Consider the following 922746-nt stretch of genomic DNA (forward strand, 5'->3'; position numbering starts at 1 on the left):
AAGGGATAAAAATGGCTTCGGCAGTACGATAAACGACATCAATAATGGTGTTTCGTCCCTCATGAGTGGCAGTAATATCGAGAAAGATTAATTCATCAGCCCCCGCATCATTGTAAACTTTGGCTAATTCCACAGGATCTCCAGCATCTTGGAGATTAATAAAATTAACACCTTTGACCACGCGACCGGCACTAACATCGAGACAAGGTAAAATTCGTTTAGCTAACATTTCGACGAGGTTTTTAGGGTAAATATGTAGTTTATTCCTAATTTTAGACTTAAAAAGTAATCACTTAAATAAGAGTTGATTTTCAGTTTAATTGTTCAGAGCTTCAATGTTTACTTCTCCTTTTTCGGTTATCCAAGCGAGAGTTTTAACGTGATTTTTTAGCGCATAATTACGAATTTCTTCGGTAGAACGTCCCCCCAATTCTAGGGCTACCCTTAACTTTTCTGAAGACTGTCTAAGTTGTTGAGCATAACTTAAGGCCATTGATTGGGCCTGGGAAGTTTGAGCAATCACGAGAAAATCAATTAGAGGAGGAGTTTGTGGCAAAATAGCAGTAGTTAATAAATAAGTGTATAGGTCTTCAAGATTGAAAGAAAATCCAATACCTGGAGTTGATGTTTGCTGAGGATGGTAAACCCCAAGAAGTTTGTCATAGCGTCCACCCTGGCCTAAAATTTGTAATTGATTGTTACTTTTACCAACAGCTTTAAACACAATTCCTGTATAGTAATCAAAGGTTTGAATTAAACTTAAATCCAAGGTAAATGGAAAAGGCTTTGACCAGCTTGTTTCAATTAGTTCGACCAATGATTTTAAATCATTTACACTTTTTTGTCCAGCTTTATCCAACTCTAATTGGAAAATTTTTTGGAGTACCTGAGCAGGAGTTCCCCGTAAATCAAACAATAGTTTTCCTCGTTGTTGTAAGTCAACAGAAGGGTAGTCAAGATTTTCCAAGGTTACATAGTCAAGTTGAGCCAAACATTGACGCACCTGACTTTTAAGGGAACCTGGAAAAGGTTCAAGAAGCGATCGCGTCAGACTGGCTTCTCCTAGAATAAGATGCCAATAGGGAGTTCCTAACTGTTCAAGACAATTAGCGACTAATAATAAAATTTCCGCATCCGCTAAAACTCCTCCCGAAAAAAGTAATTCTACCCCGGCTTGATAAAACTCTAATTGTTTTCCGTGATGACCCACCGGAGGCTCTCGAAAAACATTAGCACGATAACAGAGGCGTTGGGGATAGGTAGTATCAGCCATGCGAGTAACAGCAGTCCGGGCAATCGAGGCAGTTAGTTCTGGCCGTAATCCTAATTGCCCGGCAGAACTATCCTGTAGTTGAATCACCGTTGAAAGATCAATAGCTCCTCCAGCCATCAATGTTTCTAACCGTTCAATGGTGGAAGTGACAACACGTTGATATCCCCATTGTCCAAATACTTGTTGAAGAAGATCATTAATCCAAGCCTTTTGTACAACTTCGAGGGGAAGTAAGTCTCTTGCTCCTGCGGGTGGTTGATGAATCATGGTTTTCTTTGGCTTATTGCTTTGTATTGTTTTGCCCCAAAAAGGGGAGGGTTAAAGCTTTGTCTTTTAGACTAGCGTAGTGTAATATTGCCTTTTGCTAGTGGAGTAGAAATTACTTCTTTGTCCAAAATAAAAAGTAAAAAAGTTCTCCCTCAATTGATTTGTCAAAAGATTTATTTTTGTCATTGCTCATCAGTTGATCAGTCTATTTTTTAGCTTGAATACCTACTAAGTGTTTAGAGTTTCCTTGCGAAACTTTATTGATATAAACCTTGTTCATGGTGAGTTATTTTTCTGCAAAAGAAGCTAATCATAATGATCCATGACATACTGAATTACTTGGTTCAGTTTTTAGGTCCTCTCGTAATTCTATAATGGCTTAGAACATTATATTCTTGACGATCAAAATGTTAACGTGCTCGTCGAATGACAGAATAAACAACAGAAACAAGAGTTTTTAAAATCTCTAGCGGTTGCTTTGGTTTTTCTAGCTCAGATTCATGTTTAGGCAGTTCAGGAGGAGGTTTAATCCTAGTTTTTACCAATGTTTGACCCAAAGCCTGATATTGTTCATAAGCTAAGGACTTAATTGACTTTTAGATAAAATTAATGGGTGTTTTGAGTCAATGTAACTTGAAATAATTTGTAGGCAGTTTCAGTTCCTAAGGTAATAGCGTTCAATATATCTAGCTAAATCGAGATCATTTAAGCTGGCTTTTCAAGAATGCTTTATAGGCATAATTTACTGATTTTTATGATAATTGATTAGTTTATTCCTGTTTTCTGTTTTACCTTTATATGTATTAGTTAGAATGAAGACAACAACAAAAAGTAACTTTTAGGTAACGTTAGCGAATTTACTTGATACTCACATTTATTGGAAGTCCAAGAATTGTATAATATGGTCGATGAGATTGTATTTAAATAGTCGTTGTTAAATAGGAAAACTCATGCAAAATTCTAAGCTCATCCTTTCAGGGACTGAAACTTCTATTTTTTCTTATATTGTTTCTACTGTGTCTTCAAATACCAAATTTTTAGCTGTATAACTAGAATCACTTAGCGCTCAGCTATAGCGATTTTGCTTTATAAAAATTCTGTAGCCAGGGTAATGCTCCATCTAAAGCTTGACTTAAAACATGATGAATATGCCCGTTAGTAGCTAATAATCTCCCTGACTTAAGAATTAAAGTACTCTCATCATAAGCAGATATTTTTCCTCCTGCTTCTTCTAAAATGATAATCCCTGCGCTAATATCCCAAGGGCTTAATCCTCTTTCCCAATACCCATCAAGGCGTCCACAAGCTACATTGGCCAAGTCAAGAGCGGCTGATCCTGTACGGCGAACCCCTTGAGTGATATGAGTTAAGTAACAAAATTCAGTATAGTTAGTATCTTGAGTCTCTTGGCGATCATAAGGAAATCCTGTGACTAGTAAACTATTACTTAATTCTGTGGTTTTAGAAACTTGAATAGAACGATAATTAAGGGTAGCTCCTAATCCTTTCGCCGCTCTAAACAACTCCTTTTTAAAGGGATCATAAATGGCTCCCACTTGGGGTATTCCCTCTATCAATAACCCGACAGATACGGCGTAAATAGGATAGCCATGGGCATAATTAGTGGTTCCATCAAGAGGATCAATTACCCAAAGATAATCACTCTCAGCTACTCCTAAGAGACCAGATTCTTCAGCTAAAATTTGATGTTGAGGAACTCGACGGCGTAGAATATTTAAGATGGCTGCTTCCGCTGTTTTATCAGCTTCGGTGACTAAATCTCCAGGACGACCTTTTTCCTCAATTTTTTCTAACTTACCCCAAAGATCTTGTAAAATCACTCCAGCAGTCATCACCGCTTCTGTGGCAACCTCTAAGAGTATTTCTAGTTTGTTTTGACTTGGTTTGTACATGACTAATAGTTCACTGTTAACTATTTTTAATTAAATAAAGGAAACCTTAAAGTAGTTTTTAAAATCTCTATTTCTCTCCCTCCAGTAATTGAGGATATAATTGCCTATCATTTATTAATTTAATTATTATCCATATAAAATTTAATTTTTTTTCCCCTTCCCAAAATGAAGATCAAATTTAATCTCATAAACTTGATCTTCATTTTCAGTTTCTACTTCTAAGCTAGATCGAGTAGATCGAGCATAACTAACACACAATAAAGCATTACCTTTGTCTTTTAATTCCAAAGATAATCCTACAGCTTCAGGTTGATAGACTTTTCCTCAAAAAATACTTGTAGTAGAGACACTGCAAGCTCTATTTCTACACAAAAAAGCTAATTATCACTATATTCTTCATAGTGTGGAAGAATATAGTGATTATCGAGGACTTCTAAAATGTATTCTTTTCCTTCTTGACGATGGTTAATACGAACTGTATGATAACAGGCTATAGTTAAACAAGACAGAGTGCTAGTGACAGTAGGAACAAGCCTAGACCTGATTACAACTCCGCTCTTTTTCTATGGTAAACTTTTTTACTTTTTTCGTAAATAGTTAAGTTATTAAAACATTAATATAAATCAAGTATCTGATTATTTATATTAATGTTTACTCTTAAGAATTCAACTCTTCTTGGATTGCCATAGCTAATTGAACATGAAGCTTATGACTTGCTTTGTAGGCCAAAAAATGCCCTTGAGGAATGGATCCTAATAAACTTAAATCCCCAATAAAATCTAATAATTTATGACGGGCAGGTTCATTTTCAAATCTCAAAGGAAGATTTAACCATTTTTCGTGATCACACACCAAGGCATTTTCTAGACTCCCTCCCTGAATTAAACCTGCCTTTTGTAGGTTTTTAATTTGATCAGCAAACCCGAAAGTTCTAGCAGGGGCGATTGCCTCTTCAAAAGATTCTATCCTAGGATTCCAACTGTACCACTGATTGCCAATAGCAGAGTAAGGAAAATCAATTCCATAGGTGAAACGAGTCTCAGACGCAGGTAGCGCAGCCACAAAAGCATCTCCATCCCTAATCCAAATCGGGGTTAATAAGGGAGAACCGGCGGACAGTGAAGAAGGACTAACACCCCCTTGAATCATCGCTTTAAACCATTCTTGAGCAGATCCATCTAACAACGGTACTTCTGGCCCATTAATTTCAATACGAGCATCTTCGACCCCAATAGCGATTAACGTGGATAGAAGATGTTCAACCGTACGAATGACTACCTTTCCTTGACCTAATTCTGTTGATAAAGTCGTTTGACTAACTGAAGCTACCTCAGCACGAATTATAGGATTTCCTGGTAAATCTACTCTAACAAAATAGCGACCTTCTCCTGATTTTGCAGGTAGAATACTTACCTGCGTTTTTACCCCAGAATGTAACCCAACCCCCGATACTGTAATAACTTCTTTAACCGTAGAACTCATAATTATCCTCACTATTATCAAGGTATAAAAAATAGGACATAATCAATTATTGTTTGTTCAAATCTAATCTCTATTACTTAACTTCATATATCATTCTAATACTTCAGCTACTTTTGAGAGTTTTAATTCTTATTCAAGTAAATACAGAGAATAAAAGCTGTATTAGCTGCTAATTGTCTTTCTCATAGTTCTTTTTCATGGATATCTTGAAAGCATGGAGTTTACTTCAATACATCTAAACTAGAGATGACATTCCCTCTACCTCCTGACAAGTAAAACGGGATAATTTCTAAAAAATAATCTTTCCATTAATTGAAAAAACTTGAGTTTATTTAAGGTTTTCGTCAACTATTTGAATAAATGAGCCTAAGTTCCTTATTAATTGCATTTTTTGGCTTATAATTAATCGTACCGTAGCTAACCCAATATAAAATAGATTTATCTACTCTAATTTATTTAAATAAATTAGAGTAATTCTTCCAGATTTTAATCAGTCCCTATATCGTTAAATCTTGGTTGTATCTCCGACGATCAGGATAAATTATATTCTATTGCTAATTATTATCTATAGTGCTTTTACTCATGGTAAAAAAATAAGCGAGGTAGCAACTGTCTATCAAATAAATTGTTAGTTTTAAATCGAACTTTATAGAAATAAATTGGAATAGTTTTATTTGACATTTTTAGACAGAAAAACTCCATCAATCCGAAAAGTAAGTTGTTTAACTTTCACCGAATAAAGGTGATAATATTGTCCTCTAATTAAATTAATTTGAAGTAATTTTAAAAAAATCAAGGGGAAAATAATAAAATCTAGTTTTTCATCAAAACCTTTCCCCAATACCAAAGTGGAGGCGGGAATCTCCCTCATTATTAACTCCATAGTCAACCCGAATCGGTCCAACTGGTGATTGAATGCGAACACCAAGGCCGTAACCATAACCATCACTAGGCAATCCTCGAATTGTGCCTGGAAAGCCTTTTACTGAGCGTTGAGACTTAATTGTTGTCCCATAGTCAATAAAGAGAGCTGCTCCAACTGCTGGAATGATAGGAAAGCGGTATTCTGCTGTTGCTTGAAAATAACTACGTCCATTTCCTAATTCTCCTTCATCGTAACCTCGCACTGAGTTACTTCCCCCAATGACAAAGGCTTCATAAGGAGGTAAATCTTCGAAAACTGTCCCTGCTTGAAAATTAAAGGCTAATGCTTGAGGTTTTGGCTGATCCTCAGCAATAAAGCCTAAATCAATAAAATCTACAGGGATATAGTGACTATAGCTTCCTCGTAATCGGGTAAAGAAAATACTGCCTGAACCTACGGGTATAGTTTGTTCGACTCCCAAACGTAACAGATGACCACTCGTAGGACGTAAGGGATTGTTACGAAAGTCCTGAGAAGCTCCAAAACTGATAGTAAACAGGTCATCTTTTCCATTATCACTAAAGGCTAAGGGTTGAGAGGGAAAACCATTAAGAGGGGCTGACAAAGCCGCAATATCACCCTCCGCATTTTCCACTTGAACCCGTTGATAGTTGAAACCTAGGGAAGTTCGCCAATCGGGTACACTAAAGGCATCATCTGCCAAAGGACGTACAAAAGTTACTCCACCCCCAGTCCGAACTACCCGTGGACTATCAAAGTCGTTGAGGGTTCTAATCGAAGAATGATCTCCATCAAAGACTAGAGAAATAGTCCGTCTACGAAATCCATTAACCGTATAAGCAGTACGAAAAGGATCACCGGCAATCCAAGGATCGGTGAAATTGACATCGAAGAGTAATTCACGTTCTCCAACTTGAACCTCACCCCCAATAGTTTGGTTATTTCCTCCTAGGTTTTGCTCTTGATAACTGAATGTTCCAAACAGTCCGCTAGTGGAACTAATACCAGCTCCCGCAGCCAGAGATCCTGTATTTCCTTCTACTACATCTACATTAACAATAACTTCTCGCGGATCTTCCCCAGGGCTAAAAGAAATTCTGACATCTTCGAACAACCCTAAACTAAAAACTCTTTGCAAATCAGTTTGAGCGATTCTGCGGTTAAAAACATTCCCTGGTTCGAGTTGCATCTCACGAGTCACAATAAAAGAGCGTGTTCGACCATTAATGGGTTCATCCTCTGCGTCGAAAAATCTCACTTGTACGTCTTGAATTACCCCTTCAGATACCACTAAGGTTACAATTCCATCATCCCCAACTTTAGGAGAACCAATAACTTGAGCTAGATCATAGCCTTGTTCAGAATACCATTCATTAAGTTTTTGGATACCGTTTTGTAATTCCCTTAGGTTAAGAATTGTTCTATACTGATCCCCAAAAATATCCTTAACAACTTCAGGAGGTAATGCTCTAGCTTCCTTATCTGTGCCTGTTTCTACGACAACTTCACTCAGAGTTGGGTTAGCTTGCACATCGAAGGTAATGCGTACCCCTAAAGGTGTATCGGTAGGGGTAACTTTAACATTAGAAAAGAATCCAGTGGCATAAATTGCATTGACATCCTCTTGCAGCAGAGAGCGAGTAGCTGTTCGTCCTGGCCTAGTTTGAACAGTGTTATAGACTAGATTTCCTAGGTCCTCGTCAACGCCACTGACTAAAACTTCTACTACTAAAACCCTGGGTTCTTCCCCTGATATTTCTTCAATTAAAGGACTATCTGACGAGGATGGTTCAATAGGAGTCGGTATTTCTTCTGGGGTTGGTAATTCCTCCGTTTCGGGTAATTCCACCTCAGATACTTCAATTCGTTTTTGAGTATCCGTTGAAGAAGTTAAATCTACCGCAGTCATCTTTTTTAACTTGGAAACCAAGGGGGTTCTCTGCTCTAAGACTGGTGAACTCTGAAAGTCTAAATCTTCTGAGGTTACAGGCATTATTAATGCCGGAGTTTCTTGAGAAACAGCTGAATAATTAGCCTTTAAATCTGTCCTAGAAGTTACATCGTCTGTCCTAGAAGTTACATCGTCTGTCCTAGAAGTTACATCGGTTGCCGTCACGTTTTCCAATATAGAAACCGACTTAGGTGCTAGTACAGCCCCCTCCAGCATGATGGACTTAGAGCCCATCATGCTCACTATAGTCTCTGAATTCTCCTCTTTGATAGTTGTTTCAATTAGAGGAACTATAGTTTCTCCCCTAATAGACTGGGCCAGGTTTAACATAGTGGCAGTCACAAAAGGAACTACCACCATAGGAGATAACCGTAATTTTTTAATCTCGTTTGACACTTCCACACACCCAATCAAGCTACAGCGTTGTTTATTGTATTTATATTTTTGTTATTGACTCAATATAGCTGACAGAGTGCCTAAGCAACCGAGCTAAATTATCGAATCTAGTGACCAGAGCTACTCGCAAAGGTTCCAATACCAGGGACTTTATCTGATACCTAATTTTTCTAAAACCCTTTGTCTAACCTGCTGGTAGGCTGCTTCTACTTTTCCTAAGTCGTGCCGAAATCGATCTTTATCCAAAACTCTATCTCGGAGACTTTTTGTTTGTTGATCCCACAAACGACAGGTATCAGGGCTAATTTCATCAGCTAGAAGGAGGTTTTCTTGAGGATCTAAACCAAATTCTAATTTAAAATCTACTAAGGTAATCTGGCAACTAGCAAAAAACTCTGTCAAATATTGATTGATTTTCAAGGCTATAGACTGAAGTTGTTCAACTTGTTTTTGAGAAGCTAATTCCAAGAGAAGTAGACGATCACTGGTTAATAATGGATCTCCAAGTTCATCGTTTTTTAAATAAAATTCCACTAGAGGAAAGGGTAATATTTTACCTTCGATTAAGCCTGTTTGTCGGCACAGACTACCTGCAGCAATATTTCTAACAACTACTTCAATTGGGACAATTTTGACGGCACGGATGCGCATTTGAGAATGAGCAGGTTGATCAATAAAATGAGTAGCAATATCCTTAGATTCTAGCCACTTGAATAAAGCTGAAGAAATTTGACAGTTTATTTCTCCTTTTCCCGGTATTATGCCTCTTTTTAAGGAATTAAAGGCTGTTACATCATCTTTAAATTGAGTAAGAAGAATTTCGGGATGATCGGTAGTATAAATAATTTTGGCTTTTCCTTCATAGAGCTTTTTCATTTGTTGTTTATCCTTATTAGTAGTCGGCGAGTCGTTTTTGGCTATAGTATTTCGCTGTAAAGATTTTTCTTAATTTTGACTCAATACAGTTTATTTAAGTTTTAATTGACGGGAGTTTTTTTTGCTTATCATCTGTTGCCAACTTCAATAATAGTTACCCTATGGATGAAAGACTATGACTCTCTATTTTTAGGAAATGGGCATGGAGAAACACATTAGAGTCTACCTCACAAAAGTGATAAATGCTACACTTTAGTTCAGAAACGTTAAAGATGAATTTGATCATCGAGTCAACTATGGAAAGAAAAGCAACTAGTATTTTTGAATTAATTTAAGTTTATTAATGGCTTTCAACTTGGATAGTCGTAGAAGCTATGTTCTATAAACTCGTTGTAGTGTTTAAAAAATTAAATATTTATCAATCAAAATAAATATCGTTACATATTTTTAGTTTAAAAAATTAACAAACCTCATGTTAACAAGGGATTCAAAATTACGCCTTAATACTAACAGATATTCATTCAAACTTTACTCATTGATTATCTATGTTCTAACTCACACAACATAGATAGTTTCTCGTTATCTCGAAGTTCTTATCGAGAAAAATTTATTCCAGAAAACTTAGTTATTAATACTAATCTGTAATAATCTGCCCAACAGGTTAGCTATAGTCTTAGAATTGAAAAATACTTGTAAAATTTCTCCACATAAAAAGCTTTTTATCGAATAAAAATTTTTAGAAATAACTTGAATATAGTAAAAAAAATAAAATTGTGGACTATTGTTCACAATAGGAGTATTTTAGACACTCATAATGATAAGGTGGGCATTGCCCACCCCAGCTACTACCGACAATTATTGGTGAGTTAAATTTGATCTAGTCTCAGGTTTAAAGATTTGGTGATGAATAGTGAAGGATTGTAAAATCGGGGTACTAGTTACCGAATTATCAACCAAAGTCAACAAAGGATTTGCTAAAATTCCAGCCAAAGAAGTCGCAATCATACTCAAGACTAACCCGACTTGTAGGGGACGCATTCCCGATAGATTCCAGCCAATTTTGGGATAATTTTTTACGGCATCGGACATTTCTTGAGGTTCTTTGACCACCATCATTTTCACCACGCGAATGTAGTAATAGATGGAAATTACACTAGCGACTAAAGCGAGGATAACTAACCCATAAAGTTCCGCTTGCCAACCTGCCCAGAAAATGTAAATTTTTCCAAAAAAGCCAGCTAACGGAGGAATTCCACCTAAGGAAAGTAAACACATACTTAACCCTAAAGTGAGGAAGGGATCTTTTTGATAAAGCCCGGCATATTCACTGATTTTATCAGTTCCAGTTCGTAGGGAAAAGAGAATAACTCCCGTAAATGCTCCCAAGTTCATGAATAGATAGACTAGCAAATAAAACAGCATGCTAGAGTATCCTTTATCCGTACCTGACACTAAGCCAATTATGATAAAACCTGCTTGGCCAATAGAAGAATAGGCTAACATCCGCTTCATGCTGGTTTGGGTTAAAGCTACCATATTTCCTAGTAACATACTGAGGATAGCTAAAGCGGTAAAAATAAGATGCCATTGTTCTTCAACCACAGCAAAAGTAGTCACTAACAGACGAATTGCAAGGGCAAACCCGGCAGCCTTAGAAGCCACAGAAAGAAAGGCGACAACGGGAGTGGGAGAACCTTCGTAAACATCAGGAGTCCATTGATGAAAAGGAACTGCAGAAATTTTAAAGGCAATTCCGGCAATGACGAAGACTAAGGCAATGATTATCCCTAAAGACTGTTCTCCGCCGAGATTGGCAATGTTAGTAGCAATCGCATTGAGGTTAGTTTCTCCCCCTGATAAACCATAGAGAAGAGAAAGCCCATACAGAAAAATAGCTGAACTAGAAGCCCCAATTAAAAGGTATTTTAAAGCTGCTTCATTGGAACGAGGGTCCCTTTTCATATACCCTGTCATTAGATAAGAGGAGATACTTAACATTTCTAGGGAAATAAAAATCATCACCAATTCATTAGCCCCAGATAAGAACATTCCTCCTAGGGTAGACGTTAACATGATGGCGATAAATTCAGCTAAAGATGTCCTTGTTTGTTCTACGTAACGAACTGACATCAGAACAGTCATTAAAGTAGACAGAGCAATAATAGCCCGAAAAACAATACTAAGGTTATCTCCGTTAAATGACCCTAAAAAACTTATGGGAGTAGCAGTGTCCCAAGAGAAACAAAGGGCAATAAGCGAAGTAAATAACCCAAGTATGGCAGCATATGGTAGCCAGGTTCTCGAACTACGACCAAAAATGAGATCCACTACTAAAATAAAGAGAAGAGTAATGATAACAATTCCTTCTGGCAGAATTGTTTCGGCATTAAGTTGACTGGCAATGTTACTAGAAAAATCCATAGAGTTATGGTGAAAAAAAAACACCTAATAGTTAGGTCTAAGAAATTATCCGGCTATTTACTCCGGCTTCATCCCTTTGGATCATAATGGACAGAGGGAATTTCGGGCTAGTCTTTAAGGTTGCGTTCACCTTCAGTGCGCCTTTAGAGATCGTACTTTTGAGGCAATCTTGAACTGATGCGTTATTTCTTCAGTAAATCATCTAAAATAATGGTGTTACCATTATTTTAGATGATTTACTGAAGATTTTAAACTCAGTCGTTTTATAATTTTACTCTCCTAGATTGAGGGTAATATAGTTAATGGTGAAAATACTAGATTAATAGAACTCTTCTTCTAAGATTATCAAAGTTAGTTTAGCTATAAACTTGTCTTCTAATTAACTTAATCTTCTGATTTATCTTTTCTAGTATTCATTAGGAGAGTAAATATTAAAAATAAGCTACAACTTTTAAAATTAATCTACTTAATTGTCTGAATAACTATTAAGTAAACATCTACAATAAGTTTCTGTTTATTTTGAAGAATTATTGAAAATATTGTGGCTCAATATCCTAGTATAGTAATATATATTTTGTTCTATTTTATTTTTTTAAAAATTTAAAATAGATATTTTTTATGATACTTTCAATAGTTTTATTTAGCTATATGACATTTTATTAGTCCATACTATAGCAAAATATAAAAATTGTTACTATAGTACTATTTATAAAACTATTGATGTTATTAAATATTTTTGATAATATCAATAGGCTTATAAAAATTCTATCTAACTTAATAATTTTTAGCTCGGGTTTTATAAATAAATCTAAATCGCATATTTTTTATTAAAAAAGATAAGTAAGTTAATCAAACTATAACTGTTTTATTCTTTGAGGTTTTAAATAAATTCGATACTATCCCTTCAAACGGCGTTTTTCAAATTAGTCGCCAAAACTATCTAAATTACTTTTTATGCTAGTTATTCTATATAGAATATTCTTCTCTTTCCGAAACCCCTGATTATTTACTGAACACTTTATGGTGTTTAGCCAATCTAAACTGACAGCGAGCGATTTGTCTGAAAAAATATTTGGTAATCACTTAATAAAATAACTCTCACTCTATACGGGTAATTTAAATTAACTTCATTGTCGCATATTAAATATTATTTTTTTATCATATTTTTACTATTTTATACATTAATATTATAACAAAAAATCTAGGCTTATATTAATTTTTTTTACTGATCTACTACCCTAATCTAGAAAACCCATAAATTTTTTCCTAAAAAACTAGATTTTTATATATTAAGATAGTTTTCAATTAAGTTTACTTAAGTCGTCAGAGTTATAGAACACAGTTGGAACAGGGACTTAGGAGTTTATTTTTTATACTTAGTCTAGAATAACTATGATCATTATCATTAATATTTTTATCATAAAGACTTCATCTCTAGTTTTTGAAGTATTTGATGTTAAACATTCACTCTTAAGCTAGCTAGATTTACTGGATAACAATCAAAAGTTATAAGCCAAAAGTTATAGGTAATGAGTTATCCTGAATAAAGTAAGGTTACAAAAAAGTTACGAACAACGAAAGTGTGATGGACAGAGTTCTGGTCGGTTTGTCAGGGGGTGTTGATAGTTCTGTTGCGGCTGCTAGTCTTCAGCATCAAGGTTATGAAGTTATTGGGCTAACCCTATGGTTAATCAAAGGAAAAGGACAATGTTGTTCAGAGGGAATGGTAGATGCAGCTTTGATTTGCGAACAGTTGAGTATTCCCCACCATATTGTTGATAGTCGTGACTTATTTCAAGCTAATATTGTCGATTATTTAGTATCAGGTTATGAGTCGGGGATAACGCCTCTTCCCTGTTCCCAATGTAATAAGTTGGTCAAATTTGGACCCATGTTAGAGTATGCTAAACAGAAATTGGAGTGCAATCTCATCGCCACGGGTCATTATGCACGTGTTCGCTACGATGAAATTAATCAACGCTATCAATTATTACGAGCAGTTGATTGTAATAAAGATCAGTCTTATTTCCTCTATGATCTTTCCCAAGAAATGTTAGCGGGAACTCTTTTTCCTTTGGGAAATAAAACCAAGGAAGAAACCAGAAAGATTGCTGATGAATTCAAGTTAAAAACCGCAAATAAACCTGAAAGTCAAGATTTATGTTTAATTGAGGCTTATGGATCCATGAAAAACTTTCTGGATCAACGTATTACTCAAAAAGAGGGAGATATTGTTAGTCTAGACGGCAAAGTATTAGGAAAACATCAAGGAGTTCATCACTATACTGTTGGGCAACGTAAGGGTTTAGGAATTTCGGCAACTGAGCCATTATATGTAATAAAACTCGATCCGGTAATGAACCAGGTTATTGTTGCTAATCGTGGCAATGCAGGATCTTCTGGTTGTACTGTAAATAGAATGAATTGGATTTCAATTACTGAACCCTCTTCTCCTATTCAGGTAGAAGCTCAAATTCGCTATCGTTCTCCTGCAGTTCCAGTTGATGTTATTCCTTTAAATAATCATTGTATCAAATTAGTATTTCATGACCCTCAATTTTGGATTACTCCAGGTCAAGCAGCAGTTTTATATGATAAAGAAATTGTATTAGGAGGCGGTATTATTGAAAAATAAAAGCCTATTTTTCTATCAAAAAAAGGTTAAATGTCATCTGTTGAAGAGGGTTAAAACTAATTTGTAGTATTCTCTAAACATGAGGATGTGTAGTGTTATTCGTTACGAACGAATCAGTATTAATATTTAAGTCGTACCTTAAATCAAGCTAAACATTTTTTTTATATCTTTTTTGAAAACAAATGTTTAGCCTGTGATAATTTATCACTATACAGAGTGATTCTACTGAATATCCCTAGAAAAGAAAGATGGCAAGATCTAGATTAATAGGTGCGAAAAGGTACTATGAATCAACCTTCTTAAGAGCTTTACATAGTAATTAACTTCGATTATTCTAGCTTTTCTAGACTGGCTGTCACAATATCATAATAAACAAAAGTTTAAAGTGTTGCTTTGTAAGGTTTCCAAGATGACGAAACCCTAATCTTGATAAGAATCTAGTTTATGGAGTTTATAGAATTTAGTTAAAGTAAAAGTTCTGAAAATTATTAGCTACTAATGTATACTCTTTTATACTAAAATAGTCATTATTTTCGTGTTAAATTTATTTAAAAAATACCTCACTGATGATTATTTGAGTAAGAATAAACTCTCTATGGTTAGTAATTTTGACAAAAAAAGTTACGGACAATTGCATAATACTAACAAAAAATACTATCTTTTCCATCAGATTTAATGTTGCTTTCAGCATTATTGGGCTTATTAATTTTTAAATTTTATTAGCTTAAGCTAGTGCGGTCAGTTTAGTCAGTGCTAGTATAGTAGTTTTGACGACTAATAAGTGCAAAAAGTCTTTGTTATTAGTTTAACAGTAATCAGATAAACAGAAAATACACTCAACAATCAGCAAGTTACTTGTGAACAATCAATCGTAGGAAATATCTTTGATATAAGTCCTTGTCGAAATCAATCAGAATATATTGGTAAAGAATTAAGTAGATAAACTTAAATAAGTGTAAAATATAAAAGTAGTTAAAACAGAGTAATTACTAGATGTTAGTTTACTTAAAAAATAAGCATATTTATTAATATAAAAAACAAGTAGATTACTAATCTTCTCATTCTCCTGGCTGTTGTTCATTAACAAAGCCACTTTCTTATATTTTTTGGGAAATCTTTATGTCTTTTTAAGATAATCTCTTTGAGAGACTATAAACTCAATATTTAAAAAATATATTGACTGTTCCTTTTAATATAGTAGTCTTAAGAAAGATTAAGATATTCCCCGAAACTAGGTAATGTTTACCCTGTAAGGCTTTGATAAGCCTATCCATGTTGTTAGCATCATAATACACATAGTGCATTATGATGCTACATTTTATCTGTGCTAGACAAAAAACATTAATGACCTTCTGGTTATATTCTTAACTAGAATGCACCTAACAATAAATTTTAGCCCATCTCTTATTTATTCTGGAGTTGCTGATTCAAGAAGAAAATACTCACCATTTTTTTGGAAAACAAAAATGCGATCACCTTGATCAATTGATGTTCCTGGATGATGAAATCTCAATTTTGTATTATCCTCAAGCTTCACAAATAAAACACTACCATAAGGACCTGAAATAATTCCAACAATGGTTCCTGATTGAGAAGGACTGCTGTCCCCTAAATTTGGGCTAGCAGCTCTTTCTTCTAAATTCGGTTGCCGAACAGTTTGAGCGTTAGCTATGGTAGTCACGCAAACCAGAGCCATTATGCTCATTAATATATTTAAAATTCTCTTCATGGTAATTCCCTCTAAGGAGGAGAAATTCCCCTTTGCTTCTCTTTCTTAAACTTTAGAAGGATTTTTAAAATCATACCATAAAGATAAAATTATAACTACAAAATATGACAACAAACAACAACTGTAAAAGAATAGTTATTAAGATAATTTAAATTAAAAAGATAAGTTTGAATCTCAATCAAACAACCATTAATCATTAACTATTTTAGACATCCATTGACGAGGTCCAAAATACTGACAAGCAATGGAGGCAACTTGAGAAGCTTTTGCTATAGAATCTTTGAAATTGTGTTTTAAAATAAAATGACAGAAAGCTCCATGAAAAATATCTCCAGCTCCTAATGTATCAACTGCTTTTATGTTTGAAACTTCGACATTTCCTGATTCTTCTTTAGTCCAATATTGAACTGGATTTGCTCCTTTAGTTATAGCAATATAAGGAATTTTAATCTCTTTTAAATAATGAAATACATCTAGAGAATTAAGACAATTAGGAGGATAAAAATTTTCAGAGCAAATGGCATAATTTACGTAAGGAAGCACTTTTGGTAATTCAGGTTTCCAGCTTCCTCCATCCAAAACAACGGGTATCTTTAAGCGTTGTGCTTCTTTAGCAATTATGATACTCGTAGATATTTGATGCCCATCTACTAAAATAACATCAATATCCTGTAATTTTTTTAAAAAAAGTCTATTATTGACAATGGCTTTAGATTTAGTAGCATTTACTGAAACAACAGCTCGTTCTCCTGTCGCTTTACTAACAATAATTGAAGAAGTAGATAAAGGTTTTTGTTGATAGGGATTTAAATCAAAAATATCGATTGAATGATCGTTTAATTCGGCATAAATTAATTTACTAATGGGATGATTTCCAATCACACTTAATAAGGTTGCTTGATTACCAAAATATTTAAAAGTGATAGCCGCATTCGTTGCCGGTCCACCCGCAGAAATTGTTTCATCAATGGCTACAATTTTCTCATTATTGCGGGGAAAGTGATCGGTAAGATAGATTAAGTCTAGGGTTGTTAAACCGATAAATAATCCATTCATGAGTCGTAAAAATGAGCAATGAAATCATACAAGCAGGAACCCTTTATGTTGTCGGAACCCCCATTGGCAATTTAGAAGACATGACCCTAAGAGCGATCCGTATTCTAAAGTCAGTGAATTTGATTGCCGCAGAAGATACCCGTCACACAGGAAAACTCCTACATTACTTCCAAGTTAACACTCCCCAGATAAGTTATCACCAACATAATAGATTATCTCGTCAAGATGAGTTAATTAGCTATCTACAACGCGGAAAAACTATTGCTTTAGTCACTGATGCCGGAATGCCAGGTATTTCTGATCCAGGGTATGAGTTAATTAAAGCTTGTATTGATAAAAATATTGCTACCATTCCAATCTCTGGGGCAAATGCTGCCATCATAGCCCTAGCTGTTTCGGGTCTACCTACGGATCGTTTTGTTTTTGAAGGGTTTCTTTCCACGAAAAGCAAAATTAGGGGTGATCGTTTAACGTTTTTAAAAACGGAAACTCGTACCCTGATTTTTTACGAGTCCCCCCATCGTCTATTACAAACCCTAACCGATTTAGGGGCAGTTTTTGGAGAAAATCGTTTAATCACAGTAGCTAGAGAATTAACAAAATTATATGAGGAATTATGGCGAGGAATTCTAGGAGAAGCAATTAATCGTTTTCAAGATTCACGATACCTTAAAGGAGAATTTACTCTGATTATAGCAGGATGTCAGGCAGCCTCTCAATTAAGATTAACTGAAGAACAATTAAAGAAAGAGTTAAAACAATTGTTAGCCGCAGGAATGACGCGATCACAAGCGAGTCGTCATCTGGTACAATTAACTTCTTTTAACCGCCGTCAAATTTATGAGTTATCTTTAGAAATTGATAATCATAGTTAATATTAAAAATTGCTAAATAATAGATATTACTCATTTAGTAAAATTACTACTTTTAGTTTTTAACTTTGGAGTATTTATAATTAAACTTTTCATGTATTAAGCTGACTTCTTCCGATAATTCACAGCCTGAATAACCTGGTCAATGTTTTAAAAAAATGGAGAAGCCTATGCTGAAGGTTTAAAAATTAGCTGACAGTTTTGATTGGCAATTGTCTCTACCCTGATATATTTTTTCTATATAAATAGATTAAAATTATATCTTACATTTTTTAAAAATAGTAATTCTGGCGGATATAAAAACACTTTTTATAGAGGAAACCTAGACAACTTTTTCAGAGTTTATTAAGCAATTTTAAGATACAATTGCTTATCTCATCACTTTTATACTTCAACAGATTGACTAGACAAAAAAAGTAGATTGGTCTATTTATCGGGAAAAAACTTTGACTTTTGATGAGCAATCCTTGTCTCTTTAGTTTGTAATGCTTAATATTGACGTTCACATTACAATCGCTTATTGTATTTTCGTAATTGTGGTGTATAAATTGGTAAACGTGATTATTGCAGTGTGAACATTATTCATTTAGTTCAAGCTAAATCTTTAGCTTTTCAGGTTAAAATTCAATATTTATTAAATAAAATTTAATGACAATTAAAACACAGTTATTTTTTAAAAAAATATTTCAGTAATCAGTCAAGCAATTCTAAACTTTGAAAGAATTATCCTGATTAGGATAAGATTTATTAGCTTATTTTATATATTTATTGATAGTGAACGCGATTGATAAATAGCTATCTTTTAATTTATAAACTAATCTCATAGACTGAGTCCCCAATAACAATAGTTCTTAAGTTAAATATATTTAAATTATCTTTATCGTAATTAACAGCTGGACTTTTATTTTTTAAAATTTGTTAAAATATAAATATTTATCGCTAGTCTACACATTAATCTCCCGAATAAGCCGATATTTTTTTATTGCTTTTTATGCTACAATGTTATTCTTTTAACTATCGTAACCTATCAAAAAACATAATAAAAACTCTTTATCTTTATCAGAAAGATAATTAATGCATTATTGAGGGATTAATTGTAAAAAATTGATTATATTGTTTTTACAATTAGTAGTAGTTCGATAAAACGTGTAAAAAATAATATGATTTAGTACTATTAACTTAGTTAATTTTTAAAATTATTGGTATTAAATTAAAGAGTTTAGTTGTTTTTATAAAATTAATCTTTATGGTTTACTAACTCTTAACTACCTCAATGTTAATTTCTAATTCCCAAAAATCACTAGAAATCGTGTATAATGACTATTTTGGAGTAACTGTGCATTTTAGGAGAACATCTGTTCTATGTCTCGTTATAGAGGGCCTCGCTTAAGAGTTGTACGGCGACTAGGAGAACTTCCTGGCTTAAGTCGCAAAAACCCCCGTCGTGCTTATCCTCCAGGACAACACGGACAAGGACGTAAAAAGCGTTCAGAATACGCTATTCGTCTTGAAGAAAAGCAAAAACTGCGCTTTAACTATGGCGTAACAGAGGGTCAGCTAGTACGCTATGTAAAAAAAGCTCGTAAAGCCACAGGTTCTACCGGTCAAAAACTTCTGGAATTACTAGAAATGCGTCTTGATAATACAGTGTTTCGCTTAGGGATGGCGGGAACAATTCCAGGAGCTCGTCAATTAGTCTCTCACGGTCATGTTACCGTTAATGGCCAAGTTGTTGATATTCCTAGTTATCAGTGCCGTTCTGGGGAAGTAATCTCCATTCGTAATCAAGATCGTTCTCGTCGCTTAGTGGCAGCGAATATGGAATACCCTGGTTTGGCTAACCTTCCAAGTCATTTAGATTTTGATAAAAATACTTTGACAGGAAAAGTTAATGGAACTATTGAACGGGAATGGATAGCTTTACAAATTAATGAATTGTTAGTAGTTGAGTATTATTCTCGAAAAGCTTAGAAGATTATTGGATAACTTCAATAGTTGTCCAATGTCCTTATGAACTTAGATTATTTAACTTGACTTTAAAATTTTAAGAATGAATATAAAATCTTTGAGTTTTATCAAAGTTTCTTTCCGATAATTGAGTCTTCTTTACACTTAATTCATAGGGTTTCAGTAATTTGGTGTATTTTATGATACAGCAACGGTATAACTGGCAGTGTAACTAAATTTCTCAAGATTAACTTTATGACTCTAGAATCCTTTAGAGTCATTGCTAGAAACTAAAACAAAACTCAATTACTAGACAATTCATTCTTATTTTACACTTACTTAACAAAATCATAAACTTGTGTAGCTCAAGGAAATTAATCCTTTATTTCATTAACAATATTCCTTTTAGGATCTACTTAAGAATTAAAAGAGTGTAATCACAAATCAATTCTTGTTACTTGGTCAATTCAAAAGGTTTCAACTGACTGTACTTACGGTGACCGAGACACAGAGGTAGCTATGATGGTACTTCTTTCTGTTAGCCAAGAGCCAACTGTCGACACCAGACCGCTAAATCACTTTACTATCCCACAAAACTTTTGGGTTAGTCTTTTTGGAGTTCTTTAACTAAGGTTTGGACAACATTATAGAAGAAGACAGGTTTCATCCAGCAAAACCATTTTAAATTTTAGACCATATCCGCATAGGTGAGAGAAAGAGGTAAAGAAAACACGTAAAGTTTGAGTAAAGCCCGAAAAAGTGAATTTAGTTTTCGGACGAGTTTCCATGGTAAGGCGGCAATTTTTCCTATTAAATTCAAAAATTTTGTTGGGTTATACATCAGGCTGTAAACTGAATAATGTCATGGGTTTCTATTAAACTGATGGTGATGGCCAATTCATTTTTAACTTGAGATAATCAAGTTATCAAAAAAGAACTTTAAGGTCAATCGGTCCATATTCTCATCAGACTGGACTAATAGTTTTGATTCACGGCAGTCAGTCAAGTAAGGTCCAAGAGAAAGATAACACTTTTTACTCCTATCCTTTCAATATTAGCGGCTACTGGACCCAATTTTTAGCATTGCGAACTACCCATAATATACGTCTGAAACCATGGCAAGCCAATTTAAGAACGCTCACTGGTCTAATACTATGAGAAGCCTATATTAGTATTACTGTTTTTTATAGAATTTTGATATTCAACACCTCAACTTAATTCAAAATATTAGAAGTTGAGAGCATAAAGACTTTATACTCGTTTCATGGTAAATCAGTACATATGATATTCTTACTGTACGTTTTAAGAATTGAAAAGAACTTAGACCGAAAAAAGAATTTAAAATTAATGATTTAATAACTATTACTTATGATTATCAACCTTAAATTTCATTGAATCTATATCTTTTTCTAACTCGATTAGATACTAAAGATGTATACATACTCGCACATTAAATAGGATTAAGGCAAACTGTCAAATATTATTTTGATTTCGATCAACAGTGCTTAATAGAATTAATAATAGGAGAATATAGAAATAAAAGTATAGGTTTTTTCTATAGATTCTGTCATAAGTTTAATTTTTAAATTTATTATTAATACTTTCTACTGTCTCCGAAGTCGTTTCTAAATTAGAATAAGCAATGAATCAATATAGGCAATGATTTTATGATCCGAGGTCTAAGTGTTTAACATCTGGCTTTAATAAATAAAATTTTTTATATCAATTAACTAACTCTAATAGTCTTTATACTCAGTCTAAGTTTTTAAAAAAGCTATTTTCATTTAAGAATACTGGTCAAGTTTTGTACACTTAATTTAATTTGCCGGTTTGTTTTTTGCTTATATTTTATATCTCTCTGATAATAGAAAATTTTCTTTTATTTAAATCTTATAGCTTTGTAAATTAATAATTTTATTATATTAAACATATAACTCTTTCAGCTTGTGGCATAAATTTATTTACAATATAATTACATAATTTTTAAAGCTCTATACTAACCTCTTTTTTTTTTACAAATATCTCTTTTTGTCTAGTTTATAGTAATTCTACTATTTTAAATATTTTACTATTTTTATCACTCATATACTCATTCTTTTATCTAAATAAATTAACATTAAATAATAACTTTTTTATCCTTTGATTAGAGTAATTTTCTTTCTTGCCAGATATCTCAATAGATAAGGTATTATATGATTAATTATTTAAATCTTTGAGCATTGTTTTTATTTATCATTCACTTACTTCATTTATTGTCGTTCAATTTTTCATATCGATATTTAAATTTTTAAAATTATTATTATATTATACTTTTTATTATTATGTACTTTTTTCTTAAGAAAAATAATATAGGTTTTAATTTGTTTCCATAAATATAAATTAAGTATAAATATTGTGTTTAGTATAATCTCAGTTTAGATACTAAATATAGTATTATTATACCTATAACTAGGTTTTGATACTTTTATATTTTAGCCTTATTCAAGCTAACTTATCTAAGTTGTATAACAAATATTATTGAAATTATAGCTAATGATAGAAGAAAAGATAGTTGATGAAAACAAGAACTAAATCAAGATATTATAAATCATAATAGTATTTTTTTATTCAATAAAATTAGTTAGTTATTCTTTTTAAGAAGTATTTTTTACACAAATGATAAGCAACATTAAATTCTGATTAAAATAGTACTTGCACTCATAATTTTACTCACGCACTAATCTATTAACCTTTTTCAGACAGAAAACCTTGATAGTATTGTGATTATTTATATATAAACAATATAATATGTCAAAAAACAATGAACATAAATATTTTATGCTATTATATGTTTTACCCTAAAAATAATGGGTTTTATTTTTTATGACTTTATCATAGCTAGTTTGTAAAAGCTATATAAGTACGTTACTAAGTATATGAATTAAAATAAAGTTAAAAGAAAAAGTCTTTAAAAAAGAGTTACAACTAGATTTTAATCTATCTAAAAATTCATCTAACAGAATTGGACAAACAAGAACTGTCAGAGTTGGCTTGCGACCAAATTTTAAAAAAAACCAGAACAAGGGCAGAAATATTCTATTTAAATACAAGAGTATAAAAAGTCAAATAAATTACAGACTAGTAAATTTATCAAAAAATACAAGTTTTAAAAAATTATATATAAATTATTCAAGAAACAGAAATATTATGAGATTATCGAAAATAGCTAAAAATAAAAAGACAAAAGTGAGTATAAAAAAATAAATACAATAATTATTTTTTAAGATTAATTGCTGCATGTAAGTAGTTTATTCAAACTACTTACAAAGTGATAAAAATATATGTATTGTTTATAACATAAAATCCTTTTATTAAAAAATAAAAATGTAATTTATGTTGAATAAAAAAAATAAATTGGTTTAATTATACTTAATTATAAGTATAATTAAACTTATAGCAAATATCTTAGTCAAGATATTTGCTACGAATAATAACAATCCAAGATACAATGAATTTATTCGTCTCGAATCGAATATAAAGTAGAAAATTATTTTTTTATATTTATTTGAAACTAATTGTTTATTCAAGGAATAGATACCCGAACCTGGCCTGTTAAACCAATCATATTAACTATCAACTTAAGAAGAAGATTCGTTTGAGAAAACAGATCTTATGAAGAGAAAAAATATAATTCAAAAATATTTGAAATAAAAAAAGGAAAAATTAGATGTATGAATAGCTACAAAAGTGACCATAATTTTTTGTAAGATTTTAAATGATGAAATTTAACTATTTAACTAAACCTTAATACTTAATATCTAAAGAAAACCTAAATTTATTCAATGTTGATAGAAGTCTTGACTAGTATAGAAGATATCTATGGCTTTTTAAAAATTAAAGAATGTTATTGAAATCTCACTTATCATTCATTAATTCATCAAAAATAAATCAACTATGAAATTTGTTGACGAATACCGCGATGCTAACTTAGCTCAACAATATGCCAGAAAAATTTCCCAGATAATCACCAAAGATTGGAGGATAATGGAAATCTGTGGTGGACAGACCCATTCTATTTTGAAATATGGAATTGATGAACTTTTACCCTCAAAAATTACCTTGATCCATGGACCAGGTTGTCCAGTATGTGTAACCCCCATTCAATTAATTGATTCTGCATTAAAAATTGCCGCTCTTCAGGATGTAATTTTCTGTTCCTTTGGGGATATGTTGCGAGTCCCTGGAACTGATGAAGATTTGCTTACCGTCAAAGCAAAGGGGGGGGATATTCGCATCGTATATTCTCCTTTAGATTGTCTTGAACTTTCCCAGAAAAATCCCAACAAACAGGTGGTCTTTTTTGCTGTCGGGTTTGAAACCACTACCCCTGCAACCGCCATGGTTGTTTATCAAGCTGCACAATACGCAATAACTAATCTTTCTTTATTAGTGTCTCATGTCTTGGTCCCTCCTGCCATGGAAACTATTTTAGGGTCACCTAAATCCCAAATACAAGGGTTTTTAGCTGCTGGTCATGTTTGCACAGTAATGGGATATGAAGAATATAACCCTATTGCTCAAAAATACGGCGTTCCCATTGTGATAACAGGATTTGAACCCGTTGATGTTCTCCAAGGAATTTATCTATGTCTGCAACAGTTAGAATCAGGACAGGCATACTGTGAAAATCAATATGTCCGTTCCGTGGAACAACAGGGCAATTCTATTGCAAAAAAAATTATTCAAGAAGTATTTGAGGTAGTTACTCGACAATGGCGCGGTATTGGGGAGATTAGTCAAAGTGGCTTAGGGTTGCGGGAAAAATATGCAAGTTTTGACGCCTTGAAACGGTTCGCTGAGGAGTTATCTTTAATCAAACCATCTTATGTCTCTTCGATTTGTATTAGTGGGGAAATTATGCAAGGACTTAAAAAACCCCACCATTGTCCTGCTTTTGGGAAAGAATGCGCTCCAGAACATCCCTTAGGCGCACCTATGGTATCTCCGGAAGGGACTTGTGCTGCTTACTATCGCTATCGTAATTATCAAAATCAAACATTGATGGTTTAAGAAGTCAAAACCTTATGGTACTATCTTGTCTTTTACCTCGCTCGCAGTCCCGATAACCACAATAAAAATTTACTATACTATAAATACTGTTATTTTAAAGATAATTTGATGTCAGCACGACCAATTTTCTTGTTATGAATGTGAAAATTAGCGAATAATAAACTTATAAAGAAATAGTTACTAATAGCAGGATAGATTTAGATGAGAATTATCAAGAGATTTCATATTCTATTGGATTAAAAAGTAATCTAGTTTTTGTTGCTGTTACTACCATTATTTTTATTGGCAAAATTGTGATCATTCAATAGAGAAGGTGAGTATTTAAGACTACTCCAGAGGGTTAAACTTCAATTATTTTAGAAATCTCTTACATGATTTAAAAACTTAACGATAATAAACGAGAAGTCACTAACTAAAATTTACTAGTTAACTTTAAAGCATAAATTAATCTCTTGAAGTCTTTGGTTAATTTATTTCCTATTAGTTATTTCAAAGAAGATAAAAAAATAATTTATTGTTATTGCTGATTGTTTATCCGAGATGTTTAACTATTTGTAGTATAACATCGTGAACTGTTCTTGTCTAAGAGACAATCATGAATCTGTTGATTTATTCAATGAATTTAAACATAAATTAACCATTATGAATGGAGCCTTAAGTATTGATGATAAACTTATCAAAGTACTTTATAGTAAAATAAATTAGAGAAAATTTATTAGCTATTTTAAGTCAGGTAATAGATATAAAAAAACTAAAGTAATTAGATTAATTATTTTGTTCTATCCCGACTATTTAAAGGTATCAGTTTTTTTGTTGAGTTTATGTCATACAAAATAGTTGTTTTTATCAAAAATAATGTTTCATGTCAAGAAAATCTCCAAAGTTATAAAAATTAATAAACAAATGAGAATATTAGCAAGTCTAAAGTTTAGAGCTAGAAAAAATATAAAAATAGTTCATGAAACATCTTTGAGAAAAATTAAAATTTTCAAAAGGGTTTTATAAACAAATCATTCTATTTTAGATTTTACTTTCTAAGATAATTAAGACTTGAATAAAGTGAATATAATTATATTTTTCAAATTAAACTACATTTTTTAAAGTAATTATCTGAGTTTAATAAATTTATAGTAATGACATTTAATATAAGTTTAACTTACTTTTTTAGTGCTTTATAATCTTTTATAAAGTAAGAGTTAATGAGGATTAAATAGTTGTCTTTGAATTAATATTTAATCTTAAAAAATATATATTTGAGTTAACTTAAGTTAACTCAAATAGTATTGAAACTAAAAAATAATTCTCTTATTCATTGATGATTGATGATTGATATTTAAAATAATTTGTCAATCAGCAAGCATCAGCAGTGATTATATTAATAATATTATAATATTTAAATATTTTTTAATAATCATGAATAGGCTTGTAAAATACAAAGATAAACTAATAATACTAGGAATTAATTTTTATTTAAAATAAAAATTAATAATCAAAATAAGTTATTATATATAATAGTTTATTGTCTTATTAAAATTGATACTTTTAAAGTATCAACTCAAGCAATTAATTTCATCATAGATTTTATATTTTGTAGAAAACTTAACTAAGATTTCAAAATATTTATTCTTCAATAATACTTAAAATAAGTATAGTAAAAATACATGGCAATATCTAAGAATTAGTGAAGATATACCTACGGCAACTAAAACACATATTTTTAAAATTTTATATCCAAAAATAGTATATTTATATATTTTATTATACAATAAATAGCGCATTAATCGTTGCCATTTTAGACAAAAAAGTAAGATTGTAAATTTAATTAACAAGACTTGCTTATAGGTGTTTTTTGTGTTAGGGTCCAAGCTTATTTTTATTGATATAAAGGAGAATACAAATAAATATAAAAGTTTTTAAACAAGTTCATAAGCTAGTACAATAAACTAATAATATAGTCTATATTATTAGAAACTAGTTGCCAATAGATATTTACATAAAAGTCGAATCAATAAACTTGAATTAAATCTAAAAAAAATATTATTATGAATTGCCGTGATACTTATCATCATTATAAATGATATTTTTTATCAAAAAAATATCATTTATAATGATGATAAGTATTTTTTTAAAAATTATTTTTTAGTCGGATAAACTCAATTTAGTTGTTTAGATTTTTTTACTAAAATTAAACTGTAAATATTTATTTTAGGCCTAAAACTATTCAACTAAGTCTTAAATTAGAGAACCAAAAAACTAAAATTAATTTACGTAATACTTCTCTGTGCGGTTAAAAATCTACAATAGTTTTAAATCAATCAACTCTCCTTTTAATTAACTTCAATGTATTATTAATATTTTTTATTATTCCTTGGGTTAGTCTTTGGAAAAAATAGGTAATAATTTTCACAATCTTACTCCTCATTGTTACGCGGATTTATGGCTATATAGTATCGCCTAAACAATAATTATTGTTGTTGATCCGCCTGTTGTTAAATATTAAGTTTTGTTTTTTTATTTTTAACTTTTATATTACAGATTTAGTAATATTGCATTCCATTCTAATTTGAGGCATACTTTTGGACTATGAAAGATTTTTGCAGAAAAAATTGACATGATCTTAATCTAGGTATTTATTCTAATTTATATATTTTCCTTGTATTAAGTGTGCGTAATGGTTAGACTAGACTAGGAAAATTAATTATCTCTAAAACAAAAATTTGATCTCTTCAGACTCTTCTAGAAACTCTTCATTGGCTTGGCAAGATTTGCTCAGACAACATCGGGCTATTGCAGTCATCCGCACTAATGATTTAAATCTTGGCTTAGAAATGGCCAAAGCCGTGTCTGCTGGTGGAATTCGTCTAATTGAAATTACCTGGAATAGTGAAAGACCCGTCCACTTAATTCGCCAAATTTGCGAGCAATTACCTAACTGTACTATCGGAACAGGGACAGTTTTAAACCTTGAACAGCTACAAGAGGCGATTGCAGCTAAAGTTCAATTTTGCTTTACCCCCCATGTCAACCCTACATTAATTCAAACCGCCATTAACGCTGATATTCCTATGATTCCTGGCGCTTTATCTCCTACGGAAATTACCACCGCTTGGCAATTAGGAGCTAGTTGCGTTAAAGTCTTTCCTGTACAAGCGATAGGAGGAGTCTCTTATATTAAAGGGCTACAAGGTCCTTTGAGGTTTATTCCGCTCATTCCTACTGGTGGCGTAACCCTCGACAATGCTGCGGCCTTTATTAAAGCAGGGGCGATTGCAGTAGGATTATCGAGTCAGTTATTTCCTAAGAACGCTATTGATAATAAAAATTGGGAGGTCATAACTCAAAAAGCTCAAATATTGTTGCAACAACTAAAGCCTTTTTCTGCCGTCTAAAGAATTGCTGTTTCACCAGTTTTCTTTCAAAGATAATTACTAAAATTTTGGTAAATTTTTAGTAAAAGTTAGATAGAATAGAGAGTGTATAAAAGACTAGTATACCATAATATTTTTTATTTTATCCAAGATGAGTTTAATCTAAATTTATAGAGGAAAGGGAAAGCAGCAGATATTTTCTAGAAAAAGTCTTTGTTGAGGTCTGGTGTTATAAGTCCAGATTTTTTCTCGACCTTACCAAAGTATTTTGTTATTTATATGACTTCTATCAATAATTTAAACAGCATGCTAATTATTTCCCTGAATTTACATATTTAAAGAGTAATTTTTTATGGCTTATTATTTTAAATATGAACTATATTTAGTTATCAATAACTGAGGCTAATTATTTGATTTTAAGTAAATTTTAGACAATATAAAAACCAAAAATTTTGTTTCTGTGTTAGCAAAAGATAAAATTATAAATTTATTTAAAAACTGAATATGTATTAATCAATAACGCTTTTAAAACACCTATAGATAAGAACTTTAATTAATTATTTACTATCGACAAAAAATGAAGTAAAATTAGGTAAAAACAATTGGCAAAATTACACGCTGTAAACATTTTTTTATTTAAACGATTTACGATTAATATAAAAATATCTTTCAGATTAAACATTCAAGATATTGAAGTGTTTAAAACTTTTTTAGTTATCCTGAACCTGTTATTTAAAAATTAAAAATATAAAGATAAGGTTTTATGATTAATAATGAGCTTGTTGAAAGTTATATTTCTTACATAAATAACATTTATGCAGATTTTATGTTCACATTTAATTATGCCATATTTAAAGTTTTAATTTAATTAATATCTACGAACTTAAATATAAACTTAGTTTAATAAACGAGGGTTAAAATTAAACAGAAATTACCATCGCCTTTATTTTAAGCTAAATAGAAAAAGTCAGTATTTATGGATACTCTATTCAAGTTTTATTAAAGAAATATTTTCTAAAACTTGAATAGTGGTAGATAGATTTCGTATAGTGAAACAGAGCAATAAAGAGTTAGACTTCCAAAGAAAGTCTAAAAAGAGAAGGATAGAAAAACTAAAGAAAAAGAAAACACATGACTAAGATAACTCATAGCAAATATTCTTTACTAAAAAAAAATAATTATGAGCGATAAAAATAAATATAAGACAGAGAAGTTTTTAAAATATCCTCATTCTTAAGAAGAATACATCAAATAAAAGAGAAAATAAGAGATATTTTTTAATGTTAAATAACGAATAACGAGTGATGAGGCTTCCAAGAAATTTATAGAATAGACTGAAACTGCTCATCAATATTTTTCAAAGAGTTATCAGATAGTAGATGAATTAATGAAATTCAAATTTATTTTGACGATCTAACCTCCCAAGCAGTAGTAGAAGAGATTAATTTAAAAATTGAATTGATTACAAATATAAACACATGGCTTAAACTAACTTTGATAATTTTAGAAGGATAATTTTATAAAACCGATATTTTTTCCACCAACTTATTCAGACTTAATCTAGGAGAGCTAAAATTGCAAACTCATTGATTGAGTTCATTGTATTTGTATAAATACCTGGGTTCATGGAAAAAATTAGTTAACTTGTCTAAGTATAAATAGCAGTCAAGTATAACAAACGAATCAAAAGGTTCAAATTAGAATTGCTCTGATAAAAGAATTTAGCCGTAGTTTAGTTTAGCTCAACTACTTCTATCTTAATTAATTTGGTCAGACTAAGTCTTGAATTCCACTGACATTAGCCAACTCAAGATTAGGATAAGTGCGCTTAATTAAGCCCGTTAGCACCTTTCCTGGACCAACTTCAATACCGTGACTAATCTCTTCTTTACGCAATTGTAACATTGTCTCTCGCCAACGAACAGAACTGGTCATTTGTTGAGTTAAATGAGCCTTTAAGACTTTTCCTGACTGGGTAGGAGTAGGATCAACATTAGAAAGGACCGGAATTTGAGCATCAGTAAATTCATAAGCAGTCAATAATGTCTCAAATTCTTGAGCCACTGTTTTCATTAACGGAGAATGAAATGCCCCAGACACTTTAAGCGGAACGGTTCGTTTAACCTTAATCTGAGAGAGAACTTCCTTGACTGCTTCAGGAGTTCCCGAAATAACCACTTGTTGCTCACTATTATCGTTAGCTAATACGACACTAGGATTAGCTGCGATTACCTGCTCTAATTGACTTCGATCAAACTTTATCAAGGCGGCCATTTTTCCCCCGGAGACTGTATCCATTAATTGGGCACGACGTTGAACCAATTGTAATCCGGTAGTAAAATCGAACACTCTCGCTGCATACAAAGCCGAATACTCCCCTAAGCTATGCCCTGCCACCAAATTTGGTGTTTGACCTTTCTCTCGAAGTAAATCGCCTAAAATGCTTTCAATCACATACAAACAAGGCTGAGTATAGAGAGTACGAGATAATTCTTCCTCATCTCCCTGACATTTTTCCAACACAGACCAACCCAGAATCCGCTGTGCCTGTTCAAATCTAGTTTTGCCGACGAAAGTCTCTTGTAAATCTACTCCCATCCCAATGGTTTGTGATCCTTGTCCTGGAAATACCCACGCTATTTTCATTTGTTATTATCAATAAATCTTCGAAAATTAATTAAAGGTGATTAAATACCCCAGCGAAAAATCACTGCACCCCAGGTTAAACCGGCCCCAAAGCCAGAACTAGCGATTACATCCCCCGTTTTAATTTTCCCGTCTCTGACAGCTTCATCGAGAGCAATGGGGATGGATGCGGCTGACGTGTTACCGTATTCTTCTAGGTTAGCAATGACCTTTTCTGAGGGAATCTTGAGCCGTTGAGCCACCGCACACATGATACGCTGATTGGCTTGGTGTAGTATCAGCCAGTCAATATCGTCTCTGGAAATGTTAGCATGAAATAAGGCCCTTTCGATAACTTCTGGCACTTTAGCTACAGCAAAACGGTAAACTTCTCGTCCGTTCATAGTGATAGGATGGTAAGTTCCTTGACTAATAGTTATCTCATCTTTAAGGGTTTTCTCTTGTCCTCCGTAAGAAAGATTAAGAGAATGATGTTGCCGTCCATCACTATACATATCAAACCCTAACAAGCGATCTTCATGAAGATTTGCTTGACAAACTACTGCGCCTGCCCCATCGCCAAAGAGAACACAGGTGTTACGATCTGACCAGTCTATCCAACGGGAAAGGATATCAGCCCCAATCACTACCACTCGTTGGTAAACCCCAGTCCGAATAAATTGAGCGGCCGTGATTAAGGCAAAAACAAAGCCCGAACACGCCGCTGTCAAATCAAAAGCTACCGCATTATAAGCTCCTAATAATTGTTGTACCTTAGCCGCACTTCCGAATAAGTCATCAGGGGTAGAAGTCGCTAAGATAATTAAATCAATATCTTTGGGAGTCAGACCAGCCATAGCAATTGCTTCTTGAGCTGCTTGAGCCGAGATATCACTAAGGGATGTATCTGGCGAAGCTAAATGCCGATGGCTGATTCCGGTACGTGTCCGAATCCACTCATCGGAGGTATCAACAAGACGCCCAAGGTCATCATTAGTAATCACCTGGGTTGGTGTGAATGAACCACAGCCCGTAATTGCAATTTTAGCTCCTGATGCGTTCAATAATTTTCTCCTTGGGTCTCCCTGAAATATTCTTGATTATCGGGGAGAAGACTCCCCTAAAAGTCTTTTATTGTCAGTATCACGGGTTACTGTTGACTATGTCTGAGCTATCCACTATTTTACCGAGGTAAGTAGACTTATCAGCTTGAATACGCTCAATAACTCGGTTATCAATGGCTTCTTTTGCCAAGCGGATCGCATTAAAAATTGATGGAGCTTGAGAGCTACCATGACTAACAATACAAATCCCGGCAACTCCAAACAATAATGCACCCCCCTGTTCAGCATGATCGATACGCTGTTTCAGCTTCTTCAGGTTTGGCTTAAGGATTTGACCGCCGATTTTTCCACGCCATCCTTGAGGTAATTCCTCGCGCATAATTTGTAGGAGAATTTCTCCAACAGCTTCTGCAAATTTGAGCAGAACGTTCCCAACAAAACCATCACAGACGATCACGTCAAACTGTCCCGAGAGGACATCTCTTCCTTCAGCATTACCGACAAAGGGGATTTCTTTATTTTTTTCTAATAATTCATAAGTCTTTAAAGCTAAATCATTGCCCTTGCTAGATTCCTCGCCGATATTGAGTAAACCAACCTTGGGTTGTTCAACTCCTATTACATATTGGCTATAAATAGTCCCCATAAGGGCAAATTGTTCTAAATATTTGGGACGACAATCCACATTAGCCCCTACATCTAAAATAATCACGGATTTACCCGCTATTAGGGTGGGAAAGACAGCCCCAATTGCGGGACGATCAATGCCTTTGATGCGGCCTAAACGGAGAGAAGCTGCCGCCATGGCAGCCCCTGAATGTCCCGCTGAAACCACCGCATCAGCGCGATTTTGTTTAACCAAATCCATAACTACGTTAATGGATGCCTTAGGTTTACGTCTAAGTCCCTTAAGTCCTTCATCCATAGAGATCGCCCCATCGGCCTCGACAATTTCGATATTAGGGGCATGGACATGGTGTTTTAGGGAGTTTTGGATTTGTTGGTGATCGCCCACCAACAAAACAGTCACACCCAGCTCTTCGGAAGCTCGGATCGCTCCAGCGACGATTTCACCAGGGGCGTGATCCCCTCCCATAGCGTCTACTGCAATTCTTACGGGGGTTGCTGCCATTGAATCAAAGTGATAGAAACCTTCAAAATTTTAACAGAAGCCCTGAAAAATCCGAACAGAAAGAATTCGCAATTTCACAACAGGCTAAACAAATAATGATAAAAAAAGAAAGATCAAGAAAATTAACATTATCCAGATTATCGCATGACGTGAGGTGATTTCAGAATGCAAGAACTATTCGGTTTAGCTATTGCTAATTTGTTGATAAATGTTTTGAGGCCTAACCCAGAATCGTTGCAACCAATCATGGTGGCTGCCTGGCAACAGGCAAAAATTTTTGATGTTCCCACCACTCCTGATCCTATAGTAGAAAAAATTGTGGACGACTATCTCCAAAACATCACAGCCCTAGGTTTCTCTCTAGACAGACAAGGGGTTTGGATTCAATCAGATTGGGCTTATCTAGGACAACATCAGTCTAACCTTCCTTTGTCTGCCGCGTCTCTGACTAAAATTGCCACCTCTATTGCTGCCTTGGAAACTTGGGAAACAGATCATCGTTTTGAAACTCGAATTTATACGGTAGGTTCTCTCAAAAATGGAGTCTTAACAGGAGATTTGGTAATTCAAGGAAACGGTGATCCTTTATTTGTTTGGGAAGAAGCAATTACACTGGGTAATTACTTAAACAAATTAGAAATTCGTAAAGTCATAGGTAATTTAATTATTGTTGACAATTTTTCGATGAATTTTAGCTTTAATCCACAAACCTCAGGGGAACTGCTCAAAGTAGGCTTAGATAAATCTCGTTGGCGTAGAATTGTTGAACAAAAGTATCAAAACTTCCTTCCTAATACTCCTCGTCCCCAAGTAACAATCATGGGGGAGGTTCAAGTTCAATCTAATCTCCCAGAAGGTTCTCAATTACTAATCCTTCATCAGTCTTTAACTTTGGCTGAACTCCTCAAGCAAATGAATCTTTACAGTAATAATGCCATGGCTGAGAGCCTAGCACAATCGGTGGGAGGAGCAAAGATAGTAGCTCAGAAAGCTGCCAGAGCGGCTAATGTTCCTTTCGAAGAAATTCAATTAATTAATGGATCCGGATTAGGACTCGAAAACCGCATTTCTCCTCAAGCATCTGTGGCTATGTTAATTGGTATTCAGAAGAAGTTGGCAGGAAATCTCATGAATGTTACAGATATTTTCCCAATGGCTGGACGAGACACCACTGGAACGGTAAAATGGCGCAATCTTCCAGATGGGGTGGCAATTAAAACGGGAACCTTGGCTCAAGTAAGTGCCTTAGCAGGGGTGATATCTACGAAAGAACGGGGTCAAGTTTGGTTTTCTATCATTAATCATGGCTACAATATTGATCGCTTTCGAGTTGAACAAGATCAATTATTACAGCGGTTAGCTGATCATTGGCAACTGACTAATGTTTCATCAACTCAGCAAACTCAACCCTATTTAGGCGATCCTCAACGTAATAAGTTAAAAGCCAAAAGTTAAATTTTTAGGCTCAATGACTTTTATATCTAGTAAAAATTAAACAAATAATCGGGTTAAGCTACTTAAGAAGATCTACTTGTGTCGAAATAGAAATAATCTACAACCTGTCAATCCATATACTTGTTACCTGACCTTCGATAAATTTCTAGAACAAACAGGTTTTGTCTATTCTAGAAATTTATTAGAAGCCTCATTACTCATTTTGAAGTGGTTAAAATCTATCTTATTTCGTCTTTATACTTAATGTCTTTTTCCTAAGCAATAGGAATATTTTTTGAGCATATTATATCTTTTGTCGTAACTCAATCCCTATTTTTGTTTGATTAAAGGATATTTATCCTACAGCTCTTTTAATAAATTTTTTTTATCTAGTATTTAAAAATAATTAAACTATTTTTAGTTGTTTAGTTTTTTCAAATTGTATTTATGTTTAGGTTCGACAATCTCCTTCTAAATTAGGTTGTAAAACTTTCTTTTAATAAATAGATTTAACTTTAACTTAAGTAACTTTTTGTCTAAAAAAAACAAGGCACACGACTAGGAGAGGGGAATCCTTCTTAGGATCTCGAACTCCAGAAAAAATATAGACGGTCGAGTGCCCTTAACACATTATTATTCGTCGTCTTCTTTGTCTTGGGGATAGATAAAGGTAGAACGTCCTGAAAGGAGTGATTTACCTAAAGACAAAGCTTTTTGGGCTTCTTTGGCTGCTTGTTTTTTCCAATGTGCTTTGCGTTGATCGCGCTTGAGATTAGAGGTTTTCTTTTTTGGAACTGCCATAGTTCGTGATTATTGAGTGAGAAATTTAGACAACCTTCTTATTCTAATCGGTCTGGTCTAAATTTGTCTGGTTAACAAAAATTGAGTAATGTAAGTTTTAATATTGAGTGAAGTTATAGGGGTCTTGAAAAATTCTTGAGCAATGGACATGAGCACTAATTATTGTCAGCATTAACTACCGTTACAAGCTTGTGAAGCCAGTGCTTAAATTCTCTATCGAGTTAATTAATGCGGAGATTCCCAATACTTAATTAGTCTTATTAACGGACATCGCCCCTAAACTAGGATAGGATCTTACTTATGATAAGACAGGCAATATCAGTCAATAATTAGAAAATTAGCCATATTAACTCAAGTTAAATTGTTTTTTTAGAGTTATAGAGTTGGTTATCATGGAAAGGATTATTTAATTTCCATCAACAGCTATCCTGAAACAACTTTGAAGATACGCTCACTATTGGAACAATTAATTGCGACTTAAAACCCAAGGACTACTGATTATTCTTAAGCTTATTTAAACTGACGAAAATTGAGTACTTTAAAAACGGGTAATCGCCTTATTAAAATAGAAAAGAGCTACCTTGCTTTAACTAATTTAGATATTTATTTTTCAAAACGTCTTCTATGGGAAGTCCTCACATTCTCTTCAGACTCTCCAGAGAGACTTCCATTGTTATTAGTCACAATTCAGCAGCTAACTATTTGTCTATATTGCCTGAAGCATTGATCACCCTTATACTATTCACCGTATCCTCGGAGTCAGTTCAAAGATATGTCAAAAGAAAAGTTCGTTCGGCTTTCCTTTGCCCATCTTAACTACGTCCTCCTCTTCCTATGTTTGTTGTCCTACATCCTAATCCATCCCCAAAAACTAAATTGAAGAGATAAACAATAGTTTTGGTTGATATAATTGATGTTCTTTCTACTAAGATTGTTGATTTTTATACAGTTCAATCTCTATGGAATTCTGTCTAAAAAGAATGATTTTTTTTAAGGACAAAGTTCACCCTCAAAACGATTTATAAAAATCGTTATATTCTAAATGCTACTAAAGTTTTGGTTGGCATTAATCGAGTATCACAGTTCAATAAGTACATTGAAGTTGCTCATGAAATTAAGCCTAATACTCCCGTTTATAAAAAAGATATGGAAAAGATTACCCAATGAAGTTTAGGAATTGTGGAATCCGCCTATCCCTGGGAAATTAAAGCAAATTTTCAGTGGGGTGTGATCGTGGCGACCCAATTAGTTCGACCTAATCGTTGTAATCTATATCACACTACCCAGAAATCAATTACATAGTTACAAAGTAAACTACAGTAAGCTATCCATAAGGGAAGAACTGTTAAATTGATTCTAACGTGGAAATGAGGAGCTCTAGATAAATTCAATCTATATATTGTTTTTTGTGTATATTCCAGTATAAATTATATAAATAATTGTTCTTGAATCTAAGATTTTTATGCTCAAATCGCTTATGTTTTCTATAGTTATATTGGGTTGTTATGAACTAATATCATAATCATAATTATAGTCATTGATTGTAACAGTGGAAACTTAACAAATTAGCTATTAGTTGGCTATAGTAATGAGGAATTTAAACACAAGTGATCAATTTTATTAAAGAAAGCAAAGTGTATGCTACCGACTATATCATACACTTTTTTACTAAACACTAGATGTCAGTCTGTCTTAAAATTCAGCTAATAGAATTGAGAGAGCAAAAACTATCAAAGTTTACTTATGACCTAAAAATTTCATCCATAAACAAAATAAAAGTATAAATGTTATTTCTGAGTTCAGGAATATGAAAAGTTTAAAAAATTACGGACTGGGTAGTACTATGACAAAATATAAATTGCTTAAGTAATAAAGATACAAAGTATTGTTGTAATGTTTATTTATGACTACCAACTTAACATACTAGTAGATGATGAAATTTATAATATTTTTTCCTTATTTTCGCTGAAAATTACAGAAAAATGACTATTTATTAATAGTCATTTAAATAGTTAAATATGTCTGGAAAAACCAGATTCTATTTGTAAATTTTAGAGACACAGAGCCAGTAAAAAGAAGTAGAAAGGAAGATAAATGGGATAGACAAGAATTATCTTATTTATCTTCCTTTAATGCCTATCATTGTTTTCCATATTTCAACTAATTTCGTCGAATTTGAATACAACACCATTCTTGTTGTTGGCAAAGAGCAGTCACAACCCAACCATACTGTTCGAGGATATCAACAATAACTTGAGATTTATCAAGTAAAATGCCACTGAGAATGCCCCAAGCCCTAGGTTTAGCTAAAGCCGTGAGTTGAGGAATGAGCTCAATAATAACTTCGGCTAGAATGTTACATAAAATACCGTCTACGCCTTCGGGAACTAAATTTAAAATTTCTTGAACACTACCTTGGTTAATAACTAAAATAGACGGATGAATTTGATTGAGATAGCGGTTATGACGGATAGCATTTATTGCCAAGGGGTCGATATCCACGGCATAAAGCTTAGCTGCTCCCAGCAAGATCGCCCCAATCGAGAGAATACCAGATCCAGATCCAATATCAGCAACAATGGTTTCCCCGGTTAAGTCTGACAAGCACATCTCTAAAGATTCTAGACATAATTGCGTAGTAGCATGGGTTCCTGTACCAAAAACTGCTCCTGGATCAAGGCGTAGAATGAAGCGATCACTTTCTTGGGGAGGGGTTAACCAAGCCGGATAAATCAGAAAGTGATCACCTACCTTTGTGGGTTGCCAATATTTTTTCCAGCTACTAGCCCAGTCTTCTTCATCAATTAACTTCCAACTGGTTAATGGTGGAGGAAATCCTGAAAGCAAAGCATCCTGTTGTAGATATAGGGATAGGGCGGCTAAATCCGGAGAAACTTTTTGTAATTCAGGAATATAAGCATAAATTAAATAGGATTTTCCCTTAATATTTCTAGCGGTGCCCGAACAGCCAAATTGATCTAACCTCCAAAAAATAGACTCTTCTAAATTTGGGTGACAAAGGATGCTAATTTCCCACCAGATCATTGACATTAAAGATTTAAGTTAGTGACTGAGAAATAGTAAATTATCAATATCTTAAGCGTTAGTAGAGGATTTTCGACCAAAACGAAAATCTTCTATGGAGAATGTCAACACTATAACTTAACCGTGTAAGCATCCCGAATGCCAGCTACTTTAGTAATTTCTGTCAGTAACCCATCAGGAAGGGGATCATCAAGACTCAAAGCCATCACCGCATCCCCACGAACAATTTTTCGTCCTACTTGCATACTGGCAATATTAACATTAAAACTACCAAGCAGAGAACCAATTTTACCGATAATCCCTGGCAGATCGCGGTGTACAGTGAATAACATATAGTTACTGGGGGGAACGTTAATTGGGAAACCATCCACATCAGTAATCCGAATTTCTCCGTCACTGAGTAATGCCCCTGTTACGGAATGTTCTCCCATTGATCCTTGGGCTGCTAAATGGAGAGAACCAGAATAATCCCGAATCGTTGCATCACGGGTTTCAATGATTCTGATTCCTCGTTCTTTTGCTTCGATGGCTGCATTAACATAATTAACTCGTTCGCGTAGAGCTCGAGATAGCAGCCCTTTTATAGAAGCAATGATAAGGGGCTGACTTTTATTGGTTGCTAATTCTCCTTGAAGTCTTACTGTTAACCGTTCAATGCGTCCTCCTGCCAATTGTCCGGCCAAATTTCCTAAGGTTTCAGCCAGTTGTAAGTAGGGGCGTAATTTTTCCATGACATCAGGAGTCAGTCCAGGAATATTAACGGCTGAACGGGCAGGTAATCCTAACAACACATCTCGAATTTGCTCAGCTACATCAATGGACACATTCACCTGTGCTTCCGCGGTGGAAGCTCCCAAATGAGGGGTTAAAAGCACATTATCAAACTTTCGTAGTTCAGATTCTCCGAGGGGTTCTTCTTCAAAGACATCTAAGGCGGCTCCAGCAATTTTTTTATTGGCAATCGCCTCAACCAAGGCAGGCTCATCGATAATTCCCCCGCGAGCACAATTAATCAAGCGAGCTGTGGATTTCATTTTATTTAAGGCTTCTGTAGAAATTAAATGAGCAGTTTCTGAAGTTTTAGGGATATGGAGAGTAATATAATCGGATTGAGCAAAAAGTAAATCCAGATCTACCAGAGTGCAACCCAATTGATCGGCGCGTTCTTTAGAAATAAAAGGATCAAATGCCAATAATTTCATGCCCATGGATTTAGCGACATTAGCCACATGGGAACCAATTTTCCCTAACCCCACAACCCCTAAGGTTTTTTTGTAAACTTCAGCCCCAATAAACCTTTTTCGATCCCATTTCTTAGCTTTAACCGACCGATTCGCTTCGGGAATGTGTCGAGATAGAGATAACATCATAGCTAAGGCGTGTTCAGCGGCTGCGATAGTATTCCCTTCTGGGGAGTTAACTACCACAATGCCTTGACGAGTAGCTGCCTTAACATCGATATTATCAACGCCAACCCCGGCGCGTCCGATGATTTTGAGTTGGATTCCTGCTTCAATAATGGCTTGGGTGACTTGGGTTCCTGAACGAAGCATTAAGGCATTATACTCAGGAATGATTCTGACCAATTCTTCTGGAGAAAGTCCGGTTTTGATATCTACTTGCGCCACTTGAGACAAGATATCAATTCCTGCCGTGTCAATGGTATCGGATACAAGAACTTTTGCCATGGTTACTCTTATCTAGATCGCAGTTATTGGTGATGTTTGTTTAGTGTCTTATTGCAGTAGCTTATTGCTACCACGAACCTAAACTATAAAACCTTTTAAGTCCAAGGTTTCATGAATTGATGTTTATTCTGTAAGGATTCAGCAGTTACCTTCAGGTGACTTCCTTGCCTAACCTTATTTTCATTATTTCATCTCATTTACCATACCTCATTACTTGATTTACTCACTCAATTTTTAATACAAAATTCACCGAATAACACACGCAACGCAAAGTTCCCCTTTTTATAAAATTAGAGATGTCGTGCAAGTCAGATAGTTGATTTGCTATCTTTAGCAACTTATGCTGTGTCCTTCAAGGGTTGACGGTTGACTGTGATTTCTTTGAGGCTCCATGTTTTTATTTGTCTCCCAGTTGATTTTACGCTGGTTATCAAGTAATTTATTTCATGGCATCGAAAAATTACATTTAGACGTCTCTTCAGTCACTTTAACTACTAAATTTTTAATCTTCTTTCAGGCGACTTCAAATTATCGCTTTTAATTCTTAATGCTTAATTCTTAATTTTTTTAATCTTTGTTTAGTCTTTAAATTAAGTTTTACGTCTTTCTTAAATTTTCTACTTTTTTATCTCTTATATTTATTTATTGATTTATTTATAAAATGTTTTAGAAGTTTATCACCAAAATTAATGATGTTTTTAAAACTTTTTTAATCTAGTTTTTACAACTCGTATAATTGGGATAATTTCGTTTGCTTTTTATAAGAAAGCTTTGATAGCCTAGTTTCTTGAAGTTATAAATTAATAAATAAGATAAAATATTTATATTATATACCCATCAAGTATTGACTAAAATAAATAGTAAAAAATAAAGTAGATTATCAAATAAAGAAATAGCCATCAAACCAGTATTTACATTTTTTATATCCTTTGTGTTCGTGTACGTTTTTATAAGTCTTCGTCTCTGTGAGTAATTTCTGCTAAACTTTGCTGGTTATATAATTCCTGTAAGGTCTGATGTTTGTCTCGACGGGAAGGAATGCGGTATTTTTTGCTTTCTAACTTAGGTTCGTAATGTTTCTGTCCCGAAGTTTTAATTTTTAACTTCAAATTCGATTCTTGCTCTCCTATTTTGTTTCTAATTTCTTTTCTGTCAATAGCTTCTTTTAGAAAAGTTAAATAATGTTCGTATCGTTCCCAATCATCATTAATTATACAATCAGGTTCTCCCCGATGTAAACAGTCGTTAAATTGACAGTTACCTGTCTTAAGTTGCCGCTTTGTTTCAGGAAAATATAAAACTAATTCCTGTGGACAACAGTCAATATCAGGTTGATTAAAGCCAGGAGTATCTGCCAAAAGTCCTCCTCCTGGAAGTTCGAACAATTCGACATGACGGGTAGTATGACGACCTTTGTGGAGTTTGCCTGAAACCTTGCTTACTCTTTGGTAAACTTCTGGAATTAAAATGTTAATTAAACTAGATTTACCGACCCCTGACGGCCCTGCCAGGATAGTTATCTTGCCTTGTAGACGAGTGTTTAAGTCCTCTAAACCCTGATAATCTATTAGACTAACAAAAGAAGGATTATAGCCCCATTGTTCAATACGTTTTTGCCATTTTTTCCGGTTCTCTTCGACGATTAAATCTAACTTGTTTAAACACAAACATAAGGATAAAGATGTTGATTCGGCTTTCACTAAAAACCGACTTAATTGCCAGGGATCGAGGGGAGGATTTTCTAAAGCAAATACTACGAGTATTTGATCAGCATTGGCTACAGGTGGCCTGGAAAGTTCTGTTTTGCGAGGAAGAACTTGAGCGATCACTCCCTGTCTATCTTGATAGTCGGGTTCTTCGATGACCACACGATCGCCTACCATCACCTTTTGTCCAACTTTCATTAAACGAGTGCGTCTGGTACATAATAAGTCGAAAGATGATTCATAATTAACTACTTCAGATAGCTGATCTAAGCGAACTTGATAGAAATTTGCTTGCACGGCAATCACTGTCCCCAAAGGTCGAGATAAAGTCGAATGAGGATTAACATGACGATAAATAGAATTACTCACAAAATAATAGACTATAAATAATGACTCACCCTAGAGACGATATACTTTCAAGGAAAAAAAGTCCTGACGATCTTCAATGGTTTTAATATGATAGCCTTCTATGGTCAGACTATCAGGGACTTGTTCAATAGGTTCCCCTGGATCAAGCCATACTTCTAGTAATAAACCAGGGGACATCTGTTGTAATTTTAGTTTAGTGCGAACAAAGTTAATGGGACATGGAGTTCCTCGCAAATCGAGTAAAGGAATCTCGGTAGTTGTTTGATTCATTTTTAGAATACCCCCGTTGGACATTCATTCATCACCTTTTGCTTTTCTGATAAGCTGAGTTGGATATTAGACCATTAAATTTTGCAAAAATCATGACTCCTAATTCCCAACTTTCAACACCGAACTCAGATTAATGAGTCTATTTATGAAATAAGCTACCTAAGAAGCTTTCTAAACTACCCTTACCATGACTTTTACCTTTAATGTGTGCTAGTTGCTCGAGAAGTTCTCGTTCTTCCGTATTAATGCGGGTAGGAATTGAGATTTTCACAGTAATCAAATGATCTCCTCTAATGGAAGAGTTGCCTAATTTAGGAACCCCTAGATCTTCAAGCATCAGTTCTGTGTTAGGTTGAACTCCAGCGGGAATTTTTAAGTCCTGGAGACCATCAACAGTATTTATCTTGAGAGTACAACCTAGAATCGCTTGTAGATAACTGATAGTAATTTCTGAGTGAATATTCATTCCCTCACGAGTGAACTCCTTATCGGCTTCTACGAACAGGTAGACATAGAGATCGCCTGAGGTTCCTCCTCGCTTTCCTGCATCCCCTTCTTTAGCCACCCGTAGACGGGTTCCGTTATCAACACCAGCAGGGATCGTAATTTTGAGTTTTTTTGTTTCTTGTTTGCGTCCACTGCCCCCGCAAGCCTCACATTTTTCTTCAATAACTTCTCCGGACCCGTTACAAGTAGGACAGCCCGAGACTTGAGCAAAACTTCCAAAAGGGGTACGGGTTGCCCTTCGGACCTGGCCTTGCCCGTCACAGGTGGGACAGCTTCGAGGTACAGTTCCTGGTTTAGCTCCGCTACCATTACAAACTTGACAGGTTTCTAGATGGGGAATGTGAATTTCTTTTTCGCCTCCAAATATTGCCTCACTAAAACCGAGTTTTAAATCAAGTCGGAGATCATCTCCTCTGCTAGAACCACCACCGCCACGACGGGTTGTTCCGGTTCCTACTCCACCAAAACCACTAAAAATAGTTTCAAAAATATCAGCGAAGCCCCCTATATCACCATGGTCAAACCCGGCGGCTCCGGCACCACTGACTCCGGCTTCCCCGAATTGATCATATCTGGCACGAGTCTCTGGTTCTGATAGGACTTCGTAAGCGCGGTTAATCTCTTTGAAACGTTCTTCTGCCGCCGATTCTTTATTGATGTCGGGATGGTATTGGCGTGCTAGACGGCGATAGGCACGTTTAATTTCTTCTTTCTTGGCATTACGGGAGACACCAAGGATTTCGTAGTAGTCACCTGACATAGGGCATTGATCGTAATTATTGGGCTATTAAGTTTAGAGATAGGCTTGATTTTTACTTTAGCAAACTATCGTCAAGAAAACATCACCAGGTTTGGGTCTTCAGGTTTTAAGGGTCTGCAGGCTGAAGATTCAGAGTTTTGTTTTTTGACTCCTTACACACATCAGTTTAATGTTTTGTTAGGAAAAATTTTTAACAATTGATTTGTCATAACACCAAAAATATATAGAATAAAGCTAAAAACTCTTATCAGGTCACTTTCCCTGAGGTTCTAAAGCTGCTTTAGGATACACAATTCTTTGATGATGGAATTGCTGCCAAACTTTAACAAACACTTCAGCAATGATAGGTAGCTCCTCATATTTAATTCCTGAATCCTTCAATTGATTATCTCGCCATCGAGCTTTAAAAATTTTATGGATCATGGACAAAGCAGTTTCTGGGGTAGTTTCTTTCAAAGATCGTAAAGCCGCTTCACAGCCATCCGCCAACATTACAATCCCTGTTTCTCGTGACTGAGGAATGGGACCCTCATAGCGAAACTCTTCTTCACAAATTATTTTTTCTCCGTCTTTTTCTGCCTGTTGTTTAGCCTGATAATAAAAATAGGAAATTAACAACTTTCCTTGGTGTTCAGGAATAAAGTCACGAATCACTCGTGGCAAACCGTACTTACGAGCCATGACTAACCCTTCGGCAACGTGCTTTTTTATGATTTCCACACTTTGCCAAGGATCATTAATTTCATCGTGTTTATTAGGCGCACCCATTTGATTTTCAATGAATCCCAAAGGGTCGTGCATTTTCCCAATATCGTGATACAGCGTTCCCGTCCTCACCAACTCGACATTACAATGTAGTTCTCTAGCAGCTGCTTCGGCCAAACAAGCTACAAATAGGGTATGTTGAAATGTTCCCGGCGTTTCGGTCGATAATCGTTTGAGCAAAGGGCAATTAGGGTTAGCCAATTCTACTAACCGAATGGGAGTCACCAAATCAAACAAACGTTCTAGATAAGGAGAAATTCCTAAAGCCATGACACTCCAAAGAAACCCAGATAGACCATAAACAATTGCTCCTGGCAACACTGCTGACCAAATTGTCCCCTCCACCGGTGCGATAATTAGGTAAATGAGAAAGTAAAGGCCTCCTTCAACAATGCCAACCCCTCCTCCTAGACGGGCTAATTCATCTCGTGAACGGAGTCTTCCAGCCATCACCCCTGCCAATAAGCCTCCTGCAGTTCCTGCTAAAACGTAACTCCAATTCACTGTTCCTGCAGTAAATGTCGATAAACCACTTAATAATAAAACTTGAGTAACTGCTAAGGTAGGGCCATAGAAACTACTTGTTAGTAATCCGATAGCCTGTAGATTAGTATAACCAAGATTAAAAATTGCCAGAAAGGGGGTACTTAAGCTTAATAAACAGAGTAAAAAATGATCTCGGCGACGCATTGGACGATGAACATTCCGAGTCACCATACAAAAAACTGTTACTCCCCCTGCTACTAGAATCACAGAAATTCCTAATCCTAACCAATTGATGCCCCGGCGACTTAACCCAAAGCTGTCGAGTAAGATAAAATCTGCTTGGCTGATCGTTTCATTGGCTTTGACAATGACATCTCCCTCTTGAACTTCAACAATTACCGGTTCTACGGCTTGAGCCGCTTGTTCAGCTTGTCTCTTAGTTTCTTCCCTATCTACCGTTAAATTATGTCGATTTTGAAATACAGACATGAGCAGTTTTTGCCCCATTATCTTGCTAGACAAAGATATTGACGGATCAAATTGTATTTTGAGAATATCTTGTAAAAGATTATTGGGCATTCCGGCCGGAATGCCTTGAATCAAAATTTTTTCAGTGGTGTTGAGTAGTGCTTTTTGAGTATTTTTCCAAGTAGATTCATCTAAATTGAGAAAGCCAACAGCTATTTCTAGTGATAGGTAAGGACTTCTAACGCCAGCTAAAATTGATTTAGCCTTACTATACCGTTGACGAGCTTGGCTCATCTTTTCTAAAAAGGTTTGGAATTCTGTTCCTGTAGTGGTTTGCCGATAGTCTTTAAGCTCAGTTAAGACTTTTTTAAAATCGGGAGATAATTCGGATATTTTCTCAGAGAAGTTGTCAATATTATTAGGAATTAACTGGGACTTAGCCACATTTAAAACTTTTTGCCAGTCTTGTTCAGAAAAAGATCGTAAATTTTGTTGGGTGGGCAAGGGAAGCTGTTGAATACTAGCTACAGGAAAAGGATTACTTATGTTTCGTAATTGTTGCATACTGACTAGCGCTTCTTTCACAGTCAATTCTAGCTGACTGGTTAATTTAACATCCCGTTGTAATACAGGAATGATCCCGGTTCGAACTTCTTTTCGTTTTTTCTCAGTAGTTTTGATATCTTCAAAAGTTCCGTCCTCAGGAGCAATAATGGTTACTGGAGAAACAGTTCCCACAGCTAGTTTTGGTTGATTGTAGAAACGATAACTAATTACACTAGTCAAGGATATAATCGCTAAACCCCACATCATGGGTGGGTGAATTTTTCTCAAGGATGATGAGCTATGCAATTTTTGAAAAAAATTAGGAGCATGCTTTGACTGGGACTTGTGGGGCATAGGTGAAGCATCAATATTCCTCAAAAGCGAAAAACTAAAATTTCGGTAGTTTTTACGCCATTTATCTAGGCTTTGGGTTAAATGAAGCTTTTTCATCGTATGTGAGGTCGCTGAAAAGATATTAGGAGCGTAATAGAGAGCCCTAAGAAATACGCCACTAAATTAAACTAGGGTAGATCTACCTTGAAATTCGGCAATGATAAAACAATCTCAATTGAATCACCGACGTCTTTAACTACTTTACTGTTTCTCTCTGGAAATGGATTTGCTTTTAGGTATTATGACTCTTCTAGAATAGCTGTAAAAAAATTACACATAAACAAAAGATAAAGGTCTCACTTCGCAAGGCTTCCAAGATTACAAAAACTTTATTTTTATATAGATTGGGTTTTTGGAGTTTATAGAATATAATTGGGTTAAGATTTTTGGAAGTTGTTAGCTACTAGTTTATTATAGTCTTCTTTAGAAGAGCCAATATTCTTTTTGGGAAATGAATTTCACAGAATAGGTGTTTGTGCCTGACCCAAGGCGGGTTAATGACACTAATGTTAAAGTTGAGCTAAACTTTACTTCGAGAGTTGCTCCCGGTCCACATTGCCCATGGGCTAGGAATGATGTGGTTAATTAGAAGAATAGCGAGATAACTATTGGATGCTCCGGCTAATGTTCTTAGTAAGGCGATAACAACCTGAGATTAAGTTTGAGTGGCTTTAAGAACCTCAACTTAAAAATCTTTTGGTGTAACTGTAAAACAATTAATTGTTAAGGGTAAAGCTGATTGTTCTAGAAGAATTGTTTGATGAAAATAGTCAATTAATTGACGTCTTAGGGGAGTTCTCAGTTACAAAAAAAACTCTACTTATTTTAAGGAGTCTCTCAAACGAGAATTAGCTTGATTGTGATAATAGGTTAGTTGTTGAGAAAGTATACTCTTAATCTCGAGGTTTTATGTCGAAATAAGGGCAATTAATTCTACAAAAACCTCATTTTTTGTAGTGTCTCTGGAGATAGTTGCCATTTGACAACTAAGCTATGTAATTGCTTCCCTAATAGACTAGGAGCGTCATAGAAAAAGACCATCAAGGGTAACTTACCCAATACGAGTTACCCTGTGTTAGGTGACTTACAATTAATTATTGGTCAAAAAAGTTTGCTTACCGGTAATTGCTGACCAATCTTCAGATGATATCCTTCCCTTTTGGGTCAACCGCTTTGTTATCGCTTGACTTTGAAAAAGCCGCCAAGGATGTCATGGGGAAGGATGGCTAATATTTATCCCAATCAAACTCTCCATAAAGGTCCCTTCAAAACGATTTAAGAGTGAGTAACGCATTTTCGATAATTGATCAATAAACTCTAAATATTTAATTAATTACACTATTTGAGTATATTGAATAATAAATTTATCCTAGGTTAGACTATTAATATAAATTTTTTTAGAACTTCCTAAAGCGTGATTTGAATAGCTAACGTGGTAACGAAAGGATTAAAGTGTAGGTGTAGATAAAGATGAGGTGTGGGGTATAAGGTATAGTGGCAATATTCCCAACTTCAAAAAATTAAATTGAGAGCAGAGACAGCTATTAATAAGTGGAAGTCTAAATCGTGAGGTTTACAAATCACCGTATTTACGGCAGGTGAGGATATAAAACTAGACGTAAGTAAGACCCAAGAACATCACTTTAGATCGATACATTGGGTCTATTGGTTCTATACTTAGTAAAAGTCAGTCGTTTTTTCGGGATTAACGACTTGTTCTTTAAACACTTTCCCCGCAGAGAAAGCAGGAACGGTGGTGGCAGGAATGGTGATAGATTGTCCAGTTTGAGGATTCATCCCTTTGCGTTCTTTGCGATCTCTTGGTTCAAAAGTTCCAAACCCAACTAAGACAACTTTATCTCCTGAAGCGACCGTTTCCATGATGGTTTCTGTGAGCGCATCCAGAATATGACTCGTATCTTTTTTGGTCATGCGAGTCTTGGCAGCGATCATGTTGACTAGATCTTCTTTATTCATCGTTACTTTATTGACAATTCTGACTGAGGCTGATTATAACTGAATAATTGCTCTGAGATCACAATATAAAGGATAAAAACAACGTTTTTTTCTTTCCCTACTTGCCTCGGTTTATGGTTTATTTATAGCTCTTTATCTGATTAAACTTTCTAGGGAGATGTTTGGACTTGACTGTCATAAATCATGATTTTTATCAAAAGTTTAGACTTTAACTCGGTTGAATACCTACTCCTATAGGAGCAATAGTAGTCAATCCTAATTCTGGCTTATTCTCTTCGACTTGTTGTAAATTCCACTCGTTTTTAAAAAGTAATACGGGACGACTCCAATTATCTTTGACAACAATAATATTAAAAATCCTTCCGGCTTTTTCTAGGGCTTTCCATCCTCCACTTACCCAACGGGCTACACTATACGAAAGAGGTTCTAATTGAGTTTCTACCCCATATTCACTGAGCATCCGAAACTGGACAACTTCAAACTGCAATTGTCCTACGGCAGCTAAGATCGGATCTCGTTTGAAGTCATCGGTGGAATACATAATTTGGATGGCCCCTTCTTCTCGTAATTCTTGAATACCTTTTTGAAATTGCTTAAATTTAGAGGGGTTGGGATTTTTGAGATACGCAAATATTTCGGGAGAAAAACAAGGTATTCCTTCATATTCTATTTTTTTGCCATTATAAATTGTGTCCCCAATAGCAAACACTCCTGGATTATTCAACCCAATAACATCTCCACTATAAGCTTCTTCGATGGAAGATCGATCTTGTGCAAATAATTTCTGAGGACGGGACAGACGCACGGTTTTTCCCGTCCTAGCATGGCTTACGATCATATCTTTCTGAAACTTTCCTGTACAGACTCGTACAAAAGCCACACGATCACGGTGTTTTGGGTCCAAATTAGCTTGTAATTTAAATACGAATCCACTAAATTCAGGATAAGTAGGCTCTACCACTCCTATAGAAGAATTCCGTCCCTCAGGTTTTAGGGCGTATTCTAGGAACGTTTCAAGAAATAATTGCACTCCAAAGTTAGTCATAGCCGATCCAAAAAATACAGGAGTCATTTGGCCGGAGTGGAGTGTTTCCAAGTCGAAATCGGTTCCTAATTCTTCGAGAATTTCTAATTCTTCTTTGAGCTGATAATAAAGCTCCTGGTCAAGATATTCTTGAATTTTAGGGTCACTAAGCTTAATGGCGGTTGCCTGAGCACGTTGGCTACCGTGCGCGCGACGTTGAAACAGGTGTATAGTTTGTTGACGACGGTCAAAGATCCCTCGGAAGCGATCACCTGTTCCAATCGGCCAGTTCACGGCATAGGTTTGCAGTCCTAATTCCTGTTCAATCTCATCGAGCAATTCCAGTGGATCTTTTGTGGGGCGATCAAGTTTATTGATAAAAGTGAAAATAGGAAGTCCACGCAAGCGACAGACTTTAAATAGTTTACGGGTTTGGGGTTCTAACCCTTTTGCTGCGTCAATCAACATGACAGCATTATCAGCTGCCGCTAGGGTACGATAGGTATCTTCACTAAAATCTTGATGACCTGGAGTATCTAGTAGATTAATCTGAAAGTCTCCATACTCAAATTGTAAGACGGTAGAGGTAATTGAAATTCCTCTCTGTTTTTCCATTTCCATCCAATCAGAAGTAGCTTTACGTTGGTCTCGTCTAGCTTTGACTGCTCCTGCTTGGTGAATTGCTCCTCCGTACAGTAGAAGTTTTTCGGTTAAGGTAGTTTTGCCTGCATCAGGGTGGGAAATAATAGCAAAGTTACGTCGTTTTTCTACGGCTTTTTGGATTTCTTTCTGAATTTCTTTCTGAATTTCTTTCTGAATTTCGCTGGACATTCTTTTAAAATATGTTTATATCTGTTAATTCTTTATCTTTAGGGAGTGGAAATTAATTCTTACGAATAATCATTATACAACATGTAAATCTAGTTAAAGTTGGGAAAAAGTTAATTTAAAAAGATTAGTGACGAAATTTGGTCTCAAGGAATTCAAATAGTGCTTGCTACTACTAGTACTTTTTAAAAAAATTTTATTGGTTACGAATAAATCTTGAGATATTTTTCTTTAAAATAATGCCTGTAAAATTTATTATTATGCACAAATAATAAGCATATTATGTCTATAGATGACAAGCTTATTTGCAAATTTTTTTTGAAAAGAATAAGTATATACTTAAATAAAATAAGTTTAAAAATTATTAAAATAATAAATTTTTAAATTTGTTAAACTTACTTTTTACTAAAAAATACTAATAAATAAATACAAATTTAGATTTATTCAGGAAATTATTTGAATTTTTTGTTAATTTTATTAACTTTTTTTCACATCTTTAAAAGAGTTAATAAATATACTTAATATATTTTTTATTTACTCCTTAAATAATTACATAATTACTACATGCCTTATTTAAATAATATAGTAATTATGTATTATGAAATTATTAACAATTAATTTAATTTATTTTTTAAAAAAATTTTTGTTGAGTATAAGTTAATTTTAAAGTGTTTTTATTGATTTATTTTGCTTGTTAATCAGGTAATAAAGTATTTTAAAATTATTTAAGAGGATATGTTTACAATAATCTAGTATTAGATTAACTATATTTTTTTGTTAAAAATTACTCTATTCCAGAGTAATTGGACTTATAAAATAACCAATAAACTGCTACTCTTATATTCATATTTGAATCACCCTGTATACAAAGATAAAAATTATAAACTGTTAGTTTTTTTGAAAACCCTAACAGTTTACCCCAAAAGTATTTTTTTTTTGATGTTACTAAAGCTTAAAATATCGTAAAAAATTGCGTCATTGTCTTTGTAATTATAAAAATTTTTCTGAAATTAAATTTAGATAATTACAACCGGAAGAAAAATTTATATCTAACTGATGAAGGTCAACATAAAATACAATATTTTGCCGCTTTTATAGAATAAAATTATTTTATTGTCTCGAGCAACAATACTTTTTTATAGCTGTGTTCCAAAATTTCAAAGCAGGACTGTTAACTTTATTTATTATGCTACTGTTACAGCTGCTCTACAAGCAATATAAAAAACTTTAATTTGGTTTAATTTAATTTCTCTAAATTAGAAGCTAAGTTTTTGTGAAAAGCATAGGTTTTGACTTAGCAAACTTATTTTTTAAAGAGTGCGGTGAGCAGTGCCTACTTTGTTCTTTTGATTTTTCTGCTTCCTTGATGAGACTTGTCTTGATTTTTTATTAAATTATCACCATCTATATTGAGTCATTAAAGTTTAGGAATAACTACTAGACATTGAGGTCAAAATATGTGAAGTTTTACAGAGGTCTTTGACTTCTAGAAAAAGCTCTCTAGAATATCTCCCGTTAACCGTTACCGATTCCGTTAAACCGTATGAGGAGTTTAACGAAAGACCTCTCACAACATTGAGATAGAATATTGTCAGTGAGACACGGTGTCCGGTGGCACGCTTTCAGCGTGCGCGGTAAACTCTCGAAGAAACAAAGACTCAAGACTTAATTGGAGTAGCTGGAGAAAAACAGAGGCATGGGAAAAGTAGTCGGCATTGACCTGGGGACAACTAACTCTGTGGTAGCCGTCATGGAAGGCGGAAAGCCAGTAGTGATAGCCAGTTCAGAAGGGATGCGGACAACCCCTTCAGTAGTGGGTTTTAATAAAGATGGAGAATTGGTCGTTGGGCAATTGGCTAGAAGACAGGCTGTTCTCAATCCTCAAAACACCTTTTTTGGGGTAAAGCGGTTTATGGGTTGTCGATATGGCGAGCTCAAACCTGAATCGAAACAAGTTCCCTATACCATTCGTCGAGATGACGACGATAATATCAAAATTCGTTGTCCTCGCCTCAGAAAAGAATTTGCCCCCGAAGAAATCTCTGCGATGATTCTACGGAAATTAGCAGAGGAAGCTGAACGTTATTTAGGAGAACTGGTCACAGGAGCAGTAATTACCGTTCCTGCATATTTTAATGACTCTCAACGTCAAGCGACTAAAAATGCTGGGCGCATTGCTGGGCTAGAAGTTCACCGTATCCTTAATGAACCGACAGCGGCTTCTTTAGCCTACGGGTTAGATAAACAGCGCTCGCAAAAAATCTTAGTCTTTGACTTAGGAGGAGGAACCTTTGACGTCTCTATACTCGAAGTGGGGGATGGAGTCCTCGAAGTTAGAGCAACTAGTGGGGATACCCAATTAGGAGGCAATGACTTTGATAAACGTATTGTCGACTGGTTGTCCGAGAAATTTGTTGAACAAGAAGGGGTAGACCTCTGCAAGGATAGACAGGCATTGCAACGCCTAACAGAAGCCGCAGAAAAGGCCAAAATTGAACTGTCAGGGGTTAGTACAACCGACATTAATCTACCTTTTATCACCGCCACTGAAGATGGTCCTAAACATATCGAAACCCGTTTGACTCGCTCTGAGTTTGAAGATCTTTGTGGAGACCTAGTAAGTCGCCTCCGTCGTCCTATTAAACGTGCCCTCAATGATGCACAGTTGACCCCTGTTCAAATCGATGAGGTGGTATTAGTTGGGGGGGCAACTCGAATGCCCATGATCAAGGGGTTGGTACGAAGTTTTATTGATAAAGAACCTAACGAAAATGTTAACCCCGATGAAGTAGTGGCAGTAGGAGCAGCGATTCAATCAGGCATTTTGGAGGGGCAAGTTAAGAACATCTTGCTACTTGATGTGACTCCTCTATCTTTAGGGTTAGAAACCATCGGCGGTGTTGCTAAAAAATTAATTCCTCGTAACACTACAATTCCGGTCAGACGTTCGGATACCTTTTCTACTGGAGAAAATAATCAGACCATGGTGGAAATCCATGTGGTTCAAGGAGAACGGGAAATGGCTAAGGACAATAAATCTTTGGGAAGGTTTAAATTAAGCGGGATTCCGCCAGCCGCTAGAGGAATTCCGCAAATTCAAGTGGCATTTGATATTGATGCTAATGGAATTTTACAGGTGATGGCCCGTGATCGCACTACCGGACGGGAGCAAACCATTACCGTTCAAGGAACTTCCACCCTAAATGATGCAGAAGTTAATAGGATGATTCAAGAAGCAGCCCAATTTGCTGAAGGCGATCGCCAACGACGGGAACGAGTGGAAAAACGCAACCGTGCTAAAGCCTTAACCGATCAAGCATTACGGCGACTCAAGGAAGTTACTCTTGATTTTGGGACTCAATTTACCAATCTCTATCGCCGTCAAATCGAGTCTTTAAATGCTGAAATTATTGATAGTCTTGATAAAGACGATGAACGCCGTCTTGATCGCGCCCAAGCTGATCTGCAAGATGTCCTTTACGAACTTAACCGAGAAGTTCGTCTACAATATGACGAGGAAGATGAGGGCTTTTTTAACTCCATTCGTAAGACATTGACGGGAAAACCTGAAGATGATCTACCCTATACTCCCCGTCGTCGAACCACCTATCGAGACGATTATGGTTCTTCCCGTTATGATGAGCCTCAAGACTATCGAGCACCCCGCTACGATAGTCTTGACGATTATGAAAATGGGGGGGCAAATCGTTCCTATCGTTCTTCATCGAGTCGTAAGCCATCCCCGTCAGATAAACGATATCCTGAAACTGAGTCCGAAAGATACTATGCCCGCCGCGATAAGTCTCGTCTTATTCCTGCTGAGAATGATTGGGATGAAAAGGACGATGATTGGTTCTAAATTGGTCTATAAGTTATTCGCTACTGAGTTTTTTTGAACCTAACTGTTTAATGTCTACCGTATTTATTGATAACTGATTATATGCAGCAAGTCCGTAACCATTATGCTATTCTAGGAGTCCCTCAAAATGCTACTAGTGAGGAGGTGAAGAAGTCCTTTCGGAAATTGGCACGACAGTACCATCCTGATGTTAATCCAGAGGATAAGACTGCTGAGGAGAAGTTTAAAGATATAAATGAAGCCTATAATACCCTCTCGGATCAGACCAAGCGCGCTGAATACGATTTACAACTTTTTGGCAAAGAGAAACGTCGTTCTAGTCTTGGACGGGGTACAATCCCCCGCAACGATAATGTTAGGAATAGTTACTATCGTCAAGACTCCGATTTCTGGAAGTTTAAAAATTTTAGCCCAGGAAACAGCAAACGGATTAAAGTCGTTAAGCCTTCTCATTCAGGACGACGGGATGTAGAAGCTAAGTTGAATTTACCCTTAGAAAAGGCTTATCAGGGTGGACGCGAACGTATTCGCCTTGAAGATGGGCGATCATTAGAAGTAGAAATGCCCTCAGGAATGATTGATGGGCAAAAAATTCGCCTCAAAGGACAGGGACTCGATGGGGGAGATCTTTATTTAAAAATTTCCCTAGCAACTCATCCGTATTTTACGTTGCAAGGCATGGATATTTTTTGTCGTATTCCCGTTACTCCTAGTGAAGCTATTTTGGGGGAAGCCATCGAAATTCCCACCATTGATGGGTTGGTCAAAATGACGGTTCCTAAAGGAGTCCGTTCAGGTCAACGGTTACGTTTAGCTAATAAAGGATATCCTGATGGCAATGGTAGTCGAGGAGACCAATTAGTAGAAATTCAGATTGCTATTCCCTCAGAAATTAATGAAGAAGACTTAGAACTCTATAAAAAAATTCGCGAAAGAGAAACATTCAATCCGCGCCATAATTTTTTTTAAACGAATTATAAAAATTGCTCACTAATTAGCCAGTTTAAATCCAAAATAATTAATAATCATCACTTATATCAGATTTATTAGAGTTATCGAAGTATCTATGATATACAAGACAATAAAGCTATTTTGCAAATGTACTCTTAAACTAAAATTACACTTTCTGTTAGAACATATAGAGCAAGCTTTATGGATACTAAAATCTTTAAACGTTCATTGCAACAATCCGAACACTACCATCGTGAAGGATTTGGCTATGGGTCAAAAATCATGAGCATTCTGAATGCCGAGTATCAGAGTTCTTTGATTCAACAAATCCGTCAAAATAACCATCGATGGCAAGAGGGAAAAGTAACGATTCACCTAGCGAAAGCATTTGGATTTTGTTGGGGGGTTGAACGGGCTGTTGCGATGGCTTATGAAACCCGTCAACATTTTCCTAATAAACGTATTTGGATTACTAATGAAATTATTCATAATCCTTCTGTTAATCAACGACTTCTAGAGATGAACGTAGGTTTTATCGAAGTGATTGGTAATCATAAAGATTTTTCTATAGTTAAAAAAGAAGATGTAGTTATCTTTCCAGCTTTTGGAGCAAGTGTTACCGAAATGCAACTTTTAAATGATAAAGGTTGCACTATTGTAGATACTACTTGTCCTTGGGTTTCTAAAGTTTGGAATTCTGTGGAAAAGTACAAAAAACGTCATTATACTTCCATTATTCATGGCAAATATCTTCATGAAGAGACTGTTGCTACTAGTTCATTTGCAGGGAATTATTTAGTAGTTTTAAATATAGAACAAACTAACTATGTCTGCAACTATATCCTTAATGGAGGAAACAAAGAAGATTTTTTAGATAAGTTTAAGAATGCCCATTCACCAGGATTTAATCCTAATTCTAATTTAGAAAAGTTAGGGATTGCTAATCAGACAACTATGTTGAAAAGTGAAACAGAACAAATTAGTGAGATTTTTAAACAAACAATTATCAAAAAATATGGAATAGATCATTTAGATGACCATTTTATGAGTTTTAATACAATCTGTAACGCCACTCAAGAACGTCAAGATGCTATGTTACAATTGGTTAAACAAAAGTTAGACTTAATGGTAGTTATTGGAGGGTTCAATTCTTCTAATACTACTCATTTGCAAGAAATCGCTATCGAACGACGAATTCCATCGTATCATATTGATAATGCTACTCGTATAAAACCGAACAATACCATTGAACATAAACCTTTAGGTCGAGACTTGGAATTGAAAAAAAATTGGCTACAAGACGGTTCTATTATTGTTGGTATTACTTCTGGAGCATCTACTCCAGATATTGTTGTAGAGGCGGTTATTAATAAGATATGTGCCGCCAAAAATTAGATATTTACTCAAAACTAGTGATTACTTTTATTATCTTTAACTAAGATATTCTCAGTTATCAGTTTTCACTGGTAACTGGCACTTTAAATTATGTAAATTAATACTCCAGTATCTTAAACTAATGGCTGATTAATTAAAATTAGTAATTGGTGACGTTAATTGGACTCTAAAAAGAGGAGGATAACTAAGTTGAATAGGAAAAATAGCTCAGAAAATAAAGCTTTGCAAACTAATTAGTCGCTTATTGATACCATTAGAAAGATTAGCCTCCAATTTCGTTATTTAAAATATAGCTATTCTACCCTAAAAAACTAATATTTACTAGTTTAAATATACCCCAATTAATCAATTTAGTATAAAATTTATATCAATTTTGATGGCAATGAAAATTGAATATAAAAGATCGATAAATAGTAAATAAAATAATTGAGGAAACGTAACTAAAAAACTTGATTGTTTTCTCCCTCACTAAGTTATCATAGAAAGAAGAGCAATAGATATTTTAAGCTTTAATATTGGCACAAAATCCCTGGTCTAATTATTTAGATGAATCCATTAGTTATTTGAGTAGTCACTCTTAATTTCAATTGTCATAATTACTCAAGAGACTTCAACGCGATTGCAACTTAACCATTATTACTGTTTTACATGATATTCATTTAGCCGTTCATTACAGTAATCGCCTAGCTATTCTCAAACAAGGAAAACTTTATATATAATATATTGTTCTATTAACGTCTTAAAACCACATATTTAAAAAGATATTTTCATAATTAAAATTACTATCATAAAAACTCTTATTAGGCTGCAAATTTATTATCTAAATTTTTGATTAATTATTTCACTTAATTTATAAAAAAATAGTTATAATTCATCGCTTTTAAATGGTTATTTTGATAAAAATTTTTATTTTATTTTTTAAAATTTAATTTTAAATATATTTATAATAAAGTTATTCCTTCATGTTATGGACATAAAATCTTATTAATTAGATAAAATAAAATTAGTTGAAATTATGTGAATCAGTCTATCATAAAATTATAAAAAATTTAAGAATTTTTCTATATATTTTTAGTAACAAACATTCCTTAGGTTATAAAAAAATATTGGTCTAAAATATGCTATATCTAAGTTAAAACAATTTCAAATTAATGCTTTAACAACAAAAATTAAAAGCCGGTAAAGTTTAATATAAATCAGTTAATAAATTGTTTAAATTATTAACATTTATTCTCAATATTTAAACAATTTAATCAGGATACAATATAGGTAAAGCAGGAGATTTATTAACTACATTTAATATTAAAAATATTGCTCCTAACTTTCAATAAAACTCTCCCGTTGGTAGATATATTAGGTTTTATATATCAAGATTTTAATGAAAATTTTGATATATAATTAAGTATTTGTAGAATTAAATAAATATTTTTTTAAAAATTTATTGATATTTTTTTTAAGACTGACAAGTTTTTTAGCTTATTATTTAAAATATTTTTCCCGATGATTTAATTAAACATTAACTTGTTTCATCAGATGGTATCAAATGTAACAACTATACCCTCTGAAAAGAACATAGGAAGTTTAACTAAAAATAATGATTTAAATTTTTTTATTTTACTAAGAAAATTACAATAGTTCGATAAAACCTCTTCTATCACATCAAATATTTCATTACACTCATGAATTCAAGGCTCATATACTAACGTTCATCATTTATATGCTGACTTTAATTTTTTAAAGCAAGTTGGCAAGTATTTTCTAGATAATTACTAGAAAAATTTTCTTTCTATAAAACTATCCGCTATTATCTTAATTCCAATAAAATCTTTTATATTTTTAATTCAATTTTTGTAAAATAAATTAAGCTATTTTTTATTTATTTTTATAGTTTAATTACATATTTTTTCTATTAATAAGTTGATAAATATAAAAATATATTACTATTCATAGCCATAATTTACAATATCTATTTACCTTTTATTGTGAGTAAATTTTCTAAAAAAATTTAGTGTTAAATCTATTTATTACTACTCCTGCTTATAGTAATTTATTGACAATAATATTATTGAGTTTTCCAAGATAGATACCAACCTAGTTAAAACTTTCTTATCCTAGATTTATAACTATTTTTTTGTAAATTCTTGTTTCTATAATTTCTACGTTCACTTCTTTATCTAAGTCTACCAACACTATATAATAATTTACTTCGTTCAAACCCAAAATAATTCTATCGATTGCTTATGGTTTCGATGTTTAATTTTTTTTATTTATAATTATTTACCTATATTTTAAATAATTATTTCTATTACTTTTCACTTGTTTTTTTATAACTATATTATTTGTATTATTACTCAACAAGTCTTAAATAATATTCAATTTATATATTTCAGTATCTGTTTTTTGGGTTTCAAGTAAACTTAACTATTTATTTTATTTCTATCAAGAGAGATCGTTGTCAAACGAAATCTCTTGATAGAAATAGGATTATCTGTCCAGGAAAAATTTATCATACTTTATTCATTGTTTTAATGAAGTTTATTGGTAGTTGAAGCACAGTCAATATAATTTTTTATTTGTTCTCTTTCTTAAAAAAATAAAACTCTTATCTATTTTAGATTTTAACAATGGTAATAGTTATTTTAAAAAACCTAATAACCTTATTCATTAAACTAAGTAAAATATTTAATGTCATCAATATAAATAGAAATATTGAGTTTTGTATAATTTTATTTACAATAAAATTTACCGTGACAACATTAATATAATTAAGTATCTTTGATGAGCTATTTATTTATAAAAAAACCTTATTGAAGATTATTCCATAACAGATTATGTCGAACTCTCAATCCTGAATATTTAGTGTTTTTAAGTTAAAAGTTTTTCAGTTAAAATTAGTTAGTTCTATAGTGTCAAGTGTCTGACAATAGTTATTAAAAAATATTAAAATATTTACAGATGCCTTAAATAAAAATGTATCTTTATAAATCTCTAGGACCTTAATTGAATAAGGACCTTAAAAAAAAATTATATTTTACTTTAACAAGATATCAAAATTTCTTAATTGAATTTATGGGAAGATTTCTCAGATCACAGTAGAATAAAGAAGGACGCATAGCAAAAGTCATTAGAGTCAAGGATTATTTAGACCCCTATACCAAGTTCACAGGTGGAATTCTACTTGTTGTTGGAGTTTAGAATAAAGAGTCTATCCTAACCTACACTTCGACTGCTATAAAGTTCAGAGTGCAGATTGATCAGGAGGTGCGGAATGACAGTTTTAAGTGCAAGGCGGCCAGATATTTCAGCGTTAACGAAAGAGGAGGTCGCAGATTTAGCTAAGCGATTAGAACAAGATGATTATAGTAACCCTTTTGACGCCCTCAATGACTGGCATTTACTGAGAGCGATAGCTTTTCAGTGCCAAGAATTGGCTGAACCCTATCTATATCTACTCGACATTGAAGCCTATGATGAAGCCTAATTATCTTAGATCGTTTTAGGTATTAACACCTTAATTTAGTAACCATCAGGCAGCCACCGCACTACAATCGTAGTGTGTTTTTTTTATTTCTTCTCTTTTTTTTATTACTATTTCTAAGTTCTGTTACCTTCATTTTAAGTAAATTGGTAATTTTTAAAATAAACTAAAATAATTTATACCCTTGTATAATCTAGTTTTATAAACTCAATATTAGTTCCAATAAAATCCTCATTGTGATGTCATTGATGGGCTAATTATTTTGATAAACTGAAAGTATTCTCAGGTTCTAATTTTTTATAAATGGACTTTTATGGGAATTATAAAAAATTAGTTTTAGCTCTAGATAAAAATTTTTATTATTCACTATGAATTATTTAATTTCAAATAATTAGATTTAAAATAAAATTAAATAATTCAAATAAGCTCTTTTAAAGAGATTAATATATCACATTTTTAATCTCTATTTTACGGTTATAAGTTTAATATTTAAGAAATTTAAACGAGTATTTTATAGTTATTTTAACTAATTTTTTCTATTACCCCATTACTTTTTTATACTAGTCTAATTGCTTTAGTTACTAGGGGGTTTTTAAAAAGAATTTCTAATATAGTTGTTGTTCCTAGTTCAGTGATTGTTACGCTGTTTTCAGCAACAAAGTAAAAAAAACATCTGAGCTACAAAAAATATTTAAATGATAGTTTAACTAATAACTTTAAAAAGTTATATAACTCAGCTTAAAGTAGATAAAATAACATCATTTTTATAATTATTACTCATATTATTAGCAACATTTATATAAAATTATACTGTTTATTTACTATGTAAATATTTTATGAATTTGTTATAGATACTCCTCAATAATATCATTAAACGAGTTAATTTTTTCTGAATAAATTTAAATTTAATTTCTATAAAATTAATCAATTAACCCCTAGAAGTAAAAAACAAAATTCCCCTGAGTAGTTTAAAGCATGATCTTTAATTGAAAAAAATCGGAAAATATCTCCATCAAGCTCAAATTTATAACCTCCATCATATTATTCAAGACCCAGCTGGAAGTCTGTAACAATTATAAAATAAACTAAGAACAACAAATATCTCTAAAACAGAATATATTTAAAACTTAAACCTGTTAACCGATAAAATTCAAATATAATAGGAACAATTAAATATTCTAATTAAAAATTTAAGCTATTTTAGACTGAGTCTAATTAACTAGTGGCTAATAACTTCTGTAATTATTATTATTACTGTATTCTGTAACTACAAAGATATAATTTATAGAAAAATAGAATTTTTAAAATATTGAAGGTATTACAAAACGAAACACTCAGTATTTTTTTATTATAATTCTGTTACAGATAGTTTATAAGAGTTATTATTAATATAATTAGCTCTCTATTAAAAGAGAATATTTTTTATATTACATGTCAAAGACAATAAGTTATTTGCCAATAATAAATAAATTTTAATGCTAAAGAGCAATAATATTACTTGATTATTTTTTTAATTTTATTAGTACTTGTTTATACTGAATTTATATAAAAAAAATTTAGTAGTTATTAATAGAACAACTCTGATATTAACTGATATCTTGAATTTTTAATTTTTTAAAATATTCCAAAATATAGTTAACAACTATACTGACAATAATAATAATTTCAACTCAATTTGTTTTATGTTTATCTCTGGTAAATCATTCACATAATAATAAAAACGGGAGTAAAATTAAAATAAAAGCGAATATTTTTATAAAAACCCTCAACTTATTGGTAAATTTTGGGTTTTTTAATTACTTGGCTATAAAGAAAATAAGTTGTGTTTTGCAATGGTAACTTTAAGTGTGAAAAAATTGAACAGGCTATGTTAGTTAGAAATAGAGATAAATTTAGAGAGAAAGTTAGCTGGAAAGTTATAACTGTTTAAAAATTGATGTTACTCACTCTAATAATGCTCAACTTAACTAGATTTTATTCTCTTTTAAGAAATTGAAAGAATATAACTACTTCAGGGTTCTAATAATTAGATTTTTATTTAAAAAATCTAATTATTATTTTATTTATATTGCACCACAAAAATTTATTATTAAAACTACTAATTATTCAAATATTGCTATAATTATAGCTTATAAAAACATTGCCTTTTATCCAAAAAGATAGTCTTAATTAAGTCAATCTAACCCTTATAGTAATTGATAATACTAATCCAGCTATAAAAACTGTAGCAATAGCAGAGCTCGTTAAGCAAGATGTAGTGATACTAAAAATATAATTAGCCTCAAAATTTATTGTTTTTATGATTCAGTATTAACACTAAAAATTTTTTTGTCTACTGGTTAAAACCGGGCATTAAAAAATATATTTAACAGACGTTCTTGATTGTCCTTTACTTTAGAATATTCTAGGAATTAAAGTTATTTTTTTTATTAGAGGTTCAGCACTTTTCTACTCTCGATAGTTCAAAGAAATGTAAAAATTATAACAATAGTTTGATTAGGAGTTTAGAAAATTTAGTTAAATCAATAACTTGTTGTGTTCCTGATGCAATTACGAGATAAATCCATTGAAAACATCGAACTCTAGTTTAGTTTTTTCTCTAAAATATTTTTTTTTGCGAAGCCGAAGAAAAGATCTTAGTTAATAATCAAGCCTTTTCGTCTCACCCAATTGAGTTTAAATTGATTATCAGAATCTCCAACTGGATGTTTTTCGATCACAAGCGGGTCTTAACCTGTCTTTAATAAACTTTTAGCTTTCTTTAATTTTTTAGACTATTTCCGGAGATTGATGATAATTAACTATTTTAGTTTCGTGCTTAAGTCTTAAGTGCGCTTTTATCCTGATATTCAAATATTACAGCGGATACCTACGGTTTGATGAATTCTGCTTGCTCGTTGATAGCACAGGGCTACCCGCGCGGAAGTAGGGATTTTCACGCCCACTATTGTCGAGTTTAGTTTTTTGATCAATCAATATATTTGTATCTTATCCAAGATCCGATAACATAACAAAATATTCTAAATTTAGAGTCTTATTTATTAAATTTATTTAAACATTTGACACCAGAAGTATCAATAAAATAAGTATACCTAATATAGCAAAATTTAATTTGTATATAAAATTTAATGTGATATAGTTCATATTATAATTGTTTTAATAAAATTTTTCTTGTATTTAATAGTATTGTTGCTCACTTTTCATTCAAGCTTTTTATATAAATTTTAGGGGATTGATATTAATAATCAATTTCAAAAAGTCCTGATCAATCTAAAGACTTTTAAATAATTTATATTATTTTTGTTTTTACTATAAATATTTATTATTAATGACTTTTAGATATCTCTTATTAGAGGTGGTTACAAACAGATAGTATAATTAGAGTGAGGTCACTAAGTCAGTCTAAAAAAAATAATTGTTATCCAAGTTTTATCTTGCCCATATTTTAACAATAAATAGCTAACAACTATTCTCTCTTTAGAGAGAATAGTTGTTAGAAACCCTTTAATATACTAGGGTAGGGAAATGGAATAGCTATCTTGAGTAGTCATAAAATTACTAAAACTTTATCTACAATACAAGAGTATTTAGTTAAAAAAATTGATAATTAAACCTCTATTAAATAGAAAGTACTTACAATTATTGCCAATAAAAGAAAAAAATAAGAAACCGTCTATCAATTTTTGAAAAAATGTGAGTACTATTGAGATAAATCCATAGTAAAGTTATATGTTTTATATTTCTTTTTCAACCCGTATTGTAAATAAAACCAATACTTCAGAAGTATTTTTTAATATGTCCTGTTTGAGTTAACTAAATAATGATTTTAGTTTAAATTATTTTTTCCCAAGAGTCTACTATGGCTGGAAATAATCCTAAAATAAAGTTAATTATTAAGACAATAGTAAACTAATGAAAATTAAATTATATGCAAAAATAACTGAAAACTATATTTATGGTCCACTATAAATATAGTTTTCAGTTATTTGAAGTAGGCTATTTGTAATCTTTTTTTTTAGTTTTTAATCGAATATCAACCGGTCTAGTAACTATAATTCCAATAGAATTTTTAACGTTTATAACATAATTTTGTAAATCCTTAGCAAGGGTAATTTGTCCCGCAGGAGAAGCATGAATAAAACCGATATTTCCTTCTATAGTTTTATAAATTAAACCTGTATGGGTAACATCTAAGCCATCAATATTAGTGGCAACACTAATAATATCTCCTGGTTTTAGTTTAGAATAAATTTGCTTTACTTTATAATTAGGGATATAGGTTAAAACTATCTTGTTGATTTTCTTTTCCCTTTCTACAATACATTTATAGTTATTTTGATTGGTTACTAACTTAGGATATAAGATTTTATTTTGACTCATAAAATAAATTTTTTTATCGAATTTAATACCCCCCAACTCCGTCGTAATATTTTTAACACTTCCTCGCTTTTGATTATCATTGATCCAATCTGAAAAGTAATGTAGTCTACTACAATAACCATCAATAAAACCATTAATATAACGTTGCTCTTGTAAATGTTTAGTAAAGTTTCGATATTCCCTATCATTTATAGTAATATTACGAGTAATAGCTAATACAGTTTCTACAAATAAAACACAATCAAATTTTTTGAAGGAAACAAATAATTGTTCTTTTTCAAATTTTTCTAACAAACCTGCTTCATAAGTTGACCCCAAAAATTGTTTTGCAACTTTTTGCATAATTTTTCCTATTGATAATTTGGATAAATCATGATTATTTACTGAATTAACAATACTTTTAAACTGGTTTTCTAATTCAACCTTGTCGAACTTTCTTTTATATAATTGAGCCATCATATCATTTGTTTTATTATTATCAGTATTTTCTAAAACTTGTACTACAAAAAAAATTAAAAAATAAATAATAAGGTTGTGTTATTGTCAAAATAACTATAAACTTTTTTCAAAAAATTAACTAATTTTCTTGGGTTATATAAATAAAAGATGATTAATTAACATCTATTTTTATTGTCATTGTTATTCTGCTATTCTAATTAGTAATAATTCATAAACCCTTGTATGATATTTGCTTTTTTATTTATGTATTTAAAATAGCTCATTAAAAATTTATTCAATATATTCATTAATAATACTTGATTTTTAGATAATACTAAACTTTTTTTAGTGAGAAGGGATTTTAGTAAATTAATTGAGTTTATATTATAAGTTAATTATATTAAATTTACAATCAATATTTATTCATAAAAAAAGTTAATTGAGTTTGGTAAGTATGAGTGAAGAACTTCCTTATGTAAGGATAGATTATAATTAATTTTTCTTATTTAATCAATGAATATAGAATTTTTTAAGTGATAAAATAGTTGATCTTTCTTAAAGAAATTTAAATACTTAAACTCTACCTTAATATTAGTTATTAGCAGCAATTTTAAATTAGATAAATCATACTAAAAACAATGAGTAAGTTAATTAACTATATACTTCACCGGTTACTAAATTCATTGCTTGTTTCATTGAAAGCTTATATCAAGTCTTCTAGAATTTAGGGATTCTTGAGTTTGTAAACATTTCTTAATTTTCGATCAACAGTTTTAAACGGGGTTGAAACCAGGGGGATAAGGAGATAAAACTATGAGTTCTACTCCTACAAATTCCATCAGTTATTTAACTTTTGGAACTTTATGAACGGTAATTATTACACGAATACACAGGATCTTGGGCATAATTGTAGTATCAATATTTCTGTTTTATAGGTTTTTAGTGTTGATTTAAAATTAACTGTCTTTAATCATTTACTCAAAGATGGATATGAAATTATTTTTATTCCTCCTGTCAGTGGGGGGATATACTATCCACAATCTAAATTCCCAATTTCGGATTGAAGTAGAGGCAGGAAGACAGTAAATAAATTATTCTAACTTATGTCTATTTTTTACTTTCAAGATTAGTTCCTCCGTTGTGATAGTAACACCCTTCTTCTAAACTCGTAACCCCAGAAACAGCGATAAACGTTTCGATCAACTCCAAATCATAATAGTCAAGATTATGGTCTAAATTTATTTTTTTATCACCTTGAGATTGATAGGTAAAATTTAGTAGAGATTTAAGTTTATATGTTGTCTCTATAATAAAGTAAAATTGAACCTTTTATTCAGGTATAATATTAACTCTCATAGTATATAATCATTTTTCCTTTGTTTTACTCTATAGAATTACTTTCTATTTTTCGACTTATATATAAATATAACTTACTAGATTATCCACATAGAGTAAGGCGTATTTTTTGATTTTTTAGGTTTTAGGTTTTTTATTTACGATATAGATAAATTTTTATCTTTTATTCTTTTAGCCTAATTTTCATAAAACCTGGCACTGAGCGATAACTTATTTTTGCAAGTCTTTGCTTTTTAGACTTATTTAAGCTCACCTACTTATAAAAAAGTAAAACCAGTTTATTTCTCAAAGAATATTACGATAAATCTGTTAAATTACATCAATTTTTAATAAACTTAGAAGAATATTGGATAGGTATTTAAGATGCAGTTTTCAAGTCTTAATCTCAAGCCAGAGAAGTATTGTTTACCCTAAAATCATACTTTAGAGATCAGGAATCTCCATTGAGCCTTCACTCACTAAAACCGACGATCCTCCAACCTGAATTTCTATGACTTTTCCTTGTTTTTTTTTGGCAATTATCTCCAAAATACTCGGCCTTCCCATCTCAAAACCCTGTTCAACTCTCCAGTTTAAAGTTGCATTAGGAATCTCCTCTCGGATAGCTAAATAGCCTCCTAATGCTGTTGCTGCTGATCCAGTGGCAGGATCTTCCAGAATTCCCATGGAAGGAGCAAACATTCGTGCTCGCAGATCAGATCCTTCCCTTTCAGGATCAAAACAAAAAACGTAGACAGAAGGGGCCCAATGATTCGCTAAAATATGCTGCCAGCAATCACGGTTAAATTGAATATGTCCTAATGCTTCTCGGTTATGAAGGGGAACAAATAAAAAAGGAACCCCACAAGAGACTCCTTGAATAAAATATTTATCGTCTCGAAAATCAGCGATTTTTAACCCTAAAATTGAGACCAATTCCATTACCGAGGGAGAGTTATCATTAAATGTTGGAAGTTGGGCAGCTTTTAATTCTGTATAAACTGGTTTCCCCCTTTCAATTTTTATCGAAACAGATACTAATCCTATCCCTTCTTCTAAAAGAATAGTCTGCTTTTCTTCAGAAATAGAAATCTCTCCAATAAAGCTTAAAACATAGGCAGTTCCTATAGTGGGATGTCCAGCAAAATGAAGTTCGGTTACAGGAGTAAAAATCCTGATTTTTCTGGTTCCTTGGGAAGTTTGAGGAGGAAAAACAAAGACTGTTTCCGAAAGGTTAAATTCTGCGGCAATTTTTTGCATTGTTTGAGTGTTTAACCCTCGGGAATTTGGAAAAACAGCTAACTGATTTCCTCCAAAGATTTGATCAGTAAACACATCAGCTGTATAGAACTTATACTTCATTTTTTTCTAATTATTTCTATTCTATTCAATTAATTGGGATGACTTTAATTATTAAAATATTTCCTGATTTATTAAACTCAATTTAATTCATAAAATACATAATATTTATCAATTTATTTATTAGCTCTTTCCAATCTTCCTTCACTATACTTTAAGTTTTAATAAAGCAGTTCTACTTCCATATAAATAACTCAATGTCGTTCAATAAAAAAAATACATTGAGTTATTTATCAGTCTATTTTTGCTAAAAATTTTGTGATAGTTACTCTAATCCAAAATCTAAAGATTTCTGGGAAATTTTAAAAATCAAATTTGGTAATCTAATATTGGTTAAAAATTTTTTGTACCAGAAATCACTAACTCTATAAAATTTTACTTTTCCAAATTTAATTTACTGTTGTGAATATATCTGCTGAATAAAGATGTATTTGCATTTGCTTATTAACACATATTTAAATTTATTTTTTTGTAGTAACTTTAAAATTATATATTTAATTTTAAGGTTATTTTTAAATTTCAATAAATAGCTTTTTTAGTCTAAGAGTGATTAATGATATATATAATTTTTGTTTTGACTATACTCTATGACTTCAAAATATATAATAACTATTTATTATATATTAAAAATATTGCAAAGCAAGTTTTTGACTTTTGTTTATTATTTATGTTTCTCCCGTTAGTCTAAAAGAGGAATTAAAATAACAAATAAGTAAACTATAAAATGACTCATTCATAAGCTTGATCTGCTATACAAGAAAAAATTCCTTAAGACATTATGGTGATCGCTTTTTATGTTATAAACATATATAACTACTTAATAGATTATTCTTCATTATATCATTAATTTATGCTAAAAGCTGGAATTGTTGGACTTCCTAATGTTGGTAAGTCGACCCTATTTAACGCCTTAGTTGCTAATGCTAAAGCAGACGCAGCAAACTTCCCCTTTTGTACTATTGAACCGAATGTAGGAGTTGTTGCAGTTCCCGATAAACGTTTAGAGGTATTAGGCAAATTATCTAAATCTGAAAAAATTGTTCCCACCCAAATTGAATTTGTGGATATTGCCGGTTTAGTCAAAGGGGCTAGTCAGGGGGAAGGTTTGGGAAATCAATTCTTGGCTAATATACGAGAAGTAGATGCAATTGTCCATGTAGTTCGTTGTTTTGATGATAATGATATTATTCATGTATCGGGTTCAGTTGATCCTACTAGAGATATCGAAGTCATCAACTTGGAATTAGCTTTAGCAGACTTATACCAAACGGAAAAACGCTTAGAACGAGTTCGAAAACAAGTTAAAGGGAAGAAAGAGGAACAAAAAGAAATACCTACCTTAGAGAAGATCATCGCGGCACTTAATGAAGCAGTTGGGGCGCGTTACGTAGACTTAACGGAAGAAGAAGAAGAGTTGATTAAATCCTTGGGATTACTAACAAGAAAACCCATTATTTATGTCGCTAATGTTTCTGAGGATGACCTAGCTACGGGGAATGACTGGGTGAAACAAGTTGAACAAAAAGCTAAAGAGCAAAATACCAAAGTCGTCATTGTTTCTGCTCAGGTAGAATCAGAATTAGTAGAGATTCCTAGTGAAGAAAAAGCCGATTATTTAGAAGCATTAGGAGTAACAGAAGGGGGAATGCAGTCTTTAATTAAAGCCACCTACGAGTTATTACGATTACGAACTTATTTAACCACAGGACCTCAAGAAACTCGCGCTTGGACAATTTACGCTGGGATGAAAGCACCTCAAGCAGCAGGAATCATTCATACTGATTTTGAAAAAGGATTTATTAGGGCTGAAACGGTCGCTTATGACGACCTAGTCACCTGTGGAACTATGACAGTAGCTAAAGAAAAAGGGTTAGTTCGCAGTGAAGGGAAAGAGTATGAGGTTAAAGAAGGAGATGTTTTATTATTTAGATTTAATGTTTAATTATGATATTGAAGAAGGTTAATAATCATTTATGTTACTTCAGACTAAATTATTGATCGCATAATCTACTGGAGATTGTGTTTGAACAACGACAAGAATTTAGGCTACTATACATTATCAGTACGGAACGGGGAGAGCTCGCAACATGACCAAAATATAGACTTCTCAATAAGTGGAGAATAAAAAATATAAGTGAATAGGGTGTAATTTTTAAAAATAATGCATAAGCAGGAGATTTTGCAAGGTTTTGTCCAAAGTTACCAGAGTATACTTCTTTGGGCTCTTTTTTTAAAAATCTGACAGATTCTTCCGTAAGTTAATTTTACTCTTCCCTCTTTTTTTAAAATTTTAGATAGTCCCTGCTTATTATTAAGTTTTTTTATTCTGTTTCTCGAAAAATGTGTCTGGGAATAGTTCTACCCAACAGGCAATTTCTTTAACTTTTTATCCTCTTGTATTGAGACATGAAATTTTGGTTTTTATTCTCGTTCTGGAGAAAGTTTCTAGATGGCAGTCAATTTTGATGGTGTCTGTTTTTCTAATTCTGTTGGACAAATTATTAGAGAAACTAGTATTTAGCGATCGCTCTTTTTCAACTGCTCTTCTATTTGTTTACGCTTATTTGCTCAATGATTATCGATAGACTACTTTTTGCAATCAAACTAATTTTATAATTCACCAGAAGTATCACCGAGAGCTTTCAGCTCTTAACTTTCTCAAATTTTCTGTCAACTGTGCGACGAATTTTCTAGAAATACGTCGCAGTCGCACTACTAATAGCTGAGTTAATCGGCTATGGGGTGAAGTAGATTATAAGAACTGAAAAGAAAGTCAGAGAACTGATGGACGAGAAAAATATCATAAATGAATAATGGTCATGAAAAAATTATTAATCAAGCAGTGGAAGCTGAAAAAGTTTCTTCTGAAAAGAAGTATAAAGAAACTGTTAGAGAGTTATTGACTCAATAACGCAAATATGAAGAAGTAGCAGTTGAAAATAAGATATTGCATCGTGTACTTGAAGAAGTTTAATAGAATCGAATCAATTTAACAACCGGCACAAGGTGGGCAATAACCACCTTATGCCGGTTGTTAAATTGATTCGATTCTATTTTCTATGCCAAGATACCCGGGGCAAGATTTGTTCTTCATCAATCCTACCTTTATACTTCTGAGCGAAGTTCAGCAAAGAATCCAGGAGAGAATCAGACAAGTAATGGGGTTGCAATCCGAGATCAAGTAAATTAGTGTTTTTAGCGTTGAAATAGTGTTCTTCTAATTCGACCCTAGGGTTTTTTAAGTTATTAATCTCCACATTTAACTCTAAGGAGTTACCCGCTTTTTTAACCATTAGGGCTAAATCCATAATACTGAATAATTCAGTAAACTGGTTAAATACTCGGAATTTACCGGCATCAGCCGGATTGGCGACCGCAATCTCTATACAACGTATCGTGTCCCGAATATCCAAAAATCCTCTGGTTTGTCCCCCCTTTCCATAAACCGTCAAAGGATGACCAATAGCTGCTTGAATACAGAAACGATTCAACGCTGTCCCAAACACTCCATCGTAATCAAGGCGGTTAATGAACGTCTCATCCATCTTCGTTTCATCGGTAAGAACGCCGTAAACAACCCCTTGGTTCAAATCAGTCGCTCTTAAGCCCCAAATCTTACAGGCAAAGTGAATATTGTGGCTATCGTGGACTTTACTTAAATGATAGAAACTACCAGGCTGCTTAGGATAGGGTAGTGTATCTTTGCGTCCATTATGTTCGACGGTAATATACCCTTCTTCGATATCAATGTTCGGGGTTCCATATTCTCCCATGGTTCCCAGTTTGACAAGGTGACATTCGGGAAAATCTTCTTTAATTGCGTAGAGGATATTTAAGGTTCCTACTACATTATTCACTTGAGTGAAAACTGCATGTTCACGATCAATCATCGAATAAGGGGCTGATCGCTGTTCTCCAAAATGAATGATCGCCTCTGGTTCAAACTGGCGTATAGTTTTACTCAGGAAACCATAATCAGTAATGTCGCCCACAAACAGATCGATGCCATTCCCCGTCAAATCTTTCCAGCGTTGGACACGTTTTTGAATTGGGGCAATAGGAGTCAAGGTATCTACCCCTAATTTGCTATCCCAATATCGCCGACTCAAATTATCGAGAATCCCAACCTCATATCTTCTGTTGGAAAGATATAATGCAGTTGCCCAACCGCAGTAACCGTCACCGCCAATAACCAGAACTTTCATACTGACTCAATAAATTATTTTGCCAATTTTCGGGAAAAATACCAGATCTTGATGCTTTCTAAACCATTTGATCTTGATAATTTGTGCCTGATACAACAGTTTACCATCTTCTCTGAAGAGTGTTCTTATAGATTGTGTTCATCTCCTAGAAAATTTATTATCTATCAACTTTGAGTGACAGCTCCGATTCTGGGTGTGATGCTTCTCCCTTTAATAGAGGAATAACAGGGAAAAAAGGCTGATGAAGACTAATTAACTGAGCTAAGATTTTCTTTAATTGAGTACGGGAAACAATCGCATCAACAAAGCCATGTTTGAGCAAATACTCAGAGGTTTGGAAGCCTTCCGGGAGTTTTTCTCGTAAAGTTTGTTCAATTACCCGTCGTCCAGCAAAGCCAATGGTTGCTTTGGGTTCAGCTAAAATAATATCCCCTAACATAGCAAAACTTGCCGTGACTCCCCCAGTAGTAGGATGGGTTAACACAGGAATGTACAGTAATTGTTTATCCCTATACAATGCTAGGGCTCCAGCAATTTTCGCCATCTGCATTAAGCTTAACATTCCTTCTTGCATCCGTGCCCCTCCTGAAGCACAGACAATGACAACGGGTAATCGTTCTTGGGTAGCATATTCAACCAAACGACAAAGTTTCTCCCCAACCACTGATCCCATACTTCCCCCCATAAATCGAAAATCCATTACACCGAGAGCTAGGGGTAAACCATCGACTAATCCTGTTCCTGTTTGTACTGCATCAATCAGTCCTGTTTTTTCCTGAGTATCTTTGAGCCGATCACTATAGGCTTTACGATCAAAGAACTTTAGGGGATCAGTGGGTTTTAGATGTTCATTAAGGGATTTCCACGTTCCATCATCGATTAACTGAGCAATCCGTTCGTCACTGTCTACCCGCATATGATGACCACACTCAGTACAAACGAGTTGATTCGCTCGAAGATCTTTCGTATAAGTAAGAACATCACAGGCAACACATTTAGTCCATAATCCATCAGCGATTTCTCGTTCTTGTCTTTTTTGAATAATGGGTTCAGATTTTTCTCGGTTAGCAAACCAGTCTAATAGAGACATATAAATTTCAGTAATTAAATTAACTAATAAAGTTGTGATCTGCCGTAGATTTGATCTTTTTCAGGTAAACTTAATAATAACAAAGCCGTTTTCAATCACACGACTTGAGCGATATATTCTCGATATATCATACACAACTAACATTTTTTGCACATAACCTTCACTGCATTAACACAGCTTTCTAACGATCATTAACAGTACTTACCATAATTCAAGATACAGAGCTTATCTTATCAGGAGTCATTAGTCTTGAGAAGTTAATCTTTAACCCTAACGAAATAATGAGTAGTTGGATATAAATAAACGAGGCTATTTTGGCGTGTGTTTGGCGGGGTTTATAAATAATTTTCTTTTTTTCCCACTTCGGAAAGCATCTTAATCATCCCATTGTTCCAAGTTTGTTTCATCGACAAACTGTTGTGCAAACTGTTTAGGAGAACTATTTTGAATAAATGTCAATCTTCTCCCGTCTTCCGCCCCATTGCTTATAATCCAATCACATATCCCCAACATATAGCTAAAATTGTTCCTAATACCGGGGTTCGTTCCAGGAGAAATAAATAGTTCCCGACGAAAGCTTAATAACCTGAAAACTAAAGCTACCCTCCCTAATAACAGTAAATATTTTCAGCTTGATTAATTCCCAATCATTGTTTCTCCGTGTGTGTCTCCATCATTTACCCCAATTATTTTAACACTACATTATATCCAATATTAATTGGATATAATGACCAAATTTTAGTTCTCCTGGACCTGTAATTTTTTAAAAAATATAAAAAAAAATTATTTTGAATAGGTTTTAAAACCATACTTGTTATTAGTATAACACACCGACAGGTGTTGTATTTTAATTGAATTATGTTGGACTTAACGTTTTTACTTAATTTGTCCTTATGACATTAATGGAGTGAGTGAATAAGGAATAGGAATAATTTTAAAAAAATTAAGTTAATTATTCTAGTTACAATTAATATAATTGAAGATAAAAAAGTTATTATATTGGTGTTGATAGATGTTAATAGTGATAGTAAAATAACTGGAAATTGAAAAAAAAACGTTTTGGGCAAGATAGGAAAGATTAGTATAAGTTTTGGAAACCCATATAAGAGTGTAATCAATAGCAAATAGACTTCATATGACAAAACAAGTTAATGCTTAATTTGCTCATCTAATAAAACGTATTAAATGAGAATTTAAATAGCTTAAAAATGTTGATTTTTAAAAACCACAATATTAAATTTAAATAAAATAACAATTAAAACAGGCTGATAAAACGCCGCGAAGCCTTCTGACAATGTATCAGTTAAAAATAAAAGAGTAGCCCAGAAAAATTACAAGTAAAACTAATATTAGATATCAGTACGATAGTGATTAAATGACTAGTATCGTAACAAAAAACCTTAGAACAATTAGGCATTAGATCACTAGCATCCTATTTAAACTCATAAATAACTCAAGCAAAACAAGTATTAATAATACTAAATTAAAACTAATTAAAAGTAGATGTTATATATTTATATAGTTAAAAATTAGAAATTAACACTTTATTGGTTAATACTAAATAATCAGTTCAGCATAATCTAAATTTTTAACACAGCTCTACAAATTTCTGTCTTTTAGTAGGGAATATTTGCAGTTTATTAACCCCAAATAACTTTAAATCTTAACCCCAACACTAACTTTGATTTCGTTAAAATTCTAAACAAGGTCATGGCACCAAATCAATTGAGGAGATAGTGATTAAGTAACTACTATAAATTAAGTAACCTAATATAGTTTGAGTAAACCTGCCAAGAGATCCCAAAAAACACTAGTCTTGTCACTACTCCTACCAACGAATAATGCGTTTAATATAATAAAAATATGAAACCAACTACAAGGTCTCGATAATTATAATCATTCTAACACTGTAACATTTCCAGATTTTCCTAGTTGATGACAACGACCATAACATTTTGGACAATGGTATGGAGAGTCAAAAAAAGTCTTTCTAGCGAACTATAAATGATAACTTTGATACAACTGTTGAATATAAGTCCCAAAAGCTGAAGATATAATCAGAGCTTATAATAAAGAAATGACGCAGCATTTAGGAGTAGCGATCATGGTCAGAATTATTAAACTTGCTCAATTAACCTCCGAAGAACTTGCTCTCTTGCACCGACGAGCAGAAGTTGATGTCGATCAGATGCTGCCTATTGCTAAGCAGGTAATTGATGCGATCATCGAAACTGGGGATGTCGGAGTGATTAAATATGCCCGTAAGTTCGACTATTCAGAGGCATCGGTAGACAACATTAGGGTGACAGAACTAGAATTTGCTCAAGCACGGGAATTAGTTGAAGCAGACGTTAAAACTGCTATCGAACAGTCGTTTCGCAACATTAAAGCTGTTCATCAAAGGCAAATGCCAGAACCAATACATCTAGCTGAAATTGATACCGGGATTTTTGCAGGAGAAAAAATTACCCCCATTCCTAGGGTAGGATTATATGTTCCTAGAGGTCGTGGGGCGTTTCCTTCAATTATGTTGATGTTGACTATTCCGGCCATGGTAGCAGGGGTAAAAAAGATTGTAGTTTGTACTCCTCCCGATAAACAAGGGAACGTGGAACCCATTTCCCTATTGGTAGCCGAAATGGCTGGGGTTAAGGATGTCTACAAACTTGGTGGAATCCAAGCATTGGGGGCGATTGCCTTGGGCACTGAAACTGTCCCTAAAGTCGATAAACTTATCGGTCCATGCAGCATTTACGGAGCGGCCGCTAAACGAATTTTGGTCGGCAAAGTAGATGTGGGACTTCCTGCAGGACCAAGTGAAAGTATCATCTTAGCTGATGAAACTACCGATCCTCAATTAGCCGCCGTGGACTTATTAATTGAAGCCGAACATGGTTCGGACTCGGCAGCATTATTAGTTACCCACAGTGAAACAGTTGCTCACAAAGCCCAGAAATTTGCCTTAGAATACCTCAAAAAACTTCCTCAATGGCGCAGAGAATTTTGTGAAAATGGATTAGCTTCTTATGGAGGAATTGTATTAACTTCAAGTTTAGAAGAATCAATTCAGTTTATTAATGATTATGCGCCTGAACATTTAGAAGTATTGGTGTCAGATCCCCTCAGTTTACTAGGAAAAATTAATAATGCTGGGGAGATTTTATTAGGGAAATATACTCCCTCTTCGGCGGCTACCTATGCCATTGGCGTTAATGCTGTATTACCCACAGGAGGCTTTGCTCGGTCTTATTCGGCAGTGTCCGTATTTGATTTTGTCAAACGCTCGACAGTAGCTTATTTAACGTCTGAAGGCTTTGACAAAATTAAACAAACCGCCCAAACTTTAGCTAGTTACGAAGAGTTTCCCGCCCACAGAATGGCGGTTGAAGAAAGAAAAAACCTCTTATAAGTCTTGCAAGTCTCAGAACGGACAAGAAACTTAAAGTTAACTCGGACCGGACCGTCAATAAAATCATAACGTTACCCGATCTCGTCTTGATAGAGTAACGCTATTGATTGTAGTTATGTTTTGATCTTGTCACCAAATACTCTAACTTCTGTCAGTACAAACCACTACTACATACCCCGATCCATTTCTACTTCAGTGTTAGGTGCCAAGGGAGGTAAGCTAACATCAGGACGATCCCAATCAATGTCGGTCCTTTCAATGAGGGCTACTTCTCTTAAGTCTAGACGAGAAACCCATGCGGGCATGGCATAATCATAGAGCAACTCGAATTTCTCCACATCATCACTGAGGATAACCCATTTGTTATCAACTATTTTCATGATTACGTCAGAGCCTGCCACTAAAGTTGGCCAGCGCTTAGGGAGACGAGTGGTGATACGCCACACCTCATCATCCCCAATTTGAACATAGGGAGGCGATATAGTTTGGACTTGAGCTACATCACCGGTCACACCCCGGATACGTCCAATAGCATAGTCTTCAAACTTGAACTTAACCCAGTCTTGTTGATAAACTTCGATGGGATCTTCTAGTTCATGACCGCGCAATTGGCTAATCAACATTTCGCCCTTAGTGGGTTCTGCTTGTACAGGAGCAATAGATAAAGCTGAAAGGGCAGCTACTGCTAATCCTGCTAGTAAATGGGAATGTTTAAAAAACATGATAACCTCACTCCAACTAAATTTTATGGGCAAATTATCCGTAGACGCCTATCAGCATAATTCAGTTCCTTAGAATAGACCTCAAAATTTAAAGATAAATTTATAAGTCTTTGGTATCAATTCTGAGATTAACGGACAGTTTGTCTAATCTTTAAGAATTTAGTCTAGTTATGAGGATTTCTAAGCATTGAGAGATATAATAGTTGGCTTTTTCAAAGAAAGTTGAAGCGATGTTACGCCACTAAGGTATTTTCCATGAAAAAAGTACACCATTAGGGGACATTTGAGTGATTTTCTTACGAGAGTTCAATAATTTGTTTTTGTCAGTTTTTTTGTGTTGAATTCTATTGTTTCCTCTTCAATGGTTGCTTCTTGACTAAGTGATAGTTTTCTCTCTCCAAGAGATCTCTTGGAGGGAGAAACTTCAGAAAACTCTCCCGGGGTTTCAGAAATAGCAACAGAGTAGTCTGAGTTTTTCGTCGTTTCTTCTAAAGTTAATCAATAAATAAATGCTCTTCGTCCGAAGGTGTGGTTTCTTTGTTAGAAGGATCGACATCCTGTGCAAGAGCTTCTTTAACTAGAGGTGTAGGAGGGATATCAGCCTTATAGTTAGGATCAACAATAGATCGGGCAAGTTCAGCCGATAATTCTCCACGAACTAATTTAGACAGAGTATCTTGACCGTTAGGTTTATAGGTAATGAGTCTAACTGTATTGTTGAAAGCATTATTAACTATATTTCCTTGTTCATCAAGAAATTCTAATTGGACCCAGTTAGTTCCTTCCTTAAACCCTTGAATATAAATAGCTTTCCATCTATCAACTAAAAAACTTTCCCCGTTAATGGTTACTCTAATACGCCAGTCAACCACTTTATCATCGGCATTTTCTTGTGCTACTAAATGTAACGGGGCATTGGTTAGGTAAAAATCTAACATAATTGGCTGTGCGCCATAAATTCCCCTAGGACGATTGTAGGTGAGGAGGGGAAGAGAGATATCTGGAGCGTTTTCTCCCGTTTTGGTTAGAACATAAAACGTAGTCTGGTCATAGGCTCCATCGTTTTTGAAGCTTTCATGCCAAGGACTTGACGCAAACACCCGCAGTGTATGCGTTCCTGGAGTTAAATTCTCCAAAATAATCGGTTCATCGAGACTGTAAATCGCTTGATAAGGTTCATTGTCGAGAATTAGATGAAGATGGGGTCCAAGTCCTAAGTCAGGGTCTTTAAACAGAGGATAGTCTTTTATATCGAGTTTGACAACGATGTTAGGTTCAGGAAAAACGCGATCATTTTCGGGGCTAATAATGTCAACTTGAGGCTGATATTGGTCTAGGGTTTTGTATAATTCTTGGATAGCGGGTGGAGGGGCTACTTCTGCCAGTTTGTTTGTGACTATAGCTTCATAAGGCGGTTCCAATAAAGATTGGGATGTCTCTAGGCGATCTTTACAGCCAATTAATCCCCAACTAAGGAAGAGTATAAGGAACGATAGACAAAGGGACTTGATGAGTTGTGATTGCATTTTCAACCAAAACACAAGGTTTTCCTCCTTAAACTGCAGCAGTTTATCTGTTAGAACTTGAAATTGTGTTTTTCTTGTATAACTTTAAGATACACACAATATTACATTAATAATTGAATGATAACTCGGTTTTCATATTAACCCTAAAGTTTGATCTCAGTACAAGTTGTTGCTGGTCCTGTGGATGTTGTAATTTTTGCTTAGAATAGGTAATTTAGCTATGGCACTCTATAAACGATATAACTAATAAAACTAGTTAATTTCATATTTTTTGCTCATGCAGTGGATGAAGATTTTAGATATTTCCGTTATTTTAAGGTTCGAATATTAATAATTACAGTAGATAATAATACATCTATAAAAATAGACTTAATACTATTTACAATCTCTACTTAAAACATAAATTTTAGTTAAAACTGAACAAAAATAAGTATACTCTAACTACTTTGTATAACTATTTTAGTAATCAAAATAAAAAAATAACTCTCTGTTTAAGAGATACAGACTTTCCTACTTATTTACAGGTCACCTAATTATTTCAAGGCCTTAAGAAGTCAAAAAAGAACAACAGAGTTGAATCACATCTTATTTAGTTGATTTTTATTCATACTTGAGTACCCTTCTCTTTTAAAACAGAAAGAACATATTAATGTATAATTAATAGATGCTCAGTTAAAAACTATAAGTCTTGATAGAAGTTTATTGTTAGATGCTTTCGTTCAATTTTTAAGGTTATCTTCCAACGATTTGATAGTTAAAACAACTTAGGCAAAGCCGCAAAAAAAGTCTATTTTAAAAAAAAAATAAAAGATATCAACTAAAGTGACATAAATTAAACTTTAATTACTTAAATGACGTAATATAAAATTTTACTAAAAGTTGATTTAAAGCTCTCTATCTATATGCTGACTCGTTATCAATAACAACTAATTCATATAAATAAATCTGCTATGAAGGCTTCTTTTTATATAAGATATAGATCGATTATCGTCTTTACTTTTATTCGTTTCGATCCTCATACCTTTTTTAAAAAAAAATTAGATAATTGTTGGCTGTCATGAATCATTTAATTATTTTCCGAAAGCTATTCAAAATACCTTATATCTTCTTCCTCTCAAGGTTTTTTATTTAAACTTTTCAAATAATTCTACCATTCTTTTGTTCTTTACTTAAATCATCCATCTATAAATTTCTTTTTTAACTGTATTTTTTAAAATATTTACCCAATCTGTAATTTATTTAATTTTCTATCCTCCCGCATTTAAACATAATATTGATGCTCCTGGTATGAAGGGCATTCTTGAATCGCTCTTTTCTAACTACTTTTCTATTTTTTACTTATTTAATCTCACCTAATTAAGAGACAACTTATTCGTATTTTAACTTAGATATTGAGGATAATAGCAGCATTCTTAGATTTCAATTCCCCCCAAAATAGTAACCATCATGAGGGGATAGAATAATGACAAACGTAAACAATTAATTAAACCGTACGTTCATCAATAACCTTATCAATTAGACCATATCCCTTAGCTTCTTCTGCTGACATATAATAATCTCGGTCTGTGTCTTTCTCTATTTTCTCAAGAGTTTGTTGAGTTTCACTTGCTAAAATTTGATTGAGTTGACGACGAATTCGCAAGATTTCATTGGCTTCAATTTCAATATCTGTAGCTTGTCGTCTTCCTGTTCCCCCCATGGGTTGGTGTATCATAATGCGAGCATGGGGAAGGGCTAAACGTTTTCCTGAAGTTCCGGAAGCTAATAAAAACGCTCCCATCGAAGCGGCTAATCCAACACAAATGGTAATCACATCAGATTTAATGTATTTCATTGTGTCGTAAATAGCCATACCTGCGGTGACGGACCCACCGGGAGAGTTGATATACAAATAAATTGGTTTACCAGAATCTTCTGAATCGAGGTATAACAAAAAGGCGACGATGCGATTCGCTAAGCTGTCGGTCACTTCCTGACCGAGAAAAACAATTCTTTCCTGACTTAAACGGGTATAAATGTCAATCCACCGTTCGTATTGACTACCAGGAAGACGATACGGAACACTAGGAACACCAAGAGGCATAAGCGATTAATTAAAAGGTAAAGGTGAACAACAATTGACTAAACAGTAGCTAAAGGTTTAGGCAATTCTTTAGAACTTTCTAAGACTCGGTCAATTAAGCCATATTCTTTCGCGGACTGAGGGGTTAAATAGAAAGTACGATCAGTATCTTTGGAGATTTTCTCTACAGGTTGCCCCGTATTTTTAGAAAAAATCTCTAACATGGTTTGTTTATTAGACAACACTTCTTTCGCCCGAATTTGAATATCGGTAGCCTGACCCTTAGCTCCTGAGCGGTTTTGATTGAGAACAATGGTAGAGTGGGGGAGACTTGCTCGACAACCTTTAGTTCCTGCTGAGAGGATCATCGCTGCCGTTCCCATGGCTTGGCCAATACAAATGGTGTGGATGGGAGGTTTAACATAATTCATGGTATCGCAAATGGCAAAGGCTTCTGTCTCAAAACCAATAGCATCTCCTGTATACCAAGAAGTACCCGTAGAGTTGATGTAAAAGTAAATAGGCTTATCTGGATCATCAAACTGTAAATACAACAGTTCAGCAATAATCAATTGAGTGACATCAATTCCGACTTGTTGTTTTACGTCATCAGAAGAAAATAGAGGCATTCCCAGATAAATAATACGTTCTCTTAGTATTAAGGATTCTAAATCTGGGGGAGGTGTTCGGAAGTTAATGTCTCCGTAGTAATCAGATTGAACGGCTTTGATCTCCATTGGTTAATTGTTAGTTTTGTATTTTAATAGTCCTATTGCTTGGGATACATAACACCACGCATGAAGATGAGGGAGTAGCTAAAAGTAATAAACTTATATGGAATATCTAAGCCTTTTGCCCTTTGCCTGACCCGTAGTGGTATTATGGCTTCCGCTTTTGATTCTAACTTACTTCAGGGATAGACCGTCGTTGAACTCACTTTATTTTAAAAATATTAGCTTGAAATATAATAAATTATATAAAATATAGACAATAATTTTTATCACTTCTATGAGTTTTTATAGATTAATTTTGTATGTAATTTAGACTCACAATAGAATATTAATTTTTGTATCAAATCCTAATTTAGAAAACAATTACTGCTCAAAAATTATAAGCTAATTTTTAAAAAATCAGAAAACCCTGTTGATACTGATAAGTAAAGTAAGTTTTAAGTAAGTAAAAGTTTTTTTGAAAAATCTATCAATAGATGTCATACACACCAGCTTAATTAACAATTTTCTCTAGAACGACAACAATAGCAACAATGTTATTCCTCAATATAAAAAGAATATAAAATTACAAAAATTGCAGGTTGAAAGCAATATAAAATTAATTATGATTTCTTAGATGTAGAGTACAAAATTGTTTTTTGACAAGTTTGTTTATAACTATTGAATAAAAAAATACACATTTATCTTAAATGGTAGCTGGTTTCAATGGGTAAGTCTATACTAACGGTAGTAATTTAATCAATCAATTATGGTTTTATCAGAGTTGCTAAATCAATTTTTTTATTGATAGTTGTATTAAATACAATAGTATTTAAATACTATTGTATACGCAGATATTATTTACTTTAAACAGCAGATTTACAGTAACTTATGAATACAAAATTAAAGGAATAAAATACGAATTCTTCTCCTATTATATATTTCATCAGTTCTCTATCTTTTGTTGCTTTATTAGCTGATCAATTATCTATAACCATACAAGCCTCTAGCTAGCCACAGTTATAGGATTAGTATTTTTGTTGCATAAGTAAAAATATCTTCTTTATTTGTGTATCGTTTAAAAGTAAGAGCGAACAAAAACTTGATGTAGAGAGCAATATTATTGACATAATCTTTTGTCCTCAATTATCAAGATATTTTTTTTCTATAAGCTCGGTTTTCTTTGGTTGCTCCGGCATAGTGATAAGTTATGGTTATATAGACTCTGGTTTTGTCAGTAAAAACTTAAATATGAAAGTTATAATTGTCTAAATATTATTCTATATTTATATCTCAAAATTCTATCCCTATATATGTAAGTTTTCAGGATATAAATAATTGTAAAATACATTATATGTGTCGACTATTTTTTTAAAAAAAATCTGCTATATTATGATTACAGAAGTTATGCCTGGGACATAACCATACGAAATAAAAATAGGGACTAAGTGCAATACTGCTGGAAAACACATTAGACACAAATTTGATAAAATAACAGTAGAAGCTTGCTATGCTTATTCTAGCATTTGAAGAAAAGCCAAATAATTTGATAAATTTTATCAAATTATTTGGTTACTCTGGACTTGGTGTTATGGAAATTTAGCTTTGCAGGTTAACCATTATCTTGTCTTATATCACTAACTATGAAACTATGATCGAAGATCTGCGGCAGTCTTTTGAGAAGTAGCTAAGTCAGAAGTTAAAATGTCTTTTTTATTTCCTTGTTTTTTTCTCTTCCAATTACTAATCTTGGGTTTAAAATTAACTGAGTTAGTGTAATTTCTATTAGTCACATGAAAAAACAACCCATTAAACCCTTTTATTTTGATATTACAGAAGATGAAATTGAGTTTTTTGCCGAACAATCTAAAACAATTCTGAAATCCGGTAGACTAGTCTTAGGGAAAAATACCTTAGAATTTGAAAAAGCCTTTGCTAGATATGTGGGGACAAAATACGCGATTGCTGTTAATAGTGGTTCTTCAGGATTAGAAATTCTCCTGCGTATCAAAAAAGCTGAAAACACTACGTTATTAGTTCCGACCAATACTAATTTCGCCACTGTCGCTGCTGTCCTTCGTATAGGGGGACAGGTTCAATACCTCGATATGGACGAAACAACCTTTGCCCCATCTTTACAGATGGTACAAGAGGCTATAAAAAAAGGGGCAACTCCTAAGATTTCTGGGATACTTTGGGTGCATATTGGTGGAGTTATTTCTCCAGAATTTCCTCGTATTGTTGAATATTGTCGTCAAAAAGGACTATTTATCCTTGAGGATACAGCCCACGCTCATGGAAGTCAAATTAATGGGGTGAAGGCAGGAAATTTAGGAGATGGCGCGGCGTTTTCGTTTTTTCCTACAAAAGTAATGACAACTTTTGAAGGGGGAATGATCACTCTCAATGATGAGAAAGAAGATTATATTGCGCGATCGTTACGAAACCAAGGGAAACGGGGAATGGACTTTGGAGGATTACATACAGATTTTGGCAATAGTACCCGTATGACAGAAATTCACGCGGTTTTAGGTCGAATTCACCTGGCTAAATTACCCCAAATGTTAGCTAAACGGCAAAAATGTTATCAGTTAATTACTGCCTTTTTACGAGAAGTAGGACTAAAATTTGTGTCTACAGATCACATGGATAATGCCAGTCAATATAAATTAATTGTTCATGTTCCTAGTGGAAAAACAGCTCAGGAAATTAAGACCGCATTAGCCGAAGAAAATATCTTTTTAGGAGGAACAGTTTACGAAATTCCCTGTCATTTACAACCAATTTTTAAAGGAGTTTGTGACGGTCAAAGTTTCCCTTGTGCTGAATATTGGTGTCCTAAGCATATTTGTCCCCCGTTAACGTCAGGAATGACAGAACAAGAAGCTCAAGTTGTAGGAGAAGCATTAGTTAAACAGTTAATTTAGTAGATCAACTATAATCTTCTAGGTAGAATGGGTTACGATACGAGGAAAAGTATTAGTCTTTACAAAGAACTCATTTCTAACCCACCTCCTAATAGATAGTTATTTTCTTATTATAAGTATTGGGCAACACATCTAAAATAAATTCTCTTAAGCTTTTTTTATCACTACAATTAGTATTGCGAGTTATAAAATAATCTGTAGGTGCTGCTATTTGCACTACCATTATGTCTGCTTCCATTTTTTATATATTAAAGACCTTAATTTATATATGAAAAGAACAAGTAATTAACAAAACTTGCTAAGTCTTTAATTGCTCCAAAATCATCTTAATATTAATCGGATTTTGATAAGTATTGAAAAGATTGGGTTTTCGAATAATTACTGAGGAAGGCACTCTCAACATCTGTAATTATTCTGTCATATCTTTATATCTATACCAACTATTATCTGATTAAGCTATTGTGCCAGACTGATTGCTTATACTTAAATCATCTCAAAAATATTCTTTTTATGGTCAAAATAGGTTAGCCTCGCTTCAGGCTATTCTTTTACAACTATTGTAGTCTTGATTTTTGGCGGTTATTATTTAATATAATCGTCAAATTTTTTATGTTTTCAACTATCGTCGAACTCACGTAAAATAAAAGGCAACAATAGAACTACTTAAAGGAACTGTTAAATTATCAATTCCCCATTTAGAAAATGTTTCTAACCCTGTCGCTATAACGGAAACTAGTAAAGAAGATATAAGTATTAAATTAATAGGCTCCCCTGTGAAAAATAAAATAATACTGGAAATTAAAAAACTCAAGCCCATCATAGTTAGTGAGCCTTCCCAACTTTTTTTAATTCCCAAAATTTGATAATGGTGTCGACCAAATTTTTTACCAATAATTGCTGCCATTCCATCTCCCCAGGCCATTATTAAAATGCCAATAACTGCATATTGATGTTTATTTATTGTCCAAAACCAATAGGTTAAAATACCAATACTTACCGCATAAAAAAATGTTCCTAAGCTTTTACGCTCCACACTATTAATGCTAGGAAGAATCGGAAGAAAATAGGAAATCAGCGTAATGAAACTAGCAACGAATGAGGCAACTAACAATATCCATAGCGGCAGTTTAAACCACCAAGCAATTAAAATGACATTACCAGAACCAATGTGAACAACTTTACGGGTAAACTCGGCATCATTACTGCTTGAACGGTTCATTCCTTCAGCTATACTGATTATAGTTCCTAAATAAATTAAGACTAAACTTAGGGGATACCAGACAGATAAAAGAGGTTCCAATTTAGATAAAGACGTGAGATAAATTTTGACAGACCGACTGATTATAGTTTGCCTATCGGATGAAAACACTACAATAATCATCAAAAAATATTAAGAAATATAAATTAAGTAACCATGCCACACTCCATTATTGTTATCGGTGCTGGAATTGGAGGATTAACTGCAGGGGCATTACTCGCCTGTCGGGGTTATGATGTAACTGTCTATGAACAAGCAGACGTTCCTGGGGGATGCGCATCCAGCTTCAAACGGCAGGGGTTGAACTTTGATGTGGGGGCAACTCAAGTGGCAGGGTTAGAACCTGAAGGCATTCATCAACGAATTTTTGCTGAATTGGGGATAGATATTCCCCCCGCCACTCCATGCGATCCAGCTTGTGCCGTGTTTTTACCAGGGGAAACCGAACCCATTCAAGTCTGGCGAGATTCTAAAAAATGGCAAATTGAAAGACAAAAACAATTCCCAGGGAGTGAACCTTTTTGGCAATTAATGGGTAAATTATCTCGTGCTAGTTGGAACTTCCAACGACGAGATCCAGTACTACCGCCTTGTAACATCTGGGATCTCTGGCAGTTAATTTCTGCACTGCGGTTAGACACTTTTGTCACTGTTCCCTTTGTTTTTATGACAGTGGTGGATGCATTACGCTTGTATGGGTTAGCTAATGATCAACGCCTTAAAACCTTTCTGGACTTGCAATTAAAGCTTTATTCCCAGGTAAATGCTGATGAAACTGCTTTGTTATATGCAGCCACTGCCTTAGCAGTTTCTCAAGCTCCGCAAGGCTTGTATCATTTTCAGGGGAGTATGCAAGTGTTAAGTGATTGCTTAGTAGAAGCATTGGAAAAACATGGGGGAAAACTTAAACTTGGCTATAGTATCGAACAAATTTACCCCCAAAATAATCACGTTGAACAGGTCACTATTCATCATCAGAAAACTGGAGAAACCAGGATAGAAACCGCTGATCATGTCGTTGCTAATGTTACGATTCAAAATTTAATCAAATTATTAGATATCTCCCCGTCTCTCTTCTGGAAACTTTATCAAAACCGCGTAGAAAAACTACCTCGACCATCAGGGGCATTTGTGGTTTATTTAGGGGTTGATCGTCGGGCCATTCCAGATAAATGTTTCCCCCATTTACAATTTCTTTATGATTATACTCAACCCATTAGTGAAAATAATTCTTTGTTTATTTCAGTCAGTAAACCGGGGGATGGACGTGCCGCCGATGGAAAAGCCACCATCATCGCTTCATCCTTTACCGACCCTCAAATTTGGTTTAATAAAACCCCAGAAGCCTATAAGGCTCTAAAACGACAATATACCTCAGAAGTGATTGCCCGTTTAAGTTCCTATTTTTATATTACTCCAGATACTCTTATTCACCAAGAAGCCGCGACGCCTTGCACCTTTGCCAGATTTACTGCTAGAGATAAAGGTATTGTCGGGGGTGTTGGTCAGCGTGTCTCTACTTTTGGACCTTTTGGCATCGCAACCAGAACTCCCTTAAATAATCTTTGGTTAGTGGGAGATTCTACTCATCCAGGGGAAGGAACAGCAGGGGTTAGCTATTCAGCTTTAACCGTTGTCCGACAAATAGAAATGAGTCGGTAATTTCTTGTAGAGAAGTGTAGAGATACAAGGGAAATAAAGAAAAACTTTTGTCTTATGTCTTACTTAATTGAAGATGTATTGGATAAGCGAGGATTAGTTTGATTAGAACTTGTTGAGTTATGACTGCGAAGATTCACTTGTGTGTCAATCGTTGGTGCCGCCGAGGACGTCGATGAGGAGTCGTGAAGTACTTCTGGATTGAATCGATAGCCAACGTTACGAACCGTTTGAATGAGACTCGGTTGTCGAGGGTCAGTTTCAATTTTCTTTCTAAGGGAAAGAACATGGGTATCAATTGTTCGCGGATTATCAATAGCTTCAGGCCAAGCTCGTTGCAGCAGTTCTGAACGACTAAGGGGATTTCCTTCTGCTTGAGCTAGAACATACAACAAACTGAATTCCTGAGGAGTTAGGTCGACAAAATCTCCTCGGTACTGGACTCGACGCTGAACTAAATCAATTTTTAAATCCCCATAGTCGAGATAGAGGGGGACAGAAGTCACCCGCAAACGTCTGATTAGGGCTTCAATCCGTGCCATAAATTCTTGCATACCAAAGGGCTTGGTTAGATAATCATCGGCTCCGGCGTTAAGTCCTTTAACAATATCTTTTTCACTAGTACGAGCAGATAGAATTAGAATGAAAGATTGTCGCTGATTATATAACCATTGACACAATTCCATGCCATCTCCATCAGGTAAATCGGAGTCGAGGATAACTAAGGATGGCAAGCGATGGACAAAAGCATTACGAGCTTGTTGGAGATTTGCGCATTGCTGAGCCATATAACCTGCTTGCTGTAAGTGCCAACCCAAAAGCGATCGCAGATGAGGATTTCCCTCAACGATAGCAATATAAATCAGATTCACCTTAGTTTAATTCCCTATAAAATAAACACCATTAGGCTAACAGAGCTAATGTCAAGAATATGTAACATCTGTTACGACATCTCCATCATGTCCCTAAGAAACTCTTAAGAATTACTCAAGGTTATTTTGTTATTTCAGGATACGTAAGTGAAATTTAAAAAATAAAGCGGTTACAATGAAATCAACGATTAATTGAAGAAAGTCTCCGATAATACCAACAACAATTCATGGAGCTTTCTCCGATGTCTACTAAACCTCTATTTTATAAACCCTCTTTATGTCATTTCTTCATGCTTCAAGATACTCAAGCAATTCGTTATTATCAAAAGCTAACTGACAGTATGGTGGACTTATGGCATCGAGGTCGTCGCTTTGACGAAGTCCAATCTTATATGGATGGATATCTAGCCTGTCTACATCATTCTAGTACCCTCGAAGCTCACTTAGTTTACCGTTTAGAGGAAGAGGCGTGGCGTTTTTTGCGCGATCCTTCTAACTTTGGAATGTCACTACAAACCCAAACCGATTACTAGTAATTCCATAAATCTCAAACTGAGGAGAAAGAGGTTCTTATAAATTTTCCTTTCCCCTTAGTTTTTGATTTATGAAGCTAATGCTAATTCAACCATTTGCTGCAGCTCACCATTTTGATACATTTCAATCATAATGTCACAACCACCAACAAACTCCCCATTTATATAAACTTGAGGAATAGTTGGCCAATTAGAATATTCTTTAATTCCTTGGCGAATGTCATGGTCTGTTAGAACATCGACTGTTTCATAGGAAACCCCTAGAGTATTAAGAATTTGAACAACATTGTTAGAAAATCCGCACTGGGGCATCAACTTAGCTCCCTTCATAAAGACTAAAATTTTGTGGCTGTTGATTAACTGATCAAGACGATTTTTAAGTTCCGGTGTCATAAACACTCCAAAAATAAATGACAGATTTTGACGGCGAAGATTATAGATAGTAAACCAATGGATGATGAAACAATAGAAGTTAATCCTAGTTGCCGTTTATTCTAGCTTAGACTCTAAGTTAGACAACTGATTGTGCCGTTTTCCAAGTTTGAGGGGTATAAGTTTTTAAGGCTAGGGCGTGAATAGCTTCTGAGTCCAGGGCCTCTTGGATCGCACTGTACACCAATTGATGTTGCTTGACTTTGGTTTTTCCTTCAAATTCAGCCGAAACAACCAAGGCTTCTAAATGATTTCCTCCCCCTTTGATATCTCTAATTATTACTTGAGCATCGGGGAGCCGCTCTTTAATCATAGTTTCAACTTGTTCAAGTCCAATCATTGAGGATTCCTTAACAATTATTTATTACAGATAATATCATTATAATGACTTAATTCTTGCTGTTTTATCTGTAGCTGAATATCATGTTTTCTTAATTAATAGATTCAGAACAAAGTGGAGATTGCAGAGGATTATAGGATGTTTTTTGATAAATATTACAGATGAATTTTAAAGCATTTACCCAATTTTCTATGCCTCCTTCAGTTAAATATCGCCATACATAATTGATTACTGTGATTTAAAGAAACTGTGGAATGAATCATTAAATCAGGATCAGGGTGATCATCGCCTGGTAGAATAAAAAGATGAATCGTTAAAGAAATAGCAATTTCTTTAACGACTTCTAACCCATAAGACCAATATGATCGACCCTCTAATAATCGTAAAACAATAACCTTAGCTTGGGACAATACTGTGTCGGCATAGCTATCAATACTCAGTTGTTGTTGCAATTGTAGAAAATTAACAGGCCGTATTGCCGGAAAATCAGTCGGTAAATGGTTAATTGCATGGACTAAATTTTGAATATCTGTATCGGCTGCACTAAGAAAAATAATCGGAGCTGAGTTTTGTTCAACAAAGACTACACCTTCGTTATCAGAAGTTCAGCCTCCTGGGGTAGCAGCAATTCGGTGCATTGAAACTCCTTATCTTTAAAAATTATTAGGTTTCAGGTATGGCGTAGTGAATTAGGTAGATTCTAGATCAAGGGCTTTACCTGCGTTGTCTCTAACTGTCTCCAAGATTAATGACTCGTTTTCAAGACTCTATGTTACGCCGAACCATATCCATTAGAGTGTTTGAGGAATTAAGTTCTCTCTGGCGACAACTTGCAGCAATGGAGGAAATAAATGGAACACTAATTACACAGGAGATGATATTAGCAGAAATTCCTAATCCTGACAGGAGTTTAGCAGAAGAACATTTTTCCTTATTATTATCTTCTGAATTGAGTCTTTTGTTACGGGGAACCTTTGATCCCACTGCCTTATGTTATCAGGTAAGTATTATTTGGGATCGACAGGTGATTGCAGACTTTATCAATGATCTAAAACAAAATCTTGCTCCCTCATTTATCTTATGGGAGCTTCTCACGCAATTTTCTTTGAGTCAACAGATTTCATCAAGTTTCCTAGAAAATATTTTTATCACTCAATTATTAAATATTTTAGCACCAGATTCCATCAATAATTCTCAAAAAATTTATAGAGATTCTGGTTTTTATAAACTAGAGGATACTATGCGGCAAAAAATTGCCCAAGAACGATTACTCAAGCAGATTATTGCTCAAATTCGCCAAGATTTAGATTTATCAAGTATTCTAGAAACGGCAGTCAGAGAACTCAGAAGTTTTCTTCAAGTTGACCGGTCAGTTATTTATGAATTTGGTTATAAAAAATCTGATCATTTGTCAGACATTAAGTCTAATCAAAATTGGGGATGTGTTACCTACGAATCTAAGCTTTTTACTAAAATTCCCTCTCTTTTAAATGTTGCTGCTGAAGATAATCGATTTTTCTATATTATTGGTTATCAGGAAGAATCTCGTCGAGGTTCGATTATAGCTATAGAAGACGTAGATCAAACTTGCTCTTCGTCATTTTCTTTAACACAATTTTTCGAAAAATATTGGATAAAGTCTGAATTAATTGTCCCTATTATTGTTGAAGAGACACTTTGGGGACTACTAATCGCTCATCAATGTTTTGAAAAAAGACAGTGGTTTGATAGTGAAAAAAATTTTTTAGGACAAATTGGAGAACATTTGGCAATCGCCATTTATCAAGCTCAATTATACACCCAAGTTCAAGAACAAAAGAAAACCTTTGAACAGCGAGTTATTGAAAAAACAAAAGAACTTCGAGATGCTTTATTAGCATCCCAAGCAGCGAACTATTCTAAAAGTGAATTTTTAGGAAATATGAGCCATGAATTACGTACTCCTTTGACCTGTATTATTGGATTGTCAGGAACATTGTTATATTGGTCAGGAGAAAATAAATCGTTTCCTTTACACAAACAAAGACAATATCTTCGGACTATTCAAGATAGTGGAAAACATTTGTTAGAAATGATTAATGAAATACTAGAATTTTCTAAGCTAGAAGCTGGTAAATATGTTTTATCTATTCAAGAATCTAACTTAAAAAGTGTAGCTAAAACTGCCTATCAAAAATTTAAAAAAGAAGCTAAACAAAAAAATATTAAATTATTATTAGAATTAAAAGTAAAAGGTCAAGAAGAAAATCAGTTTTTTGCCGATCCTGAAAGACTACAACAAATTCTCTATCATTTATTGAATAATGCCTTAAAATTTACATCGGAGGGAGGAACGGTTACCTTAAGAATTTGGCGGGAAGGAAATCAGGGGAGTTTTCAAGTAGAAGACACGGGAATTGGAATTGCTGAAAATCAAATTCCTCTTTTATTCGAATCATTTCAACAATTGGAAACCTCTCGTCAACGTACTTATGGAGGAACCGGACTAGGGTTAGCTTTAACTAAACAATTAGTTGAACTTCATGGAGGAACAATTGAGGTGGAATCCGTTTTAGAAAAAGGATCAATCTTTACGGTTAGGCTACCTAATCAACCCCAACGCCAACTAAAATTATCAGGAAATTTAGAGCGTGATCAATTATTTTTTAAAGGCAATAGAAGTATTGTCTTAATTGAAAGTAATGAAGAAATTGCCACGTTGGTAGGAGAACTATTAACAGCAGCTAATTATCAATTTATCTGGTTGATAGATAGTGCTACTGCAGTTAAGACTATTGAACTTTTGGAGCCAACTGCTGTTATTCTAGATCAAGATTTTACCGATACTTATCAAATTAGCGACACCCTTAAACAGTTATCCAATACTAAATCAATCAAAGTCTTGTTACTGAGTCATCAAATATCTTCAACAGATTGGACAGATATTTCTCAAAGGGGAATTGATGATTATCTATTAAAACCTATTCAACCTAATCTTTTGTTAAAAAGAATTAATGCTTTAATGTCTACTGAAAATAATGAGGAAGATGATTCAATGTAAATTGTTATTTTTATTCAAAATCCCTGAAAATAATTTAGTTACTATCATCTTTTCTAAGCAATAAATAATGTAGCTTCTTCTTGCTCTTATTCTAATTATTGCCATACTTCTATAAATAGACTCTACATAATATCTAAGTTTTTTACTGTCAACTTGATTTGACAAAAATTAAACCTTTTCTAAAGTTGATTTTCTTAATTAATAATTTTTTCGATAAATTCGATATTAGTAATTGTTGTTAATTTACTGGGTTTTAGGGTTAAGTTAATAATTTTTAAATCTTAAAAATTATTAACTTAACTAGAAAAAAATAATACTTCATAATACTTATGACTGAAAGAAGTATAAGCCAATCACATTAATTATGACCTAGAAAACAAACCATGAAAATACCGCAGTCTAGTCTTCTTGTCTCCTGTCAATCTCCTATAAATTCTCCCTTAAACGACCCAGAAATTATAGCAGCCATAGCTAAAGCTTCTATTAATCAAGGAGCAAAAGGCATTAGAGTTGATACTCCATCCCATGTTAAAGCTGTTCGAAAATTATTGCCTAATATCCCAATTATTGGTTTGTGGAAACGCTACTATCAAGGGTATGATGTTTACATTACTCCTTGTTTTTCCGATGCGGTAGAAATTGCTAACGCAGGGGCTGATATTATTGCTATTGACGCAACTCTCCGAAACCGTCCTCAAGAGGAAACTATGGTGAATTTAATTAAGCAAATTCATCAAGAATTAGGGACATTAGTCATGGCTGATGTAGATACTATTGAAAATGCGCTCGCTTCGAGTCAAGCCGGGGCAGATTATGTAGGAACCACACTTTACGGATACACTAAAGAAACAGAAAGGTTTTCTCCTCCTGGATATTCTTTATTGCAAGAAATGGTTGAACAATTAAATATTCCTATTATTTGTGAAGGAGGAGTTAGTAACCCTCAGGATGCAAAAAAAGCTTTAGAATATGGAGCTCATAGTGTTGTTGTAGGGACAGCTATTACAGGAATCGATTTAAAAGTTAAAGCATTTAATTCTGTTTTTATTAATTAAACATCGAGTTTTCAACTTATTTTAAATTATGTATTCCGATAATGAATCAGCTATTTATCGAAGGTTTTCTAAAGTTCCTATTGATCGTAGGGCTTATGCTTTTGTACTAGATTTTGTGACTATTTGGTTTGTAAGTTTATTTTTTAGAGGAATTTTGCAAGGACTTATTTTTATTATTTGTTGGCTAACATTACGGGTTATTTTAGTAGAAAAAAATCAGGGGCAAAGTTTAGGAAGTTGGTCGTTTAACATGAAAGTGATTAATGTAGAATTGAGTAAAATTCCAGGTTTAATTGAATTAACTAAACGAGAATGCATTTTAGGCATTGTGGCTTTATTAGCAATGATCGGATTGAGGATGGGTTTCCATAATGGTTTATCAATGTTGTTATTAACAATGCCCTTATTAGTAGACTGTGGAATAGTCCTTGGAGATCAGGAGTTAAATCAAGCATTTCATGATCGTATTGCTGGTACTATTGTAGTACAAACTAATCGAGGATTTTCTCTGGATTTACGGTTAAAAAGACTCCAGTTTATCATCCAAGGTAAAATCAGAAATTCTCGAGATAGAGATAAATATAGAGATGATTAAAAATAGAAAATACAGCAGTAGACAAATATATTCAAAAATCAAGTCCGCAAAAGCGGACTGATGAATCTAGAAGATCATTAACGAATAAATAGCTTATCGAAGTTTGACCACTAATCGCCTATCAGGTTCGTGTCCACGACTTTCTGTTTCCATATCTTCCACATCCTTCAACAAAGTGTGAATTTGACGGCGTTCTGCCGATGAGAGGGGGGACATTTCTACCTCCTGTCCCGTCTGTCGCACCTGTTGGACTACCTCTTGCGCCCAGGTGACAAGTTCCTCCTGACGCTTGAGACGATAGCCATTGAGTTCAACCGTATATCTCCGTTGTTCTCCGGATTCTCTACTCAAATTAATGAGAGTATTAGCTAGATATTGAATCGCATCTATTCCTGCTCCCTGTTCCCTTAAGAGGAGATTAGTCTGTTGGGGGGTTAGCTGAGTTTTATCAATCGTCAGCCAGGATTCGGGGGATTCATCAGAATGACTTTTCTTGTCTTGAACCTTAACTTGTGCTCGAAACCCCATTAAAGTTAATAGGGTTTCGAGCCAAGCTTTACCTGAGTCGACTTCTCGCTCCATCTTGACAACTTGTAACCTATTGTTAACTAGCAAATTAAGACATTTTCTTTTTAGATCTTTTTTCGAAGGGAAGAGCTTCTTGGATTTTTTCAGCCTTTTCTTGCTGTGCAACCAATTTTTGTAGGTTTTCTGGTAGAGGTTCTCTCATCAAAATGACCGTTTGTAGGGTCTGAAAAACATTGGCCACAACAATATACATCAACACCCCTGCCGGTAAAGGAAAGAAAAGAAACATTCCACTGAAAATCACGGGAGTAATTTTGTTGACTGCCTGTTGCTGTTGTGCTCCTCCGCCTGAAGAACCAGATAATTCTTGATTTAGATAAATACTAACACCAAAGAATAAAACCATGGCTAGGATGTCCAAGTTGATAGTTCCATCATCCCCCATAACACCAACTCGTCCTAACGCCTTAATAAATAAGAAACCTGTTTTGGCAGCAATGCCTGGAATAGTGGCTTCGATAGTTACTTCTCCAGGAGCTAAGGCTTCTATCGTTCCATCTTTGTCTATTTTAACTCGTTCTGAGCCTTTTATAACTTCAAATATGGGCTCAATGTTACTTCCAGGGGTTTCAGTGACCAATTTCATAAGAGACTGACCTTCAGTCGTTTGAAATTGCACTCTAGTCTTTTCCTCAACTGCTAATTTATTCCCTCCAGGTAGTAAAGCCATAATGGGATAATGAAGACCATCGCTAATGTAAATGTTACTAGGTTTGGTTGTAAAAGGTTGAGGGACAACACGCTCAATTTGTTCGCTAGGGAGAATTTGAAGATCAACTGTATAGTTAATATCAGCAAAGGGCGACCCCCGTAAGGTAGCAAATAGAGCAAAGAGAATGGGCATTTGTAGTAACAGGGGTAAACAACCCGCCAAAGGGTTGCCAAACTCCTGCATCACCTTTCCTATTTCTTCTTGTTGTTTGCCAGGATCGTCTTTGTAGCGTTGCTGAATTTCTTCTTGTCGCTCTTTCATTAGGGGCTGAGTAATCTTCATTTTTCGCATATTGCGAATTTGTCCCGCACTTAAGGGGTATAGTCCAAAGCGAACTACTAGGGTTAAGGCAATAATCGCAAAACCGTAGCTAGGCACAATCCTGTAGAAGAAATCCAGGATGGGCAGCATAATGTTCGTGGAAATAAATCCGACACCAAAGTCCATTCGTCTTAATCCAAGCGGTCTCGCTGTAGAGTTATTTGTAGTTTACTTTACCGAATATTGGTAATAAAGGAAGAGGTCAAGGAGCCTCTGACCTGGTCTAATTTCAAAATCTATCTGCTGATAATTGCTCCAACAGGGTTTACTGTCTTAGTCACAACTTTTTCAGCCATATAATTATAAGCCTTGCAGAAGTCAGAAACTGATCTCAACTCCAAAAGACGTCGTCCCATAGTCCGATTGTTCCCCGTGGGATTTTAACTATTTTGGGGATTTCGTCGTAGATAATGTCGGTATGAGCATATCTCATCCAACCATCTGTGACGTAGATGATTTGTAATGCAGTAACGCGATCAAATTGCTCTGACCACAGCCCCAACCGTCAGAGATAAGCAAATAACTGCAAATCTTAAAAAAAAATTAATGATTAAGTCCCTAACATGATGCCATCCCTTATAAGGGGTATTCTCTCGTATGTTCATAGACAATATTAGATTTAATGAACAACTGCTTTAATTCTCGCAAGAAATACTCATAATTGCACTCCCTTTGACTATGCCGCACTGTAATCACTACTTCTAATCCGGGAGAAATTATGGGAAGCAAGGAGCAAATTGCTGCTTTTATCTGTCGTTTTAGACGGTTACGAACCACCGCTTTTTTGCTAATTTTTTGGCTAATAGAGATACCAAATTGAGTTGGGCTCGGGATCATAGTTTGATGTTTTCTTGATAATACTCGCATCAAAAGATGAGAACTTTTATAATGTTGTCCCCGTTTATAAACAGCTTGGAAGTCTTTGGGTTTCTTTAGCCGATGGGCTTTAGGCAATCCCACTATATTACCTGGTTAGAATTGGGTTAAAAACGACTTATATTATCACCCATGACGTTTAATTTTTATCTAAACCTGTTGACACTCGGAATAAGAGCAACAAGGGTTAAACAGATAACCGGTATCGTCCTTTTTTTCTTCTAGCTTGAATCACATTACGACCATTTTGAGTTCGCATCCGCACACGAAAGCCCGATTTTCTCTTTTGCTTTCGATTGGTTCCTCCTAGGGTCCGCTGAGTCATGAATTTATTCCTCCGACAACGTTACCGTTTACTTTATGCCTTGAAAGACAAGGTCTCTCATTATACCCTTAAAAGCTAGATAAGTAAAGGGTTGAGGAGTGATTTTTAAAACTCTAATCATCTTAATTGTCTCACATAAGTGAGGTTAAATGACAATCTTATACTTCATCATAAAATTTATCTGTTCTCCTACTAAACTTATAGAGTGATTAACCTCTTTTAGAAAGAATTTATTTTTGCAATAAATACTCTTACCTCAACTGATTTATACTAGTTGTGGTAAGAGTATAATTATGATTATACACTGAAAAATATAACGATTTACTCCAATAATTTGGAGGATTAAACACTAAATATGGAAGTATTTAACCTCAATTTAATCTATCCATCTACGACAGAAGGACATAAATAAGCCAATTCACAATCAAGACAATTTGGTTTTCTAGCATGGCAAGTTGCCCGACCATGATAAATTATGCGAATTGAAAAGTTTTCCCAGTCAGGTTGAGGCAATAGCTTCATTAAATCTCTTTCAATTTTTACAGGATTAGTCTCTTTTGTTAATTTAAAACGTCTACTTAAACGCTTAACATGGGTGTCTACTGTAACTCCTAGATTAAGTCCAAAACCGTGTGATAAAACTACGTTTGCAGTTTTTCGAGCAACTCCTGGTAAACTGAGTAACTTTTCCATTTCTTGAGGAACTTTTCCGTCAAATTCTTTAACGATTTTCTGACAGGAAAATTGAATATTTTTGGCTTTATTTCGATAAAATCCTGTCGAACGTATCAATGTTTCTAATTCTTCTCTATCTGCCTGAGCTAAGGATAATGCATCAGGAAACTTCAAAAATAAATTGGGGGTAACTTTATTAACTCTTTTATCAGTACATTGTGCCGATAAAATCGTAGCAACTAAAAGCTGCACAGGGGAGTCATAAGCTAAACTACAAGTAGCATCAGGATACAGCTGTTTTAGAAGATCTAATATCACTAATGCTCGCCAGTTTTTATTTTTTTCCTTGTGCTTAATGCCCATATTTTTATATAAAAACTTACCATTAAATTTATTGAAATAACTCTCAGAAAAAGACTAATTCAACAGTATCACGAACAACAAGAAATAGTCCTAAACTAAGGAGTAACACTAACCCTGTTTGCATTATGCCTTCTTGCAATCTATTGGGTAAGGGTTTTCCTCGTAGTCCTTCTACGATTAAAAAGATTAATTGTCCACCATCAAGAGCAGGCAAAGGTAAAATATTGACAATAGCTAAGTTAATACTAATTAGCGCGCCAAATTGAAATAGATTTCCCGCATTATTTTGGGCAATATTAGCACCGTACTCGACAATTTTGACTGGACCTGCTACCTGTTTAGCGTTTTCTTGAAAATTACTCACAAGTTGCCAAAATCCTTTAGCGGTTAGAGTCACTAAATCTTGAAAAGCATCCGCACTGTAAGTAAACGCATCAAGAAGTCCTTGAGACTTTTTCAAGTGTATATTAGGAATTAGTCCTACCCCAATTTTACCTTGACCTTGGTCATTAGACTTTGGGGTAACGGTAACAGATAAAGTTTCGCTATCTCGTTCAATCGTAAAATGAAGAGGTTGATTAGGAGAGTTTTGGATTGTCTCGATAAAGAAGTCAATCGCTTTTGGAAAGTCATCTAAGGGAGTATTGTCAACTTTCAGGACAATATCTCCCGATTTCATTCCTGCTTCCATTGCTGCAGATGCGGGTTCAATAGTGGGAACAACTAGTCCAGATTGAATATCTTGGATGCCAACAGTAGCAACTTGCGCCACTAGAAGAAAATAAGCCAAAATAAGATTAGCAATCACCCCTGCACTAATAACAATGGCCCGATCAAATACGGGACGGTTACGAAGTAAATTGGGGTCATCTAGGGGAATTTCACCATCGAGATCATCATCAGGAAATCCTACATATCCTCCCAAAGGAAAAGCACGAATAGCGTACTCAGTTTCAGTACCTCTATATTTTATGAGACTTGGACCAAAACCGATCGAAAAGCGGTTAACTCTGATTCCTTGGAATCTTGCGGCGGCAAAATGACCTAATTCATGAACGATAATTAACAACGCTAAGACTGCGATCGCTGCCAATACTGACATAGTTTCTAGACTAAATGGATAATATTAACTTTTTTTATTGTAGTGTACTTGGTGTGGTAGGGAACACTCGAACAAAAGAAGCAATGAGAGTAGGGTGGACAGAACATAATTTAAGATAAGTTAATCAAAATAAAGCCCATCTTACAAGACTAAGCTCAACAAGAATTGAACCTCAATAGTGATTCGATGTAATAAAATAATCTATATTTTTTGCTTTATAACCACAAAAAATCACATTGTTTAAACAAAGGACGTCTTAAAGACTTATTGACTTGATTTTTGACACCTAGTAATAGAACTTTCTATGCAGTTCTTTATTTTGTTGTCATTGTATTATATGTTGTCATTATATTATATAAGTAGATATAAGACATATTTCAATATGTAGATTACTTGTAAAATATTCAATTAATCTCAATTCAGTTAATCATACAATTTTTTTATATATTTATATAAGTCAAAAAAATATCTCTTTTATTTTCTTTTGTATTCTAATAAACTATTAATGCGATTTAAATTATTGTCTTTCTCAGGGAAAGTTCAAATAGAAAAATAATCATAAATATTCATTATAATTGAAGTTCTCGCTATATAGGTATATTAGACAATTGAGATATTTCAATATAAAACAGACAATACTAGATTCAAAATATAAATTTAACTCTTTCAAATAATTCAATGACATTAGTGTAATAAAAGTGATTTATTTGATAAATTGTAACTCTTTAAAGTTAATCTATATTAAAACCCTTTTTAAATTTCCAATAAATTATATACATTCAACCTTTTCTCTTTACTAAAATAAAGTTCTCTCCTGCCTAGACTTGAGAAAGACTCTTAAACGACGAGATGATATTAGTTAATCATATCTTTTATGACTAACTATGTTTGTAGTTATTACTCTTAATAGTGCTACTTATTTATGTCTAAGCTATAGCACGAGGTAAAAATGTAGTGTCTACACATTCTCTAACAGCTTTAACTTTAACTTTAGGGAATATTTTTATATTTAAGTTTTTACAACATACTATTAATTCTTAATTTTGTTTGAATCTGGATATTCATGTAGAAAATATCGTAGTTTACGTCGAGTTCATTATACTATTTCTCTAATAGGGGTTTTACATAAAAATTAGTTTTACATAAAATAATGATATCTACTGGTCTCCATTGAATAGTTAAATTTTTAGATAATTAAATTTAAAATAAATCTCTATTGCAACCCTTTAATAACTAAAATACTAAAATTTGTTTTCTCTCCATGAAATACTAATATAACTAAGTTTTTTTATTTTTATAACGTAGAATATTTTTCATATACAACTATTATCATATATATATTTTTTTGATTAAAATATTATATTTTATATATTTAATCACTTTATTTTTGATGAGTAATTTTCTTTATTTTTTTTAAATAGTTATCGTTGTCGTTTATTATATTGTCTATAAATATTTTTTTGTTTACTATTTTAACCATAAATTTAAAGTATTAGATTTTATTATAAATAAATAATATATCCTGTTTCTTAGTATTTTTTTTATACTGATTAAATAACTTGTTGACGTAGATTTGACTATAAGGTGCCTGCACAAAGTACAGTACTTAGTTTGCTATTTTATTACTTCTTTTATGACTAGAAAACTGTCATGAGCTTTTGGCGTAGTGCTATACTTTAGACTAGGTATACTAAATTAGTATCTAATAAGTCACAAAACTCTTATTTTAAACTTTGTCGATTACAATGTTTTCATAGTTAGGTTAGAAGGGCCTAATTAATTGATTTAAGCACTAATTGATCTAATTTTAACTAAAATCAAGAGTTAATTTTTATAGTTTATTTGCGTAATAAATTTACTTGCAAAATAGTACGTTATATTTGACGTTTTGTCTTAATCTCTGATTGCCGATTTCTAAATCACTTATGACTGATTTTAACCTAACTTGTCCAATAGCCTTAGATCAATATCCTCAAGTCTTACTTGCTCATGGAGGAGGAGGAAAATTGATGCAGCAGTTGCTCGAAAAGATGATTTTTCCTGTCTTTAATACGACTCAAAATACTCCTCCACATGACTCTGCTATTTTTGATTTAAACACTAATAAAATTGCTTTTACTACTGACTCCTACGTTATTCATCCTCTATTTTTTCCAGGGGGAGATATTGGTAGTTTAGCTATTAACGGAACTGTCAATGATTTAGCTATGAGTGGGGCGCGTCCTCTTTATATTAGTGTGGGGTTGATCTTAGAAGAAGGACTGCCGATGGAAATTCTTTGGAATGTTGTTCAGTCCCTACAAAATTCTGCTCAAATTGCTCAAGTTAAAATCATAACTGGAGATACTAAAGTAGTTGATCGAGGGAAAGGAGACGGTGTATTTATCAATACTGCAGGGATCGGTATAATCGAACATGATCAAATAATTGCAGCTCAAAGTGTTCAACCAGGAGATACTATCTTAGTCAATGGAGATTTAGGCCGCCATGGTATTGCGATTATGGCAGTACGAGAGGGGTTGGAATTTGAAACAACCATTGAAAGTGACTGCACTCCTCTAAATTCTGTTATTTTAGCTATGTTAGAGGCCAGGGCAAACATTCATTGCCTACGAGATCTCACCCGTGGCGGTTTAGCTAGTGCCCTAAATGAAATTGCAATGGGTGCAGGGGTTATTCTTAACATTCAAGAAAATGCTATTCCGGTACGCGAAGATGTCCAGGGGGCGTGTGAAATATTAGGGTTCGATCCCCTCTATGTGGCTAATGAAGGTCGATTTGTAGCGTTTATTCCTCAAGACTCTGTAGATATCGTTATGAAAATTATGAGATCACATCAGCAAAATCCCTGCATTATTGGCCAAGTTACAGGAAGGGGGACAGGCATGGGGTTAGTCACCTTAGAGAGTAAAATTGGAGCTAGTCGTATTGTTGATATGTTAAGCGGAGAGCAATTGCCCAGAATTTGTTAAGGTTTCGAGTATGTGAACAGGGGCGTTCTCGAAGAGTGTTAAAGTCTACGATTATCCGCCCCAAACTCCTTGATACACTAACGAACAACCTGAGATAAGATAGGAGATTTTTTGGTGTCTTCGGTTGCTATTTCTGCGGCCATTGCTGCCAATGGAGGGACAGACTTGGCAGAAGAACTGCGTTTTTGGTTGAGGTTTCTACGAGAACTCTTCGGCGATGGGCTGTCCATGGTGAAGGTATAGGCTTTCCAGTTGCTTTCAGGACTCCATTGAGAGTCTTCTGTTACTACTAAAACTGCTCCAGAAATCAGTGAATCACAAGCCGTTGCTTGGATACAAAAATGAGTCCAGGGAGAGCGCAAAAGAAAAACAGGAACTTGCTTCCCATTAGCACTACCATTGGTATAACCAATCAAAAAGCGACCTTCTTCAATGAACGGTCCGAGTTGCGGATATTGTTCGAGGAGACGGAGGATTGCTTGGGAAGCCATAGATTAATATCACTAATTTAACTCAGAAGAGGAATCACAACGATGCTTACACTACTTCTTGACCATAAGGATAGAAACAATTGTGCACCAAAGTTAGTATCAAATGTGACGGAATCACCATTTTGTATTTTAATGTCATGTAAATTTGATAAAGCTATTCTCTATTTTAAGATTCAATAAACATAGTTGATTACTTTTTATTACACAAATCTTAAATTGCTAGTGTTTCTTAACTGGCTGGCACTTTTTTGACTGGACTCACTTTTGCCTTATACAGCAAATTTTTCCCATGACGATAGCCAATGTAACGAATGATGACAGTTTCTCCAGGTTCAACATAACCACTTTCTTCTAAAAATTGATGACACAGAGGATCATAGGGCACCTTTTCTCCTGCTACTGCAATTGTTTCAACGTTCCATTGTTTAAGTAAATCGATAATTGGTTTAACTAGAGGCAATAGTTTCATAGCAGAGAGTTGAGGATTTTTTTGGGCAATCATCGCTGCTGTTGGCCATTGTAAAAGCCAAGATTCTAGGACTTTTAAACTAGATTTTTGAAAGTCTTTTTCTAGAGTTTCTTTTTGTTCGTTAAATTGCTGTTGTAATTGTTGATATTCTTGTCTAACTTTCTCTAATTCTGATAAATTAAGATCTTGAGTTTCAAGTTGAGAAAGAACTAAGGACTCTAACAAAGATTGATCTCTACAAAATTCACTCAGTAGTTGTTCGATGGGAACTTTTAACACTTTGGATAATCTTAATATATTTTCAATAGACATTTTAGGCAGTAAACCCACTAAAAGGCGATTTAACTCCCATTGGGAAACCTCGGAAATTTTGGCCAACTGACTAAAGTTAGATATTTGCGCTTGCTGCATTAATTGCAACAACTTTTGGTGATTGGCTTGATAAGTTACTGATTGTTTCATAAAAGATTAGGATTTTTTAATAAATAACGTTTTTTTTTTCACTACGCTAAGTATTGTTTCACCGCATCAACCAATTCCTTGAATAACGACCATTTTGAGTTTACCCTAACTTTGTCTGTGTGTCTTGTCTCTAGTGCATAAGTCTTGACTCGTTACATTCTAGGAAAAAACAAATTGTATTATTAATCACAAAATTAATGTTATTAAGTTACTATGGCAATATAGTACTGGGTCTTTTTTTGCCGAAATTAGTTGTTTCCCTCGACTATTCTACGAAGATTCTCTATTTGTGTTATGGAAATACTAAAAACCCAGATTTTTAGGTTCTATTCTATTGTGAGGGAGGAAAGCCCAGTCCGTAGGCTTATGCGACTCATTGAGAAAAATATGACGGTTAACTGCTATCATTTAGTTATCATTTTTAAACGTACTATTTTTTCCCCCGCACTATCTAGTTGCACCTCAATAACTTCACCGTTTAAAGATTCCAGGCAAGTTAACATTGCTCGTAAGTTAGGATTACTCGCTCCCGTATCTACATACAGCCGATCAGCCAAACTCCCTACCCGTTTCCAAGTAGTATAAAGCTTCGCTACGGCTTGTTCAAGTTGAGTGGCTTGTTTAACCAAATCAGCAGTCGTATTCAAACAATCCAATCTTAACGCCTCTTCTAACGCCATTTCTAGGTCAATTGAGCGATTTTTAAAAGTTTGTACTTTGGCGGCCGCATCGAGATATTTTGCCAAATTTCGTGCTTCTGAAGTGAGAAGTTTAACAGTATTAACATCGGGACTTTCGGCAACTTCTTTTTGAATTACGTTGAGGTGACTATCGGGCAACTTTTCCATCTCTTTAACTAAAGGGACTAAACTACTGACTGCTAGAGTTCCCTCAGAAGCTTTCTCTTTAACTTTATCTGGAAGTAATTCCGAACTCATAGCTGTCCATTGATCAGAGAGTTGCTTAACTTCTCGTCGGGTAATGTGATCACCATTTTGGGCAGCTTCACTAACTAATTTTTGCACTTCAGGATCGGATTTAGCTGTTTCGACAAATGCCCGTTTACTAAAATTATTGATGGAGTTTGGATTCAGCTGTCCTTCTGCCAATAGGGTATCTGCACTATTAGCCAGTTGAATGAGAACATAAGCTTGACTTTTAGTGATTTCTTTTTGTTTAAGCCAATTGAGGAATCCAGTTCCTCGTCCGTCTCCATTTTTTTTTTCACGATCACGGATAGCCCGTAAAATACGTCCTCGCCAAATATCGGTTTGTAAGTCAAAGTGCTCACAAATCTTCCAGACAGTATCTAGCTGTTGCTCAAACTCCATCTCCTGAATAGCTTCGTCTTCAGGATTAGGAAGCTGGAAGTTAAATTCTACAGGAGTTTCGAGGCCATTAGTAATTTCATTAGGAGAAGAAGGAACAGCGGTCATATCGATTTTAGGTGTCACTGATTCAGTTGTTTGTGAGTGGAATCATGATAACTTGGTTTTAGAGTTTTTAACTATATCATCTAAGTTGAAAGTTATCTGCATTTCGTTAAATTGTTGACTAATTGTAATGTAAGTTCGACGAGAATCAAAAATATAGTTTTTATTTTTAATATCTAAGGTTGACAATTATCTAGAATGGTAACTGCCAATAATCAAGACTAAAATTTTTTTTTAACCCCAAAAAGCCAAAAATATATTATGTTTCACACCTTCTCTTTTTCTAGTTTTTTTTAAAAAAATTATTTTTTAGCTGGCAAGAAGGTAAATAAAATTTTGATAAAAACTTGAATTTATTGAGTATTAAATTTTAGATATATTTCTGCGCTAGTTGTTAACTATTTTGATAAAATAATATTTACGAGGTTAACTATTGTTAATTGGTTTAACCGACTTTTGCTACATACAACTAAGTATTTAAAAACTCAGTATACTTAACTATAAAATAGCTAAAAGACTCACGTAAAAGTAAAATAGATGAAACTAATTCTTATATTTTTTTTTGTAATTTGGTCAAAAGCAGTACACTAACATCATTGTTCAGCTCATACATTCAGCAAGACGACAATAGCTAGCTATATTAAAAAATACTTTTTGACAATTAGAAAAATATATTTTAAATAAAATTATTTTAAGATTCATATTCTTAGCTATAAAAAATAACTTGAATGCTTATAATTTTACAAGTCTTTTTAGAAGAAATTACTGTTAATAGAAGAACATAACATAGAATTTATATATTGAAAAATTAGATTTAATATGCATTAAGTATAACATGAACTATCTAAAATGTACTTAGTAAGTATTTTATAATTTTAAATTAAGACACTACATTTAAATGTTCTGAGATTAAACTTAAATTAACTTTATAGAAGTTGACAAAGCATCAAAATTGAGTCAAAATCTTTTTGTCAATTATGACTGTCAATTCATTGATTCCACTTAATTGCTTTAAGGCTCAGTAACAACGTTCAATAACTAAATAAATTGTTTTTAATTCAAGAAATATACTTTTATTAGTTTTCTTTAAGTTTTAACTATTTTTAGATAAATCACGAAAATATAGAATAAATAATCACAAAAATAACCTTTAATAAAATAATTATGATTTAACTCCTGTTTTTTGAAACATAGCAATTTAAAATTGCAAACCACTTTATATTTATTAATAATAAATTATATTAGAAATCTGTCAAATTGATAATTTTTTTAATGAATGCTAGACAATGAAAGCTAATACTCTTTAGCATTTATTTATAATTGTGCTCCCAATATAAAAGATCTTCAGTACGAAAAAAACTAATGAATTATGATGATTATTGAAAACCAGGGGATATTAAACTATTAGAAATAACAGATAAGGAATTTTATAATTATCATAAACAAGTTTTAGTTACTACTCAAAACCAGACCAGGCAAATTAAACTAATCAATTTAAGCGAAGTTAAATAAATTGCCACATAGGATATTATGAATATATATTTAAAAGAACTAAATATAAATTTAAGTATTTAGTATTTCAAAATAAAACTATGTAATATTTAATAAATAAGTAGTACATAACTCCTGTCTATACTAATTATTTCTCACTATACATAATAATCTCATTTTGTCTTTCTCTTATCTTCGGTATCAGGGTTTTCTTTGCACCGAGCCTCTTAATAAACTACCTTGAGAAGGCATAGATAAACCTTGCTATTAAAATAGTAAATAAGCTTTTTTTAAAAAAATATTTTATAAATAAAATAGTTAAGTAGAGTACGCTGGTTAAATCATTATTGTTATTAGTTAATAATCTAGTAAACAAAAGTAAAAACTTGCACTTTATGAAAATTAAAATTAAGTTTTTGGGGTTGCATAATAAATCGAAAATAAAAGTCTGGGAAGTTATTAGCTACTAATTAATTTATTAGATTAAGTCTAGAATAGCTGTTATTTACACAACAGATCACAATCTAAAAAACTCAGGTGTATTTCAGTAGTAAAATACCAAACTAAATGTTTTAATATTAACTCAGAGAAAGTTTCTTGGTAAATAAAAATTTTTATTTACCAAGAAACTTTCTCTGAGTTTTATGAGCTAATAATTTAGCGATCTCAGTATTATAAATCCGAAGATAATTCCAGTAATTACCAAACACAGATTCTATATAACTTTTTGTTTCTTGGAAGGGTATTTTTTCTACAAAAATATCAGGATCACTAACCTGATATATTCGTCTCCATTTTGAAACATTGCCGGGACCTGCATTGTAACTAGCAACAGCTAATAACGAATTATTACTATAGGTCTCATGGGTATAATTTAAATACCAGGTTCCTAGATTAACATTGTCATTAGGATTGTTCAAAGAATATTTTTTTAGAGCTATTTTATTAGCTACCCATTCACCTGTTGTTGGCATCACTTGCATTAACCCTTTTGCTCCCACTGGCGAGGTAATTTCTGGTTCAAAACGGGATTCTTGACGGATTAAAGAGGCTATTAACAAAGGATTAATTTTACGTTTATGAGACCAATCAATGATAGTTTGATAGAAAGGAAAAGGAAAAAGCGCATACCAATATTCGGGGGTTTCTCTAAGGTTTTGCAATTGTTTTTTTGATTCAGGCCCGTCTTTATTTTGAAGACTCCAAACTTGATTAATTCCTTGTAGGTTTTTTCCTTGTACGAGTTTCAGTAAAGTATCAGTAAAAGATTCATCAACACTTAATTGAGAGCGATCATTCATTTCCGCTTTAAATAAAGTGATAGCATCCTCGTCTTGTCCTAGACGATATAGTTCTTTGAACATGTCCGATCCCGCCGGAGGAACCGAACGGATATCAGGTTTAGTGACGGTGGGTAAGATTTGACGTATGGTATTAAAATTTCCCACATTCCAGCCTAACTGAACTGCTGATCGCCAAGCATAGTAAGATTGAGGATGATGGGAAACAACGTGTTCAAAAGCCGCTCTAGCATCCTGTGATCGCCCTAACTGTTGCGCCCATTTACCTACCCAAAAAGCCGCTTTGGGGGCGAGGGAACTGTTAGGATTATTACTTATAATAGGTTGCGCCCAAGTCCAGGCTTTGAGGACATCTCCTCGCTCAGCAGCTGTTTGCGCCACACTCCAACGATATTTAGCGGTTGCATCAGCCTTAGGATATTGAACTAGTAAGGTTTCTCTACTTTTAGCTGCCTCAGCTTTGCGCCCTATCTCATCTAATAACTTAGCCTTTTCTACTAAAGCATCACCCGCTTCATTAGGAAATTGTTTAATAACTTGGTCAAAGTAGCCAATTGCGGTCTCAGATTGAGATAGTTTAGCGAGTCGTTTCAGGGCTGTTGCTGTTTCCGGAGCTGTAGGAAACTCTAATAATAAGCTTTGATAGCCTGTCTTTACCTCATTTTTACTATCACTGTTGGGTTGAATCTGTTGTCCCCTAGCAATACGATAGAGATTTTGAGGAGTAGCTGGAGCTTTTTTGTAAGCTTGGACTGCTTTATTATATTCGTTAGTTGTCCAATAGCCATCAGCGATCACTTGCCAGTTTTCGGGAGTCAATTGACTACTATAGTCTTGAACTAGACGATCGCGGATCGGGTTAGTCTTAGAGGTATTGGCATCATACTTAGCCAATAGAATCAACAATTGAGGTTGTTCTGGGTTTTCTTGAAAACGCTTACGGATAATCTTTTGCGTACTGGGATGTTGAGGAAATTTTTCAATCGCCTGCTCCCAATATTGGGGATCATATTCTCCTAATTTGTAGAGTGCTTCTGCTGCAACTAAAACATCGGGATAGGTTTTAACCAGTATTTTCCAGGTTTTTTGAGCTTTATCTATCTCATTGGTGAGTTCATAACCCCGTCCCCGTTTGAGGAGTATATAGGGAATTAGTACAGGATATTCTTTGTCTAATCCTTCAAGTTTACGTAAAGCCGGACCACCTTCATACTTTCGGAGTAAGTCAATAGCCAATAAATAACGACCGCGACTTCGTTCTAGAGAGAGAGTATCAGACTCAGCAATTTCTTGCAGTTTTTGCTGTCTTTGTTCTGAGGAAATCTCGGCTAAAGTCAGAACGATCGAAGGTTTATTAGGATCTTCTTTGAGAGCTTCTTCAATCTGTGTTTGTTGCCTCTGCTCGAACCATTCCACTGTTTTAGGAACCAGTAAAATGGTTCCAACAATGGTGATTCCTAGAATTCCTAAACCAGCAAAGAGGAAGTTTTTTTGTTTGAGTGACTTTAGCATTCCATTTCTCGAACAACAGTTAAATATATATTATTAACCCTTCTGGGTTTATTTGGGGGCGTTTGCTTTGCATAGAGATTATCCATCTATTTTCGCTGTGCATTTCTCTATAGAGATCACCGAGTCTTGTTTATTTAAAGTCCCATCATTCCCAGTAACTGATCGCAGTTACTGGGAATGATGGGTAGAGAACTTATGCAAGTTCGTTTTTAACAGGCTCTTCATATGTATTCTTGATAAAAGTTTTGCAATATTTTTTCTGGTTTTTAGAAGTCAATTTGGTGATTATGCCGCGTATTTTTATGAACCTGTTAAGATAAAAAATCCCTACTTTTAGTGCAATTCTATTGAAGACTAACCCTTACAGTTTGCTCATACTTAAATTTAGTCCATACTTTCATTTATGATATTTATAATCAATTCTAGGATAATAAAGTGAGTTAAGTAAGAAGTGTTCGCTTTATATATTTCAATAGCTAATATTTAATATTATTCGTTAATACATAACTCCTATCATGGATAAAATTTAAGTAAAAATCCAGTAAAGATTTATAACTTAGAAAATATTAGTTATACAAAATTAAAAACCATAGTTATTATTCTCATTATATAAGTTAATCAATGAAGAATTCAACCACATAAAATTAACTTTACTCAGTAGATTAAAATAAAAATTTTAGGCAGATAAGTTTAACAAAAAAGTGAATGAAATAGTCCAATATACTTTAATTTCTTAAATATAAAATATAAAATATAGTTTTATGTTGATCATCCATCAACTATTTCACCAATGGGTTTCACTGGTTTTTATTTCATACTCTGTTGATGAAAAGTAGTTAGTTTAAGTCCTTGTTGATAAAGGGGTTTATATATTTATTAAGCAAGATATCAAGCAAATTATTTACTGTAATGATATCTTGTGTTAACTCAAAAATAACTTTACAGTTATCTGTGTTAACTGTAGTTAACTTCACAGTTAATAACCTTGGTCGTTTATGATTAAGTGTAGTCTATTTTAGTTCTTGATGTTACCCTAAATTGGTTTATTCTTGTTAAATTATTTTTTCAAAACTAGGTATACTCTATTGAGATTCTAATGAAAGACTCCTATCGGAACAGAATGAATGAAACTAATCCCTGTAATTCCTCTTTTGTGAATCAGTAAAAAACAACAAAGTAGTATCATTAAAAGGTTCAATACGCTGACCCATAAAAAGCGACTATAATGATCATAACTTTTCCTATTCTCATATAATAACTACATCATTTTTCTTTTAAAAATACTGTCAATTGAGTAACAGAATGATAATGCTGTTTTTATTTTTAATAAAAATGACTTAGACTATAAAACATCTCAGCGAGATCAAGACGATATTTTATATTGATAGCACCAAACCTCAATAAATACTGCTGATAGCATAGCATGGAGTGGCTGCTTCCTTTTTTCTTAAATTATTGTCGAACTCACATTTTTTCAACGAGAATTTCAGTCTTGATTGTTAACGGTTACCATTTTAGACAATCGTCAACCTCGTCACATTTTAACTTTAATATTGAGAATAAAAATAGTGTGTTTCAATTTTATCAAATTCACATCCCTAGTGGGGACACTTTTCTGTTTGGGCGTTTTCTTGTACCAGATTCTATACTTAAAATCCTAAAATATTATATTTTTTACTAAAAAAAGGAGGGGATTACCCCTCGTTTACCAGTGTTGAGCCCAATTATAATTTTAATTACTGCTCACTTACAGTAGTGGCTAATTCCTCTTCTGATTCTGAAGCTGATTCCTCTTCTGATTCTGAAGTTGACAGAATATCTAAATCCTCCTCTTGAGCCTCAGGTTGTATTTTTCCCTCCGCTTCAGCTATGAGTTTTTGGCGATATTTCTCAGCCATTTCTTCTGCTTTTTCAAAAACTAAATCCCGGTCTTTCAGCATATCACCAGGTTCGGGTTCAAGTTGTTTGGTCGATAAAGAAATTCGACCCCTTTCTGCATCTAAGTCAATGATCATGACTTTGAGTGAATCATTGACCCCAAAGACACTGTGGGGGGTATCGATATGATCATGGGAAATTTCAGAAATGTGCAGCAGCCCACTGACTCCCCCAATGTCGATAAATGCCCCATAGGGTTTGATTCCACGAACTGAACCAACTACCACCTGACCCACTTCTAAACCGTTCATCTTACGCTCAACCAGCGCACGACGATGGCTCAATACCAGACGGTTGCGCTCTTCATCGACTTCTAAAAACTTTAATGGCAGGTCTTCACCGACCAAATCTTCCTTAGCTTCGCGGGTGCTGATGTGAGAACCTGGGATAAATCCTCGTAACCCCTCAATGCGTACTAATGCGCCCCCTCGGTTTGTAGCAAAAACATTAGAGCGCACGGTAGCATCTTCGGCTTGTAGTTGGCGAACTCTTTCCCAAGCTCGCATATACTCAATCCTACGGATAGAAAGAGTTAATTGTCCATCTTCGTTTTCATCGGTCAGGATGAAAAATTCCCGTGTTTCATTCGATTGAAGAACATCTTCAGGATCGTCAACTCGGTTGATCGACATTTCTTGAATGGGGATGTAAGCAGCAGTTTTCGCACCAATATCTATGAGCGCGCCTCTCGGTTCCATACTGAAAACTGTCCCAGGAACAATGTCCCCGGGATTAAAATGGTAGTCGTATTTATCGAGAAGTGCCGCAAAATCCTCGTGGGTGAAGCCAATATCTTGAGTAGCTGTTGTTTTCTGAGTTACCATGTACCTTAGGTTATCCTATGCCTGATCTCCAATAAATGTTAGTTTTTGTTTTAGTGTACAGTTTCTAACTTTTAGGGACTTATAGTTGATAAAAACATCTTCGAATATGAGACGCTTTTGTTTTGTCGGTTTTACCCGAACAGGATGAACTATAACACCCCAAACCCGAATATTGAGCTATTGGGAATTATTTTCATCATAATTTCTAAAGGGTCATGAAAGTCTACACTGACGAGATCATCACTATACCTTATAGATTAAGTGGAAAAAAAGTGGCTCTGAGGAGACACCTTTCTGCCAATATAGCCCTCTTAGACTTATGTCTTAAGAACAATTAGACGATGAAGTCGATCTAATCCATTAATATTTACAGAAAAAGACCCTAATTATGAAGTGCTTCAGAGTTAGCACAGCCGAAGGCTCCGCAATGCGGACGCTATGCCTGAAGCTCCTCAGGTTCACCTCGTAATGGGTTGATATAACTAACCATTTACCGAAGTAATGTCATGCTCGGCATACTATTTTTACCTAGTCGCTCCTGCATGAGCACCTCCCATGAGTGTAAGTTTCTGCACTCATTACGGTACATCTTCAATCTTAGCATTGTTTTTATTTAACCGGCTTCTAAGAGGAAGTTATCATGGAAGATGAGGAAGTTCCTTTATCAGAAGTGTTATGATTGTCCTCTTGCCAATGGGTTTCTGAGTGGGTTTTTTGTTCCTGAAATTGTTCTAGAGTGGCCACAAAATCTTTAATGCCTTGAAAGCGACCATAAACAGATGCAAAACGAATATATGCTACTTCATTTTCTTGACGAAGGTAATCTAACACTAATTGGCCAACTTCTTGGCTAGTTACTTCCCGTCGAGGATGCTGCTGCAATTGAGCCTCGATTTCATCAACAATCGATTCTAGTCTCTGATGGGAGATTCCTGTTTTCTCACAAGCCCGGATAATCGCTCGCAACAATTTAGAACGATCAAAGGATTCTTTTTTCCCGTCGTGTTTGACAACAATGATGGGAAAAAACTCTACTCTTTCATAAGTTGTAAAACGATGTTTGCAACCTAAACACTCACGACGACGACGAATACTTTGTCCCCCTTCAGAGGAGCGAGACTCTAAAACACGACTATTGATGTGTTGACAGTATGGACATTGCATGGAACTGTCCGTAATAACGGATATTGAATTAACAATAAGCTAGCCAACAGTACAGTAAAAAATGAACAATCTAAGCAGAACTAGCAACTAGCTATGCTGATATATCTATTCTCTCTAGAAGGGAAAAAACATAGGAGATTGGGGGTATATTAACAGCAGTTGATTCTAGTAGAATAGATAGTCGAAATTTATGTTTCAATACGAGGGATTGACCGAAAGGCGATATCGAAAAACAATACAACTAAAGCCATACCAAGAAACATAATAAGCAGCGCTTTCCATTTGATTGATTTCCTAAAATTGCTTGCGTTCCCAGTGTATCAAAAAAGTTGATAATTTTTTAATGTTTAGCGATTATAGGGATAATTAAACTTGACTTTTTAAGATAAAATATTAAGTACTTTCTTTTGTAGTTCTTATACTGGGGTTACCCGCTTTATAAAATAACCCTTATCCTCCTTATTCTACGAAATCAGTATCGATTCCCGCAAAAACAACGTCTCGGAAAATAATCTACGAGAACCATACCAGATGTGACGAAAGAAGGATGGACCGACAAAGACTGTATGGGTAAAGGCAAATCAACCCGATGGTTAAAAAAAATATCGGAACTGAGAGCTTTGCTGACAAGTTATGTCACTTAAGTGAAGTTGATGAAGCTCTCTAATGCACCACTCTAGAAAGTAGTTATTTAGTCAGTTGTCGAATATTTAGCTTCGATTGATTCTACACAGCGGAAGGGAATGTCAGCACAGACAATTCCTTCCGCTGTGTAAGAACAATTGGAAAGATTCCAAAGAAGTTAGATATCCGACAAACGGTTAATTCACGACCTTCTTTGTCGGTGAATGCGGGGTGTCCGAGCCAAGCTTGAGCAATTTCATCTCCACTATCCATAGCCCCATCATCAAATAAACTTTTTTTAGCCAAATTGTTCCTAATTTAATTATCAAACACTATTTTTTGGATATTTTTGATTTAGCTTTTTTTAGGCTATCTCCAATCGCTAGGTTGAATTCGACACTAAGATAAATTTCCTATTGAGAAACAACGCTTATCTCATTGATGACGGGTAAGTCCAAAAAATTCAATTTTGGATAGTTCCCTTTATGATGAAGATAGCGAAGAAAATAGCGGTAATACTTCTAGAAAGGACTACTTAAGTTCTTCTTGGTTGAAAACAGTTAAAGTTCGCAAGACCTCATTCCAGGACGATACGTTGGGCATGGCCAGTCAATCTATAAGGGTAGAATATCTACATCCCAAGACCTTAGGGTCTAGTTAAGTACAATGCTACGAAACCAAAGTAAAGTAACCCAGACAAGAACAAGTGAACACTAAACATCTTGAGTAAGTTTAAGGCAGTGAATTTGCCAATATATTAGATATTAATAAATAATTCAGGTCCTAGAAAACCCAGTGCCAAATAGCAGCTAGACTCGGTAAAGCAGATAATCAAAATGTGCACTCACTCCTCCGAAATACCAGAAACCAGAATCTACACTAGGTTCTCCCGTGACATTCCAGTCACCCCAGGAGCCAGCAACGTCTTAAGGGTCCATGAAGAGAACAACAATCATCTCCTGTCGTCATAGTTAAGTTAAAAACAACATCACCCAGCTCATAAAGAGATATAGAATATGCTTAACCTGTTACAAGAGCGGTGTTCATAGGGTGAATGGAGACGAGTAGGACTAAACATTCAGAACGACTGTGTGAATTCGATACGAAGATAGTCCCATTGACTACGCTCCTCCTATTAAGGATATATCGGCTTCAATGCTTTTTTGTATTAGTTGTCTTGGGTTATTTAATTATTATCAAATCCGTGATCGTTCTTCAAGTAAATGTCTCCGCTCAAGATTAGGCTAACTTGTATTATTTTGAGAAAGTAAAAATTACCTAAAGAAGGACAATTAAATCATTGTTTAGACTCGATTGTAAATCTAAGAAGGCTACGAGTTATCTGGAAATTAAGTCTAATGTATCTATTTCAAGGTATCACGCTTCAATTACAAGATATCCATTCTCTTTTGAGCTGATGACTCTATTTCTTGACAATTATTCTCTCAGATGGAGTATGATTAGATTTTCTATCGTCCTGTACCGACAACAGTAAGTTGGCAGTAGGATAAAAATTTTCTAACAAAAAACAACACGACAGCATTGCCTTGTCCACCACTACTTTAGTTTGTAATAGTAATATTGTCACTTTATTTTTCAATAAACTTCAATTAAATTTAAAACATCGACATTATAGTCAAAAGTCTCAAGAGTTGATAGAATTTTTGAAAATTTTATTTTAGTCTTTTGGTTGGCAATGCCAACCAAAAGACTAAAAAGCTAATTATCTATTCTGATGAGCATCAGATAACAAAGTTTGAGGAAAAGTAGTAGGATTTCCTTTCATTTCAAGTATTTGGCGCAATTCCTGTAACAAAGGTTCATGATTAGGTAAATTGTCTACAAACTCATAAGGTAAAGTGTTGCGTTCTAAAGCCAAATTGGCTAAGTTTCCAGCAGCTGCTCCTACAGACCATTCAAACCCATGTACCCGATAAGCTGCTGCCGCAATATGGCTCGTAGCAATACTTTTTCCAGCCACAATCAAATTATCTATTTTTTGGGGAATCATTGCTCGTAGGGGAATTTGAGCAGGATGAGATCCTCCGTGAGCAATACGTACGTCTTGACGTTCGCGGTTACTAGGTCTTTCGGGGGGAGAAAACGCCATACAAGGATGAAAATCAATCATATAGTTGACAATTCCTACTGAATCGTCATAAACTGTGGCATGAGTGCGCTGAGTGAGTAAATAAGAAGGAATAGTACTAATATTTGCTATTTTTGATTCTAGCTTGGCAATTGTATCCCGAACATTTTTATACATGGGACGAGGTAAAGTAGTTCGATAAAAATCTTGCCAATAATCTTTTGTAGAAATATCAATTTCGTTAATGCTAAACCCCTCTTTGTGATCAACAGAGGGTCGCCCAATAATACGCCTTCCTTCCCGGATATAAGGGTATTTAGACAACCCATGGACAGTCCCCATAGGTGAATCTAACCCCTTTAAAAATCGATGGTTAGGATGTGGCTTTTTGACTCCATATCCGAGGCGTGAGTCAGTAGTTCCTGCTACCAACCAGTAGTAAAAACCTTTGGCTAATTCTTCCCCTTTTCTAAGGGTTTCTTGACGTAACCCCCCTTTCCATTCCCCGGGTTGTAGTTGCCCACTGTCTTGTAATTGATTATGAGTATAAACTAAGTTATCATAACGAGTCCCAGGGCGATAATCATTACCCCATAACCAATTTTGCATAGATATATCTCCTGGAGTGGGACGGTTAACAGTCATCTGTCCAGCGCGAATGGGGTTTCCTTTTTCGGGACTCCAAATGCGTCGATAAGTGAAGATTAAATCGAAGTAAGCTAGTTTTCGATTAGAATCGTAACCGTAATAGGGAGCATACTGCTCATAAAAGTTTGGTTTATATTGAGGTTGGGGTTCCTTAGTATGTTCCATAGCAAAGGTATAGGTAAACCCTTGTGTGCAATAGGGATCACCTTTCTCGTTAGGGGCTGAAGGGTTAAGATGGGAACGAGGATCTAACCCAACCCTATAGGGAACGTCTGCTAAGGCAACAATTTCTCCTGTTTCTGTGGCTTCGATGACAAACCAATTAGCTTTTTGGGATGCATTCTGAGATTTAGGAATGAAGCGAACAATCTTTTTAGTTAACCGTTGGGAATTTTGATAGCTATAAGCATCATCTATTATAGCGGATAGGGGTTCATGGTTGAGGGGAGGAGTTCCGAGCGCATTTTTGTGTTGAATAGCGATCACTCGTTGAATTTGTTTTCCATCTTTACTCAATTCTAAGTCTTTAACAACTGTTGCCGGGAGCCATCTGAGGTGTCCTCTTCCTAGGCGTTCAGCTTCTTTTAACTGTCGGTAAATTATGTTATGTCCATCCTTGGGGAGAAAACAGCTTTCACTTACCCAACAGTCTCCAGGGTTGAGGGTTCCATAACCACTAGTAATCGCGTTTCGTAGCTGTTGATATCCCTTGGGAAAAAGCTGCAATGATCGCTGTTTTTTGCCTTCATCGAGGGCAGAGTTCCCCTGAGATGATATTTGTCCTCCTACCCAGTCGGAAATATCTGTCAAACAAACTGTCCGTCCTCCTAATAAGGATTCATAGGCGGTAGCTGCCCCGGCGAGTCCTCCTCCAACAATCAGTAAATCACAGCTTATGGTTTCATCGGGGTCACGAGGTGATGCGGCGATCGCTGGTACAGTTGATAAAACTGATTGTCCACAGAGAACACTTAAGGATAAAGACACTATAATACCCTGTAGTCCTTTATTTTTGCTGTCTTTTTTTTGGTGAAAACATCTTGACCTTAGTGATTGCGTTCGGTTACTTTTCCCCATCATTAGATGCTGCTACTTATTTAAGGAGTTTGAAAAGGAGTGAAATAACAGTAATTTCTATGCATTACTGTCCCTTGAGTCTAGAAAAAGTAACAGAAAATCTCGAGATCTTTAATATTTTTTCTAGATTTTGGTTAAATCTAAGATGGATTAATATATGTATTAAAAAATTTGTATACTAACTTCAGTTTCCATATTAATTTTATTGACTTTTATTCTTTTTTAAGTTAATGATTAAACTCCTTGTTAGGATAAAAGCTTATTGCTTTAAGTGCTGTGAGATTATGATTCTCAAGTTTATAGAAAAAAAACGAACTATCTTAAAGGTAATTAGGATTATTTGAATCAAAGTCTAGGGTCAAAATCCATTGTTTTATTATAATTATGTCCCTTTTAGACTTAGTATTATTAAATGGTAGTTAAAAACTATGTAAAGAACTTATCATAAATTTATTCTATAGGCACAAGGACTTAATTTTCACCAAAATTGAGTCCTTAAAATCCTCAGAACCTGGCAAAACAAAACTTTTAGCTTTTATTCATCATTATTTTGTTACAGCTAGGCTAGAAGGGACAGAATTATTAAAATATCTTTGTAAAGGATTAATTTTAAAACAATTTCTTGAAAACCTAAGCTTAAACAACAATATTGTTAAGTATGTAACAAACGAAATCGAGTTCAATCTATCGTTTTGCTTAATTAAACTTATTTATTTGTCTAATGACTACTGGTTTCTTTTATAATAAAAAGATGGGGATAGAGAATTAAATAAAAATATTCTTGAATCTTTGGCTAAATTTAAATAATATACAATTATATTTGTGTCTGAGTTAGTATTATCTTTCAAGGAAAGATAAAGTACACATTACCAATTTTGTTTCTATATAAGTAGATACTGATAGCAGTTTAAGCTAACTTTCGGTAATTTTTTTTGGTAAAAATAGCTATACTATTCTCAGGTTTTTTAAGATCTGATAAATATCTTATTGAATCACTTTATAAAAATTTTTAAAATCAATCTTTTTATATTTGTAAGTCTATCGATTAAATCCATCCTTCATTAATTATTCACTTGTGTCTCTGATGTTACTTGTCTTTCCCTAACTTCATCAATAGAAAGGATAACTTTAGATTTCAATAAGATCTTGAATAGTGGTCGGTCGTCAATTACTGTTATCATTACTTCAGTACCTGAAAGTCCCCAAAATATTATTATTGTGGTCGTATATAGTCACCATCAGTGGTAATAAATTCTCAAGAGAAAACACGGCATTAATATCTGAGCGGTCCGTCCTCCCTTTGCCTACAGAAGATAATAATTCTCTGTCATAATTATGTTCAACAATAACTGTCATATTCGACTGTTAACTTCTAAGTTGATAACTTCTTGATGTACTTGCGCTCCATGACTACGGGAATCACTTTGACTTGATGAAGGAAAATTAACAGGAGCATTGAACATTGATGTTTGTCCGGTAGAGGCAGCATAGGGTAAGGTTTGGTGAGCAAGAAGAGCATCTAAATTAGCTTTCATCACTGATGATGGTTGTTCTCCAATGGTTTGGGCAATCGCTTCTCCTTTACCATTAAGAAAAACAAAATGGGGAATCCCATTGACCCGATAGCGTAAAATTTCAGGTAACCATTTGTTATTGTCTACGTTAAGCATGACAAAATTGACATAATCAGCATATTTGTGTTTGATTTCTGCTAAATATGGAGCCATAGCTTGACAACTGGTACACCAGTTAGCATAGAATTCAGTAAGTGTGGGCTTTCCATTGTCATAAGCTACTGTCAGAGGAATAGACTGCTTAGCTTGCGCTTCTAAAGACACAGAATTAGTTTGAGTTTGAAACCCCAAAAAAATAGCTGTACTAAGAACAATCCCAGCAAAAGCAATTGAAAAATTCTTAACTCGACCGACATTATTTATTTCAAACATAGTTTTCTTAGATAACTTAACTGATGAATGATTCTTTTTTTTCATCATAGTCCGTTATCTTATTCTACTCTCGTAGAATAAGATAACGAGCTATGATGAGATTACATGAATAAATAAAAATTAAAGACAAATTCAGATATCCTAAAAACTTGGACAAAGTTTATCTTTAAGTGGAGAAAATGAGATTATAAATCAAAAAACTCCATAAAAACACCCAAACATATAATGAAAAAACGAGTTACCCTGACATTTCCCCGGCGAACAGTTCAGATGCCAGTGACTTATCGTCTCGCTAAAGATTTTAACATTGCGGCTAACATTATTCGCGCCCAAGTTGCTCCTAATCAAGTAGGCAAATTGGTTTTAGAACTGTTAGGGGATATTGATGCAATCGAAGCAGCGCTCGAATGGGTGAGAGCACAAGAAATCGGAGTTTCTTTAGCTAGTCGGGAAATTGTTATTGATGAAGACAGTTGTGTAGACTGCGGACTGTGTACAGGGGTCTGTCCTACCCAAGCTTTGACCCTCGAGCCTCATACATTTCATTTAACTTTTAAGCGATCACGCTGTGTCGTTTGTGAACAATGTCTTTCTGCCTGTCCAGTTCAAGCCATTTCTATAAATTTTTAGTTACGCTAAATAATTAAGATTTATTTACAAACTGTTGACTTAAATCAAAAAATTAACTGCTGTGATCATTCAAGATAATTACGGGAAGTTTCTTAGTTTATATAAATCCGTAACAACCTCAGCTTATCTTCTTGTTACTCATGGTAGCCGAGCTCCTCGTCCTCAGATTGCTGCTAAACGACTGGCTTGTATAGTTAAACAACAATTAAGTCTAAGACTAATAAGCATTTCTCTGCCTTTTTCGACTAAAAATGGGACAGTTGAAACATCTGTGGGAAGATCAACGGCTCTACTACAATCTGTCTTCTCACCGCTTATCGAAACTGCTCCTTTAGAACTAACTTCCGTGCCCTTGAGTCATAGGATTCAACAATTGGGAGAAAAGGCTAAAATCCAAGGCATTCAAAATCTTAAGATTATCCCATTGTTTTTACTGCCCGGAGTTCATGTTAGGGAAGATATACCTAAAGAAATGGCGATCGCCCAACAGCATTTAGGGAAAACTATGCACTTAGAACTAATGCCCTATCTTGGTAGCCATCGTAGGTTAATCTTCTTCCTATCCCGTCAATTCGAAGAGACTGCCACCGTTGGGAAAATTCTAATAGCTCATGGAAGTCGCTATGAAGGAGGTAATCAACCCACTGAAGCTATCGCTTACCATTTACAAGCAATACCAGCTTATTGGTCTGTCTCACCGAGTTTAACTAGCCAAGTTAAGCTCCTAATTGAGCAAGGAAAGAAAAACATCACTATCGTACCTTATTTTCTGTTTGCAGGGAGAATCACCACAGCTATTGCCCAACAAGTTAAACAACTACAAACTTTACCTCAGATAAAACTTAAGATGGGCAGTCCTTTGGGAGCTACCTCTGAATTAGCCAGATTAATTGTAGAGATCATACAGGAAAATATAGGTTAATTTCCCGAATAGTTTGCTTAAATACACAAAAATTTAGAAGAATGACTAACAGCCCCCGCCAACCTTGTTTAGGAAAAGTGTACTTAGTCGGAGCGGGTCCTGGTGATCCCGGACTAATAACCCTTAAAGGAAAAGCCCTCCTTGAACAAGCTGATGTTGTTGTTTACGATACACTGGTTAGTCCTCCGATCCTGGCTATGATTAGCGAGCACGCTGAGAAAATCCATGCAGGAAAACGGCGGGGTCGTCATTCAAAATTACAACAGGAAACGACCCGTCTATTAATTGAAAAAGCCTATACCCATGCAGTTGTGGTGAGACTAAAAGGGGGTGATCCTTTCATTTTTGGTCGGGGAGGGGAAGAAATGGAAGATTTAATTCAAGGTGGGGTTCCTGTTGAGGTAGTTCCCGGAATCACCGCAGGGGTTGCTGCACCAGCCTATGGGGGAATTCCTGTGACTCACCGGGATTATAGTTCTTCAGTCACCTTTGTTACTGGACATGAAGCGGTGGGAAAATATCGTCCTCAAGTGAATTGGTCCGCTATTGCCCAAGGTTCAGACACAATCGTAATTTATATGGGCATACACAATTTGTCCCAAATCGTGGAGCGATTACAAGCAGGAGGTTTGAGTTCTGACACCCCAATTGCTTTGATTCGTTGGGGAACTCAACCCGAACAAACAGAATTAATTGGGACATTAGGAACCATTGTCGAGCAGATTCAAAAAACACAAATCGGAGCTCCAGCAATCGCTCTCATTGGTCAAATTGTTAATCTTCACTCAATTTTATCCCATTCCCGTCCTAGTTGTTTATAGTAATCGTTGAGGATATCTAAGTCTTTTCCCCGATCTTAGTGGGTGAATATTTACGGAATTCAGAAAATAAATGGTATTATAATGAACTGCAACCACAACATTAATAAAAATTTCTGTGCGATGAGTTTAACAGCTAGTGAAAAACAGGAGCTGATGAGCTCCTACCAGGTCCATGAGACCGATACAGGTTCTCCTGATTTGCAAGTTGCTTTACTAACGAAGCGAATTAGTCAATTGACCGGACATCTACAAAAAAATCCTAAAGATCATGCTTCTCGTCGAGGACTTCTAAAAATGATTGGTCGTCGTAGACGGTTGCTTGCCTATATCAACAGCAAAGATCCAAACCGTTATCAAGCTCTAATTAAAAGCTTAGGAATCCGTCGCTAGATTAAGCTCTCTTTATGACTGACTTATCAAGCATCTTCTAGAAGACTAAAGGACAATAAGCATGTCCTTAAACTGTTTTAAAGACATGCTTCATAAAACTTCTCATTAAACGACTTTCTTAAGTTGCGAAAGACCTATAGCTTCTAAATATTTCCAGAATTCTCTACCCTTTGAATCTCGCCCTCTCTCAACTTTGTCAAAATCCCAAAAATGCCAATTTAAAGGCAATTCTTGATAATTTTCAGTTGACGGGGAATGTGATGAACGACTTTTTGTATGATATTCTTACAGCTTTAAGAATTTCCTCATTTTTAATTTTTTCTTGGCTTGTCAGCTACAATTAGCTTTGTATTTCCACCTCGGTCGTTGGTGCAGTGAGTTTAGGTTTCTTTGGTTTAATGGTCTTGGGATTAAGCTACGGCATCTTTATCGACATTTTGGAATAAACAATAGAGAGTAGGTAGTTAGTGGAGATGGCAAAAGTTGACAACCAATCTTAGCCGTACTATCAATGCTCAGCGTGTGGAATATAGTTGTATTTAAATTGATGCCAAATGAGGTGGGTTTTGTACAAGCTTTCCACGATGGCAAAACCTGGGTGATTAGGCTCTTTTTGCTTTTAGCACGAGAGCGTAAATGTACTTCATGCGATGCGATAAATTGACTAAACTAACATTGATTAAAGCACCAAAAAGGAAATATTTATTGATACTCAAAGGAATAAAACCATGATTATTGTTATGAAATCAGGTTCTCCAGAAGCTGAAATCGAACGGATTATTGAAGAAGTTAAACAGATCAACCTGACCCCCGAAAAAATTACAGGTGCTCAACAAGTTGTCATTGGCTTGGTGGGAGAAACAGCTACTCTTGAACTTTCTCGCATTGAAGAATTAAGTCTTTGGATTCAAGAGGTGTTACGAGTCGGTAAACCTTTCAAACGGGCGAGTCTCGAATTTCGCCATGGACATCATAGTGAAGTGTTAGTTAATACTCCTAATGAAGTAGTAACCTTTGGCAAAAATCATCCCGTAGTGGTGGTTGCCGGTCCTTGTTCTGTGGAAAATGAAGAAATGATTATCGGAACTGCCATGCAAGTTAAGGCCGCAGGAGCGAAGTTTTTGCGAGGAGGAGCTTATAAACCTCGTACTTCTCCTTATGCCTTTCAAGGTCATGGAGAAAGTGCTTTAGGATTATTGGCAGCCGCGCGAGAAGCTAGTGGACTCGGAATCATTACCGAAGTCATGGATACCGCCGATGTGGATAAGGTAGCCGAAGTTGCTGATGTTGTGCAAATTGGAGCTAGAAATATGCAGAACTTTGCTCTCCTGAAAAAAGTGGGCTCTCAGAATAAACCTGTGTTATTGAAGCGGGGAATGGCAGCTACTATCGATGATTGGTTAATGGCAGCTGAGTATGTACTAGCAGCAGGAAATAGTAATCTTATTCTCTGTGAACGAGGAATTCGTACTTTTGATCAAAAATATACCCGTAATACTTTAGATTTTTCAGCTATTCCAGTGTTACGGTCTTTAACCCATTTGCCGATAATGATTGATCCGAGTCATGGAACTGGCAAATCAGATTATGTGCCGTCTATGGCTGCTGCGGCGATCGCCGCAGGGACAGACTCTTTGATGATTGAAGTTCATCCCAACCCGGCTAAAGCTTTATCTGATGGTCCTCAATCTTTAACCCCAGAAAGATTTGACCGCTTGATGCAGGAGTTATCCGTAATGGGCAATACAGTGGGTCGTTGGAGTCAACCTAAAGCTGTTTTTGCCCAATAACTCTAACTCAAATAACTCACAGATTAGTTATCCATTGCTATGAAGGTAAAGTAGTGGCTGATGGTAGTTAGCCGCTACTCAAAAATTCACCTATACAGTAGAGTAGCTTATCTAAAAATAGTTAAGTATTAAATGCTTGAAACAAGTTGTAATATTCTAGGGGGATCTTCTAACTCTCCCATGATGCACCTTACTGGTTTAGAACAAAAACGAATAAAAGTTAGTCTGGCTGTGATATTATGAGCTTCGGCTTCGTCTGGGTGTTTAGAAATATCAATAACTTTAAGAGTGTAGGGATGTTCCAATTCCTTTTCAATCAACCTATGAATAATTTATAAGGTTTGTTTTGTCGTGGCGCTATTTCCCACTATAAAAAGACGTGAAATATATCCTTATATATCCTTAATAAATTTTTATAGAATCTGTTTTATCTGATACAGAAAAACCTAACTGATGCTGGGACTCTTGGGTGCGATAACAGTCCCAAGACACAATAAAATCATGATTGTCCCACAGTTGAGGAAATTCGTCTTGATAGGTTTCTAAGGTAATTGGGTTACAAGCTTCCTCTTGCCAGGTTACTGTCTGCCAAGTTAGTTAAGTCAGTAATCCCAAATACGGAATTCAATAGGGGTAGATAAAGTTCAGCAAGGGTTTTAACCTTGCCGTCTGTCTTAGAAAACCGACAATTGATGGTAGCTGTATAATCAGGAATTAAAAAATGAGGAAGTTCAGGTAAGTGTAATAATTCCTGCAAAGCTACACATAAATGAGAGTGCCATTTAACTCACTTTGTGCGATCACAACAATAAACTAGATCTCCTCCGGGGGTGAAAAGAGCAATGCCTTTAAAAAATTAAATTGGAACCACAGAAGTCATCATAGATTTAGAAGTTTCCGGTTCAAAATTATTAAGTTTTGATAAAAAAATAAGGATGAAGATATTAGTAGATTATTAACCCTATTTTATACAAATAAATAATTTTTTATCCTCACTTTGTTGAGTAAGTATTGCTCAACATTTTAACTCGTAACATTATGACTATTTCATTAGGAATGGAGGTATCCTCTAAGGCTATATCTTCAGTGATTCGCCTTTTTTTATAGAAATTCAACAAAAACTAATTCCTGGTGAGTATGCCACTAGTCATGTTGTTATATCATCCGTTTTTCATTAATTAATTCCGCGAATTTGTCATATTTACCTTGAATAAGGTAGTCTTTAATGGTTTCCGTATTGAGCAAAATATCATGGTGAACAGCTAGTTTCCTCTCGATTGTTCGACATGATTTTTGGGAAAAATAGCTGCTAAAGACTCAGCCATCGCCACCCCTATAGTTTTGTGTTCTTCGGCTGTATATAGAAGAATCAATCCTAGAGTTTTCACTGCAGTGTTGTTATAGATGATTCCCATCATCTCATAATACTAAATCCAGCTGCAAGAACCAACTTAATAATCAATTTAACTCTGTATTTTAGTCTATTTTAAATCTAAATTAGTTGGTGTAAATCTGACACAAGTTTTAACCTAGTTGAATAAGATTTATACTTTCATATTTAGTTTATAGTTAATTAGCTTTCTTGGTTTGATAATTCTTATCAAGAAATATCTCCGCTTCTAAACAATTTCGTTCTAAGCGTAATTTAACGACTTTTATAACTACCATTGCTAATTTATATTCATCCTATTTTATTTTTTGCCATTAGTTCTTAATTATGGGAAATAAAAATATGATTTTTATATTGGAAACTATTATAAGCTAGTCAATATTTAAACTATTTTTCTATTGTCAATAAATCGCATCTATTAAACCTGTTTCTTTTGAATATTCAATTTTTGTTTATTCCCCTTATAAATCAACTAAAAGTGATTGTTTACTGAAGATTAAAGCATAATTCATCTAGACTTTTCAACGGATTTATCCTACAGCTTAGTAGAGTATACAATAATTTCATTATAAATTATTGTGCGCACTGTTGAGGAAGCTTATTTTAATAGATGAATGGCAATTTTCTCCACCCTATTGTTGATAATTCCCATCACACTAGCTCTATCTTTTTTTCTTTGAAAAACTTTTTGCTCTTTACTCAACTAAAATAAGATCCTTTACTGCTACAACTTCAAGAATATTCTTAAACGAATAGATGACATTAGTTCATTATAGTCCTTATTGCTAACTTCTTCAACATAATTTTGATTCTGTTTATGGCGGTTACTTTTAAACCTGTAACAAGCATTCTACTTACTCAAGTATCTTCTTAGTGTCTTAGAAAGAAATTGACTTGTATTAAGAAATATAAACACTATATAATTTGTTAACCTTTTCTCCAGGGAACTTTTGAGTGAGTTAATTTTTGATGTGAAAGATCGCTCACTTGGAGTCCAGGTCAACTTATATACTGATTCTGTCTGAATTAAAAGATCGAGATAAATTGTATATTTTGAAACTCCAAAATTTTTTCTGCAATAAATCTTAATAACTACCAGATAAAATCATCTAAAAATGTAAATTTTCTTTTCAAGATACTCATCTTTTCTCCAATTTATCTATACTAAATTTTAAGCATTATATTTCCAATAGTTTTACTAGTTTTACTAATTTGCTCTGGAGGAAAGTTTTATGGAAATTATACAAAAGTCAAGTTTTGGAAGACATTATTCGTTAACTTTTGTTAAAAGTTTTTTAATATGGAGTTTTACTCTAACAGTTTGTTTGTTGGTGGTAGGATTTCCTCTGATTGTCTTAATGACAACTGTGGGAGCATTAGGGTCGGTAATTTTACAGTCTGTATTACCTGTTAGCGCAGTTTTACTGGTAGCTGGTTCTCTGATTGGAGCTAATCTATTAGCTATTCTTTTAGCCGCAGCTATGTTGACATTGAAGGGGGTTCATCCTCAAGAAGTCAGTTGGCTCAGATGGCTGCATGGCGATGCTAAACCGTCCCATAGTTCAGTTTATGCTTCTTGTCCTTTAACCTGTAATGTCGTTTAGATAGTGATTAGCCTAACTGACGTATTATAAATACGTCAGTTAGGCCCGGCAGATACTAGTTTTTCTGTATCTTCTTCAAGATTTATTAGCCTAACTATTATTACCGCTAGATAGAATGTCCCTATATCCTAAAGAGATACTTTTTGGGGGTAGGTTGATATGTGTTTTAGCTCCTGGAGATTGTAAACGCACCTGTAATTCTCCTTGGGATGTTACACCAACGATTGTTCCCTTAATACCTTCAACTTCTACAGGATGCCCTAAGCTATCAAGTAATTTAAGATAGTTGTTCAACAGGTGACCGCAGCCTTGCTCAAGATAGCATTGATAACCATTAAAGATTCCGGTGAGAGTAATAGCTGCAAGTTTTTCCAAACAGGAAATAGAACAAAACTCCTGAGTTCTACTCCAAGATTGTAAAGTAATCCCCGTGGGGGGAACAGTGTTAGACCAATTGATTCCTACTCCGATCACTGCATGGGTAATATACCTATTGCGGACACGTATTTCGATTTTGATCCCCCCTAATTTCCGACCTTCGAGAATGAAATCATTAGGCCACTTTAATTTAACGGCAATCTGATGTTTCTGTAAAAGGTTAGCAATACCCCAAGCACTCAATAGGGTTATATGGAAAGCATCCTTAACTAAAATTTGGGGAGTAATAGCAACAGACAGATAGAGTCCCCCAGGGGAAGATTGCCAAATGCGTCCCCATTGTCCTCGTCCTGCAGTTTGCTCAGCGGCGATTGCCACAACTGGTAGATTATCTTCCATATCTATAAAATCCCAAAGAATTTCATTGGTAGAAGGAATCTTTTTGAAACAATAGAAATTCTGAGGTAAAAAATGAGAAGTATTTGCTAGTTGGATGAGTTCTTTGCGTAGTTTGTCTTTATTAATAGCCATGAAAATGTCCAGTCCCAATATAATATTTCTAACTTCTGTCATTTGATAAAATTGACCCAAGATTAAAAATTGAGGTAATAGCTGTGATTTCTTCCTTAAATCGTCAAACCCAAACCCCCATTTGGCAATGGCAACAATGGGATGGACTCCCCTATTTGACTTGTACCTTGCTCCAAGCTTGGAAACATGGCTTTTTGACCCAACAGTTTTCTCCCCGTCTTCCTGAAAATTTAACAGAAGTTTTACATCCAAACGCAACAACCTATAGGGTTAAGCAGGTTCATGGCTGTCGGGTGTTGACTGCAACAGAAGTTAAGAAACAAATAACAACAAAGACTCCAAAAGATACCTTTCCTTCTGCTGACGGATTAATCACTGATGATAAGAATCAAGCTATTTGGGTCGCTAGTGCTGATTGTACCCCCGTGTTAGTCGGAGACATTAAGACTCACCGAGTAGCAGCTATTCATGCAGGATGGCGAGGCACTGCACAACGTATTGTTCCTGAAGCTATTGCCTATTTTCAACATTTTGGAAGTACCTTAGATAATCTCCGCATTGCCATGGGTCCAGCCATCTCAGGAGAAGTTTATCAAGTTTCGGAACAGGTGGCAGCCGAAGTGGGGTCAAGTCTATTCAAAACAGAAGAAAAAAGCAGTCCCCAGGAAATTTTAGAAGCTTTACGTACTATGTTTGACTCTCCAATTTTACCTGATCCAAAACCTGGACGGGTACGACTGGATGTACGACGGGTTAACGAATTGCAGTTATACGAATTAGGGATTAAGACAGACCAAATAGCGATAGCCCCCCATTGTACCTATCAAGAACCCGATGATTTCTTTTCCTATCGACGCACTAAACAAAAGAAAGTCCAATGGTCAGGAATTGTTTGTGGGGACTACTTGAAACAATAAAATTGCGAAGACTTGCTGGTATGACTTCGTATGTTATCAAAGGTAAGTCAAAAAGATTATAGTTACTTAAACCCCTGTACGACCTAGCGCTAACCCCGTAGCCAAAATTCCTAAAACCAGAAATGATTGTGCGCTGGATTGATATTTAACATTCTCTTGCAAAGAATCACTTGGAAAATACACATTTTGGAGGGTAATTTGAGGAATCACCAATGATAATAACATGAATGCATAAAGATTTTGATGGATATATATTTTAGATAGCCAGCAACCCCGACTTTAAATAAATTAATCATAATTACACAAATTAAAGCTACTATATTGATTCTAAACATAACCGGAAGGGAATTTAGCCCTAGCTGACGATCACCCTCGACATTCTTAAAATTATTAACAACTGCAATGCCCAAACCTGCAAAACTATAGAACAGGGTTAGGATCACAATTGTCCAATTTAAGTCTCCAAATAAAGCGTGACCGTCCGGCCCACCAAGGTAAAGCAATGTAACTTGCACCAAGGGCATAATTCCCTAAGCAGCTATTTTGTTTCAATTTGAAAGGAGGGGCTGAGTAGATATAAGAAGCCACAAGTGCGCCTCCTAGGGTCAAAGAAAACATGGTTTGGAACTCATAAGCTGCCCAGATATCTAAAGCGTATTCTAGTGCTATTAGGGCTAGGCCTAATAGCACTAGAATTTGAGTGACTACTTGAGTAACAGAAATTGCTCCTGACGGAATAGGACGATAGGGTTCATTAATAACATCGATTTCACGGTGATAAAAATCATTAAAATCCTTAGTAGTTTGAGTGTAGTCAGCCATCAATAGTCCTGAAAGCAACATACAAGCGGCTATTTTGAGGACATTTTCGAGCATCCAGACAATACCCTCCTGATAAGGCTGCGCCACAGACTATGTTCCAAATCAGGAGAATCCAGGTGATGGGTTTCATCAATTGCAGTCGTAATTTCCAAATTAATGTTTCCCCGGGGTCCGCCCCTTTCATACCTAGTAGTTGACGGGTATTCTTCTTCTCATCTTCAGGCTGAGATACAGAAAATTCAGACATAAGCAATTATGAATCAATACAATAGCATTCTAATGATGAATTCCTAAGAAACTGAATCAAGAGCGTATTTGGAATACACCCCTGGAATTAGAAAGAAATAATTAAATAGTGATTTTGGAATTTTGCACCTCTAACAGGTTGTCTCCGTAAAGGCACAGGTAGCTCAATATTTCGCCGTTGATCTCCTGCTTCAATAGTAATTTCTGGACCATATTGAGTTAATTTAATTTGATTTTTATCGAATCCTGGCAAAAACACCCGAACTTCTCTAGAAACTGCATCGACTGTAATAGGTTGTGGGGGCATAGAATCAGCGAGAAAATCTGGTAAAGCATCTTGTAGGGATTGCCAATCTGTTCCCGTCGGTTGGGAAATAACTGTTACTGATAAAGGAGAAAATTCCTGGGACAGAGAATCAATAAGTTTACCTTTATGAACCAAAACCCCTTTAACTATTAACCCCACCTGTTGAGCACAACCCCAGTAATATTTAGTCTGAGCAATCGCCAATTCGTCATCAGTGGTCACTAAATAGGTTGCCACATGTTTAGGATCAGCCAAAGCATTTTTCCATTTCCCTAAAATATCATTGGCGTGATTAGTAGGTTCAGTAGCAGGATCATTAGGCGTCCAAGAGACATTTAAGATGGCACTAATGATGGGTTGAATAAAGGGGGAAAGTGTTTTGCCAACATCTGATTCTTTCAATACCTGACCAAATCGCCGCAGATACCAACTGAGGATTTCTGGAATTCCAAACATCCGTATGGTACTTAAAGGACTGTCACCGTCGTAGACAATAACATCGTACTTGCAGCTTTGGTAATATTCCCATAAAGCGTTGAGGAACAAGGCTCTATCTATCCCTGGCAAAATACCCAATTCTTGACCATAGATATTTTGCAAAGTCGGCGACCGCAAATATTGGGATTCTAATTCTTTAACTTTTTCCCATCCTTTCTCTAACAGAAAAGTTGAGGATAACTTAACTGCCATTAAATTAGGCGACACTTCTGTTGGGAAAGTATTCACAGGGGTTTCAAGTAAAGTGCTCAAAGTCGGTCCAGGGTTTTGTCCCACCAAGAGAACTCGTAACCCTAAATTGGATAGTTTTTGGGCAGTTGCGATCGACACTAAACTTTGATGACTATCGCCTTTACCTAAAAAAGTCAAAATCAAAGTCATGGGAACTCCTAATTAATCTTCATTGGCTATTCAACTGGCTTTAGTTCATCTTCAAAAAACCAAACCGCAGTTTTATCTGCAAACTGAACAATTGCCCCAATGCCGCTCCCATCAGTCATTTTAAAGTTCTTAACGGTTCCTTGTTGACCTAGTTTATTGAAAATATCTTTGGATACTCGATCTTGAAGACGGTAAATTTGAACTTTCTGTCCGATTTTCATGTTCTCTTAATTTCAATCAAAGTAATGAAACACTCCTTAGTGTAGCCGAATACGGACCTATGTTCATCCTAAAAAATCAGTTAGAATCTAGGCGTCTACCAATAAACGACTCGACAAAGGTGCTTGACATTGAATACAATACCCCTTTAAATCATGATTCATCATTTCGATTCCCATTATGAGCTTATCGGCACAAGTTGGCCCGAAATGGTCGCCTTTAAGGCGATATCTAGAGCTTCTCCATATTTTGGTTGAACGCAATTTAAAAGGACGTTATCGAGGTTCGTTTTTAGGAGTCTATTGGTCTTTGCTCAACCCCTTGATCATGACAGGTCTTTATGCCGCAATTTTTGGAACTGCTTTTGCCAGATACTATAACAATAGTACCTTAAACTATATTCTGGCAGCGTTTACAGGGCTGATTGTGATTAACTTTTTCTCGGCAGCTACCAATCAGGCTCTAGGCAGTGTGGTCGGAAATGGTCCTTTACTTAATAAAATCAAAATCCCTGTTTCTATTTTTCCTATTTCAATGATTGTGGCTAATACCTTTCAATTTGTGATGGGTCCATTACCTTTATTAGCAATAGTCACTTTAATAATTAATAGAAACCCTGTTAGTGTCGTGGCGTTAGTATTTCCCCTAATTGCTTTAAGTCTGGTTTGTACAGGGGTCGGACTGTTAGTAAGTGCTCTATTTGTGTTCTTTCGAGATCTGCCTTATTTTTATGAGTTGATTTGTTTTGTACTTTGGATCAGCTCGCCCGTATTCTATCCGGCCGAAATCGTTCCCGCTAAGGTCAAATCCTTTTTACTACTAAATCCCTTAATTCCTATTATTGAAAGTATTCGTCAAATTTCCTTATCAGGGACTTTGCCTGATTTGATGTTAATTGGGCATTCATTTCTCAATGGAATTATCCTTTTAATGCTAGGGTGGACTTGTTTTCGCGCCTGGCAAAACCAATTTATGGACTTGCTCTAGAAGTTACATGACGGAAGTAATTAGACTCGATCAAGTTTCTTTATCCCGCAGAACCCAAGAGGAGTTCTCTTATGACTTGAAGAAAACTATTCTTTCTTTCTTAGAAGGTAAGTATCGCCAACCCTCAAGAAAGTTGATTCTCGACCAAATTAGCTTAACAGTGAAAGTGGGAGAAAAAGTTGGCATTATTGGAGCTAATGGCTCAGGAAAATCCACCCTGCTCAAAGTTCTCTGTGGTATTTTGCAGCCATCTACAGGGCAGGTCAGAGTTAAGGGAGAAATTGCTCCCTTAATTGAGTTAGGAGCAGGCTTTGATGCCGAATTATCTGTAACTGACAATATCATTCTTTATGGAGTCATGTTAGGATTTTCTCGCCAAGATATGAAGAAGCGGGTCGCAGACATTTTAAACTTTGCTGAGTTAGAGGAATATGCATGGGCTCCTGTCAAAGCCCTTTCGTCGGGGATGACAGCTCGCTTGGGGTTTGCCATTGCCACTGATATTGAACCCGATGTGTTAATCCTTGATGAAGTCCTTTCAGTAGGAGATGAAAGTTTTAAGCACAAATGTCAAAGACGGATGGATAAATTATGGGGCCATCACACTACTATTTTAGTGGTTTCTCATGGATTGGAGTTTATTCAACAGTCTTGTGATCGCGCCATTTGGTTAGATCGCGGTAAAATTCGCTTTGCGGGTAACACCGATGAGACAATTGATTGTTATCTAACGTCAGTTCAACAAAATCAAGAGATAGGATTACATCAACAGCTATGAAAATATTAATCACTGGAGGCGCGGGTTATATTGGGTCGGTTCTGACCCCAACTCTATTGGCAAAAGGCTATGAAGTGACAGTTTTAGACAATTTTATGTTCCGGCAAAATAGTCTGGCTGATTGTTGTCAATATGATACATTTAATATAGTTCGTGGCGATTGTCGTGATGAATCTACTATCAAGGAGTTGCTTCATGACACGGATGTTATCATCCCTTTAGCTGCCTTAGTAGGTGCGCCTCTGTGTGGTAGAGATCAGATAGGAACCCAAACCATTAATTATGAGGCAGTTAAACTAATCTGTGATTTAGCAAGTCCGGAACAACGTATTTTGATGCCTGTTACTAATAGCGGTTACGGTATTGGGACATCAGGCAAGTATTGTACTGAAGAATCTCCTTTGCGTCCTATTTCTCTCTATGGCAGCACCAAAGTAAATGCAGAAAGGACAGTTTTAGAGAGGGGAAATAGTATCACTTTTCGTTTAGCTACAGTATTTGGGATGTCTCCTCGAATGCGGGTAGATCTCTTAGTCAATGATTTTGTTTACCGTGCTTTTTATGATCGTGCTGTGGTCATTTTTGAAGGGCATTTTAAGCGAAATTATATCCATATTCGGGATGTTGCTAAGGTGTTTGTCCATGGGATCGAAAATTTTGAGTCGATGAAGGATAAATCCTATAATGTAGGACTTGATGATGCTAACTTATCAAAATTAGAGTTGTGCGCAGAAATTCAAAAGTATCTGCCTAAATTTGTTTATTCAGAAGCCCCTATTGGGGAAGACCCTGACAAAAGAGATTATATCGTTTCTAATGCTCGAATTCTTAATACGGGGTTTGAAACAGATTGGTCTTTAGGACGCGGGATTAAAGAGTTAATTAAAGGTTATACAATTTTGCGGAACACTCTTTATTCTAACGTTTAAAACTTAAGCGGGAGTTGATAATAACTCCCGCTTAAGTTTTAAAAAAATCTTCATAGCAAATTCCTTGAATTTATTTTAAGAGAGTATTGAAATTAGAGCCTAATTTTTTTCTACTATTTTTTATCATAGATTTTGACTCTTCAATAGACTATAATTGGTATTATTTATTTAGAATTTACAGTCTCAAAATTAAGATAACTTTGAGACTGTAAATTCGCACTAAATCTTTAATAAATTATCTAATTAACTTGTTTATAATCTGATTTTATAGTCTTTTGTGAATATATTTATTAACATAAATAATAGATTGTTTGTAGATAGTAAAATTTTTGTTGATTGAACATTTTTATAAAAATAATTAACTTACTATATAAGTATTGCTAAAACTATTTTCAGAAGTAAACTAATGTTATTTGTCTTTTATGAAGAAACTATTTTGTCTAAAAAAATAACTATGTTTTTTCATAGTATTGAGAGTCTTCATTTAAGATTTTATATAAAACTTATTGGTGATCTTTAATTTTTTTTATATATTGAATAATTTTCATATATTTTTAATAAAAAGTGTGAGCGTATCAAGAGATATTTATAAGTTATTAAATAGTAATATTTTAGTATTTAGTTTAAATTTTAAGTTGTTGATATAGTAAACTAGAAATCCTTATTTATTTAAAATTGCTCATCATTTAATGGAAAAGTTAATACGAAAGTCATCGTTATGGTCTATTGACATAAGTCAATAAAAATAAAACGGTTTATATTAATTAATAACCCCAAAAATATTAATAATATTATTAATATTTTTGGGGTTATAATATGTTCATATTTCAAAACTAATAGTAGTCGAGTCGATTTGAGACTTTAATTTTAGCTATAAAATATTAGTATTAATTCTGATTTGATTGGGAATCGGAATTATTTTCGGTCTCTAATAGGGTCGACGTAAGAAATGAATACCCCTATCATCTATAGTTGAGCCCCAACATTTAGACTCATTTAACTACGAAGTGTTACCTTAAATTTTTTCACTAAAGCGTTGCGAATTTTGTCGTGAATCGGTTCAACATCCTCATCAGTTAAAGTGCGATTGCCTGCACGATAAACTAGACTGAAGGCTAGACTCCGTTCTCCTTTAGGAACATTTTCTCCTTGATATTGATCGAATAATTCAACCCCTACAAGTAATTTTCCCCCCGCTTCGTTTATCACTTGAGTTAAGTCTGCAACGGAAACTTTTAAAGACGCAAAAAAGGCTAAATCTCGTTCCACTGCGGGATAGCTAGAATAGAGACCTAAAATAGGGTTCATTAACTCCTCTTGTCCTAACGTTTCTAACAACATGTTGAAATTCAGTGTGAAAGCATATACTGCATCAATTAAATCTTTTTCTTGTCGTAATCGAGGGTGCAATTGTCCAAAAATTCCTAATTGTTTTTTACTAACCCATAAAGATGCAGTCCGGCCAGGATGTAACCTTTCATCACTATTATCGGGTTGGTAAGTTACATCTAACCCTAAACTGACAAAAACACTTTCGAGTATACCTTTTGCTTCATACCACCCCATAAATACTGACTTTCCGCTGCGAATCCACCGTCCTTGAGGAAACATATCACCGCCCATAATTCCTACAACTTCGTCCAATTCTTGATATTTTTCATCAACTATACGGAAAGTTGGCCCAATTTCAAAAGCATTGAATGCACCATTTCCTTGAGACTGGTTATAAGCAAACGCATCAATTAAAGCATCAAGTAGATTAGTTCGTAACGCTGCGTATTCAGCAAATAAGGGGTTAGCAATGATAATATCTGCTTTTTCTGGTTTAACTAATGAATATTGAATAACTTCCGTCAACCCTACCGCGCGGAATACCTCCCGAACCTTACGTTGAACCTGATAGTCAAAAGAGAGTCCCCCAGGTTCAGTTTTATCAGGAAGTTCATCACAAAAATGCTCGTAACCATACAGACGCGCTACCTCTTCAATTAAATCAATTTCCCGTTTTAAATCCTGATAACGGTAGGAAGGAACCGAAACTTTCCAAACATTATTTCCACCTTTAACGGGGCTTAAATCACATCCTAGATTAATTAGAATGCGCTCTACATCTATTGCAGCCACATTAGCTGTTGTACCATTTTTTTTAATTGGACCTAAAATCTGATGTATTCGTTCTAATCTTAGAATAATGGATTCGGTTGACAAATCCGGACGATTATCTTCTATAACTTGAGTGACAGGGGTTCCTTCTGCTAACTCTGCAATCAGAGCGATCGCAAGATTACACGCAATTTCTAACTCAGATTGATTAATCCCCCTTTCATATCTTGCAGAAGACTCGCTACGTAGACTCTGGCAACGAGAGGAACGACGAATTGTTACTTGATCAAACAAAGCCGCTTCAAGGACGATATTTTGAGTAGTGTCGTCCACCTTGGTTTCGTATCCTCCCATAACTCCCGCTAAAGCAACAGGTTTATCATTAGCAGTAACAATTAAATTAGCAGATTTTAAATTTCTTTCTTGCTCATCTAGTGTTTTTAATGTTTCTTTTTCTGTTGCAAATCGTACCCCTAACGTTAACGGTGTTTCTTTTGCAACGGTTTCCAGTTTATCTCGATCAAATGCGTGGAGAGGCTGTCCCCATTCCAACATAATTAAATTTGTTACATCCACCACATTATTAATGGGACGGACTCCTGCTACTTCAAGTCTGTTTTGCAACCATTTAGGCGACTGTACAATTCTCACGTTTTCAATGACGGTTCCTATATATGCAGAACAAATATTTCCGTCTGATACTTTAACTTTGAGAAAATAGGAAGACTTTTGAGGAAAAAAAACTTTCGGAGATTTTGGTAAGTTTAATTCTCCACCTGTTAATGCTGCAACTTCCCGCGCAATCCCCACCATACTCAACGCATCTGCGCGGTTTGCAGTAGGACTAATATCAAAGATAATATCATCCAATCCTAAAAAAGGACGAGCATCAGTTCCTAATTCTAGGATATCATCCTCAAAAATATGGATTCCAGCGAATTTATTCGATAAACCAACTTCAGCAAGGGAGCAGATCATCCCCTCGGATTTTACTCCTCGAAGTTTTGCGGGTTGAATTTTCAGGTTAATTTTGGGCAAATAGGTTCCTATGGTAGCCACAGCAACAATGCTATTAGATGCCACATTAGGTGCACCGCAGACGATATTTAAATAAGTTTCCTTACCAATATCTACTTGACAGATACTTAATTTATCTGCGTTGGGATGGGGTTGGCAATCAATGATTTTTCCAATCACTACTCCATCTGCCCATTGACGATGATCTTCTATTTTATCGACCTCCAATCCTGCTATAGTTAAAATATCTGCTAATGCTTCAGGGGAGAGGGTGACATTTACTAATTCCTTTAGCCAGTTGACCGAAATCTTCATGGTGTTTTGATTTGCTTTGTTGTCTATGATCGTGACCAGTTCTTAGTTTATCGTCTCTATGGTTTATCTTGTAGCTAAAGAGATGATCGTTTATAACTGAGTGCGTTTAATCTGAGAAAACCTATTATTTTTAGTCATGAACACAAATGAAGTTAAAAACATTATCTTTTTAAGTTCTAATTATATTTTTTATCAAAAAGAGAATTTTATTTAACTAAAACTAAGACATTTAATATCCGTACTTTTGATTATCACAAAAACTAAAAAATATCTTTAATAGGGTTTTTGAACTAATAAAAATTAAAAATATCTAACTATAAAATAGTAATTATTAGCTTGTTATATATTTTTTATATTTAAACGTATTATTCAATAGAATTTTGGTTACTTATGATAGTGATTATAAAATATTTTTTTTGTTCTGCCTTAATATTGATAACTTTTGATAAAAATTCAATCTTTTATTTATTTTTTGTGTTTTAGATAAGAACAAGACACTAAACTGTGTTTAACAGGACAAAAGTAAGTATGAGCCAAATATATGTATTATGGCTATCATGAATAGTAAGTTTTAAAAACGACATCATTAAATATGATTGTCATTATTATCTTGATTTTTACGATAGAAAAAATCAAGATAATAATTGATTATATTATGCAATATAAGGTAATAAAACCTAAAATTATATGATTAAATAATCTGAATTATGTATTAATTGAGGTGACAATTTTTTGCAAAATATAAATATATACTGATCTAAATTATCAAGTACTAAATAATTAGATAACGAAATCTATGAGCCAAAATAATAAATAAATCAATTAAGTTACTAGCGATCATACTATGGGATTCTGAAAATCCCTAAATGATAACAATCTCTCCATTATATTGTTCATGGCGTTATAGACTGTTTTCTGTCATTAGTTTGATACTTGATCCAAGGTAAGATTAAGTTGTTGTTAAATATAGAAACCTAGTTTGGGCACAAGCCACTATCATATTTCTTAAAAAATGAAATCTAAAACCATTATCATTCTCACAATTAAGAATTAACAATTAAGTAAACCAGATTATCGAGAAGAAACATTAATGGTTTACAAAAAAACAATTGTCAGTGATTGCTTGGCGTAAACAAATAGCCTTAATAGAACTAAGAATCATGACAATTAAGGCTAAAATTGAGGCAGGAATTTAAGCGTCTGCTCTCCACGCTTTTGCTATCAAAATTTGCACTAAAAATTAAAAATAAATGGTTTGATTCAAAGTACATTCCTATCAACGGAATACGGAATAAATTATCAGTGCTGAAGCTGGGCTGAACTGTTAGAACATAAAAAAGTCAGAAGTTCGATCGGACATCCTCGAGCATGGGTCCTAATTGCAACAATAATGAAATTAAGGGATTAGCAATGGCTCATTGAACTAGCCTTAACTAGTCGAGTATGATGGGGTTTCGGATCTTATCGATCTGTCAGGAAATGTGAGGAGGCCCTATGGTGAACGCAGAAAGATAATTTATGCAAATTTTTCGAAGAAAACAATATGAGAATAGCCATTTTATCTGAAGATGCCTCTCTTTATTCTACCAAGCGTCTTATAGAAGCTGGAAAAGAGAGAGGACACGAAATGTATGTTGTTAATTATCTCAGTTGCTACATGAATATTGTAACTCAAAAACCTTCAGTAGTTTATCAAGGTCAACTGCTGGAAAACTTTGACGCAATTATTCCCCGCATTGGTGCATCAAGGACATTCTATGGAACTGCAGTGGTAAGACAGTTTGAGATAATGGGAGTCTTTAGTGCCAACGAATCCCAGTCTATTGCCCGCTCTAGGGACAAACTCCGTTGCTTACAAATTCTTGCCCGTGAAGGAGTTAGATTACCTGTTACGGGTTTCGCTCATGCTACCACAGATGTTGATGGCTTAATTGAGATTGTCGGCGGTGCACCTCTGGTGATTAAATTGCTAGAAGGAACCCAAGGAATTGGCGTGGTATTGGCTGAAACCCACCAAGCTGCTAAGTCAGTTATTGAAGCGTTCCGGAAATTGAATGCCAATATCTTAGTACAAGAATTTATTGAAGAAGCTGGGGGTGCAGATACTCGCTGTTTCGTTATAGCAAACAAAGTAGTTGCGTCGATGAAAAGACAAAGTGTAGACGGGGAATTTCGCTCAAACCTACACCGAGGCGGGAAGTCCGAGAAAATTAAGTTAACCCCAGAAGAGCGGGATATTGCCGTAAGGTCTGCTAGGGCAATGGGGTTGAGAATTGCTGGGGTAGATATAATTAGTTCTAATCGGGGTCCGGTGGTAATAGAAGTTAATTCTTCCCCAGGGTTAGAAGGAATTGAAAAAGCAACAGAGATAGACGTAGCAGGAAAGATTATAGAATTTTTAGCCCAACATACCACCTTTGACAAAAAACGTGGTCGTATTCAATATTAAGAGGTCAAAATTGACAGAAAATTTGCAGTCAGAACCTATTGAAATTGTAGGAGAGGTGATCACGCCGGGAGAATGTCGTCGTTTAGAACTTCCCATTGCTCGCTTACCTACCCAAACTTTGGTTTCTCTCCCTATTACAGTAATCAATGGCTTAAACTCAGGACCAAAACTTTGGCTCAGTGCGGCTATTCACGGAGATGAACTCAATGGGGTAGAAATTATCCGTCAAGTGGTTGAAAATATTGAGCCAAAACTCTTACGCGGCACTTTAATTGCTGTACCTATTGTCAATGTCTTCGGTTTGATTGGACAGTCCCGGTATTTACCCGACAGAAGAGATCTAAATCGCTCATTTCCCGGCTCTAAAAATGGTTCTCTTGCTTCACGATTAGCGTACCTATTTATGAAAGAGATTGTTAGCCACAGTACATATGGTATCGATTTACATACGGCTTCTATGCACAGGACTAATCTCCCTCAGATTCGCGCTAACCTTCAAGATTCAGAAACCCGTCGCTGCGCTAAGGCATTTGGCGCACCCCTACTTGTACATGCGATGACTCGTGATGGTTCCCTAAGACAAGCAGCAACAAAAAGAGGTATCCCGATCCTACTTTATGAAGGGGGTGAAGCTTTACGATTCGATGCAGAGGCTATTCAAATCGGAGTCGAAGGAATTGAGCGAGTTATGGAGTATTTAAGAATGTATCAGTTTTCTCTTGTACGAATGCCAGTTACGTCAATAGAAGTGAATAAATCTAAGTGGATACGAGCATCCTGTAGTGGGATTTTTCGCTTAAAGGTAGGGTTAGGGGAAAAAGTGCTGAAAAAGCAGAAGTTGGGAATTATTGCCGACGCTTTCGGTGAAAGTAGCATCAAGGTTCGTGCCAGTGTTAATGGGATCGTGATTGGATATACTCAGAATCCTTTAGTTAGTCAGGGTGATGGCATTATTCATTTAGCTGTCCTTAACTGAGTTATTGCGTTATAACAAGGAGTCGGTACTAAGAGATTTAATCAATCATTATGTGGATTCGTCAATCCAGCAATATTATCAGTAAAGTTATCTCTCCTGCAGTTCAATTATGGTTGCGTTCCCAACTCGACCACGTAGATACTCTAGAAATAAAGATTCAAGGAAGTGATTCCCAGATTTTGGGAGGGTATATTCCAGAAATTCTTATTAAGACTAAGGGTGTAATTTATCAAGGATTACATTTAAATCAAGCAGATGTTACAGGTAAAAATATCCGCATCAATATTGGACAAATGATTAAAGGAAAACCTTTACAATTACTAGAACCGGTCCAAATTCTTGGGGAAGTTAAATTAACCGAAAACGATTTACAAGCATCTTTAACTTCTGTTTTATTGGGTGATGCTTTTCAAGAATTATTGATCGCTTTACTAGCATATCAAGGAGTTAGTAATCCTCGGCAGATTTTAGACCATTATGAAATTAACTGGCAGGAGGTAAACTTAAGTCAGTTAAGTTTTGTGTTACAAGGGTTAGTCTCTAAAAATGAAGTATCTACACAGATTCTTATTGAGGGACAATTAGAATTAATGTCCTCGCAAAGTTTACGGTTAATCCTCCTTAATATAGAAGGACTATCGGAATTAATTGATAATTCTTTAGATAAATTAGAATTAGATTTAGGACCAGATGTGGTAATTGAGTCCTTAAGTTTAGGAAATAATAAGTTATTTTGTCGAGCGCAATTTTTAATTCTCCCTTAATAATTAACGATTATTTTTACCCTTGAATGTGATATTGATTGGAATCAGTTATTTTTTCATATATCATATTTTCAGGGAGAACAAGCAGAATAAAATCTTATTAAAATTCTTAAATTTTTTATATTTATTAGTATAAAAGTCCGCTTTTAGCAGCTTTACTAGTAAAAAATATGTTATTTGTATTTATTGTTATTAAACTTATCAGTTAATTATTTGTGGTAAGATAGAAAGGCTTGGAACAAAACCTTTTAAACAAATTATTTTAATAATTTATAAAGTTTATAGCGATTAAAAACAATCTAATTAATATTAGATTATTGCCACAATTAAAATCGTTTGCACAAGAAGTTTTTGTAAACGTAACTGATACCCTAAGTGACTTCATCTAGGTTAGAGATAATTTACAGATTGGCAGATTAAATGAAACCTTCATACAAAGTATGATCTGCTATCTGCTATCTGCTATCTGCTATCTGCTATCTGGAAGATGAAAGGCAATGGTAAACTGATGTAGCCAAATATGAAGATCGTGGATTTGAAAAATTGTTTAGGTAAAACAGTCTCCATTTGCCGAGCATTTTTGTTGCAATCTCTAAATCTGTTTTTGTAAAAAGGACAGAGTGATCGCTATTAATACTAAACTAGCTCAAACCAGATATATTCGTGAAAATCTCAGATTAAGCAAACTCGCAAGATTTATCGATCAACTTTGCTACTTCAGGGCTTGCTAAAAATTTTGATCATCTGTTTAGCGTCTATTGTTTCGTTAATGTAGACAAAAACAACAGTTTCATTAAATCTATAAATGAAATGTGTCGAGAATATAACTTTTTCCTAAACCAATTCTAACGAAATTTCCTAATAGACCCATCGTGGCTTGGACAAAAAGAAAACCCAAGCGGCTCGTGCTTTTCCAATGAAAAAGTTGAAGGCTTTTTTGAAATTATGTTGATAATGATCAAACTTTTCCCACATTTTATATTCTCAAAACTCTTAAGTTGATTGTGACGAGGTGATTGTTTTCCATCCGATTAACTTATTTCCCATACGAAACAAGACTGTGTTAGCTAATCCTAATTGTTTAATCGCTTGAATAATCTCCTTTTCAGAGGAGGACAATTTGTTGAGAAAATCAGGACATTGACCACAATCTAGACATACAACCGTTGATGACTCCCAAGATTCTCTAAAAACCCGGCATTTGGAAGGTAATAATCTAACTAATTGGCGAAATCGATTGATAGCTACTTTTTCTAATTCCACACTTGTACAATTAAAAGATGGATGGAAATTGTTCATGAGTCCTCATAACACAGACGAAGCGAAGCTCGCAATTACCTTTCTCCTTCAGTACTGTCTATGACAACGTCAGGGGAAATGATCTTATAGGATTACTCTATTAACGCTCTATTAAGATTAGAGCTCCTCAACTTAGAGATAACCATTGATGAAACTAATCATTTGCTGAGTCTATCTTTAATGATAGCATTAATCTAAAATTGTAGTTGTTACTCTTGTCACGAAACTTTAAAACAAAAGTGTAATAACTCCTATTACAAGGAGAAAAATCATAATAATTCGGAGTAAACCTCTAATAAACAAATTCAGTTTAGATAAATATAAACATTCTCTACTATGAGAGTTAAAATATAAATTTTTCTGTATGTTACTGAATTTTTAAAAATTTATCGTCATATTATCAATCGATCCTTACTCAGAGTAAAGTATGAGTTAAAAGATTTAGTCAGAGAAGTTCAAGAATATATTAATGTTATAGAAGAAGTATTAAAAAATACTATCAAATAACGAAAGTTGTCGTTACTATATAATTTTTCGATAGTATAAATCCAAATTTATGAATTGGAATTATTTTGATTATCAAGAACTAGATTTCCTTTGTAAGGTAACTAAATTTTATCACAGATCCTTGAAATAATTATATGAATTATTTAAGTCTCAAGTAAAATAGCTGAAGTTTTTTAAATAATATTTTCTGTCAATGTGAAACTTCCGTACAAGCAACAAGACTAAAGTGTTAAACAGTGACAACAATTTATGAACAATAACATTTAATTAATGTATATGAAAAATCGGGATGACTGGATTCGAACCAGCGGCCCCTTCGTCCCGAACGAAGTGCGCTACCAAGCTGCGCCACATCCCGTAGACAATAGATTTCTTAATCTATAATACCATATCTTTTGGGATACACTGGTATATATTATCCTATCACAGGAGCAAACAGGACGTGACGATTAAACCAAAATGGTTAAGGGTAAAAGCCCCTCAATGGCAACGAGTTGGAGATGTCAAAGAAATACTAAGAGACTTGGAACTTAATACTGTTTGTGAAGAAGCATCTTGTCCTAATATTGGGGAGTGTTTCAACACACTGACCGCCACCTTTTTGATTATGGGGACAGCCTGTACCCGTGCTTGCTCTTATTGTAACATTGACTTTAAGAAAAAACCTGAAGCTTTAGATCCCCTTGAACCTCTACACCTAGCTGAGGCGGTGAAACGTCTCAACCTTAATCATGTGGTAATAACCTCAGTTAACCGAGATGATTTGCCCGATGGAGGTGCTTCTCAATTTGTACGCTGTGTCGAAGAAATCCGGAAGATTTCTCCAAAAACAACTATTGAAGTACTTATCCCTGATCTATGTGGTGATTGGAAAAGTTTAGCTATAATTCTAAAAGCGCAACCGGAAGTGCTTAACCACAATACAGAAACTATTCCCCGTTTATATCGACGAGTTCGCCCCCAAGGAGATTACCAACGATCACTCCAACTTTTACAACAGACTAAAAAATTGACCCCAAAAATTTATACGAAATCTGGCCTCATGGTAGGTTTCGGGGAAACCGATGAAGAAGTCCGTCAAGTTATGGTGGATTTACGCCAGGTTGACTGTGATATTTTGACTCTTGGACAGTATCTACAACCTTCTCCCAAACATTTAAACATTTACACCTTTATTAACCCAACTCAATTCGATGACTGGCACAAATTTGGCGAATCTATCGGATTTTTGCAAGTAATATCTTCTCCTTTAACCCGTAGTTCTTACCATGCCGAGCAAGTACGAGAGTTAATGAAACAATATCCCCGCTAAAACTAAAAACGAATTTATATCAAGTTTCCGCCAAAAGATTAAAATCCTCACCCCTGAGTTTGCTATCCGTTTAAACTAACGCAGGTGATTAGCATTAGTAACACGAGAATAAATCTTCATGGCTTGTTATTTTTTTTTGTTGTTGAGAGTTTATATAAATTTGTTTAACTTACTAATCTAGTGATATTTTTAATCATATTAAATATAATAAAATATATGTAAATTTTTCCATAACTATGCATATAAGTTGAGATTGTAAAAGAGTAAAATATGCAGTATTATTAGTATATGTAGAAAGTTGAAAACCGATGGCTTTTTTATATAAAAGAAATAAAGAGATAATAGAAGTATATTTTTTAAGTTTAGGTTTATAGTTGTTGAAGAAAATAGAATAAGTTAGTATAGATTGTGAATGTTGTATAAAAATATTATTAAATAAATATTCCCCAATCATTAAATAGTAGCGGTCAGGTTTCATGTCATAAAATAGCTTAAATAAAGGTCCGCCAAAGAAAATCTAAAAAGAGAGAAAAAAAATTAACAATAAAAGAACAAGAGAAACCCCTAGTTAGTAGAACTTATAAAATACAATTTATTAAGAGACAAGCTGATAGGCAAACTAACTTTGATAATCTTATAAAGAGAGTTTTATTAAACTTAATCTGTAAAAGTTCAATATATTTATAGCATCTTGTTAGGTAGGGTTTATTCCCGTCATCTAGATCTTATTGTCAATCTTAAACTTAAAGGATAAATAGATAATTTTAATGAGATTAAATTTATCGTTAATACCTTCTAACACCCCTTAGTTTAAAACCTAAAACGTACAGCTTTTTAGCTATAACCAATAATATTGTCAAATCTAATTAATTTATTTTTTGCTTTATGAGTGTCAAAATAAGTAACAATATATTTTATATATAATCATGATTTTTTTAAAAAACCTAGATTATTAAACTATTTATCTTCTGTATTTTACATATTAAAAAGGATGTAATAATTAAAAATTAACTTCTTTATCAAAAATATTTGCGGTAAAACAATATTTTTATATTGACTAAATTCAATTAATATAACTATTTTAGAGATAAATAATATTATATATAATTTATAAAAATACTATTTTAGTCTATAACTATTTTAATAGTTATCTTATTTTTTATTTCTGTAATCTCTACTCTTCCTTTTTTATCTTTATCTGCTGACACTGTATAATATTTTTGTTTCTTTTAAGCACAGTAATTTTACTAAATATCAACTAGTTTCAATACTGAAACTTTTCTATCTGTAATTATCAATCTAAATCTTTGATCATTGTTTTTCTCTATTGTTTACTCACCCACTTTTTGATGATGAATTTTAAATTACATTATTTATAATCTCTATCGCAATTTTTTCTTTAAATTTTTCAGTATATTTTCTTTTTAAGAAAGCTAACTCTTATTTCAAAGTTAAAACACATTGATCATATCTTATTTTACGACGATCTATATTGAGATAGACGGCTTTATCTACTTAATGCAAATAAATAATAGTTAATTGATTACTTTGATAAATTTTCTTTGTGGTTAAACTGCAATAAATATAAATTAAATTGCTGTCAGGTCTATTTTGGTGACTAATTAAACTATTACTATCTGATTTAAGATATTACAACTGGTAATGATGAGTATTTTAAAATTTAAATTATTATTGATTCAACCTAGTTCAATTTAATTTGAATAAAAAAAAATAGGACATTTTCTATACAATAATTATTGTTGTTTATAAGGTGATGATTTAAAATTAAAATTTATAGGCTTTACTTTTGTGTTTTTTTTATTCAAATAGACTATTCCTAATTGTTGATATTGGGAAGAATATCAGTTTTTGTATGGTAGCTCGGCGTTGAATTCAACAAATTTTCCAAATCTGCTGTTGTGTAATGTTAATGCTGTTAAGATCAATGTAAAAGTAAATAACTATGAAAACGCAATATAGCATAGACTATATTTACTTTTACATTGATCTTATAAAGAGAAGATATGAAAAAGCTATTTTAACTCTTTCAATAAATTAAAAATAACCCGAGTAGTAGTTATAAATGTACAAGTTTAGGAGCAATCGTTTCATATGATTTAGCTCAACTTTATGAAGGAGATCTCATTTTGAATTTCTGAAATTTAAAAAGGAAGTTGCCTTACTATCTAGTTACCAATTAACCTAGAGAATAAGAAAGAATTTAACAGTAAAAATATCATGACGATAATTGAAGCAAAATTAAGACAAATTAAAACCCTTTTTAGTCAGATGGAACGAGTATTAATTGCCTATTCTGGAGGTGTTGATAGCACTTTAGTCGCTAAGGTGGCTTATGATGTGTTAGGTGAACGCGCTTTAGCGATAACGGCAGTCTCTCTTTCTTTACTCCCTGAAGAGTTAAAAGATGCTAAAATTCAAGCAGCTGCCATTGGCATTGCCCATGAATGGGTAGAAACTCACGAGATGGACAATTCTAATTATACTGCCAACCTCATTGACCGTTGCTATTTCTGTAAAAGTGAACTCCACGATACTTTAAAGCCCTTAGCTTTACAGCGAGGATATTCCTACGTAGTCGATGGGGTAAATGCTGATGATATTTACGATTATCGTCCTGGGATTCAAGCAGCTAGAGAGCGAGGGGTGCGATCACCTCTTTTGGAAGTGGGTATCACTAAAGCTGATGTTCGGCAATTATCCAAAGAATTAGGGCTTTCTTGCTGGGACAAACCTGCTAGACCTTGCTTAAGTTCCCGCTTTCCCTATGGGGAAAAAATTACGGTTAGTAAACTGCAACGAGTTGGACGAGCAGAGATTTACTTATACAAGTTGGGCTACAAAAATTTTCGGGTTCGTTCCCAAGGAGATACGGCTAAAATTGAATTACCCCCAGACCAGATCAGAGAATTTGTTCTTACTATTAATTTATCTCAATTAGTTGCTCAATTTCAAAACTATGGCTTTATGTATGTTACCTTGGACTTGGAAGGTTATCGTAGTGGAAAATTGAACCAAGTTTTAAACACAATAACACTTAAATAAGAATACCCCACTTTTCGTCAGTACGGTCACTTTTTAACCAGTTCCGTATTTTGTTTATAACAAGAATTAGTCTCTTCTAAGCAAGGTATAAAAATAAGTTATTTTTTTTCGAGAAAATATCCCAAAATAACTAATGCAGAAATGATGGTTTACAAGATTGTAGTATAAATTACTGTCTACTGAACAGTGTTAGAGCAGAGTGCACTTTCTGTTCTTGAATATACATTGTCTGATTCAGACATTCCTCTGGGAATAGAATTACTATAAACTATTAATAATTCACTAACTCGGCCCTAACTTATGACAAAACGGGCATTATTGCTAATCAATCGCCATGCTCGCAAAGGTCGAAACAGCTTCGCTCATGCAGTGGATGTCTTAAATGACCTAGGGTTTGAGTTAATCACTGTTCCGGTTAAACGTCCTGAGTATATGCCTCAAGTAGTACGCCGCCACAGAGATAGTATAGATTTGGTGATTGTAGGAGGAGGAGATGGAACCCTAAATGCAATAGTGGATAGTTTAGTGGATATGAAACTGCCTTTAGGAATTTTACCTTTAGGAACTGCTAATGATCTAGCTCGCACTCTGAAAATTCCCCTGGCAGTTGAATCGGCGTGTCGAGTGATTGCTCAAGGTCAACTTAAATATATTGATCTCGGTTGCGTTAATGGGAAACATTTTTTTAACGTAGCAAGTCTAGGGCTGAGCGTAGAAATAACTGGCAAGTTATCGAAAGGAGCGAAACGCCGTTGGGGTGTTTTGTCCTACGCCATGACTGCGTTGCAAGTAATTGGACAAACTCGTCCTTTTAATGCTGAAATTGTAGTCAATGATAAATCGGTCCGTGTTAAAACCATTCAGATTGCGGTGGGTAACGGGCGATTTTATGGAGGAGGAATGGCTATCGCCAAGGATGCAACTATCGATGACCAAAGATTAGATCTCTATAGTCTGGAACTAAACTATTGGTGGCAAATATTCCCTCTGCTATGGAGACTTCCACAAGGACAACATGGGGTATTACCGTGGGTACGAACTATTGAAGGAGAAACAATGGAAATTTACACGCGTAAATCCCATTCCATTAATACCGATGGAGAAATCACTAGCAAAACTCCGGCTGCGTTTCGAGTAGTTTCGCACGCTTTAGGAGTCTTGGTTCCTTTATAAATTTAGAGTTTTCTTTGATAAAAACTATGGACAAATACTTGTCGAATGTTTTTGTTAACCAAAAACAGATGATGGCTTTATTTATACAGCTTTTTATCAGAAGATAGCGTATTGATTAGAAAAACGAGATTTATTTCGGGTAAATTGATTAATATATGTAAGTTCCCCTGCTCGAGCGGGAGATAGAATACTCACATTCCTTATTTACAAACTAGCAAGCAAATTGCTGAAGAATTAGATTACTGCCTAGCTAAAGTTAGTATAAATACACTTGTATTCTAGTAGAAAATTAATCTGCTAGGTATAAAATAAAATATTATATAGATTTGCTTCCTTAAAAAGTTGTATATTTTATCTATAAATATGGGTTTTATGATAGACAAAAAAGAGTACGCTCTTTTTAAAAATAGGCAGAATTACAACCATAATAATCGCTTTTTATAGGTAAAAATATTAAGTGTTTTAAAAACTTAATATTTTTAATATATTACAGGTTCTTCCCCATTATAAAAAAGTATTTCCTGGTTTAATTAGCTATAATTTCTATAATTATCTTGCGAAACTTATACCCTAGTCAGTAGCATTACTGTGCTATTTTCCCTGAACTTACAAAGGATAAATTACAGGTATTAGCTTCACTAATTGAGTTTTTAAAGGACTAGTTAGATAGATTCAAAATTCTGTGGTATAGTATTAAAGATTTAAACCTAATTCAATCATAAATGACTGCGATGAATATTGACTTTTAAGTTAGCTTCATACAACATAAACGACCATCAGTTCGTCAGTTAAAGTAAGATTTGATCGGTAAACTATCTAGGTATCAAGGACACATTCTTAATAAACTATTTTTAAAAAAATATCAATAATAACTTTAAAAGATTACTTATCATCAACAGAATATAAAACAAAAGTTAGCAAACATGGTTATACTCAGCTCAGTTACATAAAAAAACTTCTTTTGATTGAAGCTCAAAAGGTAGGTGAGTTTTGTTTCCTACTGTTTTCAAATAACTACTGCAGTCTTGATTATTAGTAGTTATTTTTTATGTAAATATTTACCTTGTCGTATTTTGACTGAGTCAAAACTTATATTATTTAACATCCATCATCATTATAGATTGATATAAAAAAATGATCATAGTCTTTCTCTATTACCCAAACTTTTTCTTTAACTCTCGTTGAATTCATTGAAAATAACAATGGCTTCAAATACGATAAAAACTTATATAAACCTTAAAAAAAATAAATTGGACTATTTTGGGTAATTAAACTCATTTTTCATCTTCAAAAGATATCAACGCTCAAGAAATTTATCAAAATTATCACGTTTGCAAAATTATACGCGGTTGCGTTCAAATAACTTTAATAATCAGGAAAATGTTTTGTTGAAGATCTATTTCAGAGCGGCTTATGGGGTAAGTTTTTAACCATCTACCAATATCCCTATTCCTTATGTCGCAAACTAAGAGACCTAGATTGATAATCAATTTTCCACTCAACTAGACCAAAATTAGAAGGTGAAGATAGATTAGAAAAGACAAGTCTACTCAGGAGAAATAAATTAGTCTTGATGAGCTATTCTTTCGAAGTTTATTTAGTACTGGTTCAAGGATAAGCAAAACTGAAGTCGATCAATAAAACTACTATAAGTATCGGTTATGATGGCAGTACATATTATCCATACATCAGTATTAGTAAATAATTGGTGTACAATAGAAGGTTGAAGTTAATCTTACCAAGAAACAATTGACTTTTTTAAAAATAAAAATTTTTAATAATAAAGCGGTTATTTATTTCTTCATAACTGCGTTATTATTTTTCGCTCAAGACAGTCGCTGTGTTCCGGTGACGGATGAACGATAATATAAGTGATACCACTTATTACTGATAAGTCTTTGATATCTCCTAAAGCCTTGCCTTGCTCCCAACTTTTATTTTTTAATTGGAGAATATGAGGAAAATAATCACTAAATTAGTTAGTTGTTATCTTCTCGATTAGAATATAAAATATGGCAATTAAAAAGTCTGTACGTATAAGTATTTTTATGGAAAAGGAAGAAACCCTGGCAATCGGGTGGGGTTAATTAGTAGTTAAGGAAGACTTTTTTATTGACCATCGACTAAAGACTAGCTTAAGTGAATAAATTTGGCTCATTTAGCTTTTATTTTTCTAGTGTAGACTGGCTATGAAGAAATATTTATAAATAAAAACTAAAAATTAAGTTTCTATTATTAGAGAATGCAGTTATGATAAAAATTTTATAAGTTATTAGCGACTGAGTTATTAGTCATAATTTAGAAGAGCTATTTATCTTAGTATTTGGAGGTAAAATGAAGGTGGTAATACCAGAAATACAACAGAGAGTTACGAAATTACGACAACAACTACAAAAAGCTAATTATGCTTATTATGTTCTCGACAACCCTATTATAGAGGACTCGATTTATGATCAACTTTATCGAGAACTACAAAATATTGAAAGTCAACATCCGTTATTAATTACCCCAGATAGTCCTACCCAACGAGTGGGAGAAAAACTAACTTCTCAATTTATTTCTATTCCCCATCATATTCCTCTCTATAGTCTAGAAAACGCTTTTAGTCTCGATGAATTAAAGAAGTGGCAAGAACGCTGGCAAAGTCGTTATGGAGTCATAAATAATAAAAATATCGACTATGTTTGTGAATTAAAAATTGATGGAGCAGCGTTAGCTTTAACCTACAAAAATGGACTGTTAATTAAAGGACTTACCAGAGGTGATGGAAAAACAGGAGAGGATATTACCCAAAATGTGCGGACTATTCGGTCTATTCCACTAAAATTAGCTTTAGATGATTCTTCTACTATAGTTGAAATTCGTGGCGAAGCTTTTTTACCCCTCGATGAATTTGAGCGCTTAAATGTAGAGCGAGGAGAAGTAAAAGAAAGCCCCTTCGCTAACCCCCGTAATGCTGTCGCCGGAACCCTCAGACAGTTAGATCCAAAGGTAGTGAATCAACGACGGTTACAATTTTTCGCTTATACTTTACATTTGCCTCAAAACAACCCGTTAAATAGCCAATGGGAGTCTTTAGAATGGTTAAAAAATCAAGGGTTTTTAGTTAACCCTCACCGTCAATTATGCCCCTCTTTAGAAGCCGTTGTTAATTACTTTCGTCATTGGGAAACCGCCAGACACTACTTGCCTTATATAACTGACGGGGTGGTAGTTAAACTGAATAATTTTAGACTACAAAAACAATTGGGATTTACCAAAAAATTTCCCAGGTGGGCAATCGCTCTCAAATATCCCGCAGAAGAATCCATCACGATAGTTAAGGACATTATTGTTAATGTGGGAAGAACGGGGGCTGTTACCCCTGTGGCACTTATGGAGCCCGTCCATTTGGGAGGAACCATTGTTCGACGCGCAACGTTACATAATCACGATCGCCTGACTGAGTTGAATGTCCATGTGGGGGATACAGTGATTATTCGTAAAGCAGGAGAAATTATTCCTGAAGTCCTACGAGTTTTACCAGAATTACACCCTCTCCATAGCGAACCCTATAAAATGCCTAGTCATTGTCCTGAATGTGGTTCAATGTTAGTCCGTCCTCTGGGAGAAGCGGTGACGCGGTGTATTTATATTTCCTGCCCAGCTGTTTTGCGGGGGAGTTTAGTTCACTGGGCTTCCCGTGATGCCTTAGATATTCAAGGGTTGGGGGAAAAAATTATCATTTTATTAGTTAATAATGGGTTAGTTAAATCTATTGCTGACTTGTATTATTTAACACCTGAAAACATGACTACTTTAGACCGCATAGGTCAAAAATATGCTTGTAATTTAGTTGCCGCTATTAACAATAGTAAAAAGCAACCTTGGGCACGAGTTCTTTATGGGTTGGGCATCCGTTATGTGGGTAGTGTTACGGCTAAATTATTAGCTAATAATTTTCATAGTGCGGAACAATTATCCCGGGTATCAGTAGCGTCTTTAAGTTCAGTTTATGGAGTAGGAGAAAAAATTGCTAAATCTATTTATGATTGGTTTAATATTCCTAAAAATACAACATTAATAAAACGGTTAGAAGAGGTAGGAATACAGTTAAAAACTTCTTATAATTCTATAGAAAAAACAGCATCAATACGACAATTTTTTTTAAATAAAATTTTTGTTATTACGGGAAAATTACCAACTTTAACACGGAGTAAAGCAAAGGATTTAATTGAGAAAGAAGGAGGTAAAGTCACAGGTTCAGTGAGTCGTAATACTGATTATTTATTAATCGGAGAAAACGGAGGATTAAAACTAAAGAAAGCTAGAATTTTAAAAGTTAATTTATTGACTGAAAAAGAATTATTAAATTTACTTGAATAAAATAATTTTTAATAAAAATAAAAAAAAATATTCTCAATATTTATATCCAAATAAACTTATAAAAAATATCAGAAGGCAAAGCAAACCGAATTTTCTAGGTTCTAGGCTAAATCTCAAAAAAGTTTTTCAGGTAACTAAGTATGAGTCTTTAGTCGAATATGAAAGTGGATAAAACTCTTTGGTAGCTCAAATTTTTGATATAAAAAATATTATTAAGTTGATTGTTAACGGGTTCATTCAAAAAATGTTTAAAAAGTAAAAACTTACCAATTAATTTTAATAATTTTTACTTTAAATTATCTTGATAATAAGTGATTATTTGACTTTTATATTAATATATAGGTTTAAAAAATTTATTAGTAATATTTCCTTGATCTTTAAATAATTTTCAAATTAAATCTTACCTTAACTTACAAAAAAGTTGATGTTCATCTGTGTTGCCTATAGTTAACTTAAAATTTAATATTTAGCGCTGTTATTTATAATTTAACTTAGTTGAAATTCCTAATACTATTCCACCTATCCCACATAATTTTGGTTCCATTCAATTAGGTTTTTAGAAACTAGGTTATTTATACTGCGAGGATAATAAGATATTTCTATTTAAGTAGAGTAAATGAAACTAATTACTATTATTTTTACTTAAAGCTATTTTCTCCTCATTATTTCAGTTTTACTTTAACTAAACCACTTGTATACACTAAGTAATTGTCAGTAATAATTATTGAATAATATAAGTTTATATATCCTATAATTATAGGGTTTAAATATATTTAATATATACTTTATTTAAACTTATTATCTTTGACTTATTGGATAATCTACTTTTTTTATTTTTTTTAAAATTTATTTAAATTTTATTTTTTTAATTTTATTTTTTAAATCAAACATTTATACTCTTATTATCGTTCCGGAATAAATTTTTGCTCACAAGTAAACTTAGATAGTTCTTATATTTTTAATACTATTAGCTAAATTTTAAACAGCTTGATATCTAGATAATCGTTTTTTCTTAAGTAATTTTATATTTTAAACTTCTTTAATATCAACCACTTACTATTGAATCTATATTAGGTATTACTCATAATAAAAATTATAGTAAACAAATATATTAATTTATATTAATTTATATTTATTGACTATTTTAAATCATAAAAAAAGTAGTGTTTTTTTATTTATGTTAGCATAGTTAATTTTTATTTATTTTTATTTCTAATTTAAAGCACCGCGCTTAATTTTATTTAAACTAAAAACTGAACTAAGGAAATTATTGAACAACTAAGAGAATAGCTTCTTTGTGATATCTTTTTTTGCCCAAGTTCTAACTCCCGAAGCCGCTCATCAAATATATGGAAAAGTTTTACCAATCTTTAATTTTTCAAGAGTATCCAGTCAATGACAGACGTTAGTAAAAAAGCTCAAAAGATATAGAGTCTCTACTCAAATTATTTATAATTTCAGATTCTGTAATCAAAACCACTTTCTCTCTATTTCTACGTTTGATAATAAACTATTTTTATTGTCTGTGAAGAAAAAATTTTATAAAAGAGGATAAATTAATGCTCGGAGACTCTATAATAATCAATTACGAGCATGTTTATTAACATATAGTCCAATATTTTTTATAATTATTAGTATTCTGTAAATTTTTACAAACCTTTTAGAGAATACAAATAGTAGTATAATTCTGTTATAAACAGGTTATTATAATTTTGAATTAATTATCATGGTAAATTTTAAAAATTGCTCTTGAACCTAATTTATATATAAGTGGGGTGGGCTAGGGTGTCGGCATACAAATTATTGTAATCCTATCAATTCTCTAGCCACAATGTGTGATATTATATATTTTTATATTGATTATCTTAATTCTCTCCATTGTTTTTTTATAATAGGTTTAAATCTGAATCTTGACCATAAATTAACTAAAATACTTTTAAAATCACCTGTAAACACCCTTTGATTTCAATTGAAAGAAGTGAATAACAAACTTGTTGGTAGTAGGTATCTTAAGAGTTTTTAGATGCAGTACTATTTTAAGTGTCATTGGAGGTTATGTTACAAATAATCTTGGGAACTGTTTGTAAATTAAATTTTACAAAAACTGTAGAGTATATTCTAGTACACCAGAAAAACCATCTTGGTACGTTGTGTAACAATAAAAATTACCCAAAAAACTGTAGCTTACCTAACGTACCCTACTTACATTTCTTGTTTAATAAAAATTTTTAAGACAAAATAATATCAGGATTTAGGACAGAATAGGCTGAAAAAATGCGATAATTTCTTTCCAAACTTCATCCGTTGCCACCGGATCAAACCGATAACCATCATCTCGCATAAAGGTATGATTGGCTTCATACTCCAAAATTTTATGGCGGATGTTCTGTTTTTCCAAGGTTTGCCTAATAATAACTCTGCCATCTTCTGGAACATGAGGATCTAAAGTTCCAAAAATCAGTAAGGCTTCTCCTTGAAGCTCTCCCATTCTTGCAAGGGTATTTACTTTTTCTCGTCCCAACTTACCATTGTGAATTCCCGTAGGGTAAACATAAACCGATGCCTTAATCAAAGGGTTAAATGCTGCACGACAAGCCAGATGTCCACCAATACAAAAACCCATTGTCCCAATTTGTTGCGGGGAAACTGCTTCGTAATTACTCAAAAAATCAATCACAGCACAGGCATCGGAGTCAAACTCACTCATTGAGGTTTTGCGGGCTGCCTCATTTCCTTGAATCCGTCCAAGATCTGTTGGTTCAATGATAGTTCCCAGAGGTAACTGACGGTAATAAATCTCTGGGGCAGCCACTACAAAACCATAACCAGCTAAATGATCGGCTAGTCGGGTGATAGGACTTCCTAACTGATAAATATCACTATAAAATAGAATTCCCGGGAAAGTTCCTTCCTGATTCGGACAAGCAATATAGACTCTCATTGCACTATCTTCCACAAGAAGGCTAATGTTCTGACGTTTGACTTGCATACTTCCAACAATTAGATTTTACTATTACTATTTTAGCGATTTATTTTATCTTTAATGATTAAAAAAACTAAACAATTAGTTCAGAAACTTACCTTTTTGCTTGAGATTGTTTAAAGTGGCACTGAATCTTTGATTTAGATGCCGTATGTCTTTTATTTATTTCAAAGCGTATAGACTAACTGCTACTATTGTGAGTTATCGCAACAGAAATAAAATTGTGAAAAATGTTCTTATTTTAACTTTTCATTTAATCTTACAGGCTGTTTACTAGGGAAGCTTTTTTAAAACTTTAATTATTTATCTAGTATTTTTATTAGCAAAAAATTAATTTTTAATACTAAACTCTACCTCTAGAATATCAAGTAAGGTTTTTCTATTTATTTAAAAATTTATGCAGTTTTCTGAGTCTAGCTTAAATAAAAATTAAGGGCAAAGCACAATAAAATCATTAATTGTGCGGTTAAAATTGATATATAAATTGCTGCTTTAGGGCGTATCGTCATGAAAAGCAAGCTAAGACTTTTAAGATTAATTATAGAACTTAACAACAAAAAAACCAAATTTGACCCATATAGAAACTTATTAGTCAGAGGATTGATAAAATAGGGGGTCCACAAAGAATTAAAAGATAGAACCAAGCTAAAAAGAGACATTACTAGAATTTGAGTTACGGGAGTTTGTCCCCATGTTATTAACTGTGCTTGAGGTAGAAAAACTTGAGCCATGGTAGTTATCACACATCCCCACAAGAGGATACTACCGAGTTCAAGGAATTCCTTAATCAGATTATCCAAAAACAACAAGCATCGCCCCCATAAATGGTCAGGAATCGCTGAATTAGCTTTATACTCATAAATTAAACTCCCTGTCCTATGGAGGGTTTGGGGAGTATTACGGGAACGTAATAAAGTACCTGAGTGAAGTAAAGTTGAGTACATTGCCAAGGGAGATAGATTCGTGGATTTTCCAGACGTTTTATCGGCATAAGTACTAAAAATTAATCCCAGAATAATACCAATGAGCCAGGCTCCCAAAATTCGTAAGAAAAGAAGTCTTGGATAATTGCCAAGCACTCCCCAACTAACCCAAATTACAAAAGGATTAATAGTTGGGGAAGCTATTAAAAAACTGATAGACAGGGGAACAGAAGCACCTTGTAACAATAATCTCCGCGTTACAGGAATATTACCGTATTGTCCTACGGGAATTATTATTCCCAAACTACTGCCAACAATAGCCCCTAAAATCCTATTTTGCGGTAACTTGGCTACGAATTGATGTTCATCAACAAAAGCCAGTAAACCACTCGAAACAATAATTCCCCACAGAAGAAAAGGTAAAGATTTTAGAACATGACTAATAAATAGGGTAACATCATAACTAAGTTCAGACATAAAAATATATCTCTAATTAATCTTGAGTAATAATGTAGATCGTTCACAGACAATCTACTCCGTACTTAACATTATCAAACTTATTTACGTTCGAATAGATACTTGTGACTAGATGGTTTCATATAAAAATCTATAACGATGTAACTAAAACAATAAATACTAAAGGCTTTTTCTCCCTTAGTATTTATTGTATGTTGCTTTGAACATAAGCAAAAATATTAATAGTAAATCTACTTTGATTCGTCGCGCATTAATCTACTCTTACCGGTAATATTCTTGTTTTAGTGTTTACAGTTTAATGTAGTCTGAGCATATTTTAAAAAATCAGTTTAGAGAAATACTATGGTTTTGTCCTTAAAATTTCAGTTGGTAAATGCGGCTCGCTAATGTAATTTAGACGATGTTAAAGTCTTACTTGCTACTGATTTTATCAAACAAGTATGTTAACGTATGCGGCACAGTGATGCGATTGCCTAATAGGAAATTATTTTTAGAAAAAGGGGCTTTGGTTAATCGACAACGACCTCCATCAGGGATTAGTGCCTTGATGTTGGCGGCGGGCGGCTAATTATTTAGACGTTGTTGAAGACTTAATTGAAGCTGGTGCAGATGTTAATCCAACTAATGAAGATCGCACTCCGGCTTTGATGATTGCAGCATATGAAGGACATTTAGCCATTCCTAAAACCTTAATAGCAGCAGGGTCTGAAGTTAATCTTAAAGACAAAGATGGAGATACTCCCCTGAATCTAGCGATTAAAACCCATTATCAAGAAATTATTTTAGCATTACTCAATGCAGGAGCCAATTTTTCAGACATTGTGGATAAACAAAAAGCCGTTTATTTTGGGAATAGTTGTGTTTTACTGATAAACATTTTAAATACAATGATGCCAACCTTCGGAAAATTTTAATTACAAATCATTTCTTGGCTTTAGTCATTGGGATTTGCCTTTATCCTCAACTCGTCTGTATGATATAAAGACAGTTGCAGTTAATGCTCAGGTTAGTCAATTCCTATGTTAGGATAACTAAAATTAATTCTAAGAGTTACAGAATTTTACCAAAAATCTAACAAGTATCCAAATTCACTACCTTGACTAACATACTTTATTAAATTCTTTGAATAAGCTTTGATCGCGTCAAAAATTTGACTTTGACTATGATGGAGAGTTCTTTAAGCACTCCCTTTTCTTGTTTTTCTATACTAATTATTAAGTAATAATCTGCGACGTAATCGATCTAAAGCCGCATAACTACTTAAAAATCGTATAGTATCACGATCATGGATTGCCCCAAACTGACATTTAAAACTCTCAACTCTTCCTTGATTATCAGCTAATCCAACATAAACCAATCCCACAGGTTTAATTTCTGTCCCTTCCCCAGGGCCGGCAATTCCTGTAATACTTATTCCCCAGGAAGTCCCTAAGCGTTTTTTAACCCCTAGGGACATTTGTTGTGCTACTACCTCGCTAACAGCTCCAGATTGTTCTAAATCTTTGGAATTAACCCCTAATAAATCGATTTTTACTTGATTTTTGTAGGCAATAATTCCCCCGATAAAATAGTCCGAACTTCCTGGAACTGTGGTAAACATCGCACCTAAACCGCCTCCTGTACAAGATTCAGCGACACTTGCCGTTTCTCCTGCTTGCCTCAACAAATTTCCGACTACCAAAGCTAAAGTATCATCATCTGACCCATAATAGTCTAATCCAGCTATTTTTTTAATTTTTTGGGTAATTGGTTCAATTAGAGCGATTGCCTCTGTTTTTGATCGAGTTTTTGCAGATATTCTTAAACGTACTTCTCCTAAAGAAGTATAGGGGGCTACTGTAGGATTAGATAATTCGAAGAAGTGAGCTAATTTGGCGGATAAATCTGACTCTCTAATGCCCCTAAAATATAACATTCGACTGTAAATAATTTCCTTTCCCCAACCTTGACTTTTAAGGTAAGAAACGGCCGTTTCCCTCCACATACGTTTCATTTCCGAAGGGACCCCAGGAAAGGTAATTAAGGTTAAATTCGGACGAGGTTGCCACAAAAGGCCAGGGGCAGTTCCAGAAGGGTTGGGCAAAATACCAGCTCCTTTAGGAAGTAAAGCTTGTTTACGATTATTATCTGCCATAGTTCGCCCCTGTGCAGCTAATTTTTGACTAATATCTCTAATAATTTCGGGATGTTCTACCAAGGGAGTCTCAAACACCTGAGCGATGGTTTCCGTAGTCAGATCATCAGGGGTTGGGCCTAACCCTCCTGTAAACACTAAAATAGAAGCACGTTGACTGGCAATTTTAATAACGTTTTGTAAACGGGTAAAATTATCACCAACAACGGTTTGATAAAAGTGGGGAATTCCTAAACTGGCAAGTTCTTTAGCTAAAAATTGAACATTAGTATTTAGGATATCTCCTAATAACAATTCTGTCCCCACACAAATAATTTCTGCACTCATAATAATTTCACTTAAGTCCCTAAAATTTAATAAATATGATTCTTTTAGACTAGCTATTATAAATAATAATAAATAAATTCCATAAGTGTTGTCCTACAATGTTTTTAATTTTTAAAAAACTTTATTTATATAAAAAAATTAAGTTATAGGACACACTCAGAAAGAGAGTTTTAGAAGTTATTAGTTACCAACTTATCATACTCAATCTAAAATAGCTACCAATACTACACTTGTTGATAACTAATAAAATAGCAATCATGCTTTCTTTTTGTCTGCTTTGTAAGGTAGTTTATTACTCAATTAACTCTACGGCATCCCTCCCGTCAGTCTCTTGCAGATACACTTTAACCTGTTCTTGGGAAGCTGTGGAAAGTTTTTTTCCAATAAAATCAGGATGAATAGGTAACTCTCGATGTCCACGGTCCACTAAAACTAATAACCTAATGACTTCGGGTCGTCCATATTCCGTCACTGCATTTAAGGCCGCCCGAATTGTCCGTCCTTTATAAAGAACATCATCTACTAAGACCACCGTTTTCCCCGTTAAGTCAAAAGGAATTTTAGTTTTAGCAGGAGTACGAGTTTTTATACGATCAAGATCATCACGATAAAATGTCACATCGACAGCTCCTACTGAGACTTTAACATCTTCTAACATCTCAATTTGCTGAGCGAGCAGATAAGCTAAAGTCACCCCTCGGGTGTAAATCCCCAAAAGTACTAACTCAGAGAGATCTCCCGATTTTTCAATAACTTGAGAAGCTAAACGGGTGATGATGCGGCGTATTTTTTCCGTAGTCAGTATTTTTTTGACCATACCCTCTCCCCTATATTCATCCTCCATTTTATAAAATCACTTAAAGTCACTAAGTTTAGTAGAAACTTAATCCTAAATCAACTTACTATGGAAATTAGAATTTAATTCTACACCCCTGTTTATTAAGTTTTAAGTTCCGTAAAGTAGCCTTCGCTTGGCTGTGAGCGCGACTTTACGGAACTTAAAAGTCATATTTCAAACTATTTCCCTATCTCCCAATATTTCCTGCTTTAATTATGTTCATCCCTCAACTGACTGAGGACGGTTCGTATACCTTCTTTTCTGAGGAATTTGAAGAACTATTCCATTCCCATTCTGGAGCAAAACTCGAAGCAGAACAAAAATTTGTCGATCCTTGTCAACTCAAAGAGAAAGCAAAACGTCACAAGTCATTGAAAATTCTCGATGTTTGCTATGGACTCGGGTACAATAGCGCAGCAGCTTTAGAAGGAATTTGGTCAATTAATCGGAAATGTCACATCGAATTAGTTGCTCTAGAATCTGACATTGATGTCCCTTATCAGTCGGGTGTCTACCATTTACTTAAACAATGGCCTTCTTTTATTAGAGACTCCCTCACACAACTCGCCCAAAATCATGAGATACAAATACCAAGACTGAGAGCTAACCTATTGATAGGAGATGCTCGAAATACTATTAAGACTCTTTACCAGTCTGGTTTTAAAGCCGACGCAATTTTTCTTGACCCTTTTTCGCCTCCAAAATGTCCCCAATTATGGACTCTAGAATTTATTAAACTTGTATCAGGGTGTTTACATTCACAAGGAAGGTTGGGAACCTATTCAAGTGCTGCCGCGGTAAGAACTGCTTTACAGTCGGCTGGGTTAACTGTGGCCCCTACTAAGGGGGTGGGGCGGCGGTCGCCTGGAACTGTAGCAAGTTTCAATTGTCAAGACTTATGTCCTTTGTCTTTACAGGAACAAGAACACTTAAAAACTCGTGCAGCTATTCCCTATCGCGACCCCAGTCTTCGAGATTCTGCTATGGTAATTAATCAGCGACGACGTACAGAACAAATCAGTAGTGATTTAGAACCTACAAGTCGTTGGAAAAAACGATGGAAAAAGTTAGTGCGAAACTCACAGTTATTTAATTAATAGCGCTCTCAAATTCGGAGTTCCCGTGGAAAATTTTAGGGAAGTTAATTATCTTTTTAAAGATGCTAGAAAGTTAATTAAGATGATATGATGATGGGAAATATTTTGAACCAAGTTTCAGTTTAATCTTGAATTCGACTAAAAGATATGAATATCTTGAAATTGAGTTATATAGATCCAAAGTTTTGTGAGATGGCATGAGTTATTTAAACTCAATTTGACAGTATACGACTGCAGTAAATATTAGTTTTTAGTCAACTTCAGGCAACACAGATATCGTAAACTTGTTCATGAGTTAACGCCAGATTTAATTTTCAGATTATTTGTAGACTACGAATATATTATTCAATATATCTTTGAAATTTTCTTTTAATAAAATACTTGAATTAATTGTTTTTGGTCAACAGAAGATAAAGAAAAAGCGATCAATCTGATTGATTGATTTTTACCGGACAAATGTTTTTATTGAGATACTTGATGACTTGAACTGAAAAATATCTCTTGAAAATTTATATTTAATGCATTCAAATAATTTTGATTTTTTCATCATCTTTTTGCTATGATTAATCTTTTTACTTTAAATAAAAGCTTTATTTTAATTTATATAAACAAAAATATTTACTATTTTTTGTTGTTGGTTTCTAAGAACTGGTGTCAAGAAAATAAAATTGCTGCTGTTACTTAATTTCACATAAACCTTACGAAGTTGGTTTCAATCTTTACCTAAAAAATCTCTCAACTCTCACTTATTTACAGGAAGCTCAGGAAGAATTAAAGTTCTCTAATAGACTGGGATAAAACTAGTAATTTTATTAGCAGATTCTATCTATAATATAAAAACCATTATCAATGGTTTATAAAATGTATGTATATATTCAATTAATGTTAGTTTCAAGTCAAATCTGAACCAAATCTAATCCCCAATCATTTATCCAAGCTTGTCAATGTTTGAAAACCTATCCTACTTTTACTTTGATGATAGAAGATTATAACGGGTATATTGCTATGGACTAGCAAGGAGACGCTGCTGGAACTATTGGAATCTATCGGAATAATTACCGAGCTAGTCATTTTTAAAAGGCATATATTACTATCCTCAAACTTAATCAAATTCAATTATCCTCATTAGTAAATTCTCATGTATAGTTGTAGACTATAAAACGTCATCTTTATCATTATTGTTGCTAAAAGAGGGTAAGTAAAATTGTCTTGTCGTTATCTGTTTACTTCCGAATCTGTAACCGAAGGTCATCCTGATAAAATCTGCGACCAGATTTCAGATGCTATTCTAGATGCTTTGCTTAACCATGATGATCGCAGTCGCGTCGCGGCAGAAGTGGTCGTTAATACAGGCTTAGTTTTAATTACTGGGGAAATTACCTCCAAAGCTCATGTTAATTTTGTCGAGTTAGCTCGTAAGAAAATAGCTGAAATTGGCTATACTGATGCTAACAATGGCTTTTCTGCTGATAGTTGTTCCGTTTTAGTTGCTGTAGACGAGCAGTCTCCTGATATTGCCCAAGGGGTAAGTGAAGCTCATGAACAAAGACAATCTCTTAGTAGTGACGAATTAGATAGAATTGGAGCTGGAGATCAGGGGTTAATGTTTGGGTTCGCTTGTAATGAAACCCCTGAATTAATGCCTTTACCAATTAGTCTAGCCCATCGCATCTCTCATCGCTTAGCTACGGTACGTAAAATGAGAGAACTATCTTATTTACGTCCTGATGGTAAAACCCAGGTATCAATTGTCTATGAAAAGGGAAAACCTGTGGGGATTGACACCATTCTTGTTTCCACTCAACATACTGAAACTATTGACTCGATTACAGACAACGATAAGGTTCAAAAAAAGATTAAATCCGATCTGTGGGAAGCTGTCATTCTACCCGTCTTAAACGATATTAAGATTAAACCTAGTAAAGACCTGAATTTTTTAGTCAACCCGACAGGTAAGTTTGTTATTGGAGGGCCTCAAGGAGACGCTGGATTAACGGGACGTAAGATTATTGTTGATACCTATGGCGGTTACTCTCGTCACGGTGGCGGTGCTTTCTCTGGTAAAGATCCGACCAAAGTAGATCGCTCTGCAGCCTATGCCTGTCGTTATGTAGCTAAAAATATCGTCGCTGCTGGTTTGGCAGATAAGTGTGAAGTTCAAGTGAGTTATGCTATCGGAGTAGCTCGCCCTGTGAGCATCCTTGTGGATACTTTTGGCACGGCTAAAGTTGATGAAGATAAACTTCTTGATGTAGTTAAAGAAAATTTTGAATTACGTCCTGCAGGCATTCTTCAATATTTCGGACTGCGAGAGTTTCCTTCACAACGAGGCGGTCGTTTCTATCAAGATATAGCAGTTTATGGACATTTTGGACGAACTGATCTTGATTTGCCTTGGGAAGCAACTGATAAAGTTACTTTACTCAAAGATGCTTTTTCTAGTCCTTTATCAGGGATGACAGTTGGGATTTAAATTGAGTTCAATTCGTCAACAATGATTAGAGAAAAGAGTAAAATAACTCTTTTCTCTTTTTAATCTAACCTAGTTGGCTTAGGAGACAAGTTTTTCAAGGTACTGACTTTCTACTAAAAAAACTCCTTTGCTAAAACGCACCCCCCAATAATCTCCCGGACGGCGATCAATAACAATGCCTTGGGACCCAATTTCTAAAATATCAGCGGGACGCAACATGGGCATGGGATCAGCCGTTTTTAGATAGGGAGGACTAACACTCAAGAGAACTTGGCAACCCACCGTAATTTCTGAAGAATTCATATCAATGATTAATCAAGATTCCAGACACACTTAACTAAAAATATTAGCTTCAGAAGATGTGATTCATCAACTAATATTTAGACTCTTTGTAGAGGAAGTCATGACATATAACTGCCGCCAAGGTTTCCATGCTAACAAGCCTTTCGGTTTTTGTTATAAAATTTGCTATATTCCTTTTACCTAATAGGAATATTCTTCTGTTAAATTAACTGACAATGATTATTCTCGGGTCATTTATCAACTTTGAATTGTTCCAACTAGGTTAACTTTTGCAGAATAAATTTTTAGCTTAAATTTAATCAACTAGCTTTTTAGATTCTAACCAGTCTTGATTGTACAAACGAGATTGATATCTTGCTCCCCCATCACACAACACTGTTACAATGGTATGTCCAGGTCCCATCTCTTTGGCTAAAGCGACTGCCGCACCTACATTAATGCCAACCGACCCCCCCATGAATAAACCATCTTGGTACAGCAACTGATGGACAACTCGAAGAGCTTCACGATCATTAATTTGGATGGCATTATCGATGGGAACTCCCTCCATATTGGCCGTTATGCGACTATTACCAATTCCTTCGGTAATGGAATTTCCTTCAGGTTTAATTTCCCCAGTCTTTACATAACTATAGAGTCCGCTGCCCATAGGATCGGCAACAATACATTTGATGTTAGGATTCTGTTCTTTAAAAAATAAGGCAGACCCTGCATAAGTCCCTCCAGTTCCGGTAGCAGAGACCCAAGCATCGATTTTTCCATCGGTTTGCGCCCAAATTTCAGGACCTGTTGTTTCGTAATGAGCTAAGCGATTTGCTATATTGTCGAATTGATTCGCCCAGATAGCATTGCTCAGTTCTTGAGCTAGTCTTCCCGAAACTTTAATATAATTGTCAGGATCACGGTAAGGAACTGCAGGGACAGTTTTAACTTCAGCCCCCAAGGTTCTAAGAAGATCGATCTTTTCCTGGGATTGAGTTTCAGGAATCACAATTAAACATTTATACCCTTTTGCATTACAAATATGGACTAACCCTATCCCTGTATTACCGGCTGTTCCTTCAACTACCGTCCCCCCAGGTTTAAGCAAGCCTTCTTCTTCTGCGCCTTTAATAATATATAAAGCAGCTCTATCTTTAACAGAACCCCCTGGATTGAGAAATTCGGCTTTCCCTAAAATCTCGCATCCAGTTTCTTGGCTAAAACTATTTAACCGAATTAAGGGTGTATTGCCAACTGTCCCAACGAAGCCGTCTTTAATATCCATAATCCTCTATTTTGTCAAATGACAACAGATAGCGATTTCTTTTAGTTGATTTAATCGTTATTCTCTTTTGTCTGATCCTCAACACTATCTCTGATAGTATCAGGAAATTAGTAGATAAATTGTAAGTTTTACAGGAGTCTTTGATTTTTTGTGTTACGGTAACTCAGCTACTGATTTGAGAGAAAAACAGCTACTGAAGGCGACAAATAAAATTTTATATGAGTTCAAAGTTATATCCCAACTCTGAAAAGATCCAATCTCGTAACCTGCTCAAAAACGTTCTTTTAAAAGAACGTTTTTGAGCAGAATAATGGCTAATTTCTTAGAATAATAGGAAACTTTGAATCTATTTGTGAGGTAAAAATGAGATTGCATATTTATAGAAAATAAATATTGCTTAATCCTAAGTGTTTTGATTTGTTTTGAATCCCTATTGTTAGGGATTCAACTTTAATATAATTTATCGCTCTTAATTCTTTGATTCACTACTGTTATGAAATTTTTATTGTATGTATATTGTTTAATAAATCAAAATACTTCTATTTAATCAAAATTTTGATAATCAGTAATGAAGATTGATTGTAAACTTAAAATCTTATTTGTTTAACTACGTCGAACATTTAAGTACATCAGGAAAAATCTAGTTAAAATTTTTAGTTTAGCATGCATGGTTTAATTTGGATATAAAATCTGTTATAATACCATATAATAGCGATTATGTTTTTTTATAAGTTTATTGTTCGAGATTAAACTCTGTCTTTATATTTTTGACTATTAGATTACAGGTTTAGTATAAACAACTTTCTTACAGTTCTATCTCAATAGAAAAACTTAAATGTCCATAATTGATCAACTAGAAATACTGGATAATATTGTTGTTACGGCAGAACAAATGAGGGAAATTGAAGCCCGAATTTTTGAGAACGGAATGCCTGTAGCAGCCTTAATGGAAAAAGTAGCAATTTTATTAGCTCGTCGAATACAAGAACTTTATCCCCTGTTTCAAACCTTACGAATAGGAGTTTTAGTTGGACCTGGACATAATGGTGGAGATGCTTTAGTTATAGCTAGAGAATTGTATTTACAAGGTTATGATATTTGTTTGTATCAGCCCTTTTCTAGGTTAAAAAAATTAACTTTGCAGCATGCAAATTATGCTCAGAGTTTAGGAATTACCTGTTATCGAGATATCGAATATATAGAAAAATGTGAGTTGATTATTGATGGCTTATTTGGGTTTGGTTTGACACGATCACTCTCAGGAAATATTGCTGAGACTGTAAATATTATTAACCAATTACCTATTCCCATCATTAGTATTGATATTCCCTCTGGCTTACATACGGATACAGGAGAAGTTTTAGGAACAGCTATCAAAGCGACCTATAGTTTTTGTTTAGGATTGTGGAAACTCATTTATTTCCAAGATCAAGCCCTAGACTATATTGGTAAAACAGAACGGATTGATTTTGGTATTCCTCCTCAAGATATCTGGGCTATTCTACCTAAACCTGCTCCTATAAAACAGCTGACTTTAAACCTAGCACGACAATTTTTACCCTTGTGTCGTCCCTTATTAACCCATAAATACAAACAGGGACATTTGTTGCTTATTTGTGGTTCTCGTCGCTATGCAGGGGGTAGTATCTTAACAGGGTTAGGTGCGCGCAGTAGTGGTGTGGGGATGCTATCGATTGCCATTCCTGAGTCCCTAAAACCTTTGCTAGTCAGTCAGTTACCCGATGCGCTAATTATTGATTGTCCCGAAACCGAAACCGGGACAATCGCCCAATTACCCCCCCTAGCTACAGCCTTTGACAACTATGATGTCATTGCCTGTGGACCGGGGTTAACCTTGGAGGCAACATCGGTCGTCGAACAAGTATTGACAGCACCGTGTCCTCTAGTTTTGGATGCGGATGGGTTAAATATCCTAGCTAAATTAGGAACTATTGACACTTTATCAAAGAAAAACAGCCTAACGGTTTTAACCCCTCATCTAGGGGAATTTAAACGGCTATTTCCTTCTATTGAGCATCCTGGCGGAGATAGAATAGCGGCTGTTCAAGCTGCGGCTAAAGCAAGTGGTACAATAGTTTTATTTAAAGGAGCTAAAACAGTGATCGCTGACCCTAATGGTCATGTCTGGTTAATTTCTGAGAGCACCCCCGCTTTAGCACGAGGAGGCAGTGGAGACATTTTAACTGGGTTGATTGGGGGGTTATTAGGGCAAACTACTTCTAGTCTCCATGAGAAAGAGATCGGCGGAGGAGGAATAGTGGCGACAGCCGCTTTGTGGCACGCTCAAGCGGCTATCTTAGCAGCAAAAGAGCGTACTGAGTTAGGGGTAGATGCTGTCACCCTGTCCAATTATCTTCACCAGGTTAATTGGAATAATTGAGAAGAAACAAAATTCTATAAAGAAGACTCTATAACTAATGTAGTTGAAGAAATCGTTAACGCGGTTAGCCACTGGTGGTGTGAAAAGAAAAGTCATGATGACAGAACCCTCCTATTCAGATACAACACGGAAATCTCAGTTAAATTATCCTTCCAAACTTCACTTCATGTAAAAACTCCTTCCTAGCATCACCACCGTGTCTTGATGTAGGGGGCAATTGTCTTACTAGGACTAGGTACAAGTTTAATCTCTCGATAGGTTTTCTTACAGTGGAACCTAACTCCTTGGGTAGAAACTAAACTCAGTAATTTTAAAAATCGTCCAGTTCATTTAGGAGCCCTTAAGTATTTTTCATTAGGTCAAGTGCGTTTTGGCAAAAGTCAGATTGCTAAAACTGCTGCTGATTCTGCTCAAGTTACTATGGCTGCTTTGGACGTAGCCTACGATCCTCTCACATTAGAGATTATCGGGTAAGTCGCCGCTTACAGGGTTAAATAACTATGACAGAACAGGATTTTTGCCAATGTCTGGAAGGACTGTTGCCTCTTTACCAACAGATTACTAAGTAAATATAACAGTGATCGCCGTGAGAAATTATGCCAATGGTCATCATTGTCGAGAGTCTAATCTTTCATTGCAACCTAAGTCTATTAGATGGAGATAACGTTATACTCTAACTCTTTTTACTATTCCTTATGGGGCATTAATTACCTAAACTATAAAAAAATTATTAGTATGTAACAACAACATTTAATATTGCCATATGGCTAATAGGAGTATCTGTTTACAACCTGTTGTGATAAACTTGGGACGGGACGCAAGAATGGCAGCCACTTTATATATTGACACTTTATATATTAAGTTAAATTGTCAGCCTAGGAATGTTTTTGTTAGAGAAATTAAAGAAACATTATTAACATATTTTTTTGCTCCTCCTGGAATGATTCCTTTATTTAATTTAGTTCCTCCACATCCCCAATGGTTGTATTAGCAACAGTATTATTTAGATTATCTAGAGGATTACCTCATTACAGGGAATTATCCTTGTTCTAGTTTTGTTATTTAACCATTGTTAAATAGTCAGCTTGATCGAGTATATTTTTACCGCCATAATACTCAAAAAATTTTTTTACTATTACTGGCTCTTTCAAAAGATAAGAAAAACTTATAAATTAATAATATTTTTCTAAAATTAATAAACAGTTAAGTAATTTTTAACCAAAAACATTATCAGTATAATGACGTTTTAATTATTCAGACAGTTGGTTACTATTATAGTAATTTTTTTCTATTTATTTAATTAAAATATTTAATTTTAATTAAATAAATAGAAGATCAAAACTAATGCTATAAAACATAGTTTTTTATTTAAAAAAGTCAAAAATATATTTAACAACCCTAACTTACTAAGTTATATAAAATATCACCTTAATTCTCAAGAGAGAAGATAACTATTAATAGGGCAACTGTTACTATTTAAACAGCTTAATTCTTCTGATTTTGGTAGTTTATACAGACATAAATGGAGTACCCAGAATAATCCTTGCATAATGAACAAGCAAAAAAGAAAAAAAAGAGAGTATATTGGCGATAATTAGTTCGGTATTGATATGTTACCTAAAGAACAAGACCATAAGTTGGTCAATATATTCAGATGAGGATACGGTTTATTCAGACATTATTGAACTTGAAAATATTTTTTTTTAAACTGTCAAGTTGATACAATATAACCTAAAAACTGTATAAATACAATGGTATACTGATATTCTGTAATAATTTTACAACACAGGTTAAAAACGATCCTAAGATTAAACGAACTTAAAATTAAAGGCTAGGAGTTATGTATTGAGAATACAGACTAAATATGGGGTTTCTAGAATAGATAAGACGATTATTATATACTAGGCTCACTAAAAATTTCTCAATAATGTCAATAGTGACTAAATGTATTGCTCAATAAAACTCTATCTAACTTAGGATAATAAAAATTAATAAAATCCTGGCATAGCCTGATCTGACAATAATTTTATAATAAATAAACTATTCCATAATAAGGTCTTTAAAAGGTTAATGCTAATAATTATCTATAAAAAAATTGATATTTTTATCAATAAAAAACAATTTTAATACTCTTAAATATAATTTAATTTAAAATTAATCTAGTCATGTTTTTAATTTAAATTACTTATTAGCCATAATTTAAAATTTTTAATCAGAGCTAATAATAGCTAAAAAAGCAAGTTAATATTACCTCATATTTTATGGCTTAATTTTATTTTAAATACCTAATTTATTTATTATGTAGTAGCATTATTTAATAATATAAATAGTGATTTTATCTTTTAAAAATTTTTTATTTATTCCGTTTATATATTGCATTATCTCACTGAAATATAAAATCGTGCAATATTATTTTTGATTTTTTTAAGGATGTTAACTTATCCCAACTCTTTTAAATAAACAATTTTCCTATTTTTATCGATCTCTAGGATTGCAATCACCTAGCACTCTCTTTTTTTGATTAATATTTGTTATTTTTTAGCTATTACTATCATGAAATATAAGTTATAGTCATTAGATGAATCGTCAAATATCTTGTATCAGAATAAAAATTACATTTAGTCATTGATTTATTTTTTAAAGTTTTAATAGCTATATTTTATTCTAAAAATATTTTCTGCATTTATATTTTTTTATTTTTAGCGATAGCTTTATATTTTTAGATTTGTTATACTTAAGCTCATCTCTCAATGAGTAACTTCTAAAAACTATCAAAGCTTAATTGATTATATATTGTGAATCTATATAACCCAGCAAGTCAATAGGGAAAAATCTTCTCAAAAGTCGCAGACGTAACAAAATTACATCACATAAAGCATCACTGAAGAAAATAATTAGCCAAAATTGCTTTATATAGAGGGGAGAGCTATCTCTAAATAAAATGGATTAATAAAAAAAGATATGAGAGATTATTGATATATTCTCTTTTTTAATCTTTATTTTAGTCTAGTTTATGAACAAATCAGATCCGAATATAACTTTACGATTACTGCCCTTTTTTGCGGGAGTACTTGGCAGTATTCTCTTATTAATTAACCGTTTTACTACATTAACCTTAACGGCATCTCAGTCTCGTTCCGATGTTGTAGGAGTTATTCTCAATGGGGTCTTGATTTTAGTTGGGTTAATCTGGCATAAAGTTCAACCACGATCACCTGATGCTGTTACTCTTGTTGGAGAACAAGGTTTCGAATTTGCCCCCTATTTACCAGAAGAAATCAAAAAAGAACTTGCTTGGGCCTCCTATTTAGTATTAACTAATACCGTTACCAAATCTTTGGTGGTTTACTATCAGGGAGTGGTGGTGTTGAGACGAGGGATTTTAGGCATTAACTCTCAAGTAATTCCGGGCAATATTTTAGAAAAAGTTTTGGCAAGTAAAAAGCCAGTTTATCTAGTGAATTTGCCTCTTTATCCAGGACGCGTCGAGTTTGATTATCTCCCCGAAAATACTCAGGGAGTAATATGTCAACCTTTGGGAAACCAAGGGGTTTTGATTTTGGGGGCAAATGTCCCCCGCAGTTATACTAAACAGGACGAAAATTGGATCAAAGGAATCGCTGATAAATTAGCAGATACCTTACAAACCTATTTGCAATAGGTCTATATTTTTATCAACCATTTTGATTAGGGAACAGTAAAGACAAGTCAACCGCTATTTATATTCTGGGAAAATATCCGATGAACCTATCTCTTGACCCCTTATCCCAAGTCCGAACTCTATCAGATTTAAGAGGTTCTATGACTCATTCCTATCATCAAGGAAGTCATTGGCAACCGCAAGTATTGCCGGAAACATCATTTTATTATTTTGCCTATGGGTCTTGTATGTGTCCTGTAGACTTAAAACGAACTTTTGGCGAAAACACTTATCAATATGTGATGGGAAACGCTATCTTGAAAGGATACCGGTTAGGGTTCTATCGTCGTTCCCTACGGCGTAATTGTGGGGCATTGGATGTAGTTCGTGATCCCAATTTTTGTGTAGAAGGAGTTTTATATCATCTTCCTTGGCGATTTAGTGCTCGCCTTGATGCTCGAGAAGAAGTTCCCCGCAATGGATATCGTCACGAATATGTTAATGTTTATAGTGAAGGAAAACTCTATAAAAATGTGCGAACTTATGTCGTTATTGACAAACTACCTCAAGAATTAGCCCCCAATGATTGGTATTTGAATGTAGTATTGCGAGGGGCGGTTACTTGTGGTTTATCAGAAGAATATTGTTGGTGGTTATTTAACCATATGCACCAACTCCAGTTACAACAAAGTCAAGAAGTTATTCTTGCAAATTGTTCGTGAGTAAAAAACTATCTCCCAAAGTTACCTTAGTGATCGGATAATTTAGTGACATAGGCAAGGCGAGCACCCATTGTTTAGTTGTTTGTGCTCGTAGTTAGGAAAAGTTATGGCAATTAGCCGAAGAATTATAAAGTTTGGGGGACGAATTTTTTTTGTAATTAGTTTATATAAGCAAAAAGTTAATATGTTACAGGTTTCTTATAAAATCCGTTAAACCTAGAGTTTCGTAGATATATTGGTTAATAATAATGAGTTAGGACGCAAAGAATCTTTGATTAATTGAAAGACTCGATCATGTCGAGAAATATATAGATGTGAATTTATTGGTTTTGTGTATTTGCACTAGCTAATTTCCATAGAATTTATCAGTGAGGTAGCCGATTAGACAGTTTTCTTAATTTTTTATAACTAAATTACTATTCATCTCTATGAAGAATTAATAGTAATTTAGCTAATTTCGTTTGATCATACTTATAACAAGTGATTTAAACGTCAAACAGTTTATACATATCGAAGATATGTATAGTCCTTTATTTGTATTATTAGATAGACCTAAAACTTAAACAGTCTTTGCAAAATTAGTTAGAATTAAAGTCTTAAAAGGTTGCTTTTTGTTTATTAGGAGGATTAAGTAGGGTTAATTATCCTAATTGGGGGGAATAATGATATTATGTTCTTAAAACGTTTTCCTAGGAATTTAATAAAATAGTTAAATCCTATTGTTATGGTTTCTAATTCTTTTATCTTCCTTAAACTTTCTCGTCGTGCTGTCTTGAAACTTTTAGGGATTGCATTACCTGCAGCAATATTAGGCTATTCTCGTTTTAGTAAACCCCAACCTTTTATCTATCAACAAGACAGCTTAAGTTTACCTTCTCGACCAACTAAACCTAAATCTGTGGTCATAATTGGTGCAGGTTTAGCGGGATTAGCTTGTGCTTACGAATTAAGTCAACGAGGGTTTCAAGTAACTTTATTAGAGAGAGCACCCAATCTAGGAGGTAAAATTGCCAGTTGGACGGTTCAAGTAGGTAGTGAAACTTTCAAAATGGAACATGGATTTCACGGTTTTTTTCCCCAGTATTATAACCTGAATAGTATTGCTCAAGAATTATCCATTACAAATAATTTTCAATCCTTAAAGTTTTATTCTGTTGTCTTTAAAGACAATATTTATAGACCAGAAAATTTTTATCCAAGTCACTCAACTTTTCCCTGGAATATTATTGATCTTTGGTTTTGGTCTTCTAATCGTCTTCAATGGGGAATTAACTTACTAAAACCCTCTCACTGGAAAGTTTTTAAAGCTATTACAGGAGTTCAAATTCCTAAAATTTTTACCAAATTTGACAATATCTCTGTAACTGAATGGGTAAAACAAGGTTTTCCTAAAGGAATTCATGATTTATATTTTCTTCCCTTTGCTAAGGCTACTTTAAATGCACCTGATATTTTAAGTGCAGGAGAATTATTACAATTTTTCCATTTTTATTTTTTTGGGAATCCTGAAGGTTTAGCTTTTAGTGGAACTAAAGATGATATGGGAACCAGTTTAGTTCAACCTTTTATTAAAGCAATTCAAAAGAATGGGGGACAAGTTATTTCTGAAGGAATTATTAATAAAATTATCTGTAACAACGAAAAAATTATTTCTTTAACTTATCAACAGGGAAACTCTCAAACTGAAGTTCCTTTTTGGGTAGAACGTAATAATTATTTGACTAATAGTCATGTAACATACTATGGTGCAGGTGATCGGGTTTTCATTGCTACTTCAAATCATCAAGAAGCAATTTCTTTAACTTGTACTCACCAAGGTTGTACAGTAAGTAGACAAACGGATGGAACCTTTTTATGTCCCTGTCATGGAACATTATATGATGACAAAGGCAAAGTATTTGGAGGTCCTGCAAAACAAAATTTACCCCGTTATAAAATAAACCAGCAGAGGGAAACATCAATCCTGTTAATTAGTGTTTCTACTTTATCTTCAAAAAAAGATACAATGCTGGAAGCAGATTATTATGTTATGGCTACTGATGTTCCTGGAATTAAGCAGTTATGGGAGTTGATAGAAGGAGATATTAATCCAAAAGTTACTCAACAAGTAGTAACTTTAACAACAGCTGATCCGTTTGCTGTTGGACGATTTTGGTTTGACCAAGATTTTGACTGGAACTATAGTGATTTTACCTCTGTTTCGGGATATAAACTAACCGATAGTATTACTCTTTATCACCATATTCAAAATCAGTTTATTGAGTGGTCAAAACACACAGGAGGAAGTGTAATAGAATTACATGCTTATTGTTATAAGGAAAAGGATTTTCCAAATCAAGAATCTCTCTTGAGAGCGTTTGAACAGGAATTATATGAAATTGTTCCAAAATTAAAACAGGCTAACTGCTTAAATAAGGAATTGGTTAACCAGAATAATTTTTCAGGTTATCCTCCTAACAGTTATAATAATCGTCCAAAAACTACAACAGAAATTAAAAATTTATACTTTGCTGGAGATTGGGTTAAGATGCCTTTTCCTTGTAGTTTAATGGAACGTGCAGTCAGTAGTGGACTTTTGGCGGCTAATGAAATTTTACATCAAGAAGGGTTACAAAGACGTACATTGTTAACAGTTGCACCATCAGGGTTAGTTAAAATCTAGAATTTGTTATTTTTTTTATTTCTATAAAGAGAATCCATAATAATCTTTCTGGCTAATTTAATATTTAGCCTGTTTTTCCTAAAATATTAAAACTTTTCAAGGAAAATAAATCCATCTGAATAAACTCACTAATTTAATTCCAAGATTTTATTTAGCTAAAGAGAATACTCAGCATGAATAATAAAAAATAAAATATATAATCTAGACTAAACTGTCTAACAATCTAAGTTTGAGTTAAAAATAAAATTATTATTTCTATTAGTTATATCTAATAAGTTGAGTTAAACTAATAATAATTCTTCCACACTAAAGCTAATTAAAAATTATAAGACTAAGTGAAGTTTATTAACTAAAAACCAAGTATAAAAGTATAAATATGATTAAACTAAGTTAAGAATTAGTTTGAAATTTTCCTTGATTGATATCTCTATTAATTCATGATTCTATTTGAGTGTCTTGTACTAGTATATTTTGTAGATTTTTTAGCATGAGTTGATAGTTTATCCGTTTTCTTAAAAGTTATTAACATAGTGTTGTTTATTTTACGTCCGACTACTGAATTTATAGAGTTTGTAGAGATCCTTACCCGGGATATCACCAGACACCATCTCCTGAATACATGGGAAGAAGCTATAGTTGATTTAAATAGTTTTTACTTAAATTTATACCGTTCAACCTAACCTTATATCTTCCATTAAAAGGCTTTCTACAGCAAAACGGCGTTTAGGCACGAGGACTCTTATACAGAAGAGTCCTCGTGCCTAAAATAAGATTATAGTTATCTCATTCTATCCAAAATACTATACACAAATTGTTTAACCCTGTCCAATTCGCGTTTCCATAGCCATATCTGGCTATGGAAGTTATGAAGACAGTTGATTTTCTCCTAATTATTCATCTAGTGACTGCTGTTATTTTTGTTTTTCCTTTAATTGGTATTGTGTCTTATTTTTCTGGGAAAACTTATCAAAGACGTTTACAAACTTTAAATAAGAATTCGAATAAGAAAAAAAGTAAATTTTTTCTATTAGTTGGACGAGATCATGTTTTTATGGGACGTTGGTTATCAGGTTTGGTAGTTGAAGTTAGTTTGTTAGGATTAGCATATCCCATTGGGAAAAACATTATTAACAATCGACTTTGGTAAAATAATGTATTTTTCTTTCTTTTTATTTTAACAATGTTTGTAGTAACCATTGCTGCTTTGGTAATTCTTCAAAAAACACGACAGAAACATTAGCGAGGAGTTTTTGCAACTTTAACTGGAATAGGACTAATAATTTTAGGATTTAAAGATAGGGTATTCTGTCGAGATAATCAATGGTACATGTCTCATTTCTATTTTGGTATTTTAGCTGCTTTATTGCTCTAATGGTTGGCGGCGCAGTATTCACATTATTTTAAATTGTCTCACTTTGCTATTATTTATAGCGCAAAGCATAACAGGGATTAGAGATTTATTAGAAATTGGTAAATATAAACTCGGAGAATAATTTTGAACTAAATTAAGAAAAATTATTCAGGACAGAACGATTTTACGAGGTAAAAATTTAACTTAAATTCAGATATAGTTTTGGATATAAGACATTAGGTTAGATCAAAAAAACTTTGAGGTAAAAACAAAGTCATCGCACGCTTTATGAATTGTCTCAATGACTTTCTTATCTTCAATCACGCCATACATATATTATGGTCTTTGTCTCCAGAATTAAAAATTATCTCACCAGAGAAATAGATTACTTCCGGTCAAGATTTAAAAAGTAGAACAGTTTTCACTAGATTCAACATAATTTTAAACTTAACTTAAACAACAAACGTCGAATTGAGAGTCAATATGAAAGTTAAAGAGAAGTTTGGTTTTATCAATAATCTCTAAGTGAATTGTGATCTAATGACCTCATATCGACCCACATTTAAACTGTATTTTACTATTTAGTTAGGTTTTTACTAAGTTGAGCAACCATTTTTTTAGCATGTAATATCGACGGTATAAATAGAGTTTTAAGAACATAAAAAAAGATTATTTCTTATCAAGATCATAGAATTTTTCTTATAAGTACTTTACTGTGACCTTGTTAGTGCCGAATTCTGTCCCACTGACTAAATTACCACTGATTATTTTGTAATAAGACCACAAATCTCTGAAATAGTTGTGAATTTCGATGACAATTGATTAGACTAAATAGTCTGTGATCACCAATTTTTGCCGTTTATTCTTGATACTAATCAATTTAAGTGCATAATATAATTTACCTTAGAACATCACACCTTGCATCATATCTATATAAAAAATCATAAAAAAAATAGAAAATATTCTCTTTTTTGATGAAAAATTTTTTCCTGAAGCAAATAAAAAATACTACAAAAGCCAGTGGATTCTTTTAATCAAGAATCCGCACATCAATGGTACTAGTGTTAAAGTTATAATCTTTTCCTTCTAACTCAATTAACGTACCAATTTTAACTTTTTGATTTCCTAACACTGCTCCTGTCTCCGTAATTTGGGCTTCTCCTCCTAAGGTTAAAATCATATCCTTAAAAAATACTATTTCTGGTCTAGGATCGGGAAGTGCTTTAACAGATCCATCAGGTTGAGGAACTACTGTTGTACGTGGAAGGGGCTGAATCTCTTTAACATAAACTTCCCCCGCTGGTTGGTGACGAATAACAATATTAGTTTTTTTTTCGTTTTTAAATTGTTGTATCAACGACTCAGAATTGCGCACTCCTAAACCTCGAACAATAACATCAACTTCGATAGGTTTTTTTGAGGCTTGCGCGATGGTACTCACCCCTGATTTTCCAGGAACAATAAAAATACCGATAGTCACCAGGAAAATAACCAAGGCCGCACCAAGATCCAAAATGCTAATCTTAGAGAATAAACGTCCTTTAGAATCTAATAGCTTCATAAGAATATAGTCAATTTAAAGTTCAATATAGGTATAAATCAAGAATTTTTATAAAAACTTGATCTAGAATATCTAGGCTAACATGTTCCAAACCGAGGTAGTTCTACCATAGTCTTTGACTGTCTTTTACTAAGCAGACGCAACGACAGGTTGAAAGTATCCCACATTCCTTTAGGATTAATATCCTAAACAATAAGAACAAACTGTTGATTTGAATCTATGCAGAACCAATCTTCCTCTCAATCTCCCGTTTCTATTCCTTTCTCTGCTCGGAGTGCTTTCGTCAGACGCACCACCAAGGAAACCGATGTGATAGTGTCCCTAAATTTGGATGGTCAGGGAATTTGTCATGCATCAACAGGAATTCTTTTTTTAGACCATATGATTAATCAAATTGCTTCTCATGGGTTAATTGATTTAGAGATAAAGGCTACAGGAGATTTAGGAATTGATGATCACCATACTAATGAAGATGTAGGCATTACCCTCGGTCAAGCATTAGCCGAAGCGTTAGGCGATCGCAAGGGAATAAACCGTTTTGGCCATTTTATTGCCCCTTTAGATGAAGCGTTAATTCAAGTAGCTTTAGATTTTTCAGGACGGCCTCATTTAAATTATGGGTTAGAAATTCTCACCCAACGAGTAGGGACTTATGATACTCAACTAGTCCGTGAATTTTTTGTAGCATTGGTTAATCACAGCCAAATAACTCTACATATTCGTCAATTAGATGGTATTAATTCTCACCATATTATCGAGGCAACTTTTAAAGCGTTTGCGCGATCAATGCGGATGGCCTTAGAAATTGATCTTCGTCGTTCCCATGCTGTTCCTAGTTCTAAGGGAATGTTAGTTTAAGATTTTATTGCTTATCAAAAATCACTAGTGATTTTTGATAAGCAATCCCCCTTTTTAAAATGACCTGACTGCTGTTAAGTTCAAAGAAAGGTTCATCAATAATTCTTTAACGGTTGTCTTTCCATTACAACCTCGCAGGGACTAGTATTCTAAATCGGTTAAATTGACGAACTAATAATCATAATTAAGTAAACTTTTAATAGGCTAACCATAGAGATACAGATGAAGTCAAGGAATTGTGGTTAATAGTAACTTATCCTTTGACTAATCTATTTTTATTAACGATGGCCTTCCTAAAAAAATGTGTAATGGATAATATTTTATGGAGCAAGTAATTTTGTTAATCTTTTAGTATTTTCAATTAACTTTTATAATCCCTAATGTTGAAGAATATAAAAATTAATAATTTTTAAGCTAAATGTCTAAGTCAACTAAAATAAAATGTCAATATTATAATTTATTTATTATAGATTAATGTACATATAAACAATATTTTTTTTTATTAGCTTTCTCATAACTATCGTCGCTTTTATCACTTAAAAATTCATTTATTTTATAGTAGTAACTCAAAAAGTTTTTAAATCAAACAACCTTATATTTGTAGTTTTTGGGTTTATATTCTCGCAGGAAGGCGATCATTTCTTGTATTAATTTAATTTTCCAACGTTCTAATTATTCATAAAAAAACATGCAAAATTTTTCCTGGGACAATTTTTTTAGATAGGGCTTAAATTTCAACAAGGGTATTAGGTAGGTGAATATTTAAGTCCCCCCATACAATTAATCAGAATTATTTTGGTAGTTATGCGGTATCTATTGATTTTAACTACTTAAAATTAATAAATGCTTTATTGTTAGCAGCAATTTTTAATAACGTTTCTGGGCAATTTGTCAGGTTTTCTTACTAAAATCAATTCCTACAATGTCAGTATCGGGGGTCAGCATAATTAAATACTCTGTTCTTACCCCTGTTCCATACCCTACATCATAAAATACAAATGTCTTGTCTAGAAGCTTTTGTTCCTGTAACAAAGTCGTAAGCTGCAGTACAATATTACCGTCAATTATACCAAAGTGGCGGTTCATCATAATAAGAGTTTAGTAAAAAAGGGGTAGGTCTGATAAAGAAGTTAAAAAACGCAACCAACTTTCCTGAGATTACCAATAAGTCTCTTAAAGAGTAGGAAAGATGGGGTTAAAGGGAGTTGCTCTTTTACTTTTACATAGCGTTTTACTCCCATTCAATGGTTCCAGGGGGTTTAGAAGTAATGTCATAAACAACACGATTAACCCCTTTAACTTCATTTACAATGCGGTTTGAGATACTTTCAAGTAAGTCGTAGGGGACCCTAGCCCAATCGGCGGTCATCCCGTCTTCACTGGTAATCAGCCGTAAAACAATAGGATGAGCATAGGTGCGTTGATCTCCCATGACTCCTACACTTCGCACCGGTAAAAGTACAGCAAATGCTTGCCACAACTCATGATACATCCCATTTTTAGTAATTTCATCACGCACGATGAAATCTGCATCCCGCATTAAATTAAGACTTTCAGAAGTCACTTCTCCCAGGATGCGAATGGCTAACCCAGGTCCAGGAAAGGGATGACGGCGGATAATTTCTTCAGGTAAGCCTATCACCCGGCCAAGTTTACGAACTTCATCTTTAAACAGTTTCCGCAGAGGTTCTACCAATTTAAAGCGGAGATTTTTGGGAAGTCCTCCTACATTATGATGACTTTTAATTTTAACAGCTACCCGTTCCCCCGTTTTCGGATCAACATTACTGTCAGCAGATTCAATCACATCAGGGTAAAGAGTTCCCTGGGCTAGATAATCAAAAGGTCCCAGGCGATCTGACTCTTCTTCGAAAACTTGAATAAATTCGTGTCCAATGAGACGTCGTTTGGTTTCGGGATCAGTGACATCTCTAAGTTGTGCTAAAAATCGGTCTCTGGCGTTTACATACTCAACACTAATATGAAACTCCTTATTGAAGATGTCTACTAATCTTTCAGGTTCTCCTTTTCGCATAAACCCTTGATCAATGAACATACAAGTCAGTTTGTTTCCGATGGCACGATGGAGAAGAAAGGCTAAGGTAGAAGAATCTACTCCACCAGAGAGGGCTAATAAAACTCGTTTATCTTTGACTTTAGCGCGAATCTCTCGGATAGATTCGTCAATAAAGGCTTCGGTTGTCCAAGTCGGTTTACATTGACAAATATGATAGACAAAGTTGCGAATTAGGGCAATTCCCCCCACGGAATGAACAACTTCTGGGTGAAATTGAACCCCAAAAAGTTTCTTGTTATTATCGGCGATCGCAGCGCAAGGAGTATTATCGGTGTGGGCTAAAATTTCAAAGCCTTCGGGGAGTTGAGTACAGGAGTCACCATGACTCATCCACATGGTCGTACCTTCTTCAACGTTAGTAAGTAAATCTATGGGATTATCTATATGTAGGGACGCTTTGCCATATTCTCCTTTTTTTCCCCTTTCTACTTGCCCTCCCAATTGCTGAACCATAAGTTGCATTCCGTAGCAAATCCCTAGGATAGGGATACCTAGCTGAAAGACTTCGGGGTTACATTGAGGGGTGCGGCTGTCATAGACAGAATTAGGTCCTCCTGACAGAATAATTCCTTGGGGATTTAGCTGACTTATTTGTTCAACTGTAGTTCGATAAGATAGAACTTCTGAGTAAACTTCTATTTCACGAATACGACGAGCAATTAATTCTGAATATTGGGAACCAAAGTCCAGAATAACTATGATTTGGCGATTTAGGTTTTCCTTGACGGGCTTTGTTGCCAAAGTTTTTGTAGGTTGGGTTATATCAGGCGTTTGAGTAGTCACGTTTAAGGCGATTCTGTACAATAAGAACTAACAGTTGCAAGTTGCTAAAATTGACTGAAGGGTGAGCTAACAATTTGTTTGTTTTAGATGACGATAATCAAGAGTTGCATTTTGACTGTTTCAATCATTTATTCTACCATTACAAGTTGTTTCGAACCTTGATCTTAATCGAAATCGAGAGTAGTCTTTGACTTGATGTATTACGATTATCTAGTTGAAAATCATTTATTTTTTTATAGTTCGAGGCGTGCGTAATTATCGATTAAGGCAGGGGTTCCATTCTGTTTGACGGCTCCAAATCTTTGGAAATAATGGCGAATTTCTGTAGGAAATTCAGAAAAATCAAATACGTTATCTCCTTCAGCAATATCAGCCCAGAAATATTTTAAATAAGGAACTAATTTTTCAGCTTCTTTCATAGACATTTCAAAAGGTGAAGCCATCAATAATTTTATCATAAAAGGAAAAGAGCGCTCTCCAATTAGCTGACGAGACATTGTGGTTAAATTGTCCCAACCAGTAACTCTATCGACTCGATGGGATTTAATATTAAGATTAATATTTTTTTGAGATGTTCGTTCAACTTCTATAATTCGATAGGGATGAGGATAACTAACCAAAGAACCCGTCGTAATTTCGTAAATATTATTATGGTAAGCGATATCTTGAATGTGCAAATGACCGGTAAAAATAAGCTTACAACCTGTATTTTTTAATATATTTAATAATAAAGAGGCATTGTCCAACATATAGCGTTTACCTAGGGGGTTATTTGCTTGTCTTGGTAAATGTTCAATAACATTATGATGAATTATTATCAAAATTAATTGGTCTTTAAGTTGAGGAAGTAATTTTTCTAACCAGGTTAATTGTTTTTCATCTAAACAACCTAATTGTTTTCCATCTTCATTAAATTGATTAGAATTAAGGCCAATCAATTGTACCCCTGGCAAAACTTCATGAGTATAGTAACATTGATGACTATCACTGTAACCATGAGAACGATAGTACTTGGTAAACTCTCGAAAACCAATGGTGTTCTGTGTTGAATACAAGGTAGGAATATCATGGTTACCAGGAACGACATATACGGGAAAAGGTAAGAACGCCAAACGTTGTTGCAACCAAGAATGGTTATCAGGTTCCCCATCCTGAGTTAAATCTCCTGGAATTAAGAGAAAATCCAGATCAAGTTGTTCTAAATGACTAAAGACCTTTTCTATAGCTAAAATACCAATCTCTACTATAGAAAAGTGGTTGGAGTCATGCTTTATGGTGTATGGAACTGCTAAATGGGGATCACTGATAATGGCAAAGCGAAATTTCATACACTATAACGATGGTAGAATCTTGTTTTTATAGAAAAGCATAGGAGGGATTTATTTTGGGACGAGTTCGTGTTCGTCAACACGTTAATCCGCTTAGTAATAAGTATCGCCAACCAATTACACTTCCTCATTGGGAAGATATTTACGGCAACCTAGCACAATCGCTTCATTTAGATATTGGATGTGCAAGGGGAAAGTTCTTATTACAACTAGCTTCTTTGTATCCAAGGACAAACTTCTTAGGAATAGAAATTCGAGAACCGTTAGTGAAAGAAGCTAATGAACACCGCGATCGCCTAGTACTGACAAATCTTCATTTCCTATCCTGTAATATTAACCTATTTTTGAATCATTTACTTGCTTCCTTACACCCAAATGTTCTTCAATGGGTGACAATTCAATTTCCAGATCCTTGGTTTAAACATCGTCACCTAAAACGGCGGATTGTGCAACCAGAGTTGGTCGATACTTTAGCACAATATTTAGCCGATGGAGGAACAGTATTTTTACAATCTGATATAAAGATAGTTGCTCAAGAAATGGGTGAACGTTTTTTAGATCATCCTAATTTTGAAAAACAACATTCAGAAAATTGGTTATCAGGAAACCCATTTTCTATTACTACAGAGAGGGAAATCGCTTCTCTTAATAAGGGGAAATCTATTTATCGATTGTTGCTAAAAAATTCAAATAAACTAGTTTCTCTTTATTAGGTGTAGTAAAATCATTAAGCAGAATATTACAATTCTAATTTTTTCGTATATAAAAAAATTAATATTTACTTATATTGGATAAGTAACAAATAGTCTCTTAATATAATAAAAAATTTTATCATTAAAATTAATATTTTTATTTAAATATAATTAAACTTATTACTTATTAGATGATTAATTTTGATGGTGTATAAATAGCTACTTGTTATCTTATCAGTCAAGATAAAATTTATGTCCTCATTCTTAGTGAATATGTATTAAATAAAATTATATATAATAAAAAAATTAAACCTAAAATAAATAGTTATTAGGATTTTCACGAATTTATATAATGGACTTAAACTGCTTTTAAAAATTTGTTATACAGTAGACATATTAACAAAAATACCTAAAATTTTATCTCCCTAATAAATAGGGTAATAGATTAATTGAAAAATTAAATTAATTACGAAGATAAGCTGATAACTTAACTGACTTTGATTATTTTATAGAGGAAGTTTAATTGAACTAGTATTTGTCTGAAAATTTATAATACTTAATCCAGATAACCTAACAAACTTGAGTTTATAAAAATTGAAACTTTAAATCTGAAATAATTATTTTCTTTTGAAAATAAAAGTAAATAATAATAGGTTTTTTAAAATACTATCTAAGCAAAAAATAGCATAAGTAAAATAATAAATTAATCAATATAAATCGAATACTTATTGTTCAAAATAATTAAGTTGTATTATACTATTTGAGGTCAATCAACATAAATTACTTTAAATAAAGTAATACAAAAACATAATTTAAGTGGATAAATTTATCAAAATAAGTGAAAAATATATTATTTTAAGTTATTTAAATAAGGTTTAAATAATAGATAATTAAACACGGTTTATTATATAACATAAATTATTATTATTTAATTTATATAAATAATGTTAAACTTATTTAATTTAAATTAACTTTAAGGATGATTAAAAAATAAGTGGCTTGATTTAAACAATTAATAATTTACAACGTGCTATTGCTAATTTTAAAAATGAATATTATAGCTAATAAGCCCAACATTGACTATACCATAATTGATATAAGTACTCATCTAGTAGTAATTAGCTAAAACTTGTTGATGACCAATAATTTTTTGTTATTTTTCTTATTGAAGAGGCCATTGAAATACTTGATTAAGTTTTATAAAGTATTTAGGTTTAAGGAATTATATTGCTGAAAAATAAAACAAAAGTGTTCTATGATAACTACAAGTAGTTTACAATAATTTCAGCCCAAATCAACGCTTTTAAAACGCCTCATAGCGATACGTTACTATACTGTTTTTAGGTTTATATTTTAGGGTTTATTCCTGGGCTTCTACTGCTTGATTAATCAATTGCTTGTTCTCATAAGGATTAGCTAAATTACTGAAAGCTATCATATTTACTTTGTAAAGTAAAATTGCCTCTTTATAGTTGTAAATTACTAAGTCTATCTGCTCTTAAGTGAAATAAGCATAACCTAGGAGACTTTAAATTCAAGCATAGTTTTTAAGTTTAATTTTTGTTTATCTTTCAATATCTTTTCTTAAAGTTTTACTAACTGGATATATAACTTTTTGTCTAAGAGAAGAGTACCTAATTTATAATACTCTTGAGGAGATTAACTTTGTTTTTGCAACTTCTCTTGAAACTTAAAAAAGTGACTATACCAAATAAATAAACTATTAGAATAATTTCATTCATCAGACTTAACGTGACGGATAATAGACATTGGAACAAACAAGTTTACTATTAACTATTTACTATCAACTATTGAGGGAAGTCCCCAAAATGCTGTCCGTTTTTGTAGCCAACCCGACTTTTGCCAACGAAGGATCGCTTGATTTACGCGATCGCGTAAACTACTATACTGTAAACCTTTGGGCATCACTACCGCTAAAGCTTCTGCTGACAGACGGACAGCAAATTGATGATAAGAAGGATAATCTTTTACCCACCCGGCCAAAACACTATTGTCTCCTGCAAAGGCATCGGCAGCATTAATTTCTAATAATGTTAAAGCTTCTTGATAGGAATTGACTCCAATCAATTGTGCTTGAGGAAATTCCTCACGAATGACAGATATGGCACTAGAGGCTCTAAGAACGGCAATTTTCCCATTAGCTAATCCTTGTAACCCTTTTAGATAGGATTGTTTTGCTACAATTCCTGTTCCATCAAGATAGTAATACGGGCTAAAGTCAACTAAACGGTTGCGAGAGGCTGTTACTGTCACCCTAGCAATCACTAAGTCAACTTTGCCATCAATTATCATTTGTAGACGTTCTTGGTTAGTAACAGGTTGTAAGATCACTGCTTGACGATCACCGAATAATTCTTCAGCTAACTCACGAGCGACATCAATTTCAAATCCTTGAAGTTGTCCTTCTTGAGGATAAAATCCTAAAGGGCGAACATTATCTTTAACGGCAATAATTAGTTTACCTCGACGCAAAATTTCGTCTAATTCTACTGTTCTAGCCGAACTCATTCCAAAGGTAAAAAAGAAGCTAATTAGACAAGTTAAGAAAACTTTTCTCATAAAAATTAATTGAAGATAAAGGCAAGTTTTTACCTTATTTTAATCAAGCTAATTGTTTCTTTCAATTTTTTCATGGCGGTTTAATTGTCCCATAACTAGTTAATTTAATCAGATGGTTATCTGTCTGTAGGTTGACTGAGTCGACAGTTTCATTTTGCAAAGTATAAGTAGCGACATCAACACCAATAGTGAATGTAATCTCATTTTGCCCTATCTTAGAGGTTTAGCTGTAATCACGATTCATCTGTTAACAGGTTTTAAAGCTATTTATGTATTGGTTTTAAGTACAGTAGCCATAATTTATTCTACTCCAAATTTTACTAAACAATCAACTGTTTGTAGAAAGGTTATATCATCATTCAACCATTAGAGTAGACTTGAACATCTTTATACAGCTACGTCTTCTAAGAGCTTAGTCTCTGGTATATTTTTTTATTGTTTAATAGATGCTTAGAGTTGTGTTGGATAGATTAGTATTAAATTGAGATAAATAGATAAATTTAAATAAGGGTTTTCCTGAACAATGGTTTTTAAAGAACAATCGTTAGATACCAGATTATCTAAAAATTAGCTGACATAATTAGAAGAGTAAGAACTATCATTTACTTATAATTTACAACTACTTTTAAATAAACTAGGAATAGTGTTTTTTTTAAAAAAAAAAGATTACCGCAATAACAATAATTATATTCTAATCAACCTCTATATTAATTACTCTAATCTAATATAAAGGTTGATTTATTTGTGTACATTTAAATCTACTTATTTAATTTTAATATAATAAAAACTAACTTATTACTCAAAACCATTAATACAAGCAAACTAATTAATATAATTATCGACATAATAGCTAAGTGATTAATATCAATAATTTCATTTTTTCTAGACTAGCTATGGTTAATTTTTAATAAATAAAGACTAAAACTATTATTAACTACCAATTTATAGTACTTGAGCTATAAGAGGCATAATTTCTAAATATATTTACATATAAAATAGCATAGATGCAAATGATTAACCACCATAAGAGTTTAAAATAAGGTTAACTTATTTAACGTAGAAAGACTTACTAAAAATAGATTATAGTATATATTTGTAGGTATTTATATCAATGACTATTATTGATATTTTAATAAATTTATCCTTTTTTAAAATTATTTAATTTTAAATTTTGTAATTTTTCTTTGCCATAAGCAATAATCTGTTTTTGGTGATCTATTGAGATAGTATCAACTGTTAAAGCGGGTCAATTCTTATTGAGTAATTTGTTGGTTTTAGTTAATACAAGAAAAATATAAATAATTCCAACAAACTTTTCCTGAAAACCATTAAAAATAAGCACTTTAATACCAGTGTTGGGAATATTAGGAACGCTATTAGAGTAAACCTCAGTTATTTTGTGATAGCGCTGATAGGTGCGTGTTTTACTATTTGAGAACTCAGTTAAATTGCTCCTCATAAGAAGCAATCCTTGATGGTTAACCTGATGATAATTTTGGATCATATTTACCTGACTATCGGTGATGTTAACATACGAAAAGTTTAGAATAAATATATATTTAATTAGTTTATTTTTGGTTTATAGCATAGATAAATTGATATCAATTTATTTGCTTATTTTTTGTTGAAAACCTAGAATTAAATGCCCCTAAAACTAATGTTAGATTTAGTATGGTAAAATATTTTAATATTGTTTTAATTTCGCGTTTAAACTATCATTTAAACATAATAAGCCATGTTTGTAAACTAGAAATCGGTAAAATTTAACCGTAAAATATTTCAATTGATGGAAACCAGATAAATATCAAATACAGTCCAATACAGGCTATAAAGTATAACTAAATTAGGATAAAAACACACTAACAAAGCAAAAAAACCGTCTTTTTCGTAAAAAAGAAAAGATAATAGCATAGGGATATTCTCACAATAGACTAAGTACAGATATTACTAATAAGTACTATGATAAGTTTTGAAAAAATACTTTAATTTTTAAGAATAGTTCAATCTGCGACTGTCTCAAGCATAAAATCTATCCACAAAAACGGTAGCTTAAAATAATTATCTAAAAATTTTACTATTAACAAGAAACCAAGACCTGAATGATACCTTCATTTAACCCTAAGTCTAGATAATTTTGTCCTAATCTCTTATAGCTAGCGCATATTTATAGTTTTTTTGTTATTTTTTAGAGGTAAATCATTGCTATCAAGAAAAAGACTGAGATCACCAATTTTTTAAACAGTCAACTTCATCCATTATTACTGGTATAAAAATTGCTAAATTAAAAGGGTAGATGCGGAGTATAACTTATTACTGCATCAATTTGCTGATAAATACCAGCCAGGCGATCTCCGTCTACATGAATTTCAGAAGTGGGGTAATTTTCTAAAATTTCGATCACTTGAATATTACGATCAGAGAGTGCAGAAGTTACTAAAGCTCCTCTTAATGATTCCCGATCAGCCCGTCTTGAGGGAGTATGGATTACTTGGCCAACTTTATCTAATACGAAATTCCCAGCAAAACTTTTCAGGATTTTGGATAAAAATACAGGATCGACATTCACATTTTGATTGAGAATACGGCGTAAATCTTCAGGTTGTTTATTTGCCATTTTGAGATAAGAATTTAAGGAAGAAGATATCTCACCTGTTTTAGCTAAGGTACTTAACTCAGAAATACAGACTGACTCTCGTAAAATACTATATTTTAGTATAATTTTATCAGCTGCTTCAACTGGCAGAGCAGCATAAAGTGCTCCAAAATTTCCTAAGATTAAGTTTAAGCTTAACCGATAGACTAGACTAAGTTTTATGAACTTTTTCATTACTATCAATTAAATTCAATAATTTCTAATATATATTCTACACCAGGTAAAAAAATATTAGTACGTTAATACTTTTTATTTTAGTGAGGTGTTAAGTTTCCTTTTGTCCTTAACTTTTAATATTCTTTATGTATAATCACCAGTCATAGTGATTACCCTCAATGGAATATAATAAAAAGTTTAGCAAAAATTATTAGTTTTTTAGCGAAATAAAACATAGTTTATCCTCCATCATTATGGTATATTAGTACTTTATTTTAACCAATAGTTATATAAGATTAAGACTTCTAGTCTAAACGTAGACTATCAGAGAGGTAACTAAGTTTCCTACTGTTTTACTTCTTTTATGACGATGTCTCCCATTGCCAAACAAAATAGTAAATACTTTGGGTAGATCCAAGTATCTTCAGTGAAAGTGACGATACTTGTAAAATTAGCTAAATTAACGAAATGTTTATTATTAACTTTTTTAAAAAATTTATTGCCAATGCCTAGACTTATTAGTCTAGGTTATAGATTTACACTATGCCAAGAGAAAGCCAATCTATTATTTTGCTTCCCCAAAAAATATAAAAAATAAACCAGCTTGAGTTAGAAACCAGATCGTAACCGGATTAGGTTTTATGTTTAACTCCAGATAGAAATTTCTATCTGGAGTTAAACATAAAAGTCTTGATAAGGCATAGTTATGCTCTCATCAAGAGTTCTCTTTATTATGTCTGATTTAAATAAAAATAAAGTTAAATATTTTTTTTGAAAAATTGTTTTTATAGTAGCAGATTTAGTTATTTGTAGAAAGATTATTACTTTTGATAAATTTAATTAGAATTAACCTTATTGTAAATCATTGTTTAGCATCTATAACAGATTAGAGGGTGACCACGTATCATCAACTCTTGATATCGTTGAAGAATCTGAACCGGAAAAAGAATCAGGAGAAACTCAATGAAAATTTCAAGGATTACTTCTAACTTCGTTAAATAGTGAATAGTAAAAGCAGTTTATACCCGCACTTGCCAGTACAATAAGGGGTTCTCCTCAATAATTTTAGATTATCTCACGCCAATGAACACTATCGACGATAAAGCAATTGTTAAAAAATATTTCAATGCCATTGGGTTTGACCGTTGGCGCAGGATTTATGGAGATGGAGAGGTGAATAAAATTCAAGAGGACATTCGTCGCGTCCATCAACAAACTATTGATACTGTGGTAGACTGGCTAAAGGCTGAAGAAAATATCAGTAGTTTGTCTATTTGTGACGCGGGGTGTGGTGTGGGGAGTTTAAGCATTCCCTTAGCTCAAACAGGGGCTAGAGTCCTTGCCAGTGATATTTCCGCGAAATGATGGAAGAAGCCGCCCAAAGAGCCCCAAAATCCCTGTAAGATGCCAGTAATATTGTCTTTACAGTTCAAGACTTACAAAAATTGTAGGGTCAATATCAGACCGTCATTTGTATTAATGCTCTGATTCATTATCCTACCGAAGATACAGCTAAAATGATTGCCCATCTTGCCTCGTTAGCAACGTCTCGTCTAATTCTTATTTTTGCTTCTAAAAACCTTTGTTTAACTATCCTTAAAAAAATCGGCGAATTCTTTCCAGAACCTGGTATAACTACCCGTGTCTCTCAGCATAAAGAAAAGGATGTCATTGCCATTCTAGAAAACAATGGTCTAAGAGTTCAACGCGAAGCTATGACCAGTACACGTTTTTATTACTCTCGAATTCTAGAGACGACCCGAAGTTAATTACTCGATCTTACTTAACTTTTAGCTCATATTTGTTGATTATGTCCATTACCCTTCAATGCCTTATTGAGGCCAAACGGCAAGGACGTCTCTTAACTGTCCTCACTGCTTGGGATTATGCCATTGCTCAACTCTTGGACATAGCAGGGGTTGATATTATTCTAGTGGGGGACTCCCTGGCAATGGTGGCCTTGGGACATAAAACTACATTACCCTTGACCCTTGAGGAGATATTACACCATGGAGGGGCAGTGAGGCGTGGAGTCAAACGGGCTTTCTTAGTGTGTGATTTGCCCTTTTTGAGTTATCAAGAAAGTATTAGCCAAGCTATCCACACGGCGGGGCGAGTATTGAAAGAAACAGAGGTTCAAGCGGTGAAACTCGAAGGAGGATACCCAGCTGTGGTAGAAACGGTTGCTCAATTGACGGCTATTGGTATTCCAGTGATGGGTCATGTGGGGTTAACTCCCCAGTCGGTACATCGCTTAGGATATCGTCAACAGGGACAAACTGAAACTGACGCGAAACGAATTATCTCAGAAGCAATCGCCCTATCAGAGGCGGGGGCATTTGCAGTTGTTCTTGAGCATATTCCGTCTAATTTAGCAAAGATTATTACTAATAAGCTTCCTATCCCAACCATCGGTATTGGCGCAGGATCTGACTGTGATGGTCAGGTATTGGTTACTGCTGATTTACTGGGATTATCAGGAAAAAAACCCCCTTTTGCTAAATCATATACCAATTTACGGCAGATTATTACTGAAGCGGTAAAAGAGTTTTCTAGAGAAGTACGCGAGGGGAAATTTCCCTAATTTAATAATAATTTCTTAATCGCAATAGCAACTCCATTTTGTTCTACAGTGGGAGCTACCCATTTAGCCATCTTCTGGACTTCTATAGGTGCATTCCCCATAGCCACCCCTAACCCTACATACTCTAACATTTCAGCATCATTGAAATTATCCCCAATAGCCATTATTTGGCTGGCTTCCAATCCCAATAGTTCCTCCGCTACAAAACGAGTGGCATTACCCTTAGTTGCTTGAGGATGGGTAGCTTCAAAATAAATTTCAGTAGACTGGGTTAAATAAAGTTGATTACGAGGGTAAACTTTTTGTAAATCTGTCAAAAGTGTATTTACTAAGTGAGGTTGACCAATAACTAAAATCTTCGTGGTTGGTAAATCAAGAATATCTCGTAAATCTTCTACTACCAAAGCTTCTATCCCTGATCGTTGTTGATAAGCTCGAGTACGAGAAGTAACATTACGCACGTACAAACGGTCATCAATATAGCAGTGAAGCTCAATTTCTTGATTCCATTGAGGTCGCTCAAAATATTCCAACAGTTGTAGAGCGACGGACGTAGATACAGGAAAATGTCTATAACGAGTTCCTGTTATAGGACACTGAACCCATGCCCCATTGTAGGCGATAATAGGTAATTGGGAACCGATAGCCTGATGAAAACGCAACGCAGAATGATACATCCGACCTGTAGCTAAAGCAACTTGAACCCCGTTAGCTTGAACTTTAGAGATCGCTTCCTTAACTGGTTCAGTAACCTCATTTGATTCACCTGCAATTGTTCCATCAATATCTAGCATCAATAAGCGAATGTTCACAGATTATCCCCAGTTAATTCTTGTTTTCTGAAAGAAGATTTTGCTTGGAGAATCGACATGACCATTGAGGGGCAATCTATGCATTGTTCTATAGAATAATAACAATTGAACTCAATCAAGATCAATATTCTATTAACCTTGACTGTAGCTGTCAGTCCATTTTGAAGGCAAACCAAACCGCCCACAAGACAATAGACAGAAATACCAATGTCCCGACAGTAATAGCGAAAGTGTGAAAAGCATCAGAGTCAATAAGGGTCATCTTGAAAAGCTTAGGGGTGTTTTGGTTTAGACAATCCAAAAGGGCATCTCAAGCTATTGTGTAGATACCTTGTATTCCTTTATTATATCCGTTGTTTCAACTATATTTCCCAAGTTACTTATTTTCTCTAGTTTTGATCGATTGTTCGAGTTATTCTTAACCCAACTTGTAGGGTTAGTACAATAAAATGCTTCATGGAGAAGGTTTTAAAAGAGATAGTCTGATTACACCTAAATGGCTGTATTTTATACACTCCATGTAATAAAATACAAATGAGTGAGTTGTTTGGGCTTTCCAAAATATCTGAGTCTTTCCTAATTCGGACATAGTCTGTAATTGAATATTTCCGAATGCCTCAAACTGCCTAGTCTTCAACCTTTTTACGAGCATAACCATCTTGCCAGTCACTGCTAATGATTTTCACCACAAATGTAGTCCAAACTGTCTAAAGTTAAAATAGACTGGTTATTATAGTCAAACCGAAGTGCTTCTTGACTAAGTGCATCTTGATCAACAACGGCAACATCAGTCTGACATGAGTCACAATTAAATTTGCAGAACTCAAATCAGTTTCATAAGTGTAGTAAGACTACTTTAGCATGTTTAACAAACTCTTCAGCTACAACGTCACTACCTGTCTTTATTTCTTTCCAGAAACATATTTTAAAAGTTTAATTAACTTCATTTTTAAAGAAAAATATATTGTGATAGCTAAATTTTTTAGATAGGCTGGTATCTAATTATCTCTTTTTTAAAACTATTTTTATATCTTACATTGACTTTAAGTTTACCTACTTAAATTCTCTTGCTTCAGTTTTGTAGATCACAATAATTTATTGCAAGTTTCTTTATATTATTCCCATTCAACTTATAATATTTTATTGATAGTTCTAATTGAATATCAATTTTTTTGAATATATAAATACTAGCTTACTAGAATTATGGTAATTTACACTAATAGTTTAAATATTTAAACTATTGCAGTTTTTTATCAATTTAATCCTGGTTGTAAAAGAAAAATTACGTAACAATATAGTAAAAAAGTGAATAAAAATGGCATACGAAATAATTCTTTGTTTTGCGAGAAATATTTTAGACTCTCTAAGTAATATATGCTTTTCATATTATTGTTGTAGACCAAACAAATCTTTGTGTAATGTTCTAATTTTTTCAAATTCTAATGTAGGGGTTTTAAAATATCCCGTTATGCTCCTCATGATATCAGTATTTATAAGCGTTGATAATGCACTTGTATCACCATAATAAATTTAAATTCAATAGCACGCAGCAATTTCACTCTATATTTCCCATTTCTGTCTGTTATAGATAGTAAATATTCAGTTAACCTAAAATCTTGAACGTACGTGGTTTCTCGTCCAGTAAATTTCATAACTGTTATTTTTGCTGCCGGTAGAATGACCAAATTCCCCTTATTGTCAATATTGCAGATCTACATATTTTTATTTAGTTGACTTTAAATTTTGAGTAAGTATTAAATGACAATCTCCTCATCCTATTCAGTCTATGTCCACTATCAGTAGAAGTTGTTATAAAATTCCCGAAGCTATTTTACAGACAGCGATATACTAGGCAATGGTGTTATAGAAAATCTTGACAAGATAGCCAGCAGACAAAGATCATCAGATACGTCAAGTATCAATCAACAGACTTAAACCTATAACTTGTATCAATCAAGATGAACACAGGAATCGACCTACAAGGCAGTTTTATTCAATCTCTCAAACAAATGGGAATTTCTGATGGGCTAGCAAAAGCCTTCTGGATTCCCTTGCCCTCATTTTTAATGATTATTGGAGCTACCGTCGGCGTATTAGTGGTGGTATGGTTAGAACGAAAAATTTCTGCCGCTGCTCAACAACGTATTGGACCTGAATATGCAGGTCCTTTAGGGGTTCTTCAACCTGTGGCTGATGGCATTAAATTGGTATTTAAAGAAGACGTCATCCCCGCTAAAGCAGACCCCTTGTTATTTACCCTAGGTCCAGTGTTAGTGGTACTTCCAGTGTTTGTTTCTTACCTAATTGTTCCCTTTGGGCAAAATTTGGTGATTACAGACCTAAATGTGGGTATTTTATTCTGGATTGCCTTATCCAGTATTGCCCCCATTGGCTTACTAATGTCAGGATATGCTTCTAATAACAAATATTCCCTTCTTGGAGGGTTAAGGGCAGCAGCACAGTCCATTAGTTATGAAATTCCCTTGGCTTTATCCGTTTTAGCAATTGTCATGATGTCTAATAGTCTCAGCACTATTGACATTGTGCATCAACAGTCAGGATATGGCATTTTAGGCTGGAATATTTGGCGGCAACCTGTAGGATGTATTGTCTTTTGGATTGCGGCGTTGGCTGAATGTGAACGACTTCCTTTTGACCTTCCTGAAGCAGAAGAAGAAATCGTAGCAGGGTATCAGACTGAATATTCAGGGATGAAGTTTGGTTTATTCTATTTAGGCTCATACGTCAACTTAGTTTTGTCGGCCTTGGTTTTTGCTATTCTTTACTTAGGGGGGTGGGAATTTCCAGTCCCTCTTGAAAAACTGGCAGGTTGGATTGGGGTAAACGAGACAAATTCCTGGTTACAGGTAATTACCGCTTCCTTGGGAATCATGATGACCGTACTTAAAGCCTATCTCTTGATTTTCCTCGCTGTTTTAATCCGGTGGACAGTTCCCAGGGTTCGTATTGACCAATTATTGGATTTAGGTTGGAAATTCTTACTTCCTGTTTCTTTGGTTAACCTTTTATTGACGGCAGCCCTAAAACTTACCTTTCCTGTCGCTTTTGGCGGCTAATCTCTTTTTTTGTTTATAACTCACCAATCAAGTGTCATGTTTAACCTACTCAAACAAGTCAGCGATTACGCTAAAGGGAGTGTTGAGGCAGCTAGATATATTGGTCAAGGGCTATCTGTTACCTTTGACCATATGCGTCGCCGTCCAATTACGGTACAATACCCCTATGAAAAACTTATTCCCTCAGAACGATTCCGGGGAAGAATTCACTTTGAATTTGATAAGTGTATTTCCTGTGAAGTCTGTGTTCGGGTATGTCCAATTAACCTTCCGGTAGTAGATTGGGAATTTAACAAAACTGTTAAGAAGAAAGAACTCAAACACTACAGTATAGATTTTGGAGTTTGCATTTTTTGCGGTAATTGTGTTGAGTATTGTCCCACCAATTGTTTATCCATGACGGAAGAATATGAACTAGCGGCCTACGACCGTCACGAACTCAATTATGATAATGTTGCTCTCGGACGGTTGCCTTATAAAGTAACCCAAGATCCAATAGTAACTCCCTTACGAGAGTTAGGATACTTACCTAAAGGGGTGTTTGAACCTCATGATTTACCCTTAGGAAGTCAACGGGCAGGAAAGCGTCCTGAAGAAATTGTAAAAGAGAGCGAGTAAAATATTTGATAGTTAATAGTGTTCTTTTTGTACTATTAACTATCAAATAAACTAAACTAAGTTAAGGAGAATTAACAGTAGTGAATTTAGCGGAAGGCATCCAAATTGTTTCCTTTGCTATTTTAGCAACAATGGTTATTGGGACATCTATAGGGGTTGTTTTACTGTCAAATATTGTTTACTCTGCTTTTTTGTTGGGGGGAGTTTTTATCAGTATTTCTGGTATTTATATTCTACTAAATGCTGATTTTGTGGCGGTGGCTCAAATCTTAATTTATGTTGGGGCTATTAATGTCCTAATTTTGTTTGCCATCATGTTGGTTAACAAGCGAGAAGACTTTTCTGCTTTACCCAGACATTGGATACGTAAAGGCTTAACTGCTTTAATTTGTGGGGGAATATTTATCTTATTAACAACTATGATTTTTGTTACTCCGTGGTCAATTAATCCCCCTTCTTCTCAGGTTATTGATAATACAATTGTTGAGATTGGCAAACATTTCTTTAGCGATTTTTTGCTTCCCTTTGAATTGGCATCTGTGTTACTTTTGATTGCGATGATAGGGGCAATTATTCTAGCTCGTCGTGATATAATCCCAGAACTCTTGGACTCTCAAGAAGAAATTGAGACAGCCCTAGAATTACCCGAACGTCCTAGTGAGTTAGAAGTCCGAGAATTAGCCTTATCTAAAGAAAGTAAACAGTAAATTAGTCATCAGTAATCTTTCAAGAAAAATTATGCAATTACAATTAGAATTTTGCTTACTATTAGCTGCTTCTCTATTCTGTATTGGAATTTATGGTTTAGTGGCTAGTCGCAATGCAATTCGTGTTTTAATGTCCATTGAATTATTACTCAATGCAGTCAATTTGAACCTTATGGGATTTTCAAATTTCTCCGATTCCGTAGAAATTAAAGGTCAAGTTTTTACGGTGTTTGTGATTACTGTTGCGGCTGCTGAAGCAGCTGTTGGGTTAGCGATTGTTTTGGCTATCTATCGCAATCGTGACACCATTGATATGGAACAGTTTAATATTCTCAAATGGTAAAAAATTGTCTTATTTAACCTTAGATTTTCCCGAACCAGATGAACGTCTCCGTCGGGAATTTTTTTTGTTTTTAGTTCGCTTTGGCGTTTGTCTCTGATACTTCTTTATCGCTGATATGATGTAATCACTGATGGTGTGACTCATTGCCCCTAATTCTAATCCTACTCCCAAGACGATCACTTCTTGGGAATATCTAGTGACCATTAATTGTATGACCTTGTGGGTAAACTGTTGCAAACTCCAGTCAAACCTCCAAATTAACTGGACAATAACTACCCCAGTGATAGCTAGTAATATTAAAACAGTAAAAAGATACAACAAACGTAGAATGGTCCCAATCAGAAATCCATGAGAAAACAGAGAACGATGTTTGATGAAATATCGGTAGGGAAGCCATATCCCTCGAATAATTCCCCACCTTTTGTATTGAATCGAGTGAATATCGAGATCAGGACCGAACATTAATCCACTAAAGAGATAAGAACCCGCGATTAATAACGTCAGTCTTCTATGACCACTTAAAAAATAAGTAAATCCAACCATTAGAGGTAAACTACAAAACGTAATGTGATCGTGAGTACGTCCAGAAGGCATAAAGAAAATCTATTCTTGTTGTTTAATTGTCAAAAGATATGTTAGCATTAAAGCAGTTTGGGGCGATTAGCTCAGCGGTAGAGCTCCTGCCTTACAAGCAGGCTGTCACTGGTTCAAATCCAGTATCGCCCATCCCTTTGATTTGATTAGTGAAGTTCTTTCTGTAAGAAGAACATCTTTCCTGTCAAAAAGCTGATACACTTCTATAAAATAGGGAAGAAATCGTCAATTATCTGATATGAGTGCATTCAACTCGGCTTGTTTTATCTATTTTGATCTACTTAGACAAGAAATCACTGTTAAGCTGATTATACGACGGGGAAGTGCGAATATCTAGATTAAACTTTCATTTCTACTCTTAACTCATATCTTAACACTTCAATGTTAAACTCTCCTTGAAAACTCAGTGAACGCCAGGGAAATTTGAACTAGAAAGACTTCCTGAGAACATTCTTCTCGTGAGAAAAAGTATCAAAGCTAGCTTTTCCATGGTAGCTCCCCATACCACCCACTTTCTCCGACACCGCCCAAGGAAAGCTCCCAAACTTTAAACGACGTACTACCGTATCATTGAAGCAGACTTTTACAGAGAAAATTGAGTGTAAAATATTTTTTTGCTGATCTCGAGAAAACAAGTAGAGGGCTAAAGGCTTAGAATGTTGATTTACTCAAGTAATAGCTTCTTCGAAACTTCCATATTCCAGAACTGGCAAAATAGGACCAAAGATTTCCTTATAATGGGATCATGCCAACTCACCTTGTCTAGAACAGTAGGAGCAATACAGGTCTGTCCGGTGTTGATAAACTGGTCACAGGCAATTCGCTTAGCAGCGTAACCCACATTAATATTGTCATCGACAATACAGGGACTTTTGTCTCTTCATCCTAGGGTAACTGGTGTTAGATGTTTAGCGGACACATTCTTATGAAAGTGTCCAACAGATGCTCCTCCAGTAAAAAAAGTATAGTAAAATTTGTGGGCTAATACTTAATATCTCCTTCTACAACAGAGACATAATATCGAAGGTGGAATGAACCAGGTTAGCCACCACTTGAAAAGTGAAAGGAGCTTGTTCAGAAAGTTTGAGAATAACACAGTTTTCAGCTGCAATCGCTCCCACTAGGGGAGAAATCATTAGTTGTAAAGGGTAATTTCAGGTACCGAAAATCAACACAACTCCTAAAGGTTCTGGTTTAATCTAAACTAAAGCTAGTAATTGATAGTTGGGGTTTAATCCAAGATTTCAGGTTTTGAAGAGTTAGATTAATCTCTTCTAGAGTCGCAATTTAGAAATAGGACTCAAATGCAGGTCGGACCAAATCATCTTTAGTGGCTTCAACAATTGCCTCTTGATGATCAATGATTCCTTTCTTTTAATTTTCCAGTTATGTTAGACAAAAGTTTACGGATTTCATCTAGCTAGTTCCCAACAGTGCCCTTTGTTGTTGGATTCCATCCTCAATTGGAGTTGTTGTTGTCTCAATGATCATTAACTTTTTTCAAAAAAAGCAATTTAACTCTCTTAGCTTATAGTACTACTTAACTGACACGACTGAAAAAGTTTATCCGCGTAATATTTCATGAGAAAGTTAAGCTTTCTTGAATATCTCTGGCTAAGTTCAATAAAAATGAGTAACTTAGAAACAATAGGATATAATTTACGCAGGGTGGTATCTATCTTTATTGTCCAAATTATATTCAATCGGAGAATGGTCCTGAAAGCTCATATTTTAATAATTAAAAATAAAACCTATAATTTGTGACTATGAATATTACCATCATAAGTTGGGTGTTGGGCATATTTTTTGCTTTAATGACCTTTTTATTTATCATAAGAATCATTCTAACTTGGTATCCTCAAATAGAATTGAATTATTTTCCTTGGACATTAATTGTTTATCCCACAGAACCGTTATTAACTCCTGTTCGTAAGATCATTCCTCCTTTGGGTGGCGTGGATATTAGCCCGATTATTTGGGTAGGGATTTTTAGTTTATTAAGAGAAATTTTATTAGGACAGCAAGGATTAATTACGATGATTTTATCAACTTAATTGGACCCATAGTATTTTTCGTGTATTAGGCTACTAAAAGCTCCGGTTTTAAATGGGTTATCTAGTTCAGTTATACCAACAAAACTTTTTACAATAGTTTCTTTTGACGTCACTAGCCTGTTGCTTCTATGCCTGAATTTACTGTATCACCAGTTGTTGAGTCTCCAGATTTGATTACCATTAAAACCCAACCCATTCATATTCCCCAAAGCCATGGTGAAGATTTAGGTCCCATTAGCGATTTTGCTCCTGAAAGTTGGAGTTATAACCCAGAGAGTATTGAGGAGTATTACAGTAAACGTTTTCTAGCAGTTTTACATCGGTTGATTAGTATTGCTTTACAATCTTCTTGGTTTTTTTTAAGTTTATGGTGGGATAAGTTAAGGGGAATCAACCCTAAAGATAATCGCAAACGGGCAATTCAGTTGCGGGAAATACTTACCAGATTAGGACCTGCTTATATTAAAATTGGACAGGCTCTGTCAACACGTCCTGATTTAGTTCCTCCTTATTATCTTGATGAATTAACCTCCTTACAAGATCATATTCCTTCTTTCCCTAATGAGATTGCCTATCGTTTTATTGAAGAAGAATTAGGAGAATCTCCCGAAGCGATTTACGCAGAAATTTCTCCCCAACCCTTGGCTGCAGCTTCCTTAGGACAAGTGTATAAAGGAAAATTAAAAAATGGAGAACAAGTAGCTATAAAGGTACAGCGTCCTGATTTGATTAGACGCATAACATTAGATATTTATCTAATGCGAAATCTAGCTAGTTGGGCACAGCAAGTATTCAAATTTATTCGCTCAGATTTAGTTTCTATTACAGATGAATTAGCCAGTCGTATTTTTGAAGAGATTAACTACATTCAAGAAGGGAAAAATGCCGAAAAATTTGCCAAATTTTATGGATATTTACCTGAAATTTATGTACCTAAAATTTACTGGAAGTATACGGGAAGACGCGTTTTAACAATGGAATGGATAGAAGGAACAAAGTTAACCGATATTCAAAAAGTTCAAGCCAAAGGAATTAATGCAACTCACCTGGTAGAAGTCGGGGTTCAATGTTCTTTGCGTCAATTGTTAGAACATGGTTTCTTCCATGCTGATCCTCATCCAGGGAACTTATTAGCTATGGATAATGGGCAATTAGCTTATTTAGATTTTGGTATGATGAGTCAGATCAAGCCCTATCAACGTTATGGTCTAATTGAGGCAGTTGTCCACCTAGTTAATCGTGATTTTGAATCGTTGGCTTATGATTATGTTAAGCTAGACTTCCTCCAACCCGATACAGATTTATCTCCAATTATTCCAGCTTTAAGTCAAGTTTTTGGTAATGCTTTGGGAGCAAGTGTTGCTGAGTTAAACTTTAAGAGTATTACTGATCAGATGTCTGCAATGATGTACGAGTTTCCTTTTCGTGTCCCTGCTTATTATGCTTTGATTATTCGATCAATGGTAACCTTAGAAGGGATTGCAATTGGCATTGATCCTAACTTTAAAGTCCTCAGCAAAGCTTATCCTTATGTTGCGAAACGACTCCTAACTGATCCATCTCAAGAATTACGAACTTCCCTTAAAAATTTATTATTTAAAGATGGAAGTTTCCGATGGAATCGTTTAGAAAATTTGTTAAGGAATGCTAAAGATTCTCAGGAATATGATATTGATATAGTTCTCGAGCAAGCTACTGAGTTTCTCTTCTCTGAAAGAGGATTATTTATTCGGGAATATTTCATTGATGAGGTAATTCATGCTGCCGATTTATTGGGTCGTCGAACCTGGTTTACTGCTTCTACAATAGTGAGAAAACAAGTAGGTTTAGCCGTTGAAGAAACTCCTTCAGACTTTAAAAATAATGGGCAAACAACAGAACATTTAAAAAATATTTTAAAAATCCTTCAGGAAACCCCAGGATTCGACCACATGCACCTCGTTACCATAGCTACAAAACTATTAGTTAAACCAGAAATTAAACAGATGGGACAAAAAATTGTTGAAGGGTTAATGCAAAAAGTAGTTGCTCGTCTAATTTATAATTTACTTCTAGACTGGGATAAACCTCAAGACAGGAAAAGTACTATATCTTTGACTAAAAAATCTTTATATATAGCTTCTTAGAGACTTTAGGTCAAGTAAATCTCTAAAATAAATATCGGAATGTGTTTAGTTTGTTTAACGCACCTTGGTCGTTTATTAGTACTAAATTTATGTGTAAAATTTAAATTTTTTTTAATTATACAAATAATTTAAAAATTCGGAAAAATAGACTTGTTAGAATCATAACTTATAATAAATTTTTTCAAAAAAACTTATTTCCAATAAGAAGGAAACAATCTAGATTAAAACGATATCTGAAGAAACTTATTTAGCTTTGTAGCTTAAGTTGAATGAAACTAAAAAGTAGTTCCTTGAGAAGCAAAGATTTTGTCGGGTTGAGAAGATATTATTTACCTTGGAAAGTATCTCAGGGGCAGACTCTCAAAAATAGTGTGGTTGCTGTAGCAATAAATATAATCATAGCGGATAAATTTTGAATAAATATGATTAAATAGAAGAAGAAATGCCTAAGTTTTAAAACCCAATAATTTTAAGCAAAGAGGAGAAAAAAATATCTATTAACTGATAAGCTACTTTAAAAAAGTAGCTTATCAATTCAAATTAATACCAGCATATAGGCGAATATGAAAAGGACTAAAAGTAGCTCGTTAGATGAAAAAAATTGTGTTAAAAAAGTTTGGAACCAAAAAGGATGAGATTAATTGAAAAAGTTTAGATATTCTTGTCAGAGTCTAAGAGAACAGCAAAGAAATAAAGAGCCTTTAAACAATAGAAATATTTGTTGAAAATTTACTTTTAAAAATTTAAAACCTAGAAAAAATATCTAAAATAATGAGATAGGTATGTGTGGTTTTTATGCACCTAGAGTAGGATTAAAACCAATCAGAAAAAAAGTATAAAGTCTTGGGAAAGACCAACCGCTATAGGAAGTCAGAGCTATGAATGGTTGTTCATACGTTTATGGATTTCTCAAACTACTAAAGAGAGTAACTTTATAACATTCAATCCCAAGAGCAAACATAAAATGGCTGAATTTAGTTGATAAACATTTAGCTAAAGATATAGGGCTATCTAAAAAAAATATTAATAGAAGATAATAATAAATGATTTTGTAGTAAAAAGGTAAAATTATTTCATAAATTACTAGGAAATCTTTATAAGCTTACTCTTCATAATTAGGACCAGTATAAAGATGATGGATATTATGTAGATGAGTCTTGATTTAATGAGTATTTTAAACTATTTTATTCATCTTTGTAATTAACTAATAGCTTATATATTGTTACTTGAATTTTTTTAAAATTCAGAGGAAGATAATAGTTTGTTATTGATAATTTCTATTTTAAATAATTGTAAAATTAGTCGTATTTTAACTTAAATATAAAAAATAAAACCGTGATTTTGACAAAATTTAAAATCACTTTTATCAAGTCTCTAGATAGATTCTTTTATTGACTATAAAATATTAAGACAATGATAATAAATCTTTGTTCAGCTAAGTCGATAATAGATGTGAAATAAACCTTTTTAAAATAATTTATAAATATTTGAGGTCTAAATAAGGCAAAATGACTATAGCAGTAGCTCCTTAGAATACTTTTCATGATTTTATTAATTATGGTCAACAAGTTCAGAAATCTCTGCTAACTAGAATCTATAATCGTTCTTATTGTGGTTATCTTAAATGTAGAGATTGAAATACTGTCTTAATTATTTTGTACAAAGGTTTAAGTAGGTTGGAGCACAGTTAAACTCAAGCGTTAGGAGAGACTTCCTCGTGGTAATATCAAAAAATATTACTGGTTGATAGAGACTGATTAATTAAAGTAGATGATTTAAAAATTACGCTAAACATTTATTTTCTGCAATAGATAAAGTGATCACTATCTATATATTTGATCAACTCAAAATTGCTCAATAATAACCAGCTATGTTAACAAAATTTTTATAAAAAAAGTAACTATCTCTTAGTTTAAAACCTATAAACTTACAATTAATTTTAAAAGATAATCATCTTTATATTTTAACCAAATTATTAATTTACTCTTTGACCCTCATTAAATATAATTTTATAAATAATTTAAAACCTTAGTTTAAATAACCTAATATTTTTTGACTATAAAATTACTAAATAAACTTTTACTAACTTCGTTTAAACCTTAATAATCTCAGATAAAAAAAGATAATATCCCTCGATGTTATCTTTTTTTATCTGAGATTATTAACTATTTCTAATTATGAAACTAAATTACTGGGCACGAGATAAATCGTAGAACGTCTCGAACAAATAATCACGGAATAAATATTGGTATTTAGGGATAAAATACTGAGTATAGAGATTTTCAATAACACTCAGCTGTAGATTTATTCATAATAGGTTTAATGGCCATTTTTTATTTTAAAAACCAATCCTATTTTATTAGTTTTCTGCGCTTTATTTCTAGCGAGAGCTAAATCTTTTTAAGATCAATCATTTTGAGCTCATTTATGCAATGTGCAACTCCTATAAGCCAAACTAGGAAAAAATACCTCATCAAGATCTTGACCTTGCTGAAATAACTTAGGAAAAAAGCCAGGAATTTACCTAGCTTTTTGATAAATATTCTTGAGTAGACACTTCAGGAGTTGCGAAATTTTTTAACATTCGTCATCCTTGTCTCCTCCACAATCATTGTTAGTAATTACATCTCCAGGCATAATATGAGGGATAGCGAATGCTATGGTTTCTATGCTAACAATGGTGAGCAAGACGATGGCGGTTCCCCAAAATAATTGACATTTGATAGGTTTCATAGTTAATTTTCTCCTGGTCATTCACACCAATTGAATTAGTTTTGAGTATCTTTAATCCTTCACTTTTAGGATAAAACGCCTCACATTGAATGTCAGTCCCACGATTGAATTTTAAGGCTAAGCAACATGGAAGTAAAGCGAAAATAGTAGAATTGGGAATAAGTATGTATTAAAAACTACACTTGATACTAACGGCTATTGTTGCCAATGTAAATACTAGATTTAATATTCTTAAGGCAATCGCCATGAAACCAAAAGGCTGGGATCAATTCCTCAAAGAAGTAGCCATCGATCAAAATCTCAAAGGAAGACTTCGAGAAATCTTTTTAGTTCGGTTTGCTTATGAAAATTGGCGTAAACCAGATACAAAGGTTTGGGAACTAGCTGAAGCAGCCAGTCATGAGACATACAAGAAACAAATGACCGAACTCTACAGTTGTTTTGCCAATGATCAGCCTAATGGTTGTCCTGAATTGGATCCTCGTAGTAAAGGTCCTGGGAAGTTTCAAGTTTTACGAGAATGGCTCAAAGATATTAAATATCCTGATTGGAAACAAGCCTCAGCAATGCCAACGTTTTCAAGTCTTTCGATAATTGATCTCCAAATGTGCATAAAAGTTGACTCTCCTATCTATGTTCAACGTCCTCCGGTTGAAGTAGATAGTTGCCAAGAAATTCTTAAACCTGGTGCGTTAATTAGGATTAAAGCCCCTGAAAAAATGGGAAAAACATCTCTTCTTAATACTATTCTCGTCTATGCTGAAGCTTATGACTGTTACAAGGTGTATCTTAATCTCCGTGGTGCAGAAGGGGCAATGTTTACCACCTTAGATAAATTTCTTCGCTGGTTTTGTGCGAACATTAGTAGAGAGTTAGGCCTTAAACCTGAACTCGATGATTATTGGGATGAGGAATTATTTGGTAGTTTAGTAAGTTGTAAAACTTATTTTCAAAGTTATTTGTTAAAAAAGATTGACCGCCCTATAGCGTTAGGTTTAGACAATCTTGATCGCATCTTTGAATATCCCGATATTGCTAAAGATTTTTTACCTATGCTTCGCTATTGGCATGAAGAAGCTAACAATTTAAAAATTTGGCAAAATCTTCGTTTAGTGATTGCTAATTCTACAGAGGTTTATATCAAACTTGACGCCAATCAATCTCCTTTTAATGTAGGCAGACAGATTAAATTACCTGGGTTTAATCTAGAACAGGTATTAACTTTGGCTAAATATTATGGATTTAGCTGGTCAGAAGATAAAAAACAACAGGAGTTTGCTAAATATTTAATTGAAATGGTAGGAGGACATCCCTATTTAATTCGTCTTGCTTTTGATGCCCTTACCTATAAGAATATTCCTCAAAATAAACTCTTAGAAGAAGCCTCGACCCAAGGAGGAATTTATGGGGCGCATTTACGCCGTCATTGGAGTAATTTACAATCTTCTCCTGGATTAGCTGAAGCTATGAAACAAGTGGTTAAAACTGAAATGGGAGTACAGCTAGAACCATCTGTAGCTTATAAATTAGAGAGTATGGGACTAATTAATTTAGTTGGAGATGAAGCCCAGCCCACTTGCAAGCTATATCATAGCTATTTTCTGGATAATCTTTAAACTCTAATTTTATTGAATAGTATCAATTAATTTTTCTGCTTCTTCTGATACTCGGTACAAATACCAACTATTTCTCAATATATAGCTTTTTAAAAGACTATTTGTGTTTTCATTTATGCTCCTCCTCTTTAAAGGACATATTTATAGTTTTTTGTGCTTACAATCACAAAAACTCCAAGGATTTCAAGAAAAGCTATCTCTAAAACTAATAAAAAAAATATTCTTAAAAATCCCAAATGAGTTAAATTGTATAGATGTATAAGTTCACTTAAAATAAGATATTCAAATTGGCAATTTTGTTAAAGAATTAAATTAGTTTAAGTATTTTATCTGTAAAATTAGTTACTAATTTACAAAATTAACCGTCAGCTTTAATTTACTAGATTATAATTAGTATCCCATCTCCAAAAGAATAAAATCGATAACGCTGTTCAATTGCTTCTTGATATAAATTCATCAATCGTTCTCGTCCTATTAAAGCACTCACTAACATTAATAAACTTGATCGCGGCAAGTGAAAATTTGTAATCATTCCATCAATCACTTGCCAGGAATACCCAGGATAAATAAATAGATTAGTTTTGCCTTGAAATGCTACTAACTCTTGTTTACCTTGAGTTTTAGCTATTTGTACTGCCCCTTCCAAAGATCGAACCACCGTTGTTCCTACTGCAATCACCCGTCCCCCATTCTTTTTTGTCTTAGCAATCATATCCACAGTAATTTGGGGTACTTCCACCCATTCCGAATGCATATTATGTTGGGAAATATCTTCCACCTCCACAGGACGAAATGTTCCTACTCCTACATGGAGAGTGACATAAGCTTGAGCAATTCCTTTATCAGTCAATCTTTGTAACAACTCTGGGGTAAAGTGTAATCCTGCTGTGGGAGCTGCCACCGCTCCAAGTTTTTGAGCATAAACGGTTTGATAAAGATCGAAGTTATCTTCAAAACGGGTGATATAAGGAGGTAGAGGAATTGTTCCCAAGTGTTCAATCACTTGCCAAAATAAGTCCGGTGAAGATCTCTCAAACTGTAATAATCTTCCCCCTGTTGCTGAATCAACTTTAAGTACCTTAGCTTTTAAATAAACGGGGCTTTTTGTATTTCTCTCTGGAGAGTCGGGAAACCAAATTTCCGAACCAACTTTAAAGCATTTTCCTGGTTTAACCAAAGCCAACCAACAGAAAGGGGCTTTTTCCTCTAATAGCAGGATCTCAACAGGTGCACCTGTCGGTTTATGTCCATAAAGTCTAGCCCGAATGACACGAGTATCATTGAGCACTAATAAATCTCCTGGTAATAACCACTGAGGTAACTCTCGGAACACACTATGAACTTGAGTCGTCAAGCAATTAACTACCAATAATCGAGAACTATCTCTAGGGGTAACAGGTTTTTGGGCAATCAACTCAGGTGGCAATTGATAATCGTAACTCGATAATAAATAGTCATCAGTCATAGGGAAAACAAAAATCTGAAGATGGGGACTCTCCCCCCATTGTAAAACGTCTAAAATGGGGGGAGAGTCCCCTATGAAAATTGGTTGGATTATTGTCACCCTAGAAGACGTAGGATAATTAATTAAGCAGATAACTTAGAGAGAAACAATGGACTATATTTACTTTCTTGGTAACGCAAGCTTAACCTTACGGGTCATCGAATACTTACAATCGACAAATGACTGGCCATATTGTTCGATGACAGTTATTCATCAAATTAATGGTTGGATCGTTAGGGTCAAGTTTAAACAGCCTTTAACTCCTTACCAACACGGGAACTTTAAGGCATTTATGAATGAAATCGGTATCCCCTACGAACTTGAAATACGTCTTCAAATGGTCTTCTGGAGTTTAGAAACGGGACAATCTCCCATTGATGTCATGCGTCGTTATCAAGTGGCTATTGTTTCTCACGGATCTCCAGATACTAATGACATTGAGGCATTTCGGCAACAGTTCACTAAAGGCTTAGGTTATTGCCCAGAAACTTTAGCTTAATTCGTCAGGAAATTTGGGTAGGAATCCTTTCCTAGAACGATGGCTTCGTATTAGAGTGTCACGTAGGTTAAGCAACCCATCCAAGACAATATATTTAAGTTAAGACAGCTTTTAGAATAAAGTCCAGTTAACCTAATTAACTGATAGTGCAGACAATAACAAGTAGAGGCGGTTTTGTTGAAGCAGAAATATAGAATTATGAGGCTCAGGAGTTACTCCTGTTTTTCGGCGTGTGAAGATGTTAAAACCATTCCTATTAATTAGAAACAAAATGGTTCATGACACGGTATACTCCACCCAGAAATATTGATTAACTAGAAAAGTAATGATAGCCGTAGCAATTCTCGCAGCAGGACGTGGAACACGAATGAAGTCAGACCTTCCTAAGGTACTTCATCAAGTGGGGGGACGTTCATTGGTAGAACGGGTACTTGAAAGTTGTTGTCTGCTCAATCCATCTAAAAAACTCGTCATTGTAGGTTATGAAGCTCAACTAGTTCAACAGTCATTGCATCAGGTTGGCTTCTTAGAATTTATTGAGCAAAGAGAACAATTAGGCACAGGCCATGCTATTCAACAATTGTTACCCTGTTTAAAAGACTTTACCGGAGATTTATTAGTCTTAAATGGAGATGTGCCCTTATTAAGGCCTGAAACGTTAGAAAATTTACTCAAGATTCATAAACTTCATCGTAATGCTGCTACATTACTCACAGCCCATTTACCTGAACCAAAAGGATATGGACGAGTGTTTTGTGATGGTGACAATTTAATCAGACAAATTGTGGAAGATCGTGACTGTAACGCCGCCCAAAAACAAACCCATCGCGTCAATGGAGGTATTTATTGTTTTAATTGGCCTAAATTAGCCGAAGTGCTGCCAAAACTCTCTTCTAATAATGATCAAGAAGAATATTATTTAACAGATGTGGTTAAGTATCTATCTCCTGTGATGGCAGTAGATGTGAAAGATTATTTTGAGATTAGTGGGATTAATGATCGTAAACAATTGGCTATTGCCAATGATATCCTTCAAAATCGTATTAAAGATTATTGGATGGCTAAAGGAGTGACCATGATTGCTCCTGATAGTATCACTATTGACGATACCGTTAAATTACAACCTGATGTTGTGATCGAAGCCCAAAGTCACTTAAGGGGAGATACTATTATTGGGAAAGGAAGTATCATTGGACCAGGAACTCTAATTGAAAATAGTAAAGTTGGTAAAAACGTAATAGTACTCTACTCGGTCATCATTGATAGTCAAGTAGCCGATGGATGTCGTGTTGGACCCTATACACATTTGCGGGGTCAAGCTCGGGTGGGAGAGTCCTCTCGTATTGGCAATTTTGTAGAAATTAAAAAGTCAATCATCGGACAAAAAACCAATGTGGCTCATCTTTCCTATTTGGGGGATGCAACGTTAGGAGAAGGGGTTAACGTGGGGGCCGGAACAATTACTGCTAACTATGATGGGGTGCAAAAACATCCGACCATTATTGGTGATGGAACAAAAACCGGAGCGAATAGTGTGTTTGTTGCTCCAGTGACGTTAGGGGAAAATGTCACTGTAGCTGCGGGGTCTGTTGTCACCGATAATGTCCCCGATCAAGCTTTAGTCATTGCTCGAAAACGGCAGCGAATTATAAAGGATTGGAAAATGAGTATTAAAAAGAAAAATTAGTAATTTATTGTTCTCAATGAGATAAATAATAACTGACATAAAATTACTTAAACTAGAAGTTCGACTTTTTACTTATAAGTCGTTGAGCCGCAATAAACAATACAATTTCAAGAAACTGGAAGAAAGTAAGTAGATTGTTAATCTGTTCTAAAAAAATACAAAAGGATCCTAGCATAATAAACTAAAACAAAGCTTAAAATGAATATACTATGGGTACTGATAAGTGTAAGTTTGACAGTCACTTCTACCTGGTTGAATAAGAGTTAGTCTTTTTGGTTTGATTTTTAGTTAATCGACTTTGCCGGATTTATTATTAAAAATAATAAATCTCTTCACTTCTAAACTATTCAATGATGAAGATGATTTAATGGCGTCTATCACTGCTATCATCAATTCGTATTTATCTTCTAGCATACTACCGGCTAATTTAGTTTCTTTTATTATTTACCATTCTTACTCAAAAATTGTAAATTTTTGAGTAAGAATGGTAAATAAGTAGGCAAAAAATATGTGAATACTACTTTCTTTGTCTTTTCTACTTGACTTTTATAGCGCAACTAACATGATTAAGTCCATGTTTTTCAAGAATCATTGTTATTTTTTTAAAAAATTTTAATCTTTTTAAAAATTATTATCTTGCTAGTTCATTAACTTAATAATATTAAGTAAGTAGCCTTTAATGATTTAAGCAGTACAAAACAAATTCAAATAAAAAATAAATTATCTAGATCAAATAACTCTTTAAAAACTTTACTTAGCTTTGCATATTAGTTTAAGTTGACTAATATGCAAAGCTAAAAAGTAAAAATTCTATTGCTGTGACATCCTGGTGTCGGAAAATTGCTTAAGGGGAGAAAATCTATAGCTTTTGTGGAGTGTAGGAATTAGTTTTCTTTCAAAGGATTATGAAGGCAGAATTTTATCATTTTGATTAAATAACTCAAATATTTGACGACAGAAACATTTAAGTTTTTCTTCTACATCTGCAGCTGGTTGATAATCTCCCTCGAATTGCCAATCATACACTGTTGACAGTCGCCAGGTCTGGCCTTGATGATTAAACGCAGCTGTATCGACTCCAACTAATTTTTCGGAGTCATCTAGGGAATCTTGATGGAAACGAATTTGTACCAACAGACTACGACTTTGGAAACGGGGACTCCATCCAGGTAAATGAAACCCAATGTCAATGGAATTGGGATCGACTAATTCAATGGTATCAGGATCATTATACCAAGGTTTAAGATCTGCTTTCGCATCGGGAAAATACGACTCAAATAGATGGACAATGACTGCAATCTTAGTAGCCACTTCTAGTCCTTGTGCTTTTTCCGACGCGTTCATAGTGTAATCTCCTCTTACATACAGATATATCAACAGGTTTTAATTCGGTCTTAGATGATAAATTTAATGAATAAATTTTCTCTATTCTATGCCAGGATTTTAATAATTTTTTATATAGATAAAAACAAAAAAATTAAAAGTTTATGACAGAGCATTTCCTGACAATTGGTTTTCCTTAGTAATTTTATCGGGAGGTTTACCCAACCTAATGATACTGAAAAAACCCTCTGTTATTCTTCTCGATGGATGACTTTCCAACTATACTCAGCTAGCAACAAAAAGGTTTCTAAATAAAAGCCCCTGATTAAATTAGGTTTAGAAAATATGCCATGCTAGACGGGGAGAGTTTACCTATACTCCCCAGACTTATAGTTAGGCGTTATAAGTGTTTATTGAAGTCTTAGATCCTAAGCAATTATCTATACATCGTCTAAGATTTTCTAGTCTCAGTGGGAACATAATATGCCTTTGCTCATCTTAGGATAATTGATTGTCTGATCATATTGAATATTCCCATGTCATCTACCGTAAAATTACCATAGATCATGAAACAGTAGGAGATTACTCTTTTAGCGGATTTAATAATTCAAAATATTCTAATTATCAATTAAAATCTTGATAAAAGAAGTAAGTTTATTGTTTATGATAAAAAATTGGCAATACATTGACAACCATAAAAGTTCAGCTTTGGGACGGTCTTTGCTGATCACCACAATAATGGCTATTCGAAAAAAGGTTAATATTTGGGGTCATTGTCACCTTAATTGTTTGAGGGATGGCTGCTACCTGACTATTTTCAAAGGTTTCCGAAAGCTTAGCGGCTGGTTTATCGTGGGATTGCTCAATTCCGATGAGGCTCAACACTATTCCTAAAAACATTGGATGCAAGAAGTGAGCAATCCAATTGTAAACTTTTCATGCCGTTAGACTTGATAAAAAATCTAAATTATTGGGAAAAGTAATAGAATGATGTCAAGTATTAAGTCGATTTTATCGATGGTCTTGATGCTCGTGACCGTTTTTTAGTGAGTTACAGTGGTCTTCAAGTGTCTATTCTCACCACCTGATCCCTTATAAAAAATTGAGCAACTGCAAGTTTTGATTGGACCGATTACAGAAGCGTAGGAAAAATATCAATTTTAAAAGATTTCATCTCTGACCCAGATTGGATAGATACCCGAACTTATATTCATGGACCTTAAAGCACACTTGGGCAACAGATGAATAATTTACACTATTCTTTGTTGCCCAAGTAACAAAAAACTGCTTTTAGTCTAGTTAAGCAGTTTTTTAATCATTTTGAACAGATTAATACGTCGGTAGCTATAAATCTTAATAGATTAGCCGCTCAAAACCAATACTATCAGGCTGTTCAGGACTTTGATACGTTCTTGTTTCTGATTCCTCAATGTAGTTAAGTTAGTTAATAGTTAACAGTTCATAGTAGTCGGTTATCCCTTTTTAATTGTTGACATACTAATCACTTTTTTATACTATTTAAATCTTAACTTCGTCCTTTATTTTTGAGTAAAAATGATTCATATAGCTATTATTGGAGCAGGCGTTATCGGAGCAGCAATTGCTTATGAACTGAGTTTAGTTAAAGGGTTGAGAATTACCTTGATTGATAAACAAGTTTCTGCTTTAGGTTCTACGGGAGCAGCATTAGGGGTTTTAATGGGAATTCTTAGCCGTAAAACAAAGGGAAGAGGCTGGAAACTTCGTCAAACTAGTATAGAACGCTACAAAACTCTAATTTCTGAATTAGAAATCCTCACTAAACAAAATATTCCTGTTAATCATCAAGGAATTTTGATGTTAAGATTTGCAGAAGAACCGATAGGAGAATGGGAAAACCTCATAACAATTCGTCAGTCTCAAGGTTATGACTTGGAAATTTGGGATCAAAAAACTCTAAATAGAAAATGTCCCCACATTGATAATCCTAGGATTATTGGTGCAATTTATTCACCTCAAGATTTACAAATTGACCCCAAAAAATTAACACGAGTTTTAGTTAAAGGAGCTTCTATGAACGGGGTTGAATGTAAGTTTGGGATTGAGGTTAAAAATATTATTTATGATACCTTAAAGGACTCAAATTTACACCAATGTTATGAAATTCAAACCACAGAAGGTAATTTAAAAATCGATAAGTTAGTTATAGCTGCTGGGTTGGGAGCAACTCCCTTGACCATTACGTCTAGTCAGCCTCTAGACATCCGACCCGTTTTAGGTCAAGCATTGCACATTAAGCTCGATAAACTGCCAGGAAATAAAGACTTTCAACCGGTAATCACAGGAAACGATGTTCATATTGTTCCATTAGGAAATGGGGAATATTGGATCGGTGCAACGGTAGAGTTTCCTGACGAAATGGGAGAGATTATTTCACATCCAGAATTGTTAGAAAAAGTAAAACAACAAGCAATTAGTTTTTGTCCTCTTTTACAAGATGCTAAAGTCATAAAAACTTGGTTTGGAAAACGTCCTCGTCCTCAAGGTGAACCTGCTCCAGTTATTAGAGAATTGCCTCATTATAATAATGTTTTATTAGCTACGGGACATTATCGTAATGGAGTATTATTAGCACCAGCAACCGCATTAGCTATTCGAGAATATTGGTTTGGCTGAGCTTATCATGTAAAACTAACGCTTTAAGAGAAGTGAATATAAAGTGAGAAATATTTATTTGTTTGTTTAAAATTTTTATTAATAATAATTGACCTTAAGAGCCTTCATGACTGAAATTAGTATCGATGGTTAAGTAGTAGAAGTAGATTTTAATTTATTAAGTGAAAAAATAACCTAAAATTATACAATTAACCTCTATATTCTTAAATAATAAAATTATATAATATAAACAAAAAAGTATTGTATTAATTAATTTGATTCTCTACTTTACGGATTCTGAAAATTATATTAGATTCAACAACTTCAAAAATATAACTTTATTGTTATGACATTGGGCTAGTAATTTATACTAATCAACCTAGCAGAACCAATTTTATAACCATCAAAAGTATAGGTAAGACAAATTAAATGCTATGAATGATACTCATGATCACACAAACGTTAAATAAACTGACTCCACCCCCAAGCGGCAAAAATGGCGACAAACGCTCCAATAAAAGTATTTAAAATATTAACAACTTCATTAGTCATCCAGTCTAATTTTTCCTGTAAAGTTGCCCCAATTAAACTTTCTAAACTAGTAGCAATAAAAGCAGAGAAAATACACCAAAACACTCCTGCTAGATTAATTAAGCCAATCCCCCAAGCTAATAAAGCAATTACCCCAGAAGCAATCACTCCTGCTAAAGTTCCCTCAAAACTGACGGCACCCTCAGTTCCTCGTGGCACAGGTTTTAAGGTAGTGATTAAAAATGTGCTTTTCCCATAAGCTTTTCCTATTTCAGAAGCAGTTGTATCAGAAAGTTTAGTACTAAAACTAGCAACATATCCTAAGATAAATAATTGTTGCCAAGAAGAATCAGAAGATAAAGTCATCAAAGCACACAGTATAGCTATTAATGCTGACCCCCAAACATTTTCTGGACCTCGTATTCCTGAGCGGTTTTCAGCAATTCCTGCTGCTTCTTTTTCTGTTATTCCAATGCGGGTTACTGCTGAACCCATTAAGAAGTAAAACATAACGACGGTGTAACCTTGCCATCCAAGTGTTCCCCAAACTAAAACCCCTAATACCCAAGCATGGAGGTATCCAGCAGTAGTTAATAATTTTTTAGGTACAATGAAGGCAATGATGATTAAAAATGAATTTAGACCATTAGCAATGAACCAAGGGTTTGCAATTTCCATCTTAATTAAGAGTTAATTAATTTAATCGGATTTAAATTTTTTTGCTAACAAAGCTTTTCTATAAGCGGCTTCAGTTTAAATAGAAAATAAGATTGAAACATTTAAATAACCTTCTCTGATTTTTCTTTAAGTTTCATTGTTTATTTTTAGTACCCTCCGGTAGTATTCACTTAAATTAAAGCAATCTCTCAAATTACTGCAGTTTTTAACAACCTACTTTATTTGAGAGATCACTAAAAGCAATCTCTATGGAAATTCTACCTTATTATCAGGTTTAAATTCCAGGTCATAAGTTAGGTTAGTATAATTAATTGGAAAACATTTTATAGATTTTAAGAGAAGATAATAGTCTAAATTATTGTTTATTTTATAAAAATTAGGTTACTTAATTTTTATGAGTTAAAATTTTTCATCATTAAAAAAGTTTTTTGATACTACACCTTCTGTATTTTAAGCATGACTAATTAACCATGAATTTGCTAAACTATGGCTTTAAATTTATAATTAATAATCCTCAATGCGGATTATACCTAGTGATTTTAGTACGAGAATAGACCCCAAAAATACAACAGCTTATCTTGATTGTTTAACTTCACTAGCTAAAAAATTAGCAATACTATTTGTTCTTCTATAAACTAGACAATTTATAAGCTGATTTAACTGTTACTATTGATACTATTCTCGGTTAGAAACAAAAAATAAATAACTGAATTTAATTATTTGGGCTAATTAGAGCAACATAAACTTTATGCATAATCTTTAATTGTCAAGGGAATATAATAGCTAGGGATTTTTATTTTATATGCAATATAAATCGATATAAATTGCAACTAATTTAGTTTACATTAATAGTTATTAAGCTAGTTTGCTAAAACTAGAGATAAGACTAAGGTTTAAATAATTGCCAAGAGCATTTTTATCCTATAAAACAGGTGTGTCAATAGAGGGTTTTTAAAAAAATAAAGTAGCACTGGTCTTAATATACTATCTATAGCAATAGCACTAATTTACTAACTTATTTTGATCATAATTTTTGATATAAGCCGATATAAGTTAGTATACTATTGTTGGGCTAATTCTATATTAGAAGTCTCTTTAAAAAAGAGATACACTTCTTCAATGATTATTTGTTATAAATTAATAACAATTGCTTTTGTGCCATATATTTAAACACGTATCCCTAAATATAACATTAAAGTTTTTAGGTCAAAAAAGGTGGGCATCGCCCACCCTAGATTATTTTAAGTTTGGAATTTAGCGTTTGGCTAATTTTTGAGTTTTTACCTTCCGTAGACGAATGGATTCAGGCGTTACTTCTACTAATTCATCAGCCCCAATATATTCTAATGCCCGTTCTAAACTCATTTCTTCGGGGGCTTGCAATTGGATTAATTCATCTCCAGTCGCAGAACGATGGTTGGTCAATTGCTTAGTTTTGCAGACGTTTAATTCCACATCTTGAGGACGGTTACTTTCTCCAATAATCATTCCTTTATACACTTTGGTTCCAGGAGTGATAAAAAAGATACCGCGATCTTCGGCGTTTTTCAAAGCATAGAATGTTGCAACTCCTTCTTCAAAAGAAGTAATCACTCCGTTGTAACGAGTTCCTAAATCTCCGGAAATGGGACGATATTCCAAGAAACTATGGTTCATAATCCCCTCACCCCGTGATATACGGATGAAATCTCCACGAAACCCAATTAAACCTCGGGCTGGAACCACAAATTCCAATTGAGTCCGTCCGTTGATTCCAGTTTGCATATCTTTCATTTCCCCTTTACGTTCTCCCAAGCGTTCAATACAAGAACCAACTGCTTGTTCAGGAATATCCAAGACTAAATATTCAAAGGGTTCACAGGGTTGGCCATTTACTTCCCGATAGATAACTTGGGGTTGGGAGACTTGGAATTCATAACCTTCTCGACGCATGGTTTCAATTAAAATACCGAGGTGTAATTCTCCCCGTCCGGATACCCCAAATTTATCGGGTGACTCGTTTTCTTCAACTCGTAAAGCAACATTGGTTTCTAATTCTCGTATTAAGCGATCACGGATTTGTCTTGAGGTAACATAAGTTCCTTCTTGTCCAGCAAAGGGAGAGTCGTTGACAGAAAAGGTCATTTTTAGGGTAGGTTCGTCAACTTTAATTAAAGGTAAAGGCTGAGGTTCATTGGGACAGGTTAAAGTTTCCCCAATATTAGCATCTGCAAATCCAGCCACTGCCACTAGATTACCAGCACTCGATTCTTCAAGTTCTACCCGTTGCAGCCCTTCGAACCCGAGTAATTTACTAATTTTTCCTTTAACCATACTGCCGTCTTCTTTTATCAAAGCAGCTTGTTGACCTGCTTTAATCACCCCATTATGAATGCGACCAATAATGATCCTCCCTAGATACTCAGAATAATCGAGGGTAGTAACTTGCAATTGTAAGGTTTTAGTCGGATCGCCAGCCGGTGGGGGAATATGGTTCAAAATTGCTTGAAATAGCGGTTTCATGTCTACCTCTTCATCTTCTAAGCTATTTTTTGCAAAACCGGATAAACCCGAGGCAAATAGGGTCCTAAAATCGCATTGATCATCATCTGCACCAAGTTCTACGAACAGATCGAAGACTTTATCTACAGCAATATTAGGGTCAGCTTGGGAACGGTCAATTTTATTAACGACCACAATGGGACGTAACCCCTTTTCTAAAGCTTTTTTGAGAACAAAACGAGTTTGGGGCATCGGACCCTCATTAGCGTCTACAATCAAAATACAGCCATCTACCATCCCTAAAACCCGTTCTACTTCTCCTCCAAAGTCTGCGTGACCAGGGGTATCTACAATGTTAATCAGGGTGTCTTCATAGCGAACTGCTGTATTCTTTGACAAAATGGTGATTCCTCTTTCCCTTTCTAGGGTATTGGAGTCCATTACACAGTCTGGGATCTCTTCCCCTTCGCGAAAGATACCGGACTGTTTGAGAAGAGCATCAACCAGGGTGGTTTTACCGTGATCGACGTGGGCGATAATAGCAACGTTGCGGATGGGAAGAGACATAGATAATGAAATGGTAAAAAAGTTTAGAAATGTTACTATAGATTTATTAACTACTCTAGCTTATATGATTATAGTAGCAGTCGGCTAAGTTTTAGGAAATAGACAATAAGCAATCGGCAATAAATTACAGTCTAATTAATTAGGATGAAGAAGAGACATAATAATAGAGCTTTATTATTGAGAATAATGGCTTCTTTAGGGAAAAAATTTTTTGCATCTGCTGCTATATTTCAGATAACTTAAATAGTTGTTAACGAACTTTAGTATAAATATTTTAAAAAATAAAATATTTAATTATTCTAAACTGACAAATCTGTTAAGGATAAATAATCACGTACAACATCTCTTGATAAAAATTTAAAATATAATATAAAGTTTGATTATTGACAATAGATTAATATAAAAAAAATAACCTAAAAATAAAATTTATTTAGCTTTTTATTTAAACTAAATAATGTTGAATTTAATCCCTTTAATTAATTTGCATATATAGCATTAAATACCTAATTCGGTTTAATGAAGAAGATTTTTAATGTAGTGACTTTAATTTCAATCGATTAAAGTAAAGAATACTAAAAATATTAGTTGTACTAACAAGTACAGATATATTTCATAAATAGTTCCATTGAAATCATAGAAAATAGTAATAAGATCAATCAATAAAATTTTACAACTAGCAGAGTGTTTAAAGTTAATTTAAGTCTTGTCAATTGTCTCATTAGATATAATGTATATAACCATTTATTCAGAGCTAAAGAAATTTTTAAAAAATTGAGACTAAAAAACTTAATATTGTGTAACAATTGCATGAATAATATCATGATGTTTTTTTACAAAAACTAAGTCCTCGCTTACTCAGTAAAATAGTGATTAAAGTTTATATTACCACCATAAATAGCTTATTACTATATTTTAATTTAGTTTGAGAATAAACACATCATATATTAAGAAGTTTACATAGATAAAATTTACCATTTAAGACATAAATATTCGACGATACTTATATATTTAGGCAACCTCAAGGAAAAAGAGGTTATGGAAAATATTTCAACAATCGAGGAAAAAATATTATTTTTGATTAAAGTATTTATTGTATAAGTATTTTTAATGTATTTTTTATGTGAATTAAAAACAAAAAAAAATTATTTTAAATAACAAACTTTTAATGCTATCAATATAGCCATAAATTTATGTATATATAAATGATTTACAGGTTTATAAAAAAAATAAAATATAGAAATAAAATAGGGTATATAGGAGTAGAGTTTATATCTGTATACTCTAATTTTTTTATTTTTAATTCCGTTAAAACCTACTATAGAAAAAATAATAAATCTTGCTTAACTAAAGAATCTTGCAATTTCCTGAATCTCAATTAAGCTATCAACAAAACGATTGGTTTAGCAAACGCTAAGAATATAACTGGCTAGTTTACTCAACTGCTGTTATCATGAGTTACCTATTTGAAACCCGCTATAATCGCTGATCTAGCAACAATCAAAATTACTTATTGAACATGATCTTAATCTCCTCCCCGGCTCACAAAGATAAACTATATTTATATAAAAAATGTAGAATAATTAAATTATCATCGTTTGTCAAACATTACTTGTTAATTGATATCAGGAAAAAATTTTAATTCTATGGCTATTGAAATTGAGCGCAAATTTTTAGTTAAGGGAGATGCTTGGCGCTCCTGGGGACAAGGAAAAATCTATCGACAGGGGTATATTCTAACCCAAAATGAAATGACTACCGTTCGGATAAGAATTGTGGAGGATTGTGCTTTCTTAACATTTAAAGCAAAAACCAAAGGATTTTCTAGAGAAGAATTTGAATATTCTATTCCTTTAGAAGATGCAGAAATAATATTAAAAAATCTATGTGATTATCCTTTGATTCAAAAAATTAGATACCGAATACACTTAAAAAATTTAGTTTGGGAAGTGGATGAATTTCAAGGAGAAAATGAAGGATTAATTTTAGCGGAGGTAGAATTAAGTTCTGAGGACCAATATTTTGAGTTGCCAGCTTGGATTGGTGAAGAGGTAACCCAAGATTTAAGATTTTATAATGTGAATTTAGCCAAACATCCTTATTCAATCTGGAAATAAATTTTTATAACAAGTTGTTAGATATAATGCTATTAGCTGTTTACCGTTTTTTTATATCTCAAATGAATCGTGAATCTGACCTTATTTCTCTATCAACTATACCAACTGCACCAGCAGGATTTAAGTCTGGTTTTGTTGGGATTATTGGTCGTACAAACGTGGGAAAATCAACTCTAATGAATCAATTAGTAGAGAAAGAAATTGCCATTACTTCTCCTATATCCCAAACTACTCGTAACCGCTTAAGAGGAATTATAACCACTAAAGAAGCACAAATTATTTTAGTTGATACTCCAGGAATTCATAAACCTCACCATCAACTCGGAAAAATTCTAGTACAAAATGCTAAATTTGCAATTAACTCTGTTGATATTGTTCTCTTTATTGTTGACAGTTCTGTTCCAGCAGGAGGAGGTGATCACTATGTTGCTGAACTCTTAAGAACTTCTCCTAACCCAGTTATTTTAGGACTTAACAAAACCGATAAACAACCCTCAGATTACCATCTTTTAGATAAAAGTTATTTAACTCTAGCTCTACCTTATGATTGGCCAGTTATTAAGTTTTCAGCTTTAACTGGAGAAGGATTAAAGCCGTTACAAAAGGCATTGATAAATCACCTTACTCCTGGTCCTTATTATTACCCACCAAATCTAGTTACTGATCAACCTGAACACTTTATTATGGGGGAATTAATTCGAGAACAAATATTACATAAAACTAGCCAAGAAATTCCTCATTCTGTTGCAGTTGTTATTGAAAAAGTTAAAGAAACTTCTAATATAACTTGTGTTTTCGCTGCAATTAATGTAGAAAGGGACTCACAAAAAGGGATTATTATTGGCAAAAAGGGGAATATGCTTAAAGCCATAGGAAGTGCTGCAAGAGAACAAATACAAAAACTAATCATGGGAGAAGTTTATTTAAAAATTTTTGTAAAAGTCAAACCAAAATGGCGACAATCAAGTCTATGTTTGTCAGAATTTGGTTATCGGTTTGAATCTTAAATCTTGTTTTTTCTGAAAATAAAAAGTGATTAAAAATTACATCTTTATCTCAAATTTTTTATTCTTAGCTACTTTAAATATAGTATAAAAAATTCTATATGTTTCCACTAAAAATTTGTGTATTCGTGTTGCTAATGAAAAAAATTTTATCAATAAAAAGTGCGGAAACTTAGTTGAAATTCTAATAGGAGTTTATAGCTTTATCAAGGGTTACAATATTGAATTAGTTCTCAATTAGGAAAACTCATGAGTGATCGAACTCCTGCTTTTACTACTTTTAACTGTCTTTGTCAAAAAGAATTTAATCCTGATAATAGTTTTGGAAGTTATTAGCTACTTATTTATTAAACTTAGTCCAAAGTAACTGTTGTTTTTATCGTTTGTGCTTCAATAAACTAGTAAATTTAGAAGTGGGTGATACTCTCGAAGTATTAGTTATTGGCTAGATACCCGAAATTAGGAATAGCATTGATTTCTATTTAAATAAACCTAAATCAGTTAAATAGGTTCAACTAGAAGAAATCAATCATGAACAAGATGCCCTATATTATGAAGTACACAATAAAGAGGTAGCTATCTTAAAAAAAGAGGAAAATATATTTGTCTTACGTAATAAAGAATTTTACTCGACTTTCACCGGTGGAGGATAATCGATAAAATATAAAAATTTTTGCTCTAATATCGTAAAAGAAACAATTAGTTTATTTACAGAATATCCAGAGAAAGGGATGCCAGCATGTCCCAATAAGATGATTCGATTTTATTTCCTTTCAATAATTTAGATGGTTTGTGAGTACAGATCATAATAACAGTTTTTGAGTAGTGTTACCCCTAGAAGAAAATATGATTATTCAGCCTTTAATCTATTAAATAATAGTAAGTTTGTTGAATGTATTTTTGATCTCGATGCCAAAACTATATTTGTCGATATTTATCTCTTTGTTTTACTTACTCTATTTAGAAAAATTGTGATAAAAAAGTTTAGTAATGTAACAGTTAATTGTGACTAATGAATCAAAATTATAAATATATTCTAGATTGTTAGTTCAGCCAATCCACTTCTATTGATTATGGTAATCCTCAAAAATTACGGATTGTTAAAGATTTTAAAGTCGACTAAGCTGTGTGATCTCACTTTTTACCTGCCGACGAATTGCTTGCTCCTCAGCAATTAGATAAGTGGAATAAATCTCCATTGAGTTGTCTAGCTTTAATTATTTTACTGGATCAATTTTCTCGTAATATGTTTCATCAACAACCCTAGTCATTTGCAACAGATGCTCAAGCTTTAGAATTAGCTAGATATGCTATCTATTAAAAATTTAATCGTCAATTATTTACTGTACAAAGGTAGTTTATTTATCTCTCTTTTAAACATAGTAAAAATTTGCTTTATCTATACCAAGCAGTTATTTTATTTTCAACCTTAAGATCCGTCTTCTGGAAGAAGCGGTGACACGGTGTATTTATATTTTTTGTCCAGCTATTTTACGGGGGATGATCCTGATAGTATCAGTACCATTGAATATACTTACCAGCATTTAAAAGTTATTGAACGTTTCCCTCACCGCAACCAAATTTTAACACGTGTTAGTACCGCCTATAAATTATACATTCTAAAATGACTTGAGTCTTCTTTTCTAGGTGAAATCCAATTTCCTGAAGTATAGCTATACATTAAAGCCTGCATTTGTATTTCAAGTTAATAACAACAGTTTTATTTTAATTAAAGAGCGATCATACGTTAATAACCCTTGACTGTTACTCTTGATTTATAAATTAATCTGCTTTTTCCCCGGCTAAATCCATATATTTACCGTGTTTAGGAGTCAATACTTGAGTTGATAGTTTATGTCGCGCTAACATTTGTTGGAACTCTTGTATTGTTCTTTCTGTTTTGAGTATGACCGTTAACACCCCTTCGTATTCTGCACTTCCTGCAGCTACTGCAGAGAGAATAACTCTGGATTGATAGCTACTTACAGAATTGTAATGTGTTTTTTGTCATTGAAGAACGTGTAATATATGAAGAATACTAGTTCCCAATAGTAAATTGCCCTATCAATAGGGATTTAATGTTTCAAAATTGAATTATGATAACCGTGAGGTTTGCAATAAAAACGATTTTTATTAACTAAATCCGTGAATTATATAGCAATTTTCTGTTAATTGAGAACTAATGAAAGAACCAGAAACCGCTTTTACTTTAAAAATGTCTTCGGAGGAGTTAATTTTTACACAGCAAAAAAATGTTACCTGAGTGCAACCTAGATTTTTGAGCACTTTAGCTGCATTAGGAAATTTTACTACCCGAATAACCCCTGAGAAAGTAAAATTAAGTCAATAGGTTCCTTGATAGAATAAAATGTGGACTTTATTTTCTTAAACAACCACACCAGACCATCAGATAGGAAAAAACACTAACAAAGAGCCAAAAGGTTTGAGGTTAAGCATTACATCTCCTTTCTTAGGGTAAATATTTATTACTTGACTGATAATAGATTCTCATTACTTTTCCTTGCCATGATTAAAAGGACAATCAGAGGTTAATTTCTGGAGAAAAGTACTATTATCAAAATAATGCTCAACTTCTATAATTTTTAAGTTATCTGTGACCCTGGCAATACTTAATCCCACAATTTCGATAGTTTGTCCTGTGGGTTGATGATCTTTATATGGACCATTAAATGTTCCCCAGTGTCGCCACTTAAAAGTAATATTAGGTGGACCTGATAATACTTCGGTTAATTCCCAGAGAAAGCCATTAGGAAAAGCCTTATGAAATAGTTCATAGGAAGATTTAAAAGTTTCTTCCGTGGCACTATACTTTTCACTATTATTAATAAATAAATTGTAAGTTCCTTCATCAGACACATTTTGGGCTGTATAAAACTGTCCGCCATTGCTACTCATCCGAAATTTATCGGTTACGATTGATAGCCATTGTTCAGGATTAATTTTATGGGAGGCTTCCATTTCGAAAGTTCTCACCAAGTTTTCAACAATTGCTTCTAATGACCCCTCAGGATGATTAAATTCGCTTTCTACTCTGAGAAATTGATCAGTATGGGAATAATCTGGACGTTCGCCGTCGCGCCATTGCACCCCTTCATCATTAGCAATCACTTTGTCGCGACTTTGTACCCAAAGTGGTAATTTGGCTGAGTCATCGTAATCCATTTAACTTCTCCTGTCGTCTAATCGTGGACTAAAAACTCTCCTCTAAGAGGGTATTATAAAGACCATATCGTAATTATTAATTTTAGATTAAGATCTTTGTGTAAAAAAATATGAATTTTTTAACTATTAAATCGTACATTAAAATGCTATGTTCTGTAGTTTCAATAATTAATTGAGTGGATTACCTAACGAATTGCAACTGATTTCTTCTCAAAATTGAATCTGTAACTAACCTAACTTACCAAATATATTTTTTTTATCACTATAAGAAGGGTAAATCTGTAAAATAAACACATATAGCTTTTGGTAAATGCGTCAGGTTTAAATTTATAAAATTCTATGGTTTTCTAGTAATGATTCTTTATGAAAAATCATTACTAACGACTATGAATCGTTACATATAAAATAAAATTTATACATTTGAGTATTTATTTCTATCGGTTATGCTCAGTATTCAATTTCCTTGGCTTAGAGTCATCATCTTGATTTCCCTACTGGCAGCTTTCGCTATTCTCTATCATGCCTGATAAATGGAGAATTTTCGGTTTAATAGTAAAATTTAATATTTTTCGCTCTTTCAATTCTGTTAGCTGAATTTTTAGGCAGTCTGATATCTAGCACTTGTTTTTTTAAAAAATTTTTCTACTTTATACTTACTTTAAGCCCAACTACCTGAATCCTACTTAAATACTCAGGTGAAGTTTCAAACCTTTTGATTATAACAATTAATTAATCTCACAAGCTAAGAACAATACTTAGCTTGTTTTCTGTTTAAGCTAACTAAAACTAACACTGTAATTTAAGATAATGCAATTACCTCCATTCTCTGTATCTGGAAATTGGCACTGAAAAGGAACCAGAGATATATGATTAAGTACACCAGGGTCAGAAGACAAGTTATTTTCTGCCTGTTTCTGGGTTACAAAATAACAGTTACTGTCAAGGCAATACCCGTCCAGAACAATGTTTTACTTCGAGCAGGACACAGTCCAAAAAGTTTCATTGTTTAAGTCTCCTATTGTTTAACCCACTTAGAATATTCCCATTTTTTGGTAATAACAGTTACCCCATACTAATTCTATTTGAGATAAAATCTACTGTATCTGAAATTATGTTGAAGAAATCACGGAATATTTATTATTTAACAAAGCTTATCCTCCAGAAGCTAGTTTTATTTCTATAGATAATCTTGGTGTCATGACAAAGTAACAGAAAGGTGGATACACAATTCAAGTAAAGCTTCTAAATATTTTTCTCCATTTTACCCCAAAAAACTCTAGTCAAGATGCCTATAGATTCAATTTAATGATATTAATTTAGTTAATAAACTATGAACTTGTAGATTTAAAATACAATCTAAAAAACCAGATATTTTTAGTAGCCAATAATAAAAGATAGATTTGTAAAGTCTTTAAAGACTACAAAAAACTCATAAAAAATGGGTAATAAGTAAATTGTTTATAACTTCAACATGACTATTTTATTAGACTTAGATCTTTCGGAAAAACTACAACAACTCCGCAATAGTTTGCGCCCTGGACAAAGACAGTTGGCAGATTGGGAAAGGGGAGAAATGGCCATATCCGCAGTTCCTGGAGCAGGTAAATCTCATAGTTTGGCAGTAGCGGCGACTATCATGATCGGACGCTATAAATTACACTCTAAAAAACAACTGATTATCGTGACTTATACCCGTTCTGCGGCAGCTGGCATTAAAGTTAAGATTAAAAGATGTTTGAAGGAATTACAATTACCTCAAACAGGTTTTGTGGTACAAACTTTACACAGTTTAGCACTTAATATTGCTAGTCGCAATCCTCAGTTGTCTCAGCTCAACTTAGACACCGCTACTATTGTTACTCCTACCCCTAGTCATCGTATTATTCGGACTTCCGTAGAAGAGTGGATTAATGCTAACCCTCACCACTATCAAGTTTTATTACAAGGATTCCAATTTGATGGAGAAGAAACGGAAAAACTACGTCGTCAATCGGTATTACGTACTGAAGTTTTACCTAAACTAGCTCACATCATTATCCGTGAAGCTAAAAGTTCAGGACTTTCTCCCCAAGAGGTAGCACGATTAAGTGAATATTCGGCGTATCATTATAATATTTTAGGAATAGGAGCAGGATTATATCAACAGTATGAAAAAGTGATGCAATCACTCGATTTTATTGATTATGATGACATAACCTTAGCATCTTTACGGGTTTTAGAAAATAAAAATATTCGTAATCGCTGGCAACAAGAAACTTTTGCCGTTTTTGAAGATGAAGCTCAAGATTCTAGCCCACTTCAAGAAAAATTAATTAGCTTATTAGCTCAAGATTCAAACCATTCTGACAATCCACCCAATTTAATTCGAGTCGGTGATCCTAATCAAGCAATTAATTCTACTTTCACTCCTGCTGATCCTGTTTATTTTAATTGGTTTTGTAACCGCTGTAAAGATCAAAACAATTTAGTCATTATGAATCAAGCTGGACGTAGTAGTAAAGTTATTATTGATGCAGCTAACTTCACTCTAAGTTGGGTTAATAGTCAATGGATAAATGAAACAAAAAATAGTCAAAAAATTGAGTTAAATAAAACTTTTTTAGATTTAACTGAAGAACATATTCCTTTTCGTCAACAGGATATTCATCCAGTCAAAAAAAATACTCTTCATGCTAACCCTAAATCTGTAGGAAAAGGGTTAGAAATTTATACACCAAAAGATATATATACAACCGTTAAATTAATAGAAAAAAGAGTTATCAAACTTTTGAAAAACAACCCTAAACATAGTTCAGCTATTTTAGTCAGAGAAAACCGTCAAAGTCAATTTTTAGTAAAAAATTTAACTCATTTAAGAAATGATCACGGAATTAAAATATATGAAGTAGGAGAAGCAGAGAGATTCTCTAAAATTCCTGAAGAAATACTTAGAATATTACAATTCATTGATCGTCCTCATTCCGCAGAATATTTAAAATCAGCCTTAGGAATTTTAGAAAAACGAGATTTAATTGCGTCCCAAGATCTCAATACATTAGTTACCTATCCCGAGAATTTTATCTATCCTAATCCCTTAATTAAGGAACAAAAACAAGAAGTATTACAAGCGCGTCATTACTGTTGTAAACTTTTACGAGCTAAATTAGAATTACCATTCTATCAACTGATCCCATTTTTAGGAATAACTCTTAAATATACAGGATCAGAATTAGCTACAGTTCAAAAACTTTCTGACCGTATCAATCGACAAGTTATAGAAAATAATTCCTTAAAAGCAACTATCAAAACCCTTCAAGAAATTGTTAGTGTTGAAGGATTTGAAGCAGTAGAAGAAGACAATGAGGATCGTTATAACAAAGCTAACCAATTGACAATCATTACTATGCATAAAGCCAAAGGATTAGATTGGGACTATGTCTTTATTCCTTTCCTACATAAAGATGTTTTACCTGGTAATCCTTGGGTTCCTACTGCGGCTAAATTTCTAGGAGATTTTGCTTTTGCAGAAGTCGCCCGCGCTCAAGTAAGGTCAGCAGTTTACAGCCAACATATCACCCAAGGATTAGTCCGGGAAATACCTGAACCTAAGAAAGCTTGGGAAGAAGCGAGAAAATTTAAAAAAGCCGAAGAATATCGTTTACTTTATGTAGCAATGACAAGGGCAAAACGCCTATTATGGATGTCTGCTGCTCATTTGGGACCCTTTCGTTGGAATGTTTTTCAAGGGAATAAAACAATCAATCTACAATCCAAAGTTCCTTGTCCTGTTATACCAATTTTGAAGAAACAATTTCCTGAGTCAATTATGTAAATATTTACCCGGTTTAAATTACTTAAATCTATCAACCATTAGGATAATCAAATTGTCTACAGTACTACGCAAATACGTTAAGATATTTTTTCGGAAGCAAAAATCATAAGGATTTATTTAGGTTCTGAGAGGCTGATCGCTCGTCCTTGAGCCTGCAATTTAGGAATTAAATAAAGATTTTGCAATAAAACTCCTGCACCAGCTACCCAAGGAGGAACAATTAATGCCCCCAAAATTCCTAAAATTTGAACTCCACTTAAAACCGCCAATAATTGGTATAAAGGAGAAACATTTACCGAAGATCCCACTAACAGAGGATCAAGCACATAGGTTTCTACATTTTGAATAAACAAAAATAGTAATAGAACCCAAAGAAACACCCACCCCCCTTGGGCGATTGCTACAATCAAAGCAGGAATTGAACCCAAAACTGGGCCGACAAAGGGGATTAAATTAGTAATTCCAGCAATAGTTCCTAAACCTAGAGCAAACTCGGAAATTCCTAGGAATCTTAGCCCCAAACTAATAGCTGACCCCAAAATAAATGAGATTAAAAGCCTCCCTTGAATATAACCTCCCATCCGTTGACTAATGGGAACTACCTGAGCTTCTAAACGTTCATTCCAAGGGTAAGGAAATAAATTTACAATGCCCCCAATTAATTTTTTTGACCCTGATAACATATAACCAGAGAGCAAAACCGCTAGAATTACGTTGAAAACTCCCCCCAGAATACCTCGTGTCACACCACCGACACCGATGATGAATTTTTGACTGTAGCTTAATGTCCAAGACACCAGAGACTGAATATCTAACAGTTGATTAATGAAATCGAGAACTTCAGGTTGAGTAAAACCCCGTATAGTAGCCCAGTTTTGGAACTCTATTTCTAAAATATCTAAATATACAGGTAATTTTTGTAATAACCGTTGGATTTGGGCAATAATTGTTGGACCTAGGATTAAAATAATTCCAGTCATTAAGGTTAATAAGCCTAAATATACAATAATTACAGCTAGCCAGGGGGTAATCCCTCGTTTTTCTAAATTTTTTACCAAAGGAGCTAGAGTAGAAGCAATAACCACCGCGATCATCAAAATTACCAAAAGATTCCGCAGTTGCCATAGTATAGTCAATAGCAAACCAGATCCTACTAGTAGTAGTAGGCTAGACGGAGAAATAGAAATTAGTCGCTTAGGTATCATAGTTTTATTAAACTCAAATTGGTTTATAAGAAGCTAGTTAGGTATTTCAAGCCACAACTATGGATCATCCCACTATAATTATCCCATTGTTGTTGTTACCAGTGATGTTTTTCCATCGTTGCCTCTTGAGTTTTTTCCATAAACCGACGGCGAATTTTTTAATATTTAGTCTATTATCTAGAGATAAATATTTTATTATTTAGCCATTTTGCATGGACTACATTAGTAATTAAAGGAGTTATGACAGCTCTTTTTATCGTCAATATTATCAGAATCATCGTCCGATTTATGATACAAAGAGTTTAAGGTTAAAGGACTATAAAAAAATAACCGATAGATATGTATGGTTGGTCTTAAAAGAAGCTGCAATAATTTTGTATAAATCATTTAATCTAAAATATTTTTTAACTTTATCATTAGTCACTGTAGCTCTTGACTGTTAGTGAAAATCTTTAGTTTTCAATTCTTCTATAATAGACTCATAAATATTGTTAATGGAACGGCAACGTATCCTTGTTCAACCAACTGGAATATTGAGGTTTTGCTCATTGAGCTAATTTTTTATTCTCATAAATAACCTGAAAAAAGTCTAAATTAATTTCATCCACTGCTATTATTGATTTTGTTTTAAATTTTTTATTTTCTAGACCATTAAACTTTTTAAGTTCTCTTCTGTTCTCATTTTCTATAAGTAGTCTATGGTTGTATCTGACATAACAACTAACCTTGATATAATCGTACTCTTTTTATAGATTGACACAATGATTGTTTACCTTGATAAATTACGGCGGTAATAAATTTATCAAGGTTGTTTGGAACTGATGCCAAGGAATAGAAAGATAACATTCCTCATACTGATTAAAACAAGTTTTAAAGTATCAAGAAATCTTCTAAACAATTTCTTCTTGAAGGGGTTTAAAATATCAGTATTTTTTTGGGGTTAAGATTTTATCCTTGATAGGATCTACAAATTTTATTGATAACTAAAATATTATTTACACCCAGTTTTTATAAACTGAGAGCTGTTGCTAATCTCACTGGGAAAAATCTAAATAATTAAAAAATTATAAACCTTTTTGGGTTAAGTATTAGACTTTAAAGTTATGTTGGTTACTCTCAATTATTTTAGACAGTAAGATAACTTTTTTAACAGATGGATTTTGTCATCAGCTAAAAAAACTAATTTTTAACTTGAATCTTCCTATTTTTCTTCTTATTTAAATTATCAATGTCAATGCTTGTTAGTCATTAATTTTCACAGCTCCTGCACGGCAATCTCGTAACCATAAACGAATACCTTGCCCAATTGGCCCATTACTAGCGTCTTTAGGAGGTAAGGGAAGACCTCCATCATCAAAAGACGCTAATTGGGAAAATAATATTACTGATCGCCACCCTTTCTCCGTTTGAGTTAGAAATAGCCAATAATAATTTTCTAGATGAACCAGACTTTCTTCTCCATATTGGCGTTCTAAGGTGGTAAAAAAGACTTGTTGAGTTGTATCTTCAAAAACAGGTTGATATTGCAGATTAGTCAGGGGTAATGGCTCAAATTCTGGACTCCCTGACACTAAAATATATAGTGATGGAGGAAAAGGACGATTACGTAATCTTTCTCGTTGAATCACCCTGTTAGCGTAACTAGGTAAATCTTTCAACATCAACTCAGTTAACCTTTCAAGATCGGATGGGCAAGAAGTTGACTTAGGATTGTTTTGAGAATAAACCTCTGATAATTGGCTTAAGCAACCTACTGTTATTAACAGTCCTATCAATGTTCGTCTCATCATCCTATTTCTAATTCTTCGCAAATTTTCTCCCATGCTGCTATTGGATCATTTGCCATTGTAATAGGACGGCCAATAACTAAATAATCTGCCCCCGCTTTTATTGCCTCCGAAGGAGTCATTACCCGTCGCTGATCTCCATTATAAAACCAACTTGGTCGTATCCCTGGACAAACCAGCAAGAAATCGTTCCCACATACCTGCCGTAGTTGACTGACTTCCCTAGGAGAACAAACTGCTCCATTTAAACCATACTTTTGGGCAAAAATAGCCATATATAGGACGTATTTGGGTAAATCTAGGGAAACTTTGAGGTCAAAAGCTAACTCTCGCACATTTAAACTAGTCAGCAAAGTTATGGCTAATAATTGAGGACGAGATGCAGTATTATTAATAGCTTTTGTAGCTGCTTTTAGGGCGGTTTGTCCTGCTGTGGCATGAAGGGTAAGAAAATCTACCCCATATTCACTGGCACTACGACAAGCTCCCGCTACAGTGTTAGGAATATCGTGGAATTTGAGGTCTAGAAAAATGCGTTTTTTTCGTTCTTTGAGAATAGTCAGAATACTTGGTCCAGTAGCTGTAAACAATTCTAGTCCTACTTTCCAAAAACTGACTTGAGGCAATTTATCTAAAAGCGTGATCGCCTCAGTTAAATTGGGAACATCTAGGGGAACAATAACCTGATTAGCCGGTGACATTATGTTTAGATGACGTCAATATAATTAACATACTAATCTTAAAAGTTGTAAATTGTCATTGACCATTCTCTTTCTCTCCTTAAAATCTAACCTAGATCAGTAGCTCTAAATAAACATAAAAAAACAATACATTTTGTGTTTTTATATTCTAAGCACTTATAGTTCAAATATTATTACTTTAATAGATATTTTTTATATAAATTATTTTGCGCAATACTTTAAACTGCTTTAGCCAAATTATCTCTAAACATCCTTACGTCAATTTTATTTACTTTTGTTTGCTGCCACTCTTCTTATATTATATTTTATCCTAGATTAGGAGGAGGTTTTTAAAACAATAGATACAACATTTTATCCTCTCATTGTTTCACTTTGACTCTAACTAAAATACTTGTATGCACTGAGTTATTATCAATAATGTTTATTTTATTCCTTTTTCTTTGCAATTTCTCTTTGGGTTACATACTGATATCATATTCTGTATTATTCTTTATTTTCACTTTTTAAAAAATTCTATAATCTTTTTTTTAGCATAATTTATATAAAAATAATTATCATAACTATTTTTATATAAGATGGTATTTCTGCCTAATCTACAATTTATTTGACTTTTTTTCTCTTGTATTTAAACACAAAATTTATAATCTTGTCAGGGAAAAATTTTTAAAATCGCTAGTAAACTTTAACAATACTTGTTCTTCTAATTGTATTATCTTAATTTTTAGGCACACTGGTATCTAAGTAATGATTGCTTGGTAGTTTTTTCTATTTAACATTTATTTAAACTCACTTACTTGGAGGTACCGCGATCGCCTATATTACTATTTGTCCCCGAATAGTTAATCTTATGCGAGTTGCCTTATTCACAGAGACCTTTTTACCCAAAATTGACGGAATCGTGACTCGTCTGCGTCATACCGTTGAACATTTGCAGCGTAACGGCGATCAAGTATTAGTTTTCTGTCCTGATGGAGGTGTCACTGAACACAAAGGAGCCAAAGTTCATGGAGTCAAAGGAATATCTCTTCCTCTGTACCCAGAATTAAAATTAGCCATCCCTACCCCCAGTGTCGGTAAAGCAATGGAACGATTTAAACCTAATTTAGTTCATGTGGTAAATCCTGCTGTTTTAGGATTAGGGGGAATTTATTATGCTAAAACAATGAATATTCCGCTTGTTGCCTCCTATCATACCCATTTACCCCAATATCTACAACATTACGGATTAGGTTCACTAGAAGGGTTACTCTGGGAATTATTAAAATTAGGGCATAATCAGGCACAATTAAACCTCTGTACCTCAACCGCTATGGTAAATGAATTAGTCACCCATGGTATTGAGCGAGTTGACTTATGGCAACGGGGGGTAGATACAGAAATGTTTCAACCTTATTTAAGCTCTCAACAGATGCGATCACGGTTATCAGAGGGACACCCTGAATATCCCTTATTGTTGTATGTCGGGCGAGTTTCCCCAGAAAAGCAAATTGAGAACATCAAACCTGTTCTGGAAGCTATTCCTGACGCTCGTTTAGCTGTTGTTGGGGATGGACCTCATCGAGAGGCGTTGAAAGTTCATTTTGCAGGGACTAAGACAAATTTTGTAGGTTATCTACAGGGGTTAGAGTTAGCTACCGCGTTTGCTTCATCAGATGCCTTTATTTTCCCTTCAAGAACAGAAACCCTAGGTTTAGTCTTATTAGAAGCCATGGCTGCAGGATGTCCAGTCGTAGCTGTTAATTCTGGGGGAATACCCGATATTGTTACTGATGGGGTTAATGGATATTTATTTGAGCCGGCTGATGCTGATGGGGCTATTGTTGCAACTCAACGCTTGTTGGCAGCAAAAGAGGACCGAGAAAAATTACGAGGAAATGCTCGTCTTGAGGCAGAACGTTGGGGTTGGGGAGCGGCTACTCGCCAGTTACGCGACTATTATCAAAAGATTCTTTATAAAGAGTCTTTATCAACTGCAGCTTAGATCAACTCTAAATAAATAAGTTCAAGAAAGAGACGTTTGAGCAAACGTCTCTACAAGGGTTATTCAACACAAAAAAGATTAAGGTTACAAAAACTAATTAGGACATTCTATCAATAATTTTCATAAGAATATTCATGCCACTTATTGCCTGCCAACCAAACAAACTAACAATCAGAATATTAAAGGTGATATGGGCATAACGGGCTAATTCATTACCTTTTTGCATGAGAGGGGAAAGGGAAGCAGAAATAGCGATAATTGTGGTTAGACTCAACCCAACTAATAAATGAGGACCGAAAAATAATTTCTCATTATTAATATATGTAATGGCCATTCCGCCCATGTTACCCATTACGATTAGGGACAATAGTAATGATCCTAGTTGGTAATGTCGAGTATTGAAGTATTTTAGTAGTAATTCTTTTTTAAGATCTTTATCGGCTGTCCGAGTTCGTCGCCATTGTATGCCTAAATATGAGGCATAAATGGTTAATCCGAATAATACCCACATCAGAATGGGATGGCCAAACTGTGACCAGATTTTAATAGGTTCTGGAATATCTACTGTCATGGATGGTTCCTCTCCCTAAAATGAATACTTTACATAAGTCAACTCATTACCTAACCTATCACAATCTGCACGGAAAGCGAGAACAACTAACGGCAATGCTCTCAATCTAAATTAAACACTTAGCTTGAGAGCATTAACTGGGACTTCGTCCCAAGAGTCTACAATTCTGATGTTGGCGATCCAACCTTCTTGTTTTTGTTGCTCACTTAAGTCTTTAAGCCAAGTTTTGTGGCATTCTTCTGCTGTTTCTTTATCACAACAAGCAATACAAGAATAAACAATTCCACAAGGATCGATTTGTTCATTAACCCAAATTATCATATTCAAGAATTATCCTAATGTTTATTGATATCTCTAATTAATTAGTTTATTACCCTTGAATAATCAATGAAGTGATGCTCAAGGGTAATAAACTAATTTAGCGCGGTTATTGGTTTCAGGTTTTCGAAGTAGGCTGCTAACATATTTTTCTAATGTCTTCATTAGATAACCCAGTTGTAAGTAATTGAACTTCTCGTGGAGTAAAGTAGAAATAATTGGCGATAGACTGATTTTTATTCTCTGTTTCTTGAGAGTAATTGTTTTTTTTTCCAAAAGACTTCCGTTTCAAAAACCCTAATTCAGATTAGATCATTTGAGTTTATTCTACAAGATTTCGGACTACTGCCTTGAGTTCTTTCATTTCAAAGGGTTTAAGAAGATAAACCTCACACCCCACCTCATATCCTTGAATTCGTTCTCCCGTACTATCTCGTTCGGTCAGAAAAATCACTGGTAAAAGACGTAATTCTGGTAATCGCCGTAGATGGCGAACTAAAGTATAGCCATCTTTTTGTGGCATTTTAATATCGGATATGAATAAATGAGGACGATATGCCCCTAAAAGAGACAAGGTTTCTTGTCTCTTTTAGACAGTTATGACAGAATAACTCTAAAGTTCTAAATAATCTTTGACAGCTAATCGAACTCCTGGATCATCATCAGCTATTAAGATCAATAACGGCATAAATACAAAGCAGTCCAGTCTTTACTCTTACTAACAATCTAGAATTAGTAAGCTTATAGGGTTATATTACCATTAGCGGTGGAGAATCTACAGAAAAGCTTTGAGGGAACTCGGAGTATGATCTTTGATCTAATCAAAGAAACATTAGATGACTTTAGGCTTCTGATTTATATCTAAACAAAGGCTTCTAGCAAAATTTAAGATCCTTTGTTTCGCATTATGAGTTGGAGAGACTCTAGATTTTATCCAACGAATAGTAATAGTACTAGTACCGGAAAATATTTTATCACTAGACCGACACTAAGTAACCTTGCATCGAATTTAGTTATTTTTTTGTAAAATAGCAATTAATTAATCTTTTCAGTTACAAATGAGGAAACCCTTGTCGACTATTCTCTGGTTGATTGATAATCATTGATATTAATGGGGAATTAAATAAATGGCTATTAAATTTACTAAGTATCATGGATTGGGCAACGATTTCATTTTGATTGATAATCGTTTGAGTAATTCACCGTTAGTGTCTCCAGAGCAGTCCGTTAAAATGTGTGATCGCCATTTTGGAATTGGGGCAGATGGGGTTATTTTTGCTCTTCCAGGAATAGGCAATACCGACTACAGCATGCGGATTTTTAATCCTGATGGTTCTGAACCCCAAATGTGTGGTAATGGAATTCGCTGTCTAGCCCGCTTTATTGCTCAGCTAGAAGGTGGAGAAACTCTAGGAAAAACTTATTCTATTCACACCCCAACTGGAGTAATTTCCCCTCGTTTAGAAGCTGAAGGACAAGTGAGAGTCAAAATGGGACCCCCTTATCTATTGGCCCATGAAATTCCCACCACTTTAGGAAATCCTAACGAAACAGTGATTAATCAACCCCTAGCTGTAGCCGGAAAACTTTGGTTAGTCACCTGTGTAAGTATGGGCAACCCCCACTGTATTACTTTTGTTGACGATGCATCAGCAATTGATTTAGCTGTCTTGGGACTTCAATTTGAATACCATCAAATGTTCCCTGAGCGAATCAATACCGAATTTATCGAGGTAGTTCGTCCTGATTATCTAAAAATGCGGGTTTGGGAAAGAGGTGCAGGGGCTACCTTAGCCTGCGGAACAGGCGCCTGTGCATCCGTGGTGGCTGGGGTGTTGACCAAAAACTGTGTTCGCAATTGTACAGTAGAATTACCAGGAGGCTCTCTGATGATTGAATGGTCTGAAGCCGATAATCAACTTTATATGACGGGACCGGCTCAAATAGTGTTCACAGGAAGTTATTAAAAGTAATTTTTAAAGATATAATAAGTTCAGAAATGTTACGATGAAGGATCGTTTAGAAGAAAGAAATAGATTAATGTCTCCCTTACCTGACTATCGACCTCAAAAACTTTCCCTCGGTCATCTGGAAGCCGAAATTTTAGAGATTATTTGGGACTTAGAGACGGCAACGGTGAAGCAGATTCATGATCGCATTTTATCTGATCCTGAACGAGAGTTGGCTTATGCTTCTGTCACTACCGTTTTACATCGTCTTACTCAAAAAGGATGGCTAGAATACTCTAAAAAAGGGCGAGCTTTTTCTTGGCATCCCCTTGTATCTCGCGAACAAGCGCGGGCCATACAGGCTTATGAGCAATTGCAGCAATTTTTAGCTATTAGTAATCCTGATATCGTGGCAGCCTTTGCGGATAGTTTAGATACAGCTAGTCTAGAACAGTTAGATGCGATTGCGTCTCGTTTACAAACTATTCGTCGTCAACGAGAAGAGACTTAAGTTATGCATTTATTAATCATAGTAGTAGCTTTAATTTTGGCTTGGAGTATTCGTCTTTATACCCCTTTATCTCATATTCCTTGGACAACTCGCTGGCAGCGATCACTATTTTGTTTTGTATTTTCTCCTTTGTTATTATTGATGACGGCGATCGCTGTCGTGGTGATGGGATGTCACGGAACAATGCTAGGATGGCAGTCTGGTTGGTATGGTTACTTATTTGCAATAGGCTTTCTTATTTTTACTGCCACTTCTATCGTGAAATTGTTTTTTCAAGGATGGCAATCTATCCAAACAACCAATAAGTATCCTCAAAAAACTATCGAAGGAAAGACTGTAAGACTTCTTGATACTTCTTTTCCCTACAGCGCACAGGTTGGTTTTTGGAATTCTAAATTGGTCATTAGTCAAGGACTTTTAGATACCCTAGATAAGGACCATTTCAGTGCAGTTGTTGCCCATGAAGAGGCTCATACTCAGTACCGAGATACTTTTTGGTTTTTTATATTAGGTTGGCTAGGTTATATTAGTCCTTGGTTGCCCAATACTGATGAGCTATGGCAAGATTTATTATTGTTACGAGAAATTCGGGCTGATCGACGAGCTTCTCAACAGGTAGACCCTTTATTAATTGCCGAATCATTAGTAATTATCGCTCAAAAAATACATACAATTTCAGGAAATATAACAACAGGAATTATGGAAGTTGCCTTCCATGATAAGACTATTTCTGGTCGTATAAATGAACGAATTGATGCTTTATTAAGTGAGTCAGAAAATTTAATCAATACTTCCTGGAAGTTGAGTTATATTTTATTAACTTTAGCTCCATTAATTTTGATTCCTTTTCATGGCTAGATTAGTAAATTTTAGAGATATTTCGTTTTTTTAGTCAAATTTTCTAAAATTTAAACTATTGTAAAAAACATAGTTCCATAATTTTAGTTTTTTATTCTGAAAAATTAGCGATCAATAAAAATATAGTTTTAGTTAGATGAAGTCAATATATTAACAACTTTTTGGGAAACTTTTTGTTATTAAGACTAATAAAATATACAGCATTATTCAGTAATATACATATTTTTTCGCTATTTTTCTAATCAATTGAGAATTTAATTCTGTATTTTTTTCGTAAAATTTTGGGTTTTTAATAGTAGATATTCTATAAATAAAGAAAAACCTAAGTATTTTAAATAAAAATCAATTATTTACTAAAAAAATAATATTAAAACTTTAATTTTTTAAAAGAAATTTAATATTATTTAGCTAGATACTACTGTTACTAATTATTAGTGTTACTTGTATTAAGTATTTTGAGCTTTTCAAAAAAGAATAAACCTAAAATAAATTTATTTAAATCATAAATTAAAAGACTATAGTATTTAATACTAAAATAAATTATTTTTTGCCATAATATTGATTATTATTAAATCAGAAATAACAAAATAATAAGTAAGCATCAACGATAACGCTAAAATATTTTTTAGTATCTACATCTATTTTATAAGTTTAAAAATAGAAAACTTTCAATTTATCCGCCCAATCTATATATTGAAAAATTTTCTATTTTATTCGATTTAAATATAATATTTGTGCGCTTATTTTTATCATGAAGTAATTTGTTGGCTCACGGATGAACTTTAATAGTTCTTGTTCCCCTAATTCTGTTAGCCTAATTTTTAGGCAGGACAGTATGTAGTTACTGCTTTTTTGAAGACGCAACATATAGTTTAATCAACAGAGATAACGAACTCAGTTCAACCTTATTAATTCACAATCAATTTAGTATATCTCAATCAGACCTAATTGTAGATTGACGACAGACCCTAGCAGTCAATGATGAGGTGAGTCATAATAGGGTCAGCGTCCTAGTCTTTTCCACGACAGGTCAGTAAGTCATTTAACCGTAGTATCGTGTCTAATCAATGGCAAAAGAACCATTAATTGAACTTAAAGGAGTCAGTAAAACTTTTAGTGATCAAGTCATTCTCGATCAAATTGACTTGACCATTTATCGAGGGGAGGCACTTGTAATTATTGGACCTTCAGGAACTGGTAAATCAACAATTTTGAGGCTTATAGCTGGATTAATCTCGATAGATGCCGGAGAAGTTTATATCAAAGGAAAACTACGCAAAGGACTGATCGATGATGGCAATAAACCCATGAGAATTGCTCTCGTTTTTCAGCAAGCAGCCCTTTTTGACTCTCTCAATGTTGATGAAAATGTAGGATTTTTCCTTTACGAACATTCTAAACTCCCTCGTCAAAAAATTCGTCAATTAGTTGAAGAAAAATTAGCGATGGTGGGGTTACAGGGAATAGCTACTCGATACCCTTCTCAACTTTCTGGAGGAATGCGTAAGCGAGTTAGTTTTGCTAGGGCTTTGATTGCCGATCCTGATAATCCAGTTGATAACCCTGAAATTGTTCTCTATGATGAGCCAACAGCAGGATTAGACCCGATTTCCTCCACTATTATTGAAGATTTAGTACGCCGTCTTCAAAAAAGCTCTGGGGGATGTGATACGTATGTTATGGTCAGTCACCAAAATAGTACTATTCGTCGGACTGCTGATCGCGTAATTTTTCTCTATGGGGGTAAAATCCAATGGGAAGGTGCAGTTGACGAGATCGATAGTAATGATAACCCTCTGATGCGACAATTTTTCAGTGCTAGTGTTCAAGGCCCAATTCGAGTCATCGATTAAGCTATATAGGAGGAAATTTATTCAATGAAACATATCTAAGTAATTGTCCTTCATATTCTTAGACAAAGTGAGGAGAAACCATGCTACGAATGCGAACCATTCAAGAAGGCTCTGTGGGCTTATTTGCTCTCTTGGGACTAGTTTTATTTGGAGGACTGGTAATCTGGTTACGCGGGGGAGTCTTAGGTAAAAAAAGCTATCAAATTCAGGCTACTTTCAAAGATGTAAGTAGTCTACAAATTGGGGCTCCTGTGCGTTATCGAGGGGTGGCAGTGGGAAAAATTGCTGGACTTCAACCTAGAAGCAATGGAGTCAAGGTATTGCTTGAACTTTCTTCTACTGACTTACGGATTCCCAAAAACTCTAAAATACAGATTAACCGCTATGGACTGATTGGAGAAGCTTCAGTCGATATTACTCCATCGATAAACTTGTCTGAACAAGCCTTAGCTATTGACCCCACCAGTGCTGAATGTCTCGATAAAAGTTTGATTATTTGTGACAGTGATGAGATGACAGGAGAAACCGGTTCTCAATTATTAGAAGCGTTAACTAAACTTAGTAACGCTTATAGTGATCCCAAATTTGTCAAAAATCTCAGTAATGCTTTTGCTAGTGTTTCCGTTGCTGGGAGCAAAGTTGCTAAATTAACCGATGAAATAAGTCTTTTTTCTAAAACTGCTCGTCAAGAAGTTGGAGGTACTTCTGAGGCTATTGGAAAGATTAATCAGGCAGCTCGGGATGCCTCTCAATTAATGCGTACTGTTAATACAGTAGTTGATGAAAACCGTAATGATCTCAATCGAGTGATTAATAATATGGCAAACTTAGTGGCTAATCTAGATGGATTAGTAGCAGAAAGTAGGGAAAATGTTATTCACACGTTAAATAGTTTGGAAAAAACTAGTGATCAAGTGCGGACTATTGCCATTGATCTAGGAAAAACCGTTAATCAAGTAAACCAAGGACTAGATTCGATAGATACCCAACAAATTGCCAGAGATTTAGAATTTTTAATGGCCAATGCGGCTGAAATGTCAGAAAATTTACGAGATGTCTCAAAATCGATTAGTGATCCTCAAGTTATTTTAACTGTTCAAAAAACCCTGGATTCAGCACGAGTTACTTTTGAAAATGCCCAAAAAATTACCTCAGATGTAGAAGAACTTACCGGAGATTCTACCTTGAGAAATAATGTGCGTAAGTTAGTAAATGGATTGAGTAACTTGGTTTCTTTTACTAATCAATTTGAACAACAACTTTATACTGCTCAACTAATGGAGTCAGTAACAGCACAGTTAGAATATAACATGGATGTGCAAAGGAGTTTAGCTGATTCAAATATTCCTAATCAAGAAAAAAGTTTTTTCCCTAAAAAACCTATTTCTAAAGTTTTTCTTGTGTCTCCTGCTACAACATCACTTAAACAATTAAATAATCCTCTTGAGATAGTTGCTCCTGTGAATAATTCAAAAAAAATTCAAGAAGAATAAACTTTAAATATCAAGTTAAATTTGAGGCTTAATAATTATGTTAGATAGTTCTAATAAACTTAGATAACTGTCTGTTTAATTATTCCTGGAACCCTAACTAATCTCCATATTCATTGTTAGAATAAATAATGGAGCACCCTAAGGACAGTAATAATGGACTTGGATTTCGATTACTGTTGAAATGACAGAAAATTAGGTAGATAAGATTGAAAAGCGCTATCTAACTCCTTAGTTTCTCAAGGAGATTACTATCAATTTACCTTTTTTTTAACCATACTTTGGAAAACCTATCGCAATATTGCCCTTATAATGAGAGTTGGTTAACCTTAGTAGAACTTGTTATTATCTTGAGAGGAGTTACCAAAAAACAGTGTTTGTTCTCAATGGCTACGAATATTTACTTGGATTTTTACTTGCATCTAGTTTGGTCCCCATTCTTGCCCTCACCGCCTCAAAACTTTTACGTCCCAGTAGAGGGGGACCCGAAAGAGTTACCACCTATGAGTCGGGAATGGAACCTATTGGCGGTGCTTGGATTCAATTCAACATTCGCTATTACATGTTCGCGTTGGTGTTTGTCGTATTCGACGTAGAAACTGTTTTTTTGTATCCCTGGGCAGTAGCGTTTAATCAATTAGGACTGTTAGCTTTTGTGGAAGCCCTGATTTTTATCGCGATTCTAGTAATCGCCCTAGTTTATGCCTGGCGTAAAAGTGCACTCGAATGGTCCTAGCATCAGCGATCAATTGGGAATTGTTCATTGTTCATTGATAATTATCAAACCATGAGTCCTAATATTACCCTCGATTTAGCTGCCATTGAGCAGCAACAAAAAGAAAAAATTCTCAATCCTATTGCTCGCAGTCAAGTTACTCAAGACCTCTCAGAAAATATCATCCTTACTACCGTAGATGATTTACATAACTGGGCGCGTTTGTCAAGTATTTGGCCCCTATTGTACGGAACAGCCTGCTGTTTCATTGAATTTGCTGCTTTACTTGGCTCTCGCTTTGATTTTGATCGTTTTGGACTAGTTCCTCGTTGTAGTCCTAGACAAGCAGATTTAATTATTACCGCTGGAACCGTCACAATGAAAATGGCTCCGGCATTGGTGCGTCTCTATGAAGAAATGCCTGATCCTAAATATGTAATTGCTATGGGTGCTTGTACCATTACAGGAGGAATGTTCAGCAGTGATTCTACAACAGCCGTGAGAGGAGTTGATAAGTTAATTCCTGTAGACGTATACATTCCAGGCTGTCCTCCTCGTCCAGAAGCGATTTTTGATGCAATTATCAAACTTCGTAAAAAAATCTCTAACGAAACCATTCAAGAACGAGCAACGCTAATGGAGCAGACTCACCGTTACTATAGTACAACCCACAATATGAAAGTGGTTGACCCAATTTTAACGGGTAAATATCTACAAACTGAGAATCGTCAGGCTCCCCCCAAAGAATTAACTGATGCGATCGGTATGCCTGTTCCCCCCGCTTTAGCGTTCGAGAAACAAAAGAAGGAAATTGAACATGGTTGAAGAAGATAAGCCAGATAATACCCCTGAAGCTGAAAAAACAGCTGTTGTTAAAACTGGTCTAGTTTCCAGTTGGTTAATGGAAAACGGCTTTAAACATGAAGCCCTTGAGCCAGATCATCTAGGTGTAGAACTGATTAAAGTGGAATCAAAATTCTTAATTCCTCTAGCTACTGCGCTCTATGCCTACGGATTTAATTATCTTCAATGTCAAGGAGCGTTTGATTTAGGGGCAGGGAGAGAGTTAGTAAGTTTCTATCATCTCATTAAGGTTGCTGATAATAGTGATCGCCCTGAAGAGATTCGGATTAAAGTTTTTTTACCTAGGGATAATCCCCGTGTTCCTTCAGTTTACTGGATCTGGAAAGCCTCAGATTGGCAGGAACGGGAAAGTTATGATATGTATGGCATTATTTATGAAGGACATCCTGACCTGAAACGGATTTTAATGCCTGAAGATTGGGTGGGTTGGCCATTACGAAAGGATTACGTTTCCCCAGACTTTTACGAGTTACAAGACGCTTATTAAAGTCTCATTAACAGATTATTAATCCCTTCTGTTTTGTTCAGTTTATCTAACAATCAGAGGGGTTATTTGTGAAAATTTTAACTCTTTATATCAAAATTAATGTTCTTTATTAACTAAATAGATACAAGAAAAATCTAAAAATAGAGGATAAACTTATGAGCTTTCTCGTGAATAACACCTAACATCTCACTATAAAAGGTATTTATAATGTTTAATTTTCCCAGAACCTGTCCTATCCTATTCAAAATAACAGCTATTTCAATTTATTTTTAATTTAAACTTATATCTTATTAATGTTTCCATGGTAAATAAAATACATAAAAAAATATTTAATTTAACAATTAATTCTCAAGGAGTTGAGAGCATTATTGCTGAACTTTAATTCGAATAAAGGCTATAAATTTTCTTTTAGTCTTAGTTCCTTATTTTTCAGCATTGCAAATACTGTAGAGTAAAGAAAAATACCAATATCAACCAAGTAAAAGTGCCAAAAATAAGCGCTACGAGACAATTTTCTTATTTAAGCCAATCATAAACTGAAGGCATTTTTGGGGCCCAATTATCCATTTCAAGTAATTTTTTAATGGTACAATCAAGAAAATTTTCACAAACAATAACTTGTTTAAGATTTAAGGATAAACCTATGTACCAAGTCATAATTTTACAAAGCCGAAGAAAAGAAAGTAAATTTATCAATAAGAAAAGGTTGTCTTTCTAGACAACCTATAGATTTAAACATTTAGTTTTGTAAACTAAAGTAAGTCTTAAAGAAGAAGATTTATTTTCAGTATAATTTTCGTTCACTTCTATCGTAATTTTATTAACAGTTGAGTTGAGGTGCAAACAGCAATATGTTGCTTATCGATTTCTTCATCATTCTCCTTATTGATACTTAAACGTTCACAGAGAATAGTATCTGAGAAAATGGCACTTGCCATTATTGCGGTATGAATTTATAATAATGCTTGAGCCACAGATTTAGACATCAGCTGTTGTCCAGGAAAGACAACTCTCTCAAAATACCAATTTGGAACATTTGCAATCCGAACAACTTGAATTTGACTTGTTGCGTTTACATAGCAACAAAGGATAATTCTCTTTTGTACAGTTGGAAGGTAATTGAGGATCTGATCCAGAGTAATAGTAATTGAGGCAATGTGAAATCCAATTTTTCATTTCTTCTCTACCCTAACATTCAGCTATCTCAACCGACTTTGATTAATATTACATTCAATATTTTTATCTTACAAACCAGGACACATTTAAAGAAGTAATGTACTTCCAACTTAGACAAAATTCAAAGGAAATCTTTTTTAATTGTTCGTTAAAATTATTAATTTTTGTTAATTTAAATATTTTGTTTAAGATTAGCTAAGTTAAATTCACACTCTTTATTCTTAGATTTAAATTCACCCTTGCTATCTACTCATAATCTCGTTAAAGTTAAAGATATATTAGAAAGTTATCACCTCTCTTAAAAAGTTTATTAGATACTGCAGTGATTCTAGGATTGTCTATTATTGCCTAGCCTAAACTGTTCTTAATCCCTAATTTGCGAGTAAATAACTCTGCCAAACTAATGTTTAGGACGGATTTTACAATGACACAGCGTATTCTCTATGTTCGTCTTCCCTGTAATCCCATTTTTCCTATTGGCGTTGTCTATTTATCTGATCATGTTCACAAGTTTTTTCCTGAAATTAAGCAAAAAATTCTTGATTTTGGAACAATTCCACCATTAGAATTCAAAAAAACTTTATATAATTGTATCGATGAGTTTAAACCAACTTTGCTAGTGTTTTCTTGGCGAGATATCCAAATTTATGCACCCGTTGGTGGTAGAGCAGGTAATCCCCTACAAAATGCTTTTGAGTTTTATTACGCTAAAAACCCTCTACTTTGTTTACGAGGAGCATTAGGTGGCTTAAAAGTAACTATGGCTTATTACGGTGAAATATGGCGAAATATAGGAATGATTCAGAGTGGACTTAAACGGGCAAAACAATATCATCCAGAAGTACGTTTAGTTGTAGGAGGCGGTGCAATCAGTGTGTTTTATGAGCAGTTAAAATCCAATCTTCCCAAGGGAACTATTGTTTCAGTGGGTGAGGGAGAAACTTTACTTCAAAAACTGTTGCAAGGGAAAGATTTTTCGCAGGAGCGTTGTTATGTTGTGGGAGAGAATGCTCCCCGTAAAAAATTAATCCATGAACCACCAACACCTATTGAAAAAACTGCTTGTAATTACCAATATATTCAGAGTATTTGGCCTGAATTTAACTATTATCTTCAAGAAAATGATTTTTACATTGGAGTACAAACTAAGCGAGGTTGTCCCCATAACTGTTGCTATTGTATCTATACAGTAGTAGAAGGAAAACAAGTTAGAATAAACCCCGTTGATGAAGTAGTCAAGGAAATACGCCAACTTTATGATCGAGGAATTCGTAATTTCTGGTTTACTGATGCCCAGTTTATTCCTGCTCGTAAATTTATTAAAAATACCGAAGAATTATTACAAGAAATTCTTAATTCTGGGATGAAAGACATTCATTGGGCAGCTTATATTCGAGCAGACAATTTAACTCCAAAATTGTGCGATTTGATGGCTAAAACAGGGATGAATTATTTTGAAATTGGTATTACTAGTGGATCACAAAAATTAGTTCGTAAGATGCGAATGGGCTATAAGTTGCGGACAGTTTTACAAAATTGTCGCGATCTTAAAAGGGCAGGATTTAATAGTATAGTATCAGTTAATTATTCTTTCAATGTAATTGATGAAACCTTTGACACCATTCGAGAAACTATCGCTTATCATCGAGAATTAGAAAATATTTTTGGAGTTGATAAGGTAGAACCTGCTATTTTCTTTATTGGGTTACAACCCCATACTCATCTCGAAGAATATGCTTTGGAAAATAATATTCTTAAACCTGGATATAATCCTATGAGTTTGATGCCTTGGACAGCTAAGAAATTACTTTGGAATCCTGAACCTTTGGGATCATTTTTCGGAGAGGTTTGCTTAAAAGCATGGAAAGAAAATTCTAACAATTTTGGAAAGGAAGTTATGAAAATTCTAGAACAAAAGTTAGGAAAAGCTGATTTAGAAGAGTCCTTAACTGCCCCTCTTGAAAAGTAGAAAAAATATTTAACAGTAGCTTAGTTTATAACTTAATATAGAGAAAATACTTCAACCTTTACCAATTGTTGTTAACAGTAGCATAGATTAAATAGCTAAAATCTTATTAAAATCAGTATTATACTTTTTATATAGTGATATATCATTTTTATGAGCTTGTCATCATTTAAATGAATAACTATCTTTTAGAGTGGATAAACAGACATAGTCTAGGGTAAAAATATTAAAAATTCATATTCTTTTACACTTATCTCAAGATAATTTATTTTTTGATGATTCCCTAATTACTAAGATAATTTTCTAGTTATTAGGTTTAATCGGATTATTTTTTGTCATTACTTTGATGATTATATATGATATTTTGAGTATAAATAATTATACTTTTGTTTCTGTAAAGATAACTGTATTTTGTGAGTTTAAATAAAAACTAGTATGATTCCTTGACTTTATTAGATAAATATTTTTAAAAAAGTCTTTTCTTAAGTTTAGATATTATTTAATAGGGGTAATAACAAGTAAATCAATAATATTAATTATAGTAAATCTATATTTTAACAAAAATATATAGACATAACATTTAACTATTAATAATAGGCTTATCAAAATCTATTAAGCTTGAGATGATATTAGATGTTAAACTCAGTCTAATGAATGAGATTCTAAATTTAGAAAACCTTAGCATTACTTATCATCAGATTTAAGATGGGATAGAAATTATTTTATTCGTCAAAAAAATAGATTCAATAGATACAAATTTTGATTATGATTAAATAATCAAAAAACTTCATCAAAATAATAAATTAACTATCGTATATTTACTGAAGAAAAAGCAAGCGATGTATCTCAATTTTATATAAAAACGAGTTTCTAGAAGAATTAAATTTTTCAATAAAACCCGAATATAAAATAAAATATTTAAGATAAAAATTGTTTAAAACTTTTTAGAATAGTGATGTCAATAATGTATTTAAAATGGATAAAGTAAGTGAACAAAAAATAAAAAAATACTCGCAAGTTAGATAAAATATTACAGATTTAAAAACCTCAGATATTAAAAATACTGACATTGAGTGAAATTGCTGTGATAATAAATTCAATATCTATACTTTCCTAAAAAATCACATAAATTTCACTCATTATTATTAATTAAATTCTCAATTCCTTCTTTTATATAGCTAAAAATATTGCAATAATTTAGCATAACTTATTTCATTTTACTAATTGTTTTGAAATACTCATTTACCTAAGGCTCACCTATTAAGGTTCATAATCTGTTTACTGGCTCTAATTTTTAAGAGTCAGGCAGCAAACATTTGCTGATAACTTATGAATAAATTTTTTTATTTTTGCCATGAAATTAGCTGTCATTATCTTCTATCAATAAGACTTTTTTTTAGATATATCTACATCTTTAGCTAAATGTTAATCAATTAAATTTATAAATTTTGTATTTACTCTTAGAATTTAATTCCATAAGATTTGTTTTATTCGTGGCTTGACATATCCATAAATATATGGGAATTTATAGCCCTAGACTACCATAGCAGTTTATCTTTCTCCAATGTGACTCCAAACTTTTCTTCTGATTGTTTTGAATTCTACTCCAGGTTCATCAAAAAATAATATATCTATATTTACTTATGGATATTGTTTTAGGTTGTTAACTTATAAATAGAAATTTTAAATAAATTTCCTTTTTTTAAAAGGGTTTCTATTTTGACGTTTTAGTCTCAGACTCTGAGAAGAATATCTAAGCTTTCCTTAAGTGATTCTATTCTTTTTAGGTTTAAACTTTTTAAACACAATTTGTTTTTATCTAGCGAACTGCTTTCAATTTGATTTATATTTTTTCATATACTGATTTTATAGTGGTTTTTATTTAGTAAATTCAAGTTAATAAATAAAAAAATCTTAGTTTCACTAAAAAGTGAAGTCGTACTACATAGATATTTCTGCTAAAGTTATAAAAACTAACAATAAGACTAACCAATCAACTCCAACACTAGCAGAATATTTTTAAGTCAGTAATAGTTCAGTAAATCTTCTTCTTAGATATTAGGAGGTAATAAACAGTATAAATCTATTACCTTATAGCCGGCTAAAATTTCCTTTCGTTGAAATAAAACAATTTATAGAACAAGATAACGATGTTATTTTGTGAGAACCAAGTATTCACCTGTACAAAAAATAGGTATTGCAATTAGCATTTCTGTCATATGTCGTTGATAGGTGTCAAACGTCGAGATGGGGATATTTAGATAACACTTGGACAACTTAAACTTTCATACCTAGTCTTTATTGACAGAAAAACCTAAGGTTTAGTTAGCTATTATTCGTCAGTGCACCAGAGCAACTAAAGAGAAAAAAGCTTATAGAAAATAATTAAATATATCGAATAAAAAATATTACGTTAATTGGAGCACTTGCTAAACTGGGTTTTTTCACTTTTTTACTTTTGAACGATGGAAAAAAAAGAAATTTTTTTTACTAATGAAATAAAAGTACTGATATTGTAATTGTGTCCGGGTGATTATTTTGTTATCAACAATTTACCGGCTCATAAAGTAAAAAAAAGTTAGAGACATGATTCAATTTATAGAAATACAAGTCTAATTTTTACCCTCTTATTCTTTAATTTTTAATTCTATTAAAAACTGCTGGTCAAAAATAAAAAAATATTTGATAACTATAAAATTATAGAGTTCTCAATAGGGCTGTCAATAATTAGTTTTAATTGGTAAGGTAATTTTTAACGTTGTTTATCAGTTAATAAAAGTATTTTTCCTCATCTTTATCTTTCTTTTTAATTATTTCCTTTAAACTTTTAATCTATTTTTCTAGCAATTCACTTTATTTCTTTGGAATTTTCTTTCTATTAAGAACAGTTTATTCTTACAGCAAATGCGTCATTTATGATAGTTAACTTTTGAGATATTCTTGAGGATAAATATTATCTTCTTAATCCTACATGATTTTGCTTTTTTAGGTGTTTATTATTTAGCTAAAGTTGACTAGAATAAAAAGATGAATAAATTTTTTATAGATCATTTGTATCTAAATTTGGTTTCTCTTAATTATAAGTTGGTTGTTGCTACTAAATTTAGTATTATTCAAAGAGAATAAAGTTTGTATGTAGTGCTAATTCTTTTGCAGAAAGAAGTAATCATAAGGACCATAGAAAAAATGATATTACTAGGTTTCTTAAAAATACACCGATTACAAAAGTAATTTAGAACTATGTCTTGAGGAAGATTAAGACTGGGTATACAGTCCCATTCAAATTAGCTAACTGATGTAACAACGCTTGTTTATTACAACTGATTACTAATTAACTTAGTAAGAGTCTTTTCTCTATTGATAGGTAGGAATCAATTTTTTATATAAATATTTTTTATACATAATTTTCGATAATTATTGAAAGTTAATATATTGGTTAAAACAGATTGCAGACTAAATTAACTTTATTAAAAACCAAATCAAGATAGAAAAATTACTTTACCGTCTAGCTAAGAAACAAGTTTTTTGATAATTTCTACTTTTTAAAAAACTTGTTTCTTAAAAAGATGTTTAACTTTCAGTCACAAGTTCAGGGTATAAACCTAATTCTTTAGATAACTGACGGGCAAGAAAAATCAAGAACTTTGCTCCATCTTGATTTCCTTCATGAGCTTGTGCAGTAGCAACTTCCATTAGTGTTTGAACAAAATCTGCATCAATTAAACTCTTGTTAGCATCTAACACGTCCGGTTCTTGTCCATTGGGACAACCGACTAAATCCTCAATTAGTTGAAAATATTGCTGGCGACGAGATTCTGTCATAGGAATGGTTCTCCTTCGGTAAATATTCTGGGTTAAACTTAACTTACTTAATAGTCGTCTTCGTCAAGGGATTTGCTTAAAACTTCAAACACTGTTGCAGCACAAGATTCTCTATTTTTATCAATTTCTTTCACCCTTTTAGTTATCAGTTTGGCTTCTTCAAGTTGCCCAAGTTTAGCAAGAATAAACCCTTGCGCCGCATAGGCATTTATATACAGTCGGATAGATGAATCATACTGACGATTGACTAATATGGGCTTTAGTTGTTCCCATTGTAGCGGAAGATTTTCTGTCTCTTCGATAATTTTTAAGATTTTCTTTGCAATCTCGAGAGCAATTTCGGATTTTCTTTTATAAAAGAAGAAACGATAAGCTCCTGTTAAAACATCAAGGTTATTTTCAGCCTTCTTTAGAGCTTCATGTATATATTGCTCTGCTAATATTGTATTTTCCCAATTGTTAGAGGCTAAAATCAATAAAGTTTTTACATCTTCCGATACGTTGTACCAGGATAGTTGATCTTGAGTTACTACCATAATGCATCCTGAAATTCTATTATTATCTTAACATTTATACCAAAAATAAGTATCAAAATCTCTACTTTAGAGACCGCTTATAATGTACATCTTAAAAGTATTATAGGGTATGTTATGCTATTTCAATAAAAAGATTTTAGCCATTATATATAAAATAGAAAATAGGAGTCTTAGTTTTATATTTTAGATAGAGAAGTTAGACTAGTTTAAAATGAATTTAGCACAAATACTTATGGTTAAAATAGATAAAAACCAGGAAACGGATTGAGATAATCTTCTTTTTAAGTCAAAAAAGTGTATAAAGTCCAAAAATATAAAATCTTTTTAAAAAGTTTAACTGTTAATATCTTGCTGTCATAGTTGATTAAATTTATTTTTGTTTGATTAAATTATCTATCAGATAAAAGGAAAGAATTAGATGCAGGTCATACAATATTATATATGGTTATAACTGCTAATTTTGTCTTTTTTAGAGTATTAAATTTTAACAAAGTGGGTAAAATAAAAAGATAATACTTTCATTCCATCTTAATTCTAAAAATTTTTTTATTTTTACTAGTTAAATGCAAATTTAAAAAACATTAATTTAAATATCAACAAGGTTTTAAAATGTTAACAACGTATTAAAATAATTAAAATAGATAAGATTATTAACTATGATAAGTATTTATTTGAATGATTACATTAATTATTCAAATAAGTGTAAAAATATATTACATCATCAATCTAGAGCTAAAATTAACTATATCTTAATATAAGAAGACTTAGTAATACTGTAAAAGCTTAGCTATAAAAATATGGTTGTTAATAAATATAGCCTCAGTCATAAAATACCTAAATACGAATCAATACATTATAAGTGCAAGTATAAAAAAAATACATTATTAAGACATAATATATCTTTATTTATAAGTAAATTATTATGCAGTAAAAATTCATAATAAATCTAAAAAATAATAGCTAATAATAATATTGTTATCTCCAAAAATAAATTAAATAAAAAAGTAGAAAAGATAATAATAAGTTTTTTTATAAAAATAAAGTATAAAGTACAAATAATAATATTTTTAATTTTTAAAAATCAAATATAGCCAATAGTATTTATCAAAAAAACTATTGGCTATATACTCTGTTATCATAAATAATTCGATTATTTTAATTATTTTTCACTAGAAAAACCTATTTTTTAAAGAGTTAACAACTTTCTTTAAAAAATAAAAAAACGATAATGTAGATCTATATAAAAATCGCAATATACTGATTTATACCTTGTTAGAATTGGGAGTTAGTATATTTTATTGCCTCGGTTATTGCTTAATTAAAGTAAGATACTTTGTGTCTATTTAAAATATTTTTCCAACTCCATTTTCTCATATAGAGTGGCTTGTATCGGATCTAGATTAGATAAATATTGATCCACCTGACTAAAATTACCTTTTAATAAACAAGGTCATTATTTTTCCTCATTATTCATGAATTTGTACCATAACTTCTAAATTAGAAACTAAATTTATCAGTATCTTGGTTTGCTACTACTTTAGTGTCAAAATTTTTTAATTAAATGAACGATTATTTTCTTAAATAAGAAACTTGTGGGGCTTTCTATTGATAAAATGAACCAATTTTAGAAAGTTGAAGAGCAAATTACCTAATCCATTGAGTAATTATGTCCTAAATGTTTTGAATTCAGATTATCTGATCTAAACTGAGACACTGACAATCTCAGGCAGAAATTAGGGTTGCGCCCTAGGCGCAACCCTAACTTTTTAGGCGGGAGCATGAACATAGCAATTTTTAGGACATATGCGAGCACAAGCTTCACAACCAATGCAATTGTCCTTATTAGCAATTGTCATAACTTGACGTTCGATATCGTCGTCATCTTCATCTTCGTCAACAAAATCTCCGTCTTCATTAACCCCCATTAAGGCTAATACTTTCTGCCCACAGACTTTGAAACAACGTCCACAACCGAGACAAGTATCTTTATTGATAGAGTCAACAAATTTGGGAATCCATTCAAGTCCACCAAAAGTTAAAGCAGTTGTAGTTGTCATGTGTGTTCTCCTTTTTAAGATAATTTTTGCTTTGAGTGATCCTCGCTAGTTAATCGTAAAAGTTCACTAGGCGAGTATTCAAGGGTATGATATCCACTTGAATTCTGTAATAGCAGCAGACGCTGCGGATGAAGCTGAACCCGCCAAGGAAAAGGGCGATCTTTGAGTTGCTGCCATTTATCCTTCAACACCTCCACTTGTAAGTGGTAATCGTAGGGACTGGTAGGAGCGCAATTCAGCTTTAAATAAAGAGTCATCCGATGTGGTGTTTCACTAATGGTGGTTAACCAACAGGGGAAAACATTAATGTCGTGAAGGGAAGAAAATCTTTCAATATCGGGAAAAGTCAGTTGATGAGCGCGAATTCCGACATGGACTAAATTCGGGGCAATGATATCAAATACCTCGAGGGTGCATCCCCAGTCAATGGCTGTAATTTTGCATTGGGAAACTTGTCTAATACGTGAGAAATTCTTACAGCCAGTCATTTGAGCCACTCTAAAGCTTTGGGGATATTCGAAAATCTCTTGTTTGGGTCCTTGAGCAATAATTTTTCCTCCTTCGAGAATCAAAAGATTAGGACAAACTCGATATGCTTCCTCTAGGTTATGAGTAACAAATAAGGTAACACCTGGATAACGAATCAAACTAGTCCTGAGGAGTTTTTCTAGTTGATCTCGTAAGTAGGTGTCGAGAGCAGAAAATGGTTCATCAAGTAGCAATATTTCTGGTTCGCTGGCTAAGGCACGGGCTAGGGCAATTCTTTGTTGTTGTCCTCCTGAAAGTTCTGTTGGATAGCGACTACCTAACGCATCCAATTGAACACTGTTCAAATGCCTTTTAAGCCTAGCGCGAGTGGCACTTATTGAGAGTCCTTTAGGTAAACCAAAAGCAATATTCTGAGCAACTGTGAGGTGGGGAAACAAGGCATAATTTTGGAACAGATAACCCACGCGACGCTCATGAATGGGTATATTAATCCCCTGACGAGAATCAAATAAAATTCGGCCATTTAGAATAATCCGACCGTGATCAGGAGTCTCTAATCCTGTGATACAGCGTAAAATCATGCTTTTTCCTGCCCCAGAAGCCCCTAATAACCCCAAAGGAAGTCCATCGGTATGAAAAGATACATCTAACAAAAATCCAGGTAATTGCTTCTGAATGTCAACAATTAGCTTAATTTGCGCTTTTGGAACCGGATAATCAGTAGTGTCCCAGGTCAAACCTAATGCATGAGGATCAAGGTTTTCTCTTAACAAGTTGGATTGTTTTAAAGAGGTTACTCCTTTACTTTTTCGGTTAGGCTGCTCATCAGACCAATAATTAACAATACTCATGATGCTCAGGGACAACACTAAGATGATCCCAACCCAAGCTAATGCTTGATCCATTGCTCCACTTTCGGCAGCAAAAAAGATGGCAATGGGAATTGTCTGGGTTTTCCCTGGAATACTACCAGCCAACATTAAGGTTGCCCCAAATTCCCCCAACGCTCTGGCAAAAGACAACAAAAATCCAGCTATAAGACCAGGTTTCGCTAGAGGTAGTAATATTTGCCAGAAAACTCGTTCTTCCGATGCTCCTAGAGTTCTAGCACTAGCTAACAAATTGGTGTCAATTTGTCTGAAGGACCCCAACATGGTTTTATACATTAATGGAAAGGCAACAACAACTGAGGCGATAACAGTAGCATACCAGGTGAAAATAACACTGATATTGAATAGAGCTAACAACCGTCCAATTGGTCCCTGCTTGCCTAACAAGAGTAATAAGACAAACCCCATTACCGTGGGGGGCAGTACCAAAGGAGCAGTTAGTAACCCATCAATTAAACTTTTCCCTACTCCCCGATATTTGAACATCCAACGGGCTGTGGTTACACCGCAAAAGGAGGCAATTAGTGTTGCTGTTAAGGCTGTTTTTAAGGAAATCCATACTGGAGAGAGGTCAAGATGCATCATTATTTCTGCCTTTTACTTTTTACCCGTGGTTGATCATTGCCCATCCTATAATTAATAGAGGTACTTAATTGTCTTCTACCGAGTTCGTCTTACGTAAATGGCACGGGCTAAGGTACGATCAATAGCAATTCGCATTTCTCCAACTTTAATAACATATGAAGGAAATCGCTGTTCTAAGGTAATTTTAAGTCCAGGCATAATACCCATTGCGATCAGTTTTCGCAATAGATTCTCATCATTCTTTCTGAATTGAGTAATAATCCCCGTATCCTTTTCTTTGAGAAGATTTAGAGCTAAAGACTCAACAGTGAAACTTTGGGCAAACATTTTAGAACGTGACCTCCAGAATAGATAAGAGTTGATTGAGTAAATACCCCATTAAAAAGGCAAGTACAATAATAAAACTTGTCATAGCTAGAGTTATTTTGAGTCCGTGTTGTTTTAAAATTAATTGGAATTGAGTCAGACAAGGAATAAATAGAGTTAAGGTAACTGCCGCTACGATCAATTGACGACCCATTAAAATACCTGAGCGATGAAGGTCAAACATAGCTGCAGCCCCATAGTCTCGACGAAAAAATCCGTAAAGAAAAATGCTGGAGGTTGAGGGAGGAAGTCCTAACCAAATCATAATTGGTTCTAACTCCTTGAGTAATATTTCAAAGAGTCCAGACAGTTTTCCTAGCCAAATTAATATTGATACTAAAATAGATATGTGAATAATTTCCTTTAAATACCATAGAGTTCTTCCATAAGTTTTGCTTAAAATAGACTGAACCCTAGGCATCCTTAATGGGGGAATTTCTAGATAAAAACAGGCACTATCGCCAGGTAGTATCTTGGCAGTTAATAACCCTACAATAACAAAGATAAAACTCATCGTTCCCACCCAAATAGTTAGAGCAGCAGGACTTTGAGACAGTAATCCCAAAATAACTCCTAATTGAGGCGAACAGGGAACAACTAAGGCTAATAATAGGGTAGCAATCACCCTTTCCCGTTTACTTTCTAGGGTACGGGTAACCAGAGTAGCCATTGTTCCACATCCTAATCCTAAAACTAGGGGAGTAATAGAACGTCCTGATAAACCTAAAGCTTTTAACAAGCGATCAGCTAATAGAGAAAGTCGAGGTAAGTAGCCACTATCTTCCAGTAGAGAAAACATCAAAAAGAAAGTACTGACAATAGGGAAAATAATAGCGATAACATATCTTAATCCTAATGTAATAATACCATGTTCATTAGCAATCAAATTTTGCAAAATTGTCCAGGGTAAAAGAGTAGCAGTTATCTGATTAACCAGAGGGTTAATAGTTTTGGCAAAAAAAACTTCGAGATTACTTACCAATACTCCTACGCCAAAGTTACCAATAAATTGATATATTCCAAAATAAAAAATGATGATTGCTAAGGGAAAGCCCGTAATGGGATTCACAGTCAGCTGATGAAAAAATTCCTCACTTTCCTGGGATTTTTTCTTTATATTAACCACGGATGATTCTGCTATTTTCCTAGATAATTGATGGCGACTTTTTGCAACTACCAACACCAGAGGATCACTAAACTGAGATCTAACATAATCAATAACAGTTTTAATTTCTGAAAAACGGGGCTCTAGTTTTTTGGCTTTTTCCCAAAAAACGGGATCTCCTTGAATAAGTAATAGGGCTAAACTGCGCTTCGCAATTGGATATTTACACGAACTAGAATACTTTTGATGACCTTGTGTCAGCAAGGATTCAATTCTTGTCAGCCCTTCTTCAATAGCTGTAGGATAGCGCAGGAGTGGTGACATAATTACCGACCTTGGCTTTTAACGTTTCAATGCCTCTTTTTTGGTAGGCTGATAGGGTGACAACGGGGATACCGAGAGAGGCTTCTAATTGTTTTTCATTGACCCAAATTCCTAATTTTTCAGCTTCATCAAGCATATTAACTGCTAATAAAACCGGGAGTTGAATTTCCATGAGTTGAAATGTCAAGGCTAACATTCGACTGAGATGTTTAGCATCAATAACATGAATAACTAAATCAATCGATTCTGTTAATAGAAAATCTCGAGAACACTGTTCTTCTTCTGTCATGGGAATCAAAGAATACATCCCGGGAGTATCAATGATAGACACTGTTTGTCCAGCAATAACTGCCTGCCCTTTAAAAATTTCAACGGTTGTCCCAGGATAGTTGGAAACAGTTGTGTAACTATCTGTCAACAGGTTAAATAGAAGACTCTTTCCCACATTAGGAGAACCGACTAAAGCAATAGTAGCTCGAGTAGGGATTAAAGGGTTAGAGTATTTCTTGAACTGATTTATTGTCCAAAAACGATCCCAGATAGCTGTCAATTTACCTGGGGATATTTGGCAAAAATCCCGACAGTGATTGCACGCCATTTTCTATATCTAACTGAAGCCTATTCTCAGGATAGTTAATTTTTGTTTTGTAAACAGTCAATTGAGATACACAATACTCAACCAATCTTTTGAAGAGGAAATCATAGCTAAATAAAATCTGTTTTTATAGATGTTAAAATAATAATTGTACATACAACTTATGCCAATTTAAAAATTAGATCAAGAAAAAGTAGTCAGTACTTACTCAAACTACAGGATCTTACAGCATCACTATATTGGATTGGCAAGACTAATTAATATACTTTAGTTAATTAACTTAACGGATTTATCTCCAACTAGAATTAGTTTTCTACAATATGACCAGGTTTAAAAAACCAAATAATCCAAATACTTAGTATTAATTTAAAAATAGCTGAAGTCATCATGAACAATAAAAATATAGCCAAACTTCCTGCCATAATCGCTGCTAGTTTATGAATTTCGTCTTGAACTTTTATTCTAATCCAACTAGCAGTAATCCCGACAATAAACAATAAACAATAAACAATAACCATAATTTCTATTCACCTCAATCAATACCATAATTCTAATTCAATCTAATCTATTCTGAGGCTCAATATTAGTGGCAATCCAATATAATTCTAACCAGAGTTTAGGGTTCTTCTTTTTAAGATTAGACATGGGGTCCCTTACAATTCTTGTTGCATTTAGACAAACAACTTCAACTAATCCTAAATTTTCGGCAAGTTCTTTTAACTCTTTTTGATATGAAAGAATATTCTTCCCTGTTCTTGCAGAATAATAAATGGCAAGATAATGATAAAATTTCTCTTGTCTTTTCGCCCAACTATCAACAACGGTTAAATAACAACCACTCAATAGGTAGGAAATATGAGGATAATACTTATTAACAAGAGAAATATATTCTTCAAGTAATTTCTCACGAATCACTGCTGCAATCCCTCCACTTTAAACTATGAGATAGGTCAGAAAATAGAGAAGCTTTAATGCAATGGTTTTTGATTTTAGTGCATTTGTTAAAAAACACACCCTTATGACTGATACAATCCTTTAGAGGGTATTCAGAAAATTGGAAAGCTACCTCATTAATAGGACAGTTTTCGCTGATTTTTGGACAAAATTTAGGCTTGAGGCAAGACAGTTTAACAGTTTTGTTATTTTTGCGGGATAATTCTAATTCTCGTCCAAAAAGAAACTCACTATAGTCGGCTACATTATCCAGACCCAACAAATTGAGCAAAATCTCTCCCATCATCCAAAATGTTGTTTTGAAGACAAATGTTTTCCATTTGAGCATAACCGAACCTCAGTAAAAATTCGTGCATCGTGTCCATAATACATGACTCATAAAAAAGGAAGGATAGAAGGGGGAAAAAGTCGCATAATTCTAAGAATAAACTACGACTTCAACAGCAGATGATAAGAATAAAACTAGAAAAGATGATAACTTACCCTAAGTAAGGTTCCTGATGAGTTTTAATCGTACAATCAGAGCGAGGATAAGCTACACAAAGAAGCACCCATCCTTTCTCAATTTGTTCATCATCCAAAAAGCTTTGATCTTCTTGGTCAATTTCTCCCTCTACCATTCTGCCAACACAGCTAGAACAAGCTCCTGAGCGGCAAGAAGAAGGTAACTCTATGTCGTTTTCTTCAGCAAAATCTAAAATATACTGATCTTCTGGGACTTCTAAAGTTACGTCTATTTCCGCAAATTCTTCTTTCTTGCCCGTCTCTTGATTTTTTCTTTTGGCAACTTTCATGAGACGAACTTTGTAAGCAGTGGTCATGTGTGTTCTCCTTTAAGGACAATAATTGGAAACTTAAATTAGCTACAAGGGGTGGTTTTACTACTACAATCTCTTGATGAGAAAGACTTGCCACACCCACAGGTATCTCCAGCATTAGGATTAGTAAAAGTAAATCCGCTTTGGGTTAAACTGTCTACAAAATCGATTACCACCCCTTTGAGAAGAGGGAAACTTTGGGAATCAATATAAATAGGAACATTCTCCTGCTCAAAAAACATATCTTGAGCGTCTGGCTGTTTCACTAAATTGAGGGTGTATTCATAACCACCACAGCCGCCATTTTTAATCCCAACACGAATCCCGGTTACTTTAGCTCCTTTCCCTTCTAAGAAGGTACGAAGTCTAAAAGCTGCTTTTTCAGTTAAACTAACTGTCATAATTGATCTCCACGTTTCAGTTGATAGTTAATAGTTATAGTTGTCGACTGTAAAGCTGTATTCTTTACTTACTATTCACTACCTATGTGTGTTTTGGGCGATTGTCCTAGTTGAGTTTTTCAGTTCAAATCACCACAAACCGGACAGTCAGGATCATGATAAGGACGACGTTTAGCAAAGGTGGTACTCGCCAAATCCATGGTTAATAATTGTCCTGTCAATGGCTGTCCTAACCCCGTAATTAATTTCACAGCTTCTAAGGCGGCTAAACAAGCTAGGGTTCCTGAAACAGCTCCTAACACCCCAAATCCCCAACGGTCCCAGGTAGGTTTCTCAGGGAAAATACAGGACAAACAGGGGGTCTTCCCAGGAATAACCGTAGTCAAGTAGGCTTCCATCTCACTCATAGCCGCTTCCACCATTGGAATTTTCTGCCGCACACAGGCGGCATTTAGGGTTTCACGTTCGTTAAAGTCAAAGGCACAATCGAGGGCAATGTCTGCTTGTTGCATTAGGTTATGGACATTCTCTGTGGTTACAAATTCGGGTATAGCCTCAATTTCTACATCAGGATTGATTGCTAAAAGAGTTTTTTGGGCTTTGAATACCCTCGGTTTTCCCACCCAATCATCGGTCATTAAAATCTGACGATTTAGGTCTTCTCGGCGAAGATTGCCCCCTCGAACTAGAACTAACTTGCCTATTCCCGCAACAGCTAAGTAAAGGGCGACAGTTCCACCGAGCCCTCCTACCCCTGTAACAACAGCAGTAGTGGATTTTAGTTTTTTCTGTCCTTTTTCACCAAAGCCGTCTAATTGCATTTGACGAGAATAGCGTTCTAATTCAATGGGGGTCAGTTTCATAATGTTTCTTAATCCTCAGTTTCTTGATCTAAATCGTCGAGTAAAACGTAGTTTTTAGGGGCATCTTTAAAGACCTTAAATAGCTTAGTTTTCAGAGGACTAGAAGTTTTGAATAACTCATAAGCTTCTTGAAAAGCTTCACCATACTTAGCTAATTTTTTCGATTCACTGATATCAGGAAACGCCTTATCAACGGCGGCAATAAGAATGGAAAACTGCTTCAAAATATGAAGCCGATTAACATTTACAAAACTGGGGTCATATTCAATTTCAAAAAATTTCAAAAAGTCTTCTGCATTCGTTAATTTAGAAAACTGTTCGTAGGTCTTTTCCACACCGGACATTTTAGAGTTCCTCCCAACTTTTGAGTTGTTTTTTTAGTTGATCTAGTTCAAAATAAATATCGTAAGTTTTCTGAGCCATCTCTAGCAAGGTTTTGTAATTTATCGGTAAGCCTTCCGCTAGATCGTGCAAATCCATTTTTTGTTGACCCGATTTGGAATTAAGTCGTTTGATGGATTTCTTGAGAGCTTCTATATCTTCTAGTGTCGGTTTAGTGGTAGTTGTTTCTTCCATTTTCACTCAACTCTTCTTTGACAAACCGTTAGTAATGAACAATTCTCACTTAATTATTGTTCAGAAAAATTAAAACAGCTATTTCTGATAAAGATTTCCAAAAATCTCTTGGTTTAAGAGAATAAATCTTGATAGATTTTAGCCATTAAAACCTTGCAACTTCAGGAAAACGCTGCACAACTTCGATCCCTGACTGAGTAATTTTTTCTCCTTGGGCTGCTAACCTTTCTAAGGAGTCAAATCCAAAACGATGAGCATCTCTTAAAGTCTGACAAACCGTTATTAAACGACCGCTCCAAACCAAAGCCCAACCAAATCCCTCATTATTTAGATCGACTATTACCTGACATAACTGAGCTGTTTCTTTTTCAATTAAACTGGCAACAGCACGATAGAAACAAAGAATCCTTAATTCAGTAGCTGGATCGATATCTCCCTCTAGAGAAATATCCCGTTTTTGTTTCTTATTAATCACATAAGGTCCGAGGACTAATTCATTAGTCCAACTTTTATAAACCCCATATTGATCGTAGGACCGAATTTGTTGAGCAACCTCTTGTAAGAAGGGACTATCTGAAACCAAAAGCGTTGACTGTTCTGAATTAGTTTTAGTGGTCATAGTAGCTCTCCGATGTTAATTAACGATTAACAATTGAATGAACTCAAAACTATTAACTATTAATTACAATTCCCTCTTCGTCTTCATCTTCTAAGTTAAAAGGTTTAGACTCTTGTTGAAGAACTTTGCGTAACCAGGGAGGAGGATTTCCCTTTAAGGTTTTGACTAATTCTGTTAGCAATTCCTCAATAGTTTCTGACTCACTCCTGGCTTTAACTGGGGTAACATTGCTGCGAATCAATCGAGCTGCTGCACTACCACCAATAGCCGCAACATAGATAATAGTACATCCTTTTATGGCTTCAAGTTTCGGGGTTATTTTATCCTCATTTCCATCTTCTTGTAAGTCTCCTGAAAATTCTAAAGTTTTGTCAAAACTGAACCCTTCAGGTGTAACGTCATAAACGTCAATTTCCTTCGCCCAACCAAAATGGGCATTGATATGAACCCTATCACTGGTAGTAAATGCAACTTTCATGGTAGTCCTCCTCTTAGAACTGAAATAAAATAAATTATTTGAAAAGCCATTAATCAAAGAGATTAATTATGACTCAAGACTGATAGATAATGAGGGGTGTTAGCTTCTTCATTTAACAAAATATTGCCAACATCGAACAGAAACCGCATTGTTCCACGGTATCCAACTAAACACCGTTGACCATTACCTAATTGATCAAAGACTGGATATCCCATACGATATAAGGGAGTATTTAAGCGTTCCGCTAAAGCAGTTCCATGGGAATTGGTAATAATTAAATCCGATTCAACTGCCAAATCCTCTAAGTCTTCTAAGTCACCAATGGTAACAGTACCGATAGGTAAATCTTCCAAAATTGAGGACTTAGTGGTAGTAACTGCCGCGTAAACCTTAGCACCCATATCATTAAGTAACCAAGCAGTTTGATAGAGTAAATCTGGTTCAAGAGCTAAAGCTATCTTTTTACCTCCAAAATAAAAATGGGTATCGAGGATAGTATCTTGAAGTTGACAGCGTTGGCGTTGAAATAACGCAGGGATATTAGGAATAATGGGGAAATGGTGGTCGCAGCGAGAAGTAACAATTTGAGACAAACGCCACAAGAAGCTATCAACCGCTTCTAGACCAGCTAAGCGAGGGAAGACTTCATACTTTGTACCGAAACGTTCCTCTAATATTTTAGCTGCTCCGCGCATACTTTCCCCAACTGCTAGGGTAAAACTTGAACGAGGCAATGATCTTAACTGAGCAACTGTTGTTCCCCCTCCAGTGATAGTTTGGTATCCATCTTCAAGATGTCCATCAAGAGATCTCGATAAATCGGGAATAGCTAAAGGGGTCAAGCCAAATGCTTCAACAATTTCCTTGATTTCTTCCATATCTCCTGGAGAGACAAAAGAACCAGGCAAAATATTAACCTGAGGTTGGGGATAGACTACCGAACTGATAGAAGATTTTCCAGGGAAGGAATTGTAATCTAAGGTGACAATCTGCTCTACCGCAGAGGCAAAACCATCTTGTAAAGAGCCGTTATAATCCGGGGTAGAAACATAAACGATAGGCAAATTGTTCAGTTCTGGGTGACGTTCCCGAATAGTTTTGAGAATGCGTTTCATATCATCCCCACGCGTCTCTGTTAGCCCCGTGGTGAGCAACCCAATAATATCAGGGTTATTGTTCTCAACAATGGTTAAAATTGCCTGTTCAACGTTTTCCTCGCCTCCTAAGATAGTCGTTACCTCCGTCATAGCGGTGGTTGATAAGGGAATAGCTTCACGGAAATGACGTACTAGGACAACCTTGGCAAACGCGGCACAGCCTTGAGCCCCGTGAAACAAAGGCATCATTCCCTTTAATCCCAAAAATGCTAAGGAAGCGCCCAATGGTTGACTCATTTTGAGGGGATTGACAGACAGAGATTTGTTGGCATTAACAACAGTGGTCATTTTAGTTAAAAGTTAAGCATGTGATAGTTAAGCGTTGATGGTTAGTAGTTACTAGCTGGTTGGAGAACTTTCCTCTTTACTATTCCCTATTCCGCTTCGAGATTGAGTAGTCCTTCGTGTTCCTGCTGCCAAATTTCCCAAGGAGCCGGTTTACGAACCTGTTGCCAAATAGGACTGTGCACTGCTTCGTCTAATTCCCTAGCCATTTCAATCATTCCTACATAGCCCGCATAAGGATGATGACGTTCTTGGTTAATATCTAAAAAAGGTATCCTCGCTTTGAGTGCAGTATATTGATTTCGACCCCCTGCTACCAATAAATCTGCATTCGTTTGTTCTATAACCTGTAATAGCTCCGTTGCATTACCATCTTGAAGCATAATACCGTCTTTGCCTAAAAGTTGCCTAATTTTTGCTTTATCTTCCTCTGTACTCTTCTTAGTGCTGGTTGCCACTACTTCTATTCCTAAATCTTGTGCTGCAGAGACAATAGACCAACTTTTGACTCCTCCAGTGTAGAGAACCATTCGCTTACCCTTAAGGCGATTACGATAAGGGACTAATGCTTTATCTAACTGCTCAGTTTCAGTTTTAATCAATTCTTCAACCCGTTCTTGCAAAGCAAGATTGCCCAATTTTGCGGCGATATTGCGTAAACAACGATTCATGTCTACAATGCCGTAAAATGACTCCTCAATATAAGGAATGTTGTAACGTTCCTCCATTGCTGTCGCCATGTTAATTAAAGCTTTGGAGCAAATCATTACATTGAGTTTGGCGCGATGGGAATAACACACTTCTTCATAACGTGCATCCCCTGTGATTTTTGCCATCACTCGAATACCGACTTTCTCAAATAGAGGCAAAACACCCCACATTTCCCCGGCAACGTTATATTCCCCAATCAAATTGATATCATAATCAGTAGTATATTCTGGCTCACGGGTTCCGACAACGTATTGCAACAATGCGTCTCCGCCGAGACGATTTCCTAGGTTTTTACTACCCACAAAACCAGGGGAATGAACAGGAATAACAGGGGTTTTATACTTAGCCGTAGCGGCTTTACAAACTGCATCCAAATCATCCCCAATTAAAGCAGTAACACAAGTAGAATAGACAAAAACAGCTGCTGGATTATAGCGTTTTACCAATCGAGCGATCGCCTTATAAAGCTTTTTTTCGCCCCCAAAAATAACATCATTTTCTGATATATCCGTGGTAAATCCCATTTTATAGGTCATCGGTCCACTGCTGAGACTGCCGCGACTATTCCAGCTATTACCCGAACAAGCGATAGAACCGTGAACCAAATGAGCCGCATCTGTGATAGGAACTAAAGCGATAGACGCTCCGTCAAAGGCACAACCTCCCTGAGCCGCCCCAGGTTTAGCTTGTTGTTTACAGGATTTGTTTTTTACTGGACCTTCCTTGTTATGGTTATGTTCGCAACCAGGTTGGGTAAGTAGTTCCGAGATTTTGCCTTTCGTAAGTTTCATGTTAATTGCCGCCTATTCTTGTTACCAATGACTAGTCTTAGTATAAGAGTGGGTGAGTGGATGAGTATGAAATCGAGCTACTGCCTTTTGCTTTCTTACCAAAAAACACCTTTATCTGCATCTTCAGCATAGACATCGGTAAGATAGGTGAGAGCTCCGATGTATAAGTCACAAATTCTATCTCTATTTAGGTTTGAGTTTCTACAACAAAAGAATATAAGTAAGTCAGAATATGTCTAAATACAAAAATATCCCGGTCAAAGGAACAGGTATAGGGAACCAACCCATAGATAGCATGAGTGATTTTAGCCTGTTTGACTTCGTAGAGAAAGAACCGAACTCAAAATTTGCTAAAAGTTTAAGAAATAATAATTTCAAGTTACCGTAATTTTTTTACCATATCTATCTGAAAAAGGAAGGAGAGAGGGAGAGGGATTCCTCCCTTAATCTTCCTAGATCTCTCTTCTTTTCAGACTTTTATGTAATTAACGAACTAAATCGAAAGAAATATCCGTTACAGAAGGAGTGTCAGTCTTACGATCTAACGCTTCAAGAAGCCCATTAGCAATCCAGTTAAGTAGGTTGATAGCACCTTCATACCCAATGGTGGAATAGCGATGTAAATGGTGGCGATCAAAAATAGGATATCCTATACGGATTAAAGGAATCTTGGTATCACGCTCAAGATACTTGGCGTAAGAATTACCAATTAAGAAATCAACAGGTTCAGTGAACAGTAAAGAACGAAGATGCCATAAGTCCTTACCAGCCCAAACAGTAGCTTGTTGTCCGAAGGGATTAGATTTTAGAAGAGCTTTAGCGTCAGCTTCAAATTCCTTAGTACTATTATGAACCAAAACATGAACAGGTTCGATACCCATTTCTAACATGAACTGTAACAAGCCCATCACTAGGTCGGGATCTCCGTAAACTGCAGCACGCTTACCGTGTACCCAAGCTTGGGTATCAGTCATTGCGTCAACTGCACGTCCACGAGCAATTTCAAGTTCTTTGGGGATAGGATTTCCGGTAAGTTCTGATAAGCCCATCAAGAACTTATCAGTACCTTTAACACCCCAAGGAAGATATTTAAAGCACTTTTGCTGCCACTCTTTTTCAATATACTCAGCAGTCTTAGTAGTGGTATAAGTTTGAAGAAGAACAGTTGCTTCAGCATTAATGGATTCAGCAGCAACATCTAAAGGTGTTCCTTCTTGGTACATTTTGAACTCCCCTAAGTTGGGAGAATCAAGGTACATTTCGGTGTCACCTAGAATAGTAGCATTTATCCCCATGGCAGCCGTCAAGCTTTTGAGTTGACGAAGATTTCCCATGTAGGTCTCAAACCCAGGAATGAAGTTTATGGTTCCGTTGGTAGTTCCTTTTTTCTTGCCTTTAGTTAAGGTGGACAGGATAGCTTTCATCATGCTGTCATAACCGGTGATGTGGGAACCCACAAAACTGGGAGTATGAGCGTAAGGCACGGGAAAATCTTGAGGGATAGAACCATCCTGACGAGCAGTTTCGACAAATGCACCCAAGTCATCACCAATTACTTCTGCCATACAAGTAGTACAGACAGCAATCATTTTGGGCTTATAAAGGGTGTAAGCGTTCAGTAAACCCTCAATCATGTTTTTCAATCCACCGAAAACAGCAGCGTTTTCAGTCATGGAAGAAGAAACAGCACTAACAGGCTCCTTAAAGTGACGAGTTAAGTGGGTACGGAAATAAGCCACACACCCCTGAGAACCATGAACGAAAGGAAGAGTTCCTTCAAAACCGACGGCGGCTAATAAAGCACCAATAGGTTGACAAGCCTTAGCGGGGTTTACCGTTAGAGCTTCACGGGCAAAGTTTTTTTCGCGGTATTCCCAAGTTTTTGTCCACTCAGCAATTTCTTGAACTTTTTCCGCAGAAGGCATTCCTTCAAACTGTTTCTTATTTTCAAACAGTTCTTTGTACTCAGGCTGGTGGAATAGATCAACGTGATCTTTAATGTTATCTACATTCTGAGCCATTTTGTTTGGTAACTCCTGATATGGGTAGGGTTGAATATCGATATATGGGTAGGGTTGAATATCGATCAATTGGCACACTTTACAAAGAGAGGGGGCGTTGGAGAGGTATGGAAGAAAATATCCCTACTCTCTCGTCTTTTTTTTAGTCCCCCATGCCTTCTTTCGTGTCTCTTTTTATCTCTTTATTTATTCCAAGGGGTGCCAACTAATCCCCAAGTAGGACTGTTAAGGGCTAAGTCCATGTCACGGGCGAAGATAGCAAAACCATCATAACCGTGGTAAGGTCCTGAGTAATCCCAAGAGTGCATTTGACGGAAGGGAAGAGCCATCTTTTGGAAGACGTACTTCTCTTTGACTCCAGAAGCTACTAAATCAGGCTTAAGTTTTTTGACGAATTCTTCGAATTCATAAGCGGTCGCATCATCATAGATGAGGGTCGCATCATCAACATACTCAGTTGTACGTTTGTAGTCATCACCATGGGCAAACTCATACCCAGTTCCGATCATCTTCATACCTAAGTCTTGAAAAGCGGGAACAACGTGACGAGGGCGTAGTCCACCAACCATCATCATGACAGTTTTACCTTCTAAACGAGGACGGTACTTTGCCAGGACGTCATCACACTGTTTTTGATACTTTTTGATCACTTCTTCAGCTTTCGCTCGAATAGTATCATCAAAACGTTCAGCAATGGTGCGTAAAGATTCAGCAATCTTGGTAGGTCCAAAGAAATTATACTCTAACCAGGGAATACCGTATTTTTCTTCCATATGACGACTGATGTAGTTCATGGAACGGTAGCAGTGGATGAGATTCAACTTAACGTTGGGAGTGGCTTTCATTTCAGTGAAAGTACCATCACCAGACCACTGAGCCACAACGCGAAGTCCGATTTCTTCAAGAAGAATACGGCTAGACCAAGCATCTCCACCAATGTTGTAGTCACCAATGATGGCAACGTCATAAGGAGTACTTTCAAATCCTGATTCTGCGTTCTCTTTGTCCGCCGCGGGGAAAACCCAGTCACGGATCATGTCGTTAGCGATGTGGTGTCCTAAGGATTGAGAAACTCCACGGAATCCTTCACAACGAACAGGAACAACCGATTTTCCGATTTCTTTACTCTTAGCACGAGCAACAGATTCAATGTCATCTCCGATTAATCCAACGGGACATTCTGACTGAACAGAAATACCACCATTGAGGGGAAATAACTCTTCTATTTCATCAACGATTTTACTGAGCTTTTTGTCTCCACCAAAAACGATATCCCGTTCTTGGAAATCGGAGGTAAAGTTCATGGTGCCGAAGGTATCGACTCCAGTAGTTCCAATATAGTAGTTACGACGACCAGACCAGGAATAGTAACCACAACCAACGGGACCATGGGAGATGTGGATCATATCCTTAATAGGACCCCAAACCACCCCTTTTGATCCAGCGTAAGCACACCCACGAGTGGTCATTACACCGGGTAGGGATTGTTTGTTGGACTTGACTCCACAATCATCTTTACCTTCTTCGTAGACGTTGAGGTGCTTCTCACGTTTTTTAGCGGTTTTCTCAGGGTATGTCGATAAGACATCCTTAATAAGCTTCTTATTCTCTTCTACTGTTGCCATGATGTTCCTCTGTAGAGTAGTAAAGTATTAGAAATTATCGAAAAAAGAGGGAAGGCAAAAGGATTAATTGTGAATTAATAGTTAATAGTTGTTCCCCTGATTACTATTTTCTATCTACTTTTGCCTTGGTGTTCCTCTATTCCAACTAAGCGAAACTAAGCTTGGGTTACTTTTTGGTCAGCTTGAATAGCTTTCTGATACTCCTCATCACCACCAAGAATACCGAAGTCAACCAATAAGGTTTCGAGTTCTTCCATGGAGATAGGAGTAGGAATTACCAAGTTTTTGTTATTCTCGATTTTTCTAGCTAGTTGACGGTATTCATCAGCCTGAGGGTGATCAGGTGAGTATTCGATAACAGTCATACGACGTAATTCAGCTTCTTGTACTTGCTTAGAACGAGGTACAAAGTGAATCATTTGAGTGCCAAGACGACGAGCCAATTCTTCAATCAACTCAGCTTCACAGTTAACGTTACGACTGTTACAGATTAAACCGCCTAAACGAACTCCACCGGTGTGAGCATATTTAAGAATCCCACGAGCGATGTTGTTAGCAGCATACATCGCCATCATTTCCCCAGAAGTAACGATGTAGATTTCTTGTGCTTTTCCTTCACGGATAGGCATAGCGAAACCACCACAAACAACGTCTCCTAATACGTCATAGGATACGAAGTCTAGATTTTCATAAGCACCTTCTTCTTCAAGAAAGTTGATAGCAGTGATGATCCCACGACCAGCACATCCAACTCCAGGCTCAGGACCACCAGACTCAACACATTTGATTCCTTTGTATCCTTCAAGCAATACTTCTTCAAGTTCGATATCTTCAACGGTTCCCCGTTCTGCTGCTAAGTGAAGAATAGTGGTTTGTGCTTTGGTGTGTAACATCAAACGGGTAGAATCTGCTTTGGGGTCACAACCAACAATCATAATACGGTTGTTTTCGCCGAGTGCAGCTAGGGTATTTTGAGAAGTAGTAGACTTACCGATACCGCCTTTTCCGTAAAATGCAATTTGACGCATTGTTGACTCTCGCTTGTTAGACAATAAGTGTGTACACTAGGGAAGTTTTGACCGTTTCTGACGTAAAAATGGGTCGCCAACTGATCGTTAGCTGCGGGATGTCCCATCGAACCCTTAATCTTTACGTCAGGGCTGGGATTTCTTCCACTATAGAAGCTAACTCTTGGTTAAGAAAAGCTTCCCCCGAGAAGAGCAAAAGCTATAAAACTTCACTCACGGGGTGACGTTGTAGAGATTTAAACCAAACCTAACCATGGCTGTGTCATGAGCAAGTAGATAAACAACACTCGTTCGTGACCATCCTTGATGGTCGGCTATTTCTAAACGTCCGGCGCGAGAAGCGATGCCTATGGTGGAGATCGCTCTCGACCTTTTTGAATTAATGACATGGGCTTTTTTTGGGGTAGTTGATAATAAATAAATCGTTGATAGTTTATTCTATGTTGTTATACAGAAACGACGACTAATTCTGGAAAGATATGATATTTGGACTCAATTGTATTTTTGGGGTGGCTGCACTGCTCGCACGAGAACCACAGGCTTCTTTGAGAGTGACTTTGACTAACTCTAGATCAAATAAGTCTATAAATTAAGTCTACATCCCCTCCATCTTGTGCTAAGGCTGGCTTAACTTCTTCTTCAAGAGTCTTTTTAATAAAGGTGATTTTTTGCAGATTTGTTAAAAATGTGGTATGGGCAATTTTGGACTTAGATATTGCAACTTCTATTGCTTCTACTGCTATGGTTTGTTCTTGCACAATTTCAGCTTCAGCTAAAATGTCATCTGTAATAGCCTCCCCCGACTTTTTCTTCGTAATCGTTCCCTGATTTCGAGGATTGTGAAAGAATTCCATGACTTTGTCCGTGTAGTCCAACATTGTCTTTTCCTGCGTAAATCGTTGATATTTGTTGATAATAATTTTGTTTAGTGAATATCCACTACTTAGTTAAGGCTGTCTGTTTTCGTTCGACAAGCAAACTGGCATCATCGCTAGTCCACGAAGACAAGGCACGGAGGCGATCAATATTTTCTGGCAGTACTTTAAGTACCTTCTGTATTTGATCATGAGTGGTAAAACGAGACAAACTAAAGCGAATGGAGCCGTGAAGCAACGTATGGGGAACTCCCATTGCTCGCAATACATGAGACGGTTCTAAGGACCCGGAGGTACAAGCAGAACCAGAGGAGGCATAAATTCCATGTTGATTTAGGGATAAGAGAATAGCTTCTCCTTCAACGAATTTAAAGCCAATATTTGAGGTGTTGGGAAGCCTTTGCACTGCATGACCATTAAGCACGGTATCAGGAATGGTTGTCAGTATAGTTTGTTCTAAATAATCTCGTAATTCTTTCTCCCCGCTTCCCATAAGATGAGACTCAGCTAACTCAGCCGCTTTTCCTAGGGCGATAATACCAGGAACATTTTCAGTTCCTCCACGACGGCCTCTTTCCTGCTGCCCACCAATCAGTAAAGGGTGAAATCTTGTGCCACGACGCACATATAGAGCACCAATTCCTTTGGGAGCATGAATTTTATGACCAGAAAGAGTCAACATATCAATGCTGCTTTTACACATATTGAGGGGAATTTTTCCTACTGCCTGCACCGCATCAACATGAAATATTGCTCCGTATTTTTTGGACAGTTGCCCAATGTGTTCTATGGGAAAAATAACGCCAGTTTCATTATTAGCATACATCAGTGTGACTAACGCTGTGTTTTTGGTTAGAGATGCCTCAAACTCTGAAATATCTAACTGCCCTTGATTATCAACCGATAGATAAGTAACAGTATAGTCTTTACGTTCCAAACTTTTGCAAAGATTAAGAACTGCCGGATGTTCAACCCTACTAGTAATAATGTGACGTTTGTTGGGTTGAGCGAGAAGAGCAGCATGAATGGCGGCATTATCTCCTTCAGTCCCACAACTAGTAAAAACGATCTCAGAAGGTTCCGCACCTAACAAAGAAGCAACTTGTTCTCTACCGGTTTTAACTGCAAGCCCTACCTGCCTACCAAAGGTGTGCATACTAGAGGGGTTACCATAATAGAGGGTTAAATAGGGCAGCATAGCTGCAAGAACTTCTTCGTCAACTTGTGTAGTAGCGTTATTGTCAAGATATACACAGTCTTTCATCGCAAGGTACCCATAAATAAATTCTGTGTTCGAGCAACTAGCAGTTAAGTCGAGGACAGGAAGCAGACGTTAAAATCTCAGTTAAATCTTAATTACGCCTTGGAATAAAGAGTTTGAATAGACATTGACCTTATTTGGTCTTGAGCCATTTTAATGAAGTTTGGTAACGACTGAAGCAATCCTTCCAGTAATTCAGCATAAGCATACTAAAAGTTTCTATAGTAGCCTCGATAATAGCCACAAGTGGTAGAGTCAATGAGCAAGATACTTTTGTCGGAGAAGATAGCATTAGTTGGACATCTAACACTATAACGATGACAGATAACACATCCAGATATTTATGTTATAGCATAACTCATGACACTACCCTTGTTTTATTTAGTTTTACCGGGTGTTGCCTAAGTTGGGTAAACAGCTATAATCTCGTGAAAATCCCGCACAGGGGGGAATATTGTAGTCATCGACGCAACTATAGCAGGTATTTGGAGCGTCATTATCGAATTGATGACCTGAAGTTACCGAGAAAACGCTAGAAGCTTCCACAGGAGTGCTCTTCATAGAATTCATCATTTACTACAACACTCCCATTAATTCTTTAGACTTCATAAACTGCTCATAGAAATCTAGGGCTACTTTGTCGATAACATCGTAAGCTTCAAAAGGTTCTAACCCAGCCTTACGCAACTCTTTTTGAGGACAAAGACCAATCTTGGAAGCGAGCACTCCTTTGCAATCAGCAATAGCTTTGATGATATGTTCAAGAGTCGCTTCCTCTCCGTATCCAGCTTGACAATAATGGTCTACTTTGCGATGGGCTACGAATTTAACATCTGCACCATCAACTTCAAATATCTGAAATTCTTTAGCGTGACCAAAGTGTTGGTTTACTAATCGATTCCCTTTTGTTGCTACTGCTACAAGAATCTTAGGACCTTTTTTGAGTGTTTTAGCAGCTTTAGAGGCTTTTACTTCGGCGGTGAATTTTTCGATACCTTCGTGGACTTTCTGGCGGGCAGCTAAATCATATTCAGGCTTCATCTCGAGAAATTTATCTTTGGTGAATTCCTGAGAACGGTCTTCCCCTAAGAGTCCTACTGCATCTGCCCGACATTGACGACAGTGACGCATCATTCTCATGTTGCCAGAACAACTATCTTGAACTGCTTTAAGTTCTTTGGGACTAGGACCGCGTTGTCCGGTCAAACCAAAGTGGGTACCATGTTCAGGCGCACTTATTAAAGGCATAATATTATGAATAAATGCACCTTTAGAACGAATAACTTTGTTAACTTCTGCCAGGTGTTGGTCGTTAACTCCAGGAATCATAACCGAGTTAACTTTGCAAAGGATGTCTGCCTCTCTAAGGGCCTCTAGAGCCTCCATCTGTTTCTCGTGGAGAATTCTGACTCCTTCAATTCCCTTATAACGTTTGCGATTGTAACGCACCCAAGGATAGATTTTTTCTCCAATCTCGGGATCAATCATATTAATAGTTAGGGTAACATGATCGATTTTCAATTCTTTGATTTTATCAATATACTCTGTCAACATCAAGCCGTTGCTTGACAAACATAATTTAATATCGGGGGCTTGCTCAGCTACTAGTTCAAAGGTACGGAAAGTATGTTTAGGATTCGCCAAGGGGTCGCCGGGACCTGCAATACCCAGTACTGTCATTTGAGGAATCTTTCCAGCAATGACTAGAGCCTTGTGGGCGGCTTCTTCGGGGATTAGAACTTCACTAACTACTCCCGGACGGCTTTCGTTGGCGCAATCGTACTTGCGATTACAATAGTTACATTGAATGTTGCAAGCAGGGGCAACTGCCACGTGTAATCTTGCATAGTGATGGTGTGCGTCCTCACTATAGCAAGGGTGTTTAGCAATCCGTTCCTGAATGTTTTTAGGAACAACCTGAGAAGTAGAGGAGTCACAGCCACAAGGCCCAGAAGCTCTTGTGGTAGACAGGGTTGCTGTTTTGGTTGCCGATGAGTCAGAGTTAGTTAAACCAGTTGATTGTAACATCGAATTCCGTGGAGTAAGGGGTGGCTAAAAAATGACTTAAGAACATTTCTAAGAACATTTGGTGATTCAGTCACTTGCTGGAACTTATCACGACGATAGTCAAAAACGATGAATTTTCGTCCTTGGCATCTATGCAAGTTATACCACTTCCTCTAGCAGTTCTTGATGCAGATGTCCGAGTTGGGATTTATTAAATTTATCACAAAGTACTCAAATACTGAAGCTCTCTCTACACACCAGGTTAGTACTTTTTGTGTTTTTTTTGGGGGTTATGGTCCTAGTATTTTTAGTATTGCGTATAGGTATTTTTTTTTGGGGATACGAGCATTTATGCACTCAATGCAAAATCATTACCGGAGAAGGAGCTAGTAGTGTTTTGGGACAATTAAATTCTCCGTAATTTTTTTATGTTTTTGCACTCAAGTACCTTCTATCGAAAACAAAAGATAGTAAACTCTTTAGCAAAAATTAATATATTTTCTCTGCTTTGCTATTTTCTTCGTATGTTTAGGTCTTCTCCTATTTTTTCTTCACTCCTCTATTACAAAAGACTGGATGGAGTAAGCGTTATAAAGCTTTTCCAGTGTTATCACGGAATTCGATTCTGTATCTAAAGTAACACTTTTTTAAGGTAAAGCTGACATCAACTCATGTCTATCCTAACTTTTGTACATCAAAATCCTTAAATCCCTTATGAAATAAGGGATTTAACTGTTAACTAACGATCAATTATTGAGTTCTTTAGATGAGGTCTTGAAATTTTCTTTCTATAGAGTTTAAATCCTTACTCTGATTGATGTTTAGATTGAGTACATAAATGCTTTAACCCATATCTATAAATACATGAACAGTGTACCAAAAATAGTAGTACCCTATACTCAAAAAAAAAATAATAATGATGCAAATACTTATAATATAAAGGTTTTAAAACTTTGAGTACACAAATAATCAATGTTGATTAGATTGATTTACCCAGATTGTATTGGAGGGTTCAGGGTAACTTGGTATAAGCATAACAACTAGGTCTATATAGAATCACGGAATTCAATGTTTGGATCCATACCGCTTAGAGACAGCCGTTCTGAAAGTCGAGATAATTCTCTAAATGTCTCGGTAACGACTTTGTCGACAGCTTCCCACCCGACTCAACTACCTTTGAAGGTTCTTTGGGAAGATTTTCAAATAATTTTTGCCCGTGATCCAGCTGCCCGCAACTGGCTGGAAGTGCTATATTGTTATCCAGGGTTGCACGCCCTAGTCTTACATCGTATTTCCCATTGGCTGTGGCATTATGGAGTGCCCTTTTTACCACGCTTTTTATCCCATTTAGGGAGATTTTTTACAGGTATTGAAATTCATCCAGGGGCGACTCTCGGACAAGGAGTATTCATCGACCACGGCATGGGGGTGGTTATTGGGGAAACTGCTGTTGTTGGTGATTATTGTCTAATTTATCAAGATGTTACCCTCGGCGGGACGGGGAAAGAACTTGGTAAACGTCATCCTACTCTCGGCAATAACGTGGTAGTGGGTGCAGGAGCTAAAGTTTTAGGGAATATTATCATTGGTGATTATGTTCGTATCGGAGCTGGTTCAATTGTTTTAAGAGATGTTCCCAGTGACTGTACTGTAGTTGGTGTGCCGGGTCGTATTATTTCCCGCATTGGTCGTGACTGTCCCTTGGAACATAGCAAATTGCCGGATGTAGAAGCCCAAATTATTCGAAACTTGTTGGACCGAATTGAGCGATTGGAACAAAAGATACAAAACCTATCCTAACCCTATTCTACCATTATGATTAGATCATCTCATCCCGACGCGTTAATCAGCCAAGTTGCGCAAGTTTCTCGATGTGAACGCTGGCTACTCCATCGGCGCCTTGAAGAGCTAATGATCCCTTGTTGGTGTCCCGATGACGGATCTTTGTGGGTAGAAATTCAACACGGCATTGATGCCATTCTTTTGCGCAGCACTGTCTACCAAACGAATGCCTCCCGTAGAGAATTAGTGGAGTGGCTTAGTCGCTGCTGGGAAGCACCTGACACTCCTTCTGCTCAATTCTACAATAGTTGAGGATATTTTTTTCAACCTTGTCGCCTTTCCGTCTTGTTTTTTACGCCCTTAACTCGTTGAGACCTGGCTCCGCTGGCTGGCTGATTGTTGGATAACTAGTTGTTTTAGTGCTGTCATGGAAAACCATTCAATCTCTAACGAATTTACTCAATTTTTACAACAAGAACTATCTCTTTCCTCCGATGACCTGGCGGTTGCTATAAACAATCGCAGACAACCAGGAGATCCTATTCCTATGTTGCTATGGCAATATGGGTTGATTTCTAGAGGACAACTTCAAAGAATTTGGGATTGGCTTGATGCTCAGATTCAATTCCAGTTCCCTTGACTACCTACCATTGTAGCAAGTTCTTACCTATAGTTGTCGAGACATTAAGCCATGGATAAAACTTACATTAATGATACCACCCTCAGAGATGGAGAACAGGCAGCTGGTATTGTTTTCACTCCTGAAGAAAAAATATCTTTAGCTAGCTTGATGGATCTTATGGGTATTCCCGAATTGGAAGTAGGGATTCCGGCTATGGGAGGAAGTGAAGCGGAAGCTATTACGGCGATCACCCAGTTAGGTTTGAAGGCCGACTTATTAGGTTGGAATCGGGCAGTCCGCTCCGATGTGGAAGCTTCCCTTACTTGTGGACTCAAACGAGTTCATATCTCCGTTCCCGTGTCTGAGGTGCAAATTCAAACTAAGTTCAAGGGTGATCGCTTTCTAGTTTTTGCCTGTCTAGAGAACACCCTCAAATTTGCCCTGGATAATGGTCTGTTTGTTTCTGTAGGAGCAGAAGATTCCTCTAGAGCTTCAGAAGAATTTTTGCTAGAGATTGCCAGCGCTGCTCAGGAATGGGGAGCATCTCGTTTTCGATTTTGCGATACGGTAGGTATTCTCAATCCTGTCACCACTACCCAAAAAGTTGGAAACTTAGTCAAAGAGTTATCAATTCCTGTAGAGATACATACCCATAACGACTTTGGCTTGGCTACAGCTAATGCTTTAGCTGGACTCCAAGCGGGAGCTACTTCGGTAAATACTACCGTTAATGGGTTAGGAGAACGTGCAGGAAATGCGGCTTTAGAAGAGATAATTATGTCTCTAAAGTACCTCTATCAGGTAGATTTAGGCGTTAATACTTGTTATTTAAGGGAATTATCTCAGTTAGTCATTGCTGCCTCGGGTCACACTCTTCCTCCTTGGAAAGCTATAGTAGGAGATAATGCCTTTGCCCATGAATCAGGTATCCACGCCCACGGAGTTCTTGAAAATCCCCAAACCTATGAACCTTTTTCCCCAGAGGAGATCGGTTGGCAAAGACAATTGGTTGTAGGTAAACATTCTGGACGACATCTAGTTGCTAATTTGCTGAAACAACATGGCATTACTTTAGATCCTGAAGAAGCCCAATTTGTCTTAGATGCAGTGCGCAGTTTGTCAGTTCAGATGAAACGAAGTTTAACAGTAGATGAATTACTTAATTTAGTACCTAATAGGAGAATATCTCATGGGATTATATAATCCTGGCGAAATTGAATTAAATGATCCTCCAGTTTTTCAAATGGAGGAAAAAGTCCGTTTACGGAAAATGATTCGTAACGATGGAACATTTCCGGGTAAAGAACTTGGACAAACTTTAGCGAAAAAGGGTGATGTTGGTTATATAGTTAGTATTGGAACCTATCTACAGAGTTATTATATTTATGCAGTGCACTTTATTGATAGTGGTTTTGTTGTAGGGTGTCGCTACAAGGAATTAGAATCAGCTGAGGATCCTCAAACCCTCGAACGTCGTAAGGCGGAAATGAGTAGCTATTAACTAATACACCAAAAAAGTTGGAATTATAACCATTGATGAGATGAACTGTTATAATTCTGCCTTCTAGATTTGTATTGAGATTGTCATTCTTTGTTATCAGGAGTAATTTCATGAAAGTTATTTTAAGTCGTAATGATACGGGCAGTTTATCTGTCTACGTTCCTAAAAAGGACTTAGAGGAAGTAGTGGTTAACGAGACCCCCGCAGATGAGGGAAGAATTCTAACCTTAGCTAATGGTTGGGATTTAAAGTTTCCTACCTTAACCGATGATACTAAGTTACCTCAAACTATGGAAGCGACAAAGCTTTAATTACTGTTAGTTTTTGAAGAATAAAACGGAGTTAACTTCTTTAGAGAATGCGAAAAGTAAGGGGCAGGAGAAAGAAGTAAAAATGTCTGTTCTTCCCTCTTACCTCGTTGTTCTTTAATTATTTAGGATTTAGTCATGGATTCAGTGCATTACCAAACTTTACCATTTCGATTAGAGTGTCAATTCATTGGATTTGTCAACAAACCCAATGGCCGATTAAAGTCCCTGCGATCAATGCTCCATAGCAAAGAGTTACATATTAAATTGAATAAAGAATTACGGAGTTCTTTAGCGTATAGTTTAGTTGTTGGTGACTGGATTCAGGTTATAGGAATACAAAAATTTAAGGGCAATTTTACTGATTTTAAACTCAAAGCATTTCAAGTAAATCGATTGAGTTATAGCTTAGAGTGTAAAGATAATTTAAACCCAAATTATTCAGTAATTTTTCAAAATCTATCATCGAGTTGTCCAAAAAAAGGGAAAATACTTTTGTGTGATAAATCTGATTGTGCTAAAAATGGTAGTGAAGAACTTTATCAAGAACTCCAAAAAACTATCTGTCGTTTGGGGTTAGAAGATTCCGTAACTATCCAAAAAACAAGTTGCCAAAAACGCTGCAAAAAAGCGCCTAATATGATTTTAATGCCTGGGAAAGAAAAATACAGCAACCCCCAACCGCAGAGTATTGTAAGCCTTCTCCGTGATCATTATTTATCTCCTATGGACTAAGAAAAATGGCTAATGTTATTTTTTATGAAAAACCCGGTTGTATTAACAATACAAAGCAAAAAAAACTCCTCCAGAAGGCAGGTCATACCCTGGATGTTCATAACCTGTTAACAACCTCTTGGACTTTAGAAAGATTACGCCCGTTTTTTTGTAATCGACCTGTTCAAGAATGGTTTAACCCTACTGCACCTCGAATTAAGTCAGGGGAAATTGTTCCAAGACAATTAGACGAGAAAACAGCACTTGAATTAATGATAGCTGACCCTCTATTGATTCGTCGTCCTCTTATTCAAGTGGAAGAAGTTTTTCAGGTAGGATTTGATGTGGAACAAATCGACTCTTGGATTGGTTTAAATAGTTTAAGTCCAGAAATAGAGGATTTAGAAACTTGTCCTAATATTCACCAATAATTAATTATTGAAAAAGCTATTAGAGATGTAAATTAGCACATCTCTTTTATTCTTAAAAGAAGAAAAATATAAACAGTCCAATAAATTCAAAATAATTGAGAAGAAAATGACAGGTTTAAGGGAATTAATAATATATTTTTTCAAACTTTATGCTAATATATGATTATATGTAATATAATCATATATTACGATATTTTCTGCTATGATCGTTCGTGTATTATATGAATTTGTTGGGAATAAATTTAAGAACTTAAAAGCTACTGAGCTAGCTGTAAAACAATTTTAATAAAAATCGATAAAAATCTAGCTTCATATAGGTTTTCAAAACTCAACGATCTAGTTCTATATGAGCCGAGGTTTTGAGATCGTAGGGTGCAGTTAAAATAAGAGGTTTTCAAATTATTAAGATACTAATTTATTATTATCACTCTAAACAACATAGAAATCTAAATAGATAATTATAGAACAACTCAACGAAATAAAGTTGAACAAGTTTAAGAATAACTATAGGTTTTGTTAAATTTCAGAAAAATAAATTTTAAAATTATGTTGAACTATTTAAATATTAAGTTTATATAAAAAAAGCTTCTTAATAAGAAAATACATAATAGCGGTGCTAAACAATAAAAGTTTGTCAGTACTGTTATTGATATTAAATATTTAAAGTTGTGACGCTAAAATAATGTTTTAAATTAGTAGATAATATTCGCCTTATAAAGTTTATTTTCTTACTCTTTACATTAGTCATTATCTACCAATTTTTTAAAAGAAATAACTAACGATAAAATCTTTTATGATAGATTATTAATTCCGCATTTATATCAGGAGCACCATCGTAATATAAATTTTGTTCAACGATTGTTGTCTCTTTTAAAACTTCTGTTTATTCTACGTTAAGAAACATTAGACTAGTAGCAGCAATGATATAGTTGTTGCGGAGGTTAATAATCTAAGTAGTAGTCACTAACATAGTGAGTTATTCCTCTTTCTTTAATTACTTTCATCTTATAAAAAGTTTCAGGATAATGTAAATCCCAAAATACTGGAAAAGTATTGAGTTTTACAATCTATTTAGGGGAAGTTATGTAGAAAATTTATCTAGTTTTAGATAATGTTAGTTACACTTAAAATAATTTTGTGTAATTCATTACATTATTATGAATTTTAACTATTTTTTTTATACTCCAAAACACATTATATAAACAATGACTACTAAGCTAAATTAGTAAATCCTATTTTAATGTTAGATTGAAGTGAAATAGATTGTTCAATGAAGTGTTATTTTTAAAAGAAGTTGGATTGCTCCTGAGTTCATCACCTGATTTAAACAATAATTTAATTCTTGTAACCGATTCAAGGTTAATAATTTAGTTCGGGAATCGTATAATTTACCAATTATCAAAATCACTATTAAAACTTAGATGTTGATCCCTCTGACTCACCAGGCACTTGATAAAATTATTCCCGCTATTGCAACGGGAGCACAATATGCATCTTGTTGGGGAAGAGCGCGAGACGTCTTAAGACGGTTATTAATTTCTGTGGTTGCTCTCACGATTTTCTGGTTAATTGGAAACCTCCTAGGTTCAGGAAGCGTAGCGATTAAACTTATTTTCGACATTATTGCTGGACTATATTGGCTGTGGAGTCCCATTTACTGGGCAAATTTACGCAACAGCAGTTATCGTCGCTTTCCTTATAGTGGATTTTGGCAAGGACGAGTATTAGATATCTATCTCACAGAAGAAATTGTTGGAGAAGAACAAACTGTCAATAAGCATGGAGAACTAGTCGTCATTGAAAACCGAGAACGGCGAATTAATCTCGAAGTTGGCGATGACGAACAGTTCAGGGCTAGGATAAAGGCTCCCCTTAAACGAGTTTATCAGGTCATTAACCCTGGAGATATAGCAGAAATAGTAGTTTTATCAAAACAGCCAGATCTAAGTCGAATTGATAAAATTACAGATGTTTATCTCCCACAACATAATCTTTGGTTAGGAGAATATCCCTATTTACGAAGGGATGTTTTTACTCAAGTTAGTGATGAACTAGGGGCAGTTAAGGGTAAAAAAACATACCGAAGACACCATCCTCATCGGGTTCAACAACGTAGAAGTTAGCTCCCAAATGATGAACAATATGTTAGGGTCATTAGTCAATAAATAATTATTCGGCTCAACTAGATATTATTTTTTTAAAAAGACACCAAAAACACTCTAGAAAGAACCTAATAAAGTTCCAAGTTCCAATTATAAAAATACATAAAATTTAACTTCAATCAACAGTGAAAGTATACTTATAAATAAGTTGAAAAATTATAAGAATCATGTTAAATCACAGAGTTCAACCCCCAAAACTTTCTTCAACCCATCACAAAATTGCTGTTCTAATTCCCTGTCGGAATGAAGAATTAACAATTGCTCAAGTAGTGAAACAGTTCCGTGAAGAATTACCAGAAGCGGCGATCTATGTCTATGACAATCGGTCTACTGATGATACTATAGCACAAGCCCACGCCGCCGAAGCCATTATTCGCTGTGAACCCCAACCAGGAAAAGGAAATGTTATTAGGCGAATGTTTGCTGATGTTGAAGCAGATATTTATGTGTTAGTCGATGGAGATGATACCTATGAAGTTTCTGCTATTAGGGGACTAATTGAACAACTAATTACAAACCGTCTTGATATGATGGTAGGTGCACGTCGTTCTACAGTCAAAGATAAAGGGGCTTATCGTTTGGGCCATCGCGGGGGAAACCTTTTTTTAACTGGTGTAGTTAAGCTACTGTTTGGAGCTCAACTCAAGGATATGTTATCAGGATATCGTGTTTTTTCTCGGCGTTTTGTTAAATCATTTCCAGCTCTATCGAGTGGATTTGAAATAGAAACTGAATTCACTGTACACGCTTTAGAATTAAAAATTCCTTTTGCTGAAGAATATACATTATATGGGTCCAGGCCGCCTGGTTCAGAAAGTAAGTTAAGGACTTTCACAGATGGTTGGAGAGTTCTAGGGACTGCTATCCTTTTATTCAAAGAAGCACGACCATTTTTATTTTTTGGACTAGTTTTTACTGTCCTGGCTTTAATCTCAATTCTTTTAGGGTTACCTATTTTGGGAGAGTATTTAGCAACAGGGTTAGTTCCTCGATTTCCGACTGCAATTTTAGCGGCTTCTATGATGTTGCTAGCTTTTTTAAGCTTAACCTGTGGTATAGTTTTAGACTCGGTTGCCAGAGGTCGTCGTGAGGTAAAACGAATGGCATATTTATATAATTCATTACTAGAATCGAATTAATTTATACCTAAAGAATCTAGATGAAACCTTTATTACCTCCCGAGACTTTAACTCTTGATAGGAAATTTTCAATTCCTGAAGTTTCAATTGTAATTCCTATTTTTAATGAGGAAGAAAGCATTAAACAACTAATTGTAAGAACTATTGCAATCTTGGCCGATTGTAATTTATCTTATGAAGTGATTTGTATTGATGATGGTTCTCAAGATAAATCCTCTCAGATTTTGAGCGAATTAACTCAAAAATTTAATACCTTAAAAGCAATTATTTTACGTCGTAATTATGGACAAACCCCGGCAATAGCGGCCGGGTTTAAATATGCAAAAGGAAAAATAATTGTAACCTTAGATGGAGATTTACAAAATGATCCTATCGATATTCCAAGATTGATTAATAAGTTAAATCAGGGTTATGATTTAGTTAATGGTTGGCGAAAAAATCGACAAGATAATATAGTAACTCGGTTGCTTCCTTCTAAGATTGCTAATTGGGTTATTGGTAAAGTAACAGGGGTAGATCTTCATGACTATGGATGTTCTTTAAAGGCCTATCGTTCAGAATTAATTGCTGACATGAATCTTTACGGTGAATTGCATCGATTTTTACCGGCTTTAGCCTATATTGAAGGAGCAAAAATTGCGGAGATGTCTGTTGCCCATCACCCTCGCCGTTACGGTAAAAGTAAATATGGGTTAGGGCGAACTTTTCGAGTTATTATGGATTTATTAACAGTTTTCTTTATTAAGAAATATTTAACTCGCCCTATGCATGTTTTTGGATTATTTGGACTTGGTTCAACTATGTTAGGTATAACATTAGGGAGTTATCTAATCTTTCTAAAATTAGTATTGGGGCAAAGTATCGGGCATCGTCCTTTACTAATTTTAGCAGTATTATTAGTGCTGACTGGGGTACAATTGTTGAGTTTTGGATTACTAGCTGAATTAGTAATGCGAACCTATCATGAATCTCAAAAACGTCCAATTTATCGAGTAAGAGAAATAATTGGTAGCCACCAAGAATAACAATTTTTTAGGATTAAATTATGAGCAGAAAGATTATTTGGACACTCGATATTTATTCAAAATCACAATTATCCAATTATTAATAAACCATAAGAGAATCTGCAGATGAATAATATATATATCAAAACTTGTAAAGATCAGAGAATACCTTCTGTATTCAGTCGTCCTATCCATGTTCCGAATCAATGGTTAAATTGACTGGCTTAAAACTTGCTTTTATCTAATTTCTTTTTTTCAAGATTGATAAGATGAGCTCCCTGTAACCTTATTACATGTTTAAGTGGTTAAGTGTGACAAAAAATACTACACAAGTTACATTAATTCCAGTAGTATATACTTTCTGAAAGTTGACAAGTTAGCGCTAAAAGTTATATTTTTTTAACTTTATTTTACTTATTTGAGTTTTAATTAAAGAAGAATTACTTGAATCAAATTATTTTAAATTAGCTCCTGATCATTCTACTTCCGATAATATTTTCTTAGCTCATTACACTACTTTAAGCTTAATATTTTCAAAGGATTGGATAAAAAAAATTAATTTTGCAAAATATTGTTTTTATTTGTTTTAGTAAACGGTATATAAATAGGTTTAATTAATATGAATGATCACCAATTAACTTGAGAAGTAATTTTTATTAACCAAGGATGTACCCACCAAAATAATTCCACAAAAATAAGAATTACTAGATAAGTTGGTTTTAAAAATTCATGTAATTTTAAAGTTTGACGACCCTCAATAATAGCTAAAAAAGGAATAATAGAAGTCCGTTTTTTAACATCCATAAAAACCTCTCCATAGTGTTTTTTGAGGCGATAATCTCCATGCCACACGGCGAATAGATGGTGAGCAACTAATCCTAATGATGTCACCAAAGTAAAGGTAGTCCCTAGCCATATAGTATGAGTGATACACCAAATCACTTGACCAATCATTTGGGGATGGCGACAAATTCGAATAATACCTGTTTCATAAAGATAAACTTGGGGTTTAGAAATTGCGGCAATTTCCAGAAGATTAAAAGTAGCTGGATATAGAAACAAGAAAGATATAGCACTAAAAAGCCAAACGAAAGCTTTAACTCCCTGATATCTTTGAAATTGCCATAAAATAAAACCATCATAGCGATGATTAAAAAAGTAAGTAATTAAAATAATCGCCAGGGGAATATTAACAAAGACAAACATAACACGATAAGGTCTCGGTCCAATTTTGTTTTCTCCCCAAGGACGCAATGCTGCTAGTCCACTATGGACAATAGCAAATCCCAAGAGTAACCCTAAAATAATTCCATGACTTGGTGTTAACCAGGTGGGTAAAGCCATTAGTATTTTTGTTTTTAATTTTAAAAATTAGTTAGGTTTGATATCTTTGTCAAAACTATACTAAAGGATTTTGATCCCCATCGTATGTTACTGTCGTTTTCAGTAGAGATAAGTGTCCCTTATTTAGGATATCCCGTCATCAAAGTTAAGTTAATAGTTTAAGATAGCTTTCCCAGTTAAATCCTTGCTTATTTTTTAATAAACCTATGGTAGATATTCCTTTTACATTAGATCAACTCCGCATCCTCAAGGCTATCGCTTCTGAGGGGAGTTTTAAACGGGCTGCAGACACTTTATACGTTTCTCAACCGGCTGTTAGTCTCCAAGTTCAAAATTTAGAAAAACAACTTAATGTCCCCTTATTTGATCGAGGTGGCCGTAAAGCACGATTAACAGAAGCTGGACATCTTTTGCTGTCTTATGGTGAAAAAATTATTACCCTGTGTCAAGAGACCTGTCGAGTGATCGAAGATCTACAAAATCTTCAAGGGGGAACTTTGACTGTAGGGGCATCCCAAACTACGGGAACTTATCTTCTTCCTAGAATGATTGGCTTGTTCCACCAAAAATATCCCGATGTTTCGGTGCAACTACAGGTTCATTCGACCCGACGGACTTCTTGGGGGGTGGCAAACGGACAGGTAGATTTAGCAATTATTGGGGGAGAAGTTCCGACTGAACTTCAAGAAATCTTAAAAGTTCGTCCTTATGCTGAAGATGAATTAACATTAATTTTACCGATTTCCCATCCTTTGACTAAGGTGGAAAAGATTCAAAAAGAGGATTTATACCGCCTTGATTTTATTGGATTGGACTCCCAGTCTACCATTCGCAAAGTGATAGATAAGGTGTTAAATCGCTGTGACATAGATACCAAACGTCTTAAAATTGAGATGGAACTTAACTCGATTGAAGCAATCAAAAACGCAGTTCAAGCAGGATTAGGTGTCGCGTTTGTTTCTATTACAGCCATTAAGAAAGAATTGGAAATGAAAGAACTTCATGTTGGCCGTATTAAAGGGATAGAAGTTCAACGAACTTTGTCTGTAATTACTAACCCAACTCGTTACCGTTCAAAGGCAGCTGAAGCATTCATTACGGAGATACTACCGGAATTCTCCACTTATAAAGAAACCTTGGATTTCGAACTTGTTTCCTCTACCTAATACTGCTAATTTCTTAAAAGAACCTGCCTCTCAAATATGATTTAGGGATAATCAATCAACATGAGGTATTATGACGATGATAAAGAGCAATGATACTATCAGTCACTTCTTCTATTGTCAACCCGTCAGTATTAATGGCAATAGCATCAGCGGCTTGACGTAAGGGAGCAAGAGAACGATGACTATCGATATAATCCCTTTTTTTAATCTCTTGTTCAAGTTCTTCTAAGGTAATTTCATTGTATCCTTGAACTTGAAAGTCTTGCCAACGCCGCCTGGCACGCTCAGTTACCGAAGCTGTCAAAAAAATTTTAAGGTCGGCATCAGGAAAAAGATTAGTTCCAATATCCCGTCCTTCTGCAACTACTCCTCCTTTTTCCCCAAATTTTTGCTGATAACAGACTAATTTATCCCGTACAGCCCGTTGTGCAGAAATTTGAGAGACTAAGGCAGTTACTTCGGGAGTGCGAATTACTCCTGTGACATCTTCCCCATTTATCTTAAGACGAGGAAGTGTGTCGTCTGTTGTGGAGAGAAATTCTAAGGTGGCTTGGGAAACTAATTCCGCAATAGCCTCAGGAGCATTGGGAGAAACTTCTGAATGTTTAACCAGCCAAGCAATTGCTCGATACATGGCTCCTGTGTCTAAATAAAGTAAATTCAAGGCTTTAGCCACTCGACGGGTAACAGTAGATTTTCCTGCACCAGCTGGTCCATCAATGGCAATAATAGGTCTACGAATCCGAAGAATAACATTATCAATTAAACGGGTTGAGCCGACATAAGCTGCGACTGCCAATAACCCAGTATCTTCAATTTTATCTAGGGCAGTTAAGGTATCAGGATCTACCAGAGAAACATATTGTATCTTAACCCCAGGATTTAATGCTAATTCTTGCTGGAAAATATTGAGCAGTTGTTTTGCAATACGTTCCCCCTCATTAAAAACTTGTTGTACCTTTTTGAGCCCTTTAAACAAAGCTAGGGCTTGTTTTCGTTCTTCTTCACTTAAATATTGATTGCGGGAACTATAAGCGAGTCCCGACGATTCTCTGACAATGGGACAACTTTTAATCGTAACGGGTAAATTCAAGTCTCTGACTAACTGTCTAACAATTGCAAGTTGTTGAGCATCTTTTTCTCCAAAAAAAGCGACATCAGGAGTCACAATAATCAATAATTTCGTGACAATAGTAGCAACTCCTGAAAAATGTACAGGACGAAAAGCTCCACATAACGCAGAGCTCATTGAAAAAGGTGGTATTACCGTTGTAGTAAGCTTCTGAAGATTATTATTCATTCCCATCTCTTGAGGTGTGGGTGCAAATAATACTTTTACTCCTAATTCTTTACACAGTTGATAGTCCTGCTCCCATTGTCGGGGATACTGTTCTAAATCCTCATGAGCCCCAAACTGAAGAGGATTGACAAAAATGCTAACTATCACCAGATCAGTTTCAGTCACAGCGCGACAAATTAGACTGATGTGTCCAGGATGTAAAGCTCCCATTGTCGGAACTAAGCCCAAGGATTGCTCAAAGGGTTGATTTTTTAAATAGGCGCGTAACCCGGCTACGGTCTTTAAAATACGCATTTTTATTATTGGGTCATCAAGAATGGATTAGGATAGATAAAGATAAGAGACAAAAGTTTACTCAGCCAAAGTTTGTGTTGCTTTTATTAATGTTAAACACCTTAATGTGTGCTGCGGTAATTGGAAAAGTTTTTATTCACTCATTAGCAATTATTATTTTAAACGTCCTAAAATTTCAATTTGTACTGGAGCTATACCACTCCCCATCAAGCCGATAACTCTGGCCGCGCCTCTTGACAAATCAATAATCCGTCCATGGGCATAGGGACCACGATCATTGATACGAACAGTTATTGAACGACCATTATTGAGGTTAGTAACCCGAACTCTCGTTCCAAAAGGAAGATTTTTATGAGCTGCTGTTAAACCGTTTTGATTGTACCGTTCTCCATTAGCAGTTAAGCGACCGTGAAATCCTGGGCCATACCAAGATGCCATTCCTTTACGAAGACTAGTTACTTGTTCTTTGACTCCTGCTCTTACCATTTCTGGAGCAGCTGAAGATATATTGGCAATGGCATTCAAGGGGAGTGTATCTCCATCTCCCATCAACCGACCTAAGCGATTTGTAGCTTGTAGCCCGTCGGACGCCAAATTGTTAGTAGTGTCTGATAGGATAGTCTGATAATCAATAGTAACAAGTTTTTTATCACTCAATTTGATTGTGGAGGATTTATCTTTAGTGTTTGCACTAACAGTGATATTCTTTTTATAGTCAAATTTTTCACTGTGACTCACCTCGTTTAGACGTTTAGCGACAGCTTTAGCCTGGTTCATAACATCAGTGTCAGCTTGGACTTGTTCAGAACTATTTTCACTATTTTTAATTTTAATGAGATCGGTTTTTGTGCCAATAAAAGTGAGAATAGGTATTGTTCGTACTCTGAGCATTACAACCAATTTAGATTTCCACTGATGGGGATGAAGAGTAGCTATCTTACTTCTATCGGAACTTTCTGTTGTTGTTATCGTCTCCTTCCCTAGGAGTTCTTTCTCTTCGTTAGTTTGATTTCTAAGATAAGACGCCACTGAGCTATTTAGGGACTCCCACAAAAGGAGTGGTGTCCCTAAACTGGTAGCTAATACTATGGCTGCTAGTCTTTTCCAGGGTTTTTTTATCATGGTTGTTTTGTTAAGTGAGTGGTGTAATACCTCGAAATCTTGATGATTTAGTGAATTTGGCAATGTTGACTCCTCACGTAACTGTTTTACACTTATTTAAACTGTTACACAGTAACACGAATTTTTTATGGAGTGTTTTCTGGTAATTGGTTATGTAGATTTTTATTGAAAATATTTTATATTAATGACTTGGTCAACAATACTGAATTAACTTAGTCAAGTTAATTCAGTATTGTTGATGAGCATTATTACTTAATTGCTGAGCAATCTAAGCAGATGATACAGTTTAGCCACCCATTCAATAAGCACCAATGAGCATCATACATATAGTAAAAAAATATCAACAATAATATACAGAAGCAAGAATACGTAGATTGAATATAATTTTCATTATTATCTCCAAAAAATTGAATCATTCTTGGAGGATTTTATGAGAATTTTAAATAAGTAAGTTAGTTACATATTTTTTAAAAACCCCTATGTAATTAACAATATATAAGTTTCACTAATAACTAATTTTTATAGTCTAAAAATCTGGTGTTTTTTGTAGGAATTTATAAGTTAAATTTTGTCTCTATTGTTTTTATTTTTGTGACCTTATTTTTTTTAATGATCTATTGCCATTTCTTATAGAAGCTATAACTGCGATGGTAACAGTCATAGCTTTTAAAAAAGTTGATATTACCGTATTACCTTACCTTAAGTTAAACAAACTTTTGGTTTTATGTATTCCATTAACTATTCTATGGGTAGACGACTCCATAGTAAAAAAACAGTATAATTTTTAGAATATAATCATTAATATTTAAATTTAACTCTTTTTTTAAACCTATTTTTCGCAGATAAATATAAATTAAAATAAGGTCATTAAAATTTAAATTGCTGAGTGCTTGAATTAAAATTATTAAACCTAAAAATATTGACAAAAGATATTAAGCAATAACGGCTCAAACAAAATCATAAACTAATAGTAACTTTAAATAAAGAGTTATCTGTATTTCTTTAACAAATCAATACTGTGGTTGATTCTTTACCATTAAACCGATTTTTAGTGACTAAAATAGTAATCATCCCCAACAAGCAACCTTAAAATGATTATCTCATCTTCGGACTTTGGACTCAGGATTGCAAGTATTGATGGCTTATGAGCTAGCTACATATTCGATTAGATGATAAATTGTAACAGAGAGAAACACGAATTTATCTATGTTCCTGCTTATAGTTATAAAAATTGGAGATATTCCTTTCCTTAAAAATAGTTTTGACTCAATTACAATAGTCTATTAAGACTATTGTAATTTAAGTTTTAATCGCAATAAAAAAATTAGAAAATATTATGTTTGGATGAGTTAACTAAAATTTTTAGATTATATTTTCTGGAAAAAATATATAAATTGTAAAATAGTTAAGAGAAATTATATGAGTATATTGAATCTAAAAAAAATACAAAAATATTATTGTTTTTAAAAACCATCAGTAGTTAATCAATGTAAAATTACAATAAAGTCTTTGTTATAAAAAAATTGTATTCCCTTGACGATAACACTATATAAATATAATATATCACACTTTTTTGTTAAAATTAATTGTATATTAGGTAATTATTTTTAATAAAAAATATCTATTTATCATCTGTTGCAATTACAGGGTATAGATAAATAAGGACGTATTCTTTTGTTAATTTTTGATTATATCTTGAAACATAAGGATTATATATAAATCAGTCGGCTTTTGTCTTTATGTTAATTTAAAATCTCTTAAGTAAGAATGCTATTAAAAGAAAGAAGGTTCTTAAAATTAGTTATAAATCCTATAACTAATTTGTTAAAATTAATTATAGGATTTATAGTTTTGGTAGTAGTGGTTTCAATAGAAATAACTTTCAAAAATTTTAAATAAAAAAATAAGATAAAAATATTAAATATAGAGTAAATAATAAAATTAAGTCTTATTAATCAATTAATTAATTAATAAGACTTAATTTTATGCAGTTATAACATATATCTAAAAATAGAATAAAGAAGTAATAAGATTGTAGTTATTGTCAATAATTAGCTTGTCAAAAATAATGATTATTTTCTTTGTTTATTAGATTGAACTCAAATTAATATTCTTACTTGATTTTCACTCATAGCGTTAAATACTTAATTAATTTTAACTAATAAAATTTTTATCATAATAATAAATAAATTATTAGATATTTATTTTGGGCAAATAAAGCCGTTTATCTATAAAATAGATATTCGTTAGACGATACATAATTAATATGTAAATAAATTTATAGAATAGCTAAATTTTAAAACTCCAAAAATATATACTAAAAAAATAAAAATTAAATAAATTATGAATTTTTATTAATTTAAATGTATTAAATTAATAAAAATAAGCCATATTCAATTCTATTAATAAATAATAATTTTTTTTATAAGAAAAAATATAATAAAATGGCAATTTAAATATACAATAATTAAGTACTTAGATTTTAAAAAAAAGATGCTTAAGTTAAGACTGATAACATCAATTATTTTATTTTTAAATTTAAATAAACTCTAAAATATTTTTTATATAAAATGGTAATAATTAGATAATTTATATTTTAAATTTTAGGGGTTTTCATGAAATTGAAAATATTATAGATTTTTGTCTTTCTAGAATAACTAGAAGTGAACTATATCATAAAAAATATTCCAATAATTGCAAGATCAATATTATGTTAATTAGAATGATCTGTAAATCAGATTTTTCCAATATTTTTATTGCGAATATTACTAGATAATTGTGTATTTATATATATTCAGTAAAATACTAATAAAGAGTAAAATATTTATAAACTTAGAAAAATAAATTTTTAACAAAATTAAATAAGTTATTTTCAGATTTTATAAATTTTATCGACATAAAATAAATAAACATTTAATTATATCTTTAAAAAGATTTAAAAATAATAATTTTTGAGGATTTATATAAATGTTTAATTTTTTAAAAATATATTGGACTTGACAATTAATAAAATTTAAGCGGAGAACAAAAAATAGAATTAAATCAGGGGTATAAAACGCCGTTATTTTTCTGAATCATGGTCTTTTTTTAAAAAAAATTAGAAGATTTACAAAAAAAATATAATTTATCATAGGCAATGATATTGAATCTTTAAAAGATTTTACGTCTTACAGGACTTTTTGTTTTAAAATAATATTTTTTAATTCAGTTGGGTTTAATTACTTGTATATATTATGTATTTAGATAAAGATATTAATGTTCTATTTTTACTCATATTATAAAAGTATTTTATGTAAATTTAAGTCAAATATAATGAGGTTTTTAATGTCTAGTTAGATAGAATTTAAATTCTATGATCTAATTTTAGAAATAAAAATTGGTTGTAAAAGTTAATAATCGTAGTTAATTATTGATTGTTAAATCAGTCATGGGTAATGTTAATAAACATAAACTAGCTTTTAAACTGAGACAAAATTTAAGTAATTAAGTCATAAAAACTATATCCTATTACTAGACTTTTTTATGGGAAGTTAAATTAACTATTTATTATTGATTTTTATAAAATATTAATTTAGTAAACTCAACTAGTTAAATTGATTTAGTTTATAAGTATTTTAGAATTTAAATAGTTAACAATAAACTTAATAATATCTCTCATGTTGAAGATGTAAGACATCAAAGTGTTTAGAATTACTTTTTTAACTTTTCTATTGAAATAATTGCTTATATCTATTCATATATTTTTAAAAAATTTGGAGTAAAAAGATAAGCTAATCTTGTCTTCTGTTATTCTTTAACACTAATTTAAATCCTAATTATTGACAGTTATTATTTAACATAATCTTTAAATTGTCCTATTTTAGGTTAATCATTAATAATGATAGCTGTGTTTGTAACATCTTATTAAATTTATGATATCTTAATTAGTTTTATATATTTTTTTACAAAAAATATATAAAACTAACTTCTCAGGAATCTAAGTGCACTATTATAAAACATAAGTTGTACACAAACAAGATAGTAATTACCATAACTAATGGTGATTTATTCGCTTTTATTTTTTTATTTTGACTAAAAAATATCTTATTATTTAACTATGATATCTAAATTTTTTTAAAACCCCTATTTCTAATATTTATATTTTTAATTTATTTTTTTACTAAAAATATTTTATTTTTCATTATTTACTTAAAATTAATCCAAACAAATTCTGGATATTGTTTTTAATTTCCTAAGTTATTTTAGACTATTTCATTAATGTTGACGACATGAAGATGAGCAGAGGAACAATTGTTTGTATAAACATATACAAACAATTGTTCTATTTGAATAGAGAAGACATAATTATTATTTTATTTAATTTGGTAGGCTCTAATAAAAGCTGAATACATAGAGTTGAGTTTAATTGAAGTGATTAGGTATCGATTTACTTACTAAGAGGATATATATACACCTCATCACAACCTAAAGGATTAAATTTTATCAATATGGATAACTTTTCCCTTGTAATATTATTAGATTATAGTAACTTAATACAGAAATTGTTATTACTGCAGTGACAGAACCCAAAAGCTACAAAGATACCGTAAACTTACCCCAGACTGACTTTAGTATGCGCGCTAACGCTGTAAAGCGTGAGCTGGAATTACAAAGATTTTGGGCAGAAAATAAAATTTATGAGCAGGTGTCACTAAATAACCCAGAAGACTTATTCATTCTCCATGATGGGCCACCTTACGCTAATGGATCTCTCCATATGGGTCATGCATTAAACAAAATTCTTAAGGACATCATCAATAAATACAAGCTATTGCGGGGACATAAAGTACATTATGTTCCAGGGTGGGATTGTCATGGACTCCCTATTGAATTAAAAGTGTTACAAGGTATGAAATCAAAAGAGCGCGAGAGTTTGACTCCTCTTAAACTTCGCCAAGAAGCCCGTAATTTTGCCCTCACAATTCAACAGAAACAGGCAGAAAGTTTTAAAAGATATGGAATTTGGGGGGATTGGCAAAACCCTTATTTAACCTTAACTCCTGAATACGAAGGCGCGCAAGTTGGGGTGTTTGGTGAGATGGCACTTAAAGGTTATATATATCGGGGACTTAAACCTGTTCACTGGAGTCCTAGTTCTCGGAGTGCATTAGCTGAAGCAGAATTAGAATATCCTGAAGGTCATATTTCCCAAAGTATTTTTGCCGCATTTCCTGTCACTAAATCTTCAAAGGTTGCTCAAGAGATTTTAAGTCCGTTTCTTTCTAACTTGGGAGTTGCTATCTGGACAACTACTCCTTGGACTCTTCCTGGTAATTTAGCTGTTGCTCTTAATCCCGATCTAACTTATGCTATTGTCGAGCTAACTTCTGATCTTTGTAAATATAAATACCTCATTGTTGCAGCCGACTTAGTGGAACGATTATCGAGAACTTTTGGAACTTTTCTAAAAGTCAAAACAACTCTTCAAGGAAAGGCTTTAGAACATACTGTTTATCGCCATCCTTTGTATGATCGAGAAAGTGAAATTGTCATCGGCGGAGACTATGTTACTATAGAATCAGGAACAGGCTTAGTTCATACCGCGCCTGGACATGGACAAGAAGATTATATAGTTGGTCAACGGTACGGCTTGAGTATCTTATCTCCAGTAGACGATCAGGGAAACTTTACAGAAGAAGCTGGACAATTTGCAGGATTAAATGTTTTAAAAGATGCTAATAGAGCTATTATTAATGAATTAAAAAATAGAGGATCTCTACTCAAAGAAGAACTTTATTTACATAAATATCCCTATGATTGGCGGACGAAAAAACCAACTATATTTCGTGCTACAGAACAATGGTTTGCCTCAGTAGAAGGGTTTCGCCAGGCTGCTTTAGAGGCAATAAAATCTGTTAATTGGATTCCACCGCAAGGAGAAAATCGCATTACTCATATGGTAGGTGATCGTTCAGATTGGTGTATTTCCCGTCAGCGTAATTGGGGAGTTCCTATTCCCGTTTTTTATAACAAAGAAACTAACAAACCTTTATTAACAGAAGAAACTATTAATCATGTACAAGCTATTTTTTCAGAAAAAGGTTCTGATGCTTGGTGGAAACTTTCTATTGAAGAGTTACTACCAAAGAAATATAGCCAAGATGCCCATAAATATCGCAAAGGCACTGATACAATGGATGTTTGGTTTGACTCTGGTTCTTCTTGGGCGGCAGTGACAAAACAACGGAAAGAATTAAAGTATCCAGTAGATATTTATTTAGAAGGAACTGATCAACATCGAGGGTGGTTTCAATCAAGTTTGTTGACTAGTGTTGCTGTTAATGGAATTGCTCCTTATAAAACGGTATTAACTCATGGTTTTGTCTTAGATGAAAAAGGGCATAAAATGAGTAAATCTTTAGGAAATATTATTGATCCATACATTATTATAAATGGAGGAAAAGATCAGAAAAAAGCCCCTCCCTATGGCGCTGATGTACTACGTTTATGGGTTTCATCTGTTGACTATTCCTCTGATGTACTTATTGGTCAAAATATCATAAAACAACTGTCAGATACTTACCGAAAAATACGTAACACAACCAGATTTCTGTTGGGTAATTTAAATGATTTTGACCCCAAAATAAATACAGTTAATTACTTAGACTTGCCAGAGTTAGATCAATACATGTTACACCGCATTACTGATGTTTTTACAGAAGTAACTGATGCATTTGAAAAATTTCAATTTTTTCGTTTCTTTCAAACAGTTCAGAATTTCTGTGTAATAGATTTATCTAATTTTTATTTGGATATTGCCAAAGATAGACTCTATATTTCCCATTATAATTCGTTACGTCGTCGTAGTTGTCAAACAGTGTTAAAAGTCATCCTGGAAAATTTAGCTAAAGCGATCGCTCCCGTATTGTGTCACATGGCTGAAGATATCTGGCAATTCTTGCCCTATAAAACTTTATATAAGTCTGTTTTTCAGTCAGGATGGGTAGAGACAAAAAAACAATGGAAACAACCAGAATTAAAAGATTCATGGGAAAAGTTACGGCTGATTCGTAGTGAAGTTAATCAAGTAATGGAACAAGCAAGAAATGAAAAAGCGGTCGGATCTTCTCTAGATGCAAAGGTGTTACTTTATGTCTCGGACCAAGACTTTAAAAAGTATCTAGGACTGCTTAACTCTAAAACTAGCAATCAAGTAGATGAATTGCGTTATTTATTGTTAGCTTCTCAAGTAGAACTAGTTGATAGTCTTGAAGATATTCAAAAGACAGAGTATCAAAATGAGTCTGAATTAGTTTCTATTGGGGTAATTAAAGCAGATGGAAAAAAATGTGATCGCTGCTGGAACTACTCAACAAAAGTGGGAAAATTTAGTGATAATCCTACTATTTGTGAACGATGTAATTCTGCATTAGTGGGTGAATTTTAGAAACTCTTTAAGGTGTGTTAAGCTAGTTAGCACACCTTAAAGAGTTTCTAAAATAAATAAAACAAATAATGACCTAGAGTAAAGATTAAATCTTTAAAATTTATTGATCTATTATGTTGTGACAATGGCTTTGAGTAAGTTTTTACATCATTAAAATTAATATATTTACTTTTACCAGATAAGATTATTTAAAAATGACTTTTAAAAAAATCTTGAAAAGATTTTAAACAGAAATATTACTAATTAAATTAATAGCAATATATCCTAGTTAAATATCTTAAACATATATTTTTTGGGAATTGTTAGTAACAACAAGAATTTAAATACATAAAAAATTTGATTTAAAAGTTTACACAATAGTATATATAAGTTATTTAGTTTGTTAGAAATCATTTAATACTAAAGGTTTTCTAGTTTATCCATGATAGATAATCCCTAATAATAGAAGTTAGACTTAATGAATAATATCTGCCTCTAGTTGGCTTTAAACTAAATAAAACTTATTTAATTTATTAAAAATACGATATTTTTATTATAAATAAAAACAAAAATAGTTACTATCTAGGTTTCTATATGAAAGAGTATGTGAGTTAGCTATTTAAGAAGATTGAATAATTATCAGATTTATTTATGATTCTGTAATTAATTTAAATTTGTCATGAGCTTATAAATTACTGATTCTACTTAGGGTTTAAAATTTTAAAAATTAGTAGTATACTAAAAAACAAAATATTTAACTCTTAATATAGGAAAAATAACATGTTTAATAACACATAAATATTTTGTTTGATAAAATCTTATTTATATCATAGCTATAAATATTATAAATAACTATGATTTCTACTACAAAATAGCTACTAAAAGTAGAGGATACTAAATTAAATTTATACACCAGCTTAAAAAATACAATGAATTGAACTCATTATTATTGGTTAAATTCATTTTATTTTTTTCTTTTATTTCAGAACACTTATCAATTCAAGGCTTATTTGCTAATGTTTATGATTTTTCTGCTGGTTCTAATTATCAAAAATAAGCTAGCAAATATTATTTATTTATTCTTTATAGCCTTATATTTTTAGCTAAATTTTAGTCAACTAAATTCAGCCATTTCAAACTTACATAAGTGAATTTAATTTCATAAATATAATATTTATCTCATTAGTATTTTTATAAATTTATAGATACTCATGTATCTATAACTCTGGTAGTCCAGAGCAGTTAGTCTATTCCTAATAGAAGTTAAAACTTTTATTAGGATTAGTTCTAATCTTCTTTCACATACATCGAAAACCTTATATATATTTGAGATACTAGATTATTTTTTCAATTTTTAAAAATAAATATTTAATAGATATTTTTTATATTTTAATCTTGGATTATGACAATAGTATTTTACTTTTAAAAAATAATTATATTTTCTTTAGTACTACGCTTTCAAACACCATTTTATTTTTTATTTTAAAAACTACTTTTGAGCTTATTTATATTGGGTTATTTATTAGCCTTTATTTTAATTTATAAACTAATTATTGAAGCAGTTTATAAATTTATCTGTTTAAAAAATTAGTAATTATTGCCATATAAAATGTGTATTATTAATAATATTTTATTTAAAAGTAAATATTATCTTTACTACATCAAAATATATTTGTGTTTTAAACACTTATTTTTAAATGTTAAAACCTTATATCTATAGCTAAATCAGATTAGCTATACGTAATTTTACTTTATATTATTTACCTCTTATTATCAATAAATTTTGACTGTTGGATTTAGTTTAATTTACTAAATAATTTTATTTTAATAATTTTAAAAAATAAATCTCAGTCATGTATTTAGATTATATCAAAGTAATTGTTAATTATATCTCAAAATAAATAAAAAAGTCTCCCTTATTTTAAGCATAATTTTTTTAGCAAAAACCCCTATATAATAGGTTTTGCTAAAAAAATTATGCTTAAAATAATTATCAATTCTTAAATAATTAGTACTTATTGCTATAGCTGAAAGTGTTTAGTCAATCTACTACTTATACAAATTTGTTAAGTATTTAATAGCCCAAAAAATATTAATAATAAAAAGGTTATTGATTCAATCAACTAACTTCATTGAGATTAATTATAGATCAACTATTTGAATTTTACTTGTTTAAAAAATAAGGTTAGTAATAGGAAACAGTTAACCCAAAATAGTTTATTTGGATTACTTTTGTAATAAACTAAACAAGTATACAAATCTAGATCTTCTACATTAAGGATATTAAGTAGTTATTCTGTATAGAAAATTAAACCTACAGATAATATTCAACAAATAAAAATTAAAAGCTATTAAAAGCTATTTAAAACTATTAAATAGTATTCAATGATTTTGATTATCGTATAAAAATAAGTGAAGTAAAATTATATTGAAATTTAAAACCAACAACTATCTTGACTTTATTTTATAAAAAAATAACTTATCATAATCGCCCATGATATTCACTTTGCTTCCATCCAGTTGTTACCTGAATAAATATTAACCACTAAAGGAACTGTTAAAATAACAGCATTTTCCATGGTTTGTTTGATTTTTTTTTGTAAGTCATCCCATTCCTCTGGAGGAACTTCAAAAACAAGTTCATCATGAACTTGCAACAATAAATTTGCTTTATAATGACTCAGAATTTTTTGTATTTTAATCATAGTAACTTTAATAATATCAGCACTTGATCCTTGAATTGGTGTATTAGCTGCAGCACGTAACAATTGGGCATCTGTATAATTTAGATGTAACTCATTTAAATTAATATTTTGGGGATTAGTACCTTTAAGTTTTTGCAACCTATCTGTAATAAAATTAAAATATCGTCTTCTTCCTAAAATAGTTGTTACAAATCCTTTAGTAATTGCTTCGATTTTCGTCTTTTCTAAAAACTCAAATACCCTAGAATATCGCTGACGATACTTATTAATAAATATCTTTCCTTCTGCTACTGTTACTCCTGCTTCTCTGGCAAACCTTTGAGCACCCATTCCATAAATTACCCCAAAATTAATTGTTTTACCTAGATTTCTTTCTTCTGGGGTAATAGTTTCTTTATTAAATAAAAGCTTAGCAGTTACAGTATGAACATCCTGACAATTTCGATATGCTTCTAATAATACAGATTCTTGACTTAAATGTGCTAAAATTCTCAATTCAATTTGCGAATAATCTGCTGACACTAATAGCCAATTTTCTTCAGGAATAAATGCTTGGCGAAGCTTACGAGAAAATTGGGAACGAATGGGAATATTTTGTAAGTTAGGATTGGAAGAAGATAATCTTCCGGTTGCTGTCACCGTTTGATTAAAGTCAGTGTGAATTCGTTGGGTATCATCACGAACCAATGCAGGCAAAGCGTCCACGTAAGTCGATTTTAATTTAGATAGAGTACGATATTCTAAAATATAATCAATGATCGGATGATCTCCTTGCAGTTTTTCTAAGGTAGCATGATCGGTAGAATATCCAAGTTTAGTTTTTCGGGATTTCTTGGAATCTAAGTTTAGGTTTTCAAATAAAACTTCTCCAAGTTGTTTAGGAGAACCTAAATTAAATTTTTTTCCTGCTTCTTGGTATACTTGTTCTTCTATAAATTCTAAGTCTTGTTGTAATTGCTTAGATAATTCCTGCAAATAATTGGTATCAACACGAACCCCTGTATCTTCCATAGCTGCCAAGACAGATTCTAAGGGTTGTTCTACTTCTATGAGTAATTTTTTTAAAATTTTAATTGATTCTAATTCAACTTCTAATTTGTCAACTAATAAATAAGTAATATAAGCATCCATTCCACAATAATTTGCAACAATTTTAATGTCTAAACTGGCAATAGTTTCCCCTTTGACGATACCTAATTCCTTGTAACTTTTGGGAATAATTTCAGGTAAATATCGATAACATAAATCACTCAAATTATGACTCATTTCAGGATGTAAAACATAACTGGCTAACATCGTGTCAAACACTATACCGGTCAGGTTAATTCCTTGATGATGTAAAACCAAACGGTCAAATTTCGTATTTTGAAAAACTTTAGCATATTGATCATTCTCCAAAATTAGTCGTAATTTTTCTAAAACTACCTTTTTGTTGAGTTGAACTCCTTTTGTATGTCCTATGGGAATATAAGCTATATCCGTTATTTTATGACCCCAACAACAGCCAATTCCAACTAGTTCCGCATCCCTAGGTTCTAATGACGTTGTTTCAGTATCCCAAGCAATAAAATGTTGATATCCTATATATTGTTTAAGTCGGCTAACCAAGTTATTTAACTGCTCTAAATCTGTAATAATTTCAGGTTTTATTTGCGATAAATTGAAATAGTTATTAGTGATTAATTTATTAGAAATTTTAACTATTTTTTTGCTAGGAAACAAAGAGAGTTGTCTGGGTTCGCATCCATATTTTTGTTTGTCAATTTCTTGACAAACAAAATCGGGAGTTCCTTCAAAAATATATTTTATTTGATCAATTTCTTTTAGAAACTTATTAAGCTCTAGCTTTTGTAATATCCTTTTTAAGGAAGACAAATTAATTTTTTTTAACTTGCATTGGTTTAAATCAATCTCTATCGGGATATCAGTTATAATTTTAGCTAAATTACGAGAGTGCTCTGCATCTTGCATTCCCTCTTTTAGTTTTCTATTATTAGCTCCTTTTATTTGATCTAGATTACTATAAATTTCTTGCAGGTTACTATATTTTTTTAAAAATTTTATAGCTGTTTTATCTCCAATTCCCTTAACTCCTGGAATACTATCCGATCTATCTCCACATAGGGCTTTATAATCAATTACCTGAGTAGGTTTCACTCCTAGTTTAGCTTCTACAGCTTTAGAATCAAATTCTGTATAACCTTCAGACGATAGATTCTTTATTACACTTCTTTCTAAATACAAAACACTAATATTTTTGCTTTCATCAACCAATTGAAAAAGATCACGATCACCACTTATAATTTTAACTTGACATCCTGATTGATTCCCTTTTTCAGCTAAAGTTCCCAACACATCATCCGCTTCATAACCTGAACAAGTTACAATTTCTATGTTTAATGCCTGTAACAATTCTTGAAGATTTTCAAGGTCACAAATAAAATCTTCAGGGGTTTCTTGACGATTTGCCTTATAGTTAGCATCAACTTTATGGCGAAAAGTGGGCTCTTGTAGATCAAAAGCAATAGCTAGATATTGAGGTTTTTGATCTACAAGAATTTGAATTAACGAATTTAAAAATCCAAAACAAACACTGGTAGGAATTCCTGTAGAAGTCTGTAAAGGACCATTTCTAGCTTTAGCAAAAGCATAATAAGCCCGAAACGCTAGAGAATGACCATCAATAAGAATAAAAAGTGGTAAAGATTTCTGATCCTGCATTAAAAAAATCGTAGATTAGTCTCTTTTAATCTTAACGTATTTTTTTTTAGGATAGTTTTTATTAGATTAACTTATAATTCTTATAATTCTTAAAAATGAGTTTAAATAAGTGAATAACTCAACAGTTTAAACTCGTATAACTTAGTTATATCAAGTTAGTAAATACTGGTTTAATTCAGTTAATTTAATATTTTATTGATCAATAATATATCGTCGATACCATGAAATTTATTATATAAATATTAAAAATATGAATATAAAGTTTATTTATCAATTACAAATTAATAAAAAATATTTATTAAACGAATAATATTATTGCAGATTTTATATATTATATTAATAATATGAAGCTTAATATCTCCATTCGATAAAATAATGAATTAACTATTAGATATTTTTCTTATATAAAGAAAGTAATCTATCTCAAAATTAATTGTTACAAATTGATTTGTGTAAAATAATACAAAATTAATGTAAAAATCAATACGATAAAAGTTAAACTTTCTCCAAAGTAAAAAATATAGAATAAAAGATTCAAGGTAATTATTTAAATTTTCTTAAATAGTGAGATTTAAAATCTAGCTAAAATTAATAAAATAGGTTAACAAGAAATCAAAATAATGCTCGAAGATTTAGATTAACAATCATAAATACAAAAATTTTAGAAATTGAAACGGTTAGTAATTAATGAAATTGCTGTGATTAAAGAAAAAAGAAGTAATTGCGTATTGCTGATTTATATAAAGAAATGAGTGTAGTAACTATAGTCAAATAGCCAAAGTCTAACCATAAAGAAGTTTTGAATAATATTGAATAAATTAATCTAGATATTGAAAACTCCTATAAGAGTATTATAAATAAATTAATGTTAATATTGCAAACTAAGATAATAAGAGAGCAATTCTATTTGATGAAATAAGTTAAGACTCAATTAGATAAATTATCAAAAAAGTTTAAACGAGAATTTAAAAAACTTGAAAGTTGATTAAAAAGAGAGCTCATAGAACTAAAATTTTGTCAATTATCAACTCCTAAGTTTCTCGATTCACAATTTTATCAATTTAGTCTACATTTAGATTATTAGTTCGGTATAATGAGGGTTTTTAAAAGCAGTGCGACAATAATATCGTAATACAACTGTAAGATGTACAGCGTACTGAAGAATAAAGTTTTTTAACTCTATCAATATCCTAACTCATAATATAATACCGAGTGTTATGAAGGTTCACAAGATTTAAAATAAATCTTGTGAACTTCTATTCTCTTAACAATCTTCCTCTAATCGTTCATAATTTAGAGAACACATAGATATTAATTCTAAAGGACTGATGAATAAAATTGACCGCATTCGTTTGGGGTTAGCAGTGGCAGTAGCTAAGACAGTCACCGCTGTAGTTCATTTATTAAATTTAGGAGCGGCTAGTGTTTTGCCTGGAGCAATCGCCCGTCGTTTTCATTCTAAACTATTATTTTTACTGTGTGAGCAAGTCAAACAAGGGGTTATTCTAGTAGTAGGAACTAACGGAAAAACTACCACTTCTCTATTGTTGCGAACTATTCTTAAAAACCAAGGGTTCAAAGTTGCTCATAATGATACTGGAGCTAATTTAATTAATGGTTTAGTCACGGCTCTGTTAAAGAATACAAGTTTAATTGGTAAATTAACAGTTGACTATGCAATTCTAGAAGTTGATGAAAATATTGTATCTTTATTACTTAAAGAGTGTCAACCTCGAATAATTTTATGTTTAAATTTGTTTCGAGATCAACTTGATCGTTATGGGGAAATTGATACTATTAGTCAAGGATGGCTAACGGCATTCGCTCTCCTTCCTTCTGATACTACTGTAATTCTCAATGCTGATGATCCAAGTCTCTCTTATTTAGGTCAACAATTATCGCAAAAAGTGCGTTATTTTGGACTAAATGAACCGAATTTATACCTTAAAGAAATTCCCCACGCTGTTGATTCTATTTACTGTCCTCGTTGTGGTTGTATTCTCGATTATCGAGGTATTTACTTTTCTCATTTAGGAGATTTTAATTGTCCTAGTTGTGGATTTATGAAAAGTAAAACTGCCTTTTCTAGCAAAGGCTGGCCACAAATTTTGGTTGGACTTTACAACAAATATAATAGTTTAGCAGCTGGATTAGTTGCTCAGGAATTGGGAATTGAGGTGGCACATATTTTTGACAGCATTAAAAACTTTAGAGCAGCTTTTGGACGGTCAGAAGAATTGACTATTGATGGCACAAATATCCGTATTTTATTATCAAAAAATCCTGTAGGAATGAATGAGACAATACGTGCTGTTAATGACTTAAACGTAACGGGAAAGGCTTCTACAACTCTAATGGTTTTAAATGATCGAATCCCTGATGGAACCGATGTTTCTTGGATTTGGGATGTAGATACGGAAAAATTAATTGATCTAGGAGGAACTTTAATTGTTAGTGGAGATCGTGTCTATGACATGGCACTAAGATTGGAATATAGTCAAGAAACTCTTACTAGTCACAAAAATTCAGTCAAATTGGTTGTAAAAGAGGACTTAAAAGAAGCTATTCAAACTGCTTTAACCTTGACTCCTTCTAATGGAACTCTAAATATTATCCCTACCTATTCTGCTATGTTAGAAGTACGAGGTATTTTAATAGGCCGTCAAATTCTTTAAATAAATTAGTTAAACTTATATCTTTTTATATAAAAATTTAAATAATAAAATTTAATTTACAAAGTTTTACTTAAGTTATGTTTCATTCTATAAACTAATTTATAGAATGAAACATGTTTGCTGCCATCTTAATGTAATTAAATACAAAATAAATCCTATTTAAATATTATTTGTTTCAAGTTAAACTAGAACATAACTTTAATAAAATATGGTTAAAATACTAATTATTTTATCTTTGTGTTTAATTGAATTAGATATAAAAATTAATTTTTAGTTGATCTGCCCCAAAAATTATGCTCGACAGTACTCCTCTTTTGTTGAATAAATATTATTTGATACCGTCATCTTAATAAGAGACATTTAAGCATATTGATTTTGTAAAAAGTATGTTAGTAATTAATATATAAAATTGACAAATAAAACACAAAAATTTTTATTTTATCTCAAATAAAAACATGATAGTTGTCCTCTATAATAAATAAAAATTGCCATAAATTCTCAGAAGTTAAAAAATATTTAAACGGCAATTAAAACTTTAATAATATAAAAATTTTGCCGTTAATAAAATTTTTCTGTCATAACAAATTAACATAGGAGTGAAACGGAGTAAAATTATTGCAAATATTAGTCAAAGATAAAAATATATTAGGATTAAATTAAGTATATAAGAGATAAATCTAAATAAAAACTTAGACTAAATATCGGGACTCTTTGAATTTATTGATTAGTGTTAAAAACTTGTTTCTTGTACATAAAAAGGTATAGAATAATTAGCTTAAACATTTAATCAAGATAATTTATTGCCTATGTTGACAAAAAATAATATAAGATATTGGTTATAAATTAAAGTTAATTAAGAGAAAAGCTCATAGAATCATACATTTTGTCAGGTTTTAACTCTGAAATTTATTGACCTGGCAGTTAATTACGCTAATTCTACATAATTAGTTCGGTGTAACCATAATTGTTAGCTAAATTATTCAAAAAATAGAATGATTGTGGGACTATTAAAAAGTAGAAGAAAAAGAACTTATAAAGTCATTGAAGTTTATTTATTTATACTTATTTTTTATCTTACCAGTTAATATTATTTAGTTTATAGCACAAAAGTTCGAAGATAATTAAATACTAGAACTAACCTGCATCTCAACTTCCAAATAGGTTTTGATATGTATTTTTATACAAAAAATAATTTACTCAAAAAAAAATTGCAATATTTGAGAAAATATATCAACAAAAATAAAAGGTATAAACGAACTAATTCAAATATTTTTAGAGAGTAAAAACTCCAAGTTATCAATGTTGCAATTAAGAATTAAAGCTATATTGTTAAGCAAAAATTTTCAGCAATGATACGGTAAAGAATTTTCCGTTACAAAGTAGTTCTATGAAAAAACAGATCAAGGCACGAACAAAATTATTATGTTTTGCTTAAAATTAACTCTATATGTAGCTAGTCCATGTCAATTTTAAGGAATTTTACAGAATAGATGATGGAGTCAAACAGGTGGTTAATGATCTCCTTAATTACTTAAGTCAAGCTGCACTTTTACAAAAAACGACGAATATTTTGTTGATAGGCTTGATTGTCTAGACCATCCCCTTGATATGATCGTTGATCATCAACGGCTTGATTTAATGCTCTCAATCGATCTGACGTAGCTGGATGAGTACTTAAAAAGTCAGGAACAGAAGATCCATTTTGTTGCATTAATTTCTGCATGAAAGTGACCATTCCAATGGTGGCATATCCAGCATTTCTTAAGTTTATTAAGCCTAATCGATCTGCCTCTAATTCAGACTTTCTATTGTGAGGAAGATTGAGCCCTAATTGCACCCCTAATTGAACAATCGTATTTTCCCTTAAGCCAGCTGCTGACATTAACCCTTGAGAAAGAGCAATATCGCGCATTTGAATGATAGAATGACGAGCAGTAATATGAGCAACTTCATGAGCAACTACACTGGCTAATTCAGCTTCGTTTTCTGCCGTTGCCATTAACCCAGTGTTAATATAAACAAACCCCCCCATTGTCGCAAAAGCATTGATAGATATATCATCGACTACCTGAAAAGTATAAGGAAGGTTAGGACGTTCACTTGTAGGGGCTAGCCGTCGTCCAATATGTTCAATAGCTTGATTTAATTGAGGATTTTGGGAAATGTGAAACTGACCCGAACGGATTAATTCATCATTAATTTGTTGAGCAAGTTTTACTTCTTGAAAATCAGACATAGTAGTTAATTGAATTACCTGTACTCCTTGAAAGAGTAAATTCAACCAAGACTGGCTATAACTTGATTGAATATTGCTTAGAATAACAAAGATTATCACTAATAAAAAAAGACAAGAATAAACCCAGAAGCGATGGAAACAAAAAAAAGATCTAATCATTTTGAATAAGCTAATAAGCCAGATAAAGTGAAGAAATCAGTTATTTATAGTATTATTACTCTTTACTAAGTTAGTGATAGTTCAAGTGTTACACCTACTGTAAGTGTCTACTATAAATTTAATTAAGATCAAATCCTGACTATCACCAATTTAACCTTTTTTATTTCTTACAATCGATTTTAATGAAATTACTACTATTGATATGAATTATGAATACTGATAATTGGTTAATTTATAAAGAGTTTCGCTTTGAGGCTGCCCATCGGTTGCCCCACCACGATGGCAAATGTTCCCGTCTTCATGGTCATAGTTGGATAGGACGGGTTTACATCAAAAGTAATAACCTGATTAAAAAAGGACCTAAACAAGGTATGGTTACTGACTTTAGCGATATTAAGAAGCATTTAAACCCCCTATTAGAGCAGTTTTTGGATCATTACTACCTGAACGAAACCATGGAACTAGAAAATCCCACCTGTGAAATAATCGCCAAATGGATTTTTGAGAAACTTGAATTAGCAGGACTGCAAGGACTGCAAGGAGTAGAAATTCAAGAAACTTGCACTGCTGGAGCGAGATTCACTAAAGAGAATTGACTAAACTAATAGTTAGATTGCTAATGAGTTTAGCCTTGTAAAGAAATAGGTTTAATTACTATCAAAAACTTGTTTCTTGTATCTGTGTTATTTAGTTGCTGATTGTTTTGTATTATTTTTTATTCATTTAATCATATTTCTTCACTAAGAAGAGTCATCTACTGTGATGAAACACTATAAATCAAAGAAAATTTAAATAATTTTGGGGTTCAGTTAGTTAACTCTATATCTTCAAGATCAAGAATTATTCTCAGGAAGTTTCTTATCTTTCTAATCTCTAGTGCGTTTAGCTCAAAAACGATTCCTAAGAAAAAACATAGATAGCTACAAAAGTACAACGAAATGCACTTGCTGAAGTTTGATTAAGTACGTTTATCGATAAGTGATCTTCAACATTGACACAAAATTTGACGATTGAGCTAAGTAATATGGATCATACAAAAATAATTAAATTAGAACAAACCTTCTAACTGAGTACTTCTCGACCGGACTAAAGTGCAGATAATTTTCTCTGTTTTGGTTTTAGATCTTCAATTACTAGCTAATTCGCAAGAAGGCACAAGATCCTTCCTGGCAAAGAAAATTTTTGCGTTACTCTTAAGAGTAGATGTAGTGTAATACATTTAATAGAAAGCTTTTGGAGGAATTCTTAAAGAAGGAAGACAGAAGATAAAGCCTATGAAGAGAGCTAGATAGTAAGAAGTTAAGAAAATCCCAACAACCACACAAGAGATTCAATTGTAGACTAGATACAGGGAGTCTTAGCGTCAGTTACATTATAACACTATAAACCTCTGGAAGGTCTGTGTGAGGAGACGCTTGTTGAATTTCTTCCTTTAGTCTTACTTAAGACTAGATTTTAAATATTAATACCCATCTATCAACCGTGAACTATGTTATCGACAGAGCAAAAGAAAACCCATTCAGGGCAAGACTATTTAGAGAAAGAAATTCTAGAACAGGGTGAGCGATCACCAAACCAGTCATTATTCCCCCTAACTGCTAAGATCAATAATCATAATTGCTTAGAAATTGGCGGTTGCGATCTTAGGACCCTAATTAAACAATTTGGTTCTCCTCTTTATGTTCTCGATGAAGCAACTCTACGAAGTGCCTGTCGTCAATATAGAGAAGCTTTCAAGCGTCACTATCAAGGACCCTCTCAAGTCATTTATGCCTCTAAAGCTTGGAGTTGCTTAGCCATTGCCAGTATTGTTGCTAGTGAAGGATTAGGTTTTGATGTTGTATCGGGGGGAGAACTGTATACTACCCTCAAGACTTTAGAGAAGATGGGACGCACCTCTGAACAAATTGCCCAACAAATTTACTTTCATGGCAATAATAAGTCTCTTGCAGAACTAAAACTAGCTATTGAGGTTAATTGCACTATTGTTGTTGATAATTGGTTCGAATTAGAAACTCTAGCTCAACTAGGCAATCAAACTGCTTCCATGAGTATTCCCATCCTTGTGCGCTTAGCTCCAGGAATTGAATGTCATACTCATGAGTATATTCGCACAGGACATCTAGACAGCAAATTTGGCTTCGATCTCTACCAACTCGATACCGTTTTTAAATATATTAGTCAGCAATCATGCTTTGATTGCCGGGGGTTACATGCCCATATTGGCTCTCAAATTTTTGAGGAACAACCCCATCAAGACTTAGGAGAAGTTATGGTGGAGTTGCTTCAAAAAGCCCAAAGTTATGAATTAGTCTTGCAAGAATTAAATATTGGCGGAGGCTTGGGCATTCGCTATATGAAAGATGACAATCCCCCCAGTATAGAACAATGGGTTAAAGGAGTGAGTCGCTCCGTAATGAAAGCATGTGATAGTTATCAATTTCCCTACCCTAAACTCATCGCTGAACCTGGACGTTCTTTGGTGGGATCAGCCTGTGTCACTGGCTATACTATAGGCAGTCGAAAAGAAATTCCTCAACTGCGAACCTATATCGCTGTAGATGGTGGAATGTCTGATAACCCTCGTCCCATTACCTACAAATCGCTCTATTGTCTGGTGATAGCTAATAGAATGTTAGAACCCTGCACGGAAACTGTCACTATCGCGGGCAAACACTGTGAGTCTGGAGACATTCTGATTAAAAATACTCAGTTGCCTCAAACCCAACCAGGGGATATTCTGGTAGTGATGGGAACAGGAGCCTATAACTATAGTATGGCTTCTAATTATAATCGTCTTCCTAGACCAGCTGCTGTCTTAGTTAAAGATGGAGAAGCTAATCTAGTGATCAAACGAGAAACCTATGATGATTTAATTCGTCAAGATCACCTTCCTGAAAGGCTACTGTCTTAATTTAAATCCCTCATTGCTTGTTATTTTGATTGCTCCTTAATCTCTACCATCCTCCATCATGTCGGGTGATACTCCTGGCCCTCGCTGGATACCCTCCGGGCTAATCCACAATGGCATTGATATTGCATTGGTGCTACTGCTGACTTATTTAATTCTTCTTGCCATTGGGGAACGTCGTACTCTCTGGATAGTGCGAGGGTTAATTATTTTAATGCTGGCACAAGTGATCAGCCAACGGCTTCAACTTAGGCTGCTCGAAGTTGTCCTGGATAAATTAGTGTTGGGGTCCGCCGTTGCTATGGCAGTAATTTTTCAGGGAGAATTCCGACGATTTCTTGAATTATTGGGACGTGGACAAATGCTACAATTATTTCAACGACGACTTCCAACTCCTAAGCCTGATAGTGTAGTCGATGAAATTGTTGATGCGGTTAAAGAACTCTCTCAAAATAGAACAGGAGCCTTAATGGTTCTAGAAACAATTGCTTCTGTGGATACAAGAGTATTTGTGAATCCAGGGGTTCCCCTCAATGGAGAAGTCTCGAAAGAATTACTTCAAACAATTTTTCAGCCGAAAACTCTCTTACACGATGGGGCTATTTTTATTCGCGGGTCGCGTATTGTCTCAGCAGGAGTGATTTTACCCCTATCCGAACGAACTGCTCATCGACAACTAGGAACACGACATCGATCAGCTATGGGCATTACAGAACGAGTTGGTAATTGTTTATGTGTAGTAGTCTCTGAGGAAACAGGCTCGATTTCTTTAGCCCAAGGTGGAACTCTTGATCGTCCTCTGACTAGTAGTAAGTTAAAAGAACTTCTCGAAGAAAAATTATCTCTACTTGTCGAGCGAGAGTCTGTAGCCCCTGGTTTAGGACTTGTCAGTCGTACTCTTGGCTCACAAATACGAAACTTGCTTGCTTCTTTGAGGTCTCAAAATGTTCGAAAGTAATGATAACTGATAAGTTAGTGATATCCAGCAATCAAGTTCTATAGAACCTGTCAGATAAAACCCGAATATTAACGTCTTGAAAGTCTTATACAGGATTTGAATAGTCTGACTGTTATTAACATGCTAAATAAGGCTATATTATAATCTTATGGCTTTCTAGCATCAAAAGTTCAGTTAAGCTAAAAATCATTTCTAATAATTTAGAAAACTTCAATTAACAGGCACAAGTAAACAAACTTATATAATATCAATACCTAACTCTAAAAACTTGATAGTTGTGGTTATACCAGATTGATGATATACAACAATTAACTAGTAAAATACCAAGTCAGGAAATATTGAAGTTAAATATCGATTAACTTTCTGAGTATATAAACTCTTCTTTGAATTAACCTCAATTTAATTTGTTATCAATAAAATATACTATTATACAATTTTTTCATGAATAAAAAAATTGTATAATAGTTGTTACCCTAAGCCATGGCTTTATTGTTTATTTTTTATCCAGTGAATAGATGGTTTAATATCAATCAGCTAATCTCAATAAACAGCCTTAATATCTAAAACAAAGTTTTTAAAAGATTTGTTTTAGATATCGCATTAAAATTGGTATATTTATAACTTTTTTTTATTTCCTTAATCTTTTTTTGTTTGGGCAAAATATATATTTATTCTTATTTAAATTTAACTATTTTTTACAAGGGTTTTTACTTATTTATTAAAACTTTTTACTTTATTATATGCAATTTACACACTAGGATATAAATTTAAGGTATTGGTTTATTAACTCGAATTAATTTTTTAAATTTTAGTTAATTTTTTTTGAACCTCTAACTATTTTAGTTTAAATCTAATTGTAGAAATTTACTTATATTAAAACAATAAAAAAATAATCTAGATAAAAATAAAATTTAGAACGTATTATTTAGTTTTACTGCCTTAATTATAGCAAAAAATATAATTACTTGGAAAAAAATGGTTAAACAATTTAACTGATAAATTAGTTTAAAAATTAGTCTATTAATTAAAATTAAGGCCAGCACATAAACAAATGCCAAAAGTGACTTGTTAACATTTAACAAATTCTAGTATTCAAGAAAATTAGATTGATTTAAAAAGCTCAGAGACTATATATCGAAGTTGAATATCAAAATATCAGAAAGAAAGATTAATTGTAAATTTACTTTAAAAAGTAAATTTACAATTAGATTTAAGCCAATTAAAAATAAAAATTTAGAGTATGATTTTATAATCACTAATTGCTAGTATAACCGAGTACTATGAATGTCATATATATTTAATTTTATTGAATTGATAAAGCAAAAGAAACTTATTTGGTTAAATATTAAAAATAAATATAATATATTTGAATTTAAGCAATAAATATTTAGTGAAAAATATAGCTAAATATTGTAAAGGTATTTTCATTACAAGCTTATATTAAATAGCATGTTTTGACAAGAGAAGAGCGTCTTTAATAATTAAAATAGAAGCTAGCGTACTTTCCATAATTATAGTCAACAGAAACCCTATGAACGTTAATAGATAAACTTTAAATTTATTAGGGGTTTCAAAAACTTAATAAAATAGAAAATTTTTGATTATCTATATTTTCGTAATTTGTTCAATATAATTAAACAAAAAACTTAAAATAAGTTAAATTTTAAGTTTTTTATGATGAAGGTATAGCTCTTAACTTAAGTATGATTACTACTTCAGATCTTCTTGTTTATATAGTTACTACTATCCCTCTTCTTAAGGAATATTTAATATTTTTTTATATTATATATTTCAGTATATTTAGTTTGACAACGATTAATGTTGAGATGGATATATTTTTGATTTAAGTAAATTTTTAAATAGTTAGTTTATTCTCTTTATATAAATTTATAAATGTCTAAAACATAATCATGCAAGTTGTTTGTCAATCTATTTTTTATAAAACCAAAACTATTAATATACCATTTAAAATATAAAAACTAGTTATAATTAATTATTCTAAATTAATAATTTCATTCATCATACTAATTTGAGTATTTAATACCTTAGATTAAGTATGAGTCAGGTAAAGATATTAAGTTTAGCATAACTTAATTAAAAGATAAGGTCTGCCAGAGTACTATCTGTATAATAATTATGGCTTTTGATAAGCTTATTATCGATAATCAAACTTTGTCTTTATGCTTGCAATCTGTACATGATAGGTTTAGTATAACCATACTTGTCAGCCCAAAAAACTTAAGCCGCTATGATAATATACTATGTAAAAGCATCATGGGCTAGTTTAAAATAATCGCCATTACCATTATGATCAATCTATAAAAATAGATCAAAGCAAAATAGTTGACAATATGGCAGAAAGCAAATTGGTAATCAAGAATAACTTATTCCATATAAATTCTGTAGACACACTCCTCAAAATGTTTTTCCAAGTACGAGGAAATAAAATTTCATACAATAAATAAATTGCCAGATAATAATGACTCTTAAATTCATTGTCTCAAAGGATTTACCCATCGATCTTGATCAAGTTCGTCTTCCTAAACACGTAGCAATAATAATGGATGGTAATGGACGCTGGGCTAAGCGTCGTGGACTTCCTCGTATGATGGGACATCAACGAGGTGTTGATACCCTTAAAAATTTACTTCGTTGTTGTCGTGACTGGAAAATTCCGGCGTTGACCGCTTATGCTTTTTCGACGGAAAATTGGGGAAGACCTCTTGACGAAGTAGAATTTTTGATGACTCTATTTGAACGAGTGTTACGTCGTGAACTACGAGAAATGATGAAAGAAAATATTAGGATCTCTTTTGTGGGAAATTTAGAAGTTCTTCCTCCTTCTTTGCAATTAGAAATTACCCGTTCTATGAACGATACTCAAGACAATACAGGGATTCAATTTACAGTGGCTACTAATTATGGTGGTCGTCAAGAGATTATCCAGGCTTGTCAGGCAATTGCTATTAAAATCCAAAAAGGTCTTTTAGCACCAGAAGAAATTAATGAATCTCTATTTGAACGCTATTTATATACTTCGGGAATTACTCATCCCGATCTTTTAATTCGTACCAGTGGGGAAATGCGAATTAGTAATTTTCTCCTTTGGCAATTAGCTTATGCTGAAATATATGTTACTCAAACCTTATGGCCAGATTTTAATCGAGAGGAGTTTTACAAAGCTTTATTAGCTTATCAAAAAAGAGAACGGCGATTTGGGAAAGTTTAGTTCAAGTAAAAGAGTTTTATCTCTAGTGAAAATACTATATCTAGTTTATAGTAACTGCAGGGTGTTAGTTATTTAATTATCTATGTTAACTTTTCGTCAGTATAAACAAAATCCTCTTAAAGTGATCAAACATCTTTCTAAACTCTCAGAATCTGAGCAAATAGAAGCTGAACATAAAAAAAATATACTAATTTTAATAGAAAATTTAATAGAAAGAGAAGAGGCAACTTTTAAGATGATTATTGATTGTCTTTATGATATTGGTTCAGTAAACTTAATCAATAAGAAGTTTTCTATTTGTCCCTTTAATCAAATAATGAAGCTAATCGCTAAGTTTTCTAGACCTGGATTTCGCTTTGTCGCCTTTTATTGGGTTCATAAAAATACCCCTCAATTAATTACTAATTGGCTGTTAAAAAAAGTGAAGAGATTAGGATAATCATTGTTGATTGTAAATTTCTTATTTTTTATTCAACTTGTTGTCGTCGTTCCGCAAACCATTTTTGCAACTGTTGACGACATTCATTTTCATAGATACCTGAAATAACGGCTAAACGATGGTTAGAACAGTAACTATCGGGCAAATTCAGTACTGTACGAATGGTTCCTGACTTAGGATCGTCACATCCATAAACGAGTAATCCTAAGCGAGATTGAATAATTGCTCCTGTACACATAGGACAGGGTTCAAGAGTAACGTAGAGTGTGCAGTCCTTTAAGTTCCAAGTATGCAATGTTTTAGCCGCAATGCGGATAGCCATAATTTCTGCATGAGCAGTAGGATCTTGATCTGTTTCTTTACGATTAGCTGTCTGGGCGATTAAATTTCCCTGACTATCAACAATAATAGCCCCTACGGGAACTTCTCCCATTTCTCCCGCCTTTTGTCCAAGGGTGAGTGCCTTTGCTATCCAATAAAGATGAGTGTGATAAGAGGTTTGGATAATCAATTGAAGTAACGGAACGAGAACAACAAAAAACGGAGACAGACAAAGGTTCAAGCTGTTTTAAGAAGTGTCTAAGCAGTTTAGCTAAACTTAAATGTTGACCAACTTAAATCTTAATAATTGAAGAGTAGTCCAACAGGATTTTTTGTTAGACATACTACTATAATAAAACCATCAGGCTAAGTTTCAACAGCGTGAGCTTCCCACTCTAAATCTTTGTGATGAAATGTATATATCTTTTAAGATAAGATAGTACTGAATTTATAAGTTTAATGTCTGACCTTAATATTTTTATAGGGTTTTAACCTAAACAAACTTATCCTGTATAAATTAGTCTATAGATTAATTTTAAGAAAGCAATATTTAAGTAAAAAATACTAGATTAATTTTAGTTCTATTTGGAGTTATATGTAATAAGCTATAGGCTTTTCGTTGAGTTCAAAGTTATTTGAAAGAAAACAAGGAATAAATTATCTTTAATTCAAAATAACTGGCGGTAGTTTTAAAGACTTTGTTGCTGTGGTTAACGATACAGAATTACGTTTTAATTTAGGAGGCAAGCCTTGATTATATGAAGATAAAGGCTCAGTTAGTGTTTGAGTGTATTTAGCAGTGATTGGTAATTCAATAGCTGTAAATTCTTTCTTAGTCCTTTCTATGACTTTAAATTCAAACTGATGAGAAGATTTATGCTCAGTATTAAATAATTCAATAGTATAATTAACAGGGTAGTGTTCCCTACTATAAATTTTAAAAGGATAGTGAGTAATAATAACTTCTGTCATGGTCTGTAGTACAACTTTTCCTGATAAATACGGAAGACCTTCTAGCTTGTCAGGAATAACTAATGTTTGATTAAATGTATAGGGTAGAGTTTTATCGGAAAGACTACAGTCTATTTTCATGATCATCTCATCAGTATAAGGATGTCTTAATTGATAGCAAAGTTGCGCTGTTAAAGCTAATTTTTCTCCATAACTTTGCGTATTAATTTTTCCTGCAATGGTAATATATTCATCCGGATTTCCTTGAAATGTATCTTGCTCTAGGATAAGCTGGAGAGTTGTTGCTGTTATTTCGTCTGATGAAGATAACTCAAGAAAATTCTCTGAACTATGTTGACAATCTGTCTCATAGTTGTCGGTCAATGGCTCTACTTTCTCCTTTACCAATTTTTCCAATTGATGGAGATAAAACTGGGCTATCTTATTAGAGGAGTTGTTAATGTAGGGAGTTCCGTAAATTTCTAATTTGTTGGAATGATTATACTGAGATAATTTTTTTTTTTCTTCTATAGAAATATCATTAATGGTACCTCTAAAACAGTCGATTTGTGCGTCAAAAGAATTTCGGTTAGTCACAGTATCTAAAATCTGAAGTTTTAGAGTTTTCTGCCAAGTTTCACCAATCAATTCTGACATTATATCGTTGCGACAGCGTATTTCCCAAATTCCAGTAAATAATTCTTTAAATGCAAAAATCATCACTAACCCCTGTAGATTGACGTGACGAGAATAGTTTTGAGTATTATAGGGGAAATCTTCACATGTTAAGGTTTGGTAACTAATGCGAACTTCAAGATCACTATCAAAGTGATTAGAATTAGCAAGAAGACTATAAGTGCCTGGTTCAATTTCGAAGGTTAATGAGGGAATGGAAACCCATTGATGATCGCCTTCTTTTTGAATCAGAAATTCCCAAGATTTCATTGCTACTTGCTCTATATAGTTACCAGTTTGTTTATATGTGTCTGGCCAACTGTTCTTTAAGTTCCCCAACTTGACTAATTAATTCTTCTTGGGTTAAAGTGTTCTGTTCTTTGCTGGCTAACCATTTAAGTTGAACGGTTTGAGTTTCAGCTTCCGTATCTCCAAATACAAGACAAGCAATCGCCCCACTGCGATCAGCTCGCTTAAATTGTTTCCCAAAAGCACCGCCACTGAGGTCTAATTCTACAGTTAAACCTTCATGACGTAATTTTTGGGCTATGACCAAGGCTTTGCTTTCGGCCTTTTTACCTTTAGACACAATGTATAAATCAGGAGATGTATTTGGAGTATCCTGTATTTGCTTCAGGAGAATGATTAGGCGTTCTATTCCAATCGCCCATCCTATAGCTGGAATATCAGGTCCCCCTAGTTCAGCTACTAAATCATCGTAGCGACCTCCCCCACAAACTGTACTTTGTGCGCCAAGATCCTCTGATTGAATTTCAAAGACGGTATGAGTATAGTAATCTAAACCTCTCACTAGACAAGAATTTAATAAATAATTAATATTTAAATCCGTTAAAAATTGTTGAACTTGGTCAAAATGCTTCTGGGACTCATACCCCAAATACTCAATAATATTAGGGGCACTTTGATTAATTTCTTTTATCCGTTGATTTTTACTATCTAGAATGCGCAAAGGGTTTCTTTCTAGACGATCTTGAGAATCAAGTTCCAATTCGTCTTTGTAGGGAAGAAAATAATTAACTAAGGCTTCTCGATAGCTTTGTCTATCATTGCGATTACCGACGGAATTTAAATTTAATTTAAAACTTTGTAGCCCTAATGTTTTGAGAATATCAATTGCTAAGGCAATCACTTCTACATCTGCTCTAGGATCGCTACTACCAAATAGTTCTAGACCGATTTGATTGAATTGCCGTTGACGGCCAGCTTGAGGACGTTCATAGCGAAACATTGGTCCCTTGTACCATAACCTTTGCACTCCTCCTACAGCGTATAGGTTGTTTTGTAAAAAAGCACGAACAACGCCGGCCGTTCCCTCTGGACGTAAGGTTAAAGAACGATCTCCCCTATCTTTGAAAGTATACATTTCTTTGCCCACTACGTCGGTAGCTTCTCCTATACCTCGTTCAAACAACGACGTTTGCTCAAAAATAGGGGCTCGAATTTCCTGATACATTGCTCTACCAAGAATTTCTGTGGTAACAGTTTCTACATATCGCCAGTATTCAATCTCTGCTGGTAGTATATCCCGTGTTCCTGGTACTGTTTGAATTATACCCATTGGGGCTGCACTTAAATTCTAAAATTTGCGCTAATGTAACACCAATTATTATAAAGCAATTAGCCGTTAATATAATAAAACAGGTTACTTAATTATTAGTTAAATTTATTTGTATGACTGAGTATTTTGACATAAAGAGAAACACCATATAGAAAACTTGTAACAAAGTAAGTAAAATATTTAATTAGTCAATTAAACATTTTTTAAAAAATAAACAATAAAATCAATAAAAATACTAAACAGTGTAAATCTTAAACTAATCCTTGACTGAATTTAATTAGATTTAAATTTGTATATTTAATTTTTTATTAATTAATCTCTTTTGTTTTATTATATATAATAACTGTAATTTTTTTCTGCTCATCCATGTCTAAACATGATCAGATAGCTTCTATTACTGCCATATAACCATGTCCATTTTGTTTTATTTTTTGCGATTTTTTCTCAATTATGGGGAATAAGTAAACTATAATTCACGAGTACCCTGAAAATTAGATCTGATTCATCTAGATATTTTCAATGGATTACTTCCACAGTTTCACCAAGCACCTCATGATTTAATCAAGTAAGGTTTGTTCCATCTATCAATTGTTTCGAAACCTATTGGGCAAGCTTATTTTAAATAAATAGCAATTTTCATCACGTTCCACTCTATTACTAAAAATTTAATTGTACTGGCTCTATCTTTTGTTCTTTTAAGAACTTTTTTAGCTTTACTTTATTCAAAATAAAATTACTTTTATTTTCGGGTTTAAAAATCTCCTAAGAATAAGAAAATAATATCAATCAAGTAGAGTTTTTATGTTCAATTCTGTTAGTATATTTCGGTGTCTATTTGTTGTAAGCACTTTTCAATCTGTAACACTCACTGACTAACACAATAATACTTACTTCTGTTCTACTACTCAAGCTAAGTACGATAGGTCAGTAACTAATAAATTCCAAAACCTTTATTATCACTACACTTAACTATTGCACAAATTAAACTTATAGAGTTGTTAAAGCCCTACAAAGTAAGACTTTCAGCTTTTATCAAGTGTGATTGTCTCATAGCTGGGCTAGAAGAGTTATAATTCTCCAAGCTTGGGACTCCCTAAGATTCTAATAATATCATGGCTAATATACTGTATTTTTTCATCAAAAGACCTGTCCATCCTGGAGATATTTCCGTCAACTAAGTTCATATAATAAGCACTTCTTCTCTATTTTTTCAATAAGATATGTGATGGTGTAATGTCAATAATTCATAGCAATCAAATTACAACTTTAAATTTTTAAAAATAATCAATTAGCTATAAAGATAAATCATAAAAAGATATGGAATTTTTTACAGTTTTTTTTTCAAGTTTATTAATGTTGTTTTCTCCTGTTGGTCTAGTAATTGATACAGTTGTAGCTGACACTATTCGTTCTCAAGTCAATGATGTTGAAGAATTAGCAGTTCGAATCGATAATACGCCTAGTTACCAATCAACTCAAGGAAGAATTAATCGGGTTCGTATTGCTAGTCGGGGCATAAAACCAATTAAAGATTTTAGAATAGAAGTTCTTGAACTAGAAACTGATTATATTGATGTTAATATCAACAATCTACAAACCCAAAATATTAAAGAAATTAGACAGTCTTTACGAAAACCATTACAAGGAGGATTTAATTTAATTATTAAAGAAAGGGATATTAATCTAGCTCTAAAATCAGATGAAATTAGAGAAAAATTAGAAAGAACTATTAATAGTATAGTTCCTAAACAAGTTCCTAAATTTAGGATATTAGCCCTTTGTGTTGAATTTAAACCTAAAAATCGCCTAGGAATTAAAGTAAAATTGCAGCAATCAAAAAGGTCTAATGAGGAAGATGCCCCTGAAACTATAGCACTGAATTTAGAAGCAGGATTTAAAGTAAAAAATGGACGATCAATCCAAGTCCTTGATCCAAGAGGTGAATTAAATGAGAAAACTCTATCAAAAAAATTTTTAAGTCGCTTTCAGCAATTTGATTTAGCTGTCCTAGAAGAACAAGGCATTATTACTAGACTACTAAAATTAAAAGTAGATGAAGAAAGTCTCTCTCTTGTCTCATTTATTCGCTTAGAACCCTTAAAATAAGAGAGAGAATCTAAAAAATGATAACCTGATTGCCAAACATCACAAACTTTTATCAGAGATAAAAACAGGAGATAACTATGGATAATCGCCATAATAATCATGAAAAAAATCGTTTATCTATTGGATTTATTGGTGGAATTATAGTCGCTATTTTAGTGACTGGAAGCGCAGTAACATGGTGGTCTATAAGTACTTTAAAAACATCTAACAACTCAACTAAAATTTCTACTGAAAGCTCAATAACTAAAGAGGATATTAAGACAGAGCTGGGAAAAGTTTACTGGTTAAATGATAAAGGCGACCGTTTTGAATTGTCAGCAAGTCCGGTAATTGTAAAGAAATCAAGTGATAATCAAGAGATATTGAAAACTGCCCTAGAAAGTTTATTAGCAGGTTCTAAAAAACCTAAACAAATTACTACAATTCCTCAAGGAACCGAACTGTTAAACCTTACTTTAAATAAAGAAGGAGTAAAAATTGATCTATCCCAAGAATTTATTACAGGAGGTGGCAGCGCGTCTATGATTGGCCGTTTGGCTCAAATCCTTTACACATCAACCAGTCTTGATCCTAACACCAAGGTTTGGTTGACAATAGACGGACGACTTTTAGAAGTTTTAGGAGGAGAAGGGGTAGAAATTGAACAACCGATGACCCGTCAATGGTTTAATGAAAACTTTGAATTGTAGTTTTGATTACTTGAACTATTCGAACAATTAGGAGGATCTATTCTTAAAGTAAATGAGCGGAGTCTTGTTCTAAAAATAAATCTGCATCCGAGTGCTTTCGTAAAATTGAAGCAGGACAATGAGTGTTTATATGCTTTTTAAGCATTGTTTCAATAATTTTTGCTTTATTTTTTCCAAGTGCAAGACAAACAATTTTACGAGACAATAAAATCATAGGGATAGTTAGAGTTATGGCATATTTAGGAACTTCATTTAGCTGGGTAAAATGCCCTTGATTAACTTGTACTTTACGGGTTTCCTCTTCTAAACGAACCAATTTAACCAAATAAGGATCATCAAATTTAGCAACAGCAGGTTCATTAAAAGCTAAATGTCCATTTGTCCCGATTCCTAAACAGCATAAATCAATGGGTTTTTCTTGTAAGAGTTCAGTATAACGATCACATTCTTCAACAGGTTCTAGCGTATTTCCTTGAATATAATGAAATTGCTTCGGATAAACTCTTTTTTCTACTCTCTTTTGAAGATAGTGACAAAAACTAGCCTGATGTTTTTCATTGATACCTAAATATTCATCTAAATGAAATAGGGTTATACGATTCCAATCTATTTTTTTAGTATCAATCAAAGCATCAAGAAACTGTAACTGTGAGTTTCCCGTTGCCAGTATCACTCTCGCTTCCTCCTTTTTTTCTAATACTTTTAATAAGTATTTTTGAGTAATCTCTGCTGATATTTTAGCCAAGTCTTTTTCAGTTTTAGAAATATAAACTGAAAGGCTATCAACCTTAAATTGATGTTTAGATTCCATCAAGAATTATAAAATTTTTTCCAAATTTATTTTAACGTATAACTTGAATTTAAAAATTGACTTATATTTTTGAGGAACGTCTAGAGTGGAATAAAGACCTCTTCAAAGATAACCTTGATATTTTAATATTTTTCAAGAATTAAATTGAAATCAGTCTTAGGAGAACTAAAGCTAAAGATTTTAAATTTTCTAACTTCTTTATACTTTACGTTTCGTGATTTTGGACTGATAATAGATATATCATCGGTTTACTGTTATTTTTAAGAACATTGGATGATCATTGATATTATCCAACAAGCAAGGAAACTAATTCATCTTGATTTATCAATAGCATTCGTTCGATTGGTGAGGTATACTAGAGTCTAGATTTGTTCTTAATGTTTGATATCCCTGATAGTGAAATTGATTGATGCCCTGTATGATTGGGAGCTTTCGAAAGGTGGTTCAGCGAAAGGAGGAATTCTGTGTCTACTGAAGTAATCAAAAGGAGATCGCCATTTAGTACAAGTATTCGAAAACCAGCTCCTCGTTATCGTGTTCTACTCCATAATGATGACTTTAACTCTATGGAGTACGTTGTTCAGACCTTAACGCAAACGGTGGCAGGGATGACTCAATCACAGGCAGTTGATATCATGATGGAAGCTCATAATAATGGAATAGCTTTAGTTATTGCCTGTGCCTTGGAACACGCTGAGTTTTATTGTGAAACCCTTAAAAATTACGGGTTAACTAGCACTATAGAACCAGATAATTAATTGTCTTTATAATTGCAAATTATAACTCTTGAAGTCTGATCTTACTCGTATTAGTCATTGCTCAGCCCCGATTCGGCTGGGGGTTTTTGTTGTCATATTATTGTTGCTGTGGATTCCAGTGGCAATTCCCATCTATTTGGCGCTTAGGTCAGACCCAAACTTAACAACAATTGTTAGTATGGGATTATTATATTTAGAGTTTATTGGGCTGTTATTTATTTGGAATAGAAACATTTATGGCAATTTTTATTGGTGGAAACAATATGGATTAGTTTTAAGTAAAAAAAATGGATTCGAATATTTCCAAGGATTAAGTCTTGGTTTGGGATTTACTTTTGGTTTGTTTGTTGTTGAATCAATTTTAGGGTGGGTTAATTTTTCTATCCCTTCTCTCAGAATTATTCAAGTGATTTTTGAAGGATTATTAAGCTCTTCAGGAATTGCATTTGCTGAGGAGTTATTATTTCGGGGATGGTTACTAGAAGAGTTAAACCGAAATTACATTTCGTCAACTGTATTGTGGATTGATTCTTTATTTTTTGCTGGATTACATTTCGTTAAACCGTTAGCAGAAGTCATTAGAACTTTCCCACAATTTCCTGCATTATTGTTGTTAGGATTAATCTTGGTCTGGGCTAAACGTAGTTATGGAAATCGTTTAGGAATTTGTATTGGTTTACATGGAGGATTGGTGTGGGGGTATTATATCCTAAATGTAGGTCAACTTTTAGACTACACAGAAAAAGTATCTCCTTGGATCACAGGAATTGATAATAATCCTATTGCTGGAGTAATGGGCTTATTATCTCTTGGAATTTTAGGTTTTTGGATAAGAAAAAAAGCCAAGATAAACTAATTATATCGATAGTTTAATTACACAGCAGTTTAGTTATCTTTTGAGTATAATAAAGAACCAAATATTAACTAAACCTAATCAAAATTGACTGCAATTGCCATAAATTTTAAAATTCTTATAAACAGAACTATTCATTATTGTTTTTTACTGTTCACACATAACTGGAAATATTTGGTTTTTTGAAAATTTTTCAGTTATTTCATGGACGATGTTTTTCTTCTCCGTGGTATTGTTATTATGATGCAATAGTCCATTTTGCTTGAATCCCTAAGAGTAGAACGTTTGAATATTACAATCACTGATTTACCTAGTTTTTAGACTTACATTTACAACGGATTAAATTTATATGAAGAATTATTAGCTGAGACAGTCACAGTAAGTAATCACGGTAACCCTAGTCTGGCACTACTAACTAGAGACTATATTATTGGTAAACCTATATATCAGTTGATGAATTGACTAACAATTTACAGTATCTTAAAAGTTTTATGGAAATTTATACTGTGTTAAACAATCATGCTCATTATCAGGATAAATCTCTGCTGAAAGAATAGCATCACATACAAAAATCAACTCTATATTAATCAAGGATTAAAAACCTGTTTTATTCGAAGACCATATTGTTCTCTCAAAGTGACACTCATTACATTAACTGTCTAGTAACTCAAGTTAACTGTAATAAAAATCACTAAATTAGATTAATCAAAGCATCCCTAACCGTAGGGGGAAGATGATGCATAATTTTTCCTTTTTCGCGATCAACCGCCACTAAAGTTATCGCTCCAGTAACATAACATTCCTGTGTATTTAGAGATTCGACGCGACAATCAAAATTCATCTGTACTCCAGTAATTTGATTTATCCGAGTTTTAATAATCGCTTCTTGTCCTAACTGAATAAAATGGTGATAACAGAGAGATAATTCAATCACAGGAAGATGAAAGCCTAATTTTACCAATTCTGCAAAATCAATACCCACAGAGCGCAAATATTCAACTCTAGCTTCTTCTATCCAAGTTAAATAAGTTCCATGCCAAACTGTTCCTGAATAGTCAGTATGGTGAGGTTGAACACGCACAGTATACTTAAACCACTGATCAGTAGTTGCTTGCAGGATATTTTCAGGAGATATCGCTACGTTGGGAGGTAATTTGGGTTGAGATTGGGAAGACAAGTTAAACTAACTCCAATTATGGATTAAAGTTATTAACAATAATATCGTATTTGCTTGTTATTAGTTTAATCAATTTTTTCCATTAACGTCACTCTAGGATTAATAATTTTTTGTCCGAGTTCTAAAAATTGAATGGCTAAGTTAATTGTTTTTTTTGCTCCTAAAATATGAGTCACTTCTCCGATTCCAAAATTTGGATGAATTAGACGATCTCCCACTGACCATTGTTGATTATATGTCTGAAGAGTTTTAGCTTTAAATGTGTCAGATTGATGATAAACTTTTAAACTATTCAAAAAATCACTTTTAATTAAATCTGAAGGTAACTCTTTTAAAAATTGTGATGGAATTTTAGTTTCTTTTGATCCCCAAACAAACCGTTCTCTAGCATAGGTTAAAAATAATTGCTCCTGTGCACGAGTCAATCCAACATAACACAAACGACGTTCTTCTTCTAAGGCTAGAGAATCATTTAAACTACGAATATGAGGTAATAATCCTTGTTCTAAACCAACTAAAAATACTACCGTAAATTCTAATCCCTTAGCTGAATGAAGAGTCATTAAAGACACTTTTTCTTGTTCTTCTTTTAAATCATCAATATCAGACGAGAGGGAAGCATTAGATAAAAATCCTTGTAGATTAATGTCTTCCGTATCTTTTTGGAATTGTAAAATAGCATTATATAACTCAGAAATATTTTCTAAGCGATTATTAGCTTCTTCAGTTTTTTTCTGTTTTAAGTTATCAATATATCCAGAAATTTCCATTACTTGATTAAGAATTTCTGCTCCTGACAAACTAGTTATTTTTTTCTGAAAATATTTAATCATTTTAGCAAAATTATTGATTGATTTTGCTGCTCTTCCTATTAGAGTATTAACGGAAGTAGCATCAGAAATAATTTCCCAAAGAGGGATTTCTAATTCTTGGGCTGCTTTAATTAAAACATCTATAGAAGTTTTACCAATTCCTCTACGGGGTATATTAATAATTCTTAGTAAACTAACGATATCTGCAGGATTAGCAATTAAGCGTAAATAAGCTAAAGCATCTTTGATTTCTTGGCGATCATAAAATTTAAATCCTCCTACAATTTTATAGGAAATATTATTGTTAATTAAGCAATCTTCAAAAGGACGAGATTGAGCATTAATTCGATAAAGAATTGCAAAATTTCCCCAATTTAGTTCAGGGTTTTCTTTTACTAAGGTTTTTATTTTATTGATCACTATTTTTGATTCTATTTGTTCATTATCTGCTTGATAGCAATAAATATATTCTCCTAGTCCCCGTGTAGCTTTTAAAGTTTTATCAATGCGTTGGGTGTTATTTTTGATCAAGTAATTAGCCGCTTGTAATATATTTTCTCTTGAGCGATAATTTTCTTCTAATTTGACCATGGTACGGGTATCTTCATCGGGCAAACCATCTCCAAAATCTGATTGAAAATTCAATAAAATGGTAAAATCTGCCATGCGAAAGCTGTAAATAGATTGGTCAGTATCACCTACGACAAAAATAGAACGATTTTGCCAACTCCATTCACTTTTTCTAGTTTCTCCATTAGTTGTTAATAAACTAATTAATTCATATTGAATTTGATTAGTATCTTGATATTCATCAACTAAAATATGCTTAAATTGGTTATGCCAATAGCCAAGGATAGATTCATTTTGCTGAAATAGTCTAACGGGAACTAGAATCAAGTCATCAAAGTCCAAGGCATTATTGGTCGCTAGTTGTAATTGATACTCATTATAAACTTCGGCGATAACACGATTTTTATAAGAAGAGTCTTGTTTAAGATATTTATCGGGAGATAATCCTAAATTTTTAAGATTACTAATCTGATAGCGTACTGAGCGAGGATCGAATTTTTTATCATCTAAATTAAATTGCTTAGTTACAATATTTTTAATTAGACTTTGTACATCAGATTCATCAAAAATTGAAAAATTTCGCTGCCATTGTCGTCCTCGTTCATCCTTATATTTATTGATATCAAAGCGCAATATTTTCGCACATAAACTATGAAAAGTTCCAAGCCAAAGCTTTTTAGTAGTTGTTTTATAAACTTGTGATACAAATTTTTTTTGTTTATCTTCAGAGAGAAGATCAAACCGTTGTCCATTATTGTTAATAGCCATTTCCTGGGCAAATAGTTTCTCAATTCGCTTTTTTATTTCCCTCGCTGCTTTATTCGTAAAAGTAACAGCTAGGATGGAGTCTGGTTCAACATGATGATAACTAATCAAATAGGCAATTCTATAAGTGAGGGCTCTAGTTTTGCCTGACCCAGCACCAGCTGCCACTAATAAAGGTCCGCAAAAGTGTTCAACAGCTAGACGTTGTGAAGTATTAAGTTCGGCAAGAAAGTCATTATTAACAGTCATGGAGTTACAGTTAAGGAGATGTATCTATAAGAGATCTTAGTTGAGAGACTCTCCTAAAATCAAACAACAGCGATTATCATTTTTGAATTAATATGAAATTACCTGTTCAAGAGTTTCATCTTGACAGATAAATGCAAATATAGACTATGTGAATAAGATAGAGAAGATTTTTTAAAAAATCTATATTTATTAAAGCTTTCAGAAGGGAATCAATAATTATTGTAATTATTTATCTAAACAAATCTCAAAAATTATCTCATAAAAGCGTAAATTATTTCTGGTTAAAATTAATTTGTAAAGCGATTTACTTGCTTAATGACGTTAAATAAGATATTAATTTTATTAGTATAATTTTAAGTACTGATAACACAGTATTTTTTTTACAAATCATATTAATACTAATTAAAGTAATTCATTGAATATTTTAACTCAGATAATAATTATAAAAATTTTAAAATAATTAATCTAGCTATTTTATTTAGAGATTTTATAAATTTTAGTTACTTTAAATTGAAACCTAATTTTATCGAAGAAAAGATAATCTATCTGAAAATAATTATTTTCGACTGACATTGTTAAGTCTTTTAGAGTAAAATCCTCGTTTAACTTATGTTACACGGAATATTCAAGTTGTTTTGTAAAAAAACTTGAATGTTTTAAAAAATAAAATTTAAGTTCTACACTAGAAATAGCTCAAAATTGATATGTTTCAATTAAAAACTAAGAATGCTAGTCGGTTGAAAGTCTAGAGATAGATAAAACCTTGACAATTGTTTATCTAAAAGTGGTTAGAAAAATTAAGGGTTTATTTTTTTAAAAAAAATACAATTTAGCTGTAGTTAGCAAAAGTCTAGTGCTTTACTTGAAGATAACTTATCAGGTTGTTAACTTTTATTCTGCTTGAGTTACTTCTTGTTTGGAGTAAAAATTTAATTACTAATTAGCATAAAATATAAAAAAAATTATCTATTGAAGTCAGCTATAATTTTATTCAGTAAGGATTTTTATTTATATAGAGATTGGAATTAAAATTTAGTCCCCTTATTTCTTAAGGTATTTGTTTGGTCTTGAGTAATTTTGAGTTAGTTCAATGTTACAGCAATTAATTTATCTATTCAAGATAGTGCATATTTAACGTAATTTGTCAATGCATAACTCTTAGCCATACCATTGTAGTATTTGAATTCTTTAAAAAAATCTTAACTGTGCCAGAAAAGCTGTATCAAAATGCAAATTGTCATCTACAATGAAAATAGCGGAGACAAATGTTTCCGTTCACTCCTCACACCACACTCCGCCCGGGCATTGTTCGGGCGGTTTCTTATTTAACTAAGGTGTCAGAGAGATGTTCCTTTTATTTTAAAAAATATTAAGTTTTTAATTAAAAAGAAATAAATTATTTATAAAATTAAAAAGGCTCTTTCTTTTGTGGTAAATCAAGATAGTTTTCGTTATGGTAGAATTCTAGAGTATTCTAGAAAGGCATAAGCAATTAAAGGAATTCTTTATTATGTCAAAGCCAGCCGAAGTGACAGATGAGAAGTTTAAAGACGACGTTTTAGACAGCGATATTCCAGTTTTAGTGGATTTTTGGGCTCCCTGGTGTGGTCCTTGTCGTATGGTTGCTCCAGTAGTAGAAGAAATCGCTGAACAGTATGAAGGCCAAGTTAAAGTCGTCAAACTTAATACCGACGACAATCCTCAAATTGCAAGTCAGTATGGCATTCGTAGCATTCCCACTCTAATGATTTTCAAGGAGGGCCAGCGAGTAGATATGGTGGTTGGAGCAGTTCCCAAAACAACTTTGGCCAACACTATCGAAAAGTATCTCTAAGAGATTCATAGAGGGAAAAGACATTGTAATGTCTTTTCCTCCTGTATTTCATGTTATTGAAAACGAACTCGTTGAGTCACTAAAGTCATACCATCTTTGCGGACTAGTAGAGCAGAAAGCCATCTGTCTTCCGGTTTTCCTGAAGCTTTGATTTGTTTAAACAGTCCACCAGCTTGCAGCAGTTCCAATTCCATTATTCCGGGTTCTAAATAGCGATTACTATCTACCCTTTCACTAATAGCCGTTCCAGCTAAGAGATCTTCATTAAGTGGTTCTTGAACAATGACATCAAAGTAAAACTTTTCTCCTACCTGCACTGTATCGGGTAGTTTAACGTCCACCTTGGGAGGATTCGATCCAGAATTGAGTTCTGTCCGTTCCGTCAAAATTTCCTGATGCAATAGTTTTCCATTTTGAAATGTTTGACGTGCTTTAATAGTGGCTTTAAGTTGAATGACTCGACCCAATGTTTCACTACTTCCTTCAATAATAGTTAAGGTTTTAGCCGTCCATCCTTTCTCTGTTTTATCCCAAGACTGAAGTTTGGTAGTGTATTGTAAATTAGGATAGTTTTCCCATAAAGATATTAGTGCTTTGGAAAAAGACTCGGCTGTTAACCCGTCAGTTGTAGCAAACTGATCGCCATATAAGGCCATCAACTTTTGATTATCACGGCTATTAGCCGCCGTGTTTATTTTTTCAATTAAACTTCTCAAAGCATTAGGGACTGAATCGGCACTTTCTGCACGAGGTACATTAATACTGCCTAAACTTAACCCCACGCCGAGCATTAAAAAGAGGAACCAACGCAATTGAATCATTCGTCTACATTACCTTCAAACATCCTATTGTGAAAAATACAGGCCCAGTCCTATTCTAGCGTATCTATACCTACAGTAATTTCTCTGTCTAACTCTAACTCATCACTAATATGGTTCGCCTATTAATTGCTGCAAGTGGAACCGGAGGTCACCTATTTCCTGCATTAGCCTTAGCTGAATGCTTACCGGATTATCACATTGAGTGGTTAGGTGTTCGTGATCGGCTAGAACAAACTCTGGTCAGCGCTCACTATCCTCTCCATACTATTGACGTAGAAGGGTTTCAAAGTCGTAACCCCATTAAAAGTTTAAAGGTTCTATTCAGACTGGCAAGAGCAATATTTCAGGTAAAAAAACTGATTAAAGAACATCAAATCAATATAGTGTTTACGACAGGGGGATATATTGCTGCTCCTGCTATTTTAGCTGCCCGTTTGTCAGGTATTAAAGCAATTATTCATGAATCCAATTTCATTCCAGGAAAAGTAACTCGTCTATTAAGTAGAGTTTGCGATAGAGTAGCTTTGGGATTTGAAGGAACGGCGGAGTATTTACCACAGTCCGAGACAGTATGGGTCAGCACTCCTGTGAGATCACAATTTTACAGTCCTCAATCCCTGGACTTACCCATTCCTGACAATGTCTTCTTAATTGTAGTAGTCGGGGGATCTCAAGGCGCTGCCTCTATCAACAAACTAGTTCGTCAATGCGCTCATTCTTGGTTGTCTGAAGGAGCATATATCGTCCATTTAACGGGAACACATGATCCTAATGATTTAAATTTACAGCATCCCCACTATTTCCCTGTACATTTTTATGACAATATGGCGGGATTGTTACAAAGAGCGAATTTAGCGGTGAGTCGAGCTGGTGCAGGAACGTTAACAGAATTAGCTATTACTCAAACTCCAGCCATTTTAATTCCCTATCCTTTTGCCGCTGAAGATCACCAAACTTATAATGCTCAGATTGTTGGGAAAGCAGGTGCAGCGTTAGTTTATCGTCAAGAAGAATTAACCTCTGAAATATTAGAAAATTCAGTATTAAAATTATTAAAGGATTGTGATCGACTTCAAAAGATGGCAAATAAAGCAGGAACTTTAGCTGTTTTTGATAGTGCCCAACAATTAGCTAAAATGGTTGAAGAAATGATAACTATTAAGGTATAACTTAAGTTGTTATTTTCTTTATATGTAAAGGTTTTAAATAAATGCGTAACAAAGATAAATAAATTGATATACAAAAAAAAATTAATAAATTAAGTATATCTCTACTGTAAGGAAAGATAACTATACCAATAACTCCATGGGCTTAACATTTTCAATAAATCTGAACTACTCGCGACTGATTGATCCTCTCTATTTCGAGGATCAATAAAACTGTAAATAAGAATACTAACCAAATATATCTTTAATAGGGAGGAGTAGAAGAAACCCTATTAGGAATATCATCATAAAAATGATTAACAGAGAGAAGCTAATATTCAGATATGATTACTTTGAGACTATGACTATATTGATTTTAGCTAACTTACCTCTGTTCCACAGATGATCAGAATTTCATAAATTATTTTTATGGCAATCTTAAAAAGCAATGAAATCAAGATAATGACTGTGTATTAGAAGAAAAGCGAAGATTTTGTTTTTCATAAAAAAACAAGTAAATAAAAATTGTTTAGGTCTATGCGTAGTGCTAATGCTAAATATTATTAAAGATTACAATCAAGAGTGACAAATATTTTAGCTGTTTGACTTCGATCCGAACACTATTGTGGATAAGAATAACGAAAATATACTAGAGAATGCTAAAGATTATTTGACTCTAAAACTATCAAACCAATAAGCTGCAGATATATTGGAATAAACTGCCTGATATAATACTTATATTAACTTCAAATAAGGTAAAAAATTAGGCAGATTTAATACTGAGTACTAAGATTGCACTAACAAGAATATTTGTAAAAAACTTTATTATAAAATAATTATGTAATTGATTTACTTTTAAAAAACTTAGTTTGACTCTTTATAAGAAAACTTTTATAAGAAGACTATTATTGGTTCCAACATTACCAGGTTTAAATTGCTTAAAAATAATTTATGAATACTTCTCTGTACTGGTAAGATACCATTATATATTTGTATGATAAAGATAAAATTGTAACATAATTAATCGCCACTTATCGTAATGAAAGCATAACTAATTATGATAATCCTTTTGGCACTTTATTACGTCCAATTATTGGATAGTAAATATATATTAAAACGGCTAATTCTATTTTTTTAAATACTATATTTAATTAATATAACGTTGTTAACGGGTTCAAAAATAGTCTTTTCACTACTAATTTAGGGTTGTATATGAGTGACAAAGAAGTTGCTAAACAACTCATCTATATCAAAGTAATTGGACAGTTGTTAAATTCATCTCAAGATAGATCGTCGTCAAATTAAATGTAATCAATGTGTAAATGTTTTATACAAAAATAGAAAGAACAATTATAGAAGTAAAAAAAAATTAAAAATAGTAAAATAGCTGTAAATGTTTCAAAAAAAATACAAAAGATTAAATAAAATTAGATATATAAAACATGCTCAGTTCTCTAATAAATATAATCTCTAAAAGAGGAGATTAGGACTATTGAAATTAGTGAGTTGGTTTCAATAAACTATGAAATATTATTTTTGTTTTGATGCAGAAATAATTCAAGGAATATTAGAAGGTATTAATTATAAATTGTATTTATATTGAGAGGAGAGCTTGGGAATTCAAGAGATCCATTAATTATTTTTGAATTACGAAATTTTTTGACTTGGTCTTTTACTGGTTAATTGTATATTATTAGTGCAATATACCATTTAACTAAACTAAAACTTCTCAAGAAATATATAGACTTAAGTCTATATACTAAAGCTTTGTTAAATTATAGGAAATAGAAATTTATTGTCCCATATTTCTCAGGCAAATTTTAAGAACCTTATTTTTGCACGCCGATCATCCTCCAAGTGGATGAAATCAATTTCATCTGTTAAGGGGAAGTTGATTGACGCCTGTGCCTGATTAAATCAAAGTAAGTAGATTTCGTCACAGAAGTAGAGGATGACTATGACCATGACTCACAAGTCCCTAAAGCTGTTGATTGTTGTAGCTACCTTTTTCATCTGGGTACGGTTGTTTGTGGGGACTGTACAAACCCTGAATAGCACGACGGAAAATCACTGGAATAATCGAGCATTTGCTTCTGAAAAGACCAAGTAACTATTTATTTTATTTAACGGTCAAGGATAAGGTTGGGTCTAGCCTTTTGTGGGAAGACTCCGCACTATGTATCCTTGATTCGATGACGAGAGGGCGTCACGTTGTGTACTCTGAGTTAATTCTGATGTAGTCATAGCTTAAATCACAGCCCCACGCAGTCCCTTGTCCAGAACCATTACCAATACGCACTGAAATCGAGACCGTGTCTTCCTGGAGATAGGCTCCCGTAGCCGCTTGTCTCAAGTAATTGCTTGCCTCTTGCCGGTTGAATTTCATAGGCTGACCATTTTCTAGCATCAATAAGTTCCCTAATTTTACTTGTAAATTTTCTTGACGGAAAGTGACATCGGCTCTTCCTGCAGCTGCTACGATACGTCCCCAGTTGGGGTCACGGCCAAAAATTGCCGATTTAACTAATGATGACCCGGCGATGGTTTTGGCGACACGCCGTGCTTCTTTATCATCTAATGCGCCTGAAACTTGCACCTCAATCAAACAAGTTGCTCCTTCTCCATCTCTAGCAATCGCCTTAGCTAAATGTTGACAGACTGCCTTTAACATAGCTTGTAGTTTCTCGGCATCTTTACTCATTTCCGTAATCGTGGGGGTGCGGGATTGACCATTGGCTAAGGCAATAAAACAGTCATTTGTACTAGTATCCCCATCTACCGTAATTTGATTAAAACTTTCGTCAGCGACCTGACTGATCATTTTTTGCCAGAGAGGAGTGGCTACTAACCCATCACAGGTAATAAACGACAGCATAGTTGCCATCTTAGGATGAATCATTCCTGAGCCTTTAGCCATACCCCCAATACGGACTGGACGACCATCAATAGTGGTTTCTAGCGCGATGGATTTGGGTACTGAGTCAGTAGTAATAATTGCTTCAGCGGCAGCAGCTCCTCCAGTGTAGGACAAGGCATCCACTAAAGTTGGAATGCCTCGACGCATTTGATCCATGCGAATATTCTGACCAATCACTCCTGTGGAAGCTAAGAGAACCTCGTTAGGAAAAATATTGAGAGCATCTGCTAAGAGATTGGCACTTTCTATGACATCTTGCCACCCCTGTTCTCCTGTGGCGGCATTGGCTTGTCCAGCATTGCACATAATGGCACGACTACTGGCTTTGGCTTGGAGACATTGACGACAGTAGTCCACACAAGCGGCGCGAACTTGGGAAGTGGTAAATACACCAGCTGCAATTGCCTTAGTGTCTGAGACAATGAGAGCTAAATCGGGAGTACCCGATGGTTTTAATCCTGCCGCAATTCCAGCTGCTTTAAAGCCTTTAGGGGCGGCAATTCCGCCACTAATCACCTGCCAGTCCATCATAATACTTACCTATTTTCCTTGCCTATTGTTGAGGTTAGTTCAAAAGCTGATTATAGCAAGTAGATTTTGAGTCGATCTAAAAATATCAGTTTGAGGACTCGTTTCAACTTTATTGATGAAGAATGAGGAGTATTGCCTTAAAAGTTCGGCAACTTATTTAGACTAGAATGGGTGACATTTAGATAAATTTTCTCTAGATGAATACAAAACACAATACTCAATATAGACAAGGTTGGTCACTTGATGAGCGTGATCCAAGGTTTATCGCTTCATTGATGCCTTATTGGGAATGGTTTTATAAATACTATTTTCGAGTAAAGACTGACGGTTGGCATCATATTCCCGAAAAAGGCCCTTTACTATTGGTAGGATCCCACAATGGGGGACTAGCTTCTCCTGATACATCTATGATGATGTATGACTGGTTTTGTCGTTTTGGCATTGAACGTCCTGTCTATGGGTTAATGCATCAGTCTGTCTGGACCATTAATCCATCAGTAGCCAACCTAGCCGTGCAAGTAGGAGCAGTTCGCGCTCATTCTAGAATGGGAATTGCCGCTTTAAGACGAAAGGCTAGTGTTTTAGTTTATCCAGGGGGGGCGCAAGATGTGTTTCGTCCCTATATAAATCGCCATAAAATTGAGTTGGCTGGACGTAAAGGCTTCCTTAAATTGGCATTGCGTGAAAAATCTCCCATTGTCCCTGTAATTTCTGTGGGATCGCATGAAACCTTGATAGTATTGTGGGATTGTTATCAACAAGCGAAGCAATTGAACGAATGGGGAATATTACCTTGGTTATTTAATATTGATCCTGAAGTGTTTCCCATCTATTTAGGGTTGCCTTGGGGCGTTGGTATTGGAGCCCTTCCTAATTTTCCCCTTCCTGTCATGATTCATACTCGTGTCTGTCCTCCTATTATTTTTGAACGCTATGGCAGAGAGGCAGCTAGTGATCGCTTTTACGTTGATGCCTGTTATGAGTTAGTGCGATCACAGATGCAACAGCATTTGGATCAATTGGTAATTGATAGTCAAAATTGATTAATGATATTTAGAAAAGTTAAGCTACTTTTCCCGATTACAGTGGACTTCATTCATTGCAATTAAATTTACATTCACTCACATAAATAGAAACTTCTTAAGTTGAGTAAGTACTCAACTTTTTTAAAATTTGATTAAGTAAACGATTTTATCGGTACTGAAGCAACTTTCCATATATCAACAATTGAGACCACCATTTTGGTCAAAAAATAGCAATAAATAAGACTGAATTATTTTTTACCCAAAATTAAGATAATACTTATTAAGTAAATAGAAATAATAAATCAGTCGAGCATAAAGGTTGATTGAACAATTTTAAGCACTTCAATTTCTAGAATATCGGAGTAGAATAGATAAAACTAATGTGGTTTATCCTAAAATAATACAGTGATATCATTACCTAGTATATAAGCTCCATATAAAGATTCTATTTGACTAGATTAGAAAATTGTGTTAAAAACATCCTCTTTTTATATAGAAAGAGGATGTTTTTAACACAAATATTACTTATATAACATAATAAACGTGACTTTATAAATAAGTTAACTAGGTACTATCTAGGAATATATAAAATAATTACTATATGTCTAAATGCCTAAAAATTACTCGATAAAAAATAATTATTCTCAGTGAAAATACTTTAAAATAGTATCCTAATTAACTATAATTTAAAATCCATAAAGTACTAAAAAACCTATTCAAAAATACTTCATATATTTAGAATATAAAGTTGTCAATTCTATATAGCTATTTCAGTAGATAGTAGTAATATTTAATGAATAGATAATTTATTTTTACTTGAAATTATAGGTTTTTATTGGCTTGATTTTATTTAAATATTAATTATTTTGTAACAATAAAATTCAATAATATTGATTATTCAATACCATTTATGATTTTAACTTTTTAAAACTAATTTAAATCTACTATTATTTTATTATGTATAGCATTAAAAATAACAGATACTCTTATTTTTAAATTGAGACTTATCGATTTTTGGCTATTCCTAGTATGGAAATAATTTTTTGGTAATTAGATAATGTATAAAATATTTCTAATAAAATATTAAAACCTGAACGCTTAGATTTAGAAATAAAATATTGGGGATAGAAGTATAAATGACGCTTAACTATTGATTTGTTTACAGTAATCAAAATACATACATTTATTCTGAATTTTAGCAATTACTTTGCGTTTTTATATGGCCTATTTTAAAGTTTATTTATTAATATTGAATTTTTGAAATTAACTAAATTTAAAGAAGTTAGTATAAATCTGTATAAACTACAAGTAATTGTACATAAAATATGTACTATTCTATTAGTAGATATGATAACTTTACAAGTTATTGTAGTTATTATTAAAAATAGATCACGAAATGTTTTAATAGAGCTAAGCATAAAGACTATAACTAATTAACTTAGTCTCTTCGTTTGAGAATGCTTATAAAGTCAGAACAGTAAAGAACTTAATTTTAGTTGAGTAAAGCTTAAAAAACTACTTAAATAGATTGTCAGCAATGGAATGGAAGGTTTAGAAAACTGCCATGTATTTTAAGATTGTCTTTTTAAACAGTTCACACAGCAATTTATCTATAGAGCAAGTTTAAATTAATATAATTATGGGATACTCTCCTAAGTTGTGGATAAAATTAGTTTAAAATATCTAGATAAATTAAGCTTTAATTTCTAGTAAAAAAACAAATTTTAAATATTAATTATATTGAAAGATATCTTAAGTCTATAGCTATATTTTTACTCTAAAGATTAAAAGTTATTAGTTTTTAAGACTTACCGAATAAGTATAAATTATCAATAACTATCGTACACAATGTTTAATAATTTTAAAATAAATAAAATTATTATTAAAAATCACAACTTAATAAAGTTAATTAACGAAAACCTAAACATAATAGTCTAAATCCTATTGAACAAGATTTTAAAATAGTGTCAAATTTATGTTGACTAGTATATCTATTGTTTTTTAATTTAGTTTGAGTTTCTTACTAGAAGAAATTTTTATCAGTATGAATCTATAGTTTTCCTGGTTTTGAAATAATCTAAGTATTATTTATTTTATGTCACTTAACTAATATTAATCTGCATATTTTATTCAATTAATTAAGTTTTCAAGAAGAGATACAGTTTTTTATTGAAAATCACTGACTATAAACCTGAAATAAATTTTACTTATCCACTTATTCAATGAGGTTAATGTTGTCCGTAAATTTCTATATCAGAAAAACTAAGAGAAGATTCAAGTTGTTTAATCTTAATTAAACTAATATAGTATTCATTAAGATAATATTGTTTCGCTTTTGAATCGATATCAATGTCAATATTTTTATATTTTTTATAAGAACATTTACTATACTTTTCCAATTTAGTTTTTTCCATAAATATCAAGGCACAGTGAATTTGTAAAAGACTTCGGTGAATATTTTCTTGATGATTCTGACTGAGATAAAAAATATGATTGAATTGAGTTGTCGAATCAGAAATCTGTAAAACTTTATCTTGTAAGAAAGAAATAAGACTATTAGGTTCATCATTTATATATTCTTTATTGTCTAAAATAATTTTCCATAAAAATAGATATTCAGATACACTAAAGGTTATATCTTTTTCTTCAAGTAAATTCAAGATTTTTTGACGATATTGAGGACAGTGACAATAAATTCGTAATAATAGTGCTTCAGCTTGTTGGAGAGAGGTATCTTCGGCATAGGAATATTTTTTAATTCCTGAAGATAAGTGATTTTTGATAGTGAAAGATAAATTAGGTTTCTTGATTTGTTTTTGTAAATTTCTAATGTAAAAAGGTAAAGATAGTGTGTTTTTTAGACTCAAAATTTCAGCGCAGTAACGAATATAATAAGTCTGTTTATTATTATTTTCAATACGGTTCAATAGCTTAACCATTTCTTGCGCAACTTGTTCAAAATGCTCTGCTTTTTTGAGATTTTTATCAACTAATAATTGTTGAATTTGCCAGTCAAGCCAAAGAGGCGCATTATCAATTAATTTACGGAAAGTTTCAACTGAATTCGGATTAGATTTTAAAAGTTCATCGGCATCCTTGGCATTGCCAAAGTTCAGAACTCTTAATTGTACTTGTCCTGAATAAATTAATGACTCAATATCAGCAATTGTCCGTTGTGTTGCTTTTTTTCCGGCTGGATCTGAATCAAAATTTAAGATAACCTGTTTAGAATCAGTATATTTAAATAATTGTTTTAACTGTGTTTTACTCAAAGTAGTTCCTAGGGCCGCTACCGTATTGGTAATTCCTACAGCATGGAGGGTTATTACGTCAAAATATCCTTCTACTACCACCACTTTATTCAAAGAACGAATAGTATTTTTAGCTTGATATAGGGCAAATAAAGTATTACTTTTTTTAAATAAAGTGGTTTCAGGGGAATTAAGGTATTTTGGCTGTTCACCTCCTAAAGTTCGACTTCCAAACCCAATTACTCGTCCTTGAAGATCAGTAATAGGAATAATCAGGCGATTACGGAATCGATCATAATAACCGTTTTCACTTTTACGCACAGCAATTAACCCTGCTTCCTCAACTAAAACAATTGGATAACGTTTTTGTTTGATTAGGTAATCATAGAGAGTTTCCCATCCTTCAGGGGCATATCCTATCTTAAATTGCTGTATCGTTTTTTCATCTAATTGACGTTCGCGTTCAAGATAACTAAGGGCAGTTTTTCCTTGAGGTTGATGAAGGGCATGTTGATAAAAACTAGTTGTTAGGGCAAGAATCTCATAGAGTTGTTCTCTTAAAGATAGCTGACGTTGTAATTCTTTTCGTTGTTGAGGTTCAAGTGTTTTAATTGGAACTTGATAATGTTTTGCTAGATCAAAAACAACATCACTAAAAGATTGTTTTTTTATTTCCATCAGGAACTTAATGGCATTTCCACCTTCACTGCAACCGAAACAATAATAAAGTTGTTTATGGACACTAACGCTAAAACTAGGCGTTTTTTCATCGTGAAAAGGGCATAAACCAACATAGTCTTTACCCCTTTTTTTAAGAACTACATAATCTGAGATGACATCATAAATGTCAACCATTTTTTTTACCTTTTCAAGGGTATCAGGATGAAGAAGAGGAATGTTCATTAATCAGAAAGTAACTTAAATGACTTAAATCTAAGTATAACTTAATTTGGAACCTGTTCATTACTTAGAATATTTTAAATAATTACTGTTTTGATAAACCTAGAATAGGCAAATCCTAAATCTAGTGTAAATAATTATATATCGCAATATATCGCATATTTTTTATACAATTTAGAAAATAAGACTAACTACTTTAGTATATATATTTTTTATTTAGAAATCTAAAAAACTTAATTTCAGTTAATAAAATATTTTATTAACTGAAATTAATATAATTTTTATTTTAACTACTTGCATATTTTACATTAATTGGTGCTTAAATTTTTTTTATAAACACGTAATTTAAAGATAAATATTAATAATAGAATTACCCTATCAGAGGATAATTAAATTTAATTATCACTTATATAGAATAATATTATGGGCTCGATTTAGATGAAAAATAATATTTTTTATTTACAAATATATTTTAAAGACTTAATCTTACTTTTTTTATATCTTATTATAATTTATTGAAAATAATGAGATTAATTATTATATAAAAAAATGGAATAAACTTTGAAAAATAATTTCTTATAATATTTAGTTATTAATACTGCTGTTTTATATTTAATCAAGTAAAAAATACTACTAATTAGTATAATATATACATAGTTTTAAGGAAAATATTTTTTACTTAATATTTAAATTATCCATATTTTTCTATTAAATATAAACAACAATAATAAATTTTTTATGATTTGGTTGATAGTACTAATAGCTATTTAAAGATTAATATTTTAAATTATAATCTTGTCAGGGTTAACTGTTAGGAAAAAATTGTTAAACAATTTTTTCCTAACAGTATTTTTCCTCCTCACCCTACTATATAGGTTTTAGCTTCTAATTTTTAAAAAGCAACAGTTCGATTTATGTCTTTTCTCCGAGGAACTATAAATAATAAGTTTAAGCAGCTAAATCTATATTAATACTGGGTTTTTAAAGCAATACTTGTCAGTATTACTTTAAAAATAAAAAGTTTAAAATCTAAAATAATATATAAAAATATTAGAAGTTTTATTGGTAAAACGTATAGAAATTATCTAAACATTTAAAAAATTATTAACATGTACATGAGTATTTTGGTTACAACAGACTAATAATTCTCTATTTGATTTAAATTTTGATAGTAAGGAAAAAATACTATAATTTACACTTGTTTTTTTACTATTTAATACTTTTTTTATAGTGTTTTTTATGTAAAATAGCATCATGAAAAATAATAATATCTACTTATTTTTATTAACAGTTACCTTGTATATAACTAATTTTAAAATTAATTTTTAATATTATTATTTCTCTATTACTATAACTGTACAAAAAAATAATGACCTACATTATGCTTTATATCAATATTTACTTCTATATTTTAATCTTTTTTTATTCATGAATAATTATTATTCAAACTTATTTTTATATATGATATGCATAAGTTTTTATTTAAGATCTTCTTTAGTTCATAAATTACTGCTGTGTAGTTTATTGTTATTTTTAAGTATAAATACTATCTATTAATTTAAATAAACTATATTTAAACTTTATTTCATACCTTAAAAGCTATACAAGTAAGGCATAAAAGTCATTTTATGCCTTACTTGTATTTTTTATCCACTTAAGATAATTTAAGCGAAACTTGATAGGTTATTAACTGATTGATTCGTTTGTTTAATGTAAACGATTGCCTCTCTATAGTTGCGATCTATATTTATGTAATTCAGTAGCTATGATAACTAATTGCTAAGCTAAAAACGAACTAATGATGACCTAATTTTTAAATTTTGTTAGTATATATAAAAAAAAAGTATTTAACTTTAGTTAAAGGGCTCAATCTCAAATCTTAAATTAAATCCCAATGAAACCTAACTTAATTATTAAATCTTATTTGAGAAAGAATCCATTACAATAAGTCTTAAACCTAATGGACTAGGAATTATGAGTGATACTATCCTCAATGTTTGTAACCTTCGTGTTGAGTTTCCTCAAGAGAAAAAATCTGACCCTGTTGTTGCTGTAAATGAAATTAGTTTTCAACTCAAACGAGGGGAAATTTTAGGCATTGTTGGGGAGTCAGGTTCAGGAAAATCCATCACTTCTCTAGCAATTATGGGGTTAATCCCTATTCCTGGTCAAATCACCAAGGGAGAAATTAACTTTTATTCGGCTGAAACTCCAGAAAAACTTAGTGAACTTAAACGGGATGCGAAAAAATGGCAAGATTATCGGGGCAGAAAAATTGCCATGATTTTTCAAGAACCCATGAGCTCTTTTAATCCGGTGTATACTATTGGCTATCAATTAATAGAAGCTATTCAACTTCATCAAAAATATATTACCAATCAACAGGCAAAAAATCAGGCGATCACCCTTTTTCAAAAAGTTCAAGTTTTTCCTAGTGATGAAAGATTGGAGCAGAAATATTTAACTAATATTTTTCCTGAAAAAAAAAATATATCCGGACCAGTTAGCAAAGAAATAAAGAATTATGTTAATCAGGAAAAAGAGGCTTTTTTAAGACGTTATCCCCATGAATTATCAGGAGGACAACTACAACGGGTGATGATTGCAATGGCAATTTCCTGTAACCCAACTCTTCTCATTGCCGACGAACCGACTACAGCTCTTGATGTTACTGTTCAAGCAGAAATTTTAAGATTATTGAAAGATTTATGTAAAAGTGAAGAACATCAAGATATGTCAATGATCTTTATATCCCATGACTTAGGTGTTATAAATAAAATTGCTGATAAAGTCATAGTAATGTACCAAGGAAAAATTGTTGAACAAGGCTATAAAGATCAAATTTTCTATCATCCTCGACATGAATATACAAAAGGGTTACTAGCTTGTCGTCCCCGTTTAGAACCTCAATTAGATCGACTACCGACTGTCGGGGATTTTCTAAGATCTTATAAGACTGATTCTCAAGAAGATAATCAACTCAAAAAAATAAAGTATAGAATAATTTCTCCTGAAGATAAACAGCAACGTTTAGTAACCTTATTGCAAAAAAATGAACCATTATTAAGAGTTAATAACCTAACAGTTGAGTTCAGTAAATCTGGGTTTTTAAAACGAAAAAAAGATAATTTTAAAGCAGTAAATGATATTAGCTTTGAGGTTTATCCAGGAGAAACACTAGGACTAGTGGGGGAATCTGGTTGTGGAAAATCCACTGTGGCAAGGACAATTTTACGGTTAATTCCTACGACAAAAGGACAAATTTACTTTAAAAAACATCCCATTCATAAATATTCTAGTAATAGCAAATTATTGCGTCATTTACGTAGAGAAATGCAAATTATCTTTCAAAATCCCTATAATTCTCTTAATCCTCGTTTGACCATTGGTCAGGCTATAGGTGAACCTATGGTCATTCATAAAACTGGAGGAAATACTAACCAGAGAAAAGAACGGGTGGCTTATCTTTTAAATAAAGTAGGTTTAGACGCTAATTTGCGTAACCGTTATCCCCATGAATTTTCGGGAGGGCAAAGACAACGGATTTGTATTGCCAGAGCATTGGCACTCAATCCTCAGTTTATAATATGTGATGAGTCCGTGTCGGCTTTAGATGTATCGGTACAAGCACAAGTATTAAATCTATTAAAAGACTTGCAAGACGAATTGCAATTAACTTATATTTTTATTTCTCATGATCTAAGTGTGGTAAGGTTTATGAGTGATCGTATTATGGTAATGAATCAAGGAAAAATAGAAGAACTGGCATCTGCTGACACTATTGTTAATAGTCCTACCAAAGAATATACTCGAAAGTTAATTAATTCAATTCCCCATTTTCCAGAAGAACCTTTTTTGTTAGGAAATTAAATTTCTTAAAGCTTAAGAAATTTAATTTTTTGTAAAAATTATCTCGTAAATATATGATTTATTATTAATATTAATTAACTCTTTATATGGTCCGTTATCTATCTCCTCTTCTTTGATAAAGTCATTGATTAGTAGCCGGCACGAAGTATACTATACAAATTTATGTTGTTGTATCATATTTATTTGCTTCAGTCATCCTTATGACTTGCACAATTCTTCTTGAGAGCCGCCATTGATCAATTATTCTAAAAAGAGTATTTTTACGTGACCTCAAATATTTTCAAATCCACTTTCCTATTTTTATCACAGAATAGAAATTAAAGAATATTCTTCAATATTATGGAGTTAATTTTTTCAGTGATTTATTAAACAAAGAAAATGGATTGATAATAGACAATAACTTCAGCTATATTAGCAACTTTTCAAAGTTAACAGATTACTTGTCACACGTGTAAGATTTTGTCGTGAGCCTAAGCCAAACGGTCTACACCATAGTCAAGCATGAAGGTTACTTTCGTGGAAAAAATCTCATAAGTTGAGACTGTCTTTGATGTTGGTGTTATCGTTTTGAATAAATCTTTAATTTATCTGTCTACAATCGCTTATTAGGCTATAAATGGCGGATATTTTGAAGTACATGATTCCCCTTAAAATATGATTTCTTAGATTTTTTAAGGGGTAATCGTCCATATTCAATAAGTAATTGAAACTATTAAACTTCATGATTAACCATAAATATTTTAAGGATTAGAGGTAGAAGTTATCTTTGGTTTAGTTTTATTTGTGATCATAGTATAAAGACCTTTAAAGTAAAAAAAATTGAAGTACAATCTTTTTGATTATTATTACTAATTCTGGGCTAAAAAAATAAGTTATTTATATTTAACTAATAAACAGAATTTTTATTTTTAATAAAAACTAAGTCTTAGATCATTATTTAATTCAAAACTTGTTTTTAAAAAATAAATTAAAAATTTTATTATTTGGGGTAAAAGTAACCTTAATAAATAGCTATTCTCATATTTCACCCCAAGAAAATTATAAACTTGGTAGTCACTTATTCAATCAAACACCTAATTATTATACAGTTTTTTGGGGATAAAAAATAAACTTATTGACACTAATTAGCTATTTTTTAAAAAGCTAATACTTAGTCTAAGGTTTTCCAAAATAGTTCTAGATACCCTTTTGAATTGGTGTATTTTTGAGAAAATTAGTAAGATTTTCTCAGCCTAGCATAATTTAACTTTTAATTTTTTGTTTAAATTTGTTTATTATTTTATCTCTCTAACTAGTATTTTCAGTGTTATCAATTTATAGGTTAATTTTTTGAAAATAATTTAATTTATTACCAACTTGTCTCATTACAATGATCAATAGGCAACAGGCATCTATCACACCTAACCTTTTGCATTATGTCTACTCATAGACGGTTGTTTTCAGTGCCTAAGTCACGAGATAATGTTCATAGATAACTTCTAACTTCTGACTAGCCCATGATCATTCCCGATTTCAAAGAATTTTGCGCATTAGCCCAACAAGGCAATTTTATACCAATCTATCAGGAGTGGGGGGCAGATCTCGAAACTCCCGTATCAGCTTGGTATAAGGTTTGTAGCGGTCAGCCCTACAGTTTTTTATTGGAGTCAGTAGAAGGAGGAGAAAACCTCGGACGTTATAGTTTTTTAGGATGTGATCCCGTTTGGGTTTTGGAAGTCAAGGCTAATAGAACTACTCAAATTTATCGAGATAATTCAGTCAAAATCTTTGAGGGAAATCCATTTGACATATTGACCCAATGTTTAGTTCCTATCCGTCCGGTTATCTTACCTCAACTACCATCGGGTATCGGAGGATTGTTTGGATTTTGGGGCTATGAATTGATTAATTGGATTGAACCTCGTGTTCCTATTTATCCTTTAATGGAAGACGACTTACCCGATGGGGTATGGATGCAAGTAGATAGCCTGATAATTTTTGATCAGGTAAAGCGGAAAATTTGGGCGATTGTTTATGCTGATTTACGGCAAGAAAATATTAACTTAGAAGAGACTTATCAAAAAGCTTGTGATCGTGTCACTGGCTTAGTCCTAAGGTTAAAACTTCCCCTTCCCATGGAAGCCAAAACTCTAGAATTAAATCCCAAACCAGCCGATTCAGATCTTTCAGCATATGATAGTAACGTGGGACGATCACGTTTTTGTGAAAATGTTCTAAAAGCGAAGGAATACATCCGTGCAGGGGACATCTTTCAGGTTGTGGTTTCCCAACGCCTTAGCGCGACTTATGATAATGATCCTTTCAATCTTTATCGTTCTCTTCGGTTGATTAATCCCTCCCCTTATATGGCTTATTATAATTTTGGGGACTGGCAAATTGTTGGATCAAGTCCAGAGGTCATGGTTAAATCCAAACGCAGTGAGAATAAGATCAAAGCTATCTTACGACCTATTGCTGGAACTCGACGAAGAGGAAAAACCTCCATCGAAGATCAGGCGTTGGCTAAAGAATTATTAAAAGATCCAAAAGAAATAGCGGAACATGTTATGTTAGTCGACTTAGGACGTAACGATTTAGGCCGAGTTTGTGTTAAAGGAAGTGTCATCATTGATGAGTTAATGATGATTGAACGCTATTCTCATGTAATGCATATCGTGAGCAATGCAACAGGAGAGTTGGCTCCCGATAAAACCGTTTGGGACTTGCTTAAAGCTTGTTTTCCAGCAGGAACGGTGAGCGGTGCGCCAAAAATTCGGGCGATGGAAATTATCCACGAGTTAGAACCTGAACGAAGGGGACCATATTCGGGAGTCTATGGCTACTATGATTTTGAAGGACAGTTAAATACTGCGATCGCTATTAGGACAATGGTTGTCCGCCCTTTGGGTGAAAATCAACATCTCGTATCGGTCCAGGCAGGAGCTGGACTAGTGGCTGATTCTGACCCTGAAACGGAGTATGAAGAGACTCTTGACAAAGCCAGAGGGTTATTAGAGGCGATGAATCGCCTAAGCTAACTTACCAGATTGCTATAGAACCAATTATTTTTTGTTTTAACTGAATGGGGGCGGAGAGACTTGAACTCTCACGACCTTGCGGTCAACGGATTTTCATTCTCTTATAGCTTTCGCTATTGCCGAAGTATTGGCTTTAAGAATTGGACTCTCTCTTTACCCTCAGCCTTACGTGTTAGGGTAGCTCCCGTCGAGTCTCTGCACCTTCCTCAAAATTATGAGGCTTGGCTCAGGATTGCCTTATCTGCATTTCAGACTTAGGTTTCCCTGAGTTTGAGAGCGGTCACTTGATAGATTTCTCTAACAAGGCTCAATTTCGTTAAGTCCGTAGCGTCTACCATTCCGCCACGCCCCCACTACGTACTCCAGTAAGAGTAGTATGATTAACTCACTGTCTTTAATCGTAACATAATATTCTCTATCAGGAAACTTTTTTTATCCCTTTTGTAAAAAAAAGAATTATGGGACAATTTTTAGGATAAAAGCCTCTCAAAATATAGGCTAGTCCATACATACACTTAATTAACTTAAATAAGTATAGAGATCAAGATTTTCTTCATAATTCCGCCATAAAGCCTCAGACTCTTTTTGTGTGATTCTACCCTCTTGTACAGCCTGCTCAGTACGTTGACGAATTCGTTGGCTTAGTTTATTCGTGTCGTATTGAACATAGTTCAATACATGGGCAATTGTATCTCCTTGAACAAAATCTTCAATCTCATATCCCTTTGAATTGATAACAATATGAACTTGATTAAGATTACCAAAAAGATTGTGAAAATTCCCCATAATTTCTTGATACGCTCCCACTAAAAATATTCCCAAATAGTAAGGTTCTTTGATAGAACATTCAGGATTAGAAAACTCTAGGGGAAATAAATTAGTATCTTTGTTCACTTTTAATGGACGAAGTGGATGCAATTCTAAAACAGGTTTGCTATTTCGCAAATTGATAAATTGGTCTATCTTCCCATCACTATCACAAGTTAAGTCAGCTAAAGTTCCTCGTTGAGTAGGTTCTTCATTTAAACGGTGAACGGGCATTATAGGAAACAATTGATTAATTGCCCAAGTATCGGGAGCAGAACGAAAAACTGATAAATTCGCATAATAAATTGAGGACATGCTTTTCTCTAAGTTTTCAAGATCATCGGGGACACAATCTTGATGCTGAATCATGTCATAGATTTTTTTACAACAAACCCAGTACAATTGCTCTGCCTTTGCTCTTTCTATTAAATTCAAATAACCAAAATTAAATAAACTAATAGCCTCTTCTTTAAATTGAATGGCGTCATGATACATTTCCTGATAATTTATCGGATTAATTGACTTATAAGTTTCCCAAAGATTACGAATAATTAAATTTTCCTCTTCTTCTCGAGGAGGAGGAACTATATTAGACACATCATTAGTGTGAAGTATATCAAAAACCACAACGGAATGATGAGCAGTAATTGCCCTTCCACTTTCACTAATTAAAACAGGTGCCGCAACACCAGCTTCTTCACAAGCTTCTTTAATTTCAGCAACAATATCATTAGCGTAATTTTGCATACTATAGTTTTTTGAGGCATAAGAGTTGGTTTTTGAACCTTCATAATCGACGCCTAAACCTCCTCCCACATCAAGATATTTCATGTTTGGATTTATTTTTGCCAACTGTACATAAATTTGACTTGCTTCACGCATAGCATCTTTAATAACACTGATAGAAGAAATTTGTGAGCCAATATGAAAATGAAGAAATTGCAAATAGAACAAAATATTCTTTTGTTTTAGATACTTAATTGCAGTTAAAATTTGAGGAATATCTAAGCCAAATTTAGCGCGATCACCTGTGGAATTTCCCCAACGTCCTGTCCCTTTTGTACTTAGTTTTACTCGTATTCCTAAGTTTGCTTCAATCGCTAATTGTTCACTTATTTGTATTGTTAAATAAAGTTCTTCTAATTGTTCAATCACAATAACTAGTTTGTATCCTAGACGAACAGCCAACAAAGCGGTTCTGATATAAATGACATCTTTATAACCGTTACAAACAATGATTGAGGAATTATCGGATACACTTGAATTAGGATCTATGGAGGCTAAAGCGATCATTAACTCTGGTTTAGAACCTGATTCTAATCCAAACTGATATGGTTTTCCATGACGAACAATTGATTCAATAATTTGACGATTTTGATGACACTTGATAGGATAAACTCCTTGATAGTGATTAGAATAGTTGTAGTTGTTAATCGCATTCTTAAAACAATTATTTAATCGAGCTAAACGATCAGCTAATATTTCAGGAAATCTAATCAATAAAGGTAAATTGATATTTTTCTTTTGTAAAGATTTAACTAAATCAAATAGGTCTAGAGAATCGTCCTTATTTCCTCGAGGAAACACGACCACATGACCATCAGCATTAATAGAAAAATAAGGATCTCCCCAATCATCGATTTGATACAGGTTGATACTATTTTCAATCGTCCATCTCGAAGAAATTTCTAATTTTCTCATAAGAATTAATCTAAGGTTAAATTCATGTAGTCATTGAAAAGCATCAACTTCGCCAAATAGCATCAGCTACTAGTGCTATATCTACTATTTGTGCTACGTCATGAACCCTTAATATATCTGCTGATTGGGCGATTGCTCCACAGCAGGCTGCGGCAGTTCCCCAGAGTCGTTGTTTCGGGTTAATATGACCAATAAAACGCTTACGAGAAACTCCCACCACTATAGGCTGGACTAAACGCTTAAATTCTGACAAACGCTGTAATAGTTCTAAATTTTGTGAGTAAGTTTTGGCAAAACCGATACCAGGATCAATGATGAGGTGTGATCGCTTAATGCCAGCTTTCATCGCTAAATTCAGTTGATTATCTAACCATTGAATAACTTCTTCTATTAAATCAGTATAATCCGTCAATTGTTGCATAGTTTGAGGATTACCTCTAATGTGCATTAAGATGATAGGGACTTTTAACTTAGCCACCACTGCAAACATCTGGGAATCAAAAGTTCCTCCAGAAACATCATTTACTAAGTCTGCACCTGCTTCGATTGACACTACTAGAGCATCAGCAACTGATGCTCTAGTAGTGTCAATCGAAATAGGAATAGACGTTTCCTGACGCAGTAGTTTTATTATAGGAATAACACGATTTAATTCTTCTTCGAAAGAAATTTGTTGAGACCCTGGCCGTGTTGATTGTTCCCCAATATCGATAATATCTGCTCCTGAATTAATGAGGATTTTAGCTTGAATTAAAGCGGTTTCTAAAGTATTAAACTGGCCACCATCACTAAAACTGTCAGGAGTTACGTTAAGAATCCCCATAATATAGGTTCTTTTTCCCCAACAAAAGGAATATTGTCTTAGTTTTAAATCAGCCATAATAGTTTTAAATACTTTCAACATACTACTTCATAAGAAATAAGGAGGCGGTCTTTGCGCCCCCTATTTCCAATAAACTCATTTATTGATAATTAACAATGCGTGCAAATCCTACCGAATCTAAACTAGCTCCTCCCACTAACACGCCATCAATTTCAGGTTGAGCCATAATTTCATCAACATTAGAAGGTTTAACTGATCCTCCATATTGGATAGTAACTTCTTCATTTGACAACTGAGAGCGAATGATACCAATAACGCGGTTAGCTTCAGTCGCTTCACAAGTATCTCCAGTCCCAATCGCCCAAATAGGTTCATAAGCAATGACTAAATTACTTTGATTGACATTAATTAAACTTTGTTTGACTTGGTTAATAATAACAGGTTCTGTTTCTCCTCTATCCCGTTGTAATTTACTTTCCCCTACACAGAGAATGGGAATTAGTCCGTGGCGTTGGGCAGCTAGCACTCGTAGATTTACTGTTTCATTAGTTTCACCGAAATATTGACGCCGTTCACTGTGTCCAACCACCACATAATCTACTCCAAGCTCTGTCAGCATTGCACCAGATATCTCTCCTGTATAAGCTCCTTCATCTTCCCAGTGGATGTTTTGTGCTGCCAAATGAATCAACCCAGCATATAGACTTTTTGACATGACACTCAAAGCAGTAAAGGGAGCGCATAAAACTACTTCTCTTGTTCCGTTCATTTCTTCGAGATTCGATTTTGATTCTTGCAAAAACTCCAGAGCTTTCTTCTGAGTTTTGTGCATTTTCCAGTTACCCGCAATAATAATTTTTCTCATAGCTATCTCTAAAAATTAATTTCAATGTTTTTGCAGTCTTCTAGTTTAATGCCTTAAGGATATCAGAGGGAAGAGTACAATAAGATCAAAGTTTGAGAAAGGAGATAATGTCTTAAGGAACATGACTCATAATCACTTCTATCACTTTTTAAGTAAAATACTTAAAAAACTTAGGATAAAAATTAATTTATATTCTAAATTTTTTAGAAAAAATATTGATGTTTATGATTTAACCATTATATTTAATTTCAATGAAAAAGGTTAAATATTGTTATTTTTAACTCTTTTTATTAAAATATTTTAACTTTGCAATTAGTACATTTTATTAAATTTTTTCGGGTTTAAAATACTAAGAATTATCCATACATTAGCATAAATTTTAATAAAAAAGCTTTAATATTTAACAAACTATCCTGATTAGAAACTAGATATTGTTACATATCTTATTTAATCTTTTAAAGATATAGTTATTTTAATAATTTTAAATATCATATTTTAGAATTTTTTTTACAATAAAAATTAGGATTAAGTTATAGAGAATATGTTACACTTATTTAATAAGACTTAAACAAAAGATAGTTAGAGCTGCAGATTATATTTTAATAGCTAAATAAGTGGTTTTATTATAAAATACTTATTCTTTACTTATTCTTTACTTATTCTTTACTTATTCTTTACTTATTCTTTACTTATTCTTTACTTATTCTTTACTTATTCTTTACTTATTCTTTACTTATTCTTTACTTATTCTTTGTTAATAAATACTAATATTTTTGCTAAAATAAAGATATATATTGGCAGCTATCAACGTTAGTTAAATTAAACCATATAGTATGTTTTTGTTAACCAATAATCTAAGCTCTATAAAAAAATAACAGTATTTATTTCAAAATTTATTTGACCAACAAATTGGTTTAACTTAAATAATTAAAACGCAAAATTATTCTTAAAATTTCACCACTCTTAAACAGATACTATCTGAAACAGAATACACCTAACATAGGTTTTAGTGCAATATGTATAGATTAAAGAAGATCTTATATATTTATTTTCAGTAATCCAAGTTTCAAGAATAACGGCTTACTAAGCCAAAAAGTTAGCAATACTTTGTTAAATCATTTTCTTTTTTTAAACTTTATACTCTATCTGATGTTTCCTGATAGAGTGCAGAATCGAATGGTGGAACTTCAATATTGGGACATTCATCTTTAGTTGTACTAAAAATGTAATCAAAGCCTTCAGCGATATATTGAACTAAACTTTGCAAGATTTTATCGACACTCATAACATCTGCCTCTTAACTCTCATGAACTTTATAAAAAACTTCACTTGCTGAGGGTTTTTATTTTTTAGAGTTAAAAAAAGCTTTTTTCATCTCTTCTGTTCTCGATTATCTTAAGAATATTTCAACCTTTGAACAAGTTTGTAATAAATTTTAAAATGACAAGAATCCGCTTTGTATTTTCGTTAACTTTTATAAACTAAAATATTAGCTAGTATTAACTTCTAGAGAATTCAGTATAACCATAATGATAGGTTTTCAAACAAAAAACTATTTTTTCACTAAATCAAATTAATCAATTTAATTTACCAATATATTTAAAAAATATTGGAATTTTAACTTAAGTTTTTTAAAATAAAAAAACTTAAAGATCAAGGAATTTCAATTGCTATTATGATAAAATTAACGTATTCTATCGTTGATAGAGCTATTTTGAGAATTTAGTCACTATTAAGATGGTTTATAGATATAGTGAGTGAGTTAGATTTATGAGAACGTACTATGATGTGCTTTCAATACTATCATTCTTGTCCTAATACTGATAAGATTTTATCTCACAATTATCGATAATTTTTAGAGATTAAAGTTATAACTAAGATGGATATTATCAATTACTATTTTAAAATAGTGATACTTTTAAAGTAAAACTTAATCAACAAAAGTGAAGTATGTATTCAAGCTATTAAAATGCTATGTGTAGCTGTCATGCAACCAGATTTAAAAGTTTAAATCTGGTTTAATTTGATATAATTTACTTTAATTAAATTAAAGTACTTAGGAGTACTGTCCTTAATTCAATACACTCGATTGTCTATGTTTTTCTAAGAGCAAAGATTGACTTTATTCTAAATGATTACAGTTTGCTCATAGGTTTGTAGAATCTAACTATGATTGCTTGTTACACCGGAGAGAAACTTGCTCATCATCAAGCGAGTTTTGAACTGTTCATATGTCATCTCCCAGAATCTTTTGGATATTTAATTGCCATGGGAATTACTCAAAATTTAAATCTTTTAGAAAATCTACACTTTAGTGAAAAATCCTAAAAAATAGGATTAAAACCTGATTTTTAATCCTATTTTTTAGGATTTTTCATTAGTTCTAGCTTCAGGAGGCTTTACGGGGAAAGTTTGGGCAGTACATGAAGGAACAACGGTATTTTCCCATGAACCTCTATTGCCGACAGAAGTCTCTTTCTTGCAAGCCCAACTTATAGAAACCTACTTTTTAAACACCCTCAACTATTAAAATTAGATTGCTACTAAAGTCGGTAGAATAGGCGATGTAGCAAGTAAAAACGCTTTTTTATTAGAAAAACCTGAGGTGTGTTCAGTTCAGTCCTTAAGGTTCGATATGAGCGGCTAGAGTAGCTTTAGCGGGAGGGTTGGGGGTCACCTTTAAATAGGTTAGCAGCTCTAAAATTAGGGTGCCAACCTAGTGTAATCATAGCTTATTCTTTAATCATGGCTATCAAAGCTGTATCAGGGAGTGAAGATGAAGCTTTATATACCTTTAGGCGTTATTTTTCAGGAGCTACTTTGCTACTTAATACCTAAGATGCAGTAGCTGCAGCAGAAAGCTTAGTGGACAAAGTTAATAAAAGAATCCTCAATGTCACAGAAGTTCGCATAGATTCGGGAGATTTAGTTACCTTATCCCAAAAAGTGCGATTTCTATTACCCAACATTAAGATCTTTGCCAGTGGCGATCTTGATGAATTGGGAATTGCTCGTCTCAAAGAAGCAGGTGCCTCTATTGATAGTTGTAGATTCGGAACCAACCTTGTAACCGGCAAACCTCTCAAGGGAGTCTATAAATTAATGGAAATTGATGGAGCTATTACTATGGCAAAATCTAGCAGTAAGGCCACCTATCCAGGGCAAAAACAGATTTTTGGGACCTACATACAATGAGGGTATAGTCAAAGGTGATTGCTTAGGGTTAACCACTGTCTCAATTGAGAGAGCGGAAACCAACTTTTACAGTTGGTCATAACAGAAGGAAAATCCTTGTTTCAACCTGAATCTTTAGAGACTATTCGTCAACGAACTCAAAGGTCGGTTGAGAGTCTCCTCTCTGCAACTCATCATCTTAGGCAACCCACTTAAATTGAGGTTAAAATCTCCAATGAACTCGAATCGTTGCGTCAATCTTTAGGTTAATGGATAGTGAATAGTTGAGTGTTAATTATTAATCATATGACAAAAATTGCTCTGTTTGGAACTAGTGCTGATCCTCCTACCGCCGGACATCAATCAATTCTCCGTTGGTTATCTACTCACTATGATTGGGTTGGGGTTTGGACTTCGGATAATCCTTTTAAAACTCATAAAACTTCTTGGTACCATCGTATGGCAATGTTAACATTATTAATTGATGATATTAATCTCCCAAGAAACAATATTTATCTTAGTGAGAAACTAAGTCATCGATGTAGTTTGATAAGTTTAGCTAAAGCTAAAGAAATTTGGGGAAACAATCCTGATTATAGTTTGGTAATCGGGTCTGATTTAGTTGGTCAAATTCGTCGTTGGTATCATATTGAAGATATACTAGAGCAAGTCAATCTTTTGATTGTTCCTCGCTCTGGATACGACCTGACTCAAAAGGATATAATAGCTTTGAAGAAATTAGGAGGAAACTATCAGATTGCTGATCTTGCTGTCCCTGCTGTTTCTTCGACTGCTTATAGAGAAAACCAGAATCCAAGTGTATTGATTAAACCTATTCAAGAATATATTTATCGAGAGCAATTATACCGATAAATTTAGAAAAAAATAAATTTGTTTTAGCCGGGTTTAAACCTAGTGTAAATAATATAATTTTTTTCCTTAATTTTTACCAGAATCAACTCTTCTCTTTATTTGTTAAATGGAAACTCACTCTGTAATAAGCAATAGAATTTATATAAAATTTTATAAATTTTTTAAAAAAGTATTATGTAAAAAAATTAGAGTCAATAATCTATATTTAGAGCAATTATGTACTTTTAAGAGTCAAAATTTAGATCCAAAGGTATCTCTTAATAGTTTTAATGTCCACTATATTTCTGTTAGCTATTTTGTTTTAGTTCGTTTTGAATAGGCATAACTCTTAAATCTTAATAATTATGGATAGAATTACTTGGTGCATCATTCAAAAGATTACTCAATTAGTTTTTGATTATGATCAAATTTTAGATTATCGTTATCAACGATTGTGCAATAAAATTAAATATAGTCCTATTGCTTTTGAGGTTCTGCTGTACTTATTTACTTTAAATGATATTTATCAAGTTTATTCAGCTATTTTATAAAAAAACTTTACTGATTATTCTAATTTTAAATTTCGATTATTAAAATTAGATTTTCTGATAAATACTAAGAGAAAAGTCTCTATAGTTACAGGAAGACCCGCTAGTTTATATCGTTTTGACTTTGAAGTATTTAATCCCTTTAAAGACAACCATTTTATATTTGTTTAAATCTAATAAGATTACTTATGAAAATTGCTATTGCTCAACTGAATCCAACCATTGGAGATTTAGCAAATAACGCTAAAAAAATTGTAGAAGCAGCTCAATTTGCTGCTCATCAAAATGCTAGGCTTTTACTAACTCCTGAATTATCTTTATGTGGATATCCTCCCCGCGACTTACTACTTGATCCTAGTTTTATTAAATCCCTTTCTATTGAATTGCAAAGTTTAGCTCAGAAATCTCCCTCTCAATTAGCTATTTTAGTAGGAACAGTTACTCCTAATCATGATGCTCATATTAAAGGAGAAAAGCCTCTTTTTAATAGTATTGCGTGGTTAGAAAATAGTCAGATAAAAAAGGTATTTCATAAAAGACTTTTACCAACGTATGATGTCTTTGATGAAGATCGCTATTTTGAACCAGGGCGACAAAATAATTATTTCGAATTATTACCTGATTCCCAATCATCTACTCCTTTAAAAATTGGGATTACAATCTGTGAAGATTTATGGAATGATGAAAAGTTTTGGGGGGGTAAATATTATGAGTATAATCCCCTAGAAGATTTGCTTAAATTTGGGGTTGATTTTATTTTAAATTTATCTGCTTCTCCCTATAATGTCGGCAAGCAGAAGATACGAGAAAAAATGGTAAAATATAGCAGTAAACACTATCAAACTCCTATTATTTATGTCAATCAAATTGGTGGTAATGATGATTTAATTTTTGATGGAAATAGTTTTGCTGTAAACAAAAAAAGTGAAATTGTATTACGATTAAAGGCATTTGAGGAAAATATTGATTTTATCAATTTACAAATAAAAGATAAAGATCTTTCTTTGTCAAAAATAAATGATGAAATAAAAATAGAGGAAGAAGAAATTTGGCTAGCCCTAGTTTTAGGGGTTAAAGACTATGTGAAAAAATGTGGGTTTTCTAAGGTCGTTTTAGGATTAAGTGGAGGAATTGACTCTGCGTTAGTTGCTGCGATTGCTACAGAAGCGTTAGGAAAAGAAAATGTATTAGCATTACTTATGCCATCTCCTTATAGTTCTCACCATTCTATTATTGATGCTGAAGCTTTAGTTAAAAATTTAGGTATTAACAGTTATAAGTTACCTATTGGGGATATTATGGAGTCTTATAAGATTCTATTAGACCCCTTATTTGAAGGAACAAAACTTGGAATTGCTGAGGAAAATATTCAATCTCGCATTCGGGGTAATTTATTGATGGCTATTGCTAATAAATTTGGACATCTTCTGCTATCTACTGGGAATAAATCAGAAATGGCGGTAGGTTATTGCACTTTGTATGGTGATATGAATGGAGGGTTAGCTGTTATTTCAGATGTGCCTAAAACTCGTGTATTTTCCCTTTGCCGTTGGCTAAATTGTGACAGAGAAATAATACCCCATAATATTTTAATTAAATCCCCTAGTGCGGAATTAAAACCAAATCAAACCGATCAAGACTCTTTACCCTCTTATGAAGTACTTGATGAGATTTTAGAGGGATTAATTCATCGTCATCAATCAGTTAGTCAAATTCATGAAGCAGGATTTGATTTAGCCACTATCGATAAAGTAATAAAATTAGTTGCCAGTGCTGAATTTAAACGAAAACAGGCTTCTCCAGGATTAAGAATAACTGATAGAGCATTTGGAACAGGTTGGAAAATGCCTATTGCAAATCGTTGGAAAATTAATTAATACTAGCTAAAAGGACAATACTTTTATAGTATTTAAAATAAATTGAGGTAAAATTGAATCATGATCCATGGTTATTGAGATATCTGAAAAGAATTAGACCATGTAGATCCGCGTTCTTCCTAGTTATGAATTTAAGGAATAGTTGGTAAATTATCCCCGTAGATAGAAGAATGTACGGTCACATTTGCGATTGTTATGCTATCGTCGAATAATTAGGTGACTAATTTCATATAAGGAATTTCCCCGCATCCTGCACAAGCATCCGAAAACTCAAACAAGAGTTCTTACATCTGTTGATGACTAATTTTATTTAGTTGTAAAGTATGTGATTTAAGATTAACAAGAGCGAAAAAATAGTCCAAATTTTTTCGCTTTTACTCCTGTATTGGTAATTGAGAAGTCATATTTATTGCTTCCAACTTTGCTTGAAATTTATTTTTTGTAGTACAAACATTTACATAAAACCCACACCTACTACAGTCTTCCGCAACGACTTGGCTCGTGAATTTCAATTAAGTTTTTTAAAGTCTAAACACTTTGCATAAGTAGTTTTGAAGACTTGGAGTACATTGGTAAATGTTTGTTTCTTATACACTTTATACTGAATGACCGCATAAGGATACACTAAAACACATTTATTACCTTAAACACAGACATTGAGGTCTCGTACAGATATTTAATGGATAACCTTCTGGTTTTTCTATTTTATTTTACCATATTTTTTAAATACATCACGGGTAAATACTAATGTGGCATTGAAAATCAGACATTCAAAGTTAGTTGCGTCGTCATCTATCGTTATCGAAACCGCTACTTGATGAAAATAATCTAATGCCGAGTCAACCACTTTCATATTCATTTGTACGATTTATTTACTTTTTTTACTATAAGTCTTGTAGATGTGTTTTAAAATTGGCTCTCTAGCTTTTTCTCTAGTTAATCCTTTTAGTTATTTATTGATAATTTATTTTTGGATAGACTAAAAAAATAATATTATATTAGATTTAATCTATAGTGATTATTTAGTATAAATATTAAGCTTTCAACTACTCATTCTAAAATATAAATTTATTTATAAGAAAAATCATTAGTTATAAATAATAAAGTTAGCGTTGTTACCTGGTTTAATTAAACTAGAAAAGAAATTTTTGGAGTAAAAATATCAGGGGTTTGTTCGATGATTTTACCCAGGTTTTCGTTTATATTAACAATCATATCTAAGTATCAACTATAGCAGATAGCTATATTATAATCAGTTCTTATAAAAAAGGTTAGACTAGCATGAATAAAACTATCTTTAGTTATAGGATTAAAGTGGTTTTTGCAATCACTTAATACCATATTATTACAAATTTTTTTAACCATTAAAGAGATGATTTTTGTGAAATAAATTATATGCCGTTCTCCAATAACTATTTTAATACTTTAAATTAATATCTAAATCTAAATAGAGTTTTTAACGCTTTAAAGATAACATATAAATATAAAAGTTATCCAAATAATTTATTTTAAAATTGAGTTTATTCTTGCTATTTTTAATAAAAATTTAACGAGCTTTATTGTTAAAAATAGACAATACTATTTAATTCTAACAATCCCAATTTTTCCATTAGTTTAATAAAAAATTCAATGCTTTATAAGTGTTTTTACAAAACTCATCAAAATAATAACTTTTTCTGCTTTAGAATTACCATAATAGTCAAACAAATGATATTGTTAGCCCGTCAGTTAAGCAAACTTATACATTACTTTTTCTAAGATTTTGTGATAAACTTTAGAAAACTCTGGGGGTTCCCTCGTTTGTAAGTAAACATCAGAGTTTTGTAGTAGTTCTTCAACTCATCGGGTAATCAGGAGTTAACACTCATTCACGATGGGCAATCATCCATTGATCTTTAATCAATGATCGCAAGACACTATCCTCTAATAACTCCACTTTTTGCACTTAATAGGCAGTTCGAAACCCATCAAAAAATATATAAAACCCCACAAAAACTGGTGGCTGTAGCTATTACAGCTAAATCTTGCACTTCTTGCACAGATGCAGAACTTAACAATACCAACCTAGTCCTACGGACAGCCATCACATTACTATGATCTGATCACCAAAAATAGATAACGTCTGGGCAACTAGAGAGTCTGCTGCGACACGGAGTACCAATTGACATGATTTTTCTTATTAAATTGTAGCTATCAGAAATTATCAATAATAAATTCTAAAATAATGTCAATGGAGTGTTAATACTCTTGTTTACAATGCTTTATTAATAATCTCTGCTATTCCTCTCTCACTTTATATTTAGACGACGGAAGGTACAGTTATCCGGAGGTTTGATCCGCCCATTCTTCTCTAGGTGAGGAAAAGTAATAGGATAGATAGCAATCACTTCATTGACGTGACGAGTCACTCTAACGACCGCTTTGTTTCCACTCAAAGTGACATAGACTTAAGTGTTCATAGTGTTCTGGTGCTTGTTTTTTGAGTCCGACAATAAGTTGATTAGAGGGAAAAATTCCTGTAACGAATACGTAACACTTTGTGGTTGATAAGTAAAAATAACTACTCTTTTAAAGGTAAGTCAAAGAACTTTAAGGATAGTTAATTATTGAATTAAATTAATGTAAAGTCTACAGTAAGCCTTCTAGGACTAAAGTCTCTTATATTTTCATAGTCGTGACTTCAGTAATTATGCCTCTACTCTTAGAATCCAACATAATCAAAGAGTTTAAACAATTTATTATCTTTTTTTAAGACGTTTAATTTAATAAATATTTTGACGTAAATAAAAAATTATAAATAAAAAGTATCATTTTTCAATGACTTTCAGCAAAGAATACATGTAATTGTGAGCAAAAAAATTGGACTAATTAGTCTACTAACTATCCGTACCAACCTTGAATATTATTTTAACAAATAAATTGAAATTAAAGTTATCTAAATTTTGTCTATCATCAGAGTAATCGCAAAAACGGTTAGTATATTTTTCTGTTTTTTATTGTCTTAAAACAATAGTTCAGAATGTATTAAGTAACCTGGCGGTTGCTATATTATTTAGCATAGGCTAGAAATTTGACAAATTGGATCCTCTTTTATTCTAAAACAACTACTTCTACAGAATTATTTAAGAACCCTGGGAAAAAATTGATTTAGATTTCACTTAAACAATATCTTCTTCTGATTGTTTTTTACAAAATTCTAAGTTATTATTATGACAATCAACAATAACTTGATCACCACAAACAAATCTATTTTCTAATATTCTTGTCGCCATAGGATTCTCTAATTCTCGTTGAATAGCCCGTTTTAAAGGACGCGCTCCATAGACTGGATCATAACTAGAACTAACAATATAGTCTAGGGCTGAGTCTGTTAATTCTATCCTAATTTTTTGTTCTTTAAGTAATTTTTCAATTCGTTTTATTTGCAGACACACAATCTGCCGTAACTCTGTTTTATTAAGAGTATGAAAAATAATCAGATCATCGATACGGTTCAAAAATTCGGGACGGAAATGTTTATGCAATGATTCCAAAACCTTTTTGCGCATTTCCTCATAATCTGTTTCACCTTGTGTAAGGTTAAGGATATGGCTACTTCCTATGTTACTAGTCATTACAATAATAGCGTTACGGAAATCTATCACTCGTCCTTGGGAATCAGTAATACGTCCATCATCAAAGACTTGCAAAAGAATATTAAAGACATCTACATGGGCTTTTTCCACTTCATCCAACAACACTACACAATAGGGACGGCGACGGACTGCTTCAGACAATTGTCCCCCTTTCTCATACCCCACATATCCAGGGGGCGCACCAACTAATCGAGAGACTGCCTGTTTTTCCATATACTCAGACATATCAATGCGAACCATTGCTTCTTCTGAGTCGAAGAGAAAAGCGGCTAATGCCCTAGCTAATTCAGTTTTTCCTACCCCTGTAGGACCCATAAACAAGAATGAACCAATAGGACGAGAAGGATCTTTCATTCCAGCTCTAGCACGACGAATAGCAGCAGCAACAGCAGCTATAGCCTCTTGTTGTCCAATAACCTTTTCGTGTAGATGTACTTCAAGTTTAAGAAGTTTTTGACGTTCGGTCGCTAACAAATTATTGGTAGGAATACCTGTCCATCCAGCTACAATTTCAGCAATATCAGACTCGGAGACTTGTTCTCGGAGTAAGGTTTTGCCCTGCGCTTGAATATCAAGAAGTCGGGTTTCTTTAGCTTCCCGTTGCTGTTGAACCACTTCTAGTTTACCGTATTTTAATTGAGCGGCTTTGTTCAGTTCGTAAGCCCTTTCTGCTTGTTCGACTTGTAGACGTAGCTGTTCTTCTTCTTCTTTAAGAGTATTAATATCATTAAGTATCTGCTTTTCTAACTGCCATTGGGACGCAAGTTGTTCGTGAGTAGATTCTAAATTTTTTATTTCTTTTTGAATGCCTTCTAAACGTTCTTTGGAAGCGCAATCAATGATTAACATTCCTCGTTGTTCTTCTCCCTCTAAGGAAAGTTTTTCCATTTGTAACTGCATTAAACGACGATCAACATCTTCTAGTTCAACAGGTTTAGAGGTGATTTCCATTTTTAACTTAGCTGCTGCTTCATCTACAAGGTCAATGGCTTTGTCGGGTAAAAAGCGATCAGTAATGTAACGATGGGAAAGAGTTGCTGCAGCTACTAATGCTGAGTCAGTAATTTTGACCCCATGATGGACTTCATAGCGTTCTTTGAGTCCTCGTAGAATGGAAATGGTATCTTCCACACTCGGTTGTTTAACATACACTTGCTGAAAACGCCGTTCTAGAGCAGGATCTTGTTCAATATGCTTCCGGTACTCATCAAGAGTTGTTGCACCGATACAGCGCAATTCTCCGCGGGCTAACATGGGTTTTAAGAGGTTACCTGCATCCATGCCTCCTCCTTCGCGAGAACCGGCTCCAACAACGGTATGAAGTTCATCGATAAAGAGTATGATTTCTCCCCCGGATTGGGTGACTTCTCGCATTACGGTTCGTAGACGTTCTTCAAATTCCCCTCGATATTTCGCCCCCGCGATAAGACTTCCCATATCTAGAGAGATTAATTGACGACTTTTGAGAGACTCAGGAACGTCCCCGTTAATAATACGTTGGGCTAACCCTTCGGCAATTGCAGTTTTTCCGACTCCTGGTTCTCCAATTAAGACGGGGTTATTTTTTGATCTACGGGAAAGAACCTGAATCACACGACGAATTTCTTCATCTCGGCCAATTACAGGGTCAAGTTTTCCTTTTGCCGCTTGTTCAGTAAGATCTCGCCCATATTTTACGAGAGCTTCATAATTATCTTCTTGGTTAGGTTCGGTAACTTTTTGTGACCCTCGAAGTGCCCTTATCTCTTTCTCTAAGTCTTGGGGGTCAAATTGAAAACTCTTCAAGCAACGTCGTCCAATGCGTTCATCTTCAGCAAATCCCATCAACAGATGTTCAACGGAAATATATTTATCTTGCCAACTTTCACGAGAAGCTTCCGCACGATCTAACATTAAATCTAAGCCCTGTCCTAAGTAAAGTTGATCGACAGTAATTACTTTAGATTGACGGTTGCCAAAAACTTCTAACTGTTGTTGTAATCGGAAAACATCTAAGTTAGATCTTTCTAAAATACGAATAGCTAAGCCTTTTTCCTGTTCTAACAAGGCTAAAACAACGTGTTCCACTTCTAAGGTTTGATTTCTAAAACGCCGGGCTACGTCTTGTGATCTGACAATCGCGTCCCAGGCTTGTTCTGTAAACTTACTTGAATCAGTTGGCTGCATTATTGGTTTAATTCCCTGCGGGTAAGGCAAAAGTTGATGACAATACGACATTCAACTTAATCCTAATATTCTTATTTTAATCGGTAGTATGACGAGCGGTAGAAAGAAAGACAGTTCTAATTTCTGATCCTGTCAAGTTTCATTAAGGACATAGTCAAATTGGATTTCTATTAAACTTAACTAATAGGATATCAATTTTCATTGAACAAATTTTCAACTACTTGTAGGACAATCGATCCAGAAGATTATAAAGTATTTTCACTTAATAACTTTCCTATCAGAAATTCATTTTCTTGCTTTAATGGCAAGCCATCTCACTTCTGAAGAGACTATTTTAATAGCATCAGGCAAACAATAAGGCAACCATCTCGATTTTTATAAAGTTTGTTATATTTTCAAACTATTTTTATGCAAAAAATACAAAATTTTTATTTTGGGCATTTATTGCACGTATAAAATTTGATTAAACGAGCAATTAAAATCAAAAAATTGCTCTGCAAAAATTGCTTTCTATACATCAACCGCTATAATTTTATTTATCTTATTGATTGTCTTAGTTTATGTCATATCGATATATTTTTTAAACTTTATTATTAGTTTAACATAGCCCAAATATCTAGTTGGCAGCAAGATCTTAGCTCTGTTAATACACCTAAACTGAAGCTTACTACCAACCCAGATTTTTATGCATATGATGCATATTTTGGCTGTGTCAGTTGACTTATTTCTGAATTTCTATTTCTTTTAAGTTGTTGCCCAAAATCTGATAACATACCAGAGGGCTTTTACCCCATCTGTCCAATTAATTTTTTTACCTTCAGCATAAGATCGCCCATAATAAGAAACTCCTGCTTCATATAAACGCCAACGACGGTGAGACTTAGCTACCTTAACAGTGAACTCTACTTCAAAACCGAAGTCATTACAATTCAACTTTATATCATCCAAGACTTCCCTTCGGAACATTTTTGTACAAACTTCAATATCTGTTAAAGTCGTGTTACAGAGTAAATTAATAAAGTTAGAAATAACTTGATTACCTAAGAGGTGGTAAAAATATAAAACCCGATGAGGTTCACCATAAAAGCGAGATCCATAAACTACATCAGCCCACCCTTCCTCAATTAATCGCCACATCCGTTTCCAGTCTTGGGGATCATATTCTAAGTCAGCATCCTGAATCAAAATTACTTCTCCTCTAGCGGCTTTAAACCCTGTTCGTAAGGCAGCTCCTTTACCTTGATTACGTTTATGGAAGATCACTTGAGCACTAACAGACAAGGAGTCAGAAGGTGTTACTTCTGGTCGAAGATGATGAGTTTCGCATTTGATCACTATTAATCGTTGATTACTATCAAGTTCAATTTTCACCCTTTGGCTATTTGCTTGGACAAAAGTTCGTTCTAACCATTCTTTAGTTCCATCAGTCGATCCATCATCAACTAGAACAATTTCTTTAGAAATCCCTGGAAGTGCTTGAACTACTTTGGTTAAAGCACTTTCTATAGTATGAATTTCATTGTAAACAGGAATAACAATCGATAATTTCATAAGAGATCTCCTCGAACACCTTTTCAATGGTTAATTTTATCTATTGACCTAACTTTACTCTTTTTTTCTCCTTGCTTATACCAATTTATCTTTAGTTATTGCAAGGCTTCTAAGAATTTGGGGTGAGTCAATTAAATTTAATAAATCAAGTTCAATTATAGACATTAGTTACCCTGACATATACTGTCATCATAGTGAAAAAAGTTTTTCAAAGTCAGGTTTTGACAGCTAACTATACTGAGATATCTCAAACATTAGTATAGATTAAATAATCTTGTGAAGTTACACAGAATGGCAAACTTACATTACTCAAGAATATATAAATTTAGATTATTTCTACAAAGTAGAATTTTATTAACGAGTTTCACTAATTTTCACTTCATCTCTTGTTGACCAAAATTAATTGATTAAAGTTTATAATTAATAAAAAATCTTTAAAAATTTATTTAGTAATATATCTTCAGTCTCTAAATAATTTATTTATTAAACCTTGCGTTAAATCAAAAATAGATTTATGTCTATTTGTGTTACCTTAAATTTAATTCAAAGCAGCTCACCACATTCGTTTATGATCTAATGTAGTAGATTAAATTTTAAATACTATTTCACATAATTGAATGCTAATTATTGAAGCAATTTAATTAAATTTTTGAAAGCTAAATGTATATAATGACGAGATTAATGACATATTTCTATCAAAGTAAGTTTTATTAAACTTATTACTATTATTTACAAGTTAGTGATGAATAGAATATTAGCATTCTCATATCAGGCATAAACTTTATAAAATAAAAAAAAATAACTATATCAATAAATATTTTTTAAAAAAAAATTAACCATGATATTTAAAATTTCAATATTTTGATTAATTACAAGCAATTGTAGTAATTTTAATTTATATTATTTTTACATAAAAATGGTATTTTTTTATGTAAAAATAATATAAATTTAAAAAAATCACAGTAGTATTTTTATGTTTAATAGGAATTATATAGATTATCAAAGATTTTATTAAGATCAATATCTAGTTTTATGTCTATACCACCAAACCTTAATAAGGGTGATTTATGATATAAAGCTACTGCTTTCTTTTCTCTCTATTTCTGTATAGTTAATATTTAAAAATATATTTTTGAACTAAAATTTAAATAAATTAGCTAAAACAATTAACACTTTATAGATTTTTGTTGAAGCTGTATTTCACTAAAAAATATATCAAAAATAATTTAAATTAAATTTATTAAAAATAGTATAAATACTCCTATAATTAAGTTTATTTTTTTAAAAAAATTACTTCAAATAATGCTCATTTATTTGACTAAAGTGAACCGGATAACGACTATACTCAAAAGAAAATCTAAAACAATGACTGTAGCTAATTTAGGCAAAGTATCTATAATACCCCGTTGGGTATAGGTAATATTCTCATTAATAGCTACTACCATAATTAAGTCTAAATCACACATAATTAAGCTAAATTAACTGGTAATTATTTTATTAATTACTGACAATTATTTTTGGATAAAAACTATTGACATTATTGATCAATAAGGCAATAAGGTAAGCATTATTTTTTCCTAGAAATCGCATTATATTGATACTATTGAACAATATAAATACAAATTATTACTAATGCTAATTAATTTAATTTATTTATGTTTATTTTAATTTAAAATTAATTTTTTAATAAAAAATATTTAAAAAATATACTATTCACTAGTATTTTATCGCTGAATGTTTTTAAAAATTTTAATAACAAGTTATTTAAGATTTATTAAACTTAATAAGTTATGATTAGCCTCTTTATAAGAATTGCTATTTTTAATATTTAGTATATTTATTGAAAATTTAAGTTACCTATACAGTCTATTGTCCGCAATCAGCCTATTTTTTGTAGTACACATATAATTTTAGCACTATTTTAAGTATTTTTATGTTGTATATTATTACTTTTACTTTTACGTAAAATTTAATTTATATCAAAAAATTTGTATATTTATATAACAAAATAAAAAAAATATTGCATTAAAATTGGTAGCTCTTTTTGAAGATTTTTCTCAATAAGAGTAGTTATTAGTTTAACTATTATAATTATTTACTACTTTACTCCTACACGGTTAAAGAGATTTACTTATATATTTTTATAAAACGGTAAGTTTTTATTGACTTATAATTATTGTTGTATTTAGGTAAAATTGTCATAAAAACATAATTTATTACTCTGAGTTAAAACAATTTTTATAATTGCATTATTAATTATAAAACTTTATTATTTAGCATATATAATAGTATATTTAATTATATTTGCAAGTATTAATTGTTATTTAATATTTAGATTTTATTTAGGTTTAGTAGTCTTACTAAGATGATATGGTTAAGTACTTAATATAGAACATAAAATGACTATAAATAAATTTTATTAGATTATTTAGCTACTCTTGTTTTAGTAAATTTTACTCTCTTCTTTTTGTTGTATAGGGTTATATAAAAACAAATTTAATTAGGAGTATAACTCATGGATAAACCGACTACTGTTATTTATTCAATTACAGAAGTTCTTAAGTGTATTGACAATAAGTTAGATGGAAATTAAAAGTAAGTTAATCACAAGTTTAAATTTGATCTAAAAAATGTTATGGATTTAAAGTTGGAAGTAATAACCTAGACTAAGAAATTTAAGAGAATAGATAAGTGACTATAAAAAGTACAAAAAACTTAATAAATTAAGTTTGGGCGTTAATTATTTTTTTGTTCTGTGCCATTCTTACTGCTACTAGATTATTTTTCAAGGACAATTGTTAACCAACAAAGCGTGATCTGATATTTCAGATTATCTTTAATATAAGATTCAAAGGTGACATTATCAATGATAATAAATAAAATATAGAGAAAAAAACTTATTTTAAATAAATTAACTTGTTGACTTGGAGTTTTAAAAAAACAATAGTAACTCTTTCTGATTCTTTCTATGATGATGTCTCAATCTAACTCTCTTGAACAGTCCTTAAAACATTTTTTTGGTTATGATAGGTTTCGTCCTGGACAAGCAAATATTATCGAAGAAGCCCTAGAAAATCATGACTTATTAGTAATTATGCCGACAGGAGGAGGGAAGTCCCTTTGTTTTCAACTGCCTGCATTACTTAAACCTGGTCTAAGTGTGGTAGTCTCCCCCTTAATTGCTCTAATGCAAGATCAAGTAGACACTCTGTTAGATAATGGCATTGGGGCAACTTTTCTCAATAGTAGTCTCAGTTCTCAAGAAATACGGTCTCGTGAACAAGCACTTGTTCAGGGGAAAATAAAACTGCTGTATGTCGCACCAGAAAGATTATTAAATGAGAAATTTGCCCCTTTTTTAGGTTTTATTTCTCAAAAAATTGGGATTTCTGCTTTCGCAATTGATGAAGCTCATTGTGTGTCTGAATGGGGGCATGATTTCCGTCCTGAATACCGACAACTAAAACAACTTCGTAAATGCTATCCTCAAGTTCCTATGTTTGCTTTAACTGCAACAGCTACCAAGCGGGTACAAGAAGATATCATCAAGCAGTTAGGATTAAGACAGCCAAGAATTCATATTACTAGTTTTAATCGTCCGAACCTTTACTACGATGTAAAACCTAAAAAACCTAACAACTATAACACATTATTGTCCTATATTCGTGAACAAAAAGGGACAGGAATTGTATATTGTCTCAGTCGTCGTTCAGTAGATGAAATTGCCTTTTATTTACAAAATGATGGAATTGATGCTTTACCCTATCATGCAGGAATGGATGATCAGACAAGACGCTTAAATCAACACCGTTTTATTCGAGATAATGTACAAGTGATAGTAGCAACTATTGCCTTTGGAATGGGCATTAATAAACCTGATGTTCGCTTCGTTATTCATTATGATTTACCTCGTAATTTAGAGGGTTATTATCAAGAGTCAGGACGGGCAGGAAGGGATGGAGAACCAGCCAAGTGTATCTTGTTTTTTAGTTTATCTGACGTCAAAAGAATTGAATATATAATTAATCAAAAAACTTCTTATCAAGAACGAAAAGTATCCCGTCAGCAGTTACGTCAAGTAGTAGACTATGCTGAAGGTGTTGACTGTCGTCGCACCATTGTTTTACGATATTTTGGGGAAAGATTTTTAGGAAACTGTGGTAACTGTGACAATTGTCTTAACCCAAAACCTATAGAAGACTGGACAATTGAAGCACAAAAATTTCTTTCTTGTGTTATACGTTGTAATGAAAAATTTGGCATGACTCATATTATCGATGTCTTACGGGGATCGAAAAAGCGTAAAATAGAACAATATGGTCATCATCTTTTGTCAACTTATAGTATTGGAAAAGACAAAAGTTTAGCTGAATGGAAAATGCTCGGACGATCTTTAATTCACCAAAATTTATTAGATGAAACTAGCGATGGATTTTCTGTATTAAAACTTAACGAACGGAGTTGGGAAATTTTAAAAAAACAGAGAAAGGTAAATATTCCAGTTAGTCAAAAATCATCCTTAAAAATTTTAATAGATAATAAATATGGGGCTACTGAAACTGAGTTTCTCTTTGATCGATTAAGAGATTTAAGGAAGCAGTTAGCAGACAATAGTAATATAGCTCCATATGTCATTTTTTCTGATTTAAGTTTAAAATTGATGGCACAATTAAAACCCCAAAATTTAAAAGAATTCTCTAGAATTTCCGGAGTAACTGACTTCAAAACAAATCAATATGGAGAAAAATTTTTATCAGAAATTATGTTATTTGTTCGAGAACAAGCTTCTCTAAATCCTTTAGCAAGTTCAAGTAATATGATAACTTTACAGCTATACCAACAAGGATTAGAGCCGGTGGAAATTGCTAAGATACGAGGGTTGAAAGAAAGTACAATTTATTCTCACCTCTCGGAATTAATTGAAGAAAGACAACCAGTAGATATCAATAAATTGGTTTTTCCAGTCAAACAAGATATTATTATTCAAGCCATTAAGAAAATTGGGGATGGCACCCTAACTCCTATTAAAGAATATTTAGGAGATCATTACAGCTACAGTGAGATTAAATTAGTTAGAGCTTGGTATCGAAGTAAACAATAATTTTGACACTCTTAGATAATTCTAAAAACAAACTATTTTTGCTGGACCTATGTTATTCAATTGCTAGGGGGTTTCCTGATAGTATATTTTTTCCAAAAGGATAGCAAAGAAACTTATTGATATTTAGGTTCCGATTTTTTGGGAAAATCTCATTCTTTTGATCGTAAGAATTGATAAGCAATCCTATCTTCAGAATACTGGTCAGATCTTCTCATATCTCTATCTATAGAAGCTTCAAATTATCGTTTTTAGAATGGAGTTAAATCACAAAGCCAAGACACAGGGAAAAAATTTTTCTCCTGTTTGGGTGTCTGACTATTACAATGCTCTAGGTTAGACAACTTCCAATACTTTTAAAACTTACTTCACAAATCACCTCTCAGAGAGATTAAAAGATGTTATCTAACAACAGATTAATCTATAAACTTTTCGTGTCATTTATCAGATAACTAAAAAATTTTAAAGTTTTTATTGTTGAGAAATATTTGGAAACTAATTTATCAAATAAACCTTTTAACTTTTAATAGTAAATTACTTTTTTATTATCAGAATCAGTAACTTACAATATACCCTCACCATCTTGAATCTTAATAGAAAAATTGGCTACTAATATATTTTTAGATTGAAAGTAATTTAGTTTATTATGTGACGTTTTTTCAAATTTTTTTTTCTTAGTTTTTTCTGATGATAGCTTAGAATCTGATTTCTTTTCTTGAGAATGAATATGATCATAAACCTTGATTAAGATCATTTTCTCGTCAACCGGTTCAAATTCAGTGGGTCTAGTGGATGATTTTTTTATTTTTGTTAATTTTTTAGCTGGATTAGCAGTTGGTTGATCAACCCCCTGTAGAGCTTTATATCCAACTTTATAAGCAATATAAGCACTGGCTGTACTAACTCCAGACATAGCCAACAAAAGTGGTATAGTCCATTTAATGGTAGAACCAATTGAGATTTTCATAATCAATAATTAAGTCAATATATCAAAAAACGAAAGAAAAACCTTGAACAACGCTGACCCTGAACCCCTATGCGAGCTATAATAAAGGTATGCTCTAACAATAAGCAAGTCAACCAAGCAATCGACTTCTTATAAATTAGGAGACACCCAGGGTTGGCCGAGCGGTTGAGGCAGCAAACTCATAATTTGCCCAAGGCAGGTTCAACTCCTGCACCCTGGACTTAAACCCTTTTGGGTTTCTGAGAAATAATCGGGGTTTGTTACATATATGATGTTACTTTTAGCATAAAAATAGTTGGTTTATAGATATAGATCAGGAGAAGCTATACTGTACCAAAGTATTAACAATATTGGGTATATTTAAGGCAAGGGTCTACAAATCTGTAATTTTCTACCTTAAAGCATCCCAGTATACAGTTCCAAAAGTTTTGTAATTGTTAATTTTAAATTATATTTTTTTACGCCTGATAAAATTTAGTTGATGGAAGAAGTATTCCGTAATTGTTCAATACTCTAAATTTGTTGTGAGGTTGTTTAATAATCCTAAAATTAAACGTAAGATCGGTCCAGAGAATTTTACCTCATCAAAAGTATGGTTCAATAAAAGATTGACTCATAGATTTAGTTGTCAAGGATTTTGGCTAGGACATGGCTTAATTGTAGCAAAAGTTTAAGCTATAGACTTAAGTGTTTAACTTTTAAGTCGCAACATTCGGATCTAAAGACATCATTGTTAATAATTTTTCCTTAGGCTTTTGTTATGCAATCTAATTCTATCAATACCTTTTGTGTCAAAATAGCTGATTTATCTATATTGCGTCAATATCTTTTAAACTTATTCATTGATCATGCCTACGCTGAAGGTGATTTTTTATTATCGTCCCAACAAAAAAGTACCTACTATATCAATGGAAAACAAGTAACCCTAAGAGCTGAGGGGGCTGTGATGATTGGTCGATTATTATTATCCATGCTACCTGAAGATACCCAGGGAGTGGCAGGGCTAACTTTGGGAGCCGATCCCATTGTTACTAGTGTCAGTACGGTTTCTGCCTATGAAAACCGTCCTATTTCTGCTTTAATCGTCCGTAAAGAAGCTAAAGGACATGGGACACAAGCTTATATTGAGGGTCCAACCCTCGAAGATGGAGCTAAGGTTGTGGTCTTAGAAGATGTAGTAACTACAGGTAAATCTGTTATGCTAGCGGTGGAACGGTTGCGGGCTGTAGGTTATAAAGTTGATAGAGTCATTGCTCTCATTGATCGTGAACAAGGGGGGGCTGTTCGTTGTGAGTCCCAAGGACTGGATTTTAAAGCTGTCTTTTCAATTACAGAACTTCAGAAAATTTATAGAAAAAAATTCTAATAGTGAATGGTCATATAATTGACAGTGCAATATCAAGGTTAAGATGGAAACAAAGAAATACAAACGAAAGGAGTATAAATTGTCCATGCGGATATTGCACACCATGCTGCGGGTTAATAACCTGAACAAGTCACTCAAGTTTTATTGCGATATTTTAGGGATGAAATTGCTGCGCCAGAAAGATTATCCAAACGGCAAGTTTACTCTAGCCTTTGTAGGATATGGAAATGAGTCTGAAAAGACGGTCATTGAATTAACCTATAATTGGGGTGTGGATTCCTACGAGCTCGGAAATGCCTACGGACATATTGCCCTAGGAGTTAATGATATCTATCAAACCTGCGAAAAAATCCGAGAACTTGGAGGAAATATTACCCGCGAACCAGGACCAATGAAACATGGTTCAACAGTCATTGCTTTTGTTGAAGATCCCACTGGTTATAAAATTGAGTTAATTCAATTAAGTTCCCACAGTTCAACTCAAAAAGAAACCTCTTTAGGAGATACTAACCCTTAATAACAATTGATAAATCGTTTTAGGTTTTTGCGTAAGGTGGGCAATACCACCCCTCAGGTCAGGTGAGGGAGTTTCTTGTATTGCTTGTTGTCCGGATACTTTTTTTGATATTTTCGTTATAACTCTTAGTGTTTGTTCTCCGGACTCACTCCCCACCTTATAAGTGGGTTTTTACAACTGGATCTAATATTATTAATATAGTTTCCACGATAAAAAACAAAACTTTTAGTTTTTGTCAACCATTAGACACTTGATTATTCATTACGTTGATACTCTTTAAGAAAGTCTATTAAAGTTGCCTGACATTGGGTCAGTAACAAATCTATTAGAAAAACTTCTAGATTTTCTCCTCCTAAAGGTACCTTGATATTACGAAGAATAGATAAGACTTTGTCTTCGCTTAATTCGTAGTTTTCTATGAGAGGATAGACCCTTTCCGCCACCTTGGTATAGAAATGAGCTTCTGCAAGATAAAGATGTTATTTTGTAATATCGATATAGATATTTTCATCAATTTTGGCAGCGAGAGTTTCAATTACTTGGGTAGTAATGAAATTAGCGATAAGATTCTTTAGAATGCTCAGCGACCACCTTAATATTAAGTGAGATGACCTAACAACTAATAATATTATCGCTTAAACCTCGATCAATTAAATAATCCGCCGAGTCTACCCAACTTGTTTAAAATTGTAAAAAAAACAAACATCGGAGTTAGATAGCCAGGAAAATCCCGACACGAACCGCATAATTTATTCAATCATCAAGATAACAGAACTCAGGAGCAGTTCGATCAGGGTTACGAGACTGATGAGAAAGTATAAAAAAATTCAGTAATTAGTCTATGGCAACTATATCTACATTAAATTTCACCAATAGTCTTCTCTAAAATTTGTCGTAAGGATAGTGTATCAAGTTTTATTCAGAATTTAAGCTTTTGATATTTTTTAGTATAAATTACTTGATTTTTATATCTCTCAGTTAAACCCCGATAAGACCAGTTTGAGAGTTAATTTAAAATCCACAACTTTTTTCTAATTTTGAAACTTCATAAAATTATAATTATTTTTTCGATAGCTCCTTTAGAGAATTTTCTATTAATATTCTAAATCATAAGAGTTTCTTCATTCTCATTGTGTTTTATGAACAGGGATTTTATCCCATTGCTAATAATTATTCACTTGTACTAAGCCATTGAGAAAGTCGCCGTTTTTTGCAAAGTAAAGTATTTAGTGATTACAAAAATTATTACTACCACTATTATTCATTTTTAAATTTAGTTAAGCTCATTAAAGCTATTTTATTCTGTCAACTTTTGAGCAATGATTGTCATCTAGTTATGATACTCTCTATTAGCTTAGTTATTTTCTTGATCTTCCTAAATAATTAGAGCTTGAAGACTGTCAAGTCGATCAACTAAATATTATGGTGATTGCTAATTGATAGCCTAATTAAAGATTATATAATTACCATATTTTAAAAATCACAAATATTATTGTAATTTTGATCAACAGATGTCAATAGAATTAAAATAAGAAGAATAAAGAGATAAAATACTACTTGCACTCCTATCTATTTCATTAGATATATAACTTTTTTAGGATAAGCCAACCAGTTAATTATCTATTACTATATAGACCCTTATCTACAATGATGGCATCATATCTTCTGTTCCATTATTGATTAAGATTTTGTCATACCTAGTCCCCAAAATCATAATTTTTTCCTTGGGGTTACTCTTTCCAAAGCCCTATTTTTTTTAGCTTATCTCGTAATTCTTCAGCTTCTTTATAAGAATTTTGTTCTTCGTATAGACTCACTGCTTTTTTGAATACTTCTGTGCTTTTAAGTATTTTTTTTAACTTAAATAAAACTACCCCTAAATTCTGATAGGCAGCTGCATAATTTGGACTTAGAGACAATAACTTATTGTAAATTAGTTCTGCATTATCTAATTGACCCATGGCACTAAGAGTCATAGCAAAATTATAATATCCTGCAATAAAACTTGGATCTATTTGTATAGTAATTTCATAAACTTTAGATGCACTTTTTAGGTTACCCATAGCTTGTAAAACAACGCCTAAATTGTTGTAAGCTCCTAACTTCAAGGGAGGCATTATTTCTTGATCCAGAGCTTTTTTATAGTGTTTAACAGCCTTATTATTATCTTGTTTTCTTGTATAAGCATTACCTAAATGGTAATGTAGCTCAAATAAAATATGAGTATTAGCCGTATTAGATTTTAATGCTCGCTTTAGTAATTTTATTCCTGCTTTTTCTTGGTTTGTCTGCAAATAAAGTGCTCCGAGTTTATTACAAGCATAAGGATCATTGGGATGGTCTTTAATAAAATTTTCTATTGCTTGTCGTGCCCTTTTATCTTTATCTAAGGAAATAATAGTTTTAGGATGATAACCATAATGAAACACTGCTATTGCTGGAAGTTCCATAATTTTCCATTGAGATTCCTTTTTTAATAACTCAGTAACACTGTCATCAATAATGGCATGATAAGGACGAGAAAATTTAACTGCTGGATGCTTCCGAAATAACCGGGATACCAAAGAGTAAGGAGACTGAGACGCACCAATTTCATGACGAACTAAATTAATTACTAAATTATTTTTATCAGCAATTGCCTCTCTAACTTTTGAGGCAATTTTAGGGTTAAATACTTCGTCAGCATCTAGAACTAATACCCAATCCCCAGTAACATGGCTAAGGGCTGCATTGCGAGCAATAGCAAAATCATTACACCATGTAAAAAAAGAAACTTTTGCCCCAAATTTTTGAGCAATTTCTACTGTTTGATCAGTTGATCCAGTATCCATTACTACCATTTCGTCTACAATATCTTGAACACTTTCTAGACATGTATTTAAGTTTTTCTCTTCATCTTTAACAATCATACAAAGACTGAGTTTTGTCATAACTTCTTATTTTTTGAATGTTTTATATTGAGGAAACTGATTAATTTTATTCCTTCCATAAAAGACAACTTGTTTATTACAAATTTAAGCGTAATTTTTCCTTAATTGAGGACTATTTAGAGCAAATTTATCTGGTTCTAGCAAAGTATTTATGTGTTAAATCAAGGTTTTTCCTCTATTGTAACTTTTTCGTTATTGGGTTGTCACACTTATCTTCTATCTTAGTATAAAGAAGTACTAATAATAGTAAAAAATATTACAAGATTTGCTTTAGCCTTGGGTGTTAATATTCTCTGAATATGTACTTTTCTTTCTCCTTACCATAGTTAATATTTGCCAATATTTTCCATATTTCTAGATTATTTTCAGTTTATCCCCCAATAGAGAATACTAGCTTAGTAGAAATTTTACGTCTAAACCTCACTCAATATAGGGGTTTTAGCTCTCACTTAGTTACAAATCAAATTAAAAGGTTTATAGTCTAGGCTAGAATTATGGCAGTGACTCTCGAAATACAACATTAACGTTCCATGACCAATTTTATTTCAGATAATCGCGTGGTAGCGTTGTCGATGGGGTACAGAAAAGGAGAAAGTGATAAAAATTTTGCTGATTACAATGAATAAGTATGAAACTTAATTAACTACAAAATTTGCGCTAGTTTTCATCTTAGTTGATCTCCATATAGCTAAATTATTAGCTATATTTAATTTGTACAAACGGTAACATTGACCTTATCACTCCATTTCTTCTCATTACTCATTCTTAAAGAACAAAAAATCTGTATTAAAGAATAATTACGAAAAAAGTGGAAAAATTGAATTTATATTTTTAAAGTATTTAACTCTTATACACCCTTTCTTTTTTATAAGTTTTGAGATATAATTAAAGTTTAAGAATTGAATTAAGTTATGATTTAACATTTTACTATTAGTTGTTTTTATTTTTACCAGTTACATTACTATTAAACCGATAAAAAATTACATCAGATAATGTTTCTCTGATCATCAAATTATCTATATTGGCTTTATGTAAAATGATCTTCAAGTATTTTGTAAAAATTTTATTTAAAAAGTATTTTCTTTCCTAAATAGTGACTATTGTGATAAATCACAGTTGCCCCAATAAAGCAAAAGAGTTTACTTCTGAAATTTACGAAAGTCAGACATTATATGACTTGCTCATAAAACGATTAATTAATCGTTTTATTTTAATTTCTGTAGTTTAGTGAAACGATTAAACCCTTATAATTAAATGGACGCAACCTGATGTAAATTTAGTTACTAAAAATTCTATTAATCTATTGATTAATTTAGAGACAAATTAATTTTATTTAAGTGAAAATATTCTATACTAACGAATATCCGTAATTTTCTCACATAATAGTAGATTGGGCATATTTTGATATTGCTAACTTGTCGAATGAACAAGCATTAACGATAAATCCTTACATTAGGTTTAGTAAATTTGGAGGTCAACAACAATGATGACTACCACCATGATGATAATCATCATCACTAATTTAGCAGTTTTCTCATAAAACTGAGCATTGTAAAACAATCCTAGTTATCTAAAACCAGGAAAAATCGATAAACTATATTGTTACGCACAAAGCAGAAAGTATTAAGTAAGGATCAATAGTTATTAACCTCTATTTGTAGTTATCGTTATATCTTAAAACTCGTGCAGATGAGCCATGTGAGATTTTTACTTCATTAGACTCGTCTAGTTTTCAGCTATTCCTGATAAAAAACGCAATACTTTTGTCTATAAGTATCTGTTCCAAATATTTGTTTAAAGTCCACAGATTGAGCCAACAATAATTCTCATGCAGCCTGATTTAACGCCTTCTATTGGAACTTATCAGAAAGTCCTAGGCGACTAAATTCAATTATTCGTTCTGTCGCTTTGTGAAGATGAGTATAAATTGAGGCATTGGTATGATTTAACCAAGATTCATGAAAACTCCTATACCCCTAACTCGACAGAGAAGGACGATAGACTGTTGTGTAGAATTATCCTGTAAATATTTCGCTAAATGGGTCAGATTCAAAGCGTTTTGAGCGGACCAAGTCCTACGGAAAAGATAGTCAATAAACCAAGAGACTTTATACCACCAGTGACCAAATAACTCTGCGTCATAGGATAGGGAGAAACGACAATAAGGGACGTTGCATGATTGCCGCTAAATTCCTGATTTGTTGTTCCTTATTGTATATAAAGTGTTCTGCGTGTTCTGTGACTCTCTCCCCTGCCCAGTAGGTATCATAGAGAGTATTATCTGAAAGTTCTGCCTGATGACTGATAATTTTATGGTATTTAATACCTGTATTTTTCCGTTGGCCGTTAGACATAATATAAAGTTTGATATACTTGTATTCAGCTTTATAACTTAAATACTTATAAAATTCTCGATATTCAAAGTCTCCTGGATAACCTACTTTAAAAGACCAGACTTGCTGAGAGGATTCATGATCTCGAGCAAAGGCTACTACCCCAGTTTCCCTAAAAATAGGGGCATAGTTTCTGTAACAAGAGCGAGGACAAGCAAACAAGATACCATAGCCATCTACCAGAAAATAACGTAAACCAGCATCGGTTAATACTCTTTCTACTCCCTCATAATAGGTACATTCAGATAAACAAATTCCTTGAGGAGAACGGACAAAGTTTTCCTTATAATGCTAATGCTCGCAGGCCACTTTGATTTGTGCCCAGACTGCTTCGGGATACATTTTTATCAAAGAAAAATAGCCATGAGTCGCACCACAAGTGATAATCTCCAGGTTATGGCTATCAAAGAATTGTTTAAAAGTAAGGACTAAATCGCCGTTGTAACATTCCAAAATTTTCCGAATTTGAGCAAATTATCTAGCATAATATCCAGCTAAATAACGAAGATGGCTGTTATGTTCGTTGCGAATAATCTCATTTTCGATTATTTCTTGTAACCGAGCTAGATGTTTATCGTAGCGTTTTTGAAGTAAAGGATCTATGAGTATAGAAACCAAGGGAGGTGTCATGTACATAGTCATTTTAAAGTTAATTCCATCCTATTTTAACCCTTCAAAAACATAAAGGAGGGGAATATACGTTTCTGTAATAGCTTCGTAGAGCTATTCTTCCTCTAAAACATAGTCACTTTCTAGATGACAAACAAAAAGTAAATGAGCATGAAGGACGAGTGTAACATAGCCAAGAGCCATAATAATTCTGACGATTTTATAATTTAAGTTTTTTGGGTTGAACTTTAAGAACAAATCTCATAGATTTTATACTATCTTTAGATTCTAAAATAGAAGTAGCATGGAAAAAATCATTTATACATTTAGTGCGCCTTCTTCGATTATCTTTATCTGATGGGTGTCAGTCGGAGAGATTTGGCTTTTTGACTTAATTGTCTGACTATGCCAATAGACATTAGAATCAATCCAATTCGGTGTCTTCAAGTCCTGTTACCAATCAACTTGTTTTACCTTGTAAGCCTATAGTTTTGACTTCCAGTGCTAGAACCTACCAACCTCGAAACAACATTTGGATCTGACATATCTTCATCGACGTCGATTCAGCTTTTGTTGTTTGTCGATGAGCGTCCAAGCTCCTATGAACACATTCAAAAAATCCAACATTACTTTAAACAGCTGAAGGCGGACTTTTTATATCAACTGCAAGTCATTGAAATTTCTAAACAGCCCCACTTAGTGGAACATTTTCGTCTTGTGGCTACTCCTGCTTTAGTGAAAGTGTCTCCAGAACCCAGACAAATCTTCGTGGGTAGCAATATTGTTAACCAACTTAGGAAATGGTGTCCAAGGTGGCAATTAGCTCTCAAAGAAAATCGTCCTGACGCTAATAACAATGGACAGATCCAGAAAGTTATCTCTCCCAATCCTATTAACTCCCTAAGTCATTCGGTCGAACTGATGCAGTTATCCGATCAAATTTTTTGCCTCAATCAAGAAAAAGAGGAACTCATAAGACAAATAAAATTCAAAAATCAGGTTTTGGCTATGCTTGCCCATGATTTGCGAAGTCCTTTGACAGCTGCGTCTATCACTGTCGAAACTCTAGAAATTGCTCAAAATCATCAAAATCCCCAACGCAGCGCAGAATTGAAAGAGGAACTTTACCAGCAAGCCCGAAAACAATTTCGTATCATGAACTGTTTGATTACAGATATACTACAAGCATCGCAAACAATGGAAACAGAGTTAGCTATTCATTGCCATGATGTCTTATTATTACAGGTGTTATGTGAAGAAATTCTCGAACAGTATACTAACTTATTTAAAGAAAAGTCCTTAGTTTTAGTAAGGGATATTCCTCAAGATATCCCCCGAGTTTATGCTGATGAAAAATTGATTCGCCAAGTGATCGTCAATTTATTAGATAATGCAATTAAATATACTCCATTAGGAGGAAAGGTTACTGTTTCAATTCTCCATCGCACCACTCAAAAAGTTCAGCTCAGTGTCTGTGATACAGGTCCAGGTGTCCCTAAAGAGAAACAAGAGAAAATTTTTGAAGGGTACTTCCGCCTCAAGCGTGATCAAGAAAAAGAGGGTTATGGGTTAGGCTTATCTTTATGTCGTAAAATTATTCGCGCTCACTATGGACAAATTTGGGTCGACAGTGTTCTTAATAAGGGTAGCTGTTTCCAATTTACATTGCCCGTCTGTCGTCAATAAATACCCTAAAAGTTCAGGTATATTGATGAATATTTTGGGCTTTTAACTCCCTAAGCCTGCCAACATATCGCTGTATTTTAAATCTCGAAATGCACAAGGTTATTATTATCATTAATGCTGAGGTAAACACACAAGGAGCTATTTCTCTAGGTTCCCCTGCGACAAGAACTATGGTAACAGCTCTAGAAAGGGCTATTTCAGCTGATTCCGACTCGACCGAGGTTGACGTTATCTCAGCAGCTTCCTTGTGGTCTAATAGCTTGATTTATTCAAAGTCTAACTCTAATCTCATTTACTGTCCTTTAACCATTGAAATTCCCCACAAGTTTTCATTTCCTGTGCAAAAACTCTATCAAACTTGTAGAGATATCCCAGGACTACGACAATGGGTTGAACAAAACTTAGGTTACAAAACCAGTATTCTAGATTCTTGGTTAGGAGATTTGTGGTTACCTATCGTTGTGACAGGTAAACAAATGTTGTGTGGTTCAGTCATTGGTGAAGGAGTAATTCCTAATTATTATAAGCAACCGGTTGAGTTGGACCGTAAAGTAAAGAAATCTCTTCACTCTCTAGCTCAGGAGTTATTAACTTCTCTTGATGCTCCCCCTTCAGTCTATCTAATCCAGTTTCGCTTATTGAGTAATGAGATTATTTTTGACCGACTATGGCCATTTCCGGCAGCTCCAGCTATCGCTTCTTTAAGGTATTCTCAACAACCCAATCTATTTATTTGTCATTGGTATTGTCTTACTCAAAAACCTATGCTACAAGTAACAACTTAAGGAGTTAAATCTGTATAAATTTTAAGAAAAATAACATAGCCGACAAATTCACTATTTGAAAGTTACAAATAATTTCGGAAAATCCTATATGGGTTTCAGGTATAAATCAACTTGTATCCCAAATCCTAGTCCAACTTAATAAATCTCCTCATTCAAAACAAAATTATTGCTGTTTTCGAGAAAAGCCTTTTGACTCTGATGAAGTCCATTGCCATCTGTGGGCTTGATTGTGGCTTAGTTTGCTATACAGTCAAGTATATAAATTACTTAAACAAGTTAACACTGATGAGAGAGTTACTAACTAGATTGGTAATCGATAAGAAGACGCATCAATCTTCATTAAAAAACGAGTTAGTGAATTGGTGAGTTTGTGTATTGACTAGTTTTATTTGTAGTGGTATGGCGTGTTTAAACACTCTAAATCTACAATAGATGTCACAATCACTCAATGTATTAGTTGCAGAAATCATAGATTTTTTGCTAAAATTTTCCAGGGCTAGGATTTTACTAAGTGTTGTTTGGTGATTGGATACTTTTGCTAAAAAATGACGACAGTTACCTATTGGAGCCGTTTGTGAGAATTACCGATCAGATAGTGTGGCGGCGCATTATAACAAATCTTCTATCAGTCACAGGAGTCAATCAAGTGAGTGCTAAATTCGTGATATAAATTATTCCTCCTTTTAAAAAGGAATTCATCTCACGAATTTTAAGAACTATTATTTCATACCTTAATTTTAATTCCAGTGGCTATTATCGCTCTCGATATCCTGTAGATTGCCGCTGTTTCCTGCTCAACAATCGCTCTATTTCATCAAATATTCAATTATATTGCATAAATTAGTTACGATTACAGTGTTTTTAGCAATTACTTATGAGTGTAGATAATTTTTCTCCTAAATGGCGAACAACACTTTAAATCATTATTGAGTTAAACAATGTTTTAATTTGACAATGGTTGGGACTAACTGAGTTGTGGGTCGCCTCTTCTAAGCCTGAAATGACAGCCAGAGAATCTAAAGCAAGCAAAACTTAGTCCACAACTTCAGTTAGCTCCATCAGAATTTCTGGAAATCATTATCTTAGTAGTGGTAATGTTGATAGCTGCTTGAACAGCTGTTGATATCCTGTAAATAGAGATACTTAGAACTGTCTATATTGCTTATTTCACTTAAAGTATTTGTAAGGCTTGTTATTCTGTACCTTGGAGTTATACTTATTCAATTTGGCTTTCAGTTTAATTATTAGTTCGGAAACTCCTCAAATTAATTTTCTTAGGTAATATAGCTTACAGCTCGAATTTCGATTATCATCCTTGTAGTCGCTATTGCACTCTACAACAGATGAGACTGGCTCTTAATACTATATAAAAATCTAGCATTTGTTTGATTTATCAGTAGGATGACATTGTGGTGGTAATTATTATCGCTTCCAAATCAGGAGAATGTGAAGTAGCTGCAGGACAGTTACAAAAATATTTAAATAATTTTAAATAAAATTCAAAATAAAAAATTAGTTTATTGATCATAACCTTTTCTAATTTATAAAGACGTTAATCCTTAGCAATTCTGATACACTAATTCTAGTAGAAGCATTTTTTTCTGTATTATTTAACAAGGAATTCTATCAATGGGATTAGTTATTAGTACCGTTAACATGAAAAGTGGAGTCGGTAAAATAACCCTGACAGTCAATTTAGTCACTTCTTTAGCTAAATATCATGGAAAGCGAGTACTGGTGTTAGATTTGGATTTTTAAATTAGTGCAACCCTCAGTTTAATATCGCCTCATGAGTTTGCAAAAACAAGAAGAAAACGTCGCACCTTGAGCTATTTACTCAATAACATTGTTTAACCAAATCCCTATAGTAAACTAGATGTTCACGATATAATCCAACCCTATATTTGCAATATAGAAGGTTTGGACTTATTGCCAGGAGACTTAGAACTTTATGATGAATATGTTATCTCAGAAATGCTACATGAACAGGCAGCAATCGTTGGTAACCCTGATTTTTTCAAAGTGTGGAACCACTTTGAAAGAGTCTTGATGTAAAAAATTATTGCATCGGTTATTGAACACTATGACTTAATCATAATGGATTGTGCTCCTGCTTACAATCTTTTAACTAGAAGTGGTTTAGCCGCTAGCCATTATTACTTACTTCCTGCACGTCCTGAACCTTTATCAGTGCTAGGAATACAGCTTTTAGAACGACGCATTTCTCAACTAAAAGAAAGTCATGAAAAAACTGATCCTTTAAATTAAAATTTATTGGGCATTGTGTTTATTTCATCAGGAGGAGGTCTACTCAGCCGTTATTATAAGCAGGTCATGAAAAGGGTTAAACAGGATTTTTACTTTTATCAGTTGTTTCATACTTCAATTCCTATGGATGTTAATGTGGCTAAAGCAGTTGATAGTTTTTGTCCCATAGTAACAGCTATGCCAAATTATAGCGGTTCTAAATCTTTTATTAAATTAACTAAAGAGTTTTTGAGTAATCTACCTTAATTCTTGACAAGAGTAGTTTTAGAAGATTAAGCTACATACAGCTAATTTAGGCAGAACTTTTTCTTGTAATGCTAACTTCCATAATGTTGACTTTGCCTCTACTATTTATTTTTAATTAATATCAAAAAATATGAACTTAATTAATGTCTTTTTTGATTAAGCTGGTTTAAGTAGATCTGATAAAAAAAACTAACTTTAAGGGATTCTTATCTTATTGATTAGAATCTACTTGACAAGTAGGTAATTTAAAATCAATCTATAAAAAAAAATCACAATCATTAAATGCAAATTTAATTAAAAATTAATTAAGAAAAATGATCGTTATTTAAGCCGAATTATAACTAAAAAATTTTATGGTTAAATTGAAGAGTATATAAAGTTATAAAAATTGAAGATATGGCACAATTATTACAGGATGTAATTTAAAAAAATATTTATTTAATTTTATCTCATAAGTAGAAACCCCTTATTATAAAAAATAAATAAAGTCTATTTAAGAGCTTTTTAAACAGGATTTAAAACTTATTATAGATAATAATTAGTTAATCATAAAATAAATAAAATTCTGATTAATTTAGAAAAAAAATATAACCATAAAACAATAAAAATTAGAATGCAGTTATATCTATTTTCAGAAAATATAGTCTGAAAAAAAATTAAATAAATCTTATATAGATATGCAGATTAAGTTGATAAATACAGTTATTATTGATAATAGAAATTCAAAAAAATATATCTATATTTATAAATATTTATAATTTATAACTCAACATATTTTATTATAAAAAATAAATGACATTAAACGAAAAATTAAAAATAAATATTTGAGGATAAATATATATGTTATATATAACGTTTCAACCTAATATCTTTCAAAAAAATATTTTAATTGATATAAATTCAAGGAATATAAGTTTAACTTTAATCATATGAATCTAAAAACATAAAATAATTTATGTTTTTGACATTTATTTAAATCTACATGTTAATGCGAATTAAATTCAACCTAAAGGGTTTCAAAAAATCTTTTAAAAAAACCTGCCTTTTAAAAAGTTACTTCTAATAAATGAAATATCTAGATAACTTAATAAGTATTGAAATATTCACCATAGATCAATTTAATTCAATAGTATTTAAGCAGCAATTAGCTAGATTAGTTAAGAGTATTAAAATTAAAACTTTAGAAGTTATCTAAAAAAATATGATTGATATTTTAAACTTTTTTGTAAAAAATACTAATGTAAGGCATAGTTTATCTGTATTTATTGACAAAAATTTATATTGTTTAATACTAGCTATTACTAAATTTTATAACTATTAGTAATAGAAAGCTTTTTTTATAGAGAAACTTCTTGTATTTCTTCAATTATAGATAGCCAATCTGTTTTTACTTTATTTAATTTTGTCTCCCGAGATTGCTCAGAATTCAATAGCTGATAATAAGGGCAACTTGTTTGACAATTGGCGAGATGAGGAAAATTAATATTTTCTTGAATATATTTATTAAACCAATTCTTGAATTGGTTTAATAGCATTGTTAAATCTTCATGATTTTTTTGATGTTTATCTCTATCATAAAAAAATGTTAAAGATTGAGGTTTAGTCGGAAGTTTTACAAACCAATAAGTTAGAGAAATGTGTTCGGGGGAATAGTTAGACGTTTCCACTAACATATATAAATAAAGTCGAGTTTGCCAATGATTAGCTAATTTTTCAGACTTTTCTGGCTTAAGATAGGTTTTCCAATCTAAAATCTCAGCCTTTTTGGGTTCAGCAATTAATAAATCATAAATAACAGTCAATAAATATCCTTGAAACGCAAGATTGCGAGAATGTTCAGCTTCTTTCCAACTATTTTTAGAAGGATTTCTTAGGTTAGGTACAGCATCAATTAATGTGTTTAAAGAATTTTGCATTTGTTTATCTTTAGCCACAAGTAACTCAATTGGTAATCCTAATTCATGCTGTTGCATGAGTTGGTGAAATTGATTTCCCCAGAATAATTTTTCCTGTTTTTCTGGACTTAAAGGAGTAACCAATTGTTCTATATAAACACGTTGGAATTGAGGAGGACAAGTTTCTAATAAATTCAAGTGAGATTGAGATATATGAATTAAACTAATATCTTTCATTAGATATAAAAATTGATAATTGTATCGTTGGTAACTTTTAAAATATAAAGCTCCTAAATTTAGAACTGAATACCTTAAATTTACTAGTATCTGAGTTTATACTTATGACTTAATGGATTCAGTCTGGACTGCTAAAACATCTGACTTACTAATTAATTTTTTTCTTTTGCTCTTATTTAGAAGATCATAACCTTCAACATACAAGTTGAGCAATATTAATAATAATTACTTTTTAGAATTAATAAATAAGCATACTACATAAATACTCATAAATCATTTATTATATATATTAATAACTATAAATTATACAACCAATCCCCGGTAAAATCATCCTGTTTTACTTGAAAGAATATAAGAGTTCGTACTGTGTAACCAGTAATCTTATGACAAGGATATAATTATTTTACAATACTGTATTTTAAATAATTAATAGTAAAATCTTAAGCCCTAACAGATAATAAATCAAAGAAAAATGATATTCTAATTTATAGAACAATTAGTTACATATTCTTAAATCAATTCTATCTATATGCTTGGGGTAAATTGTAATATTTTTACTCTTAAACTGATTTATTTTACTACTACAATTACTAACTTGAAGCATTAGTTTATTAGTTTTAACCCTTAATATTATTTTCTGATACGATAGATATTATAAAATTAGTAGACAAATATTATTCCTAGAGTTACTGAAAACATGACTTATACTTTTTAAAAATTGTAATTTTTATCTGTATTTTATCTCTCTATACTCTGGCTGCTCGGTTAACAGGTTGTTCAAGATCTCGAACTTTCTTTCCTCTCCATAGCAAACGAATAGGAGTCCCTGGAAAACCTAATTGTTGACGGAATTGACCTTCAATGTAACGACGATAATTGTCATTAAATCGTTTTGGATCATTGACAAATAAAGCAATAGTTGGCGGTTGACTTGATACCTGGGTTCCATAATAAATTTTTCCCTGTTTTCCTTGACGATTTGTAGGAGGAGAATGCCAACTAACTGCCTCTTGCAAAACTTCATTAATTACAGCTGTACTCACGCGACGACGATGTTCTTCAGCTGAACTTTTAACTAAACTGAGAACCCTTTTAACTCGTTGACCTGTCATTGCACTAACGAAAATAATAGGAGACCATTCCATAAAGTAAAGTCGAGAAAATACCCTTGTTGTATACTCATAAATGGTGTAGGAGTTTTTATCAATAGTATCCCATTTATTAACTACAATTACAGCTGCGCGGCCTTCATTAATAATTCTATCTGCTAATTTTAGGTCTTGCTCCGTTATTCCATCAATCGCATCAATCACAAATAATACAACATCAGAACGGCAAATGGCTTTAAAAGAACGATTAATACTAAAAAATTCTGCTCCATATTCAACATTTTTTTTACGACGAATTCCTGCCGTATCAATTAACCGATAGCTTTGTCCATCCTGTTCAAATACCGTATCGATAGCATCTCTTGTAGTTCCTGAAATAGGGCTAACAATTGCCCGTTTTTTTCCTAAGAAAGCATTCAAAAGACTAGATTTTCCCACGTTAGGACGACCAATAATTGCTACACCAATTTCATTAGTATCGGTTAACTCTTCGAGATGAGGAAGATAGGGAATTAAATCATCTAAAAGTTCTCCTGTTCCACTACCATGAATTCCTGAGATTGGATAAGGATTTCCTAAACCTAATTCCCAAAATTGTGCCGCTTGAATAATTCCTTGTTCTACAGATTCACACTTATTGACAGCTAATAAAACGGGAACGGATTGTTGACGTAACCAACTTACAATTTCATGATCGCCAGCCGTGGGACCAGTTTGTCCATCCACAACGAAAATAGTCGCACTTGATTGATTTAAAGCAGTCATAGCTTGTTCCCGAATTAACGGCAAAAATTCCGTGTCATCTTCGAATACCAATCCTCCCGTATCTACTACCTGAAAGTTCCGGTCCTGCCAAAAACAAAGCCGATAAGTACGGTCACGAGTAATTCCTGGCTCATCATGGACAATAGCCTGCTGATCTCCTGCTAGTCTATTAACTAGGGTTGATTTGCCTACATTAGGCCGTCCGATAATAGCAACAATAGGTAGTGGCATAATTTTTCTCTCAATTCTGAACAAAAATACTACAAGTTTTTTAAATTAACTAAGGTACACTTTCATTTATTTTACATTCGGTGATTTTCTCAAAATCACCGAATGTAAAATAAATAATATTTGCTACATACGCGGTATCTTCAGTACGGAGGATTAATTAAATAAAACAAAAACCTATAATAAGTAATTGAAGATAAGAATTATATCTATTTAACAACAAGCTCGCACTTTAGTGATGCATCCCGTTTATGCTTGAATTAGCGGAGACTATATCATAGGATAAACCCTCAACAATATTTTTTTTATAACTTCCCATTTCCTTGAACCACATGTTTAAGGGTTGTAAATGTTTCCAGAGAAATCAGACCTCTATGGTGTCCTTTTTGGTTGGAAACTCCTAGAAATAGAGATTCTCCTTGCTTAGGATAACGAGAAAACCGAGGGGAAGCATTAATATAAACCAGGGCACTGTCAACTTCTGTAGCAAACTTACAACTTTCTGGGTAAGAATCTGTTACTAAACAATCGGCATGTCCACTACTATATTGATTGATCCAGCCAATTCCTTCGGATAAATCATTAATTATTTTAAAAGCGATAATTTTATCAAGATAGGGATTTCCCCATTCCGACAATTTAACAGGAGTGAGATAATCAGAAAACTCTGCTGATAACTTCCCATCACCACGTAATTGAAATCCTTTTCCTCGTAGAATGTTGAATAAACTTACTAGAATAGATGGATTGTGTAGGGGGCTAATTAAAACTTTTTCAATGGCATTGACAGGATCAGGTTCACTGGCGTGGCTATCAAGAATTACCCATTGTACTAAATCTAAATCTACTGTAGGAGACCAATAAAGATAACAATTTCCCATCGCTGACCTAAGCACAGGGGCTGTCGCTAAGCGAGTCACCTGATCGACTAAACTAGGACGGCCATAGGGCATCACTAAACTAAGATACTGATCCTGCGTTACTAAATCTTGAATGGAAGCTCCCTCATCTCCTGAAAGAACTTCTAGACACCCTCTTGGTAATTTGACTTGTTCAAGGGCAATCTGAAGAATTTTAGCAATAACTGCATTAGAGTGAGTAGATGAGCTACAACCCCGTAAAATTAGACTATTGCCTGTTTTTAGACAAAATCCTGCCGTTATCGCTCCCAATTCAGGAAAAGTTTCATAAATTAAGGTAATGACTCCTAAAGGCATCAGTTGACAATAGGTCTGGGATGCACTCAAGAGATAGGGTGCGTGAAAGACTCGTCGAATTGGGTCGGGGACTTCAGCTAAACGCTCTAAAATAGAAACTACCTGATGAAGTCGTTCAGGGGTCAATTTAAGCCAATCAATTAAAAGATCTGGAACTGCCATTTCCCTGCTCATTTCGAGGTCAAGTGTATTAGCCTCTAAAATGTCATCAAAAGCTTGGTTTATCCCTTGAGCCATAGCACGGATGCCTTGGCTACGATGAATGCTATCACTTGTTTCCAGGGCAAGAAAAGCATTATAAGCCCGTTGGACAGATGTCAGAAGTACGTTAGGAGAGCTTTCTATTGCCATAGAGTTTGCATCAACGCCGATAGGCTAACAAAAAAATTATTGCCGATAACGTTATTAATAGTCCCATAAGAAAAATCCAAATTACCATAACGCTAAGAGCGCTTACACGGGCAGCTCGGCGACAGCCGTTCAATAATTTGTCTATTTTCTTCGAAAATGAACATTCGCTGACATAGATCACAAACAAAAGACTTGGTAAGAGCAACCAAGAAGAGAGGATATCGCTGCCGACGACATAGACAGAGATAATCATTACTTAAATCAAGTTTCGTAGGCTCTTGAGGTCGCACAAGCGTCAGTTCAGTTGTTCCAAGAATTGGGCTATGTACACATAGTACAGTGCCCAATTCTTGGACACTAACGCTAAATCTCCGCTTAGTCAACTACTTTACTCCCCCTCTCCCTTAAGGCTATAGTTAATGACTATCACTAATCTTAGAAGGACAGCAGTCGTTGAGCTTTGTCTTGAGTATTTTTATCAGACTTCTCAAAGCGGGTAACGCGATTCGAACGCGCGACATTCACCTTGGCAAGGTGACGCTCTACCGCTGAGCTATACCCGCAACTTCTTCCATTGAACCCCATTATTTCATAAACCTTAGCAAATTGTCAACTCTTTTGAACTGTTTTTATTAAAAAACCATAAACTACATTCCACAACTCAAGCGCGTAGAATATAGTTTATAGTTTTCTTGATTAAAGAAAGAAGGATAAGGATGTTGTATTATGATTCTCAATAATAATCTGCGTAAAGTATTTTTTGATCTTTTTTACCTATAACTTTTTATAATTCTGTATTTGAGAATGGCTGGTAAATTCTTTTTGATACATTTTCTACGGTGGACAAGCCCTACTCAGTTGAACTCAACCAAGGACAATAGTATGTATAATTGTAGGGTAATTCGATATACTAAATACTTTAACAATACAATACTTTAGTCTACTATCAGGTGCTTATAGGAATCCTATGCTGTTCACCTGTGATAGTATCAAGATGTCGTAGTGATTAGACGGAGGTATCTCATATGGGAATCTGGATGATAACAGTTTGTGTTCTTTTCGTTCTTGTCCAATTATTTCAGTGGTTTCAGGGGTTTATGCTTCCTTTTCCTCTTTATCTTTTAGCTGGAGCCTTTTTGGCGATTGCTTCCAATTACGAAAAGGGACTGACTGCATTGCTTAAACAGATTCACACCACATCTGACTCTTCCCAGTAATATTCAATCGGGTTATTAACACCGACTTAAAGAGCAGAAGGGAGAAATTAACTCTAAAAGTTATAAAAAGGAATAATAATTGGACTCGAGATAAAACTTAAACTATCAGACTGTACATCGCCTGCCTACTGACTGTTAGTTATTATTATAAGCGGTCCGTTGAGCTGTCTCCGAAATCAAATAAAACTATACCTGAATAAGAACCCGAGTAGCAGCGGTTATTTTTTCGTAAATCTCTCTCATTTTAAGTCCTACTAACACTTGGAACAAACCTGTCCCGTTATTAGAACCAGGATAATCTTTATGGTGAAGTAACAGTTCTGTTATTTCACCATAGTAATTGGTCCCAGTTTTGCTTAGATGGCTTTCGATATAAATCATTTCTTCGAGATTATCAAATTGACCATCTAATTCTAAGATAGAAACTTCATTTCCCATGAAATTATCAGGTCCATAGTACATCTTGATTCCTGGATAGGCACAAGTGAGTTTACGACCACAGGGTCGCCAATCAATAGTAGATCCTTCATCAAACAAATAGGCAGGTTCGAAATAAGGGATTCCTTCTTTTTCGATCAAACGTACCCGTAAAAGCTTGCTTTCATGATCTTCAAGTAGTTGAGTCGGTAAAACTTGAATAACAACATCCGCGTATTGTTTCTGGGGGTCAATATAAGCGTTAAAATCAGGCTTTCTAGCGTTAATCAAGGCTAGTACATCTTCGTAGGTGTGACCCCGTTCGGCTATATCGCGCTGAATTTTCCAATTGATTTTAACTTCATCTTCAATATCAAGATAAACACTAAAGTCAATTAACTCACGAACTCGCTGGTCATAGAGAGGATGTAACCCTTCAATGACAACCAATCTATTTGGTTCTACCCGTTCTGGTGGATCAATTATTCCAGTCTCATGATTGTAAATTGGTTTATCAATACCTTTGCCTGACTTAAGAGTTTTAATTTGTTCATACATTAGGTCAAAGTTATTAGCCTTAGGATTTAAGGCTGTTACTCCGGCTTTTTTTCTTCCTTGGCGATCAAGACTATGGTAGTCATCTAGGCAGATGACTGTCATAAATTCTGCACCAAATAAATCTATTAAGCGACGCAAAAAAGTTGACTTACCACAACCGGAATCCCCGGAGACCCCAATAAGAACCACGCGATCTGGCTGAGTGGACATAGTTCCCCCTAAATGCAAAATACCAATTTTTAACTTGGTTTCTTTTTCATGTCATCTAAATGTTCCAAACAGTTAAGCTTTAACCTTTAAACTTCGAACCAACCCTTGGATATTAGTTATTATTAACCAATATCCAAGGGATTGGTCCAATAGAAAGGATAGATCCCACAAAACCCTAATAAATTCGAGTAAGTTAGGTATGTGGTAGTAAACTACCAAACATTAAATTTTGTAATTTTAACATTAGTCTTCAACCTAAAAGTCCGCTTGCTGTGTGAAAAAACATAACAAGTCTTACAGTCCGACGATAGGCTGCTCTTCATTCTAATAGCGCAAACACGGTGTGATCAAAACTTGATATTTATATTAGTTTGGTTTTAGCTCTCTACTTGTGGTGCTAGGATGCCCGAATTGTATCATAAGCAAAGTCCCCACCTTTCGTGTTGACAGTGGCTTCTTGAAGCCTCAGAGTTTTTGAGAAAAGAACTAAGTACAGACCATAAATACTATCAAAATTATATTCCTCTTGATAATACCGATTCTTCTAAAAAAAATCTTGATTTGTTTAGAAAAACATATCTAACTTTGATTTAGATATGTTTTTTAGTATAAGACGATATAAGATATCCGTAAGATTTTATCAACAAAAGATAAATTAAATAACATTGAGTTGTTACATAACTTGTTGCTTAAGACTAAACATTGTTTTCTTGCTAGAAGATTTACAATTCTACTGAACTATACTAATGATCTTAATAAAAATCAAAAAAAATTGGTAAATATTTAAATTATTGCATAAACTGAGTACGAGAATAATAGGTTAAGAGATCAATAATAAAATCATTTAACTTCGTGACTTATGGAAATTTGTAAATTCATAAATTATCATCGTTGATATAAACTTAGTTGATTGATAAAATTCGTTTGTCGATTCGAAACAATATAGGACCAAATTAGCCCTGCAATAACAGCAACAGAATATCCTAATAAATTTACTAGATTAAAGTCACTGAGAGATTTTATTTAAACGACAGAAACTAACATAAAAATGTTCAGATAGGATAGTTTAATGAAAAATTTTCCAGATATTTTTTAAAAATTTTCTCAAATATATAAAAATTACTTATTTCACCTTAGAAAAACGAGGTTTCAAAACTGATCATTATTCCTCAAGAAATTTTAGACCTTTATGTTATATTCAGAATAAATTATTTCTTTTAAATCAACTGATATCCTAAATAACTTACTTTAAAAGTATACTAGTAAAAATTACAAATGAACAGATTTAATAACTATTTTGAATTTAAAATTAACTACTTTTTAATCAAAAAGTTAGAAACTGCTATTCTAGGCTTTATTTTTTATCCATTGCTGGACTTTCTAAAGATTGAGTAACTTCAATCATAGGAATAGCCGAAAATTATAATACCGTTTATGCTTATCAATTTATTATAAAACTGATAAAACCAAAAGAAAACAGATTGTTTGTAATTTTTAAAACCTTTGATAAAGCTCTACTATAAATATTATGAAGTTTTATTGCAATATTTTTCAGTGAGAAAAAGAATAAAAATATACCAATTTATAGATATTTTTTCTAGCCAGTAGTAACAAAAAAATATATTTTAGGGTTGTTAATAATCAGTATTAAGTTCACTAATAGTAGATATAATCTTAAGCTAGTTGATCTTGATTTTGGGCAAGCTATTTTTATTCATCTGGCTAACAAACTATGTATTTAAATTCTCTTTAAATACATAGTAAAAACAAAATAAACTATAAATACTAATCGAAACCCTATCAAGGTTACGTAAAAAAATATTTTATTTGAAAATTAATAAGATTTAAATAAAAATCCAATAATCAATCAAACTATGTTAATAAAACACTATTATTTCTCTTTGAAATTTTACTGAGGAAAGCATTAAAAAATATTATAAAAATTAATAATAAATATTAGTAATATTTATCTTAGCTGGCATCACAAATCTAATTTGTTACAAAAAACTGTAAAATAATTCAGGAATGACACCTAATAAATTCTCATTTATCTTCTCCAACAAAAAATATTGATAATCAATTTAAGTTGTTTAAAACAATAGTTTACTAATTCAAAATAAAATGTTAATTATTAATCATTAATTACCTTTATCTTGTATATTAAAATTTAATTCTTCATAATCAGTTCGGCGGAACTTATTCTTCTAATTGCTTTTAAATCATTGAATTGTATTTAGGGCTTATATAAATTTGTTTGTACTGACATCATATATCAAAGTTTTCTTTGATATAAATTACACAGTTGCATGATTGATGTATTTTTACTAAAAAGTAAATATTTAGATATTGTATTTGACAATATAAAGTTTGAAAACATGAAGTTTTCTACTTCATAAATTATTATAAATTTAAATTATATTGCTCTAGAAATTACAGTGATTAAGCAAACTGGTAATAGTGTTTTTGCAAAGACTGAAATCTAGCTCAGAATCTATATGTAAGTTCCTTTTGCCTATAGGAAGTTTAATGTGTTTTATTGCACACTTTATCATAAATTTCAGTCCCAAAACTAATTTCGGAGGACTGATAATCTGGGGGTTCTATATGAATCACCACTCGTACTGGACTAAAACGTTCTTTTAATCTCTCCTCTACTATCTCTGTAATATAATGGGAGCCTTCCACGTCTGGAGAATTTACCACTAAATGCATTTCAATAAATACTTGTCTTCCTAAAAGTCCTCGCGAAGCAATATCGTGACAATTAAGTACCCCAGGAACTCCCATCACAACTTTATGTATCGCTTCAGGAGCGATCACCATGACATCTACTAGCCAAGGCACATTGCTTCGCAGCACCTGCCAACCACTGATAAACACCAAAAAGGCAACAGGAAAAGCTAGTATAGCATCTAGCCACTGAAGTTGCGGTAAATTCAATTGTTTTGCTTGCCAAATTCCGATTAATCCTCCTATTACCATAATTGTCACCCAAATATCGCTCATAGTATGATAGGCGTCAGCGACTAAAATCGGACTGTTTAACCGTTTGCCTACACGACGTTCATAAAAAGCGACAAAAATATTAACGCCTAAAACAATTAACAAAATCCATATTTGCGCTCCAGAGACCTTAACTTCTTGACCACCGTAATAGATTCTTTGGATTGTACCTTGAAGAATTTCAAAACAGGCGATACCTAAAAAAGCCACAATTCCCAAGGTAGCTACTCCTTCATATTTCTGACGTCCGTAAGGATGATGGCGATTGGGTTGAGGAGAAGACAAACTATTAGCAATTAAACCCAAAATATTATTGGCACTATCTGTAATACTATGAATGGCATCCGCTTGTAAACTTAACGAACCAGTTATAATGCCTACTGTAGCCTTCAACCCCACCACAAACAGATTTAAAAACAGGGTGATGAGTAAGACCTGACGAACTTGAGAATGGTTATCTTGTACCACGGAGGTTAAATAAAGTCTCCAAGTCTTTGAGTTAGAGGTTTCTTACCTTTGTTCAGTTTTATTATACTGAGATTTTGCAATTCCTTGAAAACTAGCTAAAGAACGGATACACTACTTCAACGAGCTCGGTAACCAAGTAAGAATTAACACATCTCCCTTTCAAATTTCACTGTAATGAGAAATTTGAAAAGGAGATACTTAGAGAACTTACTGTTTTTTACTAAGGGTTTTCCCTTCAAAGTTTCATAACATATCGGATCGATTATATCTGGGCTAACGCCAACGCATTTTAAATTGCTTTTTCTTGACGTTGTTTTGACATTTTAAGAGAAAACAAACAGTCTAATAATCTTTATTGTGCTTTATTTTTATTTTGAGTATATTTTTCTGAGTTCTTAACTAATTTTTTGTACTATAATCATTGATTACCACTAGAAATAAAGCTACAATTGAGTCAATCAAGAAACATAATAACTATTCAAAAATTAAACTCTGTATTTTGCTGATTAGTCCTGAAATACCTATTAATTTTTCTCAACAACCATAAAATTTTGACTAACTTTGATCGTACACTTGGAGCGCTTCTCTGAGGTTTCCTTGATGGTTATCTAATAACTGTTGTCCTTGTTGAACATCTAGTGCTTTCCAGTGCATTAATAATGCTAATTTAACCCTTTTTCCACTACTTTCTAATAAAATTTCTGCTTCTCCGCGACTTAACTCTGTGAGATCTTCTAACATCTTGAGAGCGCGATCATGGAGTTTTCGATTAGTCACTGAAACATCCACCATACGATTCCCATAAACCTTCCCGAGACGTACCATCACTCCTGTAGACAGGATATTTAAGGCCATTTTCGTGACTGTTCCAGCTTTCAGACGAGTAGAACCAGCTAAAATCTCTGGACCTGTGAGCAAGCGAATATCAATATCAACAATTATAGGGACTTGTTCGGCAGGAACACAAGTTAAGGAAATAGTGGTTGCGCCACACTTTTTAGCAGCTTCTAGCGCACCGTGAACAAAAGGGGTGGTTCCTCCAGCACTAATTCCTACAATCACATCTTTATCCACAATCTGGCGTTGGGTAATGGCAGAAGCTCCATCTTCTTTACGATCTTCGAGATTCTCTGAACTTCTCACCAATGCAGCAACTCCTCCGGCAACAATACCCTGTACTAAGTCAGGATGGGTACAGAATGTGGGGGGACATTCAGCCGCGTCCAAGACTCCTAAGCGTCCACTAGTCCCTGCTCCAACGTAGAATAATCGTCCTCCTCGACCTAAAGCTTTTGCACTTACTTCAATGGCTTGAGCTAATTCCAGTCTTGCTTGGGCAATGGCTTTGAGAGTTTTAGCATCCTCTCGATTAAACAGATCGACCAACTCTACAGGACTTAACTGGTCTAAATTACGACTAGAGGGGTTAATCTGTTCGGTTAATAGATGGTCTCGTTTTTCTAAATAATCCATAGATTTGTTATATTAACCCCTCTAGTTGGCGACGAATGCGGTCCAGTTCGTCAGAAGACATATCATAAGTCGTTTCTGGCAGATCGTTTTTTTTTGGAATTTTTTCATTTTTCCAATCACTGTTTACATTTGTTTCCGGAGGAATGGCTAACATTCCTGCTTTAATTAATTCATAATCATAATCTGCTTTTCGACAGAACTCTTCTACTTCTTCTGAGTCCAAAGATTCGATGGATGGGGAGGGGAAATCTTGAGCTTCGAGTAACAAGGCGTAGCGGGTAGCATCGTCTTCAAACTCAAACATCAAAACTTTGGTACGATCATCCCTTTGAACAGTGTGAATTCCTTCGTTTTCGGTACGAGCACTGTACAGTAGAACATACACTTTAGCCATACATACTCCTCCTTCTTTCAATACATTGATGACAGGTTCAAGCCTGATTTTACAACAACTTAGTTCCTGTTGCCGACTTAATGTTAATTTATAGATTTAAACTGGGTTTATCCCATTAAATACTTTAGCTCTCAGTCTTTAGACATTTAAGACTTTATTTATTTTTTTACTAAATTATAAGTTAATCTAGTTTTCAAGACTTTTTATGTAATTATTATTAAGTTAATTATTCTCACTATTAACTTAAAGAAGTTAGCCTGTAAATTGATATTTATATCTAAATAGTGCTTTTAAAAAATTAAATAATAAACTTTTTAAAAAGTCTATAAATCTATTACTTTTGAGAATATTTTATTTAACTTTACTTGCTTGATAGATTTTTATTTATTTTTTTATCTACTATTTTTAGCTTTTAATTGAATAAATTTATTCTTAAAAAGTTAAGTTAAAATTTCATGTTGGTGAATTGTATTATAAATTTTAAAAATAATAAGTACCCTATAAGTAATCTTTATAGGGTACTTATTATTTTTATGCTAAATATCGTCGCGCTTTAACCATCAATACTGGAGATGATCTCATCTTCACCCTTGAAAAAAAACTATCAATATTGTAATTAAGGCTGAAGATTTAACTTCACACTCAAAAAATAGTGATATTTTTAGCTAAAGATCAGAATTTAACTACCGAATTAATCACATAATGTAATCAAAAGTTAAAAATTAATAGTTATATTTTTGATACTTATACTGTCTTTCCATTATTTAATTAAAACCCAGTAAGTAATTTATTAGTCTTTCGTTAAGTAGTTATTAAACTTAAAGAAAAAAATTGCTAGGTTATAAAATTAATTGAGTTTTATTCTCTAAGTATTAAGGTGATTCCCTTTCATGATAAATTAGTTTTATATTCTACTCTCTTACTTTTTACTTAGGTTTATATCAAGGTAACAGTATTTATTTTAAATTAGTTTAACAATTACAGTATACCGTTTTTACAACTAATAGATTTCAAAAAAAATATAAATATTTAGATTTAGATTAAACTTATTTTTAAGCTATAAAACCTTTAAAATATATTTCAATATTTTAATTAAATTTAATTTTCTATAGGATGCTTTCTATCTATAATAATGTTTAACTTGTGATTCACAATCTCTTTTTAACTTTCATTTTTTCAGCAACTTTGCACATCCTGGCTTTTACCGAGAGGACTCTAAATAATACGACATTTAATATATTTTTTCTCCAGGTTTTCACATTTACCATCATCTTTTAAGATTTTCTCTCATCATTACATTAAAAACTAATTATGTTACACAATTAGCCGATAAACAAGCTAATACTTAGGACAAAAAATAACTGTCGTTGTACCCTTTTAGTGCGTAGTCTGCAGTCCCTAAAAATTATCTGAACCATGATTATAAGTCAAAATAATAAATTAATGTTCAACCACTCGATAAGCAATACCTACTACAAATTTATTTTGATTGATATAGTTAACGTAATATTTTAGTTCTACCAAATCTGTTATATAAATATTTAAAACATAGTGATAAAGTTTAATCGTCAGTACTAGTTTTATCAAAAGCTCTAGTTGATTGATAAATACTACTAGGGCAGGTTTTATTTTTTAATTAAATTAAATTAGGTTAACATTATAATTGAGCTTATATCCACAGTATAAAATACTTGACTCAGTCAAATAAATTAAATTAAATTAAATTAAATTATAAATTTACTTTGTTTAAAAAATACAGAACAGCAACTTATATTTATTTTTATTCAACCACCAGGAAACTCCATCAAAATAATAAATTAACTATTAGCAATTTATTTTGAATAGAAAACTATATCTATTACAATATTCTTCATCTTTAAAGAATCTATAATTAATTTTAATTAAGTAGACTGACTAAAAAATATAAACAATAATCAAAAAATTTAGATAATCAATTATAGATAAAAATCTTAGATCTTAAAAGAATTGGTAATTGATAAAGGTGTAATTAAAAGAAAAGGAAGTTATTATGTGGTGTAAGTGGGTTTAGATAAAAGGAATTAGCGTAGAAACTATAGAAACAAGAATATCTGAAAAAATCATCGAATAGTTATAAACTTGACAAAAAAGTTTTGAACAAAATTGAATAGATCAATCTAGATATTATAAAAGGTTAGAAAAATAATATTAATTAATACTTAAAGCTGAAGTAGTACCAGATAGATTTCGATTTAAAATTAATTATATTTAAGTAAAAAACAAAAGTAAATTTAAATAAAATATATAAAATGTCACTAATTGCAATCAAAATTTAGAACAATTTTTTAAAAAATTCAAATTAAGCATTGAGTATTACTAAAATTGTTTGATTTGTACAAAACTACTATTTATTGTACCGAAAAATATGTGGACAATAAGTCCTGACAATTAGAAAAGTGATTGCCTATTTTTACTTTAAAACGGTGAAAAGTGTCAACAGTAAATTAAGTTTTATTAAAAAGAGAACTTATATAATTAAGAATTAACAAGATTCTTGACTCCAAAATTTTAAAAATTGGTATTTCATTAGCTAATTTTAGTTAAGACAATAACTATATGGTTTAATCACTTGAGCTTGATTCTTCTATTTTTGTCGAAAGAACACATTTTGGGGTTTCTTTACCTATTTCTAGAGTAATTCTACTATTTTTTTCAATCTGATTCATAACTTGTTTAGCCCGTTCAATAACCAAGTTAGGTAATCCAGCTAATCTTCCTACTTCTATCCCATAAGATTTATCTGCACCACCTGGACGAACCTGATGTAAAAAAAGAATTTCTTGCGGTAATTCTTGTACTGTAACTTGATAATTAGCAACATTAGAAAGAATAGATGCTAATTCATTCAATTCATGGTAATGAGTCGCAAAAACTGTTCTTCCTTTAACTTCTGTTGCCAAATATTCTGCGACCGCCCAAGCAATAGATAGTCCATCAAAAGTAGCGGTTCCTCGCCCAATTTCATCTAATAAAATTAAAGATTTAGCAGTTCCGTGATTTAAGATATTAGCGGTTTCATTCATCTCAACCATAAAGGTTGATTGTCCTGTAGCCAAATCATCCACTGCCCCTACACGAGTAAAAATACGATCACTAATTCCTAATTTTGCAGTTGTAGCCGGAACAAAGCTTCCAGTTTGTGCCATCAGTTGGATCAGTCCTACTTGCCTTAAATAACAGCTTTTTCCACTGGCATTAGGACCAGTTAAAACAATTAAATCAGGAGCATCATTGTCTTGATTGTTGCCTATCAAGGTTGAATTGGGAACAAATACACCTGCTGGTAAAGATTGTTCAACAACCGGATGTCTTCCATCGATTATTTCTATTACCCTTCCTTTAATAACTTCAGGACAAGAATATCCTTGACAAACTGCTACTTCTGCTAACCCTGATAAGACATCAATAGCTGCTACTGCTTTAGCAGCATTGCGAATTTCTTGAGTTTTTTTAGCTACTTTTAAACGTAATTCTGTAAAAACTTTATATTCTAATTTATTGAGCTCATCTTGTGCTGTCAAAATACGAGTCTCCCGTTCTTTTAATTCAGGAGTGATGTACCTTTCTTCATTAGTTAACGTTTGTTTACGAATGTAATTATCTGGAACCAATTCTGCTTTACTACGAGGAAGACTAATATAATAACCAAAATTCTTACTGTAGCCAACTTTTAGGTTAGATACTCTGATTTTTTTTCTTTCTGTAACTTCCAAATTAGCTAACCATTGACGATCATCTTCAAGACGATGACGGATGGCATCTAAGTCTCTGTTAATGCCATCTTGAATTATGCCTCCATCTTTTAAATGAAGGGGAGGAGATTCAACTAAGTGGTCAATAACATATCTACCCAATTTTTCTAATTCAGGGGGAATTTTTTGTAAATTTTTTAAATAAGGAGAAGTTCTTTTAGCAGCTAATTCCACCAACTTGGTTAACCGGACTAAAGACTCAGCTAATGATAATAAATCCCGTGCATTCGCCGTTTCTGAACCTACTCTACCTGTAATCCTTTCTAAATCATAAATACTGCGTAATAACTGACGTAAGTCTTGGCGTAATGAAGGAGTTTCTACTAACTCTTTAACTGTATCTTGCCTGTCATTAATTTGTTTTATATTTAGCAAAGGCTCGATTAACCAACGACGTAACGCTCGGCCTCCCATAGCAGTACAAGTACGATCCAAAGCCCATAGTAAAGAACCATGAAAAGTTCCATCTCTTACAGTTTGGGTTATTTCAAGATTACGACGAGTTTGATGGTCTAAGATAAGGAAGTCAACCTGATTGTAAGTTCGTAAGGGTTGCAGGGGAATTTGATGGACTTTCTGGGTATCTTCGATGTATTCTAATAGTCCCCCCGCAGCTTGAATTGCTAAGGGTAAATGTTCACATCCCATTCCTTCGAGGGAACGAATACCAAAGGTAATTAAAAGCTTAGGTTTAGCTTGATCTAAAATAAAAGAGGTTTGTGCTCGTAAAGAATAACAAAAACAGTTTGGCAACCCATCAATTAGATATTCCGATTGTTCTCCAGGACGCAATAAACTATTAACATTAGGGGCATTGCTAGGAACTAAAATTTCCGAGGGTTGTAAACGTAATAATTCCAAATTTAAATTAGCTAATTCTTGTCCTTGAGTAGTAAAAAACTCCCCGGTTGAAATATCAGCATAGGAAAGTCCCCAATGTTTCTTTTCTACTACAATGGCAGCCAAAAAATTGTTCTGTTTAGCTTGGAGCATCCCATCATCTGTCAAGGTTCCGGGAGTGAGTAATTTGGTAATTTTTCTTTCTACCATACGCCCTTGAGCAGCTGCTTGAAAAGAGTCTTCTACTTGGTCACAAATAGCCAAAGCATACCCTTTTTCTATTGATAAGCGACTATATCTTTCTAGGGAAAAGTGAGGAATTCCTGTCATGGCTACTCGACCAATTTCTTTTCCTCCATCTTTACTAGTTAATGCTAATTCTAATTCCTGGGAAACTATTACGGCATCCTGAAAAAAAAATTCAAAAAAATCTCCTACCCGATACGCCAACAAAGCATTAGGATATTGACATTTAACCTTCACGTAATGTTGATACATGGGAGTTAACTTTTGAAAGTCAAGATGAAGATAACTAGTATGAGGAGATTTACTTGTCCCAAGTTTTGACTGAGAATTAGGATCAGGAGAAATAATCATAATTTAAATGGTAATTCATCTAGTTCAGAGTTAATGTTTTGGAGTTTATTTCAGAGTAAAATTCTGTGATTCCTTTTATATTCTTATTAAGTGGTATCAGCCATAAATCCCTTACTATGAGGAAATTTTTTCACACTCCTCGTGTTCCTTAAGTTCTAAGTCTTCTATTGTGACTTTGTGAGGTTCTATTGTTTCAGAAGATCGTTGAGAAAATCCCCATAAAAATAACATTGCTATAGTACTGATCATTAACCATTGAGGAGGTACAAAGTCAGTATTAATTACCCGCATTAAAAGTCTAACTCCAACTAACCCCACAGTCACAAAACCTGCGTCTTCAAGATGATTATATTCCTCTAACCAATGGATAAACAATTCGGCTAAAAACCTTAGGGTAATAACCCCGACTGTTCCCCCTAAAAGAATTAACCAAAGATCATCAGCAATAGCGATTGCAGTGGTGACACTATCAAGAGAAAATGCTAAATCTGTGATTGCAATTGAAGGAATCACTTGCCATAACGATTGAGATTGTAAACTGTGATGATGTTCTTCTTCTTTTTGAGAAGTAAAATAATTGAACACTAACCACAGCAAATATAATGCTCCTAATAACTCAAATTGCCAGAAATTTATCACCCAAGTCGCTGTTAAAATTAGAGCCATTCGTAGAATATAAGCAAAAACTAAGCCTAAATTTAAGGCATCTTTTTGTGATTTTCTATTTGGTAATCCTTGGGCAATGGCAGCCAAAGCAATGGCATTGTCGGCAGATAAAACAACCTCTAAAATAACAAGAATTAAAAATATCAGGATGGTCTTGAGACTAAATATAAGGGAAGAATCGACGATCTGGTCTAGCATTAAAAAATAGTTACTAAATTGAGATTATTCAATGAGGGCATGAGCACGAAATCGAGCTGAAATCAAATCGATATTAATTTGATTCTTGTTTAATCATAAATGATCTTCTCTCGGAAAAGTAAAGGGGGAAACTGAAGAGGCAAACTAAAGAGAGAAAGTGTAACAGATACAGTAGGGATCTAAGCCTAAAATAGGTTGAGAAAATATGTCATAATAGTCCGGAAAATTTTGATGGATTAGCAGTTTTGCTCAGTTTGTAGTACCAGCCACTTTAGAAGTGGCTATTATCTAAGCGACGAGATCAGCTGTCAAAAACTAAATCAAAAGTATTTCAGTTTAATTAGCTATACTTAAAATTACTTTTTAATCCTAATCTTTAAATCTAGCATGTACCTCTATATTTAAAAATATGTCAGGTCTGAAAGTAATTTTTTTTGATACAAGGGCTGTGACTTTAGCTCGTCGAGATTGAAGAGAAACCTCCTTTCTGGTAACTGATTTTGGAAGTTGGGTTAAATCATTAAAAACTCAAATTTTTGATCATAGAGCAAAGCTTTTTGATTTTTTCTCCCTGACTGCTGGAAGTGAAGATAGTGGAAAAATTATGTAACTTAGCAGATGATCGCTTTGTGGTGTTATTAATTTCCCAATTATCACAGATATTCTCATTGTAGGTATTGGCTATGTCACCTGTAAAATACAGAAATAGTTTTCAAAAAGACTAGTGCGTGCTATTTCAGCGCATTAAATGGGACTGTTATCGTCTGCTCCTTGGAATATGTAACCCAAACAAAAATCTGACTGTGAATATAAATGATTAAGAACCCCCAAAAACTATGAGGGAAACCTTAGAATTAATCTCTTCTAAAACCGTGCCCGAAAATGAAACCAACAATAACAGCTTTTGACCTGATAAATTAGAAGTATTTACGAGTTTACAGTATTTTCTGCAAACTATAGATCAATGCATTGGGAATTAGAAAGAAGAATTAAGAGGTACTTAAAATTGATGAATTCTAATCAGACCGTTTGGATTGTTAGGCATAGTAATCGTCTAGATTTTGTCAACCAAGAGTGGTTTAATACGGCTGAACATACTTAGGATCTTCCCCTCTCTGATGACGGGATTATGCAAGCTCAACAATTAGTAAAGCGGCTAAAATCAGAGAATATCGTTCATATTCTTGCCTCACCTTTTTCAAGAACTATTCAAACTGCCCATTAGGTAGCGGAAATTCTTGATATTGAGATTAAACTAGAAGCAAGACTTGCTAAATGGCACAATCCGGAATGGATGAGTGAACATCCAACAAGACACCACCCCGACTATTTAAATAAAGAATATTCTCGGGTTAATTGGCATTACTTCTCAAAATTGGTCCCCAATATCTCAAAACTGAAACTAAAGTAATGCAAGGAACAGAAGAAGTTATTAAAAAATTAGTAACTAATTTTTTAATAACTAATTAGTCGTACATTGGGTATCGGTGTTAAAAACAACTTGTGGTTAGTAGAGGAAACCCCTAAAATCAAACCTACTTTATGTTGTTTAGTTGAAGTTCTTCATGAAGACAAGCGCTGGACATTGAAATTAAATGGGGACACTTATTGTCTGAATAAAACAGAGAATGATTTTTAAAAAATAAAAAATAGTGTCACTACACTTTTTTATGCCCGACCAAAATACACAAAATAAATTAAAATATTAGTAACGTATTTACCAAAATCAATAACTATTGTAGAGAAAGTGCTACAGTCAGTTCTGTATTTTAAATAAACTAGAAACACTATGACAATTAAATTTACTATTAATCATGAAGTAGTTATTAGAATGATGCTAAGACACTGTTTTGATGAATATCCTACAAAAAAATAGCTTATAAATTAAGGAAATACATAATTTAGTGCTATTAGCTGTGCGAAGCCTTCGTTTTCCCAAGTATTGTGTTTTTGGTAGTCTTCGATACTTTTCCGTAAAAAAGGAACAAAATCCAAGATAAATTTTTCTTATCTATTAGATTTATTTTTCAAGTTTTAATTAATTTAAATTAACCTATATAATGTATTTTTAATCAATTCTACACCATTTTAGCTGGCAATAATGTTAGCTACTGAAATAATTTTGTCCAGTAGCTAACATTATTTGGCAAGATTAAATTACAATTCCCATAAATCAGCGCAATGATAACTTACTTAATAAAATATTTACGATAATATCTAATATTTTTTAAAAATTTTAACAACTAGTAAAATTAATTTTTGTGCATCATAGTAATGGAATATTCGCTCAAACAAGTGGAGAATATTCTGAGGCGTTAGATAATTGTCATGGAGCTTCCAATTTAGAAACAGCTTTTAATGATTATGGCTACCTTTTCTGCAAAATTAGCATTATTTATGCTATAAATGGAAAGTGAACTAAAGCTCTATAATACTATAAAAAAATCTGTTAATCTGACTTTATCTATATCCTCAGCTTTGAATAATATTGCTATTATCTACTATTATCAATGAAAAAAAATAAAGAAGGATAAAACTTTATTTTATAAAGCGGCTGAATATCGTAAATAAGTGATCTATTTAGCTTCGAATAATCACACTGAAGCTTTAAATTGGTTTAAAATATCATAACGTTCATTTCTGAACTTTGTGATATTTTACTTTTTGAGTATTCCCTATTTATGGAAAAAATAAATGATTGATCGCCAACAAGTGCAAAAAATTGCTCATTTAGCAAGATTAGATATAACTCCCACAGAGGAAGAAGAATTTGCCCCTCAATTGAACCGTATTTTGGAATATTTTGATCAGTTAAGTAAACTTGATACCGAAAATGTTCCTCCCACTACTAGGGCAATCGAATTAAGTAACATTACCCGCAGTGATAGTTCAACTGTTTGCAGTGACCGTGAATCCCTTTTAAAACAAGCTCCGGAACAAGAAGGAGAGTTCTTCCGAGTCCCTCAAATTTTGAAAAGTGACGAAGAATAATTCTTATAGAACTTTAAATTTTTAAATTACATGTTATGCTGATAGTTAGCTCGGACCCATGCGATTGCAACGCCCAAATCTTGTCAGGGCCGGAAGGTAGCAGCAACACGGGATGCTTGCAATAGGCGTGGACTCCGAGCCCCTGCTGCGTATGCGGTAACATATTTATTGTCTTCATCAGTAGCAAATTAGTGTCATGAAAATGACTTAATTATAGTTGTGGAATATTGCTGTTGTTCAAGCATTAGTAAAAAATTAGCTTCATTTAATAAAATAAAATGTCTTAATATTTGCTCCGCCTCTTCGCAATAAAGTTAACAACGAGAGTCGTCAAATATTCTAATGTTAATTAGACTCCCCTTTGGGATCTTTTGGAAGTTCTTGGATATTTGATCTAGTCTATTGCGATGTCTATCTCAGAAAAACTATTACTTAACTTCAGCATAAGTCCTAGTTAAATCGCAATTTTGACTAGATGATTTTATCTAATATCCTTGCTTTTTCTTTTATATTTAATCTTCTTAATGTTAGGAAATGATATTACTACTATTGTGCTTACTTATGGAAAATTTTTAGGTTATAAGTTAACTTTATGTAGTTCTTAGTATATTAGTTATGCTAGCTAAATTTTTAGGCAATTTATTATTCAGTAATTTCCTTTTTTAAATTACTGATTAATTCTAAGTTTACTTAAGATTACTTATTTAAGTTGTATAAGTTTATCTGAATAAAAATTATTTTTATAATCAGCGTATTTTGAGCTATTAAATAATTATTTAGATAGCTCAACTGTATTTAACCAGAAACTAAACAGATTAATGATACTCTTAAATTAACTAGATTAGTGATACCTTTAGAAGGAGAGTATATTTGATGTGAAAATATAACCTAGTTTCCCTTTAGTTGAGTAATCATTCCTTCAACTGACAGTTTTTTCTCAGAAGTGATCATCTCTTTGATAAGATCTACGATCGACATTTGATATAATTTTTTTATTTATTAACTATGATTGAAGTTGAACGTCTGAGTAAAATTTATGGTTCCACAGCCGCCATCAAAGATGTGAACTTCTCTGTGAAAACAGGAGAAATACTTGGTTTTTTGGGTCCAAATGGTGCAGGAAAAACTACTACCATGAGGATTTTATCAGGATATATTCCCGCTACCAGTGGAACCGCTAAAATTAGTGGCTATGATGTCCATGAACAGCCAATGGAAGTGAGACGGCGTATTGGCTATCTTCCTGAAAACCCTCCTTTATACCCTGATCTAACAGTGGAAGGTTTTTTAATGTTTGTGGCAAGAATTAAAGGAATAGCAGTCGGAGACTGCCTTTCGCGAGTTAAATGGTCAACGGAACGCTGTCAACTCGAAGATAAACGTAAAGTACTTATTCGTAAACTTTCTAAAGGCTATAAACAAAGGGTAGGAATCGCTCAAGCGATTATTCACAGCCCTCCAGCTATTATTTTAGACGAGCCTACTGTCGGACTTGATCCAAAACAAATTATTGAAGTTCGCCATCTAATCAAAAGTTTAGCCGGAGAACATACTATTATTCTGTCTACTCATATTCTACCTGAAGTTAGTATGACTTGTGACCGCGTAGCCATTATTAATAAAGGAAAAATAGTTGCCATTGATACCCCAAATAATTTAATGTCTCAATTAACCAAAAGTGGCGGATATGAACTAGAAGTGTCAGGAGATATTTATAGCATAAAATCTCTATTGGAAGAAATTCAAGGTATTTCTAATATTCTTATTAAAGACAAAGAAAACGCAAAAAATTGTCAATTAAATCACTATTTAGTTCATTTAACAGCTGATTTAAATATAGAACCAGGACGAGATATTGCAGCCTTAATTATTAATCGAGGGTTAGCCTTATACGAAATGCGTCGTACTCGTCCTACATTAGAGGATGTGTTCTTAAACTTGCTTACCGAAGAATCAGAAGTAGTAAATAACCAATAGATATATGATTTTAGCTAATTTAACTGCCATTGTTCGTAAGGAATTTCAAAGTTATTTTTATACTCCTTTTGCCTATATTATTGCAGCATTTTTTTGGTTAATTTCAGGATTCTTTTTTAATTCAATTCTCGACCAATTGACCCAAGATATTAGCTTTCTCGAACAAAGCGGACAAATTTCTCGGTCTGTTGATGTTGCTAGTCAATTTTTGGAAGCCTTTTCAGGAGTCATCATTTCTCTGTTCTTAGTACTTCTTCCCGCACTATCTATGGGATTGTATTCCGAAGAGCGTAAGCGAGGTACTTTAGAACTTTTAGCTACTTCTCCAGTGAATAATTGGGTGGTTGCTTTTGGTAAACTTTTAGGAGTTATTAGCCTTCTTATCGTATTGATGGTTCCTATCTGGATCTGGGAAATCATTGTCTTCAGTGCTGCTAATCCCCCAGTTAGTCTACAAATTATTTTACTAAATTACTTGTCTTTATTCCTTATTTCTACAGCTATTTTGTCGCTAGGAATGTTTGTTTCTTCTTTAACAGATAGTTCTATACTGGCCTATATTCTTACATTTATTTTAATTCTTTTTCTTTGGATTATAGATTTGGTAGCTAATAGTATAATTGAACCATTAAGTAGTATTTTATCTCATCTTTCTCTTTTTGATAGTTACAGTAATCTCGTTAAAGGTGTTTTAGAACCCAGTAGTTTAGTTCTATTTGCAAGTTATATTCTCATCGGTATTTTTCTAACAGCTCAATCCATAGAAATTTTAAGATTTCAACGAAGTTAGAATTTGCTGTAATCTATATATTTTCAATCAAATAAAACCGAAAAAAATGTTTAACTACCGTAAAGTCTTGAAATATTTGTTGATTCCAGGACTAGTTATGACTGTAGCAGGTTTAATAGCAGAATCGATGACTAAAAGTGGGTCAATTCTATATGTTAGTTTAATTGTCACTGGAAGTACTTTTATTATCATTTGGCTATCATATCTATTGATTGCTCGACGAAGTTTCTGGCAGAGAAGATCAAGTCAAGCAGGGACTAATGCTTTAATATCTACTCTGTCTTTAATAATTATTTTAGGAATAATTAACTTCTTAGCAGCTCGTTATTTAAACCCAATTGATTTAACAGAAAATCAACTCTTTACTGTTTCTTTACAAACTCAAAAAATTTTACAAAATATTAATGAACCTGTCAAAGTATGGTTATTTGTAAAAGCTCCTGATCCTAGAGATAAAAATTTATTAGAAAATTACCGTCGCTATAATGAAAAGTTTAAATTTGAATTTATTGATCCTGACACTAACCTTGGATTAACTAAACGATTTGATGTTAATTCACTAGGAGATGTATACCTAGAATATAGAAATAAAAGACAGTTAGTACAAACCTTGCTCCAGTTTAATACTCAGGAACCTTTGTCTGAAATAAAATTAACTAATGCTATTGAAAAAATTCAGCGTAATTATATTCCTACAGTTTATTTTCTTCAGGGACATGGAGAATATTCTTTAGAAGAATCTCACGAGGATAGTATTTTTATAGCTGTTAACAGTTTAAAAAATAAAGGACATAATATTAAACCTCTCAATTTAGTAATGTCTCCTAAGATTCCTGATGATGCAGATGCAATAATTATTGCAGGTTCTCAACGCAAATTATTCGAACAAGAGGTTAAAGCATTAGAGACTTATTCAGATCAAGGAGGGAATCTTTTTTTATTACTTAATCCTAATATTGAAACAGGGTTAGAACCTATCTTAGAGAAGTGGGGAGTCAAACTAGATAATCGTATTGTAGTAGATGGTTCAGGGCGAGGAAATTTAGTTGGTTTTGGTCCAGTAACTCCTTTGATTAATACCTATGGAAATCACCCCATTACGAAAGAGTTTAATAACGGAATTTCGTTTTATCCATTAGCACGTCCTATTGATACTATTAAAGTAGAAAACGTAGAAGCTACTTCTTTATTAATCGCTAGTGAACAAATGTGGGCTGAAAGTAATGTAGAATCTGAGAAGCTTACCTTTGATGAAACTCAAGACATCGCCGGTCCGTTTGATTTAGGAGTTGTTTTGATTCGTCAAATTGGTCCAGATAAAAAGCAGAAATCTCAATTATCTCCTTCTTCTAGTCAACTAAATAAAGATTCTCTAATCCCTTCTCATGCAGAAAAATACATGGAGAAAAAACTACCTAAAAAAGGAGGAAAAGAAACTTCTTTTTCTTTTCCTAAAGAGACAGAAATTACATTCATACCTAATTCTTTCTCTATGATAACTCCATCAAAAAGGCGAGAACTCTCAATGTCTTCTATTTCTTCAAATAATGTAAAAATTAGATTAGTTCCTAGTATTATTGATGTCCAAGGTAGTGATTTGTATTCTTTTTTAGAAACAATAGAAACTAAAGAAAATAATTCATTTTATGAAGAAAATCAGAAAAAAACAACACTTAAAAATCCTGATACAATTGAATCTCGTTTAGTCATAATTGGTAATTCAAGGTTCATTACTAATAGTTTATTTAATCAACAACTTAATGGTGATGTATTTTTGAATTCAGTTCAATGGTTAGTGAGTAAAAATGATCAACCCTTATCAATCCGTCCTAAAGAAGCGAAAAATCGTCGGATAAATTTAACTCCAGTACAAGCAAGATTATTGACTTTTCTAACATTAATATTTTTTCCGTTAGGAGGGTTTCTTGCCGGTTTTATGACTTGGTTACGTAGACGGTGAAAGATGGATAAAATATTTAACTCTAAATTAGAATCTAAATAGTTTAGAAAACTTATGAAGTTACAGAAAAAAACTTGGAGTTTATTGATTGTTGCTGTCTTTTTATGCACTGCTGTATATACTTACGAAATTAAAGTTAAACAACAATCACAAATTAAATCAAACGATAACAAATTGTTCAATTTTACCGAAGAAGACATCAAAAATATCACCGTTCAAATTAAACAAGATACTTTAAAGTTCCAACGAACTGAAGATAATAAAGGGTATTGGAAAATGACTGAACCTAAACAAGGAACTGCTAATGATGCAACTATTTCATTTTTAATTAATCTATTGGTCACTGGAGAAAGTGATCGCCGCTTTACAATTTCCACTAATCAACAGAAAGATTATGGTATGAACAAACCATTAGCAACTATAGAAGTAATACTAAATAATGGGAATAAGCATCAGATAGTCTTAGGAAATTCAGATTTTAATGATAGCTTTTTATATGCTAAAGTAGATACTAATAACCAAGATACAGCAGAGCTAATTATTAGTTTAGTTTCTAAAAACTATCGATATGCAATTGATAGAGAAATAGAGGAATGGTTGGAAATAAATGAATCATCAAACAGATCAGAAAATATTGATATAGACTTAAAGAAGTAGTCAATCTAAATTTAGACCTTAAGAAACTTAGAAGTTCACTTTCATGATGGACTAAAATAACTTTTTTTTAAAAAAAGAAAAAAACAGATAACGAGTGATTTTAGCTTAATTTAATTCAAAGTAAAATATAAATTATTTCTTTAGAAAACAGGCGATGTATTTTTAGTTTGAAATTAACTTTTTTATTGAGTAATTAAATATGGATGAAATTTTATATTTGCTTGATTATTTTTCTGAGTTTAACTTTTAAAAAGTTAACTTATTGACTCAAATCCTATTTAACAAAAATTGAATTTTACTATAAATTAATATCAACTACAAAATTAATTAGATAATTTATCTACTATGTTATAAAAAAATATTGAGTCCATACTACGAAAAAAAGATGGTTCAATTAGTCCTCTTAATTCTCTCAAAATATTCATATTGGCAACTTAAACCGATATAAGCAATTATATAAAAAATAAAAATCTTATCCTGAAATTTGTTTGGCACAATTAGACGAACAAAAATTACATTTGTTCACAAAGTAGAATCGAATCCTTTACTGGCAATCTCTCTTTGTAAGATGGTTTGTTGGAGGTGAACTTAACCTTTCCTACAATTTCTTGATCGCCATTTAACCACCTGGCGACACCACAACACCATGCTAGCTTGTACCCCAATGGGGGTACAAGCTAGCATGGTGTTGTATTCGAGGGATTTAGTACCGAAGTGTTAAGAAATCACCTGAAAGATATTCAAGTAAAAATAGTTGTTGCAACTTACGACAGATTTTGCAAAGATTGAGTAGTTTCTATCAAATCTCAATTTGATTTAGCCCTGGAACAGGGGACAAATTAAATTGAGAAAATAATCGTTGTTGAACACACAAAAAAACCGTCAATATGGACAATAAAAGGGATTATTGATGGTATGGTTTTTAAAAAGATATTTCTAGAGACTATCCTGCTGAAGTGATTGATAGTGAAAATAGTCTAATTTATCCTCTACACCAGTGGTAGTCCTAAAAAACCTAAGAGAGTTGTGCATATCACTACAGAAAGAGTATAGTCTTTACACTCACATAACTACAAAATGGATCTTTTATTTAAAGAATATGGATGTCCATTAGTGTACTGCGGATGTTGATTAGATCGTTGGGCATAGTTATGTTGTCTATAGTCGCTATTTAATGGCATGGCGCTACCAATCTAATATATGAATGGTTTCCCCGCACTTCTAACCCAGGTTGTTTCTACTCTATCCTAGAAACAACCTGGGTTAATATATTTTATACTACCTCAACTTCTTCTCCCACTTTAATAAAAACACGAGGAGCGGTTCTCAACTCACATAATCTGTCTTTCTTACACTTATTAGGAACCTTTGACTATACCATTCATTAACCCCGAGGCTTGGATGTGATCTCAGCGAGTCATTGGAAGTGCATAAGGTCCCATTTTTGATACATGGTGACGAACGGAAATAAAAATCGTAATGATTACGGTCTTACCCGGAGCTATATCCATCAAACCTAGATCAGCAACTCTTCGTTATTGCAGCGGATATAGTAGATAGAGCAAGTGATACTGTTTATAATAACCTTGAAGTTTTAAGAAGACTTATTGGGGTCTTATTCCATTTCTTGAGTAGACAGGAAGTGTGTTTATTTTACCGAAGATGATGCGCGTCAAGATAAAGATGGCTATTTTGAGATTATGGAACGAGTTGATGATGTCCTGAATATCTCAGCCCAGGTACACCGCTTAGGGTTAATGCAGTTAGAATCAGCGTTTGAGTCTAATAGTAAGCTGGCTAAAGCTTTGGTGGTGGGAGTTCCCCATGGTTTTAAATAAAGGGGAAAACATCTATACTTTTATCACCTTTGAAGATAACCGTAGTGCAAGTGATCAGTTAGCTAAAAAATTTAAATAACACATCGTCGCAGATATATTAGTCTATATCTTTAGGTAAAGGTAATGCGTAAATCAATTAATACACTTATAAGAAATAGTATTATGTAGGGTATTCAAATAAAGTACATTTAAATAAAATTGTTTTTATAAATAGAAAATACTATCTATTCTTAGTAGAGCTAATTTTAAACTATTGAATAAAGTTATTGGCAGTCATTTTGAATAAAAAGATCAGGTTAATATTCCAGTATTGACTTTTAAATACAAGTAATTATAATATAGTAACACGAGTAAGATATGAATTTTATTTTTAAAAAAATAATAAAACTTTAAAATAATCATCGTTAAACAAAATATACTAATATGTCTACAAAAAATTGAGTCGTATAAAAAATATCAAATAAATATTAAATAATAACATTAAGAGTATAGTAAAAAGTGAATAAACAAGAAGTAAAAATAATGTTAAAGTATCTAAGCCAAAAAATAAGTATATAAAAATCTTAGCAATTGAAACGGTTAACAATTTTATTAATCGTTTTTTTAAAACTTAGAGAGTAGACGTAGAAATTATAGAAACAAAAAATTTTTAATAAAAAATAAAATAGTTAAAAACTCAGAAAAATCTATTCTGACTAAGATTAAAGAAGTTAATATAAGTTTTGATAAACTCTATAATAATGTTGTCGAGCAATTAATGCTATAAACTGAAGTAATAACAAATAAATTTTATTTAATGAAAAAAGTTTAAGAGTGAAGTTTAAAAAATATTTAAATAAAGAACAAAAAGCTAAAAGTGCTGCTTACAATCTTGCCATAATTACAATATTCTATTTTTATAGTAATAAAATTTTTGTCACGATAGAATACAATACGAATAAAAAAATTAGAAGTTATTAGCTATTAATTTTAGGCTATAAAAGTAAATCTTATTCTAATAAGTTATTAAAGAATATTAAAAATTAAGTAAATAATTTTTAATATTCTTAACATTTGATGGGGGTTGATACAAGTAATTAGTCAAGCTCAAAAATACTAAATAAATAAACTATATTAGTTTAATAAATTTAAATAACATAGCTAGTTTTATATTACTTAAATTACTATTGTTTATAGTCACTACTTCGAGCAATACCTTGTCAAACTACCTTAGTTAAATTAAATTATTTATCGTCTATTTTTATCTATTTTATAAAATTTTATTTAAAATAATTTTTATTATATTAGGTTTATTTATAAGTTTTAATTCAATAGAATATATATATCTTTTAGATACCTCTTTATCTTAAATTTTAACCAAATTATTTTTTTAAAATTATTCTCTTAAATAGATCATAACATAATTAAAACTTTTATTTAATAAATATATTTCTATTGTATTTAGTTGTTATTTATTTATTTTTTTTAAAATTATCGTATTATTTCAGAATCATTTTATTTCTTAAAGAATTTATATAAAAACCGTTCATCTAAACGTGTTTCACGGTTTAATTACCTAATTTAATTTTTTAAAACTTTTTATACTTTTGTATTTAAACATAATATTTTTGCTCTTATTCTCGTTCTGGAGAAAATATTTGGAGTACTGGTCAACTATAATTCTCACTCTTCTAATTTTATCAGATGAATTTTCAACAAGACTAGTGTCTAGTGATTACTTTTTTATTCTAAATTAATTTCAGTTTACTTACTTAATATCTAAAATTTATAAACTACTTAAAATATATTTATACCATAATATTCATCCCATAATATAAAATATATTGTCCTAGTTTATCAGGGATAAACTCTACTAAACTTACTTGATTTAGAAGTAAGTTAATAGCTTGCTAAAAACTTATATATAAACCTTGACTACAACTTTTTAAGTATGTTTATTAACATTGTTTTTTGGGGATTTTATTCTACTGAATGAAAACCACCAAACCTCTGTCCCAATTAATACTACTCCCCCCAATGTTACTAATATTTTTAATGGCAAGGGTTGTTCTAGATAATAGAATTGACTATTAGTTTCTCCAGGTTTTATCTTAGCGTAAGAAATAGAAATATTTCCTAGTATCAAGCTAAGACTTATCATGGCAAAAAAAAATATTTTTATTTTGTTCATCAGGAAACTGCTTGTTAACAGTAAATAAGTAGAAACCTACAATTTTAAATAAATTTAAGATGACTATTTTACTAACCACTGTTAAAAACATTAATTTTTAACAGTGCTCATATCACTTTATCTAAATTCTAACCGCTAAGGTAAAAACAAAAAACTATAGTAATCTTAAGTTTATTAGTTATTTGGGATTAAAATTTCGTAATCTTAAAGCATTCGTCACCACAGAAAAAGAACTAAAAGCCATTGCTGTTCCTGCAATCATAGGATTCAATAGCAACCCGCAAAAAGGATATAAAATTCCGGCGGCGATAGGAATACCAAGACTATTATAAATATATGCAAAAAAGAGATTCTCTTTAATGTTTCTTATAGTGGCATGACTCAATTGAATTGCCGTGACAATGCCCCGTAAATCCCCAGAAACTAATGTTAAATCACTGGCAGCCATTGCTACATCTGTCCCCGTCCCGAGCGCTATTCCCACATCAGCTTGTGCTAAAGCAGGTGCATCATTAATCCCATCTCCAACCATTGCTACAATTTTTTTTTCTCGTTTACAGCTATTTCTTTCTTGTTGAATTTGTTCAATGATACTAGCTTTTTGATCAGGAAGTACTTGGGAAAAAACTCTTTGAATACCTACTTCAGAAGCTATAGCTTCCGCAGTTTTTTGATTGTCTCCTGTTAACATTACCACTTCCAACCCCATTCTCTGCAAGGATTTAACGGCCTCTAATGAAGAAGGCTTAGTTGCGTCTGCAATACCAATTAAACCCTCAAGTTGTCCATCTACAGCTATTAGAGCAGTTGTTTTGGCTTCACTTTCCCATTGTTGACGGGTGGCATCTAAAAATTGAGTATTAATATTCAACATATCCATCCATCTCTGTGTACCAATTTGTACTAGTTTCCCTAAAACTTCCCCCTGAACTCCCATTCCGACAACAGATTCAAAATTTATAACTTCAGGTAACGGTATCTTGACTCGTTGAGATTTAGCGTAATTAACCACTGCTTCGGCTAAAGGATGTTCAGATTTTTTTTCCAGAGCAGCCCCAAGTTTTAAGAGTTCTAGTTCATTACTATTAGCCACACCATTAACAGCAATATAGTTAGTAACAATAGGTTTTCCTTGAGTGATAGTTCCTGTTTTATCAAGAACAACAGTGTTTAATCTATGAGCTAGTTCTAAGCTATTTCCCCCCTTAATTAAAATACCATTTTCTGCTCCTTTTCCTGTTCCAACCATAATGGATGTAGGTGTTGCTAAACCCAGGGCACAGGGACAGGCAATAATTAAAACTCCCACTGTTGTAATCATAGCTAGGGTGACATTTCCCATTGTATTAAACCAAATTACAAATGTCGCAATGGCAACGGCAATCACTGCTGGGACAAACCATCTAGTTACTTGATCAGCTAATTGTTGAATTTGAGCTTTACTTCCTTGAGCATCTTGGACCAACTTAACAATCTGTGCCAACATTGCATCTTTTCCTACTTTTGTCGCTTTAAGTTTAAAACTTCCTGTCTTATTAATGGTTGCTCCAATTACCTCATCTCCTGCTTTTTTCTTAACAGGGATAGGTTCTCCTGTTATCATTGATTCATCAATGGCAGATCCTCCCTCAACCACTTCGCCATCGACAGGGATTTTCTCTCCAGGACGTACTAAAATAACATCGTTCACAACTACTTCTTGAATAGGAATATCTATTTCTTGTTCATGGCGAATTACTCTGGCTGTTTTGGCTTGTAATCCCATTAATTTCCCTATCGCCTCTGAGGTTTTCGCCTTAGCTCTATGTTCTAACATTTTTCCTAATAAAACTAAGGTAATAACTACAGAAACGGTTTCGTAATAAACTTCTGTAACAATACCATGAGATTCAAAAATCTGTGGGAATATAGTTGTAAATAAAGAGTATAGATAAGCGACTCCAGTACCTAAAGAAACTAGAGTATCCATATTAGCCGAGTGAAATTTAAAGGACTTCCAAGCTCCGGCAAAAAAGTCTTTACCTACCCAAAAAATAACCGGAGTTGTCAAGAAAAATTGCACCCAAAAATTAGGTAAAAAGGAAGGAATCCAATCTATTTCTAATCCTATCATCATCGGAAGACTCCCGATAACTAATAAGATACTAATAATAGAACCGACAAACAATTTATATCTCAATTTTTGTTGTTGGGCTACTTTTCTTGTTTTTTCTAAGTCTTCTTCGTCCGTTCTTTCTAAAACAGGATAAGCATTATAACCCGCGTCTTTTACTGCTTGTTGAATAACTGATAAATTGGTCTTTGTCGGATCATAGGTTACAGTTGCTTGAGAGATAGCAAAATTAACGTTGCCTTGAGTGACTCCCTCCACTTCTTGAATGACTTTTTCAATCGCAGAAGCACAACCAGCACAACTCATTCCTTGTAGTTTTAAATGATAAGTTTTCATTCGAATTATAGCTTTGAGATTTTTCAAAAAAGTATACTGTCTAATATTTGACGATTTACTTAAAATTAAAGAAAAAATTTGAGTAAATTAGTCTAAGGATAGAGATGAGCTATCCAATTAGTTTGATATTGCTCTAATTCAGGTTTTAAAAAGATCATTTGCTTAATGTTCATTTATAGGTTTTTTATTTTACTATCTAGCAAACTTTGTGCTAAATGACAAAGTGTTTTTTCGAACTTTATCCACTGAAAATTGGCTTGATCTTTTTGAGTGTAAAGCTAAGAAATTAGGCTTTTCTACAAATTTCATCTATTGACTCATCTCTAAAATCTAATAAAAATAGTTATTTTCATCTCTTTTTACGGGTTCAAGAAAGCTTAAGTCGCTGTAATAGCGTAAATTTTCTGTAGATAAACCTGTTTGTTGGGTCAATTCACTAATTTTGAGATATGATACTGTATTCATAACGGTAGGTATAACGAATATTTTTCTACTAATTGGTGTAGATTTTTTAGTTAATTTAAAATTAATAAGCTAATAGTTATTTTTTGTTCTTCATTATTTGTAGCTTGTATAAAGCATTATATAATCCTCCTTTTTTTAATAATTCTTGATGATTTCCAGATTCCAGTAACTCACCTTGTTTAAATACAAAAATGCGATCTACATTCCGAATAGTTGAAAGTCGATGAGCGATGATAACGGCGGTTTTCTGATTTAATAAATTGTCTAATGCATCTTGAATTAATACCTCTGTTTGTAAGTCCAAACTAGAAGTAGCTTCATCCAAAACCAAAATGCGAGGATTACGAATAGCTACTCTAGCAAATGCTAATAATTGTTTTTGTCCTTCAGACAAATTTGTTCCTCTTTCCCGAACTTTAGTTTTATAACCTTGAGGGAGTTCCTCAATAAATTGCTCAATATTAGTTATTCTAGCCGCTTTTTGTACCTGTTCAAAACAATAATTTTCTCCTAAAGTAATGTTACGTATAACGTCTCCTGCAAAAAGAAAATTTTCTTGTAAGATGACACCAATATATCGCCGTAGTTCGGTTTTAGAAATTTCTCGAATATCCACGCCATCAATAAGAATTCTTCCTTGAATAGGATCATAAAGACGACATAATAAACGAATAATAGAACTTTTTCCAGCTCCAGTAGGACCTACAAATGCAACCTTTTCTCCTGCATGAATGGTAAAATCTAAATTCTTGAGAACATACTTATCTTTGTTATAACCAAACCAAACATTTTCAAAACAAATTTTACCACTTATATTCTGCTGATAGAAACTTGATAAAGAGTATACTTTATCTTCAGGTTCAAGAATTTTAATCTTTTCATTCATTAACTCACTAATACGTTCTATCGCTGTAAATCCAGCTTGAAACATGGTTAATTTATCAGCTAGTTGACGCAAAGGATTAAACAAGCGTTGTGCGTAAAGAATAAATGCAGATAAAGTACCAAAAGTAATTGCTTCATCGACAATAAAAACTCCTCCTAACCATAAAACTCCTGCGATTGCTACTAAACTAATCCATTCTAAGGTTGCAGAAACAGCCGAGTCATGGAAAATTGTTTCGTCAACTTTTTTGCGATATCGTTCATTGGTAGAACGAAATAATTCTGAATTAAAAAGTTCTCGGCGAAACAATTGAACAACGTTAATTCCAGCTATATTTTCCTGTAATATAGAATTGAGTGTGGAAAGTTCTTCTCTTGCTTTGTAATTTGCTTTTCGATATTGACTTTGAAAATAGATAATTAATACAGTAACAGGAATCATCATTAAAACCAGCATTAATGCTAATTCTACTTGTACTGTAATCATGATGATGATCATTGCGAAAATATAAATACCATCACTTAAAACGCTAATTGCACCGCTAGAAAATACATCTCCTAATATCTCAACATCACTGGTTAATCGTGTCACTAAACTTCCTACTGGAGTACGATTAAAGAAGCTCATTCCTAATAAAGAAATATGAGTAAATAAATTTTTACGTATGTCTGCGATAATTATTTGACCTATTTTTTGAATAAAATATCCTTGAAAAGAAGTGCAACAAACACGGATAATAACTGTGATTAATAATAATATACTCAGCCATGTTATGCCTTGTTCTATAGAAAGATTTCTTAAAAACTTCCATGTAGACTCCTGACGTAAAAGAGAGATAGCCTGTCCAAGAATTAAAGGTTGTATCGCCCCAGCAGTAGCTGATGGTATAAGTAACCCCATCACCAGTGACAATAAATGGATATGGCGATGTAAATAAGGAACTAGTCTAAGGATAAGTTTTCTATTACTCTCATTGAGATAGTTCAAGTTTTTGTGTTGACGTATAGGTGAAAAAATAGCCATAGAGTTAATAGTTAAGAGGTTATGATTAAGGTAAGTTAAATAAAATACCACATAGTTCCAGTTAGTATTTTTTTTCTCAAATAGGGGGTATTCATAGAAAAATAGATATGTCAATTAGTAAAATAACATTTCATGAGTAATAAATCTACTAACTAATTAGTAATTACTGATTATTGATTTTAATAAAAGTACATTTTTTTATATATTAACTTTTTTTTGTTTTAAATAATTGACTCTTTTCTACTAAATAAATTAAGTTTAATTCAGTTAATATAATTTATATCATAACAATTTTGACAATATATTAAGTTGTATTATAAATCTCATAAAAAATAAGATGATCATCCAGAATAAACATAGAAAACCTACAAGATAACTCAAGATACATTAGATGTTCTAGTTTGGAGAAACTCCATACACTAATATAGTTAACTTCCTAAGAATATAATTTATTTATAAATAAATATCCACTGCCATGGAGTAAGTAATAAATTTTTAATAAAAACCATTGTTCCGTAAAGCTTAAGAGCAATTAATGATGTGCTAACAATAGCAAATATTTCTAAATATATTGAACGTAACCCTATTTTATTTTTAAAATTTATAATAGACAATATAATTGCTCTTGAAATTTTCAAGAGCAATTATATTGTCTATTATTTTTTATCTTTTGATAGTAAAAATGTGATTAATATGCCAAAGCAGAGGATTATAGAGTCTCTAGAATAACTAAAAACCTGTGTATTTTTTTTAAAAAAAATATAAATAAATAAACTACAAACAAGCTTAACTATTACAATTAGCACAATATTATTAATTGGAATTAAATGTAAGATAGTGAAAATAAAGGTATTACAATGTACAGGAAAAATTTATAGATAAGCTAGAATTAGTTGATTATCTTTTTTTAAAAAAAAGATAATCAACTAAAATTTATTTTTATAAATTTAAATTATCCAACTAAAATGTAACTATTGACTACCACTAAAACATTGATAAAAAATGTATTTTTTATCAATGTTAACCATTTTATCTTGCTTTACTGTAACCAAAGAATGTGTTTCACATCTGCCATAGATTTAATTTTTTAGTCAACTCTATATTATTAGTTATTCTATCAAAAAATAGAATCCTAGAGTAAAGTACAAAGTTAAAGCTTTTTACTTTGTACAAGATCACTAACTCTGGCAAACACTATATTTGATCATGAAACTTTAGGGGAAGAACTTGATGAATTAAAGGACTATACACTTTAATTTTTATGGTACTTATTATTTCCTAGAGGGTATCAGTCATAATTTTTACTTTTCTTCACAATTTTTCTCAAAAAACACTCAACTTTTCTGAAGAATCAAGTACATGCCAATTAATTTTTTTAATTGGGACAAACAAAAATCAGGGTTAACCCTATAAGAGCAAGGATGACATCCTAACCACATCAAAAAATTAGTTTTGGGATCAGATAATCGCAACTATTATAAAAGTATCGTTTGATAACTTTGTCAAACGATACTTTTATGGCAATTAATAAAGATAAGTTAATTGCGGTTAAATTAACATATCTTTATTGATTGCCAACTCAAAGAGTTGTATTCAAAATTATAAAAAATCGTGAAATCTGTCTAAAAATATTAAAATTTTTAGAAATTTTAAGTATTAAAAACCCTTTTAAAAATGAAATTGTTCTATTTTATGTTTTATTTAAAACTGTAGTTTACGTACATCCTAGAACAATTCAAGAGTGTGTTGCGTTATGCTAATACACCCTTGAATATCGATATTGTTATGTTAACTTCTTCGAACAGACAATTAACTTTATTTACTGACAGGTTTCACATAATCCCTGAACTGTAATTTCGTAACTGTCTATAGTTAAACCAGCACGAAGAGAATTCAGATTAATTGATTGAAAAGCATCCCAGTTAATATCTTCTATTTTCTCACATTTCCGACAACGGAAATGATGATGAGGAGAAACATTCGCATCATATCGAGAGACTCCCTCTTGTAACAAAACTTCTCGAATCAAATTGACTTCTCTTAGGGTCTGCAAGGCACTATAAACTGTCGCTTGAGAAGAAATAAAAATCTCTCTATTGAGATCCGTCAAAATCTGTTCGGCTGTAGGATGATCTCCACGCAATCGCAAATTAGCATAGACGGCAAAGCGTTGAGGTGTTATCCTCAACCCTTTTGACTTCAAGATTGTCACAATTTCACTTTTGTGAGCACTCATTTTTGTTTTTAGACTTTAATTTTCCCAGATTTTAACGATTCCCATTGTAGCGTCAACTCTATGTAGTAACTTTTCCTAGAATTTAGATTATTAAAACCCTTGACAAGTTCTTAAATGAGAACTATTCTTATGCAAAGTTACAGCAAAAACTGTATACAATCACACTACATAACAAAGTGAGGTAACAAAACATATGGCTGTCATTGAAAAAGTTCCCCATGCTGTCTTTAAGACTCGCATCCGTGATGAGTCTGTTAGTGGACCTAACCCTTACCGTTGGCAAGATCTGACCACCCAAGAAATTTTTGCTGGTAAAAAAGTCGTTGTTTTCTCTTTACCTGGGGCATTTACTCCCACTTGTTCATCTAACCACTTACCTCGTTATGAAGAGTTATACAAAGAGTTCAAGGCACAAGGAGTAGATCAGATCATTTGTCTGTCTGTTAATGATGCTTTTGTTATGTTTCAATGGGGCAAGCAACAAGCTGCCACTAATGTATTTTTACTTCCCGACGGTAACGGAGAATTCACCCGTAAAATGGGAATGTTAGTTGATAAGTCTAACCTCGGGTTCGGAATGCGTTCCTGGCGTTATTCCATGTTGGTTAACGACTGCAAGATTGAAAAAATCTTCATGGAACCTGAATTTTCCGATAACTGTCCTACTGATCCCTTTGAAGTATCTGACGCTGACACTATGTTAGCTTATCTCAAAGGAACAAAATCCAAGGGTGTTTCTGAACCCCGTAAAGCATTTGTCGGTTAATTAATAATCAAACTTAAAATTTGTACAAAATCTAGAAGTAGGGGCGAACAGTCATTCCCCCCTACTTTTTTTAAAAATAAAAAACTGGAGTAGGCTTCTCAGTCGTCTCCAGCGCTGTCACGGAATTCAATTCTGTTCTATAGGTAGTTTAACTGCTTATTAATGGTACATCTTTGAAGTAGATGCTAATTTGTTTTTTATAATCCTTAAAACCTTGATCTTTATTGGCTTTGAGTGCTTTAATCTACCTTTGTAGAGTGAGTGCTCACATCAGAAATACAAAGAAGTAGCTTTTATGGCTTGAATACCTTGACATGAGCCTTATTAACCCTGAGTGCATTAATAGTAGTCCGTACTTCTATAAATACTATACCCCTACAGTAAAAATATTGGTTCCCTAGCCCAAAATAAATTTTTTTCTTGAATCTAATCCTTGTCGGAACTAAATTCTGATGTTTGAGTACAAAACTGATCAATCTAATAAATGTTGTCGAGGTAAATGTTGTCGAGGTAAATGTTGTCGAGGTAAATGTTGATTAAAAAGTTAATTAAACAGAAACCCAGTGACCGTAATCACTGGTAGCTCAAAATAGTCTTGTTATTGATCCTTTCAAAAATTTTGTTTGAATAATGGTTGCGTCTTTCCAAGACACCAACTTGACGAAACGGGAAAAGACTGTGACATCGAGCATCATTATTTCATTATTCGTAGTATTTATAGAAAAAATTAATTTTTTGTCTCCCCCTGATTTTTCAGATAAGTTTGTGTCTTATGCGGTTGTCCCCACAGCAATTTTTCCCGCTTATAGATCACCATTCCTGGTTTAAATCCTTTAGGCTTATAAACATATTTAGGTTCGGTATAAACGATAGGGACATGCTTGCTAAATCTAGCACGACTATAATAAGCAGCCCAATCTGCGGCACATTGTAAGTCCACTTCATTAGGTTTTTGCCCTGGTTCTAAGCGCAATAAAACGTGACTTCCGACACTCTCTTGGGTGTGAAACCATAAATCGTAATCTCCTGCAGTACAAAAAGTTAAGCGATCATTTTGTCGGTTATTACGACCCACCCAGACTTCTAGCCCTGATGGGGTGATGTATTGACACGGTTGAGATTCGTCTAAATAACTAGAACTACTTTGAGTAGGAGATTTCAGGTAATTTTGTTGAATGAGTTCCTCTCGGATTTCCTGGATAGTTTGCAAATCTTGGGGAGAGTCATAGATATCTAATTGATTCAAACTTTCTTCAACCTGTTCTAAGTAGTCAATTTCTCCTTTTACCTTGGCTAATAAGGGTTCAACAATACTACAGGCTCGTTTTAATTTTTGGTGCTTTTTATAGAGATATTGGGCGTTTTGGACAGCATTTTTTTCAGGATTTAGATTGATTTCAACCTTTTCTTCCGTTTCAAAGGTTTTCAAACAAATAGACTTCATTCCTGGTTGCCATAAATGCAAATATGCCATCAATAAATCTCCTTGTTGGCGATATTGACCAGCTTCGATAGATTGTTGTAGTTTTTGAGTAAAGTTAGATGCTTTAACTCGCAGTTTTTTAAGAAGAGAACTGAGTTTTTGCAACAGTTGATGACGTAGTTGTTGAAAAGTTTGATAATTAATTTGATCTCGATAGTATTGATTAATTAAAGTTTGTATCTCAGAGGCAGGTTTCACCATTCCCCATCCTAAAACGGTATAACCCTCCTCTGTCCATCCAGGTTTAAAATCTGCTGTAACTAAAATAGTTAGCCAAGTTTGCCACAAATCAAATAATCGATTCCAGTCGGATAATCTTAGGGTATCCGTTGATTGTTTGGGGTCTAAATTAGCTGTTTGGATCATCAAATGAGCAACTGCTGGACTTAACCCGCAATAACTATTCAACATTTGCTTTTTTAATGCCTTAGGAAGGAGACTAATTCTTTCTTGCCAACGTTCATAAGGTTCCTCTAACTTAGGTAAAGTTCCTGTTAAAATAGGAGGAAATTCGTAGGGTTGTCCAGTTTTAACCGTACGCACACTGGATTGATTAGCAGTTACTTGATGCCCAACAGTGATAATCTGTTGTTTAGCGTCGGTGAGAATAATGTTGCTGTATTTACCCATAATTTCTAAAAACAAATGCCAGACAGGGGGCTCGCCAGGTCGTTTGGCAAATTGTAAATCAACAACTCTTTCCCAAGGGGCAATCATTTCTAAAGAAGTTAGGGTATATCCATTCAGTTGATGGCGTAATTGATCACTAAAAGTAAAGGTATCAGGAGTATTGGGGGGAAAATCACCAATACATAGTCTAGCCGCCTGAGAATGCCAGGAAATAGTTAACCAACTACGTTTTTTAAGAGTTCGTAGGGCAAGGGAAATAGTGTGACGGTCATGTTGATAAACTTGTTCAAGACGAGAGGGTATCCAAGAAATTTGGAGTTCTCGACAAATGGCGGTTAAAGTGGTGACATCAAAAGATTGCATAGTGTCTCAACAATAAAAATCAATAATTTCTCAAGTTCTCATTGTCTCGAATTTTTAAATTTACCCCAACTACAACAGGACTAAAAATTACGTATTGACAAGATCAACTTAAATATACAACCTATATTATAAAAATATAAAGTATTTATTAAGAATAATAGGCAGAAAACTGGTAGTAAGTGTTGTTAAACTCTTTATGTTTGCAACGTGAGTTTGACGAAGATTAATAGAGAGAAACGGAAGCAAAGATTTAAATCATATTGATTTACACACAATCTCGATGAATTATTAGCTTTTTTAAACTAGACTAATTGCCTGTACTTAATTTACCTAAAAAATCTTCTCTCAATTTGCGCGTCAAAAGTAAACTGGTCTTGCATCCGGATATTTCGGGAAAACTATTTTAATTTTGATTGCTGATAGTTATTGTTTCAGATAATAATCAGCTCTGTTATATCTTAACAGTGGATTTTTCCTTTATCCCCAGAGGCCTTCTTGTACAAGCTTGAAATATGGTGAAAGTACCTTGGTTTTGACAATAAATTAGCCAACAATTAATAGATAAATAAACTTAAATCACTATATAAAGCTATTATTTCCGATTAAATCGGAGCGGCGGGATTTGAACCCACGACCCCCACTACCCCAAAGTGGTGCGCTACCAAGCTGCGCTACGCCCCGCTATCTGCAGGCTATAATTGTAGACCATATTCCAATTACAATGCAACCTTTTACTAAAAAAAATTTTTTGTTCGCTGTGATCTTCCTTAAAGTTTTAGATCAAGATGCCTGCGATCACTTCCGATTTATCTTGTGACATAAGACGTAGAAGCAACCTCAGGCATCTATCAAAAAATAGTCAGACTTTCTAAAATAATCCTAGGGTTAAAGATTTATCAATGGGGAAAGTTGCCCCTGCACCCAACCACAGAGTAACAAAAATTGCAAAGAGAAACATAGTAGTTGCTACAGGACGACGGAAAGGATTCTGAAATTTGTTGACATTTTCAATAAAAGGAATCAACATTAAACCTAAAGGAATAGCCACTTGACAAGCAATTCCTAATAATTTGTTAGGAAGAATCCGTAAAATTTGGAAAGCAGGATAAAGATACCACTCCGGGAGAATTTCTAAAGGAGTGGCAAAAGGATCAGCCGGTTCACCGACCATAGTGGGGTCAAGAACCGCTAATGCCACTAATAATCCTATAGTCCCAAGAATCACCACAGGAAAAATATAAAGTAAGTCATTAGGCCAAGCTGGTTCACCGTAATAGTTGTGACCCATGCCCTGGACTAGTTTTGCCCTAAAGTTAGGATCGTTAAAATCTGGCTTTTTTTCAGTTGCCATTGGTATAGATTTCTCCTTATCAAAACTGAGAATCAGCAGGATGTGTTTCTAACATTAGTGACCAGTCTTTAATCACTAAAGATTTATAGTTAATTAATTAAATTAACTGTTTACTGGCCACCCTTAAGTACTTTACAAAGGACCAGAAATCCCTTGTTTGCGGATCATTAAAAAATGCAGCAGCATGAAGACTGCGATTAGCCAGGGAAAAACAAAAGTATGTAAGCTGTAAAAACGCGTTAAGGTGGTCTGTCCTACACTTTGACCACCCCGAAGGAGTTCAACTAATTGATCTCCCACCACCGGAATAGCTGCAGGAACACCTGAAACTATTTTAACCGCCCAATAACCAACCTGATCCCAAGGAAGAGAGTAACCTGTTACACCGAAAGAAACGGTGATAACAGCTAAAACAACTCCAGTAATCCAAGTTAACTCACGAGGCTTTTTAAAACCACCAGTCAAGTAAACACGGAAAACATGAAGGATCATCATCAATACCATCATACTGGCAGACCAGCGATGGATTGAACGTATCAGCCAACCGAAGTTAACCTGATACATAATATATTTAACTGAAGAAAAGGCTTCAACAACCGTTGGTTTGTAATAAAACGTCATGGCAAATCCAGTAGCAAACTGGATTAAGAAACAAACTAAAGTAATTCCACCCAAACAGTAAAAAATGTTTACATGGGGAGGAACGTATTTAGTTGTGATGTCGTCAGAAATTGCCTGAATCTCAAGACGATCATCAAACCACTTATAGATGGGAGAATCTGTAACTTGTTTGGAGAACATTGAAGCTATAATTCGCTATCGTAATGAATGATCAAGGGTTGATTGGCTTGACTTCTTCAGTGAGATACCCCATAGAAGAAGTCAATGTTAGCGACATGGAGAAAACAAAACACCTTATAAGAAAATCTAACACACTACTTTCCATTATGTTCACCGCGATCATTATCTAAAAAGATAGATTTACATAGCACGTAAATCTATCTTTAACTAGTGTTTTAATGATTTTTTAAAAGCATTTACTATCCATTTCGGCTTATGCAATAACAAAGTGGAGGTAGATTTTAAATTTTTCATCATATTATTTTGAACCAAATGAGATAATTTCCACTGGAAGAATATATACTCCGTCTAAATCTCTCAATTTCCGTATTAGTAATGATGAGTCAATTTTTCCGAGTTAGATAAGGCTCAATCTAGCTATTTATTTTTGATTATATGGGAGTCGATAATCGTATAAATCAACATCACCATAGTAATTAATCCCACTAGAGCAATCAACCCTAAAATATGTGTGATTTGAACCTACCCTCAAACTTGCTAAAATAAAAATCACTAAATTATGCTATTTTACGGAGTAAATAGGGTAAAATGCAACAATTGAATAAGGTAACTATCAGTAAACACTCTCCTTCTTTCAACAAAACTATCAAGATTTCTTTCTCTAACGATGACTGCTCATCAGTGCTAAAAGCCGTTAGAATAATCATGATAAGAACAACTCAAATATCCTGAACGTTCAATATCCCTAAGGCAGGTTTTCCATGTATGGAACTAATTTACCGTTTATTTATAAAATAATTAAACAATAAATGATAGGCTTTGAAAAAGTTAAGGTAATAGCTATATAAAATTTGTCCCATCTTTGCTATTGGTTCCACCTCACAAATTTCGTAAAAGCTAAATTTCAAACCAATAACAAACAATAATGAAGTAATTCTTAATTTAGCCAAGAATTCGATTTTTGCCTAAATAATAAACGCCATAATTCAAGGTTGACGTAAACAAAAAGCTAAAGCTGACCATAAATAAAATGTTTTGATTTTTTATTGTATATTCCTAAATATTAATCTACTCTCTATTTTAAAATAGTCGCTGAAATAATAGAGAAAACCGGTAAGAAAAAATAATCCAATTGGGTGAGGTTTTTTGTTATCATACTTTTTATTTTGGTAGGAAGGATAAAACTTTAAATAAAAGGTATGAATTTGTTTATGAGACGGAATATTTTTTTTACGCTGTCCATCGCTGTTGCCCTCATCTTCAAGAGTCCGGTATTAGCTGGAAATCCAGCTAATATCCAACGGTTGTTAACAACTAATGAATGTATGGGGTGTGACCTTTCCAATGAAGACTTAAAATTTGCTCATTTAATCGGAGCAGATTTAAGGGATGCTAATCTGTCAGGGTCAACCCTAATCGAAGCTAACCTAGAAGGAGCGGATATGACGGGGGCTAACCTCGAAGGATCTAACTTAACTGGGGCAATAGTTACTAATGCCAGTTTTAATGATTCGAATTTAGATAATGTGAACTTCACCCGAGCAATGATTTATGATGCTGATGTGACAGATGCGTCCATGAATAACCTAAATTTAACTAACGCTAAAATCTTTGACACAGGTATTGGAATTGGTGGACAAGACCCCGCCTTTGATTAGAAACGATAAGCTAGAGAAATTCAGCTGTAATAGTTGTTTATATCAAAGAAAAAACCAGTTTAAAATGTATACATTAGTATTCTGTGTTAGTGTTTTGTTTGTCTCGTATTATCTTTTTAATCTAAACTACGTTTAGATTAAAAAGATGTTGTAAGTCCCAGGGTCGATATTGTGTGTGGACCCAAGTTGAGTCGAGCTAGCCTAATTGCCCCATAAAAAAATCAATTGCCCTATGCTAAATTTAAAGAACGTTGTCAAAAAACATTAAAACTAACAAATACAGTTTAATGCTGAAGAGATCGTTTACATTTACATTAAGGTCGCATTTAAGAATAGATAGACGTAGCAACTTCCATACTTAAAAGTCAATTATTAAGATTGTAACTAATACTGTCTCTATTGACTCATAACTCTGAATTCAGAGCCTATTGTTTATCCATTAAACCGTTGTCCATTCCATATAGGCTGGACTAGATAAGTCATGAATATTGGTAAATGCGTTCCAAAATTGTCAGCTTTTCTTGTTTTTATGGTTCATGATCAACTATAAATTCCTTATTGTTGAATTCTGTTTATCGGAGTTTTCGTGTTATTAATATCTGAATCGTTTTTATTCTTGCTCCGCCAACAACAAAATTAGGTTTGCGTTGGTCCCGCCGCAAAATTTTCATTATAGCTAGCCCAAACATAATACCGACTAGTGCAACTATAATTACTCCAAAAAAAAGAAATAATTACTCGAATATTAGTTCTTATTTCTTCTAGAATGAATTGTTAGTTGAGTTTATAGATTAGTTACCTAACTTCATCTCAAAATTTCTTTGGATTTGATTCAATTAAACAAAGACAAAAGGGTAAATCAAGTTAATTAATAGGGTTTCTCTTTTTCATCAATTTATTAATTCTGAGGAGTTGCTTACTCCTTTGGTGGTTGAGGTTGGAGAGAGAAGGTTAGTTAACTACCATTAGCAGAATTAATAATTAGAGGGTGGATAATTCTGTGCTTTCCTAAAAGATATACTTTTTAAAGTTTTTAACCAAAATATAAAAGATTAGAACTAACACTAAACCCAACACTGTTGATAAGGTTGCTCTACCAAAAGCTACATAGTATACAGGTTTAGCAATATTTTTTCCTAAATAACGGGCTTTTATGAAGCATATACCAATCCAAGTAATCAAAGCTATCTGGGTAAACATAATTTTTATTTAGTACTGGACAGATATCATTTCATAGTTTGAAAGAAGCCTTTTAAGCACACGCTACTCGCGACCAAATCATTCCCAACGCGCCTAAAAGAGGCAAAAGTAAGGTGAATAGGGTAATAGTGGAGTCAAAATAACTTTCATACTTAGTGACTAACATCAAGAATAGCGTCGTAACAGTAAAGTAAAAAACAATGGTAGCCACTCCTCCAGAGGTTTTATCCTTGACGTCAGTAATTTGTCCAGTCATAGCCAAAACAAAACTGTAGGGTTTTGGCTATGACTGCTTCCATCGATCGATTGAATAACCTGAGCAGAATTATACCCAAGAACAAAATTTAAAATTAATTTTATGACAGGATAAGTCTTGTATTGGTTAATAATTGGGGATAGGTAGTTAAAGTTGGGATGACCGTTCTATTTATTGAGTTGTTTTCTCATCACATGATTACAAAATGTCCAATGTCTTAAGGGTTTGTACGTGCATCGACTTAAGCTTTAGCCTCAACCCAATAGAGATAATCTTTATATACAAAATGATTGACAAAATTTGGCTAAATAAATATTTGAATAGTTCGTAAAATTTATTCAATAGCTATATTCTGCTTCTTGATTTTTTTTCGATTAATCTATATGGTGATTAAGTGACTATCAATGGTAAAAATAGTGCAAATAACTCAAGTTTTTGGTTGTTTTTTATAGAAAAAAAGCGTTAAACTTCGAAGAAGCAACTTGGTTCATTACAGAAGGTAAGTTTGACCTCCCTAAAAGACTTTTTTCTGCAACAATACTTGAGCGGTATTTAGGTCTATCTTTTTCGTATTACTCGGTGTAAGAATCAATTAATCTCACTTGTTCAGTTCTGTTGATTTTCTGTCTAGGCACGATTATAAAATTATTCTCTATGGTTTTGGCATTTGTACTAATCTAATTTAGAGAGAATTTATATCTACTTTTTCTTCGGAATTTCATTGTTTTTTATATACAAAATTTGTTTTTAACTCTTTTCCTTTTTAATCTCAAAAAGAGCTATGATAAATAATCTGATCTATTTTAATTTCACAATTTTAAAAATATCGGGTTATGAATATATTTGTCCTGCTGTTGTTATTGCTAAATTAGTGGGTTTTTATAAAGCTGCTTAATAGTTCATCAGAAATATTGGGCTCAGATCATGTCTGAGAATACCATTGCAAGCACTTACATTATTTGGATTGGGATAAAGTCTTGACCAATTAATAAATTACGTATTACTATCATTGGCTTAACTTTTTTACAAGACAAACAATTATAACGGGTGTGACAGGACTCGAACCTGTAACCTACGACTTAGAAGGTCGGTGCTCTATCCATTGAGCTACACACCCATGAAGTCCATTATGACCGCTTCATAATTGTATACCCTCTCTTACTGATAACGTCAACTCTAAAAGTCATTAATTTTAAAACTCTGAGTTTTATGATACAGTCTCCCACAAAATCCTTTAGTTTAGGATTAAAAGTCAAATTCATTCAGCCTTTTCTGTAACATTTGAGGAAATTTGGCATAATATTTCTGATTGAGAGGAGATGGATGGGGTAAAGGAAGTAAAGTTACTTGTCGTCGGTGTTGCATACCCAAAGTATCAGTCGCGCGGAGAGTTACAGGTAATTTATTTTCATAGCGATCGCTCCGCTGGAAAAATTCATTAACTTCCCCTTTATCTCCATAGGGAATAAACCACTTAAACGCCTCGGTTCCTAGGGTAATAATCTGATTTCCTTGCCAGTGAATAACTAATAATGTTTCTATAAAGGGACGGAAACGATTTTTAACTTCAGTCATATAAGCTTTATTGCCAGGGGGTTTATAGGGGACAGTATTAGTAAGGAGAACTCGAGCACAGACGCTTTGCAACTCCTGTTGAGTTTTCGCTTGTTGATGATGCATCGCCGAGTAAAACCCTCTACGAACTAAGGTGCCTGCGGCACCAATTAAAGGTTCTCCCATGTGGACTTCATCTCGTCCAAGATCTCGTCCCAAAAAGCAGATCTTACTTTTGAGGTTTCCTGCATATAAAATAGGTTGAGTAGGATCTTTATTAGCCGCCTTATAAACTGTTGTATCAATGGGAAACAGTTTTCGTTTAGCTTCTAGATGAATTTGAACGATCAAGGTTTCAATATCTGGCATTAATTCACTTAATTTGTGGTGACAGCAATCAGTACCATAGCATTATTTGTGACCAGTAAACTCTGCTACTAAGAGTAGATAAATCTAAATAAATGTTAAAGAAGCAACTTATTTTGAGTTTTTACATTTAAGTGACTACAGTATTTGAATATAACTATAATTAACATATCTTGGAACTATTGATATTTATCAAATAAATATCTGGTTTTACTGTCTTAACTAAGTTGTATTTATATTTAAATATTTTTTCAAAAATTTAATACTATTTTCTCTATATTCCTTAAGTCTAAATAAAGAAATATAAAAAAATAGAGATATAACTCTTTTTATTTCCATTAATTTAGTTGATCTATAACTAAACTATTTAGAACCACTGAATTATTATCACTAATATGTTAGTTTTTATAAAAAGTTTTTTGGTGTTTTAACCATAAAAAATATAAGTTACTGTCGTATCTATGATTTCTGTAAATTATATTATACCTATCTTATTTAAGATTTAATAACGGGACATGGTGAATGCTTTTGAATTTAAAATATCATTCAGTATTCTCAGTTGAGTATTTTATACTGTCAGTATAAAATACTCAACTGAGAATACTGAGTATAGCACAATTAAGTTTAAATAGAAAACTTGCTAAATCTATTCTATTTATAGAATAGATTTAGCTTTTGATAAGCTTCTAATCTATGATTAGATTCTGTTATGTGTTTAACTTTTATATAATTAGGTTCAGAATATCTAAATTACGCCCAATATTTTTACAGATAATTTAACTAGGAAATGGACTGAATTTGTCCTCCTTTTAATGTCAGAATATACTTGGCGAACTGCTTAACAAATTTCTTTTGATGGCTCACCATAATTATAGTAATTTGTTCTGTTTCATTTGAATTAATTAAAGTTTCTATTAATTGCTGAGCACGATCACTATCTAAAGCTGAAGTGGGCTCATCTAACAATAAAAGTTTAGGTTTCATCATTAACCCCCGCATAATACTCACTAATTGTCGCTGTCCTAAAGATAATTGCAATTCATTTCGAGTTAACCAATCATCAGGGATAAAAAGTTGTGATTGCCATGTATAAATTGCCTGTTCAATCTCTAGTTTAGATAACTGTTGCAATAATAAAGGATAAGCAAGGGTTTCTTCTACAGTCATCCCTAATAATTTTGGCTCTTGGGGAACTAGAACAATTTGTTGACGTAGTTTAACAACAGAAAGATTGCAGAGAGGTTGAGAATCCCATTCAATTAACCCTGATGTTGGGTCTTGTAAACGGTTAATTAGCCGTAATAGAGTAGTTTTTCCAGCACCAGAAGGACCGACAATTGCTAAGCGATCACTCTGGTTCACCTGAAAAGAAATATTAGTTAATAACTTATTTTCTTCTCTAAAATCAGTAAAACTAACCTCGGATAATTTTAATAATGGAGTTAATTCAGAGTTCATAACTTATTAAGTGTAGAAGTTATTTAATAGAGATAGTTATTTATTTTTTTTTTCTATCTTGAAACATTTCAGAAGCACTTTCCATACAAGCTAATATTGCTGGGAAACTTGCCATAATATCTCGTTGTTCTCCTCCTAAATATAATCGAACAAAACTCCCAATAGCCGAAACCTGAAGAATATTAATTGAAGCGGTTTCTTCTGCTTCTTCTGCCTCATTAGCTACTAACGTCGCATAATCAGTTGGTTGAACTTCCAAAACATAAAGAGTTTGTCTGGCTAATAACATTTGTACCCGTCGGTTACGATTGACTAATTGTGCTTGATATAAATCAATGTTACGAATAATTCAACTAGAAACCACCTTGAATTTTCAACAATTGTGTCTATTAACGCCTAAAGTATCTAAAATTGCTCCTTATACAGCTTTTACTTCTTCTTGATTAGTGGAATAAATTTCGATAAGTCCATAAAGATGTTCGATAAATTACACTTTAGGACTAACTACAATAGATTTTAAAGCGAGATCCTTAACGCGGTTACTTTCAATTCCTGGAGAAATTTAAATCCACAGTGAAGTATCCCCAGGTAAAGCTAAAAAACCTAACTTTACCATACCAATCAATGTAGACGGCATATTGAAGTTGTAATCGGTCTAAATAAACATAGCTCTGTAATTCAACTCTCAAAGTGAGATTATCCTATGTTTTTCATTGATCTTTATAAAGACACCTTAAACAAATTCCCCTAAGACTAGTGAAATAAGGAGATTACAGATTTTACATAATAAATTAGTTTGTTTTTCTAGGTTAAAGTAGTTGTAATTCTCTAAGTTAAATCATTATTTAATATTAATTATAGGCAAAATACAAAATTTTCTTTATTTTTTATGTTAATCAACCAAGTATAACTCAAAAAAAAATACAAAATGTAGCGATCATATCAAAATAATGTTGCTATTTCAATTATTGAAATAGGTTATTAATTTTATTAATATATCAGCATCAATATAAATATTTAAAAATATTAGTCACGTCTTTATTGAGATATATAGTGGTCTGTATAATGTCTAAGTTTATCAGATAACTTTATTAAATAATATATATTTTTTATAAAAATAAAGATGGTAGTTAATTATTAATAATTAATTTTTTTTATAAAAAAGACATCATACTTCAGTGTCAGGTTGCTTAGAATACAACTAATAATTGATAAAATAATTCGTCTGAGTCTACCAACTAGAGTATTTTTTCAATTCTAATTTTTTTTTAATAAACTATAAAAATAGTATTTTATTAATTTTTTATGATGATTAAATTTAAATTTAATCATCATAAAAAATAGCAATATTACCAATATTTTTCTCATAACTACTATGTCAATTTTATCCCAATAACAAATAAAAATAGCATTTAAAGTGTAAACAGAAACCCCGTAATAAACTTAATTTTTTTGTTTTAATTAAAGAATTATAGTTAACATAATAGCCATTAATATTATTTTACTTGTCTAAAACTTGGTCCTTATACCCCATCTATTTTATTAGAAAGTATTCAATTTAAATAAAAAATTAATAATTGTAGTAATACTCATTTATCAAAAATAAATACCAATAGAAAAAACTGCTCACTATTATTATTTTAAGGGAATAAATTTCAGAATAGTCTTCAACTTAAAATAAAACTAAATTAAAGGAACTAAAACGGAAAATATTGCTCAAACTGCATTGAAACAAAAATCACTATGCAGTTTGAGCTAAACTACTAATGACTAAACAGTAGACCATCTTACACAGACTGGAATGTTTTCTATATGATGGATAAAACTTGATAGATAGCACAATCAATTCAACCTAGATAAATCAATCCCCCTATGAAAAACATATAACTCGAAGTATAAATCAAGACCTCTCAAAAAAAAGTGTGATAGATCTCCTTCATAGTCATATCATTAACCGAGGCAATATTTACTATACAATAAGCACCAAAAACGACGATAACAGCAGTAATACTAACTCATTAACTGACTAAATCTTGATTAATTTTCCTGATTTATAAGTATTTAGATCTTAGGATGGCTTCTTGCGTAATAATTCGATGCTACCACCTCAAGCACTTGCCCCGATTTAAATAAAGGAAAAATACAGTTAACTCGATTTTCCCAGACTCTATGGGCAATTTCGTCATCAGGGCAACTAATGCGATACGTGTAATCAGAGATCACGGAAAAAAAACAGCCATAAGGGAGAACAAAAGACAGAAGCAACTCAAGAGTATTTTGATGTAACTGAGAATGGATCATATAACTTTATAGTTTATTTTCCTGTTTCTTCTAGACTGAGTATGAGCAATCAGTAGCCAGTCACTCCCAAAGCCATTATGCCAACTGCATTCTATGAGCCTAAAAATTTGATTTTTCCAACGACCAAGTTTTTAGAATTTTAGAAGTTTTGCCGAGTGAAAATTTTAGCTTTTGTTTGTTATAGCGTTGCCGCAGCTAGTCTGGAAGAGTTATTTTTTAGAACTCCTACTCAATTTTATCAGGTATGTCGTTCACTATTGTCTATCTTTTTATTGAGATATATTAACTTTTATGTAAGTTAGTTGTTGACAGATTGCGTAGGATATACATATCTAGAATAGATAAAGTGTGTGCTATAACCTCAAAAAGACTCAAAGTTCATTCCATCTAACTACTTTAGTGCCTGGTGGTAACATTCAATACCCCAATGAATCAAACGATATAGATACATTTATAAGTTTTAAATCAACTAATATTATTTTTGTCAATTAAAACCTACTTGTATTTAAGTTTTTTATAAGATGAAAGATGAAATATGATTTATATTTCATCTTTCATCTTATAAAAAATTCGGCATCCATCTCCTATTTTGACAAATATTTTATTTTTAGCAACTACTTAATATTTTAGACATTTCATCTTCAAGTCTAGCTACTATGTAAGGTTTTCATTTTGATTTAACCAAATGATTGCTTCTTTAATCCAGTCCTCACCATTATGATTTTTTAAAATTTGATTATCTTTACTAAGAGTAGAAACAGCTTGATTAATTTCTTTATTGGTATAACCTAATGCTAACAAAGTTATTTCTAAATCTTCTAGCACCTCTAAAGATGGAATTGCGGCACTAGAAGATAAGGGTTTCCCTAATAGGTTTTTAAATTGAGAGAGTTTATTTTTGAATTCCAAGATAATACGTTCAGCAGTTTTTTGTCCTACTCCTGGTGTTTTGGATAGACTCCGAGTGTTACCATTAATAATTGCTTGCACTAATTTTTCTAATCCTAAGGTATCAATTAGAGCGATTGCTAATTGCGCACCAATTCCATTAACATTGATTAATTGACGAAATAAGTCTCGTTCATCCACAGTGGCAAAACCATATAAAATGGGGTAATCATCCCTAATTTGTAGACAGGTAAAAACTTGAATATTTTCTAGTTGGTTTTCAACTATTTTTTGGGAAAATCGTGATAAAATTTGGATTTCATAGCCCATGTTATTAACTTCCAATATCAGAATAGTCTTATTTTGGATATCATTGATCACTTCAACCGGATTGCCTTTAAGAAAACTTAACACAGTTTATTATTAATGATTTAAGTCTTAATAAATTATTTTTTAATTTACTTTATCTATTTATTTTAAATGTAAAACACTTAAAATAGTTTAAGTTTTATAAAAACTTGTTACATAACGAGCTTAAGTAAAATTATCATAAATAATTTAATTATTTTAATACCGTTCATACAATTATATTTGTGCATTGCAAGAATAATCACACACTTTTTCTTTGAAAAGGTAATATTTGTCCTTAAATTGCTAACATAAGAGTTTATTTAGACTCAATTCATAATCTATTACACAGATATCGAATTGCCAATCTCTTATCTCTATGAACTGGTAAAATAAAAAAGTATAAATAGAATTATAGATAATTTTAGTATAAATAATACTATTGTATTAATCTTAATTCAAGATAACATATTACTCCTGTTATAGCTGTTATAGTAAAAGAATAACTAATTTAGAAATGACTTTGTTCAGATTCTAGTTGTAATAGTAAATTTTTAAAATAACTGGTAATCGCACAAACTTTGTTTTGGTTTCAATTTTGTTTTTGAAAATTTGCCTAGTAAATATCAACGTCCTCCTTAGAGAAAGCAAAATAGATTTGAGTTTCTATAGAAGCAATTAAAGTATCAAGCAATTATAGCGATTTTTTTGGAAATTATACTATAAATAAAGTGATTGCTATGTTGTATATAAAAATTTAGTCAGGTAGGCAATCTGATATTGATTGACATGTTTATTAAAAATGGTTAAAAAATTATTATTGTCTAGTAGAAAACAATCCAGCTAAGTCACAAACAAAGAAGCTAGACATATCAAATATTTATACATTTTATTATTTTTTTATGTATTTTATGATTATTAAGTTTTTAAAATTACTTTACTTATAAAACCACAAAATTGCTTCTGAACAATTTGGTGACTATTAGTTTATGTATTCGAAATACATACCAATATGTGCCCTATTAGTATAGATATATTTATAATAATAAGTAATATAAAAAATGTAGATATTGTTTCACCTATTGAATTGACTAAAATAAGAGAAACTTCTAAAAACTAGAAGAATTTGACCTATAACGGTATAATTTTTAGATTGTAATCTTGATCAAACAAGTATAATTACTAAATCATTCATTGCTAATACCTAGTATTAATTAGATAAATTGTTGACTATATAAAACTACCTAATTTAACTTTATTTAAGTAATATATGACTATCTAATTGCTACTATTTACAATAGTATCTCAGTCACTAAAGCTTTATCTAGAAGTTATATCTTGACAAATTATTTTAAATATATATCGCCCAGGATAAATAAAGTGATCACTATTTATTGGACTAACTTAAAATTGACTTCAGATAAACGATATCGTTCAATCATAATATATTGACTTTTCTAAATAATTTCACTTCTAAATAAACAATATGTACATTTTTTTATTTCAATAGACTTTTAACTTTTTAAAAGCATAATTTACTAGTCAAAACTTATAAATCTAATTTCAAGTTGTTTTTTTATTAAACTTTAATTCTTGGTCACGAAATAAGTTATTAAATATTAATAATTACAAATTATATATTTCAATTTGACGACAAAATAGGTTAAAAGGCTAAATTATATTTAGCCTTTTAACCTATTTATTAATAAACATTATGATAGCTATCTTCCATCTTTGACAATCTCTTGTATATACATTAATTTTTACTTTTTATTCTTATCGATTCAATAAGTTTGAATTTTTAGATAGTCCATATTTGATATGTTTATCTAGGCAATCCGTGACTTATAGAATCTATATACTACACTAATTTTTTATTTGTCAATTAAACGATTAGCGGTTCGTAAAATTTGTCCAGCTAAAATAGCAGCCCCAAAGCCATTATCAATATTGACTACCCCAATCCCTGCCGCACAAGAATTAAGCATTGTCAATAATGAGGAAACCCCCCCAAAACTTACCCCATAACCCACACTAGTTGGAACTCCAATTACTGGACAGTCAACCATTCCTGCTACCACACTAGGTAAGGCCCCTTCCATCCCTGCCACCACAATCAACACATCTGCTTGATTGATCAACTCACGGTGACTTAATAGACGATGAATACCTGCTATTCCCACATCCCACAACCGTTGTACCTCAAACCCGCAAAGTTGTGCAGTAATGGCAGTTTCTTCAGCTACGGGTAAATCCGCTGTGCCTGCTGTAAGAATCCCAACTACTCCTAATCCAACCGAAGGGATTTCGGAGGTTTTTAAGGCACAAATACGAGCCACTGGATAGTAAATTAAATTAGGCACTTGGTCTTCAAGTTGTTTGGCCACCGTTGCCTCAATACGAGTTGCCATAACCACAGGAGAATGACATGCCATCGTGAGCATAATTTGAGCAATTTGTTCAGGGGTTTTTCCTGTACCCCAAATAACTTCAGGAAATCCTGTTCTTAAATAACGATGATGATCAATTTTTGCAAACTCATCAACAGATTCAAAACTGAAATATTTGAGCTTTTCTAATCCTTGATCAGGACTAACTTCTCCTATGGCAATCGCTTGCAAAAGAGACCGAAGTGCATCTGGATTCATGGTCTTAAATTTACCTTTAATTATTAACTATTTCAACGATTGAATACGACTTATCGGCTAACCAATTTTATAGACTTTTTCTACAATCACCTCCCTAGGTAAAAATTCCGTAAATAAGAGTCTATACTGTTATTTTGCTCAAATTTTAACACTAGAGAATCATTAGCATCAGTTAATTGAGGGCTAAATTAATATTTAAGCAGTTCAGCAATGTAAAGTTCATTCAAAGGATGATTTTTCAGGCAACCTTTTTGATTAGCCACATTAAGAGCCTCTCCAGACTTCCCGACCTTAGTGTAACAGTAAGCCAATTCAGAATCACCAACTTTAATAGTTTCTGATTGAGAAAAAACAACAATATTCCTATATTCAGAAACATAGTTAGGGGGATTACTCACGAACAATACCTAAGCTGTAAAGTAGATTTCATCAATTCACCAAAAATAATAAATTTCTTAAATTGTTGATTAGTGCATTGGCGAACCTAAAATTTGTCTCTTTAGTAGAGAGATCAACCCCAAAAATATTGACTGAGTAAATATAATATAGTCGAGGAAGCAATGCATTTAGCCCTTGACTGTGTTCCCATATACCATAAAAATATTCCATAAGTCCATCGATATTAAAATAAATTGATTTTACAGAAACATAATTGCCCGTAGAAGATTTTCTTTGTAAAGCTATCCCATGTCTGAGAAAAATATCTATAGTATTCACAGCTAAACAACTAAGAAGCTTTATCAAGAGATAAAGCTTCAAATACTTCTAGCAGTTATTTTACTTATGAAATACATCAAGTTTTAGTAGTAGTCAGAAGGTAAAAGTAATAAGTCAGAGTGCATCTCCTAAAACCAAGAAAAACTATGTATTCAGTTTCGACTCAGAAAAGATGATTGTTTTTAATTTTTAAATATCTAACTTAGAAATCTTTGAGATAATAGCTTATGCATAACTTACGATAATACGATAAAAGTTAAGGTTAATTTGATAAATGTGGTAAGGCTTGCTGAATAAAGTTTTGGACCAGAGTAGTGCGTTTATTTTTTTCGAACACCTGTCTTATTTTTTGAGGAAATTGAGTTAAATCTATTTCCTCTATTGCTGATAAATTAAGGTCTTGGTCTTGGAAATATTCCACTAAACTTAATCCAGCTAAACGAGTTAAATAGGCGGCACTTATTGCCTGAACTGTTCCACCAGCAATATAGGTAATAGCATTATTTTTGAGAAAACTGCCAATAGTTTGAGTTGATAGTTCAACTAATCCTAATTTGACTATTAATTTACCAATAGTTACTGAAAGAGCTTTTCCTTGAGAGAAAGACAATTTCTGTTTATAAATTACCCCTAAATCTATAACTAGTTGAGAACTAATAGCGACCATAGCTAACAAATCTAAAGCAGCTACAGGATTAGCAAAAGCACCGGCTGCCGCAATCCATTGATATTTTTCAATAATAGGTAAAGCACAATCGTGTCTTATGCTATCAAGATTAGCTTTAGCCTGTTGTTTAAGAGATACTGCTTCACGCCATAGACTTCCCAAAACTAACATTTTCCTTTCGAGTTCTAAAACAAGGTTTAAGCGATCACTTAAGAGGTTAATATCAGGAGGTTGGGATTCAGTCCACTCCCGAATTGTCCCATTTTCTTCATGTTGGCGAACTTTCAGAGCTTGAGGAGCCGCACTAGTGGCAATAACATCGGAAGGGGCAATCATCGATTTTAGTTGTTGCCGTACTTGTTCTAGAATCAAGGCTCTTTCTTCTGGAATATACTGATCCTTTTTATTGAAAACCAAAATAAATCGTTGATGGTCTTGGTTACACTTTTGCAAAAATCTCCAATGAGAATTGGTTAAATCTCCGGTAATTAATAATAAAATCAAGTCCGCCTTTATTTCAGGTATTTTTGTTTCTTTAAACACAGATTCTATCTCTATAAAAGAGAGCTCATTAGAGAGATATTGAGCTAATAATATTTTTTTTAAAGTTGTTTTTCCAACCTTTTTATCTCCTGCTAAGGCAATAGTTAGTTCTTGACGATCAAAGCCTAAAGATAATTGAGTTAATTGTTGCTTAAAGACAGAAATATCACGATCTGGTTTTTCAGTGCCTAAGGTATTAAGGATTAGTTCTCCTTGAAGAATTACATCTCTGACCGATTGTTCAGTTAAACGTGTTATTGACAATGGCTTATTTGTCGTTTCTTTTTGTTCTTGCCGCCACAAAAAAATTCCTAACCCCAAGGAGACTGCGCTGAGAAGTCCCCATTCTCCTACTTCTAGAATTTGCTGACTAAAACTAGTATAAAACCACAATATAAATGAAATACCGACACCTGCCACTAGAATTGGCTTATTAACTTTTTTTTTCATTTTTCGATGTTTTTTACTTTTTTAAGATTGCCATGTCTTTTTTAACTTATCCCAAAGACCCGAAAGGGATTCTTTCATTTGTTTCTTAAGACTCCAACGTTGAAAAGCTTGTTCATAAGCTTCCCCCTCTGTTTGAAAGACTTTATAGGTATCTAGAGACAGAGACAATCCTAAGAGTAAGAAAGTATACAACGACCAAGATAAAGTCCCCGAACTAAAGAAATTTATCATAAAAAAAAATCCGTTGATAATAGCATAGCGAACAGCCTTTTGTTTCAATTGTTCCTGCCTATAATAATCAAATTCATGCCGTTTACGTTCCATTTTTTTACTAGTAAGCCAATCGTGCTCAGCAGACCTAAGAGAGTCAGGATCAATGTCTAATTCAGTGGCAATTTCCCACAGTTGTGTTCTTGACAATTTTGAACCATCGGCTGTACGAGTTATCGCTAGATAAAGAATTTCTTGGACATCATTTTGACTGTAGAATTCAGGGGGTTGCAGGTTAGAAGTTGACATAATTTACTTACTTTAAACTCAACTTAGTGAACCAGCTTGTCTGACTATGATTGTCGCCGGAAAATCAGCCAGGACAGACCTCTTTAGATTCTATCTTGAATCTGAAAACAGGGAGCTACTAACTGTTGATAGTCTATTATCAAACAAAGGTTTTGATAAGCAATGAACAAATTTTATAGAAAAAATAGGGTTAATTTATGATTTTAATCCTAAACTGACTCTGTGTTGTACTATGCACCTACTTTTTGCATCTTAATCAAGAGTTAGAATTCTTGAATATTCGTTGCTCAGTAATTTTAATTACTGAGCAACTATAATGCTTGTTATGCTTAAAAAAATTATTTATTTTTCTAGCCTAACTGTGAAAAGTCGCAATAAAAAACCCTAAAAAGAAACTTTTTACAGGATTTTCATAATGCCAAACACTTAAATTGTATAAAAATCAAGTCTTTAGAATTACGAAATACTCCCGGAATAATAAGTTTGGAAGTCATTAGTTACTGGTATATTATTCTCAGTTCAGAAGGACCAAATTATTTTCTTGCATGTTCCATCTTCATTGTAGAATAGTGAGCTAGGGAACGCTTAACCCGTCCCTTTTGGGGGGCTATATTGCTTAGTGGCAGGTGTGTTCAAGCTTTGAGAATACTTTCTTAGGGCTTTTAAGATGAATTGTAATTTTGTATAGCATTTGGAGAGAGTTAGTGGACTTATCCCTCATTCCAGCCCAACCTAAGCCTGGTTCAATCAACATTTTGATTGAAATTCCTGCAGGCAGTAAAAATAAATATGAGTTTGACAAGAATATGAATGCCTTTGCGCTAGATCGCGTCCTTTATGCATCGGTCCAGTATCCTTGTGATTATGGATTTATCCCTAACACTTTAGCTGATGATGGTGATCCTTTAGACGCAATGGTGTTAATGGATCAACCGACTTTCCCCGGGTGTGTCATTGCTGCTCGTCCTATTGGTCTATTAGAAATGATCGATGGAGGTGATCGTGATGAAAAAATTCTTTGCGTTCCCGATAAAGATCCCCGCTATATCCAGGTTAAATCTCTCAAAGATGTTGCTCCTCATCGCTTGGATGAAATTGCTGAATTTTTCCGTACCTACAAGAATTTGGAGAAGAAAGTCACAGAAATTCTTGGATGGAAGGATATTGAAGCTGTACTTCCTCTTGTTGAAGAATGTGTAAAAGCTGGAAGTAAATCACTTCTAAACACTCCAACTCAAACTCGGTGATTTATCGATACTCCCCGCCCAAGGTGCGGGGTTTGTTTGACTGTAAACCCTTATAAACCATAATATTTAATTGATTTATTTATTTTGTTATATTGCTTCAATAAATTTCTAATTTTTAAAGGTAAATAAGGCAAAGTTTTTAGATTATAACATAATTAAATCTTCCCAAGAAAAAACAATTTTATAGAAAGCTTAAGATTTATTAATACTTTGTCCTTTTACTTTTTTTATTGTAAGAATAGTCTCGAGATTTTCTATCTTTAAGTCGTTAAATTTACTAAGATAAGTAACAACAAATTATTCCAATAACTAAGACTGTAATTAAAGTCGTATTAAATTATTTGACTAAAGTGTTTCAATAGCTGCAACAGTGTGTTTTAAGTCCAATTTAATCATGATATTTAAGTTATGTAAAAATTATTGTATATCTTGATTGTCTTGTTTCACAATTTTTAATTGTTACATATTAAATAAGGAAGTTAATTAACTATAAACTAAGCAAAAAAATGAAAATAATATTCAATCGTCCAAAAAATAGTATCCAATCTCAATCAACTAATAAAGATATTAGTTTTGAGCCTTGTTTGAGCTCTTTAGGCTAAGTAATCTTCCTATTTTTTGAATATAAGTTGACAGTTTTTTTGTTTCCTTAATGGGTTTTAATATAAAAAAGTCTTACTTTCAGCCTTTGTTTATTAAAACATTGTCATAGCTAGTCCAGGAGAACTATTAATTTAAGCTGGCATAAGATAGTATACTTGAGTTTTTACGATTAAATCGAAACTCTAAGTCAATGCCACAATCAATATCATCAAAGCGGTCCAACCATTAGTAATCTCTATGAGAAGTCAAACTAGGCGATAAATCATAGTTTAGCTTATTTAGCTTCTTGCCTACTCTAATCTTCTCTTATCCTTAAGGGTGAAAATGAACTAAGATTGATCTAAAGTATTGTTAACATTCTACTAGCATTCAAGGCTATGCTCTTAAAGTCTACTACTCGTCATATTCGTCTTTATACAGCTGAAGTTAAAAACAGCGAACTAGTTCCTAGTGATAATGTCTTAACCCTTGATATCGATCCCGATAATGAATTCAATTGGAGTGAAGATTCACTGCAGAAGGTTTATCGAAAATTTGATGTCTTGATAGAATCCTACAGTGGAGAAGATTTAACTGACTATAATCTCCGTCACATTGGCTCAAACTTGGAATATTTTATTCGTTCTCTGCTGCAAAAAGGGGATATTAGTTATAATCTTGGAAGTCGTGTTCTTAACTACAGTATGGGACTTCCTAAAATAGAAAGTCCAGAGACTGAAGGTAATTATAGTTAATTCTTTTTTCAGCTTAAGCTGATAGGGATTCTAGACAAATACTACGCTATGGCTCGAACTACAGTTTTTTTTCTTACCCAATAAGCTGAAAGGTGGGGAAGAAAGAACGGTCTAACTGGGAACAGCTAAACTATGCTACGCTTTCTTGAATTAAGCATGATGCAAGTAAAGTATCCCCTTGAACCGTAAAGAAGACTAGGCCATAGCATGAAAGTAACTTGGTAACTGCTTGGCGACGGTCTTGTCTGAATTGATACAGCTGATGGCAGTATCCCGAAATCAGAATCAGTATCTGAGAGTAGGTAGCGTCTCTTTAAGTATTTCTCGTCAAAACTAAAGATTTAGTCACAACGTTAGAAACTAACGCTATCAGAAGTAGACAGCCGAACCTCTCTGCGCAGTACATAAAGTTAGTATAAAAGTGTATCAGTTGAAAATTTACTTGTTAGGGCAATTTCCATCCTAATCTTGTGGGTTGCTGATAGATTTTCTTCAGTGTATTAACATCCCTTACAGAAATAGGAGAAAGACTGCGGACTTGAGAAAAATATAAAGCATCGGTTTTTTGATCGCTGTGTCCCCAAATTCCCAACCCGTGTCCAAGTTCATGGCGGGAAGCTGATAAGATTGATGATTGACTTAAACTAGGACTAATCTTAATAGTCATACGATGGCGCAGAATAGGAGGACTATCCTGAGTCAGATAAAAATTATAACTAGTTTGGGCTGATCGCGCCCTAGGGATTTTTAGTTGTCTAGTTTCGGAATCAAAGCTGGCATCTAGGGGAGGCTCAGTTCTTTCTATAACAATATCTGCTAGTTGTGGATCTTTTACTTCTAGTAAAGGCAAAAAGTCTTGCCACTCTGAGATCGCCTCCATAACAGCGTCTACCCACTGTCGAAAACGACGGGTACTTGCGACGGCAAGATCATTCAGATTAGTAGGACGATCCAAATAAAATTTAATAGGAAATTTCGACCAAATTAAATAGCCTGCAGGACTCAATGATATTTGGTCAAAATAATCCCCTGAGTCTTTTGAATCTCGCCATTCAACTAGGGTTAAGGGTAGGGGATGTGGGTGTAAAGGGGGCAAGAATCTTTCTAAGTCATCCCTTTGAGCATTCAAGGGTTGAACCCAAAATATGATCAACATAGTCATCCAGACTATGCCCAACAAAAAAGGAGATTTCCACAAGAAACCTTTTCTTTGATTGAAAATATTAGTCATCCGCTGCATAAGCTTACAATTTAGACAAGAAAAGAGTTTCCACCTCGGATTTCCACTCCCTTATATAACCGAATGTAAACATCGAAACACTCTGGTTATCTACTAAGACGGGTTTAACCATCCTGCACTCAAAACAATAGTTAGGGCAATAAAAACTGTACTTAACGTCCATGTAATTTGATTAAGAGTTTTTTCAGCACTTTTAGCACTAGTAAACAACTGTGCTTGTCCTCCAATACCCCCAATACCGTCCCCTTTGGGACTATGTACAAGAACAGAGACAATCAACAAAGCAGCAGAAACCACCCAAATAACTTGTAGTAGTTGTCGAAGAGTCATAAATATTCAATTCCTTGATCAAGAAACAATTAACGAGCAAGCCAAATAGCAGTACGATTAGTTTTGAACTCAACCGCAATAGGTTTAATCAATGATTGCCCTGTCATTTCTTTTGGCTGTGGTAATTGTAATATTTCAAGTATAGTCGGGGCAACATCTGCGAGTCGTCCATTATCTCTGAGTTCAACAACTCCCCCATGGCCAAAAATTTTCCGCTTTTCTCCTTCAACTACAATTAAGGGAACAGGATTTGTGGTGTGGGCAGTCCAGGGATTTCTTTGTTCATCACGCATTAATTCAGCGTTACCATGATCGGCAGTAATTAAGGCGGTTCCTCCCATTTTACTAATACTGCTTAATAACTGTCCTAAACAATTATCAACAGTTTCCACCCCTTCAATTGCTGCTTCTATGTTGCCTGTATGACCGAGCATATCAGGGTTGGCATAATTAATTACCACTAAAGTGTAAATCCCCTTTTCAATAGCAATACGGGCACGGTTCGTAACAGCCTCTGCCGACATGGCCGGAGATTTATCGTAGGTGGCTACCATAGGACTTGGTATTAACTCTCGATCCTCTCCTTCAAAGGGATTTTCCGAGCCTCCATTGAAGAAATAGGTAACGTGGGGATATTTTTCAGTTTCCGCAATGCGAAATTGGTTTAATCCTTGACGGGCAACTATTTCCCCTAAAATATTATTGAGGTTTTGGGGGTCAAAAGCTACTTCAACAGGGAGATTAGGATCATATTGAGTAAAGGTAACAAAACTCAGGGGACAAATTCGTTGCCGTTCAAATCCATCGAACTCAGCCAAGGTCAAAGCATAACACATTTGCCGTGATCGGTCGGGACGGAAGTTAAAAAAGATTATTCCATCTCCCGGTTCCACCGCGCCTGGGGCAATGCGGGTAGGAAGAATGAACTCGTCGGTGATATTTTTGCTATAGAAATCTTTAATCACATCGACAGTTGATCGGCTATCTCCTATGCCATCTAGAGTTATGATATCGTAGGCTTTTTTTACACGATCCCAACGGCGATCACGATCCATCGCATAGTAACGACCACTAAGAGTAACAATACGCCCCAATCCAATTTTCTTGATATAAGACTCAAGTTTTTGAATGACATTTATCCCTTCAGTAGGGTAAGTATCCCGTCCATCAGTAATGGCGTGAATACACACTTGTTGAAGAGTTTGCTCCTTCGCTAAATCTAATAATCCCAACAGATGATCGAGATGAGAATGGACCCCTCCCTCGGAACATAAACCGATTAAATGTAGTTTTCCTTGACGAGAATGAACTTCTTGACAAATTTTTACTAACTGAGAATTTTTTAATAATGAGCCGTCTTTTACTGAATCGGAAATGCGAACTAATTCTTGAGGAACTATGCGACCAGCCCCAAGATTGAGATGTCCTACTTCTGAGTTACCCATCTGACCTTGGGGCAAACCGACATCTTTCCCAGAAGCTTGGATTAGAGTGCGAGGATAAGTAGTCCAAAGGCAGTCCATGACTGGAGTTTTTGCTAAAGCAATGGCGTTGTTTTCCATGAATGGGCGATAACCCCAGCCGTCTAAGACCACCAGTACCACTGGAGATACAGGTGCTTTTGCCATAATTGTTCACCTACTTAATTTTTAATTTTATGCACATAGATGATACCACCGACTTTTAGAATCTGTTTATTCTTTAACATTTTTCTAGACAATTTTAGGAAATAAATTTGCTGATTTCAACTATTTTTACCAAAATATCGATTTCATCGTTTATCGCACCTGCGATATATCTTAAATTAATCAACATACCTTTATAGATTTTGTTATTAAGTATATTTTGTTTAAAATATCATCTGTAATACAAAACCTATTTTTATACATTACGGTAGAAAAAAAGAAGATAAATTATTCCAAAACCCGTATTTTACTTAAAAAGTACCAAAACTGATGTTTCATCTAATAACAGTTTCTTAAAGTTTATTCCAAACTCACTTTTATTAAATTTGCTAATCTTAAGGACTAAGGAGACTCTATCAATTTAATTAATTCCTACTTTCCAATTCTAAATACAATTATGAACTTAATTGTCCAAAAATACGGTGGAACTTCTATAGGTTCTGTAAGACGAGTTAAGATAGTAGCACAACGCATCCACGAAATAGCCCAAAAGGGCAACCAAGTAGTAGTTGTGGTTTCAGCTATGGGCAAAACCACTGACATATTAGTCCAATTGGCTTCGGAAATTACCCCCGCCCCCTGTCGTCGAGAAATGGATATGTTGTTGTCAACAGGAGAACAGGTCTCTATTGCTTTGATGAGTATGGCTTTGCAACAATTGGGTCAGTCAGCAATCTCTCTAACTGGGGCGCAAGTTGGAATCATTACCGAAGCTGAATATAGTCGCGCCCGTATTGTATCCATTAAACCCCATCGTATTCAACGCCATTTAGATCGAGGTGAAGTAGTCGTAGTAGCAGGATTTCAAGGGATTAGTAATGAAACTGATTTAGAAATTACTACCTTGGGACGAGGAGGATCAGATACTTCTGCGGTAGCTATTGCAGCTTCATTAAAGGCGAGTTGCTGTGAAATTTATACTGATGTCCCTGGCATTTTAACCACAGATCCACGTTTGGTTTCTGATGCTCAATTAATGAGCGAAATTACCTGTGATGAGATGTTAGAGTTAGCCAGTTTAGGAGCTAAGGTTCTCCACCCAAGAGCGGTGGAAATTGCACGAAATTATGGAATTCCGTTAGTAGTCCGATCAAGTTGGAGTCTTGCCCCAGGAACTCGTGTTATTTCTCCTATTCCTAAACCCAGATCCATTAATGAGTTAGAACTAACTAAAGCAGTAGACGGGATAGAATTTGACCCTGATCAAGCTAAAATAGCTATATTACGGGTTCCCGACTGTCCTGGAGTAGCAGCGCGGTTGTTTGGCGAAATTGCTAACCAACAAGTAGATGTGGACTTGATTATTCAGTCCATTCATGAAAGCAATAGTAATGATATTGCCTTTACCGTGGTCAAAAAAATATTAAATAAAGCCGAAGCGGTAGCTGAGGCGATCGCTCCTTCCTTAAGAACTTCTTCAACTAACAGTGACGAAGCCGAAGTTCTGATAGAAAAGGAGACAGCTAAAATTGCCATTGTAGGGGCGGGAATGATTGGACGGCCAGGAATTGCCGCTAAGATGTTTAAAACTCTGGCTGATGCTCAGATTAATATTGAAATGATTGCTACGTCCGAGGTGAAGGTAAGTTGTGTCATTGCCTCTGACAATGGCAATCGTGCCATTGATGCCTTGTGTAAGGCATTCGATGTCAAGTTATCCAAAATTCCGGTAGCCCCTGAAACTGTTAAAGTCTCTCCTCCTGTTCGGGGAGCCGCCCTTGACACAAAACAAGTTCAAATTGCTTTACTTCATGTTCAGGATCGCCCTGGGATGGCATCTAGGATTTTTGGGGCTTTAGCCGACAAAAATATCAGTGTCGATACGATTATTCAATCTCAACGTTGTCGCATTGTTAATGGAATGCCCACTCGCGACATTGCCTTTACGGTTGCCCAGGAGGATTTACAAATTGCTCAGACTTCTCTAGCAATCCTTTCAGATAGCTTCACTGAGATGATTATTGATACAGATATTGCTAAAGTGAGTGTTGTTGGAGCAGGTATGGCTGGACAACCTGGAACAGCTGCTAAATGTTTTAAAGCTTTAGCCAAGCAAAAAATTAATATTAAAATGATTGCTACCTCAGAAATTAAAATCAGTTGTGTGGTGGCTAAAGCAGAAGGTATACAAGCATTGAAAGCAGTGCATAAAGCTTTTGGATTAGCAGTACAAGGAATTCTAGAAGTCTCTGGCTAATAATTTAGATAATTAAAGTAATAACGGCATCAATCTAAATCCTTGAATTGACTATTAGGCTTTTAGGTAAAGCAGTTCTTGACGAGAGATTAGTACTATATAATCAATTAAAGTAAATGAGCTTAACTAAGTATTTTCTAGAAAAATAGTTAATTAGAGAGAATAATAACGATGGCAAGATGCCATACTTAGTAACAATTACACTAATAAATTAGGAGAGCAAACACGATTAAAGTTTAATTTACCCTCAAAAATATACTACAAAATGAAAATAAAGAACAGGAATGTTATCTTTAAATATAAAGACATAAAGCTTTCAAAAAGTCTAGATTGGATAAATCTATCAGAAAATACAATTAAAAAATAATTTTGAGATAAATTTTTTAAGAAAAAATATTTTAAAAGTCTCCTAAATATTTACTAGTAAACAGTTATTGAGCTTATGTCATTTCCTTTTGTTACTCTCAAAACAATTTCTAATCATCAAGATTTAATTATTGATCTCCAGTCTTCAGAATTAGCTCTACAAGGAACTCTTAAAATTCCTGGGGATAAGTCGATCTCCCATCGCGCTCTAATACTGGGAGCGATTACTCAAGGGGAAACTATCATTGAAGGATTATTATTAGGGGAAGATCCCCGCAGCACTGCTGCTTGTTTTCGAGGAATGGGGGCTGAAATTTCTCCTCTCAACAGTGACCGCATTACTATCAAAGGGGTAGGACTAGCAAATTTACAAGAACCTATAGATGTCCTTGATGCTGGCAATTCAGGCACAACCATGCGGTTAATGCTAGGGTTACTAGCTTCTCATCGAGGTCGTTTTTTTTGCATCACGGGAGATAATTCTTTGCGATCACGTCCCATGTCTCGTGTAGTTGAACCCTTACAGAAAATGGGAGCGAAAATTTGGGGAAGAAATAATAATTCCCTAGCTCCCCTTGCCATTCAAGGACACAATCTAACCCCCATCCATTACCATTCTCCCATTGCATCAGCTCAAGTCAAATCTTGTCTTCTTCTAGCAGGATTGATGACTGAGGGAAAAACCACAGTCACTGAACCTGCTTTATCTAGGGATCATAGCGAACGAATGTTACAGTCCTTTGGGGCAACTTTAGAAATTGATCCATCGACCCACAGTGTAACCATTACGGGAGGAACTCCCTTAACTGGACAAAAAGTGGTAGTTCCCGGAGATATTAGTTCCGCGGCCTTTTGGTTGGTTGCTGGGTCCATTGTTCCACAGTCAGAATTAGTTATTGAAAATGTGGGGATTAACCCAACTCGAACCGGTATATTAGAAGCATTAGCCATGATGGAAGCTGATATTACCATCGAAAACCAACGAGTGGTTACAGGGGAACCTGTAGCAGATTTACGGGTGAAACAAAGTTCTCTGAAAGCTTGTGTCATTGAAGGAGAGATTATTCCCCGTTTAATTGATGAAATCCCTATTTTGACAGTGGCAGCGGTTTTTGCCCAAGGGACAACTATCATTAAAGACGCGGCAGAATTGCGGTTTAAAGAAAGCAATCGTTTAACAGCCATAGCCTCCCAATTAAACCGTATGGGGGCTAAAATTACGGAGTTACCCGATGGTTTGGAAATTGTTGGGGGAACTCTCTTAATAGGGCATGAATTAGATAGTTATACAGATCATCGCATTGCTATGAGTTTAGCGATCGCTGCTCTCATGGCTAAGGGATTAACCACAATTCATCGTGCACAAGTAGTAGCAGTTTCTTACCCCAAATTTGTAACTACTCTGCAACATTTGATTAAATGAGAACTGTAGGATAGGCAATCGCTGCCCTATAATCAACTCTGAGCATATCCACTGCCACAAATACAAACCTAACCAAGATTTTGGTTGGGTCTGTATTTACTGAGACTATTGTTTTAGCCTGTAGAGGCTTATTCGTCCGTTACAGGGTAAATACTTACTTTTTTTTGACTCCTGGTTTTATACTCAAAAGTGACAATTCCATCAATTAAAGCAAAGAGGGTGTCATCACTACCACGACCAACATTGTTCCCTGGATGAACTTTAGTTCCCCGTTGACGAATCAGAATATTTCCGGCTCTAACAATTTGACCACCATACCGTTTAACTCCAAGTCTTTGCGCTCTTGAATCACGACCATTTCGTGTACTACCTGTTCCCTTTTTGTGAGCCATTTTTTCCTGTCCTTATTATATGAAGTTATTTCTGTTTTAGAAGTTTATCCTTCCTCAGTGGCGCTTGTTACCACAGGAGTAATCATTTCTGTTGTAACCATTGATACATCTTCTGAGTCTTCTACAATGACTTTGTCATCAATCTTAATAGCGGTAATCATCAAGCGAGACAGTTCTTGGCGATGTCCTCTTTTTTTCCGAGTCTTCTTCTTAGGACGCATTTTATAGACAATAATTTTACGTCCCCGCCTATGTTCCAGAATTTTTCCTTCAACGATTGCACCTTCAATAAAAGGCTGTCCTATCCTGATTTCTTCCTTATCGTTGACCAATAAAACTTTATCAATAGTGTAGGAGCTGTCAGGGTCGGCTCCGAGATAATTTATATCGTAAAAACGACCCGGTTTAACACGAATCTGTTGTCCGCCGATCTCAATAATAGCGTAACTCATACTTAAATAAATTGTCCTTTTTTTAGTTGCCGTACAGGTAGCAGAGTTAGGTCTTACCTATTTATTTTCATCTATTCTGCTTTTACACCGATGTCTTAACCTGATCCGAGCAGGGATGATTTAGACACACTAGTCTAGTATTATCTAGGATTTAACTATTTATGTCAATCTCATACAATGAAAAGAATAACTAATAATGATTAATTAAAATCCTTATAATTCATTAAGATTAATATAAGTTCTTTCTACTTTTTTGTCAGTTAACTATTTTTTCTACTCTTGATAGATTTTGACTCTTCATATAAACTCAGGAAATTATGTATGTAGCTAACTGTTTTTTAAGTAAATATTCGTAGCTAATACCTAGAATAACTTGGTTAGATTAAAACTACTAAAAATACTTATAAAACCTCCCAAGGAATTCATTTAAATTGATATAATTCAGTCTGGATTGACAGGAAATTATTACGCATTGAAGAATAAAAAAATCAACATTATTAGTCTTTACTGAATATAGAAAGACTAATAATGTTGATTTTTTTGTCTACTAAGAAATTTGGTAATTTAGATTCATTAATAAAAATAGACCTTTCACATTGTTTAAATTTTTGCTGTTAAAACTTTTAAATATTATCGAATATAACTTATAGGATCAAATAATAAGCTATTCGATATACTTTTTTAAAAAAAGAAATGCCGCTCCAATTCTTATTAAGTTTAAATTGAAAAAATTAGAATATATAATTATTTTTGTACATTCTATTAGTAATAATAGCATTAGTCTGCGCAGTTAATAACTTTTAAAAACATTTATGAAACTATCATTTTGTTATTGTATAGTGATTGTAAAAGTTACTTTAGAATTTATGAGATTTTTCTTTACCCTAATTCTGAACATGGTTTTTTGAAATATCAACAGTAATGCCATTATTAAGACCTAATGAAATAAGATTCATTCTCAAAGATACAATTTCGCTTACACGAAAGGATTTGCTTCTCCTTTCGTGTAAGCGATTTTATTATAAATCAATTAAAAACAGGGGTAAACATATTCTTCAACTACTCATGTAACCAAGGTGTCATAGTCGGTTCCCAACTTCCCAATTCCTTCTTACTAAACCAGAGACTAATTTCTTTCTGAGCAGTTTCAATAGCATCAGAACCATGAATCATATTACGTTCAATACTCATTCCATAATTACCCCTAATGGTTCCTGGCGCAGCCGTTAGGGGGTTTGTTGCTCCAATAACAGTTCTAGCAGAAGCTACTACCCCTTTTCCTTGCCACACCATGGCTACTACTGGCGAAGAACAGATAAATTCTACTAAACTGCTAAAAAAAGGTCGTTCTTTGTGAACATCATAATGTTCTTCAGCTAATTCCTTAGAGACTTGCACAAGTTTGAGTCCTACAAGGGTAAAGCCTTTAGCTTCAAAACGACTGATGACTTCGCCAATTAAGCCACGTTGTACTCCATCGGGTTTGACCATAACAAATGTCTGTTCCAAGGTTAACTCCTTTTTGCTTACCTGATTAAGAATGTCTGTAAAACACCTAACTAGTTTACCTTTGTGGGTTAACAACGATCAATAATGGATAAAACTATCTTTTTAAACAGGAGTTATCCTTAGTGTCCTTAAACGCTATTTTCATCGCGCCTACTGGTGGAAAAATTCCCCAGTCTCTTTTAATTATGTTGCATGGTTGGGGGGCTCATGCCGAAGATTTAGCTCCCTTAGCTTCAATGCTATCTTTAGGGGATTGTCAGATTATTTTCCCAAATGCACCCTTCCCCCACCCTGAAGTTTCCGGAGGACGAGCTTGGTACGTTCTAAAAACCCTAGACTATCAGGGATTATCTCAAAGTCAGAATCTTTTACAAAATTGGTTATTTTCTTTAGAAAATCAGACGGGAGTTCCTTTATCTCGGACAGTTCTTGCCGGCTTTTCTCAAGGGGGTGCAATGTCTCTTGATGTCGGTTTAAAATTACCTCTTGCTGGTATTTGTAGTTTAAGTGGCTATTTACATTTTCAACCTCAGGCTACCCAATTTTCTTGTTCTCCTATTCTAATTACGCATGGGATACAAGACATGGTAGTTCCAATCCAAGCTGCCCGTGAAGCTAAAGATGCTTTAACAGATATCGGTGCAATGGTTGAATACCATGAACTTAATGGAGGTCATGAAATTTCTTCCACTACTCTGGCTATTCTCCAACAATTCATTCAAAAAATTGTTAAATTAATTTAATTTATAAAACTCTATCTAGTCATAAAATCTATTTTTAATAAATAAAAAAATAAATATTAAATATTAAAAATAACTCAATAAATATTAGATTTTTTTATATAAAAGTTATAATAGCAGAGTCAAGAACTATCTATTTAAATTCAGGTTATATTTGCTTTTAATTGACACTAATATTTTCAGCAAATCATACACAATTGATAAAATATCCTACATTTAGGTTCTACTGTTATTGGCTTCAATCTGTTTCTCAATAAGAGTGATATGATTAACAATTACTTTGTAATCACCTTCTCCAATAGCTGGGACGTCATTAATCCTATTGATTAATCCTATCCCTCAATCGTTAGCTATAAGTTTTTTAGCAATGATATGATACATAAAAAATTTGTTTTAGTAATTATTCATGTTCAGAGTGAAGTAATTTACTATCAATAGTTTTTTATAGTAAATACCAAAAAATTGATCTTTTAGGGCAAAAATAGTATTATGTTTAATTTTTAAAGGCTTACTGTTAAATTTAGTGATTTATTATATCAATAATGCTATTTTTGCTGTTGCTTATATCATCTCTAGCAAAGACTATTTTAAATTAAAAATAAAACTATTTAGCAATTTAATTAGCTAAAACTTTAGCTAATTAAATTGCTATCAATACCTAATTACCTATTTAAAACTATCAAGATTAAATATTGTTATTAACAGACAAAATAAGTTAAGTTTAAAAACTTAAATTAAAAGAAAATTATTTTTATATAAAACCATTATTGCTATGATTATTTACTTATTTTTTGATAAATTTTTGAGCATGTTGAAGTTAATCACATTAACACATCTAAACTATTTGTAATTTTGAATCTTTTTTTATATCATTTTGTAGTTTAACTTTATTCAAATATTTGAAAACTATATATTAAAAAATATTTTTTTAAATAATTAAAAGTTATATTTACACTATTTATTAGTAGTAAATTAAAAAGTGTATTTAGTCAAATATCTAACCTATAAATAGGTTAGATATTTGACTAAATAGGAGATAAAAAACTTAATAATTTAAGTTTAAAATATATTTTTTATTCCACAGATAAAACTAGCTTATATTGGTAAATATTTATGATTATCTTTACTATTTTTACAATTTATGTAAAAATTAAATATTATGATAACAATATTATTTTTTACAATTTGAATAAAAAGCTAATTGTATATTTTATTTAAATTAATTAATTTATACTCATTTAGTAGTTTGTAACAAAATTAATAAATGAGTATAAAAATAAGAAAAAATTAAATAAATGTCTTGATCACTATTCTTTACATAAATTTTAAATATTTGGCTACCGATTACACTAAAATAAATTTGTTTAGCAGGTAAACTAGCAATATTTTAAATAGGAGTTAAAGACTGGTAAGAATAAGTCACTTATTAAATAATTTATGGAGTCTCAGGAGTATGATTAGCAGCTATTATTATTTTCTACTTTTTTAGTTTAAATATATGAAGTAAAATATTCCAAACTGATTTTATCTTTAGAAAAAATTGTTTTTATAAAAAAGTTAGATTAAATATCGAGGTTATTATATTTTGAGGAATAAAATCTAATTTTAGATAATTTTTACTAAAAAACTTATGATAACAATTTTTGTGATGATTAAACCTATGACAATACAAAGGTTTCTCTCTTTGGGAAAAACCTTTGTATTTGGAGACAGACAGCAGTCACAAATTAAGTGGAGATTAAAATACATTGGAATCGTTTCTTCTTCTCACTAATAGTTTAAGTTGTTGCCTTTTTACACTAAGTATTAACGGTGTATTCAATCCCAGGCAACATCTTTTATTATATTTCTTTTTAACAGTTTTATGTTACCTCATGATTATTATTGGCAATTTCAAAGTGATAACTAATTAACACGTCTTCTGTTATAAGACGTGTTAATTAGTTCCTATGTATAAATAGTCAACAAAAATAAATAATTTAAATTTTGTGGGTTAGCTTATGGTTAAAGTAAGCCATTTTTCTTAATAAATCTTTAATTCCCTACATTGTTTAAAAACAAAATCGTTATTTCAATTATTTTGTTCAGCTTAATTTTATAAATTAAACTGAAATTAGTAGGATAGATTAAACATCTCTAGATTAGAAAATACAGACTAAAGACTTGTTAATTATAATTGAATAAATTATATCAGCTTGCTATAGATAGACCTGCAGCGCTTTTCTAAAAGAGTAGATGAAACAATCGTAGTATGTTACGACTAACAATGTAGTCGCTATTGAATTTGAATCTTTTAGAGTTTAAGAAATGACCGTTTATATCTAGTACCACTCAAGGGGAAAACTCAGAATTTAAAATGGTTCTGTCCTGACTTGAATCCTAGATTAAGCTCCCAAGAGCTTAATCTAGGATTCACTGTGTTTGAGCAAATTTATATTTAAAATAGTAACAATAAAAAATTTTTAGCTAAAAATGACAATATATACGAATAACTTAGCTCCCCACAATGTTTATCACGACAATACACGATAGTTAATTAAGCATCTTTTTGTACCAGTTCGGGAACCCGTACACAACCACCTGTTGCCACGTTCACCTATATTTCGCTAGATTAGCACTCATGAGGTGAGAGTGCTAATTTTTGACACACATCACCTTCTAAGATTTAACCTTGAATCAACATCCTAGAGGATTTATACATGGCAGCAATCAGTATCAACGTTTCAACCGTTAAACCCCTTGGTGATCGCGTGTTTGTCAAGGTCAGTGCATCTGAGGAAAAGACAGCCGGAGGCATCTTACTTCCCGAAACCGCTAAAGAGAAGCCCCAAATTGGTGAAATCGTCGCCGTTGGACCTGGTAAACGTAATGATGATGGTAGCCGTTCTGAAATTGAAGTCAAAGTAGGCGACCAGGTTCTTTACTCCAAATATGCTGGAACTGACATTAAACTCGGTGGCAAAGATTATGTCTTGTTATCTGAGAAGGATATCTTAGCAGCAGTTGCCTAAGCTTGAAACAAGGGTAATTTATTTCCCGTTGATTCATTAGAAAAGTCAATTAGGGTAGGCAAGATAGAAGCTACTTGTAGCTATACACAAAGATTGACATCCATTGTTTGTTTACTCAAAAGTTACTCACAAGAGGCACATTTATTTTATGGCTAAATCTATTGTTTACAATGAAGATGCGCGCCGCGCCCTAGAAAGAGGCATGGACATCCTCACCGAAGCCGTTGCTGTTACTTTAGGACCTAAAGGGCGGAACGTGGTTCTCGAAAAAAAATTTGGTGCACCTCAAATCGTTAATGATGGAATTACCATCGCTAAAGAAATTGAACTACAAGATCATATTGAGAACACCGGAGTATCTTTAATTCGTCAAGCTGCCTCAAAAACCAACGACGTAGCTGGGGACGGAACTACTACCGCTACTGTTCTTGCTCACGCTATTGTTAAGGAGGGCTTACGCAATGTAGCTGCTGGAGCCAACCCTATTGCCCTTAAAAGAGGTGTAGATAAAGCTACGGAGTTCTTAGTCGCAAAAATTGCCGAATACGCTAAACCAATTGTAGACTCCAAAGCCATCGCTCAAGTGGGAGCTATCTCTGCGGGGAATGATGAAGAAGTGGGTCAGATGATCGCTAACGCCATGGACAAAGTCGGTAGAGAGGGAGTCATTTCCCTTGAAGAAGGAAAGTCCATGACTACAGAGTTAGAAATTACCGAGGGGATGCGTTTCGATAAAGGGTATATTTCTCCCTACTTTGTGACCGACACCGAACGTATGGAAGCGGTATTAGAGGATCCTTGTATTCTAATTACCGACAAAAAAATCACCTTGGTACAAGACTTAGTTCCTGTTTTAGAACAAGTTGCTCGGCAAGGAAAACCCTTAGTCATCATTTCTGAAGACATCGAGAAAGAAGCCCTAGCTACCCTAGTGGTTAACCGTTTGCGGGGTGTTCTAACGGTTGCTGCGGTTAAAGCTCCTGGGTTCGGTGATCGCCGTAAGCAAATGCTCGAAGACATTGCCATTCTCACCGGCGGTCAGGTAATTAGTGAAGATGCTGGGCTCAAGCTAGAAAACACTAAAGTAGAAATGCTCGGTACTGCTCGTCGAATAACTATAACCAAAGATAATACTACTGTTATAGCTCAAGGAAACGAAGCGGCCGTGAAGTCACGTTGCGATCTAATTCGTCGTCAAATTGACGACAGTGACTCTTCCTATGACAAAGAAAAGCTTCAAGAACGCTTAGCTAAATTGTCTGGCGGGGTAGCTGTAATCAAAGTAGGAGCAGCTACCGAGACAGAAATGAAGGATCGTAAACTTCGCTTAGAAGATGCCATCAACGCTACTAAAGCAGCTGTTGAAGAAGGAATTGTTCCTGGAGGTGGTACAACTCTAGCTCACTTGTCCCCTCAATTGGAAAAGTGGGCTGCTAGTAACCTAATAGGCGAGGAATTAATTGGAGCAACGATCGTATCCCGTGCTTTAACAGCTCCCCTCAAGCGTATTGCTGAAAACGCTGGTCAGAATGGTGCTATTATTGCTGAACGAGTCAAAGAGAAAGAATTCAACGTTGGTTATGATGCCTCCACAGGCAAGTATTCTGATATGATCTCCGTCGGCGTAGTTGACCCTGCTAAAGTTACCCGTTCTGGACTGCAAAATGCAGCTTCTATTGCCGGAATGATCCTGACTACAGAGTGTATTGTGGTGGATAAACCTGAAAAAGAAAAAGGCTCTGCTGCTCCTAGTGGCGGAGACTTTGATTACTAAGTTCAGATTTGTTAGATATTTTTAGTCGGGTGGGTGTTTCCCACCTTTCTTATTTATACTCACCTACTTGTTGAGCTGTTGTAAATTTGGAGACTTTAATAAAGATTCTATCCCAAGTTTTAATTGACGTACCTCTATCCTTAGAGATTCTGTCATATCCTAACTGACTTTTCTAATCTAATAAACATAAGTTCAACAAAACTTAAAAACATGGTTGTCATTCTTAAATATTTAAGTCAGAATTAAAAGAGATTAACGATTATCTAAAATAGTAACTATGAACAATTGGGAGTTTAATAATTGGCTATTTTAAAACCACTAGAAGACGAGATAGATATACTTCCCTAATTTCCCATAAAAACTCAGTGTGCCACATTGTGAGTATGATGACAGACTTCTATCGGAGTGGAGTTATCAAACTAATTCTTATAATTTATACCTTACAGGTCTGTAAAAAACAATATATTAACATCATTACCGAGAGCATAAGCTCCACAAAACGATTATATTTCACTAGAGTAGGAAGTTTTTTTTTATAATAAGGAAGGACTTATGACTTATTTGATTATTTAGATGTATTTAATTATTGAAGAGTTCAATATTATAACCCATAAAAAGTGATTACGGGAGTCATCGCTCCACCTGTTATAAAACACAAATGATATCCTTTTTTTGAATAAATACTATAAGTTGATGAGAAGCAGAATAACAATATTTTCAAATCTCTGGTAGAAGTGATTTAGGTTAGATGATACTTCAGTCAGATCAAGATGGGATTTCGTATCCATAGTACCAGAAATTTATAAAATAAGGCTTCTAGTATAAAACTGCTACTTTCCTTTATCTCCACTTTTTTTGCACTAACGTCAATAGAGTCTCTCACTTAAATTTATTTTTATAACGTCATAATTTTCTGGTTATTTTTATTAGTAGTAAAATTATCAAAGCGAAATAAAATAATAAATAATATGAATATGTAAAACTATAGAATAGTTTTCACTTTCTCTTCTGTTAAGGAAAATACTTATAGACACAAAGCAAAAACTATCACTGAGTAAACCGACAATAAGCTAACTTGGAAGCTAATTTAATGGCTGTTTTCATACTTGTAGCTCTAGCAATTCCTTTACCTGCAATATCAAAAGCAGTTCCATGATCGGGGGAAGTCCGAATAAATGGTAATCCAATAGTAGTATTAATAGCTTGGTCAAAAGCCATTAATTTAACGGGGATTAACCCTTGATCATGGTATAGTGCCAAATAACCATCTCCTAATTCTTTCATTTTTAAAATTGAGCAATGACCTGAAGTATTACTCGTTTGTATTAACTCTAATCGATTTCCATACCAAGCTTTTCCAGGTTTGACCCACATGGTATCAGGAGGCACTAACCCTATCAACTTAACATCTTTATGTTGCTTTTGTTGAGTCTCTAACCAAGAGAATAACCAGTCTTTTTCTTCGGTTCCTAACTGTCCTTGTTCCCCGCTATGCGGATTCAATCCGGAAATAACAATCTTAGGGTTTTTAATAGCAAAATCTTGTTGTAAACAGTTGATTAATAATTCTAATTTTAAGGTCATTAATTCAGGCGTTAAAGTAGCGGAAACTTGGCATAAAGGAATATGAGTAGTGGCTAATAAAGTTCGCAATGTCCACCCTGTATAGGGTGATCGTGCGATGAATAGCATCCCAAACTTTTCTACACCTGCTTTTTTGGCTAATATCTCCGTTTGTCCAGGATAATTATGCCCCGCCGCATTCCAACAAGACTTAGCAATAGGCGCGGTCACAATACCTTGGAACTCACCTTTTATGGTGCGGTCAGTAGCCGCCTCTAAATAAGCAAAACTTGCCCTACCACTAGCTTGATTTCCCTGTCCTAGTATTATCTGGGATAATATTGTCTTATCGAGCGGAATATCCACCACAGACAAAGACTCAGGATTAGCTAATGACTCCCCAGTAGCCTGCAATACTTGATAAGTATTTTGTAATATAGACCGCGTTCCAAAAACTGTTAAACGACAACTTTCAGTGATTGAAGGATCGGCTAAGGCTTTTAGGATAACTTCTGCCCCAATTCCTCCAGGGTCACCCATGGTCACCGCTAAATGAAGACATTGGGAGTTAGGTTTGCTGATAATTTTATCAGTTAATGGATCTGTCAAGTTAAAAGGTTGCATCTGACAATATCGCCTTAATGTTTTAGAATAATATTGATGGATAAGTCAATTTCAGCTTAACGTTTGTAAGCATTTTTATCTGCTAATTATGTTCAACTAAACTGAAACTAGGGGACTTATTGGTAGTTAAAATAATAACAAAAATTGATATTTATCGATTCATTAAGGTTAAGGAGGAATTAGAATGAGTGCAGAAAGTATGATGTTCAACGGAGCAATTCTATGTATTGTTATCGTGTTAGTTGGTTTAGCTTGGGGGTTCCTTCTTCTTAAGATTCAGGGAGGAGGGACTGAATAATTTAAAGTTTTTACTTGGGGATAAGAAAACAGATATTTTTATTATCCCTCATCTCTATAAGTTTTAAGAAACAGGTTTTATAGTCCATCATTGATGAGTAATAATTGCTCCGATTAGCGATCTAATAGAATAGAGTTTTTTGTCGGGATTCAAGAATGTCGATCTACGCCATGGTAAAGAGAAAATTATCCGTAGTATTCTGATACTACTTGAAAATCTAAAATATCTAGAATAATTCAGTAATTTTAGGGAATAAATGGGAATAAACTTATGGATATTTACGCTTGATTAACTCTAAAAATTTAATTCAAAATTTAGCTTTTCTCCCTTAAAGTCGTTTGGGAGAGGAATAAAGCAAATGAGTTACAACGAATTAAGTGTGTATTTTCAATTGAACAAGATGATCATCGGGAATATGAAATATTTCTATGCATAAGTTAATAGTATTAGTGATAAAGATACTCCAAATTAGTTAGAAATTCAGTTATTTTATTACCTGTTCTTTTTATGAAAATTGCCATTGCCGGAGCTACTGGATTTGTTGGTAGTCGATTAGTTAAAAAATTAAAAAATGATGGACATCAGTTGTTGATTTTTACTCGTAATGCTAATCGCGCTAAACAACTGTATCCTACTTCTCGGTTTCCTAATTTAGAGATTATTTCTTATCAACCAATGGAATCAGGAGATTGGCAAAAAGCCGTTTCTGGTTGTGACGGAGTAGTAAATTTGGCAGGGGAAACTATCGCGAAACGGTGGACCTCAAAAAATAGAAAAGCTATTCTAGAAAGTCGTCAGTTAGGAACCCGAAAAATTGTCGAAGCTATTGCTCAAGCAGAGACTAAATCATCGGTTCTAGTGAATGCCTCAGCTGTTGGTTATTATGGAACCAGTGAAATAGATATCTTCGATGAAGATAGTGACCCTGGAGATGATTTTTTATCTCAAGTCTGTCAAGTATGGGAGAAAGAAGCTAACGAGGTAAAACAAGCAGGTGTTCGCTTAGTTATCTTGCGTCTGGGTATTGTTTTGGGTAATGGAGGAGCATTAGCAAAAATAATTCCTCCATTCAAATTGTTTGTAGGAGGACCATTAGGAGAGGGACATCAATGGTTTTCATGGATTCATCTGGATGATTTAGTTGATTTAATCATTGAGTCCCTTGAGCGCAATGATGTTGAAGGAGCATTCAATGCTACTTCTCCTCATCCTGTTCGTATGAGTAAACTGTGTGAGATTTTAGGGGAAATTATGAATCGCCCCTCTTGGTTACCTGTTCCAGATTTTGTTTTAGAATTCTTATTAGGAGACGCGTCAAAATTGGTGTTAGAAGGCCAGCAAGTTTTACCTAAAAAAACTCAATCTATAGGGTTTGAGTATCAATATCCAAATTTGAAAAAAGCCTTAATGGATATCCTGCCTCGAGTTTAACTAAAGTCAATAAGTATGAAAAAATAAAAACCCTTTAAAAGTAAAAAAAAGTAGCAGCTTATCTTTTGATATTAAACATAAAGGTGATTAACTGTTTTTTATGTAATAAAATTACATAATTTTATTACATAATCCATTGTTGAGGTAAGGGTATAACCCGCTGAATGATGGAATACTGAAAGGTTTGATCATCTAGTATTTAGTGGTAATATGAATATTAACATTTCAAATTTATCCCCATATTTTGCTCTAATTGTAGGGAATTCACGTCTCCATTGGGGGTATTTTAAAACAGATAAACTACAAATAACTTGGGATACTCCTCATTTATCTAAACCTATTACAACCAACAAATTACCTAAACATTTATTACTTCCCCAATTACCAGATGATTTACCCGTTTATTTTGCTTCTGTAGTTTTTTCCCAAACCCAATTATGGGAAACTTATCCAAAGATCAAAATTATTACCCAAGTACATATACCTCTACAAAAACTTTATCCGACTCTAGGAATTGATCGTGCTTTAGCGGTCTTGGGTGCTGGGAAAACTTATGGGTTTCCTTGCCTGGTAATTGATGTAGGAACAGCCTTAACTTTTACAGGAGTTGATGGCGATCAGGCTTTAGTTGGAGGAGCAATTTTACCGGGATTAAGGTTACAGTTTAAGTCCCTAGCTAATAATACAGCTGCTTTATCTGAAGAAGTATTGCCGATGAGTTTACCTATTCTTTGGGGAACAACGACTTCTGAGGCGATTCAAAGTGGCATTGTCCACGCTATTTTAGCAGGAATTAAAACATTTATTAAAGATTGGTTAGAAAAATTTTCCGACAGTCAAGTGATTATAACAGGGGGAGATTCGCAACAAGTCATAACTTATCTAAAAGATAATAATTATGATTTTTTAGATAAGTTAAAACAAGATAGCAATCTTGTTTTTTGGGGAACTAGAGAAGTATTTTCCTTATGTATAATTAATAATGGTACAAAAATTAAAGCCTGATTCTACATTATTGTTTTTTATATAATTACTTGTTAATCCTATTTATTGTCGATTCATTTATCGTAAAATATTTATTTTTTAAAATAAGAAAATTCGAAAGTATTTCCAAATTTAATTTTTATTAAGTATTTAATTTAAAACCTACATTAATTTAAAATTATTTTTTATTTTGAGTAGTTAAACAAGTTAATCTTATGTATATAAATATCTTATTTGCAATATATTAAATACAATAATATTGAGCTATCTTACTTTCTATCTTTACAAAAAAAAGATTTAATAAATATGAGGGCTAACAAACGTTATGCCAATACAGAGACACAGCAGCTATATGCAAAAAATAGAACTTATTGAGGTCTAGTGTTATGGATATAACATATCATATCGTCTTATTTTTACAGAATTATATTCTAGTACAGACCACAATTTTTGTTAATTGATAAAGAGTATTATCATCTTAGTTTTCGATTGATAGTATTTATTCTAAATAACTACCAAGTTTGCGTAAAATTAGCAATTTTTAAATTTAAATTACTCTTTATATATCATAAAATTAAATTCTTTAGAAATTTTATATATTGTAGAGGTTTCCCATTTTTAAAAATATTTCTTGTTGATTTTAATATAATTTTTTTATGACGTTTTTGCTATAAAAAATGATACTATTGTGCTGGTTTTATTGACATGCAAAAGAGAAGTCATAGTAATTAGTTTCATTGTCTTTTTCCTAAAAATATTTAGTTAGGTTTTTAAACATAAAAATTTAGTTTCAAAGACTTAGTTTAATGAGACTAAAATTTTGTAAGATTGTATTCTAAATTTAAATAAAGCTCAATTCTGAACTAAGACAGTAAATTATTAACTGAAAATTTAAATTTATCGAAATTGAACAACATTTTTATTCGAACGATTGCTTATACCTATTTATATTTACTTGAAAAATTTCCTCGACTATCCTATATAATTGCCAACCTTGTCTTATTTAAATTTATATGTTAACAATGACAATCGTGGTTTCCAGTCTTGTCAAACTTACATTTAATTAAAGACCATTTAAGGTAAGATTCTAAAAGGTCTGCATAACTATGAAGTCTTTGTAAAGGTTAACAACTCGACCTTGAATCGACCATAGACAATAAAAGAAGTGCTATCCTCATTAGGAGAATCTTATCAATGTCAGATAATCTCAGAAGCCGTACCGTTACTCAAGGAAGTCAACGAACCCCAAACCGAGCTATGTTAAGGGCGGTAGGGTTTACAGATGATGACTTTGCTAAACCTATCGTGGGGTTAGCCAATGGCTATAGTACTATCACCCCCTGCAATATTGGCATTAATGACTTAGCAAAACGAGCCGAAGCTGGGCTAAAAACAGCCGGGGCAATGCCCCAAATGTTTGGGACAATTACCGTCAGTGATGGTATTTCTATGGGAACTGAAGGGATGAAGTATTCTCTTGTTTCACGGGAAGTAATTGCTGATTCCATCGAAACCGCTTGTAATGCTCAAAGTATGGATGGGATTCTTGCTATTGGGGGTTGTGATAAAAATATGCCTGGGGCAATGATTGCTATCGCTCGGATGAATATTCCAGGTATTTTTGTTTATGGGGGAACAATCAAACCTGGTTACTATCAAGGGGAAGATTTAACCGTTGTTAGTGCTTTTGAAGCGGTAGGAGAATACAGTGCAGGTAAGATAGATGATAATAGATTATTAGCGATTGAGCGTAATGCCTGTCCTGGGGCAGGGTCGTGTGGAGGAATGTTTACAGCCAACACAATGTCATCAGCGTTTGAAGCGATGGGAATGAGTTTACCCTATTCTTCGACGATGGCCGCTGAAGATACAGAAAAAGCAGACAATACGGAAAAATCCGCTTTTTGTTTGGTACATGCTATCCGTAATCAAATTCTACCAAGTCAAATTTTAACCCGTAAAGCCTTTGAAAATGCCATTACTGTAACTATGGCAGTAGGTGGCTCTACTAATGCTGTATTACATCTATTAGCCATTGCTAATACGATTGGGGTTGAATTGACTTTGGATGACTTTGAAACCATTCGGAAAAAGGTTCCCGTATTGTGTGATTTAAAACCGTCGGGACGCTATGTCACCATAAATTTACATCAAGCTGGGGGTATTCCTCAAGTGATGCGAATGTTACTAATTCACGGATTCTTACATGGGGATGCTTTGACAATTTCAGGACAAACCATTGCTGAAGTGTTAAAAGATATTCCTGATGAACCACCAGCTAATCAAGATGTTATTCGTCCTTGGAGTAAGCCAATTTATACAGAAGGTCATTTAGCGATTCTCAAAGGGAACTTAGCCCTGGAAGGGGCTGTTGCTAAAATTAGTGGCGTTAAAAATCCCAAAATTACTGGGACGGCAAAAGTTTTTGAATCGGAAGAGGACTGTTTAAATACGATTTTAACAGGAAAAATTAAGGCAGGAGATATCATTATCATTCGCTATGAAGGTCCTAAAGGAGGCCCTGGAATGCGGGAAATGTTAGCCCCAACTTCAGCAATTATCGGGGCAGGCTTAGGGGATTCAGTAGGCTTGATTACAGATGGTCGTTTCTCTGGGGGAACCTATGGATTAGTGGTTGGTCATGTAGCCCCAGAGGCTTTTGTTGGTGGAACTATTGCCTTAGTAAAAGAAGGAGATAGTATTACGATTGATGCAGAACAACGATTATTGCAGTTGAATGTTTCCGAGGAGGAATTGTCCCAACGTCGTCAGAGTTGGACCGCGCCACAACCCCGTTATCAACGAGGAGTTTTAGGCAAGTATGCTAGGTTAGTTTCTTCGAGTAGCTTGGGGGCAGTCACAGATTTAAATTGGTTTTGAATTATAGGGTAGGTAATGTCCCCTTACGGTTTTTTTCCTTATATTCAGACTGATTGGTCAACAAGAGACTGCTTGTAAACAAAGTATTAATTAGAATGCATTACTCTTGTTATGCGATAAAATCTGAAGTCTTAATTATGCTGTAACGCATAACATTATGAGCATCTAAGGATATGTCATCATAATTTAATGACATATCCTTAGATGCTTTTGAGATTGACTTCATAAATAGTCTCTAAATGTTAGGATAAAAATAAGCAAATAATTGTCTATTTATACTCTGGAGATAAGTAAACTGTTTGAACTTTTAAAAATCAAATAGAAAAGTTTAAAATAATTATATTTATTAACAGATAATACCCAGAATATACTTATTTTCTCTATAAAAAAGAACAATTACAAGATATAGTCATGGGTTGATTATTATTTCTGCAGTCAAGGATAAACTAGCCAAAGAGAAAACAATCTACTTATTAGACTGAATTGGAAAGGTGGATTATGTATTTGAGCTAAAAGGCATCTGGAATAGTATTAAAGTTAAATTTTGATTTTCAGAAATATAAAAAAATTACCGTTATTTTTAATAACAATTTTTATATAAATGGACAGCAAAAATATTAGATTAATTTAATTATATTTGAGGGAGAAAACAGAAGCGGGATAATAAATCCACTTTTTGGAATCAGATAATCGCTTAGATTGAATTACTTTTACGGCTAAAAGAGATTTGAGACAAGATTGTACCCTTGAAATAGGACGATTTAAGCTATTACTCAATTTTTCTACCGTAATTCCTTGAGGATGGGTCATAATTAATTTTTAAATTTGCTGGGTGGTTGTTGCTCCTGGGGTAGGGCGAATAATGGTAAATGGCAAAGTTTAGTTTACTCAATCAATAAGTTTTCCATCAGACAAGACAAAATAAACTACTTTAATGGATATTCTCGAAATTATCACAAATTTTCTGTAGATAAACTTACTCAGTCTATATTGGTTTGATAGACTACGAAGATGATATCAACAAATATCGAAAAATACTATGTTTGAGAAACGGTGAATTATTATCTCAGGAAGAAGCGAGTTAGTAATAAATGAGATAAAACTAATAATCTCTCACGTCGACTACTAGTAATTGTTCTCCTTGGGATGTAACTAAGCAATATTTTTCTCTCAATCCCTCATAATAAAGATAAGTAATGTAAACTTTTTTAGAGAACCCATGCGTGTAATCCTTATGACTGGTAAAGGAGGAGTTGGTAAAACCTCCGTTGCAGCCGCTACTGGACTGCGATGTGCGGAATTAGGCTATAAAACTCTAGTTTTAAGTACAGATCCCGCCCATTCCCTTGCCGATAGTTTTGATTTAGAATTGGGGCACGATCCCCGTAAAATCTGTCCTAACCTTTGGGGAGCTGAATTAGATGCACTCATGGAGTTAGAAGCCAACTGGGGTGCAGTTAAACGCTACATCACCCAAGTGTTACAAGCAAGAGGACTTGATGGTGTTCAAGCTGAAGAATTAGCAATTTTACCTGGAATGGACGAAATTTTCGGGTTAGTGCGTATGAAACGCCACTATGATGAAGGGGAGTATGAGGTTTTAATCATTGATTCAGCTCCTACAGGAACGGCTTTAAGGTTGTTAAGTCTCCCTGAAGTAGGAGGATGGTATATGAGACGATTTTACAAGCCTTTGCAAGGAATGTCTGTTGTCTTAAGACCGTTGTTAGAACCTCTATTTAAACCCATTGCAGGGTTTTCTCTACCTGACAAAGAAGTAATGGACGCACCCTATGAATTTTATGAACAGATTGAGGCATTAGAAAAGGTTTTAACCGATAATAGTAAAACCACAGTCCGTTTAATCACTAACCCTGAAAAAATGGTGATTAAAGAATCATTACGTGCCCATGCTTATTTAAGTTTATATAATGTGTCTACAGATTTAGTGGTAGCTAATCGCATCATTCCTGATACAGTGACGGATAGTTTTTTTCAAAGATGGAAAGAAAACCAACAGATTTACAGAAAGGAAATTCACGATAATTTCCATCCTTTACCTGTCAAAGAAGTTCCCCTTTATTTTGAGGAAATGTGTGGGTTAGAAGCCTTGGAAAGATTAAAACTAACTTTATATAAAGATGAAAATCCCACTCAGGTTTACTACAAAGAAACTACACTTAAAGTAGTTCAAAATTCCGAAAACTACAGTTTAGAGTTGTATTTACCAGGAATACCCAAAGAACAAATTCAACTAAATAAAACAGGAGATGAGTTAAATATTCGGATTGGGAATCATCGCCGAAATTTAGTTTTGCCCCAAGCTTTAGCTACTTTAAAACCTTCAGGAGCAAAAATAGAAAACGATTATTTGAAAATTTGCTTTTCTGTCTAAAATAAGCCAAATTTTAGCTAATCTTACTAAATTGTTTAAAAAATAGAACAATAACCAAAGATTTAGTATAATCTTTTTCTTTGGTTTTTATCTGTCTGAAAATCTTCAGAGTATACTTAACTGATAATATAGAGCTAACTAGTGAAATACTAAATAAATAAACTTTGTAGTTTAAAATCAATTAAGCTTATTATAAATAGGCTTTTTGACGCAGGTTAGGTAATTTAAATAGTTCTAAACCTGATTATTATTTTTATTAAAAAATTTCTAAATTTCTCTTGCAATAGTAATTTTTTGATAAAATTGGTTCAATTTATTTTTTTATCTTTTGTTTTAATATTTGTCATTTTTTTTTCGCTTGCTATTCCTTGTTATTGACTATTTACAAACAGCTGTGATGTGTTTTAGTTAAAATAAATATAAAGACTTTTTTCATATCCATAAAATCAGTAATTAAACGAAAACCTACATTAAGTTCTTTTTATTAAATTGCTTATTCAATAAGCCTAACAGAAATTCTTGATATTCTTTTTTTAATATTTTCTGTTGAGTGCCATCCAATTTAATACAAGAGAAAACATTATCTCTTATTTTAACTTTGACTATTTTAAATGGATGTAATTTATTACATTAAATTAATAGAATTGATAGATTAACTGACTGTAAAAATTTTTAAATTTTTATTCCTTCTTTTACTTCATGTTAGCTAATTAAGATAGCCGGAATTAGAAAAATTTAGGCTTTTTTTATTTAAAAAATAATTTAACTTTTTTAAAAATTATTTTTATCTTATCTAATGTGCATAGATAGCTAAAAATATTAATATTTTTAGCTATCTATGCACATTAATCACCATTCCATCTACTATTAGCCTTAATGTTAATCAATTAAGTAATATTTTTTGTGTTAATGTCGTGGCTAATAGAATCACTATTAATTCGAATAAATAAGTGATAATTTTTCTTTTGTCTGACTACCGTTATTTATAAACTTTTTTATACCTTTAAACTTAGATGTAAACACATATATTTCTCTACGACTAATACTAATAAATTTTTAAAAAGAACTGCCTCAATTTATTGATTGAACTAAAATACCAATTGTAATCACTAAAACAATAATTATATCAAACAACTTAATTGTTCTTCTTCTCTTTTAAAGAAAACTCTAAAATAATAAACTAAAAAACTGGGTAATCAATTAATTTTCATAACCCAGTTAATTAAAATAAATCTAAGATTCTCCTAAACTCTACAAAAGATAAACCAAGGTAAAAAGGATAATCCAAACTATGTCCACAAAGTGCCAATAAAGTTCTGCTGCCTCAACCCCAAAATGGGACTTACTAGAGTAATGTCCTTCTTCATTTGAACGCCACAATACTGCTAATATTAACAACAGACCAAAGGTAACATGAAGTCCGTGAAATCCAGTTAAAACGTAGAAACAACTGGCAAATAAATTAGTGGTTAATCCCATCTCTAGATGGAAGTACTCATACATCTGACCGATAAGGAAAACAATACCCATAACGGACGTGATACTAAACCAGAACTTCAACCCAGAAACGTTATTATTCTTAATAGCAGCTTGACCCTTATGCATCACAAAACTACTAGCAACCAAAATTATTGTATTAATCCCAGGTAATAATAATTCTAATTCTGGTGTTCCCTCGGGAGGCCAAACAGGAATTATCGTGCGATAAATAATAAAAGCAGCGAATAGTCCTAAAAAAATAGAACTTTCTGCTATTAGAAAAAGGGCAATCCCAAAAAAGCGATGGTCTGGATGGCCACTGTGAAGGTTAACAGTTATTTGTGGCTGTTCAATTGTTGATCCTTGCATGACTATTGTTTTATGAAATAATAGTGACAGAGTAAATCTAAGACAAAAACAACGAAAAGAATAGCGATCACGCATTATATAGATTAACCGTGATCGCTTTTGTTCATGAGCGGTATCTCAATTGAGAACCAACTTCTGCTAACATGTCGTCGACAGTCTCCTCTTCATTGACAACTTCCGAATCGGTACCGTAGTCGTAGGGACCTGTCCATAATACGGGTTCTTCTTCAAAGTTTTCAATGATGGGAGGAGAGGACGTTTGCCATTCTAGGGTATAGGCACGCCAGGGATTACGAGCAGCTTTTTCGCCTTGATTCAAACTCCAAAGGATATTGATAACAAAAGGAAGACTGGAAACAGCTAGAATGTAAGCCCCAATGGTGCAAATTAAATTGATGGGTTCAAACTGCACGTCATAAAGGGCAATACGACGATTCATCCCCATTAACCCCAATTTGTGCATAGGTAAAAAGGTAATATTCAACCCAATGAACAGAAGAATAAAGTGCAATTTACCCAGAGGTTCATTAATCATCCGCCCCGTCATCTTAGGGAACCAATGATAAAATCCGGCAAACAGTCCCATGGCTGCCCCACCGAAGAGGACATAATGAAAATGCCCAACTACAAAATAGGTATCATGGACGTGTATATTAAAGGGAACAGAAGATAACATAACTCCCGTTAAGCCACCCATGACGAAGGTTGCAATGAACCCAACTCCAAACAACATGGCAGTATTGAGATTCAGTTTTCCACCCCAAAGGGTTGCACTCCAACTAAAGATCTTAATCCCTGTGGGAACAGCGATCAGCATAGTAGCCGCCATAAAGAAGATCCGTAACCATCCTGGTGTTCCACTGGTGAACATATGGTGCGCCCAAACAATTAACCCTAAAAAGCTAATAGCTAAACTAGAGTAGGCGATCGCTCGATAGCCAAAAATCGGTTTGCGAGAGTGGACGGGTAATACTTCAGAAATAACGCCAAAAAAAGGCAGGATCATGATGTACACCGCCGGATGGGAGTAGAACCAGAACATATGCTGGTAAACAATCGGATCTCCTCCTCCTGTAGGGTTAAAGAAAGCAGTTCCGGCAATAAGATCAAAAGAGAGAAGTACTAATGCCGCAGCTAAAACCGGGGTAGAAAGTAAAATTAGGGCTGAGGTCGCTAACATCGACCAGCAAAACAGAGGCATGCTGTGGAGATCCATGTCCGGAATCCGCATTTTGAAGATGGTAGTAACAAAATTAATTGCCCCCAAAATCGAGGAGGTTCCCACCAATAAAACGCTTAAGATCCAAATTTCTTCCCCCCAAACCCCGCTAACTAAACTCAGGGGAGGATAGGAAGTCCAACCAGCCTGGGGAGCTCCATTAGGAACAAAAAAGCTGGCTAGCAAGAGAATACCCCCTGGAGGAGTCAACCAAAACGCCACCGCATTGAGGGTGGGAAAAGCCATATCTTCAGCCCCAATCATTAGGGGAATTAGATAATTAGCAAAAGCGGCCCCAGCCGGAACAATCCACAAGAAGATCATGATGGTTCCGTGGATGGTCATAAATTGGTTATATAAGGCCGGGGTAACGAAATCGGGGTCTGCGGTGGCTAATTCCGTACGAATGACTTCCGCAAAAGCCCCACCGATGAAGTAGAAAGCGAAAGAAGTGACGAGGTATTGGATCCCAATTACCTTATGGTCGGTGCTAAAGGTAAAATAATCTGTCCACTTCCTTTCTTTATGTGCCGTATAGTTTGATGCTACTACTGTTGTCATAGGACACTGAATGATACTTTAAAATGACTTAGAGATGGAATAGCCCAAATCAAGAATGATGATTTATAAGGTATATGGCAATGTGCACTAAGTAAGGTGACGAACAAGAGTTGTTGTACTCAACATGTTCCTTGAGTCTTCTGCATGATCCTTTAGGGATGGGGTATTAGAGCTAAGGTTTCCTTGTCGATACCCATTTTGTGAGCGTAGGGGCGAAGGAACTCTCCCCCAGAGAGATTTTCGGGATTAACTGCTACTGTTTTATCCAAACTCGCTTTTTGAATAGGTTTATTAGTTTCTTCCCATTGAGCATAAGTTTCTTCATCTTCAACGTGGAGAACAGATTTCATCCCACCATGGTAAGCTCCACATAGTTCAGCGCAGATAATGGGATAGTCTCCTTCGCGATTTGAGGTAAATGCTAAAGTCACATTTCGTCCAGGAATCGCATCTTGTTTAAGACGTAGTTGAGGAACCCAAAAGGCGTGTAGAACATCAGTTGCAGCAATAGTTAATTGAACGGGGCGATTTTTGGGAACATGAAGTTCTCCTGAAATGATTCCCGTCTCAGGATAAGTAAAAACCCAAGCATATTGCATTCCTTGAACTTTTACCATGAGGGGAACAATTTCCCCGCTCTCATTAGCAGAGGTTCCAATTCCTAAGGCAACTTGCTTGTGATTACCATCCATCGCAATTTGCTGAGGTGGGGTGTTATTAGAAATTAAGGGGTCAAGTCCCCCCATGTTGTCATAAACCTTGAAACTATAGAGAGCAAGGACGAAAACGATAATGGTAGGAATAGCTGTCCAAAAAATTTCTAAAGGGACATTGCCTTCTATGGGCGGCCCGTCAGTTTGATCGTTGGGACGACGACGAAATTTAATCAGACAAAATACAAGAGTCCCTTCCACTAGTAAAAAGAGGCCTATAGCAATGCTCATCATGAAATTGAAAATACTGTCTACTTGTGTGGCATCGTAAGATGCAGCTACTGGCATAAGTCCATGATTTTGACCGCACCAGAGACTAATTAGAGTGATTACGACACCAACAATAAGAGTGATGATATTACTGGGAATCTTCACGGTTGTTGATAAGAATATACAATTGACTACTTAATATCAACGGTAAAACATTCTTTTCAAAAAAGTGAGTATCTTTATGAGATCTTAAAGCAATCTTTTTTTTTTCTTTAGAATTAGATCGGCTCAGAGTTGTAGTAAGCTATAAATTTGGGTTTAACACTTATCAAATAAGATCATCGAACTTCTTGTGTAAATATTATAAATATAAAGATAAAGGTTGATTAAAAAAAATCAACCTTTAAAAATCTATAAATACTCTGTTCATGAGTTATTGGTGTATATTTTATTTTTTATTTAAATTATGTTTAATCTGATATTTTTACTTATACTGTAAAATGCTTAACTCAGTTAAACAAATTAAATTCTTAAATGGATGTCCATAGTTATCTATTATCAAGTTATAATGAAGATATAAATAGGTTTTTTTTCAAAAAAATAGACTCAACAGCAACTTTTTTTTATTAAGGCTAGAAAGCTGTGGGGTAATTAGTGTCGTCAAAACCTATCACCTATTTTGCCACAAAAAAATAGAAAGTATTAATAATAAATTGACGTTAATCAAAAGAAGAAACTATAGATTTTTAAAAAAAATTTATAGTTTCTTCTTTTGATTAACAGTGGTTTTGTTACCCTATATCATTAGCCGTTATGTAACAGAAACTACATAAAAAGTACTTCTCTTATTTAAGAATAACCATTAACTTTTTCTTGATAAAAGATAAACATAATGCTCAATTATACTGAGAGGGAGGAATTCCTTTCAGAAAAATCAACGCTTCAATTACCTTTCTTGCAATAGGCGCGGCCACTGTTGAGCCATAAGTATCTGCTCCTTGGGGTTCATCTACCACTGTCATAACCACATAGCGAGGATTATCTATCGGTACAATCGCCACAAAACTTGTTATTTTCGCACTAGGTAAATACCCTCCCCTAGGACCCGCTTTTTGGGATGTCCCTGTTTTGCCTCCAATCCGATAGCCTGAAATTTGAGATGCTTTCCCTGACCCATCAGTAACTACAGTTTCCATCATCTCTGCTACTTGCCGACTTACATGGGGTGACATAATCTGGGTAACTTTATGCTTGGGTTTCCAATGCAGATAACCATCAACATCAACTAATCCACGAACTAGATGGGGAGTCACTAATTTTCCTCCATTGGCCAACGCCCCATGTAATTGAACTAACTTGATAGGAGTTAAGGACAGACCTTGTCCAAAAGAGGCTGTAGCTACTTCAATTCCTTTTTTAGTGAAGACTTCTTCACTTTTGAGATAACCACTCACTTCCCCTGGCAAATCAATTCCTGTTTTTTTATTAATTTGTAATTGCTGTAACCGTTGATAGTAATCTTTACGACTTAATCGCCGCATCATATGAACCATAGCTACATTACTAGAAGTTTGTAAAATTTTAGCAATGTTAATCGCTCCATGTCCTATTCTAGTAGCATTGTAGATATTCCAACCATCCACCTGCACCGCTCCAGAATCGTGGATTACCGTATTTGGCTGGATCACTCCTGCTGTGAGGGCTAAAGCAACATTAATTGGTTTAAAAGTCGAGCCTGGTTCATAGAGATCAGTAACTGTCCAATTCTTAAATAGTTCTATTCTAGACTTATAGTATTTATTAGGATCAAAAGTTGGTTCACATACTAAAGATATCAACGAGCCATCAGTGCTATCCATAATAATTACTGCTCCCCGTTTAGCATGAAATTTTTTCAATTGCTGTCGAAGAGCAACCCGTGCTGCTCTCTGTATCCGCATATCTAAGGTTAACTGCACTCGCATATCATTAGATTTCAGCAAATCTTGAGGTAAAAAAGCAGGAACAATCTCTCCTAAGGCAGTACGACGCACGTATAAACTTAGTAAATCTCGTTCCAATAGCTTTTCCTGACTGCGTTCAATTCCTGCTTGGCCATTACGATCACTATCAACATAGCCAATCACCTCAGATACCATCTTTTCTTGAGGATAAAATCGAGTATAAGACTCGTTCAACTCCACCCCATCCAGACGCAATTTTTCAATTCTAGCCGCCTGTCCTTCTGTTAAACCACGAGCAATGGGAATGCCCGTATCACGCTGTTTAAAACGCTCAAATAGTTGTTGCGGGGTTTTATCATCGAGGATAGGACTAAGTTTAGCAGCTACTTCTTCTTTAGTTATTTTAAATTGAATAGGATGGACATAAAGAATATGTGCGAGGCGATCAGTCGCCAAAACATTACCCTGACTGTCAATGATAGATCGTCGCGGAATATAAGGTCTTAAATTAACCGTTTGTTGTAATCGGGCTTTTTTTTGTAATTCTGGTGCTTGAACAATCTGTAATTGATATAGTTTCACCCCTAAGCCAATCATTGCTCCTATCAAGACTCCCCAAACTAATAAAAGTCTCAACTGGGGTAGGGCAGTTCTTTTTTTAGAACTAGAGACTGCCAAAAAACTTCGAGGAATACAGCCATACAAGGCTGATTTTCGAGGTAAACGACTTTTTCTATCTGGATATTTAGATCTAGATGAAAACCGCTTGAAGTTAGATCTACTCATTGAGTTGTGGGAAGTTTGGCATTAGGAAATGAGCAACTTTGATGTTCTCCGTACTTTAAGCTATTACAATAGGAGTTTTCCAACCTCACGGATAGGGTTTTGGTGTTTCAATATATCATCGACTCCCTAAAAAACTAGTCAGTCTGGTTGGCTAGTTTAGCACAAACAATAATGTTTGACTATATTTACAGTAAATAGTGAGTATTGATGATACTCATGATAGTTCAGTAATTATTTACAACGCTTAATTCAATCCATTGAAGTATCAAAATAGCTATTTATGTTAATTAAGTTAATAAGCTATAGGACCTTCAGCCATCCAAGGGTTTCCCTGATTAGAAATCGTGGCATCAGTAACAGATAAAGGGACAACCTTAATATCCGGGAGAAAAATCAAGTCTTTTGGATGAAGTTGCGTTAAACCAGCTTCTGGTTTTTGGGCTTGTTGAGCTAATTGATGTTTTAAGACTTCATTAGCCCCAACTAAATAGCGTTCCTCCTGTTGTAGCTTAGTTAATTTTCTAAATTCTTGACTCCAGAGGGTCGGCATCCGAACTGTCCATCCATAAACACCTAAAGTTAAGGTCACTAGACAAAAAGCAAAAGTAGCAGAAATTTTGTTGATGAGTAAAAGAAATTGTAAATCATAATGTACTTTATCTTTTTTGCTCGATATGTTAGCGATTTTTCGGGAATTAACCGATGAATAAGTCGGTAAAGCTCTCCGTGATTTCTTTAAACGTGAGGATTTAGGAATAGGTTGATAATCACGTGCAGCAATCATAATCTAGTTGATATTTCAATTGGATTAGAAGTGACTTAAGAGAATTTCGATAAATCAATATCGGTAATTAATTCTTATGGAGTCTTGTCTGAAAGACGAGGATAACCTTCTTTATGTTGCATAATGACCAAACTGTTCTGAAATAGAAGACTTATCATATATAGAGTCTATACTAATCCGTTTAATGATTATCTCTGTGATTTTTTATGGTCTATTTCTCAAAAAAAAGTCGGTTTAATTTTGTGCTGCTTACAACAATTTACCTTAACTTCAGATTTTACATCTTACCTGTTCAAGGACAGCTGCAATTATATAATCCCATCCCCTTAGCTTCCAATAATAAAGTTATGGACACTCTTTCTGCTCAAGACATTCCTACCGGAGAAGGGGGATTTGCACGTGATTATTTAGTGGAACTTGAACATGGAGATCAGGTAGCAATTGACCTAATGTCTGAGGAATTTGATAGTGTTGTTTTACTATTAGCAGCTGACGGGTCTACCATTGCGGAAAATGATGACGGACCTGATGGTTCGACTAATTCTCTCTTATTTGCTCGAATTACTGAGAGTGGAAAGTATATCATCAGAATTCGTGCCTTTGGAGAGACAGGAGGTGGAAAATTTACCCTTAAATTAGATCGCCTACGTCCAGTTAAGAACTTACGTAACAAACCAGCAAGTTAAAATACTTAAGATTAAGGCTTCACTCCATTCTACTACTGCACCGTAGGTATCCCCTGTATGTCCACCTAAACGCTGATAAAACTAGAAACCATAATAGCAATAGTACTTCCAAGCACAGCTACCTTAACTCCCAATCACCAACGATGAACGTCGAAGAGAATTAATAATCCACTGAGGGTTAATAAACTTCCTAATCCTAAAAACAGATCTTGGGGTAATTTTATGCTCTGTTTGTGAAATACGCCTTTACCGGTAGGTTTTAGGTAATGATAAAAAGTGATAGCAGCTACCTGTCCCGATCTTCCCCATTCTGCGGCTATCATTAACACCAACCAACGGTAACTGGTTATCTCACTTAAAGCAATGGTTTTTAACCCTAATACAACTACCGCGTCCATTACACCAAAAGTTCCGGCTACACTATCTTGCATAATTTTCAACCGACGAGTAGAATCAGTTGCCCCTAATCCATCAGCTGTATCGATAGCACCGTCTAGGTGTAATCCTCCCGTTAAAACAAGTTAAACAGCAACAATTGAAACACTACGGATGACTATGGGAAATCCCACAAAGTTTAAGCCCATATCTGCTAGTCCTAACCCTCCTCCGAGTAATATTCCTAGTAATGGAGACCATCGAGCTAGTTGTTGAAACAACTGTGTCCATCGGGAAGGAAGGGTAATAAATAATTGTATAAAATGTAATCGTGCCTAAAAATGTTTTCAAATCATATTCAAGATGTTGAACAAGTTTTTTAATCATTTAGATACAGTTGCGCATTAACCGAAATAATTTCTTTAAATGTTAGTAAATTTACTGATTATAAGTGGTTGGGGAACCATAAGTATTTTACCAACTAACCCCTAAAATTTAGGTCAATCTGTAAGTCGCTAAACTTTAAAAAATATAAAATGTTAAAGATAGTTAAAAAAAGAGAGTAATAAATGTCAGGCTGCTCAGAAGTTCAGCTGACATGATTAGGAGAGTTAAAATTATAAAAGTTGACTTGTGCCCAAAATTTTCTTGCAAATTAGAGCGAAAACAGGAATTTTATGTTTAACTTAAAAAAAGTTAAATTAATTGGCAACTTAGTAAAAGTATCAAAAAATTTTAAAAAATAATTTTTAATTGGATTGTTTAAAAAGTACAACTATTATAAAATTTCTCGATAAATAAAAGAAAATCAATCTGGAAAAAGATGTATTTAATAGATATACAATTTATCCGAAAAAAGATTAAAATAATAATTTTAAATGGCTTAAAGTTAATTAAATATTTAAACAAAAGGAAACTAATTTAAACTAGATAATCAAATAATTTGTATTTGTTTATCGCTGTAAATAAAAACAAAAAAAATTATAAAGATTCATTAATCTCATAAACATAAAAAAGCCAAAAACTAAAAAGTTTTATAAAATAAAGTAAATGGAACTCAGAAATACTGTCAGAATAAAGAAATAGATAAAATAATTATTTTTGATGATCACTCAGTGCGTACAAGTGCTTTAGTTAAAGCCCAACTAAGACAATAGACAGAAAAAGGTTATATTGATTATTTCTACTATCTTCCTTATAGTCACCAATAAAAGTTACTATAAGAAAGATAGTAGAAATAAAAACTCATTAAATTGCCGGGAATATACATAAAAATGAATATTATTTAGCTAAATAAATAATGTTCATTTCAAGAGGGTCACTCTAAACAATATTAACTAAATTGATATAAATCAAACTCTAATTACTGAAGTATAAAGATACGAAATAATTCCCTTTTTCAAAGTTTATTTAAAGCTGCTTACTTAGCATAAGTATAAAGTAGATAACAATTTGAAAACAAGACTACCTTGAGTTATCTCTCGTCAAAACTTTAAGAAATAATCATGGGATCTTGGATTAGGATTGTATGGTAAGGAATTACTCTTACTCGTACATCACCGCCCATTAATTATTTACCGTTAGGTTAAATTAATGGTCGTATCTATAGGCAATTTCCCATGAATCATAACCACACCTCACACCCATTACCTGCTCCTTGTATTATTGACGTTGGTGTTATTATCAACAACGAAGATATGCGACGGGTTCTCAATGATTTAGTCCGTGTTCATTATATTCATACCTTTGATAAAGAAGTACAGAGTGAGGGGGAAGGATGGGTTGTCGAAGTTTTTAGCGATCCTCAGCAAGGGACTATCATTGCTAATCACTCTCTCTATCTTAATGTCCAAAGCTTCGACTATTTACAATTACACCGTTCACCTACTCAGAAAACTTACTTTGATCTAATGCAAGATCATCGTTGTCTAAGATTAATTCCCATTACTCACTCTTCTCAAACCTCAGAATTAAATTTCAATCTGGATGTTGATACCCTCGAAGCCATGGTTATTAAAGTTTTGGCTGCTAAATGGGATGTTCAATTGGACAACAAAGATGATGATTATCCTTTTTGAAAAAATTACATCGATTCAACTTGATTGGTTCTAGATTGGTGACTGCAGATTAGAGTGTGTACCCGCCATTGAAGAGAGGATTTAGGATAATCAATTCGATAATGTCCTCCACGACTTTCTGTTCGAAACAAGGCACTTTTTAAGATCAAGTAGGCAATATCCAGTAAATTTAAGGTTTCTGCACAAGTTCGTAGATGAGTGTGTGCTGTAGGAGAGTCAAAAACTATCTGTTGGCCAGGTTCTAAGTTCAGCACATATTGACTACTGTCGATATGCGTTAATTGTTCTCGCCAGTCTTTAACTTGGTCTAAAGCCGTTTGTAATAAACTTTGTTCTCGACAAATTCCTGCACTTTTCCAGAGTAAATTTGGTAAATCTCGATTAATCTTCTTGAGCAATTCTATTTCTGTGGTCCATTCTCCCTTTTTCCTTACAACCGAAACCTTGTATGGACTGATTGTCTGTGGTGAATTCACTTCGATGTTGGATAACTGCGCGGCAAACACCAAGCACTCTAACAGAGAATTACTGGCTAAACGATTTGCTCCATGAACTCCTGTACTAGCAGTTTCTCCAATAGCATAGAGTCCCTTAATAGAAGTCTCATTCTTAAGATTTACGCAAATGCCCCCCATCCAGTAATGGGCAGCTGGAGCCACAGGAATTGGCTCTTTAAACACATCTATCCCCCAATTTCGACATACCTGAATAATATTAGGAAAACGACGGCGAATTCGCTCAGATTCGATGGGACGTAAATCAAGGTAAACATAGTCGTGGGCAGGATTTACTGCCGTTTTTTGTAAGTGACTAAAAATAGCACGACTAACTACATCCCTGGGAGCTAACTCCCCATTTGGATGATAATCAAAAGTAAAGCGTCGCCCTTGGTGATCGATTAAGTGTGCTCCTTCTCCCCGCACTGCTTCACTAATAAGAAAATGAGGAGCATTATGTTTAATTAAAGCTGTTGGATGAAACTGAAAAAACTCTAGGTCCTTGAGGACGGCTCCTCCTCGCCAAGCTAAAGCCACACCATCCCCTGTACTAACAGTAGGATTAGTCGTTTGAGCATAAACTCGACCGCCTCCACCGGTGGCTAAAATTACCGCAGATGAGCGAACCCAATGAATTTGTCTTTGATATAGAACACTGACCCCTAGACATTGTTTTTGCAGAGAATCAAGCCACAATTTTAAAGCAACTGCTTGAGAAATAATTGTAATGTTGGAGCGTTCTAATACCTTCTCTGTGAGAGTACTAATGATTGCCCGTCCTGTAGTATCTGCTGCATGAAGCACACGAGGATGAGAATGGGCAGCTTCTAGAGTCATAGCCAATTGGCTATTTTTTCGGTCAAATGCTACTCCCATTTTCACTAAAGAATCAATCGCGCTAGGGGCTTCATTAACAAGGAATTCCACAGCACTATAATCACACAATTGAACACCCGCTTTGAGGGTATCTTCTAGATGAAATTGTGGAGAATCGTTAGCAGCGATCGCTGCTGCAATTCCTCCCTGCGCCCAATCACTAGCTCCTGTTTTTAAGGTATCTTTGGTGATTAATCCAACTCGATACTTTGGGGGCAAACACAAGGCACCATACAGTCCAGCTGCCCCTGAACCCACTACTAAAATATCAAATTGGGTTGTCAGAAGGTCAGCAGAAACAAGATTAGCTGATGATATCAAAGTAATAAAAAATGGTTGTCTATAAATTTTTTTTATTTTAACTTTTTTATCCTAGCCGCAGTCTTTCATCATTTTGGTTTGTTAATTAAATAACTCAAAAAATCCTCAGTTAAGAGTATTTTTATGAAAAAACTATTATTTTAATTAAATATTGATTAACAGCTTGGTCTAAACGCTCATTTTCTTCTGTTGCTTCAAGGGCAAGAAGAGTTACTAACATATTTGGATGTTTTTCCAGTTTTTACTGAGTCCAGATATTTCTAAAATCTATTTCACCTCTAGAATAAGGAGAGTTAACAATAATATTACTGGCTAGGTCAGGATGGAAATCACTTAATTCCAAAAACTAACGAATATTGCTGTTGTTTAAATTAAACTTTTTAGCATATTTTTTTGAGCATATAGAGTTAACTTTGTATCTATTAGGTTTAAAGTAGGTGTAGCTAATACCTGTTTCACAAATACCTAAACAACTAATTATTACAACTGAGATAGCGATAATACAAACTAAGGTTTTCATTGATTGAATTTCTCTCAATAAACTAAGATAATTTATCTTCTTAAACGATAAGCAAAAAATTCGGTTCGTCAATAAAAACAGATTAAGATGAGTTCGGTTTGTATTATGTTAGAAACAAATCCAATAGCTTCGAATTCTTTTCAGATTAGGGGTGTAGGGGAAAAAGCGGCTAACTAATTAGAAATCTGTAATAATTCAAGAAAAAGTTAAAAGAAGTCTTAAGCTGCTTTTTTCTCTATGATACTGTGGGTTTGTTTATTGTTGTTATCTCAGAGTAGCTTTTAAGACTGCTCAATGCTGCTTCGATTCCGCGATAACTCGATTTTAAATCAGTCTATTTTTTCTATTGTTCATATTTATGGTTATATCTATATTTACTTTCTACCAGTTTATATCTAGAACCAAACATGATCTACATATTATTTGACTAAGACAATTGAAAAAAGTATTGCTCAAAGGAGTTACTTTACAAAATTAATTCAACTCTAATAGCTCATAATATAAAGATACACAATAATTTGCTTTTTTAAATGTTTCTTCAGGGTTACCCACTCATAGGTTTAAGAAAATAAAATGGTTCTCTGAACCGATTATGGCAAAATTATGATAAACAAAAGCTAAAAATGAAGTTTTTGTTTATTAATCTGTTATACATAGTCTATGTAAACCAATAAAACTGCTTAATCATAAGTCAAATATTTCTATATTTCTTATTTCTATCTTTTTTCTGTCCGCCACTGCTGCATAACAACAGTAATGTCTGGCTTTCTTGTCAATAAAATACCTACTTGGGTTTCATTCCAACGTACCATCCAAGAAGGTTGAAATCCCAAAACTACAATACAAAAAGATAAGACAAAAGCAGGAATTCTTTCTGACCACAAAACACGGGGTAATTGAGCTAATTCAGGACTTAAGCGACCAAAAAAGACACGGTTAATCATCAATGAGAAATAAACTGCCGTTAAACCATTTCCAACTAAACATAATAAAGTTTGAATCGGAAAAATAGGAAAGCTCCCGCGAAATACTAAAAACTCTGCGATAAAACCAGCCATCCCTGGAATTCCAATGCTCGCCATTACTCCTAAAATCATTAAACTTCCTGTAATCGGTAAACCCCGTTGAGGGTTGAGCAACCCCTGTAAAAAGTCCACATCACGGCTTCCGGTCTTTTTATAAACTATTCCCACTAACAGAAATAATAGGGCAGAAATTAATCCGTGACTAACCATCTGAAAAGTAGCGGCAGTAACACTTAAGTGAGTGGCAGCCGCCGCAGCTAATAAGATATAGCCCATATGAGCAATAGAAGAATAGGCGACCACTTTCTTCATATCTTTTTGAATAATTGCGCATGATGCCCCATACAGAACATTAATAGCAGCCAATGTAGCTAACCATGGAGCTATAAATACCCAAGCATCGACAAACAATCCTATCCCAAAACGTAATAACCCGTAAGTTCCTAATTTCAATAGTATTCCTGCCAACAACACTGAAATAGGGGTAGAAGCTTCCACGTGGGCATCAGGTAACCAAGTGTGGAAAGGGAAAATGGGTATTTTAATCCCTAAACCAAGCATAAGGGGGGCTAGTAAAATTAACTGAGTTGATAAAGGTAAGGTATGGGTGCGTAATACTTCATAATCAAAGTTAGATAACTCTGAGAGCCATGCTAATCCTAAAAATGAAGTCAAAATTAGAATTCCTGAAACTGTTGTAGAGAGAAGAAATTTCATCGAGGCATAACCCCGCTTTGTTCCTCCCCAAATTCCAATGAGAAAATACAAGGGGATAATTTCTAACTCAAAAAAGAGAAAAAAGAGTAAAATATTTTGGGCAATAAATGCCCCCATTACCCCACTATTAAGAATTAAAATCAAGACATAATAAAACCGTGATCGCTTAATAGTTTGACTACTAGTATAAATCGAGATTAAGGTCAGCAAACTGTTGAGAAAAATCAGAGGAAATGATAGTCCATCAATACCCAAATAATAATTTAACCCAATCTTCGTAATCCAAGGTAAATACTCAGTAAATTGAATATTTGGATTATTAGGGTCAAAATTAAAGCTAAGAATAATATTGATAAGGAGAGGTATACTTGCGATTACTATAGCCAACAATCGACAATGGACTGAATTTAACTTTCCTGGCCAAACAGCGATTAGGATAGCTCCTACTAATGGAATCCAAATCAAGGCGCTGAGTATCATTAATACATCGACTCCTTCCTGCTACTAAAAATTTAAATTAACTTCAATAAATTAAAGATGACCAATAGTTAATCATCATTCCCCACTCTTCACTAATAAAAAAACACACCAATAAACTTACTCCGATTAAAATGGTTAAGATGTAAAATTGTGATTGTCCAGATACATTATATTTTAAAATATTACCACTAAAAATAGTAGCTAAACCCACTAAATTAACTACTCCATCTACTACATGGCGATCAAACCAAACAGTCAAATAAGATATTTTTTCTACTGCTGCTACCACCGTTACTTCATAAACACGGTTGAGGTAAAAGTTATGAGCAAATAAATCTTGAAAAAACCGCAGATACAATTGAGTCGGCCGAGTCCAAGACCTTCGTAGGGGACTAACAATTCCAAGGAGACAACCAATGATTCCTGACCCAATTGAAAGGGGAATTGCCCATTGAACAATGATAATGTCTTTATCGGTAAAAGGTGGTACAGCTGATAACCAAAATGTCCAGCGAATTGGAACAATAGAAGAAATTAGAGTTGTTAAGGTTAACATTACCATCGGAAAAGCTATCGGCCAGGCAACTTCGGGAGTTCGACGGGTTTTAGGCTGAGGATTTCCTAGAAATACTAAACGGAATACACGGGTTAAATTCCAAGAACACAACAAATTTACAAATAGGACAATTGCACATAACCATTTAGGAACATTCCAATCACCATTAAACCACCGTTGTAATGTCCAAAACATTCCTAAAGGTAACAATGCAACTAATCCTGCAGCACCTGTCATAAAACTGATAGTAGTAGCGGGCATCCTTGCCCAAATTCCTCCCATTTCTGTTATATTTTGACTATAGGTCGTTAAAATAACCGCTCCTGCACTCATAAATAATAAAGCTTTAGTGATCGCATGGATAAAAACTAATAATAAAGCAATATCGACTTGACCTAATCCAACAGCAATAAAGACCAATCCCAAATAAGCACTGGTGGAATGGGATAGGGTTCGTTTGATATCAATTTGTGCTAAAGCCATCAACGAAGTTCCTACCGCCGTTACTGACCCTAATATGATTAGTACCGCAGAAGATACGGGGGATAGGGTAAACACGGGTTGTAATTTAATTAACACATAAGCTCCAGCAGAAACTACTACCGAATTTCGCATAATTCCGGCAGGGTTCGGTCCTTCCATCGCTTTATCAAGCCATAGATTAAGCGGAAATTGAGCACATTTACCTGTAGGCCCAGCGATCAACGATATTCCTAATAACGCTGCCGTTAAAGGGGCTAGATTTGAGTTAATTGCCCATTTTTCGAGTTCAGAAAAGGTCAACCCTTCTCCATAACTAGAAAGAGTAACTAATCCCATTAATAAAATAATATCCCCCACACGCTTGGTTAAAAACGCATCTCTGGCCGCAGTCGCTACTAACGGTTGAGCGTACCAGAAACCGACTAAAAGGTATGTAGACAGAGTAAGAATTTCTAAAAGCCCATAACTCAGCAATAAAGAATCACTGAGAGCAATTCCGCCTAAAGCCGCTTCAAATATTCCTATTAATCCGAAAAATCTAGCTAAAGACCAATCTTTTTCCAGATAACCTAGAGCATAAAATTGAGCAAGTAGGCTAATTCCGTTAACTAATCCCAACGCTCCTAAACTAATTGGAGACAGTTCTATGGTCAAGGACAAATCTAAATCAGCTACCTGAAGCCATTGAAATATTAGTTGTTCAGGTTGGTGTCCCCAAATAACATAAAAAGCTAATAAACTGTGAATAAAGGCAATACTTATCATTAATAGACTCAGGTAGGCCGCTGGTCTAGGTCCTGTGTGACGAATGATTCCTAAAGACCAGGGTAGGGTTAACACCGAACCAATTAGACTGTAAATCGGGATTAACCAACTACTGTGTACAATAAAACTGCTCATCTAAAGTAGATTATTTAAGGGTCTTTACTTTTATAGAGCATATCAGTTTTTATACTTAGTTTCTACTTCATATAAATAGGAAGTCCCAATTTTCCGGACAAGTAAAGCCGAATCGATTCCCGTCGACTATGACATATCAATAGCCGGGTTTTTAGAAAGTCTTTTGAGCATTGTTATTGTTTTTAAATTTTCTCTGACTTTTAGTTATCAAATTCATTAAACTGATTGACATGATTGACAAGTATAATAAGTTATCTATACTTTCTTTCAAAAGGTAAATTATAGAGGGTTAGTTAATAGCTTAAATACTGTTTAAATTCAAAAAATACATCCTCATCCAAACTAAATTAGATAGAGATTAAACTAATTATTATTAATTAAACTATTGAATAGTTATTCTGATACTCTATCATTAGATAGCATAAATAAAATATAAAATAGTTTAATTTTCTCCAAAAATAACAAAAGATTAGTATAAGCACATATTTATAAGTTTTGTATTAGTTATTAACTTTTACTAATTATAATTTTCAAAAATATAATAGTAATTTCTATTGTAAAAGGTACCACGTTTGCCTATTCTTTAATATATGTATAGGTTGATATATCAGCTACTCCAGTCGAGTTCCTTTTCTCTGCATCCTTAAGCTAAAAATATGACAGGTTCAGAAAGATAGATCGTAACCGATAGGAAACTGATAGGATAAGTCACTCTCCTATTCCTGTGTCAGGCATCAATGCAATGAGATTATTCCCCGACAGGAAAATAGTTCATAGCTAGATAATTGATTTACTTTGTACCGTTGTTTAGTTTCGCGATCACAAGGAAATCCAGTATGCCAATTGCCGTTGGAATGATTGAAATAAAAGGGTTTCCTACCGTTGTAGAAGCGGCGGATGCTATAATGGACAAAGCTGCCCGTGTCACCGTTATTGTTACGAGGCGATGTATCTGAAGTATAAGTTTCAGTATCCGCAGGAATTGAAAATGCCGGCCGCGTCAATTGTGGACAAGGTTTCTCAACCCATATTATTGCCCGTCTACACGACAACCTAGAATACTTATTATTCATTCCTTATACCAAAGCCGTAGAACAATTGTGCGAAAGTATCAATCTTCCTTTAAGAGGAGTATGAACGACAACTAGTAGTTAATCATAATGTAAATTGCTGAAGTTAAAGATACCGTCGTCAGAACTGTAGTTTAACAAGACTTAAGCTCCTATTAGTACAGTTTATGGATGTTCAAGGTTAATATTAAATAGCAGGAGACATTGTGTATGCAAGGCTTAAGAAATGAGTCTTAGTATCAAGAGAAAGTGCTGCTTCTGCCGAAATATCTAAACCTTTACAGGAAACTAAATTAGAAATAAATAGGTTTTCTACTAATCATAATGACTTGATTTCTTTACCTTCAATATAAACAAAATTGGTGGTTAATCGCCCTATTGACAATGACTCTATTTCTAATAGCAATAATTTTTCTCATCATCTGCAAACGACTAAAGAGAAAGAAACTGATTTTTTAGTGGAAGACATAGAATATATTTTGTTAGAAAAGACAACCACAATTGAAGAGAATACCGAAATTATGAAACAAACTAACCCCAATCCAGCTTCACCAGTAGAGAAACCCAATTCTCCTATTATCGGATAAATTTATATCAACAAGCTTTTATGTACTTTGTTCCCTGAAAGTCAAGCTTTTAATCGTTATCAATAATATAAATTGTTATGAGTATTAATGAGTAATTAGCCACAATATTGGTTTTTTTGCCGGAAGTAATGAGATTAAATAGTAGATAATTATATGATTTATTTTTTTTAGTATGATTGATAATCATCTCTTTTATAAAAAATTTGGTTTTGTTAGTCACTCATTTTCTTTGAATAAACTTCTTATCTCTAAGTTCTTTAACCTGTCTTCTCTGACTAAGTTAGTCTTATAGAGACTTTATTTTTTATTTTTTCACTGTTAAAGGAACAACTTGATGAGCAAGAATCTTTAAATATACTAAATAAATTCTAAATTTTTGAAAAAATGTAGAAAAAAAAATAAAAAGCTGTCACTTAAAATGCATTAATTACCTCAATTATTCTGTCTATACATCGTAATCAAAAAATTATGAATAAGCAATAAATAAAGCACAACTATCTATGATATGATTGGGGCTTGAAGAACGAATAAGCAAAATAACGGTGAGCTAAATACCACTTCTAGCGACTGAATAACTTCTTAAAATATTTTCTCTATTGCGGGTAGGTTCAGACTTAACTTTTATACAGATCAATGAGAAATTAATCATACCATTCATGGAGGAATTATTATATGGTACAAGCCCAATTTAATCAGAGTTTAAGGCTGGTGTTCAGGACTATCATCTGACCTATTACACCCTCGACATATACCCCAAAAAACACTGATCTACTTGCGTGTTTCCGTATGACACCCCAACCTGGAGGTCTTTCTGAAGAAGCAAGTGCGGCAGTTGTGACAGAATCCTCTGGCGGAACCTGGACAACAGTTTGAACAGTTAATTTAACTGACTTAGATCCTTATAAAGGTCGTTGTTATGACATCGAAGCTATTCCTAACAAGGATAATCAATATTTTTACTTTATTGCCTATTCTTTAGATTTATTTGAAGAAGGATATGTTACTAACGTTCATACCTCTCTAGTAGGTAATGTATTTGGATTTAAAGCACTGCGAGCACTACTTTTAGAAGATATTCGGTTTTCTGTTGTCTTAATTAAAACCTTCCAAGGACCTCCTTATGAAATTACGGTTGAACGGGACAAATTAAACAAGTATGATCGTCCTTTATTAAGATGTACTATTAAGCCGAAACTCGGTCTGTCTGCTAACAATTAACTATGGACGCGCTGTTTATGAATGTTTACTCGGTGGCTTAGACTGTACTAAAGATGACAAAAATATTAACTCTCAACCCTTCATGCGCTGGTGTGATCGCTTCCTCTTCGTCCGAGACACACAAAAGCACAAGTGGAAACTAATGAGGTTAAAGGTCATTATCTTAACGTTACTGCTGGTACTTTTGAAGAAATGCTCAAGCGAGCAGAATTTACCAAAGAAATTGGTACTCCCATCATCATGCATGACTTCATAACCGGGATCTCTACAGCAAACACCACCTTGGTGAGGTATTGTCGTGGTAATGGATTATTACTGTAGATTCACCGTACAATGCACGCAGTAATTGATCATCAGAAAAACTATGGTATTGATTTCCACGTTCTAGCTAAGTGTTTACTTCTATATGCCGATGATAACCTTCATTCTGGAACCGTTGTTGGCAAATTAGAAGGGAAACTAGGCATAATCACTATGGGTTTTGTTGACCTGATGTGTGAAGACTATATTAAAGAAGACCGTACTTGTGGTATATTCTTCACCTAAGACTATGCATCTATACCTGGAATCATGCCTGTTGCTTCTGGTGGTATCCATGTATGGCATATACCCGCCTTAGTAGAAATTTTTGGAGATAATTCTTGTTTTCAGTTTGGTGGTGGTACTTTAGGATATTCTTGGGGCAATGCACCCAGTGTAATCGCTGACCGTGTAGCTCTCGAAGCTTCTATTCAAGCCCGTGATGAAAGCTGGTTTGTGTCTGGTGAAGCCGAAAACCAAGTTATCCATAAAGCTTGTAAGTGGAGTCCTCAATTAGCTACCGCTTGCAAATTATGGAAAAAAGTCAAGTTCGAATTTGAGGTAATGGACACACTCTAATTTAGAGATAGTTTTTAATTTCTTCAAAATTAAAAGTATTTATGTAAAAATACTCACAACTGATAATCATATCCTGATTTGGATAAGGAGTAATCTATGAAATATAAATAGCCAAAGAAACGGTTTAATTTTGACAAAAATACCTAACTCACTAAACAGTTTGTCCTATTCATTATCAATCAGTTATCCGAAACTAAACCAACTCAGGTTCTTTAGCTGACTCAATATAAGTCATCCCATAATATAAAAAAGGGAGAAGTATATTTAGAGGAGTTAATAGCTCAAAATAAAGAATTAGTATTGCCGATTATGTCAATACTATGGCATCTGCTAAAAATGGCACTGGAATTTTTACCAAAGATGGTAATGGATGGAATTAGTCAGGCAAATATGAAACACCATCGTCAGTTATGAACACAACTGATTCAGTTCCAAGCAGTAATTGATAACCATAATCCAGAAATCTCTGAGTTTGAAGATAGATGACTCAAATAATCCTTAAAATAGTTAATTGAACAAAATAGATAAACCATGAAAACTTTACCTAAAGAGCGTCGTTACGAAACCTTTTTTTACCTACCTCCATTAACTGATCAACAAATTACCAAGCAAATTGAGAATATGTTAGATCAAGGGTTTATTGCTGGAGTTGAGTTTGAATAAAATCCTGATCCTAGAACCTATTTATGGACAATGTGGAAGTTGTCTTTGTTTAGCTTTATTTAGTGCTTCTTACGCCGAGGAAGTGTGAGCAGAAGTCCGTAAATGTAGTTCTGAGTATCCCAATTCCTATATTCTTATGATTGCTTTTGACAATATCAAATAATGTTAAATCATAAGCCTTATTGTTCATAAGCCCAACACTCATGGATATTAATTTTTTGAAACTAACTTGAAATACCTTTTCAGTTGATGTCTCAGAGCCTACCTACTTAAATAGTAAATTTGTTCTAAATTTTTATCTTTTGTGTAAGAAGAGTAGCCGTTAGAAACAATTGTATTTTAATCAAAACTAATAACTCAACAAGTCTAAAAAAAGAAAAAAATTGTGATCTTATTGTTTAAATAAATACTAACACAATTGTTTGTTAATTAACTTTAAGTGAGACTAACTAATGTACTGGATAATTAAAAAAACAATTACTTTTCTATCGGTTTACTATGCTTATATGATGGAGTATCGTGCTGAAATATTTTTTTGGATTTTGTCAGGATCATTGCCTATTATTTTGATGGGAGTTTGGATAGAAGCAGCTACGCAAAATGAGTTAAGACTAAGTCCAGTTGAATTTGCTCGTTATTTTTTTTGCATTTTTCAAATAAGACAATTTACTAATGTTTGGGTGGTTTGGGATTTTGAGAAGGAAGTTTTGGAGGGTAGACTATCTTTTAAATTGTTGCATCCCCTTGATCCAGGTTGGCATCATGTAGCAAGACATATTGCAGAAAAAATTGCCCGACTGCCTTCAGTTATCTTTTTCACCATTTTATTTTTTTTGTTATATCCTCAAGCTTTTTGGATACCTGATTTCTTTCATTTTCTGTTAAGCTTTGTAGTCATAATTGCTGCATTTTTCCTAAATTTTTTAATTCAATATACTTTCGCTATGTTCACTTTTTGGACAGAAAGAGCCAGTGCTATTCAACAGTTTTGGAATTTAGCTTATGTTTTTCTTTCAGGAATGACAGCTCCTTTAGATATATTCCCTGATGGAGTTCGTGAGATAGTTATGTGGACTCCTATTGCCTATACTGCTTATTTCCCAGCAGCCTTATTAATGGCATTACCTGTGAATATTATTAATGGTTTATTGATTATGATGGGATGGTGTATTATCTTTTTTGTTGTTAATCGTTGGTTATGGCGACAGGGAACAAAACAATATTCCGGAATGGGAGGCTGATTGAAGATATTGCTAAATTATAGGTTCAATTACATACCATAAATTTAGCATAATCTACCTATTTTAGATTTTTTTACCTAAATTTACTCTAACAATTTAAGTTTGATCATCAGTAGATAAGATATTTTTCTATGTTTTAAGAGATTGAATATCTCCTGCAAATTTTAATATTCTCGAAGTAGAAAAAATATTGAGGATCTAAGACAAATGTGGAACAAAAATGAAGTCATACGTTTTCCTCAAATTAAAAATTTATCTCCTTCATTAATTTTGTCTGATTTGTTTTGCTTCAAAAAGCAACAAACAAATATAACTCATCGTCAAAACACTCAAAAATTTAAGCATAATATAATAACTATTATTATTGAAAACAGTAGCTCAGAAAACCTCTTTTTCAAAGAAAGTAAATCTTGGAATGGACAGACAGGAACTTATCAAATACCACAGCATATAAATCCTGGAGAGTTAGTTACCTTTGATGTCAGAAAAGATTCCCTTGGAAAAAATAAAGGAGTTGTAATCTACCAAATAATGGATCACTATCGCCAAGATTATTTACTGATAATAGGCTGGTCATATCTTAATAGTGTTAAGCTGATAAATCACGCTTTTATTAAACTTATGTTAATAAAAGATTACCAACAAACAAATTTTAAAAAAATTCAAAATTGGATTGATAATAGTAAAAGTCAATCTTGTTCAATTGTTAATAGATATTCAGCTTGCGCTAAAGCGATCACAAAAGGAAGTCTTCCCCTATGGGTTAATTGTCTTCATTGAATTCTATGTTAAGATATTTTTTAAAACGTTTTTTATTATTATAGCTAACTGAATCTAATTATCTTCTCAAACTATTTAAATATCTTCTCAAACTTCTCATAGTAACTGTTGAGTGTTTTTATGATTAGCTTTTTTTAAAATTTGTATCAAGTTGACAAATATCACTATTTTTTGATTAAAAGGAACGAAGTTTTTAGTTTAAACACTACAATTAATCCCTATTCAAAGCCAAGTAGCAAAATATTTAAACTTGTTAAACAAAAAATTATATTCTTTTCACTTAAATGAGTTTCTGCTTGACGGATAATCACATTAATATCAACACAAAACTCATAAGTATACTCTCTCGTACAAACCTGATTTTATTAGTAAATGTTAGCAATGATGCTCGTTCTATAGTCTCACTAAATTTGTAATACTGGATAACAGTATCATCACCATAATCAACACCGTCGTGATATTTATAACCTCCTAAAATATTTAACAATTCTCAATATATACAAATTTGATCACTACGTGTCCTAATCAATATAGTTAGTAAGCATTAATTATTCCTTCCCTAATCCTAATTCCAGTTTGAGTAACTGAATTGATTTATCTCCAATGTAATTTTCAGAACAAATGACATGAGGGGGACGAATGATGTCATCTCTAATAGCTCGAATAGCTTGTTTAACAATAGGATAACTAGCGGGATCACTAATAATTGTTTGGGCTGAACGAACTAATCCCCTAAGTTTAACATGGTCGCTTGCCTGAGCTGAAATTAATAATAAATCATCTCCCCGCAAGCTATGAATAAGGATTTCTGCTACAGTTAATATCCCTGGACTGAGACTAACAATCCCTAAACGGGTGTCTAAAGGCAAATCCTTAATAATAGTTAGTTCTTGACTGTAATCATAAATATTTAGAGGGATAACCCGGATGGCAAACGGAGACGCAATAGATTCGGCATCAGCAAAAAAATAGCTACTTGTAACTACGGTTCCTGATTTAGTTTCAATTAGAACCTGAGCTAATTCTTCGAGAGGAACTAATTGTACGGGAATCGCTAAAGCTTTTTCTAGTTCTTGTAATATCAACTCCCCTGCTCCTAAATCTTTAGTAGGAACTGTGACCAATACCTGCGCACTACAACGTAAACGCCAATCAAGAGCTGCTAGAAATAATTCCTTAACCTGAGAAATTGTTAATCCTTGCCACAACAACTCATCAAGGCTTTTTTGAACTAACTGACTAGCTTCAGGATATTGATCAAATACAGGAAAAGCAGGGAGTGTTCCCCCTTCATTTCCTTGAACCTTAACGTAGATACCTGAGCCAGCAATAGATTCTACTAGACTAGCTTCCTCCAATTGTTGATAGACTTTACTAATTGTGTTGCGATGAAGTCCTGTGATAGTAGCTAATTGTCGCGTACTGGGTAAGCGATGGCCCGGAGGGTATTGACGAGAAGCAATAGAAAAGCGAATTTGGTCAAATAACTGCTTAGAAGAGGGTATATCACTATCAGACTGTATTTGAAATTGAAGCATGTCAACCAAGTCGAGGTAAAAGTCAACAAGACAGCAAGACTTTAGATGTTATTTTATCGTGAACAGTTCCGCGGAAATATTATTAACGGAATATAAAGGCTAACATTACATATATATATGTATATATGTATATATATTTAGAATTATATTAGAATCTTAGAAAATAAAAATGAGTTTGGATACTATCAAATATGGACTGGAAACCTGCTTACCTCGAAGATAAAATTGGTGTTCACTTCAAAAATAGTGATCTTCTTTTTGAGTCTCTGATTCATCCGTCTTATGCTCAACAAATCAACCGATCTGAAAATAACAATGAGCGGCTAGAATATTTAGGGGAAAAAATTCTGGAGTTTATTATTACAAATTATCTCTATCAAAACTGTTCTTATCTAGCAGTAAGCAAACTAATTACTTTGCGTAATAAATTAGAAGAAAAAGAAAAGTTAACTGACCTTTGGTTTAAATTAGGGTTAGGAGAAGGCTTCCCTTTTTTGGCTATAAAAGATGAACGATATCACCTCCGTATTAAGCCGAATAATCCTTTTGAAAAAGCTCTCAAAGCATTAGTAGGAGCCATACATCTTGACAGAGGTTTGTCTCAGACCTATAATTGGGTTCAAAAACAGTTAATCGCTCCATTATTAGCCCGTCACTTAAAAAACATTAAACACAGATTAGAGCCCAAGAAACAACTTCAATTTTTAGGAGATGCTCTATTTAAGGCAATAGTTGCTGACTATTTGTATCGACTTTTTCCTTATGTTAATCCTTGTTTTTTAAGTAAAATTACCAAAAAGTTAGTCATTAAGGAACAACAAAATAACTACATTAATCAACTGACTCCAGAAGATTGGACAATCATTGATACTGAAAACGAAAACATAGATAAAAAATCATTTACTAGCTTGTTAGCTGCTATCTATCTTCACTTTGATCAGCAAAACAGTAAAATAAGCTTTCGAGAAACAGGTAATTGGTGGTTTAATAGATGTATTGATGAAGACGAAATTTGGCGTGAATTAATTATTTTACTCATCAAGGATGGGGTCACTCAAAAATGGATTATTCGTCAGGTAATGGGATATGAAAGTAAATATTATGACAAAGGTCGTGAACGTTTTCATGAACTAATTAAATCTTCAAAAATCGATAATGGAATAATAATAGATGATCACTACTAATAGAATAACTAAAAAATTTGATATTTATATTGCTGGAAATCAAGTCGAGTTCTAAATATGAATAAAAAACTCATTTGTTATAAATTTGGGGTAAAGACGACTCTAACTTGAATGTTATCTATAGAAAAATAGCTCACTACAAGAGTGATTTATATTGACGGCGATCACTTATTAGACATAATAATAGTAACTTCCGTTAAAAAAATGATATATTTTGCTAAAAATTTATTTTTTTCGGATAACTCAAATATTTGTAACTATTTGGACTATTTTATTAAACTTTAATTTTTTTATAACTTTGCTATATTACAAATATTTATCTTAGCTTTTAAATTATTGTTGATTGCTGTGTCAAGTACTTATTGCTAGATTTAAACATTGAGCAATATATAGTCATAAAAATAACTATAATTACTGTCATTAGTAGATTAGTTTAAATTTAGTTTAAGGAGATATAATTTTTTTGATAATTGCAGTTTTATTAAATTTATATATTATTTTTACTTACTTAATATTAGCAATCATCATTGTTGTATTTTTTAAAAAATCGGGACTTATTTTAGGTGTAAAGACAATTCAAACATCTATATTAGTTGTTGATATATATTTTATATATATCAACAACTAATTGGTTTATTTTTTCTAATTTTTCTTATATCTTGAGCAAAATTAGCTATTTAATCTAAAGTTATTTTTCGATAAAAGTTAACATTTAATGACTCTTAAAATTAATTAAGTATGTCAAAAAAAAATAAAAGGATTTAAGATAAAAATAATTTTGTAAATCAAAAATATAATTGTGGACGGTTCATAAGGTATAAAATATATAAATATGATACTATTTTTAACCAAGAATGTATTAAATTTATAGGTATAAAGTAGGTTAAGCCATATGAATTATTTCAAAAATCAGAAAATTTAGTTTATACCTATCTTTATAGATAATTTTATCTGTATATACTTTAGATTTTTTTTTATTCTTTATACTAGGATATAAGTGACATTACTTGAATTTTTGAAAAAATATATTTCATTATGACTGAAATATATTTACAGATTACCTAGAAAATTATATCCCCAGAAGAAAACTAATTTTAATTTAGTCATTTAAGTTGTGTTTTCTTGGTTAATTTGAGTAAATAAATTCTAATCTATAGGATTTTTTATTATCGCTTTTTTTAGAGTTATAAGTATTGCTATTTGTGTAAAATTTATCGCAAAAACATAATTATTAATAATAATTTTCAAGAGCAACTTATAGTATTGCTACAATTATAAAATATTAGTTTGACAAAGTTAAAATCATAATTTAAATAATTAAAATTAAAGTAAAAATATGACAAAGCTGACAATTATACGAAACAGTAACTACTAACAACAAAGATAGTTTGACTTTTTACCTAAAATTGAGATGAAATTTTTAAGGCAAATAGTAATAAACTATCAGTCAAATAACAAAAATTAAACCATTTTTTTAAAAAATTTTTTAGTCTTAAATATATTATAAGTTATTTGTAATTATTTTAATGCAAAAACACTGACTCAATTAAATATTGTTAATAATTTTTACCAACCTTTAGTTTATGATGTTGATTATGAGTAATTAAATGAAGTCTTTATTGATAACATTTTATAAAAAGTTATTTAGTTATAGGCTCCAATCTCTAAATAATTCATTAATTAAATTTCATGTAAATTCAGACATAGACTTACAATCATCTATTTGGCCTAAAATAAACTAAAAAATTAATTAGCATAGAGTTTCTGCTTTCCTTTCTTTTTATAACTTGTCGTCAAGCTAAAGTTTTACTAGGATAATAAAAACAAATCTACTACAATTAGTATAATAAAAATCAGATAGACTTTTATTGTCCTAATTTAGGATTCCTAATAACAAATAAACTATATTATAAATAATTTTTAATTAGTGTTTTTAAGACGTTAATATTAATGACTATATGTACCGAATTTAGCCGGAATAAAAAGACAAGGATGAAAAGCACAGATTAATATGTAATTTTTTCCTTGTCTCAACAGCTACAACTGGTCAGGCTTTATGTTCATTTTTAATGACACTTAAAGGATATGAACTGGTTGTTAATATTTTTTTTGTCTACTTAAATATGTTTTTAAACCATTTAACTAGATTTTTAAACCATTTAACTAGGGGATAAGTAGATTCCGGTTCTGAAGTTGAAGTATGTTCGTCAGTTAGCTGCGCCGAAGTATTTTTAGGAGGTTCGATGGGAACCAGTTCTGATTTTCTTTGAACTGTTACCAAAAACTGCCTTAACTTCTCTTCATTAGATACAGAAGCTTCTCTAGCTTGTTTAGCCTTTTGAGAAAAATTCACTTCCCCAATATAAGTTAGCCAGTTTTCTAAGTCTCCTCGGTTTAAGTAATTAATTCCCTCCTGGGGATAATCTTCACAGATTTTAATTAAATCTTCCACATTATTAGCCTGCCGACCATTACTAAATTTAAAGGGTTCTGTCATTGTTTTTTCCTAATCTACAAGGGAATGATAAATCTCACTGCTAATCTTAACGATTTTCCTGAAAATTAGTCATGGTAACATTTAGAAAAAACTCACAATTTCATCATTAAGTATTTAACTTAGGTTTAGAAAAAATAACAAGTCCATTATTAGATTATCTGTTTGTCCTCATAAATTAAGTTTTTTTATTCTGTGGTACGTTACTTTAAACTCAAAACTCAACCAACCTCCGTATTAATTTGTCAATACAAAAGATTATGATTATCACACATAAATATAATATTTACTATTTCACCATATTACGGGGTGGTTTTCTAATGGAGTAAAAATATGCAGCGATATGATGTCTCTAGAAATAGATCTATAAAAAAACAGGAAGAGAATCTTACTGTTTAACAAACATCGAGGAACTATTATTGCCCAATCATCCCCATTTTTAATGGGGATGAAATAAACCAATTCAGTCTCCATGACTAATGTTCTTCTCCAACTGAAATTTAACATTAGTTAATAGACATCACTGATTAATGTGTATCACATCGTTAATTATTTAGGTAACTAACTTAGGTAAAATGTATGCAGTTTAGGATACCATTGATAATCAGATTATGTTTTTAATCAAATGCTTCTTCGTTCATCTGATGTTTGGGAATATCGACATCGCTTAGTTAGTAATATTTCTCAACCATTGATTGTTAGATTCCATTAATTCCCCTTGTTATTAAAACAAACAGTAATCGTATCAAATAAATTATCCTCAATATAATTGATAATTCAGTAGAATACTCCGGGTGTAACGACCTTATTAGTCTTAAACTCTATCAGTATCAGGTCCAAAAAACCGCAAAGTTACAAGCATACGACTACGGTAAGGAAGTTCCTCTATCAGATTAAGCTCGAATTTATGAGCGATTTTATCTGAGCGATAAAGTTAGAAGTAACACTTCTAGAAGAACTAGAATTAAACTCTCCACTATTAGAACTTTGGTTGAAGGAATATGAGAAAATATTTAAGTAATTTCCAGAGTCAGTAGAAAAAAAATTTTTTACTGTTACTTTGTTTATCTTGTAGCAACCAAAATTGTGATTAGTTAGTTTAATAATATTTCTAACTAGGTAGACTTAAATAAGTATAAGAGAAAAAAATATTTATAAAAAGCAAGTATTAGATACCAGTCTGCCTAAAGATTTAACTAACATAATCAGAATACTAAACACTATCAAAGTTAACTCAAAACCAAATTATTTTCCTAGGGACAAGAACAAAAGCATAAGATTTATGTTTAAATATAGTAGAAATTCATGGAAAATACCTACTAGTAAAACTATTAAATAATACACATAAAAAGAAAATATATAGATATATAAAGCTGAAAAGTATTATTTTTTTATAATGAAATGACCAAGAATTTTGAGATATCTCATTTAAAATATTAGTGAAAACTAGAGTATTTGTACTATTATAGAAATAATATATAAACAGTTATCTTACTTAATGGTTAAGAATTATTTAATATTAAATATTTATCTGGATATAGTCAAAGTTTTCTTCATAAAATTGCTCAATAAATTAAATTGTTTTCCTTTACTTCCATAGACTATTTGAAGTAGATATGGGTCAGAGTTATAAACTATATTTATTAAATTTAGTTGGGTCAACAGCATTGTTTTCTACAACCCGAATTGATTCTTTAATTCCCAGAAGCTTGGTATTCTAATTCTAGAAGAAAGCGAGATATTATACTTTTGTCTGCAGCAAAAAATTACGCGCTCGGTAGTTACACGCCTCATCTAAAGTTATCTGATCTTGTTCTTGAAGATTCAGTAATGCTGTAGACTTGAGGTTCTAACTCCATTAATCAATAATCTATAACAATTGATTTGCAATTACTTTTCTCAAGCTTGCTGTCTACTTTATTGGTGCCGGACCGGGTGATCCAAACTTATTAACTCTCAAAGCACATAAAATTATTACTCAAGCTGATGTTATCTTCTACGCAGACTCCCTAATCACTAAACAAATTTTACAAGATGTGCGTCCTGATCCTCAATTAATCTCTACAGGTAGCAAAACTCTAGAGGAAATCATGACCTTGACTCAACAACAGCTAAAGAATAATTATGCCGTCGTTCGTCTGTATTCTGGGGATGTAACTATTTATAGTGCCATTCATGAACAAATACGGACTTGAGCAGAAAAAACATTCCTTTCAAATTAATCCTTGGAATTAGTGCCTTTCAAGCAGTAGCCGCTAAGTTAGGGACAGAATTAACTATCCCTGATCTAGTACAGACTATCATCTTAACCCGTATTAGTGGTTGTGTCTCAGCCGTTCCTGAAGCTGAAGAATTAGCCAGTTTATGCTTATATTTGTCTGCTCGTCACATCGAAACAGCCCAAGAAAACTAGACCATTATCCCTCTAATACCCCCATAGCAGTGTGTTTTCCTATTGGGTGTGGATGGACAGACGAGAAAATTTGCTTGGTTCCTCTAGAAAAAATGGCACAAGTTACGCGGGAAGAAAAGTGAATCCGAACTACCCTTTGTCTAATTAGTCCAGCATTAAACCCTAGTGTTTCAAGTCGATATCGTCTTTATCATCCTCAACATTCACACTTATTTAGTCCACAAATATAGAGAAAAATAGTATTAAAATGAAGGGTGCAACAAAAATCTTTATAATCGTTGATAGCAAAGATTACCATGCAGGGTTTACTCAAACGCATCTGGCAGTGGATTCAACAATTCTTTGGACAGCTTTTTGAAAAACGATCATCCAATATCAGTATTGATAGCAACTCGCAAGAGTCCAATCGTCCTCTGACAGATACGGATTACGAGTTTTTGTTTAGCCAGTTATTAGAAGGTATTGCTCACGGCTGGCACGAAGGGCGGGTTCTAAAATATTTTGAAGATTTGGGAAGACGAGGAAAATCAAAATCCTGGGTGGCTTGGTTAGAACGCTTTGGGGACAAAGCTATAGCATCTTCAGCCCCTAATCTACAATTAGCCGCCAGGATGATGCGTTTAGGAGAGTTGGGCCAATCTTTTCGAGAAACCGAAATGATTGGCAAAAAGTCTTATGAGATTGGACGAAAAATCTATGGACAAGAAGCAGAAAGTGGAATTTGGGAATACGAAGGCCCTGATATCGATGAGCAAATTATCTCAAAAGATGCTTCCCAGGACAATAGTTCTTATTTCCGAACTGACTTCCCTGAGGAAGTCACTCGAACCTTAACTATAGAAGAATTGCGTGAGCGTTTACAGCAAGATCCAACCTTAGCCAAACAACTCGCTCCTCAACTGGGAATGGAATCGAATAATCCTGAACAACTAATTGAGACCTTACTTGAGCGGTTTCAAAACGAAGCCGCTAAGCCTAAACAAATTAACTCTCCTCAAACAGAACAAGAATGGTTTAATCAAGGATTGCAACAAGCTAATCAAGGGGATTTAGAAGGGGCCATCGCTAGTTGGGATAAAGCTTTAGAAATTAATCCTTTCCTCTCTCAAGGATGGCATAATCGCGGCAGCGCTTTGAGCAATTTAGGCCGATTACATGAGGCAATCAACAGTTTTGATCGGGCAATTGTTCTCAATGCTGACGATCTTGAAGCTTGGAATTCTAAAGGAAATGCTCTATACAGACTAGAACAATGGGAAAAAGCAATCACCTGTTGGGATAAAGGTTTAAAATTACAGCCAAACTACTATCAAGGTTGGTACAATCGTGGTAGTGCCTTGGATAAATTAGGCAAAATAAAAGAGGCGATCACTAGTTACCGTAAAGCATTAGAAATTGAACCCAGTTTTAGGCTAGCTCAATCTAGGCTTAATGAATTATCTGAGGAGAGTTAATAGTTGATATTTAAATCTATGAATGTTTGTCAGAACAGGTTATGATGACTTAGGTTGAACCTTTCAACAGTTTAGTTTACCTTCATGACTTTCCAATTACGCGTTTATGTTCCTGATCATCCTTTGATTAAACATTGGTTAGGGGTCGCTCGTGATGCTAATACTCCGAACATCCTTTTTAAAACAGCAATGACAGAGCTAGGACGTTGGTTAACCTACGAAGCGACTCGCCACTGGTTGCCAACCTTGGAAACTACCATAAAAACTCCCATTGCTGACTCTCAAGCTACCTTGATTAATCCTCAAGTCACCATCGCCGTTGTTCCCCTTTTACGGGCAGGATTAGCCTTATTAGATGGAGCGCAAACTCTTCTGCCCTTAGCTTCAATCTATCATCTAGGGTTAGTTCACAATGAAGAAATCCTAGACGTTAGTTGTTATCTCAATAAATTGCCTCAACAATTTCACCCCGAAACCAGAATCGTCGTCTTAGAACCCATTTTAGCTACTGGGCGATCAATCACCGTTGCGATGGATAAAATAACTGAAAGGGGAGCAAATCCAGAATTGATGCGGATTATCTCCGTAGTAGCAGCTCCACCTGCGTTGCAAAAACTAAGTAAAAAATACCCTAATTTAAATATTTATACTGCCTTTATTGACAAAGGAATAAATGACAAGGGATATATTGTGCCAGGGTTGGGAAATGCGGGTGATCGTGCTTTTGGAACCTAAAATAATTAAAAATTTATTTGACCCAGTTTTTTCGGAGATTGAACATCATCAGAGTTATAAATTATGAATCAACGAGATGGATTTACCGGTGGATTTTTGGCAGGAACAATTGTCGGTGGTATAGTTGGTGGCATCATTGGAGCGCTAGTAGGATCACGTCTGGAAAAAAATCCTAAAGAAGATAATTCTTCTTTACTCAAATCAGCAAAAGATGAAAAACTAGACACTGAGGCTAATATTGAAATGGCACGTCGTCGCCTAGAAAATAAGATAGCTCAACTTAATTTAGCTATTGATGATGTCCGAGAGCAATTTGGACAAGTTGAACAACAAACCTTTGAATCAGAAACATTGACTAAAGAAAGCTAATAATTGATTAAATTGAGCTTTTTTAGAATTCAAGATTGACGATTTGCATCTTCTCTAAAATTCCTCCACTGAACCTGATGGAAATTACCTGGCAGTTTGCTGTATCTTACAAAGATATCTTAGTATTATAAGTTTGAAGAAACTGCTAGAATCGCTATTAACTGTCCCTAAAAGCGTAATGATTTTTGTCCAAAAATAGTCTTTGGACTCTATGATGCTTTTTATAATGTTCCTGAATATCCTAAACTTAGGGCAATGTTGTTGACTGGGACATACCCTTATACCGATGGAAAATATGCATTTTGTTTAGGGGGGGATCAAAGTATTAGGGGACAGGCGAAATATATAGATAATATTGGGATTCTCCATTTGAATATTTTTGAGCTGCAAAGTTTAATTCATTCTGTGCCTAAAGTAGTTATTGTTTTGATGGCTAGTTATGTCATTAGTGGGGTTATATTTCACATCTCATTTGTGCTCTAAACTAAGACGGCTGATAATACTTTCTTGATTAAACTCGATCTAAAGTCAGACGTGCTGACAAAAGGGTTTGTAGCAAGTTATTTAGCCCACATTGTGGTGTAGCAACAAGCTAGTAAGTTGAGCATTATACTGTCAATATATTGCTTAACAAGCTTTATAAATGAGGTTAGTTAGTTATGTAGTAAAAGTTGATCAGCTCGAAGAAGAAGGTATGATTTAGGCTGCCAAAAGCAGCTTTTAGTTCTGATTGCTACGGCCAAACTAAGTTATAAGAATTAGCAGTGAACACTATTGTATGAAAGAAAAGGGAGCCGAATAAAAATAAACTTTTAGAAAAACCTTTCCTCTAATTTTTAAAAATATTCTTGGTCTCCTTAAGTTTAGATCAGTGTAGTCAAAAAACAATTTTAAAAACCTAAACTATTTTAGTTTATGGGTTTTAATACAAATAAAAATATCATATAAATAATATCAACTATAAGTGTATAGGAATATTTGATTAAAGAGATAAGCTTACTGATTATTGTATCCTAGAAAATTTAGCAAAATATATTTTGATTATTATTCAAGATCAACAATTTTAATCTTTTTATAATTTTAATCTTTTCAGATTTATAAAAAATAGTTATGAGTTTTGGAATTTAATACACTAAATCAAAAAAAATTTTAGTTAAATAGTATTAATTTTAAGTCAAGTTTCGATCCTCTACATAAAAATACTATGTCTAATTTTTAACAAACTTTTATGTATAAGTTAACGAAAAATTTGTATAATAAACAGCATGTTATCTATAAATATAAATGAGAGAATATTTTAATATTCTGACTTATTTTTTTTCTAGATTTTACTAAATTTTAGTATAATTATTATTTAATAAACTTAACTTTACTCCCTATGAAATATTTTTTGACTAAATTACCTTCTAAAGTGATTAATTTACTGATTACTGTTATTGTTTTAACCGCAGTTATTCTTTATTTATATTTTATTAAATTTCAAGGGAATATCACAGGATTTTTTCGTATTGGTTCAATATTAGAACTTTCTCCTTTTCTTAATCCTGAAACTACTAAAATTTATCAAGGAGAAATTGGCTATGATGGACAGCAATTTCTTAGTTTAGCCCTCGATCCTTTTTTACAAAATTCTGAAACTATCAACACTCTTGACCATCCAATTTATCGCTACCGTAGAATTTTATATCCTTTGATTAGCTATCTCTTTAGTTTTGGTAATCGGACTTTAATTCCTTATATAATGGTTGCCATTAATTGCCTATCAATTATAGGTATCGTCTGGATTATTAGCTTGTATTTTCAATCGAATCAAGAGCAAAAATGGCAACCATTATTAACGTTATGTATTCCTGGTGTTTGGATAGTTCTTTCTTTAGGAACTGCTGATTTAGTCAGTAGCTTATTATTAATAGTTTCATTCCATTGTTATCGATATAACAAACCAATTTTGACAGCTTTTACTATTTCTTTGGCTTGTTTGACTAGAGAAACTTTACTATTAATATGGCTAGCTATTTTGTTTACTAGTATCATTCAACAGAAAAAAGAACAAAGTAAACAATTATTATGGGCTTGGATACCTCCGTTTTTATGGACAATTTATATTAGTGCTTTGAACTTATCAGGTACGGTTAGAGTAAAAGCCAACTTTGGTTATCCTTTTATGGGTATTTACAACAAATTTATTTCTCTATTCATGGGAGAATTTAAAGGAGAAAATTTATTTGAAGCTTATTTATTTATTCTAATTTTTATTATTTTTATAACTATATTTGCAATTAGTGCATTTCATCGTAAAGATAATCAATTAATTCAATTTAGCGCCCTTCTATACGGTGCTATGTTTGTGATGAGTAGCATGACAATACTGAGCTATTATTTAGATTATTCACGCGTTTTTATAGATATTTATTTTTTCTTGTTGTTGAGTATTAATACTAATAAAGTTCCTATTAAATCAATTTTATTTTTAGCTTTAGGATTAGGAAGTTTTGCTTTTTTAGCTTTACATTTTTAACTCTAAATTTATTTACGACAATCTACTTTGGCTTTTTTATTTAATTTATGATAGTAGTTATTAAATATTTAGTAGTCGTTCTGGACAATAAAAACCTTTAAAAATAAGAACTCTAAATTTTAAAAATTAATATCGATCATTGATAAATCTTTATCATTTTTTTATTAAATTTACTTTTTAATATATAAATTTATTTATTTTTTTTCTGTCAATAAATTAAATATACTAATTTTTCAGGATAGTTTTCTAGATTTTAATTATGTACCCTTTAATAATTTAACTTTTTATAAAAAATAAGTTATTTTTTACATTTACTTACATCTATAAAATTGATGATGTAATAATCATAATTATTTATAAATAATAGTTTATATGACTAATAAAGCCTTTGTAAGGCAACTTTAATTATACTGAATATATAATGCTAATTAACTAGTAAAATGCTAAATTAACAATTTTCTATGTTATTGATTAATACGATCAATTAATAACATAGAAAATACTGTTTTTATTTTTCTATTTAAAAATTTTTATTTGATTATATAATTGAGTATTAACTTATTTAATTATAGAAACATATTTGCCCCTACTGCCGTCAATAATATTAATTTACTCAAAATATTTTTTTGTATTTTTTAAAGCTCTATACAATTTTTATTTGAAATCTTATTTATAAAGCTTCTAGTATTTTATTTTTCTTTTTAAAATACTTAATTGCTATATTTTTATACTCACTATCTTATTTTTAAAATACGGCAATTTTATTAATTGCTGACTGTCTTGAATTTAAAATATTCAATTTTTTATCTGTAATTCGTGGACTAAATCTTTGAGTATTGTCTCTATTTATTACTCACTCTATTATTTTTTTAAACATTTTTACTTTTACTAGTATAAGGACTCTTTAATAATTTTTATCTAAAATATTTTAGTATATGTTCTTTTTTAGAAAAAATTTACTTTAATGTTTATTCGTTTCCAGATTAACTACGTTTCATTGGAATACAAGCTATCTTTAGATAGACAGCTCTCTCTGCCTAAGGTAAATTTTTACATAGTTAATTTATTATTTTGGGAGAAAGTTTTTTGTTAGTTAATCCACAATGAATACAAGTTACTGTTTGGTCTATTTTATCAGCCAATAACACTATTTCTATCTGACTTGAGATCTAAATTAATTTATAAGCATAATTTCTAGGTTAATAAATAGGATTTAAGAATAGGTTTTCAAAAATTATGTCGTCAAGTGACTAACCTCTAATTCTTCTGTTTATATTTTTTTAGAGCAACTCCTTTCCTCGATATTTTCTTTAACTGCTTTAGCTAAATTATATTTATATCTCAATATTTTTACGGCAATTTTATTAATTTTTATTTGCTGTAATTATTTTTCTATTATATTCAGTTTTGTACTATAAATTAGTAGATAAATATGAATATAATTCTTTGACTTTTTATTGGTTCAGTTTAGTTTTAAATAAATTGCTTTTAGACACTAAGTTATTATCAATAATATAATTATATTAATAATTAATGTAATTATTAATATACAAAGCTATTAAAGATAATCTATAGTATTCTTTGAATTATTTTTTTTTATTCCACCTTTCAGGAAGTTTAAAATTATTATATCTCTTAAATAATTTATCTGATAATTATTTTTTTTTATTTTTCTATGGGTTTATATATTTTGAAATTTATTTGACTTTTTATATTATTGTATTTAAACACAATACTTTTATGTTCATTCTAGTAATAGAGATAATTTTTTTGTAGTGATCCAGTTTTTATAGTTATTACCATTTTAATTCTGTTGGCTAAATTTTTAAAAAAGCTGACATCTAGAGTACTCTTTTTTCACTACTCTAGATGTCAGCTTTTTTAAATTCACCTATTTAATAAAACGAACTAAAGATTTTAGTCAAGAGAGTTTGAGCTATTATAGAAATATTGTCGAGAAAAGCGTGTTCCTTACATAGGAACTTGACAATGACTAAACAAATGGGTTTATCTTTCCCCAGAAAAGTGAGACTGAGGTTATTCATCAAGATATTGTGTCCTTCATAGGAATTGTCTTGAGTGGTTCTTTGTGAGACTTCTAAAATTATCGGAAAATTTAATATTTATTGATAGAGAATTTTTCTGGCTAAACAACAGTCTTGGACTATTTGGTCTTTAAGTTTATCAAGGGAAATAAATTGTTGTTCAGGACGTAAAAATTCCTCCAATTCGACTGTTAAAGATTGTTGGTATAAGTCCCCTGACCAATCTAAGATATGAACTTCTACCATAGGAGTTTTTCCTGCAACAGTGGGGCGAAAACCAAAATTCATCAAGCCTTTTAGCGTTTCTTTTCGGTTTATTTTCACTCGAACTGCATATACCCCCTGTCGAGGTAACAACTTATCTGGGGGAAGTCTAAGATTAGCTGTTGGAAAGCCAATAGTCCTTCCTAATTGCTGTCCTTTAATCACTGTTCCTATTAAAGAATAAGAATAGCCTAACATCTGTTTTGCTTGTGTTACCTTTCCTTCTGCAAGACATCGACGAATTAAAGAACTACTAATGCGCTGTTTTAGACCTGAATAAGTTTTTAAGGAAGTAATATGAACTGGTATTCCAAAAGAAGCGGCAATTTCACTTAAATCTTTAGCTGTTCCCATTCGTTTATGTCCAAAGCGAAAATCTTCCCCGACACTTATTTGTTGAACTCGGAGACGTTTTACTAATATCTGTGCTACAAATTCCTGGGGACTTAAGGCAGCTAATTCTCGGTCAAAGGTTAATCTAACTAATTGTTGTATTTCTAGATATTTTAGCAGTTTTATTTTTTCGGATAAAGGAGTAAGAAGTTGTCGAGTTTGTCCCGTAAAAAATTCTTGAGGGTGTGGGGTAAAGGTAACAACAGTAGAGTAAGATGAGATTGTTTCAATTGAGGAAAGACAAATGGGTTGTAAAACGTTTCTGTGTCCTAAGTGGAGACCATCAAAATTGCCAAGAGCAATCACAGTTGGTGTTAAGATATTGGCGGTTGATGAAGTTACCCATACACTTGATTGAGTATACATTGTTGCTGAAATTTAAGCTAGAGAAGAACGCTAAAAACACGCCGACAAGGAGCGCAGTTTATATCGCTTTCTCAATAGTCTATCCCAGTTTCACTGATTAGCTCTTACCCAAGTTATGAATAATTTAGAGGGTTTTTATAACTCTTTTTTAATAAAGTGAATTTCAAGAAGTGTAAAATACAAAAGTAGTCAAAAAAGAGTGCTCTAGATGTCAGCTTTTTTAAAAATTTAGCCAACAGAATTAAAATGGTAATAATTATAAAACCTGGATCACTACAAAAAAATTATCTCTACTACTAGAATGAACATAAAAGTATTGTGTTTAAACACAATAATATAAAAAGTCAAATAAATTTCAAAATATATAAACCCATAGAAAAATAAAAAAAAATAATTATCAGATAAATTATTTAAGAGATATAATAATTTTAAACTCCCTAAAAGGTGGAATAAAAAAAAATAATTCAAAGAATACTATAGATTATATTGGAATTGGTTTCGTAAAAAAGAAAATAAATTAATATATGTTTAACAAAAAATATAATTTGGCTAAAGCAATTAAACAAGACCTTGATAAAAAACTAATAAAAAAATATTAATTAAAACAACATATACTTAACCCTAGCTATTTAGATATAGACATATAAAATATTTTTTTCACGTTTATTTAGAGTCAAATACCTATTATCCCACTATCTAATTATTTAGATTCGTCTTCAAAGAAAAACAATTGTAAAGAAATTGATAAGATCAGTTATGGTTAATCTGTTGTGGCTTAAAATAAATAATGTTTAAGACTGCCTGGTCATCTATTGTTTCTCGATTTAACCTGCTTTCTCTCGTCATTATACTGGCAATCTCTTTTTGGTCTATTAGTATTGGTTGGGGAATTACCCACATTTTACATACATTCACCGAAAATGAACCTATGGCGATTGCTGCATCCCCTAATGATGGTGTTTCTGCACGATATCAAGCAGGACGGGAGTTTTATATAAAAACCTGTTCAGCTTGTCATATTGCGTTACCTCCAGAGGTTTTACCTAGTGAAACTTGGAAGAAATTATTAGAAAATCCGAACAAACATTATGGGACTTCAGTTCCCAATTTGATTCGTCTGGGACAACTATTGATGTGGGATTATCTGCAAACATCTTCCCGTACTCTACCCGCTAAGGACGAACCAATTCCTTTTTATGTGGAGCAATCACGTTATTTTAGGATCCTTCATCCTCGGGTTAAGTTTAAGGAAACTGTTACTCATAGAAGTTGTATTATTTGTCATCGAGGAGTAGAAAATTTTGATTTTCGGACGTTAACCCCAGAATGGGAGAACTCGCCTTAGACAGCAATATCTTTCAGTTTTATCAATGCCCCAAACATAACATCTAATACAATATTTTCTGTAACATGATTATCAAAAAGTTTTTCAGTATATCAGGAAATATTTAATAAAACGTTTGCCAAATAATAACCAGTTCAAATAACCTGAGTCCTACGAGATTAAAAAATACTGTTGTTATTCTCTATACTTAAGTTATATAAAACGAGGTTGATAATTATCTAACATGATAAGCAGTTGCAATAGAATAAAAAGACGATGCTGTTCACATCTTTAATATAAATTATCTATAGTACAAAACACTTTATTAGGATTGATACAAAATTTTATATCTATGACACCAGACTTCAATCAATGCTATTTCTAGCAGAAAGCTAATGCTTCCCTTTCTCTCCTTCTTTAAAGGAGAGAAAGGGAAGCATTAGAAACTTTAAGGTTTATTATTGATAATAATTAATAGACTAAAAGTCTTTATAGGAATAGCTTAAATACTCTCAATATTATAAATATTCATAAGCATTAGCAGCCGCACTATTGCCTGTATTCCCTTGTTGAGTAAATCTCTTCAATAATTTAGCATGTCTAGAAAGATATAATTCTAGCTATACTAATTTATAGCTATTTAAAAACTTATTAGTGAACACCTCAGCTATGTGATTATAATGGGTTTCTTTTAAAAAGATTTATTATCTAAAAAAAAATTATTTCGTCGATTGTTATCTCTAAATAATAATATAGATTCGATAAATAGCTTACTTACTAATAATTTTTAGTTATATGAATCCACGCTTATTGTCTTGACTGTATATAGATTATCTCAAATAGTCAACTCAACAAATCTGAAACATTTATTGAAAATTTATAGTATACATTTGAATAAGTAGGTGAGATTGAATTAGAAGAGTAAGAACTATCAAAGTTTACTTAAGCCCGTAAATTCTCGCTAGAATAAAAATGAGAACATAAATATTATGTTTAAATGCAAGGAGACGGAGAGTTAAAGAGAATCTAGATTAGGTAAATTCGTAAAAAAGTACTATTTTAATAAAGTTTATAAATAAATTTTTCAGAAAAGAGAATAATTATGGGATTCTATGAGAAGTAGAAAATAAAGAACTAAGTAATTTCATAGAGTTTAAAAAGAAACCCGACTAAATATAAGAGAAACATTCAAAATTAAGGGGTAGCTTTAAAAAGTTAGGCTTGGATTTTTTAGATAAAAAGTAAGATTAAGACTAAAATATCCTGTAACAATAAAGGAATAGATAGGATGCTTATTTCTAATAATTACTTAGTGTATATAACTAATTTAGTTAAAGTTATATTTAAATGACAAAAAGAAAAAGGATTATATATATTTTTTTACGAATTCATATTTATAATTAAACATGATAGAAGGAGAATGACATCAAATAAAAGTTCGTAAAACTACCAGAAGTATCTTTAAAGATGAATATAATTTAGCAAAAGTAATCAAACAAAGTCTTTCTCAAAGAACTTTTTATAAAAAATAATATCAAAATATATAGATATAAAATAATTTGCTCTTTTAACGTTTATTCGGAGCTACACACTTATTTTAGTTACTACCACATTTTTATCAACTAACAGCAGAAGGTTGACTTTTAGCAATGGGTAAAGTAAACCAGACTTGACATCCTTTGCCTGGGGTACTATGAACGCCAATTTTTCCTCCGTGAGCTTCAATAATTTGACGACATTGATAAGAACCTAATCCAATTCCTGTCCTACGTCTATCGTGTAAACTACGAAGGTATAATCCAAACATTTGATTACATTGTTTCTCTTCCATTCCTACTCCATTATCTGTTAAGCAACAATTGATCATTCCATTATTAAATACTGCTTTTAAGACTAAATTAATTCCAGGAGTATTATGTTTAAGAGCATTACTGAAAAGGTTCTCAAATACTTGGTTTAGTTGATCAGAATCAGCAAAGACAAAGGGTAAATTATCAGAAATTTCTAAGGTTAGAGTAGCTTTGTTTTGAATCAAGCAAGATTGCCAACTTTGAGTTAATTTTACAACAATCTTTTTGAGAGAAATTGCTTCCAAATTCATATTTATATTTAAAGAAAATTCTTCGGAAAAATGGTCCTTGGATAGGGCATTAATCAAAGTCAATTGACGATCACTACTTTTAATCATCCGATCAAGAATACCATGGGAAATACTAAGATTTTCCCCCTTACGGTTTTGGAGATTTTTCAATAACATCAACATGCCCATAATCGAAGTTCGTAAATCGTGGGAAACTGCTTGCAAAAAAACTGCCTTCATATCATATAACTGCTGCACTTCTTGAATTTTATCTTGTAATTGTTGAGTATGTTCTTGTATTTTTTTTTCTAAATTACTATTAAGTTTTTGTACTTTCTGATATAGTTTTGCTTGTCCCATCGCAATCATCATTTGATCAGCCAACTGTTCTAATAGTCGAACCTCTTCTTTTTGCCAGTAACGTCTTTGAGAACATTGATGAGCTACTAATAACCCTAAGGGTTGACCATCTACATGAAGAGGAACTACTAAAGCAGCTTTAATATCGTAACGTTGGGTATATTGTGCCATAGCTTCTGATAGATTAACAGAGTCGATGTCAGAAACTATGAAAGTTTGACCTCGGGCAAACAGAGATTGAATATCTGTCAGTAAATCATCCTTTGCACTTCCTCCTAAAATACTCGAATAGCGAGGTATTACTGACTCAGCAACTACATCAAGTCGTCCGTCATTGTACAGAGTCGCAATAAATACCCGATCAGCATGGATTAATCCACAAATTTCAGCAACAGTTGTCTTAAAAATCTGTTCCATATCCAAAGACTGCCGAATTCGCAAAGCGACCTCCGCCAGCAGGTGGTCCCGTTCGACAGCGTTTCGTAATTGTTTTTCAACTTGTTGGCGTTCTGTGACAGCTACTGATAAAAGTAATGCTGTGGCACTGACAATGATAATAAAAATCTGTAGTGATAAAACCGCCTGGGACAGGTTAGAAGTTTGAATAACAAACGGACCAATTCCTTCAATAGTCCCCGCAATCGCTAAAATAGCCACAAAAATATTGGACAACACCGCTCCCCAAGTCTGAAAACGAAGAGCAGCCCAAACCACCACCGGAAAGGGTAAATACTCTAAATATTGAGCAGTAGTTAATCCCCCCCCTTCTAGAATAGAAGAACTACCTTGACAAATAAATACTAGCCAACTTAAAACAAATAAAAGTCCGCTACAAATAAACAATTCAAGAAGACGGAATTGTTTTCGGCGGAGTAAAAGTTGATTTCCATGAAATTTAAGGCGTAATAATAAGGGAGCTGTCACCAAAATCCCACTACAATCTCCTAACCACAATAACCACCAACGCTGACTAAGATTAGCCGACGAAAGGTTCCCAACAACCAACTGAATCAAGGTATCAATTGAGGCATTTAGTAAAGGAGAAATAATCGCCCCTAGAAGAATTAATTCCGTTACATCTTGAATCCTTGAGAGTTTGGAAGAAAATTTTCCGCATCGTAGCAATCTAATGGCAACAACCCCTGACAAAGTACTACCGAGAGCAGAACTCAGAGCTACCCCAAAATTTTCCCCGAAGAAAACCATTAAGATAGCATCTCCTAGAAAAATACCGAACCATACCCCCTCTCCGTAAACCAACAGTGCAGTTATCGCAATTCCTGCTGGAAGCCATAGAGGAGAAGCTTCTGCTGCTATTCCCATCCATCGTAAACATAACCACCCCCCACTACAGTAAGCGATCGCCACTAAAGCGAGTTTTACTAAATTTGAGCGAAAAGCAATCTGGGATAAAGTCATAGGGACTTAATTTTCCTTGTTAAAACAGCTTAATCTGTCTATAATCCAAGCTATCTAAATGGTGCTCAACTTAATCTTCTTTTTACTTCCTCCACCTGGGTGAACTCCCAGTAAAACCAAGAAAATAGGGAAAAGCACTCCAAAGTATTTTCTGAATTTTTTTAGTATAATTTATATCTTGATTTACAGAGCAAGTTACGTGAATTTGCTATAAATGTTGGATGAATCTAAAATGCGAATTTTAATTGTAGAAGATGATCCCCTAATGCAATTGGGACTAGAACAGGCTCTAAGTGAATATCCTGATTTTGAGATTATTGGGCAGGCTGATGATGGTTATGTCGGAGTTCAAAAAGCTTTAGATCTACAGCCTGATTTAGTAGTTATGGACATTGGACTGCCTCGCTTGGATGGAATTGCTGCGACAAAACAGATTAAGGAGAAATCACCGCAAATCCACGTAGTAATTCTTACGTCTCATACACTACAAACTGAAGTTATTGCCGCTTTATCGAGTGGAGCTGATGCCTATTGTATTAAAGGGGCGAGTTTAGAACGATTATTAGCTGCTATTGAAGCAGCTAAGGATGGTGCAACTTATTTAGATCCCCAAATTGCTCGATTAGTGTTAAATAATTTAAAAACACCCGCCCCAGAATTGAACCAAAATATTGCTTTACTTTCTGAGAGAGAACTAGAAGTTTTAAAGTTAATTGTTGAAGGAAAAAGCAATAATGAAATTGCTGAAGACCTCTATTTAAGTGCTAATACAATTAAAACCCATGTACGGGGAATTATGAATAAATTAGCAGTTGATGATCGAGTCCAGGCTGCTGTTGTTGCTTTGCGTTCTGGATTAGTCTAAAATCACTTTTAAAACTTTTATAATTTGTTATTCTGACAATTTTTGCTAACAAGAGTAAGGTACTATAACTTAACTTAAATCTTAAGTTAAGAACAAAATAAAGATTACTTTAAAAGAGTTTTTTGATACTTAGACCTATTTAATGCTCAAGCCTACAAAGAAATATTTACCTCTCCTCGAAGTAGTCAGATAACACCAAAATACTACTATGCTATATTTGAAGATATTCTCTGTTTTTAGCTATCTCTTCCGTCTTTATTCCCAATTATGCTTTTTATAGCTTATTTACTGTTTAATATTTGCAAGTTATTTTCTGGTTATTTTTTATTTCTTAATATATGTCACTTGCTATACTACTACTGAGTAACACTGTTTCCTAATAATCGAGCCATCTTTATTGAAGTTTGAGCATTACTTTACTGAGCATCGCCTCTTAAATTTTACTTTTTTAATCACAAATCTAAAGTTTTTGAATAAACTCGAAATATTATAAGCCTAAATATTTTTATAATACAATCACTTTTTGGCATAAGTCATAACTAATAGTGCTAACTTAATCATTCAATTACGTCTTTTTTGAAAAGAAAACTTACCTAGTATTTTTGTGTTGTTTTACTTCACTACAAGCTCCAAAAAATAGACAAACAAAACAGTGCCAAATTTATCTTAAGCCTACTTTTTTACAAGACACCTTGACACTGCTCTATTTCAGTTTCTATTGTATTCTAACGCCCTCTATGATGGCCGATTGTCTTACGATCTGATTTTTTACCTGAGTTATTACGACGGGGTTTAGAATTATCTTTGCGATTATTCCCCTGAATAATTGGTTTAGATATTCCTGCTTCGGGGACTTCCCAGTCAGTTCTCATCCACTTGGGGCAGTCTTGATCATAAACCATCTGTAAAGCCGCAGCAGCTATAGCCTGGGGATCATATTCGTCGCTAAGTTCTCGCACAATAGGTAAAAATGAAGCCATCCGCTCCCCTGCCAAGGAATCTTGAATCTGCCTTTGGAGTTTTTCTAGTCGCTTAGCTTCCACTTGAGAGCGGTTAGGAATACTACACAATTCTATTTTTTGTCGAATTCGCCGTTCAATCTGACGTATCATGCGACGGTCAATTGGTTCAACTAAGGATATTGCTGTCCCTTTTTTCCCTGCTCGGCCAGTTCGTCCAATCCGATGAATATAAGTTTCTGCATTATCCGGCAAATCGTAATTAATAACGTGGCTTAAATTCTCAACATCTAACCCTCTTGCCGCAATGTCCGTAGCCACAACGATCCTAACTTTACCCTCTCGAAATCTATGGACCAATCGTTCTCGTTGGGACTGACTTAGATTACCATGGTATTCGTCAACACTTTGCCCGGCTTCTTGTAACTTGCTGGTAAGTTCAGAAGCTGTCTGTTTAGTCCGAACAAAAACAATGGCTGTGTCAGGGATTTCAATTTCTAAAATTGGTTGTAACGCCTTGAGTTTTGACCAACCGCGAGGAACACCATAAAGATGTTGCTCAATTTTATCAGGTGCGGCTTGAGGCTGGTCTATAGTCACTGTAACAGGAGATTTGAGGAACTGGTTAACTAATTCTCGGATTTCACGAGGCATAGTTGCTGAGAAACAAGCAGTGTTGCGTTGGTCGGGGGTTTGCCTTAGAATTTTTTTTACATCGTCGATAAAGCCCATACTGAGCATTTCATCTGCTTCATCGAGAACAGCCCATTTTAAATTATTTAAAACCAGCTTTTTGCGATCTAATAGGTCAATAACCCTTCCCGGAGTTCCAACAACAATTTGTACACCTCGTTGTAAACTCCGAATTTGCTTTTCAATCGATTGACCTCCATAAACAGTCAAAATATACAATTGGCGTTCAGTAGAAAAGTCCTTAAGAGCAAGAGCAACCTGTTGGGCAAGTTCACGGGTTGGGGTTAGAACAAGTGCCTGTATGTTGGAATTGTTTGTATCAATCTGCTCCATAATGGGCAAGGAATAAGCTGCTGTCTTCCCTGTTCCTGTCTGGGATTGTCCCAGAATGTCATGTCCCTCCAAAATTAAAGGAATTGCTTTACATTGAATCTCTGTTGGAGTCGTAAAACCTAGGGTTTCTAATTTATGAACACGGTTCTCAGAGAGTCCTAAGCTATGAAAGGAAATGGTCATAAGAAATGTTAGTTAGTAACTTAACTGCAAGATTAATTTAATACAAAGTGCTTAGCAAGCTTTTTCTTAAGTAAGAAAAACTTATGGTGTGTTTTCGATCAAGAATCTATTTCTAGAACATCGTGTTGTTGCACAACTTTTCCATATAGGTCGTAAGTATCAGCATAGGTGATTTTGACAGACACAATTTCGTTTAAGGGAGCTTCTCCTTGAATATAAACAAGTCCATCGACTTCTGGAGCAAACCGCGAGGAACGTCCTATTTTCTCCTGAGTTTGAGGATTCTCTTGTTCAATTAAGACGTCAACAGTTTTTCCAACACAATCTTGATTTTTTTTGAGAGAAATTGGCTGTTGCACCTGCATCAAGATTTCTCGTCTTTGTTGGGCTATTCCTGACGGAACCTGATGGGGCATTTGATAAGCAGGAGTGTTTTCTTCTGGAGAGAAGGCAAATACTCCAACGTGATCAAATTCATGACATTCGACAAAATTAACTAAATGGTTAAAATATTCATCTGTTTCGCCTGGAAAGCCCACAATAAAAGTTGTTCTCAATACGGCTCCAGGAATGAATCTCTTGAGACGTTCAATAATGCCATCATTGACATGTTCTTGCCAAGGACGATTCATTGCTTTCAAGATAGCCTGGTGGGAATGTTGAAAAGGTACATCGAAATAGGGTAGGACGTTTTGGGTGTCTCCAATTGCGTTAATTATTTTGTTAGTGAGTCCTGTGGGGTAGGTATAATAGATACGAATCCAGGGAATGTCCACTGTCCCCAAAGCCCTTAATAATTGGTCTAGTCTGGGTTCTCCATACAAATCCAATCCATAATTTGTGGTAATTTGGGAAATCAATATTAATTCTTTTACTCTTTGCTCGGCTAATTGTTGTGCTTCGGCCACAATCGACTCAATAGAACGTGACCGCTGACTTCCTCTCAAGTGAGGAATAATACAAAATGCGCAACGGTAATCACATCCCTCTGCTATTCGCAAGTAGGCCACCCCTTCAGTGGTTGTACGGTAACGAGGAACTGTTTCATCCGCGATAAAAATAGGATTAACCGAGACTTCTTTAACTTTTTTCCCTGTTTCCACCTGTTGGATAACATCAACAATTTTTTGATAGTCTCCCGTTCCTATTATGGCGACGGCTTCAGGAATTTCATCAAGAAGTTCTACCTGAAAATGTTGTGCCATACAGCCAGAGATAATAATTTTTTTCTTGGCTTCGGCTAATTCTACCAATGTACGAACTGACTCTTGGCGAGCTTCTTGTATAAAACTACAAGTATTAACAATCACATAGTCTGCTAATTCTTCACTACTATCTATTTGATAGCCTGCCTGCCCCAGCAAGCCCAACATATGTTCAGAGTCAATACGGTTCTTTTCGCAGCCTAGGTGAGAAATCGCAATAGTTGGCTTACTGCCCATGAATTACTGTTCGGTTACATCCCATTGTTGTACACTTGGGCTATAAACCACGCTAATCTTTTTGTGTAGCCTGATGGCTATAGTCTAGAGTTCAGGTGTGGATTCGCCCCCATTCATCTATTAATTTAGAATAACAGATTCTATCCAATAAAGCTATCCAATAAAGAAAGTAGCTTGGAGAAAATTTTGAGAGGCTCTTGGATCCTATTTCTTCAAATGTTTCACCAATAGACATAATTGGGTTCTATTACATGATTTTTATTCATATTCAAAGATAATTTTGATTTTGAGGAACAAATGAAAATGACATCGAAGCCCAAAGATATCCCAACTTAAAATATTCACGTATACGTGAATATTTTAAGTTGGGATATTTGAAATAACATTAGCTCTCGAAAGTTGAACTAATTTTATTAATGGCTCCTGTTAATTGTCTGATATTTGTGGAAATTCTATGACTGTAATTATAAGGATATTTAGTCGTTAAGCTGGATGCGCAATAATGACTACTTGATACTTCCCCTGATGTAATTTCAGTCCAGGAATTAACAGTCTTTAAGTAAACATAGGTTTTTGATGGGTTTAAATAATCTCGATTTAGCGGTTGATCAATACCAGTAACCTCTAAAGGAGAACAGTGGGTTTTATGTCCTTATTATTAGGACAATTAATTAATATATTCCATTGAGAGGCTTTCATTCTTTTGGATGTCAAGGAAAATATATTGCTGTTAATTTACCTCAAAATATCTTCTATCTGTATAGCATAATTAAAACTTTTGTTGTATTTATATATTCCTATTCCATTAATTATTTTTGCTTTTTTTTCTTTGAAAAATTAATCTAGAATAAGCTTATATACTTTACTTACACTATACGGATATGCAGTGAAATTAATATTAATAGTCAATAAATTACTGTAATCAACCTTAATAGACGTTTGTTTAAAACAATGTATTTTTCATAAAGCCAATTCCTACAATAATTTATGTTTACAATAGTTTTTAAAAACTATTTTTTTTAGGCTAAATATTTAATATTAAATATTTAGCCTAAATATTATCGTTATATATCCATTTTGATAAGTAATAAATAACATATCAAAAATTAAATAAAAAAAGTATTCCTATATTAATTTTTAGATGTATATTACTTAGTCTAGTTTCTTCAAAGGGTTAAAGATTTTACTCAATACTTTCATCCATCCATCTTCTAATAAAGTATAAAGGACTGGAACTATAATTAAACTTAATAAAGACGAAGTAATTAATCCTCCAATAATAGCCACAGCCATAGGTTGTCTTAATTCTGAACCTGCTCCTAGTCCCAACGCAATAGGCAACATTCCTAAAATTGTAGAGGTGGTTGTCATGATAATTGGTCTGAGGCGTACTTCTCCTGTCTCCAAAATAGCCTGATGACGATTTATTCCTTGTTGTCTTAATTGGCTAATATAGTCCATTAATAAGACAGCATTTTTATCTAATAATCCTAATAAGAAAATCAACCCAATTAAAGAAATCATTCCAAAATCATTTTGGGTAATTAATAGGGCCAACATTGCGCCAATAAGGGTTAATGGTAAGGAGAGAACCACAACTAATGGTTCTAGCCATCGTCCAAACGAAATATACAAAACGGCTATCATACAGACAACTGCTAAGATTAAGGCAATGGCAAATTCACTAAAAATCTGGCGAACTTGTGCCGATGCTCCTTGAATATCAAAACTAATATCATAAGGCAAGTTTGACTGAGTAATAGAAATAACTTGATTAGTAATATCTCCTAATCCTACTTTTTCTGTTAAATTAGCTGTTATGTAAATAACTCGTTGTCTTTGAAAATGTTCAATTACAAGAGTTTGTTCATCTTCACTAGACATTCTTACATCAACTAATCCAGGAACTTCTTTGATTTTAAGTTTTAATTTATCTGCTGTTTGTCGCAGAGATTTGAAGTCATTTCCTAATAAAGCAACTTTTAAAGTACTGTCATCACCTGTTTCTACAAATAAAATATCTTCAATACTAGTGGTTACTCCTCGCAACTTAGGTAAAGTATTTCTAATACGTTCTTGAACTTCACTAGTACTAAATTGGCGATCACTGTTTAATTTTACATATATTTTTCCCTTCAAGGGATCACCGTGTATTCCAGCAATAGTATAAGCAGATTTAACATTAAAATCATCTAAAATTAACTGCTCAAACTTTCTTCCTACACGACTATTAATCCGTAATAAAAATTGTTCTGGTGATTGAGCTAAATCAGAAATCCATGAAGAAGTAGTATTATTAGAATTGATACGTAATCGTTGAGGAATTTTTGGGACTGGCAAAGTATAAAGAATGTTGAATTCTCCCCGGTCTAATTTAGGGACAAATCCTCTAGGAATTAATGGAATTAAAGAAAGCCCTAAAATCAAACTTATTAGGGCAATAGCCATTACAGTTTTGCGATTTAACAAAGACCAATTTAGTAAATTAAGATAAGGACGAACTAAGAAAAAAACTCTCTTTTTTTTAGGTTTTCCTGTCCTAGGTTTCATCCAATAAATAGCTAAAACAGGAGATAAAGTTCGAGCAACCATTAAAGAAATAAAAACTGCAGCAGAAACCGTTAGCCCAAAAGGTTTAAAAAAGTGCTCAAGATTACCCCCGATAAAAGCAATAGGAATAAAAACAGCTGCGATAGTAATAGTTGAAGCTGTTACTGTCAGTCCAATTTCATCAGTTCCTTTAATGGCTGCTTTCTTAGGATTTTCTCCACGGTCAATATGACGAGTAATATTTTCTACATCCACAATGGCATCGTCAACAATAATGCCAACAACTAATGCCAATGCTAGTAACGTAAGGGTTTCGAGATTAAACCCTGCGATCATCATCACAATAGCAGTTCCTAATAAGGAAATAGGAATGGTTAAGGCAGTAATTAAAGTTGCCTGAAAATTTCGTAGAAATGGAAAGATAACTAATATAGCTAAAACAATTGCTCCAATTAACCCCTGAATGGTTGATTGAGTGGCTTCCTCTATGTAATCAGCTTGAGTTTCTGCCAAAATTAGCTGTACATCAGGCAAAGTGTTTTGTAACTCATCTATTGCTTTTTTTGTGAGACTTACTACATTAAGGGTATTAGCATCAGCCTGCTTTACTATTCGTACCGACAAGACATCTTTTCTATTAAAGCGTACCAGTGTTGGGGGATTTGTCTCATCAGATTTAGTGTTCTTGACTTCCCTAAAATTGCCATCTCCTAACAATTCTACCCGACTTACCCCTGGTAATTTTTCTAATGGGGGGATAATTGCCTGTCGAGCAATATCTGTTAACCTCTCTAGAGGTTGAGTTTCACTTTGAATCGCATAACTGATAGCTGCTGATTCATTAATACTGAAAGTCCTAACTTTTACACTAGCATTAGAAGGTAAATCAGCTTGTTTGAGAGCAGATCTCACGATTTTGGTAGACTCATCTAGTTTTAATCGTGCATCAAATGCTACATTAATGATACTTTGCCCAGGATAGCTAGAAGAAAATAACTCAGCATTGTTGAGTGAGCGCAGAGATTTTTCAAGAGGATTGGTTAATTTTAATTCTGTTTCCTCTGCCGTATTTAAAGGAACAGTAGCCTGTATGACGACTATTGGAAAGGAAACATCAGGAAACAAGGCGTATCTCAAAGAACTAAAGGCAAAAATACCAAAAAATGTCACAATAACCCAAAAGCATATGGTTAATCGTGCATATTTAATGGCAAAACGAGAAATATTTAGACTTTTTCGAAGGGCTTGTTTCATCGAGTTACTACTTCACTGTCATTTCCTTTGGTTATACCAAGTCGTCTTTTTTAATGACGATTTCTTAATCTTCAAATAAGAGATCTCCGAGAACTTTATCAAAGCAAGCTGTTCCATAAGAAGTTAAAATTTCTTTAGCCTTAGGATCTCTATTACGGTATCTACTTAATAGATTCTGAAAGTCATTAAATGTGTGTTTACTTTTCAGTGTATTAACAGTGCAATTACATAACTTTCTGGATTCCTCCTTGGTAAGACCGGATGCTTGTGCTTCTGGGACACAATTTTTTTGATAGAAATCTGCAAAGGGATCTGGTGCAGCGCTTACATTTTTAGAAGTAGAGACAATTGACACTGTTATTACTACTAGTAAAGTTAGTAAGGTAAATATATGGCGAGTATTATTAATCATAAATCTAGGGTCGACTCCAGACGATCCAGTGAACTAACAAACAAATAGTTTTATTCTGCGCTCTCAGTGTACTCTTACCCGAGGTAAAAAAATAATTTTCACTACGACAGTTTTAAGAATTGCATAAATTACATAATTTTTGATACAATAGTAGAGCTTATAGTAATGGCGGCATAGCCAAGTGGTAAGGCAGAGGTCTGCAAAATCTTTATCCCCAGTTCGAGTCTGGGTGCCGCCTTTAAAGTTTAAACTTAGTTCAGTCAGTTTTGCTCCAACTATTATGTATGTTTTTGCGAAGCAACTTATAATTGTTTTTCTGGTTTACTAGAGAAATTGTTCCATCCTATCGACAAGAATGTTGTTCATGGTGAACGATGTACTGATACCAGAAGATTCTGGATATTTTAGTTTAAAAACCCCAACTACTCAAAGCCCCAAAATTAAAAATTCTCAGAGACTGTTTGTAGACACACCATTAACGCTTTTTATTCCTCTACACTATTGAAGATAAAGCAGCATAAACAAAATAATCCGAATAACATCAACAAAATGCCAGAATATTGACTGACATTAATATCGGGTTTACTGGAAGTGTAATTTACCTGGTATCAAACAACGACAATATATAAATAACAATAAAATTATTATTGTCAAGACATGTAACCCATAAAATACTATCAACAAACAGATAGAAGATTTCGTTAGTTAAACAGCATCCAGTTTAAAAGTGTGTGATGCCATTCTATACCTTGTAGGATCAAAAAATAATGCCTAATAGAGTCGTTAATAACCACAGTCAACAAAAGCTAACTAACTTGCTTTGTTTGAGAGAATCTTCATTAAAATAAAAAACAAAATTTAATATAATTCTGTTTTTTAGAGGAAGCTCTAATTTAGAAAATTTAGGAAAAAATAAGTTATTTTTAAAAATATAGGAGAATATAAGTAAGCGACAAGAAAATGAAGTAATCGTGATAACCGGCTTCAACACAGTAACCATAAATAAGTCACTTGATTTCTAAAAAGTCAATTAATCTGTTCTTTATTTAGTTGACTCTTTAAATTGAGTTGAATTACTCATTGAATTTTAAATAAAGATTTGAATAAAGATATTAACTATAAATTACTATGAAGGTTTCGAGTTTTGCAACAAAATTATTCTAAATTGACATTCCGCACTTCACTTATAAATGAAGTATTATAAAAATTTATATAAACGCTTTTTTTAAAGAAGTTATTTTGTTCCTTTGAGTATTTTTATAAACTGAATTTTTATAGCAAACCTTGAAAAGATATTTGACAGTAAAAGTGGCATCTAAGTTTAGATTTTAAAATACTTTTTTACTTAAAATATAATTAATTACAAGTTAAATATATGACTATTAACACAAAATAATTAAGGGTGAAAATTTTCACCCTTAATTATTTATATTTCTACTTTTAACTACTAATTAGTTACTGTTGAATATGAGGTTAATTCTTCTTTAGAGGTAAGATTAATTCGACGGAGATTAGCCCCTAATTGACGTAACTTTCCTTCTAAATTATCGTAACCACGATCTAAATGATGTAACCCCTGTACTAAGGTCTTTCCTTGAGCTGCTAAGCCCGATAATACTAAAGCAGCTGAAGCCCGTAAATCCGTTGCCATGACTGGCGCACCCGAAAGGAAGGGAACTCCACGTACCAAAGCAATGTTACCTTTAACGCGGATATCTGCTCCCATTCGTTGGAACTCTGCCACATGGCGCAGACGATTTTCAAATACAGTTTCGGTGATAACACTATTGCCTTCACTTAGGGTTAGCAAAGCCATAAATTGGGCTTGCATATCAGTGGGAAACCCAGGAAAGGGTAAGGTTTCAATGTCAGTTGACCGTAACGGTGCAGGAATTAAACGTAAACGATTAGGTTCTTCGATGATTACCTGGGGTCCGATAGCTCGCAATTTAGCAATAGCTGAAGCTATATGCTCAGGAATTACAGGAAATAGACTGATTTCTGACTGGGTAATAGCTCCAGCAACTAAAAAGGTTCCTGCTTCAATGCGATCAGGGACAACAGAGTAGTCTGTACTATGTAAACGCTCAACCCCAGAGACAATAATCTTATTAGTTCCTGCTCCTCGAATTTTGGCTCCCATAGAACAGCAAAAACGTGCTAAATCGATAATTTCCGGTTCTTGGGCTGCATTTTCGATGATAGTTTCCCCATCGGCTAAAGTTGCTGCCATCATAATTGTTTCTGTGGCACCAACGCTCGGATAGTCTAAATAAATCTTTGCTCCCGTTAAGCGATTGCGACTACCTTTAACACAAGCATGGACTTCTCCATGTTCGATACGAACGTCAGCGCCCATGGCTTGTAACCCCTGGACGTGAAGATCCACTGGTCTAGCTCCGATGGCGCAGCCCCCTGGTAAGGGTACACGAGTCATGCCTAAACGGGCTAATAATGGACCTATAACAAAGAAACTTGCCCGCAGTTGGGATACCAATTCATAAGGAGCTTGGGATTTACTAATACTTCGAGCATTGATATCCAAAATGTCACCGTTTCTGTGAAGTTTCACTCCTAAAGCCGCCAAAACTTGGGACATGCGGTTGACATCAACTAGGGAAGGGAGATTCCTCAAGCGACAGTCTTCAGAACACAAAAGAGAACCTGCCATCAGTGCCAGAGCAGAGTTTTTAGCTCCACTAATGACGACTTCGCCTTTAAGGGGAGTTTGACCCTGAATTTCTAAAACCGTTTGCTGTTTTTCAAGATGAGAGGACATAGACATCAAGATATAGTTAATCTTTATGATTGTTTTTTTAAAACTATAAAAGATTATAGTTTTTAATTAAAATTCGTCTACAATTTAACCCTAAATAACTAAAAAAGTCTAGTTTAACTCTTATGTGTACGCTATATGTCCGCTTTAACTCTTATGTGTACGCTATATGTCCGCTTTAACTTAGCAAAAGAGGAAAAAAAAGAGTATTGATAATTGTGGTTTTTAATTCTTGACTTAATTAGCCAAACTAGTTACCATCAGTAAGTAACTTTGTCAAATTGCGGGGCTGGCGGAATCGGTAGACGCGCTAGATTCAGATTCTAGTGTCCGCAAGGACTTTCGGGTTCAAGTCCCGAGTTCCGCATCAGATTAGGATCGAGATGAGTACTTGAAAGATCCCCAATGATTACTAGCATTAAGAACCCTCTTGTTAAGCAGATCAGAAAGTTACATCGTACTAAGGGACGGCGTGAACAAAACCTATTGCTTTTGGAAGGTACTCATTTACTACAGACGGCTTGTCAGGCTAATTGTTCCCTGGTGACATTATGTTTTACGGAACAATGGCAAGTTCGTTATCCTCAATTATGGACAATTGCATCTAAAAAAGCGCAACGCATCGAACTTGTTACAACAGAAGTGCTACAGTCAATGACAACTACTGTTAAGCCTGATGGCGTGGTTGCGACTATGGTTTCCCTCAAACAGCCAGAATCAGTGATCACTAATTTTCAGTTGGGTTTAATCTTAGAAAGACTACAAGATCCAGGAAATTTGGGAACAATTATTCGGACTGCTGTGGCTACTGAAGTTAATGGAATCTGGCTAACTGATGACAGTGTTGAAGTTGATAATCCAAAAGTGTTAAGAAGTTCTGCGGGTGCTTGGTTTGATGTTCCTATGATAGTCAGTTTTGATTTGTCTACTGTCATTAGAAATTATCAACAGACAGGTGTACAAGTTATTGCAACTTTACCAACCGCAACCCAACCTTATTGGGAGATAGATTTTACTAAACCTAGTTTAATTGTATTGGGAAATGAAGGGGCAGGATTATCACAAAAACTGGTTACTTTAGCTGATAAAATTGTTAACATCCCTTTAGGAAAAAAAGTCGAGTCATTAAATGTCGCTATAGCCTGTGCTGTACTTTTGTACGAAGGAAAACGGCAACGAGTAAACAGTCAAAGATCGTCTATGCTGAACTAAGTCTATTAAGTTAGTAGCTAATGACTCTTGAAACTCTTATACTAACTTAATTTTAAGGAAAGAATTGTAATTTTTAATCATCAAAAAGTTCTTACAGTTTATCTACAAAAAGCGTTATTTTTCTCGAAAAATATCCCTACTTCTATCCGTAAAAGATTTGCAAATGTTCCTAATTTAGATTGGTTTATATCAAAAAATATTAACTTGAACTAATACCATATCTTAATATATTAGATTATTATAAGATATTTTTTTAATAAATAGTTATTATAGTTAATTTTTATCAATTAAAAGCTTTACATACTTCAATAATACATCGTGTTTACGCGAACGGACAGATACTAAATACCAGCTCACTTAATTAATCTAAATTTACAGTTAATCAATGATGTAGTTTGACCTGAGCCAACTAGGCTGGCTGTCATACCATTCAGTTGGTCAATTTAAATTTTCTTTTCAACTATAATTTATCATAATTCTTCTATAAAACTCACTTTCTTTAGGTTTAATAGCTTCAAACCCTCTTCTGTAAAATTACTTTAGTCAATTCGCTTTCATGATTATGAAGCTTTTCTTAAGTGTCTGTTAATATTGGCGGCAGAGTTTTTATGAAAACGCAAATGTATGACCTTAATGGTTACGTGCTGCTCTATTGCTTTGATAATTACCACAGAAAAGGTAATTTAATCAAAATTTTAAGAATAATCTACATTTAAAACAGCGATTATACGCTTCTCTCCTAAACATTTCCGCCGACAAACTACAAACCTACTTTCTCGGATTTTAGTACTTTTTTGGTCTCTTTTAAGCAAATAGAAGGTAAATCTGTTACTTAAAAATCTAGAAGATCAAGGATTTGATTTTATCCTAATTTAAACTATCAAAATTACATATACAATATAAATTTGAGAAAAAGCTATTGCTTTCAATAGCTTTTTTTATCTAAAGGGTTTGATCAGTAGTCAAGCAAAAATGGAGGAGTATTGTTTAATAGTTAATCAAGGTGTTGGCGGTCAATATTATTCTATATCGGCTTTTAATAAACTGTCTAACTAACTGATTGGTTAATACTGAACAAAATTGTTATAATTTTTCTCTATACTAAGTTATATCCAACATCTTTTTCTGTTTTAGTTGACGTCTAAATCTTCACTTTTAATAAAATTGTTGGAAGAAATCCTTGAACAAAAATAATATTTACCTATATTGTAGAGGATAAGAGGAGTGCTAAAGTGTTAAATATAACCTTTGCACAGCTTCTCAAGGAGACTTCTTCTAAGAAAAACTGTATATAGTTTGCATCTGTAAGTTTTTCAAATATTGAGAGGGTTTTTGAGTCACAGGGAAAGTATAACGATCTAATTGAACTTGCAACCCTAGCATGGGATCATCCCCTGATGAAATAAGAAATTCTAGACGTTGAATACTTTTCCAACCATAAAGTTCATCAAGAATTCCAGCAATCGTTTGTAAATAAGGATGTTTTGAGTTTTGATACCAGTGGGGATTAACTATTTTTCCTTGTTTAAACCCTAGATGAAAAATCAAGGAAGGACTACCAAACAAAGCGATTGCCACGGGTCTAACTTCTTCCTGTAAAAATAATTGAGCTGAACGTCCTAACTTTCGTAGTTTCTCTAAATTAGCATAACGTTCTTTAGCTAAGCTCTCCTTTATTTCCCAATCAATAGCAACTGTAATTAAATAATTTTTTAATAATAAATGTCCTAATTTTTCAGCTTTGGTCGCTAAATAACTGGAATTATAATTATTAGGTTCAATTAATAAAGGAACTCTATCTACTACTTCTAAACCATATCCTTTTAAACCAGCAATTTTTCGGGGATTATTAGTAATCAAACGAATTTGTTCAATACCTAAATCATTTAACATTTGTGCTCCCATACCATAATCTCGCAAATCAGCTGGAAAACCCAATCTTTCATTGGCTTCCACCGTATCGAGTCCCATATCTTGTAGGGAATAAGCTTTTAATTTATTAACTAACCCAATACCTCGCCCTTCCTGACGTAAATAAACAACGACCCCTAACCCAGCCTCCTCAATCATTTTTAATGCGGTTTGCAGTTGCATCCGACAGTCACAACGCAATGATCCCAAGGCATCCCCTGTTAAACATTCTGAATGCATTCGCACCATAACCGGTTGATCTGTAAACTGTGCAGGATCTCCCTTGACAATTGCTATATGTTCAGTTCCATCGAGAACATTACGATAGGCATAAACTTGAAATGTCCCAAATTTACTAGGAAATTTACAGACTGTTTCCCGATAGACAAAGCGATCATATTGAAGACGATAGCTGATTAAATCAGCGATGTTAATCAGTTTTAAATGGTGTTTTTGGGCATATTCGAACAGTTGAGGGAGTCGTGCCATAGAACCATCAGAGTTTTGAATTTCGCAGATTACCCCAGCTGGATATAGTCCTGCTAACCTCGATAAATCAACGGCTGATTCTGTATGTCCAGCACGTTTAAGAACACCTCCTGCTTTTGCTCGGATCGGAAAAATATGCCCTGGACGAGTTAAGTCGTCAGAGTGAGTATCGGGGTTGATTGCTACTTGGATAGTACGGGCGCGATCATCAGCAGAAATACCCGTCGTTACCCCTAGATGAGGTGCAGCGTCAATACTGACGGTAAAAGCAGTTTGATTACTATCAGTATTTTTTGTAACCATCAGGGGTAAATCTAGGGAATCGAGCCGTTCCCCCATCATGGCTAAACAAATTAACCCCCGTGCCTCTACTGCCATAAAATTGATCATATTCGGAGTAGCAAATTGGGCAGCACAAATTAGATCTCCTTCATTTTCCCGATTTTCGTCATCTACTACTACAACGGAACGACCGGCTTTAATATCGGCTAAAGCAGCATCGATAGAATCAAATTTGGTAATTGAGTTTGGTGAAGCGTCCACAGGTAATTGAGGTATTGATAGAGTTTTTAGTTAATAGTTCTATTTTTACATTCTCACCAATAAACTATTTAAATCTGTTGCTTGATATACTCTAAAATCTTTAAAGATCTTCGTCTGCAATAGGAAGTATCATGGTTTTGGACCAAAGTAATCACCTGAACAATACTTTTATGGAAAATAACCACCAATTCTCTCTTATTCCATGCGATTTACAATCCTATTTCAACATTGAAAACTCCATCCAAATAATCGCTTTATAATTTTTACGTAAAATTTTTTTTATAATTAAATCGGCAATTTACCTGTGATTAAGTTTACATTCACAATTATTTTCTCTAAAAAAAGTGCTGCTAAACACCTGATCAACAATTTTTTCTTAGGGGTGTCTGGGAGAAATAACACACCCAATACAAAGACTACCACATTAGTTACTGAATAACTTTTGACTGAGGAAAACATGCAGACGGCAGCTGTTTGTCCACCACAAATAAACAGTCTAACCTGAAGTAAAATACTTAATGATACTGCATTCAGTTTACAATATAGCAGTATGATTGATACATAATTTTTTATAAAAATTTCGTTAAATTACGACGTTATATTATGATACAATTTATCATTGTTAGTTTTATCTTGACTTAGGTAAACGACTTTCAGACAACATTCTTTAAATATATTAATCATTCTTGTGCAAATTGATGTTATAACTCTATTCCCTGATTTTTTTACTTCTCCTCTTCAAGAGGGACTCTTAGGAAGAGCTTTAGTTAAAGAGATTGCCCGGGTTAATCTCGTCAATCCTCGTAGATTTGCTCTTGATAAGCACCATCGCGTAGATGATGAACCCTACGGAGGAGGAGTAGGAATGCTTTTGAAACCTGAGCCTATTTTTTCGGCAGTAGAGTCTCTATCTGTATTAGCCAAACCCAATATTATTTTACTGACTCCTCAAGGACAACCTCTTAACCAACCCTTACTACGAAAATTGTCCACTGAGTATGATCAATTGGTTCTCATTTGTGGCCATTATGAAGGAGTGGATGACCGTATTCGCCACTTAGTTGATCAAGAAATTTCTTTAGGAGATTTTGTTCTAACCTGTGGAGAAATTCCCGCATTAGCTTTAATCAATGGAGTAGTTCGCCTCTTACCTGGAACAGTTGGTAAGATTGAATCTCTTAAGTCTGAAAGTTTTGAAGCTGGGCTACTAGATTATCCCCAATATACTCGTCCCTCTACTTTTCGTGGTTTTGAAGTTCCTGAAGTGTTAAGGTCAGGAAATCATCAAGCGATTGAAAAATGGCGGTATCAACAACAACTTAAAAGAACTCAAGAACGCCGCTCTGATTTATGGGAAAAATGGTTAAAGTCTTTTCAAAGCAATAAATAAATTCAAGATTAAGACTTTAATTCAATTGGGTTGCTCAACTACTCTGATGATACGATCACAATCTAAATCAAGGTTAGTCGATTGATATTAACTTTATTTAGGATTTTCCCCAGAAAATCCTAAATAAGATTCTGTTTGCACTACATCACTTTTATCCAATTCTACTTCCTGGGTAAACTTTTTTATAGAATCAGTTAAAGTATGACAAGGGTAATGAGCATGTAACCAGAAATTGGTTCTCTGAGTCATTTCTCCCTGAAAAGTTAACATGAATTCTTTAGCGCTCATCAGTATCTCCTTATTCCTAGGAACTACAATTAATTGATTCTGGAGTTGAGAATGAGGAGATAAATGGTTCCGACAAGAGCCAATAAGTAGAGTTAATCATAGGTGATTATATCATTATTGATAGTTTTTTATTTGTTCATAAAACTATCAACTACTAAAAATTTAGTAAAGTTTTTGTCAGTTGAGAGCTTTAAAAATTACTAAATTTCCTAGGTAATCACCGAAAGGTAACAAGACCCTTTTTCCTTTCTAAGTAGCTTTTAGTTCATTATCGAGAGATCAAAAATCTAAACAAGGTATTAGGTTGTGTGAGTTATTGTCCAACTGCTCAGTTAACATTCAAAAGTTAGCCGTCATAAATTTTCGATGAAACTTTGTGTATACAATTTTTAAGTAACAGAATAGCCTGTAAAGTCAGAAGTCAATATCTGTTTATTTTTGGGAATTAATAAAAAAGACCTCTTCTCACTCCTGACTATGACTAACTCATTCTATTTATAGCTAGTAAGATGGCGCAAAATCTTAAGTGTTGCTTATACATTAAATATTAAAGTTATAAATTTGAGCTATTTTGTTGAGTTTTTTGGGAGCAAAGCTAAAATGTTTCAACAGACCTCCCATTTCCATAGATAATTGGCCATGCGTACTATTCAAGAAATTAATGAAAAAATCCTTCGCCAACAAGTGGTGGTGTGGACCGTCGAAGAACTGAAAATACGAGTACAAGATAGTAGTGTAGAACAAGCGTTTGAGGAAGTAGATGTTATTTGTACGGGAACTTTTGAACCGATGGAATCTTCTGGAGCGATTATTAACCTAGGTCATACCGATCCCCCTATTAAAATTCGTCAATGTTGGATCGAGGGAATTCCAGCCTATGCAGCATTTGGAGCAGTGGATTTATACTTAGGCGCAACGGCGATGATTGATTATGCTGTTACCGGAGAAGGAGCTGATGGAGATAATCGTCAGGGAACAGTTATATCAGAACGAGGGGGTGGTCATATTATTGAAGATTTAATTGCCGGTAAACCCGTTTCTTTACGGGCAGTTGGACAGGCGACTGATTGTTATCCTAGAACTTCTTTTGAGACTACCATTACCCTTGAGACTATCAATCAATTTTATTTATATAATCCGCGTAACCTATATCAGAATTTTATTGTGGGGGTTAATGGAGGTGATTATTCCCTCTATACTTATCTTGGCCCTTTACAACCTGAATTAGGCAACGCTGTTTATTCTAATCCAGGAGCGATTGGACCGCTAATCAATGATCCTAACTTAGAAGTGATTGGCATCGGAACCCGTATTTTTCTTGGCGGTGGTGTTGGTTATATTGCTTGGGAAGGGACTCAACATTTTCCTTTACAAAAACGTTTACCTAACAAAACTCCTATTGGCCCGGCAGCTACTTTAGCCTTGATTGGAGATGCTAAAGGAATGTCATCAAAATGGGTTCGGGGGTGTTACTTCCACAATTATGGCCCGTCTTTAATGTTGGGAGTAGGGATTCCCTTGCCGGTTCTTTCTCTCGACGTAATTAAACATTGTTCAGTTAACGATCAAGAAATTGTTGCCCCTGTGGTAGATTTTGCTATTCCTCGTCGGGTTCGTCCAACCTTTGGTTTAGTCAATTATGCTCAACTCAAAAGTGGAAAAATAAACATTGAGGGAAAAACAGTTCGAGTCGCTCCTTTAGCTAGTATTTCCCGTTCTCGACAAGTTGCCCAAGAACTCAAGCAATGGATTAAAACAGGACAATTCACTTTAACCGAACCCGTAGTTTCTTTACCCAAAAATCGGGACTTTATTTCTCAAGATTTATGGGGATCTCGTATTGGTTTGGATTAAATGAGAGCAGAGACGTTGCAAGCAACGTCTCTATAGTTTGGTGTACTATAGTGATACCCTCGCTAAGGTAGAATCTAGCTTCCCCACATTTTAACCATTATAATTTCTGGTGGAATATCAGCTACCTTGTCAGTAGCGGATTGAATGCCAATATAACGCTTAGATCCTAATGGTAACAGTTTTGTTGAGTCTGTAGGTCCAAACAAAGCAAAAGTATAAGTCCCTACGGCGACGGCCAGCTGAAGAGGATCACTATCGGTACAGAGGATCGAATTAGCCCCTGCGATAATAGCTCCCAGTTTACCGACATCACCAGGTCGAGTAACTTTGAGCATGGGATAATTTTCTTGCATCAAGATGGTTTGCTCCAAATTATTGCTGTCTTGCAATAATACTACTGATAAATTTGGCTGTTTTTGTTTAAAACTATCGATAATAGTTCTCCATTGCTCAACTGGATAAATAGCTTTAGACTCTTGAGGAATTCGACTCGAACCGTTGTAGAGCAGCATATAATTGTTCTTTAGGTTGAGTCGTTGCTGTTCAGCTCGCGCCCAGTCAATATCTTCCGTCGGAACGGCAATTTTTAGGGGAGGACAAGAAGATTGAACCCCCAAACTGGTTAGCAGGTCGTGGGCAACATGGGAAGCGTACTGTTTTGTTTTAAGAGGAACAGGATTAGATACAAGCCAGGAGGTTTGGCTTCGATACCCAATTCTTAAAGGAATGCTATTCAACCACAAAAGTAGGTCAATGGTCCACTTTTGTCCTAAGTTAAGAGCGATATCATATTCGCGATCGCGAATCATACCCAAGACGTTCAAATAATCAGCTAATCCATTGCGATCTTGATAATTAAAGATGAGAACTTCATGGATACAGGGACATACCCGATAAGCTGGTTTAGCACGGGGTTCAACCATGACATCAATTGTAGCCTTTGGATATTTGGCTTTGAGATCTTCGAGGGTAGGAAAAAATAAAATTTGGTCGCCAATTCCCCCAGGAACAAGGGCTAATATTCGCATAGGCACGATCCTTAGATTAATAATCTATCGGCTTAATCACAACACAACAGATTCATTCTAAAGGAAGATTACCCCAAATCCCTTATCTGTTCAGAATAAATTCTTTTTATAAGTAAAAGTTATTTTGTTTTTTGGACTATCCTATAAGTTAAACTTATAGAATTTCTCTGAATCTGTCATATAAAAATTGAAAATATGGAAATAAAGTTTTATTATCAATAATAGGATTAGTAATAATTATAATTGCTTTTTAATATTAAATATAATTAATAATATTTTCATATTAAAAAGTATTAATTATAGGATATTTACTTAATTTATACCTATAGGATCAAATACTAAACTCAGTTTAATAAATTTAATTTATTCAAGTAAATATACCATTTACCATAATTCAGATGATAAATCAAATTTTTTCTATTTGATTTATCAAAAAAATATACATAACAGCAACTTATATTATCTGAGTAGTTTAACTACTCAGATAATATAAGCAAAAAAATTAATCAATTATGCTCAATTTGCATTGAGTAAAAAAACTGTTTATTTTGAAATTAATTATTATTAAGTTAATGTGACTTATAGAGTATATAAATATGTCCAATAAGTAGGTTTAGTTATTTTTTTAAAAAAAATAACTAAACCTACTTATTAATGCTAAAAATATAACTAAGAAAATAAAATAAATTAATAAAAAATACGATAATCATAATTATATTTACATATAAAAATAGTTATTAATCGAGATAAGTAATATTGAAAAAAATAGTAAAAATAAAAACCAAAAAATATTTTAAGCAACTTGAAATTGATATAAATGTTACCCAATAATACTAAAAATTTAAAATTAATGTGAATAAATTAAGAAAACAGACTAAATTAGTAGTAATTTATTTTTATAAATAACAAGTAAATAACTAATTAAATTATGAGAAAAAATAATAAAAAATAAGAACATAAAAAAGATACAAAAAACTAGATTATAAAAATAAATACAGTTTAAGTGAGAGTAAATATATTTTTTCTTCAAAAATACTAGTTAAAAGTAACATATTTAATAACTTATTAAACTAGATAGAGATGGGTATCAATACTATTAAAATTACTGAATTTGTATAAAGAAAAGATATAGAAAAAAATTAAAATGGTTAAGAGAAAATATTGTGCATTTATAAAATAGGTAGATTTTCAATATATTTATTTGACAAAAAGAGCAAAGGTATTAAATATTTTCCAAACTACAGATAAATTAAATTTATCATTAAATATAGTTAAAAGATATTGCTAAATAAACTATTTAAATAGAATACTTTTATCAGTAAATTTTAAAAAGAAATAACTAGTAACGAAATAAAAAAAACCTTTTTACGGAAAATAATAAAAACAAGAATAAAGCTTTATAAATTGCATAAACAAAGTGTAAAAAATTGATTATAAAATAATTTTCTTTCTCAAGAGTTACAGTAGTACACGAACTAAGTAAAATACAAACCAAGTAAAAACTCTAATATTACTTTATCCCGAGATATTATTTAAAATAAATATAGGTTTTCTATATCAAGAGATATCTTAATCTAAATAAACATAGTCTTACTTGATTTTTAAAAAATAGCTAGTTAATTTTCTTTTAAATAGATCCTATAAATTAAGTCAAGATATAGATAGTAAAATACTTTTTATGGATCAAAAGTTGTTATCAACAATAACCTAGTTATATCAACCTATTTTTTGATAATGATTAGTATGATAGTCTTTATCTAAAGTAAAAATTGATTTCTGGAGAAGAAGTAGTAAAAAATTGGACTAATAATGAAAATTATCGGTGTATCAAATTTATTAAACAGAAAATTTTATTGCCTCATAATAGAGATAATTATGGTAAAAAAAAATAGTATAATTGTAGGTCGAACTATAAAAGTATCCCAGTGACCCCGTGCAGTCATTATTTCTATAATTTTAGATTATAGGCTCTATCTCCATAGTTTAAGGCTATTTACAGTCAATTTTCTTGAGATAATACAAAAGTAACAAATTTCTGTTTTTTTCAAACAAGTTACTTATTGAACTGTAGTCCTTCATTTTAGAGGTAAAAGTATTGTTCTAACTCAGTAATTCTAGTACTTCCTTTAAAATAATTGACCAATCTATGGATTAAAGTGCTGTGATACCCAAGTTGTAGCGGGATTATCTATTCTGGAATAGAAGTTTTGTCCGGGTCTAACCATCAACCATCTATAATCTCTGATCTTTTATTCAAGCATAAAGTATGAAACCACAAGCAGATTCACAGTTTGACTACGTTAAGATCAATTTAGCCTCTCCAGAGCGCATTCGTCAGTGGGGAGAAAGAACTCTTCCCAACGGTGTGGTGGTCGGAGAAGTCACTAAACCCGAGACCATTAACTACCGGACTCTAAAACCAGAAATGGATGGCTTATTCTGTGAACGTATTTTTGGACCTTCCAAAGACTGGGAATGTTGGTGTGGTAAATATAAGCGGGTACGTCACCGAGGAATTGTATGCGAACGGTGTGGCGTAGAGGTAACAGAATCTCGCGTACGTCGCCATCGTATGGGTTTTATTAAATTGGCAGCTTCTGTTACCCACGTTTGGTATCTTAAGGGAATTCCAAGTTACCTGAGTATCCTTTTAGATATGGCTTTGCGGGATGTGGAACAGATTGTCTATTTCAACTCCTATGTTGTCCTTGATACAGGGAATGCCAGTAACCTATCCTACAAACAACTTTTAACTGAAGATCAATGGATTGAAATCGAAGACCAAATTTACACTGAAGACTCTGAACTACAAGGGATTGAGGTAGGAATTGGTGCCGAAGCTATTCAACGGTTACTACGAGAAATTAATTTAGATGAAGTTGCTGAAAAACTCCGAGAAGAAATTCTCGAAAGTAAAGGACAAAAACGAGCCAAATTAATTAAACGGTTACGGGTCATTGATAACTTCATTGCGACAGAATCCCGACCAGAATGGATGGTATTAGAAGTGATTCCGGTAATTCCTCCTGATTTACGCCCTATGGTCCAGCTGGATGGGGGTCGCTTTGCCACTTCTGATCTCAATGACCTTTATCGACGGGTGATCAACCGGAATAATCGTCTCGCCCGTTTGCAGGAAATTTTAGCTCCTGAAATCATTGTTCGTAACGAAAAACGGATGTTGCAAGAAGCAGTTGATGCACTAATTGATAACGGACGGCGAGGACGTACAGTTGTGGGGGCTAATAATCGTGCATTAAAATCCCTCTCGGACATTATCGAAGGGAAGCAAGGTCGCTTCCGTCAAAACCTCTTAGGAAAACGAGTAGACTACTCTGGACGCTCAGTTATTGTCGTTGGTCCTAAGCTAAAGATTTATCAGTGTGGCTTACCAAGGGAAATGGCAATCGAGTTATTCCAACCTTTCGTCATTCATCGCTTGATTCGTTTGGGGTTAGTGAATAATATTAAAGCGGCCAAAAAACTGATTGTTCGTGAAGAACCTAGCGTATGGAATGTACTAGAAGAAGTTATTACGGGCCACCCTGTCATGCTGAATCGTGCGCCAACTTTGCACCGTTTGGGGATTCAAGCTTTTGAACCGATTTTAGTAGAGGGTCGGGCAATTCAGTTACACCCGTTGGTCTGTCCAGCATTTAACGCTGACTTTGACGGCGACCAAATGGCAGTTCATGTTCCTCTTTCATTAGAATCTCAATCTGAAGCGCGACTACTGATGTTAGCCTGTCATAACATTCTGTCACCTGCAACAGGTAGACCGATCGTGGCTCCTTCTCAGGATATGGTATTAGGATGTTATTATCTCACTGCTGAAAATCCAAAAGCACAAAAAGGAGCAGGTAACTATTTTGGAAGTTTTGATGACGCGCTAAAAGCTTACGAACAGAAAAAATTAGATTTACATGCCTATATTTGGCTTCGTATTGGTCCAGATGAAGAAGTAGTAACTATTAAAGCTGATGAAGAAGTTCTCAAAACAGAGACCCTAGACGATGGAAGTTTGGTTAAACATTACCGCGAACGTCGAACACGAGAAAAGGATGGGGAAATTCTCGCCCAATTTGTTCGTACTACTCCAGGTCGAATTATCTACAATCAAACTATTCAGGATACACTAGTTACTATTTAATTAATTGTCTTCTCAACAAATAGACTTTTTGTAATGTAGTAGTGGTTGGAGATATAATCCCTAACCACTTTTTTAATAATTGATATTTATTCCCTAAATTAAAATGACTGTATTTAAGCAAGAACATTTATTATTTACCCCTGCACCTTCTGAATCTAACGCCATACCTACTATTTTTGCTTTTCCTAATAAGTACACTATAGGAATTACTAGTTTGGGTTATCAATTGGTTTGGAAAACTTTAGCGTTAAGATCAGATGTTGATATCAGTCGTTTATTTACGGATATTTATGAACCTTTACCTCGGTCACCTGAACTTTTAGGCTTTTCTTTTTCCTGGGAGTTAGATTATATCAATATTCTAAATCTTCTAGAATCTTTAGAGATTCCTCTTTATAGTAATCAACGAAATAATCATCAACCTTTAGTATTTGGCGGAGGTTCGGTGTTAACTGCTAACCCTGAACCGTTTGCTGACTTTTTTGATGTAATTTTATTGGGAGATGGAGAAAAGTTATTAGATAATTTCATTGATGCCTATAAAGAAATCAGAACAGCTGATCGTAAAATAAAATTACGATATTTAACCAAGATACCAGGAGTTTATATTCCCAGTTTATATGAAGTGACTTATTATAGTCTTGATGGTGGAGTCAAATCGATTGAACCGATTAGCAATGATATTCCAAATATTATAAAAAAACAAACCTCTAAAAGTAACACATTAGCTGCTTCTACAGTAGTTACAGAGAAGGCTGCTTGGGAAAATATTTATATGGTAGAAGTAGTGAGAAGTTGTCCTGAAATGTGTCGTTTTTGTCTTGCTAGTTATTTAACATTACCCTTTCGTACAGCTAACTTAGAAGGTTCTTTAATTCCCGCTATTGAAAAAGGTTTGACAGTAACAAATAGAATTGGATTGTTAGGTCCATCTGTCACCCAACATCCTGAATTTGAAATTTTACTAGATTATTTATCGCAATCTAAATATGAAGATATTCGCCTTAGTATTGCTTCAGTTCGAACTAACACAGTTACTGAGAAATTAGCCAGAACTTTAGCCAATAGGGGGACTCGTTCGATTACCATTGCGATTGAAAGTGGATCAGAGCAAATTCGTAAAATCATTAATAAAAAGTTAACTAATAAAGAAATAATTCAAGCAGTAATTAATGCTAAAGCAGGTGGATTAAAAGCAATAAAATTTTATGGTATGGCGGGACTTCCTACGGAAAAAGACTCAGATATAGAAGCCACTATTAGAATCTTAGAAGATGTTAGAAAAGTTGCACCGGGATTAAGATTAACATTTGGTTGCAGTACTTTTGTTCCTAAGTCTCACACTCCGTTTCAATGGTTTGGGGTTAACAATGAGGCTAAAAAAAGACTGAAATATTTAGAGAAACAGTTAGGACAAAGAGGAATTGATTTCCGTCCAGAAAGCTACAATTGGTCCTTGGTTCAAGCTTTAATTTCTAGGGGTGATCGCCGTTTATCAAAGTTATTAGAGTTAACCAGAAATTATGGAGATACATTGGGAAGTTATAAACGAGCATTTAAAGAATTAAAAGAAGAATTACCTCCCTTAGATTTTTATGTTCATAGAGATTGGAAAAGAGAGCAAATATTACCTTGGCATCATTTACACGGACCACTATCGCAGCAAACTTTAATGAAGCATTTAAATGAATCTACAAATAATATTTAAAGATTACTTATAACAGGAAATAGAATTAAATAGACATTGTTTTAATATTTTTTTAAAAAAAAATAAACTTTAATTAGAGATGACCGAAGAAAAAATACAGATATTAAGAGAGCAAGGAACTATTATAAAAAAAATTAAAAAATCTGTAAAAAATAGCTAAAAAGAGAAGAGTGCATCTAGATATATATAGATCTAATAATAGACAAAACTATCCATAGGCAGCAGTTTAACATAATTAGAGATACTACACTCTAAGATATATATACAAAAAGGAAAAAGACAGTTATATTAGTGCTTTACAAAATAAAAAACTTTTACTGTTTTAACTATTTATGGGAATAATAGAGCTTTATTTTAAGCTTAGCTATTTCAAAGTTTAATTTATTAACTATAATCAAGAGATATCTTTATCATAAAATAAACTACTCTTCATCAGGGACAAATAACTAAGTAAATAGTATAAGCAACTGGATGCGAGCTATAATATAATATAATCTGACTCTCCGGGCTTAAATAAAATTTAAAATTAGTAGAATTTTACAAAAATTTTACTTAAACAAAAACTACTTTTTGGGGAATAAATTATAGTATGTGTATACGCTGTTTTCCAAAATTATCTTAACGTTTTTGCGTCATGTCATTCATGACATTGCTTTAGAATAAAAGCATAATTTTATTTAGGAAAACTGAAAATAGTAGATAATGTCCTACATTCAGTATCTATTATTAGTCCAGATAATTTATATTTAGTTCAAATTATTAAGATTAAGAATGAAGCTTGGATTTAGAGGTTGGACTTTTAGCATAGATGAAACTTGTGCCAAAAGTGATTATGTTCTAGAACATAAATCACAATAACAGCAACATCAGCCTTGAGAAAAAGTTTCCCTAAATTAATCTCCAGGATACTTATGGCATATACTAATAGGTATTTTGTTTCAAGTTATTAACGATTAATCTAATCAATTTGACCATACTAATTAAAATTAGTATGGTCAAATTGATCATTGAGACTTATATCAAACATAGCAAATTTTTGTTGTTCAAAATTATTTCGTTTGCTAAAAAAACAAGTTAATTTAAAGTTAACAGTTATTTTCCGACCAAACTAGATAAGTAAATAAAGAAGCTGTAACCTGTACTCCTCGTAGTTTATTTGATAAAGGAAAGGAAGGTGTCCTATAGGCACGCTTAAATCCCAAGTAAACTCATTGGGATAAAATGTCTAATTATTATATTTTTTACAGCCAATTTTTGGACATAATTTAGTAAAATTTTTTCCTGTATATAGTCAAAGTTTCCGCTATACTGAGAAGCTAAATCTTCCTTCTGAATAAACCCATCACAGAGAATTAATAGTATGCAAATCAGTAGTAGGGAATTGTTTAACTTCAGTAAAATAAACCTATTTACACTTAACTGATGCCTCTCCTGCCAATTCAATAGTTTTTGTCGTGTAACAGTATCAGCGTCTTTAAATTGTTGATTGATGAGCAAGTCCTTGAGGAGTTGATAATTAATGTTGCATTCCGACTCGAGAGGAACAACTCTATAAGGAAAATTAATTTGTAAAAATTCTTGAATTTTTGGTATTTTTATTTGGCAAAGGGCTTCATACGCCTTCCCTATTAATATCACCAATTGAGATTAATTAACTTAATATTTAAAGTTTATCTAGATATATATAGATAAATTATGGATAAAGAATAAAAGTTTTTTTATCCACTTTATCTCCTAAGATTTCAGGTTTTATTAATTTATAAGACATTTCCAAATACAACACGCATAACCAGTTTTATGATGACAGTATCTAAGGTTTCTATATCTTTATAGCGACAACGTTTAGCTCGTCTGGCTATTTAGCCTACAACAAGATAGCGATTAAAAGCTATATTTGTCAACTCATCAGCAATCTACACTACTTCTGCTTAATAGAAAAAATACTTAGTCATGCTCGATTTTTAAGTTATTTAATTACTGACTTTTTTTCAGGTTATAAAGTAAAGGATAATCTAAAAAAATAATAAAAGAAGATTAAGTTGATTTAAACTAAATAGCTTAACTGACTAATTTTTAGGCTATTGTGTCCGCAAAAAACTTATTTGATACGTTGGCTGATTGGGGATGAAATATTACAGATAAACTATTATTAAATAATTTCAAAATTTCAAGAGATTAGAAAAAAATAAAAATTTTAAAGACAGTAATTTGCTCTATTTTAAAAGTTTTATTGACTTATTATTTATTGTTTCTGGTAGGGAGAAGATGGTGTTATATTGACGAGGATATTTATACAGGTTTAGATTGAAATTCGATAATAATTCTGTATACCTATCTAAAATTTAGATTACTTCAATTGGTATTGTTTATAGTAACCATCTTGAATAAAAGGGTTTTAACTATCTGAACTAAATGATAGCTTATCTTTAAATATACCTCTGCCAATTTAATGAGCTTTTATTTGATATTATTCTTCTTCTATTGAATTCATTTTTGGACTATTCAGTTAGTAAAAAATATAGATATAATTGTTTTTTTGCTATTATTTTAGGTTTCCTTTGACTCAACCATTCGTATGTCCTGAGTAATTACCAATAACAATTTTATATATTATTATTTTTTATCTTTTTCTGATAAATCTTAAATAGATTTGATATATTTTTTATTTCAAGTTCTTTATTTTTGAGTTCTTTATGAGGACCACAATCCTTATCTGCCTGAGATTTTATCTCTATAAAAGTTATTTCTATTAATTGTATTTTATATAAATTTCATGCATTTTAAAATTGATTTAACTTTCAATTTTGCTCTATTTAAACAGCATATCTCTGCTATTTTCTAATTTTTTTATCGTAAATTACTTTAATAGCGCTGATTTTATAAATTCTATTAGTTGAACTTTTAAGTTGATTTATATCTAAATTTTCTTAATTAATTTTTTTATTCTATATTTATTTTAAACTTTGTCAATAAATATGATAAAAATATATATAGAAGTTGAATATTATTATATTAATAGTTTATTTAGAACTTTATTGATTAGTTTAATTTTTAGAGTAGATTTACTATTTATCTTAGTTTTTTTTTGCTAAGTCAAAAGCTTCTTCTCTCGTTGAAATTTTTCCTTCAATGCAAGCTAGTTGAATTTTTGTTAATAATTCCCCAATTTTAGGACTTGGCTTTAGATTTAAGTGCCGAATTAAATCATGCCCAGTTACTAAAGGAGAAGGATAGACTACTTTATCTTTAGGATCGAGATAACGATTAATTAAAGAGAAAATAGCCTGAGAATCTATCCGCTTTGCTAAAGCTAAAATAGCTAATACTGGAAAAATTTTGCCTACTTTTAAAAAGAAAAAGTACAACTCTCTTAAGTTCATAAGACCTTGATTTCCTTGTAATACAGGCAAATAATTTAGAGCCTTAGTTACAGTACAAATATCAACACGAGGGTATTTTAAATTAACTAATTCTAAATCAGCTTTATCAGGAACAAAAGAAGCTAAAATTGATAGCTTTGCTTGTCGAATAGTTGGAGGATAATATTTGTAATTATCTAAGGAATAGTCTAAAAACTTGCAGAAATTATTTGTATTTAGCTTTTCTTTTAACAAACAAACTACTTGATCAATTTTAATAAGCTGATCAAATTTTTCTTCGGTTAGTTGTTTAAACCATGGATCAAATAAACCATCTTTAGCTGCATTAATTAAATTTTCACTTCCCCGAATATTTGATAATAAGTAATTTAATTCATTTTGCACTCTTTCTACCGCAACTTGCCCAATTAAAGGAGCTAACTTACGAATAGTTTTTCTAGTTTCATATTCAATAGTAAAATTTAATTGAGTGCTTTGACGATACGCTCGCAACAATCGTAAGGGATCATCTTTAAGATTTTTTGGGGATACCATTCTTAAAATCCCTTGTTTTAAATCTTGTAATCCATGTAAAGGATCAATCAATTTCTGCTCATGAAAATTATAAGCAATCGCATTAATAGTAAAATCACGCCGCTTTAAATCAATTTCTAAACTATTCCCTTCCTGTTGAGCAAAATCTACTGTTCCTTGTTTGAATACAACCCTAGCAATTTTTCTTTTTTCATCTAAAATCACGAATCCAGCATGATAATGATTTGCCATACTTCTGGCAGTTTCCACAGCTAAATCCGGTAAAACAAAATCTAAATCTAGATAATTTCTTGAACAATTAAGAAACGCATCACGGACCGCCCCTCCCACTAAACAAGCCGTTGGAGGTAGCCACTTTAAACTAAACGGTAAAGAATCTGCTAATAAATAAGTTAAACTATTTTGCTCAATCATTAAAAGTAATAAAGATAAACTTAGAAAACCGCTTATCTCAGCGTTGTCTAAGTTAGATTAACAATGAAAAGATGGATATCAATAAGGGATGGTGTGTATTTAGGTTCACTGCTATTACACTAATCGCCGTACGACCTATCATGTAGTGGAATTTCAAAATAAACAACCATAATTTAACCAGTCATACAACCTTTAAACTGACTGAACCCATCATCAACACTAATATTTATTCCAAAGATGATTATATCGAAATGGAGTAGGATATGGTTGATTGCGATAGTCTTCAAAAAAAGCACGTAGGTGGTTAAAATTGCGTCTAGGGGAACTTGTTATAACGTAAATTAGTCAATCCTGAATATTTATAAAATTGTTTTTAATAAAGATTAGGTTAGTGACTGTCAAAACTCCGATTGATAACGTATTGACTATCTACTGATTTATGAAACAACAATCAGTTATTGGAATTGATTTAGGAGGAACTGCTATCAAATTAGGGCAGTTTCTCAGAGATGGTACCTGTTTAAAGTTTTTAACGATTGCAACGCCTCAACCCTCTACTCCACAAACAGTTCTAAGGACAATTGTAGAAGCTATCAATCAGCTTGAATTTCATAAAACCTGTCACTGTCACGCTTTGGGAGTGGGAACCCCTGGTCCAGTTGATGCTCAAGGAAGAATTGCTAAAGCTGCTATTAACCTGTCTGGGTGGCAAGATGTCCCTCTTGCGAATTGGTTGGAAACAGAAACAGGACTTCCCACCACTATTGCCAATGATGCTAATTGTGCAGGATTAGGGGAGACTTGGCTAGGAGCGGGAAAAAACTTTAAAAATCTGATTTTGTTGACTCTAGGGACTGGCGTAGGAGGAGCTATTATTCTTGATGGACGCTTGTTTACTGGGCATTTAGGAGCCGCAGGAGAATTGGGATTGATTACCCTTGATTTTGATGGACCTTCATGTAAAAGTGGAAATCAGGGGTCCTTGGAACAATATGCTTCGGTCCAAGCTATTCGTCGAATGACACGGAAAGAACCGATTGAATTAGGGCAATTAGCTGCAAAAGGCAACCGAGAAGCTTTAAAGTTTTGGGAAGATTATGGTTATTTATTAGGGGCAGGACTATCGAGTTTAATATATATCTTAACCCCCGAGGCAGTTATTATTGGGGGTGGGGTAAGTGCGAGTGCTCCCTATTTTTTCCCAGCTACTCTCTTAGAGATTGAACGGCGAGTTCTTCTTAGTCATAGAGAAGGATTACAATTAATTTCGGCTAAATTGGGGAATAAAGCGGGAATGATTGGGGCAGCTAAATTGGCTTGGAAAAAAGTTGATAAACTCACAAGTTAACGCTTATTTAAAAACATCTTTGTAAATCAAACAAATCGGAATTATAATAGACAATTTGTTTCTATTAGTTCTTATCTTTTTGAATACTTTTTACTTTCCTGCATAAAAATACTTGAATCAATCCGTTCCGTTGTGCGTTCATTTGACCACTTAATCTAAATTTTAAATAAAAGTTTCTTATCGTAATATAAAAGTATAATATTATTTGTTTGTGATTCTTAGTTACCTTAGTGCTCATAACTTAGAACCGTTTCTCATGGGGTTGTTCTCCCTGCACAATTTAGAAAACTCCCTACAACTTCACTGCCTAAATTTTATATTCAAATTTTTTTGCCTTCCTGAAAACTGCAACTCACGGACCAGTAGCTTATAAATGATTTTTATTGTTTAACCTGGAAATTCTAGTGATTTAGAGAGCAACATTAAAATGGGTTTATTCCTATTTTCCTTCTAATTTATTTTTTTATAAAATCGTAATAGTATAGTAAGTAAAATATTAATTAATGGTGTTCACAACAATGTTGTCAACAATTACATAGTGATTACATAGCCGAACAATAATTTCAATAATTATTACTATTGAATATATAGGAGTTAATTGGGTAATTATAAATAAAATTTAAAAAAGTAAATTATTTTATATCTCTATATTTAATAAATTAAAAATAAATTTATGTTGCTTTTATTGATATTTTTTAGAACAACTCTTTTAATAAAGACAGTAATACGAAACTAATGATATGGTCCTACACCCGATAGTTATACCTTTCTAAAAAATTAAGGATTTAACTCATTGTTATTGGTTTAATTCTTAGTTTTTTTTATTTGACTGACGTATATTATAATAATTCGGCAAGACTTCTTCTATTTTACCCATTATTGTTAAAAACTAATAAACTCAAGGCTAATCTACTAACGTACATATCAAATTGGACAATTACAGATAAGAAAACCTAGTATTTTAGTCGGCCCCCCCGTCCGCCATCGGACATTATTACTGTGACGAAGCGTTTGCTGATGGTTTAAGTCTCTGGTTTGAATATTAATTCTTGTGGACAAGAAACTGCTCATATTTAGTTTGAATGTCGATTGGGAGACTGATAAAAAGGTTTGTTGACAACTTTTGCCGGATATAATTTACCCCGAACTTCTATCTCAAGAGTGCTTCCCACTTTACTTAAAGCACGAGGAACATAGGCAAGAGCGATAGCTCTTTCTAAGGTGGGGGATAAAGTTCCACTGGTGACTTTCCCAACCTTGTTACCGTCTGAAAATACTGAGTAACCATGACGAGCAATATGTCGTCCTTCCATCTGTAAACCCACCAGACGATGCTTAACTCTTTGGGCTTTTTGTTGCTCTAAGATCTTCCGTCCGATGAATTCTCCTTTAGAATCAAGATGGACCAGCCATGCCAAGCCAGCTTCTAGGGGAGTCGTGCCATCCCCAATATCATGTCCATACAGAGACATAGCCGCTTCTAACCGGAGAGTATCCCTAGCTCCTAATCCACAAGGAGTGACACCAGTTTGACATAGTGACTGCCAAAGTTTTTGTCCTGCCTCTGGATCAACCATAACTTCAAAGCCATCCTCTCCGGTATAACCTGTACGTGCGATAAAGGCAGATTTTCCTAAAACCGTTCCTTCTAGATGTCCAAAAAACTTGAGTTTACTAAGATTTTCTTTCACTAAGGGCTGTAATTTCAAAATAGATCGAGGACCTTGAATGGCAATTAAAACTTTTTCCTGAGATAAATCTTTAAAAGTAATTGGTTTTCTATCTAAATGTTCTAAAAACCAGGTTTTGTCTTTCTGGGTTGTCCCTGCATTCACAATAATGATGACTTTTTCTTTTCCAGTTTCCGTTATCCCTTGATAATATACAATAATGTCGTCAACAATGCCCCCTTGCGAGTTTAGAAGTACTGTATATTGAGCTTGTCCTCGTTGTAACCGTTCTAAATCTGAAGGAACCAAGTACTGTAGTGATGAGAGTAATTCTAGTCCTTGGAGAGCAAATTTACCCATGTGGGAGATATCAAATACCCCAACATCAGTACGGACTGATTGATGTTCAAGTTTAAGCCCCCCAAATTGAACTGGCATTTCCCACCCAGAAAATTCTGTTAGTTTGGCTTTTTGTTGAATGATCAAATCATATAGAGGAGTATGTAGGAGGTCAACACAAGGGTCTGATTTAGCCACGATTTTATAATAAAATTAAGATGCAGAGACCACTATCATAATATAACCGAATTTTACTGGTCTTCTTGATTTGAGGATTCAAAAATGGACAACATCCTCTTGGAATCACTTTAAATATACAGAGAAAAGAGTGAGGATTCCAACACTGTTGGCTACGATGGTGAAGACATGTTAAACAACAATCTGATTTTCCAACTTTCTGAGTTTAACTCAAGACTACACGCTAAAAAATACTCATAAAAACCAATTATTTCCATAGATTTCAATATATTCCTTTGAACAAAATTAGAACAATATTCTTCCCTAATTCGTTTAACTCTCTTTCATAAACTGTTAGTGTAGCAGGCAGTTAGAGAAAGTTTTAGGAATGAGCAGTTAAACTAAAGTCCTCACGTCAGGAGAATGTGACTAATAACGATTGTGAAGTTCTTTTAAGTTAGTTAAATCGTCGAATAAAGGGGGAAACTATTAACCAGATATGATACTATAAAACCGTAGATTACGTATAAGTTTGATTGTACTACAGCAATCACTATGCTTAGCCAAAAGATAGGCATAGATCTTTTGAACCGAAAGCCATAATGTAAATTTAAAAATTGCAGATAAATCAAGCCCTAATATGAACTAGTGTTTTTCTGGCAGCAAAATTGATTTAGACTTCGGTATCAGATGTCCTTCCTGTATTGTTCTTTTCAGAGAAAAATACAGGAAAGACACTGTGGTAATGAGTCTAGACAAACATCATAAACTTGGGCTACGTTGCCATCTACCCAGATATCCAACATATTATCTCGTAAATTGATGTTTGATGGTATACGAGTGCAAGAATTTTAAAATTCTCTGTTCCAATCCTAGGAGAAAATCCGGTAACGGCAAACTCCCTCCCTGAGCAAAAGACCCATAAATGTACTTTAACTGAATATTCTTCAGGCTAACGGCAATAGAGAAGTGTATGGACATGTTTAAGGGTTCGATCAAGTCATGAATAAATATGCACTTGGTATGATGACCTACCGATAGTAATTTAATTGTTATATTTTCGCAAAATATAATCGGTAATCACCCGACAAAACAGCACAGATTAGTTGAATAAAGGACATAAGTTAGAGATTTCCTCTTTATGAACTTTTTTAGTCAGCCGTCTTAATAGGAGAGAAAATATAAGGATTAGAACAACAATTTTATCGTGAAGTAATTTATCTTCGCCCTTAAATCTATCCAAAGTTCTTTAGTGAGCTGATCCATTACCATTGTAGTCATCAGAGTCATAAAATCCATTTTTTGTTCCGAAAAAGAGGCTCGAAACAATAAATAAACCGGTTAAAATTGCTAGAACTAATTTAACATCCATAATATTTTGAGTGGCTTTTCACTTTAATTATTTAATTTTAAACAATAAACAGTATAGCTGTTGATGTTTTTGATGCCTTTGAAAGTGATAACTTTCTTAAGAGTTCATGACCTGTTGAAAAAAGTCCTTCCTAGTAGGTTCATCGACAGGGTAGGCAAGGGGAACTTCTTCGACTTCTGGTAAAGGCTCTACTACCAACTCTTTCAACTCCTTAGAAAATTTAATACCACCGGATAGGCGTTTAAGCAGTTTGGGACGAGGATCATGAAGTAGATAAATAATTTCATCGTCTTGCTGCCAATCTTGAGTCGCTTTAACCACTTGTAGGCTTCCTTGCCGTTTGATTAATAGAGGTAAGAGTTCTCCAGATTGAATTAATGCTTGAAAATGGGCTTGTTGTAGAGAAAGTCCAGGTTCTTTAAACTGGGTTGTCCCTAACTTCATTTGTTCTTCCCGTAAGTATTGATTCCAAGTTTTAATTAATTGTTGGTCTATGAAAGCCGCATTAACTTTGGTTTTGTTTGTCGTAGAATTATTAGGTGTATTACTCGGAAATACCGCAAATACTCTAGGGGGTTGAAATTCCTCCACCGCTCGCTGAGCTAAAACGAGATTGACTTCTCCATTACTGGTTAAAGCCATAAAGTTCCCCATTGAGTAAATTCCTGCTTGTTCTAGAACGTTAGGATCGAGTCCACTGCTTTGGAATACGGATAAACCTTCAGCTTCAGCTTGCTGACATGCTTCAGGATCGGTATCAATTAACACAACAGACTCTCCCTGTTGTTGAAAGAGCCTTCCAATTAAGCGTCCTATGTCATTACCCCCGACAATAACTGCCCCTGTAGCTTCTATAGGATTAATCTTTAATGCTTGGGCAACCCAACGGGCTGATAATCCTTGAACAAAGACAGTCATCATAATTGTTAAGAACACTAGGGCTTTAATTGACTCTCCACCGTTAATACCCTTTTCTGTCAGTAAAATAGCAAATAGAGAGGCAACAGATGCCGAAACAATCCCTCGCGGTGCAATCCAAGCTAAAAAGAGTTTTTGTCGCCAATGAAGATTACTGTTCCATGTACATAGGACAACATTAATTGGTCTAACCACTAACATCAGGATGAGAACGGTTAACACACTCCCCCATCCCAAAGCAAAAATACTGTCAATGGAAAGATCAGCTGCTAAAAGAATGAAGAGAACTGAGACACAAAGAACAGTTAATTGTTCTTTAAACCGCCGTAATAAGCGTTCTTCTGGGACAGAGGAAGCTCTAACCACAATCCCGGCAACCACGGTAGCCATCAACCCCGATTCACTGCAACTGAGTTGAGCTAGTCCAAACAATCCCCAGACTCCCGCTAAAACTACCAGATTTTTTAAATCTTCTGAGATAAAACTGGTATTTTTGAGAATAAAGCCTAGTAAAGCTCCACTAAGTCCTCCAATGATTGCCCCAATCCCCAATCGTAGAAGAACACTACTAAAAATTTCTACCGGACTGGCATTACTGTTCAGAATAGTATCTAAAACTACCACTGCTAAGATGGCTCCTACTGGATCAATGAGAACTCCTTCGCTTTCGAGAAGAGTAGCTACTTGACGATCCACTGAAACCTGTTTAAGTAAAGGACTAATCACTGTAGGTCCAGTAACTACTACTAACGCCGCATAGAGAAAAGCAATGGACCAGGGAAATTCCGCCAACCAATGGGCTGCCATACCGCCACCAATTAAGGTAACAAGAACACCAATAGTGACGAGATTTTGCAAGCTACCTGATACTTTTCCTAAATCTCGCAGTTCTAAGCTTAATCCTCCTTCGAATAAAATAATAGCCACAGATAAGGCAACCAAAACTTCTAGTCCTACTCCTAGTTGATGAGGATAGAGAAATTTCAAGACATCAGGTCCAAGTAAAATTCCAAACAGTAGCAAAAAAACAATACTTGGGACCTTGAAAAATTCAGCGGTCACTTGGGCAGCAATGCCAGCCAGAACAGTGATCACAATTTGCAGGGTCAGTTGAAACGATCCTTCCATAGGCTTACTTCAGTGGCCGGCAATGTTTAAAGGGACGATTACTATCGATGACTTTCAGCTTCAAATTAATAGCTTATCGCAGCTTCAAATTTTACTTAAATATTAAAATAATAGGACTTTACAGTTTAATAGTCACTCTGGGTATTCTAACATTTAGATTCTAGAAGCCGTCATCCGGTCAACAATTAAATGATGGACTGATACTAGATATTTAATCCGATAAATGTGATTGGTTCAGTTTCTAGGGAACAATTGATCATCCTAGTATTCTTTCTTTTTGTCTTTTATCTATTACCTTTATCTCCCCAAGATGAATCATCTAAGATTTATTTGGAATAAATCACAGGACCAAGGAGCATTTAAAAATCACTGGCGATAATTTTAGGTTTGGGCTGGACTATTTATTCTTAGGAGCTTTCCCCCTGTTTAGTTTCAATTTAGCGTCCCCTTTTCTCTATGGGCAAAAAAGTTTAGTAGCTCAGATGGCTAAGGAAATGGTAAATAATAACTTTTTATCGGGTCGATGGCTTTTTCCGACTCTTTGGGGTGAATTCTATCATCAGCACCCCCATTTAAGTATTTTTTTTATTGCTTTTACTTACTTTTGCCATAACAGCAATTCTCATAACTTGTCGTAATCGTCAGTTTATCATCATATTGTTTTGGGGAATGTATGTGTCGTTGATGTTGTTAGTGAATTCTTTCTATTGTAATGGGGAAATTCAGTCTCAGAAATTGATTCAACCCTTAGTGCAGATGTTAAGGAATAAGGTTCCTCCCCACAAGGTGGTATTGCTGATTTAGTCCAAGAGAATCAACCGTTAAATTTATATAGCGATCACCATGTTATCCCAATAACTTCTGAAACCCTTTTGCGATACTAGCATACTCTACCTGATTCCTATTTTCTCATTACCTTAGAAACTTGGACAAAACTTTCCTTGGAATATGTTTACCCATTAGATAAAGTCTTTTCTAATTGGTATTTAATTGCCAGAATTTAAAATTAAGTCTTGGGATATAATTCTAGTTAAATATGATTAAAAGAAAAATTAAAATTATGTAAATTTTAATTAAAATTTTTGAGTTCAAAGTCGTTGATTTTACATGCTACAACTTAGGTTATGAGTCTTATAAGTCAATAAAGAACTTATAAGACTTTTTGAGATTGAGTATAATTAAGTTTAGGAAAATAATACCAGTTTAATAATACCAGTTTAATAATACCAGTTTAATAATACCAGTTTAATAATATTCTCTTTGTAAACTCATTAGAATTAGTTAAGCTATAAATTTATATGTCAATCAATTTAATTTTTGATTTATCTTTTCCACCATTAGTTGGAAAATTCAATTACTAAAATAAATTTTAATTATGTAAGTACATCCACTTACTATAAGTAGTTTCTGTCCATTATATAAATTGATTGAAAACTTCATCACTCGTCACTCATTGTTTTTGTTTCAACAATATCTCTCATCTTCTCGATATCATTTTAATCTTAATAAGAAACAAAATGATAATGCCGTTCCTTTCAAAAATACTACTTCTCGCATAAAGCTGTAACTTCTTTTTCTCTCCATAAATTTCCGTAGAACTACGTTTAAGTAGGGTAAGTTACGTATAAGATTTATTTTGAACAGAAATTAATAAGTTTTTATTCATACTGTAACCCGCCAAATTAGTCATGATATTTAATCATCTTGAATATCAATAAAATCTAAAAATTGCCACCTTCATTGGTAGCAATTATGAAGATTTAACTATTTGATAAAAGCTTAGACATCATAGTATAAGGCAAACTCATAAGGATGAGGGCGTAACCGTAAAGGGTTAACTTCATTATCAAGTTTGTATTCAATCCAACTCTCGATAAAATCTTTAGTGAAAACTCCCGTATTGGTTAAAAATGTCTGGTCCTTTTCGAGGGCTTCTAGGGCTGCCTCAAGAGAGCTGGGAGTTGAAGGAATTTTACTTAACTCTTCAAAGGTAAGATCGTAGATATCCACATCTAAAGATGGACCTGGATCAATTTCATTCTTAATCCCATCAATTCCTGCACATAGCATCGCTGCAAACGCCAAATAAGGGTTGCATGTGGCATCAGGACATCGGAATTCCAACCGTTTAGCTTTAGGATTGGGTCCAGACAAAGGAATACGAATAGAAGCAGAACGGTTCCCTTGAGAATAAGCTAAGTTAACAGGAGCTTCAAAACCAGGAACTAGACGCTTATAAGAGTTGGTGCTGGGATTAGTAAACGCTAACAAAGCAGAAGCGTGTTTAAGGATACCACCAATGTAATTTAAAGCCATTTTGCTCAAATCTGCGTAACCGTTCCCCCAGAATAGTGGTTGCCCATCTTTCCAGATAGATTGGTGAGTGTGCATGCCAGAACCATTGTCATTAAACAAGGGTTTGGGCATAAACGTCACGGTTTTACCATATTTCCTAGCAACATTTTTTACGACATATTTGTAGGTCATCAAATAGTCTGCCGCTTCAACGAGGGTAGCAAAGCGAAAACCTAATTCGTTTTGTCCTCCTGTAGCTACTTCGTGATGGTGTTTCTCAATTGGAACTCCACATTTAGCCATAGTTAGCAGCATTTCTGTCCGCATATCCTGTAGAGTATCTGTCGGGGGTACAGGAAAGTAACCCTGTTTGTAGCCAGGTTTATAGGCGAGGTTTCCACCCTCCTCTTTACGTCCCGTATTCCAGCGTCCTTCTACACTGTCTAGGTAGTAATATCCTTTATTCTCAGTTTGGTCAAAACGAACATCATCGAAGACAAAGAATTCAGCTTCAGGTCCAAAAAAAGCAGTATCGCCAATTCCCGTAGTTTTGAGAAATTCAACCGCTTTAGCAGCAATGGTACGAGGATCGCGGCCGTACCATTCTCCTGTACGAGGTTCCTTAATACTACAAATTATACTAAGGGTAGGTTCTTCACAAAAGGGGTCGATCCAAGCCGTTGTCGGCTCGGGAATCATGACCATATCAGACTCGTTGATGGCTTTCCACCCCCGAATACTCGAACCGTCGAAGGGAACCCCATCGACAAAAGAACTTTCGTCAATTTGATTGTAGTAGAATGAACAATGTTGCCAAATACCTGGGGTATCAATGAATTTCAGGTCAACAATTTTTATGTTGTTGTCTTGAACTATTTTCAAGACGTCTTGAGGGGTTTTAGCCATGGACAGACTCCTATTTTATTCAGCCTCAAACCACCAACCCTAAAGATAGGTCACAAGATATTTTGTATTCCATGATACAGGCATCCTTGTTTAAATCTGTAGATAATGCAAAGTTTTGAAGCTACTCTGCAACCTAAGTAGTCGGACATAAATGGACAACACTATGCTAACGCGAATTTGACAAGGTTTGAAAATATTTTTATTTTTCTTCTATTTCGCAGAGTATATTAATAACCGCCATAACCCCATTAACCCAATTTTGTCCCATCGGTAAATTGTTGACTGTCGAGGGAGCCTCTTTTAAATAAATAACAATTTTTTTCGCCTTTCACCTCATTGCTAATGATCTAATTACATTAACTCTATATTATGTTGTTATAGAAATTTTTTAAACTTCAATTAACTCATATAAATTCTTCTTTTTACTTTTTTTTAAAAAACACCATTACACTCAAATACAACATTAGTTAATCATAATTTTTATATCTAACTTTCATTAACATAAACTTTGAATTTATGGTAATTGATTTTAAATCAATAAGGTATTATAATAGGTTATTAATTTAAACCTCTATTTAGATAAAAAACCTAAATTTTTTTAACAAGATATTGCAATATTTTAACATAATTATTGTTTTAAAAAAATAACTTAGGCGGTCAATTCAAATAAAGATTTGTCCTTATGAGATGATAGATAAGGAAAAAAACACTAAACTTTATAGTAGGCTATAAAACATTGTTGACGTAATTATTATCTAATTAAAAATTATGATCTTACCGTACGTTATATGATAGGGATCAGAACGCAATGAATAGGCTTAAAGACTATTATTTGCCTGATATAGCTTCTATCAGTGCGGCTGCGGTTGTTAATGCCAATTTTCCTGAAGTTCTAAGACAGGTGAGACTTAGATTATTTGAATAGGTGTCTTAATTAGTTTTTTCTGAAGTAAATACTTATACTAATCTTTCTTATTCAGCTTTTCTAGAGTAAATAGACTATTCTCTACGCTATGCTAGTTATGCTTTAGCAGAGGGTGAGTACAATGTTCTTGATAAAGGGATATTGCGAGAGTGGCGCAAAACCTATAACTTCTTGAGAGTTCTCATTATCTCAAAAATCAAGGAAATCCAAATTATGAAAGACATGGTAAAAACCATAATGGCTGATACTGGGATTAAAGATGTCTCATTTAATAATTTTTTTGCTCACAGAGCTCTTGATATTAGTGAAATTTCTGTTTAAGTTCGTTGAAAATTAATAAGATTCTTAGAGACGATCACTATTCTTCAGTCAACAGTGATTACTTCTCTAAATCAAAAAAGATTGTTAGGATGTAGACTTAGTGTAACTAAAATTATTCGAGAAGCACCCAGTTTGGACATAATGAGTATAATACCATCTATGGGAGTTAAACTAAAACTAATGATGGCTGTAGCCTCGGTTACCCCCAAGGGGTCAACCTCAGTTATACGGAATGTTTACCCTAACTATAAAGTTATAGTACTTAATGATAATTTCAATACCTTTGAGCATGTTGCTAACTGCTTAATGAAGTATATACCGAACATGACTGGTGATCGTGCTTGGGAACTAACACACCAAGTTCATTCTGAAGGACAGGCAATTGTCTGGGTCGGTCCTCAAGAGCCTGCCGAACTCTATCACCAGCAGTTACGGCGAGAAGGATTAACTATAGCTCCTTTAGAGGAAGCTTAAGATGATGAACAAATCTAAAGGACGGCTTGTTTGGAATCATTCAACTCACCTTCAAGGACTGATTCCTATCCTTGAAAAGTTGATTAATTGCACTGGAATTACTACGGTTACTCCCGGGGTAATCAGTTGTTCTAAGAGTCACTATCCTTATTTAAAGTTACGGATATCTGTTCCCGTTCGTGGCGGTTATAAGGTGATCGCAAGACAAGGAAAAACAGTTCAAGAAGTATTTATCGTTACAAAGTTAAGTCGTCAAGAATTAGAAACTGCTATTAACACAATTATTGAATTAAAGTTTAATAGAAAAAATAACACTCTTCACATAAGTCGATAACGTTCAGTAGTGTTTCATAATATAGATAGTTATAAATTATTCTAAACTAGTAACTCTGACGACTTCGGCATTAAAAATTGAGTTTTAACCCACTATGGGATAATTGACATTGAACCTGATTTTTGAATCATAAATATCAGTAAGAATTACTGAGACAACTTAACTTTTCATTTGACAAATTAGTAATTGTCTATTTACTGCAATTACTAATTTTTTTTGGCAAGGACTATAAGCTCGACTTTAGGAAATATAACAGTCGTGTTTTCTGCTTAATTTATGTTTACAACTATATTTTCGGGCCCGGTGATAATATTACTCTGATCCAGATAGAATTATAGAAGCTCACAGTTAACTAAAGAATTAAAGCTAAAATAATTTTAGCTTTATTTAAAATTTTTGCAAAGACGAGGTTATTCATAGTAAGAAAAGATTATTCATTATCAATAAAAATCACCTTCTTTAAGAAGAGGACTGATCATGATTACCTTTTGCGTGAGATTTTAGTTTATTACATTAGTTAAATAGGATTTATATTCCAATAAATTTATGACAATCTTATGCATTTTTATTTTAGACTATTTCCCTTCTATATATGTTTAGTCCATAACTAAAAAACACTAGGATTTTATCCTAAGTGTGATTTGATAACTTATATTACTGCTATTATCAATTGATATGGATCTTAAACGTTTTACCGACTAACCAATAATTAATCTAAATTTTATATTTAAATTTTTAAAAAAAGAGAATAATTAGAGAATAAACCTGTTAATTTAACCTTAATTAATTTATTGGTATAATTTATTTTTTATGTATTTAAATTGGATTAATAAGTAGCACAATATTTATTACAAATAATATCAATATATAAATAAAAATCTTAAATATTAAATGAAATTATTATACTTATATACAACTATGATAGTGATTACTTTTATTGGTATTAATCTACAAAAATAAATATGATTTTTAATAAAAATTTTATTAAACCTAAGAAATTGACATGTGTTATTTAACACAATTTTTTATATATCAAACATAATATATAAATATATAGTATATACATAAATATAATTTTTATATAACTTCATGATAGTTACTAATTAAACTAAATATAAGCAATATACCCATATCTAAAATTAGATTATAGAGAAAAATCAGTAACTAACTTTTAGTTTAGAGATTAAGCCATTCCTGGTCATAAAAATAAAAATTTAGTTAATTCTCAATTTATTGCACAAAGAAGTTCAATTGAAACAACATCAACAAAGTATAGAATTTCTAAAATAAGTAGATAAACAATAGAATTAATTGAATGTATTTATAAGCTTATTAAGCTGTACAGGTGTAATTAATATATGATACAGTGCATTAAATAAATTTACGAAGCGATTAACTTGAATGAGTTATGATTACATTTTCGTATAACAGATAAGTTAAGGAAAAATTTTTTGCATATTAGGGTAACATATAAATATTTCCATTCCCGATAAGCTTGTTGAATAATTGAAGGTCACGCTTCAGTCTCTGCAATGGCAGTTGTTTGAATTTGTTTGATCTCTGGTAAAAAGGAAGGTGCATAGTTACGCCGGGGGCGTACTTGCTAAGCTTTACAGGTTCAATTGTTCCTAATGCTTTTCATCAGAATGAATTAGAAGATAAAGAAAAATAGTGAAAAGATAGTTAATGAGTTAAGTAAACAGTATTTACTTTAATTGTTTATAAGATATCATAATAAAATTTTAAGAAGTGGCGATTAAAAGTCAATATATACGAATGAGCCGTTTAATCCGTAGCGAAGTTACACGATGTGTAAAGTGTTTATATAAAAACAGTACTCATTCAAAATATATAAATAGAAAATAATTTAAACAAGATAGTTATTGTTGACATCTAGGAGGGAAATTGTAAAATTTATATAACTTGAAAGTGTCTTATAATCTTAGCAGTAAATACCCAAATATTCAACTTCTTAGTCTTGGCATTAACTACAATGTTGTCGTCTTATTTTAAACTTCTTTTCTAGATAAGTAAGAACTATTCATTCATTTGACAGAAGATAGGGTAGTAACAATTTAAGAATTGTAAGTCTATATAAATCGATTAATCACTCATCATTTGTTTAACTAAGTTTTCTGCTTCTTCCTTAGTTTTAATTTTTTTATCTAAAGAAGCAGTCAATAACCTATCTAAAATAATTTTGTATGTAGGACCTGGTTTGTAACCCATTGCTTTTAAATCATTGCCATTTAATAGAGGCTGAATATTAGACCACTTTGTAATATATTGCCAAATTGTACGACGAATTTCTTTAGAAGAACGAACCGCTACTAAGATTAAGGTAGGCAATCTATATAAATTAAGTAATCTAGTTTTTTCACTTATTATGTTATTTTTTAAAAGCTTTTTTTTAATTTCTAACTCGACTTCTGACAATACTTTTAAGCGTATAATGCTATCTTTTGGTAATTGAAAATCAAGAGCAATTTTAATAGATTCTACTGTATCTAGTTGACTAATTAATACTTCTAAACGAAGTAACCAATGTTCTAAATTATTTTCAGGATCAAGATATTTTAACCAACGGGAAATATAGCAAGTTTGCCACCATAATATATCATCTAAAGCTAACTTAGAATGTAAACATAGTAAAGCGTCTAAATCAGCTAATAATTTTAAAGCTTGTTTCCAATAATGAGCTTCTAAAATAGATTTTAATTCTATTTTTAATCTAGTTTTTAAGGCAGGAACTGCATAATTTTTACTTTTTAACTGTTTATAAATGCCGCTTTTAATAGCATTGTTAATATAAGCTTTTGTTTGGGGTTCAATTTTAAATCCCAACCGCGCAGCAAAGCGTACTGCCCTATAAATTCTGGTAGGATCTTCAATAAAACTATTAGCATGAAGTACTCGAATTTGACGCAATTGTAGGTCTAACATTCCTCCAAAAAAGTCTAATAATTCCCCTTCCCTTGGGGATGTCAACCTAACCGCTAGAGCATTAATTGTAAAATCTCTACGATATAAATCCTGATGAATAGAACTAGCTTCAACTTTGGGGTTAGCTGCAGGATAAGGATAAAATTCTGTTCTTGAAGTGGCAATATCTACCCATAAAGACCCTAATTGGGGATCTCTGTCCCATACTAAAGCAGCTGTTTGGAATTCTCCATGTACTGATAGTCTAGCATTTGGGAAAGTTTTTCGTAGGGTCGAAGCCAATTCAACCCCAGCTCCCACACCAGCGGAATGATGAAATCCATCGACGACTAGATCAATATCCTGCAGTAATAACAATTTCTCTTCTTCTGATAAAAAGAAATCTCGGACTGCCCCACCAACTATATACAAATGCCAGCCCCGTTTTTTTGCTTCTTTTGCAGCGAGTTGTAATAATTTCCATACAGGAGAAGATAAACGCTGACTAATAGAAGGTAAAAAACAAGAAACTAAGGGAATTGGGTTACTATTTTTATTTTTTTTTTCTCTTCGAGCTTGATAAATTTGCCGTAATAAATCTGTTCTGGTAACAATTCCTAATAATTTATTGTTTTCAACAACAGGTAATCTTTCCACGTCATTAGTTACCATTATTGATTCAATTTCAGGTAGTATAGTATCAGGAGTAATAGTTTTAAAATACTGTGCCATATGTCCTTTGATTGGGGCGTGACTAAGTCCATAATGGAAGGCTAAATCAATATCTCTACGAGAAATAATGCCCACTAAGTACTCATTTTCATCTACTACTGATAATCCCGAATGGCCATAGCGAAATAAGATTTTTTGCGCTTGTTCTATAGTTGTTTCTGGGCGAATTGTTTTAACAGGAGAAGACATTAAATCTCTAGCGGTTAGAGGGTAAGGAATTTGGGCAATAAATTCTTGCAATAACTTATCTAAAGTACTTTGAGGTTCTACCTCCTGTAGCATTAAAGAACCAGCTTGTTTATGTCCTGCTCCCTCATAAGATTGAAATAATTGCTGAAGATTGGTTCCCTCAATTCTGGTGCGACCAATAATAGTTAGTAACCCCTTTTTATCAGGTTTATTGTTACGACATTTATCATCAAAATAACCTAATAATAAGGCATCACTTTCAGTTAATTTAATTAATAGTTCAGCTAAACTAGATAACCCAGGAATATAAGTTTCTGTTTTCAATAAAACTGAAGTAATAGTGTAACCTCTAATTTCAATTTTTTGAAAATTTTCTAACGCTTTTTGCAATAATTGTTGTAGTTTTAGAGAAAACCTAGGATCGCAATATTCATCAATAGTTTTTACATTTGCTCCTCTTTCCATTAACCAAGCTAGGGCATAGGCATCACGGGAAGTAGACTGAGAGAAAGTAAGAGAACCCGTATCAACATGAATACCTAAGGCCATCACCGTTGCTTCGATAGGGTTAGGATGAACGCTTTCTCGTTGCATTCTTTCCACTATCAGGGTTGTAGTCGCCCCGACAGGTTCTATTTTAGTGAATGTAGAGGGAATGTCTGAATATGAATTAGTGTTGAGATGATGATCATAGATTTCAATAGTTTTGATGTGAGGTAAATCAAACCAAGAGGACACTGTTCCTAGGCGATCACATTTTTGACTATTCACTACTATTAGAGTACGAATTTGTTTAGGATTAATGATATGCAGTTCAATTAGTGCGAATTCGTCTCGGTAAAGGGCTAAAAAATCTCTAACTGCTGGATGTGCGCCCCCGGTAAGGACAATTCGACTATCTATTTTGAGACAAGAAAGTCCTACGGCTGCCCCTAGTGCGTCAAAATCTACGTTTTGATGACATAAAATTAAATCCATAGTTGGCTTTAATGTATTTATCTTAGTGAAGATAAATTATAAGATAATTTATCTTTAACCTCAATTTTTAAAATCTAATCTATAAAGTATAACCCGTCAGGTAAATATTTTTTGATAAAATTTTCTAGCATTAAATAATTGAAGTTAGCGATCATTTTAATTGTCGATTTCCAAATATAAAATAATTAGCTTGACTCTAATTAAAATGTTAAATATATAAAAATATAACTCTTCTATACTAAAGATGATGTATCTATGATTAGTAATTAATGACTTCTAATATTTTTATTATAACTGCGTTATTCAATTCCATAAATTTGGCTATTACAGAAATATTTGCAACGAGCATACAATTTAACTCACTCCATATATAAGTCATATTTTTTCTGAACAATCCTTCTCATTTAGTCTTTTTTATAGGGTTTTTTATAAAAATTAATTACCTTTCAAAGAAACTCTATCTTTGATCGGTACATTACATAAAAATCTTAATATTTAAAATATCTATTTATGAGATAAGTAAAGCTCTCTACATATTTATCTAAAAATTCTATTTATAAAAGGTAAAAATAGAACTGTATTTCGTATGTATTAATTCAAATTTTCTGACTTAATTTATTGTTCCTAAAAAATTACAATATTGACTCCTTATTTTCTAGTTATTTAGTCAATAAAGTATTTATAGTTTCATTGCAATAATTAAATATTTATATATTATTATGACTAATTAGATAAAAATCTGTTTATATATTAAATATAGTTTTAATCTATAAAGTTGGGGCATTAAAACGTTATAATCATTATTAATCTACTATCTACATCTGTAGAAGATCTTAAGATTACAGTCCCAACAAAAACCATAGTTAATTAATGACCCTGAATTGACAAGATTACCGACTATATAAATATTTTTTAATATATAAGCTATAGGTCATTGATACAAATACACAATTGATAATACAGGTGCAATACGTAATAAATTCATTTTGCGATTCCATTTGGTTACACTAAAGTATTAGCGCCCAAACTATTCTGCAGAATTTAACTTGTCGATAAAAAACTTCCTGGAAAAATCTTAGAACAGCTCGTGTAAAAATCCTTAAAGTATAAGGCAGGACTTGACCAATTAACGATATAGTGAACATCAGAACAATTTTTCGTTAGGCTACCTCGGTGACACAGGTTTCATTTTGGTCTAGACAACGCCAGTATCTTCTCTCACCTTCATTGTTGAAATATTTCAAGAGTTCAATGACGACTATCCTGACTCAAAGAAGATGGCGTAAAAGGGGATTATGGTTAATGGGGTCAACCGGTCTAACCTTTATGGTTGCTTGGAATGGGAAACTAGTACTAGCCACCACCACAGGCGTTTTCTTAATGAGACTAGTGTATCAAATTCAAGGGGGAAACTGGCAACGTCGATGGTCGTACTACCGTGAATTTCTCAGAGGATCTTCAGGTAAATTAATCCTATCAGTGAGTAGTGGAGGTTTAGGGGCTATAGTAGCCTATATTGCTGCATCTGTCTGGGCTAATTCTGGAAACCGTTGGTTAGCTATAGGATGTATTGCACAAGGGATAGGAACTCTACTTAGCTTTGGATTGTTGCTCTGGCAAATTGTTCAAGTTAGAGAGAAGAGCTATGAAAATCAATTTAATCAATGGATATTAGATTTAACTAGTGCTGATCCTCTTAAACGATTAATTGCTGTTAAAAGTCTGGGAAATCTTTTGAATAAACAGTGGTTTAACCATCATTACCACCAGCAGCTTAGAGATTATTTTAAATTAATGTTAACCAAAGAAACAGAATCATTAGTCCGTCGAGGAATTTTAGAAGGATTAGCAACGTGTAACGAGCAACAAGTACCTAATTTAAAGAAAGATACAACAATTAGTCTAAAGAAAAAAAAATTTATAATCCATAAGGAGCAAATTATATAATATATCAAAGAATTAATATTATATATTAAGATTGAATGATAGAAATTAGTATTATTATTCCGGTGTTAAATGAAGAAACTTTCATTTTAAAAACTTTAAATAATCTACGTACAAATGAAGCTATCGAGGTGATTGTTGTTGATGGTGGAAGTCAAGATAATACCGTTCAATTATTGCAAAATATGGGAGTAAAAATAATAAAGCTTACTCAAGCTAGTCGATCATTACAAATGAATCAAGGGGCATTATTGGCAACTGGAAATATTCTTTTATTTCTTCATGCAGATACTATATTGCCAGAAGGATATGATGAGCTAATACTTAATAGTTTTTCAAACTCAAAAATAGTTGGGGGAGCTTTTAAATTAAAGATCGATCTTTCTCTATTTTCACTCCGTTTAATTGAAATTTTAGTTAACTGGAGATCACAAATTTTTTCTATTCCTTATGGTGATCAAGGAATTTTCGTTAAGACCTCAGTATTTCGAGAAATAGGAGGGTTTACAAATTTTCCCATCATGGAAGATTTCGAGTTTATGCAAAAACTCAACAAACGAGGTAAAATCGTCATCGTATCAGCTAAAGTGGTGACCTCTGGCCGTCGTTGGCAAAAATTAGGAGTAGTTAAAACAACGCTCATTAATCAACTGATTATTCTAGGATACTATCTAGGAGTTTCTCCCAAAAAATTAGTACAATGGTATCGAGAAAAATAACAAATATATTATATATAAATAATATCTATAATAAAAAATTAATATTTTTTGAAATTAGTAGAAAATAGAAATTATTAAAGTACATAATGTTGCTATTGTTTGTTATGACTAAGACAGAGATCAAAGATTTTGCTATTAAAATCCTTAAATTTTTAAAAATTAATAAAACTAGCTTAGAATACAAGAATATTACAAGCTAGTTTTAAGAGTAATAGATTCAATATATGAGTAAACTTTTTTTGTCCTACTTATGAGATTTAGTCAACAAGAATATTTGGGACTAAAATAGATTGCCTTTAATGTGTAAAGTATATAAAAAATTATTGCTATTGCTAATTTAGACTTAAAAGTAGCTCAGATTATAACTCTTTATAATCTCTGAATTAACAAATTAAAAACGCAGTTTTTAATAAAATAGACCAGTTGTATTTTAAATTTGATAAAGAAGTTGACATTTGATTACATACTTTAAATATTACAGTAATTAATAATTAAGGAAGAAACAATAAAACTTTTAATTAATGGGTTTTAGTATAATCAATGGTATATAGTATGACGCCAAAAGTAAAGGAGGACATTTTATTAAAAAATCTTCTTAGTTTTATAATTGGATGACATTAGATAAAAATGCAGAAATATATAGAAAAGATAGTTTAAAAGTAGGACCGTGATATTTCTTTTATATGTTTATATACTTGTCTATGAGCCCATCCTATCTTTATTTTTCAGACTATTAAAGGACTAAGAGATGTGATTTTTATCTCTTTTGTTTATTAGTTTATAGAAAAAGTTGACTATATATTTTGAGAATCATAAGGAAAAAATCTTGATTCTATTAGATTAATGGTGTTTTTTATTCATATAAAGTATACACCCAGGCTAATTATAGCTATACATAAAGGGTGATAGTTACTGTTCTTTAAGAACAGATAAATAACAAAATTATTAGTAATAAATTCTCAATAATAATTTTAGATATTGAATAGTGTATTTCATAAACTTGAAGTAAAATATATAAATTTTTATCTAGTAAAATTAAGAGAACAACTCGACATTATTAATTAATGACAGAATTTATAATCATATTAATAATAGACTTTATAAAATGAGATTGGCAAAAACTCAATAAGCTCAAGAATAAAATATTATTCCCCTATTTCAAGCCTTAGATTGGTTAGAAGAAAAGTAATCTAACTCCTAAGTAATCTAACTCCTGCAACATAATTATACTATCAATTAAATGAAGTAGGCCAGCAATTATTCATTGGCGCTTTTATTTATTTTGAATCTGATATGTGTCATTTATTTTGACTATAAAAATACCGTATATTTAAGGATTATAGTTGATGAAGATATGTACGATAGCTACATCAATTTTCTTTTCTTATATCACTAAAACTCTTGATTTTAAGCACATTAAAAGGTTTTTCATAAAAGTTATAAACCAATCAATATTAAGGAAATTGTACCCATGGTATCTAAGATTGATTTGACTCAATTCCATAGAAGAAATTATAGACTTATTTTTCTAAAAATATCAATATTATAAACAATTTATCAAATAATCAAGTGAGGAAAACTAAAAACAACTGCCTCTATCACCCAATACAATAACAATCCTTAACTTCGTTAGTGTCTACAACCCGTTGAGAATAACTCCACTGTCATACCAAGCAACGACTTTAACCATGTCGTTCTCCATTACCATGGTTAAGCTAGAATCAACCATAGAAGAATGATCAGTTACATGATAGTCACAGAAAACTACAAGGGTAAGTCATTCTATAAAATAATGCCCTTCATAGAACCCTGAGAAGCTTCTCGCAATACATCATTCACTCCTTCGACAAGGGTACTTTTTTTCTGTATGACTAAGTCCACCAATTTATTTTTTTTTTACCGGACAAATTTAGTCATGAATAGGAAACTTCCAAGATAATAATGACAAAATGTAGAATAAATCTAACTTTAACTCCTTTTTAGCTATCCTGATTCAGGTAAAAAACAGTACCAAACATCATAATTAATAAAAACACAATTGATGACCAAGTGGTCAGTTTTTGATATCATAGCCCGTAATTAATAAGCAACGACGTTTTGTGGTAATCGTGTGGTGTGTTAGGAGATGTAATGGTAAAAACGGTTGATTTTAGTGGACGGCCTTTCCATTTCATCGGAATCGGCGGGATAGGGATGTCGGCTTTAGCTTATGTTCTAGCTAAGCGTCAGATTCCCGTATCCGGTTCCGATTTACGATCGAGTCATATTACAAAAAGATTGCAAGAAGTTGGAGCGTATATTTTTAGTCGTCAAGAGGCGACTAACCTAGAACTCTTTCATTCTAGCAACGGACAAATCACTGAATCTGTCCTACCTTTGGTCAATAATTTGACAACATCTTTGGTTGATAAAAATGGACATGATCATGAATTGAGTCCGAAAAGGATTTTAACTGAACAGTTACCTCAAGTTATATTTTCAACAGCGATTGCTCAAGGTAATTCAGAATATCGGGCCGCCCAGGAAAAGGGATGTCCGATTTTCCACCGTTCTGATGTTTTAGCCGCTTTAATTACAGATTATCAAAGTATTGCGGTAGCTGGAACTCATGGGAAAACCACTACTAGCAGTCTTTTAGGTTACGTACTGCTCAAGGCAGGACTCGATCCAACTATTATCGTCGGAGGAGAAGTAGATGCTTGGAAGGGTAACGCTTACTTTGGTTCTAGCAAATACTTAGTAGCTGAAGCAGATGAGTCTGATGGCTCTCTAGTGAAATATTTTCCCAGTATCGGAATTGTCACTAATATTGAACTTGATCACCCGGATCACTATAAAAGTCTAGAAGATGTAGTAAAAACCTTTCAGATTTTTGAAACTCAATGTGAAATATTAGTAGGGTGTGTTGACTGTGAGACAGTGAGAACTCAGCTAAACCCGACTATTACCTATAGCCTTGATCTTAATCAAAACGCAGATTACATTGTCAAGGAAATTACTTATAGTCTTGAGAACACAACGTTTGAAGTTTGGGAAAGAGGGCAGTTTTTGGGGCAAATGTGCCTAACCATTCCAGGAAAACATAATGTTAGTAATGCTATGGCTACTATAGCTGTAGGGCTGCAATTGGGATTGGAGTTTAAGATAATTGCTGAGGCATTAGCTACCTTTGGCGGAACAAAACGGCGTTTTGAATACCGGGGTCAAACCCATGGTATTACGTTTATTGATGATTACGCTCATCATCCTAGCGAAATCAGAGCTACCCTCTCGGCAGCTCGTTCTAAGGTTGAGCAAAACTCTCGTGTAGTTGCTGTTTTTCAACCTCATCGTTATAGTCGTACCGCTGCATTTTTAGAAGAATTTACTACTTCTTTTCAAGATGCGGATTTCATTGTTCTAACCGATATTTACAGTGCAGGGGAAGCTAATGTTGCTAACATCACAAGTCAAGACTTAGCTAATGAGATTAAACGTCATCATGGTGATGTGATTTATCAACCCTCTTTAGAAGCTTTAATTGAATCTCTTCCTAAACTTTTGCGACCTGGAGACTTAGTTCTGTTTTTAGGGGCGGGGAATCTTAATCAAATTATTCCCCAGGTAATTGCTGGGTTTTGAAGCATCTTATCACTCTTAGGGGTTCAAGTTTTTTTTGATATTTAGTCTTAACTCTATTTCTCAGACCCTTGTGTCTGGAAACAATTTGAATAATTTTTAGTTCACCGTCTTCAATTGACTTCCCATTAAACTAATAAACTAATGATTAAAGCGTTGTCTTCTCCAATACGATTGCCCGTGGCCAATTGTCATATTTTCCCTAATTTTTCTCTAGCTAATCAAACTTCCTATCGCGTAGGAGGTGAAGCTCGATGGTATGTTGCTCCCCGTACTTGGGAGGCTCTACAAGCCACCTTTGAATGGTTTCAAAAGCAAGATATTCCTCTGATACTGTTGGGGGCAGGTTCTAATCTTTTGATTAGCGATCGCGGAATCGATGGCTTAGTGCTAAGCACCCGCTATCTACGTTATCGTAAATTTGACCCTGAAACAGGGTGTGTTACTGTAGCGGCTGGTGACCCTGTAGCTAAAATTGCTTGGCAAGCTGCTAAACATGGTTGGCGCGGCTTGGAATGGGCTGTAGGCATCCCAGGGACTGTGGGAGGAGCAGTGGTAATGAATGCGGGAGCTCATCGTCAATGTGCTGCTGATTGTTTGATCAGTGCAGTGGTGGTGTCTCCTGATGGCACAGTAGAAACTCTTACATCTAAAGACCTTGATTATAGTTACCGCACCTCTTCGTTACAAGGAGCTGAGAAACTTGTTTTAGAAGCCACTTTTCAATTAAAGATGGGGTTCAGTCGTCAAGAAGTCATGACAACTACTCAACACAATCTTCAACAACGTAAAAATTCCCAACCTTATGATAAACCCAGTTGTGGGAGTGTGTTTCGTAATCCTACTTCTCATGCTGCGGGATGGTTAATTGAACAATTAGGCTTAAAAGGATATCGTATTGGTAACGCAGAAATTTCCCATCGTCATGCTAATTTTATCCTTAACTGTGGTCAAGCTAAAGCGCAAGATATTTTTCGCCTGATTTATCATGCTCAAGAACAAGTAGAAGCTCGTTGGTCTTTATTACTGGAACCAGAAGTCAAAATATTAGGTGAATTTTCTGCCTCCTAAGGCTGTAGGAAACACCACAGGAATACTAAGATTGACTAATGGAGTTCCCTATTAGGCTCTAGCTCATTATCATTAAAATCAATACTCTTAAAAGATATGACAAAAGGACAAGGATTTGGATTTGGATTAGGCAAAATTAGAGAATTACAAGAAGCTTTCCAAAAAGCACAACAAGTTCAAGTTGGAGCGCAGGAACTTCAAAAACAATTGGAGGAAATGGAAATCGAGGGAGCTTGTGGGGGAGAATTGGTTAAAGTTATCATGAGTGGCAACCAAGAGCCTCTTTGCGTTGAAATTACCCCAGACGCGATGGAAAAAGGAGCCGATAGTCTTTCCCAATTAGTTACTGAGGCAATGAAAGATGCTTATGCTAAGTCTGCCGAAATGATGCGAACTAAGATGGAAGAACTTACCAGTGGTTTGAATCTTCCAGGAATGTAGTTCTTAATGGCTTACAATCGAATAAATCCGTCCGAGTAATTGAAGTGCTCGGACGGATTTATTCGATTGGTTGGAAGTCACTGAGAAGCACACAATATACCATCTTGCTTTTCTTTGCAGAGACTGTTCATTTAGTAGTTTGTTCAATTTTTTTGCTCCAAACTCCTTCACATTAACCAAATCAGAAACTCAGACAGCAAGAAACAGCCTTTTCAGTGTACTTAGTTGCAATTATTAAGCTAATCACTCGTACTAATGGAGCCTAACAGATGGAAATAAAACGGACTAAATGGGGGTTAACTCTGTTTAAAATAGTTACTCTTCGAGACAATTTTTTCGAGACAATTTTATCAATGCTATTGTCAATACCTTTGTCTGAGAGACTTTTTGGCTGTTTGTGTTTAAGGGGAAAGCTTTCTGTACTTATAAAAGTCCATGAAGTATTGCTATTGATGGTGTTTTTAACACTAAAAGGTTATTTAAATTTTTGAAAAAATTTTATTATCTTTATTTTTAATATTCTACTATAAATTGTCAATAATTTTGATTTAGTTCAGGTAGTAAAATATTTTTTGTATTAATAAACAGAAAATAATTAGTTTTAATTAAAGCCTAAAATTTTAAAAAATTATTATTAAAAATAATATTATTGATAATATTGTAAACCGATAATTTTATATGAGAATAATTTTTATTATAAATAGAATTAATAGGTTTGTATTGGAAAAATTTACAGATATAACACCGAAGTTTATGAATTAGTATCCTAATAAAAACAGCCTATTTTAAAAAATTATCATTATAAAGTTGGCGTAGTAGATAAAATGTACCATAATTAAATTATACAATTTAATTATGGTACAAAACTATATAGTAGGACAATAAAAGATTATATTATTACTACAAGGCGAGCAATACATCGACCTACAAGGTTTTATAACCCTATCAATATTTCAATCATATACATTTTTTCCATTAGATTTTTTTTTAAAAAAGATCTAATGGAAAAAATGTTTTTAACATTTTTCTTATCTTCAATAAAAAGATCATGTGTTTAAATTGAGAATTAAGTTCGGAAGGGTAAGGACTCTCAGCTAATCTCGCTTTAATTTCGGCATATTCTCCAGATGTTAAAGGTTTTCCATCAATAGGTGATCGCCCTTCAGTTACAATTTCTGTCCGCAAAATTTCTTCAGGTATATCTTCAGGAGGAGGCAAGGCTACTCCTGAATTTAACTCTAATACTAACCTAACTATATTAATAAAAATTGACCATTTTAATAAACGATGATTCATAGAAACTTTTTTAGTTAATTTAACCCTGCTGGTAGCTTTTCTCCACAGATTTGATGGATTGCAATTATTTTTTCAAACAACCAAGGATAATCCTGACGATACTCAGGAATTAAGCCTAAAGGGCTCAATAAAGCTGAGGCTGTTAAATCAGCAACACTTAAACTTTCACCAACCAAATAGGGCTGATATTGCCAGTAAGATAACACATTCATGGCATTTTTCAACCGTTCTGAGGCTAATTCTACGGTAGCAGAAGTAATATTATATTGGTGACGGACAATATTAATCACTATTTGACTAAATAATGAAGAATCAATATATTTTCCTTTTTCTGCACGAAAATGATAGTAAATAAAACGCGTGGCGGTTCCGATGCTCTCATCTAACCAGTCTTCTAGCAACCAAGCTTGAGTTTGTTTGCTGGCGTCAGGTAACATTAATGGAGGATTATTTTGATAGGTTTCGAGGTATTGAAAAATTCGAGTTGAGTCAGCAATTACTTGCGGTTCTTCTACTCTTTGAGGTAATAAGACTGGAACTTTTGTCAACCCTGTAAGAGGTCTTAATTTAAGTAGATGTAAGCCTGGCGTTAGGTTCTCGACTTGATAAGAAATTTTTTTATACCCTAATGCTAATCTAGCTTTACGGCAATAATGAGAGGTACTAAATTGTAACAATAACATAAGTTAATCAGTAATCAATGTTAAACATAATAATCAACTACAGACGAAGACTTAATTAGACTAGGAACAATTATCCCAAAAGTAACTAAATATCTTCAAAAAAGCAATCTTTATTTTTTAGCTTAACTTTTTATAGTCAAAAAACACCTTATTTGCAGGACTCTACTATAACGCGTTTTTAAAAACTGTTATTTCTAGCACACTTTGCTGATTTTTAAAATATCATTATGACTGGGGAGACACAAAAAAAATGTTCTTTTTTTAAAGAAAATTATTTTTATTTAAATATTAAAATTATGGCCATAAGCATAGGATTTATATCCTAAAAATTTTTGAAAAGAAATAGTTATTTTTATAGTTTTAATTGATACTAATAAAATTATTGGTAATGTATCAATTCTTTTCTTTATCGATGTGAGTATTCCAATTTTTATTATCCTTGTTTGGAGGGATAAAGAAAAGAAGCAGATAAAACCTATAATTTACTGTTGAGCTAATTTTATCTTAATTAAGATCTTAATATACCATTAAAATATATTTTTTTAGGGAGAAAAGTCTGGTGTTCTAGTGTAGAAAAATACGATTGATTATGCTAGGATAAGTCCTAGTTTTAGGAAAGTACCAATGAACCAAGATACTATTCGGGAAAAAGTGAAAGCCATCGAAGGTGAGAGAGAATTTTTAGTCCAACTTCTCAATAAACCAGATTTAGGAATTTTGAGTATCGATGTCAAGCAGGCTATTGAAGAACTTGATGAGTTAATTGATGAATTTGAATTTACTTTTCCGGAAAAAAATATGAATTAAATCACTGGTATGGTAAACGAAAGTCAGAAAGGGCTTAAGTCCATGATATTTCAGAAAAGCTATTTTAAAAATAGCTTTTCCTACTTACCTATGTAAATTTTAAATAAGGTTTTTTAAAAAAGCTCTCACAATTAATCAAAAGTCAATAAGTTATTTGTTTTAACTTTTCTGAACTGAATGTGATTAGCTAGAAAATTAATAATTTATAATTGAGTTATCTGAGCTATACTTCATGGCTCAGATAACTCAATTATAAAAAAATCTTTACAAAATTATATTTCTTACAGAAGATAACTCTCAATATTTATTGAAATAACGTGACAACTAGTCTAGAAATATCATTTGTTTTGATACTCAAAACAACTCAAACTTTGATTATTATAATTTTTTTAGTAAAAACTATCTTTGATGGTAATTAAAACTTTGATAAGTAGATGCTCTTAAATAAGTGTAAGATGGAAAAGTAATTAAATTAAAAGTGCTTACTAGATATCAACCTAACTAAAAATTAAGCTAACATAATTAAAAAATAAAGAATCATAAAAGTTGATTTATAACTAAACAATTCCCTTCATAGGGAGAACAATAAAATAAAATTTATGTTGAAATACAAGAGGATAGAAAGATAGAAAAATTTAAGACTAAGTGAAGCTATTAAAAAATATAATTAAGACAATAATTTATCTAGTCACAAAACTTTATTATAAAAATAATACCTAATATAAGGATGTAAAATTATAGTCGATTTTAATTAGGTAGCTGATGAAGACATAATAAGAGTAGATAAACTAACTAATTATGTCTTCATCAGTTGCTAAATCAATCGTTTTATTGATAGGCTTCTTTAATTTACGAATATTTTTAGATATTAATTTAAAAATATATTTAAAGAATGGTTATTTTTAAAAAAATCAACTAAAAATATTGATTAATAAACTTCTTATGTTGAAAAAATTTACAATGTTAATATTTAAAATATAGCATTCAAAAATGAAACAAGTAAATAAAAACTAGAAATAATATTTAAAGGTAAAAATAAAGAATTATAAGGAAAAAACCTTCAGGTATTAATATAGTTAGTAACTGATAAATTTACTTTATTTTAAAATCGAAGTTAAATAACTTTAAAATACTGGTTAAAACCACAAAAATATAAGGTTTATATTAAAAGTCAATATGTTATTTTAAAACAATAAATATAACTTAAGTAAAAGATAAAAAAATCTAATTTATTAGATAATTAAATACTATATATTAAGACTATTAAACTTAGTAAGTTGGTGTTAAAAACCTATATAATATTAGGCATTAGAAATAAATTTATTTTTTTACAAAAAAACAACTTAGGGACTATTAGAAAAAATCAATTATAAATTAAAGTTGCCAAAAAAGATGATCAAAAGCAAAGCGTTTAGATTTAGAAGTTCTGTTAATTCTTACCTCCAAAATTTATCAAACTTACATTTTATTAGTTAATTCTATATTGTTAGTTTTCCATAGCCAAAATTATATTATTTATTAATATAAAGACTAGTCATGAGAATGATATTAAATAAACTATAATAAAAATTATTGTGCTTAGTAAAAAATAAATTAGTAAATTTTAAATAAAATAATTATGAGCAATTTACTACTTTAATTTTCATTAAATAGGTTATGTTTAAACTTACTAGAATTAGTTTGTTGACAAGTATAAACTTAGATATCTTTTGTTAAATAAATTAAGATAAAAAATTTGAAAATTATTTATTTTATAATATTATTTTTTATTTTAATTACACTTTTTAAAAAATTAATAATAAACCTGAATTAGCTACAATTTTAAATCATTAGATAATTGAATTGCATCTCGCAATTCTTTTGAGGATAAAGGTTTAAAAATAAAATCTATATTAAAACATTCTTTGGCAGTTTCAGTTAAAATATTAATAATATTTTCTGGATAACAATTATCAGGTAATTGTTCAAGAAGTCCTAAACTCCAAGGTGCAGATTGATTAAAAATAGTTTTAAATAGTGTTTTATTAGTTGATAAAACCATAGATCCATGTTGCAATATAGATTTTTTTCCCCTTCGTTGTGCGCTTCCAATAAGTTTACTTCCATCAGAAGTAATTAAATCAGAAATAGTAGCCGTATTAAAACAACTAGAGTTATGAATATAACCTCGTCTAGCTATTCCGTAATCTAATTTAATTCCTAAAGACGACCAACCTTTAATCAAAAACTGACAAATTTGTTTATAAATTTCTAAAGTTCTTCGATTATTAATTGGAGTAATTATACCATAAGTTAAGTCTCCTTGATGAAGAACTGCTCGTCCTCCTGTGGAACGACGTACTAATTCTATAGGACGTTTTTCCCAAGTTAAATTACACCAGAATAAAGGCCATTGTTTTTGTAAACGACCCAGAGAAATTGTCGGTGATGACCAAGTATAAAAGCGTAAAGTAGGAGGATGTTGTCCCTTTTCGTGCTGGATAAATAACCAATTATCAATAGCCATTTGGATCGTACCTGATGCTTCAATAGGAGGAATTAAACGCCATTTCATAATTAATTTAGTTACTCCATAACAATAATAAAAGACTATTCATGTTTCAGTAAAATAAAGAATATTTTAATTGCGTTGTTCATAAAGTAATTTCACTTTTAATTTAAATTTAAATTTACCTATTTGTTGAGGTAAACAAGCAGAATTAAGAATATAAATTTACCAATTACTTATGATTTATGCCCTATTTCGTAACAAAAGAGTAGCTAATTCAAAAGGTCGCTAAAAACCGTTATTTCTAGCAACGTTGACGAATGACCCTTTGACGAAAAAATGGAAGTATGGCATAAATCACTTCCTGGTCATCAATTAATTGAGGTTTATTGAGATCATTTTTATAACCCTAAAGGAATTCAGAGATAGTTGACCGACTCCCAAGCCGAGTACACATCAACATCAAATTTAGCAAAGTATTTTGACTAATTGAAAGCTCATTTACTTTTTATAATAGTCCTTCATCAGGTTTAAATTCATCATAAATTTCTACTTGTTGATCAAAAAATAACTAATCTTTATTAAATAATGTATAATCACAGAAACTAATTCTATAATTATAACCACTAATCTAGATTAAATGAATTATGATTTTTAAATTATTTAATTATATTAACTTTTGTTGTATCTACCAAGCATATTTTAGATTGTCAAAATTTCCTGGTTGTGAATAAACTAAAATAGGGAATTGTTTAGCTAGTTTAAAATTGCTTAGAACAGAAATAATGTCTCTATCATTAATACGTAGACATTGGATTTTATAAAAAATATCATAAATATTAATTTAAAGTCAATTTTTGACTTTAAATTTTTTAGAGTTTTTATAAAATAAATAATACCAAATAAGTAGATAATAATTCTTGAACCTATCATTTTAACTGTATTGCAACAATGTTAAATCATTATTCCTATAAAGATGAAATTATTGGAATTATAAAAAGCCTATAAAACCCAAAATTTTAAAATTTTGGGTTTTATAAAAATAATTATAGCTAGTTTAAAATAACTCTTATTGTTAACTTAAAGTGATTGTCGAGATACTGAAAATATCAGCATCTTAAGACTAAACTGGGAACCGTATCATAAAATTTAATCTTTTGTGTCTGAAATATTCACCTTAGGTTAAGATAAACAGAAGTCTCTGGTATTGATAAGTCAGGGTTATTCAATGCTATCTCTATTAAAGATCAAAAATTTTACCTTGGTAGACCAGCTTACCTTAAAATTTGGTCAAGGGTTAAATGTCCTTACAGGAGAAACTGGAGCAGGTAAGTCCATTATTCTTGATGCGATTGATATTGTTTTAGGTGGAAAAATCAATCATTATTTAATTCGTCAGGGAATGCAACAAGCATCTATTGAAGCCACCTTTGAAATGGATAACACTTTACAAGTGTGGCTAGAAGAACAAGAAATTAAACCGTTAGAAGACAAAACTCTATTGTGTTATAGAGAGCTAACCCTCACAGGGGAAACCATGCGATCACGTTCACGGATCAATGGGGTGGTAGTGAATTTGCAACTGATGGGAAAATTGCGTGATCGCCTTGTGGAAATTACTGCTCAAGGAAAACCTGTTCAACTGGTGGACTCTATACGACAACGAGAATTACTGGACTTGTATGGAGGGATGAGTCTTCTTAAACAGCGAAAATTAGTAGAGTCAGCTTACAAAAAATGGAAAATTGCAGATAAAATACTTAAAAAATGCCGAAAATCAGAGGAAGAAAGATTACAACGCCTTGATATAGTCGAGTATGAACTGAGAGAATTAGAAGAAGCTAAATTAATCAATCCTAAAGAGCTTGAACAACTTAACCAAGAACGTGATTGCCTCTCCTATGTAGGAGAGTTACAACGGTTGAGTTACTATACCTACCAACTGCTCTATCAAAATGATACTGGAGAGTCCGCGATCGCTGATCAGTTAGGAGAGGCTGAAAGTATCTTGACAAAGATAGCGAAATATGGCGGAGAAATAGAGTTAATTTTAGAAATGATCAGATCTGCCTTAACTCAGGTGGTAGAAGCAGGACAGCAAATTAATGGCTATGGGGATAGATTAGAAGCTGATCCAGAGAGATTAATAGAGATAGAAGAGAGGATTAACCTGTTAAAGCGTATTTGTCGTAAATATGGTCCTTCTTTAGAAGAAGTAATCAATTATCATCAGCAATTACAGCAAGAATTAGGAGAATTAACCGACAATCAACAGTCTATTGAACAGTTGGAACAACATACTAAAGTTGCTAGAGAAACTTTTTATCAAACCTGTAAAATATTAACAGAGCTACGTCAGAAAGCGGCCATCAAATTAGAAAAACAATTAGTTGAAGAATTAAAATCGCTGGCAATGGATAAAGTAATCTTTGTCTGTCAGATAACCACTTGTTTACCAACAGTAATGGGAAGTGATGAAGTTATTTTTTATTTTAGTCCGAACCCTGGGGAAAAAATAAAACCTCTTTCTAGTACAGCATCCGGGGGAGAAATGAGTCGTTTTTTATTGGCCTTAAAGGCTTGTTTTGCAAAATCAGAGAAGAGCTCTCGAACCTTGATTTTCGATGAAATTGATGCAGGAGTTTCAGGAAAAGTTGCTCAGGCTATTAGCGAAAAGTTACATAAACTGAGTCGTAAATATAAAGTTTTATGTGTAACCCATCAACCTTTGGTAGCTGCAATGGCAGACAATCATTTTCGAGTTACTAAGCAAATGATTGAAGAATATTCTAAGACTGGAAACTTAGACAATAAGCAACTGAGTTTACCCAAAATTAGGACGGTTGTTCGAGTTACTAATTTAGATGATCGACAGACTAGACGAGAGGAATTAGCCCAATTAACAGTGGGACATTCAGAACAAGAAGCAATTGAATTTGCTCAATCATTGTTAGTTAACGCGGAAGCATATCGTTTTAAAAAGAGTTGAACTAGCCTGTATATCATTTAAGTTAGATATTACCTAAGAAAAAAGATAGTTTTACTAAACTTAGAAAGGTTAACTGATAGCTAGGAATACAAAACAAGGAATGGGGAACAGTAAAAATAAAAAATTAGAGAGATATTTAGATATAAATGATATTAGTGATCTTCAAGACTTAATACTTCAACAAAAAGGCGTGGATATTACTGAGAGATACAATTTAAAAACTAAAAATTTTTCAAAAACAAACTATATTGTATGGTTTACCTTTTTGGAAGAGGTATTACCTAAATTAAAGCTAACATATCGGAAGGATACAGAAAACAATATAGGGGAGAATACATAAGATTTTTAGTTATAGTGTTAACTTAAGTTAAAGACGAGAATAATTCTTACTTTATTTAGACAGAAAAACATAATTTTATATTTCCTCGCTTTAAAAGTATTGGTTTTACCTGATAAGTTCAATAGAACTAAACAAATTAATAAAACTATACTTCAAGACATTTACGAGTCATTTATTCTTAAGGATTACCAAAAATATTTTCTGTTTGATTTAGATGTGATTGAGTAACCATAACAATTTTCTTGATCCTATTTTTGGCATAAAAAAACAGTATAATCTACCATTTTGGTTGCCAGTTTTATATCATTGGTGATGATGATATTCGTATATTTCTCTTTTAAATAAACAATTAATTCTTTTACTTGATGAATATAAATTTTATAAAGAAAGAAAACAAGTTCATTGATTTAAATAAGTTCTCTTTTAACACAACCAATGTGAACAATATATAACTCTTGTTTTTTCTACTAAAAAAGAGAGTTTTTTACTAACATGTCTTCTAAAATATTATTAATTATTACACTATAGACAATATTTTTCTAAATCCAGGAGTCGGGCATTGACAGATAAACTTACTTAAATGCGGTCTATCTAAAAATATAAAGTAATCACTAAAAACTAAAAAGTAAAAAACCATTATAACTTTTACTAATAAATCAATGGCTAAGTAATATTAAAATTTTTATACTTGGTATCCGATTGTTGAATCTTAATATTTAGGATGTAATAGTTTACCCGAGATATTTAATAATTTATCTCATGATCAAGAGTTATATTTAATGATAGTAATAGTTAAAACTTGATAAGTCTCAATCAAAGAAGTAGAATATTATTCGTTTAAAAGTTTAGAGATAATCGAGTAATTTTTAGTTACTGTAACTATACGATGCTCACTTTATCTATCCTAAGCTAGTCAATACATATTTTACGTAATTTATTTTTTAAATGCGCATTTCTCAAATCTATTTAAATCTCCTAAATCAGAAAAATAATAATTAAGTTTAAAAATATAAGATATCAGTAAAGTCATCACAAACAATTCTATTGTAACTTTCCATCTACACTCATAATCAAACATTATATTCACAATATATAGACTAAAAAAATAGATAAAAATTTAAAATCTTTACTTCATCTATCCTATTCTAAGTTGTATTTTTATCAGCTCAAATTCAGTAAAATTTATACCTCTAATGTAGAAGCATGACGCACTTTCCCAGAAGAGAATAAAATCTCCCCTAAACTGCTCAAATAATCGTCAATTATTTGGGCAGTACTAGAGCCGATAAAGAGCGTCCTTACATGACGTATTTTTTAAATAAAATTTTAAGATTTAGCCAAAGCTAATATTAAAGTACTGTGAAAAGAATTGATTGATAATGGACACGGCTTGTTCTAAAGAATCCACTACAACAATTAATCGATCGTAAGAGATCATCTTTGCACTGAGAACTCCTGAGAAATATTCATCAGATTTATAAATGACTATCTTCTGTAGCATTGTGCCTCAAGTCACATCAGGAGTCAACAAAATCACTACGTTTGTGGACTCTTGTTCTATTTATACGAATAGAGTGCCCCAATATAGTTGAGGTTAGCCTTGCGCTCAGCAATGATTACTAAGTCAGAAATATCAAAAGATGTACCAATAGCTACCGCTCCATAAACTGTTTTTTCGCCAACGTAACTTCGAGATCTCCTATTCCTGTAATGACTTCTACTCTTGGGAAAGTTTTAGTTCCGTAGGATAAAATGACAATAGCTGCTGTTTTTGCCAACCCTGTAAATTCTCTTGATTCCTATTTCTTGAGTGAGCGGCTGCCAAAATTAAGGGATAAATTTTTTCAAAAATATTAGGGGAAGTTATCACTATAGTTAGAAAACCTTGGCGACTTTTGCGAGGATGGCTTGAGTCAAAAACCCACTGATTTGAGGACATAAATCACTCTCAATATAAGGTTCGGCTCCTTTAAAATGCTGGAACAACTCAAATTCTTGAGACTAGTTTTAATTGATGAAACTGGAGTTAAGCTAGCCATAACTTGTAATTTTACTAAAGCAACTAAGGGAAAATACGTTTATAAGGAATATATCAGTAGAGGAAGAAATATTGTCTGAAATTGGGACGATCACTACGTCGGTTTTTTGAATCCTTTTACTTTTTAAAAATAGATAAATCTAAAAAAATTTTTTGCACTGATAAAATAGAAGTTCTAATATGATTAAATATAGCCGGTGACTGTTGTAGTTATAGTTAAGTTGTTAACTCGTAAAACAACAACAAAAGTTGGGGAACTGATGGAATCTATAGAAGCAAAAGTCGTGTTCCTATTTCCTCAGTAGCTATTAGTCATAAATTAGAAAACATTAACAAATTAAATGATCCTCTAACTCTAGAGTCCTTAATCAAACTCTCAATAAATCAATTGATTGAGCAACTGATGAATACATAATTTACCAGTGTATCCACTTCTGCTATTACCAAGTTACCCAGTTAGAAACCGCTATAAAAACCAAAATCTGCATCGCTTTACCGCCGGTTCCGACGAGTAAAAATAGCCGAACCAACTCTCACTCCAAAGCTTTGTCTGTTTCTTTAGTTCATTTTTCTGCTTGACTCCCGATGCTTTTTCAATAAAGATACCATAACAATGGTACCACTTAACTTCATATGGTTACTGTATCCTCTATCGAATTTTCTAAAAGTAAACCATATTCAATTCCTTCGACAACTGCTTCATAGGAGGCTTCCAAAATATTGGGAGAAACTCCGACGGTACTCCAACGTTCTTTGCCATTACTAGACTCAACTAAAACTCTTGTTTTAGAAGATGTTCCTGATTCTCCATCCAGAATCCTAACCTTATAATCCGTTAGATGAAACTCTGCAACTGCCGGATAGAAATTTTCTAAAGCTTTCCGTAAGGCACTATCTAGGGCGGCAACGGGACCATTTCCTTCGGCTACCTCCAATCTATCTTCTCCATTAACTGTAACTTTAATAGTTGCTAAAGCATTACTGTAAGATATTTCTTGTCCTCGTAACATATCACAATGTACTTGAAATCCTTTAAGTTGAAACATAGGTTTTCGTTGTCCCAATGCTTGACGCATTAAAAGTTCGAAACTAGATTCGGCTGCTTCAAATTGATATCCTTCATATTCTAACTTTTTAATCCGTTCTAAAATGTCATGACAAGCAATATCTTCTTTTTTTAACTCAAGTCCAAAGGTTTTTGCTTTCGATAAAACATTACTTAATCCTGACTGATCAGAAATGACAATACGCCGTTTATTGCCAATTTTTTCAGGTTTAATGTGTTCGTAGGTTAGGGGATTTTTTTGAACAGCCGAAACATGAATTCCTCCCTTATGAGCAAAGGCAGAACGCCCTACAAAAGGAGCATAATCATCCGGTGCTAAATTAACAATTTCACTAATGAAACGGCTAGTTTTACTTAATTGCGTTATTTGAGTATCTGTTAAACAAGAATACCCCATTTTAAACTGTAAATTTGGAATTAAGGTACATAAATTAGCATTACCGCACCTTTCCCCATACCCATTGATTGTTCCATGAATCATTCTCACCCCTTCTACCACCCCAGCTAACCCATTCGCTACTGCAGTTCCTGAGTCATTATGAGTGTGAATTCCTAATTTAGGAAAGGTTTCTCTATCAGGAGCTACATCTAACTCTTCTACCACTTCTTTAACAATTTTACTAACTTCCTGAGGCAAAGTTCCACCATTAGTATCACATAATACTAACCAAATAGCCCCGGCATTTTTAGCAGCTTTTAGGGTTTGTAAAGCATAATCAGGATTTTGCTTATAGCCATCAAACCAATGTTCTGCATCGTAAATTATTTGTCTTCCCTGACTGCGGAGATATTCAATCGTATCTCTTATCATGGCTAAATTTTCTTCCAAGGTGGTTTTCAACCCCTCAGTGACGTGGAGATCCCAAGACTTGCCAAAGATAGTTACCCAACGAGTTCCGGCGGCTAAAATCATCTGTAACATTCGATCACGATCTGAGGGAATATACGGGCGACGAGTGGAACAAAAAGCCACGACTTCGGCCTGATTTAAAGGTTCTTCCTGTAACTTCCAGAAAAACTGGACATCTTTCGGATTAGCCCCTGGCCATCCTCCCTCAATAAAAGGAATTCCTAGCTTATCGAGTTGGTGGGCAATTTTCAGCTTGTCCTCCAGAGACAGAGCAATTCCCTCCCGTTGTGCCCCATCTCTTAGGGTGGTGTCATAAAGCAAAACTTGATTGGCCATACCCATATAATTATTACTACGTATAAGTGTCCGTCAACTTCAAACAAATAAAAATCAACGAGATTAGTTCCGACTATGACAGTGCAAGGCAAAGAGCTAGTTTTTTATCACAACACTAAACCAACCTCAGCCGTGTTTTTTGTACTGCACTACACCTCGCTCTACAATGATAAGTCAAAATCTAGGGAGTGGTCATTACAATGAAAAGACGAAAATTAAATTTATATTGCTCTCGATGAGTAACGCAAGTATATGGTGCAGGCTTCCCTACTTCAGAATAATGTGTTACCATTTAATCGGTCTTTTCTAGATAAAAAATATTGCTATTCATCTAGCTCTCTTCAGATAACTGCATAATCCGTACTATCGACTGTCTAAAACGTTTTGAGCTTGTTAGTATTGTTGCTTGATTGTTTTGCAAAACGTGGGGATATGCATTTCAACTCGTTATAGTGATGGAGTAAACTTACAGAGAGAAAACTAGCACTGTAAGTTTACTCCACAGGGTTTAAGGCTTTAACCCAAATGGGTGAACTATCTGGAGGAAGTACAAAAACAGACAAACTTATAAACTGTACATTGTGAGGGGTGCCTATGCGACACTAACAAGTTATGGCATCAAGTAAAAGTCTTTCGTTCTTAATCTTTATTATTATCTAGTTTAAGCAGGAGAACCTCGATGGAGCTCATATCTCTTTCCCTCATTTTGGCTGGAACTTTTCTGGCAGATTATCTCCTCTACAGTTAAGTCTAGAGTATACTTACTTTCTGAAAAAACCTGCAGCAGCTAAATAAAACTGAGGCGCAGCCGTATTGCAAAGATAAGTCGCGGACTGTACCCGCGGGTGGTATATTTATCAACTCTTAGCTGTGATTTCAATCACCTTTTTAACAGCCTTAAGCTCCAAGAGAAGTTGAAGTTGGTTTTTTAGTATTTTAACTTTCTTTGAGAGACATGCAACTCTCTTGATATATAACTAAGTCAAACCAGAAAGTTGTTCCAACACCGATCTCACTAATCAGATGGATTCGACTATGGTGTTTATCAATAATGTTTTTAACAATAGAGAGTCCTAGTCCTGTTCCTTCTAGCGTATGAACACGATTTTCCACACGAAAGAAACGGTCAAAAATCGCCTCTTGATCTTCGGGATCAATTCCAATCCCTGTATCAGCAATTTCTATTCTTACCTGAGGTTGATAGGTAGGATTATGAGGGCTTTTCGTAAGTTGATAAGCTCGAATCACGATTTTCCCCCCCGCCTCAGTGAATTTTAAGCTGTTACCGACTAGATTGGTCATCACTTGAAGTAAAAGGTCGTAATGTCCTAGGATAGGGGTTAAATTTGGTTCTATTTCTTGAGTTAAGGTTAATTGTTTATCCTTAGCATTTAGTTGGTAAGTACGTAGAATTTGTTCGACCACCTGATTGATATCAACCCGATCAAGATGATAAATTTTTGAGGATTCTAAACGAGATAGATCAAGAACATCATTCACCAAACGAGTGAGGCGATCGGTTTCATTGTTGGCAGTTTCTAAGAATTCCTTACGTTCACTTTCCGTTAAGTCTTTGCCAAATTCACTTAAGGTTTCAATAAAAGATTTGATATTGAATAAAGGGGTTCTTAACTCATGGGAAACATTACTAATAAATTGGCTTTTGGCTGCATTTAACTCCACTTCACGGGTAATATCTTGCGCCGTCATCGCAATACCTTTAAGGGTTTCGCGGTATTGGTCAAAAACTTGGGTTAAGAGAACCCGAATAATACGCTGGGTTGGTTGAGTTAGCGTAATACGGAACTCCCAAGGGGATCCCCCTTGGTGACTTTCGGAAATTTCAGAAAGTGATTCGGAGGAGTTTTTGTCTTTGTTTGTGTGAGTGTCTTCCTGAGCCATCTCGTGAAGAGGAGCTGTCAATTGCCAGGTTAATTCCGGGGACAAAAGTTCAAAGATATTGGTTCCAATGACATCTTTTCCTTCCCAACCAAACATCCGCCGTGCCCGTGGATTAACTAATAGTAATTGTAAGTTAGAATCAAGTAGAATGGCACCATCAACTATAGTTGAAACGAGAGTTTCCAACTTAGCTTTCTCGGCGGTTAATTCTTCAATATTTTGTTCTTCATAGCGTTCAAGACGTTCAGCCATTTCGTTAAAACTGCAGATTAATTCTCCTAATTCTCCCTCAAAAGGTAGATTTATCCGTTGTTTAAAGTTTCCGGCAGCGATATTTTTGACTCCAACTAATAATTCTTTAATTGGTCGGGTAATGGTTAAAGCGTTAAAAACAACCCCTAGAATAACCATAGCCCAAATAGCGACAAAAACTGCAATCGTAACATCCCGAGTAAGGTTGGAAGAATTTACCACTGTAGGATTAGGATTAATACCAATGGCGAGAATTCCTAAATAGTTACCGTCATGTTTCAATGGAACAAAAACATCAGTCACCTTTCCATCAGGGCTGAGATGTTGACGGACAAGAGGAAGATTAATGTTTGTCAGATCAGTTTTAGGTAACTGGATATGCCGTTCAATGGTTAGAGAATTTTGAACTTCTGCGGCGGAATAGGGAATACCAAAGAAAATTTGACCATCGCAATCAGCATATATGATATAACGGACGCTAGAGGTACTTCGATAGAAGTGACTGGAAATGCGGGCAACATCAGCTAAGTGATCTTCAGCGATCAGGTGAGCAACATTAGAAGCTAACAAAAGCCCCAAATCTCGGCCAAAACGAGTATCATTCAATTGGGCTTCTTGCTGAATGCTATTGACTGCCCAAAAGGTTAACCCACTCATGAACAAAGAAACAGCTAGAGTAGCTCCTGCCATTAATCTGGTTTGTAAGGTAAACTCTGACCACCAGCGTCTAATAATTTTTTGAATTGTTGTCAAAAGTATCAGCAAGATAGACCCAAAATGGATAGTTTTACATTTCTATTGGTTGTATCACCTTATTCTAAATTGTAAATGACTTCTAAGCCTAGGATAATGGTCACTTCCTATGCTTCATAACTATCAATTTTTATAAAAAATATTCTACTATAGATGGTAATCTTGTGAAGTGTGATGAAGCAGAATACGAGGTGTAAAGTTTTTTTGAATTAAACATTATAAAGTGTGGTGCTTATCAGTTTTGGGGTATTATTGACACTATTGTTGTAATTTAGTCGGTTTTTATTGATGCAAACGTGAAAAAAGAGTTTTTATCCCTCATACCATGCCATAGCCGCTTTATAGTTAAATTTTTAATCTAGTTTATGAGCTTTGATGAAAGATTTATCAATTATTTATTGAAATGTATGAATTATAGTTAGGTTTTATTTTCATATCTGTATTCATTTGCTTACCTTATCTTGAACTAGATTAAGTTCTAATTTACATCTCACTTATTTTTATCATCTATTTAGATGAAGTTTAGCTAAAACTGGTCATAGTAGACTTTTAATTAAAAATTGATAGATAAACTATATAAAAGCGTAGGTAATCGCTAAAGTTGAAGAGCAAAAAACTGACATAAAAGAGTAGATTATAGAAATAAAGGATCAGTGTGGAGACTTATACATAAAAATCAAGTTTTATTTAGACTTCTACCTTTTTTTGTAACTAAGCCCAATATTCATATCATGATAATCTGTCTGAGATGTATAACGATTTATTCAATGATCTGTAATCTAGTATTATGATTATAAATAGCTAAAAATTAACGATTTTTAGTTATATCAAGAAGGTATTAGTCAGTTGAAAGCCTAGAAATAGAGAAAGACGGTAAAATTATTTATTTAACATTCACAGTTTAGAATTATTTTTGAAATGATATAATCCAGTTTTTATACTATGCCTTGTCAAGACATAAATAATGGAGCTAAAGAGTTAATCGATGACTGATATTAAATCTGAAGAGATAACTTTCTTCAGATTTAACTTTAACCTTATTTTAGTTTTGGCGTATTTAAACTAAAATTTAATTCTCTTATTGTGATCTACTTATTTTTTAAAATATTTAGTCATTATTGAATAATTTCAAGTTAATCCGATATATGGTAGCTAATTGATTTATTCCCGACAGTACATATTGTAGGAAACCGGGCATAATGGAGCTCCTAAAGACATCAAAATGACGAAGTCGCTATCAACTGATGAGACGAAAGAAATAGGTTAATCCTCTCCATAGAATCAGATTATTGCCTCAAGTGTTGCTTCTAATGCAATGGAAATATGAGTCCAATGAGTTCCCCCTTGGCAAAAAACGATGTAGGGTTCTCGCAGAGGTCCGTCAGCAGAAAGTTCTGAGGTACTCCCATCCACAAAAGTTCCTCCAGCCATCACTAATTGACTCTCATATCCTGGCATTGTGGCGGGAACGGGGTCTAAATAGGAACCTACTGGAGAACAACCTTGAATTGCTCGACAGAAGGCAATTAATTTTTCTGGAGAACCTAGTTGAATCGCCTGAATAACATCTTGACGGGGAACCAACGGCAACGGGTTAACAGGATATCCTAATTTATTGAAAACATAGGCAATTAAATGAGTTCCTTTTACTGCTTCCCCTACTATTTGTGGGGCTAAAAATAATCCCTGAAATAACAACCGATTTTGATTAAAAGTTGCTCCTCCTTCTGTGCCAATTCCTGGAGCAGTTAAGCGACAAGCTGCCATTTCTACCAACTCTTTTTGTCCCGCAATATAACCTCCAGCTGTAACTAAAGTTCCCCCAGGATTTTTAATTAAAGAACCTGCTATCAAATCTGCACCGACGGCTGTAGGCTCGATGGTTTCAATGAATTCCCCATAGCAATTATCTACAAAACAAACTGTATTGGGGTTTTGCCGTTTAATGATAGCAATGATTTCTTTAATTTCTGCAATCGAGAGACTTTTACGCCAAGAATAGCCACATGAACGTTGAATCAAAACAAGTCGAGTATTGTTACTAATAACAGTTTTTAAAGTTGCCCAATCAAGGGTTCCTGAATCAAGTAACGGCATTTCTCGGTAATTAATGTTAAACTCCTTCAAGGAACCTTGATAATTCCCTCGTAGACCAATAACCTCTTCTAGGGTGTCATAGGGAGAACCAGTAACTGACAACATCTCATCCCCTGGACGGAGAATACCGAATAAAGCACAGGTTATCGCATGGGTCCCTGAGACAAATTGTACTCGGACGATAGATGTTTGAGCTCCCATAACTTTTGCAAAAACCTTATCTAGAGTTTCTCGTCCTAAGTCGTCGTGTCCATAGCCACTAACACTCGCGAAATGGTGAACTCCAACCCGGTAAAGGCGAAAAGCACTTAAGATTTTTTTGAGATTTTGCTTGACCTTAGCGTCGATTTCCGAAAAAATTGGAAGGAGTGCTTTTTCGGCCTCTTCTAGGATCGTTTTGCTTTTCATTTGTTTTCCAAAAGGACAATTTCGTTGCTGACGATTACTGATTCTAAAGCTGAGATAGTTATTTCTGTCAAATAGAGAAACCTATGCTAGTTCAATTATGGTATAATACGAAAGTAATCGTTTTCGTGAAAACCCTAATAATCTAATTTTCATGATCGATTGTCTTTATGATTGAAAGGCTAGGTTTTAAGTTACGCACTTTGGCATACATAATCTCGTCTAAATATATTTACATTTAGGTTACTATATGACTGTGGCTACCTCCCAAAAACTTCCCTTCGACTGGACAGTTATCATATTCATGGCTACGATCCATCTAGTAGCATTACTGTCTTTGTTACCTAGCAATTTTAGTTGGGGAGCAGTTGGTGTGACATTTTTTTTATATTGGGTGACAGGAGCTTTAGGGATTACCCTAGGGTTCCATCGTTTGGTTACTCATTCTAGTTTTAAAGCTCCAAAATGGCTAGAATACGCACTTGTTTTTTGTGGAACTTTGGCCTGTCAAGGTGGACCCATCCGATGGGTTGGTTTACACCGACTTCACCACAAATATTCTGATACTGAAAATGATCCTCATGATTCCAATCTAGGATTTTGGTGGAGTCACATGGGATGGATGCTACATGAAATTACTGCTGATAATGAAGTTCCCCGTTATACTCAAGATATCGAGGAAGAACCGTTTTATCAATTTTGTCAAAAGTATATGATTCCGATTCAAATGGCGTTGGGACTACTCCTTTATTTCTTAGGAGGATGGTCTTTCGTTGTTTGGGGAATTTTTGTTCGTTTAGTCATAGTTTTTCACTTTACTTGGTTTGTCAACAGTGCTACCCACAAATTTGGCTATCAAAGTCATGAATCTAACGATAATTCTAGAAACTGTTGGTGGGTTGCTGTTCTGACTTTTGGAGAAGGTTGGCACAATAATCACCATGCTTATCAGTATTCCGCCCGTCATGGTTTAGCTTGGTGGGAAATTGATATTACTTGGATTACCATTCAAGTATTAAAGTCACTGGGGTTAGCAACTAATATTAAATTAGCTCCAAGTCGGGAAAATAATTAACTTTTAAAAGTTACCTAAATTTCCTGGGGTAAGCAATACCTATCTCAGAAAATTTAGGTAGTTTAGTTATTAGTCCTTACAATTACAATCGTAATAATTTCCCGTCAACTTCTCTAACGGATAATCCTATATTTTAAGTAATTATATCAAAGAGGGTGATATTTAGTATAAATACTCTGAATAATACTAAGTAAATCTGGTGCTAACTCAGAGAAAGGGTTAGGCTTTAGTAAATCTAAAAGAGGCAATTGTTTTGTTGCTTGAGTGAAGTTTAGAATTTTTATAATATCTCCAATAATTCCTCCGATGATTATTTCCATCTTATTTTATGAATTTTATTTATAAATTTCTCTAAAAAACTTGTATTTATTTAAAATTAGAAGAATTAGGAAAAGTATAGACATTTTACCTGGATTGATTGACATAACGCGCTGTAATTAATGTATTATTTTTTTTATAATTTTTTATTATTGATTTATATTTTACCCTATAATAACATAATTCTGCACAGTGAAATAATTATAATTATCTAAAATTTATACGGTTTATATGGCAAATTTACTTCAAATTAAGCTCTGTTATTGAATATTTTGATGTAATTGATGATGATTTAGAAGTATATACTTGATCAAGTCCTATTCCTAACACAGTATAGGATTCCGTCTCCTGCCTCTAAAACAAAACTTCGTAATAAATAACTCCATTAATACCAGCAATCATTCCTTAAATTTTCATTAAATTATATTAAACCAAAGCCATACTAAACATTACAAGTCTAATGGCGATCATGTTCTGTGGATTAACAGGTACCGATAATTTTATTGAAAAATTGACCTGTCTTTGATAGTGTAGGAAAAGGGAATAGTTACTATTGGCAGAAATACAAAAGTAAGGGTTTTTGATAAATGTCATTTAAGTAATTAAATACGATTAATTTAAAGTTATATATCAATGATTTTAAGCGGGATTTAAACTCAATTACTTCTATTCTTGTTAATTTTTGTTTGCTTACCATCTAGATAGATTGTAAGTTCTTAAGATATTGTTCAATATACTTCAGTAATATAGGGCTGGCCCATTGTGTTTTTTTTATTACTAGCCAATAGGCTAATTTTAAATTTACTAATTTTTTAAAAAAAAGATTAACAATTAATTGATCACTAATCAAGCCAAAAACTTAGATGTTCTTTAACTGTCATCGAGTATAGATAAACTTTTCTTTAAGATGATCAAATAATAATGTCTGTCAACTTGTTAATACTGAAAAATGTTTATTAAATAAATTTAAAGAGCAGTGTAAAGTGTTTGAGCTGCTGGGTTACAGCGAATTATTTAATCAGATATTGTGATTAATTGATAATGATCGCCCACTCACTCTACGTCAAGGTTTAACATTTTGTCAATAAATAGGCTTTAAGATTGTATTAGGAGTATTCTTTCTACCTTCTTCCTTTCTTTTTTAATATGCAGGTTATTTTTTTTGGAACCCCAAAATTTGCCATCGCTACGTTGCAACGGTTGCTAAATCATCCTGATTATAAAGTTATAGGAGTTGTTACTCAACCCGATAAACGACGGGGACGGGGTAATCAATTAGTACCCTCTGCTGTCAAAAAAGTTGCTCTACAACATAATTTACTTCTCTGGCAACCTAAAAGAATCAGAAATGCGCAAAAGATCCTCTCTGAGCTTAGAGAAGCCCAGGCAGATGTCTTTGTTGTGGTGGCTTATGGACAAATATTATCCCCTGAGATCTTATCTATTCCTAAACGAGGCTGTATTAATGTTCACGGCTCAATTTTGCCCCAATATCGCGGAGCAGCTCCTATTCAGTGGGGTGTATATAACGGGGAACAACAAGTAGGGGTTACTACTATGTTAATGAACGAAGGAATGGATACAGGAGATATATTGCTTAAATCTGTGAAATATATTGGATTATTAGATAATTGTCAGCAAATTACTGAAGAACTAGCTCAAAATGGGGCAGATTTGTTGTTAAAAACCTTACAAAAACTAGAAGTTGGGGATATTATTGCCACTGCTCAAGATCCAACAGAAGCCACCTACGCTCCACTAATTCAAAAATCTGACTATAAGATTAATTGGTCTAGATCCGCAATCGCCGTTCATAACCAAGTACGGGGATTTTATCCTAATTGTATCACCAATTTCCGTGACCAATCCCTGAAAGTTATGGCGACCATTCCGTTAGAAGATATTGATTGGGAGTCTTTACCCTCTGCGTTTCAACCCCTTCGGCAACAAGCAGCAAAATTACCAACTTTTAAAGGAACCCCAGGGGAAATCATGAGTAACATTAAAAATTTTGGACCTGTGGTACAGACAGGAGAAGGACTGCTTCTCTTAAAAGAAGTACAATTATCGGGAAAACGCCGTCAGTCAGGGTGGGATTTTTTAAATGGAACTCGTGTAAACGTGGGAGAAAAATTTTTTTAACTAACTTTAGGATGATTTATGGGCTTATATAAATAAGATCCCTTATAATGTTGGTTAGAATTTACTAAACAGCGCATTGTCTCTAAATAAGTTGTAATACAGTAAGGAATATCTATAATTATCCAACGGACATTCAATATTTTTTTCTGAGGGGTTAAGTCAATTAGACATAAAAAAACTGTACTCAAAAACAGCCATCAACTTTGTATTAATAATGATGATGGCGTTCAAGCACCATATAAATTTATCTTTTTAATTCTAGATAATTACCAACCTGAAGTATCCAATCAACTTGGTAATTATCTAGGGTTTGATGAGGATGGAGTAAGATTATCCTTATTGGTAAAGACTGTGTTTTCACTTTTGAGTGGCATTGGCTGACTATACTAGTTAATTATAGCGTTATCTTTTAGCTTTTTAATCAATCTAGCTCATATCGTGATCGCTTTTTTAAAACAATTATCATCTGTATAATTGCCATTAGATTTAAATTTAAATTAGATCAAAGTATTCTAATTAGTTTAGCTGATTCTACGGTTAAAAAATTTCGTTAAAGATAAATAAGTTTACTAAACCAAATCCTAAAATCGGAGCAGAAAGACTACTACTGCAGCCATAGTGTTTATGGCTCCATAGCCAGCGCTTAAAATAAACAGACTGACACTAAGGACATTTCCTATTGAGACTGCTAATCTTTTTCGAGACGACAGACAGAATCTTGTAGGGGGATAATTCCTTTTTTTAGCGGATTTTTTTTTTATAAGTAACTATTGAATGATCGATAAAGTAAAAAGTAACTTTGAGAAAAGATATTATGGTGAGTAATTAAGCCCGAAGGATACATTTTAAAACCTGAAACAAAATAATCTCTAACTAATAGAATAAAATAACCTCTCAACTACTTCTATCTGAAAAGACGAAGGGTAAGTGAACAGGAGTTAGATATTATTGACAGATAGACTTAAATATAATCTAGTCCAGAAACATAAAGGGATTGTAAAAAATAAAGGATAAAAAATCAACAAAACAGAGGAGATTCTCAAAATAGGAGATAGCTATCGGTACTCTTATAAAGAAATTAATAGCTAAGGCTAAGTTCCATTATACTTGATCACTGAATCTTAATGTTCGGACTTTAGCCGCTTATTCGAAATATTTGATAATTTATCTCATGACCAAAAATAAAGTTTCATAGTATAAACATCTAAAAAATTACAGTTCTCAGTCAAAAAAGAAAAGTAACATTCAATTAAAAACTTAGAGATAAAGGAAAATAGGACGACAGTTTATTCAAAAGAGTTATATAAAGTCAAGGTTTTAAAAAATTTTTACAAATAATATTGTTATATTTTATTTTGCTAAGATTATCAAAACTTAAATAAAGCATTATATCTTAAACTTTACTGGCATCTTATTTTAAAGCAAAAGCTAACAGCTCAAACATAAAAACTATGTCACTGACAGAGAATAACACTAACTAAAATGTTCAATAAGTAGAAAAATTCGGTTGAATAATATAAAGATTAGGTATTTTTTAAACATTGTAAAAACAATAAAGAATTGTTGTTTCTAATCAAACACTTAATCAAGTAGTACTGCTGACAGCATAAATGACTAAATGCATTGTTGACAATTCTAGCAGGAGCTTAGACCTAATCAACATATTAAAACTTCAAGAAAACCCATAGCCAGTCATAGTTAAATATCCTAACTTTGTTAAAGTGATTTCTCTTGCCTGATGGGGTTTCAAAACAGTATGTAAATATCCTGAAATACTATGTTTTTTACATTAATCAAAAACGATATTAACTGAAACAGATGAAAATAAAATAGGGAAGAAAATAGTTGTAATTCAAAACAAAATCTAAGCAGAAGAAGATTTCATCAAATGGTTAAGAATCATCGCTCCACAGTATAATAGAAAAACAAGCTCTTGTTATTTTGATAACAATATAAAAATATTTTTAAAAGCTTTAACTGACTGTCACAATAAGACAAAATAATCCCCTCATCCTAAAGAGGGGAGTTAACGAATTTAATTGCCTAAATGTGACTATGTTATCAACAGTTTTTTAGTCTTTCTTTACTTCTTGGGGGTTAAGAACATCATCATATTTCGTCCCTCCCGTTTAGGAATTTGTTGAATGTCAGCGATGTCTTTAAGATCTTGAGCCATACGGTCTAGTAAATTTAAGGCCAAATTGGAATGTTGAATTTCTCGACCTCGGAATGTAACCGTCGCTTTAACTTTGTCACCAGACTTAAGAAAACGTTTGGCTTGATTAATACGTACCATATAATCGCTTTCGCCGATTTTATAACGCATCTTTACTTCCTTAACGTCGGCTGTATGCTGCTTTTTCTTGGCTTCTCTGGCTTTTTTCTCCTGTTCAAATTTATATTTGCCATAATCCATGATTCGGCAGACAGGAGGTTTAGCAGTTTCACTCACCAAGACTAAATCAAGCTCCTTTTCTTGCGCGATGGTTAAGGCTTCATCAGGAGTCAGAAGACCGACTTGTGCACCATCGCTATCGATGACTCGGATTTCAGGAAAACGAATTCTTTCGTTGATTTTGGGGAGATCCCGTTGAGGGCGTCTTTTATCTATCACAGGCGTTTGTTGTTATATCTTAAATAGATGGACGAACTTAAGTGAATATAAATGAATAGGGTAACTAATTTCATTTTACTAACTTTTAACTAGGTTCTATCTTAAATACGAATATTACTTTTTGTTTGTGATCATCTATCTCAAGATTGGGATTTGATTCACTCATGTCGATCATTATCCGATAAATTTTAGATAGTACACATTGACAAATTATGTCAAATGTGTACTATCTAAAATAGATAAAGTAATCACTAGTAAAACCACGGTCAACCTCAAAAAATAGTTTCCTTTCAGTTTAACACCAATTGTCCATTAACTCTTTAATCCTCATGAATTCTAATCGAATAAAAGCTCACAGAGCACTAAAAAAGTAAGTTAAGATCATCTCATATTTTTTAAGCAAGATTTTATCAGTTCCACATTATTACTTTAGGACTTAAGAGTAACATTCAGTAATTTAATTTTTCGACTGAAGAAATATATCTTTAGTAACTACATTTAAGTTTAAGTCCTCAAAAGAATATAGTGTCGATTAGTATTATCTGTAATTTTTTTTAAAATTTTAATTTTCCCAAGCTCTTTGAAATAAATGATTATATGATTTTCCTTTGTATCTAGACTTTCAACTGACTGTTACTCTTCTTTTTGGATTAAGAATTATCGATTTTAGCTATTCTTGTTTTCCCCTAATTTCTGGTTATTATATAAGCTCTTACATATATCATGCTGAACAAACAATTACAGCCTAAATATTGAGATTAAGAAATAAATATAAAAGTCTAAATGAAAATTGGACGTTTACTTCCTCATGATGATTCGGATCACTATCTCCTCTTTTCTGTTAATTTTTTTCTTTAGTTTCAGCAACCAGTTTATATTTCAACACATTTTATATTTAAGTTTTTCTGTCAATACATAATACCTAAAACTTATCAATGATTTTAATGGAAACTATTAAAAATCTTGACGATACCGGGTTTTATATTTTTTTCTGCTTATCCTTAATGATTATTTTAGAATAAATCAATTTTTAGGATGTGTAACAGCAAGATTGGATTTAGCGCGGTTGGAAGATTCGATATACTTATTTTCGATCAATGATAAATCAGTTAATATCTAAGTGAATAGACAAGAATATTTCTTAAAGACTATATGCTAAACAAAATATTACCTAGGAAGAGTTAGATAAGCTACAGTATTATAAGTATTTTTTTCCTTTTTTTTGTGTGATGCATCAGAAATGTTTTTTTGTGTAACATGCTATGCTAACACACTATCTAGTTCTTTTAAGAAATACAATTATACCGAACTGATGATATAAAATTAACCAGTAAAATTTAAAATCTGAGAATTTTACTGGTTAATTTTATGTAACCTATAGATCAATAATCTCTTTTTAAAATCAATTTTTATTTGTTGTTAATTACACTTTTATATGAAAAAATTACATATGGATATATTTGATAGATATTTTGGATATAAATAGTGAAGTTTTCTATACTTGATTTAATACAACTTTTTTTTGCTTGACTATATTTTTCTGAAGTTAAATAAATATATTCTTTCTTAAGAGGGCTACAAACCAATTTTTAAAAATTTTAATTTGATTGTCTAGTTGACACGTATTTAGTTTGAACTACTAATTTATTGACAGTATTCTGATGAAATTTTTCAATATATATACTAATATTTATGATAATTTTATTTTGATAGTTTAGTATATTTTTTATATTAAAAATACTTAATTTTTCTCTAAATTTATTTTCATATCATAGATATGTCAATATACTATGGAAAATTTATGTATTTTAAATAAATAGCTGGTTTTAAGCTGATTTAAAAACTTAAAATCAAGCATAGTGTTATTATCATTTATTACTTATATTGTTCCCGTATATCTTATAATATTAGCACATAATTCAATTGAGCAATAACACCTTTAGGTTTTTATTAAGCTTCTAAGTAGTCCAAATTACTAAAGGTCCTATGGTAATTAACTAAATATTACTACTTCTTAGTAATAAATTATTTTATTACTAAGAAATAGTAAATTTTTCTGAGATAAACAGATATTTTTTATTGACTCAAAAGATAAATAGTTAATATTTTATTCGAATTTGAAATGAACTTAACACCTGATAGAAAATAATTGGTCAATAGTTAATTACCTGTCGTATTGAAACCAGCAGGAAAAATAACATTTATTCCTTCCAAACCACAATAACCGTTAGGATTTTTGGCAAGATACTGTTGATGATAAATTTCTGCATAGTAAAATACAGAAGCATCCAAAATTTCCGTAGTAATTTTGCTATATCCCATTTCAGTTAATGCTTTTTGGTAAACTTCTTTAGAAGCTTCTGCTTGTTGTTTTTGTTCGGGGGAATAAACATAAATTCCTGAACGATATTGAGTTCCTATATCATTTCCCTGACACATTCCCTGGGTGGGGTTATGACTTTCCCAAAATATCTTTAACAGTTGTTCATAGCTAATAATTTTGGGTTCAAAAACTACTAACACTACTTCATTATGACCCGTAAGTCCGGTACAAACTTCTCGATAAGTAGGATTAGGAGTTAACCCGGCTGTGTACCCTACTGCAGTCGTATACACCCCTTCAAGTTGCCAAAATGTCTGTTCCGCTCCCCAAAAACATCCTAATCCAAACATTGCGGTTTTCATTCTTTCAGGAAAGGGACATTTAATAGGATTTCCATGAACATAGTGGAAAGTTGAGACGAACATTTTCGCTTCTCGCCCAGGCAATGCTGTCTCAGAAGTAGGCATAGCTGATTTTTTACCAAATCCAAATAATTTCATAGTTTTTTACCTAAATAAATATCCTATTCTTATCTTAAATAGAAAAAATCGCTTCTTCAAAGTTATAGTTAATCACTACCACATCCACCACATTTATTGTAACTACTGCTGCAACCATACTCTGAATCTACTCCCCTCTTAAGAGATAGCCAATTTCATCTACACGTTGTTTCTTCACTACTTAAACTTCCAAAATTAAAGAAATCACTAATATGAGTAACATAATATTCAGGACATTTTTTATATATTTCTTTTGAAGAAGTAGTATTTTTAGTGATCAAAACTTTTGCCCAGTAAACTAACTTATAAACTTATTTTATTTTCGGTTTAACTTGGATATAATTCTTTATAAGTTATAATGATTCCTAGTATATATAATTAATAATTATTAATTATATATACTAGGAATCATTGATTATATAACGTTATTATTGATTTTTATATTAAAACTAATTAATCAGTATTAATATTTATTTTCTATTTATAAAAAGATCAAAACTATTGTATTTATTCTATGATTTTCCTATAACTATCTGAGATATAAGTAAAATTTTTTTACCTTTACCTATTATTACCCCTCAGTAAAAATTAAATCCGTTCCAGGAGTTTGTTCTCCTATGGCTGTGGCTTCGGTTTTAACCCTTCCTTTAACGCTTAGGAATCAAAGGTTAGCTTTCTTCCTATCCTTTACAGCTTAGAGGACTTAGAACAAACATTGGGGTGGGCTGATATAGTGCTGTTGTTAAAAGTTAGTTCGGTCTACTCCCAAGTGTGGTAAATTTTGCGACGGTTAAATTTATTAGAGCACGCTTGGGTGGTGGAACAGGCGACTCAATCGGATCAAGTCATTTATGATGAGTTGGAGGAGCAATCAAACCTTCTACTTTCTTATTTTTCCTTTCTCCTTTCTCATTATTTACGTCAAGCCTAGCGATCTTCGCAACTCAATTTAACGTCCTATAAACCTTTTCTTTATTAGGTTTTAGGATTTTAGCTAAAAAAATATAGCTTTTATTCCAGTCAAAATTATGTCAATTAACTGCCGACTTCGACAATAGTAAATATTGGATATCATTAACTTTCTTGAGCAATTCCTATGAGTGTTACTACCCTTCCTATCCTTAAGTCCTCTTTAAGATGTTCATCATATAATCAGTATTATCACTAATCAAGTCCGTCAACTTGTCAAAAAAGAAACGACGAGTCGTCATAAACCTAATTAATATCCTTTGCGAGTGTGTCTCCCCTCGTGAATGGGTATATGTGAAAACAGAATTAGAAAGATATAATTATTTACTACGAGATCAAATCGGCAATCCGATTAAATAACCAGCCTCAGTACTAGCCAACTGGTTTGAGATACTCTTTTAAGTCTCGGACACGTCCATCCTTGACCGTCAATAAAACTTTAGCTACAAAGAAAGGGATTTGGATCAATATTTAGGATTACAAAACAGTTCAACAAAACCCGCTCCTATGTGAGGCTATTCGATAGCCCTTTAAGATCAACCATCAACTCATCAATTTTTTCTTTAAGAGTTTGAGCAACTTCAGGACTAAAATTAAAGCTGACGGGTCCTTGAACTAAGTTTAGTGTCAGTTGCGTCATTGATAAAAAATACAGCATGTAAGGATATCTTCACAACTACTAGATACTCCCCACTTGGGAGAGAATGTAACTCTAAATAAAGATAAATTACTTATTATGCATATCAATTTTACTTATCTACCGTCAAAGACAGAATACTATAGTTTTACCCTATTTATCTATGTTTTCAGGGAATGTTAACAACTTTTGTTAGAAATAAGTGAACCTTATAGTAGGTAGTAAACTGTCGACGTTAATGGGAGTTTCCTGCGTTTTCAGTTTAAATTGAGATCTAAGCTATTTATCATCTAAATCAACATGTTGAGACTAGAAAGATAAGGGAGTGAGAGGAGGAGAAATGGACGGTTTTCATGAGGTTAGAATATACCCAGTCCAGATCCATAAAAACCTTGCTTAAGCTCCTCTATAAAACTTGACAAACGTCGATACTAGTGTGGTGTGCTTGAGTATCCTATAATAAATGTATAGATTCAGTATAGTTGGTGTTTTAACTAATAACTCCTAAGACGACTACCCCAATTATCTAAACACTTATAAATCATGTTAAACCCATTTGAGACAACTACTATACTCTTGATCGTTTTGGTCGCCTCGGGGATTTTAACCTGGGGTTATAACAGAACTAAATTCTATGGTAAATCAGTAGTTTTTGCCGAGTTGCAGTCGTTAGCATTGATAGCTCCCTGGCTAGTATCTTTCGGGTTATTTGCTGCCGGAATTTATCTTAATTTAGTTACAATTTTATTGTTGTTGGTAACTTCATTAGGAGTATACATTTATTTAGGAAAAAAACTAAGAGCTGAAGGTCAAGACGTCATCCTAAAAAAAAAAGTCGCTGACGGTTTACAAGAACAATGTAAAGCTGAGAATTCTCAAGTCAATCAATCTGAAAGGACTCATCTTGATTCTAACCTGAAAATTGTAGCAGATACTCTACCTATTCCTAAAGAAGATCTTAGACTGATTAAAGGCATATTTGGCATTGATACATTTTTTGCGACTGAAACAATTTCTTATCAAGAGGGAGCAATTTTTAAAGGTAATTTACGAGGGGAACCTGACACAGTTTACCATCACCTTTCAGAAAAATTAAAAGCTCGTTTTTTTGATAAGTACCGTCTCTTTTTAGTAGAAGGAACAGAAAAAAAACCTGTAGTGATAGTGCTTCCAAGTATTGTTGATCCACGACCAACCACCTTAGTGCAGAAAAATATCGCTTTGGTCCTGTTTGTAGCAACTATTTTAACTAGTTTAGAAGCATCAGGAATTCTGTTAGGATTCGATTTGTTCAGTAACTGGAGTCGTTATCTAGAAGTTATACCCCTTAGTTTAGGACTGTGGACAGTTTTAATTGCCCATGAGATTAGTCATCGTCTTCTTGCAAAACATCACAATGTGCGCCTGAGTGTTCCATTTTTTCTTCCCACCTGGCAAATTGGATCGTTTGGGGCAATTACTCACTTTGAATCCTTACTGCCTAACCGAAATGTCTTATTTGATATGGCTTTTGCTGGCTCTGCTGCAGGATGGGGATTTTCTTTAGTATTGCTGACGGTTGGATTGGTATTGTCTCATCCAGGAAGTTTGTTTCAAGTACCTACTCAGTTTTTTCAAGGCTCAATTTTAGTTGGCAGTTTAGCTCGGGTGGTGTTCGGAGAAGAACTACAAAAATCGCTAATCGATGTTCATCCATTAGCGATTATAGGATGGTTAGGATTAGTTATTAATGCTCTTAATTTGCTTCCTGCGGGTCAGTTAGATGGGGGACGAATTGTTCAGGCAATTTATGGAAGAAAAACTGCAAGGAAGACTACAATAGTGTCCTTAATTGTCTTAGGAATTGTAACATTAATTAACCCCCAAAATTCTCTTCCTCTTTATTGGGTAATTGTGATTCTTTTTCTCCGACGAGACTTAGAAAGACCAAGTTTAAATGAGTTAACTGAACCTGATGATACCCGTGCTGCGTTGGGTTTATTAATCATATTTCTTATGTTAATGACTTTAATTCCTTGGTTTTTCTAGCCTACCTATAATAAGGTAAAAATCGATGGATATTAAAAATTTTATTTTACAAGGTTACCAACTTTGCGAATACTTAATTTTTATAGAATTAGATTTTTATAAATCTATAACACAATTATAATAGAAATTATAAAAATCATCAGCTGCTAATTTATCAAACCCAGTATAGAATAGTTAACTCCTTTAAGTTTTAGCTAGGAAACAAAAAAAATAGTAGCTATGAAGATTAATTTGTTGATTACTATCAAGCTAAAATCATGAACTCTTATATACAGTTGCCATTTTATAAATTTTTATTTAATACTATTTTTTATTTAAAACTATTATCTTTCTATATATATCCAGTTCTGGACCATAAATAAAAAAAATAGATAAAATTATTTATTTTTTTAGAGTTTTAGTTCGGCTTTAACTATACCACTTGTATATACTTGGTTATTATCAAAAAATAATGACTTGATTTATTTCTTTTCAGAATATGGTGACTACTTGTGCTTACTTTTATTTTCGTTGTTAGAAAAATTTTTTGTCTGCAAGTCAACCTCAATAACAAGTCAAGCTCAATAATTTTTACTCTCTTTAAACTATGTCATTATTGCTTACTTATTTAAGCTTATTGAGCTTAATATTATATTAAGAACTATTAATCTATTTATTTTTTAAAAGTGGGATAACAAACTAACAGTTGACGCATGACAACCTAATTAGTGTCTTTTAAAATAAAAAATCTCTATTTTAAAACTCGTAACAATTATCTATTCCATCATCATAAATTTAAACAATCCTGAAACCTAAAGTTTTTATTGATTAGTATTGTAGTCATAGTATTACTGGAAATTGCAGTTTTTGTATTTATATCTTTCATCTCGATGGTTGTATTTCTGAAAAATGTGGATACTTTATATAGAATCCAGTCAAAATCAATAAAATAATGCCAATAGTTCCAATTCCCAAATAACTAGGAACCCAAAAAGAGGCTTCAATAGTATTGATTTGACCAGGTTTTAATTCCCAAATAATCTGATGTTTTTTTTGCTTAAAAGAGGTATTACTAACAATATTTTTAAGTCCAAAAGGAGCTTTTAGAATAAATTCTAAGTCTACTAATGATCCTGTACTAAGAATAACATTGCCCTGACTCGATAAAATTCCTAACGCTCGTAAATCTACTTCTAGATTAAGTAAATTATGTTCTATAAATAGCCAATTATCTTGTTTTAAAGACATTTTGGCTTTAAGGTTCACTAAATCTGAATCGTTGTCCTTAAGAGACTGAGTTTTTCTAGACGTAGGAAAATTTAAAAATTTATTGAATTTCTCAATCAGTTCTTTACCATTCCCGAAAGGAATTTTGACAATAATCTCTCGGGGAGATATCCGTTTAGCTTTTCCTTGAAGATTTTCTGCCCGTTTTTCAAGGCTGTCTAACCATTTATTCACTTCCGTTTGACTTAAGTTAGTTAACTGTTCAGTCAAGCTAATATGTTGTACAATTTCTCCTCGATGTTGTTGAAAAAAATCTACACTTACACCATAGTGAACACACCCACTTAATAGGGTTAATAAACTAATGACTAGAGGCGTTAAAAAAAACCTTAACAAACCACTAAATGCCTGATTTTTACTTTTTTTATTGAAATACTGTTCTTGATTTTTCACGGTTAACCATTAACTTTTAACTAAAATTAGTCATCGTCCCAATCATCATTTCTAGCGAAGCTTCCACCCCCGACAGTTACTAAATCAATCTGCTGGCGATAATAATCTACACTTTTTACCTCTACTTCAACTTCATCGCCTAAACGATAAGCAATGCGATTTTTTCGTCCCACTAAACAACCATGACGAGCGCGATATTCATACCAATCATCTTTTAAAGAACTAACATGAACTAGTCCTTCCACCAATAGGTCTTCAATTTCGACAAAGAAGCCATAAGATTGAACTCCCGTAATCAACCCTCGAAAAACTTGGCCAGTGCGTTCTTTCATTTTTTCAGCTTTCTTCAAGCCATCGAGATCTTTTTCTGCGTCTTCAGCTAACTTTTCACGGTCGTTAAGATGAGAAACTAAAATGTGAAATTCTTCTTCAAGACTTTCTTGTATAGCAGGGGGTAAAACATTCCAGTTAATATCAATATGACAACGACTGCTGTGGAGATCTACCCCTGTTTTAGTCTGTTTGGTACGACGATCACGCCCTTCACTGAATAATAACTTAATCATACGTTGTACTAATAAATCTCCATATCTTTGACCAGGAGAAACACAATGAGTATAACAGTCATGATAAGCTAAGCCGAAATGGGGAGCCGAATGACTGCTGTATTTAGCAGATTTTAGGGTATCTTTCAAAAGAAAATTTAACACCCGCACCGATGAACATTGATTAAATCCTCGAGTCAAATTGTAATAATCTTGAGCGGTAATCTCCTCTTCGGAAGACAGTTGTATATCTATTCCTAAATTATCTACCAGTTTCAGTAAATCTTCTAATTCTTCCCAATCAGGCTCAGGTTGAGCACAATAAAGGGAAGGAATTCCTAAAGCGTAAAGATGATCCGCTACCGATTTTCCTGCTAGGATTATCAACTCCATCAACAGCGAGCGCACAGGAACCTTCGATGAAGCAATAATGACTCCTAAACGTCCTTCATCTTGATAAGGTGATCGCGGCTCTAACTGTAGTTCAAACCCTCCTCGTTGCAACCGTTGTGCTTTAACTAAGGGACTAAGAGTCAAAAATAGTTGCTTAAGACATTGAGCTAATTCTTCTTGTTCGGCAGACAGCTGGTCAAAATGGGTTAATAACCCTTGAGCTTCTTGGTAGGTCAGTTGTTCATTAACATTAATAACTGTTGGGTGAATTTCGAATTCAGTCATTTGACCATTTTTATCAAAGGTAATTAACACTGAGATGGTTAAACAATCCTTTTCTGGGACAATACAACAACAGTCAGTTAAAGCCTTTGGCAATAAGGGAAGGACTTTGTCACCTAGATAAATCGTTGTCCCTCGTTTTTTTGCCGTTTTATCGAGGAGCGAATCAGGGGTAACATAATGGGCAACATCAGTAATATGAACACCTAATTGCCAGTACTGATCGGGAATTTGTTCAAGCGTAAAAGCTGTTTCAACAAAAGGAGGGTGGTCTCGTTGCTCATCTTCAACAAAGGTAAACGTAAACTTTTGACGTAAATCAACCCGCCTATCAATTTCAGCTCGATCAACAGTTTTTGGTAAAGCTTCCGCCAGTCGTTCCACCGCTTCGGGGAAAATTTGGGGCAAATCGTGTTTACAACAGACGATATCTGTATCAGCAGCTTCTTCGGCATCACTTCCTAAAATGCGGGTAATAGTTCCCCAGGGGGGATGTTCTCCAATCGGATAGCGTATTACCGAGACGTGAACTAAATGGTTGACTGCTTGTTCTAAACTATTCTCCTCATTCTGTTTAAGTAGAAGTTCAAATAATAAGCGATCATCGAGAGGAATCGCTTTATAATCTCCATTATCTTTTTTTACTTGAGCAAGTAAAGATGGATTTGCCCGTTCCAAAATCAGTTTAACTTCTCCTTCTGGAGAACGACGACGAGTGCCTTCTTTAATCACTTTGACAAGGACGCGGTCACTGTTCCACGCATTGCTAAGATGGGTTTCTCGTATATAGATATCATCAGCGTCTTCTTCATCTTGAATCGCAAAACAAAAACCTTTGCTTGAACAACGTAATTTAGCTTCAACCAGATTTTTCTCAATAGAACGGCGATATTTTCCTCTCTCCTTAACTAAAACTCCGATTTTTTCTAGAATATCTAAAATTATTTGGAGCTTTTCGATGCTTTCTTCATCTTCACACCCCAACTTTTTCTCCAGAAATTTAGCCGCAACTAATTTGTCATCTGTAAAATTGGACAAAAGTGTAGCGATTGAAAATTCCATTTACCTATTAATCTTCCTTACTAAATGTGAGTGGATCTTATTGGTGGCTGGAATCATAGAAGAGTAGTTGCTCGACAGCTCCCTAAACTGTTACGTCTTCTATACCCAACACCATGAAGAAAGAACTTTTCTTTCTTCAATGAGGAGATTGCCTAGTTAGGGAGCTTAGCTAACTAAGATTGTGGCTCAGTTAAGTGATTACTGTCTTTATTCTGTCTTCATTCTTAAGATTTTAATCTTTAGAATGGCTAAGTTAGCTTTCCTAATTATACCTCTGTTTACAATCGAGAAGCGACCCTTGATATATCTGGATTTGCCGCATTATTTATTGCTGGAGCTCTAATCCATATTAGCAGTGAAGTTGCTCCTAGGAATCTTTGATTTTGTACTTGAAAAGTAGTGTCCTACGAGAACAGGGTGAGAGTTGTATTATCTAATGAGAAGGACTACTTTCATTGGAAGTCAACTCTGTCGAAAATGATTGTAAAGAACTAATTCGTGAACACTTCCCTTTCACAAACTTATCCGGATTTTAATTTTACCAAGGTAACGTGATACTTACGAGGTTTGTCTTTGACAAAAGTGAAAGTAAATGTTGATTTTTATCTCATTTTAGATTCCTCTAACAAGTTGCGTAAGCCCACAGCGCAGCCTTTCATGTCAAACCATAAGACTTTACTACTTCACTAACTTTGTTCATATAGAAAATGTTGCCATTTATTCACCTCTATCCAGATATTTATAAAATTAGCGTTAACGACTATCCATCAACTGTAAATGTATTGTTTTTTTACTATCAGAAAAGCTTTTCTACTAGTTTTAAACTTTTTAGTGTTTTTGATTGTCTGGCAAAACCCAGGCACCTTTATCTTCAACAGCTAGGGCAATGGGGTTCGTTCTTTAATTTTCTAGCTCGTTTCTAGGTGTCGATTAGACTTCATTTTATCTTCTTTTCTAGCTTCATCGTCAAGCCTTGAGCACATTTTTATCCTGATATCGCAGGTATATTTCCCTACGGCTCGATACGTTCCGTTCGTTTATAACATAGGGCTTACCAACATTATGAGAGATAGGTTTACCCGGATATAGAAATCTCTTTTCAAGAGCAATATAAAATATTTCCACAAAAAGGAATTCTAAACTTCACGAATCCATAAAATCAAGATGTGTTTATATTTGACTTGTTTTTCTCCAATACTTTCCTACCTTTATTTACTAATAAAGTACAAATAAACTTAATAAAAATAGTAGCGAGTAGCTCAAAAAATTATGTTGACTCAATTCAGAATTCTTTATCCTCAAGGCGGTGTAATCAGTGAATTAGTAGCAATTGATCACAGAAAGTATAAGTTAAAAACCATGAACCATTTTTTTCTTCTAAGGTTCCGAACATTTCGGTAGTTGATCAAACCTACTCTAAAACACCGTTACCGGAGTAACAAGTTCCAGTTGCGACTTCTGTCAAAGTCCCCTAAACGCCAGAGGCGAGCTCCTCTGAACCATCAGCTTTTGCTGAAAAAACTACAAGCCAATCTTGAAGCCAAGTATTATATATTTCTAACATCAATGAAATCATAATTGAACCAGTGGAGAAAGTTTTCCTCAAACCCTCCTTAGTAGAAGAAAATTATACTAATCATAATGATAAATTAGCTGAACCGATGTAAGAGGTTTCCTTAAGCTCTTCTAAAATACAAGAAACATTTATTTCAACACCAGAGATAGGCAAAATTTCAATGCCAACGACTATCATACGCCAAGAGCTTCCAGACGTATCTTCTTCGAAAGAAAAATCTCCCCTAACGAAAATTGAAGAACCTCTTGAGTTTTCGGAAATTATTGCCCGTTCTAATACAGAAATCAAGTGTTTAGGCTAGACACAAGTGCAAGGACGCGAATATTTGATTCAAACTTATGGAAATCAATCACGTTAAGTTCTTTCTAATGAGGAGCTCATCGAATTTCTTTATTACCTCCAAAGTTTACCAACTTCTTAACTTTTCCTGAAAATCGAGGGAAAGAATTACTTTTAAAAATAAATCAGTAACGCTTGCTAGCTAAACTAATTTAGGGGTTAACCGTCGCCGTTGACCCCTACCTTGGGTTTTACCCTAATTTCCTAATTAACAGTAGGAGGAGGATTGCTAGCCGAAGGACGACGGTTAATCACTTGGTCAATCAATCCATATTTTTGAGATTCTTCAGCGGACATGAAAAAGTCTCGTTCCGTATCTTGAGAGATTTGCTCAAGGGGCTTTCCTGTGTGATGTGCTAAGTGATTATTGAGGAGTTGCTTTAGATAAAGAATCTCTCTAGCTTGAATTTCAATATCTGTGGCTTGTCCCTGGGCGCCTCCGAGAGGTTGGTGAATCATAATACGAGAGTTAGGCAAGCTCATCCTTTTTCCTTTAGCTCCTGCACTGAGAAGGAAAGCTCCCATGCTAGCAGCTAACCCAATGCAGATTGTAGAGACATCAGGACGGATTTGGTTCATAGTATCAAAAATTCCTAGTCCTGCTGACACAGACCCCCCTGGAGAGTTGATATAAAGATAAATGTCTTTTTCTGGATCTTCTGCTTCGAGGAATAATAACTGAGCAACGATAAGGTTAGCATTTTCATCTCTGACCTCTTGTCCCAAAAAAACAATGCGTTCGCGTAACAGACGAGAGTAAATATCAAATGCGCGTTCACCACGCCCAGAAGTTTCAATAACGGTAGGAATCATAAAGTCTCTATTTTTTGGTGTCTTCCTTTTGATTTTAGCGAGTTTGTTCGTGTGTTGAACCTCCTATTTTTTAAACGATACATTAACAAGTTTTATCGAATACGCTTTATACTGCGACAAGCTACAGTTAAAATATACTAATAATGTCAAGTCAAACTATATTTATATTCATTTAAAATTCTACTTAATTTACTTGTATATTCATAACTCAGAAAGTTATAAGTCTTGATTATAGTTAATATAGGGCTAGTGCGTTATTCGATGAAGTGCTCAACAAAAACGCAAAGTAGCGTGTCGAGAACTATAATAAATAACATTGGGGTTTAGTCAATAATTTTATAGAAGAAAAGACTTTTATCTTTAAATAATCAAATAAATATCCTTCGCTTATGACGTTTGTCGAGTTTACTCTGTATCCAGACTAATTGCTGTTTTGGCTTTAATCCCTTAATCTTCGCCTTGACTATAAATCAGCTGATAAGTACAAAGTTTCTGGTGTTTGTAAAACTCCCGACAAAACTTCATAATTGGAACCAATAGAAACGATATCAACAAGCTTACTCGGTTATGCAGTTTTTTCGTTGTGATTGTAACTTTGAAAATCACAACGAAAACCGCCCTTATTTAACTAATCTTTTAGTTAGAGCTAACATTATTAAAATTAGATAAACTATTTTTAGGGTAATACACTTTTACTTTTGACATTGAGTGAGCGATATAGCTCCCTGATTCTACCGAGCCCAAAAAGTTTAATATTTATATAAATGTAACCGTTATTTAAAAATCACTTATTACTTTGACTTTGCTTAAAACCTCAGCGTTCAATGTTTCCACAATCCATATTCTTTCCAATGGGTTGACCATCATGGCTGAACAAATGCCAGTTAAAGTGATCAATTTAAACCTCTGGTTAAAAGTAATATCTACGTTGTAATTCAATTATCTTAATGGGATAGCGTATTTATTAGAATATATGATTTTCAAAGGAATCTCTCACCTCAAAAGGAGAGAATTTGAACGATTACTTGAATAACAAGGAGCACTGACCAATGCAGCGACTCTCCAAGAGAGTACTTATTACTACATCAATTGTGTGCTCCAAAATTTCAAAGACCTTGCCCCATTGCAATTAGATGTGATCTTTAATCCTAATATTGCTGATGAGGCATTTGAACGAGAACGGTTAGTAGTTTTAGAAGAAATCCACTGGTCGAATGATAATTCTCGTCTTGGGACTTTTTACAGGGCGATGGAGCCCTGTTTTAAGATTTTGCCCTATTGTCGTCGCGTGCTAAAACCAGCATCCACCATTAAAGGATTAATTGCCCAACAAATGCGAGACTTTCACAAAACTTAGTATCAACTTGAATTGGTAATAGCACTGACAGTAGGTAATCTTTCTGTAGAAATGTTAATTTACATTTTAGCGACGAGTTTGAGTCAAACCTGTAAGTATTCTAGAATTAAGCCCCAAAATAAGCAAAAGAGAAAAGAGGTTAAGTTTTTATTTAAAGTTTCTTTTGCTAGAATTGTGCGTCGGGAATTTGATGATTCCAGTGTACGGTAATCTCGCTTAATAATGATGTGGCAAGTTCCTGAGTTAGTTAAATTAGATAGAATCTATGCTTTGAATGTATTAGCAGTTATTTTAGGGCAGAGAAAAATCTCGCGATTATGTCGGGATTTACGCGAAGACAAGAAGTTAGTTTCCCGTATTAACGTTAACAATATAACCCCCAAAATTTAAGACATATTTTATATATTAGCTCAATGACTATCAGAAAATGTTCTGGAGGTGGAACGAATTATCATTGAGTAAATTACCAATATCAGGCAAATATCAGTGATTGAAACTGAATTGAATTGTGTACGAATTCAGGTAGCTAATCGGTTTGTATTTAGTAGTGAAAGTCCGAGCAATCGTACTCATCTTTATGGGGATTATTATTCTCAGTTACAGTATTTGGAATCAGCTTTGATCTATCCAATCGTATACAAGCTCTGAGTTTAGAAAATATCCAAGAAGCTGCTTTTGATTATTTGTCTTCTAAAAACTATAGGATTAAGGGAGTACATTCTACTCATAAATAATTATTAATTACTAAACAAAAATGTGGACACAAATTGCTCAACATATTTCTCAGGCTACTCAACAGGAGTTTCGGACTAAAAACCGACGTTCTGTTAATGGAGGTTGTATCAATCAATGTTACTCCTTAATTGGGGATAACATTACCTATTTTGTTAAAATCAACCAAGCTTCCCAGGTAGAAATGTTTGCGGCTGAAGCATTGGGTTTAAAACAGATATCAAACACTAAGACCATTCGTGTTCCTCAACCAATTTGTTGGGGAATAGCAGAAAAAACTAGTTACATTGTACTTGAATGGATGAAATTTGGTCGAGGGACTAATCAATTTTGGGAGGAGATGGGACGTAAATTGGGGACGATGCATCACCATCAAGGGGCTGATCAATTTGGTTGGGAACAAAACAATACGATTGGTTCTATCTCTCAGATAAATATTTGGACTGATAGTTGGGCAGATTTTTTTGCAGAATACCGTATTGGTTATCAATTGAAGTTGGCAAGACGACGTGGGGGAAATTTTCCTGACTGTACTCAAGTTGTGGAAATGGTTAGGGAATTATTAGCCCATAGACAACCTAAACCTTCTTTGGTACACGGGGATTTGTGGTCAGGAAATGTAGCGGTAACTCAGGAAGGAGAACCGGTTATTTTAGATCCTGCTACTTATTATGGCGATCATGAAGTTGATCTAGCGATTACAGAACTGTTTGGAGGATTTGGGCGTGGATTTTATAGAAGCTATAATGAAGTTTTTCCTTTAGAAAAAGGTTATCAAAAACGAAAAATGATTTATAATCTTTATCATATTATAAATCATTTTAATTTATTTGGAGGTGGATATAGAGCCCAGGTTAATCAAATGATTCAGAGAATTATAACTAATGGATAATGCTGAGATACTGAAAGTGTATACCCAAATTGAGGGCGATAGGTTACCTTATTATTAACTATTATTTGGATTGACAATAACTATTTATTCTATTTCCCAATTCTGGTTCTTTTTGACCTAATTGTTGCAGTTGCTGTTGCATCAACTTAACTGTGTTGATATCCTTTTTTTGTAATGCGAATATGAACTGCCGAGTTGTTTGAGCGTATCCTTGGTAAATATTAGCAAATTCTAGCTGATATTTAACTAAATTTTTATCATAAATAGATAGATTTCTCATCTCAGCTGCTGCTTTTTCAAAAGAGTCAGCCACTTGTAATGCTTTTTGGATATCTTCTGTTTTACGATTAGCGTGGCTTTCTTTAGCGATTGCTTGAGTAATTGAGATTATTTTTTTACATTGAAAGACTCTATTTTCAGAACAACTAACTAAAATTATATTCGGCAAAATAATTAACAATAGAGCGATTATAAAAATTTTTTTAAAAAAAGTCATTGTAACTAATTAGAAGAAGTAGTACTGTTTACTAAAGTTCGGAGAATATTAGTTAGTTGAGTCAACTGCTCGTTTGATTCACTTTGCTTATCTATTAAGGTTTGTATAGATTCAGTTAAAATAAATATTTGATATCTCTGCTGTTGTATTTGATTTTTTTGTCGTTCTATTTTTTTAGATACATCATTTATTTTTTTAGCTAATTCTTCTACTGTATTTGTAGTTGCAATTATGGCTTCTCCTATATTTTTTATGATGTTGGTTAATTGCTCAGTTTGATCACTCATTATATTGTTTTCCTTCACAAAGCACCGATATTATTATATAATAATATCGGTGCTTTGTGAAGGAAAATTTCTGGGGTTTTGAAGTAATAGTTTAACAAGTTTATTAATTTGGTAAGTTGACACTGAGTACAATCTACCCAAAATAGGTTTTAAGTTTACCTCACTTGTCCGTGAGGTAAACTCTGTATTACTGGCCAAGTTCCTTAATTTAAGCCATCATTAAGAAATATTAACCAAGCACAAATCTATAAGTTTGAAGAATTTTTAGCTAAAATTAGATATTTTTCTTACTTATTTGCATTTCCATGACGTTTTTGATGCCAATACCAAGCATGATTAACAATTGTTTCTAAGTCTGGATACTTAGGTTTCCAACCCAGGGCAATCCGGGCTTTTTGGCTACTGCCGACTAGGATAGGGGGATCTCCTGGACGACGATCATTTTCTTGAACTGGAAAATCGATCTGCGTTATTTTTTTAGCGGTTTCAATTACTTCGCGTACGGAAAATCCATTGCCATTGCCCAAATTGAAAACATCACTTTTTCCTTCTTCTAAAAGGTATTCTAATCCTAAGACATGAGCTGAAGCTAGATCATCAACATGAATATAATCTCTAACTGCTGTTCCATCTGGAGTATCATAATCTGTCCCAAAAATAGACAGATAATTCTGTATTTTTAATGCTGTTAATAACGCTAAAGGAATTAAGTGGGTTTCGGGATGATGATCTTCTCCTAACCTTCCCTGGGGATTGGCTCCTGACGCATTAAAATAACGGAAAGCGACAGACTTTAAATTATAGGCTCGATCAAAGTCTTGCAAAATTTGTTCTATCATTGCCTTACTAACTGCATAGGGACTCAAGGGATTTTGGGGATGGTTCTCCATCATTGGAATTTGTTGAGACATTCCATAGATGGCGCAAGTAGAGGAAAAGACAAACCTTTTGATGTTGGCAGCTAACATAGCTTCTAATAAAGTCAAGGTACCAACTACATTATTACGATAATATCGACCAGGATTAGTTACTGATTCCCCAACAGCAATGTAGGCAGCAAAGTGCATCACTGCCGCAATGTCGTGGTGGGCGAAAAGTTTATCGAGTACGGGACGATCATTCATATCTCCCACAATCAATTTAACTTGTAATACATCCTCAACAAATTCAGGATGTCCTTCGCTGAGATTATCTAAGATGATTACGTTGTATCCCGACTCTTGGAGAGCAAGTACAACATGGGAACCAATATACCCTGCTCCTCCTGTTACTAAAATAGTAGATTTTGTGACCATGAGATCTCCTTAAAACTTTATGATTAATAGGACATAAGACACAATAATGAACATCTCTATTCCTTTAATGGTCCTCTCTCTTAATTTAAGATAAGGTATCAAGTTGATTAAGAAAACCAATTATGAAGAGTCTTAAGTCGAAGATGATTTATGTTAAAAACTTTTAAATAAAAAAATATCTTCATAAGAATGGTTATTGATCCAGTCTTTGAAATTGATACTTAAAAAGTAATCTGATTTACTAAAAAATTTAATCTATTAAAATATTGAAGTAATAGATCTAAAAACTAATTAACAAGAAACCCATGGACAAGTTTATAGACGCATAATTTACTTTAGTCATAATCAATCTTAATTAGTTAATTATATAAAAAGTATCTTTCTTTATCCTCTACTATTTATCTATTAAGACGCTTTAAAAGTAGCAATTATTAATTTTTTCCAATAAAGACTAGACCGTTTGCATAAATAATATTTGAATTGTTTTAAATTAACTTTTCCTTTGACTTTGATGATATTTAATTGCTCACCGATTAACAGCATAAACTTAGGTCTTAAGGACTTGACTTTTTTGTTGGTGAGGTTGTAGCCTTCTTGATAGATCAAAAACTATCAAGAAGAGTAATTGTATAAAATATAATCTGTCTTATATAAGTCCAACCATTTTGGCAATAAATAGGTAGATTCTCGCGTAGTTCTGGGATTCAACTCAAAGTTGAATAAAAATCTAAAAAGGCTCGTACAAAAATGCTTAAAATAAATTAAAGAATCTAGAGAAAATAACTAAACAAAACAATGTAATTAACTTTTAACAATACATGCAGATTATTAATCGTATTCACTTCAGAAATCTACGGGGCGATATCTTTGGCGGAGTTACCGCAGCCGTGATTGCCCTCCCCATGTCCCTGGCTTTTGGAGTAGCTTCGGGAGTGGGAGCGATTGCCGGACTATGGGGGGCAGTATTAATTGGCTTTTTTGCTGCCTTATTTGGTGGAACACCCACCTTAATTTCTGAACCTACAGGTCCGATGACAGTAGTGATGACAGCTATTGTAACCAAGATGATTGCACAAAATCCAGAAAACGGCTTAGCCATGGCCTTTACTGTAGTAATGTTAGCAGGGATTTTTCAGATCATCTTCGGCTTGTTAAAGTTGGGAAAATACGTCACCCTCATGCCCTATACGATAATCTCGGGGTTTATGTCAGGCGTTGGAATAATTCTTATCATTCTTCAGTTAGGACCACTCCTGGGTCATGTTAACCCTAAAGGAGGAGTCAATGAGGCGTTGAAGGCACTGCCCTATTTTATCACAACACTAAGTCCAACTGAAACAGCTTTAGGATTGTTGACAATAGCCATTCTTTACTTAATGCCCTCTAAAGTTAAAAAGTTTGTTCCCTCTCAATTAATTGCCCTCATAGCAGGAACTTTAATTACAATTTTCTTTTTATCGGAAGCAGATGTCCATGTCATTGGCGAAATGCCTACGGGACTTCCTCAGTTATATTTTCCTGCCTTTTTCCTCGGCCAAATTAATGAAATGTTGGTAGATGGTCTTGTTTTAGGGATGCTTGGTTGTATTGATGCTTTATTAACCTCTGTCATTGCTGATAGCTTAACTCAGACTCACCATGACTCTAACAAAGAACTAATCGGTCAAGGAATTGGGAACTTGGTTTCTGGGTTGTGTGGGGGACTTCCTGGGGCAGGATCCACCACGGGAACGGTGGTCAATATCCAAGCAGGGGGACGCACCGCTTTATCTGGTTTGAGTAGGGCTTTTATTTTGTTGATTGTAGTACTTTGGGCTGCTCCTTTAACCAAGAATATTCCCTTAGCGGTTTTAGCTGGTATTGTCCTTAAGGTGGGGATTGATATTATTGACTGGAAATTCTTAAAACGCGCTCACAGACTTTCAATTAAAGCAGCAGCTATTATGTATGGGGTAATGCTGCTAACTGTATTTTACGACTTAATCACGGCAGTTAGTCTTGGAGTGTGTATGGCTAATATTTTAACTATTCAACATTTAGCAGATATTCAATCCGATCTGGTCACAACAATTGATACGCCCGATGATAAGACTCTATTATGTGATACAAGCAGGCGTCTTATGGAAAAAGCTAACAGACGAATTATGCTCTTAGAGTTGAGCGGTCCTATGAGTTTTGGGGCAGCTAAAGCGATTACTCAAAGACAGGCAATTATAGATAATTATGATGCTCTAATTATTGATTTAACGGGTGTTCTCTTATTGGGAGTAACAGCAACTTTGGCGATTGAAAAAATAATCGATGAGGCCGCTAAGAAATCAATAAAAATTTATATTATTGGGACTAATATAAAAATTAAAGAGCGATTACAAAAATTTGATATTTTTCAACGTATTCCTCCACAAAATCGTTTTGATAATCGAGTAGCTGCTTTGCATTTTGCGGTTGCTAAACTCGAAGAAGAAACACTACAAAAAATTGATACATAGATGGGTACAGGTGTAGTTAAGTTTTATACTAAAAAATCATCTATCAAAAATGATTCCACTTTAGTTCCGGAAATTTTATTGAAAAATCACTCTGTTCAACAGAGATTAATAAGTGTATGTAGAATAAGAAGATGGGGTAAGTATTGTTTTATTTTTTTCAGAAGTATTTTGTTTTTTCAAAAAAATAACTACTAGTTAACAAACTATTTTAAATAGACAAAGAATAATTATGAAAATGTTTGAAGATGAAAAATTTTTGTGTTTTATTCACATTATTGAGAATTTTGTTTCTAAAGTATTGTCATTAGCTCTAATTCTTGTTATTTTTGTTTCCCTTTTTGAGCTTATTTTAATTCTTTCAAAAGACTTATTGGCGAAGGAACCTGTTGGATTTTTTGGTCCAACTATTATCGAAATTTTTGGTCTATTTATGAATGTTTTGATTGCGCTAGAACTTTTAGAGAATGTTACTGCTTATCTAAAAAAACATATTGTTCAAGTAGAACTAGTGGTCGTAACTGCCTTAATTGCTGTTGCTCGAAAAATAATAATTTTTAATCCAATTAAACATCAAAAGTCAGATTTATTTGCTTTAGCTGCAGCAAGTTTAGCACTTTCCATTAGTTATTGGTTAATTCGCAAAGTCAATCAGAAATAGAATGGATTATGGCAGTACATTTTAAAATTATTTCATAAATTGTTTATACAGTAAATTTCAAGAGAACTGTAGAGTGTATTAGCTGCAATACATAAAGTAAATAATCCTACTATTTTATAGTATACAAACAAAGAAACCCAACCCAAACTACTATGTTTTCTAAACCTACTTGTACTAATGTCTTCTCTTAAGAAGACTTTCTTAAACTGGCAGTAGATTTATATTTTATTAGCTCAATTATCTCTCAGATCAATAATCTCTATCTCTTTTAATTAAGGAATAGTTCTCAATCTTCTAATTTTGAATGAGAAGATTGAGAACTATCAAAGTTAACTCGTTACCGACAAAACCACTCTCAGCCAAGAAATAAAAGGCATTTATCATAGAAGATAAATTTGTTAGAGATAAAACTGTCGTTTGAAAAACGTATTATATATTGAATTTTTTAGGTAATCGGCATTGGCTTCTTTATCAAAAACTTTATCCGATTCAATGGTGAAAAAGATAGGTTAAAATTTTCCCTGAGTAATCCATAACAAAAGAATACTTAGTCAACGAGCTATAAAGTAATATTGCTTTATTCGACAACGCCGGCTAAATTTATAGATCATAGCGTAATCAAACCATCATTCTAAACAACTTCTGACAGTTAACTGTCAGAAGTTGTTTACCTAGGAAGAAAATACCTTAATTAAGGATATTGAATCGGAATTAGTTTATCATTGGGTTTATTTTGGTAATTAATTTTTTGAATTAATAGGATTTGTTTATAAGTGATTGTTCACAAATATTCTCTGTTGATTGACTCGTAGTTAAATCCTTTAGCTCAATACATTGAATCTTAGTAGCTATAGTCAAATTTTTTTTTACTCCATTCATAGCCTGACTTAAATAGCAAACTGCTACCACCACTAGCTGTTAACAGATTACTTAAAAAGCTCTAATATACCAATAAATATTTGGTGTTTTGCGGATTACACATACTGTTAAATTTACTTTGTTTTAAGAAAAACTGAATGTGCCTTGTCATAAAACAACACAACCATCTGTCATCGTTATTGACAGACGAGATACTAAAAATTTAGACGGAATAAGAATTTAGGAAAGAACATCTTTAATTATAAAAATTTAAGGATTACTTTATATAAATTTTACGGTGGTCTGTATCTAATTAAAGAAAGTAAGGTATGATAAAGAGCCGTGAGTTTTTGCTAAAGTCATGAACGCCCAAGAAACTATCAAGTTAATTGAAACCGAATACATTAAGACGAATTTGCCTACCATTCATGTGGGAGACACTGTTCGTGTCGGAGTCCTTATTAAGGAAGGGGGGAAAGAAAGAACCCAGCCCTATGAAGGAACAGTGATTGCTATGCGTAATGGTGGAATTAATGAAACAATCACTGTCCGCAAGATTTTCCAAGGTGTAGGAGTTGAACGTGTCTTTTTATTACACTCTCCTAGGATTGCTAGTATTGAAATTATACGCAGAGGGAAAGTCCGCCGTGCGAAGCTTTACTATCTACGTGATCGTGTCGGTAAAGCAACTCGCATACGTCAACGTTTTGATCGTCCTTTATAAATTTTTTCAACAACGGCGCACACAAACAAAAGCGTAAAATTGCGCTATGCTTGGAAAGCGGTAAGGATTAACTATCAGTTATCCCTCAGACTGTGCGCTCTTAGTTCAGTTGGTAGAACGCAGGTCTCCAAAACCTGATGTCGGGGGTTCGAGTCCTCCAGGGCGCGTTTTTGTGCGGCTCAAGTGAACTATTGAAATGTCTATAAATTATCGAAAATAACAACAAAAGATGATATGTAACTGTATATTAAGTAATGTGTAAGTATAGGTAACTGTGGTTAAAAAAGAAAGCCCAAAAGTTGAGCAGATAAAGCCAAAAGCCAACAATAACGAAACCCCAAAATCCAATTTTGTTGGGAATACTCAAGATGAGTTGACCAAGGTTATCTGGCCGTCTAGACAGCAACTACTTAGTGAATCGGCGGCAGTCATCCTGATGGTTAGTTTAGTGGCTACGGTAATTTATCTCGTTGATAATCTTTTCAGTTGGGGAGCGGGGAAGGTATTTTAATGAGTTTTGCCCAAAATAACTCACCGGAAATAGAACAGCTCGAAGAAAGGCAAAAAGCGGCTCGTTGGTATGCTGTTCAGGTTGCTTCTGGCTGTGAAAAGCGGGTTAAAGCAAACTTAGAGCAACGGGTTCATACCCTAGATGTAGCTGATAGAATCTTGCGGATCCAAATTCCAAAAATACCCACGATCAAAGTCCGTAAAGATGGTTCTCGTCACCATGGGGAAGAAAAAGTCTTCCCTGGCTATATTCTGGTGAGAATGATTATGGACGATGATGCTTGGTTAGTTGTGAAAAATACTCCTAACGTGATCAATTTTGTGGGGTCAGAACAAAAGCGTAGTATTGGTAGAGGAAGGGGACATGTTAAACCAGTCCCCCTGAGTTCAGGGGAAGTGGAACGAATCTTTAAGCAGGTAGAAGTCCAAGAACCCGTCATCAAAATCGATACAGAAGTGGGAGATAGAATAATCGTTCTCTCAGGTCCGTTTAAGGATTTTGAAGGGGAAGTGATAGAAGTAAGTCCAGAACGTAGTAAAGTGAAAGCCTTACTTTCCATTTTTGGAAGAGACACCCCAGTTGAACTGGAATTTAACCAAATAGAGAAGCAAAATTAGCGATGGCCAAGAAAGTTGTTGCAATGATTAAACTTGCCCTTCCTGCGGGAAAGGCTAACCCCGCCCCTCCCGTAGGACCTGCCTTGGGTCAACACGGGGTGAACATTATGGCATTTTGTAAAGAATATAATGGCAAAACGGCAGATCAGGCTGGAATGATAGTCCCTGTTGAAATTTCCGTCTACGAAGACCGAAGTTTTACTTTTGTCCTGAAAACGCCTCCAGCTTCAGTATTAATTCGCAAAGCGGCCGGAGCTGAAAAAGGTTCAAGCCAACCGAATAACCAGAAAGTAGGCAGTATTACTCGTAATCAACTACGAGAAATTGCTCAAACTAAAATGCCTGACCTTAATGCTAATGATATTGAAGCGGCAATGAATATTGTTGAGGGAACTGCTCGTAATATGGGAGTTACCATCAACGATTAATAGATAGTCTGAATTACTAAAAACTAACTTAGGGGAGAAGCTTTGCTTCGTTATTGACCCAAGGAGAAAATTACTCATGGCTAAAAAACTCTCAAAACGCTTTAAAGAAGTATTAGCTAAAGTTGACAAAGACAAACTGTATGAGCCTTTAGAGGCTTTACAACTGCTAAAAAAAACGGCAACGGCTAAATTCAATGAATCGGCAGAAGCTCACATTCGTTTAGGCATTGATCCAAAATATACTGATCAGCAACTAAGGACTACAGTTTCTTTACCCAAGGGAACTGGTCAAGAAGTTCGTGTCGCTGTCATTGCTAGAGGGGAAAAAGTTCAAGAAGCCAGCAATGCGGGAGCAGATATTTACGGTTCAGAAGAATTGATTGAAGAAATTCAAAACGGAATGATGGACTTTGAGGTTTTGATTGCTACTCCTGATATGATGCCAAAAGTTGCTAAATTGGGACGTATACTTGGTCCTCGTGGGTTAATGCCTTCCCCTAAGGGGGGAACAGTAACGGCTGAGCTAGAAAGTGCAATCGTTGCATTTAAAGCAGGAAAACTAGAATTTCGTGCTGACAAAACAGGGATTGTTCATGTTATGTTTGGTAAGGCATCTTTCACGCCTGAGGATTTGCTAGCCAATCTCAAGGCCTTACAGGAAACCATTGAGCGTCAGCGTCCCTCCGGTGCTAAAGGGCGTTATTGGCGCAGTGTATTTATATCGGCTTCTATGGGACCGTCGATTGGCATTGACATTAGCGAACTAAGAGATCTAAAATTGACTGATGTTTAAGGTTATCGTGATTGAGAAATAACTATCAGTTAATTTAAGTTAAAAAGCAACCCACTACAACTGAATGTTCGTTTGGCTTATGCTGCAGACAGCAGGGGCAATTTGCTTAATGTCCTGCCGAGGTTGAGGCCTGAAGAAAGTTAAGTAGTAAAGATTTAAAGGATTAATTTACCTTTTTGTCCTCTTCTTATCCGACCTCAGCCCCGGCAAAATGCTGGGGGTTTCTTTTTTGGGCAATTAGTTAACGTTCCTAAACTTAAGAAGGTAAAAACATCAATGGGAAGAACCTATAAAAACAAAGGAACTGTGATTACAGATCTTAAGGGACTCTTGAGTGAAGCTCAGCTTGCCTTTGTGATTGATTATCAAGGGTTAACAGTCGCTGAAATCACTGATCTACGTAGCCGATTACGTCCAACAGGATCAGTGTGTAAGGTGACAAAAAATACCTTAATGAAGATTGCAGTCAAAGAAGACGAGACCTGGAAACCGATGATGAAGTTTCTGAAAGGTTCATCAGCTTTTGTTCTCGTCAAGGATGATGTCGGGGGTGCAATTAGGGCTTATCAAAGTTTTAAAAAAGATACCAAAAAGACTGAATTTCGCGGCGGTGTCATGCAAGGACAAGCCCTAGATGAAAGTCAAGTGACGGAGATCGCCGACTTACCCTCAAAAGAAGAACTGATGGGTCGATTTGCTGGAGCGATTAATTCACTGGCAACCAAACTGGCCGTTGGCATCAAACAAGTGCCTTCGTCTGTGGGACGAGGCATCAACGAAGTTCCAAGTTCTTTGAGTCGCGTCATTGGCGCAATGTCCAACACGAAGGAGGGAGATGTAACCTAAGTATCTGCATCTATTTAAACGATTGTTTGTCCAATTATCCACTTTTTTTATTTACTTTCAAGGAGTTAAATTATGTCTACTGCAACTGATGAAATTCTCGAAAAGCTAAAATGTCTGACTTTATTAGAAGCGTCAGAATTAGTAAAACAGATTGAAGAAGCCTTTGATGTTAGTGCTGCTGCCCCTGTGGGTGGTGGTATGATGATGATGGCTCCTGGAGTTACGTCCCCTGGTGCTACGCCCGAACCCGAAGAGGAGAAGACTGAATTTGACGTCATTCTCGAAGAAGTTCCCAGCGATAAAAAAATCGCTATCCTTAAGGTAGTTCGTGCTATTACTGGTTTGGGACTCAAAGAAGCCAAAGATATGGTGGAATCTGCGCCTAAAACCATTAAAGAGGCTACTGGTAAGGATGACGCTGAAGAAACTAAGAAGAAACTCGAAGACGCCGGTGCTAAGGTCAGTGTAAAATAGTTTTTCTGACTAGTATCTAGGTATGCTAGGGGTTAACAATTGTCAACCCCTACATGTTGGCTAAAAGTTAAAATTGTAAAGGATCAGAAAAAGTGCAAATTTTAGTAATAGAACAATTATATTTTTGTTGTTTATTATCTTGATCAAGAGTACTTATTACTTGAATAAAATTATTGCAATTTTTATTTTTATCTATTTAGTATAACTTCCATATATTTGGTTGTAGCTAAACGAAAAATAACTACAATAATGTATTACAATTACATAGTAATTAATTAAATTTAATTCAAAGAAAGTGTTTTAAATTATTTCTCATACTTTTTTGCCTTATCTACCTACATTATTAGCTCATATAAAAAATATATGAAGAAAGGTGTTTTAAGACTAAATCCTCTTACCGTTCTATTCTAAGAATTACAAGCAATCTAACTAGTAATAATAAGTTGTTTCTTTTTTCTTTAATTAAATAATATTTATTACATTTTATTAGTTGTTTTAAGATACTCATAAACTAGAGGCTCATCTAATAACATCTATAATCTTTATGCCAACTTACTTTCCATCATTGGAGAGTAAGTTGGCAAATATTTTCTAGTAATTTATAAAGTAATTTTTATCTTTTTGTTAAGACAATGGTTATAGTTGCCATATTAGGTAGTTTTGCGCATAAATCATACTAAACCCAATACCTTAATTTGATTTATCACAAAGATAGACTCACATTGACTTGTATTTATTGTGGTTTAAACACCAGGAAATGTCATGAAAATAATAAATTAATTATTAAAGATTTATGTTTAACTGAAAAGGCTGTCTATCTCAAGAAAAAGTTTTTTTAACCTTTAAATAAAATGTAGTAAAAGTAAATAGATTAATTGAACAAAAAATAGAGATAATTTTTAACTTTATGTGGTCCTGAATAAAAATTTTACTAGTTAATTTTATACCATGAGTTTAGTATAACAAAATATAAAAAAAACAATACAAACTTGAATTTAAATACTGAAATATGAAGAAAAAATTTTTTTTACAGTTATACTTAAAATCTGATGAGAAAAAATTATATCAGTTGGTGAGGGCTAATTTTATTAATTATAGGAGGCTGCACTCAGTCAGCTAATATGATAGTGCGCTATTTTCCAAGTAAGCTGGTAGAATCAAATACGCATATTGATTCTAGTTTAATTATTAACTTTGCCAGTGGCATAGGAGACATATTTACCCTTGCTTATCTTCTTAAAGGAAGCCATAATATCTAATCTAAATTAGATTGTTATGCCGTAATCATCTCAAAGTGTCCTTATCCTAATTTTACATCATTCTTTATAGAAAAAATTTTTAATTTATACTAAATAGCTACAATTCATGTTGTCGGCAATAGTATTTAAACTTATCTTATACACCCTAAATTCAAGAGATTAGTTATTTACAGCAATAACCTTATTAATTTTAATAAAAAATAAAATTTAAAAATAAAAACCTTATAGTTAATAACCAAATTAAGCGTAAGATGCCCTTAAAATTTAAACAGAAACAACATCAAGGCTTTGTCATAATTGATTTGATCATTGGAGTGATAATTTTGACAATGATTATTGTCATTGCCTTCTATAATTTCTTGGAAACCCCGGAGAGCCGTCAAATTAGAAGACTAGCTGTCAAAAATTTAAGAACTTTTTCCCACGGAAATAAATTGAACGCTTTGAAATGTGAAGGACAAGACAAAGATGAAAATGGATTAGTTTTGTGTCAGGCAAAAGACAGACAAGGAAAAACCGTAATCCTTCAATGTGGTTATGATCAAAGACACCAATATTGTACAACCCAGGCAATAGGGAAGGGGGAATAGAAACATAGCTAAGCATTGAGAGCTTAGCTATGTTTCTATTCCCCTGGGTCCCAAATGTTCAACTTTTATTTGATTGAGGAATAGTAATATCAATAGTAGTGATGGTTTTCTCTAAAAGAGAAAGAGGAGGTTCAATAGCTTCCCTATTACCAACAACTAAGATGATCATCTTTTCAGGAATCAGGTATTTTTGAGCAACCCGTTGAACATCTTTAATAGTAGTAGCCTTAACTCCCTGTTGATAGCTAAAAATAAAATCTTTATGGTAACCATAATATTCATAAGTTATCAGACGGGATAAGACTTGACTTGGATTTTCAAACTTAAAAACAAAAGAATTAAGAATGGATTCTTTAGCTTTAGAGAGTTCTTCTTCAGTAATGGGTGTTGTCCTTATCCGTTCAATTTCTTGCATAAAAGAGCCTATAAAAGGAACTGTGGTTTCAGAACGAGTCTGTCCTCCGCCATAAAACATCCCTGAATAGTCATAGGCACTATTCCAATAGCCATAGACTGAGTAGGCAAGTCCTTGACGTGATCGCAATTCATTGAATAACCTTCCTCCAAATCCGTTAACCACACCATTTAAGACACTCAATGCTGGATAATCAGGACTATCAAATTGTCCGCCTAAATGTCCTATTAGGACACTACTTTGAGTCAATTGAGGTTGATCGACCAAAAAGAGTCCTTGAGTATATTTCTGTCTAGCAGACGGGATTGTAATGTTTGGTTTAGGAGTGAACGGTTTCCAATCTCCAAAGGTTTCATCAATTAAAGTTTTCATAGCTTTGAGATCAAAATCTCCCACAACTCCCAAAATCATCCCATCGGGGCGCACATAGTTTTGATAAAAAGTGATGATATCCTCACGGGAGATATTATCAATGGTGCTGTACTCCTCTGTTCGTGCGTAAGGACTGGTATCACCATAGACTAACTTACGAAATTCTCTACTAGCAATATCTTTGGGATTATCATTGCGCCGTGCAATTGCTCCTTTATATTGGGTTTTGACTAATGTTAGTTGTTCTGGAGTGAATGCTGGCTCACAAATCACCTCTTTAAATAAGTTAAAGACAGTTTCAATGTCTTCAGTCAGGGCATTAAAACTTGCTTTCCCTGATGCAGTACTAATACTGGTTTCTACGTGGGCTGCCCGTTTTTCAAGAAGTTCGTTTAATTCTTCGGGGGAATGGTCTTTGGTTCCTCCTGTTCGCATCAGTATTCCAGTTATTTCTGCTAATCCTACTTTATCTGATGGTTCCAGTCGTGATCCAGTACGAATAATAGCGGTGCCATTTATCAATGGCAATTTATGATCCTCCATTAAATAGACCACCATTCCATTATCAAGTTCATAGCGTTCGTAGTCAGGAATAGTAATTTCAGGGAGAGGAGGAAATTCCAGTTCAGCATAGTGCTTTGGAATTTGGGCAATCGCAGGAACCCGGAGGATCAATACAGAGAACATGGTAATACAAATCAGGCTAAGCCAGTGAAGACGTTTCAATGGTTTTTTCTGGGTCATAGATAAATCAAGTGATGTTAATCCTTTTCATTGTGATGCATTGAGGCATCAACTCGTTGCAGCAGATGTCCCTATCTTGTTTATCCATGTTTTAGTGAATATGTCAAATATTTTTAATAAAAACTTCCCGCAAGTGAACTAAATACTAATTAAATTAGTATTTAGTTCACTTGCGGGGTTTTTGGTAAGATTTTGGTTAAATTTTTATGTAATTTAACCAAAATCCTGCTCAAAAAAATATTCACGATTATTTATATCCAATAATTGTGAATAGAAAAGTAAAAATAGAATTATACAAAATATAAACTATACATATATTTGCCTATTAGAGATTATTAGAGTTTAAGTTAATACTGGACTGATAACTTTTTTAGTAGCTAAGACTTTGATTTTAATAATCAGTATATTTTTGAGAGTTTATTGATTTTCTCTTAAAGCTATTGGAGGTTTTGTGATTATATCTAAAGCTTCGAATTCCAAGGATATCAAAGATATGATAAATATTCTTTTTTTACATAACTTTACTAAAAACTAAAAGAGTAACGTTATGTTTAGCTATGATCTTTTTAATTAATTTAAAACTATCCATATTTTGAATTTATAAATTAGTGCACACTACTTGTAATTATACTTTATACATTAAAATTAAAGCACGAATAGCAGTAATATAATTGACTAAATAGATGAGTTTAAATAAAACTAGTAATTAGCTAAAAATAATAATTTTTAAGCATAAAAATATAAAAAAATGATTCATTATTAAAAAGTTTTCAAGGTAGAAATTTAATAGCATAAACACTATGTTAAAAAACAAGATAATACAAATTATGTTAAATCTTACTAAGAATAATTATGCCTTTAATTTTTTAAAAAAATTTTTTATCTATTTTGAAATAATGCGATAATTATTTCAAAATAGATAAAAAATTTAATCGACTTTCGAAAAAACATAGATTCAACAAAAGCTAGAGATATAGAGAAAGTATTTTCAGCTTATTTATAGTTTAAGTAGTTATTTTCTTAGACCTTAGCAAACAATAGAAAGTATACAAGTATTTCTTCATAGACTAGAAAAGTACTCTTTAATTGAAGCAGAACAACTTAATGTTACAGAACAGTTACTAGAACAAGATAACGCTACTTTTATATAAAAACTAAGTACTTGCTTACATAGACAAAATAGATATTGAAGTTCATATCCTTGCCGTATATTACTTTATCCCAAAACTAAACCCAACCTCAAAAAATACTTCATGCCCTAGAACCTTGCACAGATAGAATTCAATTTTTTAGATCTAATTTTGATTAATTAAATTAGCCATAACTCATCACTTTCTCAGACAAACTAAAAGAGAACTAGCTCATGAAAAACTTTCTAATAATCTAAAAAGAAATATCACCTTAATCGGAGCGCTCACCACATCAAGCTTGTTGCTCTCTTATCCTCTTGGCAAATAGATAAATAAAGGAGGTTTTTTTGCTGATAAAACAGAAGTAAATGCCACACAAATCTATGGATATAAGCTTGTATGATCATGGAGAGTTTACCGACTTATAAAGCAACAGACGTTGAAAAATTAATAGAATATAAGGAGGAAAAGTCCTATTCTTATCTCTTTGTAATCGCTCTTTTTTTACTACTTTAATATTTAAATCTTATTCTAACAATATTTATATTAGTGACAGTAACCTGGTATAATTTTTTTGTACTACTTTAAACCTATTTTCGCTATTCTGTCAAACTATCAGAACAGGAAGTCAATTTTTTTTTAAAACAACAGATAAGTTATTTACTGGCATATTAACTATTTTCATAAACTTTAATCCTTGCTGTTGAGAAATTTTAATAACATCTTCAAGATTACGAACTCCCCAAGCTTTATTTTGAAGGGAAAGAGACTCATCAAATAACTGATTACTAGGAGCAGTGTGTTTACCTCCTTGTTTATAGGGTCCATAGAGATAAAGAATACCTCCTGAAGGCAATAAATTTCCTGCTCCTTCGATTAACCCTAAACAAGCTTTCCAAGGGCTAATATGAATCATATTAATATTGACAATTGCTATGATTTTTAGATTTTTTAATCCTTCAGTCCAAGTAGAATTTAGTACATCTATATTTAGAGAAGACTGACAATTAGGAGAGTAACAAAACTTTTGCCATGCATCAATACTTTTCCGTCGCATCGCATCAGGTTCAGAGGGTATCCATTGATAATTTTGGAGTTTTGAAGCAAAATAAACGGCGTGTTCTCCTGTGCCACTAGCAATTTCTAAAATATTACCTACGGGAGGTAAAACACTTACTAGAGTCTCCAAAATAGAATCACGGTTTCGTTGTGTTGCGGGAGCATACTGTCTTAAATCATTTTCACAAGTCATAATAATCCGCTTGAACTTAATAGACGTTTAATATCTAATAATAAAGAATAGCATTAAGATAGCTATAAACAGAACACTGATTAAATGAGAGAAAAAAAATAAAATGAGTCAGCAAACAACAGCACTGATGCTCGGTGGAGTCTTACCAGCATTAATGTTTGGGTTTTCTAATATTTTTATTAAAGTTAGTAACTCTAGTGGAATTTCAACAAGTGCCTATGTGACCATTGTCGGAGTAGCAGTCACCTTAGTAGGAATCATTAGTGGCTTTACCGCAGAACAAAACTTTATGGTTAACTCTAAATCAATTTTTTTTGCCTTATGTGTTGGAGTAACATGGGCATTGGGACAATTAATGATTGCCTTAGCTCTTCAAAAATTCCCAATTCCTCTCTCAGTTATATCTCCTATTTTTAATTCTAATACTTTAGTTACTGTCCTTATTGCTTTAATTATTTTTAATGAGTGGACTCAAGTATCTATGGGATGGTTATGTACAGGAGCTTTTTTAACCACTATTGGGAGTATTGTAGTTGCCCGTTCACTTGTTTAGTATAATCAAAAAAATGAGAGTATACTATATAAGTTATACTAATTTTATCGTTATTAACTGATTTAACTTGTTAGATAGTTAAGCTATATAGATAAAAGTTTCTATACAAGTAACAAAAAAAGTCAGCATTTACTGACTTTTTTATGGAATAAGGGTTTTATTTTTTATTAGTACATTAGTTAAGTACTGAAAATTTTGTTTTGAAGTTATTGATCAATAACTTATTATACTTAGTATATAAAAACTATATTTTTTGTGTGAAAATTTTTAAAAATTTCTATTTTATTTAATCGATATATCTTTAAAAGAAGTGAAGTTTGATATATCAAGTTTAATTCTCTTCACTACTCTGTGCTTCACTCTTATTTCTAAGCAATGTTCTTTACCTGTAATTTTTGATATCAATTATAGATAATTATTTATACTTATTTTTTATTTAGTTTGTTTCTTTTGGCTATATTTTATATATTATTATTTTAAGCTTTCTTAAATATTTTTATTTTTGATATTTACATGGTAATTTCGGTATAATTATAGTATACATATTTTTATCCTCATAACTGGATTCAAATATGTTTAATTATATATGCTATCTATAATAGAATATATTACTCTAATTATTTACTTTTACTTTATATATTTAAATGTAATTTAAAATAGAGAAATATAAATATATTGTCTATTGTTGGGCACATATTTTTGTCCTAAATACATTAGACAGTACTGACAGATTTAATTTATATAGAACTAAGTTTTTTAAAATATAGAATACACTCATTATCAGAGTGAGTCTTAAAAGTTATTAACCGCTAGTTAATCATTTTCAGTATAGAAGGGCAAAAGTCTTTAGATATTTTTACTTAGTTAAATTCATAAAAGAATTACCCCTCATTGTAAATTTAAAATCTAGTTTTTCTAGAATAGACAAGAAAACAGATAGTCAAGTTTTATGTTCTATTGAATGACGGGTATTAACCGTAATGTTCACTAAATTAGGTTAAAATCAATAGAATAGCATTATCTTATATCTTTGTATGTTCCCAACCGTCAATAGAAATTAAACCGATAAAAACGAACAATGGCAAAAACTGAACGCCGAACCTTTCTTTTGGACTTTGAAAAACCCTTATCAGAATTAGAAGCCCGTATTAGCCAAATTTGGGAGCTTGCCGAAGAGAATAATGTTGATGTATCTGAACAAATTGCTCAACTTGAACGACGGGCTAATCAGCTATGCAAAGAAATTTTTAGTACCCTTACTCCATCCCAACGGCTGCAATTAGCCCGTCATCCCCGTCGCCCTAGTACCCTTGACTATATTCAAGCAATTACTGATGAATGGTTTGAATTACATGGTGATCGTGGTGGGTGCGATGATCCTGCTTTAGTAGGAGGAGTAGCGCGTTTAGGAGGTCGTCCTGTCACTATTTTAGGAGAACAAAAAGGACGAGACACTAAGGATAATGTCGCCCGTAACTTCGGAATGGCTTCTCCTGGAGGTTATCGTAAAGCCATGCGTTTGATGGAACGTGCCAATCGATTTAATCAGCCAATTTTAACTTTTATTGATACTCCTGGAGCTTGGGCGGGGGTAGAGGCTGAAAAATTAGGGCAAGGAGAAGCAATAGCCTATAATTTACGGGAAATGTTTTGCTTAAATGTCCCCATTATTTCTACTGTTATTGGAGAAGGAGGATCAGGTGGGGCATTAGGTATTGGGGTAGGTGATCGCTTATTAATGCTTGAACATGCTGTCTATATGGTAGCTACGCCAGAAGCTTGTGCCGCCATTCTCTGGAAGGATGCCAAAAAATCTCCCCAGGCAGCCACAGCCTTAAAAATCACGGCCTCAAATCTTAAAGAATTAGGTATTGTAGATTGCATTGTTCCTGAACCTTCTGGGGCAGCTCACACGAAACCCCTAGAAGCTTCATCTATACTAAAACAAACCCTTCTCGATACCCTCGATGAACTCTGTTCTATGACAGCTGAGGAACTACGAAAATTACGCTATCAAAAATATCGACAGATCGGTAAATTTGTTGAGAATGAAGAGACAATTACCAACGAATAATGTCTTTTTTTTTCGAGGAATAAGTAATTATCTATAACCTGAAATTTACTGCCTGAAATTTAGGGCTCTATATTTCTAGAATGTTATAATTACATCAGATGACGATCCGTAAAAATATCTAAAGCAAGCAAGACGGTGAGCTTATTTTCATTTGGGTACCACTGTCCCTTATCTAGGGTCTCATCTCCTAGGCAACTGAGGAATTCCTGACAAATCAATTTCCATTATTTCCTGAAACTATCTAAGTTGCCTAGGAGGACTAGCTTAGTGTAATGATAAAAACTTTCAGCGAGGATGCAGTGTAGATACTGAAGCAGAAGCGTATCATGAGTTTTTCTTCAAGTCATTCTTCAAGTCAACTTCGAGCTATTATTACGGGAGCCAGCAGTGGTATTGGAGAAGCTACCACCCTGACTTTTGCTAAGGCTGGGATAAATCTCGCCTTAATCAGCCGTCCTTCAGATAAATTAAAAGCAGTTGCTAAAGCAGCCCAAGAGGTAGGGGTCTTAGCTCAAGCCTACGGGATCGATTTGTGCCAACTAGCCGAGATACCAGGAAAAGTACGACAAATTGCCGATAGTTTTGGAGGGATTGACATTATTGTTAATAATGCGGGAATGGGTTATACCAATCGCCTAGCAGATACCTCTCTGTCAGACTGGCAAAAGGTGATGGATCTAAACTTGACCAGTGTGTTTCAATGTGTTCGGGGAATTTTGCCCCAGATGCGTAAGCAAGGTCATGGAACGATTATTAATGTATCTTCGATCGCTGCTTCTAATACATTTACTAAATGGGGAGCCTATAGCGTCAGTAAAGCTGGCTTAGCTACTTTTTCTAGAATTTTAGCAGCTGAAGAACAGGTTAATGGTATTCGTATCATCACCATTAACCCTGGAGCAGTTCATACTCCCATCTGGGATACAGACACTGTTCAAGTGGATTTTAATCGTTCTGCTATGCTCGACCCCTATACCGTCGCTCAAACTATTCTTCAGGCGGCACTCTTGCCAGCAGAAGCTGTAATTGAAGAAATAACCATTGTACCTAGTGCTGGAACTCTGTAAGCCCAGATAAGTGTTTTTAATTTAATCATGACAATAGCGTCTTCTAAAGGATTCAATCCCCTTGATTCTAATGGCTTCAACAATCTCAGCCCCAGTCTGGTCGAATGTGTTTCCAGTCAACCAGACCATAATGCTCACGATGGAGAACAAGTACATTTTCGTCCAGCTGAGAAACCTAACAAAGAAAAAATAATGGCGGCTGTCCGAACTATCTTAGAAGCCTTAGGAGAAGATCCTGATCGAGAGGGATTATTGAAAACTCCTAAACGAGTTGCAGAAGCCATGGCGTTTCTAACTGATGGGTATAATCAATCTCTAAAATCCTTAGTCAATGATGCCATTTTTGACGAAGGGCACAGTGAGATGGTTTTAGTGCGAGATATCCATTTTTCTAGTCTCTGTGAACATCATATGCTCCCGTTTATAGGAAAAGCCCACGTTGCATATATTCCTAATCAGAAAGTAGTCGGACTCAGTAAACTGGCGAGGATTGTAGAAATGTATTCCCGTCGTTTACAAGTACAAGAACGCTTAACTCATCAAATTGCGGAAGCAATCCAAGAAATTTTATATCCTCAAGGAGTAGCAGTCGTAATGGAAGCAACTCATATGTGTATGGTGATGAGAGGGGTGCAAAAACTAGGTTCTTCGACTGTTACTAGTACGATGTTAGGAGTCTTCCAAGAAGAACAAAAAACCCGTGAAGAGTTCCTAAATTTTATTCGTCGTCAACCTAGCTTTTTTTAGCTTAATCTAACAGGATTAGCTTTTACACAAGAACCTCTTAATTAAATTAATAGGTTCTTGTGTCACTTTCTTAGTTCATCACTAAATCGAAGTTAGAGAATCTTATCTATTTTTGTTTTCTGATTTCATCATAAACTTATTTTCTTTGTAAGCTTTAGCAGAAGCTCTCATCCAAATTGTTACTGCCAAAGTGAATGGGAAAAACATTACTCCAAAACCAATCAATAGAGGATGCTCTCTAGCAAACAGAACACTTCTTAAAACTACAATAATTCCAACGCAGTAAAGTAAGCCTAATATGGGAAGTCCTAACACTAATAACGCGAACCGATTATCCTTATCCATGCTAACAGCTATCTTAAAAAAACTAAACGATAAATAAAATAATCATTATGATGATTTTCAACATTTTATTTTTCTCTCTACAGTCATCTTAGTATAGTTTATATTTTATATAAGTGGGGAAGTAAAGCTTCAAATGCTTTACCTCGATGACTCACTTTACGTTTAATGTCTGGCGGCATTTGGGCAAAGGTTTGTTTATATTGAGGAACATAAAAAATAGGATCGTAACCAAATCCTCCCATTCCTCTCGGACTGGTAAGAATTTCTCCAGGACAAATGCCTTCACTGTGTAGGGCAATTGAACCATCCTGACGAGCGATCGCAATAGCACACACAAATTGTCCCTGACGCTGGTCTGCCTTCCCTAATTCTCTTAGCAACCGTTCAATACGATCTCTATCTGTTTTACCGTATCGAGCTGAATATATTCCTGGGGCACCCTTTAGGGCATCAACTGTCAACCCCGAATCATCAGCAATCGCCCACTCTCCTAGGGCTTGAGCCACTTTAGAGGCTTTCAAGCAAGCATTTTCAATAAATGTCGTTCCTGTTTCTTCAATTTCTAAGGTATCTGGCTTTAATTGTAATTTCCAGTCTAACTCGATTAAATAGTTTCGTATCTCTTTAAGTTTTCCAGGATTACTTGTGGCAACAATTAGTTTTTTCATTGAAAATTAATGAATTATTAATAACTATTTACTCATAACTGTTTACTAAGCTTTAGGGAACTATTATCAATAGATTTTCTTCTTTCAATGCAGAGGTTCATTGCTCTTGCAAGAACTTCTCTTGTCACCAAGAATTGCTCTATACTTTTGGTGGTTTATTGAAGTCACAAAACTCTATTTTCCTTGAGGTTGGTGTCTTCAAAACCACCAGAGGCTTTTTTTTGGGCTCCTCGAGAAAAAGAAAAAAGTAGATCTACAGAAATCATGGGACGTGATGCCACGTCGTCGTACCTAAAGCCCATTGATTTTCACTAATTCCAGTATAATTCCATCCTAGTTTAGGTTACCATCAGAACAATTAGCCTAAATTACATTAAAGACTGTTTACACACAGTTGCTCAATGTTTTTTTGATAAATAATCTTTAGGATTAATAGCTGCGATCTAAGTATTCCAATCTTCAGTTTCTTAATGAACTATACGTCCATATAATTCCGTTAAAAATTGCAAATGTTTAGTTAATTCTGGAGTTAGTGCGTTAGGACAGTATCGCCATTCCCAATTACCATCAGCTAGACCAGGGGTATTCATTCTTGCTGTTTCCGTCAAACCGAGTAAATCTTGTAAGGGAAAGATGGCTCGATTGGCGACAGATCCCATAGCTAAGCGAATTAGACTCCAGTGAATTCCTTGGGAACAAATACCACCTAAATAGTCTGTAATTCTCATATTTTCTTCGAAACTACGTTCTGAAAACCATCCTACTGTAGTGTTGTTGTCGTGGGTTCCTGTATAAACAACACAGTTATGGTTGGTATAATTGTAAGGGAGAAAAGGATTAGCACGATCACTATCAAAAGCAAAATGGAGAAGTTTCATCCCTGGAAGATTAAATTTATCTCTTAACGATTCAACTTCTGGGGTAATGACCCCTAAATCTTCAGCAACAATCGGCAATTCACCTAATTCGTTTTTAAGACATTGAAAAAATTTTTCTCCTGGGGCTTTCAGCCATTCCCCATTCTCAGCTGTAGTTTCTCCTTGGGGAACTGCCCAATAAGCCTCAAAACCTCGGAAATGGTCAATCCTAACAACATCAAGATATTCTAATGTTCTTTTAAACCGTTGAATCCACCATTTAAAGTTAATTTTTTCAAGTTTTTCCCAATTGTAAACTGGATTTCCCCACAATTGTCCCGTAGAACTGAAATAATCTGGAGGAACGCCAGCCATTAACGATGTGGCTTGAGTTGTTTCATTCAAACAGAAAAATTCAGCATTAGCCCAAACATCAACGCTATCGTAAGCGACATAAATGGGAATATCTCCAAAAATCTGAACGTTGCGATCATTAGCATATTTTTTTACCTTTTGCCACTGACGGAAAAATTCAAACTGAAGGAACTTATGGTAAAAAATTAATTCGGACAATCTTTCTGTCCAATACTGTATTGCTTCAGGTTGACGGGTAGCAATATCTTTATTCCAGTGTCTCCAAGTCTTTCCTGGATGAACTTCATGGAGAGACATAAAAAGGGCGTAATTTTCTAACCAATAGGAATGGTGCTTACAAAAGGTTTCGAAGTTTTGGCGTAGTTCATATAAAGCGTTAGTTTTAAAAGCATTACTAGCTTTTTTTAAAAGAGGAAACTTAGTTTTAATTACGAGGTTGTAGTCAACATAATCAGTCGGAAATTCTGGAAAATAAGCCAAATCTTCTTGGTCAACTAACCCATCCTCGTACAAAACATCTGGGCTAATTAATAAGGGATTTCCTGCTAAAGCGGAATAAGATAAGTAAGGAGAGTTGCCGTATCCAGTTGGGACTAAAGGAAGAACTTGCCAAATAGTTTGACCAGTTTTTTCCAAAAAATCAATGAAGCGATAGGAGCTTTCTCCCCAATCACCAATACCAAAGCGACTAGGTAGAGATGTTGGATGTAATAAAATACCACTGGCTCTTTGAGAAGATATCATGAATCACTCACTTTTTATATCCTACTTAATACAATAGGAACCTATGGTCCCACACAATCTAGTTTTTATTAGAGTTTGTCCTATTTCTCTTAAAGTTTGCTCTAGCTAAGAAGCAAAACAAGGAATTATTATCATTGTGGATAAAGATAGTTTTACTGAATCTGTAATGGATAACTGTCAGTATTAACATCTTAAATGCCTTATTGGGTAATTATTTTAGGTTTTCAAAGTCTACTTATTATATTAATTACCAAGTAAAAGTATGTTATTTGACATATTTTTACTATTTTAATTTCAGTTTAGTAAATTCATAACAATAAAGATTGTTTTTAAAAAAGTTACAAAAGTAAAGTATATAAATCGACTATAACAGAGTAAGCCTAGATTTAAAAGTATTTTATCTTCATATATTCAATTAAGTAGTCGAACACAAAAAAAAATCTGTAATAAACTATATTTTTTTTCAGGTTTAAAATAAAGACTTCTTGCCGAGCAAACTATCTTTTATTCAAAGAAAAAAAAGTCTTAAATTTAGCTTCTCAGCTAAAAACACAAAGGTAACCGAATTACTTTCAGGGCAAAATCAATATTTTTTTGTCTTTGCAATCGCTATATTTGTCTAGTTTGTAGCTTACGGTATCGGACACTTAATGATTTCCTGAAAGCATAATTTTAAATTATTTTTAAACCTATTTAACAAACTTCTAAATATACAAACTTCTAAATGTAATAAAAAAAAGTTTATTTTATAGCTCATTAATGTGGTCTATACTACAGTAATTTTGAATATATCTAATGATTCTAGAGTAACTTTCCAAGAACAGGTAAGTTTACATTAGCAATTCTCTTTCATCACTCACAAACCCGTTTTAAGATTTCTTGGTGTATCAAAGCCCGATCTATTAAAGATTGAAGGTAATTACGGTTTAATGTCTTCCCATTAGCATAGTGTGCTAACCACGCGCTACTAATAATATTGGGATCATCAGGAAGTTCAGTTAATTTCCATCCAGGTAAATTAATTTCTTCCATCAAACGGCTCACTTTAGGGTCATAACTCAGGGCAAAACACCGAGATTCTTCAGCTACTGCCATAATTAAACTATGAAGACGCATTCCAATAGTCATTTTGACTTCCCGAAAGAGCCCCTTTAATTCTCTAGGATCTTCTAGGTGGATAATCTGATGAGAACCAGGTAATTGTGAAGCAAGTGAATGAGCAATTGATAAGTCTTGGGAAGCTTGGAAAGGAACTAATAATAAACAAACATTAGTAGCTTTTTGAAAATCAATTAACGCTTTAGTCAAAATTTTTAGTCTTTGGGGAGTTAATTGGGGATGTTCTCGTAAATTAACAGCTACTCTAGGAGCAGGGATATCTACTAATCCTGGGATTGATTTTCCTGTCAAAGCCCAAACTGGGTCAGGAGCAATTAAAGGATTTATTTGCCATTGAGATACTAATTTAGCAGAAGCCCCATCCCTTACACTAACAGCCGTGCAACCCAAAAGAACTTGATGGGTTAGCCAACGGGTAAAAGGATGTCGTAAGGGGCCAATTCCTTGAGCCCAAGCGATAGTTTTTAAGCCTTCTTGTTGAGCCAAAGCCATCAATACAGCATAATAAATAGGACTTGCCCAACTTGTGACATCTTGCATTAAACTTCCTCCACCCCAAATGAACATATCAGAAGTTTTTAAAGCTTTTAAAATGGCAAAAGCTGAACGATTAGAACAACTGTTAACCCCATAACGTTTATGGGTTTGCTGTGGGTTTGCTGAGAGAACAATAGGCTGTATTTGAGACGGAAGCATCTGCAATAAAGAAACTAATAAGGCTTCATCTCCACCGTTTCCTTGACCATAATAACCACAAATAACTGCCTTTTTCATGTTTTAACGTCAGTGTTTATACCAATTCTCTAGGTCTATACTAGACTACGATAGACTAGACAACTTCTGACAAAACACTTAAAGAATGACTCATACGATTGTCTTACAACTGGATCATCTAATACGATTGGACTTATCTTCTGTCACCACCATTGTTGAACCGCTTTTGATAGAAGCAACACAGCCAAAAGCTTCCTCAAACGAGATCGTTTCCTATGAGCAAACTCTAAGTTTTGAAATTTATTATCCTCGTAGTTCCACTGATCTCAGAGAATTATCAGAAATTCCGGAGGTTCGCTTGTGGTTTATTCGTTTAGACTCAGTTTATCCCTGGATACCTTTCTTTTTAGATTGGAAAGGAGGGGAATTAGCCCGTTATTTTGCTATGTTGGTTCCTCATCAATTTAGCCGGACTGAGGGAATTCAATATAATCCGGAAGCTCTAGAAATTTTTATTATGCACAAATTATTTACTTTGTCTGATTGGCTAAAATTAAGGAGAATTCCTAGCATTGATCGTCTTCAGTCGATGGCAAGAATGTTTGGTTATGATCTCGATAAAGATTTTTTATATAGTCTCTTGTGCTGATGGTGAACAATTCTAAAGATTAGCCATTGCTGTCACAATTTTTTGAGAAATAAAAGGAATAATCGCTTTATTTTGACTATCTTGTCCTTCCGTAAAAACAACTAATAAATAAGGTTGATATCCAGGAATTTGAATATAAGCTGCATCGTGGCGAACTTTACTAGTCCAACCTGCTTTTGACCATAATTGGGCACTTGGAGGCAACCCTTCCCCTAAAAACCCAATAACTTGGTTTTCTTCCCCCGTAATATTAAAATTTTGGGGAGTTAGATTTCGTTTGAGCAATTCCATCATTTGTTGTGATCGCTTTGAAGAGACGGCAACCCCAGCAATGATACTATATAACAACTGAGCAACGGCATTAGTCGTCAACATATTACGATTTTCCATCATTTTCCCTACAAATACTCGTTCTCGACCATAAGGACCATCACACCAGGTTTTCTGATTCACATTAATAGCCTCTAATCCTTCCCACCCCAATGACTTAAAATAACGGTTGATAATGTTACGCTGGTGTTGCCAAGTGTCAAATGGACTCGCCGGTAACTCTGGTCCACTGGTGGTTCCTGTCAGTACGTCAACGACTAAACTAGTTGCATCATTGCTAGAGTTTACTACCATATCCCGAATGGCGCGGGTTAACTCCACTGACTCGGGAATCATTTTACCTTCTAGCCATTCATGAATCGCTACTAAGTAAAATAATTTGACGATACTTGCCGGATAGATGCGTTCAATTCCCCGATAACTAAATCCTCTGACGGAATATTTCCGGAATTCTTTGGCGGAAATTGCGCCCCCGGTATTAGCAATCACCGGAGAATTATAAACAACCCAAGTCAAGGCTAATTGATCAGGAGCTAATTGGGGAAACTCGGACCACGTAGCCTCCAAAGTTTGGCTACCAATTTGTTGTAGGGCGTCGTTTGAGTTAAAAAAAGCCATTGTAATCACTCTTCATATCTAAAAAGTTCTTTTAGGCTGTCTTAAAGATGGGCAATGCCAACTTTAGACTATCTTTTAAAGTTGGCCAAATCCTTTTTTTTTCTTGATCTTCTTCTTCTTTTTTTTCGTGCTACCATGACCACGAAACCCTGGAGGTATTTGTCCACCTATACCCGCAAACATTCCGCTGCCTATTTCAGACATAGGGGGCATTCTTCCTTGTCCCATTTGCTGCATCATACTCCGCATACGGGTAAAATTCTTGACCAATTCTCCGACTTTAGTTTCAGAATGGCCTGACCCCCTGGCAATACGACGACGACGACTGGGGGACTTAGCCAATAAATCAGGATTTATTCGTTCTTCAAAGGTCATGGAACTGATCATCGCCTCAGTTCGCTTAAGTTCAGTTTCTCCCTTCTCAATGTCTATATCATTGAGTTTATTCATCCCTGGAATCATTTTCAAAAGACCTCCTAATGATCCCATATTTTTCATCAGGTGCATTTGTTTAAGAAAGTCATTAAAATCAAATTTAGCCTCAACAATTTTTGATTGCATTTTTTCTAGATCTGCAATATCGATTTCTTCTTGAGCTTTTTCGACTAAAGTCAGAACATCTCCCATGTTTAAAATACGGGATGCCATGCGATCAGGATAAAATGCTTGTAAGGCTTCTACCTTTTCCCCAACTCCAATAAATTTAATTGGTTTTTCTGATATTTGACGAATAGATAGAGCTGCTCCTCCGCGCGTATCCCCATCCATTTTAGTAAGAATTGCGCCGGTAATGCCAATTTGTTCATGAAAGGTTCGGGTTAGGTTAGCCGCTTCTTGACCTGTCATGGCATCGACTACCAGGAGAATATCATCAGGTTTGATGGCGTCTTTGATCCGGATTAGTTCTACCATCATACTTTCGTCAATTTGCAGTCGTCCGGCAGTGTCAACAATCACAGTATCTAATCCCATTCCCTTAGCTTTTTCTACCCCTTGACGAGCAATATCAACAGGGTTTGCTTCACTTCCGAGTTCAAAGACAGGAACCTTAATTTGTTGTCCAAGGGCAATCAACTGGCTGATAGCTGCCGGACGGTAGACATCAGCAGCTACCATTAAGCAACTACGCTTTTCTTTATGAAGATAGAGCGCAAGTTTAGCAGTAGCAGTGGTTTTTCCTGTCCCTTGCAACCCGGCCATCAAGATGACTGTGGGAGACGTTTCAGCTTTAGCAAGGGACACATTACTTGTCCCCATCACCTTTACTAATTCGTCATAGACAATTTTTATCAATTGTTGACTAGGTCTAACCCCAGTAATTACCTCTGCACCGACGGCCGCCTTTTCAACATTTGCGACAAAATTTCTGACTACTTGGAGGTTAACATCTGCTTCTAGTAAAGCGCGACGCACTTGTATAAGAGCTTCTTGGATGTTAGTTTCAGTGATTTTATCTTGACCGCGTACTTTTTTCCAAGCGTCTTCTAAATGTTCGGCGAGAGCATCAAACATAGGGGTTTATTTTTGTGAAGTTGATAACTAACTATAAATAGTCAAGGATGATTTCCATATTTACCTATTGTAGACCGGGGTCAGGCTCTTCATCAATCCTGTAAAGTTTATTCACTAAAAAACATGACAAATTTATTCGAGTTTTTATTAGTTAAAGAACTTTTCACTATTTAATAATTTGTATTTTTTACTAATATCTTTAGGAGTTTATTTAGTGGCTGATGATAGTCACTGAATTTATTATGTGGATTCATCGATCAATAGTTAGACTAATTTTAGAACCTTATAAGCTGTTTGAGGATTTTCAAGCTGTTAATAAATACTAGCTAATAGAACATGTTAATTCTTCTCTGAAGAGAACGTAATCGGACAAAATATAGTCTAAATCATGCCGAATACAATAATTTATTTTAAAATCAAGATAACACCACTTTAAGTTATCGCTAAAATCAAGTTTCTGCTGGAGCAATTTTTGAACAACAACCCGAAAAATATTAATATATCTGTACTATAAATTAAGAACTAAAATAAGAAAACCAAAAAATAAAAACCAGTATTTTTACCTTAAATATTAATTAAGAACAACAACATGGAAAAATTAATAGTAAAACATTATATTCTTATCTTCTCAGATCAGAAAGTATTAGAAATATTTAACTACTGTCGACGAGTTTGAAGATAAACTCAAAAATTTTAAAAACAAAAGAAAAGTAAAAAAATAGCCAAGGTAGCTAAAGTTTCTATTCATCCCATTATTCGAAAGAAATAAACTTTTTAATCAGATTGGGGTGGAATTGAGGTTTTTTTACTTAAGCGACGAATAGGTAAGTTGGCTATAAGGGCGGTAATTCGTTGATCGCTTTCTAGGACAAACTCCATTTCTTCAGAATCAATATCCACATATCGACTCACCACTTCTAGTATGTCTTGACGCATAGATTCAAGTATTTCTGAACTTAGTCCAGCCCGATCATGGGCAATAACTACTTTTAGTCGGCGTTTGGCTTCTTCGGCACTTTTGGGAATACTTTTCCACGGAAAAAGGTTTTCTAGTTGGTCAAAAATCATGGGTTTTATTTTCATAGAAAGGACTTAACTACCGAAAAAGTGGCGACGAATACGAGTCATTAAGTTATCATGAGACGCCATCAAATCCAGATAAGGAATCTCTTGACCGTTCAAGCGTCGGGCAATATTGTTAAAAGCCATAGCCGGAACAGAAGGAGGTTCTTCTAAGACTAAGGGTTCTCCTCGGTTGGTCGAGATAATGATTCGTTCATCATCGGGAACAATTCCAATGAGAGGAATAACCAAAAGATCGATAATATCTTCGACGCTAATCATCTGATTTAGTTTTATCATTTGTGGTTTAATTCGATTAACTATTAATTGAATTTTTTCGAGATCTTCACTCTCCAATATCCCAACTATCCGATCTGCATCCCGAACAGCAGCCATTTCTGGGGTCGTGATGACAATAGCTTCTTTTGCAGCAACTATAGCATTACGAAAACCCATTTCAATTCCGGCTGGACTATCAATCAGAATATAATCAAAGTTTTCACTAATTTGTGCTACTAGCTGCTTCATTTGATCAGGGCTAATAGCTTCTTTAGTTCTATTTTGGGCGGCTGGTAACAGTACTAGATTAGGTTGACGTTTATCTTTAACTAAGGCTTTGTCGATAGAACATTGTCCTTCTAAAACATCGATTGAAGTATAGACAACTCTCTGTTCAAGTCCAAGTAATAAATCTAAATTTCTTAGTCCAAAATCTGCGTCAACTAAAGCAACTTTGTACCCGAAACTTGCTATAGCCAATCCTAAGTTAGCAGTAATGGTAGTTTTGCCAACGCCTCCCTTACCGGAGGTAATCACGATAATACGACTCATAATTTAATGTTCAATTTTAATGGCCGATGATAATTTAACTTCTACCGATATTATGACGAATTATTAATTTTTTAGCTCTACTCTTTGTTTTCATATTTTAGAATGTGGTTTTTGTTGAAATTTAGGGCTGGCTTCAAACGAATACTTTCAGAAGTAATATAAGCAACTTCAGGACTAAGAAACTCAGGTGTTCCTGACGGTGCTCTAGCAACCAATTCGGCAATGCGTAATTGGGTTGGTTGCATTTGCAGTGCCATAATGCAACATTCTGAGTTTCCTTTGGCTCCTGCATGGGCAATTCCTCGCAAACATCCCCAAATTAGAATGTCGCCATCAGCGATAATTTCTCCTCCAGGATTGATATCTCCTTGGATTATAATGTTCCCAGGATGGCAAATAGTAACTCCTGAGCGTACTGTTGTTTTTAGGTAAAGAGGCTCAGCTAAGGGAAACAAAGTCGGTTGTCCTTCAGAAAACAATGAGCTTCTAAAAACTTCCTGTTCTACTGAGTAACCCGCAATTGCTGCTACTACAGCAGTTTGACGGCGACTAGTGTGAATACTATTAAGTTTTAGATTGACATTTTCCATAATCTCCCCAATACTTTGTAATTGTCTACTATCGAGTAAACGATTTTGTACTACTAAATGTACTGGCATTCCCGATGTCCACGTTCCTTGATGATAGGTCAGACAATGTTTTATATCCTGGAAGATCTTTGTCCAATCTTTCAGAGGATCTTGTTCCTTTTTAGTTATCTTAGGCAATATCAATAAGAGTTTTTTCCCTTCACTCTTTAAATGAACTTGGGAATAAACTCCAGAAGAGGAAGAGGCTGGTTCGTGGTTTGCCCATTCTGAGTAAATATTTGGCTTGAGGCTCATCGGTTGAAAGAATAAAAAATTAAAATTTAAGCTTAGCATTAAGTTGTTAAAGTAGTTAGGGTAAGCTCTCAATAGAAGATTAGTAATCAAGAAAAAAAGAATATCATTTAGCTCTGATTAGAAATTTTTAAATTAATATTTAAAATATTTATTGATCTCTAACTTAGTTAAATTAAATAACCTTAAAACCCTTGAATTTTACTTTTCAAAGAAAGATGTTTATTGTCTATTAATTATCAAGGTGATAGTTTTGCCTATACACAGTTTAAATTTTTAAAATTTAAACTGTGTATAGCGAAGTTTATGCTGTAAAAATAAAAATTGAAATGTGGCCATAACATTACTATTCATTGATAGGCTCTTTGCTAGCTATAAAGACGATATAAGTCTTATTTATCTGTGAGAATAAGGTTTAATAAATCCCTATTACTTGTTTGCGAGAAAACTTATAATCAAGAATTAACAGGTTATATATATTTTTAACAGCTAATTGATAACCTAGGTTTTTATTATTCGTTAAATAAACTTTATATTCTTCATATACTAAAATAATTTTCGTTAATTACTATATAAATTTATTTAATAAATGATTTCTACTTTTTTAACAAAGAAATTTATCAAAAATAATATTTTTGAGATATTTTTTCTGAGTTTTTTAACTTTACTCTTTATAATGTTTTTTAGTGATTATAAAAAACATTATCTGTCTGTAGAGATATTACCCACAATTTTATAATTGATATATTTTTTGAGTATAAACAAGCATCAAATATTTCTTAATACTAATAAACTTAAAACAAAAATACTAGTTTATTAGTATCAATCAGGAATAACAACAGATATATTATGATTGATTTATCGATATTTCTTTAGTGACATACTTAGTAATTAGATGAAATCGTTATCTTAAGAAAAAATCTACCCCTAAATCAGGCAAAGGTAGATTACTTGACTAATATATTTTATTTGATTAAAAATCTGGGGGACAGCAGTAACATTAATATTGAGGAATGTCAGGATCAACTTCTTTACTCCAAGCTGTAATTCCACCTTTAACATTACTTCCTAAAATTCCCTTTTCCTTGAGAATTCCTAACGCTTTAGCTGACCGTACTCCTGTCTTACAATGGGCAATAACTTTTTTATTTTGTGATAATATGCGAATTTTTTCTACTCCTCTTCCATCTTCAATATCTGGCAAAGGAACTAAAATTGACCCTGGAATTTTAGCTATTTCGTACTCGTTGACATTACGAACATCAATTAAGACAAAAGTATTTGTACCATAATTAATTAGGTCTTTGAGTTCTTTAACGGTAATTTCAGGAATAGTTGTCTTTTCCTGGGCTTCCACTGCTTGTGCTTGAGGGATTCCACAGAATTGTTCGTAGTCGATGAGTTTATCAATTAGCGGACGTTCAGGGTTAGGTCGTAATGTCAACTCACGGAATTTCATATCCCAGGCATTATACAGTAATAAACGTCCACTGAGAGTATTTTCCGCTCCTAGGACAATCTTAATGGCTTCAGTGGCTTGGATTGTTCCAATAATACCACAAAGTACGCCTAAAACTCCCCCTTCTGCACAAGAAGGAACCATTCCAGGAGGTGGAGGTTCGGGATATAAGTCACGGTAGTTAGGACCTCCTTGGTAGTTAAAGACCGTTGCTTGTCCTTCGAAGCGAAAGATCGACCCATAGATATTGGGTTTATTAAGTAAAACGCAAGCATCATTAGTCAAATACCGAGTTGGGAAATTATCCGTCCCATCAATAACAACATCATAGGACTTAAGAATTTCTAGCGCATTTTCCGAAGATAAGTGAGTTTCATATAAATTTACTTGGCAGTAGGGGTTAATCTGTAAAATTCGGTCTTTTGCGGATTGAATTTTTGGTTTTCCTATCCAAGATATCCCATGAATGATTTGACGTTGTAAGTTAGAACTATCAACAATATCAAAGTCAACAATTCCAATACATCCAATTCCTGCGGCCGCTAAGTACAGGAGTAAAGGAGATCCAAGTCCCCCTGTCCCTATACACAGAACACTGGCTGCCTTGAGGCGTTTTTGTCCATCTAGTCCTACTTCTGGAAGAATAATGTGACGAGAGTATCTTTGAAACTCTTCTTTATCGAGTTCGATTTCTTGTAAATTGGGATTTAGCATAGGCGTCGCCTGACTAATTAAGTGTCACGTTAGTTTCTTGATAAGCACTCAACCAGTTATTGTAGCAGATCTCTTTTAACTGAATATCTACATATAGAAAAACCTTAGCTTATACTCCTGCTGTATTAACTTTAATTGACATTTCTTTTATCAACTATTTAAAAGTAAATTATTTACCCAATCTATAATTAGCGATGATTTTAATATAAATTAAATTTTAAGTTTATTAAAAATTACTCATATTTAGTTAAATAAAAATTAACCTACTATATATTTTTTTATAAAATTAAATAATTAAGCGTATATTTTTTTAGTAAAATTTTAATTTTATTTTTTCTATTTTTATTTACCAATGTAGCTGGTTTAAGTGCTGGTTTGGCGGGATTAATGATGTTGGTAGGTAAAGTATCAAATAGGATTAATGTTCCAGTCATTGATTAGTTGAGCGATCATACTTATTTTTATTGGAAAAGATGCTATCCTTGGATGTTATTTAGAGCAGTTCATTTGGGAATAACTTCTATTTTATCATGAGGAGTTAGTCTTACTAGTAATTATATATTTTTATCTATTATAAAGTGGCTTATTGATTATTTAATAAATATTAAATATCAGGTTTTTACCCTATTAAAATTGATCTATTTAGTTAAATATGATAGAATATATATAAAATTTATTAATTTTTAATCTTACTATCAGAATTTTTTTATAGCCTTTCCACAAATAATTTTTGCAAAGATTCATAATACAAAACAACAGTATTTGTTAATGAAATTAATTTTTTCTTTACTCGCAATACTGATAAAAAGGAATGAAAATTATACTTTATCTTTTACAAAATAATTATGTTTGGTATTTAATAATTGTTATTTGTTGAGTATTTAAATAATTAAATTAATTATTTTTTTATATAACTTATTATATTAAATCACGAACAATTTGCGTTATGTAAATTGCTATTATACCTAAAAGTACAGTATTATTTATACTACTTTTTTTAAGGGTATACCTTCTATAATTTGTGTAGGATTAGGACTATTTTTTTTTACAATCAGGACAAGTAGTATTATTGCATTTTTTGCTGTTATGGCTGGTATTGGAATTGCAACTGCTTATATTGTTCCCTGGTCAATGTTGCTGGATGTAATAGATTGAGATGAGTTAAATACTGGATAAAGACGAGAAGGTATTTTTTTTTTAGTAGTGGAATAGTCATAAAAAATAGAAGTTGCTTTAGCCTTGTTTTTTATAAGTAAAATCTTAGATTGGTCAGGGTATATTGGTTCCGGTGGAAGAGTACAAGCAGAGTCAACTTTATGGGTAATTTTGATTATTGTCAGCCCTATTTATACAGGGACTTTATTCATTGGATTAGTTTTAGGCTATTTTTGTCTAATTACTCGACAAGTTCACTGGGAAATATTACTTTGACTTAGTTCTCATCATGCCTATTTAAAATAGTCTTAAAAAGAGATTAACTGACTTCAATTACGTCCTAATGCAGCACAAGATAACATATACTGTCGTTAGATAATTTAGAATTGACTCACTTTAAATGGACAATAGCTTAGTTCTAATCAACTCTTATGATTTTTATATCTTCATGTTTAAAATTTTTTGTATCATCTAACTGCCAACTTGTAACCCTATTAACTTGATTTGAAGTAGTTGAAACAATAATATATGAATATTCAGCCCAAGCGATTGCCCGATCAAATTCTGAGGGAACGGCTATATGATTAGGATGGGAATGGTAAATACCAATAATCTGCAATTGACGATTACGGGCTTCTTTTTGTATTTTTACAAGTATTGACGGGGCAATACTAAAACGGTTATGCTTGCCTAAATATTGGTCGACATTATCAATAATATTGGGTAATATCTTATTTTCTTCGAGAGTCCAATTATTTTTTGTTGGAAAAACTTCAATTATTTGTTTTTGATTGTTTTTAAGCACACCAAGAAGCAAACCACAACATTCTTCTGGATAAATTGTCAAGGCGTGGTTATAAATCTGATTTAGGTGCTTTAAAGTAATAAAAATCACAACGTTCAGTTTTAAGTTAAATTAAAATTATTGTAATGTAAATCTAAGCAAAATACAGTCTTGACTCCTAAACTAATTATCAGTTTATTATTCATCTTGAGGTACTTCACCTAAACTTAATCCTCAACGGAGAGGTCAAGTTGTCAAAGATTTTGGTATGGTTATAATCAATGAGTCTTTTGGCTATCAATTAGGAGTACGGGAGCATGATTTTAGAGGTAATGAAAATTCATGGATAGTAGTGACTGGATGAAACAGTTATTGTTAGTAGGAATCGGTACAACCTCACTAGTTGCCGAAAAAATCAAAGAGGTAAGTGATCAGTGGGTTAAAGATGGCCGAATCGATTCGAAAGAAGCTCAAAGATTTGTTGAGGATGTAATGCAACAGATTAAAGTAGGACAAGGTAACTTTGAAAGTACGATGGAACGTCAATTGCAAAACATGCTACAAGATTTAGGCGTTTCTCGTCAGTCCGAAATGGATGAATTGCGTGGGCGTATTGATCGTTTAGAACGTCAGATTAGAGATCTAGAAAACAAAATGTGGCGTTAGGTCAAGCAAGTAAAGTTAAAAAAAATAATTATGCTGTAGATTTATATTAGTTTTGGGATTATTACCGCTTTTAGCTTGCTTATTATTCTTGGTGAGATTTTTGTTTAACACGCCAAACAAAATACAGGCAATCACCGAAGGTAAGCTTTCAATGATTGCTTCTCTAACGAATAGAGAATTATTACAAATAGCCTTAAACACTTTAAATCAAGGGAATCAACAAAATGGAGCCCCAAAATACTGTTGAAACTGATTGTGGACTTTAATACGTCAAAATTAAAGAAGGGATAAAAGATTTTCTAAGTAAAAGCCAGACACTGACGGCACACCATACGGAAATCCTAGAGAATGGGAAAAAAATTTAACAGTTTTTGTTATTGTAGCCGACTCTTCTCCTTCAGAATCGCTGTGGGACAAGTAATTAAAGTGTAGGACGGAGGAGTAATAAGTATGAAAGTAGGAAGCTGCCGTACCCTAATTTTACTGAAATTAGGGTACGGCGCAAGGGGTAGAGGGGGCGTTATTCCTCCCAATGCTACCTCAGGTTTTAATTTAGGATTGTTAGGAATAAAATTAATTTTTCCTATTTAAATATAAATTTAAAATGTCTAATAACTTAGACTATTAATCGATCTTTTCAAAGCTGAAAATAAATCCTGGTAATGTCTCTTCATTAATCCGGATAGAATATAAAATTTCTCTGAATTTATTAAAAATGTATTCCTCTATCATTGACATTTTGTACATAAGTATTAGGATAAGATTTTTTTGACGTGGAATAACTATTTTGTTAAAGCTACAATCCTTATCTCTAGCTTAAAATTAGGTAGGTTCTCCGCGACGTTATATCTGCCGGCTAGACGTGATCAAAGTACTAAAATTAAAATCAACTAAACCCCTATGCACTAAAGGCAATGTAAAAAAACTGTCTCAAACTTTTATAAGCAACCTGGGCCTTTGTTTGAAGTCTGGTATATTTTTCAGGGTCTTGTTGAGATAGAAGGGGAGGTAGATTTTGATTAAAAGATCTAGGCATTAGAGGACTATAGTGAGAGTTATTGCTATTTGGTCCCATCATTTGCGATATACTGAGTAGTTGGCAGTGCCGATGTAGCTCAGTGGTAGAGCATTCGATTCGTAATCGAACGGTCGGCGGTTCAAGTCCGCTCATCGGCTTTAAGAGAGAATAAAGACTTTATTAGTTTGTTACCATGAAATTGAGAACCAAGTGACTCTCTCAATAGAGTATATCTTTTAAAAAAAAATAGAGAGATAAATTCAGGTCGTAGAAGTAAAAATCAGTAAATAAACAATCTTTCAGTCAGCAGCTAAGTAAGAATCATAGGCAAAGTTTTCATCATGGAAAGTTAGTTGATTTCTTTGGGATGGAGTCCTCTCGCTCACAGCATCTCCAATCCAAAATTTTTGTCAAATTTTTTGGGAAGAGATAATGGTCAAGCAAAACTTTCTACAATGAGCTCTATAAGACAATCCCAAGGCTAGTTAAAATTATAAAATATTAATTTGAAAACATAGAGAAACTTCAGTATGTTGTAATTTAAAAACTTAGCTTCAATAAAAGACTATCTAGTTAAGATTATATTCATGTGTAGTTATTAGAAAAAAAAGACAACATTAATTGAATATAAAAGAGCTAAATTGAGTATTTTTCATGCATTGAAGATATGGAATAGATAGTCTCTATAAGAGGTCTGATACTCATTAGTTCTCTGAAATAAAGAATTACTGACACCCTTGTGTCGCTAATATTAGTATCTTTTTCTTAGTCTTCAGTTATTTAGTAGGTTCTCTATTTATGCCAAACATAACTTTTGGTTTATAACGATGTTTAGAATGGCAGAAATATACTTTATTACTCTGACAAACTACAGATTTTAATTACTTTTTAAAAGTATAGATAAATTAAGTTATATAAAACTCCAAAACTGATTTATATTTTTAAATCCCAAAATATACAGGGAAAACAAATTTTCTAGTTTAAAATGGATACAATAAACATAATATTCTTAATATTGCTATTCATAATTTTTTTATGTCGGAATTATTATAAAAGCTTGATAGCTTGGGAAGGTTTATTTTTACACCTAATGTAGATCATTCAATAAAATTATGCACTGCTCCTGAACTACAAGAGGCTTATCGACAGTCTAACTACTAAGTGTGCGACAGCACAATTGTTCAACACGCCTCTAAATTTTTTGGAACTCCTCTTATAGAAAAATTTTCTGGCTTGGACTTATTTCCTGCTTTTGATAAAAAATAGAAATAATTCAAGTATATAGAAATAATTCAAGTATTAAGATATATTTACTAGGGTCTAGAAAAGATATTGCCCAACAAGCTCAAAATAAAATCAATCAAAAACTGAGGCGTGAAATTATTGTTGATTGTTATTCTCCTGTTTTTGAGAAAGATGATAAGGAATACGAGAATATCCTAGAAAAAATTCGCACCTCAGTAGCAACAGTTCTAGTTGTCGTTTTAGGGGCTCTTACACAGGAAAAGTGGATTAGCAAATACAAAAAACAACTATCCAATGTTATAATTTTTCTAGCAATTGCAGCAACTATTGATTTTAAAATAGTTTATGAACTCCGTTCACCAAAATGGATTAGTGAGGTGCTACTAGTATTAGTATACCGTCTTCTTTCTGAACCTAGACGTTTTTAAAAGTGGTATTTAGTTGAATCTATTCCTTTCTTTTGATTAATTTTTAAATAAACACTACGATCTATTAAGAAAACTTCTTTCTGTGAGATTTGTAGAAGTGTTTTATCCTGAACTTTCAAGTCTCGAAATACTAGCTTATTAGATTAATAATAAGGGTTGGCATTGCCAACCCTTATTATTAATCTAATCCACAAAATGATCAATAATTGCCTGAGCAAACTCTGAACATTTTAAAGGAGAATCAACAGGAGGTTCCATTAACCTGGCTAAATCATAAGTTACTTCGCGGTTAACAATCGCGTTTCCAACGCCTTTTTTAATCAAATCTGCCGCTTCTTGCCATCCCAGGTATTCTAACATCATTACCCCAGATAAAATCACTGAACCAGGATTAATTCTATCTAAACCTGCATGTTTGGGTGCAGTTCCGTGAGTAGCTTCAAAAATAGCACACGTATCCCCAAGATTAGCACCAGGACCCATGCCTAAACCCCCAACCACAGCAGCAGCAGCATCAGAGAGATAGTCCCCGTTTAGGTTCATAGTTGCAAGGATAGAATATTCATCGGGACGGGTTTGAATTTGTTGAAAAATACTGTCAGCAATACGGTCGTTGACCATGATCTTATTATTCCATTTTCTATCCCCGTGACTATCCCAAATTGACTCTAAAACCGATGCAATTTCAGTACATACTTCTTTTTTCTTTTCAGAGGGCAAAGAATCGTAACCAGGTTCGACTTTACGCGCATTATCTTCAATACTAATACTAGGATGACCTTCTTTATTGCTTAAAATCCAAGATTCTCGTTCTGTAACGCAGACATTGCGAAATTCTGTCGTAGCTAGTTCATAACCCCAGTCACGAAAAGCCCCTTCGGTATACTTCATTATATTTCCTTTATGGACTAAGGTAACCATTTGTTTGGTTTTAGGTAGACATAATGCGTGCTCCACGGCACGGCGAACTAGTCGTTGAGAACCTGTTTTACTAATGGGTTTAATCCCAATTCCCGCGTCAGGGGGAATACGTTTTTTCCTATGTTCAGGAGTTAGAGGAATTAATTCATCATTGAGATATTTAATCAAATTTTGCGCAATTTCTGTGCCCTCACGCCATTCAATTCCTAAATAAATATCTTCGGTATTTTCTCTGTAAACAATAATGTCAAGTTTTTCGGGTGATTTGTGGGGAGAAGGAGTCCCATGATAGTAACGACAGGGACGAACACACGCATAGAGGGTAAAAATTTGCCGTAATGCAACGTTGAGTGAACGAATCCCCCCACCGACGGGAGTAGTTAAGGGTCCTTTAATAGCGATACCATATTCTCTAATAGCTTTAAGAGTATCATCGGGCAAATATTGATAGGTTCCATACAGGTTGCACGCTTCATCTCCTGCATAGACTTTAAACCAGTTCACTTGGCGTTTGTCTCCATACGCAGTGGCAATCGCAGCATCGATTACCCTTTTGGTAGCAGGCCAAATGTCCACACCTATTCCATCGCCTCGAATGAAAGGAATAATTGGATCATCTGGAACAATAGGCTTACCGCCTTCATAAATTATTTTAGAACCAGTGGTTGGGGGTATTAGTTTCTCGTACATAGAATTATTTTATACTTAATGTCATCTTTCAATTACACTCCCTCAATGAATCAATTTCTTCATCTCTTAAGGAAATTTATGTAAGTTAGGGAGAGTAACTATTCTTTTATAAACTTAGTATGTTAGGATAATATCCTGTACGGACGTATAGCTCAGCTGGTTAGAGTACATCGTTGACATCGATGGGGTCACTGGTTCGATTCCAGTTACGTCCATATCTAATGGAAAGAATTTGTATAAAAAAATATTAAATTCCCTGCAGGAATGACATCTTTTGGACAAGATTCAATGGTACTGTGTGAAAAAGCATGTTAAGTTGATATGTACTGTATTGCTCATGCTAGATCATAAATTTGAACTTCTACAAACCGTATATTAGGCTAATAAAGATTTAAACTATTAAGATATAGTCCCACTAACGGCATACTGAAAAACAATGGAATGGGATCGGCGGACTTTTCTAAAGACCTTGCTCACCTGGGGAATTAGTCAAGCAGGGCTTGAATGGTTCTCTAGGCAACCAAAAATTAAACGTTACTATCAAACCTTAGCTACGCCAACCCCCCGTAAACTGGCATTGTTGGTAGGTATTGATGACTATGGTAGTCATTACAAGTTGAAAGGATGTGTTACTGATGTTGAGCGACAAAGAGAATTACTAATTTATCGCTTTGGGTTTGCCCCTAAAGATATCTTAACCTTAACGGAACAACAGGGAACTCGTGAAAGAATAGAACGGGCTTTCACCGAACATCTAATTCAACAGGCCAAAGCAGGTGATGTAGTGCTGTTTCACTTTAGTGGCTATGGCAATTATGTCAAGGAAAATATTCATGATGTTTTCCCTCTCTCGTCGTCAACGCGAAAACGGGGTCTAGTTCCCAAAGATGGAATTTTATTAACTAAAGACACTCCTACAACCAACGATTTTCTTGAAGAAACGCTCCTACTGTTAGGTCAATCTTTAGCCACTGATAAACTAACCATGGTCTTGGATACCAGTCATCAGTATTTAGGGAGAGAACTCGAAGGAAATCTACAAGGACGTTCCTTTCCATATGAGGCTCAACAACCTAGTCCAGAAGAAATGACCTTTCAAACTCAATTAAAAGAAACGCTCAAAGCTAAAAATGTCCAAGCTAAACCGTCACAAATAGTTGGCACTCTGCTAAGGGCTGCTCAACACCAGCAAGTAGCCACTGAAATCATGGGTAATGGCTTTAGTACCGGTTTATTCACCTATCTCTTAACCCAATATCTCTGGCAAGCAACCCCCACTAGTAAAACTATAGTTTTACTAGAAAATTCCAGTGAACATATGTTTTCCATCAGGGGACAACAACAACAACCTCAACTCCAAGCGAACCAAAAACAGCCTCTTTTTACCTACTATCTACTTCCAGTTACCCCCCAAGGAGCTGAGGGGGTAATTATACAAGTAGAAGAAAAAACTACCGCCACCATCAAACTAACTGGACTGCCTCTATCGGCCATGCAACACTACGAACTTAATTCTTGCTTTAAAGTGGTTGGCTCCCAATCCTTACACCCCATTATTGTCCAATTGTATTTCCGTGACGGACTAACTGGTAAGGTTCGACTGCTCGAGATACCACAAGACCAAACTGACATATCTCCCCTACAAAAGGGACAATTGCTTCAAGAAACCTTGCGTGTGATTCCCAAAACTCTAGGACTTACTGTTGCCCTCGATAAAAACTTAGAGAGAATTGAAAGGGTTGATGCGACGAGTGCTTTTGCTTCAATGAAAATCGTCTCGTCAGTCATTACAGCAGGAGAATCAGGAGCTGATTGCGTCTTAGGACGACAACAAAAGACATTAATTCTTGATGAGAGAGATTCATCTAAATTAGAAACAGAAGGAGGCTATGGACTCTTTTTACAAGGGGGTATCCCCGTTCCTAATACCTTCGGTCAATCAGGAGAAGCCATTAAATCGGCTGTCGAAAGGCTTCAACCCGCCTTGAAAAAACTCTTGGCTATCAAATGGTGGCGGCTTACTATTAATGAAGGTTCTTCGGGATTGGGGCTAGGGGTAACCCTCAAAAATCTTGATCAAGATCCTTCCCTAATGCTACGACGACAAACTCTACGCAAACTATCGTCGTTGAAAACATCTTTACCCCTAACTCAGGCTGATTTCTTACCGTCGACAAGTTTTTCTCCCAATTCTCTACAACTCCAGTATTTACCCCAACTACCCCAAGGAAGTCGTTTCCAATGTCAATTGGAAAATCGAGGTGATTGTCATATCTATTACCTAATTTTAGGAGTAGATGCCAGTGGGCAAACCACCGCCTATTTACCTCCTCAACAAAAAAATCAAACTCAACAGACAGCCCACTTATCCCCAGGAGAAAGCCGACTTGTTCCATTCTCTTCTCGAGGACTTGACTGGACATTAGCTAGTAGTCAGGGATGGGGACAAATGATGATTGTCGGTTCTAAATTCCCTTTTATAAAAACTTTAGAAACCCTAGCAGAGTTTCCAGGATTTAAACTTGACCAGGGGCAAATATTTACTCTAGAGGAGCCACTCAAGATCACACAATCACTCTTAGGAGACTTAAATACTTCTAGAGCTTTTTCAACTGAATTAGCTGCAACACTCACCGATAGCTATGCTCTTGATAGCAGTACTTGGAGCACTTTAAGTATTGTTTATCAAGTTATTTAGGAAATGACTTAAATTTCAGATAAAATAGTTAATTAAACTTACAACAATCTAGGAATCGCTATTGATTTTATGCCCGATTACCATTAATTGATTAACTTTTTCAAAGTTTTAAAACGGCAAACAATACTCACTTTCCTAGGTATCGAAATGATGAGGTAAGAGAGATTATAATTTATATTTTAAATTTACTGAGAAATAAATATTTTTGAAACAATAAATATTAGGAAGAATTAATGCTGACAATATATTTAATTTTATCTATCTTTAAAAGAGTAGTCATAGAAAAAAAATTATTTTTTTCCATTCTCAGCTTATTGTTTAGAACAGGCGGTTCACATTGAAGACTGAGAGAAATAGCTATTCCCCGACTGACCATTTACCGATAATATAGAAAATGCTCACTCCAATTAATTAATGTTAATTAGTGACACAGACCTTAGGAAATGTATTATCCGCCTCATTTCCTCCCCATGACGACACCCTCGGAAGGGGTACCTAGCGGTAAATTAAGGATTCATGAACCAAGAAATCTTTGAAAAAGTTAAAAGTATCGTTATTGAACAACTTGAAGTTGATCCAGCAACGGTAACACCAGAATCAAGTTTTGCTAATGACTTAGGAGCAGATTCCCTAGATACTGTTGAGCTGGTTATGGCATTAGAAGAAGCATTTGATATTGAAATTCCTGACGAAGTAGCCGAGCAAATTGACACAGTGAGCAAAGCTGTCGAACACATCAGCAAAAAAATTGCAGCAACCACTTAACCTCACTTGTTGGGAGAGATTGCTGTCTCCATCCCTTACTCTCCCTATAATATACGGGGCAGAGTTAGCCTAATATCTTTAAGCGAAGATCATGACCAATTCAGAATTAAAGCGCGTTGTCGTAACAGGACTAGGTGCAATAACCCCCATTGGCAATAACCTGATGGAATATTGGGACGGATTAGTTAGTGGCCGCAATGGGATTGGTTTAATTACTCATTTCGATGCCGCCCAGCATACCTGCCGTTTTGCCGGAGAAGTCAAGGGATTTGACCCCCACGATTACTTAGACCGGAAAGAAGCTAAACGGATGGACCGTTTTGCACAATTTGGGGTAGCAGCGAGTTTACAAACCTTAGCTGATTCTCAGTTAGTGATTAATCAGCTTAACGCAGACCAAGTAGGAGTCATGATTGGGACGGGAATTGGCGGTCTAAAGGTACTCGAGGATCAACAAAAAATCTACCTTGACCGTGGCCCCAGTCGTTGTAGTCCCTTCATGATTCCCATGATGATTGCCAATATGGCTGCTGGATTAACAGCAATCCATACAGGAGCTAAAGGACCAAATAGCTGTACTGTAACTGCTTGTGCTGCTGGTTCCAATGCTGTGGGAGACGCTTTTCGCCTAGTGCAACGAGGTTATGCCAAAGCGATGATTTGTGGGGGGACCGAAGCTGCTATTACGCCTTTGGGAATAGGCGGATTTGCGGCAGCTCGAGCTTTGTCAACTCGCAATGATTCTCCAGCAATGGCCTGTCGTCCTTTTGATCGTGATCGCGATGGCTTTGTGATGGGTGAAGGGGTGGGAATCCTAATCCTTGAAGAACTCGAACACGCTCTTGATCGTGAGGCTAAAATCTATGCCGAAATCGTCGGCTATGGGATGACTTGTGATGCTTATCATATGACATCTCCCGTTCCTGATGGTTGCGGCGCAACACGAGCTATGGAACTGGCGTTAGCCGATGCGGGACTGATTCCAGAACAAGTAAGTTACATTAATGCTCACGGAACCAGTACTGTAGCTAATGATGTCACGGAAACTAAAGCTATTAAAAAAGCTTTAGGAAAACACGCTTACGAAATTCTCATTAGTTCTACAAAGTCGATGACAGGCCATTTATTAGGGGGGTCTGGAGGCATAGAAGCAGTAGCTACTGCCATGGCGATTGCTAACGGAAGAGTTCCTCCTACAATTAATTTAGATAATCTTGATCCTGAGTGTGATCTTAATTATGTACCTCATGAAAGTCGCTATTGTAATATCAAAGTTGCCCTATCTAATTCCTTTGGATTTGGTGGACATAATGTCACTTTAGCTTTTAAGAAATATCAGTAAACAAGAAAGATAAATTATGAATCTCCTTACTGTTAGTAAGGAGATTGTCAATTATCAAGTCGACCAATCAAACTAAAAAATATGACTTTTATAGAATAACTGTGACAAAAGTTTAATAAACAAAAGCTAAAAGTTTTGCTTCCAAATATAAATTAAACCAGACTTAAAATACAGTTGTTATCTTAAATGTTTTAAGTTTAAAGACGAGTTTGACAAGTATCTAAAGTAGTAACTGTAAAAGTCAAAATTAAAATTATTGTTTAAAAATAACAATAGACAAGGCCGATTAACCTTTATTTTCAACTCCCATAGAATTTTTTAGTACAGATTAAGTAGAAGAAATTAGTCAAGTAAAAAAGTCATAAATTTTTTTGTGGCTAGATGCTTAGTAAAGTGTTTAGGGTTTTTTCATAAAATCCAGCTAAACTAGACTGAGAGTGATGAAACTAACGATACACTACTAATTCCATCAGAGTTTTTACTCTGATCACAATGCTTAGTAAAAGTATCAATCCTTTAATTTACTTCTAGTATTAAAAATAAATTAGTAGAGCAGGTAAATCAATCTTTTAGGGAAATCCTCTCCAAAAACTAAATTATGATTTACAAACATTCCCAGTTTGTAATTAAGGTCAAAACAAAAAATTGTCAATCAGAAGACTCGACACTGCTGATCTCACAGCCTTTATAGACTTTTTTCTAGTTAATTCTTTTCTCCATTGAGAATTTAGGATATTCAGTTAAACGTCAAACGATAATTCTTCAAAACTTATTGAAGCTTGTCTGCAAATAACTGCTCATTTTTCTCAGTATTTCTACGTAAAAATAAAGCTTTTTCTCAAAAGTTAAACATCTTTTTAAGTCTTTAATCTAACAAAATACCAAGACATCCTATCTAGTAAATATTGATTTTTCTTCTCATTTAATGACTTTTTCTTGATTTTAGGTCAATATTTGGCGTTTATTAATATATTTTTAAAATTATTACTAATTTATAGTAGTTCTGATTTGCTTGATCTTTTTCGACTATTTTAATTATTTTTGTTAGATAATTCTTACCCAATTAGCTAACAATTTTGGACGCAATTGGAATATGGCTCAGGAAAAACAACAGATTTATTTATCTCTGTAACTTTTAACTTCATTCTTTGAAGTTAACATTTTTTAATTCTTCAAATATAGGAATTCTTTATAATTTAAAATTTTTGTCTACTTTTTCCACGTTGGTAGATGATCTAATTCATACCCTCCATTTCCAGCTGGCTACTAATAAGTATATTTTTAACAGGTCTAAATATAGCTGATATTTAGACCCTTGATCCTTAATAAGGGTGTTTATCTTCACTATACCTAAATTCGTAGATTTTTTTAAAGTCTTCTAGGATGTGATGACATGTTGAGAAACCGCTGATGTCACTTCTCGCTTGGGTGAACAATTGATAGGCTTTAAAAAATGTTCTAACAATGACGTATCTATCTGAGGAATGGTCCCTATATATATCAATAATTCGGAAATAATCTCCACAAAGGTCATCTTTTACTTTTTTATCTCCTATTTTCTATCCTGTTCTTCTTTCTAGGCTTCTTTAAAGCTCTTATACTCATTTTTTAGGGGATAAATTCTACGGTTAGTTTCACTCACAACATAAGTCAATAAAGATATCGTTAGTTCCCCCTAACTTAATCCTTTACGATTGCCATGGGTTTATCAGAGATGATTGTTTATTATTAATACAACTTTGATTTATTTCGAGCCATCAATAATTGAGAGAAGATTATCTATTCATTCTAACTGTATCTAAGACACATTTTTAAAACTGATTATTGTCCAACATTTGAGTAGACAACGACCCCAACCTTTCTATCCCACTCTACCTTTTTAATACTAAGCGAGGGGTTAATTAAATAATTGAATAGTTGTTGATCATTATCGAATTTTTTATTCTTTTTTAAAAATTATTCAAAAAATATAACACTTTTTTTCTAAGTTTTCTCCCCTTCACTTCTCAGAAAATCCTCAAATCTTTCTCTTCTTTGAAGAATACAGAGAAATTACTCTCCGATTTAGATAGGAATATAGATTCAACACAATCTGCAATTTCTTTAACTTTTTATTCTTTTGTATTTAAATGCAAAACTCCTGATCTTGTTCTCGTTCTGAAGAGAATTTCAACAGAAGCAGAGTTAGAAGGGCAGGTTGGCATTTAGCGATCACTTTTTTTCAACTCCTTTGCCATTTTACACTTATCTAAACTAACCTACCTATTTAGTTAAGAAAGAGCCCAAAATACTAACTTGACCAAAAAATTCGAGCAAATAAACAAGCAGATAAAATTCCTGAAGTATCTGCTAACAAAGCAGCTACTAATCCATGGCGAATATTCGTAATCCCAATTGCTCCAAAATAAACCGCTAACACATAAAAAGTAGTTTCTGTACTACCCATAATAATTGAAGAAACAAAGGCACTGTAGGAATTGGGATCGCGTTCTATCGCCTCAGTCATTAAGGCAAATGCACCATTTCCAGACAAGGGACGTAATAAAGCCATCGGTAATACATCTACTGGAAGACCAATCCAGTTGGTATAGGGACTCAAAACATGAATAACTTTATCCATTGCCCCCGATGCACGAAACATGCCAATGGCTACTAAAATTGTTACTAAAAAGGGGATGATTCGAATGGCAATATCAAACCCTTGTTTAGCTCCTTCAGTGACTGCCTCATAAACTTTAACTCCCCGTCCGATACCATAGACAACAATTAATAAAATTAACGCAGGAAGTAACCAATGAGAGATAAATTCTTGGCGGATAAATTCTCCTAAATTACTGCTATTGGTTGCCCGATAAAGAATAGCTCCTAAAAATGCTCCAAAACATCCCCAGGAAAAAAAGCGAGATAATAAACCAGGGGAATACAAAAGATGCTCAAAATTGGAGTTTCTTTCTGTTTCTATTAGGCTATTTATTTTAATGGATTTCTCTTTTATCTCAGATGTCTGCAGAAAAGGTTGAAAAGACAATTTAGCATAATTTTGATCTCTTTGTCCCAACCAAGCTGAAACCGAGATTCCTAACACTGTCGAAACCGTTGTTGCTAAGAAAGTGGGTATCCAAATAGCAGCAGGAAGGGTACTTCCTGCTGCTGCCCGCACCCCAATGACTCCCAGGGGGAATAGTGCAACACTAGAAGTATTGATCACTAAAAATAGGCACATAGCATTAGTAGCTGTTCCTGGAAGGGGATTGAGCTTATCGAGTTCTGCCATCGCCTTCAGCCCAAACGGGGTAGCGGCATTTCCTAGTCCTAACATATTGGCAGAGATGTTTAACAACATTGCCCCCATCGCGGGATGACTGGGAGGAACATCAGGAAATAACTGAATCATCAAAGGTTTAAGCCATTCTGCTAGGGTTAACATTAATCCTCCAGCTTCTAACACGCGGATTAATCCTAACCACAGTGCCATAATTCCAATTAACCCAACGGCTAATTCAACAGCACTTTTCGCTGAGTCTACACTAGCTTGGGTTATGGCTTCCATCCCGCCTGTATACGCTGCTAAGAGGATAGAAATGGACATTAGGCTGACAAAAACAAGGTCAATTGCGCTGGGCCGTCCAGCCTGAGAACGCAGAAAGGGCATAAACTATTAGAGTAAGAGTTAAGAGTTAACATTCGTGTAAGTCTGTGTCTAAAACATTATCCCCGATTTTAGTTCTGCGTCAAATAATTTGAATCTAAGACTTGAATTATAAATTTTAAAAAATAAGGCTAGTTTTTAAAATTTATACGAAGTCCAAAATATGTTTTAAAACAACTTTAAATTTTAGCCAAGAAGTTACTGCCTAATTACTGATGATCACGGTACAATAGCAGTTACTCTATATCTTAATTTATTTATTCGGTCATTGATAATTAGGGATCAACTCTTCGCTATCAGTGATTACATTGTTTTTCTAACCTCATCAGCCATCTATGGTATCTTTTTTTGTACTAAAGTTGAACCTATAATGGGGTTTACAGGACTTACCAACTTCGGAACAGTGGCATTTATGACCTTGAGATCTTAGACCACAGCTCTCTTAAGTATTAAAGGCTTTCCTATTATTCCTGCTGTCTTAATTGGGGTGATTTTTCAGCAATTCTAGAGTTAGGAATTTTTCTATCGACACTGTCTTTAGGAGAAAACTATTTAGCAATTGTTACTATTGGCACATCTGAATTAATTTGTCTAAATTGCTAATCATGAAGAATGGCTGATGGATTGGATTTTGATGTTAAAACCTATCCCATTGCCTTAGATTTTAAAGCAAATTTATTTACTAATTTTATTTTGCTCATTGTGTTAAAGTTATTAACGATGGCGACAACATAAATAAATATAATAAAAAAGTATTAAACATAAAAAAACTATGAGTTTGATTATCTCGGGAGTTCTAACTATATCATTGATTATTTTAGTTTATATTCCTAAGACTGTTGCTATTTCCAACTAGACGTACAAAGCTGGATTGATGGTGTTAACTTTATTGACATTAGCCATTGTTTATACAGGATTTTTTAGTTCATCCCCCTTGGGTACGCATTTTAAAAACAATTAGAGAGGATGAAAACATTGCCTAAACGTTAGGAAAGAATATCTTATTGTATAAATTGGAATCATTCATGTTAAAGAAGTGATTTTAAGGATTTTTCTTTGCTTAGCAATTAGCCACTATTTTTCTAAACAATTCCGAACTATTATTAACTTTTAATACTTGGAATATTGTTGTTTGAGGAGCTACAATTAAGTAACGCAGTAGTAATTTCCGTGTAAACTATTTTGTGTACTTATGATTCTATAACTAGTTTTAGTTTACCTCAATTAACAATGTTTATTCAGAGTCAGGTGGGGACATTTAATGTCATGTTTACTAGCTTAATTTTAATGATATTAATAGTCTTGTAACCTCAAGTAATTTCGGGAAAAAAAGAAGAACTTCTTCTAGAAAAATGATTTCTAGAAGAATAAAGATTGTGGAATTTATAGAATACAGTAAGAAAAAATTAGGAAGTTATTAGCTACTAATTTATCATACTCAGTCTATAAGAGTTGTGAAATATAATTTTCATAAATTTTTTGTACATTTGCAATTATCAATTACTCAAGCGAAAATACTAAAATAGATGAGAAGAGGTGGGACCTTCCCACCCCAAAAAACGCAGACTGTTCTTTATTATCACATTATTTCAGTGAAAAAATCAATTGTTTCTTTTAAAGCTAAAATAAACTTGTCAATTTCCTCAAAGGTATTATAAAAATATAAACTAACTCTGGCACTTCCTGAGGCATTAAATAGGCGATGTAAGGGTTGAGTACAATGGTCTCCTGACCGAATGGAAATTCCTTCATTATCTAATAAAGTTGATAAGTCACTCCCATGAATTCCTTCGACATTAAAAGAAGCTAATGCTGCTCTTCTTTTACCGTCTAAATTGGATATAGAGCCATAAATCCGTACCTTAGGAATTTCTGTTAAGTTTTTAAATAAATAGGTAGTCAATTCCTCTTCATAAAGATGGATTTTATCCAATCCAATAGTTGTTAAATAATCTACCGCTGCTCCTAAGGCTATCACTTCACCAACAGCAGGGGTTCCTGCTTCAAATTTGTGGGGTAGTTTTCCATAGGTAAATCTCTCAAGAAATACCTCTCCTATCATTTCTCCTCCACCAAGAAAGGGAGGCATCTCTTCCAAAACTTTTTTCTTACCATAAAGAAACCCAATTCCCGTCGGAGCACACATTTTATGTCCACTAGCCACCAACCAATCACAGCCAATTTGCTGTACATCAATAGATAAATGAGGCACACTTTGACAAGCATCAATTAACACCTTTGCTCCCACTTGATGGGCTGCAGAAGTAATTTCTTTTACTGGGTTAATACAGCCCAACGTATTGGAAACATGGACGATAGCTACTAATTTTGTCTTACGCGATAACAAGGATTGAAAATGATCTAAATCCAATTCTTCTTGCTCAGTTAAAAAGACATATTTGATTACTGCCCCTGTTTTTTTAGCTATTATTTGCCAGGGAACAATATTACTATGGTGTTCCATGACGGAAATAATAATTTCATCTCCCGGTTTTAAGTTGCTTAAACCCCAACTATAAGCGACTAAATTAATAGCTTCTGTAGCATTACGAGTAAAAATAAGCTCTTGAGATGATTGGGAATTAATGAATTTTGCCACCTTGTCCCTCGCCCCTTCATATGCTTCTGTTGCCCGCACACTTAAACTATGCGCTCCTCGATGAACATTGGCGTTATCTTTTTCATAGTAATGACGCAGAGTATCAAGGACAATCAAAGGTTTTTGGGAAGTAGCAGCACTGTCGAGATAAATTAAGGACTTTCCGTTAATTTTTTGATGTAAGATTGGAAAATCAGAACGAACTTTAGCAGCAAGAGTTTTTTCTTTTACAGAAATCATGACAAATTCAAACGTTAGAAGTTAGTTGGAGGCTTGAACATCTTGAAATGTTTCTACTATAAGTTATTAAGGTAATTAATAATTTATTTAGGATGCTAAGGTACGACAGGCGACACATTGAGTGAGTCTTTGACGTAGAGACTTAAGAGGAAGTCGATCCAAGATTTCGGTGGCGAAGGCGTCAATTAAGAGGTTACGGGCGTCATTTTGACTTAACCCACGACTTTGTAAATAAAAAAGTTCATCAGATTTTAATTGACTAATAGTTGCCCCGTGAGAACATTTAACATTGTCTGCAGTAATTTGCAATTCGGGTTTAGTATTAACACGGGCCTTTGAAGACAGCAACAAATTCCGATTTAATTGGGTTGCATTGGTTAATTGTGCTGGTTTTGGAACGAATATTTTACCGTTAAATATACCATGGCCATAATCATCAATGATATATTTGTGTAATTGATGGATTGTTCCATAGGGACAGTTAAGATAGACTGCACTGTGAGTATCCGAAATCTGTAAACTTCCGACCATTGTTAAACTACTCAGGTGAGTTTCAGCTTGCTTTCCTTGTTGAAAAACCTTGAGAGTGTGGCGAGAGAGTTTTGCACCTAGACTAATATCATTACAAATATAACGACTTTCTTTATTTTGGATAATCGCGGTTTTTCCAATGTGAAAGCTATCTCCTAATTCTCGTTGAATTCGACTATGATTAATGTGGGCATTGTCTTCCAGAAATATCTCTGTTACCCCATTCACTAAATAAGGTTTGTTCTCTACAATATCAGAGCATTCTTGGGTAGTAGCCGTATAGTTCTCTACCAAAGTAATATTTGAATTTGTTTCGGCTACAATTAAAACACGAGGTTGAATTAAATTATAAGAATCTGTAGGAACAGATATAAAGAGTAAATTAACAGGAATATCGACAACAATGTTTGGATCGACCCAAATGATGGCAACATCATGAAAATATGCCGTATTTATCAAGGCAAAAAAGTCTTTTTCCCCATTATTTTGGGAAAAATAATGAATAACCTTGGCTTTCTTAGATTCGGGAAGTCCCATTAAATCTCCTACATATACCCCTTCAGGTAAAGCAGATAAATTTGATAATTCAGGGACATACTCTCCATTAACAAAAATAAGCCGACTCTCTTGGGTTTCGGGTAAGATAAAAGAGGAAAAATCATCTAGATTAATGGTATCAGCAGATTTAGCTGGTTTAAACTGAATATTGGACAATTCAGACAAGTCGGTAAATCTCCAATCTTCATCCTGTTTTGTCGGGAAGTTCAATGTCCTTGACTCAGATATTGCATCCTCCCGCAATTTTGATAAAAATTGCAGCTCGCCCACTGCTTCCTGGGGCTGACATTTCTCTGATAATCCCAACAGAATATTCTCCCAAATTTGGTTGATACGTACACTTTTTTTTATGGTCGATGTTGTCATATAATCACTTCCCTTATGAAAGATTCAGATATGGGATAACTTATTAAGTTGTTGAGGGATACTTCTAAGCGTTAGTCAACAGGGTTTCTTCGACAAAGTCATAACCGCTTTCTTCAAGTTCAAGGGCTAAGTCTTTTCCCCCCGTCGTCACAATTCGTCCATTGTGCATTACGTGGATATACTGAGGTTCGATGTAGTTGAGTAACCTTTGGTAGTGGGTAATCAACAAAAAAGCGTTCTCATCAGTGGCTAATTTATTGACACCATTAGCAACAATTCTTAATGCATCGATATCCAGTCCAGAATCAATCTCATCTAAAATACCTAGGGTAGGTTCTAACAAAGCCATCTGTAAAATTTCATTGCGTTTTTTTTCTCCCCCAGAAAACCCTTCGTTTAAACTTCTCTCCAAAAAGCTAGGGTTCATCTTGACAACATCTAACTTTTTTTCTACTAAGTCTTCAAAATCAAAGGTGTCAATTTCCTCTAGCCCTTGATATTTTCGATGGGCATTGTAAGCCACCCTCAGGAAATTTAAATTACTTACCCCTGGAATTTCTAAAGGATACTGAAAAGCCAGAAAAATTCCCATATTCGCCCGTTCAGTTGGACTTTTACCGATAATTTCTTCCCCTTTATAAATTATATTTCCACCAGTTATTTCATAATCAGGATGTCCCGCTAACACTTTTGATAGAGTACTTTTGCCAGACCCATTTCTTCCCATAATCGCATGTATTTCTCCTGCTTTTATTTCTAGGCTAACACCTTTTAGAATAGGATTTCCTTCAACATTAACTGTTAAATTTTGAACTGATAAGATAACTTTACTCATTGATTTTTGTAATAATTAACAACTAGACTTTATGTGTTCTGAACTTGAATTAAGGTGGAGATTGTCTATCCTAAGCTTAGCCGACAGTTTTTTCTAATTTCAGACCTAGAAGTCTATCAGCCTCGGCAGCGAATTCCATCGGCAACTTACTCAAGACATCTTGGCAAAAACCACTCACTAACATAGAGACAGCATCTTCTTCAGAAATCCCTCGTTGAGCAAAGTAGAATAATTGGTCTTGTCCAATTTTAGAGGTTGAAGCTTCATGTTCTATCGTAGAAGTATTGTTATTTGCCTGAATGTAAGGAAAGGTATTAGCTTCAGCATTATCTCCAATTAACATTGAATCACATTGGGAGTAATTTCTTGAGCCTGTAGCTTTTCGTCCCATTTTTACTAATCCACGGTAACTATTTTTAGAACCTCCTGCAGAAATACCCTTAGAAATAATGGTACTACGAGTATTTTTGCCAATATGGAGCATTTTCGTTCCTGTATCTGCCTGCTGTTTATTATTAGTGAGGGCAATGGAATAAAATTCTCCAACCGAATTATCACCCACTAAGAGACAACTTGGATATTTCCAAGTAATAGCAGAACCTGTTTCTACCTGAGTCCAAGAAATCTTAGAATTAACCCCTTTACATAAACCTCGCTTAGTGACGAAGTTATAGATTCCTCCTTGACCATTTTCATTCCCTGCGTACCAATTTTGGACAGTAGAATATTTAATATCAGCATTATCTAAAGCCACTAACTCTACCACAGCTGCATGAAGTTGATTGTTGTCATACATCGGTGCCGTACACCCTTCCAGATAGCTAACAGAAGCTTCTTCTTCAGCTACAATTAATGTCCGCTCAAACTGCCCCGTATCTCCGCTGTTAATCCGAAAATAAGTAGATAGTTCCATAGGGCATTTAACCCCTTTGGGAATAAACACAAAGGACCCATCACTAAAAACTGCTGCATTGAGAGCAGCAAAGAAATTATCATTAGCTGGAACTACTGAGCCGATATATTTTAGAACCAAATCGGGATGTTCTTGTAAAGCTTCTGAAATAGAACAAAAAATAACCCCAGATTCAGCTAATTTTTCTTTAAAAGTTGTTGCTACAGAAACGCTATCAAAAATAGCATCCACTGCTACGTTTCCTAATCGTTTTTGTTCAGATAGAGGAATACCTAACTTCTCAAAAGTTTCAAGTAAAGTCGGGTCAACTTCATCAAGACTGCCTAATTTTTTTTTCTTTTGTTTAGGGGCAGAATAACAAATAATATTCTGATAGTCAATAGGCGGATAAGTGACATGAGACCAAGTTGGTTCTGTCATCTTTTGCCATTGTCTATAAGCTTTTAGGCGAAAAGATAACATAAAGTTCGGTTCTTTTTTTTTCGCAGAAATCAGGCGAATAACATCCTCATTAATACCATGAGGGATCTTCTCGGACTCTATATCGGTAACAAACCCATATTTATAGGGTTGATTGACCAGAAGCTTAACTGATGTATCATTCATAAGTTGTGTGTTCTTCGTTTCCATTTAATTTAATAATTTCTCTTAGTATATCTAAAGAGTTGCCAGCTTCAAGTGTTGATAAACTTACCTCACTTGGAAGCAGATGTTTTAGGTCTCTCAATTCATATCGTCAAAAGCGCGCTTTAATTACATGTGGTCGATAGCAACGAGTTTAGATAGAGAAGTTCTCTCTCAAAAGTCTTTAGGTTCATTAAAACAATTTTTATATTGGTCAACTCTATTCTACAATAGAATAGCAACGTGATTGTTGTCAAAGTCACATTCAAACAAAATTTGAATGTGACTTTGACAACAATCATCAGGAATAAAACCATAATGATTAAGATATTCCTAGTGTTTCTATACCACTGCTTATCTCAGTCACACTTAATAAGCCAGTAACCGCAACGATGACTATTATTGAGCCCTCTTCAACTAAAGAAGATATTCTGAACTATTTGCTTAGATATGGTAAAGCCAAGGCTTTTGAATTAGCCCAAGTTTTGAAAATCACACCTCAAGCAACTCGCCGTCATCTTAAAGACTTGGAAACTGAGGACTTAATTGAACATCAATCTCAACAAGTTGGGTTAGGAAGGCCTCAATATATATATCATCTTAGTAAACAAGGACGTGATCACTTCCCTAATCGCTATGGAGAATTTGCGGTTTCTTTCCTCAAGACTCTCACTGAAACGGTAGGGGAACAAAAGGTAGGAGAAGTTTTACGCAAACAATGGAAACGTAAAGCTCAAGACTATCGCCAGCGCATTGGCAATGGAACCCTTGATGAAAGAATGAATAAATTAGTTAAATTACGGCAAGAAGAAGGTTATATGGCAGAAATACACTTATTTAATCCTAAAAATAGTTCTCAATCCTTAAAAGAAGAGTATATTTTAGCAGAGCATCATTGTGCAATTTCTGAAGTAGCTGAATCTTACCCCACAGTTTGCGGTTACGAACTAGAAATGTTTACCGAAATTTTACCTGATTGTACTGTTGAAAGAACTCACTCGATTAATGAAGGAGAACACAATTGTAAATATTTAATTAAAGCTAACTAATTAATTATTACTTGTCAATTACTATCTACCTTGATATTAAGAAATAATTACAATTATTAACTTAATTTATAACTTTTACAAAATATGTACATGCTCATAAAGTATTGCTTTTATCCTCAAAAAATTAAATAATTTGTAAAAAATATAATTTTCTATTTTTATTATATGGATTGCATTTTCAAAAATTCGTAAAATTAAATTTATCTATTTTATCTATTAAAAGGTATAAAAATCTAGCTTTAAATCATTAATAGCTCTCCAATCTTTAATGATTATAACTCAATCTAAATATTATCGACGATAATATTTAGATTGAGTTATAATCAAGATAATCTCAAATATATGACTCAATTGTGCTATGAATTTTACATTAAAAGTCCCTAGTATTGCCTGTGAAGCTTGCGCCAGTACTATTACTAAAGCAGTTAAAAATGAAAAGCCGGAAACTATCATATCTATTGATGTTTCTACAAAAATTGTTACTGTTAAAACGACAGCTTCTGAAGAAACTATTAGAAAAATTATTGAAGGAATAGGCCATACTGTTGAAGATTAATTTCGGTTCCGTTGCCAAAAGGTTTGAAAGTGACAATTATAATATGCCAATCAAACTTTTTGAAGTGTTAGTTATTTTATTAACTTTTTCATTAGCCTGTTATTTTCGACTATTTATACCAATTTCCTGAAGTTTAGTTGCATATTATCTGTAGAAGTCAATGACCATTGATTCCTACAAGATTAGCATCTTTAGTCCAGGTTGATAAGAATGCAATTAGATGTTCTGCTTGTATTAATCAACTATCCTTATTCAGGATTTTTTTCTTTTTAAATTTTAAAAATAGATCGGATATAAGCCTTATTTTGATATTGGTTAATTACTTTAGATTGCTTATTATGCTCACGGTTAATGAAATTTCTTACAAGGTCTTTTAGCCACTTGTACCGGTTTTCTAGCACTTAGCATGAATTATCAAGTATCTCCTCTACCATAAACGGACTAATATTAAGTACTTATATTCTTACTTAGAGCTTAGTATAAGGTGAGTTCAACTTCCAAAGAGATAGATTTTTCTTGTCCTCAATTATTAAACAAGCAAAGATAAACTCTCGTTGCAGGTTTAAAAGAAATAGCAAAATTAGTTCCTTTTTCATCCTAACTTGCTCATAAAGTATAGTAATTTTTGGGCAAAAATTTGATGTTTTTTGGTAAGTTTGTCTCGATTTCAATAAAAACTTGCTCAGTTCTGGTATGAGTTAAACTTTAGAAAGTAGAAAAGTTAAAGACTTAACGATTTTTTATAATTACAATATGACATCTTGGAATATCAGTTGTTTATTTTTTAAATTAGCATTAAAATCCTTTCCTAAACTTTCTGAACATTCTATTTTTCCAATAAAGCGACGGAAAAATGGTATAAGACTCTCTCAAAATATGAGGTATATACTAGAAAAATATAGTAATTGCTAATCATTTATTGCCGCGACTTGCATAAGTGACTTAAGTGAAGATATTTTCACACTAGCTGTTTCATAGGCTAGGTATTTTTATTAACTAAATGGATTAGAAAATAAGAAACAACGATGATTGCGGTGATGTTAGCTTGATGTCTAGAAAAAATAACTAGATTCTCTCGATATTATCTGATTATTTTTAGGGGAATGTAATTTTTTTTCGAAAGATAGATAAGTTTTATTTATTAATTACTAATAATATAAATCAAATTTATATTATTAGTAGTGCAGTCAATGTTATTTTTAAATTAAATTTTTTTAAACTAAACAGTTTAACTTATATTATAAAGTGCTCAACTAAATTTAATATTAATGAATAATATTCTAAATAGAGCAAGACTGACTATCAGTCATTATTAGATTTTCAATAAAATAAGAAAAGTTTAATTCGGCAATAAATAGACACAATAGCAGCTGATATTTATTGTAGTCTAATTAATAGAAAACTTTATTAAAATAATGAATTAACCATTACAAATATTCCTTAAGCATAAAAAACTGTCTATTCCAAAATAAATTTTTGTCAAATCAGATACAATAAATTTAAGAATATATTTACAGTTTTTAGTATTAAAGTTATTGTAATTAAAAACATAATTGTATCATTATACCATTTTAAGCTGTTGTATTTTTTGGGTTAATTTATTAATTTTTAAAACCCGCTTAAAACTGGATTAATTCGTTTATAATTAACGATACAATAACCTATTTTAACCACGAAAAAGATGAATATAGATAGTTAAAATTTATAGTTGATTGAGATAATAAATTCTTTTGTTTACTTTGTTAAAATTAAAAATTATTTAATTTGAGTCCATGGGTATAAATTGTAATATTTATTTTTTAATTTAATCAAATTTATTTATATTCTATCTATAAAAAAAATAAACTATAAGTGTTTTTAAAATGAAAACACTTAATTAGTGTTAACTAAATACTTTAAATTAAAACTATAATGATGTATTTTAGCAAGTATTGTGTGCAAATCTTATCAAGATTATTTTCTATTATTATGTTTACTTTGATTGAATTGATATTAATCAAAAATATATATTATCCTATAATTTAAATTTATTTTTTAAAAAATATAAATATTTTTTAAAATTTTATGTTTTTTCTATAGAAAATAAAGTACAGAAAAATATACTTAATTGTATTAGTTAACACTTAACATAGTTTTTTATAAATCCTAAGATTATGTTAATCTTAGCTATATTTTACTAATTCAAATATAGGGTTATTGACGTTAATCATAAAAATTTTTTATTAATAAACACTAAAATAGTGACATAAATAAATAAATGAGTTTGAAAAAAATTAGCTAAGATAAATTATTCTAATTACACTAATAAAAGTGTTTATAAAATTACTTATTTTATGGTTTATATTATGTGTGTAAAGTAATTTAAATTATCATCTTATTAGGTATTCATACCATAATCTCCTAATTGTTTAGAATAAATCACCTAGCTCACTTTTTGCTATCAAATAAAAAGGACAGTTAATTTATACAAATAAGTTATAACTCTTAAGAATATAAAAGTAACCGGCTCCCCCTATTTCATCAATTGATGTGCTGGAACTTCCCTAGTATAGAATAGGTCGTCTTTAGTCTAAAAGTATAATTGCTGTTTGTAAAGATTCAAGGAGTATAGTCGATGGTCAAATTACGGGTAGGGTTATTGTTCGGGGGACGATCAGGAGAACATGAAGTTTCTATCAAGTCTGCAAAGGCAATCGCAACTGCCTTAAAGACTGCAGAAAACTACCAAAAATACGAGGTATTTCCTGTATATATTCAAAAAAATGGAGTTTGGCGAGCAGGAAATACCGCACAACAGATACTCGATCAAGAAACTCCCTTACGCTGTAAAGATGCAACCACACAACAATTATGGCAATTTCCACCCCAAGTGAGTGAAGTAGATGTTTGGTTTCCCATTCTTCACGGACCAAATGGCGAAGACGGTACGATACAAGGGTTATTGACCTTAATGCAAACTCCTTTTGTAGGGAGCGGGGTTTTAGGATCATCCGTAGGCATGGATAAGATTGCCATGAAAATGATCTTCGCTCAGGTAGGATTACCCCAAGTTGAATATATTGCGCTAGACCGAGCTGATATCTGGTCTAATCCCTCTGTTTTTCCCAAACTTTGTGACAAAATTGAAAAAGCTATAACTTATCCTTGTTTTGTAAAGCCTGCTAACCTAGGGTCATCTGTAGGAATTGCTAAAGTGCGATCACGTTCAGAACTTAAAGCCGCCTTGGATGATGCAGCAGGTTATGACAGACGCATTGTGGTTGAAACAGGAGTAACAGCTAGAGAAGTTGAATGTGCGGTTTTTGGCAATGAAAACCCCAAAGCGTCGGTGATTGGGGAAATTACTTATAATAGTGATTTTTACGATTATGAGGCGAAATATACAGGTGGTAAGGCGCAATTATGTATTCCTGCTCAACTTCCTGACTCCATTACTATTCAAATTCAAGAAATGGCTGTGCTTGCGTTTGCTGCAGTAGATGGGGCAGGATTAGCTCGGGTAGACTTTTTTTATATAGAAGATAGCCAAGAAGTGTTTGTCAATGAAATTAACACCCTTCCAGGGTTTACTATTTTTAGTATGTATCCCCAACTGTGGAAAGCAACTGGAGTTTCTTTCCCTGAATTAGTCGATCAATTAATTCAATTAGCATTAGGAAAAAATAATTGAGAGACTACTTATCAAAAAACATCAAGTAAGATACATTAGACAAACTCTTGTTATGACGAGATAAAGTAGACTGTAACTTTTATTATACTGTAATGTAGTACACATAAAATTTTAGTGCATTGTGATGGACTAATAAGTCCCACAGCTATCTTAAGATTTACTTTATAAACAGTCTCTGATACTTTCACTTAAGAGGCAATTAGAAGAAAAAATTTATAACATTGACTATTATTGAATTAACTTTCGATGAATATCCTAGATAATATTTTGAGGAAAAAAGAAAATTTTAATTAATTAAAGATTTTTAAAGATGGGGTAATCAAAGTGCCCAAAAATGTTCCTGTATTTTTAGCTACAGTATTTAATAAAAAAAATAAATATCTATAATTAGATTATGTATATTAGTAATATTTTTGATAAAAATATTACCTAAGTAGGGAAGGAAAAGGTTATATTTCCAGTGTCAGTTTAGTAATTAGAGAGTCACATTTGACTACATTATAAATTATTGATGCCTTCGGAATTAAGAAGTTGAATTGACAATAATTATTTTATCTTTATTTAATTTCAATATTCAATCTTCATAAATAAAAACACAGCTACAAAATATTGTCCCATTATGCTTTATTTTCTATATTTTGTGGCTATAATTAGCTTATTATAATCTTTCTAATTTTGTCAACCCAATAATTAATCTGATCGCAATTCAGGCGATAATTTAGGGGGTGAGCAATTAAATGGGCAGTACTTTCAAACAATGTATCAATTTCTACCAAGCCATTTTGTTTTAATGTTTTTCCGGTAGAAACTAAGTCTACAATTGCTTCTGACATTCCGGTTATAGGTCCTAATTCAACTGATCCATAAAGGGTGATAATTTCTATGGGTAAATTTAAATTATGAAAATAGTTTTTAGCACAATTAACGAACTTAGAAGCTACTTTTCCATGAGGAGGAAGATCTACAGGACGTTTATAAGGACTGGACTGAGAGACTGCAACAGACATTCGACAATGTCCAAAAGTTAAATCTGCTAAATCAGCTACTACGGGATTTTTTTCTAATAATAAATCATAGCCAACAATACCTAGTTGTGCTTGTCCGTATTCAACATAAACTGGAACATCAGTTGCTCGCACTAATAATGCTTTAGCAGTGTTAGTAGAGTCTATAATTTGCAATTGACGATTTTGAGGGTCGAGAAAAGCACCAAAATCAAATCCAATCTCTTGAAAGAGTTTAATACTGTCGGACAAAAGTGCACCTTTGGGAATGGCAACAGTTAACATAGACTATTAATTATAATTAATAGCCGAATTGTCTCATATATTTTTTGAGTTTAGGATACTTTTTTATAGAAAATTTAATGATCTATTACTGGTTAAGGAGACAAAATGGATGAAATAATAGGAACAGAGTTAACTTCGTTTAAGTTAACAAATTTTATAAACACAAAATAATCAGGAAAAATCATACAATTGGTACTGAACTCCTGTTTCAAAAATCCTAACTCCACCCCCTTCAGCAACAGTCTGTCGTAAAACCTTGGGATCAACAACGGTCACTCCTGCAAGATAATCTATCCCAAATTCAGCTAACTCTGCTAACCAAGGAACTGTCGGTCCCATTAATACCAATTTTGCATTCCTAGAAAGTTCTACTAAGCGAGGAAAGGTTTTATTAGGGATAGAAGTCCCCGTTAGAAATACCCAGTCAGACTCGGGTAATAAGTATTCTGATGCAGGTGCGGGAAAGTCGCCAGGACTTGGTTTAAGTTCAATTATATTAATTTGCATTTCAGTTTCGTAACGGTTTAACCCTGGGTAGTGTCCAATAACTGAAACCCGTTTTCCTCGCAATTGGGGAAGAAAATGCTCAAAGACTGCTAAATTGGCTGGACCAGATGAAAAAACGGGCTGGCTTGTTTCTAAGAGGTTAGACTGAGAATTGATCACAGCATTAATTGCAGCCATTCCAATCGTTGCTTGATAAGCATCCCAGGATCGCAACCAGGGGGCTACATCTGCTATGGTTTGATTGACTAGGGTTCCTGACCAGGAAAGGGTACGTGTTGGAATAGTCGGACTCATACACAGTCCAATCTTTTTCCCACGACAAATAGTCCAGGTCAAACCGATAATAACCTCTTGAATGAGTGTAGTGTCGGTACCATAATCTAGGAGTAAATCGTAAATTGCTTGAGGATTGATCATTTCAAAATGAGTAGGGGGCATTTACAGAATAATCTAAAAAATACTTCATGGTTACGATGCCTCTCAAAAAAATTAAAATGTGAAGTTTCAATGATAGGATGACAAGTGCGCTAGCTGGTGAATGTATGGCAGAAACTTTATTATTTAATGCACTCCGTCAAGCTATTGATGAAGAAATGGCATATGACAAAACGGTCTTTGTTTTAGGAGAAGATGTAGGCCACTATGGCGGTTCCTACAAGGTAACAAAAGATCTCTACAAAAAGTATGGAGATCTAAGAGTTCTCGATACTCCAATCGCTGAAAATAGCTTTACAGGAATGGCTGTTGGTGCTGCTATGACAGGGTTACGTCCCATTATCGAAGGGATGAACATGGGTTTTTTACTCCTAGCTTTTAATCAAATTTCTAACAATGCAGGGATGTTGCGATATACCTCTGGAGGAAACTTTAAAATTCCAATGGTCATTCGTGGTCCAGGGGGCGTAGGACGGCAGTTAGGAGCTGAACACTCTCAACGCCTTGAAGCCTATTTTCATGCAGTTCCTGGGCTTAAAATTGTTGCTTGTTCTACGCCTTATAATGCCAAGGGACTTCTTAAAGCAGCCATCCGAGATGACAATCCTGTTCTGTTTTTTGAACACGTTCTTCTCTATAATCTCAAAGAAAAACTTCCCGATACAGAATATACGGTGCCCTTGGATAAGGCTGAAATCGTCCGATCTGGGAAAGATGTCACTATATTAACTTACTCTAGAATGCGTCATCATTGTCTTCAAGCGTTGAAAAAATTAGAACCAGAAGGGTATGACCCCGAAATTATTGACTTGATTTCCCTCAAACCCTTTGACTTAGAAACCATTGGGAATTCTATTAGTAAAACTCATCGGGTGATTATTGTGGAAGAATGCATGAAAACAGGAGGAATTGCCGCTGAATTAATTGCTCTAATTAATGAGAATTTTTTTGACGAATTGGATGCCCCTGTCATTCGCTTATCATCCCAAGATATCCCTACCCCCTACAACGGCAAGCTAGAAAATCTAACTATTGTTCAACCTCATAAAATTGTTGAAGCAGTGCAGAAAATAATTGCATTGCAAATTTAAATGTAAGGGAAAGACTGGGGGTCATCTTTTGTGGTCTGTCTCTCTTCCCTAACTTCATAAAGGAATCATCATGCAACAACAGCGTTTAGTCCTTGGTTTGATCACCGTCCTAGCTATTGGAGCAATCGCCATTTTAGTAGCTATTCCCCTACAATTAGGGTTGGACCTTAAAGGAGGGGCGCAGTTAACCATTCAAGTTAAACCCACCGACAAGATTCAAAATATCAGTCCAGAAGACTTGGAAGCACAGAAAGTTGTATTAGGGAATAGAGTTAATGCTTTGGGGGTAGCTGAACCCATTGTGCAAACCTTGGGACAAGATAAAATTGTTATCCAGTTACCAGGGGTTACTGATTCTCAACAGGCAGAGCGAGTGTTAGGAGGAACCGCTCAATTGGAGTTTAAAGAACAAAAACAGGGAACTGAAGGTAAGTTTCAAGCAGAATTTACAATTAAACGACAATTAGAAGTAGAATTAGCAGTTCTAAGACGGGATGACACATTAGATGAAAATACCGAACGTGTTGTGGAACTGACTCAATCTATTAAACAATCGAACCTTGCCATCTTAGATTTGTTTAAATCGGTCGGTTTAACCGGAAAAAATCTTAACAATGCTCGTCCTAGTCCCACCCAAGCAGGAACTAGTTGGGAGGTAGCTATCGAATTTGATAATGACGGGGGCAAAAAATTCGCCGAACTTACGAAAACTCTGGCGGGAACCGGTCGTAGTATTGGAATTTTTCTAGACGATACCTTGATTAGTGCACCAATTGTAGGTGTGGAATTTGCTAACACTGGGATTACGGGAGGTAGTGCTGTCATTACAGGGAATTTTACTATTGATGGTGCCAATGACCTCGCCGTTCAAATTCGCGGAGGATCTTTGCCATTTCCGGTAGAAGTAGTAGAAAACCGTACTGTCGGGGCAACTTTAGGGAAAGAAAGCATCCGTAGCAGTATTTATGCTGGGGTGGCTGGGTTGATTCTTGTATCAATCTTCATGGCGGTTTATTATCGTCTTCCTGGAATGATTGCTAATTTAGCCTTGGGGGTTTACACCTTATACACCTTGGCTTCTTACGCTTTGATTGGCGTTACCTTAACGCTACCTGGAATTGCCGGATTTATTTTAAGTATTGGCATGGCTGTAGATGCAAATGTATTAATTTTTGAGCGAACTCGTGAAGAATTGCGATCTGGAAATAGTTTGTATCGTTCCGTAGAATCTGGATTTAATCGCGCATTTTCAAGTATTTTAGATAGTAATGTCACTACTTTGATTGCTTGCAGTGCCTTGTTTGGATTAGGGTCAGGATTGGTTAAGGGATTTGCTCTCACACTTGCTATCGGCGTATTGGTAAGTATGTTTACGGCAGTTACTTGTAGCCGAACTCTTTTACTATTAATGGTATTAGGATTGCCCTCAGTCCGTAAAAAACCCGAACTATTTTGTCCTAATCTACCCAAAACTGTTAATTAGTTTTTTCCTTAAATTAAATTTACTAGTGAAACCCTCAAAGGAAAAGAGGAAAAAATTTTATTGATGAATTTCCTAACTGTTACATTCTACTAATTTATTAATGACCAAACAATGAAATTACATATTCTTAAATGGGAACGCTTATGGTGGTCGATTTCAGCACTTCTTATTTTTGCTGGAATCATTGCGATGGTGATTTCCTATTCTACCTTCAACTCGCCTGTACGTCCAGGGATAGACTTTATTGGGGGAACTCGACTACAGTTACAATTAGTCTGTGCAGCAGAAGAAACCTGTTATAAATCCATCGATACAGGGAAAGTCCGAGAAATTCTTGTTCAACAAGGGCTGAATGGTAGTATTCAGGTATTAGAAAACAATATTCTATCAATTAGGAGTAAAAATCTTGATGTTGACCAACGCACTCACTTACAACAAGTTTTAAACAAGAAGATTGGACAATTTAACCCGGAAACTATTCAAATTGATACAGTAGGTCCGACAGTAGGACAAGAGTTATTTAAGTCAGGAATTCTAGCCTTGTTAGTGGCTTTCTTCGGAATCATTATCTATCTTACTGTTCGCTTTCAATTCGACTATGCCTTCTTTGCAATTATTGCTCTCTTTCATGATGTTTTCATTACGGTGGGAGTTTTTGCTGTGTTAGGGTTAATAACAGAAATTGAAGTTGATAGTCTATCTTTGGTCGCTTTATTAACAATTATTGGGTTTTCAGTTAATGATACCGTAGTTATTTATGACCGCATTCGAGACAATATAGACAAAAAGCCTGGCATCTCCATCAACGAGATAGTAGAAACTTCCGTTAAACAAAGTCTTGCCCGTTCCATTAATACTAGTGTTACTACCATATTACCGTTATTGACTATTTTCCTGTTTGGGGGAGAAACCCTAAAATATTTTTCCCTCGCCCTAATCATTGGCTTTCTTGCTGGGGCTTATTCGAGTATTTTTATTGCTAGTACCCTATTAGCTTGGTGGCGTAACCGTACATTTTCTTCTTCTTCGGTAGAATCTTAAAACAAATCACTAACTCAATTCTTGACAGAGTTGTCGAAAATGATCACCACGATGTTCAAAACTCTGGTACTGATCAAAACTAGCGCAAGCGGGAGAAAATAATACCACTTTTACCTTCTGTTTTTGCCCTAATTCTAATCCTAGTTTAACAGCATTTTCTAGAGTTTCTACTATTTCATAGGTTTCATATCCCGATTTTTTTAACTCTTGAGAAAATATTTCAGCCGCTTCTCCAATTAACAAAACTGTAGAAACTCTTTTTTTAATTTGTTTAATCCAACGGTCATTGTCCCCTTCTTTTACTTTCCCCCCCGCGATTAAAATTACTGGAGATTTAACAGAAACTAAACCAACTTCTGCTGCATCATAATTAGTTGCCTTACTATCATTAATAAAGTCAATTCCCCGCACATTACAAATTAGTTCTAGCCGGTGAGGAACTCCTTTGAATTCAGAAATTGACTGAGCTATCACATCTTTTTTGATTCCTGCTAATCGTGCTGCTCCCACTGCCATTAATAAGTTTTGTTGATTGTGAAAACCCACCATTTTAAAAAGATTCAAAGGCGCGATTAATTCCCCAAAAGCAACTATCCAATTATCTTGAATATAGATTCCTTTAGAAGGATTGCAGAGTAAATGATCTTTTCCTTTAGTAGTTGTCCAATAAGCATCAGCCCACTGATGTAATCCCACTTGATGTAAATAAGGATCATCTCCATTAAGGATTTGATATTCACACCGATGCAGGATAGATGCCTTGATAGCATAATAATTATCTAAAGTTTTGTGACGGTCAAGATGATCAGCTGTAAAAGTTGTCCAAATACCAATTTGGGGGGCTAATTTTTTTAAAGACTCTCCTTGATAACTACTAACTTCAGCTATAATCCAATCAAACTTCTCTGAAGATCGAACAAGTTCACAAGCAGCATGTCCAATGTTGCCGCAAGAGGGGGCATTGAGTCCTGATGTTTGAAAAATTGATGCTGTTAGGGCAGTGGTGGTAGTTTTTCCGTTAGTACCCGTAATTCCTACCCAAGGAAACCTATATAAATATCGCCAAGCTAATTCCAATTCTCCGATAACATCAATACCGTGAGCGCGCGCTTCTATCAAAAAAGGAATATCTAAAGAAATTCCTGGACTAACTACAATTAAGTCAGGTGGGTTTGCCACCATCAAAGTTAGTTCATGTCCTAATTTAACCGTGATCCCTTCTTGTTCTAATATTTGTCGAGTTTGTTGTAGAGGTAAGGAGTCAGCGCGATCACTCAAAACTACTTCCCATCCGTCTGTTTTCAGTACTCTGGCTGCGGCAATTCCTGATCTTCCCAGTCCAATAATATAAGCAATGGACATAAGTCTAATGTTGCACCTATCCCTGATTAAAGTAGTCTTAATCTTATCAAAATAACTATCATTTTTCAGCAATACTATTCAATGGTTTTTTCTGATTAACTGATTAATGACCAATATATTACCAATAATTAGTAAGTAAAATAATAAAAAATAATTTAAAAATATTATAATTTTAAAATTTAGTACTTTAATATAAACTTACCGAATAATCTATTATCTATAAAAAATATAGGGAAATTTATTGACTTTATCTTTTAATTAGATATTTAAATATCTAATTAAACTAATTTTTTGTTTTAAACAAAAAACATAAACTGTATTCTTAAATTTTTTAATAAAATATAAATTTTAGTAAAAATTAACAGTTACTAAAAAATAATATTTTTACAAAAAAATAAATAATTCAATAAAAATCGTAGTTTTTCATGAATTTAGAAAGGTTTACATAATTAGTAAACTGTCGCTTTTTTAAACCCAAATAAGTAAAAAACAGTGTAAAAAAAATTTTTTCTCCAGTAAATTATATGCGATTATAGATTATTTTAAATAATATAGTTATTCTTATTATCATCAACAAAGAGATTATTATTTGTAAGTTATTTACAAAACTATTAGTGCAGTCGTTTATTGTCCAGCAGACTTAGTAACCTGTTAGAAAAGAAAAATTGCTATTTTTTTACCATAAACTCCTAATAATAGGGAAAATATCTGGCAGAAATCAATACAACAACAGGTAAACCCGGCAACAATTCCCCATAATTCTTTATCTGTACAATAATCGTGTTATCCTAAGTCTAGGAGTAGCTGCTAGGATTTTGAGCCAGGGCAACATCAGTAAAAAGGTTAATAACTAAGACGGATAAAGCTTTTTTATCAACCTAAGGAAGGTAGACGTAATCACATTGTCTATGCTTTATATAAAGTTGAGTAGACTGCCCTTAAATTTTCTAGTTAACTTTGGCACCATAAACAACATTAGTGACATCTTAAAAACAAAAGTTTTTTTATTTACTATTCTATTAAGTTAAGTTTTGATTCAACAAGAAACCTTAAAACTTCTCGAATGGCCTCGACTCTGTCAACACTTGTCTACCTTTGCTGCGACAAAACTGGGAGTGTCAGCGGCTATCAAATTGTCAATTCCTGACACTATTGAAGAAAGTGAGCAACTATTAGCTCAAACCATAGAAATTTATTGTTTAAAACAGAATTTAGAAGTTCAATGGTCTTTTAATGGGATCACTGATATTGGAGACTCTCTAGAACGAGCTAAATTAGGAGGAATACTTTCTGGACAGGAATTGCTTAATATTGCTACCACTCTAGCTGGGGTGAGGCGACTGCGACGAATAATCAATGATCAAGAAAATTGTCCTATTTTAAAGAAATTAGTAGCAGATATTCGTACTTATCCCGAATTAGAACAGAAAATTAATCATTGTATTGACGAAGCAGGAAAAGTCGCTGATCGCGCTAGTGTCAAATTAGGAGAGATTCGTCGAAACCTTAAAGATATCCGCGCTCATATTTATCAGAAACTCCAAAATATTATCCACCAGCAAGGAGGAGCAGTCCAAGAAGCTGTTATTACCCAACGGGATGACCGCTTTGTAATTCCTGTAAAAGCTCCCCAAAAAGACCAAATTAAAGGTATTGTTCATGATATATCTAGTACAGGAGCAACTATTTATGTTGAACCGAATGCCACCATACAATGGGGTAACCAACGCCGTCAATATTTACGTCGAGAACAGGTAGAAATAGAAGCTATTTTACGTGCTTTAACAGAAAAAATTGCCTTTATTTACGATGAAATAGACTATTTACTTGGAATAGCCACCATTCTTGATTTAACAACGGCTAAAGCCCTTTATAGCTTATGGTTAGAAGGAAATGCTCCCGAATTTGTTGATCCAACTCAAGGAGAACTGATCACTCTGCGAGAACTACGTCATCCCTTGCTTGTTTGGCAACAACAACACGGACAAGATTTTTTTGTTATTCCTATAAATGTTCAGGTTGATCCAAAAATTCGAGTTGTAGCAATCACCGGTCCTAACACAGGAGGCAAAACTGTTACCCTAAAAACTATCGGTTTAGCTGCTTTAATGGCTAAAGTAGGTTTATTTATTCCTGCTAAAGAACCGGTAAAAATCCCTTGGTTTGGACATATTCTAGCAGACATTGGGGATGAACAGTCAATTGAACAAAGTTTATCCACCTTTTCAGGTCATATACGCCGCATCGTTCGTATTCTCGAATCTCTAACAACTACTATTTCCCCCACCCCCTCTCTTTCCCTTGTCCTTCTTGATGAAATAGGTGCAGGAACTGATCCCGCAGAAGGAAGCGCATTAGCGGTCGCTCTCCTTCATTATTTGGCTGATAATGCTTTACTTACCATTGCCAGCACTCATTATGGAGAATTGAAAGCGCTAAAATACCAAGATGACCGTTTTGAGAATGCGTCAGTAGAATTTGATGATCGAACCCTTTCTCCCACTTATCGTCTCTTGTGGGGAATTCCAGGGCGTTCTAATGCCCTAACTATCGCTGGTCGATTAGGGTTAAAGATGGAAATTATTGAAGAGGCTAAAAATCGCCTTGGAGAGTTTTCTGAAGAAATCAATGAAGTTATTGCTGGGTTAGAAAAACAACGAAAAGAACAGGAACAAAAAGCACAAGAAGCTAGTAACTTGTTACAACAAACTAAGGAGTTTTATGCAAAAATTTCAGAAAAAGCTTCCTCCTTGCAACAACGAGAACAGTCGTTAAAACAATATCAAGAACAAGAAGTTCAAAAAGCAATTGCCCAGGCAAAAGAAGAAATTGCTCAAGTTATTCGTAAACTGCAAAAGGGAAAACAAACAGGACAACAAGCACAAAAAGCTACGGCAACTTTACAAGAAATTAGTGAACATCAATTATCTAAACTGGAACAATGTAAACCGGCTTATAAGCCCCAAGTTGGGGAAAAAATTAAATTACTAAAATTTGGACAGACAGCAAATGTATTAGCAATAGATGAAGAACAAAAAGAAGTTACTGTTCGTTTTGGATTAATGAAAATGACTGTTTCTTTTACTAAGATTGAATCTTTAGATGGAAAAAAAGTTGAAGTTACTGCGAGAAAAAAAATCCCTATTACTACTTCATTAACAACCGAAACCCCTCAATCTATTCCGATGATTAGAACATCTAAAAATACCTTAGATATTCGAGGAAGTAGAGTAACTGAAGCAGAATCAAATTTAGAAAATGCAATTTCTAAAGCAACTAAATCAGGAATTTTATGGGTTATTCATGGTAAAGGAACTGGAAAACTACGTCAAGGAGTTCATGAATTTTTAAAGCTACATCCTCAAATAGAAAAGTTTGAATTGGCACCTCAAAATGAAGGAGGCTCAGGAGTAACTATTGCTTATTTAAAATAGTTGATTATCAATAGTTAAGTTTAGTTTATTATTTTATCTTAGTAGAGAATAGTGAATTCTCTAAAATTAATTTATTATTTTGTTTATCTGTTTATATTCGTGTAGTAATTTCAGCAATATAAAATTCACTTTATATTGCTGAAACCTCTCATTTTACCAATAAAAATAAAGCTAATTAAAATAACTAAAAATATTAAAATTATATCTATAAATACGCGATTGAAATAACATAATTATTTCAATCGTGTATTTAAAAGGAATTTATTTTGATAAATATATCATACTAGATTATAATTGCTGATTTATTGCCTAATAAATCAGCAATTATAATCTAGTCAAAATTTTAAAATTATAAGTTTTGTTTAGAGGTTAATAGATAAGAACTAAAACAGATTTACTTGGCGTTAAATGAGCTTAATTTTTAGCAAACTCTACTTGTTTTATTTATTCAGTCATGATTGATTCTGTACTATAGAAGTTTTTAATCATAATTTTGTTAACATTTATTATTTCTAAATTTTGTGATTAAGTATATAATCTTTAAACCTATGTTTATGGATTAATAAAATTTTTACAGTACTTAAAATAAATATATTTAAGTTTTAATGAACTAAAAATAGTTAATTTATAGCTGTAAATAAAGAATGAACAATATTTTAAAAAAAAATTAAACCAATTTTATATATTAATCTTTTTCAAGACTTTAAAAATCTAATAAAAGGGATAAATATATATTTTTCTGCTTTAATACGCGTAAAATTTTTACTATATAATGAACCATACAGTTTGGTATAATTTAATTTTAAAATTACTATTTTTATTAAAGCTAAGATAGCAGAAAGATAGAGAAAACATATATTGAAGAGAATGTACCAGACTTTGAGTTATAGAACAAAAAAGTTAGGTAAATACAGAACAAAACCTATCTAACTTTTCGTTAGACTAACCTGATAATACAAAATCAACTAGTAACATGCTAAGTCAAGAAACTTTTGGATTGAATATTGAACACGTTTTCCGACCTATAAGATCTCTTTTCAATCAGCTTCAATTTTTTATTAATATTTTTTACTATTTTTAAATTCAATTTAAGTAATAATTCCTTGAATTGAATTTAAATTGTGATATTTGTGATGTATATAGTGACATTTTATACATCTGGCTTATTTTAGCTTTTTATTATTTGCTTACATCTTTTTTTTAGATAAGATCTATTGACTTTTATTTAATCTTAATATTTTCTTTAAAAAGTAGTGGTATCTGCGAGCTCTTTAGCTTCTATTTAAATTTTTTTTGATAATTTAATTGAGTATTAACTTATTTAATTACATAAAATATATCTACTCTGCTACTACTTTTACTTATATTATTAATTAATTTATTATATTTTTATAAGCTTTTTAAAGCTCTGTATTTACCTTTTTAATTATTGTGATAATCTCTTTTAATAAAACTTATAGTCATTCTACTATTTTTTTTAGATATTTTGGGGTTTATAATCTGTTCACTCATTTCTTATTAAAATTTACTATTATTACATAATATTTTTTCGTATTTTAATGGCATATAATTTATTAATTATTAATCATTTTAATACCGGTATTTTTTGTTTATAAAAATCTATTTAAGCCTCTTATTATTATTTATGTAAATTGTTTATAATAGTTATATTTAAATATTACCAGCTAAGCTCAATTGAATAATTGAGTTTTTAAATATTTTTATTTTTTTATGAATTATTTTAACCATCAATTGTCTATTATTTTAGGTAATTTTTTTAAAAAAATATATATTTTATGTCTAAGATAAATCGCTTATCATTAATTATTGCCATAAATATTTTTATAATTGAGCTAAAATAAATACTCACCGACTGTTAAGGATATTCTTTTAAAAAAATCTTTAAATCTTACTTAGAACATAACTAACTACGAATAATTTTTACTTTTTTCAATTTTAAAATTTAATTTGTTAAACTGAGATTATTATTGGATTTTATAAAAATAAAATAGGTGAAGGTATTGAATCTAGTATAATTAATTTTATATATAAAAATCGGTAAAATATTACCTAATACGATATTTATAATTTTGAAGAAATTAACGATCAATATTTTTACTTTATCTCTATATTTTTAAATTCAAAACAATAGGCTTAGTAAAGTTATGATTTCATCTAAAATGGCTGGAGAATACTAGAAAAATGAAGTGGGAATAATTTTCTCTTTATTAAGAGAGGAAAGTCGATTAATTATTGATTTCATCACAAAACTAGAAAGTTTAAATCTGTTCTCTGTTATCTCTTCATTAGAGTGTTAATTTTACACGAATAATAGATTAAGTAAAACCTATTATTTAGGATATAGTTATGTTAAAATATAAAAGGATATAAAAATAAATCTAATTATCTAAAATTAAAATTAAGCCTTTGATTAGGCCTTTTTTGTCTCTTTTTAAGACAATATTCCCTTAATCTACAACCTTTAATGGAGTTGATTACCCTATGACTGTCTCTCAAGATCGGATTATTCCCACAGACTTGAGTAATGAAATGTCCCGTTCTTACTTAGAATACGCTATGAGCGTCATTGTAGGAAGGGCATTACCCGATGCTAGGGATGGGTTAAAGCCAGTCCACCGTCGTATTCTCTACGCGATGTACGAACTAGGTTTGACTCCTGAACGCCCTTTCCGAAAGTGTGCAAGGGTGGTTGGGGAAGTCTTAGGGAAATATCACCCCCACGGTGATGCAGCCGTTTATGATGCACTAGTCAGGATGGCGCAGAGTTTTTCGATGCGAAATCCACTAATTGAAGGGCATGGAAATTTTGGATCGGTAGATAATGATCCCCCTGCAGCTATGCGTTATACGGAGTGTCGCCTACAAACGTTAGCAACCAATGCTTTATTAAGAGACATTGAATCAGAAACAGTCGATTTTGCTGATACTTTTGACGGCTCGCAACAAGAACCTGTCGTACTTCCCGCTAGAATTCCCCAATTACTACTTAATGGTTCTTCGGGAATTGCAGTAGGGATGGCGACCAATATCCCTCCCCATAACTTAGGAGAATTGATTGATGGAACCGTAGCTTTGATCGATGAACCAGAAATAGAAGAGATAAAACTGAGAAAAATTATTCCTGGACCTGATTTTCCGACCGGAGGACAAATATTGGGGAGATCAGGTATTAAAGATGCTTATACCACTGGGCGTGGTTCGATTACCATGCGAGGGGTAGCTACTATTACCACCGTTGAACAAAAAGGAAAACCTGATCGCGAAGCCATTATTATCACTCAATTACCTTATCAAACTAACAAAGCAGCTTTAATTGAACGAATTGCTAATCTAGTTAACGATAAACGTATTGAAGGGATCTCCGATATTCGAGACGAGAGTGATCGCGAAGGAATGCGGATTGTGATTGAACTCAAGCGGGATTCTTATCCCCGTGTTGTTCTCAATAACCTCTATAAGCAAACCCCAATTCAAAGCAATTTTGGGGCTAATATGCTGGCATTGGTCAATGGAAAACCACAATTACTTACTATAAAAAAGTTTATTCAAGTTTTCCTTGATTTTCGCATTGAGACCATTATTAAAAGAACTCAATATGAGTTACGCAAAGCTGAAGAAAGGGATCATCTATTACAAGGGTTGCTAATCGCCTTGGATAACTTAGATGCAGTAATCCGACTAATTCGCCAAGCGGCTGATACAGCCACAGCTAAAGAAGAATTAGTTGAACAATTTAGTCTTTCTGTAGTTCAAGCAGACGCTATTCTACAAATGCAATTGCGTCGTCTCACTGCCTTAGAAGCTGATAAGATTCACGCTGAACACAAAGAACTAGGTGCAAAAATTGCAGATTTACAAGATATTTTAGCTAAGCGTGAACGTATCGAAACCATTATAAAAGAAGAACTAGAACAGATTAAATCTATCCATGCTACCCCTCGCTGTACCGAAATTATCCGTGACGACGGAGAAATCATTGATACTGATTTAATTGCTAATGAGCAAGCGATAATTCTCCTTACAGAACAAGGATACATTAAACGAATGCCTGTCAGTACCTTTGGATCGCAAAGTCGGGCAACGCGGGGTAAAGCAGCAGCAAAAATAAAAGAAAATGATGTAGTCGAACATTTCTTAAGCTGTTGTGATCACAATCAAGTGTTATTTTTTAGTGATCGCGGTGTCGTCTATGGTATTCCTGCTTATCAAATTCCCTCAGCTTCTCGAACCGCCAGGGGAATTCCAATAGTCCAAATGTTACCCATTCCCAAGGACGAAAAAATTACCTCCATTTTAGCAGTAAGTGAGTTTAGCGAAAATATATATCTCATTATGTTAACTCGTAAAGGATACATCAAAAAAACAGCCTTAGCCGCTTTTAGTAATATTCGTGCCAACGGGTTAATTGCCATTTCTTTAGGAGAGGGAGATCAACTGCGTTGGGTAAGACTCGCCAGAGCAGAAGATAGCATCATTATTGGGACACGCCAAGGAATGGCAATTCATTTTCACGCTAATCACCAGCAATTGCGACCCCTGGGACGATCCACAAGAGGAGTTAAAGCAATGAAGTTAAAGTCAGACGATAACTTCATTAGTATGGATATTCTTTCAAGTCAAGTGATAGCCGAAATGGAGAATACACAAGAGGAGGAAACTGAAGAATTACTCGAAACTGAAGAATTACTCGAAACTGAAGAATTACTCGAAACTGAAGAATTACTCGAAACTGAAGAATTACTCGAAATTGAAGAAACCACTGGTGGCCCGTGGGTATTAGCTATTACCAATGGAGGTTATGGAAAGCGGGTTCCCGTTAATAAATTCCGTCTTCAAAATCGTGCAGGAATGGGGGTCAAAGCTATTAAGTTTAAATCTAAAACTGATCGTCTAGCATCGTTGCATATTGTGAATGAAGATAACGAGTTGATGATTGTGTCCAACCGAGGGATTGTTATTCGTCAAGCGGTTAATGCTATTTCTCTGCAATCTCGTATGGCTACGGGAGTTAGGGTACAAAGGTTAGACAATGATGACGCAATTGCTGCTGTTACCTTAGTTTCTCAATCTGCACAAGGGGAAGAAAGTAACGAAGTAAACGAAGATCAAGAAGAATAGATTTATAAGTAGGGGTCAACGATTGTCAATCCCTACTAGAAGTTAAGCATTGAAAAATTAACTTAAATATAAGATCTTTTTTTAAAAACCCAGCAGTTATTCTGAAATTAGAGCAATAAAAATTGGCGTAACAACGACAAACCTATAACTGTGATTATAAATCACAGTTATAGGTTTGTCTGTAAATCCTTGATAATAAAATTTATATTAACTTCAAGAAATAATTGGTTTTGGGGTTGGTGCCAGTTATCGATTAACTTTTTTACATTTATTTAGAATTAATAAATGTAAATTATAACGTTGATAGAGCTTTTAAAAAGTTAGTGAGGATATATTCTCGGTCTCTAAATAATTAGACAATTAAATTCGTCCTCAACTCAGGGACAAGTTTATCTTTATTTGTGTTATCTAAAGCTTAAAAGTCAATATTTGCCACAGTTGTTCATAATCAGATTCAGTTTCAATTCCTGATATCGTCTCACAGAATTTTACTCCCATCCAACTAAACCTTTTAAAACTCATTATGCTCTACTGTGAACCTAATAACAGACTCTTATCAGAGTAGAATCAATAAAAATAACTCCTGTATTTTCTTGTTGTCAATTTATAAGAAATAGCATGGTAGCATTATTGTACAGGATATAAGTATAGAAAATAATTATAGTTAACTAGTCCAGGAAATACTTTTTGGTAATGGAGAAGAATCTGTAATGAATAAAAATTTTTAAAGGTTAGCTATCATAACCCATGAAAAGCAATTAAGATGATCATAACTTTATTCATTTTTAAATAAAAACAGTGTCTTTTTTTTGATAAATCCTCCCAATTCAGGAATAGAGAGAGGATATTGTTCAAACTTTAATAGAATTAATTTAGATTACAAAATAATATTAACCAATAATCAGAATTCACTCTAAAAATAATTCTATTTTGAAGTTAATTATGATAATTTAATTGAATTAAGTATAAAAAATATCTAAAAATATAGTTAAGTCAATTAAAAACGACTTATCAATATTTAATATAAAAAACATCTACCTTGACGAACAAATAAAAATTATTTTACTTTTTTAAAAATTATTAAATTATAGTAAAAATTTATGATTTAATAATCATGTTATCTAAAATCATTACTTTATTCAATTAATCGTGTAATTAATATTAAAGGGGTAAAGGTAGCTAATTAATATTTGATCTTTACTGATCAAATATTAATATGAATTAAAAATATAACCAACAAAGTTTCATGTCCTTACCGTAAATATTTTATCAATAAATAAAAGTCATTAAAATTACCTGGATAGAGTTTTAAATATCCCCTTAAGTAATTATTTAAATTGTTTTTAAAGTAAATTTAAATCGGTTTAGATAAATTTAATACCATGAATTGTCAAGGAAATAACTAAATAAAGTTATTTAAAAAATCTCAGAAACTAGTGTTAAAACTGCTTCTCAAAAAAAGAGAATGAACTCGTCAGAGATCGACAGTTAATTAAAAAAGTTAAAGACATATTTTTTAAGACACAAATATCACAAAATAAAAAAATTAGGACCTGATTATATAATTTCTCTTAAAAGAAGAAAAAATATATAACAGTATTAGTTTATATTAAAAGTTAAACCTCTATAGTCTGATTAGAGAATTGAAATAAAGAAGTAATAACATAATGGTTCTCTAGCTTGGTTTCAGAGATATTGAGTTGAATAAAATAGATCAGTACAAATTTGTAAATATCCTATAAACAGTGCTGTAAAAAAAATATTTTAGAATGATTAAAATAGTAGAAAACAAATTAATAATAAGTTATATTAGCAAATAAAAACGAATTAATTTTAGTAAAACTTAAAAATCGAAGAGAGAGATATAAAAAGCTAGCTAAAATAAGCCATAGAAAATATGTCTTACTTGATCAAAAAATATGCATAACCTAAAATTAAGATATAATAAATCAAAAAAGTACCTGTAGTCTTAGAGACTATATCTTAAATATAAAAAGATATAAGATTTTTTGCTTAAATAACGAGTGATGTGGCTTTCTATAAATACCTAGAATGAACGGAAGCTACCTATACGAAAAATTGTCAGATGATACGTGAATAAGTCGACGAAATATAAGCTTATTTTTACAGTTGAACTATCCAAGCAGTAACAGAAGGAATCAAGCATAAAATTAGATTTATTAAAAAATGAGTCTTGTTAGACTGTGATTTTTTTTGCTAATTTATAATACTTTATCTTAAGAGTTGTAAAACAATCAACATTTTAAAAAAAGTTGAATTTATATGGAGCAATTTTACTTTTTTGGGAAAAAACGTGAAATATGGAATATATTTGTACCGAATGTTCATTTATTATTCACACTGTGCCGAACATTCAGTACAGAGATTATATATCTAAATCAATTAGATTTAATTTAGGTCCATAGATTTCGATGAATTCTCGTCGTGGGGCAACACGATCGCCCATTAAGACAGTAAAGACACGATCAGCTTCGGCAGCATCTTCGATTTCTACTCGTTTCATAGTACGAGTTTCAGGGTTCATAGTGGTATCCCATAGTTGAACAGGCATCATTTCCCCTAACCCTTTAAACCGTTGAATGGTGTAATTAGCATTAGAGGGTAAACTGTGGAGATGTTCTTGTAATTCTCGCTCATTGTAACAATATGTATGATTACGTCCTCTTTCTACTTTATATAAAGGAGGGCAAGCAATATATATATAACCACGGTCTACTAATTCCCGTTGATAGCGATAGAAAAAGGTTAATAAAAGAGTTCGGATATGTGCGCCATCCACATCGGCGTCAGTCATAATAACTATTCGATGATAACGCAATTGAGAGTCATCAAATTCTTCTCCTTTAATGCCTAATCCTAAAGCTGTGATTAATGATTGAATCTCATTATTTTTGTAAATTTTGGCATCGTCGGTTTTCTCAATATTCAGAATTTTTCCTCGTAGAGGTAAAATAGCTTGAAAACGACGATCACGTCCTTGTTTGGCACTTCCTCCGGCGGAGTCCCCTTCCACTAAATAAATTTCTGCTTCTTCAGGATCTCTAGTGCTACAATCTGCTAATTTTCCAGGTAAAGGAGAAGACTCTAAAACCGACTTCCGACGAACTAATTCCCTGGCATGTCGTGCTGCTTCTGCTGCTTTGAAAGCCTGGATTGCTTTCTCAAGAATGTTCTCAACAACATGGGGATTAAATTCTAAATATTCATTAAGAACTTCCCCTACCAAAGAATCGACAATTCCTCGAACTTCTGTATTACCTAATTTCGTTTTCGTCTGTCCTTCAAACTCCGGTTCAGGAACTTTTACAGAAATCACCCCTGTTAATCCTTCTCGGATATTTTCTCCCCCTAAATTAGGCTCATTATCTTTGATTTTATTGCGTTTGCGAGCAATATTATTCATAGTTCGAGTCAGAACTGTTTTTAACCCTTCTAAATGGGTACCCCCGTCGATCGTTCGAATATTATTAGCAAACCCCAACAAATTATCACTATAAGCATCAACACACCATTGCAAAGCTACTTCTAGCTGAACTCCATTTTTCTCTCCCGAAACATAAATAACATCTTGGTGTAGAAGTTCTTTTTGCCGACACATATAGAGGACATATTCTTTGATCCCTCCCTCATAACAATAGATTTCAATGTGAGGTTCTTCAGGTCGATAATCACTGAAAGTGATTTGAACTCCTGCATTGAGGTAAGCTAATTCTCTCAATCGACCGGACAGGGTACTATAGTCAAACTCGATTCCTACTGTAAAGATATCGGTATCAGGTAAAAAAGAAATAGAGGTTCCAGTAGGATGGTTAGGATCAGGACTAGCTTCTAGGGACCCCACGGGAATTCCCTTTTCGTAGTGTTGGGTGTGAATTTTTTGGTCTCGCCAAACCCTGACATTTACCCATTCCGACAAGGCGTTAACCACAGAAACTCCAACTCCATGTAGACCTCCAGAAACTTTGTAACCTCCTCCCCCGAATTTAGCACCAGCGTGGAGAACGGTCATTACAGTTTCTAAGGCAGATTTGCCCGTAGTAGGATGAAGATCAGTGGGAATACCTCTGCCATTATCTATGATGGTGACAGAGCCATCCGAATTTATATCAACCTCAATATGAGTACAATAGCCTGCTAGGGCTTCATCTATGGAGTTATCGACAACCTCATAGACAAGGTGGTGAAGTCCCCTCGGTCCAGTAGTCCCAATATACATCCCTGGACGCTTGCGTACGGGATCTAACCCTTCAAGGACTTGTATCTGTTGCGCGCCATAATCACTTGTTGTCATGAATCTTTCCCAATGATAGCTTACAGGGGAACTTCTAACCCCTCGATAGCAAAATCTTCAAAAATTCTAGCACATAAGGTTTAAAGACTGCTTTAGAGAGGTCTGGAGAGAGTTTTTTGTTTGGGTGCAGACAGTAGTTGTAGAAACAAAATTAGAGAACAATTTTAACTTCTGACTGAACGTAGGAGTCAATAACCCTTGACTTATCTGCTCGACTTATAAAAGTAAATGGTAAAAATTTACTTATTTTAAAGTTAGTCCAAACTTATAGATTTAATTACTAATTTTTATAAACTTTAAATAATACAATTAAAATACTTAATTGTATGAATACTTAATTAAAATACTTAATATAGAAAATATTACTGGTTTCTTGAAGAAACATTAAAATTTTTAAATAGAACCAAATTAACATAGTAATTTTTAAAAAATTTCTAGTATTTTATTTAAATCATGTTAAAACCCTCAATAGGCTATAATCTCTACTTATAGTAAAGTGGTCACTATTTCAAGGAAAAAATATCATCAGATAATAAAATTGCTTACTATCAGCCTAACTGAAGCTATAGTAAGCAATTTTATAAAGCTATTCCTTACGGTAAATGTACTATTATAGTTTAATTATATCACTATTGTTATAATGTTGTTTTTGCGATTACCTATTGGAATATGAGAGTACTAATAAAAATCAAGGGATATACTAAAAATATAAATAGCTTTTTAGTATTGTAAAACTAAGTTCTTAAGTAGATAAAAAAAATATATTTTTTTTATAAAAAATAAAAATTATTTAAAATATTGTAAAAATAATATACTAATTTATCAAAAATAAATGAATATTATTATGACTATATAAATCCTCTTACAAAAACAATTGAATGAAAATAGTATAAAATTAAATCTGGTTTTAAAAAAGGTGACTATGATTAATTTTTATTATTAGAAATCTTATGTTACAATTAATAAATTTATAAATTTAAGCGCTAACGGTATTAATTAAGTAAGTACTGATACAAAAGTATAATTAAATATTAAAAATAAGTAAAAAAGTATTATATTTATCTATTTTATTTAAAATAATTAATAAATTTATGCATTATACTAACTATTTTAATATTTAAAGTAGCATTCTTTTAAAATTTAAATTATAAATACTTGAATTAAATAACTTATATTTAAACAAAATTGTTTCATATTTTTTAAAAAATTTATTTTTTTTATATTTAAATTTAACAGAATAAAGCAGTTAATTTTTCTATCATAAAACTATCACAACTCAAAACATAATTATAAGTAAAATGGCTCAATATAGTAAAAGTAACTTTTTTCAAAAAAAAATAACATTATTTAATAAAAATAAATATTATATTGTTAAAGCTAATCAATCTTGAGATTAATAAAACATTTTTATTTATAAAAGTGCAAACATACTAATTTATCCTTTATTTAGGTTATAAATTAATTTAAGTCTATCTTAAATTTCGGAGTGGTTAATGTTAATTAAATATAAACAGGATTAACATTATTTTTTTTTATTTTAGAATTTTTAGTATAAATATAAGTAGTCACGATGGAAGAAAGCAATTCTAAAGTACAAGTAAATAGAGATAATACCAAAGAGTATATTGTAAAAACTTATATTCTTTATCTTGTTAAATAAATATGACTACCTGTAACAAACAATAAAACAACACAATAGAACCATACAGTTAAGGCAATTTTTCTTTACCAAAAAACCTAGTAATAATAGATTAATCTAGATCAATAAATACTTCTATTAATTCAGAGTATAGAGGGTTAGAAAAAAAGTATAAATACAATTTTGCTAAGAGCAGAAAAAGAAGGTAACAGGAGATTATTTTTTTAGTTATTCCCAGATTTTTTTAAAATATCATTAATATACAAAAGGGCAAGAGAAAAAGATTAGTAATTTTAAATACTTAATTGAAATTAAGTATTTAAAAGCTTAATGAATTTGGTATATCTTACATTATCTGATAATATACTTTATGAAAACAAAACCTATTATAAAAAATATGAAAAGCCTTTGAAATCAATTAAAACCTTAATTTTAATTGATTTCAAAGGCTTTTATGTGTTTAGTCACTTACTACTATAATCAATTACTGGTGTCAGTATATAATAGATTTCATCTAAGCATTATTTGTTGCCTTGTTTTTTATCATAAACATTAGTGTTATCCTGATGGAGGCGATCAACTTAGTAATTGGTAATGTTTCCTTACAAGTTATTTTTGGGCTGATTTTGGTACTATCTTTTCCCAAAACTCCTGATCAGCAAAATATTATAAAATAATATCCGCTATTACTGTAAAAACAATTTGATTTTTTTAAAAAATATATTAATTATTCTAATAAAGGCTTTAGTTTACTAGGAATACATATTATGATATATAAAATATTAGTTTATTTAACTTAAATATTGATAAGTTTATTATAAATATCTTTATCATTAGTTTTTGGTGATTATACTTTATTTAGTCATGTTTTTATTAAAAATAAAAACATGACTATTCAATGGAACAACTGGGAAGTTATGATAAAAAGTTAAGTTTATATTTTAACCTTGTTGTTCTTTTTATTGATTATATAGTTTATAAAGAGATAATTCAGGAAAAGGTTTTAGTTATTCTTCTCACTCTTGTATTACTAAAGACAATGTTACAATTACTCTTGATAGTATCATTTATTGGTGAATTTTAGATATGGAAAAAATTTATTACAAAGTAGATAATCTTCTATTTACTATAGTTAACTTATTTTTAACTAAAATTCGCTCGTAAATAAGTAAATCAGAACTTAAATTGACGATATTTTGTTACGATAATTATACATTCCGACAAATATCTGAGGAGTTAAAATAAGCCTTCGTAGAATTGCGCGATATTGTCCCCTCAAAAACAGTTAAAAATTTTATGAAACTCCAAATAGTCGCTGACGGACAAAAACAGGTAGCTATTTTAAGCTCAAAAGATAAACGAGACTCTGATATAAATTCAGCCCAACGAGAAGCCAAAGCAATAGTTTTAGAAGCAGAAACGATAAAAAAAGTATAAATTATTAAAACAGAAGCAACTGCCCAAGCTTTAGCGATTATCTCACAAAAAAAAATCAGCACCTATCCTAATGTCTATAAAGTTCTACAATTTGTCCTAGTTCAAAAATATTTAGACATGGGAGTTAGTATTGGCAATATTGAAAGTAACAAAACAATGTTTATAGACCATCGTAATATTGTTTCTATACTAGAAGATATGTATTCTATCGTAGAAGATAAATTTAATAGAACACGCTTTATTAGAACAGGAACTAGAAAAAAATTATCACTATTATACTGGATAAATTGTTTTAATTATTTTTGGAAAAAATACTATAAGTAGTCAAAATATTAAGTTTTAAAATACTTTTTTCTGGAATATAGGTCTAAGAGAGATTTGGATCTTGACTTGAACACTTGCTAAGTTCTGCTATACCCTGTATTGCAGATAGTAAATTATATATCTAAATTTAGCCGGACAATCATATGCTACGACTAGAAAACATCAGTAAAATTTACCCAACTGCAGAAGTGCTAAAAAACGTTACTTGGGAACTCAACCCAGGAGAACGAATCGGGTTGGTGGGAGTAAATGGGGCGGGTAAATCTACCCAACTTAAGATTATCATGGGACAAGTGGAACCGACTTCTGGAGAAGTAGTGCGGACAGAAAACCTGAAAATTGGCTATCTAACCCAAGAATTCGAGGTGGAACCAAGTCGTACTGTTCATGAAGAATTCTGGACTGCATTTGAACAAGCCAATCGAGTCTACCAAGAATTAATCAGAGTTCAACACCAGATGGAGGTTGCAGATACTGATAAATTAGATGAACTAATCCATAAACTAGATAAATTACAAAGAGAATTTGAAGCCCTTGATGGTTATTTTCTCGATGCTGCTATTGCCAAAATATTACCGGAAATGGGCTTTAAGCTTGAAGATGGTGAGCGTTTAGTAAGTTCCTTTAGCTGTGGTTGGCAAATGCGGATGAGTTTAGGTAAAATACTCTTACAAGACCCTGATATTTTACTACTTGATGAACCAACAAACCATCTAGATTTAGAAACTATTGAATGGGTTGAAAAATATCTCAAAGGACTCAATCTTCCGATGGTAATTGTTTCCCATGAACGGGAATTTTTAGATTGTTTATGTACAAAAATTGTTGAAACAGAGCGTGGCGTTTCTAGCACTTATATTGGAAATTATTCTGATTATCTTCAACAAAAAGTTCTTAGTCGAGAGATTCAGGAGAATACGTATCAACGGCAACAGAAAGAAAGACAGAAACAACAAGGGTTTGTTGACCGTTTTCGAGCTAGTGCAACTCGTAGTACCCAAGCAAAAAGTCGTGAAAAACAACTTGAAAAAATGGAAGTTGTAGACGCTCCCATTGCTAATGTCAAAACCCTACGGTTTGAGTTTCCTCCAGCTCCTTCTAGTGGTCGTGAGGTCATTATCATTAAGGATTTAGTCCATGGTTATGAAAATAATATTCTTTTCTTAGGGGCAAGTTTATTCGTAGAACGAGGTGATCGTATCGCCGTGCTCGGTCCTAATGGAGCTGGAAAATCAACTCTACTCCGCTTAATTACAAATCTAGAAAAAGCTGATGAGGGGGAAGTAAACCTAGGAAAATATAACGTTATTATAGGATATTTTGAGCAGAACCAAGCCGAAGTATTAGACTTAACTAAAACTGTCATAAACACGGTTCATGACGAGGTCCCCGACTGGACTAATACGAAGATTCGTTCTTTGTTAGGTCAATTTCTTTTTAGTGGAGAGACAGTGTTTAAGAAGGTTGAAGGGTTAAGTGGAGGAGAAAAAGCTCGACTTGCTTTACTTAAAATGTTGCTAAAACCTGCTAATTTATTAATTCTTGATGAGCCCACTAATCACCTAGATATTCCAGCCAAAGAAATGCTTGAGGAAGCATTATCTAAATATGATGGAACAGTTTTATGTATATCTCATGATCGCTATTTTATTTCTCGAGTCGCTAACAAAATTGTTGAAATTAGAGAAGGAGAATTAATAGTTTATCCAGGGGATTATCATTTTTATCTAGAGAAAAAAGAAGAAGAAAGACAAAAAGCAAAGATAGAGAAAATAGAAGACGAAAAAGCAGCTAAAGCAGCAGCAAAACGAGCTAAACAAAAAGACAAAGTTAAAGCCAAGAAAACCAAGATCTAATCTACAGTTCTGTTGAAGATTTCCGATTGAGGTTTTCTTTAACCTAACTTCGCGGAACAATAACATTTAATAAGACAGCTTCAGTCAATATAACTTCAAGCAATAAACGTAAGTTCAATAGGTAGTCATGAGAAAATAGGGAAGTAGTAGCTCTATGCTACAAAAGACAGTATTTATTTAGGTGTGGTGCTATGGATCTAAAACTTCGTCTAGATTAAGCTAACTCCAGGCAAAACAGATAACTGTACACTTATTACTGAGTTAATGTAAGGTTTGAGCAGCAATTACTTAGAAACCAGGAAAGTCTTGCTCAAAACTTCAAACACTAGCTTACTTAATAGTAATACCATCAAGTTCTCTTGATAGAGAATGTTAGATTGAACTCGAAAAAAACTTAATGAACAATTTCCGCTAAATAATTAACACGAATTAGTTTATAAAGTATAAAAAGACTAGTCACTATGCATCAGAAGCAGAGAGAAGCAATTTATGTAACAACCCGAGAGGTACAACATTATTAAACATTTAAATTTCGCGTAATTTACGATTGTTTTGCACACAAATTTCTAACCGTTTATAGCAATAAGGATTTTTTAGATATAAAATAACAGGAAAAATTTATCGAGAGGTTTAGTTAGTCTGTTTTATAACTGTACTCCCGTGTATCTAAATCTAGAGTGGAAATACAGGTAGGAAAAAGCAGCTAATTTCTTAATAGAGGAACAGGGGTAAGGATTTTTCGGTAATCAATAGTTATTCTGAAATACCAGAAACGGCTCATTGATTTTTTAATCACTTTCATTGGGATAATATTCAGGAGTTTCTTTTCTTTACATTAGCCTTTAACACAGATAGTTATTCTTATGTTCATATTTTAATATTCTCTAACAGATCTGGGTAAATGAACTGGAATAAGTATAAAATAGAAAAGTAGTTAAATAAAGGACAATCACTAGATAGCAACTTGCATAAAAAATTAGTCAACAAAACTAAAAAAGCAACACCTATCAAGGTTAATTCACAACTCAAAAGTTATTTCCATAAAAATAACAAAAGCATAACTATTATCTTCAGATACAAGAGAACATAAAATCAAGGAAATCGCAGATTGAGTGGTTTTATAAAAAAAATAATTATAGAAAAAATATTAAATATATTATTTAAAACGAAGAAAAATTTAAGAGTTAACCATTAGCAAATTAATTAAAATATGATTTATAAAAACATATGAAACAATCTCTAAAAATAAAGAGTAAAAACCCGATATTATAACTTGTCAAAACGAGAAAACCCCATCAAAAATTCTGCGATTGATGTTGCTGTTCCGAGTTCATAGGAAGGTAAGACAAAGTATAAAAATATCTTTAAACATAGATTTTTACAGAAATAAAACAAAGACGTAGCTTTAAAACTATAATTGTTTTCGTTAAAAGTTCATCTTGCTCTAGTCCTATTCAGGTAACACTGAAAAAATAAAGAAACAAATGGTAGGAAATGTTACGCAATGGCAGTCGAACTAGGGACACAGCTCGTGTGATAATAAGTAAGTACGAAAACAGTAATTAACAAATTTTAAAAAAATACTATTTACTATAAAAGTCAATTAACCTTTATTAAAAAATATTAATTCTGAATAATAATAAGTGCAAATTGAGTTGAGGTTATAATCTTAACAGGAGTTAAAATTATAACTAGAGAATTTGAACCTATATAAAATACAAATTTATGTGAAGAATAAAAGTGATCAAAAAGAGATAATATATTCCCTGATAAGGGAATATATTATCAGCAGAAGAAAGAATTAAGTCCTATTCTAAGGATAGATTAATAACTTATAGAAAAAAATATCTATAAATAGACACAAAAACGATAAGGAGAAAACTTAATAAATCGATGAGAAACATATATTGATTATCAATATATGTTTCTCATCCAAAGTGAAGTACCTCTTGAAGTTAATCACAATTTTATTGATGACAGCCTTGTAGCGAAGACCACCTAACACTCCTAATCATGCTTTCATGTTTGATAAAATATTATTAGATGCTAACAGGTTTATAGTAGTTTTTTATGCAAACACGTTTAATTATTATCTGTGGTGCAACAGCTACAGGCAAGTCAGGGTTAGCTTGTCAATTAGCTCAACGCTTCAATTCCTTTATTATTAGTGCTGACTCGCGTCAAGTTTATCAAGAATTTGATATTGGAACAGCTAAACCAACTTTGGACCAACAAGCCTTAGTTCCCCATTATCTAATTGATGTCTGTGAACCAACACAAACATTCACTCTAGCTCAATATCAAGAACAAGCACAATCGTTAATTAAGTTAGCTTCTCCTCTATCTTCCCTTTTCTTAGTAGGAGGGACAGGTTTGTACATCAAATCGATTGTACGAGGGTTGAAGATTCCTAGAGTGGCGCTTCAACCTCAATTACGATCACAATTTAATATTTTGGGTCAATCACAATGTTATACAATATTAAAGCAAGTTGATCCTATTGCTGCCAGTAAAATTCACCCAAATGATAAAGTAAGAACCATCCGTGCTTTGGAAGTATTTTACGTCACAGGGTACCCTATTTCTGAACAACAGGGGGAGAATCCACCTTCTTATCCTATCGTACAAATTGGGTTATATTGTGAGTCAAAATATTTGCAAAAACGAATTAAAAAACGAACTGAAGACATGGTTAGTATGGGGTTAGTTGAAGAAGTTGAAAAAATTACTCAAAAATACGGTTGGAATTTACCTTTATTAAATACCCTAGGATACTCAGAGATAAAACAATATCTTCAGGGATATCTGTCCTTAGACGAAGCTAAAACAGCAATTGTTTTACACACCTGTCAATTTGCAAAACGTCAAAAAACTTGGTTTCGCGTTTATGGAGAAATTGAATGGTTTGATATAAATTCCCCCAGTTTTGTAGAAGAAGTTTGGTCTAGGTTAATCTCTCACTAAATGAGAAAGATAAATAACATATATATCATATTTTAGTCAGTTTCTAGAGATGATAGTGCGATGTTTAAAAATTAAATTATTATTTTTTTATAAATGCGAAAGAATATTTGATCTAAATCTAAATAATGAAATAACATTAATAGGGAGATAAACTTCAGGAATAGTTGTTTGATAAATTGATCAAGTAGTCAAAATTGTTCTAAATAATTAGTTTTATTTAATACCCAATAAGGCAATGGCAATAAAGAAAATAATACTGTGATAAATTCAATTTATTCGAACTCTCAAAGAAAGAAAACTATGACTGCATAGTCAAGTATGTCTATTTTTTGCTTAAGATATTCTTCCTGCCACAGTCTATCCTTTACCTTATACTTCTCCATATGTCAAGATGACAGAAAATTTTAATATAGAGAAAAAAATCCACAGTATCCAGAAAAAATTATCACATTAAACTCGAAAAGAACGCCTTCAATTAGCGGTTTAAATGGCGGATAATCTATAGAGTTTTTTGTAATCAAATACAAGTAAATTATCTTTTAATTCTGTATATGCTTATGAAAACTAGATAGTTATAGTTGGAGTAGAGTTAGTTATAACAAAGAAGTTTTCACTATTTTAGTGATAATGATGATTTGAGTTGAAGTCTTGGTCTTCATAAATTACCTATTTTTTTTTAACCTCTATATAAGACTTTATATGAGTTTTTTAGATAAAAAAGTAAAATTTGAGCTGTTCTTCATATAAATAAATTTTAGCTTATTGTCTCCGACACCAACTTTACCATAAACTAATATAATATTCTTCCGAAAAAAAATTAGAGCAATGATTTATCCTTTTTGTGTAAACTTATGTAAAGCAATTATTAACCGAATCTGGAATATGTCAAAACCTTTATACTAATTGGTGCAAGAAAGATAGACTGTTCAGTAGAATCTGACTAGCTGTTTAAACCAAACCTATCTTCAAAGAGAGTAAACACTCACTATGAAGACATAAAATGTTTAACAAAGCATTAGAATGCTATGACAGATTCGGTTCTTAAATCCAAAATAAAAGTTCCTGGCGACTGCTCTCAAGTCCAGAAACGGATGCGTTTTCTTATTTGGAAGATCGCCATTGCTACTCTACTTTTGATGGCAGTGGGCAGTGCTACACGAGTAATGAATGCAGGTCTTGCCTGTCCTGACTGGCCGTTATGCTATGGTCAATTGGTTCCCAGTCAACAGATGAATCTACAAGTGTTCCTAGAATGGTTCCATCGTCTCGATGCCTCTCTCATTGGCTTAAGTACTCTTGTTCTTGTCGGACTCTCATGGTGGTTTCGCAAAGAACTCCCCAGATGGCTGCCTTGGGCATCGGTAAGTGCATTGGGGTTAATCGTCTTCCAAGGAGTTTTAGGAGGACTTACAGTGACCCAATTGCTACGGTTTGATATTGTCACAGCCCATCTTGGAACCGCCCTACTCTTCTTAGGAACCCTTATTGTTATTGCTGTGTGTCTTACACCCTATCAAGGAACCACCAACGCCAAAAAACTAAGTTGGGGAGCAACCATAGCCCTTACTTTAGTCTACCTACAATGTTTATTAGGAGCATTAGTGGGGTCTCGATGGGCGGTACATCAATGTTTTGGAGGTTCGCAACTATGTGCCGTGATGAATAGCCATATTATTGGTGTTTTTCCAGCTACTATTGCCACTCTCAGCGTTGTGTTTATCTCTTGGCGTACCTCTGCCCTTCATCCCTGGTTACGAAAACTTGCTTGGGTTACTGGAGGCATTGTTGCCCTACAAATCTTATTAGGGGTTGCCACTTTCCGATTACATCTACAAGTAGAACCTTTAACTGTGGCTCACCATACCTGTGGTGCTGCTCTCTTTGGTACGTTAGTCGCCTTGACAACGTTAGCCATTCGCGATGTCAGAAGTTCCTCACTTCCCTGCGGTGCGACTGCACAGAAGTTATAAGTTAGAAGTTAGAAGTTCAGAATTAAAACCTTTGACCGATTTAGGTTTCAAAAGAAATTCTGTTTTCATCAATGCTTCAAGAACAATAACTGACAAAAACTCAAGTAAATCAACAGAATTTGGTGTGTATTAATGATTGGGACCGATGTTGCCCCCCGGAATGAAAACTGGCTACAAGTTGTAAAAAGCTATTATCAGCTGACCAAACCCCGTATTATTCCCCTATTATTGATCACCACTACCGCCGCCATGTGGATTGCTGGTGGGGGCCGGGTGAATCTATTTACCTTATTTATCACCTTATTAGGGGGAACTCTTGCTGCGGCTTCAGCCCAGGTAATGAACTGCATTTATGACCGTGATATTGATTATGAAATGTTACGGACTCGGGCCCGCCCTATCCCTTCCGGACGAGTACAGTCACGCCATGCCTTCATTTTTGCTGTCATCCTTGCGATCTTTTCTTTTTGCCTTTTTGCCTTGTTTATCAACGTTTTTAGTGGCTTATTGGCTATGTCTGGCATTATTTTTTATATGCTAGTATATACCCACTTTCTTAAGCGCAATAGTACCCAAAATATTGTCATTGGTGGGGCAGCTGGTTCTATCCCTCCTCTGGTGGGTTGGGCGGCAGTGACAGGGGATTTAAGTTGGACCTCTTGGGTTTTATTTACCATCATTTTCCTGTGGACTCCTCCTCATTTCTGGGCGTTAGCGTTGATGCTCAAGGAAGATTATGCTCAGGTTAATGTTCCTATGATGCCGGTGGTCGAAGGAGAAGAGTCTACAGTCCGTAAAATTTGGTGGTATACTCTGCTGGTTATTCCTTGCACTTTACTTTTGGTTTATCCCCTAGGAGTATCTGGAATAATTTATGGTACGGTTGCAGTGGTTTTAGGAGTTAAATTTATCGAGAGAGCTTGGCGGTTAAAACAAGATCCCTTTAATCAAGAATTAGCGCGATCACTGTTTAAATTTTCCATCTTTTATTTAATGATTCTTTGCACAGGAATGGTTCTTGATAGTCTAACTGTGACTCATCAATTGGTTGCAACTGTCGGAGATAATTTAAAGATGTTGATTAATTTAATTTCCTTCGGATAATTTAGAATTCTTCTGTCAGAATACCCTAGTCCTTCTCAGAGTAGGGTATTCTGACCAGTTACTTATTTTTGTTGTAAGACCAGTTTCTATGCTAGAAGCAGTGTGTTCTGATTGTTGAAGGTCATTATTCTCATATGATCGTCAGTTCCTTCGTGTTGAAACTTAAATATTGAGAATAATGACAGTGCCCATGCATCTTATTGAATTTACGTTAATAAGTAATCTTCATGTTCTCTCAATTTCGAGATTATTACTATAGATACCATAAATGGTTAGATACCAGGAATGGTTTACGAGATACTTTAAATGCCCCATTTTAGCACTCTCCTAAACTTAGATATAATTTTTAAAACTCATGACTTATAGCTATCTGAGTGTAAAATTGTCTCTATTTCTTTAAATTCAGCTAGACTTTTTTGCGCAGCTTCTTCATCTAAAATACTGAGAGCAAATCCTACATGAACAATCACATAATTACCCACTTCAACATTAGGAACATAAGCTAAGCTAACTTCTTTAATTACTCCACCAAAACTTACTCTTCCTTTTTTCATCAAAGGTTGATCACCAATGATACTAACAACTTTCCCTGGAACAGCTAAACACATTTTCTATTATCCTTTATAATAAAGAACTGCTCATTAACAACCTTTAGGGTAAAACTATTCGGACTCTAAGCTATCAAAATCTTAAAAATTATTTATAAAGTAAATATTTATTTTTAAGAGAAAAAACTGTTTGCGACTACAGTATGCTAACTGTTTTTTAACCGAGTTATCAATTTTTCTCTTAAATAAGGGAAAACCATCAATAAAAAATATAGATAAAGATAAAATTAGGCTTCGTTTTTAACTTAGATAAATAAAAGTTTCATTACTACAAAGGCAAGGATACTAGGCAGGGAAACTGAAACCACGGGAAAATAAGAAGCAGCTAGCTGGACAGGAAAATGTAATTTACATGCTGTTTTTTTTACAAATCTATAAGCCTAATACTATAATCATCCGGTGACAGATTAAGATTGCAACATCAAAAATGTTACTGAGAACTTTAGCTCAATGAGAAAATTATAAAGATTTTTTAAAATTATAAAGTAAGAAAAGTTAAAAAGAGCGGTACAGTGAATATACTTGGGGAAAGTTTAACAACTTACATTGAAGTGAAGTATTGACATAAAAATGGACGTAGTTGGGCATACTGAAGATTCTCAAGTTGGTAACCTTGCCACTTCTCTTAATTCTTAAGGGGGGGGTCCTCGCGTTTATCAGAAATTTATCTGCCTATTGCTAAGGATTATCTTTTAAGCGTCGCGCGCAGGTTATAAATTAGTATGACCTATGGTTATTTCCTCTATGGACCTTTTGCTTTGCTAGGTCCCTTATGAAACACGGAGATAGATAGTAAAGCAAGGTGATTAGCTGTTGTAAATATAGTAGCTATTTTGACAATCTCTTTATCGATGTATGTTTTTTTTATTGGCAGTTGTGGAGGTGTATTTTTCGCTTATTTTCTTTACTAAACTTTTTATATTGATCTTGGACAAACAATATTAGGTTAAGTCAATTACTGCAACATAAGGTATAAAATAACAATTCCTCATTAATTATTTATAAAACAATGCTAGCCAATACCAGATTTTATCTATCGGCTTAGTATTTGCCTTATCCCTGCCATAATTTGTCCTAAAGCAATTCCACCATCATTGGGAGGTACTTTTCGGTGCCATACAGGTATTAATCGTTTTTGATTTAATCGACTGATTGCTTGTTCAGTTAAGTATTTGTTTTGAAAACATCCTCCTGTTAAAATAACTTTTTTTTCTGATATAATTTGAGAAATTTCAATTATTACTTCAACTAGAGTATTATGAAATTTAGCTGAAATTTCTTCGATAGATAAATGTTTTGAAAGATCGTCCAAAATTTCTTTTATAATTAGCTGCCAATCAACAATTAAAGGGAAATCGTTTCCTAATATTTCATAGGTATAGACTTTATCTGTTTTATAATTGATAGCTCTGTGTTCTAAGTCCATCGCTCCTTGTCCTTCAAAACTGGTCTGTTGACAAATCCCCAAAATAGAAGCCACCCCATCGAAAAGCCGTCCCACACTTGAAGTTAGCGGAGCATTCAAATTACGAGATAACATCCGTTGAATTAATTTTAATTCTTTATTAGAAAAACTTTCAAATAATTGAGATATTTCTAAGCCATCAAAAGATCCAAACACTTCATAAAGTATGCCTAAAGCAATACGCCTCGGTTCCTTGACTGCCCGATGTCCTCCAGGCAATTTAAAAGATCGAAAATGAGCGACTCGTTGGTAACCATTATCAGTAACTAATAAAAACTCTCCCCCCCAGATTGTACCATCTTCTCCATAGCCTGTACCATCCCAAGCAACTCCTAAAACAGGTCCAGTAATTCCATTTTCTGCTATACAGGAGAGAACATGAGCATAATGATGTTGTACCTTAACCACCGGAAAACCTTGGGACTGAGCAAATTGACTTGAAAAATAGTCCGGATGTGCATCACAAGCGATAATTTGAGGTTCAAAGTCATAAAGTCCTCTTAAACTGTCTATTACCTGATAAAAGGCACTTAAAGCTTGAGAATTACTTAAATTTCCAATATGTTGACTGATAAAGACTTGATTGCTCCGTAAAATTGCCACCGTGTTTTTTGACTGTCCACCAGTTGCTAGAAGGGAGATCGATGGAGGTGAATGTTCAACTTCTGCATTTTGTATTTTGTCTTCTGACTTCAGAATAATGGGAAAAGGTGTATATCCTCTTGCACGACGAAGAACTACTTCTCGTCCTGCCATAACGCGAACCACAGAATCATCTACAGATCGTAGAATAGGACGATTGTGGACTAAAAATACATCGGCAATATGTCCTAGTCTTTGTATGACTTCGCCTTCATCAATACAGATGGGCTCATCGGAGATGTTCCCACTGGTGGCAACTAAAGGGAATTTTAGACTGAAAAGTAACAAATGATGTAAAGGAGTATAGGGTAACATGACTCCCCAATAGGGATTATTCGGAGCGACAGACTCCCACAAGTTGATGCAATTCGATCTACGTTTGAGTAAAACAATAGGAGACTCAGGAGAGGTTAATAATTCTTCTTCTAGAGGACTAATCTGACAATGGTTTTTAATTAACTCAAGGGATGGATACATTAAAGCAAAAGGTTTGTGCGGGCGATCTTTGCGTTGTCTTAGTTGCCTAATGGCATCAGGGTTACTTCCATCAGTCATTAGATGAAATCCTCCTAACCCTTTAACTGCTATGATTTTTCCCTCTTTTAAAGAATTTACTGCAATTTTAAGAGCTAAGTCTTGAATAGCTATACTGTTTCCTTGTTTATCCCAAAGGGCTAATTGGGGTCCACAATAGGAACATGCATTCGGCTGAGCGTGAAATCTACGATCATGGGGGTTTTCATATTCCTGCTGACACTCAGAACACATAAAAAACTCTTTCATGGTAGTTCGAGGACGATCATAGGGTAAAGTTTCAATGATGGTATAACGCGGACCGCAATTAGTGCAGTTAGTGAAAGGATAGCCATATCGTCGATTTTGGAGGTCAAAAATATCTCGTAAACAGTCGGGACAGGTGGCTAAGTCAGCCGGGATAATGGCATTTTTTTCTCCACCAACGCTGTGATGAATATCAAAGGTGGTGTACCCGATATAATCTAAATGAGTGGTTTCTATTGATTGAATGTGTGATCTCGGTGGGTTTTCTGTTTGTACTCTTGACAAAAACTCTTTGAGTATCTTGGATTCTCCTTCTACTTCGATATACACTCCTGATGCAGAATTATTAACCCACCCTGTAAGATTCAATTCTGTGGCTAGTCGATAAATAAAAGGGCGAAATCCTACCCCTTGAACTGCCCCGAATATTCGCATTTTTAATCGTTTTTTAGTCATTTACATTCTAAAAACTAGTGAAAAAAGAACCAACTTAACGGCTCTCTTTATTAGGACTTAAATAAAGCCTACAGCAACCGAAAATTGACAAATTATTGCATACCTAAATTGTTGCTAATTCTGTCTAATTTAGACATCTTCCTTTGCAATTTGTCTCTAGGCTTTCTATATTTTCTTCAAGTTTAATCTGCCGTATCTTAATTTATAAGCAAAATCTTTGTGCGGGTTGTTTGACTTAGTCTCAAACTTCTCATCTATCTAATCTAATTTACTGTCTTCAGATTTTAAATGGTTCCTTTGCCAGGAATATGTTTTTATCTATGTATTGGACTTTTAGTCACTTCCAATATATTCTAATTATTTATTAAAATATATTGACCCCTGGTTATTTTATAGGTAACTAAAAATATTAAAGCTTAGAAGATAAATGGGGATAAAGATTATATTTTTTCTATTTAAAATCCCCAGTAGCTTATTAATAATGTCTCAACTTATCGTCCCCCAACAGTAATTTTGTCAACTTTTAAATGGGGTTGTCCCACTGTAACGTAAATACTTCCACTGACAGAACCACAGAAACCAGGTGCCAACCCTAAGTCTTGAGAACACATAGAAATCTCCGTCATAATATCTTTGGCGCTTCCAATTAAAGTTGCACCTTTGAGGGGTTTGGTCACTTTTCCCTTTTCAATCAGATAAGCTTCAGAAACGGAAAAGTTAAACTCACTAGTAGGTCCAACACTTCCCCCTCCCATTTGCTTACAATAAATTCCTTTGTCGACTGACGCAAACAAATTATCAATAGAATAATCACCGGGAGCAATATAAGTATTTCGCATTCGTGAGGCTGCAGCATAGGTATGATTTTGACGGCGACCACTTCCTGTACGAGGATGTCCGGTACGGACTGAGCCGGCACGATCAGCTATAAAGTTCTTTAAAATACCGTTTTCAATCAATAAAGTACGTTGTGTGGGCATTCCTTCATCGTCTATATCCAAGGTTCCAAATTCCTGATTGGATAACCCCTCATCCCAAGCAGTTAAGCTTTCATGGGCAATCTTTTCACCTTTTTTCTCCATAAAAGGAGTGGTTTTATGTTCAATTTGGGTAGTTTCTAATAAATGTCCGCAGGCTTCGTGGAAAATGACTCCACCAAACTGATTAGCCATGATAATGGGATAACTCCCTGATTCTACATAATCTGCATAGAGCATTTTACCCGCAGATTCAGCTACTTCTTCAGCAGCAGTTTCGTAGTCCCATTCCCGTAGGAAACCAGGATCACTGGTATTGCCAAACCGTTTACCTATAGAGGCGCGATGTTCCCCATCGGAACATAATAGTGAATGACCCACAGATTGCGTCAAACGAATATCTCTAGCAAAAACCCCGTCACTAGTGGCAATCAAGATTTCCTGCCAGTCGCGAAAATACATAACCCGACGAGATTGAACATGACTGGCTTTTTGTCCTAGTTTGGCGTTAGCTGACACAAGAATATCTCCCATTTCTGCAATGGAACTACAGTTACCTAACCAAAGTTCCTTATCTTTTACTTTTGCATAGTCTCGCATCATTTCTAGGTTAATTTCAGGAATGTAAGCGTTAGGGGAAGGACAGGTTAACTCTAAAATAGATAATGCTTTTTCTAGAGTCACTTTTAGCCCGGTAAAAGAGGTATCATTAGTGCTGACATAACAATCTTTTTTACCTCGAAATACACGAATACCAGCCCCTGTGGAGAGACGAGGGGATAGACTAGTGATGATATCTTGTTCGGCTAAACAACTGATATAGTTTACCCGTTCAAGAAAAAATTCGACAAAATCCGCCCCTGCTGCCCGTCCCAATCCTAGTAAAGTAGATAAGGGGTCCTGCCAACTTTGATCAAAGTGATCGCTGCTAGAATGATAAGTCAGGTCGGGGAGTTCTTTAGACGTTAATAATGTGGGTGTCATATAATTGTGTTCCTTAACTAGCTTTCGCTGATATTGCTCATTTAGTAGGGGCGTATTGGTTAGTTTAACTCATCTTTCAACGAGCTTATATTGTATTTATCAAGGATTTAATGAAGATTTGATAAATCAATTTTTTCCTGACAACTGCAAAGTTTATTTTAAGATTTTCTCACCAATGCGAAGATCTGCTTGCAACAATCCTGAAATCAATAGTTCGATTTTAGAGATAACTCCCTTACACTTCTCCCACAGCTACTTCCCACTGTTTCTAATTACTTTTCAATCAAGTGGTCTAGCAAAGTAACATGCTTTTTTGTCATAACAAAAAAGCAAAATATATTTTAATTCTATTACTAAAGCAATTGCTTCAGTTTCTTCAGTATTTATTTAAATTTTAAAATTTAACACAACAACGACATGTTTTAAGGTCAACCCATTCAAACAATTTACAGGTAATTTTGATTATAGTAATTGCGGTGGTTTAAAATTACTTTTGTAAATTTATTTTTTTTAGATATTTTTTAATAAATAGATAGTTTGATTAACTAAGAATAAATATTTATTATTATAAATATATACTTATTTTTTATTCTTTTAGACCCCTAAAATAATACTTAAATTTAGCTTTTTTTATCGAAAATTACCTATTTTTATCTTGACTTTTTATGGTACTCTTAGAACAGATATCATTTCGATTAATTCAATACAGATTATTTTTTTAAAAAAAAATTAAGCGGTAATTCACCTAATTTACAGATAGTAATAGTGATAATTTTGTCTGTGTTTATTTATACTAAAAATTATTTATTATTCTTCAAATATTTTATAATTAATTTATATTATGTTAATAGCAAATATTAGAACATTTATCATTAACATTATAATATTTATGCTTTTAAAAAATAAGTATCAAGTAAACCATTTATTTATAGAGACTAAAATTATATTTTTGATATAAAAATAAATTATATAATTATGAATATAAGTTATATAATTTATATATTGTAATTCTATTTTTTAGGTTTGTTTTTTTCGGTATTTTCCAAAATTAATATAGATTTTAAACGTGAAAAAATTTTTTCACGTTTAAAATCTATCCAAATTATCACTACTAATGATACGTTTATTTTTTGATAAAACTACCTAAGAGAATATTTAAACTGCTTTTTGAATTTAAAGTAATAGAATTTTTTATTTATCAAAATTATAAATTAATGGTAATATATATACTACTCAATTTATAATTTGATAGGTTTTTATATTTTATAATCCCATTCTCGTTAAAATATTATAAATAGCTATTGAAAGCAGTTGGTATTGAAATGAGTAATTTTTCTATTAATCGTAGTTTTTAATTAATTTTCCAAAAACTAATTGGTCTTAGTATTTTTTTATTCATCAAGAATGTAGTTAGATTGTTAGTCAATTGAATTTAAAAACAATATATGTTAATACTATATTGATAGTATTAACATATCAATAATAATTGTATTGAATTAAAATATTTACATTGTCCGATTGTGATAATAAAATTATCTACTGACAACCTAAATTTATTATATAAAACTGAATGATTATATTTATTGATAGTGTAATTGTAATATGTATTTACTTAAAAATAAGTAGACTATATCTAGCTTGCTTATTTTCTATTTCTTATTAATAGAAGTCATTAATTCATATTTTTTTTTAAAAAAAAGTACTTTATTTGAGTATCTTAGCTTGATTATATTTATTTTTAAACATTTTTATTATATCCCTAAAAAGAGAGTAATTTTTATTTGTATAGGTTAATTTCTTTGATCTAAACTACTTGTATACAATTAGTAATTATTAAAAGTAATTACCGTCTCTATTCCTTTGTCTTTGCTATATTTTAAACTACATTTATTTTTTTGTATATTTTTTTAGTAAACTTTCTTTTTTATACTGCATATCAATAAAACATAATTAAAATTTTTATTCCTTTCTTAGGCTACTATAGTATTTAGCCAATTTTTTTAGTTTATAAAATTATTGATATAATATTTAGAATGTTATATCAATAATTTTATAAAATTCATATAATAAAATATACCTTATTCAAGAGTCAAACTATATTTTTTATAGATAGAAAAAATATCAATTACTATTATCAATTATTGGTTCATATTTCTATCCTCTTTTTAGGGAAAAATAAATTTATCTTTTGCTCTTTTTTAGGTTCTTACAGTAATTATTAGTTAATATCTGTACAATTTTTTTACTTTTCAAAAAAGACCATAATCATTCTGGGTTTTAAATAGTTTCTATATAAACCATTTTTTTTATTTATTATCTTTTATAATACTTCCATTCAGTCTGCAATTTCTTTAATGTTTGATTTTGTTGTATTTAAAGACAACATTTTTACTTTTGTTCTCGTTCTCGAAAAAATTTTGAGGCTGCAAGTTAATTTGAATAGTTCTTGCTCTTCTAACTCTGTTAATTTAATTTTTAGGCAGACTGGCATCTAATGATTGCCCGTTATAAAAATACTTCTCTGGTTTATATTTATTTAAGGTTTTTGACTTGCCAATAATTTTTTATTAGTAACAATTATGAATATTTATTTATACAAATATCTACAACTTGGTAGCAAACTAAGCAGAATTGATCACTATTTAGGGAGTATAATAGAAAGAGTAGACTCTAAAACAGTTTCCAATCTTGTCCTTATTCCTCATGAATTTTGAAATTTTTCTTCTTTTCCTCTTATGCAACATATTATTAAACCCTTTAAACCAGATAAACTCTATGAGGTAATTGTTAGCGCTTGCTTTTCCATTAAAGCAACCTCAAAGGAGGAAGCTAAACAAAAATTAGAAGCGTTACTCAGTGAAATTGATGCAGATCACTGGCAATTCGAACGTATTAATGAAGCTGAACATTGAAGTTAATAATCGATAGTTAATAATGAATAGTTTGGTTACAATCAATGATTTTTAAAATAGATGTAAGGATGTACGATTTAATTTTTGGTTGCTGAATTGGAATTATTGGAAGCTAAAACTAATTAATTTATTGTCGTCAAATCTCGCATTATTTCTAATGGTTAGCGGTATTTTAGGTAGATTGCTATCAGCAATTACATGATAAATGGATAGGTTAGGTGTTAAAAGATGAAGAATATGATTCCTGTTACACATTTAATTATCCTTTTACTCAGTCTAATAAAATGAGTAAATTAGAAGCATTACCCCCAAAATTTATTATTACTCTAAAATAAAAGCGATCAGGATATCTTTAAAATTCAATGATTAATTTAACTTTTATTAGTATCTTTCATTAATAAATTTATCCTTTTAAGTTTTTGATTAATTTCTAAAACTTTGACAGTTTATATTATTTGTCATAACTTATTTAAGATCATTAATAAAATAATTAGCTACTATAAGAAACATAAATTAGTCCATCTTGGCGAGTATAACATCAACAAAAATACTAAAGTAACCTACATTAAGTATAATTATTTCAATTGTCTATTCTTAAGAAATTTACGTAATAATAATAAAGTTTTATAAAGTAAGTGATCTAATTCTTTCAGTAATAAAAAGATATTTAAATGTTAGTTTTTTATATTACTAATATAATTGGTAATTATAGATAAAAAATATTAAAATTAATAAAAATTATTTTGATAAATGGCTGATTTATAGAATAGATATCCTATGATTTTAAAGATTACTTACCCCTCTCACTATTTTAAATTATACTGATTCTCAAAAAAGATTATGAACGGCAAAAATATTTTTAATAATTAAATTGATAGTTATTTTTTTATTTAGTAAATAAATACTATTATATACGATTGTCAAGTTAATACTAGAGACAAAACTTAGAAGTTTTATTTAAATTCATTTAAGGTAAAACACAGAAATATAATAAATACAATTATTTATAATTAGTTTTAAGATATTTCATTTATTTAAAGCTGAAAAACGGCTAAATTTTTGCAATATTAAATAATTAATTATAATCAAAATAAATTTTAAAAATAGTAAAACTCACCTCTTAATAAAAAATTTAAATTGCTCTATCTTTTACATAAATTGCTAATAAGATAAATAACCTAAAATAAATAATTTATTTATAAAACTTAATATTTAAAGATAAAATACGGTTTTATCTTTAAATATGCTGATATAATATATTTTTATCCCTCGTTAAGGATCACAATATATTTCTTTAATTAAATAAACTAAGAGTTCAGTTTAAAGATAAAAAATAAAATGCTTTTGACTAAACAATTAAAGTTGATACTGATATATTATTGACAGGCTTATTTTTTTTAAAAAAATAACTTTATAGTTGATGAATTAATAATTTTAATAGATCAAATTAACCTTTTATTTTTATAATTTAGTAGTAATTAATTTTGTATATTATCTTAATTTATAAATTAAAGATAAGTTTTTTAGTTGAGTTTTATAGAAATAAGATTTTATTTTTTAGATTTCTAACAAGTTTATTTTATAAAACTATCGCTTTTAATATAGTAAATTATTATTTTTAAAACTTAGTAAAATCATTAGTTTATACCGAACTGATGATGTGTAATTAGCTAATTAAATTTAAAAATTAAAATTTTATAGATGTTTTAAACCTAGAACATCTTCTTTTAATTAATCTCAATTTAATTATCAATACCTTGATATTTGAAAATAATTGACTAGTTATATTAGTCTTAATATTTAATTAAAATCAGCTAAAACCCTACTGTTTAAATCTGACATAATTGTTTTTATTAATTAGTATTTAAGAGCTACATCTATCTCTTGTATAAGGTTTTTATCATCATGTAATTGAGTATTAACTTGTTTTGTTATAATAAATATATTTACTGCTACTTTAGCTTCTAGTATTAATTGATTAATAAAATCATCATCAGGGTTTTAAAAAAATAAACTAACTTTTTTAAAGTTAATTAAATTATTACCTTATTTTGGGGCTACTTTTTATGAACCTATTAATTTGTTTAAAAATTTTATAAGTAGAAAGATTCCTTTTTAAGACTAAAAAAATAAGAAAATTAATTAACTAAAAATTAAACATAAAAGTCTAAATATTATTTAACTAGGCTGTATTTAATTAAGCTCAAAATTAACATCCAATTTATGCTTACTAATATTTCTATTAGTTTCTAGTTTTATTTTAGACTTTTTCACTAAAGTAAAGTATGTTTTTTGTATTAGTTTAAAGTTTATCTATCTTTTTAAAAGTATTGTTCATTGATATCTAATTGTACATAATGTATATATTACTTTAATATAAAAAGGATAATGAAGATCAAAAATAACCTAGGAAAACCTCCTAGGATAATATGAAATTGTCCAATTTCTAAGAATTTATTTTTGACAACCCTTAAACAATAAATAGACTTTTTAAAACACGTCCCATATTAGCAAGCTTTATTGCATCTACAGCTGCAGTTGGTTCATAACCACAATGTACCATACAATCAACACATTGAGGATTACCACTTTTGTTACCATAAGTATTCCAATTAGTTTCTTCTAACAGTTCTTGAAAAGTTTTATAATGACCTTCATTCAACAGATAACATGGTTTTTGCCAACCAAGAACACTATAACTGGGACTTCCCCAGGGAGTGCATTCATAATCTTTCTCTCCTAATAGAAAATCTAAAAATAGAGGATTATGATTAAAATTCCATTTCTTTTTACCTGACTTCCAAGGACTCAAAATTTCTCGGAATAATGCCTTAGTTTGTTCTCGTTTTAAGAAATGATCTTGATCGGGAGCCCATTCATAACTATAACCTGGAGAAATCATTATACCATCGGTTTTTAAATGGTCAAGAAAATCAAAAAACTCCTGCATTTCTTGGGGATCTGATCCTTTAAAAACCGTTGTATTTGTAGTTACTCTAAATCCTTTCGTCTTCGCTGCTTTAATTCCGATGATCGCTTTATCAAAAACTCCTTGGCGATCAACACATTCATCATGTTTTTTTTGTAACCCATCAAGATGAACACTAAAAGTTAGATATAGAGACGGTTCAAACTTGTAGAGACTTTTCTCTAATAAGAGAGCATTAGTACATAAATAAACAAACTTTTTACGTTGTATCAATCCTTTGACAATTTCATCAATTTGTGGATGTAATAAAGGTTCTCCTCCTGGGATAGATACTACCGGTGCGCCACATTCTTCTACCGCAGCAAAGCATTCTTCTGGGGTCAGGTTGCGCTTAAGAATGTCTGGCGGATGTTGAATCTTCCCACATCCTGAACAGGCTAAATTACAACGAAATAGAGGTTCTAACATCAATACCAAGGGAAAACGTTGACGACCAAATAAACGTTGACTGATTATATAAGTCCCCACCTTAAGTGCTTGTCGTAATTGAACAGCCATATATTTTTTTAGACCTCTGAATTTCTCAACATTATAAACACAGTGGTTACTAATTGACAAATTGCGCAGAATATAAACTCTCTAAAATAGACAAAATAATTGCTATATATTGAATGAACTTAAAACTGCCTAATAAAATTGAATAATTTTCTAGTATTTAAATAAAATTATTCAATTTTATTTAAATACTAGAAAATTAAGTGTCAATTAATTCCAATAAAATTGGATAATTTTTGCCAAATAAGTAAATACAAGTAACAATTAAGGAAAACAATTAAAATCACTTTTTCTTAATAAAAAAAACTAGGATTATGCTTAAGTTATTGTTTATTCGATTACATTCAATTTGATTAATATTTGATTCGATTCTTTTAGTAAATTCTTACTTTAAATTTAAAATATTTAAAATAATTTAATAGGATTCATGTTAAACAACATTAATATTTTTCGACATGAAATTGTTACTATATTTTTGGATAAACTACTTGTATGTACTAAGTAATTATTAATAGTCATTGCTATACATATTTTATTTTTTTATAATACGTCAAATAACTTTATATTTGAGAATATTTTAAGAAAAATAACTACCTTTATTAATTTTCTTTTTTTAAAATCAGAACTAATTATAGTCTTAATTTTTATTTTTTTATATTACTAGCTCTTCTTTTAAAGTAATTTATAACTTTTGGAGGTTAGTTTGTTTTTTTTATGGAATTAAATAATTGTTAGATATCATAAGTTATTTAACATTTTAGGAGGCCTATTTGAGATATTTCATATCTCCTCTTTTCTTGATTTTTTTTTACTTCCTGAAAAATATGATAACTTTCCTATTTTTTTATAAATTAATTCATAAATTATCTTTCCAGTTATTCTTTATAAAAGCTTTGCCTGATTTACAATTTTTAGTTATATTTTCCATCCTCGTGTATTTCAACAGGATATTTTTGCTTTTATTCTCTTCTTAGAATAAATTTGTACGTAAGTCAATATTGACGATTCCTACTCTTCCAAGTTTATTGGACTAATTCTTTAGCTAGACTATCATCTAATGTTCGCTATTTCTTAATTACTTTTTTATTCTATTTGACTAGTTGAAATAAACTAACATAATCAAATTATTTGTTTCACTAAAAAAGTCAATAATCTTACTTAAGTTTCATATTACCATAGCTGTACTATAAATATTCAAGATTTTACTTATAAAATCAATATCTTACATAACTTTATTGTATAAATAAGTTTATGATTGGCTCTTAGCCAAAAACAGTTCACACTCTCACGAAACAAGTCGTCAAACATCTCGGATCAATTATTACCGCCTGAGTATTGGGTGGGGGTTAACGAAAATACTAAGTATGAAAGAATGAATAAAACTCAATATTTGACCCTCTGGTAATGATTTCGAGAGCTATCTACTATTTTTATACACTTTTCATTTGATTCAGTTGTCTGTTCTTGAATTGATTTCTAGTGATTATCTTAATGTTCCTGAGTTTCGAAAACTGCAGTATGCTTAAACTTGTTCATACTAAATATGACTCCTGTATAAAAAAATAGAGAACTTTTTATGATTTATAGTTTGATATATGAGATGATGAGCAAGGAAAACTAATCTTTAAGAATTACGATAGATCCCTAATTCTAGGGTCTTGATACCTACATGCAACCGCGACCCCTATTTCGTCGAACTAAAATTGTTGCCACTGTCGGCCCAGCTACTCAAAACAAAGAGGTGCTACGACAGCTTATCTTAGCTGGTGCTACGACTTTTCGGCTTAATTTTTCCCACGGTGATCACGATTACCATCAACATACGATTCGCCTCATTCGTCAAACAGCCTTTGAACTTAATGAACCTGTGGGTATCCTACAGGATTTACAAGGTCCTAAAATTCGTCTTGGTAAATTTGACTGTGGATCTATCAATCTAAAAAATGGTGATCCCTTTATTCTCACTAGTCGTAAAGTTGAATGCACTTCAGAAGCTAGCTACGTTAGCTATGAACATTTAACCGATGAAGTCCCTGATGGGGCGAAGATTCTCCTCGATGATGGCAAAGTAGAAATGCGAGTGGAGAAAATTGATCGCGCCAGTCAAAAATTACACTGTCGAGTAGTAGTTGGGGGTGTTCTCTCTAGTAATAAAGGAGTTAACTTTCCAGGGGTTTACCTATCGGTTAAAGCGTTAACTGCTAAAGATAAAACCGATTTGATGTTTGGACTCGACCAAGGAGTCGATTGGGTTGCTCTCAGTTTTGTCCGGAATCCTCAAGATATCTTAGAAATTAAGGAATTAATCGCTAATGCTGGAAAATCAGTTCCAGTAATCGCCAAAATCGAGAAACATGAGGCGATCGAAGCAATGGAAGAAATTCTTACTCTCTGTAATGGGGTAATGGTTGCTAGGGGAGATTTAGGAGTGGAGTTACCCGCCGAAGATGTACCAATTCTTCAAAAACGCCTAATTCTTACGGCTAATAAGTTGGGAATTCCGGTGATTACGGCCACCCAAATGTTGGATAGTATGGCCAATAATCCCCGTCCTACTCGCGCTGAAGTCTCAGATGTGGCTAATGCTATTCTCGATGGAACTGATGCCGTGATGCTTTCCAATGAAACAGCAGTAGGTAAATATCCCGTCGAAGCAGTAGCTACTATGGCCACTATTGCCGAACGTATGGAACAAGAACCTATCTTGATTAAATCTTCTTATAATCCCAAACAATCAATAACTAATGCTATTTCTTCGGCAGTTAGTCAAATTGCCCAGGAATTAGATGCGGTGGCCATTATGACCTTGACAAAAACGGGATCAACAGCACGAAATGTTTCTAAATTCCGTCCTCCCAAACCAATTTTAGCTATCACTGCTCATGTAGATGTGGCTCGACAGTTACAGCTAGTTTGGGGGGTTAAATCTCTGTTAGTTCTCGATTTCCCCTCCCCCAGTCAAACATTCCAATCAGCTATTAATATTGCTCAGGAAAATCAGTTAGTCCAAGATGGAGATTTAGTGGTAATGACAGCTGGAACTCTTCAAGGGGTTTCTGGATCAACAGATTTAATTAAAATAGAAATGGTCAAGGCTATTTTAGGAAAGGGACTAGGAATTGGACAGGCTTCTGCTAGTGGACGGGCGAGAATTGCCCATAGTTCTCGTGAATTGGGAGATTTTAAGGCTGGAGATATTCTGGTAGTTCCTCGAACCAATGCCGACTTTGTGGAGATGATGCGAAAAGCTTCAGGCATTATTACCGAAGAATCCAGTATTACCAGTCATGCAGCAGTTATTGGAATTCGCTTAGGAGTTCCTGTTATTGTTGCTATGAAAGATGCTACCAAAATTATTCGTGAAGGGTCAATCGTAACTTTAGATACTGAAAAAGGCTATGTTTATTCTGGAGCTGTAACTAGAGGCAATGGGAACGAATTATTTTAAGTTGTTAATCGTTTTTGCTTGACCTTACTTAACTTATTCTATTAGTTAGAATCATAGTGTTCTCATTCCAAAGAGAGTTTAAGGTACAATGAATGACTTAAATGCTAGAAAAAATCATTTCCATTGATAACGAACTGTCAAAACGTTTTATTTCTCTTGATCCTGGGGGCTACTTTATTATTTATCTTGAGCGTGAGGATAAGTTGATTTGTGCTGAACATTTTACTAATGTTATTAATGAGCAAGGATTGGCTGCTGATCCTGAAACCGGTGAAATAATTGCTTGTGAAGGAGGAGTTGAACGTATTTTTAAGACAATGTATAGGGGAAGAACAGCTAAAGAATTGTGTGTCAAAATCTTTGAAGAAATTAAACCTTGTCCAGTCACTATGTTAGACCATGCAGCTTATTTAGGGCGCGAATTTATTCGTGCTGAAATTGCCTTAATTAATAGGACAGAGTATATACAAGATTAATATTCAATGACGAGATGCTAAAGTAAGGAACCTCACTATAGGATAAAAAAATTTAATTAAGTTACTAAATAGTGAAGTTTAATTTTTAGTTGATAATTTGAACCACCAACTACAGCTGCTGTGGATGCATTATTCTAGGTTTTATGACAATATATCCACACTTATATTAGTGTTCGGTCTGTTTATTTTATTATTTTCTAATAGACCATATTCAAAAAGATATTGTTTTTTAATCTATGGATAAAATACCTACAACATTAGTCTGAGGCTTTGATTGTTTTAACTCAACAAGAGTTGTTGAAGTTTTAATGTTAATTTTTCGAGCTTAATTGAAGATAATTTTGTATTAAAATTAAATAATTTTTGGTTTGCACTAATTTTTTTATACTTAGGTTTTACGCAACACAAGTATAACAAATGTTAAAAACATAGTTATTATTCTTGATATTTAAGTCAAAAACATAACAAAGTTAACAATCACTAAAAATAGTAACTACCAACAATTAAGACTCAGATTTTGTTTAAAAGTAGTGTGAAGTTAGATGAGATTACTTTTTTAATCTAAATTAAGAGGATACCATTTAAATTTATATATAAAGAACTGGTAGATAAAAAATAGTCAAGATACTCGGACTTGTAAATAGATATTTTATCTAAGATATATTTCCAGTTTAGTTGTTAACTATTTATATCAAAAAAGCTTGCAAAGTTGTATATTATCAATTAATTATGTTGATTTTTGCTTGATTTTCTGTTAACTACGATAAATCAGTTAAAATTCTTGATAGAAGTGATCTAGATAACAGAAAACTTCGGTAGGATCGGGATGATATCTTATGTCCGTAGTACCAGACTGAGACAAATACTACCTCTGGCATGAGGCTGCCGTTTTCCTTTTCATCCATAATTTTGGGTCGAACTCGCGTTGAAGGCAATTTGTAGAAACTTAGCAATATCAGGAATCTCAAAGTTAAATTTCGCCTAATTGAAGAAATGTTAGTTGAGTATTAACTTAATCAAACTTCGATCTAAAAAAGTTTCTGAGCTCCGCTTTTTGAAATTTAAAGTATCAAAAAGCCCTGCTGTGATCAGCAGGGCTTTTTTTAATTCACACTATATTTAGAAGGAAAAGGTACCTCGAAGGGTTCCAACGACCTCACCATCAGACCCTTGCATATTCACAAATTGCTCGGGCTTGGAGATCCAAATCACACCAGGAGTCAAAGAAATGTTGTCTGTAACCTGATAGCGATAGAACACTTCAACTGTTATAGGGTTTTGCAGAGGTAATTCATGATACCCAGCAGTGGTGGGACGATCACTATCACCTTGATAAGGTTGAACCCCGGCAAACACACCTAATAAGTTACCTTCTTTGAACAAATCGGGGAAGGCGAAGCCACCGCCACCAGTCCAAAGTTCAGCACTCATACCACGACCAAGATAGCGAACGTTGTGGAATGAACCAAACGCACTGAAGTTAACCCAGTCATAAGGCCGCCAAGTTCCAGCAACACCGTAACTGTTAGTGACTTTACCACCCCAGTCAAAAGGATTAACTTCCAATCCGTCTAGAGAGTTACGTCCACTTCCATTAAAGGAAGTCGTGCTAGTTCCTGGATCTCCTACGCTTCCACCAGCAAAAGCATTATTTAGAGTAGAACGAGAACCGTTAGCAATGGAAGTACCAACAATTCCAGGTCCTTTGTTAATACCTTCACCGAAGATGGGGCTATCGGGTTTGTGGTAAGCGTGAACATAGGTAAAACCAATGTTCACACTGTCAAAAATATTGGTATTGATCTGAGCTAAAGCACCGTAGTTACCATTGAACAGACCATTACCACCGTCACTTTCAGCGTAGGGTTTGCCGGTCGCAGGGTTAGTACTTTTGCCACTGTTACATTTATCGCCACCATCACCATTTACACAAGGACTGTTGGGGGTTCCTGCTAAATAACCGAAGCTGATAGATGTAGGACCGAGAACGTTATTCAACCAGTCAAGCTGAACACTCGCACCAGCACCAGCACCACCACCAATCCGGTAAATGGGGTTACGTTGAGAAAAGGTACTTAAAGAGCCTTTACCACCGTCAAAATCCTCGAAGAAGGGGTTTAAAGTGGGCACGAAATCATACCACTTACCACCCCAAGCAGATACGTAGGTGTCAACCTTAAAGTTATTGAAGATTTCGATTGGAGCGTAGTAACCAACCCAGTCAATAACAACGTCATTGTCTTCTTCATTTCGCCGTGGCCCAATGTTAAAGGTTTGGGTGGCAGTAGGGTTGACAACAGTATTCTCCTCAAGAGAAATTCCGATAGGCTGACCTGTATCTGGGTTAATTACCCGTAGATCAGGCTGGTTCATAGTAAAACGATTACTTCCAGTCCCCGTACTAGCAGATAAACGAGTTACTAAAAGGTCTTCTCCACTGAAACTGCTGTTGAAGCTTAAGCGAATCCTATCTTGTAGAACAGCTTGGTTATCTTCAGATGAACGGCTACCACCTGCTGCAGTAACAGCAAAGATGACCTCCCCGACCAATTTTGTAGTAGTGGAAAATTGATGATCTTCTAAGAAAGCTACTCGTCCCTCTAAGTTATCGACCCGCGCGCCTAAAGCAGCAAGTTCTGCTTCAAATTCTTGCATTAATCGCTTGAGTTTCTCAATATCTTCCCGTAGAACCGCGACGTTCTCTTGAATTAGACGCTCCATGGTGTTTAGACAAGCGTTCAAACCCGCTGCAAATTCCCAACGAGAGGTAGCACGGTTACCTCGGAAAGTGCGGTCGGGATAACCAACAATACAACCATAACGTTCAACTAAACTACGAAGAGCTTCATAAGCCCAGTCAGTAGGAGATACATCCCGCAGTTCGCTAACGCTGGTTACTTGTTGGTTAGTTTCCAGTCCATCTTCGTCGCTATAGGTTTCTAACTGTTCGATCAACTGAGATTGATCAAATTGAGCAACCTCAGAACCCGTCATCTCGTCCCGAGAAACTCCAGCCTGTGACTTGGTTTCGGCTGCCGTTGCAGCGGGTGAGACGGCTAAAGCCATTCCCAACAGGGCTGGACTAATTAACAATGATTTCCAAAATGGTCTAAGCATTTTCAGCTTTTCCTCACACCTTATAGATGAACTACAAAAAGTTTTATAGTCTTACTTCTCATCTCATTATACACAGCTTTTTTAGATAACAATATACATAAGTTTATCTTTTAGTTAAATAATTCTATTATTATTTTTTTTTATATTTAAAAATTTTAAATAATTAATGTTAAAACCCCAGCTAGCCTCGCTCTTTTGTGTGAAAGAGTTAAACTAACTGGGGTTATTAGAATTATTTCAGAGAGGGGTCTTCTAATTGAGACCTAACTGCCGGAAGGAAACCTAGTAGTCAGTTACATTACTGCAAAGATTCCTAGAGAACAGCTCCGGCGCACAGCTGGCTTAATTCAATTAGGAGACCCATACTTTTACTACTATCTGTCATGGGCATCACCTCCTTTATTGCCTAAATGGTTTATCTCAAAACTTAACTGTATTTATAGTAGCTTACTTGATCTCAAAAAATCAAGACAGTGACCTAAAAATTTTCTAAAAAAATTAGAATATCCACCAAAATGAAGATGAATATAAAAAGCATGAATTTTATGTGTTTTTCCGCTTTTTTCATTAAAAATGAGTTATCTATCCATTTTCATACAAAAAATAGCGGATTATTAGATAGAAAAGTTAAGTGTGAGCGGTGAAATTTGGGGAGCTGTGGCTTGACGATAACCCAAAATCAAATTTTTTCTCATTATGACCGTAGTTGGTAGTATTCCCACCATTGGCTATTCTTGAGCTTGAAAATTAATGATTTGCTGGCAAAGATACATTAACCCCCCACATTCAGCATAGGCAGGAATTTCACTAGTAATTGCGGATTTTGCAGCTTTTCGTCCCCGACAACTCCTTGAGAGATCTTGAGCAAACATTTTTGGAAACCCTTCCCCGAAATAGAGACCATGAATATCCTGGGGCAAATTTTTATCCTCTAAGGGGCTCCAGGGAATAAGCTGTGCGCCCAAGGTCTGTAAGATATCTAGATTGTCTTGATAGTAAAAATTGAAAGCGTGATCGCTAGCTACAGCAATTTTTATGGGTGAGGGAGTAAGAGAATCAAGAGATGAGGAGGTAAGTAATGGCAAGAGATACTGCCAATTTAAAGCGGTTTCGGACAGGTGGGCAAGTTGTCGAAACAAAGACTCCAGGTGAGTCAGTTCAGTGGTGGGGATTAAACCGAGATGTCGAGCAGGAATTGTTAGAGAGTCTTGACGGCGTAGGGTTCCCAGAATAGGAATATTAAGAGTATCTAGAGAGAGACTGTTGGAGTAGGTCAAGGTGGAGATTGCTACTAGCCTTATTTAAAATGACTCCTACTAGATTAATATGAGGATCAAGAGAACTATAACCGTGAGCGATAGCGGCTACTGACCCCGATAAATAAGAACAATCACAAGAACCACAGGAATGTTTAAAAGTCGAGTAATATAAGCTGTACTTCCACCGTTTAGCGATCTTATTTCCTCAGATTTTTTTATCATTGCTCCCTTAAGCCTTGTGCCATCTGCTTTTTTACAGGGAATACCGTCAAATAACCCCATTGCCCCTTCGACTGAAGCATATTCAACCCCTTAGCAGTGTTTAGCAAAACATAATTAAACATAAGCTTCGGAGGTTAGAATCTGGTCTAAATTACGACAGGGACGGCTAGTAATAGCACTATGAAACATAGAGTCAATATAATTCAGTCCCTACTTTAAACGATTGTACTCGGTGCTTTTCGAATGCTAAAAAAGCAAGTAATGTTAGGGTGTCCGTTGTTTTCCCTACGCCACTGCGATCGCCTGCAATCATTAATGCTACTTCTTCATCTACCTAGAGTATTTTGTATTTTTATATCTTTCACACAACGGGTTTAACTATTTCGACAATCGTACGTACCATAATATGGCAGATTTAACATAAATTAGTAAAAATCTGCCACATTTTATAATGTTAACTTTATTTCTTCCATTGAAATACCACTTCTAAGAACTTGCTCTAGTCAACCGTCTCAAATGCTGTTTTGTAACATCGACCGATCTTGTCTTCTTTTACTCTAAAAATGGAATATTTAAGTATAAAGAAGACAAAGATGTTTGAACTTGCAAAGAATTAGCTTATTAGATATTTCCTAGGCACAGTTCAACAATAATGATAAATATTTCTAGGGATAACCGACTTTATTTATTGGATCTCGTTCCTCATTTATTAATTAGTAAATGTTAATCATTTAGGTTGCGAAGATTCCCTTTTAAACCGATGGATTCTCTAGAGTTCTTTCAGGATTTAAGGTAGTTAGAAGTTGTATATTGACAGAATACATAAAATGTGTAATGTACGGAATGAATAAAGCAGCTGCTGCATATCATCGAACTAACTCAAAGTTGCTTAGTTAATGAATAACCAAACTTGTTAAAAAAGTAAGAGGACTAAATTCTAGTTTAAATGCTCTAGAATAAAATTACAATTAACTTGATTAGCTTCAAGAGACGATCCTCTTTGAAAGTGAGTTGCTTAATAGAACCCGTGGAATCCGTACTACAGTCCGACAACAAAACCATAACCCAAATGGCAGTATTACTAGACTGTTACGGATTTGACCTGCAAGAATGTTCTCCAGCTGAATATATTGACTACTGGTTGACCTCTTGTTCGAGATACTGGATTCGTTTGGCAATCGTCGAAGCTTTGTATCAAGGACGTTACAAAGCCGTTTCTGTTGATCATATTCTTCGTCTGTGGCAACGAAGAGGACACCCTACCTTTCACTTTCCTCATGAATTTGAACGGTTAATCTGCCGCAATATTTTTGTTAACAAAAATATTGACAAAATTGAGTCTCAATCTTCAAGTACAAAGTTTCAAGAAATAAAGAAAGTTGATCAACCCGATAAAAAAGATATTCAACTTCAACCATCAAAAAACCTAAATTCTGTAGCAATACGCAGGTTAACTCAGTTTTCTAAAGATGTACCCCAAAGATTGGCATTGTTTTCTCCAATTATTGATTTGCATGATGGGACTTTAGAGAATGAACTGCCAGTTGATGAATTTATTTCATTAAACACAAAGTCAAAAAAAATAAAGTCCAAGCTTTCTATTCACCAATTCATTCCCCACTCGGATTCTTCCCAATTGTATACTAAGCTAAGAGCTGCTGTCTATCGAAAATTAGCCCAGTAAACTTAGGGATTAATCATAATCTCTTGTAATTAATTCTCTTTAATACTTAAAGAACTTACCTAGGCAGGTTTTATTTATCTAGCTTAACTATCAATACAGGGAATTAAATCTATTTTCTATTTAAATTTAATATCCAAAGGCTAGAGGGTTTTGTTGGAACAGGAGTAGGAGTAAAAGCAGGAGTGCCAGAATCATCCCGTAATTGGAAACCTGTTCCCCCATCACTTGGATCAAGAAAAGGTCGTAAATTAATGGCATTATTTTGAGGAAGATCAATTATTCTGTAGGAGTAAATTCCTATCAAAAATAAGACTCAATTGATTGATAATTGACTCACTAGTCTTACCGTCAGGAAAAGCATTAACGCCTCGGGTATATTGTCTTTCTTCTGCTGCTATTAAGGTTTAGAAAATTTGATTGCGAGTAATCTCAGGATTTTTACCAGGAGGAATGGTTAAAACAATTCGAAACGAGCGATCTTGTTGAGTGGTAACACAGATGGGGTCGTAGTTATTTTATCTTCCTGTTTTTAATTCTAATAATCTATCAGGTCAATATATTTCTAGACGACGACTAATTTCATGACAACGTCGTTGTGCCGTCTAACTATTTTCTAAATTATTGGGAATTGTGCAAGGATAAGTCCGATGGTCTTAATTTTTAGGATACTACATAACAGTATATCTACCTCTTTATAACTGAGAGATAAACCATTTATTTCCTAAATTAGTATCAAAAGGTGTAGGAGGAAAAAAGTTAGTTGGATCAGTTTCAATAACAATGTCAGCGAAGTTTGTAGGTGTATTATAGTTATTGGATTGAGCCATCACTTTTGATTATATAAAAACAGAAATAATAATTAAATGAAAGCATATTTTTTGATTAGAGAATTGCTATCTACCTTTACTGAATTTGTTATATTTAAAATTTACCTAAAAGTTAACATAAAGTAAAAATTTCCTCTATTCCAAAATACCTAAATCAAGGCTAGTCTTGATTTAGGTATTTTGGAACTAAGAACGTGACACTTTGATTACCGCAATAATTACTTATTCTTGATGATTTATTTCATAATTTTTTCCGATTAACTGAATTTTTTTCAACCACTAAGCCATCGTATTCAGTTGGTAAAGATACAGTTTGTAAATTTGGAAGAGTATAAATTGCTTGTACTGAACTTTTGTGGTCAATCCGCAATTGTATTATAGGATTTTTATAAAAAAACCAATATAGTTTATGCTTTAGACTGGTTTTGCGAAGTTTCTGTGTAACTACTTTCTCAAATCAGACAACTTTAAAAGTTGAGAGTGGTTTTTTCAGCTAGTTTTATTAGTTTTGCGCGAGCCTGCTCCAAAAATTAGACTGTTATTATGCTCCCTAGAATGTGTTTAGCATCATCTAGTTTAAGTTTATAATAACGTCATTGGGAGTCCAAAATGCCGTAATATTTCCGAAAAAATGGGTAAGCTAAAGTTTTTAACGATAACTGAGAAATTTCTATAGTTCTCATGGATTAGTGACCTTTTACAGGGTATATATTTTTCTCTATAAAAGCAATTAAATATCAAGTTTAATTTGATTAATCGTTGTATTTTCGATGTATTGTTGAACGATTCCGGAACAGCGAACTTTCATCAGTTAATTTAGAGACTTAGAAATCTATTGAAAAACAGTGAATATTATTTAATTTTTAAAAAATTGTATAATTTATATTATGACTCATGTTTTGCGCCAAAAATTATAAAAAAATAATAAATAGAAAAGATAAAATCTTGAATAGAAAGTCGTAAAGATATTTAACTTTTTCAAGATTAATTTAAATAATAATTACTGTATTTAAATACTATTATGGTTAGAAAACAAAACTAATCTATCATTATTTAAACTATAATGAGCTTGAGTAATTACAGGCATAATTTACAAGCAATCCTCTTATTTATTAATATAATCATAAAAATTATTGAATATAATATTTATCTACTTTGCCCTAAAATATAGTATTTCTAATTTTCATTTGCGTTAGTAAACTATTTTTTATAAAAGATAATAATTTTTCAGACTCTTTAATTTATTATGTATTAACACTATTGAATTAATTTTTAATGTATTTAAAAATTAAAATTTTGCAAAAAACATAAATTTTACTTAAAAACTCATTGTCAACCATTTTATTTTGAGACATAAAAGTTTGTAGATTAGATAAAATATATAAAATAAGACACTTATTCCAACTTAAGTAATTCAACTATAACAAAACGATGTATTTCTATAGTATAAAGCATAGATCTTCTCGATTAAGCATGATAAATGGGTAATTAAGTAATTTCTAATATTTTTATTTGTTGCTCATCTATATTGTCTATTATAAGACTTTAGACTTTTCCATCACGCTGTTATTGTAGCTAATCTAAACGCTCTAAAAGTTTCGTTACATTCTTTCCAAAACAGAAATTCCTAACAAAGACAAGCCTAATTTTAAGGTTCTTGCTGTTAAATCACACAGTAATAAACGAGATGTTTTCAAAGGGTTTTCTGATCTAAGGACTGGACAATTTTCATAAAATCGGTTGAACTTTTTGCTCAGTTCATATAGATAATCACATAAACGATTAGGGAGCAAGGTTTTCTCGACTTCCTTAATCACTTCATTTAACTGTACTAAGTATTTTCCTAGATCAATTTCAGTATCTTCTTTTAAAATAATTTCAATGTCTTTTGCTAACTTCTGAAAATCAATTTTTCCCTCTCGACTAATACTTTGTATCCTTGCATAAGCATAAAGCATATAAGGGGCTGTATTCCCTTGCAAGGTAAGCATTTTTTCATAACTGAAAACATAATCACTAGTTCGGTTTTGACTTAAATCTGCATATTTAACTGCACCAATTCCCACAACTTGGGAAACGTTATCAATAAACTCCCTAGATTCTTTTCTTTGTTCTTTCTTTAATCTTTTTTCAAAATCTTGACGTGCATGATTAACGGCTTCATCTAATAGGTCTCGTAGTTTCACTGTTGTTCCTGAACGAGTTTTTAATCTTTTGCCATCTTCTCCTTTAACTAAACCAAAAGGAATATGAATAATCTCTGATTGATCATGAATTATGTTAGCTTTTTTAGCTACCTGAAAAACTTGGGCAAAGTGATTAGCTTGCCCGGCATCAGTAACATAAATAATTCGTTCTGCTTTATCTTTTTCAATACGGTATTTTAAAGCAGCTAAATCACTAGTTGCATAGTTATAACCACCATCAGACTTTTGAACAATTAAGGGGAAAGGAGCACCTGCTTTATTAGTGAATCCATCTAAAAAAACACATCGCGCTCCTGCATCTTCTTTAAGTAACTTATGTTTGTCTAATTCTTTAATAATATCTTCTAAGAAAGGATTATAAAAAGACTCTCCTCGTTCAGTTAATTTAATATCTAACCGATTATAAATAACCTGAAACTCCCGACGGGACTGATCACATAATAATTGCCAAGCATGACGTGTTTTTTCATCCCCTGCTTGTAATTGAACTACTTTATTTTTAGCAGTTTGTTTAAAGGTTTCATCTTTATCAAAACGTTGTTTAGCTTGTTTATAAAATGTTTCTAAATCTCCAATATCTAAAGCATCTGCCGTGGTTAAAGCCTCAGGGCAGACTTCGTCTAAATAAGCAATTAACATCCCGAATTGTGTTCCCCAATCTCCCAAATGATTGAGTCTTAGAACGTGATACCCTCTAAATTCTAAAGTTCGGGCAATACAATCACCGATAATAGTAGATCGCAAATGTCCAACATGCATTTCTTTAGCAATATTGGGACTGGAAAAATCAACAATTACTTTTTGGGAAAGATCAGTTCTTTCTATACCTAAACGTGGATCATATCGACTCGCTTTAAGTTTACTTTCAAGATAAGTTATCTTCAGCCTAATATTAATAAATCCTGGTCCAGCAGTAGTGGGTGGATCTGCTAACTCTTTCAACGCTAAGTTGTCAATAATTTTTTTTGCGATATCTCTTGGATTTTCCCTTATTTTTTTAGCTAAAACTAGGGCAATATTTGATTGATAATCTCCAAATTTAGAATTACTTACCAAAACTACTAATGGATCAATTTCAGCAAAATCAGTTCCGAAAGCATTAACTAATGCTTGGCGAAAATATTGGGTTAATTGTTTGCTAATAGAAGTCATATTTTGTATACAAAAAAGTTATCAAATAAATACTCTAAATCTAGATTAGACGAAACTTGAGCTAATCTGTCGAGATTATTGATATCTGGTAAGTAGGGTAAAACCCCTAAAACTCGGACTCCCGTCAATCGTTGAATTAACTCTATAGGAATACAATCGGTTAATTCCTGTTGAGAAACCGACTCAGAGCAGCTTAAAACAATACCCTTAAGTTTAACATTGCTTTGACGAGCTAAGGCTACATTAGCTACCGCTTTGGCGATATCTCCTAACTTTAGCGGAACAACTAAAACTGTTAATAACCGCCATTCTCCCGCTAAATCAGCCATTGTTAAGTCCCAAGTTAGAGGAGATCCTAAACCCCCTAATCCTTCGACTAAAATAAAATCAGATGTTTGCTGCAAAGAGACTAAATCTTGCCAAACTTCTTGTAAAGGAATGGATCGTCCTTCACCTTCGGCTGCGATGGGTGAGTCCACAGGAGTTCGAAAAGACAAAGGTTTAACTACTTTCACCAAAGTAAAATCAGAAAATAACCGTTGATAATATTGGTAATCTCCTTCTCCTGTTTGTAACAGTTTCATCAAACCTAAAGGTTGATGGGAATAATATTTTTGCCAATAAGCCGCTAAAGCAGCTGTAACAATGGTCTTTCCGACCTTTATATCTGTTCCTGCAATTAACAATGTTTTCATTTTATAAATAAAAAACTCTTAAATTTTTCTTATAATTTTCGGTTTTGTTTAAATTTAGGAAATAATAAAAACAATCTTTTTTAATTGTCTCACCAGTTTGCTAACTTCTCAGAAAGGTTAGCTAAAACTTCCAAGTGTAAATAAAAACTATCTATGCATGTATATACATCAAAAAAACTTTTTATATTATGATCATACGTAAATAAGAAAACCTCCTCAAGCAAGCAAAAAATCTGAGATGATGGATTTGCTCTAATATAAAAGAACAAAAGTCTGCCGTGAGTCACATTCCTATATTAACATTAAACTCAACAGTGCCAACACTGTCAGAGAATAATCGTCTAAGTCTTTTTTCCGGGTCTGCTAATATTTCTCTTGCCCAAGAAGTGGCCTGTTATTTGGGAATGAATATTGGGCCGATGGTTCGCAAAAAATTTGCTGATGGGGAACTTTATGTTCAGATTCAAGAATCTATTCGGGGATGTGATGTTTATCTAATCCAACCCTGTTCTCATCCTGTAAATGATCACTTCATGGAATTGCTGATCATGATTGATGCCTGCCGTCGAGCATCAGCGCGACAGATTACTGCTGTCATTCCCTATTATGCCTATGGACGGGCTGATCGCAAAACCGCAGGGCGCGAATCAATTACCGCTAAACTGGTAGCTAATTTATTCACTCAAGCTGGGGCCCAACGTGTATTAGCTATGGATTTACATTCAGCCCAAATACAAGGTTATTTTGATATTCCCTTTGATCACGTTTATGGAGCTCCCGTGATCGTTGATTATTTAGCAAATAAACAGCTTTCCGATTTAGTGGTTGTCTCCCCTGACGTGGGAGGCGTAGCTAGGGCAAGGGCATTTGCTAAAAAACTTAATGGGGCTCCCTTAGCAATTATTGATAAACGCCGTCAAGCTCATAATGTAACTGAAGTGTTAAATCTAATTGGGGATGTTCATGGAAAAACCGCCGTCTTAGTCGATGACATGATCGACACGGCCGGCACCATTTTAGAAGGGGCTAAAGTGTTGCGTAAAAAAGGCGCAAGACAGGTTTATGCTTGTGCAACTCATGCCGTCTTCTCCGAACCAGCAATTTCTAGGTTATCGAGTGGGATATTAGAAGAAGTTATTGTGACTAACACAATTAGTGTTCCCCAAAAACATCATTTTAAACAACTAACAGTTCTCTCGGTGGCTAACTTAATAGGTGAGGCTATCTGGCGCATTCATGAAGATACTTCTGTTAGTAGTATGTTCCGTTAGTTATTTAATCGGTTTTTATTAATTGAAAATAATTGGCAATTGACTATTAATTGTTGATTATTAATTGTTTATCACTGGTCACTAATTTATGAATTGCCATCAAAAGAAACTGTCTATTTCAACCAAAGGAAAAGATTTTCATCGCATTACCCATACGATAGAAGAAGTGGTTACTGAGTCTGGAATTAAAACAGGATTGTGTACTATTTTTGTACTTCATACATCAGCATCATTAATAATTCAAGAAAATGCTGATCCTGATGTTTTAGTAGATTTATCTAATTTCTTTGCCCGATTAGTTCCTGAATCACGACAATATATTCATAGTACTGAAGGACCTGACGATATGCCTGCCCACATCCGCTCGGCGTTGACAAAAACCTCTGAACAAATTCCCATTAGTCAAGGTCGATTAGTTTTAGGTATTTGGCAAGGTATTTATCTTTGGGAACACCGCACAGGTAGTCATGAACGAAATGTTATGATTCATATAAGTGGAATTTAAATGTAAAATCCAAGTAGACTGATTAGCAGTATTTTTTTGTATTGCTAGTCAATCTATTACCAAATTTTAATAAATAAACTTTCTTAAAAAACCTCATAATCAGTTAATCGATAGTTATGATTAATAATCAGTAGTTTAAATTGTAATTTAAGCTCTTCTTTTCCCTAAGTAAGAAGATAGCCTTATTCTACTAATAATTTGATAGATAATAATATTTTAATACTAAATTATTTGTGCTTTCAATAAAATTATCGTTTTAATTTTTGTTTAAAAAACATATTATTTTTTGGGGTGTATATATAATACTATTCTAATCCTAAATAAATGACGTATTTTATTATCTATACTGTGTTTGAAAGTATTAATTTTTCCCGTTTTTATGAATTAGAGAATAGGAAATACATACATATTTTTGGCAGAATAACTCATTTGTTGGTCATAGATTTACTTAGTAATCGAAACAATAGCTCGACATTGACTACGATCTTGAAATAGCATAATTGTATTAACAGAATCTACAGGGTAAACGATACTTTACCTCTCAAAAAAAAGTAATAAAAGTTAAAAACCTAGAAAAATAATTAGGAAGTTTAGGCATTGAGCCTAATGAATTAATTACCCTGAAAATGTGTGTTGTATCTTTAGATTACTAAAATTTAAGATTCCTCTCTGTGTTCATTTTTATTTAATCAACAATTCTGACATAACCTGAAGCTAATCTAAAGTTATTGGGCAAAGCAGCGATCTATTGATTAAGATCGACAACAAGCAATACAGATGGAGTCAAATTTTTGACTTCTTAACCTTTGACCGGATGACTTCATTATGACTAGCTTTCAGCCCGTGGCTGTTCCAGAATACAACCTTGATCGTGACTGTACTACTCTTTCTCGCCACATTCTCCAACAACTCCAAAGCTTTTCTCCGGAAGCTCAGGATCTTGGTGCTATCATGACCCGCATCGCTTTGGCTGGGAAACTGATTGCCCGTCGCCTTAGCCGTGCCGGTCTTATGGCTGATGTTTTAGGATTTACGGGAGAAACCAATGTTCAAGGAGAATCCGTCAAAAAGATGGATGTCTATGCTAACGATGTATTTATCTCTGTATTTAAACAAAGTGGTTTAGTTTGTCGTCTCGCTTCTGAAGAAATGGACGACCCCTATTACATTCCAGAAAATTGTCCTATTGGACGTTATACTCTTCTTTATGATCCCATCGATGGTTCCTCCAACGTAGATATTAATATGAACGTGGGATCCATTTTTGCCATTCGTCAACAACAGGTAGTCGATGAAGATGAAAAGGGAGCGGATTTATTGCAAGATGGCAAAGGACAACTAGCGGCTGGATATATTCTCTATGGTCCTTCAACCATGTTAGTTTACTCCATTGGTCATGGGGTTCATTCTTTTCTTCTCGACCCCAGTTTAGGGGAATTTATCCTTGCTCAAGAAAATATTAAAATTCCTGATCATGGACCTGTCTATAGTAACAATGAAGGGAATTTTTGGCAGTGGGATGAAGCTATTCGGGACTATACCCGTTATGTTCACCGCCATGAAGGATATACCGCTCGTTATAGTGGAGCTTTGGTTGGAGATGTGCACCGAATTTTAATGCAAGGGGGAGTGTTTCTTTATCCAGGCACAGTAAAAAAACCTGAAGGGAAATTACGATTGCTTTATGAAACTGCACCCCTAGCTTTTTTGATTGAACAAGCAGGAGGAAAAGCTAGCGACGGCACCACAAGAATCTTAGATATCGTTCCCGATAAACTGCACGCAAGAACTCCATTAGTAATCGGTTCTAAAGATGATGTTAAGCTCGTTGAGTCATTTATTGAAGATCGCAAACATCGAGAAAGTTAGACAGCAAAGGACTAATATTTGGGTTTATATAGAATCTTTGTATTAAGAGGCTTGTTTGCTTTTATAGATAGTTATAAAAAAGCTACAGATGCGGTTTTTTCTGGCTCTGGGAGCAATAAACAAGGAACCCACAGCTCCTAGGTTTTAATCAAAACCTAGGAGCTGTGGGTTCCTCCTTCTAGAAATTTTTGAGCTTGCTAAGTACCAAAAAGGCAGACTTCGCTCGTTAAAATTTATGGGATCTAGAAATCATATCAGCACTAAAAAAAACAGGAACAACGACAATACAAAAGTTTTTAAGCAAAAAGTAATCTCAATTTTTGCTGTTTATTTTTTCTAGGAAAGCTAATTTTCAATGAATTAGTCCTATTTCCCAGAAACAAAAATGTAATTAACCACACACAAGTGAGAGTAAAGTTTATTACTCCAAATGAAAGCTGGCAAAAAAAGTTAAAAACATTAGTAAATTTTACTCATATAGATTGATATTAAAGAAAAAATAATATTTTTTAAAACCTTTTTGCAGAGTTTATTGATGATATTGATAGTATTATCTACTTACGTATTTAACAGTTATTAAATCTAATAAAATTGAGAAATTTTAATTAACTTAATATTAACAAACCAATACTCTTTTAAGCTATTCAAATATTTTAATTTTTAATACCAGCAAGTATTTGTCTTAGTTCTTACATAAAAAAAAAACAATCCTATGATTTTTAACAAATAAAAGCTGAAAGTTAGAAAAATTTGAAAAAAGTTGCTTTCTTTGTGGGTTTCTTTGTCTTCTACCACTCTTCCCTAAAGATCTGAATACAGATATAATGACCAAAGCTTAATTTTCTATGATAAGTTTCCTGAAATTTAAAAAGTTCTAGATACACTGGAGATTAACGAAGGAGCATTTGAAAACTCTATGGTAACGCTGCTAGAAAACCCCTTCCGCGTAGGACTACGCCAAGAAAGAACCCCAGAGCCCCTAATACTCGTAATTTTTGGGGCTTCTGGCGACCTTACTCAACGAAAACTTGTTCCCGCCGTCTATAAAATGAAACAAGAACGGCGACTTCCCCCAGGATTAACTATCGTAGGGGTTGCCCGTCGAGACTGGAGTCACGATTTTTTTAGGGAACAGGTACGTAAGGGAATTGAAGAATTCTCTGATGGCATCGGCAATGAACAACTCTGGAATGATTTTGCCCAAGGGTTGTTCTATTGCAGTGGCAACATGGATGAGTTAGAAAGCTATTACAAACTTAAAACCTTCCTAGAAGAACTCGACATCAAGCGAGGAACACGAGGCAACCGCGTCTTTTATCTCTCGGTTTCCCCTGAATTCTTCCCTCCTGGCATCAAACAACTAGGGGCGACGGGAATGCTAAGTGATCCTGTTAAACACCGCATTGTCATTGAAAAACCTTTTGGTAAAGACTTGAGTTCAGCTCGAGTTTTGAATCAGATTGTTCAAAACGTTTGTAAAGAAGAACAAGTTTATCGCATTGACCATTATTTAGGCAAAGAAACTGTTCAGAACTTGCTGGTTTTCCGCTTTGCCAACGCCATTTTTGAGCCCCTTTGGAACCATCATTTTGTAGATAACGTTCAAATTACTGTGGCTGAAACCGTCGGGGTCGAAGATCGGGCGGGTTATTACGAAAGCTCTGGGGCTTTACGGGATATGCTGCAAAATCACTTAATGCAGCTGTTTTGTCTTACGGCGATGGAGCCGCCTAACGCTCTGAGTGCTGACAGTGTTCGTAACGAAAAAGTCAAAGTCTTGCAAGCGACACACCTCGCAGACCTTCATAACCTAGCGAACTCCGCAGTTCGCGGACAGTATAAAGCAGGATGGATGAAAGGAAAATCTGTTGCTGGTTATCGGGAAGAGCCAGGGGTTAATCCCAATTCCACTACCCCCACCTACGTCGCCATGAAATTAATGATTGATAACTGGCGCTGGAAAGGGGTTCCTTTCTATCTACGGACAGGAAAACGTCTACCTAAAAAGGTCACTGAAATTGCCATTCAATTTAAGGAAGTTCCCCTACTTATTTTCCAATCTGTTGCTCATCAGACTAATGCTAATGTATTGAGTATGCGAATTCAACCCAATGAGGGTATTGCCCTAAGGTTTGAAGCCAAAATGCCTGGGTCAGAATTAAGGACCCGTACAGTGGAAATGGACTTTAATTATGGATCTTCCTTTGGCATAGCAACTGCTGATGCTTACCATCGTCTCCTCCTCGACACTATGTTAGGGGATCAAACCCTATTTACTCGTGCCGACGAAGTGGAAGAAGCTTGGCGTGTCGTTACTCCTATTTTATCTGCTTGGGATGGCGAAGCTGACCCGTCTACAGTTCCTCAATACGAAGCTGGAACATGGGAACCAGAAGAAGCTGAATTGTTGTTGAACCGCGATGGTCGGCGTTGGCGACGATTGTAATTGAGGAAACAATTGTTAATTGTAGAATGTAAACGAAGAACTCACCATGACTACCCAAACTCCCCCTCTAGTTTCCCTACAAGACCCAAAAGATGTTTCTATTGATGTCATTGAAGCTGAACTAGCCAATATCTGGCAGAATTACGGCACCGATGGAGATGGGATAGGTGCTACTAGGGCAACCACTTTTACCTTTGTGGTTTATGACCCTGAACCTACCCAACATTTGTTAGCTAGCCTAGGTTTTTATACTGGTCCGGTAGATGGCATCGCTGGACCTCGGACCGTCGCCGCGATTAAATCAGCCCAGAAAGATTATGAGATAAAGGTAACAGGGAAACCTGACCAGACCTTACTCGATAGGTTAAAAAAAGAACTTGGAAAAGCCAAAGCTGAAGGAAAGTTAACCGATGTACAGCAACGGGCTTCTCAAAAGTACACTCCAGACTTGGAAGGGACAGGAATTGCCGATACTATCGCTTCTGCGAATCCTTGTCGAATTATCACCCTTTGTCCTAGCGTTAGCGAGGATAAAGGAGTCAAAGCTCAAGTGTCTGCCTATTGTCCAGTCAATCAAGGCAATCAAAATACTTTAGTTTGTTGTGAGTATATTACCTTACACGGAAGTGCAGAAGCTTTAGAGAGAATTGGAGGAATTATTTCGGATTTGATCATTAGCGGGCTATCTACTTTTGTTTGGTGGAAAGCTGAACCTAATCCTGAATACGGCTTGTTCAAACGTCTAGTATCCCAAGGAGATACCCTGATTATCGACTCTAGCATCTTTAGGAATCCTGAAGAAGATTTATCTCGCACTATTGAAATGTTAGTCGATGTCGATGATGTTTCTCTAGCCGATTTAAATTGGGCGCGTTTGAGTCCATGGCAAGAGTTAACCGCCGCTGCATTTGATCCCCCCGAACGTCGTAACTCTGTCCAAGAAATTGATCGGGTAACTATTGATTATGAGAAGGGAAATCCAGCTCAAGCATTGATGTTCCTTGGATGGATCGCTAGTCGCTTACAATGGAAACCTGTTAGTTATAAGCACGAAGGTGAAGAATACGATATTCGACAGGTTGAGTTTATCAATGGTGAAAATAAATCCATTGAAGCAGAATTAGCCGGAGTTCCTTTAACAGACTGGGGTGAAGTCTTAGGGGATTTAATTAGTCTTAAGTTGAGTTCAACTAATCTTGAAGCAGACTGTTGTACCGTATTTTGTTCAGGAACTACTGGATGTATGCGGATGGAAGCTTCTGGCGGCGCACAGGCTTGTCGTATTGAACAAGTAACTTCCTTAGCAGATCAAAAAACTGACCAACTATTGAATAAACAATTGCAACGGTGGGGTCAAGATCCTCTTTACAAAGAAAGTATGGAAGTTGTAGACCAAATTCTTAAATTGGCGAGTCAATCTTAAGGGTTAATTTATTCTTAATATTTTAGGGCAAGTTTAGAGGTAAAGTTATCTTTTAAAACTGCCCTTTGTTTATGTTTTACATATTGCGTATGATAAATTGTGATATTTCTTACAAAGCAAAACATTTAGCTAGTAATTTTTTAAAAAAGACAGTTTTTTCTATCAAAGGCAAGTATCTAATAGTCAACTAATTATTTTGATAAAGGTTTTTAATGGTTAAATTATTATGAGTATATAACTCTAAGTATCCTTCTGGCAATCTTATGAACTTTTGTTTGATACCACTACTCTTCTAGTAGAATTAGTTCCAGACTATAAGTTTATAAATACTATATATAGTCCTTTTTATGATTATTTTTTAGTTTAGCTTTAACCAAACTAGTTGTTTGAATTGTAAAAACTTAAAAATTAAGTATAGATAGATACAGCAAAGTACTGTTTCTGCGCTCAAATCATTGCTAAAGATGAACTATATAGTCTAATACGATAGATTAGAAGAATTAATCCCTAAATTTTAGCTAATACTTGTCTATTTATTACAATAGATATGCTATATAGACTATGTTCAGACTTTTTTTCCATTTCTATGGACAGATTACAATCCAGAAATTTAAAATTCACCAAGATAGTCAACACAATTGTAGAGGGAAAGAAAACATTATTTACACTGTTAATTTTTCTCAGCGACGGATTCAACGGTGACGAGATTATATTTAGGCAATATCTGATTTCAATTATCCTAAAAACTGATGAAGCATTTAATTTTTGAGCACCAACGTATTACATCGTATATGCTAGCCAGCAATAAATTTATGACTTGATAATAATTTTAGAAGTTATTGACTGCCCTGCCACTATGTTATTCTCAATCTAGAAAATCTATAATTGCTTCTTTTAGAGATTATAGTTAGTACAACCTTTATCAAAAACATTAGACTCAAACAATCTAGGCTTAGATTATTTTCGGGAGCAACTCATCAGAACTATCTAGCTAAACTAAAAGATTTTCTCTTCTCATGGATAGGAGTCAGTATGTTATGGTTAAGATAACATTATTATGACTGAGATGTATTACCTGCTAAGGAGAGACCTATGCTACATCGTAAGATTTATCAAATCTGTACAGAGGGTCGTGAAGTCTCTCTCTTCTTGCGGGATCAACAGCGTTGGATTGAAGAGGCTACTATAGTCTCCCTAGAAGGAGACCTAGTCACAATTCGTTATGAAACCGAAGAAGATGATGAGATTAGCTCCTGGGAAGAAATGGTACGACTCGAGAGTATAGGTTCTCTGAGTCAAAAACTAGCGTCCGTCTCAAGATACAATTCTGAGATTCCTATTGCTGATGAATGTCCTCATGAGGAACAAATTCATCCCCATTCTCCCGAATCAAATCAAGAATAAATAAATCCTTCGTGAGCTTTCGTGTAAAGTGTAGATTTCTTGATCTCGTTCATGAGATTGTCTGAATGATAGATTATTATGCCTGGTTCTACATCTTAATCAAAAAAAATATATATTGTAAACCTGCGCGACTCATATGAAAAAAGTTCACTGTCGTCAATCAGTTTAGTAGCCTATTTTGGGGTAAGTCTTTCGAAGAATCCAAATCTGATAAGAGCGATTACGTTACTCCTAGACAATTTTTAGCCAAAAGATTTCCAGTGTTTATCTATGGAGATACCTCTCGGAATTAATCTCCAAAATTGGAAATTTCGAGTCTGGGGATTAGCTGCTTCTAAAATATTTAGTTGGTTGGATTTGATTAAATTTTTTTATCAGGTATGTCCCAAGTACTTTTAGCGTGTTATCTGTTGATCTAAATTAAAAGTTAAGTAGAAAGAAATTAAAGTCATCTATTTTATAAAGTTAGTGGAACTTGCTCTGCCATTAGCCTATGTAGTGCAACATTTTTATGAGGGATATGCGATTAATCTTCCTCTTGAAAATTTGATAAGGGAGAATAAATTTTTAGTGTTTGAATTATTCGGAGAATCTTTACTTCCCAATCATAATGAACAAATGCGATTAATAGTTTTTCATTTATATTCTTGAAAGAAAGGTAAATAAATTAATCGGTTAGAATGTTTGCTGAAAAATCAGCTAGAATTTTGGGAACGTAATGGCTATTCCTGACGGGGAGATATTTGCTAAAAAAACTTTATGTTAGCTACTTGTAAAGTCAAAAATCAGTTGTGGCTATATCAATAATGGCTTAATATTCAATTATAAGTCATATTATTGATAATATTTTATACTTTAACTTAAGTATCATAATTTTACTCCTTAATCATATTTTTTTTGACTAATTATTTTAATTTTTTATTATTTATTGAAAAAAAGTTGGATTAGATAAAATCTGTTTTATTATTTGCTCTGTAGTTGAAGCAATATCGATAATGATCGCGTTTTCTGGTTCTTCTAGGTCTTTAAATTGAGACTTGAGCATCTGACTTTTCATGAAATGTTCTTGTCGTTTTTCAAGTCTTTCTAGAATTTGTTCAAAACTTCCTTTAAGATAAATCCAAACTAGATATTTATAATTACCTTGCAATGATTTTCTATAGGATTTCTTGAGAGATGAACAAGCAATAACAGCATTTTTTTGATGTTGTTGTAAATTATTAATTAAGTAACTGAGAGATAGTAACCAAGGCTGGCGATCTTTGTCATCAAGAGGAATTCCCTGACTCATTTTTTGGATATTTTCTGGTGGATGAAAATTGTCTGCATCATAAAAATGATAGTGTAAATGACAGCTAAGTTGTTTTCCTATAGTTGTTTTTCCCGAACCAGATACACCCATTATAATATAAATCATAGGACTATTTTTTATTTATTATTAAATAAGTCAACAGGCGTTAGTTAAGCCATAATTTTAAATATAAATTATTTTAGCCTGTAAATATACTGGTTTTAGTTTTAATATTTCTAATATTTAGCCAGATTTTGTCTCATAATTAAACAATTATACTTATTATCTTGTTCCCTAACTTTAGAACATTATTCTAGAGTTTATCAAATATTATATATATTACAATTATTATTGTTTATTTTGTTTTTGACAATAATTTAGAGCAAAACAAAAATATCAATAATTAAATATTAGTTAATCTAGAAAGATTGAAGATTAAACTATTGATTTCCTAGAAAAATCAAATAATACTTATTCAAAGATATGTGGTTAAATCTTACTGTTTTATGACAAAAGAAAACCTACTGTAAAAATTAAGTTAAAATGATGGAGTAATTGAGAAAATGTGCGTAATCCAAATTGGATCTTTTTTTCTAAATCTTTTAACAAAAGATTTAGAAATGCTTTGTCTTGCCGATCAATCACAAGAAGACCCGAAAGTAACCTTTAGGTATCTTTCTTTATCTCAATAAAGTAGTTGAATATACGGTTAACCATCCTAATTGCCTTTTACACTTCATAGAGTTGTCTTCTTGCTAATTTTTTCTAGTAAAATGCTAGAATCTGACCGCAGTTAGTTAAAAATCTCTGAACCTCTTAAATTAATTTCCATTATTAACCATCTCTTCTTACTAAACTACTTGCAGATGAAATCAACTTTACTTACTCCTAGTAACCATAAAACCTCGCAGACAAAGTTAATATCGCAGTTGGCTCTGGGAGAAACTGACCAAAAGAACACGGATTCTGAAAAGAACAGTTCAACAACTATCATCTCCAGTCATGGAAAGAAAAATCACGATGTATTCTCGGAAAAACTTGCTCACAAGTTACAACAGACTTTAGAACATCATCGAGGAGAATGTCAGATTGTTGTAATTCAGGATTTTCCTGATCCTGATGCTCTCTCAAGTGCCTGGGCTTATCAACTCATTGCCCAACCCTATGATATTAACTGTGATATCGTCTATGCCGGAACCCTATCCCATCAGGAAAATATTGCCTTAGTTAAGTTAACTGGACTACCTGCTAAACGATGGAGTGTTAATACCCTTAAAGAACAAAATCTTTCTGTTTATCAAAGTTGCGTGTTAGTGGACAGTCAAGGGAATACCAGTAAACTGATGCCGTTGTTGAAACAAGCTGAAATTCCCATTGCTGTCGTTATTGACCATCATGGCAAACAAGGAGATATTAGAGCAGAATTTCTTGACTTGCGACCTCAAACTCGTGCCACCGCAACGATTATTACTCAATACCTACAGGCAGGACTGTTAGACCTTGATAGCAGTGATAACGTTCATGTAAAGTGTGCAACTGCTTTGATGCATGGCATTCGTTCGGATACTAATAATTTACTCCAAGCTCAAGAACAAGACTTATTAGCAGCAGCTTATTTATCTCGTATCTATGACTCCCAGTTACTCAATACCGTGCTGCAATCAGCGCGCTCACGGCGAGTGATGGATGTGATTGAACGATCACTGAAAAATCGTTGGACTCAAAATAATGTTTCTATTGCTGGAGTAGGTTATTTACGTTACGAAGATCGAGATGCAATTCCTCAGGCTGCTGATTTTTTAGTCACAGAAGAAAATATTCATACTGCCGTGGTGTATGGCATTATCCACGATCAAGATAATGATATTGAGGTAGTCATCGGTTCTCTCAGAACTAATAAATTTACCCTCGATCCTGATGAATTTCTGAAGGACGCTTTGGGAAAAGATGGTCAAGGTCGATACTATGGAGGTGGAAGAGAAATGGCTGGTGGGTTTGAGATTCCTGTTGGTTTTCTTGGGGGAAGTAAAGACAGCACTAACTACACTAAACTTAAATGGAAGGTCTTTGACACACAAATTAAGCAAAAACTTTTAAGGTTAGTAAATCCCGAAGATAAAGTGATTCATGCCTGACCCTAATAGGGTGCTCTAGAAGGTACGAGATGACTATTTGTCTTAATTACACTACCGTTGCTAGTCGGGAATAAACGAGCTCTGCCTCAATTATTCGTCCATTTCTTATAATTAGTTCAAAGTAACCCTATCTCTAAAAATGATATAACTGACCATAATCAAAAGTTCAGATTTTGTACACCTCTAGTAAATCTCATTAGCTATTTCTAAGGGGTTCTATGGTAATTAACTCACTATCTATTGTTTTATGGATACATTACCAGAGTCTTTGCTTCTAAAAGGATAGACATATCTTTATTCTTCTCCACACATCGGTTATGACAGAAAAACCTCATCCAGTTTCCCGCAATAATTCTTATAAATCTAGAAAACCAACGATAAACAAAACAAAATCTTTATTGAGAACAAATAGTTACCCTAAGGCTCTAGAGAAAGATGATGAAGTTAATGATCTAGTTTATGGTCGCCATTCTGTTCTCACCTCCTTAGAAAGTGGTCGCCAGTTAAATCGAATTTGGATTACGAACAAACTCCATTACGATACTCGCTTTCATTCCTTACTCCAAATAGCGAAAGCTAAAGGAACAGTAATTGATGAAGTTAACATTCAACGCTTAAATCAAATTACTCACGGGGGAAATCATCAAGGAGTAGCAGCCCAAATTTCGCCTTATAGTTATCAAGATCTAGATGAGTTGATTTCTCAAGCCAAAGCTAGTACAGATAAACCGGTAATTATTATTGCCGATGGCATTGCTGATCCTCACAACCTCGGGGCAATCATCCGCACAGCTGAAGGGTTAGGAGCGCAGGGATTAGTGATACCCCAACGACGAGCAGCTGGAGTGACTTCTACTGTCACTAAAGTAGCTGCAGGGGCATTAGAATTCTTTCCTGTGGCTAGGGTTGTCAATCTAAGTCGAGCTTTAGAAACATTGAAAATGGCCGGTTTTTGGATTTATGGAACTACAGCTGAGGGAGGTAAACTATTACACAGTATAGAACTTCGAGGCGCGATAGGATTGGTGATAGGCTCTGAGGAAAATGGATTAAGTTTATTAACTCAACGCCTTTGCGATCAACTTATCTCTATTCCTTTAGAAGGAAAAACTCCAAGTTTAAACGTTTCTGTAGCGGCGGCTATTACCCTTTATGAGATCTATCGTCAACGTTGGTCAAGTAGGCTTTATCTAGGATCTGGACCGAACTATAAAGTTAAGGAAATAAATTGTGACTCATAACTAACACACCATAAGGAATTAATTACTGGTTTGGTTTTCCGGAAAAAATCGGTACGAACCAGTTGTGAAGGTTATATCAAAGACTTACAATTTGAAGGAGTCCAGGAAATTAAAGTTATTGTTAAACGGTGTAGTCCAAGTAATTTAACGATTTTTAAAGGAAAGTATCCAACAATTTTAAGGGATGTCTCGTTTCAATCGTCAGTCCTCCTAAGTTGCTTTAATTCCCTACTTCAAAGTCTCCTAATTTTCAGGTGGGGTCTTTAGGGCTCATTGATTTTCTCAAGTGTTCAGTTAATCGCCGTAAAACTCCATTAATAAAACGATAACCATCATCGTCAGAATAACGCTTAGCCATTTCTACTGCTTCATTAATGGAGACTTTGCAAGGGACGTTGAGAAAAATAATCTCTGCCGCTGCTATTCTTAAAATATCTCGGTCAATTTTAGGCAAACGACTCAATTGCCAGTCTACAAGAACGGACTCAAGCTGCTGGTCGATCTCGAGTCGGCGGCGATAAACAGTTTCGATCAACTCCAATGTATATTCTCGCACCTCGTGTTGACTCGAAAGCTGAATCATTTCAGGTAGTTCAATTGCATGAACTAGGCGGTTAATAGCTCCTTGAGCTAGTTCAATGGCTTCGGACACCATGGCTTTTGCACTTTGAACATCAGCCGCTTGAGTCTCACTTTTTAGCAATCGTTTATGACTACGTGTTACCTCCGCTGCAGCGGTTTCTAAAATATCTTGTCCTTCAGTGGTTAAAGTACGAATTGCCACTAAGACTAAATTACTCAACTCTGTTTGTTCAAGTTTTTTGGAACTTCCCTTAATTTGACTGAGACTCAACAGGGCCAATTCACGGGAGATTCGGCGAGGTTTCTGGTTAAAATGCATAGTTACGATGATATCAAAAGTCAAAAGTGGGAGAACAAGAAAAATTCCAAAGTGGACTGACTGTACAATTGAACTCGCATCAATGGGCAATAGGCTCGTACTCAGGTATAAGGTCATGACAAACTATTAACCTAACCATGAACCGCACAGTTTATGGTCCCCATTCATATCTTTTCGTCTTCCGTCGAAAAGGTATGAGCAGGTTCTTGAATAATGGGGTTTTCTAATGAAACTAACTTTTGATCATGAGATTGAGATAAGGTAACTGAGACCGATGCTGTAGCATGAGGGCTGACTATACCGCCAGAAATCAGCACTTTAAAAGCATCTTCGATAGAAATGGATAAGTTAACTACATCATTTTCAGAAACAATAGCATACCACCCAGAGGTAGGATTAGGAGTTGTCGGAATAAAAACACTAAGCATTGGCTCATTAAGATGGGATTGCAATTGAGCACTCAACGCTCCAGTGACAAAACCAATACTCCATACTCCTTGACGGGGGTACTCGATCATGACGACGCGGCGAAACTTACTTTTAGAATCCTTAAATAAGGTTTCTAGAATTTGTTGAAGAGTTTTATAAACAGCTCCAGCCAAGGGAATTGATTGTAAAATTCGTTCTCCTAAGTCCAACAACCAACGGCCTGCAATATTGCGAGCCATTAAGCCAATAATCAAAATACAGAGCAAAGGAACGGCTAATCCTACGAGTAAATTAAGACAGTAGCTCAAAATCGGATCAAGCCCGTCAAAAGGATTAAGCTGCTTAGGAATTTGCGTCAGCAAATTAACCACCCAGCTAGCAACAGTAATAGTTAGCCAAATGGCTGTTGCTAGAGGAATCACCACTAACAAACCGGCAATTAGATCATTTTTTAGATCTTGCTTGAAGCGTTGAAGCACGTCCGAAAACTCTTCAATAAGAAGGTAATTAATCCCACTTATAGTATCATAGTTTATTCAGAGTTTAGGGTGCATTAATCTAATCAATCGTGCTGAGTCTAGTCATCGTAGGCTTTTTAAGAATTGCTGAAAAAATATTTTAGTCGGAAGAACAAAAGGATCATTGAAAATTTAGCTATGATGGTTTTTCTTCTTAAAATTCAAGAATTTTTGCTCCCCATCATAACTTTCAATCCAATCCAGCCAACAGTACTATAAACAATGGCTAGCATCAAACTACTTAACCCAATACGTAAACTTTGCTTAAGAGCTTGAGTTTTGGCTTTATTTTCGGCCTGTCTGCGTTGATCAACTAACTGCTCTTCTAATTGTTTAGTCAACTCGTCAATGCGATTTTTGTATTCTATTGAATTTTGGGATAAATCCTGTAATTGTTCGAGTTGGGTACGTTGTTGTTGTAATTGTTCTAGCTGTTGAGTATTGAGGGATTGTCCTTGAACTTGTCCTGACTCAACTACTTGATTTAACTGTTGAATCTGTTGGCTAAGACGTTGAGGATTTTTAGATAGTTGATCGATTTGACTTAAAAAGGCTTGAATTTGGTCAGCCCCCTGTCCAGCTCCTTGCTCAATTTGATTAAGGGCATTGACTTTGGCTTCATTAAGATTATTGAGATGAAGCGGAACAATTAACAAAAACATTAGTCCCATGATGGTAGCCAGGACATAAATAGGGACTCGTAGATCGAATTCAGCGGATTTATGAAGATTAGCATCGTTTACGTTTTCGACAAAATATCCGACCAAAATCAACCCTATTCCCACTAAGGGAACGATTCCACGATCAACAATGCTTGTAATCAATCCAATTTGCCATTGAGAACTTTGCAAGTTTAGAGGAATAGCTAGAGTAATATAATCCAACAAGGAAGATAGGAGCAAAACTACTCCAATGAGTTTGAGCGAAAGAGAGGTAAAGGTACGGTTATTCATCGTCATTTGATCTACTTGGCTGTTGATGTATTTCAGTGGGGATTGATGAAAGAGGTTAAGCTATATTTGACAATAATAGAGTTCACCATCCATCATTAAGAGACAATTTAAACATCGAAAATAGCTACGGGATAATACCCTTTTTGGCAAACCCTTTCCCCCAAAATATATATTTTGGGGGAATTGACAGATAAACTCTTCTCCTAACCATCCTGCGAAAACATTAGGTACAAATCTGTCAGGATAACAATCACTGTCAATATGATAGTATTTTTAGTAGTCCAATTGGTCTGTGCCAAAACAGCTAATAACTGGGAACGGTTTTAAAATTCGAAGAAATTTGTTCCTCTCAGTTTTTTTAGGTTGACACTGCGTCTTGGTGAAATACCATCAAAAGATTATAGATCCGGTGTATCCTTATGCCTTCTGTCTAAAAACCTTACTCAGAAATAGTCTATATAGGTTACAGCTAAACACAATTTAAAAGCAATGAAAAAATTAATTGAAGTCTTACCAAATGCAACTGCTCTCATTGAGAGATCGCTGTCTCTGACAGTGGAAAAAATAACCAATGCCATTCAAAACAAAGAAAAATGTAGCCTCGCTCTATCTGGTGGCAACACTCCTAAAGCATTGTATGAAGCTTTAGCTAAACAATCTTTACCTTGGGAAAAAATACATATTTTCTGGGGAGACGAACGTTATGTGAGTCGTGATCATTCAGACAGTAATCAACGGATGGCACGTCAAGCTTGGCTCAATCTAGTTCCTATTCCAGCAGAAAATATCCATCCCATGCCTACAGAGTCGGGTGATCCCTCTATTGATGCACAAACCCACGAAGCTGAATTAAGAGAGTTTTTCCAGGTTGTTCCAGGAGAGTTTCCCGCTTTAGATGTCGTATTACTTGGTATGGGGGATGATGGTCATACTGCTTCCTTGTTTCCTCAAACAGCAGCCCTCGATGTTCGTGATCGCTTAATTACTGTGGGGAAGAAAGATGGACAACCTCGCCTAACGTTTACTATCCCCTTGATCAACAAAGCTCATTGTGTAATTTTTATTGTGTCTGGCGAGAATAAACGTCCGGCTTTAGCTCAGATTATGGATCCTGAAGCTAATGACAAGACTTATCCCTCTCGTTTTATTAAGCCCCAAGGCGAACTCTGGTGGTTACTCGATCAAGCAGCCGGGGCTGAACTAAAAAGTTAAAAGACCAATGATGACATCAGTTCGGTTTCGAAGTGAGCTAGGAGATCTCATACGACAGTGATGAGGTTGTTCGCATTGTTATTCCCCAATTATTAATCGGTTATGATCCCTGCTATTGTTATTGAGTCCCTAAAAAAAAATTATGGTACTCTTGAAGCGATTAAAGACATCTCCTTCAAAGTCCAACCAGGAGAGATTTTTGGCTTATTAGGTCCTAATGGATCGGGAAAAACCACTACTATTCGCTGTTTATGTACTTTAGCTAAGCCTGATAAGGGTAAAATTGAAGTAGCGGGAATTTCCGTTCTTGAGTGCCCTAAAGCGGCCCGTCGTCGTTTAGGATATGTCGCCCAGGAAGTAGCCTTAGATCAAGTATTAACAGGACGAGAATTATTAGGACTGCAAGCCGCCCTTTATCATCTTCCCAAAAAGACAGCCCAAAATCGTATTGCTGAATTAATCAGCTTGCTGGACTTAGAAAACTACGCTGATCGCCAAACTGGAACTTATTCAGGAGGTATCCGTAAACGCCTAGATTTAGCGGCTGGTTTGCTTCATAGACCGGAGGTATTGGTGCTAGATGAACCCACCGTAGGGCTAGATATAGAAAGTCGTTTCATTGTTTGGGAATTTTTACGAAAATTACAACAAGCCGGCACAACTGTCTTAATTACTAGCCATTACCTTGAAGAGATTGATACTCTCGCTGATCGCTTAGCTATTATAAATCAAGGACAAGTTGTTGCTGAAGGGACTCCTTCTCAGTTAAAAAGTCGAGTGGGCGGCGATCGCGTTACCCTAAAAATTCGGGAATTTTCTCCAGCCGAAGAAGCCCGACAAGCTAAGACTTTACTTCAAGATTTACCCTTTGTTGAAGAGGTGATAATTAATCACTGCCAAGGCAATTCTCTTAACCTTGTCGTGACGATAGGGAGTAATTGTTTAAGTCAAATTGAACAATCTTTAATAAAGTCAGGTATACCTATTTTTAGCTTAGCTCAATCGCGTCCTAGTCTTGATGATGTCTACTTAGCAGCCACTGGTCAAACTTTGATGGATGCCCAATTGGAGTCCACCAGTATTCGAGATCTAAAGGCTGAGAAAAAACAACAAATGAAATGAAGTTATTCTACTCTAAGAGTAGAAATTGATCACCTTGGATTTAAATTCTACTTGCTTATTAAGACAGGCAATAGACAAGAGAAAAATGAGTTAATTGGGTTTCTAGGTACAAATTATATGTCAGCATATCAATTTTTAAATATTGTTATCAGTGAGGAATAACTACATGAGTCAAACTATGACCCCTTCTAAGGTCAAGTCTGTTTTATCTCCCAAAAAACAAAAAACAACCACTATAGATGAAGACGGAAATATTTTCGGTGAATTTATTCAAGAAACCTTTGCAATGACAAAGCGTCTTTTTATTCAACTGCAACGTCGTCCATCAACCTTGATTGCTGGTATTATTCAACCGCTTATGTGGTTAGTCTTGTTCGGTGCACTGTTTTACAATGCTCCTCAAGGGTTATTTGGAGAAGAGCTTAATTACGCTAAGTTTCTTGCTCCTGGTATTATAGTTTTTACTGCTTTTTCAGGCGCATTGAATGCGGGTTTACCCGTGATGTTTGACAGAGAATTTGGTTTTCTCAATCGTTTATTAGTCGCCCCATTGGCTTCTCGTTATTCGATTGTAGCCGCTTCTACCATCTATATAATCGCCTTGAGTTTAATCCAGACGGCAGTCACTGTGGGAGCTAGTGCAATTCTAGGAGCTAGTTTGCCAAGCTTAATTGGATTAGCTACAATTTCCCTGGTTGTTTTTTTTATAGTCTTAGGAGTAACGGGATTAAGTCTGGGACTAGCTTTTGCTTTACCAGGTCATATTGAATTGATCGCAGTAATTTTCGTGACAAATTTACCTTTATTATTTGCGAGTACTGCTTTGGCTCCTTTATCATTCATGGCAAAATGGTTACAAATAATCGTCAGTTTGAATCCTCTTACCTATGCCATTGAACCGATTCGTTATATTTACCTCAATAAAAATTGGTCTTTGAATAGTTTAGTCCTACAAACTCCTTGGGCGGACCTAAGTTTTGGATTGGTTTTATTTCTATTATTAGCCTTCAATGCGTTAATATTAGTAGCCATTCAACCTTTGTTGCGTCGCCGTTTTGCTTAGGGTAGTTTTGATTTAAGATGTTTAATGTTTGATTGTATGTAGAAGTGGGTCTTAATGATGTCTATTAACGTGCCTTTGAGACAATTATTTTCTATTTTAATTGGTTTGGGAACAGTAAGCGGAATTCCTCAGATAATATTAGCCCAGTCTGTTGATGTTATTAATGAGAAAAATGGTTATCAAAGTAACGAACAAGAGTCTACTGGGGAACTTGGTAATATTTTTAATCCAATGGATCTAATGCACCGTTCTAATTTACAGCGAAGTCGTAACGCCGGTGACTTTGCTGAGGATACGAATAATAATCTCAATAAAGCAGCTCAGGAATTTAAGCTAATCCAACAAAGAAAATTACAACAAGAATCTTCTGAACCTGTTTCTGATTAGACCAATAATTCACTCTAGTACTTATAGACTAGCTGTTACAAAACCGTAATAAATAGAAGCTGAAAGTCTTGTTTTTCAGATTTTCTAAAACTCCAGAAAATTTGTCTTGATAGAGATCAGATCTTTGGAGTTTTAGAAAACACTTATAATAAAGGTCTGGGAAATTACTAGCTGCTGATATTAGCTACTAATTTATCATGTTCGGTCTAGGAGAGCCTTAACTCAATTCTACTAAACCCGTCATGTAAAGTTTTAATATTAATATTCTGAAAGCCTTAATATAGTTTGTTGGGTGGTAAGATTTTTTTTAGAATTATTAAGATTGGTTCAATACAAAAAGAGGTTAGTACGAATTTTTAGCTTATGACCAATGTTATTCTCAATATCTAAATTAAAATATGACAAAATTGACAATTATCTGAGATAGTAATAGTAACTGCCAACAACACTAAAACTACAATAGTTGTTTAAAAATAGCAGAAAAAAAGTTAGTTTACCTTTTCAGTGTTTTATGGATAAACTATCTCTTATGGCAAAAACCAATTAATTATTCTCCAGTAACAGATAATTCATCAATCCAAACTCGCGGACAAATTCCCCCGGGAAGAACTTCTGCTTCAGACTCAATATAAATGATTGACTTTAATAAATCTTGTATATCTCCAGCTACCGTTGCCGCATCAATACTGGCTAATTCTCCCTTATTGATTAACCAACCATCAAAGGGTAGAGAAAATGAGCCCTGTAAGGAATTAACTCCCGCATGAAGTGCCTGTAAACGATCAATAAAGATAACTCCGTCTGATTCTTCTAAATTCAATTTTTGAGCATATTTTTCCGAAGCAAAAACATGATAAAAATGAGGACAAACTGTAACTTTTGAGCCAATACTTGCATGACCTGTAGGTTTTGCGTTCATTCTTTTTGCGGTTCCGGCACTGTGCAATAAACCCGACAGTACTCCATTAGTGATCAGTTCTACACGACGAGTGGGAGTTCCTTCTCCGTCGAAAGTTTTTGTTACAACATTATGAGGATGAAGGGCATCATCACATAGGCACAGAAGGGGGGAAGCAATCTCTGTTCCTAGAGAATCTCGGGTAGCAAGACTTTGATTATCTAAAATATTTTGAGCATTGAAGATATTAGAAAAAGCATCAATCAAGCTCAAAAATGATGTAGGAGAGAGAACAATTCGATATTTACCTGATGGAACAGATTGATAGTTGATGTGACTAATTGTCTTGTCAATCACCTCTTTCAAACAGCCGTCAATGTCTAACTCCGGTAAGCTGTGACTAATTTTAACTGAACTAGCTCCTCTCGGTTTTCTACCCTCCTGCTCAGTACGACTGTAGAGGTAAATCGAAGAATAAGACCCTTCTTCTTGGCGAAGAGCTCCCTCACTGTTAAGATAGAACCGCGCTATACTCTCTTGAGATAAGCCATTGTAGGGAACTCCGATAATAGCTTGATGTGCTTCTAAAAGGTTTTTTTCAGCTTTGATTAAAGTACCAACAAGAGTAGGAACAGGTGCATGACTTACCAAATTATGGGATAACTTGGTAATAAGGTTTTTAGCTTCTGGACTGAACTCAGGAGCATTGTCTTCACTGCCCCATTCACTCGCTTCTCTAGCTGTTTCTAAGGCTAATTTGATGCCTTTATCGTCTATATCTGTGGTAGTTGTCACTCCAACTGTTTTCCTTTTATTCCACACACGAACAATAACGCTTGATCGGTTTGATGCTTGGACCTGTTTAAGTTCACCGCTATCAACCTCGACACTAGTCTCGTCGATAGATAAACCATAAATATCATATTTATCGATTCCTAATTCTTTGGCACTTAATTGGGTGTACCCGGCAATCTTTTTAATATTCAGCATATTGAAGATGATCAAGGATTGTTAATACATTGTACGTGCAGGAAGTAGATTTGCCCGGACTTGTGTATAGGAACTACTGAATCATTCGTACTGCTTAAGTATCTCTACTCTCTTAGCAGTTAACCATAGGCAGAAGTGTCCTCAGTCGTTTACTTAGCCCTCAGTGTAAAGAATGTTCTCTGTTACTGTTTACTTCCAATTTTGGTTTATTTATTCAAGCTGTCAGGAACCACGTTATTTTCTTCCCTGTTTTTACCATATTTACACCACCAGAGGTTTCTAATTTGAACTTTTGCCGGCCCCTTGTTTTTATAAACTACGCTGCAGTTAAACAAAGTATTTCTACTATGTGTGATTTTACCATAAAATCTTTCTACAAGGGAGAGGTTTTAAAACTATCTTTTGGGAGATTATGCGAGTATGATAGGAAAAAATAGCTTTTCTTCTCAATTGAAAAATATCTATCAGCATTAACAGCTTTTCTTATTTAAAGAGGACTATTGTTCTCTACTTTACTAATCCATGTCCAATGGCTAAAGAATCCTGATATAGTAATTTGGTCTGTACTTGCTAATCCTGGTGTGTTGTGTCTTAATAATAAGAATAGTTTATGATCTAATAAGAAAAGTTGAACTGAAACACTAATTAAGATTTTGTCTATAAAAAAATTATAATCATCAATTAAAATAACTATCATGATTTTCAGTAGAGGAAGAATTTTATAAATGACCCCCAAAAATTTTAATTTTCATTCTGTGAAAATCATGATTATAGTGAGTACGGTAATTTTATTAACTTGTAGTAGCTTAAGACATATTTTATTTCAATCTACTGCTTATGATTTAGCGATTTTTGATAATGGCATTTATTTAATTAGTCAGGGAAAAACTCCTTTTGTTTCTTTTCGAGGTATACATATACTAGGAGATCACGCTGCATTTATTCTTTATGCGATTGCTGGATTATATAAGATTTACCCTAGTGTTTATTGGTTATTTGGATTACAAGCGATTGCCCTTTCTCTGGGAGCATTACCAGTTTGGCAATTGGCAAAATACGCAAATTTGACCCCAAACTTAGCAATAGTAGTTGCGGCTTCTTATCTCCTTTACCCCTTAATTTTTAACCTAAATTTATTCGATTTTCACCCAGAAGTATTGACACTTCCTGCTTTTTTTTGGGCATTCCTGTTCGCTAAAAAAAACAACTTTTTTGCGTTCAGCTTAGCACTAATCTTTATTTTGAGTTGTCGGGATGCTTTATCTTTAACTATAACAGCAATGGGGGTTTGGCTAATATTAGGAGAAAGAAAAATAAAGCTTGGAGTGATTTCTTTAGGAATAGGAATAATCTGGTTTGTTTTAGCCACTAAAGTAATTATTCCTCGATTTAGTGGAGAACAGGTAGCTGCTGTTGCTAGATATAATTTTTTAGGAGTATCTTTACAGGAGATTATTTTAAATCTTTTTTTAAAACCACAAATTGTTCTAAGTCATCTTTTCACTTTAAATAACTTAGAGTATTTGTTGTTGCTTTTATGTCCTCTGATTTGGGGATTATTCCCCAAATATTTTTCTCCATTAATTGGTGCTCTTCCTATTTTATTTTTAAATTTACTGACTGAGAATAAAGAACAAAAAGATTTATTACACCAATATTCTCTTCCAATTTTACCATTTTTAATTCTAGTGGTGATTGCAGCCCTGAGTGTAGGACAAAGATGGTTACAAAGACCTAAATATATTATTTTGTGGTCATTAGTTACTTTTTTTGCTCTAGCTAAAGTTGGCTATTTTAGCTCTCGTTACCTTGAATCTATTGATACTTGGTCAGCAACAAGAGAAGCGTTAAATCAAGTGACAAAAGAAGGTAATGTGTTAACTTCAGCTAACATTGCCCCCCATGTTGCCCATCGGACTAAAGTTGAATTAGCAATTGAAGGTTCACAAGGAATTAATCTTCAACAATTTGATGATATTTTGTTAAACAAACGTCATCCAGGTTGGAATAGTTCACCAGAATTGGTTAACACTCTAATAGGAAGAATTGAACAAATTCCCGAGTTTAAATTAGCCTATAAAAAAAACCAAGTTTATCTGTTTGAACGTATTTCACCTCAATCGAATTTATTATGAATGGATATTCTATTTATACTTAGAAGCAACAAAACTTTTTAATATCTGCATTATTAATATCTAGGTGGTATTTTCAGTATGTTTGTAAGTAGGCGTATCTAAATCAATTCTAAATCAATTTAAATCTAAAAAAAATATTTTCTATGTCTATATTTAGGTAGTTATAATTAGATTTATATCGCTCTAGTCGATATTCTTCTCCTACTATATTGAGCCCTGGACTATAAGTTAGTAGAAAGTATAATATATACAATTTGTTTTCTTTCCATTGTCTAAGTTTCGCTTTAAATAAACTACTTGTATACACTAAGCAAATATGAATAACAATCATCGTATTTATACTTTTATATTTACAATATTTATAGTGTTTTTTAGCTTGATATATTGATTGATCTAAAACTTTTTTAAAAACTGCCTATTTATCAAGTTTAATTGAAACTTTTATTTTGTATATTATTATCTTATTTAGTCTAGTTACTTTTTTTCTATGGAATTACTTTTTATTTATAATTTTTATATAGGCAAAAAAGAATTTTTTCATTTTTTTATATCAAAAATTACTTTTTAATCTATTATTTTAGACTAAATTACTTATATAGTTGTTGACTATTATAAATATTCTTATATTTTTTTTGATTTAATTTTTTTTTTGACTTATACAAAAATAATACCATGCTTATATTATTTAAATTATTGAACTATGAATTTTAATTCTATTGAATCTTCTGATAGTTTTTACTATACAATTATTTTAACCTTTAAACCTTTTATATTAAATATAATAGCTTGAAAACTATTGTAATTTCTTAGTATTTTTGGTAGTTACAAGTCAAGTTTAATAGCATTGACTGTTCTAATTTTGTTAATTAAATTTTTAGTTTAGTATACAGTAGGAGCCCTTTTAAAACTACTTTTCTGTTTTAGGCTTTTTAAAGCCCACCCAGTTACTGTTAAAGAAAGCCTTAAATTTATTCTAATAGAATTGGATTTAAACCTATTGTTAGATATAGTCAAAAACAATAGTCTTTCAATAAGAGTCCATGAGTCAATATTTTTTGATTGAGTCAAAAAGTCCTTTCGAGTCTACAGAAGTTATACACGATTATCAATTGGCATCTGATCTAGCTAAGTCAGGGCACGAAGTGACTTTGTTTTTGGTAGAAAACGGTGTACTAGCTACCCGCTCAACTATTATTCCCCCTGAATTAGCCAACCTAAATTTAGTTAAAGTCTTGGCAGATAGATTTTCCCTCGAAGAAAGAGGAATTGAGTATTCTGAAGTGACTTCTGGTATTGAAGTTTCTACCATATCTTCAGTAACTGATGCTATGGGACAAGGACAAAAGACCTTGTGGTTATAAATCAAGTTGAGGGTCGACATACGACAGCCTATGACCGGAAATTATCTACTGATTATTGTTTATTAGTAACTAACAAAAAATGAGTACAACAACCCTTACATTTCTCTTGATGGATGCACCATTTGAACAAGCGAGAACAACCACTGCTTTTCGGCTGATGGATGCAGCCTTAGAAAAAGGCTACAATGTCAATGTTTTTGCCTATGAAGGAGCAGTTTCTTTAGCGTTTTCTCACCAGAGACCTCACGCTAATAGTATTCATGGCCGTACCTTTGAAGAAGAAAATCATCCATTAACTAAAGATTGGGTAGCAGCTATGCAAGCAAAAGCAAAAGATAAAGGCTGTCGATTTGATTGGATTAATTGTGGTCTTTGTGTTGATGAAAGAGGTGTACAAGAAGCGATAAAAGGATGTCGTCGCGGCGGACCCCAAGATTTTTGGCAATGGGCTACTGAATCTACATCAACATTAGTTATTGGCACAAGATAAGCTAAAACCTATTGAAAACAAGTTTTAGTAAGGTAAGGAGTAAAAGGATTCTGAATTTTTAAGGAGTATCGACTATGAAAGCATTACAAATTATTGAATCAGCTTATCGTTGTATTGTTGAAGAACAAGATGATCCAGCTATTTGGATAGTTCAGGTTTTAAATAGAGCTGGTGGCGAAGTCGATATTTTGTTACGAGGCAATGCCGTTAATTATGCTGTTAGCAGGCAAGGGAATGAGGGGTTGACCTTAGGTTCTTGGCAACAAATTTGTCCGGCTAAAGTTGATCAAGATTTACAACAAGCTCTTGATAGCGGGTTAAAAGTGTATGCAATCGCAGAAGATATTGCCCAAAGAGGTATTCCTGAAGCAAAATTACTTAGTGGAATTGAAAAATTATCTCGTAGGGATTTACCTAATTTGTTTGAACAATATAAACAAGTTTGGCGTTGGTAACACAGTAATTAACGCGCGTTTAACGGAGACTATAACTTCTATTTTTCTCCCTGAATGAGATGAACTCTTTTTTCAAATAAAACTTACGCAATTAATTAGGGTTTGCTGGGAAAGCATAAAAATTTTTTTCTTTCCTAAAGACCCTTTTTAGCAACTCGTGCACGCATAGTTCCAGTTGATCAAGTAACCTTCCTTATTTTACAATTTAAAGAAAAATATATACATAATTGCCAATCATATCTGGCGACGAACTAAATTACTTATACTGTTTTTTAACACTTTATAAATATTCTTGAAAGCAAAAGTAAGAATGTGGATAGACTGAATTTTGAGGCTTTTTAGAATGGAATAGCTTTATATCGATGGATTGATTCATTGAGTCATTCTAATAAATTTAAGATGGTTGTGGGGTTTAGCTTATTTTTAAACCACACAATCTTCGCGGGAGTATCTGTGAATTTAACTCCTGCCTTTTCTAGATTCAATCGTTCAGAAATAGCTAGAATTAGATTGTCTACATCAGAATTTTGGACCTGATAAAATTTTTTTTGTAGGTATTCTGTCCGCCAATATCCAACAATTTCTAATAAAATGTCTCGCCCATCGGGATGTACTAAACGAAAGTCGGGAATCATTACACTCCCACGTAAAGGAATTAAATCCACTTCTCTTTCTAGTCGCCATTGGGTTTTCAATTTTGCCCATCGTTTGGCGAAGGACTCTTCCAACATACTATCATAGGTTTTTCCTTTAGGATAATGACTCACTAAACCACAGCGATCATCTAAACTAAAATGACTAGTTTTAATTTTTTCGGTATAACTATCCTTAATTTGTAATTTAGTTTCGAGACTCCATTTACTAACATGAAGTAGAGCCGGAATCATTTTAGCTAAAGCTAACCCATAACGGGTACTAGCTTTAAATAAACTTGTCGGGCCATCTATCATAATGGTAAACCCTGTATCTGCATCTCCTTCTATATAAGCCATTAATTGAAACAATTTAAGATAACGAAACAGCAATTTATATTCCCCTGGATTATTGCGATGAGCATTAATTCTAATGTGACTAGAACGATAGAAAATTCCTTGAACTTGTGATAAATTATAACGATGAATTAATTCTTCTGAAGTAGGAGACTCAAAATCAGTCAAAATACGATTCTCTTGTAAGTCTGCATAAAGTCCTTGTTCAATTTCACTAGGCAAGATTTCTCTATTTAATTCCTCACTTAACAAACCGGCAATGTTGTCTAACAGATAGGAACGGTTAGCGGGAATAGGGAGAGATTCCGCGGCGCGACTAAATACCCGCTGTCGTAGTTGTTGGGGTTCGAGGGGGCTGACAATTTCAAAAGTTGAAAAGTTATTTTTTAACAGATGGGCTAAACCTCGTTTAACCCGATAATTTAAATTATCTCCTTCTAGTTCTAGAAGCTTCTTATTTAGTTGTTCTTGAGTACTCCCTAGATGATTTTGAAAACAATCAATTTGTTCAGAAGCCAGGGTGAGTGTGTTACTATCTAAATATAGTTTTCTAGGAATTATAGATTCGCCAATGTGACGATAAATTAGTAAATCAGAAGGCAACATAATATTTTATACGTGTTTTATATGTGTTTAATGACAAGATATAATTTCTATGTAGTCATTGATAGATCAATCATAAATTAACTGTCAGTTACTTGAAACTCCAATAAAACCTACACTAGTGAACATCTCCTATTGACCTCTAAAGTGGCGCTCCGATAGTTATTATGGTTGATATTAGCAAGGAAGTCTATTGCAGACTAGATAGAGAAGTGTTAATTGGTTACAAAAAAGCCCTAGAATGAATGATACTCTAATAACTATTAGATTTTGTCAACCACGGTATGAGGTTAGAAAAACCAGGATACTATGGAATTGAGTTTACATCGAAGAATAAACTATTAAAATGAGTTCTATACTTTCTATAAAAATAGCCTAATTTCATTAAGATTCTAGTAACCTGTCAGAATAAATTTTGGGTAAACGTATGTATTATGGTCATTAGGATGAAATAGGTAACTATAAAATTAATAGTCGTCAAGCCTAGATAGACCTAATTTAAAAATTACTTAATTTGGGTCGGTATTTAAAGAGCAGAAAATTTAATTGATGTTGATTGTGGAATTTTAAAAAGTACCTGCTATTTTATATCAAAAATTCAATGCAATTGGGATAAAAAACTCCTATCCTCTGTGCAAGCTGCTAGAGCTAACGAAAACATAAAAAATGTTATTTACAGAAATAGTTGATTTTGAGGTAGCTGATGCTTTAAATATTCCCTCTTAGGATAATAATTTTGACCTAGTATAGTTCCTTTAAACTGGTAAATATATGCTTAATAAAACTAAATTTATTGAAATATATTATAGAGTTATTAAACCAGGAGTGACTTTAATTTTAGCAACTTGGAGCCATCGTCCTATTAATTCTCTCGTAGATGAGTTAACTTCGAATGAAAACCAACACTTAGCATAAATTTATTGGGTTTGTTATTTACTCTATGTTATTTTTTTATCCGAATACAAAAAAATTTTCAAATGAATCAAAAGTAATCAAGTCTGATGATTACTCGATAGATTATTTTAAATATTAACTTATATTTATCATTAATATCTTCTACCATTTATTTTATAAAATAGGTAATATCTTCTTCAAGATTAAAGATATAATCGGCACTGGGTTTTGTTTTTTTTTGAATAAGATTTAAATATTAATTAGTAGATTCAAAGATTATTAACAGCAGTCTTAATTTTCTCAAAAAAATTATTAACTAGAATATTGATTGGTATATATAAAGATGACTAGTAACGCTTGATACACATAAAAAAATTCTCTTTTATTTATTCATAACTGACATATTTTTATATATTAGTATTTGAAGCTTTTTAGTCACTTGTTAAAAAGGTTTTCTATAGTTATCTGACTTAGCATTAACTTATTTAACATCATGACGTCTATCTGTTACTAATTTATTTTTTTACATTAATTTGCAACGTTATTATGCAGTTTACTAAGATATATGCCAACTTTTATGATTTTAGTAAAAAACGATACTCTTCTTTAAATTTATTTAATGGCTCATTATGTTTAACTTAACAAAGATTAAGTCTGCGATAGACTAACTTTTTTGTCTAATAGAGTTAATTATTTAGATAAAGTTTTCTGATTGTCTAATTTTAATGGACAAAAGTTATATTTAGACTTATCTATCCGATAAGTCTAAATATTCCTCTCTCATTTTAAATCCAATGATGAGTAATGATAAGTATTTCAAAATTTCAAATCTTATTTATTAAACTAAGTGGAGTATTTAATGCTACATGTGTAAGTTGAGTGAAAACTCCAAGCTTAGTTTAATTCAATTAAAACACAAAATATCCTAAAATATCGTCCATCTAGATGGATATGGCTTTTGACATACCTATTATTGATAATAAGACTATGTCTTTATATTCTTGATTTTTACATAACAAGTTTAATAGAACCTCAATTTTTACGTTAAATCTCAAACTTTTGCTAAAAGACTAGCAGGAGGGATAGAAAATTTCGTGCTCTTTTGAAGTAGATAGTCTAAAAACGCTTTAGCTACCACTGATAATTGTTTATCTTCCAAATATGCTACATACCAACGACGTTTGATCGGAAAATGTTCCACATCAAGTATTGTCAGTTCGCTATCCTTTCCCTCAGAAATCAGCGTATGTTGAGAAAGGATAGAAATACCTAAATTACCTGCGATCGCGTGTTTAATTGCCTCATTACTTCCTAATTCTAGGCGTACCTCAACAGATAAACCGTGTTGATAAAACAGCTTTTGTATTGCCTGTCGAGTCCCCGATCCTGATTCACGCATGATGAAAACTTCGCTATCAAGATTGGTGATAGGAATATTTCGTTTTCCCGCTAATGGATGGTTTTTAGGAGCAATTACCACTAAATGATTATCAAGAAAAGGTTGAGTTGATAATCCCATGTTATCAGAGGGTTCACTTAAAACATACAAATCATCTCGGTTTTCCATCATGCGTTCCTGGATATGTTGATGATTAGTGATAGCTAAAGAAATGTTAATGCCGGGATATTGTTGACAAAATGTACCTAAAATTCGAGGAATAAAGTATTTTGCTGTGGTAATAACTGCCAATCTTAATTGTCCCTGTCGGGTTCCTTTTAAATCCGCTACTTTCATCTCAAAATTTTCTAACCTTCCAAAGATTTCTTGACAGGTTTGAAGTAATTCTTTTCCAGCTTCAGTTAGATAGAGACGTTTACCAATTTGTTCAAACAACGGTAGACCGATGACTTTGGTTAGTTGTTTAATTTGGCTTGATACTGTAGGCTGAGTAATTAATAATTCTTCTGCTGCACGGGTAAAACTCCCATGACGAGCCATAGTCTCAAAAACTTTTAACTGATGTAGGGTGGCTTGAATCAATGGGCATTTCCTCTCGTGTCAGATTTTGAGTCTGCTGAAGTATTAAATCACTTACTTAAATCATAGACGAATTTTAATGGTCTTTCAAGTTTAACTTAAATAATTCCTATGGTAATTATCATTAACTTTTACCAGTGAGAGTCCCGATGGTAACAAATACTGGTGTCTCTTTTTGAGAAAATCGCTATTTTTTGTTAACCTAAATAAAGTTGATGAGGGCTTTTGCCCGTCTCCGGGAAAAAGTTTCTAATTTTATTAAAAGATCAGATTACATTCACTAAAATTGAAAAACAATTCAGAACGGCTGGAGTTAATGATTATTTTTAACTAGTTTAATGAATTAATTGATAAGGAGTATAGACCCACATACAATATCCCCGACCCTCTTAAAACTTAATAAGTTTATGTGAGGATATTTCTTCTATCAGTAATCTTTACAGTGATGTTAACTTTTTCTAAGTAAATATATCGTTTTTTGGAGATAAACCACTAATAAAAAATAATAACCAGTATTTAAAGTTTAGTTTACTTATTAAGAAAAATGAGCGTATTTTTTAAAGTAAAAATATTTGATAAATACAAGAATTTTTACTTAAAATAAGGTAGCCTATAGTTCTTCGAAGGCTAAAATAGAAGTAATTATCAACCAAAATATTGACATAAACGTAGAATAAAGAAGATTTAATTGTTAATTAAGTATAGTAGATGGGGTAAGTCTAAAACTTCTTGAAGTTACAAAAATTCGTTTTTGGTTAGCACCCCACTTCATTCATTAATTATTTTATTGGCTTATGCCTCTTGCCATTTATAGCAGTTGCAAAAACGCTTAAGACATTTTCCTATTCTTTATTTTCTGGGTGTCAAAATTTTCCAGACTGACTAAAAAATTACGGAGAAGTTGTTTCCCCGACGGAGTAAAGATACTTTCCGGGTGGAATTGTACCCCTTGAAGGTTAGGATAACCTTGATGTTGAAGCCCCATAATAGTCCCGTCTTCAACCCAAGCAGTTATTTCAAGTACTTGTGGCAGACTACCTCGATCTACCACCAAACTATGATAACGAGTGGCACTAAAAGGATTCTCTAAACCTGTAAACACTCCGACTCCCTTATGATAGATTTGAGAGGTTTTGCCGTGCATCAACAGAGGTGCAGCTACAACCTGTCCTCCATAAACTTGACCCAGACTTTGATGACCTAAACAGACCCCTAAAATGGGTAGAGTCGGGCCTAACTGTTCAATTAACGCGAGTGATATTCCTGCATCATCAGGACGGCCTGGACCTGGAGAAATTACAACTCCATTCGGTTGTAGATAACGAATCTTATCAAGAGTAATTTGATCATTACGGTAAACTTGGATATCTAAAGCTACGGGAAGTTCAGCACCCAGTTCTCCTAAATACTGCACCAAATTATAGGTAAAACTGTCGTAATTATCAATAATGAGAATCAATACTTATCTCCTTGAAGCTTGCTGGGGGAGCAGTTAATCTCCGCCCAAAATCTGCTTTTGACCTTAACGCAAAGTCTTACAGGGTAAGAAGAAAAGGAACCAAAGGGGGCAACAAAATAAAACTGGCGACTAAAACTGCTGCCATCGCCCCAACCATGACTGCTCCGGCAGCACAATCTTTAGCAATTTTAGCTAACATATGGTATGATTGTCCTACGGTTAGATCAACCACCGATTCTAGAGCGGTATTCAATAACTCTAAAACCATCACAAGAGCGCAGGTTAGAGAAACAATAGCCAAGTTCACACTAGTAACTTGTAAAAATAGTCCTAGGCTAATGGCAATCACGGTCATAGCAGTATGGATACGGAAATTACGTTGAGTCTCAAAAGCGTAACAAATGCCAGCCCAAGCATATTTAAAACTTAAAAACAAGTTAGGGGCCATTTGCCAAGCTAATTGCCGTCGGGAATACAATTTTAATTCTGCAGTTGAACTTGTCTCGAGACTAGGGTAGCTCCTGAAAGCAACACCAGAAGGCAATGAGGAAGAATGAACTAGCTGGGGACGAGAGGATTGGTTCAAGTGTAAATTTGTTTTCATTATCTTAAAAATTTTACGACGGAACTGTTAAAGTTTATTAGAAATACTGTGGAATTGAAACAATTAAATAAATCCAATGTATCAACTATTTGGCTGAAGGCCTACAAGTTTTAACAAAGTTTCTTGTTGTGCAAGCATCTGTCGCAAACTTTCTTCATCTGGATGATCCCAACCCAAAAGGTGTAGAAGTCCATGAGCCACTAACCATGCTAATTCTACGGTTAGAGGATGATTGTTTTGTCGTGCCTGTTTTTTAGCTGTATCTACCGAAATAATAATATCTCCTAAATATAGGGGTTCATCAGCGCTTATTTTTGCCGATGATTGAGGAACCTTAACTTCAAGAGCGGCAAACGCCAAGACATCTGTAGGTTGGTTTTTATGGCGATATTGGTTATTAAAAGTTTGTATTTCGTCATCGCTGGTTAACCTTAGACTCAGTTCATAAGCCTCCGCTATAGCAATTATTGAGTGTAGTTCCTTTAACCAAATTTGAATCCACTGTTGCCAAGTTGCCCTAATCATGTCAGAGACATCCGAATCATTTGATGCTTCGAAGTTAAGAGCATCTTGAAGATAAAGGTCAACGGTTAAGGTTTTCGCAGAAGAAGATGCCATCATATCCTCGATATTAACGAGTTAAATAGGAAATACTAACAAGAAATACTAATAAGCCTACTGTTACTACTACAAAGTGCTTGATGGAAGTTCCTCTTTTACGAACCATATTACGCATTGCTAGTCTGACGTAACTTGGTGGTGTGTCACTAGGAGTGACATTAGGAGATAAAGATGGGATGTCAGTAGGTTGAGAGGATTGAGGTAAATTACTCATGAGATCTATTGAGTTTATTCCAATGAGTGTTGTTGTCTTAAATTTTAGAGGTAATTCCTTGATGAGGGAACAGTTTGTTGCTAAAAATAAACTTTTTTTTAAAAAGCTCTTTGTTTGTTAATTAGCTAGGTAGTCAAGCTCTTATCTAGTTTTTTTGACAAAAGTTAATCTTCAGAAATCATGATAATTATTTTTAAAAAAAGTAGATTTTTTTTATTGTCTTCTAAGAGTTGATCACCAAGTTTTTAGATATTTGACTCTTTTAAACGTTTCAGAAAAGATTCTGATTAATCTATTTATAATCTACTGTTTTACAATCTATTGTAGATAACTGAATTATTCTAGATAATTGAATTGATTGTGTTTCTGTTCCGCACCCAAAATCCATTTTTTGATGTTTTCCTCATAATTAATTATTTGTTCAATAAAAGTATGCTCTCTTAATGTCCCTAGATTGAAAAGTTAATTGCCGTATTCTATCGTGTAATCGTATTTTATGATGTGATATTCAAAAATTTGTTTACACTACTGTTTCATAACTGTTTAGTTTTTTCTTTATTTGAGTTGTTAATTTTAAAATATAGCAAAAGGTAAAGTTAGTTTCTAAATATGTTCCATGACAATAGCTAAAGCCGGTGCAACTGATTCTAGAAGTCATTTATCGAAGGCATATTGATCAACTATAATCACGAAAGTAGCTGGTAACTCCTCCATGAGATGAACAAAGACTAACATGACTGCTATAAGTGTTTCCTCAGACATTAAGAGAGTATGCATTTAAAATAAGGTATTAGTGAGAGTGTCGCCTAAACTGCGGTCTGCATCGTCTTAAACTTGTTTTTTGTATTTGAACTTGATAGTAACAACCCCAAAAGCCACTGATTAATATAGGAGTAAATAAATATAAATTGAGATAAGAATTGCCCTACTCTACTAATCTAATCAATAACCCTGTGGCATTGATTGCCACAGATAGCTTACATGAAGTTCCTCATCACGTTATTTAACCTTCCTAAGGGGATTAAGATCTCTACCGCAAATTACAGATATTAAAATAGGATAGTCTAAAGTAGCAATATTGGTCCCTATCTTATCGCTTATGGACAGTGACTACAGTCCATAAGCAATGACTAAAGTTAAGATTAAGACTATGATAGCGGTTAATAATACTAAGATAAAATCATAGTTAGCTAGTTACTAAAAATTATTGACTAGAGCATATGAAGGATTAAAGAATAATATCAGTAGAATGCAATACACATAAGTAACGACAAATACCAAAGCAAAAGAGATAAAACAGAAAAAAAAGGCTAGTATTGCCTGCCATTAACTGCGTAGCAGCTACTCGTTCCTCTAGTCAAAACCAAGTTCTATAGCATAAGTTCCTGTTGTCGAAGTATTTACCCTAAAGTATCGTACTATCCTAAAATTATTTGCTCGATACTCCCGATCCCATCCTCGCCATTAGTAGAAAAGAATTTAGAAAGCAATCTTTAAGGACAGTAGAGTCTAGATATGGCCATATTTTCTAGTTCCCCAAAAAATGCTGCCTATCACAAATAAAACAGTAATGACAATTAACGTTGCTGCAACAACAAGGACAAAAATTTTACAACTATTAACTAGAAAGTATTTTAATAAAGATTTTTCGTGATGGAAGTGGAATTAGAATTAGTCATTATTAAAATCAGAAGTTTTCCTGAATTTGGAGGTAACAGACGTTGATTTTCGTAGAGGTTCAGCTTTTCCTTGTTGTCTCCTTTCATCTTCAATCCAAGAATTCACGCTTTGAATTGAAAACAACTAAACTGTGTTCCGACTAACTTAGTAACATTTGAGTTCTTCATGATTTCTCTTTCTTTTATGATCATCTTTAAAGCACCCCAAAAAGGAAGAGTTAACCTACAGGATTGAGGTATAACGGATTTTTTGTAAGCTCGTTTAACATATTAATTAGATAAAATTATAACTAATACTAGGTTGATTTCTAATTAAGTTAAAGCATAACCAATACAAAGATAGATTCTCCTATTAAAGGGTAAATATTGACAAGAAAAATGTCCTTGTTCTAAAAAATATTCTGATCTAAATTGTTTCGACTTAAGACAAGTATCTTCTCGATGATGAGTTCAATAAATATTGAAAGGCAAACATCGTTTCTGTTACAAATTCTTTATGATTCAAACAAAAATTTTAGTAACACGACCAAAAGTAAACCTGGCTATAGTATAAATATATAGAGTTTTTTGACAGAATGCTATTAACTAGGAAGTTTTTATATTTTTTATCGCTTCTAAAACTTTCTATTTTTTTTTAAAAATTTAACTACTAGTAATTTATGAGCCCAGTAAAAAATAATTTAAAACCTTTATTTAGGATTATCAGCTTATCTATTAAGATAATAGATGTCATAAAGTTCCTCATTTAATCCCGTGTTAATACCATTAATCTTAGGATATCTTTTCCTTCTGTTTATTTCTTACTTTGTCGTCTATCAACTTTAACTTTTTAAGTTTTAAAATCTTATCAATATTTTTTAATAGTTACATTGTATCTTTCTCTAACAACTATAGTTTGTCTAATTTTGAAAATTAGAACAAATAAATACAAAATTCAATCTAACAAAAAACCTAATTATATCGAATATTGGAGGTTAAGTTGTTGGTATCTTTATCCTTAAGATAAACTAATGAAAGCTTGAATAATAACATGTAAATCAATTGCAATATTTTTTTATTTACCACCAATATAATAGGTATAATTTTAATCAAATTAATCATAGATTTTTTTTTATCACAAGCAAGGAACATTAATAGTTTATATTTTTATTAATAATTTTTACCACCAATAATGGTACTCGATTTAGGTTTCAAAAAATGTATTAGACTACTACTAGTTCATTATGCGGTAAACTTTTGAGCATTATTATAATCAAAAAAACTTAAATAGCTTTGGGATTACTAAACATTTAGATACAAATGGAGGTAAATCTGCTATCACCGCTATAAACATAGCTTCATACTTTTTCTAGTTATTTTCAAGATAGCCAGGAAGCTCGTTAATCTATTGCAATAATCGTAACCAGACAGGGGTTTATAGTCTATTAAGAAATGGACTCGCAATAATTTGATTAATTTTTATAAGACATCGATACAATAGCCCTAGGGTTAATTGATACCATCACCCCCTATCTATAATGTCTGTATTATTTTTTGTGTCTTATGATAGAACAACCCTTGGGATCAGTTATTGAAGGTTCTCTCAGTCAAGGATTAGAGGTTCTCTTACATCCTGATATTTCCGTCGAGCAAATGCGGGTGGGCAAGTTTTTAGTCGTTCAGGGAATAAGATCACGGTTTTTCTGTATCCTCACCGACGTTTCTTTAGGAACGACTAACCCTCGTATTCTTTCCAATCCTCCTAGTTTTGAAGATAGTTTGATGCGCGATGTTCTGGCAGGAAGCGGAACCTACGGAAAAGTAGAATTAGCCCCAATGTTAATGTTTACTCCTATTGAAAAGGAAGTACAAGTCAATGCTAAAACAAAAAATAAGGATAGTTCATTAGGATCATTTGAGACACAAACAAGTAGTGATATTGAATTACTCCCAGTCAAAACTATTCCAGCTCATTTCAGTCAGGTTTATGAAGCTTTAGAAAAGGATTTTCGTTGTGTTTTTGGCTGGGAAAATGATCCTATCCGTCGTAATTTTGCTATTGGAAAACCGTTAGATATGGAGGTTCCAATTTGTATTGATTTAGATCGATTTGTAGAACGAAGTAATGGAGTCTTTGGTAAGTCAGGCACTGGAAAGTCTTTTCTTACTCGTTTGTTGATTTCAGGTATTATTAAAAAGCGAGCAGCTGTTAATTTGATGTTTGATATGCATTCGGAATACGGTTGGGAAGCGATACGAGAAGGTAAACACGTTTCTACAGTGAAAGGTTTACGTCAACTGTTCTCTGGCGAGGTAGAAATTTATACCCTAGATGTAGAGTCTACTAAACGAAGGGGGGTTAGAGATGCTCAAGATCTTTACCTTAGTTTCGATCAAATTGAAATTGAAGATATTCGCTTAGTTGAATATGAATTAGGCATTTCAGAAGCCAGTTTAGATAATGCTGAGATTCTTCGGAAAGAATATGGGAAATCTTGGATTATTAATTTATTAAATATGACCAATGAAGACATTAAAATTTTTTGCCAGGAAAAACAAGGTCATCCTGGCTCAATTATGTCTCTGCAACGGAAGTTAATGCGCTTAGAAAAACTAAAATACTTACGTACTGCTTGTTCCCATAATTATATCTCGCAAATTTTACAATCTTTAAAGGCAGGAAAGCATGTGGTTGTTGAATTCGGTTCCCAATCAAATATTTTATCTTATATGCTAGCAACCAATATGATTACTCGACGAATCCATGCCAGTTATGTCAAACAATCAGAGAAATTTCTTCAAAGTAAAAATATAATTGATCGCCCCAAACAACTAGTCATTACCATTGAAGAAGCGCATCGTTTTCTTGATTCTAAAATTGTTCATCAAACGATTTTTGGTACCATTGCCAGAGAGATGCGAAAATATTTTGTAACCCTGTTAGTTGTTGATCAAAGACCATCAGGAATTGATAATGAAGTTATGTCTCAAGTGGGGACTCGGATTACCTGTTTGTTGAATGATGAAAAAGACATTGAAGCGATTTTCACAGGGGTATCTGGGGGACAAAATTTACGGTCAGTTTTATCTAAATTAGATTCTAAACAACAGGCATTAATTTTGGGTCATGCCGTCCCCATGCCAGTAGTTGTTAGGACCCGAGCTTATGATCAACAATTTTACACTGAAATCGGGCCAACTGATTGTTCAGAATGGTCTGATAAAGAGGTTTTAATTGCAGCTGAAGTTGCCAAAACAGATTTAGGGCTTTAAGATTCAATTAATCTAATTTTTAGAGTAAGATATAGTTAGATTATATATCTATATACTTTAAAAATTTTTTGTATGAATAGGTATTTAAATCAAGCTCAACCTTTGAACTTATTCCCAGTTGTTAGTTTTTAAACTAATATGTAATTTTGAGTAGATATATTTTTATCTATAGTATTAATCTACTTACTATCTTGATTAAAGATTGCTAGCTTCTTAGCTGTGTCCTATAGGTTTTTGCACTTTATTTTATAAATCTACACAGGTTTTTATTACTCTTTCATGATTAAAAGTATAAATTTGTAACTTTGGACAATGTTTGTTTTAGTTTTGATAAATTTGACTTGATACGGCAGAAATTATAGTCAACAATATGTCAAAGAAACAATAAATTTTGTTGATCTTGCTTTGTTTTATGAGTTCTGTCTTTGTAGCTGTTGCAATTACAGCCAGATTGCAATACAGAATTAACTAGTGACACGCCAATTCAAAAAGATTCAAAGTTAAAGATTGAAGAACTTTCTGAACACAGAATCTTTCTTTTTGATTTACTTCGATTTATTATTAATACTTTCTACTGTTTGTAGAGTTATTTCTATATCAGAAGAGACAATTATTTTAAAATCTAACTTGATACTAATCCACTAATTTTAATAGTCCTGATACTCAGTCTAAGATTTTTAAAAATTTTTTATAAATTTCTTTTTTAGTCGTCGTTGTATTCTGAGAATACTAATAATATCTTATGGACTTATTTATCTAAAAAATAGAAAATTATAATGCCTGTAATTATTTACATAAATTTTTATATATTATTTCTATTTATTGTTCACTCATCATACTTCTGGTTTTTATTTTTTTAATATCTCTCTGTTAAAAAACAAATCATAATTTCTAGCTTATTGGTCTTTGACATATGTTTTTTGCTTTCTTATTATCTAAATTTATTTCTATATTGATTACATTTAACGTAATGACAATTTTTTTAGATGAGCAGCTTTCTTTAGTGGTCAAACCACATAATAAATATAAATTATTGTTCTTTCGATTTTGCTGACAAATAAAAACGTTCCTATCTTATTTTAAGAATACTATAATTAATAGGGAGTTTTGCTAAACTTAGCATATTATTAATCAAACTAAATTGAGCATTAAATACAATAGGTATAAATTGAGTTTAAATAATGAGTTTAGCATAATTTAATTGAAACATAAAATCTGTTATTGTACTGTTTATACTTGTAGTTATAGCTTTTAACAAAGCCTATTACTGACTATCTTATTTTTTTGTAGTTTTAATAACTGCATAACACGTCTATCAAAGTTTTATTGATATTTAAATTTAAAATATTAACCGGTAAAATCTCATTATATATAGATTAAAGATTATTTTTTAAAATTTTAAATTTGTTTAGTAAGGTGATTAGGATATCGAATGACTCCTAATCGCTCACTTTTATCACGGCTTTCAATTTTTATATCAAATGCTAGTTGATTTAATCTTTTTTTTGAAACAATTAGTTGTATTGTCCTTTTTGGCAAACCTAATAAAATTTATATTTTTCAGTTTTTATAGAAAAAAACTACTATACTCAAAATTTTTTATCTAGCAATAGAACCGTAATTTTTGACAACTAAAGTACCCGCAGTATTACATTCAACTATCTTTATATTTTTTCAACTAGTTTGGGTAAATATACTAATTTAAATCTTTAGTTTTGAAAAGTTATCTTAACACAATGATTTAAATTTCTTGGGAATACTTAATAAAATACAATTACTAATTTAAAGAAAAAAGCAAACACCTGGATAACTTTAATTAGTTACCCAAGTGTTAAATAGTAAATGACAAGTAAAAAATTTTTGCCAGTCAACTTCTATACAGAAACAGTCTTCCTACTACCAGTAGATAACTCTCCTTGAGCATACTTAGTAGCATAAGCCTCAATACTTTCTTGCTTGATCTTACTAGCATTGCCAGCAGTCCAGAATTGCTGATAACGCTCAGAACAAACTTGCTTCATGTACTTTATAGAATTTTTCATGAAATGGCGAGGGTCAAAGTTACTAGGATCCTTATGGAAGGATTCTCGAATAGCAGCCGTGATTGCTAATCGATTATCCGTATCGATGTTAACTTTACGAACACCACTCTTGATCCCTTTTTGAATCTCCTCAACAGGAACTCCATAGGTTTCAGGAATTTTACCACCGTATTTGTTGATTATGTCTAACCATTTTTGGGGTACGGAGGAAGAACCGTGCATTACCAAGTGGGTATTGGGTAAACGACGATGAATTTCTTCAATGCGGCTAATAGCGAGAATTTCACCGGTGGGCTTACGAGTGAACTTATAAGCACCGTGGCTAGTTCCAATGGCGATCGCTAAAGCATCAACTTGAGTACGTTCAACAAATTCTACCGCTTCATCAGGATCTGTCAAGAGTTGATCTTTACTTAAAGTTCCCTCAAACCCATGACCATCTTCTTTGTCTCCTCGACCAGTTTCAAGAGAACCTAAACAACCGAGTTCACCCTCAACACTAGCACCTACAGCATGAGCAACTTTGACAACTTCGGCAGTAATATTTACGTTGTAATCAAAGCTAGCGGGAGTTTTGCCATCCTCTTCTAAGGAGCCATCCATCATAACACTGGTAAAACCATTACGGATTGCGCTATAACAAGTAGCGGGGCTATTTCCGTGGTCTTGGTGCATAGCAATGGGAATATGAGGATAGCTTTCTGATGCTCCCAAGATTAAGTGACTGAGGAAATTTTCTCCTGCATACTGACGAGCGCCACGAGAAGCTTGTAAGATAACCGGGCTATTAGTTTCCTCAGCTGCCTGCATAATGGCTAAAATTTGCTCAAGATTGTTGACGTTGAATGCAGGAATACCATAACCATTCTCAGCTGCGTGATCTAGAAGCATTCGCATTGGGACAAGTGCCATAGATGTCCTCCTAATCTATCTTTTGTTTTACGTGAGTTAATTTTCAAGAAAATCAACTCCTTTATTTTTCAATATTAAGATAGATTTCCCTTTTTGACGAATTGTTTTTTATGCTATGCACTACACATTATCTTGTCAATACAAAGTTTTCCTAGTCCTAATCAAAACCAAAGGTAATTAATTAGGTAATCGGCATCTGAGCTTAACCTCCGAAGTTGCCATCCCCATATAAGCAGTGATGATCTACCAAAGCAAATAAATTCCTTGGGAACCAATTGTACAAGCTTGTATCATACGAGAGCGTCCGCTCGATCGGTTGTTATCAACATTATATAATAACTGCATTCGCACAGAAATAATTTAATAATTTATACTTCTCCATAGATCTAAATCCTATGGCATTTCATAAACCTGCATAATTTTAATTATAGCCAAAATATTTTAAAAGTAACACAAACTAATTTTTTAAAACTACATATACTTTACATAATTCACCAAACTAGACTGTAACTTTAGCATTGGAGAATACTAAGGTAAGGGTAAAAAAAATTGTTTTTTTACAACTGAAATATGATGAATCGGAAAGATAGGCTTAAATAATTAAGGGCAGAAAGAAGACGACTAAGTATCATAAGGCGTCTAATGGAACTCGTGAAATTTTCTTAAATAGGTTTAAAAACCAATATAATTTAGCCAAGGTAGTTAAATAAGGTTATTATCAAGAGAATTGTCTTAAAAAACTATAATTAAAACAATACAAAGTCAATTTTAATTGTTGAAATCTAAAAATTAGAAATGGTTTAATTTTTTAACATTCATTTCATATTGTAGTTGCCTACCTATCCTCTCTTGAGGGGGTTTTCTTATAACGATGTGTCTTGTCTACTTCCAAATTATAAAGGTATTTTTTCATGAAAATGTCTGAATATCGAGTATTTGAGAGTAACCAACCCCAAAAAGCGAACATAAAAATACATCAAACTAACTCTTAAGATTAAGACAAAGAAGAATTTTGTAAGTTTTGACCAATTTTAGGTTCTTTCCCCTTAAGGAGACGATTAATATTTGTGCTATGACGAATAATGACATAGAGTCCTGCTACCAAAGCAAAAATACAATAGGGTAGAGGTTGATGTAGCCAAATCATCAAAATATTGACTGCAAGTACTCCTGTTAAGGAACTCAGGGAAACAATCCTGGAGAAACTCAGCACTAGCAAAAAGCTAGTTAAGCTTCCTAAAGCAACTAAGGGGTTGAGGACGCACAACACGCCTAAACCAGTAGCTACTGACTTACCACCTGTAAAATCAAGAAAAATTGATTTACTATGGCCCAATATAACAGTTATCGCTGTCACTATCATTAACCAAGGTTTCCAGTCCGAAGTGATTAGTCCTGTAGGGGCTAATATATAAAACCATTCAACCATTGCCATAGATAAGATGGCCTTACCTAAATCTGTCATTAAGACAAGGACAGCCGCTGTTTTACCCAGTATTCGCAACACATTTGTCGCTCCCGTAGAACCCGATCCATGTTCACGAATGTCAATCCCTTTAAAGACTCTCCCTACAAGATAACCCGTAGGAATAGAACCTAGTAAATAGGCTACCAGACATAAAAATCCACTAATTACCCAAGCCATAGTTCCTAATTCATTCCGCCATTATGATAGTTTACAGATCTATGTCATTAATATAAATGGTTTGACACTTGTTGAAGATCAGGTGCAAATGCTAACAAAAGGGGAAATTGTAGGAGGGAAAGATTTATCTGTTGTTCGGTTTCATCAATAATTATCAGGGGAATTTGTTTATCTTCGAGTAAACGTTCTGTTTTTAGCACTAAAGCATCTGGAGATTCAAAGAGAACTACTCCCTTTTCTGGACCAAAATCACTGCGGGAAATTCCTAAACAATCTTGTAATCCCCTACGCCATTCTCCAAGTCTTTCGGGACTGTTAGCTAGAATCAGAAACCGAGAGCGATCACCGTGAAGACTATTCAATACAGAAATAATCGCCGACGCAATCAAAATATTCTGTAGGCGAGTACCCATGGATAAAATAGCTCCCCGTCCTCCTTGAGAAAAAAACCACGTTTGTACCCGTTCTGCATGAATTGGTTCAAAAGTACGACGTAGTTGCCATGGATATCCATAATAATCAGGGTTATTGCGGTATTGCTCCAATAATTGCTTAATTTTTATAGTTTGTGTTTCAAATTCTTGAGGGGCAAACTGAACCTCACCTGAACTCGAAGATTGAGAAGGGATTGTTTCTGAAGAACACCAAGTTTCTCCGGTGGGCAATTCTAATTGTTCAGCCGTCGCCGCTAAATCTTGTAAACTGCCTACTAAATAATCCTTAAATCCTTGAACCCGAATCGCTAAATCCTGAGAAACTCCGGCAAATGTTGTTCGCATTTCTTCTTTTATCCTATCCCGACGACGTTCAAGTTGTTCAACGGAAATTTCTAGGGCTTGTTTTTGCTGTTTGAGTTCTTTTAAACCTTCTTTAACTATTAAGCGAATGTGTTGCTCAATATCTTGAATTCCTCCTGGTATCATTTTATGTTCAAGGTCTAGCTGTTTTATTTCTTGTGTTAACCCTTGTTTTTGTTGTTCTAGAGACTGAACTTGTGCTGTTAACTCTTTAACTCTACTTTCAAGATTTAATATTGTGTCAGAAACTTTAATCATTTTAGGTTCAGGAGCATTTTCTTCCTTTGTGACTACATTCTCGGCAGTATTGTTAGTCGACTCGTTGGTTAACTCAGCTTTGGAAACTTGATGATCGTCTATATTCATTTTCTCATTATAAATTTACAGTAATTTTTAAGGGAACTTTTATGTTAATAGTTCAACATTAATTATCGAGTCTATTCTAGTTAAATAATGTTCTAATTCTAGATCGTGAGTTTTTATACTAGAAACATACTTATCTATGGTAAAGGCATTGATACGATGAATAACAAGAATTTATTTAATAGTATTTTTTCTAGATAATCTATCTTATCTAAAGATGTTTAGATTATACACTAATAGTAGTATTTACGTAGATAACAGTATTGATATAGACATTCTTTAATGTTTTACAACCGAAAGTAATCGTCAAAAAGTGTATATCATTAACTTCTTAAAAATAAAATTTGTATTAGACTACAAAAAATTTACCACGTTTTCCATTCGACATAAAAAAAACAGTAAATTAATTGACCCTAATGATAAATATCTAAAACGATTGGAGTAAACTGTAAACGGATACTGACGGTTTAAAATAACAAGTAAAAATCAAAGAAAACTAAGGATAAACTTACCCAAGGTTGTACTACAATCAACACGATAGCCGCCACTATTAAAGCTAAGGTAATTTTATAATTGGGAGCAAGTTAAATGGTTTTATCGAGAACGGAGGAAGAAGTAACAGACATCATAGAAAATTATAGATTACAATAATAAACTTGTCTGTTTTACAGGATAGCACTGCTAGATTCTACTTGAAATGAAAATAGCAAAACAGCGTAGAATGGAGTTCTGGATATAATAATTACATTTTTTCTCGAATATTATCAATCTTCTCAGTTTGGCTATTTCGATGGGGTTAAAGTAGAAGATAGGATTGATAAACCCAGCTTTAGCTTCAATGATGACCTAGTTTATCCCTTTTGGAATATAATCGGTATTTAGTTAAGCTATTTAATGATTTAACTAATATTTAACTTAATGTTACTTGTTTAAATTTTATCATAAAAAATATAGTATGAGTGCATTTTTGCAATTGCAGAATTCTAAATTAGACGCAATATTTGCTTGGAGTAAAAAAGAGCAAGAGATAATACCCGCTCAATCTTGGTTAGCTATCTTAGAAATATTTATTCAACAAATTTATATAAAATATGCTTATAAAACTTTTCAAACTATCAGAGAGTATGACTTGAATCAAGAGACAATCGCAGAATTAACTGTTTATCAAAAACTAATTTAAAATCTTTCTCAAGCTTTAATATTTTTAAATCATAAAAGTTTTAAAATTTTCTTCCAATGATTTCGTAGCTTTATTGAGAAAAGTAAAGTAAGGAAATTGAATTGTGTAAATTATGTCTTTAAAACAAAAAAATTATGCTTTAACTGTTTCAAACACATAAACTTCAAAAGTATTTATCAATTAGTTGATAGCGATTAAAAGTTCATACAAATTGTTAATAAACTCGAAGCTTTAGGGCTATTAAACCCAGAGATAAATTATCTAGATTGGGGAAACTTTAAAAAGTTAGTTCCCGTTTGTTACTTATTCAGTTTAACGCGAGGTACTCCTATTGATCGTTACTATCTGAGTCAATTTATTGAAGAAATTAGAGAAGAAATTCAAGGAAAGATTTTAGAAATAGGAGCAATTCTCAAAGATCGAGATTTTTATGAAGTGAACTTCCAATATTTTGATCAAGTCCTGAATTTGTAACCAGGGTTAAGAATAGATATTGTGGGAGATATTCATGATTTTTCCGTGGTAGAACCAGAATCAGTAGATTGAGTGATTATTTTTAATGTTTTAGAACATTGCTATACTCCTTGGATAGCGGGTCAGAATATTTATAGATGCCTAAAAATTGGAGAAAAATATTTCGCAATGGTCCCCAATGCTGTAATAATTCATGGAACTCCCGTTGATTAATGACGACTTTTACCTGATGGAATGAAGTATTTATTCAAAGATTTCTCTGAACAAAAATTATACATTTATGGTAATCTCATCACTCTCATTGCTAGTTATCATAGTATTGCAACTGAAGAATTGTCTCCAGAAGAAATCAATAATTTTAATCCCAATTATCCTGTTACTATCTGTATAGTAGCATAAAAATGACTAGCCTCATTGGGTAATCATTTGAACCTGGTTTTCTCTTAATACTTAAGCCATGAATAATTTTAATTTTTCTTTTATTCCTGAAGTTTCTGTGATCTTAACGACCTATAATCGAGCCGAATATTTAACAGGATGTATTCAAAGTGTCCTTGAGCAAACTTATCAAAATTGGGAATTTATTATTGTTGATGATGGCAGTCAAGATCATACATTTGAAATTGTAAATCCTTATCTTGAAAAATTTTCCAATATTCGTTATTTTAAACATAATAATAGAGGGGCAGCACTATCAAGAAATGTAGGGATTAAAGCCTCTTTTGGAGATTATATAACTTTTATCGATAGCGATGATCAATATCTTTACAATCACTTACAATCGAAACTAGACTTTTTTGAAAAACATCCAGAAATTGAGCTAATTGCAGGGGGATTTAAACTCAATCAAGAAACATGGGTTACAGACTATTATAATCCTGACCAAAAAGTTAATATCCAAAACTGTGTTATTTGTCCGACCTTGTTTGGCAGAAGATATGTCTTTTTCGAATTACAAGGGTTTCAAAATATTCTCTATGGAGAAGACACAGACTTATGGGAACGTGCTGGGAACAAGTTTAAAATACAAAAAATTGTTGAACCGTTAACTTATCTGTATACTAGAGCAGCCGATAGTGTTTCAAGACAGTTTTCTCATGACTTTTAATGATCCTCGGCGTAATAAACAATTACAAATGTTAATACAAAAACTGGGGTTATCTGACACCTCACAGATTAATTGGTCATGGTTAGATCTTGCATTGACTCATCCTACTATTTCCAAGGAAAATAACTATCAACAACTGGAATTTGTGGGAGATTCCGTAGTAAGACTTGCAGCCGCTGAAATACTTTTAGAAACCTATCCAAATGAGTCTGTAGGAGAATTTGCGGCTCTACGTTCTATGATGGTCAGCGATCGCACTCTAGCTCAATTTGCCGATAGTTTTGGGTTAGAACGCTATCTCCTGATGGCTGATCATGTAGTTAGAGATGAGGCCGGAAAGGTTTCTCGTCTAGCAGATGCCTTTGAAGCGGTTTTAGGCGCACTATATTTGAGTACCCAAACCATGAGTTTAGTGCGCCCCTGGTTAGATGATCTTTTGAGAGCCAAAGCTGAAGAAATTCGACAGGATCCGGCTCGCCAAAACTATAAAGATGCTCTACAAGAATGGACTCAGGCTCAGTATAAACTCCTACCAGAATATAGAGTTCAAAGGCTAAACTCTGTACCGACTAGTCAACCTAGTTTTCTAGCTGAAGTTTGGCTCGTAAACCGTAAATTAGGATCAGGACAGGGTCGTTCTAAAAAAATAGCTGAACAAGCTGCGGCTCAAGAAGCTTTCTTTAAGTTCGTTAATGTTTGTAATACTTAAGTAAATTCAACGAAGAGTTGAAACCCCAAATTTTATTTTTGAAGGCAACAGAGCGATTCAAATTAATGAAAAAAGTAGTCAATCTCTGATGGAGTGTAGCTTTAAGTCAACTATCCTTGAGGAAGTACGACCCGTTCTTAACAAGAGACTCCTAAGTTTAGGTATATTTCTAAGGTTATAAGTCCAAAAAATTATATGATTAACAATTAAGTAGTTGTTTTGCTTATGTTAAGAAATACAAATTTTTATGAAAATCACTTATCTACATATAACAGAAGCTGTGCAGTCCAAGTAAATAAGTGGGTTTAGATAAGCGTAAAATAGAAAAATAGTCAGGAAAAAGTGATTTCTAAACGCCAGCCAGCCTAAAAATTTAGTTGACAAAATTAGAATAACAAAAACTATCAAATTAAACTTGCCCATAAAAATCTTCTTCAGCAGGAGAACAAGAGCAGAAATATTATGTTTAAATCCAAGAGGATAAAAGGTTAATTTTTTTAACCTTTTTTTAAAAAATGCAATTTGGAAAACAATTTCTAGACAAATTCTTCATAAAAGACAAAGATTGTGAGCTTCTCTGAGATATGAAAGAGTAAGAATTAGGAAATAAGAAGATGTAAAATATTTTGAAAGGCTTTAAGAAAAGGATAAAAAAAACTTATATTATCTCAGGTTTTCAGAAAAGAGAGAAAAGTCAAATTAACTTCTGGAGAAATATGTAAAACTCTTGAAAATGGTACCGGAAATAGAAAATAACAAAAGTGAAGACGATAATTGCTCCATGTACTAAGGAAAAACTTAAAAAGTAGAAAAATTTTAGATAAAGAGACAGATAAAGTTGAAAATAGAACAAAGACAAAAGAATAGACACGTGAACTGTTCTTGATAATTATTCATTCTTCAATACATACAAGTAATTTAGTTAGAGCAAATCTGAAATGATAGAGAAAAAAATAATGTTTATTTTTTTCTCTGCTTGTAGTCCATAACTGAATATAATAGAAGTGAAATAGTTTAAAATAAATAACAATCATGAAACAGGTTTTATCAATGGAGTAATTTCTTAAAATTAAATATTAATTTAACAAGTAAACAAATATTAATGATTGCTTAAATATATAGGTAAAAAATAGTTTGCATTTTTAACGTTTATTTAAAGCTATTTACCTAGACATATTATCTAATATAAATATACTTTTTTATAGAACAAATTCTAAAATTTTTATGAATTTACACGAAACATCACTTCAAATAAATTTTATTTTTTAAAGTAAATTTTCTTAGGCAATCATTACATATTACGCTAATGGCAATCTATATAGATTAAGAGAGTTTTTATTACAGCAATAATTTATTACCAATGAACAGTGCTATAAAATGGTTTTTGGTTGATTGACGAGGTTAGTACTGTATAAAATAACAAAAACTACCTAAAAGTTTAATGAGAGTTAAGCTCCATGTAGGTTAGCAATAACACCTGTCAGGAAAACGTAATTTAGTATCAATAAGTTGACTAAAATATATAAAGAATTCATGGGAAAATAGAAGAGTGAATTGAGTCTTATCTAGCGTATATGTAATATGATTCGTTTATGGTTACATTTTGTATTAACGACTATTTTAATTAGCCTAAGTAGCTTAATTGTCGCTTGTAATTCTCCAACTCCCCCAACAGAATTTGCCCCTGATGGAGAAATAGTTGAAAAAGCGATTGTCTTACAACTATCTCAAAACTTCCAGAGTTTGAGCAATCAGTTAAACACAACTCCTCCCCAGCTTAAAATTAATCAAATTCAAGTTAAGCAACTAGACTCAATTTTAGTAGAACAGTTATTCACTTATCACCTTCAGGGAACTTACAATTTAAAATTGATGTTTTCTCGTCAAATAAAAGAACAGAAAAAGAATCGATTTGACATTTATCTACAACGACAAATAGAAGGGGAAACCTGGCGTTTACTAAAGAGAGAATATAATCTTTCCTATGAAACTACCCAATGGAAAAGTTATTTAATAAGATAAAAGAACAAAAAGGTCTTAAGTTAGATGGATTTTTTCGGATTTTACGAAGTTTCATTACATTTTTCAAAATACTTTCTTAGAGATTTGGTTATAAAGGCGGCTACTAACTTCAACTAGAGTTAATATTGATTAACTAAACTGTTTGCTCCCCCGTTATTGAACATTATTTTAAGGACATCCTTTCCTCATAACCCTCATCCAAAGATGGATTAGGATGTATTAGTCACTGCCAAAATACATCATTTTTTTTCCTTTGAAAAAATTTAAAAATAGAGGTGAATAGATCACGTCGCACTCACAAGAAGAGCGATAAATCTCTTCTACTAAGCGATCAGTTACTGCAATGCAATCAAGATAAACTTTTTTGATAATCCTACAAATATTAGCTGAGCAACACATATTTTTGAAATAAAAAGATAACCATCCCAAGGTTGTAAGAGAATAGGAGGAATTAACTTTTCTAATAAATTATATTTTTGGAATGGGAGCTCGATAAAAGAACGTATACTATCCAGTAAAAATAATCCGGATTGCTGTATCCGGACATCAAGCCGCTAAAAATTAAAGCAGCATATTTCTTTAAGAAATCACACGCCGGAACCATCGGTTGTCTGATAACCTTTTATAATAAAATTTTGCAACTGATTGCACCTAAGGTAGTAACTTTGAGCTCAATTTAACTTGGCGTACTGTCCAAATTCTGATAGATTAATCACTCATATCTTAAAGTCTTTTTGTAATTGGTAATTGTCTAATATTTTTACGCCAGCGATTCGGTAGAAGCGCCAAATCCATAAAACAGAAGTATTGAATGGCCTTGCCATCGCCAATAATTTCCAGGAACTGAAGATATTGATATAACAGAAGCTAACTGCATAACCATATTACAAAATATTAATTGATGTTAACTTATTTATTTTGACTCGTATTGTCCTAAGTATCTTTCTCTTAACTAAAACAGAGTAGAATAAAAAGGTCGTACTCGGTAGAATATTAAGTGATTGAGCGTTACACTATTCCCGAAATGGGGGAACTATGGACAGATACTTATAAGCTAAAAACTTGGCTACAAGTAGAGATTGCTGTATGTGAAGCACAAGCAGAATTAGGTTATATTCCCCGAGATGCAGTAGAAGAGATAAAAACCAAGGCTAATTTTAATCTTCAACGGGTTCTAGAAATTGAGACCGAAGTCCGCCATGATGTTATTGCTTTTTTAACCAATGTTAATGAGTATGTAGGAGATGCGGGGCGATATATTCATCTAGGGTTAACCAGTTCCGATGTCCTTGATACAGCCTTAGCTCTTCAAATGGTTGCCAGTCTCGACTTGATTTTAGAACGTCTAGAAGATTTAGGACAAGTTCTTCGCTACCAAGCGCAAGAGCATCGTAATACTGTGATGGTAGGAAGATCACACAGTATTCATGCTGAACCTATTACTTTTGGTTTTAAATTGGCAGGATGGTTAGCCGAAGTCTTGCGGAACCGTGATCGTTTAGTAAACCTACGCACTAATATTTCGGTGGGAAAAATTTCGGGGGCAGTGGGAACCTATGCCAACATCGATCCGAGTGTAGAAGCCATTACCTGTCAGAAATTGGGACTTCAACCTGACACCGCTTCAACTCAGGTAGTCTCGCGTGATCGCCATGCTGAATTTACCCAACAATTGGCCTTGTTAGCTGCTTCTGTCGAACGGTTTGCGGTAGAAATTCGCAATCTTCAACGTACTGATGTCTTAGAAGTCGAAGAATTTTTTTATGAGGGACAGAAAGGCTCTTCTGCTATGCCCCACAAGCGCAACCCCATCCGTTCAGAACGCTTAACTGGGATCGCTCGTATTATTCGAGGATATACCGTTGCTGCTTTAGAAAACGTAGCTCTATGGCATGAAAGGGACATTTCCCATAGTTCGGTGGAACGGGTTATGTTGCCAGATGTCTGTATCTTAACCCATTTTATGTTGTTTGAAATTACTAATTTGGTGAAGAACTTATTAATTTATCCCGAAAATATGAAGCGCAATATGAATATTTATGGCGGAGTTATTTTTAGTCAACGGGTATTATTAACCTTGGTAGAAAAAGGTATGAGTCGGGAAAATGCTTACAAAACTGTTCAAAGATGTGCTCATCAAGCTTGGAATAAAATTGATGGCGACTTTCATGGATTAATTAAGCAAGATCTCCAAGTGACTCAATATTTATCTACTGAAGAAATTGATAGTTGCTTTGATCCTCAATATCATTTACAGAATTTAGATCGAGTCTATCAACGACTAGGAATTTAGGAATTATCTTTCCAGACTCAGAACTTATACCTTAATTAATATAAATCTTCAGAAGGTTCTTGATGTTGCTGTAATAAACTTTCTAATGCTACTCATTATTGAGACACGAGTTCGACAGTGATCCAGACTCCTGTTGTTTTTGACCAACAGGAGATACAGAAAACTTACTTTCTGTTCCTAAATTGAGAAAAGGATTTTATCATTAACTATTTTCATTAAAAAATACTTACAAAGTTAAATTGTATTAATTAGATTAAGTTAAATTATAGTTGTGATAAATTTTTAACTCCTAAGTCTCTTGACTTGACATCTAATTAGTTGATCCTATAGTAGAATCCCCTCATTACCAGTCAATGTTTAACAAGTAAATCATTTTGTATTTAAGGAAATAGAGTTATGCTTATAGGCTTGATAATAATTTTAGAAGTTATTCCTCACTAATATACCAGACTTAGTATAGAAGAGCTCATTTATATCGCTTTAATTGATATTTGATTAGAGTAACTTCTTTAATAAAGATTTTTTAACTGCCTTAGCTAAATCATATTTATCTTCAAACATTCTTCTGAAAATCTTATGAACTTTTATTTTATGCTATCCTCATTTGATTATATTTAGTTCTGGACTAGAAGTTGTCATAAAACATAGATATTTTTTCCCTTCCATTGTTTAAATTTTACTTTAACTAAAACCCTTATAGGCATTGAGTTATGAGTTATGTTTAAACAACAATTTAAGTATCTATTTTTTCGTATCTACTATATTTTAAAAGCCTAATCTGCCTCTCAATTTATTTTTGTTTCTTGATAGACGAATTCTTATATTGACTCTTTTCTCTTTATCAGTCTTTTTTTTTAGAATTTTACGTATGAGAGTTGATTTAACTTTTACCTCTTGTTTAAAAATTTCAAATATTTCACAACTATTAAAAGCAAGCTTTCTTCTTCTTTTTTGAGAGCCATTTAAAGTATTTTATACTTTTTATATCAAAGTTGTTTTACTCATTAAATAATCAATTATAAAGTTATTCTTATAATTAAATTATATGATAGTTTCACTCAATCTACAATTCCTCTAACTTTCTATTATCTTGGATTTAAACATAATATTTCTACTCTGATTCTCGTTCTTAAAAAAAATTAAAGTTGCAAGTTAACTTTGATAATTATTTATTTTCTAATAAATAGAAAAGTAATTATAAAAATGTTTAACACCATTCATGAAAAACTTAACATAAATGGCGATTATACAAACCTTGCCAATAATTAATTTATCGTTAATAACATTAAAGTAGTAAAAGTAAAGAACATTTTTTTAGGGTTTTAAAAATCATCATAATAAATTAAATATTAAAAAATAAATGCTTACCATTTTCTGAAGAATAGAGCTCATTAGGCTTGGGACGAGTCATTACGACTGATATTTATATCAATCAATATCAGCTTATGTCATTATTGTTCTAACAGTCAGGTTTCTAATCCTTTTAAAAATTAGCTAGGATTAATCCACATTAAAGTTTGTCCATATTCTACCGGTTCCCCATTAGCGATCAAAATTTCCATGATCTCTCCGGCTACTTCTGCGTCAATGTCATTCATCAACTTCATCGCTTCAACAATACAAACCGTTTGGCCGTTACTAATACAATCACCTACCTCGACAAAAGGAGACTCATTAGGGGTAGAAGCTCGGTAAAATGTCCCTACCATCGGAGAAGTAATCTCTACCCACTTTTTCTCAATAGGAGAAGATACAGAGGGTTTAAGAGGTTCAGATGAGGGGGGTATAGTAGAAGTTTCCGCCGTCACGAGAGAAGAGTGAACAGTAGCAGGAGGAGATAACACAGTTGACGAAACCGGAATGTTGCTGTTTCCTCGACGTACTGTCAGTTCAAACGTTTCAGTTTTTAGAATAACTTCTGCAATATCTGTTTGAGCGATCGCTCCTAACAGTTCTTTAAGTTCATTGAAGTTGATCGACACAAATCATCCATCCCATAAAGTTAATAGAAGGGCAGTTATCCAAAATAATGACAACCGACACAGAGTAAATTCCAATATTTTAAAGTTATGTCCGTCCTAAATAAGAGCCGTCGCGGGTATCTACTTTAATTTTTTCACCAATAGAAATAAACAGAGGAACCATAACTTGCGCTCCTGTTTCAATAATAGCTGGTTTTGTACCACCGGTTGCCGTATCTCCTTTAACCCCTGGATCGGTGTCAATTACTTCTAACATCACCGATGCTGGAAGTTGAACTTCCAACACCTGATCATTCCAAAAAAGTATATCAGCCTCCATTTCTTCTTTGATGTAATTGACTGCTGTTCCCATCTGTTCTGGAGTTAAGCGCACTTCCTCAAAGGTTTGCATATCCATAAAGATGTATTGTCCACCATCTTTATAGGTATGTTGCATGGTGTGTTTTTCCAAGTTGGCTGAGGGGACGGTTTCCCCCGCACGAAAAGTACGTTCCACAACGCTTCCGGTTTGTGCATTTTTTAATTTAGTTCGCACAAACGCCGACCCCTTACCAGGTTTAACGTGTAGAAATTCTATAACACGCCATACTGTCCCATCTAATTGGATAGTGGTACCCGTCCGAAAATCATTACTAGAAATCATGAAATGCTTTGAGAGCCTAGAAATGTCAAGATTAATTGTACAAGAAATTGGGATTAGGAACTAGAGATTAAGGGTTAATCTCCATTAATGGAGGTTAAATAGACGGAGTGATAGTCAACCGCGGCCCTGACAAAGCCTAAAAATAACGGATGAGCATTGTTAGGACGAGACCTGAATTCGGGATGGAATTGAGTCGCAATAAAAAAGGGATGTCCGGTTAATTCAACAATTTCTACCAATCGGCCATCGGGGGAAGTGCCACTAATGAGATAATCTGTTTTTAGTAAAAGACTCCGAAAAGCATTATTAAATTCATAACGATGACGATGACGTTCATAAATTACCTCCTGCTGATAAAGGGCGATCGCTAAAGTATCCGGGGTTAAACGACAGGGATATAGTCCAAGACGCATAGTTCCCCCTAAATCCACCACATCGTGCTGTTCTGGCAAAAGGTTAATTACTGGGTTGGGTGTTTCTGAATCAAATTCGACACTATTAGCCCTTTCTAGGTGGGCTATATTCCTTGCCCATTCAATCACCGCACACTGCATTCCTAAACATAACCCTAAGAAGGGAATCTTCTGTTTACGGGCATATTCGATGGCTTTAACTTTACCATCTACTCCCCGAATGCCAAAACCCCCAGGAACAATAATGCCGCTAACATCGTTTAATAATTTCTCTGGACCCTGTTCTTCAATATCTTCAGCATTAATCCATCGCAGTTTGACTTCACTTTCAATAGCAATACCACTATGGTCTAATGCTTCTACCACAGACAGATAGGCATCGCTCAACTGGATGTATTTCCCTACTAAGGCTACTTCGATTTGTCGAGTAGGAGACTGCATTCGGTCTATCAAGGTTTGCCACTGACTTAAATCGGGTTTACGGGGTTCGAGGTTTAAGAGTTTTAGAGTTTGCTGGGCGAGTCCTTCTCGTTCTACAATCAGGGGAACTTCATAAATACTGCTGGTATCTTGGTCAGTAATGACTGATTCTACGGGAACATCACAGAATTCTGAGATTTTTTCTTTTATTCCCTCTTTTAAAGGGCGATCACAGCGACAGACAAGTACATCAGGCTGAATGCCAATCGACCGTAATTCTTTAACAGAGTGTTGTGTAGGTTTAGTTTTCATTTCCCTAGCGGCCGGAATCCAAGGAATTAGGGTAACGTGCATATAAACAACGTTAGTGCGTCCCACATCTTTACGAAACTGGCGAATAGCTTCTAGAAAAGGTAAAGATTCGATATCACCAACGGTTCCCCCAATTTCAGTGATTACCACATCAGGATTAGTGTTTTTGGCCACCCGATGAATTCTTTCTTTTATTTCGTTGGTAATATGAGGAATTACTTGAACTGTTCCTCCCATATAATTCCCCCGTCTTTCTTTGTTGATCACCGCTTGGTAAATTGAGCCTGTTGTGACACTATTAAGACGGGACATAAAAGTGTCAGTAAAGCGTTCATAATGTCCTAGGTCTAAGTCTGTTTCCGCCCCATCTTCTGTTACAAAGACTTCTCCATGTTGAAAAGGACTCATAGTTCCCGGGTCAACGTTAATATAGGGATCGAGTTTTAGGATCGATACGGAATAATCTCGTGATTTTAGAAGACGACCTAAACTAGCTGCTACAATTCCTTTTCCAATACTGGAGACTACTCCTCCAGTGACAAAGACAAATTTAGTCATAAAAACTTACATAACTATGGCAAACGTCACTATACTCACCGGCTATTTTAACCTGTTGTCTGGGGTTGAGAAACTAGGATACCCATTTCTAGTTAATAAAACTCACAGATACTGTGTGAGTTTTATCTCTGATTTTTCTAAAAACTCAGACAATAATCCTATTGTTTAAAATAAAAAACCTTTGATTGTTTTCAGTATTTGTATAAATAGCCCAACTTAAAAATCATCAAAAAAAAGTCAACGTACTTACAAATGAATTGACATCCTCTATGGTGGTTAGTTTCAATAATCTTGAATCACATTAAGAATGGTGAAGACTTAAGTAAGTACCCTGAATTAGGTTAAAAATCAATATAAGAAAAGTGGCTATCATGTGTTAACTTCAAGAAGTCTTAGAGCCAAGTCGATTATATTAACCTTGTTGAAGAATTTTTTAAATCATTAAATTACGTCAATTATATTTGAATATTATAAATTTTATAAATACTTATTTAAGTGTAGCTAATCTACAAGAAAAAATTTTATAAAATTTTTTAAACCTAGAAAATATTTGTTAAAAACAAGCAGAAAATCAATATATAAAACCATTATTTAGATGAGAATTTATGGAACTGAATCTACTTTCAAGAATCAAATCTCAAAGGTACTTACTTAAATAAAGCTAATCTAGCTAAAAAAAGTAAAAAATCTATTATCGTAGCATAATTGACTTGAACTGGTCATTTTATTAGATTCAAGTGGTAATGATAAAAGTTTTTTAAAAAAATAAATTAATTAAATCTTTTAAAGAAGTTACTCATATTTTTTTTACTGAAGTAGAAGTAACTAGTATTGAGCATTCATCAAGATTTTGGTTTATGTCAGTAATATAAGTAACATAAGTAATATAAGTAATTATTTTTTAGATAAAAATATAATATTTATGATTTAGTTGGGAGGTTTATTAATTTTCTCATTAAGATTATTAACTTATAAAGTAAGTCTAAATCATCTTGTTTTATAGAATTTTAGAAAATGGGCATAAAGATAATTTATTGGGATTCAAACTCGTCCTCAAAACATGATGAAATTGTTATTCTTTTTTTTTCAGCTGCTTAGTAAAAATAATAGTCTTTCCGAGGAATTTGACAGGCTTCTTTCACCATTTGTCAATAAAAAAGAGTCTCATAGGTAGAATATTATAAGACGATCACCCTAGGAGAAAAACAAGAACTATTTTATCGGGTAACCTATAAGGAGAGCAACACGATCATGACCAGCAGTGTTGGCGACTTAAATTAACAACATCCACTCCCCACTGCTCAAAAACTGTCCTTAAAAAAATGGTGTCGATGTTAACGTCTCCGTATTTAGCATCTAAAATAATGAGGATATTTTAGGGAACATTGGCGATAACTTTAACTAATGATCATAAACCTGATGCCTCTAATCTTGCATGAAATCCGAGATTCAGTTTATGATTACATGCCAACCTAGAGCTTTTAAAGATAGTTGATCTAAGTCAATTTCCCTAATTGTTCAATAAATACCTTACTAGTAAATCAATATTTTTAGAATCAAATGTAATTTCTAAGTCCAGTTTAAGTATCACACTCAATGAATTTGAATATTAAGTAATTACTTAGTTCAATCTTTAAAAAATCTCATGATTAGCTTGAACTATAGAGAGTAATAAATAACTGTAAATAATTTTAATAAAACTCAATTACTTTTACCGCTTAATTTACATTTTTCTACCAAACATTAATCATATTTAATTTTACTTATATTATTTGTTGTGTTTTATATTACATGTCTATAGCTAAAGAAAAAACTTTAAATCATCAACTATTAGAAAGTAGATTATAATTAAAAGTGCTACGCTATCGATTTAATTCCTATATTAAGTTAGTGGCACAATAAAAACTAACACTTAATTTTAATTAGTTTTTACTCTCATATAAAATAAATATATTTATTTTATATTTTTAAATAAAATTTTATATCTACAATAAAGACTATAATGATGGTTATTTTTTTAAAAAAAAGAATATTAAATCTTTAATAGACTTATCACAGTTCGTCCCCATTGATTGAATTTAACTTTCTTAAAGGGTATATTATATAGCTGTCTATATTTACATCCTCCTTCCCATTTTATCGTTAATAACCTATTTCGAAAATCTTTACTTTTGAAATGAAAATTTATAGATAGTGTCTCTTACGGTGGAGTAAGCTATAATACGTGGGTTCGAGCTTAGGAGTTAGGCATTATTATTTGTTCAACGATAGAATCAAGTTGTTGGACTATGATGCTTGTTGGAAGTTTTTCATAGATTTCCTCTAGTTGGACTCAGCTTATTAAGCAATTTGTCATCTTCTAATGGTATAGAAAATTACACCCTCAATGTTTTATAACAGCCTAGGCTAGATATACCAGTTTAAAATGAAAAGTAACATCTTCCTCACTAGTTGCGCAGGCGTACAGTATGGGTTTCTTAGTTTTCACTATTTGGCATTCCTATTAAGCAAATCTTACAGATATGGACTTAATTACCCTACAAAATTTCCTTGACAATACTTCATTTTTAATATTGTTCTTCACTATGCTTATTTATTGGACAGGGGCAGCGTTTCAAGAGGTTTCTGTTTTACCTACTTTGGGAACAACAGGGATAGCAATGGCTAATCTGTCAATAGCTGCATTATTAGCAGCCCGTTGGATCGAAGGAGGTTATTTTCCGTTAAGCAACCTCTATGAATCTTTATTTTTCCTTGCTTGGGGTATAACAATTGTTCATCTGATGGCTGAAAAAATGAGTCGTAGTGGGTTAGTCGGGGTAGTAACAAGCCCTGTAACGATGTCCATTACTGCTTTTGCTACGTTATCTTTACCAGCAGATATGCAGACTTCAGCTCCTTTAGTTCCTGCCCTTAAGTCTAACTGGTTAATGATGCATGTTAGCGTTATGATGCTCAGTTATGCTACTTTAATGGTCGGTTCAGTGCTGGCAATCACCTTTTTGATAGTCACCTGTGGACAAAATATAGAATTACGAGGAAGTTCAGTCGGGACAGGGAGTTATCGCCATAAGCTAAATCGTCTACAACTTTCTAAAATCGATAATAATGGAAAAGTTTCTGTGACGACAATGGCTGACCAAAATGGTAGTGGAAAAACAGCAATTAAGAATTGCGTCGGCTCTCGAACTTTAGCGGCTGATTTACATCTTCTATCCCTCCAAAAGTTAAGTCTAGCTGATGTCCTAGATAATATTAGTTATCGTATCATTGGATTAGGTTTCCCTTTGCTTACTATTGGTATTATTGCGGGGGCAGTTTGGGCTAATGAGGTTTGGGGATCATATTGGAGTTGGGACCCTAAAGAAACTTGGGCGTTGATTACCTGGTTAGTGTTTGCTGCTTATCTCCATTCCCGCATTACTCGCGGTTGGCAAGGGCGCAAGCCCGCTATTCTAGCAGCTAGTGGTTTTATTGCAGTCTGGGTTTGCTATTTAGGAGTTAATTTATTAGGCAAGGGTTTACATTCCTATGGTTGGTTCTTTTGATAAATAATAAGAGTGAATTCTCATGCAGTTAATTATCTTAATTGTATGATTCAGTTATTCATTTCAATCTTTTTAAATAAGCTGGGATCGAGCGATTACGACTACCGGTAACCATAATTTATTTAATTTTAGTCGTAAATAAGACCTCTGTTGACTACTTAAGTATTTAATGCTATGATTGTTATCGATTTAGGTCTGGGTTTTGAGGCTCCTTTTCGGCCATTTTTTTCCAAATTTTTCTTGTTTTTCTCCACTTTTAGTTATCCTTACGTAATCTTTGTAGAAATAACTTCTGATACTTAAGAGTTAAGTTCTGGAATATGGTTGGTCTTTTTGACTTCAACTTCAATAGGTTTAGTCAGCTTAGTTGTTCCCAGAATAATCTAACTTTAGGGACAACTAACTTTTGTTGCAACCAAATCTTTTTAAAAAATGTTTATAAATATCTCAAAAAAAACAATTGAACTTGACTAGATTAACAAACTTAATTTTAGTGAGACTAAGACTCTTTTTTACTGAACTACATCGAAATATAATTTATAAAAAAATAGTTAATCACTTATAACGTGTCGCACAATATTTATCAATTAAATGCAGATGATAAGGTTATAGGTGCTTTCCTTACAATAAAGTTACAATTTAATTCGCCAATTCTCAAAACTTCTTAAATCGAAAACTTAATGAGATACTGTAGGACTTCATCATAAATTATGAATAAATTGAAAAAAGACTAAAATAAACCCACTAATGAATCTAATATAACGGAGGTTACAATGCAAAGTCAGTCATATAATTTCTAATAAAGAAAAAAAGCTCAATAGCCAAACTAATCAAAATATTATTTCTTGAATAAAAATAAAAAAATACACACTCTAAGATTCAGATGTGCATAAACTAGCACTTCTAAGATTCAAGTTCTAAGAAACAATTTAAAAATATCACCCACTTAGGTTCTAGCTGACGCAATGTAATAAGCTTGATTTCTGATGTCATGGGTAAATTAGATATCTAGATAATCAGTAAGTTGAAGTTTAAGCAGATATAATATTTTGTTTTACTAAAATAATAAAAACTGAACCAAAGTTAGTAACAGTATTTTTTAAAAATCTAAAAAATTAATCAAGTTATTGAGTATTACTGCATTATTCTCTAATAATTAGGTGCAATTGATAAACTCATAAAAAAATAAGATATTTTCAACTTATTTAATTAAGTTATATTTAATGAGAACTAAAGATAAAATTAGTAATTTGTATTAAATCTAACAAAAATTAAGTATTGAATTTAATAGTGACTTTACTTAATAGCATTAAAAATAAAAATTAGTACCCTTATTAGTCTTAGTATATTAAGTAAGATATTTGGTGATTATTGATATTGAGTTATTTTAAATACATAACTATTGTTTTACTCATTTCAAACAATACATATTTGTTATACTTTATAAGTACTTAACTGCTATAGATATAAAAATCATTAATGAATCACTAATGATACAGATTAAACCGGTTCAACTTATTATAGAGAATAATACCCGAAAATTAGGTTAAAATTTTAAACGGGACGTTACAACAATATACACCTACACAAAATATTTTTAGAGAGGAGCGTATGGATATTCGTGGGACAGAAACACCACTATTGAATTGGACTGGAGATGCCTTAGCTTTGGGTTTCTTTGAAGATTCTATGGAATTAACAGAGACTTTACAGAAATTAGATGAGAAGTTAAACAGAAATTTACGAGAATTAATTACAGAAACAGAATTCGAAGGAAAATCTAGTAATAATGTAGTGACTCGCATTGGTAGTGGTAGTCCTGTTCAAAAGATAATCTTAGTGGGATTGGGAAAAACAGAAGATTTGACCTTAGATACCGTTAGATTGGGAGCTGCAACCATTGCCCGTCTTGCTAAACAAGCTAAAGTTAAAACTCTGGGTATTAACCTCCCGGTGGTTAATGATGATGCAGCAAGTACAGTTAGTGCGATTACGCAAGGAGTCATATTACCCCTGCATCAAGATAACCGTTTTAAGTCCGAACCAGATAAAAATGAACTAAAACTCGAAAAAGTAGAGATTTTAGGCTGTGGAGAACATAGAGAAGCCATAAATAAAGCACAGACTCTTTGTTCTGGGGTTATCCTAGCACGGGAATTAGTGGCTGCCCCCGCTAACAGTGTCACCCCTGTTACTTTTGCTGAAATTGCCCAAACTATTGCTCAAGACCACGGACTTGATATTGAAATTCTAGAGCGCAAAGAGTGTCAAAATTTAGGGATGGGGGCCTTTTTAGGGGTGGCCCAAGCTTCTGATTTGCCTCCGAAATTCATTCACATAACCTATAAACCGTCCGAGACTCCTCAGAAAAAACTAGCTATTGTCGGTAAGAGCTTAACCTTTGATTCTGGAGGACTTAACCTCAAAGGATCACAGAGTGGTATTGAAACCATGAAAATGGACATGGGGGGTGGGGCAGCCACCCTAGGAGCGGCCAAAGTAATTGGTCAATTAAAACCTGATGTGGAAGTTCATTTTATCTGTGCGGTAACCGAAAATATGATTAGTGGTCGCGCTATGCACCCTGGAGATATCCTAACCGCTTCTAATGGAAAAACCATAGAGGTGAATAATACTGATGCAGAAGGACGATTAACTCTGGCAGATGCTTTGGTATTTGCTGAAAAATTAGGTGTGGATGCGATTGTTGATTTAGCAACCTTGACAGGGGCTTGTGTTGTAGCATTAGGGGATAATATTTCGGGGCTATGGAGTACTGATGAAACCTTAGCTACTCAAATAAAGAAAGCTGGAGCCATGGCAGGGGAAAAAGTATGGGAAATGCCCCTAGAAGAAAAGTATTTTGAGGGTTTGAAATCTCCCATTGCAGACATCAAGAATACAGGACCTCGTGCTGGTGGAGCAATCACTGCAGCCTTATTCCTCAAACAGTTTATTAAGGAAACCCCTTGGGCACATCTTGATATAGCAGGACCTGTTTGGCTAGATAAAGAAGATGGAGTCAATAATTCTGGGGCAACTGGGTTTCCAGTCCAAACTCTAGTTCATTGGGTCTTAAATCAGTAGAAAATCAGCAAAATAAACTATAAAGTTTCGCTGCAGGGATTTTATAGTTTATTAGAAAATCTTTAAAGGAGTTTGTTACTAAATAAACTTCTTTAAAGACTTATTATTATTAATCTTGAAGGCGGCGGATACCAACCAATTGATAGCCTTTATAAAGGAAAAGCAATCATTGAGAATGGAGCAATTTATGATTAGTCCCAACTGTTACCAGCATTACAGCAAAAATATCAGTTTTTAACTAAACGTGATACGGAAGCAAATAACTGCAATAAAAGAAATTAATAGAATGTTTGCCTTTGCCATCGTTGATAAAAATCTATTCATGGCTGCCTGTGATCCGATTGTAATCAAACCCCTCATTATAGTATAAAAGACGGTAATTTTGGGTTTGCTTCTGAATTCAAAGCCATCACTAAATTTTGTGAGAAAGTGGAATAATTTCCTCCAGGTTCCTTTTTCTCCTCAGAAACCGGATTTTCTAGTTATTATATATTACCGGATATTCTGCCTGAAATCGACGCCAAGCTAGATGATCTCATCAAAGAAATACAAAAAACCGTAACAGCTTCAGAAGGACTTGGTGATCTCAAAATAACTGAAGCTCCTTGCGATCTATATTTTTCATCCTACGGCTCATTGTCTCACTGATCCCGAAAGGATTTAGTTAATTTATTATAAGATATTTGTCATCCTGGTAGACAGGGTAGTTTAGTTGTAATGGACTTAATTTGGAGATATTCGATAGAATGTCCTGATTTTTGGGATGCTCAGTCGAAAGCGGAGAAATTACATGAGTATAATATGAATTATCTTTAGTCTGAACCATTCCGTCAAACCATAGATATTGAATCATTCCCGATTTGTTTTGGGATAGGAGAAGAGATCAGAGAGTTAACCCAAAAAATAAACGCTGACACAGGAATTAACCTTGAAGTAGTAAAACTAGTAGATCGCTCTATTTTAGTAGGTCGTCATACCGATACTCGGGCATTTAATCCTAAACTTAACCCAAGTCGTCGGTTAATTAATTCTCTTCATGAAGATTATTTACGAACCAACTTGGAAGAATTGATAGTTACTTAAATGTAACTGTTTTCCCCGATCATCAGTCTATCACTCCTTTGTCATATGAACTTATCAACTCTTGGAATATTTTAATTAAGTTTACTCGGCATCGTTTGTCTCATAATTGTTCTCTTCCTGAACTTCATGGATGGATTTCCCAAACTTTTGCAATTTGCCTTAATGACTATGGACCGGGTTATCTCAAACGTGGTTTGGGTGTGGTATTGTGATCCTCGAATATTATTGAACCCCAATTAGGGTATAGTGTACGCTCTTAGAACTTACTTTAGAATATGAAATGCAACGAGGATGGGGTTCTGGTCATGGTTTGATTACGGTCCTTATAATTGGGTAATAGTTCATAGATAAAAGTAGAGTTTAATGAATTATATTAAGCCCTACTTCAAATGGTTTATTCTTTATAAATTAGTGGACAGGCATTGTATATTTGAAGTCCATTGATCCTTCATATCCAGAAACTTCAGCTAACTTTTTAGGAAGTTGGGTTCCTCGAAAAACTTGTCCTTTGATCTCCCAGGTAGGATAGGACTTAATACCAGCTGTAACGCAAGCCTGTGGGTCAGAATTTTTCCCATTAGGAGAACATTCTATGTAATCAATTTCTTTAAAGGCTTCTTTGCCAAATAATTGCTTTTGTTCAAAACAGTGGGGACACCAAAACGTCCCATATTCTTTCGCGCCGATTGCCGTGAGATGTTTGGCCAAGGCAATTTCCGCTCCCCCTGATGTGGTGGTAATATTCCACCCATTGGGGGGTTGGGGTTGAGTATTCGGCACTGGGATGGGGGTACGACTGTCGGCGGTAGGTCCATTGACACCAGCATAGACTCCCAGAGTTCCTACAAGGGTGATCATAGCTACTATTATAGGAATAAAAAAAATCTGACCAGTTTCTTCCCATTCTCGCCCTATAATAGTGAATCCCATCAAAAATAAAGAAAATATTGCTGAGCTAATGCAGTAATAACATAGAGTTTGCAGTTTTGTCGCTAGAATATACATTAAATAGCCACTAAAGATAGCCATCGAAGTTCCCCCAGCCAACAGAAGTAACCAGGTCCAATCTTCAAACTGTTTTCTAAGACGTTTATTATTATCAAGTTTGACAAATAGAGGTCCTAAAGAAAAGGTTACCATACTAATATACGCTAGAAATCCCAATAAACTGAGAGGTAAACCAAAGACTGTAGCATAAGGACTATCCAGTACACTTTTACAACCTGTTGCTCCAGTTTTAGCAGCTTCTACCCCACAGGAAACCTCTCCTCCCATCAATTTAGTAATAGTTAAATAGGCAGTCAAAATAGCCCCAGCAACAGCGATCACTCCAATAATAGGACGTGACCAGCGATATATCCAAGGTATAGAACGTCGGCGACTCATAGTTAAGATGTGTTAAAATTCAGTCTGTATCAGTGATTTTAACAATATCCTATAGAGTCAATTTTAAAGAAGGCTTAGATTGTGACCTTTCTTTAGATACGTTGACTTGTTGTGCCGCTTCTACAAATTGGGCAACCCGAATAGGATCGATTGATTCTTTAATCCTACCGTTACGTTTTAGGGAACTAGCTACAATTACACCGTCAGCAACTTGCATTAATTGTCCGATATTGTCCCAATTTGCCCCACTGCCGATAAAAACAGGGGTTCCTTGGGCGGCGGCTGAGGCTAATTTTAAGTCTTCGAGACTAGGGGGACGTCCTGTTGCCCATCCTGATAAGATTATTCCGTCGGCTAACCCTCTTTCGAGGGTATCTTCAACAGCGGTAGTTAAGTTTTGAATTCCTAAGTAACAGGCGTTTTCAACCAAGATATCGGCTAAAATTGCAACATCAGCCCCTAATTCACGTCGATAACGAAGTAATTTATGGGCATTGCCTTCAATTAATCCTTGATCGGTTGCTATAATTCCCGTGAGAACATTAACCCGAATAAATTGGGCGTTAATGGTGGAAGCGATTGCCATTGCCCCGATAGCGTCATTACGTAGGAGGTTAATCCCGACAGGAACGACTACTAAATTTTTAATACGATCAACGATCAAGGTCATGGCACTGATAATAGCCGGATCAACTTGGTCTTTTGTAAAAGGAGCATCGAAAAAATTTTCGATGATAATACCATCTACTCCCCCGGCGACAAGGGCAGTTGCTTCTTGTTCAGCCCGTTCGAGCACTGAGGTCAAACTACCTCCCCAACGAGCGGAAGTGGGAAGGGGTAACAGGTGAACGACACCAATAACCGGATATGTTTTGTTGAAAATTTGAGTCAAGTCCACTGAATCTACCTTGATGGTCGGCTACGGTTGATGCCGTTGCGAAATTGAGATCCGATAACAAATTGTATCGTAGTTGGTGAACCTCCGGCGAGAGAAGGATGAAGTAAAAGGATAGACCTTTTAACTTTTGTCTTAGTTATTTGAGATGTTGTGTAAATGTAACGATTTCACTGTCGAAACACTTCCAATTCCTCAATACTCTTAGTCCTTAATCTTTTTTAAAAATTAAATTTCCGGCTAACTTTTTGAAAATACTTAATTGTCACCTATGTTACTTTAGCGAGCCTAACGTTATAATGCGGTTAAATTGGTCATTTTTAAAGGCTAAAGTAACTATGCTCGAATCTCTGAAAATTTCATAGCACAGTTTACAGAAAACTAGAGAAGATTAAAAATCACAGAAAGAGACATTGTTTAATTGGGGAGTTTTCTTAGAAACCTGTCTCAAGTTGCTGATCATAGCATGAGAAAATTCCAGGTCATCGGGAAAATGAGACACCCAACTATTCATTAAGTCCAGAATACGAGTTTGAGGTTTAAGACATTCTCGATATAGATTAGTTAGTTGCTCAATCAACCCTTTATCGATATGGATAAAAAAGCCAAGCAAGGTATCAAAATTAGTGTTTTTGATACCTTGTCTGGCTTTTTTATTGTTCAGACTATAACATTATCGATTATAGCCACGGATGGATTATTATTTAAAATAATTATTATTTTAAGCTAAATTTTTATATATCGTTTATTTTGTTATTTAGGTCACCTGATACAACTGGATCAGCTACTTCCTTAGCCAGGATATTCTCTAATTGCACAGACTCATCAACCCCGTAAAATGACTACAGAACTAGAGATGATTTATACTTATAGTATAACGCATGCATGCTTGCTTCTGGCTCCTATTTGAGGTGAACTAGGAACCTTGTCCAGACCACGACATTTTTAGTCAAAAATTTTTAAATTTGTATCATAATTATCTTGTACTTTTGTATAACCAAACAGAAACTGAGAAAAATTAACTGAAAAGCTCATAGTTTATTTGTAAACATAATGAATATTTTTTTGTTGACAAGCTCATCCTAATTCTAGCCATATTAGCTTATATTTAGATTAAATTAATTATACTTAAACTTACTTTTTTTAAAAAATATCCATAGTTATTAACTAAATTAATTTAATCTAATTTTATTTTTAATACGATTATTTTTATAACTGAGCAGTAAAATTTATTTATAAAGATAGATATTGTACTTATTTTTTCTATGCCAAAAAGAGTCCGATTAACTTAAATCAGTAAATTCTTAGTTATTTGATGGGTTTAAAATAACTTATTGACCAATTTTACTTTTATATTTTTTGCTTATATTGGTGTAATAATTATATAAATTTATTTGATTTTTTAAAATCTAGCAAAATATTTCGTCTTTGACAAATTATTAATTACTATTATTTTGCTAATTCATTATATAATATGTATTTAATTTCTTTTTTATTTCGTAGAAAATTTACTTTAAAAGTCATTATATAAAAAGTATATAAGTTTAAAGTATTCCTGTTACTAGATAATATATTTATTCTGTTTATTTAGCCATTAATAGCATAACAAGTATCGGTGATTATAATATTCAGTTTTCGTATAAATATACTATATATAATAATTATTATTTGAGCAGCATTGTATTTTTGTATATATATCTTTGTATTTTTACTGTTGACAATAATTTACATTTTTTTAATAAAAAAATATTTTTAAAATTACCTATAAAGATAGGATAATAATTTAAATAAACTTTACGAAACCTGTTTAAAAACCAGAGAATTTTTTTGAATATTTATTCTTATATTTTTCAAGCAAAAACATCTAACAAAAATATATAAATTTTATCTAGTAATTGGTATAAAGTATCTCTACATATAAGTTATTTAAACATTGTTTTTAAATCTAAAAAGTTGCCTAATTATTGGTCAGTAAGATTAGTAAGTTATTTGTAATAAATTTTAAAGGAATAATAGTGTTCTAATAATTAACCTTATTTTTTAAAAAATAAGGTTAATTATTAGGCAACTTATGACATATTCAATAGCTATTAACAAGCTCATTCGCAGACTAACGTAGATATATAAATAATATCTACGTTAGTCTGCGACTATAAATCTATTCTTTTAGAGGTAATTATTTTAGATATATTTTAAACTAAAAATTCAGCTAATTTAATAGCTATGAAATTGATTAATACGACCAAGTAATACGTAATTTATCAATGATGATGAGCAATATATTGATTATTATATAAAACAACATTAGAGATAATTTATATTTATTTTAAAGTTTCTAATATAACAATAAATTTACCACAATATAAACCCTATAAAATGTAATAAAAGGTTGTTCAAAAACAAGTAATATGAGTTTCAACCAGTTGATTTTTTTGAATAAAGTTAAAATATCTGTTACAACTTGAGTTAACTGATAGTTATAGTGAGTGAAATCTCAGATCAGTACTGGCAACATAATGCACTTCTGTGAAGTCATAGCCAGTCTATAATTTGTTATCTAAATTTGTGTTTAATTTACTTCTTCAAGTGATTTAAGGAAATAAAAATTAATGTTAATTTTTACTCTAGTTATTTTAGAATATAACTGTATAATCTAGAAATTATTCAGGTAAATAATATTAACTAATAATCAAAAGTATAATGGCAATTTTAATGGTAAGTAACGGTCACGGAGAAGATGTAATTGCAGCTTGTATTGCTGAACAATTACGAGATCTATCTGATGCGCCTCAAATAGCAGCTTTTCCCCTAGTGGGAGAAGGATATGCCTACAAAAATTGTAATATTCCTATTATTGGGAATGTTCAAAAGATGCCATCAGGAGGGTTTAATAAAAATCCAAAACATCTACTACAAGATATTAGTGGAGGACTAATTAAATTGACTTTTGATCAGTATAAAAATATTCGTCAATGGGGAAACAATGGGGGTCAAATTATAGCAGTTGGGGATTTAGTTCCCTTACTTTTTGCGTGGTTGAGTGGGGCAGATTATGGATTTGTTGGAACCGCTAAATCAGAATATTATTTACGGGATGAAAAAGGTTGGTTGCCTCAAACTTCTTGGTTAGCACGTTGGTTTGGATCGATGTATTTTCCTTGGGAATGTTGGTTAATGAGTCATCCCCGATGTCGGGGGGTTTTTCCCCGAGACCGATTGACCTCCAAAATTTTAGAGCAATGGCCAATACGAATTTTTGATTTAGGTAACCCTATGATGGATGGTTTTGAGTCGAATCCAACAGTTAATTTAAACCTGAGATATGATTCATTAACCATAGTGTTACTCCCTGGTTCAAGAAGTCCGGAAGCACAACAGAACTGGGAAATCATTCTGGAAGCAATTCAAGAAATAATAAAAGAAAAAAATAAAAATACTTTTACTTTTTTAGGAGCAATTTCTCCCGCTCTAAATCTAGAAAATTTTATTCAGTTTTTAGTTTTTATGGGTTGGATTTTTCAACCCATAAAAACTAGCAAATTTGCTTTAAATGATCCTCATAGATTAGTTTTTAATCAACGCCAGACTACCCTCATATTAACTCAACATTCCTATAAAGATTGTTTGCAAATGGCTGATATAGCGATCTCTATGGCCGGAACAGCAACAGAGCAATTTGTTGGATTAGGTAAACCAGCAATTACTATCCCTGGAAATGGACCGCAATTTACTCTAAATTTTGCTAAAAAACAAACCTATCTTTTAGGAGAATCAGTTAGTTTAGTTGACCATCCGCAACAAGTACCAACTGTTATTAATTCTTTATTAAGAAATCCTCAAAAACTACAGCGCATTGCCGATAATGGACGCAGAAGACTTGGGACATCGGGATCTGCTAAACGAATTGCTCAATGTTTAAGAGACTGTTTTTGAGTGGTCGCAATGTGTGTGGTGCGGAAATGGTTTTGAAGCTCCACAATTTGCAGAAATTATTTTATTTTGTGAACCTTTATGTCTAATTATCTTCCTGGAATAGGACAATGAGATAAGCGAATAAGTAAATATACTACGAAAAATATACTTATGGTGAGTGAGAAGTTTCAGACGACAGCCTCTCTGTCGAGTCGGGAGATGGAAATTCTCGAACTCGTAGCCACTGGTTTAAGCAATCTCGAAATTGCAAAGAAGCTCGAAATTAGTAAACGAACCGTCGATAATCATATTAGTAATACTTTAACAAAAACAAAGACAGAAAACAGAGTGGAACTGTTGCGCTGGGCGTTACAGTGGGGCAAGGTCTGTCTTGACGATGTTAACTGCTGTTCCTTACCCTTACCTATATCCCATCAAGCAAATGTGATTGACATTAACGAAGTGGTCTCCTAACACCTTTAATAGATGGTTGAAAGTATAGTTAGCATATTGATCTTGAGTTTAAGTCGCTCTTAACAAAGAAATTTTGCTATCCTACCAAAACAAAACTTAAAAGTAGGTTTAAATACACGGACAGCAGAAGAATACTCTCCTTTTTGCTACGATTTGCTACGATGGCCAATATTTAGTGTTTGCTTCAGACATACGAGGAAAAAGAAGGAACTGAATTTATGATTTTCGAGTTTATTGTCTTCTACCTTTCCCAGGATTAAATAAGCTAAGAAGTAGTTAGGATAAACCTAATATTAGTTTGTATGGACGTTATATTGTTTATATTTCTGAGGAATAAAGTAACCCCTAATTTTTTGTTTATAATTGCCAGATATTTCATGCTAAAAAATTACCAACAACTGCTTGTGAGAGGTGCTTAGTATGAATATTAGTGGAAATGGTCTTCTTATTTATTTTTAATTAAACTGAAGGAGACAATGGAATATTGTGATTTATGGTCGGGGATTAAATACCTCTTTATCTCTTCCTAATCGGTTATTTACAAATGCTCACTAAACCCTAAATTAATTCACAAATAACTTATTATTTTTGTTGTAGCCTTTCTAAGGCTTGTTTTACTCTTTCTGGAGCTTTTTTCATCATCTCATTAAAGTTATCTAAGATTTCCCCAGGATAATTTTCTAAGACTTTAGTGGATAAGGAAATACGGCCTTTGTATTCATCAATATTGAGAACAACCACCTGAATTTCTTGGCCAAACTTAAACAGTGTATTTAAAGAATCAACCCGTAAACCACTAATTTGTGTAATATGTAGTAATCCTGTTACTCCATTTAAATCTACGAATATTCCATAGGGTTGGATTCTAGCTACCTTTCCAGCGACTAACGTTCCTACCGTAATTTTATTTATTTGTTCTGCCATAATGGCACGGCGTTGGGACAAGACTAATTTATTATTCTCCTGATTAACTTCCAAAAAATTAGCAGTTAAAGACTTACCCACTAAAGACTCTAAATCCTCTTTTTCGAGAAGATGTGATCGCGGAATAAACCCTCGTAACCCTTCAACCTTACCGATGACTCCCCCTTTATTGGTTTGAGTCACGAGCATTTGAACCGTTTGTCCAGTCTTAACCAATTCTGCTACATAATCCCAAGCTTGTTGTAATTGAAGTTGACGGGCAGAAAGTTTAACTTGACCTTCAGCATTTTGATCACTGATAATCAAAAACTGACATTCTTCATTTAAAGGAAGAACCTCAACTAAATCAGAGGTTGAGTCTAAAGCGGCTTCTTTGAAGGAAACAAATCCCGTAGACTTGCCTCCGATATCAATATAAGCCCCATCAGAGGTGTGTTGAAGCACGCTTCCACTAACGATTTGCCCTTTTTCAAAGGTATAATCGTGCTGCTCTAGAGCTTTAGCAAAGTCATCTATAGAAAAGCTGATCTTGGATGATTTAGAGGGGATAGATTCTGGAGTCATGGTGATTAAATGAACAAGGAAAAGCAATAAACAGTCAGTTAGGTCATCGCGGTGACAACAACAACCCACTGATCACGATAAACTAAACTAATTTTAATATCTTCTGAGATGTAGCTGGCTTCAAATTTAGGGACGAGACATGGGTAAGTATTTGGATCGATCACCACATAACTTTGTTTAGCAATCTGTTCAGTTACCCCTCAAAAACATGGGCATCAACTCTGAAAGTTTCTTGAACTACAAGAATACCAGGACAGACACCTTTTATATTCGCATAGCTAGATAAACATCAATAATAGCTAATTCTACATTGTATGCTTGAGTATATTGAGTTTTAATGTCTGATGTCGCCATAATTTAGAGACTAGAAATAAATCCTAAGATAATTTTAGAGCCTAAGACTATTTTAGGGAGAGTTAAGTCGCAAAAATTAATTATCTTGCAAAAACTTAAGATAAGATTCACAAAGTTCCTCAACCGCTAAATTATATAATTGCTGACCATGTTTTGGGGTAGCTAACGTAGGATTTGAGCCTATTCTGCCATCAGGATAATGACGACGAAAATCCACCGCTCCATAGATTGAATAACCAGATGCTACTTTTTCAGATAAAGGGACATTTTTAATAGACTCAGGATAGATATATTGAGTAATAGCTACTTCTGAGGGGGTAGCATGAGATCCTTCTTGATCACCGTACAATTTTTTCGCTTTTTCGGATACAGAACGACACATAAACCAATTTTTTACCTGACAACGAACTTGATCCGCTTGAGGAAGATTAAGATGAGCTAAGTAATTATAGAACTGTGAAAAAGCTACTTTAAGGGAGGCAATATTACCGCCATGCCCATTAATAAAGAAAAATTTGGAAAATCCCACCTTAGTTAAACAGGTTAAATAATCCTCAATTACTTGAATTAAGGTTGTAGGACGCAAACTAATAGTTCCAGGGAAAGCCGTATGATGCAATGCCATACCTACATTAATGGTGGGGGCTACCATCGCTTGCATTTTTTCGCCAACTCCTTTAGCGATCACCTCCGCACAAATCGAATCAGTTCCTATTAACCCTGTCGGTCCATGTTGTTCCGTCGAACCGATGGGAATAATCAGTCCTTGAGAGGTTTTTATATAATCTTCAACTTCCGTCCAAGTGCTTAAGTTTAGCAGCATAAAACATTTAAATGTCTAAGGAGACTATGAAATAAAAGGAAAAAAAACTATACTCAACGGCTAACTTTGTTGTATATCTTAACCTAGAGTCAACGTTAAAAGTATTTTTCATGCTATCTCTAGACTTACCTCAAGCTTTATCCTCCCCAAAAAACGTCAACCATCATCGAATTTTGGTGGTCGAAGACGAAGATGTGATCCGAGATATGATTATTATTTCCTTAGAAGAAGAAGGTTATGAGGTGATAAGCGCTCCCGATGGACGTACTGCATTAAATTTCTTTCAAGATAATGTCTCTTCAGACACTAGACCGGAGTTTCACTTGGTGGTTTTAGATTTAATGCTACCTCAGATTAACGGTTTAGATATCTGTCGCCTCCTGAGACACAATGGGAACATTGTCCCTATTTTAATTCTTAGTGCCAAAGCCAGTGAAGCTGATCGGGTTTTAGGTCTGGAAGTTGGAGCAGATGATTATCTAACCAAACCTTTCAGCATAAGGGAATTAGTAGCTCGTTGTCGTGCCTTGATCCGTCGTCAAGGGTTTAGTAATGTGTCATCAGTTTCCGTCCGTAAGTTCCGCGATGTTACCCTATATCCCAACGAATGTCGGGTAGAGGTTCGGGGTGAGGAGGCGAACCTTTCTCCCAAGGAATATCGCTTATTAGATTTGTTCATGAGCTACCCTCGTCGGGTTTGGTCTCGCGAACAATTGATCGAGCAGATATGGGGATCTGATTTCTTAGGAGATACGAAAACTGTTGATGTTCATATCCGTTGGTTGAGGGAAAAGCTAGAGCATGATCCAAGTCAACCAGAATATTTAATTACGGTAAGGGGATTTGGCTATCGCTTTGGTTAATTACATTAAGTAATTGATCAAGATGGAGTCAAGCAATAGTCAACAGATGATTAAAGTTCAACAGACGACTTACAGTAGAGTAGGCTATCAGTTCATTGATTTTCTTTATTCTGGGTTTCTTATTAGGAATGGTCATTTGGGGGTGTAGTTATTACCGCTTTAAATACCAATTGCAGAAAATATTGACTGCTTCGCCCGATACAGAAGATCTAGTTAAGTCTTTATCTGCAACGTCCCTAGTGCGACGGGAAATTCTTTATCTTCAAGAAACGTCTCAACAGCAAGCTATAGAACTACAACGACAACAATATATCCTGGAGTTGGCCCCAATTGGTTATCTACATATTGATCGGGATAATCAATTGCTGTGGTGTAATCAACAAGCGCGACAATTGCTCCATATTGATCGTTGGCAACCTGGACAAGTGCGTCTTTTTCTCGAGTTAGTTCGTTCCTATGAACTCGATCAACTAATTGAAAAAACACGTAATACTCAAGTTACTCAAGTAGAAGAGTGGGTGTTTTATCAAACACCTTATGTTAATCAAATGCTTGTAAATAATGGAGCTATTACCCTCAAAGGGACAAGCTATCCCCTCCAGGATAAAGCTGTGGCAGTGTTCTTGGAAAATCAACAACCATTAGCAGAACTGTCGCAATCGCGTAATCGCGCCTTTTCGGATCTTACCCATGAACTACGAACTCCTTTAACCTCTATTTTTTTAGTGGCTGAAACGTTACAGACTCACCTAAAAAACCCTGAACGTCGTTGGGTTGAACAACTATTGAAGGAAACCGCTCGCTTAATTCATCTAGTCGAAGATTGGCTTGATCTGAGTGAAATCGAAAATAATCTTCATAAAAATCTCGCCTATGAACACCTAGAGCTAGATGAATTAATTTTGTCAGCGTGGCAAACTTTAGATCCCCTAGCGCAAAAAACACAAGTCACTCTCGAATGTCATGGTAGCTCGGCAATTCGGTTTTCGGGTGATCGCTCTCGTTTATACCAAGCATTTCTTAATCTGCTAGACAATAGTTTCAAACATAGTCCTTCTGGATCTACCATTCAAGTTAATCTTAAATTATGCGAAATTAATCAAGCGATCGAAGTTGATATTATTGATTGCGGTTCTGGTTTTTCAGAGGCGGATTTACCTTACGTTTTTAATCGTTTATATCGGGGAGATCCTTCACGAGTACGTGCTGGAATCGATCCCCAATCTCCTCGTGAAGGAAGTGGTTTAGGTCTAGCGATTGCCCAAGAAATTGTTCATGCTCATGGTGGCTCGATTACTGCCAAAAATCATCCTAATACCCACGGAGCTTGGGTCAAAGTGGTATTCCCGATTTGAACGACCCAATTCTATAGGGAGAGCCTAAAATATTTGTTCATTATTATAAATTGGTAATTTAGACTGAGAGGTAGGGAAATAATTGACAGTTTTTATATGATTTAGACTAGATCCAGTTTAAATGGACAACAGCCTAGCACTGAGATCTTGTAAAGAGTAGAATAAAACCAGATAGCTAGATTATGCATAGTCAAATTCAAGGAGGTAATCGTCAAATTTTACGACTCTTACCTCTTACCTATTACTTCTTGTCTTTCTTCTTTAAATAATCTTAAAAGATGAGGTTAGCTAAGCTAACCTCATAAGTTATGAGAGAGATTTTTAAGATAATCGCGAATAACTTGATTCAACATTAATAATAAAGAATGAATGGAATAGTGAAAAAGACAAATAATGAATATCAATAGAGCGTTCAAAGTGGGAGTCTTAGGATTTTGGGGATTAGGACAAGCGGCTGCCCGAATTCTTACTCCTAAATAAGAGATGACCTGAGTAGCAGCCGCCAATCTTAAAGGTTATGGTTATTGTGAGAAAGAATTAGAGCCTGCTCAAGTAATCTTCAACTATCCTGAAAAAAGATCGATTGGCTATTGTAAGCCCTATGGAACCTTCAGTAACACAAGCATTCAGGACTTACTTGAAACTAAGACGGTTAATGGCTATTTCTTAGCTTTACCTAACTTTTCTAATACCTTTATAGCGGATGTGACTAGGTAATTGATCGCGTCAGGATGGCAAGGAGTATTAGTAGATGCTCTCAAGTGTACCAGTGCAGTAGAACAATTACTTAAATTACAATACGAATTAGCTGAAGGAGGAATCACTGACTTAACCGGATGTGGGGCAATTTCTGGTTTACTCACCGCCGCCGCAACCATAGCAACCCAAAGCTACGCCGAGGTTAACCGTGTTCAAATCTCCTTTGGAGTCGGTATTGCTAGATGGGAAGCTTATAGGGCGACGATTCATGAATATACCGCTCATTTGCCAGGGGTTGACGTGAAAAAAGCCAAGGGGATGAGCGATGCCGAGGTAGAAGCATTTTTAGACAAACCTAATGGTATTCTAACCTTAGAAAATATGGAACACGCCGATGATCTTATGCTGTAACTGGTGGGAGTCTGCGATCGTGATTGGGTAACAGTTGGGGGTGTAGTTGATACTCGTAACTCCAGAAAACCTTTAAGTAATAATGTTCAAATAACTGGGCGTAGTTTTGATGGCAAAATCTCTACCCCTACTTTGGCTATAGGAGACGAAACCAGTATGGCAGCTAACGTTTGCGTATCTGCTTTTAGCTATCTTAAAGCAAGTATGGCGTTACATCGTCGGGAAATTTATGGACTATTTACCACTGCAGAAACAATACCTAAGTTTGTGAGATAAAACACTTTTATCAAACAACAGACGATTTCCTGTTAGTATTTATATTTACTTTCTTATAATGTGGATTGTGGGTGGGCTTAAATAAGTCTAAAATAGATTCAACAGTAGGGATTTAGGAACCAATTCTTCTCTGTCCATCTGGTTTAATCTCCTTTGTCCAGGAGAATAGGAAAGGCAGTCATTTGGTTACTTTCGAAGATCCTTTGCTTGATTATTAGTATATGTTAGTTTTTAAATTAAGTGAAAAGATTTGGCGTATTCAGTGGCGGTTTGGAGGACTCGATAAAAGACGACAAAGATGAGGTAAAAGTGGTATTTGGAGAGATATACATCAGTTACGGTACTTAGAGATACTAGTAAGATATTAAAGTTTCTAATTTAGCGAAAAGTGTACCTTGTACTCAATACAAACTATATTTTCGGGGAATATTATTATTTGTCTGTACAGCAAGAAGAACGGCAGAGAGCTGCGTCACTAGTTAGCTACTGTTCAAATCTTTGAGAGGAGTAATTTAGATCACAAAATACTTCGGTAGGATCGAGATTAGATTTCATATCCATAGCGCCAGATATCAGTAAATATGGCTTCTAGCATGGAGCTGCTGTTCTCCTTTCCTCCCTTTTCGTAAAACATGAATTTGACGAAAAGTGGTGGTCTTGATTATTGAGGGTTATTCTTTTATATAATCGTCAACATTGTCATATTTCGACTTATATATTAAGAATAATAGCAGTGTTTTTAACAATCGTCATACTTAAGAATTCAGTTATTACTAGTTAGTCACACCCAGTTTAAAAAATCCTTGATTGATAATCTTAAAATCATTGATAATAAGTTAAATTTGACAGGCAAAAATTAACTTCCTTTCTGTCCTTTAGTTCATGGTAATGATGGTGTTACCTTTGTTGGTGATAAAAGATTATTACTAGAGTAGCCATAAATTATTTAAAAAAATTTATAGCTACTCTAGATTATTTATCGTATATCTACACATTAAATATTTTTTTTGATAGATAAACACAAACTATGTCATCAACAAACAATACAAAAAATACAATAATTAAATTTAATTATTTAATAAATTAACTATATAGTCTATTACTTAACCATATTATTTAAGTAATTAATATCGACAGCTCAAAAAGAGATAATTGCTATCTTGTTAGTCTAAATATAATCTGGATGTAACTGAAAAATATTACTATCATCACTAAAAGATTTCATGAAAAACACTGCTATTATATTAACGTATAACCTTTATTTATTAATAGCTATTTTTTATGAATAAAATATATGCTAAAAATAATATAAAAAATATTTTTATTTATCTCAAAAGTTAATATCGTAAATATTATTATAAGTAATATAAGAAAATATCATATACCAACAGGTTATCAAAAAAAAGTATATTAATTATTAAAATATCTCAGAAGATAAACAATTAACATTTTATAAAATTACTATTATTAAATAAGTAAAATAATTATGCGGTAGTCTTATTCTATTTAATAGATATAATAAGCGAAAATCTATAGTTTTATTTTAAGTAAAATCAAGAGACAGTAAAATAAGTTTATGTTTTTAAATTTATTTTTTAAAAATATTTTTTACAAGCTAAATATTGGTAAGTATAATTAATATTATGATATAGATCTATAAAAACATTTACTATAAAAAAATAAAGACAATAATAAAATAAATAAACGTAGCAAAAAATAAATCAAAACTCGACTTTTAAAAAGTAAATATTATTAATTTATATATAAAATACTTCCTCAAACTGTTCTCAAAGAGAACTTAAGAAGCTAATCTGAAAAAGAGTCAATATTTGTTGAAGGTTTTTCACTATGCTATTTCCTGTTAATCCGATTAAATTTGGCACCGATGGCTGGCGTGGTGTTATTGCTGCCGAGTTTACTTTTGAACGAGTCGCTTTGTTAGCCCCCCTCGCAGCTAAAATCTTAGCTGATAATTATGGAACCCCTGATAGAACACGCCAAGTGGTTGTGGGATATGATCGTCGATTTTTAGCCGAAGAGTTTGCTCAAGTTGCCGCTGAAGCGATACAAGAAGCGGGATTTGATGTGATATTATCCCAATCTTATGCCCCTACTCCCGCCTTTAGTTGGGCAGCCAAACAACAAAATGCCTTAGGTGCTATTGTCTTAACCGCAAGTCACAACCCCGCTAAATATCTAGGACTAAAAGTAAAAGGAGCGTTTGGTGGCTCAGTTTCTCGGGAAATAACCCAACAAATTGAAACTTTACTGCTTAATACTCCTATTTTTAATTCTCAATCAGGAACCTTAACTTATTTTGATCCTTGGGAAAGTTACTGTTATGAGTTACAACAAAAAGTTAATATCAAAACAATTCGTGAGGCTATTTTATCGGGCAAATTAAAGGTGTTTGTTGATGTGATGCACGGGGCTGCTGCAACAGGCTTAAAACGATTATTAAGCTGTGCTATTGAAGAGATTAACGGTGATCGCGATACCTTATTTGAAGGAGGTGCGCCTGAACCTTTACCTCGTTATTTGTCAAAGTTATTTAATGCTATCAAAACCTCAGCCTGTCAGGGAGACAATAGATTAAAAGTTGGTTTAGTTTTTGATGGAGATGGTGATCGCATTGCTGCAGTAGATGGACAAGGAAATTTTCTAAGTTCTCAAGTTTTAATTCCTATTTTGATTGATCATTTGTCCAAACGTAAGGGCTTTACAGGGGAAATTATTAAAACTGTAAGTGGTTCGGATTTAACTTCTCGTCTAGCAAAAATTTATAATCTTTCATTTTATGAAACTCCTATTGGTTATAAATATATTGCGGATCGGATGTTAACTACTAATACCTTGATTGGTGGAGAAGAATCTGGGGGAATTGGTTATGGAACTCACATTCCTGAACGAGATGCTTTATTATCAGCTTTATATGTCTTAGAAGCTATGGTAGAAAGTAGCCAAGATTTAGGTCAATATTACGCTTATTTACAAGATAAAACCGGTTTTTATAATGTTTATGAGCGTCTTGATTTACCTTTAGCTAATATAGAAATTCGGGCAAAACTAATAGAAAAATTGCAACAAGAACCATTGACCCAAATTGCTGGACAAAAAGTATTAAATTGTTCGAGAAAAGATGGTTATAAACATCGCTTAGCTGATGGAAGTTGGTTATTGATTCGCTTTAGTGGGACTGAACCAGTATTACGGTTATATTGTGAATCAATAACCAATAAACAAGTTCATCAAATTTTAAATTGGGTAAAAGATTGGGCAAATTCAGTTTAACTTAACGTTAGTTTTGATTAAGATTACTTTTTAACTTATTTTACGGAAAAATTAAGTATAAATATAATGATATAATTATACAGTTAGTCTGACTAAAATTTAGAGTAGACAAAATTCTATTCCCATAGACTATTGTAGAGAATATATCTCTAGAATCTCAAGTAATTTAATTGATAAACAACTCATCTCAGGAGATTCTGCCTCTTTATTATGTTAAGCTGGGTGGGTGTTTCCCACCTGATGATTTACAAAAAATAGTCCTGTAGCGCCCTAACTTCTAGAGGCTGGGTTTGTAAAGCTCGAATAGCTGCAACAGTTGCTTTTGCCCCTGCTATTGTTGTCATAACCGGTAATTTATAATCCAAGGCAGTGCGACGAATTAAGCGGCCATCCACTTGAGATTCTTCACCACTGGGAGTATTAATAATAAATTGAATCTGTTTATTTTTGATCCAATCTATTATATTAGGACCGCCTTCATGGACTTTACCCACAACTTCTACATCTTCAATTCCATGATCAGATAAGACTTTTTGAGTTCCTGAAGTTGCGATTATTTTAAATCCCAAAGAAACTAGGTCTTTAACGACTGAAACTGTCGAAACTTTATCTCGATTACTCGTGGAAACAAAGACCGTTCCGGTCGTAGCCAATTCAACTCCAGCAGCAATTTCTGCTTTAGCAAAAGCTTTGCCAAAGTCATCATCTATTCCCATTACTTCCCCAGTAGAACGCATTTCTGGTCCTAATAAAGTATCAGTTTCTGGAAATTTTTGGAAAGGAAAAACTACTTCTTTAACAGCAATATGACGGGGAACAAATTCCTCAGTTATTTTTAACTCTTCTAAAGTTTTTCCTGACATAAGTAAAGAAGCAATTTTAGCCAAAGGTCTTCCCGTTGCTTTAGACACATAGGGAACGGTGCGAGAGGCACGAAGATTTGCTTCTAAAATGTAAACAGTTTTCCCCTGAATAGCATATTGAATGTTCATTAACCCAATAACTTTTAACCTATTTGCTAAGTTAGTTGTCCAAATTCTAATAGTATCAATAACTGTTGCAGAAAGGGTGGTAAAAGGAAGAGAACAAGCTGAGTCTCCAGAGTGGACACCTGCTTGTTCAATATGTTCCATAATGCCGCCAATAACCACATTTCCGGTTATATCACATAAAGCATCAACATCAACTTCGATCGCATTTTCAAGAAACTTATCAATTAGAATAGGATGATTAGGTTCTACTTGTACAGCGTATGTCATGTAACGTTCTAATTCTTCGTCGGAATAGACAATTTCCATGGCCCTTCCTCCCAACACATAGGAAGGACGTACAACGACAGGATAACCAATACGAGAAGAGATAACTAATGATTCTTCATAACTGCGAGAAATTCCGTTAGGAGGTTGTTTAATGTCAATATCATGTAATATCTTTTCAAAGCGCTCTCGGTCTTCTGTAGTATCGATTGCATCGGGAGAGGTTCCCCAAACTTTGGTTTGGACAGGGCAATCGGGACTATCGAGGTATGCTTGCAAGGGGACTGCCAATTTCAGGGGAGTTTGACCTCCAAACTGAACAATAATCCCCACAGGGTTCTCAGCTTCGATGACGTTCAAAACATCTTCTTTAGTTATGGGTTCGAAATACAATCTATCGCTTGTATCGTAGTCGGTAGAAACAGTTTCAGGGTTAGAATTCACCATAATGGTTTCAAATCCTGCATTGCTGAGGGAAAAGGAGGCATGACAGCAACAATAGTCAAATTCAATTCCTTGTCCAATACGGTTAGGACCTCCCCCCAAGATCATGACTTTCTGTTTCTCACTAGGAGTTACTTCTGTTTCCAAAGGTTCATAAGTGGAATAGAAATAGGGAGTAAAGGCTTCAAATTCTGTCGCGCAAGTATCTACAACTTTGTATACCGGAATGATGCCTAAACTCTTGCGATAGCTTCTGACCTCATCTTCATTAGTTTTCGTGGCAAAAGCAATTTGGTGATCGCTAAACCCTTGTTGTTTAATCAACCGCATTTTTTTTGTCGTAATGCTAGTTAAGGGAGTTTGTTTGAGGAATTTTTCGCTTTCACTGAGGTCTTGTAACTTATCCAAAAACCAGATATCAATGGCAGTCAATTCGTGAATTTCGTCTACGGTTATCCCCAGTTGCAACGCATGATGTATACTATAAACACGATCAGGGTTGGGGGTTCGTAGATTTGCGCGAACTTGGGATAGAGTGGGTAAAGTTTCTTTGCGGTCGCAGCCAAAGCCATATCGTCCTGTTTCTAGTGCTCGTAAGGCTTTTTGAAAAGACTCTTGAAAAGTTCGTCCTATAGCCATTACTTCTCCTACAGACTTCATTTCGGTAGTTAGAATGGGTTGGGAACCATGGAATTTTTCAAATGTAAAACGGGGTATTTTCGTCACCACATAGTCAATACTCGGTTCAAAAGATGCGGGAGTTTGTTTAGTGATGTCGTTGTTTATTTCATTGAGAGTGTATCCCACTGCTAATTTAGCGGCAATTTTAGCAATGGGATACCCTGTTGCTTTCGATGCTAATGCAGATGATCGTGATACACGGGGATTCATTTCAATGACAATCACATCTCCATTGACAGGGTTAACAGAAAATTGGATATTAGACCCTCCCGTTTCTACGCCAATCTGGCGGATAATTGCTTGAGAATAATCTCTCAACCGTTGATATTCCTTGTCAGTTAACGTCTGTGCAGGCGCTACTGTTATAGAGTCCCCTGTATGGATTCCCATAGGGTCAAAGTTTTCGATTGAACAGATAACGACCACATTATCAGCTAAGTCCCTCATCACTTCCAATTCATATTCTTTCCATCCCAACAAGGATTTTTCAATTAAGATTTGAGAAACAGGAGACGTATTAATCCCAAATTGCACCATTTCTTCAAATTCTTCTTGATTATAAGCAATACCTCCTCCCGTTCCTCCCAGAGTGAATGCAGGGCGTATTATCAAGGGATAAGGTCCAATTTTTTGACTAATTACCTGTGCTTGTTTGAGGGTACTGGCAATACCCGAAGGACAAACAGGAACCCCAATTTTTACCATCGCTTTTTTAAATAACTCCCGATCTTCTGCCATTTCAATAGCTGGCAGTTTCGCACCGATCAATTCCACATTATATCTATCCAAAGCTCCAGTTTTGGCTAGAGACACCGTCACATTAAGAGCAGTTTGACCTCCCATTGTCGGCAATAACGCATCAGGACGTTCTTTGGCAATGACTTTTTCTACCATATAGGGAGTTAGGGGTTCGATATAAGTACGATTAGCCATTTCAGGATCGGTCATAATGGATGCAGGGTTAGAGTTGACCAATACAATTTCATATCCTTCTTCTCGCAATGCTTTACAAGCTTGAGTCCCAGAATAGTCGAATTCGCAAGCTTGTCCAATAACAATGGGTCCTGCACCTAAAATTAGGATTTTTTTTAAGTCGTTGCGGCGTGGCATAAGTGTTTTTGTAGAGTAGATAGAATAAACCGAGGTTATTGTATCGACTGTCTGTATGATTTTATGTTTACCCTAATCCTTTATTCAGATTTAATGGATTTGGAAAAGGCAATAAACAATAGGTAAAAATTGAGTTTTTTTTGATTTTATATCTTTATTGCTATTTAATTAACCAAAGCTAGTAACGGATATATTAAGTCTAGTTTTGTTTATGAGTTCTAATTCGTCACAATTTACTACCAATACTTTAAATTCAGTTTATCATCAGGAACTGTATAACCATTTTTTGTTTTTAGATATCAATCCAAAAATCATGCATAATAATTTTATCCCCTTCGCTGGAGCAGTATTGAGGCGAAATCAGAAAGTTGGGGTAGTTCAGAAAAATAAATAAACATCTATTTGCGTCATTATGACATATAGTTCAGAATAATATCATTATTAGTCTGTTAGTCAATAATAATTATCCTTAGTCTATAAGAACTATATTTCTATTTCAACATCAATAAGCTTTTTCTAAAAAAGTAAAGAGATAACTTAACTAAGACTTCCATCATACAATTAGCTGTTTCAGAATTAAGAAAATTATTTTTGATATCAGTATAGAGAATATTTATTGCTACTTACAAACAAAGGCAAAAATTATAAAATATCATTATCTCTGACTTTGATAATCTTTACGTAAAACTTCTTGACTAGAAGAAAATTCAGGTAGTGTCTATGCTCAATATTTTTGTTTAATTTCATTGACTCTATTACTTTTTTACTTGTCCTCGCTCGGATACTTCCGGGAATTATTCAAACAATTCTGAAAACCCGATTCCTAAACTACTCAAAATTTGATAGTCTAAACTAATACTTATAGGGAACGGGATACAAATTTGTGGATACAGTGATAGGTCGAGGCAAAACTGCCCGACGAGCCTACGGGATAGATGAAATCGCTCTTGTTCCTGGAAACCGGACTCTAGATCCGAGTTTAACACAGACTAAGTGGACTGTTGGTGGCATTGAAAGGAACATACCTATTATCGCCAGTGCAATGGATGGCGTCGTTGATGTCAAAATGGCGGTATTGCTATCCGAGTTAGGCGCTATGGGAGTTCTAAACTTAGAAGGGATACAAACTCGTTATGAAAATCCTAACCCTATTCTTGATCGCATTGCATCAGTCGGGAAATCAGAATTTGTGGGGTTAATACAAGAACTATATGCCAAATCTATTGAACCGGAATTGATTCGGAGGCGTATCACTGATATTAAAAACCAAGGGGGTATTGCAGCAGTAAGTCTGACTCCAGCCGGAGCTTCTCAATATGGTCAAATTGTGGCCGAAGCAGGAGCAGATTTATTGTTTGTTCAAGCTACGGTGGTTTCTATCGAACACTTTTCCTCCCCTAAATCAATCAGTTCCCTGAACCTAAGGCAATTTTGCCACGAAATGCCTATGCCCGTGGTTTTGGGCAACTGTGTTACCTACGAAGTTGCATTAAGTCTGATGAAAGTCGGGGCAGCGAGTGTTTTAGTAGGCATAGGACCTGGGGCTGCTTGTACCTCTCGTGGCGTATTAGGGGTAGGAGTTCCTCAAGCAACTGCTGTAGCTAACTGTGCCGCGGCACGCGATGAGTATTACCAAGAAACTGGACACTACATTCCTGTAATTGCCGATGGGGGGGTTGTGACAGGGGGAGATATGTGTAAATGTGTCGCCTGTGGGGCCGATGCGGTGATGATTGGCTCCCCAATTGCTCGATCTATAGAAGCCCCCGGACGTGGATATCATTGGGGTATGGCGACTCCTTCTCCAGTATTACCGAGGGGAACTAGGATTGATGTGGGAACTACTGGAACAATCAAGGAAATTCTCACCGGACCTGCTCGGTTAGACGATGGAACCCACAACTTATTAGGTGCACTCAAAACCAGTATGGGAATTTTAGGAGCAAAAACTATCAAAGATATGCAACAGGTTGAAGTTGTCATTGCGCCGTCGTTATTAACGGAAGGAAAAATATACCAAAAAGCTCAACAGTTAGGCATGGGTAAGTAATTTATCGCAATTCCCATGCTGGTGGTGAAGCATACAGTTTTGGCTATGAGTAGCTTATGAATTTGAGAAGTTATACTATTGATAGTCAGGAATCACAGCTCTTCTAGACTAGCTATGACAAAATCTTCATCATAAAAGCTGAAATTCTTGCTCTGCAAGATTTACAGGATTTTAAAACCTTGATTTTGATCAAAGTCAAGTTTTCGCAGTGATAGAATACATTTGGAGTAACAGTCGTTGAAGTTATTAGCTGCGCATTCATCAGACTTAGTCTAAAAAAACTAAAATTACCAGTCATTCAAGATAAAAAACAACTGGCGGTATTTCTTGTATTTGTAGCTATTTTATCTTTTTTAGATGAATGGAATATATTAATTTTTATGGAATATATTAATTTTTTTGGAAAAGTATATTAACTGATTTTGTTTAAGTCTGTTGAACCTTGAATTAAACTAAACTTTAGGTTACTTGGACTTTTCACTTTTCGCCTTTAGTATGAAACTTAGTACAATGAGATTAGCCAATGATAGTTACGGATAGGAGGCGTGATACGATGCAATCCCTCTACATTCCTCATTTACTTCAACTTGTCGAGAGAACCCAAACTATTCTTATTGATGATTTTATCCCTGGCTTAGATACTTTGATGCCTTTTCGCGGGACCCTGAGCATTCGTCATGGGGGAACATTCCTAGCTATGAAAGTAAAGGGGGAAACCATTATTACGTTGATCTGCGATCGTTGCGTGCAACAGTATAATCATCGTATTGTTGTCGACACTTCGGAAATTATCTGGCTAGATAAAAACCTAAGTTTGCCTGAAATTCCCCAAGAAAGAAAAGTTTCTTCTGAGGATTTATCGGAAACCCTTTCCCCTGATGGACATCTTAATTCTGAAACCTGGCTTTATGAACAATTATCATTAGCAATGCCTCTTAGACGGTTATGTGGAAAGAACTGTCAGCAACCTATTTATGATTGTGCTCAAAATCCATCCCCCATTGATAATCGTTGGGCTTCGTTAGAATGTTTAAAACAAAAGCTTTCACAATGATGGTGTAGTTTTAGAAGTTTTAATATATTGAAACTATTTATTATAGTTAGTATTAGGACAATAGATGACAAAACTTATCCAATGCTGTCAATATTTTACATGCTGAAGTATATTTTTAACTCATTTTATAGCACCATATATTTATATTATGACAACCTATAATTTATCAAACTTTCTTTTAACAAGATTGTCAATTCTACAATTTACTATAAAACTATGGAAAGTATCCTATAACTATATAGAAAGTCTGTTGACTATAACTTTATTAACTAATCCTATATTAATATAAATCAGGAGAAGATATCTGCAAACTAAATTAAATTGCTGTTCTTCTCTAAACTCTTTAGATTAGTTATATAGTCTCTATTTATGAACAGGTATTGGCAAAATAACAGGAACCATTTTCAAATGAGACTGACAATTATTATTGGGGATATATCTCCTATTTAAACTCTATTAATCCTAATATTTAAATTCTAAAGTGTTGCCAGTCTAAAGAGACTTTTAAATTAAAAACTTGACTAAATTTAAATTTTTTATTAAAGTAAGAGCTGTGCTTTAGAGTCTTTCATATAAGGCATTAGCTTAAGAAACAGAACTTCTAGTTCATACTTGACTCGATACCTTGAAAAAATACGATCAAGATTATCATTTATTGTCAAAAACTACTTAACTCTTTATCAATTATTCGATAAAGAGTTAAGTAGTTTCTCCTTTTGAAGGAGAAACTATTACTTATAAAATATATTATGTGGATTATATTTTTTAAATAAAAAATATAATTTTTTATAAGAATTACTATGTCTTTTCCCTAAAAAATAAAAAATATCATCAATTGAATTTAGAGAATAGTTATATTGTTATGTAAAAATAACAGACAAAAAATAAACAACAAATACCTCGAAATAGATATCTTCTATGGCTAATCGATGTTCCTTCTCTAGGATGACGATACAGTCTCCCATTATACTCACTATTAGAAAATTAATTCAATATAATTCTGGAACAACTTCTTTAGTGCAATAAGTTGTTGATTATTGCACTCCTCTAGAGGCAAAAATTAAAATTAGTGAGTTTATTAAAAATCATGATAACCATAAGTATAAGAATGTTAAATGCATAAAATCATTGTTTTATTTCTCACAAGTTACAATCTATAATTTTAACGCCTGGGGAAAACATGGCATTTATTAATGCTATTTTTGCATCCACTCAAGGCGGAGATAAAATTATTCTCAATATGCCTTATTGTTTTAAACATGAAACTGCAATCATGATGGCTAGCTGTCATTCTGTGTTAGTAGCCAATTATAACTCTTGTCAGTTTTGTCTTGATACTATCAAAAAAGCAATTTTTAATAAAACTGCTCAACTTTTATTACTATTTTTCCTAACAATTCTAGCTGGAGCCGTTTGTCATAAGTCAGTCTTAAGGAAATATAATAAAGTCTTTTCTTTTGACTTTATTATATTTTTGATGAAGCCTATGAATATTGTACCTACAATAAGGTTAAATATTTTTCCCTGGGTCAATTATTTAGTGGTAAACCTAATACGATTTTCCTATATAGTCTTTCTAAGATATATGGGTTTTCTGGTTTATGTATTGGTTATATATTGATTTTTAAACGTCTTTTAGCAGGAGTAAAAAAATTAAGTACACAATTTTAATTTGTCCGCCTGTTATTCTTAAATATGCAACACTAGATGCTTTAAATGTAGATAAGATATATCGTTAGCGACATTTACTGTAATTGCTCATATTATAAAGTTTTGCTAGACTTATCTTAATAAGATTGGGGGTATATATATCGTTATTACCTCCGAAGGGTGGCTTATATTTTTCTGAAAATTCATACCGATATAAAAGATTTTGATTTAGTTAAAAAGTTAATTGAAACATATCAAGCTACTGTCTTTTCTTGCAAGACTTTTGGAATCACTAATGGATTTTATTTGCGATCAAGTTGCTTACGGTTATTTGCCCGTAGCAATGGTAAAAAAGAAAATTGAAAGATTAAAATATAGGCTCAAGACAGATTTACTAATTTGGAAGTGGTTTTAACTGATCGGCCCCAAATACTTGCGTAAATAGGGAGAAAACACCTCATAAATCAGAGTTAAAGGTTTACGATTATGCCAAAACAAATAATGTCTACCCCAAAAAGGTCCTTTTTCTCCAAACGCCTCTTCTAAAGCAGAGGAATTCCCATGATAAATCTCTTGAATATCACGGTACAATTCTGTATTTAATTGTGAAAGACTCTCCCAAATGGGTAGGGAGCGATTCTGTAAATATTTATCTATATGATTTGCATTCCACCAAGAAGTAGCATAGGCTAATCTTTGTCCTGATGCTGTTCGTAGCCAAACCTGTCGTCGAAAACGAGGTTCAAGGACATTTTCAATCTGTGCCGGAGCGCCATCTCCATTCCTATCAATCAAGGACATGTCGATGAGATCAATCTCTGTGTTTTCTGTCGTAAGTAATTGAAAATGACGAGTTAGAGAACCATCCCCTAACAACAGAATCTGCCAGACAGGAGACAATTGATGATGGGGAAGTCCCTGTTTAACTTGTTCTTGACCACCTTTCCAAATAATGTCGAGAGCGTGCCATTGTTGAGTTAATGTTGTGTTATTATTGGAATTTAAAATCGCTGTCACTGGTTTTCAAAAAGACTCTGTAACTTCTAAGATTATAATAACAAAACTAAACTTTTGTAGGAGCAAATGTTTGGATTTATCGCCTTAAATAAACCCTCAAAAATTACGTCTCATGATTGTGTAGACAGGGTTAGAAAAATTCTTAACCTCAGGAAGGTTGGTCACGGTGGAACCCTGGATCCTTTAGCAATGGGAGTTCTACCTATTGCTGTGGGGAAAGCCACTCGTTTGTTACAATTTCTCCCAAAAAATAAAACTTACCGTGCCCTGATTCGCCTGGGAGTGCAGACAATCACTGATGACCTCCAAGGAGAGATAGTTAAGTCTCAATCTGCTTCTATGTTAACCTTAGAACAAGTTGAGCCCCTACTCCATCAGTTTATTGGAACTATTCAACAGACTCCTCCTATTTATAGTGCCATTCAACGTGATGGTAAACGGTTATATAATCTAGCAAGACAAGGAAAAACAGTAGATATTCCGGTAAGAAAAGTTTATATTGAGCAAATCAACTTAGTTGGTTGGTACATTGGGGAATTTACCGAATTAGAAGTTGATATTGTTTGTGGTCCAGGGACTTATATTCGAGCGATCGCTCGCGATTTGGGAACTATGCTTAATTTAGGGGGAACTTTAGCTAGGTTAACTCGTACTGAAAGTTGTGGTATGAAGTTATCTGAAAGTATTACCTTAGGACAATTAAAAACAGAAATTGAACAGGGAAATTTTAGCTTAATTTCGGCAAATATTGCCTTGCAACATTTAAATCAAATCCTTTTGTCAGAAACGGACGGAAAACGTTGGCTTCAAGGACAAAAAATTGTTCAAGATTTACGGACATTATCTGTTTCCGGAGTTGTTAGAGTGTATCAACCAAAAGAAAGATTATTGGGCATAGGAAATATAGTAAAATTTGATGATTATCAGGTTTTGATGCCTAAAGTTGTTATTTCAAATGAGTAAAAAATTTGTAATTTATAAAATCATTTCTATTTGAATTGGTCTATCAGTTTGATTTACTAAATCAATAGTAAATATTTAACTCTTAATAAAAATTATAATAAATTACTTGAGGGGAAAACATATTGGCTTTAATACAAAAAAATTCCACTTTTTTCTACTTAGGCAAAAAAAGAATTGTTCATTATTTGGGACTGACATTCCCTAGTTAGGGAAGATAAAATCGAAGTATAGATAAGAAATTACTCTATGTATTACACGGGAGTCGTAAGGAGATTTAAGATCATGTCTGACTTAGGTTATGGTAAATCTGGGATAGCTACAGCAATCTCGTTATTAATTGTAATAACGGCAGTAACTCCCATCTATTTCTTAAAACCGGCAGCAGCTCAACTATTTTCTCCAGAAAATAACAATAACCCTGGTACCATTTCTGATGATGTAATAATTCCTCTTGGGACTCGAATTCCCCTCCGACACCAAGATGTTAAAAAAATTCTTGTCACTAACGAAGAAAGTCTTGAGATAACCCTAGAAACTGCGGCTAATGTTAAGGATCGCTACGGTAATTTTTTAGTTCCGATAGGTAGTAAAGTTATGGGCTTCATACAACCAGCTAATGGAGGAGCGCAGTTTGTTACACGAGAAATTATCATTGACAATCAACGGTATCCTCTTTATGCAAGTTCTAGGGTCGTGACTCGGACAGAAACTATTAATGAAGGTGCAAGTGTGGAGGAAATTTTAGGGGGAACTTTGGCAGGTTCTGCTGCTGCTGCTATTATTGCTGGAACTACTGGTGATCGTCGCATTGATGCCTTAGAAGTCTTAGCAGGTGCTGCGGTAGGAACCCTAGCTGGGTGGGGCTTACCAGAGACCGGACTTATTGGAGGGGGTGAAACTCAAGTTATCTCTATTGATACTAACCAAGACTTGGCTATTATTCTAGAGTCAAATTTAACTCTAACAGGGAACAATAGGAGCAGTTATAGACGTTTTTAACAAAAATTATTGTGAAGACTGAGATAAAATTATTTGTGTATTTTATATCTATTTTTAAAAGTGAGGTAAGTTCGACAGAAAATTCTGGAGAAAAGGGGAAGTGAAAACTCCATATGCTATAAGTCTTATTTATTGACATCTGATGCTCTAGAGATAAAATCTCGTCCCGCTCTTACTGAAATATTTTGTGATCTAAATCACTATCTATCAAAGATTCTTCCCTTTTATAAAAAACATTTCCTAATGTGATCAACTAAAGATGTTACTGTGCTGTTTTTTACAGATTTACGGAAGTCTTTGGTTAGGCTTACACTGGAGTGAACTAAGTTTTTCAAGGCTTAATTAGATAGGACTAAAAGTCTATGATATAGAATTTAAAGTTTAAACTACATTTAATTGTAAACAACCACTCTAGATTATTGGCTTTGAACTTAACTCCAGGCAATACAGATGACAGTAAATGTATTTATGCGTTAAGGCGAGATTTAATTAGTAAATCATTAGGATACCGAGGATATATTACTCAATAACTTTTTGAGGCTCTCTATCAACAATGACTTTAATTAATTACTCGTTATCGATCAAACATGAAGTAAAAGTTAGTAAAACTAATTGGTAAATTTTTACTTAGTCGGCATTCTTTGATTGAAACGGTTAATGACCAACTTAAAAATCTCTCTCATATTGTGTATCCGAGACTATCAAGATCTATATTCATAAAATAAAAATTCATAAAACTAAATAAAAGTAATCAGTATCATGAAAAAGCTATCTTGGCTGTATTGGTTTTTAATAAAAATTTCTTTTCCTTTTCTAGCTTTTCCTTGTTTATAATTATTCATACTATATTGAAATTCCGAATTAATAATATTAAAATCTTTGAAGTTATCTTTTATTTCTTCATAGTTGTCATAACTAATTAACCATTTATGTTGACAATTTACTAAACTTTGAGCAAATCTTTGATGATCGAAAGAGATATGTCAATTGCCATTTTTTCCATATAATTTAGATTTAGCAGCAGCTAAATAAGGAGTATCTAAAAAAATAAATACTTGATCTTTTCCTGTATTAACAACTTCACTGTAATCTAAATTGGTAATTCTAATATCTTTTAAAATAGTTTCTAAATTTTAAGGTGATCAATAGAAGAATCAGTAAATCTAGTTAAAAAAGATTGATTTTAAAATCCCCCAGATTCTACAGTTCCTGAGAAAGTAATTCTATTTAAAATAAAAAAACGAACTGCTCTTTCAAAATCTAATAAGTATTCAACGTTAACCGAAGTTAATTTGTTGAAAACTTTTCGACCATCAGTACAATTTAATTTAATCTCACACAAAGCAATCATTAATTCTTTTAGATCTGATTGAGCGATCTTCCAAAACAAGTATAATTCGTGGTTTAAATCATTAATCCAAATATCAAGTTTAGGATAAGTTTGTTTAAGATAAATGAACATTGAGCCCCCATCAGAAAACGGTTCCCGATATTCTGTATACTTAGATAAATTTTTAGGAAGATGTTGAATAATTTGGTTGAATAATTTGTTTGATAGCCTTTTATTTCCCCCCAGAAAAGCGTAAAGGACTTTTAACTAAACTCTTTTTTTGAGATGTTCTCGTCATATAATTTTAATTATAAATTAATATCAATTAACTACTGACATACCATAAAAAGGCATCACATCTGACCAATGAGGGCGTTTACCCTGTTGCCAATCATAATAAGCTAATTTGAGAAGACTAGTCACAGTAAAACCTAATTTTTTAGGGGTGACTAAAGGTTTTTTATTAAAATTTAAATGTTGTATTTTTTGTCCCCAAATATTAGGCTCAATCACCATATCAGGTAAAGTAAGAATAAATTTTTGGTTTTGATTTATAACTTTATAAATAGCGACATACAATTTTTCACGTGAGGCTGACATTTGAACAGGAATTAACGAATTAACGGAATAATTATCTTTATTTTGCCAAGCAAAAGCTTCTAAAGTTGAAATGCCAAAAAGGGGAATATTCAACTGCTGTGCCAACGTCCGTGCTGTAACTACACCAATACGAGTACTGGTAAAACTTCCTGGCCCTTTTGCAACAGCAATAAATGCCAATTTCTCCAAAACTTTGTAGCTAATAAATTCAACTAAATGTTGATGTAAGTAGGTAGATAGTTCGTGATCAACATCCCAAGTTTTAAAACGGGTTTCTTTTGAAAAATCACTAATACTTAGTCCAAGCTGAAAGCTAGTTGTATGTAAAGCAAGACCGTACTGAGAAGAAGTAAAGTTAGACATTTGATGTTAATAGTAATCAAGATTAAGGAGCTGGTCTATTAAATACTAGAATCTTAGATATAGCGTCAGTTAATTATTCATAAATATAAATTAATTCATATAATTTAATCAAATATAACACCTCATAAGATATAGTGATTTATAAAGACATTACTTAACTTATAGCTATTACTTAAACCAATGAATTAGATTTTTATATAAATTCTTTTCTCTGTTTATCCCATCTAAAAAATCAAAGATTGAATCGAGGTAAAATCTAAATAAATATCGGTCTTCTCTCTAAACCTATTAGTTATAATACAATGGTATATTGAGCTTAGCGTGACTTTACTAAGAGAAACCTGTGAGAAACTCCGTCGATCTTCACACCCCCGAGGCGTTTGATTATAATGAGTTTGATACCTATGTCATGCGCACCTATGAGCGTTTCCCTATTGCTATCGAAAAGGGGCAAGGGTGTCGTCTCTGGGATACTGAGGGACGAGAATATTTAGACTTTGTCGCAGGAATTGCCACTTGTACTCTTGGCCACGCCCATCCTGCTTTAATCGAAACAGTTACCCAACAAATACAAAAACTCCACCACGCCTCGAATTTTTACTATATTCCCGAACAGGGAGCTTTAGCTAAGTGGCTTGTGGATTATTCCTGTGCTGATAGCGTCTTTTTCTGCAATTCTGGTGCAGAAGCTAATGAAGCAGCCATTAAACTAGTCAGAAAATACGCCCATACGGTGCTAGACTCCTGCGAACAGCCCGTAATTCTAACCGCTAAAAGCAGTTTTCACGGGCGCACCCTAGCCACTATTAGTGCTACTGGACAACCCAAGTATCAAAAAGATTTTGACCCCTTAGTGCCTGGATTTGTCTATGTCCCCTACAACGATATCAAAACGGTGGAAGACACGATTACTGACCTACATAAAAAGAACAGTCGAGTAGTTGCTGTCATGTTAGAACCTCTTCAAGGAGAGGGAGGAGTTCGTCCAGGAGATTTAGAGTATTTTCTGCAGTTGCGGAAAATTTGTGATGAAAATAATATTCTTTTAGTATTTGATGAAGTCCAAGTCGGGATAGGCCGTTCCGGCAAATTGTGGGGTTACGAATATTTAGGGGTTGAACCAGATATTTTCACTAGCGCGAAAGGACTAGCCGGAGGTATTCCCATTGGGGCGATGATGTGTAAAAGATTCTGCGATGTCTTAAGTCCAGGAACCCATGCGAGCACCTTTGGGGGGAACCCCTTTGTTACTGCCGTAGCTTTGACAGTATTAAAAACCATTAAGAAAGAAAATCTCTTACAGAATGTTCAAGCTAGAGGAGAACAGTTAAGAGCTAGCTTACGAGCGATCACTCAAAAATATCCTACTTTATTTACAGAGGTTAGAGGATGGGGCTTAATCAATGGAATAGAATTAAAACAAGAGATTAAATTAACATCTCTAGATATCGTTAAAGCAGCAATAAAAGATGGGTTGCTATTGGCCCCAGCCGGACCAAAAGTATTACGGTTTATTCCCCCTTTAATTGTCTCTGAAACGGAGATAGAACAAGCGACGGAAATTCTAGGACAGGTGTTAGTAAAGATAAGTTAATAGAGTTCTATCAAACCTGTCAAGTAAGACTAACACTTTAATAGATGAGGAAACGCGGAGGGGAAAAGAGAATAGAAAATGCTGGAGAGGCGTTGCCAGAGCTAAACTTCTCCTACCAAAGAGAGATAAAGTTTAGCTCAATCTCGTTTTTTATTAACTTAACCTTGCGCCATGATTAGGTATCTGATGTATTCTTCCCTATATTGCATCCCTCTGCTATGCTAGCTCAAATTGGGGCAATATTAGTTCCAACTTATTGGACCATACCATGTAGTTAATCTTTAAGAAAAATTATGGTGATTAAATAGCACTTCTAAGTAAGATATACGGTTTTTACCGAAAAAAGCTTTTAAAGTCATGAATATCTGATCATTTGTTTTAATTTTTCCTCTTAACTGTTTCCTCTTCTTGATTCCCAACTATCAGTTTATTATCTTAAGTTATGTAGAATTTATTTTATTTTTTAAAAAACTTAACTCTTGATTGATTAAATCTCATTTGGCGATGATTAATCTTGAAATAGACTACTTTCTCTGCCCAATGCAAATATCTAATAGTTAATTAATTATTGTGATGAAGTTTATTAGTAGTTAAACCACAATCAATCACCATTACTATTGGTCTTATTTTTTAAAAAATAAGACCAATAGTAATGGTGATTCTCTTTAATAACGGATTTTATTTAAATAGGTTGAAGTGAAGAAATGAAAAAAACTGATTAGAAAAAAAATGAAGCAATGCTACATAGATATTTACCCTAAAATAATAACCACTAATAATAAAATTAATCAAGCAATTCAATACCTGGTCGAGAATGTTCAAGTCAATCATAGTTTTGTTAATCGTCTCCCTATACATTATAAAATAATAAAAACTATAGAACTATTTTCTTATGGCTTAGAGAAAGTCTCTTTACTCAAGGCATAACAACTTGATATAGTATAAAAATTACTCGAACAAAATAACAATACTATTCCGCAGAAACTGAATACTCACTTACATAGAAAATAGGTGTTATAGTTATTATTTCTGCTATGCATCGTGTTGACAAAAAATTTGACTTACCCTAAAACAACACCTTTTTATTTATTAAGAATTAACGGTTAGTTAAATTAATTTTTTATAGCTATTCTACACTTTTATTCAAAAAGCTAATAAAAAATTAAAATTGTAATAATTTTAATTTCTAAATACTCCAAAAACTTTAATAATTTTTTTAAAAAAAATTATTAAAGAAAGTAATAATAAGTTTTTTATATTGTTTAGCCAAACTTTCAGGCCCAAAATTAGTATCTATAATTTACAAATATTTTTTATCCGTAAATATCTTTGACTTTTTTAATTGTTTAGCTAGAATGATTAATAATAATTTTAAATAGCAAGTTTAGGTGTTCTACTTAGTTATAATTATTGTCCTTATATTAACTTAATAGATGAGACTTTAACTACTCTATTGGTTCATGCGTAATCCTATTGTTGCTCCCCAAATCTATCATTATAATTACCATAATTCAACTTATATTATCTCCCTAAAAGGGATTTAAGCTAGAGCAGACAATCTTAAAAGTTAATAAAGTGAAAAAATTTTCATTTTAATATCAAGTATCATAGTGATGATAACTGTTTGTTACAAAAACGATTAGTTTCAGTATATAAAATTCGACAGTTGTCTTCACCGCAAAAGAATACAGTTATTAAATAACCCAAGATGTTTTCTTCCACTAATGCCATTCCAGTAAATAACATTCGATACAATGAACAAGGATTAGTTCCTGTGATCACCCAGGATTATTTGGATGGAACAGTTTTAATGATGGCTTGGATGAACCGAGAGTCTTTAGAAAGAACTTTAGTAACAGGAGAAACATGGTATTGGAGTCGCTCTCGACAGGAATTATGGCATAAAGGGATGACCTCTGGATATATTCAAAAGGTTAAAGAAATGCGCTATGACTGCGATAGTGATGCCTTATTAATTACGGTGGAACAACTTGGAGATATTGCTTGTCACACGGGAGAAAGAAGCTGTTTTCACCAAGTAGAAAGTCGAAAAGTAGCCCCCCCAGCTGATACCTTATCGGGGGTCTTTGAAGTAATCTGTAATCGTCGAGATCATCCTGTTAAGGGATCGTATACCTGCAGTTTATTAGAGGGAAAAGACAATAAAATTCTTAAAAAAATAGGAGAAGAATCAGCCGAAGTAATAATGGCTTGTAAGGATAACAATCCAGAGGCAATCGCCTCTGAGGTAGCTGATTTGTTCTATCATACTTTGGTGGCCTTATCTTATCATCAAGTTGATATTAAAAACGTTTATCGGAAGTTACAAGATAGAAGACAACAAAATTCATAAATGTGGTTTTGCCAAACCGGTCATATAAAAGCCCGAAATATAAAGATAAAGTTTTAGTATAAATCAAAGGCTTTTCTGAAGGAATGTTATTAGCAATAACGGCTGTATAGCTTATAATACAGCCGTTATTGGATTCAAATTAAATTATATTAGTCTCGATATTTTAACTTTATTGATACCTATAGGATTAAATGCTTCAATCACTTTAATGAATAAAATTCTAGATTTATAAAAGTTTACCATTACCCACTATCAGGTTTTAAATGAAATAGGAATAATTTAATCTATCGAAACAATAGACCAAAAAGCAATTTATATTTTGTGTGTTTAAACCGTCAGAAAACTTCATCACAATAATTAACTATGAGAGATTCACCTTGGACAGAGAGAGCTGTCTATTTCAGAATTGATCTTCGTTAAATAAGATCTAATAAATATAGAAATAAATTTATACAAAAGTATAGTTATCTATGATATATTTGAACTTAAATTTTAAGATAAGTGATCAACTGAATAAACTCTTCCCTTCCAACGTCCTCCTTTTCCTCGCCAATGACGTAATGCAGAGTCTATGGTCATCAACAAATATAAAAAGGAAATTGCGGGTAAACTAATTGACCATAATAACGAGGTTTTATATAACCGCAAAGTTGGTAAATAGGAAATACTCATTAATAGCCAGGTAATTCCTCCTAAACTAGTAATTAAACTATTGCCAACGACTAAACCCCAAATCAAACTAACCGGAGGAACAATATAAATTATGGTTAGCCCCATAACAGTCCCTATGAGTAAAAGTGGAGAATAATTTAATTGAGTATAAGCAGTTCTAGCTACCATATCCCAAATAGTTTCTAGGGAATCATAAGGTCGTAAACTACAAGTTTTTTCACTCAATCCTAACCAAATACCTTGAGGAGGATTTTCTGAAACATCTTGTAGCTTTAATTTAACGGCTGCTGCCAGAGAACAATCATCGATCAAAGCCTGACGGACAATTTCAAGTCCTCCCACCTGTTCTAGAATGTCTTGACGAATTAAAATACAACCTCCTGCAGCGGCTGCCATTTTATGATGAGGATCATTTACCCACAAAAAAGGATATAGTTTTTCAAAGAAGAAAACAAAAGCAGGAATCAAAAACTGTTCCCAGATACTTTGACAACGCAACCGAACCATTAAGGAGGTCAGGGCTAAGTTTTCTTGTTGAGATTTACCTACTAACTCCCGTAGATTGGTTTTATGATGTTCAATATCAGCATCAGTGAAAAGAATATAATCTGGGTGTAAATTTTGTTCTTTGATGTATTTAATTCCTTGTTCCATTGCCCATAATTTTCCTGACCATCCCGAGGATAATAGCTCTCCAGAAATAACAGTTAGCCGATCAGTTTTATCAAAAATTGTGGCTAATTCATAGGCTATTTCTGTAGTTCCATCATCACTTTGATCATCAACTAGAATGATTTTAAAATCACCTAAATAATCTTGATTGAGCAATGATATTAAACTAACGGGTAAAACATCTGCTTCATTTCTAGCAGGGATAACTACACAAACAGACGGATAAGTAGTCAACGAAATTTTTTCTGGATCTATTTTTTGATTAGATAACCAGAATTTCCCTCTAAAGAGTAACAGATATAACCATATTATTAATGATAATATAGTAATAATAGTTATTATTGAGGTGTTCTCCATGATTTTAATGAGTATGGCATTCACATTTTAGTTTTTGGCAAAAATGAACAGTGTTCAAAGAATCAACTGGGCTTGGGAATTAAAGAATTTACGATAAACTCCTTCTGTAACTAAAATAGCAGTCAATAAATTACTAAAAACAATCATAAATAGAATTAAAATTTGATAAGAAGCAGCAGTTAAAGGATCAATTCCGGCTAACACTTGTCCTGTAAACATCCCAGGTAAACTGACGATTCCTACTACCATCATTTGATTTAAAGTTGGAATTAATCCAATGCGAATAGCCTCTTTACGATAAGAAGCTATAGCCTGTTTTGGTGTTGCTCCCAAACACAGATGAGTTTCCACTTCTAAGCGATTTTGAGCAATCATACTTCCTAATCTTTCCCCAGTCAAAGAAGCACTATTCATGGAATTTCCCAAAATCATACCGGTTAAAGGAATTAAATACTGGGGGGAGTACCAAACATCGGGTCGGATAATAACAATTAGAGAATAACTTAGAGTTAATACACTACTTACCAACAATGCTCCCAAAACAACGGGGAATAAACTATGTTTTTGATGAGTAATACGGTTATTAGCTGCTATGGCGGCAATAGTTAACATAATCCCTAAAATTCCTAGAACAGCGAGGGGATTATCCAACTCAAATATTACTAATAAAACCGAACTCACTACTAACAACTGTAGAAGTGATCTCCCCGCAGCTAAGATTAATTGTCCTTCTAACTCTAGTTTTTGCCAATTTGACAAACCTATAGCCATAGTAATAATACCAGATGACCATATCAAGTCCATTGTATCTAATGTAATGAAATCATCCACGATAAATTAACTCCCATATTGTCGAAGAAATTAACTATAGTAGGAGGGTTCATTCCCAGATTTCCATTTAATGCTACAACCCAGACTAGGTTTTTGGTCATTGTTAACAGGGGTTTCTTCTAAAGTGGCTTCTATCGCCGCTCTTAAATCTTTACCCGTGACGGGGATATCATTCCCTGGACGACTATCGTCTAACTGTCCCCGATAAGTTAACTTAAAGTCACTATCAAAAAGGAAAAAATCAGGTGTACAAGCGGCAGTATAAGCTTTAGTTGTTTCTTGACTCTCATCATAACAAATAGGAAAGTTAAATCCTAATTGTTGAGCCATCGCTTTAAGATTTTCAGGAGAATCATCAGGATAATTAGAGACATCATTGGCACTAATAGCGACAATTCCTAACCCTTGTTTAACATAATCTTCGCCTAATTTAACTAGTTCATTTTGAACGTGCTTAACAAAGGGACAATGCTGACAAATAACCATAACTAAGAGGGCTTGTTTATTAGCAAAGGTATCCAAAGAAATAAGTTTTCCCGATACTACTTCAGGCAATTGAAAATTGGGGGCTTTTGTGCCGAGTGGTAACATCGTTGAAGGGGTTCTTGCCATAATCTTAACTCCTTAGCTTTAGGTTAAAGCTAGTTTACAGTTCCTCTAGTAATTTATCAACTTGCTCAACCCCTTTGGGATTATCTTGCTTTTCATATAGTTGGCGAGCTTGTTTCAAGGCTTCTTTTGCTTCTCTTTTCCTTTTGCGTTCTTTATAAGCTAAGCCAAGATAATAATACGGTTCAGGAGTTTCTGGTAACATACCAATCAATTCTCGATAGGTAATAACAGCCCCTAAATAATCTTCTGTTGCCAACTGAATTCTTCCTACTCCGGCACGAGCTTCTGTTAAACTGGGATATAAGTATGTAATACGTTTATAGGTTTTGAGAGCGTGCTCAAGTTTATCTTGTTGTTCTAACAGTCTACCAATTTTCAACTGAATTTTAACTATTCCTGGAGCAAGTTTTTCAGCAAGTTTCAACTCTTTAAATGCTTGTCCAACCTCTCCTTTTTCTAATAAAGCTGTTGCAAATAACAACCTTAAATCACTATTATGAGGGAATCTTTTCACTGCATTATCAAGATACTTAATTGCCTCATCAATTTGCTTTTGTTGAATCAAAGAAGATCCCATAATGTTAAAAGCTTCTGGATTATTGGGATTAAGAGCAATAACTCGTTTATAAGCTTGTGCTGCCCCTTCATAGTCATTTTGACGCAACAATACAACTCCTAAACCAATATAATTTTTGGCTACTTTGGGAGCAAGTTGAATGGCATAATAATAAGCTGATGCAGCGTTAGCATTATCATTAATGTTAGCTAAGCTAAATCCTAGGGCATAGTAAAATTCCGCATTATCGGAGTCAAGAGTAACAGCTTGTTGATAAGCTTTAACAGCTTGTCTATAATTTCCTTTCTTTGCGTATAAAAAGCCAATCCCTGAGAAAATTCTGGGATTTTTTCTGTCGAGAATTGCCGCTTTTTCATAAACCGCAATAGCATTGTTATAATCTTTGGCATCTACATATTCTCGACCTAAACGGAGAAGCTCTTTTAGCTGATTACTTTGGGATGATTGCTGGACAATAAATTGGGGGGACAAGGGACTTGCGATGGCTGGAGAAATTAGGCCACTCACTAATACACTTATTGTCCAGGGTAAGGTTGTCTTTGGAAACATAGTGTTGGAACTTTTGTGAGAATTATCCATGAATCTTTAATCGTAAACTATACTAACCTACTTGCTTGATGATTCAGTATTTACCAAAACATTTGTCAATTAATACAGTCAGGTTATATTGGGATGATTATCCTATCTCGTACAATTAGTGAACTTCCTTAAAACTTACTCTGATACTTGTTTAAAGGCTTTTAAAAGCAATAAAGTATTTTCAGGGCGGGAGTTGTAACCCATTAACCTAATGGTCGAAGTTTCTGCATTTACTAAAGCTAAAATTGCAATACCATAGGTTTATAACCTCTATTTTAATTCTTCCAAACTAAAGACTTTTACAAAAAGTTTAGTTGGTTTATGAACTTCTCCCCCGTAGTAACTATTTATATCTACTCAGTAATGGCTAAAATATTCTATGATTCCTACTAAAACCTTATCCTCAGCTTCAACTACCTTTACTAAGGTTGTTTCTGTCCCCGCGCTTATCGTCCTACTCACAAAAATAATTAGAAGGTGATTAGTTTGCTACACGTAGCGCAACAGAGTTTATATTTTGTCTATTAATTGAAGATAGAATGGGTAGAATGACCGGTGGAAAAAAGACTCATGGCTGCGAGGACACTATGGTTTGCACTAGAGAGTCCAGGGACTGATCAAAAACAGAAAGAAAAGTTACAGGATTAGGGTGCGGAAAAAAATAAGAATATTCACGGCGATCTTACTTATAAATTTTGATATTATCTCAACTTTAGGAAAAAGTTTATATTACTTAAATAATGATGTTTGTTAACGACAAAGTCACTAAATGTAAGTTGCAATCATTGTGCCCCTTAATCACAAAAATATTTAAGGTGCATAATGAGCTTTTTTGTTTAAATCGGTAGCTTGGTTAACTGGTTTAAAAATTTTATGTTTTTATCAATAAAATTTGGTTAAAATAATTTAAAATTTTTTCTATCCTTTCTTATTTTTCTTGCTAAAATAAGTGAAATAATAAATGCAATAAAATTAAATGAATTTTAAAAAAATATTTAAATCTTGATGTGTAGTTAGAAAAAAATATATCTACATCAAACCTTAACAAGGTTGCAAAAATACATATAAGATGATTCATCTTTATATCTAGTATAAGTAGTTAATATCACTTATACAGAACTTGAGGATTCCAGTCTTTTAAGTATTACTAAATTTTGACACTATGATAAATAAGTTTTACTGATTTATTAACTCAAATAAATAGCTAATAAAAAGTTAATGCAAGTACTATTTTGGGTTTTACTACTAACATCATATTTCACTAAGTAGAATTTTACTATTATGCTAGTAAATTAGAGCAAATATAACCAATTATGACGATTGAAATTTTTATTTTTTTCTTTCATTTAATTGAGGATATCACAATGATTTAGTAATACATTGTATTTCATTAATTCTTACAAGATACTTATGAAATAAAGGATTATCTACTTTAGTAGATAATCTTTCTACTGACTCTAATGCTAGATAGTATATTGGTAAATATTCCCTAGTAATTTATTTAGTATTTTTTTAAAAATCATGCCATATAGTCCTACATCTTTAGAAAAATAGTCATCAATTAAACTCAGCCATTTTGTATTCACTTTTTGAGTGTAATTATATACAGGTTATTCCGTTAGTGGTTTGACAAGTTCGTAGACATACGTAGATATGTAATTATTTACAGTCTTGTCTTACTATAGTAGTTGGTATTTTACAATTTATATCCAAACTTTTCTTTTGATTGACTTCAATCCTACTCTATTTGAATAGAAATACCATATATCTATTTAAGTTTCTAGATATATTTTGTCTATTTTTTTATTTTTTAATGTAAATCTTTTTTATTCAAGAAGATCTCACTTTCTATATTTTAGTCTTACTCTCTTACAAGAGTATTTAAACTTTTATGAGTACTTTTATAAGTAATTTATTACTCTTTTATCTTAAACTTTTTAGCAAAATTTTCTTTCTTTCTCTAACGAGCTCTTATTTATAAGAGTTTTATTATAAATAAAAAATATTGCTATAGCGAGTGCACTTACAAGACACTTTCAAGAATAAATGCTATCTTCTTTATTTTACAGATTTTTTTAGGTATTCATATTTTAGTTTTAAAACCCTAAAATGCGGTACTAAATAATATTTACCTGAGTATCACTTTTATTTAAGTCATCTTACATTATGAGAGGTTAATTTTAACAACTGGATTTGGTTTTACTTTGAATAAATCATTTTGAGTAATATAAATTATTCTTTGATTATTTAAGTACAGAAATACAAAATAATTTTCATTATTAATGTTTATTTATGGCTGTCTACTTAGGGTAACAGTTTTTATATTTACGAAATATAGAAGTTTATAATATCAGTTAGATTGTTGTCTATTTTTGAATAAATTTAAGTTAGTAAATACTACTTACGTAAACAGTACATATAAATAAATTAAAGGTGATTTAAACTGATAGCTTTTAGTGTTTATTCTCCTATATTTTAAGTACTTATTCTTAACTTCTTCGAAAGTTTATATAACTAGATTTTTTATAATTCAAGTTATTTTACGCGACTACAAACCCATTTTCGCAAAGGATGATTCGGCTTCAGTTGCTGAATTTTTTTAAGCTGATTTTTAAGACGAACTTTTTGCCGGGGAGAAAGACCACGAATAATATGGCTACTATGCCAAGTCAAAACAGCTCCAGTAACTGCAGTACAAAAAAATAAACTAAACGCAGGAAGTAAATTAAAGGCCAATCCATAACGTAGTGCAACCCAAGTAAAATGTTCATGCCATAATTCAAATTCTCCCCATAATTTACAAAGAGAAAAAGAACCCAGGGTTAACCAACATAAAATAATAAATAACCAGCGACGACAAAGATTAAGTTGGTATAAACGTTGAACTTGTTTATTGAGTATAGGATCGGAATGTTTCATTGACTTTCTTGGGACTTAAACATAGCAGTATCCAATGATACTAGGTGTCCTTGGTAAATCTTCCAACAACGATCAGCGATCGTAAATAACTCTCCTGGATCATGACTTACAACTAACAAAGTCCAGTTTCCTTTCAGTTTAGATAGCAACTTAGCTAAATGATGGCGCATAGACCAATCTAACCCAGCCGTGGGCTCATCTAAGAGCAGTAAATTGGGTTGGCGAATTAGCTGAACGGCTAAAGCTAGCCTACGCTGTTGTCCGCCACTGAGGGCATGGGGAGACTGATTCAAGGGAATATGTTCTAATCCTACTTCTTGTAAAGCAGTTTTGATGCGCTCAGAAAGAATTTCTGGATGTCCTAGACGTAATTCTTCTAAGATGGTGCTACCACAAAAATGCCGTTGGGGAAACTGAAAAACCAACCCTCCTAATTGTTGTAATTCTAGAGATGTAAGTTCCTGATCTCTCCAGAAAATTTTCCCTCCGGTTTTTTCAGCCAACCCGGCTATTATTTCTAATAATGTTGTTTTTCCTGAACCACTCGGACCAATGATTAAACCTAATTCTTGAGGAGCAAGTTCTAGGTTAGCCTCCTTCAGAATAGGGTTCAAGGTTGCTGGGGGATGATAAATCACATTTTTAAGATAGAGCATTCAAACAGCAAAGTATAAACTTATACTAAAGACAATTTAAAATTATTCTTTCATTTTGACAGATTTTTGCTAGCATCAATATTAATACTCAGTGTCTATCATTAGAATTATAATTTTGTGTTGTTAGGAGTGAGGCTATGATAGCGCGATTCATTAGAGTTGAACAGATGTCTCTGTCTATATCAGTGGCCTGTGCGGTTGCCTTGAGTATTTTGGGAAGTCCTTCTTTAGCTGGCGACCCCTTCCGCAAGGATAATCCTCGTAACATTGGCGGTCAAACAGAAGCAGCTTTTATCGCTGTCTTTCATGAAGGAAATTATTCTAAAGCTCAAATCTATCTCAAAGAAGCGGTTGAGACAGAAGCTAATGAACCCTTAGCTCATGCTATGCGGGCATCGTTAGCTTATTCTGATGGAGATTTAGGGTCCATGAATACTTATGCCCAACAAACATTAAAAGCTGCTCAACAACTGATCAATAAAGATCCCTTACGAGGGAATCTTTATTTAGCTGTGGGACATTTTCTTGAAGGAGCTCATACGTTTAAAACAAAAGGGGCTATTGGAGCAGTCAATAAACTTCCACAGGTGTTTAGTTATCTTGATGAGGCAGAAAAACAAGCCCCGAATGATCCTGAATTAAATTTGCTTAAAGGCTATCTTGACTTAATTCTAGCTGTTAACTTACCTTTTTCTAGTCCCGAAGATGCGATCACTCGTTTTGAACGATATGCAGCCCCTGATTATATGGTCAGTAGAGCCCTATCTGCTGCCTATCGAGATTTAAAAGACTATGATAAGGCTCTAGAATCTATTGATCAAGCATTAGAAAGTAATACTGAAAACCCTGAAGTTCAGTATCTTAAAGGTCAAATTCTTCTTAATATTGGTATTAAAAATCAAAATTTAGAGAATCTTCAAGAGGCTTTTACTTATTTTGAACAGGCAATGATTAAGGTAGAACAATTGCCGATTTCTGTGCAAATTTCTCTGCGCCACGATCACAAGAAGGTACAACTGGAAATGGATAAACTAGCGACTCAACCAAATTAATGACAGACTTTTTGGGATCATCAAAAATCAATCATCTTTTTTTGTTAGTAGAAGTAGTGGCGACCACAGCTTTAACTTTTGGTGTTTATCAGACTAGCAGAGCATCTTTGCCCGAAGGGTTTACTAACCTTAACCTTTCAAATCTGAACAATATCCAGGTTATCTCTACGCCACTTGTCGCTGCCAAAGAACATTATTTGAAGCAGCCAATTGCAGTGATAAAAACTTTATCACTGCTCCAGTGGGAGCCCGTTGTCCTAACAGTATCTTGGAAGGTAGGGGAACCTCCTCGAGTAACACTGGAGTTGCACTAGGTGTCTTTTCTGTACCGCACTATAGATATCAGTCTCTCAAAAATTGCCCAACCCAAAATCCCAAAATATTGAGGTAGAAGATATACCTCCAACGATGGTGGTTAATATTGGGCTACAAGAAAATTCTAGTTACCAGAGGTTTCAGGAAAATCTGAAACGTTTGATCGACTAGCTACGACAACACTAGCAATGTCGAGTTATTGGTACTTCGTCGTTTTTTCTATGACGGAGCTCACATACCTGATGCAGTTAAACACGGTGACATTTAGATTCTCATTAAATTGGAAGAATTTTAAATTTATTGGCACTTATTTACATAATCACCCATCATTATCATTACTGATGATCTCGTTTAACGGATCAATTAACAACTAATTACCGAATTTATTGATAACTGTGAAAGTTTTTATTTTACTGATTTTTCTAGTATTCACTCAGGTTTCCGGAGATATATTACTCAGTCTAGGCATGAATAATTTTGGTATTTTTGAGTTTTCCAATCCCTTAATTATACCTCACTTAATTAGTTACATTTTAACTAATGTTTGGATTATTTTGGGCATTACTGTTCTAATTATTTCATTGGTTCTTTATCTGACGGCAATTTCTAATCTAGATTTGAGTTATGTATTACCTATTCACGCATCAAGTTATGTTTTGAACGGGGTATTTGCTTGGTTAATTCTGGACGAAAAAATTTCTATCATGCGATGGTTAAGTACTTTATTAATTGCTTTTGGTGTATTTTTTGTTGGGTTAAGTGATAGTAAAACCGCCCAGGTTTCTCCTAATAGAAATATAACTCCCCAAAATTTTCCTTTATTTCTATTTCCATTAAATGCAGTAATTTCTAAATCTTGGTTAGTAGTTTTAGGAATTTCTGTATCAGATTCTGCAGGAGATTTGCTCTTAGCACTGGGAATGAAAAAAATAGGTAAAATAGAGAATTTAACTTTTAAATCTATGGTTGAATTAGTGATTAAAATTATTACTAATCCTATGATTATTAGTGGTATTGCCTGTCAGGGAATTGCCTTTTTTTGTTTTATAATTGTGTTGACTTGGTTGGATATTAGTTTTGTTCGTCCTGCAACAGCTTTAACTTATCTTATAAGCATGTTTGGAGCTAAATATATTTTACAAGAAGATATTAAAGAACGTAAATTAATTGGCATTACTCTAATTGGGTTAGGTATATTAGTACATAGCTAATGCTACTATTTAAGTCACCAACTTCACTAACCTTAAGAGATAATACTATATTAGGTAGTTCTGAGCTCTAGATTGAAGTGACAGAGAAAACGAGACTAAATTCAAGTTTTTTTGTGTTAATTACAGTTTATATAGACAGTTAATAAGTTACTGTATTACTAATTTCTGTTTTTACTAAAGGTACTATTTTTTAAGAGATATATTCTCTAACCTATGAAACTATAGGTATTCGTAATATTTTCAGCATACTTTATTATTAACAATAAAATCTGTATAAAGAGATTAACTATAGATCTAAGTAATTTAGATTTTTCTGTACATTTTTATACTTTAAAGGTTTTTATTTATTTTATTGATTCAGATCTTATCAGCTAGATATTATAAAATTATAATAAATAAGCAAAATTTAAAAGTATTGCTTGGCGATGTATTCAATAATTATAAAAATCAGATTTTTATAGTAATCAAGTTTTTATAATTATTAGATACACTCCGAATAATATTTTTAGAAATGATTGGCTACTCATTATTATTATTACTCTCGATCACTTTTATCTCAATCTGAATCTAAATCTTTTTATTTTTGCTAAATATTTTAGGTTTAAATCAAACTTAGGTAATTGAAGAATAGCAGTTCAGCTTTTATCAAAAAATATGGTAGTCAACCTGGAAAGGTTATGGCAAAGTCTGACTAATTTATAGATATAAATAGTCATAAATCAATATATTTTGATAATTTAATCGTGAGCTTTCTTTAAAAGATTAATTATATTGAACTCTTGTATCATAAATTAAAGTATAAACAGAGATCTTTATTAACTTTTTAAATCTGAGCTTCAATGCCACTATTATTCCTGAATAAATGATGTCATCGATGATAAAATTTTTATTGCTGTGCCAGATATTTAACCTTTTTGACTAAAGAATATTTTTACTTATTGGTGAGGTGATATAAGTCCTTAATTTAAATATAAATTAAGAGAACTGTCTGACTAGAAGGATAATTGAATCTAGATAAACGATGAATAATTCTTGCTTGTAGTATTTTAAAATTTTATTTAGACACTCTATCAGCATTAACAACTATTTAGTTAATCTTACGAAGAATTGAATTTTAAGATTTAGTCCAACTTGTTTTGACTCTTGATAAAGACTTGTCGTTTTCTAGTATTTTCTTTTATTGTTTTAATTCTTCTGGGTTTATTATATAATTCTAGGTAGTTAGCTAAATAGTACTTATCTGATTTAATACACCAAGTTTTTAAAATATCTAGTAAATGTGTAGATAATTTATCCTTCATTAAAATTTTGAAATCTGTCTGAGCTAATTTGTTATCGAGCATAATAACTATTATGCTCGATAACAAGAGAAGTTTCTTTATATATTTGATATATTTATTAATAATAGTACCTTAGACAAACTAGCCACTTTATTTGTTTGGATTTAATCCTATATATACTAATATAGTATTAATTGTATAAACCTGTAAAGGATAAAAAAACTGAAGTTAAATTAACATATTGTAATTTACATATTATCAATAAAATTGACTACATTTCAATTGCAATATTAGAGTTTGAAATCATATATTATTTATTTTAAACAATAAACTTATTTAGTTATTTACTCAATAAATATAGGTTCTAATACACAAATTACGGCTGAGGTATCATAATTTATTTTTTTTTCCTGGGTAATCTATACCAAGTATGTATACTAATACATTACTTTTCTTCAAAAAAAAATGTAATAAAATTCTATTTTCCATGAGTGTCTTACTATGATTTTTTATATTTTTTAAAAAAGTTAAATTGCTCCATAAATATAAATAGGAGTTAACGTAATCGACTAGTAGCAATTATGTACAATTGTAATTTTCAATAAACTCTTTTATTTAAAACCCTATGTTTTTAGTATTTATATATTATTTTAAATAGAAATGGATAAATAGTTATTTAATTAACGACTTTGATTTACTTAGTTTTTGAGAATTAAAATTTTGGGGTAAAGATTTTAGTTCCAAGTTTCTATATACAACTTCTATTTATTTTTTGATTTTTACTTCGTTAATAAAAGTGAGGATAATCTTTTTAACCTAAATTTCGTCACATAACAGTTAGCATAAAGTTCGTAACTGTAAAAAGTCTCTACCTCACTACCATCGGTACTTAAAACTACCACTGGAATGTGTTTTAAATATTAATTTTGATTTCTGCTAGAACTTTTCAACTATTTGTTTGTAAAAAATCAATATCTAGGATAATCGAGTCAGGATGGAGATCCTAAGTAAACTCTTCTTGTTATTGTAAATGGTCTATTGCATCTGTGCAATCACTCACGACGATTTGTGAGAAACTGTGCTAGTTTTTCACACTTCTTAGATCAAATAAACATCAGTCTTACTATCCTCAACCAACAGAATAATCTTATTGGATTCATATTATCCTGCGATCACGCTTGCCTTCTCCTACAGGTCTAGTCAAATAGAATGTTGATGCCTGTCTAAATTCTGCCTAAACCCAAACACGTCCTCGATGGTATTCCAGAATTTTTTTAACAATTGCCAGGCTCATTTCTTTCCCTGAAAATCTATCATGGATATATTTTTAAACACAAATATATCCATGATACTGAACTTAATGTAATGCTAATTTAAATATCTCTTATCAAGAAAACTCATAACACTCTAATTTTTGGCTAAGATTATGAATCTTTGTCGTTTTTTTGGCTAAGGAACTTAAAAACGTTGCTGATTAAATTGAGAAATAGTTGTATTAACTGGGCATAATCAGCCATAGCTGTCAGTAATAAATTATGGGAATGATAACCTCTGTTTGATGAATACTTCCTCTTAGGTTAGCAATTGTTCGTTATAAAGAGATTGCTGCTTCAGCTAATGCAAATTTAATCACCCGCATATGACAACAATATATCCCCCTTAAAATAACTCAAAACCAAATATTTTTCTTTTATATTTAGTTATGGACTATGATTTGGTAAAAAATATAGATATAATCTTTTTTATTTTCATTATTTCAGTTTGGCGTTAACTTAACCACTCATAATACACTCAATTATTATTAATAATAATTGTCTTTGTTTTTGTTTTATCTCCTTATTTATTTAAAGTATTTTTTAAAATTTATCTTTATTTAGGAAATAGATCAATTCTGATCCTCACTTTCATTCGTTGTTATAAATGGTAATTTTTAAAAAATTTACCATTTATACCTGGAGATTATCTGACTTCTCTATTTTTTAAAAAAGATTTAGATAATTTCTAGTTATTCTAAAAATTTTATCTTTTTAAGATTTATTGGAAAGGTGCAATATACTCTTTATTGTAAATCATTTTTATTCTAAGAGGTAGAATATTTTAATACTTTTTTATTCTTAAAATAATCCCTTTTAAAATTGGGTTTTAAATTGTATTTTTTAAAAATTTTACCCAATCCGTAAGTTATTAAACTTTTCACTATCTTGTATTCAAGAAAATATTCCTGCTTTTGTTCTCATTTTACATGAGATTTTAGGGTCACGAGTAAAAATCAATAATGTTTACTCTTTTTATCTTTATGAAAGACGATCTATGGACTTGTTTCCTCAAATATTTCAGAAAACTTATCAAAATTTACCTGAACATAAATGCATTTATTGAAATTTTATTACTTGACATAGTTGAAACACAGAGAAAAAATTTGAATAAATAGTCTTAAAACGTATAAAACTGGCAATTAATTTTATTTTTCTGAAAAAAGGTAGAAATAATCATTGTTTTTACTTTTTTAGAGCACCTCATCTTTAACTTCAATAATTTTAGATCACTTACTGAGTCGTAGAGACACAAATGGCATTGTGGTTTATCATCTATTTATAGTTAATAAAACTTTATTTATTTTTATGACCGTTGCCTTACCCAGATTCAGTAAGATCAAAGACACTTTCGTTAATACGCTTTTGTTAGGTAATAAATCTACCCCTGAACTCTGGGGAATTTTAACAGTTTATTTCGTTCAAGGAATCTTGGGTTTAGCCCGTTTATCAGTTAGTTTTTTTCTTAAAGATGATTTAGGGCTAAATCCCGCCCAAATGAGCGCATTAACTGGGATTGCTACCTTGCCTTGGGTAATTAAACCTATTTTTGGGTTCATATCTGACAGCTTGCCTATCTTTGGTTATCGTCGTCGTCCCTATTTAATTCTATCGGGGTTATTAGGGAGCATCGTCTGGATAATGCTAGGAACTGTTGTTGATGATCCTTGGTCCGCTACTGTCAGTTTACTATTAATCTCCCTATCTGTTGCCATTAGTGATGTTATTGTAGATTCTTTAGTAGTAGAAAGGACAAGACAAGAATCTCTAAAAAAAGCAGGTTCTTTGCAATCTTTAACCTGGGGAACTTCTACATTAGGGGGATTAATTACTGCTTATCTAAGTGGTTGGTTGTTACAACATTTGAGTAATAAAACAATTTTTGTTATTACTGCTGTCTTTCCCTTAATTGTTGCAATGGTTGCTGGGTTAATTACTGAAAAATCGGTTAATCAAAATTATGCTAATAAAACAGCTTCTAAAAAGTTTTCAATCAAGCAACACTCACAAGAACTCTGGAAAGCTTTTAAACAAAAATCTATATTATTCCCCGTTGTCTTTATTTTTATCTGGCAAGCAACACCTAATGCTGATTCAGCATTCTTTTTCTTTATCACCAATGAATTAGGATTTGGACCAGAATTTTTAGGGCTAGTTCGCTTAGTTACCAGTATAGCTGCTCTAGTCGGAATTGTACTCTATCAAAAATTCCTTAAAACCGTTCCCTTTCGCCGTATTTTAGGTTGGAGTATTGTTATTTCCTCAGGCTTGGGGATGACGATGTTACTGTTAGTAACTCATACCAATCGAGTGATAGGAATTAGTGATCGCTGGTTTAGTTTAGGAGATAGTTTAATCCTTACAGTCATGGGAGAAATTACTTTTATGCCTATTCTTGTTTTGTCTGCTCGTTTGTGTCCTAGAGGTATTGAAGCTACTCTCTTTGCTCTACTTATGTCTATTCTGAACTTATCAGGTTTAATATCCCATACATTAGGGGCATTATTAACTCAATGGCTAAGAATAACACAAACGAACTTTGATAACCTCTGGATATTAGTTATCATTACCAATCTTTCGACCCTTTTACCGCTTCCTTTTTTAGGTTGGTTGCCAGCTACCGATCCTCAAGCAGAGAAACTATAAATTAATATTTAACCTCCTAATAGATATCTCAGGATATTACGATTTATAATTTTCTACTAGAGACTAAATGATTCCTGATATTACCAAATTTTCCTGCTAAGTATACTCAAAAATAATTTCTAATCAAATTAGATAGCTATAACTCATTTATCAATTTAAATAAGCTATAGAAATACTTGTTTTCTAAATAATTAGAAGCAAAGTTATCGATTTTAATCTAATAAATAGGACTCTTATATTGATGAGATTAAAAGACAAATTATGTCTTAATCGCGAGGAACTCTCTTTTGTAAAGGTACTAAACTATTAAATGTACTTGTGACAAAGATGGAGTTATTTGTGTTGTCCATTTTGCTTAATACACGGACTTATTTTTATAACTGCTTTGTTTATAGTGAAAGCTATTTTCACAAAAGAAAGATTACACAAGAATAATTGACAAGTATTTAAAATGTTAAAAACAAGGGAATGCTTGAATAATATTTTTAATATAAAAATAGAAAATATTGCTACTATCTACGTAGTTTATTTCCATACTTTATCCACTAAAATATTAGAAACCTTCTGTTTCAATTGTATAAATATAATTTGATAAGATGAGGAATCAATTACTGCCAATCCTTAGGTTTATATTTATTGTAAATTAGATAATAATCAATATTGTTTAGTAAAATTTTTTATTGAACTAGGACTATCGAGTAAAATTATAGTTTATGAATTTAGTCCCCAGAGATAGTTACTACTCTATCATTTCCGTAGTGTTATATAGATTTGTTTTGAATACTTCTCATGACTTTTAAACTTAAAAGATATATCTATACTTTATTCAATCTGTTATTGTAATTTACCGCTAGATCTAAGTTAAGTAGAGCAGTTTATCATTAATTTAGAAGACGATACAGTCCAACCTCAGATAGTGAAAAATCGATGTTATAAATTCCCAACTTTGACATACCAACAAGGTAGGAGAGAATTATCGTTGTTTATAATATTGGTGTTACACACAATACGACGGTCAATAATCCTCTACAAGTAATCCTAAAATTAGATCGACGTAGATAACTCTAAATTAGACTAAAAAAAAATAAATTATTTCGTATCTGTACATTTAATTAATTGTAGTTAAATTTACACGAATGGTTATTTAATTAATTTGACAGTAATCTACATATTCATTAATTGAAGATCTCTGTGACACAGGGAAAAGGAACTGAAAGCTTGATTCCATTATTCTTGGAAACTGTTTATAAAATAAATTATTAGAGAAATGTTTTCATATTACGCTACGCCAATACACAACAAAAATATTGTGGTGTACTGAGGTAAACCAGAAAAGGAGAAACCACTTAAAAAATTGTAGTTTTCCCAATTTACTCTCCCCCAAGTTTCGTTTGGTAACAGTTTCTTAGCTTTTAAGTCGCTCCACTGAAACTTATTCAATTATTCATACAATTAATTTGTATGTACAGTTAAGACAAACTTTTAATTAAGTTCTGTCCCTGGTATTGGGAGATTCAATTTAAATTTTACCCATATATTTGCTAATTGTTTCTCTCCATTATTCTATCCAAATTAATAATGGGGATAAGTTACATCCCCATTATTTCATAACCAGCATCTACATAGAGTACTTGTCCTGTAATGCCACTGGCGAGATCACTACATAAGAAAGCTGCTGCATTACCTACTTCTAGCTGGGTGACGGTTCGCTTAAGGGGAGCAACTTTTTCCACGTGGTGAATCATATCGAGAATACCTCCTACTGCCGATGAAGCTAAGGTACGAATAGGACCTGCAGAAATGGCGTTAATGCGAATGTTATTAGAGCCCAATTCAGATGCCAAATAGCGCACACTCATTTCTAAACCTGCTTTAGCCACTCCCATTAAATTGTAATTAGGAATCACCTTGACCCCACCTACATAGGTGAGGGTAACAATGCTTCCTCCATCGATCATTAAGGGCTTAGCATATTTAGCCATGTTGGCTAAAGAAAAAGTACTAATTTCTAAAGATTTGGAAAAGGCTTCACGGGACACCCCACTAAAATCTCCTGTTAATCCTTCTTTATCTGCAAAGGCCAAACAATGGATAAGAATATCGAGTTTATCCCAAGTATCCGCCACGGCTTGAAAAGTTGCCTTGACTTGAGATTCATTTTGAACATCACAGGCGGCAAAAATCGCCGGATTTATGGGTTTTACGACATCTCGAACTTTTTTTTCAAAACGACCCTTTTCGTCGGGTAAAAAGGTAACACCAAGATTTGCCCCGGCTTTATGGATTTGTTGGGCAATACCCCAAGCAATAGAGCGACTATTAGCAATTCCTGTTACTAGTGCGTTTTTTCCGGTGAGATCTAACATAATTATTATCAACAATTGTGCAATTTTTAGCGAATGAAGTCTCCCACTGTTTAAGATGGGTAAGTATAATCTTCACAGAACTGGGAACTTCTCATCCCAATACAAACATTGTGAAGCAAAACGTAGCAAAAACCTCTGAAGATAGATTAAAGTATTGTGTCTATACTGAAGTTAACAATCACCTATCTGTTTAATAGAGTCTATACTTACCGCCCTTAATATCAAAGTGTGATGGAAGCATCCTTGTCTCAAGATAAACCTCTAGCAACCGTTTTTCGCCGTATTGGTGGCAGTGCATATCCCCCTTTCGTTGAAGCTTTTGAACGGGGTAAAACAATTTTTTTTCCAGGTGATCCAGCCGAAAGAGTCTACTTTTTATTGAAAGGAGCAGTCAAACTTTCCCGTGTTTATGAAGCTGGGGAAGAAATTACTGTAGCTTTGTTACGCGAGAATAGTGTATTTGGGGTTTTGTCCCTAATTACAGGGCAACGCTCAGATCGCTTTTATCATGCAGTTGCCTTTACTCGTGTAGAATTATTATCTGCTCCAATCGAGCAAGTGGAGCAAGCTCTCAAAAGAGAGCCTGAGCTATCTATTTTGATGCTTCAAGGGTTATCTTCACGGATTTTACAAACAGAAATGATGATCGAAACCTTGGCACACCGTGATATGGGTTCACGTCTTGTCAGTTTTTTGTTGATTTTATGTAGGGATTTTGGAATTCCTACTTCTGAGGGAATTCGTATTGATTTAAAGTTATCCCATCAGGCGATCGCTGAAGCTATTGGTTCAACCCGTGTTACTGTTACTCGTCTTTTGGGAGATTTACGTCAAGAAGAGATGATTTCTATCTATAAGAAAAAAATTACTGTTCATAACCCTGTCGCCCTCAGTCAACAATTTACCTAACCCATTCAATCATCCTTGATCACCAATGACCAGTGCTTATATCTTAATTGCAGCGATTCTCATCCTCGGAGGCTTAATCGCTGCCTTGGGCGATCGCTTAGGCACTAAAGTAGGTAAAGCTCGACTCCGTTTATGGAATCTCCGTCCGAAGGATACGGCTATTGTCGTAACAGTATTAACCGGAACCCTTATTGCCGGCTCTACTCTAGGTATTTTATTTACTTTTAGTAAGTCATTGCGTGAAGGGCTATTTCGTCTCGATGAAATCCTCGAACAGTTACGAACTGCTCAGTCCGATTTGCAAAAAGTTTCTCGAGAGAAACAAGACGTAGCTCAAGAATTGCAAACTGCTCAAGAATTACAAAATCTTGCCCAACGACGTCTTAAGTCCATCAACGAGAATTTCGAAGATGCTAAAGCTCAACTGAAATCGGTTTCCGATCAAGCGACAAAATTAAAAAAAGATATTCAAACCCTTCTTAAGGAGCGCAAAGAACTTTTAGAGAGTAAAACTAGGCTTGATAAACAAATTACCCAACTTCATGAACAAGTTCGCGCTAGAGATGAAGAACTCAAAAAAGGTCAAGAAAAAATTGCAGTTCAAAATAGGATTCTTCAACAAAGACAAACTCATTTGCAAGAACTTGAAACTCGTTTACAATCTCTTGAAAACCAGCAAAATCAATTACAAACTGAAATAGAACAACGAGATAGTAGAATTGCCGAACTTGACAAAGCGATTAATCAAAAAGATTTTGCCTTAAAAAATAGAGAATCCCAACTAAATAAGTTAGAATCTCATCTTAAAACAGCAGTTCAAGTTTTAGAGCAATACTATCAAATATATCAAGAATTACGGGAACGCCAAATTGCTATTGTTCGAGGCCAAGTGTTAGCTCTAGGAGCCGTTCGAATTGTCTCTCCCAATGCAGTTCTTCAAGTGGTGGATGAACTTCTCAGACGTGCTAATGAATCAGCTATTGAGGCAGTTGGCAGTAATGATGTCAAACCATCAGAACGGGTGGTAAAAATCACTAAAGCTCAAGTACAACAATTAACTCAACAACTCAAAGAAGATCAAAATTTTGTGGTAAGAATTATTTCGGCTGGCAATTATGTCGAAGGAGAAAAAGAGGTGAGAGTTTTTGCTGATATTGTAGTTAATCAAAAGATTTTTAGTCAAGAAGAAACGATTGCTAGGGTTTCTATTGATACCTCGGATATTACTGAAGAAAATATTCAACAACGTATTGATATCCTATTAGCAGCAACCCAATTTCGTGCTCGTCGTGCTGGCGTAGTAGGTAATATTCAGGTTGAAGATGGACGGTTAAAAACTATTGTTAATTTCATTGAAGAAATCAGTACTAGGGAGGAAGGACTAGATGAAATTAAAGCGATTGCGGCTGAAGAAACCTATACTATTGGACCTCTTAAAATTCGCTTAATTGGAACTAAAGACGGTGAGATTCTTTTAGGTACTTGAATAGTTAATGGTTAATGGTTACTATTTGATAGTTAATATTTGAAGAAACCTAAGATGATTATTGGATTTGACCCTGGACGAGATAAATGTGGTATTGCAGTAAGGGATGATCAAGGACAATTCCCTTATCATCAAGTAGTTAATTCCGAAGATGTGATCACTACTTTACAATCTCTTTGCAAACAGTTCCCAATTACCTTATTGGTGATGGGTAATCAAACAACATCTAAACAGTGGAAAAAAAAATTAGAAAGTGAACTTTCTTTTGCTGTTTTTATTCAAATGGTCGATGAACGTAATAGTAGTTTAGAAGCTCGTGATCGCTATTGGGAAATGTATCCACTTCAAGGGCTCACTCGGGTAATTCCTCTCGGCATGAGGTTTCCTTCCCGTCCTATTGATGATATTGTGGCTATTGTGTTGATTGAAAGATATTTGAAGAAATATAACCAATAAAAATTGAACTATTAAAAATTTTTTAAAACTATAATACTGTAGGGTAAATAAACACACTAATTATCTTTAGTAGTCATATACGGTAAAATACTTACTCTCTCTACAAAACAGTAATAATCGTAACTATTTTTATAGTTAGTCTCTAATTTTTAGATTAATTAATCCTAGGTTTAGTTGTCAATAAATCTTCTTAATAAGAGGTAAATATTATATAGATAATGCATAGAAAATATCAGTTATCTAATCGGCAAAATCAAGGATATGGCATCTACTCTATAAAATATCTTCGAGGGTAAATTTTTGAAATAGTGCGCTCGCTATAGCAACAAACTATCTATAATTATAGCCAGAAAATTTTTAAATAAATAATTAACTGGGAAAAGAAAATATTTAAAATCTAAAGCATAATAATTTAAAATAAAGAAAAGGTAGAGAAAATTATTAATTAATAGACTAGATTAATTTTTAAATAATTTTTAAAATACCCTAAAAACTAAAATTAAGATCAATCTATATTTAGATTATTATCCTTATCAATTAACTAAATTTTATCTATCTATTTTAGGAAATTATCTTATTAAATCACGAGATAATGACAGTCGACTCCGCGACAGCATCAAAGTCATTATGAAGGAATTGCTTTAGTGCGTCAGTCAATTGTATTATGCCTATATCCGACAAATGTCACCTAGCTATCGGCATAAGATGCTGAACACAATCAATTATCTAAAGGCAGTGGACTAAACGGTCGACTTCAGCATATTTGTATCCCAGATCGCAGAGGTCGGGATTATTTTCGATTGTGACAAGTAGGTCTTATTTTATGGACATTAAAACTTAACTTTTGGTATATAACTATCTATTTTATTTTGTTGCTCAAAGTTCTATATAGCTTAATCAACTTAAGTCCGATTGAGTTTGGATAAATTGGCTAAAATAATAGTTATAAAGAACCCTTATCCTTGAATGACTTTCACCCAAAATACATCAATACTATATTTTTTAATATAGAGTGTTATAACTTTAGATTATAACTTTCTCATTCGCTAATTTCTTTAACTGAGATATTTTCAATATTCCAAAATGCTCCTCCTAATGGGGAATATTCAATTCCTTCAAAGCGATTTCTAACAGCTTCTAATGAATAAGGGTTAACTAAATAGATAAATGGAACATATTGCGAGACTAATTTCTGTGCTTTGCTATAGATTTCTTTACGGGTTTCTCGCTCTAATGTTTGTGCCCCTGCCAAATATAATTGTTCAATTTCTTTTTCCCAGTCTGCAACAACCCGTCCAGTAATAAGTTTTTGTCCTACCTGAGGTTTTTGATTAAACATATGTAAGTTGCCATCAGTATACCAAATATTAGGGGCGTGAGGTTCATTCCCACCAGTAAATCCAATGATATGAGCCTCCCAATCCAAGGAATTACTTAACTTATCAATCAATACATTAAACGCTAAAGGACTAAAATTAACTTTCATCCCCAGTTTTTTTAAATCCTCTTTAACTTGCGCTCCTATTGCTTCTCGAATTTTATTTCCTGCATTGGTAATTAAACTAAACTGAACTCGATTTCCTTTTTTATCAAAAAGTTCCTCTTTTTCATTCAAACAAAAGCCTTCTTGTTGAAGCAATTCTTTGGCTTTATCAAGATTAAAATCATAGCCTTTAATAGATTTGTCATAATAAGGAGATTGGACAGAAATTTGAGTATTTTGAGATGCACCTAACCCACGATAAATATTATTAATTATACGGGGACGATCAATAGCATAAGCAATTGCTCTTCTGAAATTTAAATTGTTAAACCACTCTGATTTGATGGGGTTGATTAAAGGTTTACCTTCTCTTTTTCCTTTATTTAGATTAAATGAAATAAATGTAGTTCCGTAAGCAGAACCTCCATTATAAATGGTAAAGTTACCTCGATTTTCTTCCCGTTTTAATAAGGGGAAATATTCGGGAGCGATCCCAATAGAATCTAAACTTCCTGAGCGAAATTGCAATAAAGATGTGTCGGTGGATTCTACAATTGCAAAAACGACTTTATCAATCTTAGGAAGTTGATTTCCTTGTTTATCTTTTTTCCAATAAAAAGGATTTCTTTCAAAGATAACTCGTTGACTTGTTATATAGTTTTTTAGTTTATAAGGTCCATTCACAATAATTTTTTCAGGAAGTGTATCAGTTCCCCAAGTTGAGAGGAAAGCTAGATTACCATCACTTCCTCTCTGAGTTAATGTTTTTTGTAGAATATGAGCTGGCAAAATTGGAATACTTGCATTATCTAAAAAAGGTGCAAATGGTTCATTTATTTTAAATTCAATACGCCGGTTATCAAGTTTTCTAATCTTAGGAAATGTTCCTTCCAATCCTATCCGAAAACTATCTCGATAATTATTAGGTATTTCTTTATTAAGATATAAGTCATTATAAGTAAAAACTACATCATCAGCTGTTAGTGGTTCACCATCTGACCATTTCAAACCTTCTCTTAAGGTAAAAATAATTCGTAATTTATCATCGGAAATATTCCAAACCTCTGCTAAAGCAGGTTCTTTAATCCCAGTTATAGGATTTTCTGAAATTAGTCCTTCATAAGTATATTGAAATATGCTTGGAGAAGAACTATTAAGCACAGCATTAAAAGTTTTAGGATCACTAATCCAAGCAAAAACTGCTTGATTAGTATTGTCTGTTGTGATACAACTCGTTAGAGGTAAAAAACATAAAAAAGTGAGAATAAAGGTTAGACCTCGTTTATACATAAAGGTAGCTAAGTTTTGCAATCCCATAAAGTTATTCATCTGACCATTTTCCCCTACTTATTATTCTATCTTGTCAACATGACTCATAGCTGAAGTTATCTTTAAAAAATAACCAATTAAATAAAGAGAACCACAAAGAATAATCGTATGCTCAAAATCATCAACAGCTCTGTCTAACGCCTTAAAAACATCAGAAAATATTTGAATATCGCTTAACTGAGAACAAATTTTATTTGCCAACAAGGCTAAGTCTTCTGGATTTGCCGTTTGATGATCAGGGACAGGAACTAAATATAAATTATCCTGTGGTCGCAATAAAGCTTCGAAAATTCTATCATGATCTTTTGTAGATAAAATTCCCATTACCCAAGTAATCGGTTTATTTAATGTATTTACATAATCTCGTAGAGCAGTGGCTGCTGCTCCATTATGTGCTCCATCAATTAAAATAGAAACATCACGCCATTTTGTCCAATGTAACCTTCCCAGCCACTGAGTATTTTTTATTCCTTTTTGAATAGTAGCTAATGGTATTTTCCATCCTTTTTTTTGTAAAATTTTTAAGGCTGCGATTGCTAAAGCAGAATTCATTAATTGAACTTTTCCTAATAGAGGTAAGTAATAGCTAGTATCTTGATATTGACCCCAATTTTTTTTGATGGCTATGGCAGGTTTTACCCAGAGTGAAGGACAATTTAACGCTTTGATACGAGCTCTAATGACCATTTCTGCTTCTAACGGAAGTTGTCCAATAACGGCAGGACATTTAGGTTTTAAAATACCTCCTTTCTCATAAGCAATATCAGCCAGTGTTGGACCTAGTATTTGCCAATGTTCTCGACTAATAGATGTAATAACTGTAACTAAGGGATTGTTCCAAACATTAGTTGCATCTAACCGCCCTCCTAATCCTACTTCAATAACAGCAATTTCTACTCTTTTTTGAGCAAAATAAACCAATGCTGTTGCGGTCAGTGCTTCAAATAAACTAGGCCTATTTTCATAGGAATGACTAAGGCTTTTAATCTTAATAATAATTCTTTCAAAGTCTGTTTCAGAAATAGGTTGATTATTGATACAAATTCTTTCTGTAGGGTCAACTAAATGAGGCGAAGTATAACGTCCAACCCGATAACCAGCTTCAGTTAATGTAGAAGAAAGATAAGCACAAACAGACCCTTTTCCATTAGTTCCCCCAACATGGATAATAGGAAGACAATGGTGAGGATTATCTAAGGATTCTAATAGGGCTTGAATTCGTTCTAACCCTAGAGTCACTTCCATAAATCTAAAAGATTGTAGTAAAGAATTAATAGTCACTGAATTTAAGCATCCATCATAGTGAGTAGACAATAATTAGGTCAACACTCTTTTATATCTTTAAATGGTATCAGAATAATGTCTAAACCTCTAGTTCTCTGGCTATTAGCTTTAGCCTTTTTTATTTGTTAAAATCGAAGTGAATTTTAGTTTTGTTGCTTAAATTAACTTCAATTAGTATTAAGAGGCGGATAATCAATTAAACAGTTATTTTTAGGGGATTACAAAAATCTATTAACTATAGACAATATAAATATATTTATAGTAAAAAATTTACAGATATTATCAATTTTTGGAAGATAGATATTGATATTTGAGCCAAAAATGTGAAAAATTTAGGGGTTTTAAAACATAACCTTAGTGAGTAAAAAAACAGAAGATGGTCCGTCATACAAAGTAAGAGACAGCTTTTGAAAGAAGTTTTCTATATAAGACACAACAGTAATTAAACCAGTCTTTCTCCGGTCAATTTATTGAACCTATAGGGTAATATTTTAAAATTAACTTCTTTTGAAAAAAAACTCTGTATCTACTTTTTTATTTTTATTACTTGAAGTTCAATAACTTTAGCATTTATGATCTCAAGAAAAAACTCAGATTTATTATTAGGATGGGCAGGGAAATCGTACAATACAATTCGTTAATCCTTAACTGACAGATTAATTTAATTGTGTTAAATAATGCGGTTTTACGGCTTTTTTAGCCTAAATGTGACAACAGCACAACAAAAAGAAGTTAAAAGTATAGTATCCCTTTGTAAGGATTATGTAAATCTAGTTGATATGATGGCTTTGAAAGCTGTTCGCTACCAACCTAGTATACTGAGTCTAGAAGAGCTAATATTGTTTACAATAAATCATAGATGCATTACCCCAAAAATCATGAAGTACAGACGATTTGGACGGACTGAGTTGGAAATACCTATCTTTTCTTGTGGTGGAATGCGCTATCAATATAAATGGCAAGATTTTCCTTTGAAAGATATTCCTGATGATAATCAACAAAACTTAGAAAAAACTATTTATCGTTCTTTGGAAGTAGGAATAAATCACATAGAAACAGCGCGATCTTACGGTACATCTGAAGTACAATTAGGAAAAATTTTACCTAAATTACCTAGAGATAAATTAATTATTCAAACAAAAGTTATTCCAGAAGGAGGAGTGAAAGAATTTAGTAATAAGTTCAAGCAAGGACTCTCACTACTAAACTTAGACTATGTTGATTTATTAGGAATTCATGGAATTAATACTTTAGAAATACTCGAATCTTGTATACGCTCAGGAGGCTATCTAGAGGAGGCCAGAAAATTACAAAAACAGGGAAAAATAAGATTTATTGGTTTTTCAACTCATGGCTCTACAGATGTTATTATGAAAACGATTAATACTGATAATTTTGACTATGTTAATTTACATTGGTATTATATTAATCAAAATAATTGGCCAGCCATAAAAGCTGCGAGAGAACGTGATATGGGGGTGTTTATTATTAGTCCTTCTGATAAAGGTGGTAAACTCTATGATCCTCCACAAAAGTTAGTGGAACTCTGTCAACCTTTAAGTCCTATTGTCTTTAATGATTTATTCTGTCTATCCTGTCCTCAAATCCATACATTAAGTTTAGGAGCCTCTTGTCCAAAGGATTTTGATGAACATTTAAAGACATTATCTTATTTAGGTAATCCTAACGAAATATTAACCCCAGTTATTCAAAAGTTAGAGCAAGAATGTATTAAAGTTTTGGGAGAAAGTTGGTATAGAACCTGGCATATTGGCTTGCCAAGTCAAGACCATACACCAGGAAATATTAATATCCCAGTAATTTTATGGCTGAGAAATTTAGCCCTTGCCTATGATATGATTGACTATGGAGTTATGCGATATAATTTGTTGGGAAATGGAGGACACTGGTTTCCAGGTAAGAATGCTGAAAGAGTCAAAGAATTTGATTTAAAACCTTGTTTAGTCAATAGTCCTCATCAAAACGAAATTCCTGAATTGCTAGTAGAAACTCATCAATTGTTAGGGGGAAAATTAGTACAACGTCTGTCTCAGGTGTAAACAATTTATAGTATTATTACACTTCGCTTTAACTAGTTAATAAATATGATGAATGCTCAAGAGCATCAACCGGTTCTATGGATGAACGAATATGTTACCCCTTGGGATCTTTATATTCATGGAATTAATCAGATTTTAGCTCATACAATTACTCCTTACCACGAGATGTATATTGTAGAAACAGGGGCTTATGGTAAAGCCCTTATTCTAGATGGTAGATGGCAGTCTTGTAGCATAGATGAATTTATATACCACGAAGCCTTAGTTCACCCAGCTATGATATCTTATAAGCACCCGAGGAACGTACTTATTTTAGGGGGAAGTGAAGGGGCAACATTGCGGGAAGTTTTGCGATGGAAAAATGTCAAAAAAGTATGGATGATTAATCCTGACGGAGAAGTAGTGGAAGCCTGTCGTCAAAACCTTGTAGAAATGCACCAAAATGCTTTTGACGATCCTCGTGTCGAGTTAACTATCGCTGATCCCCTACTAATATTGGAAATTACTTCTAAACAATGGGATATTATTATTTTTGACCTAATAGAACCTATCAATAAAAAAGTATCTTGTCCCTTATTTACCCAAGACTATTTTAAGAAATTAAAGCAGGTTTTAAGTCCTGGGGGATTTATGATAGTCCAAGCTGGGTCTATTGCTCCAGCAGAATTAGATATACATGTTTTTTTAATTAATACCTTGCGAACAGTATTCCCCTGGGTCAATTCTATTTCTAATTGTATCCCTACTAATGGTTCTTTTTGGGGATTTGCTCTTTGTTCAGAACATCCTGTCAATACAAAGCCTGATCCTACAATAGTGGACCGACTATTAGCTGAAAAAACAACAGGGGGTTTACGTTTTATCGATGGAAAAACTTTATTAGGAATTTTTCAAACACCTACCTATGTTCGTCATGCGATCAAGACTCAAACTCGGATTTATGATAATTTTAGGAAAGTTACTTAAGACTACTAAGTTTATCTAGAAAATTATGTCTAGATTTTAGTCTAGCTTGTAACAAAAAGAAGTACTTGAAAATTTTAATGATATATCTTTGGGTAGAAGATGTAAAGAAAAAATACAGTAATTAAAAACGGTTAATATCTACTGAGTTAAATATTATTAATTGTATTTTTTTATAGCAATTTATAGTATTATGATTAATAATCAAACAATAAGAAGAATACAAAACTACCTCGGATTAAGTATTAACAAATTAGTAGCTAATAACTATTAGAATTTTTATTCTAAATGTATTTTTTGACTTTTAAAAATACATTTAGAATAAAAATTAAGTTTGTGAGAATATAGGGAGTCTTACAAAGCAATACTTTTAACCTTTATGTATTATTGCGTTGTTACAGCTAGTCCAGAAAAGTTACTCTTGTTAGCTTTAGCCTTATTCTGGGGAACAATTAAACCTTATCACCTAAATTATTAATCTTTTATTTAAATTTTAACGATAAATTTACAAAATTCGACTTTTATTGGTCATTAAAGTTGTGTGATATTTTAGCCATAACTTAGTATTTCTTTTATTAGAAATATTAGCTATTTAAAATCATGGTCAACGATAGTAGATGTAGTTTATAAAAATAGTGTTAAATTTAGTGGGCAAATATATTACGAATTCCGTGGGAAAGTAGTTAAGATTATTAATCTTATTTTAATTGTAATTTATTCTTCTATTAGTCTATTAAAAAATACATTATTCATACTTATTTTTAGTAAGAATGTAGAGATTATCCTAAGTTAGTATTTTTTATCTACAAAGTAGATAAAAAATTTAAATATAATATTTTTTATCAAAAAATATCCTGATTAAAAAAGATATACCAGGAGAACCATTGCATCGAGATTTTAATATATTTATCAGCAATAAGTTAATTATTCGTAACATGAGAATGAGTAATTTTTTAACAGAAATTATATGAGTATAATTTTCACTTTTATATAAAAAGATTTTTTTATTGATACTAGAAGAGAATCTGAACTAATCTATTAATTAGATAGTCTCCCAGTTTTGAATGACTAGTTACATCGCAATTTTAATCAGACAGCTTTCTTAGTTTATAGAATCTTAAAGTCATTGTTTTCACCTTTTCGAAGACCAGGTTTTCATACTCCTTAACTCGCTCACTATCTTATTTATTCTCGTACTTTACGACTCTTACGCCAAGCCTGCCAGCCCACATATACCAACAAAAAGGTTGACCCCGTTGCAAAACCCCAACCACTAGGAATATTAGAAAATCCCAAGGCTAAACTTCCCACCCATAAGGTCAATGTATAGATAAACAATACCGTCAAACGATGAGAAATTCCCGCATTAATCAAACGATGATGTAAATGACGTTTATCCGCACTAAAAGGAGATTTTCCCTGGCTTAAACGTGAAATAATAACCGCTGACATATCCACAATAGGGACAGCTAATACCAGGAAAGGTAATAAAACTGCCGTTACTGCCACCGTCGTCACGGCTGCTATTTTTACCAACCCAATCACCCCTACTCCAGCAAGGGTAAATCCCATAAAATAAGCTCCACCATCCCCCATAAAAATTTGAGCGGGGTTAAAATTATAACGAAGAAATCCTAACGCCCCTCCAGCTAAGGCTGCTGCAATTAAAGCAGCAGCTGGTTGAGCCATAAATAGAGTTAACACTAACATCACCACTGCAGAAATTCCGCATCCTCCAGCTGCTAAACCGTCTAATCCGTCAATCCAATTAATTGCATTGGCCATCCCCACTAACCAAATGACCGTTAGCAAAAGACTTAACCCATCGCTAATCTGAATTAAACCGCCAAAGGGAATAGAGAAGAAATCAATACGAACTCCTACTCCCCAAGCAGCACTGGCGACAACTGTTTGGATGATCAAACGGGCTAGAGGACTTAAATTAAATAAGTCGTCAGCTAATCCAATCAGGAAAAAGCATACCCCTCCTAAGATCACTCCCCAGATTTCCCATTCTTTATTGGGAGGTAGCCAGCCAAACCCCCCTAACCCCCAAACTACCAGCAACGCAGTAATAGTTCCAATGAAAATAGAAACTCCCCCTAAACGCACCATGGGACGTTCGTGCATCTTTCGCTCATTGGGTTTATCCACATAACCCGTTTTTAAACCGATGTGATTGATGAGGGGAGTCATCCACCAAACGACAATCATAGCAATCAGGAAAGCAACAATATGGAATAATTCTGCTGGTGGGATGGGCATGAGTTTAGCTAACGCGCCGGGAGTCACATCTGAAAAAGTTTACCCTACGTTACTCTATTTTCGTTAGGGGTGTAAATGACGTTAGGAATCGAAAGAGAAGTTAAGCTACAATGGAGACGGGCATAGTTAGATGGGGATATAATGGAAAGTGCTCGCACAGAGATTTAACCCGATATAAAGAGGTTTGTTTAACCTGTTCATCTCCTTGAGAAAGAAGATAATCAGCGATAATGTTGCCAATCTCTTTAAATTCTTCTTCCTTCATTCCCCGCGTTGTTAATGCAGGAGCTCCTAATCGTAATCCACTAGTGACAAAGGGCGATTGAGGATCAAAAGGAATAGTATTTTTGTTAGCAGTAATGTTAATCTCACTAACTAAACGATCAGCTTCCTTCCCGGTCATTCCTACAGAGCGTAAATCCACTAATATTAAATGGTTATCTGTGCCGTTAGACACTAATTTAAACCCCCGTGTCATCAATTGATTTCCCAAGGTTTTGGCATTAGCAATAACTTGTCCTGAATAGGTTTTAAATTCAGGTTTAAGGGCTTCCCCAAAAGAGACACCCTTAGCAGCAATTACGTGTTCCAATGGACCCCCTTGAATTCCTGGAAAGACTGCTTTGTCAAATCTTTTTCCTAGGTCAACATCACGGGTTAATATCAATCCTCCCCTAGGACCTCTGAGGGTTTTATGAGTGGTAGTCGTGACAACATCGCAATAAGGAATAGGGTTAGGATGATGTCCACTGGCCACTAATCCGGCAATGTGGGCGATATCAGCCATTAAGTAGGCTCCCACTTCATCTGCGATCACTCGAAACTTCTCAAAATCAATAATTCGAGGGTAGGCAGAATAGCCACATATAATCATTTTTGGATGGTTTTTAAGGGCTAATTCCCTAATTTGGTCATAATCAAGCTGTTCTGTATCCTGGTTAACTCCATAGTGGCATGTCTCAAACCATTTCCCAGAAACGTTAACAGGAGAACCATGGGTTAAATGTCCTCCGTGAGATAAATCCATCCCCATAATAGTATCTCCAGGCTTGAGAAGAGCTAAAAAGACGGCGAAATTAGCTTGTGCTCCCGAATGAGGTTGAACATTAGCATGGGCTGCTCCAAATAACTTTTTAGCCCGATCAATGGCTAGCTGCTCTGCGCGATCCACAAATTCGCAGCCACCATAGTATCGTTTTTTTGGTAGCCCTTCTGCATATTTATTGGTCAATACGGAACCTTGGACTGCTAAAACGGCTGGAGAAGTAAAATTTTCACTCGCAATTAACTCCAGATGTTCCCGTTGACGTTGGAGTTCTAAGTGAATAATTTCAGCCATCATTGAATCACTTTGGGCTAAAAAATCTAAGTTAGTATTAGTCACTTTTGCTTAATCCTTTTGAAATTGGAAAATAATATCCCAGAATCATCCATTATAGTAAATTTAAATTTGGCGGCAAACTAAGGCAGCAAAATTTTAAAATACCTAGAAAAATTATGAAGATAGAGAATTTATAGCTATCCAAACGGCTAACACTCTTATTTACAGTTATCTAGAAATTCGTGAAAAAATAGTTAAGCTATATGGCGATCTAAGAAATTGAGGTTAAGATTCACAATTTAATCTACTACAATATACTCAATATAATTGAGGAGTGATGGGGTTTTTTATATGTTGGTTATCCTAACTCAGGAAAGTGTTTTATCAGCTCAAACAGTATGTCAAGACTGCCTACTAGCGAATCATCAGGGATTACCTCGCTGGAAACAGGGAACACTCAGTTGTGGCTCTTCTGTTCATAAAAATTTTGAAAGTCATCAACCGAAACGTTATCAATGTCAGATGGGCTTTCAGCTTGCCGAGGTGGAAGAAATTTTAAGATGATTAAATTCCAATCACATACTTGCGCCATTCGTGATTGAGATTTTCTCTAGTATACTTAACGAGTTCAAAATGTAAACTGCTATAAGGACGACGGGGAGTGCAGTGCAGGATCATGTTTGCTTCTCTTGGGGTGCGGTTTCCTTTTTTGACATTACAACGAACACAAGCAGCAACTAGATTTTCCCAAGTCTCTCTTCCACCTCGTGAACGGGGAATAATATGATCGAGGGTTAATTGTTCTCCCCGATAGTTGCAATATTGACAGGTATGGCGATCGCGTTCAAGAATGTTGCGTCGAGTTAAGGGAATCTCTTTGTAGGGAATTCGGATATATTGGCGCAGTCGTATGACTGAAGGTATAGGAAAGTTACTATAAATTAGCCGTTCATTATGTTCTAATTGCTCAGCTTTCCCCTTGATTAACAAGACAACTGCTCTTCGCCAACTAGTAATATTGAGCGGTTCGTAGGATGCATTCAACACTAGAACCTTGCCCATGGGCTATCTAGGAATATCAGGTTAATTTACTCCGGATGCTAACATAAAGAGTGTCCCGCAGTAAACTACTTACCCTTTTTATTTTTGTAGGAATAAAAAAACTGAAAGGTAAAAATATTACATAGCTGATGAATCACAGCACGGATAAAAAGTTACGAGTTTTCTATCTCAAGTTAACTTTTTGCCCAACCTATCCGGCAAAATCCGACCGCAGATAAACTTAACATTTCTGGGTTTATACATCTCCAAGATTGGTTAAAACTTCAGCATTATAAATGACCTGAATTACTCCTATAAATTTTTTCTGGAAAATTCCTTGACGATCAATTAAATAGGAATGACTTTAAGAAAATACCCTCAAAAACGACTGACATTTTTTACCGACTTCGCCTATTGTATTTGCGGATTAAGGAAATCCTCAAACTTTTTAATTAAGGAATCGAGCATAAAAATTGACACCATCTATACTAAATTTCAACATATAAATTTTTTACGCTAATTTTCTATAAATTTTGCCAAAATAAATATTTTTATAAATATAATTGGCAGTACTCTCTTTAGAGTAGAAATACAAGACCTCTACTATCCTCGAACGTCTAAAAAAATTACCTTCTCATCCTCGCTATTGGTGTATGAACTAAAATTAGAAGCAGATTGTTCAGGAGTAAGTTGAGGTTCACCTAAACCTCAAGCCCAAAATTGACAAAGACTCCAACTCATAATGATTAAACTAACGGTGGTAAATCAGGTAGATTAAAGAATGACTAAATATAATTTTAGTTACTATTGCAACAATAATTTAGATTAACTTATAGTTAATCAATGCTAATACATTCAGATCTGGTTAAACTCTATTTTTGTTCTTTAACTCCAATTACAAGCGATTTTTCGGGTATACAACTAAAAAAATTTTATTCTTCCTCTACTATGTATCTAGGTCACTAGAACTCCTATAACAGTCTAAACTTTTTCAAATACCTCTCGTCATACTCCCTCACTTCATCAATAGTTAACTACCTCAAGCTGTACAGGCTCCCTTTACTTTTAAAGAACTCATGCCTCTTCGTTAGCAAGGTAAGTAACATCGCTTTTTAAAGCCGTACTTTTTATAGGATAAATAGGTTTTTAGAAAATTCACTCAATTATCTTGATGTCAATAAACTACCCATCATTATTGAGATAACGTTCAATGGTTTGAAAGAATCTTCCCCCGGTGAGCATAGTCCAGAAGTTATATGCCAAAACCTAGGTCATATAAAGCTAGCGGATAATAATATTTAATATTGTCCTACTCAAAGAAAATATACTCATCGGCTAATGTATTTCATTCAAGCCCTATCATGAACAGAACTTACTCCTTTGCACAAAAATAACTCGTTGTAATGACCCGTACCACAGGGCAAAGATAATAGCCTATTCCTTAATATAAAAGGTATTATCGAGCAATCCTCTAAAAGAATAATGTTCTACTAATTTCTGCTAACCTACTAGCTTAGCCATCTTAAGATGTCTGGACTAAACTATCGTATTTTTTTTAGTAGTTGGTATCATGTTTGCTGATTTCAGTAAATGTTTATATCTTTTAATTATGTATGAAGATAAGTGTTTTATAAACTTTTAAAGAAAGTATTCAGTTATCTAGCAAAGTATTCAAGTTTAAGTATGATTTATTTGCGTTGATAAAACACCGTTCAAAGTAGTTTAAATCTAAAATAGTTGAAGGTAAAAAGTATGAACACTAATCTAAGTATTAATACTTTATGGGAATCAAGTTCCTAAACTCAAGCAGATATTATCCTCAGAAAAGAATTCGAGATAATCAGATATCAAAAAAGATTGATATTGGATAGTATGAAGCGTAAGTTGTCGAAATAAATGCCACATTAGTTACTTTAATCCCCTGTAGCACTAGTCCAACTTCATCTCCTATCACCTCCTGTACTAAGGTTTTCTGAGCAACTAGACTATCAAAATTGCTTATGTGCATAATACTTATGTTGATAGCTCATAAAACTGAAATTAAGTATTTTTCCTGGAGAATTATTAAAACGGCTGCATCTCAAAGTGAATAGTAGGGATAATCAATACCATCTTCAGAAAAAGATAGTATCAGAGTTAGTACAATAACTTGTGAAGGGTTTTTGCCAAAACATTGCCAATAGTCGCATCAAAAAAGTCATCGTTTAATGCGACTATCTTTTTTTAAATCTTCTGGTCCCGCAGGGAAGTTTTGCCGCACCGCAGTACATTGGAAGCAATCAACTGGAGGACAACCGCAAAGGAGTGACCCCATGGCAGGCAAAACTGCTTTAATACTTTAAAGTTGACCGACGCACTTGCTAAAGCTAAAATAGTATATTTTTTAAATAGCCAATGACATTGATAGAAAGTGAGCTGTTAGGTATTGAATTTCTCTATGATATGGAAATTTTGTGGATTCAAAACCCTCAATTCAGTTAAAATATTCTAAAAAAGAGCAATAAGTTCCGTCAATAGCAAAATTTTACTTAATTTAATAATAACAGAAGTAGTTGATTATAGCGTTAATATCACTCCTAGAATGTTCAGTTAAGACAATCGTAAAATAATAAGATTTAAATAAAACCTGAAGAGCGTAAAAACAACTATATCCCAGAAAAAACGGCAAATAACAACTAAAGGCTCTTGGCTATTTTTTGTATGGTGAACACCAAGGAAAATTTTGGGGTTTAGACTGCGATAGCGTAGGACAAAAGTATCTCGATTGTCAATTATGTTTGAGTTCTTCTGGAAGACTTTTAGGTAATGTTTAATTCATGTGTTAAATAAATTTCTTCCTATTCTCAATTTTGAAGATATCTCACAAAAATTGTTCGGCAACGTGAGAATAAACATGGAGATGTTGCTTTGACAGATGTCGAACTTGTAGAGTCAAGAAAAAAACTATAGAGTTTAAGGTCTTTATATAATTTGGCAGTGTTGGTAGACTATTCTAAATCCATGACTTTATATTGCAAAACACCAATTTTTAAGATAAGTTTCACGGCGGCTGAAGCTGGCAAAAGTTTCCTTTGGTCCTGAAAAAACCTAAGGATCGATAACCCTCCCTATCGATTTTAGAGATCAGGGGCAACAACTTTCGAAAAGATTTTATAGTGGTATGAATATATGAATAAAGAATAAGTTATAGATAGCCTTGAGAGGATGAAGTCTCCATGATGTAAAAAGAAAAAAATTAGCAGAGTTTGAAATTGCTTCTACATTCGTTACCATTCCTTATGGACTTCGTTGCTTCTTTATCGCAGCTCATCCTTATCCTCACTTTTAGCTTATACTACTTTTATTTTGGCTCCTTTAGGTGTATTTAGAATACAGCTCTGTTAAGGTAAACAATAGAATAACTTTAGATACTATTTATTCCCGACAAGTGAAAGTAAATTCAACAATCTATATGACTAAAAGTTGTGTACTTAGTAATCCCATTGTAACAACCTTAATCCCTTGATGATATAAATCTACAGAGGTAATGATAAAATAAAATGAGGATTTGTATTGTTACAATAGGAAACCATTGGTGCTATATTCTCTCATTGTTGACTTTCGCATCATCTTTGAGCGTGACCCCGCAGCCCGTAATTGGTTAGAGGTTCTTGTTTGTTATCCAGGTTTGCAAGCCTTAGTTTGTCATCGCTTTGCACATTCCTTATATTGCCTTGGCCTTCCCTTCATTCCCAGATTTATTTCCCATCTAGGTCGCTTTTTGACCGGAATTGAAATTCATCCAGGAGCGAAAATTGCCCAAGGAGTGTTTATTGATCATGGGATGGGAGTAGTGATTGGGGAAACCGCTGTTGTTGGGGATAATAGCTTGATTTATCAGGGAGTTACCTTAGGGGGAACCGGTAAAGTAACAGGCAAACGTCACCCCACTCTTGGTAAGAATGTAGTAGTTGGGGCGGGTGCTAAAATTCTCGGTAATTTAACAATTGGTAATAATGTCCGCATTGGTGCAGGATCAGTGGTGTTACGGGATGTTCCTTCCGATTGTACTGTGGTTGGAATTCCAGGGCGCATCATTTATCAATCAGGAGTTCGAGTTAATCCTTTAGCTCATAATAATCTTCCTGATTCAGAAGCTAAAGTAGTACGATTGCTGCTAGACCGTATTGAATCCTTAGAACGGGAAGTTCAAGAATTAAAGCAAGATTTTAAAAAAGATAAATCTAGAGATTGGGATTTGGTAACTACTGTAGTGGACTCATCTTCTTTTGTTCCTAGTCAAAGTTGTCATTTAAGTAACAAAGAGATTGAAGAGTTTCTCGACGATGTAGGACAATAATTGTTCTTAAAAAAATTAAAATTACTCTAGTAAACACAGAAATATGGCAAAGAATTTGAGGCATAAAAAATAGAAGTATTGTCAACAAATTTTAATTTTGTAAGTGGCGAACAGAATTGTAGTAAATTCAATTCTTTTTCATAAAAGTTTGTATAAAAACAGGTTTTTTATTTCAAAGCCTAGCAATTCATATGATTGTCATCCCATCTATCGTAATTTCTTTTGCAGAAGTTATCCGAGGAAACGGTTGTTGATTGCTTAAGTTTGTAAGTTTTGTATTTCTGCTTCTACTGAATTTAGAATAGTGAGCTGATAGGTAGGAATAGAAAACAGGGAATAAAAAACAGTTAAGAAAGAAAAATCAAAAAAAAGTAAGATATTAATTATTCCAAAGACTTAATAATTTGGAGTTTAGTAAAAAGGCATAAGTCTCTCCGAAAAGTGAGATTTACTCACTAAAATCTTTCCTAAAAAAATATACAGTTTTATTTAACAATTTAGGAGGAGAATCATCTCAATTTAAGCTAGAATAGCATAGAAATAATGGAAGATAATATAAGAAAAGAAAAAATACTTTTTAAACAAAAGTACAAGATTGAGTAAATGAAGAACAAAACTTATCTTTTTTTCTCCAAAGGTAGGACTATACTCGAACAAAGAAGTATAAATAATTCTTTCTTTATTGAAGGAGGAAAGTATAATTATCATTAATTTTATCGAAAAACTAACAAGTTAAAATTTGTTCTCCGTTTCCTACTCTGACTTTTCAAGTGTTATTATTACATAATTTGTTCAAGAGAACCGTATTTTCAATAAACTTGATTAGTAAAATAAAGATCTAAAATAAAAAATTATACCTAACAAAAAGAGCATTATAAGAAGTACAAAAATAATTAAATAAAATTGTATAATATACTTGGTATCAAAAATATAATAAAAATCATGAGATACTGGTATTTAATTTATGAGACAAATAATAAATTATATGAAATAAAAATTAAAGATTTAAATCCTGTTGATAATAAATTAATTATAGACACTGTAGTAGTATAAATTTAATTTTTAAAATTAAAGAAGAAATCTATTAATTGAATGCTAAACACGGGACTTTTGAAAGTGTAGTAAGCACACATTTTAATGAATCTAAATGTTCTTAAATTAGACTCATTAACATGTAAACTACAAAATGTGTTTATGTAAAAAAAGTGTATTTAGATATTAAGAGCACTATTATTGTATTAATAAATGTATTACAATACAGTCTAATTTGGAAGTAAATCATAGTCAGATAAAAGGTATTTTGGGTATATACGCGCGGGAATATATTTATCCACAGCATAACCCAGTTTTAAACTTATTTTTGTTTCCTAGATAAATGTAATTTTAAATAGTATAAAATTGTCTAATATTTTTTTTGATACATTTTTATGTTACCATCGATTTTATTCAGGGTTTCATAAAAAGACAATATTGTAAATATAACAAAATTAACAATAAAAAACATCTAAAGAAGAAGCATAAATAATTATTACAATTAAATTGTAATAAAAAAAATCTTGTCAAAAAAATGGTTGAACAAAGATATTCTAACAACTTTAAGATAAGAAAAGGTAAAAATCACTTCAAAGGTCATCAGTTTCGATTGAATAATTAATGTTGACTGAGTCTGTGGTAGTAATAATAAACTTTTTTTCTTTCCTCATTAGAGATTTGTCATGTATTGTATCCTACCAAAAGTATTATTTATATTTAGGAAAAATTTAATTTTTAGTGACTTTACGGATTACCCCAAAACTGTGTACATTGATACCCTAATTCTTCTAACATCTGTCTGAGCAAAGGAAGACTTAAACCAATGACATTACTGTGACACCCTTCGATTTTATCAATGAATAAACCCCCTTTTCCATCTAAGGCAAAACATCCAGCACACTCGAGCGGTTCTCCACTATCAACATAAGCTTCAATAGAAACATCATTTAAATTAGCAAAGTAAACCTGGGTGATACCGCAACGAATCAAAGTTTTTTGTTGTCTTTGATCAAAAATTGTATGACCAGTATACAATGTCCCTTGGTTTCCCCGTATTGTTCGCCAACAGATGATCGCTTCTTCAGACGAGTTAGGTTTTCCGTAAATTTCTCCCCGCACTACTAATAAAGAGTCACACCCTAAAATTAGGCAGTCTTGAAAATAAGGGGCAACAGTTTTAGCTTTATAGTGAGCTAAGGTTTGGACTAATTCTATAGGATCTTTGCATGTTATTTGGGATTCGTCAAACTCACTATGACGGACAATCGGATCAATCCCAACGGTTTGTAATAGTTTTCGACGTGCTGGAGATGCAGAAGCTAGGACAAAATGAGGAGGAGTTAGAAACGAAGATACAATCATTCTTTATAGTAAATAAGATACAAAATATTTTCTAAAAAATATTAAAGTTACCAATCGGTAGGAAATTTAATAAATATGTAAATTAGTTTCCTCTTGAAAAAGTTTTATTTGATTTAATTTTTATCTAATTTGCAATAATTTATTAGTTTTACCCTACCAACACAAAAAATTATACCTTAGAACAAGCCGATTATAACTAAAAACTAAAAATGTTTTTTTCTGTTCGATAGCTTATTGTTTTTTGTCACTATTGTTGTTACTTTCAGTATTGAGTTACTATTAAATTTTCATGATATATCTCGTTTATTCAATAATTTTAATTTAAAAATTAAGCTAATCAATATAAGAATAATTAGATGCCGTTTTATTTTTGTTTACTACATTTAAGCATTGTTGAACAATGGAGAGATTAAAAGTGAGAAAAATTCCTCGACTAATAGAAATAGTAGTAATACTATGACATTACTCCTCATTATGGAATTTAATTTTGTATTATGTAATACATTAGTTTTCTTCTGAGCTTTTCTCTCTTCAGCATTAATGCAATTAGTTTCTCGGTTGATATCAGAGATTTGATGAATTTGGGATAAAAATCGATAACAAACATTTGTGGAAGTTACTACATTTATTTGCCTTATTTAGCTCTTGTTTTCAACAAAAATGCTAATAATTATACCGAGGTTATTCATACGTTAAATAAAATTTAAAAACACTATATCTACTTTTTTATGGATGTTGTTTACGTTAATTTTAGCTAAGTTACTGAAATAGTTTGAAATTAATTTTATTTATTTTAGTACTATAATTTTATATACTTAATGTGGGTTAGGTTGCAAACTAAAATATAAATTTTATGGCAAAATATAATTATATATATTAAAATATATTATAAAAAAATATAAGATAATTTTCAATTGATTAATAAAAAATAGTTGATCAGGTTTTTGTTATAGATATTTATGCTCTTGAAAACCTATTTTATGATCTAGTATTCATCTAAAGTCACTATAAACAAAAATGTTTACAAGTATTGTTCTTGAATATTCAGTTGATATTAACTATTAGTTGGTCACTGTATTCTTTTTTAAAATTTTATCATAAATATAATCAGATCAGAAGTTTATTCTATTAAAATTGTTATTTTATAATTTGCCTTAGTAAAAATATTAAAACAATACCAGTAAGCATCTCCTGCTATTCGATTTTTACCACAATAAATCTTCACTTTTTTGGAGATTGTATCCTAAAAATTTGTGTTAATTATCTTTGCTTGTGTAGTTAAAATAATCGAACTAATTTGTATGTACAAACAATAATATTGTTTGAGCGATTGGTATCAACTAACTAAATCCCTTGCTCAGAAAACAAAAACAAAGATATAATGGTTTATCGAAGTTTATAATATAGTCATTGTAGACTATACATCGAAGATACGCAACAATATAATTTTGGGGTTACCCATGTGCAAGCTGATAATAGTGAGTTATTTTAAATTCATAATCTCGTTGATTAAACTGAGTTAAGCATCCGATACTATCAGTATAAATTAAGTAAAAATTTCAAGCCAGTTTATATAACTTAATTTATACGTAAAATACTATCTTTTTAAGGAAAAATAGTTTTTAATAAGCCCATGATTGAAAATCAAACTCTTTCTTTATATTTTTAATTTTTACATAACAGGTTTAGTAGAACTAAAATATCACAAGGTTTTAAATTTAGTTCAAACATTATTAAAATATCTATATCACTTTCATGATTCACCTTCTTATTAAGAAATAATATAAATATTCCGAATTGAGCTATTACCTTAATAATTTAATTATTAAAAAATAATTAGTAGCTATAACTTCTAATAGTTTTACTTTGCATGTGGATTATAACTCCCAAAAATTATTTTTTAAAAAAATAACCCTTCGCCAAAGTAAGAATTTAAGCTTTTGTTTATTATAATTTAGTTATAGCCAGTCTAGAAGAGTCAATTAAACTAAGTTTGAGTTAATTATATTGAGGTAAAATCTGACTATCTCCTACCTAATGGTTAGGTTATAGCAACTCGCATACTTATGATATATAAAGTTTTTTATTTTTTGTAAACGTCGAAACAAAGAACAAATCAAAGTTTACCTAATAAGTCTAAAAAATCCTTTAATTAATTAGAAATTAAACCAATAATAAATTTTTATTTTCCGAATTATCTGAGAGTAATCCAGTAAGTAAAGAAGCAGGAGGTTCTTTATGAGGCCAAGCAAACGCATGACGAAAAGCTGAATCTTGACAAGCTTGTAATTGGTTAAAATCAATAACATCTTGAGTCAATAGATTTTCGTATTCAAAGGGGAGACGGACATTATGTAATCCGGCATTATCTGTACAAATTGCAATATCAACTCCTGCTTCAAAACAACGATCAAAGATAATTTTTAATTCTTTTAAATTTTCTAGTGTTCCTGTCTTTAAATAAGTGGTAGGACATACTTCTAAACATTGTTTTGATTGAGCAATTTCTGATAATAATTCAGGATATTTTAAAGGTATTTGAATCCCGTGACCAATGCGCATTAGATAAGGGAGAAGTTCTCGATAACAACCATCTGGGGTTTCGTAAAGGTGTCCAGTAGTTTTTAACCCTAAAGAATGAGCATATTGATACAAACGAATAAACTCTCCTAATCTTTCTCCGTAATGAGAGTCTCCTCCTGCTATATCAACAGCGCAGACATAATCTTTTGTATTAGCTGCCAAATCAATAATTGCTTTATTAACTTCATAGGGTAAACGGGAATGCATACAAAGAATCTGGCTAATAATAATCGGATATTCTTTAACTTGAGTCGCTTTTCCAACAATTTCAACAATATTTCTCATGCTGTCAATACGTTTCGATTGGTTCAGATGGTCGGGGGTCCGTAAATAAGGGGTGTAGCGCAACTCCAGATAGGCTAAATTCTCAAAAATATAAGCCCCTCGAATCAATCGATAAATAAAATAGGGAAGGGTTTGTTCGGTTTGAACCTTTTCGACAAGAGTGTGTAACTCTAGATATTCATCGAGGGTATTACGTTTACGGGTGTAAAATTTTTCAAATTCTGGATATTCAGGAAATAGCCGTGCCATTTCTAAGTCATGGCGTTTAAAATATCGCCAGAGAATGCGAGGAACCACAGATCCTCCTAAATGACGATGTAAGTCCGCGTATAGAGCCACAAAAATCTCCTGATAGATTGAGTTAAGATTATTCTAGTGTGTCTAAAGCTAGATTAGGTTAATTTCTGCCAAATTATTCAGACAATTTAATTACAATGTTCCTAGTCCCTACAATTCAAGAAACAAAGATAAAAGCTTATCCCACATCAATTTTCAATATTAGACATTATTATTAATAATAAAACCAATAATTTAATTAATAATGGTAAATCATTTATTTTTTACCTGGTATATAATTATTAACAAATGACTATTATTCTAGCTCAAACAATTTATAGTATAGATACTATAAATTGTTTGAGGGAAAAAATGAAATCCAACCAATCTGTCAACGATATTGGTGAACAGGGGTTATTAAAAAAACTTCAGCCCTTTTGTTCTAAAAATATTATCGGGGATGATGGAGCGGTTTTATCGGTCAACTCTCAAGAACAATTAGTAGTAACTACTGACGTTTTAGTAGATGGGGTTCATTTTAGTGATCAGACTACTCCTCCTGAAACCGTAGGATGGCGTGCTGCGGCGGCTAATTTATCTGATTTAGCCGCAATGGGAGCCACTCCCATTGGCATTACGGTAGGATTATCTTTACCAGGGGAGTTGAGGGTAACTTGGGTAGAAAAGCTTTATCAAGGATTAACCGATTGTTTGCAACGGTATAAAACCCCCATTGTTGGTGGCGATATCTGTCGTTCCCGGGTCGCTACCATAAGTATCACGGCTTTTGGAACTGTTGTGCCTCACCGTGTTATTCGTCGTTCTTCAGCTCAACCTGGAGATGCTATCCTGATGACAGGAACTCATGGGAAATCTTATAAAGGATTACAATTATTGCTCAATCCAGAATTAGGCAAAAATCTCTCCCAATCTGAACTAAACGCCTTAATCGAAGCCCACCAACGCCCCAGTCCTCGCTTAGATGTCCTTCCACTGCTTTGGGAAATAATGGAAACAACATCGGTGGCCGGAATAGACACTAGTGATGGGTTAGCTGATGGAGTTCTGCAAATCTGTTGTATGAGTGGAGTGGGAGCAAGACTAGATCGCTCGCAAGTTGCGTCTCCTCCAAATTCATTACTATGGATGTCACCAGAAGAAGCTTTATATTGGACTTTGTATGGGGGAGAAGATTTCGAATTAGTTCTTTGTCTACCCTTAGAATTGGCCGAAAAATTAGTGAATCGGTTAGGAAATGGGGCTGCTATTATTGGAACAATTACAGAAGAAATAAACGTGATTTTAGTTGATAATCAAGAACGACATCCTCCCCAACAATTAACTCTATCTAAAGGTTTTCAGCACTTTTAATTGTTGTAAATTCTCTAGTTTAAGTTGAGATAAAAGACTAATAGTGATATTTTCCACCAGTACAAAAAAATTGAAGAACGAACATAAGAAAAATAAATTAGTGATAAATAAATAAGCAATTTTTCTTGGAGTTATCTATTACCTATTTTCTATAGAGACTAAAACAAGTCCATTTTTGAACGCTGAAGGGATTTGTTCCGAAGTCACCAAATAGTGAACGACATCATTTCCCGCATCATTAAACACCAGTTCTAGGATGGTTACATAGAGATAACTGCATACTACATAAAAAGCCCCGTTTTGACCAATAGCTCTCCCAACATCAAGTTGACTGATAACATTGGGGGGCAATTCCATATGAAAATAGTTGAAGTTTAAAAGTTTACATGACCTTATAAAGTCCTATATAACCGCAAATATACCCCAAAAACTTCGTATATCGCTTTTAATACGAAAATTGACACGATAATCTTGCCATTTCACACTTAAGGCAAGTAATAACCACCATGTCATTCCCGGTCCTAAAGCTACTGTTACGCTCTAAGAGAGGTTGTATCGTATTCTTGCTTCTTCGGTTAATAGAGTCGAGATTATGCCAACAGCTCTAATTACATCTTCTACTGCGGTAACCCTGATTCATAATTATTATGCTACGAACATCCTTACATTTCTTAATGTTTATTTTCTTATCCTAATTTTAGGTCTCTCGTAAGAGAAGAAACAATAGTTCTGGATAAGGAGTTTCTTCCCCCGAAAATATTACCTATGAGTAATTTGTCAGAAAGCGGATAACGTCTTGAATGAAAATTCAATTCCACAACTGTAGCCTAGTTAGCCAATATCCAATTACGGATGCCAGAACTAGTATTAAAATTATTGAAAATCAATACTTTGCAGTTATTATGATTCAAATTACACCAGCCGCAGTTAAAGAAGTCCAACGAATGCAGAGCAGCCGTCAGAAAGTCAACAATTACTTTCGACTAAGGGTAAACAAAGGAGGATGTTCGGGACTATACTATATTTTTGAATTGTCTGAAACCCGACAAGACAGCGATTATCTCTACCAAATAGAAGGAATTTCAGTGCTGATTGATCAGTCCAGTCTTCCCTATCTTAAAGAGTTACGTTTGGACTATGCTGAAGACTTAATGGGTGGGGGTTTTCGCTTCTCTAACCCCCAGGTCGCAGCGACCTGTAGTTGTGGTTTATCCTTTACTATCAACCATTTTTTAAAAAATACGCCTTAAGGAGTTGACATACTATCTTCAATATAGGTATCATGGTAATTTGTCAACGGCTATATTAATGATTAAGGGTTGGTTGTAACCCTAATTTGAGTTTACCCATGCCCACTATTCAACAACTTATTCGCAGCGAACGCTCAAAACTGAAAAAGAAGACGAAATCGCCAGCACTCAAAGAGTGTCCCCAACGTCGGGGGGTGTGTACCAGGGTTTACACAACTACCCCAAAAAAACCTAACTCAGCCTTGAGGAAAGTAGCACGGGTTCGTCTTACCTCCGGCTTTGAAGTCACCGCCTACATCCCTGGGATTGGTCATAATTTACAAGAGCACTCCGTTGTCCTTATCCGTGGAGGTAGGGTCAAAGACCTACCTGGAGTGCGCTATCATATCATTCGCGGAACATTAGATGCGCAAGGGGTCAAAGATCGCAAACAAGGGCGTTCTAAATATGGAACCAAACGACCCAAGGATAAAATTTCCAAAGGATAAGATTATAGATAGGGTGCATCTAATTATTAATTATCACTAAGTCTAAAAGTATGATTATCTTTAGTTAGGCGATTACCATATACTTTAGTTTCACCTAGTCTTGCCTTGAACAACGATTGTAGTTTTCTTAGAGAGAAATCGGATTCAAAGGCAATGCTAAATAATGTAAGTCCATAAACGACGAATGTCTCCCAAGTATACTATCCTCTTCATGGGAAGAAGGGGAAACCATAATCGCTATATTAAATTTAAGAGGAAAACCCAGCTATGTCTCGTAGAGGAAACATAAAAAGACGACCGGTTCCCCCCGATCCCGTTTATAACAGCCGTTTACTCAGTATGACAATCCGTCGAGTAATGAAAAGCGGCAAAAAGTCGGTAGCGACTGGCATTATCTATGATGCGATGACGTCCATCAATGAAAAGACGGGAACTGAACCTTTAGAAGTTTTTGAAAAAGCTATTAAAAATCTGACCCCCTTAGTAGAGGTTAAAGCACGTCGGGTTGGAGGTGCTACTTATCAGGTTCCCATGGAGGTTCGTTCCTCACGGGGAACAACTCTAGCATTACGTTGGTTAGTCCACTATGCTCGTATTAGAGGAGGTCGCACCATGTCGAGCAAATTAGCCAGTGAAATTATGGACGCAGCTAACGAAACCGGGGGAGCAATGAAGAAGCGGGATGAAACCCACCGTATGGCTGAAGCGAACAAAGCCTTTGCCCACTATCGCTATTAAGGGCTAGTTTTGCCAGGGAGTAGTGACTAAAGCCCGATAAAACGCCCATTCTCCTATAGTGTGAACAGATAACAGATGAAACTAGTTTAGACAAAACCAAGGAGGTAGCTGTGGCACGTGCTATTCCACTGGAGAAAGTACGAAATATAGGCATCGCAGCCCATATAGATGCAGGCAAAACCACCACGACCGAGCGGATTCTGTTTTATACAGGAATCGCCCACAAACTTGGCGAAGTCCATGAAGGTACTGCCACCATGGACTGGATGGCACAAGAACAGGAACGAGGCATCACCATCACTGCTGCTGCCATTAGTACAAGTTGGCTTGACCACCGGATTAATATCATCGATACTCCAGGTCATGTGGATTTTACCATTGAAGTAGAACGCTCTATGCGGGTATTAGATGGTGTAATAGCCGTATTTTGTTCCGTCGGAGGTGTCCAGCCTCAATCAGAGACAGTATGGCGACAAGCGGATCGCTACCAAGTACCTCGCCTTGCCTTTGTGAACAAAATGGATCGCACCGGAGCTAACTTCTTCAGGGTTTGCGAACAAATTAAAGATCGCCTCAAAGCTAATTCAGTACCGATTCAAATTCCCATTGGGAGTGAAAACGATTTTCGTGGAATTGTGGACTTGGTTCGGATGCGGGCTAAAATATATCAAGATGACTTAGGTAAAAATATCGAAGATACAGATATCCCTGGGGAATTTTTAGAGCAAGCCCTTGAATATCGAAGTAAACTTATTGAAGCGGTAGCTGAAAATAATGAATATCTCTTAGAAAGATATCTCGAAGGAGAAGAACTAACTGAAGCTGAGATCAAACAGGGACTACGCTTAGGAGTTCTTAAGCATTCTATTGTCCCTCTCCTTTGTGGTTCTGCTTTCAAAAATAAAGGGGTGCAACTGCTTCTCGATGCTGTAGTCGACTATTTACCCTCTCCCCTGGAAGTGTCAGCAATTAAAGGACTATCACCTGATGGAACTGAAGAAGAGAGAAAAGCTTTAGACGATGAACCGTTCTCCGCATTAGCTTTTAAAATTGCCGCTGATCCCTATGGCCGCCTGACTTTTATGCGGGTTTATTCTGGGGTTTTGGCTAAAGGGACTTATGTATATAACTCAACCAAAAATAGTAAAGAACGACTTTCACGTTTAATAGTTTTAAAGTCTAATGATCGCATTGAAGTTGATGAACTGAGAGCTGGAGACTTAGGAGCTGCCATTGGCTTAAAAAAGACTACCACCGGGGATACCCTATGTGATGAGAATAAGCCCATAATCCTTGAATCTTTATTCATCCCAGAACCGGTAATTTCGGTTGCTGTCGAACCCAAAACTAAACAGGATATGGAAAAGCTTTCCAAAGCCCTTCAATCTCTCTCTGATGAAGATCCCACCTTCCGAGTGAGTATCAATCCTGAAACCAATCAGACAGTTATTGCTGGGATGGGTGAATTACACTTAGAGATCCTTGTTGATCGAATGCTGCGAGAACATAAGGTAGAGGCGACAGTGGGTAAACCCCAAGTAGCCTACCGCGAAACCATCCGTAAACCCTGTGACGCGGAAGGGAAGTATGTTCGCCAGAGTGGGGGAAAAGGTCAATATGGGCATGTCATTATTCACCTTGAACCAGGAGAATTGGGAAGCGGTTTTGAATTTATTTCCAAAATTGTCGGGGGAATCATACCTAAAGAGTACATTGCCCCTGTGGAACAGGGGATAAAAGAAGCTTGTGAATCAGGTATTATTGCAGGGTATCCCGTCATCGATCTTAAAATAATGCTGGTTGATGGTTCCTACCATGATGTTGATTCTTCAGAAATGGCCTTCAAAATTGCCGGTTCAATGGCTATTCGCAATGCGGTCACTAAAGCATCCCCCGTTGTGCTAGAACCAATGATGAAAGTTGAGGTAGAAGTCCCTGAAGATTTTCTAGGAGAGATCATGGGAGATCTAAACTCTCGTCGTGGCAGCATCGAAGGGATGGAATCTGAATACGGCCTTGCTAAAGTTTCTGCTCATGTTCCTATGGCAGAAATGTTTGGTTACGCAACCGATATCCGGTCAAAAACCCAAGGTCGGGGAATCTTCTCGATGGAATTTAGCCATTATGCCGAAGTACCGTCCAGTGTCGCCAAAGCGATCATAGCAAAAAACACAGGGAACGCCTACTACAGTGAATAGCAAACGGTGAAAAGTGGATAGTAAACCCTTAATAGTTAATAATGAACTACGGGTAACTGATTACTAATCACTGAAATTTATCACTGTGATTTAAACAGAAGACAAAAAAAGGAACAATTGACTAATGGCACGCGCAAAATTTGAACGGACAAAACCCCACGTTAACATCGGCACCGTCGGTCACGTTGATCATGGAAAAACCACCCTCACAGCAGCTATTACCATGACTTTGGCTGCTGCAGGTAGTGCTAAAGCTCGTAGCTACGAGGAGATTGATGCAGCCCCTGAAGAAAGAGCGCGGGGTATCACCATCAATACCGCCCACGTTGAATATGAAACCCCAAATCGCCACTACGCTCACGTAGACTGCCCAGGACACGCTGACTACGTTAAGAACATGATTACCGGAGCTGCTCAAATGGACGGAGGCATCTTGGTAGTATCGGCGGCTGACGGACCTATGCCCCAAACTCGTGAACATATTCTATTAGCAAAACAGGTTGGGGTTCCTAGCCTAGTGGTCTTTTTAAATAAAGAAGACCAAGTTGACGACGAAGAACTTCTCGAACTGGTAGAACTTGAAGTCCGTGAACTCCTTAGTGAGTATGATTTTCCTGGAGATGAAATTCCCATCGTCACTGGATCGGCTTTGATGGCCGTAGAAGCTCTAAAAGAAAATCCTAAGCTTGCTGCCGGGGATAATCAATGGACAGATAAAATCCTGAAGTTGATGGGAGAAGTGGATGCCTATATACCCGAACCCGAGCGAGAAATCGATAAACCCTTCTTGATGGCAGTTGAAGATGTCTTCTCCATTACTGGGCGGGGAACAGTTGCCACCGGACGGATTGAACGGGGCAAGGTTAAAGTGGGCGAAACCGTTGAGATTGTTGGCATTAGAGACACCCGTAACACCATTGTTACTGGGGTAGAAATGTTTCAGAAAACCCTTGATGAAGGAATAGCAGGGGATAACGTGGGTCTGCTTCTGAGGGGTATCCAAAAAGAAGACATTGAACGAGGAATGGTTCTGGCTAAACCTGGTTCAATTACTCCCCATGTCCTATTTGAAGGTGAAGTTTATGTGTTAACAAAAGAAGAAGGGGGTCGTCACACGCCTTTTTTTAAGAACTATCGCCCTCAGTTTTATGTCCGTACTACCGATGTAACTGGAACCATTCAAGACTACACTGCCGATGATGGCAGTGCAGTGGAAATGGTAATGCCTGGTGACCGGATTAGAATGAAAGTGGAACTCATCAATGCTATTGCTATTGAGCAAGGAATGCGTTTTGCGATTCGCGAAGGTGGCCGTACTATTGGTGCGGGTGTTGTTGCGAAAATTATCAAGTAGGACAACTTAACCCTGATTAGCGGCCAGTTATCAATTCTTGACTGGTCGCTGGCAGAATGATGGCTTAATCTATCAATTACAACTGAACCTTGACAACTAAAAATTATGGCTACACTGCAACAAAAAATTCGGATTCGCTTAAAAGCTTTTGATCGTCGCTTACTTGATACCTCCTGTGAGAAAATTGTTGATACAGCTAACCGAACAGATGCAACCGCAATAGGCCCCATTCCTTTACCCACTAAACGTCGGATTTATTGTGTTTTGCGATCACCTCACGTAGATAAAGATTCTCGTGAACACTTTGAAACCAGAACCCACCGAAGGATTATTGATATTTATCAGCCCTCTTCCAAAACTATTGATGCTTTAATGAAATTGGATTTACCGGCAGGGGTTGAGATTGAAGTTAAACTGTAGTATCAACGATTGAGCCTATCCTTTTGATAAAGAATAAAAAAAGTTATACTTACCAAACTGATGAGAGCTAGAGCTATTGTATAGCTACTAATCATATTGATTTTAGTTTGAAAAGAGAGTACATAGGTATCTCTCTTTTTTTTTGACAACCATTCATCATTGACACTCTTACGAAAAAAGTAGTTTTTGGCTGTTTTTTACATATTCAACAAATTATTCTTATCTTTAAGAGCATTGTTCTTCTCAAGAAAGAAAAGTCAGTTATACATTAAGTAAATAAAAACAAACTTTATCTGAAAATAAAGTTTGTTTTTATTCCTAAGAAGAGATAAAAATATACAAGATAGAATACTTTAGCCAGTTTATCAGGAACACCTGGTCAAGGCAGGAGTATTTCGGTAAAATACAGGTTAGACGGAAAGTTAAGAATAGGAAAGAGAAGCATGATTTATTGAGGTATGACCTTATGAAGATAAAATTTCGTCTCGATCTTACCGAAGCATTTTTTATCTAGATAACTTTTACTAAAGATTTGAACAGCATCAACATACCACAGCAAATTATTGCCTTTTAAGTTAAGTCTAGGTAGTAAAGATGACCGTAAACTTGTTTCTGAGTTAAGATAAGGTTTAATTAACAAATTATTTAGAAATCCAAGATACATTGCTCAAGGACTCTTTGAAGACTCTATCAACGAAGATGAAGCAAAAGTTAGTGAAACTGATTGATTAAATTTGATTTCGTAAGTGTTATTCGATTAAAACGGTTAATAACTACGACTAGTTAGGAAAATTTTAGCAGATTAGTGCAATGTTATTTTCCTTGTACTTACCAACTCATTGCCAGTTGAATTCATATAATTCTAACTAGCATTTCTTGCCTTATTTTTAATATTAGTCTTTTCCAAAAACTTGGATAACTCAGTTTTTGATAATATTTGTGGTAACAAATAGCTAACTCCAGAAATTAATGTTAGAAGGACAGCAACCCAAAATACAATTGAGCACAAAGTACCCCACCACTGAGGACTAAGAGGAACAATTAATAGAGCAATGGCTATTATTTGGCTGACAGTCTTTAATTTTCCCCACCAATTTGCCTCTTGAACTTTTCTATTTTGAGTCGTCAAATTTAGATTAACTCGCCAGCTAGTAATTGCCAATTCCCGGCTCATAATCAAAAAAACCCCCCAAGAGGGAACCTTTCCTAATTCAATTAGACTTAATAACGGGGCGAGAACTAATAATTTATCTACTAAGGGATCAAGAAATTTTCCTAATTCTGTAACTTGATTTAATCGCCTTGCTAAGTAGCCATCTAACCAGTCTGTCCCTGCTGATCCTAAAAAAATTGCTACGCTAATCCAGCGATGAGATGGGGTAGGATCATGCAAGAAATAAAACATAAATGGCAATCCGAATAAACGCGATAACGTAACTAAGGTGGGGAGATTCATATTTATTTGGCAAGCATTTTTAACTGAATTACGGAAACCTAACCAACAAATTATTGAAGTTACCCACCTAACTTAGGCTACCTTGCTTTTCATTAGCGATTAGCTTAGCAGCTAAGACTCCGCCGAGAAACCCAAATAGATGGCCTTCCCAAGAAATTCCAGGGCTAAAAGGTAACATCCCTAACACTAATCCACCATAGAGAAAACTCACAATAATGGACAGAAAAATTGAGACGAAGTTCCTTTGAAAATATCCTCGTAATAGCAAAAATCCCAAATAACCAAAAATAAGGAGACTAGCCCCAATATGAACTGAACCAGGAACCCCAAACAACCAAACCCCAAAACCCCCTACTATCATCGTTAGTAAAGTAACAATCCAAAAATCACTGGTTTTTTGTAACATCACAAACCAGCTTAAAACTATAAAAGGAATGGTATTGGCAATTAAATGACCTAACCCGCCATGCAGAAACGGGGCAAATAAAATTCCTCGCAATCCAATTAATTTATGAGGAATAATGCCAAATCGGTCTAAATATCCTTTAAAAATTAACAGATCTAAAAGTTCTAAAACCCAAAAAATACTAATAAATCTTCCCAAGATACTAACACGGTTTTTTATTTTATAGGAGATACTATTATCTTTGCGGTAATTCATGGGGCTCATATTTGAGGAAGTTTTCGCTTTAAGTCAACTTAAATCTGACCACGCTAAGGTATATTAACGATAATATTTTATAAAGTCACAATTTTACTATAAAAATATTGATTAAATTGCAAAAACCTATGGAATTCATTGAAATTACTAAAATTAGGTCCTACGGCTACACGGGATATCTGCCAGAAGAACAGGTATTAGGTCAATGGTTTGAAGTCGATCTAATCATAGGACTTGATCTAAGCTCTGCGGGAAACAGAGATCAAATTAAAGATACATTGGATTATCGTCAAGTGATTGCCATAGTTAAACGTTTCATTGTTACCCCAAAATTTGCCTTGGTTGAAAAAATGGCTGAGGTGATCGCTCAAACGAATTCTAACCTTGAACAAGGTTCAACAGGTTAGAATTCGTTTGAGTAAACTGGCAGCTCCTATTGCTGATTATAGCGGAAAAATTACCATTGATATGACAAAAAGACGAGAAAACTTCTAAATTTTTCCCTTTGTTAGTAAGTCCAAGTATAAATATCGAGTTTAATCATAAATCTACAAAAAATCTTGGTCTTTAGGGGAAAAGTCAAGGGCACAACAGTCATATTTTTCTAACCAACGAAAATGTTTAGTTATATCAAAGGTTACAACAATTTTTTAGAAGGAAATTAAATAAATTTTTAATCAACTACTGAATTTTTTGTCAATATGAGGATAATCTCCTGAACTTTCAAACAAATGCAGTGACAACAAGATCTGTCATGTTAATAACAAGGGACTATAAAAAATAGCTTAGTTCTACTCTCAATAGTAATTTGAAATATTTTTTCTGTTAAATAACTTTCTACACTATTGGAAGACAATGACCTATAAAGTCAAGGTCGGGTAATTTAAACAGCTTGGAACGACTATGTAGTAATATTTCAATGAGTTGTATTTTGAGCATAAAACATCAACGGTCTGGATACTTATTCGGTTTTGATATTCCCATAAAATCTTATTCCTAGAAAAGTGTTTAAAAAAAGCTCACCTCTGGAGAGATTGATTATACTCAATAAAGAATAAAGAGTTTTTTAGATAGAGTTCTTATATGAGTGTTGAGTCTGAGATTAGACGATTATTGGAGCTTATGCCGGCTTCTGGGCGAATGTTAACCAAAATTATTAGCAAACCTCAGCAGTCAAAGGTAATTGATGCGCCATTTTCTCCTCCCTGGAATCGAAATGGCCGTCCCATATATATTAACTTTGATTTATGGTGGCAATTACCAAAAAAACAACGAGATTTACTACTTTTAAGAGCAACTGCCAGTTTAATTAGAATTAAATGGCTTAAGCCTAATCTATATCAAGGAATCACCGCAGTCGGATTAGTAGGACTGACAGTTCAAACGGCTCAAGGGGATATTTTAGGAATGATAGTTTCTGGAGGATTGACCGCGATTTCCACTTACCAAATTTGGCGCAGTAATCTAGGTGTGCAACGGGAACTCGATGCTGATGAAGAAGCTATTAAAATTGCTTTTAGACGAGGCTACAATCCAGTAGAAGCCTCGAAGAATCTCCTTGACGCGATTGAAGTCTCTTCCCAATTAGAAGGGCGTTTCAGTCTCAGTTTTATGGAGTTAATTCGTTGCCAACATCTTAAGAAGCTCGCAAATATCTCCCCGATTGGCGTTCCTGATATAGTAAAAACAAGAGAATAATTAGTTACAATCAATTAATTGCTCCATATATAAATTTAGATTACTCCATTGAGCAGATAATTTTGTTTAAGACTTGATAATAAACTCAGCTTTATATTATCGATATAGAAACTTTTGCTTCGGGTTCTTTTAACTAACTCTTTGACTCAATTATTACGCAATAATTAGTATTATATCCTTATTATTTAACGAAACCCTACTAATATTTTTTAAAAAAAATTAAACTGAATATTTTCAATGAAAACTTCAATTGTGTAAATTTAATCACAAAGATTTTTTCATGAGACTTCTTCTAAAAATTAATTAGTTCTACCTCTATCATTAATTAGGATAAATAAGTTATATTGATAAAATCACGTTATTTAGTAACTGTTAATGAATTCAGGAAAAATCGTTGCTATTATCACAGGAGCAGTTTCTATTTTTTTAGCGATTGCTTATCTTATCCTAGTACAATTACTAGACATTAGAGGGGAAATGATTCCTGCCTCAAACTTCAATAATAAACAGATATTAATTTATGAAGTTGTCAATAATTATTAAATTTTGGATTAATGAATAAGCTAGAATTATTTAGTAGCTATTAGATAGAATAAACAAAAGTAATAGATAACTATTTATCTAAGGAAATACCTCCTCTAATTCCAGTAAAAATAAGAAATTATCCACTGATAAGGATTTGAATGATTCCCCTCGAACTTACACTAAAAAACTTTCTTAGCTATCGAGAAGCAACCCTAGATTTTCGAGGGTTACATACAGCCTGTATCTGTGGTGCAAATGGTGCAGGAAAATCATCTTTACTCGAAGCAATTACCTGGGTTATTTGGGGTAAAAGTCGCGCCGTAATTGATGATGATGTTATTCATACAGGATGTAAATATGTGCGAGTTGATTTTCAATTTATTAGTAATCAAGAAGTTTATCGAATCATCCGTAATCGTCATCGAGGACGTAGTAGTCATCTAGAATTTCAAATAGAAAGTTCAGGAGAATTTCGTTCATTGACTAGCAAAGGAACACGAGCTACTCAAGAAAAAATAGTTTCCTCCTTAAAACTGGATTATGAAACGTTTATTAATTCATCATATTTACGTCAAGGAAGAGCTGATGAATTTATGTTACGTCGTCCAACAGAACGGAAACAAATATTAGCAGATTTATTACAGCTTGAACAGTATCAAGAATTATCTAATAGAGCAAAAGATTTATCTAAACAATGTCAGGGACGATCTCAACAAATTGAATTGAGTCTAGTACCTATAAAAGAAAAACTAGAAAATATAAAATATATTCAAGAACAACAAGTAATCCTAGTAGAACAGATACAAAACCTTAAATTTAATCAAGACAAACAAAAAACTAAGCTCTGGCAACTTCAAGGAGAAGAACAGCAGAGAAAAACTTGGTCTAACCAATTAGATTGGCAAGAACAACAATATAAGAAACTAGTAGAAGACAAACAAAGATTACAAAAGGAAAAGGATGAAATTAATCAACAAATGTATCGTCTTATGATAATCATCAATCAAGAAGATAATATTATTAAAGGTCACCAGCAATTATCAGAATTACAAAAAGAAGAAAAAAGCTTATCTCTTAAGTTTAAAGTTTATCAAGAACAAACTGAAAGAGAACAATTGTTAACCAGCAAGCTAAATAAAAAACATAGTGTAATTGAGTTGCAAATTCATCAAGCTAAAACTCAATTAGATATATTAGAACAACAGGAAAAAGAACTGCAGGATATTCTAAAGAATTCTGATGAAGTCAAAACTACTTTACAACATCTATATAATCATCGTAGACACTTATCTGAATTAGATAGATTACAGTATAAAGTTGCACCAATTCAACAAAGATACTACGGTTTGCAATCTGAAATTAAACAAGTTAAGGCTAATTTAAAAGCCGAGCTAGAACAACTTTATATCTCTGAAACTGATTGTTTGAACCAAGTAGATAAAATTGCTAAAATACGGGAATCTGCACTAGAAATTTATACTAAGATACAAAATCTTAATAATAAAAAAGTTTATCAAAAACGAGTGGAAGAAAAAGGTCAAAAACAAAGGGAGTATCAAGAAAGGCTCAGGGAAAATCAGCGGATTTTTAAAGAAAAAATTGAAGAATTACAACAAAAACTACAAAAACTAAACCTCCCAAATTCGACTTGTCCTCTATGTGAACAGCCATTAAATGAAACTCATCTGAATCATGTCATCAGTAAAACTAAATTACAGGAACAAGAAATTAAAGATAAAATTTTGATTTTACAAGAAAATATGTCCCTTGTAGAAAAAGAATTAAAAACACTGCGAGGAGAATTTACTCAATTAAATAAAGACTTAGCTGCTTATCCTTTATTACAGAAAAAGTTTGGACAATTAGAAGCACAACTAGAAACTATTGAAGCAGTCAATTTTAAACTTAAACAAGTTAGAGACAAAATCAAAGAAATTGAACAAAAATTAAACCAAAATAGCTATGCTGTAGATTTACAATCTGAACTTAATATTCTGAATCAAGAATTAAAATATCTCAATTATGACGAGCAAACCCATGTTTTAGTTAGAGGAGAAGTCGAACGATTGCGTAAAGCAGAAGTTAAACAAGCTAAATTAGAAGATGCAAATCACCGTCAGTCAATTATTTCACAACAAAAACCTCAACTTATTCAAAAAATATCTGTTCTTAAACAAGAAATCAAAGACTTGTATCAAACTTCAAAGATTAAACAAGAAATTGAGGAAATAAAACAATCAATTCAAAATTTAGGCTATAACAATCTGGATCACCAAAAATTACTAAAGTCTCTTCGTGAGTCCCAGTCTTGGGAACTAAAACTCCAAGAATTGCAACAAGCAAAACAACAATATCCCCAGTTACAAAACCGGTTAGAAATTGTAGAAATACGATTGAGCGATAACCTAACTGAACAAAAGAAAATTAAACAAGAAATTGATATCTTATCTTTTAAGATAAAATCTACAGTAGATCAAAGAGAAGTAATTGCTGTTCTAGAAAAAAGTATTCAGAGCCAACGACAAAAATTAGATGAATTATTAGCAAATAGAGGAAGATTAGAACAATCTATTTCTCAATTAGAAAGCCTTAAACAACAATATACTGATGATAAAAAACAGCTTAAAGATATCTATAGGAAATATCGTGTTTATACAGAATTAGCTAAAGCGTTTGGAAAAAACGGCATCCAAGCACTAATGATTGAAAATATTTTACCTCAATTAGAAGCTGAAACTAATCAAATTCTTACTCGATTAACGGATAATCAACTTCATATTCAATTCTTTACTCAAAGACAAGGACGTAGTGGTAGTTCTCGAAAGAAAACTACAAAAATTATTGAGACTTTAGATATTTTAATTTCTGATTTTCAAGGAACTCGTTCATATGAAACTTATTCGGGCGGGGAAGCATTTAGAATTAATTTTTCTATTCGTTTAGCTTTAGCAAAATTACTAGCACAACAGGCAGGAACTTCTGTACAAATGCTCATTATTGATGAAGGATTTGGCACACAAGATGCTCAAGGTTGTGAGCAATTAATTGCTGCAATTAATGCTATCGCTTCAGACTTTTCTTGTATTTTTAGTGTCACTCACATGCCGCGATTTAAAGAAGCTTTTCAATGTCGTATTGAAGTATATAAAGACAATCAAGGATCTCAATTAGAGTTAGTTAGTTGAGTAAGTAAATATCAATTAATATTTAAAAAGCAAATTATTTTGGATCTATATATTGTTTTAATTAATTTATTTTACAATAAATTTTTTTATAAATGTGTTTTTGCCGAACTGCCCATATAGAATAAACTAGTTAAATACTTATTTAAGAACCCTCAGAGTTAAAAATTAGTAAAATTTATGAATCCATAAGATCTCTTTTAAATTAACTCAAATTTATTGTTTATATCTTCTAATGTTCCTTGCTAAAAAGATAATATTTTTTCTTATTTAAAACCTCTTTAATAGCGTTTTATCCCTAATTAGCAAGGTTTTCTATACCACTCAATTTATTTTAACAGTCTTGATACCTAGTTCTATTTTTTTTAGAATTATTCTAAATTCTTCTGATAATTGATGTATTTCTTAGAGACGGGTTTAATTTTATGAGTCTAGTTTAACTTATATATATTTCTTTGATGCTGGATTTGTTTAATCTTAACTTGATTTTTAAGTTCTATAGTTTATTATTTAAGAGGGTTTAAATTATTTAATTAAGTATTGACTTATTTGATGATGTGATATGTATTTGCTGCCACTTAAGTTTATGACATTAATTTATTCATATTTATAGGATTTTATTAAATATAGAGAAATATTTTTAATCTTTTTTAAAGTTTCTTCCTCCCAAGCTTCTGACTATTTTGCTCCTTCTTAAAATTTTCCTGTTTTTCAATTATCACCATCATTTTTTGATATAAATCTACTAACACTACATAATACTAAATATAGTTATAAAAACTAACTTAGAATAAGAGGGCAATAGTCTAGAGAGAAATGATGTATAGAAAATATTATTTAGTTCCACCTCTTAGTTTACTATCTTTTTAAGATAGCATTTTCTTTTTTAAAAATTTTATAAATCAACTTTTTAAAAACCTTCTCTTAATATAATTAGAGTTGATTCTTATGAAAATAAAATTATCAACCAATAAACTGCCTAAAAAATTAGGTCACAAATTAAAATTAAAGACCAGCAGATAGGCAAATATAGACATAAACGACAGTAGTCGATTGGACAGGTAGAGAAAATGATATTACTCAAAAAAGTTTAAGATCAAAATATATAGCCTTTCGAACAAGAAATATTTATTAAAAATAAAACTTTTTTAATAAAAAACTAGATAAAAGATATTCAGAAGTTGAAATAGATATATAGCTATATCAATAAATAAAAAAAAAATTAAAAATTATATCAATGATAATGAGTTAAATTTTCCGTATTTTTTTCATGATAGTATGGCAATTAAATTTAGTATGATAACTTCCCTGTCTTTTAATTATAGCAATTTAATCAAATGTAAACTATTTCAACTGCTACGGTTTTGATATCTGTAATTTTTGACCTAAATCTTCAAGTATTATTTCTATTTTTTGTTCAATAACTCCATTGACGATGATTAACCCTGAGATTGACGGCGCTCTCTTCTCAAGGCAAAGCCAATCTTCGATAGTTAATTTATTGTTTTCATGGAATTTATGGTGGCTGAACCAAAATAAATCCAAGTTTCTATTCGGTCTATTTTTTTGACAAATCAAACTATTCCTAAATGGAATCTACACCATAATTATGTTTTTGACAAACTCATCATTGATAATTAAAATTTTTCTTTATTTTATATTTTTTGTATTCACATAACAGGTTCAGTATAAACTGTTTTAAGACATTAAATAATTGTTGACTATTATCAGTTCTTTTATTCTTTTCTAAGCTCTCCCTCTTTAAGGGATATTATACCTTTATTCTTGCCAAATTATTTATTTTTACTTCTCGGATAATCCAACAATTATTCTTTTCCTCTAATTATTGATACAGAAATTATTTCCTTAAAAGATATTTTTTAATATATTTATCAAATCTGCAATTTTTTTACTGTTCCATCCTCTTAAACTTAAACATCAGTGCCAAAACTTATTGGTCTTATTCAATTTATTTTAAATAATTAAGATCAACCTGCTAATTATTTTTAAATAAATTAAATCACGTTTTTGCTTCTTCCACAAGGAGCTTAGAGCGCTTAACTATTTCGGGAATGCTAATAGGATAGTCTCCGGTAAAACAAGCAGAACAGAAACTATTGGGATCTTCTTCCGTTACTTCTAACATTCCTTGCCAGCTCAGATAAGCCAAAGAATCTACTCCTATTTGTCTTCCAATATCAGCAACAGATTTGGTGGCTGCTACTAGTTGAGTTTGGCTATCAGTATCAATCCCATAAAAACATGGATGAGTAACAGGGGCGGAAGAAATCCTCATATGTATTTCTTTAGCACCAGCATCACGCAAGGCTTTGACAATTTTACGACTAGTGGTTCCTCGTACAATAGAATCATCTACTATAATCACTCGTTTGTCTACAAGTACATCTTTAAGGGTATTCAACTTCATTTTAATCCCCAACTCTCGCATCTGTTGAGTGGGTTGGATAAACGTCCTTCCTACATAACGATTTTTTATTAATCCTTCCCCGTAAGGAATTTCTGTTACCTGGGAAAATCCAATAGCTGCGGGAATACCAGAATCAGGAACTCCCATCACTAAATCAGCTTCAACAGTAGATTCTCGCGCCAATTGTCGCCCTAAACGTACCCGATAACTGTACAGAGTTTCACCGTGCATTATGCTATCAGGACGAGAAAAATAAATCATTTCAAAAATACATAATTTCCGTTTCGGTTGAATTACCCAGTGGAAAGATGATAAGCCATTTTCGGTAATCCAAACTAATTCCCCTGGTTCTACATCCCGTAGATAGTCTGCTCCAATAATGTCTAAGGCACAAGTTTCTGAGGCAAGGACATAACGAACAGGATCTCCTTCCAAAATGCCGATAACTAAGGGACGAATACCGTTAGGATCTCTTACTCCCATTAATCCCACTGGAGTTCCAATAGCTAAGCTATAGGCTCCAGAACACAGTTGAAACGCACTAATAGCTGCTTCTAACCACTCTTTTCCCTTATCAACTTCTTGGGCAATTGCCACTGCAATCATCTCTGAATCGGTGCTGGTATTAAAGTTACAGCCTCGTTTTGTGAGGATCTGACGTAACTCTAGAGTGTTAACAAGGTTGCCGTTGTGTGCTAGAGCTAGATGACCTAAACGGGTGTTGAGAACAGCAGGTTGAGCGTTAGCTTTTTGACTAGATCCTGTAGTTGAATAGCGGGTGTGTCCAATGGCTATTTTCCCAGTCAATTTATTTAAAGTAGATTCTTTAAAAACTTGGGCAACTAACCCCATGTCCTTGTGAATGTGAACACGATTTCCATCTAAAGTGGCAATTCCAGCCGATTCTTGTCCTCGATGCTGCAGGGCATAAAGTCCAAAATATGTTAGTTTTGCAACACTTTTTTCGGGGGCATAAAGTCCAAAAACACCACAGGCTTCTTCGAGTTTTTCAGAGAATCGATAGAGAGGGTTAATGGTATCAGTCAGTTGCTGATGAGCATTAAGAATCTGATCGTTAGCGGTCATGGATAGGATTTTGCTCCTGAAAGAGGCGGGTCTGGTAACTCTTGCTCAAATCGGTCCAGTAAAGAATACACGAACATGCTTTAACAGCTCTTTAACTTAATCTCTTACCAAAGTTTTTATCTAAGGTTAAACGATTATAGGGTGTAGCCCTCTAATTTGTATAGACCAGTGATACTAACTTTAAACTATTGTCGAGCATCCAATATTAATTAGATGCTTGACAATACCGACTAAATTTTTATAAAAACTATTATAACGTGAGTCAACAATCTGCTATTAATTGTACTTCTGCATATTTTTTTCTATCTTTATAAAATTTAATTAATGAGAACGAGAACACTAAGCTGTGTTTAAACATTTAAAAAACTTAAGTATAAAAGTCTATTGGAGACGTTTATGCTTTTATTTAAGTTTAAACTTTCAACTTTCTTTCAATTGCCGTTGACCAGAGTTTAAGCATCTGCTTGATATCTAAGTTAACCAAAGACAAGTTGTCAGAAGCAGTGATATTTAAACTTTTAGCGGAGGTTTGACCTATTTTTTGCCAATTTTTACCTAACTCTTGATTTAAATAGGTTTCCAATTTATTTTGATTGATGAGGCTAACAGAAACAATTATTTGTCCAGTTACTTCTCCAAATAATAATTCATCAAGTCGTTTCTCATCTTCCACTTGTAGGAAAATCTCTGCTCCTAATCTGCCACTAATGCAACATTCTGCCAAGGCAACACCTAGTCCACCTTCTGAACAATCATGAGCAGATTGTACCCAACCTTGACGAATGGCATTACGGCATACTTTTTGTACTAATATTTCAGTATTAATGTTTACTTTAGGTGGCTTCCCTGCTACTATCCCGTGCAAGCTAGCTAAATATTCTGACCCCCCTAAGGTAGGTTTATTTCCTATTCCCAAAACATAAATTAAATCCCCTACTTTTTGCCACCCTTGACTACATATTTTGGTGATGTCAGGAATTAAACCCACCATGCCTATGACTGGAGTAGGATAAACAGGCTGAGGTTTTCCGGCAGAATCAAGGGTTTCATTGTAAAGGGAAACATTTCCTCCAGTCACCGGAGTATTTAAATCTCGACAAGCTTCAGAAATACCCTCACAAGCTAAAGCTAATTGCCAATATCCAGTAGGGTTTTCAGGACTACCAAAATTGAGATTATCCGTAACTGCTAAAGGTTCTGCGCCCACACAACTTAAATTTCTAGCAGCCTCAGCTACGGCGGCTTTCGCCCCTTCGTAGGGGTCAAGATAAACATAACGGGAATTACAGTCAGTAGTAGCCGCAATCCCAATCTGACAGGTGTTTGGGTTTGCTTCAATAGGACGAATACGAATTATCGCCGCATCAGCTTCTCCAGGCAAGATCACAGTATTATTCTGAACCTGGTGATCATATTGACTATAGACCCATTTTTTTGAGGCAATAGTGGGAGTATCTAATAGGTCTAAAAGAATTTCATTCCAAGTCTTCAATTGCCCGTTAATCTCAATCCCATTTACTGTGCAATCAGGTAAATTTTTAGCTGTCCACTGCCAAGCCTTTTGGACATACTTAGGGGGATTGTCTGGTAGTTTTCGATGATAAATAGGAGTATTATTGACTAAGGCCGTAGCTGGAATTTCAGCAGCAATTTCTCCTTTAAATAATATCCTAACAATGGGTTCACTAATAACGGTTCCTGCAACCACTGCTTGCAGTTCCCAACGGTGAAAAATCTCAATTAATTCTTGTTCCCTACCTTTTTTGACAACAAATAACATCCTTTCTTGAGACTCTGACAACAGGTATTCGTAGGGAACCATTCCGGTTTCTCGTACAGGAATTTTATCTAAGTCTAATTCAACTCCCACCTCTCCATTAGCTGCCATTTCTGAGGTGGAACAGGTAATTCCTGCTGCACCCATATCCTGGGCGGCGACAACTGCACCGGTTTTAAAGGCTTCCAAACAAGCTTCAATTAAAGATTTTTCTAAAAAAGGATCTCCAACCTGTACTGCAGGGCGATCATCGATAGATTGGACCGTCAGTTCCGCACTAGCAAAACTCGCTCCTCTCATGCCATCTCTTCCAGTAGTTGAACCGACGTATAAAACTGGGTTGCCAATGCCTGATGCCCCAGATTTAATAATTTCGGAAGTTTCCATCAACCCCAGGGCCATAACGTTAACTAGAGGATTGCCGCTATAAGCAGTATCAAAATAAATTTCACCTCCTATAGTAGGAACTCCAACTGCATTTCCATAATGAGAGATTCCTTCAACTATCCCGATAAATAATTTTCGGGTTTTGGCGTCTTCCAAATTACCAAAGCGCAGAGAGTTCAAACAAGCTATAGGACGCGCTCCCATTGTAAAAATGTCTCTGAGGATACCACCGACCCCTGTGGCTGCCCCTTGAAAAGGCTCGACCGCAGAAGGATGGTTATGGGATTCAATTTTAAAAGCTAATTGTAGTCCATCCTCCAAATTTACGACCCCTGCATTTTCTCCTGGTCCAACGAGAATGCGATCTCCTTTTGTGGGGAATTGTTTTAGCAAGGGGCGAGAATTTTTATAGCAACAGTGTTCTGACCACATAACCCCAAACATTCCTAATTCCGCCTTGTTAGGATGGCGTCCTAGTCTTTGAACAATTTCTTCATATTCCTGAGGTTTGATACCTTCTGCGGCGATTTCTTCTGAGTCAAAGGGGTTAATCATAGAGGACTGCTTTAGGAGAACAGGGGTAATGGTGAGACAACATAGCAATCACCATTTAGAACTTGCCAGTAGGATTAATCACTGGTCATTTAGTTTAAACTTATTCTTTCGTTATTGCTTGATTTTCTAGTTCAAAATTTTCATTACTCTGTTTGAAAAAAAGTAGTAAGAATTTTTTCAACAAGAATTACAACAATGTATGACTGATGATGTATCTCAGTATGATACATCATTAATGACCACGATTACATTATAATCAGTTCTGCTATTAGTCGTGTAAAACTATATATTACTGATGTTACATAGTGATATAACTAATATTTTTTGTTCTATATAAATAGGTTTAACCTTCTAAATAAATATTGGCATCTTATATTATTAGATATTCATTAATATATATATGGTTACTTTGCTGTTGCTACTTTGCGAGGGTTACTTAAGCAGTCATTTATTATGAAATTGATGTTTGAGAATTTAAAAAGTAATTAATTTTTTATTTTTTGTATTTTCGCGTAAAACCCTAAAATTACAGGAGCTGAGTAACAATAGATGTTAGCAAATTTAACTTCAAGAGTCGGATATTTAATCCATAACAAATGTCTATAATTTAACAGAAAAAAGCTTTAATACAGACGTTAATATAATGAGTATCCTGAATGTTTAAAGCATATTTATAGTAACTTTTATAAGAAGAAACACTAGATATCACTTTATAAAAAATAATAACAATAAATTGGGATTGACCAAATAACTATAGCAGTATATTCAAGAATATAGTAATTTTAATACTAAAATTTTTACTAAATTTAGTATTAAGTGGATCTAAAAAAAACAACATAAATACTACTTAAATAAGTTTTAAAAAATAGTTATAATCAGGCTTACAACCTACAAAGAGATTAAAGATAAATTATGCTTATATCAATATAAATTTTTAGGATTATATCAATATTTTAATTCACAAAATAATATAGAAGACTTGAAAGCCGAGAAACTAAATATAGAGAGAAAAGTAGGAACATTTATTTAAAAGTATATGTAATACTCTAGCTACTTTCAAATAAATGTTCCCTGAACCCGTAATATAGTGTTTAGCAAGATTTAATTAGAGAGAATGATTATGGTGAATAGTCAAGTAGATTTAACGGAACAAGTTTCGATCGTTACAGGGGCATCACGGGGAATTGGTCGGGCGATCGCTCTGTCTTTAGGATCTACAGGACTAAAAGTGGTGGTCAACTACGCTCGTTCGAGCACAGCCGCCGAGGAAGTAGTACAAAGTATTATTGATAAAGGAGGAAAAGCGATTGCAGTTCAAGGAGATGTTTCCAAAACTGAAGAGGTTGATACTCTAATTAAAACTACCTTAGAGCAATTCGGAAGGATTGATGTTTTAGTGAATAATGCTGGAATTACCCACGACACTCTTCTCGTACGGATGAAACTTGAACAGTGGCAAGAAGTGATCGATCTTAATTTAACAGGGGTGTTTCTCTGTACCAAAGCTGTCACTAAACTAATGTTAAAACAGAAGCAGGGGCGGGTTGTTAATATTGTCTCAGTTTCTGGACAAATCGGTAATCCAGGTCAAGCTAATTATAGCGCAGCTAAAGCTGGCGTAATTGGATTGACAAAAACCGTAGCCAAGGAATTAGCTGGTCGTGGTGTGACGATTAATGCAGTTGCACCGGGGTTTATTACGACGGATATGACTAAGGATGTTAAGTCTCAAGACATAATTAAATTTATTCCCCTTGGTCGTTATGGAATGCCTCAAGAAGTAGCCGGAATGGTTCGTTTTTTGGCTACTGATCCAGCCGCTTCTTATATTACTGGACAGGTGTTCAATGTTGATGGCGGGATGGTAATGGCTTAGGAAATGGTTGATAATTAATAGTAGTGACCAGTTGTCAGTAATGCGGTGACTGGTCAACTTATGTGTTAGACAACAAATCTATGATAAAAGGGCAGCTAAGTTAATTGATGATGATAAAAAAAGAGAAATAGCACAAGTTATACACTTCGCCAATAATGAAGTACATGTTGCTTACGATAGGCTTAGTCAGATAACTTCTGAGACGGAGAGTAATGTTAATGTACGGTTTAGATATAGGGGACAGGAATTAGATCAAGAGATAAGACTTTATTATTATCGTATGCGATTTTTATGAATCTAAAACTGGACAGTTTATTAGTGAATATTCCATGGGGTTTAGAAGTGTATATATGAATATATATCAAAATTCTTAATTATAGCGAGCCTAATATGTCAATATACAAAATATAAAAAAAAATAATTATCAATAGTAGGTATGTCAAAATATATAACTATTTTGTGCTCAACTCTGCCTTTCCACTGGCTTAATACCTATAGCACTAAATACTAAACTTAATTTAATTGAAACGAAAACCCTGATATAACAATGTCTATATAATAACTATAGCTATTATAAGCTTATGATTAATAATTACACTTTGTTTATATATTTTATTTTTTTATACAAAAGGTTGGGTGAAATTTAATAAACAAAAATTAAAAGTATTGATACACAAAGTTTCCAGAATCACCAATAATTAATTTTTGGTGATTCTGGAATGCAGAATATAGTCAAAATTAAGAGGTTTACAAGTTATCAGATACTGAAGCTATCATTCTTAGTATAGAAAGATAGCTATCTATTTTAACTTCTAGTCTCTAGTTTTTATTAGATAGGATAAATCTTATCTACTTTATCAGTTCAACTATTCACTTATGATCATATCAGACAAACATTTAAACGTCAGTTTTTCATTTTCTAAATCTACAAAAATAGTATCTCCTGCTTTAAATTCTTCCCGTAAAATTGACTTAGCTATCGCAGTTTCTAAATATTTTTTTATTGCTCGTTTTAATGGTCTTGCCCCATACACTGGGTCGTAGCCTATTTCTGTTAGAAAATCTAAAGCTAATTCCGATAGCTTTAGGTTAATTTTTTGCTCAGCTAATCGTGTTTTTAATAACTGAATCTGGATGTCAACGATTTTTTGTAATTGATACTTTTGCAATCCGTGGAAGATAATGATTTCATCGATACGATTAAGAAATTCAGGACGAAAACTATTAGACATTGCATCCATCACACGAGAACGCATTTCCTTATAAAAAGAATCATCTCCAGCTACATCTAAGATGTATTGCGATCCAATATTACTGGTCATGATAATAATGGTATTCTTGAAATCTACCACATGACCTTGAGCGTCAGTTAATCGCCCATCATCGAGAATTTGTAACATGAGATTAAAAACATCGTTATGGGCTTTCTCGATTTCATCAAACAAAATTACAGAGTAAGGACGACGGCGAATAGCTTCTGTTAATTGTCCCCCTTCATCATAGCCAACATACCCCGGAGGCGCACCCATTAAACGGGATACTGTATGTTTCTCCATATATTCAGACATATCGATACGAACTAAGGCTTCTTCCGTATCAAAAAGATTCTCGGCTAATGCCTTAGCTAATTCAGTCTTACCGACCCCTGTAGGACCAAGAAAAATAAAACTTGCAGTAGGGCGACTAGGATCAGAAAGTCCAGCGCGAGAACGTTGAATAGCTTCTGAAACAGCAGTTACAGCCTCTTCTTGTCCAATCAATCGTTTATGGATTTCATCTTCTAAATAAAGTAATTTTTCTTTCTCTGATTCTACCAACTTGCTAATAGGAATTCCTGTCCATTTAGAAATAATCTCAGCAATATCTGATTCTAAAACTTCTTCCCGTAATAAAGTTTTTCCAGTAGTTTGACGTTCTGCAATTTTTATTTCAAGTTCCTTAATCTGTTGCTGTAAATCTATTAGTTTTCCATATCGCAGTTCTGCTGCTTTATTAAGGTCATAATCTCGCTCTGCTTGTTGAATTTCTAAGTTTATTTGGTCGATAGTTTCTTTTGTTTGACTAATTTCATCAATAGCTTCTTTTTCTAATTGCCATTGAGCATTAAGTTGTGACTGTTCTTCTTTTAACTCTACAAGTTCTTTATCAAGTTTTTCCAACCTTTCTAGAGAAACAGTATCTACTTCTTTGTGTAAGGATAATCGTTCCATTTCTAACTGAATAACTTTGCGATCTACTTCATCTAATTCCTCGGGTTTAGAAGTAATTTCTATCTTTAATTTAGCGGCTGACTCATCTACTAGGTCAATAGCTTTATCTGGTAAAAAACGATCACTAATATAACGGTTAGATAACATGGCCGCAGCAACCAAAGCAGTATCGGCAATTTTGACCCCGTGATGGACTTCATAACGTTCTTTCAGTCCCCGTAAAATAGAGATAGTATCGACTACATTTGGTTCATTAACTATGACCTCTTGAAAACGCCGTTCTAAAGCAGCGTCTTTTTCGATATACTTACGATATTCATCGAGGGTTGTTGCCCCAATACAGCGCAATTGTCCACGTGCTAACTTAGGTTTTAAGAGGTTCCCTGCATCCATAGCTCCTTGAGTTGCTCCCGCTCCAACAACGGTGTGAATTTCGTCAATGAACATGATAATCTCCCCTTGAGAATCTGTAACTTCTTTGAGAACTGCTTTAAGACGTTCTTCAAATTCTCCACGGTATTTTGCCCCGGCAATTAATGCTCCCATGTCCAAGGCAATTAACTTTCGATCTCGTAAAGATTCAGGGACATCACGGCTAATAATTCGTTGTGCCAACCCTTCAACGATAGCAGTTTTACCAACTCCAGGTTCCCCAATTAAGACAGGGTTATTTTTAGTTCTACGAGAAAGAATTTGAATAGTTCGACGGATTTCATCATCTCTTCCAATAACAGGATCGAGTTTACCTTCTCGCGCTAATTGAGTTAAATCTCGACCATATTTTTTTAACGATTCGTATGTCTCTTCAGGGTTTTGGCTAGTCACTTTTTGAGTTCCTCTGACTTGTTGAATAATCTTTTTTAATTGAGCTTCATTGAGACCAAATTCTTGTAGTAAATCTTGACCGAAACGGTCATCTTTAACATAGGCTAACAACAAATGCTCAACAGAAATATAATCATCTCCAAAGTCTTTACGAAATTGTTCAGACCTGTCAAGAAGACTATCTAGACTCCGTCCTAAGTAAATAGACTTACCAAGGTTAGATACTTTGGGTTGACGATTGATAAATTCTTCGATTCGGTCTTGCAGATGTTGAATACTAATATCCGCTTTATTAAAGATGTTGGTAGCTAAACCTTCTAGTTCTAAAAGAGATGCCATCAGGTGTTCACTTTCAATTTGTTGATGACTATGTTGTTTAGCAATATCGGGAGTTCGGACAATAGCCTCCCATGCCTTTTCAGTAAATTGATTAGGATTAGTCGGTTGCATTGTTTAGGAATAAGTGTAGTAAAGTCATATAAAACATTGTAAATATGATAAATTTTTAGGTTAAGACGGTTAACCCTACTATTTATGGTTGGGTTTGTATAAGCGATATGTTAACAAAAAATTAACTTTTAAACAGGGGAAGCAATTAGCTGATTTTTTAAGGAGGGATATTCATATATTTTATATATAAAATAATTTAAAGAGCCACAAAAGATAAAATGTCTAAGGTTTTGGAGAAAAAATATTAAAAAAGACATAAAAAATGTATTAAAGTAACTAGTTTTTAAAGATAAGAGAATTTTAAATAAAAATAAAAGTAAAAATAGTAGTTTATTCTGAATTAGTTATTTTAATAATAAACTTTTTCTAAGAAAACAATTTATTTTACTTCAAAATAAATAAAATTGGACTAAAAAAGTATAAATTAAAGTAGGTTTATAGAACATCATCGATTATATTAAAAATTGACTAAATTAAAAACGAAGTTAGAATATTTTTTTAGTAAAGCCTAGATCAAGTATTAAGATTAGTAAAATAGGCTGATTGGTATTAAAAATTTTATTACTTGCACCTAATTGTGGAATAATCAGGTGTTAAGTTGGAGTAATTATTTTCTATTCTTACTCAAAGGACAACTAAATAGATAGGAAAAAGTATTAACAATACATTAAAGCTTATTAATAGGAGAGCTTATGTATTTATAAATCTTGTATTTTTAAATTTTTAAAATTTAAAATTTAGCATATAATTAGTTAATTTTATATCCTAAATCAGGTGTAACCATTTATTTAAAATTTATGAAAATTATATTAATTTTAAAAAATAAATTAGTTTGACTAAAAATTTTATTATTGGTTTTGTAAAAATATTTTTGTGACTATTAATTTATTATCAGATTTTTAAATTATTCGACTTATTTTAATTAACGGCTAAATTTTTGAGCTTGAGCAACCAGTCCGGCACTTACATAACGTCCATAATTATCGAGACGATTTTGTTGAGCAGCACGAAAAGGAGATACAAAAGTATCAACTAAGCCAGAACTCATTATCATGACAGTAGTCGCGAGAATGATATAGTTACGAATAACGATAACGTTTTCGTTAACAGTAGTTGTTTTGCTAAACATCTTGGTGGTTACTCCTTGGTATGGACGCCTTTACTATATAGGAAACAAATTGGTGATGTCAGTCCCAAAACCCTAGATATCAGGGGTCGTAGTCGTGCCCCTTTTCTTTTTAGAAGTGGAATTAAGTAGAAATTTTTCCATCCTTAATATAATTACCCTACCTACATAGGGGGTTTTAGAAGTCTCCTATTGACAAAGAGTATTCAAGATTAAGGCATCGCTGTCATTGGAGCAGTACGTACTACTATACTGATTTAATATGAGATGACTATGAAATCATTGTTTATTGTATTAGAAGGAATTGACAAGGCAGGGAAGTCGACTCAAGCAGAATTATTAAAAAACTATTTTCTTGCTCACCAACAGCAAGCTGTTATTAGCTCTGAACCTACTGATGGGCCAATTGGTAGATTAATTCGTGAAGCTATGCAAAGTAAAATCATTGCCATTAAACAGAAAGAAAGCTTTGATGAACAAATGGCTTATTTATTTACTGCCGACAGGCATTATCATTTATTTAATGACATCAATGGAGTTTATAAATTAATTAATAAAGACCATACTCATGTCGTAGCAACCCGTTATTATTTTTCATCTTTAGCTTATAATTGCAATACTAAAAAAAAATTTACTTTTGTAGCAACATTGAACCAAGAATTTCCTGATCCTGATGTGGTTTTTTATATCGATATTCCATTAAAAATAGCTTTGTCTAGACTAAGTAATTCTTCTGCCAAAGAAATATATGAGACAGCAAAAAAACTTAGAAAAGTTAGACATAACTACGAAAATATTTTTAAAACTTATGAAGGGAAAATATTTAAAGTAGATGGAACTGAATCTATAGAAGCAATACATAAGAAGATTTTAACTTATCTTCAAGAAACTTTTAATTTTTATTAAACCCTAATGTTATATAAAACTGAAATAATGTAGAATCAACTAGTGACGTGCAAAAACAAAACACTTTAAAGTTTAAAATTCACAAATTTTCTAAGTCCATAAGCTCTCTTTTTGTCAACCTCAAATTTATTGTTAATACCTTCTATTTTTTCTGCAAGATAGATAATATTTTTTTCAATGCAACATATAACCATCCCACAGGTTTTTAGCTATGATAAATAAGTTTTAAAATTCTAAAGCTAGTTTCAATATTCCTGATAACTATTTTTCGGTGTTTTAAAAACTTGTTCTATATTACTGTAGTTTTAAAATAACTAACGAGGTGTTATATACTTAGTTTGACTTAGCTTTTTATTATTTTTTTGAGTTATTATTAATTAATATATGTTTGTTGTTATTTACCATTAATTTATTATCAATACTAAATTTTTAACTATTATTTTTAAGCTCTTTATTTTGTATTTAAATTATTTTTCGTTAAGTACCCAATTGAGCATTTACTTGTTTCATTCAATGGAATAAATTTGTTGCTACTTCAACTTATGATATTGATTGATAATTTTTTTAAAAAAAAATTTTTAAAATCTATATTGCTATTTTTAATTTTAGTAAAAATATGTTTTCAAAAAACGTTTAGCTATTCGTTGTCTCTATTTTTTTATTTCTATAATTATTACACTGACTTTTAACACAAAAGAATAACTTTTGGGGTTTTAAAAACGGTATTTTTATTAAAAATTTACTATTTTTGTAGGTTTTTGAAAAACCTACAATTCTTTATCTAATCTAAATTGTAGAGTATCATCTCTATTTTTTCTTAAATTACTTTATTATTTTTATTTATATTCTTAATGTTACTAGGTAAGAATATTTTAAAGATTATGGCTTTAATTTTTTTAGTATCTATCTTAAAAATAACAGTTAAAATTTACTGCAAATTTATTTACGTATTGATTGTATCTAATTTAATAATAATCTTTTTCAAGATAAATAGATTATATATCAAAGATAATTTCATAGTAATTAAAGTGATTAATTTTTGATTAACATATTTTTTCACTAGTTAAATACAATAAATATAAGTTGCTGTTAATTTTAATTATCACCCATTTTTTAGATCTAAAAAATGGGTGATAAATGGTTAAGTTTTATAAATTTAGAGTCTCATTTATTAAGCCGAGTTAAATATCTAATATTATAGATATAAGTTAAATCAGGGTGCTAATCTTAACATAATTTAACTTCAAAATAAACATTAATAGAGTATTAGATGTATAATAATTACAGCTTTTTAGAAGGCGATTGTTGATATTCAAACTTTGTATCCATGTTGTAACTTTTTACATAAAAGGTTCGCTAAAACCAAGTTAATTATAAGTAATTAATTCATGAGAATCACTCAATCAAAATATCAAGTTGAATATATTCCTCATTATCAACCTAATCAACTGATCTGTGGTCATGGACAGACTGCTATCATTACTGGATGGACAGTTCGACAGTCAGTAGCTAAACGTTTAAACCCAGAAGACTATGCAGTTATTGGTAATTTATATAGTCCTACTAGGGGAATTAGTCCCTTAATTCGTAATTTGTTAGCTAACCCTCATGTCCGATATTTAGTGATTTTACAGGCAACAAAAGAAGATAAAAATTCTGGAGGATGTCAATGTTTATTAGATTTCTTACAACAAGGTTTTAGACAAGGAATCAGCGATATAGGCAGAAATATATGGGTAGTCAATTCGAAGATAACTGGATATATTGACATTGAAATTCCTGCTGATGTCTCAGAGAATTTGCGTCAATCTTTAAAATTCAAAGAAGCAAAATCAATTGAAGAAGTAATGAATATAATAAAAGAATTTAATCAATTTAAAATAGAACCTTGGGGTGAACCGTTAACTTTTCCTGAAAGAAAAAGTTCTCCAACAGTTTTACCAGGTCCTAGATATGGCCATCGGATTGAAGGAAAAACTATTGCAGAAACCTGGGTTAAAGTATTACATAGAATTAAAACAATAGGAACAATTAGACAGACAATCTATGGACAATGGCAAGAATTAATTGATCTAATAGCTATTGTTACCGATGAACCACCAGAGTTTTATTTTCCTGAGCCTAATTATTTACCTATTAAAAGAAATTATCTCAAAGATTATATTGAACAAATATTAGACGATGCACCCAAAAAAGAAGGAGTAAAATATACATACGGACAACGGTTAAGATCATGGTTTGGACAAGACCAAATTGAACAACTAATTAATAAATTGGCAGGAGATATTGATTCATCAAGAGCCGTAATGTCATTGTGGGATGTAAACGATTATGAAGATAGTGATAGTCCTCCTTGTCTTAATCATATTTGGGTGAGAATTGTTGATAAAGAATTATCTTTAACTGCTACATTTCGTAGTAATGATATGTTTTCTGCTTGGCCATCTAATGCAATGGGATTAAGATTTTTGCAGCAATTTATCCAAGATAAAATTATCACAAAATCCAATTATAGTCTTACTTTAGGACCTCTAATTATTATTAGTCAAAGTGCACATATTTATAGTGACTGCTGGGAACATACACAACAAATTATTGATACTGAATATACAAAAATAAATCAGAGACAAAATTTTAATGACCCCAGTGGCAACTTTGTGATTTCGGTAAAAGATAATCGTATTGTTGTTGAACATTTAACTCCAGGTTCAGGAGAAATTATCAACTGTTATTCAGGTAAACTTGCTCATAAACTGTATAAAAAAATTGCCTTAAATTCCCCTAGTATTCACATTGAACATGCGATGTACTTAGGGAAAGAATTACAAAAAGCAGAATTATGTCTAGTTAAGAAATTAAATTGTTACCAACAAGATCTACCATTAAATTTTTCATAAATAAAGGTGCATTATACTCTTATTTTTATAAGAAAATATAATAGACCTTGAACAAATAAGTGAAAGTTACATAGAATTAATTGATATTCTTTGTTAGATATATGTTATCTGAATAAACTAAAGTAATAAAAAAGTCAAAGATTTTTTTCAGTAACTTATAGTAAATACTAGTGTGCTCTTTTTAAAAAAGTGGTTAGAATAAATGTGCAAATAATTAGAAATATTCTGTCCTTAAGTATTTGCTTGAATGTGATTTGATAAATTTTAGAAAATAGTTTAGTTTTAAAAACTCACCTTTAAGTCTCGATAAGACTATTGGATTGTCAAAAAATACATTAAGAGGAAAGAATTATGTACTTTTTAAAATAGGTTTTAAAATTTTTCCTTGTATTCTGATAATAGAATTATAACCTCTAATTTTTTGATCAAAAAATTAACTATTTATTCTTTTTGACAATGATTATCATAAGGGATAAAGACATCTATAAAAAATGAAAAGCAAACGTGAGTATATGAAACTTAAAATTATAAAATTAAGAGAACAAGCAGTGATTCCTAGATATGAACATAACAATGATTCAGGTCTTGATTTAATTTCTATAGAAGATGTAGAAATTGAATCAGGAGAAAGTCGATTAGTTAAAATAGGGATTTCTATTGAATTACCTCCAAATACTGAGGCACAAATACGTCCCAGAAGTGGATTAGCATTAAAGCATAAAATCACTGTTTTAAATACGCCAGGGACTATCGATGAGGGATATCGAGGAGAGATTGGAGTTATCTTAATTAATCATGGAAAAACATCTTTTCAAGTAAGACAGGGAATGAGAATTGCTCAAATGGTTATTGCTCCAGTAATTCGAGTTACTCTTGAAGAAGTAGATTATTTGAGTGGTACAACCAGAGGACCTAGAGGATTTGGCTCAACTGGTTTTTAATTTATTTTCTATGTAATTAAAATTAATAAATAATTCCTAGAATAAGAATTCCTAAAACAAAAAAACTAATTATACAAAATAAATACAGAATAGCTAATGAAACTATTAGAAGAACAACGACCAACCTGGGATGAATACTTTTTAATGATCGCTAAACTAGCAGCAACGAGATCAACCTGTTTAGCATTTCCTGTCGGTGCAGTTATTGTCAAAGATCGACAAGTATTAGCCACAGGGTATAATGGTTCTCCGTCAGGATCAGTTCACTGTACTGCCCAAGGATTTTGTTATAGCGAATTAAGTAGCTGTAATGCTTCTAACAGCTTACCGTCCCGTGCGGTTCATGCAGAAGCAAACGCAATTGCCCAAGCAGCAAGACATGGAATTACCACCGATGGTTCGGTTGTTTATATTACCTTAGAACCCTGCATTTCTTGTTTGAAATTAATTATTTCTGCTGGTATAAAAAAAGTTTTCTACGAAACCGAATTCAATAGCGGAGATAAACTTTTAGTTAGAGATTCTTTTGTCAAAGATGGTTTAGTGACTTTAACTCAAATTAGACTTTCTAAAAAAATGGCACAACGAGCCTCATTATTCCTATTGAATCCGATATCAATTGCTAAATAGAAATAGAAATTTAGGCGACCCCTAAAAATGCCCATTAATACTAAGAACACATTTTAATTAATTAAATTATTATTAATATAATATCTATTGCTCGACTCTTCCTTCAATTGCATTTTTACAATATACTTTAGCTCTAAGTCCTAAGAGATTGTAAGTAGTATTGCTCCCTCTTGAACCCTTACTTTGAATTTTAAACGGAGAGAAATCTTGTCGTGAGTATTTTATTAGCCGGAGATGTTGGTGGAACCAAAACAAGTTTACGTGTAGTTAAATCAGAATCTCCTGACAATACAAACAACGTACCAGAGCAAACAACCTTATATGAAAAAACATATCCAAGTCAAAAATACTCCGATCTCGTGCCGATGTTACAAAAGTTTATTCAAGAGGCAACTGAGAACTTAAATCAATCTTTTAAGATAGAAAAAGCTTGTTTTGGGATAGCTGGTCCTGTGGTGAATAATACTTCAGAACTAACCAATTTAAATTGGTATTTAGACGGTGATCGCTTGCAACAAGATCTATACTTAAACAAGGTTACCCTAATCAATGACTATGTTGCCATCGGCTATGGCATTTTAGGACTAACTTCTGACGACTTGTTTATTTTACAAGATGTTCAGTCTGATCCCCAAGCTCCGATTGCCATTTTAGGAGCTGGAACTGGTTTAGGAGAATGCTTTTTAGTCCCTTTGACCTCAGGAAATCCTCGTGTTTTTGCCTCAGAAGGAGCTCACGCAGATTTTTCCCCTCGTTCCGCCCTAGAATTTGAATTACTTAACTATATCAGTAAAAAATCTAATTTAGAGCGGGTATCGGTAGAAAGGGTAGTTTCTGGGAAGGGAATTGCCACTATTTATCAATTTTTACGTGATCGCTATCCCGATAAAGAATCAGAAACATTAGCTCAAATTTATCACACTTGGCGAGAGGACCTAGACAAAAATATAGATTTATCGAATGAAATTTCCAAAAAAGCTATAAAAAAAGACGATTACCTTTGTCAACAAGCGATGCAATTGTTCGTTGAAGCCTATGGTGCAGAAGCAGGGAACTTAGCCCTCAAATTATTACCTTACGGGGGATTATACGTTGTTGGCGGTTTTGCGGCCAAAATATTACCCTTGATGCGACAGGGAGATTTTCTTAAAGCATTTCATGCAAAAGGACGGATGAAAACGTTAATGCAAAAGATTCCTGTATATATCGTTTTAAACTCTAAGGTTGGACTAATTGGTGCTGCTTTATATGCGGCGAGATAAATTAATAGACACGATCATCACTGCCAATAACTGATAGGACTGCTTGAGTTATTCTTCATTACAGAATTTTATCTCGCGTTTATGGCAACTATAACTTTATCTCCTAACGTACCTGATATTTCAATTGATGATTACTGTGTTTTTGGCTTAGCAACCTGTTATCTAAAAGAAGATGGAGAATTTTTAAAAATTTAGATAATAGAACTTATTCCTTCTGCTGTATTAGAAGCTATTTTTAAAGGTATTTCTACTTCCTATCAATTAGCCTGTGCAAAATCGGTAAGGAAAGTTATAGAAAGAAAAGTATTACACAAACCCTCAGGGTTTTCTGATAACGCCAAATTTTGTTTTAATTGTACTGAAAGAATCGCAGCAACAGTACGAAGTTATAAGATACGAACGGAAGCAAAATCTCATATTCCTGAAGGAACTTCCAGAGATTATTTTAACTATTCAGTAGAAAGAAAGCGAGTTCCTAATGCAATTAATGTTGTACAGAAAAAAGATAATGTAAAGCAGCATTCTCATGCACGCCAAATACTTTAATTAGGGTAGTAAAGTAATCAGAAACAGAGATAATCTCCCGTCAATCAAATTAGCGATGTTAAGATAAGATTTTTCGGTCTGTTTTTGGAGCAAAAATAAATCTAAGTTTTGCTTGTACTTAGTTTTTGTTCTAACTGACGACTCGCTAAGGACATCAAATAACAAAATACCCAATAAATTACAGCAATAAATAAATAAACTTCTGCATAACGACCTATAAACTTAGGGTTAGCTAGAATTGATTGAGAGATTCCTAATAAATCGACTAATCCGACAATAGCTAATAAAGAAGTATCCTTAAATAAACTAATAAATTGACCAACAATAGTAGGAATAACAGCTTTCAATGCTTGGGGCAAGACAATTAATGTTGATACAAAGATTGTATTAAATCCTAATGCTTTGGCTGCTTCTATTTGTCCTTTCGGAACTGATTGTAATCCCCCACGGATATTTTCTGCCAAATAGGCCGAACTAAAGAACGTTAACCCTGCAATCGCTCGAATTACTCGATCAAGGCGTACTTCCATAGGCAAAATCAGAGGTAACATAACCTGAACCATGAAAAGAATACCAATTAAGGGTAACCCGCGAATTATTTCAATATAAGCAATAGATAACCATCGAATTACAAGTAAATCACTTTGTCGTCCCAAGGCTAATAAAACTCCAAAAGGAAAAGATAGTGTAATACTTATAATAGCGGTTAACAGAGTTAGAATTAATCCACTTAAGTCATCCAGTCTAACAGTTTGAAAAAATAGTCCTCCTTGAAGTATCCAGAGAACAACAAAAAAGGTTGATAACCAAATTAATCCTAACCAAGTTTTTAGAGCGTTAAATTTTTGTCCTAACTTTTGTCCCTCCCAACTACTGATAATCAATAAAATTAGTAATCCTAGAAGTAATAAGCTAGACTGAGTACTTACAGGAATAGCTAATAGAAAAAAAAATACTGTTAACAGAGAAAGTAAACTAAGAGTAGCCGTATTAAACAGTTTTATTTTACAGTATATAATTCCCCAAGAAAACCCAGATAAAGTAATAATTATTCCTAGACTTAACCAAGCACGCCACAATAAATTAATGGGATATCTTCCTACAAAAAATAACCGTAAATTTACTTCAATGACTTCCCATTGTGCTTGGTTAAAAGACCAATGAATTAAACTTGAACTAATCCAGTATAAAAAAAGAATACTAATGAAAGTGAGAAGGATGTTATACCACGTACTAAAAAGATTCTTCTTCATCCAAATTAAAAGACTAATATTATACACAGGAGGTAAAACAGAATTAGGCATAGGTTAGTATTAGATAGGATGGTAAACCGATAGTTGGGAATCGGGAACAGAGAATAGTATAAGGGAAAAGATAAAAAAAATGTCAGATATTAATTATTTTAAAGACCTAAAAATTTAGCAAAAAGGTTCGTATATTACCGGAAAGCGCTGTCTTCTCCCTAAAAAACTTCAAAAAGTTCGATATATTATAGGAGTTAACAAAAAAGGAGTGTTGCCATAATTTTGGATAAGATAGCAGAAGGATGTAGAAAACGATATAGGGGAGAATGCATTGGATTTTCTACATGGTGCAAAGTTCTGTTATATAATGATTAACCAGAATTCCTTCAATAACCTGAGAGTGTGTTAGGTGTTTATTATCGAACTCAACAAGAAACTACGCTTAACCATCACCTATCCAGCTAGTAGTGGACAAAATTTAATCAAAATTTTGCGGGTAATTGATTCTTTTGAGTTGACGGTTTATCATTAAGTTACAACTCCTGTTGTTTTAAAAAAAGAAGTGATTGTGTCCTTGTTCTTTTTGTTTTTAGGGAAGAAGCTAAACACAAATTTTTAAAAATATTTACTGTAATCAAACCATACTTACATATCATTCTTCAACCCACTAAGTAGTAATTTGTAAATAAAAGAGGTAGGTATTATAAATCTCTTATGTTATTTTTTATTCATTAGAATATGGTTAATTCTTTTTAATTTAACATGAGAGATTATTTCACCCTATAGTAGTTTATTTTAAAGATTCTTAATTTTATCTGGTCAAGAAAACAACGGGAACATCTACACACATTGTTTCAGAAAAGAGACTAAACCCAAACTTATTAACTACTTGCTCACTCACAGGCATAAAGTCTACTGTATGTAAATATGTCCAGTAATTTTAATTAAATTTGACTTAAAGAATGAGAATTACAAATTGATTGTAATTCTCATTCTTTAAATGTTAATAAAATAATTTTTTCTATGGGTTAGTTTGCTTAGATTTTTATCTTAATTTCACTCCATTATAATTAATATTATTTCTAGTTGATCATACATCAACAATTTTATTCAATGCTATCATTGGTCTAGCTATCGGCAAGAGAAACATATGAGCATACTTTTGATAATACTGGCTAGTCAAATCGGTAATTTTTAAAAATTCTTCTTCTCAGGCTTGACAGATTAAATCCCACCCATGCTCATCATACAACAAGGAATCCCCACAGCCTTCTCTATACAAAGTTGACTTTCTAAACAATTAGAGTCTGTTTGTTTTTAAAAAATCTTGTATTTTTTGCCGAGTTGTTTTGGCGTCTATTTTCAGACTATCAGATTGGATTATTGCGACATTAAATTTTCGTAGACGCTAAATAAAATCTTTTGTAATGTAAGACTTTAGTAAATACCGAGGGACAGTAGTAACTACCATTAATAAAAAACTAGGATTTAAGGTTTGAATAGCAGCATCTAAAGAAGATAGACGAACTGTATAACCAAAAACATGACCGGTTTCAGCTAAATAGATCATAGGTTGAGCCATGGTATTAAGTGTCTTGATTCTGTTGTTCTATAACCACGACTATGTCAACTTATCATATTGACAATTAACTAACTTAACTGGTCTCTGGAATCAATAACTGTCACAGTCAACAAATATTTATTGTCAAGACATAATAAGTGGGTCGCCTGGGATTCGAACCCAAGACCAATCGGTTAAAAGCCGAGTGCTCTACCGCTGAGCTAGCGACCCGCTGTGCCTTATTTACACACTCTCGCAAATGATAACATCGATTTTAGAGAAGTGCAAGCCCTATTGAAGAACTTACCTAAAACCTCTAGGGGATTGACACAGTTAGGGTTAGAAGACACTAGGAAGTTGTGACTTTTTAAAAAACACTTAAATTGATTCGACACTCATTTCAAACATTGCCTCGCAAGTTGTCCCAGGGTCGAGTTCCGTTAGTTTTTTTCCTGTATTCAAGGCATTACGGGGTGCTGTCCAAGGTTCAAGACACACATAATCTTTTCCTTTGAGAGTCCAAAAGACAAAGGTAGAATAGATATCTGACCAACTGAGGACTAATTTTAACTTTCGGTGATTATCAGTCATAGTAGCTAAAGAACGAGTTAAAGACTGAAACCCTACATCGATTTCATCTTGGTCAAAGTTAAAGGTTCCATCATAGGAAACAATCTTTTTGGTCGCTTGATCTTGATATTCTGAGGAGGGAATATCAAAGATAACTTTACTTTTATCAGGAATATAATAGTAAGGGTGAAAGCCAAAAGAAAAAGGCATTTTTTTCTCAGACTTATTAGTATATTTTTGACGAATAATTAAAGAGTTCCCCTTAAGTTCATAGGTAAAATCTAATTGAAACTCGAAGGGATAAACTAGGAGGGTTTGTTTATTACTCTTTAGGGTTATAGTTAAACTAGCACAGTTATCTGTTCCTTGTTGAGTTACTTCCCAGGGTAAATCTCGAGCAAACCCATGTTGTTTAAGAGTGTAAGTTCTGTCGCGATAAATATAGGTATTATCATGAATATTTCCACAGATAGGGAAGAGAATAGGAACTCCACCCCGAATACTCATTTCTGGTTTAGAAAACCGTTCCTTATCTAAGTAGAGAACATCTTGACCTTGGATTTTCCATAGAAGAATAATGCCTCCTCGTTCAGGAACAACTGTTATTTGAGAGATAGCTTCAGAGTCTGAGAGAATATAGGTTAAATATTGCTCTTTTTTGAAAGTAACTGAAAATGCCATAACTTTTATTGTTGACTCACTTTATAAACTAGACTTATGTCAAAAACTTCATTATATAATTAACTGGGAATAAATAAAAGACAAGAACAGGTAAACAGTAAACAAAATCATAATAATTATTATCTCTTTAGAATTAAATTACTTCAGAAGTAAACCATTATTACTTCTATAATTTACACTTTTTATTTAAGTTGAATAAATGGGAAGTGAGGAAAATATCCTGTTACAGAGTTTTAAGAATTACTTTTAGATGAACGGTTAAAAAACTTAGTAAGAATAGTTAAAATTTTTTGAATAAACACTTTAATGGTACGGTATGTTTAGAAGCATTCAAACGTAAAATATCATCAAAACGTTATTTTTTCTTAAAAAGAATTGCCTTTTATAATTATTTTTGCCGTACCCTAAACAATGATTGGTAATATTTCTTCACACCTCTTGCAATCTGTCTATGTCCATTACTCCCCAAAGTAAAGACAAAGTTTTCAAACTCAGAAATAATCGTACGGACAAAGAACTCTGCAGTGAGTGTGGATTATGTGATACTCACTATATCCGCCATGTTTAAAGACACTTGTGCCTTTCTTAACCAACAAATCAGCAAACTTGAAGAGATAGCTCATGGTCGTAGCCACAATTTAAATGACGAAAATGACTGGTATTTTGAAGTTTATCAAGATGTGATAGCCGCGCCCCAAAATAGCCCATCTAGGTATCACAATGGACAGGCATTGTTAGTATCATTGCTTGTGGCATGTTTACTTAAGGATGGGTAGAGGGGGTTGTCTGTCTTCAGAATACCATAGAAGACCGTTTTTAACCCATGTCTGTGATTACTAGGACAACTGAAGAAATTTTAGCTACTAGGATGAATAAACCTAATTTTATCCCGAAAATCTTCTATTTTGGAAGAACTGAAAAAATTCGGGACAAAATTACTATTAGTAATTGGGTTGGGTTGTCAAATTAAAGCGTTATAAGCTGTAAAAAGAAAATTATCTTTGGAAAAATTTTATCTTTTGGGGATTACTTGTGTTTACAATGTAACCGGTAACAAATCAGGAAAATTCCTTGAGACCACGAGTAAATCTACTGAAACCATTGTTAATTATGAATTTATGCAGGACTCTCGTGTTCATTTAAAATACCAAAATGGGTCGATTTTAAAAATTATTTTTGTGATTTCAAAACCAATAAACTGAAAGATATTTTTACTACCTTTGGCATGAGTTGTTTTAATTATATTAATTTTAGACGATTTAGTGGTCGGCTATATAAGGGCATAATTCGGTTCGCAATGAGTTACCGTTTGCAATGACACTAGAGAGAAAATGTTAGGGTTGCTCAAAAACTAACTAGATACTCAAGCCCTAATTTCTAAGAGGGATAGAAAACAGGCAGTATAACAAAGTATTTTTACTTATAAGAAAGAAGTTACTCTGCCCATGTGGGCAGCAAAGTTAATAGGGATAATCGTAGAAAAACTTGGTGTCAAAGGATTAGAGTATGCCGCTTTTCTATGGACTATCATTTAACCCGCAATTATCTTTATGTGAAACGCAACTATCCCCGAAAATTATCTGATCATGTTCCAGAATTTGCTAAGCGAATTCTTTGGCAATTGATATTACTAAAGAATTGAAAATATTTGATTTAGTCACTCAGTAACTTAGTTATTAATTCCACTGCTTAGATCGCACTCAAAGTTCAGTGAGCACATGAGTATTTAAACTTAGCAAACCATCGTTAACGACCTAAAATTTGTCGGCACTAGCCTTAGCCGTTCACTTATATCTGTACTGACGAACATATCTTTTGAGTATTGACATCCGTTACAATGCCTAAAATAGCAATTTTGAAAAAAAGATTTATTTGGTCATTATCCTATGCCCAAGAGCCCTTTAAAACAGGCAATACATAGACTTCAGTCAGAACAAAGAAAATGGGCGGCTGTAGGTCAATATACGCCTAAACAGGTGAATCGATGGTTTAAATGGTTATCTCCTGGCCTCTTGGTCAAACGCTGGTTGCTTATCAGTATCACCGGTCTAATCTTAACTTTTTTAGGGTTAGCTGTTTTTCTTAAGTTAACCCCAGTGTATCGCTTGCTAGAGTGCATCTCTACCCTACTAGAATTTCTGACCACTTATGTTCCTAATTATATTTCTGGTCCGTTAGCGATTTTATTAGGGCTATTTTTACTGTTATGGGGGCAAAGTCGTACCGTAGGATCAATTACCGAAGCATTGCATCCTGAAGGAAATCAAGAACTTGTTGATCGTCTTCTAGCCCACCGTCGTCGAAACCGAGGACCGAAAATAGTAACCATTGGAGGAGGGACTGGCCTTTCAACTCTGTTAAGAGGACTTAAACAATATAGTAGTAATATAACCGCCATTGTCACCGTAACCGACGATGGTGGCTCATCCGGGCGGCTAAGACGAGAAATTGGTGTTCTTCCTCCAGGAGACATCCGCAACTGTGTTGCTGCTTTGGCAGATGAAGAAAAACTTTTAACCGAATTGTTTCAATATCGTTTTCAGGCTGGGGATGGACTCACTGGGCACAGCTTTGGTAACTTGTTTCTTACAGCTTTAACCGACATTACCGGAGACCTAGAACAGGCGATTGCAGCCAGTTCTAAAGTTTTAGCTATACGAGGGAAAGTTTTACCCGCTACCCTTAATGATGTCCGTCTCTGGGCAGAATTAAGTGATGGACGGTTCATTGAAGGGGAATCTAATATTACTGAAGCCAGGGGAAAAATTGAACGTATTGGCTGTATTCCTGCTCATCCTTTAGCTTTACCAGCGGCTATGAATGTTATTAAAGATGCTGATTACATTATCATCGGGCCTGGTAGTTTGTATACAAGTGTGATTCCTAATCTTTTGGTTCCAGATATTAGAAATGCTTTGATTAAAGCAAAGGTTTCCCGGATCTATATCTGTAATATTATGACCCAACCCGGGGAGACTGACGGCTATACTGTTAGTGATCATCTAAAAGCCATTGATCATGTTTGTGAGCAACGGTTATTTGATGCGGTTTTGATTCAACGTAGACCTCCCTCTCCGAAAGCGTTAAAACGTTATGCCCTAGAAAACTGTCATCCTGTTTTTCCTGATCGTGAAGAGGTGGCTAAATTAGGCTGTCGTGTTATTTTAGGTAATGTGATGACCGAGGACGAAATTACCGGAAAGGTTAGCCATGACCCTCAGCGATTAGCTAAAGTTTTGTTACGCTGGTATAGTAGCAAGTAATTTTAATTAATAGTGATTATCGAGTTACCCTCAGCAAAGGCGACCCTAGGCCTAGGAGAGCAATTAGGAAAATTATTACCGGCTCGAACGGTTATTCTACTAGAAGGGAATTTAGGAGTAGGAAAAACTACTTTGGTGAAAGGAATTGGGAAGGGGTTGAACATAAGAGAACTGATTGTTAGTCCTACATTCACCCTCATTAACGAATACACTCGAGGACGGTTACGATTGTATCATTTAGACTTATATCGTCTAGAACCTCAAGAAGTTGAGAAGTTATATCCCGAACTGTATTGGGAATATCAAGAAGTTCCTCCAGGAATTACCGCAATTGAATGGGCGCAACGACTTCCTTATCAACCGTCAGATTATTTAGAGATTCAGTTAATAAACTCACCTAAACTAGTCCGTCAAGCTATTCTCAAGGAGGTTGGGAATCTCTCTTTAAAAGCTAGTTTTTGGGGCAGCTTAGGGCAATTGATATAAGATAAAACCCGAGGAAAAAATAAATGAGGTATCAGGGTAATCAACGATAGTGCTCAACGGATGTTGACCCGCCCTTTTTTCTTTAGCTTATTCTAAAGATTTTTTACATGTTGTTTAAATTAAATTAATCAAGACTAATATTACCGCGTTTGTATTGTAAATAAGCCGCAACAAATAAACCGGCTAAAGTGATGGGGATTAATCCTAAAACAATACCTAACAGTAAGGGTTCAATCACAGTGTTTCTCCTTAATCAGACTTAATAGATCGTTCCCCATTGTACTGGCAATTGAACAATCATAAAACCAGACATAGACAATTATTTAAACTTCTAGACCCCCTGACGTGTAATCACTAAGAGTGTTAAAGTAAAGAACATGTAACCCTGAAAAACAGGCAACCCCCTTTTTGGAGTTCTAATGGCATTTAATTTTGATTTTTTCGCTTCTGAACAAGGAGAACAAGACGCTAACGCTCTCATTCAATACTTACGACAACAGCACCCCGAGGCATTAGCTCGTATAGCTCAATCTGCTAGCCCCGAAATCAGGCAGATCATCACCCAAAACGTACAGGGACTAGTGGGAATGCTTCCATCTGAGGATTTTAACATTCAAGTAACAACAGATAGGGAAAATTTGGCTAATCTTTTAGCTTCTGCTATGATGACGGGCTATTTTTTAGGACAGATGGAACAACGAAAAAACCTAGAAGCTAACTTATCTAATACAGACTCTTTGTAGTCGAATATTTAAACAGTGGACAGTCAACAGACATAAGTTTTTTAAACAGATGACTGCTGACTGATAGCTTATCTATCCTCCTTTTGCAAAACTTCCCATCACTAAGGCAGATAATAAAATTCCAGGGAACAATAAGGCAAACAGTAAAGCAAGTTGACTAATTGTCATTGTTGTTTTCCTCTGATTTAACGTATTGTTCTGTTAATCTAGCCTATTTTTTTAGTAATTTTTGCCTGTTAATTATATTTTAAGCTCGACTTTGATTAAGTTACCCATCGATTGTAATAATACTATGTTTTATTAGTTTTGCCAGTGAAAATATTCTATTTTTAGTTTGGTTTAGATTATCATTTAAAAAACTATTTCTATGATAAAAACATGGAAAGATTGCTTTTACTCATTCATGTTTTTATAAGTCGCCACCGCAGAAGGTGATATACGATTAAGATAACGAAAGATCCAATATTTCAAAACTGTATCTAAGATTACGGGAAAGGTCGCGATAAATAGAAAATTAAACTCTTGATTTTCTGGGAGTCCAAAGTGACGAGAAACTCCTTGTAAAATTACCTCCCATCCGTGGGGAGAGTGAAACCCCACAAACATATCGGTAAAGAGAATAATCAAAAAAGCTTTAGCTGGATCACTTAACCCATAAAGGATTTCATCAAGAAAGGATCTAACCACTTCTATTTCTTTTTTACTAGTTACTATGACTACAAAGAAAGAAACAAAAGAGAAAATATCTGCGAAAATATTGGCAATAGAATCAACTCCCTGATGTCGATATTCATCAGTTATTTCTTCGGCTTTATGTTTAATTTTCTCCCTAATTTTTTCGGGAGAAAATTCTGGTCCTAATCCAATCAGTACTCTAAATCTTAAAGTTTCTTCATAATGTTGTAATTCATTTAACGCTTCTTCCTCTAAATCTCTATTAATGAAAATGACTTGTTGATGGCTTGTAAAATATCTCTCAACAATAGGTGTCAAAAAAAAAGTTTTAGTTAATTGATGGGTAAGTAAAGGAACAATAATCAACAACAAAATAAACTTAATTGATAAAGCAGTTCGGTAGCGAGATTTACGGTATTTAACTAAAACCTCTTCTTCAGTTTCTCCAGATTTAGGATCAATTTCCTGTTTAATTCGGTTGAGGGTATTAATAAAAGATCTCGGAAGTACCCCAATCTTTTTCGAAGCAGAGGCTAAGTTAGAATTATCATTATTTTTTTTCTGGCTAACGGAAGTATTTCTAAATTTACTAAAGTTTTCATTATTGGTAGAACTTAACTGATTTGGATTTATTTTTTCTCCAGGAGCTACTGTTTTATTTTCAACCTCTACTTCTGGATTAATATTAGGAGTTTGATAGTGATTTGTTACCTCATCAATAAACTCAAGCTTGTCAAAAATGACAGAAGTGTTTGTCTCTTGATCCTGATAATCTCGTTGATCTCTTAAATGGAGTTGTTTATCTTGCAAATCAGATATTTTTAAAAAAAAACGACTAGCTTTAAAAAAAGCTAATCCCGTGTTTATTTTTTGTAAATAGCCATTAACTTCTGTTTCAAAATAAGTAATAATGCTTGTTCCATAGTTAGAATTTTCGACAGATACTTTTTTTCCTCCAAAATGTTTGTTTTCAATCTCTTTGATTTTCAAAGCGGATTTATAGGCGCTACTTAATGATTTTTCAGGGATTGCGAAGAACCAATCTGAGGTATTTTGAATGAAGGATTTAAGTTTCATGGGAATAGGAACTTGCAGTCTTAAAATAAGGAGATTGTATATGTCATGTTAACAAATTGAATCAAGGAGTCTGTGTGAATAGTCAACCTCTTTGGATTGAAGGAACAACCCGCAGTGGGAAAACAACTCATCTTGTTAAGGAATTTTGTCATTGGCTCAAGCAAAAACATCATTCCCTTCAAACAATTTCGGTTCCTGATTTCGTTCCTCAAAATTTAGCGTCTTCGCTCTTAATTTTGTCAGCAAACAGTGACAATTCCCGAAAACTTGCCGACAGACTTTCTTTATCTATTCAGGGCAGTTACCCTATTATCTGTAAAACTCCTCTAGGATTTATTACCAAGGAGGTCACCCTTTTTTGGCCACTTCTATTTAAAGAATTAACCTTAAAAGCTCAATTTCCCTTACTATTACGTCCAGAAACAGAACAGGAATTAGCTCTTCAGCTATGGCGGTCACATTTAGAGCTACCTAAGGTTCGACTAACCAGAACCAGTGAGTCTCGCTTTGTCCGTCAAACCTTAGATTTACTACAGCTTACAGGGGCTAGTGGTATTCCAATCGAAGATATCCCCTACATTTTAAGACAGGGTCTACCTGAAGGCGATCACTATAATGATTCCTTAAATAACCCGGAACTTTCTTTAGAATCAGATTGGAAATTGAGAGAAAAGTTGATTTCAAAATGGCAGAATTGGTGTTTGGATAAAGGTTTACTTACCTATGGATTAGTTTATACTCTTTATTGGCGATATCTTCTCCCTAACCCCAGGTATCAACAACATTTGATTAATCGCTACCAAGGTGTTTTTGCCGATGATGTTGATGATTATCCGGCAATAACTAAAAATTTATTCGACTTTCTCCTTGAAAATAGAGTATTTGGGGTGTTCACATACAATTACGATGGACAAGTTCGTCTAGGACTTGACGCTGATCCTCAATATTTATCTAAATTAGCCTCTCGCTGCCGGGTAGAAGTGTTACCTTCTCCTTCAGGACTAGCTGTGGACTGTGGAAAACTCTTAGTGAAATTAGCCACTGATCCCTCAGAAATCAGTAATTTGCCTGGGTATATTTCATCAATTAAAACTATCTCCCGTGCGGACTTATTACGTAAAACTGCACAACTGATTATTGAAGCAATTAAAGTTGACCGAGTTATTCCGGAAGACATCGCTATTATAGCCCCGGGATTAGATGAAATTGCTCGTTATACTCTTATTTCAATTGTTTCAAACGCAGGAATACCTATTAAACCCCTAAATGAACAAAGATCTTTAATTAGTTATTCGATAGTCCGTGCTTTATTATCTTTATTGGGGTTGGTATATCCAGGGTTAGGAAGACTGATTTTGACTGATGATGTCGCTCAAATGTTAACGGTATTGAGTCAACAAACCATAGATGGAACTCAAACTTTAGTTCCGGCGATCGATCCAGTCAGGGCGGGCTTAATTGCCGATTACTGCTACCATATTGATCCGGAATGCCCCAAATTATTATCTATTGAAACTTTTTCTCGTTGGGATCGTCTGGGACATCTTGCTACCAAAGCTTATCAAGTAATTTGTCAATGGATCACCGATAGTCAAACTCTGTTACAAAAGAAACCATTAACTACTCCAGTAACTATCTTAGATTGGGCAATTAAACACTTTGTGATGATCAGGAGTCACATGCCTTACGATCAAATTGCAGCATTACGGAAATTAATGGAAACTGCCCAACATTTTTGGGAAGTTGAGCACCGTTTACATCAATATAATGCCACACCTTCACCGCACCAGGAAACCCTGATTAAGTTTATTCAATTGTTGCGTCGTGGAACAATCACAGCCAATCCTCAACCCGTTCGTTATTTGGGTAAAACACCTGGTTTTGTCACATTGGCAACGATTTTTCAATACCGTTCATTACGTAATTCCCACCGTTGGCAATTTTGGCTAGACGCGTCTTCAATTTTATGGGAGAAAGGGGGAGCATCAGTGTTGTTTGGTGCACCTTTATTTGCACGAGAATGTCCAAGAAGAATGTTGACTCCTGAAGATGAATTTAAAGCTGATAAAGCCCGTTTAGAAAGGATTTTAAGGGATTTGTTGGGACGTGTTAAAGAAAAAATTATTTTATGTCACAGTGATCTCAGCATAAAAGGAACCGAACAAACTGGCCCTTTATTAACTTTGGTTAATAGTTCTTTAGAGTTTATCAGGGAGTAGTTAAGGAGCGAAGAGAAGAGACAAAAGAAATAGGGAGGGCAATGTCGACTACCATAATTGTTAGAAGTTGCAACCCTTTTAATTATTTAGTTGCCATTTAGGATTTCGTAATTAACTAAAATTGTTTTGTTCTTTCTCAGACCTAAGATAATCAAAAGAATACTACGCTCAACTATGTATGCTGGAGGAAACCTTTTATCAAAAAGTAGAAATTTACATAATACTGAACCAGATTGCTATACTATCCTCAAAAAAATAACGATCTAGGAAAACCTCTTCTATTTTATGGATTGTTTTAAAATATTCATTAACTTAAGGTGCATCTACTAACGTATACATTTTTTTTACAGGCTCTAATTATATAGAATAATATGGAAAATATTTCCTAATAATTACTTTTAAAAACTTACTTTTTTCTATATAATTATCTGCTATCACTATTCTATTTAATTCTTGTAAGTACTTTTTAGAAAAAAGTTTTTTTGCTAAAAATTTATATAATTAATTTAACTATTTTGTATTTTTTTATAAAATAAAATTATATAATTTGGGGTTAATTAGTAGGTTGACAAATTTATATATATATGACCATTTGTAGCTTCAGCTTACCATAACAGTTGCTCTTTCTTACATGATACTTCAAGCTTGTATTATGAACTTTAATCTTACTCTATTTACATTAAACAAGCATATATATGCTTCGACTTGTGGATATCTTTTTTATAAATATCAACTTTTAAAAGTCAATATTTCTTATTGAATAAACGCGCATTTTCTAAGTTTTAGTCTCAGACTCTAACAATAATATATGAGGGGGTTTTAAAAAAATATTTTCTTATTGAGTCCCAATTGTCTTTAATATAATTTAATTTTTCTATCCAACAATATCCTCTCAATTCTTTCCACATTTATCCATCTACATAGTCTTAATTCTAACTAGAATACTAATTTTAAACTAGTTTAAAAATCAATAAATATTTTTATATTATTCTTTATTTTAAAATTTTATTTCTTAGATTTGTAACCCCTTCTTTTTGGTGTTTATGAGATTTATTAAAAATATCCTTGATATAAAAAAATATCTCATTACAGAGAATGCACTCTGTTTAAGTGTTAATTCCTAAAATTTTTGCAAAAATGGATATTATTTTTTAGTTTAGGTAAATTAAGATTTGGAGGTGACTAAGCTTTTATAGACATTGTTTTTATCTAGATTATTCCTTTATTATATTGTAATTAAACTACTAAATTTAGTTAATTTACTTTTTTATTTTCTGTCTTTTTTATTGACCTACTCTCTTTCAATATAATTGGTAATTTCTTTACTTTTTATTGCCTGATATTCAAACATAAATATTATGCTATTGTTCTGATTATACATATAACTTTATAGTTGTATTTTAACTTGTATAGTTATTAACTCTATAATTCTACTATTTTTTTAGCTATACTAATTACTATCTAAATCCTCGCTTATTTAAAACGATACTTTCTCTTCTGTACGGATTTAAAATCATCTGCTTAACTACCAATTTATTATACCCAGTCTAAACCCTAAGCTAAAATAGACTGCTTATAAATTATATAATAAGATAACTAGAGGGTATGTAAAGGTAATATGATACTTATATATTTTAAAAGTTCAATAAAATTCAAAAACAATTTTTTAAAAAAATCTAGTAATGAGGATATCGTCAATTTTAATAAAAATAACTTACTACCTATTCAATAATTTTAAAAATAAATTTATTGATTCAACTTTTATTGAAGTGATGCATTATCTTTTAAGACTAAGCGAGAAGCTTCAACAATTTTTTCGATTCAAGAGAAAGATTTGAGACTACAATAACCAATGTGAGATAGAGACGGTGGCTTAACTCTAGGAAGTAATATTTATGGATGAATCAGAGAAAATACCAGTCGGAATTATTGGAGCTTCAGGGTACGGTGGTATACAACTGGTGCGGATATTACTAGAACATCCAAACATAGATATCGTCTATCTTGGAGGCATTAAAAGTGCAGGAAAACTCTATTGGGATCTTTATCCCCATTTAGTACATCGCGTTGATCTGACTATCGAACCTATTGACATAGATGTGGTAGCTTCCCGTTGTAAAGTAGTATTTTTGGGACTTCCAAATGGGCTAGCTTGCGAGCTAGCCCCCCAATTACTGGTAAAAGGTTGTAAAGTCCTAGATCTGTCTGCAGACTATCGTTTTCGTAATTTAGACACCTACACTGCATGGTACAACAAGAATCGCACTGATCACGAAACCGCCATGCAATCTGTCTATGGGCTTCCTGAATTGTACCAAGAAGAAATTAAATCTACTTCTTTGGTGGGATGTCCTGGATGTTACCCTACAGCAAGTTTGATGGCTTTATCTCCTCTCCTCAAACAAGGCTTAATTATTCCTGAGACTGCCATTATTGACGCTAAGTCAGGAACATCAGGGGGAGGCCGGCAAGCTAAAACTCATCTCTTACTCGCAGAAGCAGAGGGTTCGTGTATGGCTTACGAAGTGGCTAAACATCGCCACACACCAGAAATAGAACAAATTTGTTCTGATTTAGCCGGACATGAAGTTCGGGTTCAGTTTACCCCCCATTTACTTCCTATGGTTCGAGGTATTCTGGCAACGGTTTATGCATCTCTAAGAGATCCTGGGCTAGTTAGAGATGATATTCTGACCATTTATAGTGCATTTTACCGTTCTTTCCCCTTCGTAAAAATTCTTCCTCACGGTATTTATCCTCAAACTAAATGGGCCTGGGGAACTAATCTTTGTTATATTGGAGTTGAAACAGATCCCCATACTGATCGCGTCATCGTTATGTCTGCTATTGATAACATAGTCAAGGGTCAAGCAGGACAGGCAGTGCAGTGCTTGAACTTAATGATGGGTTGGGATCAAACCCTAGGACTACCTCAATTGTGTTTTTATCCCTAACTAGAAACAAGCAATAGCAACAATTGTAGTTTTCTATTGACTTTAACAATGTCGATTTTTATTCCAGATTTAGTTGAATATGCTATGTATTCTTGCGAAGAAAGTCCTTTCCTATCAACAATGCTTATTGAATGCTACCTTGGGAAATTGGGATGTCCCTCCA

Annotated in this window: 600 protein-coding genes, 12 tRNA genes, 1 other RNA gene, 27 pseudogenes and 1 other annotated feature (1 of these 641 only partly in view); of the genes and pseudogenes, 317 read left to right on the plus strand and 323 right to left on the minus strand. The window is 33.5% G+C overall.

Annotated elements, in window-relative coordinates:
• The 10 genes from hisF to ETSB_RS05715 all read right to left on the minus strand — a co-directional run.
• Nucleotides 1–229, minus strand: the start of a protein-coding gene (hisF, locus tag ETSB_RS05675) for an imidazole glycerol phosphate synthase subunit HisF (protein ID WP_044106837.1). Its footprint begins 536 nt before the window's first position; the window shows 229 of its 765 coding nt (coding positions 1–229); the start codon lies at nucleotides 227–229; its stop codon lies beyond the left edge, outside the window.
• Nucleotides 230–316: 87 nt separating this feature from the next.
• Nucleotides 317–1540 carry an ATP phosphoribosyltransferase regulatory subunit gene (locus tag ETSB_RS05680; RefSeq protein WP_044106838.1) on the minus strand — a complete coding sequence of 408 codons (1224 nt, stop codon included), beginning with the start codon at nucleotides 1538–1540 and terminating at the stop codon, nucleotides 317–319.
• A gap of 410 nt (nucleotides 1541–1950) precedes the next feature.
• The gene (locus ETSB_RS09980) at nucleotides 1951–2097 is read right to left on the minus strand and encodes a hypothetical protein (protein ID WP_171816419.1); all 147 of its coding nucleotides are present in this window, start codon (nucleotides 2095–2097) and stop codon (nucleotides 1951–1953) included.
• A 513-nt stretch (nucleotides 2098–2610) separates the two neighbouring features.
• Nucleotides 2611–3453 carry an inositol monophosphatase family protein gene (locus ETSB_RS05685; protein ID WP_044106840.1) on the minus strand — a complete coding sequence of 281 codons (843 nt, stop codon included), beginning with the start codon at nucleotides 3451–3453 and terminating at the stop codon, nucleotides 2611–2613.
• Nucleotides 3454–3594: 141 nt separating this feature from the next.
• Nucleotides 3595–3741, minus strand: a complete 147-nt coding sequence (locus ETSB_RS10650; protein WP_332403800.1) for a hypothetical protein — start codon at nucleotides 3739–3741, stop codon at nucleotides 3595–3597.
• A gap of 369 nt (nucleotides 3742–4110) precedes the next feature.
• Nucleotides 4111–4935, minus strand: a complete 825-nt coding sequence (lpxC, locus tag ETSB_RS05695; protein ID WP_044106841.1) for a UDP-3-O-acyl-N-acetylglucosamine deacetylase — start codon at nucleotides 4933–4935, stop codon at nucleotides 4111–4113.
• 670 nt (nucleotides 4936–5605) lie between these two features.
• Nucleotides 5606–5875 (minus strand): DUF2887 domain-containing protein, encoded by a 270-nt coding sequence (locus tag ETSB_RS10915; protein WP_084220204.1) that lies wholly within the window; start codon nucleotides 5873–5875, stop codon nucleotides 5606–5608.
• Complete coding sequence (locus tag ETSB_RS05705) at nucleotides 5760–7814, minus strand: BamA/TamA family outer membrane protein (protein ID WP_084220241.1); 2055 nt, start codon at nucleotides 7812–7814, stop codon at nucleotides 5760–5762. Before ETSB_RS05705 ends, ETSB_RS10915 begins: the two co-directional genes overlap by 116 nt.
• Nucleotides 7815–8318: 504 nt before the next feature.
• Entirely contained in the window at nucleotides 8319–9044 is a 726-nt protein-coding gene (gene purC, locus ETSB_RS05710) for a phosphoribosylaminoimidazolesuccinocarboxamide synthase (RefSeq protein WP_044106844.1), read from the minus strand.
• Between the two features lie 855 nt (nucleotides 9045–9899).
• Entirely contained in the window at nucleotides 9900–11465 is a 1566-nt protein-coding gene (locus ETSB_RS05715) for an NAD(P)H-quinone oxidoreductase subunit N (protein WP_044106845.1), read from the minus strand.
• A gap of 1585 nt (nucleotides 11466–13050) precedes the next feature.
• On the opposite strand from ETSB_RS05715, the gene mnmA reads away from it, so the two are divergent.
• A complete protein-coding gene (gene mnmA / locus ETSB_RS05720; protein ID WP_044106846.1) occupies nucleotides 13051–14100 on the plus strand; it encodes a tRNA 2-thiouridine(34) synthase MnmA in 1050 nt (349 codons plus the stop codon).
• 1408 nt (nucleotides 14101–15508) lie between these two features.
• Here the strand turns inward: mnmA and ETSB_RS05725 are convergent.
• Nucleotides 15509–15796, minus strand: a complete 288-nt coding sequence (locus ETSB_RS05725; RefSeq protein ID WP_232509870.1) for a hypothetical protein — start codon at nucleotides 15794–15796, stop codon at nucleotides 15509–15511.
• A gap of 222 nt (nucleotides 15797–16018) precedes the next feature.
• Nucleotides 16019–16885: a sugar kinase gene (locus ETSB_RS05730; RefSeq protein WP_044106849.1), complete on the minus strand. Its 867-nt coding sequence runs from the start codon at nucleotides 16883–16885 to the stop codon at nucleotides 16019–16021.
• 11 nt (nucleotides 16886–16896) lie between these two features.
• Between ETSB_RS05730 and rsmI the strand changes: the two genes are divergently transcribed.
• The 4 genes from rsmI to ETSB_RS05750 all read left to right on the plus strand — a co-directional run bounded on the left by rsmI (nucleotide 16897) and on the right by ETSB_RS05750 (nucleotide 28142).
• On the plus strand, nucleotides 16897–17760 hold the full coding sequence (gene rsmI, locus ETSB_RS05735; protein WP_044106850.1) for a 16S rRNA (cytidine(1402)-2'-O)-methyltransferase: 864 nt from the start codon (nucleotides 16897–16899) through the stop codon (nucleotides 17758–17760).
• A gap of 1359 nt (nucleotides 17761–19119) precedes the next feature.
• The gene (rpsD, locus tag ETSB_RS05740; RefSeq protein WP_044106851.1) at nucleotides 19120–19728 is read left to right on the plus strand and encodes a 30S ribosomal protein S4; all 609 of its coding nucleotides are present in this window, start codon (nucleotides 19120–19122) and stop codon (nucleotides 19726–19728) included.
• A gap of 3909 nt (nucleotides 19729–23637) precedes the next feature.
• Nucleotides 23638–24753 carry a hydrogenase formation protein HypD gene (gene hypD, locus ETSB_RS05745; protein WP_044106852.1) on the plus strand — a complete coding sequence of 372 codons (1116 nt, stop codon included), beginning with the start codon at nucleotides 23638–23640 and terminating at the stop codon, nucleotides 24751–24753.
• Nucleotides 24754–27473: 2720 nt separating this feature from the next.
• On the plus strand, nucleotides 27474–28142 hold the full coding sequence (locus ETSB_RS05750; protein ID WP_044107650.1) for a bifunctional 4-hydroxy-2-oxoglutarate aldolase/2-dehydro-3-deoxy-phosphogluconate aldolase: 669 nt from the start codon (nucleotides 27474–27476) through the stop codon (nucleotides 28140–28142).
• A gap of 1749 nt (nucleotides 28143–29891) precedes the next feature.
• On the opposite strand, the gene fabD is transcribed toward ETSB_RS05750, so the two are convergent.
• The 3 genes from fabD to plsX all read right to left on the minus strand — a co-directional run bounded on the left by fabD (nucleotide 29892) and on the right by plsX (nucleotide 32942).
• Nucleotides 29892–30767 (minus strand): ACP S-malonyltransferase, encoded by an 876-nt coding sequence (fabD, locus tag ETSB_RS05755; protein ID WP_044106854.1) that lies wholly within the window; start codon nucleotides 30765–30767, stop codon nucleotides 29892–29894.
• A gap of 41 nt (nucleotides 30768–30808) precedes the next feature.
• Complete coding sequence (locus tag ETSB_RS05760) at nucleotides 30809–31810, minus strand: beta-ketoacyl-ACP synthase III (protein ID WP_044106855.1); 1002 nt, start codon at nucleotides 31808–31810, stop codon at nucleotides 30809–30811.
• A 79-nt stretch (nucleotides 31811–31889) separates the two neighbouring features.
• A complete protein-coding gene (gene plsX, locus ETSB_RS05765) occupies nucleotides 31890–32942 on the minus strand; it encodes a phosphate acyltransferase PlsX (RefSeq protein WP_044106856.1) in 1053 nt (350 codons plus the stop codon).
• A 165-nt stretch (nucleotides 32943–33107) separates the two neighbouring features.
• Between plsX and ETSB_RS05770 the strand changes: the two genes are divergently transcribed.
• On the plus strand, nucleotides 33108–34397 hold the full coding sequence (locus ETSB_RS05770) for a D-alanyl-D-alanine carboxypeptidase (RefSeq protein WP_044106857.1): 1290 nt from the start codon (nucleotides 33108–33110) through the stop codon (nucleotides 34395–34397).
• Nucleotides 34398–35009: 612 nt separating this feature from the next.
• On the opposite strand, the gene rpmF is transcribed toward ETSB_RS05770, so the two are convergent.
• Complete coding sequence (gene rpmF, locus ETSB_RS05775; RefSeq protein ID WP_044106859.1) at nucleotides 35010–35177, minus strand: 50S ribosomal protein L32; 168 nt, start codon at nucleotides 35175–35177, stop codon at nucleotides 35010–35012.
• 1179 nt (nucleotides 35178–36356) lie between these two features.
• Between rpmF and ETSB_RS10515 the strand changes: the two genes are divergently transcribed.
• Nucleotides 36357–36479: a hypothetical protein gene (locus ETSB_RS10515; protein ID WP_269763987.1), complete on the plus strand. Its 123-nt coding sequence runs from the start codon at nucleotides 36357–36359 to the stop codon at nucleotides 36477–36479.
• Nucleotides 36480–37337: 858 nt separating this feature from the next.
• Here ETSB_RS10515 and prmA read toward each other — a convergent pair.
• From prmA to prfC, 8 genes are all read right to left on the minus strand, one after another.
• Nucleotides 37338–38228 carry a 50S ribosomal protein L11 methyltransferase gene (prmA, locus tag ETSB_RS05780; RefSeq protein ID WP_044106860.1) on the minus strand — a complete coding sequence of 297 codons (891 nt, stop codon included), beginning with the start codon at nucleotides 38226–38228 and terminating at the stop codon, nucleotides 37338–37340.
• A 104-nt stretch (nucleotides 38229–38332) separates the two neighbouring features.
• The gene (serA, locus tag ETSB_RS05785) at nucleotides 38333–39910 is read right to left on the minus strand and encodes a phosphoglycerate dehydrogenase (RefSeq protein ID WP_044106861.1); all 1578 of its coding nucleotides are present in this window, start codon (nucleotides 39908–39910) and stop codon (nucleotides 38333–38335) included.
• Nucleotides 39911–40857: 947 nt separating this feature from the next.
• Nucleotides 40858–41985 carry a small ribosomal subunit biogenesis GTPase RsgA gene (gene rsgA, locus ETSB_RS05790; protein WP_044106862.1) on the minus strand — a complete coding sequence of 376 codons (1128 nt, stop codon included), beginning with the start codon at nucleotides 41983–41985 and terminating at the stop codon, nucleotides 40858–40860.
• 30 nt (nucleotides 41986–42015) lie between these two features.
• A complete protein-coding gene (locus tag ETSB_RS05795; protein ID WP_044107651.1) occupies nucleotides 42016–42255 on the minus strand; it encodes a sulfurtransferase TusA family protein in 240 nt (79 codons plus the stop codon).
• 139 nt (nucleotides 42256–42394) lie between these two features.
• Entirely contained in the window at nucleotides 42395–43522 is a 1128-nt protein-coding gene (gene dnaJ / locus ETSB_RS05800) for a molecular chaperone DnaJ (RefSeq protein WP_044106863.1), read from the minus strand.
• Between the two features lie 252 nt (nucleotides 43523–43774).
• A complete protein-coding gene (locus ETSB_RS05810; protein ID WP_044106865.1) occupies nucleotides 43775–46237 on the minus strand; it encodes an HD family phosphohydrolase in 2463 nt (820 codons plus the stop codon).
• 1620 nt (nucleotides 46238–47857) lie between these two features.
• Entirely contained in the window at nucleotides 47858–48175 is a 318-nt protein-coding gene (locus ETSB_RS05815; RefSeq protein WP_269763998.1) for an HU family DNA-binding protein, read from the minus strand.
• Nucleotides 48176–48365: 190 nt separating this feature from the next.
• The gene (gene prfC / locus ETSB_RS05820) at nucleotides 48366–50012 is read right to left on the minus strand and encodes a peptide chain release factor 3 (RefSeq protein WP_044106867.1); all 1647 of its coding nucleotides are present in this window, start codon (nucleotides 50010–50012) and stop codon (nucleotides 48366–48368) included.
• A 1693-nt stretch (nucleotides 50013–51705) separates the two neighbouring features.
• Here prfC and dnaK point away from each other — a divergent pair.
• The 4 genes from dnaK to isiD all read left to right on the plus strand — a co-directional run bounded on the left by dnaK (nucleotide 51706) and on the right by isiD (nucleotide 59695).
• Nucleotides 51706–53868 (plus strand): molecular chaperone DnaK, encoded by a 2163-nt coding sequence (gene dnaK, locus ETSB_RS05825; protein WP_044106868.1) that lies wholly within the window; start codon nucleotides 51706–51708, stop codon nucleotides 53866–53868.
• Nucleotides 53869–53949: 81 nt separating this feature from the next.
• Nucleotides 53950–54837: a DnaJ C-terminal domain-containing protein gene (locus ETSB_RS05830; RefSeq protein ID WP_044106869.1), complete on the plus strand. Its 888-nt coding sequence runs from the start codon at nucleotides 53950–53952 to the stop codon at nucleotides 54835–54837.
• A gap of 183 nt (nucleotides 54838–55020) precedes the next feature.
• Entirely contained in the window at nucleotides 55021–56214 is a 1194-nt protein-coding gene (locus ETSB_RS05835; protein ID WP_044106870.1) for a 4-hydroxy-3-methylbut-2-enyl diphosphate reductase, read from the plus strand.
• Between the two features lie 3268 nt (nucleotides 56215–59482).
• Entirely contained in the window at nucleotides 59483–59695 is a 213-nt protein-coding gene (isiD, locus tag ETSB_RS05840; RefSeq protein ID WP_044106871.1) for a protein IsiD, read from the plus strand.
• A 3993-nt stretch (nucleotides 59696–63688) separates the two neighbouring features.
• Here isiD and ETSB_RS05845 read toward each other — a convergent pair.
• Both ETSB_RS05845 and ETSB_RS05850 read right to left on the minus strand, forming a co-directional pair.
• Nucleotides 63689–64531, minus strand: coding sequence for an N-acetylmuramoyl-L-alanine amidase-like domain-containing protein (locus tag ETSB_RS05845; RefSeq protein ID WP_084220205.1), 843 nt, complete (start codon nucleotides 64529–64531; stop codon nucleotides 63689–63691).
• A 1758-nt stretch (nucleotides 64532–66289) separates the two neighbouring features.
• A complete protein-coding gene (locus ETSB_RS05850; RefSeq protein WP_044106873.1) occupies nucleotides 66290–67207 on the minus strand; it encodes a PhzF family phenazine biosynthesis protein in 918 nt (305 codons plus the stop codon).
• Between the two features lie 847 nt (nucleotides 67208–68054).
• Between ETSB_RS05850 and ychF the strand changes: the two genes are divergently transcribed.
• Nucleotides 68055–69146, plus strand: a complete 1092-nt coding sequence (gene ychF / locus ETSB_RS05855) for a redox-regulated ATPase YchF (protein WP_044106874.1) — start codon at nucleotides 68055–68057, stop codon at nucleotides 69144–69146.
• A 1108-nt stretch (nucleotides 69147–70254) separates the two neighbouring features.
• Here ychF and ETSB_RS05865 read toward each other — a convergent pair.
• The 3 genes from ETSB_RS05865 to ETSB_RS09985 form a co-directional block, all read right to left on the minus strand.
• Nucleotides 70255–71409, minus strand: a complete 1155-nt coding sequence (locus ETSB_RS05865; protein WP_044106877.1) for an NAD-dependent epimerase/dehydratase family protein — start codon at nucleotides 71407–71409, stop codon at nucleotides 70255–70257.
• A 157-nt stretch (nucleotides 71410–71566) separates the two neighbouring features.
• The gene (gene accD, locus ETSB_RS05870; RefSeq protein ID WP_044106878.1) at nucleotides 71567–72499 is read right to left on the minus strand and encodes an acetyl-CoA carboxylase, carboxyltransferase subunit beta; all 933 of its coding nucleotides are present in this window, start codon (nucleotides 72497–72499) and stop codon (nucleotides 71567–71569) included.
• A 375-nt stretch (nucleotides 72500–72874) separates the two neighbouring features.
• A complete protein-coding gene (locus tag ETSB_RS09985) occupies nucleotides 72875–73012 on the minus strand; it encodes a hypothetical protein (RefSeq protein ID WP_171816421.1) in 138 nt (45 codons plus the stop codon).
• 1591 nt (nucleotides 73013–74603) lie between these two features.
• On the opposite strand from ETSB_RS09985, the gene hisD reads away from it, so the two are divergent.
• Nucleotides 74604–75908 carry a histidinol dehydrogenase gene (gene hisD / locus ETSB_RS05875; RefSeq protein ID WP_044106879.1) on the plus strand — a complete coding sequence of 435 codons (1305 nt, stop codon included), beginning with the start codon at nucleotides 74604–74606 and terminating at the stop codon, nucleotides 75906–75908.
• A gap of 167 nt (nucleotides 75909–76075) precedes the next feature.
• Here the strand turns inward: hisD and ETSB_RS05880 are convergent, their stop codons facing one another.
• From ETSB_RS05880 to ETSB_RS05895, 4 genes are all read right to left on the minus strand, one after another.
• Entirely contained in the window at nucleotides 76076–76630 is a 555-nt protein-coding gene (locus tag ETSB_RS05880; RefSeq protein ID WP_044106880.1) for a hypothetical protein, read from the minus strand.
• A gap of 494 nt (nucleotides 76631–77124) precedes the next feature.
• Nucleotides 77125–78156 (minus strand): hypothetical protein, encoded by a 1032-nt coding sequence (locus ETSB_RS05885; protein WP_408643732.1) that lies wholly within the window; start codon nucleotides 78154–78156, stop codon nucleotides 77125–77127.
• Between the two features lie 1483 nt (nucleotides 78157–79639).
• Nucleotides 79640–80239, minus strand: a complete 600-nt coding sequence (locus ETSB_RS05890) for an ATP-dependent Clp protease proteolytic subunit (protein WP_044106882.1) — start codon at nucleotides 80237–80239, stop codon at nucleotides 79640–79642.
• 38 nt (nucleotides 80240–80277) lie between these two features.
• Nucleotides 80278–80955, minus strand: a complete 678-nt coding sequence (locus ETSB_RS05895) for an ATP-dependent Clp protease proteolytic subunit (protein ID WP_044106883.1) — start codon at nucleotides 80953–80955, stop codon at nucleotides 80278–80280.
• Between the two features lie 1766 nt (nucleotides 80956–82721).
• Here ETSB_RS05895 and ETSB_RS05900 point away from each other — a divergent pair.
• Nucleotides 82722–83855 carry a DegT/DnrJ/EryC1/StrS family aminotransferase gene (locus ETSB_RS05900; protein WP_044106884.1) on the plus strand — a complete coding sequence of 378 codons (1134 nt, stop codon included), beginning with the start codon at nucleotides 82722–82724 and terminating at the stop codon, nucleotides 83853–83855.
• A 631-nt stretch (nucleotides 83856–84486) separates the two neighbouring features.
• On the opposite strand, the gene ETSB_RS05905 is transcribed toward ETSB_RS05900, so the two are convergent.
• Nucleotides 84487–85179 (minus strand): diacylglycerol/polyprenol kinase family protein, encoded by a 693-nt coding sequence (locus ETSB_RS05905; RefSeq protein ID WP_145972287.1) that lies wholly within the window; start codon nucleotides 85177–85179, stop codon nucleotides 84487–84489.
• A gap of 90 nt (nucleotides 85180–85269) precedes the next feature.
• Between ETSB_RS05905 and crtD the strand changes: the two genes are divergently transcribed.
• A complete protein-coding gene (gene crtD, locus ETSB_RS05910; protein ID WP_044106885.1) occupies nucleotides 85270–86775 on the plus strand; it encodes a C-3',4' desaturase CrtD in 1506 nt (501 codons plus the stop codon).
• A gap of 59 nt (nucleotides 86776–86834) precedes the next feature.
• Here crtD and ETSB_RS05915 read toward each other — a convergent pair whose 3' ends face one another.
• Entirely contained in the window at nucleotides 86835–87644 is an 810-nt protein-coding gene (locus ETSB_RS05915) for a response regulator transcription factor (protein ID WP_044106886.1), read from the minus strand.
• Between the two features lie 290 nt (nucleotides 87645–87934).
• Between ETSB_RS05915 and ETSB_RS05920 the strand changes: the two genes are divergently transcribed.
• Entirely contained in the window at nucleotides 87935–88177 is a 243-nt protein-coding gene (locus ETSB_RS05920) for a DUF6761 family protein (RefSeq protein WP_044107655.1), read from the plus strand.
• Between the two features lie 69 nt (nucleotides 88178–88246).
• Here the strand turns inward: ETSB_RS05920 and grxD are convergent, their stop codons facing one another.
• The 3 genes and pseudogenes from grxD to ETSB_RS09335 form a co-directional block, all read right to left on the minus strand.
• Nucleotides 88247–88570, minus strand: a complete 324-nt coding sequence (gene grxD, locus ETSB_RS05925) for a Grx4 family monothiol glutaredoxin (protein ID WP_044106888.1) — start codon at nucleotides 88568–88570, stop codon at nucleotides 88247–88249.
• Between the two features lie 118 nt (nucleotides 88571–88688).
• Nucleotides 88689–88949 (minus strand): BolA family protein, encoded by a 261-nt coding sequence (locus ETSB_RS05930; protein ID WP_044106889.1) that lies wholly within the window; start codon nucleotides 88947–88949, stop codon nucleotides 88689–88691.
• A 127-nt stretch (nucleotides 88950–89076) separates the two neighbouring features.
• Nucleotides 89077–89587, minus strand: a pseudogene (locus ETSB_RS09335) (cobaltochelatase subunit CobN); the annotation flags it as partial.
• Between the two features lie 110 nt (nucleotides 89588–89697).
• Here ETSB_RS09335 and ETSB_RS05940 point away from each other — a divergent pair.
• The 3 genes from ETSB_RS05940 (at nucleotide 89698) to ETSB_RS05950 (ending at nucleotide 93639) form a co-directional block, all read left to right on the plus strand.
• Complete coding sequence (locus tag ETSB_RS05940; protein ID WP_044106891.1) at nucleotides 89698–91989, plus strand: hybrid sensor histidine kinase/response regulator; 2292 nt, start codon at nucleotides 89698–89700, stop codon at nucleotides 91987–91989.
• Between the two features lie 383 nt (nucleotides 91990–92372).
• Nucleotides 92373–93044, plus strand: coding sequence for an N-acetylmannosamine-6-phosphate 2-epimerase (locus ETSB_RS05945; RefSeq protein ID WP_044106892.1), 672 nt, complete (start codon nucleotides 92373–92375; stop codon nucleotides 93042–93044).
• Between the two features lie 28 nt (nucleotides 93045–93072).
• On the plus strand, nucleotides 93073–93639 hold the full coding sequence (locus ETSB_RS05950) for an RDD family protein (protein ID WP_044106894.1): 567 nt from the start codon (nucleotides 93073–93075) through the stop codon (nucleotides 93637–93639).
• A 93-nt stretch (nucleotides 93640–93732) separates the two neighbouring features.
• Here ETSB_RS05950 and ETSB_RS05955 read toward each other — a convergent pair whose 3' ends face one another.
• The 7 genes and pseudogenes from ETSB_RS05955 to rseP all read right to left on the minus strand — a co-directional run bounded on the left by ETSB_RS05955 (nucleotide 93733) and on the right by rseP (nucleotide 98601).
• Nucleotides 93733–94221, minus strand: a complete 489-nt coding sequence (locus ETSB_RS05955; RefSeq protein WP_044106895.1) for a Jag family protein — start codon at nucleotides 94219–94221, stop codon at nucleotides 93733–93735.
• A gap of 34 nt (nucleotides 94222–94255) precedes the next feature.
• Nucleotides 94256–95386, minus strand: a complete 1131-nt coding sequence (yidC, locus tag ETSB_RS05960; RefSeq protein ID WP_044106896.1) for a membrane protein insertase YidC — start codon at nucleotides 95384–95386, stop codon at nucleotides 94256–94258.
• A 110-nt stretch (nucleotides 95387–95496) separates the two neighbouring features.
• Nucleotides 95497–95865: pseudogene (locus ETSB_RS09340) on the minus strand (PH domain-containing protein).
• Nucleotides 95837–96220, minus strand: a complete 384-nt coding sequence (rnpA, locus tag ETSB_RS05965) for a ribonuclease P protein component (protein ID WP_044106897.1) — start codon at nucleotides 96218–96220, stop codon at nucleotides 95837–95839. Before rnpA ends, ETSB_RS09340 begins: the two are co-directional and overlap by 29 nt.
• A 103-nt stretch (nucleotides 96221–96323) precedes the next feature.
• Complete coding sequence (gene rpmH / locus ETSB_RS05970) at nucleotides 96324–96461, minus strand: 50S ribosomal protein L34 (RefSeq protein WP_044106898.1); 138 nt, start codon at nucleotides 96459–96461, stop codon at nucleotides 96324–96326.
• Between the two features lie 381 nt (nucleotides 96462–96842).
• Entirely contained in the window at nucleotides 96843–97499 is a 657-nt protein-coding gene (nth, locus tag ETSB_RS05975) for an endonuclease III (RefSeq protein ID WP_044106899.1), read from the minus strand.
• 43 nt (nucleotides 97500–97542) lie between these two features.
• A complete protein-coding gene (gene rseP, locus ETSB_RS05980; protein ID WP_044106901.1) occupies nucleotides 97543–98601 on the minus strand; it encodes an RIP metalloprotease RseP in 1059 nt (352 codons plus the stop codon).
• A gap of 1925 nt (nucleotides 98602–100526) precedes the next feature.
• Between rseP and hypE the strand changes: the two genes are divergently transcribed.
• Complete coding sequence (gene hypE, locus ETSB_RS05985; protein WP_044106902.1) at nucleotides 100527–101573, plus strand: hydrogenase expression/formation protein HypE; 1047 nt, start codon at nucleotides 100527–100529, stop codon at nucleotides 101571–101573.
• A gap of 77 nt (nucleotides 101574–101650) precedes the next feature.
• Here hypE and ETSB_RS05990 read toward each other — a convergent pair whose 3' ends face one another.
• The 9 genes from ETSB_RS05990 to ETSB_RS06030 all read right to left on the minus strand — a co-directional run bounded on the left by ETSB_RS05990 (nucleotide 101651) and on the right by ETSB_RS06030 (nucleotide 119042).
• Nucleotides 101651–102064 (minus strand): hypothetical protein, encoded by a 414-nt coding sequence (locus ETSB_RS05990; RefSeq protein ID WP_044106903.1) that lies wholly within the window; start codon nucleotides 102062–102064, stop codon nucleotides 101651–101653.
• Between the two features lie 229 nt (nucleotides 102065–102293).
• On the minus strand, nucleotides 102294–102995 hold the full coding sequence (locus tag ETSB_RS05995) for a helix-turn-helix domain-containing protein (RefSeq protein ID WP_044106905.1): 702 nt from the start codon (nucleotides 102993–102995) through the stop codon (nucleotides 102294–102296).
• Between the two features lie 404 nt (nucleotides 102996–103399).
• Nucleotides 103400–104431: a hypothetical protein gene (locus tag ETSB_RS06000; RefSeq protein WP_044106906.1), complete on the minus strand. Its 1032-nt coding sequence runs from the start codon at nucleotides 104429–104431 to the stop codon at nucleotides 103400–103402.
• Between the two features lie 2102 nt (nucleotides 104432–106533).
• Nucleotides 106534–108732 carry a lytic transglycosylase domain-containing protein gene (locus tag ETSB_RS06005; RefSeq protein WP_044106907.1) on the minus strand — a complete coding sequence of 733 codons (2199 nt, stop codon included), beginning with the start codon at nucleotides 108730–108732 and terminating at the stop codon, nucleotides 106534–106536.
• 1736 nt (nucleotides 108733–110468) lie between these two features.
• Nucleotides 110469–111494 carry a 30S ribosomal protein S1 gene (locus ETSB_RS06010; RefSeq protein WP_044106908.1) on the minus strand — a complete coding sequence of 342 codons (1026 nt, stop codon included), beginning with the start codon at nucleotides 111492–111494 and terminating at the stop codon, nucleotides 110469–110471.
• A gap of 624 nt (nucleotides 111495–112118) precedes the next feature.
• Complete coding sequence (gene nrdR / locus ETSB_RS06015) at nucleotides 112119–112658, minus strand: transcriptional regulator NrdR (protein WP_044106909.1); 540 nt, start codon at nucleotides 112656–112658, stop codon at nucleotides 112119–112121.
• Between the two features lie 726 nt (nucleotides 112659–113384).
• On the minus strand, nucleotides 113385–113555 hold the full coding sequence (locus tag ETSB_RS10920) for a hypothetical protein (RefSeq protein ID WP_408643893.1): 171 nt from the start codon (nucleotides 113553–113555) through the stop codon (nucleotides 113385–113387).
• 1450 nt (nucleotides 113556–115005) lie between these two features.
• Nucleotides 115006–117096: an FAD-dependent oxidoreductase gene (locus ETSB_RS06025; protein WP_044107656.1), complete on the minus strand. Its 2091-nt coding sequence runs from the start codon at nucleotides 117094–117096 to the stop codon at nucleotides 115006–115008.
• A 1352-nt stretch (nucleotides 117097–118448) separates the two neighbouring features.
• Nucleotides 118449–119042 carry a thioredoxin family protein gene (locus tag ETSB_RS06030; protein ID WP_044106910.1) on the minus strand — a complete coding sequence of 198 codons (594 nt, stop codon included), beginning with the start codon at nucleotides 119040–119042 and terminating at the stop codon, nucleotides 118449–118451.
• A gap of 225 nt (nucleotides 119043–119267) precedes the next feature.
• On the opposite strand from ETSB_RS06030, the gene ETSB_RS06035 reads away from it, so the two are divergent.
• The 5 genes from ETSB_RS06035 to aroF all read left to right on the plus strand — a co-directional run bounded on the left by ETSB_RS06035 (nucleotide 119268) and on the right by aroF (nucleotide 123595).
• Nucleotides 119268–119672: an NIL domain-containing protein gene (locus tag ETSB_RS06035; protein WP_044106911.1), complete on the plus strand. Its 405-nt coding sequence runs from the start codon at nucleotides 119268–119270 to the stop codon at nucleotides 119670–119672.
• A gap of 61 nt (nucleotides 119673–119733) precedes the next feature.
• Nucleotides 119734–120594 carry a sirohydrochlorin chelatase gene (locus tag ETSB_RS06040; protein WP_232509872.1) on the plus strand — a complete coding sequence of 287 codons (861 nt, stop codon included), beginning with the start codon at nucleotides 119734–119736 and terminating at the stop codon, nucleotides 120592–120594.
• A 41-nt stretch (nucleotides 120595–120635) separates the two neighbouring features.
• Nucleotides 120636–121415: a uroporphyrinogen-III C-methyltransferase gene (gene cobA / locus ETSB_RS06045; RefSeq protein ID WP_044106913.1), complete on the plus strand. Its 780-nt coding sequence runs from the start codon at nucleotides 120636–120638 to the stop codon at nucleotides 121413–121415.
• 120 nt (nucleotides 121416–121535) lie between these two features.
• Nucleotides 121536–121805 (plus strand): 30S ribosomal protein S15, encoded by a 270-nt coding sequence (rpsO, locus tag ETSB_RS06050; protein WP_044106914.1) that lies wholly within the window; start codon nucleotides 121536–121538, stop codon nucleotides 121803–121805.
• A 728-nt stretch (nucleotides 121806–122533) separates the two neighbouring features.
• Nucleotides 122534–123595 carry a 3-deoxy-7-phosphoheptulonate synthase gene (gene aroF, locus ETSB_RS06055; protein ID WP_044106915.1) on the plus strand — a complete coding sequence of 354 codons (1062 nt, stop codon included), beginning with the start codon at nucleotides 122534–122536 and terminating at the stop codon, nucleotides 123593–123595.
• A gap of 128 nt (nucleotides 123596–123723) precedes the next feature.
• On the opposite strand, the gene ETSB_RS10655 is transcribed toward aroF, so the two are convergent.
• The 3 genes from ETSB_RS10655 to ETSB_RS09990 form a co-directional block, all read right to left on the minus strand.
• Nucleotides 123724–123900 (minus strand): circadian clock KaiB family protein, encoded by a 177-nt coding sequence (locus ETSB_RS10655; protein ID WP_332403801.1) that lies wholly within the window; start codon nucleotides 123898–123900, stop codon nucleotides 123724–123726.
• 251 nt (nucleotides 123901–124151) lie between these two features.
• On the minus strand, nucleotides 124152–124352 hold the full coding sequence (locus tag ETSB_RS10660; RefSeq protein WP_332403802.1) for a hypothetical protein: 201 nt from the start codon (nucleotides 124350–124352) through the stop codon (nucleotides 124152–124154).
• A 505-nt stretch (nucleotides 124353–124857) separates the two neighbouring features.
• The gene (locus tag ETSB_RS09990; protein WP_171816422.1) at nucleotides 124858–125013 is read right to left on the minus strand and encodes a hypothetical protein; all 156 of its coding nucleotides are present in this window, start codon (nucleotides 125011–125013) and stop codon (nucleotides 124858–124860) included.
• 1204 nt (nucleotides 125014–126217) lie between these two features.
• Here ETSB_RS09990 and ETSB_RS06065 point away from each other — a divergent pair.
• Entirely contained in the window at nucleotides 126218–126589 is a 372-nt protein-coding gene (locus ETSB_RS06065) for a hypothetical protein (protein WP_044106917.1), read from the plus strand.
• Between the two features lie 90 nt (nucleotides 126590–126679).
• Here ETSB_RS06065 and ETSB_RS06070 read toward each other — a convergent pair whose 3' ends face one another.
• On the minus strand, nucleotides 126680–127498 hold the full coding sequence (locus tag ETSB_RS06070; RefSeq protein WP_044106918.1) for a biotin--[acetyl-CoA-carboxylase] ligase: 819 nt from the start codon (nucleotides 127496–127498) through the stop codon (nucleotides 126680–126682).
• Between the two features lie 83 nt (nucleotides 127499–127581).
• On the opposite strand from ETSB_RS06070, the gene pgeF reads away from it, so the two are divergent.
• Nucleotides 127582–128415, plus strand: a complete 834-nt coding sequence (pgeF, locus tag ETSB_RS06075) for a peptidoglycan editing factor PgeF (RefSeq protein WP_044106920.1) — start codon at nucleotides 127582–127584, stop codon at nucleotides 128413–128415.
• Nucleotides 128416–128481: 66 nt separating this feature from the next.
• Here the strand turns inward: pgeF and chlG are convergent.
• The 3 genes and pseudogenes from chlG to petP all read right to left on the minus strand — a co-directional run bounded on the left by chlG (nucleotide 128482) and on the right by petP (nucleotide 130890).
• A pseudogene (gene chlG, locus ETSB_RS06080) lies at nucleotides 128482–129484 on the minus strand (chlorophyll synthase ChlG).
• Nucleotides 129485–129571: 87 nt separating this feature from the next.
• Nucleotides 129572–130669 carry a Get3/ArsA fold putative tail anchor-mediating ATPase NosAFP gene (locus tag ETSB_RS06085; protein WP_044106921.1) on the minus strand — a complete coding sequence of 366 codons (1098 nt, stop codon included), beginning with the start codon at nucleotides 130667–130669 and terminating at the stop codon, nucleotides 129572–129574.
• Nucleotides 130670–130695: 26 nt separating this feature from the next.
• Nucleotides 130696–130890, minus strand: a complete 195-nt coding sequence (gene petP, locus ETSB_RS06090; protein ID WP_044106923.1) for a cytochrome b6f subunit PetP — start codon at nucleotides 130888–130890, stop codon at nucleotides 130696–130698.
• A gap of 178 nt (nucleotides 130891–131068) precedes the next feature.
• On the opposite strand from petP, the gene ETSB_RS06095 reads away from it, so the two are divergent.
• Genes ETSB_RS06095 through ETSB_RS06105 form a run of 3 tightly spaced genes read left to right on the plus strand, consistent with a single transcriptional unit; the run spans nucleotide 131069 to nucleotide 133582 of the window.
• The gene (locus tag ETSB_RS06095; protein WP_044106924.1) at nucleotides 131069–131875 is read left to right on the plus strand and encodes an ABC transporter permease; all 807 of its coding nucleotides are present in this window, start codon (nucleotides 131069–131071) and stop codon (nucleotides 131873–131875) included.
• A 7-nt stretch (nucleotides 131876–131882) separates the two neighbouring features.
• The gene (locus tag ETSB_RS06100) at nucleotides 131883–132653 is read left to right on the plus strand and encodes an ABC transporter ATP-binding protein (protein ID WP_044106926.1); all 771 of its coding nucleotides are present in this window, start codon (nucleotides 131883–131885) and stop codon (nucleotides 132651–132653) included.
• Nucleotides 132650–133582 (plus strand): NAD-dependent epimerase/dehydratase family protein, encoded by a 933-nt coding sequence (locus ETSB_RS06105; protein WP_044106927.1) that lies wholly within the window; start codon nucleotides 132650–132652, stop codon nucleotides 133580–133582. The genes ETSB_RS06100 and ETSB_RS06105 overlap by 4 nt, the downstream gene beginning before the upstream one ends.
• Nucleotides 133583–134578: 996 nt before the next feature.
• Here ETSB_RS06105 and pheT read toward each other — a convergent pair.
• The gene (gene pheT, locus ETSB_RS06110; RefSeq protein ID WP_044106928.1) at nucleotides 134579–137017 is read right to left on the minus strand and encodes a phenylalanine--tRNA ligase subunit beta; all 2439 of its coding nucleotides are present in this window, start codon (nucleotides 137015–137017) and stop codon (nucleotides 134579–134581) included.
• 1543 nt (nucleotides 137018–138560) lie between these two features.
• On the opposite strand from pheT, the gene rimK reads away from it, so the two are divergent.
• From rimK to ETSB_RS06125, 3 genes are read left to right on the plus strand one after another with little or no spacing between them, the layout of a single operon-like run.
• A complete protein-coding gene (rimK, locus tag ETSB_RS06115; protein WP_044106929.1) occupies nucleotides 138561–139466 on the plus strand; it encodes a 30S ribosomal protein S6--L-glutamate ligase in 906 nt (301 codons plus the stop codon).
• Nucleotides 139467–139476: 10 nt separating this feature from the next.
• Nucleotides 139477–140442, plus strand: a complete 966-nt coding sequence (locus tag ETSB_RS06120) for a succinylglutamate desuccinylase/aspartoacylase family protein (RefSeq protein ID WP_084220207.1) — start codon at nucleotides 139477–139479, stop codon at nucleotides 140440–140442.
• Nucleotides 140443–140492: 50 nt separating this feature from the next.
• On the plus strand, nucleotides 140493–141206 hold the full coding sequence (locus ETSB_RS06125) for an LmeA family phospholipid-binding protein (RefSeq protein WP_044106930.1): 714 nt from the start codon (nucleotides 140493–140495) through the stop codon (nucleotides 141204–141206).
• A 993-nt stretch (nucleotides 141207–142199) separates the two neighbouring features.
• Here ETSB_RS06125 and ETSB_RS06130 read toward each other — a convergent pair.
• Together ETSB_RS06130 and ETSB_RS06135 are read right to left on the minus strand one after the other, a co-directional pair.
• Nucleotides 142200–142505, minus strand: coding sequence for a hypothetical protein (locus ETSB_RS06130; RefSeq protein ID WP_044106931.1), 306 nt, complete (start codon nucleotides 142503–142505; stop codon nucleotides 142200–142202).
• 791 nt (nucleotides 142506–143296) lie between these two features.
• Nucleotides 143297–143370: transfer RNA gene (locus ETSB_RS06135), tRNA-Pro, on the minus strand.
• 54 nt (nucleotides 143371–143424) lie between these two features.
• On the opposite strand from ETSB_RS06135, the gene lipA reads away from it, so the two are divergent.
• The 4 genes from lipA (at nucleotide 143425) to ligA (ending at nucleotide 152925) form a co-directional block, all read left to right on the plus strand.
• On the plus strand, nucleotides 143425–144324 hold the full coding sequence (gene lipA, locus ETSB_RS06140; protein WP_269763999.1) for a lipoyl synthase: 900 nt from the start codon (nucleotides 143425–143427) through the stop codon (nucleotides 144322–144324).
• Between the two features lie 2238 nt (nucleotides 144325–146562).
• Nucleotides 146563–147387: an ATP-dependent sacrificial sulfur transferase LarE gene (gene larE / locus ETSB_RS06145; protein WP_044106933.1), complete on the plus strand. Its 825-nt coding sequence runs from the start codon at nucleotides 146563–146565 to the stop codon at nucleotides 147385–147387.
• Between the two features lie 300 nt (nucleotides 147388–147687).
• Nucleotides 147688–148560 carry a lipid kinase gene (locus ETSB_RS06150; RefSeq protein WP_044106935.1) on the plus strand — a complete coding sequence of 291 codons (873 nt, stop codon included), beginning with the start codon at nucleotides 147688–147690 and terminating at the stop codon, nucleotides 148558–148560.
• Nucleotides 148561–150894: 2334 nt separating this feature from the next.
• Nucleotides 150895–152925 carry an NAD-dependent DNA ligase LigA gene (gene ligA / locus ETSB_RS06155; protein WP_044106936.1) on the plus strand — a complete coding sequence of 677 codons (2031 nt, stop codon included), beginning with the start codon at nucleotides 150895–150897 and terminating at the stop codon, nucleotides 152923–152925.
• 2251 nt (nucleotides 152926–155176) lie between these two features.
• Here ligA and ETSB_RS06165 read toward each other — a convergent pair.
• Both ETSB_RS06165 and ETSB_RS06170 read right to left on the minus strand, forming a co-directional pair.
• On the minus strand, nucleotides 155177–155914 hold the full coding sequence (locus tag ETSB_RS06165; RefSeq protein ID WP_044106939.1) for a dienelactone hydrolase family protein: 738 nt from the start codon (nucleotides 155912–155914) through the stop codon (nucleotides 155177–155179).
• 407 nt (nucleotides 155915–156321) lie between these two features.
• A complete protein-coding gene (locus ETSB_RS06170) occupies nucleotides 156322–157308 on the minus strand; it encodes a permease (protein WP_044106940.1) in 987 nt (328 codons plus the stop codon).
• Between the two features lie 578 nt (nucleotides 157309–157886).
• On the opposite strand from ETSB_RS06170, the pseudogene ETSB_RS06175 reads away from it, so the two are divergent.
• A pseudogene (locus ETSB_RS06175) lies at nucleotides 157887–158222 on the plus strand (ankyrin repeat domain-containing protein); the annotation flags it as partial.
• Between the two features lie 293 nt (nucleotides 158223–158515).
• On the opposite strand, the gene ETSB_RS06180 reads toward ETSB_RS06175, so the two are convergent.
• Both ETSB_RS06180 and pyrR read right to left on the minus strand, forming a co-directional pair.
• Complete coding sequence (locus ETSB_RS06180) at nucleotides 158516–159769, minus strand: competence/damage-inducible protein A (protein WP_044106942.1); 1254 nt, start codon at nucleotides 159767–159769, stop codon at nucleotides 158516–158518.
• Between the two features lie 292 nt (nucleotides 159770–160061).
• Nucleotides 160062–160586, minus strand: coding sequence for a bifunctional pyr operon transcriptional regulator/uracil phosphoribosyltransferase PyrR (gene pyrR, locus ETSB_RS06185; protein ID WP_044107660.1), 525 nt, complete (start codon nucleotides 160584–160586; stop codon nucleotides 160062–160064).
• Between the two features lie 236 nt (nucleotides 160587–160822).
• On the opposite strand from pyrR, the gene ETSB_RS06190 reads away from it, so the two are divergent.
• Nucleotides 160823–161704: a tRNA (5-methylaminomethyl-2-thiouridine)(34)-methyltransferase MnmD gene (locus tag ETSB_RS06190; RefSeq protein WP_044106943.1), complete on the plus strand. Its 882-nt coding sequence runs from the start codon at nucleotides 160823–160825 to the stop codon at nucleotides 161702–161704.
• A 1204-nt stretch (nucleotides 161705–162908) separates the two neighbouring features.
• Nucleotides 162909–164177, plus strand: coding sequence for a methionine adenosyltransferase (gene metK, locus ETSB_RS06195; protein ID WP_044106944.1), 1269 nt, complete (start codon nucleotides 162909–162911; stop codon nucleotides 164175–164177).
• A 78-nt stretch (nucleotides 164178–164255) separates the two neighbouring features.
• On the opposite strand, the gene sipA is transcribed toward metK, so the two are convergent.
• A complete protein-coding gene (gene sipA, locus ETSB_RS06200; protein WP_044106945.1) occupies nucleotides 164256–164480 on the minus strand; it encodes a regulatory protein SipA in 225 nt (74 codons plus the stop codon).
• A gap of 295 nt (nucleotides 164481–164775) precedes the next feature.
• Nucleotides 164776–165747, minus strand: a complete 972-nt coding sequence (locus tag ETSB_RS06205) for a cysteine synthase A (protein WP_044106946.1) — start codon at nucleotides 165745–165747, stop codon at nucleotides 164776–164778.
• A gap of 835 nt (nucleotides 165748–166582) precedes the next feature.
• Here ETSB_RS06205 and ETSB_RS06210 point away from each other — a divergent pair.
• The 7 genes from ETSB_RS06210 to ETSB_RS10670 all read left to right on the plus strand — a co-directional run bounded on the left by ETSB_RS06210 (nucleotide 166583) and on the right by ETSB_RS10670 (nucleotide 176665).
• Complete coding sequence (locus tag ETSB_RS06210; protein WP_171816423.1) at nucleotides 166583–168148, plus strand: NAD(P)H-hydrate dehydratase; 1566 nt, start codon at nucleotides 166583–166585, stop codon at nucleotides 168146–168148.
• Between the two features lie 763 nt (nucleotides 168149–168911).
• Nucleotides 168912–169139: a hypothetical protein gene (locus ETSB_RS08895; RefSeq protein WP_145972245.1), complete on the plus strand. Its 228-nt coding sequence runs from the start codon at nucleotides 168912–168914 to the stop codon at nucleotides 169137–169139.
• Nucleotides 169140–171161: 2022 nt separating this feature from the next.
• Nucleotides 171162–171809, plus strand: a complete 648-nt coding sequence (locus ETSB_RS06220; protein ID WP_044106948.1) for a cofactor assembly of complex C subunit B — start codon at nucleotides 171162–171164, stop codon at nucleotides 171807–171809.
• 140 nt (nucleotides 171810–171949) lie between these two features.
• Nucleotides 171950–172510: a gamma-glutamylcyclotransferase gene (locus ETSB_RS06225; protein WP_044107664.1), complete on the plus strand. Its 561-nt coding sequence runs from the start codon at nucleotides 171950–171952 to the stop codon at nucleotides 172508–172510.
• Nucleotides 172511–173234: 724 nt separating this feature from the next.
• Entirely contained in the window at nucleotides 173235–175172 is a 1938-nt protein-coding gene (locus ETSB_RS06230) for an FAD-dependent oxidoreductase (RefSeq protein ID WP_044106949.1), read from the plus strand.
• 865 nt (nucleotides 175173–176037) lie between these two features.
• A complete protein-coding gene (locus ETSB_RS10665) occupies nucleotides 176038–176319 on the plus strand; it encodes a DUF4079 family protein (protein ID WP_332403804.1) in 282 nt (93 codons plus the stop codon).
• Between the two features lie 268 nt (nucleotides 176320–176587).
• Nucleotides 176588–176665, plus strand: coding sequence for a hypothetical protein (locus tag ETSB_RS10670; protein ID WP_332403821.1), 78 nt, complete (start codon nucleotides 176588–176590; stop codon nucleotides 176663–176665).
• Nucleotides 176666–177553: 888 nt separating this feature from the next.
• Here the strand turns inward: ETSB_RS10670 and ETSB_RS06240 are convergent.
• Complete coding sequence (locus ETSB_RS06240; RefSeq protein ID WP_044106950.1) at nucleotides 177554–178084, minus strand: DUF4330 domain-containing protein; 531 nt, start codon at nucleotides 178082–178084, stop codon at nucleotides 177554–177556.
• Between the two features lie 219 nt (nucleotides 178085–178303).
• Here ETSB_RS06240 and hisB point away from each other — a divergent pair, with 219 nt between their 5' ends.
• Nucleotides 178304–178942, plus strand: a complete 639-nt coding sequence (gene hisB / locus ETSB_RS06245) for an imidazoleglycerol-phosphate dehydratase HisB (RefSeq protein WP_044106952.1) — start codon at nucleotides 178304–178306, stop codon at nucleotides 178940–178942.
• Between the two features lie 891 nt (nucleotides 178943–179833).
• Here the strand turns inward: hisB and ETSB_RS08900 are convergent.
• The 3 genes from ETSB_RS08900 to ETSB_RS06260 form a co-directional block, all read right to left on the minus strand.
• Nucleotides 179834–180031 carry a class I SAM-dependent methyltransferase gene (locus tag ETSB_RS08900; protein WP_052470639.1) on the minus strand — a complete coding sequence of 66 codons (198 nt, stop codon included), beginning with the start codon at nucleotides 180029–180031 and terminating at the stop codon, nucleotides 179834–179836.
• Between the two features lie 142 nt (nucleotides 180032–180173).
• Nucleotides 180174–181781 (minus strand): glutamine-hydrolyzing GMP synthase, encoded by a 1608-nt coding sequence (gene guaA / locus ETSB_RS06255; RefSeq protein WP_269764000.1) that lies wholly within the window; start codon nucleotides 181779–181781, stop codon nucleotides 180174–180176.
• Nucleotides 181782–182035: 254 nt separating this feature from the next.
• Nucleotides 182036–183130, minus strand: a complete 1095-nt coding sequence (locus ETSB_RS06260) for a metallophosphoesterase family protein (RefSeq protein WP_044106954.1) — start codon at nucleotides 183128–183130, stop codon at nucleotides 182036–182038.
• A gap of 56 nt (nucleotides 183131–183186) precedes the next feature.
• Between ETSB_RS06260 and trmB the strand changes: the two genes are divergently transcribed.
• Nucleotides 183187–183843: a tRNA (guanosine(46)-N7)-methyltransferase TrmB gene (gene trmB / locus ETSB_RS06265; RefSeq protein ID WP_044106955.1), complete on the plus strand. Its 657-nt coding sequence runs from the start codon at nucleotides 183187–183189 to the stop codon at nucleotides 183841–183843.
• Nucleotides 183844–185616: 1773 nt separating this feature from the next.
• Here trmB and ETSB_RS06270 read toward each other — a convergent pair.
• A complete protein-coding gene (locus ETSB_RS06270) occupies nucleotides 185617–186402 on the minus strand; it encodes a transporter substrate-binding domain-containing protein (protein ID WP_044106956.1) in 786 nt (261 codons plus the stop codon).
• A 2281-nt stretch (nucleotides 186403–188683) separates the two neighbouring features.
• Nucleotides 188684–189229 (minus strand): alpha/beta hydrolase, encoded by a 546-nt coding sequence (locus ETSB_RS06280; RefSeq protein WP_044106959.1) that lies wholly within the window; start codon nucleotides 189227–189229, stop codon nucleotides 188684–188686.
• A gap of 1065 nt (nucleotides 189230–190294) precedes the next feature.
• On the opposite strand from ETSB_RS06280, the pseudogene bchM reads away from it, so the two are divergent.
• Together bchM and panB are read left to right on the plus strand one after the other, a co-directional pair.
• Nucleotides 190295–190980, plus strand: a pseudogene (bchM, locus tag ETSB_RS06285) (magnesium protoporphyrin IX methyltransferase).
• A gap of 41 nt (nucleotides 190981–191021) precedes the next feature.
• Nucleotides 191022–191795 carry a 3-methyl-2-oxobutanoate hydroxymethyltransferase gene (gene panB / locus ETSB_RS06290; protein WP_044106960.1) on the plus strand — a complete coding sequence of 258 codons (774 nt, stop codon included), beginning with the start codon at nucleotides 191022–191024 and terminating at the stop codon, nucleotides 191793–191795.
• Here the strand turns inward: panB and ETSB_RS06295 are convergent.
• Both ETSB_RS06295 and ETSB_RS09350 read right to left on the minus strand, forming a co-directional pair.
• Nucleotides 191792–192607 carry a Cof-type HAD-IIB family hydrolase gene (locus ETSB_RS06295; protein WP_044106961.1) on the minus strand — a complete coding sequence of 272 codons (816 nt, stop codon included), beginning with the start codon at nucleotides 192605–192607 and terminating at the stop codon, nucleotides 191792–191794. The genes panB and ETSB_RS06295 overlap by 4 nt on opposite strands.
• Before the next feature lie 151 nt (nucleotides 192608–192758).
• The gene (locus ETSB_RS09350) at nucleotides 192759–192869 is read right to left on the minus strand and encodes a delta-aminolevulinic acid dehydratase (protein ID WP_084220210.1); all 111 of its coding nucleotides are present in this window, start codon (nucleotides 192867–192869) and stop codon (nucleotides 192759–192761) included.
• Between the two features lie 1696 nt (nucleotides 192870–194565).
• Here ETSB_RS09350 and nuoH point away from each other — a divergent pair.
• The 4 genes from nuoH (at nucleotide 194566) to nuoK (ending at nucleotide 197352) form a co-directional block, all read left to right on the plus strand.
• On the plus strand, nucleotides 194566–195684 hold the full coding sequence (gene nuoH, locus ETSB_RS06305; RefSeq protein WP_044106963.1) for an NADH-quinone oxidoreductase subunit NuoH: 1119 nt from the start codon (nucleotides 194566–194568) through the stop codon (nucleotides 195682–195684).
• Nucleotides 195685–195720: 36 nt separating this feature from the next.
• Nucleotides 195721–196302 (plus strand): NAD(P)H-quinone oxidoreductase subunit I, encoded by a 582-nt coding sequence (ndhI, locus tag ETSB_RS06310; protein WP_044106964.1) that lies wholly within the window; start codon nucleotides 195721–195723, stop codon nucleotides 196300–196302.
• A gap of 80 nt (nucleotides 196303–196382) precedes the next feature.
• Nucleotides 196383–197009: an NADH-quinone oxidoreductase subunit J gene (locus ETSB_RS06315; RefSeq protein ID WP_044106965.1), complete on the plus strand. Its 627-nt coding sequence runs from the start codon at nucleotides 196383–196385 to the stop codon at nucleotides 197007–197009.
• Between the two features lie 31 nt (nucleotides 197010–197040).
• Entirely contained in the window at nucleotides 197041–197352 is a 312-nt protein-coding gene (gene nuoK / locus ETSB_RS06320; RefSeq protein WP_044106967.1) for an NADH-quinone oxidoreductase subunit NuoK, read from the plus strand.
• A 9-nt stretch (nucleotides 197353–197361) separates the two neighbouring features.
• On the opposite strand, the gene ETSB_RS06325 is transcribed toward nuoK, so the two are convergent.
• Complete coding sequence (locus ETSB_RS06325; RefSeq protein ID WP_044106968.1) at nucleotides 197362–197946, minus strand: metal-binding protein; 585 nt, start codon at nucleotides 197944–197946, stop codon at nucleotides 197362–197364.
• Nucleotides 197947–198006: 60 nt separating this feature from the next.
• Here ETSB_RS06325 and ETSB_RS06330 point away from each other — a divergent pair.
• Nucleotides 198007–198078, plus strand: a tRNA-Val gene (locus ETSB_RS06330).
• An 869-nt stretch (nucleotides 198079–198947) separates the two neighbouring features.
• Here ETSB_RS06330 and ETSB_RS10520 read toward each other — a convergent pair.
• Complete coding sequence (locus ETSB_RS10520; RefSeq protein WP_145972246.1) at nucleotides 198948–199082, minus strand: hypothetical protein; 135 nt, start codon at nucleotides 199080–199082, stop codon at nucleotides 198948–198950.
• Between the two features lie 630 nt (nucleotides 199083–199712).
• On the opposite strand from ETSB_RS10520, the gene ETSB_RS06340 reads away from it, so the two are divergent.
• A complete protein-coding gene (locus ETSB_RS06340) occupies nucleotides 199713–200000 on the plus strand; it encodes a YggT family protein (protein ID WP_044106969.1) in 288 nt (95 codons plus the stop codon).
• Between the two features lie 128 nt (nucleotides 200001–200128).
• Nucleotides 200129–202126 carry an ABC1 kinase family protein gene (locus ETSB_RS06345; RefSeq protein WP_044106970.1) on the plus strand — a complete coding sequence of 666 codons (1998 nt, stop codon included), beginning with the start codon at nucleotides 200129–200131 and terminating at the stop codon, nucleotides 202124–202126.
• A gap of 2577 nt (nucleotides 202127–204703) precedes the next feature.
• Here ETSB_RS06345 and ETSB_RS09995 read toward each other — a convergent pair.
• Nucleotides 204704–204859, minus strand: coding sequence for a hypothetical protein (locus ETSB_RS09995; protein WP_171816424.1), 156 nt, complete (start codon nucleotides 204857–204859; stop codon nucleotides 204704–204706).
• Nucleotides 204860–205104: 245 nt separating this feature from the next.
• Here ETSB_RS09995 and ETSB_RS06350 point away from each other — a divergent pair, with 245 nt between their 5' ends.
• On the plus strand, nucleotides 205105–206475 hold the full coding sequence (locus ETSB_RS06350) for an AAA-like domain-containing protein (RefSeq protein WP_044106971.1): 1371 nt from the start codon (nucleotides 205105–205107) through the stop codon (nucleotides 206473–206475).
• Nucleotides 206476–206854: 379 nt separating this feature from the next.
• Here the strand turns inward: ETSB_RS06350 and queA are convergent, their stop codons facing one another.
• On the minus strand, nucleotides 206855–207940 hold the full coding sequence (gene queA / locus ETSB_RS06355) for a tRNA preQ1(34) S-adenosylmethionine ribosyltransferase-isomerase QueA (RefSeq protein WP_044107665.1): 1086 nt from the start codon (nucleotides 207938–207940) through the stop codon (nucleotides 206855–206857).
• A gap of 148 nt (nucleotides 207941–208088) precedes the next feature.
• Between queA and ETSB_RS06360 the strand changes: the two genes are divergently transcribed.
• Nucleotides 208089–208478: a hypothetical protein gene (locus ETSB_RS06360; RefSeq protein ID WP_044106973.1), complete on the plus strand. Its 390-nt coding sequence runs from the start codon at nucleotides 208089–208091 to the stop codon at nucleotides 208476–208478.
• A 325-nt stretch (nucleotides 208479–208803) separates the two neighbouring features.
• Complete coding sequence (glmU, locus tag ETSB_RS06365; RefSeq protein ID WP_044106974.1) at nucleotides 208804–210165, plus strand: bifunctional UDP-N-acetylglucosamine diphosphorylase/glucosamine-1-phosphate N-acetyltransferase GlmU; 1362 nt, start codon at nucleotides 208804–208806, stop codon at nucleotides 210163–210165.
• A 903-nt stretch (nucleotides 210166–211068) separates the two neighbouring features.
• Here glmU and ETSB_RS06370 read toward each other — a convergent pair.
• Both ETSB_RS06370 and ETSB_RS06375 read right to left on the minus strand, forming a co-directional pair.
• Complete coding sequence (locus ETSB_RS06370; protein ID WP_044106975.1) at nucleotides 211069–211509, minus strand: hypothetical protein; 441 nt, start codon at nucleotides 211507–211509, stop codon at nucleotides 211069–211071.
• A gap of 681 nt (nucleotides 211510–212190) precedes the next feature.
• The gene (locus ETSB_RS06375; protein WP_145972247.1) at nucleotides 212191–212373 is read right to left on the minus strand and encodes a hypothetical protein; all 183 of its coding nucleotides are present in this window, start codon (nucleotides 212371–212373) and stop codon (nucleotides 212191–212193) included.
• 669 nt (nucleotides 212374–213042) lie between these two features.
• Here ETSB_RS06375 and ETSB_RS06380 point away from each other — a divergent pair.
• On the plus strand, nucleotides 213043–214143 hold the full coding sequence (locus tag ETSB_RS06380) for an NAD(P)/FAD-dependent oxidoreductase (RefSeq protein ID WP_044106977.1): 1101 nt from the start codon (nucleotides 213043–213045) through the stop codon (nucleotides 214141–214143).
• Between the two features lie 441 nt (nucleotides 214144–214584).
• Here the strand turns inward: ETSB_RS06380 and ETSB_RS06385 are convergent, their stop codons facing one another.
• Nucleotides 214585–215331, minus strand: a complete 747-nt coding sequence (locus ETSB_RS06385; protein ID WP_044106978.1) for a TIGR00297 family protein — start codon at nucleotides 215329–215331, stop codon at nucleotides 214585–214587.
• Nucleotides 215332–216585: 1254 nt separating this feature from the next.
• Nucleotides 216586–218379, minus strand: a complete 1794-nt coding sequence (typA, locus tag ETSB_RS06390; protein ID WP_044106980.1) for a translational GTPase TypA — start codon at nucleotides 218377–218379, stop codon at nucleotides 216586–216588.
• 1643 nt (nucleotides 218380–220022) lie between these two features.
• Here typA and ETSB_RS06395 point away from each other — a divergent pair.
• The 4 genes from ETSB_RS06395 (at nucleotide 220023) to ETSB_RS10345 (ending at nucleotide 223125) form a co-directional block, all read left to right on the plus strand.
• Complete coding sequence (locus ETSB_RS06395; protein WP_044106981.1) at nucleotides 220023–220493, plus strand: CYTH domain-containing protein; 471 nt, start codon at nucleotides 220023–220025, stop codon at nucleotides 220491–220493.
• 62 nt (nucleotides 220494–220555) lie between these two features.
• The gene (gene era / locus ETSB_RS06400; RefSeq protein ID WP_044107667.1) at nucleotides 220556–221500 is read left to right on the plus strand and encodes a GTPase Era; all 945 of its coding nucleotides are present in this window, start codon (nucleotides 220556–220558) and stop codon (nucleotides 221498–221500) included.
• A gap of 1153 nt (nucleotides 221501–222653) precedes the next feature.
• On the plus strand, nucleotides 222654–222764 hold the full coding sequence (locus tag ETSB_RS10675) for a DUF924 family protein (RefSeq protein WP_332403805.1): 111 nt from the start codon (nucleotides 222654–222656) through the stop codon (nucleotides 222762–222764).
• A gap of 211 nt (nucleotides 222765–222975) precedes the next feature.
• Nucleotides 222976–223125, plus strand: coding sequence for a DUF924 family protein (locus tag ETSB_RS10345; RefSeq protein WP_232509873.1), 150 nt, complete (start codon nucleotides 222976–222978; stop codon nucleotides 223123–223125).
• Nucleotides 223126–223279: 154 nt separating this feature from the next.
• Here ETSB_RS10345 and ETSB_RS10000 read toward each other — a convergent pair whose 3' ends face one another.
• Nucleotides 223280–223417 carry a hypothetical protein gene (locus ETSB_RS10000; protein ID WP_171816425.1) on the minus strand — a complete coding sequence of 46 codons (138 nt, stop codon included), beginning with the start codon at nucleotides 223415–223417 and terminating at the stop codon, nucleotides 223280–223282.
• A gap of 591 nt (nucleotides 223418–224008) precedes the next feature.
• Nucleotides 224009–224680: an ester cyclase gene (locus ETSB_RS06405; protein ID WP_044106983.1), complete on the minus strand. Its 672-nt coding sequence runs from the start codon at nucleotides 224678–224680 to the stop codon at nucleotides 224009–224011.
• 1471 nt (nucleotides 224681–226151) lie between these two features.
• Between ETSB_RS06405 and ETSB_RS06410 the strand changes: the two genes are divergently transcribed.
• The gene (locus tag ETSB_RS06410) at nucleotides 226152–228491 is read left to right on the plus strand and encodes an ATP-dependent helicase (RefSeq protein WP_044106984.1); all 2340 of its coding nucleotides are present in this window, start codon (nucleotides 226152–226154) and stop codon (nucleotides 228489–228491) included.
• Nucleotides 228492–228604: 113 nt separating this feature from the next.
• On the opposite strand, the gene ETSB_RS06415 is transcribed toward ETSB_RS06410, so the two are convergent.
• From ETSB_RS06415 to pyrF, 3 genes are all read right to left on the minus strand, one after another.
• On the minus strand, nucleotides 228605–229696 hold the full coding sequence (locus ETSB_RS06415; protein ID WP_044106985.1) for an AI-2E family transporter: 1092 nt from the start codon (nucleotides 229694–229696) through the stop codon (nucleotides 228605–228607).
• Between the two features lie 1241 nt (nucleotides 229697–230937).
• The gene (locus ETSB_RS06420; RefSeq protein WP_044106987.1) at nucleotides 230938–231486 is read right to left on the minus strand and encodes a hypothetical protein; all 549 of its coding nucleotides are present in this window, start codon (nucleotides 231484–231486) and stop codon (nucleotides 230938–230940) included.
• Nucleotides 231483–232184: an orotidine-5'-phosphate decarboxylase gene (gene pyrF / locus ETSB_RS06425; protein WP_044106988.1), complete on the minus strand. Its 702-nt coding sequence runs from the start codon at nucleotides 232182–232184 to the stop codon at nucleotides 231483–231485. Before pyrF ends, ETSB_RS06420 begins: the two co-directional genes overlap by 4 nt.
• An 847-nt stretch (nucleotides 232185–233031) precedes the next feature.
• Here pyrF and ETSB_RS06430 point away from each other — a divergent pair.
• Nucleotides 233032–234165 (plus strand): glycosyltransferase, encoded by a 1134-nt coding sequence (locus tag ETSB_RS06430; RefSeq protein WP_044106990.1) that lies wholly within the window; start codon nucleotides 233032–233034, stop codon nucleotides 234163–234165.
• Nucleotides 234166–234262: 97 nt separating this feature from the next.
• Here ETSB_RS06430 and ETSB_RS06435 read toward each other — a convergent pair whose 3' ends face one another.
• The 3 genes and pseudogenes from ETSB_RS06435 to ETSB_RS06445 form a co-directional block, all read right to left on the minus strand.
• Nucleotides 234263–234736: a DUF4079 domain-containing protein gene (locus ETSB_RS06435; protein WP_044106991.1), complete on the minus strand. Its 474-nt coding sequence runs from the start codon at nucleotides 234734–234736 to the stop codon at nucleotides 234263–234265.
• A 111-nt stretch (nucleotides 234737–234847) separates the two neighbouring features.
• Nucleotides 234848–235057 carry a hypothetical protein gene (locus tag ETSB_RS06440; RefSeq protein ID WP_044106995.1) on the minus strand — a complete coding sequence of 70 codons (210 nt, stop codon included), beginning with the start codon at nucleotides 235055–235057 and terminating at the stop codon, nucleotides 234848–234850.
• A 41-nt stretch (nucleotides 235058–235098) separates the two neighbouring features.
• Nucleotides 235099–235655: pseudogene (locus tag ETSB_RS06445) on the minus strand (response regulator).
• 526 nt (nucleotides 235656–236181) lie between these two features.
• Between ETSB_RS06445 and dapF the strand changes: the two are divergent.
• The 8 genes from dapF (at nucleotide 236182) to ETSB_RS06485 (ending at nucleotide 243781) form a co-directional block, all read left to right on the plus strand.
• Complete coding sequence (gene dapF, locus ETSB_RS06450) at nucleotides 236182–237021, plus strand: diaminopimelate epimerase (RefSeq protein ID WP_044106999.1); 840 nt, start codon at nucleotides 236182–236184, stop codon at nucleotides 237019–237021.
• 73 nt (nucleotides 237022–237094) lie between these two features.
• Entirely contained in the window at nucleotides 237095–237514 is a 420-nt protein-coding gene (locus ETSB_RS06455) for a BlaI/MecI/CopY family transcriptional regulator (protein WP_044107668.1), read from the plus strand.
• Between the two features lie 3 nt (nucleotides 237515–237517).
• Nucleotides 237518–238372, plus strand: a complete 855-nt coding sequence (locus tag ETSB_RS06460) for a M56 family metallopeptidase (protein WP_044107000.1) — start codon at nucleotides 237518–237520, stop codon at nucleotides 238370–238372.
• 1067 nt (nucleotides 238373–239439) lie between these two features.
• Entirely contained in the window at nucleotides 239440–240225 is a 786-nt protein-coding gene (locus tag ETSB_RS06465) for an ABC transporter ATP-binding protein (RefSeq protein ID WP_044107001.1), read from the plus strand.
• 80 nt (nucleotides 240226–240305) lie between these two features.
• Entirely contained in the window at nucleotides 240306–241718 is a 1413-nt protein-coding gene (locus tag ETSB_RS06470) for an MlaD family protein (protein ID WP_070104603.1), read from the plus strand.
• 370 nt (nucleotides 241719–242088) lie between these two features.
• A complete protein-coding gene (ndhC, locus tag ETSB_RS06475; protein ID WP_044107003.1) occupies nucleotides 242089–242451 on the plus strand; it encodes a photosynthetic/respiratory NAD(P)H-quinone oxidoreductase subunit C in 363 nt (120 codons plus the stop codon).
• A 51-nt stretch (nucleotides 242452–242502) separates the two neighbouring features.
• Nucleotides 242503–243255, plus strand: coding sequence for an NADH dehydrogenase subunit K (locus ETSB_RS06480; RefSeq protein ID WP_044107004.1), 753 nt, complete (start codon nucleotides 242503–242505; stop codon nucleotides 243253–243255).
• Nucleotides 243248–243781 carry an NAD(P)H-quinone oxidoreductase subunit J gene (locus ETSB_RS06485; RefSeq protein ID WP_044107005.1) on the plus strand — a complete coding sequence of 178 codons (534 nt, stop codon included), beginning with the start codon at nucleotides 243248–243250 and terminating at the stop codon, nucleotides 243779–243781. The genes ETSB_RS06480 and ETSB_RS06485 overlap by 8 nt, the downstream gene beginning before the upstream one ends.
• 806 nt (nucleotides 243782–244587) lie before the next feature.
• Here the strand turns inward: ETSB_RS06485 and ETSB_RS10925 are convergent.
• Both ETSB_RS10925 and ETSB_RS10930 read right to left on the minus strand, forming a co-directional pair.
• The gene (locus tag ETSB_RS10925; RefSeq protein ID WP_408643755.1) at nucleotides 244588–244719 is read right to left on the minus strand and encodes a hypothetical protein; all 132 of its coding nucleotides are present in this window, start codon (nucleotides 244717–244719) and stop codon (nucleotides 244588–244590) included.
• 15 nt (nucleotides 244720–244734) lie between these two features.
• Entirely contained in the window at nucleotides 244735–244950 is a 216-nt protein-coding gene (locus tag ETSB_RS10930) for a DUF1830 domain-containing protein (protein ID WP_408643898.1), read from the minus strand.
• A 431-nt stretch (nucleotides 244951–245381) separates the two neighbouring features.
• Here ETSB_RS10930 and ETSB_RS06490 point away from each other — a divergent pair, with 431 nt between their 5' ends.
• A complete protein-coding gene (locus tag ETSB_RS06490; protein WP_044107006.1) occupies nucleotides 245382–246926 on the plus strand; it encodes a photosystem II high light acclimation radical SAM protein in 1545 nt (514 codons plus the stop codon).
• A 3567-nt stretch (nucleotides 246927–250493) separates the two neighbouring features.
• Here ETSB_RS06490 and ETSB_RS06495 read toward each other — a convergent pair.
• The 21 genes from ETSB_RS06495 to nifH all read right to left on the minus strand — a co-directional run bounded on the left by ETSB_RS06495 (nucleotide 250494) and on the right by nifH (nucleotide 270019).
• Complete coding sequence (locus tag ETSB_RS06495; protein WP_044107007.1) at nucleotides 250494–250745, minus strand: hypothetical protein; 252 nt, start codon at nucleotides 250743–250745, stop codon at nucleotides 250494–250496.
• A gap of 47 nt (nucleotides 250746–250792) precedes the next feature.
• Nucleotides 250793–251281: a hypothetical protein gene (locus tag ETSB_RS06500; RefSeq protein ID WP_044107009.1), complete on the minus strand. Its 489-nt coding sequence runs from the start codon at nucleotides 251279–251281 to the stop codon at nucleotides 250793–250795.
• Between the two features lie 1766 nt (nucleotides 251282–253047).
• Entirely contained in the window at nucleotides 253048–253338 is a 291-nt protein-coding gene (gene fdxB / locus ETSB_RS06505; protein WP_044107010.1) for a ferredoxin III, nif-specific, read from the minus strand.
• Between the two features lie 14 nt (nucleotides 253339–253352).
• On the minus strand, nucleotides 253353–255299 hold the full coding sequence (modB, locus tag ETSB_RS06510) for a molybdate ABC transporter permease subunit (RefSeq protein WP_044107011.1): 1947 nt from the start codon (nucleotides 255297–255299) through the stop codon (nucleotides 253353–253355).
• Nucleotides 255300–255377: 78 nt separating this feature from the next.
• A complete protein-coding gene (locus tag ETSB_RS06515) occupies nucleotides 255378–255629 on the minus strand; it encodes a FeoA family protein (RefSeq protein WP_044107013.1) in 252 nt (83 codons plus the stop codon).
• Between the two features lies 1 nt (nucleotide 255630).
• Nucleotides 255631–257097 (minus strand): nucleoside recognition domain-containing protein, encoded by a 1467-nt coding sequence (locus ETSB_RS06520; protein WP_044107014.1) that lies wholly within the window; start codon nucleotides 257095–257097, stop codon nucleotides 255631–255633.
• Nucleotides 257063–257695 (minus strand): FeoB small GTPase domain-containing protein, encoded by a 633-nt coding sequence (locus ETSB_RS06525; RefSeq protein WP_044107015.1) that lies wholly within the window; start codon nucleotides 257693–257695, stop codon nucleotides 257063–257065. Before ETSB_RS06525 ends, ETSB_RS06520 begins: the two co-directional genes overlap by 35 nt.
• A 302-nt stretch (nucleotides 257696–257997) precedes the next feature.
• Nucleotides 257998–258210: a hypothetical protein gene (locus ETSB_RS06530; RefSeq protein WP_044107016.1), complete on the minus strand. Its 213-nt coding sequence runs from the start codon at nucleotides 258208–258210 to the stop codon at nucleotides 257998–258000.
• Nucleotides 258211–258247: 37 nt separating this feature from the next.
• Nucleotides 258248–258607, minus strand: a complete 360-nt coding sequence (locus ETSB_RS06535; RefSeq protein WP_044107018.1) for a hypothetical protein — start codon at nucleotides 258605–258607, stop codon at nucleotides 258248–258250.
• 518 nt (nucleotides 258608–259125) lie between these two features.
• Complete coding sequence (locus tag ETSB_RS06545) at nucleotides 259126–259467, minus strand: 2Fe-2S iron-sulfur cluster-binding protein (RefSeq protein WP_044107021.1); 342 nt, start codon at nucleotides 259465–259467, stop codon at nucleotides 259126–259128.
• Between the two features lie 38 nt (nucleotides 259468–259505).
• Nucleotides 259506–259865, minus strand: a complete 360-nt coding sequence (locus tag ETSB_RS06550; protein ID WP_044107022.1) for a HesB/IscA family protein — start codon at nucleotides 259863–259865, stop codon at nucleotides 259506–259508.
• A gap of 119 nt (nucleotides 259866–259984) precedes the next feature.
• Entirely contained in the window at nucleotides 259985–260728 is a 744-nt protein-coding gene (locus tag ETSB_RS06555) for a HesA/MoeB/ThiF family protein (protein WP_044107023.1), read from the minus strand.
• A gap of 8 nt (nucleotides 260729–260736) precedes the next feature.
• A complete protein-coding gene (gene nifW, locus ETSB_RS06560; RefSeq protein ID WP_044107024.1) occupies nucleotides 260737–261072 on the minus strand; it encodes a nitrogenase-stabilizing/protective protein NifW in 336 nt (111 codons plus the stop codon).
• Between the two features lies 1 nt (nucleotide 261073).
• Entirely contained in the window at nucleotides 261074–261304 is a 231-nt protein-coding gene (locus tag ETSB_RS06565) for a CCE_0567 family metalloprotein (protein WP_044107025.1), read from the minus strand.
• Between the two features lie 145 nt (nucleotides 261305–261449).
• Nucleotides 261450–261923, minus strand: coding sequence for a NifX-associated nitrogen fixation protein (locus tag ETSB_RS06570; RefSeq protein ID WP_044107026.1), 474 nt, complete (start codon nucleotides 261921–261923; stop codon nucleotides 261450–261452).
• Nucleotides 261924–261975: 52 nt separating this feature from the next.
• Nucleotides 261976–262401 carry a nitrogen fixation protein NifX gene (gene nifX, locus ETSB_RS06575; protein WP_044107028.1) on the minus strand — a complete coding sequence of 142 codons (426 nt, stop codon included), beginning with the start codon at nucleotides 262399–262401 and terminating at the stop codon, nucleotides 261976–261978.
• A gap of 62 nt (nucleotides 262402–262463) precedes the next feature.
• On the minus strand, nucleotides 262464–263846 hold the full coding sequence (gene nifN, locus ETSB_RS06580) for a nitrogenase iron-molybdenum cofactor biosynthesis protein NifN (protein ID WP_044107029.1): 1383 nt from the start codon (nucleotides 263844–263846) through the stop codon (nucleotides 262464–262466).
• An 86-nt stretch (nucleotides 263847–263932) separates the two neighbouring features.
• A complete protein-coding gene (gene nifE / locus ETSB_RS06585) occupies nucleotides 263933–265345 on the minus strand; it encodes a nitrogenase iron-molybdenum cofactor biosynthesis protein NifE (RefSeq protein WP_044107030.1) in 1413 nt (470 codons plus the stop codon).
• A 485-nt stretch (nucleotides 265346–265830) separates the two neighbouring features.
• Entirely contained in the window at nucleotides 265831–267366 is a 1536-nt protein-coding gene (gene nifK / locus ETSB_RS06590) for a nitrogenase molybdenum-iron protein subunit beta (protein ID WP_044107031.1), read from the minus strand.
• Between the two features lie 182 nt (nucleotides 267367–267548).
• The gene (gene nifD / locus ETSB_RS06595; protein WP_044107032.1) at nucleotides 267549–268991 is read right to left on the minus strand and encodes a nitrogenase molybdenum-iron protein alpha chain; all 1443 of its coding nucleotides are present in this window, start codon (nucleotides 268989–268991) and stop codon (nucleotides 267549–267551) included.
• Nucleotides 268992–269146: 155 nt separating this feature from the next.
• Complete coding sequence (gene nifH, locus ETSB_RS06600; RefSeq protein ID WP_044107033.1) at nucleotides 269147–270019, minus strand: nitrogenase iron protein; 873 nt, start codon at nucleotides 270017–270019, stop codon at nucleotides 269147–269149.
• Between the two features lie 29 nt (nucleotides 270020–270048).
• Here nifH and ETSB_RS09685 point away from each other — a divergent pair, with 29 nt between their 5' ends.
• Nucleotides 270049–270243, plus strand: coding sequence for a hypothetical protein (locus ETSB_RS09685; RefSeq protein ID WP_145972248.1), 195 nt, complete (start codon nucleotides 270049–270051; stop codon nucleotides 270241–270243).
• Nucleotides 270244–270591: 348 nt separating this feature from the next.
• On the opposite strand, the gene ETSB_RS08905 is transcribed toward ETSB_RS09685, so the two are convergent.
• From ETSB_RS08905 to nifB, 4 genes are all read right to left on the minus strand, one after another.
• A complete protein-coding gene (locus ETSB_RS08905) occupies nucleotides 270592–270897 on the minus strand; it encodes an iron-sulfur cluster assembly scaffold protein (protein WP_232509875.1) in 306 nt (101 codons plus the stop codon).
• A gap of 61 nt (nucleotides 270898–270958) precedes the next feature.
• On the minus strand, nucleotides 270959–272158 hold the full coding sequence (nifS, locus tag ETSB_RS06610; RefSeq protein ID WP_044107034.1) for a cysteine desulfurase NifS: 1200 nt from the start codon (nucleotides 272156–272158) through the stop codon (nucleotides 270959–270961).
• Between the two features lie 384 nt (nucleotides 272159–272542).
• A complete protein-coding gene (locus ETSB_RS10005; protein WP_171816358.1) occupies nucleotides 272543–272716 on the minus strand; it encodes a hypothetical protein in 174 nt (57 codons plus the stop codon).
• Between the two features lie 15 nt (nucleotides 272717–272731).
• On the minus strand, nucleotides 272732–274183 hold the full coding sequence (gene nifB / locus ETSB_RS06615; protein WP_044107035.1) for a nitrogenase cofactor biosynthesis protein NifB: 1452 nt from the start codon (nucleotides 274181–274183) through the stop codon (nucleotides 272732–272734).
• Nucleotides 274184–275230: 1047 nt separating this feature from the next.
• Between nifB and cysE (ETSB_RS06620) the strand changes: the two genes are divergently transcribed.
• The 11 genes from cysE (ETSB_RS06620) to ETSB_RS06670 all read left to right on the plus strand — a co-directional run bounded on the left by cysE (ETSB_RS06620) (nucleotide 275231) and on the right by ETSB_RS06670 (nucleotide 283846).
• Complete coding sequence (gene cysE, locus ETSB_RS06620; RefSeq protein ID WP_044107036.1) at nucleotides 275231–275962, plus strand: serine O-acetyltransferase; 732 nt, start codon at nucleotides 275231–275233, stop codon at nucleotides 275960–275962.
• 15 nt (nucleotides 275963–275977) lie between these two features.
• Entirely contained in the window at nucleotides 275978–276256 is a 279-nt protein-coding gene (locus ETSB_RS06625; protein WP_044107037.1) for an Asr1405/Asl0597 family protein, read from the plus strand.
• 115 nt (nucleotides 276257–276371) lie between these two features.
• Nucleotides 276372–276584, plus strand: coding sequence for a DUF2949 domain-containing protein (locus ETSB_RS06630; protein ID WP_044107038.1), 213 nt, complete (start codon nucleotides 276372–276374; stop codon nucleotides 276582–276584).
• Nucleotides 276585–276635: 51 nt separating this feature from the next.
• Nucleotides 276636–277769 carry a homocitrate synthase gene (nifV, locus tag ETSB_RS06635; RefSeq protein WP_044107039.1) on the plus strand — a complete coding sequence of 378 codons (1134 nt, stop codon included), beginning with the start codon at nucleotides 276636–276638 and terminating at the stop codon, nucleotides 277767–277769.
• Complete coding sequence (locus tag ETSB_RS06640; protein ID WP_044107040.1) at nucleotides 277756–278067, plus strand: nitrogen fixation protein NifZ; 312 nt, start codon at nucleotides 277756–277758, stop codon at nucleotides 278065–278067. Before nifV ends, ETSB_RS06640 begins: the two co-directional genes overlap by 14 nt.
• A gap of 110 nt (nucleotides 278068–278177) precedes the next feature.
• Nucleotides 278178–278378 carry a putative nitrogen fixation protein NifT gene (gene nifT, locus ETSB_RS06645; protein WP_044107041.1) on the plus strand — a complete coding sequence of 67 codons (201 nt, stop codon included), beginning with the start codon at nucleotides 278178–278180 and terminating at the stop codon, nucleotides 278376–278378.
• A 135-nt stretch (nucleotides 278379–278513) separates the two neighbouring features.
• Entirely contained in the window at nucleotides 278514–279110 is a 597-nt protein-coding gene (locus ETSB_RS06650; protein WP_044107042.1) for a (2Fe-2S) ferredoxin domain-containing protein, read from the plus strand.
• Nucleotides 279111–279115: 5 nt separating this feature from the next.
• The gene (locus tag ETSB_RS06655) at nucleotides 279116–279520 is read left to right on the plus strand and encodes an ArsC/Spx/MgsR family protein (RefSeq protein ID WP_044107044.1); all 405 of its coding nucleotides are present in this window, start codon (nucleotides 279116–279118) and stop codon (nucleotides 279518–279520) included.
• Between the two features lie 1421 nt (nucleotides 279521–280941).
• Nucleotides 280942–281643: a hypothetical protein gene (locus tag ETSB_RS06660; protein ID WP_044107045.1), complete on the plus strand. Its 702-nt coding sequence runs from the start codon at nucleotides 280942–280944 to the stop codon at nucleotides 281641–281643.
• Between the two features lie 206 nt (nucleotides 281644–281849).
• A complete protein-coding gene (locus ETSB_RS06665) occupies nucleotides 281850–282821 on the plus strand; it encodes a glycosyltransferase family 2 protein (protein ID WP_044107046.1) in 972 nt (323 codons plus the stop codon).
• Nucleotides 282822–282841: 20 nt separating this feature from the next.
• The gene (locus ETSB_RS06670) at nucleotides 282842–283846 is read left to right on the plus strand and encodes a glycosyltransferase family 2 protein (protein WP_044107047.1); all 1005 of its coding nucleotides are present in this window, start codon (nucleotides 282842–282844) and stop codon (nucleotides 283844–283846) included.
• Between the two features lie 606 nt (nucleotides 283847–284452).
• Here the strand turns inward: ETSB_RS06670 and ETSB_RS06675 are convergent.
• Nucleotides 284453–285169 carry an NnrU family protein gene (locus ETSB_RS06675; protein WP_044107048.1) on the minus strand — a complete coding sequence of 239 codons (717 nt, stop codon included), beginning with the start codon at nucleotides 285167–285169 and terminating at the stop codon, nucleotides 284453–284455.
• 206 nt (nucleotides 285170–285375) lie between these two features.
• On the opposite strand from ETSB_RS06675, the gene ETSB_RS06680 reads away from it, so the two are divergent.
• Nucleotides 285376–286335 (plus strand): LysR family transcriptional regulator, encoded by a 960-nt coding sequence (locus ETSB_RS06680; RefSeq protein ID WP_044107049.1) that lies wholly within the window; start codon nucleotides 285376–285378, stop codon nucleotides 286333–286335.
• Nucleotides 286336–286390: 55 nt separating this feature from the next.
• Here the strand turns inward: ETSB_RS06680 and ETSB_RS06685 are convergent, their stop codons facing one another.
• Complete coding sequence (locus tag ETSB_RS06685; RefSeq protein WP_044107051.1) at nucleotides 286391–287929, minus strand: bifunctional pantoate--beta-alanine ligase/(d)CMP kinase; 1539 nt, start codon at nucleotides 287927–287929, stop codon at nucleotides 286391–286393.
• A 153-nt stretch (nucleotides 287930–288082) separates the two neighbouring features.
• On the minus strand, nucleotides 288083–289114 hold the full coding sequence (locus ETSB_RS06690; protein ID WP_232509877.1) for a septal ring lytic transglycosylase RlpA family protein: 1032 nt from the start codon (nucleotides 289112–289114) through the stop codon (nucleotides 288083–288085).
• A gap of 4492 nt (nucleotides 289115–293606) precedes the next feature.
• Between ETSB_RS06690 and ileS the strand changes: the two genes are divergently transcribed.
• The gene (gene ileS, locus ETSB_RS06695) at nucleotides 293607–296477 is read left to right on the plus strand and encodes an isoleucine--tRNA ligase (RefSeq protein WP_044107053.1); all 2871 of its coding nucleotides are present in this window, start codon (nucleotides 293607–293609) and stop codon (nucleotides 296475–296477) included.
• Nucleotides 296478–298957: 2480 nt separating this feature from the next.
• Here the strand turns inward: ileS and polA are convergent.
• Complete coding sequence (gene polA / locus ETSB_RS06700) at nucleotides 298958–301882, minus strand: DNA polymerase I (protein ID WP_044107054.1); 2925 nt, start codon at nucleotides 301880–301882, stop codon at nucleotides 298958–298960.
• Between the two features lie 1328 nt (nucleotides 301883–303210).
• Here polA and ETSB_RS06705 point away from each other — a divergent pair.
• Entirely contained in the window at nucleotides 303211–304557 is a 1347-nt protein-coding gene (locus ETSB_RS06705) for a Mur ligase family protein (RefSeq protein ID WP_044107056.1), read from the plus strand.
• 1549 nt (nucleotides 304558–306106) lie between these two features.
• Here the strand turns inward: ETSB_RS06705 and ETSB_RS06710 are convergent.
• Nucleotides 306107–306952: a M48 family metallopeptidase gene (locus ETSB_RS06710; RefSeq protein ID WP_044107057.1), complete on the minus strand. Its 846-nt coding sequence runs from the start codon at nucleotides 306950–306952 to the stop codon at nucleotides 306107–306109.
• A 209-nt stretch (nucleotides 306953–307161) separates the two neighbouring features.
• On the opposite strand from ETSB_RS06710, the gene queD reads away from it, so the two are divergent.
• The 5 genes from queD to ETSB_RS06735 all read left to right on the plus strand — a co-directional run bounded on the left by queD (nucleotide 307162) and on the right by ETSB_RS06735 (nucleotide 314489).
• Nucleotides 307162–307548, plus strand: a complete 387-nt coding sequence (gene queD / locus ETSB_RS06715; protein WP_044107058.1) for a 6-carboxytetrahydropterin synthase QueD — start codon at nucleotides 307162–307164, stop codon at nucleotides 307546–307548.
• Between the two features lie 893 nt (nucleotides 307549–308441).
• Nucleotides 308442–309866, plus strand: coding sequence for a diaminopimelate decarboxylase (gene lysA, locus ETSB_RS06720; protein WP_044107059.1), 1425 nt, complete (start codon nucleotides 308442–308444; stop codon nucleotides 309864–309866).
• A gap of 58 nt (nucleotides 309867–309924) precedes the next feature.
• Entirely contained in the window at nucleotides 309925–310821 is an 897-nt protein-coding gene (cdaA, locus tag ETSB_RS06725; protein WP_044107060.1) for a diadenylate cyclase CdaA, read from the plus strand.
• 2479 nt (nucleotides 310822–313300) lie between these two features.
• Nucleotides 313301–314050, plus strand: coding sequence for a polyprenyl diphosphate synthase (gene uppS, locus ETSB_RS06730; protein ID WP_044107062.1), 750 nt, complete (start codon nucleotides 313301–313303; stop codon nucleotides 314048–314050).
• An 82-nt stretch (nucleotides 314051–314132) separates the two neighbouring features.
• Nucleotides 314133–314489, plus strand: coding sequence for a hypothetical protein (locus tag ETSB_RS06735; protein ID WP_044107063.1), 357 nt, complete (start codon nucleotides 314133–314135; stop codon nucleotides 314487–314489).
• Between the two features lie 28 nt (nucleotides 314490–314517).
• Here ETSB_RS06735 and tadA read toward each other — a convergent pair whose 3' ends face one another.
• The 3 genes from tadA to hisS form a co-directional block, all read right to left on the minus strand.
• Entirely contained in the window at nucleotides 314518–315000 is a 483-nt protein-coding gene (tadA, locus tag ETSB_RS06740; protein WP_044107670.1) for a tRNA adenosine(34) deaminase TadA, read from the minus strand.
• A gap of 473 nt (nucleotides 315001–315473) precedes the next feature.
• Complete coding sequence (locus ETSB_RS06745) at nucleotides 315474–316706, minus strand: hypothetical protein (protein ID WP_044107064.1); 1233 nt, start codon at nucleotides 316704–316706, stop codon at nucleotides 315474–315476.
• A 31-nt stretch (nucleotides 316707–316737) separates the two neighbouring features.
• A complete protein-coding gene (hisS, locus tag ETSB_RS06750; protein WP_044107065.1) occupies nucleotides 316738–318015 on the minus strand; it encodes a histidine--tRNA ligase in 1278 nt (425 codons plus the stop codon).
• 1317 nt (nucleotides 318016–319332) lie between these two features.
• On the opposite strand from hisS, the gene ETSB_RS06755 reads away from it, so the two are divergent.
• Complete coding sequence (locus tag ETSB_RS06755; RefSeq protein ID WP_044107066.1) at nucleotides 319333–320121, plus strand: LmeA family phospholipid-binding protein; 789 nt, start codon at nucleotides 319333–319335, stop codon at nucleotides 320119–320121.
• Nucleotides 320122–320198: 77 nt separating this feature from the next.
• The gene (locus tag ETSB_RS06760; RefSeq protein ID WP_044107067.1) at nucleotides 320199–320810 is read left to right on the plus strand and encodes a GerMN domain-containing protein; all 612 of its coding nucleotides are present in this window, start codon (nucleotides 320199–320201) and stop codon (nucleotides 320808–320810) included.
• 43 nt (nucleotides 320811–320853) lie between these two features.
• Here ETSB_RS06760 and ETSB_RS06765 read toward each other — a convergent pair whose 3' ends face one another.
• The gene (locus ETSB_RS06765) at nucleotides 320854–321621 is read right to left on the minus strand and encodes a glucosamine-6-phosphate deaminase (protein WP_044107069.1); all 768 of its coding nucleotides are present in this window, start codon (nucleotides 321619–321621) and stop codon (nucleotides 320854–320856) included.
• A 464-nt stretch (nucleotides 321622–322085) separates the two neighbouring features.
• On the opposite strand from ETSB_RS06765, the gene clpS (ETSB_RS06770) reads away from it, so the two are divergent.
• Nucleotides 322086–322379 carry an ATP-dependent Clp protease adapter ClpS gene (gene clpS / locus ETSB_RS06770; protein ID WP_044107070.1) on the plus strand — a complete coding sequence of 98 codons (294 nt, stop codon included), beginning with the start codon at nucleotides 322086–322088 and terminating at the stop codon, nucleotides 322377–322379.
• 28 nt (nucleotides 322380–322407) lie between these two features.
• Nucleotides 322408–323235, plus strand: a complete 828-nt coding sequence (locus ETSB_RS06775; protein ID WP_171816426.1) for a CPBP family intramembrane glutamic endopeptidase — start codon at nucleotides 322408–322410, stop codon at nucleotides 323233–323235.
• A gap of 688 nt (nucleotides 323236–323923) precedes the next feature.
• On the opposite strand, the gene ETSB_RS06780 is transcribed toward ETSB_RS06775, so the two are convergent.
• Both ETSB_RS06780 and pcrA read right to left on the minus strand, forming a co-directional pair.
• A complete protein-coding gene (locus tag ETSB_RS06780) occupies nucleotides 323924–324409 on the minus strand; it encodes an acyl-CoA thioesterase (protein WP_044107071.1) in 486 nt (161 codons plus the stop codon).
• A gap of 65 nt (nucleotides 324410–324474) precedes the next feature.
• A complete protein-coding gene (pcrA, locus tag ETSB_RS06785) occupies nucleotides 324475–326805 on the minus strand; it encodes a DNA helicase PcrA (RefSeq protein WP_044107072.1) in 2331 nt (776 codons plus the stop codon).
• 1510 nt (nucleotides 326806–328315) lie between these two features.
• Here pcrA and trxA point away from each other — a divergent pair.
• Nucleotides 328316–328639, plus strand: a complete 324-nt coding sequence (gene trxA / locus ETSB_RS06790) for a thioredoxin (RefSeq protein WP_044107073.1) — start codon at nucleotides 328316–328318, stop codon at nucleotides 328637–328639.
• 53 nt (nucleotides 328640–328692) lie between these two features.
• Here trxA and ETSB_RS06795 read toward each other — a convergent pair whose 3' ends face one another.
• The gene (locus ETSB_RS06795) at nucleotides 328693–329460 is read right to left on the minus strand and encodes a hypothetical protein (RefSeq protein ID WP_044107074.1); all 768 of its coding nucleotides are present in this window, start codon (nucleotides 329458–329460) and stop codon (nucleotides 328693–328695) included.
• Between the two features lie 110 nt (nucleotides 329461–329570).
• Here ETSB_RS06795 and murG point away from each other — a divergent pair, with 110 nt between their 5' ends.
• Both murG and ETSB_RS10010 read left to right on the plus strand, forming a co-directional pair.
• Entirely contained in the window at nucleotides 329571–330629 is a 1059-nt protein-coding gene (murG, locus tag ETSB_RS06800; protein WP_044107075.1) for an undecaprenyldiphospho-muramoylpentapeptide beta-N-acetylglucosaminyltransferase, read from the plus strand.
• A gap of 1933 nt (nucleotides 330630–332562) precedes the next feature.
• The gene (locus tag ETSB_RS10010) at nucleotides 332563–332715 is read left to right on the plus strand and encodes a hypothetical protein (RefSeq protein WP_171816359.1); all 153 of its coding nucleotides are present in this window, start codon (nucleotides 332563–332565) and stop codon (nucleotides 332713–332715) included.
• A 96-nt stretch (nucleotides 332716–332811) separates the two neighbouring features.
• Here the strand turns inward: ETSB_RS10010 and argJ are convergent, their stop codons facing one another.
• A complete protein-coding gene (gene argJ / locus ETSB_RS06805) occupies nucleotides 332812–334053 on the minus strand; it encodes a bifunctional ornithine acetyltransferase/N-acetylglutamate synthase (RefSeq protein ID WP_044107076.1) in 1242 nt (413 codons plus the stop codon).
• Nucleotides 334054–334250: 197 nt separating this feature from the next.
• On the opposite strand from argJ, the gene ETSB_RS06810 reads away from it, so the two are divergent.
• Nucleotides 334251–335096, plus strand: coding sequence for a lysophospholipid acyltransferase family protein (locus ETSB_RS06810; protein ID WP_044107078.1), 846 nt, complete (start codon nucleotides 334251–334253; stop codon nucleotides 335094–335096).
• A 2210-nt stretch (nucleotides 335097–337306) separates the two neighbouring features.
• On the opposite strand, the gene dnaG is transcribed toward ETSB_RS06810, so the two are convergent.
• On the minus strand, nucleotides 337307–339232 hold the full coding sequence (dnaG, locus tag ETSB_RS06815; RefSeq protein WP_044107079.1) for a DNA primase: 1926 nt from the start codon (nucleotides 339230–339232) through the stop codon (nucleotides 337307–337309).
• A 1971-nt stretch (nucleotides 339233–341203) separates the two neighbouring features.
• Between dnaG and ETSB_RS06820 the strand changes: the two genes are divergently transcribed.
• From ETSB_RS06820 to ETSB_RS09690, 3 genes are all read left to right on the plus strand, one after another.
• A complete protein-coding gene (locus tag ETSB_RS06820; protein WP_044107080.1) occupies nucleotides 341204–343099 on the plus strand; it encodes an ABC transporter ATP-binding protein in 1896 nt (631 codons plus the stop codon).
• 1496 nt (nucleotides 343100–344595) lie between these two features.
• A complete protein-coding gene (trpE, locus tag ETSB_RS06825; RefSeq protein ID WP_044107081.1) occupies nucleotides 344596–346116 on the plus strand; it encodes an anthranilate synthase component I in 1521 nt (506 codons plus the stop codon).
• Between the two features lie 60 nt (nucleotides 346117–346176).
• The gene (locus tag ETSB_RS09690; protein ID WP_145972249.1) at nucleotides 346177–346374 is read left to right on the plus strand and encodes a hypothetical protein; all 198 of its coding nucleotides are present in this window, start codon (nucleotides 346177–346179) and stop codon (nucleotides 346372–346374) included.
• Between the two features lie 261 nt (nucleotides 346375–346635).
• Here ETSB_RS09690 and speA read toward each other — a convergent pair whose 3' ends face one another.
• The 3 genes from speA to tpiA all read right to left on the minus strand — a co-directional run bounded on the left by speA (nucleotide 346636) and on the right by tpiA (nucleotide 350312).
• Nucleotides 346636–348624 carry a biosynthetic arginine decarboxylase gene (speA, locus tag ETSB_RS06830; protein ID WP_044107082.1) on the minus strand — a complete coding sequence of 663 codons (1989 nt, stop codon included), beginning with the start codon at nucleotides 348622–348624 and terminating at the stop codon, nucleotides 346636–346638.
• Nucleotides 348625–348667: 43 nt separating this feature from the next.
• Nucleotides 348668–349504, minus strand: coding sequence for a dihydropteroate synthase (gene folP / locus ETSB_RS06835; protein ID WP_044107672.1), 837 nt, complete (start codon nucleotides 349502–349504; stop codon nucleotides 348668–348670).
• 82 nt (nucleotides 349505–349586) lie between these two features.
• Nucleotides 349587–350312 (minus strand): triose-phosphate isomerase, encoded by a 726-nt coding sequence (gene tpiA, locus ETSB_RS06840; RefSeq protein WP_171816427.1) that lies wholly within the window; start codon nucleotides 350310–350312, stop codon nucleotides 349587–349589.
• A gap of 2169 nt (nucleotides 350313–352481) precedes the next feature.
• On the opposite strand from tpiA, the gene ETSB_RS10680 reads away from it, so the two are divergent.
• The 6 genes and pseudogenes from ETSB_RS10680 (at nucleotide 352482) to ETSB_RS06860 (ending at nucleotide 356763) form a co-directional block, all read left to right on the plus strand.
• The gene (locus ETSB_RS10680) at nucleotides 352482–352640 is read left to right on the plus strand and encodes a hypothetical protein (protein WP_332403806.1); all 159 of its coding nucleotides are present in this window, start codon (nucleotides 352482–352484) and stop codon (nucleotides 352638–352640) included.
• 537 nt (nucleotides 352641–353177) lie between these two features.
• A complete protein-coding gene (locus ETSB_RS10685) occupies nucleotides 353178–353507 on the plus strand; it encodes a beta/alpha barrel domain-containing protein (protein ID WP_332403807.1) in 330 nt (109 codons plus the stop codon).
• Between the two features lie 72 nt (nucleotides 353508–353579).
• Nucleotides 353580–353702: a hypothetical protein gene (locus ETSB_RS10690; RefSeq protein ID WP_332403808.1), complete on the plus strand. Its 123-nt coding sequence runs from the start codon at nucleotides 353580–353582 to the stop codon at nucleotides 353700–353702.
• A gap of 90 nt (nucleotides 353703–353792) precedes the next feature.
• Entirely contained in the window at nucleotides 353793–354359 is a 567-nt protein-coding gene (locus tag ETSB_RS06850; RefSeq protein WP_044107673.1) for a nicotinate-nucleotide adenylyltransferase, read from the plus strand.
• Nucleotides 354356–355057 (plus strand): annotated as a pseudogene (locus ETSB_RS10935) (NUDIX hydrolase). Before ETSB_RS06850 ends, ETSB_RS10935 begins: the two are co-directional and overlap by 4 nt.
• Before the next feature lie 17 nt (nucleotides 355058–355074).
• Nucleotides 355075–356763: an NAD+ synthase gene (locus tag ETSB_RS06860; RefSeq protein WP_044107085.1), complete on the plus strand. Its 1689-nt coding sequence runs from the start codon at nucleotides 355075–355077 to the stop codon at nucleotides 356761–356763.
• A gap of 700 nt (nucleotides 356764–357463) precedes the next feature.
• Here ETSB_RS06860 and ETSB_RS10015 read toward each other — a convergent pair.
• The 5 genes from ETSB_RS10015 to ETSB_RS10025 all read right to left on the minus strand — a co-directional run bounded on the left by ETSB_RS10015 (nucleotide 357464) and on the right by ETSB_RS10025 (nucleotide 365581).
• Nucleotides 357464–357616 (minus strand): hypothetical protein, encoded by a 153-nt coding sequence (locus ETSB_RS10015; RefSeq protein WP_171816428.1) that lies wholly within the window; start codon nucleotides 357614–357616, stop codon nucleotides 357464–357466.
• A gap of 1435 nt (nucleotides 357617–359051) precedes the next feature.
• Nucleotides 359052–359198 carry a hypothetical protein gene (locus ETSB_RS10020; protein WP_171816429.1) on the minus strand — a complete coding sequence of 49 codons (147 nt, stop codon included), beginning with the start codon at nucleotides 359196–359198 and terminating at the stop codon, nucleotides 359052–359054.
• Nucleotides 359199–359921: 723 nt separating this feature from the next.
• Nucleotides 359922–362564, minus strand: a complete 2643-nt coding sequence (clpB, locus tag ETSB_RS06865) for an ATP-dependent chaperone ClpB (protein WP_044107086.1) — start codon at nucleotides 362562–362564, stop codon at nucleotides 359922–359924.
• A gap of 744 nt (nucleotides 362565–363308) precedes the next feature.
• Nucleotides 363309–364115, minus strand: a complete 807-nt coding sequence (locus tag ETSB_RS06870) for a glycosyltransferase family 2 protein (RefSeq protein ID WP_044107087.1) — start codon at nucleotides 364113–364115, stop codon at nucleotides 363309–363311.
• Between the two features lie 1310 nt (nucleotides 364116–365425).
• Nucleotides 365426–365581, minus strand: coding sequence for a hypothetical protein (locus tag ETSB_RS10025; RefSeq protein WP_171816430.1), 156 nt, complete (start codon nucleotides 365579–365581; stop codon nucleotides 365426–365428).
• A gap of 1505 nt (nucleotides 365582–367086) precedes the next feature.
• Here ETSB_RS10025 and recQ point away from each other — a divergent pair.
• Complete coding sequence (recQ, locus tag ETSB_RS06875; RefSeq protein ID WP_044107674.1) at nucleotides 367087–369216, plus strand: DNA helicase RecQ; 2130 nt, start codon at nucleotides 367087–367089, stop codon at nucleotides 369214–369216.
• A 559-nt stretch (nucleotides 369217–369775) separates the two neighbouring features.
• Here the strand turns inward: recQ and ETSB_RS06880 are convergent.
• Complete coding sequence (locus ETSB_RS06880; protein ID WP_052470642.1) at nucleotides 369776–370180, minus strand: hypothetical protein; 405 nt, start codon at nucleotides 370178–370180, stop codon at nucleotides 369776–369778.
• Nucleotides 370181–370327: 147 nt separating this feature from the next.
• Here ETSB_RS06880 and ETSB_RS06885 point away from each other — a divergent pair.
• The 3 genes from ETSB_RS06885 to gloA all read left to right on the plus strand — a co-directional run bounded on the left by ETSB_RS06885 (nucleotide 370328) and on the right by gloA (nucleotide 372063).
• Nucleotides 370328–370400 (plus strand) — tRNA-Ile (locus ETSB_RS06885).
• Nucleotides 370401–370940: 540 nt separating this feature from the next.
• Nucleotides 370941–371546, plus strand: coding sequence for an orotate phosphoribosyltransferase (gene pyrE, locus ETSB_RS06890; RefSeq protein WP_044107088.1), 606 nt, complete (start codon nucleotides 370941–370943; stop codon nucleotides 371544–371546).
• Nucleotides 371547–371631: 85 nt separating this feature from the next.
• Nucleotides 371632–372063, plus strand: coding sequence for a lactoylglutathione lyase (gloA, locus tag ETSB_RS06895; RefSeq protein ID WP_044107090.1), 432 nt, complete (start codon nucleotides 371632–371634; stop codon nucleotides 372061–372063).
• 254 nt (nucleotides 372064–372317) lie between these two features.
• Here gloA and ETSB_RS06900 read toward each other — a convergent pair.
• The 3 genes and pseudogenes from ETSB_RS06900 to ETSB_RS09380 form a co-directional block, all read right to left on the minus strand.
• Nucleotides 372318–372626, minus strand: a pseudogene (locus ETSB_RS06900) (DUF3181 family protein).
• A gap of 1167 nt (nucleotides 372627–373793) precedes the next feature.
• Nucleotides 373794–374993: a glycosyltransferase gene (locus ETSB_RS06905; RefSeq protein WP_232509878.1), complete on the minus strand. Its 1200-nt coding sequence runs from the start codon at nucleotides 374991–374993 to the stop codon at nucleotides 373794–373796.
• 1829 nt (nucleotides 374994–376822) lie between these two features.
• A pseudogene (locus ETSB_RS09380) lies at nucleotides 376823–378097 on the minus strand (DUF1957 domain-containing protein); the annotation flags it as partial.
• Between the two features lie 399 nt (nucleotides 378098–378496).
• On the opposite strand from ETSB_RS09380, the gene ETSB_RS06915 reads away from it, so the two are divergent.
• The 3 genes and pseudogenes from ETSB_RS06915 (at nucleotide 378497) to ETSB_RS06925 (ending at nucleotide 382980) form a co-directional block, all read left to right on the plus strand.
• The gene (locus ETSB_RS06915; protein WP_044107092.1) at nucleotides 378497–379681 is read left to right on the plus strand and encodes a histidine kinase; all 1185 of its coding nucleotides are present in this window, start codon (nucleotides 378497–378499) and stop codon (nucleotides 379679–379681) included.
• An 89-nt stretch (nucleotides 379682–379770) separates the two neighbouring features.
• Nucleotides 379771–380466 (plus strand): hypothetical protein, encoded by a 696-nt coding sequence (locus ETSB_RS06920; RefSeq protein WP_044107093.1) that lies wholly within the window; start codon nucleotides 379771–379773, stop codon nucleotides 380464–380466.
• 1629 nt (nucleotides 380467–382095) lie between these two features.
• Nucleotides 382096–382980 (plus strand): annotated as a pseudogene (locus tag ETSB_RS06925) (ParA family protein).
• 1337 nt (nucleotides 382981–384317) lie between these two features.
• Here ETSB_RS06925 and ETSB_RS06930 read toward each other — a convergent pair.
• The 5 genes from ETSB_RS06930 to ETSB_RS06945 all read right to left on the minus strand — a co-directional run bounded on the left by ETSB_RS06930 (nucleotide 384318) and on the right by ETSB_RS06945 (nucleotide 389345).
• A complete protein-coding gene (locus ETSB_RS06930) occupies nucleotides 384318–385112 on the minus strand; it encodes a PD-(D/E)XK nuclease family protein (protein WP_044107094.1) in 795 nt (264 codons plus the stop codon).
• A 746-nt stretch (nucleotides 385113–385858) separates the two neighbouring features.
• Nucleotides 385859–387217: a ribosome biogenesis GTPase Der gene (der, locus tag ETSB_RS06935; protein WP_044107095.1), complete on the minus strand. Its 1359-nt coding sequence runs from the start codon at nucleotides 387215–387217 to the stop codon at nucleotides 385859–385861.
• Between the two features lie 302 nt (nucleotides 387218–387519).
• Entirely contained in the window at nucleotides 387520–388782 is a 1263-nt protein-coding gene (locus ETSB_RS06940) for a glutamate-5-semialdehyde dehydrogenase (RefSeq protein ID WP_044107096.1), read from the minus strand.
• A 92-nt stretch (nucleotides 388783–388874) separates the two neighbouring features.
• Nucleotides 388875–389165, minus strand: coding sequence for a hypothetical protein (locus ETSB_RS09385; RefSeq protein ID WP_232509880.1), 291 nt, complete (start codon nucleotides 389163–389165; stop codon nucleotides 388875–388877).
• Nucleotides 389166–389273: 108 nt separating this feature from the next.
• A tRNA-Gly gene (locus ETSB_RS06945) sits at nucleotides 389274–389345 on the minus strand.
• Between the two features lie 474 nt (nucleotides 389346–389819).
• Here ETSB_RS06945 and ETSB_RS06950 point away from each other — a divergent pair.
• Nucleotides 389820–389999 (plus strand): hypothetical protein, encoded by a 180-nt coding sequence (locus ETSB_RS06950; protein ID WP_232509881.1) that lies wholly within the window; start codon nucleotides 389820–389822, stop codon nucleotides 389997–389999.
• A gap of 186 nt (nucleotides 390000–390185) precedes the next feature.
• Here the strand turns inward: ETSB_RS06950 and ETSB_RS06955 are convergent, their stop codons facing one another.
• The 6 genes from ETSB_RS06955 to ETSB_RS06980 form a co-directional block, all read right to left on the minus strand.
• The gene (locus ETSB_RS06955) at nucleotides 390186–391184 is read right to left on the minus strand and encodes a phosphoribulokinase (RefSeq protein ID WP_044107676.1); all 999 of its coding nucleotides are present in this window, start codon (nucleotides 391182–391184) and stop codon (nucleotides 390186–390188) included.
• A gap of 2523 nt (nucleotides 391185–393707) precedes the next feature.
• On the minus strand, nucleotides 393708–394655 hold the full coding sequence (locus ETSB_RS06960) for a cation diffusion facilitator family transporter (protein ID WP_044107099.1): 948 nt from the start codon (nucleotides 394653–394655) through the stop codon (nucleotides 393708–393710).
• Nucleotides 394656–395210: 555 nt separating this feature from the next.
• Entirely contained in the window at nucleotides 395211–396128 is a 918-nt protein-coding gene (gene murQ, locus ETSB_RS06965) for an N-acetylmuramic acid 6-phosphate etherase (protein WP_044107101.1), read from the minus strand.
• A 7-nt stretch (nucleotides 396129–396135) separates the two neighbouring features.
• Nucleotides 396136–396522 (minus strand): DUF3110 domain-containing protein, encoded by a 387-nt coding sequence (locus ETSB_RS06970; protein WP_044107103.1) that lies wholly within the window; start codon nucleotides 396520–396522, stop codon nucleotides 396136–396138.
• A 2600-nt stretch (nucleotides 396523–399122) separates the two neighbouring features.
• A complete protein-coding gene (gene mutS, locus ETSB_RS06975) occupies nucleotides 399123–401750 on the minus strand; it encodes a DNA mismatch repair protein MutS (protein ID WP_044107105.1) in 2628 nt (875 codons plus the stop codon).
• Nucleotides 401751–401864: 114 nt separating this feature from the next.
• Nucleotides 401865–402614, minus strand: a complete 750-nt coding sequence (locus ETSB_RS06980) for a TerC family protein (protein WP_044107106.1) — start codon at nucleotides 402612–402614, stop codon at nucleotides 401865–401867.
• 1129 nt (nucleotides 402615–403743) lie between these two features.
• Here ETSB_RS06980 and ETSB_RS10355 point away from each other — a divergent pair.
• From ETSB_RS10355 to ETSB_RS10035, 10 genes are all read left to right on the plus strand, one after another.
• Complete coding sequence (locus ETSB_RS10355; protein ID WP_232509882.1) at nucleotides 403744–403839, plus strand: histidine phosphatase family protein; 96 nt, start codon at nucleotides 403744–403746, stop codon at nucleotides 403837–403839.
• A 1036-nt stretch (nucleotides 403840–404875) separates the two neighbouring features.
• Entirely contained in the window at nucleotides 404876–405031 is a 156-nt protein-coding gene (locus tag ETSB_RS10030; protein ID WP_171816431.1) for a hypothetical protein, read from the plus strand.
• A gap of 277 nt (nucleotides 405032–405308) precedes the next feature.
• A complete protein-coding gene (gene gatC, locus ETSB_RS06985; RefSeq protein ID WP_044107108.1) occupies nucleotides 405309–405605 on the plus strand; it encodes an Asp-tRNA(Asn)/Glu-tRNA(Gln) amidotransferase subunit GatC in 297 nt (98 codons plus the stop codon).
• 47 nt (nucleotides 405606–405652) lie between these two features.
• An RNA gene (gene ffs, locus ETSB_RS09020) (signal recognition particle sRNA small type) lies at nucleotides 405653–405749 on the plus strand.
• A gap of 861 nt (nucleotides 405750–406610) precedes the next feature.
• Entirely contained in the window at nucleotides 406611–407582 is a 972-nt protein-coding gene (locus ETSB_RS06990; RefSeq protein ID WP_044107109.1) for an ABC transporter ATP-binding protein, read from the plus strand.
• A gap of 4 nt (nucleotides 407583–407586) precedes the next feature.
• Complete coding sequence (locus ETSB_RS06995) at nucleotides 407587–408372, plus strand: ABC transporter permease (protein WP_044107110.1); 786 nt, start codon at nucleotides 407587–407589, stop codon at nucleotides 408370–408372.
• Nucleotides 408373–408418: 46 nt separating this feature from the next.
• On the plus strand, nucleotides 408419–410332 hold the full coding sequence (locus tag ETSB_RS07000) for a GldG family protein (protein ID WP_044107111.1): 1914 nt from the start codon (nucleotides 408419–408421) through the stop codon (nucleotides 410330–410332).
• Nucleotides 410333–410386: 54 nt separating this feature from the next.
• Nucleotides 410387–410989: a DUF4340 domain-containing protein gene (locus tag ETSB_RS07005; RefSeq protein ID WP_044107112.1), complete on the plus strand. Its 603-nt coding sequence runs from the start codon at nucleotides 410387–410389 to the stop codon at nucleotides 410987–410989.
• Nucleotides 410990–411528: 539 nt separating this feature from the next.
• A complete protein-coding gene (locus ETSB_RS10695) occupies nucleotides 411529–411612 on the plus strand; it encodes a hypothetical protein (RefSeq protein ID WP_332403822.1) in 84 nt (27 codons plus the stop codon).
• 1077 nt (nucleotides 411613–412689) lie between these two features.
• Entirely contained in the window at nucleotides 412690–412827 is a 138-nt protein-coding gene (locus tag ETSB_RS10035; RefSeq protein ID WP_171816432.1) for a hypothetical protein, read from the plus strand.
• A gap of 2348 nt (nucleotides 412828–415175) precedes the next feature.
• Here the strand turns inward: ETSB_RS10035 and ETSB_RS07020 are convergent.
• From ETSB_RS07020 to ETSB_RS07030, 4 genes are all read right to left on the minus strand, one after another.
• Nucleotides 415176–417446, minus strand: coding sequence for a heavy metal translocating P-type ATPase (locus ETSB_RS07020; protein ID WP_084220214.1), 2271 nt, complete (start codon nucleotides 417444–417446; stop codon nucleotides 415176–415178).
• Between the two features lie 330 nt (nucleotides 417447–417776).
• Nucleotides 417777–417911 carry a MerR family DNA-binding transcriptional regulator gene (locus tag ETSB_RS10940; RefSeq protein ID WP_145972252.1) on the minus strand — a complete coding sequence of 45 codons (135 nt, stop codon included), beginning with the start codon at nucleotides 417909–417911 and terminating at the stop codon, nucleotides 417777–417779.
• 76 nt (nucleotides 417912–417987) lie between these two features.
• Complete coding sequence (locus tag ETSB_RS07025) at nucleotides 417988–419820, minus strand: ABC transporter ATP-binding protein (RefSeq protein ID WP_044107114.1); 1833 nt, start codon at nucleotides 419818–419820, stop codon at nucleotides 417988–417990.
• A 1819-nt stretch (nucleotides 419821–421639) separates the two neighbouring features.
• A complete protein-coding gene (locus tag ETSB_RS07030) occupies nucleotides 421640–422056 on the minus strand; it encodes a Fur family transcriptional regulator (protein WP_044107115.1) in 417 nt (138 codons plus the stop codon).
• Nucleotides 422057–422249: 193 nt separating this feature from the next.
• Between ETSB_RS07030 and ETSB_RS07035 the strand changes: the two genes are divergently transcribed.
• Complete coding sequence (locus ETSB_RS07035; protein WP_044107116.1) at nucleotides 422250–422822, plus strand: peroxiredoxin; 573 nt, start codon at nucleotides 422250–422252, stop codon at nucleotides 422820–422822.
• Between the two features lie 727 nt (nucleotides 422823–423549).
• Here the strand turns inward: ETSB_RS07035 and ETSB_RS07040 are convergent.
• From ETSB_RS07040 to petB, 4 genes are all read right to left on the minus strand, one after another.
• Nucleotides 423550–425298: an Rqc2 family fibronectin-binding protein gene (locus ETSB_RS07040; protein ID WP_044107119.1), complete on the minus strand. Its 1749-nt coding sequence runs from the start codon at nucleotides 425296–425298 to the stop codon at nucleotides 423550–423552.
• A 607-nt stretch (nucleotides 425299–425905) separates the two neighbouring features.
• Nucleotides 425906–425979 (minus strand) — tRNA-Pro (locus ETSB_RS07045).
• A 187-nt stretch (nucleotides 425980–426166) separates the two neighbouring features.
• Nucleotides 426167–426649: a cytochrome b6-f complex subunit IV gene (petD, locus tag ETSB_RS07050; RefSeq protein WP_044107121.1), complete on the minus strand. Its 483-nt coding sequence runs from the start codon at nucleotides 426647–426649 to the stop codon at nucleotides 426167–426169.
• A gap of 132 nt (nucleotides 426650–426781) precedes the next feature.
• Nucleotides 426782–427450, minus strand: a complete 669-nt coding sequence (gene petB / locus ETSB_RS07055; protein WP_044107123.1) for a cytochrome b6 — start codon at nucleotides 427448–427450, stop codon at nucleotides 426782–426784.
• Nucleotides 427451–428661: 1211 nt separating this feature from the next.
• Here petB and ETSB_RS07060 point away from each other — a divergent pair.
• Nucleotides 428662–429108 carry a pentapeptide repeat-containing protein gene (locus ETSB_RS07060; protein ID WP_044107124.1) on the plus strand — a complete coding sequence of 149 codons (447 nt, stop codon included), beginning with the start codon at nucleotides 428662–428664 and terminating at the stop codon, nucleotides 429106–429108.
• A 1252-nt stretch (nucleotides 429109–430360) separates the two neighbouring features.
• Here the strand turns inward: ETSB_RS07060 and ETSB_RS07070 are convergent.
• The 11 genes and pseudogenes from ETSB_RS07070 to ETSB_RS07120 form a co-directional block, all read right to left on the minus strand.
• On the minus strand, nucleotides 430361–430564 hold the full coding sequence (locus tag ETSB_RS07070; protein ID WP_044107127.1) for a hypothetical protein: 204 nt from the start codon (nucleotides 430562–430564) through the stop codon (nucleotides 430361–430363).
• Nucleotides 430565–431608: 1044 nt separating this feature from the next.
• A tRNA-Arg gene (locus ETSB_RS07075) sits at nucleotides 431609–431681 on the minus strand.
• A gap of 128 nt (nucleotides 431682–431809) precedes the next feature.
• Nucleotides 431810–432487 (minus strand): uracil-DNA glycosylase family protein, encoded by a 678-nt coding sequence (locus ETSB_RS07080; protein WP_044107129.1) that lies wholly within the window; start codon nucleotides 432485–432487, stop codon nucleotides 431810–431812.
• Nucleotides 432488–433264: 777 nt separating this feature from the next.
• Nucleotides 433265–433942: an ABC transporter ATP-binding protein gene (locus tag ETSB_RS07085; RefSeq protein WP_044107130.1), complete on the minus strand. Its 678-nt coding sequence runs from the start codon at nucleotides 433940–433942 to the stop codon at nucleotides 433265–433267.
• 40 nt (nucleotides 433943–433982) lie between these two features.
• Nucleotides 433983–434631, minus strand: a pseudogene (locus tag ETSB_RS07090) (hypothetical protein).
• 1372 nt (nucleotides 434632–436003) lie between these two features.
• Nucleotides 436004–436243, minus strand: a complete 240-nt coding sequence (locus ETSB_RS09395; RefSeq protein ID WP_084220215.1) for a hypothetical protein — start codon at nucleotides 436241–436243, stop codon at nucleotides 436004–436006.
• Between the two features lie 654 nt (nucleotides 436244–436897).
• Nucleotides 436898–437545 carry a Holliday junction branch migration protein RuvA gene (gene ruvA / locus ETSB_RS07095; RefSeq protein ID WP_044107131.1) on the minus strand — a complete coding sequence of 216 codons (648 nt, stop codon included), beginning with the start codon at nucleotides 437543–437545 and terminating at the stop codon, nucleotides 436898–436900.
• A gap of 1808 nt (nucleotides 437546–439353) precedes the next feature.
• Nucleotides 439354–440127 (minus strand): nickel pincer cofactor biosynthesis protein LarB, encoded by a 774-nt coding sequence (gene larB / locus ETSB_RS07100; RefSeq protein WP_044107132.1) that lies wholly within the window; start codon nucleotides 440125–440127, stop codon nucleotides 439354–439356.
• Between the two features lie 188 nt (nucleotides 440128–440315).
• On the minus strand, nucleotides 440316–440525 hold the full coding sequence (locus tag ETSB_RS07105; protein ID WP_044107133.1) for a hypothetical protein: 210 nt from the start codon (nucleotides 440523–440525) through the stop codon (nucleotides 440316–440318).
• A gap of 581 nt (nucleotides 440526–441106) precedes the next feature.
• Nucleotides 441107–442504, minus strand: a complete 1398-nt coding sequence (locus ETSB_RS07115; protein ID WP_044107137.1) for a YcjF family protein — start codon at nucleotides 442502–442504, stop codon at nucleotides 441107–441109.
• A 21-nt stretch (nucleotides 442505–442525) separates the two neighbouring features.
• Nucleotides 442526–443023, minus strand: a complete 498-nt coding sequence (locus tag ETSB_RS07120; RefSeq protein ID WP_044107139.1) for a 2TM domain-containing protein — start codon at nucleotides 443021–443023, stop codon at nucleotides 442526–442528.
• Between the two features lie 704 nt (nucleotides 443024–443727).
• On the opposite strand from ETSB_RS07120, the gene ETSB_RS07125 reads away from it, so the two are divergent.
• Both ETSB_RS07125 and ndhM read left to right on the plus strand, forming a co-directional pair.
• Nucleotides 443728–444270 carry an inorganic diphosphatase gene (locus ETSB_RS07125; RefSeq protein ID WP_044107140.1) on the plus strand — a complete coding sequence of 181 codons (543 nt, stop codon included), beginning with the start codon at nucleotides 443728–443730 and terminating at the stop codon, nucleotides 444268–444270.
• A gap of 980 nt (nucleotides 444271–445250) precedes the next feature.
• Nucleotides 445251–445607, plus strand: coding sequence for an NAD(P)H-quinone oxidoreductase subunit M (ndhM, locus tag ETSB_RS07130; protein WP_044107142.1), 357 nt, complete (start codon nucleotides 445251–445253; stop codon nucleotides 445605–445607).
• 445 nt (nucleotides 445608–446052) lie between these two features.
• Here the strand turns inward: ndhM and ETSB_RS07135 are convergent, their stop codons facing one another.
• The 3 genes from ETSB_RS07135 to gpmI form a co-directional block, all read right to left on the minus strand.
• Entirely contained in the window at nucleotides 446053–446769 is a 717-nt protein-coding gene (locus tag ETSB_RS07135) for a peptidase (RefSeq protein WP_408643781.1), read from the minus strand.
• Nucleotides 446770–446940: 171 nt separating this feature from the next.
• Nucleotides 446941–447177 (minus strand): preprotein translocase subunit SecG, encoded by a 237-nt coding sequence (gene secG / locus ETSB_RS07140; protein ID WP_044107143.1) that lies wholly within the window; start codon nucleotides 447175–447177, stop codon nucleotides 446941–446943.
• A gap of 29 nt (nucleotides 447178–447206) precedes the next feature.
• Complete coding sequence (gpmI, locus tag ETSB_RS07145; RefSeq protein WP_044107144.1) at nucleotides 447207–448805, minus strand: 2,3-bisphosphoglycerate-independent phosphoglycerate mutase; 1599 nt, start codon at nucleotides 448803–448805, stop codon at nucleotides 447207–447209.
• 454 nt (nucleotides 448806–449259) lie between these two features.
• On the opposite strand from gpmI, the gene ETSB_RS07150 reads away from it, so the two are divergent.
• Both ETSB_RS07150 and aroA read left to right on the plus strand, forming a co-directional pair.
• Nucleotides 449260–451059 carry an aspartate kinase gene (locus tag ETSB_RS07150; protein ID WP_044107145.1) on the plus strand — a complete coding sequence of 600 codons (1800 nt, stop codon included), beginning with the start codon at nucleotides 449260–449262 and terminating at the stop codon, nucleotides 451057–451059.
• Nucleotides 451060–451501: 442 nt separating this feature from the next.
• Nucleotides 451502–452848 carry a 3-phosphoshikimate 1-carboxyvinyltransferase gene (gene aroA / locus ETSB_RS07155; protein ID WP_044107146.1) on the plus strand — a complete coding sequence of 449 codons (1347 nt, stop codon included), beginning with the start codon at nucleotides 451502–451504 and terminating at the stop codon, nucleotides 452846–452848.
• A gap of 128 nt (nucleotides 452849–452976) precedes the next feature.
• Here aroA and rpmA read toward each other — a convergent pair whose 3' ends face one another.
• The 3 genes from rpmA to ndk all read right to left on the minus strand — a co-directional run bounded on the left by rpmA (nucleotide 452977) and on the right by ndk (nucleotide 455201).
• Nucleotides 452977–453240: a 50S ribosomal protein L27 gene (gene rpmA / locus ETSB_RS07160; protein WP_044107147.1), complete on the minus strand. Its 264-nt coding sequence runs from the start codon at nucleotides 453238–453240 to the stop codon at nucleotides 452977–452979.
• Between the two features lie 44 nt (nucleotides 453241–453284).
• Nucleotides 453285–453692, minus strand: coding sequence for a 50S ribosomal protein L21 (gene rplU, locus ETSB_RS07165; RefSeq protein WP_044107149.1), 408 nt, complete (start codon nucleotides 453690–453692; stop codon nucleotides 453285–453287).
• A gap of 1059 nt (nucleotides 453693–454751) precedes the next feature.
• Entirely contained in the window at nucleotides 454752–455201 is a 450-nt protein-coding gene (ndk, locus tag ETSB_RS07170; protein ID WP_044107151.1) for a nucleoside-diphosphate kinase, read from the minus strand.
• 122 nt (nucleotides 455202–455323) lie between these two features.
• Here ndk and ETSB_RS07175 point away from each other — a divergent pair, with 122 nt between their 5' ends.
• The 3 genes from ETSB_RS07175 (at nucleotide 455324) to groL (ending at nucleotide 460726) form a co-directional block, all read left to right on the plus strand.
• On the plus strand, nucleotides 455324–455944 hold the full coding sequence (locus ETSB_RS07175) for an alpha/beta hydrolase (protein WP_044107153.1): 621 nt from the start codon (nucleotides 455324–455326) through the stop codon (nucleotides 455942–455944).
• 2696 nt (nucleotides 455945–458640) lie between these two features.
• Nucleotides 458641–458952 (plus strand): co-chaperone GroES, encoded by a 312-nt coding sequence (gene groES / locus ETSB_RS07180; protein WP_044107154.1) that lies wholly within the window; start codon nucleotides 458641–458643, stop codon nucleotides 458950–458952.
• Between the two features lie 148 nt (nucleotides 458953–459100).
• Nucleotides 459101–460726 (plus strand): chaperonin GroEL, encoded by a 1626-nt coding sequence (gene groL, locus ETSB_RS07185; RefSeq protein ID WP_044107155.1) that lies wholly within the window; start codon nucleotides 459101–459103, stop codon nucleotides 460724–460726.
• A gap of 1047 nt (nucleotides 460727–461773) precedes the next feature.
• Here the strand turns inward: groL and pdxA are convergent.
• Nucleotides 461774–462829 (minus strand): 4-hydroxythreonine-4-phosphate dehydrogenase PdxA, encoded by a 1056-nt coding sequence (gene pdxA / locus ETSB_RS07190; protein WP_044107680.1) that lies wholly within the window; start codon nucleotides 462827–462829, stop codon nucleotides 461774–461776.
• 268 nt (nucleotides 462830–463097) lie between these two features.
• Here pdxA and petM point away from each other — a divergent pair, with 268 nt between their 5' ends.
• The 4 genes from petM (at nucleotide 463098) to ilvD (ending at nucleotide 468506) form a co-directional block, all read left to right on the plus strand.
• The gene (gene petM / locus ETSB_RS07195) at nucleotides 463098–463211 is read left to right on the plus strand and encodes a cytochrome b6-f complex subunit PetM (RefSeq protein WP_044107156.1); all 114 of its coding nucleotides are present in this window, start codon (nucleotides 463098–463100) and stop codon (nucleotides 463209–463211) included.
• Nucleotides 463212–463718: 507 nt separating this feature from the next.
• A complete protein-coding gene (gene thyD, locus ETSB_RS07200; RefSeq protein ID WP_044107158.1) occupies nucleotides 463719–464642 on the plus strand; it encodes a thylakoid membrane protein ThyD in 924 nt (307 codons plus the stop codon).
• 210 nt (nucleotides 464643–464852) lie between these two features.
• Entirely contained in the window at nucleotides 464853–465647 is a 795-nt protein-coding gene (locus tag ETSB_RS07205; protein ID WP_044107159.1) for a pantothenate kinase, read from the plus strand.
• Between the two features lie 1173 nt (nucleotides 465648–466820).
• Nucleotides 466821–468506: a dihydroxy-acid dehydratase gene (gene ilvD / locus ETSB_RS07210; RefSeq protein WP_044107160.1), complete on the plus strand. Its 1686-nt coding sequence runs from the start codon at nucleotides 466821–466823 to the stop codon at nucleotides 468504–468506.
• Between the two features lie 627 nt (nucleotides 468507–469133).
• On the opposite strand, the gene ETSB_RS07215 is transcribed toward ilvD, so the two are convergent.
• Nucleotides 469134–469316, minus strand: a complete 183-nt coding sequence (locus tag ETSB_RS07215) for a hypothetical protein (protein ID WP_232509884.1) — start codon at nucleotides 469314–469316, stop codon at nucleotides 469134–469136.
• Between the two features lie 409 nt (nucleotides 469317–469725).
• Here ETSB_RS07215 and ETSB_RS07220 point away from each other — a divergent pair, with 409 nt between their 5' ends.
• Entirely contained in the window at nucleotides 469726–470901 is a 1176-nt protein-coding gene (locus ETSB_RS07220) for a TRC40/GET3/ArsA family transport-energizing ATPase (RefSeq protein ID WP_044107162.1), read from the plus strand.
• A 1251-nt stretch (nucleotides 470902–472152) separates the two neighbouring features.
• Here ETSB_RS07220 and ETSB_RS07225 read toward each other — a convergent pair.
• From ETSB_RS07225 to ETSB_RS07245, 5 genes are all read right to left on the minus strand, one after another.
• Nucleotides 472153–472749, minus strand: coding sequence for a cytochrome c oxidase subunit 3 (locus ETSB_RS07225; RefSeq protein ID WP_044107163.1), 597 nt, complete (start codon nucleotides 472747–472749; stop codon nucleotides 472153–472155).
• 103 nt (nucleotides 472750–472852) lie between these two features.
• On the minus strand, nucleotides 472853–474529 hold the full coding sequence (gene ctaD / locus ETSB_RS07230; RefSeq protein ID WP_044107165.1) for a cytochrome c oxidase subunit I: 1677 nt from the start codon (nucleotides 474527–474529) through the stop codon (nucleotides 472853–472855).
• A gap of 152 nt (nucleotides 474530–474681) precedes the next feature.
• Nucleotides 474682–475617: a cytochrome c oxidase subunit II gene (locus ETSB_RS07235; protein WP_044107166.1), complete on the minus strand. Its 936-nt coding sequence runs from the start codon at nucleotides 475615–475617 to the stop codon at nucleotides 474682–474684.
• Nucleotides 475618–476348: 731 nt separating this feature from the next.
• Entirely contained in the window at nucleotides 476349–477992 is a 1644-nt protein-coding gene (locus ETSB_RS07240) for a peptidoglycan D,D-transpeptidase FtsI family protein (RefSeq protein WP_232509922.1), read from the minus strand.
• A 481-nt stretch (nucleotides 477993–478473) separates the two neighbouring features.
• Nucleotides 478474–478965 (minus strand): hypothetical protein, encoded by a 492-nt coding sequence (locus ETSB_RS07245; protein WP_044107168.1) that lies wholly within the window; start codon nucleotides 478963–478965, stop codon nucleotides 478474–478476.
• A 206-nt stretch (nucleotides 478966–479171) separates the two neighbouring features.
• Between ETSB_RS07245 and ETSB_RS07250 the strand changes: the two genes are divergently transcribed.
• Entirely contained in the window at nucleotides 479172–479651 is a 480-nt protein-coding gene (locus ETSB_RS07250; RefSeq protein WP_044107169.1) for a PPC domain-containing protein, read from the plus strand.
• Here the strand turns inward: ETSB_RS07250 and ETSB_RS10700 are convergent.
• The 3 genes and pseudogenes from ETSB_RS10700 to ETSB_RS10710 all read right to left on the minus strand — a co-directional run.
• Nucleotides 479628–479696, minus strand: a pseudogene (locus ETSB_RS10700) (hypothetical protein); the annotation flags it as partial. The gene ETSB_RS07250 and the pseudogene ETSB_RS10700 sit on opposite strands and share 24 nt — an antisense overlap.
• Before the next feature lie 89 nt (nucleotides 479697–479785).
• Nucleotides 479786–480136, minus strand: coding sequence for an adenosylcobinamide-GDP ribazoletransferase (locus tag ETSB_RS10705; protein ID WP_332403823.1), 351 nt, complete (start codon nucleotides 480134–480136; stop codon nucleotides 479786–479788).
• A gap of 36 nt (nucleotides 480137–480172) precedes the next feature.
• Nucleotides 480173–480307, minus strand: a complete 135-nt coding sequence (locus tag ETSB_RS10710; protein WP_332403809.1) for a hypothetical protein — start codon at nucleotides 480305–480307, stop codon at nucleotides 480173–480175.
• Nucleotides 480308–481645: 1338 nt separating this feature from the next.
• On the opposite strand from ETSB_RS10710, the gene ETSB_RS07260 reads away from it, so the two are divergent.
• Nucleotides 481646–482104 carry a hypothetical protein gene (locus ETSB_RS07260; protein WP_044107170.1) on the plus strand — a complete coding sequence of 153 codons (459 nt, stop codon included), beginning with the start codon at nucleotides 481646–481648 and terminating at the stop codon, nucleotides 482102–482104.
• 5 nt (nucleotides 482105–482109) lie between these two features.
• On the opposite strand, the gene nadB is transcribed toward ETSB_RS07260, so the two are convergent.
• The 3 genes from nadB to ETSB_RS07275 form a co-directional block, all read right to left on the minus strand.
• Entirely contained in the window at nucleotides 482110–483804 is a 1695-nt protein-coding gene (gene nadB / locus ETSB_RS07265; RefSeq protein WP_044107172.1) for an L-aspartate oxidase, read from the minus strand.
• Between the two features lie 1230 nt (nucleotides 483805–485034).
• Nucleotides 485035–486537, minus strand: coding sequence for an NADH-quinone oxidoreductase subunit M (locus ETSB_RS07270; RefSeq protein WP_044107682.1), 1503 nt, complete (start codon nucleotides 486535–486537; stop codon nucleotides 485035–485037).
• 46 nt (nucleotides 486538–486583) lie between these two features.
• A complete protein-coding gene (locus tag ETSB_RS07275; protein ID WP_044107173.1) occupies nucleotides 486584–488479 on the minus strand; it encodes an NAD(P)H-quinone oxidoreductase subunit F in 1896 nt (631 codons plus the stop codon).
• Between the two features lie 836 nt (nucleotides 488480–489315).
• Here ETSB_RS07275 and ETSB_RS07280 point away from each other — a divergent pair.
• The 7 genes and pseudogenes from ETSB_RS07280 to ETSB_RS07305 all read left to right on the plus strand — a co-directional run bounded on the left by ETSB_RS07280 (nucleotide 489316) and on the right by ETSB_RS07305 (nucleotide 494917).
• Nucleotides 489316–489616: pseudogene (locus ETSB_RS07280) on the plus strand (BMC domain-containing protein).
• A 295-nt stretch (nucleotides 489617–489911) separates the two neighbouring features.
• On the plus strand, nucleotides 489912–490136 hold the full coding sequence (locus tag ETSB_RS10125) for a hypothetical protein (RefSeq protein ID WP_044107175.1): 225 nt from the start codon (nucleotides 489912–489914) through the stop codon (nucleotides 490134–490136).
• Nucleotides 490137–490861: 725 nt separating this feature from the next.
• Nucleotides 490862–492233, plus strand: a pseudogene (locus ETSB_RS07290) (ribulose-1,5-bisphosphate carboxylase/oxygenase large subunit).
• A 276-nt stretch (nucleotides 492234–492509) separates the two neighbouring features.
• Nucleotides 492510–492647, plus strand: a complete 138-nt coding sequence (locus ETSB_RS10360; protein ID WP_232509923.1) for a chaperonin family protein RbcX — start codon at nucleotides 492510–492512, stop codon at nucleotides 492645–492647.
• 117 nt (nucleotides 492648–492764) lie between these two features.
• A pseudogene (locus ETSB_RS07295) lies at nucleotides 492765–493059 on the plus strand (ribulose bisphosphate carboxylase small subunit).
• A 289-nt stretch (nucleotides 493060–493348) separates the two neighbouring features.
• The gene (locus ETSB_RS07300) at nucleotides 493349–494137 is read left to right on the plus strand and encodes an ABC transporter permease (protein ID WP_044107177.1); all 789 of its coding nucleotides are present in this window, start codon (nucleotides 493349–493351) and stop codon (nucleotides 494135–494137) included.
• 207 nt (nucleotides 494138–494344) lie between these two features.
• Nucleotides 494345–494917 (plus strand): hypothetical protein, encoded by a 573-nt coding sequence (locus tag ETSB_RS07305; RefSeq protein ID WP_044107179.1) that lies wholly within the window; start codon nucleotides 494345–494347, stop codon nucleotides 494915–494917.
• A gap of 548 nt (nucleotides 494918–495465) precedes the next feature.
• Here the strand turns inward: ETSB_RS07305 and ETSB_RS07310 are convergent.
• Complete coding sequence (locus ETSB_RS07310; protein ID WP_044107180.1) at nucleotides 495466–496455, minus strand: GntR family transcriptional regulator; 990 nt, start codon at nucleotides 496453–496455, stop codon at nucleotides 495466–495468.
• 191 nt (nucleotides 496456–496646) lie between these two features.
• Here ETSB_RS07310 and ETSB_RS07315 point away from each other — a divergent pair, with 191 nt between their 5' ends.
• Complete coding sequence (locus tag ETSB_RS07315; protein ID WP_044107181.1) at nucleotides 496647–497639, plus strand: ribonuclease III domain-containing protein; 993 nt, start codon at nucleotides 496647–496649, stop codon at nucleotides 497637–497639.
• Between the two features lie 2113 nt (nucleotides 497640–499752).
• Here ETSB_RS07315 and ETSB_RS07320 read toward each other — a convergent pair.
• Nucleotides 499753–500136, minus strand: a complete 384-nt coding sequence (locus tag ETSB_RS07320; protein WP_044107183.1) for a hypothetical protein — start codon at nucleotides 500134–500136, stop codon at nucleotides 499753–499755.
• 1886 nt (nucleotides 500137–502022) lie between these two features.
• On the opposite strand from ETSB_RS07320, the pseudogene ETSB_RS07325 reads away from it, so the two are divergent.
• From ETSB_RS07325 to ETSB_RS07350, 6 genes and pseudogenes are all read left to right on the plus strand, one after another.
• Nucleotides 502023–502776: pseudogene (locus ETSB_RS07325) on the plus strand (cobalt-precorrin-4/precorrin-4 C(11)-methyltransferase).
• Between the two features lie 66 nt (nucleotides 502777–502842).
• Nucleotides 502843–504000, plus strand: a complete 1158-nt coding sequence (locus ETSB_RS07330; RefSeq protein ID WP_044107184.1) for a tetratricopeptide repeat protein — start codon at nucleotides 502843–502845, stop codon at nucleotides 503998–504000.
• An 84-nt stretch (nucleotides 504001–504084) separates the two neighbouring features.
• Complete coding sequence (gene upp, locus ETSB_RS07335) at nucleotides 504085–504735, plus strand: uracil phosphoribosyltransferase (RefSeq protein ID WP_044107185.1); 651 nt, start codon at nucleotides 504085–504087, stop codon at nucleotides 504733–504735.
• A 63-nt stretch (nucleotides 504736–504798) separates the two neighbouring features.
• Entirely contained in the window at nucleotides 504799–505104 is a 306-nt protein-coding gene (locus tag ETSB_RS07340) for a hypothetical protein (protein ID WP_044107186.1), read from the plus strand.
• Nucleotides 505105–505290: 186 nt separating this feature from the next.
• Nucleotides 505291–505587: pseudogene (locus ETSB_RS09405) on the plus strand (enoyl-CoA hydratase-related protein); the annotation flags it as partial.
• Between the two features lie 907 nt (nucleotides 505588–506494).
• Nucleotides 506495–507622 carry an AZOBR_p60025 family cell surface glycopolymer formation protein gene (locus ETSB_RS07350; protein ID WP_408643787.1) on the plus strand — a complete coding sequence of 376 codons (1128 nt, stop codon included), beginning with the start codon at nucleotides 506495–506497 and terminating at the stop codon, nucleotides 507620–507622.
• A 2123-nt stretch (nucleotides 507623–509745) separates the two neighbouring features.
• On the opposite strand, the gene ETSB_RS07355 is transcribed toward ETSB_RS07350, so the two are convergent.
• Nucleotides 509746–510690: a bifunctional riboflavin kinase/FAD synthetase gene (locus ETSB_RS07355; RefSeq protein ID WP_044107188.1), complete on the minus strand. Its 945-nt coding sequence runs from the start codon at nucleotides 510688–510690 to the stop codon at nucleotides 509746–509748.
• 787 nt (nucleotides 510691–511477) lie between these two features.
• Here ETSB_RS07355 and ETSB_RS07360 point away from each other — a divergent pair.
• Nucleotides 511478–512035 carry a cytochrome gene (locus tag ETSB_RS07360; RefSeq protein WP_044107189.1) on the plus strand — a complete coding sequence of 186 codons (558 nt, stop codon included), beginning with the start codon at nucleotides 511478–511480 and terminating at the stop codon, nucleotides 512033–512035.
• A 1597-nt stretch (nucleotides 512036–513632) separates the two neighbouring features.
• Here ETSB_RS07360 and ETSB_RS07365 read toward each other — a convergent pair.
• Nucleotides 513633–515873 (minus strand): sensor histidine kinase, encoded by a 2241-nt coding sequence (locus ETSB_RS07365; RefSeq protein ID WP_044107190.1) that lies wholly within the window; start codon nucleotides 515871–515873, stop codon nucleotides 513633–513635.
• Between the two features lie 232 nt (nucleotides 515874–516105).
• Between ETSB_RS07365 and ETSB_RS07370 the strand changes: the two genes are divergently transcribed.
• Nucleotides 516106–516738, plus strand: a complete 633-nt coding sequence (locus ETSB_RS07370) for a response regulator (RefSeq protein ID WP_044107683.1) — start codon at nucleotides 516106–516108, stop codon at nucleotides 516736–516738.
• A gap of 725 nt (nucleotides 516739–517463) precedes the next feature.
• On the opposite strand, the gene ETSB_RS07375 is transcribed toward ETSB_RS07370, so the two are convergent.
• The 4 genes from ETSB_RS07375 to ETSB_RS07390 form a co-directional block, all read right to left on the minus strand.
• Nucleotides 517464–518906, minus strand: coding sequence for a DEAD/DEAH box helicase (locus ETSB_RS07375; protein WP_044107193.1), 1443 nt, complete (start codon nucleotides 518904–518906; stop codon nucleotides 517464–517466).
• Nucleotides 518907–519004: 98 nt separating this feature from the next.
• Nucleotides 519005–520348 (minus strand): 30S ribosomal protein S12 methylthiotransferase RimO, encoded by a 1344-nt coding sequence (gene rimO / locus ETSB_RS07380; RefSeq protein WP_044107194.1) that lies wholly within the window; start codon nucleotides 520346–520348, stop codon nucleotides 519005–519007.
• A 1152-nt stretch (nucleotides 520349–521500) separates the two neighbouring features.
• Entirely contained in the window at nucleotides 521501–524152 is a 2652-nt protein-coding gene (locus ETSB_RS07385; protein WP_044107195.1) for an efflux RND transporter permease subunit, read from the minus strand.
• Nucleotides 524153–524216: 64 nt separating this feature from the next.
• On the minus strand, nucleotides 524217–524507 hold the full coding sequence (locus tag ETSB_RS07390) for a hypothetical protein (protein WP_232509885.1): 291 nt from the start codon (nucleotides 524505–524507) through the stop codon (nucleotides 524217–524219).
• 224 nt (nucleotides 524508–524731) lie between these two features.
• Between ETSB_RS07390 and ETSB_RS07395 the strand changes: the two genes are divergently transcribed.
• Nucleotides 524732–524802: transfer RNA gene (locus ETSB_RS07395), tRNA-Cys, on the plus strand.
• Between the two features lie 1209 nt (nucleotides 524803–526011).
• Here the strand turns inward: ETSB_RS07395 and murA are convergent.
• A complete protein-coding gene (gene murA, locus ETSB_RS07400; RefSeq protein WP_044107196.1) occupies nucleotides 526012–527343 on the minus strand; it encodes a UDP-N-acetylglucosamine 1-carboxyvinyltransferase in 1332 nt (443 codons plus the stop codon).
• A gap of 280 nt (nucleotides 527344–527623) precedes the next feature.
• Between murA and ETSB_RS07405 the strand changes: the two genes are divergently transcribed.
• Together ETSB_RS07405 and ETSB_RS07410 are read left to right on the plus strand one after the other, a co-directional pair.
• Nucleotides 527624–527707 (plus strand) — tRNA-Leu (locus ETSB_RS07405).
• Between the two features lie 38 nt (nucleotides 527708–527745).
• Nucleotides 527746–528552, plus strand: coding sequence for a TrmH family RNA methyltransferase (locus ETSB_RS07410; protein ID WP_044107197.1), 807 nt, complete (start codon nucleotides 527746–527748; stop codon nucleotides 528550–528552).
• A 1275-nt stretch (nucleotides 528553–529827) separates the two neighbouring features.
• Here the strand turns inward: ETSB_RS07410 and ribBA are convergent.
• Nucleotides 529828–531495 (minus strand): bifunctional 3,4-dihydroxy-2-butanone-4-phosphate synthase/GTP cyclohydrolase II, encoded by a 1668-nt coding sequence (ribBA, locus tag ETSB_RS07415; protein WP_044107199.1) that lies wholly within the window; start codon nucleotides 531493–531495, stop codon nucleotides 529828–529830.
• 688 nt (nucleotides 531496–532183) lie between these two features.
• Here ribBA and trmD point away from each other — a divergent pair.
• On the plus strand, nucleotides 532184–532885 hold the full coding sequence (trmD, locus tag ETSB_RS07420; RefSeq protein ID WP_044107201.1) for a tRNA (guanosine(37)-N1)-methyltransferase TrmD: 702 nt from the start codon (nucleotides 532184–532186) through the stop codon (nucleotides 532883–532885).
• Nucleotides 532886–532978: 93 nt separating this feature from the next.
• Here the strand turns inward: trmD and ETSB_RS09410 are convergent, their stop codons facing one another.
• A complete protein-coding gene (locus ETSB_RS09410; RefSeq protein WP_084220218.1) occupies nucleotides 532979–533173 on the minus strand; it encodes a hypothetical protein in 195 nt (64 codons plus the stop codon).
• A 639-nt stretch (nucleotides 533174–533812) separates the two neighbouring features.
• Here ETSB_RS09410 and ETSB_RS07430 point away from each other — a divergent pair.
• Nucleotides 533813–535027, plus strand: a complete 1215-nt coding sequence (locus ETSB_RS07430) for a homocysteine biosynthesis protein (RefSeq protein ID WP_044107202.1) — start codon at nucleotides 533813–533815, stop codon at nucleotides 535025–535027.
• A 74-nt stretch (nucleotides 535028–535101) separates the two neighbouring features.
• Here ETSB_RS07430 and ETSB_RS07435 read toward each other — a convergent pair whose 3' ends face one another.
• Complete coding sequence (locus ETSB_RS07435) at nucleotides 535102–536055, minus strand: glycosyltransferase family 9 protein (RefSeq protein ID WP_044107203.1); 954 nt, start codon at nucleotides 536053–536055, stop codon at nucleotides 535102–535104.
• Nucleotides 536056–538321: 2266 nt separating this feature from the next.
• Here ETSB_RS07435 and ETSB_RS07440 point away from each other — a divergent pair.
• The gene (locus ETSB_RS07440) at nucleotides 538322–540205 is read left to right on the plus strand and encodes a DNA-directed RNA polymerase subunit gamma (RefSeq protein ID WP_044107204.1); all 1884 of its coding nucleotides are present in this window, start codon (nucleotides 538322–538324) and stop codon (nucleotides 540203–540205) included.
• 103 nt (nucleotides 540206–540308) lie between these two features.
• Nucleotides 540309–541913 (plus strand): B12-binding domain-containing radical SAM protein, encoded by a 1605-nt coding sequence (locus ETSB_RS07445; protein ID WP_044107205.1) that lies wholly within the window; start codon nucleotides 540309–540311, stop codon nucleotides 541911–541913.
• A gap of 1191 nt (nucleotides 541914–543104) precedes the next feature.
• On the opposite strand, the gene ETSB_RS07450 is transcribed toward ETSB_RS07445, so the two are convergent.
• Both ETSB_RS07450 and ETSB_RS07455 read right to left on the minus strand, forming a co-directional pair.
• Entirely contained in the window at nucleotides 543105–543554 is a 450-nt protein-coding gene (locus tag ETSB_RS07450) for a hypothetical protein (protein ID WP_145972253.1), read from the minus strand.
• Nucleotides 543555–544987: 1433 nt separating this feature from the next.
• Nucleotides 544988–546241, minus strand: a complete 1254-nt coding sequence (locus ETSB_RS07455; RefSeq protein ID WP_044107207.1) for a tRNA nucleotidyltransferase/poly(A) polymerase family protein — start codon at nucleotides 546239–546241, stop codon at nucleotides 544988–544990.
• A gap of 439 nt (nucleotides 546242–546680) precedes the next feature.
• On the opposite strand from ETSB_RS07455, the gene ETSB_RS07460 reads away from it, so the two are divergent.
• Complete coding sequence (locus tag ETSB_RS07460; RefSeq protein WP_044107208.1) at nucleotides 546681–547589, plus strand: ROK family protein; 909 nt, start codon at nucleotides 546681–546683, stop codon at nucleotides 547587–547589.
• Between the two features lie 1073 nt (nucleotides 547590–548662).
• On the opposite strand, the gene gcvT is transcribed toward ETSB_RS07460, so the two are convergent.
• Together gcvT and ETSB_RS07475 are read right to left on the minus strand one after the other, a co-directional pair.
• Entirely contained in the window at nucleotides 548663–549799 is a 1137-nt protein-coding gene (gene gcvT / locus ETSB_RS07465; RefSeq protein WP_408643905.1) for a glycine cleavage system aminomethyltransferase GcvT, read from the minus strand.
• 1444 nt (nucleotides 549800–551243) lie between these two features.
• Nucleotides 551244–553193 carry a cation:proton antiporter gene (locus ETSB_RS07475; protein ID WP_044107212.1) on the minus strand — a complete coding sequence of 650 codons (1950 nt, stop codon included), beginning with the start codon at nucleotides 553191–553193 and terminating at the stop codon, nucleotides 551244–551246.
• Nucleotides 553194–553781: 588 nt separating this feature from the next.
• On the opposite strand from ETSB_RS07475, the gene ETSB_RS09720 reads away from it, so the two are divergent.
• The gene (locus ETSB_RS09720; RefSeq protein WP_145972254.1) at nucleotides 553782–553997 is read left to right on the plus strand and encodes a hypothetical protein; all 216 of its coding nucleotides are present in this window, start codon (nucleotides 553782–553784) and stop codon (nucleotides 553995–553997) included.
• A gap of 975 nt (nucleotides 553998–554972) precedes the next feature.
• Here ETSB_RS09720 and glnA read toward each other — a convergent pair.
• Complete coding sequence (glnA, locus tag ETSB_RS07480) at nucleotides 554973–556394, minus strand: type I glutamate--ammonia ligase (protein WP_044107214.1); 1422 nt, start codon at nucleotides 556392–556394, stop codon at nucleotides 554973–554975.
• A gap of 994 nt (nucleotides 556395–557388) precedes the next feature.
• Between glnA and ETSB_RS10365 the strand changes: the two genes are divergently transcribed.
• From ETSB_RS10365 to ETSB_RS07490, 3 genes are all read left to right on the plus strand, one after another.
• Entirely contained in the window at nucleotides 557389–557640 is a 252-nt protein-coding gene (locus tag ETSB_RS10365) for a globin family protein (protein ID WP_232509924.1), read from the plus strand.
• 180 nt (nucleotides 557641–557820) lie between these two features.
• On the plus strand, nucleotides 557821–558114 hold the full coding sequence (gene clpS, locus ETSB_RS07485) for an ATP-dependent Clp protease adapter ClpS (protein WP_044107686.1): 294 nt from the start codon (nucleotides 557821–557823) through the stop codon (nucleotides 558112–558114).
• Nucleotide 558115: 1 nt separating this feature from the next.
• The gene (locus ETSB_RS07490) at nucleotides 558116–558448 is read left to right on the plus strand and encodes a DUF2103 domain-containing protein (RefSeq protein WP_044107216.1); all 333 of its coding nucleotides are present in this window, start codon (nucleotides 558116–558118) and stop codon (nucleotides 558446–558448) included.
• Between the two features lie 2103 nt (nucleotides 558449–560551).
• Here ETSB_RS07490 and ETSB_RS07495 read toward each other — a convergent pair.
• Complete coding sequence (locus ETSB_RS07495) at nucleotides 560552–563269, minus strand: CBS domain-containing protein (protein WP_044107217.1); 2718 nt, start codon at nucleotides 563267–563269, stop codon at nucleotides 560552–560554.
• A gap of 1251 nt (nucleotides 563270–564520) precedes the next feature.
• On the opposite strand from ETSB_RS07495, the gene ETSB_RS07500 reads away from it, so the two are divergent.
• Together ETSB_RS07500 and ETSB_RS07505 are read left to right on the plus strand one after the other, a co-directional pair.
• Nucleotides 564521–565216 (plus strand): hypothetical protein, encoded by a 696-nt coding sequence (locus ETSB_RS07500; RefSeq protein ID WP_052470645.1) that lies wholly within the window; start codon nucleotides 564521–564523, stop codon nucleotides 565214–565216.
• Between the two features lie 35 nt (nucleotides 565217–565251).
• The gene (locus ETSB_RS07505) at nucleotides 565252–565932 is read left to right on the plus strand and encodes a TIGR04283 family arsenosugar biosynthesis glycosyltransferase (RefSeq protein WP_044107218.1); all 681 of its coding nucleotides are present in this window, start codon (nucleotides 565252–565254) and stop codon (nucleotides 565930–565932) included.
• A gap of 1598 nt (nucleotides 565933–567530) precedes the next feature.
• On the opposite strand, the pseudogene ETSB_RS09420 reads toward ETSB_RS07505, so the two are convergent.
• A pseudogene (locus ETSB_RS09420) lies at nucleotides 567531–567816 on the minus strand (type I glyceraldehyde-3-phosphate dehydrogenase); the annotation flags it as partial.
• A 246-nt stretch (nucleotides 567817–568062) separates the two neighbouring features.
• On the opposite strand from ETSB_RS09420, the gene murC reads away from it, so the two are divergent.
• The 3 genes from murC to ETSB_RS07520 all read left to right on the plus strand — a co-directional run bounded on the left by murC (nucleotide 568063) and on the right by ETSB_RS07520 (nucleotide 571062).
• Nucleotides 568063–569553: a UDP-N-acetylmuramate--L-alanine ligase gene (gene murC / locus ETSB_RS07510; protein ID WP_044107219.1), complete on the plus strand. Its 1491-nt coding sequence runs from the start codon at nucleotides 568063–568065 to the stop codon at nucleotides 569551–569553.
• Between the two features lie 141 nt (nucleotides 569554–569694).
• Nucleotides 569695–570621 (plus strand): UDP-N-acetylmuramate dehydrogenase, encoded by a 927-nt coding sequence (murB, locus tag ETSB_RS07515; RefSeq protein ID WP_044107220.1) that lies wholly within the window; start codon nucleotides 569695–569697, stop codon nucleotides 570619–570621.
• Between the two features lie 96 nt (nucleotides 570622–570717).
• On the plus strand, nucleotides 570718–571062 hold the full coding sequence (locus tag ETSB_RS07520; RefSeq protein ID WP_044107222.1) for a YbaB/EbfC family nucleoid-associated protein: 345 nt from the start codon (nucleotides 570718–570720) through the stop codon (nucleotides 571060–571062).
• A 987-nt stretch (nucleotides 571063–572049) separates the two neighbouring features.
• Here the strand turns inward: ETSB_RS07520 and ETSB_RS07525 are convergent.
• Both ETSB_RS07525 and ETSB_RS07530 read right to left on the minus strand, forming a co-directional pair.
• Complete coding sequence (locus ETSB_RS07525; RefSeq protein WP_044107223.1) at nucleotides 572050–572358, minus strand: hypothetical protein; 309 nt, start codon at nucleotides 572356–572358, stop codon at nucleotides 572050–572052.
• Between the two features lie 14 nt (nucleotides 572359–572372).
• Nucleotides 572373–573041, minus strand: coding sequence for a glutathione S-transferase family protein (locus ETSB_RS07530; protein ID WP_044107224.1), 669 nt, complete (start codon nucleotides 573039–573041; stop codon nucleotides 572373–572375).
• 624 nt (nucleotides 573042–573665) lie between these two features.
• Between ETSB_RS07530 and ETSB_RS07535 the strand changes: the two genes are divergently transcribed.
• Nucleotides 573666–573848 (plus strand): hypothetical protein, encoded by a 183-nt coding sequence (locus ETSB_RS07535; protein WP_044107226.1) that lies wholly within the window; start codon nucleotides 573666–573668, stop codon nucleotides 573846–573848.
• A gap of 1813 nt (nucleotides 573849–575661) precedes the next feature.
• Here the strand turns inward: ETSB_RS07535 and ETSB_RS07540 are convergent.
• A complete protein-coding gene (locus tag ETSB_RS07540; protein ID WP_044107228.1) occupies nucleotides 575662–576402 on the minus strand; it encodes a lipoate--protein ligase family protein in 741 nt (246 codons plus the stop codon).
• 1162 nt (nucleotides 576403–577564) lie between these two features.
• Between ETSB_RS07540 and recN the strand changes: the two genes are divergently transcribed.
• Together recN and ETSB_RS07550 are read left to right on the plus strand one after the other, a co-directional pair.
• On the plus strand, nucleotides 577565–579325 hold the full coding sequence (recN, locus tag ETSB_RS07545) for a DNA repair protein RecN (RefSeq protein WP_044107229.1): 1761 nt from the start codon (nucleotides 577565–577567) through the stop codon (nucleotides 579323–579325).
• A 100-nt stretch (nucleotides 579326–579425) separates the two neighbouring features.
• Complete coding sequence (locus ETSB_RS07550; RefSeq protein WP_044107231.1) at nucleotides 579426–579665, plus strand: hypothetical protein; 240 nt, start codon at nucleotides 579426–579428, stop codon at nucleotides 579663–579665.
• Between the two features lie 1717 nt (nucleotides 579666–581382).
• Here the strand turns inward: ETSB_RS07550 and ETSB_RS10375 are convergent.
• The 4 genes from ETSB_RS10375 to ETSB_RS07570 all read right to left on the minus strand — a co-directional run bounded on the left by ETSB_RS10375 (nucleotide 581383) and on the right by ETSB_RS07570 (nucleotide 589367).
• Nucleotides 581383–581604, minus strand: coding sequence for a hypothetical protein (locus tag ETSB_RS10375; protein WP_044107232.1), 222 nt, complete (start codon nucleotides 581602–581604; stop codon nucleotides 581383–581385).
• Between the two features lie 728 nt (nucleotides 581605–582332).
• The gene (cimA, locus tag ETSB_RS07560) at nucleotides 582333–583961 is read right to left on the minus strand and encodes a citramalate synthase (protein ID WP_044107233.1); all 1629 of its coding nucleotides are present in this window, start codon (nucleotides 583959–583961) and stop codon (nucleotides 582333–582335) included.
• Between the two features lie 930 nt (nucleotides 583962–584891).
• Entirely contained in the window at nucleotides 584892–586799 is a 1908-nt protein-coding gene (gene nblS, locus ETSB_RS07565; protein ID WP_171816464.1) for a two-component system sensor histidine kinase NblS, read from the minus strand.
• A 1344-nt stretch (nucleotides 586800–588143) separates the two neighbouring features.
• Nucleotides 588144–589367 (minus strand): methionine gamma-lyase family protein, encoded by a 1224-nt coding sequence (locus tag ETSB_RS07570; protein WP_044107237.1) that lies wholly within the window; start codon nucleotides 589365–589367, stop codon nucleotides 588144–588146.
• A 247-nt stretch (nucleotides 589368–589614) separates the two neighbouring features.
• On the opposite strand from ETSB_RS07570, the gene ETSB_RS07575 reads away from it, so the two are divergent.
• The gene (locus ETSB_RS07575) at nucleotides 589615–590439 is read left to right on the plus strand and encodes an acyl-CoA desaturase (RefSeq protein ID WP_044107238.1); all 825 of its coding nucleotides are present in this window, start codon (nucleotides 589615–589617) and stop codon (nucleotides 590437–590439) included.
• 146 nt (nucleotides 590440–590585) lie between these two features.
• Here ETSB_RS07575 and ETSB_RS10040 read toward each other — a convergent pair whose 3' ends face one another.
• Nucleotides 590586–590759, minus strand: coding sequence for a hypothetical protein (locus tag ETSB_RS10040; RefSeq protein WP_171816433.1), 174 nt, complete (start codon nucleotides 590757–590759; stop codon nucleotides 590586–590588).
• Between the two features lie 1144 nt (nucleotides 590760–591903).
• On the opposite strand from ETSB_RS10040, the gene fmt reads away from it, so the two are divergent.
• Nucleotides 591904–592899, plus strand: coding sequence for a methionyl-tRNA formyltransferase (gene fmt, locus ETSB_RS07580; protein ID WP_044107239.1), 996 nt, complete (start codon nucleotides 591904–591906; stop codon nucleotides 592897–592899).
• A gap of 2083 nt (nucleotides 592900–594982) precedes the next feature.
• Here fmt and infC read toward each other — a convergent pair.
• Together infC and msrA are read right to left on the minus strand one after the other, a co-directional pair.
• Nucleotides 594983–595513, minus strand: coding sequence for a translation initiation factor IF-3 (gene infC / locus ETSB_RS07585; protein WP_044107240.1), 531 nt, complete (start codon nucleotides 595511–595513; stop codon nucleotides 594983–594985).
• A gap of 2160 nt (nucleotides 595514–597673) precedes the next feature.
• Entirely contained in the window at nucleotides 597674–598336 is a 663-nt protein-coding gene (gene msrA, locus ETSB_RS07590) for a peptide-methionine (S)-S-oxide reductase MsrA (protein ID WP_044107241.1), read from the minus strand.
• Between the two features lie 781 nt (nucleotides 598337–599117).
• On the opposite strand from msrA, the gene ETSB_RS10045 reads away from it, so the two are divergent.
• Together ETSB_RS10045 and ETSB_RS09425 are read left to right on the plus strand one after the other, a co-directional pair.
• Nucleotides 599118–599267, plus strand: a complete 150-nt coding sequence (locus ETSB_RS10045; RefSeq protein WP_171816434.1) for a hypothetical protein — start codon at nucleotides 599118–599120, stop codon at nucleotides 599265–599267.
• A gap of 165 nt (nucleotides 599268–599432) precedes the next feature.
• Nucleotides 599433–599665 (plus strand): annotated as a pseudogene (locus ETSB_RS09425) (DUF4327 family protein).
• A gap of 145 nt (nucleotides 599666–599810) precedes the next feature.
• On the opposite strand, the gene ETSB_RS10530 reads toward ETSB_RS09425, so the two are convergent.
• Nucleotides 599811–599945, minus strand: coding sequence for a hypothetical protein (locus ETSB_RS10530; protein WP_269763989.1), 135 nt, complete (start codon nucleotides 599943–599945; stop codon nucleotides 599811–599813).
• 540 nt (nucleotides 599946–600485) lie between these two features.
• On the opposite strand from ETSB_RS10530, the gene ETSB_RS07605 reads away from it, so the two are divergent.
• Complete coding sequence (locus ETSB_RS07605; RefSeq protein ID WP_044107243.1) at nucleotides 600486–601970, plus strand: site-2 protease family protein; 1485 nt, start codon at nucleotides 600486–600488, stop codon at nucleotides 601968–601970.
• Between the two features lie 861 nt (nucleotides 601971–602831).
• Here the strand turns inward: ETSB_RS07605 and ETSB_RS07610 are convergent.
• The gene (locus tag ETSB_RS07610) at nucleotides 602832–603572 is read right to left on the minus strand and encodes a DUF3153 domain-containing protein (RefSeq protein ID WP_044107689.1); all 741 of its coding nucleotides are present in this window, start codon (nucleotides 603570–603572) and stop codon (nucleotides 602832–602834) included.
• An 83-nt stretch (nucleotides 603573–603655) separates the two neighbouring features.
• Nucleotides 603656–605911 (minus strand): ribonuclease R family protein, encoded by a 2256-nt coding sequence (locus tag ETSB_RS07615; protein ID WP_044107244.1) that lies wholly within the window; start codon nucleotides 605909–605911, stop codon nucleotides 603656–603658.
• 1736 nt (nucleotides 605912–607647) lie between these two features.
• Between ETSB_RS07615 and ETSB_RS10050 the strand changes: the two genes are divergently transcribed.
• Nucleotides 607648–607788, plus strand: coding sequence for a hypothetical protein (locus ETSB_RS10050; RefSeq protein ID WP_171816435.1), 141 nt, complete (start codon nucleotides 607648–607650; stop codon nucleotides 607786–607788).
• A gap of 242 nt (nucleotides 607789–608030) precedes the next feature.
• Here the strand turns inward: ETSB_RS10050 and clpP are convergent, their stop codons facing one another.
• Nucleotides 608031–608672, minus strand: a complete 642-nt coding sequence (clpP, locus tag ETSB_RS07620; RefSeq protein ID WP_269764001.1) for an ATP-dependent Clp endopeptidase proteolytic subunit ClpP — start codon at nucleotides 608670–608672, stop codon at nucleotides 608031–608033.
• A 1060-nt stretch (nucleotides 608673–609732) separates the two neighbouring features.
• Between clpP and ETSB_RS10715 the strand changes: the two genes are divergently transcribed.
• The 4 genes from ETSB_RS10715 to ETSB_RS07630 all read left to right on the plus strand — a co-directional run bounded on the left by ETSB_RS10715 (nucleotide 609733) and on the right by ETSB_RS07630 (nucleotide 611620).
• Entirely contained in the window at nucleotides 609733–609996 is a 264-nt protein-coding gene (locus ETSB_RS10715) for a hypothetical protein (RefSeq protein ID WP_332403810.1), read from the plus strand.
• A 12-nt stretch (nucleotides 609997–610008) separates the two neighbouring features.
• Complete coding sequence (locus ETSB_RS10720; RefSeq protein WP_332403811.1) at nucleotides 610009–610206, plus strand: hypothetical protein; 198 nt, start codon at nucleotides 610009–610011, stop codon at nucleotides 610204–610206.
• 12 nt (nucleotides 610207–610218) lie between these two features.
• Nucleotides 610219–610386 carry an insulinase family protein gene (locus tag ETSB_RS10725; protein WP_332403812.1) on the plus strand — a complete coding sequence of 56 codons (168 nt, stop codon included), beginning with the start codon at nucleotides 610219–610221 and terminating at the stop codon, nucleotides 610384–610386.
• A 364-nt stretch (nucleotides 610387–610750) separates the two neighbouring features.
• Nucleotides 610751–611620 carry a fructosamine kinase family protein gene (locus tag ETSB_RS07630; protein WP_044107247.1) on the plus strand — a complete coding sequence of 290 codons (870 nt, stop codon included), beginning with the start codon at nucleotides 610751–610753 and terminating at the stop codon, nucleotides 611618–611620.
• A gap of 61 nt (nucleotides 611621–611681) precedes the next feature.
• Here ETSB_RS07630 and ETSB_RS07635 read toward each other — a convergent pair whose 3' ends face one another.
• The 3 genes from ETSB_RS07635 to galE all read right to left on the minus strand — a co-directional run bounded on the left by ETSB_RS07635 (nucleotide 611682) and on the right by galE (nucleotide 613698).
• The gene (locus ETSB_RS07635) at nucleotides 611682–612116 is read right to left on the minus strand and encodes a hypothetical protein (RefSeq protein ID WP_232509886.1); all 435 of its coding nucleotides are present in this window, start codon (nucleotides 612114–612116) and stop codon (nucleotides 611682–611684) included.
• A gap of 5 nt (nucleotides 612117–612121) precedes the next feature.
• Entirely contained in the window at nucleotides 612122–612403 is a 282-nt protein-coding gene (locus ETSB_RS07640; protein WP_044107248.1) for a hypothetical protein, read from the minus strand.
• A gap of 287 nt (nucleotides 612404–612690) precedes the next feature.
• The gene (gene galE / locus ETSB_RS07645) at nucleotides 612691–613698 is read right to left on the minus strand and encodes a UDP-glucose 4-epimerase GalE (protein WP_044107249.1); all 1008 of its coding nucleotides are present in this window, start codon (nucleotides 613696–613698) and stop codon (nucleotides 612691–612693) included.
• A gap of 818 nt (nucleotides 613699–614516) precedes the next feature.
• On the opposite strand from galE, the gene ETSB_RS07650 reads away from it, so the two are divergent.
• From ETSB_RS07650 to ETSB_RS07700, 11 genes are all read left to right on the plus strand, one after another.
• Nucleotides 614517–616187: a SulP family inorganic anion transporter gene (locus ETSB_RS07650; protein WP_044107251.1), complete on the plus strand. Its 1671-nt coding sequence runs from the start codon at nucleotides 614517–614519 to the stop codon at nucleotides 616185–616187.
• Between the two features lie 229 nt (nucleotides 616188–616416).
• Nucleotides 616417–616845: a phosphate-starvation-inducible PsiE family protein gene (locus tag ETSB_RS07655; protein WP_145972255.1), complete on the plus strand. Its 429-nt coding sequence runs from the start codon at nucleotides 616417–616419 to the stop codon at nucleotides 616843–616845.
• A gap of 1219 nt (nucleotides 616846–618064) precedes the next feature.
• Complete coding sequence (rplS, locus tag ETSB_RS07660) at nucleotides 618065–618427, plus strand: 50S ribosomal protein L19 (RefSeq protein ID WP_044107253.1); 363 nt, start codon at nucleotides 618065–618067, stop codon at nucleotides 618425–618427.
• A gap of 94 nt (nucleotides 618428–618521) precedes the next feature.
• Nucleotides 618522–618594: transfer RNA gene (locus ETSB_RS07665), tRNA-Trp, on the plus strand.
• A gap of 140 nt (nucleotides 618595–618734) precedes the next feature.
• A complete protein-coding gene (gene secE, locus ETSB_RS07670; RefSeq protein WP_232509926.1) occupies nucleotides 618735–618938 on the plus strand; it encodes a preprotein translocase subunit SecE in 204 nt (67 codons plus the stop codon).
• Entirely contained in the window at nucleotides 618938–619555 is a 618-nt protein-coding gene (nusG, locus tag ETSB_RS07675) for a transcription termination/antitermination protein NusG (RefSeq protein ID WP_044107255.1), read from the plus strand. Before secE ends, nusG begins: the two co-directional genes overlap by 1 nt.
• A 2-nt stretch (nucleotides 619556–619557) precedes the next feature.
• Nucleotides 619558–619983 carry a 50S ribosomal protein L11 gene (rplK, locus tag ETSB_RS07680; protein WP_044107256.1) on the plus strand — a complete coding sequence of 142 codons (426 nt, stop codon included), beginning with the start codon at nucleotides 619558–619560 and terminating at the stop codon, nucleotides 619981–619983.
• 76 nt (nucleotides 619984–620059) lie between these two features.
• On the plus strand, nucleotides 620060–620776 hold the full coding sequence (gene rplA / locus ETSB_RS07685) for a 50S ribosomal protein L1 (RefSeq protein WP_044107258.1): 717 nt from the start codon (nucleotides 620060–620062) through the stop codon (nucleotides 620774–620776).
• A 64-nt stretch (nucleotides 620777–620840) separates the two neighbouring features.
• Nucleotides 620841–621012, plus strand: a sequence feature (ribosomal protein L10 leader region).
• Nucleotides 621013–621052: 40 nt separating this feature from the next.
• On the plus strand, nucleotides 621053–621622 hold the full coding sequence (gene rplJ, locus ETSB_RS07690) for a 50S ribosomal protein L10 (RefSeq protein WP_044107260.1): 570 nt from the start codon (nucleotides 621053–621055) through the stop codon (nucleotides 621620–621622).
• A 72-nt stretch (nucleotides 621623–621694) separates the two neighbouring features.
• Nucleotides 621695–622096, plus strand: coding sequence for a 50S ribosomal protein L7/L12 (rplL, locus tag ETSB_RS07695; protein WP_044107262.1), 402 nt, complete (start codon nucleotides 621695–621697; stop codon nucleotides 622094–622096).
• 1510 nt (nucleotides 622097–623606) lie between these two features.
• A complete protein-coding gene (locus ETSB_RS07700; protein WP_044107263.1) occupies nucleotides 623607–623945 on the plus strand; it encodes a hypothetical protein in 339 nt (112 codons plus the stop codon).
• 58 nt (nucleotides 623946–624003) lie between these two features.
• Here the strand turns inward: ETSB_RS07700 and ETSB_RS07705 are convergent, their stop codons facing one another.
• Both ETSB_RS07705 and ETSB_RS07710 read right to left on the minus strand, forming a co-directional pair.
• The gene (locus ETSB_RS07705) at nucleotides 624004–625476 is read right to left on the minus strand and encodes a M16 family metallopeptidase (protein WP_044107264.1); all 1473 of its coding nucleotides are present in this window, start codon (nucleotides 625474–625476) and stop codon (nucleotides 624004–624006) included.
• Between the two features lie 1758 nt (nucleotides 625477–627234).
• Nucleotides 627235–627858, minus strand: a complete 624-nt coding sequence (locus ETSB_RS07710) for a DUF938 domain-containing protein (RefSeq protein WP_171816436.1) — start codon at nucleotides 627856–627858, stop codon at nucleotides 627235–627237.
• 103 nt (nucleotides 627859–627961) lie between these two features.
• Between ETSB_RS07710 and ETSB_RS07715 the strand changes: the two genes are divergently transcribed.
• The 4 genes from ETSB_RS07715 (at nucleotide 627962) to folE (ending at nucleotide 632299) form a co-directional block, all read left to right on the plus strand.
• The gene (locus tag ETSB_RS07715) at nucleotides 627962–628411 is read left to right on the plus strand and encodes a hypothetical protein (RefSeq protein WP_044107268.1); all 450 of its coding nucleotides are present in this window, start codon (nucleotides 627962–627964) and stop codon (nucleotides 628409–628411) included.
• Between the two features lie 1078 nt (nucleotides 628412–629489).
• Entirely contained in the window at nucleotides 629490–630485 is a 996-nt protein-coding gene (accA, locus tag ETSB_RS07720) for an acetyl-CoA carboxylase carboxyl transferase subunit alpha (RefSeq protein ID WP_044107269.1), read from the plus strand.
• Nucleotides 630486–630811: 326 nt separating this feature from the next.
• Nucleotides 630812–631552 carry an SDR family oxidoreductase gene (locus ETSB_RS07725; protein WP_044107271.1) on the plus strand — a complete coding sequence of 247 codons (741 nt, stop codon included), beginning with the start codon at nucleotides 630812–630814 and terminating at the stop codon, nucleotides 631550–631552.
• Between the two features lie 27 nt (nucleotides 631553–631579).
• Nucleotides 631580–632299 (plus strand): GTP cyclohydrolase I FolE, encoded by a 720-nt coding sequence (folE, locus tag ETSB_RS07730; RefSeq protein ID WP_044107272.1) that lies wholly within the window; start codon nucleotides 631580–631582, stop codon nucleotides 632297–632299.
• Between the two features lie 102 nt (nucleotides 632300–632401).
• Here folE and ETSB_RS07735 read toward each other — a convergent pair whose 3' ends face one another.
• From ETSB_RS07735 to csaB, 5 genes are all read right to left on the minus strand, one after another.
• Nucleotides 632402–632644 (minus strand): hypothetical protein, encoded by a 243-nt coding sequence (locus tag ETSB_RS07735; RefSeq protein ID WP_044107274.1) that lies wholly within the window; start codon nucleotides 632642–632644, stop codon nucleotides 632402–632404.
• Nucleotides 632645–632742: 98 nt separating this feature from the next.
• On the minus strand, nucleotides 632743–633312 hold the full coding sequence (gene rdgB, locus ETSB_RS07740; protein WP_044107275.1) for an RdgB/HAM1 family non-canonical purine NTP pyrophosphatase: 570 nt from the start codon (nucleotides 633310–633312) through the stop codon (nucleotides 632743–632745).
• Nucleotides 633313–633476: 164 nt separating this feature from the next.
• Nucleotides 633477–633614 carry a hypothetical protein gene (locus ETSB_RS10055; RefSeq protein WP_171816437.1) on the minus strand — a complete coding sequence of 46 codons (138 nt, stop codon included), beginning with the start codon at nucleotides 633612–633614 and terminating at the stop codon, nucleotides 633477–633479.
• Between the two features lie 165 nt (nucleotides 633615–633779).
• A complete protein-coding gene (gene malQ, locus ETSB_RS07745) occupies nucleotides 633780–635288 on the minus strand; it encodes a 4-alpha-glucanotransferase (RefSeq protein ID WP_044107277.1) in 1509 nt (502 codons plus the stop codon).
• An 852-nt stretch (nucleotides 635289–636140) separates the two neighbouring features.
• Nucleotides 636141–637181 (minus strand): polysaccharide pyruvyl transferase CsaB, encoded by a 1041-nt coding sequence (gene csaB / locus ETSB_RS07750; RefSeq protein ID WP_044107278.1) that lies wholly within the window; start codon nucleotides 637179–637181, stop codon nucleotides 636141–636143.
• Between the two features lie 85 nt (nucleotides 637182–637266).
• On the opposite strand from csaB, the gene ETSB_RS07755 reads away from it, so the two are divergent.
• On the plus strand, nucleotides 637267–637770 hold the full coding sequence (locus ETSB_RS07755; RefSeq protein WP_044107279.1) for a CRR6 family NdhI maturation factor: 504 nt from the start codon (nucleotides 637267–637269) through the stop codon (nucleotides 637768–637770).
• 12 nt (nucleotides 637771–637782) lie between these two features.
• Here ETSB_RS07755 and ETSB_RS07760 read toward each other — a convergent pair whose 3' ends face one another.
• The 6 genes from ETSB_RS07760 to moeB form a co-directional block, all read right to left on the minus strand.
• Nucleotides 637783–638718 carry a serine hydrolase gene (locus tag ETSB_RS07760; protein WP_044107281.1) on the minus strand — a complete coding sequence of 312 codons (936 nt, stop codon included), beginning with the start codon at nucleotides 638716–638718 and terminating at the stop codon, nucleotides 637783–637785.
• 75 nt (nucleotides 638719–638793) lie between these two features.
• The gene (gene ffh, locus ETSB_RS07765; RefSeq protein ID WP_044107282.1) at nucleotides 638794–640230 is read right to left on the minus strand and encodes a signal recognition particle protein; all 1437 of its coding nucleotides are present in this window, start codon (nucleotides 640228–640230) and stop codon (nucleotides 638794–638796) included.
• A 774-nt stretch (nucleotides 640231–641004) separates the two neighbouring features.
• The gene (gene minE, locus ETSB_RS07770) at nucleotides 641005–641298 is read right to left on the minus strand and encodes a cell division topological specificity factor MinE (protein ID WP_044107691.1); all 294 of its coding nucleotides are present in this window, start codon (nucleotides 641296–641298) and stop codon (nucleotides 641005–641007) included.
• 24 nt (nucleotides 641299–641322) lie between these two features.
• A complete protein-coding gene (gene minD / locus ETSB_RS07775) occupies nucleotides 641323–642123 on the minus strand; it encodes a septum site-determining protein MinD (RefSeq protein ID WP_044107283.1) in 801 nt (266 codons plus the stop codon).
• A 77-nt stretch (nucleotides 642124–642200) separates the two neighbouring features.
• A complete protein-coding gene (minC, locus tag ETSB_RS07780) occupies nucleotides 642201–643007 on the minus strand; it encodes a septum site-determining protein MinC (protein ID WP_044107284.1) in 807 nt (268 codons plus the stop codon).
• Between the two features lie 997 nt (nucleotides 643008–644004).
• On the minus strand, nucleotides 644005–645177 hold the full coding sequence (gene moeB, locus ETSB_RS07785; RefSeq protein WP_044107286.1) for a molybdopterin-synthase adenylyltransferase MoeB: 1173 nt from the start codon (nucleotides 645175–645177) through the stop codon (nucleotides 644005–644007).
• A 1239-nt stretch (nucleotides 645178–646416) separates the two neighbouring features.
• On the opposite strand from moeB, the gene ETSB_RS07790 reads away from it, so the two are divergent.
• A complete protein-coding gene (locus tag ETSB_RS07790; RefSeq protein ID WP_044107287.1) occupies nucleotides 646417–646608 on the plus strand; it encodes a hypothetical protein in 192 nt (63 codons plus the stop codon).
• A 142-nt stretch (nucleotides 646609–646750) separates the two neighbouring features.
• Here the strand turns inward: ETSB_RS07790 and ETSB_RS07795 are convergent, their stop codons facing one another.
• Complete coding sequence (locus ETSB_RS07795) at nucleotides 646751–647227, minus strand: Mov34/MPN/PAD-1 family protein (RefSeq protein WP_044107288.1); 477 nt, start codon at nucleotides 647225–647227, stop codon at nucleotides 646751–646753.
• 231 nt (nucleotides 647228–647458) lie between these two features.
• Between ETSB_RS07795 and ETSB_RS07800 the strand changes: the two genes are divergently transcribed.
• The 5 genes from ETSB_RS07800 (at nucleotide 647459) to ETSB_RS10385 (ending at nucleotide 650473) form a co-directional block, all read left to right on the plus strand.
• Nucleotides 647459–647782, plus strand: a complete 324-nt coding sequence (locus ETSB_RS07800; protein WP_044107290.1) for a phasin family protein — start codon at nucleotides 647459–647461, stop codon at nucleotides 647780–647782.
• A 100-nt stretch (nucleotides 647783–647882) separates the two neighbouring features.
• The gene (locus tag ETSB_RS10060; protein WP_171816438.1) at nucleotides 647883–648029 is read left to right on the plus strand and encodes a hypothetical protein; all 147 of its coding nucleotides are present in this window, start codon (nucleotides 647883–647885) and stop codon (nucleotides 648027–648029) included.
• Between the two features lie 197 nt (nucleotides 648030–648226).
• A complete protein-coding gene (locus ETSB_RS10380) occupies nucleotides 648227–648373 on the plus strand; it encodes an FKBP-type peptidyl-prolyl cis-trans isomerase (protein WP_408643908.1) in 147 nt (48 codons plus the stop codon).
• 513 nt (nucleotides 648374–648886) lie between these two features.
• Nucleotides 648887–648958 (plus strand) — tRNA-Thr (locus ETSB_RS07815).
• Nucleotides 648959–650131: 1173 nt separating this feature from the next.
• The gene (locus ETSB_RS10385; protein ID WP_232509927.1) at nucleotides 650132–650473 is read left to right on the plus strand and encodes a WecB/TagA/CpsF family glycosyltransferase; all 342 of its coding nucleotides are present in this window, start codon (nucleotides 650132–650134) and stop codon (nucleotides 650471–650473) included.
• A gap of 183 nt (nucleotides 650474–650656) precedes the next feature.
• Here the strand turns inward: ETSB_RS10385 and ETSB_RS07820 are convergent, their stop codons facing one another.
• The gene (locus ETSB_RS07820) at nucleotides 650657–652084 is read right to left on the minus strand and encodes an NADP-dependent isocitrate dehydrogenase (protein ID WP_044107292.1); all 1428 of its coding nucleotides are present in this window, start codon (nucleotides 652082–652084) and stop codon (nucleotides 650657–650659) included.
• 141 nt (nucleotides 652085–652225) lie between these two features.
• Here ETSB_RS07820 and ETSB_RS07825 point away from each other — a divergent pair.
• From ETSB_RS07825 to fabF, 4 genes are all read left to right on the plus strand, one after another.
• Nucleotides 652226–652299 (plus strand) — tRNA-Val (locus ETSB_RS07825).
• Nucleotides 652300–652520: 221 nt separating this feature from the next.
• A complete protein-coding gene (locus tag ETSB_RS07830) occupies nucleotides 652521–654782 on the plus strand; it encodes a caspase family protein (protein WP_044107293.1) in 2262 nt (753 codons plus the stop codon).
• Between the two features lie 516 nt (nucleotides 654783–655298).
• Nucleotides 655299–655547 (plus strand): acyl carrier protein, encoded by a 249-nt coding sequence (gene acpP / locus ETSB_RS07835; RefSeq protein ID WP_044107295.1) that lies wholly within the window; start codon nucleotides 655299–655301, stop codon nucleotides 655545–655547.
• A gap of 91 nt (nucleotides 655548–655638) precedes the next feature.
• Nucleotides 655639–656889 (plus strand): beta-ketoacyl-ACP synthase II, encoded by a 1251-nt coding sequence (gene fabF / locus ETSB_RS07840; protein ID WP_044107296.1) that lies wholly within the window; start codon nucleotides 655639–655641, stop codon nucleotides 656887–656889.
• A gap of 2290 nt (nucleotides 656890–659179) precedes the next feature.
• Here the strand turns inward: fabF and ETSB_RS07845 are convergent.
• Nucleotides 659180–660541: a nucleoside recognition domain-containing protein gene (locus ETSB_RS07845; protein WP_044107297.1), complete on the minus strand. Its 1362-nt coding sequence runs from the start codon at nucleotides 660539–660541 to the stop codon at nucleotides 659180–659182.
• Nucleotides 660542–661150: 609 nt separating this feature from the next.
• On the opposite strand from ETSB_RS07845, the gene ETSB_RS10535 reads away from it, so the two are divergent.
• Nucleotides 661151–661273, plus strand: coding sequence for a hypothetical protein (locus tag ETSB_RS10535; RefSeq protein ID WP_269763990.1), 123 nt, complete (start codon nucleotides 661151–661153; stop codon nucleotides 661271–661273).
• An 844-nt stretch (nucleotides 661274–662117) separates the two neighbouring features.
• Here the strand turns inward: ETSB_RS10535 and ETSB_RS07850 are convergent.
• From ETSB_RS07850 to sufB, 4 genes are all read right to left on the minus strand, one after another.
• Nucleotides 662118–663377 carry a SufS family cysteine desulfurase gene (locus ETSB_RS07850; RefSeq protein ID WP_044107298.1) on the minus strand — a complete coding sequence of 420 codons (1260 nt, stop codon included), beginning with the start codon at nucleotides 663375–663377 and terminating at the stop codon, nucleotides 662118–662120.
• Between the two features lie 87 nt (nucleotides 663378–663464).
• The gene (gene sufD / locus ETSB_RS07855) at nucleotides 663465–664832 is read right to left on the minus strand and encodes a Fe-S cluster assembly protein SufD (protein ID WP_044107299.1); all 1368 of its coding nucleotides are present in this window, start codon (nucleotides 664830–664832) and stop codon (nucleotides 663465–663467) included.
• A gap of 64 nt (nucleotides 664833–664896) precedes the next feature.
• Complete coding sequence (sufC, locus tag ETSB_RS07860; RefSeq protein ID WP_044107302.1) at nucleotides 664897–665667, minus strand: Fe-S cluster assembly ATPase SufC; 771 nt, start codon at nucleotides 665665–665667, stop codon at nucleotides 664897–664899.
• A 76-nt stretch (nucleotides 665668–665743) separates the two neighbouring features.
• Nucleotides 665744–667186 (minus strand): Fe-S cluster assembly protein SufB, encoded by a 1443-nt coding sequence (gene sufB, locus ETSB_RS07865; protein ID WP_044107692.1) that lies wholly within the window; start codon nucleotides 667184–667186, stop codon nucleotides 665744–665746.
• Nucleotides 667187–667596: 410 nt separating this feature from the next.
• Here sufB and sufR point away from each other — a divergent pair, with 410 nt between their 5' ends.
• From sufR to ETSB_RS07880, 3 genes are all read left to right on the plus strand, one after another.
• Nucleotides 667597–668253 (plus strand): iron-sulfur cluster biosynthesis transcriptional regulator SufR, encoded by a 657-nt coding sequence (gene sufR / locus ETSB_RS07870; RefSeq protein ID WP_044107303.1) that lies wholly within the window; start codon nucleotides 667597–667599, stop codon nucleotides 668251–668253.
• Nucleotides 668254–668611: 358 nt separating this feature from the next.
• Entirely contained in the window at nucleotides 668612–668809 is a 198-nt protein-coding gene (locus ETSB_RS07875; protein WP_044107304.1) for a heavy-metal-associated domain-containing protein, read from the plus strand.
• Between the two features lie 2614 nt (nucleotides 668810–671423).
• Nucleotides 671424–672479, plus strand: coding sequence for a D-alanine--D-alanine ligase family protein (locus ETSB_RS07880; protein WP_044107306.1), 1056 nt, complete (start codon nucleotides 671424–671426; stop codon nucleotides 672477–672479).
• A 650-nt stretch (nucleotides 672480–673129) separates the two neighbouring features.
• Here the strand turns inward: ETSB_RS07880 and hisG are convergent.
• Both hisG and ETSB_RS07890 read right to left on the minus strand, forming a co-directional pair.
• Entirely contained in the window at nucleotides 673130–673768 is a 639-nt protein-coding gene (gene hisG / locus ETSB_RS07885; RefSeq protein WP_044107307.1) for an ATP phosphoribosyltransferase, read from the minus strand.
• Between the two features lie 171 nt (nucleotides 673769–673939).
• Nucleotides 673940–674692: a DUF364 domain-containing protein gene (locus tag ETSB_RS07890; RefSeq protein ID WP_044107693.1), complete on the minus strand. Its 753-nt coding sequence runs from the start codon at nucleotides 674690–674692 to the stop codon at nucleotides 673940–673942.
• Between the two features lie 125 nt (nucleotides 674693–674817).
• On the opposite strand from ETSB_RS07890, the gene ETSB_RS07895 reads away from it, so the two are divergent.
• From ETSB_RS07895 to secF, 3 genes are all read left to right on the plus strand, one after another.
• On the plus strand, nucleotides 674818–675801 hold the full coding sequence (locus ETSB_RS07895; protein ID WP_044107308.1) for an alpha-ketoacid dehydrogenase subunit beta: 984 nt from the start codon (nucleotides 674818–674820) through the stop codon (nucleotides 675799–675801).
• 70 nt (nucleotides 675802–675871) lie between these two features.
• Nucleotides 675872–677284: a protein translocase subunit SecD gene (gene secD, locus ETSB_RS07900; RefSeq protein ID WP_044107309.1), complete on the plus strand. Its 1413-nt coding sequence runs from the start codon at nucleotides 675872–675874 to the stop codon at nucleotides 677282–677284.
• 111 nt (nucleotides 677285–677395) lie between these two features.
• Nucleotides 677396–678325, plus strand: a complete 930-nt coding sequence (gene secF, locus ETSB_RS07905; RefSeq protein ID WP_044107310.1) for a protein translocase subunit SecF — start codon at nucleotides 677396–677398, stop codon at nucleotides 678323–678325.
• Nucleotides 678326–678334: 9 nt separating this feature from the next.
• On the opposite strand, the gene murD is transcribed toward secF, so the two are convergent.
• Nucleotides 678335–679687 carry a UDP-N-acetylmuramoyl-L-alanine--D-glutamate ligase gene (gene murD / locus ETSB_RS07910; protein ID WP_044107311.1) on the minus strand — a complete coding sequence of 451 codons (1353 nt, stop codon included), beginning with the start codon at nucleotides 679685–679687 and terminating at the stop codon, nucleotides 678335–678337.
• A gap of 1031 nt (nucleotides 679688–680718) precedes the next feature.
• Here murD and ETSB_RS07915 point away from each other — a divergent pair.
• Both ETSB_RS07915 and gyrA read left to right on the plus strand, forming a co-directional pair.
• Nucleotides 680719–683121: an endonuclease MutS2 gene (locus ETSB_RS07915; protein ID WP_044107312.1), complete on the plus strand. Its 2403-nt coding sequence runs from the start codon at nucleotides 680719–680721 to the stop codon at nucleotides 683119–683121.
• Between the two features lie 2502 nt (nucleotides 683122–685623).
• Entirely contained in the window at nucleotides 685624–688260 is a 2637-nt protein-coding gene (gyrA, locus tag ETSB_RS07920; protein WP_044107314.1) for a DNA topoisomerase (ATP-hydrolyzing) subunit A, read from the plus strand.
• Between the two features lie 2386 nt (nucleotides 688261–690646).
• Here gyrA and gyrB read toward each other — a convergent pair.
• The gene (gene gyrB, locus ETSB_RS07925; RefSeq protein WP_044107315.1) at nucleotides 690647–692572 is read right to left on the minus strand and encodes a DNA topoisomerase (ATP-hydrolyzing) subunit B; all 1926 of its coding nucleotides are present in this window, start codon (nucleotides 692570–692572) and stop codon (nucleotides 690647–690649) included.
• A gap of 2935 nt (nucleotides 692573–695507) precedes the next feature.
• Between gyrB and ETSB_RS10390 the strand changes: the two genes are divergently transcribed.
• The 5 genes from ETSB_RS10390 (at nucleotide 695508) to ETSB_RS07950 (ending at nucleotide 703866) form a co-directional block, all read left to right on the plus strand.
• A complete protein-coding gene (locus ETSB_RS10390; protein WP_232509889.1) occupies nucleotides 695508–695648 on the plus strand; it encodes a hypothetical protein in 141 nt (46 codons plus the stop codon).
• Between the two features lie 467 nt (nucleotides 695649–696115).
• Nucleotides 696116–697828, plus strand: a complete 1713-nt coding sequence (locus ETSB_RS07935; RefSeq protein ID WP_044107316.1) for an ABC-F family ATP-binding cassette domain-containing protein — start codon at nucleotides 696116–696118, stop codon at nucleotides 697826–697828.
• Nucleotides 697829–699898: 2070 nt separating this feature from the next.
• Complete coding sequence (gene miaA / locus ETSB_RS07940) at nucleotides 699899–700792, plus strand: tRNA (adenosine(37)-N6)-dimethylallyltransferase MiaA (RefSeq protein WP_044107318.1); 894 nt, start codon at nucleotides 699899–699901, stop codon at nucleotides 700790–700792.
• Nucleotides 700793–701817: 1025 nt separating this feature from the next.
• The gene (locus tag ETSB_RS07945) at nucleotides 701818–702762 is read left to right on the plus strand and encodes a COX15/CtaA family protein (RefSeq protein WP_044107319.1); all 945 of its coding nucleotides are present in this window, start codon (nucleotides 701818–701820) and stop codon (nucleotides 702760–702762) included.
• Nucleotides 702763–702894: 132 nt separating this feature from the next.
• On the plus strand, nucleotides 702895–703866 hold the full coding sequence (locus ETSB_RS07950) for a heme o synthase (RefSeq protein WP_044107320.1): 972 nt from the start codon (nucleotides 702895–702897) through the stop codon (nucleotides 703864–703866).
• A gap of 353 nt (nucleotides 703867–704219) precedes the next feature.
• On the opposite strand, the gene ETSB_RS07955 is transcribed toward ETSB_RS07950, so the two are convergent.
• Nucleotides 704220–704474, minus strand: a complete 255-nt coding sequence (locus tag ETSB_RS07955) for a HypC/HybG/HupF family hydrogenase formation chaperone (RefSeq protein ID WP_044107321.1) — start codon at nucleotides 704472–704474, stop codon at nucleotides 704220–704222.
• Between the two features lie 570 nt (nucleotides 704475–705044).
• On the opposite strand from ETSB_RS07955, the pseudogene ETSB_RS10395 reads away from it, so the two are divergent.
• A pseudogene (locus ETSB_RS10395) lies at nucleotides 705045–705385 on the plus strand (photosystem I reaction center subunit XI).
• Nucleotides 705386–705507: 122 nt separating this feature from the next.
• On the opposite strand, the gene hypF reads toward ETSB_RS10395, so the two are convergent.
• The gene (gene hypF / locus ETSB_RS07960; RefSeq protein WP_044107322.1) at nucleotides 705508–707817 is read right to left on the minus strand and encodes a carbamoyltransferase HypF; all 2310 of its coding nucleotides are present in this window, start codon (nucleotides 707815–707817) and stop codon (nucleotides 705508–705510) included.
• Between the two features lie 491 nt (nucleotides 707818–708308).
• On the minus strand, nucleotides 708309–709778 hold the full coding sequence (locus ETSB_RS07965; RefSeq protein ID WP_044107323.1) for a TldD/PmbA family protein: 1470 nt from the start codon (nucleotides 709776–709778) through the stop codon (nucleotides 708309–708311).
• Nucleotides 709779–712513: 2735 nt separating this feature from the next.
• Here ETSB_RS07965 and ETSB_RS10065 point away from each other — a divergent pair.
• Nucleotides 712514–712690, plus strand: coding sequence for a hypothetical protein (locus ETSB_RS10065; RefSeq protein WP_171816439.1), 177 nt, complete (start codon nucleotides 712514–712516; stop codon nucleotides 712688–712690).
• A 2470-nt stretch (nucleotides 712691–715160) separates the two neighbouring features.
• Here the strand turns inward: ETSB_RS10065 and hpnH are convergent.
• Entirely contained in the window at nucleotides 715161–716177 is a 1017-nt protein-coding gene (gene hpnH / locus ETSB_RS07970; protein ID WP_044107324.1) for an adenosyl-hopene transferase HpnH, read from the minus strand.
• Between the two features lie 1666 nt (nucleotides 716178–717843).
• On the opposite strand from hpnH, the gene pyk reads away from it, so the two are divergent.
• Nucleotides 717844–719622 (plus strand): pyruvate kinase, encoded by a 1779-nt coding sequence (pyk, locus tag ETSB_RS07975; RefSeq protein WP_044107325.1) that lies wholly within the window; start codon nucleotides 717844–717846, stop codon nucleotides 719620–719622.
• Nucleotides 719623–719723: 101 nt separating this feature from the next.
• Complete coding sequence (locus tag ETSB_RS07980; protein WP_044107326.1) at nucleotides 719724–720098, plus strand: DUF4346 domain-containing protein; 375 nt, start codon at nucleotides 719724–719726, stop codon at nucleotides 720096–720098.
• 1119 nt (nucleotides 720099–721217) lie between these two features.
• On the opposite strand, the gene ETSB_RS07985 is transcribed toward ETSB_RS07980, so the two are convergent.
• Both ETSB_RS07985 and ETSB_RS10945 read right to left on the minus strand, forming a co-directional pair.
• Complete coding sequence (locus ETSB_RS07985) at nucleotides 721218–723215, minus strand: iron uptake porin (RefSeq protein WP_044107327.1); 1998 nt, start codon at nucleotides 723213–723215, stop codon at nucleotides 721218–721220.
• A gap of 437 nt (nucleotides 723216–723652) precedes the next feature.
• Nucleotides 723653–725009, minus strand: a pseudogene (locus tag ETSB_RS10945) (cobyrinate a,c-diamide synthase).
• A 714-nt stretch (nucleotides 725010–725723) separates the two neighbouring features.
• Here ETSB_RS10945 and ETSB_RS07995 point away from each other — a divergent pair.
• Nucleotides 725724–726380 (plus strand): hypothetical protein, encoded by a 657-nt coding sequence (locus ETSB_RS07995; RefSeq protein ID WP_145972256.1) that lies wholly within the window; start codon nucleotides 725724–725726, stop codon nucleotides 726378–726380.
• Nucleotides 726381–726489: 109 nt separating this feature from the next.
• Here the strand turns inward: ETSB_RS07995 and ETSB_RS10400 are convergent, their stop codons facing one another.
• From ETSB_RS10400 to bioD, 4 genes are all read right to left on the minus strand, one after another.
• Entirely contained in the window at nucleotides 726490–726684 is a 195-nt protein-coding gene (locus ETSB_RS10400) for a hypothetical protein (RefSeq protein ID WP_052470649.1), read from the minus strand.
• Nucleotides 726685–727072: 388 nt separating this feature from the next.
• Entirely contained in the window at nucleotides 727073–727207 is a 135-nt protein-coding gene (locus ETSB_RS10540) for a hypothetical protein (protein WP_269763991.1), read from the minus strand.
• A gap of 1601 nt (nucleotides 727208–728808) precedes the next feature.
• On the minus strand, nucleotides 728809–730566 hold the full coding sequence (gene argS / locus ETSB_RS08005; RefSeq protein ID WP_044107328.1) for an arginine--tRNA ligase: 1758 nt from the start codon (nucleotides 730564–730566) through the stop codon (nucleotides 728809–728811).
• On the minus strand, nucleotides 730563–731261 hold the full coding sequence (gene bioD / locus ETSB_RS08010; RefSeq protein WP_044107329.1) for a dethiobiotin synthase: 699 nt from the start codon (nucleotides 731259–731261) through the stop codon (nucleotides 730563–730565). The genes argS and bioD overlap by 4 nt, the downstream gene beginning before the upstream one ends.
• A gap of 257 nt (nucleotides 731262–731518) precedes the next feature.
• On the opposite strand from bioD, the gene ETSB_RS08015 reads away from it, so the two are divergent.
• From ETSB_RS08015 to ETSB_RS08040, 6 genes are all read left to right on the plus strand, one after another.
• A complete protein-coding gene (locus tag ETSB_RS08015) occupies nucleotides 731519–732532 on the plus strand; it encodes a ribose-phosphate pyrophosphokinase (protein WP_232509928.1) in 1014 nt (337 codons plus the stop codon).
• An 88-nt stretch (nucleotides 732533–732620) separates the two neighbouring features.
• Nucleotides 732621–733037 (plus strand): secondary thiamine-phosphate synthase enzyme YjbQ, encoded by a 417-nt coding sequence (locus ETSB_RS08020; RefSeq protein ID WP_044107331.1) that lies wholly within the window; start codon nucleotides 732621–732623, stop codon nucleotides 733035–733037.
• Nucleotides 733038–733862: 825 nt separating this feature from the next.
• Nucleotides 733863–734906 (plus strand): class 1 fructose-bisphosphatase, encoded by a 1044-nt coding sequence (fbp, locus tag ETSB_RS08025; RefSeq protein WP_044107332.1) that lies wholly within the window; start codon nucleotides 733863–733865, stop codon nucleotides 734904–734906.
• A 916-nt stretch (nucleotides 734907–735822) separates the two neighbouring features.
• Nucleotides 735823–737352 (plus strand): glucose-6-phosphate dehydrogenase, encoded by a 1530-nt coding sequence (gene zwf / locus ETSB_RS08030; RefSeq protein WP_044107333.1) that lies wholly within the window; start codon nucleotides 735823–735825, stop codon nucleotides 737350–737352.
• A 46-nt stretch (nucleotides 737353–737398) separates the two neighbouring features.
• Nucleotides 737399–738775, plus strand: coding sequence for a glucose-6-phosphate dehydrogenase assembly protein OpcA (gene opcA / locus ETSB_RS08035; protein WP_044107334.1), 1377 nt, complete (start codon nucleotides 737399–737401; stop codon nucleotides 738773–738775).
• A gap of 1092 nt (nucleotides 738776–739867) precedes the next feature.
• On the plus strand, nucleotides 739868–740179 hold the full coding sequence (locus tag ETSB_RS08040; RefSeq protein WP_044107336.1) for a DUF6679 family protein: 312 nt from the start codon (nucleotides 739868–739870) through the stop codon (nucleotides 740177–740179).
• Nucleotides 740180–741104: 925 nt separating this feature from the next.
• On the opposite strand, the gene ETSB_RS08050 is transcribed toward ETSB_RS08040, so the two are convergent.
• Nucleotides 741105–741596: a gluconokinase gene (locus ETSB_RS08050; RefSeq protein ID WP_044107338.1), complete on the minus strand. Its 492-nt coding sequence runs from the start codon at nucleotides 741594–741596 to the stop codon at nucleotides 741105–741107.
• A 740-nt stretch (nucleotides 741597–742336) separates the two neighbouring features.
• Here ETSB_RS08050 and ETSB_RS08055 point away from each other — a divergent pair.
• The 3 genes from ETSB_RS08055 (at nucleotide 742337) to ETSB_RS09740 (ending at nucleotide 745113) form a co-directional block, all read left to right on the plus strand.
• Complete coding sequence (locus tag ETSB_RS08055) at nucleotides 742337–743605, plus strand: DHH family phosphoesterase (protein ID WP_044107339.1); 1269 nt, start codon at nucleotides 742337–742339, stop codon at nucleotides 743603–743605.
• 317 nt (nucleotides 743606–743922) lie between these two features.
• Entirely contained in the window at nucleotides 743923–744846 is a 924-nt protein-coding gene (rlmB, locus tag ETSB_RS08060; RefSeq protein WP_044107341.1) for a 23S rRNA (guanosine(2251)-2'-O)-methyltransferase RlmB, read from the plus strand.
• Nucleotides 744847–744876: 30 nt separating this feature from the next.
• The gene (locus tag ETSB_RS09740) at nucleotides 744877–745113 is read left to right on the plus strand and encodes a DUF1816 domain-containing protein (RefSeq protein WP_232509890.1); all 237 of its coding nucleotides are present in this window, start codon (nucleotides 744877–744879) and stop codon (nucleotides 745111–745113) included.
• Here ETSB_RS09740 and nusB read toward each other — a convergent pair.
• The 3 genes from nusB to hpsJ-B all read right to left on the minus strand — a co-directional run bounded on the left by nusB (nucleotide 745097) and on the right by hpsJ-B (nucleotide 747647).
• Complete coding sequence (gene nusB, locus ETSB_RS08065) at nucleotides 745097–745747, minus strand: transcription antitermination factor NusB (RefSeq protein WP_044107695.1); 651 nt, start codon at nucleotides 745745–745747, stop codon at nucleotides 745097–745099. The genes ETSB_RS09740 and nusB overlap by 17 nt on opposite strands.
• A gap of 164 nt (nucleotides 745748–745911) precedes the next feature.
• Nucleotides 745912–746655, minus strand: coding sequence for a DUF502 domain-containing protein (locus tag ETSB_RS08070; protein ID WP_044107342.1), 744 nt, complete (start codon nucleotides 746653–746655; stop codon nucleotides 745912–745914).
• 200 nt (nucleotides 746656–746855) lie between these two features.
• Nucleotides 746856–747647: a hormogonium polysaccharide biosynthesis protein HpsJ gene (gene hpsJ-B, locus ETSB_RS08075; protein ID WP_044107344.1), complete on the minus strand. Its 792-nt coding sequence runs from the start codon at nucleotides 747645–747647 to the stop codon at nucleotides 746856–746858.
• A 489-nt stretch (nucleotides 747648–748136) separates the two neighbouring features.
• Here hpsJ-B and pgl point away from each other — a divergent pair, with 489 nt between their 5' ends.
• The 4 genes from pgl (at nucleotide 748137) to ETSB_RS08095 (ending at nucleotide 751431) form a co-directional block, all read left to right on the plus strand.
• The gene (gene pgl, locus ETSB_RS08080) at nucleotides 748137–748859 is read left to right on the plus strand and encodes a 6-phosphogluconolactonase (RefSeq protein WP_044107345.1); all 723 of its coding nucleotides are present in this window, start codon (nucleotides 748137–748139) and stop codon (nucleotides 748857–748859) included.
• A 102-nt stretch (nucleotides 748860–748961) separates the two neighbouring features.
• Nucleotides 748962–749981 carry a daunorubicin resistance protein DrrA family ABC transporter ATP-binding protein gene (locus tag ETSB_RS08085; RefSeq protein WP_044107346.1) on the plus strand — a complete coding sequence of 340 codons (1020 nt, stop codon included), beginning with the start codon at nucleotides 748962–748964 and terminating at the stop codon, nucleotides 749979–749981.
• Nucleotides 749982–750147: 166 nt separating this feature from the next.
• On the plus strand, nucleotides 750148–751044 hold the full coding sequence (locus ETSB_RS08090; RefSeq protein ID WP_044107347.1) for an ABC transporter permease: 897 nt from the start codon (nucleotides 750148–750150) through the stop codon (nucleotides 751042–751044).
• A 54-nt stretch (nucleotides 751045–751098) separates the two neighbouring features.
• Nucleotides 751099–751431: a hypothetical protein gene (locus ETSB_RS08095; RefSeq protein ID WP_044107348.1), complete on the plus strand. Its 333-nt coding sequence runs from the start codon at nucleotides 751099–751101 to the stop codon at nucleotides 751429–751431.
• Nucleotides 751432–751978: 547 nt separating this feature from the next.
• Here the strand turns inward: ETSB_RS08095 and ETSB_RS08100 are convergent.
• Complete coding sequence (locus ETSB_RS08100; RefSeq protein WP_044107350.1) at nucleotides 751979–753319, minus strand: TldD/PmbA family protein; 1341 nt, start codon at nucleotides 753317–753319, stop codon at nucleotides 751979–751981.
• A gap of 764 nt (nucleotides 753320–754083) precedes the next feature.
• On the opposite strand from ETSB_RS08100, the gene ETSB_RS08105 reads away from it, so the two are divergent.
• The 4 genes from ETSB_RS08105 to ETSB_RS08120 all read left to right on the plus strand — a co-directional run bounded on the left by ETSB_RS08105 (nucleotide 754084) and on the right by ETSB_RS08120 (nucleotide 757760).
• Entirely contained in the window at nucleotides 754084–755454 is a 1371-nt protein-coding gene (locus ETSB_RS08105; RefSeq protein WP_408643821.1) for a DUF2079 domain-containing protein, read from the plus strand.
• 1040 nt (nucleotides 755455–756494) lie between these two features.
• On the plus strand, nucleotides 756495–756815 hold the full coding sequence (locus tag ETSB_RS08110) for a DsrE family protein (RefSeq protein ID WP_044107352.1): 321 nt from the start codon (nucleotides 756495–756497) through the stop codon (nucleotides 756813–756815).
• Between the two features lie 79 nt (nucleotides 756816–756894).
• Nucleotides 756895–757305 (plus strand): DsrE/DsrF/TusD sulfur relay family protein, encoded by a 411-nt coding sequence (locus ETSB_RS08115; protein ID WP_044107354.1) that lies wholly within the window; start codon nucleotides 756895–756897, stop codon nucleotides 757303–757305.
• A 74-nt stretch (nucleotides 757306–757379) separates the two neighbouring features.
• Nucleotides 757380–757760, plus strand: coding sequence for a hypothetical protein (locus ETSB_RS08120; protein ID WP_044107356.1), 381 nt, complete (start codon nucleotides 757380–757382; stop codon nucleotides 757758–757760).
• Between the two features lie 380 nt (nucleotides 757761–758140).
• Here the strand turns inward: ETSB_RS08120 and ETSB_RS08125 are convergent, their stop codons facing one another.
• On the minus strand, nucleotides 758141–759355 hold the full coding sequence (locus ETSB_RS08125; protein ID WP_044107357.1) for a DUF790 family protein: 1215 nt from the start codon (nucleotides 759353–759355) through the stop codon (nucleotides 758141–758143).
• A 768-nt stretch (nucleotides 759356–760123) separates the two neighbouring features.
• Here ETSB_RS08125 and ETSB_RS10070 point away from each other — a divergent pair.
• Complete coding sequence (locus ETSB_RS10070; protein ID WP_171816440.1) at nucleotides 760124–760267, plus strand: hypothetical protein; 144 nt, start codon at nucleotides 760124–760126, stop codon at nucleotides 760265–760267.
• A gap of 1030 nt (nucleotides 760268–761297) precedes the next feature.
• Here the strand turns inward: ETSB_RS10070 and ETSB_RS08135 are convergent.
• The 5 genes from ETSB_RS08135 to ETSB_RS08155 all read right to left on the minus strand — a co-directional run bounded on the left by ETSB_RS08135 (nucleotide 761298) and on the right by ETSB_RS08155 (nucleotide 765122).
• Nucleotides 761298–762227, minus strand: coding sequence for a LysR family transcriptional regulator (locus ETSB_RS08135; protein ID WP_044107358.1), 930 nt, complete (start codon nucleotides 762225–762227; stop codon nucleotides 761298–761300).
• A gap of 826 nt (nucleotides 762228–763053) precedes the next feature.
• Nucleotides 763054–763683 (minus strand): anthranilate synthase component II, encoded by a 630-nt coding sequence (locus ETSB_RS08140; protein ID WP_044107359.1) that lies wholly within the window; start codon nucleotides 763681–763683, stop codon nucleotides 763054–763056.
• 76 nt (nucleotides 763684–763759) lie between these two features.
• Entirely contained in the window at nucleotides 763760–764287 is a 528-nt protein-coding gene (locus tag ETSB_RS08145; protein ID WP_044107360.1) for a diacylglycerol kinase family protein, read from the minus strand.
• Nucleotides 764288–764368: 81 nt separating this feature from the next.
• Nucleotides 764369–764905 carry an rRNA maturation RNase YbeY gene (ybeY, locus tag ETSB_RS08150; RefSeq protein ID WP_044107361.1) on the minus strand — a complete coding sequence of 179 codons (537 nt, stop codon included), beginning with the start codon at nucleotides 764903–764905 and terminating at the stop codon, nucleotides 764369–764371.
• 13 nt (nucleotides 764906–764918) lie between these two features.
• Nucleotides 764919–765122 carry a DUF3285 domain-containing protein gene (locus ETSB_RS08155; protein ID WP_044107362.1) on the minus strand — a complete coding sequence of 68 codons (204 nt, stop codon included), beginning with the start codon at nucleotides 765120–765122 and terminating at the stop codon, nucleotides 764919–764921.
• A 3221-nt stretch (nucleotides 765123–768343) separates the two neighbouring features.
• Between ETSB_RS08155 and ETSB_RS08160 the strand changes: the two genes are divergently transcribed.
• A complete protein-coding gene (locus tag ETSB_RS08160) occupies nucleotides 768344–770053 on the plus strand; it encodes a helicase HerA domain-containing protein (RefSeq protein ID WP_044107363.1) in 1710 nt (569 codons plus the stop codon).
• A 1874-nt stretch (nucleotides 770054–771927) separates the two neighbouring features.
• On the opposite strand, the gene fba is transcribed toward ETSB_RS08160, so the two are convergent.
• The 3 genes from fba to ETSB_RS08175 all read right to left on the minus strand — a co-directional run bounded on the left by fba (nucleotide 771928) and on the right by ETSB_RS08175 (nucleotide 775815).
• The gene (gene fba, locus ETSB_RS08165) at nucleotides 771928–773007 is read right to left on the minus strand and encodes a class II fructose-bisphosphate aldolase (protein WP_044107364.1); all 1080 of its coding nucleotides are present in this window, start codon (nucleotides 773005–773007) and stop codon (nucleotides 771928–771930) included.
• Nucleotides 773008–774001: 994 nt separating this feature from the next.
• On the minus strand, nucleotides 774002–774652 hold the full coding sequence (plsY, locus tag ETSB_RS08170) for a glycerol-3-phosphate 1-O-acyltransferase PlsY (RefSeq protein ID WP_044107365.1): 651 nt from the start codon (nucleotides 774650–774652) through the stop codon (nucleotides 774002–774004).
• A gap of 47 nt (nucleotides 774653–774699) precedes the next feature.
• Entirely contained in the window at nucleotides 774700–775815 is a 1116-nt protein-coding gene (locus tag ETSB_RS08175) for a DUF3086 domain-containing protein (protein WP_084220222.1), read from the minus strand.
• 952 nt (nucleotides 775816–776767) lie between these two features.
• On the opposite strand from ETSB_RS08175, the gene ETSB_RS09455 reads away from it, so the two are divergent.
• The 7 genes from ETSB_RS09455 (at nucleotide 776768) to purB (ending at nucleotide 783598) form a co-directional block, all read left to right on the plus strand.
• Nucleotides 776768–776992 (plus strand): hypothetical protein, encoded by a 225-nt coding sequence (locus ETSB_RS09455; protein ID WP_084220223.1) that lies wholly within the window; start codon nucleotides 776768–776770, stop codon nucleotides 776990–776992.
• Between the two features lie 546 nt (nucleotides 776993–777538).
• Nucleotides 777539–777679 carry a hypothetical protein gene (locus tag ETSB_RS10075; RefSeq protein WP_171816441.1) on the plus strand — a complete coding sequence of 47 codons (141 nt, stop codon included), beginning with the start codon at nucleotides 777539–777541 and terminating at the stop codon, nucleotides 777677–777679.
• A gap of 21 nt (nucleotides 777680–777700) precedes the next feature.
• Nucleotides 777701–777865, plus strand: a complete 165-nt coding sequence (locus ETSB_RS10080) for a hypothetical protein (RefSeq protein WP_171816442.1) — start codon at nucleotides 777701–777703, stop codon at nucleotides 777863–777865.
• A 58-nt stretch (nucleotides 777866–777923) separates the two neighbouring features.
• Nucleotides 777924–778574, plus strand: a complete 651-nt coding sequence (locus ETSB_RS08185; RefSeq protein ID WP_044107366.1) for a glycosyltransferase family 2 protein — start codon at nucleotides 777924–777926, stop codon at nucleotides 778572–778574.
• Nucleotides 778564–779283 carry a ribonuclease III gene (gene rnc, locus ETSB_RS08190; RefSeq protein ID WP_044107367.1) on the plus strand — a complete coding sequence of 240 codons (720 nt, stop codon included), beginning with the start codon at nucleotides 778564–778566 and terminating at the stop codon, nucleotides 779281–779283. Before ETSB_RS08185 ends, rnc begins: the two co-directional genes overlap by 11 nt.
• Before the next feature lie 1581 nt (nucleotides 779284–780864).
• The gene (locus ETSB_RS08195; RefSeq protein ID WP_044107368.1) at nucleotides 780865–781305 is read left to right on the plus strand and encodes a hypothetical protein; all 441 of its coding nucleotides are present in this window, start codon (nucleotides 780865–780867) and stop codon (nucleotides 781303–781305) included.
• Between the two features lie 997 nt (nucleotides 781306–782302).
• Complete coding sequence (gene purB, locus ETSB_RS08200) at nucleotides 782303–783598, plus strand: adenylosuccinate lyase (protein WP_044107369.1); 1296 nt, start codon at nucleotides 782303–782305, stop codon at nucleotides 783596–783598.
• Between the two features lie 1490 nt (nucleotides 783599–785088).
• On the opposite strand, the gene accB is transcribed toward purB, so the two are convergent.
• The 3 genes from accB to ETSB_RS08215 form a co-directional block, all read right to left on the minus strand.
• On the minus strand, nucleotides 785089–785580 hold the full coding sequence (gene accB, locus ETSB_RS08205; RefSeq protein ID WP_044107370.1) for an acetyl-CoA carboxylase biotin carboxyl carrier protein: 492 nt from the start codon (nucleotides 785578–785580) through the stop codon (nucleotides 785089–785091).
• An 85-nt stretch (nucleotides 785581–785665) separates the two neighbouring features.
• The gene (efp, locus tag ETSB_RS08210) at nucleotides 785666–786223 is read right to left on the minus strand and encodes an elongation factor P (protein ID WP_044107371.1); all 558 of its coding nucleotides are present in this window, start codon (nucleotides 786221–786223) and stop codon (nucleotides 785666–785668) included.
• Nucleotides 786224–786297: 74 nt separating this feature from the next.
• Entirely contained in the window at nucleotides 786298–787926 is a 1629-nt protein-coding gene (locus tag ETSB_RS08215) for a CTP synthase (protein WP_044107373.1), read from the minus strand.
• A 2522-nt stretch (nucleotides 787927–790448) separates the two neighbouring features.
• On the opposite strand from ETSB_RS08215, the gene ccsB reads away from it, so the two are divergent.
• The 3 genes and pseudogenes from ccsB to ETSB_RS09460 all read left to right on the plus strand — a co-directional run bounded on the left by ccsB (nucleotide 790449) and on the right by ETSB_RS09460 (nucleotide 795981).
• Nucleotides 790449–791474 carry a c-type cytochrome biogenesis protein CcsB gene (gene ccsB / locus ETSB_RS08220; protein WP_044107374.1) on the plus strand — a complete coding sequence of 342 codons (1026 nt, stop codon included), beginning with the start codon at nucleotides 790449–790451 and terminating at the stop codon, nucleotides 791472–791474.
• Nucleotides 791475–793085: 1611 nt separating this feature from the next.
• Nucleotides 793086–794561 (plus strand): leucyl aminopeptidase, encoded by a 1476-nt coding sequence (locus ETSB_RS08225; RefSeq protein WP_044107375.1) that lies wholly within the window; start codon nucleotides 793086–793088, stop codon nucleotides 794559–794561.
• Between the two features lie 201 nt (nucleotides 794562–794762).
• A pseudogene (locus tag ETSB_RS09460) lies at nucleotides 794763–795981 on the plus strand (hypothetical protein).
• Nucleotides 795982–796052: 71 nt separating this feature from the next.
• Here the strand turns inward: ETSB_RS09460 and ETSB_RS08230 are convergent.
• The 3 genes from ETSB_RS08230 to ETSB_RS10950 form a co-directional block, all read right to left on the minus strand.
• Entirely contained in the window at nucleotides 796053–797030 is a 978-nt protein-coding gene (locus ETSB_RS08230; RefSeq protein WP_044107377.1) for a vitamin K epoxide reductase family protein, read from the minus strand.
• Nucleotides 797031–797079: 49 nt separating this feature from the next.
• Nucleotides 797080–797928, minus strand: a complete 849-nt coding sequence (gene btpA / locus ETSB_RS08235; protein WP_044107379.1) for a photosystem I biogenesis protein BtpA — start codon at nucleotides 797926–797928, stop codon at nucleotides 797080–797082.
• Nucleotides 797929–798316: 388 nt separating this feature from the next.
• The gene (locus tag ETSB_RS10950; protein WP_408643829.1) at nucleotides 798317–798505 is read right to left on the minus strand and encodes a hypothetical protein; all 189 of its coding nucleotides are present in this window, start codon (nucleotides 798503–798505) and stop codon (nucleotides 798317–798319) included.
• Nucleotides 798506–800625: 2120 nt separating this feature from the next.
• Between ETSB_RS10950 and ETSB_RS08245 the strand changes: the two genes are divergently transcribed.
• Entirely contained in the window at nucleotides 800626–801858 is a 1233-nt protein-coding gene (locus ETSB_RS08245) for a lipid-A-disaccharide synthase-related protein (RefSeq protein WP_044107382.1), read from the plus strand.
• A gap of 144 nt (nucleotides 801859–802002) precedes the next feature.
• The gene (gene pedR / locus ETSB_RS08250) at nucleotides 802003–802311 is read left to right on the plus strand and encodes a photosynthetic electron transport-dependent transcriptional regulator PedR (protein ID WP_269764002.1); all 309 of its coding nucleotides are present in this window, start codon (nucleotides 802003–802005) and stop codon (nucleotides 802309–802311) included.
• A gap of 582 nt (nucleotides 802312–802893) precedes the next feature.
• Here the strand turns inward: pedR and ETSB_RS08255 are convergent.
• The 3 genes from ETSB_RS08255 to ETSB_RS08260 all read right to left on the minus strand — a co-directional run bounded on the left by ETSB_RS08255 (nucleotide 802894) and on the right by ETSB_RS08260 (nucleotide 804976).
• Nucleotides 802894–803784, minus strand: a complete 891-nt coding sequence (locus ETSB_RS08255; RefSeq protein ID WP_171816466.1) for a S1 RNA-binding domain-containing protein — start codon at nucleotides 803782–803784, stop codon at nucleotides 802894–802896.
• A gap of 53 nt (nucleotides 803785–803837) precedes the next feature.
• Nucleotides 803838–803966, minus strand: a complete 129-nt coding sequence (locus ETSB_RS10545) for a hypothetical protein (RefSeq protein WP_269763992.1) — start codon at nucleotides 803964–803966, stop codon at nucleotides 803838–803840.
• Nucleotides 803967–804229: 263 nt separating this feature from the next.
• Nucleotides 804230–804976 (minus strand): creatininase family protein, encoded by a 747-nt coding sequence (locus ETSB_RS08260; protein ID WP_044107386.1) that lies wholly within the window; start codon nucleotides 804974–804976, stop codon nucleotides 804230–804232.
• 110 nt (nucleotides 804977–805086) lie between these two features.
• On the opposite strand from ETSB_RS08260, the gene ETSB_RS08265 reads away from it, so the two are divergent.
• From ETSB_RS08265 to ETSB_RS08280, 4 genes and pseudogenes are all read left to right on the plus strand, one after another.
• On the plus strand, nucleotides 805087–805839 hold the full coding sequence (locus ETSB_RS08265; protein WP_044107388.1) for a response regulator transcription factor: 753 nt from the start codon (nucleotides 805087–805089) through the stop codon (nucleotides 805837–805839).
• Between the two features lie 128 nt (nucleotides 805840–805967).
• A complete protein-coding gene (locus ETSB_RS08270; RefSeq protein ID WP_044107697.1) occupies nucleotides 805968–807194 on the plus strand; it encodes a sensor histidine kinase in 1227 nt (408 codons plus the stop codon).
• A 393-nt stretch (nucleotides 807195–807587) separates the two neighbouring features.
• Nucleotides 807588–808580, plus strand: a pseudogene (locus ETSB_RS08275) (saccharopine dehydrogenase-like oxidoreductase).
• A gap of 1848 nt (nucleotides 808581–810428) precedes the next feature.
• Entirely contained in the window at nucleotides 810429–811871 is a 1443-nt protein-coding gene (locus tag ETSB_RS08280) for a phosphoglucomutase/phosphomannomutase family protein (RefSeq protein WP_044107389.1), read from the plus strand.
• A 245-nt stretch (nucleotides 811872–812116) separates the two neighbouring features.
• On the opposite strand, the gene carB is transcribed toward ETSB_RS08280, so the two are convergent.
• On the minus strand, nucleotides 812117–815362 hold the full coding sequence (carB, locus tag ETSB_RS08285; RefSeq protein WP_044107390.1) for a carbamoyl-phosphate synthase large subunit: 3246 nt from the start codon (nucleotides 815360–815362) through the stop codon (nucleotides 812117–812119).
• A gap of 883 nt (nucleotides 815363–816245) precedes the next feature.
• Between carB and ETSB_RS08290 the strand changes: the two genes are divergently transcribed.
• The 3 genes from ETSB_RS08290 (at nucleotide 816246) to ETSB_RS10955 (ending at nucleotide 820137) form a co-directional block, all read left to right on the plus strand.
• Nucleotides 816246–817412 carry a GuaB3 family IMP dehydrogenase-related protein gene (locus ETSB_RS08290; RefSeq protein WP_044107391.1) on the plus strand — a complete coding sequence of 389 codons (1167 nt, stop codon included), beginning with the start codon at nucleotides 816246–816248 and terminating at the stop codon, nucleotides 817410–817412.
• A 553-nt stretch (nucleotides 817413–817965) separates the two neighbouring features.
• Nucleotides 817966–818466: a YceD family protein gene (locus tag ETSB_RS08295; RefSeq protein ID WP_044107393.1), complete on the plus strand. Its 501-nt coding sequence runs from the start codon at nucleotides 817966–817968 to the stop codon at nucleotides 818464–818466.
• A gap of 1470 nt (nucleotides 818467–819936) precedes the next feature.
• Entirely contained in the window at nucleotides 819937–820137 is a 201-nt protein-coding gene (locus ETSB_RS10955; protein WP_145972293.1) for an aminotransferase class I/II-fold pyridoxal phosphate-dependent enzyme, read from the plus strand.
• Nucleotides 820138–820527: 390 nt separating this feature from the next.
• Here ETSB_RS10955 and ETSB_RS08305 read toward each other — a convergent pair whose 3' ends face one another.
• Nucleotides 820528–821133 carry a chorismate lyase gene (locus tag ETSB_RS08305; RefSeq protein ID WP_044107394.1) on the minus strand — a complete coding sequence of 202 codons (606 nt, stop codon included), beginning with the start codon at nucleotides 821131–821133 and terminating at the stop codon, nucleotides 820528–820530.
• A gap of 66 nt (nucleotides 821134–821199) precedes the next feature.
• Between ETSB_RS08305 and truB the strand changes: the two genes are divergently transcribed.
• From truB to ETSB_RS10960, 3 genes and pseudogenes are all read left to right on the plus strand, one after another.
• Nucleotides 821200–822096 (plus strand): tRNA pseudouridine(55) synthase TruB, encoded by an 897-nt coding sequence (gene truB, locus ETSB_RS08310; RefSeq protein ID WP_044107396.1) that lies wholly within the window; start codon nucleotides 821200–821202, stop codon nucleotides 822094–822096.
• Between the two features lie 282 nt (nucleotides 822097–822378).
• A complete protein-coding gene (locus tag ETSB_RS08315) occupies nucleotides 822379–823095 on the plus strand; it encodes a hypothetical protein (RefSeq protein ID WP_044107397.1) in 717 nt (238 codons plus the stop codon).
• Nucleotides 823096–823475: 380 nt separating this feature from the next.
• A pseudogene (locus ETSB_RS10960) lies at nucleotides 823476–823793 on the plus strand (transposase); the annotation flags it as partial.
• Between the two features lie 39 nt (nucleotides 823794–823832).
• On the opposite strand, the pseudogene ETSB_RS08320 reads toward ETSB_RS10960, so the two are convergent.
• Together ETSB_RS08320 and tsaB are read right to left on the minus strand one after the other, a co-directional pair.
• Nucleotides 823833–824723, minus strand: a pseudogene (locus ETSB_RS08320) (DNA adenine methylase).
• Nucleotides 824724–824746: 23 nt separating this feature from the next.
• On the minus strand, nucleotides 824747–825388 hold the full coding sequence (gene tsaB, locus ETSB_RS08325; RefSeq protein ID WP_044107398.1) for a tRNA (adenosine(37)-N6)-threonylcarbamoyltransferase complex dimerization subunit type 1 TsaB: 642 nt from the start codon (nucleotides 825386–825388) through the stop codon (nucleotides 824747–824749).
• A gap of 343 nt (nucleotides 825389–825731) precedes the next feature.
• Between tsaB and ETSB_RS08330 the strand changes: the two genes are divergently transcribed.
• On the plus strand, nucleotides 825732–826982 hold the full coding sequence (locus ETSB_RS08330; RefSeq protein WP_044107399.1) for an aspartate aminotransferase family protein: 1251 nt from the start codon (nucleotides 825732–825734) through the stop codon (nucleotides 826980–826982).
• Nucleotides 826983–828690: 1708 nt separating this feature from the next.
• Nucleotides 828691–829335: a bifunctional phosphoribosyl-AMP cyclohydrolase/phosphoribosyl-ATP diphosphatase HisIE gene (gene hisIE / locus ETSB_RS08340; RefSeq protein WP_044107402.1), complete on the plus strand. Its 645-nt coding sequence runs from the start codon at nucleotides 828691–828693 to the stop codon at nucleotides 829333–829335.
• Between the two features lie 492 nt (nucleotides 829336–829827).
• On the opposite strand, the gene ETSB_RS08345 is transcribed toward hisIE, so the two are convergent.
• The 6 genes from ETSB_RS08345 to ETSB_RS08370 form a co-directional block, all read right to left on the minus strand.
• Nucleotides 829828–831036 carry a glycosyltransferase gene (locus ETSB_RS08345; protein ID WP_044107404.1) on the minus strand — a complete coding sequence of 403 codons (1209 nt, stop codon included), beginning with the start codon at nucleotides 831034–831036 and terminating at the stop codon, nucleotides 829828–829830.
• A gap of 54 nt (nucleotides 831037–831090) precedes the next feature.
• Entirely contained in the window at nucleotides 831091–831867 is a 777-nt protein-coding gene (locus ETSB_RS08350) for an ABC transporter permease (protein ID WP_145972257.1), read from the minus strand.
• 30 nt (nucleotides 831868–831897) lie between these two features.
• Nucleotides 831898–832479 carry a thioredoxin family protein gene (locus ETSB_RS08355; RefSeq protein WP_044107406.1) on the minus strand — a complete coding sequence of 194 codons (582 nt, stop codon included), beginning with the start codon at nucleotides 832477–832479 and terminating at the stop codon, nucleotides 831898–831900.
• A gap of 34 nt (nucleotides 832480–832513) precedes the next feature.
• Nucleotides 832514–833605: a tetratricopeptide repeat protein gene (locus ETSB_RS08360; protein ID WP_044107698.1), complete on the minus strand. Its 1092-nt coding sequence runs from the start codon at nucleotides 833603–833605 to the stop codon at nucleotides 832514–832516.
• A 2565-nt stretch (nucleotides 833606–836170) separates the two neighbouring features.
• Nucleotides 836171–836554 carry a hypothetical protein gene (locus ETSB_RS08365; RefSeq protein ID WP_044107409.1) on the minus strand — a complete coding sequence of 128 codons (384 nt, stop codon included), beginning with the start codon at nucleotides 836552–836554 and terminating at the stop codon, nucleotides 836171–836173.
• Complete coding sequence (locus tag ETSB_RS08370; RefSeq protein WP_044107410.1) at nucleotides 836551–837210, minus strand: ABC transporter ATP-binding protein; 660 nt, start codon at nucleotides 837208–837210, stop codon at nucleotides 836551–836553. Before ETSB_RS08370 ends, ETSB_RS08365 begins: the two co-directional genes overlap by 4 nt.
• 137 nt (nucleotides 837211–837347) lie before the next feature.
• Here ETSB_RS08370 and ETSB_RS08375 point away from each other — a divergent pair, with 137 nt between their 5' ends.
• Entirely contained in the window at nucleotides 837348–838262 is a 915-nt protein-coding gene (locus ETSB_RS08375; protein ID WP_044107411.1) for a Sll0314/Alr1548 family TPR repeat-containing protein, read from the plus strand.
• 165 nt (nucleotides 838263–838427) lie between these two features.
• On the opposite strand, the gene ETSB_RS10550 is transcribed toward ETSB_RS08375, so the two are convergent.
• Nucleotides 838428–838562: a hypothetical protein gene (locus tag ETSB_RS10550; RefSeq protein ID WP_269763993.1), complete on the minus strand. Its 135-nt coding sequence runs from the start codon at nucleotides 838560–838562 to the stop codon at nucleotides 838428–838430.
• Between the two features lie 410 nt (nucleotides 838563–838972).
• Here ETSB_RS10550 and ETSB_RS08385 point away from each other — a divergent pair, with 410 nt between their 5' ends.
• Both ETSB_RS08385 and ETSB_RS08395 read left to right on the plus strand, forming a co-directional pair.
• A complete protein-coding gene (locus tag ETSB_RS08385; protein ID WP_232509892.1) occupies nucleotides 838973–839788 on the plus strand; it encodes an EamA family transporter in 816 nt (271 codons plus the stop codon).
• 3901 nt (nucleotides 839789–843689) lie between these two features.
• Nucleotides 843690–845027 (plus strand): folate/biopterin family MFS transporter, encoded by a 1338-nt coding sequence (locus tag ETSB_RS08395; RefSeq protein WP_044107413.1) that lies wholly within the window; start codon nucleotides 843690–843692, stop codon nucleotides 845025–845027.
• Between the two features lie 1589 nt (nucleotides 845028–846616).
• Here ETSB_RS08395 and fabI read toward each other — a convergent pair.
• Nucleotides 846617–847393, minus strand: a complete 777-nt coding sequence (fabI, locus tag ETSB_RS08400) for an enoyl-ACP reductase FabI (RefSeq protein WP_044107415.1) — start codon at nucleotides 847391–847393, stop codon at nucleotides 846617–846619.
• Nucleotides 847394–847624: 231 nt separating this feature from the next.
• Between fabI and ntcA the strand changes: the two genes are divergently transcribed.
• From ntcA to ETSB_RS08415, 3 genes are read left to right on the plus strand one after another with little or no spacing between them, the layout of a single operon-like run.
• Nucleotides 847625–848302: a global nitrogen regulator NtcA gene (gene ntcA / locus ETSB_RS08405; RefSeq protein ID WP_044107417.1), complete on the plus strand. Its 678-nt coding sequence runs from the start codon at nucleotides 847625–847627 to the stop codon at nucleotides 848300–848302.
• A 25-nt stretch (nucleotides 848303–848327) separates the two neighbouring features.
• On the plus strand, nucleotides 848328–849788 hold the full coding sequence (locus ETSB_RS08410) for a DUF3084 domain-containing protein (protein WP_044107418.1): 1461 nt from the start codon (nucleotides 848328–848330) through the stop codon (nucleotides 849786–849788).
• Nucleotides 849789–849842: 54 nt separating this feature from the next.
• Nucleotides 849843–850244, plus strand: coding sequence for a pre-16S rRNA-processing nuclease YqgF (locus tag ETSB_RS08415; RefSeq protein WP_044107421.1), 402 nt, complete (start codon nucleotides 849843–849845; stop codon nucleotides 850242–850244).
• A gap of 1039 nt (nucleotides 850245–851283) precedes the next feature.
• Here the strand turns inward: ETSB_RS08415 and ETSB_RS08420 are convergent.
• Both ETSB_RS08420 and ETSB_RS08425 read right to left on the minus strand, forming a co-directional pair.
• The gene (locus ETSB_RS08420; RefSeq protein ID WP_408643838.1) at nucleotides 851284–853056 is read right to left on the minus strand and encodes an ABC transporter substrate-binding protein; all 1773 of its coding nucleotides are present in this window, start codon (nucleotides 853054–853056) and stop codon (nucleotides 851284–851286) included.
• Between the two features lie 21 nt (nucleotides 853057–853077).
• A complete protein-coding gene (locus tag ETSB_RS08425; RefSeq protein ID WP_044107701.1) occupies nucleotides 853078–854337 on the minus strand; it encodes a bifunctional folylpolyglutamate synthase/dihydrofolate synthase in 1260 nt (419 codons plus the stop codon).
• An 881-nt stretch (nucleotides 854338–855218) separates the two neighbouring features.
• On the opposite strand from ETSB_RS08425, the gene ETSB_RS08430 reads away from it, so the two are divergent.
• Nucleotides 855219–856400 (plus strand): aldo/keto reductase, encoded by a 1182-nt coding sequence (locus ETSB_RS08430; RefSeq protein WP_044107702.1) that lies wholly within the window; start codon nucleotides 855219–855221, stop codon nucleotides 856398–856400.
• 48 nt (nucleotides 856401–856448) lie between these two features.
• Nucleotides 856449–857366: a spermine/spermidine synthase domain-containing protein gene (locus tag ETSB_RS08435; RefSeq protein ID WP_044107424.1), complete on the plus strand. Its 918-nt coding sequence runs from the start codon at nucleotides 856449–856451 to the stop codon at nucleotides 857364–857366.
• 1182 nt (nucleotides 857367–858548) lie between these two features.
• Here ETSB_RS08435 and ETSB_RS08440 read toward each other — a convergent pair.
• On the minus strand, nucleotides 858549–859628 hold the full coding sequence (locus ETSB_RS08440; RefSeq protein ID WP_044107703.1) for a glycosyltransferase family 4 protein: 1080 nt from the start codon (nucleotides 859626–859628) through the stop codon (nucleotides 858549–858551).
• Between the two features lie 100 nt (nucleotides 859629–859728).
• Nucleotides 859729–861012, minus strand: coding sequence for a serine hydroxymethyltransferase (glyA, locus tag ETSB_RS08445; RefSeq protein WP_044107425.1), 1284 nt, complete (start codon nucleotides 861010–861012; stop codon nucleotides 859729–859731).
• 288 nt (nucleotides 861013–861300) lie between these two features.
• Here glyA and ETSB_RS08450 point away from each other — a divergent pair, with 288 nt between their 5' ends.
• A complete protein-coding gene (locus ETSB_RS08450) occupies nucleotides 861301–861513 on the plus strand; it encodes a hypothetical protein (protein ID WP_044107429.1) in 213 nt (70 codons plus the stop codon).
• Here ETSB_RS08450 and ETSB_RS08455 read toward each other — a convergent pair whose 3' ends face one another.
• Nucleotides 861514–862011 (minus strand): HNH endonuclease, encoded by a 498-nt coding sequence (locus tag ETSB_RS08455; RefSeq protein WP_044107431.1) that lies wholly within the window; start codon nucleotides 862009–862011, stop codon nucleotides 861514–861516. It abuts the gene before it with no gap.
• A gap of 1819 nt (nucleotides 862012–863830) precedes the next feature.
• Nucleotides 863831–863998 carry a hypothetical protein gene (locus ETSB_RS10085; RefSeq protein WP_171816444.1) on the minus strand — a complete coding sequence of 56 codons (168 nt, stop codon included), beginning with the start codon at nucleotides 863996–863998 and terminating at the stop codon, nucleotides 863831–863833.
• Between the two features lie 199 nt (nucleotides 863999–864197).
• Between ETSB_RS10085 and ETSB_RS10555 the strand changes: the two genes are divergently transcribed.
• Nucleotides 864198–864332: a hypothetical protein gene (locus tag ETSB_RS10555; RefSeq protein WP_269763994.1), complete on the plus strand. Its 135-nt coding sequence runs from the start codon at nucleotides 864198–864200 to the stop codon at nucleotides 864330–864332.
• A 1232-nt stretch (nucleotides 864333–865564) separates the two neighbouring features.
• Nucleotides 865565–866329 carry a serine O-acetyltransferase gene (gene cysE, locus ETSB_RS08460; RefSeq protein ID WP_044107433.1) on the plus strand — a complete coding sequence of 255 codons (765 nt, stop codon included), beginning with the start codon at nucleotides 865565–865567 and terminating at the stop codon, nucleotides 866327–866329.
• Nucleotides 866330–868105: 1776 nt separating this feature from the next.
• On the opposite strand, the gene ETSB_RS08465 is transcribed toward cysE (ETSB_RS08460), so the two are convergent.
• The gene (locus ETSB_RS08465; protein WP_044107434.1) at nucleotides 868106–868723 is read right to left on the minus strand and encodes a Maf family protein; all 618 of its coding nucleotides are present in this window, start codon (nucleotides 868721–868723) and stop codon (nucleotides 868106–868108) included.
• A gap of 2163 nt (nucleotides 868724–870886) precedes the next feature.
• Nucleotides 870887–871930, minus strand: a complete 1044-nt coding sequence (locus ETSB_RS08470; protein ID WP_044107435.1) for an amidohydrolase family protein — start codon at nucleotides 871928–871930, stop codon at nucleotides 870887–870889.
• A gap of 309 nt (nucleotides 871931–872239) precedes the next feature.
• Between ETSB_RS08470 and thiL the strand changes: the two genes are divergently transcribed.
• Nucleotides 872240–873238 carry a thiamine-phosphate kinase gene (thiL, locus tag ETSB_RS08475; protein WP_044107436.1) on the plus strand — a complete coding sequence of 333 codons (999 nt, stop codon included), beginning with the start codon at nucleotides 872240–872242 and terminating at the stop codon, nucleotides 873236–873238.
• A gap of 138 nt (nucleotides 873239–873376) precedes the next feature.
• Here thiL and ETSB_RS08940 read toward each other — a convergent pair whose 3' ends face one another.
• A complete protein-coding gene (locus ETSB_RS08940) occupies nucleotides 873377–873595 on the minus strand; it encodes an Hsp33 family molecular chaperone HslO (RefSeq protein WP_052470651.1) in 219 nt (72 codons plus the stop codon).
• Between the two features lie 443 nt (nucleotides 873596–874038).
• Between ETSB_RS08940 and ETSB_RS08485 the strand changes: the two genes are divergently transcribed.
• The 6 genes from ETSB_RS08485 to rpsJ all read left to right on the plus strand — a co-directional run bounded on the left by ETSB_RS08485 (nucleotide 874039) and on the right by rpsJ (nucleotide 879686).
• Entirely contained in the window at nucleotides 874039–874488 is a 450-nt protein-coding gene (locus ETSB_RS08485) for a HesB/IscA family protein (RefSeq protein WP_332403816.1), read from the plus strand.
• Nucleotides 874489–874586: 98 nt separating this feature from the next.
• Nucleotides 874587–874976, plus strand: coding sequence for a 30S ribosomal protein S12 (rpsL, locus tag ETSB_RS08490; protein ID WP_044107437.1), 390 nt, complete (start codon nucleotides 874587–874589; stop codon nucleotides 874974–874976).
• A 267-nt stretch (nucleotides 874977–875243) separates the two neighbouring features.
• Nucleotides 875244–875714 carry a 30S ribosomal protein S7 gene (gene rpsG, locus ETSB_RS08495; protein ID WP_044107439.1) on the plus strand — a complete coding sequence of 157 codons (471 nt, stop codon included), beginning with the start codon at nucleotides 875244–875246 and terminating at the stop codon, nucleotides 875712–875714.
• Between the two features lie 110 nt (nucleotides 875715–875824).
• Nucleotides 875825–877912, plus strand: coding sequence for an elongation factor G (gene fusA / locus ETSB_RS08500; protein ID WP_044107440.1), 2088 nt, complete (start codon nucleotides 875825–875827; stop codon nucleotides 877910–877912).
• 124 nt (nucleotides 877913–878036) lie between these two features.
• Entirely contained in the window at nucleotides 878037–879266 is a 1230-nt protein-coding gene (tuf, locus tag ETSB_RS08505; RefSeq protein WP_044107442.1) for an elongation factor Tu, read from the plus strand.
• A 105-nt stretch (nucleotides 879267–879371) separates the two neighbouring features.
• On the plus strand, nucleotides 879372–879686 hold the full coding sequence (gene rpsJ, locus ETSB_RS08510; RefSeq protein WP_044107444.1) for a 30S ribosomal protein S10: 315 nt from the start codon (nucleotides 879372–879374) through the stop codon (nucleotides 879684–879686).
• A gap of 862 nt (nucleotides 879687–880548) precedes the next feature.
• Here the strand turns inward: rpsJ and pgsA are convergent.
• A complete protein-coding gene (pgsA, locus tag ETSB_RS08520) occupies nucleotides 880549–881142 on the minus strand; it encodes a CDP-diacylglycerol--glycerol-3-phosphate 3-phosphatidyltransferase (RefSeq protein ID WP_044107446.1) in 594 nt (197 codons plus the stop codon).
• A 67-nt stretch (nucleotides 881143–881209) separates the two neighbouring features.
• Entirely contained in the window at nucleotides 881210–881803 is a 594-nt protein-coding gene (locus ETSB_RS08525; RefSeq protein WP_044107447.1) for a rhomboid family intramembrane serine protease, read from the minus strand.
• A gap of 128 nt (nucleotides 881804–881931) precedes the next feature.
• Between ETSB_RS08525 and folB the strand changes: the two are divergent.
• The 4 genes and pseudogenes from folB (at nucleotide 881932) to sbcC (ending at nucleotide 887211) form a co-directional block, all read left to right on the plus strand.
• Nucleotides 881932–882298 (plus strand): annotated as a pseudogene (gene folB / locus ETSB_RS08530) (dihydroneopterin aldolase).
• Nucleotides 882299–882886: 588 nt separating this feature from the next.
• The gene (locus tag ETSB_RS08535) at nucleotides 882887–883501 is read left to right on the plus strand and encodes a DUF3318 domain-containing protein (protein WP_044107448.1); all 615 of its coding nucleotides are present in this window, start codon (nucleotides 882887–882889) and stop codon (nucleotides 883499–883501) included.
• 375 nt (nucleotides 883502–883876) lie between these two features.
• A complete protein-coding gene (locus ETSB_RS10090; protein ID WP_171816445.1) occupies nucleotides 883877–884044 on the plus strand; it encodes a hypothetical protein in 168 nt (55 codons plus the stop codon).
• A gap of 140 nt (nucleotides 884045–884184) precedes the next feature.
• A complete protein-coding gene (gene sbcC / locus ETSB_RS08540) occupies nucleotides 884185–887211 on the plus strand; it encodes an exonuclease subunit SbcC (protein WP_044107449.1) in 3027 nt (1008 codons plus the stop codon).
• A gap of 2017 nt (nucleotides 887212–889228) precedes the next feature.
• Here sbcC and purF read toward each other — a convergent pair.
• Together purF and purL are read right to left on the minus strand one after the other, a co-directional pair.
• Nucleotides 889229–890722 (minus strand): amidophosphoribosyltransferase, encoded by a 1494-nt coding sequence (gene purF, locus ETSB_RS08550; RefSeq protein WP_044107451.1) that lies wholly within the window; start codon nucleotides 890720–890722, stop codon nucleotides 889229–889231.
• A gap of 412 nt (nucleotides 890723–891134) precedes the next feature.
• Nucleotides 891135–893441, minus strand: a complete 2307-nt coding sequence (gene purL, locus ETSB_RS08555) for a phosphoribosylformylglycinamidine synthase subunit PurL (RefSeq protein ID WP_044107453.1) — start codon at nucleotides 893439–893441, stop codon at nucleotides 891135–891137.
• A gap of 1120 nt (nucleotides 893442–894561) precedes the next feature.
• On the opposite strand from purL, the gene fabG reads away from it, so the two are divergent.
• A complete protein-coding gene (gene fabG / locus ETSB_RS08560) occupies nucleotides 894562–895317 on the plus strand; it encodes a 3-oxoacyl-[acyl-carrier-protein] reductase (protein WP_044107707.1) in 756 nt (251 codons plus the stop codon).
• Between the two features lie 866 nt (nucleotides 895318–896183).
• On the opposite strand, the gene clpB (ETSB_RS08565) is transcribed toward fabG, so the two are convergent.
• Together clpB (ETSB_RS08565) and ETSB_RS08570 are read right to left on the minus strand one after the other, a co-directional pair.
• Nucleotides 896184–898802, minus strand: coding sequence for an ATP-dependent chaperone ClpB (gene clpB, locus ETSB_RS08565; protein WP_044107455.1), 2619 nt, complete (start codon nucleotides 898800–898802; stop codon nucleotides 896184–896186).
• Nucleotides 898803–899724: 922 nt separating this feature from the next.
• Entirely contained in the window at nucleotides 899725–899931 is a 207-nt protein-coding gene (locus ETSB_RS08570; protein ID WP_044107456.1) for a hypothetical protein, read from the minus strand.
• 270 nt (nucleotides 899932–900201) lie between these two features.
• Between ETSB_RS08570 and tmk the strand changes: the two genes are divergently transcribed.
• Nucleotides 900202–900834, plus strand: a complete 633-nt coding sequence (gene tmk, locus ETSB_RS08575) for a dTMP kinase (protein WP_044107457.1) — start codon at nucleotides 900202–900204, stop codon at nucleotides 900832–900834.
• A gap of 65 nt (nucleotides 900835–900899) precedes the next feature.
• Here tmk and ETSB_RS10965 read toward each other — a convergent pair whose 3' ends face one another.
• Nucleotides 900900–901028, minus strand: a complete 129-nt coding sequence (locus ETSB_RS10965; protein WP_145972258.1) for a transposase — start codon at nucleotides 901026–901028, stop codon at nucleotides 900900–900902.
• A 1194-nt stretch (nucleotides 901029–902222) separates the two neighbouring features.
• On the opposite strand from ETSB_RS10965, the gene ETSB_RS08580 reads away from it, so the two are divergent.
• From ETSB_RS08580 to ETSB_RS08595, 4 genes are all read left to right on the plus strand, one after another.
• On the plus strand, nucleotides 902223–903731 hold the full coding sequence (locus ETSB_RS08580) for a thymidylate synthase (protein ID WP_044107458.1): 1509 nt from the start codon (nucleotides 902223–902225) through the stop codon (nucleotides 903729–903731).
• Nucleotides 903732–904243: 512 nt separating this feature from the next.
• Nucleotides 904244–904672, plus strand: a complete 429-nt coding sequence (gene dut, locus ETSB_RS08585; protein ID WP_084220225.1) for a dUTP diphosphatase — start codon at nucleotides 904244–904246, stop codon at nucleotides 904670–904672.
• Between the two features lie 96 nt (nucleotides 904673–904768).
• Nucleotides 904769–905302: a deoxycytidylate deaminase gene (locus ETSB_RS08590; protein ID WP_044107461.1), complete on the plus strand. Its 534-nt coding sequence runs from the start codon at nucleotides 904769–904771 to the stop codon at nucleotides 905300–905302.
• Nucleotides 905303–905514: 212 nt separating this feature from the next.
• Entirely contained in the window at nucleotides 905515–906564 is a 1050-nt protein-coding gene (locus tag ETSB_RS08595) for a glucokinase (protein ID WP_044107462.1), read from the plus strand.
• 647 nt (nucleotides 906565–907211) lie between these two features.
• On the opposite strand, the gene ETSB_RS08605 is transcribed toward ETSB_RS08595, so the two are convergent.
• Nucleotides 907212–908414, minus strand: a complete 1203-nt coding sequence (locus tag ETSB_RS08605; protein ID WP_044107463.1) for an amino acid ABC transporter permease — start codon at nucleotides 908412–908414, stop codon at nucleotides 907212–907214.
• Nucleotides 908415–908763: 349 nt separating this feature from the next.
• On the opposite strand from ETSB_RS08605, the gene ETSB_RS10560 reads away from it, so the two are divergent.
• On the plus strand, nucleotides 908764–908886 hold the full coding sequence (locus ETSB_RS10560) for a hypothetical protein (protein WP_269763995.1): 123 nt from the start codon (nucleotides 908764–908766) through the stop codon (nucleotides 908884–908886).
• A gap of 876 nt (nucleotides 908887–909762) precedes the next feature.
• On the opposite strand, the gene ETSB_RS10095 is transcribed toward ETSB_RS10560, so the two are convergent.
• The 3 genes from ETSB_RS10095 to ETSB_RS08615 all read right to left on the minus strand — a co-directional run bounded on the left by ETSB_RS10095 (nucleotide 909763) and on the right by ETSB_RS08615 (nucleotide 911166).
• Nucleotides 909763–909936, minus strand: coding sequence for a hypothetical protein (locus ETSB_RS10095; RefSeq protein ID WP_171816446.1), 174 nt, complete (start codon nucleotides 909934–909936; stop codon nucleotides 909763–909765).
• Nucleotides 909937–910074: 138 nt separating this feature from the next.
• Nucleotides 910075–910146, minus strand: a tRNA-Lys gene (locus tag ETSB_RS08610).
• Between the two features lie 147 nt (nucleotides 910147–910293).
• A complete protein-coding gene (locus ETSB_RS08615) occupies nucleotides 910294–911166 on the minus strand; it encodes an aldose epimerase family protein (RefSeq protein ID WP_044107465.1) in 873 nt (290 codons plus the stop codon).
• Nucleotides 911167–911617: 451 nt separating this feature from the next.
• Here ETSB_RS08615 and ETSB_RS08620 point away from each other — a divergent pair.
• The 3 genes and pseudogenes from ETSB_RS08620 to tsaE all read left to right on the plus strand — a co-directional run bounded on the left by ETSB_RS08620 (nucleotide 911618) and on the right by tsaE (nucleotide 914915).
• Nucleotides 911618–912808 (plus strand): annotated as a pseudogene (locus ETSB_RS08620) (Coenzyme F420 hydrogenase/dehydrogenase, beta subunit C-terminal domain).
• A gap of 244 nt (nucleotides 912809–913052) precedes the next feature.
• On the plus strand, nucleotides 913053–914429 hold the full coding sequence (locus tag ETSB_RS08625; RefSeq protein WP_044107467.1) for a gluconeogenesis factor YvcK family protein: 1377 nt from the start codon (nucleotides 913053–913055) through the stop codon (nucleotides 914427–914429).
• Between the two features lie 9 nt (nucleotides 914430–914438).
• Nucleotides 914439–914915, plus strand: a complete 477-nt coding sequence (gene tsaE, locus ETSB_RS08630) for a tRNA (adenosine(37)-N6)-threonylcarbamoyltransferase complex ATPase subunit type 1 TsaE (RefSeq protein ID WP_044107468.1) — start codon at nucleotides 914439–914441, stop codon at nucleotides 914913–914915.
• 124 nt (nucleotides 914916–915039) lie between these two features.
• Here the strand turns inward: tsaE and petG are convergent, their stop codons facing one another.
• A complete protein-coding gene (petG, locus tag ETSB_RS08635) occupies nucleotides 915040–915153 on the minus strand; it encodes a cytochrome b6-f complex subunit V (protein ID WP_044107471.1) in 114 nt (37 codons plus the stop codon).
• A 181-nt stretch (nucleotides 915154–915334) separates the two neighbouring features.
• Here petG and ETSB_RS08640 point away from each other — a divergent pair, with 181 nt between their 5' ends.
• Nucleotides 915335–915658 (plus strand): DUF760 domain-containing protein, encoded by a 324-nt coding sequence (locus ETSB_RS08640; protein WP_044107472.1) that lies wholly within the window; start codon nucleotides 915335–915337, stop codon nucleotides 915656–915658.
• Nucleotides 915659–916051: 393 nt separating this feature from the next.
• Here the strand turns inward: ETSB_RS08640 and ETSB_RS08645 are convergent, their stop codons facing one another.
• A complete protein-coding gene (locus tag ETSB_RS08645; protein WP_044107473.1) occupies nucleotides 916052–917410 on the minus strand; it encodes a proton extrusion protein PcxA in 1359 nt (452 codons plus the stop codon).
• A 74-nt stretch (nucleotides 917411–917484) separates the two neighbouring features.
• Here ETSB_RS08645 and ETSB_RS08650 point away from each other — a divergent pair, with 74 nt between their 5' ends.
• Both ETSB_RS08650 and argC read left to right on the plus strand, forming a co-directional pair.
• Nucleotides 917485–919629, plus strand: a complete 2145-nt coding sequence (locus tag ETSB_RS08650; RefSeq protein WP_044107475.1) for a hypothetical protein — start codon at nucleotides 917485–917487, stop codon at nucleotides 919627–919629.
• Between the two features lie 1895 nt (nucleotides 919630–921524).
• A complete protein-coding gene (gene argC, locus ETSB_RS08655) occupies nucleotides 921525–922583 on the plus strand; it encodes an N-acetyl-gamma-glutamyl-phosphate reductase (protein WP_044107478.1) in 1059 nt (352 codons plus the stop codon).
• Nucleotides 922584–922746 lie beyond the last annotated feature (163 nt).

This window comes from cyanobacterium endosymbiont of Epithemia turgida isolate EtSB Lake Yunoko, assembly GCF_000829235.1.
Taxonomy (GTDB): Bacteria; Cyanobacteriota; Cyanobacteriia; order Cyanobacteriales; family Microcystaceae; genus Rippkaea.

Coding starts and splice junctions, on each gene's coding strand:
- ETSB_RS05680 (WP_044106838.1), bottom strand. CDS start 1,540: ATGATTCATCAACCACCCGCAGGAGCAAGAGACTTACTTCCCCTCGAA.
- ETSB_RS05685 (WP_044106840.1), bottom strand. CDS start 3,453: ATGTACAAACCAAGTCAAAACAAACTAGAAATACTCTTAGAGGTTGCC.
- lpxC (WP_044106841.1), bottom strand. CDS start 4,935: ATGAGTTCTACGGTTAAAGAAGTTATTACAGTATCGGGGGTTGGGTTA.
- ETSB_RS10915 (WP_084220204.1), bottom strand. CDS start 5,875: ATGGTTACGGCCTTGGTGTTCGCATTCAATCACCAGTTGGACCGATTC.
- ETSB_RS05705 (WP_084220241.1), bottom strand. CDS start 7,814: ATGCCTGTAACCTCAGAAGATTTAGACTTTCAGAGTTCACCAGTCTTA.
- purC (WP_044106844.1), bottom strand. CDS start 9,044: ATGAAAAAGCTCTATGAAGGAAAAGCCAAAATTATTTATACTACCGAT.
- ETSB_RS05715 (WP_044106845.1), bottom strand. CDS start 11,465: ATGGATTTTTCTAGTAACATTGCCAGTCAACTTAATGCCGAAACAATT.
- mnmA (WP_044106846.1), top strand. CDS start 13,051: ATGGACAGAGTTCTGGTCGGTTTGTCAGGGGGTGTTGATAGTTCTGTT.
- ETSB_RS05725 (WP_232509870.1), bottom strand. CDS start 15,796: ATGGCTCTGGTTTGCGTGACTACCATAGCTAACGCTCAAACTGTTCGG.
- ETSB_RS05730 (WP_044106849.1), bottom strand. CDS start 16,885: ATGAATGGATTATTTATCGGTTTAACAACCCTAGACTTAATCTATCTT.
- rsmI (WP_044106850.1), top strand. CDS start 16,897: ATGAGCAATGAAATCATACAAGCAGGAACCCTTTATGTTGTCGGAACC.
- rpsD (WP_044106851.1), top strand. CDS start 19,120: ATGTCTCGTTATAGAGGGCCTCGCTTAAGAGTTGTACGGCGACTAGGA.
- hypD (WP_044106852.1), top strand. CDS start 23,638: ATGAAATTTGTTGACGAATACCGCGATGCTAACTTAGCTCAACAATAT.
- fabD (WP_044106854.1), bottom strand. CDS start 30,767: ATGAAAATAGCGTGGGTATTTCCAGGACAAGGATCACAAACCATTGGG.
- plsX (WP_044106856.1), bottom strand. CDS start 32,942: ATGGCAGCAACCCCCGTAAGAATTGCAGTAGACGCTATGGGAGGGGAT.
- ETSB_RS05770 (WP_044106857.1), top strand. CDS start 33,108: ATGCAAGAACTATTCGGTTTAGCTATTGCTAATTTGTTGATAAATGTT.
- rpmF (WP_044106859.1), bottom strand. CDS start 35,177: ATGGCAGTTCCAAAAAAGAAAACCTCTAATCTCAAGCGCGATCAACGC.
- prmA (WP_044106860.1), bottom strand. CDS start 38,228: ATGTCAATGATCTGGTGGGAAATTAGCATCCTTTGTCACCCAAATTTA.
- serA (WP_044106861.1), bottom strand. CDS start 39,910: ATGGCAAAAGTTCTTGTATCCGATACCATTGACACGGCAGGAATTGAT.
- ETSB_RS05795 (WP_044107651.1), bottom strand. CDS start 42,255: ATGAATCAAACAACTACCGAGATTCCTTTACTCGATTTGCGAGGAACT.
- dnaJ (WP_044106863.1), bottom strand. CDS start 43,522: ATGTCAGGTGACTACTACGAAATCCTTGGTGTCTCCCGTAATGCCAAG.
- ETSB_RS05810 (WP_044106865.1), bottom strand. CDS start 46,237: ATGAAAAAGCTTCATTTAACCCAAAGCCTAGATAAATGGCGTAAAAAC.
- prfC (WP_044106867.1), bottom strand. CDS start 50,012: ATGTCCAGCGAAATTCAGAAAGAAATTCAGAAAGAAATTCAGAAAGAA.
- dnaK (WP_044106868.1), top strand. CDS start 51,706: ATGGGAAAAGTAGTCGGCATTGACCTGGGGACAACTAACTCTGTGGTA.
- ETSB_RS05830 (WP_044106869.1), top strand. CDS start 53,950: ATGCAGCAAGTCCGTAACCATTATGCTATTCTAGGAGTCCCTCAAAAT.
- ETSB_RS05835 (WP_044106870.1), top strand. CDS start 55,021: ATGGATACTAAAATCTTTAAACGTTCATTGCAACAATCCGAACACTAC.
- isiD (WP_044106871.1), top strand. CDS start 59,483: ATGACAGTTTTAAGTGCAAGGCGGCCAGATATTTCAGCGTTAACGAAA.
- ETSB_RS05845 (WP_084220205.1), bottom strand. CDS start 64,531: ATGATGGCTCAATTATATAAAAGAAAGTTCGACAAGGTTGAATTAGAA.
- ETSB_RS05850 (WP_044106873.1), bottom strand. CDS start 67,207: ATGAAGTATAAGTTCTATACAGCTGATGTGTTTACTGATCAAATCTTT.
- ychF (WP_044106874.1), top strand. CDS start 68,055: ATGCTAAAAGCTGGAATTGTTGGACTTCCTAATGTTGGTAAGTCGACC.
- ETSB_RS05865 (WP_044106877.1), bottom strand. CDS start 71,409: ATGAAAGTTCTGGTTATTGGCGGTGACGGTTACTGCGGTTGGGCAACT.
- accD (WP_044106878.1), bottom strand. CDS start 72,499: ATGTCTCTATTAGACTGGTTTGCTAACCGAGAAAAATCTGAACCCATT.
- ETSB_RS09985 (WP_171816421.1), bottom strand. CDS start 73,012: ATGTTGGGGATATGTGATTGGATTATAAGCAATGGGGCGGAAGACGGG.
- hisD (WP_044106879.1), top strand. CDS start 74,604: ATGGTCAGAATTATTAAACTTGCTCAATTAACCTCCGAAGAACTTGCT.
- ETSB_RS05880 (WP_044106880.1), bottom strand. CDS start 76,630: ATGTTTTTTAAACATTCCCATTTACTAGCAGGATTAGCAGTAGCTGCC.
- ETSB_RS05885 (WP_408643732.1), bottom strand. CDS start 78,156: ATGCAATCACAACTCATCAAGTCCCTTTGTCTATCGTTCCTTATACTC.
- ETSB_RS05890 (WP_044106882.1), bottom strand. CDS start 80,239: ATGCCTCTTGGTGTTCCTAGTGTTCCGTATCGTCTTCCTGGTAGTCAA.
- ETSB_RS05895 (WP_044106883.1), bottom strand. CDS start 80,955: ATGGAGATCAAAGCCGTTCAATCTGATTACTACGGAGACATTAACTTC.
- ETSB_RS05900 (WP_044106884.1), top strand. CDS start 82,722: ATGAAAAAACAACCCATTAAACCCTTTTATTTTGATATTACAGAAGAT.
- crtD (WP_044106885.1), top strand. CDS start 85,270: ATGCCACACTCCATTATTGTTATCGGTGCTGGAATTGGAGGATTAACT.
- ETSB_RS05920 (WP_044107655.1), top strand. CDS start 87,935: ATGCTTCAAGATACTCAAGCAATTCGTTATTATCAAAAGCTAACTGAC.
- grxD (WP_044106888.1), bottom strand. CDS start 88,570: ATGACACCGGAACTTAAAAATCGTCTTGATCAGTTAATCAACAGCCAC.
- ETSB_RS05930 (WP_044106889.1), bottom strand. CDS start 88,949: ATGATTGGACTTGAACAAGTTGAAACTATGATTAAAGAGCGGCTCCCC.
- ETSB_RS05940 (WP_044106891.1), top strand. CDS start 89,698: ATGACTCGTTTTCAAGACTCTATGTTACGCCGAACCATATCCATTAGA.
- ETSB_RS05945 (WP_044106892.1), top strand. CDS start 92,373: ATGAAAATACCGCAGTCTAGTCTTCTTGTCTCCTGTCAATCTCCTATA.
- ETSB_RS05950 (WP_044106894.1), top strand. CDS start 93,073: ATGTATTCCGATAATGAATCAGCTATTTATCGAAGGTTTTCTAAAGTT.
- ETSB_RS05955 (WP_044106895.1), bottom strand. CDS start 94,221: ATGGAGCGAGAAGTCGACTCAGGTAAAGCTTGGCTCGAAACCCTATTA.
- yidC (WP_044106896.1), bottom strand. CDS start 95,386: ATGGACTTTGGTGTCGGATTTATTTCCACGAACATTATGCTGCCCATC.
- rpmH (WP_044106898.1), bottom strand. CDS start 96,461: ATGACTCAGCGGACCCTAGGAGGAACCAATCGAAAGCAAAAGAGAAAA.
- nth (WP_044106899.1), bottom strand. CDS start 97,499: ATGGGCATTAAGCACAAGGAAAAAAATAAAAACTGGCGAGCATTAGTG.
- rseP (WP_044106901.1), bottom strand. CDS start 98,601: ATGTCAGTATTGGCAGCGATCGCAGTCTTAGCGTTGTTAATTATCGTT.
- hypE (WP_044106902.1), top strand. CDS start 100,527: ATGACTGATTTTAACCTAACTTGTCCAATAGCCTTAGATCAATATCCT.
- ETSB_RS05990 (WP_044106903.1), bottom strand. CDS start 102,064: ATGGCTTCCCAAGCAATCCTCCGTCTCCTCGAACAATATCCGCAACTC.
- ETSB_RS05995 (WP_044106905.1), bottom strand. CDS start 102,995: ATGAAACAATCAGTAACTTATCAAGCCAATCACCAAAAGTTGTTGCAA.
- ETSB_RS06000 (WP_044106906.1), bottom strand. CDS start 104,431: ATGACCGCTGTTCCTTCTTCTCCTAATGAAATTACTAATGGCCTCGAA.
- ETSB_RS06005 (WP_044106907.1), bottom strand. CDS start 108,732: ATGCTAAAGTCACTCAAACAAAAAAACTTCCTCTTTGCTGGTTTAGGA.
- ETSB_RS06010 (WP_044106908.1), bottom strand. CDS start 111,494: ATGGTAACTCAGAAAACAACAGCTACTCAAGATATTGGCTTCACCCAC.
- nrdR (WP_044106909.1), bottom strand. CDS start 112,658: ATGCAATGTCCATACTGTCAACACATCAATAGTCGTGTTTTAGAGTCT.
- ETSB_RS10920 (WP_408643893.1), bottom strand. CDS start 113,555: ATGGATAGTGGAGATGAAATTGCTCAAGCTTGGCTCGGACACCCCGCA.
- ETSB_RS06025 (WP_044107656.1), bottom strand. CDS start 117,096: ATGGGGAAAAGTAACCGAACGCAATCACTAAGGTCAAGATGTTTTCAC.
- ETSB_RS06030 (WP_044106910.1), bottom strand. CDS start 119,042: ATGTTTGAAATAAATAATGTCGGTCGAGTTAAGAATTTTTCAATTGCT.
- ETSB_RS06035 (WP_044106911.1), top strand. CDS start 119,268: ATGAAAAAACGAGTTACCCTGACATTTCCCCGGCGAACAGTTCAGATG.
- cobA (WP_044106913.1), top strand. CDS start 120,636: ATGACTAACAGCCCCCGCCAACCTTGTTTAGGAAAAGTGTACTTAGTC.
- rpsO (WP_044106914.1), top strand. CDS start 121,536: ATGAGTTTAACAGCTAGTGAAAAACAGGAGCTGATGAGCTCCTACCAG.
- aroF (WP_044106915.1), top strand. CDS start 122,534: ATGATTATTGTTATGAAATCAGGTTCTCCAGAAGCTGAAATCGAACGG.
- ETSB_RS09990 (WP_171816422.1), bottom strand. CDS start 125,013: ATGATGGGAATCATCTATAACAACACTGCAGTGAAAACTCTAGGATTG.
- ETSB_RS06065 (WP_044106917.1), top strand. CDS start 126,218: ATGGAAATTATACAAAAGTCAAGTTTTGGAAGACATTATTCGTTAACT.
- ETSB_RS06070 (WP_044106918.1), bottom strand. CDS start 127,498: ATGGCTATTAATAAAGACAAACTACGCAAAGAACTCATCCAACTAGCA.
- ETSB_RS06085 (WP_044106921.1), bottom strand. CDS start 130,669: ATGACTTTGATTTTGACTTTTTTAGGTAAAGGCGATAGTCATCAAAGT.
- petP (WP_044106923.1), bottom strand. CDS start 130,890: ATGAAAATCGGACAGAAAGTTCAAATTTACCGTCTTCAAGATCGAGTA.
- ETSB_RS06095 (WP_044106924.1), top strand. CDS start 131,069: ATGAGCTTATCGGCACAAGTTGGCCCGAAATGGTCGCCTTTAAGGCGA.
- ETSB_RS06100 (WP_044106926.1), top strand. CDS start 131,883: ATGACGGAAGTAATTAGACTCGATCAAGTTTCTTTATCCCGCAGAACC.
- ETSB_RS06105 (WP_044106927.1), top strand. CDS start 132,650: ATGAAAATATTAATCACTGGAGGCGCGGGTTATATTGGGTCGGTTCTG.
- pheT (WP_044106928.1), bottom strand. CDS start 137,017: ATGAAGATTTCGGTCAACTGGCTAAAGGAATTAGTAAATGTCACCCTC.
- rimK (WP_044106929.1), top strand. CDS start 138,561: ATGAGAATAGCCATTTTATCTGAAGATGCCTCTCTTTATTCTACCAAG.
- ETSB_RS06125 (WP_044106930.1), top strand. CDS start 140,493: ATGTGGATTCGTCAATCCAGCAATATTATCAGTAAAGTTATCTCTCCT.
- ETSB_RS06130 (WP_044106931.1), bottom strand. CDS start 142,505: ATGAACAATTTCCATCCATCTTTTAATTGTACAAGTGTGGAATTAGAA.
- larE (WP_044106933.1), top strand. CDS start 146,563: ATGACGATAATTGAAGCAAAATTAAGACAAATTAAAACCCTTTTTAGT.
- ETSB_RS06150 (WP_044106935.1), top strand. CDS start 147,688: ATGACAAAACGGGCATTATTGCTAATCAATCGCCATGCTCGCAAAGGT.
- ligA (WP_044106936.1), top strand. CDS start 150,895: ATGAAGGTGGTAATACCAGAAATACAACAGAGAGTTACGAAATTACGA.
- ETSB_RS06165 (WP_044106939.1), bottom strand. CDS start 155,914: ATGCAAGTCAAACGTCAGAACATTAGCCTTCTTGTGGAAGATAGTGCA.
- ETSB_RS06170 (WP_044106940.1), bottom strand. CDS start 157,308: ATGTCTGAACTTAGTTATGATGTTACCCTATTTATTAGTCATGTTCTA.
- ETSB_RS06180 (WP_044106942.1), bottom strand. CDS start 159,769: ATGAGTGCAGAAATTATTTGTGTGGGGACAGAATTGTTATTAGGAGAT.
- pyrR (WP_044107660.1), bottom strand. CDS start 160,586: ATGGTCAAAAAAATACTGACTACGGAAAAAATACGCCGCATCATCACC.
- ETSB_RS06190 (WP_044106943.1), top strand. CDS start 160,823: ATGTTCATCCCTCAACTGACTGAGGACGGTTCGTATACCTTCTTTTCT.
- sipA (WP_044106945.1), bottom strand. CDS start 164,480: ATGAATTCTTCAGAAATTACGGTGGGTTGCCAAGTTCTCTTGAGTGTT.
- ETSB_RS06205 (WP_044106946.1), bottom strand. CDS start 165,747: ATGGATATTAAAGACGGCTTCGTTGGGACAGTTGGCAATACACCCTTA.
- ETSB_RS06210 (WP_171816423.1), top strand. CDS start 166,583: ATGTCCATAATTGATCAACTAGAAATACTGGATAATATTGTTGTTACG.
- ETSB_RS08895 (WP_145972245.1), top strand. CDS start 168,912: ATGGCTAATAGGAGTATCTGTTTACAACCTGTTGTGATAAACTTGGGA.
- ETSB_RS06220 (WP_044106948.1), top strand. CDS start 171,162: ATGAACAAATCAGATCCGAATATAACTTTACGATTACTGCCCTTTTTT.
- ETSB_RS06225 (WP_044107664.1), top strand. CDS start 171,950: ATGACTCATTCCTATCATCAAGGAAGTCATTGGCAACCGCAAGTATTG.
- ETSB_RS06230 (WP_044106949.1), top strand. CDS start 173,235: ATGGTTTCTAATTCTTTTATCTTCCTTAAACTTTCTCGTCGTGCTGTC.
- ETSB_RS10665 (WP_332403804.1), top strand. CDS start 176,038: ATGAAGACAGTTGATTTTCTCCTAATTATTCATCTAGTGACTGCTGTT.
- ETSB_RS06240 (WP_044106950.1), bottom strand. CDS start 178,084: ATGAAGCTATTAGATTCTAAAGGACGTTTATTCTCTAAGATTAGCATT.
- hisB (WP_044106952.1), top strand. CDS start 178,304: ATGCAGAACCAATCTTCCTCTCAATCTCCCGTTTCTATTCCTTTCTCT.
- ETSB_RS08900 (WP_052470639.1), bottom strand. CDS start 180,031: ATGATGAACCGCCACTTTGGTATAATTGACGGTAATATTGTACTGCAG.
- ETSB_RS06260 (WP_044106954.1), bottom strand. CDS start 183,130: ATGAAATTTCGCTTTGCCATTATCAGTGATCCCCATTTAGCAGTTCCA.
- ETSB_RS06270 (WP_044106956.1), bottom strand. CDS start 186,402: ATGAGAAAAGTTTTCTTAACTTGTCTAATTAGCTTCTTTTTTACCTTT.
- ETSB_RS06280 (WP_044106959.1), bottom strand. CDS start 189,229: ATGAAAAAGTTCATAAAACTTAGTCTAGTCTATCGGTTAAGCTTAAAC.
- panB (WP_044106960.1), top strand. CDS start 191,022: ATGTCCATTACCCTTCAATGCCTTATTGAGGCCAAACGGCAAGGACGT.
- ETSB_RS09350 (WP_084220210.1), bottom strand. CDS start 192,869: ATGACCCTTATTGACTCTGATGCTTTTCACACTTTCGCTATTACTGTC.
- nuoH (WP_044106963.1), top strand. CDS start 194,566: ATGAACACAGGAATCGACCTACAAGGCAGTTTTATTCAATCTCTCAAA.
- ndhI (WP_044106964.1), top strand. CDS start 195,721: ATGTTTAACCTACTCAAACAAGTCAGCGATTACGCTAAAGGGAGTGTT.
- nuoK (WP_044106967.1), top strand. CDS start 197,041: ATGCAATTACAATTAGAATTTTGCTTACTATTAGCTGCTTCTCTATTC.
- ETSB_RS06325 (WP_044106968.1), bottom strand. CDS start 197,946: ATGCCTTCTGGACGTACTCACGATCACATTACGTTTTGTAGTTTACCT.
- ETSB_RS10520 (WP_145972246.1), bottom strand. CDS start 199,082: ATGATTTCTCCCCTAGTGGGAGCGATTGCAGCTGAAAACTGTGTTATT.
- ETSB_RS06340 (WP_044106969.1), top strand. CDS start 199,713: ATGAATATTACCATCATAAGTTGGGTGTTGGGCATATTTTTTGCTTTA.
- ETSB_RS06345 (WP_044106970.1), top strand. CDS start 200,129: ATGCCTGAATTTACTGTATCACCAGTTGTTGAGTCTCCAGATTTGATT.
- ETSB_RS09995 (WP_171816424.1), bottom strand. CDS start 204,859: ATGAAACCTATCAAATGTCAATTATTTTGGGGAACCGCCATCGTCTTG.
- ETSB_RS06350 (WP_044106971.1), top strand. CDS start 205,105: ATGAAACCAAAAGGCTGGGATCAATTCCTCAAAGAAGTAGCCATCGAT.
- queA (WP_044107665.1), bottom strand. CDS start 207,940: ATGACTGATGACTATTTATTATCGAGTTACGATTATCAATTGCCACCT.
- ETSB_RS06360 (WP_044106973.1), top strand. CDS start 208,089: ATGGACTATATTTACTTTCTTGGTAACGCAAGCTTAACCTTACGGGTC.
- glmU (WP_044106974.1), top strand. CDS start 208,804: ATGATAGCCGTAGCAATTCTCGCAGCAGGACGTGGAACACGAATGAAG.
- ETSB_RS06370 (WP_044106975.1), bottom strand. CDS start 211,509: ATGAACGCGTCGGAAAAAGCACAAGGACTAGAAGTGGCTACTAAGATT.
- ETSB_RS06380 (WP_044106977.1), top strand. CDS start 213,043: ATGATTCATATAGCTATTATTGGAGCAGGCGTTATCGGAGCAGCAATT.
- ETSB_RS06385 (WP_044106978.1), bottom strand. CDS start 215,331: ATGGAAATTGCAAACCCTTGGTTCATTGCTAATGGTCTAAATTCATTT.
- typA (WP_044106980.1), bottom strand. CDS start 218,379: ATGTCTCTTCCCATCCGCAACGTTGCTATTATCGCCCACGTCGATCAC.
- ETSB_RS06395 (WP_044106981.1), top strand. CDS start 220,023: ATGGCTATTGAAATTGAGCGCAAATTTTTAGTTAAGGGAGATGCTTGG.
- era (WP_044107667.1), top strand. CDS start 220,556: ATGAATCGTGAATCTGACCTTATTTCTCTATCAACTATACCAACTGCA.
- ETSB_RS06405 (WP_044106983.1), bottom strand. CDS start 224,680: ATGGATTACGATGACTCAGCCAAATTACCACTTTGGGTACAAAGTCGC.
- ETSB_RS06410 (WP_044106984.1), top strand. CDS start 226,152: ATGACTATTTTATTAGACTTAGATCTTTCGGAAAAACTACAACAACTC.
- ETSB_RS06415 (WP_044106985.1), bottom strand. CDS start 229,696: ATGATACCTAAGCGACTAATTTCTATTTCTCCGTCTAGCCTACTACTA.
- ETSB_RS06420 (WP_044106987.1), bottom strand. CDS start 231,486: ATGATGAGACGAACATTGATAGGACTGTTAATAACAGTAGGTTGCTTA.
- pyrF (WP_044106988.1), bottom strand. CDS start 232,184: ATGTCACCGGCTAATCAGGTTATTGTTCCCCTAGATGTTCCCAATTTA.
- ETSB_RS06430 (WP_044106990.1), top strand. CDS start 233,032: ATGCGAGTTGCCTTATTCACAGAGACCTTTTTACCCAAAATTGACGGA.
- ETSB_RS06435 (WP_044106991.1), bottom strand. CDS start 234,736: ATGACAGTAGATATTCCAGAACCTATTAAAATCTGGTCACAGTTTGGC.
- ETSB_RS06440 (WP_044106995.1), bottom strand. CDS start 235,057: ATGATAATTTGGGTTAATGAACAAATCGATCCTTGTGGAATTGTTTAT.
- dapF (WP_044106999.1), top strand. CDS start 236,182: ATGGCTATTAAATTTACTAAGTATCATGGATTGGGCAACGATTTCATT.
- ETSB_RS06455 (WP_044107668.1), top strand. CDS start 237,095: ATGTCTCCCTTACCTGACTATCGACCTCAAAAACTTTCCCTCGGTCAT.
- ETSB_RS06460 (WP_044107000.1), top strand. CDS start 237,518: ATGCATTTATTAATCATAGTAGTAGCTTTAATTTTGGCTTGGAGTATT.
- ETSB_RS06465 (WP_044107001.1), top strand. CDS start 239,440: ATGGCAAAAGAACCATTAATTGAACTTAAAGGAGTCAGTAAAACTTTT.
- ETSB_RS06470 (WP_070104603.1), top strand. CDS start 240,306: ATGCTACGAATGCGAACCATTCAAGAAGGCTCTGTGGGCTTATTTGCT.
- ETSB_RS06480 (WP_044107004.1), top strand. CDS start 242,503: ATGAGTCCTAATATTACCCTCGATTTAGCTGCCATTGAGCAGCAACAA.
- ETSB_RS06485 (WP_044107005.1), top strand. CDS start 243,248: ATGGTTGAAGAAGATAAGCCAGATAATACCCCTGAAGCTGAAAAAACA.
- ETSB_RS10925 (WP_408643755.1), bottom strand. CDS start 244,719: ATGGCAAGTGCCATTTTCTCAGATACTATTCTCTGTGAACGTTTAAGT.
- ETSB_RS06490 (WP_044107006.1), top strand. CDS start 245,382: ATGACACAGCGTATTCTCTATGTTCGTCTTCCCTGTAATCCCATTTTT.
- ETSB_RS06495 (WP_044107007.1), bottom strand. CDS start 250,745: ATGACAGAATCTCGTCGCCAGCAATATTTTCAACTAATTGAGGATTTA.
- ETSB_RS06500 (WP_044107009.1), bottom strand. CDS start 251,281: ATGGTAGTAACTCAAGATCAACTATCCTGGTACAACGTATCGGAAGAT.
- fdxB (WP_044107010.1), bottom strand. CDS start 253,338: ATGACAACTACAACTGCTTTAACTTTTGGTGGACTTGAATGGATTCCC.
- modB (WP_044107011.1), bottom strand. CDS start 255,299: ATGCATCTTGACCTCTCTCCAGTATGGATTTCCTTAAAAACAGCCTTA.
- ETSB_RS06515 (WP_044107013.1), bottom strand. CDS start 255,629: ATGTTTGCCCAAAGTTTCACTGTTGAGTCTTTAGCTCTAAATCTTCTC.
- ETSB_RS06520 (WP_044107014.1), bottom strand. CDS start 257,097: ATGTCACCACTCCTGCGCTATCCTACAGCTATTGAAGAAGGGCTGACA.
- ETSB_RS06525 (WP_044107015.1), bottom strand. CDS start 257,695: ATGGCGTGCAATCACTGTCGGGATTTTTGCCAAATATCCCCAGGTAAA.
- ETSB_RS06530 (WP_044107016.1), bottom strand. CDS start 258,210: ATGGTTATTGTTTATTGTTTATTGTTTATTGTCGGGATTACTGCTAGT.
- ETSB_RS06545 (WP_044107021.1), bottom strand. CDS start 259,467: ATGACCACTGCTTACAAAGTTCGTCTCATGAAAGTTGCCAAAAGAAAA.
- ETSB_RS06550 (WP_044107022.1), bottom strand. CDS start 259,865: ATGACAGTTAGTTTAACTGAAAAAGCAGCTTTTAGACTTCGTACCTTC.
- ETSB_RS06555 (WP_044107023.1), bottom strand. CDS start 260,728: ATGAAACTGACCCCCATTGAATTAGAACGCTATTCTCGTCAAATGCAA.
- nifW (WP_044107024.1), bottom strand. CDS start 261,072: ATGTCCGGTGTGGAAAAGACCTACGAACAGTTTTCTAAATTAACGAAT.
- ETSB_RS06565 (WP_044107025.1), bottom strand. CDS start 261,304: ATGGAAGAAACAACTACCACTAAACCGACACTAGAAGATATAGAAGCT.
- ETSB_RS06570 (WP_044107026.1), bottom strand. CDS start 261,923: ATGACCACTAAAACTAATTCAGAACAGTCAACGCTTTTGGTTTCAGAT.
- nifX (WP_044107028.1), bottom strand. CDS start 262,401: ATGAAAGTTGCATTTACTACCAGTGATAGGGTTCATATCAATGCCCAT.
- nifN (WP_044107029.1), bottom strand. CDS start 263,846: ATGACCACTGTTGTTAATGCCAACAAATCTCTGTCTGTCAATCCCCTC.
- nifE (WP_044107030.1), bottom strand. CDS start 265,345: ATGAAACTTACGAAAGGCAAAATCTCGGAACTACTTACCCAACCTGGT.
- nifK (WP_044107031.1), bottom strand. CDS start 267,366: ATGGCTCAGAATGTAGATAACATTAAAGATCACGTTGATCTATTCCAC.
- nifD (WP_044107032.1), bottom strand. CDS start 268,991: ATGGCAACAGTAGAAGAGAATAAGAAGCTTATTAAGGATGTCTTATCG.
- nifH (WP_044107033.1), bottom strand. CDS start 270,019: ATGCGTCAAATTGCATTTTACGGAAAAGGCGGTATCGGTAAGTCTACT.
- ETSB_RS08905 (WP_232509875.1), bottom strand. CDS start 270,897: ATGTTGGACTACACGGACAAAGTCATGGAATTCTTTCACAATCCTCGA.
- nifS (WP_044107034.1), bottom strand. CDS start 272,158: ATGAAAGACTGTGTATATCTTGACAATAACGCTACTACACAAGTTGAC.
- ETSB_RS10005 (WP_171816358.1), bottom strand. CDS start 272,716: ATGAAGAGCACTCCTGTGGAAGCTTCTAGCGTTTTCTCGGTAACTTCA.
- nifB (WP_044107035.1), bottom strand. CDS start 274,183: ATGTTACAATCAACTGGTTTAACTAACTCTGACTCATCGGCAACCAAA.
- cysE (WP_044107036.1), top strand. CDS start 275,231: ATGTTTGGATCCATACCGCTTAGAGACAGCCGTTCTGAAAGTCGAGAT.
- ETSB_RS06625 (WP_044107037.1), top strand. CDS start 275,978: ATGATTAGATCATCTCATCCCGACGCGTTAATCAGCCAAGTTGCGCAA.
- ETSB_RS06630 (WP_044107038.1), top strand. CDS start 276,372: ATGGAAAACCATTCAATCTCTAACGAATTTACTCAATTTTTACAACAA.
- nifV (WP_044107039.1), top strand. CDS start 276,636: ATGGATAAAACTTACATTAATGATACCACCCTCAGAGATGGAGAACAG.
- ETSB_RS06640 (WP_044107040.1), top strand. CDS start 277,756: ATGGGATTATATAATCCTGGCGAAATTGAATTAAATGATCCTCCAGTT.
- nifT (WP_044107041.1), top strand. CDS start 278,178: ATGAAAGTTATTTTAAGTCGTAATGATACGGGCAGTTTATCTGTCTAC.
- ETSB_RS06650 (WP_044107042.1), top strand. CDS start 278,514: ATGGATTCAGTGCATTACCAAACTTTACCATTTCGATTAGAGTGTCAA.
- ETSB_RS06655 (WP_044107044.1), top strand. CDS start 279,116: ATGGCTAATGTTATTTTTTATGAAAAACCCGGTTGTATTAACAATACA.
- ETSB_RS06660 (WP_044107045.1), top strand. CDS start 280,942: ATGTTGATCCCTCTGACTCACCAGGCACTTGATAAAATTATTCCCGCT.
- ETSB_RS06665 (WP_044107046.1), top strand. CDS start 281,850: ATGTTAAATCACAGAGTTCAACCCCCAAAACTTTCTTCAACCCATCAC.
- ETSB_RS06670 (WP_044107047.1), top strand. CDS start 282,842: ATGAAACCTTTATTACCTCCCGAGACTTTAACTCTTGATAGGAAATTT.
- ETSB_RS06675 (WP_044107048.1), bottom strand. CDS start 285,169: ATGGCTTTACCCACCTGGTTAACACCAAGTCATGGAATTATTTTAGGG.
- ETSB_RS06680 (WP_044107049.1), top strand. CDS start 285,376: ATGGTAGATATTCCTTTTACATTAGATCAACTCCGCATCCTCAAGGCT.
- ETSB_RS06685 (WP_044107051.1), bottom strand. CDS start 287,929: ATGCGTATTTTAAAGACCGTAGCCGGGTTACGCGCCTATTTAAAAAAT.
- polA (WP_044107054.1), bottom strand. CDS start 301,882: ATGCAGGATCAGAAATCTTTACCACTTTTTATTCTTATTGATGGTCAT.
- ETSB_RS06705 (WP_044107056.1), top strand. CDS start 303,211: ATGAATAAAATTGACCGCATTCGTTTGGGGTTAGCAGTGGCAGTAGCT.
- ETSB_RS06710 (WP_044107057.1), bottom strand. CDS start 306,952: ATGATTAGATCTTTTTTTTGTTTCCATCGCTTCTGGGTTTATTCTTGT.
- queD (WP_044107058.1), top strand. CDS start 307,162: ATGAATACTGATAATTGGTTAATTTATAAAGAGTTTCGCTTTGAGGCT.
- lysA (WP_044107059.1), top strand. CDS start 308,442: ATGTTATCGACAGAGCAAAAGAAAACCCATTCAGGGCAAGACTATTTA.
- cdaA (WP_044107060.1), top strand. CDS start 309,925: ATGTCGGGTGATACTCCTGGCCCTCGCTGGATACCCTCCGGGCTAATC.
- uppS (WP_044107062.1), top strand. CDS start 313,301: ATGACTCTTAAATTCATTGTCTCAAAGGATTTACCCATCGATCTTGAT.
- ETSB_RS06735 (WP_044107063.1), top strand. CDS start 314,133: ATGTTAACTTTTCGTCAGTATAAACAAAATCCTCTTAAAGTGATCAAA.
- ETSB_RS06745 (WP_044107064.1), bottom strand. CDS start 316,706: ATGAAATCTTGGGAATTTCTGATTCAAAAAGAAGGCGATCATCAATGG.
- hisS (WP_044107065.1), bottom strand. CDS start 318,015: ATGGGTATAATTCAAACAGTACCAGGAACACGGGATATACTACCAGCA.
- ETSB_RS06755 (WP_044107066.1), top strand. CDS start 319,333: ATGGAATTTTTTACAGTTTTTTTTTCAAGTTTATTAATGTTGTTTTCT.
- ETSB_RS06760 (WP_044107067.1), top strand. CDS start 320,199: ATGGATAATCGCCATAATAATCATGAAAAAAATCGTTTATCTATTGGA.
- ETSB_RS06765 (WP_044107069.1), bottom strand. CDS start 321,621: ATGGAATCTAAACATCAATTTAAGGTTGATAGCCTTTCAGTTTATATT.
- pcrA (WP_044107072.1), bottom strand. CDS start 326,805: ATGACTGTTAATAATGACTTTCTTGCCGAACTTAATACTTCACAACGT.
- trxA (WP_044107073.1), top strand. CDS start 328,316: ATGTCAAAGCCAGCCGAAGTGACAGATGAGAAGTTTAAAGACGACGTT.
- ETSB_RS06795 (WP_044107074.1), bottom strand. CDS start 329,460: ATGATTCAATTGCGTTGGTTCCTCTTTTTAATGCTCGGCGTGGGGTTA.
- murG (WP_044107075.1), top strand. CDS start 329,571: ATGGTTCGCCTATTAATTGCTGCAAGTGGAACCGGAGGTCACCTATTT.
- ETSB_RS10010 (WP_171816359.1), top strand. CDS start 332,563: ATGACCATGACTCACAAGTCCCTAAAGCTGTTGATTGTTGTAGCTACC.
- argJ (WP_044107076.1), bottom strand. CDS start 334,053: ATGATGGACTGGCAGGTGATTAGTGGCGGAATTGCCGCCCCTAAAGGC.
- ETSB_RS06810 (WP_044107078.1), top strand. CDS start 334,251: ATGAATACAAAACACAATACTCAATATAGACAAGGTTGGTCACTTGAT.
- dnaG (WP_044107079.1), bottom strand. CDS start 339,232: ATGAACATTCCTCTTCTTCATCCTGATACCCTTGAAAAGGTAAAAAAA.
- ETSB_RS06820 (WP_044107080.1), top strand. CDS start 341,204: ATGAGTGATACTATCCTCAATGTTTGTAACCTTCGTGTTGAGTTTCCT.
- trpE (WP_044107081.1), top strand. CDS start 344,596: ATGATCATTCCCGATTTCAAAGAATTTTGCGCATTAGCCCAACAAGGC.
- speA (WP_044107082.1), bottom strand. CDS start 348,624: ATGAGAAAATTAGAAATTTCTTCGAGATGGACGATTGAAAATAGTATC.
- folP (WP_044107672.1), bottom strand. CDS start 349,504: ATGGCTGATTTAAAACTAAGACAATATTCCTTTTGTTGGGGAAAAAGA.
- tpiA (WP_171816427.1), bottom strand. CDS start 350,312: ATGAGAAAAATTATTATTGCGGGTAACTGGAAAATGCACAAAACTCAG.
- ETSB_RS10680 (WP_332403806.1), top strand. CDS start 352,482: ATGATTGCTTGTTACACCGGAGAGAAACTTGCTCATCATCAAGCGAGT.
- ETSB_RS06850 (WP_044107673.1), top strand. CDS start 353,793: ATGACAAAAATTGCTCTGTTTGGAACTAGTGCTGATCCTCCTACCGCC.
- ETSB_RS06860 (WP_044107085.1), top strand. CDS start 355,075: ATGAAAATTGCTATTGCTCAACTGAATCCAACCATTGGAGATTTAGCA.
- ETSB_RS10015 (WP_171816428.1), bottom strand. CDS start 357,616: ATGAAAGTGGTTGACTCGGCATTAGATTATTTTCATCAAGTAGCGGTT.
- clpB (WP_044107086.1), bottom strand. CDS start 362,564: ATGCAGCCAACTGATTCAAGTAAGTTTACAGAACAAGCCTGGGACGCG.
- ETSB_RS06870 (WP_044107087.1), bottom strand. CDS start 364,115: ATGAAATTATCGATTGTTATTCCTGTTTACAATGAAATTCATACTATA.
- ETSB_RS10025 (WP_171816430.1), bottom strand. CDS start 365,581: ATGTGTGATTTAGACTTAATTATGGTAGTAGCTATTAATGAGAATATT.
- recQ (WP_044107674.1), top strand. CDS start 367,087: ATGATGTCTCAATCTAACTCTCTTGAACAGTCCTTAAAACATTTTTTT.
- ETSB_RS06880 (WP_052470642.1), bottom strand. CDS start 370,180: ATGAAAATCTCAATTGGTTCTACCATTAAATGGACTATACCACTTTTG.
- pyrE (WP_044107088.1), top strand. CDS start 370,941: ATGCAATCTAATTCTATCAATACCTTTTGTGTCAAAATAGCTGATTTA.
- gloA (WP_044107090.1), top strand. CDS start 371,632: ATGCGGATATTGCACACCATGCTGCGGGTTAATAACCTGAACAAGTCA.
- ETSB_RS06905 (WP_232509878.1), bottom strand. CDS start 374,993: ATGACAAAACTCAGTCTTTGTATGATTGTTAAAGATGAAGAGAAAAAC.
- ETSB_RS06920 (WP_044107093.1), top strand. CDS start 379,771: ATGCACAAGGTTATTATTATCATTAATGCTGAGGTAAACACACAAGGA.
- ETSB_RS06930 (WP_044107094.1), bottom strand. CDS start 385,112: ATGAAAGATATTAGTTTAATTCATATATCTCAATCTCACTTGAATTTA.
- der (WP_044107095.1), bottom strand. CDS start 387,217: ATGCCACTACCTATTGTTGCTATTATCGGACGGCCTAATGTAGGCAAA.
- ETSB_RS06940 (WP_044107096.1), bottom strand. CDS start 388,782: ATGGCAATAGAAAGCTCTCCTAACGTACTTCTGACATCTGTCCAACGG.
- ETSB_RS06950 (WP_232509881.1), top strand. CDS start 389,820: ATGATAACAGTTTGTGTTCTTTTCGTTCTTGTCCAATTATTTCAGTGG.
- ETSB_RS06955 (WP_044107676.1), bottom strand. CDS start 391,184: ATGTCCACTCAGCCAGATCGCGTGGTTCTTATTGGGGTCTCCGGGGAT.
- murQ (WP_044107101.1), bottom strand. CDS start 396,128: ATGGATTATTTAGAAAAACGAGACCATCTATTAACCGAACAGATTAAC.
- ETSB_RS06970 (WP_044107103.1), bottom strand. CDS start 396,522: ATGGCTAAAGTGTATGTTCTACTGTACAGTGCTCGTACCGAAAACGAA.
- mutS (WP_044107105.1), bottom strand. CDS start 401,750: ATGATTATTTCTCCTGATCCTAATTCTCAGTCAAAACTTGGGACAAGT.
- ETSB_RS06980 (WP_044107106.1), bottom strand. CDS start 402,614: ATGCTAGACCAGATCGTCGATTCTTCCCTTATATTTAGTCTCAAGACC.
- ETSB_RS10355 (WP_232509882.1), top strand. CDS start 403,744: ATGCAAGCTCAACAATTAGTAAAGCGGCTAAAATCAGAGAATATCGTT.
- gatC (WP_044107108.1), top strand. CDS start 405,309: ATGATTGATCGCCAACAAGTGCAAAAAATTGCTCATTTAGCAAGATTA.
- ETSB_RS06990 (WP_044107109.1), top strand. CDS start 406,611: ATGATTGAAGTTGAACGTCTGAGTAAAATTTATGGTTCCACAGCCGCC.
- ETSB_RS06995 (WP_044107110.1), top strand. CDS start 407,587: ATGATTTTAGCTAATTTAACTGCCATTGTTCGTAAGGAATTTCAAAGT.
- ETSB_RS07000 (WP_044107111.1), top strand. CDS start 408,419: ATGTTTAACTACCGTAAAGTCTTGAAATATTTGTTGATTCCAGGACTA.
- ETSB_RS07005 (WP_044107112.1), top strand. CDS start 410,387: ATGAAGTTACAGAAAAAAACTTGGAGTTTATTGATTGTTGCTGTCTTT.
- ETSB_RS10035 (WP_171816432.1), top strand. CDS start 412,690: ATGGAACGAGTTGATGATGTCCTGAATATCTCAGCCCAGGTACACCGC.
- ETSB_RS07020 (WP_084220214.1), bottom strand. CDS start 417,446: ATGAAAACTTATCATTTAAAACTACAAGGAATGAGTTGTGCTGGTTGT.
- ETSB_RS10940 (WP_145972252.1), bottom strand. CDS start 417,911: ATGAATACAGTATCATATCTCAAAATTAGTGAATTGACCCAACAAACA.
- ETSB_RS07025 (WP_044107114.1), bottom strand. CDS start 419,820: ATGGCTATTTTTTCACCTATACGTCAACACAAAAACTTGAACTATCTC.
- ETSB_RS07030 (WP_044107115.1), bottom strand. CDS start 422,056: ATGAGTGCTCACAAAAGTGAAATTGTGACAATCTTGAAGTCAAAAGGG.
- ETSB_RS07035 (WP_044107116.1), top strand. CDS start 422,250: ATGGCTGTCATTGAAAAAGTTCCCCATGCTGTCTTTAAGACTCGCATC.
- ETSB_RS07040 (WP_044107119.1), bottom strand. CDS start 425,298: ATGCAATCTTTTGATGTCACCACTTTAACCGCCATTTGTCGAGAACTC.
- petD (WP_044107121.1), bottom strand. CDS start 426,649: ATGGCAACTGAAAAAAAGCCAGATTTTAACGATCCTAACTTTAGGGCA.
- petB (WP_044107123.1), bottom strand. CDS start 427,450: ATGTTCTCCAAACAAGTTACAGATTCTCCCATCTATAAGTGGTTTGAT.
- ETSB_RS07060 (WP_044107124.1), top strand. CDS start 428,662: ATGAGACGGAATATTTTTTTTACGCTGTCCATCGCTGTTGCCCTCATC.
- ETSB_RS07070 (WP_044107127.1), bottom strand. CDS start 430,564: ATGACTGGACAAATTACTGACGTCAAGGATAAAACCTCTGGAGGAGTG.
- ETSB_RS07080 (WP_044107129.1), bottom strand. CDS start 432,487: ATGCCAGATATTGAAACCTTGATCGTTCAAATTCATCTAGAAGCTAAA.
- ETSB_RS07085 (WP_044107130.1), bottom strand. CDS start 433,942: ATGAACTCTGAATTAACTCCATTATTAAAATTATCCGAGGTTAGTTTT.
- ETSB_RS09395 (WP_084220215.1), bottom strand. CDS start 436,243: ATGATCCATTCTCAGTTACATCAAAATACTCTTGAGTTGCTTCTGTCT.
- larB (WP_044107132.1), bottom strand. CDS start 440,127: ATGAATCCAGATGCACTTCGGTCTCTTTTGCAAGCGATTGCCATAGGA.
- ETSB_RS07115 (WP_044107137.1), bottom strand. CDS start 442,504: ATGAAAAAAAAAGTTAATAAGCCAATTCTAGTGGCAGGTGTCGGTATT.
- ETSB_RS07120 (WP_044107139.1), bottom strand. CDS start 443,023: ATGTCAACTTCTAACCTGCAACCCCCTGAATTCTACAGTCAAAATGAT.
- ndhM (WP_044107142.1), top strand. CDS start 445,251: ATGCTCTTAAAGTCTACTACTCGTCATATTCGTCTTTATACAGCTGAA.
- ETSB_RS07135 (WP_408643781.1), bottom strand. CDS start 446,769: ATGACTATGTTGATCATATTTTGGGTTCAACCCTTGAATGCTCAAAGG.
- secG (WP_044107143.1), bottom strand. CDS start 447,177: ATGACTCTTCGACAACTACTACAAGTTATTTGGGTGGTTTCTGCTGCT.
- gpmI (WP_044107144.1), bottom strand. CDS start 448,805: ATGGCAAAAGCACCTGTATCTCCAGTGGTACTGGTGGTCTTAGACGGC.
- ETSB_RS07150 (WP_044107145.1), top strand. CDS start 449,260: ATGAACTTAATTGTCCAAAAATACGGTGGAACTTCTATAGGTTCTGTA.
- aroA (WP_044107146.1), top strand. CDS start 451,502: ATGTCATTTCCTTTTGTTACTCTCAAAACAATTTCTAATCATCAAGAT.
- rpmA (WP_044107147.1), bottom strand. CDS start 453,240: ATGGCTCACAAAAAGGGAACAGGTAGTACACGAAATGGTCGTGATTCA.
- rplU (WP_044107149.1), bottom strand. CDS start 453,692: ATGAGTTACGCTATTATTGAGATCGGCGGACAACAGATTCGTGTTAAA.
- groES (WP_044107154.1), top strand. CDS start 458,641: ATGGCAGCAATCAGTATCAACGTTTCAACCGTTAAACCCCTTGGTGAT.
- groL (WP_044107155.1), top strand. CDS start 459,101: ATGGCTAAATCTATTGTTTACAATGAAGATGCGCGCCGCGCCCTAGAA.
- pdxA (WP_044107680.1), bottom strand. CDS start 462,829: ATGGGTGACCCTGGAGGAATTGGGGCAGAAGTTATCCTAAAAGCCTTA.
- petM (WP_044107156.1), top strand. CDS start 463,098: ATGAGTGCAGAAAGTATGATGTTCAACGGAGCAATTCTATGTATTGTT.
- thyD (WP_044107158.1), top strand. CDS start 463,719: ATGAAAATTGCCATTGCCGGAGCTACTGGATTTGTTGGTAGTCGATTA.
- ETSB_RS07205 (WP_044107159.1), top strand. CDS start 464,853: ATGAATATTAACATTTCAAATTTATCCCCATATTTTGCTCTAATTGTA.
- ilvD (WP_044107160.1), top strand. CDS start 466,821: ATGTCAGATAATCTCAGAAGCCGTACCGTTACTCAAGGAAGTCAACGA.
- ETSB_RS07215 (WP_232509884.1), bottom strand. CDS start 469,316: ATGACCCATCCTCAAGGAATTACGGTAGAAAAATTGAGTAATAGCTTA.
- ETSB_RS07220 (WP_044107162.1), top strand. CDS start 469,726: ATGCGTGTAATCCTTATGACTGGTAAAGGAGGAGTTGGTAAAACCTCC.
- ETSB_RS07225 (WP_044107163.1), bottom strand. CDS start 472,749: ATGCAAGGATCAACAATTGAACAGCCACAAATAACTGTTAACCTTCAC.
- ctaD (WP_044107165.1), bottom strand. CDS start 474,529: ATGACAACAGTAGTAGCATCAAACTATACGGCACATAAAGAAAGGAAG.
- ETSB_RS07240 (WP_232509922.1), bottom strand. CDS start 477,992: ATGATTGGCTTAGGGGTGAAACTATATCAATTACAGATTGTTCAAGCA.
- ETSB_RS07245 (WP_044107168.1), bottom strand. CDS start 478,965: ATGATTGCTGCACGTGATTATCAACCTATTCCTAAATCCTCACGTTTA.
- ETSB_RS07250 (WP_044107169.1), top strand. CDS start 479,172: ATGGTCTATTTCTCAAAAAAAAGTCGGTTTAATTTTGTGCTGCTTACA.
- ETSB_RS07260 (WP_044107170.1), top strand. CDS start 481,646: ATGAATCATAACCACACCTCACACCCATTACCTGCTCCTTGTATTATT.
- ETSB_RS07275 (WP_044107173.1), bottom strand. CDS start 488,479: ATGAGCAGTTTTATTGTACACAGTAGTTGGTTAATCCCGATTTACAGT.
- ETSB_RS07300 (WP_044107177.1), top strand. CDS start 493,349: ATGTACTGGATAATTAAAAAAACAATTACTTTTCTATCGGTTTACTAT.
- ETSB_RS07305 (WP_044107179.1), top strand. CDS start 494,345: ATGTGGAACAAAAATGAAGTCATACGTTTTCCTCAAATTAAAAATTTA.
- ETSB_RS07310 (WP_044107180.1), bottom strand. CDS start 496,455: ATGCTTCAATTTCAAATACAGTCTGATAGTGATATACCCTCTTCTAAG.
- ETSB_RS07315 (WP_044107181.1), top strand. CDS start 496,647: ATGGACTGGAAACCTGCTTACCTCGAAGATAAAATTGGTGTTCACTTC.
- ETSB_RS07320 (WP_044107183.1), bottom strand. CDS start 500,136: ATGACAGAACCCTTTAAATTTAGTAATGGTCGGCAGGCTAATAATGTG.
- ETSB_RS07330 (WP_044107184.1), top strand. CDS start 502,843: ATGCAGGGTTTACTCAAACGCATCTGGCAGTGGATTCAACAATTCTTT.
- upp (WP_044107185.1), top strand. CDS start 504,085: ATGACTTTCCAATTACGCGTTTATGTTCCTGATCATCCTTTGATTAAA.
- ETSB_RS07340 (WP_044107186.1), top strand. CDS start 504,799: ATGAATCAACGAGATGGATTTACCGGTGGATTTTTGGCAGGAACAATT.
- ETSB_RS07355 (WP_044107188.1), bottom strand. CDS start 510,690: ATGTATACTCAATCAAGTGTATGGGTAACTTCATCAACCGCCAATATC.
- ETSB_RS07360 (WP_044107189.1), top strand. CDS start 511,478: ATGTTTAAGACTGCCTGGTCATCTATTGTTTCTCGATTTAACCTGCTT.
- ETSB_RS07365 (WP_044107190.1), bottom strand. CDS start 515,873: ATGACTTTATCCCAGATTGCTTTTCGCTCAAATTTAGTAAAACTCGCT.
- ETSB_RS07370 (WP_044107683.1), top strand. CDS start 516,106: ATGCGAATTTTAATTGTAGAAGATGATCCCCTAATGCAATTGGGACTA.
- ETSB_RS07375 (WP_044107193.1), bottom strand. CDS start 518,906: ATGACCATTTCCTTTCATAGCTTAGGACTCTCTGAGAACCGTGTTCAT.
- rimO (WP_044107194.1), bottom strand. CDS start 520,348: ATGGGCAGTAAGCCAACTATTGCGATTTCTCACCTAGGCTGCGAAAAG.
- ETSB_RS07385 (WP_044107195.1), bottom strand. CDS start 524,152: ATGAAACAAGCCCTTCGAAAAAGTCTAAATATTTCTCGTTTTGCCATT.
- murA (WP_044107196.1), bottom strand. CDS start 527,343: ATGTCCTCTCATCTTGAAAAACAGCAAACGGTTTTAGAAATTCAGGGT.
- ETSB_RS07410 (WP_044107197.1), top strand. CDS start 527,746: ATGATTACTAGCATTAAGAACCCTCTTGTTAAGCAGATCAGAAAGTTA.
- ETSB_RS09410 (WP_084220218.1), bottom strand. CDS start 533,173: ATGAGCGCTAAAGAATTCATGTTAACTTTTCAGGGAGAAATGACTCAG.
- ETSB_RS07430 (WP_044107202.1), top strand. CDS start 533,813: ATGCGTACTATTCAAGAAATTAATGAAAAAATCCTTCGCCAACAAGTG.
- ETSB_RS07435 (WP_044107203.1), bottom strand. CDS start 536,055: ATGCGAATATTAGCCCTTGTTCCTGGGGGAATTGGCGACCAAATTTTA.
- ETSB_RS07440 (WP_044107204.1), top strand. CDS start 538,322: ATGAAACCACAAGCAGATTCACAGTTTGACTACGTTAAGATCAATTTA.
- ETSB_RS07445 (WP_044107205.1), top strand. CDS start 540,309: ATGACTGTATTTAAGCAAGAACATTTATTATTTACCCCTGCACCTTCT.
- ETSB_RS07455 (WP_044107207.1), bottom strand. CDS start 546,241: ATGATTGAGCAAAATAGTTTAACTTATTTATTAGCAGATTCTTTACCG.
- ETSB_RS07460 (WP_044107208.1), top strand. CDS start 546,681: ATGAAACAACAATCAGTTATTGGAATTGATTTAGGAGGAACTGCTATC.
- ETSB_RS07475 (WP_044107212.1), bottom strand. CDS start 553,193: ATGGAAGGATCGTTTCAACTGACCCTGCAAATTGTGATCACTGTTCTG.
- glnA (WP_044107214.1), bottom strand. CDS start 556,394: ATGGCTAAAACCCCTCAAGACGTCTTGAAAATAGTTCAAGACAACAAC.
- clpS (WP_044107686.1), top strand. CDS start 557,821: ATGATGGCTGTAGCCTCGGTTACCCCCAAGGGGTCAACCTCAGTTATA.
- ETSB_RS07490 (WP_044107216.1), top strand. CDS start 558,116: ATGATGAACAAATCTAAAGGACGGCTTGTTTGGAATCATTCAACTCAC.
- ETSB_RS07495 (WP_044107217.1), bottom strand. CDS start 563,269: ATGGATTTAATTTTATGTCATCAAAACGTAGATTTTGACGCACTAGGG.
- ETSB_RS07500 (WP_052470645.1), top strand. CDS start 564,521: ATGACGACTATCCTGACTCAAAGAAGATGGCGTAAAAGGGGATTATGG.
- ETSB_RS07505 (WP_044107218.1), top strand. CDS start 565,252: ATGATAGAAATTAGTATTATTATTCCGGTGTTAAATGAAGAAACTTTC.
- murC (WP_044107219.1), top strand. CDS start 568,063: ATGGTAAAAACGGTTGATTTTAGTGGACGGCCTTTCCATTTCATCGGA.
- murB (WP_044107220.1), top strand. CDS start 569,695: ATGATTAAAGCGTTGTCTTCTCCAATACGATTGCCCGTGGCCAATTGT.
- ETSB_RS07520 (WP_044107222.1), top strand. CDS start 570,718: ATGACAAAAGGACAAGGATTTGGATTTGGATTAGGCAAAATTAGAGAA.
- ETSB_RS07525 (WP_044107223.1), bottom strand. CDS start 572,358: ATGAATCATCGTTTATTAAAATGGTCAATTTTTATTAATATAGTTAGG.
- ETSB_RS07530 (WP_044107224.1), bottom strand. CDS start 573,041: ATGTTATTGTTACAATTTAGTACCTCTCATTATTGCCGTAAAGCTAGA.
- ETSB_RS07535 (WP_044107226.1), top strand. CDS start 573,666: ATGAACCAAGATACTATTCGGGAAAAAGTGAAAGCCATCGAAGGTGAG.
- ETSB_RS07540 (WP_044107228.1), bottom strand. CDS start 576,402: ATGAAATGGCGTTTAATTCCTCCTATTGAAGCATCAGGTACGATCCAA.
- recN (WP_044107229.1), top strand. CDS start 577,565: ATGCTATCTCTATTAAAGATCAAAAATTTTACCTTGGTAGACCAGCTT.
- ETSB_RS07550 (WP_044107231.1), top strand. CDS start 579,426: ATGGGGAACAGTAAAAATAAAAAATTAGAGAGATATTTAGATATAAAT.
- ETSB_RS10375 (WP_044107232.1), bottom strand. CDS start 581,604: ATGTCCTCAAATCAGTGGGTTTTTGACTCAAGCCATCCTCGCAAAAGT.
- cimA (WP_044107233.1), bottom strand. CDS start 583,961: ATGGGTATGGCCAATCAAGTTTTGCTTTATGACACCACCCTAAGAGAT.
- nblS (WP_171816464.1), bottom strand. CDS start 586,799: ATGGCAGGAGCTACTCTAGCTGTTTCTTTGTTCATGAGTGGGTTAACC.
- ETSB_RS07570 (WP_044107237.1), bottom strand. CDS start 589,367: ATGAAAAGCAAAACGATCCTAGAAGAGGCCGAAAAAGCACTCCTTCCA.
- ETSB_RS07575 (WP_044107238.1), top strand. CDS start 589,615: ATGACTGTGGCTACCTCCCAAAAACTTCCCTTCGACTGGACAGTTATC.
- ETSB_RS10040 (WP_171816433.1), bottom strand. CDS start 590,759: ATGGAAATAATCATCGGAGGAATTATTGGAGATATTATAAAAATTCTA.
- fmt (WP_044107239.1), top strand. CDS start 591,904: ATGCAGGTTATTTTTTTTGGAACCCCAAAATTTGCCATCGCTACGTTG.
- msrA (WP_044107241.1), bottom strand. CDS start 598,336: ATGAAATTATTTGGATTTGGTAAAAAATCAGCTATGCCTACTTCTGAG.
- ETSB_RS10530 (WP_269763989.1), bottom strand. CDS start 599,945: ATGACGCAACTGACACTAAACTTAGTTCAAGGACCCGTCAGCTTTAAT.
- ETSB_RS07605 (WP_044107243.1), top strand. CDS start 600,486: ATGTTAAACCCATTTGAGACAACTACTATACTCTTGATCGTTTTGGTC.
- ETSB_RS07615 (WP_044107244.1), bottom strand. CDS start 605,911: ATGGAATTTTCAATCGCTACACTTTTGTCCAATTTTACAGATGACAAA.
- ETSB_RS10050 (WP_171816435.1), top strand. CDS start 607,648: ATGCCAACGACTATCATACGCCAAGAGCTTCCAGACGTATCTTCTTCG.
- ETSB_RS10725 (WP_332403812.1), top strand. CDS start 610,219: ATGATGTGGCAAGTTCCTGAGTTAGTTAAATTAGATAGAATCTATGCT.
- ETSB_RS07630 (WP_044107247.1), top strand. CDS start 610,751: ATGTGGACACAAATTGCTCAACATATTTCTCAGGCTACTCAACAGGAG.
- ETSB_RS07635 (WP_232509886.1), bottom strand. CDS start 612,116: ATGACTTTTTTTAAAAAAATTTTTATAATCGCTCTATTGTTAATTATT.
- ETSB_RS07640 (WP_044107248.1), bottom strand. CDS start 612,403: ATGAGTGATCAAACTGAGCAATTAACCAACATCATAAAAAATATAGGA.
- galE (WP_044107249.1), bottom strand. CDS start 613,698: ATGGTCACAAAATCTACTATTTTAGTAACAGGAGGAGCAGGGTATATT.
- ETSB_RS07650 (WP_044107251.1), top strand. CDS start 614,517: ATGCAGATTATTAATCGTATTCACTTCAGAAATCTACGGGGCGATATC.
- ETSB_RS07655 (WP_145972255.1), top strand. CDS start 616,417: ATGAAAATGTTTGAAGATGAAAAATTTTTGTGTTTTATTCACATTATT.
- rplS (WP_044107253.1), top strand. CDS start 618,065: ATGAACGCCCAAGAAACTATCAAGTTAATTGAAACCGAATACATTAAG.
- nusG (WP_044107255.1), top strand. CDS start 618,938: ATGAGTTTTGCCCAAAATAACTCACCGGAAATAGAACAGCTCGAAGAA.
- rplK (WP_044107256.1), top strand. CDS start 619,558: ATGGCCAAGAAAGTTGTTGCAATGATTAAACTTGCCCTTCCTGCGGGA.
- rplA (WP_044107258.1), top strand. CDS start 620,060: ATGGCTAAAAAACTCTCAAAACGCTTTAAAGAAGTATTAGCTAAAGTT.
- rplJ (WP_044107260.1), top strand. CDS start 621,053: ATGGGAAGAACCTATAAAAACAAAGGAACTGTGATTACAGATCTTAAG.
- rplL (WP_044107262.1), top strand. CDS start 621,695: ATGTCTACTGCAACTGATGAAATTCTCGAAAAGCTAAAATGTCTGACT.
- ETSB_RS07700 (WP_044107263.1), top strand. CDS start 623,607: ATGCCCTTAAAATTTAAACAGAAACAACATCAAGGCTTTGTCATAATT.
- ETSB_RS07705 (WP_044107264.1), bottom strand. CDS start 625,476: ATGACCCAGAAAAAACCATTGAAACGTCTTCACTGGCTTAGCCTGATT.
- ETSB_RS07710 (WP_171816436.1), bottom strand. CDS start 627,858: ATGACTTGTGAAAATGATTTAAGACAGTATGCTCCCGCAACACAACGA.
- ETSB_RS07715 (WP_044107268.1), top strand. CDS start 627,962: ATGAGTCAGCAAACAACAGCACTGATGCTCGGTGGAGTCTTACCAGCA.
- accA (WP_044107269.1), top strand. CDS start 629,490: ATGGCAAAAACTGAACGCCGAACCTTTCTTTTGGACTTTGAAAAACCC.
- ETSB_RS07725 (WP_044107271.1), top strand. CDS start 630,812: ATGAGTTTTTCTTCAAGTCATTCTTCAAGTCAACTTCGAGCTATTATT.
- folE (WP_044107272.1), top strand. CDS start 631,580: ATGACAATAGCGTCTTCTAAAGGATTCAATCCCCTTGATTCTAATGGC.
- ETSB_RS07735 (WP_044107274.1), bottom strand. CDS start 632,644: ATGGATAAGGATAATCGGTTCGCGTTATTAGTGTTAGGACTTCCCATA.
- rdgB (WP_044107275.1), bottom strand. CDS start 633,312: ATGAAAAAACTAATTGTTGCCACAAGTAATCCTGGAAAACTTAAAGAG.
- ETSB_RS10055 (WP_171816437.1), bottom strand. CDS start 633,614: ATGGGCTTTAGGTACGACGACGTGGCATCACGTCCCATGATTTCTGTA.
- malQ (WP_044107277.1), bottom strand. CDS start 635,288: ATGATATCTTCTCAAAGAGCCAGTGGTATTTTATTACATCCAACATCT.
- csaB (WP_044107278.1), bottom strand. CDS start 637,181: ATGAAAAAGGCAGTTATTTGTGGTTATTATGGTCAAGGAAACGGTGGA.
- ETSB_RS07755 (WP_044107279.1), top strand. CDS start 637,267: ATGACTCATACGATTGTCTTACAACTGGATCATCTAATACGATTGGAC.
- ETSB_RS07760 (WP_044107281.1), bottom strand. CDS start 638,718: ATGGCTTTTTTTAACTCAAACGACGCCCTACAACAAATTGGTAGCCAA.
- ffh (WP_044107282.1), bottom strand. CDS start 640,230: ATGTTTGATGCTCTCGCCGAACATTTAGAAGACGCTTGGAAAAAAGTA.
- minE (WP_044107691.1), bottom strand. CDS start 641,298: ATGATTTTTGACCAACTAGAAAACCTTTTTCCGTGGAAAAGTATTCCC.
- minD (WP_044107283.1), bottom strand. CDS start 642,123: ATGAGTCGTATTATCGTGATTACCTCCGGTAAGGGAGGCGTTGGCAAA.
- minC (WP_044107284.1), bottom strand. CDS start 643,007: ATGAGCCTCAAGCCAAATATTTACTCAGAATGGGCAAACCACGAACCA.
- moeB (WP_044107286.1), bottom strand. CDS start 645,177: ATGCTAAATCCCAATTTACAAGAAATCGAACTCGATAAAGAAGAGTTT.
- ETSB_RS07800 (WP_044107290.1), top strand. CDS start 647,459: ATGGATAGTAGTGACTGGATGAAACAGTTATTGTTAGTAGGAATCGGT.
- ETSB_RS07820 (WP_044107292.1), bottom strand. CDS start 652,084: ATGTACGAGAAACTAATACCCCCAACCACTGGTTCTAAAATAATTTAT.
- ETSB_RS07830 (WP_044107293.1), top strand. CDS start 652,521: ATGGAATGGGATCGGCGGACTTTTCTAAAGACCTTGCTCACCTGGGGA.
- acpP (WP_044107295.1), top strand. CDS start 655,299: ATGAACCAAGAAATCTTTGAAAAAGTTAAAAGTATCGTTATTGAACAA.
- fabF (WP_044107296.1), top strand. CDS start 655,639: ATGACCAATTCAGAATTAAAGCGCGTTGTCGTAACAGGACTAGGTGCA.
- ETSB_RS07845 (WP_044107297.1), bottom strand. CDS start 660,541: ATGCCCTTTCTGCGTTCTCAGGCTGGACGGCCCAGCGCAATTGACCTT.
- ETSB_RS10535 (WP_269763990.1), top strand. CDS start 661,151: ATGGCTGATGGATTGGATTTTGATGTTAAAACCTATCCCATTGCCTTA.
- ETSB_RS07850 (WP_044107298.1), bottom strand. CDS start 663,377: ATGATTTCTGTAAAAGAAAAAACTCTTGCTGCTAAAGTTCGTTCTGAT.
- sufD (WP_044107299.1), bottom strand. CDS start 664,832: ATGACAACATCGACCATAAAAAAAAGTGTACGTATCAACCAAATTTGG.
- sufC (WP_044107302.1), bottom strand. CDS start 665,667: ATGAGTAAAGTTATCTTATCAGTTCAAAATTTAACAGTTAATGTTGAA.
- sufB (WP_044107692.1), bottom strand. CDS start 667,186: ATGAATGATACATCAGTTAAGCTTCTGGTCAATCAACCCTATAAATAT.
- sufR (WP_044107303.1), top strand. CDS start 667,597: ATGACTATTATTGAGCCCTCTTCAACTAAAGAAGATATTCTGAACTAT.
- ETSB_RS07875 (WP_044107304.1), top strand. CDS start 668,612: ATGAATTTTACATTAAAAGTCCCTAGTATTGCCTGTGAAGCTTGCGCC.
- ETSB_RS07880 (WP_044107306.1), top strand. CDS start 671,424: ATGGTCAAATTACGGGTAGGGTTATTGTTCGGGGGACGATCAGGAGAA.
- hisG (WP_044107307.1), bottom strand. CDS start 673,768: ATGTTAACTGTTGCCATTCCCAAAGGTGCACTTTTGTCCGACAGTATT.
- ETSB_RS07890 (WP_044107693.1), bottom strand. CDS start 674,692: ATGATCAATCCTCAAGCAATTTACGATTTACTCCTAGATTATGGTACC.
- ETSB_RS07895 (WP_044107308.1), top strand. CDS start 674,818: ATGGCAGAAACTTTATTATTTAATGCACTCCGTCAAGCTATTGATGAA.
- secD (WP_044107309.1), top strand. CDS start 675,872: ATGCAACAACAGCGTTTAGTCCTTGGTTTGATCACCGTCCTAGCTATT.
- secF (WP_044107310.1), top strand. CDS start 677,396: ATGAAATTACATATTCTTAAATGGGAACGCTTATGGTGGTCGATTTCA.
- murD (WP_044107311.1), bottom strand. CDS start 679,687: ATGTCCATTGCTTATATTATTGGACTGGGAAGATCAGGAATTGCCGCA.
- gyrA (WP_044107314.1), top strand. CDS start 685,624: ATGACTGTCTCTCAAGATCGGATTATTCCCACAGACTTGAGTAATGAA.
- gyrB (WP_044107315.1), bottom strand. CDS start 692,572: ATGACAACAAGTGATTATGGCGCGCAACAGATACAAGTCCTTGAAGGG.
- ETSB_RS10390 (WP_232509889.1), top strand. CDS start 695,508: ATGAAACTCCAAATAGTCGCTGACGGACAAAAACAGGTAGCTATTTTA.
- ETSB_RS07935 (WP_044107316.1), top strand. CDS start 696,116: ATGCTACGACTAGAAAACATCAGTAAAATTTACCCAACTGCAGAAGTG.
- miaA (WP_044107318.1), top strand. CDS start 699,899: ATGCAAACACGTTTAATTATTATCTGTGGTGCAACAGCTACAGGCAAG.
- ETSB_RS07945 (WP_044107319.1), top strand. CDS start 701,818: ATGACAGATTCGGTTCTTAAATCCAAAATAAAAGTTCCTGGCGACTGC.
- ETSB_RS07950 (WP_044107320.1), top strand. CDS start 702,895: ATGATTGGGACCGATGTTGCCCCCCGGAATGAAAACTGGCTACAAGTT.
- ETSB_RS07955 (WP_044107321.1), bottom strand. CDS start 704,474: ATGTGTTTAGCTGTTCCAGGGAAAGTTGTTAGTATCATTGGTGATCAA.
- hypF (WP_044107322.1), bottom strand. CDS start 707,817: ATGACTAAAAAACGATTAAAAATGCGAATATTCGGGGCAGTTCAAGGG.
- ETSB_RS07965 (WP_044107323.1), bottom strand. CDS start 709,778: ATGACACCCACATTATTAACGTCTAAAGAACTCCCCGACCTGACTTAT.
- ETSB_RS10065 (WP_171816439.1), top strand. CDS start 712,514: ATGCAACATATTATTAAACCCTTTAAACCAGATAAACTCTATGAGGTA.
- hpnH (WP_044107324.1), bottom strand. CDS start 716,177: ATGGCTGTTCAATTACGACAAGCACTTAAGGTGGGGACTTATATAATC.
- pyk (WP_044107325.1), top strand. CDS start 717,844: ATGCAACCGCGACCCCTATTTCGTCGAACTAAAATTGTTGCCACTGTC.
- ETSB_RS07980 (WP_044107326.1), top strand. CDS start 719,724: ATGCTAGAAAAAATCATTTCCATTGATAACGAACTGTCAAAACGTTTT.
- ETSB_RS07985 (WP_044107327.1), bottom strand. CDS start 723,215: ATGCTTAGACCATTTTGGAAATCATTGTTAATTAGTCCAGCCCTGTTG.
- ETSB_RS10540 (WP_269763991.1), bottom strand. CDS start 727,207: ATGGCTCAATCCAATAACTATAATACACCTACAAACTTCGCTGACATT.
- argS (WP_044107328.1), bottom strand. CDS start 730,566: ATGACTTCTATTAGCAAACAATTAACCCAATATTTTCGCCAAGCATTA.
- bioD (WP_044107329.1), bottom strand. CDS start 731,261: ATGAAAACATTGTTAATTGCAGGAACAGATATAAAGGTCGGAAAGACC.
- ETSB_RS08020 (WP_044107331.1), top strand. CDS start 732,621: ATGAATTGCCATCAAAAGAAACTGTCTATTTCAACCAAAGGAAAAGAT.
- fbp (WP_044107332.1), top strand. CDS start 733,863: ATGACTAGCTTTCAGCCCGTGGCTGTTCCAGAATACAACCTTGATCGT.
- zwf (WP_044107333.1), top strand. CDS start 735,823: ATGGTAACGCTGCTAGAAAACCCCTTCCGCGTAGGACTACGCCAAGAA.
- opcA (WP_044107334.1), top strand. CDS start 737,399: ATGACTACCCAAACTCCCCCTCTAGTTTCCCTACAAGACCCAAAAGAT.
- ETSB_RS08040 (WP_044107336.1), top strand. CDS start 739,868: ATGCTACATCGTAAGATTTATCAAATCTGTACAGAGGGTCGTGAAGTC.
- ETSB_RS08050 (WP_044107338.1), bottom strand. CDS start 741,596: ATGATTTATATTATAATGGGTGTATCTGGTTCGGGAAAAACAACTATA.
- ETSB_RS08055 (WP_044107339.1), top strand. CDS start 742,337: ATGAAATCAACTTTACTTACTCCTAGTAACCATAAAACCTCGCAGACA.
- rlmB (WP_044107341.1), top strand. CDS start 743,923: ATGACAGAAAAACCTCATCCAGTTTCCCGCAATAATTCTTATAAATCT.
- nusB (WP_044107695.1), bottom strand. CDS start 745,747: ATGCATTTTAACCAGAAACCTCGCCGAATCTCCCGTGAATTGGCCCTG.
- hpsJ-B (WP_044107344.1), bottom strand. CDS start 747,647: ATGAATAACCGTACCTTTACCTCTCTTTCGCTCAAACTCATTGGAGTA.
- pgl (WP_044107345.1), top strand. CDS start 748,137: ATGAAAAAATTAATTGAAGTCTTACCAAATGCAACTGCTCTCATTGAG.
- ETSB_RS08085 (WP_044107346.1), top strand. CDS start 748,962: ATGATCCCTGCTATTGTTATTGAGTCCCTAAAAAAAAATTATGGTACT.
- ETSB_RS08090 (WP_044107347.1), top strand. CDS start 750,148: ATGAGTCAAACTATGACCCCTTCTAAGGTCAAGTCTGTTTTATCTCCC.
- ETSB_RS08095 (WP_044107348.1), top strand. CDS start 751,099: ATGATGTCTATTAACGTGCCTTTGAGACAATTATTTTCTATTTTAATT.
- ETSB_RS08100 (WP_044107350.1), bottom strand. CDS start 753,319: ATGCTGAATATTAAAAAGATTGCCGGGTACACCCAATTAAGTGCCAAA.
- ETSB_RS08105 (WP_408643821.1), top strand. CDS start 754,084: ATGATTATAGTGAGTACGGTAATTTTATTAACTTGTAGTAGCTTAAGA.
- ETSB_RS08110 (WP_044107352.1), top strand. CDS start 756,495: ATGAGTCAATATTTTTTGATTGAGTCAAAAAGTCCTTTCGAGTCTACA.
- ETSB_RS08115 (WP_044107354.1), top strand. CDS start 756,895: ATGAGTACAACAACCCTTACATTTCTCTTGATGGATGCACCATTTGAA.
- ETSB_RS08120 (WP_044107356.1), top strand. CDS start 757,380: ATGAAAGCATTACAAATTATTGAATCAGCTTATCGTTGTATTGTTGAA.
- ETSB_RS08125 (WP_044107357.1), bottom strand. CDS start 759,355: ATGTTGCCTTCTGATTTACTAATTTATCGTCACATTGGCGAATCTATA.
- ETSB_RS10070 (WP_171816440.1), top strand. CDS start 760,124: ATGCTTAATAAAACTAAATTTATTGAAATATATTATAGAGTTATTAAA.
- ETSB_RS08145 (WP_044107360.1), bottom strand. CDS start 764,287: ATGAAAACAAATTTACACTTGAACCAATCCTCTCGTCCCCAGCTAGTT.
- ybeY (WP_044107361.1), bottom strand. CDS start 764,905: ATGGCATCTTCTTCTGCGAAAACCTTAACCGTTGACCTTTATCTTCAA.
- ETSB_RS08155 (WP_044107362.1), bottom strand. CDS start 765,122: ATGAGTAATTTACCTCAATCCTCTCAACCTACTGACATCCCATCTTTA.
- ETSB_RS08160 (WP_044107363.1), top strand. CDS start 768,344: ATGATAGAACAACCCTTGGGATCAGTTATTGAAGGTTCTCTCAGTCAA.
- fba (WP_044107364.1), bottom strand. CDS start 773,007: ATGGCACTTGTCCCAATGCGAATGCTTCTAGATCACGCAGCTGAGAAT.
- plsY (WP_044107365.1), bottom strand. CDS start 774,652: ATGGCTTGGGTAATTAGTGGATTTTTATGTCTGGTAGCCTATTTACTA.
- ETSB_RS08175 (WP_084220222.1), bottom strand. CDS start 775,815: ATGAATATAGACGATCATCAAGTTTCCAAAGCTGAGTTAACCAACGAG.
- ETSB_RS09455 (WP_084220223.1), top strand. CDS start 776,768: ATGAGTGCATTTTTGCAATTGCAGAATTCTAAATTAGACGCAATATTT.
- ETSB_RS10080 (WP_171816442.1), top strand. CDS start 777,701: ATGAAGTATTTATTCAAAGATTTCTCTGAACAAAAATTATACATTTAT.
- ETSB_RS08185 (WP_044107366.1), top strand. CDS start 777,924: ATGAATAATTTTAATTTTTCTTTTATTCCTGAAGTTTCTGTGATCTTA.
- rnc (WP_044107367.1), top strand. CDS start 778,564: ATGACTTTTAATGATCCTCGGCGTAATAAACAATTACAAATGTTAATA.
- ETSB_RS08195 (WP_044107368.1), top strand. CDS start 780,865: ATGATTCGTTTATGGTTACATTTTGTATTAACGACTATTTTAATTAGC.
- efp (WP_044107371.1), bottom strand. CDS start 786,223: ATGATTTCTAGTAATGATTTTCGGACGGGTACCACTATCCAATTAGAT.
- ETSB_RS08215 (WP_044107373.1), bottom strand. CDS start 787,926: ATGACTAAATTTGTCTTTGTCACTGGAGGAGTAGTCTCCAGTATTGGA.
- ccsB (WP_044107374.1), top strand. CDS start 790,449: ATGGACTTAATTACCCTACAAAATTTCCTTGACAATACTTCATTTTTA.
- ETSB_RS08225 (WP_044107375.1), top strand. CDS start 793,086: ATGGATATTCGTGGGACAGAAACACCACTATTGAATTGGACTGGAGAT.
- ETSB_RS08230 (WP_044107377.1), bottom strand. CDS start 797,030: ATGAGTCGCCGACGTTCTATACCTTGGATATATCGCTGGTCACGTCCT.
- ETSB_RS08245 (WP_044107382.1), top strand. CDS start 800,626: ATGGCAATTTTAATGGTAAGTAACGGTCACGGAGAAGATGTAATTGCA.
- ETSB_RS08260 (WP_044107386.1), bottom strand. CDS start 804,976: ATGCTGCTAAACTTAAGCACTTGGACGGAAGTTGAAGATTATATAAAA.
- ETSB_RS08265 (WP_044107388.1), top strand. CDS start 805,087: ATGCTATCTCTAGACTTACCTCAAGCTTTATCCTCCCCAAAAAACGTC.
- ETSB_RS08270 (WP_044107697.1), top strand. CDS start 805,968: ATGGTCATTTGGGGGTGTAGTTATTACCGCTTTAAATACCAATTGCAG.
- ETSB_RS08280 (WP_044107389.1), top strand. CDS start 810,429: ATGCTATTTCCTGTTAATCCGATTAAATTTGGCACCGATGGCTGGCGT.
- carB (WP_044107390.1), bottom strand. CDS start 815,362: ATGCCACGCCGCAACGACTTAAAAAAAATCCTAATTTTAGGTGCAGGA.
- ETSB_RS08295 (WP_044107393.1), top strand. CDS start 817,966: ATGCAATCCCTCTACATTCCTCATTTACTTCAACTTGTCGAGAGAACC.
- truB (WP_044107396.1), top strand. CDS start 821,200: ATGTTTGGATTTATCGCCTTAAATAAACCCTCAAAAATTACGTCTCAT.
- ETSB_RS08315 (WP_044107397.1), top strand. CDS start 822,379: ATGTCTGACTTAGGTTATGGTAAATCTGGGATAGCTACAGCAATCTCG.
- tsaB (WP_044107398.1), bottom strand. CDS start 825,388: ATGTCTAACTTTACTTCTTCTCAGTACGGTCTTGCTTTACATACAACT.
- hisIE (WP_044107402.1), top strand. CDS start 828,691: ATGTTTTCTTCCACTAATGCCATTCCAGTAAATAACATTCGATACAAT.
- ETSB_RS08345 (WP_044107404.1), bottom strand. CDS start 831,036: ATGGAGAACACCTCAATAATAACTATTATTACTATATTATCATTAATA.
- ETSB_RS08355 (WP_044107406.1), bottom strand. CDS start 832,479: ATGGCAAGAACCCCTTCAACGATGTTACCACTCGGCACAAAAGCCCCC.
- ETSB_RS08360 (WP_044107698.1), bottom strand. CDS start 833,605: ATGTTTCCAAAGACAACCTTACCCTGGACAATAAGTGTATTAGTGAGT.
- ETSB_RS08365 (WP_044107409.1), bottom strand. CDS start 836,554: ATGAAACATTCCGATCCTATACTCAATAAACAAGTTCAACGTTTATAC.
- ETSB_RS08370 (WP_044107410.1), bottom strand. CDS start 837,210: ATGCTCTATCTTAAAAATGTGATTTATCATCCCCCAGCAACCTTGAAC.
- ETSB_RS08375 (WP_044107411.1), top strand. CDS start 837,348: ATGATAGCGCGATTCATTAGAGTTGAACAGATGTCTCTGTCTATATCA.
- ETSB_RS08395 (WP_044107413.1), top strand. CDS start 843,690: ATGACCGTTGCCTTACCCAGATTCAGTAAGATCAAAGACACTTTCGTT.
- fabI (WP_044107415.1), bottom strand. CDS start 847,393: ATGTTAGATCTCACCGGAAAAAACGCACTAGTAACAGGAATTGCTAAT.
- ntcA (WP_044107417.1), top strand. CDS start 847,625: ATGGAAGCATCCTTGTCTCAAGATAAACCTCTAGCAACCGTTTTTCGC.
- ETSB_RS08410 (WP_044107418.1), top strand. CDS start 848,328: ATGACCAGTGCTTATATCTTAATTGCAGCGATTCTCATCCTCGGAGGC.
- ETSB_RS08415 (WP_044107421.1), top strand. CDS start 849,843: ATGATTATTGGATTTGACCCTGGACGAGATAAATGTGGTATTGCAGTA.
- ETSB_RS08420 (WP_408643838.1), bottom strand. CDS start 853,056: ATGAATAACTTTATGGGATTGCAAAACTTAGCTACCTTTATGTATAAA.
- ETSB_RS08430 (WP_044107702.1), top strand. CDS start 855,219: ATGAAGTACAGACGATTTGGACGGACTGAGTTGGAAATACCTATCTTT.
- ETSB_RS08435 (WP_044107424.1), top strand. CDS start 856,449: ATGAATGCTCAAGAGCATCAACCGGTTCTATGGATGAACGAATATGTT.
- ETSB_RS08440 (WP_044107703.1), bottom strand. CDS start 859,628: ATGCCCATCCCACCAGCAGAATTATTCCATATTGTTGCTTTCCTGATT.
- ETSB_RS08450 (WP_044107429.1), top strand. CDS start 861,301: ATGTTGGTTATCCTAACTCAGGAAAGTGTTTTATCAGCTCAAACAGTA.
- ETSB_RS08455 (WP_044107431.1), bottom strand. CDS start 862,011: ATGGGCAAGGTTCTAGTGTTGAATGCATCCTACGAACCGCTCAATATT.
- ETSB_RS10085 (WP_171816444.1), bottom strand. CDS start 863,998: ATGCACATAAGCAATTTTGATAGTCTAGTTGCTCAGAAAACCTTAGTA.
- ETSB_RS10555 (WP_269763994.1), top strand. CDS start 864,198: ATGCGACTATCTTTTTTTAAATCTTCTGGTCCCGCAGGGAAGTTTTGC.
- ETSB_RS08465 (WP_044107434.1), bottom strand. CDS start 868,723: ATGATTGTATCTTCGTTTCTAACTCCTCCTCATTTTGTCCTAGCTTCT.
- thiL (WP_044107436.1), top strand. CDS start 872,240: ATGAAATCCAACCAATCTGTCAACGATATTGGTGAACAGGGGTTATTA.
- ETSB_RS08940 (WP_052470651.1), bottom strand. CDS start 873,595: ATGGAATTGCCCCCCAATGTTATCAGTCAACTTGATGTTGGGAGAGCT.
- ETSB_RS08485 (WP_332403816.1), top strand. CDS start 874,039: ATGAAAATTCAATTCCACAACTGTAGCCTAGTTAGCCAATATCCAATT.
- rpsL (WP_044107437.1), top strand. CDS start 874,587: ATGCCCACTATTCAACAACTTATTCGCAGCGAACGCTCAAAACTGAAA.
- rpsG (WP_044107439.1), top strand. CDS start 875,244: ATGTCTCGTAGAGGAAACATAAAAAGACGACCGGTTCCCCCCGATCCC.
- tuf (WP_044107442.1), top strand. CDS start 878,037: ATGGCACGCGCAAAATTTGAACGGACAAAACCCCACGTTAACATCGGC.
- rpsJ (WP_044107444.1), top strand. CDS start 879,372: ATGGCTACACTGCAACAAAAAATTCGGATTCGCTTAAAAGCTTTTGAT.
- pgsA (WP_044107446.1), bottom strand. CDS start 881,142: ATGAATCTCCCCACCTTAGTTACGTTATCGCGTTTATTCGGATTGCCA.
- ETSB_RS08525 (WP_044107447.1), bottom strand. CDS start 881,803: ATGAATTACCGCAAAGATAATAGTATCTCCTATAAAATAAAAAACCGT.
- ETSB_RS08535 (WP_044107448.1), top strand. CDS start 882,887: ATGAGTGTTGAGTCTGAGATTAGACGATTATTGGAGCTTATGCCGGCT.
- ETSB_RS10090 (WP_171816445.1), top strand. CDS start 883,877: ATGAATTCAGGAAAAATCGTTGCTATTATCACAGGAGCAGTTTCTATT.
- sbcC (WP_044107449.1), top strand. CDS start 884,185: ATGATTCCCCTCGAACTTACACTAAAAAACTTTCTTAGCTATCGAGAA.
- purF (WP_044107451.1), bottom strand. CDS start 890,722: ATGACCGCTAACGATCAGATTCTTAATGCTCATCAGCAACTGACTGAT.
- purL (WP_044107453.1), bottom strand. CDS start 893,441: ATGATTAACCCCTTTGACTCAGAAGAAATCGCCGCAGAAGGTATCAAA.
- fabG (WP_044107707.1), top strand. CDS start 894,562: ATGGTGAATAGTCAAGTAGATTTAACGGAACAAGTTTCGATCGTTACA.
- clpB (WP_044107455.1), bottom strand. CDS start 898,802: ATGCAACCGACTAATCCTAATCAATTTACTGAAAAGGCATGGGAGGCT.
- ETSB_RS08570 (WP_044107456.1), bottom strand. CDS start 899,931: ATGTTTAGCAAAACAACTACTGTTAACGAAAACGTTATCGTTATTCGT.
- tmk (WP_044107457.1), top strand. CDS start 900,202: ATGAAATCATTGTTTATTGTATTAGAAGGAATTGACAAGGCAGGGAAG.
- ETSB_RS10965 (WP_145972258.1), bottom strand. CDS start 901,028: ATGGTTATATGTTGCATTGAAAAAAATATTATCTATCTTGCAGAAAAA.
- ETSB_RS08580 (WP_044107458.1), top strand. CDS start 902,223: ATGAGAATCACTCAATCAAAATATCAAGTTGAATATATTCCTCATTAT.
- dut (WP_084220225.1), top strand. CDS start 904,244: ATGAAACTTAAAATTATAAAATTAAGAGAACAAGCAGTGATTCCTAGA.
- ETSB_RS08590 (WP_044107461.1), top strand. CDS start 904,769: ATGAAACTATTAGAAGAACAACGACCAACCTGGGATGAATACTTTTTA.
- ETSB_RS08605 (WP_044107463.1), bottom strand. CDS start 908,414: ATGCCTAATTCTGTTTTACCTCCTGTGTATAATATTAGTCTTTTAATT.
- ETSB_RS10095 (WP_171816446.1), bottom strand. CDS start 909,936: ATGGCTCAACCTATGATCTATTTAGCTGAAACCGGTCATGTTTTTGGT.
- ETSB_RS08615 (WP_044107465.1), bottom strand. CDS start 911,166: ATGGCATTTTCAGTTACTTTCAAAAAAGAGCAATATTTAACCTATATT.
- ETSB_RS08625 (WP_044107467.1), top strand. CDS start 913,053: ATGCCCAAGAGCCCTTTAAAACAGGCAATACATAGACTTCAGTCAGAA.
- ETSB_RS08640 (WP_044107472.1), top strand. CDS start 915,335: ATGGCATTTAATTTTGATTTTTTCGCTTCTGAACAAGGAGAACAAGAC.
- ETSB_RS08645 (WP_044107473.1), bottom strand. CDS start 917,410: ATGAAACTTAAATCCTTCATTCAAAATACCTCAGATTGGTTCTTCGCA.
- argC (WP_044107478.1), top strand. CDS start 921,525: ATGGATGAATCAGAGAAAATACCAGTCGGAATTATTGGAGCTTCAGGG.